The sequence below is a fragment of the Limnobacter thiooxidans genome (genome assembly GCF_036323495.1).
GTDB classification, from domain to species: domain Bacteria; phylum Pseudomonadota; class Gammaproteobacteria; order Burkholderiales; family Burkholderiaceae_B; genus Limnobacter; species Limnobacter thiooxidans.
In genome coordinates this window covers 1,547,770-2,470,515 of the sequence record NZ_AP028947.1, presented here as the reverse complement: position 1 = coordinate 2,470,515, position 922,746 = coordinate 1,547,770, and the positions used below count along the sequence as shown (strand labels likewise).

Below are 922,746 nucleotides of genomic sequence, written 5' to 3'. Positions count from 1 at the left end.
GGATGCGGGTGGGCTGTCGGAAACTGTGGCTGACCTGACAGACAACCTCAGCGATCTGACTGAACCTGTTCCCGTGGTCAGTGATGCAGTGGACGCCGTGGGCGAAGTGCTTGATTCCGTGCTGGTGGGTGACAACAACGGCGGGCTGGGTGGCATTTTGACTGGCGCGGGCGAAGGGCTTGCAAATGGTTTGGATGGCACACCGCTTGAGCCAGTGGGAAATGTACTGGACATGGTGCTGGGCACAGTGGGTGACGGATTGGGCATGGTGGCCGATCAGATCAGCAGCCTGGCCGACAACACACCATTGGACCCACTTGCGAACCTGCTGGGGGATGTGTTGGGTCAATCGGGCCCTAACACAGACGGTGGTGTGGGTGGTGTTGTGGGTACCCTGACCAATGTGACCGAAGGCCTTGCGCAATTGCTTCAACCAGTGCCCCTGTTGGGCGAGCTGACCGGTGCACTGGACAGTGTGGTGAATTCAATCTCCCTGGGCGACAACGACGGTGGTTTGGCAGGTGTGGTGACTGGTTTGGGTCAGGGGCTTGATTCCGGTTTGGCCGATACACCGTTGGCCTTGCTTGGAGACGGGGCTGATGCACTGCTGGGCACCTTGGGTGGCGCACTCGGTGGTTTGGGCGATGTTATTCAATCGGTGGGCACCGACACGCCACTGGCTGGAGTTACAGACCTGGCGGGCGAGCTGGTCGGCTCACTGGGTGGCGATGTGGATTTCTCACTGGCTGAAGTGCCCTTGCTGGGTGACCTCGTCGGTGGACTGACTGGCGGCTTGGGCGCATTGAATGATGGACTCGAATTGATCGAAGGCATTCCGCTTGTGGGCGATGTCGTCAGCGGTCTGACTTCTGCAATCGGTTCGGCGGCGGTGGGCGAAGGTGGTTTGCTGGGCGCGTTGACCAATTTCGGTGGTTTGAATAACGGTCAAGGATAATTGCAGGCCGGCATTGTCGGCGTGTGTACAGGCGGGGTTGTTGTCGTGGTTCGAAAAAAAAGATCACATCAGGAAGGTGTGATCATGATCCTCATGGTGTTTGCACTGCTAATGTCAGTGGGAGCCATGGGGGTTTTTTCAGTCGGCTTTGTGGCCTGGAAAAAAGGTCAGTTGCAAAATATCGCGGACATTGTGGCGCTGACTGCGGCCAAACAGATGGCCGATGGTCCTGAGTTTACAGAAGCGCTTGCGGTTGGGCGTTTGAATGGTTTGGAGCCTTCTGATGGCTTCAAGCTGGAGTGCCTTGTCGACGGTCAGCCCTCTGCGCAGTGCACGGAATCCATCTCGGTGCGCGTGACGGTGAGCCGGCGTGTTTCCGCCATTTTGCCTTTTCTGAAAGACGTCACCATTTCCGTGCTCGCCGAAGCAACCACCACACCCCGTGTGGTCGGTACAGTGGGATCCAATCTTCTCAATCTTGATACCCGTCAGTCTGCATTGTTGAATGGCTTGTTGTCGGCTTTAGGTGGCGGGCAGATCAACCTCAGTGCCCTCCAATACGGCACATTGCTGGGTAGCGACATCAACCTCGATTTGCTGGCCCTGAAAACATCGCTGGATGTGGCCAATCTGGATGAGCTGCTTGATCTGCGCATCAGCGCCCTGAATCTTCTGAACGAAGCGCTGATTGTGGGCAATGCCGATGAGGCCGAAAAAGCCATGGTGGGTGGCGTTCTGAAACTGTTAAAGCCACTGAACAAAGTCGATTTGAAACTTGGCGACCTGTTGGCTGTGAACCTGACCGGCCAGGGGCCAGGGCCTGTCATGGTGAACCTGGGCAGCCTGGCCCAGGTGGCGTTGCTGAAATCAGTGGAGGGGCAGAGCTATTCCCTGCCAATCAATGTCGGGCTGCTGAACCTGAGTGTGGACACCCAGATCTTGCAGGCGCCGCAAATTTTTGTAGGCGTCAAAAAACCTTTTCTGGATCCGATTGTGGAAGCCAACACTGCGCAAATCGGTTTGGCTGTTCGCATTCGTCAGGGCTTGAATTTGAATATTCTGCTGGTACAGCTGTCAGCACTCGACATGAGTTTGCAGTTGAAAGTAGCCGGTGGGTTGGTTGAGGTCAATGACATTCAGTGCCACATGCCCCGACAAGCCAACGAAGTCACCTTGACCGTGGTCCCGGCCGTGGCCGAGGTCTGCATTTCGAAAAGTGCGGCCAACCTGAAAACCAGCGTGGGTGGCTTGTCCTGCGGCGCACCCGCCACTGTGCTGGATGTGACCTTGTTGGGCTTGATTAAAGCAGGCGTTACGGCAAGTGCATCGGCCTCGTTACGAAATTATCCCGAAGAAATCGTGATGGGCGGACAGGCGCCCTACAGCGAGACTGTGCCCCTGAGCCTGAATCAAACCCTGGAGTCCTTGCTGGGCAATATCAAGCTGAAACTGGGGATTGATTTGCCCGTGGTTGGACCCTTGTTGACCGCAACGGTCAATGGTCTGGTGTCCACATTGCTTGCAGCCTTGGGGCCGGTGCTCAGCCCAATTCTGGGGGCAGTGGGTGCAATCCTCGATGGTTTGCTGCAAGTGCTGGGCGTGAACCTGAACGAAGTGACCGTGAATGTAGACCAGCTTGATTGCATGAATGCGACATTGACCCGATAGCTCTGCTGATCAGCCTCCCCCCCAAATGAGTTGGTTGGTTTTTTTATACTACAAAAGTTAGTAAAAACGCTGACAAATTGTAGGTAAAAACCTGACATATTGTGTATATTCCTAATCACAAAAGGTTAGCCCTTTGGTGCTAGCCGTCCCCAATTTCATTTCAGTCAGGAAAACCAATGTCGCAAGAACTTACCTCCGTGGGCATTCTCAAGACCCCATCTGTCGGCGTGACCGTTGAACGCATGGGCCAAACGTTGACGCTGGAACCCGATGCACCCGTGTTCTGGAACGACAAGATTGTCAACAACAGTACACAAACCGTGCAGATCGAGATGCCCGCTTTGCACCCTACGCATGGCGACACCTTGCTTGAGTTGGCTCCCGGTGCCTCGGCGCGGCTTGATTCTGCAATGTCGGACGTGGCTGATGCACCAGCCCGTACCGAGGTGGTTGCCTTGTCGGATGGTGTTGAGTTGTACGAAGTCAGCGATGACATCAACACAGCGTTTCTCACGCCACATGAGGGAGGCTTATCCGGCTTGGTTGGCGCTGGCTTGCTGGCAGCAGGAAGCGGTGCTGCCACAGGCGCTGCAATTGGTGGCGCATTGCTTGGTGCGGTTGCATTGAGCGACGATGGCGATGACACCGTAACAACCCTTCCAGTTGATCCCAATGACGGCGATGCTGATGCTGATGCCGATGCTGATGCTGATGCTGATGCTGATGCCGATGCCGATGCTGATGCCGATGCCGATGCCGATGCTGATGCTGATGCCGATGCCGATGCCGATGCCGATGCCGATGCCGATGCCGATGCCGATGCCGATGCTGATGCGGATGCGGATGCGGATGCCGATGCCGATGCTGATGCCGATGCTGATGCTGATGCTGATGCTGATGCTGATGCTGATGCTGATGCTGATGCCGATGCCGATGCCGATGCTGATGCCGATGCTGATGCCGACGCTGATGCCGACGCGGATGTGCCCGATCTGACTGGTTTGGCTGGTTTGCTTGACGATGTCAGCGATGCACTTGATTCATCCCTGGGTTCACTTCCCGTCTTGGGACCTGTTGTCAACGGATTGACTGATCTCTTGGGCAGTGGTCAGGGAGACTTGATTCCAGTACCTGGTGGATTGGCAGACGGACTGGGCTTCCTGGGCGACGCGATCAAGGATGGCTTGGCCGACATCCCTGTGCTTGGAAATGTCGGTGCACTGCTGGGTGGAGTTCTGGGTGGCTTGAGTAACCTGGCCAATGGTGATTCTGCAGGGACAGGCGTTAGCGCACTTTTGACCGATGTTGGAAACTCCCTTGAGTCAGCTACTGCGGGTGTACCCCTGCTGGAGCAGGTCGGCGATCTGGTCTCTGATCTGGTTGGAAGTGGCCAAGGCGAATTGCTCCCAACCCCGCTGGGGTTGGCGGATGTCACCGACAAACTGGGAGACCTGATTGGTGACAATGTACCTTCAGGCATTCCATTGATTTCAGAACTGGCTGACCTGCTGTCTGGTGCTTTGGGTGATGTGGCTGTGGTAGATGAAGTCGATCCTGCAGACCCTGTTGACCCAATGCCGCCGACAGGAGAATCCTCAGAATTGAATGGTCTGGCTGGTTTGGTGGCCGATGCGGCTGATGGATTGGATTCGGGATTAGGCTCCATTCCCGTTCTAGGTTCTGTGGTGACGGGCTTGACAGATTTACTGGGTAGCGGTGAAGGCAGTCTGATTCCCGTTCCCGGTGGTCTGGCAGACGGTTTGGGCTTGCTCGGCGACGGCATCAGCGATGCGGCGGCAGGTATTCCTGTGTTGAGTAATGTGGGCGAACTTTTGGGCGGCGTATTGGGCGGGCAGGAAATCGAGGTTCCAGGCAGTGAATCCGGTTCCGGCGTCAGCGGCTTGTTGGCAGATGTGTCCTCAACATTGAATTCAGCGACTGATGGGGTCCCCCTAATTGAGCAAGTGGGCGCAGTCGTGTCCGACATTGTCGGGACAGGCCAAGGCGAATTGCTCCCAACCCCGCTTGGGTTGGCGGACGTCACAGATCAACTTGGCAGCTTGATTGCGGACAATGTTCCTCAGGATATTCCAGTCGTTTCGGATGTGGCGGGCCTGCTTTCAGGTTTGTTGGGTCAAGTGCCCGGGCAGGCGGCGAACTCCGCTGTCGCATTCAGTGGTAGCGATCTCTCGATGGCTGCATCCCTGATATCAGGCGAGGAGTTCAGCAGCATTCTGGGACAAATCAACCAGATCGACGCGGCCTTGTTCGGCGTTACCGAACAGTTGCCAATCGATACCAATTCTGCCCAGATTTCAGACCTGTTTGACGTGGTTGGTGCTGCTCTGCCAATCAGTTCAACATCTGCGGTTTCTGATCCTGTGGTGGTTCAAAACGCAGACTTCTCTTGAATGAAAGGAGAGCATTCATGAATTTTGACAATGGCTCAGTCGGTACGGTATTCAGTATTGATGGCACTTCTTTCGTCAAGCGCAACGGCGTTGAAGTGCCCTTGCGTGAAGAAATGCAGCTTCAACTCGGGGATGTGATCAAGTCGACTGAAAATGCCTTGGTGGTCATCAGCATTCCCGGAACACAACAGCAAATTCCGGCTTTTGTGGAAGTCTCCAATGGGGCCATGGCCAGTCTTGGCTTCAATCCCGATGCCGGAAGTGACGGACAGGTTGTGGTGTCCAATGTCGGAAATGGTCTGGGCAATATTGTTTTTATGTCCGAGTTCGATGGTGAAAACCAGGCCGCCGTCATGGAAGGGCAGGAAGGCAGTGAAGGCGCCATGGCCGGTTTGTTTGGAGCTGGTTTGCTGGGTGGTAGCGCGCTGGCGCCCGTTGCGGGCGCCGTGGGCGCAGCAGCCTTGTTTGCCGGGCTGGCTTCAGGCGACGACGAAAGTGCTCAAGGCGCGTCCTCTGGCACGCCTCCAGTAGATGACAACGGCAACCCCGGTGGTGGTTCAGGTGGTGGCTCGGGTGGCTCTGGTGGTGGTTCGGGCGGCGATTCCGGCAACGGTGCAGTCGAAAACGCGGGCGGCTTGTCTCAAACAGTGGGTGATCTGACCAACAATCTGCGTGATGTTACTGCGCCTGTTCCCGTGGTCAGTGATGTGGTCGACGCCGTGGGCGATGTGCTGGATGACGTGTTGACTGGCGACAACAACGGTGGTCTGGGCGGTATTTTGACTGGCTTGGGCGATGGCGTAAGCAACGGTTTGAATGGCACACCACTGGAGCCTGTTGGCAACGTACTGGACATGGTGTTGGGCACTGTGGGCGGTGGCCTTGGCATGGTGGCTGACCAGATCAGCAGTCTGGCCGATAACACACCGCTGGACCCACTGGCGAATCTGTTGGGTGATGTGCTGGGTCGTTCAGGCCCGAATGATGATGGCGGCATCGGTGGTGTTTTGGGCACCCTGACCAACGTCACTGACGGGCTTGCACAGTTGCTGGCTCCCGTACCTTTGCTGGGCGAACTGACCGGTACGCTTGGCAATACCGTGGATTCCGTGGTGTCCGGTGAAAACGGCGGTGGCCTCGGTGGTGTATTGGCCGGTTTGGGTGAAGGCCTTGAAACAGGCTTGGCGGGCACACCGCTGTCACTGTTGGGCGAGGGCGCAGATGCACTGTTGGGAACTTTGGGTGGTGCATTGGGCGGTGCCGGGGAACAGCTTTCGTCATTCGGTGAGGGCACACCTGCTGCAGGCCTGACCAGCCTGCTCGGTGACCTGCTGGGTACTGCCTCGGGTTCATTGGCCACGGCTGATTTGCTCGGTGGATTGGGCTCATCAATCTCAAGCAACCAGTCGGAGGGAAGTGGCCCATTCGCTGGAATTCCCTTGCTTGGAGATCTCACCAGAAATCTGGGGTAATTCCAGCCGCAATCTGGGTGGCAATTGCAGGCAATCGCGTGCAATTGCCTGATCCGGCAGTTTTTCAAGAATACTTACATGGCTTATTAGATTCCATCAGTTCATGTAATATTTAGTGGATCGCCACGTTCGGCCAACTCGATCCACGGACCTGTCATGAAAACCCGAATCACCGAAATGTTCAACATCCAATACCCCTTGGTGTGCCCCGGCATGACCTACGTGGCCAACGCAGACCTGGTGGCCGCTACCAGCAATGCGGGTGGTTTGGGCATCCTGGCGATCGGGCATTTGAATCCCGAAGAAACACTGGCTGAAATCCGCAAAGTCAAAAGCCTGACCAACAAGCCATTCGGCATTGGTTGCGCGCTTATCATGCCCGGTGCCCGGGAAAATCTTGAAGTGGCATTGAATGAAAAAGTGCCGGTGATCAACTTCAGCCTGGGCAGTGGTGCGGACGTTTGCAAGCGCGTGCATGAATATGGCGGCAAAGTGATCGCCACCGTGGTCAATGCCAAGCATGCCCTGAAGGCCGAGCAGGCCGGTGTGGATGCCTTGCTGGTAACCGGTCATGAAGCGGCAGCGCACGGCGGTGCAGTCACCTCGCTGGTGTTGGTGCCTGCCATTCGCCAGGTCACCAAGTTACCGATCATTGCAGCGGGTGGTTTTGGAACTGGCGGTGGGGTAGTGGCCGCACTGGCACTGGGTGCAGACGGCGTGGCCATGGGAACCCGCTGGGCGGCTACGAAAGAAAGCCCGGTGCACGCCAATACCAAGGAATTGATTGTCAAAAAGGAAGTGGAGGACACCATTTACAGCAAGAATTTCGACAGCATTCCTTGTCGGGTCATGACCACGCCCACATCCAAAAAAATCATGTCCAAGAAATTCAACCCGGTTCGTGCCATGTGGCGTGCCTACCTCGCGGCACGGGAAATGAACAAGCCCTTGCTGGGCATCGTCAAAGACGTGTTCAAGATGGGCCTTGAGCAAACCCTCACCGTGACCTTCTATGGCGCGGCTGTACTTCAAATCCGGAAAGCAACCATCGATGGAAACCACGCGCAGGGCGTCCAGCTGATTGGCCAGGTTCAGGGCTTGGTGCAAGACGTCCCCTCAAGCGAAGAGTTGACCCAGCGCGTCATGCGCGAGGTGCAGCAGGCCTTGGCCCATGTCAATTCACTGGCTGGCGAGGCCCCCTCAGCAGCCCACACAGGCGTTGACAGGATCAGTCGCATCGCTTGACCGGAATTGTCAATTTTTTGACCTTCGAAGTCGGGTTTTTTCTGCCCGGCTTCCTCTATGATCAAAGACTAAACAGAACAAAAAGCTTGACCCAAGCAAGTTTGGACATTCAGGAGGAGCACATGAAGACAGAACACGACTACATCGTGGTTGGCGGTGGATCCGGCGGTTGCGCCATGGCGGGCCGATTAAGCGAAGACTCAAGCCACGATGTGTGCCTGCTTGAAGCCGGTGGTGACGGCACTGGCAACCTGATCAACATCCCCAGTGGTGCCGTGGCAATGTTGCCCACCAAAATCAACAACTGGGCCTTTGAAACCACCCCACAGCCCGGCTTGAATGGCCGAAAAGGTTACCAGCCGCGCGGCAAGTGTCTGGGTGGATCATCGGCCATCAATGCCATGGTGTATGTGCGGGGCACTGCATCAGACTACGACCGTTGGGCCAATGAAGAAGGTTGCAGCGGTTGGTCTTACAAGGAGGTACTGCCTTACTTCAAGCTCAGCGAATGCAATGAACGAATTCGCGACGCTTACCACGGCAATGCAGGTCCCTTGAATGTAGCCGACCTGCGTTCGGACAACCCGTTTCAGCAAATCTATCTTGAAGCGGGCAAGCAGGCCGGTTTTAAAATCACGGACGACTTCAATGGCGCAGACCAGGAAGGTGTAGGCATCTACCAGGTCACCCAGAAAAACGGTGAACGCTGGAGCGCAGCGCGCGCTTACCTGTTTCCCCATCTGCACCGCAAGAACTTGACCGTGCACACCAAGGCCATGGTGCAGCGCGTGCTGTTTGAAGGCAAACGCGCTGTGGCTGTGGAAGTGGATTTGAATGGTCAACGCATCATCTTGCGCGCCCGCAAGGAAATCATTTTGACGGCCGGCGCCATTCAAACCCCGCAGCTGTTGATGGTGTCCGGTGTGGGTGACATGGATGAATTGGCCAGGAATGGCATTCAGGCTGTTCACCACCTGCCGGGTGTGGGCAAAAACCTGCAGGATCACCCTGACTTCATTTTTGGTTATTCCACAAAGAGCCTCGACACGCTTGGCCTGTCCATTCGCGGTGGCTTCCGTTTGTTGCGGGAAATTTTCCGCTACCGCAAAAACCGCCGCGGTGCACTGAGCAGCAATTTCGCAGAGGGCGGTGCCTTCCTGAAAACAAAACCGGAATTGAAAGACCCCGATGTACAGCTGCATTTTGTGGTGGCCATGGTGGATGACCATGCGCGCAAAATGCACATGGGCCACGGCTTTTCTTGCCATGTCTGTCTGTTGCGCCCACACAGCCGCGGCAGCCTGACCTTGCAGGGCAACAGCATGGACAAGCCACCGTTGATCGACATTGGCTTTCTGAAAGACCCACGCGATCTGGATGCCTTGGTGGACGGTTTCAAACTGACCCGCAAAATCATGCATGCACCAGCCATGGCCAAGTGGATTTTGAAAGACAAGTTCACGGAAGGTGTTCAAACCGACGCTGAAATTCGCGAAGTGCTGCGCAACCGTGTTGACACCGTTTACCACCCCACGGGCACCTGCAAAATGGGCACCGACGAGATGTCTGTAGTCGACCCGCAACTTCGCGTGCATGGCCTGACCGGCTTGCGAATTGTGGATGCATCGGTGATGCCAAGCCTGATTGGTGGCAACACCAATGCGCCCGTCATGATGATGGCCGAAAAGGCTGTTGACATGATCCGTGGTGTGTCGCGTGTCAAGGCAATTGAGCAGGCCGGGCAACTCGAATCAGGGCGGCGCGATCAGGTTGCGCAAGCCTTGACCCCTTTGCCGGTTTAAGAGGCCTATTCGTTGGATCAAGCTTTTGAATTGCTCTTTCGGGTGCGGTATGGTGAATGCGACGCCCAAGGCGTCGTGTTCAACGCGCGGTATGGAGACTACGTGGACCTCGCTGTCACCGAGTACCAGCGCGCGGCGGTGGGGGGGTATCAGGAACTGGTTCGCATGGGCTATGAAACCCAGGTGGTCCGAATGCTCACCGAATGGAAAAGCCCGGCACGTTATGACGATGTGCTGAAAGCCACTGTGGCACCAAGTCACTTTGGCAACACCAGTTTCAGCTTGACGATCGTGTTTGTGAATGCAGCCACCGGGGCTTTGATCGCCACTTCGCAGGGCACCTATGTGCTACTGAATGCCGAAACCTTCACCAAGCTTTCTATCCCTGCAGAATTGAAACGCGCCCTTCAAGAGGGCGCGCAAGGCAAGAAATTCAATCAGGCTGGCTAATGCGCTGACCCGCAGTGGCCAGGCTTCTGTTCTTGACGTAAATTGCCATATATGGCAATTTATAGGTCAAGGAGCTCCCCATGCGCAAAATTTCCAAAAACGCTCAAAAAATATTCAACCACGCCAAGGCCAATCCACGCCTTAGTGTTTATGAATTGGCTGCCGCGGTGGGTATCAACTACAAAAATGCACACGTTGCAGTGGCTTTTTGTGAAAAGTTGGGTTTCGTGAAAAGTGAACTCAGCGTCATGAACAACAAGTCTCGTCGTGAGGTTTTTGTAATTCCCGAGCTGCAAGACCTGGACATTTCAGAAGTGGTATTGGAGTCGGGTGACAAGTTGATTGACGCCAAGGCTGCAAACAGAAAGTGGTTTTTCCAACGACACGGAAGCATGGCTGTCATGCCCATGTTGAATGTTGAACTCGCCATTGAAAATGAGTCCTTTGACAAATGGTGAAACGTACACGCAGGTCTGTTCCCGAAACCCTCACACTTGAGCAAGTTATTTACATACTGGAGAAAGTAGATTTTGAAGAAGCTGTGCTTGTGGGCGGCCAGGCGGTCCTTCTGTATGCGCAAACCTACAAGCTTGGAAATAACATTGAGCTTGGTGTATCCGGCGATATTGACTTGATCGCCAAAGCCACAGTGGCCAGCAAGCTGGCTGCTTTGATCAAGAACAGTCAATTGACCATTGCAACGTTAGATAGCAACACTTTCAATACCGCTGTACTGGCTGTGGATTTGAATGATCAACTGTTTCTTCAAGTCGATTTTTTGAGCGCCATTGCAGGCTTGGATACTCACAAGGTGGAAAGTCGCACTGAAAAAATCCGCATTGGCGACGATTTCAAGTGCCGGGTTATCAATCCCTTGGACCTGTTAACAAGCAAGCTGCACAACCTGGCCAACATTCCTTCCAAACGGGATGAGCAAGGAAGAAATCAGGCAAAACTATCAATTGATATTGCCCATCACTACTTGAAATCGATTGTTGCCCACTCTGAAGTGTTGGGTTTAAAGGCTGTGGAAGCCCATTTTTCCAACTGCTGTACGGAAGCTTATGTGGTGGCGGATGTTGAGTACGGTCTTGATGCTTTTGCACTGATTGAAAAATTGGGGATCGTTCATGAAAGCTTCAATTCAGAACGATTTCCCCAAATGCATGCCTTTTATCTGAAACAAAAATCCAAACGGATTGCCTTGTTAAAGCGCCGAGAAGCGCTTGCAAACAGACCACAGAAACCCGCCTAAAGCTTCATTGCCCCAAATCATCAAGCTTGCAACGCATAACGCCGAATCATGCGTTCGCGCTTGCATGGCTGAATGTTGATCTTCTGGGCATTCTTTCCAGCCACGGCCAGCAACCTTGGGTTCATCACGGCAAACCACAGCGGTGGAACATACGCGATCAGGAACATGCCGAAATAACCGGAAGGCAGGCTGGGCAGTTCCGGAAAATCACGCAGGGATTGATAGCTGCGCGCCGGGTTGGCGTGGTGGTCGGAATGCCGCTGCAATTGAAACACCACCAGGTTGGACACCAGATGATTGCTGTTCCATGAATGGTGTGGCGCGCAGCGCTCGTACTGGCCATTGGGCAGTTTCTGACGCATCAGCCCGTAGTGTTCAATGTAATTGGCGCTGGTCAATTGGAATGCACCCCAGAATGCCACCACGGCCAGCACCGGCACCATCGGCCAGCTAAACAGGGCAAGCAAGGTGGTGTACAGCACAACTGTCATGGCACCCGCCTGAAGGATTTCATTGCCGACATTCCAGCGGCTTTTTCCTGCGCGTTCCAGGCGCTCACCTTCCAGGTGCCATGCGCGTTTGAATGCACCGGGAATTTCACGCAGCATGAATTCATAAATGTGCTCGCCCATGCGTGAAGTGGCCGGGTCTTCCGGTGTGGCCACATCGCGGTGGTGGCCCCGGTTGTGCTCAACCGAAAAGTGTCCATACCCACCCAGCGACAGGGTGAACAGGGCCAATGCCTTGTCCAGTTTGCGTTTCTTGTGGCCCATTTCATGGCCAAGGTTCAAACCGAAACCCAGCAGTGAACCGGTGGTAATCGCTACAGCCAACCAGTGCAGCCAGTGCAGGTCGTGCGTGGCGAGAAAAATCACATTGAACAGAAAACCGAAAGTGATGATGGGCACCAGCAGGTAAGTGATCACCTTGTAATACGCGGTGTTCTCCAGTTCAGGTACGGCCTGTTCAGGCGGGTTCTGTTTGTCTTCGCCAAACATGTAATCCAGTATTGGCAAACCCAGATAAAAGAAAGCCAGAAAAGCCCAAAGCCACTGCGTGTGGCCGGTGTACATGTACATGATCGGGCCCAGTGGGGCACCAAACGGCGCGATGACTGAAAGCAGCCACATGTATTTCTTCGGGTCTTTGTATTGAATTGCAGGCAGTGTGTGTTGTGTCATTCTTGTGCACCGGTTGTTCATGGTGAATTCATCTTAGGCCTGCAATGGAATGGACAACACCGCACAGGGTGGCATAACATCGTCATTAACTGACAAAAACAACAAGCAACACCCCACAGCGCGAGACACACGTTGACCCCACAAAGCCGTGCCCACACCAACACGCCACGCCAGGCTGCTTTGCACCCGGCGGCATTGCACCCGGTGTATGCGCGCCTGTTGTGTGCCGAATTGCAGCGCCGTGGTTTTGCACCCGCCGATATTCTGTCGGGTACTTCGCTTGACTGGGAACAGCTGCATGGCAGCAACCAGTTCATGGGTTTCGAGCCCATGCGCAAGTTGATTGAGCGCGGTATTGAACTGACAGGGTGCCCCTGGCTTGGTCTGGACGTGGGCTTGCGCACTCCGGCTTCAGCCCACGGCACGCTGGGTGCGGCCATGATCGCCAGCCGCAATTTGTCCAGCGGCATGTTGCTGCTGCAACGCTACGCCGCCTTGCGCCAGAACCTGGCCACCCTGCAATTTCAATATGAACCCGAGTTTGCAGCCGTGCTGGATGAATGGATGGACCTGGGCAGCGCGCGCGAATACCTGCACTGCCAGTTGCTGGGTGGTTTGGTGCAATTGCTCACCGCGCTGACTGGTCAGGAGTTGCCACCCATGCTTCGCATTGAATGGCCTTTTGCAAAACCCGAATGGGCCGCCGAATACCAGCGCATCGCGCACCACAATGAATTCGGCTTTCCGCAATTGCGTGTCGTGATGAACAAGTCACTGGTGAACAGCCCAAGCCTGGCTGCCGATGACGATGCCCTTCAACGTTTGCTTCGCGAATGCGATTTGCAACTGCAGCGTTTGCAGGCCGGTGGCACCTTGCGCCAGCGTGTATTCAGCCACCTGCAACAGGTGGAAGGGCACATGCCCACCTTGCAGGACATGGCTGAAAAAGAAAACCTGACCGAACGCACCTTCATGCGCCACCTTCAGGCCGAAGGCACCAGTTACCAGCAACTGCTGGATGATGTTCGGCAAGAGCGCGCCTGCTGGTTGCTGGAACACACCGACACCACGGTGGAGGCAATTGCCCATGCCCTGGGCTATGAAGACGCATCCAATTTCAGCCGCACCTTCAAACGGTGGTGTGGCCAAACACCGCGAGAATTCAAACTGTCCCGGCAACTGTCCGGATCCAAAACCAATTGATGGAGTGATGTGCAATGTCTGACCTGGTGCTGTGTACCATTGAACCCAACGGCGTGGCCCGCGTGTCGCTGAATCGCCCCGACCGCATGAACGCGCTGACAGCCGAGCTGTTTGATGACCTGATCCGTGTCGCGCTTGAATTGAAGGCCAACCCCGCATTGCGCGTGGTGGTGTTGCATGGCGAAGGCCGTGCATTTTCTGCGGGGCTTGACCTTGAAAACTTCAAGCAGATGGACAACCCTGACAGCCGCATTGCGCCCGGCAAGTTGGGTGCGCGCACCCACGGCGACTGCAACTTTTTCCAGTACGCCGCGCTGGTCTGGAATGACCTGCATGTGCCAGTGATCGCCGCCATTCACGGTGTGGCCTTCGGTGGTGGCCTGCAACTGGCTTTGGGTGCCGACATGCGCTTGATTGCACCCGATGCCAAAATGTCGGTGATGGAAGTGCGTTGGGGACTGGTGCCCGACATGGGTGGCATGTGGGTCTTGAAAAACCTGTTGCGTACTGATCAAATTGCCGACCTGGTGTTTTCTGGCCGGGTTGTGACTGCACCTGAGGCGGTTCACCTGGGGCTGGCCACGCGCATTGCCGAAGACCCGCTGGACGACGCCATGAACATGGCCAACAGCTTGGCCAACCTCAGCCCGAATGCATTGCGTGAAGCCAAGAACCTGATCAACTTCACCGCGCGCAATGACCGCTCGGCAATCTTGCAACGTGAATCGGATGTGCAGGACGAATTGATCGGCGGACCCGACCAGCGCGAAGCAGTGAATGCCTATCTCGAAAAACGCGCCCCTCAGTTCTGAGCAGGCGGTTTCCCGTTGATTTCAAAGGCGCCCACAATGGTGGGCGCTTTGGACAGGTGAAAGTCCAGTTTCCCGTTCCAGGCCTTGATGTAGCGGTAAAAGGGAATGGTGGGGTAAAGGTGGTGCACCAGGTGATAGTTCTGGTACATCAACAGCGGCGTCAACAGCCATTCCCAGCCTTTGCGAATCAGTGTGGCCTTGTAGATGTCTTCATCGGCACGCACCAGGGCCGGGTAGTGGGGCAATACCATGAACACCACGCACATCAGGAAGAATCCGCAATAAATCGGAATCAGCCACAGAACCAGCATGGCCATTGGTTCCATCACGAACAGGGCAATGATCACACCAAAGCCAATCGTGAATTCCCGAACGGTACTTCGCACAGAAATGCTGGGGCACTTGGCCGGGTTTCGCGCATATTGAAACAGGTACAGAAAAGGCCAAAAGCCCCACAAGGGCATCAGGTAAAAATGGCTCGACAGAAAATGGTCGGGGTCATTTTCTTCATTCGTGAAGCGGTGGTGCTGCATGTGCATCACACGCATCAATTGGCCTGAACCAAAGGGGATGACCACGAAGGTGGCAATGTACATCACCCATTCATTCACCGTGGAATTGGCCGAGGCATTGCGGTGCATGGATTCATGGGCTGGCGTGAACAGCATGTAAAGGCAAATGGAATTGACCACCGCACCCACCCATAAGGGAAGGTGTCCGGTGAAACAGGCCCAGCTTGTTGTGCCCATGATGCCATAGGCCACAACAAGCAGGATGACGGTAGGCCAGGCCACGGCAGGCGTTTTTCGCAGGGTCTGAATGATATTTTCGGACGTTTTTGTGGCGCAATCTTGCATGGCTTCATCCCCGGTGTTCAATCTGAATTAAGATTGGCACAGGCCCGGCAGGGCGGTAAGTGGCCTTGATTGCCAAAGCAGGGTCAAAAAGTGACGAATTATGTATTTATTGTCTGTGCCTTGTAATGTTAATCTTGACGACAAGAGACATAACACGCGGTAACAACCGCAATACCTAGAACAATGAGCTTGCAGCAAACCCCCGCTTTGCCATTCAATGCGGTGCGTCTGATTGTGCAAACAATGGGCGTGGCCGACAGTGAACTGATTCCGATGCTGGAAGGCACGGGCATTGACGCTGCGCAGCTTCTGGCCGACGAAGGCCATTTCAACTGGGCGCAATTGCAGGGCATTGTTCAGGCCGTTCTCTCCAGAAATCCACCTGACAGTTTGCCGCTGCAGGCCGGGCTACGGGGTGGCCCCGCCATTCACGGGGCCATGGGCATTGCGGCCATGACCAGCGACAACCTGGGCAATGCGCTGGACCTGTTCAAAACCTACATGGCCTTGCGTTCGCAGATTTTCGTGGTGAACCACGAACCCGATCATGGCGACTACAACGCACTGACTTTCAATTTTCTTCCGCCGGAAAGTCCGGTGCTGAATTTTTTGATCCAGGCCATTCTGGCCTCTGCGTTTTCAAGCACCCAGGCCTTGCTGGGTCAAACCTTGCGCGGTGCCGAAATTCATTTCACCTTTGCGGCACCGCCCGGCACAGAACATTTCAAGCTGGCTTTTCCCGGCAATCGCGTGTTGTTTGGCATGTCCGGCAATGCCATCCTGATTCCCAAATCGGTGGTTCGCCAGAAGTTGATTTCAAGTGATCGCCAAATGCATGCGCTGGCCTTGCAACAATGCCAGGCCATGTATGAAGCTCAACTGCGCAAAGGCACGGTGAGCGGTTTCGTGCTGGGCAAGTTGCATGAGGCGCAAATCAATGCGCAAAGCAATGCACCGGGCAAGCCGCACAATAAGGCAATTAGCCTGGAAGACATGGCACAGCACCTGAATTTAAGCCCCCGCACCTTGCTGCGTCGCCTGAAAGATGAAGGCACCACTTACCAGCAGTTGCTGGATCATGAAACCAGCCAGCGTGCTGTCACCTTGATGAACCGCCCGGGCTCTACCGTGGCGCAGGTGGCGGAACAGCTGGGCTATGCCGAACCGGTCACATTTCGCCGGGCCTTTCGCCGATGGTTCGGCGTATCGCCCTCTGAATACAAACAACTTCACCACTAAGGAATTCAAATGCCTGCAGCGCAACACGCCAAATTACTTGAGCCATTGAACCTGGGTTTCACCACCTTGAAGAACCGGGTCATCATGGGTTCCATGCACACTGGTCTTGAAGAAGAAGACCCCGCCAAGCTGGCCGCATTTTTTGCACGCCGCGCGCAGGGCGATGTGGGCCTGATGATCACCGGTGGCTTTGCAACTTCTGAAACAGCTGTGTTGTGGCCGGGTGCTGGCCGAATGACCAGCGAAGCCGATGCCTTGCGCCACCGCACAGTAACCGATGCAGTGCATGCCGCAGGCGGCAAAATTGCAATCCAGCTGTTGCACGCAGGCCGCCAGGCTTACAACGTCAACATGGTTTCAGCTTCTGCCAAGCAATCGCCAATTTTTCCGTTCACACCGCGTGCCTTGACAGCCGAAGAAATTGAACAGGAAATTGACGGCTTTGCCAGCGCTGCAGGTTACGCAAAAATGGCCGGTTACGACGGCGTGGAAGTCATGGGTTCCGAAGGCTATTTGCTGAACCAGTTCCTGACTGAACGCGGCAACGAGCGCACCGACGAATGGGGTGGCACTTTCGAAAAACGCATGCGCTTCCCGCTGGAAGTGGTGCGCCGCATTCGCGCCAAGGTCGGGGCAGAATTCATCATCGTGTACAGAATGTCCATGCTGGACCTGGTACCCGATGGCCAAAGCCTTGAAGAAACACTCATCTTGGCGCGTGAACTGGAAAAGGCCGGCGTCACCATTTTGAACACCGGCATTGGCTGGCACGAAGCAAAAATCCCGACCATCGCCACGCAGGTTCCTCGCGGTGCATTCACCTGGGCCACCCGCAAGATCAAGGAAGTGGTGTCCATTCCGGTGGCTGCATCCAACCGTTTGAACATGCCCGATGACGCCGAACGTGTTTTGCAAAATGGCGATGCCGACATGATCGCCATGGCACGCCCGTTCCTGGCCGACCCCGACTGGGTTCTGAAAACCAAGGAAGCCCGCGTCAATGAAATCAACACCTGCATTGGTTGCAACCAGGCTTGCCTGGACCACACTTTTGGTGGCAAGCGTTGCAGTTGCCTGGTGAACCCACAGGCCTGCCATGAAACCGAACTGGTGTTCGTCAAAACACCCGCCCGCAAGAAAATTGCCGTGGTGGGAGCAGGGCCTGCGGGCATGTCGTTTTCTCTCACTGCCGCGCAGCGCGGCCATGCGGTGACTTTGTTTGATGCATCCCCTGAAATTGGCGGGCAGTTCAACATTGCCAAGCAGGTGCCAGGCAAAGAGGAATTCCACGAAACCATTCGCTACTTCAACACCATGTTGAACAAGGAAGGTGTGCAGCTGAAATTGGGCCAACGCATCTCCGCTGATGATCTGAAAGATTTTGATGAAGTGGTGCTGGCCACTGGCATCATTCCGAATGTGCCAAGTTTGCCCGGCGTGGATCACCCCAAAGTCATGGGCTATCTCGATGTGCTGAAGCACGGCAAACCTGTTGGTCAACGCGTGGCCATTGTGGGTGGCGGTGGTATTGGTGTGGATACGGCAGAATTCCTAACCCACCACGGTTCCGAACAATCCCCTTCCACCAGCATTGAAGATTTCTGCGAATTCTGGGGCATTGATCGGGAGCAAAAAGCACGCGGCGGCATTGCCGGTGTGAAGGCGCAGCCCGAAGCGGCTACGCGTCAAATCACCATTCTGCAACGCAAGCCCAAGAAAATTGCAGGCCCCGGAAAAACCACGGGCTGGATCCACCGCGCTGCGCTGGAAGCCAAGGGCGTGCGCTTGATGTCCGGTGTGGAATACATTGGCGTGGAAGACGCAGGCCTGCGTATTCGCACCCCCGATGGTGCAGAACACCTGCTGGAAGTCGACAACGTGATTGTGTGTGCAGGCCAGCACCCCAACCGCGAACTGGAAGAATCGGTTCTCGCCATGGGTAAGCCGCTGCACATCATTGGTGGTGCATTCAAAGCGGCTGAACTGGATGCCAAGGAAGCCATCAACCAGGGTGCGCGACTTGCTGCCACGGTGTAACAAACGCCGTAAATGGCGTTACACACAGCGTTGCACACAGCGTTGTAAGCAGACAGCGTGACCGGGCAAGCTCAAGAAGGCCGTGTGGTATTTCCCACGGCCTACACCCGCATGCTTGCGCGCGAGCAGGGGCTGGATCACAAAGGCCAGCAACTGCTGCTGCGCGGCACGCGCCTGGGCCCGGCCGACCTGCTTGAACTGAACACCTTCATTGATGCTGAAACCCAGTCCGTGATTGTGCGCAATGCACTTCAAATCAGCCACAACCCGGCACTGGGTTTGCGCTGGGGTGCCAACCTGCACCTGGCTGCACACGGCCCTTTGGGTACACTCATCGCGTCTTCACCCACCCTGGGGCATGCGTGGAAAGCCACTGAAAAATTTCATGACATACGCGGTGGCTTTGCCCGAATGGAAGGGCACATTGCCAGTGACCACTTTGCGGTGATCATCAACATGGGCATTGAACTGGACGAAGTAGGGCGCTTTTTTTGTGAAGCGGTACTGGCCACCATGGTCAACCACCTAGGCATGATCATCGGGAAATCCGACCCCGCACTGCGGGTCGAGTTGGCGTATTCTGCCCCCGTGCATGCCCAACAATATCCAGCATACCTGCATGCCCCCTGCGTTTTCGGAAAGTCACGCACAAAAATCGTGATTCCCCATGGCCTGGCCTTGATGCCCAACCCACTGGCCTGTGCAGAAACCTATGCCATGGCGCTGGCCCGTTGCGAGCAGATTTTGCTGGAACAAAAACGCCCCAGCACCTGGTCTGCCCGAGTCACCGAACTACTGCGCACCAACCCCGGCCAAATCTGGACCTGTGAGCAGGTGGCAAGCCACTTCCACCTGTCGTCCCGCACGCTGATGCGCTACCTGCGCGATGAAAACACCAGCTACCAAACCCTGCGGGATTCCGAACTGGGAAGGCAGGCCAAACTCAGCCTTATGGTCAGCACCAACACAGTGGAATCAGTTGCCTTGAGCCTGGGCTATCAAGAGGCCTCCAATTTCCGCCGCGCATTCAAGCGCTGGTTTGGCATCACACCCCAAGACTTCCACGCGGAGAATCAGAAAGGCAGGTAAAATTCGCCAGCTTGTCGCTATTTACCCCCATTGTGTCCAGCATTGCCCTTGGCTCGGTTGTCCCGGCGCGCCATGATGGGTTCATGAGTTCAATGTCCAAATCCATCCGCCTGTTTTTACGCCTCTGCCAAGGCCGTTTGCTGGCCGCCCGCAATCCTGAAAAGGTATGGCGCGTGGGCGCACAGCTAACCAATATGTTGCAGGGCTTGTCCCGCATGCCCAGTGGCTGCACTGTTAACCACAGGGTGGTCAATGGCATTGCCATCGAGGTGATTGAAAACACCAACGCGGGTGCGAATCCCGATCAAACCCTGTTGTTTCTTCATGGTGGCGGTTTTGCATTTGGAAGTGCCGCAAACTACCGCGCCTTCGTGGCCCGGCTTTGCAAAAAGGCCGGTGTGGCCCGGGCTTGGGTGCCTGACTACACCCTCATGGGCCAGGCTCCATTTCCGGCTGGCCTGAATGATGTCATTGCCGTGTGGAAAGGCCTCTTGCAGGAAAGAGGGCAGGATGAACTGCTGCTGGGTGGTGATTCCGCGGGCGGCAACCTGAGCCTGGCTTTGTGCCACGTGCTTAACCGGGAAGGTTTGAAACTGCCTGCACGCGTGTACCTCAGTTCGCCCTGGCTTGACCCGTCCATGGGCATGGACGATTGTCGCCCCTCTGTAAATGACGCCTTTCTTGGCCCCGACCTTGCGCGCGCCCAAGACTGGTTGAAGCGAATTTTTGCAGCACCTTACACCACCGGGCACAACCCGCAAGACCCGTTGATTTCGCCCTTGCTGGGGGACCTGTCGCGCCTGCCCCCTGTGTATGTGCAATGCGCAGCCAACGAGGTGTTCATGATCGACAGCCTGCGCCTGGTTCGCGAGGCGCAAAAACTTGGCACCGTGTGCCATGTCGACGTGTGGCTTGGGCTGTTTCACGATTTCATTTTGTGTTCGCCGCGCATGCCTGAAGGGCGCGCCGCATTCACTTCCGCTGCCGCTTGGATCGGGCAGGGTAAGTTGTATCGGCCACCGGAATTTCAATCGCGCATCCGGCAATTGTCCGCCCCTGTCCAACAACCTGTTGTCTGATTTTTCAACCACGAGTCCACATGTACACCACCTACTTCAACGAGACACACGACGAAGCACGCCGCAACATTCGCAGGTTTGTGGAGCGTCACATTCAACCCCACATCAATGAATGGGAAGAGGCGGGCACATTTCCGCGTGAAGTGTACAAACTGGCCGGGGAGGCTGGAATTCTGGGTATTGGTTACCCGGAGGCCTACGGTGGCAATTCCGAGGGCGACTATTTCATGAGCCTGGTGGCCACAGAAGAATTGTTACGCGCCGGTTCTGGCGGCTTTTTTTCCAGCCTGATGTCGCATGGCATTGCCTTGCCACCCATTGCGAAGTGGGCCAGCCCCGAGATGAAAGAACGCATTGTGCCACCCGTGTTGCAAGGTGAAAAAATCATCGCACTTGCTGTGACCGAGCCAGGTGGTGGGTCAGACGTTGCGAATTTGAAAACCCGCGCCGTGGATTGTGGCGACCACTACAAGGTGTCGGGTTCCAAAACCTACATCACGTCCGGCATTCGGGCCGACTATTACACCGTGGCCGTGCGCACAGGTGGCGAAGGTTATGGCGGCATCAGCATGCTGTTGATGGAAAAAGGCATGCCCGGTTTCACAACTGGCCAACCCTTGAAGAAAATGGGCTGGTGGTGCAGCGACACGGCCGAACTGTTTTTTGACAACGTGGTGGTGCCCAAGCAAAACCTGATCGGGATCGAGAACGGTGGCTTCATGATGATCATGACCAACTTCGAAGCCGAACGCCTGGGCTTGGCCTGCTATGCCAACACCCTGTCTGAACTGGCCTTGAATGAAGCACTGGCTTATGCAAAAAACCGCAGCACCTTTGGCAAGCCCTTGAGCAAGCACCAGGTAATTCGCCACAAGCTGGCCGACATGGCCACCCAACTGGAAGCCAGCCGTGAATTCACCTACCGCGTGGCCGCGCGCATGCAGGCTGGCAAGCCTGCCTTGAAGGAAGTGTCGATGGCCAAGAACTTTGCCACCAAGACATCCGACTTCATCACTTACGAAGCGGTGCAGATTTTCGGCGGCATGGGCTTCATGCGCGAAAGCCTGGTGGAGCGTTTGTACCGCGACAACCGCATCGCCTCCATTGGTGGCGGAACCTATGAAATCATGAATGAAATCATTGGCAAGCAATTGGGCCTGTAAAAATTCCACCTGTAGAAATTCGACTTATAGATATTGGACCTATAGATTTTGGACTATTGAGCAGACTCAATAGCCAACTCAATAGCCAACGGAGAACACACATGCTTGCAGACTATCCATTGAAGTACCTGGCCTTGCATTGGCCCAACATCCGTTCCATGGGTTGGGCGGCCATTCGCAATGCAACACCGTTGACCCGCCCCGGCCATTTGCCGGAACTGCCGGTTCACCTGGATGCCCGCATTGGCGCCCTGAATAATGAACTGGTGGACCAATACGCCGCTTGGGCGGGTGCCCCTGCGCAACGCTATGCCAAGGCCTTGCCACCCCATTTTTGCAGCCACTGGGCCATGCCGATGTTGGCGAAGCTGGGTAGCCTGGCACCCTACAATTTGTTGTCGCTGCTGAACCAGGGTTTGCGCATGCAGATTCACCAACCCTTGCAGCGTGATGATGCCATCGCCCTGCACGGCAGCTTGATGGAAGTCAGCGACGATGGCGACAAGGTGCGCATTCACACCCGTGTGCAGGCCAGCAACCCGAAAGGCGAACTGGCGGTGGTCATCGACAGCTATTCCACAGTACCCCGTGGAAAGCCGGCTTCAAAAAGCAAACCCGTCAAGCGCGATGAATTTGAATTCAATACCGTGGGCCAGTGGCATGCGGAAGAAGAAGACGGCCTTGCCTTCGCCATGCTGACGGGCGACTTCAACCCCATTCACACCCTGAAAGCCGTGGGCAAACGCACCCGCTTCAAAAGCTGCATTTTGCATGGCTTTGGGCAGTTGGCCCGCACCTGGGAAGTACTTCACAATGCGTCGTTCAGCATTGCAGACATTGATGTGCGCTGGATCAAGCCGTTGCCCTTGCCCAACTCGGGCATGCAGGTACAGGTTAGTGCCAAAAAAGATTCGGAAGGCTACACCCAGTTGCGGGTGGCCGCTGCCGATGGCACCTTGCACATGGTGGGCCGCTTCAAATGAAATCAGAAATGAAGTCCAGCATGCAGTCTATTAATAAAGCAGTGATTGTGGATGGTGTGCGCACCCCATTTCTGGATTCCGGCGGTGCCTATTCGCAGTTGATGACCTACGAACTGGGCGGCAAGGCCATCGCAGGGTTGGTGGAAAAAACCGGAATCGACAAAGGCAGCATCGACCTGGTCACCATGGGCACCGTGCTGCATGAAATTGAAACATCCAATGTGGCCCGCGAAAGCATGCTCAGTGCAGGCCTGCCTTCACACATTCCGGCTTACACCACCTCCATGGCGGGTTTGTCAGCCAGCGTGGGTTTTGCCAACCTGTGCGACATGATTGCACTGGGTCGAATTGAAGTGGGCATTGCCGCCGGTGTGGAAAGTTTTTCCGACATTCCCATCCGCTATTCGCAAAAAATTCGGCGTGCAGCCATGAAGGTTCGGCAAGACAGTTCGGCCAAAAACATTCTGAAAAATCTGGCCAGCCTTCGACCAGCTGACCTGAAACCGGAAATGCCCACCGGCACCGATTTCACCACCCGCAAAACAATGGGCGTGTGCGCCGAGCAAATGGTGGAAAAATTCAATGTCAGCCGCGAGGCTTGTGATGCCTTCACAGTGCGCAGTCACCAACTGGCCATTCAAGCCATTGAACAGGGTTTGTTTGCAGATACCATCGTGCCTGTGCAGGTGCCAGGTTCTTCCACAACCGTCAAACACGACAACACACCGCGCAAAAACAGCAACATGGAGCAACTGGCTGGCATGCGCTCCATTTTCAGCAAAAGCGGCGTGATCACGGCTGCCGGTTCATCCCGTTTTACCGATGGGTCTGCCGCCTTGATGGTCACCAGCCTGCAAGCGGCCACGCGCCTGGGCTTGACGCCTCTGGCCGAGGTGGTGGATTACCAACTGTCTGGGGTGAACAGCCTGGAGCAGGAAATGCTGCTGGGCCCTGCGGTGTCGATACCGAAACTGCTGGCCCGCAATGGCTTGACCATGAACGACATCGATGTGTGGGAACTTCACGAAGCTTTTGCAGCCCAAGTGCTGGTAAACATCGCGTGCATGGAACGCCCTGAATTTGCCGCCGAATACCATGGTGGCAAAACGCCGGGTGAGTTGCCAATCGACAAGTTGAATTCCTGGGGTGGCTCGCTGTCCCTGGGAAATCCGTTTGCAGCTACAGGCATTCGCCTGTTGACTACGGCCGCGCGAAGATTACAGCATGAAAAGAAACGGTATGCTGTTGTATCAAGTTGTGCCGGTGGTGGTTTGGGTGCTGCCATACTGCTTGAAAACACGCAGCATTAAAAAAACAAAACAATAGACGGGAGACAAGAACATGAGTGCAGCGCAGTACGAGAAATTTGAAACCCTGCTGGATTGCCTGGACCACTGGGCCAGCGTGCAACCCAACAAGGTGTATTTCACACAGCCATTTTCAGCGGAAAAAACCGTGGACTACACCTGGGCCCAGGTGGCTGACCAGGTCAACCGCATGGCTGCCTACCTGCAATCACTCAACCTGCCTGAAAAAACCCACATCGGCATCCTGGGTAAGAACAGTGCGCACTGGATCATGGCCGACCTGGCCATTTGGCGCGCAGGGCATGTGTCCATCCCCCTGTATCCCACACTGAACGCAGAAACTGCGGAATATGTACTGGACAACAGCGACGCCAAAATGATTTTCATCGGCAAGATGGACGAGCTGTGGCGCGTCGTGGAAAAAGGTATTCCACTGGACATGCCCACCATCACCTTGCCATTGGCCCCGCAGTTGAAACACGCCAAACAATGGGATGCCATTGTTGCAGCCACTGCGCCAACCACCAAGCCTGTCAAGCGCAACAAAGATGAAATGGCCACCATGCTGTACACATCGGGTAGCACCGGCAAACCCAAAGGTGTGATGATTTCTTTCAACGCCATGATCAGCGCCTTGCGCGGTACCTCGCAGGTGATGTCGTTCAACAGCACCGATCGAATGATTTCCTACCTGCCATTGGCCCACGCGGCCGAGCGCGCCATTCTGGAAACCGGTTCGCTGTTTTATGGCTTCCACGTGTATTTCTCGTTCGGGCTCGACAGTTTTATTCAAGACTTGCAACGCGCGCGCCCAACCCTGTTTTTCTCTGTGCCGCGCTTGTGGACCAAGTTCTACAACGGCATTTGCGGAAAAATTCCGCTCGGTGTTCAACACATCATTTTCCGCATTCCGGTGTTGTCGGGCTTGTTCAAGAAATTCCTGCTAAAAAAGCTGGGCTTGGCCGAAGTGCGCATGGCCTTGAGTGGTTCAGCGCCGCTGGCACCTGCCTTGATGTCCTGGTATCGCAACCTGGGGCTGGACTTGCTTGAAGGCTATGCCATGAGCGAGAACTTCGCCTATTCTCACTGCAGCCTGCCCGGCAAGGTGCGCGTGGGTTACGTGGGCAATACTTATCCCGGTGTTGAATGCAAGATTTCCGAAGTGGGTGAAGTGCTGGTGAAAAGCCCGTGCAACATGATGGGCTATTACAAAAACCCCGAGCTGACCGCAGAAAGCTACACCGAAGACGGATTTCTCAAGACCGGTGACATGGGCGAAATTGACGCACAAGGGCGCTTGAAAATCACTGGCCGCGTCAAGGAACTGTTCAAGACCAGCAAGGGCAAATACATAGCACCTGTGCCCATTGAAAACCGTTTGAACGGCCATGAACTGATCGAAGCCGTGTGTGTCACTGGCCCCTCGTTTTCCCAGCCTTTTGCATTGGTAATGCTGCCACTTGAAGAGCACAAAAAGCTTGAACAAAACCCGGGCGAGGCAAGCCATGTTGAAAGCGAAATGACTGAATTGCTGGCCCATGTGAACGGCCAGCTGGAAGCGCATGAAAGGCTCAGTTGCATTGTCGTGGTGAAAGACATCTGGAGCATGGAAAACGGCTTCCTGACCCCCACCATGAAAATCAAGCGCAACGTGATTGAAGCGAATTACCTGCCCAAGGCCGAAGGCTGGGTGGCCCTCAAAAAGCCTGTGGTAATCGAGTCCTGATTTCAAGTGAACTCATTTTAAGTTTCAAGCACCACAAAAAAACACCCCGCGCAGTTTTCACCGTGCGGGGCCATGTGGGGCAAAAAATGAAAAATGATCAACTCGACTTGGTGCACAAGCGGGTGCACCACTTACTTCACAACTTAATGCTTAAATCACTGCATTAATTCATCATGGACTGCACCTTCGCCTGCAATTGAGGGTCGCTTTGCACAGCCATCGCAATCTGGTTGTAAGTTTCCACTTCCAGGCCAGAACCTTTCACCACTTCCATCATTTTCTCGGAAGCTTCCTGTTGCAGCTGGGCAGCCTTTTCAGGTTCCTGTGTGGACTGCACGCGCTGGGAATATTCCGAGCGAATATCGTCCAGCGGCTTTTGGACACCGGCGAATTTTTCCAGGTCCGAATTTCTGAAGTTTTGAGCAGAGGATTCTGCTGGCGCGGTGCTGGCCGCCGGTGAATTTTGTCCTGGTACAGCAGAGCCTGCCTGTTGAGCAAACGCAGTGGCACCAAAACCCATGGATGCAGCAATCAAAACGGTGGTGATTTGTTTTCTCATATCAAATACTCCTTTTGAAAAATAGCCTCCTTACCTATGCCAGTACCGTGCCAGAGCATCGAAAAAATTTTCAAGTTGTTGATAGTAATGAAAATAAACCAATTTACGCAGGCGCCGGGCAGAGCGGAGTGGGGCCGCAAAACTCCCGATTGATGTGCCACAATGGCACATGTATCCAAAATGCAGCCTGTCTGCTTCCAAGATGATCCACAAACTGTTTGGCAATTTGCGCATGGTGTTGTTGATTCAGGTCGGCCTCCCCGTGCTTGTTTTATTGGGCACGGTCTTGATGCTGGGCTTGGGTTTTATCAACACCTTGGCAGAAGAACGCTTGCAGAATGATTTGAAACAGGTGGCGCGCGCCATTCGCCTGCCGGTCAGCACGGCACTTGAAACCAAGAACTTTGACCAGTTGAACACCAGCGTGGAATCGGTGTTCTACATCAACGAGGTGTATGGCGCTTACCTGTTCGATGCGAACGGCAATTTTCTCGTGTCGCTGGGTGCTGTTGAACCCTCGCAGGCCCAGGCCAACCGCGCCATTGAAAAAACCCTGCACGGTGAATTTGAGCAATATGAAAACATCAGTGGGCGCAGTGTGTACTCATTTTTTCTGCCCCTGTTTGATTTGTCGGGCAGGCCCAGCGGCCTGTTGCAGGTTACCCGCCTGAAAAGCGGCATCGAAGATGAACTGTCCAAGATCAGGCTTGTTGCATGGTCTGGTTTCGCGGGCGTGGCGGTGTTGATTATCCTGGTGCTGACGTGGACCCACCGGCGTGCCATTGGGGCCCCGGTCAACCGATTGCTCAACGGCATGCAGGAAATTGAAGCGGGCAACATCAGCCACCGTTTGCAGGCCACAGGGCCGCATGAAATCAAAAGTCTGGTTGCAGGCTTGAACGGCATGCTCGATTCCATTCAGGCGGCTGAACAACTGGCCGCGCGACAACGCCTTGCCCAAGCGGCCATGGCAGAAAAACTGCGGCAGTCGGAAACACTGGCGGCCTTGGGGCAATTGTCGGCGGGTGTCGCGCATGAACTGGGCGCACCCCTCACCGTGATCGACGGGCGGGCCCAGCGTTTGATGCGTGAACTTGATGGCCCCGATCAGGCAAGGCAACTGACAGACATTCGAAACCAGGTGCAGCGCATGACACGCATTGTTCGCCAATTGCTGGACTACGGGCGAAGTTCAATGAACTATCGCCAGCCCATTGCACTGGATTCACTGGTTCGCACTGCAGTAAAACAGCAGGACCAGGACGAAGCTCGAACCTTAATCCAGCAAGGCCCAACCCTGTTCATCAACACCGACCATTCCAGCATGGATCAGTTACTGTCCAACCTGCTGCGCAATGCCTGGCAAGCAAACCCTGAAGGCACAGTAACGATTGGCTGGGAAGAAGCGTCGCGGCAGGAAGTATTGATCTATGTGCAAGACGATGGGCCGGGTATTCCGGTGGATCAGCGTGAACGGGTGTTGCAGCCTTTCGTAACCAGCAAAACACCGGGCGAGGGCAGTGGGCTGGGTTTGGCCATCGTGCAACGCATTGTGCGTGAACACGGCGGGCGTATTCAAATCACCGACAACCCGGCCGGGCAGGGCGCCCGTATTGAACTGGTATTTCCTTTGACAGCAAAACAGGAAGGTTGAACATGCGTGGTGGCGTTGAGGTGTTATTGCTGGAAGATGACCCGGCACTGAATGAATTGATTGTTGAAGAAATGGAGGCGCAGGGACACCGTGTCACCGCCATGCATGCCTTGGCAGATGCTGCGCAATGGCTGGCCACACACCGCACCGACCTCATTGTCACTGACCTTCGCCTGCCCGATGGCGACGGCATGGAGCTGCTGAAAATTGCGCAGGCATCGCCCGAGCCACCGGCTGTCATTGTTGTCACCGCGTTTGGCAGTGTGCGGCAAGCGGTCAAGGCCTTGCAGGCGGGGGCCGATGATTTTCTGACCAAGCCACTCGACCTTGAACATCTCTTGCTCAGCACCCGGCGTGTGCTGTCAAACCGCGCCATTCGCAGCGAGCTGCAACAGTTTCGCCAGTTGAACACCGACCACGGTTTTCATGGGCTGTATGGCAAAAGCCCTGCGGTCAAAAAGCTGTTCATGCAAATTCAAATGCTGGCCAAGGCGCAAGGCCCAGTGCTCATTCTCGGTGAAAGCGGCACCGGCAAGGAACTGGTCGCACGCGCCGTGCACGCGGAAAGCCCGCGCGCTGGCAAACCCTTTCTGGCGGTCAACTGCGCAGGCATTCCTGCTGAGCTTTTGGAAAGCGAATTTTTCGGCCACGCCAGTGGCTCATTCACTGGCGCAAAAACCGGTCGCAAAGGGCTGTTGCAGCAAGCCGATGGCGGCACCTTGCTGCTGGATGAAATTGGCGAAATGCCGCTGATGCTGCAGGCCAAACTGTTGCGCGCCCTGCAAGACGGCTGGATACGCCCCGTGGGCGAAGACCAGGAAATACAGGTGAACGTGCGCATACTGGCCGCAACCCACCAGGATCTGCGCAAGGCCGTGGAAGAAGGGCGCTTTCGCGAAGACCTGTACTACCGGCTTGAAACCTTTGCCCTTCATGTTCCCCCTGTGCGTGACCGCGAAGACGACATTGATCTGCTCGCCTTGCGATTTCTCAAGGTGTCATCCACTGCACAACAAAAGCAAGTGAAAGGCTTCACTGCCGATGCCTTGAAAGCACTGCGCCGTTACAGTTTCCCCGGCAATGTGCGCGAACTGCAAAACGTGGTGGAACGCGCCGTGGTGTTTTGCGCTGGCGAACAGATCGCCTTGAAAGACTTGCCTGAGCGGGTGCAGCTGAATGCAGGGCAGGCGGTGGTGCCCAGTACAGGGCAAAACCCGGCCGTTCACGAAACCGCACTGCTGGAAGGCGCTGTTTGGCCCACGCTGGATGAAATGCAAAAGCGCTACGTGCAGTTGATCCTGAAGGAAGTGGATGGCAACAAGCGCCGTGCTGCCGCATTGCTGGGAATTGGCCGGCGCACCCTGTACCGTTGGCTGGGTGAAGAACAGGAGTAGGGCCCTTGTGCGGGGTCAAACCGAGGTTTCGCCGCATGCCACAATTCAAAATTACCCAATCGGAACAGGGACTTCCGTTTCGCTGGTATTAAATATTATTGCATCGCAAAAAATTAAACGCAGTGGAATCAAGGGTTTGCCCTGTTTCAAAAAACAAACGATCGTTTGATCGTTAGAGTGTTTTTCTAATGTTTACAGTTGTTAATGTCGAGAATGATTGATACATTGTGTGATGTAACGGTTAATTTCAACGAACAAAAAAACAGCTGTAAATAAAGGAGTAACACCATGAAAGTCATTCCAGTGCGCCGCGACGTCAAAATCAACCTCGACGAGTCCCGCATCAACAATTGGCATGAACAGGGTGAGCACGTCACCCACTTCTTCAACGCCTTGTCCGTGCTGTTCCCAGCCGGCGAGCGCTTGTTCATGGACTCCGTTCGCGCCTACAAAGACCAGGTGACTGACCCCGAACTGAAGCAGGCCATCACTGCATTCATCGGCCAGGAAGCACTGCATAGCCGCGAACACGAGGAATACAACGAAATGATGGACCGCAGTGGTCTGCCCGCTTTGAAGCTGGACAAAATGCTGTGGAGCCTGCTGGGTGGTTTGCAAAAAGGCCTGGGCAAGAAATTGTCTTTGGCTGGCACCATTGCGCTGGAACATTACACAGCCATCATGGCTGATGCCGTTCTGAAAGATCCAAAAGTGACTGGTGAAAAATCAGACCAGGGCTTCAAGCAAATGTGGCAGTGGCACGCTTACGAAGAAACAGAGCACAAGGCTGTTGCCTATGACGTGTGGAACACAGTTGTGCCCGACAACGTGTACAACCGCTTCCTGCGCCGCTTCGGCATGGTACTGGCCACCGCAATTTTCTGGCCCGTAATTGCTTACTTCCACGCACGCCTGGTATTTGCAGACCCCAACACCAAGGGCAAGCACCTGCAAGGTTACAAGGCCGTTGGTAAAATGTTGCTGGGCAAAGGCGGTATTTTCCGCAACGCCGCCAGCGACTTCTTTGATTACTTCAAAGCCGACTTCCACCCATGGATGCACGACAACAGCCACGTGCTGAAAGAAATCGACGCATTCGTTGAGCAAGTCAACAACGCCATGCGCAACCCGAACCCAGAAGTGAAAAAAGCAGTGCGTGCTCGCATGAGCAAGGCTGTTTCAAAGGCCGCAGTAGCCGCCTGATTTTTCACTGACCTGCGTGGGTAGCGCGGGTTGAGGTGACTAAAAAAACCGGACAAATCCGAAAGGGTTTGTCCGGTTTTTGCATTTTTACGCGCATAAAAGTGTGGGGCCGGCTGTGCTTCGGAATGTGCCTCAATCACCCGTGGGTATCTGTTGCGTACTTGTGTTTCGTGATCCCCCTCAAATGAGGGGTAGTACATGTCAGTTTGTGAAATTCAGCCGTGTAAGATCAGGTGTTTAGCTCTTGTATGTTGATTATGCGACCCAGTGCGCGTCGCAAATGGCTTGCTGTTAAATACCAATTAATTTACATTTTTACATTAATTTTTAAATTCACAGTGCGAACAAGACAGGGCTTCATCAGTATGGCCTTGCGGTAGCTATGGTAGATCGCGAAAGCGAGTCTAAAGGGCTTGCCACACCGCCCACGCAATTCGCAACGTGTGTGTAAATCATGGTTGTGTTCAGGTCGTTGTGACCCAGCAATGTTTGAACCGTTCGAACATCAGCGCCCGATTGAAGCAAGTGCGTTGCGAAGCTATGCCGCAGAGTGTGCGGTGAGGCAGGTTTGTGAATGGCAGCACTTTCAAGTGCGCGCTTGAAGTCTCGCCTGAAAGTTTGTGGATACAAATGGTGCCTGCGATGAATGCCGGTAACAGGACAAATAGAAGTTTTTTCTTGGGGGAATACCCAGAACCACGCCCAACTTTCGGGCGCACGCGGATACTTGACTTGCAGTGCATCAGGAAGCTCCACACCCCGTAGTAAATTGGCTCGATCCCCCTTCCATACCTGGTTTGCCTGTTGCAACTGATGTTTCAAAGCGCCAGCAAGTGAAGCCGGAAGCATAACAACTCTGTCTTTGTTGCCTTTTCCGCATCGAATGATGATGCAGTTGTGGTCAAAATCAATGTCTTTGGTACGCAGGCGAAGTGCTTCCATAATTCGCATGCCTGTGCCGTATAGCAATTTGGCGACCAGCAGGTGAACGCCTTCAAGGTGATTAAAGGCACAGCTCACTTCCTGGCGGGTAAGTACCACGGGTAATCGCTTGGAAGTTGTCGGACGACTTACTTCATCAAGCCAAGGCAGGTTTTGCTTCAGAACTTCGCGATAGAGAAAGAGCAAAGCGGACAGCGCCTGCTTGTGTGTCGATGCCGAAACTTTTCGCTTGACGCTTAGATACTGCAAGAATGCTTCGACCTGCGCAGCAGACATTTCAGCCGGGTGCTGCAGGTTGTGAAAACGAATGTAAAACCGAACCCAGTACACATAGGCTTTTTCGGTTGCGTAGGAATAGTGTTTGTAACGAATCGCAGTGCGCAATTGGTCAAGCAAACGTGGCGAGTTTTGGGTTTTGGTTATACTGTTCATAAGTACAGTATATTTCTCAAGAGCCAAGCTTTACAAAGGGCTCACTCAGGTGGGTAGTCCTAAGGGTGATGTTCGGATAAATGTATATCGCCGTTATTGTTCTATAAATCTAGTTAGAGCTATTCATGCAAATACCCGCAGCGATTCAAAATAGAAACCTTATTTCCTTCTTTTACGATGGCTATGGTCGCACCGTGGAGCCACACACACTTGGTGTTGACGGTAAGGGACATCAAGCTCTCCGAGCCTATCAAGTCGCTGGCGGTAGTGGATCTGGTGAATTTGTTGGCTGGAAGATTTTTCACGTCAGCGAGATGCGATCATTAACAGTCTTGCCGCAACACTTCACTGGACCTCGCCAAGGTTATAAGCGGGGAGATAAAGCGTTTTTTGTAATTCATGCAGAGCTCTAACCTTTCGGTCAACGTGACAGCCCAAAGCTGCGCTTTGGGTTCCCGCAGCTGCGCAGCTCTGGCTGCACGTTACCTCCAACGTTAGGCGTCACAAAGAGCGCCCGCTGACGGCCCGGGGAGGAGATTCGGTTCAGCGCCCCAAACAACAGGAGGATCAATGCCCCAAATCAAATGGAACAGCTTTATCCCCGCCAACGCGGCGGCAACCTTCTTTACGGCAGCCGTATCGGCCACACTGCCGGGAGGCCCCCACTTTGATAAAATGAAGAAGAAACTGCCAACCCCATACGGATTGTTTCAGGAGTGGGCAAATAACAATCTGCAGGGTGATTGGGCGAGCACCAAGATGAAGGGCTATTTCGCCATTGGCGTTGCTGATGCCACTGACGTGGCACTTCTTGTAAACCAGTTTGGAGTTGTCGGCACGACGAAGTTGAACTTTGGCAACTCCATGGCAAGGCAGTTAAACTATACCGACTCGGGGTTTGGAAACCTAGCTTCTCAATTGGGCTACACCGTTAAGTGATGCCTAACCCCTCGCTCCGCTTAGCTCGAACGTTAGGAACCATCCCATGGCACAGATAAGCGCTTTGAATGCTGAGCGCACAAAAACGATTGAGGAGTGGTTTGGCCTTTTCGGCGCTTTAGGTTTTTTCGGATCAATCTGTCTTTTGGGGTACCAGGCATTGCTCTGGTTGAGGGAAGGGCAATGGACCCCAATCCCCATTTCATCTGTCCTGGGCAAATTGAATATTGACTACTACTCGCTTGTTGATATTTCGTGGGCCGGCGCGCAGAAAATTGTTGTTTGGTTGCTCGACCTTCCTCTAAGCCTCGGAATTGTTGTTTTTGGCGGGCTCTTTGGCGCTTTAGTTGGTTACCTAATTAGCGAAATCTCATTGTTTAGAAAATGATTCCTAACATTTCGGTCAAGCGGGACTGCGGAACCGGCGTGGTTTCTTCGGTCAGTCGCTTTCGCGCCGCAGCCCCTTACCTCCAACGTTAGGCATTCCTAGACCATGAGCGCTTTGAACAACTTCAGTCGGTGGGTTTACCTGATGCAGCAAGTTCACGAAGCTCGCTATTACATTGCGAGAGCCGAGGAACTTGGTCACCCACATCTGTGGAGTTCGTATGAAGCGATTCTCGAGTTCCTTGCTCATTTCCGAGGCGCAATCAATGCCTATTCCAGGTGCTTCGTAAGTTCCGGAGCCGGGCGTCGGCGCCTAGAGGGTTCATCGATCTTCGGCACTGATGCGGCACTCCTTGAGCAGCACGAAAGAATCATTGATCTACGCCACAAATACGTTTCGCACAGCGATGAGAATGAATTTGAGTCAGTCGACATGTCTGAAAGCGAAAATGCAGAAGAGCTGGTACTCAACCTTGAATACAACCTCTCGTTCCCATTCGATCGTCTTTACGAGCTCCGAGACCTCATTCGTCATGTCGAGCTGTACGTCGTAGATAACCAGCAGTCCCACGTCGCAGCAATCGCCCGAGAAATCGGCAAGCCAGTCCGGGTGCAGCAAGGTCGAGGCGGGAATGCCTAACCCTTCCATCGAGAGGGACGTCCAAGGGCTATCGCCCTCGGCCACCCCTCATGTCAAACGTTAGAAGCCATGATCTTTGCCTACGCTACCGACGAGAGAACCCTGATGATCTTTCCCACCGAGAATGACGCCGTCAGGTATTGCGAGGGGTGGGATGTTTCAGAAGGTGGTTGGCTTTTCTTTGCTGCCGATGGTAGTCCCATGGAAGCCATCTTCTCCGAGCCAGCATCAAAGAATGGCTGGGTTATTTCCCATGGCTTTTATTCGCTGCGCATAAATGCAGAATCTGAAAAAACACAACTGCTTGCACTCCTGCCACAGGTTGTTGCGGTTCAAGGTGAAGCCCCGCTCAATACAGTTGCAGCAATCGAGGGGCTTCTAACATCACGCTCAACAGGGATGGCTGCAAGCGGGCTTCGCCCGCCCGCAGCCGCCCGTTAGCTTCAACGTTAGGCATCAGACACCCCAGCTATCACTCACCATATGCTTGTAATACTAGAAACCCTCGTATTGGCTGCAATTGCACTAATCTCGTTCCTGATCTTGCGTCGCATCTATAGATTTTTGTTCAGTCGAACGGAAGTGGAACCCACAAAGATCCAAATGCCTAAGCTTGAACAGAAATCAACAATTGATTTCGTAGAGGATGTGGCGAGTTACGGAGTGATAGCAGCACTAATTGCAAAGGCCGGAATGGTGATAGCCAGTCCTGGTATCTTTGGTGCCGCGCTCATGTGGCTAGGACTAGCGAATGTACCTTTGATACTGACTGTCGGACCAGTTGTAGGTTATTTCTCTGCTGGAGCTGTCGCAGTTCTAGCCGGTCTAAAGTTGTATGGAAAGCACAAGCTACGAACGCAACGAAATAAACAAGACAAGTTCTAAAGTTGCCAGCGCTATAGAACAGAACATGTTTCCCTGTCACCAAACAGATGGCGCAACAGTGTGCAAAGAACTGACGCCTAACCATTCGCTCAACCGGACCCATTGCGGTATGCGGCTAAAGCTCTTTATTTCATTCTGGGCCTTTAGCCGCATACCGCAACGGTCCGGTTACCTCAAACGTTAGAACGTTATGACAATCACTCCTGAACTCGTCGACTATCTCGCGTTTTTTGAAGCAGAGCCACGGCTAATGACGCCGGGAACGGAGTGGTATTACGGAGCTGAGTTCGTCTCCGTAAGAGGAGCCGACAAACTCATCGCTACCATCGCACCAGACGAAGGCGAGTTTTCGTTCAAGTGGTGGCATGCCAATCTATTGCAGGCCGAAATCAAACTGGTGGGGATAGTCGAGTGGACGATTGAAACCGATAGAGGACTTGAACGGCTCATCCTTAAGTTCAATGAGCCAAAAATTCCATACTTCATTTTGCAGCTCAAGCCTCACATTTTTCTGTCCTGGGTGGTGGCATGGGCGTGAAGCGTTCTAACATTACAATCCACCGGACTTCCGGCAAGCTGCGCTTGCCTGCACCCGGTGATTTTCAACGTTGGGCGTCACAAGAACATGATCGAGCACGCTGACAAAGTTGAATCCTACTTCGGGTATTGGCCGCTCTTCTGCGACGGGAAGATAAAGAGCATTGCCTTCGTTCAACCTGGAACGATCACATTGGTTATCTTCTACATAGATGCTGATAAGCAAAAAGGGGCTGAAGTAACTCTTACGTTTTCGGGTGTCACAGATCTTGAATTGTCCGAACTGAGTTCAGAAAACGTAATTGATGCTCTCCATATTTCTGAAGAGCTTCCGATCGAGGTCACGCTTGAGGCCTGTTATGGCTTGGCGGGCAGGTTCAAATGTGCGGGTGCAAAGGTGTCATATGTGCTCAAAAAACCGTAAGCGTTTCTTCACCGTGATGCCCAACACTGCGGTCAAGGCCGCTCCCTCAGGTCGCTGTGCTGCGCGATAAAGCGCAGCACAGCGCCCCTTACCTCCAACGTTAGGGGTCAGTTCTTTATGCACGAAGCTCTCGTCGTTGTATCTGGCTTGCTAGCAGGAGTTGTTCAGTGGGTTCCTTGCGGGGTCGGCTTAGCCGCCTATCGTTACAACCGAGGGAGCGCAGCGATAAAAGGTTCCAATATGTGGGTTCAGCTAGCAGCCTCTCCTCCAGGTAACTACTCGCTCCTCGGAAAACTTGTCTTTGTCGCACTTATGCTCACTTGGTTGGTAGTTTTTTTCGGCGCTATGGCCGTCCCTACGCTTGTCGCCAAACTAGTCCAGGTGCCGGATGCATCGCACTCCATCATGTACGCTACTTATGCAAATTTCTTAGTTGGCGCTGTCGCCTTCGTCGTAGGCCCTGCTATTTGGCGTCGTCTTTCCCTATGACCCCTAACATTACGGTCAAGGCCGTTGCGGCCTTCGGCCTCCACTGGACGTCCCGCAACTGGGCCGCCCCTTACCTACAACGTTAGACAACCCTATGAAAACCGACACGAGCAGTGACAGCACTACAACACTTGTGTTTTGCCGTCCAGGCGTCGATCCAAGTTTTATAACGAGAACGCTGGGTCTTCAACCAACCGAGTCGAAGGCGGCGATTGACCCTTCTGATATCGGAACCTGGAAGCTAAGCATCAATTTGTTAGCGGAAGCCAATACGATCGAGGCACAGATTGGTGAGTGGCTCGACTTCTTGGAACCGAGAGGTGAAGCTTTGGCGCGCCTCTTAGGCCTCGGATACTCACCATACCTTGAATGTCGAGCAGAACCACGGTCTCTATCACTTTGTATTGAACCTGAACACCTAATTCGCCTTGGCAAACTTGGTATTTCCCTTAGCGTCTGGTTGTATGAGTATCCACTTCAGCCGATTGTCTAACCCATCATTCAAGCGGGACGCCTAACGGCGCCCTTTAATTCAAACGTTAGGCTGCTAAACAAAGCTATGAATTACCGCAAAGCATTTCGCGAAGCCCTTCGATTCTTCCCCTCCAACTTGATTTTGGTCGAAGGCGTGCGCTCCCCTGACGGAATCGCCAGGTCGTCAAATCTTGCTGCGGCTTGGGAGCAAGCAGAAGTGCAAACCAAGAACTGGTCTGTTTGGCATCAGCTAGCTGTGTGGGCGGTTGGTTGCGCACTACAGAGGTTGGTTCGAGAGGAGGGCGAAAAGGGCTGCCAATTTGTGCGCAAGGAAATGCTCGACTACAAATACGCTGAATATAAATTCGCTGAGAGCCTGTTAACGCCAAATACCTGGTTCCCACGGCACATCAAGCGCGCATATCGCCGTGATCGTTTCTTGCGTGGCCTGCCACGTTTCTCGGAAGGCCGGGCGAAAAATGAACAGTAGTGCTTTGGTCCGCAGCCTAACAGGGCGGTCAAGGGGACCCCAACAGCTTGCAGCTGTTAGTGCCTTCCGTGCTGACGCACTACGGTGCCCCTTACCTCGGCGTTAGGCCAATTCAAATGAGCTACGCGCAAAAGGTCATCATCCATAGCAAGTCCGGCGCAAACAACACGCTAGAGGCGTTGGTCGAGCAATTCATTTCCGACGGCGTTCGCTTCGTTGCAGTTGCAGGCAAGGACTGCGCGTTAATCGAAGACATCATCGATGAAATTGTTGTCGGTGATGGTAGCGATAACACGCGCTTCATCCTTACATCCTCACATCCTGGCGAGTCTTTGGAGGAAGTTATACAGTTCGTCCGCATCGTCACTCAAGGCACTGGCGAGCCCCAGCTCGTGGAACTATGAGTACCCAGCTCTACGCAGCTCACAAAAACCGTGGCCTAACTGGGCGGTCAAGCGGATGCCAACACGGGCCATGGCTTCGCTATCTTCATGGCCCGTGTTGGTGCCCTCCGCACCTTCGGTGCTACGGCGCCGCTTACCTTAAACGTTAGCTGTAAAGAAACCACCTTACCAAATCCTATCAAGGCTGTTTTACTAAAATGAAAATTGTTTTTAATACTATTGTCCTGTCCTCCATCGTACTGCTTGCTGGTTGCGTTGGACCGTTGGTCAGAATTGAGCAAATTGACGATTTCACAAAGAATAAGGTGCAGGTTTATCCTGATAACTCAATTCTTCAAAAAGCTGGGGTTAATTCGCTCGGTATCGTTGAGGCAACATCTTGCCGAAATCAGGCTTGGGAACCCCCGGCCTCTCTAGAGAATTGCACTGCACAAATGCAAATGCGGGCCGCAAAATTGGGTGCGAATGGGCTCATCGTTGGTGCGGGTGATCGCCAGGTTGCGAATTTTGTCACCACCGGTATCAACAGAAATTGCTGGAGTACAGTCGATTGCACGGGCATCGCTATCATCGTGGTTGAAGAATCTCCCGAAACGAAGTAGTTGATAAGTCGCCAATCGGAAATTACAGCTAACACGCCATTCCACCGGACCGCCTCTTGCGGCCGGTGAATTCACACGTTATGTGCCTCTGTACTGCAAGCTTGCTGGCACTCCCTAACCTTTCTCGGAGAGGCTAATGCATTCTGTCTTCGCGAGATTTGTACAGGCACTGTTGCTCGTTTCACTTGTTGTTGCTTTGCTCGGCTGTGCGGCGCAAAAGGGAGGAAATGCTGTGTTTGAAGTTCGGTATCTTGAGATTCCAGTTAGCAATATTGAGCGCGCTGTTGACTTCTATGAGTTTGTCTTTGGTGTTGAGCTTGAGCGTGTGGTCGTAGACGGGTACGAGATGGCCCACTTTCCGACGCTTGGTGATGGGAAAGGCGCTGACGTAACGCTCGCTCAAGGCGACGTCTACATTCCGTCGAAGACAGGTGCGATTATCTACTTCCATGTGCCTGACATCGACGCCGTGATGATTCGTGCAGCTGAGCGAGGAGCAGAAACGCTTTATGCAAAGAAAAAGGTTGCGCCTGGCACATGGGTTGCTGAATTTGAGGACTCGGAAGGAAACAGGGTGGCGTTAAGTCAGAAGAACGAGTGAGCGCTGTCTCCTCCTCTCTCCGAACTGTCGTCACATAACTATTCGCTCAAGCGGACAGATCAATCGCCTCGCGATTGATGCTGGCGCTTAGCTCAAACGTTATACCGAAACAGCCAAAACCTAAACTCACCATCACAGTTGCGGTTTGGGTGAGTGATAGAAACAGAATGCGTGCCGCGCTTGGCTAAATACTGATGCCGTTAGGTATTAAATATTCGTTCCTTTAATCATAGGTGATTTAATGAAGACCACTGAAATCCTTATCAAACTGACAACGCTTGGAATCACAGTGGCCACTGCTGCTTGTACCGCAGTGAGTCCAACGACACCAATGTTAGGCAACACAGAAGCTTCGCTGCCACCAAAATACCTTAACGTACCCCAATTTAATAAATGTCTTGGTACTAAAGAAGTTGGGACAATACAACAGTGGTGTCTTCCATCAAAGCGGATGGATCAATGCCCTGAACCTAGTTGGGAGCAACTTCGTAATCTGACAGGGCGCGACAGACTGCCAGACTGTCAGAACTAATTTATGGGGGGTAAGTATTGTGCTGCAAGGCATGCATTTTGGTCTTGCTATTACGCCCGTAGATTATCAACCCCGCCCAAGGGACGGGGTATTCGCTACACTCTGACCCGCACGCCTTACGGCAAGTTATCGCTTTACAGTTCCCTACGGACACTTTGACTCAAGAACGCCGCAAGCAGCGGGGATTAGACCCGCAGAGATTAAAGGCTGTAGGTAATATAAACAGGCTCGAAGTGGCTGCAAAATCGGGTAGCAGGAAGTTTCTAGCTTCGCCGACCGCCCCGCTTGCAAGGGTTGCAAAAACTTCCGGTCTAACTTCCTGTTGCACCTGATGCAACCCAAAGCCCGCGCTTCCGCGCGTGCTTTGGGCGTCGCAGGTGAACTTTACGTTATATGCCAAAAAGGAATTGAGCTAATTTATGGAATCTTCCCTTCGCAGGTACACCGAACTTCCCTACTTAATCGATTTTCTTCAGACCCAAGAACTTGCGCTGCTGAATCCTGCCTTATGGGACGACAGAAATGACTCCTACTATATTGAGCAATTCGCTAAAGCTAACGGACTTCTAAGCACCTATGCTCTTTGCTTGGCTGAAGCGTCCGAAACATACCACCATTGGAGGGTCTTCTCTCATGGTGGTAGCGGGGCTTGTATTGAGTTCGATAGGGTTCAACTAATTTCTGCAGCAAGTGTGATTCCTGGTTTACGAGCAGAGGATGTGAAATACAAAACTATCGACTCACTCCGTCAATGCGCACCATCTCAGTCCGATTTACCGTTTCTAAAGCGTTACGCATTCAGTGACGAAAAAGAATTTAGACTATTTTATGGCTCTGCTAAAAAAGGGCCTCCGGTATATCGCATGCAAGTTCCACTAAAAGCAATCAAGAGAATTACGTTAAGCCCCTGGCTGCCGACCTCGGTCTTTAATCATGTAAAAAGCACTTTAAAATCAATCGACGGCTGTATGTCATTGAAAATATATAAGTCGACACTTGTGGAAAACGAAAACTGGAAAAAGTTCGCGGTGAACGGAGTATAACAATTCGCTTAAATCGCTCGCTTTGCTCACTAGGACCGGCTGAAGCCGGCCTTTTAGCTTAATCGTTAGACACTTATCATGATTGAGCATCGCACTCACACTTTGTCGCGTGAACTGATGTTGGCTGAGCTCACCGAGATTTGCGCAAAGCTTGTCGCCTCTGGTGTCGAGCGGGCCGCTGTGTCGTTCGGCTGGGACAGCAATCTCGATATCGATGACATGTGGGTAGACGTAGAGGTCTCGCTGACGGCGTTGCCGGAATACCTGGCAAATGCAGAGAGTGCAGGGACTATCGAAGTCGGCAAGGCCGACATATTCATTAAGACTGAGGATATCGAGTTCACGTTGTGTCATGAGAGCGACCTTCACGTTACGGGTTCCTCGCCGCTCGTTGCTGAAACACGGAGTAGGTGGTCGAATTTGGGCTATGAGCCGTATCCCGTTGATCCGCGTGTCTAACAGGTCGGTGGACTCGTACACGCAACGACAGCACGCCGCGAAGCGCGCAGGCGATGATGCTCTTCGCGGCGCGCAGCCAGTGCGTGCCGGTCACCTCAAACGTTAGGCCTCACAAATTTACGCCACAGTTCGGCTCATATGCAAAAGATATCCCAGCGACCCATATACATAGCGCAGTCCTAAAATGAAGAACTATCAAGGTGGTACAAAAAAGTATTGCCCACACTGTAAGCAAGTGAGAGTTTGTGCAGCGGTCAACCCAACGCAACTCGGATTCAAATCTGGGCAGCGATGGTACAGATCCCAACACTCCGACATACAATACTTCAGACGGGGTCAAGTCTGTCAAACCTGTCAGCACAAGTGGCCTTCTGCTGAGATCCCAGAGCAGTTTTTGGATGAATTAGTAGAGTTGCGAAATGCCCTAAAAGACATCAAGAAAAACGCAGAGGCGTATTCCATAGAGTCGGCCAATGCATCGTCCAGCTTAGCCAAGCTAAGTGAGTCGCTTAGTGTTCTCAAAGCTCTTAAATTTTACAAAGAGCAAACGTGAGACCTAACCATTAGCTCAACTTGCGCACTCCACAAAATGCCAGCCACCTCAAACGTTAGGCCATTTTAATGCCCGTCATAACCGTCACTTCAGTTGCAGAGTTTGCTAAGGCCCTAGCGGATATTCCGTTGGCGCCTGGACGCACAAGATTCTTTCGGGGTCATTCCGACTATAAGAAGTACAGGCTTCAGCCAAGTGTTTTTCGGAAGCCACAGCTAATTGAAAATGAAGAATCACTAATTCAAGAAGCTAAGATTCGTTGCCCGTTAGACCTTCCCTCGTCTCTCCCATTAATTGAGGTGCTCGTTCGCCTTCAGCACTATGGTTTGCCCACCCGACTGCTCGACCTTACCGCCAATTCGCTCGTCGCCCTGTACTTCGCGTGTAAGCACAAAGAGAAGACCGAAGGTGAGGTACTCGTTTTGGATATTCCGAACGATCAAGTCAAGTTTTACGACAGCGACACGGTTACCTTATTGGCAAATATCGCTCGCCGCCCGAAAGAATTTGACGTAGCAGCGTTACCTGCCGACAAAGACGGATTCAATAATGACACTGAGGTTGGTAAGTTACTTCACGACATTCGAAGCGATAAGTCAGCATTCAGAAACATCATCGTACCATCTGATTTACGGCGTGTAGTGGCTGTTCGCACTCGCTTAGACAACGCACGTATTGCACGGCAAGAGGGGGCTTTCCTTTTGTTTGGGGCCGACGGAAGCAAGTCGAAGCCCGCGAAGGTGCCAGACGATTGGCTGGTATGCGGAACCGCTACCCAACGAATCATCTTCTCCAATAAACATAAGCTTAAGCGTGAACTTTTGTCATTCGGAGTATCTGAACAGTCGTTGTTTCCAGAGTTGGAATCACAGGCTGCGGCAATCGTTGCGCGTTACCAAAACAAGTATGCGCGCAAAAAAAAGTGACCTAACCCTCCGTTGTAGGGGGCACTCCCCTTATCGGTGGCGCGCCCCTGAACTTGAACGTTAGGCCTACTCAAAAGGAGCCACTTTGGCAGCTGCATGCATATTCTGCGGGAAAGCCCCAGAATCAAAAACGAAAGAGCACATTTTTCCGCAGTGGCTCTTAAAAATGACCGGCTTCCACTCAAAAGACACATCTGTAGGTACAAATTGGGCAACAGGGAAAGAAATAATCTTCCCGGCAAAGAACTATACATTCCCCGCTTGCGATAGTTGCAACAACAACTTTAGCTCTTTAGAAAGCCAAGTTAAAGGCATCATTGAACGACTAATAGAGGATGCCGACGTTAATGGCGCAGATTTGGAGTCATTGCTCGATTGGTTTGACAAAATAAGAATTGGTGCATGGCTTGGTGTCTCTTACATGAACAAGTCATCTTTTGGTTTGCCTCCAAATCTTTACATCAATGACAGAGTCGGAATCAAGGACCGCTACCTTTCAATCACAAACACCTACTTACCTGAAAAAACACTGAACTGGTCAGGCGCAAACACACTTACTTTCATGACAAGCCCGACGGCTCTTGCGCTCAGGGTAAATAATTTAGTATTTGTGAGTGCATCTACCGATTTCTTGGTTTCCAAGTCTGTTGGGTTCCCTTTCGCATCCTGGGAAATGCAAATGCCGGGAAGCAAAATTGGACACTTCAAGCTTGCGCCAGGAACAGGGAAAATCAAACCCGACTGCTTCAAACTTAAGCCTTACATCCCTGGCCACATCATCAGGCAACCAATATACAACGCTGCACGCGAAGCTTATCCCCTCTTGTATGCGAGCGATCATGTAAAAATGCACTCCTACGATACCAACTCAGGCATAGGAAAGCTTTTTATTCAAAAAAACCAAAGGACCAGAATTCTCGAACGAAATGATCTATTTAATTTCCAAATGATGGAGGCAAAATCCATATACGGGAAAGTGCCGGTTGTAAAGCCAATACTGGAGCTGCAAATTGAAATGCTAAAGAGTAGGTTAAGTCGAATGAAATTCGTAAGCGAAACTGAGAGACGCAAACAAATAATTGCCGCAAATACAATTATTAGCTATACCCGAGAGCAAATAAGACAATACAACTATTAAATAGCAGTATTTCAAAGTTCTCCGTGCTAGCAACCAGCGTAGTTTCACCTCGGCGTTTCACAGCTGTAGTGCAATATCCTGTCTTTGCGCGTCGGCTTAACTGGTTGTTCAAGGGGGACAATAATGCTTCGCATCATTGCCCCTTAACTTCGGCGTTATGCCGTCTGAATCGAGACCAGATTCATGCAATTGAAAGATCATGCAGATATTCCGTTCACGCGGGAATCCGTGCTAAAGATGCTTACGTGGGGTGCCAACCCAGAAACGTCGCCGTATTCGCACAAACAGATCGCAGAATGGTGCGACAGGTTTTGGTGCCAATATCTTGAAGTAGACGCGGAACCAGAAATTGAATTTTTGCTTCCAGTGCTGACGGATGTAGAAACTCAATGGGATCTATATCTTGCCAACACATACTCTTTGGAAGAGCTTCGGACGAATGACTTTAAAAATGAGCAAATGCCAAAGGAGAGGTTCAATGACTGGCTACGGCAATTGGCATAACTGGTCGGCCAACACGGACCCGCAAGTACAGGAGGCGGCTTCGCCGCAGGTGTTGCGGCGCCGCTTAACTCAAACGTTGGGCGTCTTTAACTCCGAAGGAATACGATCTGATATGAATAAAGTTCTGATTTCGCTGTTCTCGATAGTTCTGCTCGCGTTCTCAAACGTCGCAGCCGCTGATTGGTTCCTTTCATCGGAAACCAAGGCGCTGATTATTAAAGCTGAAGCTGGCGATGTCGATGCCCAGCTTCGTGTTGGTGCTGCATACGACTTTGGCAAAGGCGCACCCCGCGACGGAACCGAAGCAATGAAGTGGTACCGCATGGCTGCTGATCGCGGCAACGCAGAGGCTCAAAATAGCGTTGGAAGCACACTCCAAGCCGAGAAGCGCTACGAAGAAGCGTTACTTTGGTATGAGAAAGCATCCGCACAGGGGCATGCGCTTGCTACAAACAATCTCGCCTATCTTCACGATCTTGGCCTAGGGGTAAAACAAGATCGCCGCAAAGGCTTCGAGCTTTATTCCCGCGCTGCTGATCTTGGCTGGGCCGAGGCTATGTGGAACATTGCAAATATGTACGGCGCGGGTCAGGTTGGTGACAAAGACATGGTGAGCGCCTGCGTCTGGGCAAAACGGGCACAAAAGTTCTCTTCACCACAGGAGCGTCAGCTGCAAAGCCATCTTAGTCGGGTCATTCCCCAACTTGAGCGCATGCTGTCATCCGAGCAATTGGCATCCTGCAGTGAACAGTCCGAGAACTGGGCACCCATAGCGTTACGCAAAAAAGACGCTCAATTCGACAGTCAACTGGACGTTGCGCGATAAAGCGCAGCACAGCGCTCCTTACCGCCAACGTTAGGCCTCCCATGCAAACAGCATCCAAACCGGCAATGATCGCTATTGAAACAGGCCTCTCGTCGGATAGATCCACGGAAATTGTTGGCGTGAATTGGAACACCGAAGGGCTAAAGGTCTCTGTGTTTTCGAAACAGTGGAATGCATGTGTACGATTCGAATGGGTCCACGGCTTTCGCGTCTTAGATGAGTCAGACCTTACAGAGTTTTGGCAGCACTGCAATTTGCTGAACGGTTGGGTGTTCGAAGTTCTGAGCGGTGGTTGGAGAGAACTCGAAAATCAACGTGAAAATTTCATCACGGGGAAAAGCGACAAGGTGAAGGAATTCTTGATCATCGGCACAAACGAGTGCATATCGATCCTTTCTGAACAGCCACCCGCCATCTCAGTTAATTGAGCTGTCAATGAAAAACTTTTCGGCTCCCGGCCTAACTGCTTGTTCAACAGCACGTCAACCCGCTTCGCGCTTTGCCGCCTGGTAACGCGTCGAATGGTGAAGTTAGATTGCTCAAACATATTCTTCTACTCGCAACTGGACGAGAAACACCTTTTTGAATGGGCTTTAGAAATACAAGGCGTTATACGGTGGGAGCAAGACACTCTTGTAGTGCGCAGCACTAGACTTTCCGAAGCATCTCTCCGGGACATACTTTCACTATTTCATCGCTACCGTATACCCATGCAACAACTTCAGGTATTTATGAATGAGCGCAACAGGCACTGGTACAAAAATAAATCTGCGTATTGGTACAAAGGTGTCTTTGGTGAGTAACCTAACTTGCGGTTCAAACCGTTCGCTATGTTCACTGGGACGGGCTGAAGCACGCACCTTAACCAAACGTTAGAAGGCATAGGAGGCGCTATGCGTATAGCAATTATGGGCAATTCTGGTTCGGGAAAATCTACCCTGGCTAGGGTCTTATCTGAGAAGTATGGAATTGCTCATCTCGATCTTGATTCTGTAGTTTGGGAAGCTGACAAAATAGCTGTGATGAGACCGTCTGAGGCAATTGAAGCTGATTTGGCCAAGTTTGTGATTGAAAACGAATCTTGGGTAGTTGAGGGCTGCTACGGGGAATTGATCGAGTCTATGTTAAGGCACCAGCCGAAGTTGCTGTTCTTAAACCAAAGCCTTAATGTTTGTGTGGAAAACAATCGGCAGCGCCCTTGGGAGCCTCACAAGTACGAATCAAAAGAAGCTCAGGATCGTATGCTCGCGAACTTGCTTGAATGGGTCCGTGGCTATTACCAGCGGAAAGATGATTGGTCCTTGCGGGCGCATGAGCGTTTATTTGAAAATTATGACGGACCGAAACTGGAGTTCAAGAATAGTGTTGATTTATCTGCCTTCTAACTTGTCGTTCAACCGCGATGGCCAGCAAAAGATTCGCCGCTGTGCGGCTGCTGCTAGGCACCTGTTAGCTCGGCGTTAGGCAGCACAAAATGCAGATCCGTGCACTCGCACCATCAGATGCCGCTGCGTTTCAGGCATTGCGCCTCCGAGGTCTTCAAGAGTGCCCGGAGTCCTTCGCGTCGAGCTACGAGGAAGAAGTCGATACACCACTTCAAGAAATCGAGAAGCGCCTACAGCCGAACGCTGCCTCAGCGGTGTTCGGAGCCTTCAAAGGTTCGGAGTTGTGCGCTCTGGTAGGCCTTCAGCGAGAAAGCATGACCAAGTTGGCTCACAAGTCGATCATCTGGGGCGTTTACGTAGCCCAAGATACCCGAGGCAGGGGTGTCGGCGCTCAGATCATGCTTCACGCTCTGAAATACGCGGTTACTGTGCTCGGCACGAGCCAGGTGAACTTGAGCGTCAATACCAAGAACTTTGCAGCCGTGTCGCTTTACAAGAAGCTGGGCTTTGTCGAGTACGGTCTCGAGCGCGGCTACATGCTCGTAGGCGGTGTGCTGCAAGACGAACACCACATGGTCTTCCATGCAGCAAGTGCTTCTTAACTCCTCCGTCGAAAGGGACGTTCAAGAGCTATCGCTCTTGGCCGCCTCTCATGTCACACGTTAAGGCGCAGTCATGAAACTCACCGTCATTGGCGCATATCTTCCTAGACCTACACCAGAGCGGCTGGCCGCCTGGATACGAGACGACGTTGCTGATTTTGTCGAGGGTATTCGCGACTTGCGGTCACGGGGTTTCGCGCAGTATTGGTCCGATGACCGATTGCACGATCGGGCGGCTGAATTGCCTGGCGAACTGGAGAAGGCAATAAGCTCAGCCGCCCTCTTTGAGGTACTGGTCGAAGACCACACAGGCGAGTTCGATCCGTACGAGATCTCGGAGAAGGAGACGACTTCGGTTGCATGGGAACCCGCGTATCTCTCGGTGGACGGTGTGGAGTCAATTGCGCAGAACGTATCAAAGCCAAGGGAAGTGAATAGATTCCGGGTGGCCTTTTACGTGCACGACTGGCCAGAAGAAGGTGAATTGACTGGACCGAATGGGCCGCTCGCCCACCCCACATTTCAACCGGTTCCTGAGCGGCTCTGGACGCTCGCACCCTATGACTTGCTTGACTAGCGTGCGTCTTAAACGGTCAGTCGACACAGGCCTCCGCGCGGCGGGTGGTCGTCCATCTATGGCACACCGGTCATTTCTACGTTATGTGACTTATCAAGGAATATCCATGCGCGCATTAAAGTTTCTGGTTGGTGTATCTCTTTTGTCGATTCTGGTCGGGTGTGCAGGCGTTGGAGTCGTCGCAAGTTCGGATCCACTCGCAAAGCTGAACGATGCTCAGGAACTGTATCAAAGGCAAGATCGCCCATTGCCAGCGGAGCGGCTTATTCGTGAAGCACTGGCGATCTACAAAGAACAGGACGACCCGCATGGGCTTGGCAATTCGTATCGCCAGTACGGTGACTTCCTTAGGTCCCCCGCAGTAAGCCAATGGGAAACTGTTTATCGCCGCGATGGATTCCAAGACAAATCCGTCACCTTTGACAATCGATTGGTTAAGGCTTCTGAATACTATTCCAAAGCGTTGGAGTATTACCAACGCGCTGAAGTGCAGCATCGAAAAGCCAGCCGCTTTGACTCCCTTACCAACGTCTATTTCAACATGGCCTGGTCATATCAAATGTTGGATGATCGCGAAAAGGCGTGCAGCAACCTTGATAAAGCCTTAGAAGCGAACGCAGAGAACGTCAAACGCAATCCCACAGCGAAGCAATTTGGGTCTATTGCCAATGCCGTGGCATCTGCCAAACAACAGGCGCGCTGTGCGTAAACCGTATAACAATTCATTGCCGCGGACGTTTGACCCGTCACGCACTTTTGCTGCCCCAAAAGCACGCACCACCTCAATCACCGCTGAATTCAAAGGTTAGAAGGCGTTTATGGAAGGTTATTTCAAAGTGGTGTGGTGGCTGATAGTGGGCTATGTGCTGCTCGGCAACTACGTTTATTTTCGTCACGTCTTGCCTGCATTGCGCGATCGCGATCAAACGGTTGGACCATTACTTACACCGAGCGGTCAGTTCAAACAGATCGATGCGTACGTTTCGCTTCTGGATGAGTCGTCGACTAAACCATGGGCTTTTCATTTCTTACGGCACTTCAAGACAATCACCATCGCGTTGATTTGCCTCATGGTGCCGTTGTTCATATTCGTTCTACGCAATGCTTTCTAACAAGGCATTTCGATCGGGTGATCTGCTTCAAAGTTACAAATTCAAATGATGCGTTGCTAGATGTAGGTGACGCGTTTTGCGCCGATGTCCTTTCTGTTCCTTCAGTGATGTCTGATCCTTCATTGCAGCGGGCTGCCTACAGCAGCCGCTGAATTCAAACGTTGGGCAGACAAAAAGTTATATGAATACATATAAAGAAGCATTAAAAATTGACGCAATTGGAGCCATCTTCTCAGCACTGGGCTCATTGCTGATATTGAAATTTATGAATGCATCAATGGAAGTTCCGGAAGGCTGGTTAATATTCACAGTCTTCTATGCATTGGGGATTTTGATTTTTGATGTGGTATCAATAAAAAAATTGGGGAATGCACTACGCCACTGTTTAATGATCACAGTGGCTTTGAACATTATCTTTGTACTTTTGGCAATCAATGTTTTGGTATCTAATTGGCTCACATTAAATTCATTAGGTGTTTTTTACTTGATTTTGGAAATAGTAATAGTTGCGGTATTGTCAGTTTGGCAATTGACTGTGGTTATAAATGAGCAAATGAAGGTTATTGAAAAATGATCAGGCTGCCCAATTAGGCGCTGCACCGGAGCCGGTATTGCATGTCAATCAAGGTGATATGCAATTCGGGCAGGCTCGGTGAACTTTGGCGTTAGGGCGTCATGAATCGTATTCATCTCCGGGGGGGGGTTATCTGGTGTTTTTTCATAACCTGTACTCTCTTATCCCCATGATGTTTCAAGGAAGTATCCTGGCGGCAGTCTATTCAAAAAACAATCCTGATACTAACCAATCGCTATGTTCAGTTAGTTAGTGCGCCATCAAATGGCCCACTGACATCCGAGGCACCTTCTGCGCCTGCCCAATGAATCAACAGCTCAGCAGGATGGGCGTTGATATTCTATTCGGTTGCTACTATGCTTCTGCAAGTCCGGAAGCCAGAGTCGGTCAGCGACGCTTAGCCTTCGATGTAACTGCAAAGTGATTCGTTAGGGGCCGCTTATCTCAAACTTTGCTTTTTCCCTATGAAAATTCCTGGTATACCGCTCCAATACGTTTGCTTCGATTGTCGCAAGAGGTCAGATCTCCTAAAACTCACATGAAACGTCTTTTTATTGCAAGCTTTACTAGCCTTTGGTGTCTTCTTGCAACCGCTGCTCCAACTTCAGCGCCGGTGCGCGTCGAGATTGAAACCCTGCTGACCAAATTGCAGGCGTCAGGCTGTCAGTTCAATCGCAATGGTTCTTGGTACAGCGGTTCGGAAGCCAAAGCGCACCTTCTTCGCAAGCTCGAGTACGTTGAAGGGAAGGGCACAGTTCAAAGCACTGAGCATTTCATTGAAGTCGCAGCATCCAAGAGCAGTTTTTCGGGTCGCGCGTATCAAGTCAGGTGTGGCGGGCAAGCGCCAGTGGCCAGCCAGGTTTGGCTCATTCAGCAGTTGGCATTTGTTCGAGCGCCTACCAGCAGCACTGCCAAACCGTAAACAGCTGCTCATGTCGAACGTTATGTCACCTAATCAAACTCACTAGGCAATCATGAATTGGAAGCTTGCATTCCTTGTTGCTCTTATAGCCATTCCCGGGCCTGTGGCCATTTCATGGCTGGCATTACCATTGCTCATCGATATCGAAAGTCTTACGATTCCTCTGCAGACATTGCAAATCGCTACGGCGCTTCAAAGCATTGTGTTGGTTGTTCTGGCATCTGGTATCGGAGCACTGCTGAGCGCAAAGGTAGGTCTTCGCGCTCCTGTGCTGTCGGCACTGGCTAGTGGGGGTGGTGTGCGGGCTGCAATTGGCCCCCAGTTGCTTCCAGGGGTTATCGGTGGTTTCTTGGGCGCGGCAGTCATCATAGGGTTCTACGAATTCTCACCAAGCGAACTGGCTGTTTTACAGGAGAAGGGTTCTATCCCATTCGCGGCGCGCGTTCTCTATGGCGGAATAACAGAGGAAGTACTCATTCGGTGGGGGCTGATGACGATCCTCGTTTGGGCAGGCTGGCGCACGCTGCAACGAGCAAGCGCTGTACCCTCCGACACCATAGTCTGGCTTGGGATTGGAATCAGTGCATTGGTGTTTGGGGTTTCGCATGTCCCTTCCGTTGTTGCGGGTCTGGGCGGAGTGTCAGGCATGGTTGTCGCGTACATCACCTTCGGGAACGCGATCTTTGGCATTATTGCCGGGTATCTTTTCTGGCGCTACGGTTTGGAGGCTGCCATTTCTGCACATGTACTGGCGCATGTCCTTGCATACGCTATTCGTGGTTAAGGGTCATAACAATGTCTCACTTCTTCTGTGGCAAAGCCGGTGCAGGAAAGACAACCCTCGCATTAGGTCTGGCGCGCGACCAACAAGCAATCTTGATTTCCGAGGACATCTGGCTGAATGGTTTGTCTAACCATTACTCAATCGGACGTTAGCCTCGAGGACTTTCGTTGATGACCATCACTACTTCTGTTTACATCGCTACCAGCCTGGACGGCTTTATCGCACGTGAAGACGGCTCGATTGACTGGCTCATGGAAGCCAATTCGACCGTTCCTGCAGGCGAAGATTGTGGCTATGCCGCATTCATGAGTTCGGTTGACGTTCTGATCATGGGAAGAAATACCTATGAACAAGTTGCAGGCTTCGAGCCATGGCCATATGAAGGCAAGCGCGTTGTTGTTCTTACCTCCAGAGAACTCGATTTCCGACAAGGTCCAGAAATTCACCTGGAGAAAAGTTCAGAGACACCGCATGATCTGTTAAAGCGCCTGGAGTCGGAAGGGTGCAAGCATGCCTACGTCGATGGTGGCAAAGTAATACAAAGCTTTCTATCGGACAGCCTCATTGACAGGCTTACGATTACAACAGTGCCCGTACTGATTGGTGCAGGTCGTCCGCTTTTTGGAAGCGTTTCAAATGACGTGAAGTTGAAACTGGCTCACTCAAAAGCATACGAGTTTGGTTTTGTTCAAACCACTTACCTCGCAGACGCTGACGCCTGACAAGGCACTGCACCAGAAAAGCCGAAGCTTCAAAGGCGCAGTTTTGTTAGCTGATTTTCAGAGTTACCAAACCTCATTGGTCAATCGCACAACGAAGAACCCCTGATACACATCGCTGTACCAAATTTCCTTTCTTTCAGGGACAAACGTAGGTCGAGCCATCGCATAATTACTGGGTGGAGCGGTCAAATTCAAGATGCGTGGTTTCACGGGTGCCACAAAGTAAGCGATCTCTTTGGGGTTCTTGGGATCGCGAATGTCGAACACGCGCAGGCCAGACAAAATCATGCTGCAGGCCATGATGGGTGGGTCAATCAAGGTTGGTACATTGCAATAATGCGCCGCATAACCGCCGGCAAAGTTTTCTGCTCCAGGGTCTTTGGAGACGATATCGCGATTGGCAATGTCATGTACCTGCAAGCGAATATTTGACACCACAGCCGGTCTTGTTTCATCCGAGATATCGATGATGCGGCCAGCGCCAACCAGTGGACCATTGGGCGCCGCAATCAAATCTGCCACCTTAAGCGCGGGTGCAAGAAAACCGGTTTTGATGAAATCAAGGCCCGATCCTCCTGAAGCAAATTCATCAAATTCAATGATGTGCGGCTTGCCATCGAACGTCACAGGCATTGCATTCTGGGGAAGTGACAGCGTGTCCCAAGTCAGGGCAGAAATTCTTTTCACAGTCGGGTTGGGCTTGCGCGCTTGAATCTCGGACGTGTCCAACACCACCAAACCACCCGGGCCACTTAAAGCGGCCAGATAAGCGCGGTTACCACTGGGATCAAGGCTTAGGCCATGAGAAGATTCGAAGCCTGACCACACGATTTTGGGTTGACTAAGGTTCGAGATATCAAGCGCCACAATGGTTGTTGTGGCGGGGGAGGCGACGTAAAAAGTGTTGCCATCCGCAGTCATTCCACTTTCATGTCCCAGGAGACCCAAGGGGGTGGACGATTTGAGTTTGGGGTTAAGACAATCGTCTTTGATGTCGTAGAGATCTACGATGCCTGGCCCTACAACAGGGTTGCCCACCACTGCAGCCAGTACACCGCGCTTTGTATTCACCAACAACGATTCATGGGGCGAAATCATCGCCGGTGACAGCAGCCTTTTTGCCAGTCGCGGCTTGGTCGGGTCGCTCATGTCCATGACATGCACGCCACTGGTTTGCTCCAATATATTCAATGGTGCAATCAGGGCGGTGTCATAGTAAGCGCACTCCTGGCCCTTGGTGTCGACATAGCGTTCGACTTTGTATCCACCCACATAACCAAGTTTGGCACCTGTGTCGTACGAACCAACAAGTTCGACGTTGCAGGCAAATCCCGCCGCTGCACGACCAGAATCAAAATCTGCCTGGGATACCCGGCCCTGTAGCCCACTTTCTGGCCGCGCGCCCGGCCCACAAAGGGCTGTTGGGGTGGTCGCCAGATTGACACCATCGTTGGCCTGCTGAACCTCATTCGGCGATATTTGCGTCTGGTTTCTTGATGCTGGCGCTGAAGGGCTGTCGCTGCTTCCCAGGCAGCCTGCCAGCACAATGCTTGAAGATGCAGCCAGGCTGCACAGAAGTCGCTTCCCCATTGTCTGTCTCCGATTATTATTTTTTTATATTATTGAACCGTCAGCTTCGTGATTGCAAAAATACACGCGCATCGGTCTACCGCCGAAATAGGTGACAAGCAGCTTTAATCCCCCGATTTATTTCGGCTGAAATTTTTTCTTGATATTACACCAATGATTAATTTAAACAGCAAATGTAATCTACTGATTTCCTCCATCTGCTTCTCCCCAAGCCCTGCCATTCACTACCATCAAACTGAACACGCTGCGCCGGATCGGTCATGTAGCGGTCAATCAGCGCCTTGATGAAGTCATCGGGCAGTGCATCACGCAAGCAAGGGAGAAGGTTCAATGCCTGACTATAAAACGCGGGTAAATGTGTTTTAAATCAGGAAAAGTAATTTATGCGCATATTTCAGCGTATTTAATAAACCAAAGACATTTCAGAACTGATGTACTGCTCAAGTTTGCTCATTGGTCTGTGGAACTTGTCTGTACGTGGAGCTTACCTAGGTCTTTCAATTTATAAAGGAAATGACCATGGGATCCTGTCTTTCTATTCCTAACGCGCCAGTTGTATATTCAAACCCGGAAATGCGAGTTGCGGGTGAAGTGGTCAGGCAGTTGGGCGTGCTGAACAGTGCGATTACCAAGGAAAAAATGTTAATGGAGGGGTGCAAGAACACTGCCACAGATCTTCTCCAGGCAATAAGTGGCAAGGCCAATTCTTTTGAAGATGTATTAAATTTGGCTTTGCTTACCGAGCAACTGGACGTCATGATCAATGTCCTGAATCCAGTTAAAGAAACGGTCATGGAGCTCGTTTCAGCAGCGACGAATGAACGCAGAGAATTTGAGACCAGATTTCTCGCGCACCAACCTCCAAATCGCACTTTGGATGGAGTTCGAATGATTCAGTCAGCGGCCAATTCATTGAGCCCAGATTTGTACTCTACCGTACAAGCAAGCGCGCGGATTCGTAATACAGCTGATGCAGTTGTCGGCGTTCTTGGGGCTAGATATTCCAATCATTAATTGCCTGACAATTGCTTGCGGGAAAGCCTGTTGGCTTCACCCGCAATCAAGAAGCAGATCGGTTTGATTACCTGCTGTAAAGCATCAAATTCAAGCTGTTGCGTGTATCTGTCACCACACCTGCAGTGGCCTGATTTTTCAAAGCGGTGTCCACATTGCCTGGTGCAACGCCCTGCGAAAGCAGTTTGGCGGCAGCGCCCGCCACATGGGGTGATGCCATGGACGTGCCGCTTAACACCTGCTGCGCGTTGTCGTTGTTGATACCAGCCGAGGTAATTTCGCTGCCAGGTGCAAACAAGTCAACGCAACTGCCAATGTTGGAGAAAGAAGAGCGCCTGTCGTTGCGGTCGGTTGAAGCCACGGTGATGGCCAAGGGTTCGCGGGCGGGTGAAAACTCGCATGCATTGCGCGAATCGTTGCCAGCCGCAACCACGGTCACAATACCTGCATTGTGGGCTGCACGAATGGCTTGATCAACCGCACTGGAAGCCCCTCCGCCCAAGCTCAAATTCATGACCGCAGGTTTCACATGGTTCCGGATTACCCAGTCAATACCCGCAGCGGTCGAGGATGAAGAACCTGTACCTGCGCAATTGACCACACGCACGCCGTGCAAGATCACATTTTTGGCCACACCAAATTGCGTACCGCCAATGGTGCCCGCTACATGCGTGCCATGGCCATTGCAGTCGGTCGGGGTGGAAGAAGGGTCAAACGGGTTTGAAGGGTTGCCCGAGGGAGGGGGAGGCGCGCTGGGAGAACCGAACAAGCCACCAAACAGCCCACCACCACCTAAAAAGCCGCCACCCAGAAAACCTCCGCCCAACAGGCCGCCCGAGGACGAACCGCTTGTGGCATCAAACCCGTTGCCCACACGCCCCCTGAATTCCACATGGCTTGCACGCAGACCTGAATCTACAACGTAGGCGTGTACTTGTGCGCCAGTTGATGTGTAGGTGTATTGCATGTCTCGCGCATTCTCGCGAGTGTCCAAACGGTCCAAGCCCCAGGTTGCATTGTTTTGAGTAACCTGGTTGTTCAGTTGAAAGGTTTGGTCTTGCTCAACAAATGCGACCAATCCACTGCGGTTCAAACCCTTTGCCACATGGTCGGGCAGGTTGACAGCAAAACCCTTGAATACATTTTGATAGCGAAAGTTGACCTGTTGCGATGAAAGTCCCAACTGGCTTTGCGCCTGATCCAGAATATTCTTAACAGGAGTGCCGACAGGCAAATCCAGAATCTGCGTGAGTGCTGCGGTGTCTTTCAGTACAACAATGTATTGGTTTTGTATGGGAGCTGCTTGTGCCAAGTTACCGATGGCCAACAAGCTGAGTACAGCAGTCAGGCGATTGAGTTGAATGGACATTGAGACGTTCCGTAAAAAAGGTTGATCGCAGCAGTTGATACTTGCGAAAGATGAAATCCGATTCGTTGGTTGTATTGGAACCGACCCGTCCAGATTTGACGCGACCTGAACGGCTCCACTACATCTCAGGATCCGTCAAAAGGGAAGCGCAGATTCAAACCGGTTGCTTCCCAAGGGCACCGTCATGGTTTTGCGCATGGCTTCATTTTCCATGCCGATCAGCGACTCGTCCGCAACGCTCTGGGCATATTTCCAGGTAACGCTTAGCCGGGTTCGGCTCATTTCCAGCAGTGCAAACCCTTTTGTTTTCAGCTCGTTGTACTTGATGTGCGGGTTCAGCAGGGGCAATGCGGCAGACACCACATCGGCCACTTCATCCGGAAAGCCAGAGGAGGTCACAGAGGGTGTCACCACCTCAACGCCCAGGCTTCTTTGCAAGGGGTTGCCGCCCAATAAAGTGAATGGATTCTCGAACAACTCAATTGCCCAACTGGTGTGAATGTCACCGGTGAGAACCACCAGGTTTTCAATGCCAATGTCCTTGATCATGTTGAAAACGCGATTGCGTTCTGCCACATAGCCATCCCACTGGTCCATGTTCACCGCGGCAATGTTGCCCAGCACAGACTGATCCAGCAGCTTGACTTGCGGCAGTTCAAGCAAGTTCAATTGGCCGAACATCACCTGCTGCCCAAGAACCGTCCACAGGCTGTTCTTTTGTTTGCTGGCAAAAAGCCTGTCGCTTAACCAGCGGCGCTGATCCAACCCCAACAAATTCCGTTGAGGGTTGAAACGGTCTGGGTCTACAGCCACAATTTCCACCTGTTTGTCCCGGCCAATGATCCGGGTATCGAGCATGATCAGGCTACACAGGTCGCCCACCTGGAAGTCACGATAAATCACCTCTCGCGGGTCGGGCTCAAACGTTGTTTCAAGGCGACTGAACCGCTCACGAAGTGGCATCCAGTTGTAATAGGTGCGAATTGCAATGGCCCTGCGAACCAGGTAATCCCCTTCATCGGGCTGGTGATTGTCTGCGCCGTCCTTGTAAGCATCGTTTGTGATTTCATGGTCATCCCACACGGCAATCATCGGGTGAGTGGCGTGCAAGGCTTGAAGTTCAGGATCGGCCTTGTACTGCTTATGGCGTTGCACGTAGTCTTCAACAAGAACCATTTCTTTAGCAGGGCGGGGCTGTCGGGACACTCCGTTTCGGTTCAGGTTCCCGCCACCTCCACCCCCTTCATACAAGTAATCGCCCAGATGAATGACAAAGTCCAGTGATTCCTTTCGCACCATTTCATACACGGAAAAAAAGCCTGCGGGCAAGTTGGAGCAGCTCACGGTTGCAAAGCGGATCTGTTCAACTTCACCCTCTGGCAGGGTTTTGCTGCGCCCAATGCGCGAGGTTTGAGATCCAGCCCGGAAGCGATACAACACGGTTTGACCTGCTACCAAAGCCGGCATTTGTCCCAAACCGAATGAAGTATTCTCGTAAAGCGCCGAGTTACCCAAATCAATCTTGACCGTGTAGTCCCTGGCTTTTAAGGCCAGAAATTCGCCCAGTTGCTGAATTGGGCCCTGCTGAAAGATCTGGTTCCACTGGGCGGGGTCTTCCGCTTGCCCTTGTACCAGCACATACTCGAGGATCAATGGCACGGACACCACATTCTCGTTGGCCGGTGCGATTGCGGTCCACAAAATCAGCTCATGGGCTGTGGGGTCGCCGCTGGCTACACCCCATGCGAAGGCATTCTGAGCGATCAATGCATCAACTTCTTCAGCCGGGCGAACTGTTGGTCCGGAACCGGTACTACTCTGTAGCGCACCTGTATCGTCAGAACCACAGGCCACCAATGCAGGCAGTGAAATTCCAGCCAAACCTGTTCTGAGAAAGTGTCGACGATCCATATTCGATAAAGCTCCTTTGATAACAAGCCAAGCTTTTACACAGGACGCATTACAGATTGATGTAAGTTTTCAGGGTGCCGTTTTCTATAGAGGGTCAAGCCCGGTCGATTGATCGCATATCGGTAACATGCCGAATTTAAAATGCGGCTGTCTAAAGTCGTTGGTGTGGGAGTTGGTATGCAGTTTTTCTATGTCATTCGGAAGCTCAATGACGCGCAATATGAATTGAGGTTTCCTGATTTTGTCGGCGCGAAAGAAATTTACAATTCGGAGCAAGAGGCCCGCAAAGAAGCCATGGGTGTTTTTCTTGAAGCTGTTCAAGAGCGATTCGAAAACAAACAAAGAATTCCAATGCCGTCGCAAATACCGGGAAGCCGGGATTCACTGAATGTGCCAGGAACGTTTCGCGAACTGATCATTCAGCACAATATGAGCATGGAAAGTTTGGGCGAAATTCAGGATGTGAACGAGTAAGGAAGTTTGTAGTAAAGGGTAATTTTTTGTGGTCGAAAAACCGGGTGAGGTCCTGGTGGTCATTACCAATATTACCTACGAGTAACATTGATGTAATGTTTTTCAGGTACAAATATCAGCACTGTTATTGAGGTCTCCTCCCCAATACAGTTGTTCCGTGAAATAACACTCTCAACGGTTGAGCCCCCCAATTTCTTCGACGACTTGGGGGGCTTTTTTTACCTTGCATTTTTTCCGAACAGGGAAACAACGAAGGCAGTCAGTCCCACTACCGCTGACAGGGATGAAACCGTGTCCATGCCATAAAACAAACTTGTTCCATTCAGGCTAAGTATCAGGAATGCCGGCACTGTGGCCGCAAACCCAACCGACATGGCATTGGATATTGAAAACTGGTGAAGTTGCATGGCTTTACTCCTGATAAAAAATGACTTGCGGGTCATTTATCAGAGTACATCCGTACACTTAGAGGACGCTCTACTAAACACATTGGTCTGGCTGTGAAACCAACAGAATTCCTTGTGGCTTTACTCTGTGTGACAAGTCTTATTTTCGTAATAATCCTTTTGTGTCAACGGTGTGAACTGTCACCTAGATAGCATTACCCAATCCGAATTTTATGTCAGGCAAGTAATACGTGTGGTTGATCCGATCAAACACTGGCGTTGAACTCATGGTGAATTTGTCTTTTCCGTTTCAGGCTTTGTGCGTTTTATTGCTTGTTGCTTGCTCGAGCGACGACAACGGAAGATCAAATGGGCAATCGTCGGGCGGCGCAACCTCACCGAACCAGGTTCAAGTTGGTTCGCGTGCATTCGGCGGTTTTCCGGAGCCTCAGTTCTTGCCTTTGGACCAAGGGGTCTGGATGGCTGGCGACCTGCATGTGCACACCAATTACAGCACTGACGCATCCAACCGACCCATGGCAGATGTGATCGCTACTGCAAAAAACAATGGGCTGGATTTTTTGGGTGTGACTGACCACGACAACCATGTTGATGGCGATCTCGCGGGCAACACCTGGTCAGACCCTGCCTACAAATCGGATGATGAATTGGTGGTGCTTTTCGGGGCTGAATGGACAACATCCAAGGGCCATGCAAACACATTTTCTGCCAAGCCTTACAACCACCAAGCCCTGTATGCCGTTCGTGATGGCCTAAGTACGGAAGTAGAGCAGGTCGTGAAATCACTGGGGCTTCATTTCTCTGCAAATCACCCGGCATCGGGCGACCCGTGGGGTTATGGATACGATGTTGTTCGCTCCATTGAGGTGTGGCAATCGTCAGTCTGGTTTTTGAATACAAATGCACAAACAATTTGGGACGATCAAATTCGTACCGGCCGACGAATGACAGGCCGAGGTGGCAGCGATTCCCACCATGGGTACATCAAGTCGTTTCCAACTCGAATCGATCCCAATAATTTTCAACCTTTCGTGAACGCCATGGGTACGCCAACCACGTGGGTGCGGGCACGCAGTCGCGATGCAGAATCCGTTATTGACGCGCTCAACGCAGGGCGTGTTTCTATCTCGGCAACGCCCCAGTCGCCCCGGCTGGTTCTAACAGCAGCATCCGAATCGAATGGTATTTTTGATTTGGGAATGGGGGACAATCTGGTGCTGAAAGAAGATCGCCCCGTGCAACTGAAGATTGAACTGGAAAATACTGAAGTTCAAACCAAATTTTATCGCCTGGAAGTAATACGCGATGGTTCAGTGCTGACAACGCTCAATGTGTTTCCAGGGCAAACCAGTGTGACATTCACCGATCAGCCGGGCGCCAATACCAGGACCTACTATCGAGTCACAATGCAGGGCCTCTCGACCCCTTTGGTTGATTCACCTGGTTCGTTCATCCCAAGTTTGCCCATGGTTGCAATCAGCAACCCGTTTTATATCAATTACCAAAACTAGCTTCGACACCGTCGTATCAATCGCCTGGAAAGTGACATGTCATCCTGAATGTTTCTTCTCTGAATCCTGGGTGTTATGTCGCGGTGGTTTTGTAGAATATCGTCCTTTTTTGGAGAAATGATATGGAACAACTTATCAAAGAATTGAAGAATGTTCGCAAGGCACTGGAACATGCAATTCAGGCTGCAGATGATTTGCCAACGGCCCAACGTACACTCAAAGATCTCAAAGAAGCACAAAGCTTGATTGAATCCGTGATTCGACGTAACAAGGCGTTTGCAGACAAGAACAAGTAAGCGGATTGATCATGTTTCGGCAGCTTGAGTTTACCCACTTGTAGTCACCCGAATCAGCGGCTTTTTTGAGCCATCAAACACCTCTGCTACTGTGTTGCCTTTCTTATCTAAGGCAAGCAAACCATGCGTCTTCGTTATTTCGCGCCCCTCGTTTTAGCCTGCCCACTTTTCCTGTTTTTGCATTTTCAGAAAAAACACACTGTGCGACAAGACAATCTTGTTTTGTCCTCTGCTGTAGAGGGGCAATTGCTCGACAACGGCAAACCTGTTGCTGAGCAAAAGGTGGCCAGGACTTTGTATTGGAATATGCAGGCTGAGCCATACACTGAAATTACCACTACCAATAAGGATGGGTTGTTTCAATTTCCTGAGGTGCGTGGTGCGGCGGAGTTTGGAATTCTGGCGAGATTATTCCACGTACCAGTAGTTTTGATTGATGTCGATTTGATCGAAGAAAGCTTAAAAACATCCTTGTATTCAACGGGTAGACATACCTACAAACCTGCGGAAGAGACGGGATTCGAGACAATCCAAATGAGTTGTGATCTTCAAGATCGGGATCTATTTGCAGACTTGTTGCCAGTGATCAATTGTGCGGTTAAACAATCAGATGAAATGCTGAACCGTTTTCAGTAAATCATTGTTACAGCTAAAGCTGGTTATGGTACAGAGCGCAGCCAATACCTATCTTGAAGCGGCCAGTTCTACCCCCATGGAGTGACCCGATAAAGCGGCTTTTTTGAGCCATCAAACACCTCTGCTACTGTGTTGCCTTTCCTCATTAAGGCTAGCAAATCATGCGCTTTCGCCAACTCGCGCTTTTCACTCTGGCCTGCCTTCCTTTCCTGATTTTTGTTCCCCAAGGAGCCCATGCTGTGCGGCAAGACAATCTGATTCTTTCCTCGGCTGTCGAGGGGCAGCTACTTGATCATGGCAAACCTGTTGCTGGTCAAAAAGTGATTAGAACTTTGCACTGGAACATGGAAGAAGAACCTCGCACTGAAATCACGATCACCAACAAGGACGGTCGATTTCAATTCCCGGAAGTGCGTGGTGCAGCGGAGTTTGGTTTTCTTGCCAAGTTGTTTCATGTGCCCAACGTCAGTATTCGGATTCTCGTCCCTGTTAAGGATTTGAATTATATGGCTTATGCCAACTCCAGGAATTCCTACAAGGAAAACGTTGAGACGGGGCTTCCGTTGATTCGAATGAAGTGCGATTTGAAAAACAGTCAGATGTTTGATGAGATCTTGCCAGTGATTGACTGTGAAGTTGAAAAATCCCAAGAAAGGAAAAATTTGAAATATGACTAACCTACTTTTACAGCCACATTTAGTTCATTCTTTGTCTGACTTTGTGTATGAAGCTGATAAGGTGTTTCGAGGGAATAAAGCCGCTCACCCTGCAAAAAGTAACGCTTATGTTTCTGCTTTGAGTTCAGCTGAGTTGAAAAGGGTTGCAGCAGAACGAGACCTTCCAGTTCAGCCTCAAGGTTTCAATACACTAGCCGCCAAATCCGGCATCTTCAACATCGACCTCCTGAGCGGTTTTGGCTTCATCGCCCGTGGTACGGGCAGCCGCGCCAACGAGCTGGTTTTGGTCACACGCGGTACCAATTTCGAACACAACAAATTCGACTTGGCCACCAATGCCAATTTCGGTTATGGCATCGGCCCGCGCGGCCATGTGTTTCACCGTGGCTTTCTTAAAACTTTCAAAAGCTATCAAAACCAGCTGGTGAATTTTGTGACCCAACACGGCACCAATCGGCCAGCGACCATTCACTGCATGGGGCACAGCTTGGGTGGTGCTTTGGCCAACCTGAATGCTTGCCTGTTGCAGGATGCAGGTTTTCACGTGTGCTTGTACACCATCGGCGCACCGCGCGTGGGTTTGGTTGGCTATGCGCAAGACATCACCAAGCGAATTCCGCAAACTCACATTCGTCGCATTGCCAACCCCTGCGACCCGGTTCCCATGGTGCCGGTGTTTCCATACGCGCACGCCTCGCGCGGCCAGTCGGAATTGTTGGTTCAACATGGCGAGAAAATCGGGATCGAAGCTCACCTGCTGCACAGTGGTTATTCGAAAATGGCTTACAGCAGCAGCTGGAGCGACTTCGCTCCCATGCCCCATGCCTTGGCAGCGCATGCTGACCTGGCGCGACAATTTGCAAGCATTGGTGGTGGCGGCATGTTCAACGCGAAGCTGCTGTACTTGATCAGTCAACTTACACGGCTTGTGCTGCACGACCTTGGTCAGGCGGCGTTGGTTACCGTACAAGGTACGCTTAGCGTTGCGTTCACGGCGGTGGATTTGTTGGCCGAAACCTTGATGAAGGCAGCCAACGCCACAAGGCTGATGGCTGAAGATGTGTACTCGATTGTCAATTCAATGCTTGACTTTCTCGGCCGCGCACACATGAAAGGAACGGATATTACCTTGAACACCTTGCGCTGGGTGCTAAGCCAATTCAGCATGGAAATGGCTGGACGCGCTCAGCAAGCCATGTTGAAGGCGCAGGCAGGTAAGTGAAGTTGTTGTCGGTGTCTTATAAACCTGCCCGGCAAACAACACCCAATTCATCACAACCCACTTTCTAATTCAGCAATGGGAATGCTGGCCACTTTTTTGTCGCCAGCACCCAGCACGAGTACCGTGTCCTGCTGAATTTGATACCGCAACCAGCAATTGATCCGTGCATCGCTCAACACAGCGGCATTGAAAATGGCTTGAATATCACCTTTGCACCGCGCAGACCGGGTCAACAAGCCAGGGTGGCCTTGCTTGTGAATCACTTGCCCCATTTGCTGGGTCAAGGTGTAATCTTTTAAAGCAATCAGGGCTGGGTGCGCCGTTGCCAAACTGCGCAGGTCCAGCAACAGGGCATCCACGTGTACGGTGTACACCTTGCGTTGCAGTTCCCGGCCGGTGGGCAATTGGCCTTCCTCAATGCGCGTGCGTCTTAGCCAGTGGTAAACCGTTTCATACACCGTGGTTCGCACATCGCTGGCCCCATACCACACGCCAAACTTGCCTTGGCTAAAGCGGCTTTCCTGCCAGTTCTCGAAAGGAAACTGAATGGCGCTGAACCAGTGCGCTTCTTCAAAAGGTCGGTCAACAATCGGGAATTTGCTGCAGTAGTAAGGCGGTGTGTGTAACGCTTCAATGGCCTGCGCAATGGCGTAGTCCTGGGGGTCATCCGTCAGGTCGTCGAATAGGTCTTCGGAAACAATCAAGGATACGATGTTTCGGTATACATTTTGGGAAAAAGAGGTGAGGGTGCTCTCGCTCAATACTTCCGATGCAGAGGCCATCAAGTGCCCCGGGCGCGATCCAGATAGGATCGAACCATCAACAGACCCACAAATCCATAGCGGTCAATGATCTGCACAGGGCTGAGCCCTTCAAACGCACCATTGGGTTTGCGCATCCAGGCGTAGCAAACCTCACGCTGGGGGTACAACAGGCGCAGGTTCTTGTGGATTGCAAACAGGTGAGAAAGGCGCTCAAGCGTGTCGCGCGAATTTGCGATGGGCTCGCCTCGCTTGTATTTGCTCAGTGCGGTCCTGTTTTCCTTGGCCAGGCCAAGCAGGGCAATTCGGTCTTCAGAGGACAGTTGCCAGTTGTCAAACATCCGCATGACCATTGCAGTGGCCTTGTGGCGGTCAATTTCTGGTTTTCCGGTGGTTTCTGCAAACATCGACACCTCTGCCTACTACAAATGTGATCTAAGTTGCATTTATTGTAACCATTATCATGGTTCTTGGAAAGATTTTACACCACCAGTTTGTGTGGGGAAGTGCAGAAGCTGATGTTTTGACGACACCCAGACCATTCGCCGCCCGGTTCTGTTCAGCCCCGAGTTCTAAAATTTCAGTGGGTAATACATAAAAACCGGGTGGAATATCCGCCCGTTGCTGCGTGTAAAAGCATTGGGCAGATGTTTTCAAACAAAGTCATTCCGGAATTCACGCGACTTCATTCCGGAATTCACGATGATTTTTTCGGCGACACCCACATGGTGATGATGGCGCGAAACACGGTCTCGGCCTGTTTGTCCTGCACTTCCACCTTGACCAGATATTCCCCGGCCACAGACCAGTCCGCCTTGCCCTCTGGAGTGGCAATTGCAACCAGGTCAGTGTTCGCTTTTTTCAGGTACTCCACCGTCATGCCCTTCGGGATCCAGCGGTGGGTTGGTGGCACGGTGACCTCTGTCATGCTTCCACCAGCCAGTTCGGCCATGTTGCACATCGCAATTGCGTGTACTGTGCCAATGTGATTGTGTACGGCCCGGCGTTTTGAAATTCGCACCACCGCGTACTCAGGTCGCAGCTCATTAAAATAGGGGCGAATACTTGCAAAGTAGGGCGCCTTGAAACACAGAAGGCGCGAAAAAATCCACTTGCCGGCAGGCAGGGTTGAAAGGCGTTTCCAGAGTGCGAGTGTATTCATGTTGATATTCCGAAAAGGTTCGAGTCAGCGGGATAGCCAAAAAGCTAAAAAGCGTATTTAATAGAACAATATTCTAGAACATAATTCTGTATTAAATCCAGCCAGATGAAAAAATTCAGTCCAAGCCTTTTTGAAGTTGTCGAACCCGGACCACGCAAGGCACACAAACGAGAAATATTGAGCTGTGCGCTGTCCTGCTTCAACGAGGTGGGCATAGAGGCCACAACCATCGAAACAATCCGCGCGAAGGCCAACAGCAGCGTGGGTTCGATCTACCACCACTTTGGCAACAAGGAAGGCCTGGTTGCTGCGCTTTGCTTTGCCGCGCTTGACGACCAGTTGAAGTTGATTGAGCCGCGCATGAAAACAGCTGCCACGCCCAGAGAGGCGATTGTTCAACTGGTTCACTCGTACATGCAGTGGGTTGGTGAAAAGCCTGAGCTTGCGCGGTTTCTAGCCCAGGCCCGCAATGGGGTGGCCAATGGTCCGTTTGCCAAAGACCTGGATGCGCGCAACAAGCAGCGCTATGGCGATTTGCACAAGTGGCTTGCCAAGGGTGTTCAAGATGGATTGATCCTGGCCTTGCCCAAGGAAACCTATGCTTCCCTGCTGATTGGCCCTGCTGAGAACTTTTGTCGCGCCTGGCTTTCAGGGCGGGTGAAAGAATCACCGATTGCGTATGCCGAGGTGTTTGCCGAAGCGGCTTGGCGGGCGGTGGGGCGTTAGCGAAATGATGGCGGGCTGAAATCATTAAGCAGGTTTCGGGTACAAGGCCCTTATAACTGCAGGATTCAGGCCATTGTAAGTTGTTGGCCTGATGCTGAACCAAACACGTAAACACGTATAAAAATACAAAAAAAGGGATAGTTTTATGCAAACAGTATTGGGCGCCAATGGGCAAATTGGTCGGGAGTTGGCACGGTGCCTGAAACGCGAGTATGCGGACAACAACATCGATAAAACCGCAGGCAAAATTCGCCTGGTGAGCCGCAACCCCCAGCAAGTCAATGGCACCGATGAATTGGTGGCAGCCGACCTGCTCGATGCAGAGCAAACATCAAGGGCGGTGGAAGGTTCTTCCGTGGTGTACCTCACAGCGGGCCTGCCCATGAATACGCAGATGTGGATAGACCAGTGGGGTGTGATCATGTACAACGTGATCGCCGCCTGTGAGCAGCACAAAGCCAAGCTGGTTTTTTTCGACAACACCTACATGTACCCGCAAACCAGCGAAGTGCAAACCGAGACTACCCGCTTTGAACCCCACGGTTTGAAAGGCGTGGTGAGGGAAGAGATTGCCAACGACCTGCTGGAAGCCATGAAGCAGGGCAGGGTAGAAGCGCTGATCTGCCGTGCACCGGAATTTTATGGCCCAGGCCTGACGCAAAGCACCACCACCACCACCGTGATTGAACCACTGAAAGCAGGAAAAAAAGCCAAGGTGTTTTTGCGTGACGACACGCTGCGCACCTTGATCTATACGCCCGACGCCAGCCGCGCCATGGCACTGCTGGGCAATACCCCCGATGCCTTCGGACAAACCTGGCACTTGCCTTGTGACGACAACCGCCTGACCTACCGCGAATTTGTGCAGCTGGCCGCCAAGGCCTTTGGAACCAAGCCTGCTTACACTATAGTGAAAAAATGGCAGCTTGTATTGGCCGGGCTTTTTAACCAGCGCATTTGTGACACCACTGAATTGTTGCCCAGGTATGCGGTGGACAATCTTTTTGATTCCAGCAAATTCAAGCAGAGGTTCCCGGAGTTCAAGGCGACTTCGATTGCTGAGGGGTTGAGGGTTATTGCGGGTGGAAAGTAGGGAGGGTGTTGCGTCTCGGATGTAATGTTTCATCATGAGATGCGAGTGATTTAACATTACACTAGCCAACTGGAGAGACAACACAACAACAAAAAAGGGGGGGGCATGAGTTGGCTCGCGAGTGTGTATCAGGTTCTTCTGTGCGATCTGCGTTTGTTGCGTCGCTATCCCAGGTTGAGGTTTTCAGTGTTGGGGATTTTGTTTGTGCCATCCCTGTATGCCCTGATTTACATCTCCAGCATGTGGAACCCGGAGGCAAATGCGCCCAATCTGCCCGTGGCCATTGTGAACCTGGACCAAGGCACCCAGTTTAAAGGTGAGGTGATTGAGATCGGCCGCACGCTGACCGAGAAGCTGAAAGCCGAACAGAAGCTGGGTTTTCAGGAGCTGCACGATGAGGCTTTGGCCCGCCAGGGAGTGCGCCAGGGCCGATTTGATTTTGCCCTGATCATTCCCCAGAATTTCAGCACCCAGGCTGTGAGGGCCGAGCGAAGTGGTGCAGGTCAGTTGCTGGTTTACACCTCCGAAGGAAACAATTACACCGGGGCTTCTGTCGCCAAAAAGTTTGCTCCAGAGATCACACGGCGTTTGAATGAGTTACTGAACGAGAGGCGTTGGGGGCGGGTGTCGGACATCGCCTTGGACAGCAAGGAAAAAGTGGCTCGACTGAAAGAAGGCGTGATGGCCCTGAACCAAGGGGCGCAGCAGTTGCGAGATGGTTTGGTGAAAGCCAATGAGGGCTCGCATCAATTGAACAAGGGCCTGGGCAAAGCCGATGAGGCGGGTCGGCAGATTCAGATCGGGGCAGGGCAATTGAAGGATGGGGGCCTGCGTCTTACCGAGGGTATGAAGCAACTGGGTGCGGGCATTCAAACCATGAATGACAAGTTGCCGAGCGCAGACGATTTGCAGAGGCTTCGCTCGGGGGCACAAACTTTGAACGAGGGGCAGAAAAGCCTGAATGCGGGTCTTGTGCAGTTGCAGGATGGGTCTGTGCGCTTGACTGCCGGTGTACGTGAGTTGAAGGAGAAGTCGACAGACATTCCGATTTGGGGCAAGCGCGTTGCGGATGGCGCCGGGCAGATTGAGGCGGGTACCGTGAAGCTCAACGAGGGTTTGATCCGAGCCAGCAGCGGCAGTGCCCAATTGGTACAGGGCAGTGGGCAATTGGCCGATGGTGTGCAGCGCCTGACCGAGGGCATGGACAAGATAGGAGCTGGCGTACGACAGATGCATCAGAAAATGCCGGCCGCGACAGACTTGGACCGATATGGTGCGGGGCTGGTGAAGCTGGACGCAGGCACCGCGCAGTTGAGCCAGGGTCTGGGGCAATTGAACTCAGGTTCGCAACGGTTGGACGCAGGTCTGGATGCGCTTGAGGAGGGAGCTGGAAAGTTGGCTGCGGGTTTGCAAACCCTTGATGAGGCAGTGCCCATGACGCTGGACATTCCCGTCATTGATGCGGCGGGTTTTTCATCCTCCGTGAAAACCGAGGTGGAGATTGCCGCGCCAGTATTGAACAATGGCACCGCGTTTGCGTCGAATTTTATTCCCTTATCCCTGTGGGTGGGTGCGGTGATGACAGCATTTCTTTTTCATTACCGCAAACTGCCTGTAACGGTGCAAGGACATGGAGCCTGGGCCAAGTCGGTGGGCAAAATGTTCATTCCTTCTGCAATTGTTTTGGCGCAGGTCATGGTGATGCTGATCACGGTGCGTGTGGTGATGGGCATTCAGGTGAATCACCCGGTCTTGTTGGTGCTTACCCTGCTGACCTCCTCCATCATTTTTGTGAGTATCGTGATGGCGCTGGTGCGATGGCTGGGCGATACCGGCAAAGTGATGGCGGTGTTGTTTCTGATTCTGCAGTTGTCGTCTTCTGGTGCGATTGTGCCCATTCAACTAAGCGGGGAGGTGTTCCAGTTTCTGCACCCCTATTTGCCGTTCACTTGGGTGGTCAAGGCCACAAAGGTCGCGATGTTTGATGCCTACGATGGTCAGTGGCTGGCCATGTATGCCCAGATGTTGATCACGCCGCTGATTTTATGGCCGTTGTCGACGTACACCGGACGTTGGATTTACCAGGCCGAGGCGGATTACATGCCAGCGCTGGATGTGGTCCAATAAACTGCACCAGTTTTGACCTGCTCTGACTTTTTTCCAATTAACGATGAGCCTGGGATTGGGCTTATCCAGCGTCTTGTTTTGGTTCTAATGTCGATAATTGCCAAAAACTTTCACTGCAAAAAAAGCTCTGGCCGTGTCGACCAGAGCTTGAACACTCTCGAAGAGAGCGGAGACAAACGCATGCACCTTCGTGCACCACAAATCCATTTCACTAGGCGCGTAGCCGCTTCGTCTGGCTTGTTCCCCAGATGCTTTTCAGCAGCGAGGCCAGAAACGCCCACAGCCCGCCTTCTTTCGGTTTCGGTTTATTGCCCTCGGCAATTCTTTTCAACTGCCGGGAGTACCAGAGAATTTCCATAACACCCATTTTGTCGATGGCCTTGATGCCCGTTGAGATCGGCTGTACCTGGTGATTACAGTCTCGACCGTTCAGCAGTGCTTTCGGTGCATCCGGTTCAATGGCCATCAAACGGGCTATGCCCACAATATCCAGCGCCCCGGAAGCCAATGCAGTATTCATTCCCTCGAAAGTTCGAAAGCCACCCGTGACCATCAAGGGAGTTTTCACCTGTGTACGAACCTGCTCTGCGAAACCAAGGAAATATGCTTCCCGCTGCAGGGTAGATGCCTTTGCAGAAGAACCTGCCATGCCGCTCATCGCCGGTGCTTCATATGTTCCACCTGAAATTTCAATCAGATCAATGCCTGCATCGGCCAAGGCACGAATGGTTGCAATCGACTCTTCCTCTGTGAATCCACCTTTTTGAAAGTCTGCCGAATTCAGTTTGATCCCGACCGGGAAGTCTGGCCCGACCTGGCGGCGAATTTCTTCGTAAACAGCCATTACAAACCTGCGTCGATTTTCAGGACTTCCACCCCATTCATCGGTGCGCTGATTGTGATGCGGTGACAGAAACTGGCTGATCAGGTATCCATGGGCGCCATGAATCTGGACACCGCCGAATCCGGCTTTCTTGCAGATGGCTGCACTGCGCCCGAATCCTTGAATGATGTCTTCAATTTCACTTTGACTGGCCTCGCGAGGTGTATCAAAAAATGCAGCCATGTCTTGCCTGAAAGGAATGGCGGAAGGACTGAGGTTGAATTTGTTCAAGCCCTTGGGCGACTGCTTTCCGGGCTGATTCAGCTGAACCCAAATCGAGGCTCCCTCGTTGCGCGCCACATCGGCCCATTGCGTCAAGATCGGCAAGTCAGACTCATTTTCGATCACGATGTTGCCTGGTTCTCCCAAGGCGCTACGATCAATCATGACGTTGCCTGTAATGAGCAGCCCGGCGCCTGATTGTGCCCAGCGGCGATACAGCTCAACGATTTTTGGGGTCGCGTGATTGTCGTAGGTTCCAAGAGCCTCGCTCATGGCGGCCTTGGCCAATCGATTGCGCAAGATCACTCCATTTGGCAGTGCGAAGGGCTGATTGAGAAAATTGGTTTTCTGACTGGAATTTGTATTCATGGCGTTATCTGGTAGGTGAGTTCAATGGTTTAGCGAATTCGCAAATGTTTGCGAATGCCTGCATCAAGCAGACGGGCGGGCAGTACGTTATTCATGATTTTCAAACGCGCGGCAGCAGAACCTGCCGTGTAACTGAGTTTGGGATTTGTCTCTTTTGCGGCTTTCACGATGACATCGGCCACCACATCCGGCTCTTCTGCGTCTTCAAGCATTTCTGTCAGCCTGTCTTCAAGTGAGGCGCGAACCAGTTGATATTCCTCACGCTTGAACGCCGCTTGCGTTGAATTCGCTTCAATCGCTGTTTTCATGAAAGCTGGTTCAATTACAGACACCCGGATGCCGCTGTTTCGAAGCTCATGATCGAGTGACTCGGAATACCCACGAAGCGCAAACTTGCTAGCCGAATAGAACGCCATATAGGGCATTGGCATAAACCCCAGCACTGAACCGATGTTGATGATGCGCCCGCTGGCTTGCTTGCGCATGTGAGGCAGTACTGCGTTGCTCAATCGAACTACACCGAAAAAGTTGGTGTTGAACAGCGCTTGTGCCTGCTCAAGTGAAAACTCTTCAGCACCTGCTGGCGATAGTCCACGCCCTGCATTGTTCACCAACAGATCGACACGACCGGTTAACTCGACAATTCGATTCACAAGTGCCGTTGCCGATTCATCGTTGTCCACATCCAATGGCATCATTTCAAAGGCATGATTGTGATTGGCACGCGGGCTTCTGCTGGTTCCAAACACCCGGTAACCGGCCGCGACCAGTTTCTTCGCGGTGATCAGACCGATGCCGGAGGATGCACCGGTAACAATGGCAACGGGTTGCGTGCTTTTACTCATGAATATTTGTCTCCATACAGGGTGGATTTCTGACTAACAACTTGTTACTATCAAAACGAAACTAACTGTACCCGTTAAATCGAACAAAGTCACTATCAAAACAGTATGAACGTTGAAAATATTTCAGAAAACCCATGCCCGATCGCGCGCGCCCTTGCATTTCTGGGTGATTCGTGGAGCATTTTGATATTGCGTGATGCCCATGCGGGCGTTACACGGTTTGACCATTTCAGGAAAAGTCTCGGGATCGCACCGACCATTCTCACCAAGCGGCTTGCTGTGTTGACCGAAGAAGGGATACTTGAAAAACGCCGTTATTCTGAACATCCGCCGAGGGATGAATACGTTCTGTCTGAAGCGGGGCAAGACTTCCTGCCGGTACTGTTCATGATTGGTGCCTGGGGTAGAAAACACCGGGGTGGTGGAAAACTGACCAAGTTTTACGATGCAGAGGCAGGAACTGAAATCAGACCCGTTGCAATTGATGAAGCAACAGGTGCAAAGCTGGGAACTCGCGCAATTCGCATGGGATGTTGATGGAAACGGGGCGACTCAAGCTTTGAACCGGAGGAGAAAGGTATCCACAGCTTCTTCAATCAGTTTTGCATCTTCTTTGGCTGATGCAATTCCCAAGCCAAGAATGGCAATCACGTGTGAAGGCCCCATGAGCATTCCCAGAAAAAGATTGGCGGCCATACCCGTATCTTCAATGTTCAAAGAATTGCAGGCCTTGGCCTTTTCCAGGTAAGAGTTGATGCGATGCATGACCAAAGCCGGCCCTGCCAAAAAATAACTCTGACAGACCTCTGGATGATGGCCTGCCATGCCGTGCATCATACCCATCATGCGAACCACTTCCGGGTCGCGCATCAGCCGTAGAAACTGGCTGGCGAGTGTTCGCAGCCCTTTCGCGGGGTTAGCGGGATCATATTTCGATTCATCGAATCCTTCAAAATGGCTGTCAGTCTTGTGACGAACGCAATGCTCCAACAATGCAGTTTTGTTTGGAAAGTAGTTGTAAAGCGTCATCTTTGACACACCCGCCCGCGCAGCAATCTGCTCCATGCTGGCGCGCTCAAAGCCCAAATCCAGCAAAGCCTGTCCACCCAACTCTGTGATGTTCTCAATAACTGCAGGGTCACGAGGACGCCCTCGTTTGCGCATAGTATTTTCTGCCATATGTTTTACTTGACTGTATAGTAAATAAATGAAATTATCCGTGTCAATCAAGTTTAAACGAACGGGCACTCGCCAATGCGTACTTTCCGAAACATACTTGCTTTAGCAATCACCCTGAGTCTGGGCGCCTGCGCCACGCAACAACCCACATCCACTCTCGCTGTGGGCGACCGGTTTTTCGCTGACCCTTCGGCTTCACAAGGAATAAGCACCGATTGGTGGACACGCTATGCCGATCCAGAACTCAACACACTCATTCAGAATGCGCTGACAAACAACCACGACATCAAACTGGCAGTTGCGCGTGTCATGGAAGCCCGGGCAGGTCTGGATGCGGCTTTTACCCGGCTGCTGCCGACGCTTTCAATCAATGGAGGTCAGTCCGAACAACGCACAACACTGCCGGATCCGTTCAAGCAACGTGGCTCACCCGACGTCAAGGCCACTCGTATTGGTGCCGAGCTCAGTTGGGAAGTCGATCTATTTGGTGCAACGCGGGCAAGCCAGCGCGCTTTTGAACAAAATGGATTGGCTGCGGAGTCGGCTGTGCATGGTGCCCGATTGCTGGTCAGCAGTGAAGTGGCCAAACAATGGTTTCTGCTCAAATCCGCCAAACAGCAAGTGGCTTTGCTTGCTTCAGCAATTGAAAGCCTGCAAAAGCAACGCGAATTGATCCAATTGCGCAGGGAAATGGGCTTGAGCAGCCAATTTGATCTGGACCGAGTGGACTCTGAATTGAATGCGCTGATTGGGCAACGTCCGGCGCTTGCGGCACTAGAGGCCTCATTGCAAGCCCGACTGGCTGTACTTTCTGGGCGTTCACCCCTTTCCGGAATGTCGAATACCCCAGCCATTCAAACGAACAACTGGCCAACCATCGCCGCGGTGCTGCCCGGTCAACCCATTGAACTGCTTGCACGAAGACCCGACCTCGTTGCGGCGGAACATCAACTGGCTGCAGAAGGCGAGCGACTGCTGGAAGTCAGGCGGAATTTTCTACCCAAGGTCTTCATCAACGTACTGGGTGGAACGCAAAATCTGTTGATTAATGGACTGACCCAGAACGGGATCGATTTTCGACAGTCGGCTGCAATCTTCAGCTTGCCCGTATTCAATGCCGGTCGACTCTCGGCGCTTGAGGATGCGCAATCTGCACGGCAGCAACAATTTTTGCTGCAGTACGAAAAGAGCGTTTTAACAGCCATGGAAGAGGTAGAAGTCAGCCTGGTACTGCATGCAGGTCAACGAGATACCCTGCAATCGCGCACCCGGGCGCTTGCTGCAAGTGCCTCCAGTCTGGGGCATGGCCAGACCTTGCGACAGCATGGTCAGATCGATCAGATTCAACTTGAAATGCTGACTCGCGCTCACCTGCAGGCTCAGCAACAACACCTGAATGCTCAACTGGACACTGTCCTTGCTGATATTCAACTGCACAAGGCGCTGGGTGGCGGCTGGCAAGCGCAAGCCGACTCAAGACCGCTTTCCTCCCTGATCACCGCAATCGGAGAAACAACCAAGTGAACACACACAAAACAACGGTTGCATTGCTGGCCTCGATGCTCGCCCTGGCCCTTGCTGGCTGTGGAAAACCCCCTGTAGAGGTATCCGCTACGGCCACGCCGGTATTGGTAATGACCGTCAGCGGCGCAAGCGACAACAAGGGGCCCGAGCGACGTTTGCCCGGCTTTGTCACTTCCCGGTACCAGGCAGACATGGGCTTTCAGGTTCCTGGTCGCGTTGGCGATCGCCTCGTTGAGGTGGGTACACGTGTCAAAAAGGGTCAAGCGCTGTTGCGCTTGCAATCCACCGATTACGTGCAGGGACTGTCAGCGGCAGAGGACCAGTTACAGGCGGCGCGTGTTGATGCACTCCAGAGTGCCACTGATGCGAATCGCTTCGCGAGTCTCGTTAAATCCGGCGCTGTCAGCGAAGCCGACCAACAAGGTCAACAAGCACGTGCGGATGCTGCACAGGCCAGGCTGAATCTGGCAGAACGTCAAGCCACTGTCGCGCGCAACCGCTTGGCATACACCACACTCAACGCGCCTTTTGACGGGGTGGTTACGGGCTTGCGTGCGGAGGTTGGTCAGGTTGTTGGGGAAGGCATGCCAGTTGTGATGATTGCCCGCGAGGACACACCCGAGGTGATGGTGGATATTCCGGAAGACCTGGCTGCGAACTTGCCATCAAGCAACATCAGTGCACGCCTGACTGGCTCACAGAGTGTACCGTTGACGGTAAAACTGAGGGAAATAGAACCATCGGCCAGCATGCCCCTGCGCAGCTACCGGGCTCGGTTTGCAATCGTCGATCCTGACAAGTCCACCCTTAAGCTTGTCCGTTTGGGCATGAGCGCTGAAGTCACAATTCCAACAGGAGACACTCAATCCCAAGCGAATTCATTCACCTTGCCCGCCGCGTCCATTATCAGCCAAGGCGATACTGCGTTTGTGTGGGTGATTTCAAACGAAAAATCCATTCTTCTTAAAAAGCCGGTGACCCTGACAAAAATGGTCAACCAAGGCGTTGTGGTCAGTGGTCTTCAGCAAGGCGAAAAGGTTGTTGTTGCAGGAACAGAGAAGCTCAATGAAGGACAACTTGTCCGTGCGATTGAGCGATCAGGTACTGCCTTTGAGCCTGACGCGCAGCAAGGAGCCGTGCGATGACTGAATTCAATCTGTCAGCCTGGGCACTGCGCAACAGGCCATTGATGATTTTCCTGATCATCATCTCGCTTGTGGCCGGTATCTTGTCCTTTCAAAAACTGGGGCGTTCGGAAGATCCGGAATTCAACATACCCGTGATGACGGCAGTGGTTGCATGGCCTGGGGCAACACCGGACGAGATTCAGAATCAAATTATCAACCGCATGGAACAGGCGGTCCAGGAGCTGCCAAACCTGCGTTATGTGACAAGCTTTGCCCGTCAAGGCTATGGTGGCATTACGGTGGCGATCGGCGGTCGGAATTCCGGTGAAGAATTGAATGAGCTGTGGTACCAAGCACGCAAGAAGATCGGTGATGTTCGCCCGCTCATGCCCGCCGGGATATTGGGGCCATTTTTCAATGACGAATACACGGATGTCTACACGGCGCTGTATGCCTTGTCCGCACCCGATATTACTCCTGCTGAAAGACAGGAATTTGCGGAAGACATCAAGCGCAAGTTACAAACAGTACCCGCGGTCAACAAGGTCAATATTCTTGGAAAACAGCCCGAACGTTTGTATGTCGAGGTTTCATCCAAAAAACTGGCAGCCTTGGGGCTTTCGCCCCAAATACTCATTCAGAGTATCGCGCAGCAAAGTCCCGTGCGCCCGGCAGGTCAAATGGAAACACGTGAAGACCGTGTTTTTATCCGGATGGATGGTCAATTGGACTCCAAGGAATCACTGGAGTCACTTTCAATCACAGTGGGCGATCGGCTTTTACGACTTGGTGATGTGGCCAGTGTTCACCACGGCGTTGAAGATCCACCCTCAAGCACGATCAGGCGCAATGGAGAGGACGTTCTCGCTATCGGCGTGACCGCTGAGCCCGGTAGCAACATCATTGATTTGGGTAGGAGTCTTAAAGAAACAGTGCAAGCAATCCAGAAGGATTTGCCTGCAGGGCTTACGCTGACCCAGTACGCGGATCAACCCACCATCGCCGAGGAATCGGTTTGGGAGTTCGAGAAAGCGTTCCTGGAGGCGCTGATCATTGTATTGGCCGTGACCTTTGCATTTCTGGGCTGGCGTACCGGTATTGTGGTGGCCGCTTCCGTACCCCTGGTGCTCGGGATTGTTGCTGTCATCATGCTGATCTTTGGATGGAATCTGGATCGCATTACTCTCGGTGCGCTCATCATTGCGCTTGGTCTGCTTGTTGATGACGCCATCATTGCGGTGGAAATGATGGTCGTCAAACTGGAAGAGGGTTGGGACAAAGTTCGTGCTGCAACTTTTGCGTACACCTCTACCGCATTTCCGATGTTGACCGGAACTTTGGTCACTGTCGCCGGATTCATGCCGGTGGGTTTTGCCGAATCAACATCGGGCGAGTATGCCGGCGGTATTTTCTGGATTGTAGGTATAGCGTTGCTGGTGTCCTGGCTGGTCGCCGTGTTGTTCACGCCTTATCTTGGCGTGCTGATGCTGCCTGACAAACTGGCAGGGCACGCCCATGATCCGTATGATCGCCCGCTTTATAAGCGACTCAGGCAACTGGTCGACAAAGCGCTGGTGTATCGCAAATCCATGCTGGCAGGCACTGCAGCGCTGTTTGTAATCGCCATACTGGGTATGACCTTGGTGCAGCAGCAGTTTTTCCCCACAGCCTCAAGGCCCGAGTTGCTGGTTGAACTGCGTTTGAAAGCCGGGTCTTCCATGACCGCCACGCAGGATGCCGTTCGCCGACTGGAAAGCATTCTGGCGCAGGACAAAGAGGTGGTGGACTACGTGGCCTATACGGGTCAGGGTTCACCTCGCTTTTATCTGTCTCTACAGCCAGAGCTGCCCAATGCCAGCTATGCGCAGTTTGTTTTGCGTACGCCGGATCTTGAGGCCAGGGAAGCGGTGCGTGATCGACTGATGACGATCTTCAAAAGCAATGAGCTATTTCCTGATCTGCGGGGAAGGGTCACACGTCTTGAATTTGGCCCTCCCGTGGGCTTTCCGGTTCAGTTCCGGGTTTCAGGTCCCGAGCTTGACAAGGTTCGCTCTATTGCTGATCAGGTCAAGTCCATTGTGGAAAGCAGCCCGCTGGTGCGCGACACACAGTTTGACTGGAATGAGCAGGTTCGCACTGCCAAGCTGGTGATCAACCATGAAAAAGCCAGGCGCATGGGAATCAACAACACCATGATTGCTGATCAATTGCAGCTCAGCCTTCAAGGTGTCCCCGTGGCACAGATTCGTCGGGGCGAGGAACTGGTAGACATTGTTGTACGAGGTACGCCTGAAGAAAGACTGTCGCTGGATAACCTTCCGGACATTCAACTGGTTGGATTGAATGGCCAGTCCATACCTTTGTCCGCGATTGCGAGCATCGTTCCAACGTACGAAGATCCAGTCATCTGGCGCCGTGACCGCAATGTGGTCATGACGGTTCGCAGTGACCTTTCAGACGGTGTGCAAGGGCCTTACGCCACGCAACAACTTTTGCCCATGCTCAAGCCAGTGATTGACTCATTGCCACCCGGCTACGAAATCAAGGCAGGCGGCGCAATTGAAGAAAGCGAGCTGGCCAATATCGCAATTGCTGCGGTATTTCCAACGATGATTCTGGTCACCCTCACTTTGCTCATGCTTCAACTTAAAAGCTTTAGTCGCATGTTCATGGTGTTCATGACTTTCCCTCTAGGGATCATCGGTGTTGTACCTTCGTTGATGATTTTTCAGGCTCCGTTTGGTTTTGTCGCGCTGCTCGGTGTGATCGCACTGGGTGGGATGATCATGCGCAACTCCGTGATTCTGGTTGACCAGATTGATCAGGACATTGCTGCTGGAGCCGCTGCGTGGGATGCCATTGTGGAAGCGACAGTTCGACGCTCACGGCCAGTAGTATTGACCGCTGCTGCGGCCATTCTCGCCATGATTCCATTGTCGCGCAGTGTGTTCTGGGGGCCCATGGCGCTCTCCATCATGGGAGGCCTGATCGCCGCCACAACGCTGACTCTGTTCTTTCTTCCTGCCTTGTATGCCACCTGGTTTAAAGTGAAAAAAGCTGCAACCGCAGAAATGGGAACAGCATGAAGTAAAAAATCAACGATCAGCTGAGAGGTAAGCTGGATGTGCTTACCTCTCCCTCAATCTCACTTCTTGATTTCGAGCAGTTCAACCTTGAACTTCAAAACCGAATTCGGTGGGATTGTTCCGGGCACACCGCGTGCACCGTAGGCAGTATCAGCCGGGCAGGTCAGCACAGCTTTGTCGCCCACCGACATGGTGGCCACGCCTTGGGTCCAGCAGGGAATCACGCCGCTGAGTGGAAATGTGGCTGATGCACCGCGCTTGTAGGAACTGTCGAACACCGTGCCGTTGGTCAGTGAACCTTCATAGTGAACGGTTACAACCGAATTGCTCTTGGGCTTCTGGGCACCTGTGGATTTGCCTTCAATGGCCACGACCACACCGGATGGAAGTTTGATTTCTTCCGCAGCAGCGCCGATTGGGGCCAGGGATGTGAGTGTCAAAACCGAAACGGCAGCGCCAAACAGGAATTTTTTCATAGTGGAAACATCACCTTTGTTGTGTGTGAAATCTGAAAGCCGTTGAAAGCTTGGTAAAGCATTTATAACAAAAAAATCAGGTGCTTTTCAGCGAATACAAATTGCCTGCAGCAATCTGTTTTTAAGCGCATACTGATTTGATGGCAATTACCCACGCAAGTCCCGGACAGATCATTGACATTTCGCCACTCGGTGAGCAGCTCGCAGAGTCGAAAACAGTCGCCTTGTTCAAATCCAATGACATCGAAGTCATACGTCTGGTTCTCCTGGCCGGAAAATCATTTCCTCCCCACACGGTATCTGGCGAAGTCACGATTCAGTGCATCGAAGGCGTGATGTCGGTTTCTGCCAGTGGAATCGACAGCATTCTTCGTATTGGTCAACTGATTTACCTGCAAGGTGATGTGCTTCACAGCATCAACGCGCTTGAGAATGCGTCGGCCTTGGTCACTATCGCGCTCGTCAAATAGCACGCTTATGTGCGCTAGCGCACAGTCCGTGTTTCTCCGCTTGTTCATCATGCTGGATTAATTTCACGACAAGCCGAGAAATCGATGCGCAAAATCGTAAATGTGTTGGCTCCCAATTCGGGCTCTATTGCTTCCCCAATTCCCGCACATCTCGGGCTGGTAGCAGCATGAAGCACTTTTACCCGTGTTTGCTCACCGGTTTGCTGACGACAAGCATTGCCGCCTGCGGAACCGGTGAACAAGTGCCAGAGGGTGAAAGCTTCGGCGCCAACCCAACCCTTCCTGCACCGGATACCAGCCTGATACCCACAATACGCATTGCCCCGGCCAAAGGCTGGTCGGATGGTGAAGCCCCCAAAGCCGCTGAAGGTTTTGCGGTGAAGGCGTTTGCCACTGACCTTGATCATCCGCGTTGGTTGTATGCATTGCCCAATGGCGATGTGCTGGTTGCGGAATCCAATGCGCCACCCAAACCGGACGGCGAAAAAGGGTTCAAGGCTTGGGTAATGAAGCTTGTGATGAAACGGGCGGGTGCAGGCGTTCCCAGTGCGAATCGCATCAGCTTGTTGCGCGACGCCGATGGTGATGGCGTTGCCGAAACGCGAACGATTTTTTTGCAGAATTTGAATTCACCATTTGGCATGGCACTGATTGACAACGATTTTTATGTGGCTGACACCGAAAAAATTTTACGCTTTACGTACCGCGATGGAGATACGCAAATCAACACTGCCGGTGTCAAAGTTGTTGACCTGCCTGCTGGGACAATCAATCACCACTGGACCAAAAACATCATCGCCAGTCGCGATGGTTCACTGTTGTATGCAACGGTTGGATCCAACAGCAACGTGGGTGAAAACGGTATGGAAAACGAAACTAACCGCGCAGCAATTCTGGAAGTTAACCCGGCTACTGGCCAATCGCGTGTGTTTGCTTCAGGTCTGCGCAACCCCAATGGTTTGGCCTGGCAACCGCAAAGCGGTGCGCTGTGGACTGTGGTCAATGAGCGCGATGAACTGGGCAATGACCTGGTTCCTGATTACATGACCTCTGTTCAGGATGGTTCTTTTTATGGTTGGCCCTACAGTTATTATGGCCAGCATGTGGACACCCGTGTAGAACCGCCGCGCCCCGACCTGGTGGCAAAGGCCATTTCACCCGACTACGCGCTGGGTGCACACACCGCGCCGCTTGGTCTGGTTTTCTACAGTGGTAAATTGTTTTCGGAACGATACCAAGGCGGTGCATTCATCGGCCAACACGGTTCATGGAACAGAAATCCACCCAGTGGCTACAAGGTAGTTTTCGTGCCGTTTACCAATGGCACGCCTGCCGGAAAACCGGAGGATATTCTAAGTGGTTTTGTCAATTCAGACGGGGATGCGCAAGGGCGCCCGGTGGGGGTGGTTGTTGACAGCAAGGGTGCGCTGCTTGTTGCTGACGATGTTGGCAATTCGATTTGGCGCGTTACTCCCCAATAAACACTTACGCCACCATAAAAAAAGCCAGGTACTTTTCAGCACCTGGCTTTTTCATTTCTTCAGCAAAACCAGCTTACGCTGCTTTCACTTTCAAGCGCCATGCGTGCAGCAATGGCTCGGTGTAACCGGCTGGCTGTTCCATGCCTTTGAACACCAAATCACAGGCTGCCTTGAAGGCGGCTGATGTTTCAAAGTTGCCGGCCATTGGCTTGTACACGGGGTCGCCAGCGTTTTGCTGGTCAACCACTGCGGCCATGCGCTTCATGGTTTCCATCACTTGGGCTTCAGACACGATGCCGTGGTGCAACCAGTTGGCAATGTGCTGGCTGGAAATGCGCAGCGTGGCGCGGTCTTCCATCAGGCCAACGTTGTTGATGTCAGGCACCTTGGAGCAACCCACACCCTGGTCAACCCAGCGAACCACGTAGCCCAGAATACCTTGGGCGTTGTTGTCCAGTTCCTGCTGCTTTTCAGCATCAGACCAGTTGGTGTTGGTGGCAACCGGCACTTGCAGCAGGTTGGCCAGAATGCCTGGGCGCTCAGCTTCGGCATCGATTTTTTCCAGCTCGGCTTGAACAGCGGCCACGCTCACCTGGTGGTAGTGCATGGCGTGCAGGGTTGCAGCAGTTGGGCTGGGTACCCAAGCGGTGTTGGCACCGGCTTTGGGGTGACCAATTTTCTGTTCCAGCATGGCCTTCATCAGGTCAGGCATGGCCCACATGCCCTTGCCGATTTGTGCGCGGCCTTTCAGGCCACAGCTCAAGCCGACCAGCACGTTGTTGCGCTCGTAGGATGTAATCCATGCGCTGCTCTTCATGTCGGCTTTGCGAATCATGGCGCCAGCGTGCATGGCAGTGTGCATTTCGTCGCCAGTACGGTCCAGGAAACCGGTGTTGATGAATGCAACACGGCTTGCAGCCGCAGCGATACAGGCTTTCAGGTTGACGGAGGTACGACGCTCTTCGTCCATGATGCCCAGCTTCACGGTGCTGTCGGGCAGGCCCAGCAGCTTTTCTACATGGGTGAACAATTCTGCAGCAAAGCCCACTTCAACAGGACCGTGCATCTTGGGTTTCACGATGTACACAGAACCCTTGCGGCTGTTGCGAATGCCGTTCACGCCATTGCCTTTCAGGTCGTGCAGGGCGATGGTGGTGGTGATCACGGCGTCCATGATGCCTTCGGGGATTTCCTTGTTGTCCGTGCCCCACAGAATGGCGGGGTTGGTCATCAAGTGGCCCACGTTGCGCAGGAACAGCATTGAGCGGCCATGCATGGTCACTGTTTCACCGTTTGCGCCGGTGTACACGCGGTCTGCGTTCAAGCCACGTGTGAATGTTTTGCCACCCTTGGTCACTTCTTCTTTCAGGGTGCCTTTCAAAATGCCGAGCCAGTTTTTGTAGGCCACGATTTTGTCTTCGGCGTCCACTGCGGCGACAGAGTCTTCCAGGTCCAGAATGGTGGACAAGGCGGATTCCAGTACCACGTCGGCCACACCGGCTGCGTCGCTTGAACCAATTGCAGTTGCGCGGTTGATGATGATGTCGGCGTGAACACCGTTGTTCACCAGCAATACGCTGCTGGGTGCTGCTGCGTCACCTTGGAAACCAACCAGTTGAGCAGCGTTTTTCAAACCAGCTGTGCTGCCGTTTTTCTGGGCCACATGCAGTTTGCCGCCAGCAACGGAGTAGCCAGCTGCGTCTTTGTGTGACGCGCCTTCCAGCGGGAAGGATTGGTCCAGGAAGTTGCGTGCGAATTCGATGACTTTTGCGCCGCGCACTGGGTTGTAGCCACCAGCGCGGTCTGCACCACCTTCTTCAGAAATGACATCGGTGCCGTACAGGGCGTCGTACAGTGAGCCCCAACGTGCATTGGCAGCGTTCAATGCGTAACGTGCGTTCAAAATGGGCACAACCAATTGTGGGCCAGCCTGTGTGGCCAGTTCGCTGTCCACGTTGGCGGTTGTGGCTTGTACCTTGGCGGGTTGCTCAACCAGGTAACCGATTTTTTTCAGGAATTCCTGATAGGCGGCCATGTCGGCGATGGGGCCGGGGTTGGCTTTGTGCCAGGCGTCCATTTCCAGCTGAATGCGGTCGCGTTCGGCCAGCAGGGCGGCGTTCTTGGGGGCCAGTTCGTTGACGATGGCGTCGAAGCCTTTCCAGAAGCCAGCCTGATCAATGCCAGTGCCGGGCAACACGTCGTTGTTGATGAAGTTGTACAAAGGTGTGGCTACTTTCAAGCCATGCACGGTGGTGCGTTCTGTCATTTTGAACCTCAAGCTGTTGTGATTTTGGTTTTGCGCGGCTGTGTCGTGCGAACGGCAGGCTGCCTTTGCGCAGCGCAATAACCTTTAATTGTAATGGAATTGGCGGGCGTTCTGAGGCATTGTATTCGTCACAAGCTCAAGCCGTTAGTCATTTCATCTTTGACTTTTTTGCAAAACTCTGGAAAACCCCAATTCAATTGCTGCAGCAGGTGCACCCACGCAATTTGATGCCTAGGTACTATCTATTCATCAGATTGGGGAGAGCATGCAAACTTTTGATTTCATCGTGGTGGGGGCAGGCACAGCCGGGGCCCTGCTGGCCAACCGTTTAAGTGCCAACCCCAAAAATACGGTGCTGTTGCTGGAGGCGGGCGGGAAAGACAACTACCACTGGATCCACATTCCCGTGGGTTACCTGTATTGCATTGACAACCCACGCACCGATTGGCGTTTTCGCACTGAAGCGGACGCGGGCCTGAATGGCCGTTCGCTGATTTACCCCCGTGGCAAAACACTGGGTGGGTGTTCCAGCATCAACGGGATGATCTACATGCGTGGGCAAGCCCGTGACTATCAAAGCTGGGCTGAACAAACAGGTGACGATTCCTGGAATTGGAACAACTGCCTGAAAAGTTTTCTGGCCCATGAAAGCAATTGGCGATACGACCAGGGGGATGCCGATGGGCAGGTGTCTCAACTGGCCCGTTACCACAGCGGCCATGGCGAATGGCGCGTGGAAAAGCAGCGCCTGCGCTGGGAAGTGCTGGAAGCGTTTTCTCAAGCGGCCCAACAGGCAGGTATTCCCGCCACGGACGATTTCAACACCGGCAGCAATTTCGGCGTGGGGTATTTCGAAGTGAACCAGCGCAGCGGCTGGCGGTGGAACACGTCCAAGGCTTTTCTCAAGCCCATTTTGAGGCGACCCAACCTGACGGTGTGGACCCATGCACAGGTCAGGAAATTGGACATTGAACGAACGGCCAACGGCGAATTGCGCTGCACCGGTGCGGTGGTGGTGCGGGCTGGCAAGGAAATCAGCGTGAAGGCTGCGCGGGAAACCGTGCTGTGCGCCGGTGCCATTGGCACACCGCAAATTCTGGAATTGAGTGGCATCGGGCAGGGTGCCTTGCTGCAACAGCATGGCATCGAGGTGAAGCTGGACAAACCCGGTGTGGGCGCCAACCTGCAAGACCATCTGCAAATTCGCGCCGTGTTCAAGGTGGACGGGGTTAAAACCCTGAACACCCTGGCCAGTAACTGGTGGGGCAAAGCCCAGATTGGCATGGAATACCTGTTCAAGCGCAGCGGGCCGATGAGCATGGCCCCGTCCCAGTTGGGTGCATTCACCAGGAGCAGCCCCGACCGCCCGTACCCCAATATTCAATACCACGTGCAACCCTTGAGCCTGCCTGCATTTGGCCAGCCGCTGCACAGCTTCAATGCGTTCACCGCCAGCGTGTGCAACCTGAACCCGGCCAGCCGTGGCACGGTGCACATCAAGAGCAGCAATTATGAGCAGGCCCCGGCCATTTCACCGAACTACCTGAGCACCGATGAAGACCGGAAAGTGGCGGCCGATTCCCTGCGGGTAACACGCAACATTGCCAGCCAGCCTGCGCTTGCGAAATACCAGCCACAGGAATTCAAGCCCGGGGTGGAATTTCAGACTGATGACGAACTGGTGCGCTTGGCCGGCGACATTGCCACCACGATTTTTCACCCGGTGGGCACTGCCAAAATGGGCAAGGCCAGCGACCCCATGGCGGTGGTGGATTCACGCCTGCGGGTGTTGGGTGTGAAGGGTTTGAGAATTGCCGACGCCAGCGTGATGCCGACCATCACCAGTGGCAACACCAACAGCCCCACCTTGATGATTGCCGAGAAAGCGGCGGGGTGGATGCTGAACGGGTGATACACTTTCGCGTGTCAACAGGAAACGAATCAACATGAACGAAGTCATCATCAACAAAGAGCCCGTGGAGCTGTACAAAATCCTGAAATTTCAGGGTTGGTTGTCCAGCGGCGGCGAAGCGAAAAACGTGATTGCCGATGGCCATGTGCGTGTCAACGGTGTAGTGGAAACCCAGAAGCGCAAGAAAATTGTGTGTGGGGATGTGATCGAGTTCAATGGTGTGAAGTACACGGTTAAACTGGGTTAAATGCGGGAGAAAGCGTTCACGCTACCCGGTTTTTCGTCCAAAGCAGTTTCAAACAAGGCAGTACGGTCATGGCAGTAGAAGACCAACAATCCCAATGTGTTCAGGTGTATTTCGACGGCTCATGCCCCATGTGCCGCCGCGAAATTGCGGTGTACCAGAACATCAAACCTGATCAGCCCATAGCCTGGGTTGACGTGTCAGATCCGCTGACGCCCTTGCCCGCGGGCCAAACCAAAGACCAATTGATGGCGCGTTTTCACACGCGCACAGCCGCTGGCGAATTGCTCAGCGGTGCAGAGGCCTTTGTGCATGTGTGGTCGCAATTGCCGGGCTGGCGGGTGCTCGCCACCCTGGCCAAGGTGCCGGGCATACTGTGGTGCATGGAAAGGGCATACCGCGGTTTTTTGCCAGTTCGCCCGGTGTTGCAGCGTTTCATCCTGAAGTTTGATACCAGCCACCTGCCTGCCACGCTGGTGGCTGACATTCGCACAGACCACGCTGGTGAAACCGGGGCGGTGTGGATTTACAAGGGCATTTTGGCGGTGTCGCGCGATGCTGAAATTCGTGCTTTTGCCACGGAACACTTGCAGACCGAGCAACGCCATTTGCAGGCCATGAACCAGTTGTTGCCCCTGTTTCGCCGCAGTTGGCTGCTGGTGCCCTGGCGCATTGCCGGTTTCATGACCGGGGCATTGCCTGCGCTGTTTAGCAAACAGGCGGTGTACCGCACCATTGCTGCGGTTGAAACCTTCGTGAACCTGCATTACCAGGAACAGATTGAAAAGCTGAATGTCCTGGGCACACACCCAGAACTGAGGGCGCAGTTGATTGAGTACCAGCTGGATGAATGCGCGCACCGCGATGAAGCGGCCTCAAAAACAACAAAGCCCGGCGGTTTGATCGCCAGGCTTTGGGTGGGTGCTGTTTCAAGCGGGTCTGCAGTCGCAGTGACGCTCGCCCGGTGGGTTTAAGCAACTAAGCTCAAGCAGCTAAGTTTATGCAACTCAGTTTAAGCGAATGAAGGCTTTTGCACCTGGCTGACCAGTGCCTGCAGGCGCTTGCGCTGCAGGCGCATTTCAACTTCCATCGCTTTGAATTTCAACTTGTACGCCGCCAGTGTTTCGCCGTTTTTCAGGGCGTTCTTGGTGTCGTTGTACCAGGCTTCTTTCAGCTTGGCCCAGTCTTGCAAGGCCTTGCTGTAGTGCTCATATTCCTGCGCCAGGCGGGCTTTCACGGCGTCCATCTGCGCTTGCATGGCAGTGGGGTGGCCCAGCAGCTTTTGTTCCGCGCGCTTGAATTGCATGGCAATGCGAGCTTTTTCAATGGCGAAAGCGTCGCAGCGTTTCAGATTCTTGGTCAGGCCTACAAAGGACAAACCTGCGATCAGCCACTTGGTGGGGTCAATGTGAAACCACTTGATGCCGTTGCGGTAGTCGTACTGAAACAGGTGGTGGTAGTTGTGATAACCCTCACCATAAGTGAACACGGCCAGAATGTCATTGTCGCGTGCGGTGTTTTCATCGGTGTAAGGGCGGCGGCCCCAGATGTGCGCCAGCGAATTGATGAAAAACGTAGTTTGGTGCGACCACACCAGGCGCAGCAGGCCGCCCAGCAGCACAACACCCCACACGTCACCCACCATGAAACCAATAATGACGGGCAGAATGAAGTTGGTGCCCAGCGCCAATGCTGTGTAGTGCTTGTGCTGGAACATAACCATGGGGTCTTTCAGCAAGTCGGGTGAGTTGCTGAAGTCTTCCTTGCCGGATTCATATTTACGCAGCATCCAGCCCATGTGTGAAAACCAGAATCCGCGCTTGGCTGAATAGGGGTCGTTCTCGGTGTCGTCCACGTGGCGGTGGTGGGTACGGTGGCCGGAAGCCCAAACCAATACGCTGTTTTGAACCGCCATGGTGCCAAAAAACATCAGTACAAAGCGCACAGTCCAGTGGGCTTCGTAGGTGCGGTGGGCCCACAGGCGGTGGTAGCCCGCGGTGATGGCCATGCCGTTGGCAATCGCCAATACTACAAAGGACACCCAAGCTGCAGTGCTGAAGTCGTTAAACCAGGCATACAGGGGAATGGCGACCAGGGCTGCGATCGAGGTTCCGAAGAGGGTAATTACGCCGGGCCAGTTGTAGGGGCTATTGGGGTCAACACGAGTGGTCATTGAAGATTGGTTTTAACCAGTGGTTCAAAGGATGCATGAATCATACTGATACTTTCCCCGAGACAGAACCCCAATTTAAATATTTAATAATTGTTGTTGGGATGTTGAGGCGGTGCCGCAACGGAAATGAGCTTTCCGTTGTGACACAAATTGACAATTTACTGCGCGGATGTAGTCAGTTCGCCACCCAGAATGTCGATCAGTGCGGGCAGCAGCTTGCGCAACTCGCCACTCATCAGGGCGAAGTCGGTGTCGAATGCGTCGTCGTCGGCGCTGGTAGCGGCCTGTTCCTTGATCACGTCCAGTGGAGTCACGCGTTTCACCTGCAGGTTTTCATGCAACACAAAGGAAACCTTGTCAGCCCAGGTCATGGCCAGCTTGGTGACGTCTTTGCCGCCCTTGATGTGGCGCGCAATTTCATCCGATTCCAGCGTGTGCTTGACATAACGCACGGTGGCGGCCTGTTCGCCGCGGCTTTTCAGTTCGCAGTCCTGGTCCACGGTAAAGGGGGGCGGGTTGTCGTTTTCTGAAAGCCAGGCTGTCATGGCCACAACCGGCGACACTTTGGTTTTAACAAGAGTCATGCTGATGCCGTCGACCGATTTCAGCAACATGCCCACCAGTTCATCGGCCTTGGCCGGGCTGGCGGCGTCCACCACCAACCAGTTGCCTTCGGTGTCGATCCAGGCATTGATGCGACTGCGAATGGCAAAGGCGCGTGGTAGCAGTTCGTCTGTCACGCCTTCCTTGATTTCCTTCATCTGCTTGCGGCCGGGTTTGTAACCTTCGCGTTCCTCGATTTCCGCAGCACGCGCCTTGGTGAACTGGTTGATGACGGTGGCGGGCAGCAGTTTTTTCTCGAGGCCCAGTGAAATCAGCAGTTGCTTGCCTGTTTTGTGGACAAACGGTTCACCTTCAGCTTTGGGTGAAATCCAGCCGCGGGTTTGCATGTCCATGCCACCGCAGGCCTGCAGGGCTTGCTTGGCCAGTTTGTCTTCCAGCGACTCGGGGGTTTCTTCCCATTTGGTGAGGCGAAAGATGAACAGGTTTTTAAACCACATGGCAGGGTTCCGGTCGAGTTGGGAAGGGCTGGCAGTGTAACGCAAAAATCTGGAGGGGGTATCTGGAATGAACTTCTCGTCCTGTTGAAATCACCTGCACCGGTGCATGTACACTAGGCAAATAAATCAATAAAAAAACAAATCGGAGACAGTTTATGAGTGCGCAAACACCCGCCACATCAGGTTTTGTCAGGGGTTTTCACAATTTCGGCAAAGGCTTGATCGACTTCCGCTTCAACCAATACCTGTCGATGCAGTTGCTGCCGGTGTTTTATGCGCTGCTGCTCCTGGGCATTCTCGGGTTTTTCGTGGCCTTGAATGCAGTGGCATTCTGGTTCTCCAGCCTGGTTGGCCTGGCTACCCTGGCTATCACGCCTTTCGGGCTGTTGATTGCCTTCGCTGTAACCCGGGCCGCACTGGAATTCCTGGTGATGGCGTACCGCATCATGGAAACTGTGCAACGCATGGACCGCATTCCACAGCAGGTGGACAACCTGAATTCCAAGGTGGATGGCATCAGCGAGCATGTGCACTCATTCGAAATCCAGATTGGACAGATTCAGCGACAGGTCGATGATGTGACCCATTCCATCGCATTTCTGAAACCCATTTCCGTTATCGGCGGCTTGCCAGGCAAGTTGTTCCGCGGCAGAAAATGATTCGCACAGTAATATGCCATTGACACTGTTTCGGAAATTTTTGTTGCTTGTGCTACTTCCTTTGGCCGGCAGTTGCAGCACGCCGTTGCCAACCCAGCGCGACTTTTCTGAAACTCTGAACATGTTTGAAGAATTGCGGGTGCAATACCAGGTGCCTTATTCCCGCATGGGCTTTCAAAGCAGCCCCTTGTTTGCATTTGCCAAGGGCAAAAGCCAGATCATCATTGACGAGGCTTTTTCGGAAGGTTTGAGCGAGCCGGCCTTGCGCTATGTGTTTGTGCATGAACTGGTGCACTTGAAATACGACGACCCGCGCCGGGGCTATAACCTGTTGAAGCAGATCCATCAGGCCAATGCACGGGACACGGAGTTGATGAACAACGCCTTCATGACCCTGCTCGGTGCGTATGGCGAGGACCCTGAATTCAAGACTTTTTTAAATGAAGTTGAAAGCCGTGCGAATGATTACGCCGCGGAGCACTTGATGGCTCGGGGGGAAAATCCTTGTGTGGCCATCGCTGAGATTGAACAATACACCGGGGCGCGTTTCCGGTTTGGAATGGAGCATTTGTGCAATTAAGATCGATTGATTTGTTTAAGGCTGTATTGCCTGGCGTGCTGCCATTTTTTTTCCTCGAGGCATTTGCTGCCCCACCCACATGCATCAAGCTGCCCGTGGAGCCTACGCTTGAATATCGAACTGAAGGTTTTTTGTTGCAATATGACCTGACAGGAGCAAATGCGCTTGATAATCAAAGTGACGCCAACAACAACCAGATCCCCGACCTGGTGGAAGACGTGGCCATCCAGTTGACCACAGCCCGTGCACTTTTCACCTCGTTTCAGTTTGTTGATCCGCTCAAGCAGCCCCGCTATAAAGGCCAAAACGCGGAGTTGGTGCAGGTGCGCTTCCTGAAAATGGAGGGTAACGGTTTGGCATTTGATGAGGTACGACGAAACCGCCACGGAGAATGTGCTTTGTTGATTAACTTGTCGAACAAGCTGGGTGCACGCAACTTGTCGCCTGCCCATGAGTGGTTTCACTTGGTGCAGTATGGCTACACGCCGTTCAAGCGCGCTTGGTTTCTGGAAGGCATGGCCCGTTGGTCTGAAAGCGGATTGAGAAAAGACACGAGTAAAACCAGTTTTGGCTCGCCTGTTCAGGACAGCGCCTTGTTTTCACAAAGCTATGAGGCACAGGCTTATTGGGCCAATTTTGCTGCGGCAGACAAAAAGGATACGAAACAAAAATTTCCTGCTTCAGTAACCCGGGCCCGGTATGTAAATGGCGACGCTGTATTGCAAGACAATGTGTTTGTGGGGCCTTCGCGCATTCGCGCTGCACTGGAAGCCTTGGGGCGTTTGGGTGAGCAGGAAAGCACCCGCCGCAAGCTGGATCCGTATGCCTGGCCCGAGACCACCCAGCGCTTGACTGAACATGACGAACCCATGAAGCAGGCCGTGGAAAACATCAGCAAAAAATAAAAAAGTACAAGACAGGAGACAAACCTTGAACACTCACCGCCGTGCATGCCATTTGTGTGAAGCCATTTGTGGCTTGAAAATTGAAGTGGAGAATGACCAGGTTGTATCCATTAAGGGCGATGAACAGGACCCTTTCAGCCGTGGACACATTTGCCCCAAGGCGGTGGCGTTGAAAGACATTCAGGAAGACCCGGACCGCCTCACCATGCCAGTGAAAAAGGTGGGTGGCCAATGGGTGAAAACCACTTGGGAAGACGCCATTGAACTGGCCTGTGAAGGTTTGTTCAACGTGCAGCAAAAGTATGGCAACAATGCCGTGGGTGTGTACCAGGGCAACCCGAATGTGCACAACTGGGGATTGATGACCCACAGCTCCAATTTTCTGGGTTTGCTGAAAACCCGCAACCGTTTTTCGGCCACCTCGGTGGATCAATTGCCGATGCAATTGCTGGCCTACTGGATATTTGGGCACCAATTGTTGATCACGATTCCCGATATTGATCACACGGATTATTTCCTGATGCTGGGCGCAAATCCGATTGCATCCAACGGCAGTTTGATGACCGTGCCCGATGTAGCCAAACGCATCAAGGCCTTGCAAGCGCGTGGTGGCAAGCTTGTGGTTGTAGACCCCCGTAGAACTGAAACCGCCCAGGTGGCGGATGAACACCACTTCATCAAACCGGCTGGTGATGCAGCCTTTCTGTTTGCCCTGATCAACACCATTGTTGGGGAAGGCCTGGTCCGAATGGACAGGCTTGCAGCCTTCACCGAAGGTTTGCAGCAGGCACTGGATGCGATTTCAAAGGTAACACCGGAGCTGGCACAAGCCGAGTGTGGAATACCTGCGGACACCATTCGACAAATTGCCCGTGATTTTGCGAAGGCAGACAAGGCTGTGGCGTATGGCCGCATGGGCGCCTGCACACAGCGCCACGGCACATTGGCCCAGTGGGCAATTAATTTGCTGAATCTGATTACAGGCAACACCGACAGGAAGGGCGGCACGCTGGTGACCCACCCGGCCCTGGACCTGATTGCAGCACCGAACAGCAAGCCCGGCAGTTATGGCCGCTGGCACAGCCGGGTGAGCAACAAGCCCGAAGCACTGGGCGAATTCCCCAGTGCAATCATGGCTGAAGAAATGCTGGTTGAAGGGGAAGGGCAGATCAAGGCTTTGGTAACCCTGGCAGGCAACCCGGTGTTGTCTACCCCCAACGGGCAACAACTGGACAAGGCCATTGCCGGACTGGAATTCAGGGTGGCTGTGGACCTGTACATCAATGAAACCAATCGGCATGCGGATGTGATTTTGCCCAGCACGGCACCCCTTGAGCACGACCACTATGACTTGATTTTCAATATTTTTGGTGTGCGCAACCAGGCGAAGTACAGTGCCGCAACCTTGCCGAAACCCGAGGGTTCACTTCACGACTGGGAGTTGATGGACAAGTTGGCTGCCTGTTATTCAGCCAAGCTGGGCAAACCCGCACGCCCATCCATGCCCCCGCAAATGATTCTGGACATGGGTTTGCGAATGGGCCCGTTCGGCATGAACAGCGAGCACAAGCTGAGCCTCGATAAACTGAAGCAGCACCCGGAGGGAATCGACCTAGGACCTCTTAAGCCAAGTTTTCCGCAGCGCTTGCAAACGCCGAATAAAACCATTCAGGCCGCACCCGCCGAGGTGTTGGCCGCCGCAGCAAGTTATGTCGATGGTCTGAGTCAGGCAGGTGGTTCAGGTGCTGATTCGTTGATCTTGATTGGCCGCAGACACATTCGCAGCAACAATTCCTGGATGCACAATTCCGAGCGACTGGTGAAAGGCAAAAACAGGTGCACCGTCATGCTGAGCCCTGAAGATGCAGCTCGATTCCAGTTTGCAGAAGGACAAGACGTGCAGGTCAGCAGCAGGGTGGGAAGTATTACCCTGCCGGTGGAAATTTCCGGCGATGTAATGCCGGGGGTTGTCAGCATTCCCCATGGTTGGGGGCATGACAAATCGGGCATGCAATTGCGAGTGGCCTCCTCACATGCGGGTGTCAGCTGCAATGACTTGACCGATGAACAATGGCTGGATGAGCCCAGTGGCAATGCGGCTTTGAATGGCGTGCCGGTGACGCTTGCGCGGGCAGTTTGATTCCTGCCGGAAAGGCAGCGCGTGACTACTTGGTTTCGCTTTTGCCTGAAGTCAGATTGAACACATTGCCATATCGCGCAAGTATGCTGTAGTACAACACACCCGAGCTGGCATGCAGATTAAGGCTGTTTTGAAGGTAGTCGAAGTAGGCGTTGTCCTGTTCCTGCCTGGCGCTTTGAAGCCTGTTTTCTGCAGCGAGCAATTCAAGTATGGTGTGGGTGCCCAGTTTGTAACCCACTTCAATTGCGTTGCGTGATGCGTTGGCCGAAGCCACTGCGCTGCTGTTGGCCTTGACACGTTGCGCGTCGTTCTGTGCTGTGGTGAACAAGTTGCCAACCCGGTTGCCCAGGTTGATCTCCCCGGCTCGAAGGTCTTCTCGCAATGCTTCGTTGCGCTGAGCCAGTTGCTTGGCCCGGTTGGTGGTTCTACCACCCCCGAACAATTCCCAGCGAAGCTCCACGCCAACCTGCTCGGTTCGGCCACTGTTCAGGCTGATGGCCAGGTTGTCCCCTCCGGAAACATCGCGCTGGCTCACGGATGCCACTGCATTCACTTGCGGCAGGTAGCCGGCCTGCACCGAGCTTCGTTCTTTTTCAGCTACTTCAATATCAAGCCTGCTGGCCACGAGGGAAGGGCTTCTTTCCTGGGCCAGAGCCTTCCAGCCTTTCTGGTCGATGGGTACAAACGGAATCAGGGGTAAATTGGTTTTCAGGGGAGGCAAGTTGATTTGCTGTGTACCCACCTTGCTGGCCAACACATTCTTGCTGGTTTCCAGGGCGTTTTGTGCTGTCAGCCGCTGGCTTCGGGTTTGATCAAACTGGGCCTGTGTTTCCAGCAGGTCCAACTTTGGGAGTGTGCCCAGCTTGAAGCGAATTTTTGCATCTTCCAGGCGTTTGTTCAGCGTTTGCTCACGGCCCTCGGCCAACTTCAATGCGGCTTCGGCCCGCAATACATCAATGTAAGCCGATACAACCTGCATGCGAAAGCGCTGCACTTGATCCACCGCGAGTGCTTCATCTCTTGATTTTTGAAGCAGGGAGGTTTCGTATTGCCGATAGGCAGACAGGTCAAACAGGGGTTGAATGATGCGGGCGGTGACATCGTTTGAATCGTAATCGGTGGTGCCGCCCAAGGTGATCAGGCCGCCATTCAAGGTTGTTCGGTCTTGCTCCAGCTTGTTGTTGGCCACATTGGCCGTCACCAAAACCTGCGGCAACAGACCTGCGCGTGCGACATCCGGCCCCAGCTTTGCGGCGGCGAGATTGGCTTTGATGGAGGCGTGAGCAGGGTCTTTCGACTCGGCCAGTTTGACGGCTTCCAGCAAAGACAATGCTTGTGCAGCAGGCGAGAAGGCCACCAAAAGCAGGCATGCGCAAAGACGCAGATGAGTCATGTAAAAAAACTAAATAAAAATGTTTGTCGTTGAGAGGATAGCAGAGAAATCATGACACTTAATGATTGCTCAAATAAACAATCATTGAGTATTTCTTCTATAATTGATACAAATTTATCCGGTTTCGTTGTGTATTTTACCGATAGAATTTAGTCGCAGCAGTATCTCAAATTATAAAACCTGTCACACTTCTAATCTAAAATTTACATCAAGTTATTCGGGTTAAATTGACTATGTCCAATGCTGAAACCACGCTGCTGCGTGATGGGTTTCCGTTCAGATTTCTTTCACTGACTCCGTTTGAAACGCCAGACTTGCGTTTGGTGGCTGCACTTTTGCGCAGCAGGATACCCGCAACCATCGATCTGGGTCGAAATGCCCAATTGTGGCCAAGTGTGTTCGATGCACTGCCCAATCTGGCCCAAACGGCGAGGCGTTTCAAAACGCCGCTGGGGCTGCGAATTCCCGAAGGTGTGCAGGTTCAATTGCCTGAAGAGGTGAATGCATGTATTGATTTCCTTGTGCTGGGTGAGGGCGTCGGTGTGGCGGCAGGCCCGTCTCCTTTCTGGGTGCTGCACCAGGTGACCTCGGTGGCCAGTGCCTCACAGGCCTTGGAAAATGGCGCCAAAGCACTGATTGTCAAAGGGCAGGAGTCCGCTGGCCGCGTGGGTCACGAGAGCACCTTTGTGCTGCTTCAGCGCGTGTTGAAACTGCTTGCCTGCGAAAACATTCCTGTGTTGGCCCAGGGCGGAATTGGTCTGTACACAGCGCCCGCAGCAATGGTTGCTGGCGCAGCAGGCCTTGTTGTGGATGCTGCTTTGGCTGCGATGCCCGAGTGTTCCCTGCCTGATGCGTTCAAGCAAAAGTTGCTGAATGCCGATGGCAGTGAGGTTCGTACCTTGGCCGGGAGTACCAACGTTTGGGTTTCCAATCCCAAGTTTCTGGCGGGTATTGAGCAACTAGATCTGAATGCGCTGGAGCAGCGCATGACAAACACCGACGACACGCGCGTGTGGGCGGTGGGTCAGGATGTCGCCTTTGCTGGCCAGATGGCCAAGCGATTCTCTTCAGTTGCCGAACTGTTTTCCGGACTTCAGCAGGCCATTCGCGCCCAGCTTCGCCAGGCCCAATCGCTTCAGGTTTTGAAACCTGGAAACGCCTGGGCGCAAAGCCATGGTGTGCGTTTTCCGGTGGCGCAGGGGCCGATGACGCGGGTCAGTGACACCCCCGAGTTTGCACATGCCGTAGCCCGCGCGGGAGGACTTCCCTTTTTGGCCTTGTCGCTGTTGAATGCCGCAAGCTGTCGCAAGCTGCTTGAGGAAACTACCAGCCAACTGGGCAGCATGCCTTGGGGGGTGGGCGTGTTGGGTTTTGCTGACCCCGCAGTTCTGGAGCCACAACTGGCCCTGCTGGAAGAATTCAAACCGTCTGCGGTGTTGATTGCGGGTGGTCGACCAGCTCAGGCGCAGGCTTTCACACAGCGCGGAGTTCCGGCTTACCTTCATGTGCCATCGCCGGGCTTGCTCGACCTGTTCCTCAAGGAAGGTGCACGCCATTTTGTATTCGAAGGCCGTGAATGTGGTGGCCACGTGGGCCCGCGTTACAGCTTTGTGTTGTGGGAGCAGGCGGTCAGCCGCATGCTGGAACAAGACGACTTGACCAGCCTGCATGTGCTGTTTGCCGGCGGTATTCACGATGAAGTTTCTGCCGCCATGGTGTCGGTGATAGCCGCACCGCTTGCCGCCCGTGGTGCCAAGGTGGGTGTGTTGATGGGCACGGCCTACATCACGACGCCCGAGGCTGTGCAACATGGTGCGGTGCTGGAAGAGTTTCAGCGCCAAACCCTGGAAGGTCAGGAAACGGCCTTGATTGAAACCGCGCCCGGGCATGCCATTCGTTGTTTGCCTTCCGGTTTTATTGATTTGTTCAATCAGGAAAAAGAACGTCTGTCGCAAGCAGGTGTGGACACCAAGGCGGCCTGGGCCCAACTGGAATCACTGACCGTAGGCCGTTTGCGAATTGCTACAAAAGGGCAAGACCGAATCAACGGTGAACTGGTCGAAGTGCCTTTGCAGCAGCAGTTGGACGAAGGCATGTACATGATCGGCCAGGTGGCTGCCCTTCAGAACAGTTTGCGCACGGTAGAACAATTGCACCGCGATGTGAGTGAAGTGGCTGTGCAATGGTTGGGGCAGGTATCAAGCCCCTCGGTGATGCATGAAGATGTACCCGAGCCCATCGCCATTGTTGGCATGTCCTGTATTTATCCTGGTTCGGAAAACCTGGAGTCGTTCTGGAACAATGTGTTGCAGGGTAAAGACCTGGTGGGCGAAGTGCCACAAGACCGTTGGTCTGTGGCTCAGTATTACGCAGGCGAACATGCCGAACCCAACAAGAGCGTCAGCAAGTGGGGTGGGTTTATTGACCCGGTTGCGTTTGATCCGCTGGAGTTTGGTATTCCACCTTCGACGATTCCATCGGTTGAAACAGTTCAACTGCTCTCGCTGAAAGTGGCGAAGGATGCACTGGCCGATGCGGGCTATGCGAACAAGTGGTTCAACCGCGAAAAAACCGCTGTTATTTTCGGTGCGGAAGCGGGCATGGACCTGGCCAACCAGTACACCTTCAGAAACCTGTGGCAGCAATACGCAGGCGACCTGCCCGAAGCACTCGACAAGGCGTTGCCACCCCTGACCGAGGACTCATTCCCCGGCATGCTGGTCAATGTGATTTCCGGGCGAATTGCCAACCGCCTCGGTTTGGGGGGCGTGAATTACGCAGTCACCTCCGCATGTGCCAGTTCGCTCACGGCCATTGAACTGGCCGTGAAGGAATTGCGCAATGGCAGCAGTGACATGGCGCTGGCAGGTGGTGCAGATTTTCACAACGGTATCAGCGATTACTTGATGTTCACGTCCGTAGGTGCGCTGTCGCCCAAGGGGCGATGCCGTTCTTTCGATGCGCAGGCCGATGGCATTGCGCTGGGCGAGGGTGTGGGCGTGGTGGTGCTCAAGCGGCTTTCCGATGCGGTGGCGGATCAGGACCGAATTTACGCAGTGATCGACGGCATTGCCGGCTCAAGCGACGGCAAGGGCCTGGGCCTGACTGCGCCTCGCAAGGAAGGACAGAAACGGGCCTTGGAGCGCGCGTATTTGCAGGCCGGTGTGTTGCCCGCCGAAGTGGGTTTGGTGGAAGCGCATGGCACCGGTACGGTGGTGGGCGACCGCACAGAATTGTCTACCTTGACCGAAGTGTTTGTGGCCGGTGGCGGTGTCGCGGATCAGGCGGTTTTGGGTTCTGTAAAAAGCCAGATCGGCCACACCAAGTGCGCAGCCGGTATTGCCGGTTTGATCAAGATCACGAAAGCCCTGCACCACAAAGTGTTGCCGGGTACTTTGCACGTGGCGCAGCCCAACCCCGGTTACCAGGCAGACACCAGCCCGTTCAAATTCACTGAAAAGCCCTTGCCCTGGTTCAGCAGCCACACCCGTCGCGCTGCGGTCAGCGCCTTCGGTTTTGGTGGTGCCAATTTCCATGCCGTGTTGTCGGAATGGAACGGGCAGGGCGCTCAACACAACTTGCCTTACAACTCGCAGTACAGCCTGCAGCAACGCCCGCACCATGGTGCCAGCGAATGGCCTTGCGAGCTGTTTGTAGTCCGCGGTAATTCGCCCGAAGAGGCCCTCCAACACATTCGCAAATTGTCGACCTGGCTTGAGATGACTCAAAAGCCAGCGCGTCTTGCAGACCTGGCGTGCACCCTGTGGCAGGCAGGTTCAGGCGATGTGCAGTTTGCCTGGGTTGATCAAAACACCGAATCGCTGAAAGCGACCTTGAACAAACTGCTGACCGGTCAAGTGGACAAAGCCGTGCAACTGGGCAAGCTCCAACGCAGCACGCGCGCCGCATTCCTGTTTTCAGGGCAGGGCAGCCAGCACCCCGGTATGCTGCGTGACCTGTTTGTGTATTTCCCAGGTTTGCAGGCCGTATTTGCGCAACACCCTGAACTGGCCGCGCTCGTGTTTCCGGCCAAGGCACACGGCGAAGCGGCTCAGCTTGCCCAGCAAATAGCGGTGACCGACACGCGGGTGGCACAACCCGCATTGGGCGCGGTGGAGTGGGCGCTGCATGAATGGCTAGATGGTTTTGGCGTGAAACCCGCCATGGCAGCGGGCCACAGTTACGGCGAATTGCCAGCATTGGCCGCTGCCGGTGCAATTGACCCAACAGCATTGCTGAGCCTGTCACGCCAGCGTGCGCTGTCCATTCTGGATGCTGTGGGTGACGACCCAGGCTACATGGCCGCAGTGTCGTCTGATCGCCTGACGATTGGCGCCTTGCTTGAAGGTTTTGAGGGTGTGGTGATGGCCAACCAGAACAGCCCTTCGCAAGTCGTGATCTCTGGTCCCACAGCCGCCATGGATGCAGCCTTGCTGCACTTGAAAGCCAATGGGCTGGCTTGCAAACCAATCGCCACGGCCTGTGCGTTTCATTCGCCGCAATTGAGCGATGCAAGCGTGTCCTTTGCGCAGGCTTTGCGTCAGATCAATTTGAAGTCACCGGCATTCCCCGTGTTCAGCAACAAGACATCCCTGCCGTATGACGCAGGCATTGATGAGTTGGTCAGTACGCTGGCCGAACAGATTTCAAGCCCGGTTCGCTGGGTGGAAGAAGTTGAAAACATGGTGGCACAAGGTGCTGACCTGTTTGTGGAGATTGGTCCCAAGCGCGTGTTGACTGGCCTGTTGGGCAAGATTCTTCCCGGCTCTCCTATTCCCGTTGTCGCCATGGACCAGGCCGAGGGCACACTGGCTGGTTTGCTGGGTGCGTTGGCTCAACTTGCGGTGAGTGTTCAAAACTTTGACGCGAGCGAGTTGTTCAACGGCCGTAGTGCGTCAGTGGATCTGGACAAGCCTGAAACACTGGCGGCCTCGACATGGTGGCTGGACGGTGCCAAAGCTGTGCCCGCACGGCCAGGCAATTTGCGCATTGTGCCCCCCGTGACTAAGCCTGTCGTTCAGGTGGGACATGTTTCACGGCCTGAATCAGTGGCAGCAACCTCAGTGCCAGTTGAATCGTCTTCAGCGGTATTCAATTACCTGAACAACATGCGTGAACTGGTGAATGCCCAGCGTGATGTGTTGATGAGTTACCTGGGTACACCAGACCAGCCGATGTCACGCAACCTGATTCAACCTACCGTACACCAAGCTCGATTTGATTCACCGATTGATTCAACTTCAGCCGCACGTTTGCCTGTTCCATCGTCCAGGCTTTCATCATCGGTAGAAGTATCCCCGCAGCCAGCGCTTTCACCCGCGCAAGTTTTGCTTGCACTGGTCAGTGAGCGCACAGGGTATCCGGAAGAAACACTGGATCTTGATCTCGACCTGGAAGCCGACCTGTCGATTGACTCCATCAAGCGGGTGGAAATTACAGGCGAATTGTCTGACTCGTTGAATCTGAAGAACCGCCTGGGTGCAAATGCAGCAGCCCAAATCGAAAAACTGGGGCAAAGTAAAACCCTGCGCCACATGCTGGATTTGCTGGAGGAATTGCTGCCAGTCGGGGAGCAGCCTGCGGTGGCTGCAACATCGACCGAGCCCGCTGTGTCTGATTCGGCGGTGAACACCGGGTCTGCTGAAACGCTGTTGCTCGGCATTGTTTCTGGTACCACCGGGTATCCGATTGAGGCACTGGAATCGCACCTGGATCTGGAAGCAGATTTGTCGATTGACTCCATCAAACGAGTGGAAATTGTCGGTCAGTGGCTGGATGCCTTGGGCTTGGCGGCAGGTCAGGAAAGTCGCCGGAAGTTGAGTGCAGCACTTGCCAATGCGCGAACACTGCAAGACATGCTGCAGGTGTTCAATGCAAGCCAGGCCAATGAGCCCAGTCTGGCCAGTCAGGCCGCTGCGAAGGCAGTGAATGTTGAGGTGGAAGAGCAGAACATTCCCTTCGAACGTTATGTGCTTCGCAGCCGGGAAATACCGGAAACACGGGAGCGAATCAATTTGACCGGGCAGTTTGTCTGCCTGACGCGCGATACCCTGGGTGTGTCGGATGTGCTGGCCGATTTGCTCAAGGCACAGGGTGCGTTTGTGGATTCGGTTTATTTCCAGGATGGGCCCCATGTGCTGACCAGTGCGGCCATCAAGGCTGAAGTCCTGGTGCACTTGTGGAGCATAGATCCTGCCTCGCGCATTGCGGATGTGAAAGCCTTTTTCACCATGGCACGCGCTGCGGTGTTGGCAGGCTGCAAGCACATTCTGGTGGTCACTGCATTGGGCTTGAAACCTTCCATGGCCACAAGCAACCCGGATCGCGGTGCTGGGCTGGCTGGTTTGGTGAAATCATTGGCGCGTGAGTTTCCTGACTTGAATGTGCGTGTGCTGGATGTGGACGCAGACCAGGCGCCTGCAGAGGTTGCCCATGCAGTGAATCTGGAGTTGATGGGCAAGGATCGTTTCAACGAAGTTTTGCGCCGCGGGAATAGCCGCTATGTGGTCGATGTAGTGCCCAGCATTCTGGAAGCAGGGCAGATCCAGAACCTGCCATTGAATTCGGACAGTGTGGTGTTGCTGACTGGTGGAGCCAAGGGAATTACTGCCTTGGTCGCGGTGGAGTTGGCGCGTCGCCACGGTTGCAAGTTGGAACTGGTGGGGCGGTCTGCTGCACCACAGGGTGAGGAATCAGAACACACGCGTGGAGAAACCGACACCAAGCGTTTGCGACAAATTCTGTTGACCGCACACCCGGAGAGCAAGCCCGCTGAAATTGAAAAACGAATTCGCACGCTGTTGTCTGAACGTGAATTCCGTCAGACCATGCAGCTCATCCAGTCGGTGGGGGCTGAAGTGGCTTATCACGCGCTGGACGTGCAGGACAGTGCGGCATTTGCGGACCTGATTCAGAACATTTATCAAAAGCATGGTCGGATCGATGGTGTGGTTCATGGCGCAGGTGTGATTGAAGACAAGCTGCTCAAGGACAAGACACAGGAAAGTTTTGAGCGGGTGTTCAACACCAAGGTGAATGCAGCGCAAGTATTGCGCGACCAGATTCGTGACGATGTCCAGTTCGTGGTTTTCTTCTCCAGTGTCGCCAGCGCGTTCGGTAACCGCGGGCAGGCCGATTATGCCAGTGCAAATGATGCGCTCGACAAGATTGCGCACAGTTGGCAGGCCCGCATCAAGGGCCGGGTACTGTCGGTGAATTGGGGGCCTTGGGCTGACACAGGCATGGTCAACGATTCTTTGCGCAAGGAATATGCAAGCAAGCAGATTGGCCTTGTACCCAAAGACGAGGGCGTGTTTGCATTGCTGGCGGAGCTGGCCTGCACCAAGGTGGAAGCACAGGTGGTGTTGATGTCGGGCAAGCCTGCCAGCTTCCTGGGTGACTCAATCAGTGAAGCGGCGGGCCACGGGGCATGAGCATGGAGAAGATTGCCATCATCGGCATGGCCTGCGTGTTTCCGGGGGCCAAGGATCTTCAAAGTTATTGGCGCAATATCTGTGATGGCAAAAGCGCCATCACGGAAGTGCCGGCACAACGATGGGACATGTCCCATTACGACCCGCAGTCACGGGATGTGGACAAGTTCTATTGCAAGCTGGGCGGCTTCATCGACCCGGATGCAGAATTTGATCCGCTTGAATTCGGCATCATGCCAAAAACCGTGGAGTCGGCTGAACCAGATCAATTGCTCGCCCTGAAAATCGGGCAAATGGCTCTCGACGATGCGGGCTATCTCGACAAAGACTTTCCGCGCGAAAAAACCGGCGTCATCGTGGGCAAAGGCAACTATGTCAGCGCAGGCGTGATTCGACTTGAACAGCATGTGCGCGTGGTGCCGCAAATCGTGAGCACCTTGAAGTCGCTGTTTCCCGACCTGGACACTGCCGACATTCAGAAAGTGAAGTCGGCTTTGACGGCGCAGTTGACGCCTTATGGTCCTGACGTTGCCTCAGGCTTGATTCCTAATTTTACCGCATCCCGGCTGGCCAACCGTCTTGATTTGCACGGCCCTGCCTACACAGTAGATGCTGCATGCGCCAGTTCCCTGCTGGCCGTTGAACAGGCTTGCCAGTTGTTGTCAGCCAAGACCGCCGACCTGATGCTGGTGGGTGGTGTGCATGTGTCGCATGACCTGACTTTCTGGGCCACTTTTTGCCAGTTAGGTGCCATGTCGCGTTCAGGAAAAAGCAGTCCGTTTTCTGCGCTGGCCGATGGCATTCTTGCTGGCGAAGGTGTCGGCATGGTGGTGCTCAAAAGGCTTGACGACGCGCTGTTTGACAACGACAGAATTTATGCCGTTATAGAAGGTGCGGGCTCTGCCAGTGATGGCCGGGCCAGTAGCCTGGTGGCGCCTTCAAGCTCAGGGCAATTGCTTGCCATGGAACGGGCGTGGTCCACCGTGGGCAAACACAGAAGCCAGATCGGTCTGCTGGAAGCGCATGGCACAGGCACACCCGCCGGGGACGATGTAGAACTGGATACAGTGGGCCGATTCTTCGGTGAACCCCAAGCGGGCAGGCGCGCCGTGATTGGGTCGGTGAAATCGATGATCGGACACGCCATGCCGGCCTCGGGCATGGCTTCGCTGATCAAGGTTGCGTTGTCCGTGTACCACGGTGTACTCCCACCAACATTGAATTGTGATCAGCCTCATCCCCGCTTGCAGCGCACGGCATTCAAGGTGCTGGGGAAAGCCCTGCCGTGGAATGCTCCTGTCACCGAACGGCTTGCAGGGGTTAATGCTTTCGGCTTTGGCGGAATCAACGCTCACTTGGTGTTGAGCGGTTGTGCAGCTGGTCAGGACCATGAAAAATCAGCCTTGCTCAAGCCTGTGTTGCGTTTGGCCGCAAGCAATCCACAAGCGCTTCTGGAACAACTGGATTTGTACGAAAAAACAGGTCGCGTGGGTCGTTTGGCAGGTAACTGTCGACTTGCTGTACTGGATCCGGATACCAAGCGCCTGGCTGTAGCCCGCAAAGCGATTGTGGCTGGCAAGCCCTGGATGGGGCGTCAACAGGTCTGGTTTACACCCAGTGGTTTGTTGTCGGCGGGTGGCAAGGTTGCATTTGTATTTCCCGGTGTAGACAGCCAGTTCAACCCGCGTACCGAGGGGTTTGAGACCTTTTTTGACAAGCCTTTGCCCGAGTATTCTGTGCCGCAATCCACCTCGGACAATTTGTTGCCGGTGGTGTTGGGTCTGTTGGGGTTCAACCGTTACCTGTTTGACCGCTTGTCAGAATTGCGTGTACTTCCTGATTCCTATGCGGGTCACAGCATCGGTGAGTGGAGCGCCATGCTCACATCCGGCATGATGGACCAGTCGGTTTCAGACATGACCAATGCAAGCTTGAAGTTTGATGATTTCAAGTTTCCCGATGTGCGTTTTCTGGCTGCATCCTGCAGTGTTCAAATGCTTCAGCAGCAGTTCGCAGGTCTGGAGCGTATCGAGCTTTCTCACGACAATTGTCCCAATCAGGTGATTGCCTGCGGGCCCCAGCAGCAAATCAATACCTTGGCTGAACGGCTGGCTTCGCTGGGTGTGTTCCATCAAGTGCTTCCGATTGTGTCGGGTTTTCACTGCTCCCTGTTTAACGGGCACTTGGGTTGGTACAAACGGTTTTTTGATTCAGTGGCTTTGCGTCCCACGGTGGACACGGTGTGGTCTGCAACCACGGCGCAACCCTTCCCGGCGAAGGAGTCTGACAAAAAAGCCCTCGCCATTGAACACCTGGTCAAACCGGTGCGGTTTCGCGAAACGATTTTGAACATGTATGAATCGGGTGTTCGCGTGTTCGTTCAAGTCGGTTATGGTTCGCTGCCAGGCTTTGTTTCTGACACGCTAGGCAAGCTGCCGCACGCGGCGCTGTACAGCAGCCATGACAGCCGCGAAGGCTTGCTTCAATTGCAACACCTGTGTGCCGCGTTGTGGGTTGATGGTCTTGATTTTTCCGCGCGGCTGCTGCCTGATTGCCCAGTGGAACGCCCATCGAATTCTGCGCAAAATGTACGTTTGCAATTGGGTGTTCCAGCCCTGGGTGACGTTCATGTCGATCTGCAAGCAAGGCATTTGCAAAGCCAATCGACTGATCTGGATGATCCTGATCTCAATGATGAAGTGGGTCAGTTGATTCGAACGACCTTGCGGGACATTCAATCCAGCAGTCGAGAAGTGGTGAATCTCTGGAAGCAGGCCCGCACTGCACACGTCCAGCAAAATCCACAAGGTCAGCCCATGCATGCCCGTGCAGCAACTGCCATTTCATCTCAAACCCAGCCAGTTACGACAAGCCGATTGCTGGACTTGAACGACACAATACCCTGGGTTCGAGACCACGAACTGTACCCGCAGAAGCCGGATTGGCCGATTGTGGAAGATCGCCACCCGGTTGTGCCCATGACCATGGAAGTCCTCATGGTGCGAGACTTGGTACAGGAACATCTGCAGCGACAGGGGTTGAGTGAATGTGTAGTAGCGGTCACCGCGATTGAAGCCTTCAACTGGCTGGCTGTGAGCAAGCCCGTGACTGTTGATATGCAAATCAATGCTTTGTCGGAAAGCTGTTTCTCGGTCGAAATCAAGAACTATTTCAGGGCTGTGGTTGAAGTGGCTGGTGGATGGACAAACCCGCTTGAACCACTGGAGCCACTTCAAAATTCGCGCGACTCGCAGGTGGATGCGAAGTCGCTGTACCGCGAACGGTGGATGTTCCATGGCCCGGCCTATCAGGGCGTGGATTGTATTCAAGCCGTGGGTGACAATGGAATTGATGGGGTATTGAAAGTGCCTTCCGGGCAGGGTTCCCTGCTGGACAACATGGGTCAGCTTGCCGGTTACTGGGTGATGGAATTGCCCGAGAATTGCCTGGCCATGCCGATTGGTGTGGATCGAATCGAGTTTCACGCCGCAGATCCCGAAGTGGGTGAGTTGTTGCAGGCGCAAGTGCGTATTCGTACTTTGACTGAACTGGAATGTGTTTCAGATCATCGCCTGTTTAATCAGCAAGGGCACTGTGTGCTCTCCATTACTGGCTGGAAAACACGCCGTTATCAGATGGACAAGCGGCTTTGGGAAAATTCCAGAAAGCTGGATACCCAGGCCTGTTCTGTTGAACTGCCACCCAACATCGCCTTGTTTGAAGACCGATACGACACTGCAATTCTTCGCGATTATTTGTCGCGCCGTTACTTGACCGCGCTGGAACAGCGCGTGTACCAAACCATTGCACCCAAGCGAAAGCGCCAATGGCTGGCAGGCCGTGTAGCCGCCAAGGATGCTGTATTTTTCCTTTTGAAATCCAATGGCGTGTCATCGGTTTTTCCCCAGGAAATGTGTGTGTACAACGACGACACTGGCAAGCCGGTGTTGCATCCCAATGTCAGCACGACAGTGCCAGTCAACCTGCATATTTCAATTAGCCACAAGGACCAATACGGGGTGGCCATTGCAGACACCCAGCCCGTGGGCATCGACATTGAACGCATTGATAACTTTTCTGAAAGTGCCATCAACCTGGCATTCAGTTCGCAGGAAAACAGCCTGGTACTTCGTGCAGGCGAAGACCGCACGCTGGGCTTTCTGCGTGCCTGGGTGGCGAAAGAAGCCTACGGAAAATACAGGGGAACAGGTCTGGGCGGGCACCTGCTTGACTACCGGATCGAAGCCCGTGTGGACGATTATTTTTGTATCGGCGGCATTTGGGTGATCACGCACCGCTTGCCCCAACACGTCTTGGGCTGGACATTGCCCAAGGGAATTTCACCATTGAACATCAACGCTTCCAGCAAATGACCCAAACCCTGATTTTGAATCTTGTTGTTGAAAAAATTCGCTCCACCATCAATGAGGACTGGATCCATGATTTTGAAATCGATCTTGAGACCCGCTTCAACGAAGACCTGGAAATCGAGAGCATTGAATTCGTCAAGATCGCCAATGCGATTCAACAGCATTATGGTGACCGTCTGAATATTGCTGCCTGGCTTTCAGGCAAATCGATCAATGAGCTCATTGGTTTGAATGTGGGTCAATTGGTTGATTACATCGAAACGCAGACAGAATCCAAATAAGGTCAATGGCAAACATTCTATTCACTGCACCGCCCCTGGTGGGCCACTTGAACCCGGCACTGGCGGTGGCCAAACACCTTCAGTCGCAAGGGCACGTGGTCGCCTGGGCTGTTCACATGGACCGCGTGGGTAACCGGATGGACCCGGCCATGCGCTGCTTCGACATTGGCCAGTTCGACCCGGCTGGTGAACTGGACAGCACCAAGGTGCGTGGTCTGGAAAGTGTTCGCCTGTTTTTTGAAGACTACTGCGTGCCAATGACACGGGCCTGTTTCAAGCCAATCCTGAACATCATTGACGACTTCAAACCCGACATGCTGGTCGTGGATCACCAGATGCCTGCAGGGGCGCTGGCAGCCCAGGCAGCAGGTTTGCCCTGGGTCAGCCTGGTGACCACGACCGCATCGATCCTGAAGTTGTCTGACACACTGGATGAATGGGTGTCTGCGCAATTTGCCAGCCTTCAGGATGAATTATTGCCTGCTGAGTTGCACCGGGCTCGACCCGATTTGTCACCGCATGCGGTGCTGGTATTTTCCAACCAGAAATTGATGGGTAACCTGAACCAGTGCTTGCCGGCCCCTTACACATTTGTGGGCCCAACACAGGGTGAGGGACGCGCAGCGGTTGCCTTTCCGTGGGACAAATTGAAAACCGGCACGCGCAAGGTCTTGCTGACATTGGGCACAGTGAGCCGCGACAGGGACACCCGGTTTTTTGAAGTATTCCTGCAGGCCTTTGCGCAAATGCCGGATGTACAGGCCATTGTGGTGGCCCCTGAAAGTCTGGCTGAACTGGCCCCGGCCAACGTGATTGTCAGCTCCTTTGTGCCGCAAATGGAGTTGTTGCCGCACATGGATGTAGTGGTTTGCCATGCAGGCCACAACACGGTGTGCGAAGCCTTGCGTTTTGGCATTCCGCTGGGTGTGGCACCCATTCGGGACGATCAACCCGTGATTGCCCGGCAGGTGATTGATGCGGGTGCGGGTATTTCCATCCGGTTCGGAAAAGTCACGCCAGCGGCCGCATTGCACACACTGAATGAACTGCTCGACAACCCTGTTTACAGGCAGGCAGCCCAAGAACTGGCCACCCATTTTGCCCAAGCCACAGGGGCGCAGGGTGCTGCACAGCACATCGAGCGTTTGATGAATTACACCGAGGTGAGTACACCATGCAATTGATCCCCGTCTTGAATGGCAACGTCCGTCTTTCCGTGATGACTCTCGGCCCTGCCCAGTCACTGGAACGCCCTTGCGTGTTTCTGCACGGATTAGTCACCGGGAACATTTCCACCTGGTATTCCGTTGCGGCGCTTGAAATGGCCCGAGATCGACAAGTCATTTTGTATGACCTGCGCGGACACGGTGACAGCGCAGTACCCGCAAGTGGCTATGACCTGGACACCCAAGCCGAGGATTTGGCATGTGTACTGGACGCCACCGTGCCAGATGGGGAAATGGTTGACCTGGTTGGCCACAGTCTCGGTGCGCTGATTGCACTGCGCTTTGCCCTGCGATTTGGCAAAAAAGTGAAGCACCGAGTGGGAAGGTTGATCCTGGTGGATGCGCCCATGCCCGCCTGCGAGTGGGTTCGACCCAGTCTGGAACAAGTGCAGTCGCCGCAGGCCTTGGACGATTGGTTGCGCAGCGCACCCGCCATGATCGGCCAATTGACCGGGCGCCGGTTGGAGCGTTTGTCACGCCGGCTCCAACAACTGTTTTTTGAAACCTCGCTGGTGCAGGATGTGTGCAATATGCAGGCCGAGTCGCCCGATGACCTGCGTGCACTCACACTTCCAGTGACGCTGGTGTATGGCAAACAATCGCCTTGTCGCCCTGTGGCCAATACATTGCGCAAGTTGTTGCCCATTCGTGCCTTGTTGCTGATTGATTGCGGCCACTACATACCCAGCGAGGCACCCGAACCTTTGCGCGACGTGGTGGTGGGTACTTTGCGCTATGAAACTGCTGAAGAAAGCCTCCAAGAAAAACCGGTGGCCGATGCCGTGCAGGTGTCTGCATGATCAAGCGATACATTCGCCCGCTTTCGCCACTTGAACGCTATTCACTGGTGCTGAATCGCCTGTACAAATACCACGTGGACGGCATTCTTGAAGGGCAGGGTGATGTCGATCCGATTGCCCTTCAAAAGGCAGTAGATCAGGCCGCACAGGCCAACCCGGCCATACGGGTTCGCTTGCGTGGCCTGCTGCGCTGGACCTGGTGGGTAGACAGCGGCATCGCACCCAAAGTGTTCAAGTTGCCCTTGAGTGACTGGGATGGACAAAGCGAACTGCACACGGAGTTTTTGCAGACCCGCCTTGACCCCATGAAAGGCCAGGCCGTTGCGGATGTGCTGATTGTGCCGTGCGTCGATGGGCTTACCCGCATTGTTTTTCGTTCAGTGCATGCGGCCATTGATGGCCGTGGCTTGATGCACTGGGTTGCCGAAGTGTGCAGCGCCATGCGCGGTGACCCATTGCAGGGTTCTTTCTCGCGATTGACCGACCTGGACATTCAGGCTGCACATCAGGACAAGGTTCAACCTGAAATCAATCCCAAGCCCGCACACTGCATTCCGGTGATTGCGCCAGACCCTGTGCGCACTGGTGGTTTGCGCTACGTGTGGCGCAGGGTGGTGTTGCCCAGCAATGTGAATCAGTTGCTTCCCAAGGCGGCCGATTTCTTTGCCCGCTATGCCCGCAGTCGCGAGCCTGGTGAAGTGGGCTTCACAATTCCTGTGGATTACCGTGGGTTGCGTACCACTGAAATGGGCATCGGCAACATGACTGGCTACCTGCGCCTTCAGGTGGAGGACGAGGCCACACCGCGCAAGCTGATGCACCAGATTGCCACCAAGGTCAAAGCTTTTGTGGATTGTCGAAGTTTTCCCGGTATCAAGACACTGCGCTGGCTGCCTGTGTGGTTCATGTTGCGCAAACTGATTCCGCAAGTGGATGCAATTCTTCACACTGTGTCACCGGCCTTGCCCAGTGGCGGCCTGGTGTCGATGGGTTCAGTGAATGCAAGCCTGTATTCTTTCCCCGGGTTTGCTGCCAATTACCTGTACGGCATTCCGGGTGCAGTGGGCAAGTTGAATGTCATATTCATCAACTACCCGGAGCAAACAGTGGTTTCATTTTCGGCACCTGCCACATACAACGGAGACGGTCAGTTTGATCGTCTGGTCAAGGCATTCACCTTGCATTTTTCACAGTAGGACATTGGATTTTGAACTCGGTTGATCTGGACAAACTGAAAATCAAACGCGAATCTGGCTATGCACCTCAAGCCCCCAAGGGCCGAGGAAAAAGCATGGTGAAGTGGCTGGGTATCGCATTTGCGTTGGCTGTGCTTTGGTTCGCGTTCAACGCGCTGCAAGGCCGAACACTTGAAGTGGAAACCACGCGGGTCACCACCGCATGGCCTTCCCGGCAGTTCACCACGCTGGATGCCACCGGCTACGTGGTTGCAAAAACCCGCGCTGCGGTTGCCTCCAAGGGGACAGGCCGGGTTGAATGGCTGGGGGTGCGAGAGGGTGATCAGGTCCAGGCGGGCACGGTTGTGGCCCGGCTTGAAAGTGACGATGTTCAGGCCACTTACCGCGCTGCACAGGCGAATGCCGATGTGGCCAAATCAGCCATTGCCAATGCACAAACCGAATTGAACGATGCCAAGGACAATCTTCAAAAATCCAATGTGTTGTTGCAGAACGGCCTGATAGCACAAACCACTTTGCGCGATGCCCGTTCACGCGCTGACCGTGCACAACTGGCCGTGCAAAGTGCCAAAGCCTCGTATGCAGCAGCGCTGGCCAACCAGGACAATGCAAAAAATGCACTCGACAACACCGAGATTCGTGCGCCGTTTGATGGCGTGGTGATTTCTCGTTCTGCCAACGTGGGAGACATTGTGACGCCGCTGTCATCGGCTGCGGACGCCAAGGGTGCTGTGGTGGTGATGGCCGACATGAACACGCTGGAGATCAGCGCGGATGTGTCCGAATCAGCCTTGTCCAAAATCGCAGTGGGGCAGGGCTGCGAGATTGCACTCGACGCTTATCCTGAAAAAAGGTATCGCGGTGAAGTGGCGTCCATTGTTCCCACTGTGAACCGGGCCAGCGCCACGGTCACGGCCAACATTCGCATTCTTGACAAAGACGCCGGTATCTTGCCCGACATGAGCGCCAGGGTCAGCTTTCTGAGCCAGCCCTTGGAGCAGGCCACCAGCGCCCCTTTGCTGGCTGTTAGCCCCAATGCCTTGATTTCGCGTGGTGAACAGAGTTTTGTAGCCGTAGTGGAAAGTGGCAAGGTGCAGTTGATCGAGGTCAAAAAAGGTCCGTTACTCGGCGACCTTCAGGCCATTTCACAATCCACTCAAAGCACCTTGAAGGTTGGTCAATCCTTGGTCATAAATCCGCCTGGTGATCTTGAGTCGGGTCAACTGGTTTCGATCAAGGAGTAAAGCGTGGACACATTGATCGCCATTCGCAACCTGGTGAAAACCTACCAACGCGGTAACCAGGACGTGCCTGTGTTGCTGGATGTTTCACTCGATATTGCCCGTGGTGATTATGTCTCCCTGATGGGTCCTTCCGGTTCAGGAAAAAGTACGCTGCTGAACCTGATCGCCGGTCTGGACAAACCCACCAAGGGGTCGCTCAAGGTGGCAGGCATTGAATTGTCTGCACTCAGTGAAGGTGACTTGGCCCGGTGGCGCGCCAACAACGTAGGTTTTATTTTTCAGTTTTACAATTTGATGCCTGTGTTGAATGCCTTTGAAAATGTGGAGCTGCCTTTGTTGCTGACTTCACTGAGCAAGCGCGAGCGCAAGGAACACGTGGAAATGGCGCTGGGCATGGTGGGCTTGAGTGACCGGATGGACCACTATCCCAATGAGCTTTCCGGTGGGCAACAGCAGCGGGTTGCGATTGCGCGCGCATTAATCACGGATCCGCAAATGATTGTGGCCGACGAGCCCACCGGTGACCTGGATCGGCAGTCTGCAGACGACGTGTTGAATTTGCTGGATCGCCTGAACCGTGAACTGGGCAAAACCATTGTGATGGTGACCCACGACCCGCAATGCGCTGCACGCGCACGCAACCAGGTGCACCTGGTCAAGGGTGAATTGATGCCAACGCCCACACAATCATCCAACTTAGCTCAATCCGCAGTTCAGCAGGTGTAGCGCAGCGCATGCAGATTCAGTACATCATTATCCTGGCCACCCGCAACATGTGGCGTCAGAAATTCAGGTCAGGCATGACTGTGCTGGGCATTGCGGTGGCCATTCTGTCATTTGGCATGCTGCGCACTGTGGTTGATTCCTGGTATGCCGGTGCGGAACTGGGTTCTGCTTCCAGACTGATTACCCGCAACGCGACCTCACTGGCCTTGCCGTTGCCCTTGAGTTATGCCGAGCGAATTCGCCGCGTGGAGGGTGTGGAGTCTGTCACATGGGCCAACTGGTTCGGTGGTGTTTACATCGATGAAAAGAATTTCTTCCCGCAATTTGCAGTAGATGCCGATTCCTATTTTCGGGTGTACGACGAGTTCGTGGTGGAACCCTCGCAGTTGAGTGATTTCAAGCTCGATCGGCGGGGTGTGATTGTGGGTGAAAAAACCGCGCGCAAATTCAACTGGAAAGTGGGGGACCAAATCCCCCTGCGCGGCACGCTGTACCCTGGCAACTGGAGCTTTGTGATTCGCGGCATTTACACTGGTAAAGACGACAAGGTCGACACTAGCCAGATGATCATGCACTGGACCTATGTCAACGAAACCATCAAGAGCGTATTACCCAACCTGGCTGACCGAGTGGGTGTCTACGTGGTCAATCTGTCTGAAGGTGTGCCCACGGCGCAGGCCAGCGAACTGATCGATTCCGGATTTCGGAATTCCGTCAGCGAAACCCGCACTGAAACGCAGAAGGCTTTTCAGCTCGGCTTCATTGCCATGGTGGACACCATTCTTGTAGCCATCCAAACCGTGGCGTATGTGGTGATTTTGATTATTATGGCGGTCATGGCCAACACCATGGCCATGGCAGCACGGGAACGCACGCGGGAATACTCAACCCTGCGTTCACTGGGTTTTTCCGCCGGGTTCATCAATGCCTTGATTTTCGGGGAATCCATGGCTTTGTCGCTGTTGGGCGGGGTGATCGGCATAGCCCTGTCTTTCCCGGCCGCCAGCGGATTTTTCTCACTGACACGCGACCTGTTTCTGGTGTTTGAAATCACACAGACCACGCTTGTGCTTCAGTTGCTGGCTTGCGTGGTGATTGGCTTTTTTGCAGCCATCGCCCCGATGCTCAACAGCCGGCGCATCCGCATTGTCGATGGTTTAAGGGCGGTCACATGAAAAGTGGCCTTTCCTTTTCCTTTGTCCTCAAGAACCTGTGGGCTCGCCGCTTGACCACCACATTGACTGTGCTGGGCATGGCGCTGGTGGTGTTCGTGTTTGCCTGTGTGCTGATGATGACGGAAGGTTTGCGCCAAACCATGGCAGGTACTGGGGCTTATGACAACGTGGTGCTGATCCGCAAGGGCTCGCAAACCGAAGTGCAAAGCAGCGTGACCCGCGAACAGGCCCGACTGGTGTCCATCTTGCCAGGCCTTGCCACGGATTCGCAGGGCAATTCCCGCACTGTCGCGGAATCACTGGTGTTGATCAATTTGCCCAGAACCGGTGGCGAGGGCAATGCCAACGTGGTGGTGCGTGGAACCAGTGCAGCGGGCATTGGCATGCGCCCCCAGATCAAACTGATTTCAGGCAGGCTGTTTGAAGCCGGTGCATCCGAAGTGATCGTGGGTGAAGGCCTGACACGCGGGCGCTTGGGCATTCAACTGGGTGACATGTTGAACTTTGGTGCGCGGCAGTGGCGCGTGGTGGGTGTGTTCAGTGCAGACCGCAGCGGGTTCGAGTCCGAGTTGCATGCAGACCGTGACCAGATCATGCAGGCTTTCAGGCGCCAGGTTTTTTCATCGGTGGTGGTGTCACTGGAAAACACCGGAACGTTTTCACGCTTTGACCAAGCCGTTGGCCAGCAGCCCAGCCTGAATTTTGATGTGCAGCGCGAGAGTGTTTTTTACGCGAATCAATCTGAAAAAATGGCCAACTTCATCGAGATTCTGGGCACTTCCATTGCGATGATTTTCTCGCTTGGTGCCATGATCGGTGCCACAATTACCATGTATTCCAGTGTGGCCAACCGTGTGCGGGAAATTGGTACGCTTCGTGCGCTGGGTTTTCAGCGGGGCAATATTCTCTCCGTTTTTCTGGCTGAAGCAATCAGCCTGGGTTTGATCGCCGGTTTGCTCGGCATTTTCTGCGCCTTCTGGATGCAGCGCCTTGAAATTTCCACCACCAATGTTCAAACATTTTCCGAGGTGGTTTTCAAGCTCACCATGACACCGGCAGTGGGTGTACAGGTTTTGTTGTTTTCATTGGTCATGGGTGCCGTGGGTGGATTGTTGCCGGCTTACCGCGCGTCGAGAATGGAGATTGTGGATGCACTCCGAAATGGTTGATCAACAGCTCGCCTTGAACAAACTGACTTTGCAGGACAACGCACCGGTTGAGCGGCCTGTATCGGGTTCAGAGTATTACCACGCCAGCATTGGCAGCAGTGGCCTGACCCTGGAACGAGATCGACAGATCTGTTTTGCACTGGAGGGAACTTGTGCAGCGGACATTCCTGCCCAAGTGTGGCGCGACGCAATTGCAACCACCACACAGGCCAATCCTGCATTGCGCATGCGCTGGAAAGGCATATTGGGTTGGTCGCGCTGGGTCAATGATGGACCGCCCCCCTCACTGCGTATGCTGGATCACGTGGACTGGAGTTTAAACAGCAGCGAGCACATGGATTTTCTGGATGCCTGGCCGATTGACCTTCGCCATGGCCCGGTTGTCGAATTCATCGTGGCACGCAGGCCAGACAATCGCTTGCTCGTAGTCATGCGAACACACCACGCCATCATGGATGGCATGGGCGGGTTTCACGTGTTGTGTGAACTGTTTCGTGCCTTGCGTGGGGAGCCTTTGCTGGGCAGCAATGTGACCTTCAGTGATGCCCAGTTGGTTGAAGCCTTGAACCCACCAAAATCACCATCGCTGCGGGTGCCCACTTGCCGATTGATCGAACATGCTGAGCCAGGTTACTCAGTGAACAACTCGGTTAGTAACTCCGTCAGCAACTCAGGGAGCAACTCAGGGAGCAACTCGGTCAGCAATTCAGTCACTAAATCCGTCAATCAAGTGGATTTGCTGGGTGATGCCTGGCAGCGTTTCAGCTTGGGCAGTGGGCATTCCAAAGCCTTGTCCAAAGTGGCTTGTGCTTTTGCCGCGCTTGCTCACAAAAGCTCGACACTGCCTGCCCTTATTGCAGTGCCTGTGGATCTCAGGCGCCACATGCCCGCCATGCGAAGTGTCACCAACTTCAGCAGCATGCTGGTGGTGAAGTTGCTGCCAGGCGATGGGCCCGAGGTTTTTCAGACCCGCCTGCGTGAATTGTTGGAAGCCAAAGTGGAGTTGTCTGTTGCCAAGGGTTTTAACCTGATCCGCTGGTTTCCCATGTGGTTGGTTGATGTGTTGCTGGGGCGAACCCGCAAAAACTTCCTGAGCAAACGACCCATGGAAACGGTGGTTATCTCCAATCTGGGCGCTGTTCCACTACAGCATTTTCAGGGGGCAGGTTTTGAGGCAGATGATTTCACCTGTGTTCCGATACCAGGCAACGCATTTGCTGTACTGATGCAGATCAATGGCGATTTTCGGGTGATACTTGGATTGCCCAAAGCCCAACTTGCGCAGTGTCAGTTCGATGAGATTGCCCGCTTCGTGAACGAGAGCCTCTGATTCAGTTCTTGAAGCCCAAATACCGCATGCGGAACCGCTTGAGCTTTTTGAGAAAATACACTTTCACACCAAAGCCATTCATGCCGAAATACAAGCCCATGGTGAACAAGGCGTTGTTCAGCACATAGGCCAAGGCCTGGGCCGTGGTCACATCCATTTGTACCAGCTTGTACATGTTGCCGGGAATCAGGCAGGTGCCAATGTGCAGGCCAATGGCCACAATCGCAATCGTGTTTCTGGTTTCGGTCGATGTGCTGATGCGTGTGGAGAACCAGGCCAATACCGCTTGCAGACCGCCCCAAAGAATCATTGTGCTTCCGTAAAGCACAACTTCCATGCCCAGTGTTGCTGAAAGCCAGAACAACTGAATTCCTGTTGCAGTCATTGCGAGACCAGCCAACGTCAGCAAGGCTTTGTCGAACACATGCCACGGCAGGTTTTTTACTGCCAGTTTGTACATGCCCCACAAGCGAAAAACCAGCAAACCACTGAAGGCCAGCCACGCCCAACCCAATGGAGGCAACATCAGGTTTTGCGGTCGTTCTGCTGAAATCCAGGACCAGGCTACGTCACTTTGCGTGGTTTCTGTCCACACAAACAGCATTGACGCCAGCAAGCTGAAGCCAATCATGCCAAGGTCGAAGGGTTCACCTTGGTCGCCTTCTTGTGTAGCGGGGGCGATTAACTTGCAACGAATCACCAGCAGTATCACTGCGGTGGCACACAACGCCGGTGTAATGACCCCGCCAAAAACCTGAAATGACTCGGGCAGTGTGGGCCAAAGCAGCAACCAGAAAGTGTGGTGAACAACTCCAGCCGCAGAACACACCCAGGCACAGTTGAACCACAAATCAGCATTGCGCGAGTCCCCGGATTGCCTGCTCCAGCGTGCCTCCAACATGCTGTAAGCCGTAATCCCGAAGTACACCATGGCATTGAAGTAGTTCTGGGGACCGCCTGCAATGTCCTGTAAACCCGTCCAAACCATGACGGCAATACAAATCAGCAGGTTAAGTAGAACCAGAGCAAGATCCCGATTGGGAAGGTTGCCCAAATTGGCAACCGGCAGTGTGCGCATGAAGAGAAGGGTAAAGTAAGGTGCCCGACAGACGGGTGGTAAAATTTAGTCTAAATTTGCGAATTACCAGCTGTGGGTGAATTTTCGGGGACCGGATTGTTTCTGACCTCAACCCGCTTGTTCACGGGAACTTCCACCACGAACTCATGCTCCAAACGGGGTGAAGGTGTGGGGATGTTCTCGCCGCAAATGATTTTTCCAGTCACCAATACTTTCAAGGTGTCCGAAATGTCCTGATAGGCATTTTTCAAATCATTTGACATGAAAATGCGGTCTGAGAAATCCCGGAATCGATAAAAAACCTTGCCAGAAAAGTGTTTTCTTGCATCACAAGGATAAAAAAGAAGCTTGCTCAAGGGAATGCTCCTGATGATGCGCCCACCCGAAAAATAGCTCTTTCAGGTGACAATCATTCATCAATTCTGGGGTGAATTTGTAAGAACAACGCTGACATGCTAGCAGATAAAATATTACAAAGTAATCGCTTTACAGTTGTTAACTTTGTTTTTTTGAAAAATTGTTGTAGTGCACATTCTGGGTGCAGAAAGGACCCAGTGTGAATGAAATGCATTTTATTAGTGCTACCGCTTTAGATATTTTAGGTATCCTTTCTGAAGTTGGCCGAAGTTGGGCAAACACTGGAGGAAAATGATGTTAATAAAAACCACAAGCGATTTTTTCAGCGAGGCTGCAACCAGCCTGGCTTGTGCCCCCGCCAAGGTCCCTACACCCAGTGTTCCGCAAGCCCGGTTCATCAATTTGAAGCTGATTACTTCCAGGCGGGGCGCGAAAATTCGCCTCGCTGAGAAAACGGCGCTCAACCCCAGTGTCATCAGCCACATTCTGAAGCACCGCTACACCATGACCGACGACGTGGCATTCAAAGTCGAGTCCGCTTTTCAACTGCCCGCTGGTTTTCTTGACCAGGTACACAGCGTCGTCGATTTTCCGCAGACCATGCGAGATCTGCTCATACGGGACGATTTGTCCAGTGTCGCAGACGTACTTGCACTGATTTCTCGACAGTCAGGTGGCTTGTCGGCAGAATCGGGTTTTCCGACAGCCAGTGAATTTGAACAGCTGCCTAGTTTGCAGCTCGACAAAGCCATGTTGGGGGTTCTTCCTCCGGGTGCCAGTCTGCCTGCAGCAGTGGGACCTCTTGTTCAGGCGCTGTGCCTGATGCTGATTCAAAGAATCGAACAAAACTCCCTGACTGAACAAACAGCGTTGAAAATGATCCAGACGCTGATGAACGAAAGTCAATCTTCCTGATACATGCATCGGCAATTCGAGCAACCCGTTTACCTGAACACAGCAGCAGCGGGTTTGCAAAGCCCGCAAGTTCTGCAAGCAATTCAAGCCCATCTTCGACTTGAAAGCGAATGTGGTGGTTATGTGGCTGCTGAGAAAGTGCAGCTAAAGCTTGCTCAGTGCCGCGAAAGTTTGTCCCGGTTACTCAATTGTTCCCCCTCGGAAATTGCACTGACTGACAGTGCCTCACGGGCCTGGCAGCGCATTCTCGACTGTTTTGATTTTCAGCGTGACGACATCGTGTTGGTCAGCCCAACAATTTGGGGTGGCAACTATTTCACACTTTTGCAACTGGAAAGGCGTTTTGGAATCCAGGTTCAGTGCATGCCCACTGAACCCGATGGCAATGTTGACCTTGATCGCCTCAAGCAGCAACTTCAGCAGCAAGTTCGGCAACAGCCCAAGCTCCGTGTGCGCTTCATGGAGTTGACCCTTGCACCTTCGGGTTGGGATGCCTGGCAAGCGACTGGTGATATTGCGCAGCTTGCGCATGCGCACTCCATTCCACTGGTTGTTGATGCAAGCCAGGCCTTGGGCCAACGTGAACTGGATGTCAATGATCTGGATTGCGATTTCCTGTTTGCCAGCGGGCGCAAGTGGCTGGCCGGTCCACGTGGCACCGGTGTACTGTATGCAAGGCAATCCAGCACCTCGCATTTGTGCCCTTTGGGGCTGGACCAGCACACCGGCTTTTTGAAGAACGACGAGCTTCACTGGCTTCCCGATGCACGTCGGTTTGAATTGAGCGAAAGTAGTGTGGCGTTGCGTTTGGGCTTGGGGGAAGCGGCAAAGCAAACGCTGAGTCGTCAACAGGCTGGAGAAAGTGTCCTGCTGAAAAAGCTGGCTGCAGATTACCGGCAACTGATTTCTGAAATTCCCGGGTTCGAATTGCCTGATCTTTCTGGTGAACCGGGTGCTATTGTGACGTTTCGTCATGCAGTCCAGAGCCCTGTTGCTGTTCGCGATTTCCTGCGGCAGCATCACATTGAAGTGGGTATTCACCCACGCACCTACATGCCTTTGCATGCACCAACCCAACGCTTGGGCGATTGTTTGCGCGTGAGTCCAAGCACCTGTACCCACAATGCAACTGGTGCGTTAAGGTACTTCCTTGAAAAATTGGCGAGCCTTTGAATTGAATCCCAATCTATTGCAATCTTCAAATCCTGTTTCTAAAAATGTTCAACCCAAGACACTGGAACGGGCTTCGGTCTGGTCCAGATACCGCAAGGTCAGGGCCCTAACTGAAAGCCTAGCCAAGCCACTGTCGGACGAAGACCAGTGCGTGCAGGCGATGGCTGATGCCAGCCCAACCAAGTGGCACTTGGGCCACACCAGCTGGTTTTTTGAAACAGTGGTGTTGCGTCAGTTTTGGCCCGAACTGCCTGTGTATGACGAGCAGTTTCTGTATCTGTTCAACTCCTATTACGAATCGCTTGGACCCCGCCAGCCACGACCGCAACGCGGCTTGATCACCCGCCCCTCGGTGGCGCAGGTGAACGCCTATAGATCGTACGTGGATGAACACATTCACGAGTTTGTTCATCGCTGTGATGCATCCTTGTGGCCGCAGGCCCTTCAAGCCATTGAATTGGGCTTGAACCACGAGCAGCAGCACCAGGAATTGATATTGACCGATGTGAAATACCTTTTACATCAAAATCCTTTTGCTACCGAGTACTGTCCGGAAGGCGAGCCGTTTGTGTTCTCGCCACAACCGACATCAGCAGTGAAACCGGAATGGCTTCACTTTGCGGGCGGGCTTCATGCGATTGGCCACGATATTGCCCACGAAGTTAATCATTTTTGCTATGACAATGAAACACCCCGACACAGTGTTTACCTCTATCCGTTCGAGCTTGCCAACCGATTGGTTACATGCGGTGAATACCTGGCGTTTATTGAAGACGGGGGTTATCAAAACCCGTCACACTGGTTGTCTGAGGGCTGGTCTGCGGTTCAGGCTGGAAACTGGCTTGCACCGCTTTACTGGAAACAAAACACAGAGGGGCACTGGCGGGTTTTTACACTCCACGGCGAACAGCCGCTGGACTTGAATCAGCCAGTGGCGCATGTCAGTTATTTCGAGGCTGCCGCTTTCGCATCCTGGGCCAATGCTCGCCTGCCCAGGGAGGCTGAACTTGAAGTGGCATTCGGCGAGGAAGAGGGTGGCAAGGCAACCGGATTGCAACAGGCATTTGGTGCGTGTTGGCAATGGACCTGTTCTTCTTACGATGCTTATCCCGGCTTCAAGCCTTTTGAAGGTGCTGTGGCTGAATACAACGGCAAGTTCATGGTTGGTCAACTGGTGTTAAAGGGCAGCAGTTGCGTGACACCGGAAGGGCACAGCCGTGCAAGTTACAGGAACTTTTTTCCTCCTTCAGCGCGCTGGCAGTTTTCAGGAATTCGACTGGCGCGAGATTTGTAAGTTATTTTTGCAGACGAAAAAAAAACCCGGGGAATTACCTCGGGGTTTTTTGTTTGACTCAAGACAACGTCAGTTTTACTGAACGAGCTCAAGCAGGCAATGCAGGCAAACCAAGACCAGCCAATGGATTGTCTCCACCAAAAGCGCCGATTGGCTCGGGCAATTGAGCGAGACCAGTCAATGTGTCCAGCAAGGCTGTAGGGTCGGGGTTGTTTGCAAAACCTTCAGCAGCACCCAGGGCCAGTGGCAACAGCACGTTGGTCGATGTGGGCAGTACCAGGCTGTCCTGTGCACCCTCAGCGTTGGGATAGGACAATGTCAACAGCTCAACGCCTGTGCTGTTCAATGATACGTTGCTCAAACCCACGTCCAGAATCTGCATGTCGGCCAAGTCGAGGCTCAGTGTTGTGGTGTTGCTGGCTGTTTGAATGGCTTGACCCAGAATCGTTGCGTTGCCACTGCTCTCGTTGTTCTGCAATGTCAAATTGACAAGTTGGTTCTCGATTCCAAATGTGTCGGTCTGGCTTTCAGAACTTGCAATGGTGGAGCCATTCAGGCGGTTTGTGGTGGTGGAGTTCGTACTCACTGAGTCGTGAAATGCGTTGGTTTCCAATGGCGTACCTTCGCCCAGCAAAACACCATCGTTCGTGGTGGTTGTTTGGGTGACCGTACGCAATATGATGGCGCTGTTCGCAGTTGTGGTTGTAGTGTTGGAAACAGAGTACGTTTCAACAAAGCCAGGCGCATCGCTGAAGTTGCGTGCTTCCGCGGGAAGTGCACCGGCAAACTGGTCCAGACCATCAGTTACACCGTTGAACAGTTGTTGACGGTATTCCAGTGTGCTGAAGTCGGCCAACGGAGCTGTGGCCTCGGTGAGTTGATCAAACAATGCAGCACTGTCGAATGCTCCGTTGCCTGGCAATGTAAAGCTGCTGATCAATGCTTGTAATTGTTCTTGATTCATTCTCTGTCCCTTTCTCTTTTGTTATTCGAATTTTGATTATGCAGTTTTCGTATGACAAATTGTGAATCAAGGTTACTTTTTTGCAATCACCTGTTGCTGTTTTACCCACATCGTATTTTTTCTGAATTTAAGCTTCTCTTAATGTCCAATCCTTAACCTGCTTGAACTGGCACACCTTGGCACGCAGCGACCTCTCCTGCTGCAAGTCAAGATGGCGCCAATTTTTACTCTCATTTACGTTCAAAGGATTTCACCATGTTCAAGCACATCGTTTTGGCTGCCGGCGTTTTGTTGGCTGCGCATTCTGCCATTGCTGGCCCCCAGTGCAATGCACCCAAAGACAAGTGGCAAGACCCGGTCAAATTTCAGGCGCATTTGAAGTCGGCCGGTTATGACATCAAGACATTCAAGATCAGCAAAGGGCAGTGTTATGAAATTTATGGTTTCGATAAGTCAGGTCAGCGCGTTGAAATCTACTTCGATCCTGAAACCGGCAAACCTGTTCAAACCAAGTAATTCAATCTCTCTGGATGACGCATCATGAACAAAACCCCCTCTGAATCTACCCCCCTTCACGACGTGAAGGTCTGGGACATCGTGGTGCGAATCTTTCACTGGGCGCTTGCCTTAGGTGTGTTGCTGAACCTCTTTGTATTCGAAGAGGGTGAAACCTTGCATCAGTATTCCGGCTACATCGTTTGTGGTTTGGTTATAGCAAGAATACTGTGGGGATTTGTAGGTACTCATTACGCCCGGTTCTCCGAGTTTTTCCCCACTGTTGAAAAGGTTCGTCATCAAATGCGCAGCATGGCTCGGGGCAGAAACCCTGTACATGTCGGTCACAGCCCGATGGGTGCCGTGGTCATGATGGCGATGGGGCTCGCCGTACTTGCTTTGGCATTCACTGGTTTTCTGATGGACACCGACCAGTTCTTTGGATCTGAGCTACTGGAGGAGCTGCACGAGCTGATCGCCAACGGTTTGATGGCCTTGGTGTTGGTGCATGTAATGGCTGCTGTTGTACTCAGCAAAATTGAACGTGTGAATCTGGTTTCCGCCATGGTGACTGGAATCAAACGGTTTCACAGACCTATCAACGGGCACAAATAAGCCATCACTCGACCTGTTTTTCAAGACCCCATCCCATTTCTTAAGGAAGCCTTAATTTTTGGGGGTTACCTTCTGCCTGGTCGATCACCTACACATCACCTACACCACGGAATGCAACTCAATTGAACTCAAATTCCTTACTCATCTGCAGCCCTGGCTTGCGTCGTCAGTCGAAAAGCTGCAGGCGCGGCGCCAGTTTGTTGCGGTTCGCATTCGCAGTATTCCTGGGTTTAGTCTTGTCAGTTGAGCATGCACAGTCTCAACAATTAAATTTGACTGCTGCTCAAATCAAGGGTGCAGGCATTGTCACAGTGAAGCCCGGGTTGCTTAACCGCGCAGGCAAAGAGATGACCTTGAACGGTTCGTTCACCACTTCCCGTGCCGGTGGCGTTGCTGTCAACAGCATGGACGCTGCCACTGTTGCAGAAATACTCAAAGACAATCTGAGCGAGGTGAAGGCGGGTGAACCCCTGCTTCGATTGGCCAGCGAAGGCTGGCTTCGCTATCAGCAAGAGCATGTCCAAAACAGCACTGCGCTGAACCTGGCCCAACAAGGTATGAACCGTGACAAGGCATTATTTGAAGATGGCTTGATATCCAAGCGTCGCCTTCTTGAGGCCCAAGCCCAGTTGACCATGGCCAACACCGCGTATCAAAGCTCCCGTCAATTGCTTAAATTGATGGGTGCAGGCGGTGGAGAGATCAGCCAGATCGAGAAGACTGGTCGGATCACTGCAAACCTGGTGGTGCGTGCACCGGTGGCAGGCAGTTTGTCTGGCATGACATGGATGCTGGGGCAGCAGGTGTCTCCAGGTTCTACCTTGTTGCAGATCACAAAGCCCGGTGGGTTGGAGTTGCTGTTGAATGCTTCAGCAGAACAATCCAGCTTGATCAAATTGGGGCAAGTGGTTCGTTTCAAGGCCTGCAACGGTCAGGCAATGCCGCTGGGCACAGTGCTGGGTATTGGCAGTGAACTGACAGTCGGTAACCAAAGCATTCCGGTGCGGGTGAAGTTGAACAGCAATCCCCAGGCGCTTTCCTGTTACAAGGTAAACCAGTTTGTCAGCGCAAGCGTGGAAACAGGTGCCAGTGCAGACCTGTCTGGTTTTGATTTCAAGGTACCCGACACCGCTGTTGCTTACATCGGCAGCCAAGCCTATGTTTTTGCGAAGTCAGCCGATGGGTTCCAGGCCATTGCAGTGAATTCAAAACGCCTTTCATCCAACAGTTTTGCAATCAACGCCAATGCTGGTGCAGCCAATAAGAATATTGGCGTGTTGAAGGCTAACAGTGATCTCGCATCTAGCGGAACTGTACTTCTCAAGGGTGTTCTTCAAGGCCTCGGGGCCGAATAAGGGACACTCACAATCATGAATCGATTCATTGCAATGGCCTTGTCACAAAGGCTGTTAACAGGTTTATTTGCGCTGGTTTTGGTGTTGGCAGGTGGCTGGGCTTTTCAGGGTTTGCCAATTGATGCATTCCCGGATGTGTCAGCCACGCAGGTCAAAATTATTCTGAAAGCACCGGGTATGACACCGGAGGAAGTGGAAAGCCGCGTGACTGCCCTGGTTGAACAGGAAATGCTGGGCATTCCGGGACAAACCGTGTTGCGGTCCCAGTCGAAATACGCCTTGTCCGACATCACCATTGATTTTGTAGAAGGAACGGACATTTACTGGGCCCGCCAGCAGGTGGGTGATCGTTTGGCTGCTGCATTTGATGCTTTGCCTGGCAATGTGTCGGGTGGCCTTGCCCCAGTGACCACACCCCTGGGTGAAATGTTCATGTTCACCATTGAAGGCGATGCCTCACTGGAAGAAAAGCGCAGTTTGCTGGATTGGGTGATTCGTCCCCAGTTGCGCAATATTGTGGGTGTGGCTGATGTCAATTCGTTGGGCGGATATGTCCGTTCATTTGTGGTGCAGCCCAATTTTGCGGCACTGGGTGCTCGTGGCCTGACAGTCGATGCATTGCAAACCGCCATTGAACGCAACAACCAGAATGATGGTGCAGGTCGAATTACGAGAACAGAGGAATCCTTGCTGGTTCGAAGTGAAGGCCGTATTCGCAATGAAGCGGATCTTTCGAACCTGATCGTGGCTGAGACAAACAATGTGCTTGTGCGTGTGGGTGATGTAGCCACCGTGGTGATCGATGGCCTGTCCCGATACGGTGCAGTGACACAAAATGGGCAGGGCGAAGCGGTTGAAGGATTGGTATTGGGCTTGCGGGGCGCCAACGCCCGTTTGCTGGTTGAACAGGTTGAAAGTCGCCTGGCTGAAATTGAAAAGAGCCTGCCCAGCGGCACCACCATCAAGCCGTTTTACAACCGGGGAAATTTGGTCAACAGGGCGGTGGGCACCGTCAGCAAAGCGTTGATGGAAGCGATTGTGCTGGTGCTCGTCCTGTTGGTGGTGTTCCTGGGAAATCTTCGTTCCGCGCTGGTTGTGGCGGCCATTCTACCCTTGTCGGCATTGGGCACTTTTTTGTGCATGCGCTTGGTCGGCTTGTCTGCCAATTTGATGTCTCTCGGTGGCCTTGCAATTGCAATTGGCATGCTGGTAGATGCGGCAGTGGTGATTGTTGAAAACATCGAGGCGCGTCAGGGTTCAGGTCAGGCTGGCAATAGTCATTTCATCCACCAGATCTACAAGGCCAGTGCCGAGGTGGCTGTGCCCATCACAGCCGGCATTCTGATCATCATGACCGTGTTTCTGCCCTTGCTCACGCTGGAAGGCCTGGAAGGAAAATTGTTTGCGCCCGTGGCTTTGACCATTGTTTTTGCTCTGGGTTGTTCGCTGCTGTTGTCACTGACCGTGATTCCTGTGCTGTGCAGCATTGCCTTGAAACAGGGGCATCATCACACACCACGCCTGGTGGTGTGGCTTGAATCCCGTTTTGACCGGTTTTTGGGTCAGGTCCTTGGGCGCAGCAAACTGGTTTACATCGGTTCATTGCTGTCGCTGGTTTTGGCCGTGTTGTCTCTTGGTGTTGTTGGAAAGTCTTTCATTCCCACGCTGGATGAGGGAGACATCATCATGCAGGTTGAGAAGCTGCCCTCGATTTCTCTGGGCGAATCTGTGGCCATTGATCTAAGGCTTCAGAAAGCCATTCTTGAAGCTGTTCCTGAGGTGGAGCGCATTGTTGCCCGGGTGGGTTCAGACGAGTTGGGGCTTGACCCCATGGGTCTGAATGAAACGGACACCTTTATGGTGCTGAAGCCCGCTGAGGAATGGCGTTTCAAGACGAAGGCTGAGCTCATCGATTCAATCCGTGACGCGGTAGCCGGTGTGCCAGGTATTAACGTGGGCTTCACACAACCGATTGAAATGCGCACCAGCGAAATGCTGTCGGGTGTGCGTGGTGATTTGGCCGTGAAGCTGTTCGGACCTGATTTGAACACCTTGAATGAACTGGCTGAAAAAACCGTGCAGTTGCTGGAGCAGATTCCGGGTTCGGAAGACGTTCAAACCAGCCAGGCTGACGGGGTTGAATACCTCCAGGTTCACCTGGACGCCAACACGGCTGGACTTGCAGGATTCGACATCATGGGGGTTCAGAACCTGTTGCGCCAAATGGTCGAGGGCGTGCGGGCTGGCGAAGTTCAAGAGGGTATTCGGCGTTCTCCAATTCTTGTGCGCTCTGCAAACCCGAGTGAAAGCAATCTGGCGCAAGTGCAGTTGCCCAATGACAAGGGCCAACTGGTGCCCCTGACCAGTATTGCCACTTTAAGTTCAAGCGCCGGACCGGTCAGGATTGATCGAGAAAATGCGTCACGGATGACAGTGGTGAGGTCGAATGTGCGTGGTCGAGATCTGGTTGGTTTTGTGGAAGAAGCAAAAGCCAGATTCGCCAGCGAAGTGGCCCTGCCGGCAGGCTACCGCGTGACCTGGGGCGGCCAGTTTGAAAACCAGCAGCGCGCGTCGGCCCGCCTGTTGACGGTGGTACCCATTTCCCTTGGACTGATTTTGTTGATCCTGTTTTTTACCTTGGGCAATGTGCGCCAATCGGTGCTGGTGATCAGCAACATACCTTTTGCCATGGTGGGTGGTGTGTTTGGCCTGACCCTGAGCGGTGAATACCTGTCAGTTCCAGCAGCCGTTGGTTTCATTGCGCTGATGGGCATCGCAGTGCTCAATGGACTGGTGCTTTTAACCGAGTTCAATAACCTGATCAACGAAGGCATGGACATCAATGACGTGGTTCGCAAAGGCACGGTACGACGCCTTCGCCCAGTGTTGATGACAGCAAGCATCGCTGCGCTGGGTTTGATTCCGCTGCTGTTTGCCACAGGCCCAGGGTCTGAAATTCAAAAGCCATTGGCCATTGTTGTCATTGGCGGCTTGGTCAGCTCTACCTTGTTGACTCTGATCCTGATGCCCACGCTTTTCAAGCGTTTTGGGCTTAACAGCAACACTTTGTCCGAGGTGTCTCAATGAATATCAATAACACGCAACATCTGGTTTATCTGAACTTGCAATTGCCAGTGCGTGAACTGGACTGGTTGCTTGCTGCGTTGATGGCCTTGCTTGCCGATGACGAGCGGCTCTGGGTTTCCCAGGAAAGTGAATATGGAAGCAAGGCCCAACTACATTCCTCATTTGAAAAAGTGGTTGGCCGTGCCCGCACGGCGTCTATTCGGCTGTTGTGCCCAGTGCCCCGTTCACACCAAATTCTGGAAGGGTTAATGGTGAAAGACAAGCCCATGGGCATTCAGTGGCAAATCCAGCCCTTGATGCAAACCGGCGAATTCTGAAGGACCTGACCCATGAGACTTTTATTGATTGAAGACGATCCATTGATCGGCAAAGCCACCCAGCGATTTCTGGCCAGTGAAGGTTATGCCGTCGACTGGGTCGTTAACGGCGCAGACGCGCTGCTGTCTGTTCGTACCCACCAATATGGCACCATCCTTCTCGATCTTGGCCTTCCTGACATGGATGGTCAGGAGGTGCTTGCAAAAATCAGGAGAACAGGCGTTTCCACCCCGGTGCTGGTTTTGACTGCACGGGAAGCCGTGTCGGATCGGATCTATAACCTGGATAGCGGTGCCGATGATTTCATTATCAAACCTTTTGACCTGCCTGAGGTGTGCGCAAGAATTCGAGTGGCTGTGCGTCGAGCACAGGGCAGGGCAGAAGAGCGTTTGCAAGTGGGTGATGTGTTTCTTGTGCCTTCACGCCGAATTGCTGTGGTCAACGAAAAAGACATTCCCCTGACCAGCAAGGAATACATGATTCTTTACACACTGATGAGCAGCAGCGGGCAGGTATTCAACCGAGGCCAACTGGAGGAAGCACTGTATGGCTGGGGGGAAGAAATCGACAGCAATTCCATTGAAGTTCATATCCATAACCTGCGCAAAAAACTGGGCAAGAAAATCATTGAGACAGTTCACGGTGTAGGTTACAGAACTGGCACAGGGTGCAGCGTATGAATCGCGTTTTACAGGCAGGTTGGTCGCTGAGGCAGCGACTCACCGTCATGCTGTTCTCATTGGTCTTGATGTTGTGGGGTCTGAGTGCGGCAGTGATTTACTTTCAGGCGGAAAAAGAAAGCCAGGAGTTGTTTGACATGGCCATTTCTGAAACTGCCAGTTTGCTGCTGTTCATTTCCGAACACGAACTGCTGGAAGTTGGCAATGCAGATGTGGCTGGACAAGACTATGTGGAGTCGCCCGTTCACAAGCAGTATTTGTCGTTTCAGCTTTGGGACAGCGAGGGAAACCTGCGTTATCGAAGTGCCAATGCACCCCGTACGCCATTGGCCCCATTGGATGTTGAGGGCTTTGGATGGCAAAACACCGATGGGGAAATTACACGCACATTCAATCTTCTGGATCGCAACAAGATACTGCGCATCATCGTTGCCGAACCGTTGACACACCGACAGGAAATTTCAGCCCATTTTTTTCTGGGCCTGCTCCTGTTCAGTGTTATCTTGTTGCCCCTTGGTTATCTTGGGGTTCGGCTGATTGTGACCAAGGCCTTTGGGCCCGTCAAACGTTGTGTGGATCAAGTGGATACCCTGGATACAAAAAACCTGAATCGGGTGGAAATCGACGATGTGCCATTGGAAATTGAGCCGCTTCTGCAAGCCCTCAATTCTGCGATTGAACGCATTCAGGCGGGGGTTGCCCGTGAAAAGCGTTTCACTGCGGATGCCGCACATGAGTTGAGAACACCACTTGCTGGTGTCAAGGCCAATATCCAGTTGCTACAAAAACTGACTGCGCCCCAACAGGCGATGGAAAGCGAGGTGATGGTGGACACCCTGGAGGGGGTGGATCGCTGTTCCCGCATGATCAACCAGTTGCTTGCCTTGTCGAAATCAGATGGCATGGCTGCACGATCTGCACCGATGGAAAAGCTGGACATCCAGAACACAGTGATAGATGTTTTTTCACTGGAACGTGCACATGCAGAATTCAGAAAGGTGTCACTGTCATTCAATGACAGTTCGGCGGATCAACAGAATTGTTCCCTGGCCTCTGTGTTACTCAAGGGTTATCCCACAGCGATTGAGTTGTTGATTCGGAACCTGGTGAACAATGCGATTACCTACAATGTGCCGGGCGGTGAAGTTCAGGTCACAGTGGCCTGCCTGTCTACAGCAGTTGATCCAGAAAAGGCCAGAGTTCGCATCTCGGTGATGGACAACGGCCCGGGCATTCCTGCTGATCAACGGGCGCTGATATTCAATCGATTCTTTCGGGCCAGGCCCAATCAAACCAAGGGCTCTGGTCTCGGACTTTCCATTTGCAAGGAAGTGGCCGAACTGCACGGCACATCGATTGTGGTGTGCGAAGGAATTGGTGGTCAAGGTGTGGGATTTGCCTTTGAGCTGGAAGGTGTATGGACTGAACCATCAACCGCCAATATGAAATCTCCAATTTAAGTAGACCAATGTCATGACTCGCACGACTGTTTCCCGATTCTTTTACGTCAGTATTCTTTTCACTCTGGTACATGGGGTCTCGTTCGCGCAGGCAAGCAGCCGCATACCTCAGGAGCTCACAGCGCACGAGCTCACAATGCGCGATGCGTTTCAATCTGCACTCTTACTCAGTCCAGAGATTAAGGCGGCACAGTACAGGATTCAATCGCTGACCTCTCGCCGAGAGGCGGCCAGTTCGCTGACTTCGCAGCCCCTCACAGTGGAGGGTGCATATCGCACGGACTCACTTCACAATGACCAGGGACTGCGGGAACTGACACTGGGTGTATCTGCACCGGTCTGGAACTGGAATGAAAAGTCGTCCACGCAGACCGTTCGCGATGCTGAAATTCAGGAAGCGCAATTGCAGCTTGAGCAAACGAAACTCGAAATTGCCGGACAGGTTCGCCAGCTGGTGTGGGATCTTCAGGCTGCGCAGGTGGATGTTGATATTGCCAAGCTTCGTTTCGCTTCAGTCAGTGATCTACTTGCCAGCGTGAACAAGCGGGTCAATGCGGGTGAGCTTGCTGAAACCGACTTGATGCAAGCGCGTGTGTTGCTGTCGCAAGCCGAAGCTGAGCAGGCGCGAGCAATGGGCTTGCTTGAACAGGCAAAGGCCAGTTACTTTGCAGGCGTTGGTTTGCAAGCAAGCACAGTCGAGAAGTATTTGCCGGAAAATGCAACAATCTCTGAAGGTGTGAAGGTTGCCGATCACCCAAGCCTGAAACTCGCGCAAGCACAACTTGTTCTCAACCAGTCTCAAAAGAAGCTTACAGCCACACAGTCCAGACCCAATCCGGAAATCGGGTTGGCATTGATTTCGGAGCGGGCAGCTTTTTTCAGTGGGCAAGACAAGTCGCTGGTACTCTCAACGAGAATTCCGTTGGGTAGTTCATCTGAATACAAAAGCCGTGTGCTGGAAGCTCAAGCCAACGAAACGGCAGCAAACGCGCGGCTGCTGAACACACAACGCAATTTGGGCTCAAGAAGCCGGCTTGCAGAAAGCGAGCTTGAATTGTTTTCCCGGCTGAGACTTGCCGCCACAGCACAAGCCAATCTGTCCCAGAAAGTGTACGAGCTGCATAAAAAAGCATTTGAATTGGGCGAAACCGATCTGGCCACATTGATTCGGCTGGAACAGACCGCAGTCGAAGCAAACCGTTTGAACAGCAAGGCGACAATCGAGTATGCCGCCAAGGTATCTGCCTACCGACAGGCCATGGGACTTTTGCCTTGAAATCCTGATCTTCAATTGTTTAAGGATCTCTTAATTTTTACCCGGCATTCTGCCGATTCGTTGAACCTCTCTGGAATCAAAAATGAATCGACAATTGCCAATCTCTCTTGCTGTGGCCTTCTCCAGCAGTCTTGTTCTTGCAGCCTGCGGCGGCGGTGGGGGCTCCAGCACTGCCGCCAACGGTACTAACACGAGCCCAGCTTCAACCCAATTGCTGGGTCCAGTCCAAGGCTTGGGATCGGTGGTTGTGAACGGTGTGCGCATGTCCACCTTGGGCTCATCGGTGACTGATGAAGATGGCCATACCTTTCCGCAGAGTAAATTGGGTCTTGGGCAGGTGGTCCTGGTGGCGGGCGATACCAATCCAGATGGTCTGACAGGCACGGCCACTCAAATCAATCTGGTTCGCGAGTTCTCAGGCCCTGTTCAATCTGTTGGCGCAAATACTTTCTCTTTGTTGGGTCAGAATTTTTCAGTCGACACCACAACCGTGTTTAAAACCGAATCGTCTTCCGTTCCCGGCAGTCTGGCTCAAATTCTGGCTGGTGATTATGTCGAGGTGTATGCCGTACGTCAGTCCGATGGTCAATATCTGGCCACGCTGGTGGAAGAGCAAAGCGGAAAGGCCTCGCTGGAATCCGGTATTGAAGGCCGTGGCTTGGTCGGTAATCTCAACACCACAGCAAAAACATTCACCATTGGTGACCTGACAGTGAACTACGCCAATGTCATGGTGCAAGGCACCTTGGCCAATGGCGTGGCAGTTCGCTTCAAGGCCACACAAGATCCGGTTTATGCCATGAACGGTACTGCCACAATTGTAGCCAACTCGGTTCAGGTCAAGGGTATACAGAACAAGCTCAATACCCGCACAGACCAGGTTGAAGTAACCGGCTTTGTGGAATCCGATGCAGGCGATCAGAACCCTGCAACATTCACGCTCGCCGGCTTGACGATTGATGTGTCTGCAGCTCGCTATGAAGGTTTAACCACACTGGCTGTGGGCAATCGCGTTGAAGTGAAAGGTGTGTTGAGCAACGGTGTGCTAATGGCCACCAAGGTGGAAACCGAAGAGGCACGGGAAAGCAGCAGGGGTGGGCGTTACGAGTTTTATGGCGTTGCGGGCAATGGAGCCTATTCAGGCAATTCCAACACGCTGACATTCACTATCCAGGGACAAAGCGTGGTGTTTTCCCGCGCGATCAACCAGGGCACAACCAATGTGTGCGGTATTTCGACCATGGGCTCAACGCCTTATGTAGAAGTCAAGGGTGTGTTGAGCAACGGCGTGATTCAGGCCAGCAAGATCGAGTGCAAGTCGGCCAATCGAAACGACGGTGACGACAATGATAAGGATTTCTCCGGAAACCGTTTCGAGATGGAAGGCGTGGTCTCCAACTACAACAGCGCAGCCCAGGAGTTCACATTGAACGGCACACGGGTTTCTGTTCAGAACACGCGTTTTAAAGACGGAAATCTGTCGCAGTTGAGCAATGGTGACCGTGTCGAAGTAAAGGGTGCGCTGGATGCCAATCAGGTGTTTCAGGCTTCCGAGCTTGAATTTGAGGATTAAGGATAAGTCACTTGAATACCCGTGTGTTGTTTACGCAATACCGGGTGTTCTGACATCTGGACGTAGTTTGCTTTACAAGGTATCAAAATGAAGTTGAATTCACTGGGGGCGTGGGTCACGCCCAATCAGCGCCTCGTTTTACTGGTTTCTGTTTTCATCATGCTCACTGGAAACATCACGTTTTTGGAACGTGTTGCCGGCATATATTCTCTCGAACAAGGTCATTGGGCTTTTTTGCTCTCGGTATTCTGCCTGTTCACTGCTGCCACGGCATTCCTGTTGAATCTGGTGGCGTACAGCACCTTCACAGCGCCTGTTCTTGCCGTGTTTCTGCTGATATCCAGCGCCACAGCCTATTTCATGGACAAGTACGGCACGGTGTTGAATGATGAAATGTTGATCAACATGCTTCAGACCAATATGTCAGAGGCGGGTGATCTACTCAGTTTAAGCATGGTCTTGCGCCTTGCGTTCCTGGGGTTGATTCCTGCCATCTTGCTGATTCGATTCAAACCCCGTTCGCTGGGGCATGCGGCAGAACTAAGAGGAATGCTATTCTCTGGTGTGTTGCTTGTTCTTTTCATGGCGGCGTGTATTGCCCCATTCACCTCCAGCTATGCCAGTTTTTTCCGTGAGCACAAAACCGTTCGGTTTTATGCCAACCCCACTTATGTCACTTATTCTGCGGTCAGTTTGGCGGGGAGAATGTTCAAGGACCAAGGCGAGAAAATCATTTCTCCTGTGGCCACAGATGCAAAGCCCACCGAGATACTTGAAAGTGAAGAACACAGAGAACTGATTATTCTGGTTGTGGGTGAAACAGCTCGCGCAGACCGTTTTTCATTGAATGGTTATCCGCGACAGACCAACCCGAATCTTGAAAAAGAAGAACTCATCAGCCTAAAAAATGTCTCCTCGTGCGGCACCTCCACTGCGGTGTCAGTGCCCTGCATGTTCTCAAATTTGACCGAAACCCATTTTTCGATTGAAAAATCCGGCACTTTGGAAAATTCGCTGGACGTTCTGAAAAGAAATGGTGTTGAAGTGCTGTGGCGAGACAACAATTCAGACAGCAAGGGTGTGGCGCTTCGGGTGGACTACGAGGATTTCCGCAGCAGTGCAAAAAACCCGATTTGCGACGAAGAATGCCGTGATGTGGGCATGCTGCATGATCTGGAAAACTACATCAACAGCAGGCCAGGCAAAGACCTTCTGATTGTGCTCCACCAAATGGGAAATCACGGCCCTGCGTACTACAAGCGTTACCCCAAGGAGTTTGAGCATTTCAAGCCGGTGTGTAAAACCAATGAATTGTCCAAGTGCAGCCAGGAAGAGATCGACAACGCTTATGACAACGCCATTCGGTACACCGATTATTTCTTGAGTCAGGTGATCGGGCTTTTGAAGCGTTACGACAAATCTCATGAAACCGCCATGCTGTATGTCAGCGACCATGGTGAATCGCTTGGCGAATATGGGATGTACCTGCATGGTGCCCCCAAGGCCTTTGCACCCAAAGCACAGACGCATGTTGCATCGGTGGTCTGGTTTGGTTCCCAGTTTGACTACACGCTTTCAGACTTGCGTCCTTACGAGAAAGACCAGTTGACACACGATGCACTGTTCTGCACCTTGTTGCTGGCCTATGAACTGGATACCAGTACCTGCATGCAAAGTCGCAAGGTGATCGAGCAAAGTCACAATGATGCGATGGTGTCCAGCAGGGAGAAGCTCAAGCCTTGATGTTGTACACCTTTCTGCAGATCAAGGCGACTCCCCAACAAACCCAGGCGGTTGCCAGCACGTGGCTCAGGAAATGAGCCCCTTTCATGATTTGAACGCCACTGGCCAACAGCCCTGCCGATAACAGCAGCATGCCAATCCATCTCCGGCGATTGGCCAGCCAGGGCAAAGGGCTGTAAAGCAACACAATCCACATGAATGCTGTTGAGGCATGCCCGCTGGGAAAACATTTTCCCGGCCCGGCGTTGCCGAAATTCCCCGTGTCTTCAAAAAGCCGGTGGTAATCAGCCGTTCCACCATATTGGGCAAGGTCCCAAGGGCAGCTGTGTGCCGATCCTGATTTCAACAAACTAACCGCCAAGGCAGCCAGCAGGCTGACCACAAGAATATGTGCAATTTCCAGACGAACAGCGCCTTTGGATTTTGGAAGCAATGCGACTATCAGCAGCCCAAGCCAAAGCGCGGCAGTCAACCAACGCATGCCTTCATGAAAGATCAAGGTCACCAAGCGGTTTTGTTTGATGGGAAAAGAATTCGATTGAGTATCGAAAAAGATTTGGCTTAATTGGGTGTCCCAGTCGCTATAACGATTCAGCCAGACAATCAGCAGCCCAAACAGGAGCCAGCTTGCCCATTGGACCGGGGAGATACTATTTTTTTGCATCAGATCTGGAGGGACAAAAAATTTTGCCCGTTTTCAAAAGTTAATTCAGCCTTAATTTTCGGGGCCTACTCTTCGTGCATAGATTCCCAGGAACCGCGCATGAAGCCACTTGATTATCACACACGCCAGCCACAAACAGCACAGGCCGTTCTTTCCGATTTGCGTTGCGAAGAAGATGATATTCGGCGGTTTATTGTGCACACGTTTGCACACCATTACAACGCAAGTATAGAAACATTCTGTGATCACTTGCTTGGTGTGTGTACCCCTCAAGGGCAGTTGTGTGCGGCAGCGGGTTACAACCTGGCCGAAGAGGGCACGCTGTTCCTCGAACAATATCTGGATTTGCCACTTGAACAACATGTGCAGCAACAGCTGGGGCTCGAAATTCAACGTTCAGACATTGCAGAAGTCGGCAACCTCGCTGCAACCCATGCAGGTGGGGCCAGGATGTTGATTGAACTGATGACTCAGCACCTTCACAAGGAGGGCCGTCGCTGGGTGGCATTCACGGCAACTCGCAGCCTCATCAACAGCTTCAAGCGTCTCGGTTTGTCGCCGGTTATTCTGGCGCCAGCACTGCCCGAGCGTGTAAAAAACCCTGCCGCCTGGGGCAGCTACTACGCCCAAACTCCATTTGTGGCAATCGGCGATATTCAGTTGGGTCATGCTCGTTTGGGGGCTCATCAATGAATACCGAGAATTTTAAGTTTTTGTTGGGTGAATACTCAGGCCGTGTAATCAGCAGCCTGGATCAATCCCTGTCGGCAAGCCAATTGAGAAGTCAGGTTCAAGCCTGGGTGGACTACCTGCAACGTACGCAGGCCACAGGCCATGCCGTCGCCATTCTCGCTGACAATTGCCCAGCCTGGATTCCGCTGGACATGGCCTGTGCAAGCTTGAATATTCCGCTGGTGCCTTTGCCTTCATTTTTCACGGATCAGCAACTGGAACATGCCATTGTTGAAGCCGGAATTTCAACCTTGGTGACAGACCACGGTCAGCGCGGCCAGAAATTGGGTTTTGTGCTGACGCCACAGGATCTGGAGGCGCCGATGCTGTGCATGCGCCGCGTGAAGCTGGGCGATGCCACGCCACCCAACATCCAGAAAATTACATTTACTTCAGGTACCACCGGTGACCCAAAGGGCGTGTGCCTGACACAGGCCCAGCAACTTGCTGTGGCCAGTGGGCTGAACCAAGCCACAGCAAGTTTGAAAATTGAACGCCACCTGTGCCTGTTGCCTTTCAGCGTGTTGCTCGAAAATATTGCAGGTGTGTATGCACCCATGATGGCTGGCGCAGACATCATTTGTCCGCCACTGGAAGAAACCGGTTTGAAAGGCGCGTCGTCTTTTGATGCGAACCAGTGCCTCAATACCATTGAGAAGTACCAGGCGGAAAGCATCATCCTGTTGCCACAGATGTTGATGGCGCTTTTGCAGGCCAGTGCGCCAGGGGATCCCCGTTTGAAGTCGCTCAAGTTCATCGCGGTTGGCGGTGGCAAGGTGCCCATGGGTTTGCTCACCCTGGCAAGAATGTTCAGTTTGCCCGTCTATGAAGGCTACGGTTTAAGCGAATGCGCATCGGTTGTTTGCCTCAATACGCCCGCCAATACCAAGCCCGGCACTGTGGGCAAGCCGATTGCCGGTGTGCAGGTGCGTGTGGATGCCAATCAGGAAATTTGGGTGAAGGGGCGCCATTTCAGTGGCTATCTGCATGAGCTAAAGACAAATAGCGAACCAACCCACTGTGTGGGCGAGTGGTTGCCGACAGGTGATCTGGGTGCTCTGGACGAAGACGGCTTCCTGAGTATTCAAGGTCGAAAGAAGAATTTGATCATCACCGGTTTTGGTCGAAACATCAGCCCGGAATGGCCAGAGGGAATTCTTCTTTCCACGGGTCTGTTCCTGCAAGCGGCTGTGTTTGGTGAAGGGCAAACAGGCCTTGCCGCCATGCTGGTTCTTCGCAACCCCACAGATTCAAACAAGGTTCAGAACGCCCTGGACACCGTCAATGCGCAACTGCCTGATTACGCGCGCATTGTTCAACATTTGCTCGTTCCCGAGCCTTTCTCATTCAACAACGGTCTTTGCACGGCCAATGGCCGCATTCGACGCGATGCCATTTGGCACGCCTACAACAGTCAACTCAACGGAGAAACTGCATGAGTCCATTTTTTCAAACGCTTCAGGCTGAAACAGAGCGCAGTCGCTACCAGCTGATTCAATCTGCCATTATTCAGGAAGCACTGCGCGGCGATGTCACGCGCGGGCAATACCTTGCCTTCCTCGCCCAGGCTTATCACCACGTCAAGCACACAGTGCCTTTGCTGATGGCGTGTGGCAGTCGGCTTGATGCACGACACGAATGGCTGAAGAAAGCCATTGCTGAATACATTGATGAAGAGTATGGCCACGAACAGTGGATCTTGAACGACATCAAGGCAGCCGGTGGCGATCCAGTGGCTGTGGCCAACGCGCAACCACACATTACTACCCAAGCCATGGTGGCCTATGCGTATCACCAGGTTGACCGCAAAAACCCGGTCGGATTTTTCGGCATGGTTCATGTGCTGGAAGGAACAAGCACCGCGCTGGCCACCCTGGCTGCCGAGAAAATTCAGGTCAACCTGGCCTTGCCGGATTCCGCGTTTTCCTACCTCACTTCGCACGGCAGTCTTGATCTTGAGCACGTGAAGTTTTTTGAAGTGCTGATGAATCAGCTGACAGCACCAGAAGATCAAGCTGCAGTGGTGGATACGGCACACGCGATTTATCACCTGTACGGTGAAATGTTCCGTTCCTTGCCCCAGGCCAACAGCGATGCAATTTTTGATGAGGTTGCCGCATGAGTCAGCTCAATGCTTACCGCACCATATTGACTGGCGCAACAGGTGGCATAGGCCGCGCGATGGCTTTGCAGCTGGCCAGGCATTCCGAAAGCCTGTTGTTGCTGGGTCGAAATGCATCTGCACTGAACCAGATCCGCATGGAGTTGCTGAAAGAATTTCCAGAACTGTCGGTGGTTTGTTTGAGTGGTGATTTGCTGGATACGCAGTATCGGCGGGAAATTGCCAGCTACGCACAAGAGGCCCAAATCAACCTGTTGGTCAACAACGCAGGAATCAACCATTTTGGTTCGGTCAATGCCTCGGACGCAAGCGCGCAGACCGAGATCATCGAAACGAATCTGCTTGCGCCCATGCACCTGACCAAGGTGCTCTTGCCTGCCTTGTTGTCACAGGACAAGGCCCAGATCATTCAGGTGGGCTCGATTTTCGGTTACATCGGCTACCCGGGCAACGCTGCATACTGCGCCAGCAAGTTTGGTCTGCGTGGCTATGCACAGGCTTTGGCACGTGAACTTTCACACACTTCATTGAAAGTGAAGTACCTGGCACCTAGGGCGACTGCCACAGCCATCAACAAGGGTGCTGTGGAAGAGCTGAATACCGAACTGGGCGTGTCGACCGACACACCGGAGTTTGTAGCAACCCAATTGATCAAGTTGCTTCAAAGCGACCGGTTCGATATGAAACTGGGCTTTCCCGAGCGTCTGTTTGTCTTCCTTAACCAGCTGTTTCCGCGCATTAACGACAACGCAATTCACAAACAACTACCCACCATTGAAAGATATTGGAGTGCACCATGAAAAAGTACCTGAATAAATTTGCCCTTGGTCTGATTACGCTGACTCAATTCGCATGGGCTGCGCCCAGCGAAGAAGTGCAACGACTTCAAACCGAGTGGGCGCAAGCCATGTACCAGGATTCGGGCAAGGCCAAGGAAACCCACCTCGGTAAACTGGCTGAGCAGTCCCGCAGCCTGGTTGCCCAGAATCCCAAAGACGCAGACGCATTGATCTGGCAAGGCATTGTGCTGGGCAGTTATGCGGGCAATGTGGGTGGCTTGGGGGCATTGAGTCTGGTGAAAGAGGCCAAAGTGTCGCTTGAAAGTGCCATCGCCCTGAATCCCAAGGCGCTGGATGGTTCTGCCTATACCAGCCTGGGTTCATTGTACTACCAGGTTCCTGGTTGGCCCCTTGGCTTTGGCGATGACAAAAAGGCGGAAGAGTTTCTCAAACTGGGTTTGAGCGTCAATCCAAATGGCATTGATCCCAACTACTTTTATGGCGATTTTCTGTTTCGCGATGGTCGAACTGCCGATGCTGAAGCAGCCTTGAAAAAAGCGCTTCAAGCACCAGCACGCCCAGGCCGTGAATCTGCGGATGAAGGGCGTCGCAAAGAAATCAATGCCTTGCTTGCAAAAATCAAGTCTGGAAAATCCTGATCCAATTACACTGTGAATGTGTCACAGATCAAGGTTTTGAAAATTGAGAGTACTGCTGGTTGAGGATGATGAACTGATAGCGAACGGCGTTCGCGAGGCGCTACGCCGGCGGGCTTATCAGGTGGACTGGATCAACAACGGTCGGGATGCACTCAATGCCGCGCTCGACAATCCGTTTGACCTCATTATTCTTGACCTGGGTCTGCCCGGCATGGATGGGCTGGAAGTGTTGGGTAAATTGCGTGCCCAGCACAGGCTGACCCCCACCATCATTTTGAGTGCGCGCGGCACCACTCAGAACAGGATTGACGGCTTGAATGTAGGGGCTGACGATTACCTGGTCAAACCCTTCGAGCTGGAAGAGTTGTTCGCCAGAATTCATGCCATAGAACGGCGCACCAGCGGTTCAGCCACCAATGTGCTGCGCATGGGGCAAATTGAGTTGGACTTGGCCGGGTTACGCGTGATCTACAACGGCCAGGAAGTGACCCTGCAACGCCGTGAATTCAGTTTGCTCAAAAAATTGATGGAGAACCCGCGGCAGGTTTTCACCCGCGAGCAACTCGAAGAATCTTTGTATGGCTGGACCTCTGATTTGGGCAGCAATGCAATTGATGTCTACGTGCACAACATTCGCAAGAAGCTTTACAGCGATGTCATCAAGACATTGCGGGGCGTGGGTTATCGAATCGACCCAAATCTTTCAGGGCAATGACAGCATGAACTACTCCATGCGCAAGCGGATTCTATTTGCACTGGTACTGGCCTTGATCGTCATCATGAGCATGGCTGCGATCATCAGCTACAGGGTGGCCCTGCACGAGGCCGACGAAATCTTCAGTGCACGATTGGCCACTTCAGCACGGGTGCTGGAAACCCTGCTGGCCCGGCAGGTCGAACATGCCACCATTGAAAAGCCAGTGGTCATCTATTTGCCCGAGGGGCTGAGTGAGACGGATCCCGAGGTGAATTCGAACCTGGGTCACCCTTATGAAACCAAGCTGGCCTTTCAGGTCTGGAGTGCCGATGGACGTTTGCTGGTGCGCTCCGAGTTTGCACCAGAGGATCGCCTGGGACCACTCAAGGCTGGTTTTTGGGAGAAAGAGTCTGCGGGCAGGTCCTGGCATGTCTTCACGTTGAAAAGCAATGATGTCTGGATCGAAGTAGCGGAAGAGGTGGGCTTGCGTCGTGAAATAGCCAACGACGTGGGGCTGACACTCAGCATGCCCTTGCTGGCAGGTTTCGTGGTGTTGCTGTTGCTGGTCAACTTGATCGTGATGATTGGTTTTCGGCCCTTGGCCAAGCTGGCCGATTCGATTGAGCAGCGTGATCCGAAGGATAACTCAACCCTGGCCTTGGAGGAAACACCGGAAGAATTGCTGCCAGTTGTCAAAGCCTTGAACAGTCTTTTGAACAGAATGGCCAGTGCCTTGGCTCGGGAGCAGCGCTTCACCGATTCTGCCGCTCACGAACTGAGAACGCCACTGGCCGCCATGAGTGTTCATGCCGAGAACGCTGCCAATGCAAAAGATGATGAAGAGCGCGACATTTCATTGGCATTTCTTCTGACCGGCATGAGTCGTACCAAGCACCTGGTAGAGCAAATGCTGACCTACAGCCGAATCAGCGTAGATGCGCAGGGCGAGCCGGAGGTGTTGGTTGACCTTGCTGAAGAATTGACCTACCTGGTGAGTAGCCAGCAAGCTACCCTTGAGGGCAGCGGCTTGCAAATTCAACTGGATTTGCCTGAACAGCCCGTACAAGTAAAAGCGCAGCGGGGGTTGCTTGAAATTTTGCTGAGAAACCTGCTGGACAACGCCTGTAAGCACAGCAGCAAGCCGGATGAACCAGTGCGGGTTCATTTGCAGATTCAGCCTGAAACCAAACATGCCTGTATTCGTTTTGCAAACAGTGCCTTGCCCATACCTGTGCAGGAAGTGCCCCGCTTGTTTGAACCCTACTATCGACCCGCAGACACGCGTGCCAAAGGCAATGGCCTGGGATTGGCCATTGCCCGTGAAGTGGCACAACTGCATGGCTGGACACTGGAGTTGACTCGGAATTCCGCGCAAGAAGGTATTGAGTTCTCGGTGGAAATGCCTATTGAGTAATCCAGTGTCAGGCTGAACTTCGTAAGACGACCAGTCCTTTCTAGAACAGGTTCAGGCAAAGCTCCATCGCGACTATCAGCCCACCACCAGTGCTCAACCACAACCAAGAAGGCTGTTTTTGTTTCTGCCTTTTTTCCCACACTTTGTCGAGAATGCCGCGCGCAGGCAATTTGCCCAGTCGCGATTCTCCCACTGTTTTGGCTGCCCGCAGAAATACCTTTTTCCAGCCTCCACCTTCTACCAGGTACTCGGTCCAGCCTTTCTGGTTCAGCCGGATTTGTGTTTGCATGATTTGAGCGGCCGAAGGTAGGACCATGGACTGAAGTGGCTGGGCGCGCTTCCTGAACGCCATGAAGAGGTTGTTGTTGTCTTCCAGTGCCACCAGTTCAAAGTATTGGCTGACAGCAGCCATCAGGCTGAATCGTGAATAGTAGAAAAGATGTGCCTTGAAGTAGATGTTGTGAGGGCTGGCATCGGACTGGTGAATGTTGGGGACTTCAATCACGAGATTGCCTTGCTCACTTAACACCGACCATATTTTTTTCACTGCATCGGTGGGGTGAGCCAAGTGTTCGAAAACATGAAACATGGTCACAACATCCACTTCACTGTGACCGAGTTCTTCGATACCACAGGTGCGAACAGCAACATCATATTGCTGGCGCGCATAGTCGGAATAACCTACATGGGGCTCGATTCCCGCCGCACCAAAGCCAGCCTTGCCCGCCATGTAGCAGAATTCACCGCCCCCTGCACCAATGTCCAGCAGCCTTTTGTCTTGGGGATTTATACCGGCGCGCTCAATGAATGCCAGCCTGTCTCTGGCTGACTGGCCTGCACGGTACACATACTTGGCCTTGGGTTGGTGGGTGGACTTGTAGTCTTCCCTGTAGTTGTGTGAGTAATAGATTTTTAGCGCTTCATCGGTGGGTAGAACAGCCTGTTGCACCAAACCGCAACCACCACACAATGCCATCGACAGTGTTTCTCCCGATTTTGCATCCTGGGCAGTCCAGCTTTGAATGAATGACGAATTGCACAAACGACATGAACTCATCGAAGTCTCCTTGTTATTAACTTCGTATTGAAGGAAAAGTAAAATTTAAAAAGCAAAATCAGTACCAACACCCAACAGGGTCGCCACACCCAGCAATGCGAACATGCTTGCAGCGATGCGGTGAACCAGTTTCATTGGAATTTTTTCGGACAGTTTGTCGCCAGCAAATACCGCAGGGACATCAGCAATCAGCATGCCCAATGTAGTACCTGCCACGACCATCAGCACATCGCCGTAATGGGCAGACATGGCGACGGTGGCAATTTGGGTTTTGTCACCCATCTCAGCCAGGAAGAACGTAATGAAGGTTGCCCCGAACACGCCCAGCTTGGTTGCAAGCTGGGTTTCTTCTTCCTCGATCTTGTCGGGGATCAGTGTCCAGACGGCCATGGCAAGGAACGACACACCGAGTATCCAGCGCAAGGTTTCTGGATCGATTGTGTTGGTGATCCAGCTGCCTACAGCACCAGCCAAGCCGTGATTGATCAACGTAGCGACTGTGATGCCAAGAATGATTGGAATGGGTTTTTTGAACCGGGTGGCGAGCAGAAAAGCAAGGAGCTGTGTTTTGTCCCCGATTTCTGCGAGGGCAATGACACCGGTTGATACTAGAAAAGCCGACATTTGAAGTTCCTGGGGCCCGGAAAAAAACCGAATGACTGCACAGCTCCTCCAGGCCAGTCTGGAAGCTGTGTAGTCAAAGGTCTTGCCAAGTTCGCGAACTGTTGAAAGTTCGCGGATCGAACCGCTTACGCCATAGCCTGTATAAGATGTTAGGCCAAGTGTGTTGACGTAAGCCTTTCCTTTCGGAAAAGAGGCTACTCCCCAATGAGTACGCAGATGGTATTTCGAATTCATGTAAAAATCAACATCAATTTCAGCAACAAAAATTCACATTTCCATGTGACGATTTGTCGCATTCCCAAGGCGCTTTGATACGCCGATAATTCTCGTCAACAGTCTTCAGGCGTAGTTCAACGCGGATACCTGAAGAATGTCATCTCAAGGTCAACTATTGACCCTCTCTCATCTCCAGCTTGCCCTCAATCAAGCTGGAGTTTTTTTCCCGCTCTCTTGTTCAGAATCTCCAGCCGATACCCACGCCCACCAGCAAGGGATCCAGTTTGGCTTTCGACACCACTGCGCCATTGGCCAATACATCGCTTCGCAGTTGCACTTTCTTGATGTCCACATTCAGGTACATGTTGTCCTGAAGGTGGTAATCGGCACCCAGATTGAAAGCCAACCCGGTGCTGTGGCCCTCAAGTTCAAGGGGTTGGGCACCTGCAGCCAGTTTCACGCTTGAAATTTTGGTGTAGTTCACACCCAGGCCGGCATAGGGTTGAAACTTCGCACCTGGTTTGAAATGGTATTGAAGGCTTAATACCGGCGGGAGATGTTTGAAAGTTCCCAAGGCCGTACGGGTACCGTTGTTGACCAGTGTGACATCGTGTTTCTGTGGGTAGGTCAACACCAATTCAGCAGCCCAGTTGGGTGTGAAAAAATAGCTGATGTCCAGTTCAGGTATGGTCTTGTCGCTGACTTCGATTGTGTCCGTCGCGGTCACGCCCAAGGCGGGGATCGGGTCCGACTGGTTGGCCATGTCCATGTTCACTGCCCGCACGCGAACCATCCATGGCTGGTCTACTGCAGCGTGGGCTGAACAGGCGAGACCAAGCCCGAGCAAGGCCATGGCAAAACCAGTTTTTAAAACTGACGTTGCTTGATTGTGTGTGGTGTGTTTCATGGTGATCTCCCTTGCAATGAATGATGTTGTGTATAAGTTCAGTGTTGCAGAACCCGCTTTTACACGCCTTGATCCAAATCAAGCGATTGATGAATGGCATCGCTTGTCAATGCGATTGAAAGTTTTCCACTCCGCATTTAAGGGCTACACTGGGATTGTTTTTTTATTTACAAACAAGACAATGAGAAACCTCGCGCAAACCCCATTTCAGAGTTTGATTTTTGGACTGATTCTGGCGCTGTTGTCCATCCAAATCCAAGCCAAAGAAATTGAAGCCAAGCCGATGCACTACAACATGCCAAGTTGGTTCAAATCCAGTTTTCTGGACATACTTGCTGATGTGGATGAAGCGCGTTCTGCAGGTAAGGGATTGCTGATATTTTTTCATCTTGAAAACTGTCCGTTTTGTGCACATTTGCTGAAAGACAATTTCACCACCGGACCGAACAAGGAAAAAATCCAGCGTAATTTCGATGTGATCGGAATTGATGTGAAAGGCGATTTGCCCGTGGTCTGGGTCGATGGGAAAACCTATACGGAAAAAGAGCTGGCCAAGAAACTGGGTGTGTTTGCAACCCCCGCGTTGTTTGTGCTGGGTCCACAGCATGAAGTGGTCAAAAAGGTCATGGGCTACAAGAAGCCTGACGAATTCATGGCTCTATTGCCGTTCAGGAAACAATAAAGAAAACCGCCAATCGCTGGCGGTTTTCCACTTCACTGACGAACAGCTTGTCGATTAAAAGTTGTATTGAACCTGCAAGCGCAAGGCATCACTGGTGAAGTTGGCGTAGTCTTCACGACCCATGCGGTTGCCAGTGATCAGGTTGTTCCTGTCCAGGATGTGGTACACGGCCGTCATCTCTACTTCCTTGTTCAACTGCCACTCCACCCCGATTTCCCAGTCGTTGACTTCGTTTTTGGGTGCATTCGTTTCGGCCTTGTTGAATCCGTCAAAGTACTGCCACTTCACGAAGGGCAACACGTTGCCGTAGTTTGCTGTCTTGTGGAGGTACATGGCCTGAAGATAACCGCCGTGAACATTTCGTTCGTCAATCATCAAGGTGTCTTTTTCCAGGCCTGGGCTCTTGCCCCAGTTCCATTCCGCTTGAAGACCAAAAGGCTGCGGGTACATCACTGCGCTGACACCAACGCGCTGGTCATCGAAACCATCGCGCAAACGTGGATCACTGCTTGGGTTTGCGATGTTCACTGTTCCTCCAGTTGAGTTCGCACGGAATCCACCTGTTACCGGTACAAACTTTCCCGTGTAACCTTGAACGCCAAACTCGTAGAACTGTCCGCTGCCGGCTTTCAAGGGGTACGTGAACCGGGCCACTGTGTGCAGACCGTCGTTCGTGTCGCGGCGGTTGGGGCCCTGACCGTTGTACACGCCAAAACCGAACATGCCGTAATTGCCGGAGTGTTTCAGGCCTGCCTTGGAAATTTCCGAGAACAATTCCTGGGTTTCGACAGGAGTGTAGTAATAGAAAACACCGGTGTCCCGTTCATCGCGAACCGCACTGTTCAGTGCGTCGGCGCGATCAAGCGTCAAGCGGTTCTGGCTGGACTGCAGGTTTTCGAAGCCAAAGGGTACCTTGGACTGACCCACGCGGAATCGGTGAACCTTTTGCTTGTCCACTGAGATGTCGCCGTAGGCGTCACGCAATTGAAGAATGTTTCCGGTTGTTCCTGCCGATGACGCGAAGTCTGGTTGAATGTAGTAGCTGAAGCGGTCGCCCACATCGCCTGAAAACACGAGGCGACCGCGCCGGATCAGGAAGTTGTCCACGTTGTTTGACAGTGAATTGCTGTCACCCACTGAACGGTCGGTCCACAGGTCAATCGCCTTGTCGCCAGACAGGATTGTTGAATGGCGAGCCTGCACATAGCCCCGAAGCTTGAAGCCAGAGCCGCTGTTGCTTTTCACGCTGCTCGCAATTTTCTTGTCCACTTCGGCCAAAATTTCTTCACGGGTTTCCTGAGCCACAGCGGCGGGGGCAGCCTCCGTGTCGGCTTGTTTGAACACCCCCAGTTTCACGCGGCCTGCACCGGGCTCCGCGAAAATCTGCTTGGTGGTGGTGTCCATATAAAGCTCGAGTGGAGCACTTGTTGATTCGCTGGCTTGAAGTGGCATCACGGCTGCGGCAATACCCATCGCCACCAGTTTTATTGCAATTTTTTTCATCATGCACCTGTAAGGGAATGCGCAAAATGCGCGCCAAAATAGTGTGATGCAGGTGTGTTACAGCTCGATCCAGAATCGATTAACAAGCCTGTTTGGAAAGATTAACGCTGCATTAACAGCAGAACTGGATGTCAAAAAATGGACGAAAAAAAAGCCCGATTGCTCGGGCTTTAACAAGGGCCAAAATTGAACCCTACCGTACCAAGGGGTGAAAACAACAACAATTAATTCGTGGATTGGCCTGATGCATCCGATGCATTGTTGGCCAGGCTGCGTGGAGCCTCGGATCGCTTGACCCAGGATTGGGTCGATGTACCATCGCCAAAGTCGGCGTACTGGTAACCATTCATTTTCTTGACCACCTCGGAACGAGAAACCTTGCTGGCCACATTGCTGCTTGGGCTGAAAGTGCTGTCCGTTGCGTTAGCCACATTGTGGCTGTCAGTTTTGGCGATCACAGCGTCACGGCTTACAGTCGACTTTACTGGCTTGCTGGCAAGGTAAGTGCCATCGCCCTGTGTCAGGTCTGCAAAAGCGGCTGTGCTGCTTAAACACAAAGCAAAACCCAAAGTCATCATCTTTTTCATGTCAGTACTCCTGTAGAGGTTGGTTGTTTTTTCTCTGCATGTTCAGTGCATGGAAACCAGTGTGAGGCAAAGGTCTGACGGTTTCCGATGTGGTTCGATTAACGCGGGGCTCTTCAAAAATGAACAGAAGATGAAAACCCTGATCTGATACCGGTTATTCCGCTTCCGTGCGTCTAGTTATTCAAACAGCTTGTCGATTTCAGATATCTTTTCAAATCGGCGTGACCGTTTCCCATGGGGGATTTGATCCGTGCCGTGTCTTGTATGGCAATTGAGGTGGAAGGATGTTTAAAACGCGAATCTTTTGGGCATTTGGTGTTCTGGCTGTTGCCTCGGTCATTCAGGGCATACTGGGATGGTCCACTTTGCGGGTTGCAGACCAGAATATTCAACGTGGCCGTGTCGCCAACGAACTTCTGGTGGGTTTTGTAGACCTGTCGGCCGAAAAACAGCGCTTGCGCTTGTTGTTGTCCGAAAGCCTGATCGGGCGACAGGTGGCGCCCGATGAACTGCGGCAAATCCAGAAAAACATGATCAGCATTCTTGATCAGCTGGACAGCCGGGCCCAACGCGCGTTGAGCCTTTATCAAGGCACCCGTGAAATGGATGCTGAACACGCAGCCAGAGAAAAAGCCCTGAAAGTGCTGCGCACCAGTTTCACCGCGCTGGACACCAGCGTACCCGCCTTGCTGGCTTCGGCCCGCTCTTCAACCATTCAATGGACAGACATCAACCGCACCTTTGACATGTCTGATGGGCTGGATTTGCGCACTTTGCTGGCTGAAAGCATTTCCCGCGAGCGCTTGGCCACCGCGCGCGACCGGGCTGCTGCCGACGCATCACTGAAGTTACTCAATGCCTTTGCAATTTCCGCCACCCTGACCTTGTCGCTGGTTGCGGTGTTGTTGGCTGTGTACTTTGTAAGGGCACTCAGCAAACCACTGAAACGCATTGCGGATGGCGCGCGCGAACTGGAAGCCGGGAACCTCGATTATCGAATTCCTGAACATTCCAACGACGAGTTCAGCGAACTGGCCAAAGCCGTTAACCGGATGGCGCGCGAACTGAGCAAGTTTCGGGGGCAGGAAATGCAGGCCAGGGCAGAACTTGAAAGCCTGGTTCAGCAAAGAACCTTCGAGGTTCAGGAAGGCTTGCATCGCCTCGAGAAACTGGACTTGCGCCGGCGACAAATGTTTGCTGACATCAGCCATGAATTGAAAACCCCTACCACAGCCATTCGGGGTGAGGCGGAAATTACCCTTCGTGGTCGGGACAAGGACGTGGTGGAGTACAAGGAAACACTGGTTCGTATCATGGACAGTGCCAAGCACCTGGGCCTGGTCATTGAAGACATGTTGACACTGGCCCGAAGTGACATTGATTCGCTGGTCATGGACAGAAGCCCTGTTCGTCTCGAAGAGTTGGTGAGTGAGTCCATTGATCAAATGCACCCTCAGCTTCAAAAAAATCGAATTGATCTTCGTCTGGATTTGAGTACCCAATCCATGGTGCTGGGTGACCGGCAACGTCTGAAGCAGTTGTTCACGATTGTGCTGGACAATGCCGTTCAGTATTCTCCAACCGATGCAGCCATTGATGTAGTCAGTCAGCACATCACAGATGCCGAGGGCAACAGGCACGCTGAAATCACCATCACAGACCACGGTATCGGTATTCCGGAAGCCGACATTGATCGAGTCTGGGACCGACATTTCCGCAGTGATGTCGCCAAACGCTGGCGCCCAGATGGCCACGGGCTAGGTTTAGCCCTTGCCAGTGCGCTCACACGTGCACATTTTGGACAAATTGAATTGCAAAGCCAACTCCACGCGGGAACCAGTGTCAAAATACTGTTGCCAGTATTTGAGGCCACCTTGGAGATTGATTCATGAATATTTTGATCATTGAAGACGATGCACGCGTTGGCAGCTTTCTGGAAAGGGGGCTGAAAGCGGAGGGTTATCGGGTTCAATGGGCAAAAACGGGCGGGGAAGGCATTGCGCTGGCCCGTTCGATGATGGATCAAATCAGTGTGGCCAGTGACAAGGCGGTCATTTTGCTGGATGTCATGTTGCCCGATCAAAATGGCTTCACGGTGTGCCAGACCTTGCGCAGTGGTGGTGTGCACATTCCCATTCTCATGTTGACAGCCTTGAGCAGCCTGGAGGACCGTGTGAACGGTTTGCGCCTCGGCGCTGACGATTACCTCCCCAAACCTTTCGCTTTTGAGGAAGTACTGGCACGCATCGAGGTATTGGCACGTCGCAGTATCCAGCCACGACTGGAGACCAAATCAGTTTTGGCAGTCGACGATCTGGAAATGGATCTTGAAAAAATGCGGGTCACCCGTGGCGGCAATCCGATTGAGCTGACAGCCAAGGAACTCGCATTGCTCGAGTTGTTGATGTCGGCACCTGGCCGGCTGTTTAGCCGCGAACGCATATTGGCCAATGTGTGGGGTGTTAATGAAGACCCTTTGACCAACGTAGTTGATGTGTACATTCGGCGCTTGCGCAACAAGATTGACCTTGAAGGTTTCACACCCCTTATTCACACCCAGCGCGGGCTTGGCTATCGTTTGGAGTCGATTCCCGACAAATCCTGAATCCAATTCATCTTCTGTTCATTTTCCCTGCCGGGCTTGTTCATTGCATTGCCCACTTGCGCTTCAGCTTGGCTTGAGATGATTTCCTCGTGCGAAAAACATGCTGCACGGCGATTCACCCCAAGCAAAAAAGGGGTTTTCCAACCAAGCAAGGAGTATGAACATGAATACATTGTCTTTCTACAAAACCACAGTGACCGCAGCGGTATTGATGGGCCTGAGTGGTGCCGTAATGGCCAAGGACTCTGCACCTGTTGTCAGTACCAATGTCACTGAAGCCGAAGTGCTGGCAGCGCAGCAGGCCTGGGGCAATGCCTTGGTGCAGATTTCCCAGGACTTTGAAAAGGGTGGCTTCGAGAAAGCCAAGCAAACAGCCAATGCTGTACTGGATGCAGCCTACGGCTACAACATGGGCCCCGTGCTGTTCAAGCCCACATTGACTGTTGCACCACAAACATTCCGCACCACGAAAGAGGGCGCACTCGCTTACTTCGTTGGCGGTGACAAAAACTATGCAAGCGACACAGGTTTTGCATTGAAAGGCTGGCGCAAAGTGGATGTAAAGAATGTCGGTATCCACCTGCATGGCAATACGGCCACTTCAATGGGCAACGTCAGCATCACCGACAAAAATGGAAAGGTCACCACAGTGGACAAGACCTGGGGCTATGTGAAGGACAATGCAGGCAATCTGCGCATTGTGCTGCACCACTCTTCATTGCCTTACAGCCCCAAGTAACTTTGTGGGGGTTACGCATTCTGGCGTCAACCCCTTCTTCCCATTTGCATGGCAGGTGATTTCATGAAGCATTTGAAAAAAAACCACAAACCCATTGCTGCAGCTATTTTGCTGATGGGTAGTTTTTTGTCTGCGCCAGCATTGGCTGGCACTGGCAAGCTTGTGTTGACCGGTGGTGTCAGCACCATTGAAGGTGCGGCGGGCGGTGGCCTGACGCCCTGGGCGGTAATTGGTACGCAAGCCACAGAAAATGAATGGGGTATTGCCGCCAACATTACACAGGCAAGAACCGACGACTACACGGTGGACACGCAAGGTGTGACTTTTGCCTGGGATGAGCGTATCGAGTTTTCGCTCGGCAGCCAGACCCTGGACACCGGTATTACAGGTACCGCATTGGGCTTGCCCGGTCTGGATCTTGAGCAAACCATTGTTGGTGTGAAATACAAGCTATTTGGCGACGCCATTCTGGATTCTGATACCTGGATGCCCCAGGTGTCAGTGGGATTGCAGCACAAAAGCCTGGATGCAGCTGGCCTTGCACCAACTCTGAATACCTTGGGCGCGAAAGACAGTGGCACCGATGCCTACATTTCTGCGACCAAGCTCTTCCTGAAACAGGGCGTTTTGGTGAACGGTACCTTGCGTGCCACCAAGGCCAACCAGAACGGTTTCCTCGGCTTTGGTTCCACCCTCGGCGGTGATGACACCGACTACGAATTGATGCCTGAGTTTTCAGTGGCCAAATTGTTGAAAGACAACCTGGCCATTGGTGCGGAATACCGCTTCATGCCCAACAAGCTGGAGTCGGCAGGCCGTGCCGCAGGGCTTGGAAATGGTCTGGCATCTGACGACTGGATGGATGTCTTCGTGGCTTGGGCGCCCACCAAGAATGTGTCGTTAACAGCGGCATATGTTGACTTGGGTCGCATCGTACCGGGTACAACAAATGGCCGCGATCAAACCGGTGTTTATCTGTCTGCACAGTTTGCATTTTAATCGGGAGTTGAATCATGAGAAAAAAGTTCATGGGTTTTGCACTGGCTTTGGGCATGGTGCTGAGCAGCGGTATGGCTTTTGCCAATTCGGGCAGTTTGTATGATCAGCTCGGCGGCAAGGAAAGCATTCGTACCGTGATGGATGACTTTGTTGCGCGTGTGAAAGCGGATCCCAGAATTGGTGATCAGTTTCAGAACACCGATGCCAATCGCTTGGCTTCCCAGTTGACTGACCAGGTTTGTGAAGCCACGGGTGGGCCTTGCAAGTACGTCGGCCTGGACATGAAGGCTGCGCATGCCGGTATGACCATTACCAAGGCGCACTTCAATGCACTGGTGGAGGTGCTGGTGGCCAGCATGAACGCCAAGGGTGTTCCGTTTGACCTGCAAACCGACATTCTGGCTTTGTTGGCACCCATGCACCGTGATGTAATCACGGTGCGCTGATCAGGCGATAACTCTCCTTAAAAACCGATGAACCATGTGCTGGCCAGCACATGGTTCATTTGATTTTCACGGTTTCCACCCACATTGATAACCTGGTTCAAATAGCCCAATTCCACGCGTGATTTTTTGTCATAGCGCCACATCACACCTGCAAAGGCTCGGTTCTGGTTGATGCCACTTCGCCCAGCCCATGCAGTGTCGTTCAGGTTGATGAACAATTCATTCCAGGCCAATGCGTGCCATTCTGATTCCGGTGCGACGGGGTGGCTGGCCCGAAACATCTGTCGCAGACGGTGCGAAGTTTCATCTGAAATATCCAGGTCGCGCTGTTCCAGTCGGGTTCTGCTGCTCCAGCTGAAGTCATTCCATTTCGATTGATAGCTGAATTGCTGCCACAAGCGATCCTCCTTGCTGGTACGTTGCGCCGTTTCCGTTTCTACATACGCATAGCCCAGTGCCACGGAAGATTGTTTGCTTAGCGCGTAGCTTACCGAGGGGCGAACAATCAACTGGTCGAATTCCTTGCCGCTGTTCTTGAAGCGGGGCTGAATTTCTGCTGTCCATCGGGTGCTGTCCGTCAGCTCGCCATCCATCACCAGCGAGGTCCACAGACGCACGTCTTCTTCAGCAGCCATCGAAGAAAAAGACATCGTGGTCAAACTTGCAGCGAGCAGGCTCGCCACTGTTTTTCGTTTCGAAATCAAACGCATTTTTTACTCCTGTCCATCGGTTGAAAAATTGGTTAAAAACATCCAAGAACCATGTTGCGCCAGTGTTTTGAACTGAAAGCATGCGTTTTCATGAATGAATCAAAGCCGGAAAATGAACAAAACATGAAGGGGGGAGCCATCTCTAAATCAAGCTGGTCAAACCGATACGATTTGCGTGAACACAACAGCAGACAAGAGCGATTAAACGCAGGAGGCAGTATGAAAGTTTTGATCGTTGAAGACGATTCCCGAGTGTCCGGATTTCTGGACAGAGGCTTGAAGGCCGAGGGCTATCGCACTCAGGTCGCAGGCACGGCACAACTGGGAATGAGCCTGGCCAAGAATCTGCAAACCGAAGTCACGGAAGGGGCTGGTGATGCCTTGGTGATTCTCGATGTGATGCTGCCCGATGGTTCAGGTTTGGATGTGTGCCAAAACTTGCGCAAGGAAAATTTCAAACTTCCGGTGTTGATGTTGACTGCATTGAACACAGTGGACGATCGAATTGCCGGTTTGCGAATGGGTGCAGACGACTACCTTGGAAAACCTTTTTCCTTTGATGAACTGCTGGCAAGAATTGAGGCCTTGCGCCGTCGCAGCGTGCAGGGTGTCAACCCGCCGCAAGACCGAAAGCTGACGGTTTCTGACTTGGTGCTGGACTTGGGTAGCATGCGGCTGACCAGGGCTGGCAAGGACATTGCACTGACCGCCAAGGAACTTGCGCTGGTGGAGTTGATGATGAGTTCACCAGGCCGACTGTTCAGCCGTGAAAGAATTCTGTCAAATGTGTGGGGTGTGAATGAAGACCCCTTGACCAATGTGGTGGATGTGTACATTCGCCGCTTGAGAAGCAAAATTGACCTGGAGGGTATGCCGCCCTTGATACACACCCAGCGGGGCTTGGGTTACAGGCTGGAATCGCTGGAGTAAGTCGGACCACCTCTCTGCTGGGCGCTGTGCCATCGCACAGCGTTGACCTTGGAGGTCATAGAGTGGACGGTTTTGATCGACTAATATTCTCGTTAAATCAACTCCATTTCATTCAAGGATTTTTCCATGGCTATTTTTCGCACTTACCTGCTGCTTGTGATCGCTGTACTGGGCTTGTATACCCTGAAGGTTGGGTTAGACCACGGCTGGAACCTGATTCCCATATTCTTTGACAACATCCTGGCCATGGATTGGCAAGGCCAGTTCAATGTGGATTTCATGAGCTTTCTCGCCTTGTCTGCAATCTGGGTCAGCTGGCGACATCGCTTTTCACCCGGCGGTTTGATACTGGGTGTGGTTGCGTTTTTTGGTGGCATGATGTTTCTGGCGCCTTATCTGATTTGGGCAAGCCTGAAAGCGAAAGGTGACGTCCGTGTTTTGCTGTTGGGAAATCAGCTTTGAACACCACAATGTGCAACCAAAACTCGATCGAAGGCAGTATTTTGTAAAAAACCGTTTCTGAGTTTTGGTTTTACCTGTTTATTTTCTGGATTGTATTTCCCCCATCCGGGCTAGAGTTGTCCAAGACAACCCAACTGAACAGGTAAAGCAGCATGCGTATTGCAAGAAACAGTCGCGCCAATCAGGCCAAGCCAGCGCTTGAGTATTTTTCGCGCTTCATGGGCGCGCTTTATCCGGACCAAAAAAGGCTGGGCGAAATTCAAGCTGTTTATGACAACCTCACATTGCTTGGCCAGTTGTTGGGGGCCGGCACCGACATCACCAAGATGCGGTCTGATTTTCAGAACCTCGCCAGTGTATTGCTGGATCAATTGGCACAGGAACACTACAAGAAAGCAGCCTTGACGCTGACCTCGAACGCCCGAATATCTGTGGACGTGTTGACGCGAAACCTGTTTGAACGCACAGCCGACATTGGATTTCTGGCCACAGATCGACAAGTGTGTGCGTTTGCGGAAGCGGCCAAGGCCAATTCTTCAGGCACTGAAGATTCAACGCAGCTCGATGAGCTGCGCGCGCATTTTAGTGAATACGTGAGCAAGTACTCGGTGTATCACAACATTGTTCTTCTCTCGCCCCAGGGCGAAGTGCTGGCTCAGCTTGATGAGCGAAACCAGGTTCGTGTTGTGGACGATCCCTTTGTTCACGAGGCCTTGAACACCTCGCAAGCCTATGTGGAGATATTTCGGCCCACCACCTTGCTGCCCAACTGCCCCAGCCCGCTTGTGTATGCCTGCAAGGTGATGTCGACTGATGGCACACACCCAGTGGGAGTGCTTTGTCTTTGTTTCCGGTTTGAGGACGAGTGCAAACGTATTTTTGAAAACCTGGTTGAAGAAGACGACTGGAGCGTAATCACCTTGCTGGATGCAGAACACCGCGTGATTGCAAGCAGCGACCCCTATCAGTTTCCCTTGGGCTCTAAACTAAAAGCCATCGCGGACGGCGAATGTGGCGTGATTCGATTCGGTGGCCGGGAATACTTGACGGCTACCCGGCAATCGAACCCCTACCAGGGCTACTGCGTACCGGGTTGGTTGGGGCATGCCTTGGCCCCGCTTAATCATGCGTTTGATGTGTCCGATGCGCCCGAGCTGGCTTCCGTGTCCGAGGGCTTTTTAATGGACGTGCTGGAAGTGGCCACGCTGTTCAATGCCGAGTTGCGCAATATTCCCAAAAGGGCTGCACTCATTCAGCAAGAGTTGAATCGGTCAGTGTGGAATGGAAACATAGGCCTGGCCCGGCAGGAAGGCAAGGGTGGTTCCGAATTTGCAAAAGTGCTGTTGCGCGAAATTGGTCGCACAGGTGCAAAAACCCGGGATGTGTTCAACGAATCGACCACTAATTTGTACAAAACAGTGGTTGCATCCCTGATGTTTGATTGCGCCACACAGGCCGCACTGGCGATTGACATCATGGATCGCAATCTGTATGAGCGCGCCAACGATTGCCGTTGGTGGGCTTTGACCCGGGAATTTCGACTGGAACTGGAACACTTCAATTTTGAAGACATTCATCAACAAGAAAAGTTGACCCAGATTCTGCGCCACATCAACTCGCTGTACACGGTTTACAGCAACATCATTCTGTTCGATCGGCATGGTCGAGTGGTGTCGGTGTCGAACCCGGCCTGCACCGATTTGCTGGGCACTGTGCTCTCTGAACCCTGGGTTCGTGAAACCCTGGAGTTGAAAGATTCACAATCGTTTGTGACCTCCCATTTCACATCCACCAATTTGTATTTCAACAAGCCGACCTACGTGTATGCAGCCGCGGTTCAGGGCTTGGGTGCCAACCCAACAGTACAGGGTGGAATTGCAGTGGTGTTCGATTCCGAGCCCCAGTTTCAAGCCATGCTCAATGATGTGTTGCCCAGAAATGAAGCAGGTCAGATCACCAAAGATTCATTTGCTGTTTTTGTGGAATCGGACGGCGCTGTAATATCTGGAACCAGTTCGCAATTTCCTGCCGGTTCAAAAATCGAGATTGAGCCCGGATTACTGACCCTGCAAAAAGGTTCATCCACTGTGAACCTGATTCAGTTTGCCGATCGCTATTATGCGGTCGGTGCAAGTGCAAGTGCGGGTTATCGGGAGTACACGGGCGTGCAGTCCAGGCAGGGAAGCGGTGTGCTTGCCCTTGTGTTCATGCCTTTGTCCACAAGTGTGGCACTGACCACGGGCACACTTCGCAATACCCAACAACACAGACCGCAGGAATTGAAGGCACCGCGTGGTGCGCCTTCAATTGACATCGCGACTTTCTTTATCAGTGGGCATGGTTATGGACTGCCTCCTGCTTCAATTCTTGCGGCGGTGGATGCCAAAAACCTCACCGCAGTGCCCGCTTCGCGCACTGAAATGGCGGGTTACCTGATTTTTGAAGAGAAGCCGATTGCGGTGTTTGATCTGTCCACCTTGTTGGTGAATCAGAGTTGTTTGCACACCGAATCTTTCGCATTGCCAGATCACGAACGCAAACAGGTGTTGGTGTTGAAGACCGAAGGGTCTTCAGAAGAGTTCGGCATCCTGATTGATGACCTTGGAGAGATGGCAGAAATTGAGCTGGACCGCTTGAGCAAACTGCCGCAAATGGCAGGTGAGCAGGGCAGCATTGTGGAAGGCATTGTCAAACCGGGCAACCACGACATGCCGCAGCACATTCTGCTGTTGTTGTCAGCAGAACGGCTACAGCGTCAGCTGGTGTCAACTCAACGCGACAACACCACCCTGAATCTTGGGCTGCCACTGCGCACTTTTTCCAGTGCGTCGTTGATTTGATCAAAGCCGAAAGATTCAACAATTGGTTCGATCTTGTGCAGGGCTGCAAACTTCAGCATGTCTGCGATCACTCGGGGGCTACCCACCGGTGATGAAGAAATGCTGCGTTGTTGCCCCATCAAGCCGAATACGCCAATGTCGAGCGGCTCCAGCACGGCGCCCAGAAAGTGCAATCGGCCCTTGGGTGCCAGTGTGGACACATAGGCATTCCAGTCCAGCTTCACGTTGACAGTGGACAAAATCAGGTCGAACGACCCGGCCGCTTTTTTCAGGGCTTCGGGGTCTTTGCTGTTCAGCACATGGTGAGCACCCATGTTCATCAGTTCCTCGGTTTTGGAGGCATTGCTGCTGAATGCAGTCACCTCGCATCCCCAGGCCTTCAAAAACATGACCGCCATGTGACCCAAGCCACCCACGCCAATCACGGCAACCTTGCTTTGGGGTGAAATATTGTATTGAACCAGTGGGTTGTAAACGGTAATGCCACCGCACAGCAGGGGGCCTGCAGTGGCCGGGTTCACACCTGCCGGAATTTTCACTGCACTGATGGCCTGCGCCCGAACCTTATCGGCGAAACCACCATGGCGACCCACGATGGTGCCCTTGGCCGTGCTGCACAAATTGTGATCGCCGCCCATGCACATCTTGCAACTTTCGCAATAGCCTGAATGCCAGCCCAAACCCACCACGTCACCAATGGCAAGGTGGCTAACATGCGTGCCCACCTGGCTGACGCGACCGATCACTTCGTGACCGGCTACCATGGGGTATTTTGCGCGCCCCCAGTCGTTGTCCAGCATGCTGATATCGCTGTGGCAAATGCCGCAGTGGTCTACGTCGATTTCCACATCAAATGCGCCCAGTGCACCCGGGTCATATTGGAAAGGTTTCAGGGGGCCCTTGGCCTCGAATGCGGCGTATGCGTTGATCATGTTGTCTCCAGTGTGTTCTTTATCGTAATACATCTTTGAGTTTGCACCCAAGGCGTGTTTGCTGTCAGGCGCTGCGTCGCTCCCACACGGTCATTTCTGCCAGGCTGTGTTGAAATTTACGCGATGTTTCGCGAATCACAAAAGGCACATTCCGGGGTTGGGTCACCAAATCAAAATGCGGGTCCAATACAGCGTGCATGCCATCCAGCACGGTTCGGGGTTTGCTGTCCGCTACAAATCCACCAATCCAGTTCTGGCGTGGTGTGTAGTCGGTCAGCAGGGTGTAGGGCGAACAAATCACCAGCAAACCGCCGGGCACCAGGCGGGCTGGCAAGTCACGAAGAAATGCAGCGGGGTCGTTGACCCGGTCAATCAGGTTGCCTGCAAAAATCAGGTCATAGTGGCGGTGTTGCTCACCGAGATTGCAGGCGTCACCTACCTCAAAACTCACCTGTGAGTTGTCGATGTTCAGGGCCAGGTCGGCAAGGCTGAATTGCAGGGTTTTAACCAGTTCCCCTTGCTCATGCACAAGGTAGGGCAGGGTTTCGCCTGCCTGAAGCCGCGCCGCAGCGTCGACGAACTTGCTGGACAAATCAATGCCCACGGCTGTTTCAAAACTTTTCGCCAGTTCAAATGTGCTGCGACCTACTGCACAGCCCAGGTCTAGAGCCTTGCGGCGGGGGCGTGCCCCCATCAACTCAATGCAAAGCTCGGCACAGCGCGCCGGGAAATTGGGTACATCAAAGTAGTCGGCGCCAAAGTGAAAAGCCATGTATTGGTTCAGCAGTTCATCGGTTTCGTAAATATTGTTCATCAGTAGTTATCTCGCACAGGTTCGGAAGCCGACGAACACATCGTTTCGGTCAGGGGTATACGCTTGGCGGTAGGTGCCGCGAATCAGGATTGAGGACGTTGCACAGGAACCACCCCGCACCACTTTGTGGTCGCCAAACTGCAATGTGGACATGAATGGGTACATGTCCATGGTAAAACCGTCATAGGGCATGAACAGGCTGTCAGTCCACTCCCACACTGTACCGATCATCTGCCTGCAGCCGAAAGGGCTGTCGCCTTGCGGCCAAGCAGTCACCGATTGCCGGGCAAGGCCGGTGGCGTTCATGTCCACGCGGCGATCATCCATGGTATTTCCCCATGGGAACGGTGTGAAAGGTCCATGTTCCAGATTGCCCAATGCGGCCGCTTCCCATTCAAATTCCGTGGGCAGTCTGCGGCCGGCGAAATTGCACCAGGCTTGCGCTTCCCAATAACTGACGTGCTTTACAGGCCAATCACCCTGCAAGGGCAGCCATTGGTCAAAGTAACGTTCAAGCCACTGGCCTTCAACCTGCTTCCAGTACAGCGGGTGCATGGCTGAGCAACGCTGCCGCCATTTCAGACCCGCCATGCTCCACAGGGAATCCTGCTGATAGCCACCGGCTTGAATGAACTCAAGATACTCTGCATTGCTCACCAGGGTTGGTGACATGCGAAACGATTTCAGTTCTTTGACAAAACCGGGCTTTTCATTGTCAAAGCAGAAGTCTTCGGTCGCGAAATGCTCTGAATGGGCCGGCATGCCAATCCGGTAGCGTCCGGCGGGTACTTCAACATTGCCAGCCAATCGTGCTTCCGCGGCGCTGGATACATTCACTGCGCTTGGCGGGAGTGAGTACGCCAGAGTTTGCCGTGCCCACACCATGGACTCAATGTGCATGTTCAGGTGAAAAATCGAGTACTTGTACAGGTAAAGGTCGTCAGCACTCAGCGGTTTTTCGAGAATTCGTTGCCTGACGCGTTGGTGAACATGATCAACATACTTCAGTGTGTTTTCCTTGTCGGGAAACACACCCGCTTCCCAGCGGTCTTCGTGGGCCAGCTCGAATGAGTCCCACACATCATTCAATGCCGGGTTGTAGGGTGGGGCACCATCCAATTTCTGGAGAATGAAGTGTTCAAAGAAAAACGCGGCGTGACCCATTTCCCAAACGGGCGGGTTAATGTCCGGTGAATAAGGCACTTCAAGCTGGGAAGGACTCAGGCTATTCAACAAGCCTAAAGCACGTTCGAAACTGCGGTCGAGTGCGGAAAGCAGGGATTGCTGATCGTTCATGGGGGCTCTGCTGCAAGTACGGCTGAGTTGGATTATATGCTGCTGGAGAATTCGGGGTGGGCAGCGTATGCTGAAGAGTCAAGACAATACCTAAAACAAGGAACAAATCCATGGCTATTACCCTAAACATCAGCAAGCTTGCGGTGGTGGCTACCGCCTTGCTGATTGCAACCAGCGTTGTATATGCCGACAAACCGGACAAAGGCAACGGCAATGGCAATTCCGGGAAGAACAAGGAACAAAACGAAAGCCGCGGTCAGAAAGGCAATCACAAGTCGGGAGGTCACGACAAAGGTGGCCGCGATGAGTACCGCGACCGCGAGGGGCGTTATGACTCTAACCAGAACAATCTGTCGGTGTCATTCAACTTCGGCAGCAATGAAACCCGGATTGTTCGCGATTATTACAGCGGGCAGGTTTCAAAAGGCAAATGCCCGCCCGGATTGGCCAAGAAGGGCAACGGTTGTCAGCCACCTGGGCAGGCCAAGCAATGGCAAAAAGGGCGAGCCTTGGGCTCTGATGTTCGGTACTACGATATTCCCAATGAACTGAGGATTCGTTTGCCAGTGCCGCCGTTGAATCACAAGTACGTGCAGTTGGGCACTGATCTGCTGCTCATTGCAGTAGGCACAGCAATCGTGGTGGACGCGGTAGACGGAATTTTTTAAACAAAACCCTTCAAGCCAGGGTGTTTGATAATTTCAGGTAATCAATCAAGGCCCTGGCCTTGGCGCTGATGTGTTTTCGATCCGGAATGACCGCATAAAGATTTCTTGTCAGTCCGCCATAGTCATCGAGCACCACTTCAAGGCGTCCGGCTTGCACATCCTCCCGCACAACAAAAGCAGGAATCAAAGCCACGCCAAGACCCTTGAGCAAGCATTCGCGGATTGCAAGGCTGTTGTTGGATTCAAACGACCCTTGTACATTCACGATCAATTCATTCTGATCAGCATCCAGATAGGTCCATTGGCGGGGTGATGCCCGGTAGGTGTAGATGAGGCAGTTGTGCCCGCGAAGTTCATCCGGGTGCCGGGGAATCCCGTGTGTTTGAAGGTAGTGGCGGGAAGCCACCGTGACATGTTCGATCTCGCCCAGTTTTCTGGCCACCAGGCCGGAATCCTTCATTTCTGCTATCCGGATGGCCACATCGAATCCTTCCCCAACGATCTCTGAAATTTTGTCTTCAAGGTGTAGCTCCACTGTGAGTTGTGGGTGTTTGCTCATGAAATCGGGGATTTGACTGATCAGGGTGGTCAAGCCATACGACATCGGTGCAGCCAGGCGGATTTTTCCCCGAATCTGACGCTGATTGCTTGTCACCTCCTGTTCGGCTTCGGCCAGTTGCGACAGCGCGTCGCTGGCTTTCCTGAACAGGTGCTGCCCCTCTGCTGTGAGGCTGAGCCTGCGCGTGGTTCTTTGAAGCAGCTTGACCCCCAATCGCTCTTCCAGTCTGGAAACCGCCTTGCTGACAGCCGATTTCGTGGATCCAAGTGCCGTTGCGGACGCGGTGAAGCTCAATCGTTTTGCAACCTCTACAAATACGCTGATGTCTGCCAGTTGACTCATGGATTGTTGCTCCTGGAGAAACAATATGTTGCTGATCGCCTAGATTATCAATTTTTGAAAGGCAAATACACTGCATCCATGTTTTGCAACTTTGCAAATACCGGGGTGAATTGAATGAACATGGTGCTGTTGTTGATGTGTGGTTTGCTGATATCCATCATTTATGCATTGGGGAAAACTGCGACCCAGTCTGGTATGAATGGTCTTGACCTGATGTTCTGGCAAATCAGCGGAAGCGTGCTCATCGTGCTCCCCGTTGCCTTCTGGAAGCGCCAGTTCCCGCTGCTGCGCTGGTCACATGTCCGCTATTACCTGTCGGCCGGCCTGTTGGGTTTTACAGGTCCCTACCTGGTCACCTATTGGGTGTTGAACCACATTCCTTCAGGCCTGGTTGGCGTGGTGGCGTCTCTTTCACCCCTGATGACCGTCGCCCTCGTGGTCTTGATTTTCAGGCAGCGAATCCGGTGGGCTGGCGTACTCGGTCTCCTCGCCGGGTTTGCAGGAGTTTTGACTATTCTCTTGCCAAAGAGCAGTTTGCCCAACCCCGACATGCTGGCCTGGGTTCTGCTCGCCTGCCTTTCTCCCCTGTTTCTCGCCATGGGCAATGTGTATCGCACTCGCGCTTGGCCCGCCGATGGTCAGCCTGTTCAGATGGCTGCTGGCCTGTTGACCTCGCAGTGGTTGCTGCTGCTTCCGATTCAATGGATGTCGGCTCCAATCGGCTTACCCGAGCTCGCAGCCAGACCCAGTGTGGCCGGTATTGCTGTTTCATCGGGACTGTTCTACCTGCTCAGTTTCCAGTTACAGCGACGAACAACTCCGGTGTTTGTTGGGCAGTTGGGGTATGTGATCGCAGTGTGTTCACTTGTGATCGGAACTTTGTTTTTCAACGAGCACCCTTCACCGTGGGTGTGGGCAGGCACGGCATTGATCGCTGGCGGTGTTTTTCTGGTTTCAAGGTCATCAATGCCAATCATGAACGAGGCAATCAAATGAATTTCTTAAAAATCGCAAAGGAAGCAATTGTGTTCAGTGGACTTGCTCTTTTAATGCCCGGGGTCCAGGCGGGGCCGGGACATGCACATCAAACCCTGCCGATAAGCGGGAGAGCCGTAGTGGGAACGAGTCCGTGGGGTCCTGCTGATGAAATAGGTCGTCTTAACCTGATGAGTGCACAGACACAGCAACATCTGATGGCCAGGATTGATCCACGAAAGGTGTATGACCTTTCAGTTGACTATTTCATCGGCATGCCCGGTTGGCATGCAGCGGGCGATCCGCGATATCAAATCTGGATGACTCATACACCCAACGGTACCAAGGTCGATGATCCCCTAGGCGTGGGCGACAGGCAAAATGATCATGTCAGTTATACCGGGACGGCGTTTTCAATGTACTCCCACACCGGGACGCACATCGATGCGCTGAACCACTTTGGATTGAATGGCAAGATCTGGAACAATTTCGACGCCAAGACACACCTGGGCGATCGGGGCTGGACAAAAACAGGTGCGGAGACCATACCGCCCATTGTCGCGAGGGGATTGTTGCTGGATATTCCCGCGGCCAAAGGCCTCGACATGTTGCCCGATGGTTATCGTATTACCAAGGCCGATATACAAGCCACGCTTATTCACCAAAATGTTCAACTCGAGCTCGGCGATGTGGTGTTGATACGTACAGGTCGAATGAAGGAATTTTCGCAGGCCGAAAAGTACATGCAGAATTCCCCCGGCCTGGGAATTGAGGCTGCCAGATACCTGGTGGAAGAGGGTGGTGCCATGGTGCTGGGCGCAGACAACCTCAGCTTTGAGGCATTTCCCTCAGAGGTGGAAGGCAATTATGTTCCGGTGCACACCTACCTGTTGGCGCAGCAAGGTGCATTCATTCTTGAGTTGGTCAATCTTGAGGAGTTGGCAGCTGACCGCATTTACGAGTTTGCATTCATTGGCGCATCGCTCAAGCTCAAGGGTGCAGACGGATCCCCAATGCGCCCGATTGCGTTTCCAATTCATCCCACCGCACCTGCGAGGTAAACCAGCATGAATCGTTCATTCGAAGTAGAAATTCCTGCTTCAGGCCAAAATCTGGCGGGTACCTTTTTTCCAGCGCAGCAGGATTTGGGCAATCAGGCTGTGTTGTTGTGCCCTGCCACCGGGATTACACAGCGTTTTTATTTTTCCTTTGCGAGTTGGTTAAGTGAGCAGGGCTTCTCGGTGTTGGTGTTTGATTACCGTGGCATTGGGCGGTCTCTTGCCGAGTCGCATGTTCGACACTCGACAGCAAAAAAGCAGGATTGGGGTTTGCTCGACATGCCGGCTGCACTGGACTTTCTTCTGGCGCTGACGGGCCAAAAAGCCGCTTTGTTGATCGGACACAGTGTAGGTGGGCAGCTGTTTGGTCTCATGCACAACCATGCCCGACTGCGTGGTGTGCTCGCAGTGGCTGCATCGTCGGGTTATGTAAAAAACATTCGGCAGGACAAGCGAACAGCAGCAAAACTGATGTTGAGTTGCGTCATACCGCTCAGCGCAATGTTGTTGGGATACATTCCTGCCAAAAAACTGGGCTGGGGGGAAAACCTGCCCAAAGCGGTTGGCTTGCAATGGGCCAAATGGTGCTCCAGCCCCGGGTATGTCGAAAATGATTTTGATGGTGAAATTCCGCATCATTGGTACAAGCAGTTCAAAGCGCCAATCGTGTTCTTGCACGCAGCAGACGATGAAATCGCTACCAAGGAAAATGTCCTTGACATCATGCGCTTGTTTGAAGTGGCCAAGAAGAAACGCATCTTTATCGATCCGAACCAGATTGGACTCGACACATTGGGGCACGTCGATCTTTTTCGCGCACGCAATCAATCAGTCTGGCCTTTGCTGCTGGCACAAATCAAGGAACTTGCCTGAATCGCTGAGTCTGCATGTTTGTTCATGTCCCTGTTGAATCACAGGTGTTTCTTTCCCGATTGTTTGTCATAATGGAACGGATCACACTCGTTATCCATTGAAGGCATCTATGCGCTACACACCCGGGCAGAAGGAAAAAACCATTCGCAGCATTGTCAAAAATGCCGGGGCCAAAGCCAAACAAAGCGGTTTTGGTACCACGGGTGTGGACGACCTCATGAAGGCTGCAGGCCTTACCAGTGGCGCATTCTACAAACATTTCGGCAGCAAGGAAGAATTGTTGCAGGCCGTGGTTCAGTACGAACTGGGCCGAACCCGTGCCCTGTTTTTCGATGGCCCGGATACCGATCGCAAGGCCACCCTGACGGCAATTGCCACCCAGTATCTCAGCCTGTTGCACCTGGCCCATCCTGAAAGCGGCTGCATGTTGCCTGCACTGTCTGCGGAAGTGGCGCGCGCCAGCGATGACACAAGGCAACAGTTTGATCTCGGCCTGACCGATTTGCACGGCGTGCTGGCCAGTATTTCTGATCCACAAACAGCCTGGGTAGCCTTGTCAATGGCCGTGGGCGCGGTGTCGCTGGCCAGGGCAAGCGCAAACCCCGCCACACAAAAGGCAGTATTGAGTGCATGCAGTGAAGCCTTGGCTGCAATGGATCCTGGTCATTTGAAGTAAACCTCAGCTTTTTGCAGTGAATTGCGCTTGACCTTGGTTTTTTAATTGGATAGTGTTCGTTATCTAATTAAAAATCCTACTTTCGGCATTGCTACCATGACTCAACTTCACCCCACCGCTTGTATTCTTTGTAGTCGAAATTGCGGCCTCACTGTTGAAAAGGAAGGCCGCGACATTCGCCGAATCAAGGGTGATCCTGCGCATCCGGTTTCACAAGGGTACATTTGCCAAAAGGCGGCCAGGCTTGATTACTATCAGAACAGCCCGGATCGATTGACCAAACCGCTTAAACGTCAGAGGGATGGCACGTTCAAAGCAATTGGCTGGGACCAGGCCTTGACCGAAATAGCTGCTCGCCTGAAAGAGATCAAGAACAAGCACGGCGGCGATGCGTTTGCATTTGCCGGTGGGGGCGGGCAGGGCAATCATTTGGGCGGCGCCTACAGTCGCCAGTTGATGGCAGCCATGGGCAGCCGCTATTCCTACAACTCACTGGGGCAGGAAAAAACGGGCGACTTCTGGGTCAACGGCCGCCTGTTTGGCAACCAAGGATGCCACACCACGGAAGACGTGGAGCATTCCGATTATGTGCTGTTCATCGGGTGCAACCCCTACCAGGCGCATGGCATTCACAATGCCCGCGACACTTTGAAGCACATTCGCAATGACCCCAACCGCACCATGGTGGTTATCGACCCACGGCGCACCGAGACTGCCGAAATGGCCGATGTGTTCATTCAAATCAAACCGGGCACCGATGCGTTTTTGATGAGTGCCATTCTGGGTGTCATCGTGCAGGAAGGCCTGATGGACGAACGCTTCCTGACGCAACGCACCGTGGGTTATCAAGAGGTGCTGGACGTGTTCCGCAAGGTTCCAGTGAAGGCCTATTGTGAAACTGCCGATGTGTCCCTGGACACCGTCCAAAGTGTGGCGCGTGGTTTTGCGCAGGCGAAGCGGGGATGTGTGCGAATTGATTTGGGTATTCAACAGACCCTGAATTGCACCTTGAACGGTTACCTGGAAAAAATGTTGTACCTGGTGTGTGGCCACTTTGGCAAACAGGGTACGAACAACCTGCACACCATGTTGTTACCCATCCTGGGAAATACCGACGAGCGCAAGCAGATCAAGGGCAAGAAACTCAAGCGCACGGCTTATCACGGCATGATGCCAATTGCTGGAATTTACCCGCCAAATATTCTGCCGGATGAAATTTTGAAGGCGGGTGAAAACCGCATACGCGCCGTGTTTGTAGACAGCGCCAACCCGGTGTTGACCTGGGCCAATTCGCAGGCCTTTGAAGCGGCATTTCAATCTCTGGATTTGCTGGTCACGATTGACGTGGCCCTCACTGAAACTGCAGCACTTTCACATTACGTGCTGCCAGCCAGTTCGCAACTGGAGAAATGGGAATGCACCGGCTTTAACCTGGAGTTTCCGGTCAATGCCTTTCACTTGCGCAAGCCGATTTTCGAACCCCTGGCGGACAGCCTGCCCGAGCCCGAGATTTACACCCGTTTGCTTGAAAAAATGGGCGTTGTTGAGTCCTATCCGTGGTTGACACGGATTGCAAAACTTCAGCCCAAGGCCTCACGTTACCTGCCATTTCTGGGTGCTTTTGTGGGTTTGCTGGCGCGTAATCCCAAGCAATTTCCATTTGCGGCTTCCATTCTTTACCGCACCCTTGGGCCCACACTGAAGACTGCGGAAGGCGATACTCCTGATGCGGCTGCATTTCTCCTGCCCCTGTGCATGGATTACGCACGCCGGTATGACAAGGCGGTTCGCCGGGCTGGCGTGAAAGGCAGCAAGCTGACGCTGGGAATAGGCCTGTTCGAGCGCTTGATCAACAGCCCAAGCGGCGCGGTGATGAGCCGTCACGACTATGATGAAGTTTGGCAACTTGTGGCCAACCGCGATCAGAAAATTCACCTTGCAGTGCCTGAAATGCTGGACGCTTTGCGCAATCTTTCCATCACCGAATCCACCTCGCAGGCCTATCCCTTCACATTGATGGCGGGCGAGCGGCGCACCTACAATGCCAACCAGATTTACCGAAATCCGGAATGGCGGAAGGTCGATAAACACGGTTTTCTGCGCTTGCACCCGGACGATGCCGCCAAGCTTGGCGTGCTGAAAGGCGACAGCCTGATCGTGAAGTCAGCCAATGGCGAGGTACAGGCAGTGGTTGAGCCCGATGACACTGTACGGCCTGGTGTGTGTACCTTGCCACATGGCTACGGGCAGCGTTTTCTGGGTGGTGCTGAACAGGGGCCAGCCTTGAACAGGTTGTCTGCTTCTGATTGGTGTGAGCCCTTCAGTAAAACACCTTATCACAAGCTGATTCCCGTTCGTCTTGAAACAATCAAAGAGGTTGCAGCTTGAAGAAAACATTACAACTTCAACCCTGTGCCGTGGTGGTGGGCGTGGGCGCTGAAAATGGCGTAGGCGGTGCCTTGTGCAAAAAGTTTGCACAAGAAGGTTTGCCTGTGTATGGCGTAGGGCGCAACGCTGCAAAAATGAATGTATTAAGTCGGCGGTTTGTTGCGCAAGGCATGGATTACCAATCGCTTGTGGCCGACATCACCAACCCGGAAAGTGTCGCTGAACTGTTTGAACAAATCCGGAATGCGGGCCGCATACCGGAAGTTGTGGTGTTCAATGCGTCCGAGAAAAACATGCCTGTGCCCTTGAAAGACGTCACTGCCGACGTTGCTGAAAACATGTGGCGTGTCTGTTGCCAGGGTGGCTTTATTGTGGCTCAGCAGGCTGTTGCAGCCATGCTGCCACGCAAGCAGGGCAGCCTGATTTTCACAGGGGCGACTTCATCCCTTCGCGGGCGCCCCCAGTTTGCTGCCTTTGCAGCCGCCAAGGCTGGCTTGCGAAGTTTTGCCCAGTCTTTCGCGCGGGAATATGGCCCCAAGGGCATTCACGTGGCCCACGTGGTGCTGGATGGCGTAGTGGACGGCGACCGCGCTTCCAGTGCTGTTGGTGGCATTGGCAAGGCCTATCTGATGTCGAAGGGCACACATGGCACGCTTTTGCCTGCGGCCGTTGCCGACATTTATTGGCAGTTGCACCAGCAACACCCTTCGACCTGGACCCAGGAACTGGATTTGCGTCCATTCAAGGAAAAGTTTTGATATAAAAAAAGGCGATGGCAAGTTGAATCGAAATTGATCGACCCAAAACACCACTTAATTCCGACCATGTGATTTTGAGCGCTCATCGATAATCTCTCGGTACCTGTCACAGGTTTTTGTGACATTGTTTTAAACGGGAGCCGCCAGTGAGTCTGATTTTTCGAAATGTCTTTTTAAGCCTGGGAGCAGTTTTTACTGCAATGGCCCATGCGCAGACTCCTCTTGAGCCTCCCGCAGAACCAGCCAATTCAGAGTGGCAGTGGGGTGGCAGCTGGACAGTGGTCGGTCAGCGACTGTCGGGTGCTGACATGGTGGATTCTTCCAAGCGAAGGCAATTGAACACGCGCCTGGACCTTGAATTGCAACGTGAATTCAGCCAACTGCCAGGCAGGTTTTACGGTCAGTTGCGAACAGGCAGTGGGTCTGGCCTGCAGATCAATACCCCGGTTTTTACCAGCGCTGTGAATACAACAGCCTTTGCCGGATCAGACAATCACCTTCATGACATCAAATCAGTGCTCGCCCAGGCTTGGCTCCAATTTGATCTTGATTCGGTTGTCAAAGGCTTGAGTGTTGTTGCCGGAAAAATTGATCCCACTGTGTTCTTCGATCACAGTGATTTGGCGCACGATGAGTCCATGAAATTCATGAACAACATCTTTGTACACAACCCCCTGCTGGACAGCGGCGGAAATTACGGGATCGATGAAAACGGATTTTCTCCGGGGGCGCTGGTTCAATATCAAACCCAACACGAAGATCAAGCCAACTGGATATGGTCACTGGGTGCGTTTGGTGCAGGCAACGGAACCAACCTGGATCAATCGCCAAGCAACCCGTTCCTGATTGTCCAACTGCGCCGTTTTGGCGAGCTTTTCCCCGGCTTGCAAGGTTCAGCCGCGATCTATTACTGGACGAATCCCAAAGCGGAGAATGTGTTGACTGCGCAGCCTGAAAAGCAGGCGGGCTGGGGGTTTTCAGGTGATCAGCAGATCAGGCAAGATCTGGCTGTGTTCGTTCGCCTGTCTTATGGTGGTCGGGGAGTACGCAGCTTTGACCGAGCGCTTACTTATGGCGTGGAGCAGAAAGGCAATCTGTGGGGACTTCCCGAAGACCACATTGGGCTGGCCATTGGTCGTCTGCAGCCTGACTCTGTATCGGTGCTCAATGGTGCGCCAGCATTCACAGAACGCAGCATGGAGCTGCTGTATTCCCATGCCATGTCAGGGAACTGGTGGTTGTCTGCTGATTTTCAGAGAATTCAATCACCTGGCGGGGATTCCACTTTGCCCTCAATCCGCGTATGGGGTGTGCGAAGCACTGTTAAATTTTGATTCTTGTTCGAATTATCTATTTGAGCCCTGTTTTGGCCTTATAGCCTTGGATTGAGTTTCACCCGGGTGGGGTAATCTGAAGTTTGATCCATTTGAGCCTGCATCCCCATGAAACGACAGTCCATTCAGTCCCTCTTGAAACTCAATGCGGTATTTTCTTTGGGTATCCTGCTGGTGCTTGGTGCAGGCAGTACCACTGCCATGCTTGAGTTGAACAGCGCGATCAACAAACTCACATCCAGTTCTGAAGCGGTTCGAACCCAAATGGATGCCGACATGATGCACGACGCCTTGCGCGGCGATGTACTGGAAGCCATCAAGTTGCAGTTGATGGCCGATTCGGCTGGCAAGGCCGAAGTGCTGAATGCTGTGGATCAACATGGCAATCGCTTGATGGACAACCTCAGCGAAAACCGCAGCAATACCGACAACAGCAGCTTGATCCGCGAGATGGACGAAGTCATCAAGGTGGCCGAGCGCTACGTGGCTTCTGCAAAGCAAATGACCCGAGACGCTGCGGGCGCTACACCCACCGACCAGCAATGGGAACAGTTCATGGCGGACTTCGAGTCGCTTGAACAGAGCATGGAGAAGCTGTCAGACAGCCTGGCTTCGCAGGCTGACTCGGCAAAGTCGACGTCCCGTACCGTACTGGAAGTTGCATTGGCTGTAGTGCTTGGTCTGGTCATTCTCGCTGTGACAGGCGTGTTCCTGATTGTGCGCCGTTTGGGCAAGTCGATTGGCCAGCCCCTGGATGCACTGGTTAAAACTGTGACACGAATTGATCAACAGGGTGATTTGTCCTTGCGCGCAGAAAACAGATACAACAATGAAATTGGAGATGTCATCAATGCCTTCAATGCCTTGATGGAGTCGCTGCAAAATATCGTGCGTGGTGTACGCCAATCTACCGAAGAGCTGTTGTCTTCCAGCACCCATCTGGCCGAGGCGGCAGATACCACTCTCGCTTCTTCACAGGCCAACAGCGATGCAGCAAGCTCTGTGGCCGCTGCGGTGGAGGAGTTGTCGGTCAGTGTTGCCAATATTTCATCGCAGGCCCAGTTGGCAGACGATGCATCAAAAAGTTCGCTCAGCCTGGCCAGGTTGGCGGGTATCAGTACCGACAAAGCGGCCAGTGAAATGCGAGTTATTTCAACGGTGGTCAAACAGTCTGCGCAAACCATGGTTGAGCTGGAGTCGCAGGTCAAAGGCATTTCCGACATTGCCGGAACCATTCGCGGTATTGCACAGCAGACCAATTTACTCGCCTTGAATGCTGCCATTGAAGCCGCGCGGGCCGGGGAACAGGGGCGTGGCTTTGCCGTGGTTGCTGACGAGGTGCGCTCGCTTGCAGAGCGAACTGCAGACTCAACCCTGAAGATCGGTTCGATTATCGAGTCGATTCAAAAAGGAACACAGATCGCTGTGGAGCAAATGCAGAATGGGGTTGAGCGTGTTGATTTGGGCATGCAAATCTCAGATGAAGTGGGCACTCAAATTTCAGGTGTGACCGAACATGTGCGCCAAGCGGCCGAGGCCGTTGCTCACATCTCTGAAAGCCTGCGTGAACAGGATGCCGCGGGCCAGGACATCGCAAGGTCAATTGAAAAAGTGGCTGTGGTTTCGGAAGAAAATTACCAGGTTGCCCAGGAGACTTCTGATGTGGCAAAAAATCTTTCCAGGGTGGCCAATCAACTCGAAGGGCAGATTGCTCGTTTTCGGGTTGCGAGTTGAATGGACCCCATTGCCCAATATCTTATCTGGATGACTTTACGCTTTGCCTGCTGAATATTCCAATGATCGGGGTGCCATGTGCACGCAAAATCGGTTCGATTTTGTCGTGTAGCGCGTGGTAGCGATAAAACGGCACACGGGGAAACAAGTGATGAATGGAGTGCAGGTTTTGTCCCAACCAGAACCACTCCAGGGGTTTCATCCAGCCGGGCATAATCAAACTGTTGGTGTTCTGATAGCGGCTTGAATTGTCGTAGGGGTGGTGGGGTCGATAGGCAAACCAGTAGGCTGTGAAAAATGCACCGATCAGGTAACCGGCCACTAACAGCCAAGCCACCTGTTCAGTTCCCACCCAAAGGCCGAATGCCACGCGCCAGCCAATCGTGAAAGAAATCTCGACCAGGTAAATGCTGCGGTCTTTCAGGCTGGCTGTTTTCCAGTAGTCGCGAAACAGGAAGGTGATCTGTACCCACAGGAAATGAAAACCACTGGTGATGAATGAAAGCAGCCCGTGGCGCATGTTGCTGACCACATAATCAGGGTCCTTGTCGGGCTGGTTGGTGTAGCGGTGGTGCGTGAAGTGTTCAACCTTGTGGGTGGAGTAGGGCACCATGATCAAGGTGGCGACCAGGTAACCGCACAGGTCGTTGACCCATTTCAAATTCTCCTGTTTGCCGTGGATGTTGTTGTGCACAGCCTCGTGCAATGGCGTGTAAGACATGTAAGTCAACACCGCATACAACGGTATGGCCAACCACAGGCTCACGCTTCCTGTTGTGAAAAGCCACAGCAAAAGCCCCATTGCACCCAAAACAAAAGCGGTCAGGCCAATCGTGAGCCAGGCCAGTTCGCCCGTATACTCTTTCGAAATCTCAATCGCTTCCCGGTTCAATTCGTTCAGGTTCGCCTGCATCTTTGTCTCTTGGATGTTTTATTCGGATGCTTTAAATTTATCGCGTTTGTGTCAATTCAGACAGTGCATTTCAGGTCTTGATACAGGCATTTCAGGCCAAACGGTTTTTGAGGAGTCAGGTTTGCGGGAATCCCCATTGATGCACCCGGCAACAATTGCCCAGGTCATGGTCAATTTTGCTTCACGCTTTGGTCTGGACGGGCAAGGTTGTTTGCTCGGCACTGGGGTGGAGCTTGAAGATCTGACACGTTCAGACACCTGGTTGCAGCGCAGCCAGGAAATGCGATTGCTCGAGAACATGATCATGGGTCTGCCGGATTTGCCTGCCCTGGGGTTTGAGCTTGGCATGCAGTACAACGTGTCCACGTTTGGTATTTGGGGTTTTGCCATCCGAACCAGCCCAACATTGGCCGCTGCCGTAGAAACAGCACTTCGATACCTGCCGTTGAGCACAGCCTATTGCAGGTTTTCCGTGATTAACACGGAATCGTCTTTTGGTATTGCAGCCCACCCGGATGACATTGCCCAGCACTTGCGCCACTTCCTTCTGGAGCGTGACATGGGTACCGCGTTCAGTTTGCTGCGGGAATTGGGTTTGAATGGTGTGCCTGTGCAACGCCTTGAATTTCAGCATTTGCCTGACAGTCATGTTCAACGCATTGAGGAACTGACTGGAATTCGTCCTCACACGGGTTGTTCTCGAAACGCAATACTCCTGGACCGGCGCCATGCCGAGTTGCAACTGCCAACTTGTGATCTGCATTTGCTGCGGGTTTTTGAGGAGCAATGCACCCGGCAGTTGCGTCAGCGACAGGTAGAAGGTTTGACTGGCCAGGTTCGCCAAATTCTCCTGGGGTCGATGGGCCTGGTGTCTACACTGGAAGATGTTGCTCACTCATTGTCGCTTTCACCTCGCAGCCTGAGGCGCAGGTTGGCTGAGGAGGGCACCAACTACAGTGATCTTCTTGACGCGGAACGCAAGCAACTTGCTGCGCAATTGCTGTCCACTCAAATGAAACTGGATGAAATGGCCTTGCACCTGGGGTACGGCGATACAGCCAGTTTCACGCGTGCCTTTCGTCGGTGGTATCAATGTTCGCCGGGGGAATATCGCCGCCTCAATTCGCGTTGAGTTTGCGGAGTTTTCGGGCAGGTCGCATTAAATCAAAACAGTGATTTTTATTAAAATTAAATTAATGTCGAATTAAGTTCAGGTTAACTAAAATCCAGTATTAACAAAGACTTATTTCTTATTTCTCATTTTCTGAAGTCTTGGTAATGATGTGCGTCCCAACCACTCGAGCCAAGACAATGAAAAACAAATACTCCTTCGCTTTTCCGTCCAGAACACTCCAGTTAAGTGTTCTGATTGCAACCCTGTTTCAAACTACGAATGTTCACGCCGACAGTGAGCGGCTTCAGGAACTTGAGCGACGAATACTTGAACTGGAGAGCCGCTTGCTGGCCCAACAGCAAACCCAGCCTCCAGTAGAACCCACCTCAACCACTCAAGTGGTGCCCGCGAAACCGACGCCGCAAGTGAAGGTCACCAACGATGGTGGCTATGCATTGTTCAATCCTGACAATGGCAATGAACTTCGCTTCAGCGCCATGTTGCAAATGGACGGGCGGTTTTTCGCCTCGGGATCCAGTGCAACCGGTGCGGCTCTTGACGACGGATTTTTGCTGCGGCGCGTGCGGCCGACTTTCTCCGGGAAGTTTGCCGGCGTGGGTTTCCGGATCGTACCGGAGTTAAGTGGCAATGGCACGGGCGCCAACATTTCCCTGCTGGATGCCTTTGCGGATGTGCCTGTGGGCAACAAGGGATATCTTCGCGTTGGCAAGCAGAAAACCGCAGTCAGTATTGATCGACTCCGTGTGGCCACAGCACTTCCATTGATCGAGCGTGGGCTTGCCAACGAGCTTGCGCCCAATCGTGACTTGGGTGTGTCGTGGAATTCCAGCCTGGCCGATGGGCGAGTTGGCCTGGTACTTGGATTGTTCAATGGCGCGGCCGATGGTCGTGACGTGTCGGTACGCGATGACGCAGGCAAGGAAATTCAAGCAAGGATTTTTGCTGAGCCATTCAAGACGCACGACAGTGCTCTGAAAGGCCTTGGTTTTGGGGTGTCAGGAACCTACGGCAGCAAAAAAAGTTCTCAGGGCAACACGGCCGTGGTAGCCAACACCCTGGCCCGATATCGAACCGCCGCGCAGGAAGAGTTTTTTGCCTATTCAGCGGGTGTTGCTCCCACGGGTACCCACAGCCGGCTGTTCCCGCAGTTGACCTATTTCAAGGACAACTTCGGATTGGTGGCTGAATACGGTTTTTCAGACCAGGAGTTAACGCGCAACAATGTGGAAAGTTCGATCAAGAACACCGGCTACGACCTGACCCTGTCATGGGTACCCACTGGTGAGCCGATCTCGTTCAGGGGTGTTGACTTGGGTAAAGGCACCAAAGGCACCGCTGTAGAGTTGGCATTCCGGGTTTCAGGACTCGATATTGATGACCGAGCGTTTCAAGGTGGGGCCAATAGACTGGCGGACCCTGACAGTGCCGCGCGGAAGGCGTTCAACTATGGCCTGGGCGCAAACTTTCACCTCAGTCACAACCTGAAATGGTCTGTCGATTTCAACTCTACCCGCTTCTCTGGTGGCGCAAGCGGCGGCCGTGACCGAGAAGAGGAACAGGTGGTAATGACCCGGTTACAACTGGTTTATTGAATCCGGTTTGCAAGGGTGTTATTCATGAAAAAACCGGCGCATCTTGATCAAGGTGCGCCGGTTTTACAGATCCACAGATCAATCTGTGTTATTTCTGTTTTGCAGCCTTCCAGTCCTGGTAAGAGGGTGGAGTGCCATCACCGTATCTGTCGGTGAAGCGGATGTATTCCACCTCTGAAGCGGTCAATGCTTTTTTTGGTCCGGTGCTCAGCGCAACTTCGACTGCGGGTGTTCCATCGCCAAAAGTGTTCATGCGTGCGATCTCGGCCTGATCTTCTTGACTCAGCACGATTCGCTCCTTGAGTGAATTGTCTTTGATGAATCCGTTGCGGACTCCCCATTCATGTTGGCTTAACGGGGTTCCGTCACCAACCGAGTTTGCATAGTCCCAGTATCTTGATTCCCAATTTGCACTGGCAAAAGCCATGGGAGTAAACACACCCAGTGCAACAATGACAACTGCCTTTTTCATTTCATTTTTCTCCAACTGTTGAAAGCTTGTTCATGCGTATTCCATGAACCCATTGGACAACAGTGGACGGGCATTTTCACGTTTGTTTCAGTTAAAGAAAAATGAATGCGGGATGAATCAATGTGGCTTACATGTCCAGCGATTCAGCATTTTTCCTGATTTCGGTGGGTGACTTGCCAAAGTTGCGCTTGCAAAAGCGGACCAGCGTGGCTTGCTCCGAAAACCCCAGAATGGAAGCAAGCTGGGCCATGGGTATCTGGCTTTGTGTCAAATACCGCAGTGCTTCCTGGCAAAGGATACGGGTCTTGATCTCATCGAAGTTGGTGTTTTCATCCAGCAGGTGTCGTTGCAAGGTGCGCGGGTGAATGGCCAGCAGCTTGGCCACCTCCGACTTGTTGCAACTTGCCCGACCCAGCACCTTGCGAATGACCTGTGCAGTGCGCGCAGTGAATGATCCCCGAATGTTTCTGAAGTGGGTTTGAATGTGGAGGTCTACAATTTGGCTCAATTCGGTATTGGGTTTGTCCAGTCGACCTTCAAATGTAGAGTTGGCCAGCAAAAGGGCTGCGTGGTCCTGTTCGAAAAAAACAGGCGCCTCGAAAAACTGTTCGTACACCGGTGCGATTGATCTTGAACCGTGCGGCACCATCACTTTCGCCAGCTGGTAATGGTTCCCTGCGAGAATCTTGAGGAAACGATGCAAATTACCCAGGCAAACGTCCAAGGCCTGTGTGTGGGGCGCTGGTTTGTCCAGATCAATTGAAATTGAAATCCAGGTGTGGCTTTTGCTGACTGTGTTCTCTGTTTTGTCCGGGTAGGTTTCTATCAGGATGGTCGGGCTCATCACGTCAATGTGTTCGGCCGCGTACACGACAGCCTGCCCCACGGTGGGCAGGTTGCTGATCACCAGGGACAGGGGGCCGAGAATGCTCAGGTCGTGGTAAGGGGACATTTGCAAACCCAGGTCCGGAATATTCTTGAGCCTTGCCGCGTACTCCAGCATTTTAACAAAATCTTCCATCAACACAAACTGGTTGTCGCGTTCAGCCAAATCCAGATTCAGGTTGAATTTGTCAGCGATTTGATCCGCATTGAATCCCGCATGATTCGAGACTTCCCGAAAACCCAACAATGCTGTTGATCGTAACAAGTGTTTCATTTGTCTCGAAAAGTCAAAAATTTGTCTCGATGAGTCAAGAGTATATATTTTCCACAATGTGATAATCAAAAAACATAAAACAAAATAGAGGAGACATCAGATGTGGGAAAAAATCGGAGTTCGAAGTGCTGTCGCTACATTGGCGCTTCTGGCCAGTGGCCTGAGCATGCCCGCACAGGCCCAACAGGCCCAGCAGGGCAGCCAGAAACTTTGCGTTTATGACCTGCTAGGCGCTGCCGGCGATATTTTTGCGATGGCCAAAGATTACGTGGTCGCATCCAAAGCCTGGGGAGCCAACCTGACTTTGCATGCCTACACCGATGAACGAATCGCCACCCAGGATTTCATTGCGGGTGAATGCGATGCGGTGTTTGCAACCGGTTTCCGCACACGGCAATTCAACTCCACAACTGCAGCCATCGACTCGCTTGGCGCCTCTTCAATCGTGAAAGACGGCAAAGTGGATATGGATGCAAGCTATGAAGTGGTCAGGCGCGCCATCCAGGTGTTTGCATCGCCCGCATCCACCAAAATAGCGACCAATGGTCGTTATGAAATCGCTGGAATCATTCCATTTGGTACCGCCTACCCGGTATTGAACGACCGAAAAATTCAAACGGTGGAAGACCTGGCAGGCAAGAAGATTGCCGCATTTGATTATGACAAGGCCCAAGCCGTGATGATTCAGAAAATCGGTGCGCAACCGGTTTCAGCCGACATCACCAACTTCGCCAGCAAGTTCAACAATGGCGTGGTCGACATGATTGCCGCGCCTGCCGCTGCCTACAAGCCTCTTGAGCTTTACCGTGGAATCGGAACCAAAGGGGCCATCAACCGGTTCCCAATTGTGATTTTGAGCTACCAGATGGTGATCAACACCAGCAAATTTCCGGCCAACTACGGTCTGGAGTCTCGCAAGTACTGGAGCGGTCAATTTGACCGTGCACTAAAGTTGATTTTGCGCGCGGAAAAAACAATTCCTGAAAAAACATGGAGTGATCTGACTCCGGAAAACATGATCAAGTACACCATCATGTTGCGGGAAAGTCGAGGGACGATCATGGACCAAGGCATCTACGACAAGCAGGGTTTGACCATCCTGAAGAAACTGCGTTGCTCCATCAACCGCGCAGATTCGGAGTGCACCCCAGACAGCAAAACATTCTGATAACTGTCTGTAAGCTCCTGCTGGCCGGCAGGGGTTTACTTCTCCGCATCTACTGTAAAAATAATCTATGTGCGCTAGCGCACAGACGGCAAGGCTGAATCGGCGCATTTTCCTGTCTCACAGGAAAATACACGCGCCATTTGCCACATGAAAAGCCATCGAAGTATTCAAGCAATCAATCTACCCGTCAGCCACATCTTCATTCAACTGTGCCCACGATGATGGCGCGGTTTCGCGCTCTGTTGTCCTCGCTCAAGGCACTTGCCGCATACTCGCCAGAATCTGCAGTTGACGATGCAGTCACTGGTGAGGCCCCATTGCGGGCCGAGCTTTTTACTGCAGCACAGATGGAGCGCCATGGATGGCAACTGGCATCCATCCATGTCGCGGCATTGACTCAACAGGCCGATCGTTTACTGCCCCGCCTGGCGGACAATCGCCGGGCACTGCTCTCCGCGTGCAGTCGGCTCAGCAAAGGGGAGGGGCCACAGTTTCCTGCCGCCGAATGGTTGTTGGACAACATTCATTTGTTTGAAGAAGAAATCCGCACGGCCGAACGTCACCTGCCAAAAGGCTACAGCCGCGAGTTACCACGACTCAGTACGGGCCCCAGCGCTGGTCTTCCCCGAGTTTACGACCTGGCCATTGAATCGGTGGCGCATGGCGATGGGCAGTTGGGGCTTGGCAGCCTCACCCATTTTTTTGCAGCCTACCAGCAGGTGCAGCCTTTGCGCCTGGGCGAACTTTGGGCCATTCCTATCATGCTGAGGCTGGCATTGATTGAAAACTTGCGGCGAGTTGCGGTGGCAGTGGCTGCCAGCCGCGATGAACGCAATCTGGCTGCGAAATGGTCAGACCGCATGCTGGATGTCGCCCACCGCGAGCCCAAAGGACTCATCCTGGTCGTGGCGGACATGACGCGTTCTGATCCGTCCATGAGCCCACCCTTCGTGGCCGAACTGGTTCGCCGTCTGCATGGCCACAGCACCGCGCTGGCCATGCCCTTGAGCTGGCTTGAGCAAAGGCTGGCTGAAATCAACCAGACCACCGATCAACTGGTACAACTTGAGGCACAACAACAGGCAGCAGACCAGGTCACCGTCAGCAACAGCATTGGCAGCTTGCGCTTGCTGGCCGCCACCGACTGGTCAGCCTTTGTTGAAAGTTTGTCAACCGTTGACAAAACCCTGCGCACTGACCCTGCCAACACTTACAGCGCGATGGATTTTGCCACGCGCGACACCTATCGCCATGCGATTGAACAAATTGCCCGCGACACCAATGCCAACGAAGACAATGTCGCCCACTCCGCGATTGCCGCAGCACGCGATGCAGCAAATGCAGACCCGACGCAATGCCCGCGACAAGCGCACGTGGGTTATCACCTGATCGGCCCAGGGCGATTTGCCCTTGAACAAATGTCAGGTAGCGGTCTTCATGCCTTGCAACGCCTGCAGCGTCTGTTTATCCGCCATCCACTGGCATGGTTCAGCACCAGCATCATCACCCTGAGTATCCTGTTTCCTGTGTTGGCACTTTATTGGGCCAACTCGCTGGCACCCATGCCATGGCTGTCGGGTGGGCTGTTGTGGGTCGTCGGGGCTGCCCTGCTACTGGGCGCGAGCCACCTTGCTGTAGCCTGGGTCAACTGGGTGGTGACCCTGTTTGCCGTGCCCAAACCGCTGCCTCGAATGGATTTCTCCCTCGGCATTCCGTCTGCCTCACGTACCTTGGTCGTGGTGCCAACCATGCTTGACAGCGAAGCGGGCGTGGCCGCACTCATCGAGGCCCTCGAGGTGCGCTTTCTTGCCAATCGAGATACCCAGCTTCAATTTGGTTTACTGACTGACTTTCATGATTACACCGCTGAACAGGCGCCAGGCGATGACATCCTTTTGCGCGCAGCCATCACCGGCGTTGAGTCATTAAACGCCAAGTATGCTGCTGCAGAAGATGAAACAGAAGTCAGCAGCCGTTTCTTTCTGTTTCACAGGCCACGTCGATGGAATGCACGCGAAGGCGTCTGGATGGGGCGCGAACGCAAACGCGGCAAACTCGGGGAATTGAATGCCTTGCTGCGTGGTGGCAGTCGTGAATTCGCTGCAGTGGTGGGCAACACGGCGCAACTGCAAGGTGTGCGCTACGTCATCACCTTGGACACCGACACCCAGTTGCCGCGTGATGCGGCCTGGAAACTGGTCGGTACCATGGCGCACCCGCTTAACCAGCCACGATTTGGAGCTGAGGCCAATGCTTCACGCGTGGTGGAAGGTTATGGCATTTTGCAGCCACGAGTAGGCGTCAGCCTGCTGGCTGCGAATTGCACGCGCTATGGTCGCCTGCACGGCAGCGATTCCGGCATTGACCCCTACACCCGCGCAGTCAGTGATGTGTATCAGGATCTGTACGGCGAAGGCTCCTTCATCGGCAAGGGCATCTACGACATTGACGCATTCGAGCAGGCTTTGGCTGGTCAGTTTCCAGACAACCTGGTGCTGAGTCACGACCTGCTTGAAGGGTGTTACGCCCGCAGCGGTTTTTTGAGCGATGTCGACCTGGTTGAAGATTCCCCCACACGTTACGACGCCGACATCAAACGTCGACATCGCTGGATCCGTGGCGACTGGCAGGTCATCAGCTGGCTGTGGCCGCGCGTGCGGCGTGCACCCAACCCGCTGTCCGCATTGTCCCGATTCAAGATACTCGACAACCTCAGGCGCAGCCTTGTACCGATTGCGCTGGTGGCCTGCTTTGCGTTGGGATGGACCGCGTTGCAGCCAGCCTGGTTGTGGACATTGGTAGTCAGCGCAGTCCTGTTTGTGCCCTCTTTGCTCGGACCCTTGACCGAGTTGGTTCACAAACCAACGGGTTTGCCAATACAGCAACACCTGAAGGCTGTCCTTCAATCGCTGTTGCGAAGCCTTGCCCAGGCAGGCCTTTCCTTGGCCTGTCTTGTCTTTGAGGCTTGCGTGAGTGCCGATGCGATAGCACGCACCTTGTGGCGCTTGCATGGCTCGCGCCGTCGCCTGCTTGAATGGGAACCCAGTGCCAACGCCGCGCGTGTAAACCACCAGTCGCCAGCGCAGGATTTTTTACGCACAGTGCGCCGAATGTGGGTCGCCCCTGCATTGTCTGCCGTCATGGCATTGGGGCTGGTTGGTTGGCAACCCGATTCACTTGCAGCAGCCTCGTTGCCGCTTCTTGCATGGTTTTTTTCTCCAGCCATCGTGTGGTGGATCAGTCAGCCACTGGTGCATGCCCGCACCACATTGAATGAGGAACAGGTGCTTCAAATGCGCGAGTTGACTCGCCGCACCTGGGCCTTCTTTGAAACCTTCGTTACGGCTGAAGACAATTTCCTGCCACCCGACAACATGCAGGAAAAACCGGAGCTTCGCGTGGCGCACCGCACCTCGCCCACCAACATCGGTCTGTCGCTGCTGGCCAATCTGGCCGCACGCGACTTCGGTTACCTCACCGAGGGGCAACTCATCGAGCGAACTTCAGCCACCTTCAATGCAATGGACAAGCTCGAGCGTTACCACGGACATTTTCTCAACTGGTACGACACCCGCACACTGGAGCCGCTTCGCCCGGCTTATGTGTCCAGCGTGGACAGCGGCAACCTGGCTGGCCACCTGCTGACCCTGCGTGCGGGTCTGTTGATGTTGGCCGCAGCCCCCCTGCGGTTTGATCGTTTGCGCAGTGGGATCACCGACACATTGGAATTGCTGCGGAAAACCACCACACAGAATAAGCCGGATGGGCTTGTGCGCCTGGCCACCGTGCTGGATGAAGCGTTTCCGGCCGATGCAGAAACAGGAACTCGGCCTGCTGCCCAGGCTTTGGCTGATCTGCACAATTGCGCTTTGCTGGTTCATGCGAAGCTTATCCAAGCCGCACCTGCCGGCGATGAAGCACTGCTGTGGAGTCGCGCGATGGTTCGCCAGTGCGCGGCGGCGCAGGATGAACTCCTGCAACTTGATACAAACGCCTTTGACCAGGATCGCCGCATGCTGTTGTGCAAGCTTGCGCAGCGTGCAGGCGAACTGGCTGAAATGGAATTCGGGTTTCTGTACGACCCGGTTTCCCATTTACTCGCAATTGGTTACAACGTGGATGAACGCCGTCGCGACACCGGATCCTACGATCTGCTTGCGTCCGAAGCGCGCCTGGCTATTTTCATTGGAATTGCGCAGGCCCAACTGCCGCAACAAGCCTGGTTTGCGTTGGGGCGCCACGCCACATCGCAAGCGGGCCGTGCGGTGTTGTTGTCCTGGAGTGGCTCCATGTTTGAATACCTGATGCCCATGCTGGTGATGCCCACTTTCGACAACACCCTGCTGGAAGAAGCCATGCGGGGTGCCGTGGCGCGTCAAATTGATTACGGTAACAAGCGCAACCTGCCATGGGGCGTGTCGGAGTCAGGGTACAACCTCACCGACTCGCACCTGAACTACCAGTACCGCGCATTCGGCGTTCCAGGGCTTGGACTCAAGCGGGGGCTGGGAGAGGACATGGTCATTGCGCCGTATGCCACAGTGCTGGCCTTGATGGTTGACCCTGCGGCGGCGGCAGACAATCTTCAGCGGTTGACCGGTGAAGGTTTGGCTGGGCTGTTTGGCTACTATGAAGCCGCAGATTACACCCCCTTGCGGTTGCGGCGTGGAGAAACGTGTGCAGTGGTCCGTTCCTACATGGTGCACCACCAGGGCATGAGCTTGTTGGCACTGGCCCATGTGTTGCTGGATCAGCCCATGCAAAAGCGTTTCGGGTTTGATCCGCAACTGCGCGCGACATTGCTGCTGCTTCAGGAACGCATTCCCAAAGCCATTGCCTTTCATGAAACAAGCGAGCGTATTTTTGATCGCGCCAGCTTTTCCAACATCGAAATGCCGCTTCGGATCATGCGCACACCCCACACGCCTTCACCCGAGGTTCAACTGCTCTCGAACGGTCGTTACCTGGTGATGTTGACCAATGCCGGTGGGGGCTACAGCCGCTGGAAAGAACTGGCCATTAGCCGCTGGCGCGAAGACACCGTCGCTGATTCGTGGGGCAGCTTCTGCTACCTGCGCGATGTGGAAACCGGCAGTTTCTGGTCAAGCATGCATCAGCCCACGCGGCGAAAGCCTGACCTGGATGAAACCATTTTCTCTGAAGGCCGTGCCGAGTACCGTCGACAGGATGCAGGCATTGAGGCCTACACGGAAATCGTGGTTTCACCCGAAGACGACATCGAGCTGCGTCGCCTCCAACTGACGAACCTCAGTGCCACGCGCCGCACCATCGAAATCACCACCTACACCGAGCCAGTGCTGAGCCCCGCGGCGGCTGATGCACAACACCCGGCCTTCAGCAAACTGTTTTTGCAAACCGAGATTCTCAAGGACCCTGCAGCGCTGCTTTGTGCAAGGCGCCCCCGATCGAACGACGATTCACAACCCTGGATGTTTCATCTCGTGGCCCCTCATGGCGCCAAGTCAGGGCCGGTGTCGCATGAAACCGATCGGGCCCGCTTCATTGGTCGTGGGCGAAGTTTGCAATCTCCTGCAGCATTGCGCAAAAGCGGGCCCTTGTCGGGCACTGCGGGTGCAGTGCTTGATCCGGTGCTGGCCACTCGCTGCGTGATTACGCTGGAACCTGATCAAACTGCCACCATTGACCTTGTGTATGGTGTTGCTGAAAGCCGCGAAGCCTGTGTCGCGCTGGTCCACAAGTACCGGGACAGGCATCTCGCCGACCGCGTGTTTGAACTTGCTTGGACCCACAGCCAGGTGAATCTGCGACAAATCAACGCCACCGAAGCAGACGCCCAACTGTATGCCCGCCTGGCCAACAGCGTCATGTATTCCGAGCCTGCACTGCGTGCAGCCGCCAGTGTGCTAGTGCGCAACCGCCGCGCCCAATCCGGGTTGTGGGGTTATGAAATTTCCGGTGATCTGCCTATCGTCCTGTTGCAGCTAAGCGATTCCGCAAACATTCAACTGGTTCACCAACTGGTGCAGGCGCATGCGTGGTGGCGATTGAAAGGGCTTGCGGTTGACCTGGTTATCTGGAATGAAGAACGCGATGTGTACCGCCAACGTTTGCATGAACAAATACTGGGGCTGATTGCGGGCAGCATTGAATCCCGTGAGTCAGACAGACCCGGTGGTATCTTCGTGCGGCAGGCCGCACACATTGCGCTTGAAGACCGCATTTTGCTGCAGTCGGTTGCCCGCGCGATCATCAGCGACAGGCTGGGCACCTTTGCCGAACAGGTGGACCGCAAACGAATTCCGGTGCGCCGTATCCGCGCGCTGGAAATCACACGAAGAATGCCACTACCTGCACCCGCCACCGCGCAGCCATCACGTCCCCAACTGCTATTCGACAACGGCTTGGGTGGTTTCAGACCCGATGGTCGCGAATACATCGTCGCGCCACCTGCGGGATCGCGTCCACCCGCCCCCTGGGCCAACGTCATTGCCAATCCGCGCTTTGGCACTGTGATAACCGATGCAGGTAGCAGCTACACCTGGTGCGAAAACGCCCATGAACTGCGCCTTTCACCCTGGCACAACGATGCGGTGACTGACGAATGTGGTGAAGTGTTGTACCTGCGCGATGAAGACACCGGCCACGTCTGGCATCCCACCTCATTGCCGCAACGCGACGATGAACCCGATGACCGGGCAGGGTCTGTGTTTACAACTCGCCATGGCTTTGGCTACAGCGTCTTTGAACACAGTGAGTTCGGAATTCACAGCGAACTGACTGTATTCGTTGCCAACGATGCAGCCGTGAAGTTCTCAAGACTCGTGCTCACCAACCAGGGCACACGTCCGCGAAATCTCAGCGCCACATCGTATGTCGAGTGGGTGTTGGGTGACATGCGCGCCAAAACATCGCCCCACCTGTGTACTGAAATTGCCACCGACACCGGCGCGGTGTTGGCTCGCAACCGTTACAGCAACCAGTTCGGCAACTGGGTTGCATTTCTCGACATTGACGAAGGCGACCGTTCAAACGCCACCATGACCTGCGACCGCGATGAATTCATCGGTCGAAATGGATCCTTGCGCAGGCCTGCTGCCATGGGGCGCGCGCATCTTTCGGGTCGCAGCGGTGTTGCGCTCGACGCATGTGCGGCCATTCAGGTCATGCTTCGGCTCGAGCCGGGGCAATCCCGCGAAATTACCTTTCGCTTAGGAATGGGCAGAAGTCTTGATGAAGCCACTCAACTGGTGCGCCGCTTTCGCGGCAGTGCAGCCACACGGCACGCGCTCGAGGAAGTGAACGCCCATTGGCGACATACACTGGGTGCCGTACAAGTCAAAACGCCAGACCCCGCAATCAATCTGCTTGCCAATGGTTGGTTGGTGTATCAAACCCTGGGTTGCCGCATGATGGCCCGCAGCGGCTTTTATCAATCGGGCGGAGCATTCGGTTTTCGGGACCAGCTGCAAGACGCCATGGCGCTGGTGCACACCAGCCCGGATACCTTGCGTGAACACCTGCTGGTCTGCGCCAGCCGACAGTTTCCGGAAGGTGATGTGCAGCACTGGTGGCACCCACCTTCAGGTCATGGCGTTCGCACCCAGATTTCCGACGATTACCTGTGGCTGCCACTGGCTTTGTGCCGCTACCTCCAGGCCACGAACGACACCGGTGTGCTCGAGGAGCGCGTGCCGTTCCTCGAAGGCCGGGTGCTGGGTGCCGATGAAGAGTCTTACTACGACTTGCCTGCCCGTTCCGGTCAGGAAGCCAGCCTATACGACCACGCCGTTCTGGCCTTGTTGCATGGCCTTCGTTTCGGCGCGCATGGTTTGCCCTTGATGGGCGCCGGCGACTGGAACGACGGAATGAACCGCGTGGGCCATCACGGTCAAGGCGAAAGCGTGTGGCTCGGCTTCTTCCTCTGTGACGTGTTGCGGCAATTCGCCCCTCTGGCACGCGCCCGTGGTGACGAGGTGTTTGCCAATCGCTGTGAAACCGAGCGCAGCCTTCTCGCACAAAGGCTTGAAGCCAACGCCTGGGATGGCGCATGGTATCGCCGTGCCTGGTTTGACGACGGCCAGCCCCTTGGTTCCAGCAGCAGTGTGGAATGCCAGATCGATTCAATTGCCCAAAGCTGGTCGGTGTTGTCCGGCGTGGCCAGCCCTGATCGGGCAAGTCGGGCGATGGATTCACTCGACGCACGGTTGGTGCAGGGCAATACCGGCGTGGTGCGTCTGCTCGACCCGCCATTCGATCGACAGGGTCCCGACCCTGGCTACATTGCCGGTTACCTGCCTGGTGTGCGGGAAAACGGCGGGCAGTACACCCATGCAGCAGTGTGGGCAGCCATGGCATTCGCAGCACAAGCAGATGCGAAACGCGCTTGGCAGGTGATGGACCTGATCAATCCGCTCAATCATGCTCGAACAGCCGATGAAGTGGCGGTGTACAAGGTCGAACCCTATGTGGTTGCCGCCGATGTTTACAGCGTGGCCCCGCACACCGGGCGTGGCGGCTGGAGTTGGTACACCGGCTCGGCGGGCTGGATGTACAGGCTGGTGATCGAATCGCTGCTGGGCTTGCGCTTGCAGACCAGTGCAGAAGGGGCGATGCTGCGAGTTGAACCTTGTGTCCCCGCCGACTGGACCGCTTATTCAATCGACTATCGGTATCGTGAAACCACCTATCGCCTTCAAATTGAAGTGCTTGATGAGGCCGCAGCACTACTTATCGAACTGGATGGGATCGCTGTAGAGGGAGTGGGAATTCCATTGGTGGACGATGGGCTGCCACACAAGGTGTTGATACGCATCAAGCGGTTTTCGGTGTAGTAATCAAGCGACTTTCAAAAGTCGCTTGGTTAATTTAGCTTTGTTATTGCAAATTGTGTTATTACAGTAACCTGATTATTTAATGATTGCAGGTTAGTAGTAATGAATTCCCCATCTGATCGCACGCTCACCCAGAGCGCCCAATTCCATCGCACCCCTTTTCTGGCTGGCGGCGATGTTGAGTCAAAACGCGCCGAGCTGTTGCAGTACTTCCATGCCTCCTTTGATCGCTACGAATCACTCTTCGAAGTGCTCAGTTGCGACGAGGCGTATTACAAGAAGCCGATTGCACTTCGCCATCCGCTGATTTTCTATTTCGGCCACACCGCAACTTTCTTCATCAACAAGTTCCTGCTTGCTGGCCTGATCAACAAGCGGGTTGATCCCCGCTTGGAGTCAATGTGTGCTGTTGGCGTGGACGAAATGAGCTGGGACGACTTGAACGACGCCCATTACGATTGGCCTACTGTCGCGGAAGTCCGAGAATACCGCCGAAAGGTGCGGCAAGTTGTCGACCAGGTCATTCGCAACACACCGTTTACCCTGCCGATTGGCTGGAACGATCCATTCTGGGCCGTGCTGATGGGCATTGAACACGAGCACATCCACCTTGAAACATCTTCGGTGTTGATGCGCCAGCATGCCCTTCACTTCGTCAAGCCGCACCCTGCCTGGCAGCCTTGTCGCGAAAATGGCGCTGCACCGATTAATACGCTGCTGGAAATTCCCGCAGGCCATGTCATGCTTGGCCGTAACCTGACTGATCCGGTTTACGGATGGGACAACGAATACGGCAAGCATCAAGCCGATGTGCCGTCTTTCAAGGCGTCTCGCTTCCTCGTTAGCAACGGCGAGTTCAGGGAATTTGTGGATGCGGGTGGCTACACCCTGGACCGTTACTGGGACGAAGAGAGCGCGGACTGGAAGCGATTTGCGCAAGCCACACACCCTACCTTCTGGGTGCCCGATGCTTCAGTACAAGGTGGCTGGAAGCTGCGTTTGATGGCTGAAGAAGTGCCCATGCCCTGGAACTGGCCGGTGGAAACCAACTACCACGAATCAAACGCGTTTTGTCGCTGGAAAGCCGAGCAAACCGGGCAGCCAGTTCGCTTGCCCACCGAGGATGAATGGAACCGGATTTACGACCATGTTCAGCTTTCGGATGTGCCACACGATAAAAAAGCCGCGGCCAACCTGCACCTGGACCATTGGGCTTCAAGCTGTCCGGTGAATCAATTTGCACACGGCGAATTGTTTGACGTGGTGGGTAATGTTTGGCAATGGTGCGAAACGCCGACTTACCCCTTCGACGGCTTCAATGTTCACCCGATCTATGACGATTTCACAAGCCCAACTTTCGACAACCGACACAACCTGATCAAGGGCGGCAGCTGGATTTCTTGCGGCAATGAATCCCGCCATGTTTCCCGCTATGCGTTTCGCCGCCATTTTTTCCAGCATGCCGGGTTCCGGTACATCGAAACCGAGACACCTGCGATCAATCCCTTGTCCACTTATGAAACCGACGCCATGGTTTCCCAGTACGCCGAATTCCATTACGGTGATTCCGCCTTTGGTGTGCCTAACTTTCCCAAGGCGATAGCCGACCTGGCCATTGCAGCACACGCCCGCCATGGTAACCGTATGCAGGGCAGGGCGCTTGACCTGGGTTGCGCCACTGGCCGTTCCAGCTTCGAGCTGGCGAAGGCCTTCGACAAGGTCATCGGCATTGATTTTTCTGCACTCTTTATCCAGGTCGGTGCCCGTTTGCTTGACACCGGAACGGTCCGCTACACCCTGCCTGACGAAGGCGAACTGCTGAATTACTACGAGCGCCGACTGGACACTCTGGGCCTGGCCGACACTGCAAACCGGGTCGAATTCTGGCAGGGCGATGCCTGCAATCTCAAGGACGCGTTTTCCGGCTTCGACCTGATCCTGGCCGCCAACCTGATTGATCGCCTTTACTCACCCCGCCGTTTCCTCGACACGGTAGCTGCCCGCCTTAACCCCGGTGGCCTGCTGGTACTAAGTTCCCCTTACACCTGGCTTGAGGAGTACACCAAACGCAGCGAGTGGATCGGAGGCTTCAAAAAAGATGGCGAATCGTACAGCACACTGGACGGTCTCAAGGAAATCCTGGGTGAACACTTCACCTTGGTTGAAGGGCCGCAAGCTGTGCCTTTTGTGATCCGCGAAACGCGGCGCAAGCACCAGTACACCGTGAGTGAAGCGACGGTGTGGAAGCGCAAGTGATGAGTTTGGCTTAGGGCAAGCCCTGCATTTCATGACATAAGTTGCAGGGTACTTCACTGGCGTTTTAAACTTTTAGGGCCAGTTGGTAAGTACGCGCTAGCCATTTTTCCCGAGTTGCGAAACTCGAATTTTTCACCGGCCCAAAGCTGGTCGTTGCGACTGGCTTGATGCCACAAAACTCGAGAATGGTTCGCTTCATCTGATTGTGCCCAGGCATGCGGTAAACCAATCGGTAATACCAGGGTGGTGTGTCCATGGTTGCAATCAAGTGTGCAGTTCTGTTGGCCAACAGACCGTCAGCCATCAAGGCTCCTTTTTGAAACTTGAACGCAAATCCGGGCAGAAGAATCCGGTCAAAAAAGCCTTTCAGTATGGCTGGAATCGATCCCCACCAAATCGGATAGACAAACACAAGGTGTTCAGCCCAGACGATCGAGTCTTGCGCGGCAACCAGATCTGGTTCAAGAGGCTGAATGGTGTTGTAACCATCATGCAGAATGGGGTCAAACTGAAGCTTGCCCAGACTGAGCAATCGAACTTCGTGACCAGCGGCTTGTGCCCCCTTCACGTAGGTTTTCGCAACAGCGCCACATAAACTTTCTTCAGCAGGGTGACCAAGAATCACCAAAATTCGTTTGCCCATTGTCCGCTTCCTTTTTGAAAACAAGGAGCTTAAAGCTTGCCCCTAGGGGAAGAGTCAACAGGCATCCCGCACTGCATGGTGTCTGGAGAATCGCGTAACTGTTGCTCAAACTGGTTTAGCAGCTTGATCTGAGCCTGTGCCGATTCAATCTGGAGTTCGATCGCCAGTCGTTTGAGTCGAATCTGTTCAATCATGTACGTCACGCTGGAACCCAGGCCATTGGTGTTGTTTGCCAGTGTTTCAACGAGTTCCTTGAGCTTGAAGCCAAGTGACTGCGCGCAGCGAATGGTTTGAATTTGATCCACGACCAGTGCGGGATAAACGCGATAGTTGCCTTTGCGAACGGGCTTCTGGATCAAGCCCAATTGCTCATACAAATAGATGGCCTTTCGGGAGGCACCAGACTTTTTTGCGAGTTCGCCGATGTACATGTTTTAGTTTAAAGATCCAGAGTTGTTTTGTCTCAGCACAAAAACAAAAGGACTGATCACCGTTATTTGCGCAAACCTGCAATGTTTAGGTCAGTTACTGATTCGGCGTATTCCTCAATCCATTCAGGGTGATGCTGTGTGTTCAGCATGTCAATCCACCAAACCGGATCAATTCATACACCTTCTTCAACAAATCTTTATCCACTGCATGGAGGTAATCCGCGGCAGCCTAATTGCATTCAGATTGGTCCTGAAAGTTTACTTCATCGACCGCCATCGCCGAAACAGCACGGCATGGCCATGGTCCACTTTCGAAATGAAGCGTCGACTTTCCCAATTTGAGTTGGGTGATTACCGCCCTCTCAAAAAGAATTGAAACGGGGCTCGTGCTCCTGATGTACCAGTACAAGGTTCAGGCCAGTGGCCTGAACCTTGCAGTCTATTCAATCAAACACCGTATTTCTTGAACCAGTCGTTCGCCAGCTTCTGCGCGTAGGTCGCAGCAGCCTTGTCATAAGTGGGGCGATAGTCCGCATTGAAGCCATGGTCCACATTCGGGAACACCACGATTTCCGAACCACTGCCGCCTTTGTTGATTAGTCCGCGCATCTTGGCGATGGTTTCCTGCTTGACGAAGGCGTCAATGCCGGAGTAAAGCCCCAGCACCGGTACCTTGATCTCGCCGGCAAAGTCAATCGGATCTTCCGGGCGCAGGTCGGGCGTCTTCAGGCCTTCGAGCAAGCCGTAGTAGGCAACAGCTGCGTTCAACTTGCTGTTGTGTCGGGCATAAACCCAGGCCGTGCGCCCACCCCAGCAATAGCCCACCAAGCCAGTCCGTTTTGCATCGGCGTGGCCACTGGCACGGGCAAAAGCCAATGTGGCGTCTAGGTCGGCGCAAACCTGTGCATCAGGCACCTTGGACACCACTTGGGACAGAATGGTCTGAATGTCTGTCAGCTTGGACACATCGCCCTGGCGCGCAAACATTTCCGGTGCAATCGCGTAATAGCCCATCTTGGCGTAACGGCGGCACATGTCCTTGATGTGCTCATGCACGCCGAAAATCTCCTGCACCACCAGCATCACCGGGAATTTTCCGGGGCCCGCAGGCATGGCGCGGTAAGCGGGGATCTTGCCATCGGCAACCGGGATGCTGACTTCACCCGCGACCAGCCCTTTGCTGGGGGTTGTAATGGCATCAGCCATCACCGGGTTGGATGCTAGCGCAAAGCCCGTCGCCAGTGAAGTGACCAGAAAGCCACGTCGTGACAATCCGGCTTCGTCGTTGTTCGCCGTTTCAACGGGATGGTTGAAGTTGATCGGTTTGAGTCCGTAATCGTTCAGTTTCATGAGTACTCCAATAATAATTAAAAGCTGTGTTGCTACAAGCTGGTCACCAGTTTACCTCTTCAACGGCTCATCTGTTTGATCCGGGTGGCCGGCAAGGTGCGCACTACTGCGTCTTCCTGGTCAGCCTGAATACAATGTGGCTGCTTCCAGTCACCCTGGTAGGCGATTTGATCAACGCCGCCAGGGCCGACACCGCCCGGCACATGGTCAAGCTTGAGGTTGTTGCGGGTACGCCATGCGATAGCGTGGTCGGCGCAGGAGCTGTCGCCCGACACGCCCACTGCACCCAGCAATGTCCCCTTGCTGTCATACAGGGCCAGTCCGCCACCAAACACATTGATGCCACCCATGTGCTGACCCACCAACGGGTCATTGGGCTGACCCCAGGTTTTGACTGGCCCCTGCATGGCCACTGCTGCGTTGACCGGGTTACTCTCTTGCAGGCCGAACAGGCTGCCGCCTGGTTGAACTGCGCTGTACAGGTTTGCTGTAGCCAGGGCCAGGCCGGGCAGGCTGAAGGCATTGGCCGTGTAGGCCTTTTGCGCCGAGATAGCGCGGCTTCCTGGCCATTGGTCGCCCAATTCCTTGCCAGTGAAAGCCACGGCGCACACGGTTCCGCTTCGCGACACCACCGCACCCCACATGTCCAGGTTGAAGCCCGCATTGTCGGCCTTGCGTGCAGCCACCAATGCATCGCGCAGTTGGGCATGGGTTGGTAACGTGACACATTCTGAAGACGCAGCAGCAGGCGAGGCAGCATGCGAAGTCAGGCTTGCTGATATCAACAGCGCAGCAATAGTCAAGGCAACAGAGCGAGTAGGTGCGGTCATGGAGATTCCTTTGGGTGTGATTACGATGGCCGCAGTGTCGCAGTTATCATTAATCGTGTATATGGAATAGAAGGGAATTAAGAATTCCGGTTATTGGAATAAAAATAGGGTTCATAACATGCTTCATCTTCAAGATCGACTCAGGATTTTTTGCGTTGCGGCAGAGGCAGAAAGCTTTCGTGATGCCGCGTCACGTTTGGGCATGTCCCCGCAAGGTGTCACCCGCGCCGTTCAGGAACTTGAGGCGCATTACGGTGAATTGCTTTTTCACCGCACCACCCGCAGGGTGCACATCACTGACTTCGGGGCTGAACTGGCGCCTCGCGTGCGAGCCTGTCTGGATCAACTGGAAGCCGTGCTTGCACCTGCCTCGCCACAGGCCACTGCCGGACTGGTGGGCCGCGTTCGGGTCACGGCTCCCCGCAGTCTTGGCCGGTTGAGGGTGCTGCCAGCACTCAACGAAGTGGCACGCCTTCATCCGGGTATTGTCATCGACATTCGGCTTTCCGATGAACTGGCCGATGTGGTCGATGGGCAGATTGATGTGGGTGTTCGCATGGGCCTGTTCAAAGACAACGGCTTTGTCGTGCGCAAAGTCGGCTCGGTGGATTTCGGTGTTTATGGCAGCCGGTCACTCATCAAACACCACGGCATTCCCCAGCGAATAACAGACCTGGCCGCTTTGCCCACCACAGGGCTGATCGACCACAGAGCAGGCCGGCCCTGGCACTGGTTTTTCAGCAAAGAACGCCGTGTGCTCCCCGAGCCGTTTGCATTCGTGACCGACGACCCGGAAGCAGAGTGTGATGCGGTTTTGTCTGGTGTGGCTTTTGGGCAGTTACCAGATTACCTTGCACAGCGCCATGTCCAGGCCAGGCGCTTGGTCCGCGTTCTCGAGGAGGATTCTCCAGCACCTTGGGATGTTTATGTGTATCGGCCCCAGCGAGGGCCTGTGCCCACGCGAGTGCGGCTGGTATTTGATGCGATTGTCGAAGCCCTCAAAAAAGACGATTCAGCAAGTGGATTGTCATGAATATACAAACGCGCTTGCGGAATCAATAACAGGTAGAGTGAATTCTTTGATACTTGATTTGCTTGGAGGAAATTGATCATGCGCAAGTTGATTTCAGTTGTCATATTTCTCCTGATCACTGGAACAAATCCAGTCTTTGCACAGGAAAAACTGAACTCTGAATACAAGTACGGTTTAGACCTAGCACAAGAAGTCGATTTTTATCCATTGCTCGGCAAACCCCAAGCACCACTGGTAGTGTTTGTTCATGGTGGTGGTTGGGTGATAGGTGACAAAGCGATTGGGACTCGAAATAAACCCGCTTTCTATCACCAACTGGGTTTTGCTTTTGCCTCAGTCAACTATCGGCTTTTGTCCAAAAGCAGTTCCAGAGAAAATCAGGCACTGTCTCCCAATGACCAAGCCAGCGATGTGGCCGCCGCGGTAGGCTATCTTCGAAACAAAGCAGCGCAGTTGGGGTTTGACTCAAACAACATTGTGTTGATGGGGCACAGCGCCGGAGCACACTTGGCCGCCCTAGTTTCTGCAAATCCATCCTATTTGGAAACCGCGGGTGTGCCCATGTCGGCCGTGAAAGGTGTGATCTTGCTGGACGGTGCAGGCTATGACGTCAATCGACAAATGGATGCAATTGCCAATTCAGGTCGGAAAAACCGATGGGCTACAAGAATGTATGAATCTGCTTTTGGTCTGAATCCCAAAGTTCGTCAGGCGCTTTCACCGTTCACGCACGCAAGGCAACCCAATGTCGCTTCTTGGCTGATACTTCACGTTGCGGATCGGGAAGATTCCCGTGACCAATCTGAAGCTTTGGGCAATGAACTGAATTTGAACGGATCCAATGCGACTGTTCTGGCTGTACCCGATAGTTCACATCGATCCGTGAATCAGGATGCGGGGTCAGCTGAATCTTTCGTTGGCAAAGCAATTTCAACCTTTCTGTCAGAGTTGAAATAAAACAGCAGGGTAGGGTAAAAAATGATGGATTGGGTGCCGATAGTCTTCGTCACGTTCAAACTTCTCGTGCTCGGTACGGGCATGTTCTTCGCCATTAAATGGCATTACGATCGAGGAAATAAAAACAGGGTGCAGGAAAAGAGCGCAGTGTTGCGCGTGAGCGGAAAGGTCGCCGTGGTCTTTGTGCTTCTGCTGTTGGGCCTGGTGCTCGTCACTTTCTTCGTTGGCGGAATGCTAGGTTTGGATCTGACCTTACCGTGATGTCCACGGATCCGCTGAACACCTTTAATACGAGTAGCTGTGCGGAAGCCACAAAACAAAAAGGTCAATCACCTTATAAGCGATTGACCTTCTTGAGTATTTGGTTGCGGGGGCAGGATTTGAACCTACGACCTTGGTTATGAGTATTTATTCGTTTAGAGATCACTAGCGGTGAAATTCGATAAATAGCGGGATAAATCGGGGCGTTCACTAGGCCAGTGCTGGCTTTCCGGTCACTCGCAGGGGTGCCTCTTTACACCGCTTTAGACCTATCGTGTTTAGGTGCACCCCTGGGCACACGCACTCGATTTCTTTACTTTAGTAATTTCTATGAGATTGAATTGACCTTCAGGCTAGGCAAATCGACAGCATCTTAATAAATGAATTTCTGCAACTCTTGATTGGCCGTCTGCCCATATTTGGTCGGTGTATTCAGAGCAACTTTTCCATTAGAGGCAAGAATCGAGTTACCTCGGAATAATGGGGTTAACTTAACCATTTTTGTGCCTACTTAACAAGACTGTATTGTGAGGCGTGATGCGAAAGCCAGTTTTTTATGGAAGGAAAACACCTCGTGTTTAAAACTAAACAACAAACGGCAAGTACTCCCACGCCAAGGCGCAAAAGCCGTCGGACCATCGCCCTAATTGCACTGGTGTGTATGGGGTCAATCGCTTTCTTGCTGCTAACTGCGTTGGGCTAGGGACTTGCCGTTCAAGGGGCAATTGGCGGCTTTGGTGGCATGCAAATGGCAACAGCCCAGTACACCCCCAAAGACGTGGTGGGCGACTTGGGTGGCATCCCCGTAACCATACCCCGCCACCTAGCCGAGTTTGTGGAATATGAAGGCGACCCTGGCTGGGGCCAGAAACGTGAGGGGCCTGTGCCCGAACGCACCCATCAATCGAAACTGACCAGTTTCGGCGTGCAGTTCCGCTACCCCGACATGGCCACGCTTTCTGGGCCTGAAATGTGGAAAGACAAAAAGTCAAAAAACATCTACAACACCGACTGGATGGGTTTTGGTGTCACCACTGGCAAGCGCTACCCCGGGAATGGGTGGCTGGATCGAGATACAAATTCCACGCTCAATGCTGTGGAAATGGGCCACTACATTTACGTTAAACAGCCCAAAAGCGAATATGGTTTGCAGTTTTATCAGAAGGTAAACAAAAACACCGGACAAGCAGATGAAAAAATGCGAACCATTGATGCAAATCTGTTTATTGCCCGCAACGCTGAGGGCCAAGTCATAAGCTACATCGTATGCAGCACCGCTCAACATCAAGCAGCGCCTTGCAGGCACAGCTTTAGCTTGGAGTTTCAGGGGGTTTCAGTAGAGGTCAACGTGCAATACCGCCGCCCAATGCTGGAACACTGGCAAGACATTCAAAACAAGGTCACAGACATGATTCTGGGCTTCAAGTCCCAAAACACGTCAGCGGCAAGTACTCAATAACCCTTCAATTTGATCGGTTATGAGTATTTATTCGTTTAGAGATCACTAGCGGTGAAATTCGATAAATAGCGGGATAAATCGGGGCGTTCACTAGGCCAGTGCTGGCTTTCCAGTAATTCTCAGGGGTGCCCCTTTAGATCGCTTTAGACCTATCGTGTTGAGGTGCACCCCTAGGCACACGCACTCAGTTTCCATGCCCTGGTAATTCCTTTGAGATGAAACTGACCTTCAGGCTTCGCAAATCGACTGCATTGTCAATGATGGATTCTTGCGATTTTTGATTGTTTCTCTGCCCGTATTTCATCCGTGTATTCAGACCGCGTTTTGGGGGCTGTAATTTTAATCCAATTGAGATAAATTGAATCGAACGCACACCCCTCTCACGGAGTCACAGTTGCCCGAATCATCATTTCAAACTGTTAGCTTTTCCAGTTACCTCAGGTCAGTTTATAAATCCACTCTGTTCGAAAGAGTGGGTTTGATCAGAGCAGGAGTTCCATGTGGGTACTTTTATGACACGGCCCAAGCCATGGGGGTCAGCCTGGCTGATTTGGCTCAAAGTTTAAGTGTGCCCCTATCGTTGGTCTATTCCGTCAAGTCCAGGGGTTCGCCCAGCCAGAAAAAGAGCCTTTCTAACCAGATTATTGGAATTCATTTATTGATTGGTCAGGTGCAAAACTTGGTGGAGGAGTGTGGTGATCCTGTTGGATTTGATGCAGCTAGATGGCTTGGGGATTGGGCTTTCAGTGCAAACGATGCTCTAGGTGGACTGCGTCCGGCAGATTATTTCGATACAGTCGTGGGGCAAGGGGTAGTAGAGGATTTATTGGCAGCCATCCGCTACGGTAATTATCAGTAGCCAACGGTGAATTGCTAGATTGTGATCCATCAGAAAACTTGGTATTTCCATGGCAGCAGTTGAGCGGTAATTCAGAAGTCTTTAATTGAGCACCTCCAAGTCGTCATCAATCTCCTCTTTAAGAATAGACTTAAAAAATCAAAGTTCGGAATGCATGACATTGAAGGCGATGAAAAATACAAATCTGAAATTCGTTTTTTGTTCATTTCTGTTTATGTTGCTGTCCTGTACTACGATCACGCCACATGAGAATTTTAAAGAACATATGGCAGACAGCGTAGGAAGAAGTTTGGATTCGGCAAATTGGTCAAAGGCTTATATAAAACCAACAACGGTCAGAAGTGTATTGAACGGCAATGTTGAGAATGAATACAAATGGAGAGGTACTTGCAGGTATTTTTTTGAGTTTGACCCTCGAACACGGATTATTGTCAGTTGGCGTTTTACTGGAAGTGAAGAGGACTGCACCGTTGTTCCTTAGGTAGCACCTGAGTCATTCACTATGTTTTAACTCAGGCTCATCAACCGAGGATTGAATGTTGCAAGTGACGCTGCCGATCTCACGTTGACCTTATAACTACCATCGGCATTTATGGCTCCAGTAGTAGTGCGAAAACTTTGGACTGTAGATACCAACACCGGTGTTGCTTGATGAGAAAGTCTCCCCCTCGATTCTTCAATAATTCCCCGATCGTCTAATACCTTGAATGTGATGGTGGCTTCTGAAATAACCTCTGTGCTCAGATCTCTTCCCGCCTGGATTCGCTGGTCTGCGACAACAACGTTTGAACTGGCTAAGATTTGGCTTGACCAAGAGGCGATACAAACAAAAACAAGTAGACGGATCATTAAAGGCACCGGTTTGGTCAATTAGTTAAGTTAAGGGTTAAGAAGTTTCAATACGTCTTGTCTTTCAAGTGCCCGCGCTAAGCTTTCTGAATTGGGCGTTGGCCTTGCGCCATTCTGCAACATGAACTTGATTACTTGAATGGAGCTACCGGCGATGGCAGCATCCATCGGGGATCCTTCACCAATCCTGAAATAGTTGATGTCTGCACCTTGTTTAATCGCAGCCTTAATTGATTCCATGTCGTTGTAAAGCGCGGCTGATATCAAAAGTTTAGTGGCGTTTTGTGTTTGGTACATTTCCTGCTTTGAAAATGGGGGCTTGTCGAGAGCACCGTTACCAAGGGCCTTCAAAGTCAGGGTACTCCCAGCGACGGAGTAGGGCGGTACTGCCAGGTTAAATGTCCCGCTGCCCTTGAAGGCTCGTCCCGCTGAATCGAACATGTGGCCGGTGCATGGGTCTCTGAATAGCGCTCCTTTTCTTCTCTCCTGAGTGTTTGTAATCGCAAGCATGCATCCTGATGTGGGTGCAGCCGCTGAAACAACCAAAATTGATTCATCAACGGATCTCGTGGGTTTTCGATTCACAATGGTTTCGGCTTGAAGCAGCAAATTAGCCCAAACCAATGTGGCGGTTGAGGAAAACTGTCGTTTAACCGACGCTCTAAAGTTCTCGTCCTCTGGGTCTGCAAGCGAATCTCGTTGTGTGGTGTTCAATGCAAGAATTTCGGCAGGGGTCCGTCTGTAAATGTAAATCGGAAGGCGGGAGAATTCGACGGTGATCGACTGGCCAGGGGCGATACGCTCAAGTTGTATAGGCTTACCCCGTCTGGCATTGGATATATCTTGGTTGATTACATTTTCTGGGAATTGCTGCGCCTGAGCAGTGAGTGGAAATAATACAGTGCTCGCAAAAAGTATGATTTTTCTGATCATTTTTGAAGTTAAAACCGTGCATGATGATTAGATGTCTGTTCTCGTAAATCAGCAGTGTCATCTTTTGATGTCATTGATTTCCTTGCGCAATTGCTCAACAGCACGTTCTATTTTTGGTGCTAAAACTTGCTCTTGTTGTTTCATCAACAGAGAACTTCGTTGAGCAATCATTGGCGTTTTATTCACAAAAGCCCGTCCAGATGGAGTTTCATAAAACGCGATGAGATCGTCTACTTCTTGTTGATCAAAGGTTTCCTGATAGATCGGAACGAACAGGGGTTTGAACGACGTCCAGTTATATTCCGAGCGAACTTTTTGAAGGAATCGATCAATCGCCATGTCAATTGAAAGGTCTTGAGCCAAGGTAACTCCACGTCGGTCAATCTGGGAGTTGAGCATCTTTCTCAAGAATCTTTCAACCTCTGAATACATGATGTCGACCTCTACATCAGCCATGGACACCTCGAGTAGTCGCTCAACCGACTCTTTTGACGCTGGCGCTGCATAGGCGGGGAATGAAGCCAACGCTGCGCACAAAGCCAAAACAAATCGCGGATAACCTAACAAGCCTTTCCATTGGTTAGACATTCTCAAACTCCTTTTCATCCTGTGTAGTAATCGTTCATTTGTCTGCTCCCGATGAGGGACGATTCAATTGTCTTGGCTTTTTGATTTAATGTGCTGCCTTAAAATCGAGACAGACTCGCGTTTTCCTTCTTTAATCGCCAAATCCAGTGGAGTTGCACCTTGGTTTGTTTTTGCATAAACATTTGCACCTCTATCCAGCAGCAAGCGTAGCAACGTCAATCTTTCGCCGTCCGCGGCCATGTGAAGCAAAGTTTCACCCACGTCAGTTTTCGCTTCAATAGCGGCGCCTTTGTTCAGCAAGAGTTCTGCAATCGCAGTGGCTTCACGTGCCACTGTAAAGTGAAGAGCTGTCCAGTCTGCTATGGCTGTGGCAGTTATGTCGGCACCTCGGCGTATCAGTTCTTGCGCTAAAACCGGGTTATTAATAACCGCTGCAATATGAAGTGGTGTGGCGTTGGTAATGTTTCTAATCTCGATATTTGCGCCTTTATTCAAAAGCACCAGTGCAATTTCATTGTGTTTCTCCAGGATTGCCCAATGGAGCATGGGAAACCCTTCCTCGTCTTTGCCATTCACATTCGCCCCACAATTGATTGCAGCCTCAACGACTTCTCTCGAGTTTGTCTGAATACCTTTTAGCAACGAAGATTGGCATGACGCGTATACAAGAGGCGTTTGAAACATTGCGCCAAACGCAAAGGTAATCAAGATTTTGATGAAAAGCTTCATTTGATCTATTTAAGGTTCTGAAAAAATTACCGCCGGATCTGAATTTTGGTGCCGATTCCGACTAGTGCGATAAATTCATCCATTTGATCGTTGGTCAGGGCGATGCAGCCATTCGTCCAGTTAAATCGTTGCGCTATGAACGAAAGCAAGCCCCATCCATTTTTCTGGCCATGAACCATGATGAAGCCACCCGGTGATACGCCCAATGAATTGGAGTTTTCAATATCTTTTTTATTTGGATAGCTGACATGCATTGCCTTGTAGAAAGCCGAATCAAGTTTTAGATAATCGAGAATGTAGACCCCTTCTGGAGTTCTCTCATCACCTTCCCGAATCTTGTGGCCATAGGGATTGGCTCCCAACGCAATGTCATATGTCCTAACCACCTTGCTGCCATCTAGCAGATACATCTTCCTGTCCGACTTGTCGACCTTCACCAGATCTACCGCAGCAATTGCATTCGTAGAAAAAAAGATGAGAATCAGAAAGAGTGATTTCATTGTGAATTTGTTTTCGGAACAACAGAAACCTCAGCATCCGCGGTGGGGCCACAAGGGTGATAAATCGGCTCACCTCCACGCTCAACGACATAGGCATTACCCACTGCATAGGCACCCCCACCTGTATATCGTGTGGCCAACCGTCCGTAACCTCCCGGCCTGGAGTGCAGTACAACATAGGTTGCAGCTGAAGGAATTTCAAAATCGGCGATAAAGGACGGTCGCCAACCAGTGGCTAGTGCGCCTTTAGCAGGGGAGGGGATCAGATCATTTGAAAAAATAAACTGATGGTTCTTATCGAGAAAGGTCACCTCAGGGCAATACAGCTGTGAGAGTTTTTCAGTTTCGAATGCGACGGACCCTGTGGCCCAGGAGCGAACTCGCAGAGTAGTTTCCTTTTTTACAACGGGCAGGAAATAGGCTTTGAAGTAACTTTTACCCGAACCGAATGCATACGCTGGCGATTTATCATCGAGTGTTAATTGAACCGCTGTTCCCAGAGTGAGCTGCTCGTACCTGAAATCCGCTGGGGATTTGCAGCATGACGACTTTGTTGAAAGCACCGCTGAAGTATCGGCAACGGTTGCGCATCCACCAGTAATGAAGCCAAGGCCAATAATCAAATACTTGAATATCGTCATGTTACGGTCCTCCTCTGATTTAATATGCACAAATTTAATTGTGCCCCTTGTCACTTCAGCTTAGTTCTATAAAGGCTATTTTTTATTTAGAAACCGAGAGATTGAAGCTATGCCCCGAATAGGTATTTCATTCTCATGGCCGTAGCCGCTTAGAAGGGCCATTAGTTTGCCGATAAAGGCCAAAAACATTCCAGTGTAAAAATCCAGCCCAGCAAAGTAAATCAACGCCAAGGCCAAAAAAAGTACGGTCAAGCCTACAATATTTAACACTTGATAAGTACGCTTCTCCGCGGCCGATAATTTCTCGTTCATTGTTCTTGGCTACTTCCTTGGATCATTGGTCCAAACGGTGTTCAAAGCGTCAATGTGTGCCCAAATTCCATTGATTATTGCAATCTTGGGTGGTTTAAATTTAGAAGTTGCTACCGTAGATCCCAAAACAAACCTACTTGACAGCAAATTCCGACTACGCTGGATTCAAAATTTAATTTAACCAATCAGCTACTGCAAGTGATCTGATTCATTTATTCTTGCTGTGTTCAGGGCGACTATCTTCAAAACCAGGTGCGGCAATGCGTTCGATGGACTTCAGGGCAAGTGTTACCCCGCATTCGAGGGGTGCCTGTTGGGTTTGTCCAATTGTAGCGTCCTAGGTAGCTTCATGTAGAAGGATCAGAAATCTAACCACTACAGGTTCAGTTTAAGAAAAAAGAAGAGGGAAAAATTCATGACACATTGTTTGAAGTCCTTTGTGGTTCTTTTTGTATTGGTTCTCGGTGGCTGTTCCACTTATCAAGTCAATGATGTCTATTCCACCCAAGGGGCATCCGATGAATTCTTCCAATCAGTAAAACTGAATGATGTTCTGTTGAAGGTCTCCATCGTACCTACACTACGATTTTATTCATTTGGGATGCTGGGTGTCCCTGTGGTGCCTATGTACCTTGATTCAAATGACAAGAACGAGCTTAGGCTCAACATAGTCATGTCCCTAAAAAAAGATCGTGACTTTTCGTTCGCCGGGAATCCCTGTTTTAAACTCGACGATCAAAGAACCTTATGTCCAAAATTGGCGGAGGTGTCGGCCAGAGCATATGTTGGGTCAAACGAGATGGATGGTAAGAACTCCACCACTAAGCAATTGAAGGAAATCGGTAATTTCTATGGAAGAGACCGACCCAAGCTGATCGTTCGTTCGCTGAAGTCTGAAGATCGAATTTCTCGTGCTGACATCTATCAACACTATGAGGCATATCAAGGTGAGCCAAAATTTGAGCGACTCGATCTGACCATCGATTATGTATATGACTGCTCAGGTCCATGTCCAGAGGGCTTTAAATTCAATACAGAGGGTTTGGTTACGATTCAGGACCTTCCAATAGAATCAAGGACACTGGAACTGAAGCAGAAAAAAGCAGGCAAGTTGGATCTTTCTGTTCCCACTAACTAAGATCTTTTTAGATTATAAAATTTTTAGGTGAATGAATGGATAAAAGAAAAAAGTGGAGTAAATTGTATAACTACACGTTTGTTTTTATCTTTTCTTTAATGCTTGTTGTTTTTGTTTTTGATGTAAATGGAGTTTTGTATAATTATATTTTTGCTTTAGTTTTTTTTGGTATTCTGCTTTCTTTTGTTTTTCTTTTTTTGTACGCTTTATCTTTTATCAAAAAGAAATGAGTTCGAATCGACTTGACCTTTTCATCAAATGAATAGTTGGTCATAAATGGGGTGCTATGCTGAATAAAGCGTTTTCCATCAAATCGTCATGTTCAAGTCGCCTCATTAAGTTCAGTCCCATTCAATACGAAGGTTTTAAGGTTGAGCTCACGGGTCCTCATGTTAGTTGCCAGGCTGATATTTTTCCGGTGACCGATGAAGATGGTTTGACTGATTTTTTTACTGAACTCGGGTTGAGTACAACGCCTTGGCAGGGGCAAAGATCGTGGTGTTCAATTTGTGACGATTTTTGTATTTCAGTCAGTTGCTCGTCGTTGGGGGTGGTTGTTCTGGACGTGACCATACGAGGGCAGATGGGTGGGCCAGACAACTGGAGTGAATCGACCCGAATTAACTAGACACTCGTTGGTCTCGTTAAAAATTAGTTTTCAAAATCCACAGGCGACATCCCGTTGGTGAACGAGTGCCTGCGCTTTCGATTGTAAAAAACCTCGATGTAATCAAAGATTTCTTCGCGTTCCTCGGTGACTTTGCGAAGTTCAGCCTGCAGGCGTTTGACCTCTTCTTCGGCAGCAGATACTTCGACAGGTTTCTTGAACTGCTTCAGCCACGCATATAAGCTGTGGGTGGACACACCCAGTGCGGCAGAGACCTCGGCCACGGGGCGGCCTCGGTCGACAATTTGACGGATGGCTTCTTGACGGAGTTCTTCAGTGAATTGAATCTTGGGAATTGCACATTTCTCCTTGCACGTATTGTGAGGATAAAAAGTGCCTAGGGAAAGCGGGGCTATTCAGTTAATGTTGAAATGTATTCGTATCGCCCTTCCCCAGCAAACTAATTTCATGGTAGTGTTAAAGGGAGTGTCAACAACTCAGAGAAATAAGCCCGACGCGCATTCTCTATCTCCTACGCCGGCCCCTACCAGAACTTAGGGGTGAGTAAGTGTTGAATCATCGGGATTCCCTTTTTTCTCAGGAGTCACAATGACACAACCGAATCGAAAGTTTCTTATCACTGATGCGTTACCTGCACTCTGCAGAACTCCCGATGAGCGACTAGACACAATTGCTCGGAAACTATCGACAAACTTACAACGACAGTTACATTGTCAACGGTTTCCATATCAACAATTCAAAAATGCATGGACTGAGTTAGCTGGAAGCTCTCAGTTATTAGAATCTAGCACGATATTAAAATGTGACTCAGACCTAGACTCCCTTATAGATCTATACATAAAAACAATTGAATTGCTAAACTTATTTAAGTTTTCAATCAAACCAAAAATGGCTTCAACCGTATTTGGAATGTCATTTTCTTACGACAACTTACAACATATTATTTTCATTAGATATCTAACTGAACAATTAGCCTTACGAACAGGTAATTGCTTAGTAGTGCCGCATATTGGACGGCTGTCTTTAGGCAAAATAGATTGGTCCAACTCAAAACTTCGAGATTCAATCCCGTTGGCTCAGACTTGCTTCATGAGATATCAAGGGTCACGACCTGCAAGTGCCCTGGTATTTTATGACGAACAGCGAATTGGATGGCGAATTAAGCTTATACAAGACCGAATTGACTGTAATTTTAATCGGATTATTCATTCTAGTCGGAATGAAGCAATAACGTGGACTATCGCCAACGACATATGGGATGGAGGACCAAAATATTGGAATTACTTGATGAAATGGCACTCAAATACTCATAAAAAATTAAGTGATACTCATGAAAAATTCTTTTATGCTTGGAGAGATTTAGGTCGTTCCCAGGCTGTAGCAGCAGTAGAACGCTCAATAATCTCACCGTCATCATTTTGAAGATATGCGTAAGGCACCATATAATAAATGGTGCCCATCGGACCTTAATCGCCAAGCAAAATGAGGTTTAAGTTCCTATCTTTAAACGTTAGTTGGAGTGGACAACAAGCTAGACCAGTTGCCTAACGATAGGCGGGGTAGTCCAGTAGCTGGAAAATCTAGGGTTGAAAACACGCATCAGCCGGAGACTCTTCAGCATAAACAAAGTTGGCCTAGGGTGAGGTGCTACACGAGTATTTAGTTAGCTCGCGTCGCATATTCATTAGTGGGTCAATGCTCAAACTTTCCTAGCTCTTTGGACCAAATAGGCTCAATAGACATGAGCTTCTTAAAGCCTTCGGACGGCGCAAATTGGGTCTCAATTAAATCTACAAACTCGATGAACGCCGTATTTCCAAGTCCACAAAATACCTGATCAAGCAGTACCACCTGCGATTTTTCTATGCTTGCGTCGAGCATAAAATCGGAGCGGGTTTTGCCCTGAACCTTAGCTGCTTCGTCAATCAAATCGCAGACCTGCGAACTTGTCCTAATCTTTATTACTGTGTCTTTCATAGTGAGCTCTGCTTTATCGCTAACGTATTTAGAAAGGCTATCGTTGTGTGTGCCCCGCGTCAATACTGAGCCGAAGACTTATGAGTCAATATAAAACCCAAGTGCGCACAAAGAGTCGATTTGTGATCTTTGAGCACATTCTTAAACCTAGGTATGAGTCGCTCAGCTTATCTTGAGCATTTTCTACACTCAAAAATCTCTTTTTGACGGGTTGCTAAGAAGAGTTCATTGCTGAAAGTGCCAAAAAAGGGCACTTTCAGCCAAAACACTATTTTCCAATCTGTGAAAACATTCCCTTTCACGACCTTCGGGCAGCAGGGAATGCAAATGGACAATTCAAGGGTTTTCGCAGACGAGTCAATTGATCAGCTAATCGCTGAGCCTGAATTCTCACGTTTCATAAAGGTTTTCGGACTTCCCTATGGGGCCGCCGATCTGGATCTTGGTATCGAAAACCTACTGAGTGCCTGTCAGCTGGTCTCGACGGAGGTGAGAGCCTTTCTTAAGCTTGATGAGGCAATCTGCCTTTTGATCAAGAACAAGTCGCGCCTAGAGCAACTGCAGTCGAAAAATAGCGCAATCAAACTAGTTCCTAAGGATGGTCAGTACTCTTGTTTACTTGCTTACAACAGGGTAATTGACGCGGAGAAGCTTGGACTTGCGCTGGTACTAGTTGCAATGTTCCTTGACGACTACCACCCCAAAACGCTCATCCAGGTATTGAGTAAGCATGTAAAGCGTGACCCTCTCACTAATCTCTCGTTTCGTGGGGATTTTCAAGTTCAGAAGGCTATCGAAAGGGCCAAGCTTCAGTCGTTGAAAACTCTGCACTATTTAGTCGAAGGCAAAACGCGCTCTTTGTATGACCAATTACAGGCGCATTTCACCCGCCTGTTTGACATCCATGATCTGCAAAGAAAAAGGTTATTGCTGACCCATTCACGGTTTTCAAAAGAGAGGTTAATCGAGGCTTGTTCGGATATTCAGGAGCGGGTGGGGCATGGCGATGGCACTGCCATTTGTGAACTGCTTTCGCTTCACTTGAACTGTCCGCCCCTCCTCCTGCCAGCCCTACCATGTTGGCCTCAACCAGGAGCCTTTCACTGGCTGAAGCCATTTGTCTCACGGCTACTAAAATTTCCTAACTCGTAAAAGCTAGGAAACAGCAAAAAAATCTGATGATTTAGTTGGAAGCCGGCACTGGGCAACCTTGTTGATTCATGATATTTGCCAGATGAATCTTTCGATTATCAGCTGCTGCGATTGCTTCGTTGGCGTTCATGTACGTTCCAATCACAGTGGGCCACAGAAGAATGGTTCGTGCAACGTTGCCACCAGTTACGCCTTTTTCGCTTGCAGCCTCTTTGCGAAACTTCTCAGCATCTGCAAATTCGTTTTGAAGTTGAGCGCAGGACAAACCGCTGTCTCCAGGCTTTACTGTCTGAACCACGGCAGGAGTTGCGCACGCGCCAAGGACGACCGACAATAGACTTACCAAAATAGTTTTTTTCATGTTTTTACTCATTGATACATAAATGAAGAGGTGGGAATCTAACGCCACCCTTATTTAAGAGTCAATTCAGTAAAGTGCTGCGGGTTAAGTTACCAGCCCGTATTTAGGTGACAAGGTTACCTACTTTAGCAGTGGCCGGCTTTGACGGCCATTTTGGTTCGTTTGCTCGGTAATGCCCTTTGCTGGTGCAGGTTTAAAAGTTGGAAAAGGTGCGCAAACGATAAGCCTGCAAGCCACTGTCGAATAATGTCTGCAAGGCAATCACAAGCCGCTTTCCCGGGGAATAGGTGCGCAAGTATGGTCACATCCGAAACTACAGAGCCCAAGGCTCCAAAGGCGTGACCCAATCCAAAACATCGGCGCTAGGAGACCGGAAACTAAAAGGATTGTCTGCAGAGCGGGCCGGGGGGTTATCTGGACACTTCAAATATTCTTCCACGGTCAGAACCTTGGATAAGTCACCGTCATAGAAGCAAACCAAATCAGAGTCGATTAACTCGCGCGCATTCTTCCAGACAAGATGATTGCAGATTTGCACCACTACCAGACCATGATAGGTGGAATCAGAGTTGTTTTGAGTCATAGAGACTTTATCCGAGTTGTGAAATACCGCACTAACGAAGAAGCCTTACCATTATTTCCGATGCTTAAGCCTGCCTGAAACGCTTGCCTGTTGCGGGTATTTGCTGGGCTGCCCGCATTATTTCCGCTCGCTTTTCCGGTGGTATGGATTTGCCCATTCAGCCCCAGCCTTGCTGCCCTGTTAGCCTTTGTTAGCCTTCGTGGCTGCCTGTTCATAAATATTAAGGTTCAGCGCGCCAAAGGCGTGGCGGTGGCTGGGAATGTGGAACCTGATAAAACCTGAGATTCTGGGGACTTGATAAAACTTGAAATTGAAGCGGGGGATTGGGCGGGCCACTAGCTATTTGAGTAGTGCTTGAGGGCTGGCTTTTGATTTCAGAATCAAACGGAATCAAACCCAGCAGGGTACTTTTAATATTGATTCTGACCGTCTACATAGCGGCTACACGCCGAGCACAAAACAAAAAGCCAAGTCTTGTGAACTGGGCTAAGTGCTTGATATTGTTTGGTAGCGGGGGCAAGATTTGACATTAATCTATTAGATTATGACCTGTGTTTTAATGAGTAAACGAAGAAGGGTAGTCTTCGAGACAAACTGTTTCTTTGACGTGATTCTTCGTTACAGTTTCAAACGGTGAGTGATATGTTTGAAGGTTTCAGATTGATATTGTTGGTAGCTTGGGTGGTTACCTCTGTGTTGGGGTTTGTCCTGACATCATACGGAGTCATGCGCCAGAGCTTTTTTGATGCCTCAAGACAGCGAGGTTTTGGCGAGAGCAGATACGGTGAGGGGGGTATGGTGGCGGATTGTCAAAGTTACAAGAACTAATTGTCAGAGTTGGGGTGGCTTTGAAATTACTACCTAAAGATCGCAATCTCAGTTTGGTTGATCAGAAAAGAAATGCAGCGTTTACTGTAGTTGGTGTTTTTTGTCTTTGCATTGATCATAGATATTGTGGATAGATTTCATAGTTTGTAAAAAAATTTATTGAAAAATAAAAGATTTTTAAGTGAAAATTTTGTAGCCGATGTAATAAACCACTAATCCTGACGCTGCCCCTACCATTTTTCCATATTCTTTTGTGAGTTCAACACCGATATAAGCTCCAAGGCACAAGAATGTCAAAATCCCTAAAACTGCGCCTAGTCCCTTTCGTCCATCTTTTGAGCGAAGGGCACTTGCAATAATTAACCCAAGCACCACGCATACTATAATTAAGCCGAATGTACCGCCAGAGGTAGGCGCAGCGTCTCCACTGTAGTAGTCATAGGTTCGCGCATTGAGATTGCCACAAAGTGTCAATCCAAAAAAGCTCAAAAATAAAATTCTGTTTAGAAGCAATTGATAATATTTCCATTAATCACGCAAGTGGAGTTATTTCCTCTATTTAAACTCTGGAGTTGAGTTTTGTAGTTCTCATTTAGCTGGTTGCTAATTTGCTGAAGGCCTTTAGAAATCGCGTTCATACGATTGCTAAATTCGACGGCTCTTTCTTTTTGATCGCGTTCAACAAGACCATTTTTATAGCTATCTAATCTAATTTTCATCTCTGATCGAAAAATTTCATTTTTAAATTCTTGTTTGTTTAAAAATTCTGAAACTGATATTTTTCCAGATAAAAGTTCGAGTGTGAAAGTCTGATAACTTAAAAACCTATCGGCAACCGGTTCGCCAAAATATGGATTGGTCATACTAATTCTATCGATTGTTGAGGTCAGACATTCACTGTTCGCTAAAGAATATTTACTGAATGCAATTGACTCATCCTCCGAAAGAGTTGTGTTTCGATATAACGCTTCTTTGTAAAACTCTGGTTGATTTTTTTTAGATGGAGCAATTTTTGTAGTCGAGTACGTGTATTCAGTTGGATAAATATCTTTAATTTTTTCTCTGCATGCCTCGTGAGAGCTTTGAATCGTTTGCATAGTGTTGATAAATGACCGGGCTTCTCTCTCTGCGGGCGTTTGAACTGTGGCACATCCGGTCAGTAAAAAGAGGCTACTGTATTTTGTTAATTTGTAGATGATATTCATATTCACACTTTTAATTGTTTAACTGTTATGCATTGGTATTTTTTGCGTTATACCACGAAAATTTAGGCTGCCGTGAATTCCCTGCAATTGGAGTAGGTCTCTCCAAAGGGGGGAGTCGGCTTTCGCTAGCGGCCCCAGCCAGCTAAAGACCTGCCCACGGGTCGGCAGGAAGTTGGGGTGCACCGCCCCGTCGCACCAAGCCGTAAGGCGTGGGGAAACCCGTTCAAGTAAGCGCTGAGCGGTCAGCACAGACGGATTACGTTTGAGCGGCGTCCAGCAAGCGAGATGAATGGGTTTCCCGCGCATTTTCACCTGCGCTAGCAGAGGAAAGGCGAAAGGGGCGACCTGTCTGTCCGGAATGCCCAGCGTCCAGCAGGGGCAAGGGTTCGAAGGGGTGTCCAGCCCCGAAAGATCCCGTTGACGGTTTCAGTTTGCAGTTCGTTTAGCTGTCCCATCCCACCTGAACAAAAGAACGGTTTGTTTCGAGTAGTGGCTACACCTCCAAAATAGGAGGTGCCATGAGCACAAAAAACCCACGCAAAACCGCAATTCTGAATCGCCTCAAAATTCTTCAATTCACACATCGATTCGGCTGGCTAAGAACGAGAGATCTCGCTTGCCAAGTATCGCTACCGTCTCGGCTGGGCGATCCAAACCAGCCACCAGATTTTCAGCCAGCCTCAGCTACCAGCGGCGCGCTGAGAATGGCCCAGAGAACAATCCGCTCGCTTCTGGTGTCCGGCTTCTTGTTGCAGACCAAGGCTCCTGATGGTGCCCTTGTCTACAGTCATTCTCATCGTGGTGCTGATATTCATCGGCAAACTGGGGTAGAGGCAAAGTCAGGAAAAGATCTGCTCAGGGCTCACAGCATTGGATATTACCGGCACCGCTGCATATCAAACGAAATCGCAATTTCTGCATGGTTGGTTGGGTGTGAGGTCACCACAGAGAACGAACTGGTTAGGGGAGACTGTCCCTATCTAAACAAGGGATGGTAAGGTCCCAGACGTCCTTGTGCATCACTTTGAGGCCTGGTATTGGATAGAAGTTGAGCGAAGTGGTAAAAACCAAAGCGACTACAATCGCCTTTTGTACTGGCTCGAATCTATCCGGTCCAATCCACAAAGTGTTTTGACTGGATTCCCAGGTGCTAGTGTGAAGGTGACTTTTATCTGTCGAGATGCATTTGAGCGCAAGGTTTGCGCAGATCTAAGGAGACGGGGCTGAAGTGGGCCACAAATTGACTCGCTCATTACTTTCAAAGTGTCGCTATACAGTTTTGAAGTCATACCATTAAGCTAGATTTCGAGGTCAGAATGGTGGGGTAGGGCGACCCACCATTCCTGCTTGGCGATTAACTTCGCACGATTCGAGCGCAGAAGGCGCTCACAACCACCGCGCCCGTGGTTGCCTCAATTCTTGGCAGCTTTTCCTCGACAGTTTCAAATTGCAGCAAACAACTTGAGCGCCACTGTTGACCCGTGGTCGGTGATCTGGCTGAAGATTCGGAATTGCTTTTCGCATAGCTTTCCAAAATTGGACAACGTTTAGTGCCCTGACTTGGCCTTGTTTACACCACTGCTGTAATTAATGAGTTTATGTCGACGAACTTTACAACCAAATTGGAGCAAAAAAATGATTAAGGCCATCGCATATTACCGATTCAGTACAGAGCGTCAGGATTCATCTTCTATCGACGCACAGCGCAGAAATTGCGAAGTCTTCGCAGCGGAAAACGGTATCGAAATAGTCGAGTCTTTTGTTGATGAACACATGAGTGACTCAAATACTTTTAGGCCGACGTATCCGGCCATGCCAAAAGCACTTTGCGACAGAGGTTACAAGGTGCTGGTGGTAAATGACCTGAGTCGCTTACACCGAGATATTGGTGATGAAAGTCGATTTTTTAAAGAGATGAATTTTCTCGATGTTAGGGTGTTAACCCCTCAGGGTTTCGATTCTAGCGATCCAACCGTCATGCAATACGTACAATTTGGTTCTCTGGTCAATGAGTACCATGAATCGCCCCGAATTAACTAGACACTAGTAGTCCAACCGTGAGCCGTATCAGTTTGCTTTTGGTTCATCCAACGGCGTAAAGATGTACAACACGGTGTGAATCATGGACAAATGACCATGCAGTGATGGCAAGTAGTACAAGGCGGTGGATGAGCCACACACAATTGCCACATAAATGGCAATTGTCAAATTCTTCTTTTTCATTACCGCGAGGTGGAGCATGCCAACCACTGCGCCTGTGAATGCTATGGCAGTAAGCCACGCTGCCCACACAGGCATGCCTTTTTCCAGCAACAGGCTGATGTAAGTGGCAAACAGTACACCAAGGCTTAACAGCACCAAGACAAGCAATAAAGCCATGCCCACAGCAGCGATGTAGACAAACATCGTCGTAGCTTCTTGGTCTGACTTTTTGTGTTGTGCCTTTTCTATTTCTTGCACTTTCATTCTGTAATAGCGATCGCGGTTATTTTCCATTTCATTCCCCGGTGTAATGTTTATGGTTCAGTTCTGTCGCTATGCTCCGTAAAAACCAGCTTCGTTAACCTCAGGGTGCTGGTGAATACAAAGTTGTCCACCAAGTGTTCCTTGGCAAATGCTTTTGCTTTTTCCAGGGCAATTGGACCAATCATCACAAAGGGTTCAAGCTTGTCGTGAGGTTTTGCATCCTCGGCAGGCCGCGTCACCGTGCCTTGCCCCATAAAAATCCCCTGCTGAATCAACCGCTCCTTGAATTCCGAAATGGACTGGTGTTTTTCAAGGCTTTGATTCAGGGTAAAAATTGCCATCCCTTCGCGGGATGCTCGGCCTCTGTGTACGGCACAAATTGCATGCACAGGAATGCGGTACTCACCAATACGTACAGGGAATGGAAGGGTGATTCGTTCCATCAAGTTGCTGCGTGGTGCATGCAAAGACTCAATCAGGTAATGGCAAGCCAACTGTTCATGAGGCCAATCTAAACTGGAATTCAGGCCGACCCTCTCAGGCATTTCCAGAAAATCATCCCAAGATCCAACTTGAATCCTGTTCCTCATTTGGTCAAAGCTGAGGCTCTCTTTTTCCTCACCCCAAGTGTGTGAGTCGAATAGGTAGTCGTGGATGTAGTTGTGTCGCAAGGGCATCTGCGCTGTCACCCCGCTGGGCACGTAATTCTCAACAAACTGCTCTTGCTGACAATTCTCGATTGCGCCTGGTCGTGCTGTTCGTACCAGTTCGATTGCTTGCTCTGCAGACAGGCCGTATTCAATCAAAAGGCTGGCCGTTATCAAGCCTGTTCTGCCCAGGCCACCTTTGCAGAAAATAGCGGTAAAGCCATTTTCTTTGGTGCTTTCCAGGTAGCGTGAAAGCTCACTCCTGAACCGGACTTCTGTTTGTGATGAGGGCGTTCCGCCATCTGGAATTGGCAGGGCATAAAAGTCGACACCCATCTGTTGACACAATCGCTCCATCGGTCGAACTTGGAGTTGCTCAAATTCGTGATCTTCAATGCAGCATACAAGCCTGCGCACATTGAATTCATCACGAATACGCAGCAGGTCTTGGGCAAGATTTCTTGCCCATTGACCAGTCACGGCGCGGCTTTGTACTTTGCCTGGGCAAAATGTCATGCCAAATCGAATTGATGGTTTGCCCGGTACGGCGACAAAGTCCACGCAGATTGGATGTGTACCTGACGTTTTAATCATCGCTGCACATGCACCACGTGCAGCCCGTTCAGGTTGGTTCTTTCGACGGCCAGGTCAATTGCATGGTCGATCCAGGCCGCTGGGTTTCCAAACACACCACCACCAACCCGTGTCAGGAATACATGGGGGTTGCCGGTTTCCCTTGCGTTCAATACCCCCACGCACAGCGTGGCCTCGTAACAGGCTTCAAGCACAAGTTGTGCAAACGGCGCCCACAATTCCGTGGACCGTTCCTGGTTGTAGGCAATTGGCAGCGCTGAACAAAATACCTGCGTTACTTTTTGATCCCGGGCTGCGCCTTTGGCTGTCACTTGGGTGTTCCAGTGCACACCCACTTTCAGCAGCGCCTTGAGTTGCTCACGCCGCGCAGCGTTTACCATTTGCAGTTTTTGATTCAATGCGCGCAGTACTTCACTGGAAATCATGGCGTAGCCATTTCGCATTTGAATACCTGCAATGCCCAGTGCCTTGATCAAATCCGCAAGCGTATTTACTTGCCGCGTGCTCGTTTGGCCTTTTCGACCATCTACCAAAATACCGTAGTATCGGAACAGTGTGGCTGGCCCGGCAGCCATGGCGCATGCGGGCCCTTGTGTGTAATCGTGTTGATAGCGGGTCACCCCGTCTTCGGGCGTGACATGCGGGGATGTCATTTCAAGCAGGTTGAATTGCGAGGCTGCTTGAATAACAGCGCCTTTGGCCTGCGCTTGGGTATGCAATTGATAGGCGTCGGCGTGCACAACGCTGATTTGGGTGCTCACGCCGCTTTCGGCAGATGCAGCGCCAAGATTTTGAACGCGTTGTCGAAGATCTGCCAAGGATGCCATTTCAAAGCGCCCCAGTTCATAGCGTTTGCCACTGCTGGGGCAAAACACGGTATCTCCCTCAAAGCGCAGAAGACTTTGGGTTTCTTCAAAGCTGCTTTCTTTAAAGCCTGTAAGTTGCTCAAACCAATTCAAATTATTGCCCATCCTTTTGAAGTTATGGGCTGTAGTTTCTCAGGTAATACGACAAATTATGTCGTATTAGATCGCTTGGGTCGAAATTGTCTTTTCAAGTGGTGAATCGTGAACAATGGCCAACGCAAGCTTTGCTCTGGATGCGCCCACGAACAGCAGGCGAGCGACCCGTTCGTTCAATTCTTCAAACTCCACCTCTGTGAGAACAATGGCCAAGTTTGACAGGCCTTTATAACGAAACAGTGTGTCTGTTTCCAGTTCGCCGGTGGTGTATTCATCAACCTTGTTAATGATCGGCTTTTTCAGTGCCAGGCCATTGAGCTTGTCAAAAGCCAATAAAGTAGATTTAGCCTGGCCTTTGAAACTGAGTACTGAAATTTGAGTGGCGTTGAACCCTTTGCTCAAGAAACTTGCAATGGCAGACTCCGTAGCACGTTTCATGTCGGTGCCGTTAGTTTTGTCATACCGCAGGTAGTTAATAGGCAAGCCCTCAAACGGATTTGCACAGCCTAGCCCATCACCACTTTCCGGCGAAATTCGGGTGAGTAACAGGTGTAAAAGCTCAGCTATTGGTTTGGGGTTTCGGTAATTGACTGGCGCATTAATCAATGCCCAATTCGGAAGGCTGACTCTGGGTTTCTGGTAAATGTTTTGAACGGGATCTTCCAGCCAGATCACTTTCCCCAATGGTTTTGCCCAAGAGATTAAAAAGTCGGCCTGCTGTTGCGTGAAATCCTGGCCTTCATCCACTACCACCAAATCAAACTTGGCGGATTCTGGTGGGTCAATCGATGCAGCCAGTTCAAACAGATCATCAAGGCTATTGGTCACGTAGCCGCGCTTCTTGGCCAGGTCGGAATCTTCTGCACGAACCAGCTCTTCGCAAAAACTGAACAGCGAAGTGACATTCGCTTCACCCTCGAAAATTTCTTTCATATGCCGGGCAAGCGGCCTGTTAAAAGACACATACAAAGCTTTCAGGCCTTTGGTACATGCCACTTTTATTTCTTGCACGGCCAGTTGTGTTTTGCCCGAACCTGCTGTGCCTTGAACCCGCAATTTATAAGGATCAAGCGTTAGCCGAGCAACCCATCCCGAAAGCCCGCCTGCAATTCGGGTGGTTAGCTGATTGTGCGCGCCTGAAATTCGAACCAGATCTTCCTGAATCAGCAATTCATTTTTCAGAAAGCGTTCAATCTGCTTGCTTTCATTGCTGGGTTGGCCTCCCGGTAGCAGTTTCATCAATTTCTGGCACAGCAGATCAGTCTCGCTGCTGTCAATAATCTGGTTTCTGTCTAATCCTGAAACCTTGGCTTCAAGGATCTTGTAGTCGGGGCAGTAAAGTACATTGGTGGTGTTTAGCAGCGTGTTGTGCAGCTTCCGGTATTTGGTCAGCAGCCCATCCTGGTTTCGCGACAACTGGAAAGTGATCGATTTTGCTGCTTGGTTCGGTGAGTAGGACTTCAGAAGGTCGCCTTGAGCTTCAAGCAAAGGCCCTGTTTTCTGTTCAATCAGAAGAAGTTCGCCACTTCGGTTCATCACAATGAAATCAATTTCACCGAGTGCGCGTGATTTTGAATCGAGTACCCGAGTCCAATGAACAGAGTGAAACACACTGTACGAATCGCTCAATCCATTCTGGAGAGTTTTAAGGGTTTGAATTTCTCGGGCCATTGCAGCCGAAGTGATGGCGCTTTGATTTAATTCGAAATCAGAGGGGAAAACACGGCACACCATGTTGAAGTATTTCCTTTGTGATTGAACAGCTATTTTTATCTTCAACAGGATACATGGAGAACGCGCTGATTTGCGCGACTCGATTCGTCGTACCATATTCAACACTTCAAGTTTCTGACACGAGTTGACCCATGCCCAAAGACACCCGAGGTACATTGATACGCCATTGGGAAATGTTGCGCTTGATTCCCAAAGAACCCGCTTCCATTTCTGCTGGTGATTTGCATCAGCGCCTGGCTGATATGGGCTTTAAAGTGACCAAACGCACTGTCGAGCGCGATTTGATCAGTCTTGCCGATTCGGGTTTTCCAATTGTTTTGGACGACACCCAGCAGCCGTATCTTTGGAGCTGGTCGAAGTTGTCGTCTGGTTTTCATGCGCCCAATATGTCTGTATCCGATGCCTTGTTGACTGTTATGGCGTCAATGACTCTGCGTGATTTGCTGCCTTCCATGTTGTCTTCTACCCTGACCGATCTGAATCAGGAAGCTGAGAAAGTGCTTGATGCGGTACAGCATGACAACGATTTGTCGAGTTGGCGAAACAAGATAGCGGTAAAGTTGCCCATGCAGCCATTGATTGCCCCAACTATTGATGAGCAAGTCCGAGTGGCGTTGTATGACGCGTTGTTGCGCGACGAGCAAATTGAAATCAATTACAAAAGCCGCAGCAAGGATGGGGAGAAGGATCAATCGAAGACCTATGTCATCAACCCCTTGGGCATTATTCAACGTGGCTGGATTGTGTATGTGGTAACCACATTCAAGGGCTATGCCGACATTCGATTGTTGGCCATGAACCGCATTCAAAGCGCCCATCGCACTTATGTGAAATGTGAAAAGCCCAAAGGGTTCAAATTAAGCAAATATCTCGATGAAGGTTTTGCTGATTTTGGAAATGGCCAAATCGTTGAATTGAAGGCCATTGTGGGCGAACACCTTGCCAAGCACTTGCAGGAATCGAAACTGTCGGTTGACCAGCATATTGAAGAGCGCAATGGTGAAATCGTTTTGACTGCATCTGTGCCGTTTACCCAGCAACTGATTTGGTGGTTAAAGGGGTTTGGATCACAAATCAGGGTATTGGAACCTGCGTTGGTGAAAGAGCAATTGGAGCAGACTTGAGCATGTTGTGATTTGCGGTAATATTATGGTCAGCTATTCAAGTGCGACGCATTAAGTCGCACATGCCTTTAAAGTTTCTCCTGCCACTTGTTCAATGACACCTGAGGGAGGAACCATGGCCGTAAAAACAGCAGTGAATAAACCGTATTCAGAAGAACCGCGAATTTCTGCACACGACATGGTCGAGTCGTTGGCTCAAGAAGGGTTTCGCCCCGAACTGGATGACGATGGCGATATCAAGTTTAAATGGGAAGGTCGGGTGTACTACCTTCGGTTTGATGACAATGACCCCACATTCATTCGCTTGTGCGCCATCAACATTGCCCCTCAACTGGAGGTTTTTGAGCAAGCCTACAGGTATTGCAATGCTGTGAATACCGATATCAAAGTGGCCAAGGCTTTCTGTGTAGACCGACAGAGCAAGCCAATTGTGTGGGTGACTGCGGAGTGTCGCTATCAGCACACCACCGAATTCGCAATCCATTTGCTTGACCTTTTAAGCGGTGTCAGGGCTGGGGTGAATCACTTTCGGGAAGTACTTGAGGCAGCAGACGGTTTGCCTGAACCAGCAGCGGAATTACCCAGCAGCATCTTGTTGAATTGACGGGATGAATGCCGGAATGGATGAAATCGCAATTGCCGCAGAGCACTTCTTAAGCCAGTTGGCCACTGCCACACAGGGGCAGGCGAGAAGCTTGTCCCCAACCGAACTGGAGTGGGCCAAACAATCGGGTGTGCTGTGCCCCCAGCACATTCAAGTGGTTGAACTGGCTGAAATCCCAAAGCCCACACATGGTGTATTGGGCTTGATTCTGGAAAACAGCGGCTTATTGAATTCGACCACAGCCGGTTTAACCTTTGGAAACCTGGTGTTTATTCGCGCCAGCAGTTATTCCGAACGGCTGCTGCGCCACGAGTTTCGCCATGTGTATCAGTGGAATACCTTTCACAGCCCGAGAGCGTACTTGAAAGAGTACATGGAACAGGTATCAATCTGCGGCTACATCAATGCCCCATTTGAGCGTGATGCAAGAAATTTCGAGAAAAGCCGTTCAATACAAGTGACTGACTCATGGCTGGCTGGTGCTGGTTGCGCCATGCACACCGGTTTTTTCATTGAAATGCGCCCAGTGAGCGAGGAGCTCGATTGGCCTTGTGTCGGGCAACTTCCGCTTGCTTTCGCCTATTTGGGATCCGTGTTGGTGGATGTGAAATCTCGCATAGCTCACACCGCCTGTGTGCGGCCGATTGAGTTTCATCAAGACATCAAGAATACGGTGCTTGAGAAATCAGAAATTCGTATTCCTGTTTCTAATTTTGAATTTCGTCTGGCTGCTGTGTTAAACGGCCATTCAAATTACAAATATGGTGTGCAGTACCTGCATTTACCCGTGTGGCGGCGATTTCAAAGCACCGATTAAAGCAAGCCAGACTTTATTGGTTTTTTACTTTCTCTGAGTCAAGACAACGCACAAAGCGACAAACATTCACTTGAGCAGGCGTACTATTAAAAGCGACTATTATTTGACTTAATCAATAATTTATTGTGACGGGTTAATTGGTTGCTATTGCCATTACATTTTCATCCTATCCAAATGACAACACTTTTCGATTTGCCGCAGCACCATGTTTTCTTTCTTTGCCCGGACAAAGAGTATGCAAGGGGCTTGCGCCGACACCTGGTTGACGAATGTGGTGTGGTTTACGGACAGGCAGGTACATTGGATGAGCTGGTCGAGCTGGCCCACAAAAAGCGCTTGCTGGATCTCTATGCCAAAGACCAAGACACGAGAAGTATTGAAAGCCTGTTGAAAGAGTTTCCCGACGCCTTTTGGGCAAAATCGGCACAGCACGATCCGGGTGGAGTCGCCACCACCCTGTCCCAGTGCATGGAAAAAGTGTTTTTGGCTTCAGGAGACCATCAAGGCCAGGCTTGGGAAGGGTTTTCCGATACGCCGCGCGTACAAACCCGTTTGGCAGAAATGCAGCATTTGTTTGAAGCAAGCTACGCCGGTCGCTGCCTGCCTGAATGGCTACAGAAGACGATTGAAGTGATTCGTTGCAAACACGCGCCCATTACGCCCATCAAGGTGCTGTGCAGCACCCGGTTTAACCAACGTGGTCAACTGATCAAACAGTTTCTGCGTACCCTGGATGAAGATTGCCAAACGGCCATTCATGCCAATGCAGAAATTGCTAGCTACCTGTGTGCACTGAATACCTTTGATGAAAACACAGCGAGCGCGATGGGGACCGTCGGCAGCAACCTGCTCATATTGCAAACACACCTGTACCAAACTGAGCTGGATAAAAGTACGCAATGGCAACCCAGTGACAGCAGTGTGCAGGTAATTCAGTGTCGCGACCGCATTGAATGTATTGAAGTACTGGCAGGCATGATTCAGCAAGTACTGAGTTCCGATTCGGCATTAACCCAGGCCGATTTTGCAGTGTTGCTTCCCCAATCATTTGATTCATATGCCCAGTTACAACGGGTATTCGAAAGGGCAGGGCTTCAACTGGCCAACCTGGAATACATTGCGCATGAACGCAACCTGGCCGGTGAGCTTTTGCGCTATGCGCTGATGATGTTTAGTGGTGCTTCGCCCAAATTGGCGGTCAAGTCTTTGTTGACCAATCCATTGATGCCTTGGTCTGCAGACACAGGGTATGAATTGGCAGCCAGTATTGATCGTTACGGTTTCAATATCAAACCCCCGAAGGGGTTGCGGCAAAAGCATTTGAATTTGATCGAGTTGTTCAATCAGGATTTGCCTCGGCCTGCTTTGTCTGACGCATTGATCACTTTGAAATCTGAGTTGAACATGCAAGGGCTGAATGATCAACAGTTGGTCAACACAGAAAGTCTGTTTGCAAAAGTAATATCGGACGCTTTGGACGTTACAAAATCCTATGATGCCCTTATCGAATCAATCGAATTGACCCCCATCAATGTCACCGTGCGCCAAGCCGTGTTTCTGGATGGGGTTACTGTGGTGTATGAGGGAAGCCATGCCTGGCGGGGTTACAAATTTCTCTATGTGATGGATTTTGTTGCTGGTTCATTCCCGGCAGTCAGCTCCAACCCGGTGGTGTTGTCCGATTCAGAATGGAACGAGTTGGCATGCGTTGTTCCAACACTGGAATTGCAGCGTCATCAACGTGCATTTGCCAAACGAATGCTTCGCAATCAATTGGCCCGAGCCCGAAGAAAACTCACCCTGATCATTCCTTCATTCAATGAGTTGGGGGATGAGTTGAAGCCGTCAGAATCGCTGATCGACCTGGCAGTGGTCGCTGGCCAACTGGACGATCCGCACACACTGATTCTGGATCTTGCCAACGAGCACGACAGGCAGGGCATTGAAGGACTAAAGCAGACTCCAGACGCCATTGATTGGACCGCGAGGCATCAACCTGAACCACAAGATCTCGAGCTGAATCGTAATTTGCTTGGCTTGTGGACGTCACAAACCAAAAATAATTCCACTGGTGAATGGGAAACGGTGGTGAAACCGCAGTCGCCCAGCGCACTGGATGATTTGCTGATTTGCCCATTGGGGTGGTTGCTCAAGCAAATTGGCGCAGATCCCAAAGTTTGGGAACCGGATGGTTTCACACCCATGACCAGTGGGCTGATTGCTCACGATGTGCTGGAAGCATTGTTCACAGGTGATGCTGCCCTCGTACCGAGCCATGCGGAGATTGATGCCAAAGCCCCCGCTTTGTTCGAACATGCAATCAAGAAAAAAGCCCCTTATTTGAACACTGCCATTTGGCAGGTTGAGCGCAACAATTTGTTGGCGGTGGTCATCAGCGCTGCGAAGGCCTGGGCCGACCTGTTGATCAAATTGAATGCGCGCGTTGTTGCCCCTGAGCTTTGGTTGCAAGGCACTTTTGATGGTCACCCCATTCATGGTCAAACCGACTGCGTCATATCCTTGCCTGATCAGGGTGTATTGGTGGTCGACTTCAAAACGGCCAAGGCCGACAAGTATGAAAAACGCATGAAGGCGCAAGTGGATTTGCAGGCCAGTTTGTATCAGGAAATGCTCAAGACGGGTGGCCCAAAAAAACCGGAAGACACAGAAAAAGCACGACACGCAAATCTGAAAAAATTGAACGGTGTGCTGTACTTCACTTTGAAGGACCGCTTGGCCACATCGAATTACAAACCAGAACAGGCGATCAATGGCTGGAATAAGGTAAGCCCGCACGGTGCGGGCGTGGGTGAAATGGCCTGGAGTCAGGATGTGTCCTCTCAAGCCATGGCCTGGCTTAAAACTCGGTTTGATGAGTTAAGAAATGGCAGGGTTGCGATGGTGAAGGAGTCGGAAATCGAGCTGTACGAGAAACTGGGTTTTGGTCAGTTCGTGTATTCCCTTTCACCCATCATTCAGCGGTCGATCATTCGAGATATTGCTGCTCAAGATGACGAGGAGGAGGACGGACAATGAACTCACAAATCAAAGCGGTTTCTGCTTCGGCGGGCAGCGGTAAAACCTATTCATTGACGCAAACCTTGCTTGAAAAAATCAAGTCGCGAGAGTTGAGCCCTGAAAACCTGGTGGCGGTGACCTTCACTGAAGCCGGGGCTTCGGAATTGAAAGGCCGAATTCGGGCGGTGTTGTTGAAAGAGGGTTTGTTTGAGGAAGCGCAGCAAGTCGAAGAAGCTTACATTTCAACCATTCATGCTTTCGGTTTTCGCTTGCTCAAAGAATTGGCTTTTGATCTGGGCTTGCCACTGTCGTCACGCATGTTGAATGAAGATGAGCAAACCCAACTGATACGAACTTCCATGGTTGGTTCTGAAGCATTGACCGACATGTCGAATGCCCTTGAAACCTTTGGTTACAAAACCAGAATGAAAGGCAAAAAGTTTGTTTCTGCAGAAGCAGTGTTTCGGGAACACCTACAACAGTTTATTGATTTGCTGCGTAGCACTGGCCGACATTCGGCTGAGACTGAATTTCTAAACCGAAGCGTTAAGTGGATTGAAAAACAATACGGCACAGTCGACCATGAACGCTCTCCACAGGACATGGCCAAATCTGTTCATTCCTGCGTAGTCGCGTTGCTTAAAGAGTTTCCGGACTGTCCAATTGAAATTTTCCAGATTACAGCGGAAAGTGCGCGCAAGGCGTTTCAACAAAGCTACCGGGCTTTGGAACGGGCCACCCAGTTGGAGGCCTTGCTCACGGATTGGGCGTTGTGGGCAGAATTGTCGGCGATCAAAATCACCTTCAAAGGATCAAAAGACAAGCCGGGATATGAACGGTATGCGGAATTGGCGACCTCTCTGAAACAGACAGTGGATGCCCATTTTGCTGTGCACCCGGGCCCATTGGCCCATGCAAGCCGACATTTCGGGGGACTGCTTAAAGGGGCTTCAGAAACCTTGGCGGGTTATTCCGACCGCAAGAAGAAGTCGGCATTGCTGGACTTTACGGACATGGTTGCCCATGCGGAGCAGGCTTTGCGCAATACCGAAAGCAGGCAACGATTGCTCGACTGCATCCGCATGGTGGTTGTGGATGAGTTTCAGGATACCAACCCGATTCAGTTTGCTTTCTTGTGGCACCTGATTGGTTCGGGTGTGCCCAGCATACTGGTGGGTGATGTGAAGCAAAGCATCATGGGTTTTCAGGGGGCTGATCCACGTTTGTTCGAAGCACTGATCCAAAATCCTGATGTTTCGGTCAGCAGCCTTGAATCGAACTGGCGGTCACAACCCAAATTGATGGAAGTAATCAACGCATTGACCCTGGGCCTTGCTGGTGAGAAAGGCATGAACGCCAATTACCATCCGCTTGAGGCGAAGGGCAAGCCTTCACCGCTGAAGCCACTGCATGTGGTGGAGTTCAGGCAAAAGCCCGACCAAAACAAAAAGAAGGATGGTGAGGATGACGATGTCATTCACCCTTCTGAATTGGTGTGGCGCGCCAGCAATATGGCTCAGGTACTTAAACACAAGTTGCAATCTGGGCTGATGGCAATTGATCGACGAACAGGTTTGCCACGCCCCCTCAAAGGCGGAGACATTGCTGTGCTTTGCCCTACCAACGGCATGTTGGCGGTGTATGCCAGGGAATTTGAAAAAGTCGGTTTGTCTGTCAATTTGCAGCGGCAAGACTGGTTCGACACCGACGAGGTGCAATTGGCGATTCAAGTGCTGGCGCTGATTGCCAACCCCAGCGACAAGCATGCTCAGTTGATGGTTGCAACATCAGACTTCGAATGCATGCCACTTGAAGAGGCGGTGAGTGCATTGTTGGGCGAAGGTTTGCTCCATTTGCCGATATTCCGAACCATTGACGCATTGCGAAAGTCCACAGCCACTTTGTTGATGAAGGATGTGGTCGAGGCCATGCTGGAAGAAAGCGGACTGACTGATTTGGCTTCGCGCTGGCCCGACCATGCGCAGGCGCGAGCCAACCTGTTCAAGTTGATTGGTTTGGCACGCGAGTTTTCGGATGCGCATGCTGAAACCCTGGCCGCTGCAGGTTTTCACGGGAAAAGCATCGGCACCTTTATTGGTTGGTTGCATTTCCTGAAGGCACAACGAAAAGACGACTTGTGTCCACGGGCGAATTACAACGACGAGCATGCCATTGAATTGACGACCTGGCACAAGTCAAAGGGGCGGGAATGGCCGATTGTGGTAGTTGCCGGTATGGACAAATCACCCACAGTGGGAGTTCCTGATGCCTCAATCGGCTATCTGGATTTCAATGATTTTGATTCAATCATTGAAAACAGCCAAATCGAATTTTCGCCAGATTACGATTTTGATGCCAAGCGCGAGGCCTTGCTGGAGTCGCTTCGCCTTGAGGCCAATCAAGTTTCATTGCGTGAACTGTATGTGGCACTGAGCCGACCGCGCGACCAACTGGTACTGGAATGGCTTCCTTACCATTTGTCTTCAAAATCCAAATCAAAACGACGTATTCAACTGCTCGCCCAGTTGACTGATTTCAAGGTGATAGAGAAATCGGTTTTCATTTCAGGGCAAGAGTTTGAGGCCTTGGTGGATGTATTGAATTACTCACCAATGCGAATTGTGGAACCAATCATTCAATTGCGCCCCCCAGCCAAGGCGCATGGGCGGTTGGCTATTGAAACGCGCACAGTGCAGGAAGAACGGTTTCGCGCGCAGGTGTCACCTTCCTTGTTACAAGCGGGTGAAGCGCATGCAGTGCCTTGCAAGGTCAGCACCATTTCGCAGCCCATTGACTTTGCAACAGGAAGCCCATTGAACAAACTGGGTACGGCCATTCACCGTGTACTTGAAATAGCCTTGGCGGGTCATGAATTGCACTTGAAATCACCTGTGGTGCAGGCAGCGATGCAGGCTGAAGGGCTTAGCACTGAAAACCTGGATCAGTTGCAGGAACTGGCCAAGCAGATACGCAGGCACTTTGAGAAGAGCCCCGGCAGTGCACAGATTTATGTAGAGCAGGTGGTGATGGGTCGTGACGGTGCCGGCGGTGAGGTGGTTGTGGGGCAGGTGGACTGCCTCGTGAAAACGCCCGATGCAACAGTTGTTATTGATCACAAGTCTGGCGCTTTGACCAAAGATGCTGAAAGCGTTTGGCAAAGCTACGCTTTGCAGTTGCAGGTGTATGGGCGATTGTTTGGTGATGCTGCTTATGCGCTGACTAGGGTAAGGGCGGGGGAGATAATAGAGATCGCTGGGTCATGAAATTAAAAAGTTTTTTATCACGATCTATGTCGATTAATGTTGGGATATTGAGTCGTAAAACTCCAGATTAGTGTTCAGACTAGCCTGCGTTTTGAGTAAGTTATGTGATTTGAAAGTGTATGAATTAAGGTGCCCTGGATTCCCCTATCTCCTCATCGAAGAATCCTATGATTCGTTCGAATTCCTTTTCGATACGCGTTCTTATCGAGCCGTGAACAGTTTGATCATGGTTCTCTGGAAGCATCGAATCAACGAGTTGAAGCCTTCGGATCACTTCCGAAGGAGCAAAGTGCAGTCCTGTACCCGCTGCCCAAATAACCGCGGCATTGGCCTGTCGATACAGTTGTTCCGTGTCGTAGTCGAATTCTCGTCCAGTTCGAATGGCTGCTTTTCTCTTTTTTTCCAACTCCTGGTCAGTGACCAGTCCCTGTGCAAATCCTTTGGCTGCGGTAAGCGCTTGTTTGCTTTCTTCTTTGATAAGGAGCCAGAGATACTGTTCAGTGGCCCAAACCGCGAAACGGCGGCATTCAAGTACCAATGCATCCAGGCTGACCATGTAATCCAGCGTTGCTTGCATGCCAAGCACAGCATAAATTGCCTGCCATGGGATGAGCACGTTGTCCTCATCTGAGGGGCGGTCGTCCCAAGAAGCCTCCGCTACGTTGTTTCTATATTGGCCATGAAGAAGAAAACTTTTGCGTGTTAGGTGTTTCATGTGTGATTTTCTCTTGGTTGCAGAGTCGACTATTCTGAAAAATGAGAATCTCATTGAGTGCGACGTTAGGTGTCGCTTCGTGCTAGATCATGAAGTCTGTAGTTGATCGATAAATGACTTCAATGAGGAGCCACAAACCATGGCAATGGACAAACAAATCAAGACCGTGATTCAGCGCGGCAACAAGGTGATTGTGTATGGTGAACGTAATCAGATTTTGTTCAATCTGAGTGTTGTCACTTCCAGAGGCGATGCGCTGCATGGTTACACCTCGGGTTCGGTGTCCATTCGCAAACTCGGACGAACCTACACATACAACAGTGAAGGTCGTTTGATCGGCACGGCTTGAACATGGTTAGAAATCTTTATTCTGATCTTCAGGTCACTCGGGAGGCTCATCCCGAAGTGATCAAGTCCGCTTAACTGCACATTCAAGAGCCTTTCACCTCACCCCAGAAAACCAATCGACTTGCGTTCCTTGTGCCTTAAAAGCAAATCAGACTTTAAGCGGGCTGCAAAATCAATCTCATCCACAATTGGGTTGAATCGATGTTGCCGAATCACTGCCGCCACGTCACCCGGTGTGCATCGACCGACATCCTGAAATGCCATTTGAAGGGCAGCTTCGCAGGGAATCGTGGGCGGCTCGTTGTCGGCCCACACGTGTGCCAGTTCGCGTTGAACCAGTTGCAGCAGTTGTTCCTTGCGGATGTAATCAAAATGAAGCTTGATATCGAAGCGGCGAAAGGCAGCACTATCCAGTTCTTCATTCAAATTGGTTGAAGCGATGAACAGGCCTTCGAAGCATTCGATCTGGGTGAGCATTTCATTCACCAAGGTCACTTCCCAACTGCGGTTTGCGTTGTTTCTGGATTGAAGAAAGCTGTCCACTTCATCAATCATCAGGATGCTCTGGGTTCTCTGCGCTTCTTCGAAAGCTTGCGCAATATTTTGTTCAGACTCACCCACATACATCCCAAGCAAATCCGATACCTTACGCAGAATCAGTGGTTTATCCAGTTGCCGCGCCAGCCAGTGGCCAAAGGCTGTTTTGCCAGTGCCTGGTGGGCCATATAGCAGTACACGGCCTGTTGGGTATGTATGTAACTGCTTTGCCATACTGCACAGGTCTGTAGGGCAATTTACCCATGTGGGTTCATAACGTGCCGCGTTGGAAGATGCCGTTGCCGTTCCTGTTGGCAGATAACGCTGGGCGGCCAGGTTCTCATCAATCATTCTTTTGCACAACGCGGACTGGTCGGTGATATCTGATTCGATCATCGACAGCACCTTGGCTGTTCTACTCAGCATGGCCGGCGACACATTGCGGTGAGCTGCAATTGCACTCATGACGCTGTTCTTGATTTTCGTACCCAGTAGTTCTCGGATTTGAGTTTCTCTGCTCTTGACCGGAGGCACTGGTACCTTCGCCACGAAATCGAAGCGGCGCAGGTAAGCTCGATCAATTGTGCTCGTCTGGTTTGTGATCCAAAAGGTCAGGACCTTCGATTCCTCCAGGGTTTTGTTTAGCCAGGCCTTGGAAGTTTTCATGTGCGAGAATTCAGATGAATCGAAGTTTCTGTCCTCATCTCTGGATGAAAAGACATCTTCTACCTCATCAAACACGAGAATGGCGCGTTGACTTTGTAAAACGGTCTGTGCAGCTCGAAGCGAGTTCAGTCTTTTGAGTGGAATAATTGGGTTCCCATCATCATTCTCGCTGCTGACCTCGTAAACAGGCACATCAACGAGTTTTCCAAGTAGCCGTGTCAGTTCTGTTTTCCCTGTACCGGGTGGTCCGTACAGCAGTACGTTTCCACCAACACCCGCCTTTGTGGTTGTTGCGTCCACATATGCCCGCAATCCGCTGATCAGTGGTTCGAGGTGAGCGTAATCTGACCAACTCAGCGTTCCAAGAGAGGCGGTTCGCCATTCAGTACGGAAAATGTCTTCATGGGCTGATGGGTTGTCCACGAAATTATGCAGAAAGCGCTCATTCATCGGTTTTAGCGCTTCAGTCAAGTCATGGTGTCTGTGGAATTCCAATTCAATCAACCCACTTTTTATCAGGGGGGAGTTTGCTGAGAGTGCGTCTTTAACCGATTCTTCGTTTGTTCGCAGCAGCTCCGCCAATATGGAATATCCGTGGCTGTGGTGTACACCGCGTACGGCGCGGGCACAAGTCCCTAAGGCGGTGTCGTAATGCATCAGATAAACGAAAACAAGAATCCGCTTCTCAATCTCGGTCATGGGTATGAGCTTGAGCAATGCAAGCAGGTTTTGCGGCATCGACCCAGGTAGCTTATCGGGGGAGAACAACTCATCGTCAGATTTGAGCTCGCTGACGATTCTTTTGTAGGCCAGCGACACCGACTTCTTGAATTGTTTTGAATTGGCGATATGCTCAGCATCATCAAGATCAAGACTGTCTTCAAGAATAAAGTCTCTGTTGTTCCGTTCCAGTGCAATACTCGCTGCCCGACTTAGCGGAATCCCGATTGTTGCACACATCCGATATGCCTCGAATTCACCTTGCTTGAGGATACGTTGAATCTTGTACTTCGCATGAATCTTCTCCAGCAATGTAAGCGTGTAGAGCTTGATCAAAGGGCTGATGCAAGTGGGGGTGAATGTTGCCATGGACATAAGTCTTTGTGTGTTTGAACACACAAAGTATCGCAAACGATGCGACATAATGTGTCGCTTTTGACTTTAAGCTTTAAGCTGTTTCAAAACCAGAAAGACAGGATGGTGCGCCTATGAAGCCGCTGATAAACAAGCAAAAAGTCGTGTTTTTTACCGGTGCTGGCATAAGCGCTGAAAGTGGTCTGGAGACGTTTAGAGACAGTGACGGCATGTGGGAAAAAATTGATGTGATGTCGGTGGCTTCAACAACAGGTTGGCAGCAAAACCCAGGGTTGGTACTTGATTTTTTTAACCAACGGCGGCAGAAAATGTTGCAAGCAGAACCCACTGCTGCGCACCACGCGATTGCTGAACTACAGGCGAAATACGATGTGGTGGTGATTACTCAGAACATCGACGACTTGCACGAGCGTGCTGGAAGCAGGCAGGTTATCCACCTGCATGGCAGTGTGCTTTGTGGGCGTAGTAGTGTACATGCCGATCGACTCTATCCAATTTCTGAAAAAGGTATCCAACTTGGCGACCTGTGTGAATTCGGTTCTCAGATTCGACCGAATATTGTGTGGTTTGGTGAGTCAGTACAAAACATGGAAGAGGCCAAGCGGCATGTTATTGAAGCGGGGACCGTGGTTGCGATTGGTACATCGCTTGTCGTTCAGCCTGCGGCAGGATTGCTTCGATACGCCAGGTTCCATGCTAATAAGATGCTGATTACCTTGGACGTAGGGAGCCAGGTGCCATTTGGGTTTCGGTGGATACGCGCCAAGGCGTCTGAATGTACCCACCTCATCAAAAGCCTGTAAAGGCCTAATGCAAAGGTGATGATTCCACGTTTGATGTTTGTACCTTGCAGCTGCTTGCAATGTCACGGTGTTTAACCAGTTGGAAGATTGCCTGGGCAATATTTGTTGCGAAATCTTCGAGACTGCTCGTTGAATCCAGATTTTTGAAGTGTTTTTGAAACAACTCTATGGGGCCGCGATATTGCTGAAATGGAAATTCTTCGAGTTCATCCAATACGGTTTGGGCCATCAGTTGGCCCTGTGGCTGAGTACTTAAACTTTGGTTAATTTTGCTCAGGATGTCGAATTCAAGGTCAGCTTTGAAGTTTTGATCCTGATCACGAATTTGTTCTGCTGAATGGCATCGCTCAGCCAGCTTTCCAAGTTGGGCACTTTTCCTGTCTACAAAGACATTCAGGAGTTTAATATCGACAGCTTTGCCATCTTTGGCTAGAAATCGTTCAAGATCCTTGACAGAAAACCCTGCTGCGTTTTTTGGCAGCACACTTGTTGAACATTCACCTTCAACTTGAGCGATCAGCCCGAATTTTTTACGCAGTTGCAATTCAATCTTTTCAGAGTTTTTCATCCTTAATCTCCTGAGTTCGATTGATTAATTGTAGGTCCTGCTGCGACGTCGAGTGTCGCATGCTGGACTACGATCCAATTTTAGACAGGAGTGTTTTCATGATTCCAACCTACGTCACCTGGATTGCAGATGAATTGTTCAAGCATTTGCAAGATCGCGGTTTCAATCTGAAAGTCACCACAAGGCGAAGGTATTGCGTTTGCATGGAGTTGATGCACCCATTTGGAGTACTTCGCATTGCCGTCAATTCCTATGAAACGGCTGTTTGGGTCATGGACGAAGGAAAGGTATTTGACTGCCTTTCCATGGGCTTTTTCAATCTGGTAAAAGCCGGGCGGCGTTTGAGTTGTGGTTGTGGGGGTATTGATTGCAAAACAATTCACTTTTCAACGCGTAGGCAGTTGCTCAAGGAGTTTGCGATACAGCCAATGATTGATCTGTTTCATCGCTTTGAGACTGGCGCCTATATCGATTATTTTGGGATTCCTGACCGTTCTTGCTGGGCAAAGATAAGGCCTGCCGAGCAAGTACGGTTTGATGAATCTGATTACATCAAATCTGTGTGGGTCAGTTTGCAATCGCCGCGATCAACTTAGACAACAGGAACGACTGGCTTGGTGCCAGGCCGTAGCTCAAGGCCTGTTCAGAATTGAGAGTACGTTCTGCCTTGGCCTTGTTGAACATGGCTTGCAGACTGTCAGAAATGGAATCTGGGGTAAGCGGTCTGGCATTTGTGGATTTCAGATTCACTGATTCCGTGCTCAACTTGAACGGGCTTTCACTACCTACCCAGGACACACCTGCCGAGGCTGTCACGGTCAATCCTGTTTTGTAGGTGATGGATTTTCTTTCTTGCTCGTTTTCACCAGAATTTTCCGCAATCCATTTCAATGCGTCTTCCAGATCACCATTTAAAAGCTGACGGCCCTCCAGTTCGATCAATACTTCGGTGAAGATATCTTCACTGCTGATCACCCCGATTTTTTTGTAGCCGTCATCGTAGTTAACCGTGGCGTAACTGTGATTGGGAACGAGGGTACCCGTGCCATGAAGTGCACCCAGGGTGAGAATGAAAGCAACAACGACGTTAGCGATAGGGGTGTAGATTTTTTCCATTTGTTGATCCTTACAACTGTTGATTAAAAAGTAGATTTATCGAAGACAGGCTTTGACCTGCTTGTTGAGTTTGCTCATGATCTCCACGCTTTCCGCCTCGTTTCCTGAAATGCCAGACTGCAGTAGCTGATGATGAATTTTTATGCTGCCTTCCTCGTTGCTCAAGTAGGGCGTGGGTGGGTAACCAAGTATTGAAGTAACACCGGAGTCGAGGTGAATTGCAGTAATGTGTTTTGCCGCACAGGTCAGGGTTTTCTGTTTGTTGTTCGCGATGACCGTGTTGCTGTCGGCGTAACATTTCTTGATGTGTTCAATGACATGGAGTATTCCTTCTTCGCTTGCAAGTGCCATGATTTGCTTGCAGCTTTCTTGAACAGAGGGGCTTTTGCTCCAGGCCATTAATGGAAAGAGCAACAACAATAAAACGCATGTGAATTTGTACATGGTGATTTTCAGTGATTGAACGAGAAGCCATGTTAAATTTCAATGCGACACAATGTGTCGTATTGGCGAATAAAATCTAGTTTTGAAATGTGGACAGTGAAGTGGGCTACAAGATTTATCTTGATGATGTAAGAGCCCCTAATCCCGATTGCGGGTGGGTGGTTTGTCGAACGGTGAACGAGGCCATTCAAACCATTGAACTACATGGCTTGCCTGATCAGATCAGTTTCGACCATGACTTGGGCGAAGGTCAGGCGGACGGTATTGAGCTTGCGAAATGGCTGATTGAAGCCCATCTGGATGCGAAAATCGATTTGTCGATTGATGCGTTTCAGTGGACGGTGCATTCAATGAACCCGGTCGGTCGCGAAAACATCATTTGTCTGTTGTCTTCATTTCAGCAGTATCTGGAAGAAACAAAACAAACTCAGAAGGGAGTGCAGAATGCCAGTGAAACTGACAATTGAACGCGGGCAGGTACCCGTCAAGGTATGGACGCAGGATGTTGATTCGCAGGCTTTGAAGCAGTTAGAGAACGTAGCGCGTTTGCCTATTATTCACCACCATGTGGCTGCCATGCCTGATGTTCACGCGGGCCTGGGTGCAACGATCGGTAGTGTGATTCCGACCTACAAGGCCATTATTCCTGCTGCTGTTGGTGTCGACATTGGCTGCGGGATGATTGCCGCCAAAACAAGCCTGCGTGCTGAACAGTTGGATGAAAAGCTATTGAAAAGTGTTTTTCATCAAATTACTCGAGATGTGCCGGTGGGGAGGAATCAACACAATCCGCACCGTGCACCCGCCGATTTTGCCAAGCCCCTGTCGGCCGAACTTAACGAAATTCTTCAAGCGCACCCGGCTGTTGCCAAAAAGTTTAAGGATTCGAATACCTGGGTGAATCAACTTGGTACCCTTGGAACCGGCAACCATTTCATCGAGCTGTGTCTTGATGAAACCGGGTGTGTATGGGTGATGCTGCATTCCGGAAGCCGTGGAATTGGTAACACCATAGGTACCCATTTCATCGCCTTGGCACGTGAAGAAATGTTGAAGCACGATGCCCAACTGCCCGACGAGGACCTGTCCTATTTCGAGGAAGGGTCGCAGTATTTTGGAGACTACGTCAAGGCGGTGGGCTGGGCGCAACGCTATGCGCAGGAAAACAGAAGGGCCATGTTGAACGCCGTGGTTGCCGGCATGAAACGTCTATTGCCACCTTTCGAGGTTGACGTACAAGCGATTGATTGTCATCACAATTATGTGGAGCGAGAAACCCACTTTGGGGCCGATGTGTGGGTAACGCGCAAGGGAGCCATTCGTTCATCGAAGGGTAGACTGGGTATTGTGCCAGGCAGCATGGGCTCGAAAAGTTATATCGTTCGGGGCAAGGGCAATCCCGAAAGCTTTGAGTCAAGTGCACATGGAGCGGGTAGGGTGATGAGTCGTAGTGCTGCTCAAAAAAAATTCAAGGTAGACGACTTGATCAGGCAAACGGAGGGTGTGGTGTGCAGGAAAGACGCCGCGGTGCTGGATGAAATTCCCGCAGCGTACAAAGACATCGACCAGGTGATGGCGAATCAGTCTGACTTGGTGGAGGTGGTTCACACGTTGAAGCAGGTGGTGTGTGTGAAGGGGTGAAAGATTCACTCACCTTGCCTGTGAGTTAAGCTCCCACCTCCAAGAACTTCAATTTCTGGTTTTTGCTGGTAAATCTAAAGCTAGCCCTTTTCTCTGAATTGTGTCAGGTTCAATCCCTCAAGCGGCTATTTGTAGTCCTTTTCAAGCTCCCTAAGCCATTAGCCACTGCGAGTAAAAGAGTCTCGATCCTACAAGTATCAGATCTTAGAAAAGATCTTTTTTTGGTAAGTTAATATTGTCAAACTTAGCTGGATATGGATCTTTAATAGCGACTGACTCTTTAGGCCTTCGAAGGAAATCGCGCCAATTTTCACGGGTTAACTCTACAGAACGGTTGAATGTTCCCTGTGTGCAAGTATCCATCTTTTCTTCAAAATGAAACTTCTTTGCGATGAAAGAGGCGACCTGATCCTCGTCAATTGAATTTTTCAGAAATGGATAATTGATTTCTAGCTCGACCTTGCTGTCAATCTTGAGCAGTTCGTTGACTTTGCCAAATAGACGATCAACGCGCCCAACACGCTGCTCATTATCCCCCGGGGATCCTGCGAGGCCGTAATGATGAACTTTGCGGCATTGGAGATGTAGGTTGACTCCTTCCTGAAACACTGAGGTTGCAACCAAGACATTAGGATAGAATGGACTGTTAAACCCAAGAATCAGCCGCTGACGGTTTTTAGACTCTCCGCTGGCAAACCACGCAGGGCTCTGAAGCGATGTAAGGGCTCTCCACTCTTTCTGCCATGCCCCAAGCTTGTGATCTATGATTTTCTCGCAAAGCACTTCGAAGGTATCTAGTGCGCTCTTGAAGTAAGCTAGTGTAAGTGATTCCTCAATCTGGTCCGATACGTAGTCTACAAACGCGTTATATCGCACCTGAACATCCACGTCATTACAGTTGCGACTGAACTTAGTGAACCACGCATAAAATTCAACCATTACCGGACTGGCGAACAGAAACCCCGTCCTCACATAGTTCGCAAAGTTCTCAGCAATATCGGGACGATTTTGTGCCCAGTCATCGAGTTTTTTTTTCTGAAGTTTGGAAAGCTGCGGATAAACGAGGGACCAAACCGTCTTCAATTCTTTAACGTATTTATGGGTGTCATACGTCCGACGGGTGGCCACGGATTCCTGTGTATGCAGGGTATGCCTTCGGAACCGAGCCTCCCGTGCGGCGGTAACATAGTCAGCGCGATGCTTCCCACCTTGCTCAAACTTGTAGTAGGTAAGATAACCGCCCAATTTGTAGTCGATGGATGGTTCTAGAAACATTGCGAAAGCGCTCTCAGGCTTTCTGAAGCGAAGACTAACATTCGATGCATCAGTACTGCCGTGACGTCCTTTTTTTACTACAAACAGGTCTGCAATTGCAGAGCCGAGATATGCGTCATTTTCGTCGTTGGCATCTGGCGGTGCTTCATCATTGAAATCCTCTTCTTGAGGAGTGATATTTGATTGGCAGTGCCGAACAAGTTCATCGAAACCGATGCGCGACCACGCTGGCTTGGATGTACGCCACTTATTCACTACTCGGTCGTCATCGTTCAAGCCCCAGGCCTGATAGATCTTCTTCGCCAAAACGGTGTCATAGGCTTCGTTAATGCGCTGGGTTAGCTCACGCACCGAGGGGATGCGCCGAACGAAGACCAGATGCTTATGTTCGTGCAGATCACGTGATTTCTCAAATAGATTTTTAGGCGTGCACTGCTTAACTAAACTACCGTATTTTGGATGATCGGGTAAACATCTGAAGGTTTCAAAGTACCGGGCGCTGAGCCTAGCCAATAGCTCGGAATCGTGGGCCTTGTAATAATCCTTGCCTGTACTTTCTTCGATGCTTATATCAGCGACTTCCGTATGTAGAGGTTCCGTCTCTGCCCGCCCGACGGACTCAAACCCCTCCAAAAAACCGTAAAGTAAACTTTTGTTATCCCTTGTCATTCCAAGTTCAGTGACTAGTTTCTTTTGATACAAAGCAAAGAATATTTCTGACTCTGGGCGCTGATTAAAATCGCAGGGTACGTCATTCTCTATTCGATACTCCCTCTTGCTGTAATCGCACTTCAATCCTTGCATGCGGCGAAATCGCCGCAGGCCGTATTTTGTCATCAGTTCACCCACCGAACAATTTGAGTCTAAGTCGGTCTTCAGGAAATACATCAGGATATTTCGAATATCATCGATTTTGGTATGGCTAGGGGTTGCAGTTAGCAGCAACACCTTGTTCCCTAGTCCCGTTCGAGAAGTACCGAAGAACTCCTCTGCAGCATTAACTCGTTGCGAGCCGCCATCACGGTTTCGGAAGTAGTGGGCCTCATCTATGATGATGAGATCAAAGCCTCCATCACCTACTGCAGCCTTGATTTGGTCGTGTATCTCACGCGCACGCCCGCGAGCGATGCGTATGTTCTCAGTACCTTTGTCACTTGTAGGAACCAGTCCGCTGAGGGCGTGGATGGTGGTGAGATAGAGGTGGTCAGTACCCTTTTCTACAGCAGTGGCGAGAACTTCCAGATCAGAACAGGTCTCTATGGACTGCATTGGACCACTGTTAACTCCATTTTTTACGCGATGGTCAATCTGCCGGTAATGAAACTGCACAAAAGCGTGATATTCACGCCGCCAATGGGCGCAGATGTCTTTATTGGGCGCCATCACCAACACTTTAGCGTTCGGTTTTATTTTCCAGAGCAGGGCAGCTATCCCTAGGGCTTGGAATGTCTTTCCCATCCCAACTTCGTCAGCCAGAAGCGCTACACCGTGGAGGGAAAGCAGATTCCATAGATAGGCAACTCCCTCGGTCTGACGCGAGGCCATCGAGGTCGAATCAGGCCCTTCATAGCACCATTCTGGATTACTGTGGTCAAAGTTTATCCAGTCTGCTACAGATTCTGGACGGAGTACTCCCCATTCAACGCCCGACATACTTGCACTCCTTCTGGATGAAGTTGACATAGTCTGGCTGAATACTCTGAGGCAAGCATGGGATGTTTACTCTCAGCTCATTCCAGCGTGAATCTGGCATTGAGTCTCCTTCTTTCCCTAATTCCCCGCGTTTAAGCTCTGCTTTTTGACATAGCCCCCTTACCTCCTGGGCTAAAAACCAATTGAAAAGTGTGGGCTCACTCACTATCACTTTTTCATTCGTCTTCTCCACAAGCTCAACCAAGCAGCCTGGGCGAGCAAAAACCCAACTGTTGAGTTCTAAAACATTATTGATCGCCTCCAGTTTTTTACCGTATTGATGGGTAGCCTGAAACATGCGGAAATAACTGATGGCTTGCTTTGTTTGTGTCAAATCGCCTTGCGGTGTGTCGCCAAAACCTTCGGCTAGATCTATGCTACTTTCATCGACTGGAAGCCGAAAGGGGATATTGTTATCGAGTCTAGGAGCACCATCGAAAAGGAATGCATTTAGTAAGTCATCCATCGACTCAAATGCCTGACAACGTCGATAGGTAAGCTCAGTTTCTGTAACCAAGGCCCTGTAGACTTCACTTCCATCCCGTATCACCTGAAAGCGCCGCTCGTGTAGCAGCGCCCTCGGATCACTTATGCTCAGTTTTTTTTGAGATTTCAGTTCTTTCTTACGAGGCTTCCAATCTAGGCAGATGGAATCTCTGTGCCCTGGAACCTTGAGAAAAAAACCTTCTTTTGGTTCGCCAGTGTGCCATTGACCATTGAAATTGTAACTTTGCTCTCGCCAATCGAACTCAACATAAATATCGAATGGAAGCTGGTCCGGTACATCCAAAGCTTCTTCACTCAGGAGCTCATCAGATGCAAAAGCAGAATCTGTCACATCAATTTTCTTACCCACAGCACTGCGCCAAGAGTTGGTATCAGTGACTATCACTCCAGCCTCTATATTGACGCCTTTGTCCGATCGGCCAGCCTGATCCAGCAAGTTCGCTCCCTTGACCGTGAAATTCCACGAGCCGATAGCCAGTTTACTGCCCAGCTTCCATACCTTGGCATGGCAAAGTTCAACGCTGTCATGAAGGGCCGACGGATTTCTATAGAACGTAAGAACACCGTCATTAGTCATTTTTTGCAGTGAATCAGTCCATCGCGTTCGGATAAACTGGCCGTTAACAAGATCTGGAACCAGGTGAATCTTCAGCCCTGGAGTAGATACGTTATTCGCAAGTCGTTTGACAAATGCGACCATGTCTTTAGACAAATAGGGCGACCATACCAACAATTCGTTAGCGTTGGTGTTATCAAACAGCTGTGCAATGAATGGCCTATCTTGAAAACTATGGATAAATGACCAGTCACCCTGTGCTCTGGATAGTCCTCTTCTGTCTGGCAAGCGGTGAGTCAAATCCACATTTGCCGCAATTTCACCAAAGAAGAGCTTGACCGCATCATATTGTTCTTTTGTTTCGATAGTTTGGAAAGAAAAAACTTCCTGATTTCGCCCCCATCCGCTTAGGGTAAGATTAGCGCTGCCGGTTCCCAAGATCCGATTACCCTTAACATCTTCTAAATAGATCACCTTAGGATGAAATAGGCTGTCATTGGAGAATCTTTTCTCCCATTTAGCAGGAGACACTCCATGCACTGGAACACCGGTGCGTTTATTCTTGTCAGCCCCCATGAAGCGCTTATCGCAGAAAATGCGGAAGTCGATATTTTTCTGAGTCAGTTCAATCTGAAGATGCTCATAGTCAGAGCGCGCCTTCGGCTGCTCCATCCCTAAAACTGCTGGTAGCAAATAGGTCTCGATAAACTCAATATTGATATTGAAACTTGTGAGCCAGACATAGCGAAGTTCACCGAGTGATTTGATTTGATCTACGAAGGAATTCAGGAGCTTCATCCCATCCCTCCTTGATATCCGCGCACCAGTCGCTGAAACTGTGGCAAGTAATAGCTGTGGTACCAAGCACCCAAGGGCCATTCTAGTTTGCACGGCTCAGACATTGGGCGAGCTTGTAACTTTATTTGATCGCCATCTAACCGTAGCCATGGCGCTTGATTGCGCTCGCTCATCACCTGCCCATGATATTCCACCAGAAGCTCGACCTGATCACGCAGACTAGGAGCGTCTGCGAGCTCAAGCAGAGCATCAAGACGCGCCCGAGCTGTGCCCTTGACAACATTAAGTAGCGCAAGGTTTTTCTTTAACATCTTTGCGTGATTTGGAAGGGCTTTTTTGTTCCGTTCAAAGGAGTCCCATTTTTCTATAACGTCCTTAAGTAATTGGGATTTTTTGTGTGTCATCAAGGTGAACAACAACGTTACGTCAGCGAGGAAGGGCTCTAACTGCTCAATATGCGCCATGTTGAGCAGATCATAGTCCGACAAACCCGCTCTATCACTTTCAGCCATCAAACGCTGCGGCGTAAGGTCCTCGGTCTGTGCGCCCTCGAGATTGTTATCGAGAACTTTTAGCAATGCGCCTGCAGCACCTTGGTCTAGACCTGTGGCTTTGAGCCAGAAGTTACGGGCGTGTTTACCAACCGCTTCCGAAGAGGAAAAAACTTTTGCGTAAGTCTTGCGCAGTTCCTGATTTAAGTCTGAAAAATTGATCTCTGGTTTCTTAGAGTCCTGATGAAGCAATTTTTTAATATGCTGTTGAAATAAATCGGCTAGAGGTTGCAGTGGTGAGGCAAAAAAAAACTGCTCAGCTTCTTGCCATAACGTCTCAGCGTTGGGAAGGTGGTAATTGTAATTGCGGTCAAAATACCCAATCTCTAGCAGTGGAGTCTTATAGCGGCCGCTAACCCCTAGGCCCAACTGCCGGACGAGAATCTGACCCTGCTGTTCATGACTAAAAACAAGTGTTGGTTTTTTTTGCGACTCATTCCACCGTCGTCTACCGTTTGCAATACCCAATACCCCAGTACTGTCCACTCCTTCGTTTTCGTACTCGAGAACGGAGAAGACAAAAATATTTTCAAGATGAAGAAGGCATGCCTGCTTGAAAAGCAGGCTGTCTTTATTCCCATACACACTCGACAAACGCTTGCTCATTACAACCTTCTCGTCTTGAATGATACGGCGGACGAGGAAGTGATTGAATAGGTTAAGAGTGTAGTTGCGTACGTCGTTAGAGATTGAATTGACCCGGTTATTGAAAATCTTTTGACCAAAACTCGTCCAGATGATCAACATACCGAGAGGGTCGATGTATGACTCACCAGTCAAGCGGTCATCATATTCGGTAAGGTATTTAGCTAGAAACATAGGTCCTGATATTGATTATGAACGTACGAAAGTTTCAATGGTGAGATTATTCCCGCACTGGAAATTGCACAGTTTAACTTAACTGATTTTGTGAGGTTGACACATTAATATAAGGCGGCATTAGGTATTTTGACTTAACGTCTATCCCTTTTAAATGTCCAATATCCGACAAGCAGCTAGCGCCCCCATTGCTAGTCCAACCGAATTGATTTTCTTGTGAGAAACATCACTCTCCCTCAAATTAATCCGCACCAGCGGCATCGGTAGCTGATCAGCCAACATACGCAACCGCGGTATACCTGTACCAGCCCCAAGCTCTATAACAACTGTGTTTACGTCCTTCTCAATTTTGTCTTCCAGCCACGTTCGAAACGACATTGTTTGCCCCATGCTTCTTTCGCTGTCCCACATCATGTCGTCAAACATCAAGATATTGGGTCTGGCCACGCCACCACAGGCTGGGCACTTTGGGATATCGCTGGTTAACAGGCAGTTTTCTTCGTCGATTTCTGGTTCTTCACAGTAGGAAGACCAAGTGCGTCCCTTGCAGTTTTCCAGGCATTGAAGCCGGTGGATGGTGCCATGGCACTCGGCAATCTTCGACTCTGAAAATCCTGCTTTTTGAAATTGTCCATCCACGTTGCTGGTGTAGACAAAGTATCCACCTGGTTTGGACTCGCACCACCCCTTGAGTATTTTGAAGCCTTCGTGGGGAGTGGTATTTCTGTACATAGTCAGCCGATGTCCATAAAAACCCCAGGCTCGTCTAGGGTGTTCCACAAACTGATCGGGAGTTGCTATTTCGCGAAAGTCCAGGCCTGCACGGGCCAAGGCCGGGTAGGCTGCCCAAAAGCCTTCGTCACCTCTAAAGTCAGGAAGCCCTGAATCCACGCCCATGCCAGCGCCAGCCATCACAATTATGGCGTCTGCATCTTTAATCAAACGAGCAGCTTTCTCTATCTTGATTTGTAATTCCTGGTCTTCTTGCATGAGTGCTTTATTCGTATTGTGTTATGTCCAAACATAGACTGTCGTACGACGCTTTATGTCGCACTGGTGTTCACAATGTCTGATGAGTTATTCACAACACTCTGAGAAAATCCAAATATGCCCCATATCATTAGCACCCCCGAAGCTTGGTTTCGCGAAAAGCAAACGAGTTTTTTTCAAATCGATTTCGACATCAGTTACGACGAATATTCACAACTTGGCGATGATGGCTGGAAACGTTTGATCAAAGCAGAAAAATTATCCTTGGAAGCCTGGTTGGCAAAGTTCATGCCCCATGTGGATTGGGTGGTTTTAGGTCCTTCTGAGTACAGTGGTTGGATTGAAGGTGGGCCAGCACTAAAAAGTGCAGTACTCCATGACAAACAGGTACATCTTTTTCAATCTGGATGGAGTAAGCACCCTTATTGGCGCTTGGTCGAAAAGCGATTCGAAGACTGGAGAAGCAACATGGATCGCTATGTGTTGTGGAACGGTAAATCTGCTCTAGGCGAAAGAACTTGTTGGGCGGATACTCCTGGTCATGGGCTTGTGGCATTGCTACCAACCGGAGAAGATTCCATAAAAGGGTATTCGAACTTCCTCAGTTCAGAGGATATGTTGTTCAGAATATCCGAGCTACTGGGTACACCAATGGAGCAACTTAGAGATAGCGCACCCAATGGCATTTTCTACAACGGCGATAAACACACTATCGTGATGAATTATCCACGCCATGATCATAGGTTTTCAGAAGATGAGCAGTACTGGGATGCGACCAAGTATGTGGCCGACGAAGAGAAAATTTCTGCTTTGATGCAGTTTCTCAGGATTGACGTTCCGAGAAGTGAACTGACTGTTTACGATAGCGAATTTTAATGGGTGACCTGAAGGTCGAGTTGTTGAATGCCGAACTGCAGATTTTGGACTACCCCGTCTTTCATTGACAAACCAGAGTCTCATTTTGAGACTGCTTGAAACACCTCTGGACTGACCTTAACGTGACGCGAATCACTGTGGGTTCGGTTGTAACACGCTCCTATGTCGGTAAAACGCCGACATTTCAGCTTCGCGTCTTAAGTGAAATATTTTTGAAGTTCGAGTGACTCTCCCGAATTTTTGTATTCGAGGAATTCGTTTCAAATTCAACTGACGAATAGTTTTTCTAAAAATCTTATTAAATTCATAAGTCTACAAACGTGATTGGTCAGTTTTATTGATCGAAAAATCTGTGGTCTTTTATGAACATTACAGCTATTGCACATTATTGTTACTTGCTGGTAATATTTGAAAATATAAAAAATGTCAGAAATTCACTGACAAATTCACGAGACAAATCATGCAAAGTTCAGTACGTGTGCTACAGGCTCTATTGATCGCCTCATGTGGATTGCTCTTCGCTTGCACATCTGATTCAGACTCGTCCACATCTCAAGTTGATGGCGGGCCCACCTCACCAAGTGAACTGACTCGGCAGGTGAGCACACTGGGTTCAAGGTCTGGAGATGCCCTCCAGATGAATGTCATTCAACAAAATGACAATGTTTGGAAAAGTTATGAGCGGGCTGAAGATTTTCCATCGACAGTGGTGCTGCCCAAAGGTTTTATCCGCATGCGGGACGGCGTCGAGCTAGCGTACACCGTGACACTACCGGCCGATACAACAGGCCAGCCTGCTGCAGGGAAGTTCCCAACGATTTTGATTCAAACTTCTTACAACAAGGCGGTTGGCACTTTTGTACCTGAGCTCGGTGGAGCCAACCCCTTTATGGTGAAAAGAGGCTATGCAACGGTTGTTGTGGATGTTCGAGGCACCGGGCACTCCCAAGGCGTGTGGGATGCTTTCGGTGAGAAAGAGCAGGCTGATTACTCTGAAGTGGTGGACTGGGTAATAAGTCAGTCCTGGAGCAATCAATCTGTGGGTGTGTATGGTGTTTCATACTTGGGCATCACCGCTATTCTGACGGCTGCGCAAAATCATCCTGCAGTCAAAGCAGCTTTTCCCATCGTGCCGATCGGAGATGGATATCGAGATATCGTATTTACAGGTGGCCAAGTCAACATCACCTTCATCCCGCTTTGGATGGGATTAATCACAGGTCTGGGTGTTACACCCTTGGATACCTTGCAGACAGATCCTGTTGCTGGTGTAGAGCTTATGATTTCTCACCTGTTAAATGGCCTAACCCAGTTTCAGGTGCCAACGATTTTAAAAGCAGCCCTTGGTGATGAGGAAACTGTTTTCGATGGCGACTTCTGGAAGACTCGCTCTCCTCTTGAGCAGGCGGGTAACATCAAGGTCCCAACCTTTGTAGTGGGGGGATTGCGTGATCTGTTTCAGCGCAGCGAGCCAATGTGGTTTGAGCAATTGAAAGACCAAACCACAACAAAGCTACTGATTGGACCCTGGACACACATTGAAACAGCGGGGATTCCAACCGATGGCCTTCCCAAGGATGGTGTTCCACCTTTGGAGCAGATTCAATTGATGTGGTTTGATCAGTACCTCAAAGGTATGGACGTACAGGCTGAAAAATTACCCAATGTCACCCAGTACGTGTTGGGGCACGATAAATATGAGACATCAAGCGATTGGCCTCACCCACAGGTCAAGGCTGTTGAATATTTTTTGCGGGGTGACAAATTTTTGAAAGAAGCGCCAGCGGAGTCTACAGAACCTAGCAGCAAGGTATTACAGGCTCCTTTATTTGGCTTGTGTTCAGCATCTACTAATCAATGGACAGCGGGTGCTCTTGGATTCTTTCCGAATCCATGCAACACAGAAGACACCTTTAATCAAATCCCTTCTGCCAATTTCAGGACGCCCGTCCTGGAAGAAGACATGTATATCAATGGCCCTATCGCGGCCGATATCTGGATTACTTCCTCGGCTCGCGAGGCCGCGTTATCTGTTCGAATTTCAAGTTTTGACCCTGCAACAGGACGCTCGCAAGCCATAAGTAATGGCCTGCTAACTGCATCGCACCGTGCGGTTGATGACAAGAAGTCCAGGTTTATGAATGGTCTGAGAATACAACCTTGGCATCCCTTTACGAAGTCGGCTGTACTTCCCGTTGTTCCAGGTGAACCCATGTTGCTGCCGGTCGAAATTTTTTCAACAGCAGCGATGATCCCAAAGGGTCAGCAGTTGCAGATTTCTATCAATTCCAGCAATTTGCCACAGGGTTTGCAGCCAGTTCCACAATTACTCAACGGTCTGGCCGGGGTGATCACAGTGCTGAATAGTGACAAGCACCAGTCAAAAGTCGTGTTGCCGGTTGTCCCTATCGAGACATTGCGAAATTAGTCGATTGAATGGGCGTTACCCCGATTTCTTGTTGGCTGACAAGTCATCGGGCCAGGGATGTCAACAAGCAAATAGAAAAAATTAGAAGCAAGGGCTTGGATGAGTCCAATTTACCGAGCCGACGACCTCGTCTTTTTTAGCAACGGTTACGAAATCTATTGCTGGCACTTTAGCTCTAGCTGAATGTTCGAGTTGCTTTGGTCTTCCACGAGTTGAGGCCACAAATCGATCCATCCCGGGTTAAGTGATTCAATCAACAGTAGGCGCATATCTCTGGGCCAGTTTCGGACTCGCCTCATGCGCGCCAAATACTTTTCGTAATCATTCCACACTTCAAAATAGATGAGCCGCTCCATTCGGTGATAGTGGGCAAAATCCCGGCGAGTTCCAGCATGGTGCTCCTTCATTCTGGAGTAGAGGCACAACGTTTCGCCCAGATACAGCGGGCCATTTGGCTTACTGTTGGACAACATGTAAAGCCAATACTTTTCTTGAGTGTCGTTGCCCTTGGGCAACCCGATGTCCTTGAGCATACTTAATTCCTAGATTCAAGCTGATCGGGCTAAGGTTTTCTTAACCAAAGTAAGAGAAGTACCGACCCAGTGTATGCTCATAAATGGGTAGGAAGTGTTAATTTACTTTTTAAATTTATTTAGCCATCAATCCGTTAGATTTTCACTCTTTTAAACCACAGAAACCTTTTATATCCATTGGTTTAAAAATATGGAAAGTCAAGGGTTCTATAAATTGGAATATTCAATTTACGAAGCAAAAACCGCAGGGATCATGACCAGCTTTTGCATGTGATGAGCAAAGATTTTTCCTTGATTAAAATGAGAAAGGGTACGCTTTTGTTACACATCTGGTCTGATCTGAGCATTCATCTTCCAAAGTGCTGCTGACAAGTTCAATAAATTTGGGTGAAGGGTAGGAACGTAACGAAAACTAAATTGTGGGACTCTGTCTAGAATCAATCGCACAAGTGCCTCGGCTCGCCACTGATTCCGTTCGGTCTTCAACGTGGCCTAATCCGCTTATCGTGGGCAATTCAGACCGCCTGACGCTCTGTATAAAATTTGATACACTTCCCAGAGGATCATGCGCTCCAATGAATGAAAAGCCTATCTTCTGGCGAGGTCCCCTACCGCGATCAAAAAAGCTGTCTGTACAGATCGGGCTGGAGCAGAAGCTGGTCATCAGCTTAGCCTGCTTAAATTAGGACCCGACACGGAAGATTGGAAGCTATTCGCCCTTTAGGTCTATGAACTAATAAAATTCCAACTATCGATTGAAAATGGGTGGTTTGGAGTCACGCACGTTGCCAAGTTCCTGGTGGCTTTTAGGTGCTTTATCTTTTAAGAAAAAGCATCAACCACTACATGGAAGAGGAAAGACACAACATGGACTGGGTACAAGGCAGCTTTGGTGGAAAGGAATTCAAAATGAAAATTGAGACCAAATCAGTACATGTAACTCCGGTAGGCGATAATTTATTTGCCGATTTGGGGTTCGGTCCAGGGCAGTCCGCTGCACTGAAAGCTGACTCCCAGCGAATCATTTCTGAGAAATTGATAATCAAAAACTCCCTGATGGGAGAACTGGCGAAGTGGATTGATGAGAACCAGTTAAAACAAGTGGAAGCTGCTCAAATCCTCGGAGTGTCCCGCCCTCGCGTATCCGATGTAGTTAATGGAAAATCTACAAAATTCACCATTGATTCACTTGTTGATATGCTTGCAAGAACTGGAAAAAATATCGTTCTGTCAATTCGCTAATTCCTAACGATCTGGAATAGGCATCCGAACAACCCATGTGAATCGCCCCGACTTTCATAGTCAGTTCGAAGGACGGTTTTGGACTACCCCGCCTATCGTGGACAACTCCCGGTTAATATTTGGAGAGATAGAAATGATGCAAGTGCCAACTAGCAAGAAAGATGAACTCACAAAAAAAGAAATACTGATTTATGGTGTCTTGCATAAGATGGGAGTTATTTGGACCCTTGGAGCACTCTGCTGGTACTTCTTTGTTTTCAAGTCTGAACTTAGCCTTTTCGGAGTTTTGTTTCTAGTATTTCCATGCATTTTGGTTATGGTCTTTGGTTGGTCCTTGAGGTTTGATACGAGAGTAATGCGCAGAATAAGTTAGGCAAATAACCAGTAAAAGTGAGTCGCCCAACTTTTGTCATACTCCCCTTACATTTTTTGCTGCGACAAATCTTCATTTAACTTGTGGTGAAAAACACTTTAGTACTGAAAGTGCCAAAAAAAGGCACTTTTAGCTAAAACACTATTTTCCAATCTGTGAAAACATTCCCTTTCACGACCTTCGGGCAGCAGGGAATGCAAATGGACAATTCAAGGGTTTTCGCAGACGAGTCAATTGATCAGCTAATCGCTGAGCCTGAATTCTCACGTTTCATAAAGGTTTTCGGACTTCCCTATGGGGCCGCCGATCTGGATCTTGGTATCGAAAACCTACTGAGTGCCTGTCAGTTGGTCTCGACGGAGGTGAGAGCCTTTCTTAAGCTTGATGAGGCAATCTGCCTTTTGATCAAGAACAAGTCGCGCCTAGAGCAACTTCAGTCGAAAAATAGCGCAATCAAACTAGTTCCCAAGGATGGTCAGTACTCCTGTTTACTTGCTTACAACAGGGTAATTGACGCGGAGAGGCTTGGACTTGCGCTGGTACTGGTAGCAATGTTCCTAGGCGATTACCACCCCAAAACGCTCATCCAAGTACTGAGTAAGCATGTAAACCGTGACCCTCTCACTAATCTCTCGTTTCGTGGAGATTTTCAAGTTCAGAAGGCTATCGAAAGGGCCAAGCTTCAGTCGTTGAAAACTCTGCACTATTTAGTCGAAGGCAAAACGCGCTCCTTGTATGACCAATTACAGGCGCATTTCACCCGCCTGTTTGATATCCATGATCTGCAAAGAAAAAGGTTATTGCTGACCCATTCACGGTTTTCAAAAGAGAGGCTAATCGAGGCTTGTTCGCATATTCAGGAGCGGGTGGGGCATGGCGATGGCACTGCCATTTGTGAACTGCTTTCGCTTCACTTGAACTGTCCGCCCTTCCTCTTGCCAGCCCTACCTTGTTGGCCTCAACCAGGAGCCTTTCACTGGCTTTCTATTAAAGATTACGTTGTCCACACCAATCGCTCGCTATTCTTGCCAAAAGGTCGAGTATCTCCTGCCCCTGCGGGATCAGCCGCGGAGTGGTATCTAGCAAGGCCGCTGGCCCAAGTATTAAAAGATCCACTGGAAAAGGCTCTAGTGGCAAATCCCGAAGCGAAAAACTTGGGTGATCTGCTCGGAGTTTCTGAAAACGCAATCAATCGCGAATTTCCTGAACTTACGGATTTACGAAATCGATTAGGTATCGAAGGCGCGCTTCGATACGGTGATGACGTACTTGCAGCATTCGCATTTTCTGATCCGCGATTGCTATCCCGCGGACCAGCTTATTACCAAAAAGTCGAGCAACGGGACGCTGTTCAGCTGTTCTGCTCGGTTCTCGAATCGTTTGGTGTCGCGATGACAGCACCTCACGCTAACTCAACTTTGGGCTTTGGTTCATTGGCCCATGTGGAGGAGGCAGTGGTGGCGAACGCTTGGTCAGCATTGGTAACCAAGGTTGAGAATCTAAGACCAAAAAGGTCCGACAATTGGATGGAGGTTGTGGAGTATCACAACGCGTATGTCATCACTGTGGCATTCCTGTGCTCGATTGGTTTCGCGTTGAGGCCAGCGCTGGAATACCCGGTGAGGCGATGCTCGCTAGGTACAGATTATCTGGCGCTTAACGACAAAGAAAGCCACGATGTGACGGAGTTTTCCGAAGTACCTTTCGGCCAAACACTAAAAATACAGCTTGATTTTTACATCAAACATCTCACGCAACTCAGTGTTAAGGCCCGTAATTTGGAATGTTCTGACTCAATCGCTCAGGGCATCTCCCGTGTCGTAGGGGTCGACTCTCCCGAAGCACTACTTTTTCGCATCACACGCAAGGGGCTTCATCCCATCGGATCGGCTGACATCAATAGCGCACTTCGTGAACTTGGTTTTGATCTACCACCAAATTTTGGTCGGCACCTGATTCAATCTGCGCTGGCGGGTTTAAGCCGAGTGGAAAAGAGCAAGGTTTCACGTCATGGTTCGATTTTCCTTTCTGCCAACAACGCCGGCGTTCATCTGTCACCCGACCACGCATCTTCAAACGTGGTTCATCGCGCAGAGGGACTTTTTAAAAGGCTCAGTATCATTCCAATTAGCGGTATCGAAGCTTGAGGTCGACGATGAAAAAGCTAAATGACATTAGCACCAACAGGTACAAGACACCGTTAGTCCGTGGTTATCTGCGATCAGATTTAAATGGTCTACGCGATCTGATTGTCAGTATTGAGCCAGAGAAGGTATTTGTTCAACGACAATTCATTGAGCGTTGGAAAAGCTTCAGGCAAAGAAAGCTTCAACCCCTTGGGGTTGCCGAACGCTTGCTGGTGAGCTTGATTGTTAACGATCTGGTCCTCCGTCTTGATCTTCTGGAAAAGGCAGTTCGGGCCATCCCAGCAATTTCTCTCGAGCAATACATCGATGCCGGTTTAATTTCCTTAGAGCTCGAGGACAGCTCGGTCATCAATATTCTCCTGAGTGAAGCCACGTGTCGACTGATCAGGAAGCATCAAGATGATCTAGCTGGCTTAAAAATTGATGTCCAGAAAACACTCGCGATTATTGATAAATGGTTTTGGGGTGAGGGTAGTGGGGAAAGTTTTGTTGGAGGGTATGCGCTTTTCATCAGGCAGTACCTGCCGCCACTGATCTTCGCGTCAATCGTGGGTTTTATCGATTACACCTGTCTCGACAAAAGGGTTCTGGATCGCGCCAATCGAAGTCATGCCACGCCAAAAATTGAATCCGATGAAATCAATGAACAGCAAACTCAGGAACTTTGGGATTCTGGAAGCGGTACGTCTCGCTGGTGGTTCGCTCACCAGTTACTGAACTGGTTAAAAGAGCACCAGAAGGGGGTAGTTTCTACGAATGCAATCCTTCTTCAAATCGACACATCACTCGCACCTTTGGTGGATCAAGATACAGCGGCCCATCTTTATACCGATTGGGTTCGGTATTTACTCACCTTCGGTTCTCGTCACAAATCAAAGCTTAAACCGTCGACCACCGAACAGTATGCTCGACTGGTATTTCGCCACTTGTTTGAAAGTGCCAATCCTCAGTTATCAATCGATGAATTTTTAACTCAACACGTAGAATCGCCCAATATTCCAATTTTGTCAGACATTGCTGGAAGCTCAGCTCAACAACTCAATGCTGCCCTCGATGTGCTCAAAACCTACTTATTGGAAGTTCATTCTGTCGAGATGTACATGGCTGGGATGCCAAGTTATGACAGCGTGATTGAAGCAGAGATCGTTTGGCCGGGTGAAATTGTTGAAGCAGTTCGGCAAGCTCGGTCGATTCCTGATCGAACCCTTTCAGTCAACTGTTCAATCGCATTCGTGCTTTCAATTTTGGTCAGATTGAGGATCAGTGAACTTCTGGCACTGCAGATAAGAGACTTTCAGATCTCGAAGTTGGAAGCCACAGTTTTGCTAACGATTCGCGCCAGCAAATCCGAGGCAGGTGTAAGAACAGTGCGGGTTCCTTTGGAACAAGCAGAGTTAATAGTAGAGTTCGTGACGTATCGGATCCAAGTTGATAAGGCACACGAAAAATCATCAATATGGGGAAACTATGAGACCGCCGATGTTTACAGGCAATCAGCTTTTGTCGCCCAGTTGAACGGTATTCTCAAGCTAGCCACTGGCGACTTGGCAGCGCGTTTTCATTGGCTCTCGCACGCAAAAGCGACTTCGGAGTTTTGGCAACTCTTCAGTGGTCATTCACGATATCTGGAACAACCCAATCCAGTTTTTGCGATCACGGCAGATCTAGGTCATTTGAGTTATCACACATCATGGACCACCTATACACACTGCGTGGATCATTTAATTGCCCAGGCTGCAAGAAATCTATGGGGTTCGATCCCGCGCGATTACCTGCCATCGTGGGACTTTCGGATATGGTTGAGTGCCGCAAGCATTAATACCTACAAATCGGCAGTTCGGCGCGGAAATTCACGGAGCCTATCCACCGGTCAATCTCATGCAAGGCTGGTTTATGGAAACGAGCCGATCAGAACGCGATTAGCTTTTGATCAAACCGCAATTCAATTTCCCGATTTTCAGGAAATCTGGCCTAAGACGAAGACGATAGCGGACTTGATCCCAGTCGATATTTTTAAATTGGTGTGTTTACTCGCACGCGTCGAAGGCATTGATCGGGCTCATCTCATTCAGCAATTTGGCATAGATCGACAAATCTTTGATCGAATTTATTGGGTACTCGGGCAGCACGGCCGTTTCGAACCAGCGTCTCCATGGAACCCAGATGTTCTGCGTTATTTTTCGCACTTGGATAAAGCGTTCAATCTTGGCTTTCGACACGTTGCTAGATCTATGTTGCTCGGGTTGACTGCCGGCAGTTTCAACCGGGATGAAGACTATTTTTATTTGCGCGAAATCTTCACATCAAAAAACCTGTCACTTCCATTAGGTGATCCACGTTTTAAAAAACTCATCGATTTTTTGAAAGCTTCAGGAGTACAACCCGAGCAATGCAGCTTCGAGGTCGGAGAGCTTGTTTCTAGAAGTGACAGCGATCAGGCAATTGATCTGTTTTCTTATACCTATTTGAGTGCTCCGCGAGTAAGTTACAGCAGTGGGAGCGGAAGAAAGCAGATTCGGCTTCATATCTACAAATCGGATTTGCGGCCATCTTCCAAAGTGTTCAATAGCGAAAACAAATCGCTGTTTAGCGGCGCAACAGAAAAGAGATCAAATCTTGGTAACAGGGCCGCAATCGGAGTTTGCTTGCAGGCAGCACTTTTCTGTCAAGTCGCCGTTTGGGATCTACATCACAGGAGCCAAATTTGATGCCCCCGAATCAAAAAATTGCCGTTCCCTTGGATTGGTTATGGCCATTGAAGATTCGTCAATTTATTCCCGAGCTGCATCGCCATGATTTTGAGGATATTGATAGAAAAGTCCGTACGGTGCTGTCTCCCGTTTTTGCCCTGATTCCAGAGCTTGCGATTTCCGGTGCACTACAAACTCGATTAAATCCCCATACTCAACGCGTTGAGGTTTTTTATCAACCAGTGCTCATCTCGGCCAAGCAGTACCAATTGCCATTTGATGATCATCGCAGCGAAAAACTCGAGGCTATTCTAAAAAGTTGCCTCGAGGAATTTAACAGACTTCCGTTGATGCTTGAGATGTTGCTAAAAGCTCAGGAGCTCAAGCCGCTCAAATCTTTATCGCCACAGGAATATCAGGCACTTTCTGTACTCCGTGCCTTGCTTGACTTACGCTTGCCGAAGGAGTCTTTCGCAAACAACCACAGCTTGAAACTTCACGAGTCAAAAGGTCCGGATACAGAGCATCAACTTAGTTTCCAGGCGAAGGTAGAATTCAAAGGTCGTCAATCCGTTATGGTGCATTCAGTTCGCTGGAACAAAACAAATGCAGTGATTGTGAACCGACGCAAATTTGAGGTGCAATTTCGACAAACCCACCTTCTTGATGATGGGGATGAGTACCTCAATCGATTTGAGCAACTTTTACTCAGTGAGCGAACTGCTCAATTCGTTTGTAGGGTTACCCTGCAAGAACGCAATGGAAAGCGAAAGGTGAAAAATGCGTTTCTTGAGCGATTAATTGATGAATAAAAGAGTCTAGGCATCCATCAGTCGCTGCGTGTGATGCGTTTGCACTTCCTCATTTCTCACGACATGCCATGTTGATGACACCTTAGAAGGTGTCAATCGCCATTCCTGCACATAGGCTCGGCCCTCAACCTGCTCAAAGCCGAGGAATACAATTTCTTCGGTATTGAACTTCATCAATTTCGCTTCGAAAAGGCCAGCTGCTCGGCTCTGCCCACCATAGTAGGAACTCACGCTTAGTGACATGAATTTGCCATCCTGGTTACTTTTGATGACCGCATCATCGTGGATAACTGAGGGTGATTCCAAGCGTTTACCGCGTTCACGGAGCAGGGTGAGTTCAAAGAGCATGATAGAGTGCTGTATATAAAAACAGTATTCATAGTATGCGATTTGTTTCTCATCGTCCATCAGGAAATTACCGAGGCTCATAAAAAGGGTTTTTCAGCCTATCCCCAATTCCGTTTCTGAAAAGAGAAAATCCACACAGGAATCTGTTTCCTGCGTGGAAAAGCAAGTATTCATGGGATTGTTGGATCTACCTAAATGGCCTAGTGTCGGTCAAGAGCAGCCATCAGAAAGTACTTTTCATTGGCTCTAATGAAATCCGGAACCTTCTGGAAACCATGCATCTCGAGGATTTGTCCAATCAACAGCATCAGTTCCCGCGCGTCTTCCAACAATCTCTCATCGCCAGGACGCAGCTTGCTGAACTCCCAAAACCCGGAGAATGAAGCCCGAACACCTTCAGGCCACCCAGTACAAAAGTTTCGGTTGGCTTTGCAAAAAGTATGCAAAAAAGCCGCAATTGGCGCGCAGTGGATTAACTGCGATTCCACTGAAATCTCGTCATCTTCTGACGCCATCCGAGAAGGCACCCGTTTCGAGTGTTTTTCACTGGTTTCGCTGATTAACTGAAGCAAGCCCGCATTAGCAAGAGAGGACACAAAAAGATCCGCTCTTAAATGAATAACCCGTGTGACGACCTCTTTCAACTCTGCTGGAAGATGGGAGTAGGACCATACCAACACTCCCTTGGTCTTCTGCTGCTCCTTAGTCCTTGCGGGCAAGAAATCAAAAGGATTGTGTTCGATGCCGAAGTGGGTTTCATTGAAAATCGCCTCGGTGTCGCACACTTGATCAACGTGCCGTTTCTTGCCTAAAGGGTGAATCAGAACAAATCGTCCCACTTCTATCCTTTTTGCGGGTACCAAGGTGTACACATGAAAATAATGAACGTGCCAAGAATCGTAGATTTCAGTTTGTAAGCAATAGCTGACCTGTCCATCGTGTTCAAATTCACTCACCCACGATCCTGTGACAATCCCTTGCACGGCAGTGGTTGTTTCACCAAAAAAACTGGACTTACCCATTTTTCACCTCCAGTTGCAAAGCGTTGCCCAGTTCACCAATGTTGGTGTTGGTGGCCAGCAGTCGATCAAAAGCCGAGCCATCCAGGCGCGTCAGATTGGGAACGAACCGACCGTAGACCTTGTAGAGCATCTCGGTTGAGCTGTGCCCCAACTGTCTGGCAATCCAAAGAGGGTTTTCGCCTGCGGCAAGCCACAAAGTAGCCGCTGTGTGGCGCGTTATGTACGGGCGTCTGCGTGCTAGCCCAAGGTGGCGAAGTAGGGGATACCAAACCCGCTTGGTCACGTTGTTGTGGTCCAGAGGTTGGCCTACGCTGTTGCAAAAGACGTAGTCACTCCTACGAAACGTCACAAGCCGTTGTCTTTTCAGGGCCTGGCACACGACTTCCGAGATTTCAATATCCCGAATGGAGTCGTAGGTCTTGCCGTCTTCTTCCTCAATACCCGCCACAATGGTTGAGCGGATCAGAATTTGGCGACGTTCCAAATCGACGTACTTCCATTTCAGCCCATCGATTTCGCCCGTACGCATGCCTGTGAAAAACCGAACAATGTAGTAATTGCGCATGTCTTCACGAACCGTGTTCAGGATCAGGTTCACCTCTTGCAAGGTAAATGGCTCCACATCGGGTTTACGCAACCGAAGTGACTTGATGTTTTGGTAGGGATTGGTAAAGTGATACCGGTCGGAGGCTTCACTCATAATCTGACTCATCAGAGCCATGATTGCGTTAACCCGCTTGGGAGACATTGTTAAACCTTTACGCCCCGGTGCTTTGGCGAGGACTGAGCGAAAGGTTAAAAGGTCTTCCCGTCGAATGTCTCCGACCCTCGTATTCCCAAACTTGGGCACCAAGTGGGCCTTGAAGATGTCTTCCACGGTTCTTTGGTAGCTCTTCCGAAACTGCACGAAGTTTTCATTTCGCCAGATTTCCAAGAACTCCACGAAATTGGGTGTCTGCTCTGCAGCCGCATTCGCCTGACACGCTGTTTGTACGCCAGAGCCAGGTTGATAACCACCAGCTCGCCGATACGCATCAGAGGCTTTTACACGGGGTTCCTTGGCGGGTTTGCCAAAGAACTCGGCGTAGTTGAATTTACCTCGGGCAATTTCACGTTCAAGTTTGTCTGCAAGCTTACCGAGCTTGGTGCGGTTCTCTGGTGTGTCGGGCAGGGCGGTTTGCTCCCTGTAACGCGCACCATCAAAGTAAAAGTCCAGGTACAGTTTTCCGGTCTGCTTCCGGGTGCGAATACTAGCCATGGAGAACACCTCCGTTGGCCATGGGCACGGAGAATTTTGTGCCCTTACTCAAATCCTCTTCAATGGCTTGCCAGATGAAAAGAATCTTGCGACGTCCAAACGGACGCAGATAATGCACGCCTTCGAGCAACACAGAATCCATGAGTTTTTCACGGATGGTTCGCTCGTCGTATTTGAGCCGCCCGGCGAGTTCGGCGGTGGTTAGATACTCTGTACTCATACTTTTCCTCTCTTGAAAAATCCCGCAAAAGATCAGCGGGGTAAATTCAAGTTAGCAAAAGTCTTCATTCGCGCAAGTGCCAAAATCGAAGAAATTTTTAACTTTTTGCAGGCCTCTAACTTGTTGATAGAAAAAGAAACTCCTGAGTTCTAAACGAACACACAACTTTTGACAAAGGGGGGTGGGGGCTTAATTGAGGGGTTGATGTGATTGTTAAATACCCGTTACATTCGGGTAATTACTCCTTATTGGGAATGCCAATGCCCCACATCACTCGTTGTATAACCGAGCCAATTCGAGACAGTCGCAATTTATCGTTCGATCAAAGATTGAAAGCGGAAGACTTCGGATTGATTCTGGCTTGGGAGAACGGTAGGCGTGATCAATCAATAGAATTGGATTTAAAGCAGTCATTTGAAAAAGGTGCATTGCCGCTAGCCGTATGGAAGGGTGGTGTTGATCCTGAAGTGAAATCCAAACTCAAGAAAGTAGGCTCCTTTCTTTATCTTGCTTACATGCAAGGTCTATTGGGCAAAGATTTGGACGTCAACACAGACCTGGATCTAGAGTTGATCTGTGCGCTTACAGGCGTCAAGGTCACCTTCACAAGCGATGTGTCAAAGCTCTCCAAGGCAGCTTGATATGAGCGTGAACGGCATGATGCTTACCTGTCAGCGGGCTCAAAGTATTCGAGCAGCACGCGCAAGGCTAAGAGGATTTCTGCTTGGTGTGGCTGCCGATCAAAAGCTCAATGACATGGAGATGAATGCCTTGAAGACCATGCGTCTTGATGCAGAGGGTTTGTTTGGTTCGGATGAGTTTTCTACCATTGGATTCTTGCTTGATCGCGCTTTGGTTGTAGGCGCACTCCATCAGGATGAGCGACTTGACTTATTAGAAAGCCTTCTTAGCTTGGAGGCGGAGGTTTGTGAAAGCACTCTGCTTGGTCTATTGAGTGGAATGGCTTCTGATGACCATATCAACAACTCGGAATTAAAGGTGCTATTGGAATTTGTGAGACAGAATGAAGATCTGTTTTCACGATTTCCCTTCGACAAGATTACATTGGCGCTTTCAGATTTCTTCAGTAGACGCATTACAGAGGAACAACTACTCGTTACGATCAAGTCAGTCACCCAAGTTAACTATTCTTCAACCGGTTCGATTAGCGAAGATCGAGTTCCGCTGTGTGATTTTGATGAAGTCGACAATGTGGTGATTGAGGGATCAGTACTTGTATTCACCGGCAAGTTCGGTGGAAAAACAGGATTTCGAAAAGTTATCGAGGAACGAGTTGTCGGCCTGGGTGGCGTGCTTCGCGCAAGCGTCACCACTAAGACCAATTACCTCGTCGTTGGTGACGAAACCGCAGTGGGGTGGATCACTTCAACATACGGCAGAAAAATTCAGATGGCGATGGATTTAAGGAAAGCGGAAGCACCAAATTTGCGAGTGCTGACTGAGCGGAATTTGAAAGCAGTCAGCCCCCAGTTATTTCAGTAATTCTATATTGGGTTAGTTGACGGTGTGAGATGCTAATGGTCTCCGATAGGACCGATGACCGTTAGTCTGCCGGAGTGGTCATGTGGGTTTAGATTCCAAATGACTCAAAAGTAGTTTCAAGCTGACTTTATTTGACGTATGAGCTAACTAGCGTGCAGAGGGAAGCGCCGTATTGGATCAAGTGGAATTGGGTTTACATATCCTATCGCAGGTCGCGAATTCTCGACGGTTTGCGGAATTTGCAAGAGGCCTTCGCGACAGCACACGTAGCTAAAGCTAGTCGATTGGTCAAGGTTACTTGTTGCTCTTCCATGGCTGGCGGACTGACGGGCTCAGTTATGGCGGGTGGGGTTAGCCGGGGGATTCGCGATATTCCGTGGCGAAATCCAGCGCTCATATAGTCCCTTGGCTTCTCGCTCAAGATATTCGAATGTATCTTTAATGCCTTCCTTGGTCTTTTCGCTGAGACCCACTTCATTCTTAAGTTGTCTCTTATATTGCCTCGCGGTTTGAAGCAAAGTTTTTACAGTTTCGGCGGGAACATCTCGAAATTTCGTTCGCAATCTCTGAGGAAAGATGCCAGCCATTACATATGGGCAACGATGTGAATTTACTCCGTAGGCCTCTCGCTGAGAGGCCCAGAGCGCAACTGGCAGCGGCTTGCCGAAGTGTTTTCCTAGCAGGCCAGTAGTCACCGGCTCTGCGTCGTAGACCGTTACTGGGTACAGCGTACCGAAGTAGGCTCTGGCGCCTCCCAAAATAAAAGTCTCGGACAGTCGGTGCCATGAGGCGCAGGCATTGTTAAGAATGACTGGGCTGCCATGTCCGGCGACTGCGCGTGGTATCGGTAAGTAGTTGTTGTCGTGCATCTGAAGAACTGCGGCGCCGTGAACCCGATCGACAGGAGTCTTCAGGACAGGTTCCAGTTCGTCGATTCGCGCAGTGAAGTCCACGATAGCTGCGCCAACAACGAGCTTCGACTCTCTGTCAGGGTCATGCCACGACACGCCATCTAGGGAAACGAAGTTATAGAGTTGAGTGATCAAAACCTTATCGTCGTCGCAATCGGACAACGCGACCCCAATTGCAGTATCAACCTCAAGGTGTCGGGGCTTTCCTGAGGAGTCCGCAAACTCATATGTCCATCGCCAGCCGGGGGCGTCGCCACAGTGCGTTGCAATAACGAGTAGGTCGTATGGAAACAACTCGACCATTCGGCTGACATCAAGCACGTTTGCCGCAGGACCAACGTATCCGCGCACAAAGATTCGTCGTGATTTCAGCTCATCAGCCGCTGCTTCAATCTCCGGAGCCTCAGCCTTCTTGGGATCAACCAGTACAGCACATCCAATTCCCAGCTTGTCGTCCTGCTCTGCAACGAAGCCACCCAACATGGAAACGCCGAGCTGAGGATACAACATCAAATGCGTGGAGGGAAACTCTGGGAAGGCGACGCCAAGTGGTAGCGACTTGGTTATGAAAGTCGCCGACCTTATCTCGCCCGAAGGAAGAGGGCCGGTCAACTCGCGGAGTCTCTGTCTCAAACGTTCAAGGGCTTCAGCGACTGGTTGGTGCAAATCATAGAGACTGTAAAAGCTCTCCAAGATTGTCTCAGCTTGTCGCCGGTCGATTCCGGGTATAAGGCATAGTCCAGCATCGAGTGAGTGCGCATAGTTCGCGGCAACGACTTGCGCATGATCGTCCCCAGTTTCGCAGAACACCCAGTGTCCAGACGGACTTGAGATAGGGATTGAAGGCGATGGCTTGTCCACAAAGTGGATTGAGCGCTGTTGGCGAAGTGCAGTAAGGAGGCCATATGCAAGCTTGTCGTAACCCCAAAAGAGCGCCTGCCCCTTTGTCGCACGCATGAGCCCATGCAGCTTCTCCGCTTCGTCGACGGAGTCAATTCGTTTGGACAATGACGCAGGAATTTGTCTAGAAAATAGAGAACAAGTTTCGTCAGATAGCCCGACAAAAACAACTGTTTCTGCCTTCATGCTTGCAGCGGCATTTCCGCGGATCGAGAGTTCGGCGCGGTAGTCCGGGCGAGTCATGCGCGGTCCGTCGATTACTGGCAGATAGTACCTTTTCCTTGCCAGTAAACATGACACTTGGGCAAGAAGCCGTGGGTTGTCACCGATAAGAAGTGTGCGGAGAAGTTTGGGGCAATCCATTAGTTCGCTAACTCCTGCTTGAGCGCCGAGCAACTGTGTTTCTGATACCTACCGTTTGAGCTAAGCTGCTCGTAAAGGCATGCGATGAAGCGGGTCAACTTGAACGAGGGGCTAGGCAGCATTCGCGGCGATTGGTCCAGTCTTAGGATTAGAGTCAAGAATGAATTTCCGAAGCTCAGTGACTCTTTTCCGCAAGTCAAGTACACCAAAGTCTGGTTCAAAGTTTGCAGCAACGTATTTGGCGACCTCGACCTTTGAAGCCATGGTATCTTTTCCCTTCACCGACTTGATTCTCAGTAAATTGGCATGTTTACCCGCTCCTGCAATTTGAATTGCCCTTGGATGAATCGCAGAGATGGCATTCGTCACCTGTGAGGAATGGAGATAGTTCTCGATCTCCCTTCCGTCCGTGATCCATGCGTGTCCTGGACCTGAATCAAACTCCTCCTTAAGTCGGCGCTTAGTTGCATTTATGGGTGCATGTGGCTTATCGCGATCACTGTCAATAATCATTACCCCTCGCCGATTTAGTCGGCGAAGCGAAATGAAATCGCTGATCTCGTTGCTGTCGGGGGACTGTGTCAAATGTGCTGCGAGACGACCACCATAGAACATGACGCTGTAGTGAATACCCTCAACTAATTTGGGATCCAAAGTCCGCAGCCACCAATTCAAGTAAATACGGTCGGATGGCCCCTCCACCCAGATTACGCAGTTTGCTTGCAGGAGATCTGATGGGTGGTAACCCAGGTCCTCACAAACTACCGAACGATGCTCATTGCTGGTTGCGCGCTCGACTGTAGAGGCGCCATCCTTTAAGCGTACGTGATAAATTTCGGCGTCTGGTGTGTCCATAAGTGCCGCCGAGTGTGTAGTAATGAAGTACTGGTTGCTCGTGTACCGAGTAAGGTAGCGGAGCAACTTCTTCTGAAGAATCGGATTCAGATGTAACTCCGGTTCCTCTATGCATACAACATAATCTTGGAGGACTGTTGCAGCAGATGCAAGGATTATGACTTCGTGGATTCCCGATCCGAGCGATTCTATCGGAAGTACTTTTCCATCCATATGTACCAAGATCGTATCGCGTTCATATGGGACTTCGATTGTTACTTCCGGCCGATCCAAGACGTCACGTAGAAAGTCTCTGATGGCATTGAATCTCTGTCGACTTGTTTGATTGTGAATATCGGGATTTTGAAGCTTTGCAACTCGTTCAATGATTCCTGTGCCGTCAAAAGCGTCAGAGGTACTGCCCTTAGCTCCGATCTGTCGAATGGCAGGTATAAGTTGAGTCTTGATCGCTACTGAAGACGCTGGTACGTGGTTAAGCACTTCAGGCTCCCAACTATGCTTTCGGTCACCTCCGCTCATTCGGGTCAGTATGGACCAGACCTGCTGAATCTCGTGATCATTAAGTACTTTTGCGGCGTTAGGCCAAGATTCTTGTTGGTCTTTGCCACCTGGTAATGTAATTAATGTCCAGCACAAAGTGGTCTGGTCAATACGGCACTTTTCTGAGAAAAGCTTGCCCAATACCGTGGCCGCAATTGCTCTCTCATGCTCATTCTCTCGCCCCAATATCAACCTATGATCACTCATTAGCTTAGGATGACCAAGCTCGGTCCGGTCGACATACTCACCAATTCCAAGCAACGTGGGAGGCTGACTTGGCAAATGTCTTGCCAATAAGTCGAGTTTTATTGGTTCTCTCTTGGATGCTAGCGGGTAGATTTCGTGCAAGAACCGCAGGACGTTTGACTTACCGGCGTTGTTCTGGCCAATAAAGATGTTTATCTTTGCGAATCGCTCGAAGTACTGCGGTTGCTTTCCAAAGCTTCGATAGCCTGCGATGGCCAGATTAGGGATGAGAATAGTCATAAGTCGGATCGTTCGGTCTAACTTGATTTATGGAAGAATAATGGCGATGTCTTTCTATCCGAACATCGCGAGTTATTTTATGAACTTAACTATTTCAAGTATCTTGCAAGCATTACATGAACAGGATGAAAAATAAACTGATGTTATTTGCCACGGCATGGCGACCTAGATCTCGATTCTGGATGTCTGCGCTATCATAGGATTCCATCGATATTACGAAGTCTGCTTTCGTACTTAATTCAGATGTATCCATCTGTAAGCCTCAAAGTCCGCTCAGACCGAAAATCGGCCATTGCCGATGTTTAGCACCTCCCGCTTGAATGGCTGTAGTGGTCCCAAAGCTGACGGCCTTCCACAAAAGCAGGAGCGATTCAGAGAGTTTTGGGGCGCAATGTCGAACGCCTTCCTCAAAATCCGTTTTAAAATCAGAACTGAATATTTACAAAGAACGTTGCCCCGCATAATAGGAAGAAAGTTCGATGGCATCTTCCCTGACCTGGCTTGACCATGACTCCGCTGCAAGAGACCGCAGCCTGCGTGTCCTTTCGCTCTTTCGAGAGAAGGAAAGTCGAGACGAACTGGGCATCGGTTCGATCCGGGACGGCATCGCTGACATTCTTTTCCCGGGAACGTCGACTATTCAGACGCGTTTGCGCTACATGCTGCTGGTGCCCTGGATGTATCGAGAGCTCGAGAGCCGACGTCTGGCGCCAGGTTCCTTCTCGCTCGAGTCTCGCAGGTTCGAGCTGTCCATGGTCGAGCCGCTCTTGGACAAGAATGAGCGTGGGGTCTTCGGTGCCCAGTCCAAGGGGGATCTGAAGCGGCTACCGAGCTCGGTCTACTGGGCTGGCCTGCGCACTTGGGGCATCCGGGCCTTTGATGGCTCACAGAGCGACTACTTTCGTAGCGCACCAGCCCTGGCCCTGAAGCGGACTGCCCGTCGCCGGAAAGACGACGACGATGCGGACCCCAACGCATCGCTGACCACATGGCATCTGGGTCTGCCCGCTGCACCCGAAGGGTTCCCGACCAAGCTCAGCCTAAAGATCAGTCCCGACGAAGCTCGATACCTGCGTGACCGCATCGCGACAAGCTGCCCCGAGAGCCTGCTCTCTTGGCTTGTCCTACGCGGTAGGCCTGACGACTGTCGCGAGCCGTGGCTTCACCACCAGCTCGGCTCGTTTCCGAAGCCGACGCGTGACCTACTGGAACACGGACGGCTCCTGTCGGACGTCGTCGAGGGGGCGGCATGGCTCTACAACGTCTGCTTGGCAGACAAGCGCCAAGACGAAGCCCTCGGTCAGAGCCATCGTGAGGGACTTGAAGAGTGGCGGGGTCGCGCAAGCCTATCCGATATCGAGAAGTGGGACCTCGGCGATCTCTGGAACGTTCTGGCAAGTCGCGGACATCCGATCTCGAGTACGACGCGAGGCTTCGTGGCGGATTGGACTGCCCGTCTGATCGCCACTCGGGGTGAGTTCGCCGAGGATGACTCAGCCCGAGATCTGATCGAGCGTCGCGAGCGGACGCTCAAGAAGTCACGTTCTCGCTTCACCAATCGAGGAGCACTGAACCAGTGGGGCGGCAGCTCTGGCTTGAACCGGTTGGTGTATCGGTGGCCGACGACCAATGACTTCCTGCGCGACCTTCTGCCGGCGCTTCGCCGAAGCTGACGCACATGCTCGATCCAAACAACCGCAGCCTTCTCACCAGCCTGTTGACGCCTCCGCTGGGACTGGTGTTCGACAAGGGCATCGCGACAACCTACTCGCTCGATCCATTGAGCCTCCTTGGAGTGCCTGTCCATCTGGCCTGGATGGCCAATCGGGATGATGCCTCCATCCTCCAAGACCCCATCCAACTTCTAGAGTCGCTGCAGCGGGTCGCCAAGCGACTTACAGTATTCGCAGACCGAGGCCGGACGGCTGTTCCTGGCAAGGGAAATGCCTTGTTCTCGTTGCTCGAATCTACCATCGTCGAGGTGCGAGCGCCGGGCGGCGGAGCCTTTCATCCAAAGCTCTGGCTTTTGCGCTTTGCAGATCCCAGCAACCAACGCCCCCCCATAATCCGCTTGGGTGTTTTGTCTCGAAATTTAACTTCCGACCGATGCTGGGACCTTTCCCTGGTCTTGGAGGGCGAAGTTCGACTAGCGACCCGGCCAGAGAACGGTCCCTTGTGCAACCTACTAGAGCTGCTGCCTGACTGGGTGGTCTCGCGCCTCAAGACATCTCGAAGAAAGCAGATCACCGAACTGACCGACGACCTTCTGCGTACCAAGCTCGCGCCCCCGGCCGACTGGCAGGAAGTGAAATTTCACGTACTCGGGCTCAAGCAGACGCAGTGGAGGCCCGGCCCCGCCGATGAGATCGCCCTCATCTCTCCGTTCCTGACTGACACCGCCGTCGCCCAGGTCTGCGGTAACGCCAAACAGCGCGTGTCACTCATCTCCCGGCCTGACACTCTGTCGGCGCTGAGTGCGGAGACTCGAGCAAGCTTCAGCGCCTGCTACGTTCTCGACGACGCTGCCGAGACCGAAGATGGTGAGGAGCAAACATCACCAGACCTCGTCGGCTTGCATGCAAAGGCCATCCTGCTGCGGCGTGCGTGGATGACGCATCTCTATGTCGGCTCGGCCAACGTGACCAATGCAGCGATGGTCGCCGGCACCAATGTGGAGGTCCTGGTCGAACTTATCGGCAAGCACCGCAAAGTCGGGCAAGTCACCGATCTACTGTCCCAGAGCGGCTTCGGTGCAGTTCTGTCGCCATTCACCGACAAAGATGTCTGCTCGGCCGAAGATGCCGAGGCCCAAAAGATACGCAGTCAACTTGAGGACCTCCAACGAGCAATCTCGGACTCGAGCCTCAATGCAGAGTGTATCCAAGCGCCTGATGGCCTCTGGCAGGTTAGGCTGACCTCGCCTTCTAAAATAAAAGTTTCCGGCGCTCAGGTTAAGGCGTGGTTGCTCTCCCGGGAGGCAGAGACCGCAGTCGATGCCGCCACGCTCATGGAAGCGCAGGCACTACTGCTTCCTCCAGTGGAATCAGCCGATATCACGGGCCTCGTTGCGCTTTCGCTGAGCCTAAGCGGCCAGCGCCTGATGTTCGTTCTAAATCTACCATTGACGGCGCCCGAGGATCGCGAGGCCGCCATCATGCGACGGGTTATTCGAAATCGCGAAGGGTTCGTGCGGTACCTAAAGCTTCTGCTCGGTGGCTTCGACCAAGAATTTCCTGCCAAGCCACCTGCAGGCGACGGCAAGAGCCTCGAGTGGAAGAAGGGGCTCGACTATTCCGCAGCGCTGTTGGAAGACCTTGTTCGAGTGTGGTCTCGCGAGCCGCAGCGACTCAATGACGTCGCGCGAGTCGTCGAACACCTAAGAGGCCTCGCTGGCGATGACGGGGACATCGTGCCGCCAGCCTTCGACTTAGTATGGAAGGTCTTCGAGGCGGCCAGGGTCGCAAAGGGTCGATAACGATGCCATTTTCCGCCGACGAGACGCTTCGCAGTCTCAAAGACTTCCAGCGGCGAACGGTCGAATACGTCTTCCATCGCATGTTCCTCGCCGAGACGCCGACTAGGCGCTTCCTCGTTGCAGACGAGGTCGGCCTGGGAAAGACTATGGTGGCTCGAGGGGTGATAGCCAAGACGATTGAGCACTTGAAAAACAGCAAGGCGCGCGCAGACTTTGTCTACATCTGCTCGAACGCAGCCATCGCCCACCAGAACGTCGCTCGGCTGAATGTCTTGGGCCAGAAGGACTTCTCGCTCGCGAGCAGGCTCACGCTGCTGCCTCTTCACGTCAAGAATTTGGCTAAAAACCGGATCAACTTTGTCAGCTTCACACCTGGCACCGCGTTTGACCTCAAGTCCCAGGGGGGATGGCTTCCTGAGCGCATCCTCATTTTCAGAATGCTCCGGGGTAGTGGCCTGAATTCGGATGGACTCGCGAACCTTCTCCATGCGAACGCTAGCCCGAGAGGTTGGGCCAATGCGTTGGCAAGACAGACCGAAGCGTATGATCTCGATATCGCCGAGCGCTACATCCAGAACCTCCAAGCAGACGAGGCGTTCTTTAAGAGACTGCGCAGGCTTGCCCTCAAGTTCAAGAACTACCGCGAAGACATTCCTCGCCAAGACAGCGAGGAACGCTACGATGTCATTGGTGAGATGCGCCAACGCTTGGCCCTGATCTGCCTAAAAGCGTTGATACCAAGACTCGTCATTGTCGACGAGTTCCAGCGCTTTCGCCATTTGCTCCAAGACGAAGATCCAGCCTCCAAACTAGCACACGCCCTGTTCAACCACAATAAAGCCAGAGTTCTGCTTCTGTCTGCGACACCATACAAGATGTTGTCGCTCGACCATGAGAAGGACGATGATCACTATCCTGATTTTCTGAGGACACTCGAATTTCTGTTCGGCTCGAAGCAAACCATCGAAGAAGTCAAGAACGAACTCGATAGGTTCAGGCGCGACTTGCTCGACCTTTCATTGACTGCGTCGACTCTGCAGGTCGAACCGGCCAGAGATGTTCTCCAGCGAAGGCTGCAGCAGGTCATGTGTCGCACAGAGCGCGTCGCGAGCACGGCACTCCTCGACTCGATGACGTGTGAGCCTTCAGTGCCAGCGCCCATAGAGGTCGATGACCTGGCGCAGGCTTTTCTTATTGACGGGGCGTCGCTCAGGGCGGACGCTAGAGACTCTATCGAGTACTGGAAGTCCACCCCGTACGCACTCAACCTCATGAAGGGGTATGAGCTGCGTCGCAACGTCGATGGCTTGACTCGCACGCGTCGCGCCGAGCTCGTCGCATTTCTGCAGCGCAATCGACGGAGCCTCCTTACTAAAACTCTCTTCAAGAAGTTCGCAGCCGTCGCCCCAGCGAACGCTCGGATGCGCGCATTGATGAGAGACACGACGGGCCGCGGTCTCTGGCGAGTGCTGTGGCTACCGCCATCACTTCCCGCGTGGGAACCCGCGGGACCGTTCAAGGGTCTAGGCACTCAGACGAAGTCCTTGGTCTTCTCTGCTTGGAACGTTGTCCCAGATGCGATCGCGTCGCTCTGCTCATATGAAGCGGAGCGCCTGGCGTTCTCCGATAGCAAGGTTGCCAGAGACTCGGGGCGTAACTACGAGACGGTCGTCCCAAGGCCACTTCGGTTCAGACAGGAGACTGACGGCAGCCCGACCGGGATGACTATGCTGTTGCTCATGCACCCTTCTCCAGCCTTGGCCAGCATCGTGGACCCGGTCGAGCTGTCCCTAAAGTCTGCCGATCTACCCAGTCAGCAGTGGGTGCTGGACGAGGTCGAGGTGAGGTTCCATAAAGCACTGCGTCCTTATCTTGCGATGCACCAAACCACTGGCTCGCGTCCCGATGAGCGATGGTATTGGGCCGCAGTCGCACTTTTGGACGGCGCTAGTAGTCCGAGGATTGAACAGTGGCTGCAGACTTGGCGAGGCGTTGAAGACCCTGAGGATCGCGAGTCGAAGCACTCGGTGCATGTGGCCATGTTTATCCGAGCTGTGAGCGACGCGAGCAGCCTCAAGCTTGGAGCGCCTCCTGCCGACCTGGCAAGAGTGCTAGCCAGACTCGCACTCGCCAGCCCCGCAGTCTGCGCGCTTCGATCGCTCAAGCGTTCGTGTACGACAGCAAAGTGGGATGACCCCGCCCTGTTGAATGCATCCTCTAGTATCGGCGTGGCGTTCCAGTCGCTCCTCAACGTACGCGAGTCCGTGACCATCCTTAGGGACACATCGACACGGCCATACTGGGAGCTCGTGCTCCAACACGGCTTGGACGGCAATCTGGGTTCGCTCCTCGACGAACAAGTGCACGTGCTTGTGGAGTCTCTCGGGGTTACAGGCGCGCCTGACGAACAGAGGGTCATCAAGGTTGCCGCCGAGATCAGCAACAGTCTCTCCATTCGAGCCGTACCGCTGTCAATCGATGAGTTCAAGCTGGAGCCCAACCGAGGACAAATGAAAATTGAGCCCTTTAAGGTGCGGTGCCAATTCGCACTTCGCTTCGGAGACCTGAAGGATGAGAAGGGAGAGACCCGCGCGGAGGTGGTGCGCTCAGCATTCAATTCACCGTTTCGTCCGTTTGTGCTCGCATCCACGTCCGTGGGTCAGGAGGGCCTCGATTTCCACGTCTGGTGCCATGCCATCGTTCACTGGAACCTGCCGTCAAATCCGGTGGATATGGAGCAGCGCGAAGGACGTGTCCATCGCTACAAAGGCCATGCAGTCCGCAAGAACGTTGCGAGTGCATTTGGCCGGGTTGGCCTGAGCGCTCATTGGAAGAGAGGGCAAGATCCGTGGAAGATCATGTTCAAGCTCGCCAAGCAAGAACGCGGAACTGACCTCAAGACTTTCTGGCTGTTCGAGACGGAAGGCGGCGCTCGCATCGAACGCAGGGTTCCATTGCTACCGCTGTCCCGCGACGAGATCCATTTGCAGCGACTCAAGCGCGGGCTGGCGCTCTACCGTCTCGTCTTCGGTCAGCCTCGGCAGGAAGAACTTCTCACGCACCTCGGTGACCTCGACGAAGAGCAGCGTCAGGCGGCCGTTGCCAAATGGCGCATCGACCTGACGCCACCGGTACTGGACATCGCACCGGACTAATGATGCTAGGCTGGCCACCATATTTTAGGCTTATGACATGTTCCTCTGCTCTGTTAACGGGTACTACCCAGTAGGAAATGCAAATGGCTGATCTGTATTCAGAAACAGCCATTTTTCATGAAATAGGTGACTGGTGGCTTCGGCCGAAACGGACGTAACCGATGACCCTGATCTCACTTAAAATTTATCGAGAAAATCCGTGTCGATTCATGCTGACTGCAACTGAAAACATAGCAGAAGGCGGGTGTTCGGCCGAAGCGGACGTTTGATCTGGCGGCTGAAACGTCTGAGTTATTTGCGAAAGCAGACTTTAAAACTTATTCGGTAGCCGATGATGACAGTGAGTCTCGGAATCGAGTTCCGAGCTCCTGATTTGGTGGCGAATAACCAGGGTTTATTTTTTATCCTGTTCATGCAATGCTTCGCAAATAACTGAAATATTTAGGTTAAAGAAATAACTCGTGACATTCGAATAAACGGATATCGCCGTTATTGTTCGATAAATTAAGTTAGCCATCACAGTATCCACCATGCCACCTGATCTTCATCAGTTTCTCCAAGCGAACTCGAGCGCAGTCTTTGGTTTGGTCGGCGCTCTTGGCGGGGGCATCCTTTCCTTCATCGCAACGACAATATTGAAGCGCCGTGACTTCAATCTACAGATGTGGGGGAAGTTGCTCGAACGCCGAATCTCCGCGCATGAGAAGGTCATAGCTGTAGCCGTAGAGATGCGAGTGATGGTGTGCCTTGGTGGCTTTGACGAGAGAGGGGAGTTTCGACGTGCTCCACAGGTGCTGATCTCCAAAGAAGAGTTTGAGCGCTGGTTCACGCGCTTCACACAGTTGACCTTAGAAGGTACGACCTGGCTTACAACGGATGCGAAGCGAGAGGTCAACTTCGCACAAGACTACTTGGTCACGCTTCACCTACACCTTGCAGACGTTCCCTCGGAGAAGTATCTCGCCGTCGGAGAAATTGTCCGTCAAGACTTCATAGACCTCTCGTCAACGCTCGAGAAGAAGGCGTTTGAGTACTTCCAAGAAGGAATTCACAGGCTCCGGCTCGACAGCCTCGACAAACACCACAAGTACAAGAGACCAGAAACAGAATTCCGCCTTCGTTCCACTGCACTCCTTGGTAAGCTATTGGCAGTTCAGTCCTTGCGCGAGGCGGAACGAGATGACGGCTAACCCTTCCATCGAGCGGACGTATTCCAGCTGGCTTCGCCTGCTTCCAGCCGCCGCTCATATCAAACGTTAGCCTCCAAACTTTCCGGCTCGGATATGCGCATTCAACAAATCGAAAAGATTCAAATCGCCTCGGAGCAACTCGAAGACGCCCTGTCGGCATACTTCGCAGGGCGATTTCACTCGGCGCTCGTTCTAGCCTCGGCTGCCGAGCAACTGTATGCTGGCTACGTTATGAAACATGGCGAGACGCCGGCCTGGAAGCGCTCCCGCAGTATCGTGACGAAAATTGCAAATGGTCTTCGCCGTGAAGAAGGCGATAAACCCACATGTGAAGAGGACATAGGCGATTTACTTAACAGGGCATACAACAGTTCAAAGCACGCTGGAAAGAACGATCACACCGTTTTCATGGACCCGAAATTCGAGGCAAACGTTGCCATCGAGCGCGCCATTGAAAACTACGACGCACTGGAGAGGTTGGGCATTTCCGGGCTTCCTGACATGCCGCTCGCACAGCGCTTCCTTGAAGAATCCATCACCGACGAGGAAAGCACATGACGTGCTTGTTGGCTAACCCAGCGCTCAACCGGACCTGCGCGAAAAACCGCGCAGGCCGGCTAGCTCCACGTTAGGACCGCAAATCATGTCTGCTCTAGCGTTAATAGTTGTACTTGGCTTGTTCGGCGTGTTGATTGCTATGGTTGCCGTACCCATGGCTGAGCGCTCTCAACTCAAGAAGGGTAAGTACGGTCCGTTCCAAGTAGATTTTGAGGTAACGCTTTTTCAAACATTTGTAGCCCTGGACAGAAAACAAAATAGCCTTTTCTTTATCAACGCCAGCATTCCGGAATACAACGGCCGTGAACAGATCGTTGGCTACCGGCGGGCTAAGTTCAAGTGCAGCGTCACTGATATCGAATCAGTGCAGATAAAAAAGGACGAGAAAGAAACATACTCGGTCGGTTTTACTTTCCAAAAGGAAGTCCCGCCAGGTAACAAATGGAAAGCACTCAGCTTTAACATGGTCTACCCGAAAGATGCTGAGGCCTTGAAGTATGAACTTCACCATCTGGTCCAAGAGTGAGCGCGAACGGTCCTAACAACGTGTTCAACGCAACGGCCCGTAACCGGGCCGCGCGTTAACCCGGGCGTTAGAGAACATCCTATGTACGCACCTAATAAACAACGCAGCCGCAGACTTCGAAAAAAACTCCATATTGGCGAATTCCAAGAAATGGGGTTTGAGTTCGAGGCGGAGCTCGAAGCACCGACAGAATTGAAAGTTCAAGAATCATTGGTCGATGCCTTCTTATCTGAAGTCGTAGAGCCTCGGTCCTTGACCTTCGGAGGCTGGATCACTGGTGGGTTTATTGCGTCTTATGGCCCTGGATTTGTTTCAGAGAAAGATCGAGAAGCAATAAATGAATGGCTCGTTAGGCGTCCGGAGCTTAAAAATATCCATGTCGGCTCTTTAGTCGACGCATGGTATCCCCCATCACGGGATTGATAGTCTTAACTTCAATTGAGAAATCCATTTCAAGCGTATATGGCATCTCTGTTCTCTAACAATTCGGTCCAAGGGATAGAGTCGGCCAGCTGCGCTGCCCGTCTGCCCCTGACCTTCGTCGTTAGGTTTCTCATGCAACCGTATCGACGATTTGTAGCGCACATAGACATCCTCGGCATGAGAGCGATGGTCAATCGAAATTCAGAAATGGCGTGAAACGTCCTTTCTAGTCTCGCAAACGTCCGGGATCACCTTGGCAAGCTGCAGCTAACCAACATCAGAAGCGCGCGGCAGCATATGTTGCCTTGTCGTTAACCTGTTATAGCTGGGCCAACAGTGATCAATGCCATTTTGCCTTCAGTGATTCCATCTGAGCCGACACTCAAGGAATCGCACCTCGCGTTTCAAGAAAACCAAGGGGGGTGAGTTTCGATAAGTTGTTTGGCCCCTATCTGGCTGGTGCGAGACGCATTGTCATAACCGATCCTTACTTGCAAATGTTCTATCAGGTAAGAAACTTGATGGACTTGATGGAAACGATTGCTATGTACAAGGTTGCAGATGAGGATGTTGCGGTACACGTTGTGACCGTCGAGGATGAGTTTAACGGTGAAAAGCAGGCCGAGAATCTTCAGAAAATTGCAGAGATCTGCCAAGGTTTTGGGTTGCAATTTACATGGGTTCTTGACACTACCGGTACGAAGCACGACAGAGAGATCGTTACGGATCATGCCTGGAAAATTGTGCTCAGTAGAGGGTTGGATGTTTTCCAAAGGTTTGATTTGAATGACGCGTTTAATTTTGCAAACCGCTTGCAGCAGCATCGACAGTGCAAAGAGTATAATGTCACTTTTGTAAAAATCTTAGAGTCGAGCCTGTAAGTGTTATTGGGATTTACTTTACACTTGTGCATGTGCACTTTGATTGTTGCTTGTCAATTCGAACTTATAAAGTTAAAAAATAATATGTTATATATCTTTTTTATTCGATCCTTTATAAAGATCGAAAAACTGTTGGATAGATAATAGATCTTTTGTCCCAAGATTTGGGGTTCTTAGCAATTGACCTAGTGTTGTTTTGGCTAGTTGCCCAATTTGCCTTATGCCAACAGCTTCGAGGCAGCTTATCGCTTTTTTCGATAGTGGCAGGGTTGTGATGCTAATTTCGTTAATACGATCGATTAGTGCTAAATTACTGAGTAAGGGAGTTTTCAACTCAATTTCCCTAGCTGACAATCTTGGGTCCACAGATTCTCTAATTATCTTGCAAAACATTCTCGTTGAGTTAAATATGGGTAAAACTTTATGTATAAGTTTTAATTCTTCTTTGTAGTTTAGTTGTATGAAATCTAGTACGCTTCTAATACTAATGTTTTTTTCGAGTGAGTTTATATAAATAGCTTTGAGGAAAATAACAATTATTGACTCGGGAGTTGTAATTTTTTTGTGGTGACTATCATCAAGGAATAATTCAATTTGAGCGGCCTTATTTAATTCTTTTTCCTTTATTATGGCTTTTAAAAATTTTCTTTTTAATGTTGTTTCGTTGTCTTTAAGTATTTGATAAATTCGTGCTTTGCCTAGGTTATTTTCTTCAGCAATACTTTGTATACTTTGTTCTTTAGGTATATATAGTCCGTAGGCCTTCGTTATAATTTCTCTGTCTCTTTCATTTAAAGCTTCAAGAATTTTTCTTACTTGAGCCCTAAGTTCTATGGAGTCAATCATTTTTCTTACTAATAACCAGTTTTTTCCGCTCTGGTATTGAGTATTTTTTAATTTTATATTAATTGAATTTCCGTCGAAAGTATTTTTATAGATTGTGCTAAGTTCGATTTTTTCATCTGTAGAAAAAATCCCTTTAAAATTTATTTCTTTGTTTAGTTCTTTGATGGCAAAAGTGCTGCAATTCAAGAATTCCTGAATTTCTTCCTGGTATTTATTTATTTCGATTTTGTTGAGGTTTTTGTCAATTGGATGAATTAAATCAAAACCGGATTTTTTAAAAAAATTATTTGCAAAGATCGTGATAATATGGTGTGGTAGACCAATAAAATCATCTTTTAGGTTCTCTGTGAAGTTAATACTTGATTTGTATATTTCTTTTTCCATTGACAATGGTTTATTTTTTGTTGAGCAAGCTTATATAAATAACAGCATTGTGGCTGTTGTTGGATAAATTTTAATTTCGGTTTTTTTATTTATTTATTTGTGTAATACTTTTTATTCTATAAATTTACTTCGGAATATTTTTTTTTAATGTTTTTATTGGTTGGTCTCGCTTGTAATGTATTGTCTTTTTAACTGTTTGCTAGGGCAGACTTGAAGTGATATCGATTCCGTCAGATTGGATTTTGAGACGCTAAAGAGCCAATCAATTTGTCGATATTGAACACTCTGGTCCATGTCAACAATAAGCATCTATATCATCTACTGATTCAATGTCCGCATCAAGTGTTTCATTCACAAAATCTGCAGCTAGAACCTTTGCGATAGACTAGCTGTTCCTTCGATGCTGGGGGAAATACTCTTAACCTGGGAGTATGAGAGTATTCTGAGGCTGACATCGGGCTGCTCAGAGGCAGTGATCTACCCCGGATTTTTCGATCCAATGTGACTTATTTGTAATGGTCTCTCAACGAAGTGAGAGACGAAATGAAACGAGCCCGATTCAGCGATGAACAGATTGTTTGAATCCTGAGAGAAACAGACAAGGACACCGTAGTGGAAGTGGCCAAACGCCACGGCGTAAGCGAACCGACAATTTATGCGTGGCGCGAGAAATTTGGCGACCTGGAAACCGATGAAGTTCGACGTCTAAAGACATTGGAGGCCGAGAACGTCAGACTGCGCAAACTGCTGGTGGATCGTGACCTTGAAATCGAGGTAACGAAGGAAATCAATAGAAAAAAGTGGTGAGCGTACAGGCGCGTCTGGAACAGGCCCATTAGGCGATTGGTCGTGGGGTGGGTCAACGACGTGCCTGCACGCTGATGTAAGTGGCTCGATCAGGGCTATATTACGAACGCAAGATGCCAAGTCGAGACTTGCCCGTAATTGATTTGATGAAACGTTTATCAGGGCAATACTCAAGGTTTGGATCTAGGCGGATTCGAGTGTTCTTGGCCAGAGAAGGCCTGCAGATCGGTAAAGAGAGTTGTTCAAGGCTTTGGAGCCAGGCTGGCTTGCAGGTGCCAGCAAAGAAGATGCGACGCAGAGCCATAGCCAGCGCTTTGCCATGGCCTAAGATGCCCGATCAGCGCAACATCGTGTGGAGCTACGATTTTGTGTATGAGGCGTGTGTCAATTGTCAAACCATCAAATGTCCGACCATAGTAGATGAATACACACGAGAATGTTCGGCAATCGATGTGGCTGGTAGCATTCGTTCCAAACTAGTCATTGATGTGCTCAGTAGGCTAATCAGTGTGCGAGGAGCACCTAAATACCTGCGAAGCGACAACGGTCCAGAATTCGTGGCCACCAAGCTTCTGGAATGGGCGGTGCAGGTGAAACTTGAAAGCGTACAATTGATCCGGGCAAGCCATGGCAAAACGGTACCAACGAAAGCTTCAACGGAAAATTCAGAGATGAGTGCCTGTCGATGGAGTGGTTTCGAAAAAGACTTGAAGCACGAGTGATTATTGAAGACTGGAGGCAGCATTAAATGCGGTCCGACCGCATTCCAGCTTGAACTACCTGACCTGGAATGAATTCGTGGCAAGATTGCAAAACAATTTATCAACCGAGACCAGAAAGTTAAGTTCTCAGTGGTAGGAAATTCCCGGGCACGTCAGATTCTCTTCGTCGTATCTGTCGTAAGCACGAAATTGAAGATAAGGATGTCTCGCTCGAAGTTCTCATTACCGAACTTACCAGTCGAGATATTCTTTTTGCAACTAAGGGAAGCGAGCACGCGCAGTTGCTCACGTACGCACAAAGGCAACTCACGCTCAATGGGATGAGTTTGACATCAAGGACGTGCAGTCCTGCATAGAGTTCACACGGGCAATCATTGGCAGTGAGCTTGACGGTTAAGCCCAACCCGGTAATCGGGCGGGTCGCCTCAAAAGCGCGACACCAATTACTTTTAGGTTATCCAAAGTCGGTTCAAGACCACTTAAGAGGCTTTCTAAGTCGAGAGTCTCATGGCCGCTTCGGCCGATTAACGGCCATCGCACCGGTACCTCTAGTTTCAATACTCAAACACCGCTTCCCGAAGGTCGCCTAGGCGATTCGAGTCAATCAACCAAGCTTTTGCCAAAATTCATATCTTCGTGCCCAGATAATCCAAATTTCCTTGCAACTGAGTGTGAGAATACGTCACATCACATAGCCGCAATCCCAGTCAAGGCAACGTTTTAGCCAATCCATGGGCACATTCAAGGCACAACTTAGGCACATCCTAGCAATAGTCAAATTCCATCCCGAAGGTCACGAATTTCCAGAAATTCCGCACAAAAACTCGCTTCACAAACTCGAAAATCGATGACCTTCAGGTTGATTTCCCAAACGGTCATTGGGCACAAAAATGTGAACCAGAAAATTCAAGAAATTTTTACAGATGTGCCCTGTTGACCGTTATTAGGTTTGACCGAAGGTCATGAAAGGATAGGAGGGCTAAATCGGGGTTGGGCACCAGTTGGGCACATTTTGGGCACACGCTGTGGGTGGGCCAGAAAACAAAAAAACCAACCACCGTGAAGTGATTGGTTTTAATGGTAAAAATTTGGTTGCGGGGGCAGGATTTGAACCTACGACCTTCGGGTTATGAGCCCGACGAGCTGCCAGACTGCTCCACCCCGCGTCTGGTAAGAACGAAACTATAGCGGCTTTTCTCTATGTGTGCAAGTGCACAAATGCAAGCCCAAGCTAAAACTACAGCCCAAAAACCTATATCCTGCTGAATCCACACAGAAAAACAGCAGTAAAAAATGTTTAAAAAATTTTTAAGAAACCTCACCAACAAGCCGGAATTCATGCGCAGGGCCATGAACTTCTATGCGCCCATCCGCGGTGCGGGCATTCAAGTCGAGCGGATTGCCCCCAATTTCGATGAAGTAGAAGTGGTCATGCCCCTGACCCGGCGAAATAAGAACATCATGGGCACCCAGTTTGGCGGCTCCCTTTATGCCATGGCAGATCCCTTTTTCATGTTGATACTCATGAAGCGTCTTGGGCATCGCTACCACGTCTGGGATCAAGAGGCCAATATCCGCTTCGTGTCACCCGGCAAGGCTGCGGTTAAAGGCGTGTACAGGGTCAATGACCAGGCGCTTGAGGAAATCAAGGCGCTTGCCGCCACCGGTGAAAAGGTGCTCTATACCTTCGGTGTGGATATCACCCAGAAAGACGGCACCATCGTCGCGCAAGTTACCAAAGTCCTTTATATTCGCTTGAAGAAGCAATACCGTCCCCAATCCAACTAAAAGCAGCACCATGTCCAAATCCGAATATTCCAACCTGCCCGTCTGGCCCGAAGCCGATACCCCCTGTGTCGGGTTTTGTTCAACCAACCTTGGTGATGACATGTGCATGGGGTGTGGTCGAACCATGGACGAAGTCGACGGCTGGCTGTTCAAAAGCGACGAGGAAAAGGAAGCGGTCTGGACGCGGATCCGCCAAGCGGGTGTTGGCTATCGCTGGGAAAGTTGAAATTTCCAGCCTCGGCAGTATTAAAGGTCATGCTCAGTTTTTAATCAACCAACCAAAAACTTCGCAAAATCAACAGGCTGAAAATTTTATCCACAGCGAATCGGGAAGGTTTTCCCCGCCCACTGTGGATAAGTTCCGAAAGCCTTGGGGTAAGCCAAAGAGGGGGTGTTTTCATGCAACCTTTGGGTGCAACATGCAAATGTCTCCGACCCCTTGGGGTTGTTTCAAGATACGGCTTGCCAGGGCAAGCCGTTTTTTTTTGAAATCATTTGTGGAGTCAAATGGTTGCTGATCAGCCATTAACGTGGTTACAATGCGCCATCGGTTTATGAAATGCCCTTGCGCAACCAGTTTCACGCTGCGCCCCTGCACCCCGCTGGCAACAGCCACCCCGGCCTGCAGGACCGACCGGCACTATTTCCCATCAACACCAGAATTTCTTAAAGTGAGTCCGCCTGGATGGATCCCCAGCGCGCTAAAAACATATTGGAAGCCGCCTTGCTCTGTTCTGTAGAGCCCATAGCTGTCAAGGAACTGACCCGCCTTTTTGATGGCGCGCTAGACGCTGCGGTGATCTCCACTTTGCTTGAAGACTTGCGACGGGACTGGGCTCAAAAAGGGCTGGAGCTGGTGCAGGTGAAAACAGGTTGGCGCTTCCAGACTCGGGATGATGTCAAGCGTTACCTGGAACAGATGAACCCGGAGAAGCCCCCCAAATATTCGAGGGCTACTCTGGAAACGCTGGCAATCATTGCCTACAAGCAGCCCGTCACCCGGGGCGACATTGAGTCTATCCGTGGGGTCACTGTTTCAACGCAGGTCATGAAGGCCTTGGAAGACCGTGGCTGGATCGAGGCCATTGGCTACCGGGATGCGCCGGGGCGCCCCGCGCTTTGGGCCACAACTTCTGAATTTTTGGCTGACCTGAACCTGGCCAGCCTGAACGAATTACCAGCACTGGACGACGACAAAGACCAGCGGCTGGCAGATGAATTACAAAAAGTCATTCCTTTTGATCAGGATGACAGCGACACAGCGGAAAACGATGAGAACCAACAAGCGCAAAACAACTGAAAACCTTGAAACCGGCAATGCCATTGAAGTGGTCGCCGTCAGCATGGACTCCGAAAGCCAGGACATGGAATGGGGCGATGTGCTGAATCAGGTAGAAGGCCTGAAGTCGGAAGACGCAGGTAGCGCAGGCAAGAATCGCAGCAAACTCAACGTCCGCCTGGACCCTGAATTGGCCCCCAAGTTACACAAGGTGCTGGCTGATTCCGGAATGGGTTCCCGTCGGGAAATGGAAGAGCTGATTGTCGCTGGCAGGGTTTCCGTGAATGCCGAACCTGCCCACTTGGGGCAGCGTGTGCTGCCAACCGACCAGGTGCGTGTCAACGGCAAATTGATTCAACGCAAAAACAAATCCAAGCCGCCGCGTGTCTTGATTTACCACAAGCCCGCTGGTGAAATTGTGTCGATGGACGACCCTCAAGGGCGTACCACCGTGTTTCAAAAGCTTCCCAAAATTTCCAACGGCAAGTGGATCGCTGTCGGGCGACTCGACTACAACACCGAAGGCCTGTTGCTTTTCACCTCATCCGGTGACCTCGCAAACCGCCTCATGCACCCCCGTTATGAAGTGCAACGCGAATACGCTGTGCGCATCCTTGGTGAACTCACCGAAGAGCAGCGCCAGCAATTGCTCACCGGTATTCAGCTTGACGACGGTCCAGCCAAATTCCTGTACGTGGATGTGGCTGGTGGTGAAGGCGCCAATCGTTGGTACAAAGTGGGCTTGAAAGAAGGGCGCAACCGCGAAGTTCGTCGCATGTTCGAAGCCTGCAACCTGACTGTTAGCCGCCTGATCCGGACCCGTTTCGGCGACATCATGATGCCGTCCACGTTAAAGCGCGGCCGCCACATGGAAATGGAAGCGCTTGAAGCCATGTCTTACATGCAATCGCTTGGCTTGAAAGTGGATGAATCTGCGCAGGAAGGCGCCATACGCCGCGACCAGAAAAACCTGGGTTCCAAGTACAGCAAACGTAGAAGCGGGCAGCCATTGATCGATCCAGGTCTGGCCTTTACCACGCCCACACAGACTTACCTCACCGTTTCGGGTGCCACTGCGGCGGCGGCTTTGAGCAACCAGAACAACCTGTCTTCAGCCGGTGGCCTGTCACGCAATGGCGGTAATGGCCGCACGGGCGAGCGCAACGGCAACCGCACTGGTGGCAATGGTGGCGCGGGCAATGGTGCGGCCCCGGGCAAATTTGGTGGTGCCGGTAAACGCACTGGTACAGGTCGTCCCGGTGGTCCGTCAGCTGGACGTGGCCCGGCGCGAAGTACTGGCCCTGTTTCCGAGCAGAAGCCCCAGCAAAGACGTCGCAGAAAGGCGCCTGCTGCATAGTCAGTTCAGGAAATTGCTTGAAAACAAAGGCAGTTTCAGTTATTCTCTGAGGCTGCCTGAGCGCCCACTCCAAAAAGGGTGTCTCAAATGAAGTGGGCTTACAGGCCCATTTTTTTTTGGCGCGGCGGTTTTGCAGCACTGAATGAAAATAATTGAATGAAAGTAAGGCGAAGAGAAGCTAAGTGATCAATCCTGAAGAATTTGTCGGCAATACCTGGTCTGGCGTGTGGTCTGAACCGTGGGTGGCAGAAGCCGATGCAGTGATCCTTTCCCTTGGCCTTGAAGTGGCCGACATTGAGCGTGAAGGTAATGGCCTGTTGCGCATCATGATCGACTCGCCCAACGGCGTGACCGTTGAAGATTGCGAGCGTGTCAGTCACCAGTTGACGCACCTGTTCACCGTGGAAAACGTGAATTACGACCGGCTCGAGATTTCCTCGCCGGGAGTGGACCGCGTTTTGCGTCGCAAGAAAGATTTTGAACGTTTTCTGAACGAAGAAGTGTCCTTGAAATTCAAGCGACCCATCAACAACCAGAAGCAGTTCAAAGGCGTATTACAACAAGGCAAAGAACAGTCATGGGGTGTAATGGTTACGCCCGATGGAAAAAAAGCCGAACCTTACCTGATTGATTTTGAAATAGCTGATTTGGCGGGTGCCCGTCTGGTCCCCCATCTAAAGTTTTAGGAGCCTTGGAATGAGCCGTGAGTTGCTTTTATTGGTTGATGCGTTAGCGCGTGAAAAGAATGTTGAAAAAGACATCGTATTTGGCGCGCTTGAACTGGCATTGGCTTCCGCAACCAAGAAGCGCTTCGACGAGGAAGTAGACGTGCGCGTGTCCATCGACCGCGATACAGGCGACTACGACACCTTCCGTCGCTGGGAAGTGGTTACAGAAGAAGACTTTTATGATCCAGCCTACCAAATGGTGCTCGATCAAGCCTTGAAGAATGACCCTGAAGCTGAAATGGGCGACTTCATCGAAGAAGAACTCGAGCCAGTCGAATTTGGCCGCATCGGTGCCCAGGCTGCCAAGCAGGTCATTCTGCAGCGAGTTCGTGACGCCGAACGTGAGCAAATCCTCCAGGATTTCTTGGACCGTGGTGACAAAATCGTGATCGGTCAGGTCAAGCGCATGGAACGTGGCGACGCCATTGTGGAAAGCGGCCGCATCGAAGCCCGCTTGCCTCGCGATCAAATGATTCCGCGTGAAAGCCTTCGTCCCGGCGACCGTGTGCGCGCCTTCCTCTGGAAAGTGGATCGCATGGCCCGTGGCCAACAGGTCATCTTGTCACGCACCTCGCCTGAATTCATCAAGGCCCTGTTTGCCATGGAAGTGCCTGAAATTGAACAAGGCCACCTGGAAATCAAGGGCGCTTCACGCGACCCCGGCATGCGCGCAAAAATTGCTGTGCTGGCCCATGATCGCCGCATTGACCCCATTGGCACCTGTGTGGGTGTTCGTGGCTCACGCGTGCAGGCTGTTACCCAGGAACTGGGTGGCGAGCGCGTAGATATCGTGTTGTGGTCTGAAGACCCGGCCCAGTTTGTAATTGGTGCCTTGTCGCCCGCCACTGTGCAGTCCATTGTGGTTGACGAAGACCAGCACGTCATGGAAGTGGTGGTTGACGAAGCCGAATTGGCCCAAGCCATTGGCCGTAGCGGTCAAAACGTTCGCCTGGCCTCTGACCTCACTGGTTGGCAGATCAACATCATGACGCCGGAAGAATCGGCCAAGCGTTCCGAAGAAGAAATCGGCAAGCTTCGTGCACTGTTCACCAGCAAGCTGGATGTGGATGAAGACGTTGCCAACATCCTGATCGAAGAAGGTTTTACCGGTCTGGAAGAAGTGGCGTATGTGCCCTTGGCTGAAATGCAGGAAATCGAAGCATTCGACGCAGACACTGTGGAAGAACTTCGCACTCGTGCACGCAATGCACTGTTGACAGAAGCCATTGCCCGTGAAGAAATTGTCGAAGGCGCCGGCGACCTGATGTCCATTGAAGGCGTAGACGCTGATCTGGTTGGCAAATTGGCCGCGGCTGAAATTTCTGACCGCGAAGGCCTGGCTGAACTGGCCGTTGACGAGTTGGTTGAAATTGCCGGTATTGGAGAAGACCGTGCACGCGAAATTATTATGAAAGCGCGTGCGCACTGGTTCGAGTAAAGAACTGTATTAAAAAATTGAGTTGAGTCGAACCGGGTCACGTGGCCCGGTCAGCACGGGAATTTGAAGGAAGAGTAGATGACCAGTACCACAGTCGCACAGTTTGCAGCAGAATTGAAAATGCCCGCCGACGTTCTTTTGGAGCAGTTCAAATCTGCTGGCGTGAGCAAAAATTCTGAGGCAGATGCAGTTACTGAAGCTGACAAGGGAAAGCTTTTGGAAAGCCTGCAAAAAGCGCACGGATCTGAAAGCGGTCAGAAGAAAATTACCATCACCCGCAAGCAGACCAGCGAAATCAAGCAGGCAGGTCCCGGCGGCCGCGCACGCACTGTTCAGGTTGAAGTTCGCAAGAAGCGCGTATTTGTTCAGCGTGCAGAAAAAGCGGGCGAAAGTGAGCCAGTCATGGAAGCCCAGCTTGACCCGGCAGAGCAGGCTCGCCGCGATGCTGAAATTCAGCGCCAGGCCGAGCTGAAAGCCCGCCAGGAAGCCGAGCTGAAAGAAAAGCAGGCCAAGCTGGAGCAAGAACGCGAACGTGAGCTGAAGCTACAGGAAGAAGCCCGTCAGCGCGCAGAGGAAGAGCGCCTAGCTCACGAAGCCGTGGAGCTTGCCAAAGCTGAAAGTGCCAAGCCAAGCAAAGCTGAAGAAGAAGCAGACAAACAGGACGAAGCAGCCCAAGCTGCACGTGCAGCAGAAGCCAAAGCCCGCGAACAGCGTGCCGCCGATGCTTTGAAAGCCGAACAGCTTGCCAAAAAAGCTGCTGAAGATGCAGCCAAGGCCAGTGCCAACCAGGAACGCGCCCGAAAAGTTGCAGAAGCCGAAGTGGCCGCCATCAACCGCATGATGTCTCAGCCTTCCAAGGTCATGAAGGCTGAAGAGCCTGTTGAACCACCCAAACCCACGGTAAAGAAGGTTGAAAAGCCTGTGGTTGCCGCAGCCGCAGCACCGTCTGAGGAAGATGCAGCCGCAGCAGCCGAACGTGGCCGCAAGGGTGTCCGCCCAGTGGGTGCCAAAGAAGAGCCGGGCCGCCGTCGCGGTGGCTTGAAAACACGCGGTGAAACCGGTGTTGGCCGTACGGGTGCCGGTGGATGGAAAGGCCCCAAAGGCAAGAACAGTCGCCACAGCCAGGAACAAACCAATTTCAACCAGCCTACAGAACCTGTAGTGCGTGACGTACACGTGCCTGAAACCATCACCGTGGCCGAATTGGCCCACAAGATGTCTGTCAAGGCTGCCGAAGTGATCAAGTGCCTGATGAAGATGGGCCAAATGGTCACCATCAACCAGGTATTGGACCAGGACACCGCCATGATCGTGACCGAGGAATTGGGTCACAAGGCGATCGCCGCCAAGCTGGACGATCCGGAAGCCATGATCGAAGAGGCAGGCGTTGCTCATTCTGAATCACCATCCGTGCCCCGCGCGCCAGTGGTTACTGTCATGGGTCACGTTGACCACGGTAAAACATCACTGCTGGATTACATCCGTAGCGCCAAGGTTGCATCCGGTGAAGCCGGCGGCATTACCCAGCACATTGGTGCCTACCACGTCGAAACTGAACGTGGCATGATCACCTTCCTCGATACCCCAGGCCACGAAGCGTTTACCGCCATGCGTGCCCGTGGTGCCAAGGCAACCGACATCGTGATTCTGGTAGTGTCCGCCGATGACGGCGTGATGCCACAAACCATTGAAGCGATTCACCACGCCAAGGCGGCCAATGTGCCCTTGGTGGTGGCGATCAACAAGATCGACAAACCCGATGCCAATCCGGATCGTGTGAAACAGGAATTGATTACCCATTCAGTCGTGCCAGAGGAATACGGTGGCGACTCACCCATGGTGCCTGTTTCTGCGAAAACAGGTAAAGGCATCGACGACCTGCTCGAGCAAGTGCTTTTGCAGGCCGAAGTGATGGAACTGAAAGCCCAGATCGACGCACCGGCCAAAGGCCTGGTAGTCGAATCACGACTGGACAAAGGCCGTGGCCCCGTGGCCACCGTGCTGGTACAAAGCGGCACCTTGAAAAAAGGCGACGTGGTCCTGGCTGGTTCTGCATTTGGCCGTGTTCGCGCCATGGTGGATGAAAATGGTCGTTCAATCGACTCTGCCGGCCCATCAATTCCTGTCGAAATTCAGGGTTTGAGCGACGTGCCAGCAGCAGGCGAAGAAGTCATCGTGCTGCCAGACGAACGCAAAGCCCGTGAAATTGCCCTGTTCCGTCAAGGCAAGTTCCGCGATGTCAAGCTGGCCAAGCAACAGGCTGCCAAGCTGGAAAACATGTTCGAGCAGATGGCCGAAGGCGAAGTCAAGAGCCTGGCCGTGATTCTGAAAGCAGACGTACAGGGTTCACAAGAAGCCTTGTCGCATGCCTTGCAGAAACTGTCGACCGACGAAGTCAAGGTGCAGGTTGTGCACGCAGCAGTGGGTGGTATCAGTGAATCTGACGTCAACCTGGCTGTTGCATCGAAGGCGGTCATCATCGGCTTTAACGTGCGTGCCGACCAGGGCGCACGCAAAACTGCCGAGAACAACGGTGTGGACATTCGCTACTACAACATCATTTATGACGCGGTAGACGAAATCAAGGCCGCCATGACCGGCATGCTGACACCCGACAAGAAAGAGGAAATCATCGGCAACGTTGAAATCCGCGAGGTGTACAAGATCTCCAAAGTGGGTTCCGTTGCAGGCTGTATGGTTACCGATGGCCTTATCCGCCGCAGCGCGGGTGTCCGCTTGCTGCGCGACAACGTGGTGATCTGGACCGGCCAGTTGGCATCGCTCAAGCGCTTCAAGGACGACGCCAAAGAAGTGCGTCAGAACTTTGAGTGTGGCTTGCAACTGCACAACTACGACGACATTCAGGTTGGCGACATCCTGGAAGCATTTGAAGTGAAGGAAGTGGCCCGTACACAGCTGTAATGACTGTGGGGGTTTGAAAAGGAAAGTATGCGTCACAAGAAGAAAGCACCAGCCAGAGGCATTCGGGTTGCCGAGCAAATCCAGAAAGACCTGGCTGAGCTGATCCCCCGCGAGTTGCGAGACCCGCGGCTTGGGTTCGTCACAATCACGGATGTGGAACTGACACCCGACTACGCCTATGCCACCGTGTATTTTTCGGTACTGACCGGGTCAGCCGAGACTACCGAGGAAGCCTTGAACGATTCGTCGGGCTACTTGCGTAATATGATTTTCAAGAAGTTGCACATTCACACCGTGCCCACCTTGCGATTCAAGCACGACCAGTCGGTTGAGCGTGGGGCAGAAATGTCCCTGATGATTGACCGTGCGCTGAAAGGCGAGGGCGGAGGTGCTTCGGATTCGACTGGCACCGATGGCGGTGGCGACGGCAGTGGGGACTAAGCAGCCAAAGCGGAATTTGTCGGGTGTGTTGTTGTTCGACAAATGCCGGGGTTTCTCGTCCAACCAGGCTTTGCAAATCGTCAAGCGCCTGTACCGTGCCGAGAAAACCGGGCACACCGGCACATTGGACCCATTGGCCAGTGGCCTGTTGCCCTTGATGTTTGGTGAAGCCACCAAATTTGCAGCTGATTTGATTGATGCCAGCAAAACCTACAGAACCACAGTTCGCTTGGGGTTTTGCAGCAACACCGGCGATGCCGAAGGCGAGTTGACGCAAGTCAGTACCCGTGACCTTGAAACCATCACCGAAGACGAAGTAAAACACGTGTGTGCGCAGTTTGTTGGAGAAATTCAACAGACGCCCCCGATGTTTTCAGCGTTAAAGAAAGACGGAAAGCCTTTGTACGAGTATGCTCGCGAAGGCATTGAATTGGACAGACCTGCCCGAACCCTGGTGATCCATCAACTGGATGTCATCAAGTTTGAGCACAATGGGCAAAGCAGTGAAAACGCTTGCACCATTGAACTGGAAGTAAATTGCAGCAAAGGCACCTACGTGCGCACCTTGGGCGAGGACATCGCCAAGGCCTTGGGCACCGCGGGCTATCTCACGGAATTGCGGCGTACCGCGATTGGTGACTTGAAAGTGGAACGCGCGTACACCCTGGATGCACTCAAAGTGCTCGGTGAATCGGAAACCCCCTTTGACGCTTTGGATGCAGTGCTTTTCCCGGTAGACGCCTTGTTGGGCAGCCTGGGCAAAGTGGAATTGAACAATGAGTTTGCGCGGCGGTTTTCGCACGGGCAACGGTTGCCACTGGATATGGTTGATACCAAACCGGGGCGAGTGCGGGTGTACGGAGAAGCCCCCGCACAGGATGTGAACGCAGATTTAAACAGCACGGCCTTCAAAGGCGAGCCCTATTTCATGGGCACAGGCATTTTAGAAACGGATGGGAAGGGCGCCTTGCTTCGACCCGACAGATTGATTCAGGTAAATCTATGACACGCGCATTACGTAACGTTGCAATTATCGCCCACGTGGACCACGGCAAAACCACACTGGTTGACCAACTACTTCGCCAATCCGGCACCTTCCGCGAGAACGAAAAACTCGAAGAACGCGTGATGGACAGCAACGACATTGAAAAGGAACGTGGTATCACGATTCTGGCCAAGAACTGCGCGGTTGAATACGAAGGCACCCACATCAACATCGTTGACACACCAGGACACGCCGACTTCGGTGGTGAAGTGGAACGTGTGCTGTCGATGGTTGACTCTGTGTTGTTGCTGGTGGATGCGGTTGAAGGCCCAATGCCCCAGACCCGTTTCGTAACCCGCAAGGCTTTGGCCCTGGGTTTGAAACCAATCGTGGTGGTGAACAAGGTAGACCGTCCAGGCGCGCGCGTTGACTGGGTAATCGACCAGACTTTCGACCTGTTCGACAAACTGGGTGCCTCTGATGAACAGCTGGACTTCCCGATTGTTTATGCATCCGGTTTGAACGGCTACGCTGGCAACACGCCCGATGTGCGTGAAGGCGATATGCGCCCATTGTTCGAAGCCATTTTGAAGTACGTGCCTGTTCGTGATGATGACCCGAATGGCCCCTTGCAGTTCCAGATCACATCGCTGGACTACAACAGCTACGTGGGCAAGATCGGCATTGGCCGTATCAAGCGTGGCACTGTGCGTGTTGGTCAGCAGGTAACCTGCGTCAATGGTCCGGACGGCGTCCCATTCAACGGCCGCATCAACCAGGTTTTGAAATTCCGTGGATTGGAGCGTATTCAGGAAGAGCAGGCTCAAGCCGGCGACATTTGCCTGATCAACGGCATCGAAGAAATCGGTATCGGAACCACCATTTGCGCACCTGATGCAGTGGAAGGTCTGGAAATTCCGGCGATTGACGAGCCAACATTGACCATGAACTTCATGGTGAACACATCACCTTTGGCTGGCCGTGAAGGCAAGTTTGTAACCAGCCGCCAGCTGCGTGACCGTTTGCAGCGTGAATTGAAGGCCAACGTGGCCTTGCGCGTGAAAGACACCGACGACGACACCGTGTTTGAAGTGTCTGGCCGTGGTGAATTGCACCTGACCATTCTGCTGGAAAACATGCGTCGTGAAGGCTACGAGTTGGCCGTGTCACGTCCGCGCGTGGTGTTCAAGGATATCGACGGTGTGAAGTGCGAGCCCTATGAAATGTTGACCGTGGATGTGGAAGATTCACACCAGGGGGGTGTGATGGAAGAACTGGGCCGCCGTAAGGGTGACCTGCTCGACATGTCACCTGATGGCAAAGGCCGCGTTCGTCTGGAATACAAAATTCCAGCACGTGGTTTGATCGGCTTCCAGGGTGACTTCATGACCCTGACACGCGGCACGGGCTTGATCAGTCACGTGTTTGACCAGTACGCACCTATTCGTGAAGGCGGCTCTGCCGAGCGCCACAACGGTGTGTTGATTTCCCAAGATGATGGCGATGCGGTTGCTTACGCCTTGTGGAAACTGCAAGACCGTGGTCGCATGTTCGTGTCCCCGGGTGAAGCCCTGTACGAAGGCATGGTGATTGGTATTCACAGCCGTGACAACGACCTGGTTGTGAACCCCATCAAGGGCAAGCAGCTGACCAACGTTCGCTCATCGGGTACCGATGAAGCCGTTCGCCTGGTTCCTCCAATCCAGATGAACCTGGAATACGCAGTGGAATTCATTGCTGAAGACGAATTGGTTGAAATCACACCGAAGAACATTCGCATTCGCAAGCGTTTCCTGAAAGAACACGAGCGCAAGAAAGCCAGCCGTGACGCTGCGTAAGCAGTATTTGATCGGTCTGTAGCCTGATTTCGGTCAGGTTTTGAAAGGGGCGTGGCTTTGGCCTCGCCCTTTTTGTTTGTAAAGTACGCAGCATGACATTCAAACCCAGAACCCTATCCGTTGCCCCGATGATCGACTGGACCGACCGGCACTGCCGCAGGTTCCACCGTGCCATCAGCCAACACACTTGGGTTTACACCGAGATGATCACCACGGGTGCGCTGGTGTTCGGCGACAGAAAACGTTTCCTGGCCTTTAACGAAGAAGAGCACCCGGTGGCTTTTCAGGTTGGTGGCAGTGATCCAGATCATTTGGGCCAATGTGCAAAATGGATCGAGCAGGCGGGTTACGACGAGTTGAATTTGAACGTGGGTTGCCCTTCTGAACGTGTTCAGAAAGGCTCATTCGGCGCGTGTCTGATGGCTGAGCCTGACTTAGTGGCCGATTGTGTCAAAGCCATGCGAGACAATTGCCAACTTGAAGTCACTGTCAAGCACCGCATCGGGCTTGACTACGACGAAACCGAGAACATGCTGTACGACTTTGTGGGTAAGGTCAGCGAAGCGGGTTGCCAAACCTTTATTGTCCATGCGCGAAATGCTGTCTTGAAAGGCCTTTCTCCAAAAGAAAACCGGGATATTCCACCTTTGCGTTATGAAGTGGTCAAGCGGTTGAAGCAACACTTTCCCAGTTTGCAGTTCATTTTGAATGGTGGCATTACCACCATCGAAGAAATTCAAGCCCACTTGCAGTGGGCCGATGGCTGCATGATTGGGCGCGAGGCGTACAGCAACCCCTGGTTGCTCGCCCGGTTTGATGAAATCATCGCGGAAAAAGAGGGCTTTGAATTGGGCAATACAGCCGAGCAAGCCAAAACCCGTTTTGATGTCATTGATGAATTGCGAAGTTACGCACATCAGCAACTGAGCCAGGGCGAATCCATTCGCAACATCACCAAATCCTGGTTGGGCCTGTTTCATGGACAAGCAGGTGGGCGTCTGTATCGCCAGGTGTTGTCCGATTCAACCTTGTTGAAAGCCAACAACTGGCAGGTGGTTGAAGATGCCTTGGCGAAAATGGCCAAGCATGCATCACCGATGCAGTGATCAGCGCGAATTTCAATGATTCACTGACCTGATTTCTTGGCCTATCAGCGCGAATTCCAATGGCTTGCCTGAAAACCTGTTGATCCCTTTTTGAATTCAGTCTGACTCACCAAGCGCTGCAAAAAAGCGCAGCAGCGCTTGGTGTCGGCTTGCAGCCGACCGCTGCGACTGAATTCAAACGGGCAGGTTTTCTTGAATGGCAAACCATTGGAACATCGCTGCTGATCGGGCCGGAAACCGGCGGTGAATGTGCAACTTGGCGTTGATTCAGCAACCGGTGGTGAATGTGCAACTTGGCTCTGTATCAGCCACCCGCGCGTGATATGAATCCTGGCCGCGATTGCTGACCCGGCAGTGGACTTGCCTGTTTTGCACTTTCAGGAAAACCGCCCGTTTGAACACGGCGTAAATGTTCGCCCATCGGGCGACACCTCAATCCGACCGTCTGTTTTGTCGGATTGAGGTGAATGCAAGGCCGTTGTTCAATAAGGAAAAAGCGGTTTTCCGTGCGGAATTGGCAAGCCACGCTGGGTTGGCCAATCTCAGTCAGGTAGCGCAGCCACGCTGGGTTGGTCAATCTCAGTCAGGTAGCGCAGCCACGCTGGGTTGGCCAATCTCAGTCAGGTAGCGCAGCCATGCTAGGGCAGCCAATTGCGCCGAGCTTGCACAATTTACACCGGCGAAGTCACGCTACATCAGCACCAGTTTGCCAGGGTTGAACAAATTTTTCGGATCCATGGCCAACTTGATCGCCTGGAACATTCGGTAGTTGCCCGCTGAAGTAATGTCGCGCAACAGTTCAGCTTTCAACTGCCCAATGCCGTGCTCGGCAGACACGGTGCCGCCACATTGCAAAATTGCCTCATGCACCAGGCTGTTCAACAAATCCTGATGTTGCTTCAAGAACGAAGCAGAGTCTGTACCTTTCGGCGCCGACAAATTGAAGTGAAGGTTGCCATCGCCCAAGTGGCCGAACAGGATGGGGTTCACATCCACACCGTGTTCTGCAATTGCATTCAAAGCCACATCATGAAACAGGGGCAGTTGCGACACCGCGCACGCCACATCGTGTTTCACGTTCAGGCCTTCCTTGGCCTGGGCTTCTGAAATGTTTTCGCGCAGTGCCCAGAAAGTGTCCATTTCACGACCATTCTGGGCAATCGTGATGTTTCGTACGCTGGTTTGATTCTCCAGCAATAGTTCCAGGGTGGCGGTCACGCTGTCGCGCAATTCGGCTTCGCCGCCCAACGATGTGAACTCTGCCAGCACATGGTCACCACCATTTGGCCATGCAGGCGCCCTGGCAGGGAAGTGGGTTTGAACCACATCAATTGCTTGGGCATTCATCCATTCGTAGCTGCTCAGTTCACCGTACAAATGCCCTTGTACAAAGGTCAATGCATCCACCGCTGCCTGAATACTGTCTACATTCAGCCAGGCCACGCAACGGCTTTTCGGGGCAGGAACCACTTTCATGCAGGCCGTGGTAACCACGCCCAAAGTACCTTCCGAGCCAATCAGCAAATGCCGAAGGTCATAACCCGTGTTGTTCTTGCGCAAGCCGCGCAGGTCGCCACACAGTTGGCCTTGTGCATCCACAAACTCAAGCCCCAGACACAGTTCGCGCGTGTTGCCGTAACGTAGCACGGCAACGCCCCCAGCATTGCTGGCCAGGTTGCCTCCCAAGGTGCAGGTGCCTTCCGAGGCCAGGCTGAGCGGAAACAAAAAACCATGTGCCTGCGCATATTCCTGAATTTCAAACAGGGTGTAGCCCACACTCGCGGTCAGCGTCAGATTGCTTTCATCCAGCTTCAAGACTTCGCGCAGCCTGCCTGTTTTCAGCACCACGTGTTGGCGCGCAGCGGCCTCGCCTGCTGCCGCTGGAACTGCACCACCGACCAGGCCCGTGTTGCCGCCCTGAGTAGAAATAGCGATGTTGAATTCATCACACACCTTGACAATCGCCTGAACCTGCGAGGTGTTCATCGGTTCCAACACTGCCAGTGCGCTGGTTTGGTAGCGCTTTCGCCAATCGGTGCAGGCGTGGGCAACATCCGCCCCTTCGGTTTTGAGAATCAAACCGGGCACGCGTTTGCACAATTGGTCGAGAAACTCGCTCATGGTGTCAGGCGGCCTTTACTTTCGGAATCTTGTAGGTGCGGGCGTAAACGCTGACGCTGGCGAACAGTACTACTGTCAGCAACACTTCAAGGCCCGCCATCAACTGCGAAGCCAATGCCGGGTCTGAACTGGCCCGTGTGGCGCCTTCGGCGAAGTACAGCCACACCAGCAGTGAAGTGGCCTGATAGGTTCGCACCCGCTGTTTGAAAATACCAGGCACGATGAGCAACAAGGGAAGCACTTTTAGTACCAGCCAGCTGCCGCCGGGGCGCAGGGGAGCGACAAACAGCTCCCAGACCACACACAGGGCGATCAGGCCCAACAGGCTGGCAACAGAAACCCAATAGGCTTTCTGGCGGGTGGATTTCAAATCGGGGGTGCTGCTCATTGGTTTTTGTCCATCTGTTGTAATGCAATTGCTGCCTTGGCCAAGCGAACGCCTTGGGCTCGGGCCAGTGTTTTTTCGTGTTCCGAAATCGGGTTTTGACCTTGCCCACCTGCCCAATGTGTGGCGCCGTAGGGGGTGCCGCCTGTGGTGGTGTCGTTCAGGGCCTGCTCGGAATAGGGGATACCCAACCAAAGCATACCGTGGTGTATCAGGGGCAGTGCCATGCTGGTCAGCGTGGTTTCCTGGCCGCCGTGCAGGCTACCAGTGCTGGTGAACACGCAAAATGGTTTGTTGATCAAATCGCCAGCAAGCCAGCTGCCCACGGTGCCGTCAATAAAATATTTCATTGATGCAGCCATATTGCCAAATCGGGTGGGGGACCCCAAGGCCAAACCGGCACACTCTTGCAAGTCGCTCCGTTCTGCATAAGGGGGGCCTTGTTCGGGAATGTCAGATTCAGTGGCTTCGGTATTGGCGGACACTGTCGGCACGGTGCGGACACGGGCTGACGCACCTTTCACCGAATCAATGCCCAAGGCGATTTCCCGTGCCAGTTGTTCGGTGGCGCCATGGCGGCTGTAGTACAGGACCAATACTTCAATCATGCTTAGGAGTTATCATGGGGGCTGTTGGAACCCCTATTGTATCGAAGCGCATGAGTTCAGCCGCACCTTCAGAAACAACTGAGACCAAGAGTTTCAAAGCCATCGACAAGCCCATTGAACACGCTCGAAGCCGCCGACAGCGCTTTATGCAAGGCGCGCGTCGCGCTTTCAGCGCGAAGGAAGTGGAGTTGACCCCCTTGAATTTGCACTGGTGGATTGCTTTCACACGTTTGGTGAGCCAGCGAATCAACGAGCAGCAATTGCCCCAAGTTGCAGCAAGCCTCACTTTTACAACGGTGTTATCCCTGGTGCCCCTGGCCACGGTGGTTCTTGCGATTTTCACGGCATTCCCGATGTTTGATCGTTTGCAAACATCGCTGCAAGGTTATTTGATTGAAAGCTTTTTTCCCGAAACCCTGTCTGAAACCATTTTGACTTACGTCACGCAGTTCTCTGACAAGGCGAAAGGCCTGACCGCCATTGGTATCGTGTTTTTGGGTATCACCGCCTTGACCACCATGTTCACCGTGGACAGGGTGTTCAACCAGATCTGGAACGTGAAGCGCCAGCGTTCCACCATCAACAAGGTGGTTTTGTATTGGGCCGTGTTGTCCCTTGCCCCAGTATTGATTGGGTTAAGCATCAGCGTGTCCACAGCCTTGATTGGTGAAACCATGGCCGGCGTAAATCCGGTGCTTGGAGGCATGTTTCCCGCCCTGAACCTGGTGCCACTCACCCTGACTGTTCTTGCTTTTGCCTTTATCTACCGCATTGTGCCAAACCGGGCTGTGCACTGGAAAGACGCCCTGATGGGCGGTCTGATGGCCGCCATCCTGTTCGAGGTATCCAAGCGCGCGTTTGCAGCTTACATCACGCATTTCCCAAGTTACACCGCCTTGTATGGCGCGCTCGCTGCATTTCCTATCTTCCTGCTGTGGATCTATGTCAGCTGGATCATTGTGCTGTTGGGTGCCAGTACAGTTGCGGCCTTGCCAGTCGCCCGCACAGGCTACTGGAACCCCAGCAATCGCCCTGGTGAGCGTTGGCTGCAAGGCCTCAGTGTGCTGGTTGAACTGGAGAAGTCGCGCCAGCAGGAAAAGCCAGGCATGACCATGGAAGAACTTCGAGTGTTTGCCAAGGTGCCGCCAGACCAACTCGATGAGATACTGAGTCAGTTGATTGAACACGGCGTAATTGGTTTGCTGGCTGTGGTGCGTGGTGATGACCGCTTTGCCTTGATCTGCGACCCGGCCAACATCAGTGCCGAGGTGGTTGCTAAAGCCTTGTGGTACGACACGTCCCTGACACTGGAATGGGCCAACAGGCTTCCTCAGTCCACAGCCAAATTGAGTCGCTTTCAGGATGAGTTTATTCAACGGCCACGCCTGTCTCAATGGTTGGAGCTGTCTCCGGCTTGAACAGGCGAACTCTACCGCTCTGACTCATTGGCGGTGGTTTTGAACTTTTTATGTAAAAAGAGTGTCCATATCAACAAAAGAAGGGCTTGTGTTTGGCACCCACAAGCGCTTTCTGTAAACTAAGCGTGACGAGCCAAAAGCTTTGACATTTAATAATATCAACACAGAGTCTGGAGCTGTTATGAGTAACAAAGGGCAACTACTACAAGACCCCTTCCTCAATTTGCTGCGCAAAGAGCATGTACCCGTGTCCATTTATTTGGTCAACGGCATCAAGCTGCAAGGCCAAATCGAGTCTTTTGATCAATACGTGGTTTTGCTGCGTAACACAGTGACCCAAATGGTTTACAAGCACGCGATCTCAACCGTTGTGCCAGGCCGCGCAGTCACGTTCACCCCCGAGGTGAAGGAGTAATCTTATCTTCACTTTCCAAACGATCCGTGGTTTGAGATGACTCGTAGTTCCCTGGTTGCACTCGACCTAGGTCAACACGAGTTCCGAGAAAGTGTCGATGAGCTTGCTCTGCTGGCCACCTCTGCAGGTGCAGAAGTGATCGGCACTTTTGTGTCCAAAAAACGCTCCCCAGATTCCGCAACATTCATCGGTTCAGGCAAGGTGCAGGAAATTCTTGCGCACTGCGAAGCTGAGGATGTGGAACTGATTATTTTCAACCACAGCCTAAGCCCTGCCCAACAACGAAACCTTGAGAAGGCACTTGGCCGTCGTGTCATTGACCGTACGGGCCTGATTCTCGATATCTTTGCCATTCGGGCAAGAAGTTTCGAAGGCAAGTTGCAAGTTGAGCTGGCTCAATTGCAATACATGGCGTCACGTCTGGTGCGTGGCAATGCTGAATTGTATGGCCAACAGGGCGGCATCGGCATGCGTGGTCCGGGTGAAACCCAGCTGGAAACGGATCGCCGCCTGATCGGTGTCAAGGTCAAGCAGTTGAAAACCCGCCTGGAAAAACTTCAGAAGCAGCGGCAAACCCAGCGCCGTCAGCGTGAGCGCCGCGGGCAATTCACAGTGGCTATTGTGGGCTACACCAACGCAGGCAAAAGCACGCTGTTCAATTGCATCGCCAGTGACAAGGCTTATGCGGCGGACCAACTGTTTGCCACGCTGGACACCACCACACGTCGCGTGTGGCTGGCACCCAAAGTGGACATGGCTTTGTCCGACACGGTCGGGTTCATACGCGACTTGTCTCATTCTTTGGTGGATGCCTTCAAGGCAACCCTGGAAAGTGCCGTACATGCCGATTTACTGCTGCATGTTGTGGACGCCAGCTCACTGGTGCGCCACAGCCAGATTGCCGAGGTGAACAAGGTTTTGCAAGAGATTGAAGCGGGTGATGTACCGCAGGTGATTATCTGGAACAAAATAGATGCCTGCGAGCGTTCCGTGGAAGTCGAGCGCGACGGCAATGGTAAGATTTTGTCCGTGGCTGTCAGTGCACGCTATGGTTTGGGAATCGCCGAACTTCGTGAATGTTTGACTGAACTTGCAGGCAACTTCTATGCTCAAAGCAGGGGTGCAGACACGCAGTCGGATGAATTGCAGTGGGCTTGAACGATAACAACTAATTTTTCAGCAGTAGGAACAAGCATGTCAATGAATGATCCGGATTGGGGAAGAAACTCGTCGGGAAATCAGAACAACGATGAACCGCAGAAACCTCAAGACCAAGGCAATCGCAGGCCCGGCAACCGCCAGGATGGCCCACCCGACCTCGATGAGCTTTGGCGCGACTTCAACAACCGCCTGAACCGTCTTTTTGGAAAAAAAGGCGGCAATGGTGGTGGTCCTCGTGGCCCCTTGGGCGGTGGTTCTAATGGTGGCCCCAGCATGGAAAATGCCGGCAAGGGCTTCACTGCCGTGATTGGTATTGCAGTAGTGATCTGGCTGGCCAGTGGTTTTTACATTGTCCAGGAAGGTCGCGAGGGTGTGGTATTGCAGTTCGGCAAATACCACCACACCTCCATGCCCGGCTTTCAGTGGCGCATGCCTTACCCAATTCAGTCTCATGAAGTGGTGAACTCCTCTCAGGTCCGCATTGTTGAGGTGGGTTATCGCAACGAAGTGAAAAGCAAAGTGCTACGCGAAGCATTGATGTTGACTGAAGATGAAAACATCATTGACATTCAATTCGCGGTTCAGTATCGCTTGAAGGACGCAGGTGCCTACCTGTTCAACACAGCTGATCCCGATGAAACCGTGAAAATGGCCGCTGAAACCGCCATTCGCGAAGTGGTGGGTCGCAGCAAGATGGACTTTGTGCTGTACGAGGGGCGTGAACAGATTGCCTTGAACACCGCTGAAGTGATGCAGGAAATTCTGGATAAGTACGGCACTGGTATTTTGGTGTCCAGCGTGACGGTGCAGGGTGTTCAGCCACCCGAACAGGTTCAGGCTGCGTTCGATGATGCAGTAAAAGCTGGCCAGGATCGTGAACGTTTGAAGAACGACGGACAAGCTTACGCCAACGACGTGATTCCACGAGCGCGAGGCAACGCTGCCCGTCTGCTTGAGGAAGCCAATGGTTACCGCGAGCGGGTTGTTGCGCAGTCTGAAGGTGATTCGGCACGTTTCAAGGCGATTCTGACTGAATACCAGAAAGCGCCTAAAGTCACCAAAGATCGCCTGTACCTCGACGCCATGCAGGAAATCTACACCAACGTGACCAAGGTCATCGTGGACACCAAGAGCAACAGCCAACTGCTGTATCTGCCCTTGGACAAGTTGATCGAGAAAACTGGTCCGTCCAGTCAGGAAACCAGCAATGCCTCCAATGCTGCTGCAGCAGCGGCGAAGGCTGCTGAATCCAGTCCGTCTGCACCACGTGCGGGCGTTGCTGAGGGAGTTGACACAAGCATTCGCGATGCAATGCGCAATCGTGACCGGGGAGTTCGTTAATCATGCCTAAGATTTTTGTTGTAGCAGCGGCTGCGTTGATCGGCTTTTTTATCGCCAATACCTGCCTGTACGTGGTCGACCAGCGCCAATACGCGATTGTGTTCGCTCTGGGGCAGGTGGATGAGGTTCGTCAGGAACCCGGTTTGTATTTCAAGTTGCCTGCGCCCTTCCAGAATGTGATTTTTCTGGACAAGCGTATTCAAACCATTGATACACCGGAACCCGAGCGTTTCATTACCTCCGAAAAGAAGAACCTCTTGATCGATTCCTACATCAAGTGGCGAATCATTGATCCACGCCTGTATTTTGTTCGTTTGAGCGGCGACTCCCGTTTGGCTCAAAGTCGCATGTCGCAGGTGGTCAAGTCTGCATTGAACGAAGAAATCACCAAACGCACGGTGCCGCAAATGGTTTCTGGCGAGCGCACAACTGTGATGAACACTGTAGTGGACAAGATCAAGGATGAAGCCGCCGAGATCGGCGTGGAAATCCTGGATGTGCGCTTGAAGCGCGTGGATTTGCTGCCTGAAGTCAGTGAATCAGTGTTTCGCCGCATGGAAGCAGAGCGCAAGCGCGTGGCCAATGACCTTCGGGCAACTGGTGCTGCGGAATCGGAACAGATTCGTGCTGACGCTGATCGCCAGCGCGAAGTAATTTTGGCCGAAGCGTACAGAGAAGCACAAACTGTCAAAGGTGAGGGTGATGCCAAGGCCGCTTCGATTTATAATGCCGCTTTTGGTCGCGATCCCGAGTTCTATTCCTTTTACCGAAGCATGGATGCTTACAAGAAGTCTTTGTCATCCAAGTCTGATGTAATGGTGGTTGATCCGCAGTCCGATTTCTTCAAGTTCCTGCAAAAAGCTAGGTAACTTGGGGTTTGTCGCGCTTGCGCAGGCTTTCCACCCTTACTTGAAAGGTCTGGCTCAGGAGCCCATGAAATGAGCGAGACCTTGCTTTTGGCCCTGGCCCTCGTGTGCATACTCGAGGGCACAATGCCTTTTCTCTTTCCGAAGCAATGGAAAGAGGGCTTTCTCAAAATTGCCTCGCTCACAGAAGGTCAAATACGTTTTGTAGGGCTGGTGGCGATTCTCATCGGTATCACGCTGTTTTTGTTTTGAAACTCTCTTTTTAGAGTTGGAATAGTCATGTCTGCTTGGCTTTTGCCAGAGTCTGTCGCCGATGTCTTGCCCTCAGAGGCCCGGCGCATTGAAGAATTGCGAAGATCGCTTCTGGATCGGTTTCGCGTGTACGGTTACGAGCTGGTCATGCCGCCCATGCTGGAGTACACCGAATCCCTGCTGGGCAATGCGGATGCATCACTGAATTTGCAAACATTCAAGTTGCTCGACCAGGCCAGTGGCCGCATGTTGGGTTTGCGCGCGGACACAACGCCGCAGGTGGCCCGAATTGACGCTCACATTTTGAACCGCAAGGGCGTGACCCGCCTGTGTTATTGCGGCCCTGTGCTGCATACACAATCTCTGGGTTTGCATACCACGCGTGAGCCGCTGCAATGCGGTGCAGAATTGTATGGTTGCGGTGGCATTGAGGCCGATCTGGAAATACTCAATTTGGCCGTGGACACCTTGAATTTGTCTGGCTTGAAGGGTTATCGCCTTGCACTGTCGCATGCTGGTTTGCTGGCTGCGGTGGTTGATGGTGAAGGCTTGTCAGATGCCCTGATTCGCAGTTTGCACGACAGCCTGGCCCAGAAAGACAGGCCCGCCGTGGAAGATTTGCTCGCGGGTGTTTCCGCAAGTTGCCGCTTAAGCGTACTGGCCTTGCTTGGTTTGTATGGTGCAGCAGGTGGTGCCAATTGTGTATTGGCCCGTGCCGCAGACATATTGCCACGCAACCCCAAAGTGGCTGCGGTGCTTAGTGAATTGCGCACCTTGATTGCCCGTTTGCAGGAAACTGTATCAGCCAATCTCGTGCTGATTCTGGACCTCGCTGATCTGGCCAGTTTTGATTATCACAGCGGCCTGATTTTTTCGGCGTACGTGGAAGGGTGTCCAAATGCGATCTTGCGCGGTGGCCGCTACGACGACGTAGGTGCTGTATACGGTCGTGCTCGCCCGGCGACTGGTTTTTCAGTGGATTTGCGTGAATTGGTGTCGTTGCAGAAAGTGCATTCAAAGCCAAAAACCGCAATTCGTGCACCTTGGGTGTACGACACGGAATTGATGGCGGTAATACGCGACTTGCGTAGCCAGGGCGAGGTGGTGCTTCAGTCGCTGCCCAATACCGCCCAAGAGGAAGAAGAGTTTGTATGTGATCGGCAGCTTGTACAGGCCAACGCCGTGTGGAAAGTGGTGCCGATTGGCATGAATCAGGAGAAATAAGTCATGAGTTTTCGAAATGTGGTTGTGATTGGTACCCAGTGGGGCGATGAAGGCAAGGGCAAGGTGGTCGACTGGTTGACCGACCATGCCCAAGGCGTAGTTCGCTTTCAGGGTGGTCACAATGCGGGGCACACCCTGGTGATTGGTGGCAAAAAAACAATTTTGCGCCTGATTCCCTCCGGTATTTTGCGTCCTGAAGTGCAGGTCTACATCGGCAATGGTGTGGTGTTGTCACCGGAAGCCCTGTTGAGCGAAATCGACGAGTTGCAAGCTGGCGGTATTTCGGTGGAAAGCCGCTTGAAGATCAGCGAAACATGTCCCCTGATTCTCGACCACCATATCGCCTTGGACAAGGCCCGTGAAGCCAAGCGTGGCGACGCGAAAATTGGCACTACTGGCCGTGGCATTGGCCCCGCGTATGAAGACAAGGCCGCGCGCCGTGCTTTGCGTGTTCAGGACCTGTTCAATCCGGAAAAATTCCGAGCCAAGCTGGATGAAGTGCTGGATTACCACAACTTCGTGCTTACGCAGTACCTGGGTGCAGAGCCCGTTGACGCTCAGGTTGTATTCGACAAGGCCATGGCCCTGGCCCCGCGTATCAAGAACATGGTGGCCGACGTGCCGACCTTGCTGCAAAAGGCCAATGACGAGGGCAAGAACCTGCTGTTTGAAGGCGCGCAGGGCGCACTGCTTGACATCGACCACGGCACATTCCCATTCGTGACCAGCTCAAACTGCATCGCGGGTGCTGCTTCTCCCGGCGCGGGTGTGGGGCCGCAGCGCCTGCAGTACGTGTTGGGCATTACCAAGGCCTATGCCACCCGTGTGGGTTCAGGCCCGTTCCCAACCGAACTGTTCTGTGAAAAAGGCATGTACCTGGCCAAGAAGGGCAATGAATTTGGTTCCGTAACAGGCCGCCCGCGCCGCTGCGGCTGGTTTGACGCGGCTGCATTGCGTCGTACGATTCAGCTCAATGGTGTATCCGGTTTGTGTATCACCAAGCTGGATGTGCTGGATGGCATGGAATCCATTCAAATGTGTGTGGGTTACGAATTGGCTGATGGCACCAAAACCGATATCCTGCCTTTCGGCAGCGACAAGGTAGAAGGCTGCAAGCCGATTTTCGAAACCTTCCCCGGCTGGAAAGGTACAACTTTTGGCGTCAAGCAGTTCGATGACCTGCCAGAAGAAGCCAAAACCTATTTGAAGCGCATGGAAGCCGTGTGTGGTGTACCCGTTGACATGATTTCAACAGGTCCTGACCGCGATGAAACCATCGTGCTTCGTCACCCCTACAAAGCCTGAATGGGCCGTTGAACCTGGGCCTTCTGCCGCATGGACAAGCTGCATATCGATTATGTGCAATACCACCACCTGATTGATCGGGTGGTGCGTGTGGTGGAAGATTCCGGTTACCAGCCTGATGTAATTTTGGGTGTGTCCCGCGGCGGACTTTTCCTGGCCGATGGTTTGTCGCGAGCTTTGCGCAAACCCATGGCTGTTATTGCTGCGTCCTCCTACCGCGAAGGCAATGGCACTTCACAAAGCGAACTCCAGGTGTCTGCCAGTATTGCCTCGGTGGTGCCATTGGCCGGCAAGGTGTTGCTGGTGGATGATCTGGCTGATTCTGGTCAAACCTTGCAGGCTTTGTGTAGTCACCTTCAGCAACTTTTTCCCGATGTCGCGCAACTGAAAACCGCTGTGGTGTGGGTCAAACCTTCCTCGTGTTTCACGCCTGATTTTGCAGCGGAATACCTGGAGTCAGATGTCTGGATCGTGCAGCCGTTTGAAACACGCGATTTCTACTAATTATTGTCTGTTAATTTCCGCGAAAATTAGCTTATTTTTGGTCTAAAAAGGCTTAAAAATAGGGTGTGTTATCCTAGGGACCTTTTTTGTTTGCCAAGGATACTCCGGGACAATGCCTGTCTTTCACTACGCATCATTTAAATTCTTCTCATTCCCTTTCAAATTTGTTTGCGCCGGCCTGCTGGTTTTTCTGCTTCATTGCAACGCAGCGCTTGCAGCCACGGTTGTGCTGGAAAACGGCGACCGAATCACGGGTGAAATCGTAGAGCTCAGTGACAATGTCCTGACCTTCAAATCGCCCTTGTTCGGCGAGGTAGAGTTGCCTTGGCGCAAAGTCGTCGAATTGAAAGCTGACCAAGGCGTTACCGTGCAGTTGAAAGACGGAAGCACTGTGAAGGGCAAGGTGAGTTTGAGTCCGCAGGATGGGCTGGTGGTAGATGAGGGCGTTTTGGGGCGCTTCAGGGTGCTTAAAAAGACCGATGTGGCCCTGTTTAATCCCCCCGTGGTTGATTACTCCGTGAAATACGGCGCCCGTGCAAACCTTGGCGGTGTATTTAACCGGGGCAACTCGGAAGACGATGCGCTGAATTTTGATGCAGAGTTTGTGGCCCGTACCCCCGACAATCGATATACCGTTGCGGCCGAGGTGAATGAGGCAGAGTCCGCCGGCCTGTCCACCACGTCCAACCGTTACCTGTTGACGCAATATGACGCATTCCTGAGCGAGAAGGACTACCTATTTCTCAGTGCCAAAGGTGAGCAGGACAAGCTTGCAGATTTGACTCTCAGAACCAGTTGGGGCGCGGGTTACGGTTATCAATTCATTGAAACGGAGCGTGTGAAGTTGTCCATGGAATATGGCTTGGCTTATATCAATGAAAACTACAGGCTTGCACCTGATGAGTCGTATCCTTCATTGAGTCTGGGGCTTGATTACGAGCGGAAATTCTGGAACAAGCGCCTGGTGTTTTTCAACAACAATGATTTGTCGGTCAGTCTTGAAAATGCTGCAGATTCCCTGTTTAAAACCAAGGTTGGGTTGCGGGTGCCCATCGTTGAAAATGTAAATGTTGCGACGCAGTTGAATGTTGATTACGACAACATGCCGCCACCCGGCGTAAAAAATGCAGACAGCAGCCTGATTTTCAGCGTGGGTTATGGTTTTTGAGGCTGCAGACGCAAATTGTTTGCTGGCTTTAGAAAATCGGAAAGTAAGCGGGGAAAGTGCTGTACACTGCGTGGAAACGCAAAAGAACAGAAAAACTGCTGGTGCCCAGGAGAGGACTCGAACCTCCACAGTGTTACCACCACTAGGACCTGAACCTAGCGCGTCTACCAATTCCGCCACCTGGGCACAGGTGCGAGCGGTGAATTCTAATGAAATTAAATAATTTGTCAATGCATAAATCAGAAATAAAAATTCCAAGTCGTGAAGACATCCTGGCTGTACTGCGCCAAGCGCAAGCCCCCTTAACCCGCGAACAGGTTTACGAGCACCTAAAACTCTCTGAAGATCAGATCCCGATTATTGAAAGACGCCTGAACGCCATGGAGCGTGATGGTCAATTGATGCCCAACAGAAAGGGCATGTTGTTGTTGTCGACCAAACTGGATTTTGTCGCCGGCAAGGTGGCTGGCCACCGTGACGGTTTTGGTTTCCTGGTGCGCGATGACCGTGGTCCCGACGCTTTCCTCTCGCCACGCGAGATGCAGAAAGTGCTTCATGGCGACCGTGTGCTGGTTCGCATTACTGGCACCGACCACCGTGGCAAGCCCGAGGGCACCATTGTCGAAGTGACCGAACGCAAAACCAACCGCCTGGTTGGCAGGTTGGTTTCCGAGCGTGGCATTTTGCTGGTCATCCCCGAAGACCAACGCATCAAGCACGACATTCTGGTGTCGCCAAAAGACATCGGCAATGCGACCCCAGGCAAAGTGGTTACTGTTGAAATCATTGAACAGCCCACCCGCCATTCACAGCCCATTGGCAAAGTGGCCGAGGTGTTGGGCGAACTCGACGACCCCGGCATGGAGATTGAAATTGCCGTGCGCAAGTTCGATGTGCCGCATGAGTTCAATCTGTTGACCATGAACCAGGCTGAAAGCATTCCCAACGAAGTCGAGCACAAGGATTTGAAAGGCCGCGTGGATTTGCGCGACGTACCTTTCGTCACGATTGACGGCGAAGACGCACGCGATTTCGACGATGCGGTGTATTGCACGCCGTCTAACGACACCAAGGGTGGCTGGCGTTTGCTGGTGGCCATTGCCGATGTGAGCCATTACGTGTTGCCCGGCACACCCATTGACCAGGAAGCCACCAAGCGGGGCACCTCGGTGTATTTTCCGCGCCGAGTTATCCCGATGCTGCCCGAGAAGCTGTCCAACGGCCTGTGTTCACTGAACCCGGGCGTGGACCGCCTTGTGCTGGTCTGCGACATGATCATTGGCCCCAAGGGCGCCATGAAGGCCTACCAGTTTTACAACGCCGTTATTCATTCGGCAGCCCGCCTGACCTACAACCAGGTTTGGGACGCGTTGACTGACCCGCAAAGCCTGACCGCAAAGGGCATGGGCCATGTGTACGGCGATGTTGAAAACCTGTACACCCTGTTCAAGGTGCTGTTGGAGTCACGGCAGCGCCGGGGCGCCATGGAAATTGACACGGTGGAAACCCAGGTGATGTTGGACCCGGAAGGCAAAATCGACAAAATTGTGCCCAAGCGACGCAACGATGCTCACCGCCTGATCGAAGAATGCATGTTGGCCGCCAACGTGTGCGCAGCCGATTTTCTGGAGCGCAGCAAGCACCCCAGCCTGTACCGCGTGCACGAAGGGCCCACTGTTGAGAAATTGCAGAACCTGCGTGCCTTCTTGCGTTCGGTGGGCTTGACACTGGATGGCGGCGATGACCCTACCAGCATGGACTACGCCAACCTGATGAAAAAAATTCAGGGCCGGCCCGACCAGGCCCTGTTGCAAACCATGATGCTGCGTTCCATGCAGCAGGCCATTTACACACCGCACAACAGCGGCCACTTTGGCCTGGCATACCCTGCGTATGCGCATTTCACATCGCCCATTCGCCGCTACCCGGATTTGATGGTTCACCGAAGCATCAAGGCGCTGTTGGCTGGCAAGCGTTACGTGCCCATGCCGCTGGACGAGCGGGAGTTTGAAGACTTCGACCCCAAGCGCAAAGTGGACAAGGCCGAAGAGATTGCCCGTTGGGACCAGTCCGGCAACTGGTTCTCCTCGACTGAGCGACGTGCCGATGAAGCATCACGCGATGTAATGTCGTGGTTGAAGTGCTTCTTCATGAAAGAACGTGTTGGCGACACCTTCCAGGGCCATGTGTCTGGCGTCACCAGTTTTGGTTTGTTCATCACGCTGGATGCCTTGTATGTGGAAGGCTTGGTGCATGTGTCTGAACTGGGTACGGAGTATTTCCAGTACAGCGACAGCCTGCATGAATTGCGCGGTGAGCGTAGTGGTATTCGCTATCGCCTGACTGACGCCATCAATGTGCAGGTGTCCAGGGTTGATCTGGATGCACGCCGCATTGAATTCCGCTTGGTGCAAGGCGTGAAGTTTGAAAGCCTGATGCGCGACTCGGGCGCTAAAACGTCTGCCAAGCCCAATGGCCGGGCAGGCAACCGTCCACAGCGCCAGCAAGGCCGACGCACCAACACGGCTCAACTTCAACAGTCCGTTCAGGATGCGGGGAAAACTGCACCAGTGTTACCGCCCGAGGAAAGCAACAGTTCCCGGGGTGGCAACAAGAAACGGGCTGCCGATGAATCGCGCAACAAAACCGCCGCCGAGAAAAAACGCAAAGAAGAAATTCAGAAAGCCAAGCAGGTCAGCCGGGCCAAACCCGCTTCCGGGACTAAAATACGCACTGCAGCGAAAAAATCTAGATAAGCGGAGCGTACCAATTGGCCATTTTGTATGGTTTTCATGCCGTGTCGGCCCGGGTCAAACAGGCCCCGGCCAGCGTGGAAGAGGTGTTGGTTGACCAACACCGAAAAGACAAACGGATGCAGCAGTTCATCGACAAGGTGAAAGCTTCAGGCATCAAGGTCAGCACGGCCGACTCGGACCGCCTTGAAAAGGCGGCCGGTCACAAGCAGCATCAGGGTGTGGTGGCTTTTGCCAAGGAATTGGCGAAATCCAATGACCTGTTTGAAATCATTGAAACCCATGGCAAGAACACCTTGCTGCTGGTGCTTGATGGTGTTACTGACCCCCACAACCTGGGCGCTTGCCTGCGCAGCGCCGATGCGGCGGGGGTGCATGCAGTGGTACTGCCCAAGGACAAGTCCGTGGGTATTACACCTGTGGTCTCGAAGGTGGCTTGTGGTGCGGCTGAAACCGTGCCGGTGATCACCGTCACCAACCTGGCCCGTACGCTGGAAGAAATTCAGGATGCAGGCGTGTGGTGTATTGGTACTGCGGGTGAAGCCACAGACACGCTGTACGATGCGGATCTGAAAGGTCCCATTGCCTGGGTACTGGGTGCCGAAGGCGATGGCATGCGTCGCCTGACGCGTGAGAAATGCGACCAACTGGTTCAAATTCCGATGATCGGCAGCGTTGAAAGCCTGAACGTGTCGGTGGCCAGTTCGGTGTGCCTGTTTGAATCCCTACGTCAACGTCAATTCTCCAAATAAGAAATATCGAAGTAACGCATGGAACAACTTACCCTGGACGCCACGCCACCCTCTGGCGACGATTCTGAAACGATCACGCTTGGCCTTTACGCTGAACGAGCCTACCTGGATTACGCCATTTCGGTTGTGAAAGGCAGGGCGCTTCCCGAGTGTGCCGATGGGCAAAAGCCGGTTCAACGCCGGATTTTGTATGCCATGAATGAAATGGGCCTGGGCAACAATGCCAAGCCCGTGAAGTCGGCCCGCGTGGTGGGTGATGTGCTGGGTAAATACCACCCGCATGGCGACCAGGCTGCCTACGATGCACTGGTGCGCATGGCGCAGAATTTCACCTTGCGTTACCCCTTGATTGATGGCCAAGGCAACTTCGGTAGCCGCGATGGCGATGGCGCTGCCGCAATGCGATACACCGAAGCCCGCCTGACACCGATTGCCAAGCTGCTGCTGGACGAAGTGGACATGGGCACAGTGGATTTTGTGCCCAACTACGATGGCAGCTTTCAGGAACCCAAACTGCTGCCCGCACGCTTGCCTTTTGTGCTGCTCAATGGCGCTTCCGGCATTGCAGTGGGCATGGCCACCGACATTCCGCCGCACAACATTCGCGAAGTGGCTGCTGCGACCATCCACTTGATCAAGCACCCGAATGCGGATCTGGACACTGTCATGGGGTATTTGCCTGCCCCTGATTTTCCCGGTGGCGCACAGATTATTTCGCCGGCCAGTGCAATGAAGGAAATCTACGCCGGTGGGCGGGGCTCCATCAAGGTGCGCGCCCGCTGGACCATTGAAGAAATGGCGCGTGGCCAGTGGCAATTGGTGGTGAAGGAGTTGCCACCCAACACCAGCACGGCCAAGGTGCTGGAAGAAATCGAAGAGCTGACCAACCCAAAGGTGAAGGCCGGCAAGAAGGGTCTGTCCACCGAGCAGCAGAACCTGAAGGCGCAGGTCTTGGCCATGCTGGATGCTGTGCGGGATGAATCAGGCAAGGAAAATGCGGTGCGTTTGGTATTCGAGCCGAAAAGCCGCAATGTGTCTGTCGAAGAGTTTTCCAACCTTTTGTTAAGCCACACCAGCCTGGAAACAAACACGTCCATCAACCTGGTGAGCATCGACAACGCAGGCCGCCCCGGCCAGCGCGGTTTGATCCCGATGCTGCTGGACTGGATCGAATTCCGCAAGGTGTGTGTAACCCGCCGCAGCCAGCACCGCCTGGCGCAGGTCAACGACCGCATTCACGTGCTGGAAGGTCGTCTGATTGCCTGGTTGAACATTGATGAAGTGATCAAGGTGATTCGTGAAAGCGATGAGCCCAAGCCTGCCCTGATTGAAGCCTTCCGTTTAAGCGACCGCCAGGCCGAAGACATTCTGGAAATTCGATTGCGTCAGTTGGCCCGTCTTGAAAAAATCAAGATTGAACAGGAACTGGCCAAGCTTGCTGAGGAAAAGGCCGATCTGGAGGCCTTGCTGGCCGATGAAGGCAAGCTGAAAACCCGAATCATCGGCGAAATTCGCAAAGACACCGACACTTATGGCGATGACCGCCGCACCCTGATTGAGGAAGCGGTCAAGGCCAGCATGGAAGTGAAAGTGGTGGATGAGCCCACCACCGTGATTGTTTCCCAGAAATTCTGGATTCGAAACCGTCAGGGCCATGGTCACGACGCAGCGCAATTCAGCTTCAAGGTGGGCGACGGCCTGTATTCCGCCTTTGAATGCCAAACCACCGACAACACTTACCTGTTTGGCGCCGGCAATGCGCTGGGCAAGGTGTTCAGCGTGCCCGTCAGCGCCTGGCCCGGTGGGCGAGGCGATGGCATACCGGCACAAAGCCTCGTGGAGCTCAACGGAGGCTCGCTAAGCCACGCTTTGGCCGCACCTGCCACCCAACCCGTGTTGCTGGCCTGCAGCGCAGCCTATGGCTTTTTGGCCAATGCTGGCAATATGGAAAGCCGCATGAAAGCGGGTAAGCAATTCATCAGCCTGAACCCGGGCGAAGTGTTGCTGCCACCGGTGCTGTTGCAACCTTCGGATGACCGGGTGGCTGTGCTTGCCGAAAGTGGTCGTTTCCATGTGTTCATGCTGGAAGAGATCAAGCAGCTGGGCGGCGGCGGGCGTGGTGTTCAGTTGTTGCCGCTGGAAGAGAAAGATTCCCTAATCGCAGCAATCGCCTTTGGCCCGGCTGACAGTCTCGTGGTTTCCGGCCTTGGTCGTGGTGGCAAAGAAAGGGATGAAATCCTGAAACCGGCGGCTTTGCTCGAACGACTTGGCAAACGTGGCCGCAAAGGCAAGGAGCTGGATATCAAGTTCAAGCCTTCGGCGATTAAGAAAACCTGATTCGAGAAAGTTCCTACAACGATCTGATAACGATAGACTTTTTAAGTCGTTCTCAATTGTGGGTGGCATTTTTATACTAGTAACTCCAATAAAAAAAGCCACCCTGCCATGTCAGTAATCAATCACATGGCCGCTGCTGTCAATCCACTGGACGCCCGTAGATTGGGCTCAATCGAAGTGGGATTGTATCGAAGTCGACGCAGTGGTCCTTTCTCCCGAACCGTGCACTCAATTGCCGGAAAGCTGCTCAAGACTTCAAGTCCGAAGGTATTGTGCGGAAATACTTCTGCGGCATCAAAAACCCAACACTATGAACTGAAGGTGATCAATCACGAATTCGATGAGGAATTCATTGATAGAACAATGCAGCAACTGCTCATTGAAGGCGAGGTTTCAGACTCAGCCCGACAACAATTGACTACGGCACGACAGAGAACGCTGCTGGGTCAGGCCATGCAGTTCGACCCGATCAATTACATAGACACAGCGGCTGAACGATCCGGAAAGTTTGATGCAAAAGCGTACCGTCACTGGAAAATAGTGATGACGGCACTCGGTTTGTCAGGCGGCAAAAGCTGGTTGATCAAACAGGGTGCCTGCTTGCCCAAAGATTCCGGGCAAATCGATTATTTGGTGAATTTGGCCCGATCCTGCCTTCAAATTGAAAAGGAGAAAGGCTGGTTTCCCGATGTCATTAATGTTCCTGTTCCAACAAAGCCAGACTCTGAAAAAACGATTGCCGAACTGGCCGGCGTTGCTTCGCTGGCAGGCCTGAGAGGAAATCATCAGACTCATGAGCGGCTTGCATGGTCGGTTAACGCACTCAGAAACCATCTGGATCCTTTGGTGCGTCCGGCCGAATTTGCATCGATCAATAACCGTTTGCTGAAAGTGGGGGTGTGGGCCCGCCGTTGTGCCAAGCCCGGTGTCATGTCCCGGGTTTTACCCATGTTGAAAAAATCGCCATTCAGGGCATTGCGCTTCGGGTTGATGGGTGCAGATCAGACGGATGGAAATCAGCCGCGGCTGGTCGGCAAAAATGCACAACCCAAACAGATCTGCTCAATTTTTCATCATTTGATTGATCGCATGGAAGGTGCATCCCGTCTGAAGTTATTTGATGGCGGGCGCGTGGGCATCAATACCAAAGGTGTCGGCGTGGTGTTGACCAGCCTGGTTTCCTTTTTCGTGTTCCATCTGAAATTCGGACTTCTGGCCTTGCGCTTGCGCACTGCGGGCATTGAAATTGCCATGCCGCCGTACAACATGGAGTTGATGATTTATTCCAGCAAAGGCAGGTCGGTTCAAGCGGGGCTTGGGGCTGCCTTGGGGCCTGAATTTGGTTTGGCTCAAGCCACCGTGGGTGGAGAGTTCAACCCCTTGATTCGCGAGCAGCAGCATTCAAAGGGAATTGTGTTGCGAATGCCCCGCGTGAGGGGCCACGAGGAGCAATTGCGTACCCGATTCAAATCCATGATTTCTGATTTACTGGAGTGGTCTGCCCAGCCCGAGTTTCAAACCAGTACAACGTCCGGTGAGTTACTGAAAAAGCTGATGGGAAAATACTCCGAAATGTCAGTCAGTGAAATTGGCAAGTACACCCAGAAAAAGCGTGGCATGTCTGCAGGTGTCGAGGCATCACTGGCCTTGAATGCGGGCGAGGTCAGGTTTTCTGCGACTGCTGACACCAAGCTGGAGTTTACTTCCAGAATGAAGCGCCTGTATGAAGACAGCAAAGGCGCGATCCACGTGACAAAGCGCATTCTTGGTCGACAGTTGAAGGCATTCAGCGGAGTAGAGTTGGGCGTTCGCTCTTCTTTCAGCACTGACGATGCCCGTTACAATGCGCCATCTTTGCTTGGATGGGGGCATAGCGTGGATTGGCTCTCTGGTTCGCGAGAAGCGCGCCGGGAGGTGGTTTATAACGATGGTTCCCTGCATGGCATGTCATTTTTGGAAGTGCAGTTTCAAAGTTTCAAAGACTTCAGGCAAAGCGTATTGAACAATCTGAACAATTGGGTCGAAACGCGGGCTGCACAAAAAAAGACAGACATCAAAACTGCGAAACGACAGATTATGGATTTCCTCGGCAAGGTTGAAGCGGAAAGAAGTTCAACGCGAACCTATGCAATCCGGGCGGAAGTGAAGCCTGAAGTGGCCAGAAAAATCGATCAGATGAATGCCTTGATCCAATTGCTGGATCGCAGGTCAATCAAGGCATCCCCGATGCTTGCTGCCTCTTTGAAAGCGAATGTCGAAGCCATTCTGGATCACCCTCTGTCTTATGAGCCCACTTCATTTCGTGTTTTTGAGCGCCACGATCAATCGCAATACAGGGGATTGCACTTTGCACTGAACAGTCATTCGGCAACGGGAGCCGAAGGTGTTCATGCCCAAGCGAGGTTGATGTAATTCGGTTTGCGCGTTTGTCTGCATGTTGCGACCCTTCATTGGGAAGCAGTTTTCCAGATGACCCTGGGGTCGAATTTAAGCATCATGTTGCACCGGGGAATCACTGCAAGTACCTGAAAGGGGGACTGGCTTGTGTCCCGTTTGATCGGTGTTGCAATGCCGTGCCCAGTTTCATTGATCAGGCTATAAACAATAGGCGTATTGGCATTTTCGCCGCGTTTGAACACCACGCCGGTTTCACCATTTCCCAGTTTGACGAAGCTGCCAGGCGGATAAATTCCTACCTGCTTGATCAGACAGGCCGGGAACGGGTTATTTTCATGGCGACCTTCAACAGTGAACATGAGTCGAGATGCTTCGCTGGCCAGCATGGGTTTTCGGTGAGCCCGGGGACTCACTTTTGCGCAGAATATATCCACTGTTCTTAACAGCAAGGCGCTCGGTGAGGGCGTATCCAAACCCCTCGGGTAACCCTTGCCATCGAGTTGCTCGTGATGCTCCATCACTGTTTGAAGCCATGCGGAATCGCGTACGCCCAGTGTGTGCAATATCCGAAAGCCCTGCTCGGGATGACTCTTGACGGCCTGTTGTTGTTCCGGTGTCAATGGTGTGGCCTGGTTACACAATGTGTGTTGAAGATCAAGCATGGCGATGTTCATGGTCAATGCAGCACAACACAGGCTTTGGCGTTCCTGGGTACTCCATTCCAGGCGTTTGGCCACCAGTTCTGCAACCACCGCGCAATGCAGACTGTGAGTGACAGGGTAGCGACCTTGCTCCATCAACATGATTGCAGCCAAGGCCACATCGGCGCTGCGCTCACTCAGCAAACGCACAAGGTCGGCCAGTTCCTGAACCTGTTCTGAGAATTTTCCATCGGTGGCAGGCTTTTTCAGCACTTGGCCCAACCTGACCTGAATATCTTCCCAAAGGCGCCACGGATCAAACTGGTGTTTGTTGCGTCCCTCGTTGTCCAGGCTGACCTTGATGCTGCTCAGCTCCACGTACATGCCGCGTTCAATCAAATCGGGCAGGTGAATGTGCTTGTCCAGGATAAACCCTTTGCGCAACAGCAAGTTCGACGAAATGTCATAGATGTTCCAGGGCAAGGGCTCATCCTGCCGTATTTGTTGGGCAAGCAGTCGGTGCATGACCATGTGGGCTTCCATGTCGGGACAAACGTCGGGTTTCCAGGAATTTCCACAGTATTCAGGCTTACTGCCAGCAACAATCCCGCTTGGGGGTAGGGCAAGCGGGTGAGGTCTTGAAATATCCAGACTTGTCCCAATATTCCCGCCATCAGTTCAAACATCAAAGGGAGCTAAACATGGGTGCAATGAAGGAAACGATGGGTTTTCAAACAGAGGTGAAGCAACTTCTGCATTTGATGATTCATTCCCTGTATTCCAACAAGGAAATTTTTCTTCGCGAGCTTGTGTCCAACGCATCAGACGCTTGCGACAAACTGCGCTTTGAGGCCATCAACAACGCAGGCCTGTTTGAAAGCGACAGTGAACTCAAAATCCGTGTGAGCTTCGACAAGGAAGCCCGCACCATAACCATTGAAGACAACGGCATTGGATTGAGCCGCGAAGACGCGATTGAGCACCTGGGCACCATTGCCAAATCGGGTACCAAAGAATTTTTCGGCAAGCTCAGTGGCGACCAGCAAAAGGACGCGGCACTGATCGGCCAGTTCGGCGTGGGTTTCTACTCCGCCTTTATTGTGGCTGACAAGGTGACTGTGCGCTCACGCAAGGCCGGTTTGCCAGCAGCGCAAGGTATGGAATGGGAATCGAAAGGCGACGGCGAGTTCAGTGTGGAAGCACTGGAAAAAGCGGACCGAGGCACCCAGATTATTCTGCACCTGAAAGCCGATGAAGAGGAATTGCTGTCGGGCTGGAAGCTGAAATCCATCCTGACCAAGTACTCCGACCACATTTCCCTGCCCATTCAGATGTTGAAAGAAGAATGGGATGAAGAGGCCGGTGGCATGAAGGCTACAGGTGAATGGGAAAATGTGAACAAGGCCAATGCGCTGTGGGCCCGCGCGAAAAGCGATATCACACCCGAGCAATACAACGAATTTTACAAAACCATCAGCTTTGATTTTGCCGACCCGCTCGCCTACACCCACAACCGTGTGGAAGGCGGTCGTTCAGAATACACCTCTCTGCTGTATGTGCCCGCAAAGGCCCCGTATGACCTTTGGGATCGGAACCAGCAGAAAGGCATCAAGCTGTACGTGAAGCGTGTTTTCATCATGGACGATGCTGAGCAGCTCATGCCCCCTTATATGCGCTTTGTTAAAGGCGTCATTGATTCTGCCGATTTGCCCCTGAACGTGTCGCGTGAAATTTTGCAGGAAAGCCGCGATGTCAAGGCGATTCGCGAAGGTTCAGTGAAGAAGGTATTGGGCTTGCTGGAAGACATGGCTGCCAATGAGGCTGAAAAATATGCTTCCTTCTGGGCAGAGTTTGGCCAGGTTCTGAAAGAGGGTATGGGTGATGACCCGGCCAACAAGGAACGCATCGCCAAATTGTTGCGTTTTGCAAGTACTCAAAGCGAAGGCGAAGCTCAAACCGTGTCGCTGGCCGATTATGTTGCGCGCATGAAAGAAGGGCAGGAAAAGATCTACTACGTCACGGCCGACACTTATGCTGCTGCCAAGTACAGCCCGCACCTGGAAGTGTTCAAAAAGAAGGGTGTGGAAGTGCTGTTGTTGAGCGACCGTGTCGATGAGTGGATGTTGTCCTACCTACAGGACTTCGAAGGCAAGGAATTGCAAAGCTGTGCGAAGGGCGGGTTGGATTTGGGGGCCTTGGAAGATGAAAACGACAAGGAAACCAAGAAGAAGGTTGAAGACGAGTTCAAGGATGTGTTGAAAAAGGTTGAAGACCTGCTCAAGGATCGCATTAAAGAAGCCCGTGTCACGCTGCGACTGACGGACAGTCCTGCTTGTATCGTGGCCGATGAAATGGGCATGAGCGAGCATCTGAAGCGCATGTTGAAGCAGGCTGGGCAGAATGCACCTGAAAGCAAGCCAATCCTGGAGCTGAACCCGGAACACCCTTTCATTCAGCGCCTGAAAATCGAAACCAGCCATTTCGACGAGTGGGTGAACGTGTTGTTTGATCAGGCTGTTCTGGCGGAAGGAGGCCAACTGGATGATCCAGCCGGCTTCGTGCGTCGATTGAACATGCTGTTGCTGACAGTCAAGGCTTGATGATCTAGCCCAGTTCAGTGGCTGACGGGTTGGGCCTGATCACTCAGTGCCCAACCCAGTCGGCTTTGCAGCGCATTGGCCAAGTACAGCGATTGTTCGAAAAAACGCTGAACATATTTCAGGTCGGCCTGCGTGAGCATGGTTTCTTGCCAGCGCAATTGAAACTCTGATTTGTCGCGATCTTCCCAGATGTAAACCGGTAACCTCACGCGTTCCATCAGTGAATTGAACTGCGCACACTCCCTTCGAATTTCTTCCAGATTGTTGTCGTCATCCTGCTCGATCACCCGGTGAATACAGGTCACTTCCAGTCGGTTCTTGTGAACTTGCTTGATTTCAAGCCATGCGTTGGGTGAGCTGGATTGAAGCGTCACAGGTGGAATTGGAGCAGACCGAGCCTTTGAATAAGGGTCTTTGAGTTTTCCAACCCAGGCGGCCAGTGCGGTGATGAGTTCTTGTTCGTTCAATGAAGGCATGTTGGCTCTAATTCAGGCGTGGTATCTGAATTAAGTGCTCTGTGGCGAAAACTGGTTCCAAAAAATCCTGGGGAATGAAAAAAGTCACCCGTTTTCGGGTGACTTGTCAATTCCTGCAAAAATGAAAGCGTTTTACAGGTTGGAGGTGATCTGACCGTTTACAACTTTGACACGGTCGCCAGATTGCCAGTTGGGCAAGCTGCTGAAGCTGAATACGTCTGAGCCACCGTCATCGAACTGCACCACCACGTCATATTGGGTGCTGGCTTTTCGGTCTTTCTCAATCTTGTTGCCAAGTACCGCGCCGCCTACAACACCCGCAGCCGTAGCCACCTTCTGGCCATTGCCGCCACCGATCTGGCTGCCCAACAGGCCGCCGACAACACCCCCAGCCACTGCACCCAGGCCAGAACCCTCGCCTTGAATGGTTCGCTGGCGAACTTCAACGACCCGGCCACAGGTATTACAGGTGGCTGCGGTTTGTACAGGGGCAGGTTTGGCAGCAACCGGTTTGGAGGCTGCCTTTTTCGCAGCAGCTTCCTGCTTTGCCTTGGCTTCTTCTTTGGCCTCTTTTTCAGCCTTGGCCTCTTCCTCAATTCGTGCCTGCTCTTCCATTTGAGCGATTTCCTGGTCACTCATATTGGCTTGGCTGTTTGGCAAAAGGCCGGTCATGGACGCAATGGCAATGCCACTGGCCAAAATAACGGCAACTGCGGCTGTAATAATCAGGGGATGTGTACGTTTGGTTTCCATTCTCTTTCTCCACACGAAATGTGTTTGTGTTGCTATTAACGCCGGTATCCAGAAAAAGGAATACAACGATTATTTACTAAGATATCGCATTGCTGTTTCAAGACCGCCGACCGTAAGGGGGTGCATCCGGCTTTCCATGATTTTTTGGATGATTTCCACGCTTTGCCGATATTGCCAAAGTCCTTCGGGTTCCGGGTTCAACCAGACCGCCTTGGGGAAGCGATCCAGAAAGCGACGCAGCCACACCGCGCCAGCTTCCTTGTTGTTGTACTCCACCGAGCCACCAGGCTGAAGAATTTCATAGGGGCTCATGGTGGCATCGCCCACAAAAATCAGGCGGTAGTCGCTGTTGTAAGTGCGCAGAATGTCTGTGGTCTGGAAGCGCTCGCTGTGTCGGCGGTGGTTCTTTTTCCAAAGGAAGTCGTAAACGCAGTTGTGAAAGTAGTAAAACTCGAGATGCTTGAATTCGCTTTTTGCGGCAGAAAACAGTTCTTCCGTGCGGCGGATGTGGTCATCCATTGAACCGCCCACGTCCAGCAGCATCAGCACCTTGACCGAGTTGTGGCGCTCAGGGCGCATTTTAAGGTCCAGCCAGCCGGCGTTGCGCGCTGTGGATTCAATGGTGTTGTCCAGGTCCAGTTCATCTTGGGCGCCTTCGCGGGCAAAACGACGCAAGCGGCGTAAGGCAATCTTGATGTTGCGCGTACCGATTTCCAGTTCATCGTCGTAGTCCTGGTACAGGCGTTGGTCCCACACCTTCACTGCGCGGCGATTGCGGCTTTCATCCTGGCCGATTCGCACACCTTCGGGGTTGAAGCCGTTGTTGCCAAATGGTGAGGTACCACCCGAGCCAATCCACTTGCTGCCGCCTTCATGGCGTTCCTTCTGTTCCTTCAGCAGTTCCTTGAGGCGCTCCATCAGTTTGTCCAGCCCACCCATGGCTTCAATGGCCGCCATTTCTTCCGGGGTGAATTCGCGGTTAAAGCGTTTCTCCAGCCAGTCTTTGGGTAACTGGGCGAACAAGTCCATGTTCTTTTCCAAGCCCTTGAAATAATTGCCGAACACTTGGTCAAAGCGGTCGAAAAACCGTTCGTCTTTGACCAGGGTAAGCCGTGACAAATGGTAGAAATTGTCCAGGCTTGGCGTCATGAATTGCGCTTTCATGCCCTCAAGCAGGGTGAGGTATTCCCGCACGCTGACGGGAATTTTGGCATCGCGAAGTTGGAAGAAAAAATCCAGTAGCACAGCAACAGCCCTTCTTTATCGACCCTGACGGGCCATGAAAACCAAGCGGTTGAACAGTTCAATGTCTTGCTCGTTCTTGAGCAGGGCACCGTGCATGGGTGGAATGGCGTCCTTGCCGTCCTTGGCTTGAAGTGCGCTGGCAGGTATGTCCTCAGCCAACAGCAATCGAAGCCAGTCTATTAACTCCGATGTGGTTGGCTTTTTCTTCAGGCCGGGCAGGGCACGAATGCCGAAGAAACTGGCCATGGCAGCGTCCAGCAATTCCTTTTTGAGGTTCTTGAAATGCACCGCCACAATGCTTTCCATGGTGGCTTTGTCTGGAAACTGAATGTAGTGGAAAAAGCAGCGGCGCAGGAAAGCGTCGGGCAGCTCTTTTTCGTTGTTCGACGTGATGATGACGATGGGGCGGTGGGTCGCCTTGATCAATTGCTTGGTTTCATAGCAATAGAATTCCATGCGGTCGATTTCGCGCAACAAATCATTGGGAAACTCGATGTCGGCTTTGTCGATTTCATCAATCAACAGCACCACCGGCTTTTCGCTTTCGAACGCCTGCCACAACACGCCTTTGACGATGTAGTTCTTGATGTCCTTGACGCGTTCTTCACCCAGTTGGGAATCGCGCAGGCGGCTGACCGCGTCGTATTCGTACAAGCCTTGCTGGGCTTTGGTCGTTGATTTGATGTGCCATTGCATCAGCTCCAGACCCAGCGATGCAGCCACTTCTTCCGCCAACAGGGTTTTGCCCGTGCCGGGTTCGCCTTTGATCAACAAGGGGCGCTGCAGGGTGATGGCGGCGTTCACCGCCAGTTTGAGGTCTTCTGTGGCGACGTAAGTATTACTACCTTCAAAACGCATTTTTGTAATTCCTGGTAATTTGATTGTGTCAGTGTAAGTGCAATTCAGTGCTATTTTGCTGAAATTTTCATCCAAACAAGCGCTTTCGTCGAGCTGTTCATAGACTAAACACTCGATCGACCGTAAAATGACAAGGTTTTTGTCCAGCGCCCCAGAGCGGCTGACCACCAATTACATTTGTTGACGAGAGAGCGAGATGAAACGTATCGGTTTGACTGTTCGCGCCGCGAGCGCAGTGGGCCTTTTGGCTGCCCTGGCATTTGCCACTCCGGCCCAGGCTGTTGAAGGCAATGCCGAAGCTGCGGCATCGAAGAAATCCATGTGTATCGGTTGCCATGGCATTCCCGGTTACAAGGCCAGCTTCCCTGAAGTTTACAACGTGCCTTACATTGCTGGCCAAAACGCCAAGTACATTGAAGCGGCATTGACTGCCTATAAAAAGGGCGATCGCAAGCACCCCACCATGCGCGGTATTGCTGAAACACTGACCGAACAAGACATCGCTGACCTCGCCGCGTACTACGCGCAGGCCAAGTGATTTGCAACAGGGACATTAAAAAATGAAAACAACTTTCGCTATCGCTGCCGCCTTGTTTGCAGCCTCATTTTCAGTTCAGGCCGCTGACATTGCTGCTGGCCAAGCCAAAGCAGAAGCCCAGTGTGCAGCCTGCCACGCGGTTGAAGGCAACTGGAACAAAACCATGGACCCTTCCTATCCAAAGCTGGCCGGTCAGCATGCTGACTACATCGCCAACACTTTGAAGCAGTATCAGCGTGGTGGCCGTAACAATGCCATCATGGGCGGTATGGCTGCTGGTCTTAGCCAGCAAGACATCAAAGACCTGTCCGCTTTCTTCGCTTCCATGAAAGGCGACTTGTACTTGAAAAAGTAAACTGACATCGGCCGTTTTTCGGCCAGATTCGATGAAAACCCGCTTGAGCCGTTTTGGTCAAAGCGGGTTTTTTTATAGCTCGCCTTGCTGTGTCAGTGTGGGGGGAATTCGTCGTAGTTCGGGCCGTCAACTCGTCGTGGTTTACTTGTTCCGCACTGAAAATCGCTTTCTCCCTTTTTGAATTCAACCCAGTTCACCAAGCTCGGCAAAAATGACGGCCGAGGCTTGGTGTCGGCTTTCGCCCGAACACTGTGTTGAACTCAAAACGGGGCGACTTTCTTAAAGTGCGGAACAAGCAAATCCACTACCGAATTGACTGAGCCACTACCGGGTTAATTAGCACACAACTGTGAGTCATCACGAGTACGTTGCGACAAAACTCAGCTGGCCAATCGCGCGCGCGTCATCAATCACCGGCTTGTTTGCTGCCCAATCGGCAGCGAGGTTCCAATCGTTTCGCCATTCAAGAAAACCTGCCCGTTTGAATTCACATGTCACGTTCGGCGGCAAGCCGACACTGTTCTCGGCCATGTGTTTTGCCGAGAACAGTGAGTCAATGTGAATTTCAAAAAGGGATCAACAGGTTTTCAGGCGAGCAATTGGAACCTCGCTGCTGATTGAGGCAACTACATCTGAGGCAACTACATCTAACCGAGCGATTGGAATTCGCCCCGAGTGGGTAGCTAAGCTGCCAACCAGGCGACTGGAATTCGCGCCGAGCGGGCGTCAAACCCCGCTGTGTTCCAGAATGCATTGAATGTAGTTGTCGCTGCTAAACGCCACACCATTCTTTTGCTGCTGGTAAATTTGCTCGGCAAGGCATTCAAATACCTGGTGTGCTGCTTTGTGCTCATCACCCATCTTCTCGCACAGCTTAGCGAACGCAGCACGAATACCCGGCGGCTGGTCAATGCTGACCTGTTCAGCAACCGCCAGGTGCATGGACAAGTGGAGGAAGGGGTTGCTTTGACCCGCTTCAACCGCGTAGTCCGCTGCAAGAATGGCTTCAGGCTCGGCATCAAACACGGCAAAGTATTCGGGGTGGCGGGTCATCCACTGAAGGGCAAGGCTTTCTGCTTCGCTCAGCGGGTCTTCGCGGTGGTATTTCTTCCAGCTGTTCAGGAAAAAAAGTCGGGCCTGGTCACGTGTGGGGTTAAACATGGAACGATCACTTTCGGGAAATTAAATCTGTGGGCTGTTGAACAGGCACAGGCTGAGTCGGTTGTTTCGGGGCGGTGTAACCACGGTGTCCGCGTTGTTCAGCCAAGCGGCTTGACCAAACACGCCAATCCATTCGGTGTCCGGGAAGTGGGAAATGACAGAATCAATGTCGTTGTCATCGGCGTGGCACATCTGGCTGCGTTCGAAGCCGGCAAACAATATGCCGATCTCGGGAGCCTTGTTGTTGAAATGGGTATTTACTGCGGGCATCCATGTCTTGATTTCGACATCGATCGCCTTGGGTGTGCGCTGCGCCAGCCGAACCTGCTGACCTTTCATGACGGGGGCAGCCAAGCCGAGCGTACCATCCGCGTGAATTTCCATCACGGGAATCCAGCTTTCGCCCTGCTCATGAATGACTTGCAGACGCAGTCCCACAGGGCGTGGCTGTTCCGAGGGGCATTTCAGCGCTACCGCTGCTTTTTCATCCGCCACCCGAATCAGAAAAAGCCCATTGCTTTCGCTGACTGTCCGGGCCGGGCTGAGGAAAGCCAACCCTTCAGAATTCAAAACCAGTGGATTTTCAACCAGGAGCTTTGTCGAACTAATTGATTCGTCGCACAAGCGTCCATTTTCAACACGGGGCATTTTGGCGTAATTCGCCCCATAGGACAGCAACCCCATCGCATCTGCATCAACCCGGCTCGATTCGGGTTCCCTATCCGCAAGCTTCCAATGATCGGTCAAGGTTTGTTCATGCTCAACAATCAGAAGGGTCAGCGCGGCATTTTTGTCGAAGGTTTCATCCTGGCGAACTTCAAATTCCTTGCCAAACACCGCCACCAAAATGGTGGCTTCGTTGCTGAATACCTGACCTTCGCCCAGCAAGCCCGATGCGCATCCACCCCAGACGTTCATGCAATTGGTTTTGCTGATGCAGCATTGCGCTACGTCTTGCAGGAAGGGTGCAAAATGAGGGGTACACAACAAAACAACACGGGCAATGTAATCGGAATGGCGGCGTAAGCCTGCTTTTTCCACCGCTTGTTCAATGACCATTTGGGCATTCTCAAGCGAGGCTTCTTCAAACATTTGAACGCAAATTGCGTGGCTCATGTCGTTTTCTTTTTGAATTCGCACAAGTCAACGATACTACAACGAGTGCACTCTGGTTTGCGCGCCTTGCACACATAGCGCCCATGCAAAATCAGCCAGTGGTGCGCATTCAACATGAATTCCTGTGGAACCAGTTTCAGCAGACGTTTCTCGACTTGAAGCACGTCTTTTCCGGGTGCAATGCCTGTGCGGTTGCTGATCCGGAAAATGTGTGTGTCCACAGCCATCGTGAGGTGGCCAAACGCTGTATTCAAGACAACATTCGCCGTTTTACGACCAACACCTGGAAGGCTTTCAAGCGCTTCCCGATCCTCGGGCACTTCACCATTGTATCGATCGCGAAGAATTTCAGCGGTTTGTACCAAGTGTTTGGCTTTGGCACGAAACAGTCCGATGGTCTTGATGTAGTTTTCAACCCCTTCAACCCCCAAGGCGGCAATCGCGGCTGGGGTGTTGGCTACTGCAAACAGCTTCCGGGTTGCAATGTTGACACCTTTGTCCGTGGCTTGGGCACTCAGCAAAACAGCGGCCAGTAACTCAAAGGGTGTGCTGTATTCCAGCTCCGTTTTGGGTTCCGGGTTGGCTTGCTGAAAGCGCGTGAATATCTCGGTTCGTTTTTCTTTGTTCATGGTGTTTGCGCTTGGCGGCGAGCGCGCGCGCGTGCAAGTGCCGCTTGAACAACGGCTTTCTTGGCGGCGGCATCAGGGCTTGGGGAGTCATCGAGTTCATCAAGCTTGTGAATGGCTTTGGCCTCCAGTCGTTCAGCTTGTTCTTCCTTTTGACGCTTCAGGCGAATTTCACGCGTGTTCATGCGGTTGCGGGCCGCATGAGCCAGGTTTTGATCCCAATGGCTGAATTCAGGCATGAACAGCATTTCAATGCAGTCGACGGGGCAGGGCGGGATGCACAGCTCACAGCCCGTACACAATTCCGCTATCACGGCATGCCGACGTTTGCTACTTCCCACGATTGCGTCAACCGGGCAGGCCTTGATACACAAGGTGCAACCGATACAATGTTGGGGGTCAATTCTGGCAATGTGCCGTTCAATGGTGGAGCCGCAGGTGCTGTCTAATTCAACAACGGGTTTTTCGAGCAGACGAGCCAGCGCATTGATGGTTGCAGTGCCACCTGGAGGGCAGCGATTGATATTTGCTTCCTGCCTGGCCATTGCTTTGGCGTAGGGCAGGCAGCCCTCAAACCCGCACTGCGTGCATTGGGTTTGAGGAAGTAAGTCGTCTATTTCCTGTACAAGCTTTTCATGCATTCTTGGCTATGAATTCACGGATTTTTGGGTAAACCTTCTCGCGCCAACGGCGACCGCTGAAGATACCATAGTGTCCGCATTCCATGGCTTCGTAATGCTCTTTCTTGTCTGCTGGCAGGTTTTTACACAGGCCGAGGGCAGCTTTGGTTTGACCTGGACCGGAGATGTCATCCAGCTCGCCTTCAATAGTCAGCAATGCAACGGTGGTGACATCTTCAGGTTTTACGCGTTGGCCGCGAACATCCCAAGTGCCCATGGGCAAGGCATGGTCCTGAAACACGGTCTTGATGGTGTCCAGGTAATATTCAGCCGGCATGTCAAGCACTGCGTTGTATTCATCATAGAACTGGCGATGACTTTCGGCACTTTCACCATCACCTTCAACCAGGTGCATGTAGAAGTCGTAGTGGCTTTGTGCATGTTTGTCAGGGTTCATGCTGACAAAGCCCAAGTGTTGCAGGAAGCCAGGGTAAACACGACGCAGGTAACCTGGGTAGGTGTGTGGAACACTATAGATGACGTTGTTCTCGAACCAGGAGTATGGTTTTTTCGTCGCCAGGTTGTTCACTTCGGTGGGGCTTTCGCGTGTGTCGATCGGCCCGCCCATCATGGTCATGCTCTTGGCTTGTTTGGGGTCTTTGTTGGAGGCCATTAATGACACTGCTGCCATCACGGGTACCGTGGGCTGACAGACAGAAATCAGATGAACGTCTGGGCCCAGCAACTGGATAAAACCGATGCAATAGTGCACGTAGTCGTCCAGATGGAAAGCGCCTTCCGAGAGCGGTACCATTCGGGCGTCGACCCAGTCGGTGATGAATACGTCATGGTCTTGCAGCAAGGTTTTGACCGTGTCGCGCAGCAAGGTGGAGTGGTGACCCGAAAGCGGAGCAAACACCAATACCTTGGGCTGAGGTTTCAACGGCTTCGATTCTGCAGGCACCATCTTCTTGAAATGGATCAGCTTGCAAAAAGGTCGGGTTTCAACGATTTCCTGAACAATCGACACTTCCCTGTCGCCGCATTTCACAGTGGTAATTCCAAACTGTGGCTTTTCGTATTCTTTCCCCAGTCGGTACATCAATTCAAAACCGGCAGAGATACGACGCGCCATGGGCATGTGGGCCAGTGGACTGAACGGATTGCTGTAGAGCTTGGAACCCGCTTCGGCCCAAATGGTCATTGGGTTGAGCAAAGCTCTCTGGAATTCGTGCATTTGATACAGCATGTGGTGCCTCCGGCGTTTTGGCGATGTTCTTTTTTGACAATTATGAGTCAATATCCTGACGATTATCTTGCAAACTTTGCTGCATTGCAACATGTTTGCAAAATTGTTCGGTCACCAATAATTCTCCACCGCAATTTCTCCCGGATTATTCCGCCGTGCTGGTGAGTAACCAAGTGTTTTCAATACCTTGCGAATATCAGTGACCATGTCGGGATTGCCACAAATCATGAAGCGGCTCAGGTCCACGTTCAAGTCGAGCCCTGTACTGGCCGCCAGTGCGCCATTTTCAAGCAGCCTGGTGATTCGTTCATTCAAGCAGTTGGGGGCTTCCTCCCGTGTGACAACGGGCACGTAGTGGAAACGCTGTGCCATGTCTTCAATCAGTTCAGCCAGCAAAGGGTGGCTGGTGAAACTGTTGATCATCTCTTGGTAAACCAGTTCTTCCGTTGTTCGGGCGCTGTGCACAAGAACTACATTTTTAAATTGCTGCCAGGTTTGGGGGTCGTGCAATATGGACAAAAAAGGCGCCAGGCCTGTGCCAGAACCCAGAAGCCAGAGGTCGCGGCCTGATTCGAATCGGCTCGTGGTCAGGAAACCAAAGCTGGTTTTGTCGATATAAATCGGTGAACCCACTTCCAATTGGCTGAGGTGGCTTGTGAACGCCCCGTTGGGCACCACGATCGAAAAAAACTCGAGATGTTCATCGAATGGGCTTGAAACCATCGAATACGCTCGCCAGATGATGTCTGGTTCGCCTGGCAGTTTCAGAAGGTTTTCGACACCAAGCCGGGCAAACTGACCGGCTGTAAATCGGTAGCCCGAAGGGCGGGTGCAGGTGAAGGAAAACAATTTTCCCGGAACCCATACTCGCAGGCTGGTGATGGTTTCCCGGGTGTATTTGTCTTCAGCTTCACTCATGGAACTGCCGAAAAATTGTTATTTTTCAAGATACTGCAATTTCTCTTTGACGTCTTTCCAGTCGTCGGCATCGGGCAGGTGTGCCTTCATGCGTGTGATGCTTGGCCAGTCTTTGGCCAAGTCTACGTTCATTGCGATGAACTTGACCTGATCCGCAGGAACGTCTTCTTCGGCGTAAATGGCATTCACCGGGCATTCTGGAATGCACACGGCGCAGTCAATGCATTCATCGGGATCGATGACCAGAAAGTTGGGGCCTTCACGGAAACAGTCGACTGGACATACATCCACGCAATCGGTGTATTTGCATTTGATGCAGGACTCGGTAACTACGTGTGTCATGGTGAGAATGTGTGATTCAACAAGGTAACGTCATATTGTAATCCATCACGCACCGTTGGGCTGGAGCGTCTGCTCGAATTGATCAACTGACATGGGGGCATACCCTAGGCGCAACACGGAGTTTGTTTTTCTATAATGGGGACATTCGATACCTATATAGAGTGACTCTGTCATTCCCGTTGCAAGCCGTATTTGAGGGTAAATCTTGAGCCTGTCCCTGAACGATGACGATTTGGATACTTCCGGTGCACGAGCCGAAATTCTCAAGCGAATTCGCAGCCTGCAATCCAGGCCTGAATCAATGCATGCAAATGAGCGGATCCTTGCGCAAGGTTACCTGACTCGCAAAACCCGTGGTCCGGCACCTGCGCCTGTCGATAATGTGGTGGCTCTTTTTGAAGAGCGATCAAAAGCGATGCTGTGTACCCTGCACCGCGTGGATTCCGAGCAGGGGATTGTTCAGGCTTGCAATGATTACATGGCCAGTTTGCAGTTGAATGGCACGGTTGCGGTTTGGCCAGCATTGAGTCACCTGGATTGGTCCGTGCTGTCCCAGCCAAATCTTCTTGGTGCACCCACAGGTGACGATTTGATCGGAATCAGTGCTGTGGCCTGCGCAGTGGCTGAAACCGGCACGCTGGTTTTTGCGAGCAATGCCCAAGAGCCTGCGAGCACTCATTTATTGCCTGAAACGCATATCGCCGTAGTTCACGCCAGCCAGGTTGTACACACCATGGAAGATGCATTCGCTCGCTTGCGTTCACAAGACCGGCTGATGCCGCGTGCCTTGAACTTTGTCTCCGGTCCTTCACGAACAGCCGATATTGAACAAACCATTGTGCTTGGGGCGCATGGACCTTACAGGGTGCACTTGATTCTGGTCGGGCAGTAATCAACATGCGCGACGACTCGATGAGTGACGATTCCCGAAGACGTTTTGTGCAACAGGCACTGGCTGTAGGTGCGGGTGCTTTAGCTTTGCCTGTTCAGGCTCAACCCCCGGCGTTGATCAAAACAGGCAAGCCCATCGTGCTGAAGTTTCAAAGCACTTGGCCTACCAAAGACATTTTCAATGAGTTTGCCCAGGACTTCGCCAAAAAGGTGAATGACATGTCGGGCGGCGAACTGCGAATTGATGTCTATCCAGCCAACAGCATCGTGAAAGCATTCGGCATTCAAAATGCGGTGCACAAGGGTCAACTGGATGGCGGGCATGGTGTGCCTACCTACTGGCACGACCGACATGCTGCATTTTCCCTTTTCGGCAGTGGCCCCAGTTTCGGCATGAGCTCAAACCAGATTCTGGCCTGGTTTCAATATGGCGGCGGTCAGCAGCTGTATGACGAGCTTGTTCAAAAGGAAATGAATCTGAATATTCAGGGGTTCATGTATGGGCCGCTAACTCCTCAACCCTTGGGATGGTTCAAGAACCGCATTTCAAATTTGAAAGACCTTGAGGGCTTGAGGTTTCGAGCGGTTGGTCTTGCAGCTGAAGTATTCAAGGAACTTGGCCTGAACACCACTGCGCTTCAGCCCGCAGACATTGTGCCTTGGCTGGACAAGGGATTGATTGATGCAGCGGAATTCAACAACCCGAGTTCAGACAGGGCCCTGGGTTTTCCCAGTGTTTCCTCGGTGTGCATGATCCGTAGTTTCCATCAAAGCAGCGAAGTGTTTGAAGTGATTTTCAACAAGGAGCGATTTGATGGTTTGTCCTTTGCGCTGCGATCAATTATCCGCTATGCCTTGCAGGCCTCTTCTGCGGACCTGAGCTGGAAAGCAGCCGACCGGTTTTCAACTGACTACGAGGAAATGCGGCGCAAACAAGGGGTACGGTATTTCGGAACACCCGATGACATTTTGAAAGCGCAGTTGAATGCCTGGCGAAAGATCATCGCCCGCGAATCTGCCAACAGTCGAATCTTCAAACGTATTATTGACTCGCAGATGCGATTCGCAAAACGCGTGGTGGGTTTTGAAAACGACCTCACGCCGTCATCAAAAATGGCTTTCGATTTTTGGTTCCCTACCGCGTAGGCGACGGCTGGGTTAAGATACCGGCACAACACCTTGAAGAGTGAACAATCATGTCAGACATCCGCGCGCGCAAATCCCACAATCTCTCTCTGGAAGACGCCAAAAAAACGGCACAAAAGCTGGCAGATCAGCTTCAGAAGGAGTTCCAGGTCGACAGCCAATGGCAAGGCAACACACTGAACTTCACCCGCAGCGGCGTCAAGGGAACACTGGATGTGACAGAACAGGAAGTCATTCTGGATATTTCCCTCGGGTTCATGCTCAAGGCGTTCAAGGGAAAAATCCAGGCAGAAATTGACAACAATCTGGGCAAAATGTTTGCCTGAGCGCTATGCAGAGCCCGATTCGGGTTTCTGATTCAAACGTTGTTGAATGAAGTCCGCCACGCTGGGGTATCTCAAACGAAACCCCAGCTTTTGCTGATTGCGTGACTCGATCCGCCGCGATTCCGACATGAAGCTCCACATCATTGGGCTGACCATTTGCCGTGCCTGCTCGCGTGGAAATCGTGGCGGGCGGGTCAGGTTGAATGCATCGGCCACCAGGTCGAAATAGTCTCCCATCTTGCTGGGTTTCGCGTCGCAGGCGTTCACGATTTCAAATGACCCGCCCTTGTAGTTCACCCATCGGCACAATCGGCCCAAATCCAGTTCATGGATGTGGTTTGACCACGCGTCTTCTTCTTGAACCAGTGCAGGGGTGCCGTTTTTGATTCGATCAATCGGCAAGCGATGGTCACCATAAATGCCGGGCGCACGCAGTACATGAATGTGTACGCCTTTGCTCAAGCCTTGGCGCAATTGCGTTTCTGCGTGTACACGTCGTTTGGCGCGTTCCGACTGCGCATTCAGGGGCGTGTATTCGTTGATCCATTCCCCATGCGCGTTGCCATACACCCCAGTGGTGGACACATAGCTGATTCGGGGCGCTGGCTTGTTGAACGCACGTGCACGTGCAGCAGCCCACAACACCAGTTTTTTGAGAGTTTGATCTGCCGGTACGGTGGCATCGGGTGGCGCCATCCAGATGATGCGGTGGCCCAGTGAAATCAGTCGCAACAAATCCCCCTTGACATTCAAATCCAGGCACATGGGGCGAACGTTGTCAGCGACAATGGCACTGCGCTTTGCGGGCCCTTCTGCAGATGGTCGGTAAGTCGCTGTAAAATGTTGTTTCGGAAAGGTTCTTAACAGCACGACGCCCACTTGCCCGCAGCCTGCGATGGATATCCGGCTGTGCCGAAAGCGCCGGGGCAATGTGCGCTTGAAAAACACCCTGTCGGGATTGTCGACATCACGGAAAGCAGTTTGATGAATCACAACGTAGAAGTACTTCCCAGTCAAAAACAGTTTGAATGCGAGGCCGATGACACTATTTTGTCAGCGGCGCTTCGGGCAAACGTCATTTTGCCATACGGCTGCAAAGATGGTGCATGTGGATCGTGCAAGGCGGAGTTGTTGGAAGGGCAGGTTGATTACGGCACCTACCAAGCACGCGCATTGAGTGAAGAGGAGCGGGTGCGCGGAAAAGTACTGACCTGCTGCGCCAAGCCCCTGAGTGCCATCAAGTTGAAGGTGCGCGAACTTTCCGGGTTGGGCGACATTCCCATCAAGAAAATGCCATGCCGTTTGCAAAGTATTGAAAAGCCTGCCGCTGATGTGGCGGTGCTGAAATTGCAACTGCCCGCCAATGAGGTGTTGCAGTTCAATGCCGGGCAGTATATTGAATTCATGCTGCGCGATGGTTCCCGTCGCAGTTATTCACTGGCGAATGCGCCGTATCAGGAAGGCGGTATCGAGTTGCATATTCGTCACATGCCGGGCGGCCTGTTTACCGACCATGTATTCACCACCATGAAGGAAAGGGAAATCCTTCGCTTCGAAGGCCCTTTCGGTACCTTTTTCCTGCGTGACGATTCGACAAAGCCTGTCATTCTGCTGGCCAGTGGAACGGGCTTCGCACCCATCAAATCGTTGCTTGAACAGGCATTTTTCAAGAACAGCACGCGAGAATTTGTGTTGTATTGGGGTGCTCGCACCAAGGCGGATTTGTACAGGATGGAATTGCCGCTTCAGTGGACCCAGGCGCATTCGAATTTCAGGTTTGTGCCGGTACTTTCTGATGCCACGTCTGAATGTGCGTGGTCAGGCCGAACAGGCTTTGTTCACCAAGCTGTCATGGCCGATTTTCCCGATTTAAGCCGGCACCAGGTGTATGCCTGCGGCGCGCCCATTGTGGTGGAATCGGCGCAGCGGGATTTTTCAGCACAGTGTGGACTGCCAGCAGACGAGTTTTTTGCTGATTCATTCACTTCGCTTGCCGACACTTCGGCAGTGGCCGGGCAGGGTGGAATTGCCTGAAAACAGGTTCAGGCAGGCAATTGCCCTAGGTAGGTTTCACGAATTCGGGGGTCGTTGATCAGTTCACTGGCTTGACCTTCATAGTCGATCAAACCCGAATCCATGACATAGGCCCGGTTGGCAATTTGCAGGGCAATGTGTGCGTTTTGCTCCACCAGCAGAATGGTCATGCCTTGTTGATGCACCTGTTGTACCACTTCAAAAATTTTTTCCACCAGCAACGGTGCAAGGCCCATGCTCGGCTCATCAAGCAGTAGCAGTTCCGGCTTTCCCATCAAGGCGCGTGCCATGGCCAGCATTTGTTGTTCGCCACCACTCAAGGTGCCTGCGGATTGCTTCAGTCGTTCTTTCAATCGTGGAAAAGCAAGCAGCATGCGTTCAAGATCGGCTTGAATGTCTGCTTTGCCTTGCGCATCGGCGCGACGACAGTAAGCGCCAAGTTCCAGATTTTCAAGCACACTCATCCGTGTGAATACGCCTCGGCCTTCGGGCACCAAGGCCATGCCGTTGGGCAATCGCTGGTGCGCCTGCATCTCGAGCAAATTCAGGTTTTGCCTGAATACGGCTGTTTGAGCATCAAATGGCAGCAGGCCTGCCAATGCCTTCAGTGCGCTGGTTTTGCCTGCGCCATTGCAACCGATCAGGCAAACCAGTTCACCTTGATTTACATGAAAATTCAGCCCTTTGACAGCCTGAATGCCGCCATAGGCCACAGTGAGGCCCTGTACGCGCAACATTGGATCAGCCATGGTGCAAGCCTCCAAGGTAAGCTTCAATGACTGCAGGTGATTGCTGAACCTGCGCTGCAGTTCCCTGTGCAATCACTTTGCCATAATCAAGAACGGTAACCTGGTCGCAAATACCCATCACCAGTTTGACATCGTGTTCAATCAACAAAATTGATTTTCCATCACTTCGAATTTGCAGCAGCAAATCGCGCAGTTTCAGTTTTTCTGTGGCATTCATGCCTGCGGCTGGTTCATCCAGCGCCAGCAAACCGGGCTCGCTGGCCAGTGCACGCGCAATTTCCAGCCGGCGTTGGTCACCGTAAGAAAGTTGCCCTGCCAGGTAATCAGCAAATGCACCAATTCCCACGTAGTCGAGCCAGGCTTGAGCCTGTTCAAGAACTCGTGCTTCTTCTCGTCGCTGGGCTGGGGTTCTCAGCACAGCTCCCAGCACACCCTGGCGAGTTCGGGTGTGCATGCCGACCGCTACATTTTCCAGGGCAGTCATGCTGTTGAACAATCGAATGTTTTGAAACGTACGCGCAATGCCCAGTCGAGCCACTTCATTGGGAGAAGCCGGGTTGTAGGGTTTTGATTTGAACGTGAAGTGCCCTGCATCCAGGGTGTAAAGACCTGTGATCAGGTTAAAGCAGGTGGTTTTGCCCGCGCCGTTGGGGCCAATCAAACCGACTACCTGACCTTCCCGTATTTCAAGATTTACCCCATCCACTGCTGTGACACCACCGAAATATTTTTTCAAGCCCGTGGCGGTAAATAACACCTTGCTCATGCCGCCCCCTGCGCCGCATCGGGGCGACCCTTGCGCTGCGGCCACAGACCCTTGGGGCGATACAGCATGACCAGTACCATGGTGAAACCGTAGATCAGTGAACGAATGATTTCAGCGTCCACCAGCACAGCACCAAACATGAATTCCTGAATTGGAGTCACCACTTGGCGCAGCATTTCCGGGAAGCCTGCCAAAAGCAAGGCACCCAAAATGACGCCAGGAATATGACCCATGCCCCCCAGTACAACCATGCACAACACAATGATGGATTCCATCAGGCCAAAGGATTCCGGGCTGACGAAACCTTGAAACGCCGAGAACATGGCGCCGGCCACTCCACCAAAAGAAGCACCGAGGGCGAAGGCCAGCAGCTTCATGTTGCGTGTATTAATACCCATCGCCTTGGCCGCAATTTCATCGTCTCGAATGGCTGTCCACGCGCGGCCAATCCGACTGTGCTGCAAGCGCATGCACACAACGATGATCACCAGTGTCAGTGCCAGAAACAGGTAGTAGTAAAGGTGCAGGGCAGGGACTTCGAATCCGAACAATTCAATGGTGCGAGAGAAGCGAACGCCCGCAATATTCACAGGCTCAATCATGTTGATGCCCTGGGGCCCGTTGGTAATGTTCAGTGGCGCATTCAGGTTATTCAAAAACAGACGAATGATTTCACCAAAACCTAGCGTAACAATGGCCAGGTAATCACCGCGCAAACGCAGTGTGGGTGCGCCGAGCATCACTCCAAACACTGCTGCGATCAGCGCACTCAAGGGGATGAGTAACCAGATTGACACATGCAAGCCATCAGGAAAAATGGCTGCGATCACTTCAAAATTGTCGGTGAGGTGGGGTGAGGCCAGCAGGCCATACACATAAGCCCCCACGGCATAAAATGCGATGTAGCCCAGGTCGAGCAGCCCGGCGAACCCCACTACGATATTCAAGCCCAGTGCCAGCATGACGTACAGCAAGGCCACATTCAGAATGCGTACCCAACTGTTTCCCAGCAGGCCTGCTGCCCAGGGCAGGGCGGCCAGTGCAATGGCCACCAGCAGGAAGCCAACAATTTGTCGATGACGTGCGGGATTGTGCATCATGCGCGGTCCGATACCTTTTCACCCAACAAACCGGATGGGCGAAGCGTCAACACCAGGATCAAGACGGCAAACGCAAAGATGTCCTGGTAATGCGACCCCAGAAACCCTCCTGTCAACTGGCCCAGATAACCAGCCCCCAGACTTTCCACAATACCCAGCACCAGGCCACCCAGCATGGCACCATAGATATTGCCGATGCCACCCAGTACCGCAGCAGTGAATGCCTTTAATCCGGGTAAAAAGCCCATGTAAAAATGTGCCACTGAATAATTGGTGGCGACCATCACCCCTGCAACGCCTGCCAGGGCTGCACCGATCACAAAGGTAGCGGCAATCACCGTGTTTGGGTTGATTCCCATCAGGCTGGCAATTTGGGTGTTTTCCGAGGTAGCCCGCATCGCTTTGCCCAAGCGGGTTTTGTTGACGGTGTAGGTCAGCGCAAACATCAGCGCAGCGGACACGCAAACGATGAGAATCTGCACGGGTGTAATGGACACCGTTCTTTCATAATCCACTTCAGGGTTGGCGGCGAAAGTGTGCAGAATGATGGGATCTGTGGGCAGGGTGGTTGGGAATATCAGGTAATTTCTTCCCCAGATAATCATCGCTAGGGTTTGCAGAATGATTGAAACACCAATGGCTGAAATCAGCGGCGCCAAACGTGGGGCATTTCGCAACGGGCGGTACGCAAAGCGTTCGATGGTAAAACTGGTCAACATGCACACGGGGACCGCACACATGACACCCACCAGAAACAGGATCCAGCCCGGCGTTTCAGGAAACACACCCATGAAAAAAGTGATGGCACTGAAAGCCACCATGGCCCCCACCATCACTACTTCCCCGTGCGCAAAATTGATCAGCCCAAGGACACCGTACACCATGGTGTAACCCAAGGCCACCAAGGCATAAATGCTGCCCAGTACCAGCCCGTTGATGATTTGTTGTGCAAATATGTCCATGAACCGACAGACCAGTTGAATTAAGGTGTTCTGGAAAAAGAATAGTGCAATTAGGGGGTGCAGAAGCGCTAAGGATTCAGAATGAAGTCAGTTAATTGAGATCTGTCGCAAATCACCGTTTCAATGCTACATTGCAAGAACCCACCCAATATTTTACGGAGCTATTTATGCGCAATGTGTACTCATGGCATTTGGGCCAGTCAGTGTTGTTTGTTTCGTTGTTTGCGGCGTTTTCAGGCAGTGCAGCTTGGGCCAAAGATGTTGTGGTGAAGATTGGGCACATCGCGCCTCTCTCGGGTCCGCAGGCGCATTATGGCAAAGACAACGAATCGGGCGCCCGTTTGGCCATTGAGGATTTGAACAAAATGAAAATCCAGTTGGAGGGCGGCACTGCAAAGTTCGAACTGGTTGCGGAAGACGACGCGGCTGATCCGAAAACCGGTGCGATTGTTGCCCAAAAACTGTGTGACATGAAAGTCAATGGCATTGTGGGGCATTTGAATAGCGGCACCACCATTCCCGCTTCAAGAATTTATTACGATTGCGGCATACCCCAAATCACCCCTTCTGCAACCACACCCAAAGTGACCAAACAGGGCTTCGAATCGGTGTTCCGTGTGATTGCTCACGACGGGGTGCTCGGTGTTGCACTGGCCAAGTACGCGGCAGACGAAATGAAAGCCAAGCGCGTGGTTGTCATTGACGACCGAACTGGTTACGGGCAGCCATTGGCTGACATTTTTACGAATCAGTTGCAGGCCAAAGGGGTCAAGGTTCTGGAGCGCCATTACACCAATGACAAAGCCACCGATTTTGCTGCCATCCTGACCTCGGTCAAACGTGTGAACCCAGACCTGATTTTTTATGGTGGCATGGATGCGCAGGCCGGTCCCATGTTGCGCCAGATGAAGCAACTGGGTATCAAGGCCACTTTGATTGGCGGCGATGGCATTTGTACCGCCGAGTTGATGCGACTCGGTGGCGACAACGTGGGGTCGAATGTACTGTGTGCCGAAGGTGGCATGGCCCTGAGCAAAATGCCGGGTGGGCCAGCCTTCGAGAAGCGTTACAAAACGCAGTTCAAACGCGACATTCAGGTGTACGCCCCCTTTGTCTACGATGCGGTCATGACCATGGGCATGGCCATGAAAAATGCGAAGTCTGCGGATCCCAAAAAGTACCTTCCCAAGTTGAAAGATATTCGTCATGAGGGCGTGATTGGTACCATTGCCTTTGACAACGCGGGTGATGTCCTGAACGCGCCAGTTACCTTGAACTCTTACAATGCGCAAGGCAAGTTTCCAGTAAAAGTCGTCAATTAAGGCAGGTGCGGGATTCGTTAAGTAAATGAATCCCGCAATTGTGAATAGCCTGGTTTTATTTTCAACGCCCCCGAACTTCTCCTTCTTTCTCACCACTTAAATTTGAACTTTGGTCTGTTTTCTGACACGGCCCTGGTTTGCGTGCTCATCGCAACGCCCAATTCAATAGAACGTGGAGAAGAGAATGACTTTCTGCTTGATCAAAAAAGGGCTGACAGCGCTTGCTGTGCTGTCTTGTTCAACCGGCGTCGCCCTGGCTGACACTTACCCCAGTAAGCCGATAACCTTGATTGTGCCCTTTGCTGCTGGTGGTACAACCGACATCGTGGCTCGCATTGTTGCGGACAAGCTGGGCCGGGAGTTGGGGCAAACCGTGATTGTGGACAACCGTGGCGGCGGCGGTGGCAGTATTGGAGCAGGCCTTGTGGCCAAAGCTTCTCCCGATGGTTACACCTTGGGGGTATCCACACTTTCCACACATGCAGTGATCGCTGCCTGCAATCCCAAGGTTTCCTACGATCCAATCAAGGACTTCAAAGCCATTACCAACATGGCTGGGTCGCCAAATGTGCTCACTGTGAATCCCAAGTTTCCAGCCCAGGATTTCAAACAGTTTTTGGCCTATGTCAAAAAGAATCCTGGCAAGTTCAGTTATGCGACATCCGGGCCGTGCAGCATCCAGCAAATGGTGGGTGAGCAGTTCAAGATGGAAACCGGCACTGACATCCTGCATGTGCCTTACCGGGGTGCTGGCCCAGCGTTGAATGACTTGTTGGGCGGATCTGTTGACATGATGTTCGATAACTTGCCTTCTTCTATGTCTCACATCAAGTCAGAACGCTTGCGCCCATTGGCTGTGGCTTGGCCAACACGTGTCCATAATCTTCCCAATGTGCCCACCTTCAAGGAATTGGGTCTTGCTGCGGTGAACGAGCCGGTTTGGTACGGTTTGGTCGCACCTTCTGGTACGCCTGATGCCATCATTCAAAAATTGAATGTTGCCACTGTCAAGGTGTTGAAGTTACCTGCAGTCCAAGAGCGTTTGAGGGAAAGTGGCGCTGAGCCGGTGGGAAATTCCCCCGCACAACATGCTGCAGAAATCAAAAAGGAAATGGAAAGAATGCAGACTTTGGTGAAGAAACAAAACATTCAATTTGATGGTTCTTGATCATCAAACACGCACCCAACAAAAAAGGCCAAGGTACATCTACCTTGGCCTTTTACTTGAAAGGGCTGGATTACAGTGACAGTACCCAAGCGGCCAATTTCTTGGCTTCGTCTTCCGTCACGTTTTGTGCAGGCATTGGAACTGGGCCCCATGTGCCTTTTGTACCGTTCTTGATTTTGCCAGCCAGCATTGCCGCGGCACCAGCATCGCCTTTGTATTTGGCAGCCACGTCTTTAAATGCGGGGCCAACTACTTTTTTCTGTACCTGGTGACAGGCCAGGCAAGCTTTGCTTTTTGCCAATGCTTCATCGGCGCTGGCGGACAATGGTAGAGCAACCATGGTGGCTGCAATCGCCAAGACACCCATCTGCTTGATCATACTGAACTCCTCATCTTGTTACAGTTATTGCGTTATTAACGTCTCGGGTGTCATTTTGGCAGACAACCCTGTTGTTTGTCATGTGAAACAGAATGATTTTTATATTACTGGGTGTCCTTTTACTGACGTTAAAACTGGGTGGAGTTCATCCGGTTAGCGACTGGGCGTGGTTTTCCATCGCTGTGCCGTTTCTAATGGCGATCCTCTGGTTTGAGGTGGTAGAGCCCCTGCTGGGGTTGGACGTCAAGCGCCAACAAATGGTGAAGCGCAAATTCGAGGCCCGAATGCTTGAACTGGATAAAAAAAACCCCGACGCGCTCGTCGGGGTTTTCCGTTTAAATAGCTGGAGGTTGAATTACAGGTCCAGATCACCATCCGTGACAGCACCTTTGCTGGCACTGCTGGCCAGGGCAGCAAACTTGGCCAGTACACCGGTTGTGTAACGTGGCTTTGGCTTGACCCATGACAAGCGTCGCTTGGCCAGTTCTTCATCACTGACGTTGATCTGCAACAACTTCTGGTGCGCGTCCATGGTAATCGAATCACCTTCCTGCACCAAGGCAATTGGCCCGCCCACATAGGCTTCCGGCGCCACGTGACCTACCACCATTCCCCATGTACCCCCAGAGAAACGTCCATCGGTAATCAGGCCCACGGTTTCACCAAGGCCTTTGCCGATAATCGCTGAAGTAGGTGCCAGCATCTCAGGCATGCCAGGGCCTCCCTTGGGGCCAAGGTAACGCAACACAATCACATCGCCATCGGTAATCTTGTCACCCAAAATGGCGTCCATTGCGCTTTGCTCGTCGTCAAACACACGGGCCGGACCTGTAATGACCGGATTTTTCAAACCGGTGATTTTGGCGACAGCGCCTTCGGGTGCCAAATTTCCCCGCAGGATTGAAAGATGGCCTTCCTTGTACAAGGCTTTTTCAATGGTCATGATCACGTTCTGATCAGCGCGGGGCTGAGAAGGAATGTCAGCCAGTGTTTCGGCAATGGTTTTGCCCGTGATAGTAATGCAGTCGCCATGCAACAAGCCCGCATCCAGCAAGATTTTCATGACCTGCGGGATACCGCCGGCATCGTGCAGGTCGGTTGCCACATATTGACCAGATGGCTTCAGGTTACAGATTACCGGGGTGCGCAGGCGCACGCGTTCAAAGTCTTCGTAATCCCAAGCCACGTCCGCAGCTTTCGCGATTGCCAAAAAGTGCAACACGGCGTTGGTGGATCCACCTGTAGCCATCAATACCGCCACTGCGTTTTCAATGGATTTCTTGGTGATGATGTCGCGAGGCTTCAGGTTGTTTCGAACCGCTTCAATCAACACACGAGCAGATTCTTCGGTCGAGGTGACCTTTTCCGCATCAATATTGGACATGGTCGAGGAGTAGGGCAGGCTCATGCCCAAAGCCTCAAAAGCAGAGCTCATGGTGTTGGCGGTGTACATGCCACCACAGGAACCCGAGCTTGGGCAGGCGTTTTTCTCGATGCCCTTGAAATCTTCTTCGCTCATGCGGCCAGCGGTGAATTCACCAACAGCTTCGAATGCTGACACGATGGTCAGGTCTTTGCCTTTGTAGCGGCCGGGTTTGATGGTGCCGCCGTAGACATAAATACCGGGCACGTTCATGCGGGCCATGCCGATCATGCCACCAGGCATGTTCTTGTCGCAGCCGCCAATAACCAGCACGCCGTCCATCCATTGCCCTTGAACCGCGGTTTCAATACAGTCAGCAATGACTTCGCGGCTGACCAGCGAATACTTCATGCCTTCGGTTCCCATGCTCATGCCATCGGAAATGGTGGGGGTGCCGAAAATTTGAGGATTGCCGCCAGCCGATTTCACGGCAGCCACGGCAGCATCGGCCAGGGGCTGCAAGCCACTGTTGCAAGGTGTGATGGTGGAATGGCCGTTTGCAATTCCAATCATCGGGTTGTTGAAGTCTTCGTCTTTGTAACCCATGGCGAAGTACATGGCGCGGTTGGGTGAACGGGCCACGCCTTGGGTGATGTTCTTGGAACGTCGATTGATGCTCATTGCAAAAGCTCGCAGGTGAAATTGATTGCAAAACGAGAATTTACCATTTTATGGCCTGCCGCTGGGCGTCTGAAGCCACTCATTCATCAAAGGGTAGTCCCTAGGGCAGTACAATTGATTCGTTTTAATATTCCGGACATCCCATGTTTGTTCATCCCGAGTTTGATCCCATCGCCATTTCGATCGGCCCATTGGCCATTCGCTGGTATGGCTTGATGTACCTGTTGGCTTTCCTGGCCTTCATCATGCTGGCCAAGCGCCGTCTGCACATGTTCCCTGCCATCAAGCTGGCTGACGTTGACAATATGCTGACCTGGGCTGTGCTGGGGGTGATCCTCGGTGGGCGCTTGGGTTATGTCATTTTCTACAAACCCGATTACTACTTGTCCAACCCCATGGAGATATTGGCCATCTGGGAAGGTGGCATGTCATTTCACGGTGGCTTTCTCGGTGTGTTGCTGGTTTGTTTTATTTACGGACGATTCAAAGGCTGGAAGTTTTTTGATGTGATGGACTTTGTGGCGCCCGCGGTACCCGTTGGCTTGGCGCTAGGCCGTTTGGGCAATTTCATCAATGGCGAATTGTGGGGCCGCCCAACAGAAGGATGGTGGGGCGTGGTGTTTCCACAGGCTGGCGATGCATTGGCGCGCCACCCCTCACAGTTGTATCAAATGAGTCTGGAGGGCATTGCATTGTTTGTCGGCTTGTGGTGGTTTGCGAGCAAGCCCCGTGCGCGTGCCGCAGTGTCCGCCTGGTTTCTGATCGGTTATGGTACGGCCCGTTTCATTGTCGAGTTTGCCCGCGAGCCAGACCGGTTTTTGGGCACCTTGTCGCTAGGTCTTTCGATGGGGCAGTGGCTGTGTGTGCCCATGATCGTGGGCGGTTTTGCACTTCTGGCCTGGTCAAGGAACAAGCCCACCGGGCTTGAAACCATGACTGCGCAATTGAAAAACAGCAAGTCTTGAAAACTGCTTTTAAAATCCTGTTGCAGCTTTGTAAATCATTGACAGTGCAATCAAGGTCAATAGGATTGCAAAAATCCGCTTGATTTTCTTGACCGGTAACGTGTGCGCCAATTTCGCACCCTTGGGTGCGAAAAACACACTCATGATGGCCACACACAACACAGCGGGCAAATACACATAGCCCAGCGACCCAGTGGGCATCCCCTCCAGGTGTAAGCCATTGATCACATATCCGATGCTGGCAAACAAAGCGATTGGAAAGCCCAAAGCAGCCGATGTCGCCACTGCAATGCGCAGGGGGACGTTGCTCCAAACCATGAACGGCACAGAAATAAAGCCGCCACCCGCACCCACAATACTGGACACCGTTCCAATGACTGTACCCACTCCCGTCAGCCCGGCGGCCTTGGGCAAGGTACGTGTGGGTTTTGGTTTTTTATCGGCAAACATTTGATAAGCCGAGAACAGGACGAACACACCAAAAACCAAGGCCAGTTCACGGGTGGGTAGATAGGAAACTATTTTTGAGCCGATAAAGCCACCCAAAAGGATACCGGGGGTGAGAAACTTGACGATATCCCACCGTACCGCACCTGCCTTGTGGTGGGCTCGCATGCTTGAAATGCTTGTAAATAGAATAATGGCCAGCGACGTGGCAATCGAGGAGTGCACCACGTTTTCAACTGGTACACCTTGACCCACCATCAGGAAGGTCAGAAAAGGCACGAGTAACATTCCCCCACCAATGCCCAACAAGCCTGCCAGCAGTCCGCTGGCCACACCCAGAATCAGCAACGAGATTATGAAAACGGGATCCAGCATGATTTAACCACCTGATTTGAACAAAAAAAGAGGCGATTGAACCAATGTTCAATCGCCCCGGTGTGGGGTCTCTGCCGATGCCATACTGGCCCGATCCCTGAACCTAAGGTTCAAGTGGGTCGCAGTGTTAGGGTCTTCAGGTTTCCCTGACTAAGAGGGAATCACACCAACCCTGAAACGTCCGCAACCGGGATCACAGATATTGGTTCACGGAATGCTGACCAATACAGGCACGGCAGAGATAAAACAAATTCTTTAACCGAACAAATCCGCTATTTTTGGTTTGCCAGACTGGTCTTCCAGACCCGCGTCAGCGATTTGTTCAATGGTTTTGATTTTACGCTCAATTGTCTCAATGTCCAGTCCTAAAACAGGGTTAGAAGGATTACTCCCAACGAGCGATTCATGGGCGATTTGTAATGCAGCCATCACTGCAATTTTATCAAGCCCTACTACCTTTCCAGTGTCCCGAATAGTCGACATACGGGTTTCAACAATGTTGACTGCCTGTTGAAGCGCTGCACGTTCTTCAGGCTTGCAGGCGATCTTGAATTCCCGGCCCATGATTTTGACATCGAGTGCTTCCAATTTATTCCTCCGAGTTCAATTCAAGTTCAGGAAACCATTGGTTCAGCATCTGGTTGATTTGCCCCTGCGCATGAACTACTTTTTTCTGAAGGCGTTCATTGTCGCGACGCAGGTTGGAAATTTCCTCCTTGGAGGATCTGCTTTCATGGCGACTTTGCTCAAGTGCTTTGGCCAAAGTGGAGACCTTGGCCTGAAGTTCATCTAGTTTCGCAAGAAGGGATTGCGTCATTGGCAGGCTCCATCTTTGAGAGGTGGCATTCGGGTGGTGAATACAAGTATTATTTTAACCAGACTATACAGGTGCTTACGTCAACTTGCTATGGTTTGGTCTGAAGTTAAAACAATGTTTTCAGCCCCAACACATCTTGCATATCAAACAAACCGTTGTCGTGACTCATCAGGAACTGCGCTGCCCGAATTGAACCCTGTGCATAGGTCATGCGGTTTGATGACTTGTGTGTGATTTCAATGCGCTCCCCCATGCCTGCAAACAACACGGTGTGGTCGCCCACAATGTCACCACCACGAATGGTGGAAAAACCGATGGTGCCAGCTTTACGCTCACCCGTAATGCCTTCCCGTGCAAACACACCGACGTCATCAAGGGCCACACCCAGGCCTTGTGCCACTACTTCACCCATACGCAATGCTGTGCCGGAAGGCGCATCCACTTTCTTGCTGTGATGGGCCTCGATGATCTCGATGTCATAGCCTTGAGACAGTATTTTCGCAGCCACTTCCAGAAGCTTGAATGTGGCATTCACACCCACTGCCATATTGGGTGACCACACCATGGCCACGTTGCTTGACGCTTTTTTCAACATTTCAAGTTGCTTCGGTTCAAAACCCGTCGTGCCGATCACTGCTTTCACATTGTGTTTTTCACACAAAGCCAGGTGGTGCAAGGTGCCTTCCGGCCGGGTGAAGTCAATCAAGATATCTGCATTGCTCAGCGCGGCTTCGGCATCGTCTGTGACAGCAATGCCAGACGCAATGCCCATAAAGTCGCCAGCATCACGACCAATGCTTGTGGAACCTGCCTGGTCAAATGCACCGGCAAGTTCACAGTCTGGATGATTCAAAATGGCTTCAATTAGGGTTTTGCCCATGCGCCCGCTGGCGCCGGCGATTGCGATTTGTATTGGCTTGGTCATGTCGTTTTACTTGAGTACGGGTGCTCGGTCGGAGCCGCCTACTGCAGATTCCGATTCTTTGATATCGTTTGCCGGTTTTTCAGCAGGCAATGGTTTGGTTGACGATTTTGTAGTCGAGTCGGGGCCGATCAGGTCCGTGGCTGTGGCGGGCAGGTTCTCGCCTCCATGCCGGCTAACCGTACCGTTCTGGAACATCACGGTATAGCGGGCTTGGCTCACTTGCCCGTCCGCTTTCAAAAGCCGGTAAACATAATCCCAACGGTCGGCATGAAACGCATCGTTCAGCAATGGGGTGCCCAGAATGAAACGTACCTGTTCCTTGTTCATACCGATTTTCAACCTGGCGACGTCTTCCTGCGTCACAAAGTTGCCTTGCTGTATGTCAAACCGGTAGGGTTTGACCACGGAGGGGACATAGTTGTCGGGAATCAAGGAACAGCCAGAGATCCAAAGCGTCAATGCTGAGCAGAGGATCAAATTCAGTCGTAAAATACGCATTGTTTTGTGAATTCGCATGTGAAGTTGGAACAGAGTACCTTATCCGGTGCGTTAACTTGTCCTTCAAAGGCGTTATCATAAGCTAGTTGAACTCGATTAAGCCTCGGAATGGTACCAAACTCATGACTACAGCAACGGATCTTAAAAGCATTGGTTTAAAGGCAACTCTACCCAGGATGAAAATCCTGGAACTGTTCCAAAGCGGAAATCATCGCCACCTCAGTGCTGAAGACGTTTACAAGTTGCTGTTGCAGGAAGATCTGGACATCGGTTTGGCCACGGTTTACCGCGTATTAACGCAGTTTGAGCAGGCCGGTTTACTGGCCCGCCAGCATTTTGAAACCGGCAAATCAGTTTTTGAACTGAATGAAGGTGAGCATCACGACCACCTGGTTTGTGTGCAGTGCGGCAAGGTGGTGGAGTTTTTCGACGAGGAAATTGAACGGCGCCAGAAAATGATTGCCAAGGACCGTGGGTTTGAGCTTCATGACCACGCCCTTTCCCTCTACGGTTCCTGCACAAAGACCGATTGCGAGAACCGACGCAAGTAGTTGGCCAAAAGCAAAGTTTTTTTACTGGTCGGTGGCGTTCAGCATCTCCATAGCCGCCGTCCGTGTGGCCTGCGTAATGACCTGGCCGCCCAGCATTCTGGCGATTTCTTCCACGCGCACTTCAGGTTCAAGTTGAACGATCTTCGAGCGTGTTTTACCTTCTGATATGTCTTTGCTGACCTGGTAATGGTTGTGCCCCTGCGCTGCCACCTGGGGCAGGTGGGTCACGCAAAGAACCTGCTTGTTGTTGGCCAGCAGTCGAAGGTATTTGCCCACTGTTTCGGCCACTGCGCCGCCAATGCCGCTGTCCACTTCGTCAAATATGAGTGTGGGTACCGGGGTGCTTTCCACGGTATTCACTGTGATGGCCAGGCTGATCCGGGCCAGTTCTCCGCCTGATGCCACTTTCTGAATGGCTTGCGGCGTTACACCGGGGTGGCCTGCCGCCCGAAATTCAATGATGTCACTGCCTTTGGCGCTGGGCTCTCCAAGCGACAGTTCCACGAGGAAACGGCCGCCTTTCATGCTCAAGGTTTGCATGGATTCCGTAACCCGTTCAGAAAGCAGCTTGCCTGATTTTTTTCGGGCATCTGAAAGTGCGCTGGCTTGTGTGTCATAGGCGTGTTTTGCCGAGCTTAATTCTTTTTGAAGCTTCTCGATATCAAATCCATCCTCAAGACCTTTGATTTCAGCCTGAACAGTTTCCATTTCAAGATGCAGGTCTTCAGGCTGGATACGCAGCTTGCGAGCAGTTTCATGCCACAGCGACATGCGCGCCTCTACCTCTTCAAGTGTTCCTGGGTCCAGTTCACTGTGTTTTACATAGTTGCCCAGGTCGTAGCTGGCTTCCCGAATCAGGATTTCGCTTTCAGACAGGGTTTTGACCACGCCTTCAAGTGCCGGGTCGCGTGAGGAAAGATGGCTTAGTTTTTCTATGACGTGAGTCAGTTGATCCAGCAAGGCATTTTCACCTTGCGACAACAAGTCGCTGGCATGTTGGGTGCCTTCGATCAGTTCGGCGCTGTGGCTAAGGCGGTCGAAGTCACTGCTCAGGATTTCCCATTCGTCAGCCTTGGGCGCCACTTTGTTAAGTGACTCCAGTTTCCATTGCAGGTTTTCCAGCCGTGCCCCCCTTTCTTCCTGGCTACTTTGGGCTTGCTTCAAGGCTTTTTCCGCACTTCGAAGTTTTGTGAAAGCGCTCGCGGTGTGTTGTACCAGGCTGTGGTGTTGCCCAAAATCATCGAGCAACCTCAGTTGTTCACCTGGCTTGGTCAGGGTTTGAAACGCATGCTGGCCATGGATGTCGATCAGGGTTTCAGAAAGTTCTTTCAACGTGCTGGCAGGAACTGGAGTGCCGTTGACATAGGCTTTGGAGCGGCCATTGGCGTCGATTGCACGGCGCAGGTGCAGTTCTCCTTCCTCGCAGGCGATGGATTGTTCTTCAAGAACGGCTTTGGCAGTCGGATTGATCTCGAACACTGCGGTGATGTTGGCGCGCTCGCAGCCTTCACGCACTTGGGATGCATCGGCGCGTGCACCCAGGCACAGTGACAGCGCATCAATCAAAATTGATTTGCCGGTTCCTGTTTCGCCCGACAGCACGGACATGCCCGGTGAAAAATGCAGGTCCAATTTGTCAACAATTACAAAATCCTGAATGGTCAAACTACTTAGCATGGCTGCTGTCTCTAAGTCCTCGAGTTTTGTGGGGGGTTTCTGTTGGGCTTGCACTCCAGTGCAGTTTTTGCCTCAGCATGGCGAAGTAATCATAACGTGCCGGGTGCAAAAGCTGGATAGGGTGTGGTGACACCTTGATCCGAATTTGATCACCCACTTTGGCACGTCCGTTGAACTGCATATCAAAGTGCACGCCGGTTTGCTTGCCCCCAGTCACAAAAACATCGATTGTGCTGTGTTGTGGCAAGGCAATCGGGCGGTTGGTCAAAGCGTGGGGTGCCACAGGCACAATCAGCAAGCCCGCCAGGCTTGGGTGCAGAATAGGACCGTCTGCTGACAGGGCATAGGCGGTCGACCCGGTTGGTGTGGATACAATGAGGCCATCTGCCCGCAGGTCGTACATGAATGTGCCGTCCACTTCGACGCGGAGTTCGACCATGCCACCCACAATGCCGCGGCTGATGACGATGTCGTTCAGTGCAATGTGATTTTCGACCAGTTTGCCCTGTCTTAATATTTGCCCTTGCAGGTAAGACCGCGATTCAGCAACTGATTGGCCGTTGATGGTATCGACCAAGGTGGGGTTGATGTCGTCAAGGCGAATATCAGTCAAAAATCCAAGGCGTCCCTGGTTAACGCCGATCAAAGGAATGTTGGAGTCCGCCAGTTCTCGCGCGGTACCAAGAAAAGTGCCGTCGCCTCCGATAATTACCGCAATTTTTGCCTTTTTCTTGATTTCTGCCAAGGTGGCGAATTCAAAATTGGGATGGTCGTCATCCAGTTTTATTTTTTTGGATGCGGTGCTGCTCAGCATGTTGTCACAGACCAGAACCTTGAATGAATTGGCGGCCAACAGGTCTACGACGCTTCGCCAAATGGCCTGTTTTGGGGAGGCACCATGCTTTGCAAATACAGCAATGCACATCCCTTTCTGTTTTGGCATTCTTGAGTTCCTGTTTTTGTCGTAAAGTGGGGCCTAAACCCAATCGTATCGCAACACGCATTTGAAGTGACCTTGATGATAGACGAACGCGCCCGTTCCATATTGAAAACATTGGTTGAAAGGTACATCACGGATGGAAGCCCGGTGGGTTCGCGGGCCTTGTCCAAGTGGTCTACGCTGGATCTGAGTCCCGCCACTATCCGCAATGTGATGGCTGATCTTGAAGAATTGCGCTTGGTGGTGTCGCCACACACGTCAGCTGGACGCGTGCCCACACCGCAGGGTTACCGGATGTTCGTTGATTCCCTGTTGACGGTCAAACCACTGGCCATTGATGTGCAAACCGCCTTGAGCGGTGGTATTCAACGCGAAGACCCGAACCGCGTGTTGAGCAAGGCCGTGAATTTGCTGTCCAGCCTGTCGTCGTTCGCAGGTGTCATCACTGCGCCCAAAAAGGCAGCCCTGTTTCGTCACGTGGAGTTTTTAAGTCTTTCGGACAGAAAGGTGTTGCTGATCATTGTGACTCCTGATGGGGATGTGCAAAACCGGATCTTGATTGTTGAAAAGCCTTACACCCAGTCTGAGCTCAGCATGGCTGCCAATTTTTTCAACCAGCATTTTGCAGGTCTGACTTTTCAGCAGGCCAAGCAACGTTTGTCGGAAGAACTGCACCAGATCAGCCAGGACATCAGCAAACTCATGCAGGCTGCCGTGAATGCGGGTACCGAATCCGAGGAAAGCGCCACAGATGGCGTCTTGTTGTCTGGTGAAAGAAAGTTGCTGGACGTGTCGGATCTGTCAACCGACATGGACCGTTTGAAAAAGATGTTCGGGGTGTTCGAACAGCGCACCGCCTTGTTGAGGCTGCTGGAGAGTTCGAACCGCGCCGAAGGTGTGCAGATTTTTATCGGTGGCGATTCCAGCCTGGTGCCCATGGAGGAAATGAGCGTGATTTCCGCGCCGTACCAGGTCAATGGCGAAGTGGTTGGCACCTTGGGGGTGATCGGCCCCACACGCATGGCCTATGAGCGACTCATTCCTATTGTGGATATCACATCCAAACTCGTTTCTTCTGCGCTGTCCGATCCGGACTAGGGTTCCGTTTCACCACGGTTCGCTTTCGGTATACTTCAAGACTTGTTGTTCACTAGGCAGTATCCATGCGCACCGAAGCCCCTTTTCGCCACGGCACCCCCCAAAAAACAGCTGTACTGCTTGTCAATCTGGGTACGCCGGACAATGCAGACACACCTTCCTTGCGTCGTTACCTGAAAGAGTTTCTTTCGGACCCACGGGTGGTTGAAATTCCAAAATTGATCTGGTGGATCATTTTGAACGGCATCATTCTGCAAATTCGCCCCAAAAAATCTGCTGCCAAATATGCCACGGTGTGGACTGATGAAGGTTCGCCCCTGATGGCGATTGGCAAGCGGCAAGTGCGGGTATTGAGTGAGGCCTTCAAGGCACGTCGCTGGGATGTTCGGGTTGAGCTGGCGATGCGCTATGGCAACCCGTCTGTGGCCAGCCGTATGGATCAGCTTCGCAAAGACGGCTATGACCGAGTCCTGGTTTTTCCGCTTTATCCTCAATATGCTGCTGCAACAACAGCCTCTGTGTTTGACGCTGTGTTCGACTGGGCCAAACCCGTGCGTAATATTCCGGAGTTGCGCCTGGTCAAGCACTATCACGATCACCCGGCCTACATTCACGCTTTGGCCGAAAGTGTCCGCAAGCACTGGCAGATCAACGGCAGGCCGAATTTTGAAGGTGGTGATGTGCTGTTGTTCAGCTTCCACGGCGTGCCTGAGATGACTTTGCTCAAAGGAGACCCTTACCATTGCGAATGCTACAAAACGGCGCGTCTGCTAGTCGAGGAATTGGGTTTGCAAAAAGGCGATTACCGTGTGACATTCCAGAGCCGTTTTGGCAAAGCCAAGTGGCTTGAACCCTACACAGACAAAACCCTGGAGGCCCTGGGCAAGGCGGGTACCAAGCGGATTGATGTGATGTGCCCCGGTTTCATGGCAGATTGCCTTGAAACCCTGGAGGAGATCAACCAGGAAGGCCGAGAAGACTTTCAGCACGCAGGTGGTGGCGAGTTCCATTACATTGCCTGCCTGAACGACAGCGAATTGTCTGCTGCCATGTTGTCGGAAATTACAGCCCAGCACATGCAGGGCTGGCCGGTTGATATGGGTTACGAAGAGTCCATGGCACTTGAATTGGCGGAAAGCCGAAAACTGGCCCTAGAGATGGGTGCGCAATAGCGATTCAGGGTATTTTTCGGCAAATAAGAGCAAATCAATCGAATTGGGGGCTTGAAATTCATGTTCAAGCCCCCAATTGCCGTCCAGAGCAGGAGCGATTGATGCGTGAATTGATCGCTTCCATTGAATTCACTTGGAGGAAAAGACATGTCAGAACCCACTGGAAAGCCGAACACAGACGAGCAACAGTCTGCACAGGCCCCAGAAGGTCAGCAGCAAGGTACGCCGACCCCGGATCAGCCTGAGCAGGCTGCGCAGCAGCCCGAAGCGCCTCAGGACGAGGTCTCCGTATTGCGGGCAGCGCTGGAAAATGCCCACCTTGAAGTTGAGAAGTCAAAGGAAGTGTACTTGCGACTGGCCGCTGACATGGAAAACCTTCGCCGTCGCACCCAGGAAGACGTGGCCAAGGCCCACAAATACGCCATTGAGTCATTTGCTGAATCACTGGTACCTGTGCGCGACAGCTTGGAAATGGCGCTCTCCGTTGAAAATCAGACCCCTGAAGCATTGAAAGATGGTGTGTCCGCCACCCTGCGTCAGCTTGAAGCGGCATTTGAACGCGGAAAAGTGGTGGTATTGAACCCGGTTGGCGAAAAATTCAACCCGAACCAGCACCAGGCAGTGGCCATGGTGCCCGGCAGTTCGGTCGAGCCTGCTGTAGCGCCAAACCACGTGGTGTCGGTGCTGCAAAAGGGTTACTTGATCAATGACAGGGTGTTGCGCCCGGCCTTGGTGTCTGTAGCCCAATAAAAAATGAAACCTGGGGTTGAATAACCCCTTGAACTGGAGGGGTTTAGCCCCATATCCGGTCTAACAACATACATTTGAATTCAGAAATTACGGAGAAATTCATGGGAAAGATTATTGGCATTGACTTGGGTACAACCAACTCTTGCGTGGCCGTATTTGAAGGCGGTGGCTACAAAGTCATCGAGAACTCGGAAGGTGCGCGTACAACCCCTTCCATTATTGCTTACATGGAAGATGGCGAAATTCTGGTGGGTGCGCCCGCCAAGCGCCAGGCTGTGACTAATCCGAAGAACACGCTGTACGCAGTCAAGCGCCTGATTGGCCGCAAGTTTGGCGATGCTGAGGTTCAGAAAGACATTGACATGATGCCTTTCTCCATCATGAAAGCCGACAACGGCGATGCATGGGTCAGCGTACGTGATCAGAAACTGGCTCCCCCGCAGGTGTCAGCCGAAGTGTTGCGCAAAATGAAAAAAACTGCGGAAGACTACCTCGGCGAAGAAGTGACAGAGGCTGTGATTACCGTGCCTGCTTACTTTAACGACAGCCAACGCCAAGCCACCAAGGATGCGGGCCGCATTGCAGGTCTGGATGTCAAGCGCATCATTAACGAACCCACTGCTGCTGCATTGGCCTTCGGCATGGACAAAGCTGAAAAAGGCGATCGCAAAATTGCGGTGTATGACCTGGGCGGCGGTACATTCGACGTGTCCATTATTGAAATTGCTGACATTGACGGCGAGAAGCAGTTTGAAGTGCTGTCCACCAACGGCGACACATTCCTTGGCGGTGAAGACTTCGACCAGCGCATCATCGACCACATCATCGACGAGTTCAAAAAGAACAATGGCGTTGATTTGTCTAAAGACCCGATCGCTTTGCAGCGCATCAAGGCTGCAGCCGAGCGTGCGAAGATCGAATTGTCGTCTTCACAGCAAACCGAGATCAACGAGCCCTACATTGCGATGGCCAACGGCGCGCCAATGCACTTGACCACCAAGCTCAGCCGTTCCAAGCTGGAAGCCCTGGTGGAAGACCTGATCAGCCGTACCGTTGAACCCATGAAAATGGCGTTGAAAGATGCCGGTTTGTCCGCATCGCAAATCGATGACATTATTTTGGTAGGCGGTATGACCCGCATGCCCAAGGTTCAGGAAGCAGTCAAGAACTTCTTCGGCAAAGAGCCCCGCAAAGACGTGAACCCCGATGAAGCCGTGGCTGCAGGTGCGGCTATTCAGGGCTCCGTATTGAGTGGTGACCGCAAGGACGTGTTGTTGCTCGACGTATCACCGTTGTCCCTAGGTATTGAAACCATGGGCGGTGTGATGACCAAGATGATCGAGAAGAACACCACCATTCCAACCAAGTTCAGTCAGGTGTTTTCGACTGCCGATGACAACCAGCCTGCCGTGACCATCAAGGTGTTCCAGGGCGAACGTCAAATGGCCAACGACAACAAGAGTTTGGGCGAATTCAACCTGGAAGGCATTCCGCCTGCACCACGTGGCGTACCGCAGATTGAAGTGACCTTCGACATTGACGCGAACGGTATCTTGCACGTGTCTGCGAAAGACAAGGGCACAGGCAAAGAGAACAAGATCGTTATCAAGGCCAACTCTGGTTTGTCTGAGGACGAAATCCAGAAAATGGTGAAAGACGCCGAAGCCAACGCGGCCGATGATGCCAAGCGCCGTGAACTGGCCGAAGCCAAAAACCAGGCCGATGCGCTGGTGCACAGCACCCGCAAATCGCTTGGCGAATACGGCGACAAGCTGGAAGCCGGTGAAAAGGAAAAAATTGAAGCCGCATGCAAGGCTTTGGAAGAAGCAGCCAAAGGCGAGGACAAGGAAGCCATTGATGCCCGCACCAAGGAGTTGGCGGAGTCTGCCCAGAAGTTGGGCGAGAAAATGTATGCTGACATGCAGGCCCAGCAAGCTGCGGAAGGTGCTGCTGCGGGTGCAAACCCAGGTGGTGCCGAGCAGCCACAGTCTTCTTCCAAGAAAGACGATGCAGACGATGTCGTTGATGCTGATTTCAAGGAAGTCAAAGACAAGTAAAGTGGGCAGCGGCGCTCATTAAAGGCGCCGCCTGAAACCAAGGGCACACTGGTTGGCTGCATTCTTGCGGTTTCTCAGTGAAGCCCTTTTTGTACGAATAAAAGCGGTGTTTCGCAAACTGCGCAAGCTGCATGAAATGAGACTGACATGGCAAAACGGGACTTCTACGACATTTTGGGTGTACAAAAAAATGCCACAGACGATGAGCTGAAAAAGGCCTATCGAAAAATGGCCATGAAGTATCACCCTGACCGCAACCCGGACAGTGCAGATGCCGAGGCCAAGTTCAAGGAAGCCAAAGAAGCTTATGAAATGTTGAGCGACGCCAAAAAGCGCGCGGCTTACGACAGACATGGTCACGCGGGTGTGGATCCCAATATGGGTGGCGGTGGCGCAGGCGGTTTCTCGGACTTCTCTGATGCGTTTGGCGATATCTTCGGGGACATTTTTGGCGGGCGCGCTGGCGGTGGCGGCGGTTCACGCCAGTCGGCCATGTACCGTGGTTCTGACCTGAAGTACAACATGGAAATTACCCTGGAGCAGGCTGCGAAAGGGTTTGATACCCAGATCCGGGTTCCAGTGTGGGACAACTGTGGGACTTGTTCCGGTAGTGGTGCCAAACCCGGCACCAAGCCTGAAACCTGTTCCACTTGTGGTGGGTCTGGTGCAGTGCGCATGACGCAAGGCTTCTTTAGTGTGCAGCAAACCTGCCCGAAGTGCCATGGCACAGGCAAAATGATTCCACACCCATGCCATGACTGTGAAGGCCTGGGCCGCAAGAAAACCAACAAAACCCTTGAAGTGAAAGTACCTGCCGGTATTGACGATGGCATGCGCATTCGCTTGAGCGGCAAGGGTGAACCTGGAGTGAATGGTGGCCCTGCGGGTGATTTGTATGTTGAAGTGCACCTGAAAGAACATGCTGTATTCCAGCGCGACGGCGATGACCTGCATTGCGAAATGCCTGTGTCCTTCGCGGCTGCAGCCTTGGGCGGTGCCATTGAAGTACCGACCTTGGGCGGCAAGGCTTCATTCGACATTCCAGAGGGTACGCAGACCGGTAAAACATTCCGTTTGCGTGGCAAGGGTATCAAGGGGGTTCGATCTTCCTATCCCGGTGACCTGTTTTGCCACATCGTGGTGGAAACACCGGTTCGGTTGTCTGAACGTCAGAAAGAGTTGCTGAAGGAGTTTGAGCAGTCCTGTACGGCGGACGGTGACAAGCATTCGCCGCGAGCGAAAGGCTGGATGGACAAGGTCAAAGACTTCTTCGGCTGACACCTGCTGGGGCTTTCGTTGTCTGGAAAACCGCTGGTCGCGACTGGCGGTTTTTTTTCGCAAGCTATTTTCGGTGTTCGTTGTTACTCATTTCGTCTTGCGTTACGCAGGCCTTGTTCGGTATTCGTTGTTACTCATCTCGCCTTGGTCAAGGCTGATTTCCCGACTTCTTGATTCTAGCTTGGGGAATGCGAAACGCTTAAGCGTCTTCGCATCGATTCCTGACAGAATCGCCCTGCGCTGCGAATCAGCCGGGAAGCCTTGCCCTGAATCGGCAAGATGATGCAGCAAACGAACACCTCGCAGGCTGCGAACTCGCTTCGGAGAAAGGGCCGGTAACAACAAACACCTCTCAGGCTTCGAAGTTGAGCCAGTACTGGGCCTATGCTTCGATGAACGCTGCAGGTCGCAGGTCGTATGAATTACAGGTGTAGCCCGTTCAAGTTTGCAAAGGCAACATTGCCCTCGCACCGCCATTCAAGAAAGCCTGCCCGTTTTGAAATTCACACGCAACGTTCGGCGATAAGCCGACACCCTGGTTCGGCCATGTGTTTTGCCGAACCAGGGTGAGTCAGTGTGAAATCAAAAAGGGGAATACAGGCTTTCGGCGGAAGAGGGTATGTGCCTTGCAAACGAAGAACGATTCATGCGCCTTGTAAACAAAGAAATGGCATGCGCCTGCGCAAACCAAGAAGGCATGCGCCTTTTTCAGGCTACAGAGGTAGTGCTCTCGGTCGCTTCGTAGCCCAAGCGTACGTAAATTGGTGCGAATGGTTCGGCTTGGGTGACTTTCACCAGCCCTTCCCGGGTCAACTCAAGCATGGCAATGAAGTTGACCACCACCACAGGTACGCCGCGTGCCACATCAAACATGTCAAAAAATTCGACAAATTTCTGGGTTTGAAGCCTGCGAAGTATCATGGTCATGTGTTCGCGGACTGAAAGTTCTTCCCGCGAAATGGTGTGGGCCTTGACCAGCGAGGCCCGTCGCAAAATAGCTTGCCACGCGTCGCGCAGTTCATCCGGATTCACATCCGGAAAACGTTCAACCGTGTTTGGGTCGTGAAATGCGTGAGCGATCCAGAAGTCTCGGCCCACCAGCGGCACCTTGTCCAGCTCTTGGGCGGCTAGCTTCATCTGTTCATATTCAATCAGACGGCGTGCCAGCTCAGCGCGAGGATCTTCCGCTTCGTTTTCTCCATCTTTTGGAATGACGGGCAGCAACATGCGGGATTTGATTTCGATCAACATGGCAGCCATCAGCAGATACTCGGCAGCCAGTTCCAGATTTCGCGTTCGAATTTCCTCAATGTAAGTCAGGTATTGGCGAGTCAATTCCGCCATGGGAATGTCGAGAATATTGAAATTCTGCTTTCGGATCAGGTAAAGCAGCAAGTCCAGTGGCCCTTCAAAAGCCTCCAGAAATACTTCCAGCGCATCTGGTGGAATGTAGAGATCTTTGGGTACGTTGAACAGCGGTGAGCCGTACAGGCGTGCCAAGGCAACACCGTCGACTGTGTTTGGAGTGCTGTCCTTGGGCGTCAGCACGCCGATGTCGTCCAATCCGTTGCTCACGTGTTGGACGGCTTACTTGTTTTGGTAAACGTAGGGCTTCTGCGCCACTTTGGCTTGTTTGAAGTCTTCCTGCAGTTTGCGATCCAGTTGCTTGTCCCACAGTAGCGAGCGGCCCTTTTTCTGCTCGTTTTCGAGGTGAGGGCGTTCGGTTTTGAGTTGTGTCAGGAACTGTGTGGCTTCAGATTCATATTGCATGGTGATTTGCCAAATAAATGGTTTAAAAGGAATTTTCCTATTTTATCAGGCCCCAGCTTGATGCTCGACACAAATCTCGTGTGCGTGAGACATTGCCGATGAAAAGTCGTCCTGAATTTGTCCTGGAAGCAGTTGTGCCAGAAATCCACTGCGTTTGAATAGTGAAAGGGCCTGGTGGTTCAGACCGCAGAACAATACAGTGTGGCCAGCCCGTTGAAGGTCCGCATTCAATTCTTCGAGACATTCCAGCGCGGTGGTATCAATTGAAATGGTCTGGTGCAGGTCAAGAATCAGCACCTTGGTTGACTTTTCAGTATTCAGGATCAGGTTTTCAATCTTCCCCACCACTGCGAAAAACAGTGAGCCATAAATTTTGTAGGCCACAATGCCATGGTCGCGGTCTTCGTCCTTCAAGTAAATTGGAATGAATTCCGTCAGTGTAGACACGCGATAAATAAAGAAAACAGCGGCCAGCACCATGCCAACTTGCACGGCCACTGTCAGGTCGACAACCACTGTGAGCAAAAAGGTGGCAAGCATGATGACGCGATACACGCCACTGTATTGCTTGAGTTTTGGAAACTCGCGCCATTCACCCATGTTGTACGCGACAAACATCAATACCGCGGACAACACTGCCAGAGGAATATGAAATGCCAAGGGCGCTGCCACCAGCATGATGAGCAGCAATGTGAGTGAATGAACAATGCCTGCAACCGGCGAATTGCCTCCAGAGCGAATGTTGGTTACCGTGCGTGCAATCGTACCTGTGGCAGGCATGCCGCCGAACAGGGGAGAGGCCATATTGGCCAGGCCTTGGGCCATCAGTTCCTGATTGGGATCATGTTTCTCGTGGGTGATCCCATCGGCAACACGGGCACACAACAGAGATTCAACTGCGCACAGAAAGGCGATAGTCAAAGTGGGGCCTATCAGTGTTTGGATACTGGCCAATTGAATGGAGGGCCAGGCAAGCGTCGGAAGACTCCGGGGAATTTCACCAAACTTGCTTCCGATTGTTTCTACATCAAGACCTATTCCGAAAGAAACCACTGTGCCAAGTACCAACAAGATCACGGAGCCAGGGACACTTTGAAGCATTTTGGGAAATTTGCCTGCGGTACTGTTCTTGCCAAGAAGGGAGAAAAATTTTGGCCATAGAAAAAGGAAGGCGAGGCTGATACTGGCCAGAATAAATGCTGACCAGCTTAGGCTAGGTATGGCTTGTAACAAGGCCCAATTTCTTTCGAAAAAATTGCCCTGACTTAATTCGACATTCAGCCCAAAAAAGTCTTTGATTTGAGACAAGGCAATCAGCACTGCAATCCCGTTGGTGAAGCCGATCACAATACTGACCGGAATCAAACGGATCAAGCTTCCGAGCCCCGTAAGTCCCATCAGAAAAAGAAGCATCCCGGCCATCAGTGTGCAGGCGATTAGATTGGCAACGCCGTACTGGTTGACAATGCCCAGCACTACCACAATGAATGCGCCAGCGGGTCCGCCGATCTGAACACTGGATCCGCCAAAGGCGGAAATAATAAAACCAGCCACGATGGCTGTGAACAGGCCTGTCTGGGGCTCCAGCCCGCTGGCGATGGCAAATGCCATGGCAAGTGGCAAAGCCACCACGCCAACGGTAATGCCCGCACCCAGATCTTTCATGAAACGCTGTGAGTTGTATCCCTGCAAGCTGCTGGTTATGCGTGGCTTGAAGGGCTTGAGCGTTTTCAGAAACTGGGGTGTGGCCATTGGTTCCTTTAGCTGATTTTCATTCCCGGGGTAAGTTGACCCAAGGCCGTCAGGGTGCTCAATGCACTGTCGTTGTCAGACGCTGCGCACAACACCATGCCTTCTGACATGCCAAACTTCATTTTTCTGGGGGCCAGATTGGCCACTACCACCACGAATTGACCTTGCAGGCTTTCTGGTTGGTAGTGCGCAGCAATACCGGAGAAAATGTTCCGGGGTTTTTCCTCGCCCAGATCCACTGTCAATTGAAGCAGTTTCGTTGAGCCTTCAACCGCCTTGCATTCTTTCACCAGCCCGATGCGCAGATCTATTTTGGCGAAGTCATCAATGCTGATATGTTCACCTGACACGGCGCTTGCAGGCGCCGTGTCCTTTTCTTTGGCGGATTTCTTGATCTCGGTTTTCACTGTAGCGGGTGCGGCAGGTGTCAGCGATTGCTTGTTGGCTTCTACCAGCGCGTCGATCTGTTTTTGATCCACACGTTGCATCAGGTGTTTGAATGCCTGTACGGGTGTGTCGTTGCGCAGTGGCGTATCAACATCAGCCCAAGTCATCGGGCTAATGCCAAGTATGATTTCGGCATTGCCTGCAAGTACAGGCAGCACGGGCTTTAAGTACAGGGTAAACAGACGAAACGCTTCCAGACAAATGGAACAGGCTGTTTGCAGTTCGGCCTGTTTGTCTGCGTTCTTCGCCAGTTCCCAAGGCTTTTCCTGGTCCACATAGGCGTTGACCTTGTCGGCGCAGGCCATCACCTCGCGAATTGCCTTGCCGTATTCGCGTTCGTTGTAGAATTCGGAAATTGCTGCAGCCTGCGCACGCAGCTCAAGCAGCAATGGATGAGTCATGGCTGAATCCAGCACCCGACCTTCAAAGTTCTTCACCAGAAAACCGGCGCTGCGGCTTGCGATGTTGATGTACTTGCCGACCAGGTCGCTGTTTACACGGGCTGTAAAATCTGAAAAGCTCAGGTCAAGGTCTTCCATTGTGGAATTCAGCTTGGCGGCAAAGTAGTAGCGCAGCCATTCCGGATTCAGGCCCTGCTTGATGTAACTTTCCGCGGTAATGAAAGTGCCACGGCTTTTGCTCATTTTCGCGCCGTCAACTGTCAGAAAACCATGTGCATTCACCTTGGTCGGGGTACGCAGGCCGGCAAACTCCAGCATAGCTGGCCAGAACAGAGCATGGAAATAAAGAATGTCTTTGCCGATGAAGTGGATCATCTCGGTGTTGGTGTCGGCTTTCAGGAATTCCTGGTAATCGACACCAATGCGTTCGCACAGGTTTTGAAAACTTGCGAAGTATCCTACGGGCGCATCAAGCCACACATAGAAGTATTTACCGGGTGCATCGGGAATTTCGAACCCGAAGTAGGGTGCATCCCGTGAAATGTCCCAATCGGCGAGTTTGCCACTGCCTTCCTCGCCCAGCCATTCCTGCATTTTCCGGCTGGCCTCGACTTGCAGGCGGCCAGGGCTTTGTGTCCACTGGCGCAAAAAGTTTTCACAACGAGGGTCTGATAACTTGAAAAAATAGTGGTCAGAACTTTTGCGAATTGGCGCAGCACCGGATACGGTGGAATACGCGTTTTTCAATTCAGTGGGTTGGTAGGTGGCACCACATACTTCGCAGGAATCGCCATATTGATCTTTCGCGCCACATTTCGGGCATTCGCCTTTGATGAAGCGGTCAGGCAGAAACATTTCCTTGACCGGGTCATAAAATTGTTCAACCGAACGGGTTTGAATCAGGCCTGCGTCACGAAGCCGTGTGTAGATGGTTTCGCAATGGGCCTTGTTTTCGGGTGCGTTGGTTGAGTAGTAATTGTCGAAGCCCACATGGAAGCTGGCAAAGTCGCGCTGGTGTTCAGTGCTGACTCTGGCAATCAGTTCTTCCGGACTGATTCCTTCCGACTGGGCACGCAACATGACGGGGGTGCCGTGCGTGTCGTCTGCACACACGTAATACACCTCATGGTTTTGCATTTTCTGGAAGCGAACCCAGATGTCGGTTTGAATGTACTCGACCAAGTGGCCCAAGTGGATGGCGCCGTTTGCATACGGCAATGCGGAGGTAACAAGGATTCGGCGTGTCACGGTGTTGTTCTTTGAGGTTGTTCTGGACGCAATGCGTTATTGTACGCGATTGGCGGTGTTGAAGCGCTGTTTTGGTGCCCGGGACCGGAATCGAACCGGTACGCCCCTTTTACGGTAAGCGACGGATTTTAAGTCCGTTGTGTCTACCAATTTCACCACCCGGGCCGATGGATAAAAAACTTGGAGGCGGGGGTCGGAATCGAACCGGCGTACACGGAGTTGCAGTCCGCTGCATGACCACTCTGCCACCCCGCCAAGGGTGTTCCGCCAAAAAGTGGCGGGCAAAGAAAAGGGGAAGTGTAACACTTCCCCTTAGGAATTTGGAGCGGGAAACGAGACTCGAACTCGCGACCTATACCTTGGCAAGGTATCGCTCTACCAACTGAGCTATTCCCGCGTTTCAACAACGTGTGTGTCGTTGAGAGAACGAAATTATAGCAAGAAAATTTTTTGTGTCAAACGTTTTTGCAAAATAATTTCATTTATTTATGGCTTGCCTAAAAAGTGTGCAAACCCAAGCCTGTCGGGGCTTTCGGACCTTTCAGGTTTTCCTGTTTCAAGCTATTGATTCTGTTGTGAAATGTAATTATTCCAGCCTCGCTTTCGCAAATCGCAGGCTGGACATTCCCCGCAGCCAAAGCCCCAATCATGCTCATGGGTTCTGTCACCTGTGTAACAGGTGTGGGTGTCTCGTACGATGATTTCGAGCAATTTTTCTCCCCCGAGTTGTTCGCCCAGCTGAAATGTTTCGGTCTTGTCGATCCACATCAAGGGTGTTTCGAATCGGAAGCTGCTGGCCATTCCCAGGTTGGTGGCCACCTGTAAGGCTTTTAATGTGTCTTCGCGGCAGTCCGGATAACCTGAAAAATCGGTTTGGCACATGCCGCCTACCAAGGTTGATAATCCGCGTCGATAGGCGACAGCCGACGAAATCAGAAAGAAGACGAGGTTACGGCCAGGAACAAATGTGTTGGGCAAGCCATTTTCGCTGAGTTCGATTTCTCGTTCTTCGGTCAGAGCACAATCGGAAATCTGCCCCAGCCAACTCAGATCAATGACACGGTCTTCACCAAGTTTCTCAGCCCACTCTGGAAACTTTTCACGAATTCGGTCTAGTACCGTGAGTCGGCATGCCAGTTCAATACGGTGTCGCTGCCCATAGTCAAAGCCGATGGTTTCAACCTGATCAAATTTTGACAGCGCCCAAGCGAGGCAAACAGTGCTGTCTTGCCCGCCGGAAAACAGCACCAGTGCTTTTTTGTTCATGGTGATTAAAAGTAATTGTGCTTTAAACCGCTATTTTAGCTGCACAAACAAAAAACCCCCGCAGGTGGTGCGAGGGTTATATTGGTTCTTTACAGCAGATCAGCTGGCCATGCCTGTTGAGATGGCATATTTGACCAATTGAACGCTGGAGTCCAGGTTCAGTTTTTGAAGCAGCCGGGCGCGATAGGCGTCAATCGTGCGTGGCGATACCTTGAGCAGTTCCGCAATTTCACGGCGTGGCCGCCCTTGGGCGATCAATGTCAACACCTGACGTTCACGGCGGGTCAGCTGTGTGCCTTCCTCTTGTTCATTCAAGGTGTGCATCTGGTTGACTGATTCAACGCGCTCGGTCGGTGACCCACTGTTCACCGCGCGGGTGGCTACCAGTTCGGGGGCCACATAACGTATACCTGTGGCCACGGTGTCGATGGCTTCACGCAGTGTCTCAACGGATGATTGGCGGCTTACACAGGCCCAGACTCCGGGCTTGAAAGCCAATGCCAGGATATCCTGCGCGGTGCCTTCGCACACCAGGACAATCCTGACATCGCTGTAGCAAGAACCAATGTGTTGAACAACTGCCTCACCGTGTCGATTGGTTTTCTCGATCGTGATGACGACGATTCGCGTTTCAGCACTTGACAGGTGGTTGTCGATTTCCTCAATGGTTGTCCGGTTAGTGACAAACATGGGCTGTAGGCTGACAGTTCTGCCCGCGTTGGCTGGTGTATTGGGGGGCTGATTGCGCTGGGGTTGTGGTCTTCCGGTCAAACCCTTGTCATTTTTCATAATCCCACCCGTGTGTGGCTGGCTGGGCCAGCTCGGTATAAAGGTCATTTACGCCCCGCTTTTCAAGATAGTTTGCATTTCAGCTTATCCGTTTTGTACTGTCGTGCCACAAAATTGGATTCAAGCTTTAGTCAGTAAATTCGATACTAGCAATGCCCCGCAGGCTTGCTTCAAGTTTCGCCTCGCTATGTAAGTAAATAGACATTGCAAGTACTGTTCGGGATTCATAACTTTTGCTAGTATCCCTAGGCTGAGGTAGGGTGCGGATTAAATCCCCTAGGCGGAGTAGCCCAATTCAGCGGTTTGAGCCCTAAAACTTGGCCTTTTTGATGGAAGCAAGTGCCCAGCTCGACTGTAAATTGATATCAACTGTACGTAACACTTACATAGACGACTACATCGCGGGGACAGCCAGGTTGAAAGAAGAGCTTGCTTCTTTAATTGGACGGATTGCAAATCGCGATCGACAGGCGTTCGAAGAGCTTTATCAACTTACGTCGCGAAAAATGTTTGCAGTTGCGTTGAGAATCGTTCGCGAACCGGGCTTAGCACAAGACGTATTGCAGGATTCCTACATCCGCTTGTGGCGTTATGCACACACCTTCAACGGCAAATTGTCTGCGCCTGAAACTTGGTTGCACCAGGTGGTAAGGAATCGTGCGCTTGATTTGATTGCCCAACAAAGCCATACCCTGAATTCAATATCAATCGACCAGTTTGCAGACCAGGATGAAGATTCCTCAGACTTGGTGTTTGAAGCCCATTCGGTCAGTTCTGATGACAAAGAGACCACCAAAGTGATGCAGGCCTGCGTGCAGCGCCTGGACGGAAAGTACCGGCAGGTGCTGACACTGGCCTACACCCATGGAATGAGCCATGCGGAAATTTCTGAGCATTTGAATGTGCCATTGGGCACGGTGAAAACCTGGGTGCGGCGCGGTTTGATGGAACTCAAGACTGTGTACGACGAAGTTCAATCTGAAGGATTGGTCACGCTGGTTGCAAAAGCCAACGCGCGTAGAAAAGACGCTGAACAATCTGGATATCTGGCATAAGAGGGCCCTCCATGACTGATGACGAAAAAAACTGGCTGGCTGCAGATTACGTATTAGGTGTCATGCGTGGAGTCGAGCGCACTGCCTTTGAGAACCACGTGAAAGCGGATGCCACGTTAGCCAAATGTGTACAGGCTTGGCAGGAGCGTTTGAACTTGATTGATTCAAAACCTCAGGTGCTTTATCCCAGCATGTCGGAAGCAGAGGTGGATGCTGCGCTGAGCAGTGTGTTTGAGCGTGTGTGCAAGGCTTTGGATTCGCAGTCCGAAGTCGGTCCGAAACTTGAAAATCCCCTGTCGCGGTTGACCCGTGAGCAACTAGCGGCCATGAGGCCAGCGGTTGTTCGTCTGACTGCCTCTTATTTGGTGTTGCTTGAAAGGCTCAAAGCGCAGCAGTTGCGCATGGCTGGATCGGCGGGCGCTGTCTAATCCAAGGAACTCTGAATGTCGGTTAAATATTTGTTTAAAGAAAGGCTGGAGGCACTCTGGAATTTCGGCTTGAAGTCTGAAAAGTCAGGTGATTCATCGACTGAGTCTGAAAACTTGGACGTCAATAATTCGAAGACAGTGGAAAGCGTCATTCGGGGTGCTTTGCCCTTGCTCAAGCGTGCGGCCCTTTTGTCCATCTTCGTGAACCTGGTGGCCTTGTTTCCAGCCATCTTTTCCCTGCAGGTTTATGATCGGGTGATTTATCGCTCTGGTTTGAATACCTTGACAGCCTTGCTGATTGGCATGGGCATTATTTTGGCAGCAGACCTGATACTTCGCTCATTCCGGGCCCGGGTATTGCGCGTGGCCGCTGTAAAGATTGACGGCCAGATCGCCAGCCGACTGATGAACAAAATCCTGTCTATCCCCCTTCGACAGCTTGAAGCGCGCTCCACTGCATCGTGGTATTCGCTGTTTAAAGACGTCGATACTGTTCGCGTGGTCTGGAGTGGTGCTGTTGCAATGACCATTCTGGATTTGCCTTTTGCAATTCTCGCAATTGGCTTGATCGCGACCATCGCGTTGCCAGTATTGCCGGTCGTGCTGATCGGGTTGGCCTGTCTGGCGGCGCTGTCCTGGTACAGCGCCGGCGAATTCCGCAAGCGCCGTGTTGAAGAGTTTTCTCGAGCCCGTCGTCGAGACGAAGTACTGGCCGAAGTTTGCCGAGGCCGTGAAGCCATAAAAAGCTTGGTGCAAGATGAGTCGGCGAAGCGGGCTTGGGTGTCGAGTTACAACTCGTGGGTCCAGGAGTCTTTCCAGAAAAACGGGGAGATGGAGGACCAGCGGGAACTGTCTGTTTCCATCATGTTGTGCGTGAACGTGGCCATCACGGCTGTGGGTGCGTTTGCAGTGATCAATCAATGGATGACTGTGGGTGGTTTGATTGCTTCAAACATGTTGGCTGCCAAGGCGATTGGGCCATTGGCTGCGCTGACAGGCCACTGGCGTTCAATTGCGCATTCCCGCGAAGCGGCTGATCGCCTGAATAAAGTGTTTGGCTCGGACGAAGAGAAACAGCACACGGGGCTGAGCTTGCCCATGCCTTCGGGTGCGCTGCGGTTGGAAAACGTGAGTTACCAGCACGTGGGTGCCCAAAAAGAAGTGGTAAAAAGCGTGTCCGCTCAAATTGGTCCACGCGGTATTTATGGCCTGGCCGGAGACAATGGTGCAGGCAAGTCCACTTTGCTGAAGTTGCTGCGGGGCCTCTACGAGCCACAATCGGGTAGGGTGTTGCTGGACGAATACGACCTGTCGCAGTTTTCACGCCAGGAGTTGGCAAAATGGATCGGATTTTTGCCGCAAACGTCGCAACTGTTCGAAGGCACCATTGTAGAAAACCTGCGTCGTTCAAACCCCGATGCCAGCGATGAGCAAATTTTGCTGGCTGCCAAGCGGTCGGGAGCACATGAATTCATTGCAAAAATGCCCGATGGCTACATGACCCAGGTTGGTGAAGGTGGCAATCGTTTGTCAGGTGGCCAACGTCGCCGGGTTGCGATTACCCAGGCTTTTTTATCCGATGCCCCTGTATTGTTGCTGGACGAACCCACCAACGACCTGGATTTTGCCGCTGAAACCCACTTGATGGCTGTATTCAAAAGCTTGGCTACGGTGAAAACCATCATCATGGTGACGCACTCGGTTCGCTTGATGTCGATTTGCGACAAGATTATTTATCTGGACAAAGCGTCCAAGCTGCATTTGGGTGCTACACCAGAAATGCTCAAGTTACTGTATGGCATTTCTGTGCCCAAGGCTGTTCCTGCCGCACCCAAAGCGGCTGCGCAGGTGGGAAATGAGGCCATCAAGGGAACGCTTGGCAATGATGTTGCTGAAGTTGAAACCAATTCGGACGCTGGCGGAAAGGCTGCGCAGGCCTGATGAGTGAAGGTAGAGAAATCATGAAGTCCAACAATGCATTGGCCGAGGTCGGGAAAAACGATCTCAAACCTTACGAGGTTCCTACACTCTACAAGCCCAGTGGCGGGGGTTTTGACACCAAAAGCCGTGTTGCTTTGGGTTTTATTGCGGTGTCCCTGTTTGCATCCCTGTTCATTCGAGTGGATCAGGTTGTGACAGCCCCTGGCAAAGTAATTCCATCAACTCGCGTAAAGTCCATTCAGCATCTGGAAGGCGGGATTGTGCAGGAGCTGGGTGTGAAGGAGGGTGATGTAGTCAAGGAAGGTGCCATGTTGGTGCAGCTTGATCTGGCCACTTCCGGTATCAACATTGAAGAGTTGCAAAGCCGCCGTGCCGCACTTGAAATGAGCAGGGCGCGCCTGCTTGCTGAAGCGTCAGGAAAAACGCCTGAGTACCCTTCTGAAATTGTTGCCAACTACCCCGATTTGTACCGCACGGAGCAATCCACTTATTTTGCGCGTGTTACTGAACTGCAGGGTATCTTGGGCGTAAATGACAGCCAGATGCAAGGCAACCAGGGCAAGGTAGGGGAACTGCAAGCCAAGCTGGATGGCTTGGAAAATCGCGCTGTGACCACGCTGCGTGAACTGGAAATTACCCGTGAACTGGTACGTGAGCGACTGGTTTCCCAGCTCGAGTATTTGACCAAGAAGCGTGATTACGACAGCTTGACTGCCGAGATTGCTTCCATGCGGCAAACAATCTCTTCCGCACAGGCCTCTGTGGGTGAACGCCGCGCCCGTCGGGTTGAGGAAGAAGGCAAGTTTCGTCGACGCGCTGCGGATGAGCTGACAACGCTTGAACGCCAACTTGCCAGTTTGAAGGACGAAATCAACCGGGCCAGTGATCAGCGTGACCGTGCGGTGATCCGCTCTCCAATTGACGGCGTTATCAAGAATTTGAAATTGCAGGCTGTAGGCAACGTTGTTCGCCAAGGCGAACCTATCATGGAAGTGGTCCCTGTGGACGAAATTCTGGTGGTTGAAACGCGCCTTTCTCCGGCTGACCGTGGCTATGTGACACTGGACCAACCCTCTGAGGTCAAGGTGTCGGCCTATGACTTCCTCAGATACGGTACCCTGCCAGGCAAAGTGACCCAGATTGCTGCGGACACGGACCCTGGAACCGAAGAGACCGGGCCGCATTATCGCTTGATTGTTAGCACGGACAAGGCGTTTTTTGGTACACCCGAGGCGCCTTTGCGCATATCTCCGGGCATGACTGCTGATGTTGACATCAACGTTGGTTCACAGCCCTTTATTTATTATTTGTTGAAACCTGTATTGAAGCTGAAGCAAGAAGCCTTCAGAGAACCTTAAAGCAACCATGACAACACTACTGGACAAGCCTGGACGGGCCCGATGGACCCGAAATGCGCTGTGCGCGCTGATCGCGAGCATAATGACTTTGCCGGCAGGTGCTCAGCAGCCAATGCCCACTAACCCGGCAATTGGTAACGACAACAACGAGTTTCGTGCCCGTCGTATTGAGCCCTCAGAGGCAGCCCGAATGTCCAAAGAAGAGTTGAGTAAGGTTCGCTTTCTCAACATGTTGCGCACCAATCCGGAAATTGTGACTTCGCGCATCAACGTAAATGCCTCGCAGTTTATTGAAGATGGTGCCAGGGCGGCCTATTTCCCCAAGATTGCAGTAGGCGCAAACGCAAGTTCGAGTTCAACCGTGACGAATCGGCAGTCTACCGACATTACCGTGACGCAACCTTTGTACACAGCTGGCCGTATTTCAGCGCGCATCAAGGCGGCAGAAAGTGATGGCACAATTGCAGACGGCCAGTTTGTACAGACCATTCAGAATGTGGTACTGGAAAGTTTTCTGGCCAGCAGCACCTTGTCCAGGAACGCATTGCTGGTTGAAGCCTCAAGGGCTGCCGAAGCTGCCGTGGCCCAGTTGCTTGCACTTGAAGAACGTCGTGTGGAGTTGGGCGGAAGCGGCGTGACCGATGCACAGTTTGCCAAGGCACGTTTGGCTGTGACACGTGATCGTCTAGTGAACTTTGAAGGCCAGTTCGAAGAAGCACGTGCCACCTACTTTCGTTACTTTGGTGTGTACCCGGAGGGTTATAACGTACCTGAGCTGGAAATCGACAGGTCCATGTTGCCGCCGCGTGTTGATGATGCAGTGACCAAGGCCCTGTTTTCCAACCCTGAAATTCGGGTTGCTGAAAGCCAGATCGTGAAATCCCGACACAACTACACCGCTGAAGAAGCAAGTCTTTACCCTTCCTTGAACCTGGTGGGCATTCAGCAGTTTTTCGGTGAGCCCGATCCCTTTACCGGTGACAAAACCGACAGCTCTGTCAACTTGCGCTTGCAGTACAACGCTTTTTCTGGTGGAGAGCAGGTCGCTCGTGTCAATCAGGCCGCTGCGACAATAGACACGCGCCGTGCGCAACTGGCAGCAGCACGCCTTCGTACCGAAGAAAGCGTGCGGTTTCAATGGGGAAAGTGGACCGCAGGGCAGTCAAGGTCTGTGACCCTGCGTGGTGCCTATGCAGATTCGCTGCAGGTTTTCAAGAACAGAAAACGCCTGCGGGATTTCGGTCGTGAGACCGTGATCGTAATGCTTGATGCACAGGTTGAATATTTCAACGTGTTGATTGCCTACATCAACGCGGTATTCGATGCTCGCGATGCAAGTTTCAGGTTGATGCATGCCATGGGATTGATGATGCCTACCCCGGGTGCAGAAGGGGACTGGTTTCAGTTGTTTTTCTCCAAACTGCCAGAGCGAGACCGACTTGAAAGCAGTTTGAAAGACACCGCTGACATAGCCAGCAGCCCAGCCGACCAGAAAATTGCCGAGAAGTTGGGCCTCGATGTGAGCCAGACAGAGATCAACAAGGCAGCGGGCTTTGTACTGACACCTGCTCAGCGATTGCAAATTGAAAAAGACTCCGAGCGGAGCCGGGTTCAGGCCAGTGATGTTGAAAAGCAGTTAAAGCCCGCCTTGAAGCCGGCACCTGTTCTGGATCCACGTTTCTATCGGTAAAGTATTGATTTTTGTCAGTAAGTTGCTCACACTGGTGGAACAGATGCGATTTATACCCTCAATTCACCAGTTTGCAGGAAACGATTCCTGCCAAACTGGCTTGAACGGGGTATTCCCAAGGGGATTGCAAACATGGGCAACGACAGTCAAAACACCGGTTTCAGTGCTGAAGATTGGGCGATAGAGCAGGCAGAGCAGAGTTTTTCCAATCCTGCTGCGGACAACATGCAGTTCCTGCAGTCCACTTTGAATGCGGGCGAATTTGAGTCGCTTGGGGCAAGTTCCAGCTACTTCAATGCGTCGACCAAATCTTCGCCGTCCACATCAAACAGTTTCGGAAGTTCCTTTCCAGGTTTGTCTCCAGCTTATTCAAGTGCCGGTCTGTTAGGCGCTGTCGCCGCGACCGACATGGCAGGCCTGACCAGTGCGATGGGGATGGCAGCACAAATTGCAACGGCTGCCCCTGTCACTTTTGGAAAAAGCGCAGTTGGCGATTCCGCAGTGCTGGCCGCTGCGGGCGATAAGGCCCTTTCGCTGGTTCCCCTTAATCTTCAAGACAACATGCCGTTGACGAAAGGTGCTGTTGACCCCAACATCAATTCCATGTCATCGAGTTTTATGGAAGCCAACCCTGTGTTGTCGGGTTTCAATGGCGTTCCTGATGTTTTCGAATCAAACGATGCTTTGATGAGTTTGATGGCTGGCCTTGGGCAGAATCCCAGCCCTGATGACTTGCAGACGGCCATTGACGCCATTTCGGATCAGATCAATTTACTCAACACCACATTTGACCCGATTTTTGAAGGGTTGGCGGGCGAGATTGAAAGTCAGATTGCCGTGCAAGACGGTTTGTCCAGCACCGACCTTGGTGTGTCAATTTTTGATGATGCTGGATCAGTGTCGTCCACATTGACCGATTTGATTGGTTCGATTGACGTGGCAAACAATCCCCAACTGGGCAGTTTGCTGAATCTGGATTCGACTTTCGACAACATTTCTAATTTGGTAGGCTCGCTCCCTGATCTGGACTTGAGTCCGGTGATCAACCCAATCACTGACATTGTGGGTGGAATCACCGATCCAATCACTGACATTGTGGGTGGAATCACCGATCCAGTCACCGACATCGTGGGTGGGATCACCGATCCTGTCACCGACATCGTGGGTGGTATTACCGATCCTGTCACCGACATCGTGGGTGGAATCACCGATCCTGTCACCGACATCGTGGGTGGAATCACCGATCCAATCACTGACATTGTGGGTGGAATTACGGATCCTGTCACCGACATCGTGGGTGGTATTACCGATCCTGTCACCGACATTGTGGGTGGGATTACTGATCCAGTCACTGACATTGTGGGTGGTATTACCGATCCTGTCACCGACATCGTGGGTGGTATTACCGATCCTGTCATCGACATCGTGGGTGGGATCACCGATCCAGTTACTGATCCGATAATCGATATAGTAGATGGCCTTTTACCAGACCTCGGCTTGCTTTCCGTGCTCAGCAATAGCCCTGAAGGTGCCGATGGAGGCGACCTGTTAGGCTTGTCCAACAACGGCATTTCATCCAACGCGGGTGCCGAAGGCGGTGCACTCGATGGGATTCTAGGTTCGCTGGATTTGAACAAGTAGGGGCTCTTGATTTGAGTCAGTACTGAATTTGAATCCAATTTGAATTGTGTTTCGTATAAAATAGGAACCAAGCCCATCAAGAATCGAATTCATGTCCGACTTTGCCATCCATTTGTCAGTAAGCACGCAGCCAGAACAAGCGGCTGTTGGGGTGTTCGAGCTTGATCATGCGGCAACAATCGAATTTTTCGATCGGTCAGAGCCTTCATTCGGTGGCAATAGAATTCAATTGACTTACCTGGACGGTATCAACAATCAAGACTCCGGATCCGCACGCCTTGGAGACCTGCTTTGTGTTTCCAATCTGTGTGTCAGCGACCCGGGTGTATTTGAAAGCATAACCAGCATTGCCAGTGTAGACCCAGGTTTGCTGGCCTATTCCCAACCAACTCCCGTAATGGACAACATGAATATCGAATCAAGTCTTCATGCCTTGAAGTCCGAACTGCTTGGCACTATGCCCAAGCTGCAGTTGGCGATGAATGGCGAGTTGGCCTACGACGAACTGTCCCAGTTGATTCAAGACATCCAAGCCCAGGTTCTTGATTTGAATTCGATCAACCAGGATTTGTTTGGTGATTTGTCTACCGATGTCAACTCGGCTGTTGCATCGCTTGAGACTCTAGAGTCTTACTCTCTTCTAGACTCAATGCAGATTGATATTGGTGAATTCTCTGATTATGAGTTCTCAGGCTTGGGTAACTCACTGGCGCTGGAAGCAACGCTAGATGGATTGTTCACTTCCCCTGAGGCGTTCCCACTGACGCTCGATTTTTCCAATCCCAACGGTATTCAGGAAGTGTCTGAACTTTTTGCCTCGGCCAGTGGCGCTGGTACTTCGATCAGTTCCACCGCATTGGCCACGGATGTGGGCACCAGCTTCCCAGGTTCGACACCAGGTTCCACCGACTATTCCTGATTTTCCAGCTTACAGCCTGTCGAAGGTAATGACGTGATCAAGCTCTAACTTGATCCCGATGGGTTCGCCAATCGCGTGGTTGTGATGACTTGGTACCAGAGCCAATACGTGCGCGCCGCTTTCAAGCATCAATGTGTATAGAAAATCTGCGCCACGAAAGGCCTTGCGCACCACGATGGCTTGCATCGGGCTTGCATCGTCGTGGATTATGTCGTCAGGGCGAATCAGTACATCGAATTCGTCGTTCAGGGGCAATTGGTCTTCAGTTAACCGCAAATGGGCCAATTCGATTTGCAAACCCTGTTCGGTCTTTTTACCTGGCAAGAAAACGCCTTGACCAATAAAGTCGGCCACCATGCGTGAATTGGGCTGGTGGTAAAGGCTGTAGGATGAACCCCATTGCTGCAGTTCGCCTGCATGCATTACGCCAATTCGATCGGCCATGCTAAAAGCCTCATGTTGGTCGTGAGTGACCAAAATAGCGCTCATGTTTTCGGCTTTCAGTATCTCCCGAACTTCAAAAGTCAACCGTTCTTTCAGCTCTACATCCAGGTTGGAGAAAGGTTCATCCAGCAATATCAATGTGGGTTTTGGTGCCAATGCGCGTGCAAGCGCAACGCGTTGTTGTTGACCGCCGGAAAGCTCATGTGGATATCGATCAGCCAAAGTTTCCAACCCGATCAAGGCCAGCAATTCACCGCTTCGGTGCCGCTTTTCTGGCTCACTTCGTTTGTGAAGACCGAATTCGATGTTTTTCCTTACCGACAAATGAGGAAACAGGGCATAGTCTTGAAACACCACGCCCACATTGCGTTTTTCCGGGCTCCGAACCCGCCCCGGTTCGCTGGCGCTTTCACCATTCAAGGCGATGGTGCCTTGGTTGGGCATCAAGAATCCTGCAATTGCGCGCAGCAAAGTTGTTTTTCCGCACCCCGATGGCCCAAGAAGGCAGGCTATTTCGCCCTGTGCCAGCTCAAAACTGACATCGCGCACAGCCGAAACGCTGCTGCCCGAGTAAAGAATACTGAGGTTCCTGATGCTCAATGCGGGGGTTTGCTTCATTTTTTCAAGTGCGCCCATGTCTGTTTACTACGCAGTTCACCTTTGATTTCGGTGAACTGCTTGAACTTAAAGTAAAATCGTTCTCACTTCCATTTTGCCATGTCCAGGCGGTTTGTTTGTTTACATTGGGGTTGAGAAGTCGCATTTCTGTGGCACTACTGGCATTGTTGCTGTTGCTGCCGTTCGTCTATCTGATCGGTTTGGCCGGCGCCAGCCTGGTTGCGGCACCGCAGGTGTTGGCTCACCTTGCCCAAACCATTCTTCCTGACCTTGTTTTACAAACTGTTTATTTGTGTGTTGGCGTGGTTGTACTGACCAGCACCATGGGTGTGCTGCCCGCATGGTGGGTTTCTGCGCATGAATTCCCTGGCCGCAAATGGCTGGAGTGGTTGCTGCTGCTGCCAATGGCCATGCCATCCTACGTGATTGCTTACGCCTACACGGATGCGCTTCAATACTCGGGTTGGTTGGCCAGCAACTTGCGCGGTCTTTTTGGCAGCGACTTCAAGATTCCTGAAATTCGATCCACAACAGGCGCTATCCTGGTGCTTAGTTTTGTGTTGTACCCGTATGTTTACATCATGGCGCGCACCGCATTTTTGGGCCGTAGCCCTTCCATGCTGGACGCAGCGCGCTCGCTGGGACACAGTGCAACCAGCGCTTTTTTGAAAGTGGGTCTGCCTGTGGCACGTCCCGCCTGGGTTGTCGGTTTGACACTTGTGTTGATGGAAACCTTGGCTGAGTATGGTGCCTTGTCATATTTTGGCGTGCGCACTTTCACTACGGCCATTTTTAACACCTGGTTGAATCTTGGTGACCGGGATAGTGCGGCTTTACTGTCCGTGATGCTTCTTGCCGTGATGCTGGTGTTGATTGCATCCGAATCGAAGGCAAGGGGCAGGGCGCAGTTCTACACGCAATCCGGTAAAGGTAGCACCATTGAACGTAAGCGTTTGAAACCTGCACAAGGTTGGTGGGTAGCCGTGTTGTCGGCAATGCCTGTCATTTTGGGGTTTTTATTGCCTGTTTTCATCTTGCTGGCTTTGGTCACGCATGTCGATACCACAATCGACTGGGCTCGAAGTTTCCAGTGGGCCTATCATTCAGCCTTGCTGGGAGGCGTTGCGGCTTTGGTCGCGGTTTTTCTTGCGGTTTTTTTAGCGTATGTGAAAAGGCAAGCGCAGGTTTGGTGGGTGACTGCAATTTATCGTTTGATTTCATTGGGCTATGGTGTTCCTGGTGCAATTTTGGCGATTGCAATATTGTTGCCCCTGGCCACAATTGACCGCTTTACCTATGACATGGGTTGGCAAATCCCAGCCTTGACTGGAAGTGTGTTGGCCTTGGTGTATGCCTACAATGTGCGCTTTACCTCGGCGGCATTGCAATCCGTGGATTCAGGTTTGCAGCAGATTACCCGTCACATTGACGAGTCAGCCCGCATTCTGGGACGTACGCCTCGACAAGTTCTCTGGCATGTCCATTTGCCGGTGCTGAAAGGGTCTGTGGCCACCGGCATGTTGTTGGTCATTGTGGACGTCATCAAGGAATTGCCGGCTACATTGGTATTGCGGCCATTCGATTTTGACACCTTGGCTGTGGTTTCCTATCAATTTGCATCCGATGAAAGACTTACCGAGGCTGCTGTCCCTGCTTTGATGATCGTGATGATTGCATTGGTGCCCATATTGCTGCTGATTCGACAAGGTGCGAAGCAGGCGAGAAGCAACGGCTGAAAGCTCTGGAGCGTCGCTTCGCACTTCAACGCTGTGCCATGTCACTTGTCCCGACAGCTCCGCTTCGCACTTCAAAGCCGTGCCACGTAACTTTGGCCTGCGCCTCTAAGCATTGCCGTGTCACTTTGGCTCTCACATCGAAGCCTTACCATGTCACTTGTCCCGACAGCCCCGCCCAACGTGAAGGTTGTGGCGGTGGCCGTTCTTCTCCCACCTTGCAAGGGATACCGCAAACGCTAACGCGTCTTGCGGAGCCGCTTCGCGTCTAATCCATTGCGAGGTGGAGAACGGCGGGCGGGCCTTGAATGTCAGGACCAAGTGAAATTGGCAAGGCTTCTTGCGCGAAGACGCCTTAGGCGTTTCGCATGCCCCGAGCCAGCAATCAAGAAGGGATGAAAGCCCGCCAAGGCGGGATGACGCGACACGCACGGTGAGTATCAACAAACCACATTGACGCGACACGCACCACGAGAATCAACAAACCGCAGCACCGCGAGCATCAACAAGCTGCGCAAATCAGCCTCTAGTTCGCCAACAGCTCTCGCAACACAAACGGTAGAATTCCGCGATGCCTGTAATATTCCACCTCAATTGGTGTGTCGATGCGGCTCAATACCTTCACATCTTCCACATCACCATTCGCCCGTGTAATTCGCAAGGTCAATTCGGCCTGCGGTTCGGTGTCTTCTTTCAGTCCGATGACATCGTAGGTTTCACTGCCGTCGAGCCGAAGCGTTTGTACCGAATCATCGCCCATGAACTGCAGTGGCAACACACCCATGCCCACCAAATTGCTTCGGTGTATGCGTTCATAGCTGCGTGCCACGACCACTTTGATACCCAGCAATTGCGTACCCTTGGCAGCCCAGTCACGGGATGAGCCCGTGCCATATTCTTCACCCGCCAACACAATTGTTGGAATGCCTTGCTCGATGTATTCCATGGCAGCTGCAAATACAGTCGCTTGTTCTCTGTCTTTGATGGTGAATCCGCCCTCAATCCGGTTGCCACTGGAGTCGGGTGGAATCATCAGGTTCTTTACGCGTACGTTGGCAAAGGTGCCGCGAACCATCACATCGTGATTGCCGCGTCTGGATCCATAGCTGTTGAAATCTTTCAGTTCAACACCATGACGTGTCAGGTATTTTCCCGCAGGTGTTGTAGGTTTGAACGATCCCGCAGGTGAAATATGGTCTGTTGTCACGGAGTCACCCAGAATCAGCAATGGCTTGGCGCCCTTTATGGCTTCTACGTTGCTGGGCTGCATTGCAAAGTTGTCAAAGAAGGGAGGCTTTGCAATGTAAGTGGATTCGGGCCAGGTGTAGACATCGCCTTCAGGTGCGGGCACCTGGTTCCACAGGTCATGTCCGTCAGTGAAGTTGCTGTACAACCTGGTGAACACCGCAGAGTCGTTGGCGATTGGAAGCAGGGCATTGATTTCTTCATTGCTTGGCCAGATGTCGCGCAAGAAAACGGGCGTTCCATCATTTCCCGTGCCAATGGGTTCGCTGGTCATGTCCATGTCGACCCGGCCGCTCAATGCAAACGCGACTACCAAGGGAGGCGAGGCCAAAAAGTTTGCTTTCAGGTTGGGATGAATTCGGGCTTCAAAATTTCGGTTTCCGGACAGCACCGAACATCCAATCAAATCATTTTTCAATATCGTTTCGTTGATCTCGGGCAGCAGGTCGCCCGAGTTGCCAATGCACGTGGTGCAGCCATACGCAGCAACATTGAAGCCAAGCTTGTCCAGATACTGTTGCAAGTTGGTTTTGAGCAAATATTCACCCACCACGCGGGAACCCGGGCCAATTGAGGTCTTGATGTGCGGTTTGACACGCAGGCCTTTCTCGACAGCCTTCTTGGCCAGCAAGCCTGCGGCCAGCATCACGCCAGGGTTGGATGTGTTGGTGCAGCTTGTAATGGCTGCCAGCAGTACATCCCCGTGACCAATGTCAATCTTGTCCAAGCCAGTTGGATAACGAGTTTCCAGTTGGGCCGAGTCCTTCCCAAACCCATTGGCGGTCATGGGCTCTGAAAACAGGTGATCGAACTGCTTTTTCATGTCTTTTAGCAACACCCGGTCTTGCGGGCGTTTTGGTCCGGCCAATGAAGGCTCCACGGTGTCCAGATCAAGTGTTACGGTTTCCGAATAGTCGATCGAGCTGGGATCTGGCATACCCAGCAGGCCCTGCGCCTTGAAGTAGGCTTCAAAGCGGTCTGCTTCAACGCCACCGCGCGCGGTTTTGCGCATGAATTCAACCGTTTTCGAATCAGGCGGGAAAAAGCCCATAGTGGCACCGTATTCAGGTGCCATGTTCGCCAACGTGGCGCGGTCGGTCACAGAAAGACTTTCTGCACCGGGTCCACAAAACTCAACAAATTTGCCAACCACTTTTTTCTTGCGAAGAAGTTCAGTAATTGCCAGTACCAGGTCGGTGGCGGTGATGCCTTCCCTCAATGCATTGCTCAGTTCGACACCCACCACATCGGGGGTCAGAAAATAAACCGGTTGGCCCAGCATGCCGGCTTCTGCCTCAATGCCACCTACGCCCCAGCCCACAACACCCACACCGTTGATCATGGTGGTGTGGCTGTCAGTGCCCACCAGGGTGTCAGGATAGAACACGGTTTGTTCATTTTCCTGGCCTGGCTTTGCAGCACTGCGCAAGCCACGAAACAGATACTCTAGATTCACTTGGTGCACGATGCCGATCCCGGGAGGAATCACCTTGAACGTGTCAAAGGCCTGCATGCCCCACTTCATGAATTGGTAGCGCTCGCCGTTGCGCTGAAACTCGATTTCCATGTTTTGCACCAGTGCTTCGGGGGTGCCGTAGTGGTCAATCATGACCGAGTGATCCACGACCAGGTCTACAGGAACCAAGGGCTCAATTTTCTTTGGATCTTGTCCCATGTCGCGCGCCACATTTCGCATGGCGGCGAGGTCTGCTAGCAGGGGCACACCCGTGAAGTCTTGCAATACGACTCGAGCGACTATGAACGGGATTTCGCTGGTGCGTTTGGATTGCGCCTGCCAGTTGGCCAGATCTCGAATGTGATCTTCAGTGACCTTCTTTCCGTCGCAATTGCGCAGAACCGATTCAAGCACGATTCGAATGGAAACGGGCAGGCGGTTCAGGTTGGGAAAACCTAGTTCGGCCAGCTTGGGCAAGCTGTAAAACTGACCAGTTGCGCCCGTGGTTGTAGTGAAGGTGCTGAGTGTCTGATGTTTCAGGGTTGACATACCTGTTTCTCCCTTACGTGAAGGTGCCGAAGAATTTCGGCACCGTATTGCAAAACCAGTGGTAGTGGTGTCTACCGAGCCCTCAATGCAAGTGCATGCTGTTGGGCAATTCAGAGTCTTCCGGTAGCTCGGCGTGCATCAGCTCGCCTTCCGGGTTGGGATAGAGTGGGGAGCCGCAATCCTCGCAATATTCCAGCGGGAATCTCTCTTCTAGAACCTTGATTTGGCGAATGCCCACTTCCTTGAGCAATGCCTCGATTTTGGATCGAATGACCGGGTTGTCGGGTTCGCTTTCAATGTCTTTTTCATAGACGGGGTCGGGTTCGTTGCCATACTCCTCACCGATGAGTGGCCAAACCACGCCATGCACAATGTCTGCGTTGCCTTCAACTGAAAAGCCAATTCGATATTCTTCAATTTCACCGCGGTCTACAAAAGCGCCCACGCTGGCATGGATCTTCTGTGTGGGAACATCAAGCGCAGTTTCAAGGAAGGCTGCTGACGCACGTACTGAATAGGCGCGTGCTTCCTTTTCAGCTTCGCGGCAAGCATTGTAAAGTCCATTGGGCAGCATCAGCTCAAGCAGACAGCCGGGCATGATGGTCTGCAAGGCTTGGCCACCAGTGAGGCGCCAATTGGTTAATACCTCTTCCTTGCTCAGCAGGGTGCCGTTGCTGTGTGCTTCCACTTGCCATTTGAACGCAGGTTGGCCGGCAGGGACAGAGACTGCGCCGATCAGGTAGCGCACATCGCTTAAAAAGCTTTGAGTGGCTGGCAAGTTCTCGGTGTCAATCCTGACCTTCACTCGGTCAATCGCGGCTTGTCCCAGTTGTCGTGCAAGTTCCGCCGCTGCGGTGTAACTTTCGGGCAGTTGATCCGGGCTGAACAGCATGTTGGTGAGCACCAGGTGAGCATGGTCTGACAGCACATTTTTCTGAAGCAAAGCGGTGAATTCAGCAACCGTGGCCTCTTCAATTTTCCCGGAAGGAATGTTGTAGGTTGACCAAGCCAAAACAGGTGCAGCCAGCAGCAGAATATCTTCTTCCTGACCCAGTTCGGGGCTCTCCACCGTGTTTTCAATGGCAAAGGCCAGTTCATCGTAGGCGCGGTAGTTTGTGCTGTACAGGTGGTCAAGTGTTTGCATCAGCGTGGTGTCGCTGCGGCCCTCCAGCATGGGGGCCAGCGCTGCAAACAACTTCTTTTTCCAAAACCGTCGCTCAAGCCGGCTTCCAGCGTCTGCAAGCAAAATGGCCAGATTCGCCAAAGGCTTGGCGTACTTGGACAATTTGGATCGTGAGGCGGTGTTGAGTGGTTTTCTGCGCATGGGTAGTCCTTGTGGTGGTCTACCCATTGTAGTACGAGAAGTTTGTCTAATTTATTTTGTCGCGCAGGTTGGACTGATCCATCAGGTCTGGTCTGACCCACTCGGGTGGTGCCCAGATGTGTTTGAGGCGTTGCAACATCGGCCCAGGTTTGAGGGCATCACTGAACATGTCTCGCCATTCGTGGGTGTTGAGTGTCCAGATGTTGTTGGTTTTGGGTTGTCGCACAATGCCGTATTCAACCGGTGCAACTTCAGGTTCGAATGTTCCAAAGAGTCGATCCCAGATGATCAACACGCCACCGTAGTTCTTGTCGATGTATTCGTCGTTTCTCCCATGGTGAACGCGGTGATGACTGGGTGTGTTGAAAATGAATTCAAACCACTTCGGAAATTTGTCGACTGCCTGGGTGTGTACGAAGTATTGATAACCCAGATTCATTCCGTAAGCCAGCAAAACTGCCCAAACCGGAAAACCAATGATCAGCATGGGCGCCCAGAAAATCTGATGCAGGTTCACAGCATAGAAAAGGCTTTGCCGCATGGCCGTGGTGGTGGTCATGTTTTCACCACTGTGGTGTACGACATGCGCACACCAGAACCAACGCACGCGGTGGCTGCCGCGGTGAAACCAGTAGTAACAAAACTCGATGCCGAACAGCAGGGCCGCGAAGCTTAGGGGGGTGACCTCAATGGTTGCAATGCGGAATGTGTAAATCCATTCCATGAAAGCCGATACAAACAAGGCAAACCACACCAACTCCATGGCTTGGTAGCTACCACCGAGCAGCATGTTGGTGACAACCTCATTTTTCTTGAAGAAGAAAGATTTACCTACCTTCTTCAGATGAAGGTATTCCACCAAAGTGGCACCCAGAAACAAAGGGGTTAGCAGGGTAAGAAAAACCTGCTTCCAGTCCGGGTTGGGGCCGAACAGGAGGTTGAAAGTGGGCATTGCCTGATTGATCAACTGTTCCATGCGTGTCTCCGCGTGTTGGTTTTTTTGATGTTTGGATTGTGCGGGTGTTTTCGCAAGAAATATTGTGAGTTCAAGCCTATTTTTTTGTGAAATCGCGCCAAAAAACAAGGTCAATTCCACCCTTTTACTCGTTTCGACAGCGTTGCATCGCACTTCGAAGCCTTGCCTTGCCATGCTGTTGCGCTTCGCGCTTCAACGCCTCGCCATATCACTTATGCCGATAGCCCCGCTTCGCACTTCGAAGCCGTGCCATGTCACTTGTCCCGACAGTCCCGCCCCACGTGCAAGTTCGGGACGGTGGCCGTTCCTTTTCCACCTTGCAATGGATACCGCAAACGCTAACGCGTCTTGCGGAGCCGCTTCGCGTCTAATCCATTGCTAGGTGGAGAACGGCGGGCGGGCCTTGAATGTCGGGACCAAGTGAAATTGGCAAGGCTTCTCGCGCGAAGATAACTGTGACGTGCCAACGTGGGTTCTGTTGTTCGCCGACTGCTGTGAGCTTGCATGAGGGACTGGCTTTGATCAAGCTGCTGCGGACTTGGCGCGTCGCCAGCGGTTTTGGCTCACTGTGCGATTTTGCGATCATTCTGTCGATTCAGGTGGGCCTCCCGCTTGATGCGCAGCGAGGGGCGATTCCGCAAGGAAGCGATGCGAACATGCCTTTGGCATTTCGCATGCCCCGAGCCAGCAATCGAGAAGGGATAAAAGCCCGCCAAGGCGGGATGACGCGACACGTACTGTGAGCATCAACAAACCGCATGATCAAACACAGTTCAGTACCTTACTTGGCAATCGCTTCCCGCCATTTCACGTAATCCGCCGCGACCTGCTCAGGCTTTTCCATCATCGGGACATGCCCAACCTGATCCATCAGAATCACGTCAAACCCAGGCATGGCCGTTTTCAATTCAGCGGCACCATCCACGTGCAACACACGATCTTCCTTGCCCCAAACAATCAAAGCTGGCCCTTTGTAATTTGATTTAGACAGGGCAGTGGCCAGGTCGGAAGGTACAGACTTGAAGTCTTTATAGATTCTCTGGTGCAAGGTCTGGTCTGCCGCGGCGCGGGCGGCCATTGCTTCCACGACAAATCCCGGCGCAAAAGCAGGGCGCTTGAACATCACTACATCCACAATTTTTTCAAATTCTTCGCGGTTGCTGGCGGTCAAAACGATCTCGCCGGTTTTCTCGAATTGTTGAATCACTTCAGATTTCCTGGATTCCAGCAAACCCGCTGGAGCCAGAAACCAGATGGACGCCACATCGTCCGGGTACTTGGCTGCATAGGCGCCGCTGATCCAGCCACCCATGGAATTACCGCCAATATGTGGCTGTTTCAGACCCAGTTTTTCGATGATTTCGTGCACACGATCAATTTGGGTGTTGATTACATAATCTGCGTCGAGGTCCCGGGTGGATGCACCGAAGCCCGGCACATCAATGGCGTATACGGTGTAATGATTCGTCAGGTAATACGCCACACGGTTGAAGTTGTCTTTCGAGCCGCCAAAACCGTGAATCAGCACCAGGGGTTCACCTTTGCCACCTTGCAGATAAGGCACCACAAAACCGTCGATTTGAACCACTTTGCGTTGCAGTCCAGAAATTGCCCGCTCGGCAGCAATGGCAAAGCCAGCAGCGCCCTGAATTTCTCCTTCGGGCTGTTTGTAGCCGCAGCCACTCAGGGTAAGTAAAGCTGCTGTGGCCACAAGGGCAGGGAGGCGACGTAGCGGATTTGAATTTTTTTTCATGATGCGATTGGGACAAGAGTGTGTGGGTGAATTGATTACGCGCTAGCATAGAGCAGGAAAAACTCTTCTGACAATACCTGTTGTCAAATAATGAACGCTCTCTCTAATTCCGGTCATGTTTCTGCCAGCTATGTCAATTTGCTGTTCGACTGGCTTGATCATGCTCGTCCAGATGTGTCACAGCGCCTGCCATTTGCACGTCCTGCTGCGGGTGATTTGAACCGGGTCAATGTGTTGCAGTGGCAGGCCATGCTGGATTGGACTTATCAACAGCTTGAGGACCCTGCCATGCCCCTGAAGCTGGCTGCGCATGTCCGCCCAGCCAATATGGGTTTGCTCGGCTATGTCGCAAGTTGCTGCAATAATCTGGGTGAAGCTTTTGCCCGTTTGCAGCAATTTGAAAATCTGGTGTACAGCGTGAATTCTCTGCAAGTGAATTTCAGTGAAGACCAATTGCTTCTGCAGTGGGGGGCCGAGCGCGGCAAGCCGGGTCATTGGGTTGATTCAGTGGCTATTGGTGTGCTCGTGGCTTTCACACGCCATCTGGTTGCTGTTCCTGTGGATCCTCTCAAGGTTCAGTTCATCAACGCTGAACCAGGCAACAAGGAAGATTTCAGGGCGTTTTTTGGTTGTGATGTTCATTTCAACCAACAAGTTACCGAGGTGGTTTGGCCGGTTACCTTGCTAGACGCGCCTTTGAAATCGGCTGACTCGGTCATGCGCACCATGCTGGATCAGCAAGCGCAATTGTTATTGTCCCAAGTCAAGGCTGGCGAGGAAACAATTCCCGGCTTGCAGAAGGCCTTGCAGGAATCCATATCAGCCGGCTTGCCCAATCTGGATGAGGTGGCACGTCGTCTGTGCACCAGCGGCCGAAGCTTGCAACGACGTCTGCAAGAGCAAGGCAGCAGCTTTCGCCATGAACTTGAAAGCGTGCGTGTGGAGATGGCCAAGAGCTGCCTGAATGCAGGCAATTTGAGTTTGGCAGACATTGCCAATTTGCTGGCCTACAACGACCAAAGCGCCTTTACACATGCGTTCAAGCGGGTCACAGGCTCTAGTCCAGCGAAGTACCAGCAGGCAAATTGATTGCACCTTCTAAAACCCCACCTATTCAGCAAAATCCCCTTTAACAACAGGGGAAAGTCCTATATCATATATAAGACTGATGGGCTGTTTTGCACCCACGCGCAGTGTTTTTAAAACAGGTTTGAAACTTCACTGTTTTTTGCATTGCAGCACTTGTGTGCTTTCACGAACTGCCTCAAAATCAACCAGTTTCTATTGACCCTCACCCATCTAAGGGAGATCTCATGCTTGAGTCCTATCGCCAACACGTTGCCGAGCGCGCAGCGTTGGGCATTCCACCATTGCCTTTGTCTGCCCAGCAAACCGCTGATCTGGTTTTGTTGCTGAAAAACCCGCCCGCAGGCGAAGAAGAATTCCTGCTTGACCTGATCACCAACCGCGTGCCTGCTGGCGTTGATGACGCCGCGAAAGTAAAGTCCGCATTTTTGGCTGCCATCGTCAATGGCTCCGACAGCTGCAAGTTGATTGACCGCAAGAAGGCCACCTTCCTGCTGGGCACCATGCTGGGTGGTTTCAACATCAAGCCAATGATCGACGCATTGAATGACGCTGAAGTAGGCGAAATCGCTGCCGAAGCATTGTCCAAAACACTGCTGATGTTCGATTATTTCCACGACGTGAAAGACCTGGCCGACAAGGGCAGCGCGACTGCCAAGAAAGTGATGCAAAGCTGGGCCGATGCCGAGTGGTTCACAAGCCGTCCTGAAGTGCCAACAAGCATCAAGTTGACTGTATTCAAGGTCACTGGTGAAACCAACACCGACGACCTGTCACCAGCACCTGACGCCTGGAGCCGCCCCGATATTCCATTGCACGCATTGGCCATGTTGAAAAACCCGCGCCCCGGCATTGAAGCAGACGAGCCAGGCAAGGTTGGCCCCATCAAGCAATTGCAGGCACTGATCGCCAAGGGCAATCAGATCGCTTACGTTGGCGACGTGGTCGGTACAGGTTCTTCCCGCAAATCAGCCACCAACAGCGTGTTGTGGTTCACAGGCGATGACATCCCCTTCATTCCGAACAAGCGTTTTGGTGGTTATTGCCTGGGCAACAAGATTGCGCCGATTTTCTTCAACACCATGGAAGATGCAGGCGCATTGCCAATCGAACTGGATGTCAGCCAGATGGACATGGGCGACGAAATTGAACTGCGCCCCTTCGAAGGCAAGGCCCTGAAAAACGGCGTTGTGATTGCCGAGTTCAGTGTTAAAACCGACGTGTTGTTCGACGAAGTACGCGCCGGTGGCCGTATTCCATTGATCATCGGTCGTGGTTTGACAGACCGTGCCCGCGCTGAATTGGGCCATGGCCCATCGCCCGTGTTCCGTCGCCCATCTTCACAAGCAGCTTCCACTCGCGGATACAGCCTGGCCCAGAAAATGGTTGGCAAGGCCTGTGGCGTTGACGGTGTTCGCCCTGGTACTTACTGTGAACCCAGGATGACCACTGTGGGTTCGCAAGACACCACTGGCCCAATGACTCGTGACGAATTGAAAGACCTGGCCTGCCTGGGTTTCTCTGCTGACCTGGTCATGCAGTCTTTCTGCCACACCGCTGCTTACCCCAAGCCAGTCGACGTGAAAATGCACCACGAACTGCCCGACTTCATTGAGAACCGCGGTGGCGTTGCCCTGCGTCCCGGTGATGGCGTGATCCACAGCTGGTTGAACCGTCTGTTGATGCCCGACACCGTGGGCACTGGTGGCGATTCACACACACGTTTCCCGATCGGTATTTCTTTCCCGGCTGGTTCCGGTTTGGTGGCCTTTGCCGCCGCCACAGGTGTTATGCCTCTGGACATGCCCGAATCTGTGCTGGTTCGCTTCAAAGGCGAAATGCAGCCTGGCGTGACATTGCGTGACCTGGTCAATGCAATTCCCCTGTACGCAATCCGTGCCGGCATGCTGACTGTTGAAAAGAAAGGCAAGAAGAACATTTTCTCTGGCCGCATTCTGGAAATCGAAGGTCTGCCGCAACTGAAAGTTGAACAGGCTTTTGAATTGTCAGACGCGTCTGCAGAGCGTTCTGCTGCCGGTTGTACCGTGCACCTGGACAAGGAACCCATCATTGAATACATGCGTTCCAACATCACTTTGATGAAGTGGATGATTGCGCAGGGTTACCAGGACGTGCGCACCTTGACACGCCGCATCAAGGCCATGGAAGCGTGGATTGCCAACCCTGAGTTGTTGAAAGGCGACGCAGACGCAGAATACGCAGCAGTCATTGAAATCGATCTGGCCGACATCAAGGAACCCATTCTGGCCTGCCCGAACGACCCCGATGATGTGAAGTTCCTGAGTGAAGTGGCCGGCGACAAGATTGATGAAGTGTTCATCGGTTCCTGCATGACCAACATTGGTCACTTCCGCGCAGCAGGCAAGGTTCTGGAAGGCAAGAGCGACATTCCAACACGTTTGTGGATTGCGCCTCCCACCAAGATGGACCAGCACATCCTGACCGAAGAAGGCTATTACGGCATTTTGGGCCGCACTGGCGCGCGCATGGAATTGCCAGGTTGTTCACTGTGCATGGGCAACCAGGCACAAATCCGCAAGGGTTCTACAGCCGTGTCAACTTCAACACGTAACTTCCCGAACCGCTTGGGCATCGACACCCGCGTGTATCTCAGCTCCGCAGAATTGGCGGCAGTGTGTGCATTGATGGGCAAGATCCCGACCGTGGAAGAATACATGGCGCAGGTTAAATTGTTGGACAATGTATCCAGCGACGTATACCGCTACATGAACTTCGACCAGATTCCGGAGTTCGTGGACATTGCGAACAAGGCAGTATTGGCTGCGTAATAAAAAAAGCCACCCTGCGGGGTGGCTTTTTTCATGTTTGTTCAGCTTGTCTCGCTTGTTTGTCCGTAAGACAGGTTAATGCATGGCTGGACTGCAAAAGCAGTTCCTTGATGGTGGAGTAAATCACATTGATCTCAGCCAGTTTGCCCAGTCGGCATATATCCCTCTGACCAGCAAAGCGAATTTTCATGTCGCTGTGGTCTTCTTCCAAAAAAAGAATATTGGCCAAGGGAAACAGTTCTTCAATTTGCGCCAACGTCTCTGCCTCGAGTTCTTCCATGACATTCATGTCGCAAACCACCAGTTTTGCCTTGTTTCCGAACGTGATGTCGTCCATTGACAGAGTTCTGAGGGCAAGTACGCCGTTCTCACCCAAGCCGCTCAGGAAGCGTTGGTATGCCATCATTTTGATGGGGTAGTCACTTAAAACTACGCAGGGACGTGAACTTGGTTTCATGCAAACAATAGGGCCGAGTAAATGTTTTGATGACCTATTGTTCAGGTTTTCACCCGGGGTGAGTATTACCTGAGTGGGGTAATATATTCACCTATACGGTGTAATCATTTCAAATTCACAGAGGCTCAGAAAAATGACAGGATTCAAGGAATACGATCAATATGATGCGTTGGGCCTGGCTGATTTGGTCAAAGCCGGCCAGGTGACTGCAGCCGAACTGCTTGAAGAAAGTATTTTGCGCACCGAGAAAATAAACCCACGTATCAATGCGGTCATTCGACCCATGTACGACATTGCCCGCGCGCGATCCAAAGAGACAGTGGAAGGAGCGTTTGCCGGGGTTCCGTTTTTGCTGAAGGATTTGATCGCCAGTTACGCCGGCGTGGAAATGAGTTGCGGCAGTCGCTTCTACAGAGGTTACATACCCAATGCGGATTCAGAGTACGTGGCCCGTTTTAAACGCGCTGGCCTAAACATATTCGGGAAAACTGCCACGCCTGAATTTGGTATTACGCCTTCGACCGAGCCGGAACTGACTGGGCCTTGTCGCAACCCTTGGGATCCATTGCGCAGCCCTGGGGGGTCCAGCGGCGGTGCTTCGGCCGCAGTTGCTGCGGGTATCGTACCCATGGCCAGTGCCAGTGACGGTGGTGGCTCGATTCGAGTGCCTGCTTCCTGCACAGGTTTGTTTGGACTGAAGCCCACAAGGGGAAGGGTACCTTCGGGCCCTGATCACCCTGATGGCTGGTTCGGTTTCATCGCCGAGCATGTGGTCTCGCGCACCGTTCGCGATTCCGCGCACATGCTGGATTGCCTGCAAGGCAATTACCCCGGGCAGTTGTTGCGCATTGCGCCCCCGGCAGGCAGCTACGCCGGTGCCATTGCTGCAAAGCCTAAGAAGCTTAAGATTGCCTGGTCGCTTGACCCCGCCTTGGGCGAGACCTTGCATGAAGATTGCCGGCAGGGGGTGCTTGAAACCGTCAAGTTGTTGGAAAGCCTGGGCCACATTTGCGAAGAAGTGAAGTTACCCATCAACAAGGAAGAGTTCATTTACGCCTACACCGTGCTGGTGTGTTCAGAAATGGCAGCTACCCTGAAAGAGGGAGAACGCATTCTGGGTCGCAAAAGCAAACCTTCCGATTTTGAAGCCAGAACCTGGGCGCTGATGAAATTGGGGCGCAGCTTCAATGGTGCCGATGTGGCCAATGCGGTATGGACCATGGCGCAGTTTTCACGGCAGTGGATGACCTTTTTTGAACCCTACGATGCCCTGTTGACCAGCACCCTCGGTGAATTGCCGATCGCTGTAGGTGGTTTGCGCCCTACGCCGCAGGAATTGATTGAACTGAAAGCGCTCAGCTATTTGCCCATTGGGTTCATCGCCAAGCAGAAAGACTTTGTTTTGAAGGCTGGGCGTCGGGTCTATCAGTATTGTTCGCAAACCATGCCGGCCAACGTCACTGGCCAACCGTCAATGAGCGTCCCGCTTCACTGGAATGCACAGAATATTCCGGTTGGCATGATGTTCACCGGCCGGTTTGGCGAGGAAAATGTTTTGCTGGGTCTGGCCGCCCAGTTAGAGCAGGCCAAACCTTGGGCAGACAAGCGTCCGCCCATACACGCTGGCATTTAACCAAATCGCCCCAAGGCATTGGCCAATGTTTGAATTGACATGGCCAATTCCTTTTTCAGCAGGTCAGCCTGAGAAGGTGATCTGTTTGCCCGTCGCAGAAGTTCTACTTGGGCGGCATGCGCGAACAGGCGAAGGCTGTCTGTAGCGGATTCCTTCACCTCAAAGTTGTCTCCGCTGATCAAGCCAATCATGTCCTCCGTGCGTTTGTGTTCAGCCCTGATTTTTTCAAAAATTGCTGAAGTGTCTGGTGACAGGGCTGAATAGTGTCCCGCAACCTCGATATTGGCCTCTCCAAGGGCAGTGGCTGAACGGTCAATGAGGTTTTTGAAAAATGGCCATTCCTTGTACATCTGGGTCAGCTCTTTCATGCGCAAAGTGGCTTTTCCATCGGGCTGGTTCACATAGTCACTCAAGGCTTTCCCCAACCCATAGTAGGCCACAGCATGTGAACCCGACTGGTTCCATGCCGCCACATAAGGAATGGCACGCAGTTTGTCGAGGTATTCCTGCCCTTGCAGATTGGCTCTTCGGCTCGCGGGGCGGCTACCCGCATTGCTCAGCGCGACATATTCCAGTGGGGTGGTTCTTTTCAGGAAATTGGCCAGTGCCGGGGTGTACAGTTCCCGATAGGTTTGATCCGCTTTGTTGGCCAGCCAGTCCATGGTTTTGGCGAACTTCCTGATTTGGGTGTCACTTCCTCTGGCGCTGGTGTCCAGTGTCGCAGTCACCATTTCGGCGACATTTTTGTCCGCCAGTGCACGGGTTCCAAACTTCTTGATGACTTCTTCACCCTGCTCGGTTTGACGAAGTCCTGTCATCAGCGATGCACCGTCCTGATAGGCAATTTCCTTGCTGTAACCTTCGGGCCGCGCACCTCGAGCCGGCGTGCCACCTCGTCCGTGAAAAGGATGAATTTTCACGCCATATTCGGCTGCCAAATCCGTGAGCTCGCTGCTTTTCTTGTGAACCTCCCAGGCGGCTGCGGTAATGCCGTTCGACCGCATGCTGTCGCTGTAGCCCAGCATCACCTGTTGAATATCGCCCTCGGCTGCCAGTTTTCCACGGTACCAGGTGTTCTCCAGCATGTTTTTCAACAGGCGGCTGGCGTTTTTCAGATCGGGCACTGTCTCGATCAAGGGCACCACATTCATGCTCGGTTTGCCCGGCTCAATCAGGCCCGCGTACTTCAGCAGAAAGCAAACCTCCAGCATGTCGCTCGGGGTTTCAGTGTTGGCTGTAATAATGTTTTGCAGGGCCTGTGGCCCAAAACGTTCACGAAGGCCTTGGTAGGTGTGAAGAAAATCCAGCTCCAATTGAATGTCAGGCTGGTTGCTGGTCAATGAGCCTTCCATGTGCAAGGGTGCTGGCTCGTTCAGTACCTGATTCAGCAGGCTGATGCGGTCATCTTCAGGAAGAGACAAATAATCCGCATTCGGGTTGGCTGCTTTCAACAAGGAGTGAACTGTGCGTTCGTTCACCTCGCTATTCTGTCGAATGTCGGTGCTCGCACCATGAAATCCAAAAGTTTTTACAGACAGCATCAATTGATCGAGTTTTCGATCCAAAATATCTTGATCAATGATGTCAAGCGCATCCCAGTCCAGATCATCGCGCAGGGTTTTCAGATGCGTTACGAACTCGCCAGGGTCTCGAAACCCAGCTTCCCCTGTGTTTGCCGGAACATGGTGCAGCAGCCTTTTTTGCGTGGCTTCAACTTGGTTTCGCAACTGGTTCAAATGTTGTTTGTTCCCAGCCTTGATGAACAAATTGGGTAGGCTGTCAGGTTTGCTGTCTTTCTGAGGTTCCAGCTTGTTGCTGTAAATTTCAAAGGCCAGGCTACAGGATTGCTTCAATGCATTTTCCAGGTCCTCCGGTCGAATGGTCGGGTTACCATCCCGATCGCCTGAAATCCAGTTGCCGGCTTCAACAACTGGTTTTTGAATTGGAGGCTTGCCTTGATCCACCATGGCGTCGCGAATCAATTTGTGGGTTCGTGCACTGGCCTCCATCATGTGTTTGAGTGGGGCTCGAAAACATTGTGTTTCATCGCTGATCTTTGGTTTCTGAGGTCTGGGTCCAACCACATTCCAGAGCTCCGAGCAAAACTCTCCAACCGGCTTCTGGCCACTCAACACCGCAGGAAGTCCTTTCAACAGTTTGTCTGCACTTTCCGGACGGTTTAGCTGGGTAGGGTGGGCAGTGAGAACTGGCGATATTCTGAAACTGCTTTCGCTACCGCTCTCGAGGGGATTGTTCTCGGCCTGTAGACGTGAAAGTGAAGAAACGCTGCCCCTCAAGGAATGTTTGTATTGGAATCCGGGGTGTTCAACTGTGCATTTCATTTGCTCATTGATCATGAACCGGCAATTAAGGTATTTGAATACGTTGGCCAGCGCCTCGGGTTTGGCCAACAGTTCCGGCATGGTGCGGCTCGTCAGTTCAAAGACCTGGTTCGTGGTCAGATCTGGTGTTTTCTCCAGAGTGATCAGCAGCGTTTGCACAGCCTGCACTTGCTGTTCGGGCAAGCCTTTGACCGCGAGTTCAAGCAGCACCGGCTGTAGGTCTTCCATTCCGGGTGAAGCAGAACTTTGACTTGATAAACTCAGCGCCCCTTCGCTTAGGCTCAGGTGGGTGATATTGGAATGAATTGATTCACTGACAGGCATTTATTGCTCCTCATTGTTATGGTGGTACAGAATGGAGAGCTGCGAGCTTAGTGAACCTCAGGGGGTGTAACTAGGATGGGTGACTCAACGGAGGGGTGGCTGTACCAGCTTGTGGAACTGGGCCATTGTGGCGTTGATGCTTTAAATTCTTCACCACACCTTGCCATGCTTGAGAAACGAAACTTGACGTTTTTGGTGACAGCACAAGGAAACTAGTTCCTTGTGCATGTCATTTACTTCAGCAGAATTTACAGCGTGTCGCCGGGTACCCGTACCCAGCCTTCCATCAACACCCGCGCACTGCGGCTCATGATGGCTTTTTTCACGGCCCACTGGCCGTTTTCCATGACTGCTTGCGCGCCTACACGCAAGGTGCCGCTGGGGTGGCCAAAGCGAACAGCTTCTCGTTCAATTCCCCCGGCTGCCAAGTTCACCAAAGTACCTGGAACAGCCGCAGCCGTACCGATGGCAACCGCCGCAGTACCCATCATGGCATGGTGCAGTTTGCCCATGCTCATGGCGCGCACCAGCAAATCAACACCCTCGGCCTGAACCACTTTGCCGCTTGAACTGGTGTAGGTTTGTGGTGGTGCCACGAACGCCACCTTGGGCGTGTGCTGGCGTTTTGCAGCCTCATCAATGTGCTTGATCAAACCCATCTTCACCGCGCCGTGGGCGCGAATGGTTTCGAATTTTTTCAAGGCTTCAGCATCGCTGTTGATGTGGTCTTGCAATTCGCACCCGGTGTAGCCAATGCTATCGGCATTCACGAAAATCGTGGGAATGCCGGCATTGATCAGCGTGGCTTTCAGTGTGCCGATGCCGGGCACTTCCAGGTCGTCCACCAAATTGCCGGTGGGGAACATGGAACCTGCAGCACCGTCTTCACCTTCATCGGCTGGGTCCAGGAATTCAAGCACCACTTCAGCCGCCGGGAATGTCACCCCGTCGAGTTCAAAGTCGCCTGTTTCCTGCACCAGGCCGTCGGTGATGGGCACATGCGCAATGATGGTTTTGCCAATGTTGGCTTGCCAAATACGCACCACGCAAACGCCGTTGTGCGGCACACGCGCTGAATCCACCAAACCGCTGGCCACCGCGAATGAACCGACTGCTGAAGACAGGTTGCCGCAGTTGCCGCTCCAGTCCACAAAAGCCTTGTCGATCGACACTTGACCAAACAGGTAATCCACATCGTGATCGGCCTGGCTGCTCTTGCTTAAAATCACGGTTTTGCTGGTGGAAGATGTTGCACCACCCATGCCGTCAATTTGCTTGCCGTAGGGGTCGGGACTGCCGATAACGCGCAACAGCAACTTGTCACGCGCCTCGCCCGGTTGCTGGCAGGCTTGCGGCAAGTCCTGCAACCTGAAAAACACGCCCTTGCTGGTGCCGCCACGCATGTAGGTGGCGGGCACTTTTATTTGTTGAGTGGTCATGCAGCTTTTCCTTCCAGGAAGTCTTGCGCAAAACGCTGCAACACGCCGCCAGCTTCGTAAATTGAAACTTCTTCGGCTGTGTCCAAACGGCAAGTCACGGGGAATTCCACGCGCTCGCCATTCTTGCGGGTCATGACCACAGTCAGGGTTGCACGCGGGCTGCGATCGCCCACCACTTCAAACACTTCCGTGCCGTCGATGTTGTAGGTGTGGCGCGTGTCGCCTGCCTTGAATTCCAGGGGCAGGGTGCCCATGCCAATCAGGTTGGTGCGGTGAATACGCTCGAAACCTTCAGCAACAATGGCTTCCACACCGGCCAGGCGAACGCCCTTGGCGGCCCAGTCGCGTGAAGAACCCTGACCGTAGTCAGCACCCGCAATAATGATCAGCGGTTGCCCACGGTCCATGTAGGTTTCAATGGCTTCCCACATGCGGGTCACTTTGCCTTCCGGTTCAATGCGGGCCAGCGAGCCTTTTTTCACATTGCCGTTCTCATCGCGAACCATTTCGTTCAGCAATGTGGGGTTGGCAAAAGTGGCGCGTTGCGCAGTCAGGTGGTCACCGCGGTGCGTGGCGTAGCTGTTGAAGTCTTCTTCAGGCAAGCCCATTTTGTGCAGGTATTCACCGGCCGCACTGTTCATCATGATCGCGTTCGATGGGCTGAGGTGATCAGTCGTGATGTTGTCACCCAGCACCGCCAATGGGCGCATGTTTTTCAGTGTGCGTGGACGTGCTGCCAAAGCGCCTTGACCTTCTGTGTCCCAGTAGGGCGGGCGACGAATGTAGGTGCTTTGCGGGCGCCAGTCGTACAGCGGGCTTTTCGCTTCTTCAATTGCACCCAAATCAAACATCGGAATGTAGATTTCGCGGAACTGTGAAGGCTTCACGAACTGCTTCACAATCGCGTCGATTTCTTCGTCTGAAGGCCACAGGTCTTTCAGGCGAATTTCCTTGCCATCGACCACACCCAGCACATCCTGTTCGATATCAAAGCGGATTGTGCCCGCAATGGCGTAAGCCACCACCAGCGGGGGCGAAGCCAGGAAGGCTTGCTTTGCGTAGGGGTGAATGCGTCCATCGAAGTTGCGGTTGCCGCTCAATACGGCTGTGGCATACAAATCGCGCTCAATGATTTCCTGCTGAATAACAGGGTCAAGCGCACCGCTCATGCCGTTGCAGGTTGTGCATGCAAACGCCACAATGCCAAAGCCCAGTTTTTCAAGTTCAGGCAACAGGCCCGAGTCTTTCAGATACAACTCGGCCACTTTCGAACCCGGTGCGAAAGAGGACTTCACCCAGGGCTTGCGCACCAGGCCCAGTTCATTGGCCTTGCGGGCCAACAGGGCAGCAGCCACCACATTACGCGGGTTGCTGGTGTTGGTGCAGCTTGTAATGGCGGCAATAATCACTGCGCCATCGGGCATCAGGCCTTCGGCTTCCTGTGCGCGTGCTGCGTCCAGGTTGCCGGCAATGCCCTTGGCAGCCAGGTCACTGGTGGCCACGCGTGCATGTGGGTTGGAAGGGCCAGCCATGCTGCGCACAACCTTGCTCAAGTCAAAGCTCAACACGCGTTCGTATTCAGCACCCACCATTTTGCTGGCCCACAGGCCAGTGTGTTTGGCGTACTGTTCTACCAGCTTGACCTGTTCGTCTTCACGGCCAGTCAGCTTGAGGTAGTCAATAGTTTGCTCGTCGATGTAGAACATCGCGGCGGTGGCACCGTATTCCGGTGTCATGTTGGAAATGGTGGCGCGGTCGCCAATGCTCAGGCTGTTGGCACCTTCACCGAAGAATTCGATGTAGGCACCGACAACACGTTCCTTGCGCAGGAATGCGGTCAGTTCCAGCACGATGTCGGTGGCCGTAATGCCGGGCTGGCGCTTGCCAGTCAGTTCCACGCCAACGATATCGGGCAGTCGCATCATGGATGCACGGCCCAGCATCACTGTTTCAGCTTCCAGACCACCTACACCAATGGAAATCACGCCAAGCGCGTCCACGTGTGGTGTGTGGCTGTCAGTGCCGACGCAGGTGTCGGGGAAAGCTACGCCTTCACGAACCTGAACCACGGGCGACATTTTTTCCAGGTTGATCTGGTGCATGATGCCGTTGCCCGCTGGAATCACGTCCACATTCTTGAATGCAGTCTTGGTCCAGTTGATGAAGTGGAAACGGTCTTCGTTGCGGCGTTCTTCAATGTCGCGGTTTTTCTGGAATGCATCGGGGTCAAAGCCGCCACATTCCACGGCCAGTGAATGATCCACGATCAATTGCGTGGGCACCACGGGGTTCACCAGTGACGGGTCACCGCCCTGGTCTGCAATGGCGTTGCGCAGGCCTGCCAAATCCACCAGGGCAGTTTGGCCCAGAATGTCGTGGCACACCACGCGTGCGGGGTACCAGGGAAAGTCCAGGTCGCGCTTGCGGTACACCAGTTGCTTCAGACTGTCTGTCAATGCAGACGGCTCGCAGCGGCGCACCAGTTGCTCGGCCAACACTTTGCTGGTGTAAGGCAGCTTGTCCCAGGCGCCGGGCTCGATCGCATCCACAGCCGCTTGGGTGTCGAAGAAATCAAGCGCAGTGCCGGGCAGTTGTTTGCGAAATTCTTTGTTCATGCTCATGTTGGTTCCGTATTACTTGCGCTCGTTGATGGGCACGAATTTCTGGTCTTCAGGGCCTGTGTAGTTGGCGCTTGGGCGAATGATCTTGCCATCAATGCGTTGCTCAATCACGTGGGCGCTCCAGCCGGAAGTGCGAGCAATCACGAACAGGGGTGTGAACATGGCGGTGGGCACGCCCATCATGTGGTAGCTCACGGCGCTGAACCAGTCCAGGTTGGGGAACATTTTCTTGATTTCCCACATCACGCTTTCAAGGCGTTCGGCGATGTCGTACATCTTCATGTTGTTCTGTTCTTTGGAGAGGTCTTCTGCCACTTTCTTGATGACCACGTTGCGGGGGTCGCTCACGGTGTACACAGGGTGACCAAAACCGATGACCACTTCCTTGCGCTCAACACGGGCGCGAATGTCGGCCTCGGCTTCTGCAGGGTTGTCGTAACGCTTCTGGATTTCGAAAGCCACTTCGTTGGCGCCGCCGTGCTTGGGGCCACGCAGGGCACCAATGCCACCACAAATGGCGGAGTACATGTCGGAACCTGTACCGGCCACCACGCGGCTGGTGAAAGTGGACGCGTTGAATTCATGTTCTGCGTACAGAATCAGCGAGGTGTGCATTGCACTAACCCAGCTGTCGCGGGGCTTTTCGCCGTGCAGCAGGTGCAGGAAGTGGCCGCCGATTGAATCGTCGTCGGTTTCCACTTCAATGCGCTTGCCGTTGTGGCTGTAGTGGTACCAGTACAGCAACATGGAACCCAAAGAGGCCATCAGCTTGTCGGCAATGTCGCGCGCGCCGGGGTGGTTGTGGTCGTCTTTCTCAGGCTGCAGGCAACCCAGTACGGAAACGCCCGTGCGCATCACATCCATGGGGTGGGCTGATGGGGGCAGGGCTTCCAGAGCCTGCTTCACGCCAGCGGGAATACCGCGCAGTGCTTTCAGTTTTTGCTTGTAGCCAGCCAGTTCAGCCACGGTGGGCAACTTGCCATGCACCAGCAGGTAAGCAATTTCTTCAAATTCAGTGGTGGTGGCCAAATCAAGAATGTCGTAACCACGGTAAGCCAAATCGTTGCCGGTGCGGCCTACGGTACACAGGGCTGTGTTGCCGGCGGCAGTGCCAGACAAGGCAACTGATTTCTTGGGCTTGAAGCCGGGGGTTGTTGTTTGCTGTTCAGACATGTTCTGTCTCCTGAAAATCAAAATAGGGTTCTGTAAAAAAGTTGGTTAAATTATTTTTGCTGAAACAGGGCATCCAGCTTTTGTTCAAAGCCGTGATAGCCAATGCTGTCATACAGCTCCATGCGGGTTTGCATGGTGTCCAGCACATTCTTCTGTGTGCCGTCGCGGCGCACAGCCTCGTACACATTCTGTGCGGCCTTGTTCATGGCGCGGAATGCGCTCAGCGGGTACAACACCAAGCCCACGCCCACACCTTTCAACTCTTCAGTGGTGAACAGGGGGGTTGAACCAAATTCGGTGATATTGGCCAGCACAGGCACTTTCACGGCATCCACGAATTGCTGGTACATGCTCAGTTCAGTCATGGCTTCAGGGAAAATCATGTCGGCACCGGCTTCCACGCAGGCGCAGGCACGGTCGATTGCAGACTGCAACCCTTCAACAGCCAGCGCATCGGTGCGGGCCATGATGACGAAGTCGTCTGAACCACGTGCATCCACGGCGGCTTTCACGCGGTCGACCATTTCAGCCTGGGTCACGATGGCTTTGCCGGGACGGTGGCCACAGCGCTTGGCACCCACCTGGTCTTCAATGTGCATGGCGGCTGCACCGGCTTTCATCATGGCCTTGGTGGTGCGGGCAATATTGAAAAACGAGGAACCAAAGCCGGTGTCCACGTCCACCAGCAGTGGTGTGTCGCAAACATCAGTGATGCGGCGTACATCAGTCAGCACATCGTCCAGGCCGGAAATGCCCAGGTCAGGCAGACCCAGTGAACCGGCAGCAACACCGCCACCGCTTAAGTAGATGGCTTTGAAGCCGGCGCGCTTGGCCAGCAAGGCGTGGTTGGCGTTGATTGCGCCAATTACTTGCAAAGGTTGTTCTTCTTTTACAGCTTGGCGGAAACGTGCGCCTGCGGAATTTTGAGTCATGGAATTCTCCTGGTTGTATGGCGCAATGTAGTGCAGGGTTCGTGCCAGCTAATGTGGCTACCAATAAAGCATATATTTTTCAGTCACTTGGGTGGGTTTTTGATTTTCCTTACTGTCATGAAGGTGGTGTTTTAATGAATTGCTGTCTAAAATGAGACGGCAAGATGTTTCAAATAAAAATGGTGGTTTAAATGAAACCAAGAATTGTGGTGTTCAGCATTAGTGCTTTGGCGGGAACCCTGCGGGAAATCGGCCGCGACTACGCCGATTCAGCCAACATCGAGTTGGTGCCCAAGGCCTATGAAGACGCCTTGTCTTATGCGCGAAACCGCTATTACACCGACACGGCTGATGTGTTTATTGCAGCGGGCTCCAATGGCGCGTTTTTGCAAAACCAGCTGGAAGCACCACTGGTGATTATTCGCACTGACGGTTTTGACGTGATGCAAGCCTTGGCCTCCGCCAGAAAGACATCCGCTGCAGTGGGCTTGGTCAGTTATGAACATGCATTTGATGAACTAGAACAATTTGCGCGTGCATTCGATGTACCTTTGAACACCCGCACCTACCGCACCCCTGAAGACGCACGCCGCGCGGTTCGAGAGCTCTCACAACTCGGTGTTCAGGTGGTAGTCGGTTCAGGGCTTGTCACCGAGATTGCCCAGGAAATGGGCATGGACGCCATTCTGATTTATTCCCGCCAGGGTGTGGTCAAGGCGTTTGAAGAAGCCATTCGCCTGGCGGGTGCCAAAGCCACGGGTGGCGTGCGTCGAACCAATCAAACCTACACCTACCACACCGAGCAAGACTTGATCGGCGCAAGCATCGCGATGGACAAACTGCGCAGCACAATTCGCCTCTGTGGAAGCATTGACCTATCGGTACTTATTCAAGGCGAAACAGGGGTAGGCAAAGAATTGGTGGCCCAATCCATTCACACCTCCAGCCCGCGGGCTGGAAAACCCTTCGTGGCCATCAATTGTGCATCGCTGACCGAAAGCCTGCTTGAAAGTGAATTGTTTGGTTATGAAGAAGGCGCGTTTTCCGGGGCCGTCAAAGGAGGGCGCGCCGGCATGTTCGAAAGCACCCAGGGTGGCACTGTGTTTCTGGATGAAATCGGCGACATGCCTATGGCGTTTCAAACCCGACTGTTGAGAATTCTCGAAGACAGCACTGTGCGCCGAATTGGTTCGGTGTCATCGCGCAAGGTAGACTTCCGTTTGCTGGCCGCCAGCAACGTGAATTTGCAACAGGCAGTTGAAGAAGGGCGTTTTCGCGAAGACTTGTATTTCAGGCTCAATGAAATGTTGATTCAAATACCGCCACTGCGTGAACGTTCTGAGGACATCGCGGAACTGGCGGGCTACTTTTTGCGAACAACTCCCGTGCGGGTCAGCAAAGCACGTTTCGATGAGTTTCTGAATGTGGCCCTGCCAGTTTTGAAAGCATTGCCTTGGCCTGGCAATATTCGGCAATTGAAAAATGTTTGCCGCAGGGCAGCCGTGTTGATGCTTCAGGAAAGCGATATACAAGATTGGCGTGGCTGGTTTCCTGATCTGCTTCAAACGCCTGAAGCAAAGCCGGAACTCTTTCGAACCGCTGTTCACAGTGTTGTTGAAGGTGACCATGCCATGAATGAATTGGCTTTGGCTTACACCCGGGCTTCCAAAGACAATCGTGCAGCCATTGTTAGGCAGGCTTTGAGTTTGGCCAACGGCGAGGTGCAAAAAGCAGCCGACGGTTTGGGTTTGAGTCGTTCTACAATCTGGCGGCTTGGAAAAGCCATTTAATTTCGCGAATTGTTTCTTTTTTCCCTGTGATTTCCTCCATATTTTTCACGGTTCTTGCGACCCTTGTTTACTTGGGCTATTTGCCATTTGCGCTTTTTGGTATTTATCTTTTCATCAGTGCAGTGACGTTTGCTGAGTATGCTCTCGACAAGTCAGCTGCAAAGAAAAATCGCTGGCGAACTTCAGAAAACACCTTGCACATACTTTCCCTGGTTGGTGGCTGGCCGGGTGCATTGGCCGCACAGCGAATGCTTAGACACAAGAACAAAAAATACAGTTTTCAATGGATCTTTTGGTGCACTGTCGTCTTGAACGTTACTGGCTTGATCGGACTGTTGACATCAGGCGGTGCAAGGGCCATGCAGGTTTTTTTGTCACAATGGGGTACTTGACCTGCCTTGTTGAAGTTTGCTCCGGGTATTGTTTACTCACCTGCGGTAAGCTCCTTCCATGCTGACTAAATCTATAAAAGTCCTTGAGTCTGAAGTCGAGTTTTCTGCCATTCGTGCCCAGGGCGCGGGCGGACAAAACGTCAACAAAGTTTCCAGTGCAGTTCACCTGCGGTTTGATATTCGCGCATCGTCTCTTCCCGCACACATTCAGGAAAAGTTACTGGCCTTGCAAGACCAGCGTTTGACCAAAGAGGGGGTGATTGTCATCAAGGCCCAAACCTCTCGCAGTCAGGAACAAAATCGTATTGATGCTTTGTGTCGGCTCAATGAACTGGTGGCCGAAGTGGCCAAACCAGACAAGGTCCGTCGAGTAACTCGACCAACCTTGGGTTCAAACCGCCGTCGCTTGCAGGGAAAAACCATTCGTGGACAGGTCAAGGCCTTGCGTGGCAAGGTTCAGGATTGAATGAAATTCAGGTCTCCGTTCTGCAGTCCAATCGCGTTACAAGTTCGCAAGTGCTCTTATGATGGGGCAGTAGCTATTTCATCCACTGTTGTTTTGCAGGAGAATCAATGGACTTTATTCGCATACTGATTGCCATATTCATACCACCACTGGGCGTATTTTTGCAGGAAGGTTTTGGTAAACACTTCTGGATCAACATTGTGCTGACCTTGCTGGGCTACATTCCTGGTATTGTGCACGCCGTCTATATCATCGCCAAAAAATAAAGTCGGCGAAGGGATCACTCCGTTCGGGGGTGGTCCACTACCTCATTTGTGAATTTGATGGCCGTGTCTGACACTCCCTCTTTTATGCGGATCGTTCCGCGACTGAAATCGAGGGACCAGTTTCACAATGAGTTCAGCACAAGTAAACATTTGTCAATATGTCCTCAACTATTGTGCCTATTACCTGGCCTTGCACTACCTGATTTTGACTTTCACTTTTGCTTGGTTTGGCAGAAAGGCTGCAGAAAAATTTGAAGTACTGCGCAAGTAACGCGCATGTCCGTCATTTGATCAGCACCTCCAGACGAATGTTGAATTTCTTGTATGTCGTATTTGCAGCGCATCCGTTATTTGCTCACCCCCACCAACTTTTTTGAGGAAAACTAGATGCAAGCCACGAAACTAATTGGAGTTCTCTTGATTGTTGCAGGTACCTTGGGACTTGTTTATGGTGGTTTCAGTTACACCGAAGAATCCACCGCAGCCAAAATAGGTTCTGTAGAAATTAATGTCGATCAGGAAAAGCAGGTCAATGTTCCAATGTGGGCAGGTGTTGGTTCCATTGTAGCGGGTGCCTTGTTGCTGTTGGTGGGCGGTGGTCGTCGACGCTAAGCCTTAACGTCCAAGGCAATCAAACAAAAGACCACGCAACAATTCGCGTGGTCTTGTTACCTTGTTCCATTTCCACTTCAAGCACTTGCCTGGCACCCACACTGCGCATCAGGTTCTTGGCCGGCGCAACATTTTCAGCCTTTGATACAAGCGTGGTGAACCAGCGGCACTGGTTTGCAAATTGACTACTTTCATTGATCATGGTTTGCAGAAAACCCTGTTCGCCACCTTCACACCAAAGCTCATTTTTTTGACCACCAAAGTTCAGCGATGGTTTCGACTTACTGGCTGCTTTTTCCCCCCGGTTGAAGGCTAGGCTGTTGACTTTTCGCTGGTTGCTTTTCATGGCTTCTTTTTGCGAGGCATGAAAGGGTGGGTTGCATACACTCAAATCAAATCGCTCTCCGGGTTTGATCACACCATCAAATATCTTTCGTTTGTCACGTTGTAAACGTAACTCGATCTTGTGTTTCAATTCCAGGTTGTTGTCTAGTATGGCTGACAGATTCTTCAATGCAACAGGATCTATTTCACTGCCTGAACACAGCCAGCCATAGGTTTGCGCGGCTAGAAGCGAGTAAATACCGTTGGCCCCTGTCCCAATGTCCAGCATACGGACAGGGCGTGAATCGGACGCTACAATGCCATTACTCTGCAACAGGTCAGCTGCGTAATGGATATAGTCCACGCGGCCAGGTATCGGCGGGCACAAATAACCCTCTGGCACGTTCCAGGCCTCGATGCCATAGTGATGTTTGAGCAGAGCACTGTTCAAGGCCTTGACTGCGGCTGCATCTGCAAAATCAATCGACTCATCACCATATTTGTTTGGCTTCACATGTTTTTTAAGCACAGGGTGCGCAGCAACAAGGGCTGTAAAGTCGTAGCCATTGTTGTGCAAATTTCTGGGGTGAAGCGTTTTACTCACTTTTGGCCTTTTGTGCCTTGGCCCTGGCCGCCAAATCGTGGCAGCCGGTCTTGTTGGCGTTTTGTTCTGAATCCGGAGTGCCCGTGTCTACAAATGGAAGTATGGCAGCAAACGGATTGATCAAGGACAAGAGCGCAGCACTTGCCACCTTGCTGGCCAATGGACCTTTCTGCAATGACACATTGGGTGAGCCCATTGAACCGGAAATCAGCAGCGGCGTACGCAGGCTCATGGGGCTGAAGTCCTTTGGGGTTACAGCCACTTTCAAATCAAGCGCCTCTGTTTGCATGGATACGCTGCCATTGACCCACAGTGCCGAGTCCTGGGTGTCGATCAAAAAAACACGGGGTCGAAGAACTCCTTCAGTCGCTTCCAGATCAGCCACCGCGCAGCTTATATTCAACACCTTGTCGCCGCTAAACCAAACCCCCAGTGCTTCAGCCGCATCCAGCCCAGCAGCTTCAATCACAAGATGCGACATCGTTCCGTTTTCAACTTCAGTTCTGATCTGCCCCTTCAAACTTGCCAATATTTCGGCAGTTGACCGGCCTTGACCTTTCAGTTGCGCGGCTCCCTTGAACTCACCAGTGACATAAGGGGTCTGGTTTTCCGAACGGGTTAAATTCAGCCACTGTTCCAGCTTGATGTTTTTCCACTTCAAGTCCAGTTCCCAAAGGGCGAGTTCTTTTTGGCCGTCCAGTTGCACCATGCCCACCAATTCGCCTTGCGCAGTTTTGGCTTCAATGTCTGCAATCCGGAGTATTCCATCCGTCAATAACAAATGAGCGCGCAGCGGGCGAAGCGGCTTCAGGATTTCGCTGCCCAGGTCCAAATTGTCGATGTCGATGTTTACATCTGCATTCATGGCCCGCAATGCAGGCAAATCAAACGGTTGGTTCGGCAACACCTTGCCAGAAGTATTCTTGACGTCATCTGCTTTTGTTGTTGAGGCGCCCACCGTTGGTCCTAGGTCAGCCAGAACCAGGGAGGTTCCTTTTAGGGTGCCTGAAAGCATCGGCGGGTGATCTGCGCCGTTATAGACAAATTCTCCGGTCAAGTGACTGCTGCCAATGGTGGCGCTGGCAATACTGGCTTTCCAGGTTTTTTCATCGCGCTTCAAATCACCTTCGGTCCGGAAAGAGGGCGTATTGGGTAAAGTAAGTCCCAAGGCGTCACCCACTGTGGCCAAAGATGTACCGCTAACCACAAAATGTCCGGAAAGCTTTTGCATTTTCAGTGCATCGGCGGCATGACCCTTGAAGCTTAATTTCACTCCTTGCAGCGAAGCATCCAGCGTCACGGGAATGGGTTCTGCGTCATCGGCTACCCAAGGCAGTACACCACTTGAGGTCAATTCAACATTCAACTTTTTGTTTTGGTATTCGCCTTGGGCGCTCACCTTCAATGCGCTCGTCTGTGCATTGCTTTCTTGGAGCGCGAGTTGTGCGTTCAACTTCAAGTCAAGCGGTGCATCGTTGTAACGAATTGTTCCTGCCTTGATCGCCAGAAGTCCAAAATTGGGTGGTGGAGAGGTTTCGGTGCGAGGCTTGTCGGGGTCGATCTGCCAAGATGCACGCCCGTCTTCAAGGCGTTCAAAGTGCGCATCCAGGAAATCCGCTTTCAGGGTTTCGATTCGCAACGTATTTTCCGGATTCATTCCCCAACCCAGCAAATCACGGTAATTCAATACCAGAGTCAGGTTTTTTCCTTGCACCATATACGGCGCTTCACTCCAGCTCGGTGCGCCCAATTGGACATAACCCAGTTCAAGGCGAATGCCGCCAATCAGACGAAGTTGGAAGTCTGCCTCGTCCTGATTGGGATTCGTTAGATGAACCTCTCGCTTCAATGCTTGACCCAGCCACTGTTGAGCCGGCTTGGCAAGAAAAGGCCAACCCATCCATTCACAAAGCCCAATGGCCAGAACAAGCAGGACTGCAAAAAATCCAAATGCTTTCAAAACAGGTTTTTTGCGACGTTTTTCAGTGGTGATTGTGTAATTCAAGGTAGATCCGGAGTGTTCACGTTCCCTTGTTAACGCATTCTGGCGTTTCGGGTTCGCTTTGAATTTAATCCAACAGGGTAACCGAATCAGCCTGGTTCGGGTCCTTGTTTTGTTGTATCACCCGGAATGGATTCGGGTCAGTCCATTGCGCCTTCCGTCTTTGGCTCACCGTTAACAGAGTTAAACCGAGTTGAACCATTTCACCTTTTTCTTTAACTCAATGAACAGAGAATCCAGTGAGTAAACCCAATGACATATCAAACCCTGAATGCCGCATTTTTTGGTAGTTTCTCCACTTCTTACAATTTGACAAATGGTGTGGTCAAATTCCAGCACGCCTACTGTGAACCCAGCTTTGCAAGTGTGGAAGTATTCAATTCAATTCGCCATCGTTCATCAGTTGCATTAAAGAAATTCAATTCACCCTCTGAAATGCTTGATGTGGTGTCCAACTGGAGCGACATTGATGTTCTGGTTGTTGCCGGATTTTCCTATCGTTTGCCCATGGAGGTGATTCGGCGTTTCAAGTGGGTTATCAACATGCATCCAGGGGACCTGTTCACCAATCGCGGGGCCACGCCTCTGGCGAACGATATACTCCGGAAAAATCTTTTTTTTACCAGTTCACTTCATGTCATCGATTCGGAACGTCTCGATTCAGGGCCTTTTATCAGTTCAGCGCGATTTACCGCACGTTACGATCAAACCTATTTGGACAATCAAACCCGTCTTGATAATTTTGGGGGTTTGTTGTTGGTTGAGGCCCTTTCCCGGATCTCAAGCGGTTCAGATCTGGGAGCTTCACACTGGACACCAATGCCTGGAAGTTACCAACCTCGGGTGCCTGTTGAAACCATGGTGCGCATGGTCAGCGCCAAGTCCTTGAACGATTTTTTGGCAGAAAATCAAAACCTGCTATTTCAACCCGCCTGAGTCTGCCTTAACGAACGCCTTTTCCCGAATTCTATTTTCTTAGGGTTCGGGCTTTCATCACCTCGAAGTAATACCTGTAACTTGCCCGGTCGTGAAGCTCGCCCTTAATTTGTATTGGGCCCCAGTTGGCTTGTTCTGCTTCTGTTAACACCAGAATTGCTTCTTCCAGTTCACTGTCGGTCGGCAGCATGGCCGAAATGATGTGCACGATTTGATCAGGGTGAATGCTCCACATTCGCGTGAAACCGAAATCCCGTTTTGCACGCTGTGCATCTTCCGCTGCCATTTCCGGTTCCAGAATATTTCGCGTCACATTGTGTGAAGGCACTTTGCCGAACCGGTGGCAGGCTGCAGATATTTCCAGCTTGGCGCGGCGCACCAGCGGGTTTTCAAACTGCCCCGGTGAGTTCAAGGCGGTTTTGGGAATGGCGCTGCGATGGCTGGATATAAAGTCCATGATGCCGAATGACAGTGATTCCACTGCTTCCAGCCCGGCAATTGCCTGAACGTCAGCCAGTGCACCGTGTGTTTCAATCAACACATGCAAGGGCGGGGGTTCAACACCGGCTTTTGCGCATTGCTCGCGAATTCGGCTTATTGTCAGTTTCACATCTTCGCAGTTCTCGGGTTTGGGCAACATCAGGTAGGCAGGCAAGGGCACTCCTTCCCGCAGCACAATCGGTAACTCCACTTCGAATATCGGGTCTCGTACTGGGTGAATACGCACACCAGGCCTTCGGGTTTCACAGCCATAGCGTACGGAAAAGTCGAGCAGGCTTTGTGCAACCCATTTTGCAGTTTCCGTTTCCTGGCCCACTGCGGCGCCATCTTCCAGGTCAAGGGTAATGTCGAAGCAGGCACCGATTTCCGCGCGTATCTGCAAGGCTTTTTCGAAAAACCTCGGGCGGCCCGCGTAATGGTCGCAAACGGGAAGTTCTACGCGCGCATGGTCTTCGCTGTACAAAATGGTGGCAATGGTCGACAAGTCCAGGTTGTGCTTTTTCACACTGCGTTTCCTTTTGTTCCAATAAAAAAAGCCAGCATTACTGCTGGCCTTTTTATCATGAAAAGCAGATGAATTACTTGCCGAGCAAGTGCTTCACGCCTTCACGCTCTTCCATCAGTTCGTTCAGGGTGATGTTGATACGTTCCTGGCTGAACGCGTCAATTTCCAGACCCTTCACGATTTCAAACTTGCCGTTGGCACAAGTTACGGGGAAACCGAACTGTGTGCCTTCAGGAATGCCGTAAGAGCCGTCTGAAGGAATGCCCATAGTCACCCACTTGCCGTTCGTGCCCAGCACCCAGTCGCGTACGTGGTCGATGGCGGCGTTGGCAGCAGAAGCAGCAGAAGACAGGCCACGCGCTTCAATAATGGCAGCACCACGCTTGCCCACTGTTGGCAGGAATGTGTTGGCGTTCCATTCCTGGTCGTTGATCATGTCCTTCACTGATGCGCCGTCGATTGTGGCGAAGCGGTAGTCAGCATACATCGTGGGTGAGTGGTTGCCCCACACAGCCAGCTTTTCAATAGAGGCCACTGGCTTGCCAGTTTTGGCCGCAACCTGGCTCAAAGCACGGTTGTGGTCCAGGCGCAGCATGGAAGTGAAGCAATTTGGATCCAGGTCAGGGGCAGACTGCTGTGCAATGTAAGCGTTGGTGTTGGCAGGGTTGCCTACAACCAGTACTTTCACGGTTGGCTTGGCGTTGTCGTTCAATGCCTTGCCCTGTACTGTGAAAATGGCGCCGTTGGCTTCCAGCAGGTCCTTGCGCTCCATGCCTTTGCTGCGTGGGCGTGCGCCAACCAGCAAAGCCACATCCACGTCTTTGAACGCAGTGGCAGGATCGTCAGTGATGACCACGCCTTGCAGCAATGGGAATGCGCAGTCTTCCAATTCCATGACCACGCCTTTCACAGCGGGCAGGGCCGGTGTAATGTCCAGCAACTGCAAAATCACGGGCTGGTCTTTGCCCAGCATGTCGCCATTGGCGATACGGAACAACAGGCTGTAGCCAATTTGGCCGGCGGCGCCTGTAACGGCTACACGCATTGCGGGTTTGGTCATGTCAAACACTCCGAGGGATTAAAATGGAAGGCCATAGTTTAGCGCCAAACGCTGACACCTTGTTGACGAATCTGGTGGTTTAGAGGGGTTTAACTTTTAAAAGTCCTCTATAAGATATAAGATATGGAATGATGAGTAAAAACAAGACCGAGACAAATTTTGCAGCCTGCTAACCCCACATTCAGCCCGCTTTATCAGCAAATCAAAGGTTTGCTGCTGAAAAGCCTTCAGGATGGCGAGTGGAAGCCGGGCGAACTCATCCCGTCTGAAACAGAACTGGCTGCCCGCTATGGCGTGAGCCAAGGCACCGTGCGCAAGGCAATCGACGAGCTGGCAGCTGAAAACCTAGTGGACAGAAAGCAGGGTCGGGGCACCTTTGTGGCCACCCACAACGAAGCAAAGTCGGAATACCGGTTTTTGCGTCTGGCGGCCGATGAAGAACCCAACGTCAAGCCCAAATCGACCTATTTGTCCGTCGACCGAATTCGGGCCAGCTCTCAAATCGCCAAGCTCCTGGACATCAAACCCAGTGATTCCGTGTTTGTGGTCAAACGAGTGCTTCGTTTTGATGGCGTGCCTCGCATTTTTGATGAAATCTGGCTGCCAGCCTCTCAGTACAAGGGCTTGACCCTAGAGCGGCTTCAGCAATGCAATTCAACTTTGTACGGGTTTCTGGAAAGCAGTTTCAATGTCCGCATGTTGCGCGCCACTGAACACATCAAGGCAGTAAGCGCCCAGTCAGAACAGGCGGATATTTTGCGGGTCGACGTGGGAACGCCTTTGTTGCTGGTCGAGCGCCTGTCGATGACGTATGCTGATCAACCAGTTGAGCTTCGCCGTGGCTGGTATCTGACCGACAAGTTCTCCTACAGGAATGAATTGTATTGAATTGATACAAGTCTTTTGCACGCAAAAGAATGCATTTGATCCCGAAAACATTAAAAATGAAAAACAAGCGACTTTAACCTTCGGGCAATTTGGTTCAAAATAGTAACTTGTCCGAGAATGGTTTTTTTAAAGGATTCAAGCTGGAACGCCATGTGCATTCAGCCCGGTTTTTAATCACTTTTACAAGAACACGAGCATGTCAAACAATGTTGCGAAGAAACGTCCGGAGTACCGGAATATTCATGTCACACAAATCCTGAAGTATCGTCTGCCTTTGGCTGGAAAGCTGTCCATTCTGCACCGTGTCAGTGGCGCAGTGCTCTTCCTGGCGCTTCCCATTATTCTGTTGCCGCTTTTCGACAAAAGCATCACTTCCGAGCTGACATTCCTTGAAATGCAATCTCTGGTCAGCAGCCCGCTGGTCAAGATCGTGCTGTTGGGCTTGATCTGGTCCTATCTGCATCACTTTGCCGCAGGTATCCGTTACCTGGTCCTCGACATGCACGTGGGCACCGAGAAGTACGCCGCCAGTAAAAGTGCCGCGATCGTATTTGCTATCAGCTTGAGCCTCACCGCCTTGTTCGGTCTGAAACTGTTCGGAGTGTTTTAATCATGGGTAACAATATCGGTTCCAAGCGCCTGGTTGTTGGCGCACATTACGGCCTGAAAGAATGGGTGGCCCAGCGTATCACCGCGGTCATCATGGCTGTTTACACAATCGGCCTGTTCCTGGCCGTGTTGTTTACACCTGATATCGACTACGTCAAGTGGGTCGGTTTCTTCAATTTCACCGTGTTGTCGTTCCCCTTGGGCAAAATTCTGGCCTTGCTGGCATTTTTCTCATTGTGCTACCACGCCTACATTGGTATTCGCGACATCTGGATGGACTACATCAAGCCCACCGGTATTCGCCTGTCGTTGCAAGTTTTTACAGCTTTGTGGTTGCTCGGCGCTGCCGGCTACGCGGCTGACATTCTCTGGAGGGTCTAAAAGTGACTGCAGTTAAAACTTCCCTTCCACGTCGCAAGTTCGACGCGGTAATCGTAGGTGCGGGTGGCGCGGGTATGCGTTGTTCGCTCCAGTTGGCAGAGGCTGGTCTGAATGTAGCCGTGCTGTCCAAAGTATTCCCGACCCGTTCACACACAGTGGCCGCGCAGGGTGGTATTGGTGCGTCCTTGGGAAACATGTCCGATGACAGCTGGTACTGGCACATGTTTGACACCGTCAAGGGTTCAGACTACCTGGGTGACCAGGACGCCATCGAGTTCATGTGTCGTGAAGCCCCCAAGGTGGTTTACGAACTTGAACACTTCGGCATGCCATTTGACCGTAACCCCGATGGCACCATTTACCAGCGCCCATTCGGTGGTCACACAGCCAACTTCGGTGAAAAGCCCGTACAGCGTGCCTGTGCCGCGGCTGACCGTACAGGCCACGCCCTGTTGCACACCTTGTATCAGCGCAACGTGCGTGCACGTACCCAGTTCTTCGTGGAATGGATGGCATTGGATATCATTCGCGACGCCGATGGCGACGTGGTGGGTGTAACAGCGCTTGAAATGGAAACCGGCGAAATGATGGTTTTGGAAGCCAAAACCACGGTATTCGCAACCGGCGGCGCAGGCCGCATCTGGGACGCATCCACCAACGCCTTCATTAATACAGGCGACGGTATGGGTATGGCTGCGCGTGCAGGCATTCCCCTGGAAGACATGGAGTTCTGGCAGTTCCACCCCACCGGCGTGGCCGGTGCAGGTGTACTGGTTACAGAAGGTGTTCGCGGCGAAGGCGGTATTTTGCTGAACAGCGAAGGCGAGCGTTTCATGGAACGCTATGCGCCAACCCTGAAAGACTTGGCTCCACGTGACTTCGTGTCCCGTTCAATGGACCAGGAAATCAAGGAAGGCCGTGGCTGTGGCCCCAACAAAGACTACGTCTTGTTGAAGCTGGACCACCTGGGTGCAGACACCATCATGAAGCGTCTGCCTTCCATTCGTGAAATCGCGATCAAGTTTGCCAACGTAGACCCGATCAAAGAGCCAATTCCTGTTGTTCCAACCATTCACTACCAGATGGGCGGTATTCCGACCAACGTGTATGGCCAGGTTGTAGCACCAAAAGTACCAGGCGGCGCCAGCGAAATCGTCAACGGCATGTACGCCATCGGCGAATGTGCATGCGTATCCGTACACGGCGCGAACCGTTTGGGCACCAACTCCCTGCTGGACTTGATCGTGTTTGGCCGCGCAGCGGGCAACCACATCGTGAACAGCAACCTGAAAGCACGCAACCACAAAGACTTGCCAGCCGATGGCACGGATTTGACCATGGCGCGTGTGGACAAGCTGATGACTTCCACCAGTGGTGAAAACGTTCGTGTAGTGGCTGATGCAATCCGCAAGGGCATGCAGTACCACTGTGGCGTGTTCCGCACCACCGAATTGATGGAAGCTGGCGTGACCAAAATCAATGATTTGGCCAAGCAAGCTGAACACATTCACCTGAAAGACAAGTCCAAGGTGTTCAACACCGCTTTGGTTGAAGCGCTGGAACTGGCCAACCTGCAGGAAACTGCCAAGGCCACCATGGTTTCTGCCGCAGCCCGTGAAGAAAGCCGTGGTGCGCATGCGCACCGCGATTTCCCCGAGCGGGATGATGACAAGTGGATGCGTCACAGCCTGTGGTATTCCGAAGGCAACCGCCTCGACTACAAGCCAGTGAATTTGAAGCCACTGACAGTTGAAACCTTCCAGCCCAAAAAGCGGACGTTCTAATCAAGGTTACGAGGTACAGAAAATGAGCGAAAAGAGAATCGTACGTTTTGAAATTTATCGCTACGACCCCGACACGGGCGAAGCGCCAAAAATGCAAAAGCTGGAAGTCGAGCTGGAACCGACTGACAAAATGTTGCTGGATGCGCTGATGCGCATCAAGAGCGACGTGGATGAGTCCTTGGCCTATCGCCGTTCATGCCGCGAAGGCGTGTGCGGAAGCGACGCCATGAACATCAACGGCAAAAACGGTCTGGCCTGTATCACGAACCTGCGCGACCTGAAGCAGCCCATCGTGTTGAAGCCGCTGCCTGGCCTGCCAGTTGTGCGCGACCTGATCGTCGACATGACCCAGTTTTTCAAGCAATACCATTCCATCAAGCCTTACCTGGTGAATGACACGCCCCCTCCTGAAAAGGAGCGTTTGCAGTCGCCTGAAGAACGTGAAGAACTGGATGGCCTGTACGAGTGCATTTTGTGCGCCTGCTGTTCAACCAGTTGCCCATCATTCTGGTGGAACCCCGACAAGTTCGTGGGCCCCGCCGGTTTGCTGCAAGCCTACCGTTTTATTGCAGACAGTCGCGATCAAACTACAGGTGAGCGTTTGGACAACCTGGAAGACCCATATCGCCTGTTCCGTTGCCACACGATCATGAACTGCGTGGATGTCTGTCCAAAAGGGCTGAATCCAACAAAGGCAATCGGTAAAATCAAGGAATTGATGGTACGCCGCGCAGTCTAGAACTGATGTTCGGATTTTTTTATTCAAATCGGGGTTGTGCACTGCAAAACCCCGTTTTTTTTGTTGTAGTTTATGTCTAACCAGAATCATCAGGCTGATCCAACCCAACGCGCGCGCTTACGCTGGCGTGCTCGTCGTGGTTTGTTGGAAAACGACTTGATTATTGAACGCTTTTTCGACAAGCATGAAATGGAGTTGACCGACAACGACGTGCAGGCTCTGACTGTACTGTTCGAAGAAGTCGACAACGTATTGCTTGACCTCTTTCTCGGCCGTAAAGAGCCTGAAGGGGATCTGGACACGCCCGATGTGCGCAAGGTGATCCAGATGATGCGAGATCTTTAATTTTTATCCCATTAGAAGGAAATCCGATGAGCACAGAACACAAGGCCACGCTGTCGTTTACTGACGGCACCCCTTCGGTAGAATTTCCCATTCACAAAGGGACCATTGGTCCTGACGTGATCGATATTCGCAAGTTGTATGGTTCAACTGGCAAATTCACTTACGATCCAGGTTTCCTTTCCACAGCGTCTTGCAATTCCTCCATTACCTACATTGATGGCGACAAGGGTGAATTGCTGTACCGCGGCTACCCAATTGAACAATTGGCGCAAAACTGCGACTTCATGGACGTGTGTTACCTGCTGTTGAATGGCGAATTGCCCAATGTTGGCGAAAAGAAAACATTTGACGACCTGGTGACCAAGCACACCATGGTGAACGAACAAATGAACTTCTTCCTGCGTGGTTTCCGCCGCGACGCGCACCCCATGGCCGTGATGACTGGCCTGGTTGGTGGCATGTCCGCGTTCTATCCTGATTCGATGAACCTGCTGGACAAAAACCAGCGCGATATTTCCGCGATCCGTCTGATCGCCAAAATGCCAACATTGGTGGCCATGGCCTACAAATACGGCATTGGTGCACCGAACATTTATCCAAAGAACGAACTCAGCTACACAGCCAACTTCATGCGCATGATGTTTGGCAACCCTTGTGAAGAGTACAAGGTGAACGATGTGCTGGTGCGCGCAATGGACCGCATCTTTATTTTGCATGCAGACCACGAGCAAAACGCATCCACATCCACAGTTCGTCTGTGTGCCTCGTCCGGAACAAACCCGTTTGCAGCGATTGCAGCAGGCGTGGCTTGTTTGTGGGGCCCATCACACGGTGGTGCCAACGAGGCCTGCCTGAACATGTTGACTGAAATTCAGGCCAACGGTGGTGTAGACAAGATTGGCGACTTCATCGCCAAGGTGAAGGACAAGGATTCAGGCGTTCGCCTGATGGGCTTTGGTCACCGTGTTTACAAGAACTATGACCCACGTGCCAAGCTGATGCGTGAAACCTGTCATGAAGTACTGAACGAACTGGGCCTGCACGACGACCCATTGTTCAAGATCGCCATGGCGCTGGAAAAAATCGCGTTGGAAGACGAATACTTCGTCAAGCGCAAGCTGTACCCCAACGTTGACTTCTATTCAGGCATCGTTCAAAAAGCGATTGGTATTCCTGTGCCGTTGTTTACAGCCATTTTTGCTTTGGCGCGTACAGTAGGCTGGATTGCCCAGTTGAACGAAATGATCGCCGACCCCGAGTACAAAATCGGTCGTCCACGTCAGTTGTTCCATGGTGCAGCGCACCGCGACGTGAAGCCAATCGACCAGCGTTAATTGTCTCTCGTTGCTGACTGCACCTCTTTATCGGTGCACTGCGGCTGAAGAAAGCCCCTTGTTCACACAAGGGGTTTTTTTTATATCTGTTTCCAGCTGCTTAAACAGTTGCTCGGTATTCAAAACCACTAACAAGTTGTCCACGGTTTTAATCAGGCCTTGCACAATTCCACTGTGGCCGTTCAAGCTTTCCGATTCATGAATCGCTGACATTGGCAGGCTGGGAATTTCACCCAGTTCATCCACGGCCAGTGCAATTTTCACAGAATGGTTTTGGGTCTTCAGCAGAATCATTTGCTGCCGCGCTGGCGCCGCGGCTTTGCTGCGAAGGCGTGGGTCGAGAATTTCCGCAATGTCGACAATGGTCACAGCTTCATTTTTATACAGGGTGGTACCCAGTAGCCAGCTTGGTGAATTGGGCAAGCTGACAATTTGATTGCACAAAAAAGCCTCCACCGCGTCTTCACTGTCAATGCCATACCAGTGCTCCGCCACGCGAAACGAAGCGATGTCCACCACCTGGTCTTTCTGACCACCTTGCCTGAATTCGTCAAAGCTGATGTCGCCGGCGCTTGCTTCCAAATCGTCTGCCAATGCGCCAATATCAAGACCGTAGGCGCAAATCAGGTTGTTTTGATACGCATCAGCGTCGCTTTTGTATTCTCGATACGCACCTGAGTTGCAGGCGCCATAAGCAATCAGTCTGCCGTCGATGTGGAAGTAGCCTTGTTCCGCTTTTTGTTTTTCAAATTTACTGTGCCGCTTCAAGGGCAAGGTCAATTTGCCGTGCTCCATGTGCAAGTTGGTGGTGGATGAGATTACTCGATGGTTTTCGTCCACGATAAAGCCAAAAGCCTGGTGTTTGCTGTCGCCCATGGATTCAGTCAGGATGGCTTCAAATTGAGACTCGCTGTCAAACACCAAGGCAATTGCACCGATCGCATGGGCGGGTTTTTGCCTGTTGTCAAACAGGGCCGCGGCATAAATGTAAGTGGGGCGGTCTTGGTAAAGCGCTGTTTTTTCAAATGGAGAAACACAGTAACGCGCGGGGCTTTTCAGCTGCATGGCTTCAGAAACCCAGCTTGATTCCACCAGAGTCCCCGATTCAACAATCGAGGCGCTGTCGCAAACAACCCGGCCTGAACGGTCGAGCAGCAGGATGTTGGCATACACCGTGTACAGTCCGTGAATGTGTTGCAGGCACTGCATGGCCTGCTCGTTGGCTTTCTCATCGCCCCTGTTCAACAGTGCATGGTTCAGCGTGGGGTTTTGTGCCCACCAGCGGCAATCATTCGCCCGTTCGTAAAGATTGCGGTCCATCAGGTCCATCGCCAGCATGGCCCGGGTTTGTTGTTCCGTTTGGAACCCGTTGATTTCAGCCTGTACCAAATTGTTCAGTGAATTCGTGAACAATGTTTTGGTATTCTCTCCGGCCCGGCTGATTTCCCACAGCAGCGTTTTGCTGAATGAATTGCCAAGGGTCGAGGTAGATTGGCGCTGCGTCATGTTCCCGTTCCAGATACTTCGGTTCAATTGCTTCTGTATCTGGCTTGCCTGTGCCTGAAATCCCAGGATGCGTTTGTCGATCAAACCCGTATTGTAGTCAATCTGGGCATTCTGCCCAAGCTCACCGGAAGCGACGTTGAATGCGTGCGTCAACGGCACCAGGCAGAAGCCTTTCCAGCCAGGGCCGGAATATCCCTGGTAGCTGCGTGTGGTGCGCATGCAGCCCAGATAAGCCACGGGGCCCACTTGCACCAAGCTCCAGCGCGCGCCTTCCGGCAATCGGATGGTTTGGCCTGGGCCAATGTACTCCGGGTTGCTGGACACGAGAACTTCCCCAGTGGACTTGCTCACGCCACAAACCTTCCATTCTGGCAAAGCCTGTGCTCTACGTTGTCCAACCACCTTGGCGAACAGTGCTTCACTTTCCTGGTCAAGATTGAACAGAAGGGCGATGTATCCCTTGACCTCGCCAGCCACCATGATTTTCCAGGCATAAATCAGTTCATCCCGGGCTCCGTTGTGATCCGTTTGCAATGGGCGAAATGCCTCTGCCTATTGGCTTCCTTTCAACACTGCTTCCCGAATCCACCCCAGTGATATTCCTGGCGTTAACTGGTCGAGCATGTCGACCATCACTCGAGCCTGACTGTCCAACAAGACGACATTTTTATACACGGAGTACTTCGAGACATAGTCTTTCATGCGTTGGTGTGTCCCAGCCAAGGCCTCGGCGGTCAGCGGGGCTGTTTGTGCGTCAACACACAGTTTGGCAAATACAGGGTCTGTGGCCAGGAAGCCAATGTCGGCTGTCCTTTCATACAAATTTCTCACCAAAATGTCGATGGCGTTTTGTGCCCGCGTCGACAGCATTTCTACTGCTTGATGGGTCGACTGTTCCACCAGGAAATTGGTCAGGTCGCCCGCCAGTTTCTGAAAATGCTGCCTTGTGTCTGAAATTTCGGCTCCCACATTGGTCAGTTCGCCCAACAGACTCAGGTTGTTCCAGGTCGATTGCAGATCACGCAATTCATCGATCAGCTCATTAACACTGTCCAGATTCTTCGCCATGTCAATGTGCGCGGAGTCAATCTCTATGCCCCGATATTTTCGGCTCGCCATACGCCCATCCCCTCGTTGGAATATGAATGATGGTGAGTGGAATGTTTGTTGGGGTGATCCCCGCATGGGGTGAGAATCCCCTTTGAAGGGGGTGTCTCTGTTGAAAGGAAAAAAATCGTTTCCTGAAAACCACATATTTTGTGATCACACCGAGATCGTTTTAGTGTTACGTCTCTAATCTGATATCCTTCACACTTACTCTTAAAACAGTCTATTTGGCTGTTTTTTGCTATCTGGTTGGGGGCAGGGGCTCCAATAACCAGACGGGGAGTGCGGTTTAACCCACGTGTGTAGGGATTCGGTCCGATGGCGATAGCCAAGGTCGAGTCCGAACCCCACATCTTGAACGAGAAACTCGGATAAAGGTGAAGCGCTAATGATGCGATCTTTTCAGCAAAACTCGTATTTGTTCGGGGGCAATGCGCCCTATGTCGAAGAAATGTACGAGGCCTACCTGGACAACCCAGGTTCAGTGCCAGACAAATGGCGCGCTTATTTTGACCAACTGCAGATGGTGCCTTCCGCTCACGGTGACGTGAACGAGAAAGACGTGGCGCATGCGCCAGTGGTTGAGTCTTTCGCCCAGCGTGCCAAAAAAGGCTTCTTGCAGCCGCAGATTCAGTCTGCCGATTTGGAAGTGGCCAAAAAACAGGTGCACGTGCAGTCCATCGTGGCGGCTTACCGCTTTCTGGGTTCGCGCTTTGCAGACCTAGATCCGCTCAAGCGCCAGGAACGCCCTGTCATTCCGGAACTGGATCCCGCTTTCTACGGATTGACTGAAGCGGACATGGACATCACGTTCTCCGCTACAAACACCTATTTCGGTCAGGACCAGATGACCCTTCGCGACATCGTGAAGGCGCTGCGCGACACATATTGCCGCTCCATTGGTATTGAATACATGCACATCAGCGACCCCGCCCAAAAGCGCTGGTTGCAGGAACGCATGGAAACAAGCCTGGGCACTGCCCAGTTGTCCACAGCTGAAAAACTGCACATTCTTGAGCGCTTGACCGCTGCTGAAGGCCTTGAGCGCTACCTGCATACACGTTATGTGGGTCAGAAGCGTTTCTCGCTGGAAGGTGGGGAATCCTTTATCGCATCGCTGGATCATGTCATTCAGCGTGGCGGTGCCAACGGTGTTCAAGAAACCATTATTGGCATGGCCCACCGCGGCCGCCTGAACGTGCTGGTGAACATTCTGGGCAAAAGCCCCAGCCAGTTGTTCGAAGAATTTGAAGGCAAGCATGCCGATGACCTGCCAGCCGGTGACGTGAAGTATCACCAGGGCTTTTCATCGGACGTGACCACCCCGGGTGGCCCCATGCACTTGTCTCTGGCGTTCAACCCGTCGCATCTTGAAATCGTCAACCCAGTGGTTGAAGGTTCCGTGAAGGCCCGCCAGGAACGCCGTGGCGACAAAGAAGGCAAACAGGTATTGCCAGTGCTGGTGCACGGCGATGCCGCTTTTGCCGGCCAGGGTGTTGTGATGGAAACATTGAACCTTGTCCACACCCGCGGCTACGGCACGGGCGGCACGGTTCACATCGTGATCAACAACCAGATTGGCTTTACAACTTCTGATCCACGCGACAGCCGTTCTACCCTGTACTGTTCAGACGTTGTCAAGATGATTGAAGCGCCTGTGTTCCACGTGAACGGCGACGATCCTGAAGCAGTGATCTTCGTGACCCAGTTGGCACTGGATTTCCGCATGGAATTCCAGCAAGACGTGGTGATCGATATCGTGTGTTTCCGTAAACTGGGCCACAACGAGCAAGACACACCGGCTGTGACCCAGCCGCTGATGTACAAGAAAATTGGTCAGCACCCAGGTACGCGCGCACTTTACGCCGAGCGCCTGGTGATGCAAGGCTTGCTGAAAGAAGATGGTGCAGATGAACTGGTGGCCCAATTCCGCGCTGCCATGGACGAAGGCAAGCACAACCGTGCTGACCCCGTCTTGACCAACTACAAGAGCAAGTTTGCCGTCGACTGGTCTCCCTATTTGAACAAGAAGTGGACCGATGCAGCAGACACATCGGTGCCAATTTCCGAGATCAAGCGTTTGTCCGAGCGCATCACCACAGTACCCGAGAACTTCAAGGTTCACCCACTGGTACAGAAAGTGATTGCAGATCGCGCCGCCATGGGTCAGGGTGAAACCTTGCTCGACTGGGGCATGGGCGAGCACCTGGCTTATGCTTCACTGGTGTCTTCCGGTTATGCAGTGCGAATGACCGGTCAGGATTGCGGTCGTGGCACATTCACACACCGCCATGCTGTGTTGCACCATCAAGGCCGTGAAAAGTGGAATGAAGGCACTTACATTCCACTCGAAAATATTTCTGAAGGCCAGGCACCATTCACAGTCATCGACTCTGTTCTGTCTGAAGAAGCGGTACTGGGTTTTGAGTACGGTTATTCCACAGCAGAGCCCAACACCTTGGTGATCTGGGAAGCCCAGTTTGGCGATTTCGCCAACGGCGCGCAGGTTGTGATCGACCAGTTCATTTCATCCGGTGAAGTGAAGTGGGGCCGGGCTTCCGGCTTGGTCATGATGTTGCCGCATGGCTATGAAGGGCAGGGTCCTGAACATTCTTCAGCCCGCATCGAGCGTTATTTGCAGCTTTGCGCTGAAAACAATATGCAAGTTTGCCAGCCTACAACGCCTGCGCAGATTTTCCACTTGCTGCGTCGCCAGATGATCCGCTTGTTCCGCAAGCCACTGATCATCATGACGCCGAAGTCTTTGTTGCGTCACAAGGAAGCCACATCTTCCTTGCAAGATCTGTCCAAGGGCCATTTCCAGACCGTAATCGGCGACCAGGGCGACCTGGAAGCCAGCAAGGTCAAACGCGTGGTCCTTTGTTCCGGTCGCGTGTATTACGACCTGGTTGCAGCCCGTCGCGAACGCAATATCAAGGATGTTGCGATTGCGCGAGTTGAACAGTTGTACCCATTCCCACACAAGTCACTGAGCACCGAGTTGCGTAAGTACCCCAATGTGACGGATGTGGTGTGGTGTCAGGATGAGCCGCAAAACCAGGGCCCCTGGTTCCAGATTCAGCACAACATTCTGGAAAACCTCTCTGAGGGCCAACGTTTGGGTTATGCAGGTCGTCCGGCTTCAGCTTCTCCAGCCGTGGGCTATTACGCCAAGCACAACGAACAGCAGAAAGCGCTGCTCGATGCCGCATTTGGCAAGCTCAAGGGTTTCGTGATCACGAAGTAAACACAGGAAGCGGGCAGGCCATTGTGGTCGCCCGCACTTGAACAAAGAATTCAAAAGGAAAATATTCCATGGCAATCGTAGAAGTGGTCGTACCACAACTGTCCGAATCTGTCGCCGAAGCAACGCTGTTGAATTGGTACAAAAAACCTGGTGACGCTGTAAAGCGTGACGAAAACCTGATCGACGTCGAAACCGACAAGGTGGTGCTGGAAGTGCCAGCACCTTCGGCTGGTGTCATCGTCGAAATCTTGTGTGAAGACGGTGCAACCGTTGTTGCAGGCCAGGTTTTGGCCAAGATTGACACTGAAGCCACAGCGGGTGCGAGCGCTCCTGCTGTCGTATCAGCTCCGGCAGTTTCTGCTCCGGCACCTGCTGCTCCTGCTGCTGCCCCCGCGGCGGCAACCTCCGCTTCTGTTGATGGCTCTGTGGCCATGCCCGCAGCCGCCAAAATGATGGCCGAGAACAAACTGAGTGCCGATCAGATTGCAGGTTCAGGCAAAGACGGTCGCATTACCAAAGGCGATGTGATCGGTACCTTGAATGCGCCGGCTGCGCCAGCGCCTGCGGCAAAGCCTGCCGCTGCACCTGTTGCTGCCAAACCTGTTAGTTTGTTGCCCGAAGTGAAAGCTCCGCTTGATCCATCTTCACTGATCGAAGGCCGTCCCGAGCAACGCGTTCCAATGAGCCGACTGCGCGCGCGTGTTGCAGAGCGTTTGGTTCAGTCCCAGCAAACCAACGCCATCCTGACCACGTTCAACGAAGTGAACATGAAGCCGGTTATGGATCTGCGCAACAAGTACAAGGACAAATTCGAGAAAGAACATGGTGCCAAGCTGGGCTTCATGGGTTTCTTCGTGAAAGCCGCTGTGGCTGCCTTGAAAAAGTACCCTGTGTTGAATGCATCTGTGGATGGCAACGACATTGTTTACCATGGCTACTTTGATATCGGTATTGCGGTTGGCTCACCACGTGGTTTGGTGGTCCCCATTATTCGCAACGCCGATCAAATGAGCATTGCCGACATTGAAATGAAAATTTCCGAGTTTGGCCAGAAAGCCAAAGACGGCAAATTGACTTTGGATGACCTCACCGGCGGTACTTTCTCCATCTCCAACGGTGGTGTGTTCGGTTCCATGTTGTCAACGCCAATCATCAACCCACCCCAGTCAGCAATTCTGGGCATTCACGCCACGAAAGACCGTGCAGTGGTTGAGAACGGTGAAATCGTGATTCGTCCAATGAACTACCTGGCCATGAGCTATGACCACCGGATCATTGACGGCCGCGAAGCTGTTCTTGGTTTGGTTGCAATGAAAGAAGCCCTGGAAGATCCAGCCCGCTTGTTGCTGGAACTGTAAGGGGAACCTCATGAGCACACAATATGATGTAGTGGTGATTGGTGCGGGCCCCGGCGGATACATCGCTGCGATTCGTGCTGGTCAACTGGGCATGAAAGTGGCCTGTATTGAAGGCCACGCTTATGACGACCCGAAAGGCGAGCCTCGCCTGGGTGGCACCTGCCTGAACGTGGGTTGCATTCCATCCAAAGCCTTGCTGGCTTCTTCCGAAGAGTTCGAGAAGATTCAGCACCACGCGGAAGACCACGGCATCACCGTGACTGGCGCGAAAATGGATGTGGCCAAAATGATCAAGCGCAAGGATGACATCGTCACGAAAATGACGGGTGGTATCCAGTACCTGTTCAAGAAAAACAAGGTCACCGCCATCAAGGGCTGGGCCAGTTTTTCAGGCAAGGTTGATGGCGGTTTCGAGCTGACAGTGAAAACTGCTGCCGGTGAAGAAAAGGTCACGGCCAAACAGGTGATTGTTGCCACAGGCTCCAAGGCCCGTCACTTGCCCGGCATCACCGTGGACAATGAAACCATTTGCGACAATGAAGGCGCCTTGAAGTTTGGTGCTGTGCCCAAGAAACTGGGTGTCATTGGTGCAGGTGTGATCGGTTTGGAGTTGGGCTCGGTGTGGCGCCGCTTGGGCGCGGATGTGACCGTGCTTGAAGCCATGCCCAATTTTCTTGCAGCCTGTGATGAAGGCGTAGCGAAGGAAATGCAAAAAATCTTCACCAAGCAAGGTTTGAAGATGAACATGGGCGTAAAAATCGGCGAGGTGAAAGCCAGCAAGAAAGGCGTTTCTGTCGCCTACACCGATGCAGATGGCAACGCCCAGAAACTGGATTGCGACAAGCTGATTGTATCGGTTGGCCGTGTGCCCAACACCGACGGTTTGAATCTTGAAGCAGTTGGCCTGAAAACCAACGAGCGTGGCCAGATTGATGTGGATGCACATTGCCAAACCCTGGTTGCCGGTATTTACGCCGTGGGTGACGTGATTCGTGGCGCCATGCTGGCTCACAAGGCAGAAGAAGAAGGCGTCATGGTTGCTGAAATCATGGCGGGGCAAGCTGGCCACTGCAACTACGACACCATTCCCTGGGTTATCTACACTTCCCCGGAAGTGGCCTGGGTTGGCAAAACAGAGCAGCAGTTGAAGCAGGATGGTCGAAAGTACAAGGCAGGCCAGTTTCCGTTCATGGCCAATGGCCGCGCATTGGGGCAGGGTGATTCTCAAGGCTTCGTGAAAGTGCTGGCCGATGCCACCACCGATGAAGTATTGGGCGTTCACATCATCAACAGCCATGCCTCAGACCTGATTGCGGAAGCTGTGATGGCCATGGAGTTCAAAGCCTCTTCTGAAGACATTGGTCGCATTTGCCATGCGCACCCGAGTTTGTCGGAAGTGGTGAAAGAAGCTGCCTTGGCTTGCGACAAGCGTCAGCTGAACGGTTAAAATCCGATCAGTGTTTTTCCAAACGGCTGGTGAATCACTTCATCAGCCGTTTTGTTTTTAAAAATCCAGGTTGGTCAATATTGTTGGCCGATCTCAACCAGCAGTTTTTGCCATCGTGAACGTTCAAGAATATTACAAACAGGTATTGGCCGAACGTGGTTATCAGTCGGATGCTGCACAGCAGAAAGCTGTGGACCGCATGCAATTGTTTTACGATGAGTTTGTTCAGTATAAAAAAGCACGTAGCAGTGTCATCAAGAAATTCCTGAATCGCCCCGCGGTGCCCAAAGGTCTTTACCTGTGGGGCGGGGTAGGGCGCGGCAAAAGCTTTCTGATGGATTGCTTTTACAACAGCGTCACAGTTCAACGAAAGGTGCGTTTGCATTTTCACGAATTCATGCGTGGCGTGCACGCGGAACTTGACGATTTGAAGGGCGTTCAAGATCCACTGGATGAAGTGGCAGCGCGAATCGCCAAGCGTTACAGGCTGATCTGCTTTGACGAGTTTCATGTCTCCGACATTGCCGATGCGATGATTTTGTATCGCTTGCTGGATGGTCTGTTTGCCAATGGCGTGACTTTCCTGATGACCTCCAACTACAAGCCTGACAATTTGTATCCAGACGGATTGCACCGGGATCGCCTGCTGCCTGCCATTGATTTGTTGAACAAGCAGCTTGATGTGATCAATGTGGATGTGGGTGTGGATTATCGTCGTCGGACGCTGGAGCAGTTGAACACCTACCTGATTCCATTGGATGAGCATGCAGATGCCCAATTGAATGATGACTTCAAACGCCTTGCCGAAGTGGCTGATGAACCCGCTGAATTGCAGATTGAATCCCGGGTGATTCGGGCTGTGCGGCGTGCCGGCTCAGTGGTTTGGTTTGATTTTCCAACTTTGTGCGGTGGGCCCCGTTCGCAAAATGATTACCTTGAAATTGCCAGTCAGTTTCAAACAGTGATACTCAGCGGTGTGCCCAAAATGGGAGCGGGCATGGCCTCGGAAGCGCGTCGTTTTACCTGGCTGATCGATGTGCTGTATGACCACAAGGTCAAGCTCATCATGTCGGCAGCAGTAAAGCCAGAGGAGTTGTACACCGAAGGTGCCATGGCTCATGAATTCTTCCGCACGGTGAGTCGGATTGTTGAAATGCAATCCAAAGAGTACCTGGATTCGCCGAAGCGCAATGCCGTTCGACTTTGAGGTTGCTCGGGCCTCGTTTGTTGTTCGTTGCTGCTCATCTCGCCTTTCGCTGCGGCGTTTCGTTGCGCAAACCTTGTTCGGCGTTCCTTACTGCTCATCTCGCCTTGGTCAAGGCTGATTTCCCGTCTTGTTGATTCTGGCTTGGGGCATGCGACACGCTAAAGCGTGTTCGCATCGATTGCTTGCGCAATCGCCCCGCGCTGCGAATCAGCCGGGAAGCCTTGCCCTGAATCGGCAAGATGATGCAGCAATCGAACACCGCACAGGCTGCGAACTTGCTCCGGTGAAAGGGCTGGTGATTCACTGAACGCCGCAAGCCGCAAGCGCAGCCCCTTCAAGTTTGCGAAGGCAGCATTGCCCTCGCACCGCCATTCAAGAAAGCCTGCCCGTTTTGATATTCACACGCTACGTTCGGCTGCAAGCCGACACTGGGTTCGGCTGTGTGTTTTGCCAGACCCGGTAAGTCAGTGTGAATATCAAAAGGGGAAATACAGGCTTTCTGGCGGAAGTAGGGCATGCGCCTTGCAAACGAAGAAAGTGGATGCGCTTTAGCACGCGCTGAATACAGCATGCGCCTTCCAAACGAAGAAATGGTCTGCGCTTGCTCAAACGAATTGCGCTGCGTTTTATTTGTTGGTCTTGGCTTTCGCAAATGCGGCTGCAAAGGCGTTATTCGCAAACCCGGCACCTTGTTGCAGGCCACCAACTCGCCGATCTCCTCGCGAGTCACCGCCACGCGAATCACCGTGCGCTTCTCCAGCCCGATTGGCATTCACTTGTCGTCCTGCATTCTGGCCCGGTGCTGCTTTGGGAACATCGTCCCCCATGCGCATGGTGAGTGAAATCCGTTTGCGAGGAATGTCCACTTCGAGCACTTTCACTTTGACAATCTGGCCAGTTTTGACCACGCTGTGCGGGTCTTTGACAAATGTGTTTGACAAAGCAGAGACGTGTACCAAGCCGTCCTGATGCACGCCAATGTCAACGAACGCGCCAAAATTGGCCACGTTGGTCACCACGCCTTCCAGGGTCATGCCAGGCTTCAGATCGGCCATGGAATGAACCTTGTCATCAAATTTGGCAGTCTTGAAGCTGGGGCGCGGGTCGCGGCCTGGTTTTTCCAGCTCAACCAAAATGTCCTGTACGGTGGGTAGACCAAAACGCTCGTTCACAAATTCATTGGGCTTCAGTGCTTTGAGTACTTCCCTGTTGCCTACCAAATCACCCACTGGCTTTTTAACCGTGGCTGCCATCTTCTCGACGACAATATAGGCCTCTGGGTGCACAGACGATGCATCCAGGGGGTTTTCGGCGCCATGAATTCTCAAAAAGCCTGCTGCTTGCTCGAAGGTTTTGTCGCCCAAGCGGGGCACCTTTCTCAAGTCGTCTCGACTTTTGAATTGACCGTTGGTGTTCCTGTAGCTAACCACCGCTTTGGCCACCGAGGCATTCAAACCTGACACGCGCGACAAAAGTTGTTCCGAGGCCGTGTTCACTTCCACGCCCACTGCGTTTACGCAATCTTCGACTACTGCGTCCAGTCGTCCGCTGAGTTGTCTTTGGTCCACGTCATGCTGGTATTGGCCTACACCGATCGATTTCGGATCAATTTTTACCAGTTCGGCCAGTGGGTCTTGTAAACGGCGAGCAATGGAGACTGCGCCACGAATGCTGACGTCGAGGTCAGGCAGTTCAGCGGAAGCCAGGGCCGATGCAGAATACACGGAGGCACCTGCTTCACTGACCATGACGCGTGTGGCTTTCAGGTCTTTGTGCTGCGCCAGCAAGTCGGCTGCCAATTGGTCAGTTTCGCGGCTCGCTGTACCGTTGCCGATCGCGATCAGCTCTACATTGTGTTTCATGCACAAAGCGGCCAGAACCGCGATGGATTCATTCCACTGGCGTCGCGGTTCATGCGGGTAAATGGTCGCTATGTCCACCACCTGACCTGTTTTGTCGATCACCGCCACTTTCACACCTGTGCGAATACCTGGGTCCAGGCCCATGGTGGCTTTGCCTCCGGCCGGGGCTGCAAGCAGCAAGTCTTTCAGGTTTTTGCCAAACACGGAAATGGCTTCGGCCTGTGCCGCTTCACGCAAGGTGCCCATCACCTCACTTTCCAGTGTGCTGGCCAGCTTGATTTTCCAGGTCCAGCGGCAGGTTTCGCTCAAGAATTTGCCGCGAGGGCTGTCATCGCGTGCAATGCCATGCAGTCGTGCAATTTCCGATTCAAAAGGATGCGGTGTGCGTGGGCTTTCTGCTTCCCACACTTCTGGCAGGTCTACCTTCAGGGTCAGAAAGCCCTGTTCACGGCCACGCAACATGGCCAACATGCGGTGCGATGCTGTGCTGGCCAGTGATTCCTGGTGTTCAAAATAATCCTGAAACTTGATGGCTTCTGCCGCTTTCTCGGGCACTACAGCAGCGCGAATGGCACCTTCGGAATTCAGCCGGTTGCGCAAAAGGGCAAGCAAAGTCGCGTTTTCTGAAAACTGTTCTGCAAGAATGTCGCGTGCACCATCCAGTGCAGCTTTGGTGTCATTGATCTGGTGCTCGGCATTCAAGTAGCCTGCAGCCACTTCTTCAGGCACCGCGTTCGGATTTGAGAAAATTTCGTCTGCCAAGCCCTGCAGGCCCGCTTCACGGGCTATTTGTGCCCGGGTGCGGCGTTTGGGTTTGTAGGGCAGATAAAGGTCTTCCAGTGTTTGCTTGTTTTCAGCCTGTTCAATGGCTGCTTTCAGCTCGGCAGTCAACTTGCCTTGGCTGTCAATGGATTCCAGAATGGTGCTGCGGCGGTCTTCGAGCTCACGCAGATAAACCAGTCGCTCCTGCAAGTCACGAAGTACTGCATCATCCAGCCCGCCTGTCGCCTCTTTCCGGTAGCGCGCAATAAAAGGAACTGTGGAGCCCTCATCCAGCAAATCCACAGCGGCCTTGATTTGTGATGATGCGGCGCCCAATTCTTGAGCCAACTGGGCGATAATTCGATTTTGAACAAGCGACATGGGTCTGGATCTATGAGTTGTCAACGTAAGCAGGGCATTGTGCCACAGCTTCTGAACCCCTTTGCGCTGAAGGTGCCGCGCCCGTTCTTTGCCATGGTGCCTGCCTCTTTGCTGCTGTTAAGCGCCTGCAGCACAGTGCAGCTTCAAGCCAACAAGCCGACCGCCCCGGATACGCTGGAACAGGCCCGTGCCTATGTGGCCAATCACGACAAGACGATGGAATTTCTGGACTACGAGCTCAACGAGCAGTCCCGAGCCTGTTACAAAAAATTCTTTGTTTCCAGTTGCCTGGACAATGTTCGCTTGCAAGGTGCTGAAATTCGCAGAGCACATCTGGAGGTTCAGGGCAAGGCCGAGGACATGATCCGCCTGCATGATTATGCTAATCGCAAGGTTAAAAATCCCGAGTAAGCCAAGTTCAGTCCATCGAATGGGTGATGCCCATCGGGTAGATTGTTTCCAGCCCGCCTAGACTTGCAGCTACAATAAGCAATAACATCGAGCTGGTTCAAATTTCAATACCCATGGTCCACACAGAAGACATCGAATCGATCAAACGCCGAATTGTAGAACTGCAGGTCGAGCACCGGGATCTGGACCAGATTATCGGCATGCTGATATCTCAGCCCGGTTTCGACCAGTTGCAGATTCGTCGCCTGAAAAAGCGCAAGCTTCAAATCAAGGATTCGATCACCTTGTTGCAGATCCAGCTTGAACCCGACATTCCCGCCTAAATTTTTTAGCACCTTGCATGTTTGATTTTTCAGAACCCTTGAATGAGGCTTTTGCCCCTGGTGGTGCATTGTCTCGACGTTTGCCTGGGTTTTCTGCTCGGGAATCCCAGATTGAAATGGCCCAAGCCGTGGGCCAGGCCATAGAAAGCCAATCCGCCTTGGTGGTTGAAGCGGGTACGGGCACGGGAAAAACATTTGCTTACGTGGTGCCCGCCTTGTTGTCTGGTCGTCGAGTGTTGTTGTCGACAGCCACCAAAACGCTGCAAGACCAGTTATTCAACAAAGACCTGCCTCTGGTTCGCGAGGCCTTGGGTGTACCGGTCAATGTGGCCCTGCTGAAAGGCCGTCAGAATTACGTTTGCCATTTTCACCTGGAACGTGCCTTGAAAGAGGCCCGGTTACCCTCAGCCAAGGAAGTGGATCATCTTCAGAAGGTGCGTGTTTTTGCGGGTCGTACTCAAACCGGTGACCGAGCAGACTGCGCGGGTGTTCCTGAAGATTCCGCAGTCTGGAGCTGGGTCACTTCCAACAAAGACAATTGCCTCGGGGGCGAGTGCCCCAATGCATCCGAATGCTTTGTCAACAAGGCCCGCCGCGATGCGCTGGATGCAGAAGTAGTTGTAGTCAATCACCATTTGTTTCTCGCCGATCTGGCCTTGAAAGAAGAGGGCATTGCGGAGTTGCTGCCCGCCTGCGATGTGATTGTGTTTGACGAGGCACACCAGTTACCAGATATTGCGACCAGTCTTCTTGGTCAAGCGATTTCGACTGCCCAGTGCCAGGAGTTTTTACGCGATGTGCTGATTGAGGGCCGAACTTCCAGCGCCGATGCCGGCGATTGGGACTCGGTATTGCGCCCGATGGAACTGGCGCTGAAAGAGATTCGACGAATTGTTGGCACCGAAATTGATTCGGCGCGGTTCACTCATGCCCAGTTTCTGGCTTTGAACGGGGTGTCAACGGTGTGTGCCGATTTCGAAAGCAGGCTTGAAAACCTGATTGAAATGATTAGTCCATTGTCGGTTCGCAATGAATCCTGGGTGAAACTCATGGGGCGGGCCAGTGAACTGTGCCTGCGTTGGCAAGACTGGTTTTCACCGCCTAGTGCGCAAGACGATGCACAATCTGTTCGGTGGGTGAGCGTGTCAACCAATGTGGTGCAGTTTTGTGATTCGCCGCTGGATGTGTCCAATGCATTTGCGAAGTTGTATGCCGAGCAGGCCAAGGCCTGGGTGTTCACCAGTGCCACGTTGAGTATCAAGGACAGCCTGGAACACTTCACCTTGCAGGTAGGGCTTGATGAATGCAAGCAGTTGCTGCTGCCCAGCCCCTTCGATTACGAATCGCAAGCCTTGTTGTGCGTGCCTGATAATCTCCCTTTTCCCAACGAACCCCAGTTCAGCAGAAAGCTTTGTGAGTCGGTGTGGCCTTTGTTGTTATCCAGCGCGGGCGGGGTGTTTTTCCTGTGTACCAGTCACCGTGCCGTAAAGCAGGTGGGCGAATACCTTCGCGAACGGATTGAAAAAGACGATCTCGACTGGAGCCTGTTGGTCCAGGGTGAGGCCTCGCGTGCTGAGCTTCTGGAACAGTTTCGGGTGCTGAACAACCCCGTGTTGGTGGGGGCAGCCAGTTTTTGGGAAGGTGTGGACATTCGTGGTGAAGGTTTGCGGCTGGTGATTATCGACAAGCTGCCGTTTGCACCACCCGATGATCCTGTTTACCAGGCCAAAAGCGAGTTGATCAAAAATCGGGGGGGCAATGCCTTTCAGGATTTGTCACTGCCCGACGCTGCAATCGCACTGAAACAGGGCGCGGGTCGGTTGATTCGTGACGAAACCGATTGGGGCGTGTTGTTGATCGGCGACCGGCGTTTGGTCGAGAAAGGCTACGGCAAGTTGTTGTGGCGAAGCCTGCCACCATTCAAGCGTACACGCGAACTACAAGTGGCCGTCGATTTCATGAAAAACAAACGAAGCTCATAAAAAAAGGACCTTTTGAAGGTCCTTTTTTACATCAAACACACGTTGGTGTTTATGACAGTGTTGGTCGTTTTCAGTCTTTCCAGACTTGCCACCATTTGGCTTCTACCTGGTCTTTCTCGGGCAGATCCATTTTCCAGTAAGGGCTGTCTTTGAAGTTCAGGTTGATCACGCGCTTGGTGTCAGCGGCCAGTGAAGTCATGTTCAACTTTTCATAGCTGCGCAGGCTGATGAACAGAGCTTCTTCAATTGACGGAGTTTGTTCGAAGCGGCGTACCACTTCCTGAGCCCTGTTCACTGCAGCGAGATAAGCGCCGCGCTTGTAATAATACCGAGCTACGTGCAATTCGTTCTGGGCCAATGCATTGACCAGGTACTGCAAACGCGATTTGCTGTCATCAAAGTATTTACTTTCGGGGAAGCGAGTGACAACTTCCTTGAATGCGTCGAACGCCGCACGGGTTCCTTTCGGGTCACGTGCGCTTTGATCCTCACCGGAGAGCAGGGAGAAGATACCTTTGTCTTCATTGAAGCTGATCAAGCCCCGCAGATAAAACACGTAGTCCAGGTTCTGGTGGTTGGGGTAAAGCTTGATAAACCGCTCGGTGGCAGCCAAAGCCTGCGCATTGTCACCTGCCTTGTAATAGGCAAATGCCGTGTCAATTTGAGCCTGTTGGGCAAAGCGACCATACGGGTAGCGGGATTCGAGTTTTTCGAGCAATTCAATGCCGCGTTCGTAGTTGCCCACGTCGATTTCAGCTTTTGCCTCTTCATAGAGACGAGCTGGGCTCCAGCCTTCGGTTTCGTCGAATTGTTTTGCCGCGCCGCAGGCGGCCAGTGCGAAAACCAGCGCGGGGATGAGGAATAACTGCGATAATGTGCGCAACCAGGCGGTGCGCGGGGCCAAAGTGGTTTTGTTCATGTGATTTCGAAACCCGAAGTGTCCCTGTTTGATCATCAATGGTTTTCCATTATATCGGGCAAAGCCCTTGCCGCCCACAAGCGGCACACTCAATTGAAAGATTCGATTCTAATTTATGACGTCCGAAACCCATGACAGCGCGGAAAGCGCACAAGCCGATCAACCTTTGCAAGCCAGAGTACCCATGGAAATGGGCGGTTCGCGATTGGACAAAGTGATTGCGGAGTTGTTCCCGCAGTATTCACGTTCACGGCTGCAAGGCTGGCTTAAAGAGGAGCGTGTGTTGGTGAATGGTGTGGCTGCGGCCAAGGGCAACCAGAAGGTTCAGGGTATGGACAGAATTGCCTTGAGCCCGGGTGTTTTGGCTCACATGCAGGCCTTGGTTCCTGAAGACATGAATCTGGACATTGTCGCTCGCACCGCCGAATACACGGTGGTGAACAAGCAGGCTGGTTTGGTGGTACACCCTGCACCCGGTCATTGGACAGGTACCCTGATGAACGGGTTGTATCACTTGGACCCCGAGTTGATTCATGTACCCCGTGCTGGCATTGTTCATCGGCTTGATGCAGATACAACCGGTCTGATGGTGGTTGCGCGCACGCAGGAAACCCAGGTCAAGCTGGTTCAGATGTTGCAGGCCCGTATTGTGAAGCGCGTTTACCTGGCCATGGTGTGGGGGCGAATTGCCAACCCGCTGACAGTCAACAACCCCTTGGGCCGTGACCCGCGCAACCGCTTGCGCATGGCGGTGGTTGATCATGGCAAGCCAGCCGTGACCCACTTCACACCGGTCGCATTTGGCGAGTTGATGGAAGTGCCTGTGACCTTGATGGTGTGCCGCCTTGAAACAGGTCGGACCCATCAAATTCGTGTGCATGCCCAACATGCCGGGTTTGCACTGGTGGCTGACCCGGTCTACAAGATCAAGGGGGCTGGCAGCCATTCAGCCCTTCGCCTCTCCTCCATCGAGTTGCCCAATGGCGAGAATTTCGAGCGACAGGCTTTGCACGCAACCCACTTGAGTTTCCCCGATCCTGCCTTTTTCCATGTACAGGGCGACGATGAAGCAGCCGAAGATTGGGACGAAAGCCTGGGCAATCACGAATGGCCTGAATATGTGGCCAAGGCCCCGGAAGATTTGCGCCTGCTGGGTGAAATGGCAGGCATTGATTTTCATTCAGATGAAGTTGAAGAGGCTGTGCTTGATGAAGCCCATCAGCACAAGGCATCCGTACTCATTCGATTTGATGAAGATGATCTCGACGAGCTTGAGTGATAGCCTCCCACTTTCGACCCTGGGGCCATCCTGGCCGGGAGTGAAGGTGGCGGTGACCCAAACCGGTTTTCAAGCCGGTCCACATTACACTTCTCCTTACGGTTTCAATTTGGGAACCCATGTAGGAGACAATCTCGCCGATGTTGAAACTCGTCGGGCAGCGGTTCAAGCCTACATGGGCGCGCCAATTGCCTGGTTGAATCAGGTTCATGGTTGCGATGTGCATGTTGCCAAAGGGCAGCCAGTTGTCGCTGTTCCCGACGCTGATGCGTCTGTGTGTCTTGACCATCAAACTTGCCTGGCGATCATGACCGCGGATTGTCTTCCAGTGGTGTTCGCTGCCTTTGACTCTGCAGGTGCGGCAATTGGTGTGGCTGCGGCCCATGCGGGTTGGCGTGGGCTGGTCGGGGGGGTCCTTCAGGCCACGGCGCAGGCTTTGGCCGCACAAGCAGGGGTGCCTGTTCAGCAAATCAGGGCCTGGATGGGGCCCGCTATTGGCCCCCTGTCATTTGAGGTGGGGGCAGAGGTTAAAACCGCCTTCACTCAACAAAATCCCCTGAACCGCGAGTGTTTCAAACCAGGCTTGCTGGCAGGCAAGTGCATGGCCGACATCTATGGACTGGCACGCAATGCCTTGGCCGAACAGGGAATCAACAATGTGGAAGGCGGCGGCCTGGACACTTTCAAGGATTTGAGGTGGTTTTCTCACCGGCGGGGTCAGCAACTTGAGGCTCCATCGGGCCGTTTTGCGACATTGATTCGGCTTCTTCCTTCGCAAGGCGCTTGAGCCTGCGCGATTTCGTGCCCATCAAATAGACCAGCACCGAACAGGGCAGGGCCCCGTAAAAAAGAAACGTGACTATTCCAGCCACGAAATTCGTTTCCGTGGCCGCCATCAGGGTGACCACGTACATCCAGCCAATTGCGACAATGTACATCTTTGCTATCTCGAGGGTGAAGCGAATACACTCGAATGGTGCATGAATTTCTCCTGATCAGCAAACAGTAAGGGTCAGAGGCATACAATTATTTGACAAGTTAAAATGTTGCGGTGCACAATATTGGAAAGGCCGACGAGCCACGGTGTGTGAAGTCATGTTCAAGTGAACTGACATGAGCACCCACAAAGGAGAGGAAGGTGAACAAACAATTACCAGACTTCAGTGAAGTCTTCGGTCAGCTATTGCCTGTTGCTGAACAAATGCAGCAACAGATGCAAGCCCAGTTTCAGCAGGCCATGGGGTTTTTCGGGCAGTTTGGTCAAATGCCAGGCTTGCCTGCGGTGGCCCCATTGCAACAGGCCGCCATGGGCTCGATCCAGCCGTTCATGAATTCGATCATGGGTGCCTGTCAAGCTGCATTCAGTCAAATACCCATGCATTCCCTGGGGCAAATACAAGCCGAATACACAGCCGAATTGTCCGCGTTGATGGCTTCAGCATTTGCCAATCTGCCCAATCCGGAAGGCAAGACAACTCAGCCGGTGCCACTCTCCACCTGGATTCAAGGCGACAAGCGCTTTGCCGCTCCCGACTGGCACGACCATGGCGTGTACGAATTCACCGCAGCGATGTATTCCCTGAACGCGCGGTTTACCAAGCGCATTGTTGAATTGGTGCCAGAGGGCAGCGCCGAAAAGCGCAAGGTAGAGTACGCAGTGGAACAGTTGGTCGATGCGATGAGCCCCTCCAATTTCTTTGTGACCAATCCGGAAGCGCAAAAAAAACTGCTTGAAACACGGGGTGAAAGTTTGACCCAAGCCATTCACAATCTGATGGCGGACATGCAGAAAGGGCGCATTTCGCAAACAGATGAAAGTGCATTTGAAGTGGGCGTCAACGTGGCCACCACGCCTGGTGATGTGGTGTTCGAGTGCGAGTATTTTCAGTTGTTGCAGTACAAGCCGAGTACTGAAAAGGTTGGTAAACAGCCCATGCTGTTTGTGCCCCCTTGCATCAACAAGTACTACATTCTGGATTTGCAACCTGCCAATTCGCTGGTGAATTTCGTGGTCAGCCAGGGGCATACCCTGTTTTTGGTGTCGTGGAAAAATCCGACTGAAGCCGAAGGACATTTTTCTTGGGATGGTTACGTTGAAGAGGGCGTGATCAGGGCCATTGAGGTGTCCAAAGCCATTTCAAAGCAACCCAAATTGAATGTGTTGGGCTTCTGTGTGGGCGGTACTTTGCTGGCCACCGCCTTGTCCACGCTCGCCAACCGTGGCGATGACAGTGTCAACAGCGTCACATTTTTGACCACCTTGCTTGATTTCAAGGACACCGGTGCATTGGGTGTTTTTGTTGATGAAGAACAGGTGAAGGCGCGGGAAGAAAGCATTGGCAAAGGTGGCGTGATGACAGGCAAAGACCTTTCTGGCGCGTTTTCATCGCTTCGCCCCAACGACCTGATCTGGAACTACGTGGTCAACAATTACCTGAAAGGCGAAAAGCCACCGGTTTTTGACCTGCTTTACTGGAACAGCGACAGCACCAATTTGCCTGGCCCCATGTTCGCATGGTATTTGCGTAACACCTATCTGGAAAACAAGTTGTGTCAACCTGGCAAAGCAGTGGTGTGTGACTTGCCTGTGGACTTGAGTTTGATTGATGTACCGGTGTATGTCCTGGCCACTCGCGAAGACCACATTGTGCCGTGGGTCAGTGCCTTTCAGACAAGCCACCTGGTTAGTGGTGATGTGCGTTTTGTGTTGGGTGCCAGCGGGCACATCGCGGGTGTGATCAACCCGGCCAACAAAAATAAACGCAATTACTGGGTGTGTGAGGGTGAAATTCCCGACACGCCCGAGCAATGGTTCAAAGAAGCAAAGGAAGTGCCGGGAAGCTGGTGGAACGATTGGGCGCAGTGGTTAGAGCCTATGAAAGGAGGCGAAGTCAAGGCCCCTGCAAAGCCAGGCAACGCAAAATACAAATCGATTGAGCCCGCGCCTGGACGTTACGTCAAACAGCGTGCTTCGTAAAATACCAAAAGGAGAGTAGACATGACTGAAGTTGTTATTGTTGCAGCAGGCCGCACGGCATTGGGCAAGTTTGGCGGGGCACTCGCAAAAATTTCAGCCCCTGATTTGGGTGCGCATGTCATCAAGGGCCTGCTTGAAAAAACAGGCGTGAAAGGCGAACAAATTTCCGAGGTGATATTGGGGCAGGTGTTGACAGCAGGTTCGGGCCAGAACCCTGCACGTCAATCCGTCATCAAGGCAGGTTTGCCCAACACGGTACCGGCGATGACCATCAACAAGGTGTGTGGCTCGGGTCTCAAGGCGGTGATGCTGGGCGCGCAGGCCATTGCCTGCGGTGATGCAGAAATCGTGATTGCCGGTGGACAGGAAAACATGAGTGCCGCACCTCACGTGATGATGGGCAGCCGCGATGGTTTCCGTATGGGTGATGCCAAGCTGGTTGACAGCATGATTGTGGATGGTCTGTGGGATGTATATAACCAGTACCACATGGGCATTACTGCTGAAAACGTGGCGGAGAAATACAGCATTAACCGTGCAGAGCAGGACGAGTTCGCCGTGAAAAGCCAGAACAAGGCTGAGGCGGCTATCAATGCGGGTAAGTTCAAGGACGAGATTTTCCCCCTGAGTATCCCCCAACGCAAAGGCGACCCTTTGGTATTCGACACCGACGAGTTTCCTCGTCTTGGTGCGACACTGGACAATATGACTGCCTTGAAGCCCGCTTTCAAGAAAGACGGCAGTGTGACTGCAGCCAATGCATCCGGCTTGAATGATGGTGCGGCAGCGGTGATGTTGATGAGCGCAGCGAAGGCCAAGGAACTGGGCTTGCCAGTGTTGGCCAAAATTCAGGCCTATGCCAGCGCGGGTCTGGACCCAACGATTATGGGTATGGGTCCGGTGCCTGCTTCCAAAAAGTGCCTTGAAAAGGCAGGCTGGTCTGCGTCTGAGCTGGATTTGATGGAAATCAACGAAGCTTTTGCAGCGCAGGCTTGCGCGGTCAACAAGGAAATGGGTTGGGACACGTCGAAGATCAACGTGAACGGTGGCGCAATTGCTTTGGGACATCCGATTGGTGCGTCAGGTTGTCGGGTGCTGGTCAGCCTGATTCATGAAATGAACAAGCGCGATGCCAAGAAAGGTTTGGCTTCGCTGTGTATCGGCGGTGGCATGGGTGTGGCGTTGGCCGTGTCTCGCTAAGCATTGCCTGTAGTGCGTTTAATACAAATCAAATAATTAGAGAAGGGATGTGAATCATGAGTGAAACAAATGAGCCCAAAGTGGCCTATGTAACCGGCGGTATGGGTGGTATTGGAACGGCCATTTGCAAGAAGCTGTGCGAGTCAGGATATCGGGTAATTGCCGGTTGCGGCCCCAATTCTCCACGCAAGGAAAAATGGCTGGGCGAAATGCGCAGTGCCGGTTACGAAGTGTATGCCAGCGAAGGCAATGTGGCCGACTGGGATAGCACCGTGACTGCATTTGAGAAAGTGCGCGCGGAACACGGTACCGTATCAATTCTTGTCAACAATGCGGGCATTACCCGCGACGGCACCTTTGTAAAAATGAGCCGTGACGATTGGTCTGCTGTGATCGATACCAACCTGAACTCTTTGTTCAATGTCACCAAGCAGGTGATCGGTGGCATGGTTGAACAAGGCTTTGGTCGTATCATCAACATTTCCTCCGTGAACGGCCAGAAAGGGCAGTTTGGTCAGACCAACTACTCCACGGCCAAAGCAGGTTTGCGTGGTTTTACCATGGCGCTGGCGCAGGAAGTGGCCTCCAAGGGTGTCACCGTGAATACGGTTTCTCCCGGTTACATTGGCACCGATATGGTTCGCGCAATTCGTCCAGACGTACTGGAAAAAATTGTGAACACCATTCCAGTCAAGCGTTTGGGAACTCCTGAAGAAATCGCCTCAATTTGTGCCTGGTTGGCCTCAGAGGACTCCGGTTTTTCCACAGGCGCAGACTTTTCCTTGAATGGTGGTTTGCACATGGGTTAATCACTACTGCATTTTTGGCAAACAGATGCCAAAAAGGCGGTATGATGTTGCACTGCACGTTGAAAAAGCGTGCAGTGCTTTGTTTTTTGTAAGTGCTTGTTTGTGCAAGATTGTTTTGCACATCTGGCGGCTTGGAACCAGACCGTTCACCCACGCAGGTGCGGCGGCGTATAACACCACAAAAAAGAGATAAGAGGCATGGCTGACGCAACACGACTGATCAAGAAGTACCCAAACCGACGCTTGTACGACACCCAGACCAGCAGTTACATCACTTTGGGCGATGTGAAGCAGTTGGTGCTTGAGAACGAAGGCTTTCATGTCGTGGATGCAAAAAGTGGTGAAGACCTGACCCGCAGTATTCTGCTTCAGATCATTCTGGAAGAAGAAACTGCAGGTGCGCCGATTTTCACCTCACCCATGCTGTCCCAGATCATCCGGTTTTATGGCAATGCCATGCAAGGCATCATGGGCACATTTCTGGAAAAGAATTTGCAGGCGTTCATGGACATTCAGAACAGCTTTCAAGACCAGGGCAAAAATGTGGCCGACGGCAGCCAGTTTGCCAACCCGGAATTGTGGTCGCAGTTCATGAGTGTGCAAACGCCCGTCATCCAAAGCATGATGAGCAATTACATTGAACAAAGCAAAAACATGTTTGTACAAATGCAGGATCAGTTTCAGAACCAGACCCGCAGCATGTTCACAAACTTTGGATTTCCAAACCCCGGTGAGTTTCCCGGCATGAGTGGTATGCCCGGAATGCCAGGTATGCCTAGTGCTTCAAAAGCCAAGCCGGACCCCACCAAAAAATAACGCCTTAAACATGCAAGACGACACCTTTTCTGCCAAGCGCCCACCGAGTGTGGGCTTTGTTTCTTTGGGTTGCCCAAAGGCCCTCGTGGATTCCGAGCGAATTCTGACCCAATTGAAGGTGGAGGGGTACAACGTTTCCGCCTCCTATGAAGGTGCTGATCTGATCGTGGTGAATACCTGCGGTTTTATCGACAGTGCCGTTCAGGAAAGCCTGGACGCAATCGGTGAGGCCATGCACGCCAATGGCAAGGTCATCGTGACCGGTTGCCTGGGTGCAAAAAATGGCAACGAAGGCAAAGACATGATCACCAGCCTGCACCCTAAAGTATTGGCAGTAACAGGGCCACATGCCACGGAAGAAGTTATGCAGGCGGTTCACATCCACCTGCCCAAGCCGCATGATCCATTCATCGATCTGGTACCTGACCATGGTGTCAAACTGACGCCCAAGCACTATGCTTATTTGAAAATTTCTGAAGGTTGCAACCACCGCTGTACGTTCTGCATTATTCCGAGCATGCGTGGCGATTTGGTGTCCCGTCCAATTGGCGAAGTGATTCGTGAAGCGGAAAGCCTGAAAAAATCGGGTGTGAAGGAATTGCTGGTAGTCAGCCAGGACACTTCCGCCTATGGCGTGGACCTGAAATACCGCACCGACTTTGTGAACGGCCGCCCCGTGAAAACCCAGTTTCAGCAATTGGCTGAAGAGTTGGGTGAGTTGGGCATCTGGGTGCGTATGCACTATGTGTACCCGTATCCGCATGTGGATCGTGTCGTGCCCTTGATGGCAGAGGGAAAAATTCTGCCTTACTTGGACATTCCATTCCAGCATTCACACCCCGACGTGCTCAAGCGCATGAAGCGCCCGGCCAGCGGCGAGCGCAACATTGAGCGAATTCGTGCCTGGCGTGAAGCCTGCCCCGACATCACATTGCGCAGCACATTCATCACCGGCTTCCCAGGTGAAACGGAAGACGAGTTCAAGCACCTGCTTGACTTCATTGAAGAAGCGCAACTGGATCGCGTGGGTGTGTTTGCCTATTCCCCCGTGGATGGTGCCAAGGCCAATGAACTGGACAACCCGGTGCCTGAGGAAGTGAAAGAAGAGCGCCGTGCACGCCTGATGGAACTGCAGGAAAAGATTTCGCTGAGCCGCAACGAGGCCAAGTTGGGCAAAGTCATGCAAGTGCTGGTGGATGAAACGGATGATGAGGGCATTGTGGCGCGCAGCAAAGCCGATGCCCCTGAAATTGACGGCAATGTGTTCATACCCATGCCTGAAAACTCGGCACAGCAGCCTAAGCCGGGCGATTTTGTCAATGTGTTGATCGACGATTGTGACGAGCATGACCTGTGGGGTCAGATTGTTCCTTGAGTTTTCAGTACAAGTTTTCTAATTAAAAACGGAGATAGAGCAATGACGCGTGAAGTCGTAGTTGTAGCCGGTGTGCGCACCGCAGTGGGTGGCTTTGGTGGAAGTCTGAAAGACTTCAGCCCGACACAGTTGGGTGCCATGGTTGTGAAAGAAGTGGTTGCACGCGCAGGTGTAAGCGCCGACCAGGTAGGCCATGTTGTATTTGGCCATGTAGTGAATTCAGAGCCGCGCGACATGTACCTGTCACGCGTGGCTGCCATTGAAGGCGGTCTGGATAAGTCCACGCCCGCAATGAACGTGAACCGCCTGTGCGGTTCTGGCCTGCAAGCCATTGTGACTGCTGCGCAAAGCATCATGCTGGGCGACGCCGATGTAGCCATTGGTGGCGGTGCTGAAAGCATGAGCCGTGCCCCCTACATTTTGCCCGCCGCCCGCTGGGGTGCACGCATGGGCGACATGAAAGGCATCGACATGATGGTTGGCGCACTGCATGACCCATTCCATGTGATTCACATGGGCGTGACTGCAGAAAACGTGGCCAAGGAATTCAATGTAAGCCGTGAAGACCAGGATGCCTTGGCTGTTGAAAGCCACAAACGTGCAGCCAACGCAATTGCGAACGGCTATTTCAAAGAGCAGATTCTGCCCATCGAAATCAAGAGCAAGAAAGGCCCCGTGATGTTTGACACCGATGAACATGTTCGCGGTGATGCCACAGTTGAAGGCATGGCCAAGCTGAAAACCGTGTTCCAGAAAGACGGCACCGTGACTGCGGGCAATGCTTCTGGTTTGAACGATGGCGCAGGTGCTGTGCTGTTGATGGAACGTGGCGCAGCCGAAAAAGCAGGCATGAAGCCAATGGCCCGTTTGGTGGCCTACGCCAACACAGGCGTTGAGCCGACAATTATGGGCATCGGCCCTGTGTCAGCCACCAAGAAGGCCTTGGCCAAAGCCGGTCTGAAAATTGAAGACATGGATGTGGTTGAAGCCAACGAAGCCTTTGCTGCGCAGGCTTGTGCAGTAACCAAGGAATTGGGTATGGACCCAGCCAAGGTCAATCCCAATGGCTCCGGTATTTCAATTGGCCACCCCATTGGTGCAACTGGTGCCATCATTACAGTGAAAGCGTTGTATGAATTGCAGCGTGTTCAGGGTCGTTATGCATTGGTCACCATGTGTATTGGTGGTGGACAGGGCATTGCGGCGATTTTCGAACGCATGTAATTTGAATTGACGCCGGCCTTTGGGTCGGCGTTCGTTGTTGCGCATGCCTTGTTTGATGTTCACTGCCGCTCATCTCGCCTTGGTCAAGGCTGATTTCCCGTCTTGTTGATTCTTGCTTGGGGAATGCGAAACGCAATGGCGTCTTCGCATCGATTGCTTGCGCAATCGCCCCTCGCTGTGAATCAGCCGGGAAGCCTTGCCCTGAATCGGCGAGATGATGCAGCAATTGAACACCTCACCAGCTGCGAACTTGCGCTGGTGAAAGTCAGATCGCCTAGGCAACATCGCAGCATGCAAGCCGCACAACATCCACAGCAAGTCGTAAGTCGTAAGTCGTAAGTCGTAAGTCGTAAGTCGTAAGTCGCAAGCGCAGCCTTTTCAAGTTTGCGAAGGCTGCATTGCCCTGGCACCGCCATTCAAGAAAGCCTGCCCGTTTTGAATTCACACGCAACGTTCGGCTGCAAGCCGACAACTCGACTCGGCCATATTTTTTGTCGAGCGAGGTGAGTTAGTGTGAATTTCAAAAAGGGAAATACAGGCTTTCTGGCGGAAGTAGGGCATGCTCCTGTGCAAACTGAACAGGAAGCGCCTTAGCAAACAAAGAAAGTAGCTTGCGTTTTAAGCGTTCGCTTCAAACCACTTGCAAATGCTGTCCAGTCCACCTTGGTTGATGCAGAAATCAGTTTTTTCCTGCACCACCGGCTTGGCACGAAATGCCACACTGGCTCCGGCAATTTCCATCATTTTCAGGTCATTGGAGCCATCACCCACAACAATGGCTTGCGATGAATCGCAGCCCAGCATATCGCAGGTTTCCAGCACTGTTTCGCGCTTGACGTCGGCATCCACAATGGTGCCCAACACGCGACCAGTCAAGTGCCCGTCTACAATTTCAAGTGTGTTGGAGCGGGTGTAATCCAACCCCAAGACCTCTTTCATTTTATCGGTGAAGAAAGTAAAACCTCCGCTGACCAGCAATGTTTTCCAGCCCTTGGCTTTTGCAAAAGCAATCAATTCTTCCGCACCGGGTGAAAGGCGAAGGCGCTCTTCGAAAACCGAATTCAGGCAACTGGCGGGTACGCCTTTCAGTAGGGCGACGCGGCGGTTCAGGCTTTCAGAGAAATCCTTGATTTCTCCTCGCATGGCTGCTTCTGTAATTTCGGACACTTCTTTTTTCTTGCCGGCAAAGTCGGCTATTTCATCGATACATTCAATCGTAATCAGGGTGCTGTCCATGTCCATGGCCAGCAGCTTGAATGCTTGTACTTGAAATGAATTTTCGAGGATGGCGAAATCAAACTGGTGATTTTTGCTCAAGGGGCGAAGTGTGTCCGTAATGCTCGCAGTGGATAGAACAAAGCCTTCCGGAATTTGAACACGGGCCTGTTGCTGCTGAACGTCAACGCCCAGCGTAGGCAGTCCAAGCGCTTGCAGTGCTACATGCACATTCACACTTGTCAGTGTAGGTGATGAAAAAAACAATTGGCTCATGGTTTATTCTCCGGGGTTTGCGCGGATTCTACCTGTTCAGCGGCGGGCTTGCTGTCAGCAGTGGTCTGAATCTGCATCAACAGCTGCCTTGAGGGCTCGAATCCTTTTTCGGCAGATAGTTTTAACCATTGAATGCCCAAAGGTTTGTTGACCGGAAATCGGGTTCCTTCCACCAACATGCTGCCAAGCAGGTGCATGGCCTGGGGAACATCCTGTTGTGCTGCTGAGCTCAGCAGGGAAAGCACTGCAGGATCTTCGGGTTGAAGAGGTGCTTCATTTCGGATTACCAGATCGGCCAGTTCGTAACTGGCTTGCGGGTGAGCCAGGCGTGCAGCACGCCTCAGCCAGAACATCCTGTCCTCTCCTTCAAATTTGCTCAGACGATAGCGTGCGTGGGCATCTTCAGCATTCGCCAACGTATAAAGCAGACGCCTTTTCTGGTCGCAGGCGTCTCTGCTGGGGCAGTATTCCTCTTCCTTGCCTTGGTCCAGGCGGCTCAATGCATAACGCGTGCAAGGTAGGTGCACTTCTGCGCAGGAATTCAGATGTTGCTGAGCTTCAATTTTGCTGTGACCAAAGGGATCATCAAGCTGGCTACCAAGCAGGGTTTGTGCGTACAGCAATTGCGATTGGGGATGTTGGTCACGGGATGCACGCCGAAGCCATCCCAGCCCTTCGGTCAACTGTTTGTCGAGGTCACTCGGGTTGGCATTGAATACGTCCAACAGCAACAGTTGCCCCAAGTAATATTGGGCTGGCGTGTGCTGTTGAATGGCAGCTTTGCCCAGCCACACCCTGGCAACGCGAAGGTCGCGGGGCACGGTGTCGCCACGCAGACGCATCAGGCCCAGCGTGGTTTGAACCTCGGGGTCACCTGCTTCTGCCTTGGGCAGAAGTGCCTTGTAAACAGCCATGCCCTGGTCGCTCTGGTTGTCGGCCTGTGTGGCGAAGGCATTGACAGCAAGTAGGAGAAAGCTCGCTGCGCCAAGCAGGCGACACCATGATTTCAGCGAAAGGGTGAAAAAGTGCATGTTCTCAGACCAGTTGTTTGATCAAACCTTTCAGGAACTGTACACGGTCGCTGACTTTTGGAAAACTCCTGGTGATGCGCAGGCGTTCTGCGCCAGCCAGTTTCATGTCTTTTTCTTTCTGGATCATCAGGATGATTTTGCCAGCGTCCACATTGGGCTGGGCGTCAAACTGAATAACCGTGGCATCGGTTGAGCTGTCAATCTTCGCGATACCCAAGGGTTTGGCCAGAATGCGCAAACGGTGGGTTTCCAAGAGGGCGCTTGCCGCTTCAGGCAGTTTGCCAAATCGGTCAATCAGTTCTTCCTGTACTTCAGAAATAAAATCCATTTCTTCGGTGCTGGCCAGGCGTTTGTACAGCGTCAGGCGTTCATGAACATCCGGGCAGTAATCTTCTGGCAGCAAGGCAGGGGTGTGCAAATTGATTTCAACCGTGACATTCAAAGGTGCGGTCAAATCGGGTTCTTTTCCTGCACGCAGACTACGCACGGCGTGGTTCAACATGTCGGTGTACATTTGAAAGCCAACCTCGTGTACGTTGCCGCTTTGGTTGGCACCCAGCACTTCGCCGGCACCCCGAATTTCAAGGTCATGCATGGCCAGGTAAAAACCGCTACCCAGGTCTTCCATCATGGTGATGGCTTCAAGGCGGCGCTCGGCATTTTTGCTCAGGCCTTCTTCATTGTTGACCATCATGTAGGCATAGGCCTGGTGGTGAGAACGACCCACGCGGCCACGCAACTGGTGAAGCTGGGCCAAACCAAATTTGTCGGCCCGGTGAATCACGATGGTGTTGGCTGTTGGCACGTCAATGCCGGTTTCAATGATGGTGGTGCACAACAGCACGTTGAATCGCTGCTGGTAGAAATCGCGCATGACGCGTTCAAGGTCGCGTTCATTCATCTGACCGTGGGCAATGCCAATGCGTGCCTCGGGAAGGATTTTTTCCAAAGCTTCGCGGCGGTTTTCAATGGTGTCGACTTCATTGTGCAGGTAGTACACCTGCCCGCCGCGTTTCAATTCACGCAACACGGCTTCACGAATCACGCTGTCTGTTTCACGGCGCACGAATGTCTTGATCGCAAGGCGGCGCTGGGGCGCCGTGGCAATCACGGAGAAATCCCTGATTCCTTCCATGCTCATGGCCAGCGTTCTTGGAATGGGTGTGGCGGTTAGTGTTAGCACGTCCACTTCCGCGCGCAAATTTTTCAGGGCTTCTTTCTGGCGCACACCGAAGCGGTGTTCTTCATCAATAATCACTAGCCCAAGTCGTGAGAACTCGACGTCCGAGCTCAGCACTTTGTGAGTGCCGATGATGATGTCGGCACGACCGCTGTTGATCAATTCCACGGCGTCTCGAATTTCTTTGGGCGACTTGAATCTGGACAGTTCCACCACTTTCACCGGCCAGTCTGAAAAGCGGTCGGAAAAGGTCTGGAAATGCTGTTCTGCCAACAGTGTGGTTGGGGCCAGCAGCACCACCTGTTTGCCATCCATGACACTGACAAACGCAGCCCGCAAAGCCACTTCGGTTTTGCCAAATCCCACATCGCCACACACAAGCCGGTCCATGGGTCTGGGTGAGGTCATGTCGGCAATCACGGCTTGAATTGCGGCAGCCTGATCTGCAGTTTCATCAAAGCCGAATTTCTCGACAAACGCTTCGTAGTCACCAATGCTCAATTTGAATTCATGACCCTTGCGCAGGGCGCGGCGGGCATACAGATTCAACAGTTCAGCCGCAGTGTCTCGCACCATCTTGGCTGCTTTCTTTTTTGCTTTTTCCCATTGACCAGAACCCAGCGAATGTACGGGTGCGTTTTCTGGGTCTGAACCGCTGTAGCGCGCAATCACGTGCAACTGGGCAACCGGTACAAACAGGTTGGAACCATTGGCGTATTCAAGGTGTAAAAATTCGGATGCGCCTTCACCCAGGTCCATGCTGATCAAGCCTTTGTAGCGCCCAATACCGTGTTGCTGGTGTACTACCGGGTCGCCGATTTTCAATTCGGACAAATCCCGAATCATGGATTCGACGTTGCTTTGTCGCTCTTGCTGCCTGCGTGCTCCGCGGCGCCTTGGTGACAGTGAAAACAGTTCCGCCTCAGTGACAAATGCAACCTGGGCTTCCAGCCCGCGGTGCACGCCAAAACCCTGATCCAGCACAGCCGTGCACAGCACAAAGCGCTGTTCACTTTCCAGTGCGCCTTGCAGTGTTTCTGTTTGGTGCGGTTTCAGGCGGTGTTCGAGGAAATACTGGTTCAGTGTTTCGCGGCGGCCATCGCTGGGCGCAACCATGATCACCTGTTTGTAGGCGCCAGCCCCCGTGCGTTCAACCAGCTCCCTGAACTTGTAGATTGGATCATCAGCTTTGCGGTCTGCAGCAAGGTCGGGCAGAAGAGCGCCGCTGTATTCAGGCACCAATGCATTTTTTGAAACCGACAGGTTCACGCGTGCTGCGTTCTCGAACCCGCTGAAAAATTCATTGGCATTCAGATAAATTTCGGAAGGCCGAAGAATGGGGCGCTGAATGTCCTTGGACAAAAAATCAAAGCGGCTTTGGGTGTCGGCCCAGAATGTTTGCAGGGCCTGGTCCACATCGCCGTGTTGAACAAATACCAGTTCCTTGTTGGGCAGGTAGTCAACCAAAGCGGTTGTGTGTTCAAAAAACAGGGGCAGGTAATACTCGATGCCGGCACTGGCTACACCGGTGCCCATGTCACGATAAATCGAAACCTTGGAGGGATCACCTTCAAACCTTTCACGCCATTTGCTGCGAAACTGTGCACGGCTTTGTTCATCCATCGGATATTCGCGGCCAGGCAACAAACGCATTTCCCGCACAGGGTAAAGGCTGCGTTGGGTGTCCACGTCAAAGGTCTTGATGGACTCGATTTCGTCATCAAACAGGTCAATTCGGAAAGGCAGCGCGGTCCCGGTCGCAAACAAATCAATAATGCCGCCACGTATGCAGTATTCACCGGGGGTCATGACCTGAGACACATGGCTGTAACCCGCAATGGTCAATTGCTCACGCAGCTTTTTCTCATTCAGCTTGTCGCCGGTTTTGAAATAGAAAGTGCTACCCGCCAAAAATGATGGGGGTGCCAGGCGCTGAATGGCGGTGCTTGCCGCAGTAATCAGCACATCCAGATCGCCTTGTTGGGTTTGGTACAGGGTGGCCAGTCGTTCCGAAACCAAGTCCTGGTGCGCAGACAGGCTGTCATAGGGTAGTGTTTCCCAGTCTGGCAGGTAATGCACCTTCAGGGCTGGGGCAAACAGGGAGATTTCCTCTTGCAGACGGGTGGCATCGTGCGGGTTTGCACAGGTGATCAGGCACAAACGCCCCTGTTCCTGGGCTTGCGAGCACACTTGGGCCAGCAAAAATGCGTCGGCACTGCCGGGCGGGTGTGCCAAGCTGAGCTTGTGTCCACCGGTTAGTTGAAAAGAAGAAGTAAAATATGACAGCATAGGTTTGCCCGCTCAGCTACTGCAACCACGCTGGTTTTCCAGAGGGCTAAAAGTTCGGGTTCGGGTTAAAAAGGTTCGGAAGGTTAGCGCCACTCGCTGAACCACGGCCCACATTATAAGGCGGCAAGTGCCCGCATAGGAACAGGCTTTCATGGCAAGAACTGCCAAGTACTTTGGTTTGGTGCCGGCAGGCGGTGCAGGGCGCCGTTTTGGTAGCGATTTTCCCAAACAATATGCCCTTTTGGGGGCCACCACTGTGCTCGAGCGCAGTGTTCAAGCCTTGCTGGCCGATCCCCGTCTAGAAAAGGTGTTCGTGGTGCTCGCGCAAGGTGACATGCGCGGTGCAGCCTTGTTTGAAGGCAACTCCAAGGTGACGTGTCTTCCTGTGGCTGGTGAGGAGCGTGCCAATACGGTTTTAAATGCACTGAATCATTTGCTGAACAATTTCATTGTGAATGAAACCGACTGGATCCTGGTGCATGACGCAGCGCGCCCTGGTTTGAACAGTGTGGCTCTTGCGACTTTGATTGATCAAGCCAGTGAACATGTGGCGGGTGGACTTTTGGCCATGCCTGTCGTTGATACCCTGAAGAAAGGAAACGTTGCGGAGGAGGGTGAGGTGGTTGCCCAGCACACAGTGCCGCGCAGCCAGTTGTGGACTGCGCAAACTCCCCAAATGTTTCGCGCCCAAGCCCTGAGCCTTGCAATTTCAGAATGTCTGTTCAAGGGTGTTCAATTGACCGACGACGCCAGCGCGATTGAAACCATGGGGATCGGCCCATTGATCGTACCGGGCCATGTGGAGAACATGAAAATTACCGTGGCTGACGACTTGCGCGTGGTGGCCAAATTGCTGGATTTGAACGGGGAGTGCTCTCAATGAGCGAGTTAAGTCGCCTGCGCGTTGGCCAGGGTTACGACGTGCACCGTTTGGTGGAAGGTCGGAAACTGATTCTGGGTGGTGTGCACATTCCCTCGGAATTGGGCTTGTTGGGCCATTCCGATGCAGATGCCTTGTTGCACGCTATTACGGACGCGATATTGGGCGCCTGTTCCATGGGTGACATTGGCACACATTTCTCGGACACCGACCCGCAGTTTGAAGACGCAGACAGCGGGGTTCTGCTTCAACAAGTGATTGAAAAAGCAACCCTTAAGGGATTCAAGCTGATGAATCTGGATTCGACCCTGATTTGTCAAAGCCCCAAGTTGGCACCGCACATGGCGGTTATGCACCAGAGGGTTGCCCAACTTTGCGGGCTGCCTGTCGATTCAGTGAACATCAAGGCGAAAACCAATGAGAAGTTGGGTTATCTGGGGCGCAAGGAAGCGATTGAGGCCCAGGCAGTTGTCCTGATGCTCAGGGACAAATAATGGCGCCTCAATTCATTCTGTCGATCAGCACCAGTTCAGGTGTGGCCAAGGTGGCTTGCGTCACGAAACCTGTTCTGAATGCACTGGCTCCGCCAATCGCATTCAGTTTTGAGATAGTGGATTACAAAAGTCAGTCTGCCTTGTTGCTGCCCACCATGAGGCAACACTTGAATGCGGCCAATCTTGAACCGGAACAATGTGCGGCAATTGCAGTGGATGTGGGCCCTGGTGGGTTTACCAGCTTGCGTACTGCCTGCGGTGTGGCACAAGGCCTGGCGACTGCGTGGAATGTACCCACGGTGCCCTTGAGCAGTTTTGAGTGCATGCTTTCCAAAATGGATACCGAATCCCCGGTCACGGTGTTGATGGATGCGCGCTTGAATGAGGTTTACATGGCTACCCTTTCTCGCCCTCATCAAGGTACTGTGTGGATCCAACAACCTTGTTTGCTGGGGGTCAGTGAACTGCACACCGTTCGCGAAGGCCATGTGATTGCAGATTCTTTTACTGCCAATTTGCTGGCAGCGCACAATCGGGTTGTGCAGGTAGGTGACGTGTCGGCCGTTCAACTGGCTTTGCTGGCCTGGCAGGAATTGGAAGCAGGGCGTGTCAGCGAACCATTTGATTGTCAGCCCCAATATGTTCGTGACAAAGTGGCACAAACCACTTCTGAAAGAATGGCAGCGAAGCATGGCGTTGTTTAGCATTCGACCCATGACCGAGGCCGATGTGCCAGCAGTCATTCTGGTGGAAAACCAGATCTATGAGTTTCCCTGGTCGGCGAAGAATTTTCTGGACTCCCTGCGTGCGGGATATCACATGAATTGCATGTGGCTGGATGATCAACTGGCTGGCTACATTGTCATGATGCATGTGGTCGATGAGTTTCACTTGCTGAATTTGTCGATACGTCTGGATCTTCAGGGTTTGGGGCACGGCAAGCACTTGCTGCAGTGGGGTATGACCCAGGCCAGGATGATCGGGGCCACGGGCATGTTGCTTGAAGTCCGACCCAGCAACACCACAGCAAAAACGCTGTATGACAAGGAAGGATTCAAGTTGATTGGTGCGCGCAAGAATTATTACCCATCGCACCTTGGGCGCGAGGACGCTTTGGTCATGTTCAAACGATTTGCAGGAGTACAGGAGTGACCAAGTCAAACAGCAAGGCTGAATTGTTCCATGCCATGGGATTGGGGCCGGTTTGGGAACTGAAAAACCTAGCTAACACAAAGGCGGGTGAAGCCGTTGTGCCGCAGGCTGCAAGCAGCGATTTGCCCAGCCTGGATCAATTGCGTTCTACCGTAGCTGCGTGCAGGGCCTGTGGCCTGTGTGAAACCCGAACCCAAACTGTGTTTTCCGATGGTGTACCCTATGCGCCCTTGATGGTGGTGGGTGAAGCGCCCGGTGCGGAAGAAGATGCGTCTGGTCTACCCTTTGTCGGGCGAGCAGGGCAGTTGCTGGACCGTATGCTGACAGCCGTGGGCGCAAACCGAGCCAGCGATGTGTACATTGCGAATGTGTTGAAGTGTCGACCTCCCGGAAACAGAAACCCCGAAGTGGCTGAAATAGAGAAATGTTCCCCTTTTGTTTTCCAGCAGATTGCAGTGAGCCAGCCCAAAGTGTTGTTGCTGGTCGGCCGGTTTGCAATTCAAACCCTGTTGGGAAGTAAAAAATCAGTTGGGGAGTTGCGGGGGCAGTTACATCATGTCACTGTTCAGGGGCGCGACATTCCCGCAGTGGTGACCTATCACCCAGCCTATCTGCTCAGGCGACCCGAAGAAAAGGCCAAAGTGTGGGATGACCTGTTGCTGCTCAAGCAACAGGATTTTACTCAGGGCAGTGCTTGATGGGTTACTGATGTGTCACTGACGCACCAGGCAAAGCGGTCGCGTTATTCAGTGGGGTAGGCCCACAGGCCGGTCTTCGCCAATGCGAGCTTCCACGTTGTACAAGCGCTGATTGCGGCGGTGCCACAGAATAACGAGGGACATGGTGCACATCACGAAGCCGCCGAACATCAGGATCACCGTGTTGACATGCACATCGAAGCTGATCAGCAAGGCATAAATGCTCAACATGGTCAGCACGGAAATGTTCTCGTTGAAATTCTGAATGGCAATTGAACGACCCGCGCTCATTAACACATGGCCTCGGTGTTGCAGCAACGCATTCATTGGCACCACAAAGAAGCCACTCAAAGCTCCGATCAGCGTAATGAGCAGATAAGCCATGCCCTGGTTGTTGACCATCACCATGGTCATGCACACCAGGCCCATCAAAATGCCCATTGGCAAAACCAGCATGGATTTTTTCAACGGAATCATTTTTGCAGCAGCCACTGCACCTGCGGCCACACCGAAAGCACACACACCCTGCAAAATTGCACCCTTGTCCAAAGGCAAGCCCAAAGCAACTTCGGCCCATTTCAGTACGATGAACTGAAGGGTTGCACCAGCACCCCAAAACAGCGTGGTGACCGCCAGTGAAATCTGTCCCAGCTTGTCATTCCAAAGTTGCTTGACGCAGCCGTAAAATTTGCGGGTCATGATCGCCGGGTGGCTCATCTGGGGTTCGTAACGCGCACCCGTGTCTGGAATTTTGAAGTTGAATATGGCGGCAATGAGGTAGCCCGCTGTGATCACGAATATCGCTGCTTCTGCAGGCGTGTCCATGTTTTCGGTCACACCGGGAATGTGGAGTTGCAGCAGGTACTCACTGGTACCCGGCGCAATCAGAACGCCCCCCAGCACAGTACCCAGAATAATGGAGGTAACGGTGAGGCCTTCAATCCAGCCGTTGGCTTCAACAAGCCTGTCATGCGGGAGAAGCTCAGTGAGAATGCCGTACTTTGCTGGCGAGTAAGCCGCTGCACCCAAGCCCACTACTGCGTAGGAGATCAGTGGGTGAATGCCAAAGAACATCATCAAACAACCGATGACCTTGATGAAGTTGGTAATCATCATCACCTTGCCCTTGGGCAAGGTATCGGCAAATCCGCCTACAAACGGCGCAAGCAGCACGTAGGACACCACAAAAAACAGTTTCAACAGGGGTGTCATCCAGTCGGGCGACTGGATCTGAAATAGCAATGCAATGGCCGCAATCAAGAGTGCGTTGTCTGCGAGCGACGAGAAAAACTGCGCCGCCATGATGGTGTAAAAGCCGGGTTTCATTCAACTGTGAATTGTGCAAAGTCCATTAAGTGCGACTTCGCCGTTTCGCTGCTCGTTCAACGGTGTTGTGGCGTTATATCATATCCAGACCGAAAGCGTATTACGCGATCTCCTTTTTACAAAGTTCCAGCCAACCTTTAAATCAGCTCCCATTCCGATGCCGAGACCCATTCGAGCAGTGGTCGATCCCGCTGCAATTTCAGCCAATATCATTAAAATCAAGCAGTTGCTGAAGGGTGTGGCTGTCATGCCTGTGGTGAAGGCAAACGCCTACGGGCATGGGTTGGGGCGGGTTTTCCCCGGTTTTCAAAATGCAGATGCTTTGGCGATTCTGGAGATAGAAGGCGCAGCGATGCTGCGGGCCTCTGGTTGGACAAAGCCGATCGTTTTGCTGGAAGGCTGCTTTGATGACGCCGATTTGAACCGGGCCATTGAATTGCAATGCGACTGGGTCGTTCACAACATCGACCAGTTGCACGACCTTGAAAAGCTGGCAAGCAAACCCCTTGGCTACAAACCCAGGATTTACTTGAAATTGAACACGGGCATGAACCGGCTGGGTTTTCAGCCCACCGATGGGGCAGCCGCCATTGCCTGGCTGGATCAGTTCGCCACAAGAAATGCCTGGTCTTCACCGGTTCTAATGACTCATTTTGCGAATGCAGACGAAGCCGAGCCGCGCGATCGCAGGCCACTGGCCGAAGCGCAGCACCAGCAACTGACACAGTTAAAGCCAGCACACTGGCAAAGCAGCCTGGCAAATTCGGCCGGTATATTGAATTTCCCTGAACTGGCTGGCGACATCGTTCGGCCCGGTATTGCCATTTATGGCGCCTCGCCGGGCCCCCACACAGCCGCCAGCTACGGTTTGAAGCCGGCCATGACCCTGAGCAGCGAGATCATTGCAATTCAGTCAGTGAAAAAAGGCGAACGGGTCGGCTACGGTTCCCGTTGGCAGGCCACTGAAGATGGTCGAATTGGTGTTGTGGCCTGTGGTTATGCAGATGGTTATCCAAGGCATGCGCCGGATGGAACACCCGTGTGGATAGAAGGGCGCATTGCATCGGTGGCTGGCCGGGTTTCCATGGACATGATGACCATTGATCTCAGCAATATTCCAGAAGCGAAAGTGGGCAGCACCGTCGAGTTGTGGGGCGATAATGTTCCAGTTGATTTGGTGGCTGACCACTGTGGCACCATTGGCTATGAACTGTTGTGTGCAATTGCCCCACGCGTGCCGTTTCACACTGTAGTACAGCCCTGATTTATAGAGGAAAAAGCCGTTTTGGCCAAAAGTAAAAGTCAATATCAATGCACCGAGTGTGGTTCCGTATTCCCCAAATGGCAGGGGCAATGTACCGATTGCAACAGCTGGAACACACTGGTTGAATCGGCTGTAACGGCCACTGCACCACCTAAGCCCAGCCGGTTTGCTGCACTTGCCGCGCAAAGCAACACCGTCATCAAGCTTGCTGATATTCAGGCTCAGGACCACCCGCGATTCAGTAGCGGTGTGCCGGAGTTTGATCGCGTGTTGGGTGGGGGCATGGTACCCGGCATGGTGGTGTTGCTGGGTGGCGATCCTGGTATTGGTAAATCAACCTTGCTGCTGCAGTCCATGGTCACCTTGGCCAAAACCACCTCGGCCCTGTATGTCAGCGGTGAAGAGTCTGCAGGTCAAATTGCATTGCGCGCGCAACGATTGGGTCTGGAGCACGCCAACCTCAGTGTGTTAACGGAAATACAACTGGAGCAGATCGTTGCTCAGCTTGAAATACTGAAACCCCAGGTCCTGGTGATCGATTCGATCCAGACCCTTTACACCAGTGAATTAAGCGCAGCCCCAGGTTCCGTCAGTCAGGTTCGCGAGTGTGCAAGCCAGTTGACCCGCCTGGCCAAAGCCTTGGGAATCACCACCATTCTGGTCGGCCATGTCACCAAAGAAGGTACTTTGGCTGGCCCCCGTGTTCTCGAACACATTGTGGACACCGTCTTGTATTTTGAGGGCGACTCGCAGTCGTCTTTCCGCCTGGTTCGAGCATTCAAGAACCGTTTTGGCGCCGTAAATGAACTGGGTGTCTTTGCCATGACAGACCGGGGTTTGAAAGGGGTCAACAATCCGTCCGCCTTGTTTTTGTCTCAACAGGCTGAATGGGTTGCGGGCTCCTGTGTCATGTGTACGCAGGAAGGGGCACGACCTTTGTTGGTCGAAATTCAGGCCCTGGTCGACGCGTCCCATTCGCCTGCACCCCGGCGTTTGTCAGTGGGGCTTGAACAAAACCGCCTGGCCATGTTGCTGGCCGTGATGCATCGGCATGCGGGTTTGCAGTTCTTTGACCAGGACATTTTCATCAATGCGGTGGGCGGGGTTCGAATTTCGGAACCTGCGGCTGACTTGGCGATTGTGTTGGCCATGGTGTCCTCCCTGCGGAACAAGCGTTTGCCCAAAGAGCTGGTGGTTTTTGGTGAAATTGGCTTGTCAGGTGAGTTGCGTCCTGCACCCCGCGGGCAGGAACGTTTGAGGGAAGCGGCCAAGTTGGGTTTTACCCATGCCATCGTTCCGGCCAGCAATGCACCCAAGCAGCCCATCGACGGCATTGAAGTCATCGGTGTGGATCGGGTTGAGAAAGCGCTTGCCGCACTGAGAGACAAGCTGGATTGTTTTTGAATCATTTTTGACTTGGCATTTGTTTGCATCGACAATTGCGCGGATTACTAAAAATTCACTCCTTAAAGCGACTCATGTCAAAAAGCCGTCTGTTATTGCCCATCGTCGGGCTCTCGTTTGTGTCGCTCTTGATGTCGGCATGCTCGCGCCCGGAAATTGATACCAGCGAAGTGATTCGGCCTGTTCGGGTTGTAGAGCTGCAATCCAGCGGCAACACCTCCGAAGAAAGTTTTCCTGGGCAGATTGAGCCACGGTTGCAAGCGAGTCTGAGTTTTCAGGTGGGCGGAAAATTGATCAACAGACTGGTGGATGTGGGCGACCGTGTCAAAAAAGACCAGGTACTTGCAAAACTCGACCCCCAGGATTTGAGCCTTGCCCTGCAAGCGGCTCAAGCCCTGTTTGACGCGGCAAACATGGAATATGTTCAGCTGAAGACCGACCTGGAGCGCGCCAAAACGTTGAAGCAGAAAAACTTCATCAGCCAGGCTGAGCTTGATAGAAAACAACTGGCCCAAGATGCTGCAGCCAGCCGCTTGACACAGGCGCGTGCACAACTGGGCTCACAGTCCAATCAAAAGCAGTATGGCGACCTGCGTGCCCCCAATGATGGCGTGGTGTCCAAGGTATACGCCGAGGCCGGACAGGTGTTGGCCGCAGGTCAGCCTGTGGTGCAGTGGGCCAACGAGAATGAGGTACAGGTCAGCATGGCAGTACCTGAAAGACGCGTAGCGGACATTCAGGTGGGGCAGGGCGCGCAAGTTCAGTTGTGGTCAGGTGCGGAAGTGCTGTCTGCCCGCGTGCGTGAAGTGTCTCCGTTGGCCGACCCCGTGACACGAACTTTCGCAGTGTTGCTTGATGTGTCAGATCCCAAAAAGGTGTCCCGGTTTGGCATGAGCGCCACCGTTGTTTTCCGGAAAGCAGCCGAAGCCAATGTTTTCAAACTACCGATTTCATCCTTGGTGGCCGAGCATTCCGGTGCCTTCGTCTGGGTTTTTGACGAAGCAAAGGGTATTGTTTCCAAACGTATTGTCAAACCCTACGACGTGTCAGAAAGTAGTTTTCTGGTCAAGGATGGGTTGAACAACGGGGAGTTGATAGTAACAGCGGGCACCCACGTGCTCAACGAAGGACAGAAAGTGCGCCGTTTCGTTGAAACAGGCGATTTGTCGCAATGAAAAAAATCAATCTTTCTCGTTGGGCGCTTGAGAACCAGCCTTTGGTTCGCTACCTGTTGGCTGTGTTCATTTTTGCTGGCGTTGCTGCATTTTTCTCGCTGGGACAAGAGGAAGATCCCCCCTTCGTGTTTCGTGGCATGGTTGTTCGCGCCTACTGGCCGGGCGCTACCGCCATGCAAATGGGGCAGCAGGTTGCCGATCCTATCGAGAAGGTGATTCAGGAAATCCCTTACGCCTATAAAATCCGCTCCTATTCCAAGCCGGGCGAAACCGTCATCTTTCTGCAGGTCGACGACACGGCTCCGCCCCAGCAGGTCTCTGACATTTGGTACACCACGCGCAAGCGAATCGGCGACATGGCCTACACCTTGCCAAGGGGTGTGGCGGGTCCGTTTTTCAATGACGAGTTTGGTGACACGTTTGGTGTACTGCTGGCATTTTCTGCGGACGGATTCAAATACGCAGAGTTGAAAGACTTTGTACTTCAAGTGCGTCAGGAAATGCTGAAAGTGCCTGATGTCGCCAAGGTGCAGTTGTTCGGCGTGCAGCCTGAAAAAGTTTTTATCGACGTGTCGCACACCAGAATCGCCAAACTGGGAATTTCAGCGCAAGAAGTATTCAATCAGATCAACAGCCAAAATGCAGTTGCATCCCAAGGTGTATTAAGTCTGGAAAACCAGAAAGTCTGGTCGAGGGTACAGGGTCAGTTCGAGTCGATCGAAGACATTGCCAACACCCCGATTAGGGCCGGCAACAACACCCTCTTGCTCAAGGACATCGCCAGTGTGTACCGGGGCTACCAAGACCCCCCCATTTCGAAAATGCGCTTCAATGGAAAAGAGGTCATTGGGCTGGGCATTTCCATGGTGAATGGTGGCGATATCATTCGCTTGGGTGAAGAAATTGCAAAGGTTGAGCGCCGCATTCTGTCCGAGTTGCCGGTGGGTATTGAATTGCAGCGCGTGGCAGATCAGCCCGAGTCGGTCCGCACATCGGTCAGTGAGTTCGTCAAGGTGTTGATCGAAGCCATCGTTATCGTGCTGGTGGTCAGTTTTCTCAGCCTGGGTTTGCACAGCAAGCCGTTTCGCGTGGACACGCGTCCGGGCCTGGTGGTTGCGCTGACCATTCCGCTTGTCTTGGCGCTGACGTTTTTGGCCATGTCATTTTTCAACATCAACCTGCACAAGATTTCGCTGGGCGCGCTGATCATTGCCTTGGGGCTCTTGGTGGATGACGCAATCATCGCAGTTGAAATGATGGTTCGCAAGCTGGAAGAGGGCTATTCTCGTTTTGATGCTGCCATATTCGCCTACGACTCAACAGCCATTCCCATGCTGACAGGCACGCTGATTACGGCCGCCGGCTTTTTGCCGATTGCGCTGGCCCAGTCGGCCGCAGGCGAATACACCTACTCCATTTTCGCAGTCACTGCGCTGGCCTTGATTTTGTCCTGGTTCGTGGCTGTTATCTTCGTGCCTTACATTGGTTATTGGCTGTTGAAAAAGCCCAAGGATGGCGAGGGCCATGCCGAGGTGTTTGACACACCGTTTTACCAGCGTTTTCGCCAGTGGATTGAAGTGTGTGTCAATCACCGCTGGATCACCATCACTGTCACTGTGATCGCCTTCCTGGGCGGGGGTTATTCCTTCAAGTTCATTGAGCAGCAGTTTTTCCCGGACTCAAACCGGCTGGAAATCATGGTGAATCTCTGGTTGCCTGAAGGCACCGCATTTGAGGAAACCGAGCGGCAAGCAATCGAGCTGGAAAAGTGGTTGGGCCAGCAGCCCGAGGTGTCCGGGTATGCCAGCTTTGTGGGTGATGGTGCGCCACGTTTTTACCTGTCTCTGGATCAAAAGTTTGTTCAAAGCAACCTGGCCGAACTGATCGTGATTCCGAAAACATTCGAGGATCGCGAAGCACTGCGCATCAAGCTCAAAAACCACCTTGAAACCAGCTTCCCAGATATTCGTCCGCGAATTACCCTGTTGCCCAACGGCCCGCCAGTGACCTATCCGGTTCAATTTGTGGTGCAGGGGCCTGATCCCCGCGTAGTACGCGTGGTGGCCGACAAAGTGAAGCAGGCGGTGGCTGCCAGCGAATACACCAGGGGCACTCACGACAACTGGAACGAAAACATCAAGGTCATGAAAGTGGCCGTGGACCAGGCCCGGGCACGCGCCTTGGGGGTCAGCAGCCAAAGCATTGCGGAATCTTCGCAGGTGATACTTTCCGGCGCCACCATTGGGCAGTATCGGGAAAACAACCGATTGATCGACATCGTGTTCCGCAACCCTGAAAGCGAACGGGACACCTTGGCCAAATTGATGAACGCGAATGTACCCACGGCCAGCGGAGCCTACGTGCCTTTGTCACAGGTGGGGCGGGTTGACATGGGGTTCGAGCCCGGCGTCATCTGGCGTGAGGGTGGAGAATTTGCCATCACCGTGAAAGCGGATGTGGTGTCGGGTATTCAAGGTACCACCGTGGCGCTGGCCATGGACAGGGCGCTTGACCCGCTTCGTGAAGGTTTGCCCTTGGGGGTCAGCGTGCACCTGGACGGCTTGGCCGCCGATTCCGGCAAAGCGCAGGAATCGATCATGGCCAACGTGCCCTTGATGCTGTTCATCGTGTTGACCTTGCTGATGTTGCAGCTGAAAAGCTTCGGTCGAACCTTGCTGGTTTACTTCACAGGCCCGTTGGGAATTATTGGTGCCGCGCTGGCCTTGATCATCACCGCGCGTCCGTTTGGTTTCGTGGCACAGCTTGGTGTGATTGCCCTGTTTGGCATGATCATCCGAAATTCTGTGATTCTGGTGGACCAGATTGAGCAGGACCGCGCCGCGGGTGTAGACCCGTTTGAAGCCATCATCGGGTCTACCATTCGCCGTTCTAGACCCATTTTGCTGACCGCTGCTGCTGCTGTGCTGGCCATGATTCCGCTTATGCGCTCGCAGTTCTGGGGTCCCATGGCGGTTGCCATCATGGGCGGCCTGATTGTGGCCACCCTGTTGACCCTGTTTTTCCTGCCCGCCTTGTATGCAGCGGCTTACAAGATCAGAAAACCCGGCTAATCACCATCTCAGCACCTGCGTGGTCCACGCAGTGCTGAATTTCTTGAACGGCGTGATGATTTTCTGCTCGGTCAGAAGTTTGTAGCCACTGGTCCGGTGCTGCTCAAGTTCCGCAACACGCATTCTGAACAAAGCCCTCAAGGGCCTTGCAAACAACCTTTGATCCAGCGGTACTTTATTCCAGGCATTGTTGGCTTGGCTTACCAATTCGTCTGTGACCTGTGTGAACAACGCTGTAGTGGCGTCATCGTGCTCGCGTCGTTTGATCTGCTCCGCGGTCACGCCGTGTTGGCTCAACACCTCGACAGGCATGGGTTGAAACCCCTGATCCAGGTATTTGGCCAGCCTGAGAACCTGGCACAGGCGGGTCGCTTCACACCAGAATGTCAACAGCCCGTTACAGTCTGTGTCCTGGTCACTGAAGCGAACCTGGATCAGTTTCACCCAGGGCTCCATTTCACTGCGCACGTCTTTGTGCCAGTCTGCCATGCTGTTGTAGCGCTTAGGTTCACAGGCACTGGCTACCTTGTTGATTAACTCTGCCCAATGTTCCCCGGGTACTTTGGCGATCACAGGCTTGGAAATTGCACTGACCACCGGGTGCGGGTTGGTGTTGGTGGCTGCACCTGCAAGTGCGTTGCGCCACCAGCCCAGCTTCACTTGAGTCAATCCGGCTTCCAGTTGCTTCAGGCAAGCCTGGCGGAGTTCGTGATTCAATGTAAAGCAACCTAACCAGTAGGCTTTGAATTCATCGACCTGAAACAGGGTTGCGTAGTGCAGGGAAGAGGTTTCACCACACACTTTCTCGCGGCAGTAAGCCAGCGGGTTTTCCAGAGAGACTGCCATGACACCTTCTAAAATTGGTTTGTGCGTACAATAAATGACATTGTAAGGGCTTGGAAGCCGATTTCAGGCTATAATTCGCGCCTGCCTGCGGATGTGGCGAAATTGGTAGACGCACCAGATTTAGGTTCTGGCGTAGCAATACGTGAAGGTTCGAGTCCTTTCATCCGCACCACCCTTCTTTTGCCCGGCAATATCCATTGTGGGGCTGTCCAGTTTTAACAATCCCCCGCCAAAGCAGCTTCATACTTGTGTAAGATATCGGCAATCGTAGAACCTTTATTCCATTCAACTGGACAGCGGTCTCTCACCCATTAACCTTTCTTTGGCCTATCGCGCCAAGGCAACCAGTTCAAGAGTTACAAATGACTGATACCACGACTTCAAGCGCCACACCTGCCAGCTCACTCGAGAAAACCATCTCCTTGAAGCTGTCAGTTGAGAAAATCAATGCTGAAGTAGAAAAGCGCCTGAAAAAGGTTGCTCGCACCGCTCGCATGCCAGGTTTCCGCCCAGGCAAAGTACCCATGAAAATGGTCGTACAGAACTACGGCCCCCAGGTTCATTCCGAGGTGCTGAATGACGAGATTGGTCGCACTTTCAGCGAAGAAGTCCAGAAGCAGGATCTGCGTGTGGCAGGTCAGCCACGCATTGAAGCCGCCAAAGACGCCGCGGATGACGCATTCGAATTCAATGCAATTTTCGAAGTGTTCCCTGAAGTGAAGTTTGGTGACTTTGCGACACTGGAAATCGAGAAGACAGTGGTGGAAGTGTCTGACACTGAAGTGGACAAAACCATCGAAATTCTTCGCAAGCAGCGTGCAAGCTTTGCTGAAGTGGACCGCGGTTCAGAAGAAGAAGACAAAGTCACACTTGATTTCGTTGGAAAAATCGATGATGTGCCCTTCGATGGCGGTACCGCTGAAGACTTCTCATTCGTAATCGGCAAGGGCCAAATGCTGCCAGAATTCGAAGCAGCAGCCAAAAGCTTGAAAACCGGCGAACAGAAAACTTTTGATCTGGCTTTCCCGGCTGATTACCACGGCAAGGACGTGGCTGGCAAAACAGCTCAGTTCACCATCACCATCAAAAAAGTTGAAGGCCCACAGTTGCCCGAACTGAACGAAGCATTTGCCGTGGCCATGGGCATTGCCGATGGTTCCCTGGACAAACTGCGTGATGACGTGCGCGTGAACCTGAGCCGCGAAGTCAGCAACCGCACCAAGGCGCAAACCAAGGAAGCCGTGATGAACGCGCTCCTGAAAGTTGCTGAATTTGACGTGCCCAAAGCACTGATCCAGACAGAAACAACTGAATTGGCTTCACGTGCCCGCCAGGACCTGAAAGCTCGTGGCATGCAGAACGTTGAAGAAATCCAGCTGCCGGAAGACATTTTCACAGCACAAGCCGAGCGCCGTGTTCGTTTGGGCCTGATCGTGTCTGACTTGGTAAAAGACAACAACTTGCAGGCCAAGCCTGAGCAAGTGCGTGCTTTTATTGAAGAACAGGCACAAAGTTACGAGAACCCTGCCGAAGTGATGCAGTGGTATTTCCAGGACCGCGCCCGTTTGGCGGATGTGGAAGCGGTTATTCTGGAAGACAATGTGGTTGAATTTGCATTGGGCAAATCCAAGGTAACAGAAAAGAAATTGTCGTTTGACGAACTGATGGGAAATAAATAAATGATGTGGAACCCTCGCTCTATGGCTAACAACATGAACAATTCAGGTGCGCTGGATACCCAAGGCAATATGTACGTGCCCATGGTGATTGAACAAAGTGGTCGGGGCGAGCGGGCCTATGACATTTACTCACGCTTGCTCAAAGAGCGCGTTATCTTTCTGGTTGGTCCGATTAATGACCAGATGGCCAACGTGATCGTGGCGCAGATGCTTTTCCTGGAAAGTGAGAATCCTGACAAGGACATCGCACTGTACATCAACAGTCCTGGTGGCTCGGTGTCGGCAGGTATGGCCATTTATGACACCATGCAGTTCATCAAGCCTGATGTGTCTACATTGTGCACAGGTCTGGCTGCCAGCATGGGCGCGTTCCTGCTGTCTTCTGGCACCAAGGGCAAGCGCTTTTCCTTGCCCAACAGCCGCATCATGATTCACCAGCCGCTGGGTGGTGTTCAGGGTCAGGCCTCTGACATCGAGATTCATGCCCGTGAAATTTTGTACCTTCGCGAAAAGCTGAATGGCATCCTTGCGGAAAACACTGGCAAGACAGTGGAAGAAGTGGCCCGCGACACAGATCGAGACAACTTCATGGGCGCAGACGCTGCAAAAGCCTATGGTTTGATCGATGATGTGTTGAAGCACCGTGTAGCACCCGCAGACAAGAAGTAAGCTAACTTGCACTGCTTGATTGCCCCCCCAAGGGGCTTTCCAGAGGAAAAATGATGTCAGAAAAGAAAGGCTCCAGCGAAAAGCTGCTTTATTGCTCCTTTTGCGGCAAAAGCCAGCATGAGGTGAAAAAATTGATCGCAGGGCCCTCTGTGTTCATCTGCGATGAATGCATTGAGTTGTGCAACGACATTATTCGTGACGAGGCCGCAGAGGCCACTGCCACTGGCGGTGGTGACAAACTGCCAACCCCCCAGGAAATTCGTGCCATTCTTGACCAATATGTGATTGGACAAGACAAAGCCAAGCGCGTGCTGGCTGTAGCGGTTTACAACCACTACAAGCGCCTTCGCCACATGAGCAAGAAGGACGACATTGAACTGACAAAAAGTAACATTTTGCTGGTGGGCCCAACAGGCTCAGGCAAAACATTGCTGGCGCAAACCCTGGCCCGTTTGTTGAACGTGCCGTTTGTGATCGCCGATGCAACCACACTGACTGAAGCAGGTTATGTGGGTGAGGACGTTGAAAACATCATTCAGAAACTGCTGCAAAACTGCAACTATGAAGTTGAAAAGGCGCAGCGCGGTATTGTTTACATCGACGAAATCGACAAGATTTCCCGCAAGTCAGACAACCCGTCCATCACGCGTGACGTGTCGGGCGAGGGTGTTCAGCAAGCCTTGCTGAAGTTGATCGAAGGTACGGTGGCCTCCGTGCCCCCGCAGGGTGGCCGCAAGCACCCCAATCAGGATTTCGTGCAAATTGACACCACCAATGTGTTGTTCATTGTGGGTGGCGCATTTGAAGGCCTGGACAAGATCATTCGCAATCGTTCCGAGCGCTCAGGCATCGGCTTTGGTGCAATGGTGAAAAGCAAGCAGGAAGAAAACGTGGGCACTTTGCTGGCCGACGTTGAACCGGAAGATTTGATCAAGTTCGGTATTATTCCTGAGCTGGTCGGCCGTTTGCCTGTCATTGCCACACTGGAAGAACTGGATGAGCCAGCGTTGATCGAAATTTTGACCAAGCCTAAAAATGCCATGGTCAAACAATTCGAAAAACTGCTGGAGATGGACGGTGCAGAATTGGAAGTTCGCCCATCCGCGCTCAGTGCCATTGCCAAAAAAGCAATTCAGCGCAAAACAGGCGCGCGGGGTCTGCGAACCATTCTTGAACAGGCTTTGCTGGGCATCATGTATGACCTTCCAGGCGACACCAATGTCAAGAAAGTGGTCATTGATGAAAACGCAGTCACCGGTGCAGGCCAGCCCTTGTTGATTTACGAAGACCAACCCAAAGTGGTGGGCAGTAAAGACAAGGCGTAACGAATAAAGCCACACTAAAACAGATTGCAAAATGATTAAAAAGGCCCAACTCTGCAGTTGGGCCTTTTCTTTTCAGTGGTATTGTTTATTTGTCGTGAAATAAAGCTTGAATAAGCGCGTTTTAACCCCACAGTAGGGTCATGCATTTAATAGGTGATTTATATGTCAGCAACTAACGTGCTTCCGGAACAACCCATCGAATTGTCATTGCTTCCACTGCGAGATGTAGTCGTGTTCCCGCACATGGTCATTCCTCTTTTCGTGGGCCGTCCCAAATCCATCAAGGCGCTTGAAATCGCGATGGAAACAGGCAAAAGTATTCTCTTGGTTGCCCAAAAGTCAGCGACCAAAGACGAACCCAGCGACAAGGACATCTACAACATTGGCTGCGTAGCCAATGTGCTTCAAATGCTGAAACTGCCCGACGGCACCGTCAAGGTGTTGGTTGAAGGCGTTCAGCGCGCCCGTTTGACACAGGTAACCGACGAGGGTACGCACTTTGCGGCCACCGCCTTGCCCCTGTTGCCAGACCCTTCACAAAGCCCCGAAACCGAGGCAATGAAGCGTGCCGTGATGGCGCAGTTCGATTCCTATGTGAAACTGAATAAAAAAATTCCACCAGAAATTTTGACGTCGCTGGCCAGCATCGAGGACATTGGTCGACTGGCCGATACCATCGTGTCGCATTTGCCTTTGAAATTGGAGCAGAAGCAGTCCATTCTGGAAACCTTCAGTATTGCCCAGCGTCTTGAGGCCTTGTTGTCCCAGCTGGAAACCGAGATTGACATTCTCCAGGTGGAAAAGCGCATCCGTGGTCGTGTGAAGCGCCAAATGGAAAAAAGCCAGCGCGAATATTACTTGAACGAGCAGGTCAAAGCCATTCAGAAAGAATTGGGTGAGGGCGAAGACGGCGCAGACATGGAAGAGCTTGAAAAGCGAATTCGTGCCGCCAAAATGCCCAAGGAAGCTTTGAAAAAAGCTGAGGCCGAACTGAAAAAGCTGAAGCTGATGTCGCCCATGTCGGCAGAAGCCACGGTGATCCGCAACTACATCGATGTGTTGGTCAGCTTGCCGTGGAAGAAGAAAACAAAAATCAACAATGATTTGGCCAATGCTGAAAAGGTGTTGGACGAAGACCATTTCGGTCTTGAAAAAGTCAAGGAACGCATTGTTGAATACCTCGCAGTGCAACAGCGCGTGGACAAACTGAAGGCACCGATTCTTTGCCTGGTTGGCCCCCCCGGCGTGGGTAAAACCTCATTGGGTCAGTCCGTGGCCAAGGCGACCAACCGCAAGTTTGTACGCATGGCACTGGGCGGTGTACGTGACGAAGCTGAAATTCGTGGTCACCGCAAAACCTACATCGGTTCCATGCCAGGCAAGGTGTTGAGTAGCATCACCAAGGTGGCTGTGCGCAATCCGCTGTTCTTGCTTGATGAAATCGACAAGATGGGTCAAGACTTCCGCGGTGACCCTGCGTCGGCCTTGCTCGAGGTATTGGATCCGGAACAAAACAGCACATTCGTGGATCATTACGTTGAAGTGGAATACGACTTGAGTGATGTCATGTTCGTGGCCACAGCGAACTCGTTGAACATTCCCCACGCCTTGTTGGATCGAATGGAAGTGATTCGCCTGAGTGGTTACACCGAAGATGAAAAAGTCAGCATCACACAAAAGTATCTGCTGCCCAAACAGCTCAAGAACAATGGCGTGAAAGATGAGGAATTGTCCGTTTCTGAAGCTGCCATTCGCGACGTGATCCGTTTCTACACGCGTGAAGCGGGTGTGCGTGGCCTTGAACGTGAAATGTCCAAAATCTGCCGCAAGGTAGTGCGTCAAATGGTGCTGGGCAAGAACGAAAAGAAAGTGTTGGTTACGCCAAAGAACCTGGATAAATTCCTCGGTGTTCGTCGTTTCAACTTCGGCATGGCCGAGAAAGAAAATCAGGTTGGCCAGGTTACCGGCTTGGCGTGGACCGAGGTGGGTGGCGAGTTGTTGACTATTGAAACTGTGTCCATGCCAGGTAAGGGCAATGTGATTCGTACCGGTTCTTTGGGTGACGTGATGAAAGAGTCAGTTGAAGCTGCCCGTTCGGTGGTGCGTGCCCGTGCCAACCGCTTGGGTATTCGCAATGACGCCTTCGAGAAACGTGACATTCACGTGCACGTTCCGGAAGGTGCCACGCCGAAGGATGGTCCTTCCGCTGGCATTGCAATGACAACGGCACTGGTTTCAACCTTGACCAACATTCCGGTTAAATCGGAAGTGGCCATGACGGGCGAAATTACGCTGCGCGGAGAAGTACTGGGTATTGGTGGTTTGAAAGAGAAACTGCTGGCTGCCCACCGTGGTGGAATCAAGACTGTGTTGATCCCTGAGGAAAACGTCAAGGACCTGGCGGAGATCCCAGCTAACGTCAAAAATAGCCTGGAGATTATTCCGGTGAAATGGATTGACCAGGTCTTGCAACATGCTCTTGAATCACTGCCCGAGGCGATTACGGAACCACCAGAAGTGATTGCAGCCAAAACTGATGACGCATCTGCAAATCCAAGCGTAAAGCACTGATATTTATAATTAATCCCTGAAAAGTCCCTGCATGAAAATGCAGGGACTTTTTTTACGTCTTGTGAATAGTATTTACTGGCTTGATTAATAAGGACATTCCACCCGCAAAATGTGTTGACAGCCTGCTTTCAGGCATGTCTAAATTAAGGACAGGAAGCAACGTGGTGCCTTTGTTTAAGGCACTTTTTATTTGTCACCTTGAGGGGGCCTTTTACATGAATAAAACCGAACTGATCGATCAAATTGCTGATTCTGCAGAAATTTCCAAAGCGGCTGCTGGTCGTGCTTTGGATGCCATGATTGCTGCAGTTAAAACAACCTTGAAAAAAGGTGGTTCAGTGACTTTGGTTGGTTTTGGAACGTTTGCTGTTGGCAAGCGTGCTGCGCGTAGCGGCCGCAACCCACGCACAGGTGCAACCATCAAAATCAAGGCCGCCAAAGTGCCTAAATTCCGCCCTGGCAAAGCCTTGAAAGAAGCTGTGAATTAAATTTAAAATTTTTTTGAAAAAAGGTATTGCAGGCTGAGCGAATTTGTATATAATTGCGATCTTGGCTGATTCGCAACACGACAGTCACTAAGAAAAAAGAGCAAAGCTTCACAGCAAACACTCTTCTGAAATAGTGAATATCGGGTGCTTAGCTCAGTTGGTAGAGCGGAGCCCTTACAAGGCTTAGGTCGGGAGTTCGAGCCTCTCAGCACCCACCAACATTGCGAAACAGCAACCAACTTTGGAGTGGTAGTTCAGTTGGTTAGAATACCGGCCTGTCACGCCGGGGGTCGCGGGTTCGAGCCCCGTCCACTCCGCCAGCAGTAAGAAAAGCCCTTGAGACCTAAAAATCTCAAGGGCTTTTTTCTTGTCTGTACACTGTGCATTCCCAGTGAAGGAGCACGTTCTTGAGTTCACCCCGCAAAGTCGATTTGATCATTGTTGGCGCAGGCCAGTCCGGATTGGCCACGGCCTATTTTCTGAAACGCCTTGGCATTGAAACTTTGCTGCTGGATGGTCAGGAATCTTCAGGTGGCGCCTGGCTCAAGGCTTGGGATTCCCTGAAGCTGTTTTCACCCGCACAATGGAGTTCTCTGCCCGGTTGGGGGCTGACATCCAACAACATTTACCCTACGAAGTCCGAGCTGATTGCCTATCTTCAGGCGTATGAAGCCCGATATGACTTTGAAATCATTCGTCCGGCCAGGGTCATTTCTGTTGAACAGCGCGATGGCTTGTTCGAAGTGCAAACCTGCGACAGGCAAGTGTTTCAGTGCCGGGCCCTGGTGAGTGCGACGGGAACGTGGGGCAATCCGTTCATTCCTCAGTATGCAAATTCGGCGCTTTATGAGGGTCAACAGATTCATTCTGCGTATTACCGGACTCCCGCTGCTTTTACTGGAAAAAAGGTATTGATCGTGGGTGGAGGCAATTCCGCTGCACAAATTCTGGCTGAAATTTCATATGTGGCTCAAACCACTTGGGTGACGCTAACTCCACCTACTTTTCTACCAGACGATGTCGATGGGCGGGTGTTGTTTGAACGCGCTACTTTGCGCTGGAAAGCCCAGTCAGAGGGGAGGGCAGTGACTGACCTGCCAGGTGGTTTTGGTGACGTTGTCATGATTGATTCTGTCAAAGACGCACGCGTGCGAGGTGTGTTGCAGGCACGTGAAGCTTTTGTGGAATTCTCAAAGCGTGGGGTGGTTTGGCAGGACGGGCAGGAACAGCTGTTTGACGCCGTGGTGTGGTGTACTGGTTTTCAGGCTGATTCGGCTCATGTAAACAGATTGAATATTCGCGATGAGGAAGGTCACATCGATACCACGGGTACCCGCAGCAACCGTATACCTGGTCTGTGGTTTGTGGGTTATGGCGACTGGTGTGGCTTTGCGTCGGCTACTTTAATAGGCGTGCAGCGCCATGCCAAATCCACCGCTTTGGAAATTGCGGGCTATCTTGCGCATTGAACTTGTACGCGTGGCGGTTGGTGGCCGCTGGCGCAAACTGCCGGGTGCGCAGTCAGGAATGGGCCTGCTTCGGGTATAGTATCCGCTTGTCGTTTAACGTCTAGCCACCACAAAAAACATGTTTGAATTCATCCGAAACAATCAGAAAATTATGCAGTTCGTACTGCTGTTGTTTATTGCGCCCGCGTTTGCCCTGTTTGGGCTTGAGGGATACAACACAGTCAGCGCGGATGCCAATGCTCTGGCCATTGTGGGCGATTATCCGATCAGTCAGGAAGAGTTCGATGAAGTAAAGCGCCAGCGAATTGAAGAAGCGCGCGCGCAGTCGGGGGACAACTTTGATCCGAAAGTGTTTGAGTCGCCTGAAATCAATCGGCAGTTGCTCGATACCCTGGTGCTGCAGTACTTGTTGCAACAGTCTGTTCAGAAGCAGTATTTGACTGCCTCTGACAAAGCTTTGGCCGAAGACATTTCACGTACTCCCTTGTTTCAGGTGGATGGCAAATTTGATCTGGAAACCTACAAGCGAGAGCTTGCAGCCCGTGGTTTGACGCCCACACAGCATGAAGCCAATGTGCGGTTTGGACTTGCGCGCAATCAAGTGCTTGATCCGGTTTTGCGCGCCTCTTTTTTCCCTGGAACACTTAAAGCCCAGCTGGACGATGTTCAATTGGCGGGCCGTGTGGTTCGTGTAAAGAATATTGATCTTGCTGCTTATGCAGCCAACGTCAAGATTACAGAAGAGCAAATTTCCGCTTTTTATGAAACAAACAAAGCTCAGTTCATGGCGGCTCAAAAAGCTGATGTTGAATACGTTGTGCTTTCTCCTGATTCCATCAAGGCAAAGATTGAGCTGACTGATGCGGACATTGCTGCCTACTACGAGCAAAACAAGGCTCGCTTCTCTACGCCTGAAGAACGACGTGCCCGTCACATTCTGATGGATGCGGAGAAAGAAGGATCTACAACTGAAGAATTGAAAGCCAGGGCTGAAAAGGTACTTGCGGAGTTGAAAGCCAACCCTGGCAAATTTGCTGAATTGGCCAAGCAGAACTCAATTGATCCTGGCTCGGCAGTACAGGGTGGCGACTTGGGCTTCTTCGCCAAAGGGGCAATGGTTCCTGAATTCGAACAGGCGGTTTTTTCCCAGAAGAAGGGCGAGTTGAGCGGCCTGGTCAAAAGCCAGTTTGGATATCACATTGTTGAGGTCACTGACATACGTGGTGGCGAAGTGCAGGCGCTGGATTCCGTGAAAGCGATAATTTCCGATGAGATCAAGAGTCAGAAAATGACTGCTCAATATGCGGACGCGCAGGGTCGTTTTACCGAGCTGGTATACGAGGGTGGACAGTCGTTTGACAACGCAGTCAAGGCATTGGGTCTGCAGGTTCAAACTTTCAACGCGCTGACGCCCGGTTTGCCCAACCTGCCAGACGCATTGAAAGACAGTAAGGTTCAAGCAGAGATTTTCTCTACTGAATCCATTCAGAACAAGAACAACACCAAAGCCCTTCAGGTGGGTGAGGCAATGGTTTCAGCACGCATCGTGAATTACACGGCAGCGACTGCGCGTCCGATTGCTGAGGTTCGTAATTCGATCGTGGCTCGATTGACTCAAGACGAAGCAACCAAGGCAGCATTGAAAGATGCAGAAGCACTGGCTGCAAAACTCGATACCGAAAAGCCCGTCTCTGGCGCTGAAGTATTGGCTGGATTTTCTGATTCAAAAACCGTGTCTGCCTTGGGTGCAGCAGGTTTGCCTGGGTTGGTGGCTCAATCTGTGCTGAACACCGGTGTGTCCGAATTGCCCAAGGCGAAGGTGGTTGGATTGGGAGCCAATGGTTATGCTGTAGCTTGGGTGGAAAGCAGTGCACCGTCTGCTGAGATCAAGGCCAAGGCTGACCCTCAGGTTGTGCAGTATTACGAAAACATTGCAGGGCAGGTGTATCAGGAAGCCCTGTTGCTTGCAGCGCGTGATTCCATGAAGAAGCGGGTTGAAGTGGAAATCAAGAAGACATTCTGACGTTCGTTGCGCAGCGATTGTACGGTGTTCGTTGCTGCTCATCAGTGCTTTCGTAGCGCAGCGATTGTGCGGTGTTCGTTGCCACTCATCAGTGCTTTCGTAGCGCAGGCCTTTGGGTCGGAGTTCTTTGCCGCTCATCTCGCCTTGGACAAGGCTTTTTTTCCCGTCTTGATGATTCTGGCTTGGGGAATGCGAAACGCGAGCGCGTCTTCGCATAGATTGCTAGCGCAATCGCCCCGCGCTGCGAATCAGCCGGGAAGCCTTGCCCTGAATCGGCAAGATGATGCAGCAAACGAACACCTCACAGGCTGCGAACTTGCGCTGGTTAACAGCTGGTGACAATGGACACATCTCAGGCTGTAACTAACACCGGTAAAAGGCTTGTGACAACGAACACCCCCGGGTTGCGATCACGCATAAGTCCGCGGTCGGTGCTCACCAACGGTTGCAAGTCGCATGTCACTCACCACAAGTCGCAGGCGCTGCCTTTCAAGTTTGCAAAGGCAGCATTGCCCTCGCACCGCCATTCAAGAAAGCCTGCCCGTTTTGAATTCACACGCAACGTTCGGCGATCAGCCGACACCGTGTTCGGCCATCTTTTTTGCCGAATCACGTTGAGTCAGTGTGAATTTCAAAAAGGGAAATACAGGCTTTCTGGCGGAAGTAGGGCATGCGCCTGAGTAAACCAAGAACGGCATGCGCCTGAATAAACAGAGAACCGCCTGCGCTTTACTTCAATGTCGCTGCAATAGTCGGCCACAAGTTTTCAAGAATCTTGGGTTGCGCGCCAGCATTCGGATGAATTCCGTCGGCTTGAAAGGATGCTGGATCAAGCGCAAATCCTTCCAGCATGAATGGCACCAAGGGTACTTTCTGCTTGCGTGCAATTTCCGTGAAAGTATCGCCGAATCGGCGTGCATACGCAGGCCCGTAATTGGATGGAATTTGCATACCAATCAACACGGCTTGCGTTTCGCTTCGACGTGCAGAAACAAGCATATTGGTCAGGTTGTCTTTCATCGTGTCCAGAGACAAGCCGCGCAACCCGTCATTCGCCCCCAATTCAAGAATCATGTGCGTGGGCTGGTGCTGTTTCAGCAAGGCACCCAGCCGTGTTTTGCCACCTGCCGTGGTTTCTCCGGATACTGAGGCATTCACCACTTTGCAGTGTGGGAACTTTTCGGCCAAACGGGTCTCCATCAATGCAACCCAGCCCTGTTCCTTGGCCAAACCGTAAGCGGCTGAAAGGCTGTCGCCCATCACCAGTATTTTGCAGTCCTTGGCGGTGCCAGCTGCAAAGCTGGATACACTGGATGACATTCCCACTGCGAACAGGCCAAGCACCAAGGCAGATTTAATTTTTTTTGATGTACAGGCAATAGTTCTGGAAACAGTAAAGGCAATCATGAGTCGTGCAATCCTCGAAGTCGAAGGTTTAAATCAATTGGTTCAAGATGGCGAAAGCAGTCTATCCATTCTTGAGAACATTTCGTTCACTATAAATCAAGGCGAAGCCGTCGCAATCGTGGGTGCTTCCGGTTCTGGAAAATCCACCTTGCTGGGCATGCTCGCTGGGTTGGACATTCCATCGGGCGGCGTAGTTCGTTTTTTGGGTCACGACTTGACACAACTTAACGAAGACAAGCGGGCAACGATTCGCGCCGAGCATGTCGGTTTCGTATTTCAGTCTTTTCAGTTGCTTGATCACTTGAGTGCACTGGAAAACGTGATGCTGGCAACCGAGCTTACAGCCATGCCGAATCGCGAGAAAGCCTGCCGGGACATGCTGGAACGTGTCGGGTTGGGCGACAGGTTGAATCACACACCGAAAACCCTTTCAGGGGGTGAGCAGCAGCGGGTTGCCCTGGCGCGTGCGTTTGTACGCAAGCCCAGTGTGGTGTTTGCCGATGAACCCACAGGCAGCCTGGATTTCGCAACCGGGCAACGCATTATTGATTTGATGTTTGCGCTGCAAAAGGAGCAGGGGACCACCCTAGTCCTGGTTACACACGATGAAAAGCTGGCCGCCCGGTGCTCAAGGCAATTGACTGTGGTGGCGGGCAAGCTGGTTCAAGAGGCTGTTTAAGCTGTTTTTCATTCTTACTGCAATTTCACTGGCGTGTGAAATCAACAGCCCATGTTGTTCCCCATGGGTTGGCTCTACAGCCAGGCCATGCAGATAAACCCCAAAGGCAGCCGCATCAAATTCATTCAAGCCCTGGCCCAACAGGGCTGCGATGGCGCCGGCCAGTACATCGCCGCTGCCTGCGGTGCCTAAAGCGGGTCCGCCGGTGATGTTGATTTCTATGCTTTTGCCATTGCAGATCAGGCTGCCCGGGCCTTTCAGTACCACGGTGCAGTTGAAACGTTCTGAGATAGCCTGTGCTGCAGCATGCCTGTCAGCCTGAACCATCTCGGTTGTGCTCTGAAGCAGGCGGGCGGCTTCAAGCGGGTGGGGGGTCAGCACCAGCGCTCTTGTGGGGTGTTTGCTTCGGTAATGTTTAAACCGTGCACGCAAACTGGCGTTGTTGGCGAGCAAATTCAGTGCGTCGGCGTCCCAAACCATGTGCAGGCCTTTGTCGTGTTCCAGCACGGCCAGCAGCATTTGAAGGGCTTCCTCGCTTTGGCCCAGGCCCGGGCCAATTGTGGCGATGTCAGCGAATTCCAGGTTGCTTTCCAAGCCTTTGTTCATGATCTCGGGAAATACAAGATCGAGAAACAGGGTTTGCCCTTGCTGTTGAACATCAGGCAAATGCGCGTCAGTCTCGCCCAGCAAACTTAGGGCGACACGGCCGCAACCCAGTTGCAGTGCGGTTCTCGCACTCAACACACATGCGCCGACCATGCCCTGTTGACCGCCCAGAACTGCAATACTTCCGAAGCTGCCTTTGTGGTGTTCATGACCGCGCAGGGGTAGTCGTTGCAATTGGTCTACTCTGGATAAAGCGAGTATTGATTTCCCGAAAACAGGCTTATTGCTTGTTTGCTCAAGTGTCTCCGTGAGCGGCCCGGTGAGCAGTTCATCCAGCAGCTCACCACAATTCAGGTCGTCAATCCACAAGTCGCCAGTCAGTGTTTTGCCCTGGCCGGTCAGTAAACCGTGTTTGCAAGCCAAGTAGCTGAATGTGGTGTGGGCATAAATGGCTTCACCGGGGGCATCGCCGGTGTCGCAGTTCACCCCGCTGGGGCAATCCAGCGCAATTACCCTAACCTGCTTGTGTCGCGTTTGGCTGTTGATCTGCTTCACGCGGTCGTTGACATGCCGAATCAACGACTTGATGAGCCCTTCGGGGGCACGATTGCAGGCGATGCCCAGCAAGCCATCCACCACCAGTGTATTTGTGTTGATGTCGGGCAACTGTGCACTGTCTTGAATTTCGACAGGTTGAACACCATGGGCCAACGCCCACAGCACAGCCTGCATGCGGTCTTTGCTGCCGGTTTTTTCTTCTGTGACCTGGTAGAGCGCCACTTCAAGCCCTTGCCGTTTCAATTCACCGGCAACAATGCAGGCGTCGCCGCCATTGTTGCCAGGGCCTGCCAGTACCACGCAGCGCAGGTTGTGCGGTTCACTGTGTGCAATTTGATCCGCGATTTTCAGCGCTGTCCGCAGGCCTGCTGCCTGCATCAAGAGAAAGGAATCGGTCTGCGCAAAGGCGGCGTGTTCAAGCGAACGAACCTGCTGCACCGACAGCACGGGCAGGGTGTCGTGCCCCGGCTGTTGCCAGTTTGCGTGGGTGAGGTTGTCGGGGTTCAAGGCAGGTTGCAAGCGGGTCGATGGGAGCATCTAATTTCCATGGAAATTCAAGGTGGTTTATCAAGGCTTTGGGTCCGCCAAGCGGGCTGTAGCACTTATAATTCAAGATTACCTCAACCACCCCTCCTGCTGTCATGTCTCTTGCCCTGTCTTCGGCTGATCAATTCGATGTTTCCACCTTCAATGGCGCGTCCGCCCTGTCTGCATTTCGTTCAGAAGGCTTGTTGAAGCGCCTTCAGGCGATCGATTCCAATGTGTCTGCGGTTCGTGCGCATTTTGTGCATTTCGTGGCAGCCAAAGGTGCACTTGAGGGGCAAGCCCGCCTGGTGATGGAAGGGTTGCTGGATTACGGTCATCCAGCCCCGGCGCTGGATCGTGTGGATGTTGCGTGCGTGGTGGTGCCCCGTTTGGGCACAGTCAGCCCATGGGCCTCCAAGGCCACGGACATTGCCCACAATGCGGGCCTTGCGCAGGTGGTGCGCATGGAACGCGGCATTGAATTCCAGTTGAGCTTCAAAAAGGGTTTGTTGGGTGGAACGAAATTGCCCGATGGGCAGGCGCTCGCGGCCTTGAAATCAGCGCTTTACGACCGAATGACAGAAACTGTGCTGCCTGATGGATTTGATGTCAAAAGCCTGTTCCTGCCGCTGCAAGGCAAAAGCCTGCAGATTGTAGAATTGAACCAGGCTGGTGGGGGTCGCAACGCCTTGGTGAAAGCCAACAGCGAATTGGGCCTGGCCTTGAGCGACGATGAAATTGACTACCTGCTGGACGCCTACACCACGATGGGCCGTTCCCCCACGGACGTGGAATTGATGATGTTCGCGCAGGCCAACAGTGAGCACTGCCGTCACAAGATTTTCAATGCGACCTGGACCATTGACGGTGAAGCACAAAGTGAAACCCTGTTTGGAATGATCCGCAACACCCACAAAACCACGCCGCAAGGCACAGTGGTTGCGTATTCCGACAACGCAGCGGTGATTGCAGGTGGCCAGGCTGAACGTTTCTTTGCTGATGCAGATGGCGTGTACCGTCCGCATGCGGAAACCACGCATTTCGTGATCAAGGTTGAAACCCACAACCACCCCACGGCCATTTCGCCGTACGCCGGTGCAGCCACAGGTTCAGGCGGTGAAATTCGTGATGAAGGTGCAACTGGCCGCGGCGCAAAACCAAAAGCCGGTTTGTGTGGATTCACTACCTCCCATTTGCGGTTTGAAGGAAGCACTGAAAGCTGGGAAAGCGGGCAAGACGCCCTGGTGCCGCTTGAGCAGCGCTCAGATACACCACAGCCAGTTGGCATTCCTTCGCGCATTGCCACGCCTGAACAAATCATGATTGATGGTCCCATTGGTGCGGCCGCATTCAACAACGAATTCGGTCGCCCCAACCTGGGTGGTTATTTCCGTACATTCGAGCAGCGCGTTGGCGATCGGGTTTATGGTTATCACAAGCCCATCATGATCGCGGGTGGCCTGGGCAATATTCGCGAGGTGCACACGCACAAGTGCGAATTGCCAGCGGGCAGTTTGCTGATTCAGCTGGGTGGCCCCGGCATGCGGATTGGCATGGGTGGTGGCGCAGCTTCTTCCATGAATGCCGGAACCAACACCGAGTCGCTGGACTTTGATTCTGTGCAGCGCGCCAACCCCGAAATGGAACGCCGTGCGCAGGAAGTGCTGGACCGTTGCTGGACAATGGGCGAAGCCAACCCGATTTTGAGCATTCACGACGTGGGCGCGGGTGGCATCTCCAACGCATTCCCAGAACTCGCTGATTCATCGAACAAGGGCGCTGAATTTGATTTGCGCAAGGTGAACCTGGACGAAAGTGGTTTGAGCCCGGCTGAAATCTGGTGCAATGAATCCCAGGAACGCTATGTGATGGGCATTGCGCCCGAGTCACTTGAGCTGTTCACGCAGTTGTGCGAACGCGAGCGTTGTCCATTCTGCGTGGTGGGTGTGGTCACCGATGAACGCCAGTTGAAAGTGCTTGATGCGGAAAGCACCAGCAACCCAGTGGATATGCCCATGGAAGTGTTGTTGGGCAAGCCGCCGCGCATGGAACGCAACGACAAACGCGTTGAAACAGTGAAAGCGGAAATGGACCTGACCCAAACTGCATTGGCTGAGGCGATTGAGCAGGTCTTGAAGTTTCCTGCAGTGGCTTCCAAGCGGTTCCTCATCACGATTGGTGACCGCACGGTCGGCGGCTTCACAGCACGCGACCAAATGGTCGGCTCGCACCAAGTGCCTGTGGCTGACGTGGCCGTAACGCTGGACGATTACACAGGCTATACCGGCCAGGCGATGGCCATGGGCGAGCGCACACCGTTGGCGGTGTTGAATGCACCCGCTTCAGGCCGCATGGCAATTGCCGAAAGCCTGACCAACCTGTTGGCAGCCCCCATTGAAAAGCTCGAAGACGTGAAACTGAGTGCGAACTGGATGGCGGCCTGTGGCACGTCGGGCCAGGATGCGGCACTGTTTGACACTGTCAAAGCGATTGGCATGGATTTGTGCCCCCAATTGGGCCTGGGCATTCCGGTAGGCAAGGATTCGCTTTCAATGCGCACCCGCTGGAATGAAGGCGATGTACAAAAAGAAGTGACTTCACCGGTCAGCCTGATCGTGACAGCCTTTTCGAAGGTTAGTGATGTGCGCGGCACATTGACCCCTGTGTTGAAAACCGATGCAGACACAGTGCTGGTGCTGGTCGATTTGGCGCGCGGCAAAATGCGCATGGGTGCCAGCGTGCTGGCCCAGGTGACGAACCAGTTGGGCGACGCAACACCTGATGTGGAAGACGCTGCAGACCTGAAGAATTTTGCACTCGCCATCAACGCCCTGCGCGAGAAGGGCTTGGTTCATGCTTACCACGACCGTTCAGACGGTGGTTTGATGGCCGCGCTGGCTGAAATGAGTTTCGCAAGCCGCACCGGTTTGTCGATCAACCTGGACCTGATCACGATTGATCCATATTCAGCCGACTGGGGCGACTTCAAGATTCGCCCTGAGCAGGTGAGTGTGCAGCGTGGTGAATTGACGCTGAAGGCCCTCTTCAACGAAGAACTGGGTGTGGTGTTGCAGGTGCCTGCCGCGCAGAAAAGCGAGGCCATGCAAGTGCTGCGCGACTTCAGCTTGAGCAAGTACAGCAACATCATTGGCAAGCCCAACGACCGCGATGTCATCGAGTTTTACCGCGATGCCAAGTGCATTTATTCGGAAAGCCGCAGCAAATTGCAAAGCATCTGGGACGACACCAGCTACCAGATCGCCAAGCGCCGCGACAACCCGGCCTGTGCAGAAAGTGAACACAAGGCCGCGGCTGAATTGCCCAATGGCCTGGTGTGGCAGCCTGCCTTTGACATCACTGAAAACCCGGCAGCGCCGTTCATTGCAACAGGTGTGAAGCCACGTGTGGCCGTACTGCGCGAACAGGGTGTGAATGGCCAGTTGGAAATGGCGGCTGCATTCACACTGGCAGGTTTTGAGGCTGTGGACGTGCACATGAGTGACCTGTTGACTGGAAAGCGCAAGCTGGCTGAATTTCAGGGCCTGGCAGCATGTGGTGGTTTCAGCTATGGTGACGTGCTGGGTGCCGGCGAGGGCTGGGCGAAAACCATTCGCTACAACAGCATTCTGGCTGATCAGTTTGCCGAGTTTTTTGGTCGGGGTGATGTGTTCGGGCTGGGTGTGTGCAACGGTTGCCAGATGATGGCCACATTGGCTGACCTGATTCCCGGTGCCACGCACTGGCCCAAGCTGATGCGCAATGAAAGCGAGCAGTATGAAGCGCGCCTGGTGAATGTGAAGATCAACAAGTCACCTTCGATTTTGCTGCAAGGCATGGAAGGGTCGGTGGTGCCCGTGGTGGTGGCGCACGGTGAAGGCCGTGCAGACTTTTCACGGCAAGGCGATCACCGCGCATTGACTGCGGCCGGTTTGGTGGCTGTGCAGTATGTCGATTCGCAAGGCCAGCCCACGCAGCAGTACCCATTCAACCCCAATGGAAGTCCAGAAGCACTCTCCGGGTTTACGACACCGGACGGTCGGTTTACCATCATGATGCCGCACCCGGAACGCGTGTTCCGCAATGTGCAAATGAGCTGGTCACCGAAGGATGTCGGTGAGTTTTCTCCGTGGATGCGCATTTTCTACAATGCGCGAAAAAATTTGGGATAAATCTATTGCTTGCAAACAAAGAGTGGAAAGAAAAGTCGGTTTTGGTTTTGCAGGGCGGAGGCGCCCTGGGGTCGTATCAGGCTGGCGCCTATGCGGCTCTTCACGAAGCCGGGTATGACCCGGACTGGCTCGCGGGCATATCAATCGGCTCAATCAACTCGGCAATCATTGCAGGCAACCCACCTGATCAGCGCGTCAAAAAACTGCGCGCTTTTTGGGAGCTTGTATCCTCCAACCTTCAAATGCCCCACGTGTCTTTCGGCGAGCAGGGGCGTGTGCTGTACAACCGGCTGAATGCGGGTTTGGTTGCGGCTTGGGGGGTTCCCGGTTTTTTCAAGCCCCACAGCCCATGGGCATTTCTCAACCCGTTTTACCCCGCAGGCAATCACAAAATCAGTGTTTACGACACGTCTCCACTGAAAGACACTTTGCTTGAGTTGATTGATTTTGACCGGATCAACAATGGCGACATACGCCTGAGCGTGGGCGCAGTGAATGTGAAAAGTGGCAACTTCACCTATTTTGATTCCAAAAAAATCGAGATACGGCCAGAACACATCATGGCCAGCGGTTCATTGCCTGAGGGTTTTCCGCCAATTGAAATTGACGGCGAATGGTATTGGGATGGCGGCCTGGTTTCCAACACACCTCTGCAATATGTCATTGATGAGCAGTATCGCGATGACATGTGTATTTTTCAGGTGGATTTGTTCAGTGCCGAGGGCCCGATGCCCGAGGATTTGTTCGATGTGTCACAGCGCATCAGTGACATTCGTTATTCAAGCCGAACCCGTTTGAACACCAAGGTGTTCAAACAAACCCAACAGGTGCGCCACACCATCGCTCGCTTGCTGCGAGAGTACCCGGATCAAACTGTGCTGGATGACAAAGACCTCAAGTTGCTGAAACACTGGAGTTGCGATTCCGCCATCACGATTGCACACCTGATTTACCGCCAGAAAGAATATGAAGTGCATTCGAAAGACTACGAGTTTTCACGCTTGTCGGTGAATGAGCACTGGCAGTCGGGCTTGGAGGATGTGCAGTTCACGCTCGCACAGCCCGAATGGATCAACAGGAAGCGACCTGTGGATGGGGTGAAGGTGTTTGATTTCAAGCACAAGCGAACTGGGTGAAAATCAAAAAGGGTTGCTGCCGCATCGGAAAAAGTAGGGCAGTTTGTTCAAAGGGGCAGATATGGATTTTGTCGACGGCCCGGTGTACTCCGCTTTGTTTTCAGGGTCTTGCCAGCAGCCAATAGGGAAATAAACTTCCCTCATGGTGCTGCCTTCTGTCACCACGGGTGCTACCAGCACATCGTCACCCAGCATCCACATCTGGTCTTGTGTCACGGCTTGCGGGTCGTCTGGAAACATCAGCCAAAGCGGCCGCGTGGGCGGTAGGCCCGTGGTTTGTCCCGCCTGCCAGGTCTTCAGAATGTAGGGCGTGGCCCTTTGATGAAGTGCGGCATAGGTTCGGAAAATTTCCACGGTTTCATCATCAAACGACCAAGGCATTCGAACACCTTTGCTGGCCGAATTGTGTACGCGGAACACGGGTGACAGGGCAGCCCATTGTGTCCAGCGAATGAACAGTTCCTTGCTGGTCACCGGGGTGATCAGGTCAATGTACCCACCAATGTCGGTATTAAAGCCCCATGCGCCGCCAACCGCACGGTTCAGCATGTTTGTAGTCAGGGATGCAATGCCTGAAGCCCGTGACCAGTCGGTGGATTCATCACCGGGGAAATTTGAGTTTTCGAAACTGGCCGAACTGCCACCTAGCGCGTGTCGACCCGAGAACCCGGCACGGGTGTAGAAAAAAATATCGCGGCCAGTCTCCAGTTTGTATTCATCCAGAATTTGTCGCGTGACCTTGTGAAACAGGGTGGGGTAGGCGTTGTGCAGGGTAACGCCCGTGCTGCCGTCTGAAAACTGCATGCTGTTTAGCACGTTCTCGCCAAAGTCCTGCATGAATCCATCTGCACCAAGTTCCAGCATTTCCAGGACTCGACCTTTCCACCATTGCACGGCTTTCGGGTTTGTAAAATCAATCACGCCACCCACACCAACGAAGAAGGTTGAGCCGAAAAAGTAGGGCAAACCACCGGGTGTACGTGCAAGGTAGCCGTTCAGGATTGCTTGCGAGAAAGTTTCCGGGCGTTCGGTATTGGCAATGTCCACCCCCACATAATTGCGAATGTACAAATAGCTTTTAAGGCCCATGCTGTTGAGTTTGCGGATGGTTTCCCGGGTGAACTCTCGGGGAAGAATGTCCCAGGCTTCAAAGGCATAGCCGCGCACCGGGAGTTTCAGCACGCGCAACATTTCAAGGTCGTCGTTGACCTTCGCCATGTAGGTGTCTGCATTGTCTGCCTGTGCACCCAAGGTGCGGATGGTGCGGGATATCACTGGGCCAAGCGCCCAATCTGGCGGTGTTCTATGCCGGCCGTTGATGCCAGACAACTTTGCAGTGGCTTCCTTCACATCTCCGGCGGCCACCAGGAAACGCGTGGAGGCACCTGCCACCGAGACCCGCCAAGCCTGCGCAGCAGCCCCTCCATCGCGCTGTGTACCCATTCGAAACACCGCAAGGCGTGTGTCGTCCAGTAGAAACGAATAGCCTTTGCTGGATACAAATCCGGCTTGTACGTAATAGGCTGCATCTGGCCCGGAGGGGAACAGGTAAGTTTCACCCTGAGTGCCCGGCAGCACATTGACACCCGGTTGCAGCGGGCCTGCACCCAAGTTTTGGGCCTGAATATATGAGATCACATCGTTGCCGCGTTGATTCAGCGAATTGTGTCGACCGCCAAATCCATAAAATGCCTCGTCGGCTTTCATTTTGAAAGCCAGGCCTATGCTGCTGACTCCCAGTGCGGGTTCCACCGAAACCGACACTTCCTGTGAACCCATTTCCGCAGCTTTTGCAGACACCTGAATACGCCGCCCTGCCGGGTCGTTGGTGGAGTAGGTGAGTGTTCTAACCCCGTTGGCCTGCGTGTCCTCCAGTAACTCGCGGGCATGAAAAACCAGGCCAGCAGAGGCACCCGTCAATATATTTCCCACCCAGGGGCCTGCTGGCCATTCCGGGTTGACCTGTCCCCCCACCTCGTAGGAAATACCGGCATACGAGGCCAGTTCAGGCAGGTTGTTGGACCCTAGCGGTTCATTGATTGCCAACGCGATTGGTGCGCCTTGGCGGTCAAAAGGCATGCTTTCAAGCACAACTTGACCGGCTTGATTCTGAAACTGCAAACCTGTGGATTCAGCCTGGTAATTAAACCGGGTTGACTGAATAACCGGATCAGTCTCACTGGGGGAAATGCTGACCCCGCGCGATACAGGTTCTGTGTCCGAGTCTACACAGGACACCAGCAACCCACTTGCGATCAGGTACATCAAGGACAGGAGTATTTTTTGCATCAATTTTTATGATTGGTAGTTTTAAATGCAAGTATTAATTTAACAAGCATATTAAAATAATAGAAGTGCAATTTTACCTATGGTCACCATGCCCAAGTCATCCGATGTTGTTCCACCCGTCAAACGCATGGCTGGTCGCCCTGTGTTGACTGATCAGGATCGAGATCGCAGTCGACAAAAAGTACTGGATTGTGCTGCCAGTGTTTACGGCAATGTCGATTACAAGTCGCTTCGTGTGGATGATTTGATTCAGGCCTCTGGCATTTCCCGGCCTACCTTTTATTCCCTGTTTTCCAACAAGGAAGAAGTGCTGGAGTTGCTGGTTCGGCAAGCCAATGACACCTTGCTTCAGGGTGTTGTTGATGCAGTGGCCCATGCGCACAGCCCGGAACAGCAATTGACCCTTGCCCTTCGGGCCTATGTGGAATGGGGGTGCAATGCGGGCCCTGTTGTTCGTGCCATTTATCGTGAAGCAAGAATAGAGGACTCACCTGCCTATGCGCCGCGAGCGCAGATGTTGCAGGCTTTGGGACAGTTATTGCAGGAACATGCGAGCCTTGCCGGCTATTCACCACCTTCAGCACTTGTTGAAGCCTGCTGCATTGCAATTGAGCATCTTGGCAGCCGGCTTTTTGCGGCCGAATTCATTTCCCCTGAATTGAAGGATCAAACCTTGCAACACATGCATCGGGTAGCCAGTGTGCTGTTTCCTGAATCGGACCTGTGTGCGCCACACGCAATCTGACTGTACTCAAAACCGTTAGAATGGAGGCCAATCAATCTGGAACCTCCCTCAATGAGCAAAGCGCCTGACAAATCGGCCATCACTTCCGCTGCATCCCGATGGCAACCCCTTGCCATGGATCAGCAATGGCCCGCCAAGGTGTTTGATGTGAATTGCACAGCGTGCCCGCGCCTTGCCCAATTTCATGAACAAAACCGGGTCAAGTTTCCAGACCATTTCAATGGCCCGGTGCCACCTTTTGGCCCTGCCGATGCGGACTTGCTGATTGTTGGCCTGGCCCCCGGCCTGCATGGTGCCAATCGAAGTGGCCGGCCTTTCACGGGCGACTTCTGCGGCGACTTGTTGTACAGCACCTTGCACAAATTCGGTTTCGCCAGCAAACCTGTTTCCACGGCAGTGGGTGATGGACTGGTGCTTGTGAATGCACGCGTCAGCAATGCGGTGAAATGTGTGCCCCCCGAGAACAAACCCACACCAGCCGAAGTGAAAACCTGCAACGGATATATTGCCCATGAATTCAATGCGCACCCGCCACGTGCCGTGCTGGCATTGGGTTTGGTGGGCCACCAGGCCGTATTGAAAGCCATGCAGCTCAAACAAAGCGCATTCAAGTTCGGGCATGCGGCCGAACATGACCTGGGCGCGTTTCGCCTGTTCGACAGTTACCACGTCAGCCGATACAACACGCAGACAGGCCGCTTGACCACGCCCATGTTCGAAGGGGTACTCGATTCGATCAGTCAATACCTGAAGGCAAAAGGGCAGTGATGACGCAGGAGCAACAATCGCTGGATGCACCGTTTGATATCGCCGTGTTTCTGAGAGACCTGACCACGCGGCCAGGTGTGTATCGCATGATCGATGCAAACGGTGTGGTGATGTACGTGGGCAAGGCGAAGAACCTGAAAAAGCGGGTGTCTTCCTATTTCCAGAAGACCCACGCCAGCCCGCGCACCAGCCACATGGTCGAGCGTATTGTGCGTGTTGATGTGACACCCACGCGCACGGAAGCAGAAGCGCTTCTGCTGGAAAACAACCTGATCAAGAGCTTGAGCCCACGCTACAACATTCTGTTCAGGGACGACAAAAGCTACCCCTATCTGCGTCTGACCAATCACACTTATCCGCGTGTGGCCTATTACCGCGGTGCGGTGGACAAACGCTCGCAGTTTTTTGGACCTTTTCCAAATGCCTGGGCAGTGAAGGAAAGCATCCAGGTTCTTCAGCGTGTGTTCCTGTTGCGCACCTGTGAAGACACGGTGTTTGCCCACCGTTCGCGCCCCTGTTTGCAGGCCCAGATTCAACGGTGCAGCGCGCCTTGCGTGAACTGGATCAGTCCGGAAGACTATGCGAAGGATGTGGATGCAGCGTCCCGTTTTTTGCGGGGTGATCACAAATCGGTGTTGGCCAACCTCGAAGAAAAAATGCTGGAAGCCAGCGGTTTGCTGGAATTTGAAAAAGCGGCGATGTACCGCAACCAGTTGGGTGCGCTAAGCCGGGTTCTTCAGAAGCAATCGGTCGATACCACAGGTGGTGACGACGATGCAGACGTGATCGCCGTGGTGATTCAGGGTGGTGCCGTGTGCGTCAACCTAGCCATGGTGCGGGGTGGTCGCCATCTGGGTGACAAACCCATGTTCCCCAGCGTGGCACAGGCCACTGAGGATATTGGCCCCGAGGTGCTGGAAGCCTTTTTGAGCCAGGCCTATGTGGACCGGCCAATTCCCAACCTGTTGATTGTGAACCAAGACCTCGACGCACCTGAATTGCTGATGGCCTTGAGTCAGCAAGCGGGTAAAAAAATCAACCTGATTCGCCAACCGCAAAGCGAGCGACGCAAGTGGTTGGACATGGCGGTGGACAATGCCCAAATTGCCATTCAGCGCCGAATTGCGGAGCAGGGGTCTGCCCAATTTCGCACGCGTGCGCTGGTGGAAACACTGGGGCTGGAGGCACGGCTGGAGGAAGCATATCAAGCCGGTGATGCAGTCAATATGCTGGGCGGCGTGCTTAAAACCCCTTCAGTGGGCAAGGCCGCAGCCGAGGCGGATATTCCCGCTGGCACCGAACAGGCATTGGGTCAACAAGGCGAAGCGCCGCCTGAAGAAGTGGATTTGCTGGCCACATTGCGTGTGGAGTGTTTTGACATTTCCCACACAGCGGGCGAGGCCACGCAGGCTTCGTGTGTTGTGTTCCACAACCACGACATGCAAAGCCGCGAATACCGGCGCTACAACATTGAAGGCATTACACCGGGAGACGATTATGCAGCCATGAGACAGGCTGTGACACGGCGATACCAGCGTGAAGGCAAAACCCCGATCGTGATGCCGCATATTGTGTTGATTGACGGTGGCAAGGGCCAGATTGAAGTGGCCCGGCAGGTGTTTGAGCAACTGGGCCTGGACATCAGCCTAATTGTGGGCGTGCAAAAAGGCGAGAACCGAAAGGTGGGCCTTGAAACGCTGGTATTTCCCGATGGCAGGCCAAGCCTTGAGCTGGGGCCAGGTCACCCGGCCCTGATGCTGATTGCCCAGATTCGCGACGAGGCCCACCGATTTGCCATCACCGGCATGCGGGCCAAGCGTGCCAAGGCGCGGCAGGTGTCCGAGCTGGATGAAATTGAAGGCATTGGAGCCCGTAGAAAGCAGAAGCTGTTGACGCGATTTGGCGGCTTGCGCGGCGTGAAGGCTGCCAGTGTGGAAGACCTTCAAACCGTGGACGGCATCTCCAAAACACTGGCTGAAGAAATTTATCGGCGTTTGCATTGAAGAATTGCGCCTCAAGCGGTGTGTGCGCTGATATATTCTGTACCTCTAAAGAGTGTATTTACCTAACAAAAGAAGAGCATCTATGCCACTGAACCTGCCCATGATCCTGACCTGGGTCCGGATTGTTCTCATCCCCCTGGTCGTTGGCATTTATTTTCTGCCCGAAACCGTCATGTCCATTTCCATGCAGAACTGGGTGGGTGCCTGGGTGTTTATTTTTGCAGCCATCACCGATGCGGTCGATGGATACCTGGCCCGTCGCTGGAATCAGACCTCGGCATTTGGCGCATTTCTGGATCCGGTGGCTGACAAGTTGATGGTCGGCGCTGCGCTGATTGTTCTTGTAGATCTGGGCCGCATTGGCCCCTTTCTCGCGTTGATCATCATCGGTCGTGAAATCACCATTTCTGCCTTGCGTGAATGGATGGCCAGCATCGGTGCGCGCAACAGCGTGGCTGTGAACTGGCTGGGTAAATTCAAAACCATTGCGCAAATGGTGGCCATTCCCATGCTGTTGGTGAATGAAGTTTGGATGGGCATCGATTTTCATGTGCTTGGCACACTGGCCATTTACGTGGCTGCGGTATTGACCGTGTGGTCGATGTGCTACTACCTGATGAAAGCCTGGCCTGATATCCGCGACCGAAGCTGAGTTCTTTTCCACTTTTTCCATGAACAAAAGCAACCTGTTGCCCCAGCAGTACCCCTTGCGGCAATCGCTGAATGACGAAGTGCATTCAAGGCCCACGGAAACCCTGTGGCCGCAGGAGCGGGTGTTCCACATCGCCTTGCTGGTGCAGGGGGATGTGACGCCTCAAATTGTGTCCCAACTTTTGGCATTGGTGGATTACTGTGGGTGCAAACCGGTTTCAGATGCCGAGCTTGCTGCACCCCAGGTCAGTTTGAGTTTGTGTGGTGGTGAGTCTGCCTTGCGCCTGCGTCTTGAACGCCACAATGAATTCATCACCTTGACCTTTTTTGAACGCGCCGACCACGCCATTGTGTTTGATCGCCCGGTGACGCGCCGTTTGCCGCCGAGCTGGATGGCTTCATTGCCTGGCACCATGCTGGTGGCCATTGAATTGTTTGTTCAAAAAACCGAGACCCCGCGCGAGCCACGCACTGTGGCGGGTTATTTCGACGGCAACACCCTGATTGGCGGCATGATTGCCAATGGGGCAGGGCAGGTATTTTCTGATTTGAAGATCGCGGACCGAGGGGCAACCCGAATCTTGATCTGCAACCTGAAAATGGGTTCGCGCCAGCTGGGCCGAGTGGTACAGCGCACCATCGAAATGGAAACTTACCGCATGATGGCGCTGTTGAGTTTTCCGGTGGCCAGGGCGACATTGCCCAAGCTGTCTTCCTATGAAGATCGGCTGGTGAAGCTGGCCACCGAAATGGCGGCTACTAGCCAGTCCGAGGTCTTGCTTGAAGTCACTGCTGCAGATGTGGAAATAGATCATCACCTGTTAAGCCAGTTGACTGACTTGGCCGCCAAGGTCGAGCAGTTGAGTGCCGAAAACCGGGTACGTTTTACTGCAGCAGAGGCTTACACCGACCTGGTGAAAAAGCGCATCGCCGAGTTGAAAGAAATTCCCATGGTGGGCATGCAGACTTTCGGCGAATTCATGGACCGTCGCTTAGGGCCCGCCATGAAAACATGCACTTGGACAGCGCGCCGTCAAGACGAACTGGCAGCTCGTATTTCCAGGGTGACCCAGTTGCTGCGTACCCGGGTTGAGGTTGAGCGAGAAAGTCAGAACCAGCGTTTGCTGACCAGCATGGACAAGCGGGCGAAGGCGCAATTGCGCCTTCAGGAAACCGTGGAAGGTTTGTCGATTGTGGCCATTTCCTATTACGGCGCCAGCTTGATGGGTTACCTCGCCAAGGGCGCCAAGGGTTTGGGCTGGGCTGTATCGCCTGACTTGGTCACGGCTGTCGCCATTCCAGTGATTGCGGTGCTGTCGTACGTCAGCATGCACGCCATGAAGAAGCGCATGGGCCTGAAGGCCTGAGTATTTTTCAGAATTCTTGGCTGCTTGTTTCCAATTTCAGGATATTGTGGTTATAATTGCGGGCTCGGAAGCTTGGGTGAGCGGTTTAAACCAGCAGTCTTGAAAACTGCCGAGGATGTGAGTCCTCCGTGAGTTCGAATCTCACAGCTTCCGCCAAAAACATTGAAACCCGCCCTCATGCACATGTCGGCGGGTTTTTGTTTTTGCGACCTGTGAGGAGATTCGAACGAACGGATCGTAAAAATTTCAGTTCGGTGGAGTTTGCGCCAGCGAACGAAACGAGGGAGCACCGGCAGGTGCGATAACAATCTCATGGTCTCCACCAACTATTTCTTTTTTTCATACTTGAGCCGAATCAATAGCGACGTTTTCGGGACCAGTTCGCTCGCTTAACTCCAGTCAGTTTGACGCAAGGCCGCCAATAAAACTGAAAAAGCGTGGCGCAACTTTTTGGCCAATCTCTGATTCAGAGCGATTCATATCCTTCAACTAAAATTGTAGAAAATCTGAGCCATACAAGGTCATCCGATCTATGCATGTTTAGTAATTTGCCTTACATTGACAGGGTGTAAAAAACGAGCAGCATTCGAATTTAAGAAACGCCGTCAATTAAGGGGGCACCGTGCTAGTCATGGAAAACGGAAGTGTTGCTGTTCATCGGGCTCGCCCCGGTTTGTTCCCTGATCTGAGTCTTCTTCAAAACCTCCTGCTTGAAAATTCACTGCTGGGAGATACCGCGATCGATGAGGCCACATTGCGTGAAGTGGGGCGTTTGTTTGAGCGTTGCGGTTGTCACTTCGATTTGTCCCTTTTTGAAAGCTCTTGGCCAGAAGACGCTTCACCGAGCCAGTTGTTGATGATTTGGCTGGGGCGCAGCATTTTAAGTGCACCAGTACACCTGCTGATTCTTGAATCAGATTGGCCCGGTGATTGTGATGTGACGATTGAACAGTTCAAGAACGCTTATCAATGGAGTTATCCCTGGCGTCGTTTGACCTTGGGCACTACAGATAACGCTGCCGTGGTGGATGCAAACCCATGAGTTCAGTGCCCTCCCCACTGTCAGTCCGTGATCAGCAGATCAAGCGAACGGCTCGCTCGCTTTGGTTACTCACGTTGTTTCTGCTGCTTGGCCTGCTTGCGTTGGCCGCCTATAGACAGGGAATCTTCACCCCCAGCACTCGCGTGTATCTTGTGCTTCCCGGTGCATCGGGTCTCGATGTGGGCGCGCCTGTGCGCTTGCGAGGATTTCAGATTGGAGAGGTAGCGGCCATTCGTTTGCAGGATGACCTCACCGTGCAGGCCGAGCTTCAGTTGGAGTCACAACGCCTTCCTCTCCTGAGCATTGACACTACAGCTCGTATGGCCCGTGATACGCCGGTTGCTTCAAAGCACATTGATCTTTATCCCAATCCCGCCCAACCTGTCCGCCTGGCACAAGGGCATCAATTGACTTTTGAAGAGGGGCAGGAAATCGATGATCTGCTGGCCACGGTCAAGCGATTGATGGAGCAGATGAACACCACCTTGGCCAAGGTGGAACCCATTTTGGAAAATGTTGACCGCGTAACTGCCGGGCTGGCAGAAGGCTTGCCCGCTTTGCAAAGCACAGGCCTGCAAATTGCCAGCAGTGCTCAAACCACAGCCAAGAATATCGAACGGACAAGCATGGCAGTGAATGTCATGGTTCAGGACATGTCCGCCAATCGCTCGGTGATGTTTGAACAGCTCAACTCGATCCTGCTCAATGCCCGGCAAAGCAGCGAAGCCGTGAACAGCATTGTGCAGGACATCCAGCGCAAGCTGCCACCGGCTCTCGATTCAGGTCAGCAACTGCTCAATGATGCGCAAGACATGAGTGATGGCATCAGGCAACGCTGGCCGTTTTCGTCGTTGCTCAGCGTGCCTTCGGCATCGTCCGTTCCCCTGGAAAGTTTTGAAGGTACAGCGCCATGAGGGCGGTGTTCTTGATGGCAGGTGTGTGTGTCGCCCTGGTGGCCTGCGCAGCTTCTCCGCTGCCCGAAAATCCAGTGTTGTTGAAAGCCAGGCAGGCCGAAAACATGGCTACTCAAGCCCAAAGTCGGGGTCAGTATGAGCGCGCTGCAGAACACTGGAACCAAGCCGTGTTGCGTTATGACGCACTGGCAGACCCCGTCGGTTTTGGTCGTGCGGTCGTGGGTTTGAGTCGTGCTCTGGTCGATTCTGGCCGTCGAACAGAAGCGTTGGCGAACTTGAATGTTTCGCTATCGCGGGCTGAAGAACTGCCAATAGACATTCAGATTGAATTGTTGGCACGACGGGGTGGAATCCATTTGCAAACTCCCGAAACTTTGGACAAGGCGGGCAGTGATCTGCGTCAGGCAGATGCTTTGTGTGGCAACCGGTGCCGGTTCTCTGCAGCGCTTCATGGGCTGCAGGCCCGATTGGCCATTGTGCAGGGGCGCATGGCCGAAGCCCGGCTTCATATTCAGTCTGGTGTGTTGGCGCTTGCTTCCCAGGAGTCAGGCCAAGGGGTTGAACGCGCAAATCTTGGGCGACTGTTTGCCGTAGTTCAAATGAAAGAAGGTCAGTATGATCTGGCGCGTCAATCTGCTGAAGAGGCGCTGATGTTGGATCGCAGCCTTGGTCTGCCCGACCGGATCGTGATGGATCTGGAGCTTCTGGCGTCCATTGCCAAGCTGCAGAAACAGCCCGCGCAGGCCAGTCAGTTTGAGGAACAGGCCCGCCGCGCAAAGGCTGCCTTGCTTCAATTGCAGGGCAGGGCACAACCATGAACTGGCTGTTGCGATTCATCGATCGCATTCAGCTTCGGCTGATTCAGGGCGGCTCGCTGGTCAATGTGCTGGTGTTTGCTGGTCTTTGCCTGTTTGGGTTTGCCCTGCAGAGCTTCACCTCTTTTCAGGCTGCAGAATGGAAACTTTACGATCGCGGGGTCGGACTGATTCGCACCTTTGCGCCCAGTACCGTGGCCAATGATGTAGTTGTGGTTGGTATTGATGAGGAAACCTTTCGACAGTTTTCCGAGCCGTTCGCGCTTTGGCATCCACACTTTGCTGATCTGCTTCAGGCCTTTGTTTTGGCCAAGCCCAGTGTCGTCGGGATGGACATTGTGCTTCCCGACCGAAGCTATGAAGCAGTTGTCCCAGGTATTGATCGTGAATTGATGCGCGGCTTGCTCCAGGTGCGTTCAGAAGTACCTGTTTTTTTTGCCCAAACCCTGGATGATACCAACCGACCCCGGCCAATTTTTGCCGGGTTTCGTGCATTGATCGGTGAGGATCGATTTGCTTCAGCAGTGCTGTGTCTTGATGAAGATTCCGTGTTGCGTCGGCATCTTGCTGACGGTTGCGCCGACTCGGGTTCTTCCAGCGCCCTGGCTTCGAAAATGGCGCAGGCCCTGGGCGTGTCTGATCGCGGCCTTGGGCTCGTTGACTTTCGGGCTGGCGGTATGATTGAGCCCATCCCCATGCACCGCATCATTGATCTTTACAAGCAAGGCGAGCACGGGAAGCTGCGCGAATTGCTGGGTGGCAAGCCGGTGCTGGTGGGCCTGGTTTTGCCTTTGGAAGATCGTTTGAGGGTGCCTGTTGCCCTTCAAGCTCTGGAGCCAGAGAATCGCCGCGTGCCGGGGGTCATGGCCCATGCACAGTTGCTTCGTACCTTGATCAATCACGGGCCGATTCAACAAGTGCCTTTCTGGATTGAAGGTGTCTTGATCGCTTTGGCCTGTCTGTGGTGGTTTGCGCCTCACGGTTTTCAGAAAAGCCTGGTCTACTGGAGCCTGTTTGTCTTGTTGCCCTTGTTCAGTCTTTACCTGCTGTGGTTGGGCATTCTTCTCATGCCCGCGGGCATTTTGCTGGTGGCAAAAACTGCCTTCGTGACGCGGCAAGGTGTGGACTGGTTGAGAATTGAGCATCATCGCAAGCGCCTGATGGAGGCGTTCACGGGACATTTGAGCAAGGCTGCCCTGCAAAGATTGGTGCATGAACAACCCGCGGACACGGATGTTGGTTTGAAAACAGAACAGGTACATGCCGTGGTGCTTGCATGTCGACTTCATGCCCCCGGCTTGTTGGCCTCTACCCCGTCTGTAAGGTTGTCAGGTTTCTCCAAATACTATGAAGCCATCAAAATTGCAGTCAATAAAAGTGGTGGCATGGTCGACCGTTTACAGGACGACGAGGTTTTGGCGTGGTTTGGAACGCCTCTCAAGCTGGATGATCCGGAACGGGCAGCCCTGGAGGCTGCCCTGTTCATCCGGCGCGAATCGCATACTTGGCTGCAACTGCTGCAACAAGACGGCTTGGTGTATTGCCTTCAAATAGGAATAGCAAGTGGTGAATTGGTCGCTGGCCGCGCTGCGCTCGGAGATGCCAATCCATTTGTGGTGATTGGCCCGGCAATCGAGCAAGCCCGTACCCTTGCGCGAGACAGTGCGGCGCTGTCTGAGGGGACTTCCATTCGTGTGTGCCCACAAACTGCTGCTGCCTTGAAGGGACATGGAATGGCTCTCGACACTGGCGGCAAATCCTATCAATTGATTTTGAACTGAAGGTGAACTTGATGAAACAACGGGTCTTGATTGTGGTTTCCTTGTCAATGTTCTTTCAGTCGACCTGGGCCGCAAGTGTGGCTGTCGTGGTGGACGTGCAAGGGGGCGCCTCTGTCAAGATTCCTGGGGCTGCCAACAAGTCGCTCAGTATTCTGGATTATCTGCCCGAGCAAACAGAGATTCAGCTCGATGGCAAAGGGAAAGTGCAGCTGGTCTCCCTGAGGGCTTCTCAGGAGTGGTTGCTGGAAGGGCCAGGGCGTTATGTGATTCAAGACCGTTCAATTGAACTTCTACAGGGTAAAAAGCCAGCGAAGTTGATGAAGGCAGCCAATACAGCGGGCTTGAGTGCAATGGAGGCCCCACATAAGGAGAAGATGGCCTTGGGCGCTGTGGTCATGCGCGGTGAATCATCTGCCAAGATGTTGGGGCCTTTCGATACCCCGGTGCTGGCGAACCCGCCCACCCTGTATTGGGAGCACGATCGCCCAGTCAAAGTCGTGTTGACTGAAGCGGGCAGTGGCAAATTAATAATGAGCAAGGTTGTGGATGCACGGCAATTGATTTTGAGTAAACCTCTACCCGTTGGCAATTATCGCTGGTCGCTTCGCGATGAAACAAAGGACTCGGTATTGGCTGAAGCCTCTTTTGAAGTACTGGCCAAAAACGATGCGCGTCGCCGAGGGCTTGAGTGGCCCGTTCGGGGTGCTGTTGCACAGCAGGTAAAAGCTGCTGCAGCACTTGATCAGGCGGGTTTTTCTTACGATGCGTGGCTGATATGGAAAGGGCTGGCGGCAAGCCGTCCACAGGATGAAGGTTTACAGGCATGGGTGCGATGAGACGCTTACTTCGAGCACAGTCCGAACGGCTCGCGATGCTCTGGCTGGCACGGCATCGGTTAAAGCGTCCCGTGGTACAAGTCCAGGTCAGTCGAGCGTATGGGCAACATTTGGCGGTTGTTTGGCCAGGCATGTTGGCTTGCACAGTGTTGTGTGGCTTGTTGCTTTTTCAGGTCATGCCCGGGCTTGTTGACAGTGCCGTTAATTTGGCCACGCAAGGTTTGTGGTCGGCATGGATGGGGGTCCTGACCCCAGTGTTGACCATGATTGCGATTTTCGCGGTCACGCGCTTGCATTTTTTTCCGTATTTCAACGAGCAAACCGATGCCAGAATGCGCGATTATCTGGACGGTGTGGGGCTGGGGGTTGCCGATTATCCCGGTATCGGTTGGATAAAGGCGTGCTGCCAAACCAGCCTGAGTTGTGCAGTCATTCTTCTCAGCGGGCCACTGTGCGTGGGGGCAATGTGTGTGCTTGTAAACCCGGACCGTTCCGTTGTGCTGGCATTGGACGCCGCATTTACAATTACCTCGCCATGGCAGGTATTGCGGGCGGTCTTCATAACAACAGCCCTGGGTGGACTGGTGGCGGTGGTGCAGTTGCTCCGTTATTGGCCAGTCGATCGCTGGGTTCAACAATCTACTGTCAAGTGAGCGATGTGATGGGTTTGATGAGTTTCGCCAAGTGCCTGTGGGTGCCTCCGTTTCTTCTGGGTTCAATCCTGACCTTGAGCAGTTACGCTTTTGCTGACACTGAGCAGGCAGAGGTATTTGTTCAAACTGGTCACACCATGTCAACAACCGCCGTGGATTATTCACCGAACGGACAACGCTTGGTCAGTTGTGATGGAAGTGGTTCAGTGATTGGTTGGGATGCCGAGAGCGGCCTGCAATACAGGGGCTTGTATCGTCACTTGGGTCTTTGCCTGAATGCAGCCTTTTCACGTGATGGCCAGCGAGTGTATTCCACAGGGGGGGCAAAGGACGGGCAGCAGCTCGTGGAAACTGACTATTCAAGCGGTTCCTTGCGACAGGTGTGGACTGGTCACACCGGGTTGATTGTCGGCATGTTGGTCAAGGAAGACGGCGTGTGGACCTTGGGCGAAAGTGACGGCTTGAAGTTCTGGCAAGCAGGGCGATCAAAAGCTGTACGTACAGTGCCCCTTCCAGCTGTGCAGTTTGGAAATGCGAGTCAGTTGGCGGGAACAGAACATTCATCCAGTTTGTGGGTTGGTAATCGACTGGGGCAAGTGCTCGAAGTGCCAGAAAGCGGAAAGCCTCGTCTGCTTGCTTCTTTGGGTGAGGAAGTGTCAAGCCTTGCAGTATCACCCGATGGTGCACGCATCGCGGTGGGCCTGGGAACCTTCATGGGGAGCAAGAGTAGCGCCATCGTGTTGCTTGACGCAGCATCGGGGACAGTCATTCGCAGCCTTGAAGGTCATTCTGGCAGCCCTGTGTCGATTGCTTTTTCGCCAGATGGCAAAACATTGGGAACCCTTGCTCAAATCGATTTGCAGAAACTGATGACTGGCAGTGCAGGTGCATTGGCAGGGCAGGAAGAGTTAAGGCTGTGGTCTGTTGAAACAGGCCAATTGTTGTCAACTGCGATCAATGAGCGCAACGCTTTGGGTACGCCGTTCATCAGGGCCCAGTTGAAGTTTTCGCGAGATGGGCAGTCGTTGGCTGTTGCGGCATGGGATGAAGCTGTGCGCTTGTATGCCTTGCCTTCTCTTTCGGCAGAATTGAAAACCACGCGTGTCCTTGAGGGGCGCGGTGCGCCAGCACTTCAAGTGGCGCTTGATGGGCAGGGCAAGAATCTGGCAGTTTCAGCGGGCCGCCCCCGCAATAAAAAAGCCGCTGAATACTATGAGGCTGCCCAACTGATTCAAGATTTTGGTGGTGAGTCGAATTTCACCCGCGAACAATTGGCTCGTCTGTCGGTTTTGTATGGTCCTAAAGGATTTCGCAAACATCGTCAAACCGTGTCCATCTGGGATTTGACTGATGGACAAATGAAATCCACAGTGAATTGGCAACTCGGCCCGACAAGTTGGTTGTCCACGTCAAAAGGTGGCTCTGGCTTTGTGTCCCTTGCTCCTCTGTTTCCGAATACTGTAACTGTGTCGCCGCTGAAAAGCAGGTTGATTCGTGAAGCCAGTCTTTTGAGCAGCGGTGAGACAAGTTTTCAACACTTCAGTTATGAACGCAATCAGGGTGAACCTGACCGAGTCACCGATGACATGGTACAGGGCGGTGATGAATCTTACGCCGCTGATTTAACGAGTCAAAATCGGGAGGGAACGGTGACAGCAGTGGCATCCACCCGCTTGAATTCTGACCCTGCGCAGCGCGATCACCGTGTTCATGTGTTGATGAAAAAGTCGAACACCCGACAGCTGCCTGGCGAATGGGCATTGCCCGGAAAGGCGATTGCAATGGCAGTAAGCCCGGATGGGAAGATCGTGTGGGTGAGCATCAGCGTTCAAGGCGCATTGTATTCAGACAACCACCAGGGGCGCGCCATTGCATTCGATACCCAATCAGGCCAGTTGTTGGGTCAATGGAATTTACCCAAAGGGGTGACGGCGTATCAAATGGCGGTCCATTCGGTGGGGCGTGGCGCGGTTTTTGGTGGCGACAGTCGATTGCTTGTCGCGCAAATTGGTCGAAAGGCGTTGACCCAACAGGTGGTGTGGCGCGGGGCAGATCGGCCTGTCACGGCACTCAGTGTGTCAGCCGATGGCAATCAATTGGCGGTATCGAATACGGCCGGGCAGACGGCACGGCTGGATTGGTCAAACGTATCCCTGATGAAACTCAAATGGTCCGGCGCGTTGAGTGAACCATTTCCATCGTTGTGGGCGTGGTCTGACGATCAGAAATTCCTGGTGGCAGCCAGCGATGATGGCCGTGTTCGCATCCTGGATCCAGCAAGTGGAAAGACCCGCCTCAACCTTTTTCAATTTGATGAGCAGGAGTGGTTGAGTATTTCCAATGAGGGATATTTTGCAGCCTCTCCCAAAGGGGATGAGTGGATCAACGTTCGTGTCAACCAGCAGGTCTATCGAATTGGACAGTTTTATGATGTGTTCTACAGACCGGACATCGTACAGCGGGGTTTGCAGGGCTTGCCAATTGCTGATCTGGTAAGTGTTACGCTTGAAGACGCGATCAAACGACCACCTCCCCGAGTGAATTTGAGTGGGACGAGCGAGGGTGATCAAAGTACGGCTGAGATCAAACTGGATTTGCAAAATTCAGGTGGAGGTATCGGAGAAGTTCGTCTGTTGTTGAATGGCAAATTGCTAGCGCGTGAAAACACCGCCATCGATCAGGTCGTCAATCAACGGGCGCCAACTCCAGGCATGGCAAATCTTTCAACGGTCAAACCTGATGTGGCCGTGGCCGGTTCTCTGCGTGCGCTCAAGTTGGCCAGCAAAAAGCAGGTCGAGAAGGTGCGTCAGGCCAATGAAGTACAACAACTGGCGATCGAAACACGCGTTGACCTGGCGCCGGGAGAGAATGAAATAGCCGTGATGGCGCTGAACGCTGCGGGTGACTTGAGCAGTCGGCCAACTCGTGTTTCACTCTTCAATCCGGCAAAAGCCAAGGCACCCACATTGTGGCTACTGTCGGTGGGGATTGACCAGTTCAAGGCCAATCCGCAGGCGCCAAATCTTAATTTCGCAGTCAAAGATGCTCAGAGTTTTTCGCGCGAGTTGGCTTTGCCTTTGGCCCGGGCCGTGAAAGCTGCACGCACGGAAACAATTGAGCTGATCGATGTGCAAGCCACTCGAGACGGTTTGCAGCAGGCGCTGAATCGGGTCGCAGAACAGTCAAGTTCAGAAGATGTGTTTGTCTGGTTTGTTGCAAGCCATGGCACGCTCGATGACTTGGCCCAATACGGCATGGTGCTTCATGACTGGAATGGCAGCACCAGTCCAGGCCAGTTGTTCTCCTCGGATGAAATACTCAACGCTGCTACCCGGATCAAGGCTGCCCGGCAGTTGCTGATTCTGGATACTTGCCACGCTGGCGGATTGAATGGATGGCTTCGTGGTTTGTTTGATGCCCGTTTCTCGGTGTTGGCCCGCAATTCGGGTCTGCATCTTTTTGCGTCAGCAGGCGAGACCCAGCAAGCTTTGGACGGGTATCAGGGCAACGGTTTGTATACCCATGTGTTGTTGAAATCAATCCAGAACCCGGAAACAGATCAGAATCAGGATGGTCAGATTGACACTTCGGAGTGGGGTGCCATTGCAAAGCAGGAAACATCCCGTCTTGCCAGAATCTTGCGGCACCAGCAGGAACCAATGATGATGAATTTTGGAAAGGAAATCCCTGTTTATGAAAAACCCTAAGTCGATCATTTCTTTGTTGCTGGTGTTCGCCGCCTTCCTCGGTGGGCCGGTCCACAGCAGCGAGGATACTGTGTATGGCGTGGTGAAGTTTTTCGGTGCTGACTTGCGTGCGACACCGGAGGTACAAAGTGCTGTAGTGGTGTCTGTGCCGGCGGGTGAGAAAACCGAATACCTGCAAAGTAAAGGACCATTCTGGTGGAAAGTGCGCTGGAACGGACAGGAAGGCTGGCTGCTTCGTGCCTTGGTCGAGAAAATGACTGACGAGGAAATTGCAGCGGCGCAAGCCCCTGCTGATTCATCGAATACCACTGCTGCGGGCAAGGCTGTGCTTGCACCGATTCCGCCAGGCACGGGCAGGGCATTGGTGCTGGGGCTCTCAAACTATGCCCCTAATTCAGGTATTCCGAGCTTGCCTGGTGTGCCTGTGGACATGGTGAGTGCCACTTCAATGGCACAGATGATGGGCATTTCAGCCGACCGTGTCAGCGTACAGCGTGACCAGGCCTTGAACAAAACAGCCCTGTCGGCATTGCTGACACAACTGGCGCTTGATGTTCAACCTGAGGAGCCCGTGCTGATCTATTACAGTGGACACGGTGGCCGGGTAGACGATCCAGTTGCAGCAGGGCGTTGCATCGAAGGCTTGATCACTTATGAGGGTCAGTTGTTGACTGCTACTGAGATGGCTGATTTGCTTCGGCCAATTTCCCAGAAAACAGGCAACCTTTTTGTGTTCATTGATGCCTGCCATTCAGGTGGCCTCTCCACCACGCGCGCCATCGGCGAACCTGAATTACGCCCAAAGTTTTTCGCAAAAAGTGGTGCTGCGTCCAACTGCAGCGAGATCGTCAACATGCTTTCTGAACAGCCCGCATTAAGAGCCACTGGCAAGGAATGGGTTTATGCCGGTGCAGCCAGACCTGATGAGATATCACTGGACGATGCCAGAACAGGGGGGCTTGCCACATCAAACTGGCTGCGCTGTATGGCCAAGGCTGACAACAAAAGCTCGGTTGAGGAATTGCGTGCATGTACTCAGCAAGCCATCAACGCGCGTGTGCAGAACAGCAAGATTTACAAGCCACAAAACATGACCTTGACCGGTGATTTGTCCACTGCTCCGATGCGGGCCAATTTAACGCCTGAAGTGAAACAAGGTTTGGTGGCCAATTCATCTTTGGTGACTGCTGGGGAAAGCACTGAATCTGCGAAATCTTTCAACCTGCAGCAAGGGCTTGCAAAAAAGGGCATGTCGGTCCCCAACAATCTGGATGAGGCATTGCGCAATGTTCTCGCTGGATCCAGAAAGACCACCGGTCTCATTGTGGACTTACCTGCGCAGGTCAAAATCAATGGCGTTCCACTGTCCGGGAAAATTTCTGTCAAAGATGACAGTTACCTGTACATCTTTTATCGATCCTCTGATCGCAAGGGTCTTACCTTGTTATTTCCAAACGCTCTGGATAAAGACAATTTGATCAAGGCGGGTACGGCATTTTCATTGCCGAGGGCTGACTGGCCACTGGTGGCTGGCGGGCCCGAGGGGCAGAGCCAATTGGTGGTTGTGTCGTCCAGATATCCCCGAGACATCGCGCAACTGGTTGGAAAGATGACTGATCCTTTTTTCGAAGTCGCCATTTCCCCATTGGGTGGACAGGCATTTAACCTTGGCTTGTCCAGAACTGCATTCGAGCAGGATGAGTCATGCCAGAAACCTTCGCGTGCAACGCGCGGGGAATGGTGTGATGCGCCGTACAGCGCTGTTATCAAAACCCTTCGTGAGGTTCGCTGAGTAAGCGATTGAAATAGCAATTTCAGGGTCCACCAAAAACAAAACCCCGCCCTCATGCACATGTCGGCGGGGTTTTGTTTTTGTGGCTTGAGATCAGATTCGAACGAACGAATCGTAAAAAAATTGTAGTTTGGCGTTGTTATTCCAGTGAATCCAGCGCTGTCTTCAGGTGTTCAACTGTACGGTCAATGTTGTGCAGTTTCTCAAGCCCGAACAAACCCACCCGGAAGGTTCTGAAACTGGCCGGTTCGTCGCACTGAAGCGGTACACCCGCAGCGGTTTGCAAACCCAGCGCCAAGAACTTGCTGCAGTTTTGAATGTCAGGGTCGGTGGTGTAACTGACCACCACACCTGGCGCTTTAAAGCCTTCTGCAGCCACACTCACGAAGCCTTGGGATTCAAACAGTTCACGAACGCGCCTGCCCAGTTCAATCTGTTCGTTGCGTACTTTTTCGAAACCATAATCGCGGGTTTCAAGCATGACTTCGCGCAAGCGGGCCAGTGCATCGGTGGGCATGGTGGTGTGATACGCATGCTTGCCTTTCTCGTAACCCTCCATGATGTCCATCCACTTTTTCAGGTCGCTGGCAAAGCTGCTGCTTTGCGTGTGCTGAATGGCTTGCCGCGCGCGCTCACTCAGCATGACCATGGCGCAGGCTGGCGAGCCACTCCAGCCCTTTTGCGGGGCGCTGATCAGTATGTCCACGCCAGTGGCCTGCATGTCCACCCACATTGCACCGGATGCGATGCAGTCCAGCACCAAGAGGCCGCCAACGGAATGCAGGGCATCAGCCACCGTTTTCAAGTAGTCGTCCGGCAGAATCATGCCTGCTGAGGTTTCCACATGCGGTGCAAACACAAGGGACGGTTTGTCCGTCAGTATTCGGTCAACCACTTCCGTCACGGGGCAGGGAATCCAGGGTGACTGGTCTGAATCGCTGGTTCGCCGGGCTTTCATGACTGTGGTTTGCTCGGGAATTTGGCCGGCGTCGAAAATCTGCGTCCAGCGGTAGCTGAACCAGCCATTGCGAATCACCATGACGTGTTTGCCGTGGGCAAACTGCCGGGCCACCGATTCCATGCCGAAGGTGCCACTGCCAGGCACAAGCACCGCGGTGTGCGCGTTATAGACTTCCTTGAGCGTGGATGAAATGTCGCACATCACACCTTCAAAGCGTTTGGACATGTGGTTCAAGGCGCGGTCTGTGTAGACCACTGAAAACTCGAGAAGACCATCAGGGTCAATGTGGGGTAACAGGCCGGGCATAGTGTTGCGCAAGTGGGTGACAGGTGAGTCAAATATTAGCACGCAGTTTTCAGTCATTGTGAAGACATGAAAAAACCCGCCACAAGGGCGGGTTTTGGTAGTACGGGTCAATTCCGAAGGGAGTTATCTGTACAACACTTCGGGCAGCCACATGCCGATTTGCGGGAACACGTACAGCACGAACATGGCGAAGATCTGGATGAACATGAATGGAATCATGCCCAGGAAGATCTGGTTCAAGGTCACGCCGGGTGGCGATACGCCTTTCAGGTAAAACGCTGCCATGGCCACAGGTGGCGACAGAAAGGCGGTTTGCAGATTCAGTGCAACCAACAGGCCGAAGAACAGCGGGTCTACATCGAAGTAGGGCAGCAATGGAATGAAGATCGGCATGAAAATCACGATGATCTCTGTCCATTCGAGCGGCCAGCCCAACAGGAAAATGATGACCTGTGACAGCAACAGGAATTCAATGGGTGTCAGCCCCAGTGAAAGTACCCACTGCTCAACCAGTTCCTGACCACCCAGCAATGCAAAAGCTGCCGAGAAAATCGAAGAACCCACAAACAGCCAGCACACCATGGCGGTGGTTTTCGCGGTCAAAAAGGACGACTCACGCAGCACACTGAAATTCAACTGTCGATAGGCTGCTGCCAGCAGCAAGCCTCCAAATGCGCCCACAGCCGCTGCTTCAGACGGTGTTGCAAATCCAAACACGATACTGCCCAACACGGCCAGAATCAAAAAGGCGAGCGGGAAGAAAGAGGACAGCAACATCTTGAACACCTCAAGGCGTTCGAAGCTGAGCTTGGAATAATAAAACAGCAAAATTGCAGCAACAACAGCCAGTGAAATCCAGAAGTTCGTTGGTGCTGGGGTGGACTCCGCCTCTGCAGCGGGCATTGCAGCAGCAGCTGCAGGTTCAGCTACCGCAGCTGGTTCGGCTGCTGCAGGTGCTGCAGTGGATTCTGCAGTTTCTGCACCTGCTGGTTCGGCCAAGCCCGTGGTGGCTTCTGCTTCTGGTTCAGCCAGGTCGAAAGAGTATGAATTGGACTGTTCGCTTTGATAGTCAGAACCAAAACTGACCAGGCTGGACGTGTCAAATTCAGCTTCTTTTGGCGCTGTCACCGAGGAATACACCAAACCCAGAATGAATGCGGCGAACAGTGCGGGCAGCATGGCGATGAACAACTGATTTGCGACTTGGCCGCTGGTCAAATGACCTTCACGACGACCTTTCAAACCGTTGATCAACGCGGACACTGCACGGCTGGTGCCGTAGGTGTTTTTCAAAGAAGCCAGGACAGGTGTCAGTGGTACCTTGCGGTCTTCTTCAGACAAGGGTGGAGCACATTTCGGGTTGATTTTTGCGCGAATGATGACGTAGGCGATGTACATGCCTGCCAGCATCAAGCCGGGGAAAAATGCACCGGCATACAACTGCACAACTGACACACCGGCGGTTGCGCCATACACAATCAGCAGCACGGAAGGCGGAATCAGAATACCCAAACAACCGCCCGCGGTAATTACACCCGCAGCCATTTTAGTGTCGTAGCCAGCTTTCATCATGCTGGGCATGGCCAGCAGACCCATCAATGTCACCACTGCACCCACAATACCTGTGGCTGTCGCGAAAATTGCGCAGGTCACCAGTGTGGCTACCCCCAAGGCACCGGGCAAGCGGGCCATGGCCAAGTGCAGCGACTTGAACAGTTTTTCAATTAAGTTTGCCCGTTCAACCAGGTAACCCATGAACACAAACAAGGGAATCGAGATCAACACATCGTTGGTCATCACCTTGTAAGTGGATTGGACCATCAGGTTCAATGTGTGGTCCAGGTCGCGGTCGTAGGCAAAGTACGTGAAAATCACGCCCATACCCATCAACGTAAAGGCCGTGGGAAACCCCAGCATGATGGCAACCACCACCAGTGACAGCATCAGCAGGCCCAAGTGGCCATTGCTCATCTCCGCGACGGGTGGCATCGCGATCCCGACCCCGATCAGGATCATGGCCATGATGGCAAAGCCAAAATAAAGTTCTTTTCTCATTTTGAATCCTGTTAATTCTTGCCGAGTGAGGCTTTGAGTTTTTCCACGTCAACTTCCTCAACGTCTTCTTCACGTTTCGGCCATTCACCTGCCTTGATACACATCACGCAACGAATCACCTCCACGACGCCTTGGAGTAAAAGAAAAAATCCAGCCAGCGGGATGAATGTCTTGAACGGATAAATCGGAGGGCCGTCGGCTGTCACTGAGGACATTTCCTTAATGAGCCAGGCGTCTTCGGCAAAGGTATAGCCTGCATAAGTCAGAGCAATGATGCCGGGGAAAAAGAATACGAAATACAGGATCAGGTCGAGTGAGGCCTGTGTTCTTGGGCTGAAGAAGCCGTACAGAATATCGCCACGCACATGTCCGCCCTTGGACAGGGTGTATGCACCAGCCATCATGAACAGGATGCCGTACAAAATGTACGAGGCATCAAACACCCAAGGGTTGGGGTGATTGAATGCGTATCGGGTAAAAACCTCGAATACGATCACTGCAGTCAGCACGACGATCAGCCATGAGAACAGTTGACCGATTTTGGTCGACATTTTGTCGATTAGGTGTAAGAACGTTAGCATGGGTTGAACCTCAGCTTCCTTGTAAAAAAAAGCCAACACACCCCAAGGGGCTGTTGGCCTTTTCATTGCTTCAAAATTTACTTCTTCTGTGCGTAGAATGCTTGAGCCATCTTGAAGTCGACTGTTGTGTCGGCTTGCCACTTGGCTGCACGTGCTGCAAAGGCACGCTGCGATTCGAACACTTTCTTGAACATGGGGTTGGCAGCGGATTTTTCCTTGGTCACTTCATCCCACGCTTTCAATTGGGCTTTCAGAATGCTGTCAGGGGTTTTGAAGAATTTCACACCCTGTTTGCTTTGCATTTCTGCGTAGTCCTTGGAGTAGCGGTCAATTGCTTTCCAGCTCATTTCAGCAGAAGAGGCTTCAGCAGCACCTTTGATGATGGCTTTCAGTTCAGCAGGCAACTTGTTGTACTTGGTCTTGTTGAACATGATTTCAAACTGTTCAGAAGACTGGTGGAAGCTTTGCAGCATGCACACCTTGGATACGTCGGGGAAGCCCAACAGACGGTCAGAAGACGCGTTGTTGAATTCAGCGGCATCCAGCAAGCCACGGTCCATCGCTGGAACAATTTCACCACCAGGCAAGGCGTTCACAGCCACACCCATTTTTGTGAACATGTCCACAGACAAACCCACAGTGCGGAACTTCAGGCCTTTCAGGTCTTCAGCTTTTGTCACTGGCTTTTTGAACCAGCCCAAGGGCTGTGTTGGCATTGGGCCAGACATGAAGGACACCACGTCCATGTTCAGGTCTTTGTAGATTTCTTCCAGCAGTTCTTTACCGCCGCCATAATTGTGCCAGGCCAGCAACATGTTGGCGTCCATGCCGAAAGCTGGGCCGGAACCCCACAAGGCCACAGCCGGGTTCTTGCCGTACCAGTAAGCGATCACACCATGACCACCGTCCAGTGTGCCTTTGCTCACAGCATCCAGCAGGTCAAAAGCCTTGACCACGGAACCGGCTGGCAGCACTTCAATCTTCAGGCGACCACCGGTCATGCTGTTGACTTTGTTGGCGAAGTCTTCCGCGTACTCATGGAAGATGTCTTTCTGTGGCCATGTGCTCTGGAAGCGCATGTTCACTGTTTGTGCAGTTGAAATCATGGGGAATGCCATGGCACCTGCACCCACTGCGGCCACGGATGTGCCCTTGATAAAATCACGGCGCTTCTGGTTGTTCACGGAATCAGTCATGTTGCCTCCTAAGAATGATGTAACTTTCGACTGTTGTTTTGATTTTACTTTTCGAACCTGCATTGTGATGGGGTACCAAAACTAACTGAATTGGAGCAAACCCTTACCACTTGGTACTTTCCCTAGGGTCGAAAAAAAACCGCCAGGGGAGGTTCCTGGCGGTTTTTGTTTCTGCTTGTTGTCGGGTTTTATCCGTTGGCGGTTACTTTGCTTTCGGTTTTCACCTTGGTTTGCCTGTGCTTGTCGATGGCTTCCACCTTGCGCTGTTTTTCGTGAAGGAAACTGAGCACTTCATGCCGATAGTGGTTGTAAGTCGGGTCGTCGGCCAAGGCCAGGCGATCACGGGGGCGGGCCAGTTCAATGTCGAGAATTTGACCGATGGTGGCTGAAGGGCCGTTGGTCATCATCACGATGCGGTCTGACAGCAACACGGCCTCATCCACATCGTGCGTAATCATGACCACGGTGTTTTTCAATTCATTTTGAATGCGCATGACTTCATCTTGGAGGTGCGCGCGGGTCAATGCATCAAGTGCACCGAAAGGTTCGTCCAGCAACAGCACCTTGGGTTCCATGGCCAGCGCACGGGCGATGCCCACGCGCTGCTTCATGCCACCTGAAATTTCTGAAGGCAAGCGATCCAGCGCATGGCTCATGTTGACCATGTCCAGGTTGTACAGAATCCATTCACGTTGTTCCTTCTTGCTTTTCTTGCCTTTGAAGATTTTTTCAACGGCAATTTCCACATTCTGGTACACAGTCAGCCAAGGCAGCAGGGAATGGTTTTGAAACACCAGGGCACGGTCAGGCCCCGGTGCATTCACTTCCTTGTTGTCCACGATCACCACACCTTCGCTGGCGGTCAGCAAGCCGGCGATGATATTCAGCACAGTAGATTTGCCACAACCCGAATGGCCGATCAACGAAATGTATTCACCGCGATTGACTTCCAGGTTGATGTCCTTCAACACCGGGTTGGTGATGCCATTGCGCTCAAAACGCATTTGAACTTGCGAAATACTCAGAAAACGATCGCTCATGTTGTGCCCCTTAAGCTGCGGAAGTGCCGCGTGTAATCTTGTTGCCGACCCAGGCCACGCAGCGGTCGAGAATGAAGCCGACAATGCCCACGTACACCAGTGCCAATACGATGTCGCTAATCAGCGAGCTGTTCCAGGCGTCCCAGATGAAGAAGCCGATACCCACACCACCAATCAACATTTCAGCGGCGACAATGGCCAGCCAGCTCAAACCCACACCAATTCTCAAACCCGAGAAAATATAAGGCGCCGCGGCAGGCAACATGATTTTCCAGAAGTACTCGACGCCATTGTGTTGAATCACACGAGAAACATTTCGGTAGTCTTCCGGAATGTTGCGAATGCCCACCGAGGTGTTGATGATGATGGGCCAAATGGCCGTGATGAAAATCACGAAAATCGCCGATGGGTTGCCATCCTGAAAGCCTGCCAGCGACAAGGGTAACCAGGCCAATGGGGGTACTGTACGTAACACCTGAAACAAGGGGTCCAGGCCACGCAGGGCCCAGGTTGATTGACCCACCAACACACCGAGTGCCACACCCACCACAACAGCGAGACTGTAGCCAATCGCCACCCGTTCCAGGCTGGCGAGAATTTGCCAGGCCATACCAACGTCGGATCCACCGTTGTTGTAAAAGGGATTGGTAATGAGCTCCCAGGTGTCGGTGATGACCTTGCTGGGTGCGGGAAGGCGTGCACCTTCACCGCTGCACAGAATTTCCCAGATCAACAACAACAGGCTCATGATGACCAATGGCGGAACCACATTGCCCAAGCTCGATTTGAACTGCCTGAAGAATCGGGTTTCTACCAGCGGTTTGCTGCGCAGTTTGGGTGTTGCTTGAATGCGCTCTAGTGTGTCGGTGTTCATCATGATGATGGGTCCTTGTTGCATTAACTAATCAGGCTTTCATGGCCTTGATGGCGAGGCTGTCGAGATAAGCCTTCGGATTCTTGGGGTCAAACACCTTGCCGTCGAAGAATTTTTCGACTCCACGCGATGTGCTGGTTGGGATGTCTTTGGCTGCAATGCCCAATTCTTTTGCAGCAACACGCCACATGTCTTCGCGGTTCACTTTCTTGATCAGCGCGTTCGTGTCGAGTTTGCTTGGCAGGTAGCCCCAACGCTGGTTTTCAGTCAGGAACCAAAGGTCATGGCTTTGGAAAGGATACGAAGCCTGGTTTCTCCAGTATTTCATCAGGTGTTTGCTATTGCTTTCAATGCGGCCAGTGCCATAGTCGAAGTCGCCTTTGATACGCTCGATAATGTCGCCCACTGGTGCGTTGATCCACTTGCGCTGTGAACAGACACGTGCAACTTCATCCTTATTGGCAGGGTCATCACAATAAATCTGCGCTTCCATCACGGCTTTCAGAAGTGCCTTGGTTGCGTTGGGGTTTGCTTGCACATAATCGGCACGCAGGCTCAATGCTTTTTCCGGGTGGTTGTTCCACAACTCACCAGTAGTTACTGCCGTGTAACCAATTTTCTGGTGAATCAGTTGCAGGTTCCAGGGTTCACCTACGCAGAAGGTGTCCATGCTGCCCACTTTCATGTTCGCAACCATCTGGGGTGGAGGAACCACGATGGTGGACACGCTGCTGTTGGGGTCAATGCCAGCCGAGGCCATCCAGTAACGCAGCCACAGGTCGTGCGTGCCGCCCGGGAATGTCATTGCAGCATTCACCGCCTTGCCGCCGCCTTTCTTGGCCGCCAGTGCTGTTTTCAGTTCACTGGCATTGGTGCCCACCTTGAGGTCCAGGTATTCGTTGCTGACCGAAATGCCCTGTCCATCCAGGTTCAGGCGGCAAAGAATATTCATGGGCACCGGAATGTTGTTGGTGGTGATTGCACCTGTGGTCAGCAGGTAAGCCATGGGTGTGAGCAGGTGTGCACCATCAATGCCGTTGCCGGCTGAACCCAGTACCAGGTTGTCGCGGGTTGTGCCCCAGGAGGATTGCTTGAGCACCTCGACATCGGTCATGCCGTGCTTTTTGAAAAATCCTTTTTCCTCTGCGATGAACAGGGGTGCCGCATCGGACAGGGCGATGAATCCCAGTTTTACTTTCGTGGTTTCCAGCTTGCTGGATTGAGCCATCACAATGGACGGTGCACCAAAACCTGCGAGCAGGGTAGTGCCCCACACGGCGGCCGATTGTTTGATAAAAGTGCGGCGTGTTTCAGACAACTCTGGTTTGTTGTCGGTTGGTTTGTTGCTCATGTGGTGCATCCTCGAAAGTTCAACCCAAGAAAAAACGGCGTACATCACCAATCCTGCCTGGCAGGTAGAGGGATGGACGCCGTTGTCCAGTACTGCATTGTTTGATTTGTTGTGGCTTGGTCCGTCTTTGGCAAAAGCCTCATTCACCTATAAGCAGAATGCGTGCCAAGTCTTTGATTCGGTTTCTTCCACAGAAAACTGTAGTTTTAGGGAATTTAGAACGTCTGTTTTGGTGCGAAGACCAATTTTGGTGCGGCGCACCAAGCAAATCAGTGCGCCGTGTCTGGTGGAAGTGGTGCATGCACCGACTTGTATAGATTTAGTTGCGAAGAGCCCGAATGCCCGCCCAAGCGAAGAACAGGGCGTAAGCGAGGTCAATCAGACCGTATCCAGAATAGAAGAGTGCCAGCAAAGGATCGCTGTCCTGGAGCGCAGGCAGTGTGTCTGAGTTGGCCTGTATCCACACCACCCAGGTGTAAACATAAATGGCTTTTTCAAACGCAAACACAAAACACAGCGCTGGAAGGTTGTGCGCGTGCTTCGCTGCTGCCAGGTAGGCGAGCCCCCACACCATGACCATGAACGTGCCGAATTCCGAGAACACGTTGGGGGACAGGCTGTGAAAGGCGGTCTTCGTGAAAAACTCACTGGCAGCAAGCATGCCCAGCAGGTTTGTGAATCCTGCTGCTATGAAGCCCAGAAATACAAACCGGTTTCCTGCGGATTGATTCAATTTTGTCTCCTTTGTTGTTTTGTTGAATTTCGCATGCTACCTGAACTGGCGGCTGCATAGCTCGATGACACTGCGTTATACTTGCCGCCACGGAGAAGTGCGAGAGCGGCTGAATCGGCCTGACTCGAAATCAGGTAAGGGGGCAACCTCTTCGAGGGTTCGAATCCCTCCTTCTCCGCCACGACACACATTTGAAGTGAGCCCCAATGGGGCTCACGTTCACTGCACTGCTTTTTTCTCGCGATCCCCCAAGACCTAAGCTGCTTTTTTACCGGCCTTGTTCGACGACTGTATGACCACATCATAATCAGCCATATTGAAGTGGCTCAGTCGTTTTTTCAGGGTGGCGAGTGACCACGGCCAGGCTGCGAAGTTACGGCCGTTTTCGTCGAGGTAATAGCTTCTGCATCCACCGGCATTGAACACGGTGCCCTTCAGGTGTTTTTGCACTTTCTGATTGTGGGCCTCCAGTACCTCGGGTTTGATGGTGAGCTTGCTGATTGATTTGCTCTTGATCAGTTTCAAGCCATCAATGATGTAGTCCAGTTGCGTTTCGGCCAGGCCAATGAACGAGTCGTATACCAACACGTTGGGGCCCAGTACCAGGAAGGCATTGGGAACATCGCGCAGTGTTGCACCCAGGTACGCTTCTGGCGAGGTCTTTTTCCACAAGTCGGCAATTCGCTGGCCTTTGGCATCGATCACTTTTCTACCAATGGGCGGGTGCGACACATTGAAGCCGGTTCCCCAGATGATCACATCCACTTCATGCCGTTCGCCGTTGGCAGAAATGACGGTGTTGCCTTCGATTCGGGTCATTCCATGTGGAATAAGTTGGGTGTTGCTGGCCTGCAGGGCAGGGTAGTAGTTGTTGGCAAACAGGATTCGCTTGCAACCCAATGTGAAATCGGGTGTCACTGCTTCGCGCAGGGCTTTGTCCTTGATTTGTACCTTCAACAGTTGCTTGACTGCGGTGCTGACAGGCTCCAGCACGCTGGGGTTTCGCAAGCCGAAGTTGATCACATTCAGTGAGCCTGCCACAGCCTTGCGCCAGGTGCTTTGAATGACTGGCAATTTGTCCATCAGCATCTTGCCCTTGGTGCCCAGTTGCAGGTCGGGTTTGGGCAGCACCCACGGGGCGGTACGCTGAAACACAACCAGGCTTTTGACCTTGGGCTGAATCTGCGGAATGAACTGAATGGCTGAAGCGCCGGTGCCTACCACGGCCACGCGTTTGCCTGTCAGGTCGATATCGTGGTTCCAACGGGCGGAGTGAAACGTCTCGCCCTTGAAGGTCTCCAGGCCAGGCAAATTTGGAATTTGGGATTCGGTGATGGGGCCAGTGGCGAATATCACGGTTCTGGCCAAATACTGGCCCTTGCTGGTGTCCATCACCCAGAGATGGCGCGTGTCGTCCCAGGCAGCCTGTTCAAGTTCGTTTTCAAATTCAATGAGTGGGGTGATGTTGAATTTGTCGCTGACATCTTCAAGGTATTCCAGAATTTCCGGTTGCAGTGCAAACAGACGGCTCCACTTGCTGCTGGGTGCAAACGAATAGGAGTAGAGGGAAGAAGGCACATCGCATCCGCAGCCGGGGTAGGTGTTTTCACGCCAGGTGCCGCCGACTCGCTTCGCTTTTTCAATGATCTTGAAGTGATGGTAGCCTTCCTTCTTCAACTTGATGGCCGCTGCAATACCGGAGATACCGGCGCCAACAATGAATGTGTCGTAGATGGTGTCACTGGAATGAATTGTGTTTTTATCGACTGGCATGGTGTGTAGTGAGCCTTTTTTGGATTATTTGACAAACTGATATGAAAAGCCCAGGAACTTGGCGTACAGGTTGGGGGCGGCACGTTTCATGAGCCAGAACAGTTTGGCGTCGACCTGGGGCGTGGTGTACAACTCACCGCTGTCCAGCCGGTTCAGTGTCAGTGTGGCCACAGAGTCGCTGGTGACCATGGCGTAATTCATCAGGGCGTGATTGGCCAGCTTGGAATACCGTGCAGGCAGACGACCGTCCTTGATGATGTTGGTGGGTACCAGCGTCGGGCAAAGTACATTCACCGAAATCTTGTCTTTTTTGAGTTCTGCGAACAATGTTTCTGACAAGGCGCGAACACCGGCTTTGGTGGTGTTGTAGGCGCTCATTTCCGGGGCTGCCGTGTACGACGCTGCGGATGCCACGTTGACAATGGCGCCGCGGCCAAGCTGCTTGAACTTGGGCACGAAGTAATGACAGCCGTGAATGACGCCCCACAAGTTGACATTCATGCACCAGCGCCAGTCTTCCAGCGTGGTTTCTTCAATTTTGCCGCCCAGCCCGACGCCTGCGTTGTTGATGAGCAAAGTCACCGGGTGCCCCATCAACTCTTCGGCCTGCTCGGCCAATTGTTCCACCTGTTCAGCCACGCCCACGTCGCAAGCCACAGCAAATGCTTTACCTCCCTGGGCTTCGATCAGTCGTACGGTTTCCTGGGCACCTTCCAGTTTCAGGTCGGCGCAAACCACCACGCCCCGCCTGCGAGCAATTTCCAGCGCAAAACTCCTGCCAATGCCACTGCCCGCACCAGTCACCACGGCGTAGGCGTTATGGCTTGGCAGGTCTTTTTTTCTTCTCAGTAAACTCATATTTGACTCACTTTGGATTTCTCGACGCGGTATCGCGCAAACTCAGGCTGCCTTGGCACCGGGGTAAAATTCCCGGGTCATGAACGGGCTCAACAGACCATTGGCAGGATTCAGCAGCTTTTCCTTGTAATAAGCCATCAAGTCGCTGGTGTCATGGTCGCTGGGGTGGAAGTCGCGGCGCAGGTAGTCAAGAATGTGCTTCATGCTGCCGCCAAAGACACTGTCTTTTCCGGTGAACAGCATGTCCATGCTTTTACGGGCATCTTTCCAGAAACTCAGCTTGAATACACTGCTGGGCTTGCGCAGGAACGGAATCAAGGCGCCACCCAGCGGCACCAGCATCAGGATGGTGACAAACGCCAGTCCGAATCCGCTAATGCGCATCAAGTAGTCGCCTGACAGTTGCTGATACACATCATAAGCAATGTCCTTGTGCTCGCACTCTTCCAGCATGTGCCACATCCACAAGGCGCGTTGCTTTTCATCCTGGCTGAGGAAGAAGATTTCCTCATGTTTCATCATGTATTCGGCCAGTACGGCAGTGAAGTGCTCAATTCCGGCCATCAATGAAAGCTGCATGCCGTTGGGCAGTTGCTTGAAGCCGTACTTGAAGACCTGCTCGGCCAGAAAGCGGTAGAACTTCACTGGATAGTCGTTCTCAGCCAGGGTGTCATTGAACTCATGGTGCAACTTGGAATGAATCGCTTCCTGACCAATCAGTGCCGTGACGCGAGCCTTCAAGGCTTCATCTTTGACAAATTGACGGTGGTGGCGGGCCGTGTCGATCACCAGGTCCTCACCAAAAGTCAGGAAGATGGACAAGGCGTGAAAGTAGGCGCTGGCAAAAGTCGTGTTTTGAAAAAACACGGGGTCAAGGTCTTTGCCATCGAATTTGAAATCCATGTGCCGGATTGGAATTCGTTGGGCTGTGCCTGACTTGCTTGAGGCCTGATTGTCGATGGGCATTGAAAAAACGTTGTTCATGATCATACTTCCATTCAATAAAACTGAGCGTTTGTTCGGGTGTCGTCGAAAAAAACTTTGGGTTTGAAAAAAATGTTGTTATTGAGCCGTAAGCCAAAACTGCTTGAGCAATTTCGCGGCCTTGACGGGGTTTTCCACCATGGGCATGTGTCCCACACCAGGAAGGTTTTTGATCTCTGCGTGGGGTATCAATGCCTTGAATGTGTAGGCACAACTGGAATGAATGATTTCATCCTCCTCACCCCATACGATCAGCGTGGGTGCCGAGATCGCCGAAAATGAAGGCTGGTCTGGGCTTGGTGCATATTCCAGCAGTTGGCGAAAAATGTGCTGGTTCACATGGCGACGGGAAACCACATCCCAGTAGGCAAAAGGTGTCATCAACCAAGGCAGGGTTCGGCTGGCTATTGTCGAGCCCAGCAAATCAAGCACGCCCTTGATGTCATGTGCAATCAGCATGTTGCGCCCTTCCTGCAAATTTCGCTCGAAGGGTGTCAGCTCGCTGCCAACTACTCCTGCGGCGTTCATGAGTGTCAGGGAACTTACCCACTTGTTGTGGCGTGCCGCGAGCAATGCTGCAATTCCGCCGCCCATGGAGCTGCCCACCCAGTGCGCAGGGCCTTCCAACACCAACTCGGCCCAGTCGGCCAGTCTCTCTACCTGTTGATCAAAGCCGTACACTTTCTCGCTGCAGAAGTGGCTTTGGCCCCAGCCAGGCAGGTCGGGCACGAGCAGTCGATGCTTATTCATCAGAAAGGGCAGCAGGGGCAGCCAGTTCTCTTTGCAAGAGCTGAAGCCATGGAGCAAGACCACTGGGCTGCCCTCAGGGTTTCCACCCTCGAGCCACACCATGGTTCTGCCATCAATCGATCTACGATGCGTTGCAAAACCGGTCAGTGACCCATGCAGGCGGTGCAGCATGGGAAGAAAACTGCGATAACGCCAAGCCTTTACCCGCTCATGGTTGGGTAATTTGGCCTTGCTCAGGTAAGCATGGGCCACGTTATTGACGAAACTGTTTTCCAAAACTTGCTGGGCATTCAGCATAACTTGAAACTTCCATCGGTTACGGTGAGTGTTCAACCGTTACATTGAGCGATGTAATGGTAAAACGAATGTTTGTTCGGATTCAATACGGAGAACGATCGGATTCTAAGACTTGTCAGCAACCGGGTTGTAAGCCTTGTACAAATTGGTTTTTTTGATAAAAGTGCACCGAAAAAATCACGAATATAGACTGTGTGTTCGGTTTTCAGTCGCCTAATAGGGCGTGCATTCTGTGGGTTTTTGACAGTGTCTATGCTTCGATTCCGCTATTTGATTGTGGGGTGGGCTTGACCCTCAGGTGCTAAATCGCTTGGTACAGAACAATTCTCTGACTCTATTGTTGCAAGCGTTTTTACTTTGGATGGTGTAGCTGGTATTGAAATGTGGAAGGTCGCGTTCCACACAGATGTAGGCATCTATCTTGCCTTTCTGCTTTTTCCGTTTGTCATCTCTCCGTCAAGTAACTGTCATCAAACTTAAACACCCATGAAACACACTTGCCGCTTATTCAATATTGCGGGTGAGTTTAATGTTCAATAAAAAGATTCTCGCGGCTGGTGTGGCAGCCATTCTGGTTTCAGCTTGTGGTGGCTCAGACGATGCCCCCCTCAAAAGCACATTTGTAGATGCAGCAGTTTCAGGCGCAGCTTATGGTACTGCCACCCAATCTGGTACAACAGCAACTGACGGTGGTTTTAGCTACCGTCCCGGTGAGTCAGTGACCTTTGCTGTGGGCGGCGTGCGCTTGCCGGCTGTTGCCGTGCCCGGAGGTGTGGTTACACCGATTGACATGGGCGCAGATGGCACAGCCACAGACCCAGCCACCTTGAACATTGCCCGTTTCATTCAAGCGCTGGACAGCGACAACAACCCCGACAACGGTATTGTGATCAATGCAGCACGTGTGGCGCCCGGCGCTACAACGCCTGCAAATTGGTCTGCAGCCAATCCAGGCGCATTGCTCGCCGCTGGTGTGACAGTACCCACCGAAGGCCAGGCATTGACGCACTTGGCAAAATCCGTTGCAGCCGCAAAGGGTTTGCCACAGGGCAAGCTGGTTGGTCGCTATGGTGTTTCTCAGGCAGGTGTGGCTGAAATCGTGGCCTATCACGAAGGCAGCAAATCCTCATTTCACATTTCAGATGTGGCAGCCACCGCACCGGCTACAGGCAGGGCGCTGACTGTTCAGCGCATGTCATTGGCCAATCTCAGCGCCACAGCACTGGCGTCGCCCACCACGGCTTCCAACTTGACGATTGATGGAACAAAAGACGTTGCTGCCGACGTGAATGATGCCGGATTTACCGCAGGCGGTATTCAGAGCCTGGACATTGCAGGCAACCTGATGGCGGTTGCTGTTTCTGGCACACCCAAAACTGTTCAGGGTGTAATTGCTTTTTACAGCATTGCTACGAACGGAAGCCTTACATATCTCAAGAAAGTGCCAGTTGGTGTGTTACCTGACAGCGTGGCGTTCTCACCCGATGGAAGCGCAGTGGTGGTGGCCAACGAGGCTGAGCTGAGCGACACCTTCGGAACAGATGGAATTGACCCAGAAGGATCCATTTCAATTGTTCGAGTTGTGAATGGTGTGCCTGCGGACACAGCCATTCAACTCGGATTCACCGATTTCAACGTGGGTGGAAATCGTGCAACTGAATTGCCTTCTGGTGTTCGAATCGGTCGACCCGGTGCAAGCGTCGCGCAAGATCTGGAACCTGAGTTTGTCTCAATTTCTCCTGACAGCCGCACTGCATTCATTACACTCCAGGAAAACAATGCGATAGCCGTAGTGGATTTGGCTTCCGCGCGTATCAGCCGCATTTTTGCGCTCGGTTTCAAAGACCATGGTTTGGCGCGCAATGCGTTTGCCCCTTCAGACAGGGCCACTGTATTGAATCCGCCAGAGCTGATCACACTTCCTAATGTGATGGGTATTTATATGCCAGACACTGCGGCCAGTTTCACTGTGGGCGGCAAAACTTACATTGTGACCGCGAATGAGGGCGATGATCGCAATGACTTCCTGACCAATTTTGGTGCTCTTTCAGGCTCACTTGAAGAAACCCGTCGACTGTCTGCCCTGACGTTGGACCCCGTTGCATTTCCTAATGCAGCGAGTATTCAGCAGGCTTCAGTTGCAGGTCGCTTGACCGTGTTTGCAACCACCTCCACAGGCCGATTTGGTGACACCGACAACGACGGTGATTACGACAAGGTGTATGCCTTGGGCGGTCGTTCCTACTCGATCATTGATGCAGCAACAGGCCAGCTGGTGTACGAATCAGGTTCAGACGTGGAACGCTATGTGTATGGTGAATTGGCGAATGATGCGAATAAAGACACGCTGTTTGCCGACGGTGCCATTTCAGGCCGGTTTGACAACAAGGGTCCCGAACCCGAAGCATTGACGGTGGGGCAGATTGGAAACGATTTTTATGCGTTTATCGGTCTTGAGCGTTCCAGTTCAATCCTGGTGATGAAGGTGACCAATCCAGCCAAACCAGAATTTGTACAGTACATCCGCAGCACCACCAATTTTGCAAACGGCGACATTTCACCGGAAGGCATGAAGTTTGTACCTGCCGCGAAAAGCCCGAACGCAAAACCCTTGTTGATTGTGGGTTATGGCGATGTCAGTGGCACTGTAGCGGTCTATCAGTTTGATTGAGCCCGTTGAATGAGTCAGTGTGATTGACTCAGTCTGCTTCATTTGGAAAAGCCCAGGCACCCTTCAAAGTGCCTGGGCTTTTTTTAATCAAATGAAGGTTTAACTTGGCAGGCCGTCGATCGAGAGGCCTGGCAGCCCACCCAATTGACCACCCAGCGCATCAGCACCCGATGAAATACCGGTGCTTAATGTACCCAGCAGGTCTCCTTCGGGAATCTCAGGCAAGCCTGCGCCGCCAAACCCATCGAATGCTGCTTGAAGCGAATCCGCTCCCCCTAAAATTCCATCGACCAATTCAGCCAGTCCACCTTCCAGTTCGGTTGGCAAGGCAGAAGTGATTTCTGCGGGCAAGGCAGAAGTCAGATCAGCAGGCAAGGCAGAAGTCAGGTCAGCAGGCAACACTGAAGTTAAATCTGTGGGTAGCCCGCTATCCAGGCTTTGCAAGTCAGGTATCTCGGTGGTGATCTGGCTTAGAATGCCGTCCAGTACATTGTCCACTTCAACAGCCACAGTGCGAAGTCCATCAACCAATTGATCAACGGGTTCAATCTGTTGGCTCAAAGGTTGAGTAATGCCATCAGCCAAATCGACTACGCTGGTCACCAGGCCGCCATCGGCAAGGTCCAGGTTGGGCAGGGCGGCAATCAAGGTGTCCAATCCAAGTTCTGTGTTGACTGCATCTGTCAGCGCCGAGGTAAGTGGACTCAGTGGTTCTCCAAGTGGTGTTTGGTCAATGCCGTTAACGAGCTGTTGAATCAAGTCTGCCTGGGGTGTGCCTTCGCCTGTTGTGGCAACCAGAGCATCGTGAACATTTTCAAGTATACCCAGCCCGGTTTGCTCAACTGCCACAGCCAAATTATCGGGTGTGGATTCCGGGTTGTTCTGGCTGTTTTGCAACGCATTTTGAATGGGTTCAAGCAGGCTTTGCTGTGCGTTCTCCGGTGTCAGGTTTTCTGCAACGAATTCTTCCAAACTTTGTGGACTGCCTTCCGACGAGAATTCGCCTGCACCCACGCCGCCCGTGCCTGAACCTCCCGCGGTGTTCACGCCTGTTCCAGTTCCCGTGGAAGCACCACCTGCACTGCCCGATGAATCGCTCGAACCGCCAGCCAGAAATGCACCGGCCGCCAATGCGCCTGCACCAGCAACAGCACCACCACCTGCGCCCAACAGCCCAGCACCGAACAAACCCGCTACGGCACCACCATCGGCAGCAGCCGAGTTTTCAGCCAATTCGGTGGTGAACTCGAAACATTCACCATCCTCTATCACGACCATTTGCTGACCGTTCGGGCCAGGTTGTTCACCCAGGGTCAGTTTGCCGTTGGATGACATGAAGCCCGCTGCAGGCATTTGGCCGTTAACGCCCGGAAATTCCAGCGACAGGCGACCAGTGGCTCCGGTTGCAATTTCGTCGCCAGGCAAAAGGTAGTCACCTGCTTTTACTGCGACGACCTCGCCGTTGCGGCTTACGTTTACTTCGCCTTCTAAATCCTTGATCAGTGCCTGGGGTATTGCCATGGGTTCGCTCCTCGTTTGATTGGCCAAAATACATCCCCCAATTTTGCGAGCCCGAGCCGAATTTGATCCTCCAATTAGGGGGCTACTTCTACCCTCAATTGCTCAATTTGTAATTGACAACGTACGTAGTCAGATATACATTCATCCCAGCTTGAATTTCAACCGGGGTTAAAAAATGACTGAATACGGCGTGGTGATTATTGGCAGTGGGTTTGGCGGGCAATGTGCTGCCATCAACCTGAAAAAGCGTGGCATCGAAGATTTCATCATGCTGGAACGCCGCGATTTCATGGGCGGCACCTGGTGCCAGAATTCCTATCCTGGTGCGGCGGTGGACGTTCAATCGCTGCTGTATTCCATCGAGTCGGAGCCTTATGACTGGAGCCAGATGTTTGCAGAAGGCGCCGAGCTGCAGCGCTATACGGAACACGTCATTACCAAGCATGGCCTTCGCGAGAAAACCCGCACCAACAGCAATGTGCAGCGCACGGAGTGGAATGAAAGCGAGCAACGCTGGCATGTCCACCTGCAAGGCGGCGATGTGATCAAGGCACAATTCGTGATCAATGCATCGGGTCCCTTGAGCACGCCGGTGATTCCGAATTTCAAAGGCCGCGAGTCCTTCAAGGGCAAAACCTTTCACACCAATGCCTGGGACCAAAACTACGACCACAAAGGCAAGCGGGTTGCCATCATTGGCAGTGGCGCCAGCGCGGCCCAGGTTATTCCAGCGATTGCCGGGGAAGTAGGGCACTTGCACGTGTTTCAGCGTTCGCCGCACTGGGTATTGCCACGCCCTGACCGCGTCTTCAAGCCTTGGCAGCGTGCATTACTGAAGGTTGAGCCCATCCGAAAGCTGGCTCGTTCGGCCATTTACTGGGGACTGGAAAGCAGGGTAATCGCATTCAAGTATTCCGACTTTGCATTAAAGAATGTTGCCCAGCGCGAAGCCTTGAATCACATCAAGAAGCAGATCAAGGACCCCGTATTGCGCAAAAAGGTCACGCCCGATTTCACCATCGGCTGCAAGCGTATTATTTTGAGTAATACCCTGTACCCTGCATATTGCCGCCCCAATGTCAGCCTGCATGACAAGGCCGATGGCATTGCTGAAATCAATGAAACCGGTATCAAAACTCAAAGCGGTGAGCAGATTGACCTGGATTGCATCGTGTACTCCACGGGCTACGATGCCACAGATGGCGTGATTTCCTACCCTGTCATCGGTACTGGCGGCACGAAACTGGCCGACGTGTGGGACGAGTTTCCACGCGCCTACCTGGGCACCACAGTGCCCAGTTTCCCCAACCTGTTCATCGTGACCGGGCCAAATACCGGCATTGGACACACCTCTGCAATTTTCGTGATCGAAGCGCAGATGCACTACATCATGCGTGCCATTTCGGAAGTGAAGGCCAAGAAGGCTGCTGCTATTGAGGTGAAACCACAGGCCGAAGAACGCTACACCACGCACATTCACAGCGAGATGGAAAAGACTGTCTGGAAACGCGGCGGTTGTACCAGCTGGTACAAAAGCAAGAGCGGCCATGTGGTGGCGATGTTTCCTGGGTTCAGTTACACCTACCTGCGAATGGCTAAAAACTTCAAGTCATCTGACCATGCGTTTCAATTGCCACTGAATGCGAACAGCAACGCCAATGCAGCCGCTTCAAAACCAGTCACGGAAGGAGTTACAGCATGAAGAATTTCAAGAACAAGGTTGTTGTCATTACCGGTGCAGCTTCCGGAATGGGTCGTTCCTACGCGCTGATGTTTGCACGCTTGGGCAGCAAAATCGCGATATGCGATTACGACGAAAAAGGCTTGAAGGAAACCGAGAAACTGGTTCTGCAGGCAGCCAAGGTGCAGGTGTATTCAGAAAAGCTGGATGTATCTGACAAAGCGGGCGTGTATGCATTCGCGCAGGCCGTGAAAGCGGCTTTGGGCGATGCGCATGTCATCATCAACAACGCCGGTGTCAGTGGTGAAGGGCGCCCGGTTTGGGCGCTGAGCGACGACAGCTATGAGCGGGTCATGGGCATCAACTTTTGGGGTGTGGTACATGGCACCCGGGCATTCCTGCCGCAGTTGCTGGCCAATGGTGAAGGCGCCGTGGTGAATGTCTCCAGCATTTTCGGCTTGGTGGGTACACCCAGCAATTCCGATTACTGTGCCAGCAAGTTTGCAGTACGTGGCTTCACTGAATCACTGATGGTTGAATTGTCCAACAGCAAGGTACAGGTGCACCTGGTTCATCCGGGTGGCATCAACACCAACATTGCCAGCAAGCCCGAACATGAAAAGTTTGCCAAGAAATTCCTTACTACACCGCCTGATGAAATTTGCAACTACGTGTTGAAGTGCATTCAGAAAAACGAGCCGCGCATTGTGTATGGCAACAATGCGGCCCGCGTGTGGCTGGGTTCACGGCTGGTGCCGTTCAAGCGAATGCGCCACATTTTGTGGCAGCAAATGGGGCGCACGCTGAACGAAGAAGATTACAAAGGCATTCAGATCAAGTAATCATGTAATGAACTTACACTACCAGGTAACCGCCATCGACATTGATGCAGGCCCCGGTGGTGTAGCTCGATGCCTCCGAAGCCAGGTACAACACCGTGCCCGCCATTTCACTGGGCTGTGCAACCCGGTTCATGGGCACATGCTGCAGCAGTGCATTGCGAATGGCATCGTTGTGCACAAGGGCCGAGGCAAATTTCGTGTCGGTGGCGCCAGGCAACAAGGCGTTCACCCGCACTTTCATCGGTGCACATTCTTTGGCGAAAGCCTTGGTCATCGAAATGACAGCCGCCTTGGTAATGGAATAAATGCCCTGGTACAGGCCGGGAATCACCCCATTAACCGACGCCACATTGATAATGCTGCCGCCCCCGTTTTTGGCCATCAACTTGCAGCCATGGCTGCTCATGTAAAAATAGCCGCGAATGTTCACATCACAGGTTTTTTGAAACGCTGCCAAATCGGTGTCGTAAATTGGGCCAAAGTGCGGGTTGGTGGCCCCGTTGTTGACGAGAATATCGAGCTTGCCGAATTTGGCTTCAATCTGTTGGTACAAAGCCTCAATCTGCTCCATTTCCCCCAAGTGGCAGGCCATGGGTACGGCCTTCAAGCCATCTGCCTGAAATTGCGCAGCAATTTGCTCGCAGGCATCCTGTTTTCTGCTGGAAATGATTACGGTTGCCCCCTTGGACGCCAGCAGTTCGGCGCAGGCCAGACCAATTCCCCGTGTTGCACCCGTGACCAAAGCCACCTTATCTTGTAAATTGAACAAATCAGTTGTTGTTTTCACATCGTCTCCTTACAGGCATTTTCTAATTGTTTTTCATTTGAAAAGGTAACATCGCATGGGCTCGGAAATTGAGCAAGATGGCAGGCATGTTTTTGTTTACGGTTCACTGATGTATTTGCCCGTTTGGGGGCAGGTGGTGAAAGGGGTGTATCCCTGCATGAATGCCATTGCGAAAGGATTTCAGCGCCACGCCGTGCCGGGTGAAACTTACCCGGCCATGGTCAGAAACACGCAGGCACAGGTGCAAGGTTTGGTGTGGCTGAATGTACGACCAGAGGACATTCACAATCTGGATGTGTTTGAGGGTTCAGAATATGCCCGCGAGCACATTGAAGTGTTTTTGAATACTACGGGCGAGACAGTGAAGGCAGACACTTACATTTGGCGTCACCCCGATCTGTTGACTGATGCCTTGTGGAGTGTCAGCCAATTTGAGGCTGAAGGCATGCAGGCCTTTCTGGCTCGGCATGTTGGAAACTGGAACAGCACCGGACAAAGAAAATAAAAAAGAGAACAAGGAGACGCACCCATGGGTTTTATCTTGGCACTCGACCAAGGCACGACCAGTTCACGCGCGATTGTATTCAATGAACGTGCTCAAGTCGTAGCCAGTTGCCAGCAGGAATTTGAGCAGATTTTTCCAAAAGCCGGTTGGGTTGAGCATCGCCCGGACGACATCTGGCGCACACAACTGGCCTGCGCGCGCGGCGCCATTGAGCAGGCTGGAATCAAGGCTTCGGACATTGCCGGTATTGGTATTACCAATCAGCGCGAAACCACGGTAGTCTGGAACCGCAAAACCGGCCTACCGGTTTACAACGCCATTGTTTGGCAAGATCGCCGCACTGCGGCTTTTTGCGACAAATTGCGCGAGCAGGGCAAGGCGCCGCTGATTCGCCGCGCCACCGGGCTTGAACTGGACTCCTATTTTTCTGCCACCAAGCTGAACTGGATCCTGAACAACGTGGACGGGGCAAGGGCGCAGGCTGAGGCTGGTGAACTGGCCTTCGGTACCATAGACAGTTGGTTGATCTGGAACCTGACAGGCGGGCGCACTCACGCCACAGATGTCAGCAATGCTTCACGCAGCATGCTGCTGAACATACACACACTTAGCTGGGACGATGAGTTGCTCGCCTTGTTCGACATACCGCGAAGCCTGTTGCCGCAGGTGTGCGAATCAAGCGGAGAAATTGCGCACTGCGAGTCTGCTCACTTCGGTGCAGCCATTCCAATCGCAGGCGTGGCCGGTGATCAGCAAGCTGCCACATTCGGACAAACAGCATTCAAACCCGGTGAAGCCAAAAACACCTATGGCACTGGGTGTTTCATGTTGATGAATACAGGCACCGAAGTGGTTGAAAGTCACAATCGCCTGTTGACCACAGTGGGCTGGACCGTTCAAGGACAAACCAGTTACATGCTGGAAGGCAGTGTGTTCATGGGCGGTGCCGTGGTGCAGTGGTTGCGCGACGGCCTCGGCATTATTGAAAAATCTGCGGACGTGCAGGCACTTGCGGCCAGTGTGCCCAATACCGATGGCGTGTGTCTGGTCCCCGCATTTGCGGGGCTTGGTGCGCCGCATTGGGACCCGTATGCTCGCGGCACGTTGGTGGGCATGACCCGTGGCACCAACAGGGCGCATATCGCCCGGGCCGCACTGGAAAGCATCGCCTTGCAAACGGTGGACCTGGTGCAGGCCATGCAGCGCGATGGGGCCAGGCCTCTGCTTGAATTGCGTGTCGACGGTGGAGCTTCGAACAACAATTTATTGATGCAAATTCAGGCGGATTTACTGGGTGTTCCTGTGGTGCGCCCCACCGTCACCGAGACAACTGCCTTGGGAGCCGCTTACCTGGCCGGCCTTGCGGTGGGGGTATTTGACAGTGAACAAAGCCTGCTTGCGAACTGGCAGGTGGATGCGCGGTTTGAGCCCGCAATGGGTATAGATGAACGGGGTGCCTTGCTGGATCGTTGGCACCGCGCCGTAGAACGTTCCAAAGGATGGGCAGATGCTTAGTCGTAAAAAGCACCTAGAGGTTTTAAAAGCAAGGGCGCATGAAGAATATGAGTGGGACGTGATCGTCATTGGCGGCGGTGCCACAGGTTTGGGCAGTGCCGTTGATGCGGCAAGTCGGGGCTTGAAAGTGCTTCTGCTCGAAGGCCATGATTTTGCCAAGGGCACCAGTTCACGCGCAACGAAGTTGGCCCATGGTGGTGTGCGTTATTTGGCGCAGGGCAATTTCAGCCTGGTTCGTGAAGCGCTTGAAGAGCGTGGTCGCATGTTGCTCAATGCGCCAAACCTGGTCAAACCATTGGCCTTTGTCATCCCTGTGCGCAATGTGTTTCAGAAGTTGTTCTATTGGTTTGGTTTGAAGTTGTACGACTTGCTGGCCGGCAAGTTGGGCGTTGGTCCCACGACCCTGATGAAAAAGAACGAAGTGTTGCGCACCGTACCCACGATTTCGCAACACAAGTTGCATGGCGGTGTTCGCTATTTTGATGCGCAGTTTGATGATGCGCGCCTGGCCATCGCCCTGATGAAAACGCTACACAAGCTGGGAGGAATGGCGATCAACTATGTGCCGGTGACTGGCTTTGTCAAGGTCGGCGAAAAAATCACTGCAGTACAGGCTCGGGATGTTTTTTCAGGTGAGTGTTTCACATTCAGATCCAAAGCGGTGATCAATGCCACCGGTGTGTGGGTTGATGAAATCCGCCAAATGGATTCTGCAGAAGCAAAACCCATGTTGAGCCCAAGCCAAGGTGTACACGTGGTGGTCGATGAACATTTCTACCCCGCCAAGGAAGCCCTGCTTGTGCCCAAAACAAGTGATGGTCGTGTGCTGTTCGTTGTGCCTTGGCAGGGTAAAACCTTGATCGGCACCACAGACACCCCCCGCGCCGACGCACCCTGGGAGCCCGATGCCTTGCCGGAGGAAGTGGATTTCATATTGAATACTGCCGCGCTTTACCTGGCGAAGGCACCTACTCGGGCCGATGTTCGTAGTGTATTCGTGGGCTTGCGCCCCTTGGTCAATGCAGGTGGAGAAAAACAGAACACAAAAAGCATTTCGCGCGAACACACCGTGATCACCGCAGCAAGCGGGCTTGTGACCATCACTGGTGGAAAGTGGACTACCTACCGCAGCATGGCCGAAGAAGTGGTGGACTTGGTGTGCGAACAGCAGGGCTGGTTGAACAAGCCCACGAGAACCCGGCACATGCGCCTGGAGGATGATTTGCCCATGCGCAAGCCCGGTTCTGCCATCCATGAAAATCTGGTATTGAATGAAGCCGAAATCGCACAGGCCGTGCTCGAGGAAATGGCTGTGACCATCGAGGACGTACTGGCTCGACGAAGTAGGGCACTGTTTCTCGACAGTGCAGCAGCTTTGGCCTGCATGAATGAAGTCCGGTTTGTGCTTCAAAATGAACTGCGACTCAGCGATGAAGAACTGGATCGCCAGGAGGACGAATTCCGCAAACTGGTTGCCCAATACAGCCTGGCCGGAGTTTGACGAAGATTTTTGAAAAAAGTGGGCTTGTGCACTTGCAGAAGAAAATACTTTGGGGCATAATCTCGCTTCTGTTCTGCGGCTGTAGCTCAGCTGGATAGAGTACTTGGCTACGAACCAAGGGGTCGTGGGTTCAATTCCTGCCAGCCGCACCAAAATTAAAGAAACCCTCGCTCAAAAGGCGGGGGTTTTTTGTTTAACATTCCTGGTTTTAATCTTTCCTTTTCTGCCATGCCTCCAATTCCTGTTCTTGTTGTTGCAGCCTTTTTCATCGGGGCTGGCATTTTGCACTTCGTATTGCTGGATTTCTTCTCCAGCATCGTGCCGCCGTACTTCAGCAACCCTGAAGCGCTTGTCAAAATCAGCGGCATCTTTGAAATCCTGGGCGGTATCGGAATACTGGTCGAACGCACCCGCAAGTGGGCCGGTTTTGGATTGATTGCGCTTTGCGTTGCAGTGCTGCCAGCCAACATTCACATGGCCATGAACCCGGATCAGTTTGCAAACATTCCGGTTGTCTTGCTGTACCTGCGTTTGCCGCTGCAAGCCTTGGTCATCTGGGTGATCTGGAAGGCGGCACACAGCCGCCAGGCATGACACGTTACAAAGCCTTGAAGCGAATCGGCATGTTCTCTGGTTCAAGGGTGAACTTGTAAACCCGGTTGGGTTCATCTTCCCCCGCGCTTTCCCATTCATACCTGCACAGCAATGCGGCCAGGTAGGCTTTCAATTCCATCAACGACAAATTCCTGCCGGGGCAAAGGCGCTGGCCTATACCAAAGGGTAGGGGCAGCATTTTGACCGCCTTGGCCAATTCTCCTGAATCAAGCCAGCGCTGTGGGTTGAAACCGGCATTTGAATTGGCTGTTTTTTCTGCCTGGTCGTGCATGAAAAAGAAGCTGGTATTTGAGGGAATTTTCCGGTTTTCAAACTCAAATTCCTGCGTGGTGTGGGCAATCAGGAAGGGGGCTGAAGGGTACAGGCGCAATGCCTCCCAGATGACCGCTTCAAGAAGCGGTTGTGTGTGTACTCCCTATAGCGTGGGCAGGCGCCCAGTACCCTGAGTTGCGATGCGTAATTCACTGCGCAGTTGCTGTTGAATCTCGGTGTGTTTGCCCAGCAGGTAAAGCGCCCAGGCCAGGGTGGTCGAGGTAGTGTCCATGCCGGCGGCAATCAGTGCCACAGCATTGGCAAACACTTCGTCTTCGCTCAGGGCTTGTGCAGGTTCTTCGGCCAATTGATGCATCAGCAACCCATCGAGCAGGTTGTCGGGTCGGTGGTTCTTGGGTTGTTCCCGCAACTGCTCAAGCGCGGTGGTAGCGCGTTGCGTGATGTCACGCCGCAGGCGGTTTTTAACGCGTTCAAATGCCCGGTCTTTGGGTAACTTGAACCATTTCCAGTACTCGATTGGCGCAACAGTTCGACTGGCCAGTGTGTTGAAGATCAAGCTCAGTTCGGTGGACAGTTCGTCATTCTCCGCGGTTTGACGAAAGTCGTCTCCAAACACCAGGCGAGAAATGATGCCCAGTGAAAATTGCTTGGAATGTGGCAGGAAATTGATGGGCTTTCCAATGGAGGCTTTGATTTGCTGATCCATTCTGTCGAGCCTGCGCTGGACTTCATGAAAAATCATGTCCTCGGCCTTGCCAAGGTTGTGCGCGCTCAGCGATTTTGCAATCGCCTTGCGTTGCTTGCGCCAGTTTTCACCCTCGGCAGCAAACAGGTTGTTGACCAGGTCAATGGAGCTGAATGAGCGGGCAATCATCGGTGGACGCTCAACACCTTCGGGCCGATTTTCAAACAAAAGCTTCGACAGCGCCATGTTGCTTGAAACGATGTAACTGTCGACGCCAATCTTTACGTGAAACAGGTCGCCGTATTTTCTGGCCCATCGCTGCATGACGGCATAAAACCGATTGGGGTTCCCGATGAGGAACGCAGACCCCACGAAGGGAAGGCTGGGTGGACCGGGCAGGCGCGTGGGCACATCCGTGTTTTGCCAATAGCTTGTTGTGCTGCTTGAAGTCATTGTGTTGCTGTTCGAAAATTTATTGTGTCTGGGGATCAACTTACCAAACTTGTTGTCACAAGCCGGTATGCGTGTGCAAAACACCTTACAAAATGGAACTGTTGTTACGCTTTCATGGGTTACACTTTATAAAAAATATTCCAATCAGAACAAGGAGACAGAGACGATGTTGAAACCCGGTTTGATGATGAAGCAGGAGATGCTGCTTTCTTCAATTCTGCTGCATGCAGAACGTTTTTATGGTTGGCAGGAGGTGGTAACCCGTCGGGTTGAAGGCGACTTGCATCGCATCACCTTCAAGGCTCTCGCTGCACGTTCAAGGCAATTGGCCAACGCCTTGCACGGCTTGGGTGTTGAGCAGGGCGAGAACATTGCCACGATTGCCTGGAACAGCCACCGGCACCTTGAAATCTATTATGCGGTGGCAGGCATGGGCGCAGTGACCCACACCCTGAACCCACGTTACACCCCGCAGCAGTTGATTTACATCATCAACCACGCGCAAGACACCACCATCTTTTTTGATCTGACCTTTGCGCCCCTGATCAAAGCAATCGCTCCGCATTGCCCCACCGTGAAGCGCTGGGTGTTACTGATTGACGAAGACAAGATGCCTGCGGAGCCACCCGTTAACGGTTTGCTGAACTATGAAGCATTGCTGGCGGCGCAGAATGACACCTATGTATGGCCGGAGTTCGATGAAAACTCGGCCTGTACCCTGTGCTACACCTCGGGCACGACAGGTAATCCGAAAGGTATTTTGTATTCCCACCGGTCTACGATGTTGCACGCCATGATGTCCAATTGTGCCGATGCAATTGCCTTGACCCGCAAGGACACCATTCTCCCCGTGGTGCCCATGTTCCATGTCAATGCATGGGGTTTGCCATACGCGGCTTTGATGACCGGTTGCAAACTGGTCATGCCAGGGCCGCAGCTGGATGCCCCTTCCATTTACAGTCTGCTTGAAAACGAGCGAGTCACTGTGGCTGCCGGTGTGCCCACAATCTGGTTGGGTTTGATCAACCATGTCCTGCAAAACAAACTCACATTCAGCACCTTGAAGCGGTCTTTGGTGGGCGGGTCAGCCGTTCCCATCAGTTTGATCAAATCCTTCGATGAAATGGGAGTGGAGTTGATGCAAGGGTGGGGTAGCACTGAAATGTCTCCTCTTGGAACAGTCTCCAAGTTGTCAGGTGACGAGCGTGATTTGCCCAAGCAGGAGCAGTATGAAATTGTGGCCAAGCAGGGGCGAACCATTTTTGGTGTGGACATGAAGCTGCTGGCTGAAGATGGCACCGAGTTGCCCTGGGATTTCGAGCAAAGTGGTGAACTTCACGTGCGGGGTCATTGGGTACTGAATGAATACTACGGTGGAGATGGTGCAAAAGCCTTTAGTCACGACAAGGATGGAAAGCGCTGGTTTGCCACTGGCGATGTCGCGCGAATGGCACCGGATGGTTTGATGCAGATCACCGACCGCACCAAGGATGTGATCAAGTCGGGCGGTGAATGGATCAGTTCGATTGATCTTGAAAACATTGCCATGTCTCATCCGGCTGTATTGCAGTCTGCAGTGATCGCCATCCCCCATGAAAAATGGAATGAGCGCCCGCTGTTGATCGTGGTCAAAAAACCCGGAAGTGAGGTCAGCAAGGAAGAAATCCTGAAGTTTTACGAGGGCAGCATTTCCAAAATGCACATTCCGGATGACGTTGAGTTTGTTGATGCGATGCCGATCGGTGCCACTGGTAAAATCCAGAAGTCGACACTTCGCGAGCAATTCAAAGGTGTGCAATTTGCCAAGTAGTATCTAATGCAAAATCGGAAAAGCATCTCTGTTTAACCTTTTGCTTGCAGTGGGGGTGGTCTATGCTGTCCACCCCCGTTCTTTGGAAAGAAAAAATGACTTTGCGTTCCATTTTCCTGGTTTCTTTGATGTTGTTGGCTGGTTCACCAGCCCACGCGCAGCAGCCGGTTTATCGTTTTTCACCGGTGAATCAATGGGACATTCCAAAAACTGCGGCCTATTGGAACCCGATTATTCAACACGTCAGTGAAAAAAGTGGGGTCAAGCTTGAACTGAAAATCGGGCGTACTTCCGCTGACACCACAGCTTATGTTTTGGCTCAGGAAGTAGAGTTTGTGTTTTCCAATCACCTGTTCAGTCCTGAACGTGACAAGCTGGGCTGGAAAGTATTCGGTCGTCGCACTGGGCCTGCTCTGCAAGGTCAAATCGCCGTCTTGGACAACTCACCCATTCGTACCCTTGCCGATCTGAACGGGCAGGACATGGTATTTGCTGGCCCCGAGGCGTTCATAGGCTACCGCGTTCCCCAGGCACAGCTCATCAGTCAAGGCATCGAGGTCAATCCTGTTTTTGCAGGCAACCAGAATGCAGCATTCGCGCAATTACTGGCTGGGCGCGCCAAGGCGGTTGGCAGCAATTCGGTGTTGATTGACGGTTTTACGGAGAAGCAGGGCACCAAGTTTCGTATTCTTTGGACTTCGGAAGATTATCTTGACCTTGCTTTGATGGCATCCAATAAAGTGAGTGCCAAAGATGTCAGGGCTGTGGCCAATGCGTTCACCAACATGCACAAAAGCAAAGAAGGCGCGTTGATTCTCAAACGTGCCTCCGAGTCCGTGGGTCTCGATACGGACAGCCATTTTCTGTCTGCCACCGACAAGGACTATGAAAGTTACCGCCGTTTTTATGCGTCAGCCCCAATTGCTGTGCGCTGAGGTTTTGCAATAAAAATGAGCCGTATCCGTTTGTTGCCCTCATCCCTGATCGGACGGGTATTTCTGCTGTATACCATTGCACTGATGCTGTTTGTCAGTATCAGTTTCGTGGCCTTTTCCCGTTTCCAGTACCACAGCACGCTGGAGGAGGCCCAAGACTCGGCCAACATGATGATTGAAGTGGTCGCCCAAACTGTCTCTGACAGCGCAGTGATCGGCGACTACGACACCATTCAACGAACCCTGAACAAGGCGATTGCAGGGTCTCGTTTCGCCTCCGCCAAGTTCATTGATCTTTCGGGCGGTGTCATCAAAACCCAGAATTCACAGATCACCAAAAGTACTTCACCCCTTTGGCTTCGTGAGCAAGTTGCCGAACAACTTTATGACGTGAATCGAGCAATCAACGCGGGTGGTTATGATTACGGCGTACTGCGATTTACATTTGCGGTGGATGCCATTGCTGACGGCTTCTGGGGTTTGATTGGGGTGGCCATGGCCAGTGCTGTGGGTGGTTTGATTGGCGGCTTGCTGATTATCTGGTTCCCATTGAAAAGCTGGTTGGGTGCCCTGGAGCGGGTCGATGAATTCGAACATGCGCCTGTAGCCAAACCTGGAAATGAGCCTGATTTGCGAATTGAAAACTTGCCCACCGAGTTTCGCCCTGCCTTTGAAATGCTGAAACGAACCACCGAACATCTGGATGGTGAGTCCCGGGCCAAAGAACTTGCTGAAAGTGCTAACCGGGCAAAAAGCCAGTTTCTTGCCAACATGAGTCATGAAATTCGCACCCCATTGAATGGCATCATTGGTATGACCGAGTTAGCCCTTGAGACCCAATTAACAAAGGCACAGCGCGAGTTTTTGCAGGTGGCTCACGATTCGGCAAATACGCTCCTGGTGATCGTCAACGAAATTCTCGACTTCTCCAAAATTGAAGCCGGCATGATGAAGATCGAGAAAGTGGTCTTTGATCCACGCCGGGTGTTCGAGCAGGCGATCGGGCCGATGATACCCAAAGCGGCTGCAAAAAACCTGTCTCTTGAATGCACGTTTTCAGATGCTTGCCCCAATCAACTGCTAGGTGACCCGGTGCGTTTGTTGCAGGTACTCAACAACATGGTAGGCAATGCCATCAAGTTCACGGAGCAGGGCGGGGTGGACATTCGCGTGGATGCAACGCGTGACAACCGCGGCTTGCACAAGCTGGTGTGTTCCATCCGTGACACAGGCATTGGTATCCCCCTTGAAAAAATGGACGCGATATTCAAACCATTCGAGCAGGCCGATTCATCCATCACACGCAACTTCGGCGGCACAGGGTTGGGCCTCAGTATTACAAGCCGGCTTGTGGAGTTGATGCAGGGAGAAATCTGGGTGGAAAGTGAAGTGGGTGTGGGTAGTACATTCCACTTCACTGTCATGGATTTGAAAACTGTTTGACCGACAACTGCTGTCGGCCGGTTTTGCACATTACCTGCTTGCCTTCGGTCCCCACAATTCTTCCAGTCGATTGTCACGACCACAGCCGCTTCGGTAGTACCCGTAACGCACTGGGTTCTTTTTGTAGTAATCCTGGTGGTATTCCTCGGCCGGGTAGAATTTGATCGCCGGGGCCACTTCAGTGTGGATGGTCCTGAACTTGCCACTGGCCTGCAATTTGGCCTTGCTCGCTTCGGCTACTTTCTTCTGTTCATCGTTCAGGGTGTAAAAGCCGGTGCGGTATTGTGTGCCTGCATCACAAAACTGCCGGTCTTTCACAGTCGGGTCTATGGTTTTCCAGAAGAACTCAACCAGTTGGCTGTAGCTGGCCTTGGTGTCGTCGTAAGTGACTTCAACAACCTCGGTGTGGTCGGTGCGGCCCGCACTGACCGCCTTGTAATCCGGGTCTTTGTACTGCCCGCCTGCGTAACCTGAAATTGTTTTAAGTACGCCTGGCACTTTGTCAAAATCAGCTTCAACACACCAGAAACAGCCACCTCCGAAAATGGCGGTTTTGGTTTCCGCCTGTGCGCTTGTGACTGCCAACACACCCAGTGCAACAGCCAGCGTCGACTTCAATTTAAACAGTGTGTTCATGTTCATGCCTTGCGCAAAGTCGGAAGGGCCTTGCCTTCGGGTACAAAATTCAACGCCAATCCGTTGTTGCAATACCGTTTGCCAGTGGGAGCAGGGCCATCATCAAACACGTGACCCTGGTGTCCACCGCAGTTGCTGCAATGGTATTCCGTGCGAGGTAATATCAGTTTGTAATCGGTTTTTGTATTCAATGCGCCTTTGTTGGCATCAAAGAAGCTGGGCCAGCCAGTGCCGCTGTCGTACTTGTACTGAGCCGGAAAAAGTGGCTGGTTGCAGGCCGCGCACACGTAGGTGCCCTTGCGTTTCTCGTCGTTCAGCGGGCTTGAGAAGGGGCGTTCAGTGGCTTCCTTGAACAGGACGTTGAATTGATCCTTGTTGATGATCTTCAGCCATTCCGCTTCAGATTTGTTCAGTTTGTTCATTCCGGCAATTGAGCTCATGGGTTTTGCGATCATCAGACCTGCGCCCAAGGCAGCAAGACTGGCTAGTACTGTACGACGTTGCATTGTATTTTCCTTTTTTCAATCCACTTTTAACTACACCGGGCCAAGGCCCCTGTTGCATTCAATGCCTGAAGCACGGTGTTGGATTCACTGTTTTCCACGATGACACCAATTCCCACATTCTCTTGATTCCAGTCGGCTGGAATGGTTTGTGTGAATACCCTGACACTGTCAGCACTCGATACTGCCACAGCTTGGCTGAGGTGTCTGACCACTCGGTCATGCCGAAGCAACTCACCCCGGTTCTCGCCGGCTTTAACCTGTTGACTCAATTTGTCTTCATACAAGGCAATAAACATTCTGCCTGCCTTGTAACGTTCATCGAGCCAATCTGCTTTCACCTTGATTTCGACCTGATTCGCCTGTTTTCGTTCCAGCGACATGTGCAATGAAATCGGTGCCTTGTCCTGTTTCATGGCTGCCAGTTGTTGGGGAATCAAGCCTGCCTGTCCCCAGCGGCGCACTTCACGGTTTGAAAACACGTACTGCGGGGTATAAATCTGGCTGACGTTACCGCGGCTTTTGTGCGCATACTGGCGTTGGGTAAACTGTTTGCTGGAATAGGGGTCTTGCCAGCCAATGTAATTCCAGTAATCCACGTGAAAGGACAAGGCGAGGATACTTCGGGCGCGTTCTGGCGTGGTAAGTTGGCTGCTCAGCCAGCGGTCTGCCGGCGGGCAGCTGCTGCAACCTTCCGAGGTATAAAGCTCGGCCACGATCATGCGTTCAGGCGTGCTGGTCCAGTTGCAGGTGTTGGCCAGTGCACCGGTGGGGTTCAGTACCACACCGACTGCAAGCATTAAACCTGACTGTTTGGCATTAACCTTCCATCGATTTTCCATGTTGAGCCCTCGTCACTTGGCACAACCGGTGTGCCTGCGGGAAGGTATTCGCCACGAGTGAATGAAAGGTTACATGCAGGGTTACATCCTGGCTTTAATCAAGCCGGGCTTACCTGGGCTACAGGGAATGTCATTTCGAAACGGGTAATTTCAAGCGCAGTGACCACATCGCCAATGTCCAGGTCAGGAAACGCCTCGCCGAGGTTTTTCAGCAGGTGGACTTTGGCAAAGCGGGCTTTGCCTTTCGCACTTGGACTGTAGACAAATTCCTTGCCTTGCCAGTGTTGACCCAGGGTTTTCATGAAACCCGGCACCAGGCTGGTGTGAATAGGGAACTGAAAGCCTCGCGAGGAATAGGCCAACTCAAATTGGGGCAGGTTGTTTTGATTCAGGCTGATCTCCTGAACACCTTCTGGCCCTTGCGCCACCTCAAACTCACACAGATTTTTTGGAATACCCCAATTGATTCGCCCATTTTTTACACTGCTTGCGCTGCTCACCACGATGTTGCTGATGGTGGGCCGGCGTTGGCCTGTGAATTGCGCGGTGCCCGGAATGTAAAGCAATTCCTTGTAAGGACCTGCGTTGGAATGGGTGTAATCCACATACATCAATACACTCAAGGGTGTTTTGAGTGTGTCACGAACGGTTGCAGGAATGCGCAGGTCGGCCCGAAGCTTTTCGGCTTTGCTGCGCATGACCACAATCAGGCCCTTGCCATGCAAGGTCCAGGGCGCAGGAACATTCTCAAAACATGCAAATTCGTCTGTGGATGGATCTGAAATCGAATCAACTGGGTTCAATTCATTAACCTAATTTGTAAATGTTCATCTTGTGGCCTTCCGGTGTGCGGAAGTAGGCCGCGTAAAAGCCGGGCATGCGTTCACCGGGTGCGCCTTCACAGGTGCAGCCGTGTGCTTTGGCGTGGGCGTAAAATTCATCCACCTGGGCACGGTCTTTCGCGACCAAGGCCACCATGGTGCCGTTGCCCACATTGGCGGGTTGGCCATTTGCTGGCTTCATCAGGCCAATGAAGGGGTTGGCCAGGCTGGAGCCCCAGAAAATACCGTGGGGCACTTCCAGAACCCGCTTGGCACCCAATGGTGCAAACAGCTTGTCAAAATACTCGCCACTTTTTGGCAGGTCGTTTGTACCAATCGTTACATATCCAATCATCGTACTTCTCCGTGGATTTTTGTGTTCAGGTTCTTGCGGGCAGGAATTGCCCGTAACCCATTTCTTTGCCGAGTTCGGGGCGCACGCCCTCGTCCTCGACCGCTATCTTGCCATTGATCAGCACATGTTTCACAACACCTGGGTTGCGATTCACCAATCGTTGCAAACCGAAGTTTTCCATCTCTCCCCAGGTGACCTGTTCCAGGTTCTGGTTCAAGGCGTCCGGGTTCAACACCACCAGGTCGGCCCTGTCGCCCACCCTGATTTTCCCTGCATCAATGCCCAGCCAGTCGGCCTGTTCACCAGTCAACCGCCACACCGCATGTTCCATGCTCATGATGGGTTTTCCTTCGTCAATGGTTTCCTTGATCAGTTTCAGGAAACGCAAAGGCAGGTTGTAAAACGCCATGTTACGGATGTGTGCACCCGCATCACTGAATGTAATGAGTGTGTTCTTGTCCTGCACCAGCTCGCGGATGACTTCGCGCTTGTGGTTGCCCACTGTGGTGTACCAGCGCAACTGCTGACCAAACTGCACCACCAGGTCCAGGAACAGGTCGACCACGTGCACCTTGCGCGTGCGGGCCACTTCGTCGAAGTTCTTGCCCACCAGGTTGGCATCGGGGCACTCTAGGATAATGGCGTCGCCAAAGTCGCGTTGCCAAACCCGCGGGCTCAATTTCTGGCCATAAAACTTTCGAAACTGTCGGCGGTAGTCTTCGTTTTGCAACAGGCTGTTTCTTTCAACTTGGGTGCGTAGGTCCAGCGCCATTTCACCAGCACCGAACTCTTCGAAAAACACGACGTCGATGCCGTCGGCATATACCGTGAAGGGGGTCGGTAGCAACTGCCAGCGGAAAGCGCCACCGAGCCAGTTCACCAGCCGGCTGGAAATCTGGGCCATGGGGCGAACGGTTTTGTTGCCTTTTAAATCGATCAGCGCAATCAGTGTGGTTTTAAGCGGTTTGCGAATCCAGCCCAGTGTTTCAATCAGGTATTCGAAAATTTGCAGCGGGTTGGCGGCATTGGGTGCACCTTGGTGAACACGGCGATACTTGCGCAAAATCTTGTTCAAGCGGCGTAGTTCGCTCCAGCGTGCGTAGGTGCTGGGCAGGCTTTTTGACCAGGCTCGGTCACCGTCAATTTTGTCCCATTTGAGGCACATGGTGGACAGGCCCAGAAAACCGGCTTCCATGGCCTCGGTCAGTGTGGCCTCCATTTTCTGCATTTGCGTTTCGGTGGGTTTCACCTTGCGGTCTGTGGAGTCCAGCAGGCCCATGGTGCCCACGCGCAAATCACTGTGGCCGAGAAAGGAAATCAGGTTGGGGCCTAATGGCTGCTTTTGCACGAACTCAACCCACTGTTTCGGCGTATTCCAGGTTTTCTGTTGTTGAAGAATGGGCAGCACTTTTTCACGCGGCACTGTTTCTACGCGGGTGAAAATATCGGATGCGTCTTCGGCTTCGCTGCATATCATGCTCAGCGAGCAACTGCCGACCAGCACGGTGGTCACCCCATGACGCACGGATTCTGACAGGCTGGGCGCCACAATCATTTCAGCGTCGTAGTGGGTGTGGGTGTCCAGAAAGCCCGGTGTGATCCAGTGGCCTGCCGCGTCGATTACCTTTGGCGTACCGTCGTAAAGCAGGGGGGTTTCACTGACCGCTGCAATTCTTCCATCCTTGATCCCGATGTGCCGAATGGCCGAAGGCCCACCCGTGCCGTCAAAGTAACGGCCGCCCGTGATGACTACGTCGAAAGTCGATGCTGCCATGTTTTGTCTCCAATTTTCATTTTTTTCAAATGTAACAAGAAATCTTGTCTAATTGGAAATTTTTTTATCGACGGCTGTAAATGACGTCTTTCGACCCGGCTGGAAGGGTGATGAAATCGCCGTCTTCGCCAATGCGGAATGGACCCTTAAAAATTTCTGGCGCCTTTCCAAGAAAGACTTCCCGCAAGGGTGGCAGGGGCAGTGGGGGCACAATGTGGCTGAGCACCACATGGCCCACACCGGCTTCCTGGGCCAGTTCAGCCACGTCGAGCGGGGTAGCATGGTAGTTCGGGATGTCCGCAAAAATCTTGGCCAGCTTGCTGCGCTTGTTGTTCAAGGCGGCTTCCTGCAACTTGCCTACCAATTCCGGGCTCAAGGCTTCATGAATCAAAAGGTCCGCATTGCGTGCTGCGTCTTTCACCTGTTCATCACCGGTGGTATCACCACTGAGTACCACGGTGCGGCCTTTGTAATTGATTCGATAGCCCACGGCCGGGCTGATGGGCTGGTGATTTACTGCGAAAGCTTCAATCAGAAGGTCTGGTTGCTGCAACACGGTGGTGTACTGGCCTTTTTGCACTGAAAATTCATTGACATCTGCCCCAGCCAGTTCATTGGGCATGATGGCTGCGCCATGGTGGGCTGTTCGGTAACCGGTGTCGGCCGTGTAGGCCTGCTTGAAGCCTTGCAGAACATTTGAAATGCCGTTGGGGCCATGCACGGTAAGGCGTTGCCCTTCGGTGTGTTGTGCCCAGCGGGTCATCAATACTTCGCCCAGCCCGTCGATGTGGTCGGAATGAAAGTGGGTGATGAAAACGCCTTTCAACTGCCCGGTGGAAAAACGCATGATGCTGATCTGCTTGGCGGCGGCGCTGCCTGCGTCGAACAAAAACATGTCCTTGCCAGCAATCACCAAGGTACACGGTGCAGCGCGGTCGGGGTCAGGAAACGGCGAGCCTGTTCCGCACAGACCTACGTGAAGCCCATCTTCCAGTCGCGCCAGCGGGTCTTGCATGCGCTCGCCCACAATTTTTTCAACCAGTGCCATGGCAATCGGGGTGCGTTGCAGGTAGGCAATGCCGCCGCCCAGCAAGATCAAGGCAATGGAGGCAAGTAGCAGTTTTCTGAACATGGGTTTGTCCTGTTGTTTTTATTTGATGGGATTAACGGGTCTTGCCTTCAACCCAGATGGGCGAACTCCACGCGCGTTCCTGCTGGGTGATGAACCGGAAGTCGCCGCGGAAAGAACCGGGTTCCCCTTCAATTCGGCAGCAGCCCTCGTAGCCCGCAAAACCGCTTTGCGCACTGAACAGGCCGTTGCCCGGCTGAAGTGCTTCGCATTGAACGCCCTTGGCGGTACACATCTTGGTGGTCCAGCGGCAGGAATTGTTTTCAAGCGCGCGGGCGTAGTAGCTGGCCCCGGTGTCGGCGTTGAACTGTGTGTCGTGAAAAACAGCGCACATTTGTTCCGGCCCTTGTTGCTGAATGCTGCAATCTGAATTGGGCTGCGGTGCGCCGGCATTTTCTGCCAGCCTCAACACCTGTTGTTTCAATTCACCGGCCTTGTCAGCCCAGGTTTTGATCAGTTCAAGGCGTTGCAATGGTATTCCGGCCTCGTCCCCACCCGGGTCCTGAATGGCGTATGCCACGATGTAGGGGCCAGTGCCAGTGGCTTGACCATTTAGATTCAGCGTGCCACCCATGGGCACACCGTCCACCAGGCCTTCTTCAATCGGGCTTCGGCCTGAAGCCAATTGCTCGCAAATATTACCGGGTAAGGGGGTTCTTGACGCCAGTGTACGAATTCGCATGCGCGAACCCGAGGTGGCAAAGGTTTCCCTGCGTTTCAAGGCTGCAAAAATCTCCTTGCGCGTGTTTTCGCGTGCCCAAACGCCAGCCAATCCACCCGGCGTGAAGTTGGATGCAACCGGGTTGAATACGCGGTCGGCGCAGCGGTTGGGGTCGCTGGCTGATTCCACACTGAACGGTATCTTGAACCCAGTGATGGAATCGGTGGGCAGGGGCTGTTGCCTGCATTCCCAATTGCCCAGTGCTTCATTGGGTTCGTCATCCAGTACGCCACCATGCCCGGAGTTTTTCGCAAATTTCGTTTTATCGGTGTTGCCTGCAATGCCGTTGTGGGTGTCGCTGGAACCGATGAAGCCATACTGGTAAGGGTTCACTCCCAGTTTGCGTTCAATCACGCTGCCTTCAGGCAGCACGTTGCGGGCGTAATCAAGGGGGCTGGTACAGTCGCCCGGGGTGGACCCACCGATGTCACTGTTCGTGCAAGCATCAACGGCATGAATGCTTTTGCCTTTGCCCTGCAGCCTGTTGACCTGGCAAAAAAGTGGATCGTTGGCGCTGCCTTTGCACACTTTGGCACATTCTGCAGGGTCGTCTGCTGCGCCTTTGCACAGCGTTTTCCATTCTTCAAATCCGCAACCTGATTCTTCACCACCTGTCAGCCCCTTGCTGAAACCGGTGATGCATTCACTGGCCCCTTTGTGCTGAACAATTTCAAACAGGCGGTCCAGTGTATTGCGCAGGGTGGCGTCTGCTGCGGTCAGCGTGGCGTTGTTGCGGGCCAGTGGCAGGCCGGTATCCGCTTGTCGTGGGCGGGCAAACCGCCCATCGCTTTGATTGGTGCTGTGGGGGATGGTGACCACATCGCAGCCATCCACATCGAGGCATTCAGTTTTAAGCCGGTCAAAAAGATTCCACTCGTCATTGGTGTTGTTGGTGGTTGGAATCAGGGGGGTTGAACTGATCACATCGGCTGGTACCCTGGTACCCGCGAATATCACATTGCGATGCAACACCTGTCCGCCCTTGTTGGAAGAAAATTCATAACCATTGAAGGTAGTGAATTTGCAGGGCTGGTTTTCTTCGTTGGCAATGGCCTGAATTTCTTCCCAGGTGCGTGTGCTGGGCACCAGGCTTCCAGCACCGGTGACCACCTGCAAATACAAGGGCACGTTACCCGTGATGAATACGGACACATTGTCCCGAATCACCTGACCAAGCACACTGCAGGCCGGGTTGGTACCCGCTGGCAAATTGCCTTGAAGTTCGCAAATATTGGAGAAGGTACCCAGTTGTTCCGCGTGTTCGGTCACTGCGGCAAAGTCGAGAGGGCGGCCAATGTTGATCTGGCGCATGGGTGTGTCAGGGTTTTCACCTGAAGGCAGAAAAGCATTCTCACCCTTGGCAAACTGGTAGGCTTCGCGCGGGCCGTTGATGGAATTGAAAAAATACGCATCAAACGACAGCTTGGTGTGAATATGCAAATCGCCAAAAAAAGCTTGCTTGCGTACGCTGCTGCCCACGCATTCCGCATCTTTTGGCCGTTCCGCCGGTGTGACCGGGGCGGGGGTGTTGTTCTGTGCGCTGCTGTCTGGTTCAGAACTCAGGCAGCCAGTCAAAAGCCCTGTCACCAATAACGCTGGCAATACCTTGTTCACCCAAGGCTTGTATGAATCAAACATAGCCGTGAATCCTTTCAACAGTCCAGTAAAGTGCGGCACCGCCGACAAGCAGGGTGAGGGCATATTGCGCAAGGCGAGTCCAAGTCGGGTAATGTGCTTTTTCAAGCAATGCGAAAGCAGTGGCCAGTACAGTAACAATCCACAATTGGCCAATTTCAATGCCCAGGTTGAACAGCAGCAAGGTGAACAGCAGGGCATCTTCTGGAAAGCCACGCTCTTCCATTGAAAGTGCAAAGCCCGATCCATGCAGCAAACCAAACGCCGCAATCAGGAGCAAATGCGACCAGCCAGCCTTGCTTGCAGGGGCTGGCCGAATCAATTCCCAGGCCAGCCAAAACACGCTGAGCGCGATCCAGGCTTCAATAGCCCGAGTGGGCACTGCGATCAAACCCAACACCAGCATGGCCAGGGTCAGGCTGTGTCCCACGGTGAACAGGGTGAATTGCCCAACAAGTTGAGGCACGGTCTGTTTGCGGCGCTTCCACAACAAATACAAACCGGTGACAAACAGCACATGGTCCCAACCAAACACAATGTGTTCAATGCCGATGGACAGGTATTCGAGTGGTGCGGTGGTGTTGGCGTGGCTACCCAGCCCGAGACTTGTTTCCTTGGGGGTGAGTACGGTATGAATGCGTTGGGTGTTCAGGGGGGTGGCGAGCACAATCAAATCAGGTGCCAGGCGGGTGAATCCCGTTGCCAATACATTATGTTGCTTCAGCGGCGCATTGCAGTGAAAACTGCCGCGTTGAATCACCTCGAGGTTGTCTTCCCATTCCGTGTTGATATCACGCAGTTCACAGGCGGGCTGAAACTGGAAGTCGATTGGAGGAACCTTGCCGTCAGCAGCCAAGGTGCGTTTAAAAACCAGTTGACCCGAACCTTGTTTAGTTTCGTGCAGCAGCAGGGCGGATGTACCCATTTCGTGCGCATGCACGTGCTGCCCTATTTGCCCTGTTTGCCCTATGGTCAACAAGACAAGTAGAACAGCCACGTTGCGCCACCATGCTTTCATGGCACATCCTTGATGGTGTACGTGGCGCGCAGTGCAGCAAGACCGGCTTCATTGACTTCTTTGCGTTGAGCAGCCATGAGGTCGGAACGCAATTGGCTTCCTGCTTCGTCCACTGTCATGGTGCGGCCGGAGTTCCGTTCCTGCACCTTGAACAGGTGTAGACCCAGTGCCGAGGAAATAGGTGTTGACCATTGCCCAACAGGAAGCTCAAACAATGCATCGCTTGCTTGCTGACCTATTTCTTTGGTCACACTTTCCATGGTGAGCAAGACGCCAACCTGCAAGGGAAAGGGGTCTGCTGTGATGGTTTGACCTTTCATCAATTCATCACGGGCCGCACTGGCTTGATAAACTGAATCATCGCCCCGTTTTCCACGACTGAAAAAATGATGATCAAACAGGATGGTCTGTTCGGTTTGATACTTTTGCGGATTTTGGTCCAGCCAGGCTTGTAACTGTTCCGCAGTAGGGGGAGCAATGGGTGTCATGTCTTCCAGCAGGAAGCGCATTTTCTGTACCACACGTCGTTTAACGATGAGGTCGTCTTTCTCAAGACCCAGCTTCAGGCCTTCGCGGTACAAAATTTCTTCGTCGATGTAATTGGCCATGGCTTGCTCATAAGTGCTCGTTGCCGGCCCTTGCGCGCCAGCCTGCAACACTTGTTCACGCACAAAGGCACGCTGCGACTCCGACAAAACAAGTTCATTGCTTGGCGGACTTTGAGCGCTTTGCCATTCAAGCAAGCCAATGGCTGCTGCCACGATCACAAAACCCAAGGCTGACCAGGAGGTCTTCATCATGTGCATTTACTTCATGTAGCGCCACACGCCGGAAGGCATGTTGGCCAATAGCGGTTTCAAAATTTTCCAGGGGTAGCCGGGTACCACGCCCACTGAGCGGCGCTTTTCAATGTGATTGGCCATTTCCTTGGCGGCTTGTTCTGCCGACACCAGGAAAGGGTACTGCTCCATGTTGTCCACAATGTCGGTTTTCACAAAACCGGGCAGAATTTTGGTGAAATCGATCTTGTATTTCTTCAGCTCAATGGCAGCCGCATCGAGATACATTGAAAAGCCTGCCTTGGTTGCGCAATAGGCGGCCTGTTTTGGAATGGGCGTGAGCGATGCCAGCGATGAAATGCCCACTACATGCCCGCCACCGTGTTGTTTGAACCATTCAACCGCCGCATTCACGGTGGCCATGGCACCCAGCAAATTGGTTTGCATCAGGCCCAACTCGTCATCCAGTTGACCTTTGCCCACTCCGGTCAACTTGTTTACACCCGCATTCACCACCACCACATCCACTTGTCCTAATGCGCCGAACAGCCCTTCAAGAACTGGGCCTACGGTTGCCGTGTCGCTGACATCCAGTGCCGTGATTTCAACTTGCAAATTTTGACCCCCAGGCAGTGCTGCGATTTCAGCGCGAAGCGCTTCCAGCCTGTCGATTCGGCGTGCGGCCAACCCCAGGTTGTAGCCTCGCTTTGCGAATTCAAGTGCTAGCGCCTTGCCAATGCCCGAAGAGGCTCCCGTGATGACTGCTGTCCTGTTCAAGCTGCTTTCTCCATGTGTTGTTTGGGCAATGCGGTGACTGCCACGGTTAGTGCGCGCCGCTCTACGCGGGGCAGGTTCATGTTCAAAATGTGTTCAGCGTTGTGACTGGCCAGCCACACACGAACTGCTTGTTGATCGCCCTGGGGCATGGCATCCAAGTGATCCAGTGCCCGTTGCATCATCCAGATCATGTAGGGCAGGGCGCCGCGTTTGAAGGGCTGGCCTGCCATGGTGGTGGTGACCTCTCCAATTCGACGTGGCAGGCGTGTGTTCAAACCGTGTTGCTGTGCATGCGCAGTGGCCAGTTCGCCAATTTTCGCCACCATGGGAACGAACTCCTGAAACACCGATTCAAATACCGGGTTCAGCGTGGCGGGTATTTCATCATTGGGCATCAGCTTGTGTTTTGCAAAGGGGGCCGGGTTCTTCATCCGTTCCAGCCACTCGTTCAGATTTGTTCTTGGTTCAATCAATTCACGTTTGGGCCACGGATCGCGCCCCAGGTGACCGTACATGGTGCCCACCAAACCAAAGTCGCCGAGGCTGGGGCGAGCGCCCAGCAGGAAAGGATATTCTTCGAAATGCTTGTCCAGCGCATCCAGCATTCGAGCAGTCCACACATTCATGGTGGCGTATTGGTCGGGGACAATGCCCACGTGGGGCAACATGCCAACCAGCATTTTTGCGGGTCGCAAGGCAATCTTTTTTTGCAGAAAACCCGGTGCCCAGGGCAATAGCGCCTTGCCTGCTTCACGCTCGAATAGCGCGTAGTTCTCGGGGTAGTTCCAGCGTGTGTGCATGGCAATTGGCACCCACCATTCATCACCCCACGCTTCCAGCAACAATGATGCAAACTGCTGAACGGGTGTGGCAGGCATCACCGGGTTGTTGGGGTGCACAGACTCAATGTAATCGATGATTTCAGTGGTGTCCTGAATCCATTCGCCTGCAGATGTTTTCAACACGGGCATGACCGCTGCCCCGGTTTTCTTTTTGATGGTGCGGGTCAGCGTGAACAGATTCACGGCCTTTAAGGTGTGGCTGGCTTGCTTGTACCGCAAATAGCACAAGGCTTTGCCCGTGAAGTAGGAAAGGTGCCAGCCGTACAGTGTGTAGTTTTGTCTCATGATGACCCTTTTTGTGGGGTTCGAATAATTCATTAAATCACTAATATTTACAGTGTGTCAATTTGTTTGGTGGTGTGGCATACTGAGATCCACATAACCCGAGATTGTATTTGAATGACCAAAAGCACCCCTGTCGAGAAACGCCCCTATCTAGGCAAAGACGACCGAAAAAAAGCCTTGCTCAACTGTGCGGCCGAATTGGTCGAAGAGGCTGGCTGGGGAGTGCTGAACATGAGTGCGCTGGCTGATCGCGCGGGCGTAAGCCGACAGTTGGTGTACCAGCATTTTCCAAATCTCGAAAGTTTGCTGGGTGCCACAGCGTGGGTTGTTTTCACCGACACCATGGAGGGCACTGCCCAGGCCATTGCAGGCCACCCCGATGATTTGAAACAAGCTATACGTGCCGCCGAACTGGTGTCACTGGACATGCCGGTGGGGCGTGGCGATGCGCTTTGGCAATTGATTGCAGGCTCAGGCCTGAATTCTCCTGAGCTTGAAACCATTCGACTGGGCATTCGGGATGTCATCCTGAAGCTTTGGGTGCCCGCAGTGCGAAAAGAAAAGAACCTCGACAAGGCTGCTGCCACCAGCCTGGTGTGGATGGTGATTTTGTCTTTCTGGGGTATTCGGCAATTGATTCGGGATGGGCTGGTCAGCCGGGAGCAAGGCATTGCGCAGTTTGATTCACTACTTGACCGACTAATGTAAGCGCCCTTTGGCCTTTACTTCAATAGCTGTTCGACACTGCGCTGCAGCACCTTCTTGGCTTGTTTGACACTTAGTTGCTGATCATTGCGAAGTCTCAGCCAGCTTTCAAAACTCAAGATCAGGTCCAGTGCTTCGAACAGAAACTTGTCTTTCACCACTTCCGCGGGTAGGAATGCACGCAGCAAATGCCGCTGTAATTCGACCGTACGCACCTGCTGATTTTTCAGAAATTCGGATTCATGCAAGTGAACCAGGCTTGCAGCCTGAATGGGTGCGAGCTTTTCAAACATGTCCGCGCGCCGCTCAATGGCGTGCATCAATTTTTCCTGCCAGGTGTTTCCTTTAAGTGGTGTGGCCAGCACTGGCGCCACAATTGAATCCACCTCGCTGGTAATTTCACGATACAGCGTTTCCATGTCCTTGAAATGCCGAAACACGGTGCGCAACCCTACACCGGCACGGGCCGACACCATTTCTGCGGTAGGCGATACATGGCCCTCACGAATCAATGCGATCAAAGCCTGCACAATCTGCCGTTTGTTTTCCTGCCCACGTGTGGTTCGTCCGTCTGTTTTTACCATGTTCTGCCTTTCATTTTCGAGGGGCTTGAGATCGGCAAGCCTGCGATTCGACATTCGATGGGTGTCAGTATAGGCTTGTTCAATTGGGCAGCCAGTTCAGGAAAGTGCGCATTCAGTTCGGCTTGTGTGGATTGATCCAGTGCCTGATAACGCGTTCTCAAGCGTTGAAAGCGCCAGGCTCGGTAACGCTGCACTGGCAGCTTGAACAAGGTGCCTTTGCTGTTGAATTCAAAGCGCGATTGCCTGTTTTCAATTGCTTTTTCATTGGCCAGCATGTAAGGAAAAAACTCTCCTGTAACAATATTCATCAGCGGTACCAGTGCAGCGGGGATGTCATTTTCAAATGCGACATCCGCGTAGTTTTCAAGCCGCGTGTTCCATAGGCGTGCCACCCATTCGTGCACCGCTGGTGCACGCAGCCGCATGATGCGGGCTGGCGTGGGGTCACAGAAGAAATGGCGGAACATGCTGCCATACAGGCCGTAGTCTGCAAGGCTGGGCTTGTGGCCCAACACGAAAGGTGTTTTTTTCAAAATGTTTTCAAGTGCATCCAGGGTTTCAAGAAAGTGTCCCTCCACCCGCTTTGCCGTGCCTGGACGAACGCCGTCCTGCCAGAGGAAAAAAAAGCGCTGCCTGTTCAAGATGGCCCAGCGTCGCATGAAGAAGGGCAGGGGTACGTCGCTCATCATGCCGTCTGCCAGCCGGTGGCTCATCAGCCGTGCATCCTGTGAATTCGCCCAGCGGTAATACAGGGCAGGCCGCCACAACCACTCATCCCCAAAATCTTCCAGCAGCTTGGCCATAAAGCGCAAAGCTGGTTTTTCCGGCAACACGCTACTTTGAGTGTGCAAGGTTTCCAGAAACTCGATGATCAGGGTGGTGTCGCTCAGCCATTGCCCGTTGGCCCATTCCACCTGCGGCATTTGCGCCACCCCGGTGGCTTTGCCACAGCGTTTGAAATCGCGTGTATCCATTTCGATCAGTTCGTAGGGCAATCCTTTGTTGCGCAGGTAGGCTTCCAGCTTGCCCGTGAAATAGGACAAGTCCAGGCCATGCACTTTCAGTACCTTTGGCTGCTCCATTGACACCCTCCTTGAGAATCGGTTTTCTTTTGGTTATAGTGACACAAATAGTGTCACTAGTTAACAGGCACAATCAAATCAAAAATACATGGGGACAGACATGGCACACCAAGACGACTCGCACAATGAAACCGACAAGCCTGAAGACCTGTCCCCCAAGCGCTTGAAGCGGCGTGCTTTCCTGTCAGGTCTGGCGGTGGGTGCCGCCACAGCCGGTGTGGCGGCCACTGGCGCCCATGTGGCCAGCACCAAAGCCCGTTCGCTGATGACCCCGAAAGCCTTGCCCGAAGGTGAAGCGGCACAGGTGGGTTTGTCGTTTCAGGATTCGCGGCCAGCCAGCACTGCCCGGCCCAAAGCCAAAGAAGACTCACCGAATGTGGTGGTGATTTTGCTGGACGACTGCGGTTTCTCCGACCTGGGTTGTTATGGCAGTGAAATCAGAACACCCACCATTGACGGTTTGGCCAAACAGGGTTTGCAGTACACCAACTTCCGAACCTGTTCCATGTGCTCGCCCACCCGTGCGTCATTTCTCACGGGCTTGAATCACCATTCCGCCGGCTTGGGTTGGTTGGCCGACATTGATGCAGGTTATCCCGGTTATCGTGGCGACCTGACCCACGAGGCGGCCACTCTGGCCGAAGTGCTGCAAGGTGCAGGCTGGTCCACATTTTTAAGTGGCAAATGGCATTTGAACAATGCCCACACCACAGGTGCCAACGGCCCTTACGACAATTGGCCAACCCACCGCGGTTTCGACCGCGCCTACTGGTTTCAAGGGCATTCCACCGATTACTTCAAACCCTCTGAACTGTTTGATGGTATTGCACCCGTCGAGCCGCCTGACACCCCCGATTATTTTGTCTGCGATGACCTCACCGACCGTGCAATCACCTACATTAGTACCCAGCAGGCCCTGGAACCCGGCCGTCCTTTCTATCTGCACCTGGCCTACCCCGGCCCACATTCACCCTTGCAAGCGCGCGCACGTGACCGCGATGCCTACAAGGGGCAGTACGACAAGGGGTGGGACGCAGTGCGGGCGGAGCGCCTTGCACGGCAGAAAGCGCTGGGTGTCATGCCTGACACGGTGGAGCTTCCCCCGCTTTCTTTTGGTTCAGGCAGTTGGGACAAACTACCCGAGAATCACAAGCAAATTACCGCGCGCTACATGGAAGTGTATGCGGGCCTGATGAGCAACATGGATTCCAACATTGCGCGCCTGCTGCAAAGTCTGGATGAGTTGGGTGTGCGAGAAAACACCATCGTGGTGCTGTTTTCCGACAACGGTGGTTCTCCGGAAGGCACACCCACTGGAACACCCAATGTGTTTGCCCCGGCATTCGGGCGACCCATTCCGGTTGAAGAGGCCGCCCAGCTGTATGACGTACTGGGCGAAGAGGGCACCTACCCGCATTACCCCATGGGTTGGGCCAGTGCGTCCAACACGCCGTTCAAGATGTACAAACAGTATGCACACCTTGGTGGTGTTGCAGACCCGCTGATTGTGAGTTGGCCCAAGGGCATTGCTGCACAGGGTGAATTGCGCAGCAACTTCGTGCATGTGGTTGACTTGATGCCCACGCTGTTGGAGGCCGCTGGCGTACAAAGGCCGACCGTTTACAAAGGGCAGGTGCAAAAGCCATTTGAGGGTCAAAGCGTATTGGCCACATTCAGCCAGCCACAAAGCCCCACGCGAAGTGAGCAGTATTTTGAACTGGGAGGCAACCGTGCTTACCGGGAAGACAACTGGCGTGCAGTGGCCCGCCACACCCGTGGAAAACCTTTCGAAGACGATGTATGGGAACTCTATGATTTAAGCCAGGACCCCGCCGAGGGGCGCGATGTGGCCAGCCAGTTTCCGGACGTGGTCGAGCGTTTGAAATCCAAGTGGTTACAAGCCGCGCAGCAATACAATGTGTTGCCGCTCGATGATCGCAACCTGGTGTTGAGGCTGGTGCAGGACAGGCAGGAAAAAGGCTTGCGCGCCCGGTGGGATTTTCACCCGCCTGTTGAGCGGCTGGCCCGCGACGTGGCTCCCATTGTATGTGGTTTGTCGCACACCATTGAGCTGGAATGTGAACGCACGCAAGCGGCCGGGGATGGTGTGCTTGTGGCCCAGGGGGCCAAGTACGCAGGCTGGGTGCTGTACATTCAAAATGGCAAGCTGTGTTACGAGCAAAGCCTGGTGCCCTATGTGGAACGCATGGAAAGTAGTAAACCGCTTCCGGAAGGAAAATTGCGCATCAAGTACCAGCAGCGCATGACTTCGCGCCCTTTTGATGGGGAGGGCACCCTGTTTGTCAACGGGCAAGAGGTGGCCAAACACACATTCAAGCGCGTACTGTTTTCCACCAGCTACGATGGTTTCACTTTGGGTGCAGACCTTGGCAACCAGGTGTCAACACGTTATTCGGGACCCAATCCCTTTCAGGGCAAACTGGGAAAGGTGAGCATTGATGTGGACACCAGTAAGGTGAACCCGGTTGAAATGCTGCGCTTCATCAGCCAGATGGGTTTGAATGTCTAACTTGCCGGGTCAGCCCTTTCAACCTCTTGAACCCGCACGTGTGCATCTCGGTGCGGGTGAATTTCTCATGGGGTCCAATGATTTTTACCCCGAAGAAAGGCCGCAGCGCCCCGTGCAGGTCAATGCTTTTCAAATTGACAGCCTGCCGGTGCGCAATGGCGATTTCGCGCGTTTTGTGGATGCCACCGGTTACGTCACCCAAGCGGAACAGCAGGGCCATTCCCATGTGTTTCAGATGAGCCAGAGCCCGGTGCCCCTGAACAATCCCGACCTTTGGTGGAAGGCAGTGCAGGGCGCAAGCTGGCGGAATCCGCGTCCCGGTGATCCCTTGCCTTCAAATTTCGATAGCCATCCTGTTGTGCACGTGGCCCTTGTTGATGCGAAGGCTTATGTGGCCTGGTGTGGCGGGCGTTTGCCTACTGAGGCCGAGTGGGAATATGCCTGCAAAGGTGGCATGGGTCCAAGCCGATTTGCCTGGGGTGATGAATTTGCGCCTGAAGGCCAGCGTATGGCCCACGTGTGGCAAGGTGCCTTCCCCTGGTACTACGCGCCCGGCGGGCAGCCTGACACTTCTCCGGGGACGGTCGCAGTGGGGCAGTTTCCAGCCAACGGATTTGGGCTGTTCGACATGATCGGTAACGTGTGGGAATGGACCCAGTCTGTTTTCAACAACACGGCCACCTGCTGTTCGTGCAGCCCGGTTCAGGATGCCCAAATCTTGTTCACCCTCAAGGGTGGTTCACACCTGTGTGCAGCCGAATACTGCCTGCGTTACCGACCAGCCGCCCGCATGGGTTTGGCCGGTGCCAGCAGCACGTCACACATCGGTTTTCGGTGCGCCTACAACACACCGATGTAACCCTCAGCCCATCCAGAATTGAATTTTTTTGACGCATCGTAGTCCATTCCTGTTCAAGAACAAAAACTGGAGCTGTGAATGAATTCGAAAAGCCTGATTGACCAACTATTGAAAGCCGGAACCGAGATGATGCAAGGTGGCGGCAACTCCGGTGTAAAAACCGGTGGAAAAACCGTGGGTGGCATGCAGATGAAGGACATGCTGGTGGGTGCGGGTGGCGGTGCCGCTGCTACCGCAGCCTTGGGCATGTTGCTGGGCAACAAGCGCCACAAGAAAATGGGTGGCAAGGTGCTAACCTATGGTGGTCTTGCTGCCTTGGGTGTGCTGGCCTACAAAGCCTATGGTAATTGGCAACAGCAACAGGGCAATATTGCAGCAACCCAGGAACCCCAAACAGTGGATCGCCTGCCTGAACCGCAAGTGGAGCAGCACAGCCAAGCCATTCTTCGCGCCTTGATTGGTGCAGCCAAAGCCGATGGTCACATCGACATGAAAGAACGCCAGTTGATTGATGGTGAAATTGCCAAATTGACCAGTGATCCGCAGCTTCAGCGCTGGTTTGACCAAGAAATGAACAAACCATTGGACCCTGTGGAAATTGCAGCCTACGCCACCACGCCTGAATTGGGCGCAGAGATGTTTCTAGCCAGCGTACTGGTGGTCGATGAGGAAAGTTTCATGGAACGCAGTTATCTGCAGGAATTGGCCAAACAACTTAGGCTGGACCCAGCGCTGGAACAGGAACTTCGCATGCAAGTGGAGCAGGCGAAAAAAACGGTCGCTTAAAGCGACCGTTTCAAGTTACTGCTTGAGAGGTGTTTTTACAAACACTTAGAATCGTTGAATCAAACTGAATGAGTAGAACTCGGCATCCAGGTCGGCCACGCCCTGGAACGAGCCGCCAGACACTTCAACCGGCGTGACTTGCTTGTTGTTGCCCACTTGGCCCGCATCCACGTCCAGCAGTTGGTAAGCCACTGAAATGGTGGTGTCACGACTTGGCGAGAAGCTTGCACCAATGCCATAGAAGCGGCGGTCGTTGTCCGGCAAAATCGGAATGCGCAAGTCGTCGCCCACCGCGCCATTTTCTTGTGCATAGCCCGCATGCAGGGTCAGGCGCTTGTACATCTTGTAATTCAAGCCAATGCGATACGACTCAGTAATCTGGAAGTTCTGCGGAACGTCCTGAATAACCCGACCATTGCTGACACGCTCATACCGCAGGAATGTGTCGGTGTAGTCCTGGTAGGTGTAAGTGGCCATCAAGTCCAGCTTTGGGCTGTAATGGTGGAATAAGGACAAGCGAAACTCGTCGGCAAGCGTAATGTTCTGGCGTGCCTGTTGTTGAGGTGCCAAATCACCAGCGGCAGTTTGTGCGTCCACGCCCAGCAGCGGACCACCGACACCCAGCAGCGGGCTGGTGGCCAGGAACTCTCTGAAAGCTGCAGTTCGCCCGTTTTCATTGATGGTCAGCTCGCCCTGGTTGCCATCAAACTTTGACTTGGGTCGATACGACACGCCGATGCGCGTTTTCTCAGTTGGCTCCCAAAGCAGACCCGCCTGCAGGTTGAATGACTTGCCAAAAACCCGCAGCTTGCCGTCGGTTTCGTCCGGCACTTCGGCTCGGGGGTCCAGCAAAGCCAATCCATCGAGCAATGCTGCAGTGTCCACACCATCCGGCCCAAGCTTGTTCACCGCATCACGGAAGTTCACACGCAGTTTGATGGACTGGAAGTACCGTTCAACCGAACCATTGGCACCAATTGACAGGGTCGGGGACAGCTTGTAACCGAAGCCCAGGTTCACACGCGTGATTTTCAAATCACTTTCACGGCCTGAACCACGGCCAGGGAAGTTTTCTTCGTAACGGGTCAGCAAACCATGGGAACCGGATGCACTGAAACCCACAACCAATTTGGGTGTTACAGGCACAGCCACGAACAAGCCCGGAATGAACAGGGCTGAGTCATAACCATCTTTTCTGGAAAAGAACTGCCCTGCCGATCCGCGTGTACCCGCATCGGTGGGGGGGCCGTCGTTGTTCTGGCTTGAGGTGTAGTCGTTCTGGAAAGTGGCAATACTTGCCACGTTCAAGACTTCAATCCGCTTGAAACGTGTAAGTGCCGCCGGGTTGAAGAAGATCACTGCTGCATCCGACGCTTCCGCAGCCTGGCCTGCGCCCGCTGTGGCGATACCCATTGTGCTTTGGTTGTCGTTGGCGGTGGCACCCGCGAATGCTTGTTGGCTTAAAGTGAATGCCGTCATTGAAAACGCAACGGCACACGCTCTCCGAAGGGAGCTTTGCTGCAAAAACACCATTTGTCTGTCTCCTGCCTCCGACGTGTCGGGTCGCAGTGCGCCCAACTTGAGTTGTCGTGAGTTTTTTGCTGGTCGTTTTTAAATTTCAAACCGCCTGCCAGCTTGTGTTTTTATTCTGGCAGACGTCTATGTTTACAACGTTTAACAATAATACTGCCAAAAATGTAACTCAGATTCAATCAATCGTTCAAATTTATTTTCATGATTGCAATAATTGATCTCAGGATGGGGCTTTAGAAGGCAGCCTGATACAGTGCCTCCCCGGCCAGCAAGGGGTCATTGCTTTGTTCATATGCCGCAATCCAGGCTGGGTAATTGTGAATCACTGCTTGCTGGTTGGGGTGGAAACCTGGTTTGTAATAATCCAGCAGGTTGGGCAGCATGCTGGAGAAAACACCTTTTCTCGGGCCGAACAGCCAGGGCAGATTTTTCAAGTGCATGGTCAACCGTTTGCCCAGCTTGAATCCATCTGCCACCAGCATTTCATCCGTCAGTTTGTACAGGGCAATGAACACCTTCACCACAGCCAGAGTCATGGCCATGACCCGCATCCAGTAACCGCCTTTTGCTGCTTTTTGATATACATCGAATGCCACTGCACGGTGTTCCATTTCCTCAATGGCATGCCAGCCCATCAAGGCGCGAACACGGGGATGAGCGCCCGCCATGACGTCCTTCCGTGCAAAGAATGTTTCCGCCATCAACGCTGTGAAATGTTCAAACGCAGCGGTCAAGGCCAGGTTGAATCGTGGTGAATACTGTCGGGTCATTCTGTCAAGGTTGCCTTTTTCACGCTTCAAGATTTTCTCAACCGGCATGCCCTGTTCAGCGAGTACCTTGTTGAACGCAGTGTGCATCATGCCGTGTTGGCCTTCCTGTCGAATAAAGCAACGAATGTCTTCCTGGAGTTGCGGATCTTGAACCATGTCACGGAAAAATCGGACGCTGGTGATGAAATAGCGTTCGCCTTCCGGGAAGGCCAACTGGAAACCATCCACAATGCGGGTTTTGTAAGCGTCCCCACGGAACCAGTATTTTGGAATTTCATTGTTCAGCTTGAAGTCCAACTGTTCACGGGGTTTAATGTCGCTGGTGATATTTTGATTGATTTGCATGACTTGCTCCTTTTGAAACTTCACACCAGTGTAGGGAGTCACGACTTGCGAGTCTGTAACCCCCTGCGCCAGCAGGGTACCCACCACGACAACTTGAAGAACTGCGTATGCCGCCTTTTGGCTCTCTGAGTATTTACAGCTATTCCCGCCTTTCTGCCGCAGGCTTGAAATGTGGCTTTTCAACCGATGCCGTGCTCGCCAGGGCGGGGGTTGAGTTCGACATGCAGCGCAGGGTGGGTTATGACCTGACCCTGGCCAACATCGTGGATTTGTATACCTCAGCCATGGCGGCCAGCACCCGCGCTTACTTTCCATTGGCCATGGCCGAGAATTTCAGTTTTGATTTTTTGCCGGAAGTGGAAGCGTTTTTGTCCACCAGCCCCACACTGGAAAGTGCCGCGAAAATCATTGACTGGCTGCCAGCTTTGCTGGTGCCCGAGTTTCAGTTTTCAGTACAGCCCAAGGGCAGCCAGATTGCCTTTCAGGTCAACATTGTCGGCAACAATTCAAGCCGCCCAGCGTTGAATGGCATTGTCGACACCGTGGTTGGCAGCGCAGTGTTGTTCCTGCGGAAACTGTTGCCTTCCAATGCAAATTTTCAGGCTCATTTTGCCCACTCAGCTGGCGCCAGCAACAGCGAGTACAGCAGTGTATTGGGGCAAGTGCCAGTGTTTGAATCCGACTTCAGCGGCTTGTTAATTCCTTACGCAGAACTCGGCAGGCCCATCGCCAGGGATTCCGCCCGTGTCAATGCCCTGACAGCGCTGGCCATCGAGGACACCATTCGCACCATGTCGGGCGGTAAATCTGTTGCCGAGCTGGTGTTGAAACACTTGATCAGGCAGGTCGATGCTTCGGTGGTTGATGTGGCCCGTGCGCTGGACGTGCCTGCGCGAACCTTGCAGCGTCGTCTCAAGGCAGAAAATACGTCTTTTCAGGCCCAGCAAAACAAGGCGCTGTCCAACCTAGCCACGCAATATCTGGCTAATCCGTCACTGGATGTGGAAGCCATTGCATTGAAGCTCGGTTTTTCCGACCGTCACAGTTTCAGCCGGGCATTCAAACGCTGGACAGGACAAACCCCCAGCAATTGGCGCCAGAAAAAATCAACAATCTGACCGAAGGTTGTCGCAATCGTGGGCTTTGCCGCTTCGGTCGCTGAAATAGCGAGCCGACCTGTAATGCCAGCTCATGTTGGCAGCACCGGTAAGGGGGTTCCCGTTGTCTAGCAGACGCTGATCTGCTGTATCAAATCCTTTCTCGCCTTGTTGTTTCAGCCAGCGATCAAACCATGCGACCGTGTAATGTTCCGCCATGCGGATCACCCAGCCGCTGTCGCACACTTCCTCGGAATTGCTTGCGCACCAGCTTGAAGAGGGCAGAAGAAGGCCTTGCGAGTATTGCGTGTGCGTGGATGCATGGGGCACCACCACCATGGCGGGTTGTCCGTTGTCCCGCCAGAAGCGGTTGGCTGTGAGGTACCTCTCCGGGTTTTTGCCCAAAAGGTAAGGTGCTGAAAAAACACCGTAGTCGCTGGGCAGGTCCAATGCGGGTACGCGTGGAATGACCGCTGGGTAGGGCGTAGCAGTCAGGTTGTACACCGGGCCTGCATAGTTTCCAAGCCCCAGCGTGAAAGTTCCGCCGTTGGCGTTGATTGGTGAATCCGGGTGGCCTAGTGCATCCCAGGCCACGATGACGTCAATGGGATTTTCCTTGCTAATTTTTCCCGGCCAGGGCTTTGCGCCCTTGGCCCCGAAAGACTGGGCGAAGGTGGCGCCAGCGGCACCGAAGGAATGCCCTGCGACACCCAGCCGTTCCCTATCCAGAAAGGCATGCAGCGGGTTGAATGCGTTGGTGCTCGCCGTTTCCGCACACAGATCTTGCCAGGGGTGGTTTTTCGAACGGCTGCTGTGAAGGAAGTCAATCGCATCCACCAGGTTCAGCCAGTACACCGACGGGTCGATGTTGCTACCAATTTCACCTCTTGCGCCGAGGGTGTCAGACCTACCCTGGCTTCGCTGGTCGAAAGTCAGCACCATGTAACCGGCACGCACCAGTGCCTGGGCGGCCCAATAGTACAGCGGTTGGGTACCCACCAACGACCCATTGTTGATCACCACCGCTGGAAGTTTTGTGCCTTCGGGGGTGTTCTGCGGCATCCAGACTGTGCCGTCCAGTTTGGCGCAGGTGTGGTCATGAAAAAGTACGGGCACCACATCGGCTTCAGTGTTGTAAAACCTTGCGCCATTCGGACCGTTTGAGTTTGGGTAGCGAAACGGGTCACCTACCAGGGTCAGGCCCCAGTAAGCACTGGGTGAGAGCAGAGAAGAGATTCGATCCGGGTTGTTCAACACCTGTGCAAATGGCACCGGGGTGTTGATGGCGGATTGGGTGATCACCGCTTGTTGCAAGCGTGTATTGCTCAGCGATTCTTCAAAGCCTTTGCGCAGCAGCGCAAAACTGGCTGCTTCGCACTGAAACCAAAGTGCGGTGTAAGGGGTGCTGGTGTCGCAAGATGTGTCCAAGCCCAAGGCCTGTGTGGTTGTTGCAGGAACCTGTTCTGCGCCTTGAACAACCGTAGACTGCTGACCTGGCACAGAGTTGTTTTCTGTTCCATCCGTCTGGCAGGCGGCCAATATGACACTGGCCAGTAACAGGATCGGCAGCAATATAGGTCTTGAATGTTTGAGCTGAATCAAATCGGAGTCTCCTGTGCGATCTGATTCAGCTTAAGGTGTCAGGCTCACCATGCATGTAGCCGGATGCGCCAACAGGGGGCGATAGGCGCCACCATCTGGCCTTTAGACTATCAAGCCAGCGCCAGCCTTTCCTTCCACAACTGCATGGGTTCATCCATATTGGTTTGCATGGGATGAAAGTCACGTTTGTAAAACAGGGCAAGGTCGGGAATCATTTTTCGAAAGATGCCCTTGCGCCCGAAATACAGGTCGGTGAATTTCAGCCAGGACTTGGCGTTGAGTAATTCGCCGTCCTGCTTCATGCAGCTCAGCATGGCGGCGAGTACCACCGGCCCGATACCAATTGAAACAATCGTCATTGCAATAGCACGTTGGGCATAGGTTCCACCCACTGCCTTGTGCGTATCGAAGGCCACTGCACGGTGTTCGCTTTCTTCCATGGCGTGCCAGAAAATCAGATTCTTGATCTTCGGGTCCACGATCATTTTGTGAAAGCTGTCACTTTTCATCAGGTGCTCGGCCATCACCGCAGTGTAGTGCTCAACCGCTGTGGTGCCGGCCAACCTGGCCTTCACGGGCAGCAGTTTGTTGAGTTTCTTGCGGGCCCAGCGGGCGCGTGCATCCCAGCCGTACACATTGATGCCTTGCCTTTTCAGTTCGGCATTGGCCTCCAGGTGTTCTTTGCCGTGCATTGCTTCCTGTCCAATAAAAGCGCTGATTTCGCGCAACAGGGCTTCATCTTTCACGTATTTTTTGGCATCGCGTACAGCATCAACGAAAAACTGTTCGCCTTCCGGAAAGTAGGCCTGAAAAGCAGTCCACACATGGCTGCAGGCCGGGTCGTTTGCGAGAAAGTGTCGATTGATGTTTGAAAAATCAAAATCCATTCGACGCACCGGAAAGCTGGAACCTTTCTGGTGGATGGAAGTGGGCTTCTTGATCGAACTGGACAGGTCTGTGCTCATTACGGTCTCCACATTGTTCTGCATCATTAACATCAATGACGTTGACAGTTGTGAATGTAATATTACAGATCGCTTATAAAAAGTAAAGCAGTGTAATGAGCTGCTATTTCAGATCACTTCTTCGTCTTTCAATATGCGCAGTTGCAACTCGCGCCACACCCTTGTGCCCGTGTCATCAAAGCGCAGCACGCTTTCAAAGAATTGCTGCCGTGCAGCAGCGTCGATCCATTCAGCAGGCAAAAGGGGGTCACGTCGCACTTCATAAATGGCCTGGCTACCCACCAAATAGGCATCCCGGGCAGCCTTTTCCAGCTTCATGCGGCCATATCCCTGCATCCAGTCATTCAGTTTTTTGGTGTGGCTTTGATAGTGTCTTTCCAGTTTCTTGAGATCCCAGAGTTTCTGAAGTGTCTTCGCTTGTGCAGGGTTTTTAGGAACCAGCTCGAAAGTGATCAGTTCTTTTTCGACGCCTTGTGCCAGCAGCCTGTTGTGCACACCGTCAATACCCATGCTCAAGTTGGCAGGGCGTACAAACAGCCCTTGCTCCAATTCACGAAAGCCCATCAAAAGCAGCGCTTTCTCGCGCACCTGAAGATGCTTTCGGTTGCTGCGGCCCAAGTGGGAAGTGAAAGCCGCATAGAAGTGGCCATTCCAGTCGCAAGTGGCGGTGAGCCTGTCGTTCCAGCTTTGAATGTCTTGCCCGGTGAACACCGCCTGTTTTCCCAAGGTGTAAATGCCACGCCCGGCTGATTTCAGCTGGCCTTCTGCAACCAGCCTGGCCATGGCCACCCTTGCGCTGTTTTCAGACACACCGAACAAGCTGCAGGCCAGCACCATGTGTGCGGCTTTAACCTGTCGACCTTTGGCGGCCAAAATCAGGCCGAGAATTAATTGTTTTGGAGAAGCGTTTGTTTTCACGGGAAATTTTTGAAAATTGGAAGCAATAGTCTAACTTGTTGTGGGGCAGGGTGATCGGGGTGGGATGCTGCCTGTCGCAAATTCGCTATATTGGGGAAATAACAAAAGCAGCACAGATCGTATTTCGCTGTCACATTCGGAGACCAAATGCCCATGAACCCCATTCAGTACGTGGCTGAGAAAGCCGTCCGCGCGACACTGCGCAGCACCTTCAAAACACCTGGTAAATTGCCTATCCCGCTCAGCTGGCTTGCTGCCACCATGAATGCCGGTGCACCTTTGTTCAAGGTGCGCCATGATGCCCGTGTTGAATATCTCGAGTTAGGCACTTGCATGTGCGCCATGGTTCGCCCGGCCAATGCGCACACGGACCAGGTGCTTCTGCACATGCATGGTGGAGCCTTTTTTGCAGGCTCACTGGAAACGCACTTGCCATTGGCCAGTGAACTGGCGGTGCGCTGCAACGCCCGTGTTTTTCTGGTGGATTATCGCCTTGCACCGCAGCACCCTTACCCCGCAGCCCTGGAGGATGGGCTGGCTGCCTACCAGGCCTTGCTCGACCTGGATGTTGACCCGGCCCAAATTACCTTGGTAGGTGATTCTGCAGGCGGGGCACACATATTGGCGATGGCCGTGTTTGCACGCAACGAAGGCATGCCTTTGCCGGGTGGCATGGTCATGATTTCTCCGTTCGTGGACATGACCTTGACCGCGGAGTCCATACAAAGCAAAGCCAAAATTGACCCGATGTTGAGTGTGGTGCCCCTTCAGCGTGGCGTTCAGGCTTACTGTGGTGAGGAGTTGGCCAGCGATCCCAAAGTGTCGCCTGTGTTTGCTGACCTCGACGGTTTGCCACCCATGTTGATTCAGTGCGGCAGCGACGAGATTTTGCTGGATGATGCGCTTTTGCTTGAACGCGTGGCGCGGGAAGCAGGCGTTCAAGTGGAATGTACGGTGTATCCGGGCATGTGGCACAATTTCCAGATGTTCAATGCGTTTGTCGAGAAGGCAGACCGAGCTTTGTGGGCCATTGCCGATTTTGTAAGAAGAGGGGAGTCACAATGAAACAATGGGCATTGGTTACCGGCGCATCGTCCGGTATTGGTTTGCACCTGGCTGAATGTTTTGCGAAAGATGGCATTTCGTTGGTGCTGAGCGCACGCAACGAGAATAAGCTGCAAGAGTTGGCAACCCACTGGCGTCAGCAGTATGGCGTGGATGTTGTAGTGATTCCATCCGATCTTTCCAAACCAGGTGAGGCCGACCAGTTGATTCAAAAGGTCAAGGCCAATTCCATTGAGCTGACTTACCTGGTGAACAACGCCGGTGTGGGCACCTATGGCCTGTTCAAAGACACGCCGGTGGAAGCGACCACCAGCATGCTTCGACTCAATATGGAAGCGCTTACAGTGTTGTGCAGCGGTTTCATGCCCGATTTGCTCCGCACACGCGGCAAGATATTGAATGTGGCGTCCACCGCAGCGTTTCAGCCTGGCCCTTACATGGCTGCCTATTACGCCACCAAGGCCTATGTACTCAGCTTCAGTGAAGCGCTGGCTGAAGAGCTTGCAGACAGTGGTGTGGCAGTATGCGCCTTGTGCCCCGGGCCCACTGCATCAGGATTTCAGGCGGAAGCCAATATGCAGAAATCTGCACTGGTGCAGGGCAAACGCATGCCCAGTTCGGAAGATGTGGCCATCAAGGGTTACAAGGCCATGATGCGCAACCAGCGCGTGTACATTCACGGTGCCTTGAACTGGACCATGGCGCAAAGCATTCGCTTCACACCCCGCAGCTGGGCCACGGCGGTGGTGAAGTTCATCTCCAAGCCTGTTTAAGCCCGTTTACTTGAGGAAGGTCGCGAAATGGTTCGCGACCTTCGGGTAGCTTTCCACTTTGATGTGCGGAGGTAGTTTGCGCAGCGTGTGTTTGAACAAGGTGTGCAGCACGTTGATCACGCCGTTGATGGTCTTGCTGATCACGAAGTTGAAGCCCATCAAGTCCTTGGGGGTGTAAACCAGGGGCACCAGCGCGGTTTCAATCGCTTCAATCAGCAATTCCACACCTTCTTCCATGCGCGTGGTGTCCTTGTTTTTCAATGCATCCATCACGTTGCGGGCCTTGTCGGCGTAGGTGGCAGTCACCGGGATCAGAATGCAGGGTTTCATGACCCCGTCGATTTCTACAAGGTGAACAATGTCATGAAAATGATGGATGACCGGCGGCACGCGCTTGTTGGCGATGAACTTGATCAACCAGCCGATGTAGTGCTGGGCTTCGCTTTGTACCTTGTGAATCACTTTGGAGGCGTCCAACAACATTTTGTCGGGTTGGGTTGAATTCAGATCGTCGAGCAAATGGGTGAAACAGGTGTCCAGCAACTGCACATAGGTTTGCGCAAGCAGGTCTGCGCCCAGCGCCTTGTCTTCGTCGCTGATGGGCTTGGCTGCGCGCACGTGTAGGGCTTTCATTTCCGCATACACATCTTCTTTGATTTGCACAGCAATGGTGGGTGTGTTCATGGGGGTGACCTGTGTAAAGAGTTGCCGCCTAGTTTACACAGCGTTACACCCGGTTTCGCAGCAGCGATGTGCCTGCAGGCTCAAGGCAGGTAGAATTTCGGCTCGAACAGCAAAAAGTCCACACCCCATGCAACACACCGCACCCATTGAGTTCACCGATGAAATCAAATCCCTGTTTGTCGACAAGAAATTGTTGCAGGCCCGCGAGCGTCTGCTTCAAACCCTGAGTAACAACTGGGATGGACATTGCAATCTGATTGCTTTCACTTTCCTGTATGCGGAAGGTCGCAATGAAGAGGATTGCGTACAGGCCCTTCATTGGCTTGAACAGGGCGTTGCCCGAAACGAGGTGGATGCCAAGGTCATTCTGGGCCGTTTGCTGCTTTCGGGCGAGTTGGGCCACCAGGATTTTCCACGTGGTTTGCAATTGCTGGAGCAGGCAGCGCAGGCCAATGTGCTGATGGCGGTGCTGACGCTTGCGCAAATTCACCAAGGTGGTGTTGAAGGTCAACTTGAGGCCAATCCGATACTGACTCAGCGTTACGTAAAACAGGCAGCTGATTTGGGCGACCCGAATTCAGCCTATCGTTTGGCGCTTGACCTTGAACGTGGAGAAACCCCTGACCTGCTACAAGCCTTCAAGTACTTTGACAAAGCGGCGCAGGGTGGTTTGGCACAAGCCATGCACAACGTGGGTGTGTATTACCTGCACGGCAAGGGCGTGGTCAAAAATATTCACCTGGCGTTGGCTTACCTCACTGAAGCAGCCAAACTGGGGTCGCCTTTGTCGCTGTTGACTTTGTCGCTATTGCATCTTGATGGGGTGGAGGTGGAGAAGAACAGGGGTGTGGCTCTGAGCTGGCTTTACATTTACCAGGTACTTTTTCCGCAAACCGACATTCCAGAGCAGTTGCAACTGTTGCTGGACGATGTGTCCACTGAAGAAGAAAACTTCGCGCGTGTGGCTGCGCAGAACTTTGTGAATCATCAACTGAATAAATCCCCTACAGGAACCGTGCATTAACCCTTGTTGAAATGTGGGAATACCTGCAATATTGCGTCAGGGATTTTTCCCTTTACTCCATGAGGATCACCATGACCGTTTGCCCTATCGCAATCGCTGTTGGATGTCAAAAATGTCCCGCATTTAAAATTTGTCCTGCCAAATCGATTCTGGGTGATCAACCCAAAGCCGGCGAAAAGCAGCCAGAAAAGAAAAAGTAAGCAGCCCGCTTTTTCTGCAAAACCCCGACCTCTGTTCGGGGTTTTTTGCTAAATTTTACAGAGTTTTACCGATTGTTCTGTACTTTGCCGCTATGATACGGTCCCTCTAAAGCAGTCAAACGCTTGTCGATAACACACGATTTTAGGAGCAGCAACATGCCCCGTGTCACCCGATTCAGCAGTATGAAGTGCAGTGTGATTGTATTGATGCTGTCAGTTTTACCCGGTCTTGCAATGGCCAATTCCTCGATGGAGGAGTCCTCCAGCCTGCCGCCAGTTGAGTATTCCTACAGCACCGATTTGCAAAATGCCCTCTTGGCCCATTATTCCAATTGGGCAGGTACCCGCCACAAGCTGGGTGGAACCACAACACGGGGTGTTGATTGTTCCGGCTTCATCCAGATTCTGTTTCAGGACAAGTTCAAGTTTGAACTGCCACGCAGTTCGCGGGAACAAATGACCGTGGGCGAACGCGTGGACATGACGGATCTGCGCACGGGTGACCTCCTGTTTTTCAGAACAGGTCCCACTCGCCGCCATGTGGGTGTTTACATGGGCGACAACCGGTTCATGCATGTGTCCACCGTGGCAGGCGTTGAAATTGCCAAATTGTTCAGTCCATATTGGCAACGCCATTTCATCACCGCACGCCGGGTGGCCCTTGGGGCACTTACACCTTCAAACTGAACGGCGTGAAACGGGTATCCCTGTCGTAGTAGTCTTCATTCTCGGCGCGCTTCAATCGGGCCACGATCCAGTAAGTCAGGGGAGTGGCCAAAATCTCCCAAGCTGTTTTCAACACATACTGGGTAAGCGCCACAGTGATGATCTGGTCGGTTGTCATGATTCCCCAGAAGGCGATGGTGTAGAACAGGCTTGAATCAATGAATTCACCCACCACGGTTGAGCCGATGGTGCGGGTCCACAACCACTTTCCTTGCGTCCAGATTTTCATTTTGGCCAGCACATAGCTGTTGACAAAACTGCCGCTCCAGAATGCGATCAGTGAAGCCAGCACAATGCGCCAGGTGTTGCCGAATACGCTTTCGATGGCGGGTTGCCTGTCGGCCCAAAAAGGCGCTGCGGGCAGGTTCACCACTGTAAACGCCATGAAGGATGCAAAAATCAACGCGCCAAAGCCTGCCCACACTGCACGCCTGTCGCGGCCATAACCATACACTTCCGTCAGAATGTCACTGAAAATGTAAGAAATTGGAAAGAACAGAACACCGGCGGCAAAAGTTACGGTGCCAATCAAGGGCAGGTTGAGCTCGGCAATTTTTGCCGGTCCAATCAGGTTTGAACACAAAAGCACGGCGACAAAGGCCACCAACACGAACTCGTAATATTTGTATTGCCTCATGGCGATTTGAATGCTGCGGGTTAGAATCATTGAACCTTACACCACATCGGATGAATCATGGCAAAACCCAGCGCTTCTGTGCCCCAAGACCTTGCTTCGCAACTGCTTGAGGCAGAGGTGGCCTTTTGGCTTCAGAACCTGAAAGGCAAGAAGTTTCAGGCCATGCTTTCCGAAGAGGTGGGTTATTTTCTGGACCGTTTTGAACACATTCGTTTGCGCGATGCGGTGAGCGAAAAGAAAGTGAAGGCCACCGCGCAGCGCTATGCGGTTGAAATGGAAATCGGTGGTGCAATTCCCGAGTTGTTCGGTGAAATTGCCAACCGAATTTTTGAATTTCCAGCCAGCCGCACGACCAAGGTAGGTGAGGTGGTGTCCGATTCGATTGCCACAGAATTCATCGAGAAAATCTTCGAAAAGGAAGGCGTGCTTGATCACGCGGTCACCAACATTCGGAACAGCACGCCGTTCCGGCACTTTTTATCCGATGTCATTTTCACGGTGCTCAAGGGTTATGTGTTTGAGCAAAACAACCTGATGAAATTTTCCACTGTGGCCAGCAGTACCCGCAAGGTGCGCGAGTGGCTCAGTTCAAAGGCCCCTGATTTGTCAGAAGGGCTGGAAGACCGTGTGCGCAACCTGATGGAAAGCGGTGTAAAAAGTTCGCTTGAAATGGTGGACGAAACCCTGGACAACGAGCAGTACCGCGAAACAGCGATGAACAGCGCACTGGCCTTTTGGGATGTGGTGCGTGAATGGCCTTTGACAGCCTATCGCGACTATGTCACCGAACAGGACCTGCAGGAATTCATGGTGCTGGGGTACGAGTTCTGGCTTGAGTTCAGAAACACCGATTACCTGAAGTCGTGCATTGATCTGGGTGTGGACTTTTTCTTTGAAAAATACGGTGAGCAGTCGCTTCAGGATTTGCTGGATGATATTGGTGTCACTCGGGAAATGATCATGGACGAACTGGACAATTACATTCCAGACCTTGCAGCCTTGATCATCAAGGAAGGTGTTGCAGAAAGCTTTCTACGACGCAACTTGCAACGGTTTTACAGCAGCAAGAAGGTACAAGACCTTCTTGCTTCGTAAGCTTTACAGATTTCCGGTGCTGGTGCCTGCTGGCAGGTTCAGCGTTTTGCCGTTGCTGAATTTCAGCACCACTGGGCCGTCGGAATTGACGGTGTATGCTGCGCCGTTTTGCAGGCAGCTGGCCACCGTGTCCACGTCAACTGAGGCCAGGTTGCTGAATGTGGCCGTAAAGCGGTTGTTAGAGGCGGCTTGCACAGGCAGGCCAGCCAGCCTGCGGAATGTTTGAACAAAGGGCACCGGCCCGTTGCCCAGTGTCTGCCCATTCTCGAAACTGAGGGTGGTGCGTGCGCAGGCAAAGCTTTCCACATCCATTGAAATGTCGCCCTCACCACGGCCCTTGATGTTGCTTAACCAATAGGCCTTGTCGTGCTTGATCTCGTATTCGGGAAATGCAAAGGCTTCGTTGGTCTTGTAGGTGATCCGCCCCGGGTTTTTGACGCGCTTCAGGTTGCGGGTGAATTCCGCTTCCTTTTGCCAGTCGTCCAGTGCAATCAGGGTGAGGTGTTCGGCCACCAGGTGCATGTAAAACTCGTAAATCACGCCATCGGTTTGACCCAGTTTGAAAGCCCAATCCAGGCCGGTGTTCACCTGCACCAGTTCATCCAGTGCGCCGTAAGAATGCGTGCCAGGAATGTGGCGCAAATTGCCCAGGTAGTTGCTGATGTTGCCCAGGCCACCAATACGGCTGTTTACAGGTAGCTTGAAGGGCAGGGGTGCTGTCAGCGCGTCTTCCACCTGAATCAGCGTGTCACCCAGCAAGGGCGTATTCAGAATGCTGCCGGTGAAGCCCACCCAGTTGCTCAAGCCCGCAAAACGGTCTGGATACAGCGCTGCAAGGCGGGTTGAGCCATAGCCACCCATGGAGTAGCCGCCGACCAACACCCGCTCTTCATCAATATTGAAAGTGTTCAGCGCATCATCCAGTACGTCCAGTACATCGCGTTCAGACAGGTCGGAAAAGAAACCATACGGGCCACGGCCCAATGGTGAGACCAGTACCCGATCAAGCTGATCACCGAACTGGGCTTGCATGCCTGGCTGGTTGATCTGGCTGGCGTGATTGGCTTCACAGCCGTGCATGATGACTTGCAGGCTGCGCTGGTCATCGAAGTTGCCGTTCTTGGGAATGTATACGCCGTAAGGTTGGTATTTGCCCACGAAGTGAAAGGTCTGGCCGCAGAATGTACTTTCCAGTTTTTCCCGACCCAGTATGCCTTGCAGCACCATGCCTTCGCCGGTTGAGTTTGGAACCGTGTATTTCGAGGTGTACACGCGCTGCTTGAAGCCTGCATCCACTGCTGCTTTTTCGGTGATGCCAGGGGTCAGTTTGCCTGTGTCTACCTGTGCGAAAAATTCGCTGATGTCGCCCGCGCCCAGCGCGGCAGCCTGTTTGTCTTCCCACCAGTTGCCCTTGTTGGGCAGTACCTGAGCGGGAATGGTGCCTTCAGCACCTGCCTCTTCATCGGCGCCCCGGAAGGCCACATTCATGACTTCGCGGTCTGCCTTGGCAGTGACAGCCCACATCTTGAATGTGTTGCCTGCCGGCGCGGGGAATGTGCCGGTGATCAAGTTGTTTTGCGGGTTACCAGTGTTGAATTCATACACCACATCAGCCCCGGTCACCTGGAGACCCAAGAGTGTTTTGTCGCCTGTGGCAGGGTTGTTGTCAGTGTCCACTGCAATGGCTGCGATGGTTTGACCCGCTTCATAGAGGGCATTCATCTCGAAGCTGGCAGTGAAGGTGTTGCCCTGTCTGCTCAAGCGAAGTTCTACCAGGTCGGCGGTGCTTTCAGCACCTTTCGGGTAGCGTGAATCACCTGCCGTGGGAGACAACAAACCTGGGGTGTTGGCCAGTGGGTTTCCAAGTTGACCGGCGCGCGTGGCCAGGTTCAGCAGGGCGGGGCTGGGTGAAATCAGCCCGGTGTCAGCGCCATAATCGTCGTACACATAATCCCGGTACACCAGCACGCCATTGCATATTTCGGTCACACCCCCAAACCAGGAGTTTTCATTGCACTGGGCTGTTTCCTGTGGGTTAACGGGTGTGCCCGGGTTGCCAGTCGAGGGGGTGTTGGTCAGTGAGTTGTCTTCGGTGCCGCAAGCGGTTAGCAATACTGACAAGGTCAGCGCGATCAGTGTCTTGTTCGGATTCTTGTGCACAGCAGGGTGTCCATGTGAAATTCAGTTCAAGGAACTGATACTCGCTTGAACCCTGCTGTGGATTCAACTGCACTCAATCATTTCTAGCCAGGATCTGGAAGTCTTCAGCCCAGCCAGCCGCGCGTTCAGCGGCCTTGTTACGCTGGTCTACAGTGGCGGCATTCAACACATTCACAACCAGGTCGATCGTGACCTTTTGTCTCTTCTCATTGTCATTTCTCTCCGCGCTGCTGGCCGATGTTTGCCAGGCGTTGAGCAAGCCGGCGATTTCCTGGCTCAGGCTGCCCGCATCAATTTGCTGGTTTGACGCTTGCTGCGCCAGGCGCATGAACTGCTGTTGGCGCTCCACTCGTTTTTGAAAATACTCACCAGCTTGATTGATGTCGTTTCTTGACCAGGTCGCAATCAAAGTTTTCTGTGCTGGGTTCAAGTTGCCAAGCCAACGCTCGAAGCGCTCGGTCATTCTTTCTGCCGATGCTTGTGCCTGCTTGGTGGGGCTCAGCTGGATCCGTTCTGCCTGGTATTCCTTGTTGGACTTATCAAGTGCCTTCTGAATCTCCTGGATTTGCGCGGGGGTGAGTGTCAGCATATTTTTTGCAATCAATGGCGCTGCATGGTCTGCTGTGCGTCGAAGCGAGTCGCGAATGGCCTGGTTCAGTGCCTGAACCTGCTCAGAACTTACAGGTACTACGGCATTGCCGTTCGCTGCCAGCGCCACACGGGCTGTTTCAAGTTCACGCGCCAAGGTTGGCAATTCATTGCGGCGATGCCACTGAACAATTTCCGCCAGGCTGGTTTTGATCTGGCTGGACTGTTCGGCCGAAAAATCGACCTTGCTGCTCAAGTACGTGTAGGCGATCGTGACCGAGTTGTTGTACCCCAGCTTGATTGCGCTGCAGGAGGCAAGCAGGCCCACACTGGCGAGAACCAGCAAACCTGTTCGTAATCGGGTTCCAAATTTCATTGACCGCAGTTACCTTGAAAAATCACACACAAAAAATAAGACTACACCCTGCGTGATTCGTTCATTGAACGAGGAAGCATTCCGCCCACTCTGGCAATTGTTCTGCGAAGGTTTGAACCTGCTCACCTTGAATACGAAGTATTTTTCTGAATGGATCAGTGGCACTGGAATTGTCGAGTACCCACAGGTCATCGCACAGGGGGCGGGCGGCCAACACATTTTGAATTGTTCTTGGAATACGGCTTTCAATTTTGTCGTCGGGTACTGTGTGTCCACCCACTTCCATGCGTTGTTGAACCCGGGCCTTGTTCAAACCAGTTTGATCCAGGTGCACAAACACCATGATCACGGCATATCCTGCCGCTTTGGCCTTGGCGACAAAGTCAATTTTTGACGGATGTGAAAAAACAGTTTCAAAGCAGAAATTCTTGCCTTGATCCAGCAGGCTGTTTCGAAGATTCTCTGCTATTTTTGCAGCCTCGTAACTGTGGGCTTCGGGTGATTGCGAAAACACATCACGCGCAATGTCGTCCGCATTCACAAACGGCATGCCCAGCGGTTTCAATTGAGTGCGGTAAAAAGTGGATTTGCCCGCCCCGTTTCCGCCAACCAGTAACCAAAGCTGTTTCATGCCGGCTTGATGGGTTTGAACACGCCGTTGTCAAACTGACCAATCCTGATTTTGCCTTTTGCGTCGATTTGTTCCAGCAAACCTGGGTGGCTGCTGCTGGCCTGGTAGCGCACCTTGTTCTGGCTGACTTCGGCTTGCAATTCACCGGTGCTGCGTTTCATGTCGAGATTGCCAAATACGAGATCAGCACTTAAAGGCGGCGCATTGACCTGTTCCAGTTTCAGGCGGAGCAAACCCGCCTTGATTTGAAGCAGGCTTTCAGGATCAAGAAGGCTTTCGACTTTCTGGCCGATGCTGGCCCAGTATTCGATCTGTTCCGCCGCGCTGCGGTGGTGGAGTTTGCCAAGCGCTGTGGCATTGCTCATCAAATCCGATTGAATTCGTATGGGTGAAGACGCTTTGGCCATGCTGAACTCCATTGATTGTCCTGTGAGTTGTTGAATTGTAGCAAAATGCTACAAAATCAGCAAATCACAAGAACGGATGTTCGCCTCAAATGTTGCGTAACACGAATTCCTTGATGGCCTGCGCGCAAGGGTAGGGGGTTTCAATCATGGGCAAGTGGCCCACGCCATCAAACAGACACATTTCTGCACGCTTGATCAGCCGTTCGAATTCATAGGCGCAGCTCAGGTGAAGCACTGCGTCTTCCTTGCCCCACATGACCAGGGTTGGGGCAGTAATGTCCTCGAAAGTGGCCTTGGTGTAGTCTGGCCTGCGGCTCAACATTTCCTGAAACAGGAAGCTGTTGACGTCTTTTCGGTGAATCAACTCGGTTGCCGAGAAAAATGCGGCCGAGGCTGCCAGCGCCCGGTTGTGAAACACCAGGTCGGTCAGTTTCATGACATCCATGGGTGCGCGGGGCACCAGGCGGTTTTTGCCACGCAACACTTCGCGGATGAAATCGGTTTCTTCATTGCCGGGCAAACCGAGGGCATCCATCAGCACCAAGCTGGTGACCATTTGCGGAAAGCGGGCCGCAAGAAGGCCTGCCAACGCGCCACCCATGGAATTGCCCACCACGTTGACCTTGTGCACGCCGATTTGCGTCAACCAGTTGTGTAGGCGTTCTGTCTGGTCTTCAAGCCCATAGTGATGCTCGGGATTGAATCCACTTTCTCCCCAACCCGGGAGGTCGGGAATCAGGATGCGGAACTGCCCAGCGAAAAAAGGCAGCAATGGCAGCCAGTGTTCCTTCGCTGCAGCAAAGCCGTGCATCAACAGCAGGGCTGGGCTGGCTTCATGCCCAATTTCCAGCCACACCAGTTTGTCTTTGCCTGCACCTATCCGCTTGCGGTGCACACCAACCAAGCCGCCGTACCAAGGGTTCAGTCGGGTAAAGCTGAATAGTTTGGGGCGCCAGTCCCTCAGTTTGTCGGGTGATATCTCGGGAGCATGGCGCAGAAACGCTTCCCCCACGTGATCGAAATACTGATCGACGAGTTTCGCTCCTTCGCTGATTGGAGGAATTTCTTTGCCTTTTGTTTTGCGGACAGGTTTGGTCAAGTTGCACCTTTTTGTTTTTAATATTTGTACAGGATTGTTAAAGCATACTTTGAATAATTACAAACATCAGTGGATTTTGCAAAAGTCAATAATCTAAGTGGGGGGTATCCAAGATCATTCGGGGCTTTGCTTACACAGAACTTGCAGTTTTTCCATGTTTCAACAAGAAGACCTGTCTTTTAGTGTGTGTCCACTTTTGGCTTTTCAATCCTTTTTTCAGCTTCAACAGTACAAATTACAGAGACAACGAAAAGCACAGGGAAATGTAATGAAGCGCCGCGACGTATTGAAGGTGATTGCAGCCACAAGCCTTGTGGGCTGTGGTTCGGATGGAAGCATGCTGGGTGGCAATACCGGTTCCCCGGTGAATCCTTCTGACCCGGGGCCCGGCGCACCCATTGCCAGCAATGAATTCGAGCAGGCCTTGCCGCAACCGGGATTCGAGCCTGCCGGTTTTGACTTTCCCATGGTGTTGGCCATGCCGTTTGCGCATGGTGTGGCCAGCGGCGATCCACTGGCCGATCGCGTCATTTTGTGGACCCGCGTCACTTTGCCGGAGTACCCGCCGCAGGGTGTTCAGGTCCGCTGGATCGTCAGCAGTACAGCCGACATGCAAAATGTGGTTCGGCAGGGCACACAACGTGTTGTGGCCACACACGATTACACCTTGAAAGTGGATGCCCAGGGTTTGCAACCCGCCACCACCTATTACTACCAATTCATTACGGGGCCACACAAAAGCATCGTGGGCCGCACGCGCACGGCACCCGCTGAAATGGTGCCTGCAATACGCCTGGCCGTGGTGTCCTGTTCAAGCTATTGGTCGAGCACCTGGAGCGGTTACCAGGCCATTGCCCAGCGCGATGACCTTGATTTGGTGATTCACTGTGGCGATTACATTTATGATTTTGTGGACGAAGATGAGCAGGTGCGTGCACGAAAAAACATCGAGGACACAGCCTATGTGGATTACCGCGACTGGCTGAATCTGGATGAGTGTCGCAGGCGGTACGCCCTGTTTCGTTCGGACCCTGCATTGATGGCTGCGCACCAGCAGCACCCGTGGTTCATCACCTGGGACAATCACGACATTGACCCTGGGTTTGGCAATGAGCTGCCCACCATGCTTCCCGCTGGCGTGAGCTCAACATGCACGCTTTCAGACACCACACGCGCTTTTTGGGAATGGACACCTTCACGCCCTGTTAAACCGGACGGCAGTGGTGAATTCATTTTTTATCCTGACTCAGAATATCCCGCGCCAGTTGATCCTTTGCTGGTGTATCGCAGCTTGAATTACGGTCCATTGGCCAGCATTCGCGCGCTGGATACGCAAAGCTTCCTGCCGCGGTATGAATTGCAGGCCGATGCGTCGCATTTGCCTGAAGGCACGCCCACCCTGTTCGGCAAGACCCAGTTTGAATGGCTTTTGGCGCAGCTTCGCAAAGACGAAAGTGACGGCGTGGTGTGGAAGGTTTTGAACAACCAGACCTGGATTGCACCGTGGGTGGTTCCCAATGTGGTGGGCTCGCCGGTTGTGCCTTTGCCGGTCCGTTGGAGTGATTACAACACCGAACGAAATTTGTTGATTTCTCAATTGCGAGGCAGTGGCGATGAGCCTGCAGTCAATGGCACGGTGTTTGTGTCCGGTGACATGCATGGCAACTGGATTTCCGACGTGGTTGAAGACTCGCAAACCGCCTTGTTGAATCAATATCAGGTTGCACCACCCGTACCCAATTTGCGCCAGGGTACGTCCCCTGAAAATATCGCCGCGGGTTTTCATCGCTTGGCCACAGCCAACTTGCCGGGCGTGAATTTGCGTGCTGCTTCCGCCGCAGTGGAATTTGCTCCCTCTTCAATGGGGCGGGGTGGTGCCGACGAAATCGTGGCCAATGCCTTGCCGGGAAGCCCGTTTGCCGTCCAAGTGGCAGCAAGCCGGGCCATTGAAACTGCCACCATGCTGGGCAACAAGCATGTGCAATTCATGGAGTGGGTAGAGCACGGATACGGCATTGTGCAACTTCAGGAAGACAAGGCCATTTTTGAATGCTGGTGGCAAAACAAAGTGCAGGACAATGCGCCCGACGTACTCGGTATCCAGATGGTGAGCTTCTCCACCGATGAACCGACGCGGTTGCCCACCGCACGATTCAGGAATCAGGTTGATGCAGTAGCGCTGCACGGCATGTCTGTCAGTCCTTCTTCCAGCGCCCGCAAAGCACCTTTGGCACCGATGCCCGCGCAGATCCTGCCTCGATAGTGCCGTGCCACTTTAACCCTTTGGTATGGCGTTTGCTTGTTGGGGTGGACTGACGCCTGTCGGCACCGACCTGGTGCATGGACAAAAGTGCGCCCAACCGCCTGATTGACAAGCAATGACCGCATCCCAAAGGGTGTTCAAGGTTCGCCGCCACTACAACAAGTGGGTGGCTGACCAGACACTGGAAGATTACGCACTGCGCTTCACCGCCCGCAAGGGGCGGCACATGTCCATTCGCACCATTGGCCATACCGCACTGGGTGCGACGGCGTTTTTGGCATTGGAGGGCATTGCCGCAGCGGTCACCCTGAACTACGGATTCGTGAATGCAGTGGCTGCAATGCTGGTCGTGTGCATGCTGTTTTTCGTCACCGGTTTTCCAATTGCCTACCATTGCGCAAGGCATGGGCTGGACATTGATTTGCTCACCCGGGGCGCCGGGTTCGGGTACATGGGTTCTACCATCACGTCGCTGATTTATGCGTCCTTTACCTTCATCTTCTTTGCCATTGAGGCGGCCATTCTTGCTTCTGCGTTGCAAGCCTTGTTTGGCATACCGATGCCTATTGGTTATTTCCTCGCAGCGGTTGCGGTGCTGCCGATAGTTACTCACGGAATTTCAGCCATCAGCAAGTTCCAGATGGGCACTCAGCCAGTGTGGCTGGCCTTGCAAATTGCTGCACTTGTTGTTGTGGTGGTGGCCGAGTTTCAGGCCTTGCCGGACTGGACCCGATATACGCCGCCTTCTTTACCTGAAGGCGAAAGTTTCAATGTATTGCTGTTTGGTGCAGCAGCTTCCGTGTTGTTTGCGCTGGTGGCGCAGATTGGTGAGCAGGCGGATTACCTGCGATTCATGCCCGAGAAAACCCGCGACAATGCACGCCAGTGGTGGTTCTGGCTGGTACTTGCCGGGCCTGGGTGGGTGTTCATGGGGCTGTTGAAAATGCTTCTTGGATCATTCCTCGCCTACCTGGCCATTCAGGCGGGTACCGGTGTGGTTCAGGCCAGTGATCCCACCTACATGTACCAGCGTGTTTTCACCTATCTCACCCAGTCCCCATCTGTCGCCTTGATATTTGCCGGGGTCATGGTGGTCGTGTGCCAGATGAAGATCAATGTCACCAACGCCTATGCAGGTTCAATTGCGTGGTCCAATTTTTTCTCCAGGGTCACACACAGCCACCCCGGACGCGTGGTGTGGCTGGTCTTCAATGTGTTGATTGCACTGATCCTGATGGAACTGGGCATTTACCAGGCACTTGAGGCCATTCTGAGTATTTTTGCGATTGTGGCTGTAAGCTGGCTCGGTTCCCTTGCAGCTGATTTACTCATCAACAAACCACTGGGGTTGAGCCCTTCATTCCTGGAGTTCAAGCGCGCCCACCTTTATGACGTGAACCCGGTTGGTGTGGGGTCAATGGTTCTCGCCACCATTGCCGGCCTGCTTTGCTACCTGGGTGTATTTGGTCCAGTGCTGGCCACGCTGTCGCATTTTGTGGCCCTGGGTGTGTGCTTTCTGGCAGTACCTGCTTTGGCGGTGCTGACAAAAAGCAAGTACTACCTGGCGCGCCAATCGCACCAGTTGATTCCGATTGTTGAAGAAAAGGTGCGCAATCAAGATTCTTCTTTGGGGCAGTACCGCCGGCTGACCTTGAAGTGCGTCATTTGTGAAAACGAATTCGAGCGCGAGGACATGGCCTACTGCACGGCCTATGACAATCCAATTTGCTCGTTGTGTTGTTCGCTGGATTCCCGTTGCCTGGACAGTTGCAAACCCAAAGCCCGGTTGAGCGATCAGGTGATCGAGTTCCTGTCCCTTTTCCTGTCTCCGCGATGGGTTCGTCGGGTCAATTCCAGGTTCGGACGTTTTGCAGGCTTGTGGGGATTGCTGGCATTCATCAATGCTGCAGTGTTGTCATTGGTTTCCCAGCAGTTAAAACCTGTGGGCGTGGCTGAAACAGCCTTGTTGTCCCAGGCTATTTTCATGATGTACTTTATCTTGCTGATTGTGTCGGGCGTGGTCTCGTGGCTGTTCATTCTGGCACACGAAAGCAGGTTGGTGGCACAAACGGAATCGAATCGGCAAACCCGAAAACTGGTTCGGGAAATTGAGGCACACAAGGAAACAGACCGCGCATTGCAACAGGCGAAAGAATTCGCTGAGCGATCCAACGATGCGAAAAGTCGTTACCTCAGTGGGATCAGTCACGAGTTGCGAACACCGTTGCAGTCCATTCTGGGCTATGCGCAGTTGCTGGCGAACAAAGTGGATACGCCGCCCAAACACCAGGAAGGGTTGGCCATCATTGAGCGCAGCGGGCAGTACCTGACTGACCTGATTGAGGGTTTGCTGGATATTTCCAAAATCGAAGCAGGGCGGCTGATGCTGAATCGCGACGAAGTGCGAATTCGTGAACTGATCGGCCAGTTGACCACGATGTTCGACCTCCAGTCGCAACAGAAGGGTGTGTTGTTTGAATGCCGGGTGGCGGATACTCTGCCCGATTGTGTCAGTACCGATGAAAAGCGCCTGCGGCAAATTCTGATCAACCTGCTGTCCAACGCGGTCAAGTATACCGAGCATGGCAAGGTATTGCTTGAAGTGCGCTATAGAAACCAGGTGGCCGAGTTCATTATTTCAGACACGGGTGTGGGCATTGCGCCCGAACACCGGGAGAGAATTTTCCATCCCTTTGAACGTGTACGAAACACCCACACTGCACACATGCCGGGCACTGGCCTTGGGCTGACCATCGTTCGACTGTTGACCGACATCATGGGTGGTGACTTGAAACTGGAAAGCACCGAGGGGAAAGGCAGCCGCTTTGCTGTAAGCCTGATGTTGCCCTGGGTGCAACAACCCGCGTCGATTGCTGACAAACCACTGCGTATTACAGGCTATGCAGGACAGCCGAAGACCATTTTTCTTGTCGATGATGATCCGGTGTTGCGTGGTTTTCTTTCTGATTTGCTCACGCCTTTGGGCTTTCTGATTCTGGAAGCTGGTCATGGGAAGGATTGCCTCGTTCAACTCGATCATGTCTCTGGATCCGCGCGTGTGGATCTGTTTATTCTCGATGTGGCGATGCCTGTCATGGAAGGCCTTGGCCTGGCTGCTGAACTCAAGCGCCGGCAGCACCCTGCGCCAGTCCTTATGCTGTCGGCCGATGCGCAGGAACATCATCGAGCCCCGGAGGAACAACAGCTGTACACGGATTACCTTGTCAAGCCGGTGGACAACCAGAAATTACTGGACAAGCTGGCCCACCATCTTCAAATTGAATGGACTTATGACGCGGGCAGACCGGATACCGATCCTGCGAATACTGTAGTGTCCGTTTCGCGGGCGGATGTCGTGTATCGTTTTCCGCAGCACCCCTTGATTTCTGAATTGAAGGCCTGTGCAGAAATGGGCTTTCGCAAAGGAGTGGCTGAGGTGCTTGAGAAAATCGAACAGGCGCAACTTTTGCCCGGACCTGCCTTGAGTTTGCTCAAGGAGCAGGCAAAAAATTTCCAGTTTCAGAAACTGGCAGAACAACTGGAGACGCCATGAATGAAAACCAGCGTCGGGATGTGGTGCTGGTGGTTGATGATTCACCTGACACACTCACACTGATCAACGACACCCTTGAGTCTGCCGGCATGGATGTGTTGCTGGCGCTGGACGGAAAGCAGGCTTTGATGGTCGCCAAACGCATTCAACCGGATGTGGTGTTGATGGATGGCGTAATGCCCACCCTGGACGGGTTTGAGGCCTGCCGGTTGATGAAGGCCGAGCCTTTACTTTGTAACATTCCGGTGATTTTCATGACCGGCTTGAATGACACCCAGGACATTGTTCGTGGTTTGGAAGCAGGGGGTGTGGATTATTTGGTGAAGCCCGTGAAACCTGACGAGTTGTTGGCGCGTATCAAGGTTCACCTGCGCAATGCGCGGGTCAGCAACACAGCACAGGCCGCACTGGATCACGCAGGCCAGCACTTGATGACCGTGAATGTGCTGGGGCAAATCACCTGGGCCACGCCACAAGCCCATGCACTGCTTGCGAAGGCCCAGGTCAACACCCCAGCCAACATGGATTGGCAGCAGAGCCAGCTGGCTGCACAGTTGCGACACTGGCTTTCCCAAACCCCCGATGCACAGGCCCAATTGCCTTTGCACGGTTTGGCGGTTCCAATCAGTTTGCGTATGCTGGGGCGCGAGCCCAATGGCCAATGTCTGATTCGTCTTGTTGATGAAGTGCCCGCCAACCTGCGCGTTAAAAACGCTGCTGTATTGAAACAGGAATTGGGGCTGACAGAACGCGAATCGGAAGTGCTGTACTGGATTGCCAATGGCAAAACCAACCGCGAAGTGGCCGAGATTCTGGGTATGAGCCCGCGTACCGTGAACAAGCACCTGGAGCAGGTGTTTCCCAAGCTGGGCGTGGAAAACCGCACCGCTGCCGCAGGCATTGCATTGCGTTGCCTGGACAAGGACTACGTCAAATGACGTAGTTGATTAAGTCAATTCGCTTATACCGCAATGCAGCACGCTGCCCAAGAATAGGACTGTCATCTCCGTTCATCCTATTCGAGGGCAAATTTCATGAAATTAAAAACACTGGCTTTGGGGCTTGCCTTGGCTGCAAGCAGCACCGTGGCCACACTGGCGCAAGCCGCAGACACCATCAAGGTGGGCGTTCTTCACTCCCTTTCCGGCACCATGGCCATTTCAGAGACCACGCTGAAAGACACCGTGTTGATGATGGTGGAGGAGCAAAACAAGAAGGGCGGTTTACTGGGCAAGAAGCTGGAAGCCGTGGTGGTTGACCCCGCATCCAACTGGCCCCTGTTTGCAGAAAAAACACGCGAACTGTTGACCAAGAACAAGGTGGATGTGATTTTCGGTTGCTGGACTTCTGTGTCTCGTAAATCGGTATTGCCCGTGGTGGAAGAACTCAATGGCCTGCTGTTTTACCCCGTGCAGTACGAAGGCGAAGAGTCGTCCAAAAACGTGTTTTACACAGGCGCTGCACCCAACCAGCAAGCCATTCCTGCTGTTGATTACCTGATGAAAGACCTGGGCGTGAAACGCTGGGTGCTGGCAGGAACGGATTATGTGTACCCACGCACCACCAACAAGATTCTTGAGGCATACCTGAAGTCCAAGGGCGTTGCGCAAAAAGACATCATGATCAACTACACGCCCTTTGGTCATTCCGATTGGCAGTCAATTGTTTCCGACATCAAGAAGTTTGGCAGCGCAGGCAAGAAGACGGCTGTGGTGTCCACCATCAACGGCGACGCCAACGTGCCTTTCTACAAGGAACTGGGCAACCAGGGCATTTCATCGGGCGACATTCCTGTTGTGGCCTTCTCCGTGGGTGAAGAAGAGCTTTCCGGCATTGACACCAAGCCACTGGTGGGTCACCTGGCCGCCTGGAATTATTTCCAGAGCGTGAAGAGTCCTGAGAATGATGCCTTCATCAAGCAATGGAAAAAATTTGCTGGTCCCAAGCGCGTCACCAACGACCCCATGGAAGCCACGTACATCGGCTTCAAGATGTGGACCCAGGCCGTGCAGAAAGCCGGCACCACCGATGTGGCCAAGGTTAGCGCTGCCATGATTGGCCAGAAAGCCAAGAACCTGACTGGCGGCACTGCAGTGATGGGCAAGAACCACCACCTCAGCAAACCCGTGCTGATTGGTGAAATTCAGGCCAACGGCCAGTTCGAAGTGGTTTCAGAAACCAAGGGCCTGGTTGAAGGCGACGCTTGGTCTGATTTCCTGCCAGGTTCCAAAGACCTGATTGCCGACTGGACAGCCCCAATCAATTGCGGCAACTACAACACCAAAACCAAGAAGTGTTCCGGGCAGAACTACTAAGCCCTGCGACACAACCCTGGCCAGCGTGGCCGGGGTTGTTGTTCATGTCCAATTGAATTCAGGATAGCCCCGTGAAATTTGTCATACACATCCTTTGTTGTTGGTGCCTGCTGCTGAACGCAGCCTATGCGCAAAGCGGTTCACCAGAACAGTTACCACCCAAGTCAGTTGAAGCGCTGCTTTCCGAGCTGGCCAAGGCCAGTCTTTCTGAAGCACTGCCCATCTTGGAGCAGTTGGAGCAAACGGGTTCCGAAACACTTGTGCCTGTGTTCAACGCCATGATCAGCGGTGATCTGTATGCCAATGAAGAATCAGGACTGGTTCTGATTGAACTGCGCAAAGACGGCGCGACCACCTACCTTAATCCTTTGAGCAACAAGTTGGTTGGTGATGAGCTGACCACGAGCCTGAACAAGATACGCGTCAACAACCGCTTGCGCACTTACCTGCGCGGCGCGGTTGCACGCATTCAAATTTCCGCAGCCAGCGCCACCACCCGCGAGCAGGCTGTAGTTTCACTGCTGGGGGATTTGACGCCCGACACGGTGGTGACCATTGAAAAAGCGCTGCTGAAAGAAAGAAACACCGATGTGCGAGCTGCTATGGAAACCGCTGTGGCGATGAACAGGGCGCAGGCATCCACAGACCCACTGATTCGAATTGAAGCGGTACGTACCTTGGGCGAAAGCCAATATGCCGAAGTGCGCAACCTGTTGGATCAAATGAAGCAAAGTGAAGAAGATGCTGCACTGCTGACAGCGATCAATGAGTCTCTTCGCAGCATGAAAATGCGTTCCGATTTCTACGGTGTGGTGGACCAACTGTTTTTTGGATTGAGCCTGGGTTCCGTGTTGTTGCTGGCTGCAATTGGCCTTGCGATTACCTTTGGGGTGATGGGTGTGATCAACATGGCCCACGGCGAAATGATGATGCTGGGTGCCTACACCACCTACGTGGTGCAATTGGCCATGCCGAACCTGATTGATTATTCCCTGTGGGTTTCAATTCCCCTGGCCTTTTTGGTGGCAGGGTGTGTGGGTGTGTTGATTGAACGCTGTGTAATCCGCTTTTTGCACGGCCGCCCCCTGGAAACCTTGCTGGCAACTTTCGGCATCAGCCTGATTTTGCAGCAGGCAGTCAGAACGATTTTTTCACCGCTGAACAGGCAGGTGTCACAGCCCTCCTGGATGAGCGGTTCTGTTGAAATCAATCCCGAGTTGTCCATCACCTTGAACCGTCTTTACATTTTTGTGTTCGCGCTGATCGTGTTTTTTGTACTGCAACTGATCTTGAAAAAAACCTCGCTGGGCTTGAATGTGCGCGCCGTTTCTCAAAACCGCAACATGGCGAAATCCATGGGCATTCGCACCGGCTGGGTGGACGCGATGACATTCGGCCTGGGTTCCGGCATTGCGGGCATTGCCGGCGTGGCCTTGAGCCAGCTGACCAACGTGGGCCCCAACCTGGGACAAAACTACATCATTGATTCTTTCATGGTGGTGGTGTTTGGCGGTGTGGGCAATCTGCTGGGCACACTGGTGGCGGCATTTTCACTGGGCATTGCCAACAAGTTCCTGGAGCCGGTCACTGGCGCTGTGCTGGCCAGCATCATCGTGCTGGTGTTCATCATCCTGTTTATCCAGAAGCGCCCGAAAGGACTGTTTCCACAGAAAGGGAGGGCGGCTGAATGAACTGGCTGACTCAATTATTTTCAAAAACGCGCGAACCGGGCAGTTCGGTCCTGCCATTCGTGGTGGTGTTGGCAGTTCTCACCGTGTTTGCAGCTTTGTCCAATCTGCTGATTCCCGTGGATTCCTTTTTCCATGTCAGCACCTACACCATCACCTTGCTGGGCAAGTACCTCAGCTACGCGATGCTGGCTTTGGCCGTGGATGTCATCTGGGGTTACTGCGGCATTTTGAGTTTGGGGCATGGTGCATTCTTTGCACTCGGTGGCTACGGCATGGGCATGTACCTGATGCGCCAGATCGGCGAACGTGGCGTGTACGGCAACCCCGATTTGCCTGACTTCATGGTGTTCCTGGACTGGAATGAATTGCCTTGGTACTGGCTGGGCATGGACATGTTTCCCGTGGCCATGTTGATGGCGCTGGTGGTGCCCGGTGTGCTGGCCTTTGTGTTTGGCTGGCTGGCTTTTCGTTCACGGGTGACGGGTGTGTATTTGTCCATCATGACCCAGGCATTGACCTATGCCTTGATGCTGGCTTTCTTCCGCAACGAAATGGGTTTTGGTGGCAACAACGGCCTGACCGATTTCAAAGACCTGCTGGGTTTTGACTTGCAGGCTGACACCACCCGCGTGGGCCTGTTCATGGTCACGGCGCTGTTGCTTGGGCTGGTGTATGTGTGCAGCCATTCGATTTTGAAAAGTCGCTACGGCAAGGTCATCGTGGCCATACGCGATGGCGAACCCCGCGTTCGTTTTCTGGGCTACCGCACCGACCACTACAAGGTGTGGCTGTTTGTCTATTCGGCACTTGTTGCAGCAATGGCGGGTGCCTTGTACGTACCGCAGGTTGGCATTATCAATCCGGGTGAGTTCTCTCCTCTCAACTCGATTGAAGTGGTGATCTGGGTTGCGGTGGGCGGGCGCGGCACCTTGTACGGTGCCGTCGCCGGAGCCTTGCTGGTCAACTATGCAAAAACCCGCTTCACCGCCATCATGCCCGACGCCTGGCTGTTTGCGCTCGGTGCCTTGTTTGTACTGGTCACCCTGTACCTGCCCAAAGGCTTGGCCGGTGTGTTCAACCAGTTGCTCGACAAATATCAGGACAGTCAGAAGTCAGGTTCAAACGATTCGTTGCCGCAGGAGAAACATGCATGAATGCCTTGAACACCTTGCGCGACAAAGTATTGCACCAGGCCCGGTTTTTCCCCAGGGCGCCCGAGCAGGAAGAAATCGACATTTCGCACGACCTGATTCTGTACGTGGAAGGGCTAAGCGTCACCTTCGACGGCTTCAAGGCCTTGAACGACCTGAACCTGTACATCAAGCCGGGGGAACTGCGCTGCCTGATTGGTGCCAATGGCGCAGGCAAAACCACCTTGATGGACGTGATCACTGGCAAAACAAAACCGGATGTGGGCAATGTGTATTTTGGCCAGAACGTGAATTTGCTTGAGCGCAGCGAACCTGAAATTGCACGGCTGGGAATTGGCCGCAAATTTCAGAAACCCACCGTGTTTGAAGCGCACAGCGTGCTGGACAACCTTGAAATGTCACTGAAGGACAACAAGGGAATCTGGTATTCCCTGTTCGCCAAACTGACACCGGCGCAGCAAGACCGGATCGACTCCGTACTTCACACGATCAACCTTGCATCACAGGCCCACATGCTGGCAGGTGCCTTGTCGCATGGCCAGAAGCAGTGGCTGGAAATCGGCATGTTGCTGGTTTCCGACCCGCAGGTGTTGCTGATCGACGAGCCAGTGGCCGGCATGACCGCACAGGAAACCGAACGCACAGCCGAGTTGCTCAATGGCCTGGCCGGTGACCACACCGTGATCGTGGTGGAACACGACATGGAGTTTGTGCGAAGCATTGCACGCACAGTCACCGTGCTGCACCAGGGCAGTGTGCTGGCCGAGGGCACGATGGAACAGGTTCAAAACAACAAGGACGTGATTGAAGTGTATTTGGGAGAACCGGCATGATCCACATGAACGCGGTGAATCAGAAATACGGTGGAACCCAGATTTTGTGGGACCTGAACATGGACATTCAGGAAGGCTCCTGCACCTGCATCATGGGCCGCAATGGCGTGGGCAAAACCACCTTGCTGAAATGCATCATGGGTTTGCTGCCCGTGGCAACAGGTGAAATTCGCCTGAAAGAAACGGTGCTGAATTCACAGGCCGCCGAGAAGCGACCTTACCTGGGTATTGGCTATGTGCCGCAGGGCCGTGAAATTTTTCCCATGCTGACCGTGGAGGAAAATCTTCGCCTGGGCCTGCCTGTTCGCAAAGACAAGGCCACACAAATTCCTGACAAAATTTTTGAATTGTTCCCCGTGCTGGCCGACATGCTTCACCGCCGCGGTGGAGATTTGTCCGGTGGGCAGCAACAGCAGCTTGCGATTGGGCGCGCCTTGGTGCTGGACCCCAAGGTGTTGATCCTGGATGAACCCAATGAAGGCATACAGCCCAACATCGTGAAGCAGATTGGTGACGTCATCCTGAAGCTGAATGAGGAAGAGGGCATGACCGTCATCCTGGTGGAACAGAAGCTGGGCTTTGCACGCCGCGTGGGCAAGGAATTCCGCTTGATGGAAAAAGGGCGCGTTGTAGCCAGCGATACCATGGACAAACTCAGCGACAAGTTGATTGCCCAGCACCTGGCGGTTTAGGTGGCCACGCTTTGAATCATCCACTGGACCTTCGCCTACTGCCTTCTACCTGGCATGCCTGCCTGCGGCTGGGTTTCGAGCTTGGCGCGCGCGGTACCGTGCTGCGGCATTGCACCCACACCGGGCCCTTGTATTTGCAAAAGGCTTTTTACCCGGAAGGCCGGGATGTGGCGCATGCCTATCTGCTGCATCCGCCTGGGGGCATGGTGTCAGGCGATCACCTGGAGGTGTCGGTTTCTGCTGCACCCCAAAGCCATGTGCTGGTGACCACACCGGGTGCCGGCCGTGTGTATCGGGCTCGCGCTGACCGAAGCCTGCAGCACTTGCACAATCACATTGAGGTGGCTGAACAGGCTTCTGTGGAATGGCTGCCGCTTGAAACCATTGTGTACCCCGATGCGCAGGCCAGTTTGAATACTCACATCAGCTTGCAGGCAGGTGCAAAGTGCATTGCCTGGGATGTGATTTCACTGGGTTTGCCTGCGTCAGCACAGCCATTCAGTTCCGGCAGCTTGCAGCAAACCATGCAAGTGAACATTCAAGGCCGCCTGGCGCTGCGTGAACGCATGCTGCTGGATAGGCAAAGCCGCGACACCCACGCCGCCATGGCTGGTTTTCAAAGCAAGCCGGTGGCCGGCCTGATGATTGCCGGGCCTTTTGACATTGCCCTTTTTAACACTGCACCCGGCGAAGAACTGGAAGCGGCATTGCAGGCCCTGTGCAGCAGCACCTGTGAAGGCGATTTGGCCGCCAGCACCGTGGTGGGGCAGTTTGTGGTGTTGCGCTACCTGGGCCACTGCAGCAACCGGGCCCGGCAGTTGTTCACGCGTTGCTGGCAGCACCTGCGCCCGGCCTTGCTGAACCGGCCTGCCTGCGAACCCAGAATTTGGCGAACCTGATACCACACAAAAAAACAGAGGACTGCGATGGAATTGTTACCCCGCGAAAAAGACAAGTTGATGATATTCACAGCCGCACTGCTGGCCGAACGCCGCCTGAATCGGGGTCTGCGCTTGAATTACCCGGAGGCGGTGGCCTACATCACCATGGAAATCATTGAAGGTGCCCGCGACGGAAAAACTGTGGCTGAACTGATGGGCTATGGACGCACCTTGCTGACCACCGACCGTGTCATGCCCGGTGTGGCAGACCTGATTCAGGAAGTGCAGGTTGAAGCCACATTCCCGGACGGGACCAAGCTGGTCACTGTTCACCATCCTATTGTTTGATTGAGGCCCGAGATGATTCCAGGCGAAATACAGGTGGCCGGCGGTGCCATTGAATTGAACGTGGGGCTGGAAACACGCAGCCTGCGGGTGGAGAACACGGGCGACCGCCCGGTGCAGGTGGGCTCGCATTACCATTTTTTCGAAGTCAACCCGGCCTTACGGTTTGACCGCAGCCAAGCCCGTGGTTTTCGGCTGAACATTGCATCGGGCACTGCAATACGCTTTGAGCCCGGCCAAGGCCGCGAGGTGCAACTGGTGGCCTATGCAGGCCGACGCCATGTTTACGGTTTCCGCGGAGAAGTCATGGGAGCACTTGATGACAACAATTGACCGCACAGCCTATGCGCAAATGTTTGGCCCCACCACCGGCGACCGCGTTCGCCTGGGCGACACGGCACTGTGGATACAGGTGGAAAAAGACTTCACCGTGTACGGTGAGGAAGTGAAATTTGGCGGTGGCAAAGTGATTCGTGACGGCATGGGGCAAAGCCAGGTGTCGTGCGCAGACTCTGTCGATCTGGTCATTACCAATGCACTGGTGCTGGACCACTGGGGCATTGTGAAAGGCGACGTGGGCATCAAGAGCGGCCGCATCTTCAAGGTGGGCAAGGCTGGCAACCCGGATGTTCAAAACGGCGTGGACATTGTGATTGGCCCGGGTACGGAAGTGATTGCCGGTGAGGGCTGCATTCTGACAGCCGGCGGAATCGACGCACACATTCACTTCATTTGCCCACAACAAATTGAAGAAGCCTTGATGAGTGGTGTCACCACCATGATTGGTGGCGGCACGGGACCTGCCACTGGAACCAATGCCACCACCTGCACACCCGGCCCCTGGTACCTTGCAAAAATGATGCAGGCCACCGACTGCATGCCCATGAACCTGGGCTTTCTGGGCAAGGGCAATGCCAGCCTGCCACAGGCCCTGGAAGAACAACTGGAAGCCGGTGCCTGCGGCTTGAAACTGCATGAAGACTGGGGCACCACACCCGCCTCGATTGACACTTGCCTGAGTGTTGCCGAAAAGTACGATGTGCAAATTGCCATTCACACCGACACCCTGAACGAATCCGGTTTTGTGGACGACACACTGGCTGCTTTCAAAAACCGGGTTATTCACACTTACCACACCGAAGGGGCAGGGGGCGGGCATGCGCCCGACATCATCAAGGCCTGCAGCCTTCCGAATGTGTTGCCTTCATCCACCAACCCCACACGGCCTTACACAGTGAATACCGTGGATGAACACCTCGACATGTTGATGGTGTGCCACCACCTGGATTCCAACATTCCGGAGGATGTCGCCTTTGCCGATTCGCGCATTCGCAAGGAAACCATTGCGGCCGAAGACATTTTCCACGACCGTGGCGCGTTCTCCATGATTTCTTCCGATTCGCAGGCCATGGGCCGCGTGGGCGAAGTGATCACGCGCACCTGGCAAACTGCCCACAAAATGAAAGAACAGTTTGGTTTGCTGGCCGAGGACCTGGCACTTGGAGCGGACAATTTCCGCGCCAAACGCTACATTGCCAAGTACACCATCAACCCGGCCATCACGCATGGCATTTCACATGAAGTCGGTTCAATCGAGCCCGGCAAGCTGGCCGACCTGGTGTTGTGGAAGCCTGCTTTTTTTGCAGTCAAGCCTGCCATGATCATCAAGGGCGGCATGATTGCCGCTGCCCCCATGGGCGATCCCAATGCATCCATTCCCACTCCCCAGCCGGTGCACTACCGCCCCATGTTTGGCGCGCAAGGCTTGGCTGCTGCAAAAACATCGGTCACCTTCACCTCGCAAGCAGCCATCAACAACAAGCTGGCTGAAAGTCTGGGAATACACCGCACCTTGGTGGCCTGCAAGAACACCCGCAACATCAGCAAGCACGACATGGTGCACAACAACTGGTTACCCTTTGTCACTGTTGATCCGCAAACCTACGAGGTGCGTGCCGATGGCGAATTGCTGACCTGTGAACCCGCCAAGGTATTGCCCCTGGCCCAACTCTACAGCCTGTTTTAAGGAGCAACCCATGCTGGACATTTATGAACGATTGGGCACCCATTGCCATGCCAAGGTGAATGCCACGGTGGTGTTAAGCCATGAACAGCGCGAACGTGGCCGCCTTCGCTTGCACAGCACGGAAGGCATGGAAGTGCGCCTGTTCCTGGAACGCGGCAAGCCGCTGAAAGTGGGGGAGTATTTGAAAAGCCAGTGCGGGCAGATTGTGCGCATTGAAGGCGCTGTTGAAGACGTCATGATGGCGCAGTGCACAGACTGGCCAACCTTTGCCCGTGCCTGTTACCACCTGGGCAACCGCCATGTGAAAGTGCAGGTGGGTGAACTGTGGCTGCGAATTAAACCCGACCACGTGCTGGGCGACATGCTGGCCCAATTGGGCCTGACCGTACACCTGCAGCAAGCGGTTTTTGTGCCGGAAAGTGGGGCGTACGCCAAGGCGGCTGCGCATCACCACCACCACGATCACGACCATGGTCACCACCATGATGACGCGCATGACCACTAAGCCTCTCGAATTGAACCCGATGGAACTGGTGAAGCTCATGCACCTGTGCAGCGTCAGTTTGCCGGTGGGCGCGTACTCGTTTTCACAGGGCATGGAATACGCCATTGATGCAGGCTGGGTGAAATCCACCGACCAGGTTCACGACTGGATTGAATGCCAGTTGCTGTTCAACCTGGGGCGCGTGGATTTGCCGCTGCTGGCCCGCTGCATGGCAGCCTTGAAGCAGAACGACATTGCACAGCTTCAACAGTGGAATGATTACCTGATTGCCTGCCGTGAAACCCGTGAATTACGAATGACCGACTTGGCCATGGGCGAGGCCTTGAAACGCTTGTTGCCCACCCTCGGCGTGGCGCCCGTATTCACGAAGCCCGAGCCCGTCAGTTTTGTCACCCTGTTTGCAGTGGCCTGCAGCGAATGGAAAATTTCCACCCCTGCAGCCTGTTTGGGTTTTGCCTGGGCCTGGCTTGAAAATCAGGTGGCGGCTGCCACCAAGCTGGTACCCCTGGGCCAAACCCAGGCACAAACCCTGGTGGCCCGCTTGCAGACCACTGTGCCTGAAGCCGTGGACCTGTCGACCACCGTGCATGACGAGCAACTGGGCAGTTGCCTGCCCGGTCTGGCCATGGCCAGCGCACTGCATGAAACCCAATACTCCCGACTGTTTCGATCCTGAGGAAAACACCATGACACAGACCAAACAAACCTTGCGCGTTGGCATTGGCGGCCCAGTGGGTTCCGGCAAAACTGCCTTGCTGAAATCACTGTGCTATGCCATGCGCGACCATTACGACATCGCTGTGGTCACCAATGACATTTACACCAAGGAGGATGCCAAGTTCCTGACTGAAAACAAGGCCCTTTCAGCCGACCGCATTATCGGTGTGGAAACAGGCGGCTGCCCCCACACGGCCATTCGCGAAGACGCTTCCATGAACCTGGCTGCCGTGGATGAACTGATTGAGCGCCATGGCCCGCTGGATGTGGTGTTTGTTGAAAGCGGTGGCGACAATTTGAGCGCAACCTTTAGCCCCGAACTCAGCGATTTGACCCTGTACGTGATTGATGTGTCCGCAGGCGACAAGATTCCGCGCAAAGGCGGGCCCGGCATTACGAAATCGGATTTGCTGGTCATCAACAAGATTGACCTGGCACCCATGGTGGGTGCATCGCTTGAGGTCATGGACCGCGATGCCACCAGGATGCGTGGCACCAAGCCTTTCATATTCTCCAACCTCAAGGTGGCCAAGGGCCTGGACGATATCATTGCCTTCATCGTGAAAGAGGGCATGTTGCAGGTCAAAACCTTGCCACCAGCTGTAGCAGTTGTTTAAAAAAATCAACTTACAGGATTCAAACCATGAAGCTCAAAAATACCTTGTTCAGTCTCTTTCTATCCGTGTTTTGCGTGTCCACAGTGTTGGCGCACCCCGGTCATCATGAACATTCCGACCTGGCTGACGCATTCATCCACCACGTCACCAGTGTTTACCACTCGCTGATGTCGTTGGCGGTGTTGGGTGGGGTCATGCTGGTAGTCGGTTTGGTCGCTAGCTTCACGCGGTCAGCACCGGCTGGCCAATTGGCCTCATTGGCGCAAAGGCTCATGGGTGCTGCGCTTTCCATGGCAGGGGCAGGCCTGTTGCTGGGCCAGCTTTAACGGCGAGTCAAAAAGTCATCCAATAAGCAGTCCAATCAGCTGTTTGTCACAGGAACCAAGGACATCTGTTGTTGTCTACAAAATACCGATAAAATGCAAACGTCTTTAAGCTGTATCAAAGGTGGTTCAAAATGAAATTAGTCAGTGTGTCTTCGGTTTTTGTGATTGGATCAGCGTTGTTGTTAAGTGCCTGCGCGTCAATGTACAGTGTTCGTCCCGTGATTGCTGAAAGTCAGGTTCCTGTTCAGAATCAGGGTTTTGAGTCTTTAAGTTCGACCAAAAAGCACTTGGTGCAGGTGGGGTCTGCCTACAATTCACAGCGCCAATTTGACAACCCACGCTTTAACGTCACCTTTGTCAACAAGGGCAAGTTTCCGGTCGAGTTTTCAACCGAAAATGTCACGGTGACTTTTAATGGCGAACCGGCCACAGTGGTCAGTTATGAAGCCCAGATTCAGGATGTTCAAAACCGCTTGGCTTACTATGGCATGCGTGTGCCCATCTTCTACAGCCCGTTTTATCACCAACCCTTTTTCAAGGGTAGCCACGGTGGTTTGATGTTCAGAACCGATTTCAACGACCGGGTGGATGTGCAGCAGGCTTTCGCCGACTTTGAGCGCATTCAACAATTCAGCCTGAAGCCGAAGGTTGTTCGTCCCGGTGAACAAACCCAGGGCCAGGTCGTGATTGCCAAAAAACTGTCAGCCAGCAGCGCGCAGAACATTACCGTGACGGTGCGTGTTGATGATGACACGCACAACTTTGAATTTGGTTACTTGCAGACCAATTGATTGTCAGCTCGGCCACCTGCAGGCAGTTCAGTCATTTTTCGGAACTCCTGCAGCTTGGTCTGCAAAAACAGAATCATGGCATCCCTATGGTGCAGTTCAACATTCAAAAACTCCACCACCGTGTTGAGTTGCTCAACTTCGGCAGATCTTTTTTGAATCAGCTCACTGGCCCGTGCTTGAAGCGAAGCCAATTGCCTGCACAAGGCATTGTTTTCTGACAGCAAGGCATCCACGGATTTGTTCAGGCACGCCGCCGCTTTCATTGTTAACCCCCCAGACTTAGTGCAAAGCGCCGCCTTGGCAATTGCGGTCCTGCGTGCTTAGGGCAGGGCGATTCAGGGCCTGGTCGATTCTCTGAATTTCCGCCTGCGCAAAACCCATCATGCCCAGCAAGTCCCGAAATGCAAGGGCTTCAAACCGCAAGGTCATGTAGTGCAATGACAAAGAAACCACGTTGGTGGTCTGGCAGTAGTACACCGATCCGTTTTCGTTTCCAGCCAGCCATTGGCCAAGTTGGGTGGCGCAGTTCTGCTGCAACATGATGAACTCCCGAATAATTCAAATGAGAACTTATCGTAAATGATAGTTATTATCATTACAAGAGATTTTCAACAATGCACCTCACAATGGTGGGGTGCGTTGCGAATGATTCATCGGGCAGCTGGCTCGGGTTAATCCGAGAGCAATTCGAACTTCAAGCCAGCATGCTGTTGCAAACGGGTAAGGAGTGGTTCTCCCATCAGCGAAGCGGGTGTCCAGAAACCACCTGCTTTGTCACCCACATCTTTGGCCAGGCAAACAGCGGCTTCACCCAACATTTTTCCGGTGGATCCATAGCCTGGGTCCATGTCCCCAGTCACTTTTGCAGACAAGGTGTTCTCCTTGCTGGTCTTGCCATAAAACCTGAGGTCGTAAGATCCGCGCTGTTGTGAAGTCTCACTGGGCCCTTCACCAGGTTTTGGGACAACAAACTTTTCCAATACCCAGCGAGTAGGCGGCAAGGCGGCACCCACCAAAAATCCAGCCATGCCGCTGGCCAGGCCCATTGCTGTCAATCGACCTTTCAAACCGCTGCCGGTCATCATCGCCTCGTCGTATTTGAATTCCTTGCCATAACCATAGCCCTGCAAGGCATTGCTGCGGTGAACCACGCGGGTATTGATACCCGCCATCACAAACGGGGCAAGCCAGCTTTTTGCAACCGGATCAAATTCAGCGAAACTGACGTTTGGTTGCCTTGCGGGCAAACGGTTGGGTGAAATCAGATACGGGTTCGCCAGCTTTTTGGCCAAAGCTGGGTCAGCAGCAACTTCACGAGTCACATTGATCATGCTGGCCACTGTACCGCCAGAAAATTCGCCTTTCAATTTGCGAACCCGCATGCGTATTTGTTGGCATGGTTCGCCGAATCTTGAATTCGCCGCCTTCTGAAGGAAATAAACACCGAGATCGGAAGGAATAGAGTCGAATCCACAGCAGTGCACAATCCGTGCACCAGTTTTGCGCGCTGTTTCTTCGTGTTGCTCGATCATTCTGGCAATCCACTGTACTTCACCGGTCAGGTCGCAATAGTCTGTGCCGGTTTCTGCACACACCTTGACCAAGGGTGAACCATACAGCGCGTAAGGTCCCACGGTGGACACCACAACCCTGGTCTGCGCACAAAGCGTCTGCAATTCTGTTTCGTTAGATGCATTGGCCAGCAGTGTGGGCAAAGTACGTGCCTTTTCACCCAGCCGGTTTTTCAGTGTGGCCAATTTGCTGGCGTCCCGACCGGCAATAGCCCATTTGACCTCTCCCTCCAGGCCGTGTCTCTTCCACAAATACTGGACAAGAATTTGGCCCACAAAACTGGTGGCGCCAAACACGATCAAATCAAATTCTCTTTTTTTCATGGCTTGTTGTCTCCCTGTTTGCCTTTGTTTTGTCTGATTCTCTCACACTCGATAAACCTTGTATGGGTATTCGGAATTGTGACTTTGTCTATTCCGATCGAGTGATACATGTGACCGGAACTTTAACCCGATCGGGGGGACGCAAACTGGATGTGAAATATTTAAGGTGAGTCCATTACCCGGAGAGCCACATGTCCACCCCTTCAGCAATCAATTTGCTTGCCGAATCCACGACTCATTTACTTCCCTTCTGGATCGCGAAAGCGGAAACCGATCACGAATTTGAACTGGCTGCCAAAGCGCGTCAACTCGCTTATGGTAGACACCTGCCGCAGCTTGGTGAAAAGTTGGGTGAACCCGATGACGACGACAGATGCGATGAGTTTGCGGTGCTAATCGCCTATGCCAAACTGGATGGCAGTTGCATTGGCACCGTCCGCATCCAGATTTCCCGGCATCGTCCCTTGGCTCTCGAGCATTCATTTGGTTTGCCACCAGCCCTCCGTGAAGGAAGAATCGCCGAAATTTCACGATTGGCAATTCCGGCGAGGTCCAATGGTTTGGCCCTGCGCCTCATGTTGATCAAGGCTGCTTACTGGTATTGCCGATCGAATCTTGTTGATCGTGCTTTTCTGTGTGTCCGGCATCCCGTGGACCGCCAGTATCGCCGGTTCGATCTGGAGGATGTTCTGCCTTCCATCGAATTTATCCCGATGGCCCACATCGGGATGATTCCCCACCGTATTTTCTGGTTTGATGTTTCTGACATTGAGGCACGCTGGCTCATGAACGCCAACCCTCTGCATGCACTGTACATATCGACCTCCCATCCTGATTTGTTGAGCAATCTGCAAGCGCGTACCTTATTGCATGAGACCCGGGGTCTCTTGCGTTCTCACGGATAAAAAACATGTATGCAGTTGTTGCCCCTGCAAAACTCTTCAGATTTTTGCAAAACTTTCAGGATGCACCGTGGATCCCTTTTTTTTCCGGTGTGCTGCTGGTCTGTTTCCTCCTCGTGTCCTTTGTGAATCTGTCTGTTGTCGATCACCAGACCAGCGAGGACCTGCCCGTGCGTTTTTCCGTTCTTGCACGTGATGAAGTCAAGGCCTCACTTTTTGAAATCATCGACAAACTTCAGGTGGTTTCGCCACAGAGCATATTGCGGACCCATCTGAACGAAGAACCCTACTGGGTGTATGCCAAGCTTTCCAGCAGCGTGTTGTTCAACAACAATCAAATGTACTTTCGTTCTCGTCACCTGGTGCAATCCAGTTGCTGGCGACATGATGAGCAAGACAACCTTATTCAGCTGATCTTGAAATCGAATCAGGGTCGCTTGATCTCGGCGGATCTCAATGGCAAGGTAGACAGCTTGGGAGTGTTGTGCCAGTTCAGTTTCATCGGCCCGGCCAGTCTTGAAATGGGTTTGCAAACTGGCTCAAGTTTCACCGAAAGTACCTTGGACTTTGAACGGCGCCAGGGCTTTCTGGAAGGGGTGTTGTACCTGATGATTGGTCTAGTCGCTTTGGCTGCCATCATGACCCGCAGTTCCCTGTTCATCTGCTATGGTTTCTGGTTGTTTGCCAGTTTGCGCCTGGTCGCCTTGTCAGAGGGGTGGGACCATCACTTGTTTGGAATACAGCTGACTTCAGCAATACTTCCGAATGCCCGCATGATGGCCATGGCCATGTATTTTGCGTCCACACTCTTGATGTTGTCGCAGCTGTTTGAAAATGTTCGTCGAGAGTCATGGCTCGGTGTGATGCGCGCTTTGCAAGGTACCAGCATCATTTTGCTCTTGCTGGCCCTGTTTTCCTCTTACAGCACTTTCCTCGAGTTGCTTTGGCCCATGAGCTTGTTGGGGGCTTTTGTGGTGGTGTGGGTTGTGGTGCAATATTTTCTGGAACGACGTGACAGGGTAGCCATTTATTACATGGCTGCCATGATCGCGACCTTAACCGGGGTTGTTGCTGAAATACTGGCCGCGTGGTTTGACCAGACATTTTTGCTTCAATTTTTCAATAGCGCTTCGGTGACTGTGTTGGCCAGTGTGATGACCGCCGTGGCGCTCGCGGAGTTTCTTCGCAACGCGCACCGTCAACAACAGGCGGCTGCACAGCAAATCGAAGCGGCACACGAGCGCCTGGAAAGCGTGTTCGATATTGCGCCGTCGTCCATGTTCACTTGCACCAACCGTGGCCAACTGTTGACCTACAACAAGCAGTTCGCCGATTATTTCCTGAGTCGAACCGGGCAACCCACTTTTGATTTTCTCCAGCCTCAGCATCTGAATGCCTTGTTCAATCTTCTGGAGCAGCCAGGCCGCTCGTCACGGCGTGAATTGCCGGTGGTGGTCGGGGAGGGGCAAACACGCTGGTTCGAACTGGTGGTCAGCCGCGACCAGCATCAGTTGGTGGGGGTGGTGAGCGACTTCACCATACGCAAGGACCGCGAACTGGCCTTGCAATATCAGGCCACGCACGACGAGCTAACTGGCGCACTGAATCGTCGCGGTTTGCAGAACTGTATCCACACGATCTTGCAAAAGCGGACAGCCAGCTTCACTTTCTTCTGCCTTGAAATCAAGCAGTTCACCAAACTAATTGGCGCCTACGGCGTGACAGTGTCTGACCAATTGTTGAAGTCATTTTTCACCGAACTGTACCGTTACATGAATACACAAGGGGAGGTGGCCCGTTTGCATGTGGACCAGTTTGTGGTGTTGGTTAACCAGAATGAAACCTTGGCCGCGGAGGAAACTTTCACCCTGTTTCTGGAGCGTCTTTCGGCTGCTCCGTTTCTTCTTGAGGGCCGAAGTATCCAGGTGTCAGTGCTGGCCACCATTGTAGTGCAGGGCATGGTGGACAATGTGCTGGACGTGATGGATACAGTGGAAGTGTCCATGCAGGAGTCTGGTTCCAAGGCCAAGCGCAATGTCAGTTTGGAAAAAGTGGTGTTCGAGCAGCAACAGACCCGAAAGCTGCTGGAGCAATCCCGAACAATTCGCGGTTTGCGTGACCAGAAATTGCCCGAGGGCCTGACGCTCGCCTGGCAACCGATTTTTCCCTTAGACACCGTGGATGGGCCGCTTTACGCCGAGGCGCTGTTGCGGATACAAGCCAAGGATGGTTCATTGAACTCAGCCGGGTTTTTACTCGAGGCGTGCGAAAGGGACGGTCACACCGCATTTTTGGACAATTGGGTGCTAACCCAAAGTCTGAGTTTTTTAACTGAATATGCGGATCAGCTCCAGAAGTTGAGTGTTCTCAGCATCAACGTGTCGCCAGGGTCGTTGAATGATGAAATTTTTCTGCAGGATACCCTGGCCTTGATTCGGGCCCATCAGCCCCAGGCCGCCAAGTTGTGTCTTGAAATCACCGAGGTGGGTTCTGTCATTAATCTGCAGGCGGTTCAGCAATTCATTGAACAGGTTCGAACCCTGGGTGTGCGAATTGCCCTTGATGATTTTGGTGCAGGTTACAGCAACTTCCGGTATGCCATTGACCTGCATGCCGATGTCATCAAGATTGATGGTTCAATCATCAAGAACATTTGTCACAGCACAGAAAGCCACGCAGTAACCGCCGCCATTGTAGGCTTGGCGCACGACCTGGGTTGCAAATGCGTGGCCGAGTGGGTCGAGGATTTGCACACCCTGCGTGAAGTCAAAGAGCTGGGTGTGGATTACATACAAGGGTACTTGATTTCACCCGCTGTCAACTGCCACAGATTTCTGGGCCTGAAAAGCCCTTTCGATTTGTCGCAGGACAGCGACCGAACAAGACGCATTCAGGAAATCGTCGAATCTGCCACTTGCTGATTGCTTGCGCCCGCCGGCACATGTGGCACCAGTTCGACATACTCCACCCAGAATCGCTTGACGATTGATTTCTCAAGATGGCCGCGTTTGCTCAATGGGCAGGCAAACCGCAAGGTCATGCGAAGGCATTTTTCGTCCACGCTAGCCCAGAACACTTCGGGCCTGGCCTTGGGCAAATCAACAAAGTTGTCGCGTTCCACGGCTGTGAAATGTCTTTCCGCTTCTTCGATCCAGTGTTTGCCAGCTTCATTGGCCAGGCGCAATGCCAGGGTTTCTGCGGTTTGTATTTTCACAAACTTGTCAAAATTGAAATCAATCAAGTGAATGCCATAAGAGCCATACACCGAAAGGTTCTTCATGGCCTGTGTAAAAACAAGGCTGTTTGGCAATGACAACAGCCTGCCTGTCTGCTTTTTCGAGGGGCCGATTTCAGCCAGCTCGAAAGTAACAAACCCGGTATTCACCAGCTGCCCTGTGAACTGGCCCACTTCGATGGTGCTGCCAATTCGCAGGCTTTTGTTCAGCGAAATGATCAGGGCACCCCACAGGCACAAAATGAATTCCTTGCTGACAATCAGCAAGGCACCGCCAATTGCAGCCAGTGAAATCAGAAACCCTGTGATTTGTCCTGACCACAAAGCCAGTACCAGCAGCAGGGCGGTGACCCAGACAATGTTCTTGCGGCGTACCCAGGTTGCGCGGAAATTTCCTGTTTGTGGCTGTACTGCCCGCGTTTCCTTCAACAGCCGCCAGTGCATGAACCGGTTCACCAGCGTAGCCAGCATGAGCAAAGTCACAGACAGGATCAATTTGCCCAGGCGGCCTTCCAGAAAAGTAAAGACCTGTTCAACAGCGGGTTCAAGATCCTTGAAAAATTGTATAAATTCCATGTCAGCTTCTGCTTGTTACCTGTTTGTCTTGCTGGAAAATCGCTTCCAGTTCTTCGCGGCCCTGTCGACCAATTTCGATGACCTTTTCGCTGTCACCCAATACCTTGGCCTGCTTTTTCAACAAACCTTCATCGTGCAATTTGAACGCTTCCGCTTTTTGCATGGCTTGGCCGTCGCTGTAACCCAAGGCGTGAAGGGCTTCGGTTGCTGCTTCCAGTGCGCCAGCAAACACCTCTCGAACCACCGAATGTGCACCGGCTGCTTTCAAGGCCAAATAATCATTCCGGTTGTGGGCGCGGGCAATGACCGTGATTTTTGGGTAGTGATGAACAATAAACTCGACGATGCTTTGCGTCATGGTGGCATCGTCAATGGCCACAATCACAGTGCGTACTTTTGAAATGCCAGCGGCTTCAAGCACTTCGCTGCGGGAAGCGTCGCCGTAATACACCTTGTTGCCGAATTTCTTTACAAACTCAATGTGGTCTGCATTCTTGTCCAGTGCAGTGAAGTGAATTTGATTGGCCGCCAGAATACGGCCGGTAACCTGTCCGAATCGACCAAAACCCAATATCAGCGCTTCCGATTCCTGTGCGTCAAACTTCTGCAGGTTTTGAGGCGCTTTTGCAATCTGCTTGTCGGTGAATTTGTCAAACCACAGCACTGCAGGGGCTGTCAGTGCCATTGAAATGCCAATCATCAGGTTCACCATGCCCGACGTGCCTTCGCCGAGCAGCTTCAATTCCATGGCTTGTGCCATGATCACGAAACCGAATTCGCCGCCTTGGCACAGCATCAAGCCCAGCATCAAGCCGCGTGGAAAGGGCACCCCCGCCAACATCACCAGGCCAATGATGACCACTGCCTTGAGCGCCATCAGGCCGAGCGTACCGAACATCACCGTCAGTGGTGAATCTACCAGCAAGGCGAAATCAAGGGTCATGCCGATTGATATGAAAAACAGGCCGAGGCTCAAGCCCTTGAATGGTTCAACGTCTGCCTCAAGCTGGTGACGAAACGAAGAATTGGCCAACATCATGCCCGCCATGAAAGCACCCAGGCCCATGGACAAATTCGCATGTTCCATCACCACGGCCGAGCCCAATACAATCAGCAGGGTGACCACAGTCATGATTTCGCGGCCACCATAGCGAGACAGGAAATTCAAGGCTGGGTTGATCAGAAAGCGCGCAAAAACGATCAGGCCCAACACAGCTACCGGTGCCAACCACCATTGGTTGGGGTCGGTGTCCGGCTCGACGGGTGCCATGGCCTGGACCACGAACAGGATGGGTACCACGGCCAGGTCTTGAAACAGCAGAATGGAAAAGCCGCGCCGGCCGTCTTCATTACCCAAAATACCCTTGTCCGCCATCAACTGAATGGCAAAGGCAGTGGACGAAAGGCCCAATGCCAGGGCGATAACCAAGGCGGCATTGCTGTTCATTTCAAACAGGTAGGCCAGCACGCCATAAATGATGCCTGCCGTGATCAACAACTGGCCTGAGCCCAGCAGCAACACCTGCGCCCGCATGGCCCACAGTTTCGCAGGCTCCAGCTCCAGACCGATGACGAACAGCAACAGGATGACGCCAATTTCAGAAAAATGAAGTACCTTTTCAGGGTCGTCGATCAGCCCCAGGATTTCAGGGCCGATGACCACGCCGGCTACCAGGTAGCCCAGAATTGCACCCAGGCCCAATTTCTTGAACAAGGGCACAGCCAGGGCGGCGGCCAGCAAAAAGTAAACAACACTTTCCATGTAGCGTCTCTCGTTTTTTTAGATCAATTCAATCGCCAGGGCCGTGGCTTCGCCACCACCAATACACAAGGCAGCCACGCCAGTTTTTCCACCTGTTTTTTTCAACGCGCCAATCAGCGTGCACACAATGCGCGCACCACTGGCACCAATTGGGTGGCCCAGTGCGCAGGCACCCCCATGAATGTTGACTTTGTCCGCTGGCAAATGAAGGTCGGCCATGGCCGCCATGGTGACCACGGCAAAGGCTTCGTTGATTTCAAACAGATCCACGGAGGCTGCGTTCAGCCCTGTTTTTTCAAACAGCCGTTGTAACGCACCAACTGGTGCCGTGGTAAACAGGCTGGGCTTTTGTGCGTGGGTGCTGTGTCCCAGTATGCGCGCCAATGGGGTCAAGCCCAACTTCTCTGCTTGGCTTTGTTTCATCAGTACCACGGCCGCTGCTCCGTCGGAAATGGATGAACTGTTGGCTGCAGTAACCGTTCCCCCCTCTCTACGAAACGCCGGCTTCAACGTGGGTATCTTGGCAGGGTCTGCTTTCAGGGGTTGCTCATCGGTGCTGACAAGTTCCACGCCTTTGCGATTGGGCACTTCTATCGGGGCAATTTCCCATTGAAAGCTGCCGTCTTCCGTGGCCTGTTTGGCGCGTGCCAGCGAACGAATAGCGAATTCGTCCTGGGCCTGCCGGGTGAAACTGTATTGGTCGGCGCATTCTTCGGCGAAGGTGCCCATCAGGCGACCTTTTTCATACGCATCTTCAAGGCCGTCCAGGAACATGTGGTCCATCACCTGTCCATGGCCCATGCGCATGCCGCCCCGTGCCTTGGGCAGCAGGTAGGGGGCATTGCTCATGCTTTCCATGCCGCCGGCCACAGCCACGTTGGTACTGCCCGCCAGCAGGCTGTCATGCGCCATCATGATGGCTTTCATGCCGGAACCGCACATTTTGTTGATGGTGGTGCAGGCGCTGCTCAAGGGAAGCCCGGCAGTCAGTGCAGCCTGGCGTGCAGGCGCTTGCCCCTGGCCTGCGGGCAACACGCAACCCATGATGACTTCATCGACTTTTTCAGACAGGGTAGGGTGGCCGGCGCGCAGTACGACTTGCTGAATGGCATGTGCACCCAGCTCAGCGGCTGTAAAGCCGGACATGCTGCCTTGAAAGCCGCCCATGGGGGTGCGCGCGGCCGATACGATCACGATGGGGTCGTGGTTCATGGTGTGGGGTCTCCGGGAAAGTAGGTGTTATTCGTCCTATTTTCCCGTGGCCCCGGGGGTTTTGGCCCCCATCGCAGCAATTATGCTGCAGTTTTTTCAGCCTTGTTTTGAGTCTCAAGTTCGCAGCGCAACTGCTCGGTGGCTTTCACCATGACTGTGAGTGCTGCCTCCGTTTCCTCCCAGCCTCGCGTTTTCAAGCCACAATCCGGGTTGACCCACAGATTTTCCGGTGGAATAACCTGCGCAGCCTTTCTGATCAGGCGAACAATTTCTGCCTGCTTGGGCACGCGGGGGGAATGAATGTCGTACACGCCCGGGCCAATTTCATTGGGATAATCGAATTCACCAAAGCCACGCAGCAACTCCATGTCGGAACGGCTGGTTTCGATGGTGATCACGTCCGCATCCATTGCCGCGATGGCCGGCAGAATGTCATTGAATTCCGAATAGCACATGTGGGTGTGAATCTGCGTGTCGTCCCGAACCGGGCTGGCCGAAATGCGAAATGCCTTGCTGGCCCACTCAAGGTAGTCGTTCCAGCGGGCTTTGCGCAGCGGCAGGCCTTCCCGGTAGGCAGGCTCGTCAATTTGAATCATGCCAATGCCCGCCTGCTCAAGATCGGCCACTTCGTCCCGAATGGCGTAAGCAATTTGCAGCGCGGTGGTTGCACGTGCCTGGTCGTTGCGCACGAAGCTCCACTGAAGAATCGTCACTGGTCCTGTCAGCATGCCTTTCACCGGCTTTTCGCTCAAGCTTTGTGCAAAGGCTGCCACATCCACTGTCATGGGTTTCGGGCGGGCTACATCGCCAAACAATATCGGCGGTTTGACACACCGCGAGCCATAACTTTGAACCCAGCCATTGGCCGAGAAGGTAAATCCTTCCAGTTGCTCGCCGAAGTACTCCACCATGTCGTTGCGTTCGGCTTCACCGTGCACAAGTACATCCAGACCGATGCGTTCCTGAAAGTCGATGGCCTGGCGGATTTCCTGGCTGATGTGTTGCCAATAGGTCGCTTCATCAATCTCGCCTGTTCTGAACCGGGCACGCAGGTTTCGAATGTTCCTGGTTTGTGGAAAAGAGCCGATTGTGGTGGTTGGGTAGGCCGGCAAGTTGAATCGCTCCCGTTGCAACTGTTGGCGCACGGCGAATTCACTGTGTCGCTGGTCAGCTGTGGGCGCAATGCTGCTTATTCTCGCTTTGACCTCCGGGTTGTTCAACAAAGGGCTGTTCCTGCGCTGCTTCACCAGGTCCTGGTGGGTATTCCAGATATTGGCCAATGCACCTGTCAGTGATTTTCCCTGCAATTGGTTTTTGGCAGCCTGCTTCAGCAATTCAATTTCTTCCAGTTTTTCAATGGCCCCGGCCAGCCAGGGCAACACCTGCAGATTCACACGGGTGTCATTGCTGAATCGGTATGGCACATGCAACAACGAGCAACTGGGCGCAATCCACACTTCGCCCTTGCCTGCATCAAAAGCCTTGAGAATGTGCTGAAGAGCCGGGTTCAAATCGGTTTTCCAGATGTTGCGTCCATCCACGATGCCCAGCGACAACACCTTGTAGTTGGGCAACCAGTCAATGATGAGGGGCAGGTCTTCTTCAGCACGAACACAATCCACGTGCAAGCCATCTACCGGCAGTTTGCAAGCGATGCTGGTGTGGCCCTGAGTACTTGAAAAGTAGGTGGCCAGCAAAATTTTGACACCACTGGTTTTCAATTGCAGGTAACTGCGCTCATAGGCGGCCAGCCAGGGGCCGGGCAAATCAAGCCCAAGAATCGGTTCGTCCAGTTGTACCCATTCCACGCCTTGTAACTTCAAGGTGCTCAGAATTTGGCCATACACGGGCAGCAGTTGATCCAGCAAATCCAGTTGATCGAACCCGGCCTGCTTGCTTTTTCCCAGGAAGAGGAAAGTCAGTGGACCAATCAAACTGACCTTGACCGGGTGGTTCAGTGTTTTGGCTTGCTCAAGTTGTGCAAGCAAGTTGCCGGCGTGTGCTTTGAACTGTGTGCTCGCATTGAATTCCGGCACCATGTAGTGGTAATTCGTGTCGAACCACTTGGTCATTTCAAGTGCATGGGTTTCTTGTGGATGTAAGCCATGTGCGCTCGAACCATGCGCGTGGTTGCAGCCACCGTGGTTTTCAGCTTTTCCGCGCACCATGGTGAAATAGCGCTGCAAGGGAGCCTGTTCATTGGCGAACGCAAAGCGCTGTGGTTCGCAGCCCAACAGTTGAATGTGATCGGCCATTTGATCGTAAAAGGAAAAATCGCCCACAGTGATGAAATCCAGCCCGGAATCTATTTGGGCTTTCCAGTGCTTCAGGCGCAAGGTGGACGCGGTAGCCTGCAGGCTTTCTTCGCTCGCGTCCCCGCGCCAATAGTCTTCCAGTGCAAATTTGAGTTCGCGGTTCTCACCAATTCTGGGAAAACCCAATGTGTGTGTCTTGATCATGATGTCGGTTCTTTCGCAAGTAAAACATCATGATCGGCTGAAGAGTAGTATTATTCAAACGAATAATATTACGAGAAATAGTGAATAAAATTCATGTCGAAAAGTATTCTTGAATTGCGCCACCTGCGCACATTGAAAGCAATTGAGCAGACAGGTAGCTTAAGCCGGGCTGCCGATGTGCTGTGTATTACCCAAAGTGCGGTGTCGCATCAAGTCAAGGCACTTGAAGAATGGTTTGGCGAAGAGCTGGTGTACAAGCAGGGCGGGCAAAGCCGCTTCAGCCTGGTGGGGCAGCGTTTATTGCAATTGGCCGGGCAGGTACTTGGGCAAGTTGACCAAGCCGAGCTGGATATTCTTCAAATGAAGCAGGGTGCTGGCGGCCCTTTGCGGGTTGCTGTGGAATGCCACACCTGTTTTGACTGGCTGATGCCCTCGATGGACGTGTACCGCAACCGGTGGCCGGAAGTTGAGCTGGACATCGTGTCGGGTTTTCACGCCGACCCGGTTGGCCTGCTGCACAAGGGTGAGGCTGAACTGGCCATTGTGTCCGAGCTGTGCGAAGAAGAGGGCATTGTGTCCTTTCCCCTGTTTCGCTTTGAAATGGTGGGCGTGGTGCCGGTGGATTCAAAACTGGCCAAGCGTGCGTACCTGAAGCCCTCTGATTTCGCTGACCAAACCCTGTTGACCTACCCGGTGCCCGACGACATGCTCGATGTTATCAAGCATTTCCTGACACCTGCCGGTGTGCAGGTTAAACGCCGCAGCAGCGAACTGACCGTGGCCCTGTTGCAGTTGGTGGCCAGCAAGCGCGGCCTGTCGGCCTTGCCTGCCTGGGCTGTGAAAGGTTACGTGGACCGGGGATATGTGGCGCAGGTTCCCTTGGGTAGAAAGGGTTTGACATCAACCCTGTATGCAGCCTTGCCTAAAGCCATTGCAGGCAAGCACTACACCGCAGATTTTGTTGCGGTGATGCGTGAAGTTTGCGCGCGGGAACTGGTGGGGATTGAGTTGTTGGGGTGAAGTCATGTTGTCCACGCAGTGCAAGGTGCGCAATGAAACCGGAGCGGGTTTCGCCAGCGGCTTTAGCCGCCTGGCAAATCAGGAACTACAACACCAAACACGCTGTCATTTGCCTGCTTTATTGAGATGGGATACCTCATTGAAGCTTTATTTCGTCAATGAAGACATTGCAGTAGCTCAATCTGAGCTTTCCATTTTCAAGCCGATTTACGTATCGGCTGGTATCCACTGCAACAATCAAAGGCGCCACGTTTCTATCGACTTTGTTCCTGATTTTTTCCAACAAATCCCATCGAGCTTTCTGAGTAACTGATGCCATGTTGTTGAGAGGTTCTATTCCCTTGAATCTTATCTGCACGGTCTGTTTACAATTTGGTGCGTCAATTGGAAATTGATCTTTGGGGACCAGAATTTCAAATTGAGACCAGTTTCTGACAAACGATTCCAGTGTAGATGGGGCTTCCTCGTTTACCGTCAAGTCGTGGGTGTTTGCGAAATAAAGCACAGGTTCATTCAGAAACTTGATTTGTTCTGCAAGTATTGGGTGCGGTGGGAGCAGAAACAGACTCACAACTAACAGGCTTTTATTCAACATTGCAAGTCAGCTCCCCGACAGTTTGATTCCAGACTTCAATGTATTTGTCTGGAAATCCTTTACCAAGCATCGTGTTGTAATATTTTTTCCAGTAATTCGCCATTGCCTCAATATCACCGGATTCTGGGATGCCTTCTCGAACTCTGGCGTAATGCACTCGCGCCATGGCAGTTCCATACTGATCATTGTTAATCAGTTCATGCTCTGGGTCTGCGTCATGTGCTGTCTTGAATTGCAGAACCTTGTCTGCAAGGGGTTTTCGGAAGGCCAGGTAATTGTTCCAAATGTCATCGTGCGTGGCCATCTCCATTTGGTACAGGCCTCTCGCTGGCCCGTTAGCCATTTGCTTTCTCCAGGTTAATCTACTTTCCACCAACGCAGTTCCAAGTAACAGTTCAGCGATGTTGTCCCCGCCCATCTTCATGGTTTCAAGGGTTGGAAGAATAATATCTCTGTGAAAGTGATGACAGATTGCCTTGGTTGGCATAAGGGTTCCAATGAATTGCGATCATGGAAATCTATTTGATAGGGATTCAGACAACAAGTTTAGGTATGCGTGTTCACTTTTTGTGATTAGCCAATCTGCACCCCCGCCCACTGCACATAAACCGGAATACCCACCAGAATATTCAAAGGAAAAGTAATGCCCAACGACAACCCCACGTACAGGCTGGGGTTGGCTTCCGGAATGGCGTACCTCACCACAGCGGGCACTGCAATGTAAGATGCACTGGCCGCCAGCACCATCAGCAGGGCAGTGTCACCCACACTGGCACCAATTGCCTGAGCCAGTAACCAGGCCAAGGTGGCGTGGGCCAGCGGCGCAAGCACCGCGTAGGCGATCATCCACTTGGACACGGCTTTCAACTTCGGCAGGTGTTTGGCTGTGGTAAGGCCCATGTCGAGCAGAAAGAAAGCCAACATGCCTTTGAACAGGTCGCCGGTGAAGGGTTGCATGGCTTCCTTGCCGGCACTGCCGCTCATGAAACCGATCAGCATCGCGCCCAGCAGCAACAGTTGCGCACCTTCCGTGAACGATTCCTGCAGCAGGTGGCCAAATCCCTTGCCTGGCACAGTTTCAGCGCCAGCGCCTTTGGCCTGCTTTCTCGCCATGTTGGCGAATAGCACCGCGAGAATGATCGCAGGCGACTCCATCAGCGCCATGGCTGCCGCCATGTGCCCGCCGTACGCGATTTCGGATTTTTCAAGAAATTGCACCGCTGTAATGAATGTCACCGCACTGACCGATCCATAGGTTGCTGCAATGGCTGCTGCATCAAACGCCGAGGTACAACGTTTCAAAATCGGGTAGCTGATCAAGGGAACCAGCACAGCCAGTACCACCGCCGCCCCCAGGCCGCCCAGCACCTGGGTGTTGAACCCGGATTCGTGCAAGGCGAAGCCACCTTTCAAGCCCAGGGCCATCAGCAGGTACAGGGACAAAAATCGGCTGACCTGCGCTGGAATTTCCAGGTTTGATTTGACCAGCCCACTGAAAATGCCGAGCAGGAAAAACAGGATTGCGGGGTCGGTGAAGTTGTTCATGGGGTCTGCCTTGATGAAAGTGCGCCCATGCTAAGCAAATGTATTTATCATGTAAAATCAGAAAAATACGATTAATCATCATCAAAAGATTATGAATCTGACCCTTCGGCAGTTGCACCTGTTCACCGCGCTTGCCCGCCTGAAAAGCCTCACCGCGGTGGCGCGGCATTTTCATGTCACGCAGCCCACGGTGTCCATGCAGATGAAAGAGCTGTCTGAGTCCGTGGGTTTGCCTTTGTACGAAGTCATTGGCAAAGCCATCTTTCTGACGCCTGCAGGTATTGAACTGGAAGCCACAGCGAGGGCCATGCTCAACGAGCTGGAAGGTTTTCAGCAGCGTATTGACGACATCAAGGGTTTTCGGCGCGGCAAGTTGACCGTGGCCGTGGTCAGTACGGCAGAGTATTTTGTGCCGGGCTTGCTTGGTGACTTTTGTGCCAGGTATCCCGAGGTGGACATTGCACTTGAAGTATTGAATCGCAACGGTGTCGTTCAACGGCTGGAACACAACCTCGACGACCTGTACATCATGTCCAAACCCCCGGCCAACCTGGACGTGGAAGCCAAAGCCTTCATGACCAATTCATTGCAGGTGGTTGCCCCCTTGGGTCATCCTTTGGCGCAGCGCAAACGGATCAAGCACACCGAGTTGACCCGCTATCCCTTCATTCTGCGGGAACGGGGTTCAGGCACTCGCCTGGCGTGCGATTCTCATTTCGAACAACTCGGCTTCGAACCGGTTGTCAGGCTTGAACTGGGCAGTAATGAGGCAATCAAGCAGGCAGTACAGGCGGGTATGGGCCTGGCGGTGTTGTCGGAGCACGCTCTGAATGCGGGGTCGGCAACCCAGGATTTGACGACCTTGAATGTTCAAAGCTTCCCGATACATGCCAACTGGTACACTGTGCGGCCCAATGGCAAAAGGCCCTCGCCGGTGGCGGCCGACTTCTGGCGCTACCTGAATGTCGAGTTGAAAAAGGGCAGGTCACAAAAAAATTAAAAAACGAACGTTCGTTCGAATCTGCTTCCCTCCAAGCCAACTCATTCTGCGTTAATCTACTGTTTACTTTACAAAAACAGCAGTCAAGGAGACTTTCAATGAATTTGAATAATTTGGTGGCCGTGGTCACGGGTGGTGCGTCTGGTTTGGGTTTGTCAACTGTTGAGCAGTTTGTTGCTGCCGGTGCCAAAGTGGCCGTGTTTGACATGAACGAAGATGCGGGCAAAGCTGCTGAAGCGGCACACCCCGGCAAAGTGATTTTCCAGAAAGTAAACGTTGCCGATGCGGCTTCGGCACGTGCTGGCATTGATGCAACACTGGCTGCTTTTGGCGCCATTCATATTGCCGTGAACTGTGCTGGTGTGGGCACTGCTGGCAAAACGCTGGACCGCGACAGCAAGGCATTGCCGCTGGAAGCCTTTGCAAAAACCATCAACATCAACCTGATTGGCACCTTCAACATTTCCAGCCTGGCTGCTGAAGCCATGGCCAAGAATGCACCTGATGAAGATGGTCAGCGCGGCGTCATCATCAACACCGCATCTGTTGCAGCCTTTGATGGCCAAACCGGCCAGGCCGCATACTCCGCCAGCAAGGGCGGTGTGGTAGGCATGACCTTGCCCATGGCCCGTGACCTTGGCCGTTACGGCATTCGCGTGATGACCATCGCCCCCGGCATTTTCGACACCCCGATGATGCAAGGCGTTTCTGAAGAATACCGCCAGCCACTGATCGCCATGGTTCAAAACCCCAAACGCTTCGGTGCACCTGCAGAATACGGCCGCCTGTGCGTCAGCATTGTTGAAAACAACTACCTGAACGGCGAAACCATCCGTATCGACGGCAGCATCCGCATGCAGGCCAAGTAACAAGAGCAATTGAACAAAGGAATCATCATGGGCGCAATAGACCAATCCGTGAATCAACTTCAGTCCGCTGACAATGAAGACATCACCCTGTTTCGGGACATGCTGTTGCGTTGTCTGGAAAAGGAAGTGATTCCTCATTACGACCAATGGGAAAAAGACGGTTGGATGCCCAAGGAGGCCTGGCTCATGCTGGGTGCCGCCGGCATGCTGGGCCCCGACATGCCCGAAGAATTTGGTGCAGCCGGTGCGCCATTTGAAGTCGCCCTGATGATCCTTGAAGAAACCTGCCGGTTGAACCTGCACTCATTGAGCACGGCACTTAACGTGCATGCCAACATCGTGATGCCCTACATCAACAACTTGGGTACCGCTGAACAGAAAGCACAATGGCTGCCCCGCATGGTCACTGGTGAAGTGGTTGGTTCCATCGGTATGACCGAACCGGGCGCAGGCAGCGACCTGGCTGGCATGCGCACCAACGCGGTTCGCGATGGTGACGAGTGGGTCATCAACGGTTCCAAAACTTTCATCACCAACGGTCTGCATTGCGGGTTGATTGTGCTGGCTGCCAAAACCGACACCACCAAGGGTGCAAAGGGCATCAGCCTGTTTTTGGTGGACAGCAGCTTGCCGGGCTTCAAGAAAGGCAAGGGCATCAAGAAAATGGGCCAGCATTCCAACGACACGGCTGAACTGTTTTTTGACAACCTGCGTGTCCCCGCCAATGCACTGCTGGGCGAAGAGAACAAGGGCTTCATTTACCTGATGCAGGAACTGCCCCGCGAGCGACTGGGACTTGGTTCTCAAGCGATTGGTGCCTGCGAAGGTGCCATGGCGATTACTGCAGATTATGTCAAACAGCGCAAAGCCTTTGGCAGCACCGTGGCGCAGTTCCAGAACACCCGATTCAAAATGGCTGAACTGCGGGCCCAGCTTGAATTGGCAAAATCCTATCTGAAACAGTGTGAAGCGCGTTTCAAAGTCGGTGCAATGACCACTGAAGAAGCCTCTATCCTGAAGCTGACCTCCACCGAGTTGCAGGTAAAACTGACGCACGAGTGCCTGCAGTTATTCGGTGGATATGGCTACACCGAGGAATACCCAATTTCACGTTTCTTCACCGATGCACGGGTTCAAACTATTTATGCGGGCACTTCGGAAATCATGAAGGAAATGATTGCGAGAGGCGAGTTGGGGCGGTGACTCCGCAACTTTGATGATGAGCCACCGCGGAGTGGCTCGCCTGAGTTTGCAACATTGCTTATGAGCCACCTCAGCGTGGTTCCCCAGATTTCGCACTGAAAACAGCTGATCCCTTTTTGAACCAAGGCTTTGCATTCGCATAGGCCCGACAATAAAGCGCGGTCGGGCCACTGCGTCGCCCCTTGGGCGACCATGCAAGCCAAGGTTCAAACGGGGCAGTTTTCTGAATGTGCGAAACAGGCGAACCGACCGCCAAGGTGGCTGAATCACCAGCGCCTGCGAGCATCCAACCTCTCCGGGATTGAACAGGTGCATGATCAGACAACAGCCGCTCGTTTATCACAGGTGCGTGGCGCAATCAGCAGCGATGTCCCAATCGTTTCGCCTTCAAGAAAACCTGCCCATTTGAATTCACACGCCACGATCGGCCAACGGCCGACACCGAGCCTCGGCTCGCTTTTTTGCCGAGCGAGGTGAGTCAGGGTGAATTTCAAAAAGGGATCAACAGGTTTTCTGGCGAATGATTGGGATTCGCGCTGATTGAAGCAGACTCGCGCTAATTGAGGCAAAGTCGCGCAGTCGTGCAAGCGACCCGAAAATTGTTTCGACATAAAACCGCAACACCACGCTGGCATAAAGAGAGGTTAGCACTTTTTTAAAACTCTCTTTATGACAGACCACATGAAAAAAATCTTCGAGACTTTGCACGAACAGCGTTGGGATGACCACCGTTACTACCACCACAGCCGCATCAATCAAAGCCTGCACTTGCTGAGTGCCTTGTCCTTCCTGTTTGGTTATGTCTTGTTGTTCATTGACCCAGTGTCTGCTGCATTGGTGGCTTGGCTCGTTGCCATGACGAGTCGTCAGATCGGGCATTTTTTCTTCGAGCCCAAAACATACGATTACGTCAACGACGCCACGCACGATCACAAGGAAGACATCAAGGTTGGCTACAACCTGCGTCGCAAAATCGTGCTGCTGAGCATTTGGGGTGCACTGCCGATTCTGATCTGGTTCAGCCCGGCCACTTTCGGCTTGCCACCCACGGGTGCCGACATGACAAGTTTTGTGCGCAGTGTGGGTGAATCGTGGTTGTGGCTGGGCTTGGGTGGTTTGGTGTTTCGAACCGTTCACCTGTTTTTCATTCGTGACATTGAAACAGGTTTGGTTTGGGCCTTGAAAATTATCACCGACCCATTCCACGATGTGAAGATTTACTACAAGTCTCCTTTCTACTTGCTCAAAGGCCAGTTGATTGATCCCATGGACGACGTCAAGGCCCGCCAGGTTTCCTTGAGTACACGACGCTGAATTTTCTTGTTGCTGTTGCAGGCCTCGCCGGTTTCCCACCAGCCATCGGCCTGCATGCAGCGGGCCGCTTCAATGAAGCGGTCGCTGAACACATCAAAATCAATGTCCGAGTAGTTGTGGCTGAATATCATTCTCCCGGAACCCACCCAGCTCAGCATCACACCCGCCTGTAGCAGGTAAAACTGGAACATCCAGTTGAATCGCGATGGCGTGTTGTACAAAATCGTGAATATGGAAGTCATGTTTTGCACCTCCACGGGCAATTCCAGTTCGCTTAACCGTTTGTTCAAGGCAGCGCGCCGGCTGTTCCACAGGGTATCTACGGTTTGATACATGCGCTCAACGTCCGGGCTGTCAATGTGTTTCAAGAACAGGTTCATGGTTTGCATCACATAGGGTTGTGAATTGAACGTGCCCCGCGCAAAACAGATGTCAGCAGGTTTGTCGGTTCGGTAACGCTTCATCAACTCGGCCTTGCCACACAGCACCCCGACAGGCAAACCGCCTCCCAGTGTTTTGCCGTAAGTCACCATGTCGGCGCGCACACCAAAATAGTCCTGTGCACCCCCTTTGGCCAGGCGGAAACCCAGGAACACTTCATCCAGAATCAGCACAATGCCATTGGCGGTACACACCTGCCTCAACTGCTTCAGCCAACGGGTGTAGGCCTCCTTGTCATAACCTGCCTTGCGGCCGCTACTGATCAAAGCCGAATCACCCGGTGCATTGGCATTGGGGTGCAAGGCCTGCAGCGGGTTCGCCAAGACACAGGCAATGTCTTTGCGGCTGGCCAACACCTGCAAGGTGCGCTGGCTCATTTCCTGCAAGGTCAGGGTGCGGTCGGCGCTCACCGGGTTGCCAATGCCGGGTTGTACATCGCCCCACCAGCCATGGTATGCACCTGCAAAACGCACAATCCGCTGTTTTCCAGTGTGGTACTGGGCAAGTCGAACCGCTTGCATCACGGCCTCAGTGCCGCTCATGTGGTATGAAATTTCATCCTGGCCCGCCAAGGCCAGAATTCTGCGCGTGTTGTCCAGCACCACGGGGTGGTATGGCCCAAGCACTGGCCCCAGTTCATCCATGTCCTGCGCGGCCTGGCGAATGAAAGACTTGTAAATGTCATAGCCCAGCAGGTTGGTGCCATATGCACCTGTCACGTCGATGTATTCGTTGCCATCCACGTCCCACAGTCGCACACCTTCCGATTTTTTCAGGAACAGGGCAGGCAGCAGGTGTGCATTCACCATGGTGCGGAATTGAAAAGGCACTCGATAACGGTGGGTGAATTGTGCATCTGAAATACTGGAAATGGCCTGTTCAAGCAAATGCTTGCCTTGTGGTGAACGCTGCAACAGGCTGGCTGACAGGCGATGAAAGCCGTCATGACGCTTATTGGCAATCACTGTGCCGGCATTGTCGCAGTCAAAAAACGCATCCCCTTCAAGGCTGTAATGCGGAATCAGCTTCGACACACGCTTGGCCATGCGCACATGGCCGCTCAAGCCGGGGTGTTTTGCCCGGGACAATTGCAGTCGCCGATGGGCTTTCAATACGAGGTAAGCGCCGGCACTGGCGCCAATCATCAAGGTCAGGTTGTCAAGGTTCATACACATTTCTGTCAAATACAACAGGTATGGTTGTACGCCATCTCGGTGACAGGCTGATTAAATTGCACAAAAATCCTCAGGTACATTCTTCTATTCAAACTGCGCGCGTTCAATTGCAGGAAAGTGTCAATTTCATGTTGACCAATCGCATTCCGCGGCTGTTCAGTTCCTGGTTGATGGGCAAAATCAGCAAGATCCAAAACCCGTGGTTTGCCCAGCCCGCTTTGTGGTTGTGGAAGCAGTTTACTGACCTGAATTTGCAGGAAGCCCAGAAGAAGCAATTCAATTCCATCCACGACTGCTTCACCCGTACCTTGAAGCCAGGCGCACGTCCAATTGATTCAACCGCATTGGGCACCAGCCCCTGCGACGGCATTCTGGGGGCACACGGCATTGTTGAAAATGGCAGGCTGTTGCAGGTGAAAGGCTTTGCCTACGGCATTGAAGAACTCTTGGTGAACCCCGAATTGGCCTTGAAATTTCAGGGCTGCCGCTATGTCACCATCCGAATCACAGCGAGCATGTACCACCGCATGCATTCGCCGCTTGATGGCGTGATCAATCAAGTGGATTACATTCATGGCGACACCTGGAATGTCAACCCGGTGGCCTTGAAGCGTGTTGAAAAGCTGTTCTGTAAAAATGAACGTGCCGTGTTGAGTGGCCACACTGTTCAAGGCGAACCGTTTGCCATCGTGCCGGTGGCCGCCATTCTGGTGGCGGGCATTCGCCTGCATTGCACCGGGCAGGTGTTCAACCAGAATTACACGGGCCCACAACGCGTAAACACCCACGCACCCATCCGCAAGGGTGAGGAGTTGGGCTGGTTTGAACATGGCTCTACCATCGTGTTGTTTGTACCCCCAAGCTGGAAGCTGGTGCCAGGAATGGAAGAGGGGGGCCAATTGCGCATGGGGCAAGCGCTGTTTGAATAAACAGGCGAGTAAAACAATCCGCAAATCAGTTATTCTTGCGCCCTATGGACATACTGATCAGCGAAGAAAAAGGCGTTCGCCAACTCCACTTTGGCAGTGACTGGGTGCAGGGCGCCATGCGCATTGCTCGTCCCTATGCGCTTGAACTTGAATACACGCGGGAAATGATGGCACCGCTGTTGTTGAACCCCGACCCCAATTGGCCCCGCAGTGCCTTGTTCATCGGCTTGGGTGTTGGAGCTTTGCCCAAGTTTTTGCACAAGCACCGGCCCAATTGCAAAATCACGGTGGTTGAAATTTCCCATGCCGTGGTGGCTGCTGCGCAAATGCATTTCAAGTTGCCCCCATTCACCCCCAATTTTCAGGTCGAAGTGGCGTGTGGTGCCGATTTCATGACCACCAGCACACGCCAGTTTGACCTGATCATGGTGGATGGTTTTGACGGCAAAGCCAAAGTTGGGCCCCTGAATTCCACCGCGTTTTATCTCAACTGCAAGGCACGTCTGAATGAACAAGGCTACCTGGTTGGCAATCTGCTGAGTAATCAAAAGGATTCTGCGCAAAGCAAACAGCGCTTGCTGGATGCCTTTGATGGTCATGCAATTGCCTTGCCCCCATGCACCAGCGGCAATGTGATTGCGCTGGCCCATGTGGGTGCAGGTTTCACGTCTGCACAGGCCGATTTGCATGCCAATTGTGCTGTGCTGAAAGAAGAAACCGGTTTGAATTTGTCCAATACCGTGGCCAAACTCATCGAGGTGTCTCCCAAAGTCTGATTTGCATGCCTAAAATGGAAAACAACCAAACCCAAGAGACACCGCAGCATGCAAAACGATCAGCAACCTATCTGGTTTTCCACTCCTAACCTGGAGCACATGAATGCCATGTGCAAAAACACGGCCTGCGAGGCCATGGGCATTCAAATCACCGAAGTAGGGCACGATTTCATTCGTGGCACCATGCCCGCCGACCAACGTACGTTTCAGCCCTTTGGGCTGGTACACGGCGGGGCCAACGTGGTGCTGGCGGAAACACTGGGCAGCGTGGCTGCCAATCTGCTGGTGGACAACAGCAAGTTTTACTGTGTGGGGCAAGAGGTGAATGCCAACCACGTGCGTGGCGTGCGAAGCGGCAAAGTCACGGGTACCGCCACGTTGTGGCACGCTGGTAAAAGTTCGCAGGTCTGGAACATTGAACTGCACGACGATCAAGGCAAGCTGACTTGTATTTCCCGCCTCACCATGGCTGTCGTTCCAATTCCCGGGTCAAAGTAAACCATGCCAAATGTCACTGAAAAGCAGGACAAAAATGTTCTGGGCGGACCACTGCTGGCCTGTTCCTATTCGCCCCTGACCGGTTTTCTGCGTGACGGTTGCTGCAGCACCGGTCCAAATGACGTGGGGCGCCACCTGGTGTGCGCCAAGGTCACCCAGGAGTTTCTCGAATTTCAATTGCGCATGGGCAATGACCTGGTCAGCCCCCAGCCGCAATACCGCTTTGTCGGTTTGAAACCTGGCGACCGCTGGTGTGTCTGTGCCTCACGGTGGCTGGAGGCATACAAGGCAGGTGTGGCCCCACCGGTGTATCTTGAGGGGACCAACGAAACAGCGTTGCAATTTGTTCCCCTGGAAACTCTGCTTGAACACGCACTTGCCTAAAGGTGGTCGCCTTGGTTAAAAATATCGCCTCGCAGTGGTTGACTGCTGCCCGCATCAGCCCTACAGCCTTGTACACAGGGCAGGTCTGGCAAAGCAGTGGCCGATCAATCCCGGAGTTGAAGTCCATGCCGGCCAGCGCCTTGCACATTGCATTGGCACCTTCCATGTTCCTTTCCAGAAGTTTGGGTGGCCCCACGCTGGAAGATTTTTTACTGGCTCGTCACGATCTGATAGACCATCACCTGACCGAGTTGATTGAGTCTGGAAAGGTGAGCCAGGTTGTCGAAATTGCAGCGGGCCTGTCGCCCCGTGGCAGCCGGTTTGTTGAGCGCTATGGCGACAAAATCACGTACATCGAAGCCGATTTGCCCGGCATGGTTGCCCAGAAAAAAAAGCTGTTGGCCCAGCGCCTCAGTGTCTGCCCCAATCATCATGTGCAAGTTGTGGACGCCTTTGCAGACACAGGTCCTGAAAGCCTTGATGCGCTGGTCGCCCAGCTTGATCCGAAAAAAGGCTTGGCCATCGTGACTGAAGGTTTGTTGAATTACTTCGACCAGGATTCCGTGTTGAATCTTTGGGCGCGCATTTCACACACCCTGGCGCAGTTCAAGCACGGCGTCTACCTTTCGGATATTCACTTGCAGGCCCAGAACGCAGATCCACTTGCTCAAGCCTTCGTGGCAGGTTTGAGTGTATTTGTCAGGGGCAGGGTGCACCTGCACTTTGAAACGGCAGGCCATTTGCAGTTGGCCATGGAATCCCTGGGGATGGCTTGCCAGGTGTTGAAGCCCAGCGATTACGCTGCCCAAATACCCGCTTGTTCTGGCAAAGGTGCTGACTTTTGCCGGGTTTTGTTTGCGCGCCCCGCCAGTGCGGTAAAGTAGACAAAACACCAAATATAAGCAGGAGACAAAATGCAGTCGATGTTATTGCGGGGCCTTGCTGCCTCAGTGGTTTGCCTTGTGTTGGGCAGCAACAGCGCCTGGGCTCAAGGTCCCAAGATCAATGCCTTGGGTGCTGAAATGGCCGGCAACGCGGCGGGTACCATTCCGGAATGGACCGGTGGCTTGACCAAGGCACCTGTGGGGTTTGATCCCAAAAAAGGGTATCTCGACCCATTTGCTGCAGAAAAGCCTTTGTATACCATCACGCAGGCCAACCTTGCGCAATATGAGAAGTTGTTGCCGGCAGGGCAAATCGCGCTTCTCAAACGCTATTCCAGTTACAGCATCCCTGTTTACAAAACCCACAGAACCGCCGCTTTTTCTCCTGAAATGATGATGAGCATCGACATGGAGGGCAACAAGCCGAAGCTGGCTCATGGTGGCCTGGCCGTGGAAGGGGTGCAGTCTACGAGCGTGCCTTTTCCTGAACCCAAAAATGGTCTGGAAGCCGTGTGGAATACGCTGTTGCGCCGCCCGGCCCAAAGCATGCGCTCCCATACAGCCAGTTTTGTGGCAGGCAATGGCACCAAGCCCCTGGCTTTTGCCAGCAGCCAGACCATTGCCTGGGCACCCGCCATTGGCAAGGCAGGCACAACCTTGCTGTTTGGTCTGATTGGCGAATCAACCCGGCCCTCTGCACAGTCGGGCGAAGCCTTGCTCGTGATGGACACGCTCAACTTCAAGGACGATGCACGCAACGCCTGGGTTGTGAATTCTGGCCAGCGCCGCGTATTGCGCGCGCCGGAACTGGTTCATGCTGCGCCTGCGGGCAACAGCGATGCGCTGCGTACCGTGGATGATATTTATGGCTTTAACGGTTCACCTGAGCGGTTTGAGTGGAAGCTGTTGGGCAAGCGAGAAATGCTGATTCCCTACAACAACTACCGGCTAAGCGACAAAAGCCTCAAGTACGAGAACATGGTCAACGATGCTTTTCTAAAGCCTGAGTTGACCCGTTTTGAGCTGCACCGTGTTTGGGTGGTTGAAGGCACCCTGAAGCCGGGTGCGGAACACATTTATTCCCGCCGCACCATGTACATCGATGAAGACAGCTGGTACGTCGCCCTCATGGACCAGTACGACACCAAGGGCGAGCTTTGGCGCGTCAAGATGTTGTACCTGATGCAGGCATATAACGCCCCCGGCCTGTACACCTCAGGTGAGGTTCAGCATGACCTAAATGCAAGACGATCGGTGTTCAGTGCATTTCAGAATGAAGAACCACCCACTGAATTCAATGTGTCCGTGCGCCCCGGTGATTTCACTCCCGGTGCCTTGCGCAAGCTCATGAAGTAGTTGGCATTAGAGTGATTTTTCATCAGCCAGGGGCAGCAAGCCCCTACAATGTGGCCCAACCTAATTTGTAATCGCAAGGATTTTCTCAGGCATGGCTGAGCAGGACAAACCCGACAATTCGGACGAGAACACACTGGATCGCATCAAGACTGGTGCTTTTGAGCGCAACGTGGCCTTGACTCGCATGGGTGTTGGGGCGGGTGCCAAAATTGCCGGCCACACAGTTCGTAACTTCTTCAGGAGCGGTGAATCCCGCGATGAGGCCAACCGAAACTTCTACCGGTCCCAGGCTCGTGAACTGGCTGATGAGTTGGGCCGCCTGAAAGGCAGTGTCATGAAAGCCGGTCAAATGTTGTCCCTGTATGGCCAATATTTCCTGCCGGAAGAGGCTGTGGAGGTACTTGCTTCCTTGCAAGACAACACACCAGCCGTGGCGTGGTCATTTGTTGAGCCCCAACTGATTGATGCCTTGGGTGAGCGAACCATCGCAAAGCTGGACATTCAGCGCAAGCCAATTGCCGCTGCATCACTGGGGCAGGCCCATTTGGCGACCATCAAAGCCACCGGCGAGCAGGTGGTGGTCAAAATTCAATACCCGGGTGTGGCAAGTGCCATTGACACTGACATTCGCACCCTGTCCCGTTTGATATCCGCCACTCGGCTGGCGCCAAAGGCACTGGACCTAACCGATGTGTTCAACGAATTGCGCGATATGCTGGTGCGTGAATGTGATTATGTCCAGGAACGACGTTTCACCGAGACTTTTCACGAGCGCCTGTCGGGCAATCCCCGTTTCATCGTTCCCAAGGTGTACCCGGAATTCTGTGCGCAACGGGTATTGACTACCCGCTATGAACCCGGATATTCCGTGGCCTCCAAAGAAGTTCAGGCCCTATCACAGGCTCGCCGAAATGCTCTGGCCAACGCATTTGCGGAATTGTTTGTGACCGAGTTTTTTGATTGGAAGCTCGTGCAAACTGACCCACATTTTGGCAATTACCGGGTACGGATTGATCCAGAGGGTGAAAACGATCAAATCGTTACCCTGGATTTTGGGGCCACCCGAAACTTTCAAAACAGTTTTGTCGAGAGCTACGGCAAAATTGTCCGGGGGTCGCTACAGGGCAATCGCAAGGAAGTGGCCCAGGGCGTACTTGAAATCGGCTTGATGTCCGGTGATACGCCACGAGATTTCCTCGAGGGGTTTGCAGATTTGACCGAGTTGATTGTAGAACCTTTCCGTAAGCCTTTCGACCCTCTTGTTCCGGAACGCTTGTACACCCCTGGTGGCGCTTATCGTTTCGGTGACACGGATCTGCCTGCCCGAGTAGGTCAAACAGCCGCACTCAAGATGATGTCCAGGCATTTCAGGATACCTCCGCAGGAAATCATTTTCCTTCACCGTCGAATTGGTGGTGTGCTGGTCACCCTGAAAACTCTTCGAGCCGAATTGCGTCTGCACTCGCTTTTAAAGCCGCATCTGGGTTTGAGCTAAGCCGCCAGCAGTTTGTCCGGAATTGTCAATGTGTTTTCCTGTTTCCAGATAAAACGGCTTGAACCTTTGCGCCCGTAATGTCTCAAACTATGCGTTAATAGTTATCGCAGCCATCATTGTGTTTCTTAATTGAGCACATAGTGTAATTTAGGTTGCTCGCTTCATCGGCTTGTGGTGAAATGCTAAAAGTTGTCCTAGACAAAAAAGGCGAACAAATGGCAGCAGCTCAAGATTCAATCGGCGTAGTGGTACTCGAACCCAACAAGCAACTGCTGGATAAGCTGTGTGCGTCTTCAGAACGCGTGTGGGGCCAGCACGAGGTCTTGCCACGCCAAACCGGCAAGGAACTGGCACTGGCTGCTGAAAACCTGAATGTGGGTCTTGTGGTGGTGCGTTCCAGCTTCCAGCGTTCAAGCGCCTTGGTGCAAAGCACCTTGCTTGATTTGTACGCTGCCGGCACACAGATCCTGGTTGTACAGGACACGCCATTCAGGGTGTCTGAATCTGCTTGGGCCACTGTGGCCGGTATTCACTTTCTTTCAGACCGGGCCACGGACGACCAGTTGCATGATGTGTTGACCATGGCGTTGGTTCGCCATTGCATGCCGCAACTCAACAAATTGATTTGACCTAGACAAAGTTTTCTTTTTTTTACATTTGTTGAGGTCAAGTCACTTCAGGTCAATGGTGTCGCCATGGCCCAGCAAGCGGAAATCAGATTCAGCAACCCCTTGTAGGGTCAAAGCCTTCTTCACATCTCCGATAGGTTGGTCAAGTGGCTCATCGGTCAGCTCAAACGTTCCCCAATGAATGCCCATGGATTGTTTCGAGCCCACCTCTTTGTGGATCTTGACTGCCTCGTCAGGGTTGATGTGCTGAGCCTTCATGAACCAGCGTGGTTCATAGGCACCAACGGCAATTGCACTGAAATCGAAAGGCCCCAAGCGTTTGCCTATTTCCTCGAAATCTTTGCTGTAGCCGGTATCTCCTGAAAAATAAAAGTTGAGGGCTGGGTTTTTCAGTGTCCAGCCACCCCACAGGGATTTGTTACGGTCTGTCAGGGTACGCGCCGACCAATGGTAAGCAGGAACGAAGGTGATCTGGTTGTTTCCAATCGAGTAGGTGTCCCACCAATCCAGTTCCTTGACGTTTTTGATTCCCCAACTTTTCAGCAGTTTTTCCAGTCCCAGTGGCACCAGAAAAACCGTGTCAGGTTGCTGGGCCGCCAGCTTGACCACCGTGTTGTAATCAAGGTGGTCGTAGTGGCTGTGGCTGATCACCACAGCGTCAATTTTGGGCAGGTTTTCCACGCGCGCTGGTGAGCGCACTTTTCGGGAAGGGCCCATCCATTGAACCGGAAAAGCCCGCACTGAAAAATGAGGGTCTGTGAGCAAGGTGAAGCCATTCGCACGCACCATGACCGTGGCATGTCCCAGCCATGTGGCTGTTTTGTCCGAATAGGCGTCTAACTGACTTTGGTCAAAGGATTTTTGCGGAAAGTCATCGTAGCTGGCCACAAACTCGCCAGGCGGGGGAGGTAGTTCCTTGCCGTAGCGTTCCTTGTACCATCGCAAAAGGTCAGAAAGGGGTTTTGAAACAGTAGTGCCGTCTGAGTTGACGAAGCCATCAGGCCTGTGGTGAGGCTTACTTGAATCGTAATCCGGGTTAGATGCGGCACAACCCTGTATCAACATACCGGCTGCCACTGCTGTCAAAACTATGGCTAAATTGGGTACTACACGCTTCATGTTCAAAGACGACCAAAATCAAAGTTCCTTCCACTGCGTCGCCAGATACACTATAGCGGGCAGACCGAAATACAGCAGACAGAGTACCCTGAAATGGTCCATTGATTCTACCGCAGCAGTGTCATATTCCGTCAAACCCAACCCGCCAACCTGGGCAAGGCTTTCACTGAACGCCACATCAATCATTGCGCCTGTTTCAAACAGGGGGGCAATGAAAGCCGGTTCCAAAACAAACGCACAGCCCAACACCCAAAGTACGAAAAACATTGTGAATCGTTTGATACTCATCTTGATTACTCCTCTAGCTGTTTTTATGTCGCCCTGAAAACAACTGTACAATAAACACTGTAACTCTGTACAGTATTTTGTGAGCGTGTGGTTTTTTGTTGTCAGCAAATCATCTGTTGAACAAAATCAGCCTGTTACAATCCAGAATCCACTTGTATTACCAAACGGAGAAGCGCTTTATGCAGTCCCAACGAATCTCGATCAATTCCAAAGATGGTGGCCAGTTTGATGCTTATTTGTCTTTGCCGCCTACGGGCACCGGTCCTGGAATCGTTCTGATTCAGGAAATTTTTGGTGTGAACCAACACATTCGTGATGTAGCCGACCAATACGCCAGCGACGGTTTTGTAGTGCTCGCGCCTGACGTCTTCTGGAGACAGGAGCCGGGGGTTGACATTGGTTACGATGAAGCCGGGTTCCAGAAGGGTTTCGCCCTGATGCAGAGCATGGATTTTCCCAAAGCAGTGGAAGACATCTGCACTGCGGCTCAGGTGTTGAAAAATCGTCCGGAGGTCCAAGGCAAAGTGGCCAGTCTGGGCTATTGCATGGGTGGCATGTTGTCTTACCTCACGTGTACTACGCCTGGTGCAGTGGATGCCAGTGTTTGCTATTACGGTGGGGGTATTCACACAGCGCTTGATCGTGCTCCACAGGCCAAAACTCCAATGCTGATGCATTTCGCTGAAAAGGATGGTTTCATCCCGATGGAGGCGGTTGCTCAAATCAAGGCTGCATTTGCATCCAATTCTGATGTGCACATTCACACCTACCCGGGTGTTGATCATGGTTTCAATTGTTGGGGGCGCCCCATGTACCAGCAAAAGGCCGCTGCTTTGGCACGTGGTCGCACGCTTGAGTTTTTGTCAAAAAACCTTTCGGTCTGAGCCAAACCATTGAAAGCCAATTCATCCAAAACACCGTCCGTGTTTCTATTGGTGTCCAATCTGTTCAAGGAGACGTGGCAGGCTCGGCCATTGCTGTGTCTTTTGCTCGGATTTGGTGTCGCGGGCTCCATGGTGTTTTGGACCCAATTGGGCGAGTTGGCTTTGTTCGGTCAATTGTTGCTGGTTGTTCTCACGGCGGGGCTTGCCGCTTTTTTGGGCAGTGCCTTGACCAAAGCCTGGATTGAATTCAGGCTTCGAGAGCGTTTGCATCAACTTGGTGAGGCTGATCTGCAAGAACATTACCTTGCCAATTCCAATTTTTTTGAAACTCTGGCCAATGCTTTTCATCGACTTAATCAACAGAAAACACTGTTGTCCAATGGCTTTGAGGAAGAAAAGCGCCGCTTGCTCAGTGTAGAAAGTTGCCTGAATGGATTTGTTGTTGAATTCACTGTGACTGAGCATGGTCGGATTCAAGTCGAAAATGTCGACACGTCGATCGAGCGCTTTTTTCCAATGACCCGCGCCGAGTTCATTGCTGACTGGAGCAACGTACTAAAACACATTGATCCCAAGTACCACACGGCATTCAAAACAGTTCTCGCGCGCCCGGAGGCCTTTCCCAATCGGGAATCCTTGGTGTTCTCGACTTTACGCCGCAGCGGGGGCGAGCCCCAGTACTATCAACTTACAGTTCAGAGAGAGGCCAAACCTGCGGGCGTCGGTCTGTATGCAGTTTGTCTCGACGTCAGCGACCTGGTGCTGGCCAAAGAACAGGCGGAAAGTGCCGATCGTGCAAAATCGGAATTTCTGGCCACAATCAGCCACGAACTGCGCACGCCCCTGAATGCCATTATCGGTTTTTCCAAGATGCTGGAAGAGCAGCTAAGTGACTCAGAAATGCGCGGAGACGCTCGCAACATTTCCAGTTCTGCAACCAGTCTTCACCTGATACTGAGTGATGTTCTGGAGTACTCACGCATTGAAGCCAATGGCTTGAAACTTGACGCGTCTCCCTTCGATCTGGACGATCTGGTCAGGCAAGTGCATGCCTTGAATCTCAACCTGGCTACCAAGAAAAACCTGGAGTTCACGGTTTCAAGCGAACTTTCGGGCCCCACTGTGGTGCTGGGTGATTCAAACCGGGTTTTGCAGATTGTTCAAAATCTTGTCTCCAACGCGCTGAAGTTCACTGACAGCGGCTATGTTCGAATGAAGCTGTTCACCAGTCTTCCGAGTCAGGGCCGCGTGGAGGTGTTCCTAGAGGTCGCCGACAGTGGCATCGGAATCAGTCAGACTGCCTTCCAGCGGCTGTTTCAGCGGTTCAGCCAAGCCAGCCGGGAAATTCATCGTCAGTTTGGTGGAACGGGGCTGGGTTTGGCCATATGCAAGGGGTTGGTCGAGCTGATGGGCGGGCGTATCGATGTCAGTTCTGAACTTGGCGTGGGGTCGGTGTTCACGGTCAGTCTGAATTTGCCGGTGGCCCAGCCGCTTGTATCCGCCAAGGCTGTAAAGCCCATCCACCAAGCGGCACAGGCCTTGAATGTGTTGGTGGTTGACGACCATCCGATGAACATCAAGTTGCTTGACCGGTACTTGGGCAAGCGAGGACACAAAGTAAGCTCAGCCACAGGGGGGAGGGCGGCGGTCGATCTTGCGCAGGCAGAGTATTTTGACTTGATCCTGATGGACATTGACATGCCCGACATGGATGGGCATGCTGCAACCCGCCTGATTCGCAGCAATTCAGGTTGCGCATCACGGCAAAGCTTTGTGTGTGCCTTGTCGGGTTTGTCGGATGATCAAAGCATTGCACAGTCAACTGCGTCAGGTATGAGTTTACACCTCACCAAGCCCGTGTCGTTTGACAGGTTGGACCAACTTATTGATGATCTGTCACGTAAGGTATTGAAGGAAAAAGCAAACAGCGTTCACTGAATGCCCATTTGCTTTTCCAGGTAAGAGCGCGATTTTTCAAGCCAGATGCTCAAGGCGGCCAGCAAATCACTTTGACTGAATGAACAGCTTTCGCCCCCGAACATGGCGGTGCTTTCCAGGCGCTCCAAAATACTTTCCAGTGCACCTTCAAACACGGCAGGCAGTTCCCGAAGCAGGTCTTTTTCCTGGCGAAAGGTAAAAATCAACTCGGTGGTGTTTTCAAATTCATTATTTTCAAGCGAATCTGAAAGTTTTTTGATCCGCAACAGTGGATCTGCTGGTATGTTACTCATGAGTATTATTTATCAATCAACTGTGCCGGCTAGTGTACTCCACCCCCGTGGACACTGGCTGAAATAAGAGGAGAATTCGAAATGGACAGCAAACTATCCCTGGACAAAACAGCAAGTGCAGCCCTGAACTACGAGGCCGTGCTGGCTGACCTGGAGTCCATTGAACCTTTGATTTCAATTTTTCCAAAACTTGAAAGTCTGACCAAGGTCGGTCCAAATGCCTACGAGTGGAAGCTCAAGCCTATTGGCGCCATGGGTGTTTCACATGCTGTCCATTATGCAGCCACTTATGAAGTGGACAAGGCCAAAGGTCGATTGAGTTTCAAGGCCAAGGAAGGAGTGGGCAATGCCAACCTGTCTGGATATTTCCAGTTCAAGCCGAATGGCGACAAAGTTGACATTGAGGTGGAAATCAATGGTTTGCTGCGCGACATAAAAGTACCCATGCTATTGAAAGCGGCCACACCTGGTTTCATCAAAACCATGTTCGATGGTTTGGTCGATCGCTTCATTGAAAAGTTGGGAGAGAAGTATGGCAAGTGAAAAACCGGCTAATTACGATGCGGGCAAAGCCATGCGCACCAAGGTATTGGGTGCCGACTACGTAGCAAAGGCTGTTTCCAATCCGGATGATTTTGCAGCACCTTTGCAGGACATTGTGACCTCGCATGCTTGGGGTACGGTGTGGCCGCGTGAAGGCTTGGAACCACGTATCCGAAGCATTGCAACTGTGTCCATGCTGATCGCGCTCAATCGCCCCAATGAATTGAAGTTGCACATGCGGGGTGCGATCAACAACGGGGTTACGCCAAACGAGCTACGTGAATTGATCATTCATGCCAGCGTATATTGTGGTTTCCCGGCCGCCATGGACAGCATGCGCCAGGCCAAGGCCTTGCTTGAAGAGCTCGAAGCCGAAAAACAGGCTGTAAAGTAAATCCTAGGTTTACGGGCATAAAAAAACCGGCTGCAGGTTATCAAGACCTGCAGCCGGTTTTTTATAGGTACAGAGAATTATTTTTCGACGAATGCACGCTCGAACACATAATCTCCGGGTTCGCCCACACCGGGAGATACCACAAAGCCCTTGCTGTCCAGAATGCTGCGAATGTCTGCCAGCATGCTGGGGCTTCCGCAAATCATGGCGCGGTCTGTTTCGGGGTTTAAGGGTGGCAATCCCACATCCTTACACAGCTCACCATTTTCCATCAAAGTGGTAATACGCCCCACGTTTTTGAATTCTTCGCGGGTAACCGTTGGGTAATACACCAGCTTGTCGCGCACCATGTCGCCGAAAAATTCGTTGTTGGGCAGTTCATCGCTGATGAATTCGCTGTAAGCCAGTTCGTTCACATAGCGCACGCCGTGAACCAGAATGACCTTTTCGAAGCGCTCGTATACCTCAGGGTCTTTGATCAGGCTCATGAAAGGCGCAAGGCCTGTACCAGTACCAAACATGAACAGGTTCTTGCCTGGTTTCAGGTCGTCGAGAATCAGCGTGCCTGTTGGCTTTTTGCCCACCAGCACAGAATCGCCCACCTTCAAGTGTTGCAGTCGGGATGTCAGCTTGCCATCCGGCACTTTGATACTGAAAAACTCAAGGTGTTCTTCGTAATTGGCGCTTGCAATGCTGTAAGCCCGCAACAATGGTTTGCCTTCAACTTCCAGGCCGATCATCACAAAATGGCCATTGTGGAAACGCAGACCCGGGCTGCGGGTTGTTTTGAAGCTGAACAGGGTGTCGTTCCAGTGGTGAACTTCGGTGACTTGTTCTTGAATTAGATTAGACATGGTTGCAGCGTGTGGTCTCGCGAGTTTTTCAATCGGCCCAATAATAGCGCACTGCACCGAAAAACGCTGTAAGTCGTTCTATTTTTTAGTTATTTGCTTATTTGGAGTTTCCACTCTAACCCGTCTGCAAGAATCGGCGTGCAATGGGGGTTATAAAGGTGCAGAGCAGCACGTTACAACATCCAATAAGGGCGAACCCCATGACAGAGACAAAAAACAAACAACGACTGAAAAACCAGATGACCGTGCGTTCAGGCGACATTGATCTGGCCGTCAACAGCCACGGTGAGCCTCACAATCCAACCATTGTGCTGGTTCATGGATATCCCGATTCCAGTAGCGTTTGGGACCCGGTAGTCGATATTCTCAAGCACCATTTTCACGTGGTTACCTATGATGTGCGTGGCTGTGGAAAGTCTGCTGCCCCATCAAGCATGTGGGATTATTCCCTGGCCAAGTTATCCGAGGACTTGCAGGCGGTGATTCGCGCCGTGTGCCCAACTCAGCCTGTCCACCTTGTGGCCCACGACTGGGGTTCAATCCAGACTTGGGAAAGTGTGACTGATCATCGGCTCAAATCGCGCATTGCCAGCTATACCAGTATTTCCGGGCCTTGTCTGGACCACATTGGCATGTGGATCCGCAATGGTCTTTCGGCTAACAACCGCAATGCCTTGGGCCCGGTGTTGGGGCAGATGTTGAGCTCCTGGTATGTGTATGCCTTTCAGCTTCCGTTTTTGGCACCCACATTCTGGAAGCTTGGGCTGGACAGGGCATGGCCTGGCATTGTCAGGAAAATGGAAGGTGTAGCACATGCAGTTAACCCCACCCAGCGCAAAGACGGCGTGAACGGTATTAATCTGTACAGGGCCAACATGCTGCCTCGTATAGGCAAACCGCGTTTGCGTCAAACCGATGTGCCTGTGCAGTTGCTCGTGCCGACCAAAGACAAGTTTGTGACACCTCAACTGGTGGAGTCGTGCTATCCCTATGCACATCACGTGTGGCGCCGAGACATCGATGCGCACCATTGGGTCGTGCAAAGCCACTCGGAGTGGGTTGCCAATTGTGTGTCTGAATTTGTGGAGTTTGCCGAAACAGGTCGCGAAAACCCAGGTTTGGCCAAGGCGAAAGTGCAGGGTTAGTTTATTGTAATGAAATCAAAAAGCCCCGCGAGGCTTTTTGATTTCAACTGAGGATGGTTTAGATGATGCCCAACTTGATCATCACCATCAATTGACCCTCACCAACCAGGCCGCCCAAAATGGCGCCCGTCATGATCAGAATCCATTCTTCCTGCTTGAATACGGGGCGCAACAAGCCCTCGAACTCAAGTGGCGTCATCGCCTGCATTTTCTTGCCCACCACATTTTCAATGTCCAGTGAGGTTTGAACATAGGATTCTGCGTGCATGATGACATCGGCCAGGCGCGCCATCAGCATTTCAGAAGTGTCCTGTTTCATGCGCTGGAATGATTCAGCACCAACAGCCATCACCACAAACGGTTTGACAATGCTGGCCTTGCTGTCGACCATTTCCCGCACACGCTCATCCACCATTTTCTGTACACGTTCGGACAGGGGACCTGCCACCATTTCACCAATGATGGTTTGAGGGGTCAGAATGTCACGGGCAATAATCTTGGCGTAGTCCGCTGCCACTTTCTGTTGACGCTTCAAAAACAGTCCCTGAATGGTGTACGAACCAAACGGAATAGGCTTTTTGGGCTCGAACAGAATATTCAGAGCAATCCAGTCGGAAATGAAGCCAACCAGGAAACCGAACACCGGCAAGATCCATGGTTCTTTGAGCAACACCCACAACACCATCTGTACCACACCGATCATGAAACCGAAATACAGACCGGATACACCAAAGAACTTGAATTCTTCGCGACCCACTTCCTGAAAAATCCGGTTCAGCAGATGCTTGTCTTTCATCAAAATGCGAATGACCAGTGCTTTAAGATCCAGAATTTCATCAATGTTTCCCTTGATGTCTTCCATGACGCTGGCAATCACGCCAGGCACGTCTTTCTTCACCCGATCGATCAGTTTCTTTTGTGCAAAGTTGGGAAGGCTTTCCCAAAGTCTGGGTTGGTGCTTGGACATCACTTCACGAATGATGGTCTCAATGACTTCCATTGCCGGACCTTCAAGCTCTTTGCCCAGGCGCTCAGAGTCAAGCTTTGAAACCACCTCGTTGACTGAAACCAATTTTGTGGTGATGGTATCGACTGCAATGGATGCCATGCGCAGCGCATTGCGCGGCACAATACCTTGCCAGCCGAAAAAGGGTCGAATGCCCACAAACTTCATGGGGTAAAACATCATTTTCACCGCTGCAATTTTGGTGATGTAGCCCAAAAAAGCCGCCACAACCGGGATCGAGAGGTAGAAAAGGTAGTTTTGCTGGACATCAGCGTAAATAGTTGCCCAATCCATTAAAGGTGTCCCCTTGGAATTTTAATTTTTGTTGGTAAAGTGTGTAGATGTATAGCCACGAATATATTTTTTCGATGGCCAATTCTAATCTGTGTTGTCTCCTTTGCCAGTATAACGATCAATCATGTCCCTTACAGGGCCGTAAATTAGATCAAATATTTTAATAATTACTTCAGGAACAGCGTTTTGGATTTTTCCTTTATTCATCTGGGTTTACCGCTCTGGGCTGTTTTCATTCTAATGGGCCTGTCTGGTGTGCTCCTGGCGTGGTTTTTCCAGGCTGCCGCATTGTGGTTGATGTTCAATCCCAAGGAGTTCAAAGGCTGGCGCATTCCCTTGTTTCGAAAACTCGGCCTGCACCAGTTGGGACTTGAAGGCCTGGGCTGGCAAGGGTTGGTGCCGCATCAAAAAGCAGTGATGGCTGAAATTGCAGTTCGTCTGATGACCCACAAGTTGTTGCCGTTGGACGAGATGATCAAACGCATTCCTGCTCAGGGCCTGTCAGATCGTTTGACACCACCCATGCAGGAAACAGCGGATTTCGCCTGTCGTGAAGTCATGCTCAAACACAAGCCTACCTTGTGGGAAAGCCTGCCGAGTTTTCTTCAGAATTCGATTATTTTCAAGATAAGGGCCATTGTTCCAGAAGTGTCGCGCCAAATTATCCTCGACCTTCAGAAGAAACCCGCATATTACTTAAGCCTCAAAACCTTGGTGTTGGAAGTAATAACCAGCAAGCCCTTTCTGGTGGTTGACCTGTTTAAGAGTGCGGGCAAAGATCCGATGGCTTACCTGATCAGGTTTTCATTGTTAGCAGGCCTCGTGGTTGGCCTGTTGCTGGTGGTGGCTTCTCTGTTCGGACTGCAATGGTACTGGTTGCTGGTACTGGGCGCAATCGCTGGTGGGTTAGCCAATGAACTCGCGCTTGAAAGTCTTTTTTTTCATCCCGATCATGGCACTGTTCGACTTGGAAAATTCACGGGCTTCTTTTTCAGGGATCAGCGCCACATCTCCAAATTGTTCGCGCAAACAGCGGCACGCGATGTGTTGACCACTGAAAATATCGTGTTGGCGTTGTGCCGTGGGCCAAATTCTAAAAATCTGTCCTCCTTGATTGATTACCATGTTCAGCGGGTCATGGACATGGAGTCCAGTGGAATCAAACCTCTGCTGGTTGCCATTCTTGGTGCCGAGCAGTGGGTTGCCATCAAACGAGATGCCGCTTCAATTTTTGCAATGAAACTGGAATCGCATTTAATGGCCGCTCGCGTTTATCTCAACGATGCCTTGAGAATTGAAGAGGTGATTGTTGAGCGTTTGTCGGCTTTGCCCGCACTGGAGTTTGAGAAGGCCCTTCGCCCTGTCTTTTCGCGCTACGAATGGATGATGCCTTTGATAGGTGGCGTTTGGGGCACATTTTTGGGAGCCGTGCTGTTGGTTCTCCTTTAAATCTGGATTTTTGAATCCAGCCGGTGCCGCTTAGAGTATTACTCACATCCCTTTGATTATAAAAAAACAGTTTTTGGAGGCAACATGTCCAGTCAAGTAATTGGTTCAGTCAATGATTTAGAAGGTCCAGTAAGCCTAATGCGCGACGGTGAGACCCGGTCGCTGGCACGCGGAGATTCCATATTGGCTGGGGACGTGATCACGGCCAGTGACTCTGGACGCGCGTCAATTGTGCTGTCCAACAGCTACGGAGAACCAATTGGCAACCTGTTGGTTGCACCCACAGGAAGCGTGATCGCTGACACCACAACCAAGAATGGACAAACAGCATTTGTATTTGAGGCACTTTCTGACGATGGCGTGACTCTATCGAATCTGGACCCGGATTTTGCCAACCTGGTTGAACTGCAGGGTGTTGGGCTGGCCGGAGAACAAGGTGGCATGTTTGGACTGTTCGGTGGGGCTGGCTTATTGGCGGGAGGATCCATGGGCGGGACTGCAGCGGCTATAGGCGCAGGCGCTGTTGGATTGGGCTTGCTGGCCTCCAGTGATGACGAGGGCTCAGGCCCAACCAGTTCTGCTGGCGGCGGTACCGTCGGTGGCAACGACGGTGGAACAGATACAGGTGGTGGTGGCACCGACATGGGTGGGACAACTGGTACTCCCCTTGATGCAGTGCTTGATCCAGTCTTGGGCGCTTTGGCTGGCACGCCACTGGCCGTCATTTCAGAACCTTTGGCTGATGCGCTGGGTATGATTGGTGGAGCGGCAGGCGGCGCAGGTGGTGGAACAGACGGCCCAACAGGAACACCGCTGGATGCGGTACTTGGCCCATTGGCTGATGCAGTAGGCGGCGCAGGTGGTGGTGCTGGTGGCCCGACAGGAACACCATTGGATGCGGTACTCGGCCCATTGGCTGATGCAGCAGGCGGCGCAGGTGGTGGTGCTGGTGGCCCAACAGGAACACCGTTGGATGCGGTACTTGGCCCATTGGCTGATGCAGCAGGCGGCGCAGGTGGTGGTGCTGGTGGCCCGACAGGAACACCATTGGATGCGGTACTCGGCCCATTGGCTGATGCAGCAGGCGGCGCAGGTGGTGGTGCTGGTGGCCCAACAGGAACACCGTTGGATGCGGTACTTGGCCCATTGGCTGATGCAGCAGGCGGCGCCGGTGGCGGAACAGACGGCCCAACAGGGACCCCGCTGGATGCAGTGCTTGGCCCATTGGCTGATGCAGCAGGCGGCGCAGGTGGTGGTGCTGGTGGTCCAACAGGAACACCGCTGGATGCGGTGCTTGGCCCATTGGCTGACGCTGCTGGTGGAGCAGGTGGTGGTGGTGCGGGTGGCCCAACAGGAACACCGCTGGATGCGGTACTTGGCCCATTGGCTGATGCAGCAGGCGGCGCAGGTGGTGGTGCTGGTGGTCCAACAGGAACACCGCTGGATGCGGTGCTTGGCCCATTGGCTGACGCTGCTGGTGGAGCAGGTGGTGGTGGTGCGGGTGGCCCAACAGGAACACCGTTGGATGCGGTACTTGGCCCATTGGCTGATGCAGCAGGCGGCGCAGGTGGTGGTGCTGGTGGTCCAACAGGAACACCGCTGGATGCGGTGCTTGGCCCATTGGCTGACGCTGCTGGTGGAGCAGGTGGTGGTGGTGCGGGTGGCCCAACAGGAACACCGTTGGATGCGGTACTTGGCCCATTGGCTGATGCAGCAGGCGGCGCAGGTGGTGGTGCTGGTGGCCCGACAGGAACACCATTGGATGCGGCGCTTGAACCTTTGATGGATCTGGCTGCAAATACGCCTTTGGCTTCAATCACAAGCATGGCTGATCCAGCCCTGCTGACCGATGCCTTGGGTGGTGGGTTGCCGTTCTAAGAAGCAATTGTTCCGCCCTGCGTGCGGTTGATTAATCATGACCGAATCGGGCAAGTCAAACTTGCCCGATTTCATTTATGAATCTGATCGATATTTCTGGCCTTCCTGCCTGGGGTCGGCTAAGCAGCCTGCCTGATCGCATCAACTGGGAACAGTACGATGCACGCAATGCCATGGGCAAACCTCGTAAGGCATGGACCAAAAGTTTCCTCTTCAAGCACTTCGATTTTTACGGTGCACTGGGTGAAAATTTCACTTTCGGTTGCGGCATGGTGCGCCTGGGTTCGCTGAATTCAACCTTTGCTTACCTGCACAGCACTTCGGGATTGCACCGTGTGCAGTTTGACATGCCCTTTGATCTTGGGTTTCAAAGCGATTACAAGCCCTTGGGTCGTACAACCTGGGTTCATCCTTTCAAGAAAAATCACAGCGTGTCATCAACACGAGATGCCCAGTCCCGCGAACTTCAATTTCAGTTTGGCAAGAATTTTTACGGACATGTTCGGATTGATTGCGATCGCTCCGAAACCCTGGCCTTGAATACGCCGATTGCAAACACCGGTTTTGCCTATGCCCAGAAAAGCAGTGGTGGCAGCGTGTCAGGGGAAATATTTCTTAATGGAAATAAATACACGATTCAGCCAGAAAAAGACGGCTGCTACCACGACTGGACAGCCGGCTTTCTGCGACGGGAAACCTTCTGGAACTGGGCGTGCGCGAGTGGCCGGACAGCGCCTGATCAGCCTTTGATTTCGCTGAATGTGGCCCGTGGAGTGAACGAAACCAGTGCCCACGAGAACGTTCTCTGGGTGGACGGTGCCATTCACGACTTGCCACTGGTACTGTTTGAATATGATCGGGACGATATTCTGAAACCCTGGCAGGTTTATTCACAGTGTGGCGCTGTTGATGTGCAGTTCGCGCCCGAGGGCAGTGTCGATGACCACCGCAACATGATTGTAATGGCTAGTCGATTCAACCAGTGCTTTGGCAAATTCACCGGTACTGTGAAACTACCAGCCAAGGGACTTGCGTATTCAGTTAATGGCTTGGCGGGATGGTGCGAAGACCACTACGCCAAGTGGTGACAATGCCGGAAAAGCCCAGATCTTAAACTTCAACCATTTCAAAGTCGCTTTTGGCCACGCCACAATCCGGACACAGCCAGTCGGCGGGTACGTCAGCCCACAGGGTTCCAGCCGGAATACCTTCAGAAGGCATTCCAGCGGCCTCGTCATACACCAACCCACACACGATACACACATACGTCTTCATTGGTAAATCTCCAAAGTGTTTGATTTTTGTCGTGCAATGCTATCAAGTTGTGCCCTTAAAAAGTTGGAGTGACTCTCGGGTCGTTGTAAACATTTGTAGTCTGACCATGCAAGGCTGCTCGAAGGCTTTAGGGTAAACGACAGGCATGGGAAGGGCTTGCTTTTCTGCAGCCGCAAGCCACGTATCAAAAAACAGGCTAAACTCGCGCCTATACCGAAAAATACAGCATCAGACAAGATTTGAGGAGAGTGTGTATGTCAGTGACTATCGATACCGTACGCGACGCTTTGCGCGGTGTGATTGACCCCAATTTGAACAAAGACTTCATCAGCGCGAAGTTGATCAAGAACATTCAGGTAGACGGTGGTGATGTAAGTTTTGAACTTGAGCTGAGTTACCCCGGAAAAAGCCAGCTTGATGGTCTGCGTAAAGCGGCCATTGCGGCCGTACGTGCTCAGGTGCCTGGCGTTGAAAACGTCAGTGTCAACGCTACCATCAAAATTCAGACGCATGCTGTGCAGCGTGGCTTGAAGCCCATGCCCAATGTGAAGAACATTATTGCGGTGGCTTCCGGCAAGGGCGGTGTGGGCAAAAGCACCACTGCGGTCAACCTGGCTTTGGCTTTAGTGGCGGAAGGCGCACGCGTTGGAATGCTGGACGCAGACATTTATGGCCCGTCACAGCCCACCATGCTGGGTATTACTGGTCGCCCACAGTCTGATGACGGGCAGGTTATCGATCCGATGGAAGGCCATGGTGTTCAGGCCATGTCAATTGGTTTTCTGATTGATGAAGACACGCCCATGGTGTGGCGTGGTCCCATGGTCACCAGCGCGCTTGAACAACTGTTGAAGCAGACCAACTGGAAAGATCTGGATTATCTAATTGTTGATATGCCACCTGGCACGGGTGACATTCAATTGACGCTGTCGCAGAAAGTGCCAGTAACAGGTGCTGTCATTGTGACCACCCCCCAGGATATCGCCTTGCTGGATGCTCGCAAGGGCCTGAAAATGTTCGAGAAGGTGGGTGTTCCGATTTTGGGGTTGGTTGAAAACATGGCCATCCACGTTTGCACCAACTGTGGTCATCAGGAACATATTTTTGGTGATGGTGGTGGCCAGAAAATGGCCAAGGACTACAACATCAACTACCTGGGTGGTTTGCCGCTGGACATGCGAATCCGAGTACAGGCTGACTCCGGTAAACCCACTGTGGTCGCTGATCCTGATGGTGACTTGGCCAAAACCTACAAGGAAATTGCCAGAAAAGTGGCCATTCGAATTGCAGAGCAGTCCAAGGACATGTCCTTGAAGTTTCCATCGATTGTGGTACAAAACACCTGAGTTTGCGTTTTGCGCAGCGCCTTGGGGGCATCTATTGCCTAAAGAGAACCTGTCCTTTTCAAAGTTGGCCTCGCCATCCCCGAAATCGGGGTTGGCTGGGGCTTGGTCACGCCCTCAGGCGTTGCTTGATTTGGGTGGGAATGTGGCTGTCTGGGCAGAGCAGGGCAATGCCAAGGCACTCAGCCAACCTTTAAGACCTTCTCCGTGGCTGGTGCTTCATGGTGGCCCTGGTGGCAGTTTGAGTGCGTCCCATGTGGCACCACTGCGTTATGCTGGCTTGCCTTGGTTCGGCTTTGATCAACGCAACAGCGGGTTGAGCGAAGACCTCGATTTAAGCGTGATTGACTTGCAGCGTTACATTGATGATGCACTGGATGTCGCAGACACCCTGGAAATCAAACAGTTTCACATACTGGGTGGATCCTGGGGGGCAACGCTGGCCCTGGCCTTGGCTGCTTATCGCCCGGAAAGGGTCGTCAGTGTCGTTTTGCGGGCGCCGTTTGTTCCCCTGCGTTCCAGGGTCGATGCCTTTTTCGAAGCGCTTGAAAATGTTGCCCCTGTCTATTTTGCGGACCATTTCGGGCCAGGTGCCCGAACATCAACTGTGTGTGAATGTTTTGACGTCGCCACGCCAGAACATCTGGTCGAACTGTCTATAGCCTGGAGTCGTCTTGAAACAGCTTTGCTGACCGGTGAACCTCTGCAGAATTCGAAGTCGGGCTTTCTCTCGGACACCCAAGAGCTTGGATTGGTCAGAAAGTATCGGCTTCAAGCCCATTTCCTGAAGCACGATTGCTTTCTGGGGGCTGCGGATTGGGACAAACTGGTGGCTGAATGTGCGCAAGCTCCGTGGAAGCTCAGTATTGTGCAAGGTCTGGCTGACAGGGTTTGTCCGCCCGGTGGGGCACGCATGCTCTCTGAAAGTATCCTTAGGACCTCCTTGATTGAACTTCAAGGCACAGGTCACCTGGCACAGTCGGGTGCGATGTTGACGGCACTCTCGGAGGCTGTGAGCCAACATCACCTTCCAGCCTGAACGGAATAACTTTGGAACCTTTGTTGAAACCACGTCTACTCAATTGTGGTTGCAACCCAAACGAGGCACTCCAATATGAATTTCCGTCCAGGTCAGTTCGAATCGAAGCCAAAGGGTGCGCCTGCTGCTTCTGCGGCTACAACTTCCACCAAGCCTAAAATTCTCGTAAACGGTTTTACCCCCGCAGAATCAATCCTGCTTCACGATGCCATCCAGCTTGCAAAAATGCAGTGGTTTGACGGTGAAAACGTCGTTATGGGTAAAAAAGAGCAGTTTGAACTGTCTTTTCGTCCTGGGGAGTCCGCCCAAACCCGTTGGGTGGTCATGGCCTTCCCCCTGTACAACATGAACGAGCCTAATTCAGCTGAAATTTGCCTTCATTTTTTGGCTGAAGCGTTCACGATGATCCACGTGCTTGATTTTCAATATCAGGTGGGAATCAACATGGACACGGAGAATCTTGAATTTTTGATGCAACTTCCCTTGACCGGGGTGACGGCCGCCCAGTTGGCCGAGTTGATCCGTGTTTTCTTTGATGCCCTGGCCAACTCGGTGATGCAGGAATTAAGCCAGATTCTTGAAGAGATGAATCAGTGATGCCCTTGCTCATGTAACATTCGGGAATATTGAACTTCCACGAAAAAAACCCAACATGAGCATTAAATCTGACAAATGGATTCGTCGAATGGCCGAAAGCACGGGCATGATCGAGCCATTCGAACCCGAACAGGTTCGCTTTTCGGGCGACACACGAATTGTGTCCTATGGAACCTCGAGCTACGGGTACGATATTCGCTGTGCCAACGAATTCAAGATTTTTACCAACATCAACAGCACCATTGTTGATCCCAAGAATTTCGATGAAAAAAGTTTTGTGGATTTCAAGGGTGATGTCTGCATTATTCCGCCCAATTCATTTGCTTTGGCTCGCACGGTCGAATACTTCCGCATCCCCCGTAACGTGTTGACCATTTGTTTGGGGAAAAGCACCTACGCACGTTGCGGAATCATCGTGAACGTTACTCCATTTGAGCCCGAATGGGAGGGTTATGTAACCCTCGAGTTTTCCAATACCACGCCACTGCCTGCTAAGATTTATGCGGGTGAAGGTTGTGCCCAGGTCCTGTTCTTCGAAAGCGATGAAGTTTGCGAAACGTCTTATCGTGACCGGGGTGGCAAATATCAAGGCCAGGTGGGTGTGACTTTGCCAAAAACCTGATCGCCTTGAATGGCGGTGATGTTGCCTTTCCAGTCCTGAAACAGGTGAACATTGGACTTGGCCAACAACAATGCGACCAAGGCCACCCCACACACCGCCGCAGCCACAGTTGAAATGCCCACCAGCAGGGGTGACAGCGGGATCGACAAGCCCGCGGCAAGCCCCACACCGGCAGTCAAGCCCAGCCTGCACCCAAGAATACTCCCGGTTTTTTTCGCCAGCAGGCGTTCGCCAATGGCTGTTCCGAGGTGTTTGTCATAAGACACCAGTACCTTGTTGATGAATTGAAAGGTGAAATACGCGAAATGCATCAACGCACGCGTAACCGGACCGTACTGGTGAAGATTTTTCCACATGTAGCTGCAGTGGCCTTTCCTTCTCTGTGGATCATTTGAGCAGACCAGGGAGTGGCCACGATGCAGATGTCTCGCCCATTGCCGAATAGCCGACACCATGACCGAACCCGACCGTTGCTCCAGTTTCCTCAATAGATGACCCAGGACCGTTTCCTTTCCCTTCAACAAGGTGTTTGCAACGGGCTCATACAATCGAATAGGTCGGGATTTTTCTGCTTTTAACTCAGCCATTTCAGCTTGACTGCGCAGCGCCCCAAGCCTGGTTTTGGCAAGCCCCCAGGTAGCGAGACTGAGCAAGCTTGAGAGGGCGTAGAGCGAAGCGCCGGCAACTTTGTGCACTGCCATGCCAACCAGGTTCATCTGCCCGGCAACTATTCGCCCCACCGCAGAAGCCAGGACCAAGGCCAGGTCGTTCTTGTCACCCGACGAAATCATGTACCTGACCAGCCGTTCTGCAAGTCCAGAAATGTCAGCGCAGCTCTCGGCAATCTCTTCCATACAATCGCAAACATGAACCAAACCCCGCATAAGCGGACTTTTGTATTGTTCCGGCGTGGTCAGCTTTCGATCGATGTAATGGCAGTTCCCGGGTGAGGCCTGCATTGTTTTGCGAACCCGTGCCATGCGTTCAAATCCTGCTTCGTTTCTGTCCAGATACGTGTCCACTCGCCTTGTGAAATGCTTGATTGCCTGGAATGATTCTTTTGTGAAGGAAGCGTGATGGGTTTGCGCATTAAGACTGATTCGCATGGTTCTTCGAATGGCTCTAAAGGGGGCCATTGAACCCGTTGAATGTGACATTTCCGTGAAGTCACTACATCGAGGGATAATTGAGCGACAATAGGACTTGGTGCAGGGCACCACGTAGTGGATAATGCAGGCTTGTTGTGGCTTTGGCGTGTTTGATGCCAGCCCGTTTTAAACCCCGATCACAGGAAGATCAATGAAATTTCGTTTTCCCATTGTCATCATTGACGAAGATTTCCGCTCCGAGAATGCATCTGGTCTCGGCATTCGCGCCTTGGCTGACGCAATCGAAAAAGAGGGCGTTGAAGTACTGGGAGTGACGAGTTATCACGATCTTTCCCAGTTTGCCCAACAGCAAAGCCGCGCAAGCGCTTTCATATTGTCGATTGACGATGAAGAATTCGGCTTGGGTAGCAAAAAGGAAATTGAAGACGCACTGCAAAACCTGAATAATTTCGTTCAGGAAATCCGCTTCAAGAACGCAGACATTCCAATTTATTTGTACGGTGAAACCCGCACATCGCGACACATTCCCAATGCCATTCTGAAAGAGTTGCATGGCTTTATTCACATGTTCGAGGACACACCGGAATTCGTGGCCCGTCACATCATTCGTGAAGCCAAAAGCTACCTGGACTCACTGGCGCCCCCGTTTTTCCGCGCGCTTGTACATTACGCGCAAGATGGTTCCTACTCTTGGCACTGCCCTGGCCATTCCGGCGGCGTAGCGTTTTTGAAAAGCCCTGTGGGCCAGATGTTTCACCAGTTTTTTGGCGAGAACATGTTGCGCGCTGACGTTTGCAACGCGGTAGATGAACTAGGCCAGTTGCTTGACCACACAGGGCCTGTGGCTGCCTCTGAACGCAATGCTGCCCGCATTTTCAATGCTGACCATTGCTTCTTCGTGACCAATGGCACGTCCACTTCCAACAAGATGGTGTGGCACGCCAACGTGGCGCCAGGCGACATTGTGGTGGTTGACCGCAACTGCCACAAATCGATTTTGCATTCCATCACAATGACAGGCGCCATTCCGGTTTTTCTGACCCCAACTCGCAACCATTTGGGCATTATTGGTCCCATTCCGCTTGAAGAGTTTCAGCCAGAAAGCATTGCCCGTAAAATTGCAAACCACCCGTTTGCCAGCAAGGCCAAGAACAAGAAGCCCCGTATTTTGACGATTACGCAAAGCACCTATGACGGTGTGCTGTACAACGTGGAAATGATCAAGGAAGTGCTAGGTTCTGAAATTGACACTTTGCACTTTGACGAAGCCTGGCTGCCACACGCCAGCTTCCACCCCATGTACAAAGACATGCATGCGATTGGAAAAGACCGCCCGCGCACCAAGGATTCCTTGGTGTTTGCCACGCAGTCCACTCACAAGATGCTGGCTGGCTTGTCGCAGGCCTCGCAAATTCTTGTGCAGGAATCCGAGAACCGTAAGCTGGACCGCCATATTTTCAACGAAGCCTATTTGATGCACACCTCGACCAGCCCGCAATACGCCATTATTGCCAGCTGTGACGTGGCTGCAGCCATGATGGAGCCACCCGGTGGCACCGCTTTGGTTGAAGAAAGCATCATTGAAGCACTGGATTTCCGCCGCGCCATGCGCAAGGTGGATGAAGAGTTCGGTGACGACTGGTGGTTCAAGGTGTGGGGCCCTGACGTGTTGAGCGAAGAGGGAATGAGCCCGCGCGATGACTGGCTCATTCACACCACTGACACCTGGCACGGCTTTGGCAAAATGGCCAACGGCTTCAACATGCTCGACCCCATCAAGGCCACCATTGTGAACCCGGGGCTGGATGTGAACGGTCAGTTTTCCGATGCGGGCATTCCAGCTTCGATCGTGACCAAGTACCTTGCCGAGCATGGTGTGATCGTGGAGAAAACAGGTCTGTATTCCTTCTTCATCATGTTCACCATTGGCATTACCAAAGGCCGCTGGAACACGCTGGTGACTGCACTGCAGCAGTTCAAGGATGATTACGACAAGAACCAACCCTTGTGGCGCGTGATTCCCGAGTTTTGTCAGGCCCATCCCCGCTATGAACGCGTGGGCTTGCGCGACCTGTGCAACACCATTCACGACATGTACCGCAAGAGTGATGTGGCACGCTTGACCACTGAAATGTATTTGAGCGACATGCAACCCGCCATGGTGCCGGCAGATGCCTACGCCAAAGTGGCTCACCGTGAAATCGAGCGTGTCGCAATTGACGACCTGGAAGGCCGCATTACGTCTGCGTTGTTGACACCTTATCCACCAGGTATTCCTTTGTTGATTCCGGGTGAAATATTCAACAGCACCATCATGGACTATTTGAAGTTTGCTCGGGATTTCAACAAGCAATTCCCAGGTTTCGAAACCGACATTCATGGTTTGGTCGAGATCGAAGACGAGAATGGCAACGTTAGCTACTTCGTGGATTGCGTGAAGGTATAAGCATCGCAAGCCATGTTCGGCGTGCGTTGCGCCGGCCTTTGAGTCGGTGTTCGATGCTGCTCAACAACGCTTTTGTTGAGCAGCCTTTGAGGTGTTCATTGCTGCTCATCTCGCCTTGGACAAGGCCGATTTCCCGTCTCGTTGATTCTGGCTTGGGGTATGCGACACGCTAAAGCGTGCTCGCATCGATTCCTCTCGGAATCGCCCCGCGCTGCTAATCAGCCGGGAAGCCTTGCCCTGAATCGGCAAGATGATGCAGCAAACGAACACCTCGCTCAGGCTGCGAACTTGCGCTGGTGAAAGGGCTGGTGATTCACTGAACGCCGCAGGTCGCAGGTCGCAGGTCGCAGGTCGCAGGTCGCAGGTCGCTTTCAGCGTGTCACAGGCGCTGTTCTTCGAGTTTGCGAAGGCAGCGTGGCCCTCGCACCGCCATTCAAGAAAGCCTGCCCGTTTTGAATTCACACGCAACGTTCGGCTGCAAGCCGACACCGTGTTCGGCCATGTGTTTTGCCGAACCACGGTGAGTAAGTGTGACATTCAAAAAAGGGAAATACAGGCTTTCGGCGGAAGAGGGTATGCGCCTGCGTAAACGAATCAATGGATAGGCGTATTACGACATGCACCTTGCAGCCTGAAAGGTCAGCGTCTTGCAGCCTGAAGGGTCAGCGCCTTGCAAGCAGACAAAGAAACCGGCGCGTGTAGCTTAAACTGCAGCCTCAATCGCCTGCATCAAGTCCGCGATCAAGTCTGCCGGTTCTTCCAGCCCAATCGCCAGTCGAAGTATCTGCCCGCACACGCCATCGCTTCCTGCCAAATGCCGCTTGCGGCTTTCAGGAACATTGACAACCAAAGCCAGGCTTTCCGGGCCGCCCCATGAATAAGCAATCTTGAAAAGCTTCAGGTTGTCGACAATTTTGCAGGCTTGTGCGTCGGTGAATTCAGGTTTCAACACCACTGAAAAAATACTCGCAAAACCGTTGAAATCACGCTTGTAAAACGCATGGCCGGGGCATTCTTCAAACTCAGGGTGCAGCACCTTTGCAATTGCTGTATTTCGGCTCAATGCCTTTGCTACCTGCAAGCCACTTTCAGCTTGTTTGGCATAGCGCAATGGCAGCGTAAGCAAGCCTCTCAACACCAGGCTGCAGTCGGTGGGTGAAACACCCAATCCCAAAATCCGGTTCTTTCTTTCAACGTCTGCAAAGGCTGCGGTGTTGTTGCTCAATACTGCGCCCATCAGCACATCCGCGTGGCCACACTGGTACTTGGTCAACGCCTGCACGCTGAAATCAAAACCGTGTTCAAAGGGTTTGTAGGCAATACCTGCGGACCACGTGTTGTCGATGCCTGTTCGAATGCCTTGTGCCTTGGCTGTAGCCAGAATTGATTTCAAATCAGGCACTTCGAAGGTGAGTGAACCGGGCGCTTCTGTCCAGATCAATTTGGTATTCGATCGGATGGCCGATTGCACAGTATCTGCATTGCAGGGGTCGTATTCAGAAAACTCGATACCGCAATCTGCCAACAGATTTCGCGCCAGCGCTTGAACCGGGCCATACACATTTTCTGGGATCAACCAGTGGTCGCCAGTTTTAAGGCAAGCCTGTGCAACCAACACAATGCCAGTCAGCCCGGAAGGACACACCAGTGCATGCACGGTGCCTTCGATTTCAGCCAACCTTTTGGCCAGTGTGAATTGGGTGGGGTTGCCATGCAGGCCGTAGCTGTAATCCAGCCCTAGGGGGTCCACTGCAGCACGTTGTGCCTTAGTGCTTTCGAAAAAAGTGCTGGAGCCACGATATACCGGCACGGGCAAGGCTGAAAATCCGCTTGCGCTGACCGGTTTTGAATGAACAATCTCAGTGCTCAGGCCATGGGCAGAATCGTGGTGCTTGAAGGTGCTCATGTGGCATCACTCCGGGAGTCAAGGCAGGGTGAATTCACAGGGTTTTAATCATCACCTGGGATTTTCTGTTCCAGTCGTAGAGGCGTTTGCGTTCAATGGGTAGCTTGTCCACATCGCCCACCACGAAGCCGCGCTTCAAAAAGAAGTGGGAAGTCTGTGTGGTCAATACAAACAGCTGTTTCAAACCTTGCTTGCGCGCATCGTGTTCAATTTTTTTCAGCAGGCGTTCGCCATCACCGGTACCTTGCCAGGAGGGGTGTACCACCAGGCAGGCGAGTTCTGCCAAACCTTCGGCGTGGTAAGGGTACATGGCCGCACAGCCCCACAAGATGCCGTCGTGTTCAAGCACGGTGAAATGGTCAATGTCACGTTCAATGCGGTCGCGTCCGCGGCGAACCAGAATGCCCGCCATTTCAAGCGGCTCAATCAGGGTCTTGATACCGCCAGAATCATCCAGCGTGGCGTGTCGCAGGCTTTCAAGGTTTTCTTCCGATACCATGGTGCCCACGCCATCGTGCGAGAACAGCTCCAGCATCACGCCACCATCCAGGTTCAGCGGCACAATGTGGGCTCGCCCCACACCGCCTTGAACGGCAAGAATGCAGCACTCCAGGTAATCTTTGGTCAGCTCGGGCAGGTCGTGTTGCAGCATGATTTCGCGTGCGCGGTCCAGCTCCAGTTCTTCCAGCAGCTTGCCATTCTTGTCAAATATGCCTTCAATCTGGCTGACGAAAATCAGCTTGTCCGCCTTGATGGCCCGCGCCGTGCTGGTCGCTACATCTTCCATGCTCAGGTTGAATGCTTCGCCGGTGGGCGAAAATCCAATTGTGGACAGCAACACGATGGCGCTGCTGTTCAAGCTCATCTGAATTGCAGGCACATCTATTTTTCGAACCAACCCCGTGTGCTGCAAATCCACTCCATCCAAGATGCCCATGGGGCGCGCTGTAATGAAGTTTCCGGAAATGACACGCATGGACGAATGTGCCATGGGCGTATTGGGCAAGCCTTGTGAAAATGCCGCTTCAATGTCCAAGCGCAATTCACCTGCGGCTTCTTTCGCACACTCCAGTGCGCCTTTGTCGGTAATTCGCCAACCCTTGTGAAACGCGGGTTGAATGCTTCGCAATGCCAGCTGCTCTTCAACCTGGGGGCGTGACCCGCAAACCATCACGATTCGCATGCCCATGGCATGCAAAAGTGACAAATCCTGGGCCAATGAATTCAGGTAACCCTGGTGGGCCAATTCGCCATCCACGGCCACCACAAAGGTTTTTCCGCGAAATGCGTGAATGTAGGGCGCAACAGTTCGCAGCCATTGAACAAAGGTCTGGCTGTTCATGGAAAGGTCGTCGTTGCTGGGGGCGTTGCTCATTGGCTTGGGGGCTGTCCTGAAAAAAGGGAATACACTGTGGGGCAGCCGCAGCCGCTCGTCCGATTGATTATAATTTCCGATCGCGTCCCGTCCAGTGTTCTCGCTGTTTTTCCCCGATTTGATCGGATTTTGAACCCCATATTGGTTATTTGTGTTGTCAAAAGAACAAATTCTTCAGCTCCCACCCGAAATTCGATATCCCGAAGAGTTGCCGGTCTCCCAGCGCCGTGAGGAAATCAAGCAACTGATTGCCCAAAATCAGGTGGTTATTGTGTGCGGCGAAACAGGCTCGGGCAAAACCACGCAGCTACCCAAAATGTGCCTGGAATTGGGGCGTGGCTTGAAGGGACAAAGCATTGTTCACACGCAACCGCGCCGGTTGGCGGCCACGGCCACGGCCAAGCGCATTGCGCAGGAACTGAATTCCGAGATTGGTCAATGGGTGGGTTTCAAGATCCGGTTTCAGGATGCATCCAATGCAAACACAGCGGTCAAGCTCGTCACCGATGGTATTTTGCTGGCTGAAAGCCAGACCGACCCGCTGTTCAAGAAATACGACACCATCATTATCGATGAAGCGCACGAGCGTAGCTTGAATATTGATTTCCTGTTGGGCTACTTGAAGGATGTACTCAGCAAGCGGCCTGATTTGAAACTGATTGTGACCTCGGCGACCATTGACGCTGAACGGTTCTCAAAGCACTTTGAAAACGCAAAAGGCCAGCCAGCGCCTGTGATTGAAGTGTCCGGACGTTTGTACCCCGTGGAAGTGCGTTACAAAGACCCCAACGATTTCGACACCAGCCGACGTAAAAACGCACCAGTCAATCTGGCGGATGAAGTGGATGAAGATGCCTTTCAGGCCGCCACACTGGATGCCGTCGAAGAGTTGTGCCGCGAAGGGCAGGGCGACATTTTGATGTTCCTGCCCGGTGAGCGTGAAATTCGCGACATGGCCCACTTCCTGACCAAGAACATGCGCCAGCAACTGGAAGTGCTGCCTCTGTTTGCAAGGCTGACCGCCCAGGAACAGGAACGCATTTTCAAACCCAGCGGGCGAAGGCGGATTGTGTTGTCCACCAACGTGGCGGAAACATCGCTGACCGTGCCCGGTATCCGATACGTGATCGATTCCGGTGTGGCCCGTGTCAAACGCTACAGCTACCGCAACAAGGTGGAAATGCTTCAGGTTGAGCGCATTTCCAAGGCGTCCGCCAACCAGCGAGCCGGGCGTTGCGGGCGGGTTGCCAATGGTGTGTGCATTCGCCTGTATGCGGAAGCTGATTTTGCGGGCCGCACCGATTACACCGATCCGGAAATTCTGCGTTCCTCCTTGGCTTCTGTGATTTTGCGGATGAAAAGTCTTCACCTGACTGAGGTGGAGGACTTTCCGTTTTTGCAGCGCCCCATGGGGCGAGCCATTGCCGATGGCTATCAACTGTTGAGCGAATTGAATGCGCTGGATGATGCGGGCAGGCTCACCAAGATTGGTCGAGCCTTGTCAAAGTTGCCGCTTGACCCCCGAATAGCCCGCATGCTGTTCGAAGCCAGCCAGCGCGCCTGTTTGAGCGAGATGCTGGTGCTTGCCGCTGCGCTTTCCATTCAGGACCCGCGCGATCGCCCGATCGATGCACAGGAAGCCGCAGACAACGCCCAGCAGCAATTTGAAGACACAGAATCCGATTTCATGTCTTTCCTGAAACTGTGGAGCTTTTATACCGATTTGAAAGGCAAAAGCCAGACAAACCGCGAAATCAAGAACACGCTGCAACGCAAATTCCTGTCAGCCAACCGCCTTCGCGAGTGGGGGGAGGTTCACCAGCAACTCACCTCCATGGTGAAAGAGCAAAAGTGGCACCTGAATGACGCTCCGGCCAATTACGATCAAATCCATCTGGCCCTGATGTCTGGCCTGTTGGGCAACATCGGGTTGAAACACGAAACCGATCCGGTTTATCTGGGTGCGCGAAGCATCAAGTTTTCCATTCATCCTGGGTCCAACCTGTTCAAGAAGGGCGGCAAGTGGATCATGGCGGCTGAACTGGTTGAAACAACGCGGCTGTACGCGCGCAATGTAGCCAAAATTCAGCCCGACTGGATTGAGAAAGTGGGCAGCCACCTGGTGAAACGCAACCACAACAACCCGCACTGGGAAAAGGGTTCTGGCCAGGCAGTGGCCATGGAAACCGGCACCATCTACGGCTTGCCAATTTATTCGCAACGCCGTGTCAGCCTGGCCCGCTTCAACCAGGCCGAGGCCCGCAGGCTAATGATTCACGAAGGCCTGGTGCCGGGGCAGGTGAAAACCAATGTGCCTTTCTATGTCCACAACCGCAAGCTTGTTGAAGACCTTGAAAAGCTGGAACACAAGGCACGCCGACAAGATATCCTGGTGGATGAAGGCCTGATCGCCCAGTTTTACGACGAAAAATTGCCTGCGGGTGTTTACAACCAGCAGACTCTGGAAGTGTGGGCCAATCAGGCCAGCAAAGACATGCTGGCTGCACTGTACCTGAGCAAGGAAGATTTGCTGAGCAAAAAGGCCGGCGACATTACCACCGAGTTTTATCCCAAAAAACTGGAAATGGGTGGGCTGGCCTTCGACCTGAGTTATCACTTCGAGCCAGGCAGCCCGCGAGACGGTGTCACATTGACCATCCCGTTGATGCTATTGAACCAGGTGAATGTGGGGCGCACCGAGTGGTTGGTGCCGGGCATGCTGAAAGAAAAAGCACTTCTGTTGCTTAAAAGTTTGCCGCAGAAAATTCGCCGCCACTGCGTGCCTGTACCCCAGTTTGCAGAAAAGTTTGCCGAGGCGCATTTCGACCCCAAGCTGTACGAAAAGCCTTTGCTTGAGCGCCTGCGTGACTTCGTAGCCAGCGAGACACCGGCCCGCCCACTGCTCAGCGATTTCCGCATTGAGACACTGCCCCCGCATCACTTCATGAATTTCAAGTTGCTGGACGAGCACGGCCGGCAATTGGACATGCAGCGCAGTCTGTCTGCACTCAAGGCAGAGTGGGGCAGAAAAGCCCAGGAAAGTTTTAAAAGCTCAGCGGTGGTGGAGCAGGTGCGGGCCCAGGTGGGTACTCAATCCAGTTCTGTCGGTGCGGCGGCTGGCAAAGTGAGCAGCAAGACGCCAAGCAACGCGGCAAGTAACACCGCCCCAGGCGCTGCGTCAAGAGCAGCTGAGAACAATGGCTTCACCGATCAACCGATTACAGACTGGAATTTTGGCAACCTGCCCGACATGCTTGAAATCAAGCGCGGGGGGCAAACATTTTTTGGTTACCCAGCCCTCAAAGACATGGGCGAGCATTGCATCATCGAAGTGTACGATGAGGAGGAAATCGCCCGCAAAGTGCATCTGGATGGTGTGCTTCGCCTGTTCAACATTGCATTGAAAGAACCGCTGAAATACCTCACCAAAAATTTGATTGATTTTCAGAAAGTGGCCATGTTGTACATGCCCTTGGGGTCTTCCGAAGAGCTGCAATTGCAATGGATCAAGTTGACGCTGATGCGCAGCGCTCTGGCAACTGGGTTGCCCACTACGCAGCAGGAGTTCACAGCCAAGACACAAGAGGCCAGGGCACGAATGAACTTGATTGCACAGGAAATTGGCAAAATCCTGTTGGTTATCCTGAATGAGCACAGCGCTCTCAGCAAAAAGCTGCAGGCCTCGGCCAAGTCATTCCCCGATTGTGTGGCAGACATCCAAAACCAGCTCAACTGGCTGTTGCCCAAAGGTTTTCTGCTGAAAAAACCCTGGGAACAATTGGCCCATTACCCCCGCTATTTGAAAGCCGCTCAAATTCGTCTTGAACGTGTTCGCAACTCGATTGACCGAGACAAGCAATTGATGAAAGATGTCACGGATCTTCAATTACACTGGATCCGTGCCAGTTCGCAGCTGAAGGGACAGGAAGATGAAAGCCTGAACCAGTTTGCCTGGCAGTTGCAGGAACTGCGGGTTTCCTTGTTTGCCCAAGAGCTTCGAACACCCATGCCAGTGTCTGTGAAACGTTTGCAAAAAGCTTGGGAAACCATGGCTCGCCGTCACCAATAGGCCTTCAACTACAGGAAGCTGTATGAACAGTGCAATGTCGATTTTATTCAATGCTTTTATCGATTCCTTTCGACCTAAAATGTTGATGTTGACCCTGGTCTCCGTGGCCATTGCTTCTGTGTTCTGGCTCGTGGTGATCTGGTTGTCGGTCGACCCTCTGGTCAATGTGGCCATGTGGGCCTTGTCATTCATTGGTCTGGACTTTTCAGCTGAAGCGGTTGCCACCGATGCGGCCTTTCTTGGCTGGCTCAAAGTTATTTTGGTGCCGCTTGCCGTGTTTGGCCTTTTGTGGCCAATCGTGGCCACATCCGCCGTGCTGCTGGCTGGGCTGTATGTCACCCCACCGGTAGTCAACTACCTGACCGACAAAGAATTTCGTGGTATCGAAAAAAAGGGTGATTCCGGGTTTGTCATGAGCCTTTGGGTCACCCTCAAAGCGGTGATCGTTTTCCTGATTGCATGGATAGTTACCTTGCCCTTGTGGTTGATACCTGGAATGGCCTTTGTATTGCCTGTTTTGCTGACGGCGTACCTCCTCATGACTGTGATGCGCTTTGATTCGCTGTCAGGCCACGCCACGAAGCTGGAAATGGTCGAAGTCAAAAAACGAGATAGCACCTCCGCATGGCTTATCGGGCTTGTGTGCGCTTTCCTGAGTTTTATCCCACCAATCTTGTTGATCATGCCCGTGATGTCAGCCCTCGCTTTCACTCGCCATTACATGGGCACACTTGTCCAGGTCAGGCAAAGCAAAAAAATTGATGCACCCGTGATCCAGTCCTTCTAAATTCAACAGCAGAGCAGAAAAATGGCAGTACCTAAAATTGGCTTAATCGTGGTTGGCGATGAAATTTTGTCGGGTTTGCGGCAGGACAAGCACATTCCCGCCACAATTGAGCGGCTCTCAGCTCGGGGGCTTCATTTGTCCTGGGTGCAAATGGTGGGCGATGATCGGGAGTTTCTGACTGAAACCTTGAAGCGATCTTTTGCAAGTGACCACATCGTGTTCAGTTGTGGTGGCATTGGCGGTACGCCTGATGACCACACACGCCAAGCCGCGGCCCAGGCTTTGGGGCGCCCGATTGTTCGTCACCCTGGGGCTGTGGAACTGATTCGCCAGCGCTGCGAGGAGAGCGGTCAGCCCCTGGACGAGTTCAGGCTACGAATGGCAGATTTTCCCGCTGACGCAAGTTTGATCCCCAACCCTTACAACCGCATCGCAGGGTTTTCAGTGGGTCGTCATCATTTTGTGCCTGGTTTCCCCGTCATGGCCTGGCCCATGATTGAATGGGTGCTGGACACGATTTATCCTGAATTTCACCATCAGGAACTGGAATACAAAAAAGCATTGTTGCTCTTCAATACGCCAGAGGCCCGCATTACTCCGGTCATGGAGCAGCTTGAATCCAGTTTTCCTGATTGCAAGTTGTACAGCCTTCCCAGCGTGGGCGACAACAAACTGGCCCGGCACATCGAGTTGGGTGTGAAAGCCCGGGGCGGTGTTGATAAAAAGGACATCGTGTCACAGGCTTTTATTGAACTACTTAAAATTCTGGAAAGCATGCAGTGCAAATTCGAGTTGATCGTTTGAATTACTGAACGTCAATTTCAGATAAAAAAAAAGCCTGCCACAAAAGAGGGCAGGCTTTGAGAATTCGTTCCAGGAGGAACGAGGAGACACCTTTACATGCAAGCGCTTGATTTAAGCGGCTTTGCGGGCCTTTGAAGAGGCTGTGTTGGCGGCCTTGATGGTTGCGCTTGTGGCGGCATCCATGTTGGCTTCTGCCATTTCAACAGCTTGTTTTGTGGCCTTGCTTACGCTGTCGTAAGCGGTATTCGCTGCGGTCAAAGCAGACTTCATCAGTGCAACGGCACCTTCAGAACCTGCTGGCGCATTTTTGCTGGCTGACTCAAAGAGTTCAACGAATTTCTTGTTGCTTTCAGACACTTGCTCTTCAACCAGTTTCGCTGCTTCAGAAACCATGCCTGAAGACAACGCATACATGTCCTTGCTGTAGGACACGGCTTTCTCGGACAATGGCTGGGCCACTGAAGAAGACACGGCCATGAAGTCTTGAATGTCTTTGGCGGATGACAGTGCTTTTACAGCTTCAACGCTGTCTTCCATGTATGATTTAACGGCATTGAGGTGCAACTCAACAACCTTTTCGACGTTGCTGAATGATTTCTGGCTCAGACCCAGGATTTTTTCAAGGTTGGATTTTTGAACGTCAAGAATTTGCTCGGGGGTCATCATCATTTTTTGCTCCGTCAGGTTTTACCGCTAGGTTATTATGGCGTGGTTTCGTTTGGATCCCATCACATCTCTGTCACCGTTTGATGCGGTGCACAAATTGAATTCTACCAAATTAAATTCTGCTGTCAACAAAAATGTTGCAATGCAATAAATTGTGTTCGTTCTGTTGTATTAACCATGATTGAAGTTTTTTATACCGATGAGTTTGTACTGCCATTGCCACCAGGCCACCGCTTTCCTATGCAAAAGTATCGGATTCTTCGCGATAAGGTGATGGCAAGTAATTGTTCTGGAACGCTTTCGGTTCCTTTGGCAGCTACTGCCGGGCAACTGGCCTTGGCCCATTGCCCAGCTTACGTAGCCAGAATAGAACAAGGGAACGTTTCCGCCGATGAACAAAGGGAAATCGGCTTTCCCTGGTCCACTCAAATGGTGGAACGTTCTCTTCGTTCGGTTGGGGCCACTGTTTCTGCTTCGCGGAGTGCGTTGCAGCATGGCGCAGCGGTAAATCTGGCAGGTGGAACTCACCACGCCAAGCATGCCAAGGGTGGTGGCTTTTGCGTGTTCAACGACCTCGCTGTCGCTGCAAGGGTGTATCAAACAGATTACATTGCAAACGTTGTGAAGCACGCGAAGCGCCAGATTCCGAATGTGCTGGTGATTGATCTGGATGTGCACCAGGGAGACGGCACAGCTGAAATATTGGAAAACGATTCCAGTGTGTTTACTTTTTCCATGCATGGCGAGAAGAATTACCCTTTCACCAAGGCTGTCAGTGATCTGGATATCGCACTGCCTGATGGAACTGGGGACGAGTTCTACATGACTCAGTTACAAGCCGCTCTAAACCAGATTGAAAATTGCTTTAAGGCGGATCTGGTGTTGTACGTAGCGGGGCTTGATGTGCATCATGCTGATCGTTTGGGCAAGTTGGCGCTGAGTGATGAGGGTATTAAACTGCGTGACCAGATTGTGCTGGACTGGGCTGCAAAACAAAGATTGCCGGTGGCCGCTGTCATGGCTGGAGGGTACTTCCCCGACCTTGAACACCTCACAGATTTGCAGTTGGGCGTGGTGAAAAGACTTGCAGAATATGGCGAACACTACGTCAGGCAGGTATATTCAAGAAATAGCTCGAATTAGACGGCATAAAACCTTGTTATTATTGGATGGAACACCTTGGCGGCCTGTTCCATTCTGCGTAGAATTCACTCATTGTTAGCGACTATAAAAATACATAAACACCATGACTCTCAAAGCATCCGCAATCAAAGGTTTTTTAGTTTGTTCCATGGTGTTTTGTTCGCTGGCTAACGCGGGCCCCAATGGGGTGGAACGCGCAAGCCTGAAAAGTGCACACGACCCCTTGTCGTTGAACAGTTCGGTGGCACTCGTGGCTGATGCAGATTCCCTCGAAGTGTTGTATGCCAAAAACCCATCGGCGGTTTTGCCGATTGCCTCCATCACGAAACTCATGACGGTTGTGGTCACCCTCGAGGCCGATCTGGACCTGAACGAAGTGATCACCATCACCAATGCCGACATTGATTATTACAAGAACACAAGCTCACGCCTGCGGCCTGGCAGCGAATTCACCCGCCGTGAATTGATTCATCTGGCCTTGATGGCCTCTGAAAACCGTGCAGCCTCCGCCTTGGGCCGAAGCTACCCCGGTGGCCTTGCCGCTTGTGTGGCTCAAATGAATCGACGTGCCGCCAGCCTGCGCATGATCAACACGAATTTTGCGGAAACAACTGGTTTGTCTGTGGAAAATAAATCCAGCGCGAACGACCTGGCTCGAATGGTATTGCACGCACAAGGTTTTCCTTTGATTCGCCAGTTTTCAACTGATCCTCAGTTTTCAGTTCAATCGGGCAAGGGCCAGCTTAACTTTCGCAATACCAATCGGCTGATCAAGAACAAGGAATGGGATATTCAGGTTCAAAAAACCGGGTTTATCAATGAAGCAGGGCGTTGCCTGGTGATGAAAGCGCGTGTGGGCGATCGAAACTTGGTCATCGTGTTGCTGGATGCATTGGGCTCGCAAGCCCGTTTTGCCGATGCAGAGCGAATCAGGGAATATGTAATGGCAGTCAATTCACAAACCCCGACTGCCCCGACTACCCCGATAGCCAACTATGCGGCTGTGAAATAACACAGCCCTTATATTCTGAAACGCCCGCTGGGTGGAATAACCCGCCCCTGCCAGCCCAATGAGGCGCTAATGCGCTGGGCTGTGTGAATCAGCTCCTGCAACCAGTCTTCTTGAATGCGGTCCGCCGGTGCTGAAATTGACAAACCGGCGATCAGCTTCGATGAGTCGTCGTAAATGCCCGCTGCCATGCAGCGAACACCCATTTCCAATTCTTCGTTGTCGCGGGCAAAGCCTTCAGTCCTCACCAAAACCAATTCTTTTTCCAGTTTTTCCAGCGTTGTCAGGCTGTTCAGCGTGGTGCCACGCAAGGTGGTTCTGTCCGCATAGAGCTTCAGGGTGTCGTGGCTTTCAGCTGCCAAAAACAACTTGCCGGTGGATGTCAAATGCAGTGGCGCACGGCCACCAATGGCGCGAACCACCTGCATGCCAGACCGTTCACTGTAAGCGCGGTCCACATACACAATTTCATCGCCTTGCCGAACTGACAAATTGACGGTTTGCCCGGTGAGTCGATGCAGTTTTCGCATCAATTCCAGCGCTGCATCCCGCACGTTCAAGCGCGCTTTCACCAGGTTGCCCAGTTCAAGTAAACGCATGCCCAAACGGTATAAGCCGGGGTCTGTGCGATCGACAAGTCGGCAGGCCACCAGATCATTCAAAATTCTGTGCGCAGTGGATGGGTGCAGCTTGGTGTCACGTGCCAGGTCCTTCAATGCAACGGGGTCTTGGTGTTCAGCCAAGGCGTCCAGCAATTGCATCATTCGTTCAATCACCTGAATACTGGTGCGGCCAACTGACTCTTCACTCATATGGGGTAGTTCCTTTTCATGCAGTGAGAAGTTTAAACCATATTGTGAAACACGTCACTCGTTATGGTTATCACTACTGGCTGGAAAAGGGCGTGCTGCATACACTTGAGAGGTTTTCATGCACTTTGGGGAAATGCCTTGCGTGTTGGTTTGTTTGTAACTTGTCTGGTGGAGTCCATGAGGCCATCCATCGGGTTTGCGGCACTTGATTTGCTGGAGTCGGCTGGTTGTGATGTCATCGTTCCTCAAGCTCAAACCTGTTGCGGGCAGCCAGCCTGGAATTCTGGTGACATGCCCAGCGCGCACAAGCTCGCACAGAAGTGGCTATCCGAGTTTGAACAGTTTGATTACGTGGTGGCACCCTCCGGGTCTTGTGCAGGCATGGTGAAAACACATTACACGGCGGTATTCAATAATGACCCTGATTTGAAGATGCGTGCCGCACGACTGGCTGAACGCACCTATGAGCTGACTGATTTTCTGGTGAATGTGCTGGGTATCGACCAAGCGAAACTGGGTGTTTCCGAGTTGAGCCAAGTGACCTACCACGATTCCTGCAGTGGTCTGCGTGAGTTGGGGATTCAAAAGCAGCCCCGTGATCTGATCCAGAGGATGGGTGGCGTTGAGATCCTGGAAATGAAGGACAGCCGTCAGTGCTGCGGGTTTGGTGGCACATTCGCCTTGAAGTACGGCGAAGTTTCCAGCGCAATTTGTACCGACAAGTGTGAGCAAATACAGGCCACAGGCGCACAAGCCGTGGTGCTGGGCGACCTGGGGTGCATGATGAATATTGAAGGCCGCTTGCGCCGCATGGGCGACAATACCCAGGTTCTTCATGTCGCTGAGTTGTTGACTGGCCGCAAGCCCGGCCAAATTTAATTAAAGGCAGTAAACACCATGCAAGTACAAAGCATGTTTTTCGAACGCAAGGCCAGCGAGAAGCTGAACGATCCGCGTTTGCAGGAAAACCTCAAACGCCTGTCCAGCAAGTTTGTGAATGCGCGGGCAACCAGCATTCTCGAGTTGGATGATTTCGAGGGAACCCGTTCAGCCGCTGTGGATATTCGTAACCGAAGCATTCAAAGCCTGGATGTGTGGCTGGAGTTGTTTGAACAAAAGGCCACAGAAACTGGTGCCCGTGTTTTGTTCGCCCGAACACCTCAGGAAGCTGCGCAACTGGTGGTGAAAATCGCTCGCAAGCACGCTGTAAAAACAGTGATCAAGTCCAAATCCATGGTCACTGAAGAAATGGCTCTGAACAAGGCACTTGAAGCCGATGGCGTGAAAGTTCGTGAAACGGATCTGGGCGAATACATTTTGCAGATCAATGACAACGAGCGGCCCAGTCATATCATTGCGCCAGTGGTTCACAAGGACAAGGAGCAGGTTGCAGATCTGTTTGAAAAGCATCACCACCTGCCCCGGAAAACCGATATTGCGGAAATGACACGCGAAGCGCGTGAAATTTTGCGCCCCCAGTTTCTGGCAGCTGACATGGGCGTGACGGGTGGCAATTTCATTATTGCCGACACAGGCTCCGTTGCGCTGGTCACCAACGAAGGCAACGAGGGCATGTGCACCATCAATCCGCGTGTGCACGTGGCCATCACAGGTGTTGAAAAGGTGGTGCCCACACTTGAGGATTTTGCAACGCTGATGCGCCTGTTGCCCCGTTCAGCCACCGGACAAAGCATCTCGAACTACGTGTCCTTGTTGACAGGCCCGAAGCGTGTAGGTGACCTGGATGGACCTGAACACATGTATTTCGTGATTCTGGACGGGGGGCGCACAGGCTTGTTGGGCGGGGAGTTTGAGGAAATGCTTCGCTGCATCAAGTGCGGCGCCTGCATGAATCACTGTCCGGTTTACCAAAAAATTGGTGGCCATGCCTACGGTTGGGTTTATCCGGGCCCAATGGGGTCTGTGCTTACGCCCAGTTACACCGGAATTGAGAAAGCGCTGGACCTGCCGCAGGCCGCCACCTTGTGTGGTGAATGTCACGTGGTGTGCCCAGTTAAAATTCCATTACCTGATTTGTTGCGCAAACTGCGTGAACAGCAGTTTTCACGCGGCCTGCGCCCTTGGCAGGAAAAGGCAGCTTTCAAGGTCTGGGCTTTTGTGGCCCAAAGGCCTGCGCTATACCGCATTCTTTCCCGCGCAGGCATCAAGGCGATGGCCTGGTGGGGAAAGCGCAAGGGGGTAATACACAGCCTGCCCATGGCCAAAGGCTGGACCGATCAGCGCGATTTCCCTGTGCCTACAGGAGAAACTTTTTCAAGCCTTTATCAAAAGCGCAATAAAAAGTAGGGGTTTGAATTTCGAGTTCCCACGTCCCGGCTCAAGACAGGCCTGGCACGTGGGTCATAGACCTTCAATCAAGTGCGGTTCGCATGGGCTTTTCTTTTGCAATTCAAGCGAATAGTGGCCGCACATTCAGTGACCAAGGCCGGGCCTTTGTAAATCAGCCCTGTGTAAATTTGAACCAGCTTTGCACCAGCACGGATTTTTTCAACGGCGTGTTCACCACTTGAAATGCCGCCCACGCCGATGATTGGAACGTCATCGCCCAATTCCGAATAAAGACGCTTGATCACATGCGTGGATTTTTCGAGCACTGGTGCGCCGCTCAATCCTCCCTGCTCATCGCCGTGTGCAAGGCCTGAAACACTGCTTTTGTCGATGGTGGTGTTGGTGGCAATGACACCGTCAAATCCAAAGTGGGTCAGGCGCTGAGCAATGGCATCGATCTGTGCGTCATCCAGGTCGGGTGCAATTTTTAGTGCCATGGGTTTGTAGAGGCCATGTTCATCTGCCAAGGCTTTCTGCTTTTCTTTCAGAGAACCCAGCAGGATATCCAGGCTGTCGCCACCCTGCAGGTCGCGAAGGTTCTTGGTGTTGGGCGAAGAGATGTTCACCGTGATGTAGGTTGCATAGGGGTACACGGCTTCAAGGGCTTTCAGGTAATCGTCTGCAGCCTGTTCCACTGGTGTGGCTGCATTTTTCCCGATATTGATACCCAGAACGCCGGGGTAGTTGCTGGCTTTCACGTTGCGAATCAGGGTGTCCACCCCCTCGTTGTTAAAGCCCATGCGGTTAATCAATGCATCCGCTTGTGGCAAGCGAAACAGCCGTGGCTTGGGATTACCCGGCTGAGGCTTGGGCGTTACAGTGCCTACTTCCAGAAAACCAAATCCCATCAGCCCAAGTTCGCTGATGTAAGCTGCGTCCTTGTCAAGGCCCGCTGCCAAGCCCACCCGGTTGGGAAACTCTATGCCCATGACCTTCACCGGATCGGAAACCGCGCTGGGTGATAAGGCTTTCAGCAAACCAACCTTGCGCAGCATTTGCAGATTGCTGAAGGTGACGTGGTGCGCCTTTTCCGGGTCAAGGGCAAACAGGGCGGGGCGAATCAGGGAGTAGGGCAGCAGCATGGTCAAACAGGGCCAACAAGGCCAGCAAGAGAGAGGAACAGCCCGAATTGTAACGGGTATTGCTTGCGCTTATTCGTGTCGAGGCTCAGGCAACGTTTGCCACACATTGTCCTGCAACACTTCAGCGGCTGAAAACTTGGCCTTGTAAGCCATTTTTTCGCTTTCCCGTATCCAGTACCCCAGGTACAAGTAAGGAAGTTCAAGGTCGCGGCACTGTTCAATTTGCCAGAGCACGCCATACACACCCAGGCCACTACGTTCCTCGGGATCGAAGAAGGTGTACACCGAAGACAAGCCATCGGTGAGAATGTCGATGATGGACACCATCACCAGTTTGCCTTCCGGGTTGCGAAATTCGACCAGCCGGGAGTTCACGCGGGTTTGCAATAAAAACTGGGAGTATTGTTCGCGGCTGTCTTCGTCCATACCGCCGCCATGGTGCCGGGCTGACTGGTACTTCAGGTATAGCGAATAATGCTCCAGGTTGAAGTGCAGGCGTTGCACACTGGGTTTCAAATTAGAAAACGCTTTGGCAGTTCGCCGTTGGCTGCGATTGGTTTGAAACTGGCTAATCTTCAGCCGCAGCGGCTTGCACGAATTACAACCGTCGCAATGCGGTTTGTAGGTAAACAGCCCGCTGCGACGAAACCCCATTCGCACCAATTCGCTGTACACATCGGCATTGATAAGGTGGCTTGGCGTGGCCACTTGCGAGCGAGCCAGACGGTTGTCCAGGTAGCTGCAAGGGTAGGGCGCAGTTGAATAAAACTGCAACGTGGAAAAGGGCAGTTCCTTAGGTCTGGTCATACGTCCATGTCAGTTCGCGTGGTTCCCAATTCAAGGTGGGCTGCACAATGGAATTCGCCATTTCAGTTTCAAACACCTTTCGACTCACCGTGCGGGCTCCCATGGACATTAAATGCCCGGTCGCCTGCTGGCAATCAATTATGTGCACATTCTGCGATTTTAGCCAATACACAAAATGGGCAAACGCCACTTTAGAGGCATCGGTCTGTGTGGAAAACATGCTTTCACCGTACACCATTTTTCCCATGGCTACACAGTACAGGCCGCCTATCAGTGCATTGCCATGCCAATGCTCAACTGAGTGTGCAAATCCGCGGTGGTGCAGTTCCACATAAGCTGCAATGATTTCTTCCGTGATCCAGGTGCCATCCTGTCCGGGCCGTGGCGCGGCACAAGCGCGCATGACCCGCTCGAATGCCGTGTTGAGTCGAATTGCGCGTTCCGGGTCAAGGGCGATTTTTTTGACTGCTTTGGCCAAGGACCTGTGCAGTTTGAATTCTGCAGTGAACAACACAGCACGGGGGTTTGTACTCCACCAAAGAACGGGTTCATTGTTGGAATACCAGGGAAAAATGCCCTTGGCATAACTGGCCTGCAGCCAGTCAGCATTGATCTGGTGGCTGGCTGCAAGAAGGCCGGGCGGGTATTGCAATGCCTCGTCAGTGGGAGGGAAATCGGATGGAGAGTCGATCCAGGGAATAGTGGTTCTACTCATCGTCCGGTTCAGACCTTGAACTGCGATGCGGCCCAGTCGGTGTGGTCGTACACATCGCCCGTGTGCAAAGTGTATTGCCCGGCTTTTCTGTCCGCGAAAAACAGGCTGAGTGTTTTTGAAACGGTTTTAAAAGCCAACTCGTCCCAAGGAATTTCTTCCTCCGAGAACAACTTTACATCCAGACTTTCTTCGCCCGCACAAAATTCTGCTGAGGACATTTCTGCACGAAAGTAAATGTGAACCTGCTCGGCGCGAATCACGTCGAACATGGTAAACAACGGACCCAGTTTGATTTTGGCGCCTGCTTCTTCCCAGGTCTCGCGTTGCGCACCTTCGTGGGTGGTTTCATTCAGTTCCATGAAGCCGGCAGGCAGGGTCCAGAATCCATAACGTGGCTCAATGGCGCGCTTGCAAAGCAGCACCTTGCCTTCGAAGGTGGGTATGGAGCCAACGACAATTTTCGGATTCACATAGTGAATTACGCCACATCCCGGGCAGCAACTTCTTGGTCGGTTGTCACCTTCGGGTATGCGAAGCTCGAGGGGGGTGCTACATGTGCTGCAATATTTCATTTGTGATGTGCTTCTGTTTTTTTGTAAAAATCACTTGCAGTGTAACCGACAAATATGTGTATAATTCGACCTGCTCAAATTGCTGAGGCAATGCAGGCAGAAGGCGATAAGTTTTAAAAGTTTTGTTTAAATTTAATCAACAACGTGTTGACAAGTTAATCAAAATAGTAAATAATATTGGTCTTCGCTTCGGGGGTATAGCTCAGCTGGGAGAGCGCTTGCATGGCATGCAAGAGGTCAGCGGTTCGATCCCGCTTACCTCCACCAAAGCACACAGTTTTAGGTCCCCATCGTCTAGAGGCCTAGGACACCGCCCTTTCACGGCGGTAACACCGGTTCGAATCCGGTTGGGGATGCCAGTTACGGCAAAAGGCAGTGATTTCAAGAAGTTGGAATCGCTGCCTTTTTATTTGCCCCTTCGATTTGTATTTGTTACCAAAATCGAGGTAACAGTGTTACAAGATTGAGGGGATGACAAGCGCGGTCAGGCTACTTTGCAATGCAGGAAGTAGGCAATTCACACAGATTCCCTCAATAGTTCTTCCGAGGTTCAAGATATTCTTGACCGTGGCATTTCCGAGCACACCCTCCCCGTAAGTTTTGAAGTCGAAAAGTGAACTTTGCGCGCTTGCAATGAATGCCTGTCCTTTTCCGCTTAAGCATCAGGCGCCAGCAAAGATCTTCGCTCGCTCAACCCCTACGCCACCTGATGTACGAACCGAGACGCAGTTTGTCTGAGTTTGGCCGAGGTCTCTAGCGCACTTGGTGTACCGGAACGTTCATACACTATAAGCAGCTCCGTCGATACGACCTTCAACTTTGGGTGTTTGTTTAAACAGAGCTTAAGTCTGCGCGTGGGCCAGGCGTAAGTTTCGCCGGCAAGTTAACAGTCAAAAAAAGAGTATCAGGCCTTAGACGCAGGCATAAAGGAGGAAAGATCGATGATGTTTTTCATGGCCTGAAAGTCCAGTATGCGTCCCGAGGTACCTACCTGACTACTGTTCTCATTTTTCCATTTATTTGCAAGCCAAAGTCTCGCAGATTTTTTGCTTAGCTTATTTATTTTCTTGATTTCCAAATGACGAAAAGAGACTGTTTACATCCGTTTTTTTACTCACATTAGTTGGGGCACAAGCGGTATCTTTTTGGACCATATATTCGAACGGTCTCTCATGGTATCTCCTCGCCTTATCGCAAAAATTGAATCTGAAGAGCCCGCTTCACGTCTTGCTGTACTGATTGATGCAGACAATGCGCAGGCAGCGGTGATAGAGCCCATCCTCGCGGAGATAGCCAGATTTGGTGAAGCTACGGTAAAGCGTATTTACGGGGATTTCACCTCGTCAGCCAGTGCAAGTTGGAAGAGGGTACTTCAGAAGAACGCTATCAAGCCGGTTCAACAATTTGCGTACACGATTGGCAAGAACGCAACTGACAGTTCACTCATCATTGACGCCATGGATTTGCTATACACCCGTAAATTCGACGGTTTTTGCTTGGTGACCAGTGATAGCGATTTCACCGGCCTTGCCATGCGCTTACGTGAAGAGGGGTTAACAGTTCTAGGGTTTGGTGAGAACAAAACCCCTGATGCATTTCGCAGCGCGTGTCATAGATTCATACTGACTGAAGTTCTGCGTAGCAACCAGAGTGAGAACGTAGAACCTCTTGCCATTAATAAAACCAACCAGGCAGAAACTGAGCTGAGTCCCTCTACGCCAAATATCGTCTCAAAATCGCTGCTTCCTACTCAATTTCTCGTAAGCGCACTTGAGCAGTCCAGCGATGAGTCTGGATGGTCGCATTTGGGAACATTCGGAAGTTATCTGACAAAAATCAAGCCAGATTTCGATTCACGCGCTTACGGTTTTAAAAAGTTGTCTGAGCTGGTGAAATCGCGAGTCGACCTTTTTCTGACTGAAGAACGCGTACCTTCCGGACAACAAAACAAGCAGCTTTATTTGAAGCGCAAAAAATAGCCCATGCCCGGGTGATTTGATACTTACGCTTAAGGATATGTTTCATGGCTTCATACAAGGTGGTCGATTGTGAGTTTGAGTTTAAATGCCCTGTTCAGTGGCGGTCACTACAGAAAACTCCATTTTCTGATATTAGGTTTTGCTCGCATTGCAACCAAAATGTCTGCAAATGTCGAACTGATGAGCAGCTAAAATGGGTTAGAGATAACCGTTTATGTTGTGCGATAGAGTCTGAAGGTCCGAACGACAGAGATACTGTAGTTCATACTTTGGGACTGCCAATACTCTCTTCGGAGTAAGGTTTTTGAATCACGTTGTTTCAACAGGGTAGTGACTAGGCAGTGATTTCATGGTCTAACACCCCCCGATTGGTTTCAATCCAACAAAAATTGCAACCTATTGTTAAAGACCTGGATGTTGGTTTAAACCCTCTAGCAACTTCAATCAATCTATCCCCTCAACTGAACCCGCAGGGTCGAGGTCTCCAGCTAATTTGGAGTAAATCCTCTTCATTCTTTTTGAATCTGTCGCAAGCAATTACAAGTAATACCGACAACACTAGCTAATTTACCGAGGAATCATGGCGCAAATTGTAATCAAAGCAGGAGAACTTGCTGTATCCCGTGGAGAGGAAAAGGTTTTACTTGGACCTGGAGAGCCTGTGCTCTTTGGTGATGAAATTCTGAACCAAGCCAGTCAAGATGCGGTTGTTGAAATTGGCTCGTTCGTACAGGGGCAAACTCCTTCAACCCTGACGCTTCAACCGGGTGCCAGCGCTAAAATTCAACGCAAGGTCGACGAGGCCACAGGCATCGAACAGGCTGAGGTCGTACCCACCTGCGAGCAAGGTGTTCTTCTGGACAACGAGGAAGACGAGCTTGCCTCTGGCGTGCTGGCTCAACAGCAAGGTTGCGGAGTTTTCGGATTGGTTGGTGGCGGTCTTCTCGCTGCGGGCAGCGGGCCATTGGCAGCCGCTGCTGCAGCCGGTGGCCTGTTGCTTCTCTCAGATAACGACGATTCCACGGGAAGTTCAGACACTCCATCCAATATGGGTTCGGTTCCTCCCTCTCAAGCGGACCAAGCCAACGGTTTGGCTGGAACTGTAGACAGTGTCAGTGAGGGTGTAGCACAAACGCCTGCAGCCCCATTGACTCAAGTATTGGAGCCAGTCGCCCAAGCGTTGACAGACGTTGGCTCAGCACTGGATGGCGTAGCAGAACAAGACCCCACTGGAATCGTTGATTTGGTGTCCGAGGTGGTTGGTGTTGCTCAACCAGGCAGCGGCTCTTCTGACAGTGGTTTAGTGGGTGGCGTAAATGGACTCGCTGCGGCTTTAGATGCCGGAACCAAAGATACTCCGTTGGCGCCATTGGTCGAACCTTTGGCCAATCTTGTAGGCTCAGACTCCGGGAAGACAACAGGTGTGGCCTCTGCTCTGGCCGGGCTAGGTTCCGTATTGACCAATGACGAAAGTGCGCTCAACCCATTGACCTCTGGCTTGTTGGGTCCAATCGTGGGTGGTTCTGGTTCAGCAAATCAAGGGCTTCCTTCAACCTTGAATCAGGTTACTGACGGTCTGGAGTCTTTGACTTCAAGCGACAGCGCATTGGCACCACTCTCGCCTGTCACATCAGGTGTATCGGAAGTGGTGAATACCTTGGCAGATGGCCTGTCGCAGGTAGGCCAAGCTTTGGACGAAAACAAAGATGCTGACCCGACAGGTGTTGTCGATTTGTTGGCGGAAGTGTTCGGGGCACCCGTGGAAGCTGGTGCAACACCTGAAGGGTCACAAGTGGATGAATCAACAACTGGCCTTGCAGGCTTAGTTGGTGATGTGGATTCTGCCTTGGCTCAAACGCCACTTGAACCTTTGACCGCACTGACTAACCCGGTTGCTGGAGTACTTCTGACGGTGGGAGATGCAGTTGCAGGCGTTTCTGAGCAGGACCCAACAGGAATTACCTCATTGCTTGGAAATGTCGTAGGTACAAATGACACAAGCAGTTCGACAGACTCAGGGCTGGTTGGTGCGGTAAACGCACTCGCCACAGGTTTGGACAAGGGTACAGCGGGCACACCTCTTGACGTGCTGGTTGACCCGTTGGCTAGAACTCTGGGCAGTGACGAAGGACAAACAAGTGGGGTCGCGCTTGGGCTCTCAGAGCTTGGTGGTGTACTCAGCGAAGATGTCAGCCCCCTGGCTCCCTTGACAGCCGAGTTGCTCGGTCCTGTGGTCGGAACTCACGACGGCTCATTCAATGGCCTGCCAGGTACGTTGGACGGTGTTTCATCGGGGCTTGAAGAACTAAGCAATCAAAGCGCCCTGGAGCCCCTGAGTCCACTCACCGACGGTGTAGGTGCCTTGTTGGCAACACTTTCTGATGGCATTGAAATGGGCGGAGACGCACTTGCGGAAAATGCCTCGGTTGACCCAACAGGCACACTTGGCCTGTTGGCTGAAGTTTTGGGCGGGGACGTAGTCAAATCTGAACCAACTCCACAGCCTGAAGGACAAACAACAAACGGCGTAGCCGGCTTGTTGGACGATGTAGGCACAGGCTTGATTCAAACTCCACTGGCCCCCGTTGCAGGCATTACCGATGCCTTGGCCTCTGGTCTGGTTCAAGCGGGAGACGCACTGGGGGGTGTAGCTGAACAAGACCCCACAGGACTGGCTACGTTACTAACCAACATATTAGGAACCACCGATACGAAGGCCAGCGAAGACACTGGCCTGGTTGGAGGCATCAACTCACTTGCAACTGGCTTGGATGAAGGAACGACGGGTACACCCTTGGAAGGTCTGATTGACCCAGTAGCTGATTTACTGGGTTCGCAAGAGGGAAGTACATCCGGGGTGGCTGCCGGAGTAGGCGCACTGGGAACAACTCTCGCCTTGGATTCTTCTCCATTGAGTCCGCTGACAAGCGGTCTTCTTGCACCCATCGTTGGTCAGTCTTCAGGAGTTGAGAGCGGCTTGCCAACCACTCTGGATAAAGTTGCAGACGGACTCACCGACTTGACGAGTGACAGCGCCCTGCAACCACTTGCGCCAGTGACAGAAGGCGTGAGCACCGTGGTTAAAACTGTCTCTAATGGTTGTCGTGGAATTGGCAGACAGGTCAGCGAGTTCGCACAAAACGACCCCTCCGATGTTTCTTCACTGGTCGGTGACTTATTGGGTGGCAGTCGTGGCCGTGGCCGTTCAATTGGACGTCGCGATGCGGACAGCGATTTGTTTGACTCCGATTCGCTGGGACTCGATTCCTTGATTTAAGGCGTTTAATTCAAAGGGCTCACTCTAAGTGAGCCCTTTTTGCTGCTAGCAGATGCTCTTGTGTTTAAAAAAACCTGACCCATCAAAACCAATCGTTTTGAGAGCCCACAAGGCTAAAGCGTTTTTTTATTGCTGTCTTGCTTGCACTTGATCTGGTTACGTGTAGCATAACCCTGCCAATATTGGCCCATTGCATTTTTTCTGTGCGTACCCATGAGCCCGACGCCCCACAAACTCATCGCATTTTCAGTTGCCCTCCTGGCACTGCCTTTGATTGAAGGCTGTGCTGTGGCCAGCGCAACTGCAGGCGCTGCAATTTCAATCACCGGTGCAGTGGTTTCCACGGGAATCAAGGTCACTGGCGCAGTTGTCGAGGCAGGCATCGATGCTGTCAGTGATGACGATGGCGACGATTAACACCTTTAGTCCCATTTAATTTCCGAACTTAATGCCCGCGCGCGGGTCTGCAAGCAGGTACTGTCACGCGTGGTAACCTTCCACGTGAATTTTGCTGTGGGGTCCTGGCTTGTTTAAACGTATTGCTTACCTTCTTGTATTTATCCTTCTGCTGGGCGCGGCCTATGCCGTGTCGCAAACCGCGATGGTAGGAGAGGCTGAGCAACAGCCTCCGCAGAGCAACAAGGGCAGTGCGCCCAAAGTTCTGGTTGAGCCGGTGAAGCTTGAGTCCACCGCAAGTAATTTTGGTGCTGTTGCAACCGGGTGGGCAGACAAGTCTGCTGAGATGTACGCTGTGGTTGATGAAAAGGTCACCAAGGTCTTCTTCAAACCCCAGCAAAAGGTCAAGCGTGGCGATTTGCTGGTTCAGCAGGATGATCGGGAAGAACAACTCGCCCTGCGTCTTGCCCAGGTACAGTTGGCGAACACGCAAAGTCTGCTGGATCGCTACCGGCAGGCGGTAGACAAGGGAGCCGTGCCGCAAACCCAGGTCGACTCCGCACAAGCTGACCTGGATGCGGCCAAGGTTGCAGTTGAACAGGCGAAGCTGGCTATTTCAAATCATCAAGTTCGAGCTCCTTTCGACGGCGTGGTTGGAATCACTGACATTGATCCTGGCCAGCGCATTGCGCCTGGCGTATTGATCACCGGCGTTGATTCACGTGAAATCATGTACGTGGACTTTGATGTGCCTGAAGCCGTTGTCGGGCAACTCAGCCCGACAAACATGAAACAGATTGAGGTCAAGGCGAGCACCCCGGCTGTGCCCGGACGCTCGTTCAATGCGGAAGTGGTTGCGCTGGATAGTCGTTTGAATGCTGAAAAGCGTACCTTGCGAGTGCGGGCAAATATTGCGAATCCTGATGATCTGTTGCGCCCCGGCATGTCTTTTTCTGTACAAATGGCGGTAAAAGGCCAACTGCTTCCGGCTGTTCCTGAAATAGCCCTGCAGTGGGATCGGGAAGGGTCTTATGTATGGCTTGTTCGAGATGGCAAGGCAGACCGCGAAAATGTGCAGGTAGCCGATCGCCGCCAGGGTAGGGTGTTTGTGGTGGGCAATGTTCGGGAAGGCGAAACCGTGGTGGTGGAGGGGGGCCTTCGACTGGCTGAAGGCACCGCCGTGGAATTGGTCAAGGATCCCTTGCAATGAGCCGCGCCACCGAGGGTTTGACCGCGCTGGGTCTCAAGCGCCCGGTGCTGATCGTGGTGCTGAACCTGTTGATCATGTTGGCTGGTGTCGTGAGCATGTTTGGGGTCGAGGTGCGAGAGCTTCCGGACATTGATCGACCTGTTGTCGTGGTGCGCGCTGTCTACCAGGGTGCATCACCAACCACCATGGATGCGGAAGTAACCTCCAAGGTGGAAGGCGCAGTAGCCAGGGTGTCAGGGGTGCTGCGCATACAAAGTTCCAGTGAAGAAAACAACATGCGCGTCCGCATGGAATTTTCCCCTGATATTGATGTGAACGTGGCCGCCAACGACGTGCGTGAGGCTGTCAGCCGAATCACGGGTCAACTGCCTGCCAATCTGGATCAATTGTTGGTGATCAAGGCCGATGACGATGCGCGGCCTGTGGTGCAACTGGCAGTGGTTAGCAATACCCTTGCCATGCAAGACCTGGCGGAACGGGTTGAGCGGGACCTAGTGCCCGCTTTCGTGTCTGTAAATGGTGTGGCTGACGTGCCTTTGAATGGAAGCCAGCCCCGAGTGTTGCGGGTACTTCTGGACCCCGCCAAACTGGCCAGGTACGGCATGGCGGCAACCGATGTATTGGCCAGTTTGCAAACCATGAATCTGGATGTGCCGGCTGGCAGTTATTTGTCCGGAAAGCAGGAACTTCTGGTCCGGGCGAACGCCTCCACGATTGACACCGAAGCAGTCAACGCCATCCTGATCAAAAATGGTGTTCGGGTGGGCGATGTGGCCCAGGTGTACTACGGCCCCATGTCGGCTGAATCCTATTCACTGCTCAATGGCCGCGCAGTCGTGGGGATGGGTGTGTTGCGGCAGGCGGGTGGCAATACAATCGCGATTGCCAGCGACATCAAAAAGCGCATGGCTGAAATCAATGCCCAGTCCAAAGATTTGCAGGTGATCCTGATCTCCGACGACTCTGTGTTCATCAAGGGCGCATTGCAGGAAGTTCTGACATCGCTAGTCATCGCGGTACTGGTGGTGCTGGTTGTGATTGCCCTGTTTTTGGGGCAGTGGCGGGCGGTGTTGATCCCCGCAGTCACCATGCCGATTTCACTAATTGGCACCCTGGCTGCAATCTGGATGGCAGGGTTTTCAGTGAACATGCTCACCTTGCTGGCACTTGTGCTGGCCACGGGGCTGATCGTTGATGACGCCATCGTGGTGCTAGAAAATATTCAGCGACGCAAAAAACTGGGTGAGTCAATCACCGTGGCATCGGTCATGGGCACTCAGCAGGTGTTTTTTGCAGTCATTGCGACCACGGCTTCTCTGGTGGCTGTGTTTTTACCCATTGCCTTTTTACCTGGGGAAACTGGCAGACTGTTCCGTGAATTTGGAATGGTGCTTTCCATGTCGGTGATTATCAGCACCTTCGTGGCACTGAGTTTGTGCCCCATGCTGGCAGTTCGGCTACTACGTGACGACATTCCCCTTACCGGTCGTTCAGCGCGTTTCATGGGCGTGATGGAAAGCTTCGGCAGCCGTGTTTCCAATTTCTATTTTCAGACCCTGGACAGGTTTTTAAAACACCGGGTGATTTTCCTGTTGGTTTTCGTAGGTATTGCAGTTGCGGGTGGCTGGACATTTACCTTGTTGAGCCAGGAACTGGTACCACCTGAAGATCGCGGACGTCTGGTGGTCGACTTCACCGGGCCAGACGGAGCTTCCCTTGAATACAGTGGCCGCCAGGGCCAGATCGCAGAAAACATCATTCGGCCTTACCAGGAAAAGGGGCTGATTACAGACATGTTCACGATCGTAGGGCGATACGACAAAAACCGTGTGGCCATTCAAGCCAATCTTGCGGACTGGAGTCAGCGCGACACGACCCAGCAGGAACTTGCGGCAAAGCTGAGCAAGGAATTGTCCAGCATTCCTGGTGCCCAGGTGCGGTTTCAGAATGAGAGCAGCCTCAATATCCGCGGTGGCGGCGGAGGGCTGCAAATTGCACTGTTGGGCGATGATTACGACGTGCTTGCCAACAATGCGGATTCGCTGGCCGATGCGTTGACGGAAAGAATTCAGGCAGTTCAAGACGTGCGTGTGCAATATGACACCTCACAACCTGAATTGGGTTTTGAAATTGACCGGGAAAAAGCAAGTGACCTTCAGGTGCCTGTCAGTCGAATCACCCAGACCTTGCAAATCATGGCGGATGAATACCGCCTGCTCGATCTGAGTGTCGGTGATCAGGCGGTACCCGTCATGCTGGGGGCAAGTGGTGGAAGCCTGACGTCACCCTTTGATTTGTTGAACGTTTATGTCAGCAGCGAGACAGGGCAGCTGGTGCCACTGGCCTCCATGATCACGGTACAGGAACGTGGTGTTGCCGCTGAGTTGGACAGACATGCGCAAAGGCGCGCTGTTGAAATGAACATTGGTATTCCGCCTGGCACAGACTTGGGGCGCACCATGCAGGAAATTCGCGCAGTGGCTGAAAATGTGCTGCCCGCGACTTCAACCCTGATTTTTCTGGGTGAAGCGGCTACCCTCGAGGAAACTTCGAATGAAATGTTCATCACCTTTGCCGTGGCATTGGCGGTGGTTTTCCTCGTGTTGGCTGCTCAGTTTGAGAGTGTAGGAAGTGCTTTGGTGGTGATGTTCACGGTACCTTTCGGACTTGCTGCAGCGGTGTTCGCCTTGTTGGCCACCAATCAGTCCTTGAACCTGTTCAGCCAGATTGGCTTGGTTTTATTAATCGGCTTGATGACCAAAAATGCAATTTTGCTGGTCGAGTTGATGGACCAGTTGCGTGATGAAGGCCACAGCATCGAATCGGCCGTGCGCGAAGGTGCACGTCTGCGTTTGCGCCCGATTGCAATGACCGTGATGTCAACGCTGCTGGGTGTTTTGCCGCTTGTGTTGACTTCCGGCCCCGGGGCTGAGGCACGAGAAGCTATAGCCTGGGTGGTGTTGGGAGGTTTGGGGTTGTCGACCTTGTTCACGCTTTACCTGGCGCCAATGGGCTACACCTTTGTTGCGCCATTCATGAAGCCCAGGGCACATGCTTCAGAGGAACTGGATGCTGAAATCAATGCCTACGAGGCCAGTTTGAATAAACGCAGGGAGGAGTCATGAACAGATTCACACCTGTTGCTGCTGTCATTTGTTCCATGCTGCTTTTTACAGCTTGTGCCACAGCTCCAGTGAACGAGGTACCTGTTCAATCCATGCCAACTCCCGAGGCCTTCGTTGCACAGGATATTTTGCAAAACCTGAGCGGGGTCAGTGAAGCGGGTGTTGCCAGCGTGCGTTGGTGGGAGGGTTTTAATGACCCAATTCTCGACCAATTGATACAGACCAGCCTTGAAACCAATTTCCAGATCGCGGCAGCTGCTGCCAGCGTGAGGGAAGCCAAGGCGCTTTTGGCGCTCAGCGACACCGGAAACTCCCTGTTGGTCGAGCTGGATGGGCAACTCACGGGTCAAAGGACCGACCGCAGTAACTCTGCATCGAACACGTCAAATTCTACAGGCAGTAACAGTCGCAATGAACGCAACGCTGTGATTGGATTGGGCTTCGCTTTACCGGTTGATTTGGCGGGCAAGGTGGATCAGGAAGTTCGCGCTGCTGCGGCTAATCTGATGGCTGTTCAGGCTGGCTTGCGCGCACAAATTATTTCGACCAGCACGGACGTAGCGCAAGAATACCTGCGTTTGCGCGGCAACCAGAAGCAACTGGCCATGCTGCGTGATTCTGTTGCCTTGCAGGAAAAAACGCTGGCCATTGTGCAGGCACGTTTTGAAAGTGGATTGTCACCTGAACTGGATGTGAGGCGAGCCGAAACATCAGTTGAAACCTTGCGTGCCAGTGTTGCGCCATTGGAGCAGGCCTTGCGCCGTTCCATGCATCAACTGGCTACCTTGGCAGGTCAGTTTCCGGGCGCTTATGATTCCTTGTTGACTCCGGTGGGCGACTTACCACGCTACAGCCTCGGTATTCCACCACGTTTGCCTTTGCAAGTATTGCAGGCTCGTCCCGATGTGCAATTGGCTCAAGCGCGCTTCGCGCAGGCCGCTGCGGAGGTGGGTGTGGCACAGGCCGATTTTTATCCGAGTCTGGACCTGATGGCAAACATTCAGGTCGGAAGTTCGGTACTGAACTCGAACCCCGCCACCGGCATTCTGATTGCATCGCTTTCGGCTGTGCTTGATCAGGTGATCTACGACGGCGGTGCCCGCGATGCCCGTCTGGATGCAGCAAAAGCTCGTGCCGAAATAGCACTGGCTGATTATGAACAGGTGCTGCGCACAGTGACGTTGGATGTGGAAAATGCTTTGTCGGCTATTCAGGCGTCTGTTGCGCGGCAAACCGCCTTGAACAAAGCCGTGGTATCAAGCAAACGCAGTTTTGAGCAAGCAGATGCTTTGTATCAACTTGGGCTGGTCAGCTTCCTGGATGTAGTGGATGCCCAGAGGGTGTACGCCAACGCTGAGCAGGCTTTGGCCACCGAACAAACCAGCTACGCAACGCTGGTTGCCAGTTTGTTCCGCGCCTTGGGGGTGCAGGCTTGATGCACCTGGAAATTTAGAACCGTTCGGTAAACCCGACTCCAAAAAAATGAGTGTCGAGTTGCACGTTGCCTTGAAAATCACCGCCGCGTACCTCTTCGGGCCGTATTCCCTTGTTGGCCCCAACAGGTGCAGGGTCAGTGTCCAGTTTTTGATAAGCGAAGTGGATACTGGTGTCTCGACTCAGGTCAAACTGCCCGCCGAATGAAAAGTACTGGCGATCACTGTCCGGCAAAAATGTGACCCGTGTTGCATCGTCAACGGCGCTGTTTTCCACTGCGTAGCCAGCCCGCAAGGTAAGTCGTTTGTACAGCTTGTAGTTCAAGCCAACTCGGTACGATTCGGTGGCCACGAAGTTCTGGGGAATGTTTTCCAGCGTACGGCCGTTTCTTTCACGCTCAAAGTTCAGTTTGGTTACCGAGAAATCCTGGCGGGTGTAGGTGGCCATCAGATCCAGCTTTGGCGTGGCATGGTGAAACAAGCTGACACGCAGTTCATCGGGAAGGGTAATTTCCTGCTTGATGACTTGTTCTGATGCAAGATCGTCCGCAGCCTGGATGGTATCAATCCCTTGAAGCGCGGCGAGGCCAGCGTTTGATCGCAGGCTGTCCTGAAACCCAGCCAGTTGAGGGTCATTCAAAACAAATTTGCCCCTGTTCCCGGTGAACCTGGTTTTTGGTCGGTATGAAACACCAATCCGGGTATTTGCGGTGGGTTCCCACAGACCACCTACCTGTGTATTGAATGCCCAGCCGAACATGCGCAACCCACCATTGGCTTCACCTTCTGGCGTTTGCAAAATCGCATTCGCCAAGTCTGGGGTCAATAAGCACAGGGTTGTACAATCGCGTTCCACGATGTCCGCAACCGCTTTGCGGTAATTCAGTTTTAGCTTGAGTGATTGAAAATAACGTTCATAGGAACCGTTCATACCCAATGACAAAGTGGGCGTCACTTTGTAACCAAAACCCAAATTGAGACGGATTACCTTCAAATCGAAATCTCGACCCTGATTGCGTCCAGGGAAGTTTTCGTCGTAGTGAAGCACCAATCCGTGAGAGGCTGCAGCGCCAAAACCCATCACGAGCCTTTCATTGACTGGAATGGCAATGAACAGATTGGGGGCCAAGGCTGCTGAATCAAAGCCGTCTTTCCGGCTGAATACTTGCCCGTTCTGACCTTGCGGTGCACCCGAACTGGCACCATCGTTGTTTTGTGTCGAGGTGTAATCTGTGCCAATCGTGATGATTGCAGCGCCTTGGGTCAACTCTGCGCGCTTGAATCGGGTCAATGCAGCGGGGTTGGCGAACAGCACTGAGGCATCGCCGGCTTCTGCTGCCTGACCGGCAGAGGCGTTACCCATTGCACTGATACTGTTGGCATCAAAAGCTGTACCACCAGCGTAGGCCATGGAAGACACCGCACTCAAAATCACGGTGGTAGAAATTCTTTTCAATAGAAATTGGGAAGTCGTCTTCCGGACGGAAGAATGCATGGTTTTTGTCTCCGAAAAACGTGGCTGGTCACTGGCTCGGCTTGATTAGCTAGAAGTAGTGACTTTTTTGTAGTCATTTCAGTCTATCACCAAAGTTCAAAAATGTTACTTTCAAGTGTCGAACTAGGTGAGGCACTCTAAAGTGCTTGCCAAGCTTGACTCTCAAGGAGAAACCTGAAATTCCACGCGTTGCGGCTAGTCCATTCATGCGATTGCGGAGAATGTTAAAAACACCGTCAATGGCTGTAAGTAATTTGCTGTCAGTACAAGGGGTCAACATGTTGTTTAGCTTGAAAAAAGGCAGTGCATTTTTTGCAGCAGGCGTACTCTGGGGAAACTGGTTTGTTCCGGCCTTTGCCATGGCTGAAAGTCAGCCTGACAAACTAATGTTGAAGTCTTCTGTTCAATTGGTTTTGAACAAGGCCATTGATGCAGATAAAAAGCTGGGCAAGGTACAAGCAACCCGATCAGTGCTTGCCAACCTTGAATTGTTTCGCGGGGTGACTGTGGATCTGGATCCACCAGCCCATGCAGAAATTAAGGACCGTGAGAACCGGGAGTCCACACCATCCGCAAAAAGCAACTCGCCAGTCAAGGCACTGTACGGCGGCTTGCAAATTGCGCTGAAAGACAATCTGAGCCTTGTTTACTCACCGGGACGCTTGTCCCGGGAGGGGTTTGATGCAAGTAGCCAAGGGTTGTACTTGTTGACGGGTGATGGTGGCCATGCCAACTGGTTCGTGGGTGTGGAATCAGTGAACAATTCAAGGTCTTCAGACATTCGGCGCAATGCAAATACTGCGCAATTTGGCGTTATTGTGAGCCTCGACTAAACCGTTTCTCCGTGGCGACCCAGCCCATCCTTGAATGCAGTGGCGCCTTCGACTGTTTCACCCGAGGTCAGGGTGTTCAGGCCGAACTCAAACTCTTCTTCAAGAGCCTCACGCTCACCAAATCCCCACTGCGTCAGCACGCTTTGCCGATCATTTCGCATGCAGGTTTGTGGGTGTTTGCTGAGCAATACCGCCAGTTCGATTGCTCCTTCAAGCGCGCTTCGAGTGGTTTCACGCCGATTGGCCAATCCCCAGGAAAAAGCCTCTTCGGCAGCAATAGGGCGGCCGGTCAAGATCATGTCCAGCGCCCGGCTTTGCCCAATCAATCTGGGTAAGCGCACCGTACCGCCGTCTATCAGTGGTACGCCAAAGCGTCTGCAAAACACGCCAAAAACGGCTGTATCATCTGCCACGCGCATGTCGCACCAAGCGGCAAGCTCAAGGCCACCGGCGACACAATAGCCCGACACCGCAGCAATAACCGGTTTGCTCAATTCCATCCGACTAATGCCCATGGGACCTGCGCCGTGGCGTTCCATGCGGTTGACCCTGCTCGGGTCTCCGGATGCAACAGCCTTCAGGTCAGCACCGGCACAGAAGTTTCCACCTTCCCCAGTCAAAATCGCCACTCGGGCAGCGGCGTCGGTCTCAAAGGCCTGAAATGCCCGTTCGAGTTGATCCGCGGTGTAACGATCCACGCAATTGCGCACCTCAGGACGATTAATCGAAATGGTCCAGATCTCGCCTTGCTGTAAGATCTCGATGTTGACGGGTTCTTCTGCTTTTTTGTCCATCATGCGTTTTTTGTCTGACTTTGAATTGAATACAACACCCAGCATACCGCGAGTTCGGTCTGCATTTTTGCCGGCGCGGTTCGTCAGTACACGGACAGGTCTCTTTTTTGAATGGGGTTTGCGTCGACGCGTGAAGCTGCAGGAAAGTTGTGCCGTGCTGCTCAGTGATGAAGCAGCGTGGAATTTGAAATCAGAATTGATGCGCTCTGTGTGGCAGCCACCGCCCAGCATCTGCATCCCGGATTCTCTGGCCGATACACGGCTAGATTTGGTGCTTGAAGCAACCAGTTTGCAAGACATTCAGCGCGCCTGGACCGCTGCGATCAAAAAACGTTTTGGCATCGACGTGTTCAAGATAGCTTTGCGCATTATTCCTCGCAACACAAGTCTGTTCGACTTAAGTCGCGTGGCTGCGTTTAAAAGCGTGTTAAGCAAGCGGTTGTGTGAAAACCCAGCCCTGGCGCCTTTGTTGGCGCAAGATCCCGGCATGTGGAGCAACCTGCCCAATTGGCGCGTGGTCAAAAATCGCATGCTGGCCCAAGGCCTGAGCCAACAAACCTGGCGCTGGTTGGCTCGCCAGCGCGCAGGGTATGTGGCGCGAGTCAACTGGTCGCAATTGAGTCACCTGAGTTGGGTTAATTTTCATGCGGCACTGGGTCGCGACATGCCGATTTCCTGGGTGGACAAGCAAACGGCTGCATTGCTGGGTTTTGGCGGCTTGGGAACCTGGCTTCGACGAAATCATGAAAACCTGGGCAACGATGCAGCGTTGAATATTTTGCGTGCGGTGCGATTGGCTTTGCAACGGCGTGAATCCATGGGCAAGGCCGAACATCAGCATGAACTTGCCCAGCAGGAGTTTCCCTTGATAGCTGACTGGTTGCTTGGCAGTGCCGCCAGCTCAACCAAGCGGCCAGTGGTGATTTCAAGGCACTGGACTTACGACACCTTGATGGCAAGACAGGCGCATTGGCATTTGGTTGAGCACGACCTGGACATGGGTCGACCCAATGTGTTTTGGCCCGAGGTACTCGGAATGGGCAGCCTGGGAAACAACGTCGATTTTATTGAATTGAATTCCTTGAATGCCTTGTTGTCAGAGGCGAAAAAAATGCACCACTGCGTGCCGTCTTACATTGATCGATGCATGGCTGGCGATGTGTGCATTTTCCACCTGCAGATCAAGGGACATGCACCGCAGCGGGGTACCTTGGAGTTTCAGCGCCTTGGCCTGAATGGCTGGCAAATTAGCCAATTGAAAGGCCCTTGCAATGCGCCCGTTTCAAGTCAATTGTGGAGTGCAGCGCACCTGCTGTTGAGCCGAATTCACTGAATTTTAATCAATGAGTTCAAGCGGCTTTGTGCTGTTGCTGGGGTGTGAAAGCAGACTCCGCATCTTGCAGGGCCTTTTTGGCTTTGCCTGAAAACTCAGACCGAGGGATCTGGTTCATCTGAAACAAGATCATGTGTGCATACACTTCTGCCAAACTGGCCGCTTGCGGACACAAGGTCATCGTGTCGCGTGCAGAAGGGATTTGCTGGCGCCAGTAATTGATGGCGCGCTCAAGGTCTGCAATAGACACATATTGGTTTAGCTGAGCTGACATGTTTGGACCTGCATAAAAATCGCTTGGGTTGATTATAAACCAAAAGCTGTTTTTTTATACAGTATATTTATGGTATTTAACCCCGCTTTTGATTTGTTCAACAGGGTTTGTGGCTCAGTTGCTCACAGCACTTTCTTCAGAAACTCTGCAATTTCAACGACTTCCTCACCGCACACGGAATGTGCCATGGGGTAGGTGTGCCACTGCACAGCAAATCCTTTTTCTCGCAACAATTCGACTGCCTTTTCGCCGCGTTCCATCAACACAATGTTGTCTTGCTCGCCATGCGCGGCTAGTACTGGCGTGTCTATGTTAACCGTATTCATTTCAGTATTCAGGCTGCTTTCACAGGGCAGGTAAGTGGACAGGGCAATCAAGCCCGCCAATTTGTGCGCAGTGCGCACACCCGTTTGGTAAACAATGGCGCCACCTTGGGAAAAGCCCGCCAATACAATTTGACCCGGTTTAAAGCCCATTGCGATCTGGTCTTCGATCAAACTTTCCAGTGTGGCCTGACTCTGGCGCACGCCAGCTTCATCTTCCTGACGCTGCAGGTCCACGTTGCGAATGTCATACCAGGCGCGCATCACATAGCCGCCATTGATACTCACCGGAATTTTCGGCGCATGCGGAAAAACAAACCGGGTGCTGGGCAAGCCCAATTGTTCCAGTTCTTTCACAATCGGCACAAAGTCATAACCATCCGCACCCAGGCCGTGTAGCCAGATCACGCAGCCACTTGGGTTGGGGCCGGTTTCCACGACAACGCATTCAATATCCGTGTTCGGCTTGGTGCTCATTACGCATTTCCTTGTGCAGGTTTGCGAATGGCTGATTTGGGCCGAAACGCGTTGATTACTTCAGGATTGGTTTCCAGATACGGTCCGCCAATCAGGTCGATGCAGTAGGGCACAGCGGCAAAAATGCCTTTCACCAGACTGTTGCCTTCCTTGTCCTTCAAGCCTTCCAGTGTTTCGGCAATTGCCTTGGGCTGGCCTGGCAAATTAATGATCAGGCTTTCACCCCGAATTACCGCCACCTGGCGCGATAAAATGGCTGTGGGCACAAAGTGCAGGCTGATCTGGCGCATCTGTTCACCAAATCCCGGCATTTCCTTGTTAGCAACAGCAAGGGTTGCTTCAGGTGTTACATCGCGTTTTGCAGGGCCTGTGCCACCCGTGGTGCAAATCAAATTGCAGTGGTGTTCGTCGGCCAGTTTCTTCAAGGCGTTTTCAATGTCTGCCTGTTCGTCGGGGATCAGGATTTCGACAAATTCAATCGGGTTCAGCAGAGCAGCTTGCAACCAGGTTTTCAGACTAGGGATACCCTGGTCTTGATACACACCGGCAGAAGCACGGTCGCTGACCGACACCAGTCCGATTTTCACGGCATCGAAACTCATGTTTCGTCTGCCTCGGCCTTTTCTTCAATGAGGCGGTAAATGATCTGGAACAATTGCCGGAAGTTTCGAGGCGCTTTTTTTGCAGCCCGTTCCTGAACGGCTTGACGAATGATCGGATTCAAGTTTTCACGGGCCGCCGCCGGATAACTTTCGATGAAGGTGGCAAGAAGGCCAGGTTCTTCAATCAGACGGTCGCGCCATTGTTCAGCTGCATGCAGGTGAAGCACCTTGAGCTTTTGCTCCACGGTTTCGCCGTTTACCCAGGCTTGTACTTCCTCGTGCTCTTCATCACGCATCAGCTTGCCGATGAACTGCATCTGGCGCTTTTTGGCACCAAATGACTTGCATTTGTGGAATTCTGCGATTTCGATCAGCAGGCGTTCGCCGATCGGTGCCCGCTTGACTTTGTCATAGGGCATTTCGCACAGGGTTTTACCCAAATCCTGCAGAGCCAGCATGTCGCGCTTGACGGCAGACTTGCTGGGGCGATCATATTCTCCAAACTCGCCCTGATTTTCGTTTTCTGGTTCCATGGGCTGTATATTAGCCATTTTTGGCAGCATTTTTCGCAGGGCAATATGGGCTTTAGCTTTAAATCCGAGACATTTCAGGAATTAACCGAATACGCACTGAAAAAAGCCAAGTCGCTGGGTGCCACCGATTGTGCGGTGGACATCAGCGAGGCGGTTGGCCAGTCGGTCAGTGTGCGCATGGGTGAAATCGAAACCATTGAACACACCCGCGACAAAAGCTTTGGTGTCAGCGTATTCAAGGGAAAAAAAAGAGGCAATGCCTCGTCCTCTGATTTTTCAATCGAGGCCATTGATTTAGCAATTCGTGCCGCGCTTGACATCGCCAAGTACACAGCGGCAGACAAGTTCGCTGGCTTGCCTGAAGAGGCCAACATCGCCAAGCGACACCGAGACCTGGACCTGTATCACCCCTGGAATCTGAGCACCGCCAAGGCGGTCGAAAAGGCCCTGGTGATGGAGCAGGCTGCATTTGATGTCAGCAAACAGATTCGAAATTCCGATGGCGCCAATGTGTCCACAGAATCAGGACATTTCTTTGCGGCCAACAGCAAGGGTTTCAAGGGTGGCTACCCGTATTCCCGTCATTCCCTGTCCGTGTCACCTATTGCACAGGCCAAAAAGTCGAAAGACAGCCCCATGCAGCGTGACTACTGGTATTCCTCCGAGCGCAAGGCCAAAGACCTCGCCAAGCCTGCAAAAATTGGGGCCTATGCTGCCGAGCGTGCACTGGCCCGCCTGGGTTCCAAACCAATTTCCACCCGCAATTGCCCGGTTATTTTTGAAGCGCCGATTGCCGCCAGCCTGGTCAGCCATTACGTGGGTGCCGTGTCGGGTTCTTCGTTGTATCGCAAAACCAGCTTTCTGCTGGACTCTTTGGGCAAACAGGTGTGGGCACCGCACATCACCATCAAGGAAGATCCGTTCATCGAAGGCGCGCACGGCAGCTCACCTTTTGATGAAGAGGGTGTGAAAGTGAAAGCCCGCACCGTGGTTAAAAAGGGCGTGTGCAACGGCTACTTTTTATCAAGCTATTCGGCCCGCAAACTGGGCATGGAAACCACGGGCAATGCCGGTGGCACCCATAACCTGATTTTGAGTTCAAGCAAAACCGTCAGTGGCGGCCTGGATGGCTTGCTCAAAACCATGGGTACGGGTTTGCTGGTCACCGAGATGATGGGGCAGGGCGTCAATGGCGTGACCGGCGATTATTCTCGCGGTGCATTCGGCTATTGGGTGGAAAACGGCATCATTGTTCACCCCGTGGAAGAGATCACGATTGCTGGCAATTTGAAAGACATGTTGGCCAACATCGTGGCTGTAGGCGACGACGCTTACTGGCGCGGTAGCAAGCATGTGGGCAGTATTCTGGTTGAATCCATGACCGTTGCCGGAACCTGACAATACCAAGGAGATATCGATGGAACGCCGTTCCTTCCTGAAAAACGCGGGCATTGCTGCTGCGGCAACAGCTGCTGCCCCCGCACTTGCAGCAGACGGCCCCAGCGTGCGCTGGCGCCTCACTTCAAGTTTTCCGAAAAGCCTGGATGCCTTGTGGGGGGCCGCACCGCAACTGGCCAAGCGTGTGTCGGAATTGACTGGCGGAAAATTTGAAATACGTCCCTTCGCTGCCGGTGAAATTGTGCCCGGCTTGCAGGTGCTGGACGCTGTTCAGCGCGGCACTGTCGAATGTGGCCACACGGCCGGCTATTACTACGTCGGAAAAGACGCCACTTTTGCGTTCGAGGCGGGTTTGCCTTTTGGTTTGACAGCGCGTCAGCAGAATGCCTGGTTGTACCATGGTGGTGGTTTGCAAATGACACGCGATTTTTTGAAGGAATACAACGTCATCAACTTTCCTGGTGGCAATACGGGAACACAAATGGGCGGTTGGTGGCGAAAAGAAGTTAAAAATTTGAACGACCTCAAAGGCCTGAAAGTTCGAATTCCAGGGTTTGGCGGCAAGATCATGGCGGCTTTGGGTGCCGTGCCACAAACCATCGCAGGCGGTGACATCTACCCCGCGCTGGAAAAAGGCACCATTGATGCTGCGGAATGGGTTGGGCCTTACGACGATGAAAAACTCGGTTTTCAGAAAGTTGCCAAGTTTTATTATTATCCTGGCTTTTGGGAGCCAGGGCCTACCCTGAGTTTTTACATCAATCTGGACGCCTGGAACAAACTGCCGAAAAGCTACCAGGCGGCACTGGAAGTGGCTGCAGCTGAAGTCAATGTCACCATGACCGCTGAATACGATGCAAAAAATCCGGCTGCCTTGAACCGATTGATACAGTCTGGCGCGCAACTGCGAATTTATCCACGCGATATTCTGGATGCTGCCTACAAGGAAGCCGAAAAACTGTACGCGGACGAGTCAAAAAACAACGCCAGGTTCAAGAAAATATTCACTTCATGGAATCGTTTCCGCAACGACCAAAACAACTGGTTTCGGGTTGCAGAGAATTCAATGGCATCCTACATACCCAGATCGAAGTAAGTTTTTGACCTACTCCTGACGGGTCAGATATAAAGAGCGGCTTGAGGGCCGCTTTTTTCGTTTAATGGAACCAAAAGCCCGCCACAAGTCACCTAACGCAGTGTCGCCCCTATCGGGGTTGTACGCATTTCTTTTGGCTGTCGTAATGAAAACCGTGGACGCTACACACACTACGGCGACAGTTTCTGGCACTTGACTTGTATGGGACAACTCTATGTCAACTCCTAATCAGCTACGCGTTTTTATCATTGATGATCATCCAATCATTGCAATGGCTCTTCGCGACATCATGAATTCACGCTACACCGATCTGGAGGTCAAGCTGTTCAGTCGAATCGGCCCCGCCTTGGAACACAGTCGGTTTGAACAGCCAGATCTTGTTTTACTCGATCTGGGCCTGCCCGATATGGCTCCTGAAAAGGTGCTTGAAACCGCTTTGGAAACCTTCGACTACAGCCGAACACTCGTTATTTCCGGCAATGAGGAAATTCTGGGCGACATGGCCGACGACTATCCCGAAACCGAGTTTGTGTCCAAAGGGATCACCCAAGACCGCGTTCTCAGTGTGTTGGACAGCATGGTTTTGCGCCTGCGTCGCAACAACTGGACCGACCAGATCAGCCAGAAAAGCCAACATTCCAATGGCTTCACAATTGGTCAGCGCATGGCCCGCATCACCGAGCGGCAAGTGTCGGTGTTGTATCGAATTGCCAAAGGCGAATCGAACCATGAAATTGCTCAAAACCTGGGGCTGTCCCCAGAGACTGTGAAAACCCATGTGCGCAGTATTCTGGCGCGTTTGAACGCCCGTAATCGCTTGGAGGCAGCCATGTTGTACCGGGCCTGGCAAGAGCAAAAAACAGACGAGGTGTATTCCGATTAAATACATCCGCATGAAACACTTCAACCGGCTAAGCGCCTGGATTCAGCAGCATTACGACGCCTGCCTGTTGGCGTCGCTGTGCCTTCTCCCCTTGTCTTTTCAAATTGTGGGTCTGGAAGCCGGTGCGCAGGCCCAATTGGCTTACATTGCCTTTGTCAGTGCGTGTGTGTTGAATGCCAAGGTGTGTTGCCGGCGTGCCTTTCGTGTTCCTCCCACCGAGAAGCTGTGGTTCCTCCTGTTTGTTTCATCTTTCGGTGGCTGGATTTTGTCGCTTTCCTGGGCGGCCATCAGCTTTTCCGTGCTGTGTTGGGTGACCCCTTTCACTTTGCTGGCTGTGTTACTTGAACGCCAGCACCGGTACAGCATCGCAAAGCAGCGAATTCAGAAACGGCGCATTCAGCAGTCACGCTGGCGCAAGGCCAAACACGCAGTGCTTAGCGAATGGAAAGACCGTCTGCGTTGGCTGGCGGGTGTTCAGCACGACATGCGGCAGCCTTTGCATGCACTTGGGCTGCTGGTGGGCCATCCTTCACTGGATATGCATCTGCAAAATCCGCAATCCAGCCAGGTTATTCGCCAGATGACCAGTTGCCAGCGTTGGTTGCATGACTTGGCAGAAAACATGCTGGAAGCAACCCGCCTTGAATTGGGTGAGCAACGCGAGAAGCGGATTGAGTATGTGTCGAGCACTGAACTTTGCAAGTCGCTGGAAGGCTGGATGGGGCAGTTGGCAGAGACCAAGGGCTTGACCTTCAAAGTCGACGTCGAGGAATGCCTGATACACACAGATGCACGCCGGTTAAAACGCGTGATGGGAAATCTGGTTTTCAATGCTGTTGAACACACCCACGAGGGTGGCGTATTTTTCTCATACAGGCGTCACGGTGGTGTTCACCGCTTCACGGTGAAAGATTCAGGCCCCGGCATACAAGATGACGTATTGCAAACCGGAGCGGACCGATCCTCTACCTTTGGCAGCGATTTACCCAAAACCGGAATCGGCCTGTACGTGGTCAAACGGCTGTGTCAGGAGATGGACTGGAACCTGTCCATGTGCAATGTCAAGGAAGGCGGTACGGTGTTTGTGCTGGAACTGGCGGATCGCATTCCGACCAAGGTAGGCGGCACTACAACTTTGGTGAACCAGAAGGCAGGTTAAATCTACCTGTTTACTGATTGAAGCTGGGAACAAAAGGCTGCAGTTCACCTTGGCTGCTGTCTCCTCCATAATTTTCAACAGGCAGTTCAAGCTGCAGCGGTGTGTCCTGATATTCCACTTTTTTGTCCCTGCTGACTACGTTAGGAAACATGAAAATGACCACAACCATGAACAGCTGCAGGGCAATAAAGGGCATCGAGCCTTTGTAAATTTCCACCGTCTTTACAAATTTGGGCGTCACAGATTTCAGATAGAACAGTGAAAAGCCAAATGGTGGTGTTAAAAACGAGGTTTGCATGTTCATGGCGATCATGACACCAAACCAGACCAGATCGATGCCGAGCTTGTCCGCAACCGGGACCAGCAAGGGAATCACGATAAACGCGATTTCAAAAAAATCCAGAAAAAATCCAAGTACAAAAATCAGGATTTGAACTGCGATCAGGAACCCGAGCTCGCCACCGGGTAAATCGGCCATCAGGTGTTCTACCCACAAATCGCCCTCTACTGCACGAAATGTCAAACCAAACACCGTTGATCCAATCAGGATGAACAATACAAAGCACGACAGCTTGGTGGTTGAATCCAGCGACTGTTTAAGCAATTCAAGATTCAGGCGTTTTTTAGAGGCTGCGATCAGCAAGGCTCCCACAGCGCCCATGGCACCGCCTTCGGTCGGGGTGGCAATACCCAGAAATATTGTGCCCAGTACCAGAAAAATCAGGGCCAAGGGTGGCAGCAGGACGAAAACTACGGCTTTGGCAATTTGCATACCCTGACCACTTCCTCCGTAGTGCAAGGCTTCGGTCGGCAAAGCGGGCAGGGCGTTTTTGTTCAATCGTGTGATTGCAAACACATACAGCATGAACAACCCAACCAGCATCAAGGAAGGGAGCAGTGCCCCCTGATACATGGCGCCTACCGACACGCCAAGTTGGTCGGCCATCACAATCAGTACCAGGGAAGGCGGAATGATTTGGGCCAATGTGCCTGAGGCTGCAATAACTCCGGTGGACACCGATTGGCTGTAACCGTATTTCAGCATGATGGGCAATGAGATCAAGCCCATGGAAATGACAGAGGCGGCAACTACCCCCGTTGTGGCAGCAAGAAGGGCGCCAACCAGTACCACCGCGTAAGCCAAGCCGCCCCGAACCTTGCCAAACAGTTGGCCAATTGTTTCCAGCAGGTCTTCCGCCATGCCGCTGCGTTCCAGCACCAGCCCCATGAAAGTAAAAAAGGGAATGGCGAGCAGGGTGTCGTTGCTCATGATGCCGAATACCCGGTCAGGAAGCGCCTGCAGCAAAGCTGGGCTCATCAAGCCCTGTTCTATTGCCACGTAACCGAACAGCAAGCCATTTGCAGCCAATGCAAAGGCTACCGGAAAGCCGCTGACCATGAATACCAGCAACACAACAAACATCAATGGAGGCAGGAGCTCGACAGGAATTGCATTCATGGTTTGGCATGCCTGTTCAAGATGGCCACTTTCTTGATAATTTCGGAGCAGACCTGAAGCCCAAGAAGCATAAATCCAATCACGATCAATGCTTTGGCCGGCCAGCGAATCAAGCCGCCGGGGTCGGGAGAGTGCTCATTCACCAAAAAGGATTCATGAGCGAAATCCCAGCCTGATACCACCACAAAGCCGATCAGCGGCAAGGTGAACAGCACATGCCCTGCGATATCAATCCATGCGCGGGTGCGCTCCGAGAAACGGTTTGAAACAATGTCGATTCGAATATGTGCATCTTGCTGCAGCGTATAGGCAGCACCCAGTAGAAACACGGCCGCGAAGAAATACCACTGTATTTCAAGCAGGCCATTGCTGCTGTAATCAAAAGCCTTGCGTGCCAGTGCGTTGTAAGCAGAAACCAATGTGGTCAGCAAGATCAACCAACCCACAGTTCGGCCGACCTTGATGCTCAGCCAGTCAATGCATTTGGCAATGGCAAGCAAGGCGTTCAAGTTCATAGGCCTAGGCGTTTACGTGTTTCTGCCGCTGCAGCTTTGACTTGCTCCGGGTTGGTGCCGCCAATGTGGTTTCTCGCCTGCAGGGACCCTTCAAGGGTTAGTACCGCACACAGTTCATCGTTCACCAGTTCGTCGCTGTAACCCAGTTCGGCCAATTTCAATGCGTCTTGCAGTTGTGCCACCGTTAGTTGTTCCAGCCCGCATTGCTGCACATCGCAATAGCGTACGGCGCGTGCCACGGCTTCGTGGGCATCGCGAAAGGGCATACCGCGTTTCACCAAGGCATCGGCCAAGTCTGTTGCCGTCGCATAGCCTTCCAACGTGGCTGCACGCATGTTCTCCGCTTTCACCTGAATGCCTTCCACCATTTCGGCAAAAATGGTCAAGGTGTCCACCACGGTGTCTACCGTGTCAAACAGCGGCTCCTTGTCTTCCTGGTTGTCCTTGTTGTAAGCCAAGGGCTGGCCTTTCATGAGGGTCAGCAAGCCCATCAGGTGACCAAACACACGGCCGGTTTTGCCACGCGCCAGTTCGGGTACGTCCGGATTTTTTTTCTGCGGCATGATGGACGAACCCGTGCAGAATCGATCGGGCAAGTCGATGAAGGCGTATCGCTGGCTCATCCAGATGATCAGCTCTTCCGACAAACGGGACACGTGCATCATCAAAATGCTGCTGGCCGAACAAAATTCAATGGCGAAATCGCGATCGGAAACGGAATCCAGACTGTTGCGTGTCGGTGCATCAAACTCAAGCAATTCAGCAGTGCGGTTTCGGTTGATCGGAAAGGTGGTTCCGGCCAGCGCGGCGGCACCCAAGGGCAAACGGTTAATACGCTTGCGGCAATCCTGCATGCGTTCCAGGTCGCGTTCAAACATTTCCGCGTAAGCCATCAGGTGGTGGCCAAAGGTCACAGGTTGCGCCACTTGCAGGTGTGTGAATCCGGGCATGACGGTGGCGTGGTTGCGTTCAGCCACGGTAACCAAGGCCTTGATCAGGTTTTTCAACAAGTCTTGAATACGGTCGGTTTCATGACGCAAAAACAGGCGGATGTCGGTGGCCACCTGGTCGTTGCGAGAACGGCCGGTGTGCAGGCGCTTGCCGGCATCGCCCACAAGCTGGGTCAAGCGGCGCTCGATATTCAAATGCACGTCTTCCAGGTCCAGTTGCCATTCAAACTCACCAGCCTTGATTTCACCCAGAATCTGGTTCATGCCGGTTTGTATGGCCTGCAGGTCCGTGTCAGCAATGACACCCGCCTCAGCAAGCATGGTGGCGTGGGCCAGAGAACCCTGAATGTCGAATTCAGCCAGTCGCTTGTCGAAAAAGACAGACGCAGTGTAGCGTTTGACCAGCTCGGACATCGGTTCGTTGAATCGGGCTGACCATGCTTCCTGTTTTTTGGACCATTGGTTCGACATGGGGAATCCTTTATGCACTTTGGAACAGGGGCCAATTATAAGGGTTTGGCGTGCTAGACTTTCGGCATGAATGCCTTCTCGCGGCCTTGCCGTGGGGATTTGGCTGAAATTTCTCAACCGAAACGCGACCTGTCAGTCGTTACACTGAATGAAAATTAGAATTGCATCAAGGGAAAGTCGCCTGGCCATGTGGCAGGCTGAGCATGTACGCGACCGTCTGCTGGCTTTGCCCGAAGTGAGCGAAGTAGAAATCGTGGGTATGACCACCAAGGGCGACCAGATCCTTGACCGATCCCTGGCCAAGATCGGTGGCAAAGGGCTGTTCATCAAGGAACTTGAACACGCCTTGCTCGAAGGACGAGCCGATTTGGCCGTGCATTCAGGCAAAGACATTCCAATGGATCTTGATCCCGAGTTCCAGCTGGTGGGGTTCATGACCCGGGAAGACCCACACGACGCTTTCGTCTCGAACGACTATGCCAGCCTGGCCGAACTGCCTGCTGGTGCAGTGGTGGGCAGTTCTAGCCTGAGAAGGCAAGCCCAGGTGCTTGCCCGGTTTCCCCACCTGAAAGTGGAACCCTTGCGGGGCAACCTCGATACCCGCTTGGGCAAGCTGGATTCAGGGCAATATCAAGCCATTGTGCTCGCTGCTGCGGGCTTAAAGCGCCTTGGCATGCAATCCCGAATTCGTGGTGTCATCTCTTCCGAAGACATGTTGCCCGCCGTGGGGCAGGGTGCCTTGGGGCTCGAAATTCGCGCAGGCGACCATGCGTTGGCTGATATTGCACGCCAACTGGTGGACCCTGTGTGTACTGCATTGGTTAGTGCTGAAAGGGCTGTGTCCAAAGCATTGGGCGGGAGTTGCCAAGTGCCCATCGCCGGATACGCCACCCTTGGCGAAAATACCCACTCATTTGCCTTGCGAGCACTCGTGGCCAGCCCGGATGGAAAATCTGTCATCGAGAAGCGTGCCAGTGGAAGTCTGGAAGCCTGGGAACAAGTTTCCAGCCAGGTCATTGACGATCTTTTGGGAGCTGGAGCCCAGGCACTGATCAATCTTGCAGTTCAAGAATTCAAGGGATAACACTTCACATGACCTACACCTTGGTCGTTTGCAAACCCAGATTGCCTGAACAATACCTGACTCAACGTGTTGAGCTTAAAAGTGCGCTTGATCAGGCCGGGCACTCAAATATTCTGTATTTCCCGGTTTTTGAGCTGATACCTGATTTTTCTGCCATGTCGGAAATTGGACACTGGCTGAAACAGGAAGCTCCTCAGCCCAATCGCTTGGTGGTGTTTGTCAGCCCTTCGGTGCTGGAAATTGTCCTCACCCACTTGGGTGGCTGGCCTTCGAATGTTTTTTGCGGGGTCATGGGCAAGCAAAGCGCGAAACTTGCTTTGGATCTGGGTGTTCCCCAGAGTCAGGTGATTGCACCCACTGGTGACGGCCCTGATGAGTCTGAAGACTCCGATGGCCTGGCCCGTTTGCTTGCCAAGCAATTCGAGGCAGGAACTTGTGATGTATTGGTCTGCAAAGGGCCCCGCGGTCGCGTAGAGTTTCCAGTGAAGCTTGAGAACATGGGGCACGCAGTGAAGGTGCTCGAGTGCTATGACCGACGTGTTATCGAGCAGTCCGATCTTCAAAGCAATTGCTTGTTTGAACTGGGTGCAAGTGCCGCACTTTGGGTCACCAGCAGCGAAACCATTGAGGTTCTGGATCAGCAGTTGGCATTGAAGTCGGACCCCAGATTGACTATTCTTCGAGAGCAGTCCACCGTCCTGACCACCCACCCCCGCATCGCCGCCAAATGCAGGGAATTGGGATATGCCCATGTTGTGCAGATTGCAACAGGGATACAATCAGTCAATTCATGGCTTAAATCCAACAAGAAGAGCATGGACAACAACAAACCGATTACGGCAACACTGCCCCCAGTTTCACCTTCAACAGCAACCGCTCAGCCTGCCAGTCAGTGGTTGGGCAAGGCCGCTTTTTTCATTTCAGTGCTCAGTTTTGTGTTGATCCTCCTGATTGCTTTTGCAGGAAAGAATCAGATCGAGAAAACCCGCATGGCTTTTGGTGAAAGGATCCAGAAGGAATCCACGACGCTGGACCTGGTGAAAGAAGACTTCGGCAAGTCGAGCGATTTGACCAAAGACCTGAAAACCCGGTTTGATCTCCTTGAACTGGCACAGAAAGAGGAGGCCAGCCAAAGGGCCAGCCTTGAAGAGGTCTATAACAGCCTGCTGGCCAGTCGTACCGAAGTGTCCTTGAGCGAAGTTGAACAACTCATTTCGATCGCCAAACGTCAGTTGTATTTGTTGGGTAATGTAAAAGGTGCTTCGATTGCCTTGTCTCAGGCCATCGAGTTGCTGGAGGGGACAGAAAAGCCGTCTCTGTTGAATTTGCGCACAGCACTGGAAAAGGACTTGTCTGAAATCAACGCCTTGCCCACGGACGATTTGTTGAAGTTGGCCATCTCCCTGGATTCAGTGGTGAACTCGGTAGAAAGTCTGCCCATGCTTTCAAGCGTGCAGGCCACAACAGACCAAACCCTAGCCGAGTTGACTGAAGAGCCGGCAACGAACCCTGCTGCGGCTCAAACGGAGTCTTCGGCCAACGGCAGCGCACCTTCCGAAACCAATAGCAGCTTTAGTTTTGAACAGGGTTGGACCGTTGTCAAACAGGTGGCGAAGGCTGTTTGGTACGACATCAAGTCACTGGTAGAAGTGACCAAAGTCAACAGTCCTGAGGTTTTGCTGCTGTCGAGCCGTCAGGAAACCGACTTGCGCAACACCCTGCGCTTGTCGCTGCTTAACGCCAGAATTTCCTTGCTATCAAGGCAGGCGACCTTGTTGAAATCTGATCTGGAGCGCTCCGCTGCCTTGATCAACACCTATTTCGACACACAAGCCTTGCAGGTTCAGCGCGCGCAGTCCGTGATCAATGAGATCAGTGAGGTACAACTGGACCTTGTGCTGCCTGAATTGCAGGCCACAACCGCTGCCTTGCGCCTTGCGGTGGCTGGTCAGCAGGGGGAACGTCAATGAAGCAGTTGATTGGCTTGTTGCTGGTGGTCGTGGTGGCAGTGGCCGTGACCTTGATGGCACAGGGCAACGCCTCGAAGGTGCTCGTATTCTTTGGTCAATACCGCATCGACATGTCTCTGAACTTTGCTGTGGTCGCAATACTGCTGCTGTTTTTCGTGCTGCACATCACTTTGCGCACTTGGCGAGCGTCCAGCCAGCTGCCGGGCAAGTTCAAGGAATACTGGATGAACCGCAAGCAGAACGCCTTGCTGAAAGCAAATACCCAAGGTTTGATTGCACTGATCACCGGCGATGAGCAAGGTGCACAGAAGGCTTTGAATCAAGCCAGCAAAACAGGCATTGAAACGGATTTGAGCTATTTGATCCGCGCCATGTCTGCCATTCAGGCCGACCGGTTTGACGTGGCAGAAGACATTCTCAATCAGGAGAAGGCCAACGTGGGTGAACATTCCCATGCATTGGTGGTGTTGCGGGCCAAGGTAGCCCTGTTCAAGCAAGACTTTACCGGTGCGTTGGCCATGCTGGAAGCCATGGATCCTTTGGCTGCACGCCTGCCCCAAGTTCAACGCCTTCGCATGTTGGCACTGATTGGCTTGGCGCGTTGGCAAGAGGCTTTAATCCAGTATCGGGCCTGTGTATCCGCCTCGGCACTCACACAAAGCGAAAAGAATGAAGCCCTCATTCGGATTTACTCAGGCTTGTGTGATGCTGCCGGTCAAGATCCTGGCCAAATGCAACAAGTGCTGTCGAACTCAAAAGCAGCCGAGCTTGAATTGACAGGAGTGCTGCGCGTATTGGCTGCAGGCTTGACTCGATGTGGCTTGATTACTGCTGCACGAAACATGCTTGAGACTGGCTTGACCCAACAATTCAACAGAGAACTTTTGCCTGTCTATCACGCAGTGGCTGTGCTGGAGCCGAGGGAATCTTTGCCTCATGTCGAACGTCTGCTGGCCCAACAGCCAACAGATCTGCGTCTGCTTGAACTGGCTGCCGATGTTTGCGAGCGTGAGCAGTTGTGGGGCAAAGCCATTTCCCGATTTGAAACCGTGTACGCCAGCCAGCCTTCGGCCCATGTGGCGGGCAAACTGGAGCGGCTGTATGAAGCAGCCAACCAGGGCGAACGGGCCAAGGTTTGGCGTGAAAAACTGAACCATCATCTTCAGAACGACCGTCAGCTTGCTTAAAGCATTATTCGATACAATACGACCAAATTTTTAAACTCTAGGACTGATCAGCATGGGCTACGACAGCATTTCCCCCGGTAAGGACCTTCCCAACGACATCAACGTGATCATTGAGATTGCAGCGAATTCCGACCCCGTCAAGTATGAAATCGACAAGGAAAGTGGTGCCTTGTTTGTGGATCGCTTCGTCGGTACGTCCATGCAGTATCCTTGTAACTACGGCTACATTCCACAAACCCTGGCCGCCGATGGCGACCCCGTGGATGTGTTGGTAATGACACCTTACCCACTGCAACCTGGTTGCGTGGTTCGCGTGCGTCCCATTGGCATGCTTAAAATGACTGATGAGTCTGGCGGTGATGCCAAGTTGCTGGGTGTGCCCGTTGAAAAGTTGCTGCCGCAGTACAAGCACTATCAAAGCATTTCAGACGTACCACAGGAATTCCTGGCCCGCATTCAGCACTTCTTTGAACACTACAAAGATCTGGAAAAAGGCAAATGGGTCAAGATCGAAGGCTGGGGTGACATGGCCGACGTCGAAAAAGAAATTCGTGATGGCGTAGCCAACTACAAAGGCTGATCCACACCAAAGGCGGTGGCCAGATCGGATTCTGGCCCCTGCCTGAATGCCACATGTTCGCTTAACTCAGTGGCATACGCCAGCAAATGTGCCTTTTCTCGGCGCAGAAAATTCTCGATCGGCAGTTTGAATCCATCATCGTGCACATAGTGCGCGCTGATCATTGTTTTGGGGTTCAAGCCTCGGGCCATTTTGTGTTCTCCCTGCGCACCTCCCTCAAACCATTCAATACCCTTGTCGATTGCAAATTCAATGGCCTGGTAATAGCACAGTTCAAAGTGCAGGCATGGCAGATTTTCCAGGCTTCCCCAGTAGCGCCCATAGAGTCGTTCTTCGCTGAACAGGAAAAATGAACTGGCCACAGGCACATCGTTCAAACTGGCTTGAACCAGCAAGACCTGTTCGCCCATGGTTGTACACAGTTGCTTGAAAAACTCCAGGTTCAGGTAGGGGTTGGAAAAATGTTCCAGGTAAGTGCGTGAATAGCACTGGTAGAAAAACTCCAGTTGCTCGGCTGTGGCCTCATGGCCTTGAATGCGCTCAATCTGCAAACCTTCTACCCGGGCCTTTCTGCGCTCCGCCCGAATGTTCTTTCGTTTTTTCTGGTTCAGGCTTTCAAGGAATTCATCGAAGTCGTGAAATGGTTTGCCTGTTTGCGGGCTTTGGTTGTGCCAGTGAAACTGGACCACATGCCTTTCGCTGCAATTGAGGCTGGTGGCCTTCCCAAGCAAAAGTTCCTGGTCTTTCGCTGTCAAAAACAGGGCATGCAATGTAGACACACGTGTACCCAGCAGCTCGGTATTTTCAGCTGCTTGCCTGGTCAGTTGGGCAAGGCCCGCGGCCAGTGCTTGCGCGGCCTCGAGGTTGGCAAACAACACTTTGGGTGCCAACACGGGCGTGAATGGAATGGCACACAGCAGTTTGGGGTAATAGGGTTGCCCATTGCGCTCGTAGGCTTGTGCCCAGGCCCAGTCGAACACATATTCGCCATAGGAATGTGATTTGAGGTAAAGCGGCATTGCTGCCAGCAGTTCACCAGCATCGCCATGAATGGCCAAATGCAATGGTCCCCAGCCGGTTTCAGCAGTGGCGCAGCCACAGCTCTCCAAAGCCAGCAGGTATTCATGCCGAAGGGCCGGGTGAAGCACACCGGCATTGCTTTTCAGCACCAGTGAATTCCATTCAGCTTGTGCGATCTCGCCAATGGATTGGCAAATCTGCATGCGATAATTCATAAAGGCTACAACTACTATGCAGGTACCCCGTGAGTTTATCCCGAGTCCGATTGGCCATTGCGCAGTTGAACCTGACTGTGGGTGATTTAAAAGGCAATTGCGCAAAAATTCTCGACTATGCGCACCAAGCTGCCGCGCAAGGCGTGCGGATTTTGCTGACCCCCGAGCTTTCAATCACGGGTTATCCACCAGAAGACCTGTTACTGCGTCCCTCATTTCAGCGGCAAACTGACACTGCCTTTAATCAATTGCGCATGGATCTGGCAGCACTTGACCTGTACGTCGTCGTGGGCTTGCCAGTCAGCCGCGAAGGTGAGTTGTTCAACGCTGCATCCGTTCTTCACCGAGGTGAAGTAATCGGCACCTACTACAAGCACGATTTGCCCAATCGGGAAGTGTTCGACGAGCAACGTTATTTCACGCCTGACAATCGCCCCTTGGTGTTTGAGGTAGACGGCATACGATTTGGCATCAATATTTGTGAAGACACCTGGAACCGTTATGCGCCAGAAGCCGCCGCCGCGGCTGGGGCCGAGGTGCTGCTGGTTCCGAATGCATCGCCTTATCACATGGGCAAGCAAAGTATTCGACATTCTGTGGTGGCTCAGCGTGTGCAGGAAACCGGCATGGCGATCGTGTATGCAAACATGCTTGGCGGTCAAGACGAACTCGTATTCGATGGCGCTTCTTTTGCCATGGATGCAAAACAGCGCGTAGCCCTGCGTTTGCCCCAATTCAAGGAGAACCTTGCTGTACTGGAGGCCCTGACCAGCCCTGGTGAACCCACCGTATTGCAAGCCCATCAGCCGTGTACACCTGAACTTGAGTTGACTGCACAGGTGTATGAAGCCCTGAAAATGGGTGTGCACGATTACGTGACCAAAAACAGGTTTCCTGGTGCCATTATCGGTTTGTCAGGCGGTGTCGATTCTGCATTGACACTGGCGATTGCCGTGGACGCGCTGGGTGCTGACAAGGTGCGCGCCGTCATGATGCCTTCGCCTTATACGGCTGATATTTCGCTGGACGATTCCCGCGACATGGTCAAACGCCTGGGCATTCAGTACGACGAAATTTCAATCCAGAATTGCATGGCCGCTTTTGATTCAAGCCTTGCACCGTTGTTCAAAGGACTGGCCGCTGACACCACCGAGGAAAACCTCCAGGCACGGATTCGCGGCACCATGCTCATGGCCATTTCCAACAAAACCGGTCGAATTGTTCTAACAACGGGTAATAAAAGCGAAATGGCCACTGGCTACTGCACCTTGTACGGGGACATGGCAGGTGGCTTTGCGGTCATCAAGGACATTTTCAAAACGCTGGTGTACCAGCTTTGCGAATATCGCAACAGCCTGTCGGAGGTAATTCCGACAAGGATCATCACACGCCCCCCCTCAGCCGAATTGCGACCAGACCAAGTGGATCAGGATAGCCTGCCGCCCTATGAAGTGCTGGATGTGATTCTGGCCCGCTACATGGAGAAGGACGAGTCGGTTGAAAACATCATTGCAAGCGGTTTTAAGAAAGAAGACGTATTCAAGGCTGTTAAACTGCTTCGTATCAACGAGTACAAAAGAAGACAGGCGCCCGTGGGTATTCGGGTCACGCACCGGGCTTTCGGCCGTGACTGGCGCTATCCAATTACCTCAAAGTTCAACGATTTAGAAGGATTCCAAGAATGAAACTGATCAGCGCAATCATCAAGCCCTTCAAGCTGGATGAAGTACGGGAAGCCCTGTCCGAAGTGGGTGTCAATGGATTGACCGTTACTGAAGTCAAGGGTTTTGGCCGGCAGCGTGGGCACACTGAACTGTATCGTGGTGCTGAATATGTGGTTGATTTTTTGCCCAAGGTAAAAATTGAATTGGTTGTGGATGACAAGTTGGTCGACCAAGCCATTGAGGCCATTCAAAACGCGGCGCGTACCAACAAGATTGGTGACGGGAAAATTTTTGTGACCAATGTTGAACGGGTTATCCGAATCCGCACAGGTGAGCAGGGCGAGTCAGCAATTTAATAGGCCTGCAGACCCAACCGAGCTGGTTGAGTATCTGGAACTTCAGTGGATGAGTTGATTACACAGGTCCACATCTCCAGATTCTTTTGATACACCATGCTCACCAACATTTCTTGTCGTTCCTGCGATGCTATTGCAGACCCCGGCCCGGGTTGTGAAGTCACAGCCTGGTTCACATTTCTTTTATTACCCCATCTAACTGGCACCGAAGCGAATTCGACACCACCGGTTGCTCTGATCGGGCCTTCCACGCACCAGAAAAGCTGAAACTTTAACCTGCTACTTTTAAACGGGGGGTAATCCTTTGCGTGCCAGCCATTCACCATCTACCTTGCTAGAAGTCACATCGCAAGATCTACGCTCTTCCTCAGTATTCAAATCGGAGAAAAGCAGGTTTTCCATTGCAGCGGTTCGTTTGTGGAACTCTATTTTTGACAAGGCGCCCGCAGTTGCGCACAAGGTCTTGTCGACACCTCTTAGACCAAGCAACGTGAATCGTGTCATCAAACCTGAAAACACAACCCTAATTCTTGAGCTTATTGGCAGACTTGATCCTCAGGCGCAGGCACAACTTGCAGAAGCACTTGCCAGTGAATATGACTGGAGCATGCACCCTGATGTTCTGATTCAGTACTTTCAGGCCCGTCAGGTTGAACAATTACCAGCAGCAGCGAAGGTTCTGGATTGCTTTGGTTTGAAAAATTCTTTTCAGGGAAATCCGGCATCGATAAAAGAACTGAACCGATTGATTCGACAAGTCATCCTGCCCATGATGACCAGTCGTGAAATCAGTCGCCCCAACAGAGCTGAGCAAATGACAAACTGGATCTGCGATCTGTTAGGGCAACCGCCCGGCAGACCAAGCCTTGAATCATTGAAAAGTCTGGACGTGCCGGTATTGATGAGCTTTGAGAAAATGCTAAGCAGGTCATCTTCCTGCCGAAAACTTTCCAGCCACAAAGCACTTGTTGCACTGATTCGTAAAGCTGCCTTGATCAAGCAGGTGATAGAGGAGGGTTCTGAAACAGTGAGCCAAAACTACTGGCGACTGGACAAAGTGGCTAAAAAAGACAAAGACATGGCTCTTGCGGTGTGTGCCTGTAATGGATTGATGCTGGAAGAAATACACGAACCCCTGCGTCGAGACCGTGACGTGGTGATGGCCGCGATGAACAGCAATGGCGAGGCCTATTCGAATGTGCTTGAGCCACTTCGATCTGACCGGGAGGTATTGTTGACCGCAGTTCGCAGCAATGGAAATGCTTTGGCGTATGCCAGTGAGGCTTTCAAAGCCGACAAAGAGGTTGTGACCGAGGCCGTGAAACGACATGGATTGATGTTGCTGTCGGCCAGTGCAGAGCTAAAAGCTGACCGTGACGTGGTGCTTGAGGCTGTGAGCAACACTGGTCTGGCCATCCTGTATGCCAACAGCGATTTGCGTGCGGATTACGATATAGCCTTTGCAGCAGCCACGCAAGATCCTTCGGGCTTGTTTGTAATTGCCGATGAATTGAAAGACGATCGGTCGATCATACAAAAGGCGGTCGCTCGGAATGGGGCCGCTTTACAGGATGCGAGTGCTCGATTGAAAGATGATCTCGATATTGTCATGTTGGCGGTCGCGCAGCGCGGAATGGCACTTCAATATGCCAGTCCGCGACTTCGGGGCCATGAGGCTGTGGTCAAAACAGCGTGTCTGCAAAACCCCAATTCGATTCAATACGCCAGCAATGGGTTTAAAACTCCCACGACTCAACCCAGGGAAATTCAAGTTGCAAAATGACTGTGAATGATTTCAGCGAAAGTGGGCGCTAGGGGTTCGGGCAAATCGTGGCCCAGTCCCTTGATCAGATGAAGCCGGGAATTCGGTACCAGTTTGGCAATGCGTTCCGAGCAGGCTTTTTTCAACAAGGGGTCGTCCAGGCCGTGGATTACACAGGTCGGCACCTTGATGGCTTTGGTATATTCTTCAATTGAACCGGTGGCCACCACGCAATGGGTTTGACGCAATACACCGGCCGGCTTGTAGGCGCGGTTGTAGGAAAGTCGGGCCCGTTCACGCAGCTTGATCGGGTCTGGCGGGAAGCCAGGGCTACCAATCGCAGTAAACACTCGCTCCACGTGTTCAACCACATCTTCAATTTGCGTACTCTTGGGCTTTTTCAAAAACATGTTATGCAGCACGTTTGGTGTGGGCATGGGTAATTTCGGATGATTGGTACTCGACATCAACGTCACCAGCTTGCCCACTTTTTCTGGGGCCTTGGCTGCAACAATTTGGGAAATCATTCCACCCATCGAGATGCCAAGCAGGTGAGGGCGTTGTAAACCTAGCGCATCGATCAAACCGATGGCATCGTCGGCCATGGTATCCAACTTGTAGTTGGTTGGTGTTCGAAGGCCCAGCTTGTTTCTAAGAAAGGTGGCGGGCACATTCACTTTCATGTTCGTGGGGTGTTGGTCGGTCAAACCGATGTCTCGGTTGTCAAAGCGCATCAGGCGATACCCACGCTCAAGCAACGGCTTACAGAAATCATCGTTCCACATGGTTAACTGACAACCCAGGCCCGCTACCAGCAAAATAGTTTCGCCGTCAGTCGGCCCTGCACTTTCCCACGCCATATTCAGGCCGGTGGTGGTAGATCGCGCAAAGCCTTGCTGCCACTCTATGGGTGGATTGCTGTGTTTCATGTGCTTTTGTCTCCGTTGTCTTTTTTTATTGTCGGGCTTTCAAGATAACCAGTAAGGCGCCCGCTCCGCCATCACGGGGCGGTGCCTGGCAAAAAGCAAGTACTTCGTCTTTTTGCACCAACCAGCGCTTCACTTTTTCTTTCAGCACGGGCTCTTTTCCGATTGAGCCCAAACCTTTGCCGTGAATGATTCTTACACAACGAATATCATGTTTTACGCTGCTGCGCAAAAATTCGCCCACGGCGGTGCGTGCTTCGTCAGAACGATAACCATGCAAATCAATTTGAGCCTGAATGACCCACTGGCCTTTTCGAAGCTTCTTTAGCGCTTCAAGGCCTACACCGTTTCTGCGGTAGGAGAGTTTGTCGTCTGTTTCCAGAAAACGCTCCACGTCCATTTCGTCGGAAATGCTTTCCCACATCACGGCCTCATCGTCGAGTTCACGCTGATAGGCAATGGGTGCAGGCTTTTCAAGCTCGTGTAATTTGCGATTGATGTCGGGTAAGGGGGTTACATCCTTAACCAGTTTCTTGAACAGATTGGCTTCTTCAAGCACCTTTTTTTCATGGGCTGCTTTTATTTTTGCCTGGCGCTCATCTTCCAGGCGCTGCTCTTTGAGCGAGCGCCTGATGCCTTCCAGATCGGCCATGGAGGTCAACTTTTTCACTTCTTAAAGCAACCTTCTAAAACGTGACGGAAAAGCGATTAACCTTCCTGCGACTCCAGCCAGCGCTGGGCATCCAGTGCAGCCATGCAGCCTGTACCTGCGCTGGTAATCGCTTGGCGGTACACATGATCTTGCACGTCGCCTGCAGCGAAAACGCCTTCAATGCTGGTCATGGTGGCCAGTCCATTCAATCCGCTACGCGTGGTGATGTAGCCATTCTTCATCTCGATTTGGCCCTCGAAAATATCGGTGTTGGGCTTGTGGCCAATTGCGATAAACACACCCTGCAAATTCAAGTCTTGGGTTTCACCAGTTTTGGTCGATTTGATGCGCGCGCCGGTTACACCCATTTCGTTGCCCAGCACCTCATCAAGGGTGTAATCGGTTTTCAGTTCGATTTTCCCTTCCTTGACCTTGTCCATCATCTTGTCAATTAGAATGGCTTCAGCCTTGAACTTGTCACGGCGGTGAATCACAGTGACCTTTTTTGCAATATTGCTCAGGTAAAGCGCCTCTTCAACGGCCGTGTTACCACCGCCGACCACGCACACTTCCTGGTTGCGGTAGAAAAAGCCATCGCAGGTAGCACAGGCCGATACGCCCTTGCCAGCAAAGGTTTCCTCGGATGGCAGGCCCAGGTACATGGCGCTGGCACCTGTTGCCAGAATCAGCGCATCGCAGGTGTACACACCCGAGTCACCCTTTAAGGTGAAAGGGCGTTGATTCAGCTCTACGGTGTGAATGTGGTCGAAGATGATTTCGGTATTAAAGCGCTCGGCATGGGCCAAAAACCGGCTCATCAACTCGGGACCTTGCACACCTTCAGCGTCGGCAGGCCAGTTGTCTACATCTGTCGTGGTCATGAGTTGGCCACCCTGTGCCATACCCGTGATCAATACCGGGTTCAAATTGGCGCGGGCTGCGTAAACGGCAGCGGTGTATCCAGCGGGGCCAGAGCCCAAAATCAGTACCTTGGCGTGGCGGGGTGTGTTAGAACTGGTCATTGCTACCTCTTTTGTGCTTCAAATGGTGTCTGTCCGAGATATTTCTCCCGAACTTTGTCAGAATACAGACTTCAATTATATGCTGCATTGCGGGCGACTCTTATTACAGTGAATTCCAGGACCACACAAAATGCAGGCACTTTACGAATCAGCAAATTGTTGCTGGAAATTCGCTGGATGTGCCTGCTTGTCTTCTCGATCTACCTGTTTTTGATTCTTGTGTCGCACAGCGGTGCGGACGACAGCTTTTCTCACGAGTCTGGCAACAGCGCGGTGCGCAATTTCGGTGGCGCTGTGGGTGCGCATTTGTCTGATTTGCTGTTTTTCATTTCGGGTTATTCGGCCTATGCCTTGCTTGGCTTGTCGTTTTTCATGTTGTGGCGGGCACGCCGGATGGTTGATGCCATCGATTTGCCAGGTTTCAACGAGCCTTTGCCCAAATGGATTGCCTGGGTTCGTCCAATTGGCTTCATGGTTCTATGGCTTGGTTTGATGGGGCTTGAATCCCTGTCTATATTCAAAGGTACTGCTTTGCCAGCCGGTGCTGGCGGCGTGGTGGGCCAAACCATCTCTGGTGTGTTTCAGCAGCTTTTGGGCTTGTCTGGGGCGGTCATGTTGCTGTTGCTTTGCACGGCAGCGGGTCTTAGTGGATTATTGGGCTTGAGCTGGGCTGTGATGGCCGAGCGCGTTGGTGCGGGCATCGAGAATCTGCTCTTCAAAGGCCAAGAACTTGTTTCGGCCTACTTTGACCGCAAAGAAGGTAAGAAAGTCGCCTTGGCCCGTGTGGAAAAAGTAGAGCAGAAGCGCGAGAAATTTGAAGAGCACAAACCCATTCGAATTGAACCCGTGGCTGTTGCAGCCGAGCCGTCTGTCCAGGCCATCAAGGAAAAACAGCAACCCCTGTTTGCAGAACTCACTGAAACTGAATTGCCGCCCCTGGGCTTGCTTGATGACGCGCCGGCCGCCATTGAAACCGTGTCTGCCGATACGCTGGAATACACCTCGCGCCTGATCGAGAAGAAACTCAGTGACTTTGGTGTTCAGGTCCAAGTGGTGGCCGCCCAGCCGGGCCCGGTAATTACCCGTTTTGAAGTCGAGCCTGCGGCTGGTGTCAAAGGTTCACAGGTGGTCAACCTGGCCAAAGATCTGGCGCGTGCGCTCAGTTTGGTGTCCATCCGCGTGGTGGAAACCATTTATGGCAAGAACCTGATGGGCCTGGAATTGCCCAACCCGCGCCGGCAGGTGGTCAAGCTGACTGAAATTCTGGGTTCGCAAGTGTACAGCGGCAACAAGTCGCCAGTGACCATGGCCTTGGGCAAAGACATCGCCGGCAAGCCGGTGGTCGCAGATTTGGCGAAGATGCCCCACTTGCTGGTGGCCGGTACAACCGGCTCAGGTAAATCCGTGGGTATCAACGCCATGATTTTGTCGCTGCTTTATAAAAGTGGCGCAGAAGAGGTGCGGCTAATCCTGATTGACCCAAAAATGCTGGAAATGAGTGTCTATGAAGGCATTCCACACTTGTTGTGCCCAGTGGTTACTGACATGCGCCAGGCCGCCAATGCCTTGAATTGGGCAGTTGGCGAGATGGAGAAGCGCTACCGCCTGATGAGCAAAATGGGCGTACGAAATCTGGCCGGCTACAATGTAAAAATTGCCGAAGCGAAAAAGAGCGGGCAGAGCATCCCAAACCCCTTCAGCCTGACACCCGATGCGCCCGAACCGCTGGACACCTTGCCCATGTTGGTCATCGTGATCGACGAACTGGCCGACCTCATGATGGTGGTGGGCAAGAAAATCGAAGAATTGATCGCCCGCCTGGCCCAGAAAGCCCGTGCGGCTGGCATTCACCTGATTTTGGCCACACAGCGCCCGTCAGTCGATGTAATCACTGGCCTGATCAAGGCCAACATTCCTACTCGAATAGCGTTTCAAGTGTCGTCCAAAATCGACTCCCGAACCATTCTGGATCAAATGGGTGCAGAGGCCTTGCTGGGGCAGGGGGACATGTTGTTCCTGCCACCTGGGTCGGGTGTGCCGCAGCGTGTGCACGGTGCTTTTGTGTCCGATGAAGAAGTGCACCGTGTGGTTGAATACCTGAAGGAGAAGGGTGGCGAGCCCAATTACATCGAAGGCATTTTGGAAGGCGGTACGGCAGAAGAGGGTGGCAACGCCAGCATGGACGCCACTGCAGGCAGTTTCGATGGTGAAAAAGATGCCCTTTACGATCAAGCAGTGGGCATTGTGTTGAAGCACCGCCGAGCCTCAATCTCTTTTGTACAGCGACATTTGCGCATTGGATACAACCGCGCAGCCCGGTTGCTTGAAAGCATGGAGCAGGCTGGTCTGGTGTCGGCCATGCAGTCCAACGGCAACAGGGAAATTCTTGCCCGTGCCGAAGCAGGACAAGACGAGGAATAACTCAGTTTTTGATACGCCCTGAAGCAAACATGTTTACCCACAAGCGGCGCATGCGTTATTCAAGGTGTTGTGTTCAACAAGGATATACAAGTCAATGCGTATTCAACAGTTTCTGTATCGTACCGGTTTTGCCTTGGCTTTAATGGCCGGTACCAGCTCAGTGGCCTGGGCTTCTGCCCAGGATGCACTCAGCAACTTTGTCAAAAACAGGGGTTTTGCGGAAGGCCAGTTTTCACAAGTGGTCATCTCGCCCACCGGGGCTGTGAAGCAGCGCGGCACAGGCGAGTTCAGTTTTTCCCGACCTGGCAAATTCCGCTGGGAAATCAAGAAGCCCTATCCATTGCTGCTGTTGTCGAATGGCACTGTCGTTGTTTCTTTCGATGAAGACATGGGCCACGCTACTCAAAAGCCGATCGGCAATGCAATGGATTCCACCCCTGTGGCTTTGTTGTTTGGCAGCAAGGATGTGGACAAATTGTTCAACCTGAAAGACGAAGGCAGCAAGGACGGCAAACAGTGGCTGGTGGTCAAGCCCAAGGACAAAGACAACTTGTTTGATTTCGCGCGGATAGGCTGGAAGGATGGCCTGCCGGTCAATCTTGAAATTCACGATGCACTGGGGCAGGTCACTCAACTTGAATTGACCAACTGGCGTTTTGACAAACAATTGCCCGCCAGTTTCTTTGAATTCAAGGCGCCCGCTGGCGTGGATCTTATTCGCACGCAATGACCCCAGACCTGTTTGGTGACGATCCTTCAGCCACTGATTCGTCGTCCAAAAACGCGGCAGGAGTTCAGAGTGCCGCCCCGGGTTCTGTGCCCCTGGCAGAACGCATCCGGCCAGCAGTACTTGGCGAGGTTGTTGGTCAAACACACCTGCTTGGTCCTGGCAAGCCGCTCACCTTGCTCTTTGAGCAGCAACATGTTCATTCCCTGATCTTGTGGGGCCCGCCTGGCGTGGGTAAAACCACCTTGGCCAGGCTGTTGGCCGGTGCTGCGAAGGCGCAGTTTATTGCCTTGTCAGCGGTGCTTTCAGGGGTTAAAGAGATTCGCGCGGCAATCGAGCAGGCTGGAGACCATGCGCGAACAGGCAAGTCCACGATTCTCTTCATTGACGAAATTCACCGTTTCAACAAGTCTCAACAGGATGCCCTGTTGCCCTTTGTCGAGTCAGGCTTGGTGACTTTCATTGGCGCCACTACTGAAAACCCGTCGTTTGAGGTCAATTCCGCGCTGTTGTCACGTTCGCAGGTGTACGTACTCGACAGTCTGAATTCCGACGACTTCGCGCGATTGCTCAACCGTGCGCAGCAGGAGCTGAACACCGAAATCACCGTAGAGCCCGATGCCTTTGATGCGCTGTGTACCTATGCAGACGGCGACGCGCGCCGGTTTTTGAATTTAGTGGAAATTACCCTGTTGCAGACACTCGCACAGGGAAAAAGTACGCTGGATTTGCCTGCATTAAAGCAGATTGCACCCTCGCAAATTCGCCGTTTCGACAAGGGCGGGGATGCGTTTTACGATCAAATTTCAGCATTGCACAAATCGGTTCGCGGATCCGATCCCGATGCAGCGCTTTACTGGTTTTGCAGAATGCTGGATGGTGGGGCCGACCCGCGCTACATGGCGCGCAGAATTGTACGCATGGCTTGGGAAGACATCGGCTTGGCAGACCCCAGAGCTTTCACCATCGCCAATGAAGCGGCTCAAACGTATGAACGCCTGGGCAGCCCGGAAGGCGAACTGGCCTTGGCACAATGTGTTCTCTATCTCGCGATTGCTGCAAAAAGCAATGCCGGTTACAACGCCTACAAACAGGCCATGGCCCATGTGAAGCAAAGCAGTTCACTGCCCGTACCGATGCACCTGCGAAATGCTCCCACCAAGTTGATGAAGGAATTGGGGCATGGTTCCGGTTACCGCTACGCACATGATGAAGAAGCCGGGCATGCTGCCGGTGAAAGTTATTGGCCCGAGGGTATTAGCGATGATTCTCCTCCCAGGTTTTATCAGCCCACCGACCGTGGGCTTGAAAGCAAAATTGCTGAAAAAATGAACTGGCTTGCCGAACGCAACGCCCAGAGGCGTCAAAAAAAGTAAGAAGCTTCTGCAATTCGCTTCAATGAGCTTGCAGATTTAGTACCATCACCGCTATTCACACCATTTGCAATTCGAGAAAACTCCATGCTAGACATTCAACTGCTTCGCAAAGACCTGACAACCGTTGCTGAACGGTTGGCCCAACGTGGCTACAGCCTCGACACCGAGCAGTTTAACCAACTGGAAAGCAGGCGCAAGCAACTCCAAACCAGCACTGAAGAACTGCAAGCCAAGCGAAACAGCCTGTCCAAGCAAATTGGGCAACTTAAGGCCAAAGGTGAGGATGTCACACCGGTCATGAATGAAGTGGCTGGTCTGGGCGATGAATTGAAGCGCAACGAGGCTGATCTGGCAGTACTTCAAGAGCAGGTCAATGCGTTTTTGTTGAATATTCCCAACCTGCCACACGAATCAGTTCCAGTGGGCAAGTCAGAAGACGACAACGTTGAATTGCGCCGCTGGGGAACCCCCGGGCAGTTTGATTTTGAAGTGAAAGACCATGTGGATGTTGGCGTTAATCTGGGTCTAGATTTTGAAACGGCCGCTAACCTGTCTGGTTCACGTTTCGCGGTGTTGAAAGGGCAAATTGCAAAGCTCCACCGCGCTTTGGCGCAGTTCATGCTGGACACCCACACCGAGCAGCACGGTTACGTTGAACACTACACCCCCTATATTGTGCGAGGCCAAACCCTTCAAGGTACCGGCCAATTGCCCAAGTTCGCTGATGACTTGTTTTCAGTGAAGAAAGGTGGGGAAGAGGGTGTTTCTGAACCTTTGTATCTCATTCCGACAGCCGAAGTGACCTTGACCAATCTTGTTGCCGATCAAATTCTGAAAGGCAGTGACTTGCCAATCAAAATGACTGCTCACTCGCCCTGTTTCCGTTCTGAAGCCGGCAGCTATGGTCGTGATACCCGTGGTTTGATTCGCCAGCACCAGTTCGACAAGGTCGAAATGGTACGCATTGAAAACCCCGAAAACTCCTACGCGGCCTTGGATGAAATGACCCAGCATGCTGAGAATATCTTGCAGAAACTGGGTTTGCCGTATCGGGTCATTGTGCTGTGTACTGGGGATATGGGTTTTTGTTCTACGCGCACGCATGACATTGAGGTTTGGTTGCCAGCCCAGAATACATACCGCGAAATTTCTTCTTGCTCGAACTGCGAGAGCTTTCAGGCTCGCCGAATGAAGGCGCGTTTCAAGAATGAAGCCGGAAAAACCGAATTCGTTCATACCCTGAATGGCTCTGGCTTGGCAGTTGGTCGTACTTTGGTGGCAGTGCTTGAAAACTACCAGCAAGCCGATGGTTCAGTCAGTGTGCCAGAAGTGCTACAGCCATACCTTGGCGGAAAAACTGTGCTGAAAGCTGGTTGATTGGTTTAGTTGAGACCAATGAAAAAGGCACCTTGGTTTCAAAGTGCCTTTTTTAATCCATACAAGAAAAAAGCCGGAATTACTGAGCGCCAACTGTCGCCTTGATGGCCGCTATAAATTTCTCGCTCTGAGTAATATTACTGACAGTGGCTTCAAGTCCGTGGCGTGCCGAGGCCAGACGAATAAAACGTTCCATGCGGCGCGTTTCATGTTTGTTCCAGCGTACAGTGAAGGACAACACCCTGTTGTTGTCAATCCAGACATTGCTCGGTTTCAAGAATATGAAATCGCCCAGCGCCAGTTTTGGTAGACCTGGGTGTCCATTCGCATCTGCCCCAGTGAACTGCACCAGTAGCGGTGTACCGTTCTGCAGCCAAGTGTTGTTTTCAATCGCATCGCAGAAAATGGAACAGGTTGACCAAGTCAAACCGCTGTAGCGAACCATGAATGCCAAGCGCGATTCTTCAAAACTGTCTGTTACATCCGAACCTACCGCAGCCAGATCCTCAGGTTTAACTTTGAGTGACAACAGCTCTTGTTCAAGCGCACTGTAGGCTACGCTGGCCCTGATCTGGTCTGGGATAGGTTTCACCTGCAGCCAGTGAAACAAGCAGTAAGACCTTGTCAAACGCTCTGCAATCGAACTCATCGTGAACTCCTGTTAAAACAACCTGCAATGTCACATTAATACTGCAAATCAGAACTTTTAGATTCATTGCCTCGGTTTGAGAAAACTCATTCTTGGCATCTCAATCTCTAAGTGTGTAAATTTGCAACAAAGTTTCACAGTCATCAACGCTCGAAGTTCAAATTCGATGACATCACCTTAATAGGGTGATTATCAGGCTGCTTTTTCCTGCTGCTTGATATTCTGATCATTGTTCTTGCCAGTGTGTTCCGCGACGAATTGTGGCAAAAGGTCAACCCATTCAGGGTTTAATGACTCAATCAACAACAGGCGCATGTCTCTGGGCCAGTTGCGTACCCGCCTTAGCCGGGCAACAAACTTGTCGTAATCATTCCAGACCTCAAAGTACACCAGACGGTCAAGGCGGTGATAGTGCGCGTAATCCCTGCGCACGCCCGCATGGTGTTCATTCATCCTTGTGTACAGGCAAAGCGTATCGCCCAGATACAGCGGGCCATTGGGCTTGCTGTTGGACAAAATGTAAAGCCAGTACTTCTCTTGTTTGCTGTTGCTGTTGGGCAACCCGTTGTCCTTGTTCATGCTCAATTCTTCCTCCACGCCAATCGGGTTAAAGATTGATAAATCAATGTAAGTAAAATACATACGGATTGTATGTTCATTGCGATGGGGGAGTGATTAATTCTCCCTCTTAATGGGTGGGGGCATCGCTATTTTTGACGCCTATTCGGTGTTAGTATAGTTGTGGAGAATTATTTATCTTACCAATCGCCATTCTCTAAATTTAATTTTTTATATATTTATCAAGGGCTTATATGCTTACAGCGATCCTTGTAGATGGGCCGTTTTTTATCCGGAGAATTCGTCAGATCTTTCCAAGTTCGGTTCACTACGATGCCAAAGTGATGGCCGATCTCGTCTGGCGTCTATCAGCCGCCCATTTATTTGAGCGAAATCAACCGAAACGCCATCTTTTCCGGATTTTCTTCTACGACACCCCCGTGTTCACTCAGCGTGTCACTCTGCCGGTATCCAAACAGCAAATTGATCTATCGAAATCTAAAGAAGGTCAGTTCAGGGTTGCTTTTCAAAAGCAGTTGCAGCGAAAACGAAAGTTGGCTGTCAAACTGGGTGAGGCGCGGGAAGCTGACCACTGGAAGCTGAATGAAGATGCACTCGCTGATCTGCTGGGTAAACGCATCACGGTTGACGAGCTGGCCGATGAAGATTTCACGCCCGATTCCTATCCCAAGGGTATTGAGCTTCGTATGGGTGTAGATCTGGCGTCCCTGGCCTACAAACGGCAGGTTCAGCAAGTTGTCCTGTTGACTGGCGACGGTGCCTTTTCCAGTGCGGCTGAACTTTTGCGTCACGAAGGGGTGGACGTGGTGCTAGACCCCATGTGGCAGAATATTTCTGAAGATTTGTTTTCTTACATTGATGGTTTGCGGTCGACTTGCCCGCCAGCCGACCGCGCGGCGGAGTTTCTCGCGAGGATAAGCTCGGACAACTACGAACACGAGGATGTGTCGGCCTAAAAAAAAGCCCATTGTCACAATGGGCTTTTTTCATTGCTGCTGACCTGTGCTTAATCGCCCATGCCTTCCGCGTAGAGATCGTTGATCCTGTCCTTGAACGCCTCCAGTACTTTGACTCTTTTTACTTTCAAGGTCGGTGTCAGGAGACCATTGTCGACTGTCCATGGATCTTGGGTGGTAATGATTCTGCGCACGCGAATGTAACGCGGCAGGTGCTGCAATCTTTCATTGGCTCGTTTGATCAGTTCCTTTTCATTGGAATTTGCAGTGACCGCGATCATGCCAATGAAGGGCTTGCCTTCACCGATCAGAACGATTTGCTCGAAAACTTCATCACCAACAATGGCCATTTCAGCATCTTGGGGCGAGAACTTTTCACCGTTGGAAAGCACCATGATGTCCTTGATCCGACCCCGAATATAAATTCGTTTGTCCTTGATCTCTGCAACATCACCTGTGTGCAGCCAGCCATCTTTGTCAATCACAGTGTTCGTAGCCTCTTCGTTTTGCCAGTAGCCCAGCATGATGTTCGGGCCCCTGGCCAACAACTCATCATTCTCGCCCAACTTCACTTCAACATTGGGAAGCGGTGCTCCAACAGATTCAGGCACATTGCCTTCGGGTCGGTTCACTGAAATAACCGGGCAGGCCTCGGTCATGCCATAACCATGAAGAATGGGCAGGCCCATGGCAATAAATGATTTGGCAATTGTGCTGTCCAGTGCGGCGCCGCCCACCACAGCCAGTCGCAATTTGCCGCCCAATCGCTCCAGAATGGGCTGAGCAACCTTGGCTCGTAGCAAAGGCAGCTGGAAGTGGTCAACTATGCCACCTTTGCCTTGTTCCATGCGCCAGCCCACATCCACCAGCTTTTCAAAGGCCTTGCGCTTGAACCGGGAGTCTTTGACCGAACTTTGAATGCGCCCGTAAAACTTCTCGAAAATTCGTGGCACTGCAAACAATACCGTGGGGGCCTGTTGGGCCAGGTCTTCGGGTAACTGGTTGATGCCGCGTGCGTAAATGACCTTGGCGCCCACACGCAGGGGGAGGTAATAGCCTCCTGTGCGTTCAAACATGTGCGACATGGGCAAAAATGACAAAAAGGTGTCTTCGGGTTTGGCAATGTCGAGCTGAAAGCAGCTGTCCACGTTTGATATCACGTTCCGGTGAGACAACATGACCCCTTTGGGGCGTCCCGAGGTTCCAGAGGTGTAACAAATGGTTGCCAGTGTGTTTTCTTCGAGATCTATCAACTCGAATGACTCAAGCTTCTTGTCCACGGCCTTGAGTGCCTGAAGGGCATTGTCAACGCCATCTGCGCTTTTGTCGATATCCGATTTCAGGGATAACACGCGTGTATCGGTGAGCCCTTCTTTCAACAGGTTGCGGGCAATCCTGTCGTTCTCGGCCAGCACTACCCTGGATTGGGAGTTTTGAATACAGTAGGCAATGTTGCTGGCATTGTCGTCCACGTATAAGGGAACGGATACCAAACCCATGGCCACTGCAGCTTGGTCAAAGGCAACCCAGTGCACGCTGTTTTTCAGGCAAATGGCGACTCTGTCCCCGGGCTGCAGGCCAATTGATCGGAAGTAAGCCTGCCAGCTGCGGGCAAGGTCAATCATTTCCCGGGCTTTGAAGTCAACCCACTCGTTGTCGATGAATTGTCGGTAAAGGACACGATTGGGGGTGTCCTCATGCTGAAACAAAAAAGTGGCGATGTTCGCCATAAGTAGGTCTCCCGAGTCTCTGTTTTTATTGAATTGCCCGTAGTTTACTGAACTGCCACCGCGCTGATAAGAACACTTCTTCTACTTTTGCGATGTGCTTTCTGCGTGTCCTTGAACAGAGACATCTTTGTTCATTTCAATTGTGATGCCATCTGTCTACCACGTTCGTGTTAGGACATTTCAAGGATACCTCAGCTTGCATGACCTTGAGTATTCTTGAGCTTGCCGGAACGTTTGGACTGCGAGAAACCATGATCATTTCACTGTTTGACAGATTGATTTCAAAGCACAGGCTTGTCAAAGCACTCGGATTGCTGCTTTGCTCACTGTTTTACAGTGCGGGTCATGGGTTTGAAATAGGCAATCCTGCGGGTCTCCAGCAAATAGGTAAAAGGCTGGATCTGCAAAGCAACGTGACGGGGATACCTGAGGGTACCGAGTCCCAATTGCGATCAACCTGTCTCAAAGCCCGGGCACGACCAGCTGGTCGGGAAGGGGTGGATGCGTTTGAAGGTCAAGGCAATGACGATCTGCATGTCGATTTTGTACCCACCATTCGCCAGGGCGGCGTCATTCAGTTCAGATCAAGTGCAGCTGTAGATGATGCATTGGTTGAGCTTGAATTGATTTCAGATTGCCCCTTGCTGGCTTTTAGAAGCAGCTGGATGCTGATCATGGAGCCTGAGCAGGCCAGGTTTGCCCGTGCACAGGCGAATATGCCCGAACCAGATGGCAGCACCGCATTTGACCTGCGCAATTCATCGCTGTTGAAGGCTTCACGCGTTGTTCCAAAGCGCGCAACGCTGGCCGTAGCCTCACCCATTCAGCCTGAGCCACAAGTGCAGAGTACACCTGCGCATGTTGAGCAGGGCACGCCCGCCAACGTTGAAACGAGTGATTCGCAAACAATCGGGGTTGAGGAAGAGCCTGTTCAGCTTGCTGCAATTGATCCCGGCTTTTCCGAGCAGGGTTTGATTGAAAGCAGGCCGTCTCAAGTCTCGCCCGAGATTGCGTTGCCCGATGAACACGGCGCCCTGTGGATGGGTTTTGACCCCACATCACCTGCAATCTGGGTATTTCTGGTGTCCATGGCCATGTTGCTGGTGGTCACATTCGCATTCGGCAAGTCTCAATTGAAACAATTTCGGGCTTCAAAAACCCAAGTGATCAAGGTGGAGCCGTCTCGGACATCTGCACAAGTGTTGTTCAAGGAATATTCTGAGCACCCGGATATGGATAACCATGTGGTAACCGATACTTCTGAGCCCACCCCAGCCTATACGCAGGACCGTGTGCTGGAAAGTCTCATGGGTTCAGAGGGCCAGGATTCAGACGTGTCGTATGACAGTTTGAAACCCGTGAACAACCTCGAAGTCACTGATACACAAAGCCGAACTTCCTTGAGTGTTTGTCTTGAACTGATCAACAAGGCAGATATTCGGATGTGGAATTTGCCCGAGGCCTACCAGGGGTTGGTTGCAACGCGCAACAAATCCCTGGATTTGCACCGAACAGTTGATGCGCTTTTACTTCGGTGCCAGGTGGGTTTGGTGGAACTTGCCTTTCAAGAAGCCAGAAAGAACAGGTGTTTGCCCGATGAAGTGGCCCAAGAGTTGTTAACAGTGGTGATCGGAAAGCATGAATTTGACCTGGATGCATCCCCCGCACTGTGCGTACCGGATGTGGTTAAAAGTCATGTCAGGGCCAAGATGTGCGAAATTTCCGGTGCAGAAAAACGAACCCTTCTGCAGGAAAATCTGGTCAACTTGAACACGCAGGTTTCCAATCCGGGTTTGTGCTTCAGCTCAAATGCCTGGCGTGAGTTCTTGAGCGAAGAGGGCATTCTGGAATAGAAAAACGGGGCGGCATGACAAAAAGTCACCAGTGCACTTGGGCACTGGATGGCTTTAGACTCCCAATGCTTCTTCCAGCGATTCGATCTCGACCATTGCATTCAGCAACTCGTTTTCCGCCAGCTCAAGGCGGGCTGCAATTGCGTTGCGTTCTTCATGTTGCGACGCGGCTTTTTTTGCAGAATCGGGGTTGCTGTAATCACAGCCAGCCAGCGAGGCATCCAGCCCGATCAGTTTAGGTCGATCGACCTCAATTTGTTTCTCGAGCTTTTTTACCTGGTTGTTCAGTTGCTTCAAGCGTTGGCTGACCTGTTGGCGATCCACTGGTGGGGCTGCTTGCTCCACTTTGGCGGGCGCTGCCTTGCCACCATTCTGTTTGTTTTTCTGGTTTTCTGCGCTGGTTTCCTTACGCAGCAGTTCTGCGTAATCGTCCAGATCACCATCAAATTCCGTGACTGCACCCTGATGCACACGCCAGAAACGGTCCGTGATGGATTCCAGCAAGTGCCTGTCGTGGGAAACCATAACCAAAGCACCTTCAAACTCCAGCAAACTGCTGGCCAAGGCCTGGCGTGTGGCGATGTCCAAGTGATTGGTGGGTTCGTCCAGCAAGAGCAGGTTAGGGCGCTTGTAGGCCAGTAGCGCAAGCGCCAGGCGTGATTTTTCTCCGCCCGAAAAACTGCCTACCAACTGGCGCACCTTGTCGTCGCGGAAATGGTAGCGGGCCAGGAATTCGCGTGCCTTCTGTTCCGACATCTGCCGTTCAAGCCGGGACATGTGCTGCAGTGGCGTGGCATTCATGTCCAGCGATTCGATTTGGTCTTGCGCGAAGTACCCGTACACAAGACCTTTGCCTTCAACCCGGTCACCACCCAGCATGTTCAGTTCGCCAACCAGTGTTTTCACCAGAGTGGTTTTGCCGTTGCCGTTCGCACCCAACAGGCCAATTCGGTCGCCTGGTCGAAGTTCAAGGCTGATGCTTTTCAGGATGGGCGCCGCGTTTGCATAGCCGCAGTCGCTGCGGTTTAGAACCACCAAGGGGTCGGGGCTTTTGTGGGGCTCCATGAACGGAATGGACACATGCGGTTCGACCTGCAGTGTTTCAATCAATTTGATTTTTTCCAAGCGCTTGACCCGGCTTTGTGCCTGCTTGGCTTTGCTCGCCTTGGCCTTGAAACGATCCACAAACTTTTGCAGCTTTTCCATTTCGCCAGCAGCCTTTTTATTGGCTTGGCTGACCTGGTCGGCCCGTTCGGCGAATGCGCGCTCAAACGCAGAATATCCACCGGTGTACTTGGTCAGTTTTTCATTGTTCAAATGTACGGTGTGGGTGCACACTTCGTCGAGAAAATCGCGGTCGTGTGAAACCAGAATCACCGTGCTGTTGACCTGTTTGATCCATTGTTCAAGCCAAACCACTGCTTCAATGTCCAGGTGGTTGGTCGGTTCGTCCAGCAGAATAAGGTCAGCACGAGAACCTAGTACCTTGGCCAGGTTCAGGCGCATCTTCCAGCCGCCGGAAAACTCGCCTACCTTGCGTTGCAAATCTTCAGTTTTAAAACCCAAACCATGCAGAATGGTGGCCACACGGGCTTCTGCGGTGTAGCCATCCAGATTTTCAAGTTCTTCGTACAGGTGACCCAGCTGCTCCATGTCACCGCTTTCTTCCACGGCGTGAATTTTCTGGCGGATGTCGTGCAAGGCCCTGTCACCTTCAAGCGCAAAATCAATCACGGTGAGGTGGTTGGCGGTAACTTCCTGATCAATCCAGGACAGTCGCCAAACTTTGGGCAAGTCAATGCTGCCCTGGTCGATGGGCAGTTCGCCCAGAAGTGCACTGAGGAAGCTTGATTTGCCGGCGCCGTTGTGGCCAATCAGACCGACCTTTTCCCCGGGAAAGAGGGTCAGTTCCGAATTGGTCAAAATGGGCTTGCTGCCCCTTGCAATGCTGAGGTTGTTGATTTGAATCATGGGAAAGGATTAGACCAAGTCTTCTTTGTTGAGCAAAAACACCTGTTCGTCACCTGCCGAGGTTTCAAGCCAAATGGGATTTAAATGCGGAAAAGCGGCTTCAAAATGCAATCGTTCATTGCCCAGTTCGACCACCAGAAATCCACCGTCTTTCAAGTGTTTTGGGGCTTGGGTCAAAATGTCCTGAATCAGATCCATACCGCTGTCTCCTCCTGCGAGAGCCATGCGAGGCTCATGCAGGTATTCAGGAGGAAGCTTTTTCATCGACGCTTCATTCACATACGGTGGATTGGTCAGAATGAAGTCGTATTGCTTGCCATTCAGGCTAGTGAACAGATCCGATTCAATGGCATGCACGCGGTGTTTCATGTCGTGCAACTGAATGTTCTCGCGGGCCACAGCCAATGCGTCCGTGGACAAATCGACTGCATCCACCTCGGCATTTTCGAAAACATGCGCAGCCAGAATGGCCAGGCAACCAGAACCCGTGCACATGTCGAGAATGTCAAAAGGCATTTCGGGCGCATTCACCCAAGGGGTCAGTTGGTCAGCGAGCAATTCTGCAATGAATGAACGGGGAATGATGACCCGTTCGTCCACTTTGAATGCGTGACCTTGCAGCCATGCTTCACCCGTGATGTAACTGGCTGGCTTGCGGTCAATGACACGTTGATTGATGAACCGAACCAGGCGTGTTGCTTCATTCGCAGTCACACGGGCATCCCAGAAAGGGCCAAGATCGCCGACAGGTAGATTAAGTGCTGACTGCACCATGTAAATGGCTTCATCAAATGCGTTGGTCGATCCATGCCCGAAAAAAGCATGCCCGCGGCGCATTTCTGACACAAAAAACCGCACCCAGTCTCGCACGGTGTGCAGCTCTTTGGGATCGACTGCAAGGTGCGCGGATTGGTCTTGACTCATGAATTGTCCTTGGTGAAATCGATTTGCCCGATGCTGAGTTGACCATTGTGATCAACCACCGGGCGCTTGATAAGGCTGGGGTACTCAAGCAGCAGCGCTTTTGCACCTTCTGGCGATTGCGCCTTGTTTTGCAGGCCTTCGTCCAGGCTGCGCCAGGTGGTTCCCTTTCGATTGATGACTTTGTCCAAGCCGAATGCGTCAATCCACTCATCAAGAAGTTGAGGGGGTACGCCATGCTTCTTGAAATCATGGAAAAGAACTTCAATTTGGTTCTCTTTCAGCGAAGCAATGGCTTTTTTAACGCTGGAGCAATTCGGTATTCCGTAAACCTTGGCAGTCATCCTGTCGAGTTCTCCTTAATCTGCGTTGCGCAGCAATTCATTGATGCCGGTTTTGGCGCGTGTTTTGGCGTCCACTCGCTTGACGATAACTGCACAATACAGGCTGTATTTGCCACAGGCACTGGGCAATGAGCCGCTGACCACAACTGAACCGGCCGGGATGCGACCGTAAGTCACTTCGCCTGTTTCACGATTGAAAATCTTGGTGCTTTGGCCCAAGTAAACGCCCATGGAAATGACCGAGTTTTCTTCCACGATCACGCCTTCCACCACTTCGGAACGTGCGCCAATAAAGCAGTTGTCTTCAATGATGGTGGGGTTGGCTTGCAGGGGTTCCAGCACGCCGCCAATGCCCACACCGCCGCTCAGGTGAACGTTCTTGCCGATTTGCGCGCACGAACCCACGGTGGCCCAGGTGTCAACCATGGTGCCTTCATCCACATAGGCGCCGATGTTCACGTAACTAGGCATCAGTACTACGTTTTTGGCAATGAAGCTGCCACGGCGTGCAACGGCGGGTGGTACCACGCGGAAACCGCCTTTCTTGAAATCTTCTTCGGTGTAATCCACGAACTTGGTGGGCACCTTGTCGTAAAACTGCGTGAAGCCACCGGCAGCCATGGGCTTGTTGTCTTCCAGGCGGAAAGAGAGCAACACGGCTTTTTTGATCCACTGGTGTGTGATCCATTCGCCATTGTCTTTGGAACACACGCGAAGTTCGCCGGTGTTCAGTTTTTCAAGCACGTCACCGACTGCTGCGCGAACATCGGCAGGCGCAGAAGAAGGGGAGATGTCTGCACGGTTTTCCCAGGCGGCTTCGATGATGGATTGGTGATTTGTTGTCATGATAGGTTCCTGTGTCAGAGACTGTTTCTAATTAGATGTGCGATTCGTTTTGCGGCTTCATTGCACTCATCCAGGCTGGCGACCAGCGCAATGCGCACGTGATTTGTGCCAGGGTTCTGTCCCCCGGCTTCCCGGCCCAGAAAGCTTCCGGGCAACAGGGTAACATGGGCTTGTTCAAACAGCGTTTTTGCAAACTCGGTGTCACTGCGGCCAAGGTCTGCCCAAAAGTAGAAGCCGGCTGGTGGTATGTGCAGATCAAGCGTGCCTTGCAAAATGGCTTGGAAAGACTTGAATTTTTCAGTGTACAAGCGACGGTTTTCAATCACATGTTCTTCATCATTCCAGGCCGCGACGCTGGCCATTTGAATGGTCGCTGACATGGCCGAACCATGATAGGTGCGATAGCGCAAAAAGGCCTTGATCAGGTCCGCGTCGCCCGCTACGTAACCTGAGCGCAATCCCGGTGCGTTTGACCGTTTGGACAGGCTGGAAAATACAACCAGGTTGTTGTAGTCGGACCGCCCCAAGCGACTTGCTGCTTCCAGGCCGCCGATCGGAGCCTCTGTACCATCCAGATAGATCTCCGAATAGCATTCATCAGATGCAATCACGATATTGTATTCGTCGGCGAGATCAAACAGCTTTTGCCAGTCTTCCAACGTGTAAACAGCACCAGTCGGGTTGTTCGGTGAACACACGTACATCAGCCTGGTTTTTGCCAACACGTCCGGGCTTAAGTTGTGAAAGTCGGGCAGACCGGTGGTGGCATCAATATTGACAAAAACCGGGCTGGCACCGCCCAGGAATGTTGCACCTTCGTAAATCTGATAAAACGGGTTCGGGAAGGCCACGTGGCTACCCGCCTCGCACCCATCCAACACCACCTGCGCAAAGGAAAACAGCGCTTCGCGTGAGCCCAGGATAGGCAACACCTGCGTTTCGGCATCCACTTGTGCATCAAAACGGCGAAGAATCCAGTCCGCAATTGCCTTGCGCAGAACAGGCAGCCCCTGTGTCCCGGGGTACACCGCCAAACCGTCCAGGTTGTCGATCAATGCCTGTTTTATCAACGCGGGTGTCGGATGTTTGGGCTCGCCAATTGACAAATTGACGTGTTCAAGACCGCCAGTGTGCTTGGCACCCGCGAACAGTGTCCGCAGGCGCTCGAAGGGGTAGGGCTGTAGTTTGTCGAGATTTTTCAATGGTGTCACCGGAATTGCTGTTTTGCCGCGCGCTTTTTAGCCACGAGTGGGGTTCATCGTGGAAATCTGGTCCAGCTCCACCTTGGGCAAGGGTTGAAAGTTGGCATGGCGGTGTTCGGCCACCACCGTGGTGTATACACCACCCCGTACATACCACTTGGCAGTCAGTTTCATGTAGCGCGGGTCTGTGGCTGCAACCAGGTCGTCCAGGATCTTGTTGGTGACGGCTTCATGAAAGGCGCCTTCTTCCCGGTAACTCCACATGTACATCTTCAGGCTTTTCAATTCCACATTCTTTTGATTGGGCAGGTAGTCAATCACCAGGGTTGCGAAGTCCGGTTGCCCGGTCAAAGGGCAAAGACAGGTGAATTCAGGCACTTCAATGTGCACGTGGTAGGGGCGGTCCGGGTTTGGATTTGGAAAAGTCTGTAAATCGCGGCTGGGTTTGTTACTCATGCTTCTCTCTCTGGCCGGCGGGGCGAAGGCCCTCATGGCGTTAACAACTGAATCATCCTGCCAACTAAGGGCTGGAGCCCGGCGTAAAGCTCAAAGGCTTTGCTATTATAAGGTCAGCGGGTTTTCAAGATCCCGTGGGTTGAAGTTTTTATTCGTTCTATTGGTCTCATTTCCACCTCATCGTGCGATTAACACACATTCGTTTAGCGGGCTTTAAGTCATTTGTCGAGCCGACGTCCTTTGCCGTGCCCAGCAATCTGGTTGGCGTGGTGGGTCCGAATGGCTGTGGAAAATCAAACATCATTGATGCCGTGCGCTGGGTCTTGGGCGAATCCAAGGCCTCGGAATTGCGCGGTGAATCCATGCAGGACGTGATCTTCAATGGCTCGACCAACCGAAAAGCCGCTTCGCGTGCCAGTGTGGAACTGGTATTCGACAATGCGGAGGGGCGCGCAGGTGGCAGCTGGAATCAGTACGCCGAAATTTCCGTCAAGCGCGTGTTGACCCGCGACGGAGCGTCCACCTATTACATCAACCAGCAGGCAGTTCGTCGCCGCGACGTTCAGGATATTTTCCTGGGTACCGGCTTGGGACCACGCGCCTACGCGATTATCGGGCAAGGCATGATCGCCCGAATTATTGAAGCCCGCCCGGAAGAATTGCGCATTTTCCTAGAAGAAGCTGCTGGCGTATCAAAGTACAAGGAACGCCGCCGTGAAACTGGTAACCGCTTGGCCGACACACGCGACAACCTGACCCGTATTGAAGATATCCTCCGCGAATTGACCAGCCAGATCGAACGGTTGGAGCAACAGGCGAAGGTCGCCCGTCAATTCAAGGAACTTGAAGAAGCCAAAAATACCAAGCAGCGCCTGCTGTGGTACATCCGCTATGCTGAATCGCTGGAACAGAAAAACACCGGTCAGGCCAAACTTGAGCGGGCCAAGGCCGAGCTCGAAGCCATTCAAAGCAAGTCGGTGAGCACCCAGACCGAGCTTTTCTCGATTCGGGAAAAGCAGGTGGACGCCCAGCAGCAGCTTGAAAATGATCAAAGTCAGTGGATTGAAGCCAACCGCCAGGTTAGTCGGCTTGAAGCGGATTTGCGCGTGATGGCTGAATCCAGAACGCGATTGGCGGCCCGTGTCGCCGAACTCGAGCTGGAAATTCAAAACTGGACTTTGCGCGAAGAGGACGCCAAGGCGCGCCTTGATGAAATCAGCGGATCCAGCGAGGAGCAGCAGGCCGAGCTTGAAGAGCGGTTTATCGCACTGGAGGAAGCTGAACTGGCCGTGGAGCCTGTGGAGCAGGCCCTCCAGGCAGCCCGGTTTGCCGTGGATCAGAAACGTGCCGGCGTGATGAAGATTCAGCAGGAATTGAGCCAGGTTTCATCTCAGCAAGAGGCTGCAAGCCGAGCCGAGAACACCATTCAGGTCAAGCTTGATCGTCTGGATGCAGAGCGCAAGCAAATCGCGGCCCCTTCAATTCATGAATTGGATCAGCTGGTTTCTCGGGTGCAGTCACTGGAAACCGAGTTGATAGAGGCCACGTCTACCCAGACGGAGTTGGAGGGCAAGCTGACGTCAAGCGGCCTAGAACTTGAACAAGTGCAGCTTGTATTTAACAGTGAACGTGACAAGCACGCCAACGCGCAAGCGCAATTGCATGCGCTTGAAAAGCTGAATGAACAACTGGCAGAAAGTGCAGAACTGAAGCCCTGGATAGCCAGCACTGGCCTTGGGGAAACGCCCCGCCTGCTGGGAAAGTTGCAGGTGGAGCGGGGTTGGGAACGAGCGCTTGAATCTGCATTGCGTGAATCACTGGACAGTTTCCAGGTTCGAACACTGGACATCGTGGAAGGCTTTGCCAGACAGCCTCCCCCTGCGCGAGTGGCTTTTCTGGAGTCGGCGACACCAGCTGCAGCTATTCCTGTAGGGCCAGATGATTTGGCCAGCCTGGTACGGAGCTCAGATTCTTCCATACAGCAATCCATTGTTCAGCTTTTGTCGGGTTATCTTTTGGCGCCCGATTTGCCCACAGCGCTTGCCAAACGCAAAAGCCTGAAGCCGGGGCAGCGTATTTTCACTCCTCAAGGCCATTGCGTCAGCGCCTCCGGCGTGTCCTTTTATGCTGCGGACAACGCCCAAAGTGGAAGGCTTGAGAGGCAGCAGCAGATTGACGCATTGAGAACCGAAGTACGCGCATTGGAAATGCTGAAGAACGAGTCCATGACCAAACGCGATCAGCTCCAGTTGCGAACCGGCGAACTGAAGGCCAATGCGGTGCAAGCACGTGCCTTGGTGGAAAGTTTGACCAAACGGCAGCATGAGGCTCAGGTACAGTTGATTCGTCTGCAAGAACAGCAGAGCAGGGCAGACAGTCGTCGGGAACAAATCGGACTGGACTTGGCCTTGTTGGAAAGCGAACTCGAAGAGCAGCGTGCAATTCTTTTGGAGTCGGAAGACAAATACGCTGCACTTGACGAGCAGCTTGCTGTGTCCAGCGATGCGCTGGAAGCACAGAAAGACCGCGTGACCGAGGCGGAACAATTGCTTCGCGACAAGCAGGCCCAGGTTCAAAATGCGATGCGAAAGAAACAGGACATTGAGTTCGCGATCCGCAACCAGGAATCAAGGCAACGAGAATGCGAGCGGGACATTGCTTTTGCCAACACGCAGATACAGCAGATTCTGCAACGCAAGCAGCTTGCCGTGAATGAGCTGGATGGCTTGTCTGAAGTTGAAGGGCAGGAAGCCCTGCAAGCGGCCCTCGAAGATCGGGTAATCGCAGAGGAAAAAGTTGCTGTGTCACGAGATGCACTAGAGCAGATCATGAGCAAGGTTTCCGAGCTTGAGCGTGCCGAGAAGGAAAGCGACAAGCTGGCAGATCCACTTCGGGATGTTGTCCAGGATCTTGCATTGAAAATTCAGGCTGCTGAACTGACTATCGAGCAGTATAAAAACCTGCTGGACGAAGTGCAGGCCGATGTAGATGACTTGGGACGCCAATTGTTGGCGATGGATATTCCACCCAAGGCTTCGGTTTTGCAAGCAGAGGTTACCCGCCTCACCAATGCCATGCAGGAGCTGGGAGCGGTTAACCTTGCGGCGCTTGAAGAACTGGCGGCTGCCTCAGAAAGGAAGTCTTTTCTCGACATGCAGGCCGGCGACCTTATGGAAGCCATGGAAACCCTTGAGGACGCGATTCGCAAGATCGACAAGGAAACCCGGGAATTGCTCTCGGAAACTTTTGGTGTGGTCAACGGTCACTTTTCACGACTGTTCCCCAAATTGTTTGGTGGCGGGGAAGCGCGATTGGTCATGACCGGGGACGAAATCCTGGATGCCGGTGTTCAGGTTTTTGCTCAGCCCCCTGGCAAGAAAAACGGCACCATTCACCTTTTGTCGGGTGGTGAAAAAGCGCTCACCGCCACAGCCCTGGTTTTTGCAATATTCGAATTGAATCCAGCACCGTTCTGCTTGCTTGACGAAGTAGATGCGCCGCTGGATGACGCAAACACCGAGCGCTTTACGCGTTTGGTCAAACAAATGTCTGAACAAACCCAGTTTTTGTTCATTTCTCACAATAAAATCGCCATGGAAATGGCGCAGCAGTTGATTGGCGTCACGATGCAGGAAAAAGGTGTGTCTCGCATTGTGGCTGTGGACTTGGCTGCTGCTGAAAAAATGGCAACGGAAACCGTATGAACGATTTACAACTAACTTTGCTGATCGTGGGTGGTGGAGGCATTGCCGCCATGATTGTTTACAACTGGTGGCAGGATTATCGACTGCGCAAGCAGGCAAAGGAACGTTTTGGTGAGTCCGATCAAGACCCTTTGTTGAACGTGGGGCACGGTAACACGAGCTACCAAAGAACTGAACCTGGATTCGAATCGGATGCCCTTGAGTCTTCTGATCTGCACGACACCACAAGTCATCTGAACCACCCAGAGCATGATTCATCTGATTTCAGTTTGAAGAATGTTCCACAACAACCAATAGACAAGCGCATCTTCGCCGATTTTATTGTTCAGTTTGAGGAAGGCAAAGACGCAAACACTTGGAAAGCCTTGACGGATGGACTGGAACAGATCAATCGAAAACGGATTGTTTACTCGGTCAGTCCCGAGAGCTTTGGTACAGCCAGCGAGTCATTCTGGTTCAAGGCCAGTCCGTATGCGGGCACAGCCCGATCATTGAAAGCAAGCGTGCAGATTGCCAATCGCAAAGGGCCACTGAGCTCTATCGAGTTTTCAGAGGTTCTGGGCAAATTGAAGCGATTCGCTGACGATCACAATGCAGACCTTGAGTTTCCGGAAATGAAAGAAGTGGTCGCCAAAGCTGAAACGCTGGATCAAGCGGCCGCAGCGCTAGATACCCTGCTGGGTCTTCACTGTCTGCTGCCGGACACAGTTCAGGAAAGCACGGCTGTGGACATGTTAAATCAGGCCGGTTGGGTTCAAAAAGGGCATCAGTGGTTTCTGTCTGATGAGACAGGTTTGCTCGCCAGCATGGTGATTCACAACGCGCCGGGCAAGCGCCTGCTCAGTTTCAATATTGATGTCCCCAATTCACCAGAGCCCGTAAAAGCTTTGGGGGATATTGTGACGGTGTGTCACGGCATGAATGAAAAATTTGGTGCCCCGCTCATGGATGATTCTGGCAGAACCCTCAGCACACAGGCCATTGAAGGCATCTACAATCAGCTCATTGAGCGCGTCAGGAACCTGACCGACTCCGGCTTCAAACCTGGTACCCCGGTTGCACGCATCTTGTTTTCATGATCAACCTAGACTTGTTTGATGACGGCGGGGAAGAGGGTACTTCAGCCGATGCATCCGTAGAGGGTCCCAAGCAAGAAATGCGGCGATTGATCGAGCTTCTGGAGCGTTGGGAATATGCCTATTACGTTCTTGACGCGCCTGAAGTTCCCGATTCGGAATTTGATCAGGTCTACCGCACGCTTCAGAAGCTTGAAGAAGACCATCCAACGCTAATCCAGGCTGACTCACCCACACAACGGGTAGGTGGAAAGCCATCCGATGGTTTTTTACAGGTCAGGCATAGGGTTCCCATGCTTTCCCTCGGCAATGCCTTTGAAGACAGCGATGTACTTGCTTTTGACCGCAGGGTTAAGGAGTTGGCTGATTTGCCTGCCGATGCCATCGTTGGTTATACAACAGATCCGAAATTCGATGGTTTGGCCATTTCCATTCACTATCAGGATGGCAGGTTTGTGCAGGCTGTGACTCGAGGTGATGGCACCGTGGGCGAAGACGTTTCGGCCAATGTCAAAACCATTCGAAGCTTGCCACTCAGGTTGAAAGGCGATCGAATTCCTGCCAGTCTGGAGGTTCGCGGTGAAATCTTCATGTTCAAGAAAGATTTCGCAATGATGAACCAGCGCCAAGCCGAACTGGGCCTGAAAGTGTTTGCCAATCCGCGCAATGCCGCAGCAGGCACAATTCGGCAACTGGATCCAAAAATTGCAGCCAGTCGACCCTTGCGGTTTTATTGTTACGGCGCAGCGCTTGATCGCGAACAACTGCGTGATCTGAAAACCCAATCGGCTCTCATGAAATGGCTGGGTGATATGGGTTTACCGATTTCAACACTTAGTCAAACTGCGCAAGGTGCGCAAGGCCTGTTGAATTTCTATAGGCAGGTCGGCGAGAGTCGCACTGAATTGCCGTTTGAAATCGATGGTGTCGTTTACAAAGTGGATTCGTTTGATCTTCAAGACCAGCTCGGTTATGTCGCCAAGGCACCGCGGTTCGCAGTGGCCCACAAATTTCCACCGGATGAGGTGCTTAGTCGTCTGCAAAACATTGAGGTACAGGTGGGTCGAACTGGCTCAATTACGCCGGTGGCCAAATTGGAGCCTGTCAAAGTCGGCGGTGTGGTGGTGTCTTCGGCTACTTTGCACAATCTGGATGAAATTCAGCGAAAAGATTTGCGCGTAGGCGATCAGGTACTGGTCCGCCGCGCAGGTGATGTCATCCCAGAGGTCTTGCCATTTTCTGGCAATGTTCGCAGTGCAAGCAGTATTCCTTTTGTCATGCCCACCCATTGCCCAGTTTGCAATTCACTTGTACAGAAGGAAGAGGGCGAGTCTGCCTTTCGTTGTACTGGTGGGCTGGTTTGCCAGGCGCAGTTGACACAATCCATCATTCATTTTTCTCATCGGCGCGCAATTGACATTGAGGGCTTGGGCAGCAAACTGGTTGAGGTGCTCGTAAGCAGGCAGTGGGTCAAAACGCCGGCTGACTTGTTTCGCCTTCAATTTGAAGATTTGGTTCAACTTGAGCGAATGGGGGAGAAATCTGCTCAAAACTTGCTCGATAGCATCCACAAAGCCAAGCACACAACATTTGGTCGATTCTTGTTTGCGCTTGGAATTCGTCATGTGGGCGAAGCCACTGCACGTGACCTGGCCCTTCATTTTCGTGATGTCAACAAGTTGATGTCAGCCAGCGTTGACCAGCTACTGGAAGTCAACGACGTAGGCCCGGTTGTGGCCGAATCAATTCGCCAGTTTTTCAACGAACCTGCCAATCAGGATGTGGTGCACGAGTTGATAACGCTCGGTGTCTGCTGGCCTGAAGACCAAGTGAAAGAAACTGATGTTACCCATCCTTTTTTCCAAAAGACATTTGTGTTAACAGGCAGTTTGAGTCAGTTCAGCCGAGATGAAGCAAGTGCACTGATACTGGCTCGTGGGGGCAAAGTGGCGGGCTCAGTGTCCAAGAAAACCGATTTTGTACTGGCTGGCGAGTCTGCCGGAAGCAAACTCGACAAAGCAGCCAGCCTTGGCATTACCATTCTGGATGAACAAACATTTCAGGGTATGCTTTAGCATAAATTAACACTAATTTTCTATTTCTTTATTGTCGAGAGCAAACCAATGAGCAGAGTCAGAAAGGCAGTATTTCCAGTTGCAGGCATGGGTACCCGTTTTTTGCCGGCCACCAAGGCCAGTCCCAAAGAAATGATGCCAGTGGTAGACAAGCCACTGATTCAATATGCGGTTGAGGAAGCGCTTGAGGCAGGTTTGACTGAACTGGTTTTCATCACCGGTCGAAGCAAGCGGGCCATTGAGGATCATTTCGACAAAGCCTATGAACTGGAAGCAGAGCTTCAGGCCAGGGGCAAAAGTGCCTTACTTGAGCTCGTAAAGAACATCGTTCCCAGCCATGTCAACTGCATTTACATTCGCCAGATGGAGCCTTTGGGATTAGGGCATGCGGTGTTGTGCGCTGAGCCTGTTGTGGGTGCCGAACCATTTGCTGTCCTTCTCGCTGATGATTTGATGGACGTTGACAAGGGCACGCCGTCGGTGACACATCAAATGGTCAAGGTCTTCGAGCGCGAGCACGCCAGCGTTTTGGCTGTTCAAGAGGTGCCTCTGGAGGACACCAAATCTTACGGTATTGTGTCCAGCACTCCCTGGAACAACAGGTCAGAGCGCGTCAACGCCATTGTTGAAAAACCGGAACCCAAGGACGCGCCGACCAACCTGGCTGTCGTTGGTCGTTATGTGCTCAATTCGCAAATCTTTGACCACATTCGAAAAACAGGCAAGGGTGCCGGTGGTGAAATCCAGTTGACTGATGGCATTGCATCCTTGCTGGAAGATCAACCCGTGCTGGCTTATCGTTTTAACGGAACACGTTTTGATTGCGGATCCAAAATAGGCTACTTGAAAGCCACGGTTGAACTGGGCTTAAAGCATCACGAGGTGAGTGCGGAGTTCTCCGATTACTTGAAGAACAGAGGCTAAGCGATGTATGCAGTGTTGGGTGGCAGCGGTTTAAGTCAACTTCCCGGTTTCGAAGTGACGCAACGCAAGGTTCAGCGCACACCTTACGGTGAGCCTTCCGGTGCGCTCACGATCGGCCGGCTTGCTGGCCGTGAGGTTGTTTTTCTCGCTAGGCACGGTTATGGCCACACGATTGCTCCGCATGAGATCAACTACAGGGCGAATATCTGGGCCCTGTCGCAGCTTGAAATAGACGGTATTTTGTCGGTGGCGTCCGTAGGCGGAATTCGTCCTGACTGGAAGCCTGGCCAGTTGGTGGTTCCTGATCAAATTCTTGACTACACACATGGCCGTGCTGCGACATTTTTTGAGGGCGATAGTCAGGCTGTGCAGCACATTGATTTCACCTGGCCTTATGACTCATCGTTAAGAGCGGCCCTTTGTCTGGCGGCCGATGCGGTGGGTGAGCAGGTGGCGCAAGGTGGATGTTATGCATGCACACAAGGCCCCAGGCTGGAAACAGCCGCAGAAATCAAGCGCCTGGCCAGAGACGGGGCAGACATTGTGGGCATGACCGGAATGCCTGAGGCCTCCCTGGCACGTGAAATGGAAATACCCTACGTTCACCTTGCCTTGGTGGTGAATCAAGCCGCAGGGGTGGGTGACAGTGCCAAGGAAATTTCCCACGCTCAAATCAGTACAACCGTTCAGGAAGGCATGGGCAGGGTAATGGGCATCATCAAGTCGATGGTTCAGCTGCAAGACGAATAATTCGCCTTGCAGCCAAGTCCCAGCAGTGCTGTCAAATGGACAACAGTTCCAGCAGGTCTGTTTCCAGTTGAATTTGCAGTTTTTGTGAGTTCAATGACTGGCCATAGAGCAGGAAACTGTCTTCGGCCCGTTCTCCCAAAGTCATGATTTTCGCGGTTTGCACACTGACCTTGTACTGTGCAAGCAACTTGGTGATTGAATACAGCAAACCGGTTCGATCTGTGGCTGAAATGGTCAGCAGATACTGGTTTCCTTTTTCATCGGGCATCAGATCAACTGTGGGGCGAACCGGAAAGTGACGAGATTGCCTGGACATGCGTCCAAACACAGGGGCCTCAAGTGGCAGGCGCTTGACCAGCCTGTCTTGAAGTTCTGCTTCAAGCAGGGACAGCGTTTCCCGATAAAATTCGGTTCCACTGTCATGTTGAATCAAAAACGAATCCAGGGCATAACCATGCAGGGTCGTGTGAATTTTCGCATCCAGAATACTTAGATTTTTGGAGTCAAAATATCCGCAAATTCGGGCAAACAGGTCCATTTCGTCGCGGGTGTACACCAGCAGCTCAAGACCTTCGCCGATGGGAGACAGGCGGGCCTTCACGATCGGTTGTTCTGCATTGACCCGCCAATACAAATGTCGACTGTGCCAGGCAATGTCACTCGCACCTTGGCGCAGAAAATATGACACATCCAGCTGCGCCCACAACTTGTCCTGAACATTGTCCGAAAGCGCATAAAGTCTCAGGATACGTTTGGCTTCAGCCTGTTGCTCTGCCAGCATTTGACGACGGTTGGGTGCCTCACCGCCTAGAAACTTCAAGCTCAGCCGGTAAAGGTCTTCCAGGAGCTTGCCCTTCCAGGCATTCCATACCTTTGGACTGGTGCCCCGAATATCAGCCACGGTTAAAAGATACAACGCGGTCAAGTTTCTCGGGGTTTTCACAATCTCTGCAAATTCCCGAATCACATCGGAGTCCGAGAGGTCCTTCTTTTGTGCCGTGTTGGACATGGTCAAATGGTGTTTGACCAAAAAAGCAACCAGATCGGTGTTTTCCTGATTCAAGCCGTGTTCTTTGCAAAACTTGCGCGCATCCACTTCGCCCAACACGCTGTGGTCACCGCCCCGGCCTTTGGCTACGTCATGAAACAATGCCGCAAGGTACAGCAACCAATGGTCATCAAAGTTGGCCATCAACTGGCTGCAATACGGATACTCGTGGGCGTGTTCTGCCATCGTGAAACGACGCAGGTTCCGCACCACGGTCATGATGTGCTGATCCACGGTGTATACGTGAAAGAGGTCGTGCTGCATCTGACCAACGATTTTTCGGAATACGGGCAAGTATCGACCAAGAACGCTCATCTCGTTCATCCGCCGCAATTCATGAACGATCCCGCGAGGTTGTTTGAAAAACTCGATGAAAAGCGCTTTGTTGGCAGGGTCTTTTCTGAACTGGCTATTGATCTTGACCCTGTCATGCCAAAGTTGGCGCAAGGTGCGCGCACTCATGCCCTTTAATCGCGGATTCTGCTGCATGACGATAAACGCGCGAAGCATGGCTGAAGGATTCCGCGTGAACACAGCGTTGTCCCGGATGTCCAGCAAGGAGTCGGTTTCCTGAAACTCATCGTCGATTGGAACTGGTGCCGAGTTTGAACCAAAAATGGAAAGCTCAATGTTCTGCAACAGAATGGTGTTCAGTTGCATGACGGCTTTGGCTGCGAGGTAGTACTTCTGCATCAATTGTTCACTGGATCGCCTGCCAGTTGTAGCCTGGTAACCCAGTGACTCGGCCAATTGGGTTTGTACGTCGTAAACCAGCCTGTCTTCCCTTCGCCCGGTTGTTACATGAAGCTGATATCGTATCCTCTTGAGCGTGCGTTCATTGTTGCGCAGCTTTGCGGCTTCAAAAGGTGTGATCAATCCCTGTTTCGCCATTTCTGCCCAGCTGTTGCCCAAGTTGGCAGCACGACTGACCCAGGAAATCACGTGCAGATCACGCAGGCCACCTGGGCTTTCCTTGCAATTCGGCTCAAGGCTGTAGGGTGTTTCATGGTACTTGGCATGTCGCTGCCGAAGTTCAAGTGTTTTCTTGCGAAAAAAGGTTTTTACATCCAGTATCTTTTGAAGATTGTCATTTAAATCGTTGAAATATTTGATATTTCCGAATAGAAGTCGGGCTTCAACAAGCGCAGTTTGCACGGTGATGTCTTTGGCGGCTTCTTCCACGCACTGAGCGGGTGTTCTCACGCTGTGCCCGATTTCCAAGCCGATGTCCCAACCAGAACCACAAAAGGTCTCCAGTTTTTCCGTGTTCTGTCCGTCTGGTTCACTGTCAATCAAAATCAGAACATCAACGTCAGAGAATGGAAACAACTCTCCACGCCCATAGCCTCCCACCGCTATCAAGGCGTAAGTCGCTGGCATATCCAGAGCCTTCCAAATGGAAAGTAGCGCATTATCAACAGCTTTACATCGTTTTCTTAAAGCCGTTTCTACCGAATTTGCCGGAGTGTCTTCAGTAAATGGTGTAAGCCATTGATGGGCCAAGGTTTTCAGCTCAGATTTAACAGTCGCTTTGAGCTTATTAAGGTCTGTTTGCGATGTCACGCTTTCCATTGGGCCAGAATCCGGAGTCAAGTCAGGCCGCCTGCGATTTCAAGCGGGGGTTTGCGGGAGTTCCACTGGACACCGTCAGTACTTCGTAGCCATCTGCCGTGACCAGCACAGTGTGTTCCCATTGTGCGGAAAGGCTGTGGTCCTTTGTGACGATGGTCCATCCATCCGGCATTTCCTTGATTTCGCGTTTTCCTGCATTCAGCATTGGCTCGATGGTGAAAATCATGCCTTCTATCAACTTGACCCCAGTGCCAGGACGTCCATAATGAAGGACTTGGGGTTCTTCGTGAAATTTGGTCCCAATGCCGTGACCGCAAAACTCTCGAACCACTGAGTAGCCAAAACCTTCTGCAAATTTTTGTATCGCTGCACCAACATCACCCAGTGTGGCGCCAGGCCTGACCTGCTCGATGCCTAGCCACATGGCTTCAAAAGTGATTTCACACAGGCGGCGTGCGGCCAGAGATCCTTCGCCCACGATGAACATTCGGCTGGTGTCGCCGTGGTAACCGTCTTTGATCACTGTGATGTCGATATTGATGATGTCGCCATTTTTCAGTTTCTTGGGTCCTGGTACACCGTGGCAAATCTGGTGATTGACCGAAGTACAAATGGATTTGGGGTAGGGGCTGTAACCCGGAGGCGCGTAGTTCAGCGGGGCGGGAATGGTATCCTGCACATTCACCATGAAATCGTGGCAAAGCTTGTCCAATTCCTCCGTGGTCACACCAGCCACCACATGTGGACCGATAAAATCCAGCACTTCTGAAGCCAGTCGGCCGGCTACACGCATTTTTTCAATGTCGTGCACATCTTTAATCACAATATTCATGGTTTTGTTAGGTTCCTGCTTGAGCTGAAGTATTTTAACCGAGTATAATCACTGGCTGCTCTGGGATCGAGTTTAACTTGCGAAGTTAGTCCGAACTCAAGAGTAAATCTTAAGGTTTGTGCGACAGGGTGCTTGAACATTTCGTTGATAAGCGACGTTCCAGCCCAGCGCAAACTTTTTCAACCCTGTCTATACTGGAGAAATTCATGGCAGCATCAATGCGCGAAATGCTGGAAGCTGGTTGCCACTTTGGCCACCAAACACGCTTCTGGAACCCCAAAATGGCCCCTTATATCTATGGCCATCGCAACAAGATTCACATTATCAACCTGGAAAAAACTGTCGTGATGCTTGACGACGCGCTGAAGTTTGTCAAGCGCCTGTCTGCAAACCGCGGAAATATCCTGTTTGTTTGTACAAAGCGTCAAGCCAAGGAAATCATCGCCGAAGAAGCAGCACGCTGCGGCATGCCCTTTGTAGACCAACGCTGGTTGGGCGGCATGCTCACCAACTTCAAAACCGTGAAAACTTCAATCAAGCGCCTGAAGGACATGGAAGCCATTATCGCCGACGGCGGTACAGAGCGTATGTCCAAGAAAGAAGCCCTGATGTTTGCTCGCGAACTCGAAAAGTTGAACCAGTCCATTGGTGGCATCAAAGACATGCCAACCTTGCCTGATGCAATCTTCGTATGTGACGTGGGTTACCACAAGATTGCAATCACTGAAGCCGAGAAACTGGGCATCCCAGTGGTAGGTATCGTGGACACCAACCACTCACCCGCTGGTGTTAGCTACATCGTGCCAGGTAACGACGATTCTGCACGTGCGATTCGTTTGTATGCCCGTTCAGTGGCTGATGCTGTATTGGCTGGTCGTGACCAGGCTGTTAACGACGTAGTCGATGCCATCAAGAGCGGTGACGATTTCGTTGAAGTATCTGAAGAGGGCGTAGAAGGCTGATCAGGCTTTCTACTTCCAACGGGGCGACAAGTCGCCCCTTTTTTTTATGTCATTCAGAATTCGATAGTTAGGAGAAGATCAATGGCTGAAATTACAGCAGCAATGGTGAAAGTTCTGCGCGAAAAAACCGACGCGCCCATGATGGAATGCAAGAAAGCGTTGACCGAAGCCGCAGGCGATATGGACAAAGCTGAAGAACTCCTGCGCGTAAAGCTGGGTAGCAAGGCTGGGAAAGCCGCTGCACGCGTAACCGCAGAAGGTCTAGTCGGGATTTATATCAATGATTCCAATAAGCTGGGAACGATTGTTGAAGTAAACTGTGAAACAGACTTTGTTGCCAAGAACGATGACTTTTTGGCGTTCGTAGCCAACGTGGCCAAGCTGATTGCGGACAACAACCCCACTGATGTGGAAGCGTTGTCTGCCTTGCCTTTGGGCGAGGGCACAGTTGAATCAGTTCGCGCAGCCTTGATCGGCAAGATTGGTGAAAATATGTCTGTGCGTCGCTTCAAGCGCGTAGAAGCCAAGGGAAGCCTGAGCTCCTATATCCACGGCGGCCGCATCGGCGTTCTGGTGGATTACACAGGCTCAGACGACAATGTGGGTAAGGATGTGGCCTTGCACATTGCTGCAACCAAGCCAAAAGCCTTGCATGAAAGTGGCGTTCCCCAGGAAGACATCGACCGCGAGCGCTCAGTGGCCAAGGCCAAAGCGATTGAATCTGGCAAGCCTGCTGATATCGCTGAAAAAATGGTCGATGGTTCCATCAAGAAGTATCTGAAGGAAGTGGCGCTGTTGTCCCAGCCTTTCGTGAAGGATGACAAGTTGACTGTTGAAGCCATGCTGAAGTCCAAGAACAGCGAAGTGAACAGCTTCGACCTGTTCATCGTGGGTGAGGGTATTGAGAAGAAGGTTAACGACTTCGCTGCTGAAGTTGCTGCACAAGCTGCTGCCGCTGCCGCAGGCCGTTAATTTTTTAGTGCAGACAGGAGGGGTTTCTCTATCGGGGACACCCCTTTTTATTTGTGTGTCTACGAAGTTTCGGGCTTTACGTTATAGAATCCTGACAACGACCAACCTAGAGGCATGAATGGCAGCATACAAGCGCGTGTTACTTAAATTGTCGGGTGAAGCCCTGATGGGCGACGACTCCTACGGCATCAATCGCCAGACCATCGAACGGATGGTGGCAGAAGTTTCTGAAGTGTCAGCCTCCGGAGTCGAGCTGGCTGTTGTAATCGGTGGCGGAAACATTTTCCGTGGAATTGCCCCCGGGGCTGCTGGCATGGACCGGGCAACCGCGGACTACATGGGCATGATGGCCACCGTCATGAATGCGTTGGCTTTGCAGGATGCATTTCGGCGTGCCGGGGTTGAAGCCAGGGTGCAATCCGCATTGAATATCGAGCAGGTCGTGGAACCTTACATCCGCCCAAAGGCGATACGTTACCTTGAAGAAGGGAAAATCGTCATTTTTGCGGCTGGTACAGGCAACCCGTTTTTCACAACAGACACTGCCGCTGCGCTGCGTGGATCTGAAATTGGTGCTGAGGTTGTTCTGAAAGCCACCAAGGTGGATGGCATTTACACCGCAGATCCAAATAAAGACCCGACAGCAACGCGATACGAGACAATCTCGTTTAACGAAGCAATTTCCAAAAATCTCGAAGTGATGGACGCTACAGCGTTTGCGCTATGTCGTGACCAGAAACTTCCCATACGGGTGTTTTCCATCAATAAGCCAGGCGCTTTAAACCGCGCGGTAGCTGGTGAAAACGAGGGCACCTTGGTGCACATGTAATTAATCGTTCAATGCAGTGAGAATTCAACTATGAGCGTTGCAAACATTCGAAAAACAACCGAAGAAAAAATGGTGAAATCCATTGAGTCTTTGAAGACCGATTTGCAAAAGGTGCGCACAGGCCGTGCGCATACTGGCATTCTTGACCACGTGCAGGTGGATTACTATGGTTCCATGGTGCCCATTTCTCAGGTTGCTAACCTGAGTTTGGCCGATGCCCGAACCATTGTGGTTCAGCCATGGGAAAAGAATATGGCCAATGCTGTGGAAAAGGCAATTCGGGAATCTGATCTGGGCCTTAATCCTGCATCGATGGGCGAAACCATCCGTGTTCCCATGCCTGCGTTGACGGAAGAGCGTCGCCGTGAGTTGACCAAGTTCATCAAGGGTGAAGGTGAGCAAACCAAAGTTGCAATTCGCAACCTGCGCCGAGATGCCAATGAGGCATTCAAGCGCTTGGTCAATGACAAGGAGATCTCGGAAGATGATGACCGTCGTGCACAGGCCGAGATCCAGAAACTGACTGACAAGTTTGTTGCCGAAGTGGATCAGGTGCTTCAGGCCAAAGAAGCTGAAATCATGACGGTGTAAGCCAACTTAATGACAAATCACACCAGCTCAACTCTGGATGTTCCGCAAACATCCAGCATTCCAAAACACGTTGCAATTGTGATGGACGGCAATGGTCGTTGGGCGAAAACCCGCATGATGCCACGCGTAGCGGGGCACAAGCGTGGAGTGGACGCTGTAAGGCGCACCGTTCAGGCTTGCTGTGAGCTCGGTGTAGAACATTTGACCTTGTTTGCATTTTCCTCGGAAAACTGGCGCAGGCCAGCCGAGGAAGTGTCTCTTTTGATGAGACTTTTCATTCGGGTTTTAAGAATTGATGTTGAATCCATGCACAGGGAAAACATCAAGCTCCAAGTAATTGGCGACACCAGCATGTTCGAACCCGAATTGCGTGCGGCAATTGAATCCGCGCAGGATCTGACCAAGAACAACACTCGTTTGCATCTGAACATTGCTGCCAATTACGGGGGGCGATGGGACATTTTGCAGGCTACCCGAAAAATGATCAGCAGTAATCCGCATTTGGCTGCAAACCCGAATTTGATTACTGAGCAGGATTTGGCTCCTCATTTGTGTCTGCAAAATAGCCCTGAGCCGGACTTGTTCATTCGCACAGGGGGAGAGCAAAGGGTGTCAAATTTCTTGCTTTGGCAGATGGCGTACACCGAATTTTACTTTACAGAAAAATTTTGGCCCGATTTTGGCAAGCCCATGCTGCTCGAGGCCATTGATTCCTATAACAACAGAGAACGTCGCTTTGGTCGTACTTCGGAACAGATCCAACCCCCATTGGTTCAAGTTAGACAGTCTGCCCAGTGAATCGATTCTCAATCGAGACATAAATCATGCTTGGAACGCGCATCATCACGGCTGTGATACTGCTAATTGTCTTGCTTGCTGTTCTCACGGCAGGCGGATCCTTGGGCTGGAACATTTTTGTGTTGGTCTTCTTGGTCGGTGCTTTCTGGGAATGGGCAAAACTGGGCAGGCTGGGTGCAGTACAGTCGATCACTTTTGCAGCCTGTGGCGGGGCAGCCTGTGCTTCAATGGCTTGGCTGCTTGATCTCCAAGTGCACGCTTACCCTGTTTTGGCTTTGTCGTGTGTATTTTGGGTTGCCTTTGCACCGTGGTGTCTAAGAAAGGTTTCCTTGGGTGTTTTTTCGAAATCGCTGCCTTTTCTTGCGGTCGGGTTTGTGTTGATCTCGGCGGCAGGTCTGGCCTTGATTCTTGCTAAATCAAACGGCGTTGTCTTTTTACTAAGCACTGTTGCGATTTGCTTTGCTGCTGATATTTTTGCCTACGTTTTTGGTAAAACGCTTGGAAAACGCAAGCTGGCTCCTTCCATTTCACCTGGCAAAAGCTGGGAGGGAGCAATTGGAGGCGCTTTGAGTGTACTTGCACTCAGCTGGCTAGTTGTATTCATGGCCAACGATTTTCCCTTACTTCAGTCTTCTTGGCAGGTCGTGGCACTTGAGCGCTGGCACCCTGTGATCTTTTCGATTTGGCTTTTGATATTGAGTGCTTACAGCGTGGTAGGTGACCTGTTTGAGTCCATGTTGAAAAGGCACGCTGGTGTCAAAGACAGCAGCCAACTGTTGCCTGGGCATGGTGGCATTCTGGATAGAATTGACGCCCAATTGCCCGTGTTGCCTTTGGCCATGCTATTAGTGTCTGCTGTTGCAAGTTGAGCCAAAACATGAAACCGCAATCCTTGCTTGTATTGGGTGCAACCGGCACGATCGGTGTCAACACACTGGATGTTGTTGCCCGTCACCCTGGCCGGTTTTCGGTTTACGGTTTGGCTGCAGGTGCAAATATCGATTTGCTGTTCAAACAAGCTTGTGTTCACCAGCCTGCCATTGTGGTTATTTGCGACGCAACAGCTTTTCAGAAATGGCATGACAATGGCTACGATAATCGATTGTTCCAGGCACTTGGCTATCAACCCGAGGTTGTAGGTTCAGGAGAACTTGCACAACTGTGCGCGAGTCCCGAGGTGAACACGGTGGTGGCTGCCATCGTTGGCGCCGCTGGCTTGAAACCGACGCTGTCAGCCCTGAAGGCTGGTAAAAAAGTGTTGTTGGCCAATAAGGAGTCGCTTGTTTTGGCTGGGCAGTTCATGATCAACGCTTGCAAAGAATCAGGGGCTACAATCTTGCCTGTCGATTCGGAGCACAACGCGATTTATCAATGTTTGCCTCAAAACTTTGACGTTGCACGAGCAGACTCCTTTGGCATCGAACGACTTATTTTGACTGCGTCTGGTGGACCTTTCCGTAAGGCAAGTCTTCAAGATCTTCAAAAAGTAACACCAGCCCAGGCTGTGGCTCACCCTAATTGGGTTATGGGCCGGAAGATTTCTGTAGACAGTGCAACCATGGCCAACAAAGGTCTGGAGTTGATCGAAGCGCTGTGGATGTTTGGCCTGCCGGCAAACCAACTTTCGGTATTGATTCACCCGCAATCGATTGTCCATTCGCTCGTAGAGTACATGGACGGCAGTCTGCTGGCGCAACTTGGTTGCCCGGACATGCGCACGCCCATTGCCCATGTGCTGGGTTTGCCAGACCGGATCAGTTCCGGTTCTCCTCGGTTGAATCTAGCCCAATTGGCACATCTGGATTTTGAAGACCCTGATTTAAGCCGGTTTCCAATGTTGGGCCTGGCCTTCAAGGTACTGGAAAATCCTGACACCTTGGCGCCTGTATTCAATGCGGCCAATGAAGTCGCTGTAGACTTGTTTTTGCGTGAAAAAATTGCATTCATGGACATTGTTCGGATGACCGAAGCTTGTTTATCCAAATTTGCCGGGCGACCCATCTCGACTCTGGATGATGCCTTTGCCCTCGATTCTGAAGTTCGCTCGCACGCCTTTCAGTTGACTGAAAAGTTTTAATGTAGGTTGTAAATGCTCAATTCAATTGTTTCGTTTTTGGTCGCTTTGGGTATTCTGGTGTTTATCCACGAATACGGACACTATGCCGTGGCGCGTTTCTATGGCGTCAGGGTAATTCGTTTCTCTGTTGGCTTTGGGAAGCCAATTGTCCGTTGGGTGAACCAGAAAACCAAGGTGGAATGGACCATTTCCTGGATTCCATTGGGTGGCTACGTACGAATGCTGGACGAGCGTGACCCGGATAGCTTGAAGGGCCATGATATTGATTTGTCGGAATCATTCAATAGAAAACCTGTCGGGCAACGAATTGCAGTAGTACTCGCCGGGCCCTTGGCAAACCTGATTCTGGCAGCGCTGATCTATGGCTTTCTCGCCTACATGCAACCCCTCGGTCTCGCAACACGGGTAGCGCAACCCCCGCCCAACAGCCAGGCTGCCGCAATTGGTCTGCAAATGGGTGACACTGTCATTCGAGTGAACGGAGAAGACACCAAGAATTGGAGCGAAGTGTCGTGGGCTTTGGTCAAGGCCCGACTATTTCAGAATGATGTGTCCGTTCAGGTTAATCGTGACAATACCCTCGTTGATCTTGCACCGGTGTCAGGCGATCAGTTTGATGTGGAAATTGGCCCAAACCTGATTCGTGAGCTTGGATTTAATCCCGTTGAGAAAAGCGTACTGGTCCGCGCTGTTAATGAAGGCAGTCCTGCTGCCGTGGCTGGCTTTCAGTCGGGTGACATCCTGATTCGCGTGAATGACGTTCCTGTTGAAACGTCTGCTCAATTCACTGAACTGGTCAAGCGCTTTCCTGAACAACAAATTGCGATAGAAATTCTGAGAAATCAGGAACAATTGATGTTGTCTGCGGTGCCGCAGGCCTTTCGCGCCGAAAACGGTGAATCTGTCGGCCGTCTGGGTTTGTCAATTGGGGGTGAGTCATTCACCGTCAACCACCCGTTGACTGTCCTCGAGTCTTTCACGGAGGGTGTCGGTCGAATGGTTGAAGTCAGCGTATTTTCACTCGCCGCGTTGGGTAAGATGGTCACTGGCGATTTGTCCTGGAACCACTTGAGTGGCCCGGTGTCTATCGCCTCTGCTGCAGGTGAATCTTCGAGCTTGGGAATTCTGCCATTTTTCGGATTTCTAGCCATGGTTTCTGTTAGCCTAGGCATTTTGAATCTTTTGCCAATACCTCTCTTGGACGGTGGGCACTTGATGTATTATTTGGCCGAAATCGTCAGAGGCAAACCCGTGGACGAAATTTGGCAGATCAGAGGTCAAAAACTGGGAATTTTGCTCATTGGCGTATTGACCGGTGTTGCTTTTTTTAATGATATTCAAAGGCTGCTGTAGTTGGTGCCTTCATATATTGGTTCCAGCCAATCGTGGCTGGTAGGAACGATCTGAATGACAATAAGAAGTACTCTGTTTCCCGCGAGATTGGTATACCCAGTCGTGGCAGTCTGCGCATTGTCCGTGAGCGTGGTCCATGCCCAAGCCAACCAGTTTGTGGTAAAGGACATCGAGGTTGAAGGTCTACGCCGGACAGAAGCAGGAACTGTGTTCAGTTACCTGCCAATTCGTGTTGGTGACACTTTCACGGATGAGAAGGCACTTCAGGCTATTCGGTCCCTGTTTGCCACTGGTTTTTTTGAAGATGTCAAAATTTCAGCCAAAGGCGATGTTTTGGTGGTCACCGTTGTTGAACGACCAGCCATCGCCTCCGTGGAAATTAACGGTACTAAAGAATTTGACAAAGACACCTTGAAAGAAGCACTGAAAGGCGTGGGTATCGGTGAATCACTGATATTCGACCGCTCCTTGCTGGACAAGGCAGAGCAGGAATTGAAGCGCCAGTACCTGTCCCGTAGCAAATACGGTGCGCAGGTTCAAACACGTGTTGATCAACTGGCTCGCAACCGCGTAGGCATCACATTCAATGTGGATGAAGGTGAATCGGCTTCAATCAAACAGTTGAAAATCATCGGAAGCAAAGAGTTTACCGAGAAGCAACTGCTTGAAGAATTTGAGTTGAGTACCGGTGGCTTGATGTCTTGGTATAGCAAAAACGATCAATATTCCCGCCAAAAGCTAAGTGGTGACGTTGAAAAGCTGCGCTCGTTTTACCTGAATCGTGGTTATGCAGATTTTAGTATTGAAAATACACAGGTTCAGATTGCGCCGAACAAGCAGGATATTTTCATCACCATCACCATCAAAGAAGGTCAGAAATTTACCTTTGGTGATGTGGAGCTAAGTGGCCAGCTACTTGGACGTGACGCAGAGCTTCGTGGCTTGATGCAGGCTAAAAAGGGTGAAACCTTCAATGGTGAAGCGTTGACGGACACCACCAAGTCCATTCAGGACCGTTTGGGTAACTACGGCTATGCTTTTGCCAATGCAAACGTCATTCCAGAGCTGGATCGTGAGAAACGGGTGGTGAATATCAACATCGCCGTTGACCCGGGCAAGCGTGTTTATGTTCGCCGTATGAATGTGGGTGGCAACACTCGCACCAAGGACGAGGTGGTTCGTCGCGAATTCCGCCAGTTTGAATCTTCTTGGTACGATTCTCGCAAGATTCAGTTGTCCAAAGAACGAGTGGACCGTCTTGGTTATTTCTCGAATGTCGACATTGAAACTCAACCTGTCCCCGGTACGTCTGATCAAATTGACGTGAACATGCAGGTCGAGGAAAAGCCAACAGGCAACTTGTTGCTGGGTGCTGGTATATCCAGTACTGACAGCCTGGTTCTGTCCGCTGCAATTCAGCAGCAAAACCTGTTTGGTACGGGTAAAACAGTTGGCCTTGAGCTCAATACCAGCAAGGTCAATCGAACCATTTCGTTTTCCCAGACAGATCCTTACTTCACAATTGACGGCGTATCCCGCAGCTTTGAAGTGTATAACCGTCGGACTGACCCTAGTTCACTGAATCTCGGCGACTACATCATTGAAACCACGGGCGCCGGCATGCGCTTTGGATATCCTATCAGCGAATTCGAGCGCATTTCATTTGGTGCGGGCTATGAAGGTACCGATCTGGAAGTCGGGCAGTTTAGTCCCGCACGATTCCAACGTTATGTGAATGATTTCGGGAACTCCAGTTATGCCGTGCTTTTGAATGCGGGCTATTCATATGACTCCCGTGATTCAGCAATTGCCCCAACCCGGGGCCGCGTTACTCGCCTGACAGCCGAGTATGCAACGCCGTTGGGCGATCAGGAATTCATTCGAACCACCTACCAGGAACAGTTTTACTTCCCGATTGGCAAGCTTTACACACTTGCTTTGAACGGTGAAGTGACCGGTGGCTTCGGGCTGGGCAATTCACCCTACCCAATCTTCCGCAATGTGTACGCGGGAGGTATTGGCACGGTGAGGGGCTATCGCGCGTCAACACTTGGTGATCGTGATGCGGACAACGTACCTATTGGTGGTTCAAAGCGCTTGATCGGCAATGCGGAATTCTTCTTCCCAATTCCCGGCATGACGAAAGATCGTACGTTCAGGGCATTCACATTCCTTGACGCGGGCAATGTGTTCCAGAGCAACGAAAAAATCAGTTTTGGTGATTTGCGGTATTCAACTGGTGTAGGTATTTCCTGGTTGTCGCCAGTGGGGCCATTGAAGTTCAGTTTGGGCATACCACTGAATAGTGAGTCTCAGGATGAAACGCAACGTGTTCAGTTCACGATTGGCACCGGTTTCTAAAAATCAAGTATCAATTCAAAGTGGAGAAATGTTTTGAATAGTGTGAAAAAATTGTTGGTTGGTGGGGCATTGTCCTTGGCCATTATTCTTCCAACCATGGCGCAGGCACAGGCTGCCACAAAAATCGGGTTTGTGAACACTGAGCGGATCCTGCGTGATTCCAAGTTTGCTGTCGAGTCGCAGAAGAAGCTGGAACGCGACTTCGCCAAGCGTCAGAAAGAACTGGAAGATCTGGCCAGCAAGGTCAAGGCTGAAGCCACCAAGCTGGACAAGGATGCAATCACATTGCCAGAAGCTGAAAAAGTTCGCCGTCAACGCGACTTGGCTGAAACTGATCGAGATTTCCAGCGCAAGCGCCGCGAGTTCGAAGAGGACTTGGCTCAACGCAAAAACCAGGTTGTGGGTGAGTTGGTTGAGCGTGCGAATCGCGTGATTCGTCAAATCGCCGAGAAGGAAAACTATGACATCATTTTCCAGGAAGCGGTTTACGCCAACAAGCGCATTGACATCACTGACCAAGTGCTTGGCAGCTTGGACAACGCCAAATAAAGCGCATCAATGAATTTCGTTGAAACGAAGCTTGGCGACCTTGTCGCCACATTTGGTGGCCGTCTTGCTTCGTTTTCCGGCGATAACTCGGCGTCTTCCGATGTTTTGCTGTCCGGAATCCAATCTCTGGAGAAAGCAGGGCAGAATAATCTCGGCTTTCTGGCCAACCCCAAGTTTCGCGATCAATTGCTCACATCATCGGCGGGCGTAGTGCTGGTTCGCGAATCTCAATTCATTGAGCTTCAACAATATCTGAAGGCCAATCGAGCTGACGCGGGCCGTCTGCTGGCCTGGCTGGTCAGCGACCCTTATCTGTATTACGCAAAAATTCAGCAATGGTGGGTATCCCGCAGTGAATTCAAGCCAGAGCCCGGGGTGCATCCCAGCGCTGTGGTTGACCCCACAGCCGATGTGGCACCAACAGCCAGCATCGCAGCCAACTGTGTGATTGGCGCCCATGCCAAAGTAGGAGAGGGCAGCCGGATTGAAGCAGGGGTGGTGCTGGGCAATCATGTCGAAATCGGCGCCTTCAGTCGAATTTATCCCAATGTCACCGTGTACGACGAAAGTCTCATCGGCGACCATTGCATCATTCATTCAGGCGTTGTCATTGGTGCAGACGGCTTTGGTTTTGCCAATGAAAAAGGGGCATGGGTCAAGATTCCGCAAGTGGGCCAGGTGATTATCGGTGATCAGGTTGAAATCGGTGCCAATACCACCATTGATCGTGGAGCGCTGGATGACACACTGATTGGTTTCGGCGTGAAACTGGATAATCAGATCCAGATCGCTCACAATGTCACCGTGGGCGACCATTCTGCCATGGCCGGTTGTGTGGGTGTGGCCGGCAGCACAAGCATTGGCGCGCGTTGTACCGTGGGAGGGGCGGCCATGATTTTCGGTCACTTGAATATTGCCGATGGTACCCATGTATCGGGTGCCTCGGTGGTCATGAGCAGTATCAAGGAACCTGGTGCCTACACGGGTATATTCCCCTTGCAGCAGCACAAGGACTGGGAGAAGACCGCAGTGACGCTCAAACAACTGGTCAAACTTCGCACTGAACTACGCGAATTGAAAAAACAACAATCCTAAATTTAGAACAAGTGTGAACTCAGAAGCTATGAATACTCCAGTTATGGACATCAAAGGCATTTTGGAAAATCTGCCGCATCGTTACCCCTTCGTGCTCGTGGACCGCGTACTGGAACTCGAACCCAATGTGCGGATTCTGGCCCAGAAAAACGTGAGCTACAACGAACCTTATTTTCCTGGGCATTTTCCCGTGCACCCAGTCATGCCTGGTGTGCTGATCATGGAAGCGCTGGCACAAGCAGCCGGTTTGCTGTCATTCAAATCCATGGAAGCTGCGCCTGACAAGAATCTGGTGTACTACTTCGTGGGCATCGACAACTGCCGCTTCAAGAAGCCTGTAGTGCCTGGTGATGTTTTGATGTTGGACGTTCGGGTTCAGCGAGTGTCTCGCGGCATCTGGAAGTACGAAGCGAAGGCGCTGGTGGATGGCAATGTGGTTGCGCTTGCTGATTTGATGTGCACGGCCCGCGAAGTGTAAGGATCCTTTCCAATGCCCATACATGCTTCTGCAATTGTAGATCCCAAAGCTGAACTGGACAGCACGGTTGAAGTTGGACCGTTCTCCGTGATTGGTCCCAATGTCAAAATTGGTGCTCGCACCAAGGTAGGGCCGCACATGATCATCAGCGGCCACACCACGATTGGTGAAGACAATGTTTTTCATGGTTCTGCCACAATCGGTGGCGATCCTCAGGACAAGAAGTACAAAGGCGAGCCGACCGAACTCATTATCGGCGACCGCAATACAGTGCGCGAATACTGCACCTTCAACACGGGCACTGTGCAGGATGGCGGAAAGACCACCATGGCCAATGACAACTGGATCATGGCCTATGTACATATTGCGCACGACTGCCACATTGGCAGCAACACCATCATTGCCAACAGTGTTCAACTGGCTGGACATGTGATTATCGGTGACTGGGTCATTCTGGGCGGCATGAGCGGTGTTCACCAGTTCATACGCGTGGGTGACCACGCCATGACTGCGTTTCAAACCAAACTGACACAGGATGTGCCACCTTTTGTCATGGCAGCTGGATACCCGGCTGTGCCTGCGGGCATCAATTCCGAAGGCTTGAAGCGTCGCGGTTTCTCACCCGATGCCATATTGAACATCAAGCGTGCCTACAAGGCGATTTATCGCCAGGGTTTGAGCATTGCAGATGCCAAGGAAGCCATTGATGCACTGGCTGTGGCCGCCCCCGAAGATGCAAAGCCCCACCTTGCTCACATGAAGGTGTTCCTCGACCAGGCCACACGCGGAATTGTGCGCTAATTCATGTTCGCTAATTCATGTTTGGTTCATTGACCCCTTATCCTGCAGACCCCGCGGACTTGGCCATTGTTGTGGGTGAAGCCTCGGGCGACTGGATAGGAGCGCTTGCAATTGAACAACTGATCAAGACGCAGCCGCTACAGAACCCGCTGCGCCTGGAAGGCATTGCGGGTGCCAAGTTGCGAGAACTGGGTGTAAAGGCCTTGCACCAGTCGGAAGAGCTGTCGGTGCGGGGATATGTGGAAGTGCTTCGCCACCTGCCGCGTTTGCTGAACATGCGCAAAAGCCTGATTCAACACTGGTCCACCGTTAGCCGCCCCAAGGTGTTCGTCGGGGTGGACGCACCCGATTTCAATTTGAATCTGGAATTGGCCCTTCGCGAAAGTGGCGTACCTACAATTCAGGTGGTGTGCCCCTCAATCTGGGCATGGCGCATGGAACGCATTCACAAGATCAAGGCAGCCTGCAGCCATGTTTTGTGCATTTTCCCGTTTGAGCCTGAAATTCTCGCCAAAGAGGGCATACCTGCGACCTACATTGGCCACCCAATGGCTGCGCTTGTACCCAATGAGATTGATCCTGCTTCTTATCGAAACAAGCTTGGTTTGCAGATGGATGGTCAGCTTCTGGCGGTGCTGCCCGGCAGCCGTGGGGCTGAGGTCAAATACATTGGCCCGGCTTTTGTGCAGGCTGCAATGGCATTGGTGGAAAAAAAGCCGAATTTGCGCTTTGTGACACCCATGCCGCCTGGCAGTACTTTGCTGAATCAGTTCAAGGCGATGATTCCGCCGCAATTGCTGGATCGATGGACCCTGGTTGAAGGCCATTCACATGAATGCATGGCCGCTGCAGATGCAGTGATGTTGGCCAGCGGCACCGCCACGCTGGAGGCGATGATGTATCGCAAACCCATGGTAATTGCGTACAAAATGCCGTGGCTGAGTTATCAAATGATGAAAGGCAAGGGTTACATGCCCTTTGTGGGCCTGCCAAATATTTTGTTGAATGAATTTGCGGTGCCCGAATTGCTTCAGGACGACGCCACCCCTGAAGCACTGGCCGAAAAAGTACTTTTTCAGTTGGACAACGATGCCAACCGCAACCGTTTGGAAAGGCTGTTTGCCGAGCAGCACCAACGCCTGCTTCAACCTTCAGGTGACATAGCATGCCGGGTGATACAACAGGTGATGCATGGCTGAGCGGCCCAAAAGGGCAAGCTCTCCTCAACGTGTCAAAGTAACCAGACCCCTCCAGGAGTGGCACGAGATTCAAGCCTATGCATCAGAGAATGGTCTGCATGTGATTGGAGTGGATGAAGCGGGTCGCGGCCCGCTGTGTGGCCCTGTTGTGGCAGGTGCAGCTTTGCTGGCCACGCCCAACCCGATTGAAGGTTTGGCGTGTTCCAAAACATTGAGTGCAACGCGGCGTGAAGCATTGGCAATGCTGATCCACGAAAAAGCCCACGCCAGTGCGGTTTCGCAGGCCACAGTGGAAGAAATTGACCAGCTCAATATTTTGCAGGCCAGCTTGCTGGCCATGTGGCGTGCAGTGGATATCGTTGTTCAGCTGGCTGGCTTGACGCCAGAACAATGCCTGATTGCAGTGGACGGCAACAAGCTGCCAAAATGGCCATACAAGGCCATTGCCGTGGTGAAGGGCGACACCAAAATTCCAGCCATCTCTGCTGGGTCAATTCTGGCCAAAGTGGCGCGTGATGAATGGTGCAAAGCCCATGCGGTGCAATACCCACTTTACGAACTCAATGTTCACATGGGATATCCCACGCCGCGCCACATGGCCTTGTTGCGGGAACATGGCGCAACCCCTGTGCACCGAAAGTCTTTCCGCCCTGTGCGTGAGGCGCTTGAACGGGCGCAGCAACAACTGTCGTTTTAAACAAAGAATCCATGAGCTACGAACGCAATTTCACCTTGATCGAATCAGCACAGAATGAGCGGCTAAAAAATGCAATCCGCTTGCTGGCTTCCAACAATGCTCTGCGTCAAAGTGGTCTGGCTGCGGCTGAAGGTTTGCACTTGGCTGAAAGCTTGCTGCATTTACCGGGGGTGAACATTGAATCCGTCTGGATTCCGCAAAGCCTTCTGAACAAACCCGAGTGGCTCACACTTTCTGCATTGAGTGACGTGCTGGAGAATGGACTGGTGCGTTGCTTTGTACTCAGCGATGCCTTGTTTTCAAAGCTCAGCAAATTGAAAACGCCCACGGGTCCGATGATTTTCTTCGAACCAGAGAATGCAAGCACAGGCATTGATTTGAGCAAAGACATCGCCCTGCTGGACGGTATTCAAGACCCGGGCAATGTGGGTACCTTGTTGCGCAACTGTGCTGCGGCTGGTGTGCAGCAAGTGGCCTTGAGCGACCACAGCGCCTGGGTTTGGTCAGACAAGGTGCTGCGTGCCGGCATGGGCGCCCAATTCAGCCTGCACCTGTTTTCTGAAAGCGATTTGTTGAAAGCCCTTGGCGCGTCAGCAGGCAAGGTGACCGTGCGTGCCACAAGCCTGCACCCAAAAAGTGTCGATCTTTTTGACGCCGACTTGAAGCCTGCTGGTATTTGGGTTTTTGGAAGTGAAGGGCAGGGAGTCAGCCCTGCATGGCTAGACCGCGCCAGCCACTACATCCGCATTCCACAAAGCCATCACATTGAAAGCCTGAATGTGGGCAGCAGCAGCGCGGTGTGTTTGTTTGAACAATTCAGGCAACGGCGTTAAACTCAAATACACTGTACAATTAAACAGTGGTATTTGAATTGTGAACGCATGCACCTGCACCTTGTTTGGCTGAAAAAAGACCTGCGCTTAAGCGACCATGCACCTTTGCACTTGGCTGCAGAGGCTGCGCGCAGCACGGGCGGCGCTTTGGTGTTGCTGTACTGCCTTGAACCCAGACTGATCAAGCAGCCTGACAGTGCGCCCCAGCACTTTGAGTTCACACGGGAATGCCTGCAGGAGTTGGCCACTGCTTTGCCCGACTATGTGCCCCTCTTTCTGGCCAAAGCAAATATGCCGGTGGCACTTCAAACCCTCTTGATGTCAGGTGTCGAGCAACTCTCGGTTTACAGCCACGAGGAAACTGGAAATTGGGCCAGTTTCGAGCGCGACAAAGAGGTAATGCGCTGGTGCAAGGCCAGGGGTGTGGATTGGCAGGAATTCCCCAGCAATGCCGTGGTACGCGGTCTGAAAAATCGCGATGAATGGGGTAAGCTGTGGCTGGAAACCATGCGCAAACCGGTGTTGCCTGTTCCTGATTTCACGCAGTTGCCGCAGGCGCTGCAATTTGATTTTCCAGATTCCTTGCATGCCAACTTGCAAGACAACGGCTTGCCCTGTGAAATTCTCAACACCACGCCGTGGCCCACGTGGGCAAAATTCGAGCATTTCTACAGCCGGCACCAAGTCGACAAGCCGCAGCGCCAGCGCGGTGGGCGGCTTCACGCGCAAGCTTGCCTTGCCGAGTTCCTCAGTGAACGCGGCATGAACTACCGCTTTGAAATGTCCAGCCCCTTGAGCGCTGAATCCGCATGCTCGCGTATTTCACCGTACCTGGCGTTTGGGGTGATTTCCATTCGTGAAATTCTGGACATGTTAAGCCGGGCCCGCGAGCAAATTGCGCAAAGCGAACTTGCACCCAAAGCCCAGTCTCAGTGGAAGCAATCATTCAAGTCGTTTGAAAGCCGTTTGCACTGGCATTGCCATTTCATTCAGAAACTGGAAAGCGAGCCCGAGCTGGAGTTTCGGTCTGCCCACCGCGGCTTGAATGGCATGCGCAATGCTGCAGAACTAAGCACAGAGGAAAAACACAGGCTGGCCACCTGGATTGAAGGTCGCACAGGCTACCCCATGGTAGACGCCTGCATGCGCATGCTGAAAGCTACAGGCTGGGTCAACTTCCGCATGCGCGCCATGCTGGTGGCATTTGCTTCGTACCAGCTGTGGCTCGACTGGCGGCACACTGCGCCCCTGTTGGCACAGGAGTTTCTGGATTACGAGCCCGGCATTCACTACCCGCAGTTTCAAATGCAATCAGGGGTAACTGGCATCAACACCCTGCGAATTTACAACCCCGTGAAGCAAGCCAAAGACCATGATCCGCAAGGCGTGTTTATTCGCCGCTGGGTGCCTGAATTGACAAATATTCCAGACGAATGGATTGGCGAGCCCTGGAATACACCCTTGTTGATTCAGCATGAATGCGGCTGCCTGATTGGCACGCATTACCCCTGGCCTGTTGTGAACCCCGACACAGCCATTTCACAAGCCCGTGCCAACATCACCGAGTTTCGTCAAAGCAAGGGCTTTGTGGAAGAATCCAGGCGGGTGTATCAGAAGCATGGTTCGAGAAACCCGAACCGAAATGGCACCGTGAAAACCAGATCGGTCAAAACAGGTCAAGGTAAGCTGAAGGAAAATGCGGATCAGCCTGTGGTAGTGGACGACCCGCAACAAAGCCTGTTTTAGCGCGCTCAATGGTTTCAGTAAATGGCATCAATAAAAGGCGCAAACAAACAGCTTCAATAAATCGGTGAACCCAGGTTCAGCTGTTGCAGAATGGTTGTCGATATTTCTTCAATCGATTTGCTGGTAGAACTTAACCAGCTAATGCCCTCGCGACGCATCATGAATTCCGCAGCCTTGATTTCCTGCCTGCAGTTTTCAAGCGAAGCATATTTGCTGCCTGGTCTGCGTTCGTTGCGAATTTCACTCAAACGCTCGGGTGAAATCGACAAGCCGAAAATTTTGTCCTTGAACGGGGGCAGGGCAGTTGGCAGTTCACCTCGCTCAAAGTCCTCCGGGATCAAAGGGTAGTTGGCTGCCTTGATCCCATATTGCATGGCCAGATAAAGGCTGGTCGGTGTTTTTCCTGATCGGGAAACTCCCACCAGAATCACATCGGCTGCCTGCAAGTCCTTGTGGGTTTGTCCATCATCATGGGCCAGGGTGTAATTGATGGCCTCAATTCGGTTCTTGTATTGCTCATTGTCTGCAATCGTATGTGAGCGGCCAATTCGGTGCGTACTCTTGATGTTCAGCTCTTTTTCCATTGGTTCAACGAAGGTCAGGAACAGGTCCATGAACACGCCGTCGGCCTGTTTCACCACGTTGTTGATGACCGAATTCACCAAGGTACTGAACACGATGGGTTTTTGACCGTCATATTTGGCAATGTCGTTGATTTTCTGGCGGGCCGAAATAGCCTTCACTTCTGAGTCAATAAACGGGATTCGAATCTGCTTGAAACGGATGCCCTCAAATTGGGAAAGCACTGAGTGGCCGAGGGTTTCAGCAGTAATGCCGGTACCATCGGAGACAAAAACCACTGTGCGTTCCTGGCTTGCGTTTTCTGACATGAATCAATCCTGTGTGTATCGCTGGCAAAAGGTCGGGTAACAGTTACAATCATAAAAAGAAATCAGGGGAAATAGTCGATGCGCGTGCACCCAAATCGCCGCATTCACTATTTCTTTTGAACTACAAGGTGAATCAATGTCAACAAATCATGGAGTTAGCCCAACCGCTCTCGTTGCGCCATTCGAGAAGCTTCGAATGGAAGATGTGGAAACAGTGGGCGGCAAAAACTCGTCACTGGGCGAAATGATCTCTCAGCTTGCAGAAACCGGTGTGCGTGTACCTGGTGGTTTTGCTACCACAGCTTACGCTTTCCGCGAGTTTTTGAAAGCCAACAACCTGGTTGAACGAATCAACTCCAAGCTGGATGCCCTGAATGTGGACGATGTTCGTGCACTGACCCAGGCTGGCGCTGAAATTCGCCAATGGGTGGTTGACGCCCCACTGCCTGCTGATCTTGAACAGGAAATTCGCACCTTTTATGCCGACATGATGGCGCAAAGTGGCGGTGACATTTCTGTGGCTGTGCGTTCTTCCGCAACGGCAGAAGACTTGCCGGATGCGTCGTTTGCTGGCCAGCAAGAGTCTTTCCTGAACGTGACCGGCATTGACGACGTGCTGGAAAAAATCAAGGAAGTGTTTGCCTCGCTGTACAACGACCGCGCCATTTCATATCGGGTGCACAAGGGTTTTGCCCACGCCGAAGTGGCGTTGAGCGCTGGCGTGCAGCGCATGGTGCGTTCCGACAAGGGTTCGTCTGGCGTCATGTTCACACTCGACACCGAAAGCGGATTTGACCAGGTTGTGTTCATCACCTCCAGCTATGGCTTGGGTGAAACCGTGGTGCAGGGTGCCGTGAACCCTGACGAATTCTACGTATTCAAGCCAACCCTTGCAGACGGCAAGTACCCCATTATTCGCCGCCAGATCGGATCGAAACTGATCAAGATGGAGTTCGATCTTCAAAAGGAAACTGGCAAAAGCGTTCGCACCGTGGACGTACCCGCTGAGCTGCGCAACCGCTATTCCTTGAATGACGATGATGTGATTGAGCTGGCCAAGTACGCCATGATCATCGAGAAGCATTACGGCCGCCCCATGGACATTGAATGGGGCAAAGACGGGATTGATGGCAAGTTGTACATCTTGCAGGCTCGCCCAGAAACCGTGAATTCCCAAAAGGGCAATGATGTTCAACTGCGCTACAAGCTGAAAGGCAATTCAGCCATTCTCAGTTCAGGCCGTGCGATTGGACAAAAAATCGGTTCCGGTTCCGTGCGGGTGATCAACGATTCGTCCGAGATGGACCGCGTGCAGGCTGGCGACATTCTGGTGACCGACATGACCGACCCCAACTGGGAACCGGTCATGAAGCGTGCCGCTGCCATTGTCACCAACCGTGGCGGGCGCACATGCCACGCGGCCATTATTGCCCGTGAACTGGGTATTCCTGCTGTGGTGGGTTGTGGCGATGCGACAGACAAACTGACAGAAGGCATGCTGGTCACGGTCAGCTGTTCGGAAGGTGACACCGGCTACATTTACGAAGGTCTGCTGGAAACTGAAATCAGCGAAGTGCAACGTGGTGAATTGCCTGAGATTCCGGTCAAGATCATGATGAACGTGGGCAACCCCCAACTGGCCTTTGAATTTTGCCAACTGCCCAACAAGGGCGTGGGTTTGGCTCGCCTGGAATTCATTATCAACAACGCCATCGGCATTCACCCCAAGGCGATTCTTGACTATCCCAATGTCGACCCTGACCTGAAAAAAGCGGTTGAAAGTGTGGCCCGTGGCCACGCAAGCCCGGTAGCGTTTTTCGTGGACAAGTTGGCCGAGGGTGTTGCCACCATTGCAGCGGCTTTTTATCCCAAGCCCGTTATTGTGCGCATGTCCGATTTCAAATCCAACGAATACCGCAAGCTGATCGGTGGCAGCCGCTATGAACCAGAAGAAGAAAACCCGATGCTGGGCTTCCGTGGTGCCGCACGTTACATTTCAGAAGAATTTGCAGAATGCTTTGAAATGGAATGCCTGGCTTTGAAACGTGTACGTGAACAAATGGGTCTTGACAACGTACAGATCATGATCCCGTTCGTTCGTACCCTGAATCAGGCCGCCAAAGTGGTGGACCTGTTGGCACGCAATGGTTTGAAGCGTGGCGAGAAAGGGCTGAAGCTGATTATGATGTGTGAAGTGCCGTCCAACGCGGTATTGGCCGATCAGTTTCTGGAGTATTTCGACGGGTTTTCAATCGGCTCCAACGACCTGACCCAGCTTACCCTGGGTCTGGACCGTGATTCAGGCCTTGAAATTCTGGCGGCTGACTTTGATGAACGTGACCCAGCTGTGCGTGCCCTGTTGAGCAAAGCCATTGAGGCTTGCAAATCCAAAGGCAAGTACGTGGGTATTTGCGGGCAGGGGCCTTCTGATCACCCGGACTTTGCCTTGTGGCTGGCCGGAGAGGGCATTGAATCCATTTCGTTGAACCCTGACACGGTCATCGATACCTGGCAAAAACTGGCTGACCGGTTCAAGAAAAGCTGATCAGCCGATACGGAGCAACACCATTGAGCAATTTTTCACTGTGGCTGGTTTTGGCGGGCATTTTATTAATTGCTGAAATCACGACTGGCACTTTTTATTTGCTCATGGTGTCGCTAGGGGCGGCTGTCGGTGCGCTGATGGCCTACCTGGGGTACGGACTTGAAATTCAAATTGCTGCCGCGGCCGTACTGGCCGTGGCAGGCAGCCTTCTGCTACGCAATCGGTCCATCAATCGAAGCAAAACAGACAAACAACATGATGTACTCGACATTGGCAACAAGCTTCAAGTGACAAGCTGGGATGCCAATGGCCGAGCCAGTGTTCAATATCGCGGCGCAACGTGGGCGGCTGAAAGCATTGACAATACGCCCGTCACAGGCCTTCATCAAATTGTTGATGTTCAGGGCAATATTCTGAAAGTCAAAAGCGTGTCTACCCACGCATAAAAACGGTTATGCCTTGTCCCAAGGCATGCTGATCAAAGGAGAGTTTCCATGGAAGTTTCAATTGTCATATTGGTTCTGGCAATCGTATTTGTCAGCCAAGCCTTGCGGATTGTGCCGCAGCAAAGTGCCTGGGTTGTTGAACGGCTGGGCAAGTACGACCGCACCCTGCAGGCCGGCCTGAACTTCCTGGTGCCCTTTATTGAACGGGTGTCCTACAAACATTCATTGAAAGAAATTCCGCTGGATGTGCCCAGCCAGGTGTGTATCACCAAGGACAACACCCAGCTTCAAGTGGACGGCATTTTGTACTTTCAGGTGACAGACGCCATGCGGGCCAGCTATGGCTCCAGCGACTACATCAGCGCCATCACCCAGTTGGCCCAAACCACACTGCGTTCAATCATTGGCCGCATGGAACTGGACAAGACCTTTGAAGAACGCGATTTAATCAACGCGGCCATTGTGAATGCTTTGGATGAAGCAGCCATGAACTGGGGCGTAAAAGTATTACGTTATGAAATCAAAGACTTGACGCCACCTCGTGAGATTTTACTTTCAATGCAGGCGCAAATTACGGCTGAACGTGAAAAGCGAGCCTTGATTGCCGCTTCAGAAGGTCGCAAACAGGAACAGATCAACATTGCCAACGGCGAGCGCGAATCTGCCATTGCCCGTTCTGAGGGTGACCGAATTGCAGCGATTAACCGCGCGCAAGGTGAGGCAGGTGCCATCAAGGAAATTGCGGATGCCACTGCGGAAGCTTTGCGCAAAGTGGCCTCGGCCGTGGCTGAGCCAGGTGGCATGGAAGCCGTGAACCTGCGGGTTGCAGAGCAATATGTAGATGCGTTTTCCGGTGTGGCCAAGGCAGGTACTACCCTGATTTTACCGGGTGACCTTAGCAACATGGGTTCCATGGTGGCGGCAGCCATGCAAGTGGTGAAACAAGGCAAATAGGGCCCTGCGCGGGGTGGTGCTTTAAAAGGAACCATTGCTTCTGTCGAGACACAGAGACATGTAAAAGTCCACTTTATAAGCCTGCCTGCGCCATGAAAGAAACTGTCAACTTCAGCGCTTCAATCGACAAAACGTTGTTGAAGCGCACCAAAATTGCTGCCGCCAAGCTCGGGGTGCCCATCAATGTCCTGATCAGTCAGCAATTGGCGTATTTCATTGAAAAACATGAAAACGCCGAGGCGCAGGGTAATGAGAATTTCCAGATACTCGCTGAATTCTCGCTTGGTCTGCGGTCTGCAACTTCCACGATGACATCACTTTCGATTGCTTCTCATGCAGAGCTAAACAGCTTGCTGAAAGCAGCCAAACTGCCCAAACCTACACTGCCCGAGCCCATTGTTGATCAAATGGTGGACGACCTTCGTGCGCTTGCGCTGGATTAAGCGGAAGGAGACGCAAATTGGAAAAGAAGCCTGAACACATTATTTTGATCCCTGACAGCGGCCCCTTGCTGGAACTGCTGCGCAGCAACAGCCTGGACGAGCTTTTTGTGCCCTTCGCATCACTGGCTGTGCCCGATGCAGTGCTTCACGAATTGTTGAGAAGCGCGAAAGACGAGGGCCATGCCATCGCGGTGTGGGTGAAAGACAACAACATTCCTATTTTTGATACCCGAACTTTCGCTCATGGGCAATGCAAGGAATTAAAAGAATCAAATCTTCCACAAGGTGCAGTGGTGGACCTTTGCTTGCAGGAAATCATGAATGAAATCAACCTGTCGGCTGGTAAGACCGCCGGAATCTTCTTGCTGGAAGAGCACAAGTGCATCGGCAAGCACACATTTTTCTCGGGCAGGAACTGCAAGAACGTGACCCTGAAAGCATTCCGGAAGTTTCTTGCTGGTATGACAGTGGCAGAACCACAGGCAGCCCACGACAACCCATCCAAGGTCGAACCGGACGCGGTTATGTCTCTGAAAGAAAAGCGCTCATCGAAAACGAAAAGACCTTCAAAATCCGTGCCGCTCGAAGAGGCTGCGCAGAAGACTCAGGATTTCACTCAAAACGCCACACAGGATTCCACCCCAGACGTTGATAACGGGCCAAGCAAGGTTGTCGTCCCGGAGTCGCCCAGGCTGGGGGGCGGTTTCCTGACTGCCATGGAGGCGGCAAACCCGAAGTTGATTGAAAAGCGACTTCGTGAACTGGCTGGCCAAACCACCAGCGTAAGTCGAAAAACAATTGAAGCATTCAAGGCCCGGGCAACCAGCAAATCGCCCGCAAACCTGAAAACGATGCCCGACTCCCAGGCTGTGGAGCAATTCCGTAAAAGCCTGATGTGATATCAAGCTGGTACGGCAGGTGTATGGGATCAGGTCCGGTGCACTTTCATCAGCCGTTCCTGTTCACGTTTCCAGTCTTTGTCTTTCAACGTGTCGCGTTTGTCATGCTGTTTTTTGCCTTTCGCCAAGGCCATGTCCACCTTGATTCGACCATTCTTGTAATGCAGGTTCAGGGGCACAAGCGAATAGCCCTTCTGTTCCACCTTACCAATAAGTCGGTTAATTTCCTTCTTGTGCATCAACAGCTTGCGCGTGCGCGTGTTCACTGGGCGCACATGTGTAGACGCACTGTTCAAAGGCGAGATGTGGGCGTTAAGCAGCCACAGTTCGCCATTGCGAACCACGATGTGGCTTTCCTTGATTTGAGCGCGGCCATCCCGTATTGCTTTGACCTCCCAGCCCTCCAGCACGATACCTGCTTCGTACTTCTCTTCGATGAAGTAATCAAAACCCGCTTTTTTGTTGTCAATAATGCTCATGAATTCTGTGAATACGTCCCTTGGATGCGGCGCTGCGTGAAAAACGCTAAAATAGAGAGTTTAATCCTTTCTCCCCGCGGGAAACAAACCCAGCAGCGTTCATGGCCATTGTAGAAAAGTCAGTCCTTGTTCATTTTTCAGTGCAACAGATGTTCGATCTGGTGCGGACTGTCGGTGACTATCCCCAGTTTTTGCCGTGGTGTGGTGCCGGGCATGTGGAGCAAGTCGATGAAAATCTCGAGCGTGCCTCGGTTGAAATTGCGTTCAAGGGTGTGAAGCAAAGCTTTTGCACAATGAACAGACTTCGCCCCCATGAAGAAATACACATGAGCCTGGTTGAAGGGCCTTTTGCGCACCTGGAGGGCACCTGGAGTTTTCTGGAGCTCACAGCCGACGCATGCAAGGTCAACTTTCGCCTCGAATATGAATTTTCAAGCAAAGTGCTCGAACAATTGGTCGGCCCTGTGTTCAGCAGTGTGGCCAACAGCTTCGTGGATAGTTTCATCAAGCGTGCCGAAGCCTTACACAGCACCGGGGCAGGGAAGTGATCCACATTCAATGGCTGGAGCTCAAGCCGCGGGATGCTGGTGCGCTGACCGCACTTCCCGAAGTTCTGCAATTGCCTACTCACAGCTCGGTTGGGCAGGCACTACTCGCCATTGGTCTGGATCCCGTTCGAATTCAAAACCTTCTGGAGCAGCGTGCGGTGGCGGTTTTTGGTCTTTACGCAACTGAAAACACGGTATTGCACGACGGTGATCGACTGGAAATTCTCGATGGGCTGAAATTTGACCCGATGGACAGTCGCCGCAGGCGCGCGCAGCACAAAGTGCTGACCAAACGCCAGAAAGAACTGGCCCGCTACGAGCGCCGCAGCCGCAAGCAGGGCAAAACACCGCTTTAAACCCAAATTCCATGGTTTTTCTGTTTGTCAGGCAAATCAGGTATGCCGTGGATCCTTTATAATTCGCTTTTGCGCAAGGAGAAATTGCATGCGTGTCACGCAAAAAGCGTTAACGTTTGATGATGTATTGCTGGTTCCTGCGTTCTCAGACGTTCTTCCAAAAGACACATCCCTGTCGACCCAACTGACCCGAAACATCAGTTTGAATATTCCACTGGTGTCAGCCGCCATGGACACGGTGACCGAAGCCAGACTGGCGATTGCCATGGCCCAGGAAGGTGGTATTGGTATTGTTCACAAGAACCTGACTGCAACGCAGCAAGCGGCCGAAGTGGCCAAGGTAAAACGACATGAATCCGGGGTCCTTCGCGATCCGATCACCATCGAACCTGAACTGACGGTTCGTCAGGTCATTGCTTTAACTCAGTTACACAATTTTTCCGGCCTTCCTGTTGTCAAAAATGGCAAGGTTGTGGGCATTGTGACCAACCGCGATTTGCGCTTCGAAACCAAGCTGGACCAGCCTGTTTCCAACGTGATGACACCACGGGAACGCCTGGTTACAGTCACGGAAGACTCCAGCCTTGAACAGGCCAAAACCCTGATGCACAAGCACCGCCTGGAGCGTGTGCTGGTCATGGGTGCGGACAATACCCTAAAAGGCTTGATCACAGTCAAAGACATTCAAAAAGCGACAGAACACCCCTTTGCCAGTAAAGACGTACATGGCAAATTGCGCGTTGGCGCGGCTGTGGGCGTGGGCGAAGGCACTGAAGACCGTGTTGAGAAACTGGTTGCAGCAGGTGTGGACGTGATTGTTGTGGATACCGCCCACGGCCACAGCAAGGGCGTGCTTGAACGCGTTCGCTGGGTAAAACAGAACTATCCGCAAATTGATGTCATTGGCGGCAACATTGCAACCGCCAGCGCAGCCTTGGCCCTGATGGAACATGGTGCAGACGGCGTGAAAGTGGGCATTGGTCCCGGTTCAATTTGTACCACGCGTATTGTGGCGGGTGTGGGTGTTCCCCAGATCAGCGCCATTGCCAACGTGGCCAAGGCCTTGCAAGGCACTGGCGTACCTGTGATTGCAGACGGTGGCATTCGTTATTCAGGCGATATTTCCAAGGCACTGGCAGCGGGCGCAAGCAGCGTCATGATGGGCGGCATGTTTGCGGGCACCGAAGAAGCGCCAGGTGAAGTGGTGTTATTCCAGGGCCGCAGCTACAAGGCTTATCGTGGCATGGGTTCTTTGGGTGCAATGACCCAAGGTTCAGCTGACCGCTATTTCCAGGATCCTGCCAACAACGCTGACAAACTTGTTCCAGAAGGCATCGAAGGCCGCGTGCCCTACAAAGGCTCAGTTCTGGCCATTATTTTCCAGTTGGTGGGTGGTGTACGCTCATCCATGGGTTATGTCGGTTGCAAGTCGATCGCTGAAATGCACGAGAAGTCCGAGTTCGTGGAAATTTCATCGGCGGGAATTCGCGAGTCACATGTCCATGATGTACAAATCACCAAAGAAGCACCCAACTATCACGTGGATTAAGTCCTTCTGAAAGCCGGTTCGCATGCAAAAACCAGTTCTGCCGATCAATGAAGACGAAAGAAGCCGTGCCATCCAGAAACTGGGAATGATTTATTCCCCTTCTGAGGCACGGTTTGACCGCATCACGCGCCTGGCTTGCAGACACTTTGACACCGATTCAGCTCTGCTCACCATCGTCTACAAGGAAACCCAGTGGTTTAAATCGCTGCAGGGCCTTAGTGTCTGTTCAACGGATCGGGAAATATCGTTTTGCGGTCATGCCATTTTGAACGAGGACGAGCCTCTGGTTGTTGAAAATGCGCTTCAGGATTCGCGCTTCGTCGACAATCCCTTGGTGATGGAAGGCCCGAAAATCCGCTTTTATGCAGGTCAACCAGTCAAAGATTCCTTTGGTGTGGTGATCGGCACCTTGTGCTTGATTGATAGCGTGCCACGGTCCTTTTCAAAGGAAGACAGACAAGATCTTCGTGATTTTGGTCGTCTGGTTGAAGCCGAGATAGCCCAGCCAATGGAAGACAGCGTGTTATCGAGGTTTGTGTTTTCCCTGACCGAAAACCAGAGATCACTGTTGATTGACCCGATTATTGGTTCGTGGAACAGGCGCGGGCTTGAAGCGTTGCTGCAGCTCGAATTGCAACACGCGTCCCGAAAAAACGAAAACGTCAGTCTGATCTGGGTCAAGTTAAGTTCTTTTGATCTATTGCTGAACAGGTTTGGCCACGAACGGATCGTTGATTTCAGCAAGTTCACAGCTTCGATCATTAGGGACAACCTACCCAAAGGTGCGGGTATCGGTTCTCTGGGTGCAGACTCGTTTGTTGCGGTGTGTTCTGGAATGCCCGCAGACCTTGTTAGTCGTCTGATCGAACAGCTCAAACTGCAATTTAGCCAACTGACCCTTGAAACACATGGTGTCAAAGCGTTGGTAGACGTTGAAATACACTATTTGACTTTGTCAGGGCAGGACCTGAAAGGGACTGCGGTTCAAGTGGTTGACAAACTTCTGACTCTGGTTTGAACGCCTGCAGCTTAACCTTTCTACAACTTTTTAGAATTTCAAAGACAAACCTTCATGAATCATCAAAAGATATTGGTACTTGATTTCGGGTCGCAAGTGACTCAGCTTATCGCCCGGCGAGTTCGTGAATGTGGTGTTTTCTGCGAAATTTTGCCTTGCGATGTAGATCCTCAACGCATCAAGGATTACGGCGCCAGCGGCATTGTACTGTCGGGCAGCCACCAGTCAGCTTATGAAGAAAGCACGGACAAGGCGCCTGCCCTGGTGTTTGAACTGGGTATACCTGTTCTCGGAATTTGCTACGGCATGCAAACCATGGCCATGCAGTTGGGCGGCAAAGTGGAAGCGGGGACGGTGCGCGAGTTTGGACATGCGCAAATTCGGGCCCATGGCCACACCCGCCTGTTTGACGGCCTGCAGGATGAAACCAATGAGCAAGGCCACGGCCTGCTTAATGTGTGGATGAGCCACGGCGACAAGGTCACCGAGCTTCCACCCAATTTCAAGCTGATGGCCTCAACACCGTCCTGCCCAATCGCGGGTATGGCCGATGAAGCGCGGGGTTTTTACGCGGTTCAGTTTCACCCCGAGGTAACCCATACCAAAAAGGGCAAGGATATTCTGGCCCGCTTTGTGCGCGAGATTTGTGGTTGCAAAGGCGATTGGTCCATGCCCAGCTTTGTTGATGAAGCGGTGGAAAGAATTCGCGCCCAGGTCGGTACCGATGAGGTCATTCTTGGTTTGTCTGGCGGTGTGGATTCTTCCGTTGCTGCAGCCCTGATTCACAAGGCCATTGGCGACCAGTTGACCTGCGTGTTTGTAGACCATGGCTTGCTGCGCTACAAGGAAGGCGAACAGGTCATGGAGACCTTTGCCAAGCATTTGGGTGTGCGCGTGGTGCATGTCAATGCCACCGAAGAATTCATGGGTCAATTGAAGGGCGTGACCGATCCGGAAGCCAAACGAAAAATCATCGGCAAGGCCTTTGTGGATGTGTTTCAGCGAGAAGCAGGGACACGAGCGAATGCCCGTTGGCTGGCCCAAGGCACCATCTATCCCGATGTGATCGAATCGGCTGGAGCCAAAACAGGCAAGGCCACGAGCATCAAGAGCCATCACAACGTAGGCGGGTTGCCCGACACCTTGAACCTCAAGTTGCTGGAGCCCCTGCGCGATTTGTTCAAGGATGAAGTACGCAAACTGGGCGTTGAACTTGGGCTTGACCCTGAAATGGTGTATCGCCATCCATTCCCGGGCCCAGGCTTGGGCGTTCGTATTCTGGGTGAAGTCAAAGCGGAATATGCAGAAATTCTGCAACGCGCAGATGCTGTGTTTATCGAGGAATTGCGCAACACCAAGGCAACCGCAAAAGATGCCGCGGCTGAATTGTGTACCGAGGACCAGGTTGGTAAATCCTGGTACGACCTGACCAGCCAAGCCTTTGCCGTGTTCTTGCCGGTGAAGTCGGTAGGTGTAATGGGCGATGGACGCACTTATGAATACGTGGTGGCCATTCGTGCAGTTCAAACTCAGGATTTCATGACTGCGCATTGGGCGCACTTGCCTTATTCGCTGCTGGGCCGTGTTTCAAATCGCATCATCAACGAGGTAAAAGGTGTGAATCGGGTGGTCTATGATGTATCCGGAAAACCACCTGCCACAATTGAGTGGGAATAATCTGCCCTTATGCGGGGTAGCGTACAGCCAAATATTCAGTAGAGAGTAAGGTAGGCCGAAGCACCTGAACACAGGTGATCGTTTGCGACTTGGCGCACTTGATGCTGACTTGGATGTTGCGTTGAAAAAATTTCCGGTGGTTTGCATTGGTGGTTCTGCTGGCGGTCTTGATTCCTATATTCGGCTGTTGCAGAACTTTCCATGTGACATGGGTGTGGCCATTGTTATCGTCAATCACATCACGAAAGTGCCCACACAACTTCATGAAGTGCTGCCGCGCTTCACCACAATGCCAGTCCACTTGATTACGGAAAACCTGCGGATCGAACCAAACCGCGTCTTCATTATTCCAGCCAATCGGGATTTGCATGTCGAGAATGGGGAGTTCAATCTCGAGCCTATTTCCAAGCCACATGGCTGGCCAGATGTCATTACTGTGTTTCTGCGTTCTCTCACCAAGCACTGGGACGGTACTCTGATTGCCGTTATTGTTTCCGGCTACGATGGTGACGGTGCTGAAGCCCTGTGTGAAATAAGGAACATGGGTGGTATTACTTTTGCGCAAATACCAGCCACAGCAAAGCAGCCTGACATGCCAAATAGCGCGATTGGCAGCGGCTGCATCGATCTGATTTTATCGCCCGAAGAAATAGCCAAGGAAATTGTGCGGATCGCTCGTGCAAGCTAGGCACGACAAACAGAATTTCTCCGACTTGCAACACAAGGAGAAATTGATCTCTCATCAATAAAGCTCCTGATTGGACTTGCCTGAGGTTTGCCCTAATTCCCCAATAAAAATCCACGTGCCAACATCGTTCTGAAATTAAATTGTTGTGCCATCCGGCATGAAGCAATACAACGACAAATCAACATGGAGAACCCATGGCAGAAGTGGTGTTGGAGACAAAGGCGCTGACCAAAGAATTCAAGGGATTCACGGCAGTCAGTGATGTGAATTTGAAAGTGCAAAGGGGGCATATTCATGCACTGATCGGGCCAAACGGCGCCGGTAAAACAACCTGTTTCAATTTGTTGACCAAGTTTCTGACACCCACGTCAGGTCAGATCCTGTTCAATGGCCATGACATCACGCGCGCCAAACCCGCTCAAATTGCACGATTGGGCATCATTCGATCCTTTCAAATTTCCGCAGTATTTCCTCACCTCACAGTGCTTGAGAACGTACGCATTGGTTTGCAACGGTCGATGGGCAATTCGTTTCATTTCTGGAAAAGCGAGAAGTCTCTTTCTGTACTGAACGACAAAGCCATGGAATTGCTGGTCCTGGTTGATCTGGGAAAGTTTGCCGACACATTGACTGTGGATTTGCCTTACGGGCGAAAACGCGCACTTGAAATTGCCACCACCTTGGGCATGGAACCTGAACTGATGCTGCTGGATGAGCCCACGCAGGGCATGGGGCACGAAGACGTTGATCGGGTGACCCAGCTGATCAAGAAAGTGTCAGTGGGCCGAACCATTCTTATGGTGGAGCACAACATGAATGTGGTGGCTGGCATTTGCGACAGAATTTCAGTGCTACAGCGCGGCGCCGTGCTGGCCGAAGGCAGCTATGCAGAAGTATCCGCCAACCCCTCAGTGATGGAAGCTTACATGGGCTCAAGCACCGCCATCCTGGAGGGTGCACACGCATGACAGCCACTGCACTGGAAATTAATGGTTTGAATGCCTGGTACGGCGAGTCGCACATTCTTCATGACTTGAGTTTGAGCGTGAAAAGCGGCGAAGTGGTTACCCTGCTTGGCAGGAATGGGGCAGGGCGTACCAGCACACTGCGGGCTGTCATGGGGTTAACAGGTGCGCGCAAGGGCTCGGTCAAAATCAATGGGGTAGAGGCCATCAACATGCCTACCCACAAGATTGCGCACCTTGGTGTGGGGTACTGCCCCGAGGAACGCGGCATTTTTTCTTCCCTGTCAGCGGAAGAAAACCTGATGCTACCCCCCTTTGTGTCGAAGACAGACAAGGGCATGAGCGTTGCTGAGATTTACGACATGTTTCCCAATCTTGCAGAGCGTAAAAAAAGCCAGGGAACCCGCTTGTCAGGTGGCGAACAGCAAATGCTGGCCGTGGCACGAATTCTGAGAACCGGGGCCAAGCTACTGCTTCTGGACGAAATTTCTGAAGGCTTGGCCCCCGTGATTGTTCAGGCCTTGGCCAGAATGATCACGACCTTGAAAGCCAAGGGCTACACCATTGTGATGGTTGAACAAAACTTTCGATTCGCCGCACCGTTAGCCGACCGTTTTTACGTGGTGGAGCATGGACAAATTGTTGAAGCATTTGCCGCGCCCGAACTGAATGAAAAAATGCCCGTGCTGCATTCCTTGCTGGGCGTATAAAAAAACCAACCTTTCCAGAGGATTGGCCTTAAACCAAAGGAGAAGATGATGAAACTAAAACCAATTGCAACCGGATTGTTGTCAATTTTTGCACTAGCCGCAGGTTCTGCGCAGGCACAATTCTCTAACGACACCATCAAGATTGGCGTGATCACCGACATGTCCGGACTGTATGCCGACATTGACGGGCCTGGCGGTGTGGAAGCTGCAAGAATGGCCATTGCCGATTTCGGCGGCACTGTGAATGGCAAGAAAATCGAAATTGTTTTTGCAGATCACCAGAACAAGGCCGACATTGCAGCGAGCAAGGCCCGCGAGTGGTTTGACCGCGAAGGCGTGGACATGCTGATTTCCGGGACGAATTCAGGCACCGCATTGGCCATGGCCAAGGTGGCTGCTGAAAAGCAGAAACCCAATTTTGTCATTGGCGCAGGCACCGCCCGCATTACCAATGAAGAGTGCAACCCCTACAGCATTCACTATGCCTATGACACGGTTGCCATGGCGAAGGGCACAGGCTCTGCAGTGGTGAAGCAGGGGGGTAAAAGCTGGTACTTCCTGACAGCTGATTATGCATTTGGTACTTCCCTCGAAAATGACACCACCGCTGTGGTGAAAGCCAATGGAGGCACCGTGAAGGGCGCAGTGCGTCACCCTTTGTCGGCTTCTGATTTTTCATCGTTCATGCTGCAGGCCCAAGCGTCAGGTGCTCAAATTCTGGGCTTGGCCAATGCAGGTGGTGACACGGTGAATTCCATCAAGGCGGCCAACGAATTTGGTGTCACAGGCACGATGAAACTGGCAGGGCTCTTGATGTTCATCAATGATGTTCACGCCTTGGGTTTGGGCCAAACCAAAGGCATGTATTTGACCGACAGCTGGTACTGGGACCAAAGCGATGAATCTCGCAAATGGGCGCAACGCTTTTTCGACAAAATGAAAAAAATGCCCAGCAGCCTGCAGGCGGCTGATTACTCTGCAACCTTGCAATACCTGAATGCTGTGAAGGCCGCGAGCACGGACGACGGCGCCAAAGTGATGGACGCATTGCGCAAGCAAAAGGTGAATGACATGTACGCCAAGAACGGCTATTACCGCGCCGATGGCAGCATGATTCACGACATGTTCCTGATGCAGGTGAAAGATCCAAAAGAGTCCAAGAAGCCCTGGGATTACCTGAAAGTGGTTCAAGCCATTTCGGGTGAGCAGGCTTTCACCACCAAAGCGGAAACCAAGTGCGCTTTGTGGAAGTAAACCGCCAGGTACCGGGCCCTCTTTACCTTGTGTGAAAGAGGGTCTGATCAAGCACTCCTCATGGACCTTTCGTCATGGAAATTTTTGGCATTCCCTTGCAGGCCTTTTTGGGGCAATTGCTGCTGGGCCTTGTAAACGGCTCGTTCTACGCCATGCTTTCGTTGGGGCTGGCTGTTATTTTTGGCCTGCTCAACGTGATCAACTTTGCGCATGGCGCGCTGTACATGATGGGTGCGTTTCTGGCCTGGATGGGCATGGCGTATTTCAACCTGAATTATTGGGTGATGTTGATTCTGGCCCCGTTGTTGGTTGGGGCATTTGGAATACTGATTGAAAAAACAATGCTGCGCTGGCTTTACAAGCTGGACCACCTGTATGGCTTGCTGTTGACCTTCGGCATCACCTTGATGCTGGAAGGCATATTCCGATCGGTGTACGGGGTTTCCGGTCAACCCTATTCAGTGCCTGAAGCACTGCGGGGTGCCACTAACCTGGGTTTCATGATTTTGCCCAACTACCGGGCCTGGGTGGTCGTGGCTTCGCTGACGGTGTGTTTTGCAACCTGGTTGATCATCGAGAAAACCAAACTGGGTGCGCTGTTGCGCGCGGGCACGGAGAACCCAAGGCTTGTGGAGGCTTTTGGTGTAAATGTGCCCTTGATGGTCACGCTGACCTACGGCTTTGGCGTGGCACTGGCGGCATTTGCTGGTGTGCTGGCGGCCCCTGTCATTCAAATTTCCCCGCTGATGGGTTCCAACCTCATCATCACCGTGTTTGCGGTGGTGGTCATCGGTGGAATGGGTTCGATTCTGGGTGCTATTGTCACCGGTTTAAGCTTGGGGGTGATAGAAGGTTTAACCCGTGTGTTTTATCCTGAACTGTCTGCAACAGTGGTGTTCATCATCATGGCCGTTGTGCTCATGATTCGGCCAGCCGGTCTGTTTGGTCGTGAGAAGTAAAAGGAGCCCCACATGATGAAAAAAAATACAATTCTTGCCCTGTTGGCGCTGCTTGTGGCAGTTGCAGCACCCTTCGTGATGTACCCGGTGCTGTTGATGAAGTTGTTGTGCTTTGCGCTTTTTGCCTGCGCCTTCAACTTGTTGATTGGTTACACGGGCCTGCTGTCCTTCGGACACGCTGCTTTTCTGGGTGGGGCAGGGTACATCGCGGGTTATGTGATTCGTGATCTTGGTTTGCCCTTTGAAATCGGGCTTTTGGCAGGGGTTGCTTTCGCTGCGTTTGTGGGTTTGATCATGGGTATGCTGGCGATACGCAGGCAGGGCATTTATTTCACTATGATTACCTTGGCACTGGCTCAAATGTTGTACTTCATTTTTCTGCAAGCCCCATTCACAGGTGGGGAAGACGGTTTGCAAGGCATTCCGCGCGGCACCTTGCTGGGTGTGATCGACTTGAGCAACGACCTGACACTGTACTTTGTGGTGCTGGCCATTTGCATTGCCGCCTACGGCTTGATTGTGCGTACGGTGCATTCACCTTTCGGGCAGGTGCTTAAAGCCATCAAGGAGAATGAACCCCGTGCCATTTCACTGGGCTATGACGTGGACAAGTACAAGCTTCTGGTGTTTGTATTGTCTGCTGCTTTGTCTGGCCTGGCGGGTGCAACCAAGGCCACAGTGCTCGGCTTTGAAACACTGACCGATGTGCATTGGAGCATGTCTGGGCTGGTGGTTTTGATGACCCTGGTGGGAGGTTTGGGCACCTTGGTTGGGCCGATTGTGGGTGCCATCGTTATTGTTGCGCTGGAAAACCGTATCGGTGAATTTGGTGCCTGGATGGCTGTGACCACACAAATTGACTGGTTCCGTTCATTGGGTGAACAAGTGACAATCGTGACCGGGTTTATTTTCATCGTGGTGGTGCTGGCATTTCGCAAAGGCATTGTGGGTGAAGTGATTGCCTGGAATGAAAGGAGGGCGTTGAAAGCCAAGTGAAGTAGACCAGCAGCACGAGATCACGCGCCTGTTTTTTGTGTCAAACTGGCGCGATTGAATCCCATCTTATTGCGCATGGCTTCCAGCAATACCAACACCAAGTTTCCCGTAACAGCGCATGTGGCCCAGGCTGAAGATTTCCGCTGGATGAAACTTGCACTGGACCAAGCGGAGAATGCGGCGGAAGCAGGCGAGGTGCCCATTGGTGCCGTGATTGTTTCAAACGGACAATTGATGGCCAGTGCGCACAATGCGCCCATTTCCAGAAACGACGCCTGCGCGCATGCGGAAATTCAGGCAATTCAGCAGGCATGTCAAGCCAGCGGCAACTACCGTCTTGGTTCAAATGCCACCCTGTATGTGACCTTGCAGCCCTGCCTGATGTGCTTGGGCGCGATATTGCATGCCCGCATTGGCAGGGTGGTAGTGGGTTGTGCCCAGTCCCGCTACAACGACAACCTGGAAAACGCCTTGCAATTGTTTGAACAGTCGCAAGCCTGGCACCCCTGCCAGTTCGAAACAGACTGTATGGCTGCTGAATGCGAAACCGTGTTGACGCAGTTTTTCAAAGCACACCGCAAGCAAAGGGAAGAAGCCGTGCGCGACCTGGCCAGCTTGATGAACCTGCCCAACGTCAATAAAAATACGGTGGAGATACTTGGGCAATTGGGGTACCGGCAAGCGGAAGACATCCTGCAGCGCGGTCTGGAACAGGTGGTCGGCGAATTAAAGGTGCACAGCGCCAAACTGCTGGTTGCTCAAGAGCGCCAACAGGCCGCCATTCTGGCCAGTTTGTGCGATTATTTCAACGGTGAACCTGTTCGTTCGTGGAAGCAGTATTTGTAATGTCGGAGACTTTGTGGCCAACGCGCTGAATCAAATCGTGATGTTTTCACCCAGCGGTGCGTTGATGGACGAGGCACTGTTGGACCGTGCCTCAGCGCAATTGGAATCACTTGGGTTTTCTGTGAATGAGTTGCCCCAAGCCCGCTTGCGGGTGCAGCGTTTTGCTGGTGATGAAGCGGCGCGTTCAGGCGGTATTGAACAGGCGTTTTCACAGCTTGATCCTGCTGTGTTGCTCGCCACACGCGGTGGCTACGGCTTGAGCCGCCTGCTGCCCAGCCTGAATTTTTCGCAACTGGCCTTCCAGTTGAACACCCAGAAGCACCTTTTGTGTGGGCACAGCGATGTCACCAGTTTGCAGCTCGCGCTGCTACAGGCCGGGGCCCAGCCCGACACTCTGTTGCACGGGCCCATGGCCTGCTTTGATTTCGGACCAGAGCAAGGTGCAGACCCGTTAAGTACCGAGCACTTCCTGCGTGCGGTGCATGAAAAACAAGTGAAGATTCAATGGGCGGCCGAGCCATTGGACTCAACAGGCCAACAAGCTGGCTTTCAGTTGCAAGGTCCGGTATGGGGTGGAAATTTGACCTTGATTTGCAGCCTGTTGGGCACACCTTGGATGCCCACCGTGGTCGGTGGAATTCTGGTGCTGGAAGACGTGAATGAACCCGCCTACAAGATTGAACGCATGTTGCTGCAATTGCTGCATGCAGGGGTGTTGGTCCAACAAAAGGCGGTTGTGCTAGGTAATTTTTGTGAACCCAAACCCGGGCCTCATGACAACGGCTACACATTGAAAAGCGCGGCCGAGTTTGTTCAACAACAATTGGGGGCCTCTGTGCCGGTGTTGATGAACTTTCCCTTCGGACATTGCACACCGAAAGCCTGCTGGTTTCAGGGTGGGGAAGGGCGCTTGCAGGTCAACGCTGACATGTCTGCACAGTTGACGCAAAACCTGCGCTAGAGGCGGCTTCCAACGCACCTGCATATTCGGCATGTATAATGCCACCTTCGTTAAAAATCACTGAATTTTCCAATACTTATGCTCACCGCAGCCAATATCACCATGCAGTTCGGCGCCAAGCCGCTTTTTGAAAACATCAATGCCAAGTTTGGCGACGGTAACCGCTACGGTTTGATTGGCGCAAATGGCTGCGGCAAGTCCACATTCATGAAAATTCTGGGTGGCGATCTGGAACCCAGCAGTGGCAATGTAGACATTGAGCGCCACATGCGTCTGGGCAAGTTGAGCCAGGATCAGTTTGCTTTTGAAGAGTTCCGGGTGCTGGATGTGGTCATGATGGGCCACAAGGAAATGTGGGCCGCAATGACCGAGCGCGACGCACTGTACGCTAACCCGGATGCGACCGATGACGACTACATGCGAGCGGCCGACCTGGAAGCGGTGTACGCCGAATTCGGTGGTTATGAGGCTGAATCCCGCGCGGGTGAGTTGCTGTTGGGTGCAGGCATTCCGTTGGAAAGCCACAATGGCCTGATGAGTGAAATTGCACCAGGCTGGAAATTGCGCGTGTTGCTGGCCCAGGCCCTGTTTTCAAAGCCTGACGTTTTGCTGCTGGATGAGCCAACCAACAACCTGGATATCAACACCATTGCCTGGCTTGAAAACGTACTGAACCAGTACGAAAGCACGATGATCATCATCAGCCACGACCGTCACTTCCTGAACGAAGTGTGCACCCACATGGCCGACCTGGATTACGGCACGCTGCAAGTTGTGCCCGGCAACTACGACGATTACATGCTGGCTGCAGCACAGGCGCGCGAGCGTGCCCAGGCATCCAATGCCCGCGCCAAGGAACGTATTTCAGACTTGCAAGACTTTGTGCGCCGTTTTGCTGCCAACAAGTCCAAGGCTCGCCAGGCTACTTCACGCCAAAAGCAGATTGAGAAAATCAAGTCAGACACAGTGATTTTGAAGCCCTCTTCACGCCAAAATCCGTTCATTCGATTCGAGCAAAAAAAGAAAATGCACCGCCTTGCAGTGGAATTGGACAATGTCAGCCTGGCCTATGGCGACAACAAGGTGATTCGCGATTTCTCGATCATGGTGGAAGCCGGCGACAAGGTGGGTATTGTGGGTGCCAACGGTATGGGCAAAACCACGCTACTGAAGCTGCTGGCCAAAGCGATTGAGCCGAGCTACGGCGAAGTGAAGTGGTCAGAAAATGCAGACCTGGGCTACATGGCGCAGGATGTGAGCGATGAATTTGACGTCCAGCTGAATTTGCGCGAGTGGACAGAACGCTTTTCGCAAGAAGGCGATGATGATCAAGTCATTCGCGGCATTCTGGGCCGATTGCTGTTTAGCAACGACGAAATTTCCAAGCAGGTGAAAGTGTGTTCAGGTGGTGAAAAAAACCGTTTGGTTTTCGGCAGACTAATGCTGGGCCGTCACAACGTCTTGCTGATGGATGAACCAACCAACCACCTGGACATGGAATCCATCGAATCACTGCAGTATGCAGTCGAAAAATTTGAAGGTACCGTGTTTGTGGTGTCGCATGACCGCCAGTTCGTCTCAGGCATTGCAACCCGTATTTTTGAAATGCGGGAAGATGGCATTACGGATTACCGCGGCACCTACGAAGAGTATCGCGAAAGTCTTGGGTTGGAGTAAGGTTTCTCTGCGTCAGAGTCGCAGGATGCCGCACAGCCAGTCTTAATCAACTGAGTCTTCTGGCTTTGCAGATTACCGCTCATCCTGCCTTGATCAAGTCGAATTCCCCTTCCTGATTCTGGCTTGGGGCATGCGAAACGCTTGCGCGTCTTCGCAACGATTGCCAAGGCAATCGCCCCTCGCTGTGAATCAGGGCGGGCGTCTTGATCTTGAATCGGCAGAACGATACGGTAACTCTGCAAATCCTCGAAGCCACGGTGACTCGCGGGGCATGCTGACTCAATCGCTGCCGAAGCCGAAGCCAAAGCCAGAGCCGAGCTCCAAGGTTTGTGCCGGCAGCATTGCCCTCGCATCCGCCCTTCAAGAAAGCCTGCCCGTTTGAATTCACACGCAACGTTCGGCTGCAAGCCGACTCCAATGCTCGACCATCTTTTTTGTCGAGCATTGGTGAGTCAGTGTTAATTCAAAAAGGGGGTTTCAGGCTTTTGGGCGGAAGAGGGCATGCGCTGGTGCAATCCTTGCCATGCGTCGGTGCAAACTTCGGCATGCGCTGGTGCAAACAACTGCTTAGGCAACCGGCTTGACCTTCGCCGCAGCCCGCTTGGCTTTCGCCCGAGCTTCCTCGACATCCACATCGCGCGCCAAAGCCACACCCATTCTGCGCTTCAGGAACGATTCAGGTTTGCCAAACAAACGCAGGTCAGTGCCCGGTTCAGCCAAGGCCTCTGCAATACCTTCAAAAGCAATGCCTTCCCTGTCCATTCCACCATAGATAACCGCGCTGGCACCCGGTGTTTTCAGGCTGGTGTCCACAGGCAGACCAAGAATGGCGCGGGCATGCAATTCGAACTCGTTTTGCCATTGGGTAATCATGGTGACCATGCCTGTGTCGTGGGGGCGTGGGCTGACTTCTGAAAACCAGACCTCATCGCCATTGACGAACATTTCTACGCCAAACAAACCTGTGCCACCCAACGCTGTGGTCACCAGGTCAGCCATGCGTTTCGCTTCATCCAAGGCTTTGGGGCTCATGGTTTGAGGTTGCCAGCTTTCCACATAATCACCGCTGACTTGAATGTGACCAACCGGTTCACAGTAGCTGGTTTCAATGGCTCCGGTTTTCGGGTTGCGACTGCGCACCGTCAACAAGGTAATTTCATATTCAAACCGCACCACTGATTCAACAATGACACGGCCTGAGTTCACCCGTCCCGCACTGGCGGCGTAGTCCCAGGCGGCTTCAAGTTCTTCTGGCGTATCCACCTTGGATTGACCTTTACCGGACGACGACATGACTGGTTTTATAATACAGGGGTAGCCAATTGGCTCGCGCCCGTCAATTCCTTGTTCAGTGGCCTTACGCAGGGTATCCAAGTCGTCTGCAAAAGCATACCTTGAACAACTCAAGCCCAAGTCCTCTGCAGCAAGCCTGCGAATGCCTTCACGGTTCATGGTCAGCCAGGCTGCATTGGCTGTTGGCACCACACGTACCACACCGTCGGCTTCCAGTTCCTTCAATGCAGGGGTGGCGATGGCCTCGATCTCCGGTACCACAATGTGCGGTTTTTCCTGCAAAATCAGGGCCTTCAATGCGCTTGGGTTGGTCATGTCAATAACATGGAATTTGTGGGCAACCTGATGGCCTGGGGCATTGGCATAGCGGTCCACTGCGATAACCTCCACACCCAGCCTTTGAAACGCAATAATGACTTCCTTGCCCAGCTCGCCGCTGCCCAGCAACATGACTTTCAGGGCATTGGACGTCAAAGGAGTTCCAACGCGGGTTGGAAAAGAAATTTTGGTCATGAACAGCTCACAAATTCGAATTAATCAATTGATGGATTCTGGGGTGTCGTGGTGGTGGGCATGGGAAGCTTCATCAAAAAACACAACCAACAACACCAACAACACAGGGCCGATAATCAAGCCAACAATACCCATGGTGATCACGCCACCAAACACGCCGAAGAGCACTGCCAAAAAGGGCAAATGGGTTCCGCCTTGAATCAACAGGGGCCGAACAAGATAGTCAGCCACCAGCACCACCAGCATACCGGCGATAACCAGTACCATGGCTTCTGCACCATTGCCGTTCAAGAACAAAATCATACCCAAAATTGCGAGTAATCCGGGCGCTGCCATGGGGATAAACGCAATCAATGCAGCCACGGTGCCCAGCAACACGGGGGCGTATACACCGCAGCCAGCAAAAAGCAGGGAAAGAATAACCGCTTCGGCAAAACTGACAATCACCAGTCCGTTGACTGCGGCGCGCAAGGCTGGGGGCATGTGAGACACATAGGGCTTCCAGCGTTGTCCCAACCAGTCAGTGCCAATGCGGTTCATTCGTATGCTGATGGACGAGCCATCCCGGTACAAAAAGAAAAGTACCCACAGGGCGAAAAACAGGGTGGCTACCCGTCCCAGAAGTTCGAGCAATATCGCGGATGCCGTGCCTTGCACGTCTCCAAGTCGCTGAGTGAGTGTTTCACGCAGCAGCCCTGAAATCTGCTTGGGTACGCTGAGGTATTCTCTCCAGCTGGCCACGAGCAAGTCGCCAAGCAATGGAATTTTCGGCAGCCATGCCGGAACTGCAACGCCTGAATCGTCAGCCTGTCGAAGGAAGTTGGTGATTTCGAGTACGTCCTGCACCATGAACACAATCAGACCAATCATCGGCCCAACCAGCAGGAATGCAACCACAAGAGTGGTCAGAAAAGCAGCGCCATTGGGCTTGCCAGGAAAACGCCCCCGGATACGACAATGCAATGGCCAGAAAGCAGTGGCGATGATTGCAGCCCATAGAATGGCCAGCAAAAATGGTGACAACACCACAGCAGCCCCCACCAGGATCAGGACTGTAAACAGTGTGCTGATCAGGGACTTCGGTTGTTTCAGGTGTTCTGCCATGTCAGCCAGTGAAGCGTTGTGCGCGTTACTTGAACGCTAGTTTGTGGTTCAATCATTGTAACAATGCCTGAATTGCAAACAGATTGTTTTGTGGTCTGGCAAACGCGCATGTTGAATTGCTGTCACTTAAACACCACCTTTATTCTTTTTTCATGAGAAAGCGAATGAAATTAACGAACGCCTTGCCAATCGTCATTCTTGGATCCAGTCTTGCATTGTTTCAACCCGTGGTTGCCCATGCAGACCTTTGTGAGAAAACGCCTGCTGTGAACCTGAACGCAGTCAGCAGCGAAGAGGTAGACAACGACATGGTTCGCCTGAACTGGCAGGTCCAGATTCAGGCAGCCAGTGCCAACGAAGCGATGACCGCAATCAATTCTGTGCTTGAAAAGTCGATTGCCAACCTATCGAAGAACAAGGACATCACCAAGCTGAAGAACAACCTTCAAACCTATCCGCAGTATGGGGAGAATCAGATCATCCAGACCTGGCAAGGAGTAGGTTCCCTGACATTCGAAATGCCCGTGCAGGCCTTGAAAAACCAGAAGGTTCTGAATGTGGCTGAAGGCCTGACCTTGAGCAACCTTGAGTATTTTCCAAGTGAACAACGCATTGAGCTAAGTCGTGAAAAACTGCTCGAGCTGGCCATGAAGGAGTTTCAGGCCAAGGCCTTGGTGGTCACAAAAGGTTTCGGTAAAACTGCGTACACCTTGGGTGAAGTGTCCATCAATGATGAAAACCAATCTTCACCGGGCTACCCGCGCATGTATGCTGCTGCATCGGACATGCGTAGCAAGGGTATGGAAGTTGCGCCTGCGGCCGGTTCAAGCCGCGTGAGCGTATCGGTCAATGGGCGCGTTTGTTTGAAGCCGTGAATGGAATCACCCGTGCACTGGGTTGTACGGGTGAATGGGCTTCTTTTGGCTCAAACAGGTCCTTGGCAGTTTGTTGAGCAGCATCGATATCGACCAGGCGCAAACCATTCTGTTTTAAAGGGGCAGGAGAAAGTTCCTTCTCCAGAATTTCCACCTGTTCACGCAGCTTGCCAAAAGATTCCCACATGAGTTTTGAAGACTCCATGGCTGCCTGCAAAGGGCTTTTTGAGCGCTGGCGAATCATCCTGATTCGAAACAGGGTCTGTTCGAGTGCCTGTCTGGCCTCTGGATCAACACTGGCCACATAGCCTTCCAAAACAGCCTCCCGACGCTGTTCGAACGCCACAGGGTCCACCTGGTACAAATCAGCCCATTCCTTGAAGTCAAAATTGGTCATGTCTGCTCCCTGGTTTGCTCGATCAGCCCTGCCACATTGGCATTCGGGTCATCAGAACCCATCAAAAACGCATGAACTGCCTTTTGCAGGGTTCTTAATCGCGTAGTTTTTAGGTTAAGCTCATGTCTTAGAGCTTCGTTCTCTTCCATGAGTCTGTCAACCAGCGCAAGAGTTTCAAATTTCTTCCCGAGATTTTCAACTTGATTGACTTCAATGTTTGAATGTTGACCCATGATGACTTGATGTGATGCTGTTAATTGTTGTACTGCCAAAGTTGGCAATTGGTTTTAGTAAACTCCTTCAGTCATTGCAATTTACAAATAAGAAAAGATGCCGATCACCCGCAGCCCATTGCTTTCGCTCAGATTCATTTGCTCATTCGTATTGCTTGCACCAGCGCTTGTGACACATGCGGCCGGGGTCAGCCCAAGCCGTTGTGAACAAAGTTTTGGCAAAGAAGTCGCCAACAGCACAATCGAAACATGCCGGCTTGAATTGACTAATTCGCTTACCACTACGAAGCGAATCGTAATTCTCGAAACCTTGGGCAAAGCTTACCTGTCGCAAAATGAGCCAGACTTGGCCATCACCACATGGAAAGAAGCCAGTCAGTACGCCCGACCAAGCCGCGAAGATGCCGTTTCATCTGAAACCTGGACCCGCCTTCAGGTATTGATTGCACAAACCCTTTTGCAGGCCGAACAGCCGCAAAAAGCCGAGGCGCACTTGAACCGGACCTTGAGCACAGTTGAGCAATCGATAGGACGCTATTCACTATCGGCTGGCATGGTGCAAGATACCTTGGGAACATTTTATGCGCTGCAAGCGAAGGCTGATGAAGCTGAAAAGGCGTTCAAACTTTCCCGTATTGTCTACGAAATTCGAATGGGTAAAACCCACCTGCGCACAATGGAAACTCGCATGAACCATGCAGTGGGGTTGCTGGACATGGGGCGAGAAACTGAAGCCCAAGAGCAGTTTCAGGTGCTTGCGGAAATCATCAATGCCTCACCGGCATACAAAAACGAGCCAATTCGAGCCGAAGTGCTGACATTTCTGGGCACATTGCAGATGCGGGGCGACAAATTGCTTGAAGCGGCCAACAATTACCAGGCTGCCTATGAAGTTCGACAAGCCGCATTTGGACCCAATGACATTAGAACGAGTCAGTCACTCAACAATTTGGGTGTTGTGCTGTACAGGGCAGGGGACTTGAAACGATCAGAGGTAGCTTTGAGCAAAGCCTACGTCATCCGAAGCGATGCGTTGGGCAGCCAAGACCCTTTGACGTTGAGTACCCAGAAGAACTTGCAGGCTGTTATTGCAGCGCAAAACGCCGCCAAAAACAGCCCGGTAAGGTGAATTAAAGCGTCTGGCTTTTAGCGCGAACCAGTCTGCGATTGGCCTTGAATGATTTGAATTCATACACCGCAACCAGTGCTACAGCAGAAAACAGACAGCCGATGGCGGCGAGAATGCTGGGGCTGGCTGCTTCGTAATTGATGTAGTCGACCAAACCATGAACCAGCATGGCTGCTGCAATCAACATCAAAATCAATACGCCAGGGTAGGAGCGAAGAGCTTTCATACGACACCTCTGAAAAAATTTACTGCGTGAATTACTGACCTCGAAGTCAGTAATCACACTTTATCATTGAGGACTGTCAAGGATTGGAGCTCTGCTTCTAACGTTGTTTAAAGCACAACATTGTTGTAACAGGCCTGAAAATATCTATTTTGTCCTTTTAAAACAGCCTAGTAGGATTAACAGAGCAAAAAGTCCGAACAGCTGGAGTGCACCCCCACCCCCGCCTGAAGAAGAGCCTCCGCCCGCGGGAGGCGAGTCAGAACCATCGAGCACAATATTCCCGACGGGCGAAGAGGGCAGACCAATGCCGCTGCTGGCCCCGTTAATCAGGGGTGACAATAAACTCGCCAAGAGAGTAGGGGAGGTTGCCCCCGGGTTCTGAACCACAATCGAAGCAATTGCGGAGCGGCCATTGGCGACCTGTGCACGTAAATCAAAGCCCAATACGCCTGCAGTTGCAGCCACTTCAACTGTGAGACCAGTTGAGGTAAGGACAGGATCAGGGGCAGAACTGTCTGATTTCACAATGTTGATCAAATCGAAAGAAACAGCAGAAACTTCCTGACCAGTGGAATCCAAAGAACCTTCGGCTGAAAAAACACCGGAAGAACCCGGAGCGATGACATTGCCTGAATTGGAGAACAGATTGGTCAGACCGCCCTGTGCCACACCAGTAACAAGCCTGAACACATCAAGCATACCGGCCCCACATAAAGCAGTGGTGCAATTGCATTCCACACCAGGCGTGTTCACGCTGCATATCTGTCTATTGGAAAAAGAGAGAAAAGGGCGGGCACTGGACTTCAGTGCGGACTCAACTGTGGCTACGCTCGCAGAAGGATTCACAGACCAGTACAAAGAAGCTGCGCCTGCCACCATAGGTGCGGAAAAACTGGTGCCGATCTTGGTGTTGTAGGTGTTGCTCAAGGGGGTAGAAAATCCAGTATTTGAGGCACTCCAAATGGGAAAAGCCGCGTCGCCACCGGGTGCCACCAGTTGAATACTGGGTCCATAATTGCTGTAATTGGCTTTCAAGCCTTGCTGATCCAACGCCCCCACTCCAAATGCACCAGGGCAATTGGCTGGAGAATCAACGGAACCGCCATCATTGCCTGAAGCAACCACAACCAAAGCACCAGCCTGACGGGCAGCAGCAACTGCAGCACCTTCAATGGCACCGACGCATTCGCCTTCGGCACCCAGACTCAAATTGATAACCTTGGCAGGGAAGGGGTTGGCGGGTACACCAGGCACACTCAATCCAGCTGCCCAACGGATACCGTCAGCCAGGTCAGTTGAAAAGCCACCGCACTTTCCCAACACCCGCACGGGGAGAACAGCGGCATTCCAGTTCACAGGAAAGATACCTTCGGAAACAACCGGGTTACCAGCCAGCAAGCCGGATACAAAAGAACCATGCCAGCTGGACTGGCTGACCGCACCGCAAGCCGGGTCAAACAATAAATCTGCGGGCGTGACACCATCGCCAGGGTCAGTAGGATCTGCATCACGATCAGAACCGCTTGAGGCCTGCCCGTCAGCACCAATAAAGGGATCCGCTACAAAATCGTACCCAGACAACAAATGACCTTGAAGCATGGGGTGCGAGGGCAGTACACCTGTATCCAGCACGGCCACAACCGTTGGCGCAGTGCCGTGAAAATTGGCCCACAGTGTGGCCGAATTCATTGAGGCAGGTTGGGATGAAACCGCCTGATGAAACCAGGAACGGCTTTGGCGAGACGGGTCAAGCCCATTGAGCAAACCGATCAGCGGCGACTGCGCACGCAGGCGAATTCGACGGTCCAAGGCGACTGATTCAACACGTGGATCCGATTCAAGCCTTTGTCGAACCTGTTCCATGTTCCAATTCGATTCTGTTGGCAGCACCACAATGGCACCCTGATTACCAAAGGCACGAACCATCCTGAACTGGCGTTTGTGAACCTTCGAAAGTTCATTCACCAACGCGCCAATTTCCTGCTGCTTTTGCAACACTGACAGGCGGGATTGCCGGGCGTTTTCCTGAGCGGACTGGTTCTGTTTGAATTGAATAACCCATCGTTCGGAAGCTTTTGCTGTTGTTGCTGTGAACAGGCACAAGAAGGCGGAGACGAACAGCAATCGATTGCGGGTTAAAAACATGAGGAAAGCCTGAAGAGTATTGAATCGGGGTGTTGGAATGATACCTAGACAGGTGGAGGGTGGATTCATGCAAACCGGTAGTATTTGCCTGTCCTTGTTCGTTCTGCTGGAAAAACCGGCAGAGGGTACCCAACGGGATGCATTTGAACACGGATATTAATATTAGTTTACATAATACAAATTATACGTAACTAATATGGTTGATTCGAATTGGGTTAGCCAGAGTGAATCCCACCAAGTTTGGCGATGATTCAAACTTGGTTTTCACCCGAAAACATGAATGACCCCGCTCAATTCAGCCAGAGGCATTCATGTACAAATTCGTATTCTTTGCATTCGTGTTAAGTGCGGTCTATCCAGACTGGCCTACCGATGCAATCACAAACAGCCAAGTCATCATTTCTGATCTTCAGTCACGAATAATTGTGGTTGATCTCGAGTTGCCCGAATAAGCTTTCGATACTTGAAACTAAGGTCGATATGGGCCTCTATTACAGGTCTGTCATGACGTGAGTTTTTCGTACCATGCTTGGGTATATAGACCCTTCTGGTATGGAAAAAACCAAATGTCAAACACCGCCTCCACAGAAATCAAAGCGGAACTCAAAGGTCGTAACGCGCGAATGTCAGCGTCTACAAACGGCCCGGAACGCCTTTTGGACCCACGTGTCCCGATTGTTACCAAAACTGATTTGAAAGGCAAAATCACCTACGCAAACCCTGCATTTGTCGAAATTTCCGGATTTTCGCTCGATGAGTTGATTGGGCAACCGCACAATGTGGTCCGCCACCCAGACATGCCGCGCGATGCGTTCAAAGACCTTTGGGACACAGGACACCGCAACGAACCCTGGAAAGGCCTGGTAAAAAACAGGTGCAAGGACGGCGGTTATTATTGGGTGGATGCCTATGTCACGCCGTTGACACAAAATGGCCAGAAGATTGGCTACATGTCAGTACGTTCAAAGCCAACTGATGCGCAAAAGTCCCAGGCAGATTCCTTGTACCGCTCAATCAATGCCGGCAATGCCACTTTCCCGTTTACCAAGCCAGCCAAAGGCCGTCCTTTCCTAGTCGACCTCAGTGTTGTGTGTTTCTTACCCGCAATCATCGCCCTGCTTTCAATGTCAGGAATTTCCGCCGTGGTGTATGGCAGTGCCCTGGCTTCTTTTGTGGCTGCTGGCCTTGGCTTGATGTGGATCAAAGGTCGTGTTGAGCACACCAACCAGGCCATGATGAATGCCCTGTGCGCCTTGTCTGAGGGCAATTTCAAACATGAAATCCCGGAATCGGGCACCCGCGAGTTCAACAAGGTCCACACTGCCTTCAAAAGCATGCAGGTTAACTTGCGTGCCATTGTGGCGGATGTGGTGTCCAGTTCATCCGAGGTGAAGGGCAATGCAGAAGCACTTAGCCAGTTGGCTATTAACCTGATGACACGTACCCAGCAGCAATCAGACGGTATTAACGGTGTTGCAGCAGCGCTGGAAGAATTGTCAGTGTCGGTTTCGGAAATTTCCGAGGCCACCGGTGCAAGCTCATCCCATGCAAAGAATGCGATGGATGTGGTGGATACCGGTGCAGAAAGCATGGACAAATCCACACAAGCCACTCAAAAAGTGGCTGAGGTGGTTCAGGACGCCAAACAAAACATTGAGGAACTGAACCGGGCTGTGGTCAAAATCAGCACGGTGACACGAACCATCACTGAAATTGCCGAGAAAACCAACCTGCTTGCATTGAATGCGGCCATTGAAGCAGCACGTGCCGGTGAGTCCGGGCGAGGTTTTGCGGTGGTGGCTGACGAGGTACGCAAATTGGCAGAAATGACGCGACAATCGACCACAGAAATTTCAGCCACCGTGAAGGAAGTTCAAAGCGGTACACAAAAGGGTCTGGACACCATGAGCAGGGCTGTTGATGAAGTCAATGTCGGAACTACCCTGATTCTGGAGGCTGGCGAAAGTTTGCAAGCCATCAAGTTAGCCAGCCGTGGTGTGGCTCAATCTGCAAAAGACATATCAGCCATGCTGGAACAGCAATCCCAAGCCTCCCTGGAAGTTGCCAACAGCATGGAAAGAATGAGTGCCTTGACTGAAAGCAATGTGGCTGCGATTCACGATCTGGATGGTGCTGCCAAAAAATTGGCCTCCACTTCTGGGGACTTGCGAAATCTGGTCAAACATTTTGAAGCGAGCCTGTAAACAGACGCCCTACCCCTCACCCGCCAAGGGCCTCCCGGCATCTAATTGCCGGGGCTTGGCTTCAAAGGCGCTTTGCGAAGCGCCTTTTCTTTTTTCATGATCTCGAAAGCCAGCTCTTGTCGCTGAGCTTTCATGGCATATCCAGCCGCATTGTAGCCAGCCTGATTGGTGAGCGCCGGGTTGGCACCCAACTTCAAGAGTGCGCGGGCTGCTGTCTCCCTGCCCTCGCGCGCGGCCATCATCAGGGGGGTGGTGTCATTGGGAGAAAGCACATTGATGTTGCCGCCAGCCTTCACCAGCAGTTCAATTGCAGTGGATGAACCTGCAGCCGCTGCATTGTGCAAGGGGGTCCACTGGCCATCGGCGCCCTGCTTTGCGCCTTTGCGCAGCAAGGCCGAAACCCATTCAGGCTTGTTCAGCGTGCAGGCCACCATTAATGGTGTTTCACCTCGGGGGTCAGGCTGATCGGGGTCCAGTTTGTTTGATGACAAAAGCACGCGCACCGCATTTGGCGAGTCTTGCATCATTGCAAACACAAGTGCAGGAAAGCCTTGTTCATTAACTGTATTGGGGTCCATGCCCTTGAGCAGCAGCGCACGCAGGCGATTTTCATCATCAAACTTGATTGCGAGGAAAAAGTCTTCGAAGGCACCCGCGTGCGACAAGCAAGGCAACAGCAGTGTTACAGCAAGGCAGGCGGAGAACTGTCGTCTGTTCAAGCTGCCGCGTCCTCGGTTTGAACCAAGCCGAACAGTTTGTCGAAGTTACTTGAAGTTTGAATACCAACCTCTTCAATTGAAATAGCTTTTTCCATTGCAATTACTTTGGCCACATGGGGCACAAAGCTGGGCTCATTGGTTTTTCCGCGATGCGGCACGGGCGCCAGGTAAGGGGAATCGGTTTCAATCAGAATTCTGTCCAGTGGCGCAAACCGGGCCACTTCACGCAAATCGGCTGCATTTTTAAAGCTGACAATGCCCGAGAAGGACAGATACATGCCCAGGTCGAGTGCCTTGCGGGCAAAATCCAGTGTTTCGGTGAAGCAGTGGATGACACCGCCACAACCCTGCACATTTTCTTCCTCAAGAATACGTAGCGTGTCATCCCCAGCAGCGCGGGTGTGCACAATCACGGGTTTCTTGCACACGTTGGCGGCACGCAGGTGCACGCGAAAACGTTCGCGCTGCCATTCCAGGTCGCCTTTCAAGCGGAAATAATCCAGCCCGGTTTCACCGATACCAATCACCCGTGCGTGGTCTGCCAGCTGCAGCAGTTTTTCAACTGTGGGCTCGGTGATGTCTTCGTAATCGGGATGCACACCTGCTGTGGCCCACAAGTTGTCGTGGTTTTCGGCCAGCGCCAGTACATTTGGAAAGTCTTCTAGCTGGACTGAAATACACAAGGCGCGACTGACCTGTGCTGCTTTCATTCGGCTGAGAATGTCTGGGAGCTGCTCGACCAGACCGGGGAAATCAAGATGACAATGCGAATCGGTAAACACTACAAGGTTGCTGTTTTTTTCATGGAATTTTGCATTTTACCTATCATTTGCTCAATTGCCACGCGCGCGCCTTCGCCACTGTCGTCTTTCGGGAACTGCACCCCGATACCGCGGGCTTTGTCGCCCCTGGCATTTGCGCCGCAAATCCACACCACCTTGCCGTTGATCGGAAATTTCTTGGCGTCATCACCCACGGTGAGCAGCACAAAAACAGGGTCTCCAAGGTTGTACTCTTTGTCCGATTCAATGAAAACCCCGCCCCCCTTGATGAAGGGCATGTACAAACTGGCGGCAGTGTTCTTGTCGCCAAGCGTCAATGACAACATCCAAGGGCGTGTGGCCTCTTTCGCGTTGCGGGCATTGTTGATCGTTGGACTGTTCATGCTTCTGAAGACCTGCTCAAGGTTGAAACCGGTTTTAAACAACTACCTGGTCAAAGTTTGCCACTGTTGGCCCACATACTCCAGCGCCAAACGGGGGTTAATCGGATGATTTGCCAACCTGAATTCCTTTTGAAGGTTTTGGTACAGGTTGCTGAACCGTTCAATCCCAACCGATTTAACCCACATCAGCTTGGGTTGAAGCCAGGGAAAATTGTTGCCTTTCAGGCCATGGGCCTGGGCGACACAATCACTGCACAGGCGCATGGCCAACTCCAGAACAACGGGCAAGCCCACTTTTTCAAGGCCTGCGGGCGGGTTGGCATGCTGATCCGGGTTGGCCAGCCAATCCAGAAATTTCTTGCGCAAATCCAGTTGGTCTGCCGCCTGCTGCGCAAGGCTTAAAGCTTCGAAGGGATCATTCATGGCCACACCCAAGGCGATCTCGGGTTGGGCCACGCCCTGCCCCTCCAGCCACTTCAGGCACTCAACAATTCCGGGCATGGGCATGGTGAGTTCCTGACAGCGCGAACGAATGGTGGGCAGCAATTTGTCGATGCGGCTTCCCACCAGGACAAACCGCAATCCGTTGGCTGGCTCTTCCAGGGTTTTCAGCAAGGCATTGGCCGTGTTGGCGTTCATTTGATCAAACGGGTACACCACCACATAACGTGAAGCGCCCCGGCTTGATGCCGTATTGAAGTAATTCTGCAAATCCCGGACATCGTCAATTCGAATGTCGTGGCTGGGCTTGACGCCGCTTTTCACTTCCACGTTGAAGCCCAGTTCAAGTGCCACGGCTTGCGGCATCAAATACCGCAGGTCCGGGTGGTTGCCTGCCAGCCGCATGTGGCAACCGGGGCATTGCAGGCAAGGCTTTGTTGCCGCAACGTTTTCACACAGCTCCTCAGCCAGGTGCTGGGTGACCAGTTCATACAGGCCCTTGGGTTGGTGGCCGTGTACCAGAATGGGTGCAGTGGTTGCCTGCATCAGATTGCCCAGTTGTGTCTGGGCACGAAGCAGCCAGCTTGCCGTGCTCATGCCAAGCCCAGGTTCAAATGGGTACGCATGAATTTGTCCAGTTCAAGCAAAACGGCCTCACCCACTTCGGCTTCGGACGGTTGTGCATCAATCACCCGGATTCTTCTGGGGTTTAACTGAGCCCTTTTGATGAACCCGGCCCGAACCGCTTCAAAATAGTTACCAGGCTTGGCTTCAAATTTGTCCCCGTCACCTGCCCTGCCCTGAATTCGGGCTTGAGACACGGCAATGGGCAGGTCAAACAAAAAGGTCAGTGTGGGTTCGAAACCATTCAAGGCCCATTTGCTCAGCTGCTGGCAGGCTTCCCAACTGGCACCACCGGCGCCGGCCTGGTAGGCAAAACTGCTGTCCTCGAAACGGTCAGTGATTACCCACACCCCGCGATCCAGCGCGGGTTGTATGGTCTGCACCATGTGTTGCCGGCGGGCCGCATACATCAGCAACAACTCGGTGTTGATGTCCATGTCGTGGTGCAACACCAGGTCCCGGATTGACTCGCCCACGGGTGTTCCGCCCGGTTCTCGGGTTTGAAGGCATTCATACCCAAGCTGCTCGAGGTGCGTCTTGACACGGGCAATGTGCGAAGACTTTCCCGCACCATCGACTCCTTCGAAGCTGATCAAATATCCCTGCTTTCGTTTGTTCATGAATGAATCATCGTCCAAGTTGATATTTGCGAACAGCGTTGTTGTGCTCATTCAGATTCTTGCTGAAATAGCTGCTGCCGTCACCCTTGGCCACAAAATAAAAATAAGGTGTTTTTTCAGGGTTCAAGGCCGCAAAAAGAGCCGCCTTGCCCGGTGTGGCAATCGGCGTGGGCGGCAAGCCCGCGCGGGTGTAGCTGTTGTAAGGGGTGTCGGTTTGCAGGTGCTTGCGGGTCAGGTTGCCGTCAAATGCCTCACCAACGCCGTAAATGACCGTGGGGTCGGTCTGAAGCAGCATGCCCACGCGCAGGCGATTCACGAACACGCTGGCCACTTTGCCACGGTCGCTGGCCAAACCGGTTTCTTTTTCCACAATCGAGGCCATTTTCAGTGCCTCATAAGGCGTTTTCAAGGGCGACTGGGGATCACGCTGCTGCCAGGCCTTTTCAAGTTCAAGCTTTTGCAAACGTACAGCCCGTTCCAGCAGTTCCGACAGGCTGGAACCAGGCGAGTATTTGTAAGTGTCGGGATAAATCCAGCCTTCCAGGCTACCACCTTCAAGCTGCATCCGGGTGGCAATGGCGTGATGATCCAGTCCGGGGTAATCGTCGATCAGGTCGGGTTGGCTGCGCAATTTCAACAGCAAAGCCCGGGCTGTTTGACCTTCGATCAGGGCGATACTACTGAGCACACCCTGCCCTTTGCTCAAATACTCCACCAACCCGACCACACTGATACCCTCGGGCAGTTCATATCGGCCAGCCTTCAGTTGGCTGGCACGGCCAGTAAGCCTTGCCGCAAGCACGAACAGTGTCGGGTTGACTTTCAAGCCCTGTTGATTCAGCTCGTTGGCAATGCCGCGCGCGCCTTGTCCGCTGCTGACATGGGCATCCACACGCAACTGGTTCCGGTCAATGGGTGTAAGCATCAACCACGACAAAAGGGCGAGGCCTGCCACCAGCAAAACCACACCCGCAATGGCAATTCGCTTCAGCCAAAGCCATTGAAAATTCGTTTTCCTGGGTACTTTTCGTGATTTTTTGGCTTTGCGCACGTGTTTGCTTTACCTTGGGTTGCTGGAAGGCGAGACCTTACCAGAAGCCACTACAATGTGGGAATTGGTCCTAATCATAGCGGGAAACTTTTTCCGGTTGGTTTGGGCGTTGTTTGTTTTGATCAATACAAAGGGTTTGAGCATGTCTGCACTGTTTTTATCACGTTGGGGCGTCATTGGCGTGGACGGAGACGACGCCATTTCTTTTCTGCAATCACAATTGAGCAATGATGTGGCGGGCATGTCTGAAAGTCAGCTGCGCCTGGCAGGGCTTTGCACTGCAAAAGGACGCCTACTTGGCAGTTTTTTCATTCTGCGCCAAGGCAAACAGGTTTTCATGGTGTGCCGCAAGGAAATTGTGCCGGCATTGGTCAAACGCTTGAACATGTTTGTGCTGCGTAGCAAGTGCAAGGTTCGTGACAGTTCTGCCGAGTTCCAGGTAGCGTATGTGGCGGCCACTGATTTGGCGCGACCCATGCAGGTGGAATGGGACGAACACGGCAATGCCACGGGCAGTCTGCGGGCTTTGGGCGGTGTAACACCCGGTTTCAGCTTGATTGCCGACGAACAGGGCACAGCTGATACCCAGGCTGACGATGCCTTTGAATTTGCCTTGCAGCAGCTGGGCATTGCCTATGTGTCGCAGCCCACAGTAGAAATGTTTGTTCCTCAGGCCATTAATTTTGATTTGGTGGGTGGGGTCAGCTTCAGCAAAGGTTGTTATCCAGGACAGGAAATTGTGGCAAGAAGCCATTACCTGGGCAAGGTCAAACGGCGCGTGTTTAAGGCGACAGCCAGTGGTGACTTGGTGGTGGCTGCGGGGCAAGATGTCTGGCTGGCTGGCAAGGACAATGAACCGGCCGGTGTGGTGGCCACTTCAGTCAAATTGAATGGCCAGCAGCACTTGCTGATTGAACTGCCGGTTGACGATGCAGAACAGCCCAATGCGATTTTCCGTGTGAAAAGTGAAGCGGGTGAGGCAGTGTTGCAGGTTACACCCCCACCTTACGATGTGCACCAGAAAGGCAACGTGTTTGAAACAGCCTGACACCCATGGCCATGCAGCTTTTTGTTTATTACCGCATTCCCAAGGCTGACATTGCTCAGGGACTGGCTTGCGCGGGCGAATTGATCAAGGCGCTCGAGGGCGAAAACCTGGGCACCGCCAAGTTGTACCAGCGTGAAGAAGCAGACAAGCCCTATTTCACCTTGATGGAGGTCATTGAGCCTGCGCCAGTTCAGTCAAAGCAGATTGCAGATTTCTGCGAGAAGGTGCAGGAACTGGCCAAGCGCAGTTTTTCAACTTTTGAGAACCCGCCTGCCCGACACACAGAAATTTTCAGCGAAGTAATTGTGGGGGCAGCCAAGCCATGTGCATAGCAGCCTTGGCCTTGGGTGTTCACCCGGTTTTTCCATTCATTTGCGTGGCCAATCGGGATGAATTTCACAACAGGCCCACTGCCCCACTGCAAGTCTGGCCCGTACCCGGCGGCTTTGTGCTTGCCGGCAAGGATTTGCAATCGGGTGGCAGTTGGTTGGGCCTGAGCAGCAAAGGTGAGTTTGCCCTGTTGACCAATGTGAGAAACGCAGCGCTAAACCTGCCGGCAACGGCGCCTTCACGGGGTGAGTTGGTGCTCAGCGCTATTGAGAACGGCCAAGGGCCTACGGAAGAAATGTCGTTGAACTATGCCGGGTTTAATTTGGTTCATGGCAATTTGAATACGCTGACAATTCATTGCACCAGTAATCAGGGCCTCAAACTGAACAATGGTGTGCCATTTTCAGTGCTTCTGGAACCTGGGATTTATAGCGTGTCGAATGGGCACTTGGGTGCGCCTTGGCCGAAAACCCGACGACTTGAGGCTGGCTTGGAACATCAGCTTGTTCGACTGAACAACAGCAACACTGATCGCCGTCATTTCGAGCAGTCATTGCTTGAATTACTGGGGCACACCGGGTTGGCTGAAGACACTGAACTGCCCTATACAGGAGTGCCGCACGAGTGGGAGAAAATGCTGTCGGCTGTGAAAATTGTGTCGCCGCTGTATGGCACCCGTTCAAGCGCCGTGATCTTGATGGACACGAAAAAGATCGTGCAGTTTACCGAGATTACATTCAATCCGGCCGGTGATGAAACCGGCCGGGAAACACTTCAAATTCAAATCACTTCGTAGTCCATGCACTGCCGGGCACTGCGCACTTCCCCAATGAAGCTCTTGATGGCTTCATGCTGGGGGTGAACCTGGTAAGCGTCCAGCGCGGACTTGTCCTCAAACGTGGAATACAACACCACATCGTAGGTGCACTCAAGGCCGGAGCCGCCCAAACCTACTTCAAAGTCCACAATACCGGGCACGATGTCGGCGCAAGCCATCAGCTTTTCCTTCACCAGTTCCATGTTGCGGGCCTTGGTGTTGCCAAGGGCTTCATCTTTCAACTGCCAGAATACGATGTGCTTGATCATTGAACTTCTCAAAAAAAATTAATTGGGCAACTTGTAGTCCTTGAATTGCTCGCGCAACTTCAGTTTCTGGATTTTACCAGTTGCGGTGTGCGGCAACTCGTCCACAAACGCGACATCGTTTGGCAAACAGTACTTGGCCACCTTGCCCTCATAGAAATTCAACAACTCATCCCGCCCCACTTCGGCGCCGGGCTTGCGCACCACCACCAGTAGCGGACGTTCATCCCACTTGGGGTGATACACGGAAATAACCGCAGCCTCGTGGACTGCCGGGTGGGCCATGGCCACATTTTCCAGCTCGATTGAACTGATCCACTCGCCGCCCGACTTGATCACGTCCTTGCTACGGTCGGTGATCTGCATGAATCCTTCGTGGTTGATCTTCGACACATCGCCTGTGGCGAACCACTTCTTGCCGTCCTTGTCGGTCGTGAATGCCTTGGCCCCTTCACCACCGTAGTAACTGTCGATGACCCAGTGGCCCCGCACCAGCAAATCGCCAAAGGCTTCGCCATCCCATGGCAACTCCTCGCCATCGTCGCTGACAATCTTCATGTCCACGCCAAAAATGGCTGTTCCCTGCTTCTGCATGATCTTCTGTTTCTCTTCCAGCGATAAGTCCGCGTGTTGCGCCTTCAGGCGGCACACCGTCCCCAGCGGTGAAAGTTCGGTCATGCCCCAGGCGTGGATCACCTCCACACCCAAATTGTTCAGGGTCTTGATCATGGCTTCGGGTGCGGCTGAACCACCAATCACGGTGCGGTTGAAATGGCTGAATTTCAAACCGTTTTGCTGTACGTGGTTCAACAGGCCCAACCACACCGTGGGTACACCTGCAGAAAAATTCACTTTCTCGGTTTCCAGCAGTTCGTAAATGGATGCACCGTCCAGGGCTCCGCCAGGCATCACCATTTTCGCGCCTGTCATCAAGGCAATGTAAGGGATACCCCAGGCATTCACATGGAACATGGGCACCACCGGCAAAATGGTGTCGCGGCTGCTAAGGCCCAAGGCATCGGGTGTACAAGCCGCCAAGGCATGCAATACAGTTGAACGGTGAGAATACAGGGCACCCTTGGGGTTACCTGTGGTACCGGAGGTATAACACAGGCCGGAAGCCGAGTTTTCATCCAGAACGGGCCACACATACTGGTCTGAGGCGTCTTTGATCAAGGCCTCGTAATTCAGGCAACCTGCCACGGCCGGCTCGGCGGGCATGGCTTGTTCATCGCACATTTGCACCCATCGCTTCACGGTGGGGCATGCCGCTGCAACGGCTTTGACCAGGGGCGCAAAAGTACTGTCAAAAAACACCGTGGTGTCTTTGGCGTGGTTGATGATGTAAACCAGTTGTTCAGGAAACAGGCGCGGGTTCAACGTGTGCACCACCGCACCCATGCCGGATACGGCGTAGTAAATTTCAACGTGCCTGTAGCCATTCCAGGCCAGGGTTGCGATGTTTTCACCCCGCTGTACTCCAAATTCTTCCAGCGTGTTGGCCAGCTTTTTCGCGCGCTTGGCCACCTCACCGTAGGTAGTTCGATGAATGTCGCCTTCCGTGCGACGCGACACAATTTCACCATGCGGGTGGTGCCGCTCTGCATGTTCCATCACCGATGAAATCAACAGGGGCATATTCATCATCAAACCTTGCATTTGCCTACTCTCCTCCAGGTCAATCGTCTGTACGCGTGAATTCCCCGACTACAATGGTGGGGCTATTTAACGAAACTATACTTCAGGACCGAGCCTTGTTTCATAATCACGATTCTATTTTGGTTCAAGAATACGCAAGTTTGGGCAAGCCCTACCTGGCCGAAGTGCCCACTACTGCGTTGCGAACTCCACCGACGATGCTTCATCTGAATGAAGCATTGGCGCTTGAGGTCGGCTTGAATGTTGAACAGCTTGCCTCCACGCAGGGAATTGATGTGCTTTCAGGCAACGCACCCTGGCCTGGATACACCAGCAAAGCCAGTGTGTACTGTGGCCACCAATTTGGTGTGTTCGTGCCGCAATTGGGCGACGGGCGTGCCCTGCTGATTGCCGAGGTGCGCAAGGCAAGCCAGTATCGGCAACTTCAGTTGAAAGGTGCTGGGCCCACGCCCTACTCCCGCCATGCCGATGGCCGCGCCGTGCTGCGCTCTTCCACACGTGAATACCTCGCGTCTGAAGCAATGCACGCTTTGGGCATTCCGACCACGCGGGCGCTTAGCCTGACCGCCAGTGCCGACCCGGTTTTTCGGGAAACCACGGAAACAGCCGCCATTGTGTGCCGTGTCAGCGAAAGCTTCATGCGCTTTGGTCACACCGAATTTTTTGCCTACACCAACCAGTTGGACGCACTGCGCAACCTGTTGACTTGGCACATCGAGCAACACCACCCTGAAATTGACCTTGGCGACACCGACGCCAGCTTTCAAAACGGATTGCTTGAATGGCTGAATGTCGTAGTAGCGCGCACAGCGCACATGGTGGCCAAATGGCAGGCAGTGGGGTTTTGTCACGGCGTCATGAACACCGACAACATGAGCCTGCTGGGCTTGACCATCGATTACGGCCCTTATGGCTTTGTGGATGGGTTCGACATTGACCACATCTGCAACCATTCCGACCACCAGGGCCGATACAGTTATCGCAACCAACCCAGGATTGCACACTGGAACCTGTATGCGCTGGCGCAGGCCGTAAGCACCTTGCTGCCCGACGGCAAGGAAACGCTGCAAGGCCTGCTGGATGGCTTTGCAGATGTGTTCCACGAGCAGCACAGCAGCCTGTTTGCACACAAGCTCGGCTTGCTGATCGAGCAAGGTGAAACTGTGGACACATTGATTGAAAATACCCTGAAGTTCATGCATGAACACACGCTCGACTTCACCCGTTTCTTCAGATCGATTTCCGCATTGAACCCATCCGCCAGCGTTGAGCAGAATTTCGCAGCCTGGCAGCAAAGCCCCTTCTTTACATTAAGCTTGGGCGAGGAAGCACAGGTGGAAGGTGCAAAAATCTGGCTGGGCCAATGGCTTGCAGTAGCCGGCAAGTCCACCGTGCCGCTTGCCGATTGGCGCAATCAGCTTGACCGCACGAACCCGGCCTTTGTGCTGCGCAACCATTTGCTGCAGAAAGCCATTGAACAGGCAGAGCACGGCAATTTCGCTGAAGTGAACCGATTGTTCATTGCCTTGTCTGATCCCTACCAAGTCGATTCAATGCCACCCGAATTCATGGCTGAACCGCCTGATTGGGCCAAATCGCTGGTACTCAGCTGTTCGTCTTAAGGAGACACCAAAGTGGTTGAAAAAGTATTAAAAACAGAGGCACAATGGCGCGAGGAACTGACCCCGACCAGTTTTGAGGTAACTCGCAAAAAAGGCACCGAGCGTGCCTTCACCGGTCAGTATTGGGACCACCATGAGCCTGGTATTTACCGCTGTATTTGTTGCAGCACCCCACTGTTCGCGTCTGACACCAAATTTGATTCAGGCTGCGGCTGGCCCAGTTATTTCGCCCCACTGAACCCGGACAATGTGGAAGAACACATAGACCGCAGTTACGGCATGACGCGCACTGAAGTGACCTGTAAAATATGCGATTCGCATTTGGGTCACGTGTTTGAGGACGGACCAGCGCCAACGGGCCTGCGCTATTGCATCAATTCGGTCAGCCTTGCGTTCGAACCTTTTGCATCCGACTCTTCGGCATAACCCCACTACCACCACCACATGAAACTGTTACTCGACTTCTTACCGATTGTTCTATTCTTTGTCAGCTTCAAATGGGCGGGCAGCAACCCGGAACAGGCGCAATCGCTTCTGGAACCCGTTCTAAACAGTATTTCAAATGCGGAAGTGCAAACGGCCCAGTTGCCCATTCTACTGGCCACTGTGGTCGCCATACTGGCAACGGTTTTGCAGATCATTTACCAAAAGTCCACCGGCAAAAAAGTGGAAAACATGCAGTGGATTGGCCTGATCCTGATCACGGTTTTTGGCGGCGCTACCCTGATTCTTCAAAACGAAACCTTCATCAAATGGAAACCCACGGTGTTGTATCTCGCGATGGCAGCCGGTTTTTTGATAGCCTACGCGTTCAAGCGAAACCCCATTGAACTCATGATGAAAGGCCAGGTTGAACTACCTGCCCATGCGTGGGTGAATTTGTTGTGGGCTTGGGTCAGCTTTTTCGTGGTGATGGCCGTTTTGAACATTGCTGTGGCCTACTCCTTTTCCACCGATGTCTGGGTCGACTTCAAACTGTTTGGCTCACTTGGAGCAACACTGGTTTTTGTCTTTGGCCAAGGGTTTTACATGTCCAAGCACATGAAACAAAACAGCGAGGCCAAGTAAAACCATGGTCACCAGTGAAGACATTAAAAAACGGCTTGAATCCGCCCTGGACGCGGTGGTTGAAGTGACCGATGAATCGCACCTGCATGCAGGTCACGAAGGTGCGAAATCAGGTGGGCGACATTACCGGGTCAAGCTGAAGTCTGCCCGGTTCAATGGGCTGAGAACTTTGGCGCGCCATCGTCTCGTGTATGATGCTTTGGCAGAATGGATGAAAAAAGAAATCCATGCTTTGGCCATTGACTCCACAGAGGACTCCCTTGAAGAGAACTCTTGAGACGCATCTCGGGACAGCAGCCAGAAATATCGTATTAACTCTGAGACACAAGGTTATTTTGTTATGTTTAAAACCACATTGAAAGCAACTTGTCTGGCCGCCGTATTGGTTCTGGGCAACCCCGTGCATGCACAAAACGCAGCCATGGTGAATGGTCAGTCCATCCCTAGCGCCTTGGTTGATTTCATCATGGCCGAGCAGGAAAAGCGCGGACAGGCGGCATCACCGGAAATGCGTGCAACCATTCGTCAGGAACTGATCAATCAGGAAGTGATGAAGCAGGAAGCCGTCAAGAAAGGCTTGGGCAGCAACCCTGAAGTGAAATACCAGGTTCAAATGATGAACCAGGCCATTTTGGCCAATGCCCTGCGTGAAGATTTCTACAAAAACACCAAGCTGACCGACGCTGAAGTACAAAAAGCCTACGCTGAAATTGCAAAAATGATGGGCGGCAGCGAGTTCCGCGCCAGCCACATTCTGGTTGAAAAAGAAGACGAAGCCAAATCCATCATTGACCAGCTGGGCAAGGGCGGCAAATTCGAAGAGCTGGCCAAGAGCAAGTCCAAGGACCCAGGTTCAGCCCAAAATGGCGGCGATCTGGACTGGGCCAACCCCAACAGCTTCGTACCCGAGTTTTCCCAAGCCATGGTCGGCTTGAAAAAAGGCGAGTATACAAAAACACCCGTGAAGAGCCAGTTTGGTTACCACGTGATTTTGCTGGCGGATACACGCCAGGCTACAGCCCCGAAACTGGAAGAAATTCGCCCACAACTTGAACAGAAAATGATCAACGACAAGTGGGAAGAGTATCAAGGCAAGCTGCTGACCAGCGCAAAAATCAAGTAAGCAAATCAAGTACCTGCTGTCGTTTTCTAGGGCAGCATTGTGAAAAAGCCGCCGAACTTCAACAGTTCAGGCGGCTTTTCTTATTCTGGTTTGCTTATTGCAAGCGTTCAGATATTGGTGATGCGGTCAATAGCCGCCTGGTACATATAAGTTTGTCGCAGGCTTGCCCAGTCCAGCAAAGGGCCTGACAACAAGCGGCTCAAGCGGCGGTCCCGTACCTCCCTGTTTTCAAATGCTTCCGGTATCGGATTCTCGACAAGGCTGGCAATGTCCTCGAAATTGTTGCACACCAATACGGCATCACAACCCGCTTGAAGAGCCGCACTGGCGCGAGCGTGGATGTCGCCCTCCCCGTGCGCCCCCACCATGTCCAGGTCATCGCTGATAACTGCACCGTCAAAGCTGAATTGAACTCGCAAAACATCCTGAATCCAGAAACTGGAGAAACACGCCGGTTTGCTATCCACTTCCGAATAGACAACATGGGCCGGCATGATACTGGCCATGTTCAATGTGGAATTCAGTTGATAAGGCAATGCATCCACTTTCAAAATTTCGCTCAATGGGCGACTGTCCTGTGGCAAGGCAAGGTGGCTGTCCAGCTTGACCCAACCATGGCCAGGAAAATGTTTGCCGCAGGCTTGCATGCCGGCCAATGCCATGCCATTCATCAGGGCTGATGACAACCGCGCCACCATGCGTGCGTCTTTGCCGAAAGAACGGTCACCAATGATCTCGCTGTTGCCCCAATCCAGATCCAGCACCGGAGCAAAGCTCATGTCAATGCCACAGGCCCGAAGTTCAGCGGCCATCACAAACCCAGCTTCACGCGCCAGGGACATGGCATCGTCGAAATCCACTTCGGCACGCTGACCAATCTGTTTCATCGATGGAATGGCGGTAAAACCATCCCGGAACCGCTGCACTCGGCCACCTTCGTGATCAACGAAAACCGGTTTGTTCTGCCCACCATTTGCACGAATTGATTGAACCAGATCAATCAGTTGCGCCTTGCTTTCAAAGTTGCGCGTGAACAGGATGAGACCACCCACAGCAGGGCTTTTAATGCGCGCAATGTCTTCTTCAGACAAAGTCAAACCGGTTAAACCGATGATGAATGGACCTAACATGGTGAGTGAATTCCTTATTCTAAATTATTGTTTTTGAATATAAAATTACTGTTGACATCACATAGTGCTGCTCATCACTAATGGAGACTTTGGCAAAAGCCCTTCGGGATTCCAGCCAGCCGCTTAGCCGCTCGGAATAACTCAACAAGGGTCGACCAAGCTCATCGTTCAACACCGACAAATCCTGAAAGGAAAACTGCGCACCAATTCCTGTTCCCATGGCCTTCGAAAATGCTTCTTTCGCACAAAACCGCGTTGCGACATACAATCGGCCTCTATTGTCGGATTTAGCGGAACGGTTTTCAAACTCCGCCTGCTCTTGCACAGTGAGAACCCGTTTCACAAATCGAGCCTTGTCGTTGCCCAATAAGCCATCCAGTCGTGCCAGTTCAAGAATATCGCAGCCCAAGCCAAAAACATCGTCAATCATCGCTTATCTCGCAGCTAAACCAGCACCAAACCAGCACTATCTTGGCCTTATCGCTTCCAGCTTTGCAGTCACCATCAACTCTTTCATTTTCTTGATGGCTGCTTCCCATCCCATGAACACCGAATTGGCTACAATGCTGTGCCCGATGTTCAGTTCAGCAATGGTTTCAATCGCAGCAATCGGTTTGACATTGTCGTAGTTCAATCCGTGCCCTGCATTCACACGCAAACCTTCTGCTGCCCCGAAATTTGCGGCCTTGCGTATTCGGGCAAGCTCGTACTCGAATGTGGCTGTGTTTGCATGGGCGTAGCTTCCTGTGTGCAACTCGATTGCATCTGCACCGCATTTCAAGGCGGCTTCTATCTGATTCATATCTGGATCAATGAACAGGGATATACGCATGCCTTGGTCTTTCAAACGCGCAACAGCAGGTGCGATCAAATGAAATCCGCCAATCACATCCAAACCACCCTCTGTTGTCACTTCCTCGCGACGCTCAGGTACAAAACATACGTCTTGGGGTTTCACTTCCTCGACAAGACGAATCATCTCCTCAACCACCGCACATTCAAAATTCATTCTTGTGCTGATCATGGGTCGGATGCGTCGAACATCATCATCCTGCATGTGTCGGCGGTCTTCGCGCACATGCACGGTGATTGCATCTGCACCGTATTCTTCAGCAAGCAACGCAGCCTTCAAGGGATCAGGCTCATGCCCTCGCCTTGCCTGCCGAATTGTGGCCACGTGATCAATGTTTACGCCGAGTTCAATCATGTTCTTAACAAATGCTCCATCCAGACTCTTGACATCAAACCATTGGGGGCAACATGGGTCATCAACAATTTTCGGGTAATCGGCTTTAGCGCACTGGAAGCGGCTTTGGACCAAATTCCTTCCTGAATTTCAGCAATCCATTGACCTTGGACTACTTGTTCAACGCTACCGTTCTGCAAATTGTTTACATTTCCCCCGACTGAGGGAATCCATCCATGTTGGTCCAACCACACATACTCTAGGGCTGGCTCAATGGCCTCTCCCTTTGCATCATAGGCCCAATCCAGGCCGTATCCGAAGGCCTGTAACAAGCCTACTTCAAAACGCCGAATGCACACATTCATGTCTTCTCCTTCAGACAAACCCAACAAGGTTTGCTGATAAAGATCAAACAGTTCAGGGTGTGCATCTTCCCGGGTCAAGCCCCGCATCAACAGTTCATTGAGATAGTAAGCCGCGAACAAGGCCTTTCCATCGGGCGACATTAATCCACCCAGCCACTCAGCCTGTGTCAGTGTTTTGACGTCCGACTTGCCGGAAAAACGAACAGACAGCGGTTGAAAGCTCACAAGCACGGCACGCAGGGCCGAATGGGGGCGCTTTGCCCCCTTGGCGACCACTGGCATTCGCCCATGCTCCCTGCAAAATAACTCAACAATAAGACTTGTTTCCTTGTATGGCACACTGTGCAACACATAGGCCAGGTCGGAACCAGATCGTGGGTTATTCATACCCCAGGCTTTGCAGCAAACTGGCGTTGTCGGCCCATCCGCTGCGCACCTTCACCCAGGTTTCAAGGTGAACACTGCCGCCGAACAGGCGCTCCATGTCCTGCCTAGCTTCAGAACCGATCCGCTTGAGCTTTTCACCGCCCTTACCAATAATCATCGCCTTGTGAGAAGACCGATCAACCAGAATGGAGGCGTGAATAACCCGGCGCCCTTCTTCAATTTCAAACTTGTCGATCACCACTGTGCAGGTGTATGGCAATTCGTCGCCAACCAGTCGAAACAGTTTTTCCCGAATCCGCTCGGCCGCCAGGAATTTTTCTGGGCGGTCCGTCAGCGTGTCTTCATCGTAGAAAAAAGGTTGTTCGGGCAACAAAGCCGACACCGCCTCTTTAAGGCTGTCCAGGTTCTTGTTCGTTTGCGCGCTCAAGGGCACGATGGCATCGAAATTACGCTGCCCGCTTACCTTATGCAGGAAAGGAAGCACCTCGTTTTTCTTCTCCAGCAGGTCAACCTTGTTCACCACAGCCACAAGAGGCACGCCTTTGGGGCAAAGCTCAAGCACTTTCATGTCGGCTGGTGTCAACTTGCCCTGCTCAATCACCCACAAGATGACATTCACATCAGCCAAAGCAGTCAATACCGCGCGGTTCATGGTCTTGTTCAGCGCGTTCGAGTGCTTGGTCTGAAAACCAGGGGTGTCGACGAAAATAAATTGTGTGGGCACTTCTTTCACTGTTTCAGTCATCACACCCAGCACACGGTGACGTGTTGTCTGAGGCTTGCTGGAGGTGATCGACAAGTGTTCGCCAATCATGCCGTTCATCAGGGTTGATTTGCCCACATTGGGCCGCCCAACTACCGCAATGACGCCACATTTTGATTCGGCCATGTTCATTGCCTCCTGCTGGCTTGATTGGGGTCTGAATACTCCCGCTCAAGCAATTGAATAAGTACCGCTTGCGCGGCATGCTGTTCGGCGATTCGCCGTGAATGGCCTTGGCCCAACTTGACTATTTCAAGGTCCTGAACCGCGCATTCCACGCTGAATTCCGGACTGGCTGAAGTGCCCCCTTCCACCAAAACCGTGTAAACAGGCAACCTCAGTTTTTTACCCTGAAGCAGTTCTTGCAAGCGGGTTTTGGGATCTTTTCCCATGGATTCCACAGGAGTTTCAAGCATCACAGGCTTTAACAGCCGAATGACACAATCCCGTGCCGCTTCAAAACCTGAATCGAGAAGAATGGCCCCGAACAAAGCCTCCAGGCCATCGGCAACAATGCTGTCCTTGATGGTGGCTGCGCTGCGCAATTCGCCAGCCCCCAGTGAGAGATACTTCTCAAGTGAAAGGCTGCGACCCACCATGGCCAAACAATCCTGCTTGACCAAGTGCGAGCGCACCCGGGACATCTTGCCTTCGTCCATGTCGGGATGTGTCTGATACAACAAAATGGACGCTGCACAGTTCAAGACACTGTCACCGAGAAATTCAAGGCGCTCGTTGTGCTGGCTTGAAAAGCTGCGGTGGGTCAAGGCGACCCGGAGCAAGTCGGGGTTGCTGAACTCATACCCCAGCTCGGCTTCAAGACGGGAATACCTGGAACGGTCCATGAACAATCTCCTGCCCTGTCCTAGTGAAACAGGCCGATTCGGGAGAAGTCATTGAAGTTCATCCAGACCAGGAACGCTTTGCCAACAACCTGTTCGTCCGATACGAAGCCCCAGATGCGGCTGTCACTTGAGTTGTCGCGGTTGTCGCCCATCATGAAATAGTGGCCTTGGGGTACTTCGCAACGGAAACCATTGACGTCGTATTTGCAATTGTCACGGTTGCGGAATGACTGCGCACCAATTACAAAAGGTGGCGCTTCTTCGTCATTGATCACCAAGTGCTTTTTACCACCAAGCTCTTCCTGAAATTGTAGTGAATACGAGAAATTGTTGGGGTCGTAATATTTGTCCAGCTCGGTCACGGGCAATGGTTTGCCATTGATTGAAAGCTTCTTGTTCCTGTATTCGACAACGTCACCACCCACACCCACTACACGCTTGATGTAATCCAGCGAAGGGTCTTGTGGATATCGAAACACCATGACATCGCCGGGTTGCGGGTCAGACAGGGGAATGATCTTCTTGTCGATGATCGGCAAGCGTATGCCGTAAGTGAATTTGTTGACCAAGATCAGGTCACCAATCAGCAAGGTTGGAATCATGGACCCGGAAGGAATCTTGAAGGGCTCAACAACAAAAGACCGCAACAGGAAAACAAACAGGATTACCGGGAAAAAGCTTGCACTGTATTCAAGCCACAGCGGTTGCTTCATGTGCTGGTGGCGAATGCGTCGAACTGCTTCATCGCTCAGGTTTGGATTGGTTGCGCTACCCTCCAAGGCCTGCTCGGCAGCAAGTCTTCGCTTGGGTTTGAATACCAACGCATCCAGAGCGTAGAAAAAACCGGTAAAAAGTACCAGCAAAAACAGGATCAAGGAAAAATTCATTGTTATTTGTCTTCCACCTGAAGAATGGCCAAAAATGCTTCCTGCGGAATTTCAACGTTACCCACCTGCTTCATCCGTTTCTTGCCCGCTTTCTGCTTCTCCAACAGCTTTTTCTTTCTGGAAATGTCACCACCGTAACATTTGGCCAACACGTTTTTACGCAACGCCTTCACCGTTTCACGCGCAATAATGTTCGCACCAATAGCCGCCTGAATGGCCACGTCAAACATTTGGCGGGAAATGATTTCACGCATTTTGCCGGCTACTGCGCGGCCACGGTAAATGGAGTTTCCACGGTGAACCATGATGGACAAGGCGTCTACCTTCTCGCCGTTGATCAGCATGTCCACTTTCACGATGTCGGCCTGCCGATATTCCTTGAAAGCATAATCCATGGATGCATAACCGCGAGAGGTCGATTTCAGCTTGTCAAAAAAATCGAGCACAATTTCAGCCATGGGCATTTCGAAGGTCAGGCGAACCTGACGACCGTGATAAACCATGTTGGTCTGGTTTCCGCGACGCCCAGTACACAAGGTCATCACCGAGCCCACGTACTCTTGGGGCATCAGCAAGTTCACGACCACAATCGGCTCACGAATTTCATCGATCTTGCTCAAGTCGGGCATTTTCGACGGGTTGTCAACACGCAAAATGGTGCCGTCCCGTTGCTTGATTTCATACACCACGGTGGGAGCCGTGGTGATCAGGTCCATGTCGAACTCACGCTCAAGCCGTTCCTGCACGATGTCCATGTGCAGCATGCCCAGGAAGCCACAACGGAAACCGAATCCCAGTGCCTGTGACACCTCGGGTTCGTAGTTCAGTGCTGCGTCATTCAGTTTCAACTTGTCCAGTGCTTCACGCAAGGCTTCGTACTGATTGGCTTCCACAGGAAACAGGCCTGCAAACACTTGCGACTGTACTTCCTTGAAACCAGGCAAAGGCTTGTCAGCCGGCTTGCCAGCCAGCGTCACGGTATCTCCCACCTTGGCACTTTCGAGGAGCTTGATACCGGCATTGATATAACCCACTTCACCTGCGGACAGTGAATCACGCGCGATCGACTTGGGAGTGAAAACACCCACGTCGTCTGCAATGTAGGTGTCGCCCGTGGCCATCAGTTTGATTTTGTCTTTGCGATTCAACACGCCGTTGACCACCCGAACCAGCATGACCACGCCCACGTAGTTGTCGAACCAACTGTCGATGATCAAGGCCTGCAAAGGCGCTTCGCGACTGCCACGTGCGGGTGGAACCTTCCGCACAATCAATTCCAGCACGTCTTCAATGCCCAAACCTGTTTTTGCGGAAATGGCAATCGCGTCGGACGCGTCAATGCCGATCACATCTTCAATTTCCGACTTTGCATTCTCTGGATCAGCCTGGGGCAAATCAATTTTATTCAACACGGGCAGCACTTCAACACCCAAATCAAGCGCCGTGTAGCAGTTCGCCACTGTTTGCGCCTCAACACCTTGCGAAGCATCCACCACCAGCAAGGCACCTTCACAGGCAGACAGGGATCGACTGACTTCATAAGAAAAATCAACGTGTCCAGGGGTGTCGATCAAATTCAGCAAATAGGTGTTGCCGTCTTTGGCCTTGTAAGTCAAAGCCGCCGTCTGGGCCTTGATGGTGATACCGCGCTCGCGCTCAATGTCCATGGAATCAAGAACTTGGGAGTCCATTTCCCGATCACTCAAGCCGCCACAGTTTTGAATTAGGCGATCTGCCAGCGTGGACTTCCCGTGATCAATGTGGGCGATGATCGAAAAATTGCGTATGTGCTGCATTTGCATCATTAAAAAGGGGGCTGCTCGGCCCCCTGAAAATTTCGGTAACGTTGTATTTTACCTGATCAGGCCTTGCTTTACAGCATATTTCTCAAAGGCCGACCAGCATGTGAATTTCATAGAATCAAGGTGTGATCACCACGAAGAAGGAGTTCTCTCCGCGACGCACCAGCATGGGTGCCGCCTGACCTTTCGGAATGGCCTTGACCAGGTCGGCGAATTGCTTGGCAGATGTAATGTCAGTACGACCGACACGCAAAATGACGTCACCGGCGGCAATACCCGCACCGGCAGCAACGCCACCCGCATTGCGAACTACCACGCCACCAGTCAGGTTCAATGCCGTCTTTTCCTGAGCAGTTGGGTCGGTTACAGTAAGGCCAAGTTTGTCCGCCTCAACCGGCTTGGGTTTTTCAAGAGGTGCGGCGCTGGGCTTGGCAGCATCACTTTCAAATTCGGCTACAGTAATAGGCACCGTTTTTTCAGCGCCTTTGCGCCAGAGCACCATGTTTACCTTGCTGCCAGGCTTGGTTTCACCAACGATGCGCGGCAAATCAGATGCCTTGTCCACCTTCTTGCCATCGAAGCGCAAAATGATGTCACCAGCGATCACGCCTGCCTTGTCCGCAGGGCTGTCTTTTCCAACAGAACCTACCAACGCGCCAACAGCTGAATCAAGACCCAGGGCCTTGGCTACGTCTTTGTCCACTTCACCAATACCCACGCCAATGCGGCCACGGCTTACTTTGCCGCTTTCGCGCAATTGCTTGGCCACTCGCATGGCTTCATCAATTGGAATGGCAAAGGAAATACCCATGAATCCGCCTGTACGGCTGTAAATCTGGGAATTGATACCAATGACCTCGCCATCCAGGTTAAGCAATGGGCCACCGGAGTTACCGGGGTTGACCGCGACATCAGTCTGGATGAAAGGCAGGTATTCACCGGTGTCACGGCCCTTGGCACTCACAATACCCGCAGTCACTGAATTCTCGAGCCCGAATGGTGAGCCAATCGCAACGACCCACTGCCCTACTTTCGTGTTGTTGACATTGCCGATTTTCAGGAACGGCAGGCTTTTGCCTTCAATTTTCACCAAGGCCACATCGGTACGCTGATCTGAACCAATTACCTTGCCCTTGAATTCACGCTTGTCGGGGAAAGTCACAATAATGGATTCTGCACCATCCACAACGTGGTGGTTGGTCAACAAATAACCATCGGAATCTATAACAAAACCAGAACCTACACCACTGGGCACCTCACGGTCCGGGGCTTGCTTGCCACCTCGAGGTGGTTGTCCTGGCTGACCTGGCATCGGAGTACCGGGTGGCATGAATCGACGGAAAAACTCAAAAAATGGATCATTGGGATCCATGCCGGGGAAACCTGGCATGCCCTGTTGGTTTTGAGGCACTTTCTGGGTGGTTCTAATATTCACAACCGCCGGCCCGACCCGATCAACGAGATCAGAAAAGTCTGGTAAGCCACGGGAATTGGTCTGGGCTTCAGCCTGATTGATTCCCATACCAAACATCAAGACCAAGGCCAGAAAAAAAGTGGCCAATCCAAACCCAATGCGGGAATTCAACGCTTCAGATCTCATCTAAAAATTTCCTTGTTATTGAGACTTCCAACGAACAGATTTCAAAAATAGTTCTAAAGTTTTTTCAGGTACTTCGCCCAGCACGGTCACCATGTGTTTGCCCTGCGTGGCAGACATGGACATCACTGCACCATGACTCATGGGGACTTGCGGCATCGATTGCCCTGGCTGACTTTTCTGAATGAAAACAGACAGAGTCGACAACCCGTCCGAGTAAACAGTTTGATGAATTTGCTCTTCCTTGCCTTTTACTCGGCAAACCGTATCCGCCTTTTTGAATCCAAAGGCAAGGTCGGGTAAATCGTAGCTTAATTCATCCTTTCCCATAACGCGTACTTCCGTGCTGCTGCTGATCCACCCAGGCCCAGCCTTTTGAAGCGCAGGGTTTTCCAGCAAAGCGGGTTCAAACGAGATCTCTTTAAACCCAACATTCTCGAGTACTTCACCCTTTGGTGAATAAACTTCTGAACGCATCAAAAGTTTACTTTCCCTGTCCAGGTAGAGGCGATACTCGTATCGCAGATCGTCTTTGGGGCTAAGCTTTAGTACACGAACGGAACGCCCGGCAACACGCTTCCCTGGCAATTCGTTAATGTCATACAAACGGCCTAATGTATTCACCCCGTCCTTGGCGGCAAAAACACGGGGAAAGGCCACTGAAGTGTGTCGACGCTCCGTCAAAATCATTTTTCGATCGGGGATGACGCACTGAATTTGATCGTTGTGGCGAATCCACTTCGCAGGCTGACCGTCCAGACGTTCCAGCACCTCAAATTCGCCAGCTTCCGTGGCTTGATGAAGCAGCTTGCTGGTTTGAGAGTGTTTACCTGATTCGGTAATCAACAGCCCCGAATAGCTCAGCGTCTTGGCCTGATCGTGGCTGGCCCACACCAGATTCCACAAGGCTGGGTCAGCATGAACGCTGAAATTGGCAACAGCCAGAAGGAAACCACAGAGAAACTGTTTTGTACCGAAAACCGGGGAGTACATCTTCATCATTTAGCGACTGGACGAGACATAAGTAAATTTCACGCTGGGGTCGCTTGCATAAGAGGAAGGTTCCCAAACATTCATCCATTCCACCGTGTCGGTGTTGTTAACAATGACACGTTCGGTGTTGTCCATGGAGGGGCGGTCTGCCTCAACCCGGGCGATTGGTGAAACACCGGAAAGTCCACTTCGAACGCTGTTCTGTTGATGGGCCATGAAATACTCTTGCCACAAGGCCAGATCTGCTTCGGACACCTGGTTTTGCACAGGCTGGGTTCGAACCATTTGAACCTGACTGTCAGATGGTGGAATGGCCTGATTCAAAGCAAAACTGAAAAAACCGATTGCTGCAACAGATGCGAACACGCGCCGGGCCCGCCCTGCGCCAAGGGCTTTCTGTAAAGTGGATTCACGGGCAACCTTGGCAGCAATAACTGGTGCCACCACGGTGGGCTCTTCATTCAGACGCGCTGCAATCCTGTCGAGTAGAGGTGGTGAATGAAAAACGGACATTTCAGTGGAACGGATAAGATCACCCACGGCACTGTAACTCGTCCAGGTTTGGGTATCGTCGAGATCCATGTCAGACAACAACGCCTTCAGTTCGTCCTCACTGAGTTCGCCATCCAACATTGCAGAAATTTGTTCGTTTTTGCTCATCACTTTTTTCACCAGTTCACCAACGCTTGCTACCCTTTGGTTCTAACAAAGGCTTGATTTTTGCCGCAATCGACTCCCTTGCACGAAAGATTCGCGATCGGACGGTTCCGATTGGGCAATCCATTGCAATTGCAATTTCTTCATAACTCAACCCATCAATTTCCCGCATGACGATGGCGGACCTTAACTCTTCAGGTAGCGCAGCCATGGCTTCATTGACAGCTTCACCGATTTGCTTGGTCTGATACAAGGACTCAGGCGTATCGATGTTACTAAGAGCGGCATTGTCTTCAAAAGTTTCATTGTCATCATCATTTGCCTCCTTCAAGGTGGAAGGCCTTCTGCCTTGTGTCACCAGAAGATTTTTCGCGGTGTTGATGGCAATTCGATAAATCCAGGTATAAAACGCGCTATCACCCCTGAAATTCCCAATGGCGCGATAAGCCTTGATAAAAGTTTCCTGAACAATGTCTTCAATGTCTTCCTGGTTACGCACCATTCGGGTGAGCAACCGCCCTACCCGCCGGTGATACTTGTTCACCAGCAAGTTGAATGCCAACTTGTCGCCCGCTTGCACGCGCTGAACTATCAACAGATCATCGTCTTTATCGGAGGACATTCATCCTCCAAAAATAGGCAAGAAGAGAAGGTTTATCCGGATTATCATCCAGAGAAAGTCGATTCAAACACACCCGCAGCAACAGGAAAGCCTGAACAGATTCGGGCACGATGACCCAACGAGATGCGGATTTGGGCTCTACCGGAATTTGAAGAAAAATACAGAAGGGAGTCACCCATGCACGTTGCGGCTTTACAGGTATGGCGCGGGAATTCGATCCCTGGCTGACTATCTGAAAAAACCTGGGGTTGAACTTGATTGTCTCATCCAGCTCATCTTGCATCGAAAAACGAAACAAGACCCGTTGAGAATAAGCAGAGAGGGAGACTACATGGGCGGCAAACACAAAGTCATCAGGTGCGCCGCCCAAGCGTGTGTTTAACAAAGATAGCCCCGTTACACCCTCGCGATGGCCAAAGTACCGTTGGTACCGCCAAAGCCAAATGAATTGGACAACGCTAGCTTGATATTCAGGTCACGGGCTGTGTTCGCACAGTAATCAAGATCACAGCCTTCACCCGCCTCAAGCAGGTTGATGGTAGGGGGAGACACCTGATGATGAACCGCCAATGCAGTGAATACAGCTTCGATGCCGCCAGCAGCGCCCAGAAGGTGCCCGGTCATGCTTTTGGTGGAATTCACCACGGTTTTGTAGGCATGATCACCCAAGGCACGCTTTAACGCCATGGTTTCAGCCACGTCCCCCAATGGAGTGGACGTACCATGTGCGTTCACATAATTCACGTCCTCAGGGTTCATGCCGGCATTTCGCAGGGCTGCTTTCATGCAGCGGGCGGCACCATCGCCGTCTGCGCAGGGTGCAGTCATGTGACTTGCATCTGCGCTCATGCCATAACCTACGACTTCGCCGTAAATCTTGGCTCCACGCTTTTTGGCGTGCTCGTATTCTTCAAGCACCAACACACCAGCACCCTCACCCAGAACAAAACCATCGCGGTCCTTGTCCCATGGGCGACTTGCTGCAGCAGGGTCATCGTTGCGGGTGGAAAGTGCACGCATGGCAGCAAAACCACCGATTCCCAGAGGAGAAACAGTGGATTCAGCACCGCCGGCCACCATGACATCTGCATCGCCATACTCGATGATACGGGCGGCCTCTCCAATGGAATGTGTGCCTGTGGTGCACGCGGTGACCATTGCAATATTCGGCCCTTTCAAACCGTACATGATGGACATGTGACCAGAGATCATGTTGATGATGCTACCGGGTACGAAAAATGGGGAAATCCGGCGATAGCCTTTGTTGACCAAATCGGTGTGCGTGTCCTCGATCATTGGCAAACCGCCAATGCCAGAACCAATGCTGACCCCGATTCGTTCGGAATTCTGTTCGGTGACTTCCAGCCCCGAGTCTTTGAAGGCCTGAATACCCGCAGCCAAGCCATAATGGATAAAAGTATCCATCCGCGCGGCTTCCTTACCAGGAATGTATTCGGCGACGTCAAACCCTTTGACCTCTCCGGCAATTTTTGCAGTCAGGGCTTCTGTTTCAAAGCGGGTAATGCTTGAAATACCGGATTTGCCTTGAGTAAGGCTTGTCCACGCTTCGCTTACAGAATTACCCACTGGGCTGATGATGCCCAAACCGGTAATAACAACACGTCTACGGCTCACAAGCCCTCCTTTATCCATGTTTGCCTGAAATGACCAAGGCCAAGGCGATATTGATCACCTGTGGCCTTGGTTAATCAGCCATTAAGACTTAGAGTTTGTCTTAACGTAATCAATCGCTTGTTGCACAGTGGTGATTTTCTCGGCATCTTCATCAGGAATTTCTGTTTCAAATTCTTCTTCCAAAGCCATAACCAATTCCACTGTGTCCAAGGAATCAGCGCCCAGATCATCTACGAAGGAAGATTCGTTTTTGATTTCTTCTTCCTTAACGCCGAGCTGTTCGGCCACAATCTTTTTAACGCGCTGTTCAATGTTGTCCATTACGGAGCCTCCGTGGGTTTTTATAAAAAATCAAAAGAGTTTAGCAAGTCGATATGACAAATCATATTCCAAATGTCTTGCTATTATCCCATCCACATTCCACCATTTACGTGTAATGTGGTTCCAGTTACATACCCCGCTTGATCGCTGGCCAGGTACAACACAGCCGCAGCAATGTCCGTGACCTGCCCCATACGCCCCAGCGGGATTTGTTGCTTCAACTGATCCACCTGCGTTTCCGACAGGGCATCAGTCATATCAGTTTGAATGAATCCGGGCGCCACACAGTTTACAGTGATATTGCGGCTTCCCAGCTCGCGTGCCAACGCTTTTGTCATTCCTGTAACGCCAGCTTTTGCAGCGGCATAATTGGCCTGTCCTGCGTTACCGCTTGTTCCCACTACCGAGGTAATACTGATGATCCGCCCCGTGCGAGCTTTCATCATTGGTTTCATGGCCAGCTTTGACAACTTGAATACAGACGACAGGTTGGTGGCAATGACAGCATCCCAGTCTTCGTCTTTCATGCGCATGGACAGCTGATCGCGGGTAATGCCCGCATTGTTGACCAGAATGGTCAGTTGCCCAAGTTCATCTGCAATTCGGGTAAACAGGGGTTCAAGTGTTGCAGTTTCCGTGACGTTCAACACAGCGCCGAACCCTTTGATTCCAGCGTCTTTCAAACCTTCCGAGATGTCTGCCGCACCGCTTTCCGAGGTGGCTGTACCAACCACGGTTGCGCCAGCCTTGCCAAGTGCCAAGGCAATTTCCCGACCGATGCCCCGGCTTGCGCCAGTGACCAATGCAATTTTCCCAGTCAAATCAAAGAATGTCATACAGGCAATTCCTTATTGTTCGGCGGTCAAAGCCGCCTGAATACTGTCAGGGTCATAAATATTGACTACCGGAACATCGCTGATTCGCTTCACCAATCCGGCAAGCACCTTGCCTGGCCCGCATTCTACAAAAAGTGTTGTTCCAGCTGAAGTCATCGCCTGAATGGTCTCGACCCAACGCACCGGCCCATAAGCCTGACGCACCAACGCATCCTGAATTCGTGCGGGGTCGGATTCTACAGCCACATCAATGTTGTTGTACACAGGGAATGCCGCTGTCGAGAATTTTTTCTGACCCAATGCCGCTGCCAGTTTCACTGAAGCAGGCTTCATCAGGCTGGAATGAAACGGTGCAGACACAGGTAGTTCGAGTGCTCGTTTGGCCCCCAAGGCCTTGGCCGCCTCACAAGCAGATTTCACCCCATGTGCGCTTCCGGCAATAACGACCTGGCTTGGCGCGTTGAAATTGACCGCCTCGGCCACTTCGCCGTCAACGCTGGCTTGCAAGCAGGCTTGTTTGACCTGTTCGTCACTTAGACCCAAGATAGCCGCCATACCGCCCTGCCCCACAGGCACCGCTTCCTGCATGGCTTGTGCGCGGATTCGAACGAGCGCGAGCCCTTCCGACAAACTGAGTACCCCTGCTGCCACCAATGCAGCATATTCACCCAGGGAGTGCCCAGCGGCCAAATCAGGCGCGGACCCGCCGGCAGCAATCCATGCACGCAATACGAGTGTGTCAGCCAACAACATGGCTGGCTGGGTATTGACGGTAAGGTTCAATGATTCAGCAGGACCATTTTCAATAAGCTCACCCAGGTTCTGACCCAGAGACTGCTCGGCTTCCAACATGGCAGATGCGTACAGACCCGCCGTAGAAGGGGCAGTCTTGAATGCATTCAACATTCCCACAGACTGAGAGCCTTGCCCCGGAAACAGAAACGCGATTTTTTTGATCATATTGGAGGAATTCATCTAATTTTCAATTTGCGTTATTTTACATGCGAACAAGCACGCTGCCCCAAGTAAAACCGCCCCCAACGCCCTGTAAGAGCACGTTATGACCTTTTTTGATCTGTTTCTGCACAATTGCATGGTTCAGTGCCAACGGTACCGAGGCTGCAGACGTGTTGCCGTGCATCCCCACGGTGACAATGACCCGGTCTTCGGGCAACTTCAGTTTTTTGGCGACTGAATTCAAAATACGCACATTGGCCTGATGCGGCACCAGAAAATCCAGATCCTCAAGCTTGAAGTTCAGGCTTTCGAACAACTCAAGTGCGCTGTTTCCAAGAACTGATACGGCCTGCCGAAATACGGCCTGGCCGTCCATGCGAAGGAACGGATCACCCACAATGCGCCCGCCTTCAATTCGACCTGTGGTGTTCAAAATGCTACCCATGTTGCCATCGGAATGTAGCTTGCAGCCCAATATTCCGGGCTCGCTGCTGGCTTTCAGATATACGGCACCGGCGCCATCACCAAACAACACACAGGTCGTGCGGTCATTCCAGTCCATGAGACGGCTGAACACTTCTGATCCAATAACAAGGGCGTTGTTGACTTGCCCAGCACGGATCATGGAATCAGCCACGGTCAGTGCGTACACAAAGCCGCTGCAAACAGCCTGAATATCAAATGCGATTGCCTTGTGCGCGCCCAATTCGGCCTGAACAGCACAGGCCGTGGAAGGAAACACCTGATCAGGCGTTGATGTGGCGAGAATAATGAGTTCGACGTCAAGCGGAGTGGCGCCAGCAGCCTGCAAAGCCTGCAGTGCGGCCTTACTCGCCATTTCGCAATTCGTTTCATCGGGGTCGCAAAGATACCGTTGCCGGATACCGGTGCGCGTTTCAATCCATTCCGCGCTTGTTTCCACACCTTTTTCGGCGAGAAACAAGGTCAGTTCCTGATTTGAAACCGCACGTCTTGGCAGGCTCGCGCCTGTGCCAAGAATCGCACTGTATGGAGACATTAAATCACTTGGTCGGGTTTTGCCTCAACCGGGACAACGACTGCTTCCCCTGCACTTGAAGCCGCTGGCGCAGCCAAAGGTACATAGTGCGACATCGTAAGCCGAATGCTGTCCAACAAATTACCGTTGGCGGCATCGTAGGCTCGCTTGATCGCGTGGAAGAAGGCATAGGCGTCTGCCGAGCCGTGGCTTTTTATCACAATCCCCTTCAGCCCTAGCAAAGCTGCCCCGTTGTATCGGCGGTGATCCACCCTTTTTTTGAATCGGAGCAACACTGGCGCAGCAAACACCGCAGCCACCTTGGGCCACAGGCCTCTTTTAAACTCGGTTTTGATGATGTCGCCCAGCATCTGCGCAAGGCCTTCGGATGTTTTAAGGGCCACGTTACCCACAAATCCATCGCAAACCACTACATCGGTGGTGCCTTTGTAAATGTCATTGCCTTCTACGTTGCCGTAGAAATTCAATTCGCTTGCACGCAACAATTCAGAGGCTTTTTTAACAACCTCATTGCCTTTGATAACTTCTTCGCCGATGTTAAGCAAACCCACTGTGGGCCGGTCTATGCCTTCGATACCTTTGACAAAAGCCGAACCCATCACCGCAAACTGAAACAGATGTGACGGATCGCAATCGACGTTTGCGCCCAGGTCGAGCATCAAAGTGCCCTTGCCCTTCATATTGGGCAATGAAGAAGCAATGGCCGGGCGGTCGATGCTGTCGAGCGTTTTCAGTACGAAACGTGAAATTGCCATCAGCGCACCAGTGTTTCCGGCGCTCACAAATGCACTTGCCAACCCGTCTTTGACGAGATTGGCACATACACGAATTGATGAATCTTTCTTGTTACGCAAGGCTTGGGCGGGAGGCTCATCCATTTCCACCACTTCACTGGCGTGACGGATGGTAATTTGGGGGAGCTCCAATGCCTTCTTTTTGGCCAGGGCAGCTTCAATTTCTGTCTGCTTTCCTACCAAAACAAGCTGTACATCAGGGTGCAACTTGATAAAGCGCAAACAGGCCGGGATGGTGACCGACAATCCGTGATCTCCACCCATGCAATCAATCGCTATGCGAACCATCCGTTCTTAGACCTTTTGGTTTTCATGGCAACAGACTGCAGTTGCCTGGTTGATCAGTAAATAATTACTCGTCAGCTTTGGTCTTTACAACTTTCTTGCCACGATACATGCCGTTGGGGCTGATGTGGTGGCGCAGATGTGTTTCACCAGAAGAAGAATCAGCAGACAAGGTCGGCGCTGTCAGGTTCTGGTGTGAGCGGTGCATGCCACGCTTGGAAGGTGATTTTTTGTTCTGTTGAACGGCCATTTTAAAGCTCCATGTATAAAAGTGTTACTTTTTGCTGCCCTTGAGCAAATCGCCCAGGTTGGCAAAAGGACGCTGTACTTCCTGTTTTGTATCACCAGCAGTGTCATCCTGGTGATCATCAGTATCTTCGTCGGATTCGCTGTCCCGCCATGACCGCCCCGCAACATCCGAGCAAGCATCATGCTTTGGAAACATTGGACAAGCCAACAGTATTTCGTCTTCGAGCCAGTCGCGCAAGTTTATCGCACCCGGGCATGCAACCACATCAGTTTGCTCGTCAAGTGTCTCTTCATCGTAAACATCAGCTTGGGATTCTGAAGTAACCAGCACCAAATGACGATCAAAGTCGATGACGTGCTGCACGCCAGAACCACATACTACGCAAGAAAACTCGGCAGAAAACCGGCCTTGAAACCGGATTACGCTCTCAGACTTGGCGTTGATTCGCCCGGAAATTTCCCAATTTTCAACATGACTGGCTGATATGCTTTCGTCACCAGCCAGTCTGGGGAAGTCAAACTTCACTTCATCACTGCGAATGCGTTCGCCCGAGCGAGAAAACGACCATGCGTCGAATTCGTCAAACTGTTTTAGTGGGCCTTTGTGCCGCATGCGGATAAGAAAAGCAGGAAACGCGCGATAATACTCTGCCTAACGTTTTATGTCAAAGCCGGCATCCAAATCAAATGACCCGTTCCCTGTATTTAGCATCCAGTTCCAAGTACCGGCGTGAGCTTTTGGCGCGCCTGCAAATCAATTTCCGGTGTGAATCCCCCCAAATCGATGAAACCCCCAAACAGGGAGAAACACCGCTGGATACCTGCAAGCGCCTGGCGCGAGAAAAAGCCATGGCTGTGGCTGCCGAGCACCCCGCTTCGATTGTAATCGGTTCGGACCAGGTTGCAGATGTGGATGGTGTGGCGATCAGCAAGCCCGGCACACACGACCGCGCACGCGCCCAACTGCGCAGCATGAGCAACAAAACGATCGTATTTCACACGGCTGTATGCGTCTGCTGTGTTGAAACAGCCCAAACCATTGAATTCACAGTGCCCACCTCGGTAGAGTTTCGTGAATTGGATGCAGCCGAAATTGAACGCTATCTGATTGCCGAGGAGCCCTACGATTGCGCCGGCTCAGCAAAAAGTGAGGGACTTGGTATCTCTTTGCTAAAAAGAGTGGAATCCAGCGACCCAACTGCCTTGATTGGATTGCCTCTAATAGAAGTGTCCAGTGCCTTGAGACAGTTTGAAGTGACGCTGCCCTGAGATGCTTCACCTTGTTCCCAGCCCCTTAAGCCAGAAAACGCCCAAAGCCCCATTATTGCAGGCCGACTTGCACCTGGTTCAGCAATGCAAAGTCTGGCTGGTTGAAAATGCCAAGCCCGCGCGCGCTGCCTTGGGAGATTTCAACATGCCTGTGGCCATTCGGGATTTACAGATCCTGGAAATATCCAAACTTGACCTGAATCAACGGTCTGCGCTGATTGAGCAGTGCAAAGCGGGCGAGCCTATTGCAGTAATGAGTGATGCAGGCTGCCCCGGCGTGGCCGACCCCGGCGCTGAAATTGTAGCTTTGGCCCACAAGATGGGCTGCCCGGTGAACCCGTTGGTGGGACCCAGTTCAATATTGCTGGCCCTGATGGGCAGCGGGCTGAATGGTCAAAGTTTTCGTTTTCACGGCTACCCTCCTCTTGAGCCCGCCCAGCGCGATATCTGGATCAAGCAAACAGAGCGTGAGTCCAAATCCCAGAACTGCACACAATTGGTGATCGAAACCCCCTTTCGAAATGACAAACTGATTGAGGCTTTATTAAAGCAACTCTCAGACAGTACCTTGCTGTGTGTTGGGTGGGATTTGACTGGCGATGATCAGTTTATCCAGACCAAAACTGTTGCCAACTGGAGAAAGCAACCGCCTGCGCCGGGGAAACTGCCCTGTCTTTTCCTGTGGCTGGCCTGATTGGTGCAGTTGCCTACTCGGCGCGAGTTACCTGATTCGGCATACAGACCGTGTGCATGCCTACTCGGCGCGAGTTGCTTGATTCTGCACAGAAAACCGCCGATCCCTTCTTGAAGCAAGGCTTTCAATTCACCTCAGCCCGACAACACAAACGGTCGGGCTGAGGTGCCGCCATCGGTTTCACCGCTTGGCGACCATTGAAACCTTGTTCAAGTCGGGCGTTTTTCTTGAATATGCAGAACAAGCAAACACGCTGCCGAGCTGGCAAGACACTGGCTGCGATTCTAGCAACATGCCGCCGAGCAGGCTGAGCACCAACGGATGTTCAAGCAGCAGACAGAACCCACATATTTAGATGAATCCACCGCGCGATCAATTACCGACTGGTTAGCACCCAATCGGCAGCGATGTTCCATCGCTTCGCCCTCAAGAAAACCTGCCCGTTTGGTTCAGCCCACTGCGTATGCCCGAAGGGCGTCACAAACACTCGGCCATCTGTTTTGCCGAGTGTTTGTGAGCAGTGGGTTGGATCAAAAAGGGAAATGCAGGTTTTTGGGTGAGCGGTTGGAACTCGCGCCGAGTGAGTGTCAAGCGCCATGGGTACTAAGCGCTATGGATGCTAAATGCTATGGATGCTAAATCCGCTGGGCATTAAACCAGCGTCGAGCGATTTGAGCTCGCGTTATTGAAACCCAACCCGTTGACTGGTGCCAAATTCAGGAAACGCACTGCGAATTCCCATGCCGAACACCACACCCACCCGTTGCGCAAAACGTTCTGCGAAAGAATCCTGCTCGGTGTAATCCAGAATTTCTTCGGCCTTCAGGACATCACGGGCCACGGTATCAATGGAACCCAGTTCGTCCGCCAAGCCAAGCTCCACACTTTTTGCTCCAGTCCACACAAGGCCACTGAACAGTTCAGGATTGTTGGAGAGTTTGTCCCCGCGCCCTTCTTTAACAACAGCGATGAACTGCTGGTGGATTTCTTCGGCCATTTGTTTGGCGAATTCGGTTTGATAGGGGTCTGCCGCACTGAAAGGATCCAGAAAACCCTTGTTTTCACCAGCGGTGATCAGGCGACGCTCTACTCCCAGCTTTTCCATCGTGCCCGTGAAACCAAAGCCGTTCATGACGACGCCAATTGAACCCACCAGGCTGGCCTTGTCCACGTAAATCTTGTCTGCCGCTGCAGCGATGTAATATCCACCCGAGGCACACACCTCTTCAACCACGGCATAGAGTGGTTTGGCCGGATATTTGGCACGCAGGCGTTCAATTTCGTCATTGATTAATCCTGCCTGTACCGGGCTACCCCCGGGGCTGTTGATGCGCAGAATGACTCCAACAGACTGCTCGCTTTCAAATGCAGCGCGAAGACTGGAGTTGATTCGATCAGCGCTGGCGAGCGTATCGGTTGCGATGACCCCATCCAGGTTAACCAAGGCGGTGTGACGACTAACCTCTAGCCCGGGTGCGCTGGCCAACCCCATAACCGAGGCAATCAAGATACCTACATAAGCCACGCCGATGAGTTTGAAGAAAATACCCCAGCGGCGTTTGCGCCGTTGCTCGACCAAAGATTCAGAAGCCAGCTTTTCGAGCAACTTGCGCTCCCATTGATTGTTTTCTTCGCTCATTCTCTAGTCCTCAATGCCATCAGCGGGCACCGTAATTTGTTCGGAAGGGGTCCAGTACACAGCACCGTCTTTTTCTTCGATGGCCAATCTGACCAAAGGGTTTCCGCTGCAGGGGCCCCCAAGGCAGTTGCCATCAGTGGCGTCATAACTGGCGCCATGGGTTGCGCAAACAATGATTCGGCCGGAGTCATCGAGAAATTCGCCGTAATTCCAGTCTAGCTCAACGGGAACATGTGAGCAGCGATTGAGAAAACAGCGCACATCGTTGTCGACCCGTACGGCAAAGGCTGTGGTTTCCTCACCGTTATACAGCACCCTGAAACGGTAACCGATGCCACCTTCAGACAGGTCGCTTGATTGACATACTTGAATTTGAGACATGATCAGAGTCTTGAAGAAATGGTTTTCACCAACCAGGGCGCCAACTCGTTGATGGAATGAAAAGATTGCAGGTGAGGCACCTGGTTCAGCAATTTGGGCGGATGCGCGCCTGTTTGCACCGACAGTGCATGCACGCCGGCAGCGTTTGCCATGTTAAGGTCATGCGTGGTGTCACCAATCATGACGACATCGGCCGGATCCGTGTCAAATTCTTCCATCAATTCAAGAATCATTTGAGGATGAGGCTTGCTGTGGCACTCATCTGCACACCGGGAACCCATGAAGTAGCGACCCGTGTCGGAATGTGACATGGCCCTATTCAAGCCTTGTCGACTTTTTCCGGTGGCTACTGTGCAAATCACGCCCATTTCATTGAGCTGTTTCAGCAAGGGTATTGCGCCGGTGAACAACTCAAGCTCATGGTCGTTGCTCAGGTAGTGCCGCCGATAACTATCGACCAACATGGCAATTTGTTGCTCGCTTGCGCCAGGTGCTGCGTGACGCAGGGCGTCACTCAGGCCCAGACCAATCACATAGGAGGCGATTTCTGCGCCAGGATCTGGCAAACCGGCATCCACGCAGGCACCTTGAATGGCCCGAGTAATTGCGCCGGTTGAATCCAGTATGGTGCCATCCCAATCAAACACCACCATTTTGTAAGTCATTTGCGGTTTACTGCCTGTAAGGTTTGTAAAAAACTGTCTAATTCAGCGGCCAAAGGCGCCTCTATTACTATAGATTCATTTGTAGCCGGGTGTACCAGCTGCAGGCGTGCGGCGTGCAAAAACATGCGTTTTAGCCCGTGTCGCGCCAATTGCTTGTTCATCTCGAAATTTCCGTATCGGTCGTCCCCGGCGATCGGAAACTTGCTCGCACTGGTGTGCACACGAATTTGATGGGTTCGACCTGTCAGGATTTGCGCCTGAATTAAAGTGAATTCTGAATATAGGGACCTATAACATTGAATAGTCTTGAATTTGGTACAGGCGTTATCACCTGATGGGTCCACAAAAACACGGGCTTCTTTTTCGTTGCTTTGGGTTTTCAACAAGGGCAGATCGACCTGACGCAAGCTCTCAGGCCAATGCCCCAGCACCAGTGTTTTGTAATACTTTTTCCAGGATCTGGCTCGAAGTTGTTCCTGTAACTTCCTAAGAGCACTACGTTTTTTGGAAATGATCAATACTCCAGAAGTCTCACGATCAATTCGGTGGACAAGCTCGAGATCCTGGTGAGTTTCCGATCTAAGTGCCCGAATACATTCAATTAAACCAAATGACGACCCTGAGCCACCGTGAACGGCCATGCCGGATGGTTTGTTCACCACAAGCAGATGTTCGTCTTCAAAAAGGATGGGGATTGCGGCGGCGGCATTCAACAGCTGAACCTTGTTGAATGAAGCGCTTGAAGGCGTTGATTCAAGGCTTTGTTTTTCCACCACCTGAATGGGGGGAACCCGAACCACATCGCCAATGCACAATTTGGTTTTCGCTTCTGCCCGCTTTCGGTTGATGCGAACTTCACCGGACCGGATAATACGGAATACGTGGCTTTTGGGTACACCTTTGCAAACACTGCACAGGAAATTGTCGAGACGCTGGTCTTGATGTTTTTCGTCAATTTCAAGCAGAACAGCCCTGTCGGGGTTGGGTTTTTCCTGTGTTTTCAATTCTTTGTTTTACCAATTGGGCGGGTTCAGCATATAATGGGATTATCGCTTGGGAAGCGTCCGAATTCACTTCTGGATACGCCCCACAGCGATTTTATTTAGTGGGTGTGCCGCCTACCCTGGATGGTGGCAATGATCGCTGAAAAAGAGGCGCGCGGCTGAATGCCCGCCTTAAGCTGGAAACAAAGAATTTATACGCACCAGCGCGCACAAGAAGCGCTGGGTACTAACAAAAACGACGCAGGCCCACCTTACACAGGTGAAATTTGAACCAATATTTATTATTAAATATCAATGCCTTAGTGTGATCGCCGCCCTTGGCTAGACCCGTGCGGCGCTTTGTTGTATTCGTTTTTGATTTTCTTTGCTCCTTCCGCTTTTTCAGCATCTCTTTTCGCACTGCGGTGCCATTGGAGTGTGCATGAAGCGCATGTTATTTAACGCAACTCATTCAGAAGAGTTGCGGGTCGCCATTGTCGACGGCCAGAAACTTATCGACATTGACATTGAAACAGCAGGCCGTGAACAACGGAAAAGCAACATTTACAAGGGTGTCATTACCCGCGTAGAACCCAGTCTCGAAGCCTGTTTCGTCAATTACGGCGAAGACCGCCACGGTTTTCTGCCATTCAAGGAAATTTCCCGTCAGTATTTCAAGGAAGGTGTTGAAGCCGGCAAAGCCCGCATTCAAGACGTCGTAAAAGAAGGTCAGGAACTGTTTGTTCAGGTCGAAAAAGAAGAGCGTGGCAACAAGGGCGCAGCCCTGACTACCTTCATCTCCCTGGCAGGCCGCTACTTGGTGCTGATGCCCAACAACCCCCGCGGAGGCGGTGTATCCCGCAGAATCGAAGGCGAAGAACGTCAAGAACTGCGTGAAGCGCTGGACAAGCTGGAATACCCCAAGGGCATGAGCATCATCGCCCGCACAGCCGGTATCGGCCGCTCGGTTGAAGAACTGCAGTGGGACCTGAATTACCTGCTCCAACTGTGGACAGCCATTGACGGTGCTGGCAAATCGGCCAACGGCGCCTTCCTGATTTACCAGGAAAGCAGCCTGGTGATTCGTGCCATTCGCGATTACTTCAGCCCGGATATTGGCGAAGTACTCATCGACACCGACGAAATTTACGACCAGGCCAAGCAGTTCATGCAGCATGTCATGCCCGACATGATGAACCTGGTAAAACGCTACCGCGACGACATTCCGTTGTTCAGCCGTTTCCAGATCGAACACCAGATTGAAACGGCCTACAGCCGCATGGTTCCCCTGCCCTCGGGCGGCGCCATTGTGATTGATCACACGGAAGCGCTGGTGTCCATCGATGTGAACTCGGCCCGTTCAACACGCGGCACAGACATTGAAGACACGGCCTTGCGCACCAACCTTGAAGCGGCTGAAGAAGTAGCCCGCCAGTTGCGCCTGCGTGACTTGGGCGGCTTGATCGTGATCGATTTTATCGACATGGAAAAAGCCAGCAACCAGAAGGAAGTGGAGCAACGAGTCAAGGACAGCCTTCATTTTGACCGCGCACGCGTGCAAATGGGCAAAATCAGCCGCTTCGGCCTGATGGAATTGAGCCGCCAGCGTATCCGCCCTGCCCTTAACGAAGGCTCGCACACCACTTGCCCACGCTGCAATGGCACGGGTGTTATTCGCGATACAGAAAGCACGGCATTGCACGTACTGCGTATTTTGCAGGAAGAAGCCATGAAAGAAGGCACTGCCAGCGTTCACACGCAGGTGCCGGTGGATGTGGCCACTTTCTTGCTGAATGAAAAGCGGTCTGAAATCTACAAGCTGGAAGCGCGTTTGAAGGTCAACGTGCTGTTGATTCCAAACAAGCATCTGGAAACTCCACATTACGAGATTACACGCCTTCGCCATGACGATGAGCGCCTTGAAGACCCACGCCAGAGCTTCGAGCTGGCCACCTCCAAGGACGAGCAAAGTTACTACGACAAGAAAGTGGAAGGCGAAGCAGTAAAGCGTCAGGAAGCGGTAATCAAGGGTGTGATTCCAACCCAGCCTGCCCCGCCCCATCAGGAACGCAAGCCAAAAACAGAACTGGTTGTGGCTGCTGCTGCCCCTGCGGCACCGTCTTTGATTCAGCGCATTATTGCTTGGTTCAAGCGCGATACCAATGTGGAAGTACCAGCAGTGGTGATCGAGCAGAAAACCAGTGACCGTGGAGGTCGTGGCCAAGGTCGCCCACAAGGTGACCGCAACGACTCACGCGGTGGTCGTGGACGAAATCGCCGTCGTGGTGGCGGACGTGGACGCGAAGATGAAGCAACGGGTACAAACCCAGTTGCGGAAGACGAAGTCAAGGTAGCTGACACACAACAGCCTCGTTCTGCACAACAGAATCGTGGTGGTCGTGGCAAACCACGTGAGGACCGCGCTGCGGGTGCCGAAGCGCTTGAATTGAAGCCTTTGGCCGCTGTAGATGCAGTGGAAGGCGATGCAGCAGATGCTGCAGAGCAAAGTGAACGCACTGGTGGTCGTCGCCGCCGTCGTCGCGGCCGTGGTGGTCGCGGAGCCGGTGAAGGTGAAACAGGCTTGGCGGCTGAACAGTCTGCATTGCAGTCTGAAGACGCATTTCAGGCAGCCGATGCAGCTGAAGATGAAGAATTGGCCAACAAGATTGCCGAAACCATGTCATATGGCAGCGAAGAAGAAGCGGGTAGCGAAGAGCCGCGTCGCCGTCGTCGTCGCCGTGGTCGCGGAGGTAATCGGGATGGCGTTCGTGATTCATCGGACGCTGAACAAGCCGCTGAAGGCAGCGATTCAGTTGAATCAGCACCAGCACCTGAGATGGCTGAAACAGCTTCCGCACCCGCTCCCGTTATTGCAGCAACCGGCTTGAATGTCTCTCAAATGGGCTTGCCAGCTGAACCTACAGCAATGGGTTCTACTGAAAACAATCCCGATGAGTCGAATGTTCAATCGGCAGACGTGCAGGCCGTTCAGTCTGTTATCGCTGCAGTGGCACAAACTGCTGAAGTAGAGCCTGCAAAAACCGAGGTTCAACAGGAGGCCTTGGCGACCGAGCCAACCCCAGCTGTTGAAGCCGTGGTGGTTGAATCGGTTCAAAGCGCGCCTGTGGCTGAAGTAACCTTGGCTGCTGTAGAGAAAGTAGAAGCCGCGTTGGTGGAAACTGCAGCACCTGCTGAAATTGCTGAGCCTGCAGCCGAAGTAAAAGCGCCCGTAACGGCGCCAGCAGCAACAGTGGCAGCAACTGAAGCCAACGTTCAAAAGGGTGCACCTGCCCCAGCGCCAAAGCTGGACAGAACCTCACTTGAGCAAATGCTGAACAGTGCCGGAATGCTTTGGGTTGAAACCGACCACGAAAAGTGGTCTGTTGTTCAGTCGAAATTGAGCGAATCCACAAAGCCTGCTCGCGTTCCCCGGGAGCGCAAGCCTGTTGTTCAAATTTCAACTGAAAACCTGGTGTTGATCGAAACCAAGCCGGAGTTCAAGAGCAGCGCGAACTGAAGTAATGTTTGACAGGTGATTCGTCACCTATAAAAAGGCGCCCAAGAATGAAAATTCTCTGGGCGCTTTTTTATTGCCTACCGTTCAGAAGGCAGCAGCAGAACCGAATCGATTTTTGACGGGTTAACCTGCCCGGCGTACAACTTATTGGGCATTGTTTTTCAATGCGTCAACTACACCAATAGGGGATTGTTATGTCTGATGAAAAAACAGGTATGAGTTCTGCTCGATCAATGCGCGTCAAAGCCACTGGAGCCGCATTCCAGCTGGATGCACTAAGCGACAATTTGAAAGCTCAGGTAGCCAAGCTCGATGATGATGAGTTGGCGGTGTTAACCAGCATCAAGTCGAAGTTGAATTCAGGGCTGGACGAAAAGCTAAAGAATGCTGCGGACACTGTGGGTGGATTTGTTTGGTAGTTTGATCTGAACCCATTGTTCAATCGGGGCATTGGATGCAATTTGCTTCAATGCCCCACCCCTCCACCCGCTTGTCCGCCAGTGAATCACCATGCACCTTGTCGAAATGCTTGCTCGTCGTGCAGTACCCGCCGCCGGAGTTTCAGTTGGCATTACACGGCGTTGCCCCCTAAGCTGTGCCCATTGTTCAACAAGCTCGACCATGCAAAGCGAGCAAAGCCGACCCGAATTGTTCAATCGGTTTGTTGACACATTTACTGAAGCTTCTCACCCGGAATTCATGGCCATGTCGGGTGGTGAAGCCCTGCTTCGACCTGCACTGGTGAAAAATCTTGCGTTGAAGGCGCGCGCATCGGGCACCAAGTCCAGTGTGCTGTCAGGGCTTTTTTTTGCGCGAAAGCCTGGCATTCCCAAATCGATCAAATCTGCAATCGATGCGGTGGATCATTTCTCGGTCAGCATGGATGCATTTCATGAGCGTGAAGTTCCCCGCTCGAACGTGTTTACTGTTTTAAATCAATTATTGGATGAGGGAAAGCACTTGAGCCTGCACATCGCTGGCGAAAGAGAAGACGATCCGTACCTGGACGATTTGGTGAATCTCGTTCAAAAGCGCTTTGGCAAGCGCATCCCGATGCTGGTCAATACCCTGTCACCTTTTGGCAGGGCGAAAACCTTCTTCATTCAAACTGCATCACCAAGCACAACGACGGTAGAGGCAAGCCCCTGCACCATGGCGGCCTGGCCTGTGGTTGGTTTTGACGGGGTAGTGGCTGCTTGCGGAAATGACAATTTGATCGGGCGGGTTCCAAGCCATTTAAGGCTTGGGGATATTCGCATTCACAGCTGGGCGGACATTCGGTCGCGTTGCGTTGACAACGCCATGCAAATTGCACTGAGAACCTATGGGCCAGAGTACCTGCAAACCAAATTCGGCAGTCAGGGCAAGACGGGCTGCAAAGGCTACTGCGACACCTGCATCAACCTTGATGCACAGGATGCGATTCAAGTGGGCGTAAGTTCCCAAATGCTGAAACCGGGCGCAAGAATACTGGGCGATTCGGTGGTGGATTTGCAGCTTGAACTGGGCGCAGTGGGTTTTGCGAAGCGCTACAGTCACCCGCGTTTTGCGGAACTGGTTCTGTTGGGTGCCTGATGCCATGAAACACAACGACATTGAGATTGCACGGCGCACACGGGGGAATTCCGTTCTGTTGTTTATTACAGACCGTTGCCCGGTAGGTTGTGCCCATTGCTCGGTCGACTCCCGCGCAGACAGCCCAATGATCACGGATTTTGGCCTATTCGAGAACTTGCTTGATGGCATTTGTGGTGACCCCGACATTCAGGTCGTGGGCATTTCTGGCGGAGAGCCTTTTTCTGAACGGCGTGGGCTAACCAAGGCCTGCGAAGCAATGTCGGCCTGCAACAAATCGATTGTGATTTACACCAGTGGTGTTTGGGCGAAAAGTCCGGAGACTGCGCCTTGGATCAGGTCAGTACTTGAATCGTGCTGCACTGTGTACTTGAGCACAGATTCCTTTCATCAAAATGGTGTGCCCTCTTCTGTGTTTGTTCAAGCGGCCAGGCAGATTGCAGATGCCGGGGCCTGGATTGTGGTGCAGACCCTGGAGGTGAAGCAGACAAGACACTTGCTGGAACAAGCTTTCGGAAACAAGGCAGACTGTTATGCGGAAATTGTTCCCATTACGCCGCTTCGCAATGGCCGGGGGCAAGACGTATTTGAACTGAGTCCAGCCAGGAAAGCTGACACCATGGGAAACTGCACACTGGCAGTGACACCGGTTATTCGATACGACGGGGTATTGACCTCCTGCTGCAATGAAGAAGTGATCATGGGCAAAGGACCTGATCGATTCCGAACGCGCGTGAAGAATCGAGAGGCGCTGGATACAGCACTTGCAAGGTTCAAGACTGATCCGTTGATGCGATGCGTGGCCAGTGTTGGCTTGGGGGAGTTGGTCAAACACCCGCGCTTGCAGGCGTTAGCGGAGAAAAGATACATCAACAACTGCGATCTGTGCTGGAAAGTCATGGGCGAGTTTCCATCCTTGCCTGAAAGCGACCGATTGATCAATGTGATAGCGCAACTTGGAGAATCGCATTGAACACCCAGTTGAGTACCCCCACCAATACCCCTTTCACCCGGCTTATCGGCAAGCTGGAACTGGTTCAGCCCGCCCTGCAACATGAGGCCCAACAACTTTGGGCTGGCCCGGATGCCCATTCCATTTACCCTTTGTACCTGGAACAGATGCACATGGTGGTTCGCGCAGGCGTTTCACTGATGGAAACCGCAGTGTTGGCTGCCAAGAAATTACCCGCATCAAGTGCCTTGAAAACAAGCCTGATTGAATACCTGCACAAGCACATCGAAGAAGAACGGGGCCATGACCTGTGGTTGCTTGAGGACTATGCCGCCACTGGTCACAACCCCGAACATTTATTGGCCAAAATACCTTCCTGTGAGGTCGCCAATATGGTGGGGGCGCAGTATTACTGGATTTTGCACCACCATCCTGTGATGGTGATGGGCCATGTTGCTGCCTTGGAAAACTATCACCCACCCACCGGATTTGCCCGGTACTTGAGTGAATTGACCGGTTATGGTCTGGATTCATTCAGAGCCATTTCACGCCATGAAAAACTGGACCTGATTCACAAGGTTGAAATTCAAGCACTCATTGATGGTCTGAATCTTTCACCGCGGGATGAGGTTGCGTTGGGGGTCAGCGGCCTTCACACCATGCGCAGTGGCTTGGCTGTGTTGGAGAGCATTCGCCAAATGCACCATGAAAAAACCGCCATTCATTGCTGAAAGGCGGTTCTGTGTTGTCAGTGCTACGCTACTTGTTCAATCAGCACTCGCCACCTGCATAACAGCGCAATGCTGGCTCTTGCGTACTTTTGGGTTGCAAGGTCACTGATTGGGCGAAAGTGCTCATCATCTTGGTGGCGAAGTTGATTGGGAACATCAGCGGATCCACGCCCGGCATGAACGGAGTCAGGCACAGCCCTGGAGTGAGTGCCTGCAGACGTTCGACACTGGCGACACCAGGATGAGCCAAGGCATCTGAAACAATCGCGAAGCCCACGGCATCGGATGAACCCACCAAAAAGTGATCCGCCGTGTTGGTCAGGCAAATGTCCTGTGTTGCAATGTTCACCTTGTTGCCATCGCCTGTGCGCAAGCTGGATACACCGTTGGCCTCATCAAAGTTGGGTATTGCCACATCGTCAGTCCGGGTATAAATTTGCGTGTAGTCAATTCCGGCCAATGTTTCGCCGCCGGCGTTCAATGCATCCATCCACTTGGCACCCACTGCAATTTGTGTGAACGAGGTGATACATCCAACGACAGGTGGGGCACACAACAAGTTGGCTTCAATCAAGCCGTGGTTGGCTGCTGCGATACCAATCATGTCCTCCACCATGTCGCGTGTGTCTGGAAAGAATTTCAGTGACCAGCGAGGCATCACACCGCCCTGACTAAAACCGACAATCGCAATTTTCGTCTTGGTGGTGTTGAACATTTTGCGAATGGCGTGGGTGATGTATTCCGAAGAGGCCTGCAATTCACCTGTGTTGCTGTTGGGCAGATCCACTGCACACCATGGAATACCCGCTTTGTCGAAGGCGGGTATGTAGTTCCAGCTGAAATTGCTTTCAACTGTTTGCGTAGCACCTGGCACCAATAAAACAGCCCGCCCTGAATCTGGCCCGAATCCCTCACTGCATTTCACGGCGCTGTCCAGTTCCTGACTGGAAATTTCAAGCGGGGGTGCCGGCGTATCAGACGCCACAAATCCACTGGCGCCGACCCTGGATGCACTGGTTGGAGTTGATCCATCAGAACCGCACGCGGACAGGATGAATATTGACGAAATCGCAAAAAATTTGATTTTATTCACACTGATTCCTTAATCGAAACCTTTTTGCCGCAGTCACGTACCCAACATGGGACTCGTCAAGGCAAAAAGCGAGGAAGCATCGCATTCCCAAGGGGAGCGCCTCTGTCCTGATTAAAGGCAATATGCATACCTGCGAAGTGTTTTAATTGAAAAAAACTGGTTTATTCTTTTAAATACAACAGGTTGAATTAGATTGTTAAAAAGTGATTACGTCATATTACGATCGGAATAATTTGAAACAACTCCGATTGAGACAATGAATAATGTTGCACTTTTAAATGGCGTGATTATATTTAGTGCGCACTTTTATTGTGCTGTGCACCATAGACATGGCTTCAACAAACTTACACGCCAAAGAAAAAAGCCCACTCAAATTTGAGCGGGCTTTCAAGTTCTTGAAGCGAAATGGATTTGACCGTTCGTTTAATGAACCATTACCTGAGATCCCATGGCCGCTTCACCTTCTTTTGAACGAACAGGTGAAATCTTCCCGGATTTGATGTCGTCATACCAGGCGTCGTGGTGAGCCTTGGCCCAGGTTTCGTCCACATAGCCATCACGCATGGCTTCCAGTGCACCTTCCATACCGATTGAACCAATGTAGATGTGGCCCATCGACATGATAATGAACAACAAGGCTGCGCTGGCATGAATGACGTGCGATTGCTGCATCAACAGGCGTGGCTGGTCGAAGTTCGGAAAGTCAAGGATCAAGCCGGTGGTAGACACCACCAGGCCAAGTACCGTGACACCACCCCAAAACCAGATTTTCTCGCCCATGTTGAAACGGCCTGCTGGTGCGTGACCGAAAATACCGCCGCCTTTCTTGAGCCACTCAATGTCGTTCTTCTCAGGCATGTTGTCTTTGACATACATGATGAAAAACACAATGATGCTGACCGCGAAAAGTGGGCCCACAAAGTTGTGGATCACGATGCTGATGGAAGCGAGCCATGAATTGAGCGTGAGCCCCATCCAAGGTGCAAGCACGTGCTTGCCAAACATCAACAACAAGCCAGTCAACGCGAGTGCAACGAAACTGAAAGCCATGGTCCAATGGGCAAGGCGTTCAGCGGATGTGAAGCGCTCGATCAACTTTCCAGTGCGTGGTTCGGGCAATTTCACAGGGCCTTTGACCAGGTGCGCACCCATGATCACCAAGAACACCAGTGCAACTGCCCATCCTCCGATGAATGAAATCCAGTCGTTGCGCATTTCACGCCAGGTTTCACCGCTTTTGTTGATCAAAACGCCAGTTTCACGGCCCTTAGTCACCGTGGTGAAGGACTCACCTGAAGCGACACCTGACCAAACCGGTGAATTGTTCAAGGGCTGGGTTTGCTGTTTCTGAACTTGCGCTTGCGAGCGTTCAGAAGCGTCTTGCGCCATGGCCCCGACCGACCACAGTGCGCAGACAGCAAACACCAGTGCAGTGAACAAGGCCACTAGGGCATTGCTCAAGCCCGGCTTTGCCGCTGCCCGAATGGTTGAATGTGTCATGATTGACTCTCCTTATTGGGCCTTTGCCGAATCACCAGTACGCACGTACTCGTTTTGCGCCTTGGCCCGAACGTTCAGGTTGTCTGCCCAGCCTTCCTTGTCACCTGCCTTGAAACCGCCAGCGGTGAATTCACCGCCGCCTGTCTCAAAGGCGTGTGTGTCCGCCTTGCCCGCATAACCCTTGCCGTTGTTGGCGTTTTCCAGGGGTGAACAGCCGGTAGCCAGAACAAGGCCTGCAACCGCGCCGGATAAAATCAGCTTGCTGCGAAGCGCCATGATTACGCGCCCTCCTTCGCAGGCTGACCATAGGCAGAACTCCAGCCCCAAACTTCGGCGCCTTTGCCACGAACAACCACGCGGTTGCGGAAGATGTCGGAAACAACATCGCCGTCACCAGCCAGCAAGGCCTTTGTTGAACACATTTCTGCGCAAAGTGGCAGCTTGCCTTCAGCCAGGCGGTTGCGACCATACTTCTCGAACTCGGCTTCTGAAGTGTCTTCTTCAGGACCCCCAGCACAGAATGTGCACTTGTCCATTTTGCCGCGCTGACCAAATGCACCTTCCTGTGGGAATTGTGGTGCGCCGAACGGGCAAGCGTAGAAGCAATATCCACAACCAATACACAGGTCCTTGTCATGCAGCACAACACCTTCGTCGGTCTTGTAGAAGCAGTTCACTGGACACACGGCCTGGCAAGGCGCATCTGAACAGTGCATGCAAGCCACGGAAATTGAACGCTCTCCGGGTTCGCCGTCGTTGATGGTCACGACGCGGCGGCGGTTGATACCCCAAGCCACTTCGTGTTCGTTTTTACAGGCCGTGACGCAGCCATTGCACTCAATGCAACGCTCGGCATCACATAGAAACTTCATTCGTGCCATTTTGTTATCTCCTTTGCATCAAGTGCTTATGCCAACTTCTCGATTTGGCACACGGTTGTTTTTGTTTCCTGCATCATCGTCACCACGTCGTAACCATAGGTGGTTGCGGTGTTGACCGATTCGCCACGCACAATCGGTGCGGAGCCTTCGGGGTAGCTGCTGATCATGTCCTTTCCTTCCCAGTGTCCCGAGAAGTGGAAAGGCAAGAACACGGTGTCGTCACCGACGCGGCGGGTCACCAAGGCTTGTACCTCGATTTTTGCGCCTGTTGGCGTGGTCACACGCACCTGGTCACCGTGTTTGATTCCACGGTCATTCGCAGCCCGTGGGCTCAGTTCAACAAACATGGTTTGTTGAAGCTCGGCAAGCCACGGATTTGAACGTGTTTCTTCACCACCACCTTCGTATTCCACCAAACGACCTGACGTCATGATCAAGGGGAAGGATTTGCCAATGTCGGCATTCTTTTCCTGAACTGATTTGTACAGGGTTGGCAGGCGCCAGAAAGCAGCCTTGTCGTCATGCGTTGGGTATTTGGCCACCAAATCGGGCTTGGTCGAGTACAGCGGTTCGCGGTGCTTGGGTATTGGATCAGGGAAGTTCCAAACCACGGCACGGGCCTTGGCGTTGCCGAACGGATGGCAACCGTGCTTCATGACGACGCGCTGGATACCACCTGACAGGTCGGTTTTCCAGTTCTTGCCTTCGGCTTCGGTTTTCTCGGCTTCGGTCAAATCGTCCCACCAGCCCAGCTGCTTGAGCATGTCGGCTGTGAACTCGGGGTAGCCGGTTGTAATTTCAGCACCCAGTGAGTGTGATCCGTCTTCAGCCAACAGGCTGACACCGTCTTTTTCCACACCGAAGTTGGCGCGGAAGTTCCCGCCACCGTCCATCACGTGTTTGTCGGTCTGGTACAGGTTTGGCGAGCCAGGATGCTTCATTTCGGGAGTGCCGTAGCATGGCCATGGCAAACCGAAATACTCACCATCGCAAGGTCCGCCTTCTGCTTTCAAGGTGCGAACGTTGAAGGTGTGCATGTTTTTCATGTGCAGCTTCAAGCGTTCCGGGCTTTGGCCGGTGTAACCGATTGTCCAGGTGCCTTTGTTGATTTCACGCAGAATGGACTCGATCTCGGGTTGCATCATGCCGCCCTTGCCCTTGACCATGGTCAGGTTCTTGGTCAGCTCGGCTGCATAGCCCAGCTTCTCGGCCAGTTGATACATGATCATGTGGTCATTGCGGCTGTCATACAAGGGCTCAATGACCTGTTCGCGCCACTGGATGGAGCGGTTTGACGCAGTGATTGAACCTGATGACTCGAACTGTGTTGTCGATGGCAACAGGTACACTTCACGATTCGGGTTCAAACCTGCAGGGTCGCCTGGCATCGCGGCCATGGCTGCTGCTGCGGTTGGGTAAGGATCGACCACAACCAGCAAATCCAGCTTGTCCATGGCTTTTTTCATGTCCAGACCACGGGTTTGCGAGTTCGGGGCATGCCCCCAGAAGAACAAGCCACGCAGGTTGCCTGCTTTCTGATCGATCAGTTCCGGGTTCTCAAGCACACCGTCTACCCAGCGCGAGACTGTCATACCGCCCTTGGTGCTCATGCCTTCAGCATAGCGGCTCTTGACGTATTCGTAGTCCAGTCCCCACACACGGCACCAGTGCTTCCAGGAACCCTCTGCCACGCCATAGTAGCCAGGCAGTGAATCCGGGTTCGGGCCCACGTCTGTGGCGCCTTGAACGTTACAGTGACCGCGGAAAATGTTGGTACCACCACCGGAAATACCGACGTTGCCCAAGGCCAGTTGCAAGATGCAGGAGGCACGAACAATGGCGTTACCGATGGTGTGCTGGGTTTGACCCATACACCACACGATGGTCGATGGCTTGGATTTGGCCATCATTTCGGTGACCTTGTACAACTGAGCTTCGCCCACGCCACAAGCCTCTTCGACCTTGTCGGGCGTCCAGTTGGCCATCACCTCGGCCTTGATCTGGTCCATGCCATATACACGGTCATTGATGTACTTCTTGTCTTCCCAGCCATTTTTGAAAATGTGGTACAGCATGCCGAACAGGAATGGAATGTCACTGCCGGACCGAATACGCACGTATTCATCAGCACGGGCTGCCGTGCGTGTAAAACGTGGATCCACAACAATCATTTTTGCGCCTGTCTCTTTGGCATGCAACATGTGCAGCATGGATACAGGGTGAGCCTCAGCAGCGTTGGAGCCGATGTACAACGCACACTTGGTGTTCTGCATGTCGTTGTAGGAGTTGGTCATTGCACCATAACCCCAGGTATTGGCTACACCAGCTACCGTGGTGGAGTGGCAAATACGCGCCTGGTGGTCGCAGTTGTTGGTGCCCCACAGGGAGACCCATTTGCGCAGCAGGTAAGCCTGCTCGTTGCTGTGCTTGGAGGAACCAATGAAGAACAGCGAATCAGGGCCGTTCTCTTCACGCAGTGCCAACATCTTCTTGGTGATGCCGTCCAGAGCTTCGTCCCAGGTAATTTTCTGGTACTTGCCGTCAACCAGCTTCATGGGGTACTTCAGGCGGTGTTCGCCATGACCATGTTCGCGCAACGCTGCGCCCTTGGCACAATGTGCACCCAGGTTGATCGGGCTGTCGAATACAGGGTTCTGACGAACCCAAACGCCATTCTGAACCACTGCGTCTGTGGCACAGCCTACTGAGCAATGGGAGCAAATTGTACGCTTGATCTCGATTTTCCCGCCTGCAGTACCACCTTCAGCCTTGGCCTCGGCCTTGCGGACCATGCCAAAAGGCAAGCTGCCTGCAACAGCACCCGCACCCACGCCAATGCCTGAACGCTTCAGGAACGCGCGGCGGTCCATGGTGGCACCCAAGCGTGAACCGATTTTATTGAGCAGGCTGTGATTGTGGTTTGGAATCGCCTTGCCCACTGTTGTGTCTTCTCTCTTCTTTAACATTCCTGTCTCCCTGAATTACACCAGCAAGGTTCTGTAGTAGGTTTTTACATGCTCAGAGAGCTGATAGCCTTTCGATTGTTGTTCTGCGCCATCAGCGGCAGCTTGCTGCAACACTTCTGGTTGTGTGCTGACTATCAATGCAGCGCCGGCGGCGGCAACCCCTGCACCAGCACCCACCAGAAACTGGCGTCTTGCTAGCTTTGGCTGGTCTTGACTTATCATTTTCTTGGTCATCTCATCATCTCCAATCAAACGGCACTTTCAAAATCGAAAGACTGTGTTTCAACATCAAAAAACACGCGGGCCAGACGACCCACTGCTTTGTAAAAATCGGTATTGGCTGCTGCCTCAATGTCATCACACATGCGGTCGTACCAAATCGCCACATGGGACTGAAAAAAGGCACGCTGCTCTGCAAACGGCACAGGAGGGTCATCCGCCAAAATTAAGTAGCGCATGACCTCGCACAAAAAGGCGATGTGGTCTTCGGTCTCGACCAACGCTTCGTCCCGAGTCAACCCGAGCCTGGCCAAGTCATCGCGTAAGCCCACCAAAGGCTTCTCGTTCAAGAAACCCGACAGGAAATACGAACCGTAGAGCATCACTTCAGGGCGGCCTACGCCGATGAAGTTGTCGACAAATTCCTGGTTGACCTTTTTACTGTCAAACTGGCTGACCACTCGAAGCAGTTCCGAAAACTCAAAGCCAAGCGGAGTCGTGATGTCCAGCGATGCACGGTCAATCTCGCGAAACCGGGCCAGAAATTCATCGGTGACGTTGCCTGAAAACAATTGGGACAGCAGACCGTAAAAATCGGCACGCGCCCAGTCTTCACCGGCCAGCAACTGCTCATCGTGTTGCGCTTGCAAGGTCATTTCTTCACCTCGAAAATTGTCATTTCATCCTTGGCGCTGTACATGTCGGTCACGCGGCAATCGGCGCACATCTTCAAACGGTTGGCATTGCGTTCAAACATGCTGTGCTGGCTCAACTTGGCAAACATGTTGTCAATCATGTGCTTGGTACCGAAAGCCTTGCCACAGCTGATGCAGTGGAATGGCTGCGATTCGTTCAGCACACGCTTTTCACGGGCGGCCGCACCCAGCAACAACTGGGGTACCAGCTGCATGGCGTTTTCCGGGCAGGTTTCAACGCACAAACCACACTGAACGCAGTTGCGTTCGATGAATCGAAGCTGAGGCTTTTCCGGATTGTCGATCAAGGCCGACGCGGGGCATGCACTGGTGCAACTCATGCACAGGGTGCATTTGTCCTTGTTCACCACCACAGCGCCAAAAGGTGCGGCGGCTGAAAGCGCAATCGGCTCAGCGAAACTCAGTTTCGCGTGGGTTTGAGCATGCTCAGCCAAATGGTCAACCGCAAATTCCATGCGGGTTCGCTTGTTGGTAGACAACTCAAAACTGGCAGGTGTTACACCCAAAGCAGGCAAACTGACAGGCTCGAACAATTGCGATGTTTCGCCCATGTTCAACACCCGAACACGCGGCTGCATACCCATGGCTTCAAGCAATTCATTCACCCAACCTGCCTGCGCGCCCAAGGGTTCTCCGTAGTGGCTTGATTCCACCGCGGTTTGCAGCACAGTAATTCGGTCGGCACCAAAAGCCAGTGCTGAAAGCCACAAATCCGGGCCAATGCTCGCACTGTGGTTCAATTCAATTGGCAACAGACTGAAATCGGAAACTGGCGATTTCGGGGAAGCGGGTCTGCTTGTGCGTTTCGCAGCTTCCAGCCAGTTGTGGTCCAGGTCCGGGCCATGAAAAACCAATTCAAGCTTCTTTCCACCATTGGTTCGGAAAGCCTTGATGGCTGATTTGATTGAACGTCCCTGAATTGCAGCTGGACTTAATGCGAACTGAATGGCGCCAGTTGGACACACTGTGGTGCAGGCACCGCAACCCAGACAGAGGTGCGGATTGACTTCAATTTTTTCACCCGCTGACTTGATTGCCTTCGTGCTGCAGGCATCGATACAGCTGTTGCAACCGGTCTTGTTTGAACGGCTGTGCGCACAGATGCTGGACTTGTATTCAAAAAACTTGGGCTTCTCGAATTCACCCACGGTTTGAACAACATCCAGCATGGCTTCCAGCAGCAACTGCTCGCTGTCACCCACGTGCCAGTAGCCCAATGGCGCCTGGCGATCAGCAAACAGACCCGGCATGGTGCAATCGATGACCATGTCGTACTGTCGGTCTTCCGATGAGGTCAGGTCTGAAAATGAGATGGCCTTGAAATCACCGCAGGCCTTGATACAGGCACCGGTTTTGTCGCAGCTGTTCAGGTCAATCGTGAAAGAATCTTTGGAAATGGATTGGGTTGGGCAGGCATCCACGCAAGCACCACAACGTGTACATAACTCCATGTCAACCGGGTTGCTTTTGCGGGTTGTCAAGGTGAATGCACCCAGGTAACCGCTTGCCTTGTCCACTGACAAAGCAACAACATTCAGATTGCGTTTGGCTGGCAACACAATCGCCGATGGGTCTTTGACCAGCAAATCCACAGTGAGGTTGTTGGCAAGGGTCTGGGCATGTTGCAACTGCTTGTCGTTGTTCGCGACCATGGCCACACGGCCTTTGGATGTGAACAGTACAGCAGGCACTGGCTCAACGCGAAAGTCGGATTCGTAAGCGGCCAATGCAGCCACGGCTGCGGCTGCCTCTGGTGAAGTTTGCGCTGCAGGCTGCCCACGGAGCAATCCCCTCAGGTTCACGAACTCCAGGTTTTGCACGGCTGCACTGTCGGACACCGATTCAAAAACAGCCTGCTCCTGTGTACACCCTACGAAACATCGGGCACCACCGGTTCTGTTTTTGGCGTCAATCAATTGGGTAATGCCGTCGCGACAAGCGCGTTGCGCGGACACAAAGCGAATACCTTCAACATTCACGTTTTGCAACGCTTTGTCGACTGTCTCGCCGCTGCCCTGGCAACCACACACAAACACATCCGAGTTGGTCATTCTTGAAACTTCTGTTTTGGTTATTTGGCAATTATTTGCAAAACTTGTGCCAGAAGGCGGTTTGAATTTTTTTCTCGTGTAATCAATGCACTAGAAAAACAGCATTTGAACCGCCCACACCGGGTGGTTCATTTTGTCTGTATCAAACTGTGGGAGGGGTAGGACAAAAAGTACCAGTCAGGCTGAAATATCGCCTGGCTTTTCAAACGATCGATTTGCATCAATATTTTTAGAATCAATGCCTTGCATCGCATCAGGGATAACCCTGATGATTTCATGGTTTTCTGAATCCGGATGCGCAGAATTCAGGTTTTCAGACGGCTCATCCGGATCATGGCTTTCCATTTGGACATCCAAAAGATCCTGAGTTTCGTCGCCCACACCAGGTGGTAGATCCATCGATATATCCGGTTTGATGACCTCAAGATCAGGTCGACTCAACAACTGCTTGGACAACGACATTTTCCCGATGTCTTCCTGACTCAAGGGTGTGAACTTGTTGTAGTCATCGATGTAGATGTCAAGGCCGTCCATCAGGTTGAATTCTGGTCGCGAAAACAAGGCCTTGAATGCCTTGTTCTTCAGTTCTGGCGCCACCTTGTCAACAAGGAATGCCTTGATGTCACCGCCCTGCTCCACGGCCGCTAAATCCAGCTCAGTCGGTAGCGGCAATTCGGGCGCTGCCGAATCAACGGGTGCAGCAAGCGCTGAAGGACTATTCACGAAGTTATCCGCAGGCTGCTGTGCAGGTAACTGCGCCAGCGAAGGCTCTGCCACCTCTGCAACAGGCAAGCCCTCTTTCTCTTGCGCGCGAACCTCTATCTTGCGCCGTGACCATCGACTTAAAAAATTGTCACTCATGTGTATCTCGCCCCTTGCTGCAAATCATTGAATCAACCCCGATGTTCCGGCTTCAGAAATGACTGGGGACGCCGCCGTTGCTTCGGCTCCGGTTGATACTTTGCTTGCACCAGCTCAGCCAGCCAGCTTGCAACCGGGCTGGGCAAAGGCAAGGTTTGAACTTCTTCATTGGAATCCATCCACCGGGCTGCTTCGTCGTAACTGAAGGTCACTTCAAACACCGTGGGCCTCAAAGACTTGTTCTCATCGGGATAACGTACACACATGAACAGGTAGGGCGTGTCAGTGTCCAGATTCAGAAAGTAACCCTGCAATTCGTCATGGTAGACCTGGGCTTTAACCAATTGAACCTGCTCATCGGGGCCATGCGAGATCGGCGCATCAGCCGGACCCAGCTCCAACACTTGCCAGCGAAATGGCTGCCAACGGGAGTTCTGCTCCACTTTGCCAATTCGTACATTGAAGGCTGCTTCGCCCAACACCAAAAAATTTGCACTCAAAAAACACCTCTGCGAGTTGCCTGCCCCCGCCAGTGAGGGCACAATTCAGGTCATCAGATTAGAAGATACAGCACAAGTATCACAATAGGAGTTTGCCCCCATGGGGCGAGGGATTGAACAATGACAGACCGAGTTATTCAACTGGTCCAGGACAATTCGCGCGTAATTCCCTTGAATTTCAGCGCGCCGCTCAGCAGTGAAGTACCCGCAAAAGATCATTTCAATCGCAGGCTTCACGACTTGCGGATTTCTGTCACGGACCGCTGCAACTTCCGTTGTGTGTACTGCATGCCGAAGTCGATATTCGACAAGGACTATGCTTTTCTGCCGCACAAAGACCTGCTCAGTTTTGAAGAAATTGAATTGGTGGCCAAACAATTTGTAGCCTTGGGCGTTGAAAAAATCCGCCTCACAGGTGGCGAACCGTTGCTTCGGAAAAACATTGAAATCCTGATCGAACAACTGGCCCGCTTGCGCACGCCCAGTGGCAAGGCAGTGGAAATCACCCTGACAACCAATGGCACCCTGCTTCCCAAAAAAGCGAAAACCCTGAAAGACGCTGGCTTGAGCCGGGTCACAGTCAGTCTCGATGCAATTGACGACGTGGTGTTCAAGCGCATGAATGATGTGGAGTTTTCCGTCAATCAGGTGCTTGATGGCATCCAAGCCGCTCATGAAGCGGGGCTTGGCCCAATCAAGGTCAACATGGTCGTCAAGGGCGGCATGAATGATGACCAGGTGTTGCCAATGGCTCGGCATTTCAAGGGCACGCCGCATATTCTGCGTTTCATTGAATACATGGATGTGGGCAGCAGCAACGGCTGGAAAATGGATGAAGTCGTGCCCTCGGCCCGCATCGTGAACATGATTTCCCAAGGCCTCTCGCAACTGCAGATGCTGGATGCGAATTACACCGGCGAAGTTGCTGAACGCTGGAAATACAGCGACGGCAGCGGTGAAATTGGCGTGATTTCCTCGGTGACCCAGGCTTTTTGCAAAGACTGCACTCGCATCCGTTTGTCCACCGAAGGCAAGCTTTACACCTGCCTTTTTGCCAGCAAAGGGCACGACCTCAAACCGTTGATTCGTTCCGGTGACCCCGTACAGGGAATTGAAAAAGGCCTGCAAGATGCAATACGCAATCTTTGGGCAATTCGGGCAGATCGATACAGCGAAATTCGTACAGAGCACACCGCACAACCCAAAGACAGAATTGAAATGTCGTACATCGGCGGCTAATGAACCCACAATGGAACAAGCAATGCCCACTTCAATTCAAATCACCAACGCCAGCATTCCAAGTACTGTGGAAATTACGGCCACCAACGAGCATGGTGAACAGGTGTCGGTGCAAATTTCAGGCGAGCACCCTTTAACCCTCTATTTCGATAAAAAAGAGTTGCTTACCTTGATGACTCTTGGGGCACAGCCTGAAGCACTGGCATTGGGCTGGCTTAGAAATCAACGGCTTGTCAACGATCCCTCAGAAATTGCTGCAATTCATGTGGACTGGGAAACAGAAAGCGTTGCAGTGACATCAACAACACTTCAAGAAACTGGCTCAAGTATTTGGGAAACCACAGAAAAAGCACAGAAACTGGAGAAAAAAACCACAACCTCGGGTTGTGGCCAAGGTACTGTGTTTGGCGACCTCATGGAAGACCTCGACAAGGTTCAACTGAGCAACGCCTACAACCTGTCACAGGAGGTGTTGTACAGCGTGATGGACCAGGTACGAAAACACGAGTCCATCTACAAGCAGGCCGGGGCCGTACACGGTTGTGCGCTCTGTTCCAACAGCGGAGCAAACCGCGGGGAAATCTTGCTGTTTGTCGAAGATGTGGGCCGCCACAACGCGGTGGATGCCATCGCAGGACAGATGTGGCTGCACGGCATGTCAGGCGACGACAAAATTTTTTACACCACTGGGCGATTGACCTCTGAAATGGTCATCAAATGCGCACAGATGGGCATTCCCGTGCTGGTTTCCCGATCGGGCCTGACACAAATGGGCCATGAGATTGCCCAAAAACTGAACATCACCATGTTGGGCCGCTGCCAGGGCAAACACTACTTGCTGTACACCGGCGCCCACCGATTCAACACCTTGAATGACGCACAATACGCATGAGCATTTCTCTTGATGACATCACCGCCGTAATTTTGGCCGGTGGCATGGGCAGCCGCATGGGCGGCATTGACAAGGGCTTGCGCAACTTCAAGCAAGCCCCCTTGGCTTTGCACGCCCTGATGCGCCTTTCATCCCAGGTGGGCAGCACCATGATCAATGCCAATCGCAACATCGGCGTTTATGAAGGCTTCGGCATTCCCGTGATCTGCGACCAGCAAGCCGACTTCGCAGGCCCCCTGGCGGGTATGCAAGCCGCCTTGAACGAGGCCACAGTGCCATTTCTGGTCACAGTACCTTGTGATGTGCCGCTGTTTCCTCTTGACCTGGTTGCCAGATTGAGCGAGCCTTTTCTGAAAGACCCCACCCTGATGCTGACAGTCGCCGCCACAGGTGGGCGTCACCAGCCCGTGTTTTGCATGATGCGATCCGAAGTACTTCCCGGCATGGAAGAATTTCTGCGCAAGGGTGGCCGGAAAATTGATGCCTGGTATTCGAATATTCCCCATGCTGCTGTCGACTTTGAAGACGAAGCAGCCTTTCACAACGTCAATACACTTGAAGAACTCAGAGCGCTTGAACAGAAAGCCTGACGACCGGACCACACCCCATGCAAACCGATTTTCAAACTGTAGACCAGGCACGGCAAAATATTCTTGAACAGCTTGTACCCATCACAGGTACCCGAACTGTAGCCATTCGCGAGGCCCTTGACCAGGTATTGGCCGCAGATGTCCTGTCTCCCATCAATGTGCCGGCACACGACAATTCCGCCATGGATGGCTATGCCTTTCACAGCAGCACCATTCAATGCGCCAGCATCACGTCACTCAAGTTGGTTGGCACCGCACTGGCCGGAAAACTGTTTGATGGGCATTGCGCCCCCGGTGAATGTGTGCGAATCATGACAGGTGCGGTCATGCCAGCAGGCTGCGACACCGTGTTGATTCAGGAAAATGCCACGGTGAATGGCGACGTCATCAGCTTCCCACCAGGTGCCGTGTCACCAGGCGACAACCGCCGCCTTGCCGGTGAAGACCTGACCATTGGCAAAACCGCCCTGCCCGCTGGCAAATTGCTTCGCCCGGCCGACCTTGGTTTGCTGGCCTCACTTGGCATGGCTGAAATTGTGGTGCGCCGCAAGTTGCGCGTTGCCTTTTTTTCCACCGGTGACGAACTTCGTTCGCTGGGCCAAGCGCTTGACGAAGGGTGCGTGTATGACAGCAACCGATACACACTGTACGGCATGCTCACCCGCCTTCGCTTTATCGAAATCCTGGACATGGGTGTGGTGCACGACTCACCCGAAGCACTTGAGCAAGCCATGCTGCAGGCCATGGAACAGGCCGACGTCATCCTGACTTCAGGCGGTGTGTCCGTGGGTGAAGCCGACTTCACCAAAGATGTCATGGAAAAGTTGGGTAGCGTGAATTTCTGGAAAATTGCCATGCGCCCCGGTCGCCCCATGGCGTTTGGCCAGGTTCACAACGCTGCGAATGGCAACTCTGCGTTTCTCTTCGGTCTGCCAGGCAACCCCGTGGCAGTGATGGTAACTTTTTACGCGTTTGTCCGTGACGCGCTGTTCAAAATGGCCAGTGCCAACTCCCTGCCCGTGCCCATGGTCAGCGCAAGGCTGGCGCAAGACCTGCGCAAACGTCCGGGCAGAACCGAGTACCAACGCGCCAGGCTCAGCACAAGCAATGGCGGTATGCCCACTGCCCACCTCACGGGCTCACAAGGTTCCGGCATTCTGCGCAGCATGTCCGAATCCGATTGTCTATTGGTCCTGGAACATGCGCAGGGGGACTTGAAGGCGGGTGACACCGTCATGGCACTTCCTTTCGAAGGCTTGGTTTAATCGAAGTGATTACGCATATCGAGTGACACCCCGATTGGGCGGAGTGAGCCAAGTGAGTGATTTTCAGGGGTAGGTTCAAGCGCTACCATGGGCGCTCTCGAATTCAGGCCACCGTCATGCTGCAAGACCCCCGCCCAATCAAGCCGCTTCAACATGCGCTATGCGACATGCTGGAACAACTTGGCATCGAGTTCCTGCCCAGCCAGTGGCAAATGCAGGAATCTTTGCTCACCCCAGATGAACACACCGAACTGGCCCTGCTTCAAGGTTACCTGGACGCGTGCGGGGTTCCCCATCAAATATTCAAGCAGGTTGGCGCAGACGAAGTCAAACACCTGGGACCCTACACACTGGCCATGGGCCACAACGGTCAAACAGGCAGCCTTCAGGAATTGCTGAGCGGTCAAGACAAGAAGCCCTCATTGCTCTGGGCCCTCCAACTTGAAGGTGAAGGATTACAAACAGCTGCACCTGCACAACCTACCGAACCGCCACCTGTCAGTCTGCTGAACTTTTGGCGAAAATTACGTGACAGCAAATGGTTGCGGGAAGCCATGCAGTTTGACAATGGCAACTTCAAGCCCGTCGTGTATGCATCGCTGCTGATCAACATTCTGGCCCTGGCCGGCCCCCTGTTTTCACTTCAGGTTTACGATCGCATCATCCCTAACCAGGCTTATGCATCGCTTGCCGCTTTGCTGGCTGGTGTTGCACTTTGCCTAGGCTTTGAACACTTCCTGAAGCACGCCCGTCACCGCCTGATGGAATTTGCAGCCACCTCGATTGACACTCGATGTACAAGTCATTTGTCGCAGTCGCTGCTCAACGTGCCCGTGCACAAAACCGAGCCCAGCGTGCTGCTTCAACACTTGCGATCTTTCGAGCAATTGCGTGAACTGATCACCGGTGTGTTCTTGCTGGCCCTGATTGACCTTCCATTTCTGGTGCTTTTTCTGGGTGTCATCACGCTGATTCATCCGGTGTTCCTGCTTGTTTCGGGCGGTGTCATTCTGCTCACCTTGCTGCTGGTTGTTCACTCGCATCGTTGCTTGTCCTGCCTTGGGCAAGAACAGATGAAACAATCCAGGCAAACACAAAGCCAATGGCTGGATTCATTGGCCTGTCTCGACAACATTCAGGCCCAAGGTGTGCAGCAGGCCCACAGCAAGCTGCTAAACAATCTGCAACTCAAGTCCCGCATGGGCGGCAATGCCGTCAGGGACCAACTGTTTAAGGTAAACCAGTCGATCCAGTTGTTGCAACAGGGCGGCTGGATATTCACCATTGCGCTTGGTGTTTACCTGATTGTTGAAAAACAGTTGACTGTGGGTGGATTGATTGCAGTGTCCATGCTCACCATGCGGTGTTTTGCACCCATTCAAAAACTTCAGGGACATCTTGTTCAAACCCATTCTGCGCAAGCCAGCTTCGAAGAACTGGACCAGTTTCTGGGACAGCAACCCAAAACTCAGGCCACTCGCGCAGCGCTCAAGGGCATTGAACACATCGGCATCGAGTCTGCCAGCGTGGTGAAACCGGGGCAAAGCCCTGAATCACGACAAATTGGCCATTTCATCCTTCGGCACATCACGCTTGAATTGAAACCAGGCGACCGTGTGGGCATCATCGGCCCAACAGGGTCGGGTAAAACCTCGATTCTGAAATTACTAGCCCGTCAGCTCGCTTGCGATGCGGGGCACCTTGCTGTCAATCACCTGGCGATCGATCATTACCACCCTGGTGAATACAACAGCAAGATTGGCTATGCCACGCAGCCCCCCTCCCTGATTCGCGGCACGCTGCTGGAGAACATCCGCTTTAACCGACCCCACATTGACACCAATGCGTGCTGGTCAATACTGGACGCGTTGGGGCTCAAGAAGTGGGTTGAACAACACCCGGATGGCATCCACATGCGCATTGAAAATCAGGGCAACAACCTGTCCTCTGGACAGAAACAGAGTATTTCACTGTGCCGTGCGCTGGTGGGGCAACCCGAGCTTGTCCTGCTTGATGAACCCACCGTGTGCCTGGACCAGTACATGGAAACGCGCCTGATCCAGTACCTACAACAGCTCAGCACCCGGCAAATCCTTGTATTCACCACCCACAAACTGAATTTGCTGAGCTGCGCCCACTCATTGATATTGATGAACAACAGCCAGATTGATACGCAAGGAGAAAAGGCCAAGGTACTTCATCAAGCCAACACCCTTGCCAAACAACGCGACCAACAACCGGGGGCTATTCAATGAGAATGACAGCTGTATTCAAGCGTTGGCTTAACTGGTTCAATGGCAAGGCAAGCCCCGATGCAGGCAACAATGGCATGCCCGAAGAAGCACCATTAAGCCACTCCAGGCTGTGGGCCGAGCAACAGCAACTCACGAAAAGACTGGTGCATCTGTGTGCATTCACCATGCTGGCCCTGCTCGCCTGGTCTGCCATTGCCACAGTTCCGCAAGCGGCGCATGGCGAAGCCCGGGTTGTTCCCTCACAACGCTTGCAGGTAATTCAGGCGGTGGATGGCGGCGTGATCACCGAAGTCATGGTGCGTGAGGGTCAACAGGTCAAAGCCGGAGACACCCTGGTACAAATTGACATCACGCGTTTCTCCTCAAGCCTGCGGGAAAAAGAAGCGATCGATGCTTCTTTTCAATTCCGTGAAGCACGATTGCTCGCCCAGCTCAGTAATACCGAGTTGAAATTGCCCGATGAAACCATCAAGCAACACCCTGAACTTTTCTTTCAGGAATCCAGGCTGCTTCAAAGCAAGCTGCAGGAATGGTCGGCCCAAACCCAGATTTATGAGCAGCAGCTTGACCAACGCCAACGCGAACTTGAGGAAGCGCAAAGCAACGCCACCGCAGCCAAGCGCAATCTGGAAATTTCCGAACAGGAACTGACCAGCATGCGGCCACTGCTGAAAAGCGGTGCCGTTTCACCCGTTGAAGTCATGCGCCTTGAACGCGATGTCGCCAAAGCGAAAGGAGATTACGAAGGGTCCAGTGCACAGACCAACCGCCTTCATTCCGCCATTCGTGAAGCTCGCCAGAAAATTGCGGAAATCCGGTTCAAGCAAATCAATGAAGCACGCACGGAGCTTTCCGAGGTCAAAGCCAGGCTGGCAAGCCTTGAACAAAACCAGATTGAGCTGAGCGACCGGGTGAATCAGGCCACCTTGAAAACCCCCGTCGATGGACTTGTACAACGTATCCTCTACAACACACGCGGCGCCGTTGTGCCCGCGGGCAAAGAAGTCATTGAAATTGTGCCAGCCGATGAAAAACTGGTGTTTGAAACTCGGATCAATCCAAAAGACATCGCGTTTATAAGGCCATCACAGCGGGCAACCATACGTGTTACTGCCTATGACTATTCCATTTACGGTGCACTAACCGGTGCTGTAGAAAGCATTTCCGCTGACAGCCTGGTGGATGAATTTGGCCGCCCTTACTTCAGTGTGAAAGTCACTGTGCCAAGAATGGAAGTTCATGAAAAGGTTCGCCTGATGCCGGGCATGGTCGCCAATGTCAGCATTGAGACTGAAAAGCGCACGGTTCTCTCCTACCTCACAAAACCAATCCTGCGTGGTTCCGTGGAGGCGTTCACGGAACAATAGCTACTTAGGGTTACCTCCAGCCCGGTCTGACCGAACCACCTGTTTGGCAAGCAGGTGAATTTGGAACCAAACTCGCGGATCGATCACTTATCAATGACATCGACCACGAGGATTAGTATGAGCGAAAAGCCCGTCGTAAACACCCAGAATTGCGACCCGAGTACCCTTGGTCTGGCCAGAAAGCCCCGTCCAGCCATGAAGAAAAAGCCCGCAACCGAAGTGGTGGTTCAGCTGGGCCCATTTACGGATGGTCAAATTACAGCCCCTGAAATGGTTCGCCCGCTTGAAGGCCCGACCGAATGGCTGATCAAACCCAACACCGGTGAAATTGTTCCATTCGAGGCAGGTACACCACCCGAAAAAGACGTTATCCGGAAGTACATCACCGTGGGTGCTCAAGACACCGACGTACCTGAAGACTTGCCCAAAATCGGCGATGGCTATGTGGTGGAACGGGTCAGTCAAGACCCCTTGCCCAGCATGGACAGCGTGGTTCGCCAGAATGGCACAGACACCGTTCGCGTGATCGAAAACGAAGGGCCTGCCGCCGTGGAATGCAAAGATCCACCTCCACCGCCAGTTGACGAAAACGAAGAACCACCCGTTGATCCCAACGAACCTGAATGTCCAACCTGCCCGCCTTGCCCACCAGTGTGCGAGCCGCCTGTTGATGAAGAGGAATGCCCCACACCACCCGTGTGCCCGCCCGTGGACGAACAGGAAGACTGCGACCCACCCGTTGAGGAAGAGGAATGTCCCACACCACCCGTGTGCCCGCCCGTGGACGAACAGGAAGACTGCGACCCACCTGTTGATGAAGAGGAATGCCCCACACCACCCGTGTGCCCACCTGTGGACGAACAGGAAGACTGCGACCCACCCGTTGAGGAAGAGGAATGCCCCACACCACCCGTCTGCCCGCCCGTGGACGAGCAGGAAGACTGCGACCCGCCCGTTGAGGAAGAGGAATGCACGCCACCACCCGTGTGCCCACCTGTGGACGAACAGGAAGATTGCGACACACCAGCTGATGCGGTGAATGATTGTGCAACGACTACAGCTGGTTGCCCGGTTGTCATTGATGTACTGAAAAACGACCTGGGCTGCGGCGAACTTGAAATCACCGAGGCCTGCGCAGAAAACGGACAAGTTGAAATCAAGGATGGAAAACTGCACTACACGCCGAACGAAGGCTTCTGTGGCGAGGATGTGATCAGCTACACCATGGGTGATGAAAACTGCATGAACGACACCGCGCATGTGTACATGAATGTCACCCCTGCCGAGTGTCCCCAGCCGTCGGGTGGATGCGAAGAAATCACTGAAAACGCGTGCCCCGTGGTGGAAGAAAATTGCGATACCGGTGGAAGCAACCATGTCAGGGACTACGAGTATTCATCGAGCAGTTACAACGAAACCCTGTTCTCCGAGCAAATGGACAAAGTCAACGAAATCCTTAACGACAAAATGGAGCACATCAACAACCTGATTCAAGGCAAATCGTCCTGGGCTTCCAGTTACGGTGCGGGCAATCAATTCGAATCTGCTGCCTGTGCGCCGGTTGAAGAGCCTGCCGCAGCTTGCTGATGCTTTTAATTAAACGAGTCAACATGAACACACAACACACGCCAAACACCACGCTGAAAGTTTTGCCATCGGCAATCCTGGTTGCCCTGTTTTCACTGTATACCCCAGTGAATTGGGCGCAACAGGACCTGGGGCTGCCTCAGGAAATACCGGAGGTTCAAAGCAGTTCCCCGGTTGAGAACGCTGCGCCCCTTGAAAATTCTCAGCCTGCACCTGCGCAGGCGGTCAACCCGCTGCAACAAAGTGTGATCAAGGGGCTGCAAAACAGTCCAGCCCTGGATGCAGATGTTCACGCGCTTGAAGCGCAAATGGAAGATGCCAACGTGGTGTTTGGAACCCTGTTGCCCACTGTAGATGCACGGGGCTCAACAGGTCGTGAGCGCACAAGAATTGAAGATGCTGATACACGCACCTACAATGCAAACTCGTACGGCATTGAAGCACGCCAAAACCTTTATAACGGGTTTGCATCGCAAGCCCGCTACCTCGCCGCTTATTCCGGTGCCATGCAAAGTTATTACCGCTACCTGAACAAAGCCAATCAGGTTGCGTTTGAAGCATCCAGTTCACATGTCGATGTATCCCGTTTTCAAGCCTTGACACGCCTTGCCGAGAACAACCTGAAATACCACCAGGACTTGATGAACCGGATTGAAGAAAAAGTAAAAAGTGGCGTAACGCGTCAGTCTGATCTGGAACAGGCCCGCAGCCGTTACACCTTGGCACTGGGCAACTTGGCCACCGAAAAAGCCAACACTTTTTCTTCCATGGCCAACTACCAGCGAATCACTGACACGGTGTGGCCGGTTAACGAAACAGGCGAATATGTGGTGAATGCCAATTTCGAGGTGGAGAACCGGGAACGTCTGGTATTTGCATTGAACAATCATCCGTTATTGAAGGCTGCGAATTCCTCGATTATTGGTGCAAAACAGGAAGTGACGGCTGCAAGCGAAGGCTTTCACCCACGAATTGATTTGCGTGCCAAAACCGATGTGTACAGCAATTACCTGTCCACATTTGATGAACGTCAAATTTCATCCATCGATTTGTTGGCCACCATCAACCTGTACCGTGGCGGTTCCGATAACGCGTCAAGAAATTCGGCCATCAAGCGCCGCTTGCGCAGCATGGACGACAAAATGGTGGTTTGTCGGGCCATTCGCCAGTCCACACAAACTTCCTTGTTCGATGTGGTCAGTTCGCAGAAGAAGCTGAACTATTTCCGTGAACAGGCTGCAGCTATTTCCAAAGCGCGCGCCGCGTATGAGCAACAATTTGCAGTGGGCCGACGCAGTCTGCTCGACCTGCTCAGCGCTGAAAATGAATACTTCCAGGCACAACGCGCCCTGATCAATATTGAAGCCGATCTTAGTATCTCCAAATTGAAGCTTCTTGCGGCAACAGGGCAATTGACCACGCTGTTCTCAGTCGATGAATTGGTCAATGCGGATGAACCTACAAAACGCGAAGTTCTTTTTTACAAAGAGCAAAGTCGGTCAGGTGCAGAAGCGGAAGGTTGCCCAGCCAGTTTGATCAACCTTGAAGACTTCGAATTGCCCAATATTGGGTTTGACGAGGCTTTGAAGTCAGTCAACGCCGACGAAACACCCAATACATTGGCGCCAATTGACATGCCCCCCATCGAGTTGGCACAACTTGGCACTGCCGGTGCTGCAGGCGGTACAGGCCAGCAAGTTGCATCATTTGGCGACCCGGCTGAAGTATCGAAAAGCCTGATCAACAAAACCAACTCGTGGGCCAAGGCATGGGAAAACAAGGATGTGAACAGCTACATCGCGTTTTACTCACCTGCATTCAAGCCCGAAGAAGGCAGTTATGAATCCTGGGTCAACAATCGCCGTGATCGAATCGCAAGAGCACAACAAATCGACATTGAAATTTCAGATTTGCAAGTGATCCCGAGTTTCGACAAACCCGATGAATATGAAATCAGTTTCATTCAAGACTACAGCGCCAAGAACTACCAGGAACGGTCCAAAAAGATACTGACCTGGAAGGAAAGCAAGGGAGTGTGGCAAATCATTCGGGAACAAAATCTGCCAGAAAGTACAGCCGGCGCTCAAGGCAAGAAGAATCTAAATTTGGCGTTGAGCACATCGATTCGATAACATCGATTCCAAGCAGCGTGAATATCAAACGACGCTGGAAATGAACATTGAAATCAGCAAGAAAGGCTGTGGGCTAAAACCCGCAGCCTTTCGCGCATCACACACTTGCTCAGGCTCAATTGACCTGCCTCAGAAAATACGCCTGCATGTTTGCTGCCTTTTGAAGCTTGGCCTGCAATGGCATTTGCACGGAATTCGTCCAGCGCATCAAATTCCCCACCCTGCTCTACACCGCCTTCAGCAACCCGGCTGGCGCGCACCACAGAAACTCCGTTGAGCATCAAGCGACGCAATACAGGAACACAGGCATCGGGAATGTTGCCGTGCCCCGGTGCAGCAACGATGACAGAAGCAGGCTTTCGCCCCAACAAATCGTTCAACTGCCTAATCGGCCCATTGCCAGGAACACAGTACACGACGGGCACTTCCAGAGCTTCGAACAGGGGTAATGAGATCGTGTCCGCATTGAACAGACTTGCGAAATCGCCCTGCTTTCCGAACCTTGCGACCAGTTCGGGCTGATCAAGAGCAACAGGCCAATCGATGTCCGCCTTGACAGAAAAAGCACCATCAAAGGCATCCAGGCCTGACGTTGTTCTTTTCTCGACAGCCGCTGCCGGGGTGTAAAGACCTTGCATCACCAAGCCAAACGGATTTTCTGCCTTGTGATTGTTTAACTTGTGACTGCTCAATGTTTGGCAAAGCAGGTCTACTGCGCAATTCAGATTATCGGGCCCATCGGCTTGGGGATGGTCGGAAGGCAACATGGCAGCCGTGAACAATATTGGTTTGGTCACGCTGCCTGAAGGCAATGTAAGGTGGAGGAAATACAGCATGTCCTCCATGGTGTCGGTACCATGAGTAATCAGGATGCCATCCACATCCGTTGATCCAAGCAGATGAAGAATCAGTGCCCGCAGTTGCAGCATGTGGCTTAACTCAAGATTCTGGCTGCCAATGCTATACGGTTGCTCAAAAAACCACTGGGCCCGGCGAAGTAAGCCCGGAACACCCATGAGCAAGCTTTGGCCACTGCGTTGCGCAGATTGATATTTCCAGTGATCCGAGTTTTCCACCAAAGTACCTGCGATGGTGCCACCTGTGGACACAAAAGCCAGGCGCGGCAGAGGGTCAAGTATTTGCAGGCTGCTGTTCGTCATCATCAAATGGCTCCGCCTTGGCGTCATTCAAACCGAGAAGGCTCATTGCGTCTTTTTCAGGCAATTCGTCAACACCCTTGAGCTTGCGGTGCATGGCCCGTGAACGAACTTCAGCACCTTCAATATTCTTGGCTGCTTTCTCAAGCGTATCGCGTGTTTTGGCCAGTATGTCACCAAACTTGCCAAACTCGGTTTTCACGGCACTCAGCACGGTCCACACTTCACTGGAACGCTTTTCAAGGGCTAGCGTTTTAAAACCCAACTGGAATGCGTTGAGCAAGGTGGTCAGGGTGATGGGGCCGGCCACTGTGACACGGTGAATACGCTGCAAATCATCGACCAGCCCCGGGCGTTTGACCACCTCGGCGTACAGGCCTTCGGTTGGTAGAAACAGGATGCCGAAATCGGTGGTGTAAGGCGGTGCAAGGTATTTTTCGGCGATGGTCTTGGCCTCAGCACGAATGGCCATGTCAAGCGCCTTGGATGCAGCGGCTACGCCATCGGCATCGGCCCGGTCGAAGCATTCGAGCAAGCGCTCGTATTGTTCTTTGGGAAACTTCGAATCGATCGGCAACCAAACGGGTTGGTCTTCTTCCTTGCCAGGCAGGCGCACCGCGAATTCGACAATGTTGCCGCTTCCAGGCACAGGCTTGATGTTTCTGCCAAATTGCGAAGGCGTCAGCATTTGCTCAAGCAAGGCTTGCAACTGCACTTCACCCCAGGTACCCCTGGTTTTTACGTTTGTGAGTACCCGTTTCAAATCGCCCACGCCTGTGGCTAGGGTTTGCATTTCACCCAGCCCCTTGTAAACCTGCTCAAGGCGTTCACTGACTTGCTTGAACGATTCGCCCAAGCGGGTTTCCAGCGTGGCGTGAAGTTTTTCATCCACGGTTTTGCGCATCAATTCAAGCTTGCTGGCGTTGTCGTCTTGAATGTCCTTGAGCTTTTGTTCAACCGACAAGCGAATTTGGGTGAGTTGATCCTGAATCAGGGTGTTGGTGCGGTGCAGGGTTTCAGAAAACTGGTTGAGCTTTTCAGATTGCAACTGGTTACCCTGCGTGAACTGCCCCACGATGACTTGCTGCAAGCCATGCGCGGCCTGTTGGCTTTCAGTGCGGGCCTGTGCAAAAGTTTGCTGCATGGTTTCCGCTTGCTTGCTTTGACGTGTTTCGATGTCCTGGTTAACCAGGCGCAGTTGTTTGGCCAATTCTTCGGAAACAAAACGCTGCTGCATTTGCGCAGCGAGAAGCTGCTCAAGACTGTTCAGCACCTGTTGTTGAAATTGCGTTTGTTCTTGCGAATTGGAAAGGCCGAGTTTTCTGTGGATTGCCCACAGCATTGCGAAAACAACAAGCAGCACAACCAGCAATGCTGGCAGCGCCCAAATCAGTCCAGTTTCCATTCCCGCTTGCATACCTTTACTCGCCCTTGATTGAAATGGTGTTTAACGACTTTGCACTGCCTTCGGGGTCGGGCCTGTTGCGCATGAAATCGGCTGTGCGAAAGAAGGACAACATCAGACCTTGTATAACTTTCTCGGGCAGCGCCATCGCTCGCAAGGCGTTGACCATGCACAGCAGCCACTGGTCACGGTCTTCGCTGGAAATCGGGAACGGCATGTGGCGCATGCGCAGCCGGGGGTGACCAAATTGCGGTGTATACAGGTCGGGGCCGCCCAGCCAGCCGGAGAGAAACAGGTAAAACTTCTCTCGTGAATGGGTCAAGTCACTAGGGTGCAGTTTGCGAATGCGATCGAAATGCGGGTTCTGGTCCATTTCATCGTAAAACAGATCAACCAACCTGCGCACACCCTGCTGCCGCTCTTCGGGCGAATTGCCGAAATAAAGAATGGGGGCGACAGGTTGATCGCCAGAAGCTTCGGTGGTGGGGTTGGTCATGGCAAACGCGAGCCTTGCGGCATTGAAAAGTCACAGGCCATATTGTAGCCGTTAGAGTGGCCGGAGCACCTCATATCCCGTTGCAACTTCTTCGTGATACTAATTTGATCCGGGTTTTCCTCACGACAAGTTGTTGTACTTTCCAGGATTGGACATGATCACACTGTATCGGAGCAGGGCAACGTGCCTTGCAACCCTGACAGCCGCGCTTCTGGGCACTGCACTGTCAATGACCAGCGCGCCTGCCCTTGCACAAGCTCCCAGCGGCACATGGACCCGTGTTGCGGGGCAGGATGGCCCCTTTAATGTTTCAGGTACAAAAACGGTTCGGTATGGTGCAGGCACCCAATGGGTATCGCGCTCGATGACAGGCAACAACCAGTGGTGCACGACACCGATGTTTGGTTCTGACCCGGCACCGGGTGTGGCCAATGTGTGCGAAGTGTTTGTACCCAACACCGACCCGTCCTACACCTGGAGCAGGGTTTCAGGTCAGGGTGGTACTTTCAATATTGCAGGCACAAAAACCGTTCGATATGGTGCGGACGTGCGCTGGAAGCAGCGCTCCATGACTGGCAATAACCAGTGGTGCACAGACCCGATGTTTGGAGGCGACCCTGCGCCCGGCATTGCAAACACCTGCGAGGTGTGGACCGGACCCGCTGGCACAGCGCCGCCCCCTGTCACAGTGACCCAGCCTACCCCACTGCCGCCTGTACCACCGCACAATCATGGCGTTGGCCTGTTGCCCTCGCCTTACACGGGTTTCAGTGAAGGCAGCGCCGAGGTTCGCTCCACTTACACGGGCAACCGCGCTGTTCCCAACTCGGATGGCACGGACGTTGGCAATTTCAGAACGGTGTGCGCGCCTTCACACATGCTGTATGACGACCCTTTGGTGTATCCAGGCCAACCCGGCATGGCTCACTTGCATGTGTTTTTTGGCAATGCGGCAGTAACAGCCAATTCAACAGCTGAAAGCATTCGTACCACCGGTCGGTCTACCTGCAGGGGTGGCATTTTGAACCGTTCGTCGTATTGGATACCTGCGCTGATCAACACCCAGACCAACCGGGCCGAAGTGCCAAGAACAGCCAACATTTATTACAAAACCGGTTTGGCTCACAATGAGACTTCGCACGCCATTCCGCGTGGCTTGAGAATGATCGCTGGTGACATGAACACCAGCAGTGAGTTGCCCTGGTGGCTTCAGGTGGCGATGTTTGAATGTTTCAACACACCGAGCATGGGCAAATTCCAGACCATTCCGAATTGCCCGGTGGGTGATGAGTTGATTGCTCAAATTGTGTTTCCGCAGTGCTGGGACGGTGTCAATGTAACAAGCGCCAACCACAAAAGCCACATGGCCTATGCCATTCGGGAAACAGGGCGCTGTCCAAGTTCGCACCCGGTTGCACTGCCTGAGGTTGCCATTCGTGCGCATTACGCCATTACATCGGCCAATCAGGCTGTGAATTTCAAATTGTCTTCCGACATGTACGAAGGCCCCGGCGGTCACAGCATGCACGGGGATTTCGTGATGGGTTGGGTTGAAGAAGCCATGGACTCGTTCGTGGACAATTGCCTGAATATTCGCATGGACTGCAAGTCGCACTTGCTGGGTGATGGTCGCGAAATTTTCTAGGCCTGAACCAGTGACTTAAGCAGGTGGGCCATAGGTGGGCCACGGGTGGGCAATTAGACGCCCACCTGTCTTAGAGTTTGCAAAACCGGTGCGCGGCACACGCTGTTCACCGACCAGGCGCCAAACAAAACCGACACCGCAGCACCAGCCAATACACCTGCCACAATGTGCGGCGGCGACAACATGTATTCAAATTCAAACACGAAGTGCGCCACACCCCACCCCAGGCCTTGTGCTGCAATGGCAGCAACCAGACCAGCCAGTGCACCCAGCACGGACAGTTCAAGCCAGGCTGCACGCAACAGTTGTGAGGTTGAGGCACCCATGGCGCGATAAATGGCCGCTTCGCGGGTGCGTGCACGCGCTCCTGTCATGACACAGGCCACCACCACCAAGCCACCCGCCATCACGGTAAACATGAACACGAATTGCACAGCCTGCCCCACCTGGCCCAGAATTTTTCGCAGTTGGGTGATGACCAGTTCCGTGTCCAGCACCGTCAGGTTGGGATATTGACGAACCAGTTCACGCGATACTGGTGTGGCCTTGTCGCCTTGCAGGCTGACTGAGGTGATCCAGGTTTGCGGATAGCTCGACAAAACCTGGGTTGGGAAAATCATGAAGAAGTTGACTTCCATGGAATCCCAACGCAATTCGCGGATGCTGGTGATTTCAGCAGTTAAGGGGGTACCAGCAATATCAAAGGTCAGTTGGTCGCCCAAACCAATACCCAGGCGTTGCGCCACACCGTCTTCAACAGACACTTCGGCTTTGGGGGCAGTCAAGCTGAACCAATCTCCTTCAGTCACAGTGTTGTGTGTGGGCAAAGTGTCGGTGAAACTCAGGTTCAGTTCCCGTTCAACCGTGTTGCGTGCCCGTTCATCCTGAAAGGTGTCGGCCGTGATGGTTTGGCCATTGATGGCGCTTAAACGCCCGCGAACCATGGGGTACAGGTTGACCGGGTTTTGGCTGGCTGTGTTCAGGGTTTGCTGAACGCCGTCAACCTGGTCGGGCTGGATGTTGAACACAAAGCGGTTGGGTGCGTTGTCGGGCACGGCTTCCTGCCAGCGGTCAATCAGGTCGCCCTGTACAACGGCCAGCATCAGCAGGGCTGCCAAACCCAGAGCCAGGCTGACACCTTGCAACACAAGGGTGCCAGAACGCCTGGACATGCTTTGAAACACGGCGATGTTGCTGCCCCTTGATCTGCCCTGCCCCAGCGCAGCGAGTGACTTCAGCAAACCCCAGAACAGCAAGGCAAACACCAGTGAGGTGCCCACGAAGCCTGCGAACAACAGCAAGGCCAATGTGATGTTCTTGACGATGAGCAAACACACTGCAATGGCGGTGAACACGCCAAACAAAACCGACAACACCAACTGGCCCCGGTTGCTTTTCAGGGTTTGCTGGCGAATTACCGCCACGGCAGGTGCGCGCAATGCGTACCAAGTGGGCACTGCCGCAAATCCCAGCAGCAACAAAGCCGACAACAACATGCCCATTGGAAGGTAATGCAAACCAGCCAGAGGCAAATCAACCCCCACCAGTTCAGCCAGCAGGGCCAACAAGCCCCAATGCGCAAGCCAGCCCAAGGCCACACCCAAAACACCTGCACCAAGGGTCAGCATACCCATACCCACTGCCCACATGCGCAGCAAGTGGCGGGGCGTATAGCCCAGACTTTTGAGTACGGCCAGTTCGCGGGCTTGCTCTTTGGCAAACAAATGGGCCACCAGCGCAATGCCCACGCAAGCCACCATGGTGCCAATCAGGGCGGCCATGGCCAGAAAATCGTTCGCGCGTTCAAGCGTGCCGCTGACTTCGGGCCGACCATTTTCCAGGGTTTCGATTTCTTCGACTGGCGACAACAAGGGCGTCAGTTCGGTGATCAGACCATCCACCGCAGGCTTGTCGCCGGTGAAATAGATTCGCCAAGTGGCGCGTGAACCCAGACCCAGCAGTTTTGATTCATCCAAATCGGCCGTGTTCATCATGACGCGGGGGGCGAAGTTGACAAAGCCGCCGCCGCGATCGGGCTCAACCAAAATGACGCGGGTCACGGGGCGAGTAATTTCCCCCACTTGAATGTTGTCACCCAACTCAATGTCGAGCGACCCCAGTACGCCTTGGTCGACCCAGAGTTCGCCTTTGGCAGGGCCCGAGGCCAGTTTTTCATCCTGCCCCTGCGCGTTGCGCACGGTCATTTGACCGCGCAAGGGGTACGTGTCATTGACTGCTTTCAATGAGACCAGCAAGTCAACCCGCTCTGAAGGCACCACGCTTGGAAACACCACGCTTTGCGCCTGCATCAGCCCGGCGTATTCGGGCTTGTCCAGTACGGACAACCAGGGCGCGGTTTCAACATTGCGTTTGGATTCAATAACAAGGTCGCCCCCCAGCATTTGGCTGGCGTCGCGCACCACGGCGGCTTCAATGCGGGCAGAAAAAACACCCACCGAAGAAATGGCTGCCACCGCCAGAACCAAGGCGACAAACAAAATGCGAAACGATGCGCGGCGGGACTGCCGTACCCAGTACTGAATTGACTGCATGGAGAGGGACACTTGCGAGATAAGACACCAGTTTAGGACAAGGGGCAGCCTTGCAGGTTCCCCTGCTTGTCGCAGTGCAGCACTTTCTTCGCGAATAAACACGCAAAAAACCGACCGATCGTGCTATTTTGAGCGTGAACTCCAACAATAAGAATTACTTTTCAGTAACATGATTCGATACATTACAAAAAACGACCGATTTTTAAGGAGACGGTAACGTGTCTGACGCATTTCCCCATTTGAATTCCCCACTCGACCTTGGCTTTACCACATTGCGCAACCGCATCATGATGGGATCCATGCACACCGGGCTGGAAGACAAATACAAAGACTTCGACAAGTTTGCAGCCTACTTTGAAGCCCGCGCCAAGGGCGGTACGGCGTTGATCGTCACCGGTGGTTTTTCCCCGAACCTGGAAGGCTGGCTGTATCCGTTTGCATCGAAGCTGAGCAGCAGCGGAGCCATCAAGCACCACAAAAAGGTCACTGAAGCCGTGCACAAGCACGACGGCAAAATCGTAATGCAGCTGTTGCATGCAGGTCGCTATGCCTATCACCCGCTGAGCGTGTCCGCTTCCAATATCAAGTCATCTATCAATCCGTTCAAACCGCGTGAAATTGGCGACTTTGGCCTGCGCCGCACCATTGCAGCTTTTGCGCGTTCTGCAAAAATTGCACAGGAAGCAGGCTATGACGGTGTGGAAGTCATGGGCTCCGAAGGTTATTTCCTGAACCAATTCATTTGCAAGCGCACCAACCAGCGGACCGACCGCTGGGGTGGCTCGGTTGAAAACCGTGCCCGCTTGTCGGTTGAAATTGTTCGCCGCATTCGTGAAGCAGTCGGCGAAAAATTCATCATCATTTACCGCCATTCCCTGCTGGACCTGGTGGAAGGCGGCAACACCTGGGATGAAGTGAGTTACATCGCCCGCGAAATTGAAAAGGCTGGCGCCACCATGATCAACACAGGCATTGGCTGGCATGAAGCGCGCGTGCCTACTATTGTGACTTCGGTGCCCCGCGCAGCATTCGCCGAGCTGACTGCCCGCCTGCGCAAGGAAATCAAGATCCCGGTGATTGCGTCCAACCGCATCAACAAACCTGAAGTCGCTGAACAGTTGCTGGCTGACGGAGCCTGCGACATGGTGTCCATGGCACGCCCGCTGCTAGCTGACCCGGAATTTGCAATCAAGGCCAAGGAAGGCCGTGCAGATGAAATCAATGTGTGCATTGCCTGCAACCAGGCCTGCCTGGACCACACCTTCAGCCTGAAGCGCGCTTCCTGCCTGGTTAATCCACGTGCCTGCCATGAAACTGAAATCGTCGACCAACCCCTGACCCGCAAGAAAAAAATTGCGGTGGTGGGTGCAGGCCCTGCAGGCCTGGCGGCAGCAACCGAGCTTGCGCGCCGTGGGCACAGTGTGAGCCTGTTCGACAAGGCCGGTGAAATTGGTGGCCAGTTCAACATGGCCAAGCAGATTCCAGGCAAGGAAGAGTTTCATGAAACCATCAGCTACTTCAAGCGCCAGCTTGAATTGAAACAGGTCGAAATTCGCCTGGGCACGGTGGTGAATGCGGAACTGATTTCTAAAGAAAAATTCGATGAAGTGATTCTGGCCACGGGCATCAAGCCACGCACGCCAGGCATTGAAGGCATTGACCACCCCAAGGTGATGAGCTACATCGACGTACTGTTGCACAAGAAGGAAGTAGGCCAGAAAGTGGCCGTGATTGGCGCGGGTGGCATTGGTTTTGATGTGTCTGAATACCTGACCCATGACTTTTCACACCCTTCCCCCACGCTCGACCTGGAAAGCTGGAAAAAGGAATGGGGCATTACCTTCGACCCGAAGAATGCCGGTGGCATTGATGGCGTACACGCCGAACCCCCCAAGCCCGCACGCGAAGTGTGGCTGTGCCAGCGCAAGGACGAACCCTTGGGCAAGCGTTTGGGTAAAACATCGGGCTGGGTACACAAGGCCAGTTTGAAAAGCCGCCGCGTGCATTTCATGCAGGGTGTGGAGTACCTGAAAATTGACGACCGTGGCTTGCATGTGATGTCAGCCAACGGCCCTGAAATTCTGGATGTGGACAACATCATTGTGTGCGCAGGCCAGGACCCGCTGCGTGAACTGGTTGAGCCGATCGAAGCACTGGGCGTGCCCGTGCACTTGGTAGGAGGTTCATCTGTGGCCGCGGAACTGGATGCAAAACGTGCGATCAACCAAGCCACTCGCCTGGCTGTAACCCTGTAAAGGCTGAAGAAAAATGACTGAAAAATCGATGTTGCAGAAGGTGTATGCGCAGGTTGACAAGCTGCCCACGCCCTTGAAAACCCGCGCATTCACATTGCTGTTTGGGCGTGCAGTGAAGTACTTCAAGACCAGCGGATTGAAATTTGAATGGATTGAGCCCAACCATTCCATCGTGGTGATCAAGAACCGCCCTTATGTGCAAAACCACATTGGCACCGTGCATGCGGTTGCCATGATCATGATTGCGGAATCGGCCACCGGTGCACTGGTAGGCTTGAACGTACCAGCCAACGCCATTCCCGTGATCAAGCGCATGGAAGTGGATTACCGCAAGCGCGCAGCCGGTGACATGAAAGCCGAAGCCATGCTGACGCAGGAACAGATCACCATGATGCAAACTGAAGAGCGCGGCGAAGTGGATGTGGCAGTGACCATCACTGACGGTGAAAGCAAGGAACCAATTTTTGTTCGAGCCGTTTGGGCCTGGACACCCAAGCGCAAAGCCTGAGGAGACACCCGCATGGCCCCGTTTGAATTCCGGACAGTGAACCGCATTGTTTGCGAATCGGGAAGCTCGATTCGCATGGCTGAATTGCTGTTGCCCCTGCTGACACAGAATAACCTGAAATCAGCGCGAATTTTCATGCTGGTGGACCCTTTCATTTCGGGCACCACTGCCTTTAAAACAATTTGCGAGAACCTGTCTGCGGCCGGGCATGCGGTATACACCTGCAACGATGTGGAACCCGATCCGCCCGAGGCCCTCGTGCACCGGGTGACCGCCTTGGCCATGGAATTCAAGGCCGACGTGGTGGTTGCCATTGGTGGCGGATCCACGCTGGACGTGGCCAAGTTGATCGCCATTCTGGCGCGTGGCAAGCAGGAATTGAAAACCATGTACGGCGTGGGCAATGTGAACAGTGACCGCCTGCCCCTGGTGCTGGTGCCCACCACTGCCGGCACAGGCAGTGAAGTCACACCAATATCAATTGTGACCACCGGAGTGGACACAAAAATGGGTGTGGTGTCGCCCGTGTTATACGGCGACCTGGCCGTCCTGGACGCCGACTGGACCTTGAGTCTGCCCCAGCATGTAACCGCCGCCACGGGCATTGACGCCATGGTGCATGCCATTGAAGCCTACACCAGCAAGCGATTGAAAAACCCTTATGCGGATTTCCTGGCCTGCGAAGCACTGCGCCTGTTGGCTGCCAACCTGCACGTTGTGTGCAAAGAACCTGGGAACCGCGAAGCTCGCCAGGCGATGATGCTGGGTTCCTGTATGGCTGGGCAGGCTTTTGCAAATGCACCTGTGGGCGCAGTGCATGCCCTAGCTTATCCGATTGGCGGGATCTTCCATGTGCCCCATGGCTTGAGCAATTCACTGGTGCTGCCGCATGTGTTGCGCTTCAACTTGCCCGCGGCTGAACGGTACTATGCAGAACTTGCAAAGGTATTGAATCTGGGTCAAACCGGCGACACCGCAGCGCAATTGGCGCAAGCCTTCATCGACTACACTGCAACCCTGTCACCTTCAACCAGCTTGCCAGTTGGCCTTCGGGACGTGGGCATTACCGAAAAGGATTTGCCGGTGATGGCCAGCGCCGCCATGCTGCAAACCCGCTTGCTCAGCAACAACCCGCGCGAAGTCAGCGAAGCGGATGCTTTGGCCATTTACCAGGCGGCTTACTGAACAAGCACTGAATTGAGCAATGAATTGCTAAAGAAATCACCTTTCGCCTGCGAGCACCGCAATGAGCAACGCAACAATTAACCCGATCGGCACCCTGCCCCATTACCCTGTTCATCAAACCGTTCAAACCCGATGGCATGACAACGACATTTACGGCCATGTGAACAATGTGGTCTATTACAGCTACTTTGACAGCGTGGTGAACCGCTTCCTGATCGAAGAAGGCGGACTGGACATTCACAAGGGCGATGTGGTGGGTTTTGTGGTGGAGAGCAATTGCAAATACCTCAAGCCCCTCGCTTATCCTGAAGCTGTCACCGCTGGCTTGCGCGTGGGCAAACTAGGCAACAGTTCCGTGCGTTATGAACTGGGCTTGTTCAATGCCCAAGGTGATTTGTGTGCCGAAGGCTATTTTGTTCACGTGTTTGTGAACAAGGCCAGCAACTCGCCAACTCCTATTCCTGAATCAATCAGGAACAAACTTCAGCAGTTGCTGCCAGCGCAATAAACTTAGCTTGGCATGTTCCGGCCTGGCAAGGTTTTAAGCCCGTTTGCAATGGTTTTCAATTCCCTCCAGCTCGTCGCTTTGCGCTTTTGAAGCATGGGCCACAACTTCAAAAGTAACTGGGCTGTCGCAAGCACATCAGCGGCGGCCTGGTGACGTTGCTCACATTCAATGCCATAGCGTTGCATCCACACATCGAGCGGCAGTTGGTGGTTTTCCTTGTGAAGTACAGCAGCCAGGTGTTCCAGGTCGAGCCAGTGCCGATGGGTTGAACGGCCCAGCACCTTGCGCAATGCCTTGTTGATCAGGATTTCATCAAACCAACTGTGAAAAGCAATCAAGGGCGAATCACCCACATAGCGCAGAAACTCGGCAAGCGCCTGTTCGGCTTTCATGCCTTTTTGCTGAGCGCCAATACCGATGCCGTGAATCAGAATATTGCTTTTGTCGATCGCCTCGAATTCGATCATTTCCACAATTTCAGGTGGCTGCTTGATGATCACCTCAAAGGTATCTGTCAAAGAAATGCGGGGCCTGCGCATGGCGTCAAATTCAATGGCGGAAGCCGCAATTGAAATCAGGCGATCTTTCTTTGGATTCAACCCCGAGGATTCCACATCGAGAACCACCCACCGATCGGGATTTGGCTGGGAGAAGTCCAGCGACTGAACCAACCGGTGCTGGATGTACTGCGCCCAACCCGGGCGAGGTATCAACTGATTTGGGGCTGTGGAACTCAACGCATGTGCTCCGTTTCAATACGCTGCTGCAAGCGACGTCCAACCCTGAAACACTCCTTCAAAATTCGACGGTCAATGTTGTCCAGCACATCGTAGTTCACGACATTCGGTTGATCAGGCAGATTGGGCACTGACACCCCTTCGTCCAGCTGAATGCGCAACCGCATCATTTGCAGGAATTCAAACGCGCTGACCCAGGCGTCGCGGCGTTGCTCCTCGACACTGAGGCGCTTGGCCACGGCTTCAAAGCGGCGGCGGGTGTTTACTTCGTCAATGCCAAACACCAGCGAGAAAAAACGGGCTGCATCTACAAACACAGCGGTGCCTTGCCGCTTCAAATCGAGTGTGCGGACATCTTCGATTTCCGTGGTGTCAATGCTGCCATGCCAGTTCAGGGGTGGACGAAACCGCATGATGTTTTCGGCCAGCAGGCGCAGGAATATCGTGGACTCCTTGGCGCGGGTCACGATGTAATTGCGCAGGGGTTGCGCCAGTTCCTTGTTACCCGCCAGTGGGCGAAGGTCAAAAAAGATGTTCACGCGCAGCAGGTTTTCCGGGGTGGCCACATCAATCCATTTACCGAATTTTTTCAACCATTCGGCAGGCGTCATGCAGCACTCGGGGTTGCTGGCCATGATGTTACCTTTGCAAAGCGGATAACCGCACTGGTCCAGGGTTTGATTAACTTCCTTGCCGAAGGCCAGCCAATGTGGACGGTCCACATCGGGTTGCTCACTGACAAACAGCAGGCCGTTGTCCTGGTCGGTCGCAATGGTTTGCTCTGAACGTCCCTCCGACCCGAAACTGAGCCAGCAGTAGCTGGAAGGGTCGATTCCCATCCGGTTTCCCACCACCTCAAGAATTCGTTCGGTCAACACATCGTTCAGGTGGCTGATCAGCTCGGTAAGTTGCTTGGCTGCAATGCCCTGCCCCAACAGGTTTTTGGCGAACGTGCGAATGTCGTTGGCACAGGCCCGCAGCATATCCGCATCTTGGGCAGAATGAATATTGCTGCTGATCTGTTTCAAGGACAAACGCTGCATGGCGAAAATGTCCCGTTCCGACACAATACCGCTGAGCTTTCCATCTCGCGTAACGGGCACATGGCGAATGCCAAAGCGCGACATCAGCAAGGCAGCATCTTGCGCTGAACACGATTCATCGAGCGTATGCACCGGCGTGTTCATGACCTCGGAAATCAGCGAGCTCAAAGGCTTTTCTGCCATGGCTACCCGTGACAGCACGTCTTGCCGGGTCAGTATCCCAGCCACCTTCATGCCCTCGTTGACCACAATCATTGAGCCAATGCGGTGCTCGTGCATCACTTCCAGCACGTGCTTCAGTGGCGTACTAGGCGAGCAGGAAAAAGGTTCATGCCTGCACACTTCGCGCAGGGGTTTTTCCAGGGTTTGCTCAGCCAGGGTTTGGGAAGAATACGCCACCTGGATGGCTTTTCTCGACAGGTCCAGAAACTGCATGGTGCGCCGCGTGAGGTAATCGGAAAACACCGGGCTTTTGCGAGCCAGGGCCTGCACTGAATCAAAGGTGAACATCAGGCAAAAGGTGTCTTCGCGGGCGCTGTAGGTGGCTGTGACAGCACGCTTGGCCAGAAATGCATTGACTGGGAACATTTCGCCCGCTTCATACTGAAAGCCGGTTGAGGACAAATCAGCAAGGCCCTTGCGGCCCACGGCCGAGCCCTTTTCCACGTAATACAGAAACTCCAGGGGGCCGTCATCGGGCCGAACAATGACCTCGTTAGGCGCAAAATAGGTTTCGGCGCAACCATCAAGCAGGCAATCCAGATCCTTCAGGGGAATTTCACTGAAAGGCGCGTGTTTGACCAAGCGTTGCTTGATGTAATCCAGCATTTGCCCAGATGGGGTGGTATTGGGCTGGACAGCCTCGGGCGCATTGTGCGCCCAGTCCGCTGCAGGCGCGGTATTGGGTCGGTTCACAGTCTCTCCATTTCCTTAGGCGTCAATGGTTTTTATAGTGGTTTTCCCTATTGTAGACGCAGTAACTTACAAAATACTTTTTTTGTAAGTACCAAGTGCCTCGCAAATAGTGCTTGATTTGCTGGCAGGCGAAGAATATATTCGCGCATCTTCCCCATGGCTGTTCTGTCAGAGGTCAAAATGCAGTCAAACCCACCCACCCTGATTACCGACGGTGCCGGCGTTGAAGCCTTGTGCCAGAGTTGCGGCGTATGCTGCTCAACATTTCGAATCAGCTTTTACTGGGGTGAAACCACTGCGGCAGAAGGCGGTTTTGTGCCGGTTGAACTGACCGAACAAATGAACCTGTACCGCAGTTGCATGAAAGGCAGCTCGCAGAGCAAGCCGCGCTGTATCGCACTGGCAGGAAATCTGGGTGAATCCGTGACCTGTACCGTGTACGAAAATCGCCCTTCACCCTGCCGTGAGTACGATGTGTTTGATGCGCAAGGGGAACTGAACCCACGCTGTAACCAGGCGCGTGCAAAACATGGATTTGAGCCACTGAACGTGCGGTTTGTACCCAAAACCACGGCCTGATTGATCAGGCTTAATCGGCTCCGCTGAACCTGTCCTGGTCCTGCTCAACCAAGGCTTCACGAACAAGCTGCGCATTGGCAAGCGCCTGGGGTGTATCTCCGTGGACACAGAGGGTTTGTGCCCGCACAACACGACTTGAACCATCCACGCAAACCAAAGGTCCACGCCGAATCAAAGACACGGCCTGTGCCTTTACGGCTTCCGGATTGTCCAACATGGCCCCAGCAAGGCCCCTGGGAGCCAAAGCACCATTGGGCATGTAACCCCGGTCTGGAAAAGCCTCCTCGACCACCACAAGACCGGCTGCGCGAGATTTTTCAACCTGGGGACTTTGCGCCAGGGCAAGCAGTTGTAAGTGCGGATAATTTTTAGCCAGGTCAATCAGCAGGGTGCTTTCAGCCTCCTGAAATGCGGCATCGTTGTACAGCTGGCCATGGGGCTTGAAATGCGCGGTGACGCAACCCGTTTGCGCTGCAATGTTCTCAAACAAATCCACCTGCCGTTTCAATTCACCCAGCAACTGCTCGGGCTTCATGTCTGGTTTTCTGCGACCAAAACCATCTCGGTCAGGGTAACTGGGGTGCGCCCCTACCTGCACATTGTGTTCCAGTGCAAGTTCACAGGCCACGCGAATACTGTCTGCATTGCCAGCATGCCCATCGCAGGCAATATTGGCCCAGTCGATCAGCTTGAACAATTCTTCGTCGCAAGAAAAACCTTCGCCCAGATCAGCGTTAATCCACATGACTTTCGCCACGGTTTGATTCAATAACATGGTGGTACCGCCTCAATTCAGTGCTGTGCCGTAGCTGCAAGCGTGTGGCCTGTGCAGCATCAACCACGACCCAGTGTACGCCCTGACCGGGCCTCAGTTGTGCAAACTTACCCAGCTCACTACTTAAAACACTGGCAAGTCGGGGATAGCCTCCGCTGACCTGTGCTTCGCAGAGCAGAACCACCGGCTGACCACTGGGCGGCAGTTGCACGACACCGGGGTGCACCGCATGAGAACGCATGGACACTGTGCCAGAAAGCTTCAAGGGTTCTTTTGTGCCTTTCAAGACATAGCCCATACGGCTGCTTTGTTGCCCCAAAGTGTAAAGTTGCTCCTCAAACAATTGGCGGGAGTGGTCAGTAAGCTCACCAAACTCGGGGCCTGGCAAGCAATGCACTGTCAAGGCACCGGAAGAATCGAATGTTGCCAAGGGCATGGCAAGGCGAATGTCCTCACGTAACGCTGGCTGAAATTCGTCCCCGGCCTGCAAGCAATCGCCGACCTGCAACACCCTGCCCTGGAGCCCGCCGAACCCGGCAGCAAGACAGGTGCTTCGCGACCCCATCACGATTGGTACATCGATTCCGCCTTGAACGCACAGCATGGTCCAGAGACCCAGGCACGGAGGCTCGATTGCCAGCACGTCGCCTTCCTGCAAGTACAACACCTGGCCACAATAAACCCGTTTTCCGTTAAGAACACCCTGCGCCCCCCGATTGGCCATAAACACCTTGCCAGGCTGGGTAGAGACAAACACGAATTTGCCCATCAATTCCAGACAGGCTGCATTGTCCAGGTTGCCCAGTGCCCGATTGCCCACGTTGAATGAAAATGAATCCAGTACACCGTCCACTGGCACGCCCTGGTGCTGGTACCCCCAACGCCCGGAATCGCTGACCAAGGCCTGGCCCTGTGCCTTGATGACCTTAAGCATCCTGTTCAGCCCGAACAAACTGGACCACATCACCCACCTGAAAAAAGGACTGACCAGTTTCATCCGATCCAAAGGGGTCAAACATGCGCTGTTCAACATGACCAATCAGGTGCCAGCCGCCAGGGCTACTCCATGGATACACCGCGCAATACTCTGCACCTATGGCCAAGGTACCCGCTGGTACATGGGCCCTGGGGTGGCTGCGCCTTGGTATCTGGAGGGGCTTTGGAAGACCTGTGAGATAGGCAAAACCGGGCAGAAAACCCAAAAACTGGACGGTATAAACAGCGCTGCAATGCAGGTCGATAACAGCTTGTGCACTGAGGCCAGTTTGCGCAGCGATCCAGTCCAGATCCTGGCCTGCTGCACCACCGTACTGAACAGGCACAAGATGATGTTGGCCAGTTTTTATCAAGGGCGACGTTTGGGCAGGCTCCGAGCCAAGTGAGTCAATGAATGCTTGTTTGAGTGAATACAAAAGGGCCGGAAGGATAGAACTCTCAAACACCAGGGTGATGGATCTGTCGGCCTGAATGCACTGAAACCTCGGCAAGGACAAAGCAGCAGGATGGTTACCCAAAGCCTGGGCTAGCATGGCAGGATTAACAGGCTGAGAGGTCCAGTCAATCTGGATTGCACGGTCTGATACGCAATAAATGTTGGGCATGCAATCGATTGGGGTCACAACAACCACCAGTTTAAACACGAAAAAAGCAGCACGAGGCTGCTTTTTTCGTAGAACGATACTCAGCGAGTATCAAGCTGCGGCTTGCGGCTTGTTTTCCGCTTCGATGGTACGAAGACTGGTGTCGCCAATCGGAATTCGACGGGCTTTCATCTGTTCAGGAATCACCTTCAGCAACTCGACCACCAACAGGCCATTTTTCAAACTGGCACCTTCCACCTGGACATGGTCTGCCAAATTGAACTTGCGTTCGAAACTGCGAAAAGCAATGCCCTTGTGCAAGTACTGTTTACCTTCCTCGTCGGCTTTGCGGCCACGCACGGTGAGGACGCCACGCTCCACTTCCAGTTCGAGTTCCTGTTCATCAAAGCCGGCCACTGCCACGCTGATCTGATAGCGGTTTTCTTCGAGCGCTTCGATGTTGTAGGGAGGGTATCCGCTGGATGTATCGGCACGCATCGCGGCATCCAGAATACTGGCCATGCGGTCAAAACCAATGGTGCTGCGATACAGGGGGGTGAGGTCAATTGTTGCCATGATTCAATCTCCAAAGAAGCAAAAAATCAGTTGTTAAACACAGTTCGGAAAACTCTCTCTGAGACATTTCCCGTAAACCTGATTTAGGAACTCCCTTGAAAAATTTCAAGGCCTTTTCATCAAAAAATTTCAGTTGTCGAACAAATCGCCATCAACATAAAACCATCTGCCCCCTTCAAACACGAAACGGCTGTTCTCGTGCAAGCGGCTTGCCGGGCCCACCTTGGCTTTGTAGCGTGCCACGAATTCAACCTCGGCTTTGTCACCTTGGGGCTTGTGTTGCTTCACAGTTAAACCAATCCATTTGCCTTGGTCCTTTTCCTGAGACAAATCCAACTGCTGTGGACGTGTGGACGCATGCCAGGTTGAAAGTACATAGTCGCTTAAACCCAGTGCATAGGCGCTGTAACGCGATTTCATCAATGCTTCGGCTGTTGGTGCAAATGCCAAGCCTGTGTGAAAAGCTTCACAGCACGTCGTATAACTGACACCGCCGCAGGGGCACGGGCTGGATTGATATTTTCGGACCATGTGAGGCAAACGCATTCATCAAGTGGAGGGTTTCATTTTAGACTGAAGTCAGAGACAGCCAACCTACAAAAAATCACAATGACCACGAAACACACTCGCCTGCATGCCTTTGATAAAAACGATGCACTGGGCCTGCACGATGCCACCGCACTGGGTGAATTACTTGGATGTGGTGACATCAGTTCAACAGAACTGGTACAAGCCGCTTACAAAAGACTTGAAAGAGTAGACCCTGTACTGCATGCAAGTGTGTGTTTGCAGGAAAACCATGCCTTGGCCCAGGCCAAACAGTTCGACCAGAAAAGCAGGCAAAACGGAAAATTCAAGACCTTTCAGGGCATACCGAGTTTTCTGAAAGACAACCTGGACCTTGAAGGTTTGCCGACTCGCCATGGTTCAGCAGCGATGCCCAACAAGATTAAAAAACAGACCAGTGCAGTGGCGCGCCAGTTCATGGACACTGGCCTGATTTTCCTGGGAAAAACCAAATTGCCGGAATTCGGGCTCACGGCCACCACGGAATACAGTGCATCGGAGGCGGCCCACAATCCTTGGCACACAAGCCACAGCACCGGTGGTTCATCGGGCGGTTCAGCAGCCTTGGTGGCTGCTGGGGTAGTGCCTATTGCGCATGCCAATGACGGTGGCGGATCCATTCGAATTCCCGCGGCCTGCTGCGGGCTGGTGGGTTTAAAGCCCAGCCGTGGCCGTTTGGCCATGAATGAAATGGCCAAGAGCCTGCCCATCAATATTGTCAGCGATGGTGTGGTCACGCGCACGGTACGTGACACGGCAGCATTTTTTGCACAGGCTGAAGCCCATTATAAAAACCCCATCTTACCCCCTTTGGGCCACATCACCATGCCAGGGCGAAAACGCCTGAAAATCGGACTGTTCACAAAGAAAATTTCTGGCGATGCAACCCACCCCGATTGCGTGGAGGCTGTTCACAACGCAGCGGCTTTGTGTGAAAGCCTCGGTCACGAGGTACAGGAAATTCAGATTCCCATACCGGCACAATTTGCAGACGATTTTTTGCTGTATTGGGGCATGCTGGCCGCATCCATTTCCTATGCGGGTCGGTTGGCGGTTGATCGCAGCTTGAACACCAGCAAGCTGGAACCACTGACCCACGGACTGGCGCGCCATTTCACGCGCAACCTGATGAAGTTTCCATTTGCATTGCGCAGGCTTTATCAGTTCGAAGCCCAATATGCACAGGCCTTCGAAAATGTGGATGTGCTGTTAAGCCCGACACTGGGCCACCCTGCCCCACCATTGGGCCACCTGGCGCTTGATTTGCCATTTGAAGAAGCCCGACACCGATTGGTGAACTTTGCGTCTTTTACGGCAGCACAAAACGTATCAGGCGCACCCGCAATTAGTTTACCCATGCATCACAACGCTGAAGGCATTCCGGTCGGTGTGCATTTCGCAGCCCCAATGGGCTACGAATTCAGGTTGCTTGAGCTTGCCCTTGAACTGGAACAAGCTCAACCCTTCAAGATGCTGGCATGAACGCCAAGTGCGCCTTGTAAACTTGCGAGGCCCTGTCCACCATGGGGCAGTGGCCTGTATTTTCCAGCATCAGGTCGTGAATTGCAGGCTGGGCCTGCTTTAACAAAGCCAAGCCGCTTGAATGCACCAACAGGTCTGAATCCCCCCACACCACCATCAAAGGCACCGGGGTACTGGCCACCATGTCGTTCAAGCTGACGTTGGCATCGGGAATCACAAATTCCATGAAAACCCGGTCAAGCAGGGCCTTGTTCTGGATCGACATACGGCCGAAGTATTTGCGCATAAAGCCTGGCATGGGCGGCGCCTTGCCGTTGAAACACAAATCAATGATGTGTTCGTATTCCTGGAATGTGGTTGGTGCCAGGATGATTTTTCCACTTTCAGCAAAAGCCTGTCCAATTGCCGTGTGTTCCGCCCCATTTACCCCTGCAGGGTTTAACAGGCAGGCGCTTAATACCCGGTTAGGAAAGTTGGCTGCCAGCGCACCCGCCATGTAGCCACCCATGGAGTTGCCCATGACGTGAAAACTTTTTACACCCAAGCAGTCAAGCCAGCGCACCACCCGCTCTGCCTGGGCGGCAATGTGGAAGCGTGCATTGGCAGGACGATCCGATTCACCAAAACCAATCAGGTCGGGAACCCAGACTGTGTAGTGGCGCATCAGGCGAGGCGCCAGTGCCAGCCAGTTTTCCTTGTTGGCGCCAAAGCCATGAAGCAGCACCATGTCTGGCCCCTGGCCACCCTTGAAATACACAGTGCGGCCATCCACCGTATCAGCGGCATGCTTGGTCAAACCCATTTGTTTGCACTTGGAATCGATCAGCTTGCGGCAAATCCAGTTCATCAATGAATCAATCATTTCTTGTGTCAGTCCTGTTGTCTGGTTTTTTCTTACATCGTCTCAAGCCACTTGCTGATCCTGTTTACAGCAACTGGCCGGCTTAGTTTTTTTTGCATCTCGATCACAATACATTCATCGGATTCGTTGTCTGTGGGAAGCGACGAAAACCTCTCAAAAAGATTGCTTGAATTGAATAGGAGGATGTTCAAAATGAAAGCAAATGAACTACTGGAACAAATTCGCGAAACCAACCTGTCTTACCTGCTGTTGGCCAAACAACTGATCAATGAAGACAAGGCCGAGGCAATCATTCGCCTGGGCATTGATGAAAACACCGCAGACCTGCTCGTTCGACTGACCACTGCCCAGGTGTTACGCATTGCCGGCAGCAATGTGCCCATGTGCAGCATCCGGTTTGAAGACCCTGCTGTTTGGAAATTACTCTCCGACCACGGAAAAGATCGCGCCATTTCTGGAATGCACGCCGCCATCCTGATGGCAGGCCGCAGCGCCCAGATCAACGCCTGATACAAACCGCCTAATTTGCGCCTGCGGGTGCCTTGGAGAGAAAAATGTCCAAAATCAAATCACTGGTTACTGAAGCAGAACAAATCAAACTTGCTTGCGAACTGATCAAGCTCGATGCCCGCTTACAAGTACTCGAAAGTGAAACCCAATTGTCGCGTGAACGCCTGATTCGCCTTTACAAGGAAATCAAGCACAAGTCACCCCCCAAAGGCATGCTGCCATTTTCAACCGACTGGTTCATGACTTGGCAACCCAACATTCATTGCTCGCTGTTCATGGGTTTTTACTCCGCCTGTATCAAGCACACGGACTTGGGCGACGGCGATTGCCTGGTGAAAGCCTACAAGCTGTACCGTGAGCAAATCACGACTTTGGGCTTACCTGAAGTGTTGTCACTGACACGCGCATGGCGGCTGATCAAGTTTTTTGATGCGGGCATGCTGACATCGGCGCCTTGTAAAACCTGCGAAGGCCAGTTCGTGGTGCACACCTACGATTTGGTCAAAGATTATGAATGTGGCCTGTGCAACATGCCTTCACGTGCAGGCAAAACGAAACAGAGTGCCGCGAACCGTTTTTTCAATGAAGAATGCGAACTGGAAGTTGCTTAAAGAATTGATGTGCAGTGCCGTTGTATGCAGTAGTAGTTTGTTTTTTGTCTCTCTCCCCTAGTCCGTAGTACAAGGACACTTGAATCGCCTGTGAACTTGATGTTCACGGGCGTTTTTTTACTGGGAAATGGGCATTGCTGAATGGAGTCATGCTGGGCAGATAACATTCATTCCTTGATCAGAAAATCCCTGATCAATGCTGCGGTCTCCGGCACATGCAACAAGCCAGAATGGGACGCGCGTAAGGTCGGGAATTGATCTTGCAAGTACAAGTTGGTCACACCTGGTTCATCGAGAAACTGACTTTCAACCGGTGTAACAACCAGATCATCTTTTGTGGCAAGTACCAAGGCTCGCAAACCACCCGGATTCAGCTTTCTATTCTGCAGATCTCTCATGAAATCAGACGCGCTACCCAGCTGGGTACATGCCGGGCAATGCGCTGAGGAAACCTTGGGGGGGATCCGGTCAGTGCCCCGCAGACTGGGAGCGACCGCGATGATTCGGTCTATCCTGTCCACAAGGTCTGGGGTATTTGAAGCAAGAAATGCCAACAGCCCACCTTGTGAATGTCCGATCACACTAACCTTGTTCGCCCCTGTCTCTTGCAAGACAGTACTGATAAACTCAGTAACTTCCAAAAGAGAAGACTGAATGTCAGCAGTTCCATTTACTCCATAGCCACCCTGTCTACCGTAATTCAAGGCGTACAAACAAAAGCCGTTCTGCTTCAGCACAGGTGCAACAGTCGAATAAGCACGGCGAGCATTGGCAAAGGTCCCATGCACCAATATCACTGGCGAATAATTGGAGTTTGCACAACTGACGTTGACCAGACCAGGCAAGCCCAGCGAATCATCAGGCATTGCGGCACCTGACTGCAACACACAGAGCAAACCCAAGCCCATCGCAAAACTTAACAACCGCAAACGAGTCCTCCAGTAATCAAATATCCCCAACCCCTGTTTTTGTGTTCGCCACTTTTCGTCGGACTTTTCCTCGCGCAACATCAAAACGGTTTGGCACCTTTGTTGGCCGACCTTGCGCTTTCAGAATCACGACCTGACCATTTAAAAATCAAGCCATAAACCGCGCCAGAATTTGCCGACTTCGGGCATCCAGTGCAAACATATCCTCGATAATGAATTGCATGCCGTTGGCGTGGGTCAGTACCAATCGGCTTCCGCCCAATCTGCGAATGCTTTCATCGGTGGGCAACTCGAACTTGCAAAGCCCCTTGTCGGTTTCCAGTGTCCACACACTGGGCGTGGAATAGGTGGACACAGAAGTGATACGCGACACAACAGGACGATATTCCCGAACAGCCAGGTAGTCCTTGAGCACCGTTTGAGATGCAGCATCCAGCTGATCCAACCGGTCCAGCCAAGCCATTTCGCGGCTGTATTCATCCACGATGGAAATACTTTCCTCAGGTGCTGAAAAGGGAAACGCCAACACAGGCATGACAGGGTCTGCCACCAGGGTGTCGCCTTTGAACAAAGCCAGCTTGCCTTGAGTCGATTCACGCAATTGCCAATCAGTCATATTGGGCCTGCTCCTGTTTCAGTTTTTCCTGCGCCTGGTGCAAATGCCAGAAGTGGGATTTAGCAGCCAACAGTTCATCGTGCGGGCCTTCTTCCACGACCTTGCCGCGGTCCATAACCACGATCCGATCCGCCTTTCTCAAGGTGGACAAACGGTGCGCAATCGCAATGGTTGTTCTACCTTTGACCAGGTTGTCCAGGGCCTTCTGAATTTCCTTCTCGGTTTGGGAATCCACCGAGCTTGTGGCTTCATCGAGAATCAGGATTTTGGGGTCAATCAACAGCGCGCGCGCAATCGAAATACGCTGGCGCTCACCGCCCGATAAACTTTGCCCACGCTCGCCAACAAGGGAATCGTAACCGTGCTGCAAGCGCAGAATAAACTCATGGGCATGCGCAAGCCGGGCAGCGGCAATAATTTCAGCGCGAGTTGCATCGGGGCGGCCATAAGCAATGTTTTCTGCAATGGTGCCGAAAAACAGGTACGGCTCTTGAAGCACCAAGCCAATGTTGCGGCGGTAGGTCAGCATTTCAATTTGCCGAATGTCGATGCCATCGGCCAGCACTGCACCATCGGTGACATCGTAAAAACGGCACAGCAAATTGACCAGGGTTGATTTGCCTGAACCGCTGTGCCCCACCAGGCCCACCATTTCACCAGGCTTCACTTTCAGGTTCACGCCATCCAGTACCTGCCTGCTGCCATAGCGGAAAGACACATCCCGCAGTTCAAGCGCGCCCTGCAGTTGTTCAATCTTAACGGGGTTTTCTGCTTCGGGAACCGATGACTTGTAATCGAGAATGTCAAAAATACGCTTGGAGCCAGCCGCCGCTTTTTGGGTCACCGACACAATGCGGCTCATGGAATCAAGCCGGGTATAGAAGCGGCCGATGTAGGCCAAAAAGGCTGTCAGTACACCCACCGTGATGTCATTGTTCATGATCATCCAGATACCGGAAGCCCAAATGACGAGAATCCCCAATTCAGTCAACAGGCTGACCGTGGGCGCAAACAGCGACCAGGTTTTGTTGATTCGGTCATTCACTTCCAGGTTGCGCGTATTCGCTTTCAGGAAACGGTCCGATTCGCGACGTTCTTGCGCAAAAGCCTTAACCACCCGAATACCGGGAATGGTGTCTGTCAGAATGTTGGTGACCTCACCCCACACGCGGTCCACTTTCTCAAAGCCGGTGCGCAGTTTTTCACGCACCAAGTGGATCATCCACCCGATCACCGGCAATGGCAGCAGAGTCAGCAAAGCCAGCTCGAAATCAATGTTCATCAGGATCACGGCGGTCATCACAATCATGATGACATCGGTAATGAAATCAAGCGCATGCAGGGAAAGGAACAAATTGATGCGATCGGTTTCAGCGCTGACCCGGGCAATCAAATCGCCTGTGCGCTTGGCGCTGAAATAATCCAGCGACAAACTCATCAAATGATTGAACGTGGTGGTGCGAAGGTCTGAACCAATCCGCTCGGAAACAAGTGCGAGCAAATACGTGCGTGCCCAACTCAGGCCAGCAGCAACCAGCGCGGAAATTAGCAAACCACCCAAGTAAAAAGTGGCCAGTTCGGTGTTCATTGGCTGACCGTTTTGAAACGGAATCAGCACCTCGTCCATCAATGGCATGGACAGGTAAGGTGCGACCAATGTAGCGGCTGTGGAAAACAAGGTCAGTATCAAACCGGCAAACAGGCGCCACCGGTAAGGATGTGCAAATCGCCAAAGGCGCAGCAGTGCGCGTGACGACACGGGCTCATCGAACCCTGTGTCATTGAGATCTTCATCGGCCAGCAATTGCGGCACAGGGTGTTGAATCTGCGCGACATGTGTTGAGCCGTGTTCAAACTCACGCAGCGCGCCTTCCAACAACGCCACAAACTCCTCCAGCGAACGGTGCAAACTGAAGCTGGCATAGAACCGAAATACAAGCCCATTTCTGGTTTGAACTGCAATCGTAGAAAGCCCGGAATGATCGGACATCGAAATCTTTTCGATGTCTGAAAAATCGACTTTGAATACAGGCACCTGCGTGTCCCTGTCTACCACAATTAGTTCATTGGCGTTAAAGGCTACAAGGCTTCGCGAAAACTCGCGCCGAGTATTCATGTCCGCCACAAATACCGCTCGAATAGGCGAATTGGCGGCCCAAACCTGTGAAAGGTGTTGCACCTCGTTTTCAGACGGCGAAAATCCAACGATTTTCAATGAGATTACCCCCTCAGTTCGCGAATTCGCTGATGTTACACCACTATTTCCAGCGACACGGAGTTAACATTGTTCGAAAATCCAATCCCGAAAACTAAACCTGCCGACAGACAGAATATGACCCAAAAACGCTTAGTAGTACTCCGAACCATGTGGCTGGATGGCCCCAACATCTGGACCTATCGAAGTTGCATTGAAGCGTTGGTGGACATTCAGGAATTGGAGCAGTTTCCTTCAAACCTGCTTCCCGGTTTTTACGAGCGATTAACGGCTTTGCTACCCGGTTTGGTTGACCACCGTTGTGGAATAGGCGAACCCGGTGGCTTTTTGCTGCGAGTACGCGAAGGCACTTATGCGGCCCACATGCTCGAACACATCGTGATCGAACTGCACACACAGGCCGGCCTCGATGTAGGTTTTGGCAAGGCCAGGATGACCAGCAAGGAAGGTGTTTACAAAATGGTGTTCCGCACCCCTGACCCCATGGTGGGCATGGCTTGTCTGGAAGCCGGTGTGCGCCTGTTGCATGCTGCCATTGAAGACACAGAATTCGACCTTCAGGCTGAACTGAAAATCATCAAGCACCATTGCGACATGCATGGCTTGGGCCCAAGCACCCAACATATTCTGGATGCGGCTTACGAGCGGCGCATTCCCATCGTTCGCCTGAATGACGGCAACCTGGTGCAACTGGGGCATAGCAACCAGCAACAACGAATCTGGACCGCGGAAACCTCAAAAACATCAGCCATTGCAGAAGGCATTGCTGCAGACAAAGACCTTTGCAAGGAATTGCTGGCCCAATGTGGTGTGCCTGTACCGGAAGGTGAAATGGCAAAAAGCCCGGAGCACGCCTGGGAAATTGCCAAGGACATCGGTTTGCCCGTGGTGGTCAAACCAGTGGATGGCAACTGGGGCCGTGGCGTATCGCTTGAACTCAGCAAGGAAGAAGACGTTAAAACAGCATGGCCGCTGGCAGACAAGGAAAGTTACACCGGCGTGATCGTCGAGAAATTCATTCGCGGTGTAGAACACCGTGTGCTGGTGGTCAACTACCAGGTGGCCGCGGTGTCTCGCGGCGAACTGGTTTATGTCATCGGCGACGGGATATCAACCTTGCAGGAATTGTGCAACCAGCAGATCAACATCGACCCTCGCCGTGGAGAGTCTGAAATTTTCCCGCTGCGCCCCGTCAATGTTGAAAAAAATCCAGCCGTCTTTCTGGAAGTACAACGACAAGGGTTCAACGCATCTTCCATCATTGAACAAGGTGTGAAGGTCCTGATTGAACGCAACAGCAACGCCTCCGAAGATGTCACAGACCTGATTCATCCGGAAATAGCACGGCTGTGCAGCATGGCCGCACGGGTTGTGGGCCTTGACGTTGCGGGCATCGACCTGGTGTGTGAACACATTGACCAGTCGCCCAAAGGTCAGTCGCTGGCCGTTGTGGAAGTGAATGCGGGCCCTGGGCTGTTGATGCACATCAAACCCGCCAAAGGCAAACCCCGCAATGTGGGCAAGCCGATTATTGAATCCCTTTTCCCAGGTGATGCCAACGGACGTATCCCCATCATTTCCTATTCGGGCGGACTTGAAATCGACGGATTTGGCCCTGAACTAACAGAAATTCTGGAAGACCAAGGGCACCGGGTCGGTCTGGCTTGTGACCAGGGCCTGGTCATGAACGGTCGAGTGATTACCATTACACCCTCTGCCAATTGGCAGGCAGGCCGAAACTGCCTGATCAACAAGAACCTGGACACGCTGGTCATGCAGGTCAAAGCCAGTACCATTCTGTCGGAAGGCTTGCCCTTCGACCGATCCAGCTTGGCCGTCATCACCAGTGTAGGTCCTATTCAAGGTCTTGATGAATGGGACATCCTGACCCGAGAACAACATTTCAATGTCATGCGCACCGTGGTTGATTTGGTGCTCGCCAGCGGACACGCCGTCATCAATGCCGATGAGGTCAGCCTGCTGCCATTGAAAGACCTCTGCGACGGCAAGGTAATCTGGATCAGCAGTACTGCAGACAACCCGGTGATCGACGAACACATCCAGAACGGTGGCATGGCCGTGGTATGCGAAAGCAGCACCATCCGCTTTTTGGGCACCCGGGCCGAAGCGGAATCGCGCACACCGATTGAACTGAAACAGCCGACAGAGAACCTCATCAAGGCATTGGCACTGGCCGCCACGGGCTGGGCCATGGATGTACCCCATCACCTGCTGCGCGCCGACATTCGACAGCGCTATTGAACCCATGTCCGCGACGCACTAACTAGGTAGAAGAACACAATGAATATTGAACGCATTCGCGCCCTGCGCGGCCCAAATTTGTGGAGCAAAAACACCAGCATGGAAGCACTGGTGTTTTGTGAAGAAAACGAACGCATCTACGACCGATTTGCCAACATTGAAATGCGCGTTCGAAGTGCCCTGCCCGGCATTGGCTCGCTGAGGGCAACCGGTTTCGAGCAAAACAACATCGCCCTGGCACACATTCTCAGCAGAGCAGCACTGCGCTTTCAGGTGGAAGCCGGTTCACAGGTGACCTTTGCCCACGTGTCCGACAACATCACTACCGGCTATTTCCGCGTGGTGGTGCAGTATGAAGAGGAAGATTTGGCGCGCGCAGCGTTTGAAGAGGCGCACCAGCTGATTCTGGCAGCCCTCGCGGGTCAGGATTTCGACGCCAAGGCAGCGATCGACCGGCTCAGCGAAATTTACGAGGACTGCAAACTGGGCCCTAGCACCGGCTCAATTGTCAACGCAGCCCTTCGCCGCGGAATCCCGATACGCCGACTAACACAAGGTAGCCTGGTTCAATTGGGCTGGGGATCCAAAGCACGTCGTATTCAGGCTGCTGAAACAGACACCACCTGCGCCATTTCGGAAGAAATCGCACAGGACAAAGACCTGACCAAAACCATCTTGTCCGCAGCCGGCATTCCCACCCCGAAGGGAAAACTGGTGAAAACATTTGAAGAGGCGCTTCAAGCCTTCCGCGAACTGACCCTAGCCACCAAAAAAGGCGTGGTGATCAAACCCAGCGATGGCAATCAGGGCAAAGGCGTAACTGTCAATATTGTGGATGAAGAACACCTGAAGGTGGCTTTCGACGCGGCCAAAAAATATGGCAGCGGTGTACCCATTGTTGAAGAATTCATCCCCGGCCATGACTACCGTTTTCTGGTGGTGGGTGACAAGCTGGTGGCTGCAGCCCGCCGCGAACCGCCTTCCGTGGTTGGCGATGGAGTGCACACCATCACCGAACTGGTCGAGATCGAGAACCGCAACCCGCTGCGCGGCGAAGGCCACGGCAGTGCATTGAGCAAATTGCGGATTGATGAAATTGCAATTGCACGCATCAAAAAGCAGGGGTTCACTGCAGACTCCGTACCCGATCAAGGCGTCCGTGTGGTACTGCGAAACAATGCAAACCTGAGCACAGGGGGCAGCGCAACCGATGTCACCGACAACGTGCACCCTGCCCTTGCGGAAATGGTGATTCAGGCCGCTCAGCAAATCGGTATTGAAGTGTGCGGTGTGGATGTGGTCTGCGAGCGAGTGGATGAATCCCTGGAAGCCCAGGGTGGCGGCATTGTGGAATTGAATGCAGCCCCCGGCCTGCGCATGCACCTGGAACCCTCCATTGGCAAAGGCCGCGATGTGGGTGCCGCTGTCATTGACCTGATGTTCGGTAAAAATGAAAATGGCCGCATTCCTGTGGTGGCGGTGACCGGCACCAATGGCAAAACCACCACAGTGCGCCTTATTGAACAGATACTTCGCTACAACAACCTGCGTGTGGGTTTCACGGGCACTGAAGGCGTGGTGGTCAATGGCCACCTTATCGACACCGGCGATTGCAGCGGCCCGAAAAGCGCGCACAAGGTTCTGGTTCACCCCGAGACAGATGCTGCTGTGCTGGAATGTGCACGTGGCGGCATGCTGCGAGAAGGCCTTGGATTCGACATGTGCGACGTAGGCATTGTCACCAACATCGGCGAAGGCGACCACCTTGGTCTGAACTTCATCGACAGCGTGGAAGACCTCGCTTTACTGAAAAGTGTCTTGGTACAAAACGTCGCACCGAATGGGCTTGCTGTCTTGAATGCAGACGACAAACACGCCGCCGGCATGGCCAAGCTGACCCCAGGGCGTGTGCTGTTTTTCACCAGCAACCCCGACAACCCCGTGGTCGCCGCCCACAAGGCAAAAGGTCGCCCGGTCATTGTTCACGAAGGTCGGGTAATCAACATCAGCTATGACGGCCTGGAAAAAACCATTGATTTGATGGAAGTCCCCCTGACCAACAACGGCCTGTTCACCTTTCAGGTACAAAACGTCATGTGTGCAGTGGCAGCCGCGCTGGGGTTGAATGTACCGTTCAACACCATCCTTGCTGCACTGGGCAGTTTTCAGTCAACCCCAGACACCGTGCCAGGGCGGTTCAACTTCTTTAAGCACAAGGGTGGCTCCGTCATTGCCGACTACGGACACAATCCGGACGCCGTGTCCACACTGGTCAATACCCTGAAAAATATTCCCGCGGTGAAACGCACGGTTGTCATCAGTGCCGCAGGTGATCGACGGGATCAGGACATTGTCGAACAAGGACGACTGGTTGGCAGTTTCTTTGACGACATCATCTTGTATGAAGATGCTTGCCAACGTGGCCGACCTGATGGTGAAACCCTGCAATTGCTACAGAAGGGTATCGCCCAATCAGCCTCAATCAAACAACCTCAGGTGGTTGAGGTACGTGGTGAATTCAAAGCCATACAAATGGCGCTGGATCAAACTGCGAGCGACCACTTGGTGCTGATACTGATCGATCAGGTCAATGAAGCCCTGCAATATCTGCAGGAAAACACCACCGGTGAAACGACCTCAACCTTGATTTGAAACTTAGTTGGCATGAACCCCTGCGACTGTTTTGCAGGGGTGGCTCAAATGAAGCTGTCAGGACTAGCCCCTTGCCGAGGCCTCTTGTTGCACGTAGGTAAGCAACTCGTCAATTTGAAACGACTTGTCAAAAAAGGCATGCGCACCCAGGCTTAAACAACGGTGCCTGATGACCAGGTTCGAGTAGTTGGAAAACACCACCACCTTCAAACGACCTGTCGTTAAAACCTGGTCTGTTTTTTTCAAAAACCCCAAGCCTGAGCCTTCCTGAAGTTCCAAGTCAACAATAGCCAGATCCACACCTGCCGATTCCAGAAATCGAACGGCTTCGGCTTCTCCATCCGCAATGGCGATCACTTCCACGTCGGGAATTTCGCTAAGCATGGCCCGCAACAAAGCCTGCAAGTCAGCAGAATCCTCAACCAGCAGAATTTTCAAGCGATCGTGATGACAATTATCTTGATTCACGGCATTTGTCCTAAAACCCCGCCATGCAACAGCGTGGCGGGGTCTCTGGTTCAACTCAATCAATCAGATATCAAGAGGCAGGAGCCACATCAATCTTGTTGCTGATGCTTTTTACACCTTCAACCTGACGAGCCAACTGCTCGGCGCGCTGCTTTTCATCAGCAGACTTGGCCTTGCCAGACAAAATCACCACGCCTTGCTTGGTTTCAACGTTAACGCCCATGGCGCTAACCAGTTTGTCTTCGGCATGCTTTGCCTTGACCTTGGCAGTAATGGTGCTGTCATCCACATACTGGCCTACGGAATTAGTGCGCTCTTTTTCTTGGTCGGCTGCATGAGCCGGTGCAAGTGCAGCAAAAGCAACGCTGGAAGCAATCAAAGTTTGAGCGATCAATTTATTCATTGTTGTACTCCTTAAAGTTATCGAACTGACTACTTACAAGAAATCAAGATCAAGGTATGTATTGATCAGGTTTCATGCGTTCAATACTACGGAGAGACGAAAAACCGATCTGTCCGACAAAGACGATTTGATTGTAGGAATAGTCTGGCCTCCGAATAACCATGCTGTACAACAGGAATATTTTCAGATGATTCGATTGGCTATAGTTGACGACCACGCCATTGTCCGCGCAGGTTTCAAAGAAATGTTGAGTGAAGAACTGGGTATGACGATTGAATTTGAAGCAGGCACTGCAGAAGAGGCTCAGGTGGCCCTTCGCACCCAACCCTGTGATGTATTGCTGCTGGACCTCTCCTTGCCTGACCTTAGCGGGATTGACCTGCTGCGCACCATCAAGCAAAGGCATGATGACATCCAGGTGCTGATCATCAGCAGTTTTTCCGAGGAACGTTACGCATTGTCCATGATCAGAAACGGGGCCAGCGGCTACCTGTGCAAAGACTGCGACCGAACCGACCTGATCAATGCCATCCATACAGTGGCACAGGGTCGCCGATATGTCTCCAAAAAAACCGCCGAGCTGCTTGCCAGCGAGATGGCAGGTGAAAGCAACAAGCCCGCGCATGAGCTGCTTTCTGAACGCGAACTACAGGTCTTCATGCGTTTGATCAAGGGTGACACGGTATCCACCATCGCCGAGGCATTGCACCTCAGCGTGAAAACCGTGAGCACCTATAGGTCTCGCATTCTGGAAAAGCTGATGGTGTCCAGCAACGCAGAACTGGCCACTTATGCCCATCAACACGGGTTACTTGTGTGCTAAAAACACCCTCACGCTGGCGCGGGAATACACACCTCGATGTGTGTTCCCTTTCCCAGCACTGAACGAAGCGTCAAGCTGCCGTTGAACATCTGGGTGCGATGCTTCATGCCAGCAATGCCATGGCCATGCGTTTCTCCATTCTGGGTTTCAAAACCGCAACCATTGTCACGAACAGACAACACCACTTTCCCTGCTTCCTCAGCCAAACCCAGCTTGACCTGGGTCGCTTTCGCATACTTTCGAATATTGGTCAGCGATTCTTGCGCAATCCGATACAAAGCCAGTGACTGGTCTTGCGTCAAATTGACATCATTCGCAGGAAAATCCATTTCAACCGGCACATCCAGCTGGAACTGCTCCCCCAGCGCACGCAATGCCTCCACCAGCCCCAAACCCTCAAGCAGCGGCGGCTGAAGATCATCCACCAACCTTCGTGTCAGCGTAATCGTGCTGCCAATGCTGTCAATCAGGCGCAGAATGCGTTCTTGTATGTCATCCCCAACCTGGGTACCCAAAGAACGTCTTAACCAGCTTGCATCCATTTTGGCTGCGGTTAACCACGCTCCCATCTGATCATGCAGCTCGCGCGCCATGTGCCGGCGCTCTTCCTCTCGGGCATTGGTCAAATGGCTGGCCAGCCGGCTCAATTCACGGGTGCGCGTTCTGACCATGTCTTCCAGCCGGGCATTTTCAGTTTTAAGCAAATCGTGAATTCGGGCCCGCAAAGCCACCTGACGCTGCTGAAAGGTGAACAGGCTCAAAATCAACAGCAGTGAGGCAAAACCCAACGCATAGCCCACATACTGAATATTCTCGCTTTGGTCCGCATAACTTCTTTCCAGCTTCTTGTGCGCCGTTTCACGCCTCTGCTTGAGCACAGCCAAGCGAATGCGGATTTCATCCATGAGCTGCTTGCCCATTTCCCCCCGATCATTCGACATGGCCAAAGGTGCACGCCCCTTACTGAGCATTTCGCCCATTTGCTGAAACTTGGCATCTACCAAACGCTTGAGGATCATCAGATCTTCATGGTCTTCCGAACCGGGCGGAATATCAAAGTTCATGGATGCCATCAAAGGCTCCAACTTGAATATGCTCTCCCGATAAGGCTCAAGATACAAATCGCTGCGCATCAGCAGAAAGGACAAGGCACTGGCTTCAGCATCCACCACAAGCACCCACAATTGGTCCAAGCGATCAATCCGCTTCTTGTTGATCTCGGACATGGCCATGATCTGCGCGTTCATACGTGAATGGGTGTAGGTAATCCCGAGCAAGGCAATAACCATGAGACAACCGAATGCAAACAGCCAGTACGGGCGGCTTTGGAGAATGCGCTTTCGCGCAGACAGGATTGAACGTTGAGTTGAATGTTTCAAGGTTTTCCAAAGCGCCAGCGGAAACGCAACAAGGGCCACTTAAAAAAGTGACCCTCATTGCGTTGGTTTGATCCGCTATCTAAACGCCAATCAGTGCGCTAGGTTTTGGACCTGACCAAGTTAAACACAAAGGTGACAGCTGCAAGAATAATGAAAACAAAAAATAATATTTTTGCAATTTCAACCGCTCCCGCTGCGATGCCACCGAAGCCGAACAAAGCAGCAATCAGCGCGATTACAAAAAATACGACAGCGTAATGCAACATAATCAACTCCTTGAGTGGTTAATTGGTTGACCGGTCAGTGGTTCTGACGCTCCCAGCTATCCAGATGTTTCTCGGCTTCGTCTTTGCCGTAGCCATAACGCTCCTGAAGTTTTCCGGCCAGCTCAGTGCGCTTGCCATCAATCACATCCAGATCGTCATCAGTGAGCTTGCCCCACTGCTGCTTTACTTTCCCTTTCAGCTGTTTCCAGTTGCCTTGAAAAATATCCTTGTTCATAAGCCTTCTCCTGTCTGTTGTTGAAGAGAGTTATCTATGTGAAAGATCACAATCTCAATTTACGACAGCAGAGAAAAAAAGTAGGTCAGGATATGCCGAATTGAATGTGGGCCTTGTCCTACATCGCGACAGCAGCTTGTGAGTGCAACTGGCTGACGGCTAGGACAATTTGGCGCTAGAACCCCATGGACACGGCGAGTTTAAAAAACAAAACCCCCAAGTGCCGTTCAGCAACTTGGGGGTTTGTTTTCATCTGGCGGAGACGAGAGGATTTGAACCTCCGATACCCTTTTGGGGTATGCTCCCTTAGCAGGGGAGTGCCTTCGACCACTCGGCCACGTCTCCAGAAGGCCGAATTATACACGTTTTCGGCCAAAATGTTGAATGCAGGCGCAAATCGCTTTCATGCAAATTGCTCTGCATTGCAGATGCTCAACTGTCAGTTCAGGCCGCCTCTTTTTCCAGGCCAAAGGCCTTGTGCAGAGCACGTACTGCCAACTCCATGTACTTGTCATCGATCAGAACAGACACCTTGATTTCAGAGGTTGAAATCATCTGGATGTTGATGCCCTCTTCCGACAAGGTCTTGAACATCAAACTGGCAACGCCCACGTGTGAACGCATGCCAATGCCCACGATGGATACCTTACACACATTGGTGTCACCCGCAACTTCACGCGCACCCACGCTGCCCTGGATCTTGTTTTTCAAGAGATCCATGGTTTTGTTGAATTCATTGCGATGGACAGTGAAGGTGAAATCGGTGGTGCCATCCGAACCCTGGTTCTGGATGATCATGTCCACATCGATATTCGCCTCTGCAACCTGGCCGAGAATCTGATACGCCACGCCAGGCTTGTCAGGTACGCCACGAATCGTCACTTTTGCTTCATCACGGTTGAAAGCGATACCGGAAACAACAGCCTGTTCCATATGTTCATCTTCCTCAAAAGTAATCAGCGTGCCAGACACTTTCTCGTCGTCCAGCGACATCATTGGATCGGTCAAGCTCGACAATACGCGGGTTGGAACACGGTACTTGCCCGCAAACTCAACCGAGCGAATCTGCAAAACCTTGGAGCCCAAAGAAGCCATTTCCAGCATTTCTTCAAAGGACACCACGCGCATGCGGCGCGCTTCTGGCACCACGCGGGGGTCCGTCGTGTAAACACCGTCAACGTCTGTGTAAATCAGGCACTCGGCAGCACCCATCGCAGCGGCAATGGCCACGGCCGACGTATCTGAACCGCCACGGCCAAGCGTAGTCTGGTTGCCCTGGTCATCAATGCCTTGAAAACCGGTCACGATCACCACCTTGCCGGCATTCAGTTCGGCCTTCACGCGCGTGTCGTCAATTGATTCAATGCGCGCCTTGGTGTGACTGCTGTCAGTTTTGATGGGCACCTGCCAGCCAGAAAAGCTGATTGCGTCCAGACCTTCGGCTTTCAAGGCCATGGCCAGCAAAGCCACAGAAGCCTGCTCGCCGGTACAGCACAGCATGTCCAGTTCCCGAGGATCGGGTTCTGCCTGGATTTCTTTGGCCAGCCCGATCAGGCGGTTTGTTTCACCCGACATGGCCGATGGCACAACCACCATTTGAAAGCCCGCGCGATGCCACTTGGCCACACGCTTGGCTACATTCTTGATACGTTCTGTGGACCCCATGGAGGTGCCACCGTATTTATGTACTATCAGTGACATAGTCAGATCGCCCTGCACAAATAAAAAGCGCGAACCATTTCGCGCTTTTATATCAATAAGTTGAGTATTTTACTCCAAGCACTGACTTAAAACTGACAAGTTGTAAAAATCTGGTGTGACGAAAGCAGCCAAAGGTCAAACAGGCCCTTGCGTCACCCCGAACAAATTACTGGTTGGCAGAATAACCCAGGTTCATTTGCAAACCGCCCGATTCAAGCACCTCGGGATGCTTGCGCATATATTCAAGACGATCCAGGTATTCCGTGGTCACGTCACCAGTAATGTAGTGGCCATCAAAACAACTGGCATCAAAAGTCTGGATCTTCGGGTTCAAATCGCGTACAGCGCGCTTCATGTCTTCAATGTCCTGGTAAAACAGGGCATCTGCACCAATTTCCGCGCAAATTTCGTCATCGGTACGGCCAGAGGCGATCAGCTCGTCGCGTGTGGGCATGTCGATGCCATACACGTTGGGGAAACGCACAGGTGGTGCAGCAGATGCGAAAATCACCTTCTTTGCACCGGCTTCACGGGCCATTTGCACAATTTCCCGGCTGGTTGTACCACGCACAATCGAATCGTCGACCAGCAACACGGTCTTGTTCTTGAATTCCACGGAAATGGCATTCAACTTCTGACGAACACTCTTCTTGCGTACAGCCTGACCGGGCATGATGAAAGTGCGGCCAATGTAGCGGTTCTTGATGAAACCTTCACGATACGGCACATCCAACTGATTCGCCAATTCTAGCGCTGCCGGGCGGCTTGAATCGGGAATGGGCATGACCACATCGATTTCACTGGGGGGCATGCTCTTGCGGATCTGGTCGGCGAGGTACTCACCCATTTTCACGCGGGCTTCGTAAACACTGATGCCATCCATCACTGAATCAGGACGCGCAAGGTAGACATATTCAAAAATACAGGGATTCAAGGATGACTTTTCTGCGCATTGCTGCGCGTACAATTTGCCATCCAGGTCCACAAACACGGCCTCACCGGGTTCAATATCGCGAACAAATTCAAAACCCATGCCCACTAGGGCCACGGATTCTGATGCAAACATGTATTCCGTGCCCTGCTCGCTTTCGGCCTTGCCCAGAGCCAAGGGACGAATGCCAAACGGGTCACGGAATGCCAGTAGACCGTATCCGGCAATTTGCGCCACGCAAGCGTAGGCACCGCGTGCACGGGCGTGAACGCCGGCTACGGCCCGGAAAATTGTAACCGGGTCAAGTGAATAACCCGACGCGTTGGACTGCAATTCGTGTGCGAGTACGTTCAACAACACTTCCGAATCGGAATTGGTGTTGATGTGGCGGCGATCATTCTTGAACAGCTCAGCCTTCAGGCGTTCGCTGTTGGTCAGGTTGCCGTTATGGGCAAGTACCAAACCGTAAGGCGCATTCACATAAAAAGGCTGGGCTTCATCTGAACTGGCAGCCGAACCGGCCGTGGGGTAACGAACATGCCCAATACCCATATTGCCCGGCAAGGAACGCATGTTGCGGGTGCGAAACACATCCCGAACCAGGCCGTTACCCTTGGACATTGAAAACGAATTGCTGTGCGCTGTGGCAATGCCCGCAGCGTCCTGGCCACGGTGTTGCAACAACAGCAAGCTGTCATACAAAACTTGATTAACAGGAGAAAAACCGGCGATACCGACAATCCCGCACATTGAAAGCTCCTAGTAGCGTACCCACTTGGCCACACTTTCCGGCAGATGCGGTTTGATTTCTCTCATCGCGTCCTCAGCCAAAGGGGACAACATGGCATTTCGCCAAAATGGCTGTTCCGGAAGCGAGGTGAATCCTGCCCCGGTGACCAGCACCAACACAATAAACAAACCACGTGCGAAGCCGAACGCCCCGCCCAAACCCCGATCAGCAAACCCCAGCCCGGCGGCTGAGACAATTTTGCCCAACAGGGAAATAAATATGGCACCCACAATCATGGTGGCAAAAAAAGCGACCGCACAGCCGATCAAGGCCTTCATCGGAGGGGTCAATGATTCAGCCCAGTCCATGTACACGGCAAGCTCAGCACCATAACGGTTGGCCACCCAGAATGCAATGACCCAATTGGCAAGTGAAAGCACCTCTTTGACCATACCTCGGAACAAGCCCAACAGCACGGAAAGCACTAAAACACCAATCACTACATAATCGAACAGGGTCAACGCAAGGGTCACTGCACCACCCTCCCGGTGGTGTAGCCCGCGGCACCCAGTTTCGCCTTGGTTTCATCAGCCTTGGCCTGTCCTGCAATCGGCCCGACCCGCACCCGATACACGGTGCCACCACTCGTGTTTGCAGACTCAACCCTTGCAGAATAACCTTTGCCACTAATTTCCTTGGCCAGCGAATCTGCGCGCGCTTTGTCGCTGACAGCGGCTACCTGAACCCAATAGGTTTCAACCTTGCTGGTTTCAGGTTTTGCAAAATCGGCAATTGGATCTTCCACTGCAGGCTTGGCTTCAGCTTTCGGTTCAGGCTTAGGCTCTGGCTTGAGTTCGGGCTTAGGCTCTGGCTTGGGTTCTGGCTTGGGTTCTGGCTTAGGCTCTGGCTTAGGCTCTGGCTTGGGTTCTGGCTTGGGTTCTGGCTTAGGCTCTGGCTTGGGTTCTGGCTTAGGCTCTGGCTTGGGTTCTGCCACAATGGGCGGAGGCTCAACGGGGGGCGCCACAGGCGCAACCGCACTGGCACGTTCCTGACCAGATTGCGGGGCTTCAAGTTTTGCTTCAGGGGTAACCTGTGAAGGCGGTGCAACAACCTCTGCAGAGGGACGGGCAGGAACCACCAGCTCCACATCGCTGCTGGTAGGTGCTTCCTCGTTTTCAACCAAAGCGGGCACCACAATGATGGCTGCCAGAAAAAGTGCAATGGAGCCCACCAACCGCCTTCTGGACCTGCGTTTTAACTCATCAACCGGATCGTTGTTGACTTTGTTCTTGGCAGTAGAACGCGAATTTGAACTCACCTGCACTCCTGTAATTGATTAACCGGGCCGCTTTCGAATCGCTTCTTTGGCTTGCATGGCCTGCGCCACAACCAAGAAGGATCCAAAAACGAGAATTCTATCATTTGGCGGTACTGCAGAAGTGACCACAGCATACGCTTGGCTCACACTGTTGTAGCTCTGAACGCTTTTTTCCGGGGGCTGCTTTGCAATTCCGCCTTTTGCGAGCGCCTGTGAATTGCCCACCCAGTCAAACGCCGGCGAATCCACGCCGGCCTGTGCCAATTGCTGCAAAAGTTGCTCGGTGGATCGACCCCGATCCCCTTCCAGAGGAACGAGGTGCCAATGGTCTACACGGTCGTTCAAAGCATTGACCACTGCAACCGCATCTTTGTCAGCCAGCATGCCAAAAATGCAGTGGGTGTAGGGAAAGAACCCCATGTTGTCGAGGCTTTCGCGCAAATGGGCGGCTGCATGCGGGTTGTGCCCCACATCCAGCACCACGGTGGGCTGACCGGGCAACACCTGGAAACGGCCAGGCCATTCCACCAGCAAAAACCCTTGGCGAATCGACTGGGCGGGGACAGGCAAACGATCCCGAACAGACTCAAGCGCGGCTAACGCAGCTGAAGCATTCAAAAGCTGATTGGTGCCCCGCAAAGCCGGATAGGCCAGAGCGGCCCGGCGCATGCTTCGGCCACCGTAGGCCCATTGTTGTTTGTCACCGCTGTAGTTGAAATCACGTGCGAACATCCAGAGGTCAGCACCAATTGCTTCTGCATGATCAATCACGCTTTGTGGCGGCTTGGGGTCGCCTACAATTGCCGGTTTGCCAGGGCGGAAGATGCCCGCCTTCTCGCGACCAATGCTTTCGCGGTCTGGGCCCAGAAAAGCCTGGTGATCCAGGTCCACGCTGGTGCAAATGGCACAATCAGTGTCAAAGGCATTCACCGCATCCAGTCGACCACCCAGGCCTACTTCCAGAATGACTGCGTCCAGACTGGTTTGGGAAAACAGCCAAGCCACGGCCAGCGTGGTGAATTCAAAATACGTCAATGAAGTGGATGTGTCGGTACGCGCTTGCTCAACCCGTTCGAAAGCAGCAATCAAATCGGTTTCAGCTACTTCTTCGCCATTGATTCGTGCCCGTTCAGTAAAGCGGATCAGGTGCGGTGAAGTGTACATTCCCACTTTGTAACCAGCCTGAATCAGAATGCTTTCAAGCATGGCGCAGGTCGACCCCTTGCCATTGGTCCCAGCGACGGTAAAGACCACGCCATTTAGCGCGAAGTTCATCTGCCGCTGCACCACCTTCAATCGATCCAGACCCATGTCAATGGGCTTGCTGTGTATCGACTCAAGATAGGTCAGCCACTCGTTCAGGGTGCCGCTGGCACCGGGTTTTACTGGTTTTTGTTCGGGTACTGCAGGATTCAAGCCAACCTCGGGGTAAATGCTCTGGTTAATTCTTCAGGCAGCCTGGTCAAGCTGCTTTTTCATCAGCAAGGCCAACAGGCTTGCCAGTGTTTTTTTCATTTCACGGCGGTCTACGATGCAATCAAGCGCACCTTTTTCCATCAGGAATTCAGCACGCTGAAAACCTTCCGGCAAAGTTTGACGCACGGTTTGTTCAATCACGCGAGGACCGGCAAAACCGATCAATGCCTTGGGCTCGGCCACCACCACATCACCAAGGAAAGCAAAACTGGCTGACACACCGCCCATGGTTGGGTCGGTCAATACAGAAATGTAAGGCAAGCGGGCCTGGCTCAACTTGGCCAGCATGGCCGAGGTTTTCGCCATTTGCATCAACGAGCCCAGGCCTTCCTGCATGCGCGCTCCGCCCGATGCGGCCACGCTGATGAACGGCACATTGGCATCCAATGCGGCCTGTACACCACGGCAAAAGCGCTCACCCACCACCGAACCCATGGAACCGCCCATGAACTCAAATTCGAAACAGGCAATCACCACCTCAATTCCATTCATGACGCCTTTTTGAACCACCAATGCATCGGTTTCGCCAGTGGCTTCTTTGGCCTCATTCAGGCGGGCGGTGTAGCTTTTGCTGTCTTTGAACTTCAAGGTGTCCATCGGCATCACTTCACGGCCAATTTCCACACGCTCGTCATTGTCAAAGAGCAAATTCAAGCGCTCACGCGAACCAATCCGCATGTGGTACGTGCACGAGGGGCAAACCATGGCGTTGTTGACCAGGTCATTCTGGTACAGCACGGCATCACAGCTCTTGCATTTCGCCCAGATTCCTTCGGGCACGCTTTTCTTGGCAGCATCGCCCGGCGTTTTAGAGGAAATTCGGGGCGGAATAATTTTGTCTAACCAGCTCATACACGTTCCCTTGCTGAGGTTATCTGCGGGTTTTTATTGTTTGGCGCCAAACTGCGCGTCCAGCGCTGCACGAATCGGGGCAATAAACTGGCCAGCCAAAGCAGCGGCGTCCTGTGGATTGCCGGCCTCGAGAACCTGGATCAAGGCGGAACCAATGACCACTGCATCGGCAGATTGAGCCACCCGACAGGCCGACTCGGCATCGCGAATGCCAAAGCCCACGCCCACGGGTACATCGGTGTGTTTGCGTATGGTTGGCAACTTGGAACTGACCTCGGCGGTGTTAAGGTTCTGGGCACCGGTCACGCCTTTTAACGAAACGTAATACACATACCCGCTGGCCACTTTGGCTACTTTCTCGATCCGCTCGTCTGACGAAGTGGGTGCCAAAAGGAAAATCGGGTCCAAACCGGCCGAACGCAGGTAGCCTGAAAATTCGATCGACTCTTCAGGCGGGTAATCCACCACCAACACACCGTCCACACCCGCCTTTTTGGCTTCACTTACATACTTTTCAACACCCATGCGTTCAATCGGGTTGGCATAACCCATCAAGACTATCGGCGTGTGCTGGTTGGTTTGACGAAATTCGGCCACGTAATCCAGGATTTTGCGTGAGCTGATGCCCTTGGCCAAGGCCCGTTCGCTGGAACGCTGAATCACCGGACCATCGGCCATGGGGTCGGAAAACGGTACTCCCAACTCAATCACATCAGAACCCGCATTGGCCAAGGCGTGAAGCATGGCCACGGTTTGGCCTGGCTCGGGGTCTCCACCGGTCACAAACGGGATGAGCCCCTTGCGACCCTCTTCTTTCAATTTTTCAAATACTGCTTTGATTCTTGACATGGCTTTCTTGGAATTTATTTTTTATTGCAGGCCATTTCTGCGCCTGTTTTGCAATCGGGGTGGCAATAGAATTCCGCACCACTCTGGCGTGCGACCGTGTGCATGTCCTTGTCGCCGCGGCCAGAAAGGTTGACCAGAATTACTTTGTCTTTCGGCAGGGTTTTGGCCAGCTTGGCAGCATGGGCCAAGGCGTGGCTGCTTTCCAGCGCAGGAATAATGCCTTCGATTCGGCAGCACTGGTGAAACGCTTCCAATGCCTCTGCATCGGTGACACCTACGTATTGCGCGCGGCCAGAATCTTTCAACCATGCATGCTCGGGCCCCACACCTGGATAATCCAGGCCTGCGGAAACCGAATGGGTTTCAATGATCTGACCATCGTCGCTTTGCAGCAGGTAAGTACGGTTACCGTGCAGTACGCCGGGTGTGCCAGCACTCAATGAGGCTGCATGTTTGCCGGTTTCAATGCCCTCGCCTGCCGCTTCTACACCCACCAGTTGCACGCCATCCACGTTCAAATAGGGGTGGAAGATGCCCATAGCATTGGATCCACCGCCCACGCAGGCCAGAACGTAATCGGGCTGCTTGCCCACCATCAGCGGCATTTGCTGAATGCATTCACGGCCAATCACGCTTTGGAAGTCGCGAACCAGCATGGGGTAAGGGTGCGGCCCAGCCACAGTACCAATGATGTAAAACGTATCTTCCACGTTGGTGACCCAGTCGCGCATGGCTTCATTCAATGCGTCTTTCAGGGTCTTTGAACCTGAAGAAACCGGAATAACCTCGGCGCCCAGCAACTTCATGCGAAACACGTTTTGCGCCTGGCGCGCCACGTCTTCCTGGCCCATGTACACCACGCACTTCATGCCATAACGGGCAGCCACTGTTGCTGTGGCCACTCCGTGCTGGCCGGCGCCTGTTTCGGCGATTACGCGGAGCTTGCCCATGCGCTTGGCCAGCATGGCTTGACCAATGCAGTTGTTCACCTTGTGCGCACCGGTGTGGTTCAGGTCTTCCCGCTTGAAATAAATCTGCGCACCACCCACCAGGTCAGACCAACGCTTGGCGTGGTAAACCGGACTTGGACGACCTACAAAATGCTTGAGCTCACTTTCAAACTCGGCCAGAAATTCAGGGTCATTCTGGTAGTGGGCGTAGACGCTTTTCAGCTCTTCCAACGCATGAACCAGTGTCTCGGACACGAAAGTGCCGCCGTAAGGGCCGAAATGGCCAGTGGCGTCTGGAAATTCATAGGGTTTGTTCATGATGCTGCTCTTTCTGGGTTCACTTACAACAGCCCTGCATCGGCTTTTTGAACCGCCATGCAGAACTTTTCGATTTTTTCGATACATTTCACGCCGCGCGCGGATTCAATTCCGCTGGACACGTCGACCCCGTAAGGTTGTAGCCCTGCAATGGCTTGCGCCACATTGCATTCATCCAACCCCCCGGATAATACCAAAGCCTGCTTCAATTCACCTGCCTTGGGTAGCAAAGACCAGTCAAAAGTATGGCCTGTACCACCATACGCCTCGCTCCATGAATCGACAAGTATTGCTTGCGCAGAATAAAACTTCACACTTTCAGCAATCAAATCAACCCCGGGTTTCATTCGCACGGCTTTCATGAAAGGTCTCTGGAAACTTTCGCAAAATTCAGGTGACTCGTCGCCATGGAATTGGAGCAACACATTCGGAATTTCTGCAATCACCGACTGCACCAATTCCAGCTGTGGGTTCACAAACAAGGCCACCGGGGTTTGCCAGGCACCCAGACAACGTGCCAATTGCCCTGCCCTGACCACATCCACATTGCGGGGCGATGGCGGGTAAAACACAAAACCGATTGCATCGGCACCGGCGCGGGTTGCAGCTCGCACGGTGTCTTCAGTTTGAAAGCCACAGAGCTTGATTCGGGTTCTCATGAAAACAGGTCCTGTATGCCGTACTGCTCGGGGTATTCAATTTTCCACAGGCTCAAGCCCTGTGCCGGGTAAGTTTTTGCAGCCAGGCTGCGGTTTTTCGACTCTAGCACCTGTTTCAACCAGTTTACAGGCTGCCGGCCTAAACCCACTTCCATCAAGCTGCCCATCAGATTTCTGACCATGTGGTGTAAAAAAGCGTTGCCCTGAATTTCAAAATAACAGTGGTCGGTTTCTTCAAAAAGGTTCATGGCGTGCAAGGTTCTTACGGGGCTTGCAGCCTGGCACTGAGAAGCGCGAAAGGCACTGAAATCGTGGGTACCCAGCAAACAGGCGCTTGCACTGCGCATGGCTTGAAGATCAAGCGGGTAATGAACCCAGGTCATGAACCGCTTGAAAGGGTCACGCACGGGTGAACTGTAGAAATAGTAGCGGTAGGTTCGGGAAACAGCACTGAAACGGGCATGAAACTCGGGGTCAAGCAACTTGGCCCCTTTGACCGAAATTGTAGGCGGCAAGCCGTTGTTCACGCCCTTGACCCAGGCCGTCAGGGGCCGTTCAACAGCAGAATCGAAATGCACCACCTGCTGGCGGGCATGGACACCCGTGTCGGTTCTTCCGGCACACACGATCGATACAGTGTCGTGCGCAATGGCCTCAATGGCCTTGCTCAGCCGGTCTTGCACGGTTCGACCATGCGGCTGAGTCTGCCAGCCCTCAAAATCATGGCCGTCATAGCTCAGACCCAATACAACCCGGTTCATTTAATTCAAGGTAGCCAAAAGCGCCTTGGCCTTGCGAACCTGGTCTGCATCGCCTTTTTTGACAATTTCATTCAACAGTTCTTTGGCCCCGTCCGCATCACCAATTTCCACATACGCACCTGCCAGGTCCAGCTTGGTGGCAACTTCCTGCCAAGTGGCGTCATCCACTTTGGGGCCCGGTACATCCAGATCCAGGTCAACAGTTTCCGGTCCTGTCTCAGGTGTGGGCTCCTGCTCGGGCGCATTATCGCCCGCCTCGGGGTTGCAGGCCTCCTGAACCATTTCATCAAAAGCGGCCGAGGCATCAAACTCCTCGGGAGTTTGTTCGGGTACAGGCTGCTTCCTTATCTCGTCCAGTTCTTCCTGAGCCGCTAAAGCGCCTTTCTCCAGCGAATCCAGATCGTCGAGAATTGAACTGCCATCCGCCTTCACCGGATCATCCTCAGGAAACTCCAGATTGACTTCGCTGTTCAGGGAATCCTTGTGGCCCATGGACTCATCGGATGCTTCGACAAGCTCGGGAATGTCATTCTCCGGGGTCGCCGGTGGGAAATCCATTTGGGGCTCAACGCGCGTTGGAGGCGGCATGGATTGCGTCAATTCTTCTGGTTCGACGGGCTTCAGTCGATCGTTCAAAACCTCGTCCAGGTCGAAATCCGAGTTTTCAGACTTGTTCAATGTGCTGTTTTTATCCGTATCAATGGCTGAACCGGCAGCAGCAACGACCTCATCAAACTCATGCACTTCACTGAAAGACGATTCATCAGACAAATCCGAATCATCCTCTTGCCCATTAGATTTATTCCGGCGAGCTCGAATCAGCAGCAACGCGACAATCAAAGCCACCAAAGCACCTGCACCACCCAGAATCCAGGGCATCCAGTCGAAGGGAGCATCTTCAGGTACGGGTTCAACGGCTGCAGGCTCGCTGGATTCAGCCGCAGGAGTTTCCGTAGCAGTCGTCTCGGGTGAATCGTCGGTCAAAGTCTCGGAGGGCACTTCCACACCCGGTGCGTCAGCAGCAGCATCGTTTTCTGCACCACTGGTTTCTGCTGCAGGAGGTGCCACTGGCTCGCCTGTCGGTGTCTCACCAAGATCTTTTTGCATGTCCAGCAACCGTTGCAGGTCACTGACATTTTTCTCAAGCAGGGCAATTCGCTCGTTGGCTTCTGCCAAGGCCTTGTTTTTGGCCAGCAATTCTTCTGCGTTCAAATCCGCTTTGCCCGCGCTGGTTGAAGCACTTGGCGCAATCTGCAAGCGGTCTTCACGTGCAGATGTATTGGGTTCCAATTTTTGCTTTGGCGCAATGCTGCCTTGTGTACTGGTAGTGGAAGCTGCTGCAGTCTGATTTTCTACTGTCAACAAGCCGATTTGTCGGGCGTAGGCAGAGTACACATTGCGGTCATCGTTGTTGGCTAGAACGAGCAATGCCTCGTTGGCCGATTTGGCACGCAGTGCGGTGCGATTCGGCACCTGGATCTGCGCACCCTCGCGGATCAGGTGCACGCTGCCATTGATGAAAGAATCCTTGTTGGCTTCATAAATTGCAGCCATGGCTTGGTTCAGGCTTACACCATCGCCAGCCAGGTTCAAAGCCAGCTCGGACAAGGTGTCGCCACGCTTGACCTGCAAGGTACCTGTCTTTGAGTCAACTGGAGCGTCTTGGCTAACCGTGGGGGCCGGTGATGCTTTGGAGACAGGCTCGGCAGCAGGAGGCACCACAGCGGCGGCAGGTGGCGTCATTGGTGGCCGGATTTCCGGCAGCGCTGTCGATGCAGGCTTTTCCTCAGGCGCCGGGCCCAGTGGAATGGTCAGCGTGTATTCACGGGCCACTCGACCGCCAGCCCAGGTCAACTCGACCAAGGTATCAATAAAACCAGCTGGCAAAGGCTTGTCAGCGGTAATCTTCACCAGGGCTGTGCCCGCCTGCTTTCCATCCTGAATGGCAAACTTCAGATTCTTCAGGTTGGGGTCCATGGTCAGGCGAGCTGCCTTGAAGGCCTCTGCGGAGGCCAGTTTGGCCTGAAGCGAGGCGCGCTCTTCTGGTGTTACCAAATCAATCTGGATTTGCGCCAGAAAAGGCTCGCCAGCGCCAGAAAGCACTTCCAGCTTCCCCAATTGAGCCGCCTGCGCGAAGGTACTTGCCAACAATCCTGATGCGAAAACAAAGGGAAGTATTGTCTGTTTGATATGCTTCACCCGTTTACTCCATGAATGTTCAAGCCACCTTCGGCAGCGGTTGGGTCAATGATGATGCGACTTAGCGTTCGATCAAAATGCGCAGCATTCTGCGCAAAGGTTCTGCTGCTCCCCACAACAACTGGTCACCCACGGTGAAGGCGCTCAGGTAATCGCCACCCATGGCCATCTTGCGCAGGCGGCCTACAGGAACGTGCATGCGCCCAGTCACTGCAGCGGGGGTCAAGTCACGCATGGATGCATCTCGCTCGTTGGGGATCACTTTAACCCAATCATTGGCTGTGGCAAGCATGTCATTGATCTCGTTCAATGGAATGTCTTGCTTCAGCTTGATGGTCAAGGCTTGGGAATGGCATCGCATTGCGCCGACACGGACGCAAAGGCCATCCACGGGCACACAACCTGGCGTTCCCATGGCAGGCTTGCCAAGAATCTTGTTGGTTTCCGCCCCGCCCTTCCACTCTTCCTTGGACTGGCCGTTGCCCAGGTCTTTGTCGATCCAGGGAATCAGGCTGCCACCCAGTGGTACGCCGAAATTGGCAGTTGGATAGCTGTCGGAATTGATGTGCTGGGCCACCTTGCGGTCGATTTCCAGAATGGCTGAAGCCGGGTCAGCCAACAGGTCACTGACTGCGCCATGAATGCTGCCCATTTGTGAAATCAGTTCACGCATGTTTTGAGCACCAGCACCCGACGCCGCCTGGTAAGTCATGGATGTAATCCATTCCACGTGGTTGTTCTGGAACAGACCACCCAAAGCCATCAACATCAGCGATACAGTGCAATTGCCGCCCACGTAATTCTTGATGCCTTTGCTCAAGCCGTCCTTGATGACGTTCATGTTCACCGGATCAAGAATGATGATGGCGTCGTCCTGCATGCGCAGGCTGGATGCTGCATCAATCCAGTAGCCATTCCAGCCCGCCTCACGCAGCTTCGGGAACACTGCGCTGGTGTAATCGCCACCCTGGCAGGTCAGCACCACATCCATCTTTTTCAGTGCGTCAATGTTGTTGGCGTCTTCCAAGGGTGCGACATTGCCTGCAAACGCAGGGGCTTTGCCGCCTGCATTGGAAGTCGAAAAGAAAATCGGCTCGAAGTGCGCGAAATCATTCTCTTCCTGCATGCGCTGCATGAGCACAGAGCCCACCATGCCACGCCATCCAACCAAACCGACTTTCAACATAATCAATACTCCAGTACTTTTAAATTCTTGAGGTAATCAGCACATTCAGGACTGCTTGGCCAAGGCTGCGACGATTGCGTCACCCATGCCTGCCGTGCCTGTGCGTACCTTGCCATCGCGCCAGATATCGCCAGTGCGTGGGCCAGTGGCCAGCACGCTTTTCACTGCGTTTTCAATGCGAACCGCGTAATCTTCAAGCCCAAATGTATAACGCAACATCATGGCCGCGGACAACACGGTGGCCATGGGGTTGGCCAGGTCTTTTCCGGCGATGTCAGGTGCCGAGCCATGAATTGGCTCATAAAGTCCAAAATTGGACTCATTCAGCGAGGCTGAAGGCAACATGCCGATTGAACCGGTCAACATGGATGCTTCGTCTGACAAAATATCACCGAACAGGTTGCCCGTCACAATGACATCGAACTGCTTGGGGTTTTTCAACAACTGCATGGCGCAATTGTCCACATACATGTGGCTCAGTTCCACATCTGTGTATTCCTTGCCCACTTCGGTCACGATGTCGCGCCAAAACTGGGTGGTTTCCAGCACGTTGGCCTTGTCCACTGAGCACAGTTTGCCGCCACGCTTTTGAGCAGCCTGAAAAGCCACGTGCGCAATGCGGCGGATTTCTGTTTCTGCATAGCGCATGGTATCGAATGCTTCACGTTCGCCCTTGAACGGGCCATCTTCAGCAATGCGATTGCCACGCGGCGTGCCAAAGTAAATATCGCCAGTCAATTCCCGAACAATCAGAATGTCCAGGCCAGCCACCACTTCCGGGCGCAAGGTGGATGCATCGGCCAATTCTTCGTACACCATGGCTGGGCGGAAGTTGGCAAACAGGTTAAGTGCCTTGCGAATGCCAAGAATGGCCTGCTCGGGACGCAAGTGCCTTGGAAGTGTGTCCAGTGAAAAATCACCAACCGCCCCGAAAAGCACCGCATCGGATGCCTTGGCCAATGCCACGGTTTCTTCAGGCAGTGGAATTCCCTTTTCACGGTAAGCCACACCACCGATCAAGGCGTGCTCAAATTCAATATTCAAACCATCGGATTTCAATGCTTCAAGTACTTTGACAGCCTGTGCAGTAATTTCCGGGCCAATGCCGTCGCCAGGCATCACGGCAATTTTTAAAGTCATTTTTGTTCTCAGATGGACAGTGTTAAATGGTGTTAGCCAACCAGGGCTGCTGGGCAAGGCGATTCTTCTCGAACGCGATGATTTCATCGCGGTGCTGAAGTGTCAGGCCGATGTCGTCGAAACCATTCATCAGGCAGTGCTTGCGAAAGGCATCCACCTCGAAACCATAGCTTTGGCCAGCAATGCTGACAGTCTGATTTTCGAGGCTGACCGTAATTTCAATACCGGGCTTGGCCTCAATTGCAGCAAACACCTCTTTCAACTCTTCTTCTTTTAAAACAATGGGCAAGAAGCCATTCTTGAAGCAATTGTTGAAGAAAATATCAGCAAAACTACTTGAAATAACAGCCTTGAATCCATATTGCTGCAACGCCCAAGGCGCGTGCTCGCGGGACGAACCACAGCCGAAGTTTGGACCGGCAACCAGCACCGTTCCGCCTTGAAAGGCAGGCTTGTTCAACTCAAAATCAGGATTCAACGGACGAATGGTACAGTCCATTCCCGGCTCACCTTCATCCAGATAGCGCCAGCCATCGAACAGGTGCTCGCCAAAACCAGTGCGCTTGATGCTTTTCAGGAACTGCTTTGGAATAATGGCGTCGGTGTCCACATTGGCGCGGTTTAACGCAACGGCAATGCCGGTGTGGGTTACAAATTTGTCCATAATCGGTCCGTATTTAAATCGGTACTACCCATGTTCATATGGAGCAGCAAGGCGAACGCCTTGGCTGCCCGCATCGAGTATCTACAACAAATTACTTCTTGTTCTGGTCTGCAGTGCGCTCAATAGCCTGACCGCCTGATTGAATGTCTTTGCCCACACCCTCAATGGTGTTGCAGGCGGACAGGGAAAGCGCGGAGAAAGCCAACAAAAATACAGAAACAAACTTCATGTCAAACACCCCTATTTAGAAATTTCTTGAATCGATGAAATGGCCTGCAATTGCTGCCGCAGCCGCCATGGCTGGGCTGACAAGGTGCGTGCGGCCACCCGCACCCTGGCGTCCTTCAAAATTCCTGTTGCTCGTGGATGCGCAACGCTCGCCACTGCCCAAGCGATCTGCGTTCATGGCCAGGCACATTGAGCAGCCTGGTTCACGCCACTCGAAACCTGCGTCCAGAAAAACCTGGTCCAGGCCTTCCTGTTCTGCTTGCGCCTTCACCAAGCCCGAACCTGGCACAACCATGGCCAACTTGACGGAACTTGCTTTCTTTTTGCCCTTCACCACCGCAGCGGCATCTCGAAGGTCTTCAATTCGGGAATTGGTACAGGAACCAATAAACACGGTGTCCACAGTGATGTCTTCGATCTTCTGCAATGGCTTCAAGCCCATGTATTGCAAAGCGCGTTCATAGCCTTGGCGTTTGACAGGGTCGGTTTCCTTGGCAGGGTCGGGCACGACACCATGCACATCAGTCACCATTTCTGGCGAAGTACCCCAGCTGACCTGTGGCTGAATGTCTTCGGCTTTCAGCTCGACCACGCAATCGAAATGCGCACCTTCGTCAGAATGCAGGCTGGCCCAGTACTTGACCGCAGCGTCCCATGCGTCGCCTTTCGGACTGAACGGGCGCCCCTTGACGTATTCAATGGTTTTCTCGTCCACAGCCACCATGCCGGAACGGGCGCCGCCCTCGATGGCCATGTTGCACATGGTCATGCGGCCTTCAACCGACAAACTGCGGATGGCAGAGCCTGCAAATTCAATGGCGTAACCTGTACCACCGGCTGTACCGATCTTGCCGATGATGGCCAGAATGACGTCTTTCGCAGACACGCCCTTGCCCAATGTGCCTTCCACACGAACCAGCATGTTCTTGGCTTTTTTCATCAACAGGCACTGCGTGGCCATGACGTGCTCCACTTCGGAGGTGCCAATGCCAAAGGCCAGTGCGCCAATGGCGCCGTGGGTACTGGTGTGCGAATCGCCGCAGACCACTGTCATGCCGGGCAAGGTTGCGCCCTGCTCCGGGCCGATCACATGCACGATGCCCTGGCGCAGGTCTTTGATGTCAAAGTACGTCAAACCATGCGCTTTGGCATTCTTGTCCAGGGTTTCAACTTGAAGCCGTGACGTGGCGTCGGCGATGCCCTTGGAGCGATCAGTGGTGGGTACGTTGTGGTCAACCACTGCCAGGTTGGCACTGTTGCGCCACAGGCTTCGGCCTGCAAGCTCCAGCCCCTCAAAAGCCTGGGGGCTGGTGACTTCGTGCAACAAATGACGATCAATGTAAATCAGGGAGGTGCCGTCCTGTTCGGTGCGCACCACATGACTTTCCCAAAGTTTGTCGTATAAAGTTTTTGCCATTTTCAAGGACCTGCTTGAGCTTCGTTTAGCCCCTGATTATGCCATAGCCAGCATCAGGCTTGCAGCACAGCCGGCAAGGCTGTACTGCAAATCATCGGTTTTCAGCGCTTGCGGGCCTGCTCGTACAAAGGCTGTACACGGGCTGAATAATCAGCAAGGTCGCGCATGCGGTTTTCTGGCGAGGGGTGTGTTGAAAGCAGCTCGGGTGGTGAACCACCACCGGCTTTGCTCATTTTTTGCCAGACGCTGATGGCTGCGCGCGGGTCATACCCTGCGCGTGCGGCCAGTTCAACGCCAATCCGGTCCGATTCCACCTCGTGGGAACGGCCATAAGGCAAGGAGATGGCCACGTTGGCGGCCATACCAGCCAGGTCCGATGCGCCGCGAGACAATCCCAAACCGACTGAAATCAGGTCAAGGCCCAATGAAGTAGCCAACTGCTGGGAAATGCGTTCCCTGCTGTGTTCACGCAGGGCGTGGGCAATTTCATGGCCCATGATTGCAGCAATTTCGTCGTCGGTCAGCGCAAGCTTTTCAATCAAAGCCGAGTAAAAGGCGATTTTGCCACCCGCCATGCACCAAGCGTTGATCTGATCAGACTCAATCACGTTCACTTCCCACTTCCAACTGGGTGCATCCTGCCTGAACGCCGCGGTTTGTGGAATCAGTCGATTGGCAATTGCCCGCACCCTCGCCACTTGCTTGGCGTCCCGGTTCAACTTGCCCTCTTTCTGGGCCTTGGCAATCACATCCGAGTAACCCTTGGCCGCAGCAGCATCCACTTCAGCAGACGACACCAGGACAAATTGGGAACGGTCTACGCCCACAGCGCCACCAGATGTGGTTTGAGTGGTTAAACACGCAGCCAGCACAGTGGTTGAACACAACACCGTCAAAGTCAGAGTAGCGCGTCGCTTCAAAGCGGAAAACAACATGGTTTCTTCACCTGTAATTGTGAGTAAAGCGAATCGAGTAAAAACGGGTGCCTGTCAGGAGAAGTTGACACCCAACAATAGTTTATCGCGACAAAAGCGCGCTGTAAGGGCGTTTGCTTACAATTGTAAAGCGCCAGCCCAAAACCAGTGCTACCACACCACTCAGCGAGGCCATCGCAAAAGCGCTCGCAGGCCCACTCCATTCCCATGCAAACCTGCCCAGAAAGGTTCCGGCAGAACCACCGAGCCCGTATGCGATGGTGGCGTACATGGCCTGCCCACGAACCACAAGGTTTGCAGGCAAATTTTCCCTCAGCCAGGAAATGGTGGCGGTGTGATGCGCTGCAAAAGTAAGCGCATGTAAAGCCTGCGCAAACACCATGACCCAACCCAGTTGAGGATACGCTGCGGTTAAGGCGAAACGAATTGCACAGGTGCCAAAACTGATACACAACCAGGCATTCAGGGACAGGCGACTAAAAAACCGGGATTGAAATGCAAAAAACACCACTTCGCACATGACGCCGAAGGCCCACAACCCGCCAATACTGAGTTCGGAATAATCAAATTCCAGCAAATAAAGGGAGAAAAATGCGTAAAACACGCCATGGGCGAAAATCATGAAGAAGGCGGCCAGCCAAAACAGGGGCATCGGACCGGGCAACAACAAGCGCTTGAATCCACTGCCCGCCTTGGCAGCATTGGTCACAGAGGCAGAACGGGGCGCATCGGGAGAAAACTTCAAGGCCGCAACGAACCCGAGCAACAACATGGCGCACGCCCACATCGGGTAAGAAGAGAAGCCGAACCGATCTGCCACTGCGCCAAACACAAGCACCGCCAATACAAAGCCGAGGGAGCCATACAGACGCACTTGCCCATATTGGCCGGTGCAACCGGCACAACGCTCCATGGCGTAGGAATCGGACATCGGCACCAGGCCGGAAATACTCAGATTCAACATCAGCACCAGGAACAAAAGGTGCGATGGCGTTTGCTGATTCCAGAAAGCCAGCGCCGCAAATACAAAGCCGGAGAAAATGCCCACACGTATCCAGCGCACCCGGTTGCCGGTGTGGTCAGCAAGCCATCCCCACGCAAATGGGCCGACTATCCGCATCAACTGCATCATGCCCAAGGCCAAGGCAATCACATCCAGGCTGTGACCGATTGATTTGAGGTAAGGACCCAAGAAAGGCGAATACAAGCCAACGAATGCGAAATACGCGGCGTAAAAAAGCGCTAGCCAACCCAGTTGCAAATGACCGCCCGCTTTGGTGTGAATGGCTTAGTAATTGGAAAAACCAGCCGGAATTTGAGGCGTGTCCACGGCCACGTCACCACACTGGGCGCGGTGTACCAACATGTGATCCATGATGACCAGCGCCAGCATGGCTTCGGCAATCGGTGTGGCCCGAATGCCCACGCAGGGGTCGTGGCGACCATAGGTTTCCACCTCAATCGGATTGCCAGCCTTGTCGATGGACTTTCTCGGCAGGCGAATGCTGGAGGTGGGCTTGATCGCCATGCGCACCTCGATGTCTTGCCCCGTGGAAATACCACCCAGAATACCGCCAGCGTGGTTGGAGCCAAAGCCATCAGGAGTCATTTCATCACCGTGCTCGGAACCCTTCTGGGCTATACAGCCAAAACCTGCGCCAATTTCAACGCCTTTGACTGCGTTGATACTCATCATGGCGTGGGCAATGTCAGCATCCAGTTTGTCATACAGCGGTGACCCCAGACCGACCGGAACACCGGTGGCCTGAACACGCAAACCGGCACCACAGGAGTCGCCCGACTTTCGGAGCGCGTCCATGTAGGCTTCAAGCTCAGCCACGCTGCCATTGTTGGGCGCGAAAAACGGATTGGTGTGTACATCGTCCCAAGAAGAAAACGGAATGTCCACCTCACCGATTTGTGTCATGCACCCACGAATCTGGATGCCCAGTTTGCTGGCCAGCCATTTCTTGGCAATTGCGCCAGCAGCTACCATGGGCGCTGTCATGCGGGCAGATGAACGACCACCTCCGCGGTAATCGCGAATGCCGTATTTGTGCCAGTACGTGTAATCGGCATGCCCAGGACGAAATGTGTCCATGATGTTGCCGTAATCTTTGCTGCGCTGATCCTGGTTGCGAATCAACAAGCCGATCGGCGCGCCTGTGGTGATGCCTTCGAATACGCCGGAAAGAATTTCAACCTCATCGGCTTCCTGACGCTGCGTGACATGACGCGAGGTCCCGGGTTTACGCCGGTCCAGGTCAGCCTGCAAATCAGCCGCGGTCAGCGGCAGGCCGGGAGGGCAACCATCTACCACGCAGCCGATGGCAGGGCCATGGCTTTCACCAAAATTACTGACTACGAAAAGGCGACCCAGGCTGCTTCCGGACATGCGTATTCACTCGTTGTGCAAAACGTTATTTTATCGGAATATCCAGCACCTGAGCGGCAGGGGCGTGGTGCCCACGCAATTGCTACTGAATGAATGTGCCTTCGAGCTCATTCAACAGCTGATTGCCCAAGGTGTGACCGCTCAAAAATGCATCCTCTACCCGAGCGCCGGTGAGCCAATCTCCACAGGCCCCCAGCAAATTCGCCTCGTCAAAATAACAAGGCAAGCCCAAAGGGTTAGACGGCAGAGAATACAGCCAGCGGTGTGCGGTCACCGACAGTGGTTCTTCAACCAGTTGCCCGGTGACATTACAAAATACATCCAGAAGCATTTTGCCTGCTTCCTCGGCAGTGTAATCCTGGTGCAAACGGGACCAATCCGCGGTGGCCTGCAACATCCAGCGGTCACCCATGGCACGGCCAGGCTTGGAGGAGTCACGACAAATCCAGCCCAGCGGACTGTCCACCACGAATGCACCGTCGAATTCCACTTTGATCGCTTCACGCGGAGTCAACATCACCGACCAGGTCACATTGGATTTCACGTCCGCGGCCATGTTTGCAAGGGAGGGATTGATGTCAGCAAACAAAGGCACAACCTGCTCGGCAGGCACAGCGCACACCACCGCATCAAAACCGGACTCGACACGTACGGTGCCGTCTGCCATGTGCAATGTCAACTGGTAAAACTGATTTTGTCGAACTATCCCGGCCACCCTGCTCTGCAGGCGAAGGTCGAGCCCATGCGCCATAAACCGGGCCAGACTGGCCATGCCGGGCGTACCCACCCAACGCGTGGTGGTACTGGAATGCGGGGAAGATACACCATAAGCCAGATCGACCACATGGCCCGTCCAAGGTGCCACTGCACCAGCCTCCTGTGCGGCCTGTACCAAGCGAACAAAGGCCGGCGATGAGGCCTGAAAGTACTGTGTGCCATGATCAAAGCCAAGTGGTGGATCAATCTCCCGATTCAGCCAGCGTGTTGGCATTCTGCCGCCTGGGCCACGGCTTTTCTCAAAAAGAATCACCTCATGGCCATGTTGAACCAATTCGCGCGCGCAAGCCAAACCCGACATGCCCGCGCCAATAATTGCAACTCGCTTTCTCACTGTGCTACCACCTGTACTGCTTGAATAAAGACTGATTGGATTGTGATTTAGTTACTGCTTTCTTCCATGGGCCAGTCACGGATATAGCCTTTGAGCATCTTGTTCTCGAAACCCTGCTCCTCCAGCACCGCCTTGGCCACGTCATGGAAAGAAATCACGCCACACAGGGTGTTGCCATCCATGACAGGCAGGTAACGCTGGTGGTTTTCCAGCATCAACTTGCGCAGATTGTCTACTTCCATGTCCAGTGTTGCCACGGTGGGGGAAGGATTCATCACTTCCTGCACGACAATTTCTGCAACCGGCGGTGTCGGTCCTGTTCTGTGCTCTTTCTGGCGCTTGGCCAACACTCGAATGACCTCCCGGAAAGTCACGATGCCAACCAACTCGCCTTTGTCCATCACGACAAGAGAACCCACGTCGTGATCGGCCATCGTAACCACGCAATCAGAGAGATGTGTTTCGGGAGTAACCGTGAAAAGGGTATTGCCTTTGACTCGCAGGACTTCTTTGACTTGCATCACAAACCTCCTAAAATTATTCTTGTGGTGTTTTTCTTCATCCTACCCGAACTGACACAGCTTTCAAATCAAAAATGTACGGGAAATGCAGGCCTGACGCGGCAAGGGATGTAAACTGAAGTCACAAAAAACAAACAAACGGAGACTTGGGCATGCCAAAAACAGGAAACAGATTTCAAACTTTCGCCGATTTTTACCCTTTTTACCTGGCGGAACACAACAACCTGATCTGCCGCAGACTGCATTTCGTGGGCTCAACGATCGCCCTGATCTGCCTGTTCAAACTGGTCACCACGGGTCAACCGATCTGGTTCCTGTACGGCTTGTTGGTGGGGTATGCTTTTGCCTGGGTGGGCCACTTCTTTTTTGAGAAGAACCGCCCAGCCACCTTCAAGTATCCGCTTTACAGCTTCATGGGTGACTGGGTGATGTACAAGGACATCTGGACCCGCAAAATTCCGTTCTGATTGTCGTCTTAGTCTTTCTTGTCAAACGGATTCACGTTGCTTCGGAATTCAACCCGAAGTGGCGTGCCATCCAGCTTGAAACGCTCGCGAATACGGGTTTCCAGGTAACGCTTGTAATTGTCCGGAATAGCATCCAATGCTGTACCGTGCACGATCACGATGGGCGGGTTTTGTCCACCCTGGTGGGCATAACGCAGCTTTGGGCGGAAAATACCCTTGCGTGGCGGCTGTTGGTGCTCGACGCATTCCTGTATCAAACGCGTCAACTTTGGGGTGGACAGTTTTGCAAAGGCTGCAGCGTGCGCCTCATCCACTGATTTCATCATGGCGGCAATACCAAATGGCTTGGTAGCCGACACGTAATGGAACTTGGCGTAGTTCAGGAAAGTCAGCTTACGCCCTACTTCCGCTTTGATACGCTCCTTTCGGTAGTCATCCAGGCTGTCCCACTTGTTGACAGCCAAGACCAGTGAACGACCCGCTTCCACGATAAATCCGGCAATCGAAGCGTCCTGATCAGAAATGTCCTGCTGGGCATCCAGCATCAAGACCACCACATTGGCGTCTTCGATGGCCTGCAGGGTCTTGATCACGGAAAACTTCTCGACCGATTCAAACACCTTTCCACGCTTGCGCAGACCGGCCGTGTCGATCAGGGTATAAGGCCTGTCATTGCGCTCGAAATCGATATAAATGCTGTCACGCGTGGTACCAGGCATGTCGAATGCAATCACGCGCTCTTCACCCAGCAGAGTATTCACCATGGTGGACTTGCCCACATTGGGGCGGCCTGCAATGGCCACCTTGATGCGGCGACCACCCTCTTCGTCTTCGGGCAGCACCGGCAGCTTTTCGCAGGCCATGTCCATCAATTGGCGCACGCCGTCGCCATGGCTGGCGGAAATCGTTTCCGGCTCGCCCAGACCCAACTCAAAAAAGTCGGCCGCAGCCATGGAGTGGGTGTATCCCTCGGTCTTGTTCACAACCAGAATGACATCCCGCTTGGCCTTGCGCAGCTCGGCAGCAATCACATGGTCGTGTGGCGTAACACCCTGGCGGCCATCCACGATAAACAGAACGAGGTCTGATTCAAGAATGGCCTGCCGGCTTTGTTTAGCCATTTCGGCGTAAATGCCTTCCTTGGCCACAGGCTCGAGACCACCTGTGTCAACCACCAGGTATTCACGGGGGCCCATTCGACCCAAACCATAATGGCGGTCGCGGGTCAAACCCGGCTGGTTGGCCACCAAGGCGTCTCTTGTCCGGGTCAAGCGATTGAACAATGTGGACTTGCCGACGTTTGGGCGCCCAACCAGGGCAATAACAGGTTTCATGATTTGACTACTTTACTTGACAGAAATCAGGGCCACGTTGCCGCCGCGCGATTGCACAAGCAAGGCATCGCTTTCGACAGGCACGGCCTGACTGGTTAAAGAGGTTGAACCCACTTTCGTGCGTGCAATGGTTTTGCCTGTATCCCGGTCAATGAAATGAACATAACCTTCGTAATCACCTACGGCTACAGCCCGACCAATCACAGTAGGAGATGTGGGTTGACGGCGCTGGAATGTTTCAACACGCCATACTTGCTTGCCACCACTGCGGGAAAATGCGAACAGGTCGCCCAACTCGTTGGGGGCAATCACGTAACGGTCATCCACTGATGAACCACTGGGTGCGGAAAAGTCTGCGCTCCAGATGGGGCGTGCAGTCACAGCATCCAGACAACCCACTTTGCCCTGAAAGGATGCAGCGCACACTTCACGGAAGTTGTATACAGGGGTGCCAGTGACATCGGCGATTCGCTCAATTTCCGTGGTGCCTGTTGGTGAGGCAAGGTTGCCTTCCCACACCACCGCGCCGTTGTTCATGTCAAGCGCTACCAGGCGACCTCCGGGGAAGCCGGCATACACCCGTGCATTGTTTACATCCACCGGCGTGTTGACTCGCAGAGTCAGCGGAGGCAACTGGCGAGAATATTTCCAACGCTGCCCGCCATTGGATGTAGCGTAGGCCAGCACTGAAAAATCAATGGTGCGTACGAAAATTGTGCCGGCTGCGCCCACTGGTACGCTGCTGACATCAGAACCCACACCCGCTTGCCACTTTTGCTTGCCATCAAGGTCAAAGGCCAGCAAGTTATTGGCGTCATCAACCACAGCGACCGTGTCGGCAGTGACTGCCACACCTGCCTTCAACTGTTTGGCCGCCTTCACTTTCCATTTGACTTTGCCGCTGGCCTTTTCGATGGCCATCAACTGGCCTTCTTCGGAAGCCGCATACACTGTGGAATCCATGACAACTGGAGAAAAATTGCCTGACTTGGAGTCACCCACATCGACTGACCAGGTGTTTGCCACTTTCAATTGCGCCGTGAATGGCTGCAGTGCCGCAGGTTTTACAGCATTGCCACCGAACGGGTTCAAGCTGCTCATTGTCGAACTGATCGTAGAACATCCGCCCAGCAGGGACAGAATTGCCAAAGCTGAAGTGAATTTAAAGGCTTGCTTCATGGACTTACTCTCCGGTTTTTGGCAACGCACTGATTTTTCGCTCGATGACCTGTTTCCATGGGCTGTCGGCCTGAATTGTGCTCAAAGCGAGTTCGTATTCTTTTCTGGCTGTAGCCACGTCTTTCTGCACCAAGGCCAAGTCGCCCAGACGGTCGTGAAACAAGCCCTCAAAGCCCGTTGGCACCTTGCTCAAGGTTTCCTTGGCGGCATCAAACTCAGACTGCTCGATCAGGATTGCAGACAACATGAGGCGCGCCGTAGCCGAATACTCGTCCAGCTTGGCTTCATCAACTGCCCACTGCAGGGCTGATTTCGCTTCGTTCAGCTGCCCTTTGTCAAAATAAGCCTTGGCAGCCAGCAATGCGCCACGCTGTGCGTAAGGCGAACCTGCGTGATCTTCTGTCAAGGTGTTCTGAATTTGGCCCATCAACTCGAGGTCACCCTGCTTGATCGCGGCATCCAGGCGCTCATAAACCACCACTGATTCATTCGCCTGACGCGCTTGCCACCATTTCCATCCGTTGTTCAATGCAAAAGCACCAAACACGAGAATCAGCACCGTCAGAATAAAGTTGCCGTACCTGGACCAAAATGACTTCAAATTGTCCAGTTGTTCCTGTTCTTCAAGGCTGTAACGACTCAAGACTCCTCTCCTTCTCCGTATAGCAGGCCGAAAATTGCTTCAGCCAACCCTTCTTGTTTGAATTCTTCCTGCTTGCTTTCACCACGCAGTACCTTGACCGCTGCAGTGCCTGCATTCAATTCGTTTTCACCCAGAATGACCGCCACCGCGGCACCACTGCCATCAGCGCGTTTCATCTGGCTTTTAAAACCGCCACCACCGGCGTGCAATACGACCGCAAAACCGGCGTCGCGCAGCTCTTCGGCCAGCGTAAAGGCCCGGCGAGAAGTACCCTCTCCCTGATGCACCACGTATACATCGAGATCTGCCGTGTCGTCAGGCTGATTGACTTCGAGGTACAACTCAAGCAAACGTTCCAGGCCAATTGCAAAACCGATTGCTGGCGTGGGTTTGCCCCCCAGCACTTCGATTAACCCGTCATATCGCCCGCCACCGCAGATCGTGCCCTGTGTCCCCAAGGCATCCGTGATCCATTCGAACACAGTGAGGTTGTAATAATCGAGACCACGTACCAGACGCGGGTTTTCAATGTAACGCACACCCGCATCGTCCAGAAGGCGTTTCACACCCTGGTAGTGCGCTATGGATTCTGCCCCAAGAAACTCGGACAAACGTGGCGCGCCATTGACCATGTCTTGCATGGTCGGGTTTTTGGTGTCCAAAATACGCAACGGATTGCTGTGCAGGCGCCGCTTGGCATCCTCATCCAGCAATTCCGCATGCGCCTCAAAATAGGTAATCAAAGCCTGCCGATGGGCCAAACGTTCAGGGGCTTCGCCCAAACAGTTGATTTCCAGACGAACATCTTCAAGACCCATTTCACGCCACAGGCGTGACAGCATGACGATCAGCTCGGCGTCAATATCGGGCCCTGCAAAGCCAAGCGCTTCCACATCCAGTTGATGAAACTGCCTGTAACGGCCTCGCTGCGGGCGTTCATGACGAAACACTGGCCCCATGGAATACACGCGCTGCGGCGCGGCGTAGGTCAGGTTGTGCTGAATGGTAGCGCGGGCAATACCGGCCGTGAATTCAGGGCGCAGGGTCAGTTCGTCGCCGTTCAAACGGTCCACAAAGCTGAACATTTCCTTTTCAACAATGTCCGTAACCTCACCGATTCCCCTGCGAAACAGGGAGGTGGGCTCCAGCACGGGGGTTTTGATCAGGCGATAGCCATAGGAAGTTAGCCACTCGCGCAGCATGACCTCCAGGTTCTCCCAATGAATGCCCTCGACGGGCAGTACATCGTTCATTCCCTTGACGGATTGAAGTCGGGTTTGCTTTTTGGCTTTGGATTGTTCCGGCGACTCAGGATGACTCATTGACGCATTTAACTTTATTTCTCAACCCAGTATTGTCGCCTATTCTTGGGCTACTTGTTGCCGCCGGCGTACCTTTGCTCGACATAACGCTGCACAATTGCCTGAAATTCCTGAGCAATGTTGGCACCCTTCAGGGTCACTGTACGCTTGCCGTCGAGAAATACAGGTGCTGAAGGGGCTTCGCCAGTGCCGGGCAGTGAAATGCCAATGTCAGCATGCTTGCTTTCGCCGGGGCCGTTCACCACACAACCCATGACAGCCACTTTCATCTCTTCAACACCCACATACTGATTTTTCCAGATGGGCATTTGATCGCGCAGATAGGTTTGAATCTGATCAGCCAATTCCTGAAACACGGTGCTGGTAGTGCGGCCACAACCAGGACACGCGATTACTTGTGGCGTGAAAGCACGCAAACCCAGCGACTGGAGAATCTCTTGGCCCACCAACACTTCCTTGCACCGGTCACCGTTGGGTTCCGGAGTCAGGGATACACGGATGGTGTCGCCAATTCCCTCCTGCAACAAGACCGACAAGGCGGCAGTTGAAGCGACAATACCCTTGGTGCCCATGCCTGCTTCGGTCAAACCCAAATGCAGGGGGAACTCACTGCGACCTGCCAGTTCACGGTAAACCGCGATCAGGTCTTGAACCTGGCTGACCTTGCAGGACAATACAATTTTATTGGCCGGCAAGCCCAGTTCTACTGCCTTGTGGGCGCTGCTGACAGCAGACTCGATCAGCGCCTGGTACATCAACTGCTGCGCGGGCAAAGGCTCGGCCTTTTTTCCATTTTCGTCCATCATGCGGGCGAGCAGATTTTGATCCAGGCTACCCCAGTTCACACCGATTCGAACAGGTTTGTCGTGCTGGGCCGCTATGGAAATCATGGCGGCAAAGTTGTCATCACGTGAACGGGCCGAACCAACATTGCCCGGGTTGATGCGGTACTTGGACAAGGCTTTGGCGCAATCAGGAAACTTCTGCAACAGCAAGTGTCCGTTGTAATGAAAGTCCCCGACCAAGGGGACCGGGATGCGCATTTTGTCCAACTGTTCGCGGATATAAGGCACCGCCTCGGCCGAAGCCTCGTTGTTTACTGTAATGCGGACCATTTCACTGCCGGCCAGGTAAAGCGCCTTGACCTGCAGTGCAGTGTTCAACGCATCAGCCGTGTCAGTGTTGGTCATGGATTGAACAAGCACAGGTGCGGCCCCACCAATTGAGACCACGTGCTCTTTCCAGCGCACATCCACTTGATGTGTCTGACGTCGTTTTAGGGGAGTGTTTGAAATCACGGTCAAGTGCTTCCGGGAAATGCGGGTTTGCTGGCAGGGGTGGGGTCGACAATCGACCCCGGATGCAAAAAAATCTTTATTGAATCAACGTACGGTAACGCGAGCCACTTCACCACTGATGGCAGTGCTCAAATCAACAGGCTTGCCATTGCTGGTCACCTTGACAGCTTTGGCATTACCAACGATCAGCTTGAATGGCGTTTGACCGCGCACTTCAAGATTGCTGCCCGCTTCATTCAATTGGGAAATCAGCACTTTGTCATTGGCATCACGAACAGTAACCCAAGACTGTTCCTGAAAGTTAAAGCGCAAAGCGCCTTGAGGACCCGCGGGTACCGCTGCGGTTGCAGGGACTGCAGTTTGTGGTGCAGCAGCAGGGCTGGCAGGTGCGCTTTGCGATTGTGCTGGCAACTGACCTGCTGTTGAAGCGGGCACAGCTGGTGCGGCAGCAGGAGTTGAAGGCGTTACTGTCGCCGGAGTTGTCGGGGCAGCGCTTGAAGAAGCCGTGTTGGCTGGTGCAGTCGGTACAACAGCAGGCGCGGGTTCCACCAAAACCGGGGATGGCTGCAGAGCCGGGAAAATGGGTGTTTCACCAGCATTGGAAGGCGCATTCAGCGGCAAAGGCAGACCACCGGGCGCTTGCTGATCCAATCCCATCGAAGCGACAGGCGCCTCATTGGGTTCGATTGGTTCTTCAATGGTGACTTCTTCAGACTGGCTGGACAGGAAAACCGGGATGTAAAACACAGCCATGACCACAACTGCGGCCAACACAATGCCGTAGCTCAGTGATTTCTTTCCGGTTTTCCGATCAAAATTCAAAGTCGACAACCGCTTGGAGCTACTTGGCATTTTGGGCTCAAGTGGCTCAACACGGCTGGCCTCCACGTTACCTGCACGCACGGCTTTGGCTTGGGCACCCACTTCCGAATATCCAAATGACAAAATAATAGGCGCTGCATCCATTTTCAGCGCCTTGCAGTAACTTTTGATAAAAGCTTTGGCAAAGGTTTCGGGAGGAAGGCGACCTACATCACCACTTTCGATGGCTTCCAGTTGGCGCACGTTGATTTTGGTCTGTGTACTGATGTCGCTGAGTGAGTAGCCCGCCTTCTCGCGTGCAGCTCGCAGAATTTCACCGGGGTTCTGTCCGGACTCCAACAGCGTCAGGTTTGGGTGTCTTTCCGTGAACACAGCCGAACTGGATTCCGGTTTCACATCTGGACTTGCGCTGGCATCTGATGACTCAGTGTTGCTCATGGCACGATTTTCATTCATTTGATCTTTCCAAGCATCTGCTAACCATTAAGGTCGCGATATTAATTTTAATCATTCCACCGACTCTACCTGTGCAGCATAATCCAAGCAGGCAAGCAGACTCAAGTAATTTGTATGAAAATTCAATGTGTTGGGTCAACTTCGGAGAAAGTGCGCCAAGTTTGGCATTGAAATTGGAATTCTTATAAGCCAAACCAAGTCAGTTTCGGAGCAACAACATCTGAATCATGCGGTGATTGTATGACAAAGCCCCTGTCTAATCAGCCTGTACACTGCGTTTGGAGGAAGCTCTCAGTTCTTCCAGAGACACGGTGCTGACAGATCTTTCGCGCACCCGGGTGCGGTCCTTGACTTCTCCCGCCAACTGGCCACAAGCCGCATCAATGTCCTCGCCCCTTGTTTTCCTGACCGTGGTGACCACACCCGCTTCGGACAGTACTTCCACGAACGCCTTGATGGCCGGGCTTGTTGACTTGAGCAAGCCTGACTCCGGAAATGGATTGAACGGTATCAGGTTGAACTTGCAGGGCACAATATTGGCTATTTCAAGCAGTTGACGTGCATGTTCGGGTTTGTCGTTCACTCCATCGAGCATGACATACTCAAAAGTGATGAAATCGCGGGGAGCAAACTTCAAGTAGCGCAAACAGGCATCCAGCAAATCACGTAATGGATACTTTTTGTTCAAGGGTACCAAGTGGTCTCTCAATGCGTCGTTTGGCGCGTGCAATGAGACAGCCAGTGCAACCGGACAGTCTTGAGAAAGCCTGTCCATGAACGGCACAACACCCGACGTGGACACAGTAACCCTGCGGCGGGATAAGCCGTATGCGGTGTCATCCAGCATCAATTGCAGTGCGGGTACCAGGGCGTCATAGTTCAGCAGTGGCTCGCCCATGCCCATCATGACCACGTTGGTAACAGGGCGGTCTTGTGCATAAACCCGGTCACCCGCATCACGGAGCAGTACATTTGCTTTCCACAACTGCGCGACAATTTCCGCGGTGCTCAGGTTGCGAGAAAACCCCTGCTTGCCCGTCGAACAAAAGCGGCAGTTCACTGCGCAACCAGCTTGGGAACTGACGCAAAGGGTGCCACGGCGCTCTTCGGGAATGAATACAGTTTCAACTGCATCACCATGCCCCACGTCAAACAGCCACTTGCGGGTGCCGTCTTTGGAAACATGGTCAGAGATGATTTCGGGTGCTTTGATGCAAGCGCGGTTTTGCAGGTTCTGGCGGAATGACTTGGCCAGGTCTGTCATGGAGTCGAAATTGTCTACACCGGACTGGTGGATCCACTTGGACAGTTGCTTGGCCCGGAAAGGTTTTTCGCCCAGATTGCCACACCATTGAATCAACTCAGGCACTGAATAGTCCAGCAAATTGTCGAGTTGTTCAGGCATGGGATTGTCCTTTCAAAACAAACAGGGACGCAAACTGCGCCCCCGGGATTCAACGCTGTATTTACAGATTAACGTGAAAATACTTGTGAGGCTGGGAAAAAGTAAGCGATTTCCACAGCTGCTGTTTCAGGCGCGTCTGAACCATGAACAGCGTTTGCATCGATGCTTTCAGCGAAATCTGCACGAATGGTGCCTGCAGCGGCTTCTTTGGGGTTTGTAGCACCCATCAATTCGCGGTTTACTGCAATTGCGTTTTCACCTTCCAGCGCCTGGATCATGACTGGGCCGGAAATCATGAATTCAACCAGGTCCTTGAAGAAAGGACGTGCTTTGTGAACAGCGTAGAAGCCTTCTGCTTCAGCGCGTGACAGGTGGGCCATGCGGGAAGCAACAACTTTCAGGCCTGCGCCTTCAAAGCGGCTGTAAATTTGACCAATTACATTTTTTGCAACAGCATCAGGCTTGATGATGGACAGGGTGCGTTCGATTGCCATGGTATAACCACTCCGAAAAGATTAAAAAAGCATGAAGATTAACCAGCAATTATAGCCTGTTTATGTGAAAAACCCAATCCATGCCCTGCCCCACGTCTTGAATTGAAACTTTTCGTCATTACCTTTACTCTAATTCCACAGCAAGTCGCGTTTTACAAAGGAGCGAGAACACATGTCTGAATTCAGAACAGCACAATTTGGCCGTACAGCCGGTGGTGTTTCAACAGTAGAAACCAACCGGGTACTACGAAACACTTACTTCCTGCTGGCCTTGTCCATGGTCCCCACGGCCTTGGGCGCTTTTGCAGGCATTCAGTTTGGATTTTTCCGCCTGTTTGCAGGCAGCCCAATCCTTTCATTCGTGGTCATGCTGGCCGCCATGTTTGGTTTTATCTGGGGTATTCAGCGCAACCGGAATAATTCCTTCGGTGTGGTGTTGATGCTGGGCTTTACGTTCTTCATGGGCTTGATGCTTTCCGGCATTTTGTCCGTGGCCTTGAGTTTGTCCAACGGTGGCTCCATCATCATGATGGCGGCATTGGGTACAGCGGGGATTTTCTTTGGTTTGGCCAGCTACGCAGCGGTCACCAAACGCGACTTCACCAACATGGGTAAAGGCCTGTTGATTGGCTTGGTCATGGTGATTGTGGCCTCCGTGGCCAATATTTTCCTGCAAATGCCAGCCTTGTCACTGACCATTTCCACAATCTGTGTGGGCCTGTTCTCGCTGTTCATTCTGTATGACCTGCAACGAGTCATGCGCGGTGGCGAAACCAACTACATTTCAGCCGCTTTGAGCATTTACCTGAGCTTGTACAACCTGTTTGTGAATTTGCTGCAACTGCTCATGGTGTTTACCGGCGGCAGCCGCGAGTAATACTTGGAAGTTATTGCGGAAGTTACTGATCAGTAAGCTTTTTTTGACACAACGCAACATCGAAAGTTGTTGCGTTGCGAATTTTAAAAGCGCAGTATGAAATCTCAATAGGTTGATATCTCTATCGACCGCCAGGTTGGTGAGGCAACTTCACCAACGAAAACGGGGCCGCAATGGCCCCGTTTGTTATTTCTGGCAAGGTCTTTGTTACAGATCGCTGTAGGCGACCCGCTCAAAAACAGCAATTGACTCCACATGAGAGGTGTGGGGAAACATGTTCACCACCCCTGCTTTCATCAATTTATACGAACCCACATTACACAGCACGGCCGTGTCGCGAGCCAAGGTAGCCGGGTTGCAACTGACATAGACGATGCGCTTGGGTTGAAACGATGCACGAGCACCGACGATGGCTTTGCAAATTTCCAATGCGCCGTCACGTGGGGGGTCAACCAACACTTTGTCATATTGGCCCCAGCTTTCCCATTCGGGTGTTTCCACTTCGAACAGGTTACGAACATGGAATTCCGTTTTGTCAGCCAAACCATTGAATTGGGCATTTTCGCCTGCGCGGCTGACCAGGTCTTGAGAGCCTTCAAAGCCCTTCACGAAGCTGCTTTTGGTGGCCAAGGGCAAGGAAAAATTACCCAGGCCACAAAACAGATCCAGCACCCGGTCTTCAGGTTTCAAATCCAGCAGCGAGACAGCCCTGGTGATCATAGCGTCATTGATCATGTGGTTCACTTGCGTGAAATCAGTGGGTCGAAAGCGCATGCGAATGCCGAAGCTTGGAATTCGGTAGGTCAGGTCAACTGGTTTGTCCGCTTCAAGGCGATGCGCTGTGGCAGGGCCACCGGGTTGCAACCACCAATCTACGCCCCACTCGTTTCCAAATGTCCTGAGTGTGTCCAGGTCTGTTTCGCTCAAGGGTTCAAGGTGGCGCAGCACCATGGCAGTGACCCCATCGCCCACAGCGAGTTCAATTTGGGGCAGGCGCATATAAATGCTCAGCGTCACCATCATGTTGCCAAGCGGTACCAACATGTTGGAAACATGCTTGGGCAACACATGGCACTCCTGCATGTCGGCCACATAGGAAGATGCTTTTTCATGAAAACCCACGAAAAAACGGTCTTTCTTGATCACAAAGCGGGTGCTTAAACGGGCACGGTGGCGGTAACCCCAAAATGAGCCATAAATGGGCGGCATCATCTGCTCGGGTTTTTGCTTGCCGATGCGCTGCAACAGGTCTTCCAGCGCGCGGTTTTTAATCGCCACCTGGGCATTGGTTTCAATGTGCTGCATGGCGCAACCACCGCATACGCCGTAGTGCGGGCACTTCGGTATTGTTCGGGTTGACACGCTGTTGAGCACGGTCAATGTGCGGCCTTTGGAGTAGCTTGGCTTGACGCGAGTGATTTCGGCAATAACCGTTTCGCCGGTGATTGCCCCATCAATGAAATGAACTTTCCCGTCGACATGCCCTATTCCATTGCCATCCAGATCAATGGACTCAATGGTGACCTGCACCTGAGGAAATACCACAGGTGTCCTTTCTTTCTTCTTCTTTCTGCCCATGGCTACATTCGATAAAAATTAACGGGCCGGCAGGTAATCCATTGGATCAACGGGCTTGCCCTGTTTGCGCACTTCAAAGTGCAATTTGGGGCGATCGGTGTCGGACTGCCCTGCTTCGGCAATCTTCTGGCCTTTGGTGACCGGTTCACCTTCTTTCACCAACAAGGTTTTGTTGTGGGCGTAAGCGGTCAGCAAATTGTTGTCATGCTTCAAAATGATGAGGTTGCCATAGCCACGCAAGGCATTGCCGGAATACACCACACGACCGGCCTGAGAAGCCAGTACGGGGTCACCCACCTTGGCAGCCAGGTCAATCCCTTTGTTCACGCCAGCCTTGTACCCTTGAATGATTGAGCCAGGGTGTGGCCAGATAAAACCCAGAGTAACTGCCGTGGGTGCGGGCGGTTTGATTTCGGGCGCGGGCGTGGCCTCAATGGGCTTGGCATCCACTGGCTTTGCAACGCCGGCCGGGGCAATAGGCGTAATCTCGACGCCCGTGTCTTCCATCGGGGCGGACTGGTTTGAAACGCCAGCCACAACACCGGTTGCTCCAGCAACACGCAGTTGCTGCCCCACGCTTAGCTTGCTGGGGTCTGCCAGATTATTGGCGCGGGCCAGTTCTCGCCAATCAAGGCCATTGTCCAGGGCGATGCTGTACAGGGTATCACCAGCCTTCACGATGTAAATGCCGTCTTTTGCAACAGCCGAGTCGGTGGCGCGGGATGGCAAACGATCCACCACGGGCGCCTGGTTGCCGGTCGTGGTACAGGCCCCCAAAAAAACAAGGGTTGCAAAACCAGCCAGCAATGTGCGTGTTTGACCCTGCAAAGAGGTTTTGGTTAAGACACCACGTTTCATACGATGCGAGTTCCTTGTAACAGGGGTACGAATTTTACCAAGTCTTTTTTCTCCCGATGCCATCTGTCAACCGCGATGCGATCAACAACCATCAAATTTTGCTGGTTTTGATCTGCGACCGGCACGATCAGGCGACCACCCACTTTGAGTTGCTTGAGCAAGGCCTGCGGAATTTCCAGACCGGCAGCGGCCACAATGATGACATCAAATGGGGCCTGCGCGGGCAAGCCCAGCAAACCATCGCCATGAATTACTCTGACTTTCTGAAAACCGGCAAGTTTCAGGTTGCGCTGGGCTTTGTCATACAGCGCTTCAATGCGTTCAATGCTGACCACGCGTTTGGCGATGTTGGCAAAAATTGCCGCTTGATAACCACACCCCGCCCCCACTTCCAGCACATTGTCGAGATCGGTTCGACCCTCCAGCGCATACTCGGCAAAACGGGCCACAGTAAAAGGCCTGGAAATGGTTTGCTGGTGCCCAATGGGTAGGGCTGCGTCTTCGTAAGCACGTGACGCAAACGCTTCATCCACAAACAAATGTCGGGGAACGGTTGCCACCACATCCAGAACACGCTGATTGGCAATACCAAGGGTCTTGAGCTTCTGGACCAAATGGCCGCGAGCACGCTCGGAGGTCAGGCTTGATCCACCAAGACGTTCCGGAATGCGGTCCAGCTTGCGTGCTGACTGGGTAATCAGCGCCGGGGCTGGCTTGAAGCGGGGCTTTTGATCCATGGGTTTGATTTAGAGCCAGGCGGCCAATACTTTCATTTGTTCAACATGGGTAAGGTCTGCCTTTAAGCAGCTGACAGACACTTTACCCTGTGTAATGGCATAAAAGTCGGTGCCGGGACCTGCATCTTTTGCCCCGCCCGGGGGACCAATCCAGTAAACCGTGTCACCTTTCGGGTTTTGCACCGGGATCACCGGTTCGGCATGGTGACGCTTGCCCAAGCGGGTGCATTCATAACCTTGCAGGTCGTCGTAAGGAATCGGCGGAATATTCACGTTCAACAACGCATGCTCAAGGCCCAAGGAATTGTTCAGAAAACGTTCCACAATTTCAGCGGCAACGCGGGCTGCGCTGTCCAGGTGGGCATAACCTTTGCCAGCCAGTGAAAAGGCAATGGCGGGCAAGCCACACTGAAAGCCCTCCATGGCCGCGGCCACGGTGCCGGAATAAATGGTGTCATCGCCCATGTTGGCGCCATTGTTGATACCGGAAACGACCAGGTCAGGCCGCGTTTTCAACAAACCAGTCACGGCCACATGAACGCAATCGGTTGGGGTGCCATTCACATAACGAAAACCGTTGGCTGCGGTGCGAACGGTCAGGGGGCGGTCCAGCGTCAGTGCATTGGACACACCCGAACGGTCCTGTTCCGGCGCCATGACTTCCAGGTGAACGGTGTTGCCGAAGCGCTCTAGCAATGCACCATGCAGGGCCAGGATGCCTGGGGCGCTGTAGCCGTCGTCGTTGCTGATCAGGATATGAGGTACGGCCATGCTCAAGCTTCCTTGCGGCGGAACACCCAGGTGTTCTCGGTAGATTCCTTGGGAGCAAAGGCATAACCGGCCACCTTGAATTTTTTCAGTTGCTCCACGTCGGTGATGCGCTGGTCAACAATGTAACGGGCCATCAAGCCACGCGCCTTTTTGGCGAAAAAACTGATGATTTTGTACTGCCCGCTTTTGTAGTCCTGAAACACGGGCTGAACCACGCGTGCATTCAATGTTTTGGTGTCGACCGATTTGAAATATTCATCCGAAGCCAAGTTCACCAATACCGGGTCCTTTTTACCCAGTTCCTTGTTCAATGCAGGTGCAACCGTTTGCTTCCAGTAGGCATACAAGTCTTTACCAGCCGGGTTGGGCAGCTTGGTACCCATTTCAAGGCGGTAAGGCTGCATCAAATCCAAGGGACGCAAAATGCCATACAAACCGGACAGAATACGCACGTGTTTCTGGGCGAAGGCCAAGCCCTCTTCATCGAGGGTTTTGGCATCAAAACCGTCGTACACGTCGCCATTGAAGGCCAGCAATGCCGGCCGCGAGTTCTTCTTGGTGAATTTGGGTGACCACTCTGTATACCGGGTCGCGTTGAGCACACCAAGCTTGTCGGAAATCGACATGAGCTGGGACAGGTCTGCGGGGCTTTTGGGTCGCAAAATATCGACCAGCTGTGCAGCCTGCTCAACAAATTGGGGTTGCGTGCTGCTTGAAACAGCCAAGGGCGTTTCGTAATCAAGAGACTTCGCTGGGGAAAGAACTACAAGCATGGACGTGCATCACCGGTTGTTACTACGCAATTATTATCGCAGGATCTGGCAGGTGATTCAGCCACAGGGTGGCTTGAACTCCGGAAAAAATACCCAATACAAGGTAGGCATTCCGACAGCCAGATGAAGGGTGGCCGCGGATGCGACTTTGTCGCTCCGCTTGTGGCCGTGTCTCCCAGGCTGTCTCTCCCGAAGATGGAAGTGATACTTGTCTAACCCCCAACTGGATTCAGGCAAATGTATTTGCAAGATTCGATTTACTGTATATAATCACAGCATGTCAATTCGAGATTGGTGCCATGAAAGGTTTAACGGCTCGTCAACAGGAAATTCTGGACCTGATTCGCGATCAAATCGCGCAATTCGGAAGGCCACCCACACGGGCAGAAATTGCAAAGCAATTGGGGTTTCGTTCGGCCAACGCCGCTGAAGACCATTTGCAGGCGCTGGCCAAGAAAAATGTCATCGCACTGGATGCCAGCACATCCAGAGGCATTCGCCTGCTGGGTGAATATGCAGAAGGTCTGGAAGAAGCCGCCAGCCGTGTGCTTGATCGCGCAATGGAACGCACCCTTGAACAGCTTGTGCAATTGCCCCTGATTGGTCGCGTTGCAGCCGGCAGCCCGATTTTGGCCCAGGAACACATTGAAAGGCAGATTCCGGTTGACCCTGCCCTGTTCCCCGACAAACCCGATTACCTGCTGAAAGTGCGCGGCATGTCCATGAAAGACATCGGCATTCTGGATGGTGACCTGTTGGCCGTGAAAAAGGCCAGCAGCGCACGGGCCGGCCAGGTGGTGGTTGCTCGCGTCAACGACGATGTCACGGTCAAGCGGTTTTTCCAGAAAGGCCATGTAGTGGAACTGCAGGCAGAAAACAGCGAATTTGCGCCCATCAAGGTGGACTTGCGCACTGAAGCATTTGAAATTGAAGGTTTGGCTGTGGGCCTGATTCGCCAGGGCCAGTTGCATTAATAAGTCCAAGTAGTGTCCGGGGGTTGCTGTGTCGTCCAAACTTGACCAAATTCACCCGGACCTTTGGCGTGCAAACCAGTTAAGCAGCGACAACAGCACACGCCTGTCCAGCGGGTTTGCATCGCTGGACGAACAACTCCCCGGTAGTGGCTGGCCCACCAGAAATCTGATTGAACTGCTGTTGAAGCACCATGGCATCGGCGAACTGCGCTTTCTCATGCCCGTGTTTCGCAGGCTGTCGCTGGAACAAAAAAAGCTGATACTGATTGGCGCGCCCTTGCTGCCACTGACACCCGTCTTCGAGCAGTTTGGCGTGGCATTGAATCAAGTCAGTCTGATTCAAACCGACAAACCACAAGACCGGCTTTGGGCCATTGAGCAAGTCCTCCAAAGCGATGCCTTTGGTGCCCTCCTGATGTGGCTGCCTGAAGAAAAAACAATCTGCAATGCCACCGTGTTGCGCCGCTTGCAGTACCAAGCCACCAAATCAACTGGCTTGAGCTTTGTATTTCGCCCACTGAAGGCCCAGTTGCAACCCTCGCCTGCACCGCTTCGCCTGTGCCTTACAGCACACAACCCCGACACCTTGCGGGTGCAGCTGATCAAGCGCAGGGGCCCGGTGCTGGAACAGGCCTTGATGATTGAACTACCCCGCCCGCAAAACGCCCTTCCGGGTACTTTGCACACTACACCGCACCCAGAGGAGTTTTCTCGTGCGCTGGATCGCCCTGAGTTTCAAACAATCCCGCAACCGGGCAGAAGCCAAATCACAGCTTGACATTGATGCGTTGTATGAACTGGCTGCGCGCTACAGCCCGGTGGTGTGCTGGCGGCAAGACCAACACCTTGAATACGCGGGCTGGCTGGTGGAAGTGCACAGCAGCTTCAGGCTGTTTGGTGGGGCACAGGCATTGCTGTCGCAATTGTGGGCAGATACCGAAGAATTCTCTGCCGCACTTCATCTAGCCAACCACGACACGGCCACTGGGGCATGGTGGCTTGGCAAGGGTGCACCCGCCCGTTCGGAACATGACTTTCTGGACATGTTGAACGGAGATGAAACCCGCTTGCTGACTTTGCCGCTGCAGGTGCTGGATTGTGAACCCAACTTGCAGGCAACCTGGCAACAGTGCGGCTTTGTGCAACTGGGTGATTTGTGGCGCCTGCCCCGCGACGGTTTCCTGAAGCGCTTTGGGGGGCTGGCACTGGCGGAACTGGATTCAGGTTTCGGACAGCAAAACAAACTGGCGCCTGGCCTGCCCACCCACCAACCGACCGAAATTTTTGAGCAGGAAGAAGAATTGCCCTTTCATTGCACCCAGCTGGACTTGATTGAACATCATGCCCAGGTTTTGCTTGAAGCGGCTTGCCACTGGCTGAAACGCAAAAAGCACGGCACGCGCGAACTACTGTGGCGCTTCAAGCATGCAAAGGGTGAGGAAGCCTTGTGCCTGCGCAGTGCACAAGCAACAGACAGTCACGCCCTATGGGGCCGTTTGTTGCATCACCAGCTGGCACGGATGCAACTGGATGAGGACATTCGCAGCCTGTGCCTGTACTGCGGACACACAGAACTTCTACCCAATATCAATGCCAGTTTTTTGCCCGACCCCACAGAAGGAAGCCGAAACTGGAACAGCACCTGTGATGTGCTGCGTGCCCGGCTGGGCGAGCAAACCATTCTGTTTGCTGCCACAGAAAGTGATCCACGGCCAGAATGCAGCATTGTGCTGCAACACACGCCATTGGCCCAAACACACAGTGGCCAGACCAACAAAAAGACGGGCAAGCATGCGGGCCAACACGCAAACCAGCACGCCACCGAACTGAATCACGCCACACTGGCAAGCAGCACCCCACGGCCATTGTGGCTGCTGCCCACACCCAAGCCCCTTCAGGGAAAATCTCCAAGCTGGCAAGCGGGTGGCCCTTGGCAACTGTTGTCAGGCCCTGAACGTGTTGAATTTGGCTGGTGGGATGCACAACCCTGCAAGCGCGACTACTACTGCGCACGCGACAGCAACGCCAGCGTGGTGTGGCTGTATCAGGATTTGCTGGATGAGAACACGCGCTGGTTTTTGCACGGTTATTTCGCATGAATAGCGTGGCAGGCAATCCTCCCTCCAGCAATACTTTAACCAGCAACACACCCCCGTTTGCTGAAGTGCTGGGCCTGAGCAATTTCAGCTTTTTGAAAAGCGCATCGCACCCTGAGGAATTGGTGCAACAAGCGCAAGCCTTGGGATATTGCGCCATTGGCATCGCGGACGAATGTTCGCTGGCAGGCATTGTGCGCGCGCATCAAGCCGCCAAGGAATGCGGCATCCAGTTGCTGGTGGGGGCGCAGTTTGTATTTGCGCAAAGCAGTCCGTTTGCTGGCCAGCGCATTGCACTGATCGTCAAAAACAAAACCGGTTACACCCATTTGTGCAGGCTGATTACGCAGGCTCGAAGCCGCGCCGACAAAGGCGATTACCTGTTCACCCGTGACGATCTGGCCGACATTCCACCCGGCTTGCACCTCTTGCTGATTCCCGATGAGCGCAACAGAACAGAATTTCCTGCCTTGCTGGCCTGGTGTTCAAAGCGATTCACAGGGCGGATGCACCTGGTGTGCAGCCTGCACCACCTGGGGTTTGAATCGGCCTGGCAGGCACATCTGCAATCACTGGCCTGCCTGCACCAAACAGAATTGCTGGCCAGCAACTTGCCGGTGATGCATTCCAGCGAGCGCAAGGCACTGCATGATGTACTCACCGCTGTTCGGCACAACTGCAGCCTGAATGAGGCCCGCCCTTATCTTGAGCCCAATTCACAGCGTTGCTTGCAGCCTCTGAACACACTGGCACGCACCTACCCACCCGCATTGCTTGAACAAGCAGCCAACCTGGCGCAACAGTGCGTATTTTCACTGAATGAATTGCGCTACCAGTACCCGCGGGAAATCAGCCCGGAGGGGCTTGAACCCGCCCTGTATCTGCGGCAACTGGTCGCGGAGGGTGCCGCACTTCGCTACAACAACAAAGTGCCTGCCACTGTTCAAAAACAGATTGATTACGAAATTCAACTGATTGAAGAGTTGAAATACGAAGCGTACTTTCTGACCGTACACGACATTGTTCGCTATGCCCGCTCCCGAAATATCTTGTGCCAGGGGCGCGGATCGGCAGCCAATTCGGTGGTGTGCTATTGCCTGCACATCACCGAGGTGAATCCGGACAAAATGCAGGTGCTGTTTGAACGGTTCATCAGCCGTGAACGCAACGAGCCGCCTGATATTGATGTGGATTTTGAACATTCACGCCGGGAAGAAGTAATTCAATACATTTACCAGAAGTACGGGCGTGATCGCGCCGCACTGGCCGCCAGCGTGGTGGTGTACCGCCCGCGGTCTGCACTTCGGGATGTGGGCAAGGCACTTGGATTTGATGCCGAGTTGATAGAAAAACTTGCCAAGTCACAAGACGGGGGCTATAGCCGCAGCCTCAGCGTGGACCACATGGTGCAAGCGGGCATTGATGTAAGCCACAAGGGCATGATGCATTGCGTGCACCTGGCCGACGAACTGCTGGGTTTTCCAAGGCATTTATCGCAGCACACCGGTGGCTTTGTGATCGCGCGGGACAGTTTGTCTGAACTGGTGCCTGTCGAAAATGCAAGCATGCCAGACCGCAGTGTCATTCAATGGGACAAAGACGACCTGGACGCCATGGGTTTGCTGAAAGTGGATGTACTTGCCTTGGGTATGCTCAGCGCCATTCGCATGACCCTGGATGAGCTTCGCAACAAACCGCAGGCGCCGGTTACGCTTCAGGCTATACCCCCCGAAGACAAAGCCACCTACAACATGATCTGCAAGGCTGACACGGTGGGGGTGTTTCAAATTGAAAGCCGGGCCCAAATGGGCATGCTGCCCCGGCTTCGGCCCAGTTGCTATTACGACTTGGTCATTCAGGTGGCCATTGTTCGCCCAGGCCCCATTCAGGGCGGCATGGTGCACCCGTTTTTGAAACGTCGGCAGGGCCAGGAGGAAGTCATTTACCCTTCACCTGAACTTGAGAAGGCACTGGGACGCACCAAAGGCATTCCGATTTTTCAGGAACAGGTCATGCAGGTGGCCATTCTTGCTGCCGGTTTCACGCCGGGAGAAGCCGATGCGCTACGCCGCGGCATGGCCGCCTGGAAACGCAAGGGTGGTTTGCATCATTTTTATGACCGCGTGGTGGGCGGCATGGTGGAACGAGGTTACACCCGTGAATTTGCAGAAAGCATTTTCAGACAAATGGAAGGTTTTGGTGAATATGGTTTTCCGGAAAGTCATGCAGCCAGCTTTGCCCTGCTGGTGTATGCCTCCTCCTGGCTGAAGTGTCATCACCCGGATGCCTTTTTGTGTGGCCTTTTGAATGCGCAACCCATGGGCTTTTATGCACCCGCCCAACTGATACAGGATGCGCAACGGCATGGTGTCACTGTGCTGCCTGTGGATGTTCAATGCAGCGTGGTAGATACAAAACTGGAGCCTGCCACACACCAGCCCGACACCGAACAGCACCACACCAACACACTGTGGCCGGTGCGCTTGGGGCTGGCACGGGTGAACAGTTTGAAAACTGAAGCAGCAGTGCGCATTGTCAAAGCCAGGGAACATGATCTGTTTGACAGCGTGGAAGACCTGGCCAAACGTGCCAGGCTGGACCGCACCGATTTGTTGGCGCTGGCCGATGCCAACGCCCTGGAACAACTGGCGGGCCACCGCAGGCAAGCTGTTTGGCAAACCGCAGGCCTGCAAAGAAGCCATTCAAAAGGGGCTGATTTGCTGGCACACACGCGCACCGATGAAACACCCCTTGAACTGCCCAAGGCCAGATTGCTGGAAGACATGCTGGCCGATTACCGGGCCACTGGCGCAAGCCTTGAACACCACCCCATTTCATTTTTGCGCGATCAACTGGCCCAGTACAAAATCAAACCTGTCAAAGAGCTTGGCACTTATCCGAATGGGAGGCTGGCACGCGCCTGCGGCATTGTGACCCACCGGCAGCGGCCAGCCACTGCACACGGCACTGTTTTTTTGAACCTGGAAGACGAAACCGGAAACATCAACGTGATTGTGTGGAACAGCCTGGCCGAAGAACAGCGGCAGGTACTGCGCAATGCGCGGATCATGGGGGTATTCGGGATTTGGCAGCGTGAAGGTGAGGTGTGCAATTTGATCGCCAGGCGACTGGTGGATTACACCCCCCTTCTGCAAGCCTTGCACACACCTTCGCGCGATTTCAAATAAGAATCAGATGTCCACTTCCACCAAATTGCCCTTGTCTTCAAGCCAGGTACGACGTGCACCACTTTCCGTGCGGCCCATCAGCATGTGCATCATGGCGTTGGTCTGGTCTACATCCATGCTGCCCAAGGTCACCGGCAAAAGGCGGCGTGTATCCGGGTTCAAGGTGGTTTCCCACAGTTGTTCGGCGTTCATTTCGCCCAGCCCCTTGAACCGGGAAATCTTGATGGCGGCTTCCTTGACACCTTCTTTGGCCAGTTTGTCCTGCACCGCATGCAATTCAGCTTCATCCAGGCAATACAGTTTGCGTGCCGGTTTTTTGCCCTGCGCTGGCACATCCACCCTGAACAAGGGTGGGCGGGCTACGTACAGGTTCTGGCTGCGAATCAGGGCTGGAAAATGTTTGTAAAACAGGGTCAGCAACAACACCTGAATGTGCGAACCATCCACGTCCGCGTCTGACAGAATACAAATTTTGCCATAACGCAAACCACTCAAATCGGGGCTGTCGTTCACGCCGTGGGGGTCCACACCTATGGCCACGGCAATGTCGTGAATTTCCTGGTTGGCAAACAGGCGGTCTTTGTCAGTTTCCCAGGCATTCAACACCTTGCCGCGCAGGGGCAGCACGGCCTGGAATTCCTTGTCACGACCCATTTTTGCCGATCCCCCAGCGGAATCGCCCTCCACCAGAAACACCTCATTAAGCAGTACATCAGTGCTTTCACAATCGGTTAGCTTGCCCGGCAAAATGGCGACGGACGAGCTTTTACGCTTTTCAACTTTCTGCGCAGCACGAGAACGGGCTTGAGCCTGCTTGATGGCCAGTTCGGCAATTTTCTTGCCATCTTCCACATGCTGGTTCAACCACAACTCAAATGCAGGTTTGACCAGGCAAGACACCAGGCGCACCGCATCGCGGCTGTTCAATCGTTCCTTGATCTGCCCCTGAAACTGGGGGTCGAGCACCTTGGCCGACAGCACAAAGCTGGCCTTGGAGAAAATATCATCGGGCATCAGCTTGATGCCCTTGGGCATCAGCGAGTGCATTTCGCAAAACGCCTTGATGGCCTGAAACACCGCTTCACGCAAGCCTGATTCATGCGTTCCGCCAGCCGATGTGGGAATCAGGTTCACATAGCTTTCACGCACGGGTGCGCCTTCAGCCACAAAAGCCAGCGCCCAGGCTGCGCCCTCGCCTTCCGAGAAACCTTCGTCGCGCAACACATCAACACTGAGGTCGCCTGCAAACATAGGGGCAACCAGTTCACGGTCCAGCAACTCTTCCTTGAGAAAACCGCTCAAGCCATCATCAAATTTCCAGCGCTTGGTTTCACCGGTTTTCTCGGTGATCAATACCACCTCAACACCCTTGAGCAAAACAGCCTTGCTGCGCAGCAGGCGGTCCATTTCATTCAAGGGTAAAACCGGTGAATCAAAATACTGCGGGTCAGGCCATACACGCACGGTGGTGCCTTTTTTCGGATCGGCGCTGGTTTGGGGGCGAACCTTCAAAGGTTCGACCACATCGCCGCCACCAAACACCAGCGTACCAACCTGCTTGTCGCGCACGGCACTGACCTCGAGGCGAGTGGACAAGGCATTGGTCACTGAAACACCCACGCCGTGCAAGCCACCAGAAAAACGGTAGGCACCACCATCGGCCTTGTTGAACTTGCCGCCTGCATGCAAACGGGTGAACACCAGCTCGATCACTGACACTTTTTCTTCCGGATGCAAACCGATTGGAATACCGCGGCCTTCGTCCTGAACCGACACACTGCCATCCGTGTGAACCGTTACCGTGATGCGTGAACCAAAACCACCCAAGGCCTCGTCGGCTGCGTTGTCAATTACCTCTTGAATGATGTGCAAGGGGCAATCGGTGCGGGTGTACATGCCGGGGCGCTGCTTGACAGGCTCAAGGCCTTTGAGGACACGGATGGATGATTCTTGGTACTGGCTCATGACAACCTGATAGTTCATTGACCGCCTGATGATACCAACATTTCGAGGGCAATTTTCCCGGGGTTGGAACCATCGTGGATTGTGACTGCACTCAACTGTGAAGAAGGGACGACGGGCATGCAGCAGCTAGCACGATTTCACAGTTTGCCCTAGCGAAAGGCTACCTCACCCCCCTCTCTAGTGACACCAAATGCGCAATTTCAGCGGCCTTGTTACCCTGTGCCGTTACCAAGAAATTCGCCGAGGCCGACCATGATTCCGTTGCCGTTTCAAGCAGAGAGGCTCGATATGAAACCGATTGCACCCAATATGAAGATCACTGCGATACAGCGGTGTTCTCGGGAGAAATTGGAAGCCACTCGCTCTGAATTCGAACTGCTCGTGGCCAAGCAGGAAAAACGCCTTCGCAATTTCATCATCAAGCATTTCCGCGACGAAAATGCTGTGGAAGATGTTTTCCAGCAAACCTTGATCGAGGCCTATTGCTGCTGGGACAGTTTCCGCGGCGACGCTAAACGCGCTACCTGGCTGTTCGGCATTGCCTTGAATATCATTCGGAACACGGCTAGGCGTTCGCCCCAGTACAAATTCCATTTCACCTCCGATGAAGACCTTGAGCTGGAACAGGCGGAAGGGTCTGACCCCATGCAACATTGCATGAAAAACGAATTCAGCATCAAACTTCAATCTGCGATAGACAAATTGCCCAACGACTTGCGCGAAACCCTGATTTTAGTGGTTCAACACGGCAACTCTTACCAGAAAGCTGCAGATATTCTGGGCATCCCAATTGGAACAGTTAGGTCACGCATTTCAAGATCGCGCGCTCAGCTGAAGTCAATTTACGATCTGTACATGGACTGATGACCGACACAACTGCCCCCTTGGGTGGCGCCTTGGCCAAAATTCTTGATGCGTTGGGACTAAGCACCCACGATGTTGAAAGCGCCGCAGAGTCTGATGCCTACCGAATCGATTTCGAAGAACAATTCACTATTGAAATTCAACGCGGATTTACGCAAGATTGCCGCATCAGCGCGCGGGTTTTTAATCTGGGAAAATCGCTTCAGGTTCAAGAGCAACAACTGAAACGGGCGATACAACTGTTCTCAGAGTTGATCGATGACCTGCCTGAATGTATTTCTCTTGGAATTTCCGACCACGACAACTGTTTACGAATTTGCATCGAAATCGCGGACACAAACGCTGAGCAATTGATGAAGCAGTTCCACGGTTTTGTACATGTGGCATTTGCCTACAAACAAACTTATCTGAAACATAGAACCAGTTAAACGCCAGTTCAGCTCGTAACTTATCGGTTATCGGGCCTGAAGCGCCTGCTCACGCTCTTTGAGCGTGGATGAAAGCCAGATGCGAAACTGTTCCACAGCCTTTTGAATTGAAGCGGCCTCAAGTGGTAAATTCAACATCAAGCGTTGATCATGTTGAAGTGCAATTGTTGTTCGCTCCAGCGAACGCGCCTTCCAGCGCTGTGAAAGCCAGTCGCGCAAGCAGTTACTTTCGTAGTTGTTGAGCACAATTTGGGCCTTGAACAAAACTGGGCTGGAGCCCGACTGCCAAAGTTGTCCCAAACCCAAACCATCCACACAGCAACTCTCAAGCAGATACCAATTGGCAGCGATGGGAGGAGCCGTGCACGTGTTCATGCAGGGTTGCTCATCAAGGGTTAACGTAGCACACCGGCAGTGTCTTGAAACACTTGCTGGGACACTGACCGAGAACCGCCATTACCGCGACTTTGCGCATGCAGTTGGCTTGTCGAAAGCTTGAGCGGTTTGGATTGAAGTTGACTCATTACGCTGCGAAATGTGGCTTGTGCCGGCGATGCGTTGTTGGCCGGGGAAGATTGCAAATTGACCAGGGCATGAACACTGGCAAAGTTGTTTGGAATATTCATATAAAAGTCGCCTGTTAGTTAGAGTTGAGTGGCAGCGTTTTCTGAATGGTTCCCGAACTTCTCCAGCAAATCGAAACGTTTCATTCGGTAGTACATGGAATGCAAAGGAATCTGCAGACTTTCACTGGCGCTTCGTGCACAACCGCCATGCGCCAGCAAGGCTTGGGACAACACTGCCTTTTCAAACGCCAGCAAGCGGTGCTTAAGTCCTGAGGAATGTACATGACCTTGCTCCTGGCTGTCACAAGGTGAGCCCAGACCAATCACATGGCGCTGGGCCACGGCATGCAGCTCACGGACATTGCCTTGCCAGGGTCTGCTGAGCAGTTCATCCATTTCCTCGGTGCCCAGTGCGGGTACTTCCAGCTTGAATTGTGTTGCGACCTGCGCCAGGAAATGTTGATAAAGGGGAACAATGTCTTCGAGCCTTTCAGCCAAGGCCGGAATTTTGACCTGAGACACACTGAGGCGAAAATGAAGGTCTTCCCTGAAGCGGTTTTGCCTGACCAACTCGGGAAAACTGGCCTTGGTCGAGGCTATCACCCTGAAGCTGGACTGGTAAAAGGCGTGGCCGCCAAGGCGGGATGCACCCCGGTATTGAAGTGCATTGAGCAACTTGGCCTGAGATGATAGGGGCAAACTGTCGATTTCATCCAGGTACAAGGTGCCGTTGTTGGCTTGCTCCAGCTTGCCTGGTCTGTCTTTCTGAGCGCCGGTGAATGCACCGGCCATGACACCAAACAGCTCGGCTTCAAAAAGCTGTTCAGGCAAGGCGGCACAATTCACATGAATGAATTCACCTTTCAGACCAGACTGTGAATGCAGCCAACGTGCTGCAGTGTCTTTGCCTGCTCCTGTTGGGCCCAGCAGAACCGTGTCCACGGGTAATTGTTTGAGCAAGTGCAATTGAGACACTGCATGCTTCATGGGTGGTGAGCGAACAAACTCGGTAGCATAAGGGCCGTTCAGGTCTGCGGCTGTGGCTTTAAGTCCAAACCTCAGGGGTTTCGTGCGGCTTAATCTTCCCAGTATCTGCGCTGCGCTTAGTGGATCAGCGGGACGAACAATTGACGCAAAAATTGGAATGTCGTGATAGATGTAGTCTTGCCAGGGACTGTCAATAAAGCGAATGATCTGGCTTTCCGGGTGTCGACCCAATTCTTTGAATCGCTCAACCAAGGCAGTGATTGCCTCAAGACCATGGTCAAGAAGTATCCAGTGGCTAGGCAATGTGCGCCGGCTCAGCAATTCGGTCAGAGACAATTCATGAACGCTGGCCTGCATCAACATGGCGGCTGCCCGCAAACGGCTTTTGAGCTCCTCGGATTCAATGCACAAGGTGAGTTCGGTCATGGGTTATCAAGCTCAGAATCGTCAAATGACATTGTGAAGCGTTGACCCACAACCCGTATCACCTCTTTGAATTAGTCCCACCGAATGGGTCGGTTTTGCTGGAGGTCATTAATGCGAAATTTCTGTTTGCCCCAGTACTTCAACTCGCAGCATGTCACGCGCGCGGGACAGGCGTGAACGTACGGTACCGATTGGCAAATCGAGTTCAAGCGCTGCGTCCTGATAGGTAAACCCGTCAAGCAACACGAGTTGAACCACGGTTTGCATTTTGCTGGGCAAGTGGCCAATGGCCATTTTCAGTGATTCCATGCGTTCCTGACGCATCAGTGATTCTTCAGGTTCACAAAATGGATCAGCGGCAATCATGCTGACCTGTTCATCGAAGTCTTCACATTGGTAACGGTAGCTGGTGTCGCGATAACGGAAGTTCTTGACCAGATTCAATGCAATTCCGAACAGCCATGTTTCGGGTTTGGATTCGCCACGAAAACGTGCCCAGTTTCTGAATGCAGCCATGTGGGTTTGCTGAATCAGATCGTCCACGTAATCTTCACGACGAAGGTGTTTGCGTATGAAATGGGTCAAACGGGATTGCTGGCTTTTCAGCAACAATTCCAGGGAGCTGAGTTGTTCGGATGTAAGTGGAGAAACAGTGTCGTCACTGAATTGAACATTGATTTCAATGGCTTGTAAGGGGTTGTGCTGCGTCATGATCTGCCTCGTTTCCTGGTGGTTGACACCAAGCTAGTTGCAGTGTGCATGCCAATGAAGCAAAATTCTTAAGATACTGATTTATATAAATATTTATTGATTAGCTCGTTTTTTAATTTTGACTTTTTGCAAAACTCGCAGGGTTAAAAACGTAAAAATTCAAAGGCACAGGGATACGCGTTAACAGTTTTGGCCATGGCGGTGTAAAATGCGCTGCATCCCGCCGTAGTTCAATGGATAGAACGAGCGCCTCCTAAGCGCTAGATATGGGTTCGATTCCCGTCGGGGGGACCATCAAGGCATAAAAAAAAGCCCCTCAGAATACTGAGGGGCTTTTTGTTTTACTGCTCAAGCAAGCTGTTTACCGAGCCTGCTCGGTCAGAATTTTCCAGCGACCGTCTTCTTTCTTCAAACGCAGTGTTTTGCGCACTTTGTCGGAATACTTGTCAGCCTTGTAAGCCTGATCAAACTCGGCAGTGGCCTCGTCTCCATTCACCTGAACATTGAGGTTGCTGATGTCCACCTCGATGTTGGATTTGGTGGAGATTCGCGTGCGACGCTGGCTTTCCCACTGTGAACGGGTCACTGCGCCAGGCAACTCGAAGTTTGCAGAGTAGAAGCTCAGGTAGCCTTCCACGTCACGTGCACTCCAGGCCGCAGCCCAGTTACTGACCACCTCAGTAACCTCAGCCTGCAAAATTGCAGGTGAAGGCGCTGGGGCAGCAGCCGGTGTAGCTGGAACAACTGCCGGCACACTTTCTGCAGGCAACTCAACAACGGGCTGAGCTGCTGGATCCAGCATGGCAGCATCCTCAGCCACTGCTGGCATCGCATCTGCAGCAGGGGCGTCAACTGCGGGACCAGCTGCGGGGGAATCACCCAATTCAACAGGTCGCAACTGGTCCAGGCCGAGGAAATGGCTAACCGGTTTCAAACTGTCAGCATTGTTGATCAACGCCTGACCACCGTAGGTCACGATGAGCAAACCAACCATCAAGGTATAAACCGGCAACAACCAGCGCTCGTAGCGGTAGTAGAAGGCTTTGCCTTTGGTTTCCTCTGCGGCTTTGTCCATCTCGGCTTCGCCAACCACTTGACGCGCAAGCAACTGGTTCAAGGCCACAGGCGGTGACAGATAACCCAGCTCGAAGGCCGTGATCACGATCATCCAGAAGTGAACCGGGTGAATGCCGTTGCTGTACGCAATTGGCGCCACGGTTGCAGACACCAGGATAACCGCACCAAACGGATCCATCACCATGCCGATGAAAATCATCAGCAGCATGAATATGGTCAATGCCATCCAGACGCTACCCATTTCGGCAGGAACCACTTCCATGATGCCGGAACGTTCAATCATGCCACCCACGCTAATGGACAAGGCCATCAACATGATCAGGGCGCCAATGTGACCAATGGTTTCTGTGGTTGCACTGCGCACTGCTACTTCAAGGCCTTCATTTTTCTTCTTGTCGGCAGTTGTATCGCCGCCAACCTTGGTGGGGCCACCGCGCAGCTTGTCGAAAATAATCACGAACAACATGATCACTGGCAACATTACAGGCGCTGTGAATTCATCAAGTTTGGTATCAAGCAGGTATTCGTAGCCATACACCACCAGCAACATGATCAAAATGTAGGGTGATACAGGCACCAAGGCACGCAAGGATTGAGGCAAGGCGTCTTTCGCCTTGGCCCGTTCAATCACACGGCCTTCTGCTTTCAGCAGGGCGATAATCATGAACACGGTGGAGGTCAGGATGAACACGAACAGACCCCAGCCGTACAGCTCACTGGTAGTCACTTCCTTGTTCAAAGCGGCAATCACCACGATCAACAAACAGGGGCGCAGTACCACACCCAGCGAACCGGACATGGCAGTGGCGGCCAGTGCGAAATGACGACGTGCACCAACGGCCAGAACTTCCTTGTAAACAATGGCACCCGCTGCAATCACGAACACACCTGAAGCGCCGGTGTAGGCAGTAGGAATAGCCGCAGCCAACAACACGATGTACGTAAATACTTCAGGTGGCAGTTTCCAGGGGCGCAGAATGTCCATGAACAAAGACACCACGCGGGTTTGCTTGAGCAACATACCCGCCCACAGGTACAGGGCCAGGTTCAAGAAGATGCTGGACAGTTCCGTGATTTGGCCAAAGTAAATTGCCAAACCGGCGACATAGTCGTCCATGAAAAAGCTGATGCCCGCATTCAAGGCCATGAAGGCATACAGCGGAATACTCAACAAGCCCATGCCGTAGCTGCCACCCTCTTCTGCGTGCTCTGGAATCTTCAGGACATCTTTCAAGCTGATGTATGAGAGTGCTGCAAACAGGGCAATTGAAACAATGCTAATTACCGGGCTTTCAACCGGTACGCCCGAATCGTATTGCAGTTTCAGGTAGTAGCTGGTTGAGATGGTCATCAACAGGTTGGCACCTAGCATGGCCAGTGAATAGACTTGGAAGTCTTTCTTGGTGCGGGGTGGGCGCAGGTTGATGTGGTGGTAATGCCGTGTGGTGGAAATGGCGGCAATCGCCACCATGATCAACAGAATCAGGGGGCGGTTTTCCGTACCAAATTTGAAAATACCAAAAAAGCCAGTTTCAATTTCACGGAATACTTCAACTTCAGGTGTAATCGCCTTGCTGACGCGTTCATAAACAGCAACCCGTTCGCGACACTGGTCGCGCGCTGCTTCAAGTGAAGCGCGAATTTCATTAGGGTCAATAGCCACATCGCCGAAAAGGGCGTCCAAATCGGATTTAGGCGCTGTTTCGGCTTCGGCCACCTGTTTGGCCACCAATGCATCAATGTCGGGATTCGCTTCACAGGTCGGCGCAGACGGATCGGCGCGCAACAAGAAGTACTGAACCTGGTTTGCGGGATCGCCAAACATGCGTTCGCCCAAGCGAAGCAGTTGACCATGCACCATTTCACCCGTACCAATAATCAGGGTGAGCAAAAGTAGAGAAAAAATAGGTAGGCTGGACAGCCATTCGGATGGAGTACGACCCATCCACTTTTTGCCGGCGGAACTCTGCATAACGGATCCTTATCAGCGTCAACTTAACGATTGACTGATCAAAGTAGCAATTTAGGGGTAATAAAAAGGGGGCAACGGCACGCCCCCTTCACTGCAAAGGCGGACAGGCAGACCTAAAGCGGGCTGCCTGCCTTCAATTACAATTCAGTTTTCGTGGCGCACTCGGAATCTGCACGGTTCACGCTGCAGCGAATCTGCTTCATGATGTTCAGTGCCTTCGGGTCGTATGAACCGCCCTTGGCCAAACCGATTCGTGATTCACGCAAGAGGATGGTGTACTTCACGGAGTCAGCCGCGGGAATATCCATCCATGCACCATTTGGAATGCCCTTTTCAGCATTGGTGATGATTTGCATGCCGGCCGGGAATTTCTTGGCCCAGTAATCACGTGACTTCTGCGCAAAACCTTCCGGGAACTTGCTCTTGTTAACAATCAGTTGGTAAGTCAACACGGCAACCGGGAAACGGATGATCGCGCCGCTATTGCCCAAACCTTTGTACAGTTCAAGTGGCTTGTAAGCCGCTGCGGGCGCAGCAATGATGTCGACCGAACCGTTGTTAAACTTGGCACCGAAGTTGGAAATGTCAGCTGACACAGGCGAGGCGCCAACCTTGGAAATCATTTCTTTCTGGGCTGAATCGTAGTCGAAAGACGCGATTTTCTTGCCGGCCAGTTTTTCAACCGAGTTGATATCACGGCTTTTCACGTAAAGGAATGCTGCACCGAATGGGAAAATGCCAGCCACCTGGTAATTGCCTTGTGTCATCAGTGCATCGGCTTTGTCACCAGCAAACAACTGAATGGTGCGCTTGACCACTTCGTAGCTCAGGGGCATATCCACTTTGCCATCTTTCACTACCGATGCTGCACCCAGGGCGTCGATTGAACCGGCAACCGAGTTGTAAGCGCGCGTGCGGAAAGACGTGGCAACCAGCATGTCGCACTGGCCGGTCTTGAAGTTTTCCGAGGCGATTTTTTCGTCGGTAAAGGCTTCAAGGTGCAGGTCAGCACCCAAACCTTTGGCCGCCAGTACGTAGTCTTTGCTCAGGTTGAAGACGTCGCCGCCCGCACCCAAGATATCGAATACACACACTTTCTGTTTGGCCAAGGCCGGTGATGCTGAGGCCATAAGGGCCACACCCAAGGCGGCTGTGATTGCTTTGATTTTCATTGTCATTGTCTGGTCTCCGAAATTAGTGGTTCTGCGTACCCGGGCAATACGCTAGACGGGGCCCGGGTAATAATGGACAGAAACTTAGTTCAACAAATCGTCCACGTTCATGCCTTCAGGCATCGCGGCTTCTTCATCCCAATACTTTCCCATGCTGCCCACAGGCGTGCGGGTACCGACGTTCTCTGACCAGTAACGGTCAGACAAGTTCGTCATAACAGCGCCGGAAAGACTTTCAACCAAGGCATATTGCTGGCTTGGCTTGAAATCCTTGACGTTTGCGAAGCGCTTGGTGGCGTCGCGGAAACGAGGAGTGTCACCCACGGCCAAGGCAGACAGGCCATACATGACGTGTGAAAGACGCACACCCTGGCGTTCACCGATCAGCATGGACAAGCGGAATGTACCCCACACGTCTTTGCCTTCAGAAGCACCGGGGAGAATACTCCACACCACTGCACGGGCTGCATTGGGAACACCCCACCACTTGGCATTGGAAATGCATTTCAGCGCACGCTCGGATTTCGGTGCAATGTCGGTAGGCACGCCAACCATTTGTTGGGAAGCAATGTCGTTGACCACGGCTTGCAGACCGGCCACAGTGCCTAGCAGGTAGCTGAGTTCATCGAAATCGCGTTCGAATTCAGGACAGGTTTCACCGTATTGGAAATTGTATTTGGCTTCCAGCTTGTTGCGCATGGCATCGTATGCGCGCAGCTGACGGCGGGCCGTAACCTCAAGCAGGCGCTTCTGGCCAATACGCGCATCTTGCGCTTCTTCAATGTTGTTTTGCTTGGAGGCGCGGAGGTAACGAAGTTCTTCTTCAACGGCACGCTGTTCAGAACAGGCGGCGGAGGAAACCAGCAAGAGAGATTCCAGCAACTGTGGATCGCCACCGAAGGCACGAGTACCCCCCGAAATGAGTGGGAAGTTGGCTGTAGCAAACCGGCAAGCCATGTCCACGTCGTCGATTTCAAGCTGAGGAGGGATAATACGGCGCTCAATCAGGTTAATCGCCAGGTTTGTGGCTCCCCTTTCGACGCTTGCACACCCCGCTGCAACCGCAACCACCCCAGAAATGGCCAATACGCGCCAAATGCCAGCTTTAATCATTGATGTCTCCGTTGGTTTTTCTTTTATACCTTGCTTGGTCAATATTTGGATTTGACCTTTGAGTAACAAGGCTTTCGCCAATATTAAACCATGAAACAATCACCCATCCAAGGGAAAGTAAACAGTTGTTAATAGAAGCGCGATTCTATTTGCTGCAACAATTGCAAAGTATGCGGTCAAAAGACCTGCCAATTGGGTGAAATCAATTACCAGCAAACCGCGCAAAATAGAAGAATTCCATTCGTCGATAGCCAGATCGTCATGAGCCAAATCGAATCTTTTACAGAATTTGCTGAAAACGCGCAGGAAAAACCCGCAGAAAAATCAGATCGCATGAAGCAGGCGGTCAAGGACATGACCCCGCTGAAAGGCAAGACTGCACTGGTAGTTGATTCTGCACTGGCCACACGGCGGGCTTTGCAAGACCAGTTGTCGCAACTGGGTGCAAAAACAGTTATTTTTGCAAGTTCAGTGTCGGAAGTGGAACAACATCTGAGCTCTCGTGAATTCGCCTTGATTGTTTGTGAGTACCAGCTTGAGGGCGATCGCAACGGACAGCAATTGCTGGAAGACTTGCGGGTGAACAAAAAGCTGAACTGGACAACCGCCTTCATGATGGTGACGGGTGAGCGAAGTTACAGCAATGTGGTTGCCGTGGCCGAGTTTGAACCAGATGATTACCTGATCAAGCCTTTCACCGCATCAACGCTATCAGACCGCGTGGTTCGCATTTTCAATCGCAAAGCACGCTTGGCGGAAGCCTACAAGGCAGCTTATGACGGGCAATACCTCGCCGTACCAGAAATATGCGAAGGATTGGAAATAAGATTCCCCCAGTACCTCAATGAACTTGAGCGCATGCGTATCGAATCATTCTTCTGGTCCGGTCAGTTGGGAAAAACCGAGAAGGAATTGCTGGACAAAATTGAACGCGCACCCAAGCCCTGGATGCACCTGTTGTTGGCCAAGGTGAATCTGGAGAAAAAGGATTTCGAAGAAGCCGGCGGTTTGCTGGCCACCGTGGTTAAAACAAACCCTGAATACCTGGCGGCCAGTGATCTGTACGCTGATGTGCTGTGGGAACAGAACAAACCGGGCGAAGCGCTGGAAGTGCTCGAGAAGATGGGGGCCAAAGCACTGGCCTCAACCAGCCGCTTGCGCAAGCTGGCAGACCTGGCAGTGAGGATTGGTGACAACACCCGCTCAAAAAACTACTTGACCAAGGTGATTGATCGCTCCAGAAACACATCCCTGTCGCAGATTCATGATTACCTGCAACTGTCGAAGATTTATGTGACCGAAGGGCGACACGAGGAAGCGGAAAAGCTGACCGCCAAAATGAGAAGCACGGTGAACTCGGCAGACCTGGACCTGGCGCGCGCCATGATGACCATTCAGAAAGAAATTGCCGAGGGCCGAAGCGTGAAAGCGCTGGACAAACTGACTGCGTTTTTTGATACCCATGCCGAGGTGATTCCTGCCCTGGAACCAGAAACGCTGACCAGTCTTCTGGAGCTTTGCTTTGCTGTCAACATGGGTTCAAAAGGCTATGAACTGGCCAGCCAGATCACCCGACACAAACCATCGAAAGCCATGCTGGACAGGATTCGCACTTCAATTACCATGTTCAAGGAAAACTCACTGCGCAACGCTGAGTGACATGGAGGACGGGGTGCTCAGCGAAGTGCTCGTTGAGGTGCTGAGCGAGATCGCCCAAGCCTGCTGAATCAGTTCATCCAGGTAGGCCCCATAAAACTCAGGCAGGCTGGCTCCCAGCAGTGGCTTTCCAGCCACCGCACCGGTTTTTCCGAACACCATGACAGTGGGAGAAAATTTGACACCCAAGGGCACGGCGAGGGACTTGCCGGTGTAACGGCGACCATCAAACCACGTGAACTGCTTTCGGTCGTCTGAAAAATCAATTTCAAAAACACCCACCCTGCCCTTGTAGGCTGGGTCTTTGTGAATATGCCGCAAAGACTGCTGCCGCACTTTCTCGCAGTAGGCGCAATCCGGCACTGAAAACAGCACGACCACCGCCGGTGATTTTTGATTTTGCAGGTTGACCGGAAAGGCAAGCGCCTGCCCACCCGCGCTGTGGGCGGGAGACGAGCAGGCGAACAGTCCAAACAGGACAAACATCAAAATTGCTTTCATTGAACTCAGACAACGAACCCCGGGTTTTTGTTCATTCCAACCAGCTTGGGTATGTAAGGCGTTTTGGTGGCAATGGTTTTCTTGGCACGCAAGTAGGTTTCAACCACGTCCCAAATGGGTGGCTCGCCATTGCTGCGCGCCTCTTCGGCCACAGGTGCCCAACCGGCCACGCGGTAGGTTTTTGAGGCCTCGATCAGCTTGCCATTCAAACGCATGTCGGAAATACGGTTGCCTGAACTGCCGTTGGGGTTGCAAGTGTAAGTCAACCCACCCACGCGAACCATGTCCCCGCCCTGCTGGTAATACGGGTCGGGGTTAAACAGGTTGTCGCACACGTCTTCCAGCACGGTTTTGATGAACTCGCCCTTCATGTCGGCCAGCGTGGTGTTGGGGTAAGTGATGGCGGTTTGGTCCATCAAATGCTCGCGCGTGATGGTTTGGCCAGGCAACAACGAAGTTCCCCAGCGAAAGCCGGGCGAGAAGGCAATTTCAGCGTTCTTGACTTCCATCAGGGCGTCAACAATGAGCTGATCCCAACTGCCGTTAAAGTTACCCCTGCGATACAACAGGCCTTCACTCACCGCCAACGGTTCAACCAGTTTTTCCAGGTAAGGTTTGCGCACATTCTCCACGAAGGCAGCCATGTCGGGGTCAGCGGGCAACATGTTCGAGAACACGGGCAGCAATCGGTATTTGAAGTCGCGCAGCTTGCCACCCTGAATGTCCATGTCCAGCACACCCAAAAACTTGCTGTTGCTGCCGGCGTTGGTTACATGCGTGGTGCCCGAAGGATTTTTGACAGGAATGGCGTGTGGAATGCCGTCGTGTGTATGGCCACCCAGAATGAAATCAATACCGGATACCCGGCTGGCCATTTTCAGGTCCACGTCCATGCCGTTGTGTGACAACACGACAACCACCTGCGCGCCCTTGCTGCGCACTTCATCCACAACAGCCTGCATGCTTTCTTCCTGAATGCCAAATGACCAGTCGGCCACCTGATAGCGGGGGTTGGCAATCGGTGTGTAGGGGAAAGCCTGGCCAATGATGGCCACCTTGGCGCCATTGATGTTTTTCATCACGTGGCTGGGAAACACGGGGTCACCAAAATCAGCCGTCTTGATGTTCTGAGCCACAATGTCGACTTTGCCTTTGAAATCCTTTTCTGCAATTTCCAGCACCCTGTCCATGCCGTAGGTGCATTCCCAGTGCAGGGTCATGACATCCACGCCCAGCATTTTGGCGGCGTCGACCATGTCTTGTGCATTGGTCCACAGGCTGGTGGCAGAACCTTGCCAAGTGTCGCCGCCATCAAGCAGCAAAGCACCAGGACGGCTACCCTTCATCATTTTGACCAATGTGGACAGGTGAGCAAATCCACCCACCTTACCATAGCGCTTGGCGGCTTCTTCAAAATTCAGGTAAGTGAAGGCATGGGCTTGCGCTGTACCCGGTTTGATCTTGAACGCTTTCAGGAGGGACTCACCCACCAGGTGCGGCACCTTGCCCAGCGCACCAGCCACACCAATGTTGACGTTTGGTTCGCGGAAATAAATGGGCACCAGTTGCGCGTGACAATCGGTCATGTGCAATAGGCTGGCATTGCCAAAGGGTTTCAGTTCGTACAGTTTTTCGCCTTGGCCTGCGGCCAGCACCTGGGGGGAGTTGATTGCCATGCCCGCCGCAGAGGCGGCCGCCAGCATGCCCATGAATTCGCGTCGATTCATCTGCATTGGATTGTTTCACTTTTCAGAGAGTTAGTTCCTGTGCCTGGTCAGTAAGGCACAGGAAGTTTGAACAAGACTGCTTACTTGTTGACCGGTGAATCAGGGGACATCAGCAGGGCCATGACGTCTTTCAACTGGGTTTCAGTCAAAATGCCCTCCGCGCCAAAACGAGGCATGTTGGAACAGGCATTGTAAGCATGCGAGTTCCAGATCTTGGCCCAGGTGTACTTCATGATTTCTTCTGAATTGCCACGCAACTTGCCGTACTGCTGGAGCGATGGGCCAATGTTGCCGTATGAAAGCTCTTGAGGAGCCAGTTGGTGGCAGGCATAGCAATTCCCGCCGGCTTCACTGCCTTCCTTGTCCGAAAACTGAAAGCCTACACCGGTTTGCGCAACCTTTTCTCCAGCCTTCCAGTCACCGAGGTATTTTCCATCGGCTGGGTATTTCACCGCTGCCAGCGCAGCATCTTGCAACTCGGTGCGCTTGGCATCGGGTAAACCGCCAGGCGCTGTCTCGGCCGCGGAACAGGCCTGTTGAAGTTCAGTCTGCTTGATACGATCAAGCTTGGCCTGCCCTTTTTCCTTGAAAGAAGCCATCAACAAGGCGTTGATTTCTTCGTTCGTAGGCTCGGCAACCACAGGCTTGCTGTCGGTATTGGCACAAGCGCCAAGCATGACCAACAACACAAGGCTGGCCGAATACTGAATTGTTTTACGCATGATTTGTTCTCCTTGTTCTTAGCGCTTGAGCGAAGTGGCCTGCATGGTACCGCCCTCGGCTTTCACACCCAGGTAGGTAATCAGGTCGATAGACGCTTGTGAGCCGTATTTCAACTCGGGGAAACGCTGCTGGCGGAAACAATCGTACATGCGCCATTGCATGGAACGCACAGCACCTTGCGAAACACGGTAAGCAGGCCAGGCAGCAAACGCAGCTTGAGCAGGCTCAGGTTTCGTCAGGTTGGGCAAACCTTGCAAACGAATTCGCTGGTCGTCAGTGGCATGGCAACTGGCGCATGAAAAATCATACGGGCCGCCGCGGAAGAAGAAGATCTTTTCTCCCCGCGCGCGGGAGGCCAGTTCTTCAGGATGTGATTGAGGCACCTTGATCTTGGCACCACGTGACTGCGCGTAGATGTAAGCCACCAAAGATTCAAGCTCGGTGGGCTTTTCCCCAGTTCCTGAGTAAGGCTTTTTGGTGATTTCTGCGATATCGCGACCTTGAAGCGTCACCATGCAGTGCACAAGGCGGGTTTCAACGTCCATGACCTTACCAGCGTCACTGAAAAACCGTGGCAAGGTAGCCACCGCGCCTTCCAGCTTACCCGGGCCTGAACCCAGATCGCATTTTTCGAGCGAAGCATTTTTAGGACCTTGTGGTTTGCTCCAGAGGTCTTCGCCACGCAATTCGACCAATTCAGCCGGGTTACCATCGGCCAGCATGTCACGGTATTCCTGAATGCCCTGCTCGGTGGTTTTTTGCGCATGCGCATTCATGGCCAATGACGCCACGGCTGCAATACCTGCAAATGCAGCAGCGGTGAACCTGACCGCCGCTTTGTTTGTTTGCCTCATCTCACACCCCTTTCTTGTGGTTTTATCAACTGCTTGAGATTATGCCACTTTGGTTTTGTCTGTCCGTGTATCGCCTTTGTTGTCAGTCCAGGTCACATCCACTGTGTCGCCGGCCTTGCCACCCTTGAAGGAGAAAGACAAAAACGGATTCTTGGAAACTGCGGGGCCCCAATTGGCCTGCAACACGAGCTTGTCGTTGCATTTCGCGGACACGCTCTGGATGAACCAAGCAGGTACCAAGCTGCCATCGGCGGCCTTACGCTGACCAGTTTCCATTTCGTGAGACATCAATACTTTTACTTCCACTTCGTCGCCGTTTGCCTTGGCGCGAATTTTCATTGGATCACCCATTTTTTTCTCCTGAATTTTTGATTTAACCGCCGCAACCGCCGAGTGTCACTTTGACCTCTTTCTTGGCAAAGTAATACTTGCCATCGGCTTTCACGAGCGCGTACACGTCGCTGGACTTGCCCATTTTGACGCGCGTGTTTACCTTGGCGTCGGTGCCGGCCGGGATCATGAACTGGGCTGACATCATGGATGGGTTGTTGGAAACCAGCAGGGAAATTTCTGTGGTTTTGGCCAATTTGCTATCGGCACCTACTGGAACTACCGCACCGTTCTCAGCAATGTCGGGAGCCACTACGGTGATGTCTTTGCTTTCAGTGGGCATATTGCCACCCAGTGCCTTGATCAGTTCATCCATGGACTTGGCATTGAATGCCTTCTCGGGATAACCCGCTGCTGCAAACACTTCGTTGGGCTTGATCAGACCTGCGGCAACCGCAAGGCCCAGCACTGTCATGCCAGATGAGGCTTTCAGCATGGTGCGTCTGTTTTGGTTCATTGACTAACTCCTCCTAAAAATCGATCGATTTACTTCTTCCTGGACAAAAACCAGTCAGAAAGTGCATTGGTGTCTTCATCCGACAGATGAGCCTGCGCGGGCATGGGCATGTCGCCCCAAACCCCGCTGCTACCTGTCTTGATTTTGCCGGCAAGGTAAGCTTTGGCGTCTTTCCTGTCGGCATACTTGTTGGCCACAGCCACAACGGACGGGCCGAGCTTTTTGTTGTCCACTCCGTGACAGGCCACACATCCATTCGCATTGAACAGGGACTCTCCACTGCTCATACTGACCTTGGGTGCGGCAGCACTTTCGCCAGCCTTGGCCACTACAGTGACCACACCGCGAACAGGACCAACAAGACGGTTTTGATCAATCAAATTGCCGTGTGCATCTTTGGCGTATTCAGGCAGGTAGGAAATCACCTTCGCGTCCGGCTTGCAGTTTGACATGCAACGCTTTTCTTTCACATCGGGTTTACCCGAGGCAAGCCACATTCCGTGATTGGTTTGCATGCCATTGCGATTGGGCATTTTGCCCTGAACCTGGGCAATATTGGTGTTGCTCAGTACGAAATCATCGCCAACAATACCGCCCATGTTCAGAATGTAAGCCGTGACGGCATACACCTCTTCAGTACTCAGACTTTTGGGGGCAGTCCAGGGCATGGCCCGGTTGATGTAGTCCCACAAGGTTGAAACAGTGGGCACTTTCATAAGTGTGGTTCGCTGGGGTGACGATCCGTCTTTCAAGGATTGTACGCGCCCGCGCTTGATGTCTTCTGCGGTGGTGCCACCTACAATCGGTGTGAACACTTCGTTGCTTTCACCAAACACACCGTGACAGGATGCACACTGTGCTTCCCACACATCCATGCCTTTTTGCACACTGCCACTGCCCTTGGGCAGGCCCACAAAATCCGGGCGAACATCGATGTCCCAAGCTTTGACTTCGTCTTTGCTGGCCGTGCGGCCCAAGCCTTCAAAGGCAAAACCGCTATTGCTGAACAACAGGGTTGAGCCAAGCACCACCATGGACAGGATTGCTACGAATCCCTTTCGTGCAGGACGGGCCGTGGGCTTTTGATCAAGTTTCAAATGGATTGTCATGGCCTTACCCCACGTGCACGTTGTGCACTTCCCCTGACGCATCAATGCGCCAGCTTTGAATTGCATTGTTGTGATAAATACTTTTGTCGTCGCGCTTTTCACGCAAGGTGCGGTAGCTCGGCTGAACATAGCCTGTGCTGTCAACTGCCCTGCTCTGCAAAAGCACTTCACCCTTGCCATCCCAAACCCAGGGCAGGTTGAAACGGGTCAGTGATTTGTCATGCACCGGGCCTTGCACGGTTGCAGACTTCCAGTTCTTTCCACCGTCGGTGGACACATCCACCGCAGTGATTTTGCCGCGACCACTCCAGGCCAGGCCGGTAATGTTGTAGAAGCCAGGTGTAAGCAACTTTTGACCACCGGAAGGCGTGGTGATAACCGACTTGCATTCCTGAATGGAGGTGTACTGGCGGTGCGTGCCATCAGGCATCAAGTCCACATAGTGCACGGCCTCGTCCTTGGCTGCATAGGGTTTGTCGCCCACTTCAATGCGGCGCAGGTATTTCACAGAGCTGACGCCTTGCACGCCAGGAACGATCAAGCGCAAGGGGTAACCATTTTCAGGACGAAGCATTTCGCCATTTTGGCCATAGGTCAGCAGTACTTCGCCGCTTTCAACCATTTCCATGGGAATGGTGCGGGTCATGGATGAACCGTCCGCGCCCTCGGCCAGAATGTAACGGCCCTTCTTCAGGTCCACGCCACAGTATTCCAGCACCTTGATCAGCGGTACACCAGTGAACTCGGAACAGCTCAACATGCCGTGGGTGTACTGCACTGTGGGTACGGCCACATTGGCCCACTCCATGCCTGAATTGGCGCCACATTCGATGAAATGAACGCGGGAAACCGATTCCATGCGCATCAATTCATCGATGGTGAACACCATTTCACGCTTGACCAAACCGTTGATCATGAGGCGGTGTTGCGTGGGGTCGATGTCCCACCAACCCTGGTGGTGGCGCTCGAAATGCAAGCCAGAGGGCGTGATCACGCCAAACAGACCTTGCAGCGGGCAAAACGACACCGACGCAGCGCCCACACGGGTCAAGCCTGGCGACTCACGACGTTGAAGATTCTTTTCATATTGGGAAGGCATACCGTAAGGCATTGCCGCCACGGGCTGGCCCAAGCCCTTGGTGTGGGCAGGCAAATTCAAAATGGCTGGATCGCCTTTTGCGGCAGTTGCAAGGGCCGGCGACGCGGCGACCGCACCCACTGCAGCAGCGGCAAACGCTTTTTTGAAAAAACTGCGACGATCTGTTTCACTGGCGCGATTGACAAAAGCAATGTCGGTACGACTGACAAAGTTTTCCGGGGCACGCTGAATACGCCCCAATGTGGTGTCGGAAGGGATTTGGAATGACACGCTTGTCTCCTGAGTACTTTATTCTGCTGCATTGCGTCATTGTATGCGCATATGCTCATATGTAGAATTTACACTCTAAACGTGTCTTTCGCAAGAACTTTCAGTTCAAGATTTCTTCCCGCTCTTTTGCTTTCTCAAGCTGTCGTGGTCGATTTTGTACTCAGGCTTGGCGATGCCCTGGCTGGCTGGGTCTGTGGGCAGTACGTTGTGGACAGCTTGTGCGCCCACACGGGCGACAAGCCGCACGGTGTCGTAAGCAGAGTGGGTAATTTTCTTCTCGACCATGTGCACGGCGGATGAAATCGGTGCAATAGGGCGGATCTTTTTCAAGACAGCAAATGGAATGTCGGCTATTCGACGGTGAACGCCTTCAACCTGGCGAGTACCTTCGTCCAGTGTGGCAGACACCAAGTCAACAATGCCGCGCAAATGCGGTTCAAGCGACTTCTTTCGGGACATACAAACCTCTTTTGGGTCTTGGTGGTTGTTAAACGAATTCTAGAAGAGATTCGATTGCAGCGGTAGACAAAGCATTCCACTGTAAAATACCCAAATTCTGAGACAGATACAAACATTGTGGCAATCATCATTTATGACCTGGAGTGCGAATACTCCCATCGCTTCGAAGGCTGGTTTCGATCCAACGAAGACTTTGACACGCAACGCGAGCAAAAGCTGCTGACTTGTCCCGAATGCGGTACGTCTGCCATTCGCAAAGTACCATCCAAAATCAACATTGGCGGCAAACAAACGGTCAGCCCGGTTACACCTGCTGAAGTGTCTACCAGCGAACCTGCCACTTCGACCCCCTTGCCTGCGCCAAAACTGAATTCAGTGGATGTGGCCACTGCTTTTGTCATGGCCAGGCAGGCCATACAAGCCCTGATCAATCACTCGGAAGATGTGGGTGACCGGTTTGCCGAAGAGGCGCGAAAAATTCACTACGAAGAAGCACCCATTCGTGCCATTCGCGGCCAGGCCAGCCCCGAGGAATTCGAGGAGTTGCGTGACGAGGGCATTGAAATCATCGCCCTGCCCTTGCTGCCTGGTGAAGAAGGCCTTAACTGAAGGCCTAAAGTTTCACATCGAGCGCCAAACCAACCAGTGCGCTCAAACCCATCGAGACAGTACCCCAAAGCGCCACACGCAAACCCGCACGCAACACGCGGGCATTGGACACTTTCGCAGCAGCGGCCCCCGTCAGGAACAAGGTCACGACACTTGCACCAGCCAACGTGAACACGGTGGCTTTGGAACCCAGTGTTTGATACTGGGCCAGCAGCAACACCAACAGTGGAACAACACCACCCGCTGTGAAGGTAAGGGCTGAAGCAAACGCGGCTTGCATGGGCTTGGCCACACTGTGCAAGGTAATGCCCAGCTCGTCCTGGGCGTGGGCACCCAAGGCATCGTGTTTGGTCAGTGCCACGGCAACGTCACGCGCCAGGTTTTCAGGTAAACCACGTTTTTGATACAGGCTTTGCAATTCAAGCAGTTCCTGCTTGGGGTTGTTGTCAATGTGGCGTTGTTCCAGCGCAAGCTCTGCTTCTTCGGCATCGGCCTGCGACTTCACCGACACCCATTCCCCTGCAGCCATGGATGCTGCACCCGCTACCAAACCCGCCACACCGGCAGCCAGAATTACCGGCGCTGCCGCACCGCTACTGACCATGCCAACCAACAGGCTGGAAATTGAAATGATGCCGTCGTTTGCGCCCAAGGTGGCGGCTCGCAACCAGCCGATGCGGTGGACAATGTGTTCGTGATTGTAGGCGGGATTGGCGTTCATGACCTGTGCTTACCGACCGAGACCACCCAACAGGTCGGGTTGGACAATTTCGATCCAGTAGCCATCGGGATCTTTCACAAAGGCAACATTTTTCATCTTCCCTTGGTCGGGACGTTTCACATAGTCCAGGCCCTTTTCATCGAACCAGGCCACAGCCCGGTTCAAATCGGGCACGGCAAAGCAGATGTGACCAAACCCTTGTGGTTGCGCATTGCCGTCGTGGTATTTGAAGTCGGCATCGCTTTCGGTGCCCCAATTGTGGGTCAACTCCAGCACGCCTCGTTGCGAAAAGGTCCACTGGGTACGCTCGCCCTCGTCGGTGGGTGGTGTGTCACTCTCGCCCAGTTTCGCAAGAAAATACAATGAAAAAGACATTTCCGGAAAATCCAGTTTTCGCAGCAGGGTCATGCCAAATACCTGCTCATAAAAATCCACGGAGACAACCGGGTTTTTGATGCGCAACATGGTGTGGTTAAAAACAAATCCGTCGTGTGGCTTCAGGCTCATGGTTTGAATTCCTTATTTGACCCGACGCTTTTCAAGCTTGCGGGCCAGGGTTCTGCGGTGCATGCCCAGGCGGCGTGCAGTTTCTGAAATATTGAAATCGGTTTCAACAAGCACCTCGTGAATGCGCTCCCACTCGAGGTTCTTGATGGAAGTGGGACGATTGCTCAACTCCACGGGTTCACTGCCTGCAATGTGTCCAAAGGCAGCTTCAATGTCATCGGTGTTCGAAGGTTTGGCCAAATACTGGCAAGCGCCCAGTTTGATGGCTTCCACGGCGGTGTTGATGCTTGCAAAACCGGTCAGCACTACAATCAGCATGTCCGGGTTGTGTGCATGCAGCGCCTTCACGCAATCAAGGCCCGAGGTGTTGCCACTTAACTTCAGGTCCACCACAGCGTGGGTGGGCGTGTGCGTCAACAACACGCCATTCATGTCATCCAGATTGCCGGCATGCAACACAGCGTAACCACGGCGCTCGAACGAGCGTTTGAGAACGCGGGCAAATGCCTCATCATCTTCAACCAGCAACAAAAGCCTTTCCATACTGCTACTTTGGCTCATTCGGGACCATTCTCCTGCAACACCAGTGAACTCAAAGGCAGGGTCATGCGCACTTGTGCCCCACCCCCTTCACAATTTCGGGCTTCCAGTGTGCCACCCAGGGTTCGTGCCACATTCATGACCAGAAAAAGCCCCAGACCACCACCGGGCCTGCCTTTGCTCGAATTGTAGGGCGTACCCAACTGCGCAAGGATATCAGCCTGAAAACCGGGACCTTGATCGGTCACAGTCATGAACAGGGTGTCATCATCCTTGGACACCTCGAAGCGCAAACCGTTCGGCGACACCTCCAGTGCATTGTCCAGCACATTGAACACCATTTGCTTGACGGTGGAGTCAAATGCCACTGTCAATTCCTGATCAATGTGGTTGTGGTACTCAAAGTGCTGCACAGGCCGGCTGCTTTCCCACTCTTGTACCAGGTCTTCGAAAAAATCATTCAGGCTGGTTTTTGAAGAGGATTCTCCCCGCGTTTCACCAGCAGACAACAGGATGCCGCTGACAATGCTTTTACAGCGAAGCAACTGCCCTTCAATTTCTTCAAGTTCTTCGAGCATGTCAGGATTGTTGGCGAATTGAGGCATGTGCTTCCAGTCACCCAGCACCACTGACATGGTGGCCAGGGGTGTTCCCAATTCATGCGCCGCGCCACTGGCCAACAGCCCCATGCGAACAATGTGTTCTTCTTCGGCTGCACGCTGCCGAAGGCTGGCCAGTGCGCCATAGCCGGCGCGCAGGTTACGCCCAATTCGAGTGATGAAAATGACCAGCAAGGCCGCATTCAGCACGAAACAGATCACAAGGCCCGTGGCGTATAAATCGGTCAATTGATACGGGCTGTCCAAAGGCCACACCAATGGCTCATTGAAGGCCGAGAGAAAGGCAAGGCAAACGGTTGTGATGAAGACCACGGTCCAGGTAGACTCGGTGCGCAACAACACGGCACTTAAAATCACCTGCAAGAGGAAGAGAAAAACGAAAGGATTGTTGATGCCACCTGTGAAATACAGCTGCGCAGTCAGACTGCCAATGTCCACCAGCATGGCGAGAAACAGCTCCCGGTTGCTCACCACCCTTTCTTCATGCCAGCGCAAATGGCTGCCCAAGTTAAACGCAATCAGGCAAACCATCACCGCCAACATGTTGAACAAAGGCAGTTGAATACCCAGAACCCAGGTGGCCACCAGGATTGTGGCGATTTGACCACCTACAGCCAGCCAGCGCAGGTGGATGAGGTGAAGCATGTTCTTGTGCCCGGTTTCATTGCGTACGTTCAACTCGTCGAATGCGCGGGCACCCTGTCGAATGGAAACAATGTCGGAATTAATCGCCATGCAATGTACGTCCTGCTACTGGTTGAATAATGACTTGAAACAAAGGTCGAGAGGCTGCTTTACCGTCTGTTCAACCAGTAAGTCACGCCTGCGACCATCAAGGCCAAAGCATACCAAGTGAAGGCATACACCAAGTGACTGTTGTGAAACTTGATCACAGTTAATCCGTCAACCGGATAAGTTTTGGGAGTGAACCCGATGATTTCCTCGCCCAGGTTTCGCGGCTTGCCAGCATCAATGAAATAAGGTGCCGTGTCTTCAAGTTTGTGCCGTGCAGACAAAGCCGCAACGTCACGGGAATACCAACGGTCTGCCGCAGGGTCATTCTTGCGCAGGTAGGCCCCACCCGCTTCGCTGATGCGCAACAAACCCTGAACCTGGAACAGGCCACGGGTATTTTGTGGGGTCATGGGGTCAGCCTCTCCCGCGGGAATGTAGCCCCGATTAATCCAGACTACTTCATTGCTTGGGGTGCGCAGCGGGGTCATCAACCAGTGCCCTGCCCCAAGCGCTGTGGTGGCTTGCACGCGTGTCGTGTATTGAGGCAACAGTTCACCCTGTACTTTGACGTTCAGATACTCATGGGTGTCCCGGGCAATTGAAATCCATTCCGCTTGGGCGGGTGCAGCAACCGGGTTTGCATGCACTCGGGTTTGCACCCGCTCAATCAAATCGAGTTTGTAATCAAGGCGGTAAACCTGCCAGGTACCCAGCGAAAAAAACACCGCGAAAAAAAAGGCTGCCAGGACAAAGCCCAGCAGCCTTTTGATCGAGTTGTTGGCTGCAGGTGCAGAGGCTGAATGGGTTTTCGAAACTTCACTCATCTTGCACCAC

816 protein-coding genes, 15 tRNA genes, 1 other RNA gene, 2 pseudogenes and 1 riboswitch (1 of these 835 only partly in view) are annotated in these 922,746 nt (G+C 52.6%); of the genes and pseudogenes, 475 read left to right on the top strand and 359 right to left on the bottom strand.

Annotation, left to right across the window (positions count from 1 at the left end):
* From RGQ30_RS11235 to RGQ30_RS11195, 9 genes are all read left to right on the top strand, one after another.
* On the top strand, positions 1 to 955 hold the 3' portion of the coding sequence (locus RGQ30_RS11235; RefSeq protein WP_130555829.1) for a hypothetical protein. 527 nt of this gene lie to the left of the window's left edge; only the last 955 of its 1,482 coding nucleotides appear in the window; its start codon lies beyond the left edge, outside the window; its stop codon occupies positions 953 to 955.
* 84 nt (positions 956 to 1,039) lie between these two features.
* Positions 1,040 to 2,623, top strand: a complete 1,584-nt coding sequence (locus RGQ30_RS11230; RefSeq protein WP_130555830.1) for a Tad domain-containing protein — start codon at positions 1,040 to 1,042, stop codon at positions 2,621 to 2,623.
* 176 nt (positions 2,624 to 2,799) lie between these two features.
* Positions 2,800 to 5,034 carry a hypothetical protein gene (locus tag RGQ30_RS11225; protein ID WP_338284420.1) on the top strand — a complete coding sequence of 745 codons (2,235 nt, stop codon included), beginning with the start codon at positions 2,800 to 2,802 and terminating at the stop codon, positions 5,032 to 5,034.
* Positions 5,035 to 5,051: 17 nt separating this feature from the next.
* Entirely contained in the window at positions 5,052 to 6,506 is a 1,455-nt protein-coding gene (locus tag RGQ30_RS11220) for a hypothetical protein (protein ID WP_130555831.1), read from the top strand.
* A gap of 156 nt (positions 6,507 to 6,662) precedes the next feature.
* The gene (locus tag RGQ30_RS11215) at positions 6,663 to 7,751 is read left to right on the top strand and encodes an NAD(P)H-dependent flavin oxidoreductase (RefSeq protein WP_130555832.1); all 1,089 of its coding nucleotides are present in this window, start codon (positions 6,663 to 6,665) and stop codon (positions 7,749 to 7,751) included.
* A gap of 122 nt (positions 7,752 to 7,873) precedes the next feature.
* Entirely contained in the window at positions 7,874 to 9,553 is a 1,680-nt protein-coding gene (locus tag RGQ30_RS11210; protein ID WP_298216221.1) for a GMC family oxidoreductase, read from the top strand.
* Positions 9,554 to 9,565: 12 nt separating this feature from the next.
* A complete protein-coding gene (locus RGQ30_RS11205) occupies positions 9,566 to 10,003 on the top strand; it encodes an acyl-CoA thioesterase (protein WP_130555833.1) in 438 nt (145 codons plus the stop codon).
* 80 nt (positions 10,004 to 10,083) lie between these two features.
* Positions 10,084 to 10,461 (top strand): winged helix-turn-helix transcriptional regulator, encoded by a 378-nt coding sequence (locus RGQ30_RS11200; protein ID WP_130555834.1) that lies wholly within the window; start codon positions 10,084 to 10,086, stop codon positions 10,459 to 10,461.
* Positions 10,455 to 11,258: a hypothetical protein gene (locus tag RGQ30_RS11195; protein ID WP_130555835.1), complete on the top strand. Its 804-nt coding sequence runs from the start codon at positions 10,455 to 10,457 to the stop codon at positions 11,256 to 11,258. The genes RGQ30_RS11200 and RGQ30_RS11195 overlap by 7 nt, the downstream gene beginning before the upstream one ends.
* Positions 11,259 to 11,278: 20 nt before the next feature.
* Here the strand turns inward: RGQ30_RS11195 and RGQ30_RS11190 are convergent, their stop codons facing one another.
* Positions 11,279 to 12,439, bottom strand: a complete 1,161-nt coding sequence (locus RGQ30_RS11190; RefSeq protein ID WP_130555836.1) for an alkane 1-monooxygenase — start codon at positions 12,437 to 12,439, stop codon at positions 11,279 to 11,281.
* Between the two features lie 132 nt (positions 12,440 to 12,571).
* Between RGQ30_RS11190 and RGQ30_RS11185 the strand changes: the two genes are divergently transcribed.
* Together RGQ30_RS11185 and RGQ30_RS11180 are read left to right on the top strand one after the other, a co-directional pair.
* Positions 12,572 to 13,642 (top strand): helix-turn-helix transcriptional regulator, encoded by a 1,071-nt coding sequence (locus RGQ30_RS11185; RefSeq protein WP_130555837.1) that lies wholly within the window; start codon positions 12,572 to 12,574, stop codon positions 13,640 to 13,642.
* A 14-nt stretch (positions 13,643 to 13,656) separates the two neighbouring features.
* Complete coding sequence (locus RGQ30_RS11180; RefSeq protein WP_130555838.1) at positions 13,657 to 14,454, top strand: crotonase/enoyl-CoA hydratase family protein; 798 nt, start codon at positions 13,657 to 13,659, stop codon at positions 14,452 to 14,454.
* Here the strand turns inward: RGQ30_RS11180 and RGQ30_RS11175 are convergent.
* On the bottom strand, positions 14,445 to 15,311 hold the full coding sequence (locus RGQ30_RS11175) for a fatty acid desaturase (RefSeq protein ID WP_130555839.1): 867 nt from the start codon (positions 15,309 to 15,311) through the stop codon (positions 14,445 to 14,447). The genes RGQ30_RS11180 and RGQ30_RS11175 overlap by 10 nt on opposite strands.
* A 189-nt stretch (positions 15,312 to 15,500) precedes the next feature.
* Here RGQ30_RS11175 and RGQ30_RS11170 point away from each other — a divergent pair, with 189 nt between their 5' ends.
* The 8 genes from RGQ30_RS11170 (at position 15,501) to RGQ30_RS11135 (ending at position 25,934) form a co-directional block, all read left to right on the top strand.
* The gene (locus tag RGQ30_RS11170) at positions 15,501 to 16,550 is read left to right on the top strand and encodes an AraC family transcriptional regulator (RefSeq protein ID WP_338284419.1); all 1,050 of its coding nucleotides are present in this window, start codon (positions 15,501 to 15,503) and stop codon (positions 16,548 to 16,550) included.
* 9 nt (positions 16,551 to 16,559) lie between these two features.
* Complete coding sequence (locus RGQ30_RS11165) at positions 16,560 to 18,587, top strand: NADPH-dependent 2,4-dienoyl-CoA reductase (protein ID WP_130555841.1); 2,028 nt, start codon at positions 16,560 to 16,562, stop codon at positions 18,585 to 18,587.
* Between the two features lie 57 nt (positions 18,588 to 18,644).
* Positions 18,645 to 19,676: an AraC family transcriptional regulator gene (locus tag RGQ30_RS11160; RefSeq protein WP_130555842.1), complete on the top strand. Its 1,032-nt coding sequence runs from the start codon at positions 18,645 to 18,647 to the stop codon at positions 19,674 to 19,676.
* 83 nt (positions 19,677 to 19,759) lie between these two features.
* Complete coding sequence (locus RGQ30_RS11155) at positions 19,760 to 20,755, top strand: alpha/beta hydrolase fold domain-containing protein (RefSeq protein WP_130555843.1); 996 nt, start codon at positions 19,760 to 19,762, stop codon at positions 20,753 to 20,755.
* A 20-nt stretch (positions 20,756 to 20,775) separates the two neighbouring features.
* Entirely contained in the window at positions 20,776 to 21,918 is a 1,143-nt protein-coding gene (locus tag RGQ30_RS11150) for an acyl-CoA dehydrogenase family protein (RefSeq protein WP_130555844.1), read from the top strand.
* A 101-nt stretch (positions 21,919 to 22,019) separates the two neighbouring features.
* A complete protein-coding gene (locus RGQ30_RS11145; protein WP_130555845.1) occupies positions 22,020 to 22,901 on the top strand; it encodes a MaoC family dehydratase in 882 nt (293 codons plus the stop codon).
* Positions 22,902 to 22,921: 20 nt separating this feature from the next.
* Positions 22,922 to 24,211 (top strand): thiolase family protein, encoded by a 1,290-nt coding sequence (locus tag RGQ30_RS11140; RefSeq protein ID WP_338284417.1) that lies wholly within the window; start codon positions 22,922 to 22,924, stop codon positions 24,209 to 24,211.
* Between the two features lie 31 nt (positions 24,212 to 24,242).
* Entirely contained in the window at positions 24,243 to 25,934 is a 1,692-nt protein-coding gene (locus RGQ30_RS11135) for an AMP-binding protein (RefSeq protein ID WP_130555847.1), read from the top strand.
* Positions 25,935 to 26,097: 163 nt separating this feature from the next.
* Here the strand turns inward: RGQ30_RS11135 and RGQ30_RS11130 are convergent, their stop codons facing one another.
* The gene (locus RGQ30_RS11130) at positions 26,098 to 26,493 is read right to left on the bottom strand and encodes a DUF4168 domain-containing protein (protein WP_130555848.1); all 396 of its coding nucleotides are present in this window, start codon (positions 26,491 to 26,493) and stop codon (positions 26,098 to 26,100) included.
* Positions 26,494 to 26,662: 169 nt separating this feature from the next.
* Here RGQ30_RS11130 and RGQ30_RS11125 point away from each other — a divergent pair, with 169 nt between their 5' ends.
* From RGQ30_RS11125 to RGQ30_RS11115, 3 genes are all read left to right on the top strand, one after another.
* Positions 26,663 to 28,147, top strand: coding sequence for a sensor histidine kinase (locus tag RGQ30_RS11125; protein WP_338284416.1), 1,485 nt, complete (start codon positions 26,663 to 26,665; stop codon positions 28,145 to 28,147).
* A gap of 2 nt (positions 28,148 to 28,149) precedes the next feature.
* Positions 28,150 to 29,541 (top strand): sigma-54-dependent transcriptional regulator, encoded by a 1,392-nt coding sequence (locus tag RGQ30_RS11120; protein ID WP_130555849.1) that lies wholly within the window; start codon positions 28,150 to 28,152, stop codon positions 29,539 to 29,541.
* A gap of 288 nt (positions 29,542 to 29,829) precedes the next feature.
* Positions 29,830 to 30,744 carry a metal-dependent hydrolase gene (locus RGQ30_RS11115; RefSeq protein WP_130555850.1) on the top strand — a complete coding sequence of 305 codons (915 nt, stop codon included), beginning with the start codon at positions 29,830 to 29,832 and terminating at the stop codon, positions 30,742 to 30,744.
* Positions 30,745 to 31,104: 360 nt separating this feature from the next.
* Here the strand turns inward: RGQ30_RS11115 and RGQ30_RS11110 are convergent, their stop codons facing one another.
* The gene (locus RGQ30_RS11110; protein ID WP_130555851.1) at positions 31,105 to 32,118 is read right to left on the bottom strand and encodes an integron integrase; all 1,014 of its coding nucleotides are present in this window, start codon (positions 32,116 to 32,118) and stop codon (positions 31,105 to 31,107) included.
* A 125-nt stretch (positions 32,119 to 32,243) separates the two neighbouring features.
* Between RGQ30_RS11110 and RGQ30_RS11105 the strand changes: the two genes are divergently transcribed.
* The 28 genes from RGQ30_RS11105 (at position 32,244) to RGQ30_RS10975 (ending at position 51,649) form a co-directional block, all read left to right on the top strand.
* On the top strand, positions 32,244 to 32,531 hold the full coding sequence (locus RGQ30_RS11105; protein WP_130555852.1) for a WYL domain-containing protein: 288 nt from the start codon (positions 32,244 to 32,246) through the stop codon (positions 32,529 to 32,531).
* Positions 32,532 to 32,688: 157 nt separating this feature from the next.
* The gene (locus RGQ30_RS11100) at positions 32,689 to 33,057 is read left to right on the top strand and encodes a hypothetical protein (RefSeq protein ID WP_130555853.1); all 369 of its coding nucleotides are present in this window, start codon (positions 32,689 to 32,691) and stop codon (positions 33,055 to 33,057) included.
* 46 nt (positions 33,058 to 33,103) lie between these two features.
* Positions 33,104 to 33,445, top strand: a complete 342-nt coding sequence (locus RGQ30_RS11095) for a hypothetical protein (RefSeq protein ID WP_130555854.1) — start codon at positions 33,104 to 33,106, stop codon at positions 33,443 to 33,445.
* Positions 33,446 to 33,550: 105 nt separating this feature from the next.
* Entirely contained in the window at positions 33,551 to 34,084 is a 534-nt protein-coding gene (locus tag RGQ30_RS11090) for a hypothetical protein (protein ID WP_338284414.1), read from the top strand.
* A 69-nt stretch (positions 34,085 to 34,153) separates the two neighbouring features.
* Complete coding sequence (locus tag RGQ30_RS11085) at positions 34,154 to 34,525, top strand: hypothetical protein (protein ID WP_130555856.1); 372 nt, start codon at positions 34,154 to 34,156, stop codon at positions 34,523 to 34,525.
* 634 nt (positions 34,526 to 35,159) lie between these two features.
* Positions 35,160 to 35,507 carry a hypothetical protein gene (locus tag RGQ30_RS11080; RefSeq protein ID WP_130555857.1) on the top strand — a complete coding sequence of 116 codons (348 nt, stop codon included), beginning with the start codon at positions 35,160 to 35,162 and terminating at the stop codon, positions 35,505 to 35,507.
* Positions 35,508 to 35,594: 87 nt separating this feature from the next.
* A complete protein-coding gene (locus tag RGQ30_RS11075; protein ID WP_130555858.1) occupies positions 35,595 to 35,930 on the top strand; it encodes an Imm50 family immunity protein in 336 nt (111 codons plus the stop codon).
* Between the two features lie 583 nt (positions 35,931 to 36,513).
* Positions 36,514 to 36,912 (top strand): DUF4279 domain-containing protein, encoded by a 399-nt coding sequence (locus tag RGQ30_RS16150; protein ID WP_130555859.1) that lies wholly within the window; start codon positions 36,514 to 36,516, stop codon positions 36,910 to 36,912.
* A gap of 66 nt (positions 36,913 to 36,978) precedes the next feature.
* Positions 36,979 to 37,383, top strand: a complete 405-nt coding sequence (locus RGQ30_RS11070) for a hypothetical protein (RefSeq protein ID WP_130555860.1) — start codon at positions 36,979 to 36,981, stop codon at positions 37,381 to 37,383.
* 116 nt (positions 37,384 to 37,499) lie between these two features.
* On the top strand, positions 37,500 to 37,787 hold the full coding sequence (locus RGQ30_RS11065) for a DUF7684 family protein (RefSeq protein ID WP_338284412.1): 288 nt from the start codon (positions 37,500 to 37,502) through the stop codon (positions 37,785 to 37,787).
* A 197-nt stretch (positions 37,788 to 37,984) separates the two neighbouring features.
* On the top strand, positions 37,985 to 38,389 hold the full coding sequence (rcsF, locus tag RGQ30_RS11060) for an Rcs stress response system protein RcsF (RefSeq protein ID WP_130555861.1): 405 nt from the start codon (positions 37,985 to 37,987) through the stop codon (positions 38,387 to 38,389).
* A gap of 136 nt (positions 38,390 to 38,525) precedes the next feature.
* Positions 38,526 to 38,990: a VOC family protein gene (locus RGQ30_RS11055; protein ID WP_338284411.1), complete on the top strand. Its 465-nt coding sequence runs from the start codon at positions 38,526 to 38,528 to the stop codon at positions 38,988 to 38,990.
* A 951-nt stretch (positions 38,991 to 39,941) separates the two neighbouring features.
* The gene (locus RGQ30_RS11050) at positions 39,942 to 40,565 is read left to right on the top strand and encodes a DUF2971 domain-containing protein (protein ID WP_338284410.1); all 624 of its coding nucleotides are present in this window, start codon (positions 39,942 to 39,944) and stop codon (positions 40,563 to 40,565) included.
* Positions 40,566 to 40,643: 78 nt separating this feature from the next.
* A complete protein-coding gene (locus RGQ30_RS11045) occupies positions 40,644 to 41,024 on the top strand; it encodes a hypothetical protein (protein ID WP_130555862.1) in 381 nt (126 codons plus the stop codon).
* Between the two features lie 621 nt (positions 41,025 to 41,645).
* Entirely contained in the window at positions 41,646 to 42,503 is an 858-nt protein-coding gene (locus RGQ30_RS11040) for an FRG domain-containing protein (protein WP_130555863.1), read from the top strand.
* Positions 42,504 to 42,588: 85 nt separating this feature from the next.
* Entirely contained in the window at positions 42,589 to 43,641 is a 1,053-nt protein-coding gene (locus RGQ30_RS11035; protein ID WP_130555864.1) for a hypothetical protein, read from the top strand.
* Positions 43,642 to 43,824: 183 nt separating this feature from the next.
* Positions 43,825 to 44,145, top strand: a complete 321-nt coding sequence (locus RGQ30_RS11030; RefSeq protein WP_338284408.1) for a hypothetical protein — start codon at positions 43,825 to 43,827, stop codon at positions 44,143 to 44,145.
* Positions 44,120 to 44,971, top strand: a complete 852-nt coding sequence (locus tag RGQ30_RS11025) for a tetratricopeptide repeat protein (protein WP_338284407.1) — start codon at positions 44,120 to 44,122, stop codon at positions 44,969 to 44,971. The genes RGQ30_RS11030 and RGQ30_RS11025 overlap by 26 nt, the downstream gene beginning before the upstream one ends.
* A 41-nt stretch (positions 44,972 to 45,012) precedes the next feature.
* Positions 45,013 to 45,399 (top strand): hypothetical protein, encoded by a 387-nt coding sequence (locus tag RGQ30_RS11020; protein ID WP_130555866.1) that lies wholly within the window; start codon positions 45,013 to 45,015, stop codon positions 45,397 to 45,399.
* 465 nt (positions 45,400 to 45,864) lie between these two features.
* On the top strand, positions 45,865 to 46,356 hold the full coding sequence (locus RGQ30_RS11015; protein ID WP_130555867.1) for an AAA family ATPase: 492 nt from the start codon (positions 45,865 to 45,867) through the stop codon (positions 46,354 to 46,356).
* An 89-nt stretch (positions 46,357 to 46,445) separates the two neighbouring features.
* Positions 46,446 to 46,958 (top strand): GNAT family N-acetyltransferase, encoded by a 513-nt coding sequence (locus tag RGQ30_RS11010; RefSeq protein WP_130555868.1) that lies wholly within the window; start codon positions 46,446 to 46,448, stop codon positions 46,956 to 46,958.
* 73 nt (positions 46,959 to 47,031) lie between these two features.
* Positions 47,032 to 47,535 (top strand): hypothetical protein, encoded by a 504-nt coding sequence (locus tag RGQ30_RS11005; protein WP_130555869.1) that lies wholly within the window; start codon positions 47,032 to 47,034, stop codon positions 47,533 to 47,535.
* Positions 47,536 to 47,641: 106 nt separating this feature from the next.
* Positions 47,642 to 48,244, top strand: coding sequence for a tetratricopeptide repeat protein (locus RGQ30_RS11000; RefSeq protein ID WP_130555870.1), 603 nt, complete (start codon positions 47,642 to 47,644; stop codon positions 48,242 to 48,244).
* Between the two features lie 109 nt (positions 48,245 to 48,353).
* Positions 48,354 to 48,647: a hypothetical protein gene (locus RGQ30_RS10995; protein WP_130555871.1), complete on the top strand. Its 294-nt coding sequence runs from the start codon at positions 48,354 to 48,356 to the stop codon at positions 48,645 to 48,647.
* Between the two features lie 181 nt (positions 48,648 to 48,828).
* Complete coding sequence (locus RGQ30_RS10990; protein WP_130555872.1) at positions 48,829 to 49,221, top strand: hypothetical protein; 393 nt, start codon at positions 48,829 to 48,831, stop codon at positions 49,219 to 49,221.
* Positions 49,222 to 49,759: 538 nt separating this feature from the next.
* Complete coding sequence (locus RGQ30_RS10985; RefSeq protein ID WP_130555873.1) at positions 49,760 to 50,143, top strand: YfeK family protein; 384 nt, start codon at positions 49,760 to 49,762, stop codon at positions 50,141 to 50,143.
* A 52-nt stretch (positions 50,144 to 50,195) separates the two neighbouring features.
* Positions 50,196 to 50,927 (top strand): CPBP family glutamic-type intramembrane protease, encoded by a 732-nt coding sequence (locus RGQ30_RS10980; RefSeq protein ID WP_130555874.1) that lies wholly within the window; start codon positions 50,196 to 50,198, stop codon positions 50,925 to 50,927.
* A gap of 170 nt (positions 50,928 to 51,097) precedes the next feature.
* Positions 51,098 to 51,649, top strand: coding sequence for a dihydrofolate reductase family protein (locus RGQ30_RS10975; RefSeq protein ID WP_130555876.1), 552 nt, complete (start codon positions 51,098 to 51,100; stop codon positions 51,647 to 51,649).
* A gap of 63 nt (positions 51,650 to 51,712) precedes the next feature.
* Here the strand turns inward: RGQ30_RS10975 and RGQ30_RS10970 are convergent, their stop codons facing one another.
* Complete coding sequence (locus RGQ30_RS10970) at positions 51,713 to 53,239, bottom strand: LVIVD repeat-containing protein (protein WP_130555877.1); 1,527 nt, start codon at positions 53,237 to 53,239, stop codon at positions 51,713 to 51,715.
* Between the two features lie 519 nt (positions 53,240 to 53,758).
* Between RGQ30_RS10970 and RGQ30_RS10965 the strand changes: the two genes are divergently transcribed.
* The gene (locus RGQ30_RS10965; RefSeq protein ID WP_338284405.1) at positions 53,759 to 54,253 is read left to right on the top strand and encodes a hypothetical protein; all 495 of its coding nucleotides are present in this window, start codon (positions 53,759 to 53,761) and stop codon (positions 54,251 to 54,253) included.
* Between the two features lie 67 nt (positions 54,254 to 54,320).
* Here RGQ30_RS10965 and RGQ30_RS10960 read toward each other — a convergent pair whose 3' ends face one another.
* Both RGQ30_RS10960 and RGQ30_RS10955 read right to left on the bottom strand, forming a co-directional pair.
* Positions 54,321 to 55,622, bottom strand: a complete 1,302-nt coding sequence (locus RGQ30_RS10960; protein WP_130555879.1) for a S8 family peptidase — start codon at positions 55,620 to 55,622, stop codon at positions 54,321 to 54,323.
* 135 nt (positions 55,623 to 55,757) lie between these two features.
* Complete coding sequence (locus RGQ30_RS10955) at positions 55,758 to 57,533, bottom strand: alkaline phosphatase D family protein (RefSeq protein WP_130555880.1); 1,776 nt, start codon at positions 57,531 to 57,533, stop codon at positions 55,758 to 55,760.
* Between the two features lie 177 nt (positions 57,534 to 57,710).
* Between RGQ30_RS10955 and RGQ30_RS10950 the strand changes: the two genes are divergently transcribed.
* Positions 57,711 to 58,007: a hypothetical protein gene (locus RGQ30_RS10950; RefSeq protein ID WP_130555881.1), complete on the top strand. Its 297-nt coding sequence runs from the start codon at positions 57,711 to 57,713 to the stop codon at positions 58,005 to 58,007.
* 218 nt (positions 58,008 to 58,225) lie between these two features.
* Here the strand turns inward: RGQ30_RS10950 and RGQ30_RS10945 are convergent, their stop codons facing one another.
* Complete coding sequence (locus RGQ30_RS10945; protein ID WP_130555882.1) at positions 58,226 to 58,414, bottom strand: hypothetical protein; 189 nt, start codon at positions 58,412 to 58,414, stop codon at positions 58,226 to 58,228.
* A gap of 434 nt (positions 58,415 to 58,848) precedes the next feature.
* Here RGQ30_RS10945 and RGQ30_RS10940 point away from each other — a divergent pair, with 434 nt between their 5' ends.
* The 5 genes from RGQ30_RS10940 (at position 58,849) to RGQ30_RS10920 (ending at position 62,756) form a co-directional block, all read left to right on the top strand.
* Positions 58,849 to 59,925 (top strand): CehA/McbA family metallohydrolase, encoded by a 1,077-nt coding sequence (locus RGQ30_RS10940; RefSeq protein ID WP_338284404.1) that lies wholly within the window; start codon positions 58,849 to 58,851, stop codon positions 59,923 to 59,925.
* Between the two features lie 122 nt (positions 59,926 to 60,047).
* Complete coding sequence (locus RGQ30_RS10935; protein ID WP_298216101.1) at positions 60,048 to 60,221, top strand: hypothetical protein; 174 nt, start codon at positions 60,048 to 60,050, stop codon at positions 60,219 to 60,221.
* Positions 60,222 to 60,344: 123 nt separating this feature from the next.
* Positions 60,345 to 60,857 (top strand): DUF6795 domain-containing protein, encoded by a 513-nt coding sequence (locus tag RGQ30_RS10930; RefSeq protein ID WP_130555884.1) that lies wholly within the window; start codon positions 60,345 to 60,347, stop codon positions 60,855 to 60,857.
* Between the two features lie 161 nt (positions 60,858 to 61,018).
* Complete coding sequence (locus RGQ30_RS10925; RefSeq protein WP_338284403.1) at positions 61,019 to 61,534, top strand: DUF6795 domain-containing protein; 516 nt, start codon at positions 61,019 to 61,021, stop codon at positions 61,532 to 61,534.
* Positions 61,535 to 61,667: 133 nt separating this feature from the next.
* The gene (locus RGQ30_RS10920) at positions 61,668 to 62,756 is read left to right on the top strand and encodes a lipase family protein (protein ID WP_338284402.1); all 1,089 of its coding nucleotides are present in this window, start codon (positions 61,668 to 61,670) and stop codon (positions 62,754 to 62,756) included.
* 50 nt (positions 62,757 to 62,806) lie between these two features.
* Here the strand turns inward: RGQ30_RS10920 and RGQ30_RS10915 are convergent, their stop codons facing one another.
* The 3 genes from RGQ30_RS10915 to RGQ30_RS10905 all read right to left on the bottom strand — a co-directional run bounded on the left by RGQ30_RS10915 (position 62,807) and on the right by RGQ30_RS10905 (position 64,679).
* A complete protein-coding gene (locus RGQ30_RS10915) occupies positions 62,807 to 63,538 on the bottom strand; it encodes an RES family NAD+ phosphorylase (protein WP_130555887.1) in 732 nt (243 codons plus the stop codon).
* A complete protein-coding gene (locus RGQ30_RS10910; protein ID WP_130555888.1) occupies positions 63,538 to 63,924 on the bottom strand; it encodes an MbcA/ParS/Xre antitoxin family protein in 387 nt (128 codons plus the stop codon). The genes RGQ30_RS10915 and RGQ30_RS10910 overlap by 1 nt, the downstream gene beginning before the upstream one ends.
* A 290-nt stretch (positions 63,925 to 64,214) precedes the next feature.
* On the bottom strand, positions 64,215 to 64,679 hold the full coding sequence (locus tag RGQ30_RS10905; RefSeq protein ID WP_130555889.1) for a hotdog fold domain-containing protein: 465 nt from the start codon (positions 64,677 to 64,679) through the stop codon (positions 64,215 to 64,217).
* A 105-nt stretch (positions 64,680 to 64,784) separates the two neighbouring features.
* Here RGQ30_RS10905 and RGQ30_RS10900 point away from each other — a divergent pair, with 105 nt between their 5' ends.
* From RGQ30_RS10900 to RGQ30_RS10890, 3 genes are all read left to right on the top strand, one after another.
* On the top strand, positions 64,785 to 65,405 hold the full coding sequence (locus RGQ30_RS10900) for a TetR/AcrR family transcriptional regulator (RefSeq protein WP_130555890.1): 621 nt from the start codon (positions 64,785 to 64,787) through the stop codon (positions 65,403 to 65,405).
* Between the two features lie 145 nt (positions 65,406 to 65,550).
* Positions 65,551 to 66,498: an NAD-dependent epimerase/dehydratase family protein gene (locus RGQ30_RS10895; RefSeq protein ID WP_130555891.1), complete on the top strand. Its 948-nt coding sequence runs from the start codon at positions 65,551 to 65,553 to the stop codon at positions 66,496 to 66,498.
* 105 nt (positions 66,499 to 66,603) lie between these two features.
* Entirely contained in the window at positions 66,604 to 68,625 is a 2,022-nt protein-coding gene (locus tag RGQ30_RS10890; RefSeq protein WP_130555892.1) for a YhgE/Pip domain-containing protein, read from the top strand.
* A gap of 211 nt (positions 68,626 to 68,836) precedes the next feature.
* Here RGQ30_RS10890 and RGQ30_RS10885 read toward each other — a convergent pair whose 3' ends face one another.
* Both RGQ30_RS10885 and RGQ30_RS10880 read right to left on the bottom strand, forming a co-directional pair.
* Positions 68,837 to 70,099 (bottom strand): NADH:flavin oxidoreductase/NADH oxidase family protein, encoded by a 1,263-nt coding sequence (locus tag RGQ30_RS10885; protein WP_130555893.1) that lies wholly within the window; start codon positions 70,097 to 70,099, stop codon positions 68,837 to 68,839.
* Positions 70,100 to 70,128: 29 nt separating this feature from the next.
* Positions 70,129 to 70,944: an oxidoreductase gene (locus tag RGQ30_RS10880; protein WP_130555894.1), complete on the bottom strand. Its 816-nt coding sequence runs from the start codon at positions 70,942 to 70,944 to the stop codon at positions 70,129 to 70,131.
* Between the two features lie 105 nt (positions 70,945 to 71,049).
* On the opposite strand from RGQ30_RS10880, the gene RGQ30_RS10875 reads away from it, so the two are divergent.
* Positions 71,050 to 71,481, top strand: coding sequence for a winged helix-turn-helix transcriptional regulator (locus RGQ30_RS10875; protein ID WP_130555895.1), 432 nt, complete (start codon positions 71,050 to 71,052; stop codon positions 71,479 to 71,481).
* 15 nt (positions 71,482 to 71,496) lie between these two features.
* On the opposite strand, the gene RGQ30_RS10870 is transcribed toward RGQ30_RS10875, so the two are convergent.
* Positions 71,497 to 72,192 (bottom strand): TetR/AcrR family transcriptional regulator, encoded by a 696-nt coding sequence (locus RGQ30_RS10870; protein ID WP_338284400.1) that lies wholly within the window; start codon positions 72,190 to 72,192, stop codon positions 71,497 to 71,499.
* A gap of 6 nt (positions 72,193 to 72,198) precedes the next feature.
* Between RGQ30_RS10870 and RGQ30_RS10865 the strand changes: the two genes are divergently transcribed.
* The 3 genes from RGQ30_RS10865 to RGQ30_RS10855 are packed head-to-tail and all read left to right on the top strand — an operon-like array spanning position 72,199 to position 77,860.
* Positions 72,199 to 73,647 carry an efflux transporter outer membrane subunit gene (locus RGQ30_RS10865; protein ID WP_130555897.1) on the top strand — a complete coding sequence of 483 codons (1,449 nt, stop codon included), beginning with the start codon at positions 72,199 to 72,201 and terminating at the stop codon, positions 73,645 to 73,647.
* Positions 73,644 to 74,792, top strand: coding sequence for an efflux RND transporter periplasmic adaptor subunit (locus RGQ30_RS10860; protein ID WP_130555898.1), 1,149 nt, complete (start codon positions 73,644 to 73,646; stop codon positions 74,790 to 74,792). Before RGQ30_RS10865 ends, RGQ30_RS10860 begins: the two co-directional genes overlap by 4 nt.
* On the top strand, positions 74,789 to 77,860 hold the full coding sequence (locus tag RGQ30_RS10855) for an efflux RND transporter permease subunit (RefSeq protein WP_130555899.1): 3,072 nt from the start codon (positions 74,789 to 74,791) through the stop codon (positions 77,858 to 77,860). The genes RGQ30_RS10860 and RGQ30_RS10855 overlap by 4 nt, the downstream gene beginning before the upstream one ends.
* Positions 77,861 to 77,919: 59 nt before the next feature.
* On the opposite strand, the gene RGQ30_RS10850 is transcribed toward RGQ30_RS10855, so the two are convergent.
* Positions 77,920 to 78,336 (bottom strand): FKBP-type peptidyl-prolyl cis-trans isomerase, encoded by a 417-nt coding sequence (locus RGQ30_RS10850; protein WP_130555900.1) that lies wholly within the window; start codon positions 78,334 to 78,336, stop codon positions 77,920 to 77,922.
* A gap of 140 nt (positions 78,337 to 78,476) precedes the next feature.
* Here RGQ30_RS10850 and RGQ30_RS10845 point away from each other — a divergent pair, with 140 nt between their 5' ends.
* The gene (locus RGQ30_RS10845; RefSeq protein ID WP_130555901.1) at positions 78,477 to 78,806 is read left to right on the top strand and encodes a cupin domain-containing protein; all 330 of its coding nucleotides are present in this window, start codon (positions 78,477 to 78,479) and stop codon (positions 78,804 to 78,806) included.
* A 167-nt stretch (positions 78,807 to 78,973) separates the two neighbouring features.
* The gene (locus tag RGQ30_RS10840; protein WP_130555902.1) at positions 78,974 to 80,287 is read left to right on the top strand and encodes a PQQ-dependent sugar dehydrogenase; all 1,314 of its coding nucleotides are present in this window, start codon (positions 78,974 to 78,976) and stop codon (positions 80,285 to 80,287) included.
* A 73-nt stretch (positions 80,288 to 80,360) separates the two neighbouring features.
* Here the strand turns inward: RGQ30_RS10840 and RGQ30_RS10835 are convergent, their stop codons facing one another.
* Positions 80,361 to 82,553: a malate synthase G gene (locus tag RGQ30_RS10835; RefSeq protein WP_130555903.1), complete on the bottom strand. Its 2,193-nt coding sequence runs from the start codon at positions 82,551 to 82,553 to the stop codon at positions 80,361 to 80,363.
* 265 nt (positions 82,554 to 82,818) lie between these two features.
* Between RGQ30_RS10835 and RGQ30_RS10830 the strand changes: the two genes are divergently transcribed.
* The 3 genes from RGQ30_RS10830 to RGQ30_RS10820 all read left to right on the top strand — a co-directional run bounded on the left by RGQ30_RS10830 (position 82,819) and on the right by RGQ30_RS10820 (position 85,683).
* A complete protein-coding gene (locus tag RGQ30_RS10830; RefSeq protein ID WP_130555904.1) occupies positions 82,819 to 84,465 on the top strand; it encodes a GMC family oxidoreductase in 1,647 nt (548 codons plus the stop codon).
* A gap of 34 nt (positions 84,466 to 84,499) precedes the next feature.
* Positions 84,500 to 84,712: an RNA-binding S4 domain-containing protein gene (locus RGQ30_RS10825; RefSeq protein WP_130555905.1), complete on the top strand. Its 213-nt coding sequence runs from the start codon at positions 84,500 to 84,502 to the stop codon at positions 84,710 to 84,712.
* Positions 84,713 to 84,780: 68 nt separating this feature from the next.
* Positions 84,781 to 85,683: a demethoxyubiquinone hydroxylase family protein gene (locus RGQ30_RS10820; RefSeq protein ID WP_338284398.1), complete on the top strand. Its 903-nt coding sequence runs from the start codon at positions 84,781 to 84,783 to the stop codon at positions 85,681 to 85,683.
* Positions 85,684 to 85,721: 38 nt separating this feature from the next.
* On the opposite strand, the gene RGQ30_RS10815 is transcribed toward RGQ30_RS10820, so the two are convergent.
* Complete coding sequence (locus RGQ30_RS10815) at positions 85,722 to 86,882, bottom strand: acyl-CoA desaturase (protein ID WP_130555906.1); 1,161 nt, start codon at positions 86,880 to 86,882, stop codon at positions 85,722 to 85,724.
* Between the two features lie 158 nt (positions 86,883 to 87,040).
* Positions 87,041 to 87,943, bottom strand: a complete 903-nt coding sequence (locus tag RGQ30_RS10810) for a recombination-associated protein RdgC (RefSeq protein WP_130555907.1) — start codon at positions 87,941 to 87,943, stop codon at positions 87,041 to 87,043.
* 155 nt (positions 87,944 to 88,098) lie between these two features.
* On the opposite strand from RGQ30_RS10810, the gene RGQ30_RS10805 reads away from it, so the two are divergent.
* From RGQ30_RS10805 to RGQ30_RS10790, 4 genes are read left to right on the top strand one after another with little or no spacing between them, the layout of a single operon-like run.
* On the top strand, positions 88,099 to 88,602 hold the full coding sequence (locus RGQ30_RS10805; protein ID WP_130555908.1) for a DUF4282 domain-containing protein: 504 nt from the start codon (positions 88,099 to 88,101) through the stop codon (positions 88,600 to 88,602).
* Positions 88,603 to 88,651: 49 nt separating this feature from the next.
* On the top strand, positions 88,652 to 89,182 hold the full coding sequence (locus tag RGQ30_RS10800) for a M48 family metalloprotease (protein ID WP_130555909.1): 531 nt from the start codon (positions 88,652 to 88,654) through the stop codon (positions 89,180 to 89,182).
* Entirely contained in the window at positions 89,173 to 90,087 is a 915-nt protein-coding gene (locus tag RGQ30_RS10795; protein ID WP_130555910.1) for a hypothetical protein, read from the top strand. Before RGQ30_RS10800 ends, RGQ30_RS10795 begins: the two co-directional genes overlap by 10 nt.
* A gap of 25 nt (positions 90,088 to 90,112) precedes the next feature.
* Complete coding sequence (locus tag RGQ30_RS10790; RefSeq protein WP_130555911.1) at positions 90,113 to 92,227, top strand: molybdopterin oxidoreductase family protein; 2,115 nt, start codon at positions 90,113 to 90,115, stop codon at positions 92,225 to 92,227.
* 25 nt (positions 92,228 to 92,252) lie between these two features.
* On the opposite strand, the gene RGQ30_RS10785 is transcribed toward RGQ30_RS10790, so the two are convergent.
* Positions 92,253 to 93,620, bottom strand: coding sequence for a TolC family outer membrane protein (locus RGQ30_RS10785; RefSeq protein WP_130555912.1), 1,368 nt, complete (start codon positions 93,618 to 93,620; stop codon positions 92,253 to 92,255).
* 233 nt (positions 93,621 to 93,853) lie between these two features.
* On the opposite strand from RGQ30_RS10785, the gene RGQ30_RS10780 reads away from it, so the two are divergent.
* From RGQ30_RS10780 to RGQ30_RS10730, 11 genes are read left to right on the top strand one after another with little or no spacing between them, the layout of a single operon-like run.
* On the top strand, positions 93,854 to 101,053 hold the full coding sequence (locus tag RGQ30_RS10780) for an SDR family NAD(P)-dependent oxidoreductase (RefSeq protein ID WP_338284886.1): 7,200 nt from the start codon (positions 93,854 to 93,856) through the stop codon (positions 101,051 to 101,053).
* Positions 101,050 to 105,426: a beta-ketoacyl synthase N-terminal-like domain-containing protein gene (locus RGQ30_RS10775; protein WP_130555914.1), complete on the top strand. Its 4,377-nt coding sequence runs from the start codon at positions 101,050 to 101,052 to the stop codon at positions 105,424 to 105,426. Before RGQ30_RS10780 ends, RGQ30_RS10775 begins: the two co-directional genes overlap by 4 nt.
* The gene (locus RGQ30_RS10770; RefSeq protein WP_130555915.1) at positions 105,423 to 105,704 is read left to right on the top strand and encodes an acyl carrier protein; all 282 of its coding nucleotides are present in this window, start codon (positions 105,423 to 105,425) and stop codon (positions 105,702 to 105,704) included. The genes RGQ30_RS10775 and RGQ30_RS10770 overlap by 4 nt, the downstream gene beginning before the upstream one ends.
* A gap of 5 nt (positions 105,705 to 105,709) precedes the next feature.
* Positions 105,710 to 106,888, top strand: coding sequence for a glycosyltransferase (locus RGQ30_RS10765; RefSeq protein ID WP_130555916.1), 1,179 nt, complete (start codon positions 105,710 to 105,712; stop codon positions 106,886 to 106,888).
* A complete protein-coding gene (locus RGQ30_RS10760) occupies positions 106,879 to 107,730 on the top strand; it encodes an alpha/beta fold hydrolase (protein WP_130555917.1) in 852 nt (283 codons plus the stop codon). Before RGQ30_RS10765 ends, RGQ30_RS10760 begins: the two co-directional genes overlap by 10 nt.
* Entirely contained in the window at positions 107,727 to 108,926 is a 1,200-nt protein-coding gene (locus RGQ30_RS10755) for a hypothetical protein (RefSeq protein ID WP_130555918.1), read from the top strand. Before RGQ30_RS10760 ends, RGQ30_RS10755 begins: the two co-directional genes overlap by 4 nt.
* 11 nt (positions 108,927 to 108,937) lie before the next feature.
* Positions 108,938 to 110,170 carry an efflux RND transporter periplasmic adaptor subunit gene (locus RGQ30_RS10750; RefSeq protein ID WP_130555919.1) on the top strand — a complete coding sequence of 411 codons (1,233 nt, stop codon included), beginning with the start codon at positions 108,938 to 108,940 and terminating at the stop codon, positions 110,168 to 110,170.
* Positions 110,171 to 110,173: 3 nt separating this feature from the next.
* Positions 110,174 to 110,896 (top strand): ABC transporter ATP-binding protein, encoded by a 723-nt coding sequence (locus RGQ30_RS10745; RefSeq protein ID WP_130555920.1) that lies wholly within the window; start codon positions 110,174 to 110,176, stop codon positions 110,894 to 110,896.
* Between the two features lie 8 nt (positions 110,897 to 110,904).
* Complete coding sequence (locus RGQ30_RS10740; RefSeq protein WP_130555921.1) at positions 110,905 to 112,071, top strand: ABC transporter permease; 1,167 nt, start codon at positions 110,905 to 110,907, stop codon at positions 112,069 to 112,071.
* Positions 112,068 to 113,240 (top strand): ABC transporter permease, encoded by a 1,173-nt coding sequence (locus tag RGQ30_RS10735; RefSeq protein WP_130555922.1) that lies wholly within the window; start codon positions 112,068 to 112,070, stop codon positions 113,238 to 113,240. The genes RGQ30_RS10740 and RGQ30_RS10735 overlap by 4 nt, the downstream gene beginning before the upstream one ends.
* Complete coding sequence (locus tag RGQ30_RS10730; RefSeq protein WP_130555923.1) at positions 113,221 to 114,570, top strand: hypothetical protein; 1,350 nt, start codon at positions 113,221 to 113,223, stop codon at positions 114,568 to 114,570. Before RGQ30_RS10735 ends, RGQ30_RS10730 begins: the two co-directional genes overlap by 20 nt.
* Position 114,571: 1 nt before the next feature.
* Here the strand turns inward: RGQ30_RS10730 and RGQ30_RS10725 are convergent, their stop codons facing one another.
* Complete coding sequence (locus RGQ30_RS10725) at positions 114,572 to 115,648, bottom strand: hypothetical protein (protein WP_130555924.1); 1,077 nt, start codon at positions 115,646 to 115,648, stop codon at positions 114,572 to 114,574.
* Between the two features lie 50 nt (positions 115,649 to 115,698).
* Positions 115,699 to 116,004: a hypothetical protein gene (locus tag RGQ30_RS10720; RefSeq protein ID WP_130555925.1), complete on the bottom strand. Its 306-nt coding sequence runs from the start codon at positions 116,002 to 116,004 to the stop codon at positions 115,699 to 115,701.
* 292 nt (positions 116,005 to 116,296) lie between these two features.
* Between RGQ30_RS10720 and RGQ30_RS10715 the strand changes: the two genes are divergently transcribed.
* The 3 genes from RGQ30_RS10715 (at position 116,297) to egtB (ending at position 119,387) form a co-directional block, all read left to right on the top strand.
* Positions 116,297 to 116,920, top strand: coding sequence for a hypothetical protein (locus tag RGQ30_RS10715; RefSeq protein WP_338284396.1), 624 nt, complete (start codon positions 116,297 to 116,299; stop codon positions 116,918 to 116,920).
* A 3-nt stretch (positions 116,921 to 116,923) separates the two neighbouring features.
* Entirely contained in the window at positions 116,924 to 118,093 is a 1,170-nt protein-coding gene (locus RGQ30_RS10710) for an aminotransferase class V-fold PLP-dependent enzyme (RefSeq protein WP_130555927.1), read from the top strand.
* A gap of 61 nt (positions 118,094 to 118,154) precedes the next feature.
* Entirely contained in the window at positions 118,155 to 119,387 is a 1,233-nt protein-coding gene (gene egtB, locus RGQ30_RS10705; protein WP_130556945.1) for an ergothioneine biosynthesis protein EgtB, read from the top strand.
* Positions 119,388 to 119,475: 88 nt separating this feature from the next.
* Here egtB and RGQ30_RS10700 read toward each other — a convergent pair whose 3' ends face one another.
* Entirely contained in the window at positions 119,476 to 120,351 is an 876-nt protein-coding gene (locus tag RGQ30_RS10700) for a hypothetical protein (protein ID WP_130555928.1), read from the bottom strand.
* A 255-nt stretch (positions 120,352 to 120,606) separates the two neighbouring features.
* Between RGQ30_RS10700 and RGQ30_RS10695 the strand changes: the two genes are divergently transcribed.
* The 10 genes from RGQ30_RS10695 to RGQ30_RS10650 all read left to right on the top strand — a co-directional run bounded on the left by RGQ30_RS10695 (position 120,607) and on the right by RGQ30_RS10650 (position 132,953).
* Positions 120,607 to 120,867 carry a PepSY domain-containing protein gene (locus RGQ30_RS10695; RefSeq protein ID WP_130555929.1) on the top strand — a complete coding sequence of 87 codons (261 nt, stop codon included), beginning with the start codon at positions 120,607 to 120,609 and terminating at the stop codon, positions 120,865 to 120,867.
* 24 nt (positions 120,868 to 120,891) lie between these two features.
* A complete protein-coding gene (locus tag RGQ30_RS10690; protein ID WP_130555930.1) occupies positions 120,892 to 121,461 on the top strand; it encodes a cytochrome b/b6 domain-containing protein in 570 nt (189 codons plus the stop codon).
* A gap of 272 nt (positions 121,462 to 121,733) precedes the next feature.
* Complete coding sequence (locus RGQ30_RS10685) at positions 121,734 to 122,816, top strand: efflux RND transporter periplasmic adaptor subunit (protein WP_130555931.1); 1,083 nt, start codon at positions 121,734 to 121,736, stop codon at positions 122,814 to 122,816.
* 12 nt (positions 122,817 to 122,828) lie between these two features.
* Positions 122,829 to 125,903 carry an efflux RND transporter permease subunit gene (locus tag RGQ30_RS10680; protein ID WP_130555932.1) on the top strand — a complete coding sequence of 1,025 codons (3,075 nt, stop codon included), beginning with the start codon at positions 122,829 to 122,831 and terminating at the stop codon, positions 125,901 to 125,903.
* Positions 125,900 to 126,220, top strand: a complete 321-nt coding sequence (locus tag RGQ30_RS10675) for a DUF3240 family protein (protein WP_130555933.1) — start codon at positions 125,900 to 125,902, stop codon at positions 126,218 to 126,220. The genes RGQ30_RS10680 and RGQ30_RS10675 overlap by 4 nt, the downstream gene beginning before the upstream one ends.
* A 12-nt stretch (positions 126,221 to 126,232) precedes the next feature.
* On the top strand, positions 126,233 to 126,901 hold the full coding sequence (locus RGQ30_RS10670; protein ID WP_130555934.1) for a response regulator: 669 nt from the start codon (positions 126,233 to 126,235) through the stop codon (positions 126,899 to 126,901).
* The gene (locus RGQ30_RS10665; protein ID WP_130555935.1) at positions 126,898 to 128,361 is read left to right on the top strand and encodes an ATP-binding protein; all 1,464 of its coding nucleotides are present in this window, start codon (positions 126,898 to 126,900) and stop codon (positions 128,359 to 128,361) included. Before RGQ30_RS10670 ends, RGQ30_RS10665 begins: the two co-directional genes overlap by 4 nt.
* A gap of 136 nt (positions 128,362 to 128,497) precedes the next feature.
* Positions 128,498 to 129,637 (top strand): TolC family protein, encoded by a 1,140-nt coding sequence (locus tag RGQ30_RS10660; protein WP_338284394.1) that lies wholly within the window; start codon positions 128,498 to 128,500, stop codon positions 129,635 to 129,637.
* Positions 129,638 to 129,719: 82 nt separating this feature from the next.
* Positions 129,720 to 131,210 (top strand): DUF5666 domain-containing protein, encoded by a 1,491-nt coding sequence (locus RGQ30_RS10655; RefSeq protein ID WP_130555937.1) that lies wholly within the window; start codon positions 129,720 to 129,722, stop codon positions 131,208 to 131,210.
* A gap of 87 nt (positions 131,211 to 131,297) precedes the next feature.
* Positions 131,298 to 132,953 carry a phosphoethanolamine transferase gene (locus RGQ30_RS10650; protein ID WP_130555938.1) on the top strand — a complete coding sequence of 552 codons (1,656 nt, stop codon included), beginning with the start codon at positions 131,298 to 131,300 and terminating at the stop codon, positions 132,951 to 132,953.
* Here RGQ30_RS10650 and RGQ30_RS10645 read toward each other — a convergent pair.
* Entirely contained in the window at positions 132,943 to 133,617 is a 675-nt protein-coding gene (locus RGQ30_RS10645) for a phosphatase PAP2 family protein (RefSeq protein WP_130555939.1), read from the bottom strand. The two genes, RGQ30_RS10650 and RGQ30_RS10645, sit on opposite strands and share 11 nt — an antisense overlap.
* Positions 133,618 to 133,716: 99 nt before the next feature.
* Here RGQ30_RS10645 and RGQ30_RS10640 point away from each other — a divergent pair, with 99 nt between their 5' ends.
* The 7 genes from RGQ30_RS10640 to RGQ30_RS10610 are packed head-to-tail and all read left to right on the top strand — an operon-like array spanning position 133,717 to position 140,020.
* Positions 133,717 to 134,310 (top strand): thermostable hemolysin, encoded by a 594-nt coding sequence (locus tag RGQ30_RS10640; RefSeq protein WP_130555940.1) that lies wholly within the window; start codon positions 133,717 to 133,719, stop codon positions 134,308 to 134,310.
* Positions 134,307 to 135,788 carry an AMP-binding protein gene (locus RGQ30_RS10635; RefSeq protein WP_130555941.1) on the top strand — a complete coding sequence of 494 codons (1,482 nt, stop codon included), beginning with the start codon at positions 134,307 to 134,309 and terminating at the stop codon, positions 135,786 to 135,788. Before RGQ30_RS10640 ends, RGQ30_RS10635 begins: the two co-directional genes overlap by 4 nt.
* Complete coding sequence (locus tag RGQ30_RS10630; protein ID WP_130555942.1) at positions 135,785 to 136,471, top strand: iron-containing redox enzyme family protein; 687 nt, start codon at positions 135,785 to 135,787, stop codon at positions 136,469 to 136,471. The genes RGQ30_RS10635 and RGQ30_RS10630 overlap by 4 nt, the downstream gene beginning before the upstream one ends.
* A complete protein-coding gene (locus RGQ30_RS10625) occupies positions 136,468 to 137,271 on the top strand; it encodes an SDR family oxidoreductase (RefSeq protein WP_130555943.1) in 804 nt (267 codons plus the stop codon). Before RGQ30_RS10630 ends, RGQ30_RS10625 begins: the two co-directional genes overlap by 4 nt.
* Positions 137,268 to 137,909, top strand: a complete 642-nt coding sequence (locus RGQ30_RS10620; protein ID WP_130555944.1) for a tetratricopeptide repeat protein — start codon at positions 137,268 to 137,270, stop codon at positions 137,907 to 137,909. The genes RGQ30_RS10625 and RGQ30_RS10620 overlap by 4 nt, the downstream gene beginning before the upstream one ends.
* A gap of 43 nt (positions 137,910 to 137,952) precedes the next feature.
* Positions 137,953 to 138,624: a response regulator transcription factor gene (locus RGQ30_RS10615; RefSeq protein WP_130555945.1), complete on the top strand. Its 672-nt coding sequence runs from the start codon at positions 137,953 to 137,955 to the stop codon at positions 138,622 to 138,624.
* A gap of 4 nt (positions 138,625 to 138,628) precedes the next feature.
* The gene (locus RGQ30_RS10610; protein WP_298215983.1) at positions 138,629 to 140,020 is read left to right on the top strand and encodes an ATP-binding protein; all 1,392 of its coding nucleotides are present in this window, start codon (positions 138,629 to 138,631) and stop codon (positions 140,018 to 140,020) included.
* Positions 140,021 to 140,060: 40 nt separating this feature from the next.
* On the opposite strand, the gene RGQ30_RS10605 is transcribed toward RGQ30_RS10610, so the two are convergent.
* The 3 genes from RGQ30_RS10605 to RGQ30_RS10595 form a co-directional block, all read right to left on the bottom strand.
* Positions 140,061 to 141,077 carry a class I SAM-dependent methyltransferase gene (locus tag RGQ30_RS10605; RefSeq protein WP_130555947.1) on the bottom strand — a complete coding sequence of 339 codons (1,017 nt, stop codon included), beginning with the start codon at positions 141,075 to 141,077 and terminating at the stop codon, positions 140,061 to 140,063.
* A gap of 45 nt (positions 141,078 to 141,122) precedes the next feature.
* Positions 141,123 to 141,701: a TMEM165/GDT1 family protein gene (locus RGQ30_RS10600; RefSeq protein WP_130555948.1), complete on the bottom strand. Its 579-nt coding sequence runs from the start codon at positions 141,699 to 141,701 to the stop codon at positions 141,123 to 141,125.
* Positions 141,702 to 141,806: 105 nt separating this feature from the next.
* A riboswitch (yybP-ykoY riboswitch) is annotated at positions 141,807 to 141,921 on the bottom strand.
* Positions 141,922 to 142,155: 234 nt separating this feature from the next.
* Entirely contained in the window at positions 142,156 to 142,824 is a 669-nt protein-coding gene (locus RGQ30_RS10595) for an OmpW/AlkL family protein (RefSeq protein WP_338284393.1), read from the bottom strand.
* Here RGQ30_RS10595 and RGQ30_RS10590 point away from each other — a divergent pair.
* Complete coding sequence (locus RGQ30_RS10590) at positions 142,823 to 143,506, top strand: thioredoxin fold domain-containing protein (RefSeq protein ID WP_130555949.1); 684 nt, start codon at positions 142,823 to 142,825, stop codon at positions 143,504 to 143,506. The two genes, RGQ30_RS10595 and RGQ30_RS10590, sit on opposite strands and share 2 nt — an antisense overlap.
* A 54-nt stretch (positions 143,507 to 143,560) precedes the next feature.
* On the opposite strand, the gene RGQ30_RS10585 is transcribed toward RGQ30_RS10590, so the two are convergent.
* Complete coding sequence (locus tag RGQ30_RS10585) at positions 143,561 to 145,009, bottom strand: porin (protein ID WP_338284392.1); 1,449 nt, start codon at positions 145,007 to 145,009, stop codon at positions 143,561 to 143,563.
* A 224-nt stretch (positions 145,010 to 145,233) separates the two neighbouring features.
* Positions 145,234 to 145,596 (bottom strand): hypothetical protein, encoded by a 363-nt coding sequence (locus RGQ30_RS10580; protein WP_130555950.1) that lies wholly within the window; start codon positions 145,594 to 145,596, stop codon positions 145,234 to 145,236.
* A 284-nt stretch (positions 145,597 to 145,880) separates the two neighbouring features.
* Between RGQ30_RS10580 and RGQ30_RS10575 the strand changes: the two genes are divergently transcribed.
* The 5 genes from RGQ30_RS10575 to RGQ30_RS10555 all read left to right on the top strand — a co-directional run bounded on the left by RGQ30_RS10575 (position 145,881) and on the right by RGQ30_RS10555 (position 150,385).
* The gene (locus RGQ30_RS10575; RefSeq protein ID WP_130555951.1) at positions 145,881 to 147,488 is read left to right on the top strand and encodes a sensor histidine kinase; all 1,608 of its coding nucleotides are present in this window, start codon (positions 145,881 to 145,883) and stop codon (positions 147,486 to 147,488) included.
* Positions 147,485 to 148,201, top strand: coding sequence for a response regulator transcription factor (locus RGQ30_RS10570; RefSeq protein WP_130555952.1), 717 nt, complete (start codon positions 147,485 to 147,487; stop codon positions 148,199 to 148,201). The genes RGQ30_RS10575 and RGQ30_RS10570 overlap by 4 nt, the downstream gene beginning before the upstream one ends.
* A gap of 163 nt (positions 148,202 to 148,364) precedes the next feature.
* Complete coding sequence (locus RGQ30_RS10565) at positions 148,365 to 148,940, top strand: hypothetical protein (RefSeq protein ID WP_298215970.1); 576 nt, start codon at positions 148,365 to 148,367, stop codon at positions 148,938 to 148,940.
* Positions 148,941 to 149,003: 63 nt separating this feature from the next.
* A complete protein-coding gene (locus RGQ30_RS10560) occupies positions 149,004 to 149,939 on the top strand; it encodes a DUF3034 family protein (RefSeq protein WP_130555954.1) in 936 nt (311 codons plus the stop codon).
* 14 nt (positions 149,940 to 149,953) lie between these two features.
* Positions 149,954 to 150,385, top strand: coding sequence for a group I truncated hemoglobin (locus RGQ30_RS10555; RefSeq protein ID WP_130555955.1), 432 nt, complete (start codon positions 149,954 to 149,956; stop codon positions 150,383 to 150,385).
* A 17-nt stretch (positions 150,386 to 150,402) separates the two neighbouring features.
* Here the strand turns inward: RGQ30_RS10555 and RGQ30_RS10550 are convergent, their stop codons facing one another.
* The gene (locus RGQ30_RS10550) at positions 150,403 to 151,095 is read right to left on the bottom strand and encodes a DUF2490 domain-containing protein (RefSeq protein WP_130555956.1); all 693 of its coding nucleotides are present in this window, start codon (positions 151,093 to 151,095) and stop codon (positions 150,403 to 150,405) included.
* 219 nt (positions 151,096 to 151,314) lie between these two features.
* Between RGQ30_RS10550 and RGQ30_RS10545 the strand changes: the two genes are divergently transcribed.
* The 3 genes from RGQ30_RS10545 (at position 151,315) to RGQ30_RS10535 (ending at position 155,327) form a co-directional block, all read left to right on the top strand.
* Positions 151,315 to 152,025 carry a response regulator transcription factor gene (locus tag RGQ30_RS10545; protein WP_130555957.1) on the top strand — a complete coding sequence of 237 codons (711 nt, stop codon included), beginning with the start codon at positions 151,315 to 151,317 and terminating at the stop codon, positions 152,023 to 152,025.
* 126 nt (positions 152,026 to 152,151) lie between these two features.
* Positions 152,152 to 152,487, top strand: coding sequence for a hypothetical protein (locus RGQ30_RS10540; protein WP_130555958.1), 336 nt, complete (start codon positions 152,152 to 152,154; stop codon positions 152,485 to 152,487).
* A gap of 152 nt (positions 152,488 to 152,639) precedes the next feature.
* Positions 152,640 to 155,327, top strand: a complete 2,688-nt coding sequence (locus tag RGQ30_RS10535) for a chemotaxis protein CheW (RefSeq protein ID WP_130555959.1) — start codon at positions 152,640 to 152,642, stop codon at positions 155,325 to 155,327.
* On the opposite strand, the gene ahr is transcribed toward RGQ30_RS10535, so the two are convergent.
* The 3 genes from ahr to senA all read right to left on the bottom strand — a co-directional run bounded on the left by ahr (position 155,258) and on the right by senA (position 158,369).
* Entirely contained in the window at positions 155,258 to 156,259 is a 1,002-nt protein-coding gene (gene ahr / locus RGQ30_RS10530) for an NADPH-dependent aldehyde reductase Ahr (RefSeq protein ID WP_130555960.1), read from the bottom strand. The genes RGQ30_RS10535 and ahr overlap by 70 nt on opposite strands.
* A 64-nt stretch (positions 156,260 to 156,323) precedes the next feature.
* Positions 156,324 to 157,073 (bottom strand): putative 4-mercaptohistidine N1-methyltransferase, encoded by a 750-nt coding sequence (locus RGQ30_RS10525; RefSeq protein ID WP_130555961.1) that lies wholly within the window; start codon positions 157,071 to 157,073, stop codon positions 156,324 to 156,326.
* A 6-nt stretch (positions 157,074 to 157,079) separates the two neighbouring features.
* On the bottom strand, positions 157,080 to 158,369 hold the full coding sequence (gene senA, locus RGQ30_RS10520) for a selenoneine synthase SenA (RefSeq protein WP_130555962.1): 1,290 nt from the start codon (positions 158,367 to 158,369) through the stop codon (positions 157,080 to 157,082).
* 110 nt (positions 158,370 to 158,479) lie between these two features.
* Here senA and RGQ30_RS10515 point away from each other — a divergent pair, with 110 nt between their 5' ends.
* A complete protein-coding gene (locus RGQ30_RS10515) occupies positions 158,480 to 159,037 on the top strand; it encodes a hypothetical protein (RefSeq protein WP_130555963.1) in 558 nt (185 codons plus the stop codon).
* A gap of 10 nt (positions 159,038 to 159,047) precedes the next feature.
* On the opposite strand, the gene RGQ30_RS10510 is transcribed toward RGQ30_RS10515, so the two are convergent.
* Complete coding sequence (locus tag RGQ30_RS10510; protein WP_130555964.1) at positions 159,048 to 159,938, bottom strand: LysR family transcriptional regulator; 891 nt, start codon at positions 159,936 to 159,938, stop codon at positions 159,048 to 159,050.
* 114 nt (positions 159,939 to 160,052) lie between these two features.
* Between RGQ30_RS10510 and RGQ30_RS10505 the strand changes: the two genes are divergently transcribed.
* The 8 genes from RGQ30_RS10505 to RGQ30_RS10470 all read left to right on the top strand — a co-directional run bounded on the left by RGQ30_RS10505 (position 160,053) and on the right by RGQ30_RS10470 (position 169,734).
* A complete protein-coding gene (locus tag RGQ30_RS10505) occupies positions 160,053 to 160,934 on the top strand; it encodes a DMT family transporter (protein ID WP_130555965.1) in 882 nt (293 codons plus the stop codon).
* A gap of 53 nt (positions 160,935 to 160,987) precedes the next feature.
* Entirely contained in the window at positions 160,988 to 161,974 is a 987-nt protein-coding gene (locus RGQ30_RS10500; RefSeq protein WP_130556948.1) for a cyclase family protein, read from the top strand.
* A gap of 6 nt (positions 161,975 to 161,980) precedes the next feature.
* Positions 161,981 to 162,844, top strand: a complete 864-nt coding sequence (locus RGQ30_RS10495) for an alpha/beta hydrolase family protein (protein WP_130555966.1) — start codon at positions 161,981 to 161,983, stop codon at positions 162,842 to 162,844.
* A gap of 109 nt (positions 162,845 to 162,953) precedes the next feature.
* Positions 162,954 to 163,520, top strand: coding sequence for a TetR/AcrR family transcriptional regulator (locus RGQ30_RS10490; protein WP_130555967.1), 567 nt, complete (start codon positions 162,954 to 162,956; stop codon positions 163,518 to 163,520).
* 96 nt (positions 163,521 to 163,616) lie between these two features.
* Positions 163,617 to 165,908 (top strand): molybdopterin-dependent oxidoreductase, encoded by a 2,292-nt coding sequence (locus RGQ30_RS10485; protein ID WP_130555968.1) that lies wholly within the window; start codon positions 163,617 to 163,619, stop codon positions 165,906 to 165,908.
* Entirely contained in the window at positions 165,905 to 166,666 is a 762-nt protein-coding gene (locus RGQ30_RS10480; protein ID WP_130555969.1) for an SDR family NAD(P)-dependent oxidoreductase, read from the top strand. The genes RGQ30_RS10485 and RGQ30_RS10480 overlap by 4 nt, the downstream gene beginning before the upstream one ends.
* A 146-nt stretch (positions 166,667 to 166,812) precedes the next feature.
* Positions 166,813 to 168,000 carry a carbohydrate porin gene (locus tag RGQ30_RS10475; RefSeq protein WP_130555970.1) on the top strand — a complete coding sequence of 396 codons (1,188 nt, stop codon included), beginning with the start codon at positions 166,813 to 166,815 and terminating at the stop codon, positions 167,998 to 168,000.
* A gap of 108 nt (positions 168,001 to 168,108) precedes the next feature.
* Positions 168,109 to 169,734: a methyl-accepting chemotaxis protein gene (locus tag RGQ30_RS10470; protein ID WP_130555971.1), complete on the top strand. Its 1,626-nt coding sequence runs from the start codon at positions 168,109 to 168,111 to the stop codon at positions 169,732 to 169,734.
* A gap of 22 nt (positions 169,735 to 169,756) precedes the next feature.
* On the opposite strand, the gene RGQ30_RS10465 is transcribed toward RGQ30_RS10470, so the two are convergent.
* The gene (locus RGQ30_RS10465; protein WP_130555972.1) at positions 169,757 to 170,647 is read right to left on the bottom strand and encodes a fatty acid desaturase family protein; all 891 of its coding nucleotides are present in this window, start codon (positions 170,645 to 170,647) and stop codon (positions 169,757 to 169,759) included.
* A gap of 139 nt (positions 170,648 to 170,786) precedes the next feature.
* Between RGQ30_RS10465 and RGQ30_RS10460 the strand changes: the two genes are divergently transcribed.
* Both RGQ30_RS10460 and RGQ30_RS10455 read left to right on the top strand, forming a co-directional pair.
* On the top strand, positions 170,787 to 171,779 hold the full coding sequence (locus RGQ30_RS10460) for an AraC family transcriptional regulator ligand-binding domain-containing protein (RefSeq protein WP_130555973.1): 993 nt from the start codon (positions 170,787 to 170,789) through the stop codon (positions 171,777 to 171,779).
* A 179-nt stretch (positions 171,780 to 171,958) separates the two neighbouring features.
* Complete coding sequence (locus RGQ30_RS10455; protein WP_338284391.1) at positions 171,959 to 173,374, top strand: OprO/OprP family phosphate-selective porin; 1,416 nt, start codon at positions 171,959 to 171,961, stop codon at positions 173,372 to 173,374.
* 88 nt (positions 173,375 to 173,462) lie between these two features.
* Here the strand turns inward: RGQ30_RS10455 and RGQ30_RS10450 are convergent, their stop codons facing one another.
* The gene (locus RGQ30_RS10450; protein ID WP_130555975.1) at positions 173,463 to 173,846 is read right to left on the bottom strand and encodes a hypothetical protein; all 384 of its coding nucleotides are present in this window, start codon (positions 173,844 to 173,846) and stop codon (positions 173,463 to 173,465) included.
* Positions 173,847 to 173,973: 127 nt separating this feature from the next.
* The gene (locus tag RGQ30_RS10445; protein WP_130555976.1) at positions 173,974 to 175,005 is read right to left on the bottom strand and encodes an AraC family transcriptional regulator ligand-binding domain-containing protein; all 1,032 of its coding nucleotides are present in this window, start codon (positions 175,003 to 175,005) and stop codon (positions 173,974 to 173,976) included.
* 100 nt (positions 175,006 to 175,105) lie between these two features.
* On the opposite strand from RGQ30_RS10445, the gene RGQ30_RS10440 reads away from it, so the two are divergent.
* The 3 genes from RGQ30_RS10440 (at position 175,106) to ovoA (ending at position 187,242) form a co-directional block, all read left to right on the top strand.
* Positions 175,106 to 176,173 (top strand): putative solute-binding protein, encoded by a 1,068-nt coding sequence (locus RGQ30_RS10440; RefSeq protein WP_130555977.1) that lies wholly within the window; start codon positions 175,106 to 175,108, stop codon positions 176,171 to 176,173.
* Positions 176,174 to 176,391: 218 nt separating this feature from the next.
* Entirely contained in the window at positions 176,392 to 184,986 is an 8,595-nt protein-coding gene (locus RGQ30_RS10435) for a glycoside hydrolase family 94 protein (protein WP_338284390.1), read from the top strand.
* Positions 184,987 to 185,088: 102 nt separating this feature from the next.
* Positions 185,089 to 187,242, top strand: a complete 2,154-nt coding sequence (gene ovoA / locus RGQ30_RS10430) for a 5-histidylcysteine sulfoxide synthase (RefSeq protein WP_130555979.1) — start codon at positions 185,089 to 185,091, stop codon at positions 187,240 to 187,242.
* A 64-nt stretch (positions 187,243 to 187,306) separates the two neighbouring features.
* Here the strand turns inward: ovoA and RGQ30_RS10425 are convergent, their stop codons facing one another.
* The 4 genes from RGQ30_RS10425 to RGQ30_RS10410 all read right to left on the bottom strand — a co-directional run bounded on the left by RGQ30_RS10425 (position 187,307) and on the right by RGQ30_RS10410 (position 190,496).
* Positions 187,307 to 187,885, bottom strand: coding sequence for an NAD(P)H-dependent oxidoreductase (locus tag RGQ30_RS10425; RefSeq protein ID WP_130555980.1), 579 nt, complete (start codon positions 187,883 to 187,885; stop codon positions 187,307 to 187,309).
* A gap of 29 nt (positions 187,886 to 187,914) precedes the next feature.
* The gene (locus RGQ30_RS10420) at positions 187,915 to 188,316 is read right to left on the bottom strand and encodes a MerR family transcriptional regulator (RefSeq protein WP_130555981.1); all 402 of its coding nucleotides are present in this window, start codon (positions 188,314 to 188,316) and stop codon (positions 187,915 to 187,917) included.
* Between the two features lie 447 nt (positions 188,317 to 188,763).
* Positions 188,764 to 189,666, bottom strand: a complete 903-nt coding sequence (locus RGQ30_RS10415; RefSeq protein WP_130555982.1) for a dienelactone hydrolase family protein — start codon at positions 189,664 to 189,666, stop codon at positions 188,764 to 188,766.
* A gap of 59 nt (positions 189,667 to 189,725) precedes the next feature.
* Positions 189,726 to 190,496 carry a GlcG/HbpS family heme-binding protein gene (locus RGQ30_RS10410; RefSeq protein WP_130555983.1) on the bottom strand — a complete coding sequence of 257 codons (771 nt, stop codon included), beginning with the start codon at positions 190,494 to 190,496 and terminating at the stop codon, positions 189,726 to 189,728.
* Positions 190,497 to 190,614: 118 nt separating this feature from the next.
* Between RGQ30_RS10410 and RGQ30_RS10405 the strand changes: the two genes are divergently transcribed.
* The 5 genes from RGQ30_RS10405 (at position 190,615) to RGQ30_RS10385 (ending at position 195,065) form a co-directional block, all read left to right on the top strand.
* Positions 190,615 to 191,529: a LysR family transcriptional regulator gene (locus RGQ30_RS10405; RefSeq protein ID WP_130555984.1), complete on the top strand. Its 915-nt coding sequence runs from the start codon at positions 190,615 to 190,617 to the stop codon at positions 191,527 to 191,529.
* 78 nt (positions 191,530 to 191,607) lie between these two features.
* Positions 191,608 to 192,486 carry an alpha/beta hydrolase gene (locus tag RGQ30_RS10400; protein WP_130555985.1) on the top strand — a complete coding sequence of 293 codons (879 nt, stop codon included), beginning with the start codon at positions 191,608 to 191,610 and terminating at the stop codon, positions 192,484 to 192,486.
* A gap of 21 nt (positions 192,487 to 192,507) precedes the next feature.
* Positions 192,508 to 192,747, top strand: coding sequence for a hypothetical protein (locus tag RGQ30_RS10395; protein WP_130555986.1), 240 nt, complete (start codon positions 192,508 to 192,510; stop codon positions 192,745 to 192,747).
* A gap of 748 nt (positions 192,748 to 193,495) precedes the next feature.
* Positions 193,496 to 194,206: a hypothetical protein gene (locus RGQ30_RS10390; RefSeq protein WP_338284389.1), complete on the top strand. Its 711-nt coding sequence runs from the start codon at positions 193,496 to 193,498 to the stop codon at positions 194,204 to 194,206.
* A 394-nt stretch (positions 194,207 to 194,600) separates the two neighbouring features.
* Positions 194,601 to 195,065 (top strand): MbcA/ParS/Xre antitoxin family protein, encoded by a 465-nt coding sequence (locus tag RGQ30_RS10385; protein WP_130555988.1) that lies wholly within the window; start codon positions 194,601 to 194,603, stop codon positions 195,063 to 195,065.
* An 879-nt stretch (positions 195,066 to 195,944) separates the two neighbouring features.
* Here RGQ30_RS10385 and RGQ30_RS10380 read toward each other — a convergent pair.
* The 5 genes from RGQ30_RS10380 to RGQ30_RS10360 all read right to left on the bottom strand — a co-directional run bounded on the left by RGQ30_RS10380 (position 195,945) and on the right by RGQ30_RS10360 (position 199,305).
* A complete protein-coding gene (locus RGQ30_RS10380; protein WP_130555990.1) occupies positions 195,945 to 196,847 on the bottom strand; it encodes an ankyrin repeat domain-containing protein in 903 nt (300 codons plus the stop codon).
* Between the two features lie 57 nt (positions 196,848 to 196,904).
* Entirely contained in the window at positions 196,905 to 197,435 is a 531-nt protein-coding gene (locus RGQ30_RS10375) for a DUF2059 domain-containing protein (protein WP_338284388.1), read from the bottom strand.
* A 63-nt stretch (positions 197,436 to 197,498) separates the two neighbouring features.
* A complete protein-coding gene (locus RGQ30_RS10370) occupies positions 197,499 to 198,164 on the bottom strand; it encodes an ankyrin repeat domain-containing protein (protein ID WP_130555992.1) in 666 nt (221 codons plus the stop codon).
* 26 nt (positions 198,165 to 198,190) lie between these two features.
* A complete protein-coding gene (locus RGQ30_RS10365) occupies positions 198,191 to 198,664 on the bottom strand; it encodes a L,D-transpeptidase family protein (protein ID WP_130555993.1) in 474 nt (157 codons plus the stop codon).
* Positions 198,661 to 199,305 carry a hypothetical protein gene (locus tag RGQ30_RS10360; RefSeq protein WP_130555994.1) on the bottom strand — a complete coding sequence of 215 codons (645 nt, stop codon included), beginning with the start codon at positions 199,303 to 199,305 and terminating at the stop codon, positions 198,661 to 198,663. The genes RGQ30_RS10365 and RGQ30_RS10360 overlap by 4 nt, the downstream gene beginning before the upstream one ends.
* A 727-nt stretch (positions 199,306 to 200,032) precedes the next feature.
* On the opposite strand from RGQ30_RS10360, the gene RGQ30_RS10355 reads away from it, so the two are divergent.
* Both RGQ30_RS10355 and RGQ30_RS16145 read left to right on the top strand, forming a co-directional pair.
* Entirely contained in the window at positions 200,033 to 200,755 is a 723-nt protein-coding gene (locus RGQ30_RS10355) for a hypothetical protein (protein ID WP_130555996.1), read from the top strand.
* 286 nt (positions 200,756 to 201,041) lie between these two features.
* Positions 201,042 to 201,383, top strand: coding sequence for a DUF6228 family protein (locus RGQ30_RS16145; protein ID WP_420915143.1), 342 nt, complete (start codon positions 201,042 to 201,044; stop codon positions 201,381 to 201,383).
* A 23-nt stretch (positions 201,384 to 201,406) separates the two neighbouring features.
* Here RGQ30_RS16145 and RGQ30_RS16140 read toward each other — a convergent pair whose 3' ends face one another.
* On the bottom strand, positions 201,407 to 201,718 hold the full coding sequence (locus tag RGQ30_RS16140) for a transposase (protein WP_420915176.1): 312 nt from the start codon (positions 201,716 to 201,718) through the stop codon (positions 201,407 to 201,409).
* Between the two features lie 253 nt (positions 201,719 to 201,971).
* On the opposite strand from RGQ30_RS16140, the gene RGQ30_RS10340 reads away from it, so the two are divergent.
* Entirely contained in the window at positions 201,972 to 202,805 is an 834-nt protein-coding gene (locus RGQ30_RS10340; protein ID WP_338284387.1) for a hypothetical protein, read from the top strand.
* A 270-nt stretch (positions 202,806 to 203,075) separates the two neighbouring features.
* Here RGQ30_RS10340 and RGQ30_RS10335 read toward each other — a convergent pair whose 3' ends face one another.
* Positions 203,076 to 203,360: a type II toxin-antitoxin system TacA family antitoxin gene (locus RGQ30_RS10335; protein ID WP_130555998.1), complete on the bottom strand. Its 285-nt coding sequence runs from the start codon at positions 203,358 to 203,360 to the stop codon at positions 203,076 to 203,078.
* A gap of 228 nt (positions 203,361 to 203,588) precedes the next feature.
* On the opposite strand from RGQ30_RS10335, the gene RGQ30_RS10330 reads away from it, so the two are divergent.
* Positions 203,589 to 204,512: a hypothetical protein gene (locus RGQ30_RS10330; protein ID WP_130555999.1), complete on the top strand. Its 924-nt coding sequence runs from the start codon at positions 203,589 to 203,591 to the stop codon at positions 204,510 to 204,512.
* Between the two features lie 31 nt (positions 204,513 to 204,543).
* On the opposite strand, the gene RGQ30_RS10325 is transcribed toward RGQ30_RS10330, so the two are convergent.
* The 3 genes from RGQ30_RS10325 to RGQ30_RS10315 form a co-directional block, all read right to left on the bottom strand.
* Positions 204,544 to 204,873, bottom strand: coding sequence for a hypothetical protein (locus RGQ30_RS10325; RefSeq protein WP_130556949.1), 330 nt, complete (start codon positions 204,871 to 204,873; stop codon positions 204,544 to 204,546).
* Positions 204,874 to 206,461: 1,588 nt separating this feature from the next.
* The gene (locus RGQ30_RS10320) at positions 206,462 to 206,797 is read right to left on the bottom strand and encodes a hypothetical protein (RefSeq protein ID WP_130556000.1); all 336 of its coding nucleotides are present in this window, start codon (positions 206,795 to 206,797) and stop codon (positions 206,462 to 206,464) included.
* Positions 206,788 to 207,489 (bottom strand): hypothetical protein, encoded by a 702-nt coding sequence (locus RGQ30_RS10315; protein WP_130556001.1) that lies wholly within the window; start codon positions 207,487 to 207,489, stop codon positions 206,788 to 206,790. Before RGQ30_RS10315 ends, RGQ30_RS10320 begins: the two co-directional genes overlap by 10 nt.
* Positions 207,490 to 208,007: 518 nt before the next feature.
* Here RGQ30_RS10315 and RGQ30_RS10310 point away from each other — a divergent pair.
* Together RGQ30_RS10310 and RGQ30_RS10305 are read left to right on the top strand one after the other, a co-directional pair.
* Positions 208,008 to 208,487, top strand: coding sequence for a hypothetical protein (locus RGQ30_RS10310; protein WP_130556002.1), 480 nt, complete (start codon positions 208,008 to 208,010; stop codon positions 208,485 to 208,487).
* A gap of 637 nt (positions 208,488 to 209,124) precedes the next feature.
* Positions 209,125 to 209,529 carry a recombinase family protein gene (locus RGQ30_RS10305; protein WP_338284386.1) on the top strand — a complete coding sequence of 135 codons (405 nt, stop codon included), beginning with the start codon at positions 209,125 to 209,127 and terminating at the stop codon, positions 209,527 to 209,529.
* Positions 209,530 to 209,556: 27 nt separating this feature from the next.
* On the opposite strand, the gene RGQ30_RS10300 is transcribed toward RGQ30_RS10305, so the two are convergent.
* The 4 genes from RGQ30_RS10300 to RGQ30_RS10285 form a co-directional block, all read right to left on the bottom strand.
* Positions 209,557 to 209,985: a hypothetical protein gene (locus RGQ30_RS10300; protein ID WP_130556004.1), complete on the bottom strand. Its 429-nt coding sequence runs from the start codon at positions 209,983 to 209,985 to the stop codon at positions 209,557 to 209,559.
* A gap of 20 nt (positions 209,986 to 210,005) precedes the next feature.
* The gene (locus tag RGQ30_RS10295) at positions 210,006 to 211,196 is read right to left on the bottom strand and encodes a phosphatase domain-containing protein (RefSeq protein WP_130556005.1); all 1,191 of its coding nucleotides are present in this window, start codon (positions 211,194 to 211,196) and stop codon (positions 210,006 to 210,008) included.
* Positions 211,193 to 212,155, bottom strand: coding sequence for a hypothetical protein (locus tag RGQ30_RS10290; RefSeq protein ID WP_130556006.1), 963 nt, complete (start codon positions 212,153 to 212,155; stop codon positions 211,193 to 211,195). Before RGQ30_RS10290 ends, RGQ30_RS10295 begins: the two co-directional genes overlap by 4 nt.
* Before the next feature lie 66 nt (positions 212,156 to 212,221).
* Positions 212,222 to 213,787: an AAA family ATPase gene (locus tag RGQ30_RS10285; protein WP_338284384.1), complete on the bottom strand. Its 1,566-nt coding sequence runs from the start codon at positions 213,785 to 213,787 to the stop codon at positions 212,222 to 212,224.
* Between the two features lie 236 nt (positions 213,788 to 214,023).
* Between RGQ30_RS10285 and RGQ30_RS10280 the strand changes: the two genes are divergently transcribed.
* From RGQ30_RS10280 to RGQ30_RS10260, 5 genes are all read left to right on the top strand, one after another.
* Positions 214,024 to 215,016 carry a helix-turn-helix transcriptional regulator gene (locus RGQ30_RS10280; RefSeq protein WP_130556008.1) on the top strand — a complete coding sequence of 331 codons (993 nt, stop codon included), beginning with the start codon at positions 214,024 to 214,026 and terminating at the stop codon, positions 215,014 to 215,016.
* 115 nt (positions 215,017 to 215,131) lie between these two features.
* On the top strand, positions 215,132 to 215,620 hold the full coding sequence (locus RGQ30_RS10275; RefSeq protein WP_338284383.1) for a YbjN domain-containing protein: 489 nt from the start codon (positions 215,132 to 215,134) through the stop codon (positions 215,618 to 215,620).
* 16 nt (positions 215,621 to 215,636) lie between these two features.
* Positions 215,637 to 216,437 carry a hypothetical protein gene (locus RGQ30_RS10270; RefSeq protein WP_130556010.1) on the top strand — a complete coding sequence of 267 codons (801 nt, stop codon included), beginning with the start codon at positions 215,637 to 215,639 and terminating at the stop codon, positions 216,435 to 216,437.
* A 174-nt stretch (positions 216,438 to 216,611) separates the two neighbouring features.
* Complete coding sequence (locus tag RGQ30_RS10265; protein ID WP_130556011.1) at positions 216,612 to 219,473, top strand: PD-(D/E)XK nuclease family protein; 2,862 nt, start codon at positions 216,612 to 216,614, stop codon at positions 219,471 to 219,473.
* On the top strand, positions 219,470 to 222,718 hold the full coding sequence (locus RGQ30_RS10260) for a UvrD-helicase domain-containing protein (protein WP_130556012.1): 3,249 nt from the start codon (positions 219,470 to 219,472) through the stop codon (positions 222,716 to 222,718). The genes RGQ30_RS10265 and RGQ30_RS10260 overlap by 4 nt, the downstream gene beginning before the upstream one ends.
* Before the next feature lie 124 nt (positions 222,719 to 222,842).
* Here the strand turns inward: RGQ30_RS10260 and RGQ30_RS10255 are convergent, their stop codons facing one another.
* Complete coding sequence (locus RGQ30_RS10255; protein ID WP_130556013.1) at positions 222,843 to 223,433, bottom strand: hypothetical protein; 591 nt, start codon at positions 223,431 to 223,433, stop codon at positions 222,843 to 222,845.
* Between the two features lie 139 nt (positions 223,434 to 223,572).
* On the opposite strand from RGQ30_RS10255, the gene RGQ30_RS10250 reads away from it, so the two are divergent.
* On the top strand, positions 223,573 to 223,782 hold the full coding sequence (locus tag RGQ30_RS10250; protein WP_130556014.1) for a hypothetical protein: 210 nt from the start codon (positions 223,573 to 223,575) through the stop codon (positions 223,780 to 223,782).
* A 98-nt stretch (positions 223,783 to 223,880) separates the two neighbouring features.
* Here the strand turns inward: RGQ30_RS10250 and RGQ30_RS10245 are convergent, their stop codons facing one another.
* On the bottom strand, positions 223,881 to 226,073 hold the full coding sequence (locus tag RGQ30_RS10245) for an AAA family ATPase (RefSeq protein WP_338284382.1): 2,193 nt from the start codon (positions 226,071 to 226,073) through the stop codon (positions 223,881 to 223,883).
* Positions 226,074 to 226,192: 119 nt separating this feature from the next.
* Between RGQ30_RS10245 and RGQ30_RS10240 the strand changes: the two genes are divergently transcribed.
* Positions 226,193 to 226,882, top strand: a complete 690-nt coding sequence (locus RGQ30_RS10240; protein WP_130556016.1) for an SIR2 family NAD-dependent protein deacylase — start codon at positions 226,193 to 226,195, stop codon at positions 226,880 to 226,882.
* A 4-nt stretch (positions 226,883 to 226,886) separates the two neighbouring features.
* Here the strand turns inward: RGQ30_RS10240 and RGQ30_RS10235 are convergent, their stop codons facing one another.
* Complete coding sequence (locus RGQ30_RS10235) at positions 226,887 to 227,450, bottom strand: hypothetical protein (protein WP_130556017.1); 564 nt, start codon at positions 227,448 to 227,450, stop codon at positions 226,887 to 226,889.
* A 59-nt stretch (positions 227,451 to 227,509) separates the two neighbouring features.
* Here RGQ30_RS10235 and RGQ30_RS10230 point away from each other — a divergent pair, with 59 nt between their 5' ends.
* Positions 227,510 to 228,046, top strand: coding sequence for a hypothetical protein (locus tag RGQ30_RS10230; protein WP_130556018.1), 537 nt, complete (start codon positions 227,510 to 227,512; stop codon positions 228,044 to 228,046).
* Here the strand turns inward: RGQ30_RS10230 and RGQ30_RS10225 are convergent.
* Together RGQ30_RS10225 and RGQ30_RS10220 are read right to left on the bottom strand one after the other, a co-directional pair.
* Positions 228,018 to 228,566 (bottom strand): hypothetical protein, encoded by a 549-nt coding sequence (locus tag RGQ30_RS10225; RefSeq protein ID WP_130556019.1) that lies wholly within the window; start codon positions 228,564 to 228,566, stop codon positions 228,018 to 228,020. The genes RGQ30_RS10230 and RGQ30_RS10225 overlap by 29 nt on opposite strands.
* A gap of 36 nt (positions 228,567 to 228,602) precedes the next feature.
* On the bottom strand, positions 228,603 to 228,917 hold the full coding sequence (locus tag RGQ30_RS10220) for a hypothetical protein (protein WP_130556020.1): 315 nt from the start codon (positions 228,915 to 228,917) through the stop codon (positions 228,603 to 228,605).
* Positions 228,918 to 229,099: 182 nt separating this feature from the next.
* Here RGQ30_RS10220 and RGQ30_RS10215 point away from each other — a divergent pair, with 182 nt between their 5' ends.
* Entirely contained in the window at positions 229,100 to 229,477 is a 378-nt protein-coding gene (locus RGQ30_RS10215; RefSeq protein WP_130556021.1) for a cyclic-phosphate processing receiver domain-containing protein, read from the top strand.
* Entirely contained in the window at positions 229,455 to 230,651 is a 1,197-nt protein-coding gene (locus RGQ30_RS10210) for an RtcB family protein (RefSeq protein WP_130556022.1), read from the top strand. The genes RGQ30_RS10215 and RGQ30_RS10210 overlap by 23 nt, the downstream gene beginning before the upstream one ends.
* 204 nt (positions 230,652 to 230,855) lie before the next feature.
* Here the strand turns inward: RGQ30_RS10210 and RGQ30_RS10205 are convergent, their stop codons facing one another.
* From RGQ30_RS10205 to RGQ30_RS10190, 4 genes are all read right to left on the bottom strand, one after another.
* Positions 230,856 to 233,579 carry a DEAD/DEAH box helicase gene (locus RGQ30_RS10205; RefSeq protein WP_130556023.1) on the bottom strand — a complete coding sequence of 908 codons (2,724 nt, stop codon included), beginning with the start codon at positions 233,577 to 233,579 and terminating at the stop codon, positions 230,856 to 230,858.
* Positions 233,566 to 235,479, bottom strand: coding sequence for a phospholipase D-like domain-containing protein (locus RGQ30_RS10200; protein ID WP_130556024.1), 1,914 nt, complete (start codon positions 235,477 to 235,479; stop codon positions 233,566 to 233,568). The genes RGQ30_RS10205 and RGQ30_RS10200 overlap by 14 nt, the downstream gene beginning before the upstream one ends.
* A complete protein-coding gene (locus RGQ30_RS10195; protein WP_130556025.1) occupies positions 235,476 to 236,849 on the bottom strand; it encodes a hypothetical protein in 1,374 nt (457 codons plus the stop codon). Before RGQ30_RS10195 ends, RGQ30_RS10200 begins: the two co-directional genes overlap by 4 nt.
* Before the next feature lie 150 nt (positions 236,850 to 236,999).
* Positions 237,000 to 237,839, bottom strand: coding sequence for an SIR2 family NAD-dependent protein deacylase (locus tag RGQ30_RS10190; protein WP_130556026.1), 840 nt, complete (start codon positions 237,837 to 237,839; stop codon positions 237,000 to 237,002).
* 117 nt (positions 237,840 to 237,956) lie between these two features.
* Here RGQ30_RS10190 and RGQ30_RS10185 point away from each other — a divergent pair, with 117 nt between their 5' ends.
* Complete coding sequence (locus tag RGQ30_RS10185) at positions 237,957 to 238,715, top strand: hypothetical protein (protein ID WP_130556027.1); 759 nt, start codon at positions 237,957 to 237,959, stop codon at positions 238,713 to 238,715.
* Between the two features lie 637 nt (positions 238,716 to 239,352).
* Positions 239,353 to 241,143 carry a CocE/NonD family hydrolase gene (locus RGQ30_RS10180; RefSeq protein ID WP_338284379.1) on the top strand — a complete coding sequence of 597 codons (1,791 nt, stop codon included), beginning with the start codon at positions 239,353 to 239,355 and terminating at the stop codon, positions 241,141 to 241,143.
* A gap of 155 nt (positions 241,144 to 241,298) precedes the next feature.
* On the opposite strand, the gene RGQ30_RS10175 is transcribed toward RGQ30_RS10180, so the two are convergent.
* Positions 241,299 to 241,676 carry a GIY-YIG nuclease family protein gene (locus RGQ30_RS10175; RefSeq protein WP_130556029.1) on the bottom strand — a complete coding sequence of 126 codons (378 nt, stop codon included), beginning with the start codon at positions 241,674 to 241,676 and terminating at the stop codon, positions 241,299 to 241,301.
* A 909-nt stretch (positions 241,677 to 242,585) separates the two neighbouring features.
* Here RGQ30_RS10175 and RGQ30_RS10170 point away from each other — a divergent pair.
* The 4 genes from RGQ30_RS10170 to RGQ30_RS10155 all read left to right on the top strand — a co-directional run bounded on the left by RGQ30_RS10170 (position 242,586) and on the right by RGQ30_RS10155 (position 248,940).
* Positions 242,586 to 242,918 (top strand): XRE family transcriptional regulator, encoded by a 333-nt coding sequence (locus RGQ30_RS10170; protein ID WP_130556950.1) that lies wholly within the window; start codon positions 242,586 to 242,588, stop codon positions 242,916 to 242,918.
* Between the two features lie 573 nt (positions 242,919 to 243,491).
* Entirely contained in the window at positions 243,492 to 245,438 is a 1,947-nt protein-coding gene (locus RGQ30_RS10165; protein ID WP_338284376.1) for a hypothetical protein, read from the top strand.
* 8 nt (positions 245,439 to 245,446) lie between these two features.
* Complete coding sequence (locus RGQ30_RS10160) at positions 245,447 to 248,146, top strand: site-specific integrase (protein ID WP_130556031.1); 2,700 nt, start codon at positions 245,447 to 245,449, stop codon at positions 248,144 to 248,146.
* A complete protein-coding gene (locus RGQ30_RS10155) occupies positions 248,146 to 248,940 on the top strand; it encodes a hypothetical protein (protein WP_130556032.1) in 795 nt (264 codons plus the stop codon). Before RGQ30_RS10160 ends, RGQ30_RS10155 begins: the two co-directional genes overlap by 1 nt.
* Before the next feature lie 6 nt (positions 248,941 to 248,946).
* Here RGQ30_RS10155 and RGQ30_RS10150 read toward each other — a convergent pair whose 3' ends face one another.
* The 4 genes from RGQ30_RS10150 to RGQ30_RS10135 all read right to left on the bottom strand — a co-directional run bounded on the left by RGQ30_RS10150 (position 248,947) and on the right by RGQ30_RS10135 (position 251,788).
* Positions 248,947 to 249,369: a hypothetical protein gene (locus RGQ30_RS10150; RefSeq protein WP_130556033.1), complete on the bottom strand. Its 423-nt coding sequence runs from the start codon at positions 249,367 to 249,369 to the stop codon at positions 248,947 to 248,949.
* Between the two features lie 119 nt (positions 249,370 to 249,488).
* On the bottom strand, positions 249,489 to 250,310 hold the full coding sequence (locus RGQ30_RS10145) for a hypothetical protein (protein ID WP_130556034.1): 822 nt from the start codon (positions 250,308 to 250,310) through the stop codon (positions 249,489 to 249,491).
* On the bottom strand, positions 250,303 to 251,568 hold the full coding sequence (locus tag RGQ30_RS10140) for a tyrosine-type recombinase/integrase (RefSeq protein ID WP_130556035.1): 1,266 nt from the start codon (positions 251,566 to 251,568) through the stop codon (positions 250,303 to 250,305). Before RGQ30_RS10140 ends, RGQ30_RS10145 begins: the two co-directional genes overlap by 8 nt.
* Positions 251,561 to 251,788 (bottom strand): hypothetical protein, encoded by a 228-nt coding sequence (locus tag RGQ30_RS10135; RefSeq protein WP_008248771.1) that lies wholly within the window; start codon positions 251,786 to 251,788, stop codon positions 251,561 to 251,563. The genes RGQ30_RS10140 and RGQ30_RS10135 overlap by 8 nt, the downstream gene beginning before the upstream one ends.
* A gap of 260 nt (positions 251,789 to 252,048) precedes the next feature.
* Between RGQ30_RS10135 and RGQ30_RS10130 the strand changes: the two genes are divergently transcribed.
* Both RGQ30_RS10130 and RGQ30_RS10125 read left to right on the top strand, forming a co-directional pair.
* The gene (locus tag RGQ30_RS10130; protein ID WP_338284375.1) at positions 252,049 to 252,429 is read left to right on the top strand and encodes a hypothetical protein; all 381 of its coding nucleotides are present in this window, start codon (positions 252,049 to 252,051) and stop codon (positions 252,427 to 252,429) included.
* A 1-nt stretch (position 252,430) separates the two neighbouring features.
* Positions 252,431 to 253,291, top strand: coding sequence for a BRCT domain-containing protein (locus tag RGQ30_RS10125; protein WP_130556037.1), 861 nt, complete (start codon positions 252,431 to 252,433; stop codon positions 253,289 to 253,291).
* Between the two features lie 332 nt (positions 253,292 to 253,623).
* On the opposite strand, the gene RGQ30_RS10120 is transcribed toward RGQ30_RS10125, so the two are convergent.
* Positions 253,624 to 255,345: a hypothetical protein gene (locus tag RGQ30_RS10120; RefSeq protein ID WP_130556038.1), complete on the bottom strand. Its 1,722-nt coding sequence runs from the start codon at positions 255,343 to 255,345 to the stop codon at positions 253,624 to 253,626.
* A gap of 231 nt (positions 255,346 to 255,576) precedes the next feature.
* On the bottom strand, positions 255,577 to 257,346 hold the full coding sequence (locus RGQ30_RS10115) for an AAA family ATPase (RefSeq protein WP_130556039.1): 1,770 nt from the start codon (positions 257,344 to 257,346) through the stop codon (positions 255,577 to 255,579).
* 479 nt (positions 257,347 to 257,825) lie between these two features.
* Here RGQ30_RS10115 and RGQ30_RS10110 point away from each other — a divergent pair, with 479 nt between their 5' ends.
* From RGQ30_RS10110 to RGQ30_RS10075, 8 genes are all read left to right on the top strand, one after another.
* Positions 257,826 to 259,019: a DUF6361 family protein gene (locus RGQ30_RS10110; RefSeq protein WP_130556040.1), complete on the top strand. Its 1,194-nt coding sequence runs from the start codon at positions 257,826 to 257,828 to the stop codon at positions 259,017 to 259,019.
* A 5-nt stretch (positions 259,020 to 259,024) separates the two neighbouring features.
* The gene (locus RGQ30_RS10105) at positions 259,025 to 260,821 is read left to right on the top strand and encodes a phospholipase D family protein (protein WP_130556041.1); all 1,797 of its coding nucleotides are present in this window, start codon (positions 259,025 to 259,027) and stop codon (positions 260,819 to 260,821) included.
* Between the two features lie 2 nt (positions 260,822 to 260,823).
* Positions 260,824 to 263,976, top strand: a complete 3,153-nt coding sequence (locus RGQ30_RS10100; protein ID WP_338284374.1) for a helicase-related protein — start codon at positions 260,824 to 260,826, stop codon at positions 263,974 to 263,976.
* A 530-nt stretch (positions 263,977 to 264,506) separates the two neighbouring features.
* Positions 264,507 to 265,166, top strand: coding sequence for a hypothetical protein (locus tag RGQ30_RS10095; RefSeq protein ID WP_130556043.1), 660 nt, complete (start codon positions 264,507 to 264,509; stop codon positions 265,164 to 265,166).
* 93 nt (positions 265,167 to 265,259) lie between these two features.
* Entirely contained in the window at positions 265,260 to 265,724 is a 465-nt protein-coding gene (locus tag RGQ30_RS10090) for a hypothetical protein (protein ID WP_130556044.1), read from the top strand.
* An 85-nt stretch (positions 265,725 to 265,809) separates the two neighbouring features.
* Positions 265,810 to 266,250 (top strand): hypothetical protein, encoded by a 441-nt coding sequence (locus RGQ30_RS10085; RefSeq protein ID WP_130556045.1) that lies wholly within the window; start codon positions 265,810 to 265,812, stop codon positions 266,248 to 266,250.
* An 81-nt stretch (positions 266,251 to 266,331) separates the two neighbouring features.
* Positions 266,332 to 266,673: a YggL 50S ribosome-binding family protein gene (locus tag RGQ30_RS10080; protein ID WP_130556046.1), complete on the top strand. Its 342-nt coding sequence runs from the start codon at positions 266,332 to 266,334 to the stop codon at positions 266,671 to 266,673.
* Between the two features lie 422 nt (positions 266,674 to 267,095).
* Positions 267,096 to 267,554 (top strand): MIT C-terminal domain-containing protein, encoded by a 459-nt coding sequence (locus RGQ30_RS10075; protein ID WP_338284373.1) that lies wholly within the window; start codon positions 267,096 to 267,098, stop codon positions 267,552 to 267,554.
* Positions 267,555 to 267,641: 87 nt separating this feature from the next.
* Here the strand turns inward: RGQ30_RS10075 and RGQ30_RS10070 are convergent, their stop codons facing one another.
* Positions 267,642 to 268,784, bottom strand: a complete 1,143-nt coding sequence (locus RGQ30_RS10070) for a DNA-directed RNA polymerase subunit alpha C-terminal domain-containing protein (RefSeq protein WP_130556047.1) — start codon at positions 268,782 to 268,784, stop codon at positions 267,642 to 267,644.
* Positions 268,785 to 269,366: 582 nt separating this feature from the next.
* Between RGQ30_RS10070 and RGQ30_RS10065 the strand changes: the two are divergent.
* Positions 269,367 to 270,449: pseudogene (locus RGQ30_RS10065) on the top strand (IS3 family transposase).
* 953 nt (positions 270,450 to 271,402) lie between these two features.
* On the opposite strand, the gene RGQ30_RS10060 reads toward RGQ30_RS10065, so the two are convergent.
* Positions 271,403 to 271,479: transfer RNA gene (locus tag RGQ30_RS10060), tRNA-Met, on the bottom strand.
* Positions 271,480 to 271,606: 127 nt separating this feature from the next.
* On the opposite strand from RGQ30_RS10060, the gene RGQ30_RS10055 reads away from it, so the two are divergent.
* The 11 genes from RGQ30_RS10055 (at position 271,607) to dusA (ending at position 284,195) form a co-directional block, all read left to right on the top strand.
* The gene (locus RGQ30_RS10055) at positions 271,607 to 272,101 is read left to right on the top strand and encodes a DUF4442 domain-containing protein (RefSeq protein WP_298215900.1); all 495 of its coding nucleotides are present in this window, start codon (positions 271,607 to 271,609) and stop codon (positions 272,099 to 272,101) included.
* 10 nt (positions 272,102 to 272,111) lie between these two features.
* Positions 272,112 to 272,327, top strand: coding sequence for a DUF1289 domain-containing protein (locus RGQ30_RS10050; RefSeq protein ID WP_130556048.1), 216 nt, complete (start codon positions 272,112 to 272,114; stop codon positions 272,325 to 272,327).
* A gap of 459 nt (positions 272,328 to 272,786) precedes the next feature.
* The gene (gene scpB / locus RGQ30_RS10045) at positions 272,787 to 273,401 is read left to right on the top strand and encodes an SMC-Scp complex subunit ScpB (RefSeq protein ID WP_130556049.1); all 615 of its coding nucleotides are present in this window, start codon (positions 272,787 to 272,789) and stop codon (positions 273,399 to 273,401) included.
* A complete protein-coding gene (gene rluB / locus RGQ30_RS10040; RefSeq protein ID WP_298215896.1) occupies positions 273,373 to 274,737 on the top strand; it encodes a 23S rRNA pseudouridine(2605) synthase RluB in 1,365 nt (454 codons plus the stop codon). Before scpB ends, rluB begins: the two co-directional genes overlap by 29 nt.
* Positions 274,738 to 274,919: 182 nt before the next feature.
* Complete coding sequence (rimP, locus tag RGQ30_RS10035; RefSeq protein WP_298215894.1) at positions 274,920 to 275,423, top strand: ribosome maturation factor RimP; 504 nt, start codon at positions 274,920 to 274,922, stop codon at positions 275,421 to 275,423.
* Positions 275,424 to 275,433: 10 nt separating this feature from the next.
* Complete coding sequence (nusA, locus tag RGQ30_RS10030; protein WP_130556051.1) at positions 275,434 to 276,903, top strand: transcription termination factor NusA; 1,470 nt, start codon at positions 275,434 to 275,436, stop codon at positions 276,901 to 276,903.
* Between the two features lie 78 nt (positions 276,904 to 276,981).
* On the top strand, positions 276,982 to 279,825 hold the full coding sequence (gene infB, locus RGQ30_RS10025; RefSeq protein WP_130556052.1) for a translation initiation factor IF-2: 2,844 nt from the start codon (positions 276,982 to 276,984) through the stop codon (positions 279,823 to 279,825).
* A gap of 27 nt (positions 279,826 to 279,852) precedes the next feature.
* The gene (rbfA, locus tag RGQ30_RS10020; RefSeq protein WP_130556053.1) at positions 279,853 to 280,266 is read left to right on the top strand and encodes a 30S ribosome-binding factor RbfA; all 414 of its coding nucleotides are present in this window, start codon (positions 279,853 to 279,855) and stop codon (positions 280,264 to 280,266) included.
* A complete protein-coding gene (truB, locus tag RGQ30_RS10015; protein ID WP_130556953.1) occupies positions 280,238 to 281,272 on the top strand; it encodes a tRNA pseudouridine(55) synthase TruB in 1,035 nt (344 codons plus the stop codon). Before rbfA ends, truB begins: the two co-directional genes overlap by 29 nt.
* Positions 281,269 to 283,089 carry a translational GTPase TypA gene (gene typA / locus RGQ30_RS10010; protein ID WP_130556054.1) on the top strand — a complete coding sequence of 607 codons (1,821 nt, stop codon included), beginning with the start codon at positions 281,269 to 281,271 and terminating at the stop codon, positions 283,087 to 283,089. The genes truB and typA overlap by 4 nt, the downstream gene beginning before the upstream one ends.
* 92 nt (positions 283,090 to 283,181) lie before the next feature.
* Positions 283,182 to 284,195, top strand: a complete 1,014-nt coding sequence (gene dusA / locus RGQ30_RS10005) for a tRNA dihydrouridine(20/20a) synthase DusA (protein WP_130556055.1) — start codon at positions 283,182 to 283,184, stop codon at positions 284,193 to 284,195.
* Between the two features lie 690 nt (positions 284,196 to 284,885).
* Here dusA and RGQ30_RS10000 read toward each other — a convergent pair.
* The 3 genes from RGQ30_RS10000 to wrbA are packed head-to-tail and all read right to left on the bottom strand — an operon-like array spanning position 284,886 to position 287,309.
* On the bottom strand, positions 284,886 to 286,316 hold the full coding sequence (locus tag RGQ30_RS10000; RefSeq protein ID WP_130556056.1) for an FAD-binding oxidoreductase: 1,431 nt from the start codon (positions 286,314 to 286,316) through the stop codon (positions 284,886 to 284,888).
* 4 nt (positions 286,317 to 286,320) lie between these two features.
* Positions 286,321 to 286,704, bottom strand: a complete 384-nt coding sequence (locus tag RGQ30_RS09995; RefSeq protein WP_130556057.1) for a DUF2069 domain-containing protein — start codon at positions 286,702 to 286,704, stop codon at positions 286,321 to 286,323.
* Positions 286,701 to 287,309 (bottom strand): NAD(P)H:quinone oxidoreductase, encoded by a 609-nt coding sequence (gene wrbA / locus RGQ30_RS09990; RefSeq protein ID WP_130556058.1) that lies wholly within the window; start codon positions 287,307 to 287,309, stop codon positions 286,701 to 286,703. The genes RGQ30_RS09995 and wrbA overlap by 4 nt, the downstream gene beginning before the upstream one ends.
* Before the next feature lie 50 nt (positions 287,310 to 287,359).
* On the opposite strand from wrbA, the gene RGQ30_RS09985 reads away from it, so the two are divergent.
* The 10 genes from RGQ30_RS09985 (at position 287,360) to RGQ30_RS09940 (ending at position 296,963) form a co-directional block, all read left to right on the top strand.
* Positions 287,360 to 288,727, top strand: a complete 1,368-nt coding sequence (locus RGQ30_RS09985) for a YihY family inner membrane protein (protein ID WP_338284370.1) — start codon at positions 287,360 to 287,362, stop codon at positions 288,725 to 288,727.
* A gap of 181 nt (positions 288,728 to 288,908) precedes the next feature.
* On the top strand, positions 288,909 to 289,142 hold the full coding sequence (gene hfq, locus RGQ30_RS09980) for an RNA chaperone Hfq (RefSeq protein ID WP_130556060.1): 234 nt from the start codon (positions 288,909 to 288,911) through the stop codon (positions 289,140 to 289,142).
* Positions 289,143 to 289,178: 36 nt separating this feature from the next.
* On the top strand, positions 289,179 to 290,300 hold the full coding sequence (gene hflX / locus RGQ30_RS09975; protein WP_130556061.1) for a GTPase HflX: 1,122 nt from the start codon (positions 289,179 to 289,181) through the stop codon (positions 290,298 to 290,300).
* Between the two features lie 36 nt (positions 290,301 to 290,336).
* Positions 290,337 to 291,644 carry an FtsH protease activity modulator HflK gene (gene hflK, locus RGQ30_RS09970; RefSeq protein ID WP_130556062.1) on the top strand — a complete coding sequence of 436 codons (1,308 nt, stop codon included), beginning with the start codon at positions 290,337 to 290,339 and terminating at the stop codon, positions 291,642 to 291,644.
* Between the two features lie 2 nt (positions 291,645 to 291,646).
* Positions 291,647 to 292,513, top strand: a complete 867-nt coding sequence (hflC, locus tag RGQ30_RS09965) for a protease modulator HflC (protein WP_298215870.1) — start codon at positions 291,647 to 291,649, stop codon at positions 292,511 to 292,513.
* Between the two features lie 69 nt (positions 292,514 to 292,582).
* Positions 292,583 to 292,762: a DUF2065 domain-containing protein gene (locus RGQ30_RS09960; protein WP_130556063.1), complete on the top strand. Its 180-nt coding sequence runs from the start codon at positions 292,583 to 292,585 to the stop codon at positions 292,760 to 292,762.
* Between the two features lie 27 nt (positions 292,763 to 292,789).
* Positions 292,790 to 293,986, top strand: a complete 1,197-nt coding sequence (locus RGQ30_RS09955) for an ATP phosphoribosyltransferase regulatory subunit (RefSeq protein ID WP_130556064.1) — start codon at positions 292,790 to 292,792, stop codon at positions 293,984 to 293,986.
* Between the two features lie 3 nt (positions 293,987 to 293,989).
* On the top strand, positions 293,990 to 295,291 hold the full coding sequence (locus RGQ30_RS09950; RefSeq protein ID WP_130556065.1) for an adenylosuccinate synthase: 1,302 nt from the start codon (positions 293,990 to 293,992) through the stop codon (positions 295,289 to 295,291).
* A 30-nt stretch (positions 295,292 to 295,321) separates the two neighbouring features.
* Positions 295,322 to 295,795 carry a phosphoribosyltransferase gene (locus RGQ30_RS09945; protein WP_130556066.1) on the top strand — a complete coding sequence of 158 codons (474 nt, stop codon included), beginning with the start codon at positions 295,322 to 295,324 and terminating at the stop codon, positions 295,793 to 295,795.
* A 112-nt stretch (positions 295,796 to 295,907) separates the two neighbouring features.
* Positions 295,908 to 296,963, top strand: coding sequence for a DUF481 domain-containing protein (locus RGQ30_RS09940; protein ID WP_130556067.1), 1,056 nt, complete (start codon positions 295,908 to 295,910; stop codon positions 296,961 to 296,963).
* A gap of 99 nt (positions 296,964 to 297,062) precedes the next feature.
* Here the strand turns inward: RGQ30_RS09940 and RGQ30_RS09935 are convergent.
* Positions 297,063 to 297,149: transfer RNA gene (locus tag RGQ30_RS09935), tRNA-Leu, on the bottom strand.
* 44 nt (positions 297,150 to 297,193) lie between these two features.
* Between RGQ30_RS09935 and rnr the strand changes: the two genes are divergently transcribed.
* From rnr to RGQ30_RS09915, 4 genes are all read left to right on the top strand, one after another.
* Positions 297,194 to 299,719, top strand: a complete 2,526-nt coding sequence (gene rnr, locus RGQ30_RS09930; RefSeq protein ID WP_130556068.1) for a ribonuclease R — start codon at positions 297,194 to 297,196, stop codon at positions 299,717 to 299,719.
* Between the two features lie 14 nt (positions 299,720 to 299,733).
* A complete protein-coding gene (gene rlmB / locus RGQ30_RS09925) occupies positions 299,734 to 300,468 on the top strand; it encodes a 23S rRNA (guanosine(2251)-2'-O)-methyltransferase RlmB (RefSeq protein ID WP_130556069.1) in 735 nt (244 codons plus the stop codon).
* An 18-nt stretch (positions 300,469 to 300,486) separates the two neighbouring features.
* The gene (parC, locus tag RGQ30_RS09920; RefSeq protein ID WP_130556070.1) at positions 300,487 to 302,805 is read left to right on the top strand and encodes a DNA topoisomerase IV subunit A; all 2,319 of its coding nucleotides are present in this window, start codon (positions 300,487 to 300,489) and stop codon (positions 302,803 to 302,805) included.
* Positions 302,806 to 302,913: 108 nt separating this feature from the next.
* Positions 302,914 to 305,217: a hypothetical protein gene (locus RGQ30_RS09915; RefSeq protein ID WP_130556071.1), complete on the top strand. Its 2,304-nt coding sequence runs from the start codon at positions 302,914 to 302,916 to the stop codon at positions 305,215 to 305,217.
* Between the two features lie 35 nt (positions 305,218 to 305,252).
* Here the strand turns inward: RGQ30_RS09915 and RGQ30_RS09910 are convergent, their stop codons facing one another.
* Complete coding sequence (locus RGQ30_RS09910) at positions 305,253 to 306,374, bottom strand: HD-GYP domain-containing protein (RefSeq protein ID WP_338284368.1); 1,122 nt, start codon at positions 306,372 to 306,374, stop codon at positions 305,253 to 305,255.
* 170 nt (positions 306,375 to 306,544) lie between these two features.
* Here RGQ30_RS09910 and htpG point away from each other — a divergent pair, with 170 nt between their 5' ends.
* Entirely contained in the window at positions 306,545 to 308,443 is a 1,899-nt protein-coding gene (gene htpG, locus RGQ30_RS09905) for a molecular chaperone HtpG (protein ID WP_130556073.1), read from the top strand.
* 14 nt (positions 308,444 to 308,457) lie between these two features.
* Here htpG and RGQ30_RS09900 read toward each other — a convergent pair whose 3' ends face one another.
* The 4 genes from RGQ30_RS09900 to RGQ30_RS09885 form a co-directional block, all read right to left on the bottom strand.
* A complete protein-coding gene (locus RGQ30_RS09900; protein ID WP_130556074.1) occupies positions 308,458 to 308,919 on the bottom strand; it encodes a hypothetical protein in 462 nt (153 codons plus the stop codon).
* Positions 308,920 to 309,051: 132 nt separating this feature from the next.
* Positions 309,052 to 309,672 (bottom strand): outer membrane lipoprotein, encoded by a 621-nt coding sequence (locus RGQ30_RS09895; RefSeq protein WP_130556075.1) that lies wholly within the window; start codon positions 309,670 to 309,672, stop codon positions 309,052 to 309,054.
* A gap of 69 nt (positions 309,673 to 309,741) precedes the next feature.
* Positions 309,742 to 310,917 (bottom strand): vWA domain-containing protein, encoded by a 1,176-nt coding sequence (locus RGQ30_RS09890; RefSeq protein WP_130556076.1) that lies wholly within the window; start codon positions 310,915 to 310,917, stop codon positions 309,742 to 309,744.
* 15 nt (positions 310,918 to 310,932) lie between these two features.
* On the bottom strand, positions 310,933 to 311,775 hold the full coding sequence (locus RGQ30_RS09885) for an AAA family ATPase (protein ID WP_130556077.1): 843 nt from the start codon (positions 311,773 to 311,775) through the stop codon (positions 310,933 to 310,935).
* 196 nt (positions 311,776 to 311,971) lie between these two features.
* Between RGQ30_RS09885 and RGQ30_RS09880 the strand changes: the two genes are divergently transcribed.
* Positions 311,972 to 312,313, top strand: coding sequence for a c-type cytochrome (locus RGQ30_RS09880; RefSeq protein ID WP_130556078.1), 342 nt, complete (start codon positions 311,972 to 311,974; stop codon positions 312,311 to 312,313).
* Positions 312,314 to 312,335: 22 nt separating this feature from the next.
* Positions 312,336 to 312,668, top strand: coding sequence for a c-type cytochrome (locus tag RGQ30_RS09875; RefSeq protein WP_130556079.1), 333 nt, complete (start codon positions 312,336 to 312,338; stop codon positions 312,666 to 312,668).
* Between the two features lie 357 nt (positions 312,669 to 313,025).
* Here RGQ30_RS09875 and RGQ30_RS09870 read toward each other — a convergent pair whose 3' ends face one another.
* The 8 genes from RGQ30_RS09870 to fdxA form a co-directional block, all read right to left on the bottom strand.
* Positions 313,026 to 313,199, bottom strand: coding sequence for a hypothetical protein (locus RGQ30_RS09870; RefSeq protein WP_298215844.1), 174 nt, complete (start codon positions 313,197 to 313,199; stop codon positions 313,026 to 313,028).
* Between the two features lie 195 nt (positions 313,200 to 313,394).
* Positions 313,395 to 313,829 carry a DUF1841 family protein gene (locus RGQ30_RS09865; protein WP_130556080.1) on the bottom strand — a complete coding sequence of 145 codons (435 nt, stop codon included), beginning with the start codon at positions 313,827 to 313,829 and terminating at the stop codon, positions 313,395 to 313,397.
* A gap of 21 nt (positions 313,830 to 313,850) precedes the next feature.
* Entirely contained in the window at positions 313,851 to 314,945 is a 1,095-nt protein-coding gene (locus RGQ30_RS09860; protein ID WP_130556081.1) for a hypothetical protein, read from the bottom strand.
* Entirely contained in the window at positions 314,942 to 315,574 is a 633-nt protein-coding gene (nth, locus tag RGQ30_RS09855) for an endonuclease III (protein ID WP_130556082.1), read from the bottom strand. Before nth ends, RGQ30_RS09860 begins: the two co-directional genes overlap by 4 nt.
* A complete protein-coding gene (locus tag RGQ30_RS09850; protein WP_130556083.1) occupies positions 315,571 to 316,212 on the bottom strand; it encodes an RnfABCDGE type electron transport complex subunit B in 642 nt (213 codons plus the stop codon). Before RGQ30_RS09850 ends, nth begins: the two co-directional genes overlap by 4 nt.
* On the bottom strand, positions 316,205 to 317,440 hold the full coding sequence (locus tag RGQ30_RS09845) for a polyhydroxyalkanoate depolymerase (protein WP_130556084.1): 1,236 nt from the start codon (positions 317,438 to 317,440) through the stop codon (positions 316,205 to 316,207). The genes RGQ30_RS09850 and RGQ30_RS09845 overlap by 8 nt, the downstream gene beginning before the upstream one ends.
* Before the next feature lie 111 nt (positions 317,441 to 317,551).
* Positions 317,552 to 318,358, bottom strand: a complete 807-nt coding sequence (locus RGQ30_RS09840; protein ID WP_130556085.1) for a ferredoxin--NADP reductase — start codon at positions 318,356 to 318,358, stop codon at positions 317,552 to 317,554.
* Between the two features lie 18 nt (positions 318,359 to 318,376).
* Positions 318,377 to 318,700 (bottom strand): ferredoxin FdxA, encoded by a 324-nt coding sequence (gene fdxA / locus RGQ30_RS09835; RefSeq protein WP_130556086.1) that lies wholly within the window; start codon positions 318,698 to 318,700, stop codon positions 318,377 to 318,379.
* Between the two features lie 205 nt (positions 318,701 to 318,905).
* On the opposite strand from fdxA, the gene RGQ30_RS09830 reads away from it, so the two are divergent.
* Genes RGQ30_RS09830 through RGQ30_RS09820 form a run of 3 tightly spaced genes read left to right on the top strand, consistent with a single transcriptional unit; the run spans position 318,906 to position 321,063 of the window.
* Positions 318,906 to 319,592: a LutC/YkgG family protein gene (locus RGQ30_RS09830; RefSeq protein ID WP_130556087.1), complete on the top strand. Its 687-nt coding sequence runs from the start codon at positions 318,906 to 318,908 to the stop codon at positions 319,590 to 319,592.
* A 5-nt stretch (positions 319,593 to 319,597) separates the two neighbouring features.
* Complete coding sequence (locus RGQ30_RS09825; protein WP_420915142.1) at positions 319,598 to 320,737, top strand: TRAP transporter substrate-binding protein; 1,140 nt, start codon at positions 319,598 to 319,600, stop codon at positions 320,735 to 320,737.
* A gap of 50 nt (positions 320,738 to 320,787) precedes the next feature.
* Positions 320,788 to 321,063, top strand: a complete 276-nt coding sequence (locus RGQ30_RS09820; RefSeq protein WP_130556088.1) for a polyhydroxyalkanoic acid system family protein — start codon at positions 320,788 to 320,790, stop codon at positions 321,061 to 321,063.
* A 3-nt stretch (positions 321,064 to 321,066) separates the two neighbouring features.
* On the opposite strand, the gene RGQ30_RS09815 is transcribed toward RGQ30_RS09820, so the two are convergent.
* Positions 321,067 to 322,056, bottom strand: a complete 990-nt coding sequence (locus RGQ30_RS09815) for a Rossmann-fold NAD(P)-binding domain-containing protein (protein WP_130556089.1) — start codon at positions 322,054 to 322,056, stop codon at positions 321,067 to 321,069.
* On the opposite strand from RGQ30_RS09815, the gene RGQ30_RS09810 reads away from it, so the two are divergent.
* Positions 322,048 to 323,097: a CDP-6-deoxy-delta-3,4-glucoseen reductase gene (locus tag RGQ30_RS09810; RefSeq protein WP_130556090.1), complete on the top strand. Its 1,050-nt coding sequence runs from the start codon at positions 322,048 to 322,050 to the stop codon at positions 323,095 to 323,097. The two genes, RGQ30_RS09815 and RGQ30_RS09810, sit on opposite strands and share 9 nt — an antisense overlap.
* 8 nt (positions 323,098 to 323,105) lie before the next feature.
* Here RGQ30_RS09810 and RGQ30_RS09805 read toward each other — a convergent pair whose 3' ends face one another.
* The 4 genes from RGQ30_RS09805 to RGQ30_RS09790 are packed head-to-tail and all read right to left on the bottom strand — an operon-like array spanning position 323,106 to position 326,596.
* Positions 323,106 to 323,846 (bottom strand): ABC transporter ATP-binding protein, encoded by a 741-nt coding sequence (locus tag RGQ30_RS09805; protein WP_130556091.1) that lies wholly within the window; start codon positions 323,844 to 323,846, stop codon positions 323,106 to 323,108.
* Positions 323,839 to 324,612 (bottom strand): ABC transporter ATP-binding protein, encoded by a 774-nt coding sequence (locus RGQ30_RS09800; protein WP_130556092.1) that lies wholly within the window; start codon positions 324,610 to 324,612, stop codon positions 323,839 to 323,841. The genes RGQ30_RS09805 and RGQ30_RS09800 overlap by 8 nt, the downstream gene beginning before the upstream one ends.
* Complete coding sequence (locus tag RGQ30_RS09795; protein WP_130556093.1) at positions 324,609 to 325,712, bottom strand: ABC transporter permease subunit; 1,104 nt, start codon at positions 325,710 to 325,712, stop codon at positions 324,609 to 324,611. The genes RGQ30_RS09800 and RGQ30_RS09795 overlap by 4 nt, the downstream gene beginning before the upstream one ends.
* Positions 325,709 to 326,596, bottom strand: coding sequence for a branched-chain amino acid ABC transporter permease (locus RGQ30_RS09790; protein WP_420915175.1), 888 nt, complete (start codon positions 326,594 to 326,596; stop codon positions 325,709 to 325,711). Before RGQ30_RS09790 ends, RGQ30_RS09795 begins: the two co-directional genes overlap by 4 nt.
* A gap of 245 nt (positions 326,597 to 326,841) precedes the next feature.
* Between RGQ30_RS09790 and RGQ30_RS09785 the strand changes: the two genes are divergently transcribed.
* Together RGQ30_RS09785 and RGQ30_RS09780 are read left to right on the top strand one after the other, a co-directional pair.
* Complete coding sequence (locus tag RGQ30_RS09785) at positions 326,842 to 327,996, top strand: branched-chain amino acid ABC transporter substrate-binding protein (protein WP_338284367.1); 1,155 nt, start codon at positions 326,842 to 326,844, stop codon at positions 327,994 to 327,996.
* A 184-nt stretch (positions 327,997 to 328,180) separates the two neighbouring features.
* On the top strand, positions 328,181 to 329,164 hold the full coding sequence (locus RGQ30_RS09780; RefSeq protein WP_130556095.1) for a tripartite tricarboxylate transporter substrate binding protein BugE: 984 nt from the start codon (positions 328,181 to 328,183) through the stop codon (positions 329,162 to 329,164).
* Between the two features lie 70 nt (positions 329,165 to 329,234).
* Here the strand turns inward: RGQ30_RS09780 and RGQ30_RS09775 are convergent, their stop codons facing one another.
* Positions 329,235 to 329,543, bottom strand: a complete 309-nt coding sequence (locus RGQ30_RS09775; RefSeq protein WP_130556096.1) for a c-type cytochrome — start codon at positions 329,541 to 329,543, stop codon at positions 329,235 to 329,237.
* 92 nt (positions 329,544 to 329,635) lie between these two features.
* On the opposite strand from RGQ30_RS09775, the gene RGQ30_RS16135 reads away from it, so the two are divergent.
* Positions 329,636 to 329,986: a TIGR04438 family Trp-rich protein gene (locus RGQ30_RS16135; protein ID WP_130556097.1), complete on the top strand. Its 351-nt coding sequence runs from the start codon at positions 329,636 to 329,638 to the stop codon at positions 329,984 to 329,986.
* Here RGQ30_RS16135 and ilvD read toward each other — a convergent pair.
* Positions 329,899 to 331,587, bottom strand: a complete 1,689-nt coding sequence (gene ilvD / locus RGQ30_RS09770; protein ID WP_130556098.1) for a dihydroxy-acid dehydratase — start codon at positions 331,585 to 331,587, stop codon at positions 329,899 to 329,901. The two genes, RGQ30_RS16135 and ilvD, sit on opposite strands and share 88 nt — an antisense overlap.
* Before the next feature lie 143 nt (positions 331,588 to 331,730).
* On the opposite strand from ilvD, the gene lgt reads away from it, so the two are divergent.
* Positions 331,731 to 332,552: a prolipoprotein diacylglyceryl transferase gene (gene lgt / locus RGQ30_RS09765; protein WP_130556099.1), complete on the top strand. Its 822-nt coding sequence runs from the start codon at positions 331,731 to 331,733 to the stop codon at positions 332,550 to 332,552.
* Positions 332,553 to 332,561: 9 nt separating this feature from the next.
* Here the strand turns inward: lgt and RGQ30_RS09760 are convergent, their stop codons facing one another.
* The 6 genes from RGQ30_RS09760 to RGQ30_RS09735 form a co-directional block, all read right to left on the bottom strand.
* Positions 332,562 to 333,374 (bottom strand): sulfite exporter TauE/SafE family protein, encoded by an 813-nt coding sequence (locus tag RGQ30_RS09760; RefSeq protein ID WP_130556100.1) that lies wholly within the window; start codon positions 333,372 to 333,374, stop codon positions 332,562 to 332,564.
* A gap of 64 nt (positions 333,375 to 333,438) precedes the next feature.
* Positions 333,439 to 333,619, bottom strand: a non-coding RNA gene (gene ssrS, locus RGQ30_RS09755) — 6S RNA.
* A 10-nt stretch (positions 333,620 to 333,629) separates the two neighbouring features.
* The gene (locus RGQ30_RS09750) at positions 333,630 to 333,962 is read right to left on the bottom strand and encodes a cell division protein ZapA (RefSeq protein ID WP_130556101.1); all 333 of its coding nucleotides are present in this window, start codon (positions 333,960 to 333,962) and stop codon (positions 333,630 to 333,632) included.
* Position 333,963: 1 nt separating this feature from the next.
* Positions 333,964 to 334,191 carry a hypothetical protein gene (locus RGQ30_RS09745; protein WP_130556102.1) on the bottom strand — a complete coding sequence of 76 codons (228 nt, stop codon included), beginning with the start codon at positions 334,189 to 334,191 and terminating at the stop codon, positions 333,964 to 333,966.
* Between the two features lie 106 nt (positions 334,192 to 334,297).
* Positions 334,298 to 335,104: a 4-hydroxy-tetrahydrodipicolinate reductase gene (dapB, locus tag RGQ30_RS09740; protein ID WP_130556957.1), complete on the bottom strand. Its 807-nt coding sequence runs from the start codon at positions 335,102 to 335,104 to the stop codon at positions 334,298 to 334,300.
* 18 nt (positions 335,105 to 335,122) lie between these two features.
* Positions 335,123 to 335,548 (bottom strand): outer membrane protein assembly factor BamE, encoded by a 426-nt coding sequence (locus tag RGQ30_RS09735; protein WP_338284366.1) that lies wholly within the window; start codon positions 335,546 to 335,548, stop codon positions 335,123 to 335,125.
* Between the two features lie 188 nt (positions 335,549 to 335,736).
* On the opposite strand from RGQ30_RS09735, the gene fur reads away from it, so the two are divergent.
* Positions 335,737 to 336,165, top strand: a complete 429-nt coding sequence (fur, locus tag RGQ30_RS09730) for a ferric iron uptake transcriptional regulator (protein ID WP_130556104.1) — start codon at positions 335,737 to 335,739, stop codon at positions 336,163 to 336,165.
* Positions 336,166 to 336,186: 21 nt separating this feature from the next.
* Here fur and recN read toward each other — a convergent pair whose 3' ends face one another.
* Together recN and RGQ30_RS09720 are read right to left on the bottom strand one after the other, a co-directional pair.
* Positions 336,187 to 337,842 carry a DNA repair protein RecN gene (gene recN, locus RGQ30_RS09725; RefSeq protein ID WP_130556105.1) on the bottom strand — a complete coding sequence of 552 codons (1,656 nt, stop codon included), beginning with the start codon at positions 337,840 to 337,842 and terminating at the stop codon, positions 336,187 to 336,189.
* The gene (locus tag RGQ30_RS09720) at positions 337,832 to 338,785 is read right to left on the bottom strand and encodes an NAD(+)/NADH kinase (protein WP_130556106.1); all 954 of its coding nucleotides are present in this window, start codon (positions 338,783 to 338,785) and stop codon (positions 337,832 to 337,834) included. The genes recN and RGQ30_RS09720 overlap by 11 nt, the downstream gene beginning before the upstream one ends.
* Positions 338,786 to 338,863: 78 nt before the next feature.
* Between RGQ30_RS09720 and hrcA the strand changes: the two genes are divergently transcribed.
* The 5 genes from hrcA (at position 338,864) to dnaJ (ending at position 345,137) form a co-directional block, all read left to right on the top strand.
* Positions 338,864 to 339,880 carry a heat-inducible transcriptional repressor HrcA gene (gene hrcA, locus RGQ30_RS09715; RefSeq protein WP_338284884.1) on the top strand — a complete coding sequence of 339 codons (1,017 nt, stop codon included), beginning with the start codon at positions 338,864 to 338,866 and terminating at the stop codon, positions 339,878 to 339,880.
* Positions 339,881 to 339,945: 65 nt separating this feature from the next.
* Positions 339,946 to 341,052 (top strand): ferrochelatase, encoded by a 1,107-nt coding sequence (gene hemH, locus RGQ30_RS09710; RefSeq protein ID WP_130556108.1) that lies wholly within the window; start codon positions 339,946 to 339,948, stop codon positions 341,050 to 341,052.
* A gap of 147 nt (positions 341,053 to 341,199) precedes the next feature.
* Positions 341,200 to 341,802 (top strand): nucleotide exchange factor GrpE, encoded by a 603-nt coding sequence (gene grpE, locus RGQ30_RS09705; protein WP_130556109.1) that lies wholly within the window; start codon positions 341,200 to 341,202, stop codon positions 341,800 to 341,802.
* A gap of 101 nt (positions 341,803 to 341,903) precedes the next feature.
* A complete protein-coding gene (gene dnaK / locus RGQ30_RS09700) occupies positions 341,904 to 343,859 on the top strand; it encodes a molecular chaperone DnaK (RefSeq protein WP_130556110.1) in 1,956 nt (651 codons plus the stop codon).
* Between the two features lie 147 nt (positions 343,860 to 344,006).
* The gene (gene dnaJ / locus RGQ30_RS09695) at positions 344,007 to 345,137 is read left to right on the top strand and encodes a molecular chaperone DnaJ (RefSeq protein WP_130556111.1); all 1,131 of its coding nucleotides are present in this window, start codon (positions 344,007 to 344,009) and stop codon (positions 345,135 to 345,137) included.
* 708 nt (positions 345,138 to 345,845) lie between these two features.
* On the opposite strand, the gene RGQ30_RS09690 is transcribed toward dnaJ, so the two are convergent.
* From RGQ30_RS09690 to RGQ30_RS09650, 9 genes are all read right to left on the bottom strand, one after another.
* Positions 345,846 to 346,712: a segregation/condensation protein A gene (locus RGQ30_RS09690; protein ID WP_130556112.1), complete on the bottom strand. Its 867-nt coding sequence runs from the start codon at positions 346,710 to 346,712 to the stop codon at positions 345,846 to 345,848.
* A 12-nt stretch (positions 346,713 to 346,724) separates the two neighbouring features.
* Positions 346,725 to 346,907 (bottom strand): DUF3460 family protein, encoded by a 183-nt coding sequence (locus tag RGQ30_RS09685; RefSeq protein WP_130556113.1) that lies wholly within the window; start codon positions 346,905 to 346,907, stop codon positions 346,725 to 346,727.
* A gap of 45 nt (positions 346,908 to 346,952) precedes the next feature.
* Positions 346,953 to 348,659, bottom strand: coding sequence for a SulP family inorganic anion transporter (locus RGQ30_RS09680; RefSeq protein ID WP_130556114.1), 1,707 nt, complete (start codon positions 348,657 to 348,659; stop codon positions 346,953 to 346,955).
* An 8-nt stretch (positions 348,660 to 348,667) separates the two neighbouring features.
* Positions 348,668 to 350,755: a methionine--tRNA ligase gene (metG, locus tag RGQ30_RS09675; protein ID WP_130556115.1), complete on the bottom strand. Its 2,088-nt coding sequence runs from the start codon at positions 350,753 to 350,755 to the stop codon at positions 348,668 to 348,670.
* 72 nt (positions 350,756 to 350,827) lie between these two features.
* Positions 350,828 to 350,920, bottom strand: a tRNA-Leu gene (locus RGQ30_RS09670).
* A gap of 16 nt (positions 350,921 to 350,936) precedes the next feature.
* Positions 350,937 to 351,010 (bottom strand) — tRNA-Cys (locus tag RGQ30_RS09665).
* A 66-nt stretch (positions 351,011 to 351,076) separates the two neighbouring features.
* Positions 351,077 to 351,152 (bottom strand) — tRNA-Gly (locus tag RGQ30_RS09660).
* Positions 351,153 to 351,316: 164 nt separating this feature from the next.
* A complete protein-coding gene (gene queC / locus RGQ30_RS09655; RefSeq protein WP_130556116.1) occupies positions 351,317 to 352,021 on the bottom strand; it encodes a 7-cyano-7-deazaguanine synthase QueC in 705 nt (234 codons plus the stop codon).
* A gap of 99 nt (positions 352,022 to 352,120) precedes the next feature.
* Complete coding sequence (locus tag RGQ30_RS09650; protein ID WP_298215773.1) at positions 352,121 to 352,810, bottom strand: response regulator transcription factor; 690 nt, start codon at positions 352,808 to 352,810, stop codon at positions 352,121 to 352,123.
* A gap of 329 nt (positions 352,811 to 353,139) precedes the next feature.
* Here RGQ30_RS09650 and RGQ30_RS09645 point away from each other — a divergent pair, with 329 nt between their 5' ends.
* The 7 genes from RGQ30_RS09645 to RGQ30_RS09615 all read left to right on the top strand — a co-directional run bounded on the left by RGQ30_RS09645 (position 353,140) and on the right by RGQ30_RS09615 (position 361,842).
* The gene (locus RGQ30_RS09645; RefSeq protein WP_130556118.1) at positions 353,140 to 353,865 is read left to right on the top strand and encodes an RNA polymerase sigma factor; all 726 of its coding nucleotides are present in this window, start codon (positions 353,140 to 353,142) and stop codon (positions 353,863 to 353,865) included.
* Between the two features lie 11 nt (positions 353,866 to 353,876).
* Positions 353,877 to 354,293, top strand: a complete 417-nt coding sequence (locus RGQ30_RS09640; protein ID WP_130556119.1) for a hypothetical protein — start codon at positions 353,877 to 353,879, stop codon at positions 354,291 to 354,293.
* Between the two features lie 15 nt (positions 354,294 to 354,308).
* Positions 354,309 to 356,234, top strand: coding sequence for a peptidase domain-containing ABC transporter (locus RGQ30_RS09635; protein ID WP_130556120.1), 1,926 nt, complete (start codon positions 354,309 to 354,311; stop codon positions 356,232 to 356,234).
* Between the two features lie 20 nt (positions 356,235 to 356,254).
* Entirely contained in the window at positions 356,255 to 357,592 is a 1,338-nt protein-coding gene (locus tag RGQ30_RS09630; RefSeq protein ID WP_298215767.1) for an HlyD family type I secretion periplasmic adaptor subunit, read from the top strand.
* Positions 357,593 to 357,599: 7 nt separating this feature from the next.
* A complete protein-coding gene (locus RGQ30_RS09625; RefSeq protein ID WP_130556122.1) occupies positions 357,600 to 359,282 on the top strand; it encodes a TolC family protein in 1,683 nt (560 codons plus the stop codon).
* 132 nt (positions 359,283 to 359,414) lie between these two features.
* Positions 359,415 to 360,923, top strand: coding sequence for a phage tail protein (locus RGQ30_RS09620; protein ID WP_130556123.1), 1,509 nt, complete (start codon positions 359,415 to 359,417; stop codon positions 360,921 to 360,923).
* A gap of 91 nt (positions 360,924 to 361,014) precedes the next feature.
* The gene (locus RGQ30_RS09615; RefSeq protein ID WP_130556124.1) at positions 361,015 to 361,842 is read left to right on the top strand and encodes a hypothetical protein; all 828 of its coding nucleotides are present in this window, start codon (positions 361,015 to 361,017) and stop codon (positions 361,840 to 361,842) included.
* 9 nt (positions 361,843 to 361,851) lie between these two features.
* Here the strand turns inward: RGQ30_RS09615 and RGQ30_RS09610 are convergent, their stop codons facing one another.
* Positions 361,852 to 362,904 carry an ABC transporter ATP-binding protein gene (locus tag RGQ30_RS09610; RefSeq protein WP_298215760.1) on the bottom strand — a complete coding sequence of 351 codons (1,053 nt, stop codon included), beginning with the start codon at positions 362,902 to 362,904 and terminating at the stop codon, positions 361,852 to 361,854.
* 149 nt (positions 362,905 to 363,053) lie between these two features.
* Between RGQ30_RS09610 and RGQ30_RS09605 the strand changes: the two genes are divergently transcribed.
* Positions 363,054 to 364,640 carry an ABC transporter permease gene (locus tag RGQ30_RS09605; RefSeq protein WP_298215758.1) on the top strand — a complete coding sequence of 529 codons (1,587 nt, stop codon included), beginning with the start codon at positions 363,054 to 363,056 and terminating at the stop codon, positions 364,638 to 364,640.
* A gap of 523 nt (positions 364,641 to 365,163) precedes the next feature.
* Here RGQ30_RS09605 and acnA read toward each other — a convergent pair.
* From acnA to RGQ30_RS09585, 4 genes are all read right to left on the bottom strand, one after another.
* Complete coding sequence (gene acnA / locus RGQ30_RS09600; protein WP_130556127.1) at positions 365,164 to 367,887, bottom strand: aconitate hydratase AcnA; 2,724 nt, start codon at positions 367,885 to 367,887, stop codon at positions 365,164 to 365,166.
* Positions 367,888 to 367,969: 82 nt separating this feature from the next.
* Positions 367,970 to 369,211, bottom strand: a complete 1,242-nt coding sequence (locus tag RGQ30_RS09595) for a DUF2863 family protein (RefSeq protein WP_338284365.1) — start codon at positions 369,209 to 369,211, stop codon at positions 367,970 to 367,972.
* A 46-nt stretch (positions 369,212 to 369,257) separates the two neighbouring features.
* Complete coding sequence (locus RGQ30_RS09590; protein ID WP_130556129.1) at positions 369,258 to 370,187, bottom strand: sterol desaturase family protein; 930 nt, start codon at positions 370,185 to 370,187, stop codon at positions 369,258 to 369,260.
* A gap of 781 nt (positions 370,188 to 370,968) precedes the next feature.
* Positions 370,969 to 371,940, bottom strand: a complete 972-nt coding sequence (locus tag RGQ30_RS09585) for an alpha/beta fold hydrolase (protein WP_130556131.1) — start codon at positions 371,938 to 371,940, stop codon at positions 370,969 to 370,971.
* 90 nt (positions 371,941 to 372,030) lie between these two features.
* Between RGQ30_RS09585 and RGQ30_RS09580 the strand changes: the two genes are divergently transcribed.
* Positions 372,031 to 373,029, top strand: coding sequence for an AraC family transcriptional regulator (locus tag RGQ30_RS09580; protein ID WP_130556132.1), 999 nt, complete (start codon positions 372,031 to 372,033; stop codon positions 373,027 to 373,029).
* 224 nt (positions 373,030 to 373,253) lie between these two features.
* The gene (acnB, locus tag RGQ30_RS09575) at positions 373,254 to 375,836 is read left to right on the top strand and encodes a bifunctional aconitate hydratase 2/2-methylisocitrate dehydratase (RefSeq protein WP_130556133.1); all 2,583 of its coding nucleotides are present in this window, start codon (positions 373,254 to 373,256) and stop codon (positions 375,834 to 375,836) included.
* A 31-nt stretch (positions 375,837 to 375,867) separates the two neighbouring features.
* Here acnB and RGQ30_RS09570 read toward each other — a convergent pair whose 3' ends face one another.
* Positions 375,868 to 376,242: a hypothetical protein gene (locus RGQ30_RS09570; protein WP_130556134.1), complete on the bottom strand. Its 375-nt coding sequence runs from the start codon at positions 376,240 to 376,242 to the stop codon at positions 375,868 to 375,870.
* A gap of 184 nt (positions 376,243 to 376,426) precedes the next feature.
* Between RGQ30_RS09570 and RGQ30_RS09565 the strand changes: the two genes are divergently transcribed.
* Positions 376,427 to 377,926: an amidase gene (locus RGQ30_RS09565; RefSeq protein WP_130556135.1), complete on the top strand. Its 1,500-nt coding sequence runs from the start codon at positions 376,427 to 376,429 to the stop codon at positions 377,924 to 377,926.
* Here RGQ30_RS09565 and RGQ30_RS09560 read toward each other — a convergent pair.
* From RGQ30_RS09560 to prpB, 5 genes are all read right to left on the bottom strand, one after another.
* A complete protein-coding gene (locus tag RGQ30_RS09560) occupies positions 377,923 to 380,592 on the bottom strand; it encodes a phosphoenolpyruvate carboxylase (RefSeq protein WP_130556136.1) in 2,670 nt (889 codons plus the stop codon). The genes RGQ30_RS09565 and RGQ30_RS09560 overlap by 4 nt on opposite strands.
* Before the next feature lie 248 nt (positions 380,593 to 380,840).
* Entirely contained in the window at positions 380,841 to 382,031 is a 1,191-nt protein-coding gene (gene prpF / locus RGQ30_RS09555) for a 2-methylaconitate cis-trans isomerase PrpF (protein WP_130556137.1), read from the bottom strand.
* Positions 382,028 to 384,646 (bottom strand): Fe/S-dependent 2-methylisocitrate dehydratase AcnD, encoded by a 2,619-nt coding sequence (gene acnD, locus RGQ30_RS09550; RefSeq protein ID WP_130556958.1) that lies wholly within the window; start codon positions 384,644 to 384,646, stop codon positions 382,028 to 382,030. The genes prpF and acnD overlap by 4 nt, the downstream gene beginning before the upstream one ends.
* Positions 384,647 to 384,664: 18 nt before the next feature.
* Positions 384,665 to 385,825 (bottom strand): bifunctional 2-methylcitrate synthase/citrate synthase, encoded by a 1,161-nt coding sequence (gene prpC / locus RGQ30_RS09545; RefSeq protein WP_130556138.1) that lies wholly within the window; start codon positions 385,823 to 385,825, stop codon positions 384,665 to 384,667.
* 50 nt (positions 385,826 to 385,875) lie between these two features.
* A complete protein-coding gene (prpB, locus tag RGQ30_RS09540) occupies positions 385,876 to 386,757 on the bottom strand; it encodes a methylisocitrate lyase (protein WP_130556139.1) in 882 nt (293 codons plus the stop codon).
* Between the two features lie 191 nt (positions 386,758 to 386,948).
* On the opposite strand from prpB, the gene prpR reads away from it, so the two are divergent.
* The 5 genes from prpR to RGQ30_RS09515 all read left to right on the top strand — a co-directional run bounded on the left by prpR (position 386,949) and on the right by RGQ30_RS09515 (position 390,283).
* Entirely contained in the window at positions 386,949 to 388,547 is a 1,599-nt protein-coding gene (prpR, locus tag RGQ30_RS09535) for a propionate catabolism operon regulatory protein PrpR (protein ID WP_130556140.1), read from the top strand.
* A 26-nt stretch (positions 388,548 to 388,573) separates the two neighbouring features.
* Positions 388,574 to 388,939, top strand: coding sequence for a DUF1294 domain-containing protein (locus RGQ30_RS09530; RefSeq protein ID WP_338284364.1), 366 nt, complete (start codon positions 388,574 to 388,576; stop codon positions 388,937 to 388,939).
* A 58-nt stretch (positions 388,940 to 388,997) separates the two neighbouring features.
* Complete coding sequence (gene arfB / locus RGQ30_RS09525) at positions 388,998 to 389,405, top strand: alternative ribosome rescue aminoacyl-tRNA hydrolase ArfB (RefSeq protein WP_130556141.1); 408 nt, start codon at positions 388,998 to 389,000, stop codon at positions 389,403 to 389,405.
* 107 nt (positions 389,406 to 389,512) lie between these two features.
* Entirely contained in the window at positions 389,513 to 389,671 is a 159-nt protein-coding gene (locus RGQ30_RS09520) for a YqaE/Pmp3 family membrane protein (RefSeq protein WP_130556142.1), read from the top strand.
* A gap of 387 nt (positions 389,672 to 390,058) precedes the next feature.
* Complete coding sequence (locus RGQ30_RS09515) at positions 390,059 to 390,283, top strand: hypothetical protein (protein WP_130556143.1); 225 nt, start codon at positions 390,059 to 390,061, stop codon at positions 390,281 to 390,283.
* A 19-nt stretch (positions 390,284 to 390,302) separates the two neighbouring features.
* Here the strand turns inward: RGQ30_RS09515 and rlmF are convergent, their stop codons facing one another.
* Positions 390,303 to 391,211 (bottom strand): 23S rRNA (adenine(1618)-N(6))-methyltransferase RlmF, encoded by a 909-nt coding sequence (rlmF, locus tag RGQ30_RS09510; RefSeq protein ID WP_130556144.1) that lies wholly within the window; start codon positions 391,209 to 391,211, stop codon positions 390,303 to 390,305.
* Entirely contained in the window at positions 391,204 to 393,216 is a 2,013-nt protein-coding gene (locus tag RGQ30_RS09505; RefSeq protein ID WP_338284363.1) for an AsmA family protein, read from the bottom strand. The genes rlmF and RGQ30_RS09505 overlap by 8 nt, the downstream gene beginning before the upstream one ends.
* Positions 393,217 to 393,465: 249 nt before the next feature.
* Between RGQ30_RS09505 and RGQ30_RS09500 the strand changes: the two genes are divergently transcribed.
* A complete protein-coding gene (locus RGQ30_RS09500) occupies positions 393,466 to 394,149 on the top strand; it encodes a formyltransferase family protein (protein WP_130556146.1) in 684 nt (227 codons plus the stop codon).
* 31 nt (positions 394,150 to 394,180) lie between these two features.
* On the opposite strand, the gene RGQ30_RS09495 is transcribed toward RGQ30_RS09500, so the two are convergent.
* Both RGQ30_RS09495 and RGQ30_RS09490 read right to left on the bottom strand, forming a co-directional pair.
* The gene (locus tag RGQ30_RS09495; protein ID WP_130556147.1) at positions 394,181 to 395,155 is read right to left on the bottom strand and encodes an HpcH/HpaI aldolase/citrate lyase family protein; all 975 of its coding nucleotides are present in this window, start codon (positions 395,153 to 395,155) and stop codon (positions 394,181 to 394,183) included.
* Between the two features lie 73 nt (positions 395,156 to 395,228).
* Entirely contained in the window at positions 395,229 to 396,215 is a 987-nt protein-coding gene (locus RGQ30_RS09490) for a malate dehydrogenase (protein ID WP_008248504.1), read from the bottom strand.
* Between the two features lie 159 nt (positions 396,216 to 396,374).
* On the opposite strand from RGQ30_RS09490, the gene RGQ30_RS09485 reads away from it, so the two are divergent.
* The 7 genes from RGQ30_RS09485 (at position 396,375) to RGQ30_RS09455 (ending at position 402,295) form a co-directional block, all read left to right on the top strand.
* Positions 396,375 to 397,103, top strand: a complete 729-nt coding sequence (locus RGQ30_RS09485; protein ID WP_298215723.1) for a GntR family transcriptional regulator — start codon at positions 396,375 to 396,377, stop codon at positions 397,101 to 397,103.
* Positions 397,104 to 397,299: 196 nt separating this feature from the next.
* Positions 397,300 to 397,713, top strand: coding sequence for a succinate dehydrogenase, cytochrome b556 subunit (gene sdhC / locus RGQ30_RS09480; protein WP_130556148.1), 414 nt, complete (start codon positions 397,300 to 397,302; stop codon positions 397,711 to 397,713).
* A complete protein-coding gene (gene sdhD, locus RGQ30_RS09475) occupies positions 397,713 to 398,093 on the top strand; it encodes a succinate dehydrogenase, hydrophobic membrane anchor protein (RefSeq protein WP_298217037.1) in 381 nt (126 codons plus the stop codon). Before sdhC ends, sdhD begins: the two co-directional genes overlap by 1 nt.
* Before the next feature lie 2 nt (positions 398,094 to 398,095).
* Positions 398,096 to 399,877 carry a succinate dehydrogenase flavoprotein subunit gene (gene sdhA / locus RGQ30_RS09470; protein ID WP_130556150.1) on the top strand — a complete coding sequence of 594 codons (1,782 nt, stop codon included), beginning with the start codon at positions 398,096 to 398,098 and terminating at the stop codon, positions 399,875 to 399,877.
* A gap of 22 nt (positions 399,878 to 399,899) precedes the next feature.
* Complete coding sequence (locus tag RGQ30_RS09465; RefSeq protein ID WP_105029332.1) at positions 399,900 to 400,616, top strand: succinate dehydrogenase iron-sulfur subunit; 717 nt, start codon at positions 399,900 to 399,902, stop codon at positions 400,614 to 400,616.
* Positions 400,617 to 400,688: 72 nt separating this feature from the next.
* Positions 400,689 to 400,961 carry an FAD assembly factor SdhE gene (locus RGQ30_RS09460; RefSeq protein ID WP_130556151.1) on the top strand — a complete coding sequence of 91 codons (273 nt, stop codon included), beginning with the start codon at positions 400,689 to 400,691 and terminating at the stop codon, positions 400,959 to 400,961.
* Between the two features lie 26 nt (positions 400,962 to 400,987).
* A complete protein-coding gene (locus RGQ30_RS09455; protein ID WP_130556152.1) occupies positions 400,988 to 402,295 on the top strand; it encodes a citrate synthase in 1,308 nt (435 codons plus the stop codon).
* Positions 402,296 to 402,322: 27 nt separating this feature from the next.
* On the opposite strand, the gene RGQ30_RS09450 is transcribed toward RGQ30_RS09455, so the two are convergent.
* Together RGQ30_RS09450 and RGQ30_RS09445 are read right to left on the bottom strand one after the other, a co-directional pair.
* Positions 402,323 to 404,335, bottom strand: coding sequence for a chemotaxis protein CheW (locus RGQ30_RS09450; RefSeq protein WP_130556153.1), 2,013 nt, complete (start codon positions 404,333 to 404,335; stop codon positions 402,323 to 402,325).
* Between the two features lie 18 nt (positions 404,336 to 404,353).
* Positions 404,354 to 404,920, bottom strand: a complete 567-nt coding sequence (locus tag RGQ30_RS09445; RefSeq protein WP_130556154.1) for a hypothetical protein — start codon at positions 404,918 to 404,920, stop codon at positions 404,354 to 404,356.
* Positions 404,921 to 405,296: 376 nt separating this feature from the next.
* On the opposite strand from RGQ30_RS09445, the gene RGQ30_RS09440 reads away from it, so the two are divergent.
* The 4 genes from RGQ30_RS09440 (at position 405,297) to zapE (ending at position 412,167) form a co-directional block, all read left to right on the top strand.
* Positions 405,297 to 408,155 carry a 2-oxoglutarate dehydrogenase E1 component gene (locus RGQ30_RS09440; RefSeq protein WP_130556155.1) on the top strand — a complete coding sequence of 953 codons (2,859 nt, stop codon included), beginning with the start codon at positions 405,297 to 405,299 and terminating at the stop codon, positions 408,153 to 408,155.
* Between the two features lie 68 nt (positions 408,156 to 408,223).
* Positions 408,224 to 409,513, top strand: a complete 1,290-nt coding sequence (gene odhB, locus RGQ30_RS09435; RefSeq protein ID WP_130556156.1) for a 2-oxoglutarate dehydrogenase complex dihydrolipoyllysine-residue succinyltransferase — start codon at positions 408,224 to 408,226, stop codon at positions 409,511 to 409,513.
* 10 nt (positions 409,514 to 409,523) lie between these two features.
* A complete protein-coding gene (gene lpdA / locus RGQ30_RS09430) occupies positions 409,524 to 410,960 on the top strand; it encodes a dihydrolipoyl dehydrogenase (RefSeq protein WP_130556157.1) in 1,437 nt (478 codons plus the stop codon).
* A 115-nt stretch (positions 410,961 to 411,075) separates the two neighbouring features.
* Positions 411,076 to 412,167: a cell division protein ZapE gene (gene zapE / locus RGQ30_RS09425; protein ID WP_130556158.1), complete on the top strand. Its 1,092-nt coding sequence runs from the start codon at positions 411,076 to 411,078 to the stop codon at positions 412,165 to 412,167.
* Between the two features lie 626 nt (positions 412,168 to 412,793).
* Here the strand turns inward: zapE and RGQ30_RS09420 are convergent.
* Positions 412,794 to 415,172 (bottom strand): Tex family protein, encoded by a 2,379-nt coding sequence (locus RGQ30_RS09420; protein ID WP_130556159.1) that lies wholly within the window; start codon positions 415,170 to 415,172, stop codon positions 412,794 to 412,796.
* Between the two features lie 12 nt (positions 415,173 to 415,184).
* On the opposite strand from RGQ30_RS09420, the gene RGQ30_RS09415 reads away from it, so the two are divergent.
* From RGQ30_RS09415 to RGQ30_RS09405, 3 genes are all read left to right on the top strand, one after another.
* Entirely contained in the window at positions 415,185 to 415,583 is a 399-nt protein-coding gene (locus tag RGQ30_RS09415; protein ID WP_130556160.1) for a hypothetical protein, read from the top strand.
* Between the two features lie 113 nt (positions 415,584 to 415,696).
* A complete protein-coding gene (locus RGQ30_RS09410; protein ID WP_130556161.1) occupies positions 415,697 to 415,906 on the top strand; it encodes a YdcH family protein in 210 nt (69 codons plus the stop codon).
* A 17-nt stretch (positions 415,907 to 415,923) separates the two neighbouring features.
* On the top strand, positions 415,924 to 417,888 hold the full coding sequence (locus RGQ30_RS09405; protein WP_130556162.1) for a DNA repair helicase YoaA: 1,965 nt from the start codon (positions 415,924 to 415,926) through the stop codon (positions 417,886 to 417,888).
* A 70-nt stretch (positions 417,889 to 417,958) separates the two neighbouring features.
* Here RGQ30_RS09405 and RGQ30_RS09400 read toward each other — a convergent pair whose 3' ends face one another.
* Positions 417,959 to 418,807 (bottom strand): outer membrane protein assembly factor BamD, encoded by an 849-nt coding sequence (locus tag RGQ30_RS09400; RefSeq protein ID WP_130556163.1) that lies wholly within the window; start codon positions 418,805 to 418,807, stop codon positions 417,959 to 417,961.
* Between the two features lie 115 nt (positions 418,808 to 418,922).
* Between RGQ30_RS09400 and RGQ30_RS09395 the strand changes: the two genes are divergently transcribed.
* The 8 genes from RGQ30_RS09395 to bktB all read left to right on the top strand — a co-directional run bounded on the left by RGQ30_RS09395 (position 418,923) and on the right by bktB (position 428,487).
* Positions 418,923 to 420,086: an RluA family pseudouridine synthase gene (locus RGQ30_RS09395; RefSeq protein WP_130556164.1), complete on the top strand. Its 1,164-nt coding sequence runs from the start codon at positions 418,923 to 418,925 to the stop codon at positions 420,084 to 420,086.
* A 46-nt stretch (positions 420,087 to 420,132) separates the two neighbouring features.
* Positions 420,133 to 420,873, top strand: a complete 741-nt coding sequence (pgeF, locus tag RGQ30_RS09390) for a peptidoglycan editing factor PgeF (protein ID WP_338284362.1) — start codon at positions 420,133 to 420,135, stop codon at positions 420,871 to 420,873.
* Positions 420,874 to 421,224: 351 nt separating this feature from the next.
* Positions 421,225 to 423,063 (top strand): PHA/PHB synthase family protein, encoded by a 1,839-nt coding sequence (locus RGQ30_RS09385; protein ID WP_338284361.1) that lies wholly within the window; start codon positions 421,225 to 421,227, stop codon positions 423,061 to 423,063.
* Between the two features lie 21 nt (positions 423,064 to 423,084).
* Positions 423,085 to 424,263: an acetyl-CoA C-acetyltransferase gene (locus RGQ30_RS09380; protein WP_130556167.1), complete on the top strand. Its 1,179-nt coding sequence runs from the start codon at positions 423,085 to 423,087 to the stop codon at positions 424,261 to 424,263.
* A 56-nt stretch (positions 424,264 to 424,319) separates the two neighbouring features.
* Positions 424,320 to 425,072 (top strand): acetoacetyl-CoA reductase, encoded by a 753-nt coding sequence (gene phbB, locus RGQ30_RS09375; RefSeq protein ID WP_130556168.1) that lies wholly within the window; start codon positions 424,320 to 424,322, stop codon positions 425,070 to 425,072.
* Positions 425,073 to 425,270: 198 nt separating this feature from the next.
* Positions 425,271 to 425,888, top strand: a complete 618-nt coding sequence (phaR, locus tag RGQ30_RS09370; protein WP_130556169.1) for a polyhydroxyalkanoate synthesis repressor PhaR — start codon at positions 425,271 to 425,273, stop codon at positions 425,886 to 425,888.
* Positions 425,889 to 425,898: 10 nt separating this feature from the next.
* On the top strand, positions 425,899 to 427,263 hold the full coding sequence (gene rimO / locus RGQ30_RS09365) for a 30S ribosomal protein S12 methylthiotransferase RimO (RefSeq protein WP_130556170.1): 1,365 nt from the start codon (positions 425,899 to 425,901) through the stop codon (positions 427,261 to 427,263).
* Positions 427,264 to 427,305: 42 nt separating this feature from the next.
* On the top strand, positions 427,306 to 428,487 hold the full coding sequence (gene bktB, locus RGQ30_RS09360) for a beta-ketothiolase BktB (RefSeq protein ID WP_130556171.1): 1,182 nt from the start codon (positions 427,306 to 427,308) through the stop codon (positions 428,485 to 428,487).
* Between the two features lie 618 nt (positions 428,488 to 429,105).
* Here bktB and serB read toward each other — a convergent pair.
* From serB to mfd, 3 genes are read right to left on the bottom strand one after another with little or no spacing between them, the layout of a single operon-like run.
* A complete protein-coding gene (gene serB / locus RGQ30_RS09355) occupies positions 429,106 to 429,978 on the bottom strand; it encodes a phosphoserine phosphatase SerB (RefSeq protein ID WP_338284360.1) in 873 nt (290 codons plus the stop codon).
* The gene (locus RGQ30_RS09350; RefSeq protein WP_130556172.1) at positions 429,975 to 431,009 is read right to left on the bottom strand and encodes a tetratricopeptide repeat protein; all 1,035 of its coding nucleotides are present in this window, start codon (positions 431,007 to 431,009) and stop codon (positions 429,975 to 429,977) included. The genes serB and RGQ30_RS09350 overlap by 4 nt, the downstream gene beginning before the upstream one ends.
* A gap of 4 nt (positions 431,010 to 431,013) precedes the next feature.
* Complete coding sequence (mfd, locus tag RGQ30_RS09345) at positions 431,014 to 434,478, bottom strand: transcription-repair coupling factor (RefSeq protein ID WP_130556173.1); 3,465 nt, start codon at positions 434,476 to 434,478, stop codon at positions 431,014 to 431,016.
* A 151-nt stretch (positions 434,479 to 434,629) separates the two neighbouring features.
* Here mfd and ispD point away from each other — a divergent pair, with 151 nt between their 5' ends.
* Genes ispD through RGQ30_RS09320 form a run of 5 tightly spaced genes read left to right on the top strand, consistent with a single transcriptional unit; the run spans position 434,630 to position 437,702 of the window.
* Entirely contained in the window at positions 434,630 to 435,361 is a 732-nt protein-coding gene (gene ispD / locus RGQ30_RS09340) for a 2-C-methyl-D-erythritol 4-phosphate cytidylyltransferase (RefSeq protein WP_130556174.1), read from the top strand.
* A complete protein-coding gene (ispF, locus tag RGQ30_RS09335) occupies positions 435,358 to 435,852 on the top strand; it encodes a 2-C-methyl-D-erythritol 2,4-cyclodiphosphate synthase (RefSeq protein ID WP_130556175.1) in 495 nt (164 codons plus the stop codon). The genes ispD and ispF overlap by 4 nt, the downstream gene beginning before the upstream one ends.
* The gene (gene tsaB, locus RGQ30_RS09330) at positions 435,852 to 436,556 is read left to right on the top strand and encodes a tRNA (adenosine(37)-N6)-threonylcarbamoyltransferase complex dimerization subunit type 1 TsaB (protein WP_130556176.1); all 705 of its coding nucleotides are present in this window, start codon (positions 435,852 to 435,854) and stop codon (positions 436,554 to 436,556) included. The genes ispF and tsaB overlap by 1 nt, the downstream gene beginning before the upstream one ends.
* On the top strand, positions 436,543 to 437,004 hold the full coding sequence (gene rimI / locus RGQ30_RS09325; RefSeq protein WP_130556177.1) for a ribosomal protein S18-alanine N-acetyltransferase: 462 nt from the start codon (positions 436,543 to 436,545) through the stop codon (positions 437,002 to 437,004). The genes tsaB and rimI overlap by 14 nt, the downstream gene beginning before the upstream one ends.
* On the top strand, positions 437,001 to 437,702 hold the full coding sequence (locus tag RGQ30_RS09320; protein ID WP_130556178.1) for a uracil-DNA glycosylase: 702 nt from the start codon (positions 437,001 to 437,003) through the stop codon (positions 437,700 to 437,702). Before rimI ends, RGQ30_RS09320 begins: the two co-directional genes overlap by 4 nt.
* Before the next feature lie 48 nt (positions 437,703 to 437,750).
* Here RGQ30_RS09320 and lplT read toward each other — a convergent pair whose 3' ends face one another.
* Positions 437,751 to 439,028, bottom strand: a complete 1,278-nt coding sequence (gene lplT, locus RGQ30_RS09315) for a lysophospholipid transporter LplT (RefSeq protein ID WP_130556179.1) — start codon at positions 439,026 to 439,028, stop codon at positions 437,751 to 437,753.
* 157 nt (positions 439,029 to 439,185) lie between these two features.
* On the opposite strand from lplT, the gene alr reads away from it, so the two are divergent.
* The 4 genes from alr (at position 439,186) to RGQ30_RS09295 (ending at position 445,942) form a co-directional block, all read left to right on the top strand.
* Positions 439,186 to 440,292, top strand: coding sequence for an alanine racemase (gene alr, locus RGQ30_RS09310; protein WP_130556180.1), 1,107 nt, complete (start codon positions 439,186 to 439,188; stop codon positions 440,290 to 440,292).
* A gap of 21 nt (positions 440,293 to 440,313) precedes the next feature.
* The gene (gene radA / locus RGQ30_RS09305; protein ID WP_130556181.1) at positions 440,314 to 441,696 is read left to right on the top strand and encodes a DNA repair protein RadA; all 1,383 of its coding nucleotides are present in this window, start codon (positions 440,314 to 440,316) and stop codon (positions 441,694 to 441,696) included.
* A 74-nt stretch (positions 441,697 to 441,770) separates the two neighbouring features.
* Positions 441,771 to 442,871 (top strand): efflux RND transporter periplasmic adaptor subunit, encoded by a 1,101-nt coding sequence (locus RGQ30_RS09300; protein ID WP_130556182.1) that lies wholly within the window; start codon positions 441,771 to 441,773, stop codon positions 442,869 to 442,871.
* Positions 442,868 to 445,942, top strand: a complete 3,075-nt coding sequence (locus RGQ30_RS09295) for an efflux RND transporter permease subunit (protein ID WP_130556183.1) — start codon at positions 442,868 to 442,870, stop codon at positions 445,940 to 445,942. The genes RGQ30_RS09300 and RGQ30_RS09295 overlap by 4 nt, the downstream gene beginning before the upstream one ends.
* Here the strand turns inward: RGQ30_RS09295 and RGQ30_RS09290 are convergent, their stop codons facing one another.
* Positions 445,943 to 446,788, bottom strand: coding sequence for a squalene/phytoene synthase family protein (locus RGQ30_RS09290; protein ID WP_130556184.1), 846 nt, complete (start codon positions 446,786 to 446,788; stop codon positions 445,943 to 445,945).
* An 87-nt stretch (positions 446,789 to 446,875) separates the two neighbouring features.
* On the opposite strand from RGQ30_RS09290, the gene RGQ30_RS09285 reads away from it, so the two are divergent.
* The 10 genes from RGQ30_RS09285 to RGQ30_RS09240 all read left to right on the top strand — a co-directional run bounded on the left by RGQ30_RS09285 (position 446,876) and on the right by RGQ30_RS09240 (position 457,012).
* Positions 446,876 to 446,960 (top strand) — tRNA-Leu (locus tag RGQ30_RS09285).
* Positions 446,961 to 447,150: 190 nt separating this feature from the next.
* Entirely contained in the window at positions 447,151 to 448,467 is a 1,317-nt protein-coding gene (gene tig / locus RGQ30_RS09280; RefSeq protein WP_130556185.1) for a trigger factor, read from the top strand.
* 33 nt (positions 448,468 to 448,500) lie between these two features.
* Entirely contained in the window at positions 448,501 to 449,136 is a 636-nt protein-coding gene (gene clpP / locus RGQ30_RS09275) for an ATP-dependent Clp endopeptidase proteolytic subunit ClpP (protein ID WP_130556186.1), read from the top strand.
* 53 nt (positions 449,137 to 449,189) lie between these two features.
* The gene (gene clpX, locus RGQ30_RS09270) at positions 449,190 to 450,461 is read left to right on the top strand and encodes an ATP-dependent Clp protease ATP-binding subunit ClpX (RefSeq protein WP_130556187.1); all 1,272 of its coding nucleotides are present in this window, start codon (positions 449,190 to 449,192) and stop codon (positions 450,459 to 450,461) included.
* A 162-nt stretch (positions 450,462 to 450,623) separates the two neighbouring features.
* Entirely contained in the window at positions 450,624 to 453,032 is a 2,409-nt protein-coding gene (gene lon / locus RGQ30_RS09265) for an endopeptidase La (protein WP_130556188.1), read from the top strand.
* Positions 453,033 to 453,247: 215 nt separating this feature from the next.
* On the top strand, positions 453,248 to 453,520 hold the full coding sequence (locus RGQ30_RS09260; RefSeq protein ID WP_130556189.1) for an HU family DNA-binding protein: 273 nt from the start codon (positions 453,248 to 453,250) through the stop codon (positions 453,518 to 453,520).
* Positions 453,521 to 453,662: 142 nt separating this feature from the next.
* Positions 453,663 to 453,738, top strand: a tRNA-Val gene (locus RGQ30_RS09255).
* 25 nt (positions 453,739 to 453,763) lie between these two features.
* Positions 453,764 to 453,840 (top strand) — tRNA-Asp (locus RGQ30_RS09250).
* An 87-nt stretch (positions 453,841 to 453,927) separates the two neighbouring features.
* On the top strand, positions 453,928 to 454,989 hold the full coding sequence (locus RGQ30_RS09245) for an ArsO family NAD(P)H-dependent flavin-containing monooxygenase (RefSeq protein WP_130556190.1): 1,062 nt from the start codon (positions 453,928 to 453,930) through the stop codon (positions 454,987 to 454,989).
* A gap of 118 nt (positions 454,990 to 455,107) precedes the next feature.
* Positions 455,108 to 457,012, top strand: coding sequence for a SurA N-terminal domain-containing protein (locus tag RGQ30_RS09240; protein ID WP_130556191.1), 1,905 nt, complete (start codon positions 455,108 to 455,110; stop codon positions 457,010 to 457,012).
* A 729-nt stretch (positions 457,013 to 457,741) separates the two neighbouring features.
* Here the strand turns inward: RGQ30_RS09240 and RGQ30_RS09235 are convergent.
* Positions 457,742 to 458,332, bottom strand: coding sequence for an arylesterase (locus RGQ30_RS09235; RefSeq protein ID WP_298217079.1), 591 nt, complete (start codon positions 458,330 to 458,332; stop codon positions 457,742 to 457,744).
* An 85-nt stretch (positions 458,333 to 458,417) separates the two neighbouring features.
* On the opposite strand from RGQ30_RS09235, the gene RGQ30_RS09230 reads away from it, so the two are divergent.
* Positions 458,418 to 459,098 carry an ABC transporter ATP-binding protein gene (locus RGQ30_RS09230; protein WP_130556193.1) on the top strand — a complete coding sequence of 227 codons (681 nt, stop codon included), beginning with the start codon at positions 458,418 to 458,420 and terminating at the stop codon, positions 459,096 to 459,098.
* Here the strand turns inward: RGQ30_RS09230 and RGQ30_RS09225 are convergent.
* The gene (locus tag RGQ30_RS09225) at positions 459,048 to 460,799 is read right to left on the bottom strand and encodes an NAD(P)H-hydrate dehydratase (RefSeq protein ID WP_130556194.1); all 1,752 of its coding nucleotides are present in this window, start codon (positions 460,797 to 460,799) and stop codon (positions 459,048 to 459,050) included. The two genes, RGQ30_RS09230 and RGQ30_RS09225, sit on opposite strands and share 51 nt — an antisense overlap.
* A 104-nt stretch (positions 460,800 to 460,903) precedes the next feature.
* On the opposite strand from RGQ30_RS09225, the gene purL reads away from it, so the two are divergent.
* Both purL and RGQ30_RS09215 read left to right on the top strand, forming a co-directional pair.
* The gene (gene purL / locus RGQ30_RS09220) at positions 460,904 to 464,956 is read left to right on the top strand and encodes a phosphoribosylformylglycinamidine synthase (protein WP_130556195.1); all 4,053 of its coding nucleotides are present in this window, start codon (positions 460,904 to 460,906) and stop codon (positions 464,954 to 464,956) included.
* Between the two features lie 5 nt (positions 464,957 to 464,961).
* A complete protein-coding gene (locus RGQ30_RS09215) occupies positions 464,962 to 466,092 on the top strand; it encodes a DUF3734 domain-containing protein (protein WP_338284359.1) in 1,131 nt (376 codons plus the stop codon).
* 3 nt (positions 466,093 to 466,095) lie between these two features.
* On the opposite strand, the gene RGQ30_RS09210 is transcribed toward RGQ30_RS09215, so the two are convergent.
* Positions 466,096 to 468,381 carry a TIM-barrel domain-containing protein gene (locus RGQ30_RS09210; protein ID WP_130556196.1) on the bottom strand — a complete coding sequence of 762 codons (2,286 nt, stop codon included), beginning with the start codon at positions 468,379 to 468,381 and terminating at the stop codon, positions 466,096 to 466,098.
* Positions 468,382 to 468,469: 88 nt separating this feature from the next.
* On the opposite strand from RGQ30_RS09210, the gene RGQ30_RS09205 reads away from it, so the two are divergent.
* The 14 genes from RGQ30_RS09205 (at position 468,470) to RGQ30_RS09140 (ending at position 485,455) form a co-directional block, all read left to right on the top strand.
* A complete protein-coding gene (locus tag RGQ30_RS09205) occupies positions 468,470 to 469,126 on the top strand; it encodes a TetR/AcrR family transcriptional regulator (RefSeq protein ID WP_338284358.1) in 657 nt (218 codons plus the stop codon).
* Positions 469,127 to 469,177: 51 nt separating this feature from the next.
* Positions 469,178 to 469,894, top strand: coding sequence for a uracil-DNA glycosylase (locus RGQ30_RS09200; protein WP_338284357.1), 717 nt, complete (start codon positions 469,178 to 469,180; stop codon positions 469,892 to 469,894).
* Positions 469,894 to 471,897: an excinuclease ABC subunit UvrC gene (gene uvrC / locus RGQ30_RS09195; RefSeq protein WP_130556198.1), complete on the top strand. Its 2,004-nt coding sequence runs from the start codon at positions 469,894 to 469,896 to the stop codon at positions 471,895 to 471,897. The genes RGQ30_RS09200 and uvrC overlap by 1 nt, the downstream gene beginning before the upstream one ends.
* Positions 471,898 to 471,979: 82 nt before the next feature.
* Positions 471,980 to 472,549, top strand: a complete 570-nt coding sequence (gene pgsA / locus RGQ30_RS09190) for a CDP-diacylglycerol--glycerol-3-phosphate 3-phosphatidyltransferase (RefSeq protein ID WP_130556199.1) — start codon at positions 471,980 to 471,982, stop codon at positions 472,547 to 472,549.
* Positions 472,550 to 472,568: 19 nt separating this feature from the next.
* The gene (locus RGQ30_RS09185) at positions 472,569 to 473,915 is read left to right on the top strand and encodes a DUF3422 family protein (RefSeq protein ID WP_130556200.1); all 1,347 of its coding nucleotides are present in this window, start codon (positions 472,569 to 472,571) and stop codon (positions 473,913 to 473,915) included.
* Between the two features lie 66 nt (positions 473,916 to 473,981).
* Positions 473,982 to 474,071: transfer RNA gene (locus RGQ30_RS09180), tRNA-Ser, on the top strand.
* Between the two features lie 475 nt (positions 474,072 to 474,546).
* On the top strand, positions 474,547 to 474,957 hold the full coding sequence (locus RGQ30_RS09175; RefSeq protein ID WP_130556201.1) for a hypothetical protein: 411 nt from the start codon (positions 474,547 to 474,549) through the stop codon (positions 474,955 to 474,957).
* The gene (locus RGQ30_RS09170; protein ID WP_130556202.1) at positions 474,954 to 475,871 is read left to right on the top strand and encodes an MlaD family protein; all 918 of its coding nucleotides are present in this window, start codon (positions 474,954 to 474,956) and stop codon (positions 475,869 to 475,871) included. The genes RGQ30_RS09175 and RGQ30_RS09170 overlap by 4 nt, the downstream gene beginning before the upstream one ends.
* Complete coding sequence (locus tag RGQ30_RS09165) at positions 475,868 to 476,689, top strand: tetratricopeptide repeat protein (protein WP_130556203.1); 822 nt, start codon at positions 475,868 to 475,870, stop codon at positions 476,687 to 476,689. The genes RGQ30_RS09170 and RGQ30_RS09165 overlap by 4 nt, the downstream gene beginning before the upstream one ends.
* The gene (locus tag RGQ30_RS09160) at positions 476,686 to 478,467 is read left to right on the top strand and encodes a CHASE2 domain-containing protein (RefSeq protein ID WP_130556204.1); all 1,782 of its coding nucleotides are present in this window, start codon (positions 476,686 to 476,688) and stop codon (positions 478,465 to 478,467) included. The genes RGQ30_RS09165 and RGQ30_RS09160 overlap by 4 nt, the downstream gene beginning before the upstream one ends.
* Positions 478,468 to 478,478: 11 nt before the next feature.
* Entirely contained in the window at positions 478,479 to 479,303 is an 825-nt protein-coding gene (locus RGQ30_RS09155; protein WP_130556205.1) for a hypothetical protein, read from the top strand.
* Positions 479,304 to 479,434: 131 nt separating this feature from the next.
* Positions 479,435 to 479,956, top strand: a complete 522-nt coding sequence (locus RGQ30_RS09150; RefSeq protein WP_338284356.1) for a hypothetical protein — start codon at positions 479,435 to 479,437, stop codon at positions 479,954 to 479,956.
* Positions 479,957 to 479,973: 17 nt separating this feature from the next.
* A complete protein-coding gene (locus RGQ30_RS09145) occupies positions 479,974 to 483,663 on the top strand; it encodes a caspase family protein (RefSeq protein ID WP_338284355.1) in 3,690 nt (1,229 codons plus the stop codon).
* On the top strand, positions 483,650 to 485,455 hold the full coding sequence (locus tag RGQ30_RS09140; protein ID WP_130556207.1) for a caspase family protein: 1,806 nt from the start codon (positions 483,650 to 483,652) through the stop codon (positions 485,453 to 485,455). Before RGQ30_RS09145 ends, RGQ30_RS09140 begins: the two co-directional genes overlap by 14 nt.
* A gap of 139 nt (positions 485,456 to 485,594) precedes the next feature.
* On the opposite strand, the gene RGQ30_RS09135 is transcribed toward RGQ30_RS09140, so the two are convergent.
* The 8 genes from RGQ30_RS09135 to RGQ30_RS09100 all read right to left on the bottom strand — a co-directional run bounded on the left by RGQ30_RS09135 (position 485,595) and on the right by RGQ30_RS09100 (position 494,552).
* Entirely contained in the window at positions 485,595 to 486,722 is a 1,128-nt protein-coding gene (locus RGQ30_RS09135) for an aminotransferase class V-fold PLP-dependent enzyme (RefSeq protein WP_130556965.1), read from the bottom strand.
* Between the two features lie 123 nt (positions 486,723 to 486,845).
* On the bottom strand, positions 486,846 to 488,777 hold the full coding sequence (locus RGQ30_RS09130; protein ID WP_130556208.1) for a TRAP transporter large permease: 1,932 nt from the start codon (positions 488,775 to 488,777) through the stop codon (positions 486,846 to 486,848).
* An 11-nt stretch (positions 488,778 to 488,788) separates the two neighbouring features.
* Entirely contained in the window at positions 488,789 to 489,358 is a 570-nt protein-coding gene (locus RGQ30_RS09125) for a TRAP transporter small permease subunit (RefSeq protein WP_130556209.1), read from the bottom strand.
* A gap of 77 nt (positions 489,359 to 489,435) precedes the next feature.
* Complete coding sequence (locus RGQ30_RS09120; protein ID WP_130556210.1) at positions 489,436 to 490,554, bottom strand: TRAP transporter substrate-binding protein; 1,119 nt, start codon at positions 490,552 to 490,554, stop codon at positions 489,436 to 489,438.
* A 188-nt stretch (positions 490,555 to 490,742) separates the two neighbouring features.
* Positions 490,743 to 491,594 (bottom strand): ABC transporter ATP-binding protein, encoded by an 852-nt coding sequence (locus RGQ30_RS09115; RefSeq protein ID WP_130556211.1) that lies wholly within the window; start codon positions 491,592 to 491,594, stop codon positions 490,743 to 490,745.
* A gap of 10 nt (positions 491,595 to 491,604) precedes the next feature.
* Complete coding sequence (gene ntrB / locus RGQ30_RS09110) at positions 491,605 to 492,471, bottom strand: nitrate ABC transporter permease (protein ID WP_130556212.1); 867 nt, start codon at positions 492,469 to 492,471, stop codon at positions 491,605 to 491,607.
* Between the two features lie 28 nt (positions 492,472 to 492,499).
* Entirely contained in the window at positions 492,500 to 493,819 is a 1,320-nt protein-coding gene (locus RGQ30_RS09105) for a CmpA/NrtA family ABC transporter substrate-binding protein (protein WP_130556213.1), read from the bottom strand.
* Positions 493,820 to 494,138: 319 nt separating this feature from the next.
* Positions 494,139 to 494,552, bottom strand: a complete 414-nt coding sequence (locus RGQ30_RS09100) for a hypothetical protein (protein WP_130556214.1) — start codon at positions 494,550 to 494,552, stop codon at positions 494,139 to 494,141.
* Between the two features lie 91 nt (positions 494,553 to 494,643).
* On the opposite strand from RGQ30_RS09100, the gene RGQ30_RS09095 reads away from it, so the two are divergent.
* Positions 494,644 to 494,733 (top strand) — tRNA-Ser (locus RGQ30_RS09095).
* 74 nt (positions 494,734 to 494,807) lie between these two features.
* Here the strand turns inward: RGQ30_RS09095 and RGQ30_RS09090 are convergent.
* The 4 genes from RGQ30_RS09090 to RGQ30_RS09075 all read right to left on the bottom strand — a co-directional run bounded on the left by RGQ30_RS09090 (position 494,808) and on the right by RGQ30_RS09075 (position 499,214).
* Entirely contained in the window at positions 494,808 to 496,325 is a 1,518-nt protein-coding gene (locus RGQ30_RS09090) for a flavin-containing monooxygenase (protein ID WP_130556215.1), read from the bottom strand.
* A 24-nt stretch (positions 496,326 to 496,349) separates the two neighbouring features.
* Complete coding sequence (locus RGQ30_RS09085; protein ID WP_130556216.1) at positions 496,350 to 497,183, bottom strand: SDR family NAD(P)-dependent oxidoreductase; 834 nt, start codon at positions 497,181 to 497,183, stop codon at positions 496,350 to 496,352.
* Positions 497,184 to 497,225: 42 nt separating this feature from the next.
* Positions 497,226 to 498,167, bottom strand: a complete 942-nt coding sequence (locus RGQ30_RS09080) for a metal-dependent hydrolase (RefSeq protein WP_298217114.1) — start codon at positions 498,165 to 498,167, stop codon at positions 497,226 to 497,228.
* Positions 498,168 to 498,245: 78 nt separating this feature from the next.
* Positions 498,246 to 499,214: an alpha/beta fold hydrolase gene (locus RGQ30_RS09075; RefSeq protein ID WP_130556217.1), complete on the bottom strand. Its 969-nt coding sequence runs from the start codon at positions 499,212 to 499,214 to the stop codon at positions 498,246 to 498,248.
* A gap of 529 nt (positions 499,215 to 499,743) precedes the next feature.
* Here RGQ30_RS09075 and RGQ30_RS09070 point away from each other — a divergent pair.
* A complete protein-coding gene (locus tag RGQ30_RS09070) occupies positions 499,744 to 501,885 on the top strand; it encodes a choice-of-anchor I family protein (RefSeq protein WP_130556218.1) in 2,142 nt (713 codons plus the stop codon).
* A 99-nt stretch (positions 501,886 to 501,984) separates the two neighbouring features.
* Here RGQ30_RS09070 and RGQ30_RS09065 read toward each other — a convergent pair whose 3' ends face one another.
* Positions 501,985 to 503,406, bottom strand: coding sequence for a FecR family protein (locus RGQ30_RS09065; protein WP_338284354.1), 1,422 nt, complete (start codon positions 503,404 to 503,406; stop codon positions 501,985 to 501,987).
* Between the two features lie 175 nt (positions 503,407 to 503,581).
* Between RGQ30_RS09065 and RGQ30_RS09060 the strand changes: the two genes are divergently transcribed.
* Positions 503,582 to 505,108: a flavin-containing monooxygenase gene (locus RGQ30_RS09060; protein ID WP_130556221.1), complete on the top strand. Its 1,527-nt coding sequence runs from the start codon at positions 503,582 to 503,584 to the stop codon at positions 505,106 to 505,108.
* Complete coding sequence (locus RGQ30_RS09055; RefSeq protein WP_130556222.1) at positions 505,105 to 505,929, top strand: SDR family NAD(P)-dependent oxidoreductase; 825 nt, start codon at positions 505,105 to 505,107, stop codon at positions 505,927 to 505,929. The genes RGQ30_RS09060 and RGQ30_RS09055 overlap by 4 nt, the downstream gene beginning before the upstream one ends.
* A gap of 13 nt (positions 505,930 to 505,942) precedes the next feature.
* Here the strand turns inward: RGQ30_RS09055 and RGQ30_RS09050 are convergent, their stop codons facing one another.
* Positions 505,943 to 506,716 carry an SDR family oxidoreductase gene (locus RGQ30_RS09050; RefSeq protein WP_130556223.1) on the bottom strand — a complete coding sequence of 258 codons (774 nt, stop codon included), beginning with the start codon at positions 506,714 to 506,716 and terminating at the stop codon, positions 505,943 to 505,945.
* A 55-nt stretch (positions 506,717 to 506,771) separates the two neighbouring features.
* On the opposite strand from RGQ30_RS09050, the gene RGQ30_RS09045 reads away from it, so the two are divergent.
* The 5 genes from RGQ30_RS09045 to RGQ30_RS09025 all read left to right on the top strand — a co-directional run bounded on the left by RGQ30_RS09045 (position 506,772) and on the right by RGQ30_RS09025 (position 510,831).
* Positions 506,772 to 507,221, top strand: a complete 450-nt coding sequence (locus tag RGQ30_RS09045) for a gamma-glutamylcyclotransferase family protein (protein ID WP_130556224.1) — start codon at positions 506,772 to 506,774, stop codon at positions 507,219 to 507,221.
* A gap of 24 nt (positions 507,222 to 507,245) precedes the next feature.
* Entirely contained in the window at positions 507,246 to 508,736 is a 1,491-nt protein-coding gene (gene glpK / locus RGQ30_RS09040; RefSeq protein ID WP_130556225.1) for a glycerol kinase GlpK, read from the top strand.
* Positions 508,729 to 510,237 carry a glycerol-3-phosphate dehydrogenase/oxidase gene (locus RGQ30_RS09035; RefSeq protein WP_130556226.1) on the top strand — a complete coding sequence of 503 codons (1,509 nt, stop codon included), beginning with the start codon at positions 508,729 to 508,731 and terminating at the stop codon, positions 510,235 to 510,237. Before glpK ends, RGQ30_RS09035 begins: the two co-directional genes overlap by 8 nt.
* A gap of 75 nt (positions 510,238 to 510,312) precedes the next feature.
* Positions 510,313 to 510,389, top strand: a tRNA-Arg gene (locus tag RGQ30_RS09030).
* Between the two features lie 37 nt (positions 510,390 to 510,426).
* Positions 510,427 to 510,831 carry a DoxX family protein gene (locus RGQ30_RS09025; protein WP_338284353.1) on the top strand — a complete coding sequence of 135 codons (405 nt, stop codon included), beginning with the start codon at positions 510,427 to 510,429 and terminating at the stop codon, positions 510,829 to 510,831.
* A gap of 4 nt (positions 510,832 to 510,835) precedes the next feature.
* Here RGQ30_RS09025 and RGQ30_RS09020 read toward each other — a convergent pair.
* Positions 510,836 to 512,263 (bottom strand): annotated as a pseudogene (locus RGQ30_RS09020) (cytochrome P450).
* Positions 512,264 to 512,429: 166 nt separating this feature from the next.
* Here RGQ30_RS09020 and RGQ30_RS09015 point away from each other — a divergent pair.
* The 3 genes from RGQ30_RS09015 (at position 512,430) to RGQ30_RS09005 (ending at position 516,451) form a co-directional block, all read left to right on the top strand.
* A complete protein-coding gene (locus RGQ30_RS09015; RefSeq protein ID WP_130556230.1) occupies positions 512,430 to 514,073 on the top strand; it encodes a long-chain-fatty-acid--CoA ligase in 1,644 nt (547 codons plus the stop codon).
* A 95-nt stretch (positions 514,074 to 514,168) separates the two neighbouring features.
* Positions 514,169 to 515,008: a PhnD/SsuA/transferrin family substrate-binding protein gene (locus RGQ30_RS09010; protein WP_130556231.1), complete on the top strand. Its 840-nt coding sequence runs from the start codon at positions 514,169 to 514,171 to the stop codon at positions 515,006 to 515,008.
* Positions 515,009 to 515,023: 15 nt separating this feature from the next.
* Positions 515,024 to 516,451, top strand: coding sequence for an ATP-binding protein (locus tag RGQ30_RS09005; protein WP_130556232.1), 1,428 nt, complete (start codon positions 515,024 to 515,026; stop codon positions 516,449 to 516,451).
* Between the two features lie 30 nt (positions 516,452 to 516,481).
* On the opposite strand, the gene msrA is transcribed toward RGQ30_RS09005, so the two are convergent.
* The 12 genes from msrA to RGQ30_RS08945 form a co-directional block, all read right to left on the bottom strand.
* Complete coding sequence (msrA, locus tag RGQ30_RS09000; RefSeq protein WP_130556233.1) at positions 516,482 to 517,087, bottom strand: peptide-methionine (S)-S-oxide reductase MsrA; 606 nt, start codon at positions 517,085 to 517,087, stop codon at positions 516,482 to 516,484.
* A gap of 2 nt (positions 517,088 to 517,089) precedes the next feature.
* Positions 517,090 to 517,593 carry a peptide-methionine (R)-S-oxide reductase MsrB gene (gene msrB / locus RGQ30_RS08995; protein WP_130556234.1) on the bottom strand — a complete coding sequence of 168 codons (504 nt, stop codon included), beginning with the start codon at positions 517,591 to 517,593 and terminating at the stop codon, positions 517,090 to 517,092.
* Positions 517,594 to 517,619: 26 nt separating this feature from the next.
* Positions 517,620 to 518,432 (bottom strand): DUF1223 domain-containing protein, encoded by an 813-nt coding sequence (locus RGQ30_RS08990; RefSeq protein WP_130556235.1) that lies wholly within the window; start codon positions 518,430 to 518,432, stop codon positions 517,620 to 517,622.
* A 98-nt stretch (positions 518,433 to 518,530) separates the two neighbouring features.
* The gene (locus RGQ30_RS08985; protein ID WP_130556236.1) at positions 518,531 to 519,235 is read right to left on the bottom strand and encodes a hypothetical protein; all 705 of its coding nucleotides are present in this window, start codon (positions 519,233 to 519,235) and stop codon (positions 518,531 to 518,533) included.
* A gap of 4 nt (positions 519,236 to 519,239) precedes the next feature.
* Positions 519,240 to 519,608 (bottom strand): VOC family protein, encoded by a 369-nt coding sequence (locus tag RGQ30_RS08980; protein ID WP_130556237.1) that lies wholly within the window; start codon positions 519,606 to 519,608, stop codon positions 519,240 to 519,242.
* A 25-nt stretch (positions 519,609 to 519,633) separates the two neighbouring features.
* A complete protein-coding gene (locus RGQ30_RS08975; protein WP_130556238.1) occupies positions 519,634 to 521,382 on the bottom strand; it encodes an N-acyl-D-amino-acid deacylase family protein in 1,749 nt (582 codons plus the stop codon).
* Positions 521,383 to 521,446: 64 nt separating this feature from the next.
* The gene (locus RGQ30_RS08970; protein WP_130556239.1) at positions 521,447 to 522,514 is read right to left on the bottom strand and encodes an MBL fold metallo-hydrolase; all 1,068 of its coding nucleotides are present in this window, start codon (positions 522,512 to 522,514) and stop codon (positions 521,447 to 521,449) included.
* A gap of 31 nt (positions 522,515 to 522,545) precedes the next feature.
* On the bottom strand, positions 522,546 to 524,870 hold the full coding sequence (locus RGQ30_RS08965; protein ID WP_338284352.1) for a DUF3604 domain-containing protein: 2,325 nt from the start codon (positions 524,868 to 524,870) through the stop codon (positions 522,546 to 522,548).
* A complete protein-coding gene (locus RGQ30_RS08960; RefSeq protein WP_130556241.1) occupies positions 524,863 to 525,885 on the bottom strand; it encodes a HupE/UreJ family protein in 1,023 nt (340 codons plus the stop codon). The genes RGQ30_RS08965 and RGQ30_RS08960 overlap by 8 nt, the downstream gene beginning before the upstream one ends.
* The gene (locus tag RGQ30_RS08955; RefSeq protein ID WP_338284351.1) at positions 525,882 to 526,685 is read right to left on the bottom strand and encodes a peptidyl-prolyl cis-trans isomerase; all 804 of its coding nucleotides are present in this window, start codon (positions 526,683 to 526,685) and stop codon (positions 525,882 to 525,884) included. The genes RGQ30_RS08960 and RGQ30_RS08955 overlap by 4 nt, the downstream gene beginning before the upstream one ends.
* A 6-nt stretch (positions 526,686 to 526,691) precedes the next feature.
* Positions 526,692 to 527,441 carry an SDR family NAD(P)-dependent oxidoreductase gene (locus tag RGQ30_RS08950; protein ID WP_130556243.1) on the bottom strand — a complete coding sequence of 250 codons (750 nt, stop codon included), beginning with the start codon at positions 527,439 to 527,441 and terminating at the stop codon, positions 526,692 to 526,694.
* Positions 527,438 to 528,568 carry a glutathione S-transferase family protein gene (locus tag RGQ30_RS08945; protein WP_338284350.1) on the bottom strand — a complete coding sequence of 377 codons (1,131 nt, stop codon included), beginning with the start codon at positions 528,566 to 528,568 and terminating at the stop codon, positions 527,438 to 527,440. Before RGQ30_RS08945 ends, RGQ30_RS08950 begins: the two co-directional genes overlap by 4 nt.
* A gap of 114 nt (positions 528,569 to 528,682) precedes the next feature.
* Here RGQ30_RS08945 and RGQ30_RS08940 point away from each other — a divergent pair, with 114 nt between their 5' ends.
* Entirely contained in the window at positions 528,683 to 529,276 is a 594-nt protein-coding gene (locus RGQ30_RS08940; protein WP_130556245.1) for a TetR/AcrR family transcriptional regulator, read from the top strand.
* 14 nt (positions 529,277 to 529,290) lie between these two features.
* Here the strand turns inward: RGQ30_RS08940 and RGQ30_RS08935 are convergent, their stop codons facing one another.
* Positions 529,291 to 529,857, bottom strand: coding sequence for a TetR/AcrR family transcriptional regulator (locus RGQ30_RS08935; RefSeq protein WP_130556246.1), 567 nt, complete (start codon positions 529,855 to 529,857; stop codon positions 529,291 to 529,293).
* Positions 529,851 to 530,939, bottom strand: a complete 1,089-nt coding sequence (locus tag RGQ30_RS08930) for a glutathione S-transferase family protein (RefSeq protein WP_130556247.1) — start codon at positions 530,937 to 530,939, stop codon at positions 529,851 to 529,853. Before RGQ30_RS08930 ends, RGQ30_RS08935 begins: the two co-directional genes overlap by 7 nt.
* A gap of 100 nt (positions 530,940 to 531,039) precedes the next feature.
* Between RGQ30_RS08930 and RGQ30_RS08925 the strand changes: the two genes are divergently transcribed.
* From RGQ30_RS08925 to RGQ30_RS08915, 3 genes are all read left to right on the top strand, one after another.
* The gene (locus RGQ30_RS08925) at positions 531,040 to 533,469 is read left to right on the top strand and encodes a sulfatase-like hydrolase/transferase (protein WP_338284349.1); all 2,430 of its coding nucleotides are present in this window, start codon (positions 531,040 to 531,042) and stop codon (positions 533,467 to 533,469) included.
* Positions 533,462 to 534,328 carry a formylglycine-generating enzyme family protein gene (locus tag RGQ30_RS08920; protein ID WP_130556249.1) on the top strand — a complete coding sequence of 289 codons (867 nt, stop codon included), beginning with the start codon at positions 533,462 to 533,464 and terminating at the stop codon, positions 534,326 to 534,328. Before RGQ30_RS08925 ends, RGQ30_RS08920 begins: the two co-directional genes overlap by 8 nt.
* 78 nt (positions 534,329 to 534,406) lie before the next feature.
* The gene (locus RGQ30_RS08915; RefSeq protein WP_130556250.1) at positions 534,407 to 535,114 is read left to right on the top strand and encodes a tellurite resistance TerB family protein; all 708 of its coding nucleotides are present in this window, start codon (positions 534,407 to 534,409) and stop codon (positions 535,112 to 535,114) included.
* Between the two features lie 45 nt (positions 535,115 to 535,159).
* On the opposite strand, the gene RGQ30_RS08910 is transcribed toward RGQ30_RS08915, so the two are convergent.
* Together RGQ30_RS08910 and RGQ30_RS08905 are read right to left on the bottom strand one after the other, a co-directional pair.
* On the bottom strand, positions 535,160 to 536,593 hold the full coding sequence (locus tag RGQ30_RS08910) for an OmpP1/FadL family transporter (protein WP_298217142.1): 1,434 nt from the start codon (positions 536,591 to 536,593) through the stop codon (positions 535,160 to 535,162).
* Positions 536,594 to 536,880: 287 nt separating this feature from the next.
* A complete protein-coding gene (locus tag RGQ30_RS08905) occupies positions 536,881 to 537,762 on the bottom strand; it encodes a metal-dependent hydrolase (RefSeq protein WP_338284348.1) in 882 nt (293 codons plus the stop codon).
* A gap of 107 nt (positions 537,763 to 537,869) precedes the next feature.
* Between RGQ30_RS08905 and RGQ30_RS08900 the strand changes: the two genes are divergently transcribed.
* Complete coding sequence (locus tag RGQ30_RS08900; RefSeq protein ID WP_130556252.1) at positions 537,870 to 538,880, top strand: AraC family transcriptional regulator; 1,011 nt, start codon at positions 537,870 to 537,872, stop codon at positions 538,878 to 538,880.
* Here RGQ30_RS08900 and RGQ30_RS08895 read toward each other — a convergent pair.
* The 3 genes from RGQ30_RS08895 to RGQ30_RS08885 form a co-directional block, all read right to left on the bottom strand.
* Entirely contained in the window at positions 538,869 to 540,461 is a 1,593-nt protein-coding gene (locus RGQ30_RS08895; protein ID WP_130556253.1) for an alpha/beta hydrolase family protein, read from the bottom strand. The genes RGQ30_RS08900 and RGQ30_RS08895 overlap by 12 nt on opposite strands.
* Positions 540,462 to 540,571: 110 nt before the next feature.
* On the bottom strand, positions 540,572 to 541,426 hold the full coding sequence (locus RGQ30_RS08890) for a metal-dependent hydrolase (protein WP_298217144.1): 855 nt from the start codon (positions 541,424 to 541,426) through the stop codon (positions 540,572 to 540,574).
* Positions 541,427 to 541,534: 108 nt separating this feature from the next.
* The gene (locus RGQ30_RS08885) at positions 541,535 to 542,344 is read right to left on the bottom strand and encodes a PaaX family transcriptional regulator C-terminal domain-containing protein (RefSeq protein WP_130556255.1); all 810 of its coding nucleotides are present in this window, start codon (positions 542,342 to 542,344) and stop codon (positions 541,535 to 541,537) included.
* A 147-nt stretch (positions 542,345 to 542,491) separates the two neighbouring features.
* Here RGQ30_RS08885 and RGQ30_RS08880 point away from each other — a divergent pair, with 147 nt between their 5' ends.
* Positions 542,492 to 543,409 carry an alpha/beta hydrolase gene (locus tag RGQ30_RS08880; protein ID WP_130556256.1) on the top strand — a complete coding sequence of 306 codons (918 nt, stop codon included), beginning with the start codon at positions 542,492 to 542,494 and terminating at the stop codon, positions 543,407 to 543,409.
* A complete protein-coding gene (locus RGQ30_RS08875; RefSeq protein ID WP_130556257.1) occupies positions 543,406 to 544,182 on the top strand; it encodes an SDR family NAD(P)-dependent oxidoreductase in 777 nt (258 codons plus the stop codon). The genes RGQ30_RS08880 and RGQ30_RS08875 overlap by 4 nt, the downstream gene beginning before the upstream one ends.
* Before the next feature lie 6 nt (positions 544,183 to 544,188).
* On the opposite strand, the gene RGQ30_RS08870 is transcribed toward RGQ30_RS08875, so the two are convergent.
* Positions 544,189 to 544,866, bottom strand: a complete 678-nt coding sequence (locus RGQ30_RS08870) for a hypothetical protein (RefSeq protein ID WP_298217146.1) — start codon at positions 544,864 to 544,866, stop codon at positions 544,189 to 544,191.
* 127 nt (positions 544,867 to 544,993) lie between these two features.
* On the opposite strand from RGQ30_RS08870, the gene RGQ30_RS08865 reads away from it, so the two are divergent.
* On the top strand, positions 544,994 to 545,890 hold the full coding sequence (locus tag RGQ30_RS08865) for a tetratricopeptide repeat protein (RefSeq protein ID WP_338284347.1): 897 nt from the start codon (positions 544,994 to 544,996) through the stop codon (positions 545,888 to 545,890).
* A gap of 356 nt (positions 545,891 to 546,246) precedes the next feature.
* The gene (locus tag RGQ30_RS08860) at positions 546,247 to 546,777 is read left to right on the top strand and encodes an NlpC/P60 family protein (RefSeq protein ID WP_130556260.1); all 531 of its coding nucleotides are present in this window, start codon (positions 546,247 to 546,249) and stop codon (positions 546,775 to 546,777) included.
* On the opposite strand, the gene RGQ30_RS08855 is transcribed toward RGQ30_RS08860, so the two are convergent.
* A complete protein-coding gene (locus tag RGQ30_RS08855) occupies positions 546,761 to 547,483 on the bottom strand; it encodes a queuosine precursor transporter (protein WP_298217149.1) in 723 nt (240 codons plus the stop codon). The two genes, RGQ30_RS08860 and RGQ30_RS08855, sit on opposite strands and share 17 nt — an antisense overlap.
* 27 nt (positions 547,484 to 547,510) lie before the next feature.
* Here RGQ30_RS08855 and RGQ30_RS08850 point away from each other — a divergent pair, with 27 nt between their 5' ends.
* Positions 547,511 to 548,548 (top strand): hypothetical protein, encoded by a 1,038-nt coding sequence (locus RGQ30_RS08850; RefSeq protein ID WP_130556261.1) that lies wholly within the window; start codon positions 547,511 to 547,513, stop codon positions 548,546 to 548,548.
* A 3-nt stretch (positions 548,549 to 548,551) separates the two neighbouring features.
* On the opposite strand, the gene RGQ30_RS08845 is transcribed toward RGQ30_RS08850, so the two are convergent.
* The 5 genes from RGQ30_RS08845 to RGQ30_RS08825 form a co-directional block, all read right to left on the bottom strand.
* Positions 548,552 to 550,708: a hypothetical protein gene (locus RGQ30_RS08845; protein ID WP_130556262.1), complete on the bottom strand. Its 2,157-nt coding sequence runs from the start codon at positions 550,706 to 550,708 to the stop codon at positions 548,552 to 548,554.
* 73 nt (positions 550,709 to 550,781) lie between these two features.
* Positions 550,782 to 551,672 (bottom strand): DUF6279 family lipoprotein, encoded by an 891-nt coding sequence (locus tag RGQ30_RS08840; RefSeq protein ID WP_130556263.1) that lies wholly within the window; start codon positions 551,670 to 551,672, stop codon positions 550,782 to 550,784.
* Between the two features lie 61 nt (positions 551,673 to 551,733).
* On the bottom strand, positions 551,734 to 552,303 hold the full coding sequence (locus RGQ30_RS08835) for an ATPase (protein ID WP_130556264.1): 570 nt from the start codon (positions 552,301 to 552,303) through the stop codon (positions 551,734 to 551,736).
* Positions 552,300 to 552,710, bottom strand: a complete 411-nt coding sequence (locus RGQ30_RS08830) for a TA system antitoxin ParD family protein (protein ID WP_130556265.1) — start codon at positions 552,708 to 552,710, stop codon at positions 552,300 to 552,302. Before RGQ30_RS08830 ends, RGQ30_RS08835 begins: the two co-directional genes overlap by 4 nt.
* Positions 552,711 to 552,795: 85 nt before the next feature.
* Entirely contained in the window at positions 552,796 to 553,809 is a 1,014-nt protein-coding gene (locus RGQ30_RS08825) for an alpha/beta fold hydrolase (protein WP_130556266.1), read from the bottom strand.
* Positions 553,810 to 554,077: 268 nt separating this feature from the next.
* Here RGQ30_RS08825 and RGQ30_RS08820 point away from each other — a divergent pair, with 268 nt between their 5' ends.
* From RGQ30_RS08820 to RGQ30_RS08740, 17 genes are all read left to right on the top strand, one after another.
* A complete protein-coding gene (locus RGQ30_RS08820) occupies positions 554,078 to 556,072 on the top strand; it encodes an alkaline phosphatase D family protein (RefSeq protein WP_338284346.1) in 1,995 nt (664 codons plus the stop codon).
* Between the two features lie 115 nt (positions 556,073 to 556,187).
* Positions 556,188 to 559,625 carry a hybrid sensor histidine kinase/response regulator gene (locus RGQ30_RS08815; protein ID WP_130556268.1) on the top strand — a complete coding sequence of 1,146 codons (3,438 nt, stop codon included), beginning with the start codon at positions 556,188 to 556,190 and terminating at the stop codon, positions 559,623 to 559,625.
* A complete protein-coding gene (locus RGQ30_RS08810; RefSeq protein ID WP_130556269.1) occupies positions 559,622 to 560,563 on the top strand; it encodes a response regulator transcription factor in 942 nt (313 codons plus the stop codon). The genes RGQ30_RS08815 and RGQ30_RS08810 overlap by 4 nt, the downstream gene beginning before the upstream one ends.
* A 96-nt stretch (positions 560,564 to 560,659) precedes the next feature.
* A complete protein-coding gene (gene urtA, locus RGQ30_RS08805; protein ID WP_130556270.1) occupies positions 560,660 to 561,940 on the top strand; it encodes an urea ABC transporter substrate-binding protein in 1,281 nt (426 codons plus the stop codon).
* Positions 561,941 to 562,011: 71 nt separating this feature from the next.
* Positions 562,012 to 563,631, top strand: coding sequence for an urea ABC transporter permease subunit UrtB (gene urtB, locus RGQ30_RS08800; protein ID WP_338284345.1), 1,620 nt, complete (start codon positions 562,012 to 562,014; stop codon positions 563,629 to 563,631).
* On the top strand, positions 563,628 to 564,785 hold the full coding sequence (gene urtC / locus RGQ30_RS08795) for an urea ABC transporter permease subunit UrtC (RefSeq protein ID WP_130556271.1): 1,158 nt from the start codon (positions 563,628 to 563,630) through the stop codon (positions 564,783 to 564,785). The genes urtB and urtC overlap by 4 nt, the downstream gene beginning before the upstream one ends.
* On the top strand, positions 564,782 to 565,615 hold the full coding sequence (urtD, locus tag RGQ30_RS08790; protein ID WP_130556272.1) for an urea ABC transporter ATP-binding protein UrtD: 834 nt from the start codon (positions 564,782 to 564,784) through the stop codon (positions 565,613 to 565,615). Before urtC ends, urtD begins: the two co-directional genes overlap by 4 nt.
* Entirely contained in the window at positions 565,612 to 566,307 is a 696-nt protein-coding gene (gene urtE / locus RGQ30_RS08785) for an urea ABC transporter ATP-binding subunit UrtE (protein ID WP_130556273.1), read from the top strand. Before urtD ends, urtE begins: the two co-directional genes overlap by 4 nt.
* Before the next feature lie 11 nt (positions 566,308 to 566,318).
* Positions 566,319 to 567,206, top strand: coding sequence for an urease accessory protein UreD (locus tag RGQ30_RS08780; protein ID WP_130556274.1), 888 nt, complete (start codon positions 566,319 to 566,321; stop codon positions 567,204 to 567,206).
* A 27-nt stretch (positions 567,207 to 567,233) separates the two neighbouring features.
* Complete coding sequence (locus tag RGQ30_RS08775; RefSeq protein ID WP_130556275.1) at positions 567,234 to 567,536, top strand: urease subunit gamma; 303 nt, start codon at positions 567,234 to 567,236, stop codon at positions 567,534 to 567,536.
* A gap of 12 nt (positions 567,537 to 567,548) precedes the next feature.
* On the top strand, positions 567,549 to 567,866 hold the full coding sequence (locus tag RGQ30_RS08770) for an urease subunit beta (RefSeq protein WP_130556276.1): 318 nt from the start codon (positions 567,549 to 567,551) through the stop codon (positions 567,864 to 567,866).
* Positions 567,853 to 569,559 (top strand): urease subunit alpha, encoded by a 1,707-nt coding sequence (gene ureC / locus RGQ30_RS08765; RefSeq protein WP_130556277.1) that lies wholly within the window; start codon positions 567,853 to 567,855, stop codon positions 569,557 to 569,559. The genes RGQ30_RS08770 and ureC overlap by 14 nt, the downstream gene beginning before the upstream one ends.
* 10 nt (positions 569,560 to 569,569) lie before the next feature.
* Positions 569,570 to 570,064 (top strand): urease accessory protein UreE, encoded by a 495-nt coding sequence (gene ureE, locus RGQ30_RS08760; RefSeq protein WP_130556278.1) that lies wholly within the window; start codon positions 569,570 to 569,572, stop codon positions 570,062 to 570,064.
* Positions 570,030 to 570,740 carry an urease accessory protein UreF gene (locus tag RGQ30_RS08755; protein ID WP_338284344.1) on the top strand — a complete coding sequence of 237 codons (711 nt, stop codon included), beginning with the start codon at positions 570,030 to 570,032 and terminating at the stop codon, positions 570,738 to 570,740. The genes ureE and RGQ30_RS08755 overlap by 35 nt, the downstream gene beginning before the upstream one ends.
* 10 nt (positions 570,741 to 570,750) lie before the next feature.
* A complete protein-coding gene (gene ureG / locus RGQ30_RS08750) occupies positions 570,751 to 571,398 on the top strand; it encodes an urease accessory protein UreG (protein WP_130556279.1) in 648 nt (215 codons plus the stop codon).
* Positions 571,399 to 571,424: 26 nt separating this feature from the next.
* Positions 571,425 to 571,724: a hypothetical protein gene (locus RGQ30_RS08745; RefSeq protein WP_130556280.1), complete on the top strand. Its 300-nt coding sequence runs from the start codon at positions 571,425 to 571,427 to the stop codon at positions 571,722 to 571,724.
* Between the two features lie 131 nt (positions 571,725 to 571,855).
* Positions 571,856 to 572,515, top strand: a complete 660-nt coding sequence (locus RGQ30_RS08740; protein WP_130556281.1) for a hypothetical protein — start codon at positions 571,856 to 571,858, stop codon at positions 572,513 to 572,515.
* On the opposite strand, the gene RGQ30_RS08735 is transcribed toward RGQ30_RS08740, so the two are convergent.
* The 3 genes from RGQ30_RS08735 to RGQ30_RS08725 all read right to left on the bottom strand — a co-directional run bounded on the left by RGQ30_RS08735 (position 572,497) and on the right by RGQ30_RS08725 (position 574,410).
* Positions 572,497 to 572,778, bottom strand: a complete 282-nt coding sequence (locus RGQ30_RS08735) for a hypothetical protein (protein ID WP_130556282.1) — start codon at positions 572,776 to 572,778, stop codon at positions 572,497 to 572,499. The genes RGQ30_RS08740 and RGQ30_RS08735 overlap by 19 nt on opposite strands.
* Positions 572,779 to 572,794: 16 nt before the next feature.
* Positions 572,795 to 573,055 (bottom strand): hypothetical protein, encoded by a 261-nt coding sequence (locus tag RGQ30_RS08730; RefSeq protein WP_130556283.1) that lies wholly within the window; start codon positions 573,053 to 573,055, stop codon positions 572,795 to 572,797.
* A 131-nt stretch (positions 573,056 to 573,186) separates the two neighbouring features.
* Positions 573,187 to 574,410, bottom strand: a complete 1,224-nt coding sequence (locus RGQ30_RS08725) for a saccharopine dehydrogenase family protein (RefSeq protein WP_130556284.1) — start codon at positions 574,408 to 574,410, stop codon at positions 573,187 to 573,189.
* 191 nt (positions 574,411 to 574,601) lie between these two features.
* On the opposite strand from RGQ30_RS08725, the gene RGQ30_RS08720 reads away from it, so the two are divergent.
* Together RGQ30_RS08720 and RGQ30_RS08715 are read left to right on the top strand one after the other, a co-directional pair.
* Entirely contained in the window at positions 574,602 to 575,315 is a 714-nt protein-coding gene (locus RGQ30_RS08720; RefSeq protein ID WP_130556285.1) for an N-acyl amino acid synthase FeeM domain-containing protein, read from the top strand.
* A gap of 122 nt (positions 575,316 to 575,437) precedes the next feature.
* On the top strand, positions 575,438 to 578,233 hold the full coding sequence (locus RGQ30_RS08715; RefSeq protein WP_338284343.1) for an EAL domain-containing protein: 2,796 nt from the start codon (positions 575,438 to 575,440) through the stop codon (positions 578,231 to 578,233).
* On the opposite strand, the gene RGQ30_RS08710 is transcribed toward RGQ30_RS08715, so the two are convergent.
* The 4 genes from RGQ30_RS08710 to metE all read right to left on the bottom strand — a co-directional run bounded on the left by RGQ30_RS08710 (position 578,203) and on the right by metE (position 584,556).
* Entirely contained in the window at positions 578,203 to 579,123 is a 921-nt protein-coding gene (locus RGQ30_RS08710) for a mechanosensitive ion channel domain-containing protein (RefSeq protein WP_130556287.1), read from the bottom strand. The two genes, RGQ30_RS08715 and RGQ30_RS08710, sit on opposite strands and share 31 nt — an antisense overlap.
* Before the next feature lies 1 nt (position 579,124).
* Positions 579,125 to 580,885: a monovalent cation:proton antiporter-2 (CPA2) family protein gene (locus tag RGQ30_RS08705; RefSeq protein ID WP_130556288.1), complete on the bottom strand. Its 1,761-nt coding sequence runs from the start codon at positions 580,883 to 580,885 to the stop codon at positions 579,125 to 579,127.
* An 18-nt stretch (positions 580,886 to 580,903) separates the two neighbouring features.
* Positions 580,904 to 582,097: an acetyl-CoA C-acetyltransferase gene (locus RGQ30_RS08700; RefSeq protein WP_130556289.1), complete on the bottom strand. Its 1,194-nt coding sequence runs from the start codon at positions 582,095 to 582,097 to the stop codon at positions 580,904 to 580,906.
* A gap of 80 nt (positions 582,098 to 582,177) precedes the next feature.
* Positions 582,178 to 584,556: a 5-methyltetrahydropteroyltriglutamate--homocysteine S-methyltransferase gene (gene metE, locus RGQ30_RS08695; RefSeq protein ID WP_298217170.1), complete on the bottom strand. Its 2,379-nt coding sequence runs from the start codon at positions 584,554 to 584,556 to the stop codon at positions 582,178 to 582,180.
* A 93-nt stretch (positions 584,557 to 584,649) separates the two neighbouring features.
* Here metE and RGQ30_RS08690 point away from each other — a divergent pair, with 93 nt between their 5' ends.
* A complete protein-coding gene (locus RGQ30_RS08690) occupies positions 584,650 to 585,576 on the top strand; it encodes a LysR family transcriptional regulator (protein WP_130556291.1) in 927 nt (308 codons plus the stop codon).
* Positions 585,577 to 585,580: 4 nt separating this feature from the next.
* On the top strand, positions 585,581 to 585,889 hold the full coding sequence (locus RGQ30_RS08685; RefSeq protein WP_130556292.1) for a hypothetical protein: 309 nt from the start codon (positions 585,581 to 585,583) through the stop codon (positions 585,887 to 585,889).
* A 271-nt stretch (positions 585,890 to 586,160) separates the two neighbouring features.
* Here the strand turns inward: RGQ30_RS08685 and RGQ30_RS08680 are convergent, their stop codons facing one another.
* Both RGQ30_RS08680 and RGQ30_RS08675 read right to left on the bottom strand, forming a co-directional pair.
* Positions 586,161 to 586,658, bottom strand: coding sequence for a hypothetical protein (locus tag RGQ30_RS08680; RefSeq protein WP_130556293.1), 498 nt, complete (start codon positions 586,656 to 586,658; stop codon positions 586,161 to 586,163).
* A gap of 86 nt (positions 586,659 to 586,744) precedes the next feature.
* Entirely contained in the window at positions 586,745 to 587,716 is a 972-nt protein-coding gene (locus tag RGQ30_RS08675; protein ID WP_130556294.1) for a sodium-dependent bicarbonate transport family permease, read from the bottom strand.
* 91 nt (positions 587,717 to 587,807) lie between these two features.
* Here RGQ30_RS08675 and RGQ30_RS08670 point away from each other — a divergent pair, with 91 nt between their 5' ends.
* The 3 genes from RGQ30_RS08670 (at position 587,808) to RGQ30_RS08660 (ending at position 590,788) form a co-directional block, all read left to right on the top strand.
* A complete protein-coding gene (locus RGQ30_RS08670) occupies positions 587,808 to 588,716 on the top strand; it encodes a LysR family transcriptional regulator (protein WP_130556295.1) in 909 nt (302 codons plus the stop codon).
* Positions 588,717 to 588,814: 98 nt separating this feature from the next.
* Positions 588,815 to 589,585, top strand: coding sequence for an SDR family NAD(P)-dependent oxidoreductase (locus tag RGQ30_RS08665; protein WP_130556296.1), 771 nt, complete (start codon positions 588,815 to 588,817; stop codon positions 589,583 to 589,585).
* Between the two features lie 27 nt (positions 589,586 to 589,612).
* On the top strand, positions 589,613 to 590,788 hold the full coding sequence (locus RGQ30_RS08660) for an acyl-CoA dehydrogenase family protein (RefSeq protein ID WP_130556297.1): 1,176 nt from the start codon (positions 589,613 to 589,615) through the stop codon (positions 590,786 to 590,788).
* 317 nt (positions 590,789 to 591,105) lie between these two features.
* Here RGQ30_RS08660 and RGQ30_RS08655 read toward each other — a convergent pair whose 3' ends face one another.
* Complete coding sequence (locus RGQ30_RS08655) at positions 591,106 to 591,399, bottom strand: hypothetical protein (protein ID WP_130556298.1); 294 nt, start codon at positions 591,397 to 591,399, stop codon at positions 591,106 to 591,108.
* A gap of 70 nt (positions 591,400 to 591,469) precedes the next feature.
* Here RGQ30_RS08655 and RGQ30_RS08650 point away from each other — a divergent pair, with 70 nt between their 5' ends.
* Positions 591,470 to 592,102, top strand: coding sequence for a hypothetical protein (locus tag RGQ30_RS08650; RefSeq protein WP_130556299.1), 633 nt, complete (start codon positions 591,470 to 591,472; stop codon positions 592,100 to 592,102).
* On the opposite strand, the gene RGQ30_RS08645 is transcribed toward RGQ30_RS08650, so the two are convergent.
* Positions 592,024 to 593,712 carry an aminotransferase class III-fold pyridoxal phosphate-dependent enzyme gene (locus RGQ30_RS08645; RefSeq protein ID WP_130556300.1) on the bottom strand — a complete coding sequence of 563 codons (1,689 nt, stop codon included), beginning with the start codon at positions 593,710 to 593,712 and terminating at the stop codon, positions 592,024 to 592,026. The two genes, RGQ30_RS08650 and RGQ30_RS08645, sit on opposite strands and share 79 nt — an antisense overlap.
* A 134-nt stretch (positions 593,713 to 593,846) precedes the next feature.
* Here RGQ30_RS08645 and asd (RGQ30_RS08640) point away from each other — a divergent pair, with 134 nt between their 5' ends.
* From asd (RGQ30_RS08640) to RGQ30_RS08605, 8 genes are all read left to right on the top strand, one after another.
* Positions 593,847 to 594,647 carry an archaetidylserine decarboxylase gene (gene asd / locus RGQ30_RS08640; protein WP_298217174.1) on the top strand — a complete coding sequence of 267 codons (801 nt, stop codon included), beginning with the start codon at positions 593,847 to 593,849 and terminating at the stop codon, positions 594,645 to 594,647.
* Positions 594,648 to 594,691: 44 nt separating this feature from the next.
* Positions 594,692 to 595,423 (top strand): fused MFS/spermidine synthase, encoded by a 732-nt coding sequence (locus tag RGQ30_RS08635; RefSeq protein ID WP_130556302.1) that lies wholly within the window; start codon positions 594,692 to 594,694, stop codon positions 595,421 to 595,423.
* A 48-nt stretch (positions 595,424 to 595,471) separates the two neighbouring features.
* Positions 595,472 to 595,921: a hotdog fold thioesterase gene (locus RGQ30_RS08630; protein ID WP_130556303.1), complete on the top strand. Its 450-nt coding sequence runs from the start codon at positions 595,472 to 595,474 to the stop codon at positions 595,919 to 595,921.
* Positions 595,922 to 595,924: 3 nt separating this feature from the next.
* Positions 595,925 to 596,305, top strand: a complete 381-nt coding sequence (locus RGQ30_RS08625; RefSeq protein ID WP_130556304.1) for a DUF2237 family protein — start codon at positions 595,925 to 595,927, stop codon at positions 596,303 to 596,305.
* 11 nt (positions 596,306 to 596,316) lie between these two features.
* Complete coding sequence (locus tag RGQ30_RS08620; RefSeq protein ID WP_130556305.1) at positions 596,317 to 597,189, top strand: class I SAM-dependent methyltransferase; 873 nt, start codon at positions 596,317 to 596,319, stop codon at positions 597,187 to 597,189.
* A 30-nt stretch (positions 597,190 to 597,219) separates the two neighbouring features.
* Entirely contained in the window at positions 597,220 to 598,545 is a 1,326-nt protein-coding gene (locus tag RGQ30_RS08615; protein WP_130556306.1) for a DUF1329 domain-containing protein, read from the top strand.
* Positions 598,546 to 598,636: 91 nt separating this feature from the next.
* Positions 598,637 to 600,040: an ABC1 kinase family protein gene (locus tag RGQ30_RS08610; protein ID WP_130556307.1), complete on the top strand. Its 1,404-nt coding sequence runs from the start codon at positions 598,637 to 598,639 to the stop codon at positions 600,038 to 600,040.
* Positions 600,041 to 600,255: 215 nt separating this feature from the next.
* Positions 600,256 to 600,669: a hypothetical protein gene (locus RGQ30_RS08605; protein ID WP_130556308.1), complete on the top strand. Its 414-nt coding sequence runs from the start codon at positions 600,256 to 600,258 to the stop codon at positions 600,667 to 600,669.
* Between the two features lie 42 nt (positions 600,670 to 600,711).
* Here the strand turns inward: RGQ30_RS08605 and RGQ30_RS08600 are convergent, their stop codons facing one another.
* Both RGQ30_RS08600 and RGQ30_RS08595 read right to left on the bottom strand, forming a co-directional pair.
* Complete coding sequence (locus RGQ30_RS08600; protein WP_130556309.1) at positions 600,712 to 601,788, bottom strand: MBL fold metallo-hydrolase; 1,077 nt, start codon at positions 601,786 to 601,788, stop codon at positions 600,712 to 600,714.
* An 18-nt stretch (positions 601,789 to 601,806) separates the two neighbouring features.
* Positions 601,807 to 602,076 carry a hypothetical protein gene (locus RGQ30_RS08595; RefSeq protein ID WP_130556310.1) on the bottom strand — a complete coding sequence of 90 codons (270 nt, stop codon included), beginning with the start codon at positions 602,074 to 602,076 and terminating at the stop codon, positions 601,807 to 601,809.
* A 179-nt stretch (positions 602,077 to 602,255) separates the two neighbouring features.
* Here RGQ30_RS08595 and RGQ30_RS08590 point away from each other — a divergent pair, with 179 nt between their 5' ends.
* Positions 602,256 to 602,960: a dienelactone hydrolase family protein gene (locus RGQ30_RS08590; RefSeq protein ID WP_130556311.1), complete on the top strand. Its 705-nt coding sequence runs from the start codon at positions 602,256 to 602,258 to the stop codon at positions 602,958 to 602,960.
* A 9-nt stretch (positions 602,961 to 602,969) separates the two neighbouring features.
* Positions 602,970 to 604,898, top strand: a complete 1,929-nt coding sequence (locus RGQ30_RS08585) for an ATP-binding protein (protein WP_130556312.1) — start codon at positions 602,970 to 602,972, stop codon at positions 604,896 to 604,898.
* On the opposite strand, the gene RGQ30_RS08580 is transcribed toward RGQ30_RS08585, so the two are convergent.
* Complete coding sequence (locus RGQ30_RS08580) at positions 604,892 to 605,191, bottom strand: hypothetical protein (protein ID WP_130556313.1); 300 nt, start codon at positions 605,189 to 605,191, stop codon at positions 604,892 to 604,894. The two genes, RGQ30_RS08585 and RGQ30_RS08580, sit on opposite strands and share 7 nt — an antisense overlap.
* An 81-nt stretch (positions 605,192 to 605,272) precedes the next feature.
* Between RGQ30_RS08580 and RGQ30_RS08575 the strand changes: the two genes are divergently transcribed.
* Together RGQ30_RS08575 and RGQ30_RS08570 are read left to right on the top strand one after the other, a co-directional pair.
* Entirely contained in the window at positions 605,273 to 605,734 is a 462-nt protein-coding gene (locus RGQ30_RS08575; RefSeq protein WP_130556314.1) for an SRPBCC family protein, read from the top strand.
* Positions 605,724 to 606,128, top strand: coding sequence for a carboxymuconolactone decarboxylase family protein (locus tag RGQ30_RS08570; RefSeq protein ID WP_130556315.1), 405 nt, complete (start codon positions 605,724 to 605,726; stop codon positions 606,126 to 606,128). Before RGQ30_RS08575 ends, RGQ30_RS08570 begins: the two co-directional genes overlap by 11 nt.
* A gap of 77 nt (positions 606,129 to 606,205) precedes the next feature.
* Here the strand turns inward: RGQ30_RS08570 and RGQ30_RS08565 are convergent, their stop codons facing one another.
* Positions 606,206 to 606,982, bottom strand: a complete 777-nt coding sequence (locus RGQ30_RS08565) for a ferredoxin--NADP reductase (RefSeq protein WP_130556316.1) — start codon at positions 606,980 to 606,982, stop codon at positions 606,206 to 606,208.
* Between the two features lie 200 nt (positions 606,983 to 607,182).
* Here RGQ30_RS08565 and RGQ30_RS08560 point away from each other — a divergent pair, with 200 nt between their 5' ends.
* A complete protein-coding gene (locus RGQ30_RS08560; protein WP_298217176.1) occupies positions 607,183 to 608,127 on the top strand; it encodes an alpha/beta fold hydrolase in 945 nt (314 codons plus the stop codon).
* Between the two features lie 58 nt (positions 608,128 to 608,185).
* Here RGQ30_RS08560 and RGQ30_RS08555 read toward each other — a convergent pair whose 3' ends face one another.
* Positions 608,186 to 609,427: a DUF445 domain-containing protein gene (locus RGQ30_RS08555; RefSeq protein ID WP_130556317.1), complete on the bottom strand. Its 1,242-nt coding sequence runs from the start codon at positions 609,425 to 609,427 to the stop codon at positions 608,186 to 608,188.
* Positions 609,428 to 609,613: 186 nt separating this feature from the next.
* Here RGQ30_RS08555 and RGQ30_RS08550 point away from each other — a divergent pair, with 186 nt between their 5' ends.
* The 3 genes from RGQ30_RS08550 to RGQ30_RS08540 all read left to right on the top strand — a co-directional run bounded on the left by RGQ30_RS08550 (position 609,614) and on the right by RGQ30_RS08540 (position 613,842).
* Entirely contained in the window at positions 609,614 to 610,876 is a 1,263-nt protein-coding gene (locus RGQ30_RS08550) for a DUF445 domain-containing protein (RefSeq protein WP_130556318.1), read from the top strand.
* An 84-nt stretch (positions 610,877 to 610,960) separates the two neighbouring features.
* Positions 610,961 to 612,754: a hypothetical protein gene (locus tag RGQ30_RS08545; RefSeq protein ID WP_338284342.1), complete on the top strand. Its 1,794-nt coding sequence runs from the start codon at positions 610,961 to 610,963 to the stop codon at positions 612,752 to 612,754.
* Between the two features lie 77 nt (positions 612,755 to 612,831).
* A complete protein-coding gene (locus RGQ30_RS08540) occupies positions 612,832 to 613,842 on the top strand; it encodes a DUF2804 domain-containing protein (RefSeq protein ID WP_130556319.1) in 1,011 nt (336 codons plus the stop codon).
* 22 nt (positions 613,843 to 613,864) lie between these two features.
* Here the strand turns inward: RGQ30_RS08540 and RGQ30_RS08535 are convergent, their stop codons facing one another.
* Positions 613,865 to 614,029, bottom strand: a complete 165-nt coding sequence (locus RGQ30_RS08535) for a rubredoxin (protein WP_130556320.1) — start codon at positions 614,027 to 614,029, stop codon at positions 613,865 to 613,867.
* Between the two features lie 254 nt (positions 614,030 to 614,283).
* Between RGQ30_RS08535 and apbC the strand changes: the two genes are divergently transcribed.
* From apbC to dcd, 4 genes are all read left to right on the top strand, one after another.
* Positions 614,284 to 615,375, top strand: coding sequence for an iron-sulfur cluster carrier protein ApbC (apbC, locus tag RGQ30_RS08530; protein WP_130556321.1), 1,092 nt, complete (start codon positions 614,284 to 614,286; stop codon positions 615,373 to 615,375).
* Between the two features lie 34 nt (positions 615,376 to 615,409).
* On the top strand, positions 615,410 to 616,411 hold the full coding sequence (locus tag RGQ30_RS08525; protein WP_298217179.1) for an alpha/beta fold hydrolase: 1,002 nt from the start codon (positions 615,410 to 615,412) through the stop codon (positions 616,409 to 616,411).
* Between the two features lie 75 nt (positions 616,412 to 616,486).
* Positions 616,487 to 617,008: a hypothetical protein gene (locus RGQ30_RS08520; RefSeq protein WP_130556323.1), complete on the top strand. Its 522-nt coding sequence runs from the start codon at positions 616,487 to 616,489 to the stop codon at positions 617,006 to 617,008.
* Positions 617,009 to 617,063: 55 nt separating this feature from the next.
* Complete coding sequence (gene dcd / locus RGQ30_RS08515) at positions 617,064 to 617,630, top strand: dCTP deaminase (protein WP_130556324.1); 567 nt, start codon at positions 617,064 to 617,066, stop codon at positions 617,628 to 617,630.
* On the opposite strand, the gene RGQ30_RS08510 is transcribed toward dcd, so the two are convergent.
* Entirely contained in the window at positions 617,594 to 618,610 is a 1,017-nt protein-coding gene (locus tag RGQ30_RS08510; RefSeq protein ID WP_298217180.1) for a hypothetical protein, read from the bottom strand. The two genes, dcd and RGQ30_RS08510, sit on opposite strands and share 37 nt — an antisense overlap.
* A 319-nt stretch (positions 618,611 to 618,929) precedes the next feature.
* Between RGQ30_RS08510 and RGQ30_RS08505 the strand changes: the two genes are divergently transcribed.
* Together RGQ30_RS08505 and RGQ30_RS08500 are read left to right on the top strand one after the other, a co-directional pair.
* A complete protein-coding gene (locus RGQ30_RS08505) occupies positions 618,930 to 621,185 on the top strand; it encodes an arginine/lysine/ornithine decarboxylase (RefSeq protein WP_130556326.1) in 2,256 nt (751 codons plus the stop codon).
* A 250-nt stretch (positions 621,186 to 621,435) separates the two neighbouring features.
* Complete coding sequence (locus RGQ30_RS08500; protein ID WP_338284338.1) at positions 621,436 to 621,774, top strand: hypothetical protein; 339 nt, start codon at positions 621,436 to 621,438, stop codon at positions 621,772 to 621,774.
* Positions 621,775 to 621,888: 114 nt separating this feature from the next.
* Here RGQ30_RS08500 and RGQ30_RS08495 read toward each other — a convergent pair whose 3' ends face one another.
* Both RGQ30_RS08495 and argA read right to left on the bottom strand, forming a co-directional pair.
* Positions 621,889 to 623,091: a PLP-dependent transferase gene (locus RGQ30_RS08495; protein ID WP_130556328.1), complete on the bottom strand. Its 1,203-nt coding sequence runs from the start codon at positions 623,089 to 623,091 to the stop codon at positions 621,889 to 621,891.
* A 34-nt stretch (positions 623,092 to 623,125) separates the two neighbouring features.
* On the bottom strand, positions 623,126 to 624,466 hold the full coding sequence (gene argA, locus RGQ30_RS08490) for an amino-acid N-acetyltransferase (protein ID WP_130556329.1): 1,341 nt from the start codon (positions 624,464 to 624,466) through the stop codon (positions 623,126 to 623,128).
* 151 nt (positions 624,467 to 624,617) lie between these two features.
* On the opposite strand from argA, the gene hrpA reads away from it, so the two are divergent.
* From hrpA to RGQ30_RS08475, 3 genes are read left to right on the top strand one after another with little or no spacing between them, the layout of a single operon-like run.
* A complete protein-coding gene (gene hrpA / locus RGQ30_RS08485) occupies positions 624,618 to 628,535 on the top strand; it encodes an ATP-dependent RNA helicase HrpA (protein ID WP_130556330.1) in 3,918 nt (1,305 codons plus the stop codon).
* A 22-nt stretch (positions 628,536 to 628,557) separates the two neighbouring features.
* Entirely contained in the window at positions 628,558 to 629,322 is a 765-nt protein-coding gene (locus RGQ30_RS08480) for an EI24 domain-containing protein (RefSeq protein WP_130556331.1), read from the top strand.
* A 21-nt stretch (positions 629,323 to 629,343) separates the two neighbouring features.
* A complete protein-coding gene (locus RGQ30_RS08475; RefSeq protein WP_130556332.1) occupies positions 629,344 to 630,126 on the top strand; it encodes a competence/damage-inducible protein A in 783 nt (260 codons plus the stop codon).
* 111 nt (positions 630,127 to 630,237) lie between these two features.
* Here RGQ30_RS08475 and RGQ30_RS08470 read toward each other — a convergent pair whose 3' ends face one another.
* On the bottom strand, positions 630,238 to 630,795 hold the full coding sequence (locus RGQ30_RS08470; RefSeq protein WP_420915141.1) for a phasin family protein: 558 nt from the start codon (positions 630,793 to 630,795) through the stop codon (positions 630,238 to 630,240).
* 270 nt (positions 630,796 to 631,065) lie between these two features.
* Between RGQ30_RS08470 and RGQ30_RS08465 the strand changes: the two genes are divergently transcribed.
* Together RGQ30_RS08465 and RGQ30_RS08460 are read left to right on the top strand one after the other, a co-directional pair.
* A complete protein-coding gene (locus tag RGQ30_RS08465; RefSeq protein WP_298217182.1) occupies positions 631,066 to 631,935 on the top strand; it encodes a histone deacetylase family protein in 870 nt (289 codons plus the stop codon).
* Between the two features lie 103 nt (positions 631,936 to 632,038).
* Positions 632,039 to 632,947, top strand: a complete 909-nt coding sequence (locus tag RGQ30_RS08460) for a serine hydrolase (protein WP_298217183.1) — start codon at positions 632,039 to 632,041, stop codon at positions 632,945 to 632,947.
* Between the two features lie 8 nt (positions 632,948 to 632,955).
* On the opposite strand, the gene RGQ30_RS08455 is transcribed toward RGQ30_RS08460, so the two are convergent.
* Positions 632,956 to 633,756 carry an IclR family transcriptional regulator gene (locus RGQ30_RS08455; protein ID WP_130556335.1) on the bottom strand — a complete coding sequence of 267 codons (801 nt, stop codon included), beginning with the start codon at positions 633,754 to 633,756 and terminating at the stop codon, positions 632,956 to 632,958.
* A 138-nt stretch (positions 633,757 to 633,894) separates the two neighbouring features.
* Here RGQ30_RS08455 and RGQ30_RS08450 point away from each other — a divergent pair, with 138 nt between their 5' ends.
* Both RGQ30_RS08450 and RGQ30_RS08445 read left to right on the top strand, forming a co-directional pair.
* On the top strand, positions 633,895 to 634,635 hold the full coding sequence (locus RGQ30_RS08450; RefSeq protein WP_298217784.1) for a (Fe-S)-binding protein: 741 nt from the start codon (positions 633,895 to 633,897) through the stop codon (positions 634,633 to 634,635).
* Between the two features lie 18 nt (positions 634,636 to 634,653).
* Positions 634,654 to 636,063 (top strand): LutB/LldF family L-lactate oxidation iron-sulfur protein, encoded by a 1,410-nt coding sequence (locus tag RGQ30_RS08445; RefSeq protein WP_130556337.1) that lies wholly within the window; start codon positions 634,654 to 634,656, stop codon positions 636,061 to 636,063.
* Between the two features lie 68 nt (positions 636,064 to 636,131).
* Here RGQ30_RS08445 and RGQ30_RS08440 read toward each other — a convergent pair whose 3' ends face one another.
* The 4 genes from RGQ30_RS08440 to RGQ30_RS08425 form a co-directional block, all read right to left on the bottom strand.
* Positions 636,132 to 637,187 carry a quinone-dependent dihydroorotate dehydrogenase gene (locus RGQ30_RS08440; RefSeq protein ID WP_130556338.1) on the bottom strand — a complete coding sequence of 352 codons (1,056 nt, stop codon included), beginning with the start codon at positions 637,185 to 637,187 and terminating at the stop codon, positions 636,132 to 636,134.
* A 69-nt stretch (positions 637,188 to 637,256) separates the two neighbouring features.
* Complete coding sequence (locus tag RGQ30_RS08435) at positions 637,257 to 637,994, bottom strand: arginyltransferase (protein ID WP_130556339.1); 738 nt, start codon at positions 637,992 to 637,994, stop codon at positions 637,257 to 637,259.
* A complete protein-coding gene (gene aat / locus RGQ30_RS08430; RefSeq protein WP_130556340.1) occupies positions 637,981 to 638,709 on the bottom strand; it encodes a leucyl/phenylalanyl-tRNA--protein transferase in 729 nt (242 codons plus the stop codon). The genes RGQ30_RS08435 and aat overlap by 14 nt, the downstream gene beginning before the upstream one ends.
* Before the next feature lie 8 nt (positions 638,710 to 638,717).
* Positions 638,718 to 639,281, bottom strand: coding sequence for an NUDIX hydrolase (locus RGQ30_RS08425; protein ID WP_130556341.1), 564 nt, complete (start codon positions 639,279 to 639,281; stop codon positions 638,718 to 638,720).
* 191 nt (positions 639,282 to 639,472) lie between these two features.
* Here RGQ30_RS08425 and RGQ30_RS08420 point away from each other — a divergent pair.
* From RGQ30_RS08420 to RGQ30_RS08385, 8 genes are all read left to right on the top strand, one after another.
* Positions 639,473 to 639,548, top strand: a tRNA-Ala gene (locus RGQ30_RS08420).
* 16 nt (positions 639,549 to 639,564) lie between these two features.
* Positions 639,565 to 639,640: transfer RNA gene (locus RGQ30_RS08415), tRNA-Glu, on the top strand.
* Between the two features lie 813 nt (positions 639,641 to 640,453).
* The gene (locus RGQ30_RS08410) at positions 640,454 to 641,260 is read left to right on the top strand and encodes an NYN domain-containing protein (RefSeq protein WP_130556342.1); all 807 of its coding nucleotides are present in this window, start codon (positions 640,454 to 640,456) and stop codon (positions 641,258 to 641,260) included.
* Positions 641,261 to 641,840: 580 nt separating this feature from the next.
* Positions 641,841 to 644,537, top strand: a complete 2,697-nt coding sequence (locus RGQ30_RS08405; protein ID WP_130556343.1) for a hypothetical protein — start codon at positions 641,841 to 641,843, stop codon at positions 644,535 to 644,537.
* 213 nt (positions 644,538 to 644,750) lie between these two features.
* Positions 644,751 to 644,954, top strand: a complete 204-nt coding sequence (locus tag RGQ30_RS08400; RefSeq protein ID WP_130556344.1) for a hypothetical protein — start codon at positions 644,751 to 644,753, stop codon at positions 644,952 to 644,954.
* Positions 644,955 to 645,063: 109 nt separating this feature from the next.
* Entirely contained in the window at positions 645,064 to 646,143 is a 1,080-nt protein-coding gene (locus RGQ30_RS08395) for an efflux RND transporter periplasmic adaptor subunit (RefSeq protein WP_130556345.1), read from the top strand.
* Positions 646,140 to 649,268, top strand: coding sequence for an efflux RND transporter permease subunit (locus RGQ30_RS08390; protein ID WP_130556346.1), 3,129 nt, complete (start codon positions 646,140 to 646,142; stop codon positions 649,266 to 649,268). Before RGQ30_RS08395 ends, RGQ30_RS08390 begins: the two co-directional genes overlap by 4 nt.
* Positions 649,265 to 650,704: an efflux transporter outer membrane subunit gene (locus tag RGQ30_RS08385; protein ID WP_130556347.1), complete on the top strand. Its 1,440-nt coding sequence runs from the start codon at positions 649,265 to 649,267 to the stop codon at positions 650,702 to 650,704. Before RGQ30_RS08390 ends, RGQ30_RS08385 begins: the two co-directional genes overlap by 4 nt.
* A 13-nt stretch (positions 650,705 to 650,717) precedes the next feature.
* On the opposite strand, the gene RGQ30_RS08380 is transcribed toward RGQ30_RS08385, so the two are convergent.
* The gene (locus RGQ30_RS08380) at positions 650,718 to 652,196 is read right to left on the bottom strand and encodes an OmpP1/FadL family transporter (RefSeq protein WP_338284334.1); all 1,479 of its coding nucleotides are present in this window, start codon (positions 652,194 to 652,196) and stop codon (positions 650,718 to 650,720) included.
* 278 nt (positions 652,197 to 652,474) lie between these two features.
* Here RGQ30_RS08380 and RGQ30_RS08375 point away from each other — a divergent pair, with 278 nt between their 5' ends.
* Entirely contained in the window at positions 652,475 to 653,029 is a 555-nt protein-coding gene (locus RGQ30_RS08375; protein WP_130556348.1) for a hypothetical protein, read from the top strand.
* On the opposite strand, the gene RGQ30_RS08370 is transcribed toward RGQ30_RS08375, so the two are convergent.
* Positions 653,026 to 653,826, bottom strand: a complete 801-nt coding sequence (locus RGQ30_RS08370) for a crotonase/enoyl-CoA hydratase family protein (RefSeq protein WP_130556349.1) — start codon at positions 653,824 to 653,826, stop codon at positions 653,026 to 653,028. The genes RGQ30_RS08375 and RGQ30_RS08370 overlap by 4 nt on opposite strands.
* A gap of 151 nt (positions 653,827 to 653,977) precedes the next feature.
* Here RGQ30_RS08370 and RGQ30_RS08365 point away from each other — a divergent pair, with 151 nt between their 5' ends.
* Positions 653,978 to 655,156, top strand: a complete 1,179-nt coding sequence (locus RGQ30_RS08365) for a PcfJ domain-containing protein (RefSeq protein ID WP_338284333.1) — start codon at positions 653,978 to 653,980, stop codon at positions 655,154 to 655,156.
* 16 nt (positions 655,157 to 655,172) lie between these two features.
* Here the strand turns inward: RGQ30_RS08365 and RGQ30_RS08360 are convergent, their stop codons facing one another.
* The 4 genes from RGQ30_RS08360 to yjgA form a co-directional block, all read right to left on the bottom strand.
* Positions 655,173 to 655,430, bottom strand: a complete 258-nt coding sequence (locus tag RGQ30_RS08360; RefSeq protein WP_130556351.1) for a DUF3717 domain-containing protein — start codon at positions 655,428 to 655,430, stop codon at positions 655,173 to 655,175.
* Positions 655,431 to 655,552: 122 nt separating this feature from the next.
* On the bottom strand, positions 655,553 to 656,230 hold the full coding sequence (locus RGQ30_RS08355; protein ID WP_130556352.1) for an alpha/beta hydrolase: 678 nt from the start codon (positions 656,228 to 656,230) through the stop codon (positions 655,553 to 655,555).
* Positions 656,230 to 656,832, bottom strand: coding sequence for a molybdopterin adenylyltransferase (gene mog, locus RGQ30_RS08350; protein ID WP_130556353.1), 603 nt, complete (start codon positions 656,830 to 656,832; stop codon positions 656,230 to 656,232). The genes RGQ30_RS08355 and mog overlap by 1 nt, the downstream gene beginning before the upstream one ends.
* Positions 656,829 to 657,383, bottom strand: a complete 555-nt coding sequence (yjgA, locus tag RGQ30_RS08345; protein WP_298217192.1) for a ribosome biogenesis factor YjgA — start codon at positions 657,381 to 657,383, stop codon at positions 656,829 to 656,831. The genes mog and yjgA overlap by 4 nt, the downstream gene beginning before the upstream one ends.
* Before the next feature lie 27 nt (positions 657,384 to 657,410).
* Between yjgA and pmbA the strand changes: the two genes are divergently transcribed.
* From pmbA to RGQ30_RS08325, 4 genes are all read left to right on the top strand, one after another.
* Complete coding sequence (gene pmbA / locus RGQ30_RS08340) at positions 657,411 to 658,763, top strand: metalloprotease PmbA (RefSeq protein WP_338284332.1); 1,353 nt, start codon at positions 657,411 to 657,413, stop codon at positions 658,761 to 658,763.
* Between the two features lie 19 nt (positions 658,764 to 658,782).
* Positions 658,783 to 659,859 (top strand): TRAP transporter substrate-binding protein, encoded by a 1,077-nt coding sequence (locus tag RGQ30_RS08335; RefSeq protein ID WP_130556355.1) that lies wholly within the window; start codon positions 658,783 to 658,785, stop codon positions 659,857 to 659,859.
* Between the two features lie 214 nt (positions 659,860 to 660,073).
* Complete coding sequence (locus tag RGQ30_RS08330; protein WP_130556356.1) at positions 660,074 to 660,742, top strand: response regulator transcription factor; 669 nt, start codon at positions 660,074 to 660,076, stop codon at positions 660,740 to 660,742.
* Positions 660,743 to 660,752: 10 nt separating this feature from the next.
* Positions 660,753 to 661,901: a sensor histidine kinase gene (locus RGQ30_RS08325; protein WP_130556357.1), complete on the top strand. Its 1,149-nt coding sequence runs from the start codon at positions 660,753 to 660,755 to the stop codon at positions 661,899 to 661,901.
* Between the two features lie 10 nt (positions 661,902 to 661,911).
* On the opposite strand, the gene RGQ30_RS08320 is transcribed toward RGQ30_RS08325, so the two are convergent.
* The 3 genes from RGQ30_RS08320 to argH are packed head-to-tail and all read right to left on the bottom strand — an operon-like array spanning position 661,912 to position 665,296.
* Positions 661,912 to 663,360 carry a TRAP transporter large permease gene (locus tag RGQ30_RS08320; RefSeq protein ID WP_130556358.1) on the bottom strand — a complete coding sequence of 483 codons (1,449 nt, stop codon included), beginning with the start codon at positions 663,358 to 663,360 and terminating at the stop codon, positions 661,912 to 661,914.
* A complete protein-coding gene (locus RGQ30_RS08315; RefSeq protein WP_338284331.1) occupies positions 663,357 to 663,875 on the bottom strand; it encodes a TRAP transporter small permease subunit in 519 nt (172 codons plus the stop codon). The genes RGQ30_RS08320 and RGQ30_RS08315 overlap by 4 nt, the downstream gene beginning before the upstream one ends.
* Positions 663,872 to 665,296 carry an argininosuccinate lyase gene (gene argH, locus RGQ30_RS08310; protein ID WP_130556360.1) on the bottom strand — a complete coding sequence of 475 codons (1,425 nt, stop codon included), beginning with the start codon at positions 665,294 to 665,296 and terminating at the stop codon, positions 663,872 to 663,874. Before argH ends, RGQ30_RS08315 begins: the two co-directional genes overlap by 4 nt.
* A gap of 148 nt (positions 665,297 to 665,444) precedes the next feature.
* On the opposite strand from argH, the gene hemC reads away from it, so the two are divergent.
* Genes hemC through ppa form a run of 4 tightly spaced genes read left to right on the top strand, consistent with a single transcriptional unit; the run spans position 665,445 to position 670,117 of the window.
* A complete protein-coding gene (gene hemC / locus RGQ30_RS08305) occupies positions 665,445 to 666,380 on the top strand; it encodes a hydroxymethylbilane synthase (RefSeq protein ID WP_130556361.1) in 936 nt (311 codons plus the stop codon).
* 8 nt (positions 666,381 to 666,388) lie between these two features.
* Positions 666,389 to 668,350, top strand: a complete 1,962-nt coding sequence (locus RGQ30_RS08300; RefSeq protein ID WP_130556362.1) for a uroporphyrinogen-III C-methyltransferase — start codon at positions 666,389 to 666,391, stop codon at positions 668,348 to 668,350.
* Positions 668,347 to 669,537, top strand: a complete 1,191-nt coding sequence (locus RGQ30_RS08295) for a heme biosynthesis HemY N-terminal domain-containing protein (RefSeq protein ID WP_130556363.1) — start codon at positions 668,347 to 668,349, stop codon at positions 669,535 to 669,537. The genes RGQ30_RS08300 and RGQ30_RS08295 overlap by 4 nt, the downstream gene beginning before the upstream one ends.
* Positions 669,538 to 669,589: 52 nt before the next feature.
* A complete protein-coding gene (ppa, locus tag RGQ30_RS08290; RefSeq protein WP_130556364.1) occupies positions 669,590 to 670,117 on the top strand; it encodes an inorganic diphosphatase in 528 nt (175 codons plus the stop codon).
* Here ppa and RGQ30_RS08285 read toward each other — a convergent pair.
* Positions 670,105 to 671,340, bottom strand: a complete 1,236-nt coding sequence (locus RGQ30_RS08285; RefSeq protein ID WP_298217196.1) for a GNAT family N-acetyltransferase — start codon at positions 671,338 to 671,340, stop codon at positions 670,105 to 670,107. The two genes, ppa and RGQ30_RS08285, sit on opposite strands and share 13 nt — an antisense overlap.
* 41 nt (positions 671,341 to 671,381) lie before the next feature.
* Between RGQ30_RS08285 and RGQ30_RS08280 the strand changes: the two genes are divergently transcribed.
* The 3 genes from RGQ30_RS08280 (at position 671,382) to RGQ30_RS08270 (ending at position 675,155) form a co-directional block, all read left to right on the top strand.
* On the top strand, positions 671,382 to 673,037 hold the full coding sequence (locus RGQ30_RS08280) for an NAD+ synthase (RefSeq protein ID WP_298217197.1): 1,656 nt from the start codon (positions 671,382 to 671,384) through the stop codon (positions 673,035 to 673,037).
* Positions 673,034 to 673,372, top strand: a complete 339-nt coding sequence (locus RGQ30_RS08275; RefSeq protein ID WP_130556366.1) for a P-II family nitrogen regulator — start codon at positions 673,034 to 673,036, stop codon at positions 673,370 to 673,372. Before RGQ30_RS08280 ends, RGQ30_RS08275 begins: the two co-directional genes overlap by 4 nt.
* A 490-nt stretch (positions 673,373 to 673,862) precedes the next feature.
* A complete protein-coding gene (locus RGQ30_RS08270; protein ID WP_130556367.1) occupies positions 673,863 to 675,155 on the top strand; it encodes a DUF4116 domain-containing protein in 1,293 nt (430 codons plus the stop codon).
* Here the strand turns inward: RGQ30_RS08270 and RGQ30_RS08265 are convergent.
* From RGQ30_RS08265 to trxB, 3 genes are read right to left on the bottom strand one after another with little or no spacing between them, the layout of a single operon-like run.
* Positions 675,140 to 676,063 carry an alpha/beta fold hydrolase gene (locus RGQ30_RS08265; RefSeq protein ID WP_130556368.1) on the bottom strand — a complete coding sequence of 308 codons (924 nt, stop codon included), beginning with the start codon at positions 676,061 to 676,063 and terminating at the stop codon, positions 675,140 to 675,142. The genes RGQ30_RS08270 and RGQ30_RS08265 overlap by 16 nt on opposite strands.
* Positions 676,064 to 676,088: 25 nt before the next feature.
* Entirely contained in the window at positions 676,089 to 676,730 is a 642-nt protein-coding gene (locus RGQ30_RS08260) for a Smr/MutS family protein (RefSeq protein WP_130556369.1), read from the bottom strand.
* Positions 676,731 to 676,768: 38 nt separating this feature from the next.
* On the bottom strand, positions 676,769 to 677,734 hold the full coding sequence (gene trxB / locus RGQ30_RS08255; RefSeq protein ID WP_130556370.1) for a thioredoxin-disulfide reductase: 966 nt from the start codon (positions 677,732 to 677,734) through the stop codon (positions 676,769 to 676,771).
* A 108-nt stretch (positions 677,735 to 677,842) separates the two neighbouring features.
* Between trxB and RGQ30_RS08250 the strand changes: the two genes are divergently transcribed.
* The 4 genes from RGQ30_RS08250 to serS all read left to right on the top strand — a co-directional run bounded on the left by RGQ30_RS08250 (position 677,843) and on the right by serS (position 683,635).
* Positions 677,843 to 680,155: a DNA translocase FtsK gene (locus RGQ30_RS08250; protein ID WP_130556371.1), complete on the top strand. Its 2,313-nt coding sequence runs from the start codon at positions 677,843 to 677,845 to the stop codon at positions 680,153 to 680,155.
* A gap of 94 nt (positions 680,156 to 680,249) precedes the next feature.
* Positions 680,250 to 680,885: an outer membrane lipoprotein periplasmic chaperone LolA gene (gene lolA, locus RGQ30_RS08245; protein ID WP_130556372.1), complete on the top strand. Its 636-nt coding sequence runs from the start codon at positions 680,250 to 680,252 to the stop codon at positions 680,883 to 680,885.
* Positions 680,882 to 682,258 (top strand): replication-associated recombination protein A, encoded by a 1,377-nt coding sequence (locus RGQ30_RS08240; RefSeq protein WP_130556373.1) that lies wholly within the window; start codon positions 680,882 to 680,884, stop codon positions 682,256 to 682,258. Before lolA ends, RGQ30_RS08240 begins: the two co-directional genes overlap by 4 nt.
* A gap of 84 nt (positions 682,259 to 682,342) precedes the next feature.
* Positions 682,343 to 683,635 carry a serine--tRNA ligase gene (serS, locus tag RGQ30_RS08235; RefSeq protein WP_130556374.1) on the top strand — a complete coding sequence of 431 codons (1,293 nt, stop codon included), beginning with the start codon at positions 682,343 to 682,345 and terminating at the stop codon, positions 683,633 to 683,635.
* Positions 683,636 to 683,714: 79 nt separating this feature from the next.
* On the opposite strand, the gene RGQ30_RS08230 is transcribed toward serS, so the two are convergent.
* Both RGQ30_RS08230 and RGQ30_RS08225 read right to left on the bottom strand, forming a co-directional pair.
* Positions 683,715 to 684,284 carry a hypothetical protein gene (locus RGQ30_RS08230; protein ID WP_130556375.1) on the bottom strand — a complete coding sequence of 190 codons (570 nt, stop codon included), beginning with the start codon at positions 684,282 to 684,284 and terminating at the stop codon, positions 683,715 to 683,717.
* Between the two features lie 192 nt (positions 684,285 to 684,476).
* A complete protein-coding gene (locus RGQ30_RS08225; RefSeq protein ID WP_298217205.1) occupies positions 684,477 to 684,863 on the bottom strand; it encodes a GIY-YIG nuclease family protein in 387 nt (128 codons plus the stop codon).
* Between the two features lie 233 nt (positions 684,864 to 685,096).
* Between RGQ30_RS08225 and RGQ30_RS08220 the strand changes: the two genes are divergently transcribed.
* Positions 685,097 to 685,819 (top strand): NYN domain-containing protein, encoded by a 723-nt coding sequence (locus RGQ30_RS08220; protein WP_130556377.1) that lies wholly within the window; start codon positions 685,097 to 685,099, stop codon positions 685,817 to 685,819.
* 50 nt (positions 685,820 to 685,869) lie between these two features.
* Here RGQ30_RS08220 and RGQ30_RS08215 read toward each other — a convergent pair whose 3' ends face one another.
* A complete protein-coding gene (locus RGQ30_RS08215) occupies positions 685,870 to 687,549 on the bottom strand; it encodes an AMP-dependent synthetase/ligase (RefSeq protein WP_130556378.1) in 1,680 nt (559 codons plus the stop codon).
* Between the two features lie 200 nt (positions 687,550 to 687,749).
* Here RGQ30_RS08215 and RGQ30_RS08210 point away from each other — a divergent pair, with 200 nt between their 5' ends.
* Positions 687,750 to 689,402, top strand: coding sequence for a hypothetical protein (locus RGQ30_RS08210; protein WP_130556379.1), 1,653 nt, complete (start codon positions 687,750 to 687,752; stop codon positions 689,400 to 689,402).
* A gap of 54 nt (positions 689,403 to 689,456) precedes the next feature.
* Here RGQ30_RS08210 and RGQ30_RS08205 read toward each other — a convergent pair whose 3' ends face one another.
* The 6 genes from RGQ30_RS08205 to queF are packed head-to-tail and all read right to left on the bottom strand — an operon-like array spanning position 689,457 to position 695,142.
* A complete protein-coding gene (locus tag RGQ30_RS08205) occupies positions 689,457 to 691,373 on the bottom strand; it encodes an ABC-F family ATP-binding cassette domain-containing protein (RefSeq protein ID WP_130556380.1) in 1,917 nt (638 codons plus the stop codon).
* A gap of 9 nt (positions 691,374 to 691,382) precedes the next feature.
* Positions 691,383 to 692,297: a 50S ribosomal protein L3 N(5)-glutamine methyltransferase gene (gene prmB / locus RGQ30_RS08200; RefSeq protein WP_130556381.1), complete on the bottom strand. Its 915-nt coding sequence runs from the start codon at positions 692,295 to 692,297 to the stop codon at positions 691,383 to 691,385.
* Positions 692,294 to 692,638, bottom strand: a complete 345-nt coding sequence (locus RGQ30_RS08195) for a Spx/MgsR family RNA polymerase-binding regulatory protein (RefSeq protein ID WP_130556382.1) — start codon at positions 692,636 to 692,638, stop codon at positions 692,294 to 692,296. The genes prmB and RGQ30_RS08195 overlap by 4 nt, the downstream gene beginning before the upstream one ends.
* A 15-nt stretch (positions 692,639 to 692,653) precedes the next feature.
* Positions 692,654 to 693,484 carry a 2,3,4,5-tetrahydropyridine-2,6-dicarboxylate N-succinyltransferase gene (dapD, locus tag RGQ30_RS08190; RefSeq protein ID WP_130556383.1) on the bottom strand — a complete coding sequence of 277 codons (831 nt, stop codon included), beginning with the start codon at positions 693,482 to 693,484 and terminating at the stop codon, positions 692,654 to 692,656.
* A 14-nt stretch (positions 693,485 to 693,498) separates the two neighbouring features.
* Complete coding sequence (gene dapC, locus RGQ30_RS08185; RefSeq protein WP_130556384.1) at positions 693,499 to 694,695, bottom strand: succinyldiaminopimelate transaminase; 1,197 nt, start codon at positions 694,693 to 694,695, stop codon at positions 693,499 to 693,501.
* A 27-nt stretch (positions 694,696 to 694,722) separates the two neighbouring features.
* Entirely contained in the window at positions 694,723 to 695,142 is a 420-nt protein-coding gene (gene queF, locus RGQ30_RS08180) for a preQ(1) synthase (RefSeq protein ID WP_130556385.1), read from the bottom strand.
* Positions 695,143 to 695,324: 182 nt separating this feature from the next.
* On the opposite strand from queF, the gene smc reads away from it, so the two are divergent.
* Genes smc through RGQ30_RS08155 form a run of 5 tightly spaced genes read left to right on the top strand, consistent with a single transcriptional unit; the run spans position 695,325 to position 703,671 of the window.
* Positions 695,325 to 698,846 (top strand): chromosome segregation protein SMC, encoded by a 3,522-nt coding sequence (gene smc / locus RGQ30_RS08175; protein ID WP_338284329.1) that lies wholly within the window; start codon positions 695,325 to 695,327, stop codon positions 698,844 to 698,846.
* The gene (locus tag RGQ30_RS08170; protein WP_130556387.1) at positions 698,843 to 699,925 is read left to right on the top strand and encodes a hypothetical protein; all 1,083 of its coding nucleotides are present in this window, start codon (positions 698,843 to 698,845) and stop codon (positions 699,923 to 699,925) included. Before smc ends, RGQ30_RS08170 begins: the two co-directional genes overlap by 4 nt.
* A complete protein-coding gene (ligA, locus tag RGQ30_RS08165) occupies positions 699,922 to 701,997 on the top strand; it encodes an NAD-dependent DNA ligase LigA (protein ID WP_130556388.1) in 2,076 nt (691 codons plus the stop codon). Before RGQ30_RS08170 ends, ligA begins: the two co-directional genes overlap by 4 nt.
* 48 nt (positions 701,998 to 702,045) lie before the next feature.
* The gene (galU, locus tag RGQ30_RS08160) at positions 702,046 to 702,921 is read left to right on the top strand and encodes a UTP--glucose-1-phosphate uridylyltransferase GalU (protein ID WP_130556389.1); all 876 of its coding nucleotides are present in this window, start codon (positions 702,046 to 702,048) and stop codon (positions 702,919 to 702,921) included.
* Positions 702,922 to 702,924: 3 nt separating this feature from the next.
* Positions 702,925 to 703,671: an S-methyl-5'-thioinosine phosphorylase gene (locus RGQ30_RS08155; RefSeq protein ID WP_130556390.1), complete on the top strand. Its 747-nt coding sequence runs from the start codon at positions 702,925 to 702,927 to the stop codon at positions 703,669 to 703,671.
* A 31-nt stretch (positions 703,672 to 703,702) separates the two neighbouring features.
* Here RGQ30_RS08155 and RGQ30_RS08150 read toward each other — a convergent pair whose 3' ends face one another.
* Positions 703,703 to 706,291, bottom strand: a complete 2,589-nt coding sequence (locus RGQ30_RS08150) for a [protein-PII] uridylyltransferase (protein ID WP_130556976.1) — start codon at positions 706,289 to 706,291, stop codon at positions 703,703 to 703,705.
* Between the two features lie 22 nt (positions 706,292 to 706,313).
* The gene (map, locus tag RGQ30_RS08145; RefSeq protein ID WP_338284882.1) at positions 706,314 to 707,156 is read right to left on the bottom strand and encodes a type I methionyl aminopeptidase; all 843 of its coding nucleotides are present in this window, start codon (positions 707,154 to 707,156) and stop codon (positions 706,314 to 706,316) included.
* A 173-nt stretch (positions 707,157 to 707,329) separates the two neighbouring features.
* Here map and rpsB point away from each other — a divergent pair, with 173 nt between their 5' ends.
* The 17 genes from rpsB to RGQ30_RS08060 all read left to right on the top strand — a co-directional run bounded on the left by rpsB (position 707,330) and on the right by RGQ30_RS08060 (position 724,464).
* A complete protein-coding gene (gene rpsB, locus RGQ30_RS08140; protein ID WP_130556392.1) occupies positions 707,330 to 708,085 on the top strand; it encodes a 30S ribosomal protein S2 in 756 nt (251 codons plus the stop codon).
* Between the two features lie 81 nt (positions 708,086 to 708,166).
* Positions 708,167 to 709,057, top strand: coding sequence for a translation elongation factor Ts (tsf, locus tag RGQ30_RS08135; protein WP_130556393.1), 891 nt, complete (start codon positions 708,167 to 708,169; stop codon positions 709,055 to 709,057).
* 118 nt (positions 709,058 to 709,175) lie between these two features.
* Positions 709,176 to 709,886: a UMP kinase gene (gene pyrH, locus RGQ30_RS08130; RefSeq protein WP_130556394.1), complete on the top strand. Its 711-nt coding sequence runs from the start codon at positions 709,176 to 709,178 to the stop codon at positions 709,884 to 709,886.
* A 30-nt stretch (positions 709,887 to 709,916) separates the two neighbouring features.
* A complete protein-coding gene (gene frr, locus RGQ30_RS08125) occupies positions 709,917 to 710,477 on the top strand; it encodes a ribosome recycling factor (protein ID WP_130556395.1) in 561 nt (186 codons plus the stop codon).
* A gap of 9 nt (positions 710,478 to 710,486) precedes the next feature.
* A complete protein-coding gene (locus tag RGQ30_RS08120) occupies positions 710,487 to 711,275 on the top strand; it encodes an isoprenyl transferase (RefSeq protein WP_130556396.1) in 789 nt (262 codons plus the stop codon).
* 26 nt (positions 711,276 to 711,301) lie between these two features.
* Entirely contained in the window at positions 711,302 to 712,144 is an 843-nt protein-coding gene (locus tag RGQ30_RS08115) for a phosphatidate cytidylyltransferase (RefSeq protein ID WP_130556397.1), read from the top strand.
* 8 nt (positions 712,145 to 712,152) lie between these two features.
* Positions 712,153 to 713,352 carry a 1-deoxy-D-xylulose-5-phosphate reductoisomerase gene (gene dxr / locus RGQ30_RS08110; protein WP_130556398.1) on the top strand — a complete coding sequence of 400 codons (1,200 nt, stop codon included), beginning with the start codon at positions 712,153 to 712,155 and terminating at the stop codon, positions 713,350 to 713,352.
* A gap of 12 nt (positions 713,353 to 713,364) precedes the next feature.
* Complete coding sequence (rseP, locus tag RGQ30_RS08105; protein ID WP_130556399.1) at positions 713,365 to 714,705, top strand: RIP metalloprotease RseP; 1,341 nt, start codon at positions 713,365 to 713,367, stop codon at positions 714,703 to 714,705.
* Between the two features lie 54 nt (positions 714,706 to 714,759).
* A complete protein-coding gene (gene bamA / locus RGQ30_RS08100; protein WP_130556400.1) occupies positions 714,760 to 717,066 on the top strand; it encodes an outer membrane protein assembly factor BamA in 2,307 nt (768 codons plus the stop codon).
* A gap of 96 nt (positions 717,067 to 717,162) precedes the next feature.
* Positions 717,163 to 717,615 carry an OmpH/Skp family outer membrane protein gene (locus RGQ30_RS08095; RefSeq protein ID WP_420915174.1) on the top strand — a complete coding sequence of 151 codons (453 nt, stop codon included), beginning with the start codon at positions 717,163 to 717,165 and terminating at the stop codon, positions 717,613 to 717,615.
* A 9-nt stretch (positions 717,616 to 717,624) separates the two neighbouring features.
* A complete protein-coding gene (lpxD, locus tag RGQ30_RS08090; protein WP_130556402.1) occupies positions 717,625 to 718,710 on the top strand; it encodes a UDP-3-O-(3-hydroxymyristoyl)glucosamine N-acyltransferase in 1,086 nt (361 codons plus the stop codon).
* Between the two features lie 28 nt (positions 718,711 to 718,738).
* Positions 718,739 to 719,188 (top strand): 3-hydroxyacyl-ACP dehydratase FabZ, encoded by a 450-nt coding sequence (fabZ, locus tag RGQ30_RS08085; RefSeq protein WP_298217221.1) that lies wholly within the window; start codon positions 718,739 to 718,741, stop codon positions 719,186 to 719,188.
* 12 nt (positions 719,189 to 719,200) lie between these two features.
* Positions 719,201 to 719,989 carry an acyl-ACP--UDP-N-acetylglucosamine O-acyltransferase gene (lpxA, locus tag RGQ30_RS08080; RefSeq protein WP_130556404.1) on the top strand — a complete coding sequence of 263 codons (789 nt, stop codon included), beginning with the start codon at positions 719,201 to 719,203 and terminating at the stop codon, positions 719,987 to 719,989.
* A 17-nt stretch (positions 719,990 to 720,006) separates the two neighbouring features.
* Positions 720,007 to 721,188 carry a lipid-A-disaccharide synthase gene (gene lpxB, locus RGQ30_RS08075; RefSeq protein ID WP_130556405.1) on the top strand — a complete coding sequence of 394 codons (1,182 nt, stop codon included), beginning with the start codon at positions 720,007 to 720,009 and terminating at the stop codon, positions 721,186 to 721,188.
* Complete coding sequence (locus RGQ30_RS08070) at positions 721,181 to 721,885, top strand: ribonuclease HII (protein ID WP_130556406.1); 705 nt, start codon at positions 721,181 to 721,183, stop codon at positions 721,883 to 721,885. Before lpxB ends, RGQ30_RS08070 begins: the two co-directional genes overlap by 8 nt.
* An 11-nt stretch (positions 721,886 to 721,896) precedes the next feature.
* Positions 721,897 to 722,718 (top strand): TrmH family RNA methyltransferase, encoded by an 822-nt coding sequence (locus tag RGQ30_RS08065; protein WP_130556407.1) that lies wholly within the window; start codon positions 721,897 to 721,899, stop codon positions 722,716 to 722,718.
* 48 nt (positions 722,719 to 722,766) lie between these two features.
* Entirely contained in the window at positions 722,767 to 724,464 is a 1,698-nt protein-coding gene (locus RGQ30_RS08060; RefSeq protein ID WP_338284873.1) for a cryptochrome/deoxyribodipyrimidine photo-lyase family protein, read from the top strand.
* Positions 724,465 to 724,517: 53 nt separating this feature from the next.
* Here RGQ30_RS08060 and ppsR read toward each other — a convergent pair whose 3' ends face one another.
* On the bottom strand, positions 724,518 to 725,354 hold the full coding sequence (gene ppsR, locus RGQ30_RS08055) for a posphoenolpyruvate synthetase regulatory kinase/phosphorylase PpsR (RefSeq protein ID WP_298217223.1): 837 nt from the start codon (positions 725,352 to 725,354) through the stop codon (positions 724,518 to 724,520).
* Positions 725,355 to 725,490: 136 nt separating this feature from the next.
* Here ppsR and ppsA point away from each other — a divergent pair, with 136 nt between their 5' ends.
* The 5 genes from ppsA (at position 725,491) to RGQ30_RS08030 (ending at position 730,641) form a co-directional block, all read left to right on the top strand.
* Entirely contained in the window at positions 725,491 to 727,899 is a 2,409-nt protein-coding gene (ppsA, locus tag RGQ30_RS08050; RefSeq protein ID WP_130556408.1) for a phosphoenolpyruvate synthase, read from the top strand.
* Between the two features lie 23 nt (positions 727,900 to 727,922).
* Positions 727,923 to 728,345 (top strand): NfeD family protein, encoded by a 423-nt coding sequence (locus RGQ30_RS08045; RefSeq protein WP_338284872.1) that lies wholly within the window; start codon positions 727,923 to 727,925, stop codon positions 728,343 to 728,345.
* A 48-nt stretch (positions 728,346 to 728,393) separates the two neighbouring features.
* Positions 728,394 to 729,299, top strand: coding sequence for an SPFH domain-containing protein (locus RGQ30_RS08040; RefSeq protein WP_130556410.1), 906 nt, complete (start codon positions 728,394 to 728,396; stop codon positions 729,297 to 729,299).
* A gap of 92 nt (positions 729,300 to 729,391) precedes the next feature.
* Entirely contained in the window at positions 729,392 to 729,742 is a 351-nt protein-coding gene (locus RGQ30_RS08035) for a hypothetical protein (protein WP_130556411.1), read from the top strand.
* A 17-nt stretch (positions 729,743 to 729,759) separates the two neighbouring features.
* Positions 729,760 to 730,641, top strand: coding sequence for a hypothetical protein (locus RGQ30_RS08030; protein WP_130556412.1), 882 nt, complete (start codon positions 729,760 to 729,762; stop codon positions 730,639 to 730,641).
* A gap of 29 nt (positions 730,642 to 730,670) precedes the next feature.
* Here the strand turns inward: RGQ30_RS08030 and smpB are convergent, their stop codons facing one another.
* On the bottom strand, positions 730,671 to 731,120 hold the full coding sequence (gene smpB / locus RGQ30_RS08025; protein WP_130556413.1) for an SsrA-binding protein SmpB: 450 nt from the start codon (positions 731,118 to 731,120) through the stop codon (positions 730,671 to 730,673).
* A 101-nt stretch (positions 731,121 to 731,221) separates the two neighbouring features.
* On the opposite strand from smpB, the gene RGQ30_RS08020 reads away from it, so the two are divergent.
* From RGQ30_RS08020 to RGQ30_RS07955, 14 genes are all read left to right on the top strand, one after another.
* The gene (locus RGQ30_RS08020) at positions 731,222 to 731,668 is read left to right on the top strand and encodes a type II toxin-antitoxin system RatA family toxin (protein WP_130556414.1); all 447 of its coding nucleotides are present in this window, start codon (positions 731,222 to 731,224) and stop codon (positions 731,666 to 731,668) included.
* On the top strand, positions 731,665 to 732,024 hold the full coding sequence (locus RGQ30_RS08015; RefSeq protein ID WP_130556415.1) for an RnfH family protein: 360 nt from the start codon (positions 731,665 to 731,667) through the stop codon (positions 732,022 to 732,024). The genes RGQ30_RS08020 and RGQ30_RS08015 overlap by 4 nt, the downstream gene beginning before the upstream one ends.
* A gap of 88 nt (positions 732,025 to 732,112) precedes the next feature.
* Positions 732,113 to 733,573 (top strand): IMP dehydrogenase, encoded by a 1,461-nt coding sequence (guaB, locus tag RGQ30_RS08010; protein WP_130556416.1) that lies wholly within the window; start codon positions 732,113 to 732,115, stop codon positions 733,571 to 733,573.
* 22 nt (positions 733,574 to 733,595) lie between these two features.
* The gene (locus tag RGQ30_RS08005) at positions 733,596 to 734,591 is read left to right on the top strand and encodes a GAF domain-containing protein (RefSeq protein ID WP_130556417.1); all 996 of its coding nucleotides are present in this window, start codon (positions 733,596 to 733,598) and stop codon (positions 734,589 to 734,591) included.
* Between the two features lie 54 nt (positions 734,592 to 734,645).
* Positions 734,646 to 736,268 (top strand): glutamine-hydrolyzing GMP synthase, encoded by a 1,623-nt coding sequence (gene guaA, locus RGQ30_RS08000; RefSeq protein WP_130556418.1) that lies wholly within the window; start codon positions 734,646 to 734,648, stop codon positions 736,266 to 736,268.
* 121 nt (positions 736,269 to 736,389) lie between these two features.
* A complete protein-coding gene (locus RGQ30_RS07995) occupies positions 736,390 to 736,956 on the top strand; it encodes a chemotaxis protein CheB (protein ID WP_298217230.1) in 567 nt (188 codons plus the stop codon).
* Positions 736,957 to 737,150: 194 nt separating this feature from the next.
* Positions 737,151 to 737,924: an ABC transporter ATP-binding protein gene (locus RGQ30_RS07990; protein WP_130556419.1), complete on the top strand. Its 774-nt coding sequence runs from the start codon at positions 737,151 to 737,153 to the stop codon at positions 737,922 to 737,924.
* Complete coding sequence (locus RGQ30_RS07985; protein WP_130556420.1) at positions 737,921 to 738,631, top strand: ABC transporter ATP-binding protein; 711 nt, start codon at positions 737,921 to 737,923, stop codon at positions 738,629 to 738,631. Before RGQ30_RS07990 ends, RGQ30_RS07985 begins: the two co-directional genes overlap by 4 nt.
* 48 nt (positions 738,632 to 738,679) lie before the next feature.
* The gene (locus tag RGQ30_RS07980; RefSeq protein WP_130556421.1) at positions 738,680 to 739,885 is read left to right on the top strand and encodes an ABC transporter substrate-binding protein; all 1,206 of its coding nucleotides are present in this window, start codon (positions 738,680 to 738,682) and stop codon (positions 739,883 to 739,885) included.
* Positions 739,886 to 739,959: 74 nt separating this feature from the next.
* Positions 739,960 to 740,844 (top strand): branched-chain amino acid ABC transporter permease, encoded by an 885-nt coding sequence (locus RGQ30_RS07975; RefSeq protein WP_130556422.1) that lies wholly within the window; start codon positions 739,960 to 739,962, stop codon positions 740,842 to 740,844.
* Positions 740,845 to 740,856: 12 nt separating this feature from the next.
* A complete protein-coding gene (locus RGQ30_RS07970; RefSeq protein WP_130556423.1) occupies positions 740,857 to 741,840 on the top strand; it encodes a branched-chain amino acid ABC transporter permease in 984 nt (327 codons plus the stop codon).
* A gap of 54 nt (positions 741,841 to 741,894) precedes the next feature.
* Positions 741,895 to 742,686, top strand: coding sequence for a nucleoside deaminase (locus RGQ30_RS07965; protein WP_298217234.1), 792 nt, complete (start codon positions 741,895 to 741,897; stop codon positions 742,684 to 742,686).
* A gap of 13 nt (positions 742,687 to 742,699) precedes the next feature.
* The gene (locus tag RGQ30_RS07960; RefSeq protein ID WP_130556425.1) at positions 742,700 to 743,647 is read left to right on the top strand and encodes an LD-carboxypeptidase; all 948 of its coding nucleotides are present in this window, start codon (positions 742,700 to 742,702) and stop codon (positions 743,645 to 743,647) included.
* A gap of 78 nt (positions 743,648 to 743,725) precedes the next feature.
* Positions 743,726 to 745,324, top strand: a complete 1,599-nt coding sequence (locus RGQ30_RS07955; protein ID WP_130556426.1) for an ABC-F family ATPase — start codon at positions 743,726 to 743,728, stop codon at positions 745,322 to 745,324.
* Positions 745,325 to 745,891: 567 nt separating this feature from the next.
* Here RGQ30_RS07955 and purT read toward each other — a convergent pair.
* Both purT and RGQ30_RS07945 read right to left on the bottom strand, forming a co-directional pair.
* On the bottom strand, positions 745,892 to 747,121 hold the full coding sequence (purT, locus tag RGQ30_RS07950; protein WP_420915173.1) for a formate-dependent phosphoribosylglycinamide formyltransferase: 1,230 nt from the start codon (positions 747,119 to 747,121) through the stop codon (positions 745,892 to 745,894).
* Between the two features lie 33 nt (positions 747,122 to 747,154).
* A complete protein-coding gene (locus tag RGQ30_RS07945; protein WP_130556428.1) occupies positions 747,155 to 748,234 on the bottom strand; it encodes an AI-2E family transporter in 1,080 nt (359 codons plus the stop codon).
* Between the two features lie 164 nt (positions 748,235 to 748,398).
* On the opposite strand from RGQ30_RS07945, the gene RGQ30_RS07940 reads away from it, so the two are divergent.
* Positions 748,399 to 749,109, top strand: a complete 711-nt coding sequence (locus tag RGQ30_RS07940) for an SIMPL domain-containing protein (protein ID WP_338284871.1) — start codon at positions 748,399 to 748,401, stop codon at positions 749,107 to 749,109.
* Here the strand turns inward: RGQ30_RS07940 and RGQ30_RS07935 are convergent.
* Both RGQ30_RS07935 and RGQ30_RS07930 read right to left on the bottom strand, forming a co-directional pair.
* Positions 749,081 to 749,506 carry a DUF3135 domain-containing protein gene (locus tag RGQ30_RS07935; RefSeq protein ID WP_130556430.1) on the bottom strand — a complete coding sequence of 142 codons (426 nt, stop codon included), beginning with the start codon at positions 749,504 to 749,506 and terminating at the stop codon, positions 749,081 to 749,083. The genes RGQ30_RS07940 and RGQ30_RS07935 overlap by 29 nt on opposite strands.
* The gene (locus tag RGQ30_RS07930; protein WP_298217237.1) at positions 749,503 to 749,787 is read right to left on the bottom strand and encodes a hypothetical protein; all 285 of its coding nucleotides are present in this window, start codon (positions 749,785 to 749,787) and stop codon (positions 749,503 to 749,505) included. The genes RGQ30_RS07935 and RGQ30_RS07930 overlap by 4 nt, the downstream gene beginning before the upstream one ends.
* Positions 749,788 to 750,001: 214 nt before the next feature.
* Here RGQ30_RS07930 and RGQ30_RS07925 point away from each other — a divergent pair, with 214 nt between their 5' ends.
* Complete coding sequence (locus RGQ30_RS07925; protein WP_338284870.1) at positions 750,002 to 750,868, top strand: tetratricopeptide repeat protein; 867 nt, start codon at positions 750,002 to 750,004, stop codon at positions 750,866 to 750,868.
* A gap of 1 nt (position 750,869) precedes the next feature.
* Here the strand turns inward: RGQ30_RS07925 and RGQ30_RS07920 are convergent, their stop codons facing one another.
* Together RGQ30_RS07920 and RGQ30_RS07915 are read right to left on the bottom strand one after the other, a co-directional pair.
* Entirely contained in the window at positions 750,870 to 751,094 is a 225-nt protein-coding gene (locus RGQ30_RS07920; RefSeq protein WP_130556433.1) for a hypothetical protein, read from the bottom strand.
* 144 nt (positions 751,095 to 751,238) lie between these two features.
* Entirely contained in the window at positions 751,239 to 753,239 is a 2,001-nt protein-coding gene (locus RGQ30_RS07915) for a S8 family peptidase (RefSeq protein WP_338284869.1), read from the bottom strand.
* 566 nt (positions 753,240 to 753,805) lie between these two features.
* Between RGQ30_RS07915 and RGQ30_RS07910 the strand changes: the two genes are divergently transcribed.
* Entirely contained in the window at positions 753,806 to 755,443 is a 1,638-nt protein-coding gene (locus RGQ30_RS07910) for a methyl-accepting chemotaxis protein (RefSeq protein WP_298217241.1), read from the top strand.
* Positions 755,444 to 755,484: 41 nt separating this feature from the next.
* Here the strand turns inward: RGQ30_RS07910 and RGQ30_RS07905 are convergent, their stop codons facing one another.
* Genes RGQ30_RS07905 through mltG form a run of 6 tightly spaced genes read right to left on the bottom strand, consistent with a single transcriptional unit; the run spans position 755,485 to position 760,063 of the window.
* On the bottom strand, positions 755,485 to 756,162 hold the full coding sequence (locus RGQ30_RS07905) for an ankyrin repeat domain-containing protein (protein WP_130556435.1): 678 nt from the start codon (positions 756,160 to 756,162) through the stop codon (positions 755,485 to 755,487).
* Complete coding sequence (locus RGQ30_RS07900) at positions 756,159 to 756,944, bottom strand: TatD family hydrolase (protein WP_130556436.1); 786 nt, start codon at positions 756,942 to 756,944, stop codon at positions 756,159 to 756,161. The genes RGQ30_RS07905 and RGQ30_RS07900 overlap by 4 nt, the downstream gene beginning before the upstream one ends.
* Positions 756,944 to 757,327 carry a PilZ domain-containing protein gene (locus tag RGQ30_RS07895; protein WP_130556437.1) on the bottom strand — a complete coding sequence of 128 codons (384 nt, stop codon included), beginning with the start codon at positions 757,325 to 757,327 and terminating at the stop codon, positions 756,944 to 756,946. Before RGQ30_RS07895 ends, RGQ30_RS07900 begins: the two co-directional genes overlap by 1 nt.
* Before the next feature lie 42 nt (positions 757,328 to 757,369).
* Positions 757,370 to 758,365, bottom strand: coding sequence for a hypothetical protein (locus RGQ30_RS07890; RefSeq protein WP_130556438.1), 996 nt, complete (start codon positions 758,363 to 758,365; stop codon positions 757,370 to 757,372).
* Positions 758,362 to 759,012: a dTMP kinase gene (gene tmk, locus RGQ30_RS07885; RefSeq protein WP_130556981.1), complete on the bottom strand. Its 651-nt coding sequence runs from the start codon at positions 759,010 to 759,012 to the stop codon at positions 758,362 to 758,364. The genes RGQ30_RS07890 and tmk overlap by 4 nt, the downstream gene beginning before the upstream one ends.
* A 7-nt stretch (positions 759,013 to 759,019) precedes the next feature.
* The gene (mltG, locus tag RGQ30_RS07880; protein WP_130556439.1) at positions 759,020 to 760,063 is read right to left on the bottom strand and encodes an endolytic transglycosylase MltG; all 1,044 of its coding nucleotides are present in this window, start codon (positions 760,061 to 760,063) and stop codon (positions 759,020 to 759,022) included.
* A gap of 142 nt (positions 760,064 to 760,205) precedes the next feature.
* Here mltG and ygfZ point away from each other — a divergent pair, with 142 nt between their 5' ends.
* From ygfZ to RGQ30_RS07865, 3 genes are read left to right on the top strand one after another with little or no spacing between them, the layout of a single operon-like run.
* Positions 760,206 to 761,111, top strand: coding sequence for a CAF17-like 4Fe-4S cluster assembly/insertion protein YgfZ (gene ygfZ, locus RGQ30_RS07875; RefSeq protein ID WP_338284868.1), 906 nt, complete (start codon positions 760,206 to 760,208; stop codon positions 761,109 to 761,111).
* A gap of 5 nt (positions 761,112 to 761,116) precedes the next feature.
* A complete protein-coding gene (locus RGQ30_RS07870; RefSeq protein ID WP_130556441.1) occupies positions 761,117 to 761,443 on the top strand; it encodes a DUF4936 family protein in 327 nt (108 codons plus the stop codon).
* Entirely contained in the window at positions 761,434 to 762,237 is an 804-nt protein-coding gene (locus RGQ30_RS07865) for an NRDE family protein (RefSeq protein ID WP_130556442.1), read from the top strand. Before RGQ30_RS07870 ends, RGQ30_RS07865 begins: the two co-directional genes overlap by 10 nt.
* Here the strand turns inward: RGQ30_RS07865 and RGQ30_RS07860 are convergent.
* Together RGQ30_RS07860 and RGQ30_RS07855 are read right to left on the bottom strand one after the other, a co-directional pair.
* Positions 762,222 to 762,527 (bottom strand): Dabb family protein, encoded by a 306-nt coding sequence (locus RGQ30_RS07860; RefSeq protein WP_130556443.1) that lies wholly within the window; start codon positions 762,525 to 762,527, stop codon positions 762,222 to 762,224. The two genes, RGQ30_RS07865 and RGQ30_RS07860, sit on opposite strands and share 16 nt — an antisense overlap.
* A gap of 18 nt (positions 762,528 to 762,545) precedes the next feature.
* Positions 762,546 to 764,183: a 3-(methylthio)propionyl-CoA ligase gene (locus tag RGQ30_RS07855; protein ID WP_130556444.1), complete on the bottom strand. Its 1,638-nt coding sequence runs from the start codon at positions 764,181 to 764,183 to the stop codon at positions 762,546 to 762,548.
* A 95-nt stretch (positions 764,184 to 764,278) separates the two neighbouring features.
* Between RGQ30_RS07855 and RGQ30_RS07850 the strand changes: the two genes are divergently transcribed.
* The 5 genes from RGQ30_RS07850 to RGQ30_RS07830 all read left to right on the top strand — a co-directional run bounded on the left by RGQ30_RS07850 (position 764,279) and on the right by RGQ30_RS07830 (position 767,996).
* Positions 764,279 to 765,805 carry a protein adenylyltransferase SelO gene (locus RGQ30_RS07850; RefSeq protein ID WP_338284867.1) on the top strand — a complete coding sequence of 509 codons (1,527 nt, stop codon included), beginning with the start codon at positions 764,279 to 764,281 and terminating at the stop codon, positions 765,803 to 765,805.
* Positions 765,806 to 765,817: 12 nt separating this feature from the next.
* Positions 765,818 to 766,231 (top strand): peptide-methionine (R)-S-oxide reductase MsrB, encoded by a 414-nt coding sequence (msrB, locus tag RGQ30_RS07845; RefSeq protein WP_130556446.1) that lies wholly within the window; start codon positions 765,818 to 765,820, stop codon positions 766,229 to 766,231.
* Positions 766,232 to 766,249: 18 nt separating this feature from the next.
* Complete coding sequence (locus RGQ30_RS07840; RefSeq protein WP_130556447.1) at positions 766,250 to 766,873, top strand: septation protein A; 624 nt, start codon at positions 766,250 to 766,252, stop codon at positions 766,871 to 766,873.
* Positions 766,874 to 766,877: 4 nt separating this feature from the next.
* Entirely contained in the window at positions 766,878 to 767,150 is a 273-nt protein-coding gene (locus tag RGQ30_RS07835) for a BolA family protein (protein ID WP_130556448.1), read from the top strand.
* Between the two features lie 63 nt (positions 767,151 to 767,213).
* A complete protein-coding gene (locus RGQ30_RS07830) occupies positions 767,214 to 767,996 on the top strand; it encodes a peptidylprolyl isomerase (protein WP_130556449.1) in 783 nt (260 codons plus the stop codon).
* Positions 767,997 to 768,103: 107 nt separating this feature from the next.
* Here the strand turns inward: RGQ30_RS07830 and nagZ are convergent, their stop codons facing one another.
* The 21 genes from nagZ to RGQ30_RS07725 all read right to left on the bottom strand — a co-directional run bounded on the left by nagZ (position 768,104) and on the right by RGQ30_RS07725 (position 785,938).
* Entirely contained in the window at positions 768,104 to 769,126 is a 1,023-nt protein-coding gene (gene nagZ, locus RGQ30_RS07825) for a beta-N-acetylhexosaminidase (protein ID WP_298217254.1), read from the bottom strand.
* A gap of 19 nt (positions 769,127 to 769,145) precedes the next feature.
* Positions 769,146 to 769,556 (bottom strand): holo-ACP synthase, encoded by a 411-nt coding sequence (gene acpS / locus RGQ30_RS07820; RefSeq protein WP_130556450.1) that lies wholly within the window; start codon positions 769,554 to 769,556, stop codon positions 769,146 to 769,148.
* Between the two features lie 36 nt (positions 769,557 to 769,592).
* Positions 769,593 to 770,333, bottom strand: coding sequence for a pyridoxine 5'-phosphate synthase (locus RGQ30_RS07815; protein WP_130556451.1), 741 nt, complete (start codon positions 770,331 to 770,333; stop codon positions 769,593 to 769,595).
* A complete protein-coding gene (recO, locus tag RGQ30_RS07810) occupies positions 770,330 to 771,064 on the bottom strand; it encodes a DNA repair protein RecO (RefSeq protein ID WP_130556452.1) in 735 nt (244 codons plus the stop codon). Before recO ends, RGQ30_RS07815 begins: the two co-directional genes overlap by 4 nt.
* Positions 771,057 to 771,953 (bottom strand): GTPase Era, encoded by an 897-nt coding sequence (era, locus tag RGQ30_RS07805; RefSeq protein ID WP_130556453.1) that lies wholly within the window; start codon positions 771,951 to 771,953, stop codon positions 771,057 to 771,059. The genes recO and era overlap by 8 nt, the downstream gene beginning before the upstream one ends.
* A gap of 2 nt (positions 771,954 to 771,955) precedes the next feature.
* Complete coding sequence (gene rnc, locus RGQ30_RS07800) at positions 771,956 to 772,672, bottom strand: ribonuclease III (RefSeq protein WP_130556454.1); 717 nt, start codon at positions 772,670 to 772,672, stop codon at positions 771,956 to 771,958.
* Positions 772,673 to 772,692: 20 nt separating this feature from the next.
* Complete coding sequence (lepB, locus tag RGQ30_RS07795; protein WP_130556455.1) at positions 772,693 to 773,559, bottom strand: signal peptidase I; 867 nt, start codon at positions 773,557 to 773,559, stop codon at positions 772,693 to 772,695.
* Between the two features lie 2 nt (positions 773,560 to 773,561).
* Positions 773,562 to 775,355 (bottom strand): translation elongation factor 4, encoded by a 1,794-nt coding sequence (gene lepA, locus RGQ30_RS07790; protein WP_130556456.1) that lies wholly within the window; start codon positions 775,353 to 775,355, stop codon positions 773,562 to 773,564.
* Positions 775,356 to 775,479: 124 nt separating this feature from the next.
* The gene (locus RGQ30_RS07785; RefSeq protein WP_130556457.1) at positions 775,480 to 776,961 is read right to left on the bottom strand and encodes a Do family serine endopeptidase; all 1,482 of its coding nucleotides are present in this window, start codon (positions 776,959 to 776,961) and stop codon (positions 775,480 to 775,482) included.
* 15 nt (positions 776,962 to 776,976) lie between these two features.
* Positions 776,977 to 777,960, bottom strand: a complete 984-nt coding sequence (locus RGQ30_RS07780; RefSeq protein ID WP_130556458.1) for a MucB/RseB C-terminal domain-containing protein — start codon at positions 777,958 to 777,960, stop codon at positions 776,977 to 776,979.
* A complete protein-coding gene (locus tag RGQ30_RS07775; protein WP_130556459.1) occupies positions 777,961 to 778,611 on the bottom strand; it encodes a sigma-E factor negative regulatory protein in 651 nt (216 codons plus the stop codon).
* Positions 778,612 to 778,627: 16 nt separating this feature from the next.
* Positions 778,628 to 779,230, bottom strand: coding sequence for an RNA polymerase sigma factor RpoE (gene rpoE / locus RGQ30_RS07770; RefSeq protein WP_130556460.1), 603 nt, complete (start codon positions 779,228 to 779,230; stop codon positions 778,628 to 778,630).
* Complete coding sequence (locus RGQ30_RS07765) at positions 779,217 to 779,615, bottom strand: hypothetical protein (protein WP_130556461.1); 399 nt, start codon at positions 779,613 to 779,615, stop codon at positions 779,217 to 779,219. Before RGQ30_RS07765 ends, rpoE begins: the two co-directional genes overlap by 14 nt.
* A gap of 11 nt (positions 779,616 to 779,626) precedes the next feature.
* Positions 779,627 to 780,865: a beta-ketoacyl-ACP synthase II gene (gene fabF / locus RGQ30_RS07760; protein ID WP_298217258.1), complete on the bottom strand. Its 1,239-nt coding sequence runs from the start codon at positions 780,863 to 780,865 to the stop codon at positions 779,627 to 779,629.
* A gap of 81 nt (positions 780,866 to 780,946) precedes the next feature.
* Complete coding sequence (gene acpP, locus RGQ30_RS07755) at positions 780,947 to 781,186, bottom strand: acyl carrier protein (RefSeq protein ID WP_130556463.1); 240 nt, start codon at positions 781,184 to 781,186, stop codon at positions 780,947 to 780,949.
* An 83-nt stretch (positions 781,187 to 781,269) separates the two neighbouring features.
* Entirely contained in the window at positions 781,270 to 782,022 is a 753-nt protein-coding gene (gene fabG, locus RGQ30_RS07750) for a 3-oxoacyl-ACP reductase FabG (protein ID WP_130556464.1), read from the bottom strand.
* Between the two features lie 12 nt (positions 782,023 to 782,034).
* A complete protein-coding gene (fabD, locus tag RGQ30_RS07745; RefSeq protein ID WP_130556465.1) occupies positions 782,035 to 782,982 on the bottom strand; it encodes an ACP S-malonyltransferase in 948 nt (315 codons plus the stop codon).
* Positions 782,983 to 783,019: 37 nt separating this feature from the next.
* Positions 783,020 to 783,997: a beta-ketoacyl-ACP synthase III gene (locus tag RGQ30_RS07740; RefSeq protein ID WP_130556466.1), complete on the bottom strand. Its 978-nt coding sequence runs from the start codon at positions 783,995 to 783,997 to the stop codon at positions 783,020 to 783,022.
* Positions 783,997 to 785,079, bottom strand: a complete 1,083-nt coding sequence (gene plsX, locus RGQ30_RS07735; RefSeq protein WP_130556467.1) for a phosphate acyltransferase PlsX — start codon at positions 785,077 to 785,079, stop codon at positions 783,997 to 783,999. The genes RGQ30_RS07740 and plsX overlap by 1 nt, the downstream gene beginning before the upstream one ends.
* Before the next feature lie 64 nt (positions 785,080 to 785,143).
* Positions 785,144 to 785,326, bottom strand: coding sequence for a 50S ribosomal protein L32 (rpmF, locus tag RGQ30_RS07730; protein WP_008249122.1), 183 nt, complete (start codon positions 785,324 to 785,326; stop codon positions 785,144 to 785,146).
* A 24-nt stretch (positions 785,327 to 785,350) separates the two neighbouring features.
* Entirely contained in the window at positions 785,351 to 785,938 is a 588-nt protein-coding gene (locus RGQ30_RS07725; RefSeq protein WP_130556468.1) for a YceD family protein, read from the bottom strand.
* Positions 785,939 to 786,012: 74 nt separating this feature from the next.
* Between RGQ30_RS07725 and RGQ30_RS07720 the strand changes: the two genes are divergently transcribed.
* On the top strand, positions 786,013 to 786,594 hold the full coding sequence (locus RGQ30_RS07720) for a Maf family protein (protein ID WP_130556469.1): 582 nt from the start codon (positions 786,013 to 786,015) through the stop codon (positions 786,592 to 786,594).
* A 1-nt stretch (position 786,595) separates the two neighbouring features.
* A complete protein-coding gene (locus RGQ30_RS07715; protein WP_130556470.1) occupies positions 786,596 to 787,288 on the top strand; it encodes an SAM-dependent methyltransferase in 693 nt (230 codons plus the stop codon).
* 682 nt (positions 787,289 to 787,970) lie between these two features.
* Here the strand turns inward: RGQ30_RS07715 and RGQ30_RS07710 are convergent.
* From RGQ30_RS07710 to RGQ30_RS07695, 4 genes are read right to left on the bottom strand one after another with little or no spacing between them, the layout of a single operon-like run.
* Positions 787,971 to 788,927, bottom strand: a complete 957-nt coding sequence (locus RGQ30_RS07710; RefSeq protein WP_130556471.1) for a S49 family peptidase — start codon at positions 788,925 to 788,927, stop codon at positions 787,971 to 787,973.
* A 3-nt stretch (positions 788,928 to 788,930) separates the two neighbouring features.
* Positions 788,931 to 789,308 carry a Rieske (2Fe-2S) protein gene (locus tag RGQ30_RS07705; RefSeq protein ID WP_130556472.1) on the bottom strand — a complete coding sequence of 126 codons (378 nt, stop codon included), beginning with the start codon at positions 789,306 to 789,308 and terminating at the stop codon, positions 788,931 to 788,933.
* Between the two features lie 2 nt (positions 789,309 to 789,310).
* On the bottom strand, positions 789,311 to 789,973 hold the full coding sequence (locus tag RGQ30_RS07700; RefSeq protein WP_130556473.1) for an HAD-IIIA family hydrolase: 663 nt from the start codon (positions 789,971 to 789,973) through the stop codon (positions 789,311 to 789,313).
* The gene (locus tag RGQ30_RS07695; RefSeq protein ID WP_130556474.1) at positions 789,970 to 790,977 is read right to left on the bottom strand and encodes an RluA family pseudouridine synthase; all 1,008 of its coding nucleotides are present in this window, start codon (positions 790,975 to 790,977) and stop codon (positions 789,970 to 789,972) included. Before RGQ30_RS07695 ends, RGQ30_RS07700 begins: the two co-directional genes overlap by 4 nt.
* A gap of 421 nt (positions 790,978 to 791,398) precedes the next feature.
* Between RGQ30_RS07695 and RGQ30_RS07690 the strand changes: the two genes are divergently transcribed.
* The 5 genes from RGQ30_RS07690 (at position 791,399) to RGQ30_RS07670 (ending at position 797,731) form a co-directional block, all read left to right on the top strand.
* On the top strand, positions 791,399 to 794,473 hold the full coding sequence (locus RGQ30_RS07690; protein WP_130556475.1) for an Rne/Rng family ribonuclease: 3,075 nt from the start codon (positions 791,399 to 791,401) through the stop codon (positions 794,471 to 794,473).
* Between the two features lie 194 nt (positions 794,474 to 794,667).
* Entirely contained in the window at positions 794,668 to 794,892 is a 225-nt protein-coding gene (locus RGQ30_RS07685; protein ID WP_130556476.1) for an aroma-sacti cluster domain-containing protein, read from the top strand.
* Between the two features lie 91 nt (positions 794,893 to 794,983).
* Positions 794,984 to 796,048 (top strand): radical SAM family protein, encoded by a 1,065-nt coding sequence (locus RGQ30_RS07680; protein WP_298217267.1) that lies wholly within the window; start codon positions 794,984 to 794,986, stop codon positions 796,046 to 796,048.
* 4 nt (positions 796,049 to 796,052) lie between these two features.
* A complete protein-coding gene (locus RGQ30_RS07675; protein ID WP_130556478.1) occupies positions 796,053 to 797,021 on the top strand; it encodes a 4Fe-4S cluster-binding domain-containing protein in 969 nt (322 codons plus the stop codon).
* The gene (locus RGQ30_RS07670; protein ID WP_130556479.1) at positions 797,018 to 797,731 is read left to right on the top strand and encodes an iron-containing redox enzyme family protein; all 714 of its coding nucleotides are present in this window, start codon (positions 797,018 to 797,020) and stop codon (positions 797,729 to 797,731) included. The genes RGQ30_RS07675 and RGQ30_RS07670 overlap by 4 nt, the downstream gene beginning before the upstream one ends.
* 40 nt (positions 797,732 to 797,771) lie before the next feature.
* Here RGQ30_RS07670 and RGQ30_RS07665 read toward each other — a convergent pair whose 3' ends face one another.
* The 10 genes from RGQ30_RS07665 to RGQ30_RS07620 form a co-directional block, all read right to left on the bottom strand.
* Positions 797,772 to 798,824, bottom strand: coding sequence for an esterase/lipase family protein (locus tag RGQ30_RS07665; RefSeq protein ID WP_130556480.1), 1,053 nt, complete (start codon positions 798,822 to 798,824; stop codon positions 797,772 to 797,774).
* A 423-nt stretch (positions 798,825 to 799,247) separates the two neighbouring features.
* Complete coding sequence (locus tag RGQ30_RS07660) at positions 799,248 to 800,324, bottom strand: formate dehydrogenase subunit gamma (protein WP_130556481.1); 1,077 nt, start codon at positions 800,322 to 800,324, stop codon at positions 799,248 to 799,250.
* A gap of 12 nt (positions 800,325 to 800,336) precedes the next feature.
* Positions 800,337 to 800,600, bottom strand: coding sequence for a hypothetical protein (locus tag RGQ30_RS07655; RefSeq protein WP_130556482.1), 264 nt, complete (start codon positions 800,598 to 800,600; stop codon positions 800,337 to 800,339).
* Positions 800,601 to 800,602: 2 nt separating this feature from the next.
* Positions 800,603 to 801,205: a formate dehydrogenase FDH3 subunit beta gene (gene fdh3B, locus RGQ30_RS07650; RefSeq protein ID WP_130556483.1), complete on the bottom strand. Its 603-nt coding sequence runs from the start codon at positions 801,203 to 801,205 to the stop codon at positions 800,603 to 800,605.
* A gap of 26 nt (positions 801,206 to 801,231) precedes the next feature.
* Positions 801,232 to 804,171, bottom strand: a complete 2,940-nt coding sequence (locus RGQ30_RS07645; protein WP_338284865.1) for a molybdopterin-dependent oxidoreductase — start codon at positions 804,169 to 804,171, stop codon at positions 801,232 to 801,234.
* 15 nt (positions 804,172 to 804,186) lie between these two features.
* Complete coding sequence (locus tag RGQ30_RS07640) at positions 804,187 to 804,405, bottom strand: twin-arginine translocation signal domain-containing protein (protein ID WP_338284864.1); 219 nt, start codon at positions 804,403 to 804,405, stop codon at positions 804,187 to 804,189.
* A gap of 14 nt (positions 804,406 to 804,419) precedes the next feature.
* Positions 804,420 to 805,046, bottom strand: a complete 627-nt coding sequence (locus RGQ30_RS07635) for a TorD/DmsD family molecular chaperone (RefSeq protein WP_130556484.1) — start codon at positions 805,044 to 805,046, stop codon at positions 804,420 to 804,422.
* Positions 805,043 to 807,157, bottom strand: coding sequence for a 4Fe-4S binding protein (locus RGQ30_RS07630; RefSeq protein ID WP_130556485.1), 2,115 nt, complete (start codon positions 807,155 to 807,157; stop codon positions 805,043 to 805,045). The genes RGQ30_RS07635 and RGQ30_RS07630 overlap by 4 nt, the downstream gene beginning before the upstream one ends.
* Before the next feature lie 177 nt (positions 807,158 to 807,334).
* A complete protein-coding gene (locus RGQ30_RS07625; protein ID WP_130556486.1) occupies positions 807,335 to 808,018 on the bottom strand; it encodes a DUF3306 domain-containing protein in 684 nt (227 codons plus the stop codon).
* 32 nt (positions 808,019 to 808,050) lie between these two features.
* Positions 808,051 to 808,518, bottom strand: a complete 468-nt coding sequence (locus RGQ30_RS07620) for a DUF3305 domain-containing protein (RefSeq protein ID WP_298217274.1) — start codon at positions 808,516 to 808,518, stop codon at positions 808,051 to 808,053.
* Positions 808,519 to 808,638: 120 nt separating this feature from the next.
* Between RGQ30_RS07620 and moaA the strand changes: the two genes are divergently transcribed.
* From moaA to RGQ30_RS07580, 8 genes are all read left to right on the top strand, one after another.
* Positions 808,639 to 809,757, top strand: coding sequence for a GTP 3',8-cyclase MoaA (moaA, locus tag RGQ30_RS07615; RefSeq protein ID WP_130556488.1), 1,119 nt, complete (start codon positions 808,639 to 808,641; stop codon positions 809,755 to 809,757).
* A gap of 22 nt (positions 809,758 to 809,779) precedes the next feature.
* Positions 809,780 to 810,649 (top strand): formate dehydrogenase accessory sulfurtransferase FdhD, encoded by an 870-nt coding sequence (locus RGQ30_RS07610; RefSeq protein WP_130556489.1) that lies wholly within the window; start codon positions 809,780 to 809,782, stop codon positions 810,647 to 810,649.
* Positions 810,646 to 811,239 carry a molybdenum cofactor guanylyltransferase MobA gene (gene mobA / locus RGQ30_RS07605; RefSeq protein ID WP_130556490.1) on the top strand — a complete coding sequence of 198 codons (594 nt, stop codon included), beginning with the start codon at positions 810,646 to 810,648 and terminating at the stop codon, positions 811,237 to 811,239. Before RGQ30_RS07610 ends, mobA begins: the two co-directional genes overlap by 4 nt.
* 17 nt (positions 811,240 to 811,256) lie before the next feature.
* Positions 811,257 to 812,504: a molybdopterin molybdotransferase MoeA gene (gene moeA, locus RGQ30_RS07600; protein ID WP_130556491.1), complete on the top strand. Its 1,248-nt coding sequence runs from the start codon at positions 811,257 to 811,259 to the stop codon at positions 812,502 to 812,504.
* Between the two features lie 116 nt (positions 812,505 to 812,620).
* Positions 812,621 to 814,759, top strand: coding sequence for an ATP-binding cassette domain-containing protein (locus RGQ30_RS07595; RefSeq protein WP_130556492.1), 2,139 nt, complete (start codon positions 812,621 to 812,623; stop codon positions 814,757 to 814,759).
* Positions 814,756 to 816,126 (top strand): HlyD family type I secretion periplasmic adaptor subunit, encoded by a 1,371-nt coding sequence (locus RGQ30_RS07590; RefSeq protein WP_130556493.1) that lies wholly within the window; start codon positions 814,756 to 814,758, stop codon positions 816,124 to 816,126. Before RGQ30_RS07595 ends, RGQ30_RS07590 begins: the two co-directional genes overlap by 4 nt.
* Before the next feature lie 117 nt (positions 816,127 to 816,243).
* Positions 816,244 to 817,713 carry an Ig-like domain-containing protein gene (locus RGQ30_RS07585; protein ID WP_130556494.1) on the top strand — a complete coding sequence of 490 codons (1,470 nt, stop codon included), beginning with the start codon at positions 816,244 to 816,246 and terminating at the stop codon, positions 817,711 to 817,713.
* Positions 817,714 to 817,736: 23 nt separating this feature from the next.
* Complete coding sequence (locus RGQ30_RS07580; RefSeq protein WP_298217278.1) at positions 817,737 to 819,845, top strand: TolC family protein; 2,109 nt, start codon at positions 817,737 to 817,739, stop codon at positions 819,843 to 819,845.
* Between the two features lie 53 nt (positions 819,846 to 819,898).
* Here RGQ30_RS07580 and RGQ30_RS07575 read toward each other — a convergent pair whose 3' ends face one another.
* From RGQ30_RS07575 to RGQ30_RS07565, 3 genes are read right to left on the bottom strand one after another with little or no spacing between them, the layout of a single operon-like run.
* On the bottom strand, positions 819,899 to 821,008 hold the full coding sequence (locus tag RGQ30_RS07575) for an asparaginase domain-containing protein (protein WP_338284863.1): 1,110 nt from the start codon (positions 821,006 to 821,008) through the stop codon (positions 819,899 to 819,901).
* A complete protein-coding gene (locus RGQ30_RS07570; protein WP_130556497.1) occupies positions 820,977 to 822,407 on the bottom strand; it encodes a DNA recombination protein RmuC in 1,431 nt (476 codons plus the stop codon). Before RGQ30_RS07570 ends, RGQ30_RS07575 begins: the two co-directional genes overlap by 32 nt.
* Before the next feature lie 16 nt (positions 822,408 to 822,423).
* Positions 822,424 to 822,903, bottom strand: coding sequence for a group II truncated hemoglobin (locus RGQ30_RS07565; RefSeq protein WP_130556498.1), 480 nt, complete (start codon positions 822,901 to 822,903; stop codon positions 822,424 to 822,426).
* Positions 822,904 to 823,057: 154 nt separating this feature from the next.
* On the opposite strand from RGQ30_RS07565, the gene RGQ30_RS07560 reads away from it, so the two are divergent.
* Complete coding sequence (locus tag RGQ30_RS07560; RefSeq protein ID WP_130556499.1) at positions 823,058 to 824,548, top strand: DUF1996 domain-containing protein; 1,491 nt, start codon at positions 823,058 to 823,060, stop codon at positions 824,546 to 824,548.
* Positions 824,549 to 824,601: 53 nt separating this feature from the next.
* Here the strand turns inward: RGQ30_RS07560 and RGQ30_RS07555 are convergent, their stop codons facing one another.
* Entirely contained in the window at positions 824,602 to 827,100 is a 2,499-nt protein-coding gene (locus RGQ30_RS07555) for an ABC transporter permease (RefSeq protein ID WP_130556500.1), read from the bottom strand.
* A gap of 218 nt (positions 827,101 to 827,318) precedes the next feature.
* Between RGQ30_RS07555 and RGQ30_RS07550 the strand changes: the two genes are divergently transcribed.
* The 4 genes from RGQ30_RS07550 to RGQ30_RS07535 all read left to right on the top strand — a co-directional run bounded on the left by RGQ30_RS07550 (position 827,319) and on the right by RGQ30_RS07535 (position 831,556).
* Positions 827,319 to 829,355 carry an NADPH-dependent 2,4-dienoyl-CoA reductase gene (locus RGQ30_RS07550; protein ID WP_130556501.1) on the top strand — a complete coding sequence of 679 codons (2,037 nt, stop codon included), beginning with the start codon at positions 827,319 to 827,321 and terminating at the stop codon, positions 829,353 to 829,355.
* Between the two features lie 13 nt (positions 829,356 to 829,368).
* Positions 829,369 to 829,863, top strand: a complete 495-nt coding sequence (locus RGQ30_RS07545) for a DUF4442 domain-containing protein (protein WP_130556502.1) — start codon at positions 829,369 to 829,371, stop codon at positions 829,861 to 829,863.
* 12 nt (positions 829,864 to 829,875) lie between these two features.
* Entirely contained in the window at positions 829,876 to 831,048 is a 1,173-nt protein-coding gene (locus tag RGQ30_RS07540; protein WP_130556503.1) for an iron-containing alcohol dehydrogenase, read from the top strand.
* 61 nt (positions 831,049 to 831,109) lie between these two features.
* Positions 831,110 to 831,556, top strand: coding sequence for an acyl-CoA thioesterase (locus RGQ30_RS07535; RefSeq protein ID WP_130556504.1), 447 nt, complete (start codon positions 831,110 to 831,112; stop codon positions 831,554 to 831,556).
* A gap of 2 nt (positions 831,557 to 831,558) precedes the next feature.
* Here RGQ30_RS07535 and RGQ30_RS07530 read toward each other — a convergent pair whose 3' ends face one another.
* Both RGQ30_RS07530 and RGQ30_RS07525 read right to left on the bottom strand, forming a co-directional pair.
* Positions 831,559 to 832,293: a 3'-5' exonuclease gene (locus RGQ30_RS07530; protein ID WP_130556505.1), complete on the bottom strand. Its 735-nt coding sequence runs from the start codon at positions 832,291 to 832,293 to the stop codon at positions 831,559 to 831,561.
* Complete coding sequence (locus tag RGQ30_RS07525; RefSeq protein WP_130556506.1) at positions 832,290 to 834,251, bottom strand: DUF294 nucleotidyltransferase-like domain-containing protein; 1,962 nt, start codon at positions 834,249 to 834,251, stop codon at positions 832,290 to 832,292. The genes RGQ30_RS07530 and RGQ30_RS07525 overlap by 4 nt, the downstream gene beginning before the upstream one ends.
* 156 nt (positions 834,252 to 834,407) lie before the next feature.
* Between RGQ30_RS07525 and RGQ30_RS07520 the strand changes: the two genes are divergently transcribed.
* Complete coding sequence (locus RGQ30_RS07520; protein ID WP_338284862.1) at positions 834,408 to 834,830, top strand: YkgJ family cysteine cluster protein; 423 nt, start codon at positions 834,408 to 834,410, stop codon at positions 834,828 to 834,830.
* A gap of 10 nt (positions 834,831 to 834,840) precedes the next feature.
* Here RGQ30_RS07520 and RGQ30_RS07515 read toward each other — a convergent pair whose 3' ends face one another.
* The 5 genes from RGQ30_RS07515 to RGQ30_RS07495 form a co-directional block, all read right to left on the bottom strand.
* Positions 834,841 to 835,605, bottom strand: a complete 765-nt coding sequence (locus RGQ30_RS07515; protein WP_130556507.1) for a LamB/YcsF family protein — start codon at positions 835,603 to 835,605, stop codon at positions 834,841 to 834,843.
* The gene (locus RGQ30_RS07510; RefSeq protein ID WP_338284861.1) at positions 835,565 to 836,569 is read right to left on the bottom strand and encodes a 5-oxoprolinase subunit C family protein; all 1,005 of its coding nucleotides are present in this window, start codon (positions 836,567 to 836,569) and stop codon (positions 835,565 to 835,567) included. Before RGQ30_RS07510 ends, RGQ30_RS07515 begins: the two co-directional genes overlap by 41 nt.
* Positions 836,532 to 837,224: a 5-oxoprolinase subunit B family protein gene (locus RGQ30_RS07505; protein WP_338284860.1), complete on the bottom strand. Its 693-nt coding sequence runs from the start codon at positions 837,222 to 837,224 to the stop codon at positions 836,532 to 836,534. The genes RGQ30_RS07510 and RGQ30_RS07505 overlap by 38 nt, the downstream gene beginning before the upstream one ends.
* Positions 837,225 to 837,296: 72 nt before the next feature.
* Positions 837,297 to 837,761: an Hsp20 family protein gene (locus tag RGQ30_RS07500; RefSeq protein WP_130556509.1), complete on the bottom strand. Its 465-nt coding sequence runs from the start codon at positions 837,759 to 837,761 to the stop codon at positions 837,297 to 837,299.
* A gap of 129 nt (positions 837,762 to 837,890) precedes the next feature.
* Positions 837,891 to 838,292: a YchJ family metal-binding protein gene (locus RGQ30_RS07495; protein ID WP_130556510.1), complete on the bottom strand. Its 402-nt coding sequence runs from the start codon at positions 838,290 to 838,292 to the stop codon at positions 837,891 to 837,893.
* Between the two features lie 78 nt (positions 838,293 to 838,370).
* Between RGQ30_RS07495 and RGQ30_RS07490 the strand changes: the two genes are divergently transcribed.
* On the top strand, positions 838,371 to 839,810 hold the full coding sequence (locus RGQ30_RS07490; protein ID WP_130556511.1) for an amidase: 1,440 nt from the start codon (positions 838,371 to 838,373) through the stop codon (positions 839,808 to 839,810).
* Here the strand turns inward: RGQ30_RS07490 and RGQ30_RS07485 are convergent.
* A complete protein-coding gene (locus tag RGQ30_RS07485; protein WP_130556512.1) occupies positions 839,794 to 840,672 on the bottom strand; it encodes an alpha/beta fold hydrolase in 879 nt (292 codons plus the stop codon). The two genes, RGQ30_RS07490 and RGQ30_RS07485, sit on opposite strands and share 17 nt — an antisense overlap.
* Before the next feature lie 192 nt (positions 840,673 to 840,864).
* Here RGQ30_RS07485 and flhD point away from each other — a divergent pair, with 192 nt between their 5' ends.
* Both flhD and flhC read left to right on the top strand, forming a co-directional pair.
* Positions 840,865 to 841,182 (top strand): flagellar transcriptional regulator FlhD, encoded by a 318-nt coding sequence (gene flhD, locus RGQ30_RS07480; RefSeq protein WP_130556513.1) that lies wholly within the window; start codon positions 840,865 to 840,867, stop codon positions 841,180 to 841,182.
* A 44-nt stretch (positions 841,183 to 841,226) separates the two neighbouring features.
* A complete protein-coding gene (gene flhC, locus RGQ30_RS07475) occupies positions 841,227 to 841,793 on the top strand; it encodes a flagellar transcriptional regulator FlhC (protein WP_130556514.1) in 567 nt (188 codons plus the stop codon).
* A gap of 167 nt (positions 841,794 to 841,960) precedes the next feature.
* On the opposite strand, the gene RGQ30_RS07470 is transcribed toward flhC, so the two are convergent.
* From RGQ30_RS07470 to RGQ30_RS07460, 3 genes are all read right to left on the bottom strand, one after another.
* Complete coding sequence (locus RGQ30_RS07470) at positions 841,961 to 842,803, bottom strand: alpha/beta fold hydrolase (RefSeq protein WP_130556515.1); 843 nt, start codon at positions 842,801 to 842,803, stop codon at positions 841,961 to 841,963.
* Between the two features lie 67 nt (positions 842,804 to 842,870).
* The gene (locus tag RGQ30_RS07465) at positions 842,871 to 843,338 is read right to left on the bottom strand and encodes a cyanophycin metabolism-associated DUF1854 family protein (protein WP_130556516.1); all 468 of its coding nucleotides are present in this window, start codon (positions 843,336 to 843,338) and stop codon (positions 842,871 to 842,873) included.
* On the bottom strand, positions 843,331 to 845,553 hold the full coding sequence (locus RGQ30_RS07460) for a cyanophycin metabolism-associated ABC transporter (RefSeq protein ID WP_479481454.1): 2,223 nt from the start codon (positions 845,551 to 845,553) through the stop codon (positions 843,331 to 843,333). The genes RGQ30_RS07465 and RGQ30_RS07460 overlap by 8 nt, the downstream gene beginning before the upstream one ends.
* Positions 845,554 to 845,670: 117 nt before the next feature.
* On the opposite strand from RGQ30_RS07460, the gene RGQ30_RS07455 reads away from it, so the two are divergent.
* Together RGQ30_RS07455 and cphA are read left to right on the top strand one after the other, a co-directional pair.
* On the top strand, positions 845,671 to 847,815 hold the full coding sequence (locus RGQ30_RS07455) for a cyanophycin synthetase family protein (RefSeq protein WP_130556518.1): 2,145 nt from the start codon (positions 845,671 to 845,673) through the stop codon (positions 847,813 to 847,815).
* Between the two features lie 39 nt (positions 847,816 to 847,854).
* A complete protein-coding gene (gene cphA, locus RGQ30_RS07450; protein ID WP_130556519.1) occupies positions 847,855 to 850,467 on the top strand; it encodes a cyanophycin synthetase in 2,613 nt (870 codons plus the stop codon).
* Positions 850,468 to 850,530: 63 nt separating this feature from the next.
* On the opposite strand, the gene RGQ30_RS07445 is transcribed toward cphA, so the two are convergent.
* Together RGQ30_RS07445 and RGQ30_RS07440 are read right to left on the bottom strand one after the other, a co-directional pair.
* The gene (locus RGQ30_RS07445; RefSeq protein ID WP_130556520.1) at positions 850,531 to 850,935 is read right to left on the bottom strand and encodes a response regulator; all 405 of its coding nucleotides are present in this window, start codon (positions 850,933 to 850,935) and stop codon (positions 850,531 to 850,533) included.
* A gap of 70 nt (positions 850,936 to 851,005) precedes the next feature.
* Positions 851,006 to 851,338 carry a BON domain-containing protein gene (locus RGQ30_RS07440; protein ID WP_130556521.1) on the bottom strand — a complete coding sequence of 111 codons (333 nt, stop codon included), beginning with the start codon at positions 851,336 to 851,338 and terminating at the stop codon, positions 851,006 to 851,008.
* 187 nt (positions 851,339 to 851,525) lie between these two features.
* Here RGQ30_RS07440 and RGQ30_RS07435 point away from each other — a divergent pair, with 187 nt between their 5' ends.
* Positions 851,526 to 852,161 carry a response regulator gene (locus RGQ30_RS07435; protein ID WP_130556522.1) on the top strand — a complete coding sequence of 212 codons (636 nt, stop codon included), beginning with the start codon at positions 851,526 to 851,528 and terminating at the stop codon, positions 852,159 to 852,161.
* An 8-nt stretch (positions 852,162 to 852,169) separates the two neighbouring features.
* Here the strand turns inward: RGQ30_RS07435 and RGQ30_RS07430 are convergent, their stop codons facing one another.
* The 25 genes from RGQ30_RS07430 to RGQ30_RS07310 all read right to left on the bottom strand — a co-directional run bounded on the left by RGQ30_RS07430 (position 852,170) and on the right by RGQ30_RS07310 (position 876,382).
* Positions 852,170 to 853,540 (bottom strand): ATP-binding protein, encoded by a 1,371-nt coding sequence (locus tag RGQ30_RS07430; protein ID WP_130556523.1) that lies wholly within the window; start codon positions 853,538 to 853,540, stop codon positions 852,170 to 852,172.
* 98 nt (positions 853,541 to 853,638) lie between these two features.
* A complete protein-coding gene (locus tag RGQ30_RS07425) occupies positions 853,639 to 853,806 on the bottom strand; it encodes a DUF1328 domain-containing protein (RefSeq protein WP_130556524.1) in 168 nt (55 codons plus the stop codon).
* A 34-nt stretch (positions 853,807 to 853,840) separates the two neighbouring features.
* Positions 853,841 to 854,041: a CsbD family protein gene (locus RGQ30_RS07420; RefSeq protein ID WP_130556525.1), complete on the bottom strand. Its 201-nt coding sequence runs from the start codon at positions 854,039 to 854,041 to the stop codon at positions 853,841 to 853,843.
* A gap of 254 nt (positions 854,042 to 854,295) precedes the next feature.
* Positions 854,296 to 854,386: transfer RNA gene (locus tag RGQ30_RS07415), tRNA-Ser, on the bottom strand.
* Positions 854,387 to 854,485: 99 nt separating this feature from the next.
* Positions 854,486 to 855,742, bottom strand: coding sequence for an aspartate kinase (locus RGQ30_RS07410; protein WP_130556526.1), 1,257 nt, complete (start codon positions 855,740 to 855,742; stop codon positions 854,486 to 854,488).
* Between the two features lie 166 nt (positions 855,743 to 855,908).
* Positions 855,909 to 857,423, bottom strand: a complete 1,515-nt coding sequence (gene purF / locus RGQ30_RS07405) for an amidophosphoribosyltransferase (RefSeq protein ID WP_130556527.1) — start codon at positions 857,421 to 857,423, stop codon at positions 855,909 to 855,911.
* A 9-nt stretch (positions 857,424 to 857,432) separates the two neighbouring features.
* A complete protein-coding gene (locus RGQ30_RS07400; protein ID WP_130556528.1) occupies positions 857,433 to 857,936 on the bottom strand; it encodes a CvpA family protein in 504 nt (167 codons plus the stop codon).
* Positions 857,933 to 858,721 (bottom strand): SPOR domain-containing protein, encoded by a 789-nt coding sequence (locus tag RGQ30_RS07395; protein ID WP_130556529.1) that lies wholly within the window; start codon positions 858,719 to 858,721, stop codon positions 857,933 to 857,935. Before RGQ30_RS07395 ends, RGQ30_RS07400 begins: the two co-directional genes overlap by 4 nt.
* A gap of 18 nt (positions 858,722 to 858,739) precedes the next feature.
* Positions 858,740 to 860,137 (bottom strand): bifunctional tetrahydrofolate synthase/dihydrofolate synthase, encoded by a 1,398-nt coding sequence (gene folC / locus RGQ30_RS07390; RefSeq protein WP_130556530.1) that lies wholly within the window; start codon positions 860,135 to 860,137, stop codon positions 858,740 to 858,742.
* A 33-nt stretch (positions 860,138 to 860,170) separates the two neighbouring features.
* Entirely contained in the window at positions 860,171 to 861,049 is an 879-nt protein-coding gene (gene accD / locus RGQ30_RS07385; RefSeq protein ID WP_130556531.1) for an acetyl-CoA carboxylase, carboxyltransferase subunit beta, read from the bottom strand.
* A 33-nt stretch (positions 861,050 to 861,082) separates the two neighbouring features.
* A complete protein-coding gene (gene trpA, locus RGQ30_RS07380) occupies positions 861,083 to 861,898 on the bottom strand; it encodes a tryptophan synthase subunit alpha (RefSeq protein WP_130556532.1) in 816 nt (271 codons plus the stop codon).
* A 14-nt stretch (positions 861,899 to 861,912) separates the two neighbouring features.
* A complete protein-coding gene (gene trpB / locus RGQ30_RS07375) occupies positions 861,913 to 863,166 on the bottom strand; it encodes a tryptophan synthase subunit beta (RefSeq protein ID WP_130556533.1) in 1,254 nt (417 codons plus the stop codon).
* A 23-nt stretch (positions 863,167 to 863,189) separates the two neighbouring features.
* Positions 863,190 to 863,825 carry a phosphoribosylanthranilate isomerase gene (locus RGQ30_RS07370; protein ID WP_130556534.1) on the bottom strand — a complete coding sequence of 212 codons (636 nt, stop codon included), beginning with the start codon at positions 863,823 to 863,825 and terminating at the stop codon, positions 863,190 to 863,192.
* Positions 863,822 to 864,586: a tRNA pseudouridine(38-40) synthase TruA gene (gene truA / locus RGQ30_RS07365; RefSeq protein ID WP_130556535.1), complete on the bottom strand. Its 765-nt coding sequence runs from the start codon at positions 864,584 to 864,586 to the stop codon at positions 863,822 to 863,824. Before truA ends, RGQ30_RS07370 begins: the two co-directional genes overlap by 4 nt.
* Positions 864,587 to 866,734, bottom strand: a complete 2,148-nt coding sequence (locus RGQ30_RS07360) for a FimV/HubP family polar landmark protein (protein WP_130556536.1) — start codon at positions 866,732 to 866,734, stop codon at positions 864,587 to 864,589. It lies immediately after the preceding gene.
* A 112-nt stretch (positions 866,735 to 866,846) separates the two neighbouring features.
* Positions 866,847 to 867,968 (bottom strand): aspartate-semialdehyde dehydrogenase, encoded by a 1,122-nt coding sequence (gene asd / locus RGQ30_RS07355; RefSeq protein WP_130556987.1) that lies wholly within the window; start codon positions 867,966 to 867,968, stop codon positions 866,847 to 866,849.
* A 48-nt stretch (positions 867,969 to 868,016) separates the two neighbouring features.
* Positions 868,017 to 869,111, bottom strand: coding sequence for a 3-isopropylmalate dehydrogenase (gene leuB / locus RGQ30_RS07350; protein ID WP_130556537.1), 1,095 nt, complete (start codon positions 869,109 to 869,111; stop codon positions 868,017 to 868,019).
* A gap of 22 nt (positions 869,112 to 869,133) precedes the next feature.
* Positions 869,134 to 869,775 carry a 3-isopropylmalate dehydratase small subunit gene (leuD, locus tag RGQ30_RS07345; RefSeq protein ID WP_130556538.1) on the bottom strand — a complete coding sequence of 214 codons (642 nt, stop codon included), beginning with the start codon at positions 869,773 to 869,775 and terminating at the stop codon, positions 869,134 to 869,136.
* Positions 869,776 to 869,866: 91 nt separating this feature from the next.
* On the bottom strand, positions 869,867 to 870,004 hold the full coding sequence (locus RGQ30_RS07340; RefSeq protein ID WP_130556539.1) for an entericidin A/B family lipoprotein: 138 nt from the start codon (positions 870,002 to 870,004) through the stop codon (positions 869,867 to 869,869).
* Between the two features lie 15 nt (positions 870,005 to 870,019).
* Positions 870,020 to 871,420 carry a 3-isopropylmalate dehydratase large subunit gene (leuC, locus tag RGQ30_RS07335; RefSeq protein ID WP_130556540.1) on the bottom strand — a complete coding sequence of 467 codons (1,401 nt, stop codon included), beginning with the start codon at positions 871,418 to 871,420 and terminating at the stop codon, positions 870,020 to 870,022.
* Between the two features lie 101 nt (positions 871,421 to 871,521).
* Positions 871,522 to 872,355, bottom strand: coding sequence for a M48 family metallopeptidase (locus RGQ30_RS07330; RefSeq protein WP_130556541.1), 834 nt, complete (start codon positions 872,353 to 872,355; stop codon positions 871,522 to 871,524).
* 82 nt (positions 872,356 to 872,437) lie between these two features.
* Complete coding sequence (locus tag RGQ30_RS07325; RefSeq protein WP_338284859.1) at positions 872,438 to 873,616, bottom strand: MFS transporter; 1,179 nt, start codon at positions 873,614 to 873,616, stop codon at positions 872,438 to 872,440.
* 27 nt (positions 873,617 to 873,643) lie between these two features.
* Complete coding sequence (gene aroC / locus RGQ30_RS07320; RefSeq protein ID WP_130556543.1) at positions 873,644 to 874,750, bottom strand: chorismate synthase; 1,107 nt, start codon at positions 874,748 to 874,750, stop codon at positions 873,644 to 873,646.
* Positions 874,751 to 874,832: 82 nt separating this feature from the next.
* Positions 874,833 to 875,861, bottom strand: a complete 1,029-nt coding sequence (locus tag RGQ30_RS07315; RefSeq protein WP_130556544.1) for an FAD-dependent oxidoreductase — start codon at positions 875,859 to 875,861, stop codon at positions 874,833 to 874,835.
* A gap of 47 nt (positions 875,862 to 875,908) precedes the next feature.
* Positions 875,909 to 876,382, bottom strand: coding sequence for a CBS domain-containing protein (locus RGQ30_RS07310; protein WP_130556545.1), 474 nt, complete (start codon positions 876,380 to 876,382; stop codon positions 875,909 to 875,911).
* A gap of 152 nt (positions 876,383 to 876,534) precedes the next feature.
* Here RGQ30_RS07310 and RGQ30_RS07305 point away from each other — a divergent pair, with 152 nt between their 5' ends.
* On the top strand, positions 876,535 to 876,849 hold the full coding sequence (locus RGQ30_RS07305) for an Mpo1-like protein (protein ID WP_130556546.1): 315 nt from the start codon (positions 876,535 to 876,537) through the stop codon (positions 876,847 to 876,849).
* A gap of 8 nt (positions 876,850 to 876,857) precedes the next feature.
* Here RGQ30_RS07305 and der read toward each other — a convergent pair whose 3' ends face one another.
* The 8 genes from der to ndk all read right to left on the bottom strand — a co-directional run bounded on the left by der (position 876,858) and on the right by ndk (position 885,802).
* A complete protein-coding gene (gene der, locus RGQ30_RS07300; protein ID WP_130556547.1) occupies positions 876,858 to 878,183 on the bottom strand; it encodes a ribosome biogenesis GTPase Der in 1,326 nt (441 codons plus the stop codon).
* A gap of 12 nt (positions 878,184 to 878,195) precedes the next feature.
* Complete coding sequence (gene bamB, locus RGQ30_RS07295; RefSeq protein WP_130556548.1) at positions 878,196 to 879,362, bottom strand: outer membrane protein assembly factor BamB; 1,167 nt, start codon at positions 879,360 to 879,362, stop codon at positions 878,196 to 878,198.
* Positions 879,363 to 879,366: 4 nt separating this feature from the next.
* On the bottom strand, positions 879,367 to 880,005 hold the full coding sequence (locus RGQ30_RS07290) for a YfgM family protein (RefSeq protein WP_338284858.1): 639 nt from the start codon (positions 880,003 to 880,005) through the stop codon (positions 879,367 to 879,369).
* The gene (gene hisS, locus RGQ30_RS07285; protein WP_130556550.1) at positions 880,002 to 881,327 is read right to left on the bottom strand and encodes a histidine--tRNA ligase; all 1,326 of its coding nucleotides are present in this window, start codon (positions 881,325 to 881,327) and stop codon (positions 880,002 to 880,004) included. Before hisS ends, RGQ30_RS07290 begins: the two co-directional genes overlap by 4 nt.
* 50 nt (positions 881,328 to 881,377) lie before the next feature.
* The gene (gene ispG, locus RGQ30_RS07280; RefSeq protein ID WP_130556551.1) at positions 881,378 to 882,625 is read right to left on the bottom strand and encodes a flavodoxin-dependent (E)-4-hydroxy-3-methylbut-2-enyl-diphosphate synthase; all 1,248 of its coding nucleotides are present in this window, start codon (positions 882,623 to 882,625) and stop codon (positions 881,378 to 881,380) included.
* 84 nt (positions 882,626 to 882,709) lie between these two features.
* Positions 882,710 to 883,903, bottom strand: a complete 1,194-nt coding sequence (locus RGQ30_RS07275; protein WP_130556552.1) for a helix-turn-helix domain-containing protein — start codon at positions 883,901 to 883,903, stop codon at positions 882,710 to 882,712.
* 256 nt (positions 883,904 to 884,159) lie between these two features.
* Complete coding sequence (rlmN, locus tag RGQ30_RS07270; RefSeq protein ID WP_130556553.1) at positions 884,160 to 885,308, bottom strand: dual-specificity RNA methyltransferase RlmN; 1,149 nt, start codon at positions 885,306 to 885,308, stop codon at positions 884,160 to 884,162.
* Between the two features lie 68 nt (positions 885,309 to 885,376).
* A complete protein-coding gene (ndk, locus tag RGQ30_RS07265) occupies positions 885,377 to 885,802 on the bottom strand; it encodes a nucleoside-diphosphate kinase (protein WP_130556554.1) in 426 nt (141 codons plus the stop codon).
* A 172-nt stretch (positions 885,803 to 885,974) separates the two neighbouring features.
* On the opposite strand from ndk, the gene RGQ30_RS07260 reads away from it, so the two are divergent.
* Positions 885,975 to 886,679, top strand: coding sequence for a Bax inhibitor-1/YccA family protein (locus RGQ30_RS07260; RefSeq protein WP_130556555.1), 705 nt, complete (start codon positions 885,975 to 885,977; stop codon positions 886,677 to 886,679).
* Positions 886,680 to 886,886: 207 nt separating this feature from the next.
* On the opposite strand, the gene rlmD is transcribed toward RGQ30_RS07260, so the two are convergent.
* The 5 genes from rlmD to yaaA are packed head-to-tail and all read right to left on the bottom strand — an operon-like array spanning position 886,887 to position 891,396.
* The gene (gene rlmD, locus RGQ30_RS07255) at positions 886,887 to 888,257 is read right to left on the bottom strand and encodes a 23S rRNA (uracil(1939)-C(5))-methyltransferase RlmD (protein ID WP_130556556.1); all 1,371 of its coding nucleotides are present in this window, start codon (positions 888,255 to 888,257) and stop codon (positions 886,887 to 886,889) included.
* A gap of 18 nt (positions 888,258 to 888,275) precedes the next feature.
* Positions 888,276 to 889,115 (bottom strand): peptidoglycan DD-metalloendopeptidase family protein, encoded by an 840-nt coding sequence (locus RGQ30_RS07250; RefSeq protein WP_130556557.1) that lies wholly within the window; start codon positions 889,113 to 889,115, stop codon positions 888,276 to 888,278.
* Positions 889,112 to 889,852 carry a protein-L-isoaspartate(D-aspartate) O-methyltransferase gene (locus RGQ30_RS07245; RefSeq protein WP_130556558.1) on the bottom strand — a complete coding sequence of 247 codons (741 nt, stop codon included), beginning with the start codon at positions 889,850 to 889,852 and terminating at the stop codon, positions 889,112 to 889,114. Before RGQ30_RS07245 ends, RGQ30_RS07250 begins: the two co-directional genes overlap by 4 nt.
* Positions 889,853 to 889,861: 9 nt before the next feature.
* Entirely contained in the window at positions 889,862 to 890,623 is a 762-nt protein-coding gene (gene surE, locus RGQ30_RS07240; RefSeq protein ID WP_130556559.1) for a 5'/3'-nucleotidase SurE, read from the bottom strand.
* A 2-nt stretch (positions 890,624 to 890,625) separates the two neighbouring features.
* Complete coding sequence (yaaA, locus tag RGQ30_RS07235) at positions 890,626 to 891,396, bottom strand: peroxide stress protein YaaA (RefSeq protein ID WP_130556560.1); 771 nt, start codon at positions 891,394 to 891,396, stop codon at positions 890,626 to 890,628.
* Positions 891,397 to 891,695: 299 nt separating this feature from the next.
* Here yaaA and lexA point away from each other — a divergent pair, with 299 nt between their 5' ends.
* Genes lexA through RGQ30_RS07215 form a run of 4 tightly spaced genes read left to right on the top strand, consistent with a single transcriptional unit; the run spans position 891,696 to position 897,654 of the window.
* On the top strand, positions 891,696 to 892,370 hold the full coding sequence (gene lexA, locus RGQ30_RS07230) for a transcriptional repressor LexA (protein WP_130556561.1): 675 nt from the start codon (positions 891,696 to 891,698) through the stop codon (positions 892,368 to 892,370).
* Between the two features lie 28 nt (positions 892,371 to 892,398).
* On the top strand, positions 892,399 to 893,148 hold the full coding sequence (gene imuA, locus RGQ30_RS07225; protein ID WP_130556562.1) for a translesion DNA synthesis-associated protein ImuA: 750 nt from the start codon (positions 892,399 to 892,401) through the stop codon (positions 893,146 to 893,148).
* Entirely contained in the window at positions 893,084 to 894,469 is a 1,386-nt protein-coding gene (locus tag RGQ30_RS07220) for a DNA polymerase Y subunit UmuC family protein (protein WP_130556563.1), read from the top strand. The genes imuA and RGQ30_RS07220 overlap by 65 nt, the downstream gene beginning before the upstream one ends.
* Complete coding sequence (locus RGQ30_RS07215) at positions 894,466 to 897,654, top strand: error-prone DNA polymerase (RefSeq protein ID WP_130556564.1); 3,189 nt, start codon at positions 894,466 to 894,468, stop codon at positions 897,652 to 897,654. Before RGQ30_RS07220 ends, RGQ30_RS07215 begins: the two co-directional genes overlap by 4 nt.
* A 3-nt stretch (positions 897,655 to 897,657) precedes the next feature.
* Here the strand turns inward: RGQ30_RS07215 and RGQ30_RS07210 are convergent, their stop codons facing one another.
* Positions 897,658 to 899,637 carry a DNA topoisomerase IV subunit B gene (locus RGQ30_RS07210; RefSeq protein WP_479481453.1) on the bottom strand — a complete coding sequence of 660 codons (1,980 nt, stop codon included), beginning with the start codon at positions 899,635 to 899,637 and terminating at the stop codon, positions 897,658 to 897,660.
* A 330-nt stretch (positions 899,638 to 899,967) separates the two neighbouring features.
* Here RGQ30_RS07210 and RGQ30_RS07205 point away from each other — a divergent pair, with 330 nt between their 5' ends.
* The gene (locus RGQ30_RS07205; RefSeq protein ID WP_298217321.1) at positions 899,968 to 900,483 is read left to right on the top strand and encodes an RNA polymerase sigma factor; all 516 of its coding nucleotides are present in this window, start codon (positions 899,968 to 899,970) and stop codon (positions 900,481 to 900,483) included.
* Positions 900,483 to 900,911, top strand: coding sequence for a hypothetical protein (locus tag RGQ30_RS07200; protein WP_130556567.1), 429 nt, complete (start codon positions 900,483 to 900,485; stop codon positions 900,909 to 900,911). Before RGQ30_RS07205 ends, RGQ30_RS07200 begins: the two co-directional genes overlap by 1 nt.
* Before the next feature lie 27 nt (positions 900,912 to 900,938).
* On the opposite strand, the gene RGQ30_RS07195 is transcribed toward RGQ30_RS07200, so the two are convergent.
* The 4 genes from RGQ30_RS07195 to RGQ30_RS07180 all read right to left on the bottom strand — a co-directional run bounded on the left by RGQ30_RS07195 (position 900,939) and on the right by RGQ30_RS07180 (position 903,601).
* A complete protein-coding gene (locus RGQ30_RS07195) occupies positions 900,939 to 901,286 on the bottom strand; it encodes a hypothetical protein (RefSeq protein WP_130556568.1) in 348 nt (115 codons plus the stop codon).
* Positions 901,287 to 901,306: 20 nt separating this feature from the next.
* Positions 901,307 to 901,537 carry a hypothetical protein gene (locus RGQ30_RS07190; protein ID WP_130556569.1) on the bottom strand — a complete coding sequence of 77 codons (231 nt, stop codon included), beginning with the start codon at positions 901,535 to 901,537 and terminating at the stop codon, positions 901,307 to 901,309.
* Between the two features lie 18 nt (positions 901,538 to 901,555).
* Positions 901,556 to 902,890 (bottom strand): sigma-54-dependent transcriptional regulator, encoded by a 1,335-nt coding sequence (locus RGQ30_RS07185; protein WP_130556570.1) that lies wholly within the window; start codon positions 902,888 to 902,890, stop codon positions 901,556 to 901,558.
* Between the two features lie 108 nt (positions 902,891 to 902,998).
* Complete coding sequence (locus RGQ30_RS07180) at positions 902,999 to 903,601, bottom strand: RNA polymerase sigma factor (protein WP_130556571.1); 603 nt, start codon at positions 903,599 to 903,601, stop codon at positions 902,999 to 903,001.
* Between the two features lie 219 nt (positions 903,602 to 903,820).
* Here RGQ30_RS07180 and RGQ30_RS07175 point away from each other — a divergent pair.
* Positions 903,821 to 903,895 (top strand) — tRNA-Arg (locus tag RGQ30_RS07175).
* A gap of 67 nt (positions 903,896 to 903,962) precedes the next feature.
* Here RGQ30_RS07175 and RGQ30_RS07170 read toward each other — a convergent pair.
* From RGQ30_RS07170 to RGQ30_RS07160, 3 genes are all read right to left on the bottom strand, one after another.
* Complete coding sequence (locus RGQ30_RS07170; RefSeq protein WP_130556572.1) at positions 903,963 to 906,650, bottom strand: TRAP transporter large permease subunit; 2,688 nt, start codon at positions 906,648 to 906,650, stop codon at positions 903,963 to 903,965.
* A gap of 137 nt (positions 906,651 to 906,787) precedes the next feature.
* On the bottom strand, positions 906,788 to 907,828 hold the full coding sequence (locus RGQ30_RS07165) for a putative solute-binding protein (RefSeq protein WP_338284857.1): 1,041 nt from the start codon (positions 907,826 to 907,828) through the stop codon (positions 906,788 to 906,790).
* Between the two features lie 78 nt (positions 907,829 to 907,906).
* Positions 907,907 to 908,935 carry a hypothetical protein gene (locus RGQ30_RS07160; protein ID WP_130556573.1) on the bottom strand — a complete coding sequence of 343 codons (1,029 nt, stop codon included), beginning with the start codon at positions 908,933 to 908,935 and terminating at the stop codon, positions 907,907 to 907,909.
* A gap of 261 nt (positions 908,936 to 909,196) precedes the next feature.
* On the opposite strand from RGQ30_RS07160, the gene RGQ30_RS07155 reads away from it, so the two are divergent.
* Positions 909,197 to 910,594 (top strand): response regulator, encoded by a 1,398-nt coding sequence (locus RGQ30_RS07155; protein ID WP_130556574.1) that lies wholly within the window; start codon positions 909,197 to 909,199, stop codon positions 910,592 to 910,594.
* On the opposite strand, the gene RGQ30_RS07150 is transcribed toward RGQ30_RS07155, so the two are convergent.
* The 9 genes from RGQ30_RS07150 to RGQ30_RS07110 form a co-directional block, all read right to left on the bottom strand.
* The gene (locus RGQ30_RS07150; RefSeq protein ID WP_130556575.1) at positions 910,574 to 911,092 is read right to left on the bottom strand and encodes a thioredoxin domain-containing protein; all 519 of its coding nucleotides are present in this window, start codon (positions 911,090 to 911,092) and stop codon (positions 910,574 to 910,576) included. The two genes, RGQ30_RS07155 and RGQ30_RS07150, sit on opposite strands and share 21 nt — an antisense overlap.
* A 5-nt stretch (positions 911,093 to 911,097) precedes the next feature.
* Positions 911,098 to 912,819: a thiosulfohydrolase SoxB gene (soxB, locus tag RGQ30_RS07145; protein ID WP_338284880.1), complete on the bottom strand. Its 1,722-nt coding sequence runs from the start codon at positions 912,817 to 912,819 to the stop codon at positions 911,098 to 911,100.
* Between the two features lie 80 nt (positions 912,820 to 912,899).
* Positions 912,900 to 913,541, bottom strand: a complete 642-nt coding sequence (gene soxX / locus RGQ30_RS07140) for a sulfur oxidation c-type cytochrome SoxX (protein WP_130556577.1) — start codon at positions 913,539 to 913,541, stop codon at positions 912,900 to 912,902.
* Between the two features lie 18 nt (positions 913,542 to 913,559).
* Positions 913,560 to 914,396 carry a sulfur oxidation c-type cytochrome SoxA gene (gene soxA, locus RGQ30_RS07135; RefSeq protein WP_298217327.1) on the bottom strand — a complete coding sequence of 279 codons (837 nt, stop codon included), beginning with the start codon at positions 914,394 to 914,396 and terminating at the stop codon, positions 913,560 to 913,562.
* Positions 914,397 to 914,435: 39 nt separating this feature from the next.
* Entirely contained in the window at positions 914,436 to 914,747 is a 312-nt protein-coding gene (gene soxZ, locus RGQ30_RS07130) for a thiosulfate oxidation carrier complex protein SoxZ (protein ID WP_130556578.1), read from the bottom strand.
* A gap of 22 nt (positions 914,748 to 914,769) precedes the next feature.
* Positions 914,770 to 915,243 (bottom strand): thiosulfate oxidation carrier protein SoxY, encoded by a 474-nt coding sequence (soxY, locus tag RGQ30_RS07125; protein ID WP_130556579.1) that lies wholly within the window; start codon positions 915,241 to 915,243, stop codon positions 914,770 to 914,772.
* 29 nt (positions 915,244 to 915,272) lie between these two features.
* Positions 915,273 to 916,352 carry a c-type cytochrome gene (locus RGQ30_RS07120; protein WP_420915168.1) on the bottom strand — a complete coding sequence of 360 codons (1,080 nt, stop codon included), beginning with the start codon at positions 916,350 to 916,352 and terminating at the stop codon, positions 915,273 to 915,275.
* 4 nt (positions 916,353 to 916,356) lie between these two features.
* Positions 916,357 to 917,721 (bottom strand): sulfite dehydrogenase, encoded by a 1,365-nt coding sequence (gene soxC, locus RGQ30_RS07115; RefSeq protein WP_130556580.1) that lies wholly within the window; start codon positions 917,719 to 917,721, stop codon positions 916,357 to 916,359.
* Between the two features lie 105 nt (positions 917,722 to 917,826).
* On the bottom strand, positions 917,827 to 918,180 hold the full coding sequence (locus RGQ30_RS07110) for a hypothetical protein (RefSeq protein ID WP_130556581.1): 354 nt from the start codon (positions 918,178 to 918,180) through the stop codon (positions 917,827 to 917,829).
* A gap of 123 nt (positions 918,181 to 918,303) precedes the next feature.
* On the opposite strand from RGQ30_RS07110, the gene RGQ30_RS07105 reads away from it, so the two are divergent.
* On the top strand, positions 918,304 to 918,789 hold the full coding sequence (locus RGQ30_RS07105) for a DUF1178 family protein (RefSeq protein ID WP_420915172.1): 486 nt from the start codon (positions 918,304 to 918,306) through the stop codon (positions 918,787 to 918,789).
* Positions 918,790 to 918,793: 4 nt separating this feature from the next.
* Here the strand turns inward: RGQ30_RS07105 and RGQ30_RS07100 are convergent, their stop codons facing one another.
* From RGQ30_RS07100 to RGQ30_RS07080, 5 genes are read right to left on the bottom strand one after another with little or no spacing between them, the layout of a single operon-like run.
* Entirely contained in the window at positions 918,794 to 919,510 is a 717-nt protein-coding gene (locus RGQ30_RS07100; protein ID WP_130556583.1) for a VIT1/CCC1 transporter family protein, read from the bottom strand.
* Between the two features lie 9 nt (positions 919,511 to 919,519).
* Complete coding sequence (gene gloA / locus RGQ30_RS07095) at positions 919,520 to 920,017, bottom strand: lactoylglutathione lyase (RefSeq protein ID WP_130556584.1); 498 nt, start codon at positions 920,015 to 920,017, stop codon at positions 919,520 to 919,522.
* 12 nt (positions 920,018 to 920,029) lie between these two features.
* Complete coding sequence (locus tag RGQ30_RS07090) at positions 920,030 to 920,578, bottom strand: response regulator transcription factor (protein ID WP_130556585.1); 549 nt, start codon at positions 920,576 to 920,578, stop codon at positions 920,030 to 920,032.
* On the bottom strand, positions 920,575 to 921,912 hold the full coding sequence (locus tag RGQ30_RS07085; protein WP_130556586.1) for an ATP-binding protein: 1,338 nt from the start codon (positions 921,910 to 921,912) through the stop codon (positions 920,575 to 920,577). The genes RGQ30_RS07090 and RGQ30_RS07085 overlap by 4 nt, the downstream gene beginning before the upstream one ends.
* Positions 921,913 to 921,971: 59 nt before the next feature.
* On the bottom strand, positions 921,972 to 922,736 hold the full coding sequence (locus RGQ30_RS07080; RefSeq protein ID WP_130556587.1) for an SURF1 family protein: 765 nt from the start codon (positions 922,734 to 922,736) through the stop codon (positions 921,972 to 921,974).
* Positions 922,737 to 922,746: the final 10 nt, after the last annotated feature.

Bases quoted from the DNA above. Each gene is read 5' to 3' on its own strand.
- RGQ30_RS10540 (WP_130555958.1), top strand. From the start codon at position 152,152: ATGGCTATTTTTCGCACTTACCTGCTGCTTGTGATCGCTGTACTGGGC.
- RGQ30_RS07565 (WP_130556498.1), bottom strand. From the start codon at position 822,903: ATGACCAACCCCACCACCGAAGCTTCTGGCGATCAACCTGTCGCCCCC.
- RGQ30_RS10660 (WP_338284394.1), top strand. From the start codon at position 128,498: ATGCGCGATGCGTTTCAATCTGCACTCTTACTCAGTCCAGAGATTAAG.
- lepB (WP_130556455.1), bottom strand. From the start codon at position 773,559: ATGAATTTTTCCTTGATCCTGTTTTTGCTGGTACTTTTTACCGGTTTT.
- RGQ30_RS09820 (WP_130556088.1), top strand. From the start codon at position 320,788: ATGTCAGACATCCGCGCGCGCAAATCCCACAATCTCTCTCTGGAAGAC.
- mog (WP_130556353.1), bottom strand. From the start codon at position 656,832: ATGAGTTTCGATGCCGTGAAAATCGGACTGGTGTCGGTCAGCGACCGT.
- RGQ30_RS10620 (WP_130555944.1), top strand. From the start codon at position 137,268: ATGAAAAAGTACCTGAATAAATTTGCCCTTGGTCTGATTACGCTGACT.
- RGQ30_RS08555 (WP_130556317.1), bottom strand. From the start codon at position 609,427: ATGGATTGGGCAACTATTTACGCTGATGTCCAGCAAAACTACCTTTTC.
- RGQ30_RS09350 (WP_130556172.1), bottom strand. From the start codon at position 431,009: ATGCACTTTTTCACCCTTTCGCTGAAATCATGGTGTCGCCTGCTTGGC.
- RGQ30_RS10130 (WP_338284375.1), top strand. From the start codon at position 252,049: ATGCCCCACATCACTCGTTGTATAACCGAGCCAATTCGAGACAGTCGC.
- ureC (WP_130556277.1), top strand. From the start codon at position 567,853: ATGACAACAATTGACCGCACAGCCTATGCGCAAATGTTTGGCCCCACC.
- RGQ30_RS10825 (WP_130555905.1), top strand. From the start codon at position 84,500: ATGAACGAAGTCATCATCAACAAAGAGCCCGTGGAGCTGTACAAAATC.
- RGQ30_RS09400 (WP_130556163.1), bottom strand. From the start codon at position 418,807: ATGAACAAAACCACTTTGGCCCCGCGCACCGCCTGGTTGCGCACATTA.
- acnA (WP_130556127.1), bottom strand. From the start codon at position 367,887: ATGTCAACCCTGAAACATCAGACACTCAGCACCTTCACTACAACCACG.
- RGQ30_RS10945 (WP_130555882.1), bottom strand. From the start codon at position 58,414: ATGCAACTTCACCAGTTTTCAATATCCAATGCCATGTCGGTTGGGTTT.
- RGQ30_RS08920 (WP_130556249.1), top strand. From the start codon at position 533,462: ATGTCTAACTTGCCGGGTCAGCCCTTTCAACCTCTTGAACCCGCACGT.
- RGQ30_RS07340 (WP_130556539.1), bottom strand. From the start codon at position 870,004: ATGAAGTTTGTTTCTGTATTTTTGTTGGCTTTCTCCGCGCTTTCCCTG.
- RGQ30_RS10600 (WP_130555948.1), bottom strand. From the start codon at position 141,701: ATGTCGGCTTTTCTAGTATCAACCGGTGTCATTGCCCTCGCAGAAATC.
- RGQ30_RS07815 (WP_130556451.1), bottom strand. From the start codon at position 770,333: ATGATTGAACTCGGCGTAAACATTGATCACGTGGCCACAATTCGGCAG.
- RGQ30_RS07625 (WP_130556486.1), bottom strand. From the start codon at position 808,018: ATGAGTGACAATTTTTTAAGTCGATGGTCACGGCGCAAGATAGAGGTT.
- moeA (WP_130556491.1), top strand. From the start codon at position 811,257: ATGCAAACCGATTTTCAAACTGTAGACCAGGCACGGCAAAATATTCTT.
- RGQ30_RS10605 (WP_130555947.1), bottom strand. From the start codon at position 141,077: ATGAGTTCATGTCGTTTGTGCAATTCGTCATTCATTCAAAGCTGGACT.
- RGQ30_RS11220 (WP_130555831.1), top strand. From the start codon at position 5,052: ATGAATTTTGACAATGGCTCAGTCGGTACGGTATTCAGTATTGATGGC.
- RGQ30_RS09595 (WP_338284365.1), bottom strand. From the start codon at position 369,211: ATGCGCAGAAAACCACTCAACACCGCCTCACGATCCAAATTGTCCAAG.
- RGQ30_RS08300 (WP_130556362.1), top strand. From the start codon at position 666,389: ATGACCTACACCTTGGTCGTTTGCAAACCCAGATTGCCTGAACAATAC.
- RGQ30_RS10050 (WP_130556048.1), top strand. From the start codon at position 272,112: ATGTCCAAATCCGAATATTCCAACCTGCCCGTCTGGCCCGAAGCCGAT.
- RGQ30_RS07990 (WP_130556419.1), top strand. From the start codon at position 737,151: ATGGCAGAAGTGGTGTTGGAGACAAAGGCGCTGACCAAAGAATTCAAG.
- RGQ30_RS11155 (WP_130555843.1), top strand. From the start codon at position 19,760: ATGAGTTCAATGTCCAAATCCATCCGCCTGTTTTTACGCCTCTGCCAA.
- RGQ30_RS09805 (WP_130556091.1), bottom strand. From the start codon at position 323,846: ATGGCTGATCCAATGTTGCGCGTACAGGGCCTCACTGTGGCCTATGGC.
- RGQ30_RS08535 (WP_130556320.1), bottom strand. From the start codon at position 614,029: ATGAAGACGTATGTGTGTATCGTGTGTGGGTTGGTGTATGACGAGGCC.
- RGQ30_RS07595 (WP_130556492.1), top strand. From the start codon at position 812,621: ATGCTGCAAGACCCCCGCCCAATCAAGCCGCTTCAACATGCGCTATGC.
- RGQ30_RS08195 (WP_130556382.1), bottom strand. From the start codon at position 692,638: ATGACTGCCAAGGTTTACGGAATACCGAATTGCTCCAGCGTTAAAAAA.
- RGQ30_RS10985 (WP_130555873.1), top strand. From the start codon at position 49,760: ATGAAACGTCTTTTTATTGCAAGCTTTACTAGCCTTTGGTGTCTTCTT.
- arfB (WP_130556141.1), top strand. From the start codon at position 388,998: ATGCTGACTAAATCTATAAAAGTCCTTGAGTCTGAAGTCGAGTTTTCT.
- RGQ30_RS08680 (WP_130556293.1), bottom strand. From the start codon at position 586,658: ATGCCAACCAAGGCAATCTGTCATCACTTTCACAGAGATATTATTCTT.
- RGQ30_RS11055 (WP_338284411.1), top strand. From the start codon at position 38,526: ATGCATTCTGTCTTCGCGAGATTTGTACAGGCACTGTTGCTCGTTTCA.
- RGQ30_RS08660 (WP_130556297.1), top strand. From the start codon at position 589,613: ATGGGCGCAATAGACCAATCCGTGAATCAACTTCAGTCCGCTGACAAT.
- RGQ30_RS08830 (WP_130556265.1), bottom strand. From the start codon at position 552,710: ATGGCCAAAGCGTCTTCACCCATACGAATTCAATCGGATTTGATGAGC.
- soxX (WP_130556577.1), bottom strand. From the start codon at position 913,541: ATGCGTAAAACAATTCAGTATTCGGCCAGCCTTGTGTTGTTGGTCATG.
- RGQ30_RS11125 (WP_338284416.1), top strand. From the start codon at position 26,663: ATGTATCCAAAATGCAGCCTGTCTGCTTCCAAGATGATCCACAAACTG.
- RGQ30_RS10490 (WP_130555967.1), top strand. From the start codon at position 162,954: ATGCGCTACACACCCGGGCAGAAGGAAAAAACCATTCGCAGCATTGTC.
- ppsA (WP_130556408.1), top strand. From the start codon at position 725,491: ATGTCAACAAATCATGGAGTTAGCCCAACCGCTCTCGTTGCGCCATTC.
- flhD (WP_130556513.1), top strand. From the start codon at position 840,865: ATGAAAGCAAATGAACTACTGGAACAAATTCGCGAAACCAACCTGTCT.
- acnD (WP_130556958.1), bottom strand. From the start codon at position 384,646: ATGAACAAAGAATTTCGCAAACAACTGCCCGGCACTGCGCTTGATTTC.
- RGQ30_RS10310 (WP_130556002.1), top strand. From the start codon at position 208,008: ATGAGCACAAAAAACCCACGCAAAACCGCAATTCTGAATCGCCTCAAA.
- RGQ30_RS10195 (WP_130556025.1), bottom strand. From the start codon at position 236,849: ATGTTTCTAGCTAAATACCTTACCGAATATGATGACCGCTTGACTGGT.
- RGQ30_RS09200 (WP_338284357.1), top strand. From the start codon at position 469,178: ATGAGCAAAGCGCCTGACAAATCGGCCATCACTTCCGCTGCATCCCGA.
- RGQ30_RS08565 (WP_130556316.1), bottom strand. From the start codon at position 606,982: ATGTCTAATCTAATTCAAGAACAAGTCACCGAAGTTCACCACTGGAAC.
- RGQ30_RS09155 (WP_130556205.1), top strand. From the start codon at position 478,479: ATGAAACAACGGGTCTTGATTGTGGTTTCCTTGTCAATGTTCTTTCAG.
- RGQ30_RS08455 (WP_130556335.1), bottom strand. From the start codon at position 633,756: ATGAGTGAAGAGTCAGTTGGCCGCACCAGTATTCAGGTGATTGAACGA.
- RGQ30_RS09645 (WP_130556118.1), top strand. From the start codon at position 353,140: ATGGAAGCAAGTGCCCAGCTCGACTGTAAATTGATATCAACTGTACGT.
- apbC (WP_130556321.1), top strand. From the start codon at position 614,284: ATGTCAGTGACTATCGATACCGTACGCGACGCTTTGCGCGGTGTGATT.
- RGQ30_RS08900 (WP_130556252.1), top strand. From the start codon at position 537,870: ATGCCGCCTTTTGGCTCTCTGAGTATTTACAGCTATTCCCGCCTTTCT.
- RGQ30_RS09125 (WP_130556209.1), bottom strand. From the start codon at position 489,358: ATGCTAACGTTCTTACACCTAATCGACAAAATGTCGACCAAAATCGGT.
- lepA (WP_130556456.1), bottom strand. From the start codon at position 775,355: ATGCAGCACATACGCAATTTTTCGATCATCGCCCACATTGATCACGGG.
- RGQ30_RS10725 (WP_130555924.1), bottom strand. From the start codon at position 115,648: ATGCGCACACTGCCGGTTGCCAATTTGGGCAACCTTCCCAATCGGGAT.
- RGQ30_RS11110 (WP_130555851.1), bottom strand. From the start codon at position 32,118: ATGAACAGTATAACCAAAACCCAAAACTCGCCACGTTTGCTTGACCAA.
- RGQ30_RS10845 (WP_130555901.1), top strand. From the start codon at position 78,477: ATGGCAATTACCCACGCAAGTCCCGGACAGATCATTGACATTTCGCCA.
- RGQ30_RS09620 (WP_130556123.1), top strand. From the start codon at position 359,415: ATGGGCAACGACAGTCAAAACACCGGTTTCAGTGCTGAAGATTGGGCG.
- RGQ30_RS07980 (WP_130556421.1), top strand. From the start codon at position 738,680: ATGAAACTAAAACCAATTGCAACCGGATTGTTGTCAATTTTTGCACTA.
- RGQ30_RS09810 (WP_130556090.1), top strand. From the start codon at position 322,048: ATGAATCACAACGTAGAAGTACTTCCCAGTCAAAAACAGTTTGAATGC.
- RGQ30_RS10865 (WP_130555897.1), top strand. From the start codon at position 72,199: ATGCGTACTTTCCGAAACATACTTGCTTTAGCAATCACCCTGAGTCTG.
- serB (WP_338284360.1), bottom strand. From the start codon at position 429,978: ATGAGCCAATTGTTTTTTTCATCACCTACACTGACAAGTGTGAATGTG.
- RGQ30_RS07575 (WP_338284863.1), bottom strand. From the start codon at position 821,008: ATGATGACGAACAGCAGCCTGCAAATACTTGACCCTCTGCCGCGCCTG.
- RGQ30_RS10740 (WP_130555921.1), top strand. From the start codon at position 110,905: ATGCAGATTCAGTACATCATTATCCTGGCCACCCGCAACATGTGGCGT.
- RGQ30_RS10340 (WP_338284387.1), top strand. From the start codon at position 201,972: ATGACACAACCGAATCGAAAGTTTCTTATCACTGATGCGTTACCTGCA.
- RGQ30_RS07150 (WP_130556575.1), bottom strand. From the start codon at position 911,092: ATGAAAGCAATTTTGATGTTTGTCCTGTTTGGACTGTTCGCCTGCTCG.
- RGQ30_RS10260 (WP_130556012.1), top strand. From the start codon at position 219,470: ATGAACTCACAAATCAAAGCGGTTTCTGCTTCGGCGGGCAGCGGTAAA.
- RGQ30_RS10470 (WP_130555971.1), top strand. From the start codon at position 168,109: ATGAAACGACAGTCCATTCAGTCCCTCTTGAAACTCAATGCGGTATTT.
- RGQ30_RS08970 (WP_130556239.1), bottom strand. From the start codon at position 522,514: ATGTTCAGAAAACTGCTACTTGCCTCCATTGCCTTGATCTTGCTGGGC.
- RGQ30_RS10880 (WP_130555894.1), bottom strand. From the start codon at position 70,944: ATGAGTAAAAGCACGCAACCCGTTGCCATTGTTACCGGTGCATCCTCC.
- RGQ30_RS08775 (WP_130556275.1), top strand. From the start codon at position 567,234: ATGGAATTGTTACCCCGCGAAAAAGACAAGTTGATGATATTCACAGCC.
- RGQ30_RS07715 (WP_130556470.1), top strand. From the start codon at position 786,596: ATGCTTCACCTTGTTCCCAGCCCCTTAAGCCAGAAAACGCCCAAAGCC.
- RGQ30_RS11075 (WP_130555858.1), top strand. From the start codon at position 35,595: ATGATCGAGCACGCTGACAAAGTTGAATCCTACTTCGGGTATTGGCCG.
- RGQ30_RS07935 (WP_130556430.1), bottom strand. From the start codon at position 749,506: ATGACCAATTTTGACTTCAAGGAATGGGCTGATTTGTACCAGGTGGAC.
- fabD (WP_130556465.1), bottom strand. From the start codon at position 782,982: ATGATCAAAAAAATCGCGTTTCTGTTTCCGGGGCAAGGCTCTCAGTCT.
- RGQ30_RS08540 (WP_130556319.1), top strand. From the start codon at position 612,832: ATGAATCTGATCGATATTTCTGGCCTTCCTGCCTGGGGTCGGCTAAGC.
- RGQ30_RS09800 (WP_130556092.1), bottom strand. From the start codon at position 324,612: ATGAGCAAGGTGTTATTTACCGCCACGGGCTTGAAAAAATATTTCGGT.
- RGQ30_RS09135 (WP_130556965.1), bottom strand. From the start codon at position 486,722: ATGCCCGGCCTGTTACCCCACATTGACCCTGATGGTCTTCTCGAGTTT.
- RGQ30_RS07305 (WP_130556546.1), top strand. From the start codon at position 876,535: ATGCCAAAAACAGGAAACAGATTTCAAACTTTCGCCGATTTTTACCCT.
- RGQ30_RS08120 (WP_130556396.1), top strand. From the start codon at position 710,487: ATGACAAATCACACCAGCTCAACTCTGGATGTTCCGCAAACATCCAGC.
- RGQ30_RS07585 (WP_130556494.1), top strand. From the start codon at position 816,244: ATGAGCGAAAAGCCCGTCGTAAACACCCAGAATTGCGACCCGAGTACC.
- RGQ30_RS08330 (WP_130556356.1), top strand. From the start codon at position 660,074: ATGTCAACTCCTAATCAGCTACGCGTTTTTATCATTGATGATCATCCA.
- tig (WP_130556185.1), top strand. From the start codon at position 447,151: ATGACTGATACCACGACTTCAAGCGCCACACCTGCCAGCTCACTCGAG.
- RGQ30_RS11200 (WP_130555834.1), top strand. From the start codon at position 10,084: ATGCGCAAAATTTCCAAAAACGCTCAAAAAATATTCAACCACGCCAAG.
- glpK (WP_130556225.1), top strand. From the start codon at position 507,246: ATGGGTTTTATCTTGGCACTCGACCAAGGCACGACCAGTTCACGCGCG.
- RGQ30_RS10265 (WP_130556011.1), top strand. From the start codon at position 216,612: ATGACAACACTTTTCGATTTGCCGCAGCACCATGTTTTCTTTCTTTGC.
- RGQ30_RS10240 (WP_130556016.1), top strand. From the start codon at position 226,193: ATGAAGCCGCTGATAAACAAGCAAAAAGTCGTGTTTTTTACCGGTGCT.
- RGQ30_RS08020 (WP_130556414.1), top strand. From the start codon at position 731,222: ATGGCCATTGTAGAAAAGTCAGTCCTTGTTCATTTTTCAGTGCAACAG.
- RGQ30_RS09870 (WP_298215844.1), bottom strand. From the start codon at position 313,199: ATGGCCGAGAACAGTGTCGGCTTGCCGCCGAACGTGACATGTGAATTC.
- RGQ30_RS08755 (WP_338284344.1), top strand. From the start codon at position 570,030: ATGGTCACCACCATGATGACGCGCATGACCACTAAGCCTCTCGAATTG.
- RGQ30_RS10545 (WP_130555957.1), top strand. From the start codon at position 151,315: ATGAAAGTTTTGATCGTTGAAGACGATTCCCGAGTGTCCGGATTTCTG.
- msrA (WP_130556233.1), bottom strand. From the start codon at position 517,087: ATGAACACACTGTTTAAATTGAAGTCGACGCTGGCTGTTGCACTGGGT.
- RGQ30_RS09880 (WP_130556078.1), top strand. From the start codon at position 311,972: ATGAAACGTATCGGTTTGACTGTTCGCGCCGCGAGCGCAGTGGGCCTT.
- RGQ30_RS07840 (WP_130556447.1), top strand. From the start codon at position 766,250: ATGAAACTGTTACTCGACTTCTTACCGATTGTTCTATTCTTTGTCAGC.
- rbfA (WP_130556053.1), top strand. From the start codon at position 279,853: ATGCGTCACAAGAAGAAAGCACCAGCCAGAGGCATTCGGGTTGCCGAG.
- RGQ30_RS09105 (WP_130556213.1), bottom strand. From the start codon at position 493,819: ATGAGCAACAAACCAACCGACAACAAACCAGAGTTGTCTGAAACACGC.
- RGQ30_RS10355 (WP_130555996.1), top strand. From the start codon at position 200,033: ATGACACATTGTTTGAAGTCCTTTGTGGTTCTTTTTGTATTGGTTCTC.
- RGQ30_RS07440 (WP_130556521.1), bottom strand. From the start codon at position 851,338: ATGAATAAATTGATCGCTCAAACTTTGATTGCTTCCAGCGTTGCTTTT.
- era (WP_130556453.1), bottom strand. From the start codon at position 771,953: ATGGCCGAATCAAAATGTGGCGTCATTGCGGTAGTTGGGCGGCCCAAT.
- dnaK (WP_130556110.1), top strand. From the start codon at position 341,904: ATGGGAAAGATTATTGGCATTGACTTGGGTACAACCAACTCTTGCGTG.
- RGQ30_RS09185 (WP_130556200.1), top strand. From the start codon at position 472,569: ATGAACAAAAGCAACCTGTTGCCCCAGCAGTACCCCTTGCGGCAATCG.
- nth (WP_130556082.1), bottom strand. From the start codon at position 315,574: ATGAACAAAGAAAAACGAACCGAGATATTCACGCGCTTTCAGCAAGCC.
- RGQ30_RS10855 (WP_130555899.1), top strand. From the start codon at position 74,789: ATGACTGAATTCAATCTGTCAGCCTGGGCACTGCGCAACAGGCCATTG.
- leuC (WP_130556540.1), bottom strand. From the start codon at position 871,420: ATGGCAAAAACTTTATACGACAAACTTTGGGAAAGTCATGTGGTGCGC.
- scpB (WP_130556049.1), top strand. From the start codon at position 272,787: ATGGATCCCCAGCGCGCTAAAAACATATTGGAAGCCGCCTTGCTCTGT.
- nagZ (WP_298217254.1), bottom strand. From the start codon at position 769,126: ATGTTAGGTCCATTCATCATCGGTTTAACCGGTTTGACTTTGTCTGAA.
- RGQ30_RS07410 (WP_130556526.1), bottom strand. From the start codon at position 855,742: ATGTCACTGATAGTACATAAATACGGTGGCACCTCCATGGGGTCCACA.
- RGQ30_RS08890 (WP_298217144.1), bottom strand. From the start codon at position 541,426: ATGAGCACAGACCTGTCCAGTTCGATCAAGAAGCCCACTTCCATCCAC.
- RGQ30_RS10235 (WP_130556017.1), bottom strand. From the start codon at position 227,450: ATGAAAAACTCTGAAAAGATTGAATTGCAACTGCGTAAAAAATTCGGG.
- RGQ30_RS09410 (WP_130556161.1), top strand. From the start codon at position 415,697: ATGGTCCACACAGAAGACATCGAATCGATCAAACGCCGAATTGTAGAA.
- RGQ30_RS07485 (WP_130556512.1), bottom strand. From the start codon at position 840,672: ATGATTGATTCATTGATGAACTGGATTTGCCGCAAGCTGATCGATTCC.
- RGQ30_RS09585 (WP_130556131.1), bottom strand. From the start codon at position 371,940: ATGAAAAAAAATTCAAATCCGCTACGTCGCCTCCCTGCCCTTGTGGCC.
- ygfZ (WP_338284868.1), top strand. From the start codon at position 760,206: ATGTCTGCACTGTTTTTATCACGTTGGGGCGTCATTGGCGTGGACGGA.
- guaA (WP_130556418.1), top strand. From the start codon at position 734,646: ATGAATCATCAAAAGATATTGGTACTTGATTTCGGGTCGCAAGTGACT.
- RGQ30_RS10910 (WP_130555888.1), bottom strand. From the start codon at position 63,924: ATGTTTGCAGAAACCACCGGAAAACCAGAAATTGACCGCCACAAGGCC.
- RGQ30_RS08225 (WP_298217205.1), bottom strand. From the start codon at position 684,863: ATGAACAAGGACAACGGGTTGCCCAACAGCAACAGCAAACAAGAGAAG.
- urtC (WP_130556271.1), top strand. From the start codon at position 563,628: ATGAACTGGCTGACTCAATTATTTTCAAAAACGCGCGAACCGGGCAGT.
- RGQ30_RS10690 (WP_130555930.1), top strand. From the start codon at position 120,892: ATGAACAAAACCCCCTCTGAATCTACCCCCCTTCACGACGTGAAGGTC.
- parC (WP_130556070.1), top strand. From the start codon at position 300,487: ATGGAACAACTTACCCTGGACGCCACGCCACCCTCTGGCGACGATTCT.
- RGQ30_RS10485 (WP_130555968.1), top strand. From the start codon at position 163,617: ATGACTCAACTTCACCCCACCGCTTGTATTCTTTGTAGTCGAAATTGC.
- RGQ30_RS10425 (WP_130555980.1), bottom strand. From the start codon at position 187,885: ATGGGCAAACGAATTTTGGTGATTCTTGGTCACCCTGCTGAAGAAAGT.
- RGQ30_RS09395 (WP_130556164.1), top strand. From the start codon at position 418,923: ATGACGTCCGAAACCCATGACAGCGCGGAAAGCGCACAAGCCGATCAA.
- RGQ30_RS09490 (WP_008248504.1), bottom strand. From the start codon at position 396,215: ATGACCAAACCCGCAATGCGTGTAGCCGTTACAGGCGCCGCCGGCCAA.
- RGQ30_RS11030 (WP_338284408.1), top strand. From the start codon at position 43,825: ATGCAATTGAAAGATCATGCAGATATTCCGTTCACGCGGGAATCCGTG.
- RGQ30_RS08320 (WP_130556358.1), bottom strand. From the start codon at position 663,360: ATGAATGCAATTCCTGTCGAGCTCCTGCCTCCATTGATGTTTGTTGTG.
- hisS (WP_130556550.1), bottom strand. From the start codon at position 881,327: ATGAGTCATCCTGAGTCGCCGGAACAATCCAAAGCCAAAAAGCAAACC.
- RGQ30_RS08600 (WP_130556309.1), bottom strand. From the start codon at position 601,788: ATGAAGCGTGTAGTACCCAATTTAGCCATAGTTTTGACAGCAGTGGCA.
- truB (WP_130556953.1), top strand. From the start codon at position 280,238: ATGGCGGTGGCGACGGCAGTGGGGACTAAGCAGCCAAAGCGGAATTTG.
- RGQ30_RS07165 (WP_338284857.1), bottom strand. From the start codon at position 907,828: ATGACAATGAAAATCAAAGCAATCACAGCCGCCTTGGGTGTGGCCCTT.
- RGQ30_RS08880 (WP_130556256.1), top strand. From the start codon at position 542,492: ATGCCCATGAACCCCATTCAGTACGTGGCTGAGAAAGCCGTCCGCGCG.
- RGQ30_RS09210 (WP_130556196.1), bottom strand. From the start codon at position 468,381: ATGCAAAAAATACTCCTGTCCTTGATGTACCTGATCGCAAGTGGGTTG.
- RGQ30_RS10780 (WP_338284886.1), top strand. From the start codon at position 93,854: ATGTCCAATGCTGAAACCACGCTGCTGCGTGATGGGTTTCCGTTCAGA.
- RGQ30_RS10515 (WP_130555963.1), top strand. From the start codon at position 158,480: ATGGCTATTACCCTAAACATCAGCAAGCTTGCGGTGGTGGCTACCGCC.
- RGQ30_RS11080 (WP_130555857.1), top strand. From the start codon at position 35,160: ATGACAATCACTCCTGAACTCGTCGACTATCTCGCGTTTTTTGAAGCA.
- RGQ30_RS10570 (WP_130555952.1), top strand. From the start codon at position 147,485: ATGAATATTTTGATCATTGAAGACGATGCACGCGTTGGCAGCTTTCTG.
- RGQ30_RS10510 (WP_130555964.1), bottom strand. From the start codon at position 159,938: ATGAGTCAACTGGCAGACATCAGCGTATTTGTAGAGGTTGCAAAACGA.
- RGQ30_RS10900 (WP_130555890.1), top strand. From the start codon at position 64,785: ATGAAAAAATTCAGTCCAAGCCTTTTTGAAGTTGTCGAACCCGGACCA.
- RGQ30_RS10710 (WP_130555927.1), top strand. From the start codon at position 116,924: ATGCATCGGCAATTCGAGCAACCCGTTTACCTGAACACAGCAGCAGCG.
- RGQ30_RS08335 (WP_130556355.1), top strand. From the start codon at position 658,783: ATGGAACGCCGTTCCTTCCTGAAAAACGCGGGCATTGCTGCTGCGGCA.
- RGQ30_RS10730 (WP_130555923.1), top strand. From the start codon at position 113,221: ATGCACTCCGAAATGGTTGATCAACAGCTCGCCTTGAACAAACTGACT.
- RGQ30_RS10090 (WP_130556044.1), top strand. From the start codon at position 265,260: ATGCGCATTCAACAAATCGAAAAGATTCAAATCGCCTCGGAGCAACTC.
- soxB (WP_338284880.1), bottom strand. From the start codon at position 912,819: ATGAATCGACGCGAATTCATGGGCATGCTGGCGGCCGCCTCTGCGGCG.
- RGQ30_RS10850 (WP_130555900.1), bottom strand. From the start codon at position 78,336: ATGAAAAAATTCCTGTTTGGCGCTGCCGTTTCGGTTTTGACACTCACA.
- RGQ30_RS10460 (WP_130555973.1), top strand. From the start codon at position 170,787: ATGCACCCGGCAACAATTGCCCAGGTCATGGTCAATTTTGCTTCACGC.
- RGQ30_RS10755 (WP_130555918.1), top strand. From the start codon at position 107,727: ATGATCAAGCGATACATTCGCCCGCTTTCGCCACTTGAACGCTATTCA.
- accD (WP_130556531.1), bottom strand. From the start codon at position 861,049: ATGAGCTGGTTAGACAAAATTATTCCGCCCCGAATTTCCTCTAAAACG.
- hemC (WP_130556361.1), top strand. From the start codon at position 665,445: ATGAAAATTAGAATTGCATCAAGGGAAAGTCGCCTGGCCATGTGGCAG.
- dnaJ (WP_130556111.1), top strand. From the start codon at position 344,007: ATGGCAAAACGGGACTTCTACGACATTTTGGGTGTACAAAAAAATGCC.
- RGQ30_RS10785 (WP_130555912.1), bottom strand. From the start codon at position 93,620: ATGACTCATCTGCGTCTTTGCGCATGCCTGCTTTTGGTGGCCTTCTCG.
- RGQ30_RS08770 (WP_130556276.1), top strand. From the start codon at position 567,549: ATGATTCCAGGCGAAATACAGGTGGCCGGCGGTGCCATTGAATTGAAC.
- dusA (WP_130556055.1), top strand. From the start codon at position 283,182: ATGACATTCAAACCCAGAACCCTATCCGTTGCCCCGATGATCGACTGG.
- RGQ30_RS10885 (WP_130555893.1), bottom strand. From the start codon at position 70,099: ATGAATACAAATTCCAGTCAGAAAACCAATTTTCTCAATCAGCCCTTC.
- RGQ30_RS08855 (WP_298217149.1), bottom strand. From the start codon at position 547,483: ATGATTCTAACCCGCAGCATTCAAATCGCCATGAGGCAATACAAATAT.
- pgsA (WP_130556199.1), top strand. From the start codon at position 471,980: ATGCCACTGAACCTGCCCATGATCCTGACCTGGGTCCGGATTGTTCTC.
- RGQ30_RS08670 (WP_130556295.1), top strand. From the start codon at position 587,808: ATGAATCTGACCCTTCGGCAGTTGCACCTGTTCACCGCGCTTGCCCGC.
- galU (WP_130556389.1), top strand. From the start codon at position 702,046: ATGAGCAGAGTCAGAAAGGCAGTATTTCCAGTTGCAGGCATGGGTACC.
- RGQ30_RS08610 (WP_130556307.1), top strand. From the start codon at position 598,637: ATGGCTGAGCAGGACAAACCCGACAATTCGGACGAGAACACACTGGAT.
- RGQ30_RS07705 (WP_130556472.1), bottom strand. From the start codon at position 789,308: ATGTCTCAAATTCAAGTATGTCAATCAAGCGACCTGTCTGAAGGTGGC.
- RGQ30_RS11145 (WP_130555845.1), top strand. From the start codon at position 22,020: ATGCTTGCAGACTATCCATTGAAGTACCTGGCCTTGCATTGGCCCAAC.
- RGQ30_RS10250 (WP_130556014.1), top strand. From the start codon at position 223,573: ATGGCAATGGACAAACAAATCAAGACCGTGATTCAGCGCGGCAACAAG.
- RGQ30_RS10495 (WP_130555966.1), top strand. From the start codon at position 161,981: ATGAATCGTTCATTCGAAGTAGAAATTCCTGCTTCAGGCCAAAATCTG.
- RGQ30_RS08115 (WP_130556397.1), top strand. From the start codon at position 711,302: ATGCTTGGAACGCGCATCATCACGGCTGTGATACTGCTAATTGTCTTG.
- RGQ30_RS10420 (WP_130555981.1), bottom strand. From the start codon at position 188,316: ATGTACATCGGCGAACTCGCAAAAAAGTCTGGTGCCTCCCGAAAGGCC.
- RGQ30_RS10840 (WP_130555902.1), top strand. From the start codon at position 78,974: ATGAAGCACTTTTACCCGTGTTTGCTCACCGGTTTGCTGACGACAAGC.
- RGQ30_RS09080 (WP_298217114.1), bottom strand. From the start codon at position 498,167: ATGAACAACGTTTTTTCAATGCCCATCGACAATCAGGCCTCAAGCAAG.
- RGQ30_RS10525 (WP_130555961.1), bottom strand. From the start codon at position 157,073: ATGAACAATATTTACGAAACCGATGAACTGCTGAACCAATACATGGCT.
- RGQ30_RS08735 (WP_130556282.1), bottom strand. From the start codon at position 572,778: ATGAAAGCGGCGGCGTGCCTGAACAAATCCGTGGATGCCTTGCTGTCA.
- RGQ30_RS07455 (WP_130556518.1), top strand. From the start codon at position 845,671: ATGACCCAAAAACGCTTAGTAGTACTCCGAACCATGTGGCTGGATGGC.
- rluB (WP_298215896.1), top strand. From the start codon at position 273,373: ATGAGAACCAACAAGCGCAAAACAACTGAAAACCTTGAAACCGGCAAT.
- RGQ30_RS11005 (WP_130555869.1), top strand. From the start codon at position 47,032: ATGAAACTCACCGTCATTGGCGCATATCTTCCTAGACCTACACCAGAG.
- RGQ30_RS09895 (WP_130556075.1), bottom strand. From the start codon at position 309,672: ATGGAAACCAAACGTACACATCCCCTGATTATTACAGCCGCAGTTGCC.
- RGQ30_RS07570 (WP_130556497.1), bottom strand. From the start codon at position 822,407: ATGGAAACTGGACTGATTTGGGCGCTGCCAGCATTGCTGGTTGTGCTG.
- RGQ30_RS08315 (WP_338284331.1), bottom strand. From the start codon at position 663,875: ATGAACTTGAACGCCTTGCTTGCCATTGCCAAATGCATTGACTGGCTG.
- RGQ30_RS11020 (WP_130555866.1), top strand. From the start codon at position 45,013: ATGCAAACAGCATCCAAACCGGCAATGATCGCTATTGAAACAGGCCTC.
- RGQ30_RS10300 (WP_130556004.1), bottom strand. From the start codon at position 209,985: ATGGAAAATAACCGCGATCGCTATTACAGAATGAAAGTGCAAGAAATA.
- ispD (WP_130556174.1), top strand. From the start codon at position 434,630: ATGGCAAGAACTGCCAAGTACTTTGGTTTGGTGCCGGCAGGCGGTGCA.
- RGQ30_RS09580 (WP_130556132.1), top strand. From the start codon at position 372,031: ATGAACGCTCTCTCTAATTCCGGTCATGTTTCTGCCAGCTATGTCAAT.
- soxA (WP_298217327.1), bottom strand. From the start codon at position 914,396: ATGAGGCAAACAAACAAAGCGGCGGTCAGGTTCACCGCTGCTGCATTT.
- urtE (WP_130556273.1), top strand. From the start codon at position 565,612: ATGATCCACATGAACGCGGTGAATCAGAAATACGGTGGAACCCAGATT.
- RGQ30_RS08710 (WP_130556287.1), bottom strand. From the start codon at position 579,123: ATGGAATTTATACAATTTTTCAAGGATCTTGAACCCGCTGTTGAACAG.
- guaB (WP_130556416.1), top strand. From the start codon at position 732,113: ATGCGTGTCACGCAAAAAGCGTTAACGTTTGATGATGTATTGCTGGTT.
- ntrB (WP_130556212.1), bottom strand. From the start codon at position 492,471: ATGATGAACACCGACACACTAGAGCGCATTCAAGCAACACCCAAACTG.
- RGQ30_RS08590 (WP_130556311.1), top strand. From the start codon at position 602,256: ATGCAGTCCCAACGAATCTCGATCAATTCCAAAGATGGTGGCCAGTTT.
- RGQ30_RS09225 (WP_130556194.1), bottom strand. From the start codon at position 460,799: ATGCTCCCATCGACCCGCTTGCAACCTGCCTTGAACCCCGACAACCTC.
- RGQ30_RS07195 (WP_130556568.1), bottom strand. From the start codon at position 901,286: ATGAACACGTGCACGGCTCCTCCCATCGCTGCCAATTGGTATCTGCTT.
- RGQ30_RS07975 (WP_130556422.1), top strand. From the start codon at position 739,960: ATGGAAATTTTTGGCATTCCCTTGCAGGCCTTTTTGGGGCAATTGCTG.
- RGQ30_RS08210 (WP_130556379.1), top strand. From the start codon at position 687,750: ATGACCTTGAGTATTCTTGAGCTTGCCGGAACGTTTGGACTGCGAGAA.
- RGQ30_RS09465 (WP_105029332.1), top strand. From the start codon at position 399,900: ATGAGCGAAAAGAGAATCGTACGTTTTGAAATTTATCGCTACGACCCC.
- RGQ30_RS07170 (WP_130556572.1), bottom strand. From the start codon at position 906,650: ATGCAGAGTTCCGCCGGCAAAAAGTGGATGGGTCGTACTCCATCCGAA.
- acpP (WP_130556463.1), bottom strand. From the start codon at position 781,186: ATGGACAACATTGAACAGCGCGTTAAAAAGATTGTGGCCGAACAGCTC.
- RGQ30_RS11045 (WP_130555862.1), top strand. From the start codon at position 40,644: ATGATTGAGCATCGCACTCACACTTTGTCGCGTGAACTGATGTTGGCT.
- clpX (WP_130556187.1), top strand. From the start codon at position 449,190: ATGTCAGAAAAGAAAGGCTCCAGCGAAAAGCTGCTTTATTGCTCCTTT.
- RGQ30_RS09295 (WP_130556183.1), top strand. From the start codon at position 442,868: ATGAAAAAAATCAATCTTTCTCGTTGGGCGCTTGAGAACCAGCCTTTG.
- RGQ30_RS10375 (WP_338284388.1), bottom strand. From the start codon at position 197,435: ATGTCTAACCAATGGAAAGGCTTGTTAGGTTATCCGCGATTTGTTTTG.
- RGQ30_RS09885 (WP_130556077.1), bottom strand. From the start codon at position 311,775: ATGCGTTTTGAAGGTAGTAATACTTACGTCGCCACAGAAGACCTCAAA.
- RGQ30_RS08875 (WP_130556257.1), top strand. From the start codon at position 543,406: ATGAAACAATGGGCATTGGTTACCGGCGCATCGTCCGGTATTGGTTTG.
- RGQ30_RS09945 (WP_130556066.1), top strand. From the start codon at position 295,322: ATGGACAAGCTGCATATCGATTATGTGCAATACCACCACCTGATTGAT.
- RGQ30_RS08560 (WP_298217176.1), top strand. From the start codon at position 607,183: ATGACAGAGACAAAAAACAAACAACGACTGAAAAACCAGATGACCGTG.
- RGQ30_RS07660 (WP_130556481.1), bottom strand. From the start codon at position 800,324: ATGACACATTCAACCATTCGGGCAGCGGCAAAGCCGGGCTTGAGCAAT.
- RGQ30_RS09145 (WP_338284355.1), top strand. From the start codon at position 479,974: ATGAGTTTCGCCAAGTGCCTGTGGGTGCCTCCGTTTCTTCTGGGTTCA.
- RGQ30_RS08580 (WP_130556313.1), bottom strand. From the start codon at position 605,191: ATGAGTAACATACCAGCAGATCCACTGTTGCGGATCAAAAAACTTTCA.
- RGQ30_RS09455 (WP_130556152.1), top strand. From the start codon at position 400,988: ATGAGCACAGAACACAAGGCCACGCTGTCGTTTACTGACGGCACCCCT.
- RGQ30_RS09150 (WP_338284356.1), top strand. From the start codon at position 479,435: ATGTTGGCTTGCACAGTGTTGTGTGGCTTGTTGCTTTTTCAGGTCATG.
- argH (WP_130556360.1), bottom strand. From the start codon at position 665,296: ATGTCGAACCAATGGTCCAAAAAACAGGAAGCATGGTCAGCCCGATTC.
- prmB (WP_130556381.1), bottom strand. From the start codon at position 692,297: ATGAGTCAAGACCAATCCGCGCACCTTGCAGTCGATCCCAAAGAGCTG.
- bktB (WP_130556171.1), top strand. From the start codon at position 427,306: ATGACGCGTGAAGTCGTAGTTGTAGCCGGTGTGCGCACCGCAGTGGGT.
- RGQ30_RS08480 (WP_130556331.1), top strand. From the start codon at position 628,558: ATGAACAGTGCAATGTCGATTTTATTCAATGCTTTTATCGATTCCTTT.
- recO (WP_130556452.1), bottom strand. From the start codon at position 771,064: ATGAATAACCCACGATCTGGTTCCGACCTGGCCTATGTGTTGCACAGT.
- RGQ30_RS08575 (WP_130556314.1), top strand. From the start codon at position 605,273: ATGGACAGCAAACTATCCCTGGACAAAACAGCAAGTGCAGCCCTGAAC.
- flhC (WP_130556514.1), top strand. From the start codon at position 841,227: ATGTCCAAAATCAAATCACTGGTTACTGAAGCAGAACAAATCAAACTT.
- RGQ30_RS10255 (WP_130556013.1), bottom strand. From the start codon at position 223,433: ATGAAACACCTAACACGCAAAAGTTTTCTTCTTCATGGCCAATATAGA.
- ppsR (WP_298217223.1), bottom strand. From the start codon at position 725,354: ATGTCAGAAAACGCAAGCCAGGAACGCACAGTGGTTTTTGTCTCCGAT.
- RGQ30_RS08285 (WP_298217196.1), bottom strand. From the start codon at position 671,340: ATGCAGATTTGCCAATCCATTGGCGAGATCGCACAAGCTGAATGGAAT.
- RGQ30_RS10905 (WP_130555889.1), bottom strand. From the start codon at position 64,679: ATGAATACACTCGCACTCTGGAAACGCCTTTCAACCCTGCCTGCCGGC.
- metE (WP_298217170.1), bottom strand. From the start codon at position 584,556: ATGATCAAGACACACACATTGGGTTTTCCCAGAATTGGTGAGAACCGC.
- RGQ30_RS07640 (WP_338284864.1), bottom strand. From the start codon at position 804,405: ATGACCAAGAAAATGATAAGTCAAGACCAGCCAAAGCTAGCAAGACGC.
- RGQ30_RS09960 (WP_130556063.1), top strand. From the start codon at position 292,583: ATGAGCGAGACCTTGCTTTTGGCCCTGGCCCTCGTGTGCATACTCGAG.
- RGQ30_RS08440 (WP_130556338.1), bottom strand. From the start codon at position 637,187: ATGCTGCTGCCCTACTCCCTGATTCGCCCCGCCCTGTTTGCCCTTGAC.
- RGQ30_RS10450 (WP_130555975.1), bottom strand. From the start codon at position 173,846: ATGAAAAAGGCAGTTGTCATTGTTGCACTGGGTGTGTTTACTCCCATG.
- RGQ30_RS10415 (WP_130555982.1), bottom strand. From the start codon at position 189,666: ATGAAACTGAACGATTACGGACTCAAACCGATCAACTTCAACCATCCC.
- RGQ30_RS10175 (WP_130556029.1), bottom strand. From the start codon at position 241,676: ATGCTCAAGGACATCGGGTTGCCCAAGGGCAACGACACTCAAGAAAAG.
- RGQ30_RS09380 (WP_130556167.1), top strand. From the start codon at position 423,085: ATGACTGAAGTTGTTATTGTTGCAGCAGGCCGCACGGCATTGGGCAAG.
- RGQ30_RS10165 (WP_338284376.1), top strand. From the start codon at position 243,492: ATGGACAATTCAAGGGTTTTCGCAGACGAGTCAATTGATCAGCTAATC.
- mfd (WP_130556173.1), bottom strand. From the start codon at position 434,478: ATGCTGTCATATTTTACTTCTTCTTTTCAACTAACCGGTGGACACAAG.
- RGQ30_RS10965 (WP_338284405.1), top strand. From the start codon at position 53,759: ATGGGATCCTGTCTTTCTATTCCTAACGCGCCAGTTGTATATTCAAAC.
- RGQ30_RS09825 (WP_420915142.1), top strand. From the start codon at position 319,598: ATGCGCGACGACTCGATGAGTGACGATTCCCGAAGACGTTTTGTGCAA.
- RGQ30_RS08065 (WP_130556407.1), top strand. From the start codon at position 721,897: ATGAGCTACGAACGCAATTTCACCTTGATCGAATCAGCACAGAATGAG.
- RGQ30_RS07855 (WP_130556444.1), bottom strand. From the start codon at position 764,183: ATGCAAGGTTTGATGATGAATATGCCCCTGTTGATTTCATCGGTGATG.
- lon (WP_130556188.1), top strand. From the start codon at position 450,624: ATGTCAGCAACTAACGTGCTTCCGGAACAACCCATCGAATTGTCATTG.
- RGQ30_RS09640 (WP_130556119.1), top strand. From the start codon at position 353,877: ATGACTGATGACGAAAAAAACTGGCTGGCTGCAGATTACGTATTAGGT.
- RGQ30_RS07915 (WP_338284869.1), bottom strand. From the start codon at position 753,239: ATGTTTTTAACCCGCAATCGATTGCTGTTCGTCTCCGCCTTCTTGTGC.
- RGQ30_RS07545 (WP_130556502.1), top strand. From the start codon at position 829,369: ATGACTGAAAAATCGATGTTGCAGAAGGTGTATGCGCAGGTTGACAAG.
- RGQ30_RS11085 (WP_130555856.1), top strand. From the start codon at position 34,154: ATGATCTTTGCCTACGCTACCGACGAGAGAACCCTGATGATCTTTCCC.
- RGQ30_RS07680 (WP_298217267.1), top strand. From the start codon at position 794,984: ATGCACCTTGTCGAAATGCTTGCTCGTCGTGCAGTACCCGCCGCCGGA.
- rpsB (WP_130556392.1), top strand. From the start codon at position 707,330: ATGGCAGCATCAATGCGCGAAATGCTGGAAGCTGGTTGCCACTTTGGC.
- dcd (WP_130556324.1), top strand. From the start codon at position 617,064: ATGAGCATTAAATCTGACAAATGGATTCGTCGAATGGCCGAAAGCACG.
- RGQ30_RS07100 (WP_130556583.1), bottom strand. From the start codon at position 919,510: ATGAACGCCAATCCCGCCTACAATCACGAACACATTGTCCACCGCATC.
- RGQ30_RS09230 (WP_130556193.1), top strand. From the start codon at position 458,418: ATGAGTCGTGCAATCCTCGAAGTCGAAGGTTTAAATCAATTGGTTCAA.
- RGQ30_RS09635 (WP_130556120.1), top strand. From the start codon at position 354,309: ATGTCGGTTAAATATTTGTTTAAAGAAAGGCTGGAGGCACTCTGGAAT.
- RGQ30_RS08390 (WP_130556346.1), top strand. From the start codon at position 646,140: ATGAGCCGCGCCACCGAGGGTTTGACCGCGCTGGGTCTCAAGCGCCCG.
- RGQ30_RS10575 (WP_130555951.1), top strand. From the start codon at position 145,881: ATGTTTAAAACGCGAATCTTTTGGGCATTTGGTGTTCTGGCTGTTGCC.
- RGQ30_RS07865 (WP_130556442.1), top strand. From the start codon at position 761,434: ATGTGCATAGCAGCCTTGGCCTTGGGTGTTCACCCGGTTTTTCCATTC.
- RGQ30_RS10150 (WP_130556033.1), bottom strand. From the start codon at position 249,369: ATGAGCCTCGGTAATTTCCTGATGGACGATGAGAAACAAATCGCATAC.
- RGQ30_RS07560 (WP_130556499.1), top strand. From the start codon at position 823,058: ATGATCACACTGTATCGGAGCAGGGCAACGTGCCTTGCAACCCTGACA.
- RGQ30_RS11105 (WP_130555852.1), top strand. From the start codon at position 32,244: ATGCAAATACCCGCAGCGATTCAAAATAGAAACCTTATTTCCTTCTTT.
- RGQ30_RS07970 (WP_130556423.1), top strand. From the start codon at position 740,857: ATGATGAAAAAAAATACAATTCTTGCCCTGTTGGCGCTGCTTGTGGCA.
- RGQ30_RS11115 (WP_130555850.1), top strand. From the start codon at position 29,830: ATGAAAGTCATTCCAGTGCGCCGCGACGTCAAAATCAACCTCGACGAG.
- bamA (WP_130556400.1), top strand. From the start codon at position 714,760: ATGACAATAAGAAGTACTCTGTTTCCCGCGAGATTGGTATACCCAGTC.
- RGQ30_RS08725 (WP_130556284.1), bottom strand. From the start codon at position 574,410: ATGAAAAAAAGAGAATTTGATTTGATCGTGTTTGGCGCCACCAGTTTT.
- RGQ30_RS07685 (WP_130556476.1), top strand. From the start codon at position 794,668: ATGTCTGATGAAAAAACAGGTATGAGTTCTGCTCGATCAATGCGCGTC.
- RGQ30_RS10000 (WP_130556056.1), bottom strand. From the start codon at position 286,316: ATGAGCGAGTTTCTCGACCAATTGTGCAAACGCGTGCCCGGTTTGATT.
- RGQ30_RS09745 (WP_130556102.1), bottom strand. From the start codon at position 334,191: ATGACGCAATCCCTTCTTGCGAAACTAGATGAACTTCAGGCCAAGGTC.
- RGQ30_RS10735 (WP_130555922.1), top strand. From the start codon at position 112,068: ATGAAAAGTGGCCTTTCCTTTTCCTTTGTCCTCAAGAACCTGTGGGCT.
- RGQ30_RS10105 (WP_130556041.1), top strand. From the start codon at position 259,025: ATGCTCGATCCAAACAACCGCAGCCTTCTCACCAGCCTGTTGACGCCT.
- RGQ30_RS10640 (WP_130555940.1), top strand. From the start codon at position 133,717: ATGAAGCCACTTGATTATCACACACGCCAGCCACAAACAGCACAGGCC.
- RGQ30_RS08070 (WP_130556406.1), top strand. From the start codon at position 721,181: ATGGCTGAGCGGCCCAAAAGGGCAAGCTCTCCTCAACGTGTCAAAGTA.
- RGQ30_RS09205 (WP_338284358.1), top strand. From the start codon at position 468,470: ATGCCCAAGTCATCCGATGTTGTTCCACCCGTCAAACGCATGGCTGGT.
- RGQ30_RS08905 (WP_338284348.1), bottom strand. From the start codon at position 537,762: ATGCAAATCAATCAAAATATCACCAGCGACATTAAACCCCGTGAACAG.
- RGQ30_RS10820 (WP_338284398.1), top strand. From the start codon at position 84,781: ATGGCAGTAGAAGACCAACAATCCCAATGTGTTCAGGTGTATTTCGAC.
- RGQ30_RS09985 (WP_338284370.1), top strand. From the start codon at position 287,360: ATGAGTTCAGCCGCACCTTCAGAAACAACTGAGACCAAGAGTTTCAAA.
- RGQ30_RS10185 (WP_130556027.1), top strand. From the start codon at position 237,957: ATGCCCCATATCATTAGCACCCCCGAAGCTTGGTTTCGCGAAAAGCAA.
- RGQ30_RS10765 (WP_130555916.1), top strand. From the start codon at position 105,710: ATGGCAAACATTCTATTCACTGCACCGCCCCTGGTGGGCCACTTGAAC.
- RGQ30_RS08460 (WP_298217183.1), top strand. From the start codon at position 632,039: ATGACTCTCAAAGCATCCGCAATCAAAGGTTTTTTAGTTTGTTCCATG.
- RGQ30_RS10835 (WP_130555903.1), bottom strand. From the start codon at position 82,553: ATGACAGAACGCACCACCGTGCATGGCTTGAAAGTAGCCACACCTTTG.
- RGQ30_RS10550 (WP_130555956.1), bottom strand. From the start codon at position 151,095: ATGCGTTTGATTTCGAAACGAAAAACAGTGGCGAGCCTGCTCGCTGCA.
- nusA (WP_130556051.1), top strand. From the start codon at position 275,434: ATGAGCCGTGAGTTGCTTTTATTGGTTGATGCGTTAGCGCGTGAAAAG.
- recN (WP_130556105.1), bottom strand. From the start codon at position 337,842: ATGCTAAGTAGTTTGACCATTCAGGATTTTGTAATTGTTGACAAATTG.
- lpxD (WP_130556402.1), top strand. From the start codon at position 717,625: ATGAATTTCGTTGAAACGAAGCTTGGCGACCTTGTCGCCACATTTGGT.
- RGQ30_RS09440 (WP_130556155.1), top strand. From the start codon at position 405,297: ATGATGCGATCTTTTCAGCAAAACTCGTATTTGTTCGGGGGCAATGCG.
- RGQ30_RS08645 (WP_130556300.1), bottom strand. From the start codon at position 593,712: ATGAACCTTGACAACCTGACCTTGATGATTGGCGCCAGTGCCGGCGCT.
- RGQ30_RS11135 (WP_130555847.1), top strand. From the start codon at position 24,243: ATGAGTGCAGCGCAGTACGAGAAATTTGAAACCCTGCTGGATTGCCTG.
- RGQ30_RS10950 (WP_130555881.1), top strand. From the start codon at position 57,711: ATGCAGTTTTTCTATGTCATTCGGAAGCTCAATGACGCGCAATATGAA.
- RGQ30_RS10210 (WP_130556022.1), top strand. From the start codon at position 229,455: ATGCCAGTGAAACTGACAATTGAACGCGGGCAGGTACCCGTCAAGGTA.
- RGQ30_RS10380 (WP_130555990.1), bottom strand. From the start codon at position 196,847: ATGATCAGAAAAATCATACTTTTTGCGAGCACTGTATTATTTCCACTC.
- surE (WP_130556559.1), bottom strand. From the start codon at position 890,623: ATGGCCGTACCTCATATCCTGATCAGCAACGACGACGGCTACAGCGCC.
- fabG (WP_130556464.1), bottom strand. From the start codon at position 782,022: ATGACATTCTTTGATTTGACTGGGAAAATTGCATTGGTCACTGGCGCA.
- RGQ30_RS07160 (WP_130556573.1), bottom strand. From the start codon at position 908,935: ATGATTAAAGCTGGCATTTGGCGCGTATTGGCCATTTCTGGGGTGGTT.
- RGQ30_RS09060 (WP_130556221.1), top strand. From the start codon at position 503,582: ATGACTGAATACGGCGTGGTGATTATTGGCAGTGGGTTTGGCGGGCAA.
- RGQ30_RS09170 (WP_130556202.1), top strand. From the start codon at position 474,954: ATGAGTTCAGTGCCCTCCCCACTGTCAGTCCGTGATCAGCAGATCAAG.
- RGQ30_RS07780 (WP_130556458.1), bottom strand. From the start codon at position 777,960: ATGATGAAGATGTACTCCCCGGTTTTCGGTACAAAACAGTTTCTCTGT.
- smpB (WP_130556413.1), bottom strand. From the start codon at position 731,120: ATGAGCATTATTGACAACAAAAAAGCGGGTTTTGATTACTTCATCGAA.
- RGQ30_RS07425 (WP_130556524.1), bottom strand. From the start codon at position 853,806: ATGTTGCATTACGCTGTCGTATTTTTTGTAATCGCGCTGATTGCTGCT.
- RGQ30_RS09685 (WP_130556113.1), bottom strand. From the start codon at position 346,907: ATGCAATATGAATCTGAAGCCACACAGTTCCTGACACAACTCAAAACC.
- uvrC (WP_130556198.1), top strand. From the start codon at position 469,894: ATGACGCAGGAGCAACAATCGCTGGATGCACCGTTTGATATCGCCGTG.
- RGQ30_RS07080 (WP_130556587.1), bottom strand. From the start codon at position 922,736: ATGAGTGAAGTTTCGAAAACCCATTCAGCCTCTGCACCTGCAGCCAAC.
- RGQ30_RS10645 (WP_130555939.1), bottom strand. From the start codon at position 133,617: ATGCAAAAAAATAGTATCTCCCCGGTCCAATGGGCAAGCTGGCTCCTG.
- RGQ30_RS07190 (WP_130556569.1), bottom strand. From the start codon at position 901,537: ATGAATATTCCAAACAACTTTGCCAGTGTTCATGCCCTGGTCAATTTG.
- RGQ30_RS07180 (WP_130556571.1), bottom strand. From the start codon at position 903,601: ATGACGCAGCACAACCCCTTACAAGCCATTGAAATCAATGTTCAATTC.
- RGQ30_RS07985 (WP_130556420.1), top strand. From the start codon at position 737,921: ATGACAGCCACTGCACTGGAAATTAATGGTTTGAATGCCTGGTACGGC.
- der (WP_130556547.1), bottom strand. From the start codon at position 878,183: ATGAAACCTGTTATTGCCCTGGTTGGGCGCCCAAACGTCGGCAAGTCC.
- asd (WP_298217174.1), top strand. From the start codon at position 593,847: ATGTTGACCAATCGCATTCCGCGGCTGTTCAGTTCCTGGTTGATGGGC.
- RGQ30_RS08810 (WP_130556269.1), top strand. From the start codon at position 559,622: ATGAATGAAAACCAGCGTCGGGATGTGGTGCTGGTGGTTGATGATTCA.
- RGQ30_RS16150 (WP_130555859.1), top strand. From the start codon at position 36,514: ATGAAAACCGACACGAGCAGTGACAGCACTACAACACTTGTGTTTTGC.
- RGQ30_RS09130 (WP_130556208.1), bottom strand. From the start codon at position 488,777: ATGAGAAAAGAACTTTATTTTGGCTTTGCCATCATGGCCATGATCCTG.
- lpxB (WP_130556405.1), top strand. From the start codon at position 720,007: ATGTTTGGTTCATTGACCCCTTATCCTGCAGACCCCGCGGACTTGGCC.
- RGQ30_RS11165 (WP_130555841.1), top strand. From the start codon at position 16,560: ATGCCTGCAGCGCAACACGCCAAATTACTTGAGCCATTGAACCTGGGT.
- trpA (WP_130556532.1), bottom strand. From the start codon at position 861,898: ATGTCAAGAATCAAAGCAGTATTTGAAAAATTGAAAGAAGAGGGTCGC.
- RGQ30_RS08060 (WP_338284873.1), top strand. From the start codon at position 722,767: ATGCACCTGCACCTTGTTTGGCTGAAAAAAGACCTGCGCTTAAGCGAC.
- RGQ30_RS09875 (WP_130556079.1), top strand. From the start codon at position 312,336: ATGAAAACAACTTTCGCTATCGCTGCCGCCTTGTTTGCAGCCTCATTT.
- argA (WP_130556329.1), bottom strand. From the start codon at position 624,466: ATGAGCAACGCCCCCAGCAACGACGACCTTTCCATGAACAGCCAGACC.
- lpdA (WP_130556157.1), top strand. From the start codon at position 409,524: ATGAGCACACAATATGATGTAGTGGTGATTGGTGCGGGCCCCGGCGGA.
- RGQ30_RS11190 (WP_130555836.1), bottom strand. From the start codon at position 12,439: ATGACACAACACACACTGCCTGCAATTCAATACAAAGACCCGAAGAAA.
- rlmN (WP_130556553.1), bottom strand. From the start codon at position 885,308: ATGCCTGAACAACTCGACAATTTGCTGGACTATTCAGTGCCTGAGTTG.
- RGQ30_RS09610 (WP_298215760.1), bottom strand. From the start codon at position 362,904: ATGAAGCAAACCCCCGCATTGAGCATCAGGAACCTCAGTATTCTTTAC.
- RGQ30_RS08545 (WP_338284342.1), top strand. From the start codon at position 610,961: ATGTCCAGTCAAGTAATTGGTTCAGTCAATGATTTAGAAGGTCCAGTA.
- dapD (WP_130556383.1), bottom strand. From the start codon at position 693,484: ATGACAACAAATCACCAATCCATCATCGAAGCCGCCTGGGAAAACCGT.
- RGQ30_RS10325 (WP_130556949.1), bottom strand. From the start codon at position 204,873: ATGAAAAAAACTATTTTGGTAAGTCTATTGTCGGTCGTCCTTGGCGCG.
- RGQ30_RS10055 (WP_298215900.1), top strand. From the start codon at position 271,607: ATGTTTAAAAAATTTTTAAGAAACCTCACCAACAAGCCGGAATTCATG.
- RGQ30_RS10155 (WP_130556032.1), top strand. From the start codon at position 248,146: ATGCCCCCGAATCAAAAAATTGCCGTTCCCTTGGATTGGTTATGGCCA.
- RGQ30_RS10700 (WP_130555928.1), bottom strand. From the start codon at position 120,351: ATGAATCAAGAACAATTACAAGCATTGATCAGCAGCTTTACATTGCCA.
- RGQ30_RS09300 (WP_130556182.1), top strand. From the start codon at position 441,771: ATGTCAAAAAGCCGTCTGTTATTGCCCATCGTCGGGCTCTCGTTTGTG.
- RGQ30_RS07740 (WP_130556466.1), bottom strand. From the start codon at position 783,997: ATGTCTCCATACAGTGCGATTCTTGGCACAGGCGCGAGCCTGCCAAGA.
- RGQ30_RS09790 (WP_420915175.1), bottom strand. From the start codon at position 326,596: ATGGTGTACGGTGTCCTTGGGCTGATCAATTTTGCGCACGGGGAAGTA.
- RGQ30_RS08730 (WP_130556283.1), bottom strand. From the start codon at position 573,055: ATGTTGCAGCAGAACTGCGCCACCCAACTTGGCCAATGGCTGGCTGGA.
- RGQ30_RS08840 (WP_130556263.1), bottom strand. From the start codon at position 551,672: ATGAAATTTGGAACCCGATTACGAACAGGTTTGCTGGTTCTCGCCAGT.
- RGQ30_RS11230 (WP_130555830.1), top strand. From the start codon at position 1,040: ATGATCCTCATGGTGTTTGCACTGCTAATGTCAGTGGGAGCCATGGGG.
- lplT (WP_130556179.1), bottom strand. From the start codon at position 439,028: ATGAAACCCGGCTTTTACACCATCATGGCGGCGCAGTTTTTCTCGTCG.
- RGQ30_RS11070 (WP_130555860.1), top strand. From the start codon at position 36,979: ATGAATTACCGCAAAGCATTTCGCGAAGCCCTTCGATTCTTCCCCTCC.
- fur (WP_130556104.1), top strand. From the start codon at position 335,737: ATGACTACAGCAACGGATCTTAAAAGCATTGGTTTAAAGGCAACTCTA.
- RGQ30_RS10625 (WP_130555943.1), top strand. From the start codon at position 136,468: ATGAGTCAGCTCAATGCTTACCGCACCATATTGACTGGCGCAACAGGT.
- RGQ30_RS11040 (WP_130555863.1), top strand. From the start codon at position 41,646: ATGCCCGTCATAACCGTCACTTCAGTTGCAGAGTTTGCTAAGGCCCTA.
- RGQ30_RS07540 (WP_130556503.1), top strand. From the start codon at position 829,876: ATGGCCCCGTTTGAATTCCGGACAGTGAACCGCATTGTTTGCGAATCG.
- RGQ30_RS09235 (WP_298217079.1), bottom strand. From the start codon at position 458,332: ATGTCATCCAGTGTATCCAGCTTTGCAGCTGGCACCGCCAAGGACTGC.
- RGQ30_RS08465 (WP_298217182.1), top strand. From the start codon at position 631,066: ATGGCAAGTAATTGTTCTGGAACGCTTTCGGTTCCTTTGGCAGCTACT.
- RGQ30_RS10960 (WP_130555879.1), bottom strand. From the start codon at position 55,622: ATGTCCATTCAACTCAATCGCCTGACTGCTGTACTCAGCTTGTTGGCC.
- phaR (WP_130556169.1), top strand. From the start codon at position 425,271: ATGGCTGACGCAACACGACTGATCAAGAAGTACCCAAACCGACGCTTG.
- RGQ30_RS08495 (WP_130556328.1), bottom strand. From the start codon at position 623,091: ATGAGCACCTTCAAGCACCACGATTCTGCCCATGGCCTGAGCACTGAG.
- RGQ30_RS09065 (WP_338284354.1), bottom strand. From the start codon at position 503,406: ATGGCAATACCCCAGGCACTGATCAAGGATTTAGAAGGCGAAGTAAAC.
- RGQ30_RS08980 (WP_130556237.1), bottom strand. From the start codon at position 519,608: ATGATTGGATATGTAACGATTGGTACAAACGACCTGCCAAAAAGTGGC.
- RGQ30_RS08275 (WP_130556366.1), top strand. From the start codon at position 673,034: ATGAAACTGATCAGCGCAATCATCAAGCCCTTCAAGCTGGATGAAGTA.
- RGQ30_RS10125 (WP_130556037.1), top strand. From the start codon at position 252,431: ATGAGCGTGAACGGCATGATGCTTACCTGTCAGCGGGCTCAAAGTATT.
- ovoA (WP_130555979.1), top strand. From the start codon at position 185,089: ATGAATTCCCCATCTGATCGCACGCTCACCCAGAGCGCCCAATTCCAT.
- RGQ30_RS10305 (WP_338284386.1), top strand. From the start codon at position 209,125: ATGATTAAGGCCATCGCATATTACCGATTCAGTACAGAGCGTCAGGAT.
- RGQ30_RS10995 (WP_130555871.1), top strand. From the start codon at position 48,354: ATGGAAGGTTATTTCAAAGTGGTGTGGTGGCTGATAGTGGGCTATGTG.
- phbB (WP_130556168.1), top strand. From the start codon at position 424,320: ATGAGTGAAACAAATGAGCCCAAAGTGGCCTATGTAACCGGCGGTATG.
- RGQ30_RS09910 (WP_338284368.1), bottom strand. From the start codon at position 306,374: ATGGTCATGCACCGACTGCTTGCCCAACAAATACGGCAGGATGAGCCC.
- RGQ30_RS07945 (WP_130556428.1), bottom strand. From the start codon at position 748,234: ATGGCAGAACACCTGAAACAACCGAAGTCCCTGATCAGCACACTGTTT.
- RGQ30_RS11225 (WP_338284420.1), top strand. From the start codon at position 2,800: ATGTCGCAAGAACTTACCTCCGTGGGCATTCTCAAGACCCCATCTGTC.
- RGQ30_RS08930 (WP_130556247.1), bottom strand. From the start codon at position 530,939: ATGGAGCAGCCAAAGGTACTGAAAGTGCATGGCCTGGACTTGTCCTAT.
- bamB (WP_130556548.1), bottom strand. From the start codon at position 879,362: ATGAAGCAAGCCTTTAAATTCACTTCAGCTTTGGCAATTCTGTCCCTG.
- RGQ30_RS07250 (WP_130556557.1), bottom strand. From the start codon at position 889,115: ATGAAACGTGGTGTCTTAACCAAAACCTCTTTGCAGGGTCAAACACGC.
- RGQ30_RS08155 (WP_130556390.1), top strand. From the start codon at position 702,925: ATGTATGCAGTGTTGGGTGGCAGCGGTTTAAGTCAACTTCCCGGTTTC.
- lexA (WP_130556561.1), top strand. From the start codon at position 891,696: ATGAAAGGTTTAACGGCTCGTCAACAGGAAATTCTGGACCTGATTCGC.
- RGQ30_RS08820 (WP_338284346.1), top strand. From the start codon at position 554,078: ATGAAGCGCCGCGACGTATTGAAGGTGATTGCAGCCACAAGCCTTGTG.
- RGQ30_RS07940 (WP_338284871.1), top strand. From the start codon at position 748,399: ATGAAATTAACGAACGCCTTGCCAATCGTCATTCTTGGATCCAGTCTT.
- RGQ30_RS08975 (WP_130556238.1), bottom strand. From the start codon at position 521,382: ATGGCAGCATCGACTTTCGACGTAGTCATCACGGGCGGCCGTTACTTT.
- RGQ30_RS08665 (WP_130556296.1), top strand. From the start codon at position 588,815: ATGAATTTGAATAATTTGGTGGCCGTGGTCACGGGTGGTGCGTCTGGT.
- RGQ30_RS11000 (WP_130555870.1), top strand. From the start codon at position 47,642: ATGCGCGCATTAAAGTTTCTGGTTGGTGTATCTCTTTTGTCGATTCTG.
- RGQ30_RS08745 (WP_130556280.1), top strand. From the start codon at position 571,425: ATGAAGCTCAAAAATACCTTGTTCAGTCTCTTTCTATCCGTGTTTTGC.
- purF (WP_130556527.1), bottom strand. From the start codon at position 857,423: ATGTGCGGGATTGTCGGTATCGCCGGTTTTTCTCCTGTTAATCAAGTT.
- RGQ30_RS08740 (WP_130556281.1), top strand. From the start codon at position 571,856: ATGAAATTAGTCAGTGTGTCTTCGGTTTTTGTGATTGGATCAGCGTTG.
- RGQ30_RS09045 (WP_130556224.1), top strand. From the start codon at position 506,772: ATGGGCTCGGAAATTGAGCAAGATGGCAGGCATGTTTTTGTTTACGGT.
- hfq (WP_130556060.1), top strand. From the start codon at position 288,909: ATGAGTAACAAAGGGCAACTACTACAAGACCCCTTCCTCAATTTGCTG.
- RGQ30_RS09850 (WP_130556083.1), bottom strand. From the start codon at position 316,212: ATGCATGAAAAGCTTGTACAGGAAATAGACGACTTACTTCCTCAAACC.
- leuD (WP_130556538.1), bottom strand. From the start codon at position 869,775: ATGGACAAATTTGTAACCCACACCGGCATTGCCGTTGCGTTAAACCGC.
- RGQ30_RS07860 (WP_130556443.1), bottom strand. From the start codon at position 762,527: ATGATCAAGCACATCGTATTCTGGCAGTTGAAAGATGAAGCCCTTGGC.
- RGQ30_RS09070 (WP_130556218.1), top strand. From the start codon at position 499,744: ATGTTCAATAAAAAGATTCTCGCGGCTGGTGTGGCAGCCATTCTGGTT.
- RGQ30_RS09175 (WP_130556201.1), top strand. From the start codon at position 474,547: ATGGAAAACGGAAGTGTTGCTGTTCATCGGGCTCGCCCCGGTTTGTTC.
- RGQ30_RS11180 (WP_130555838.1), top strand. From the start codon at position 13,657: ATGTCTGACCTGGTGCTGTGTACCATTGAACCCAACGGCGTGGCCCGC.
- RGQ30_RS09950 (WP_130556065.1), top strand. From the start codon at position 293,990: ATGAGTTTTCGAAATGTGGTTGTGATTGGTACCCAGTGGGGCGATGAA.
- RGQ30_RS07725 (WP_130556468.1), bottom strand. From the start codon at position 785,938: ATGCGGCACAAAGGCCCACTAAAACAGTTTGACGAATTCGACGCATGG.
- RGQ30_RS08925 (WP_338284349.1), top strand. From the start codon at position 531,040: ATGGCACACCAAGACGACTCGCACAATGAAACCGACAAGCCTGAAGAC.
- hflC (WP_298215870.1), top strand. From the start codon at position 291,647: ATGCCTAAGATTTTTGTTGTAGCAGCGGCTGCGTTGATCGGCTTTTTT.
- RGQ30_RS09995 (WP_130556057.1), bottom strand. From the start codon at position 286,704: ATGAGCAGCACCCCCGATTTGAAATCCACCCGCCAGAAAGCCTATTGG.
- RGQ30_RS10665 (WP_130555935.1), top strand. From the start codon at position 126,898: ATGAATCGCGTTTTACAGGCAGGTTGGTCGCTGAGGCAGCGACTCACC.
- RGQ30_RS10875 (WP_130555895.1), top strand. From the start codon at position 71,050: ATGAACGTTGAAAATATTTCAGAAAACCCATGCCCGATCGCGCGCGCC.
- RGQ30_RS08720 (WP_130556285.1), top strand. From the start codon at position 574,602: ATGTCCACCCCTTCAGCAATCAATTTGCTTGCCGAATCCACGACTCAT.
- RGQ30_RS08095 (WP_420915174.1), top strand. From the start codon at position 717,163: ATGGCGCAGGCACAGGCTGCCACAAAAATCGGGTTTGTGAACACTGAG.
- RGQ30_RS10715 (WP_338284396.1), top strand. From the start codon at position 116,297: ATGATGTTAATAAAAACCACAAGCGATTTTTTCAGCGAGGCTGCAACC.
- RGQ30_RS08150 (WP_130556976.1), bottom strand. From the start codon at position 706,291: ATGGAAAGCGTGACATCGCAAACAGACCTTAATAAGCTCAAAGCGACT.
- RGQ30_RS07215 (WP_130556564.1), top strand. From the start codon at position 894,466: ATGAATAGCGTGGCAGGCAATCCTCCCTCCAGCAATACTTTAACCAGC.
- RGQ30_RS08690 (WP_130556291.1), top strand. From the start codon at position 584,650: ATGTCGAAAAGTATTCTTGAATTGCGCCACCTGCGCACATTGAAAGCA.
- RGQ30_RS07465 (WP_130556516.1), bottom strand. From the start codon at position 843,338: ATGACTGATTGGCAATTGCGTGAATCGACTCAAGGCAAGCTGGCTTTG.
- RGQ30_RS09615 (WP_130556124.1), top strand. From the start codon at position 361,015: ATGTCCGACTTTGCCATCCATTTGTCAGTAAGCACGCAGCCAGAACAA.
- RGQ30_RS11150 (WP_130555844.1), top strand. From the start codon at position 20,776: ATGTACACCACCTACTTCAACGAGACACACGACGAAGCACGCCGCAAC.
- RGQ30_RS10140 (WP_130556035.1), bottom strand. From the start codon at position 251,568: ATGGCTAGTATTCGCACCCGGAAGCAGACCGGAAAACTGTACCTGGAC.
- purL (WP_130556195.1), top strand. From the start codon at position 460,904: ATGTCTCTTGCCCTGTCTTCGGCTGATCAATTCGATGTTTCCACCTTC.
- plsX (WP_130556467.1), bottom strand. From the start codon at position 785,079: ATGGTTCGCATAGCGATTGATTGCATGGGTGGAGATCACGGATTGTCG.
- RGQ30_RS10775 (WP_130555914.1), top strand. From the start codon at position 101,050: ATGAGCATGGAGAAGATTGCCATCATCGGCATGGCCTGCGTGTTTCCG.
- fdxA (WP_130556086.1), bottom strand. From the start codon at position 318,700: ATGACACACGTAGTTACCGAGTCCTGCATCAAATGCAAATACACCGAT.
- RGQ30_RS07420 (WP_130556525.1), bottom strand. From the start codon at position 854,041: ATGAACAAGGATATTTTTCAAGGCAACTGGAAACAGCTGAAAGGGAAA.
- dxr (WP_130556398.1), top strand. From the start codon at position 712,153: ATGAAACCGCAATCCTTGCTTGTATTGGGTGCAACCGGCACGATCGGT.
- tsaB (WP_130556176.1), top strand. From the start codon at position 435,852: ATGGCGCCTCAATTCATTCTGTCGATCAGCACCAGTTCAGGTGTGGCC.
- RGQ30_RS11175 (WP_130555839.1), bottom strand. From the start codon at position 15,311: ATGCAAGATTGCGCCACAAAAACGTCCGAAAATATCATTCAGACCCTG.
- RGQ30_RS10655 (WP_130555937.1), top strand. From the start codon at position 129,720: ATGAATCGACAATTGCCAATCTCTCTTGCTGTGGCCTTCTCCAGCAGT.
- RGQ30_RS08500 (WP_338284338.1), top strand. From the start codon at position 621,436: ATGATGCAGCAAACGAACACCTCGCTCAGGCTGCGAACTTGCGCTGGT.
- RGQ30_RS07275 (WP_130556552.1), bottom strand. From the start codon at position 883,903: ATGAATGAAAATCGTGCCATGAGCAACACTGAGTCATCAGATGCCAGC.
- RGQ30_RS07955 (WP_130556426.1), top strand. From the start codon at position 743,726: ATGCTCACCGCAGCCAATATCACCATGCAGTTCGGCGCCAAGCCGCTT.
- RGQ30_RS07210 (WP_479481453.1), bottom strand. From the start codon at position 899,637: ATGAACTATCAGGTTGTCATGAGCCAGTACCAAGAATCATCCATCCGT.
- RGQ30_RS09515 (WP_130556143.1), top strand. From the start codon at position 390,059: ATGCAAGCCACGAAACTAATTGGAGTTCTCTTGATTGTTGCAGGTACC.
- ureE (WP_130556278.1), top strand. From the start codon at position 569,570: ATGCTGGACATTTATGAACGATTGGGCACCCATTGCCATGCCAAGGTG.
- RGQ30_RS08425 (WP_130556341.1), bottom strand. From the start codon at position 639,281: ATGAAATATTGCAGCACATGTAGCACCCCCCTCGAGCTTCGCATACCC.
- RGQ30_RS09630 (WP_298215767.1), top strand. From the start codon at position 356,255: ATGAAGTCCAACAATGCATTGGCCGAGGTCGGGAAAAACGATCTCAAA.
- rcsF (WP_130555861.1), top strand. From the start codon at position 37,985: ATGAAAATTGTTTTTAATACTATTGTCCTGTCCTCCATCGTACTGCTT.
- RGQ30_RS08520 (WP_130556323.1), top strand. From the start codon at position 616,487: ATGAATTTCCGTCCAGGTCAGTTCGAATCGAAGCCAAAGGGTGCGCCT.
- RGQ30_RS10975 (WP_130555876.1), top strand. From the start codon at position 51,098: ATGACCATCACTACTTCTGTTTACATCGCTACCAGCCTGGACGGCTTT.
- RGQ30_RS09005 (WP_130556232.1), top strand. From the start codon at position 515,024: ATGAGCCGTATCCGTTTGTTGCCCTCATCCCTGATCGGACGGGTATTT.
- RGQ30_RS10405 (WP_130555984.1), top strand. From the start codon at position 190,615: ATGCTTCATCTTCAAGATCGACTCAGGATTTTTTGCGTTGCGGCAGAG.
- RGQ30_RS09780 (WP_130556095.1), top strand. From the start codon at position 328,181: ATGACTTTCTGCTTGATCAAAAAAGGGCTGACAGCGCTTGCTGTGCTG.
- RGQ30_RS07635 (WP_130556484.1), bottom strand. From the start codon at position 805,046: ATGACCTTGCAAGCGCAACACGATGAGCAGTTGCTGGCCGGTGAAGAC.
- RGQ30_RS07310 (WP_130556545.1), bottom strand. From the start codon at position 876,382: ATGCAAGTCAAAGAAGTCCTGCGAGTCAAAGGCAATACCCTTTTCACG.
- RGQ30_RS09845 (WP_130556084.1), bottom strand. From the start codon at position 317,440: ATGCTGTATCAAATGCACGAATTCCAGAGAGCTTTGCTCAACCCAATG.
- RGQ30_RS07200 (WP_130556567.1), top strand. From the start codon at position 900,483: ATGACCGACACAACTGCCCCCTTGGGTGGCGCCTTGGCCAAAATTCTT.
- queC (WP_130556116.1), bottom strand. From the start codon at position 352,021: ATGAACAAAAAAGCACTGGTGCTGTTTTCCGGCGGGCAAGACAGCACT.
- urtA (WP_130556270.1), top strand. From the start codon at position 560,660: ATGAAATTAAAAACACTGGCTTTGGGGCTTGCCTTGGCTGCAAGCAGC.
- RGQ30_RS16145 (WP_420915143.1), top strand. From the start codon at position 201,042: ATGCTGAATAAAGCGTTTTCCATCAAATCGTCATGTTCAAGTCGCCTC.
- RGQ30_RS09570 (WP_130556134.1), bottom strand. From the start codon at position 376,242: ATGATGGCATACCAACGCTTCCTGAGCGGCTTGGGTGAGAACGGCGTA.
- RGQ30_RS07555 (WP_130556500.1), bottom strand. From the start codon at position 827,100: ATGCAGTCAATTCAGTACTGGGTACGGCAGTCCCGCCGCGCATCGTTT.
- RGQ30_RS10675 (WP_130555933.1), top strand. From the start codon at position 125,900: ATGAATATCAATAACACGCAACATCTGGTTTATCTGAACTTGCAATTG.
- RGQ30_RS10270 (WP_130556010.1), top strand. From the start codon at position 215,637: ATGGATGAAATCGCAATTGCCGCAGAGCACTTCTTAAGCCAGTTGGCC.
- ndk (WP_130556554.1), bottom strand. From the start codon at position 885,802: ATGGCAATCGAACGCACCCTGTCCATCATCAAGCCTGATGCTGTTGCA.
- RGQ30_RS09625 (WP_130556122.1), top strand. From the start codon at position 357,600: ATGACAACACTACTGGACAAGCCTGGACGGGCCCGATGGACCCGAAAT.
- RGQ30_RS08360 (WP_130556351.1), bottom strand. From the start codon at position 655,430: ATGTCAGCTCAGCTAAACCAATATGTGTCTATTGCAGACCTTGAGCGC.
- RGQ30_RS10335 (WP_130555998.1), bottom strand. From the start codon at position 203,360: ATGAAAGACACAGTAATAAAGATTAGGACAAGTTCGCAGGTCTGCGAT.
- trxB (WP_130556370.1), bottom strand. From the start codon at position 677,734: ATGACCAGTTCTAACACACCCCGCCACGCCAAGGTACTGATTTTGGGC.
- RGQ30_RS10205 (WP_130556023.1), bottom strand. From the start codon at position 233,579: ATGTCGGGCGTTGAATGGGGAGTACTCCGTCCAGAATCTGTAGCAGAC.
- clpP (WP_130556186.1), top strand. From the start codon at position 448,501: ATGAACAATTCAGGTGCGCTGGATACCCAAGGCAATATGTACGTGCCC.
- RGQ30_RS10410 (WP_130555983.1), bottom strand. From the start codon at position 190,496: ATGACCGCACCTACTCGCTCTGTTGCCTTGACTATTGCTGCGCTGTTG.
- RGQ30_RS11215 (WP_130555832.1), top strand. From the start codon at position 6,663: ATGAAAACCCGAATCACCGAAATGTTCAACATCCAATACCCCTTGGTG.
- RGQ30_RS11210 (WP_298216221.1), top strand. From the start codon at position 7,874: ATGAAGACAGAACACGACTACATCGTGGTTGGCGGTGGATCCGGCGGT.
- RGQ30_RS07870 (WP_130556441.1), top strand. From the start codon at position 761,117: ATGGCCATGCAGCTTTTTGTTTATTACCGCATTCCCAAGGCTGACATT.
- RGQ30_RS07515 (WP_130556507.1), bottom strand. From the start codon at position 835,605: ATGTTATTGAATCAAACCGTGGCGAAAGTCATGTGGATTAACGCTGAT.
- RGQ30_RS10170 (WP_130556950.1), top strand. From the start codon at position 242,586: ATGAAAATTGAGACCAAATCAGTACATGTAACTCCGGTAGGCGATAAT.
- RGQ30_RS10980 (WP_130555874.1), top strand. From the start codon at position 50,196: ATGAATTGGAAGCTTGCATTCCTTGTTGCTCTTATAGCCATTCCCGGG.
- RGQ30_RS08410 (WP_130556342.1), top strand. From the start codon at position 640,454: ATGGTATCTCCTCGCCTTATCGCAAAAATTGAATCTGAAGAGCCCGCT.
- RGQ30_RS09785 (WP_338284367.1), top strand. From the start codon at position 326,842: ATGCGCAATGTGTACTCATGGCATTTGGGCCAGTCAGTGTTGTTTGTT.
- RGQ30_RS07085 (WP_130556586.1), bottom strand. From the start codon at position 921,912: ATGGCGATTAATTCCGACATTGTTTCCATTCGACAGGGTGCCCGCGCA.
- RGQ30_RS09415 (WP_130556160.1), top strand. From the start codon at position 415,185: ATGAGTTGTCAACGTAAGCAGGGCATTGTGCCACAGCTTCTGAACCCC.
- RGQ30_RS07490 (WP_130556511.1), top strand. From the start codon at position 838,371: ATGACCACGAAACACACTCGCCTGCATGCCTTTGATAAAAACGATGCA.
- RGQ30_RS07590 (WP_130556493.1), top strand. From the start codon at position 814,756: ATGAGAATGACAGCTGTATTCAAGCGTTGGCTTAACTGGTTCAATGGC.
- RGQ30_RS08835 (WP_130556264.1), bottom strand. From the start codon at position 552,303: ATGAAACAGCTTTGGTTACTGGTTGGCGGAAACGGGGCGGGCAAATCC.
- RGQ30_RS10890 (WP_130555892.1), top strand. From the start codon at position 66,604: ATGAGTTGGCTCGCGAGTGTGTATCAGGTTCTTCTGTGCGATCTGCGT.
- RGQ30_RS10190 (WP_130556026.1), bottom strand. From the start codon at position 237,839: ATGCAAGAAGACCAGGAATTACAAATCAAGATAGAGAAAGCTGCTCGT.
- RGQ30_RS08935 (WP_130556246.1), bottom strand. From the start codon at position 529,857: ATGGTAAAAACAGACGGACGAACCACACGTGGGCAGGAAAACAAACGG.
- RGQ30_RS10590 (WP_130555949.1), top strand. From the start codon at position 142,823: ATGGTGATCTCCCTTGCAATGAATGATGTTGTGTATAAGTTCAGTGTT.
- RGQ30_RS08380 (WP_338284334.1), bottom strand. From the start codon at position 652,196: ATGCATTCTTCCGTCCGGAAGACGACTTCCCAATTTCTATTGAAAAGA.
- pyrH (WP_130556394.1), top strand. From the start codon at position 709,176: ATGGCAGCATACAAGCGCGTGTTACTTAAATTGTCGGGTGAAGCCCTG.
- RGQ30_RS08035 (WP_130556411.1), top strand. From the start codon at position 729,392: ATGAAAGAAACTGTCAACTTCAGCGCTTCAATCGACAAAACGTTGTTG.
- RGQ30_RS08865 (WP_338284347.1), top strand. From the start codon at position 544,994: ATGCAACACACCGCACCCATTGAGTTCACCGATGAAATCAAATCCCTG.
- prpF (WP_130556137.1), bottom strand. From the start codon at position 382,031: ATGACCACTCAACAAATAAAAGTGCCCGCCACCTACATGCGTGGCGGC.
- leuB (WP_130556537.1), bottom strand. From the start codon at position 869,111: ATGACTTTAAAAATTGCCGTGATGCCTGGCGACGGCATTGGCCCGGAA.
- aat (WP_130556340.1), bottom strand. From the start codon at position 638,709: ATGAGTAGAACCACTATTCCCTGGATCGACTCTCCATCCGATTTCCCT.
- RGQ30_RS10580 (WP_130555950.1), bottom strand. From the start codon at position 145,596: ATGAAAAAGATGATGACTTTGGGTTTTGCTTTGTGTTTAAGCAGCACA.
- RGQ30_RS07720 (WP_130556469.1), top strand. From the start codon at position 786,013: ATGACCCGTTCCCTGTATTTAGCATCCAGTTCCAAGTACCGGCGTGAG.
- RGQ30_RS10400 (WP_130555985.1), top strand. From the start codon at position 191,608: ATGCGCAAGTTGATTTCAGTTGTCATATTTCTCCTGATCACTGGAACA.
- RGQ30_RS09240 (WP_130556191.1), top strand. From the start codon at position 455,108: ATGTTTGAATTCATCCGAAACAATCAGAAAATTATGCAGTTCGTACTG.
- RGQ30_RS09865 (WP_130556080.1), bottom strand. From the start codon at position 313,829: ATGTTTAACCCCACACGTGACCAGGCCCGACTTTTTTTCCTGAACAGC.
- RGQ30_RS07785 (WP_130556457.1), bottom strand. From the start codon at position 776,961: ATGAGATCTGAAGCGTTGAATTCCCGCATTGGGTTTGGATTGGCCACT.
- RGQ30_RS10915 (WP_130555887.1), bottom strand. From the start codon at position 63,538: ATGGCCTCTGCATCGGAAGTATTGAGCGAGAGCACCCTCACCTCTTTT.
- RGQ30_RS11130 (WP_130555848.1), bottom strand. From the start codon at position 26,493: ATGAGAAAACAAATCACCACCGTTTTGATTGCTGCATCCATGGGTTTT.
- RGQ30_RS08685 (WP_130556292.1), top strand. From the start codon at position 585,581: ATGTTGTCCACGCAGTGCAAGGTGCGCAATGAAACCGGAGCGGGTTTC.
- RGQ30_RS08510 (WP_298217180.1), bottom strand. From the start codon at position 618,610: ATGGCACGGGTTCGCAAAACAATGCAGGCCTCACCCGGGAACTGCCAT.
- RGQ30_RS10135 (WP_008248771.1), bottom strand. From the start codon at position 251,788: ATGAGTACAGAGTATCTAACCACCGCCGAACTCGCCGGGCGGCTCAAA.
- ispF (WP_130556175.1), top strand. From the start codon at position 435,358: ATGAGCGAGTTAAGTCGCCTGCGCGTTGGCCAGGGTTACGACGTGCAC.
- pmbA (WP_338284332.1), top strand. From the start codon at position 657,411: ATGGGCTTTAGCTTTAAATCCGAGACATTTCAGGAATTAACCGAATAC.
- queF (WP_130556385.1), bottom strand. From the start codon at position 695,142: ATGAGTAACAAACCCAGCCGCGATTTACAGACTTTTCCAAATCCAAAC.
- RGQ30_RS16135 (WP_130556097.1), top strand. From the start codon at position 329,636: ATGATTTTTATATTACTGGGTGTCCTTTTACTGACGTTAAAACTGGGT.
- aroC (WP_130556543.1), bottom strand. From the start codon at position 874,750: ATGTCCGGAAGCAGCCTGGGTCGCCTTTTCGTAGTCAGTAATTTTGGT.
- RGQ30_RS08370 (WP_130556349.1), bottom strand. From the start codon at position 653,826: ATGATGGACAAAAAAGCAGAAGAACCCGTCAACATCGAGATCTTACAG.
- rpmF (WP_008249122.1), bottom strand. From the start codon at position 785,326: ATGGCCGTTCAACAGAACAAAAAATCACCTTCCAAGCGTGGCATGCAC.
- RGQ30_RS10500 (WP_130556948.1), top strand. From the start codon at position 160,988: ATGCCCGGGGTCCAGGCGGGGCCGGGACATGCACATCAAACCCTGCCG.
- RGQ30_RS09405 (WP_130556162.1), top strand. From the start codon at position 415,924: ATGTTTGATTTTTCAGAACCCTTGAATGAGGCTTTTGCCCCTGGTGGT.
- RGQ30_RS11025 (WP_338284407.1), top strand. From the start codon at position 44,120: ATGACTGGCTACGGCAATTGGCATAACTGGTCGGCCAACACGGACCCG.
- RGQ30_RS07120 (WP_420915168.1), bottom strand. From the start codon at position 916,352: ATGACAATCCATTTGAAACTTGATCAAAAGCCCACGGCCCGTCCTGCA.
- RGQ30_RS07710 (WP_130556471.1), bottom strand. From the start codon at position 788,927: ATGAGCGAAGAAAACAATCAATGGGAGCGCAAGTTGCTCGAAAAGCTG.
- RGQ30_RS09085 (WP_130556216.1), bottom strand. From the start codon at position 497,183: ATGAGTTTACTGAGAAGAAAAAAAGACCTGCCAAGCCATAACGCCTAC.
- RGQ30_RS10505 (WP_130555965.1), top strand. From the start codon at position 160,053: ATGAACATGGTGCTGTTGTTGATGTGTGGTTTGCTGATATCCATCATT.
- ahr (WP_130555960.1), bottom strand. From the start codon at position 156,259: ATGATCAACGCATACGCCGCATTCGAGGCCAAGGGCCCCCTGAAACCT.
- RGQ30_RS11195 (WP_130555835.1), top strand. From the start codon at position 10,455: ATGGTGAAACGTACACGCAGGTCTGTTCCCGAAACCCTCACACTTGAG.
- RGQ30_RS08650 (WP_130556299.1), top strand. From the start codon at position 591,470: ATGAAAAAAATCTTCGAGACTTTGCACGAACAGCGTTGGGATGACCAC.
- wrbA (WP_130556058.1), bottom strand. From the start codon at position 287,309: ATGATTGAAGTATTGGTCCTGTACTACAGCCGCCATGGCGCCACCGAA.
- RGQ30_RS07370 (WP_130556534.1), bottom strand. From the start codon at position 863,825: ATGAGAACCCGAATCAAGCTCTGTGGCTTTCAAACTGAAGACACCGTG.
- RGQ30_RS10560 (WP_130555954.1), top strand. From the start codon at position 149,004: ATGAAGCATTTGAAAAAAAACCACAAACCCATTGCTGCAGCTATTTTG.
- RGQ30_RS08445 (WP_130556337.1), top strand. From the start codon at position 634,654: ATGCAAGTACAAAGCATGTTTTTCGAACGCAAGGCCAGCGAGAAGCTG.
- grpE (WP_130556109.1), top strand. From the start codon at position 341,200: ATGTCAGAACCCACTGGAAAGCCGAACACAGACGAGCAACAGTCTGCA.
- RGQ30_RS10830 (WP_130555904.1), top strand. From the start codon at position 82,819: ATGCAAACTTTTGATTTCATCGTGGTGGGGGCAGGCACAGCCGGGGCC.
- RGQ30_RS08700 (WP_130556289.1), bottom strand. From the start codon at position 582,097: ATGAACCACGACCCCATCGTGATCGTATCGGCCGCGCGCACCCCCATG.
- RGQ30_RS10630 (WP_130555942.1), top strand. From the start codon at position 135,785: ATGAGTCCATTTTTTCAAACGCTTCAGGCTGAAACAGAGCGCAGTCGC.
- infB (WP_130556052.1), top strand. From the start codon at position 276,982: ATGACCAGTACCACAGTCGCACAGTTTGCAGCAGAATTGAAAATGCCC.
- RGQ30_RS08240 (WP_130556373.1), top strand. From the start codon at position 680,882: ATGACCCCAGACCTGTTTGGTGACGATCCTTCAGCCACTGATTCGTCG.
- RGQ30_RS08910 (WP_298217142.1), bottom strand. From the start codon at position 536,593: ATGACGGCATTCACTTTAAGCCAACAAGCATTCGCGGGTGCCACCGCC.
- RGQ30_RS09035 (WP_130556226.1), top strand. From the start codon at position 508,729: ATGCTTAGTCGTAAAAAGCACCTAGAGGTTTTAAAAGCAAGGGCGCAT.
- RGQ30_RS08605 (WP_130556308.1), top strand. From the start codon at position 600,256: ATGGCAGCAGCTCAAGATTCAATCGGCGTAGTGGTACTCGAACCCAAC.
- RGQ30_RS09445 (WP_130556154.1), bottom strand. From the start codon at position 404,920: ATGGCGAGCCGAAAATATCGGGGCATAGAGATTGACTCCGCGCACATT.
- RGQ30_RS08355 (WP_130556352.1), bottom strand. From the start codon at position 656,230: ATGAGCACCAAGCCGAACACGGATATTGAATGCGTTGTCGTGGAAACC.
- RGQ30_RS09760 (WP_130556100.1), bottom strand. From the start codon at position 333,374: ATGCTGGATCCCGTTTTCATAATCTCGTTGCTGATTCTGGGTGTGGCC.
- RGQ30_RS08945 (WP_338284350.1), bottom strand. From the start codon at position 528,568: ATGAGACAAAACTACACACTGTACGGCTGGCACCTTTCCTACTTCACG.
- RGQ30_RS08635 (WP_130556302.1), top strand. From the start codon at position 594,692: ATGGACATACTGATCAGCGAAGAAAAAGGCGTTCGCCAACTCCACTTT.
- moaA (WP_130556488.1), top strand. From the start codon at position 808,639: ATGACAGACCGAGTTATTCAACTGGTCCAGGACAATTCGCGCGTAATT.
- odhB (WP_130556156.1), top strand. From the start codon at position 408,224: ATGGCAATCGTAGAAGTGGTCGTACCACAACTGTCCGAATCTGTCGCC.
- RGQ30_RS08615 (WP_130556306.1), top strand. From the start codon at position 597,220: ATGCAGTCGATGTTATTGCGGGGCCTTGCTGCCTCAGTGGTTTGCCTT.
- RGQ30_RS10100 (WP_338284374.1), top strand. From the start codon at position 260,824: ATGCCATTTTCCGCCGACGAGACGCTTCGCAGTCTCAAAGACTTCCAG.
- RGQ30_RS09120 (WP_130556210.1), bottom strand. From the start codon at position 490,554: ATGACTGATTCCGTGAACAACCAGAAGCGCCGTGATTTTATCAAGGGC.
- RGQ30_RS09290 (WP_130556184.1), bottom strand. From the start codon at position 446,788: ATGGCAGTCTCTCTGGAAAACCCGCTGGCTTACTGCCGCGAGAAAGTG.
- RGQ30_RS07470 (WP_130556515.1), bottom strand. From the start codon at position 842,803: ATGTTGCGCGAGGAAAAGTCCGACGAAAAGTGGCGAACACAAAAACAG.
- RGQ30_RS08405 (WP_130556343.1), top strand. From the start codon at position 641,841: ATGGCGCAAATTGTAATCAAAGCAGGAGAACTTGCTGTATCCCGTGGA.
- RGQ30_RS08630 (WP_130556303.1), top strand. From the start codon at position 595,472: ATGCAAAACGATCAGCAACCTATCTGGTTTTCCACTCCTAACCTGGAG.
- RGQ30_RS09090 (WP_130556215.1), bottom strand. From the start codon at position 496,325: ATGCCAGTCGATAAAAACACAATTCATTCCAGTGACACCATCTACGAC.
- RGQ30_RS08850 (WP_130556261.1), top strand. From the start codon at position 547,511: ATGGCAAAACCCAGCGCTTCTGTGCCCCAAGACCTTGCTTCGCAACTG.
- RGQ30_RS10585 (WP_338284392.1), bottom strand. From the start codon at position 145,009: ATGAAAAAAATTGCAATAAAACTGGTGGCGATGGGTATTGCCGCAGCC.
- RGQ30_RS10695 (WP_130555929.1), top strand. From the start codon at position 120,607: ATGTTCAAGCACATCGTTTTGGCTGCCGGCGTTTTGTTGGCTGCGCAT.
- RGQ30_RS08220 (WP_130556377.1), top strand. From the start codon at position 685,097: ATGCTTACAGCGATCCTTGTAGATGGGCCGTTTTTTATCCGGAGAATT.
- RGQ30_RS09015 (WP_130556230.1), top strand. From the start codon at position 512,430: ATGTTGAAACCCGGTTTGATGATGAAGCAGGAGATGCTGCTTTCTTCA.
- truA (WP_130556535.1), bottom strand. From the start codon at position 864,586: ATGAACCGGGTTGTATTGGGTCTGAGCTATGACGGCCATGATTTTGAG.
- RGQ30_RS10275 (WP_338284383.1), top strand. From the start codon at position 215,132: ATGGCCGTAAAAACAGCAGTGAATAAACCGTATTCAGAAGAACCGCGA.
- RGQ30_RS07630 (WP_130556485.1), bottom strand. From the start codon at position 807,157: ATGACCAACTCGGATGTGTTTGTGTGTGGTTGCCAGGGCAGCGGCGAG.
- fabZ (WP_298217221.1), top strand. From the start codon at position 718,739: ATGAATACTCCAGTTATGGACATCAAAGGCATTTTGGAAAATCTGCCG.
- RGQ30_RS08625 (WP_130556304.1), top strand. From the start codon at position 595,925: ATGCCAAATGTCACTGAAAAGCAGGACAAAAATGTTCTGGGCGGACCA.
- ureG (WP_130556279.1), top strand. From the start codon at position 570,751: ATGACACAGACCAAACAAACCTTGCGCGTTGGCATTGGCGGCCCAGTG.
- ligA (WP_130556388.1), top strand. From the start codon at position 699,922: ATGATCAACCTAGACTTGTTTGATGACGGCGGGGAAGAGGGTACTTCA.
- urtD (WP_130556272.1), top strand. From the start codon at position 564,782: ATGAATGCCTTGAACACCTTGCGCGACAAAGTATTGCACCAGGCCCGG.
- tmk (WP_130556981.1), bottom strand. From the start codon at position 759,012: ATGAACAAACGAAAGCAGGGATATTTGATCAGCTTCGAAGGAGTCGAT.
- RGQ30_RS09900 (WP_130556074.1), bottom strand. From the start codon at position 308,919: ATGCCTTCATTGAACGAACAAGAACTCATCACCGCACTGGCCGCCTGG.
- RGQ30_RS07185 (WP_130556570.1), bottom strand. From the start codon at position 902,890: ATGACCGAACTCACCTTGTGCATTGAATCCGAGGAGCTCAAAAGCCGT.
- acpS (WP_130556450.1), bottom strand. From the start codon at position 769,556: ATGATTGACGATGTTTTTGGCTTGGGCTGCGATATTCTTGAACTGGCA.
- acnB (WP_130556133.1), top strand. From the start codon at position 373,254: ATGCTTGAGTCCTATCGCCAACACGTTGCCGAGCGCGCAGCGTTGGGC.
- RGQ30_RS09260 (WP_130556189.1), top strand. From the start codon at position 453,248: ATGAATAAAACCGAACTGATCGATCAAATTGCTGATTCTGCAGAAATT.
- ilvD (WP_130556098.1), bottom strand. From the start codon at position 331,587: ATGAGCATCAATCGACGTTCCAAGAACATCACCCAAGGCGTGGCCCGT.
- RGQ30_RS11015 (WP_130555867.1), top strand. From the start codon at position 45,865: ATGCGTATAGCAATTATGGGCAATTCTGGTTCGGGAAAATCTACCCTG.
- RGQ30_RS10395 (WP_130555986.1), top strand. From the start codon at position 192,508: ATGATGGATTGGGTGCCGATAGTCTTCGTCACGTTCAAACTTCTCGTG.
- RGQ30_RS07580 (WP_298217278.1), top strand. From the start codon at position 817,737: ATGAACACACAACACACGCCAAACACCACGCTGAAAGTTTTGCCATCG.
- RGQ30_RS10555 (WP_130555955.1), top strand. From the start codon at position 149,954: ATGAGAAAAAAGTTCATGGGTTTTGCACTGGCTTTGGGCATGGTGCTG.
- RGQ30_RS10930 (WP_130555884.1), top strand. From the start codon at position 60,345: ATGCGTCTTCGTTATTTCGCGCCCCTCGTTTTAGCCTGCCCACTTTTC.
- rnc (WP_130556454.1), bottom strand. From the start codon at position 772,672: ATGGACCGTTCCAGGTATTCCCGTCTTGAAGCCGAGCTGGGGTATGAG.
- RGQ30_RS08230 (WP_130556375.1), bottom strand. From the start codon at position 684,284: ATGAGTTCGATTGCAGAGCGTTTGACAAGGTCTTACTGCTTGTTTCAC.
- RGQ30_RS09680 (WP_130556114.1), bottom strand. From the start codon at position 348,659: ATGGCCACACCCCAGTTTCTGAAAACGCTCAAGCCCTTCAAGCCACGC.
- RGQ30_RS07535 (WP_130556504.1), top strand. From the start codon at position 831,110: ATGAGCAACGCAACAATTAACCCGATCGGCACCCTGCCCCATTACCCT.
- RGQ30_RS08215 (WP_130556378.1), bottom strand. From the start codon at position 687,549: ATGGCGAACATCGCCACTTTTTTGTTTCAGCATGAGGACACCCCCAAT.
- prpB (WP_130556139.1), bottom strand. From the start codon at position 386,757: ATGACTCAAAATTCCGCAGGCGCACGTTTCCGCCAAGCTGTAAAAGAA.
- RGQ30_RS10445 (WP_130555976.1), bottom strand. From the start codon at position 175,005: ATGAAACACTTGTTACGATCAACAGCATTGTTGGGTTTTCGGGAAGTC.
- RGQ30_RS10370 (WP_130555992.1), bottom strand. From the start codon at position 198,164: ATGAAGCTTTTCATCAAAATCTTGATTACCTTTGCGTTTGGCGCAATG.
- RGQ30_RS09500 (WP_130556146.1), top strand. From the start codon at position 393,466: ATGACATATCAAACCCTGAATGCCGCATTTTTTGGTAGTTTCTCCACT.
- RGQ30_RS08870 (WP_298217146.1), bottom strand. From the start codon at position 544,866: ATGAACACACCCACCATTGCTGTGCAAATCAAAGAAGATGTGTATGCG.
- RGQ30_RS07835 (WP_130556448.1), top strand. From the start codon at position 766,878: ATGGTCACCAGTGAAGACATTAAAAAACGGCTTGAATCCGCCCTGGAC.
- RGQ30_RS09460 (WP_130556151.1), top strand. From the start codon at position 400,689: ATGTCTAACCAGAATCATCAGGCTGATCCAACCCAACGCGCGCGCTTA.
- RGQ30_RS11065 (WP_338284412.1), top strand. From the start codon at position 37,500: ATGAGCTACGCGCAAAAGGTCATCATCCATAGCAAGTCCGGCGCAAAC.
- RGQ30_RS07675 (WP_130556478.1), top strand. From the start codon at position 796,053: ATGAAACACAACGACATTGAGATTGCACGGCGCACACGGGGGAATTCC.
- RGQ30_RS08475 (WP_130556332.1), top strand. From the start codon at position 629,344: ATGGCAGTACCTAAAATTGGCTTAATCGTGGTTGGCGATGAAATTTTG.
- RGQ30_RS11100 (WP_130555853.1), top strand. From the start codon at position 32,689: ATGCCCCAAATCAAATGGAACAGCTTTATCCCCGCCAACGCGGCGGCA.
- RGQ30_RS09860 (WP_130556081.1), bottom strand. From the start codon at position 314,945: ATGAGCCACGCAATTTGCGTTCAAATGTTTGAAGAAGCCTCGCTTGAG.
- RGQ30_RS09560 (WP_130556136.1), bottom strand. From the start codon at position 380,592: ATGCCTGTCAGTGAATCAATTCATTCCAATATCACCCACCTGAGCCTA.
- RGQ30_RS07890 (WP_130556438.1), bottom strand. From the start codon at position 758,365: ATGAGCACGGCAAGCTGGCTGCTTCGTGCCCAGACACAACTGGGCAAT.
- RGQ30_RS07700 (WP_130556473.1), bottom strand. From the start codon at position 789,973: ATGACTTACAAAATGGTGGTGTTTGATTGGGATGGCACCATACTGGAT.
- RGQ30_RS09165 (WP_130556203.1), top strand. From the start codon at position 475,868: ATGAGGGCGGTGTTCTTGATGGCAGGTGTGTGTGTCGCCCTGGTGGCC.
- RGQ30_RS10245 (WP_338284382.1), bottom strand. From the start codon at position 226,073: ATGGCAACATTCACCCCCACTTGCATCAGCCCTTTGATCAAGCTCTAC.
- RGQ30_RS07610 (WP_130556489.1), top strand. From the start codon at position 809,780: ATGCCCACTTCAATTCAAATCACCAACGCCAGCATTCCAAGTACTGTG.
- RGQ30_RS09010 (WP_130556231.1), top strand. From the start codon at position 514,169: ATGACTTTGCGTTCCATTTTCCTGGTTTCTTTGATGTTGTTGGCTGGT.
- RGQ30_RS09075 (WP_130556217.1), bottom strand. From the start codon at position 499,214: ATGCTGAATGCCCAGCAAGTTTTGGAAAACAGTTTCGTCAATAACGTG.
- RGQ30_RS11140 (WP_338284417.1), top strand. From the start codon at position 22,922: ATGCAGTCTATTAATAAAGCAGTGATTGTGGATGGTGTGCGCACCCCA.
- RGQ30_RS08295 (WP_130556363.1), top strand. From the start codon at position 668,347: ATGAAGCAGTTGATTGGCTTGTTGCTGGTGGTCGTGGTGGCAGTGGCC.
- gloA (WP_130556584.1), bottom strand. From the start codon at position 920,017: ATGAGCCTGAAGCCACACGACGGATTTGTTTTTAACCACACCATGTTG.
- RGQ30_RS10815 (WP_130555906.1), bottom strand. From the start codon at position 86,882: ATGACCACTCGTGTTGACCCCAATAGCCCCTACAACTGGCCCGGCGTA.
- hflK (WP_130556062.1), top strand. From the start codon at position 290,337: ATGTCAATGAATGATCCGGATTGGGGAAGAAACTCGTCGGGAAATCAG.
- RGQ30_RS10770 (WP_130555915.1), top strand. From the start codon at position 105,423: ATGACCCAAACCCTGATTTTGAATCTTGTTGTTGAAAAAATTCGCTCC.
- RGQ30_RS08990 (WP_130556235.1), bottom strand. From the start codon at position 518,432: ATGGAAAATCGATGGAAGGTTAATGCCAAACAGTCAGGTTTAATGCTT.
- mobA (WP_130556490.1), top strand. From the start codon at position 810,646: ATGAGCATTTCTCTTGATGACATCACCGCCGTAATTTTGGCCGGTGGC.
- RGQ30_RS10805 (WP_130555908.1), top strand. From the start codon at position 88,099: ATGAGTGCGCAAACACCCGCCACATCAGGTTTTGTCAGGGGTTTTCAC.
- RGQ30_RS09720 (WP_130556106.1), bottom strand. From the start codon at position 338,785: ATGCCAAAACAGAAAGGGATGTGCATTGCTGTATTTGCAAAGCATGGT.
- RGQ30_RS08375 (WP_130556348.1), top strand. From the start codon at position 652,475: ATGTTGTTTAGCTTGAAAAAAGGCAGTGCATTTTTTGCAGCAGGCGTA.
- lolA (WP_130556372.1), top strand. From the start codon at position 680,250: ATGCGTATTCAACAGTTTCTGTATCGTACCGGTTTTGCCTTGGCTTTA.
- RGQ30_RS07110 (WP_130556581.1), bottom strand. From the start codon at position 918,180: ATGTCCCGAAAGAAGTCGCTTGAACCGCATTTGCGCGGCATTGTTGAC.
- sdhC (WP_130556148.1), top strand. From the start codon at position 397,300: ATGTCAAACAATGTTGCGAAGAAACGTCCGGAGTACCGGAATATTCAT.
- RGQ30_RS11090 (WP_338284414.1), top strand. From the start codon at position 33,551: ATGAGCGCTTTGAACAACTTCAGTCGGTGGGTTTACCTGATGCAGCAA.
- msrB (WP_130556234.1), bottom strand. From the start codon at position 517,593: ATGCAACGTCGTACAGTACTAGCCAGTCTTGCTGCCTTGGGCGCAGGT.
- RGQ30_RS08815 (WP_130556268.1), top strand. From the start codon at position 556,188: ATGACCGCATCCCAAAGGGTGTTCAAGGTTCGCCGCCACTACAACAAG.
- RGQ30_RS10925 (WP_338284403.1), top strand. From the start codon at position 61,019: ATGCGCTTTCGCCAACTCGCGCTTTTCACTCTGGCCTGCCTTCCTTTC.
- RGQ30_RS10070 (WP_130556047.1), bottom strand. From the start codon at position 268,784: ATGGAAAAAGAAATATACAAATCAAGTATTAACTTCACAGAGAACCTA.
- trpB (WP_130556533.1), bottom strand. From the start codon at position 863,166: ATGAACAAACCCTATGAATTTCCAGACGCCACTGGCCATTTCGGCCCT.
- RGQ30_RS10200 (WP_130556024.1), bottom strand. From the start codon at position 235,479: ATGAAGCTCCTGAATTCCTTCGTAGATCAAATCAAATCACTCGGTGAA.
- RGQ30_RS10635 (WP_130555941.1), top strand. From the start codon at position 134,307: ATGAATACCGAGAATTTTAAGTTTTTGTTGGGTGAATACTCAGGCCGT.
- lgt (WP_130556099.1), top strand. From the start codon at position 331,731: ATGTTTGTTCATCCCGAGTTTGATCCCATCGCCATTTCGATCGGCCCA.
- rpoE (WP_130556460.1), bottom strand. From the start codon at position 779,230: ATGTCCTCCGATAAAGACGATGATCTGTTGATAGTTCAGCGCGTGCAA.
- prpC (WP_130556138.1), bottom strand. From the start codon at position 385,825: ATGTCTGAACAGCAAACAACAACCCCCGGCTTCAAGCCCAAGAAATCA.
- RGQ30_RS09955 (WP_130556064.1), top strand. From the start codon at position 292,790: ATGTCTGCTTGGCTTTTGCCAGAGTCTGTCGCCGATGTCTTGCCCTCA.
- ppa (WP_130556364.1), top strand. From the start codon at position 669,590: ATGGGCTACGACAGCATTTCCCCCGGTAAGGACCTTCCCAACGACATC.
- RGQ30_RS10565 (WP_298215970.1), top strand. From the start codon at position 148,365: ATGAATACATTGTCTTTCTACAAAACCACAGTGACCGCAGCGGTATTG.
- RGQ30_RS10095 (WP_130556043.1), top strand. From the start codon at position 264,507: ATGCCACCTGATCTTCATCAGTTTCTCCAAGCGAACTCGAGCGCAGTC.
- RGQ30_RS10465 (WP_130555972.1), bottom strand. From the start codon at position 170,647: ATGCAGGCGAACCTGAACGAATTGAACCGGGAAGCGATTGAGATTTCG.
- RGQ30_RS10670 (WP_130555934.1), top strand. From the start codon at position 126,233: ATGAGACTTTTATTGATTGAAGACGATCCATTGATCGGCAAAGCCACC.
- RGQ30_RS07090 (WP_130556585.1), bottom strand. From the start codon at position 920,578: ATGAGCCAAAGTAGCAGTATGGAAAGGCTTTTGTTGCTGGTTGAAGAT.
- RGQ30_RS09420 (WP_130556159.1), bottom strand. From the start codon at position 415,172: ATGTCGCTTGTTCAAAATCGAATTATCGCCCAGTTGGCTCAAGAATTG.
- rimO (WP_130556170.1), top strand. From the start codon at position 425,899: ATGCAAGACGACACCTTTTCTGCCAAGCGCCCACCGAGTGTGGGCTTT.
- yaaA (WP_130556560.1), bottom strand. From the start codon at position 891,396: ATGCTTGTAGTTCTTTCCCCAGCGAAGTCTCTTGATTACGAAACGCCC.
- RGQ30_RS10315 (WP_130556001.1), bottom strand. From the start codon at position 207,489: ATGAATATCATCTACAAATTAACAAAATACAGTAGCCTCTTTTTACTG.
- RGQ30_RS08595 (WP_130556310.1), bottom strand. From the start codon at position 602,076: ATGAGTATCAAACGATTCACAATGTTTTTCGTACTTTGGGTGTTGGGC.
- senA (WP_130555962.1), bottom strand. From the start codon at position 158,369: ATGAACGATCAGCAATCCCTGCTTTCCGCACTCGACCGCAGTTTCGAA.
- RGQ30_RS10365 (WP_130555993.1), bottom strand. From the start codon at position 198,664: ATGAAATCACTCTTTCTGATTCTCATCTTTTTTTCTACGAATGCAATT.
- RGQ30_RS08915 (WP_130556250.1), top strand. From the start codon at position 534,407: ATGAATTCGAAAAGCCTGATTGACCAACTATTGAAAGCCGGAACCGAG.
- soxZ (WP_130556578.1), bottom strand. From the start codon at position 914,747: ATGGGTGATCCAATGAAAATTCGCGCCAAGGCAAACGGCGACGAAGTG.
- RGQ30_RS07920 (WP_130556433.1), bottom strand. From the start codon at position 751,094: ATGAAAGCTCTTCGCTCCTACCCTGGCGTATTGATTTTGATGTTGATT.
- RGQ30_RS10535 (WP_130555959.1), top strand. From the start codon at position 152,640: ATGCGTATTGCAAGAAACAGTCGCGCCAATCAGGCCAAGCCAGCGCTT.
- RGQ30_RS08505 (WP_130556326.1), top strand. From the start codon at position 618,930: ATGAAATTTCGTTTTCCCATTGTCATCATTGACGAAGATTTCCGCTCC.
- RGQ30_RS10080 (WP_130556046.1), top strand. From the start codon at position 266,332: ATGTACGCACCTAATAAACAACGCAGCCGCAGACTTCGAAAAAAACTC.
- RGQ30_RS10160 (WP_130556031.1), top strand. From the start codon at position 245,447: ATGAAAAAGCTAAATGACATTAGCACCAACAGGTACAAGACACCGTTA.
- RGQ30_RS08005 (WP_130556417.1), top strand. From the start codon at position 733,596: ATGCAAAAACCAGTTCTGCCGATCAATGAAGACGAAAGAAGCCGTGCC.
- htpG (WP_130556073.1), top strand. From the start codon at position 306,545: ATGGGTGCAATGAAGGAAACGATGGGTTTTCAAACAGAGGTGAAGCAA.
- hflX (WP_130556061.1), top strand. From the start codon at position 289,179: ATGACTCGTAGTTCCCTGGTTGCACTCGACCTAGGTCAACACGAGTTC.
- RGQ30_RS09520 (WP_130556142.1), top strand. From the start codon at position 389,513: ATGGACTTTATTCGCATACTGATTGCCATATTCATACCACCACTGGGC.
- RGQ30_RS08040 (WP_130556410.1), top strand. From the start codon at position 728,394: ATGGAAGTTTCAATTGTCATATTGGTTCTGGCAATCGTATTTGTCAGC.
- RGQ30_RS08965 (WP_338284352.1), bottom strand. From the start codon at position 524,870: ATGTTTGATTCATACAAGCCTTGGGTGAACAAGGTATTGCCAGCGTTA.
- RGQ30_RS09915 (WP_130556071.1), top strand. From the start codon at position 302,914: ATGTCAGTAATCAATCACATGGCCGCTGCTGTCAATCCACTGGACGCC.
- RGQ30_RS08265 (WP_130556368.1), bottom strand. From the start codon at position 676,063: ATGAAACACAGCAATCCACCCATAGAGTGGCAGCAAGGCTTTGCGCGA.
- RGQ30_RS10895 (WP_130555891.1), top strand. From the start codon at position 65,551: ATGCAAACAGTATTGGGCGCCAATGGGCAAATTGGTCGGGAGTTGGCA.
- RGQ30_RS07775 (WP_130556459.1), bottom strand. From the start codon at position 778,611: ATGAGCAAAAACGAACAAATTTCTGCAATGTTGGATGGCGAACTCAGT.
- RGQ30_RS10455 (WP_338284391.1), top strand. From the start codon at position 171,959: ATGAAAAACAAATACTCCTTCGCTTTTCCGTCCAGAACACTCCAGTTA.
- RGQ30_RS10295 (WP_130556005.1), bottom strand. From the start codon at position 211,196: ATGATTAAAACGTCAGGTACACATCCAATCTGCGTGGACTTTGTCGCC.
- RGQ30_RS10180 (WP_338284379.1), top strand. From the start codon at position 239,353: ATGAATGTCATTCAACAAAATGACAATGTTTGGAAAAGTTATGAGCGG.
- soxY (WP_130556579.1), bottom strand. From the start codon at position 915,243: ATGAACCAAAACAGACGCACCATGCTGAAAGCCTCATCTGGCATGACA.
- alr (WP_130556180.1), top strand. From the start codon at position 439,186: ATGCCGAGACCCATTCGAGCAGTGGTCGATCCCGCTGCAATTTCAGCC.
- RGQ30_RS11010 (WP_130555868.1), top strand. From the start codon at position 46,446: ATGCAGATCCGTGCACTCGCACCATCAGATGCCGCTGCGTTTCAGGCA.
- RGQ30_RS10220 (WP_130556020.1), bottom strand. From the start codon at position 228,917: ATGGCACTTGCAAGCGAAGAAGGAATACTCCATGTCATTGAACACATC.
- RGQ30_RS10955 (WP_130555880.1), bottom strand. From the start codon at position 57,533: ATGGATCGTCGACACTTTCTCAGAACAGGTTTGGCTGGAATTTCACTG.
- RGQ30_RS08705 (WP_130556288.1), bottom strand. From the start codon at position 580,885: ATGGAAAGTGTTGTTTACTTTTTGCTGGCCGCCGCCCTGGCTGTGCCC.
- RGQ30_RS08170 (WP_130556387.1), top strand. From the start codon at position 698,843: ATGAACGATTTACAACTAACTTTGCTGATCGTGGGTGGTGGAGGCATT.
- RGQ30_RS10610 (WP_298215983.1), top strand. From the start codon at position 138,629: ATGAACTACTCCATGCGCAAGCGGATTCTATTTGCACTGGTACTGGCC.
- fdh3B (WP_130556483.1), bottom strand. From the start codon at position 801,205: ATGGCACGAATGAAGTTTCTATGTGATGCCGAGCGTTGCATTGAGTGC.
- RGQ30_RS08955 (WP_338284351.1), bottom strand. From the start codon at position 526,685: ATGATGAAGACCTCCTGGTCAGCCTTGGGTTTTGTGATCGTGGCAGCA.
- RGQ30_RS07500 (WP_130556509.1), bottom strand. From the start codon at position 837,761: ATGGCAACAATTGACCTCACCCCCCTGTATCGCAGCACCATTGGTTTT.
- RGQ30_RS07910 (WP_298217241.1), top strand. From the start codon at position 753,806: ATGTCAAACACCGCCTCCACAGAAATCAAAGCGGAACTCAAAGGTCGT.
- RGQ30_RS07245 (WP_130556558.1), bottom strand. From the start codon at position 889,852: ATGGATCAAAAGCCCCGCTTCAAGCCAGCCCCGGCGCTGATTACCCAG.
- RGQ30_RS11120 (WP_130555849.1), top strand. From the start codon at position 28,150: ATGCGTGGTGGCGTTGAGGTGTTATTGCTGGAAGATGACCCGGCACTG.
- RGQ30_RS09590 (WP_130556129.1), bottom strand. From the start codon at position 370,187: ATGGAACAGTTGATCAATCAGGCAATGCCCACTTTCAACCTCCTGTTC.
- RGQ30_RS07520 (WP_338284862.1), top strand. From the start codon at position 834,408: ATGGCTGTTCTGTCAGAGGTCAAAATGCAGTCAAACCCACCCACCCTG.
- RGQ30_RS07655 (WP_130556482.1), bottom strand. From the start codon at position 800,600: ATGGCGCTTCGCAGCAAGCTGATTTTATCCGGCGCGGTTGCAGGCCTT.
- RGQ30_RS07830 (WP_130556449.1), top strand. From the start codon at position 767,214: ATGTTTAAAACCACATTGAAAGCAACTTGTCTGGCCGCCGTATTGGTT.
- RGQ30_RS08675 (WP_130556294.1), bottom strand. From the start codon at position 587,716: ATGAACAACTTCACCGACCCCGCAATCCTGTTTTTCCTGCTCGGCATT.
- RGQ30_RS11050 (WP_338284410.1), top strand. From the start codon at position 39,942: ATGGAATCTTCCCTTCGCAGGTACACCGAACTTCCCTACTTAATCGAT.
- cphA (WP_130556519.1), top strand. From the start codon at position 847,855: ATGAATATTGAACGCATTCGCGCCCTGCGCGGCCCAAATTTGTGGAGC.
- RGQ30_RS09565 (WP_130556135.1), top strand. From the start codon at position 376,427: ATGACAGGATTCAAGGAATACGATCAATATGATGCGTTGGGCCTGGCT.
- RGQ30_RS10085 (WP_130556045.1), top strand. From the start codon at position 265,810: ATGTCTGCTCTAGCGTTAATAGTTGTACTTGGCTTGTTCGGCGTGTTG.
- RGQ30_RS10595 (WP_338284393.1), bottom strand. From the start codon at position 142,824: ATGAAACACACCACACACAATCAAGCAACGTCAGTTTTAAAAACTGGT.
- rseP (WP_130556399.1), top strand. From the start codon at position 713,365: ATGCTCAATTCAATTGTTTCGTTTTTGGTCGCTTTGGGTATTCTGGTG.
- typA (WP_130556054.1), top strand. From the start codon at position 281,269: ATGACACGCGCATTACGTAACGTTGCAATTATCGCCCACGTGGACCAC.
- RGQ30_RS10230 (WP_130556018.1), top strand. From the start codon at position 227,510: ATGCTGGACTACGATCCAATTTTAGACAGGAGTGTTTTCATGATTCCA.
- RGQ30_RS08570 (WP_130556315.1), top strand. From the start codon at position 605,724: ATGGCAAGTGAAAAACCGGCTAATTACGATGCGGGCAAAGCCATGCGC.
- RGQ30_RS07260 (WP_130556555.1), top strand. From the start codon at position 885,975: ATGTCTGAATTCAGAACAGCACAATTTGGCCGTACAGCCGGTGGTGTT.
- tsf (WP_130556393.1), top strand. From the start codon at position 708,167: ATGGCTGAAATTACAGCAGCAATGGTGAAAGTTCTGCGCGAAAAAACC.
- RGQ30_RS10360 (WP_130555994.1), bottom strand. From the start codon at position 199,305: ATGACGATATTCAAGTATTTGATTATTGGCCTTGGCTTCATTACTGGT.
- hemH (WP_130556108.1), top strand. From the start codon at position 339,946: ATGCGCACCGAAGCCCCTTTTCGCCACGGCACCCCCCAAAAAACAGCT.
- RGQ30_RS09775 (WP_130556096.1), bottom strand. From the start codon at position 329,543: ATGATCAAGCAGATGGGTGTCTTGGCGATTGCAGCCACCATGGTTGCT.
- RGQ30_RS07330 (WP_130556541.1), bottom strand. From the start codon at position 872,355: ATGTTGTTTTCCGCTTTGAAGCGACGCGCTACTCTGACTTTGACGGTG.
- RGQ30_RS07155 (WP_130556574.1), top strand. From the start codon at position 909,197: ATGAGCCAAATCGAATCTTTTACAGAATTTGCTGAAAACGCGCAGGAA.
- RGQ30_RS07690 (WP_130556475.1), top strand. From the start codon at position 791,399: ATGAAGCGCATGTTATTTAACGCAACTCATTCAGAAGAGTTGCGGGTC.
- yjgA (WP_298217192.1), bottom strand. From the start codon at position 657,383: ATGGCTAATATACAGCCCATGGAACCAGAAAACGAAAATCAGGGCGAG.
- rlmD (WP_130556556.1), bottom strand. From the start codon at position 888,257: ATGGGCAGAAAGAAGAAGAAAGAAAGGACACCTGTGGTATTTCCTCAG.
- RGQ30_RS07495 (WP_130556510.1), bottom strand. From the start codon at position 838,292: ATGGTCCGAAAATATCAATCCAGCCCGTGCCCCTGCGGCGGTGTCAGT.
- RGQ30_RS09115 (WP_130556211.1), bottom strand. From the start codon at position 491,594: ATGAGCGATCGTTTTCTGAGTATTTCGCAAGTTCAAATGCGTTTTGAG.
- RGQ30_RS09940 (WP_130556067.1), top strand. From the start codon at position 295,908: ATGCCTGTCTTTCACTACGCATCATTTAAATTCTTCTCATTCCCTTTC.
- RGQ30_RS08385 (WP_130556347.1), top strand. From the start codon at position 649,265: ATGAACAGATTCACACCTGTTGCTGCTGTCATTTGTTCCATGCTGCTT.
- RGQ30_RS08860 (WP_130556260.1), top strand. From the start codon at position 546,247: ATGCCCCGTGTCACCCGATTCAGCAGTATGAAGTGCAGTGTGATTGTA.
- RGQ30_RS08470 (WP_420915141.1), bottom strand. From the start codon at position 630,795: ATGATGATGACCCCCGAGCAAATTCTTGACGTTCAAAAATCCAACCTT.
- RGQ30_RS08435 (WP_130556339.1), bottom strand. From the start codon at position 637,994: ATGACCAGACCTAAGGAACTGCCCTTTTCCACGTTGCAGTTTTATTCA.
- lpxA (WP_130556404.1), top strand. From the start codon at position 719,201: ATGCCCATACATGCTTCTGCAATTGTAGATCCCAAAGCTGAACTGGAC.
- frr (WP_130556395.1), top strand. From the start codon at position 709,917: ATGAGCGTTGCAAACATTCGAAAAACAACCGAAGAAAAAATGGTGAAA.
- RGQ30_RS08325 (WP_130556357.1), top strand. From the start codon at position 660,753: ATGAAACACTTCAACCGGCTAAGCGCCTGGATTCAGCAGCATTACGAC.
- RGQ30_RS10440 (WP_130555977.1), top strand. From the start codon at position 175,106: ATGTGGGAAAAAATCGGAGTTCGAAGTGCTGTCGCTACATTGGCGCTT.
- RGQ30_RS10935 (WP_298216101.1), top strand. From the start codon at position 60,048: ATGGAACAACTTATCAAAGAATTGAAGAATGTTCGCAAGGCACTGGAA.
- RGQ30_RS11095 (WP_130555854.1), top strand. From the start codon at position 33,104: ATGGCACAGATAAGCGCTTTGAATGCTGAGCGCACAAAAACGATTGAG.
- RGQ30_RS10760 (WP_130555917.1), top strand. From the start codon at position 106,879: ATGCAATTGATCCCCGTCTTGAATGGCAACGTCCGTCTTTCCGTGATG.
- RGQ30_RS07895 (WP_130556437.1), bottom strand. From the start codon at position 757,327: ATGAACAGTCCAACGATCAACAATGCCCGCAACGCGAAAGAGGCCACA.
- RGQ30_RS08655 (WP_130556298.1), bottom strand. From the start codon at position 591,399: ATGTCGAAACAATTTTCGGGTCGCTTGCACGACTGCGCGACTTTGCCT.
- RGQ30_RS09795 (WP_130556093.1), bottom strand. From the start codon at position 325,712: ATGATGCACAATCCCGCACGTCATCGACAAATTGTTGGCTTCCTGCTG.
- RGQ30_RS07510 (WP_338284861.1), bottom strand. From the start codon at position 836,569: ATGTGGTCCAGTTTGTTCGGGCTGAACAGGATGCTTAAGGTCATCAAG.
- RGQ30_RS10390 (WP_338284389.1), top strand. From the start codon at position 193,496: ATGGCAACAGCCCAGTACACCCCCAAAGACGTGGTGGGCGACTTGGGT.
- RGQ30_RS09055 (WP_130556222.1), top strand. From the start codon at position 505,105: ATGAAGAATTTCAAGAACAAGGTTGTTGTCATTACCGGTGCAGCTTCC.
- prpR (WP_130556140.1), top strand. From the start codon at position 386,949: ATGAAACCAAGAATTGTGGTGTTCAGCATTAGTGCTTTGGCGGGAACC.
- rimI (WP_130556177.1), top strand. From the start codon at position 436,543: ATGGCGTTGTTTAGCATTCGACCCATGACCGAGGCCGATGTGCCAGCA.
- RGQ30_RS10115 (WP_130556039.1), bottom strand. From the start codon at position 257,346: ATGACTATTCTCATCCCTAATCTGGCCATCGCAGGCTATCGAAGCTTT.
- RGQ30_RS10810 (WP_130555907.1), bottom strand. From the start codon at position 87,943: ATGTGGTTTAAAAACCTGTTCATCTTTCGCCTCACCAAATGGGAAGAA.
- RGQ30_RS08400 (WP_130556344.1), top strand. From the start codon at position 644,751: ATGAGCCCGACGCCCCACAAACTCATCGCATTTTCAGTTGCCCTCCTG.
- RGQ30_RS09160 (WP_130556204.1), top strand. From the start codon at position 476,686: ATGAACTGGCTGTTGCGATTCATCGATCGCATTCAGCTTCGGCTGATT.
- RGQ30_RS10145 (WP_130556034.1), bottom strand. From the start codon at position 250,310: ATGGGTAAGTCCAGTTTTTTTGGTGAAACAACCACTGCCGTGCAAGGG.
- RGQ30_RS07435 (WP_130556522.1), top strand. From the start codon at position 851,526: ATGATTCGATTGGCTATAGTTGACGACCACGCCATTGTCCGCGCAGGT.
- RGQ30_RS09840 (WP_130556085.1), bottom strand. From the start codon at position 318,358: ATGAGTGAAGCTGAAGACAAATACACCCGGGAAACCATCACCAGCCTG.
- serS (WP_130556374.1), top strand. From the start codon at position 682,343: ATGCTAGACATTCAACTGCTTCGCAAAGACCTGACAACCGTTGCTGAA.
- RGQ30_RS07645 (WP_338284865.1), bottom strand. From the start codon at position 804,171: ATGTTAAAGAAGAGAGAAGACACAACAGTGGGCAAGGCGATTCCAAAC.
- RGQ30_RS08205 (WP_130556380.1), bottom strand. From the start codon at position 691,373: ATGATTCAAATCAACAACCTCAGCATTGCAAGGGGCAGCAAGCCCATT.
- RGQ30_RS10225 (WP_130556019.1), bottom strand. From the start codon at position 228,566: ATGGAAAAAATCTACACCCCTATCGCTAACGTCGTTGTTGCTTTCATT.
- RGQ30_RS09650 (WP_298215773.1), bottom strand. From the start codon at position 352,810: ATGAAAAATGACAAGGGTTTGACCGGAAGACCACAACCCCAGCGCAAT.
- RGQ30_RS10435 (WP_338284390.1), top strand. From the start codon at position 176,392: ATGATGGCGCGGTTTCGCGCTCTGTTGTCCTCGCTCAAGGCACTTGCC.
- RGQ30_RS10990 (WP_130555872.1), top strand. From the start codon at position 48,829: ATGAATACATATAAAGAAGCATTAAAAATTGACGCAATTGGAGCCATC.
- RGQ30_RS09140 (WP_130556207.1), top strand. From the start codon at position 483,650: ATGAAAAACCCTAAGTCGATCATTTCTTTGTTGCTGGTGTTCGCCGCC.
- RGQ30_RS10970 (WP_130555877.1), bottom strand. From the start codon at position 53,239: ATGGGGAAGCGACTTCTGTGCAGCCTGGCTGCATCTTCAAGCATTGTG.
- RGQ30_RS10650 (WP_130555938.1), top strand. From the start codon at position 131,298: ATGAAGTTGAATTCACTGGGGGCGTGGGTCACGCCCAATCAGCGCCTC.
- RGQ30_RS10120 (WP_130556038.1), bottom strand. From the start codon at position 255,345: ATGACTCGCCCGGACTACCGCGCCGAACTCTCGATCCGCGGAAATGCC.
- RGQ30_RS08960 (WP_130556241.1), bottom strand. From the start codon at position 525,885: ATGAAAGCATGGTGGCGCAACGTGGCTGTTCTACTTGTCTTGTTGACC.
- rnr (WP_130556068.1), top strand. From the start codon at position 297,194: ATGCATAAATCAGAAATAAAAATTCCAAGTCGTGAAGACATCCTGGCT.
- RGQ30_RS10110 (WP_130556040.1), top strand. From the start codon at position 257,826: ATGGCATCTTCCCTGACCTGGCTTGACCATGACTCCGCTGCAAGAGAC.
- RGQ30_RS10280 (WP_130556008.1), top strand. From the start codon at position 214,024: ATGCCCAAAGACACCCGAGGTACATTGATACGCCATTGGGAAATGTTG.
- RGQ30_RS08940 (WP_130556245.1), top strand. From the start codon at position 528,683: ATGACCAAAAGCACCCCTGTCGAGAAACGCCCCTATCTAGGCAAAGAC.